Source organism: Cyanobium gracile PCC 6307 (assembly GCF_000316515.1).
GTDB classification, from domain to species: domain Bacteria; phylum Cyanobacteriota; class Cyanobacteriia; order PCC-6307; family Cyanobiaceae; genus Cyanobium; species Cyanobium gracile.
This window is the reverse complement of sequence record NC_019675.1, coordinates 1272853-2136073: the sequence shown is the minus strand read 5'-3', so window position 1 is coordinate 2136073 and position 863221 is coordinate 1272853. Positions and strand designations below refer to the sequence as shown.

Below are 863221 nucleotides of genomic sequence, written 5' to 3'. Positions count from 1 at the left end.
TCCCCTGTTCGCCGATGCCCGCGCCGGCCTGACGGCGCTGCTGTGGCGGCGGGGGGCCCGGGGCGAGGCGGAAAGCCACTGGGCCGCGGCTTCCGGGCTTGATCCCCGCTACCGGCAGGAAGAATGGCTGCTGCAGATACGGCGCTGGCCGCCCGTGCCCGTGCAGGCTCTGGCCCAGTTCCTGGCCCTGGCCTCCTGAACCGGCTTCGCCTCCTCGGCCCCCCCTCCGCCCATGACCCCGTTGTCCTTTCCCCCCTTCTCACCCGGCGGGCCCGTCGAGGGGGGGGATGGGGCCTGGGCCGCCCTGGGGCTGGAGGCGATCCTGCAGGCGCTGCTGCCGGAGCTGATCCAGATCCGCCGCCACATCCACCGCCACCCCGAGCTGAGCGGCCACGAACAGCAGACCGCCGCCCTGGTGGCCGGTGAGCTGCGGCGCTGGGGCTGGGAGGTGCGTGAGGGGGTGGGCCGCACCGGGGTGGTGGCCGAGCTGGGGCCGCTGGGGGCGCCGCTGGTGGCCCTGAGGGCCGACATGGACGCCCTGCCGATCGAGGAGCGCACCGAGCTGCCCTACGCCTCCAGCCGCCAGGGCCTGATGCATGCCTGCGGCCACGACATCCACACCACCGTGGGGCTGGGGGTGGCCCGGCTTCTGGCCGGCGTGGCCGACCGGCTCACGGCCCGGGTGCGGCTGCTGTTCCAGCCGGCGGAGGAGACGGCGGAAGGGGCGGCCTGGATGCGGGCCGACGGGGCGATGGACGGGGTGCAGGCCCTGTTCGGGGTGCACGTGTTCCCCAGCCTGGAGGTGGGCACGGTGGGGGTGCGCAGCGGCAGCCTCACGGCCGCGGCGGGGGAGCTGGAGGTGGAGGTGCTGGGGGAAGGGGGCCACGGCGCCCGCCCGCACCAGAGCACCGATGCGATCTGGATCGCCGCCCGGGTGGTGAGCGGGCTGCAGGAGGCGATCAGCCGGCGGCTGGATCCGCTGCATCCGGTGGTGGTGAGCTTCGGGCTGATCGAGGGGGGCAAGGCCTTCAATGTCATCGCCGACCACGTGCGGCTGCTGGGCACGGTGCGCTGCCTGGATCTGGAGGTGCACGCCCAGCTGCCGGGCTGGATCGAGGACACGGTGCATGCCCTCTGCCAGGGCCACGGTGGCGAGGCCCGCGTGCATTACCGCTGCATCTCGCCGCCGGTGCACAACGACCCGGAGCTCACCCAGCTGGTGGCCGATTCGGCCGTGGCGCTGCTGGGCCGCTCCCGGGTGCAGTGGCTCGAGCAGCCGTCGCTGGGGGCCGAGGACTTCGCCCAGCTGCTGGAGGGCACCCGCGGCACCATGTTCCGCTTGGGGGTGGCCGGGCCGGGCGGCTGCACGCCCCTGCATAGCAACAGCTTCGATCCGGACGAGGGCTGCCTGGAGGTGGGCATCAAGGTGCTCACACTCAGCCTGTTGCGTTGGATGGAGCTGCCGGTTTGAGCGGCCGTCGGCCCTCGCGCTTCCGGGCGGCGCTGCTGGCGCTCTCCTCGCCGCTGCTGATCCTGCTGGCCCTGCTGGTGCTGTTCACCCGCCAGGGGACCGACCGGCTGCCGGCCGTGCCCGCCCTGGTGATCGGCTCCGGCCTGCTCACCACCAGCTGGATCCGACGGCGGCGGCGGCGGGCTGAGCTGCTGCGGGCCCTGCGCCAGGCCCCCCCGGCCGGCGGCGAGCTGCGCCAAGGTGAAGGATCCCCGCCCTGATCCCCGTGAGTGAATCCACCCCCGATCTGGAAGCGGCGCGGCAGGCGATCGCCTCGGGCGATCCGAGCCGGGCCATGCCCGCCCTGGCGGGGCTGCGTGGTGTGGAGCCGGAGGCGGCGATCCCGCTGCTGCTGCTGGGGCTGGAGCAGACCACCTTCGTGATCCGCTCCCTGGCCTGCGCCGGCCTGGGCGTGAAGCGCAGCGAGGCGGGCTGGGCGGCCCTGGAGAGGTCCGTGCGCCAGGACGAGGACGCCAACGTGCGCGCCGAGGCGGCCAATGCCCTGGCCAGCTACGGGGTGGAGCGGGCCTGGCCCCTGCTGCGGGATGCGTTCGTGGCCGACGACCAGTGGCTGGTGCGCTGCAGCATCCTCTCGGCCCTGGCGGAGCAGGAGGCGATGCCGGCGGCCTGGCTCCTGGAGCTGGCCGGGGAGGCGGTGGCCGATGGCGACGGCACGGTGCGGGCCGGCGGGGCCGAGATCCTGGGCCGGCTGGTGCGTGATGGGCGGGGGCCCGAGGCGGCCCAGGCCCGCGAAGCCCTGGCGGCGCTGCAGAGCGACGGCGACCACAGGGTCACGGCCATTGCTTTGGACGGCCTGCAGGGCTGATCCCTGCGCCTGACGCCAGCGCCTTGACTGCGCCGGGCCGGGGACTCGCGGGGCCTGGTGATGGTGCGGCGCTGTTGTTTCCCGCTCCTGTACAACCTGTACAGATCCCGGAATCCTTGTTGCGTACCCCTTGACCTTCTTCAGCCTTGCTAGCTTTCCAAAGTCACTAGGGGTGCCCGGCGCAGGATCCACCGATCGCTTCGCCCAGGGCTGAGATCACACCCTCCGAACCTGATCCGGGTCATGCCGGCGCAGGGAAGTGCGGAAGCTCTCAGGCTGCGCCCCCCATTTCGGCCCCATCGTCTCCTTCCGTCATGCGCAGCGCCTGGATCCAGAAGCGTCGTGGTCAAGCCAACGTCACCCAGCTGCACTACGCCCGCCAGGGCGTTGTCACCGAGGAGATGGCCTATGTGGCGAAGCGGGAAAACCTGCCCGAGTCGCTGGTGATGGAAGAGGTGGCCCGGGGCCGCATGATCATCCCGGCCAACATCGAGCACCCCGGCTTGGAGCCGATGGCGATCGGCATTGCGTCCAGGTGCAAGGTGAACGCCAACATCGGCGCCTCCCCCAATGCCTCCGACCTCAACGAGGAGGTGGAGAAGCTGAAGCTGGCGGTGAAGTACGGCGCCGACACGGTGATGGACCTCTCCACCGGAGGGGTGAACCTCGATGAGGTGCGCACGGCGATCATCAACGCCTCCACAGTCCCCATCGGCACCGTGCCCGTGTATCAGGCGCTGGAGAGCGTGCACGGCTCGATCGAGAAGCTCGATGCCGACGATTTCCTGCACATCATCGAGAAGCACTGCCAGCAGGGGGTCGACTACCAGACGATCCATGCGGGCCTGCTGATCGAGCACCTGCCGCTGGTCAAGGGCCGCCTCACTGGGATCGTGAGCCGCGGCGGCGGCATCCTGGCCCAGTGGATGCTTTACCACCACAAGCAAAACCCGCTGTTCACCCGCTTCGACGACATCTGCGAGATCTTCAAGCGCTACGACTGCAGCTTCTCTCTGGGGGATTCGCTGCGGCCGGGTTGCCAGCACGATGCCTCCGATGCGGCCCAGCTGGCGGAACTGAAGACGCTGGGTGAGCTGACCCGCCGCGCCTGGAAGCACGACGTGCAGGTGATGGTGGAGGGTCCGGGCCATGTGCCGATGGATCAGATCGAGTTCAACGTCAAGAAGCAGATGGAGGAGTGCAGCGAGGCGCCCTTCTACGTGCTCGGCCCCCTCGTCACCGATATCGCCCCCGGCTACGACCACATCACCAGCGCCATCGGCGCCGCCCTGGCCGGCTGGCACGGCACGGCGATGCTCTGCTATGTGACGCCGAAGGAACACCTGGGCCTGCCCAATGCGGAGGATGTGCGCGAGGGCCTGATCGCCTACAAGATCGCCGCCCACGCCGCCGACATCGCCCGCCACCGCCCCGGCGCCCGCGACCGCGACGATGAACTGAGCCGGGCCCGCTATGCCTTCGACTGGAACAAGCAGTTCGATCTTTCCCTCGATCCCGAACGGGCCCGCGAGTACCACGACGAAACCCTGCCGGCCGACATCTACAAGCAGGCGGAGTTCTGCTCGATGTGCGGCCCCAAGCACTGCCCGATGCAGACGAAGATCACCGACGAAGACATCGAGGGTCTCGAGCAGGTGCTGGCCGAGCAGAAGAAGGCCCAGGGGGAACCGCTCGGGGTCTGAAGTTGGGGGCGTTGCCCGCTGTCACCGATGTATTTATGGTCTAACTGTCGTTGTTGGCCGCATCGATGGGCTTCCCCTTCCCCAATGGCGTCACGTCCTATCTGTGCGGGGGGCTGTTCCTCGGACTGGGACTGATGGTCATGTACCTCACCCTCGGCGTCAAAGCCGGGGCGAGTTCCTTCCTGAGCTCCACGCTCACCTACGTCACGCCGCTCAAGGCTGAGCGCGGCTCGCGCGACTGGCGGCTGCTGTTCGCCCTGGCCATGGTGCTCGGCGCCTGGCTGTACGCCGCCACCCACCAGGCGTTCTTCTTCACGGCGGTGGGCTGGTGGCGGCTGGCGCTGGGGGGGCTGCTGGTGGGCTTCGGCACCCGGCTCTCCTCGGGCTGCACCTCCGGCCACGGCATCTGCGGCGTCGCCTCGTTCTCGAGGGCCTCGCTGCTGGCGGTCGCCGTGTTCATGGCGGTGGCCATCGTCACCGCCCGGGTCGTGATGCTGCTGGGGGTGACCCCATGAAGCGCCTGTTCGCGATCCTCCTGGGTGGTGGCCTGTTCGGCTATGGGCTGGCCTGGAGCGGCATGGCCCGGCCGGAGGTGGTGCTGAGCTTCCTGCAGCTGCGCGACCTCGGCCTGCTGCTGGTGATGGCGGCGGCCCTGGCGGTCACGACGGTCGGCTTCCGGCTGGCCCCGCGGCTGCGGCAGACCACGCTGCTGGGGCTGCCCTTTTCCCATGAAGTGAAGCCGATGCTGGCCGGCACCGTGCCGGGGGCGGTGATCTTCGGTGTGGGCTGGGGCCTGTGCGGCCTGTGCCCGGGGGCGGCGGTGGCTAGCCTCGGCATCGGCAACGGGCCGGTGCTGATCGGCCTGGCCGGCATGTTCGTGGGCGCCTATCTGCAGGGCGTCCTGGCGGAAGGCGGCTCCAAGCTGCAAGGTGGGCCGCAGCAGGGTCCCGGCTGACGCCCCAGAACCCGATGGCCCCCTCTCCTTCCTTCCCCCTGGCGGCTGCCGCCGGCGCTGCGCCGCTGCTGCTGCGGCAGCTGTTCGACGCCGAGACGGGCACCTTCACCTACCTGCTGGCGGATGTGGCCTCCCGGCAGGGGGTGCTGATCGATTCGGTGTACGAGCAACACCCCCGCGATCTTTCGCTGATCCGGGAACTGGGGATCGATCTGGTCGCCAGTCTCGATACCCATGTGCACGCTGACCACGTGACCGGCAGCTGGCGATTGCACCGGGCCACCGGCTGCGCCATCGCCCTGGCCGCCGTCGCCGGGGCTGAGAACGTGACCCTGCCCCTGCGCCACGGTGATCGGGTGCGCTTCGGCGGCCGCCATCTGGAGGTGCGTGCCACCCCCGGCCACACCGACGGTTGCCTCAGCGTCGTGCTTGATGACCACAGCCTGGCCTTCACCGGCGATGCCCTGCTGGTGCGGGGCTGCGGCCGCTGCGACTTTCAGCAGGGGGATGCGTCCACCCTGTACCACTCGATCACCGGGCAGATCCTCACGCTGCCCGACCACTGCCTGCTCTACCCGGCCCACGACTACAGCGGCCGGGCGGTGAGTTCGGTGGCCGAGGAGAAGGCCTACAACGCCCGGCTCGGCGGCGATGCCGACGAGCGCGATTTCGTGGGCTACATGGAGAACCTGCATCTCCCCCACCCCAACCGCATCGCCGTGGCCCTGCCGGCCAACCTGCGCTCCGGCCGGCCCGCCGACGGTGGCGTGGAGGAAGCGGACGACTGGGCACCGATCGAGCGCAGCTATGCCGGCCTGCCGGAACTGACGGCCGACTGGGTGGCCGGCCACCGCGAGGCCCTGACGCTGGTGGACGTCCGTTCCGAAGCGGAAGTGCAGGGCCCGGACGGTCGCATCTCGGGCAGCCTGTTGATTCCCCTGCCTGAGTTGCAGAGCCGAGCCGACGAGATCCCCACGGATCGGCCCACGGTGGTGCTTTGCCACTCCGGCAGTCGCTCGGCTCTGGCCACCCAACAGCTGCAGAAGCAGGGGCTGACCCAAGTGGCCAACATGCGCGGCGGGTTGAGGGCCTGGAAGGCGCAGGGGCTGCCGCTGGAGCATCCCGCGTGATTCACATCATTGCGGTCTGCTGTAGTTGAGGGCACAAGTGGTTCGAGGAACCGTTGACCATGGCTGGCGTTGGCGTTCTTGCTTAGAGTGCCGTTGGGGTGTAGGGGTTTCAGAGACTGATTGCTGTGGACTTAGGTCTTCGCCGGAATGGGTCTGTCGTCTGGGGGTAGTCCGCGGAAACGTCGAAGAACGAGTTAGGCCGCAAACGCACGAGTCGTGCACAAGCACCCCTTCTTTCTGTCAGAGTCGGCTTGCGGATGCCCGACAACCTAATCGTCAACCCATTAATCCCCAAAGGAACAGCGTCATGACAAATTCAACACAGATTACGGCAAGCGTTGCACCTGGAACGGTAAAACCCTTCGTCCTAACTGGTCCAAATGGAAGTGATTCGCCATTCTCCATAGCCAAGGGCTTTGTGTTTGTAATTACAGACATTTCTATGCAACGACTTTCAGTTGTAGGCACCTCTAGCCTGTTCAACTTCGCTCTCCAGCAGACGTTGAGAAGTGGAACCGTTAATCGTTGGGCATTCGTCGGTAAAGTGACAGAGAATGTCGAAAGAACCTTCAATGATGGCATAGTCTTCTCGACGGTTCCGTCCCTAGAAAAGGGGAGTCAGAGTGCCGACGTAGTTGTAGTGAGAGCATGGGGCCACTTTGTAGCGCAGTACTAGTAGCATCACAGATTCGCAGCCTAACCCGCTGGTCAACCAGATCCGCCTTCGGCAGGCCGGTTGCCAGCAACGTTGGCTCTCTGAGGTATCAATGACGGATGACGAGAAAACGATCGCGCTTGCCCTTCCGGGAGAGTGGGCACTCCAGAAGACATTGGGGCCAGTCCTTGCGGAAATTGGTGACGACCTAAAGCGCCTTTATTCGAAGGGCCGAGACAAGATCATCGACAAGGCCTACAAGAAGATAGAGGACCCTAACGACGGAAAAAGCGCAAACCTCCGAGTAGCTCATGAGGCTTTAACTAGTGGTGCCTTTACTGACGAGGATATTTGCGCGGAGTACTTCGGGGGGATTCTTGCGTCCTCGAGGACGATCGACGGTAAGAATGACGATTCAATCCAACTTCTCGACACAATTAAGTCGCTGTCCGCTAGGCAGCTCCATCTTCACTACGCATTGTACAGTTCCATCAACAGGCTTCTGGTTGCCAGCTCAGAACCGATTAACGTCGGCCAGGGCAGAGAGATACAGGCAATGAAGGCTTGGTTCTCTTCCGTCGAACTGCTCGGGCTCGGGCTGAAGATCGACACCGATTTCAACATCCTTCTCCGGCAGGGCCTCATCGAGTCTTATGAGGTGGGTCAACACCAGTTGGATTTGAGCCGCGTACTGCCTTTCTCATCAGCTTCGCCAACAACCTACGGAGTTTTGCTTTACGCGGTTGCCCACAACAAGTACGACAGATGGCGCGAATTCTCCGTGGAACTGTTCCCGGAGTTCGATGGAATTCGCCTGCCTGCCTATTCTTCACTTAGCATTGAGGGGTTAATGGATGTAGCCGGAGTGCCTCGTGCAGAGAGCTAAGTGCTTGTCCAAGCCGTCGCCGCTAAGCGGCACAGCTTTACTCATGCGATAGACCACTTCACACGAATGCCGTGCGTGCAGAAGCTGCCATGGGTAGAGTGCAAGAAAGTGATGAGCCTCGAGCGCAGTAATCAGATGCAACCGAAGGAATCCAAGATCGCGCTGCTGATTGATGCTGACAACGCTCCAGCTGCCAAGATCGCAGCGATTGTTTCCGAAATCGCAAAATATGGAATTGCCATTATTCGCAAGGCTTATGGGAACTGGAAGAGCCCAACCTTGAAATCCTGGGAAGAGTGCTTGCAGGAGTACGCGATTTGCCCAGTCCAACAGTTTGACCTCACCAAGGGCAAGAACGCCACCGATGCAGCGATGATCATCGATGCTATGGACTTGCTGTATACCCAGAAGCTGGATGCTTTCGCAATTGTTTCGAGCGACAGCGACTTTACGCCTCTAGTGATGAGAATCTTGACCAGCGGCTTGAAAGTCTATGGCTTTGGCGAGAAGAAGACCCCGTTGCCTTTTGTTTACGCCTGCTCGACCTTTTTGTACTTGGAGACGATCGGCCAGTCGATGGTTTCAACTGAGCCTTCCATCCCATCGGCGGGCATCAAAAAGACTGGGAAGGAGTTGAAGCAAGATACCAAGCTGATTGACTTGTTGAGGGGCGCGGTGTCCAGTACCTCAGATGATGATGGATGGTCGCATCTTGGTCCAGTTGGGGGACACATCGCGAATCAGACGTCATTCGACCCACGCAACTATGGCTATGCCAAGCTCAGTGGCTTGTTCGAGGCGATTGACTTGTTCGAGACGCAGCGGAGAAACAAGGCCGTCTATGTGCGAAGTATGCAGGGGAACAACAACTCCGCGAAGTGACTGATCGTCATCTTCCAACTATGGCTCTCAGCCCCGGTGATACCTCACCCTCTGCCCCTCCCTCTCACTCTGGAACCGCTGCAGCCGGTGGGTCAGCGCCCTTAGCCGTTTCATGTGGTGGGAGTTCACAGGATCGAACAGATCCCCCCGCACGGCTTCGATGAATACCAGCACATCCTTGGGGGCACAGGGCCCGCTCTTCCAACCATGGAATTCCCGGTGCAGATCGGGCGTCAGCACCAGGATGTTTTCCGGAAGGTCGGCCAGGTCCGGGCGGCTGCGGCGGTCGAAGAGATGGTGCCCGTCCAGGTCGATCTTCTTGTACACCTCAGCCTTCTTGCCAGTGATCTCGCAGCGATGGCCGGCGGCCGACTTGGCACGCTTGATCGCCCGGTCTACCCCTTCGGTGAGATAGCGGATTTCGGAGTTGAAGCAGGCTTCCACCACCTCCCCCACCGCTTCGATCCAGGCCTGGCGCGTTTTGGTGATCTTGCTGTTGGCCCGCATGTCGCGGGCCACCCGGGCGATGCCCCGCTGGCTGATCAGCACTTGCCGTTCCTCGCTCTCCAGGAAGTCCTTGTTGAGCTCCAGGGCTTCCTCTCCTTCTTCGGTGCCTGCGGTGCGCAGCCGGTTCCAAGAGTTGTTCAGCCCCAGGTAGTTGGTCTGCAGGATCCCCACGGTGGTCTTGCGGCTCACGAAGGCCAGATCGCCCCGGATCTCCAAGGTGCCGCCCGCCTCGATGAACTCCTGAGTGATCCGCCGCGACACCAGCAGCTGTTTGCGCTTCTGTTTCACGTTGAACAGCCGTTCGCGGAACCAACCCAACACCCCGGTTTTCTCAGTGGCTTCGATGTGGCGGGCCAGGGCCTCCACGCCCTCCTCACTGAAGCGCCGGGGCCGCCGTCCATTGGCGCCGGCCAGCGCTGGGCCGGCGTACTCAAAGTGCTCGCCCTCCACGAGCTCCCATTCATCGTCAGCCTTGGCATCGAACGCGTCGACGATGTTGTAGAGGCTGTCGATTCGTTTTCCGAGAATCCTGGCCGTTTCCTGTGCCGTTAAAAGGTCGCGCATCGCTTCAGGGCATCAGGGCAAGGATCGAGTCCTTCATCGTCTGCAGGCGTTCCGCCACGCGGGGATCACCGCCGTGGTCGGGGTGGTGCTGCTGGATCAGCCTTCGAAACGCCTCGCGTACCTCGTCGGCCGTGGCGGTCTTCGGGTCGAGGCCGAACACCACCCAGGGACGGAAGTGCTGCAGCACGTCAATGCCGTTGATCACGGTGGGTCCGTCCACCAGGTTCTGCTCGTTGGCCGGAATGCCGATGAAGCGCCGGTAGAGCACCAGCCAGTCGTCCTTGGTTTTCAGTGCCACCTCTTCGCCCGTCATTGATAGCTGGAAGTTCTTGTCCTTGCGCAGCTGGGTGACGGTCTTACACCTGAAATGGGCCAGCACCTTGTTCTTGATCTCGGTGGCGGTGGGGGGCTTGGGCTTCGGTGGCGGCGGATCCTTGAACGCGCCCCCGTTGATGGTCTGGGCGAACGCCAGCAGATCGGCCTCGCCCAGCTCCGGCTTCCCCAGGAGCGTCTGGATCAGCGCCTTCACCTCGGCCAGCGTCAGCTTCTTGCTTCGGGCGGCCACAGACCAGTGCTGGAAACGATTTTCATCCTGGCCAGGGGCGTCTGGCCTTGCCTGGGAGCTTAGGAATCTGTCGTGTTTCTCCTGTCTGCCTGACCCTGCGGCAGCCACCGGAGCCCCCGGCCTGTCTGGGACTGGAGCCGTGGAGCGCCTTTGCTAGGTTGCCGCCGCCTGCCTGGCCCGTTGCTGCCTGATGAAAGCCGTCATCCTGGCCGGTGGACTGGGCACCCGACTCGCGGAGGAGACCCACCTGCGGCCCAAGCCGATGGTGGAGATCGGCGGCAAGCCGATCCTGTGGCACATCCTCAAGATCTACAGCCACCACGGCATCAACGACTTCATCATCTGTTGCGGCTACAAGGGCTATGTGATCAAGGAATACTTCGCCAACTATTTCCTGCACACCAGTGATGTCACCTTCCATATGGATCTCAACCACATGGAAGTACACCGCCAGAAGGCCGAACCCTGGAAGGTCACCCTGGTCGACACCGGCGATGCCACCCTCACCGGCGGCCGTCTGGCCCGGGTGCGCAGCTACCTGCCGCCGGGGGAATCCTTCTGCTTCACCTACGGCGACGGCGTCGCCGATGTGGACATCGCCGCCCTGATCGCCCACCACCAGCGCCAGGGCCTGCAGGCCACCCTCACCGCCGTGCAGCCCCCCGGCCGCTACGGCGCCCTGCACCTCAACGGCGATGTGGTCACCGACTTCGAGGAGAAGCCCGACGGCGACAACGCCTGGATCAACGGCGGCTTCTTCGTGCTCGAGCCCGCCGTGATCGACCTGGTCGACGGCGACCAGTGTGTCTGGGAGCAGGCGCCCCTCAAGGCCCTCGCCACCCAGGGCCAGCTCAGCTCCTTCAAGCACCGCGGCTTCTGGCAGCCCATGGACACCCTGCGCGACCGCCAGCGTCTGGAGGACCTCTGGCAGCAGGGCCGCGCCCCCTGGAAGGTCTGGAGCTGACCATGGCCAGCGCCTCCCCCCGTCGGGCCTGGCAGCGGCCCGATCCCGCCTTCTGGCAGGGGAAGCGGGTGTTGCTCACCGGCCACACCGGCTTCAAGGGCAGCTGGCTGGCCCTCTGGCTCTGCGAACTCGGCGCCCAGGTCACCGGCTTCGCCCTGGCGCCGGACACCGACCCCTCCCTGTTCGACCAGCTGGGCCTGGCCTCCCGCCTCGATCACCACATCGGCGACCTGCGTGATCCGGCCGCCCTGCGCGAGCTGGTGGCCGCCGTCCAGCCGGAGGTGGTGCTGCACCTGGCCGCCCAGCCCCTGGTGCGCCGCAGCTACGCCGAGCCGGTGCTCACCTGGGAAACGAACGTGATGGGCACTATCCACCTGATGGAGGCCCTGCGCCCCCTGGCCCATCCCTGCGCCGCGGTGCTGATCACCACCGACAAGGTCTACCGCAACAACGAGTGGCTCTACGGCTACCGGGAGAACGACCCCCTCGGCGGCCACGACCCTTACAGCAGCAGCAAGGCCGCCGCCGAGCTGGCCATCAGCTCCTGGCGCGCCAGCTACTGCGGCAGCCTGCCCCACCAGTCGCCCCACCTGCGCCTGGCCAGCGCCAGGGCCGGCAACGTCATCGGTGGCGGCGACTGGGCCGCCGACCGCATCATTCCCGACACCGTCCGCTCCCTGCGCGCCAGTGAGCCGATCACCCTGCGCAACCCCGCCGCCACCCGCCCCTGGCAGCACGTGCTCGAACCCCTCGGCGGCTACCTGGCCCTGGCCGAGGCCCTCGCCGAACCCTCCGAGGGCCTGGCGATGGCCGAAGCCTTTAACTTCGGGCCCCAGCTGGAGGCCAACCGGCCCGTGCGGGAGCTGGTGGAGCAGGCCCTGGCCCACTGGCCCGGCACCTGGATCGATGCCTCCGATCCCAGTGCCCCCCACGAGGCCGGTCTGTTGAATCTTGTGGTCGACAAGGCCCACCACCGCCTCGGCTGGTCGCCCCGCTGGGACTTCGCGACCACCACCGCCCGCACGCTTCAGTGGTATCGCCGCGTGATCGAGGCGGGCGACGACCCGCTGGCCTGCTGCCTCGACGACCTCACCGCCTATCTCGCTCCTCTGCCGCCGGGCCGATCCACCCCATGACCGCCGACCTCGACCAGCTCAAACAGGAGATCCTGCGGCTCACCCGCGACTACGCCCGCCGCGCCCACGCCGCCTATCGCCCCGGCGATGACCCAGATCGCACCCCCCACGCCGACGGCCAGACGATCCCCTACGCCGGCCGCGTCTTCACCGAAGACGAGGTGGAAGCGGCCGTGGGCACCACCCTCGACTTCTGGCTCACCCTCGGCACCGAAGGCGCCGCCATGGAGAGCGAGCTGGCGGCCTTCCTGGGGGTGCGCCACAGCCTGCTGGTCAATTCCGGCTCCTCCGCCAACCTGGTGGCCATCTCGGCCCTCACCTCCCACCGCCTGCCCGCCGAGCGACGCCTGCGGCCCGGCGATGAGGTGATCACCGTGGCGGCCGGCTTCCCCACCACCGTGGCGCCGATCCTGCAGGTGGGCGCCGTGCCGGTGTTCATCGACGCCGATCCGGTCACCGGCAACGCCCGCTGCGACCAGCTCGAAGCCGCCTACCGGCCCGGCGTCACCAAGGCCGTGATGATGGCCCACGCCCTGGGCAACCCCTTCGATCTGGCGGCGGTGCTGCGCTTCTGCCGCGCCCACGACCTCTGGCTCGTCGAAGACAACTGCGACGCCTTGGGCTGCTCCTACTCCATGCCCCGGGAGCTGGCCGAATCCCTCGGCTTCAGCGAGAACAGCCCGGGCCTCGATGAGGGCCCGGACCGCGTCATCCGCTGGACCGGCACCTGGGGCGACATCAGCACCCAGAGCTTCTACCCGCCCCACCACCTCACCATGGGCGAGGGCGGCGCGGTCAACATCGTCCGCGACCAGAAGCTCAAGGTGGTGGCCGAGAGCTTCCGCGACTGGGGCCGCGACTGCTGGTGCCCCTCCGGCAAGGACGACACCTGCGGCAAGCGCTTCGACTGGCAGCTGGGCGAGCTGCCCGCCGGCTACGACCACAAGTACATCTACAGCCACCTCGGATTCAACCTCAAACCCCTCGATCCCCAGGCCGCCATCGGCCGGGTGCAGCTGCGCCGCCTGCCGGAGTTCATCGAGGCCCGCAAGCGCAACTGGCAGACCCTGCGCGAAGGCCTGGTGCCCACCGAGCCCGTGCTGGAGTTCTCCCTGCCCACCCATGCCACCGGCTGGGATCCGCAGAGCGGCTTCTCCTGGGACGCCAGCGGCTGCCGCACCGACTGCTCCTGGTTCGGCTTCAAGATCTCCGTCAAGTCCGACGCCCCCTTCCGCCGCACCGACCTGGCCCGGGAGCTCGATGCCCACCGCATCGGCAACCGCATGCTGTTCGGCGGCAACCTGGTGCGCCAGCCCGCCTTCGTTCAGCTGCGCGCCGACCGCCCCGATGCCCTGCGGGTGGTGGGCGACCTGGCCGGCGCCGACGCGATCATGGTCGACACCCTGTTCCTGGGCACCTACCCGGGCCTCACGGCCCCGATGCTGGCCAAGGAGATCCAGGTGATCCTCGACTTCTGCCGCAGCCGATGAGGCTGTTCCTCACCGGCGGCACCGGCTTCATCGGCTCCCATGTGCTGGCGGCGGCCCTGGCGGCGGGCCACCAGGTGCGGGCCCTGCGCCGCAGCCCCGCTTCTGCCCCGGTGATCCCCCTGCCCGGCGCGCCCGAGTGGTGCGAGGGCGACCTCGCCAGCCTGGAGGCCTCGGCGCTGGAGGGCGTGGAGGCGGTGCTGCACCTGGCCTCCGCCGGGGTGAGCCCCAAGCCCGCCAGCTGGGAGGAGCTGGTGCAGGCCAACGTGGCCGGCAGCCTGCGGCTGCTGGAGCGGGCGGCGGAGGCGGGGGTGGGCCGCTGCGTCGTGGCGGGCAGCAGCCACGAGTACGGCAACGCCGCCCGCCGTTTTGAGGCCATCCCCCCCGACGCCCCCCTGGAGCCCCTGAGCCCCTACGGCGCCAGCAAGGCGGCCGCCTTCCAGCTGCTGCGGGCCTTTGCCATCGCCCAGGGCCTGGAGCTCGTCTACGGCCGCATCTTCTCGGCCTACGGCGAGGGCCAGTTCGCGGGCAACTTCTGGCCGTCCTTGCGCCGCGCGGCCCTGGCCGGCGACGATTTCCCCATGACCTCCGGCCGCCAGGTGAGCGATTTCATCCCCGTCGCCGAGGTGGCGGCCCACCTGCTGGCGGCCTGCGCGCGGCCCGATGTGGCCGCCGGGGTGCCCCTGGTGGTCAACATCGGTTCGGGGGCCGCCACCAGCCTGCTGGCCTTCGCCGAGGCGGAATGGGAGCGCCTGGGGGCGACCGGTAGATTGCGCCCCGGTGTGCTTCCCGACCGCCCCGATCAGATCGAGCGATACGTTCCGGACCTGGCTGGTTTGAGGCTCCCCGCGTCCCCTCTGCCCTGAATCCGATGAAGGTCCTGATCACCGGCGGTTGCGGCTTTCTCGGCTCCAACCTGGCCGCCTCCTACCTGCAGGAAGGGGCCGAGGTGATCGTGGTCGATGCCCTGTTCCGGCGCGGTTCGGCGGCCAACCTGGCCTGGCTGGAGCAGCAGGCCGCCCCGGGCCGCTTCCATTTCATCCAGGCCGACCTGGCCGAGGCCGAGGCCGTGCTGGCCGTGTTCCGCCGCCACGCCCCCTTCGACTACATCGCCCATGTGGGCGGCCAGGTGGCCATGACCACCTCCCTGACCGATCCCGCCCGCGACCTGCAGACCAATGTCCTCGGCACCTTCGCCGTGCTCGAGGCCGCCCGGGCCCTCTCCCCGGAGGCCCTGATCGCCTACAGCAGCACCAACAAGGTCTACGGCGATCTGGAGGGCCTCCGCTACGAGGAGACCCCCACCCGTTACCGCCTCCCCGATCACCCCGAAGGCCTCGACGAAGCCCTCTGCCTTGATTTCTCCACCCCCTACGGCTGCTCCAAGGGCGCCGCCGACCAGTACGTGCGCGACTGGGCCCGCGTCTATGGCCTGAAAACGGTCGTGTTCCGCCACTCCTCGATCTTCGGCGGCCGCCAGTTCGCCTCCTTCGACCAGGGCTGGGTGGGCTGGTTCTGCCAGAAGGCGATCGAGCAGAAGCGCGCCCACCAGGCCGGTGTGGCCCCCGAGCCCTTCACCATCGCCGGCACTGGCAAGCAGGTGCGAGATGTGCTCCACGCCGACGACCTGATCCGCCTCTACCGGGCCGCCTACGAGCACCGGGAGCGGATGACCGGCGAGATCTTCAACATCGGCGGCGGCGCCGCCAACTCTCTCAGCCTGCTGGAGCTGTTCGCCCTGCTCGCCGAGCTGCTGGCCATCCCGCCGCTGGTGTTCACCCCCACCCCCCGCCGCGCCAGCGACCAGGACTGCTTCATCGCCGACATCGCCAAGGCCGAGCGGCTGCTCGGCTGGTCGCCGGCCATCTCCTGCCGCGACGGCGTCAGCCGCATGCTCGCCTGGACCGAAACCCACCTGATGGCGGCCTGAGCGGAGCCGTTGCCCGCACCCATGGCGAACGTTTTTCCCACGATCCAGCGGTTCCGCCAGTCAGCGGAACAGCGCCTGCCCCCCCGGCTGCACGGCTTTCTCGTCTCCGCCGCCCTGATCGGCCTCTGTGCCCTGGGGTACCACCTGCGGCGCCCCTCGGTCTCCCTGGCGCCCACCCTCTATGCGGAGGATGGCGCGATCTTCCTGCAGCAGGCCATCGACCAGGGCGCTGGATCGCTGGTTCAGCTGTATGCCGGCTACAGCCATCTCCTGCAGCGGATCAGCGCCCTGACGGCCGTGAACCTGCTCTCGCCGCTGGCCTATCCCGGCTTCTTTCTGCTGGTGGCCTGGGTGTCCTGGCTGCTGCCTCTGATCAGCGTCGAGGGCCTCATCGGTGCCGGGGTGTTCAGCCGGCTGATGCGGGTGGCCTACATCCCCTACGTGTATCACCCCTATGCCGGCGAGACCTATCTCAACCTGCCCAATGCCTACATCTTCTTCCCGCTCGGCTTCATCCTGATCGCCTACGGCGCGGTGGCCCGGCAGGGAAGCGGCCGCCCCGAGCCCCCCTGGCCCGCGGCCCTGCGGGGTCTGCTGTTCCTCTACGGGCTGGTGGCGGCCTTCACCGGCCCGTTCATGGCCATCTACACGATTCCGCTGCTGATCTTCGATGGCCTTTGCCGCCGCCGCCTGCCGCTGCGGCCCCTGTGGCTGAGCCTGCCGGTGCTGCTCTCCACCCTGCAGCTCTACTTCTCCCAGCTCCAGACCACCTACCCCCTGTCGACGGCCGAGGCCCTCAGGACCCTGCTGGCGCGGCCCGGCCTGCTCCTCGACTGGTTCACCGTCCACCTGATCAGCCCGCTGCTGGGGGGCTACAAGCCCTGGTGGGTTCTGCGGGGACTGCCCGATCCCCTGCAGTTGCTGGCCGTGCTGGTGGCCCTGGCCCTGGTGCTGCTGGCCCTGCGGGTGGTGACCGGGCGCATGCGCCAGCCGGCCCTGCTCCTGCTGGCCATCGCCTCCACCATGGTGCTCTCCCTCTCCAGCCTGCTGGTGGCCACCCGCCGCGGGGTGGATCCGTCGCAGATGGTGATCGAGGATGTGGGCGGGCGTTTCTTCTACTGGAACACCGTCCTGTTCCTGTCGGTGCTGCTGATCGCCTTCGTGCTGCTGGTGCGGGAGCGCCGCACCCGCCAGAGCACCGCCTGCCGTGCCCTGTCGGTCTGGCTGGTGCTGACGCTGGTTTTTTATCACAACAACGTGGTTCCCAGGCCCATCGAGGTGATGACCCCCACCGGAGAGATGCGGACCCTCGACTATGCCGAGCAGCTCCGCGAGCAGTGCCGATGGCCCCACCCGAAGCTCACCCACATCTATGGCGGACCGATGTGGAGTTTCCAGCTGGGTGAGCGTCAGATGGCAAGACTCTGCAGCGTGCCTTCCTGAAGCCCAGTCTTTCTGAGGCCGGCAAGTCCCTAACGCCCGAACATGCCGACGGCGACGATGGCATACCCCAGGGTGATCGCCATCACGCTGGCCGGCGGCAGGGCGGCGGCATCCTTGAGTGAGAACAGCACATACAGCAGCGGATACTGCAGGCTCAGCATCAGCACCGCCAGTTTTCGGTCGGCGGAGGGCAGCACCAGGGCGGTGATTCCGAAGGAGGCGCCATAGCAAACAAGCGAGGCCGCCAGGTAGAGCGCGCCGGTGCGGACACCTTCAGCCGGTGGACGGATCCGCAAGATGAATTGGCCCAGGCATGCCGCAAGAACGGCAGCCAAAAGATACACTGCGTGCAGCATGCTTTTTGACAACATTGGCCCATGACGAGATCGCCGCATCATATCGCCATCTGCATTCCCTGTTACAACGAGTCGTCCAATATCGAAGCGCTCTATGTGAGGCTGGCCAAGGTTCTTGAGCAGTTTCCTGACGACGTTTTCTCGATCGTGTTTGCCGATAATTGCTCCACCGACCACACGGTGCAGCTGATCGAGGGCCTGGCGGCAAGGGATTCCCGCGTTGGCCTGATCCGCAATGTCTCGAACTTCGGCTTCGTGCGCTCCTCGGCCAATGCCCTGCTCGCGCCCGATGCCGACGCCAATGTGTTTCTGATGTCGGATCTGCAGGATCCCCCCGAGCTGGTGGCGGAGCTGATCAACGGCTGGAAGAAGGGCGACGACCAGGTGATCTTCGCCGTGCGGCGCTCCAGCCATGAGAGCCCGATCCTCTTCCTCTGCAAGAAGATCTACTACGCCACCCTCTCCTGGCTTTCCGATTATCCGATGGTGCGCGATACCACCGGTTTCGGCATCTACGACCGCTCCGTGATCGTGGCCCTGCGTCAGTCGATCGACTCCTATCCCTTCATCAAGGGCCTGGTGTGCGCCATCGGCTTCCAATGGTCCACCATTCCCTACGTGAGTGCCGACCGCAAGGGCGGCAGCAGCTCCGCGTCGTTGTCGTTCCTGGTGGATTTCGGCGTGCTCGGCATCGTCACCTCCTCCCGCAAGCCGATGCGGCTGATCACCACCGCCGGCCTGTCCCTCGGGGCGCTTTCCATCCTGCTGTCGTTCGTGGTGATGGTCAGCAAGCTGATCTTCTGGAACAGCTTCCAGTTCGGTGTGGCCATGCTGTCGGTCTCGGCGTTGTTCTTCGCCGGCGCCATGATGTTCGCCCTCGGCATCCTGGGCGAATACATCGGCTTCATCAACCAGCGCACCCTGCGCCTGCCCCTGGTGGTGGAGCGCAGCCGCCACAACGTCCCCCACCGCGAAGGCTGAGCCCCTGCCCACTCCACGGGCTGCCATGAAAAAGCCGGGCCAGATTGGCCCGGCAGTTGGTCAGTGGCTCAGCCCAGGGCCTTGGCGGTGGCCACCACGTTGTCGACGGTGAAGCCGAACTTCTCCAGGCAGACGCCGCCGGGGGCCGAGGCACCGAAGCTGTCGATCGAGACGCTGGCGCCGTCGAAGCCGGTGTACTTGTGCCAGCCGAAGGAGCTGGAGGCCTCCACCACCACCCGCTTGCGCACGGCGGCGGGCAGCACCGACTCGCGGTAGGCGGCGTCCTGCTCCTCAAACAGCTCCACACAAGGCATCGACACCACCCGCACCGCCTTGCCTTCGGCGGTGAGCAGGGCGGCGGCCTTGACGCAGAGGTCGAGCTCGGTGCCGGTGCCGATCAGGATCAGATCCGGGGTGCCGCTGCAGTCGTTGAGGATGTAGCCACCCTTGGCCACCTTGTCGGCCGCGGAGTTGGCCTGGTTGACCATGGCCTGGCGGCTCAGGGCCAGCACCGTGGGGCGCTTGCGGTTGGTGACGGCGACCTTGTAGGCCCCCACCGTCTCGTTGCCGTCGCCGGGGCGGATCACCAGCAGGTTGGGGATGGCGCGCAGGTTGGCGAGGGTCTCCACCGGCTGGTGGGTGGGGCCGTCTTCGCCCAGGCCGATCGAATCGTGGGTGAGCACGTAGATCACGCCCAGCTGGGAGAGGGCCGACAGGCGCATGGCGCCGATCATGTAGCCGGCGAACACCAGGAAGGTGCCGCCGTAGGGGATCAGGCCGCTGTTGTGGTACGCGATGCCGTTGAGCACCGCCGCCATGGCGTGCTCCCGCACCCCGAAGTGCAGGTAGCGGTTGGCTTCGTGGCCCTTCTGGAAGCTGGCCTCGCCCTTGATGTCGGTGAGGTTGGAGTGGGTGAGGTCGGCGGAGCCGCCGATCAGCTCGGGCAGGCTGGGGCCGAAGGCGTTGAGGGCGTTGTAGGAGTGCTGGCGGGTGGCCAGGCCCTTGTCCTCGGGGGTGAACATCGGCAGGGAGGCATCCCAGCCCTCGGGCAGCTCACCGCGCAGCATCCGCTCGAACTCGGCCGCCTCGGCGGGATAGCGGCTGCGGTAGGCGGCCAGACTCTCGCTCCAGGAGGCTTCGGCGGCGGCACCGCGCTGGATGGCCTGGCGCCAGTGCTCATAGGCCGGTTCGGGCACCTCGAAGGCGCCGTAGCTCCACTCCAGCTGCTGGCGGGTGAGCTCGGCCTCCTCGGCCCCGAGGGCGGCGCCGTGCACGCCGGCGGTGTTGGCCTTGTTGGGGGAGCCGTAGCCGATGGTGGTGGTGACCTTGATCAGGCTGGGACGGTCGGTGACCGCCTTGGCCGCCTCGATCGCCCGGGTGATGGCCGCCACGTCGGTGTTGCCGTCTTCGACGTGCTGCACATGCCAGCCGTAGGCCTCGTAGCGCTTCATCACGTCCTCGGTGAAGGACACGCCGGTGTTGCCGTCGATGGTGATGTGGTTGTCGTCGTAGAGGGCGATCAGCTTGCCCAGACCCAGGTGGCCGGCCAGGGAGGCGGCCTCGCTGGAGACCCCCTCCTGGTTGCAGCCGTCACCCATCAGCACGTAGGTGTAGTGGTCGACGATGGTGGCGTCGGGCTTGTTGAACTTGGCCGCCAGGTGGGCTTCGGCGATCGCCAGGCCCACGGCGTTGGAGATGCCCTGCCCCAGGGGCCCGGTGGTCACCTCAACGCCGGGGGTCTCGAAGGTTTCCGGGTGGCCGGGGGTGCGGGAGCCCCACTGGCGGAACTGCTTGATGTCCTCCATGGTCACGCTGTCGTAGCCGGTGAGGTGAAGCAGCGCGTACAGCAGCATGCAGCCGTGGCCGGCCGAGAGCACGAAGCGGTCGCGGTTGAACCACTGCGGATTCTTGGGGTTGTGGCGCAGCACCTTGTCCCAGAGGGAGAAGGCCATCGGTGCGCAGCCCATCGGCAGGCCGGGGTGCCCCGAGTTGGACTTGTTGATCGCGTCGACCGCCAGGAAGCGGATGCTGTTGATGCAGAGCGTCTCTACGTGGCTATCGACCTGGGTGGTGGGGGCGGCGACCATGGCTTGACGGGGGAGTACGGGGAGGAGGGAGGTGTTCCTGGGATGGGTGACCCGGTGCGCTCTGGCGCGCCGGGTGGTCAGGTCATCCGGCGGAAGGCAAGGCAGACGTTGTGGCCGCCGAATCCGAAGGAGTTGGAAAGCACGACATTGACGGCGTGTTCCCGGGCCTGGTTGGGCACCACATCCAGATCGCAGGCAGGATCGGGCGTGCTGTAGTTGATCGTAGGCGGTACCAGGTTGTGGGCCACCGCCAGCACCGCGGCGATGGCCTCGATGCCGCCGCTGCCGCCCAGCAGGTGGCCGGTCATCGACTTGGTGGAACTGACCGGGATGGTCATGGCGTGGGCCCCGAGCGCCGACTTGATGGCGGCGGTCTCGTTGCTGTCGTTGGCCTGGGTGCTGGTGCCGTGGGCATTGACGTAATCCACCGCCTCCGGCTCCAGCCGGGCATCTGCCAGGGCCAGACGGATGGCCTCCGCCGCCCCCACGCCGCCGGGGGAGGGCAAGGTGTAGTGATACGCGTCGCAGGTCATGCCGTAGCCGACGATCTCGCCCAGCACCCGGGCGCCCCTGGCCGTGGCGTGCTCCAGGCTCTCAAGCACCAGGACGCCGGCCCCCTCGCCGATCACGAAGCCGTTGCGCTCGGCGTCGAAGGGGCGGCTGGCCGTGGCCGGATCATCGTTGCGGAACGACAGGGCCCGGGCGCTGGCGAAGCCGGCCACCCCCAGGGGGGTGATCGCCGACTCGGCGCCGCCGCAGACCATGGCGTCCGCCAGGCCCAGCTGGATGAGACGGAAGGCATCGCCGATGGCGTTGGAGCCGGCGGCGCAGGCGGTGGCCACGGCGCTGCTGGGCCCCCGGGCGCCGAGGGCGATGGCCGCCAGCCCGGTGGCCATGTTGGGGATCATCATCGGCACGCAGAACGGGCTGACCCGGTCGGGACCGCGGTCGGCCAGCACGTGGGCCTGGGTTTCCATCATCAGCAGCCCCCCCACGCCGGAGCCGATGGCGACCCCGATGCGCGGGGCGTTGCCGTCGTCGATGGTCAGGCCGGCATCGGCCACCGCCTGCTTGGCCGCGACCACCCCGAACTGGCAGAAGCGATCCCAGCGCTTCGCCTCCTTCGGCTCCAGCCAGCCGGCCGTGTCGAAGTCCTTGACTTCGGCGGCGAAGCGGCAGGCATGGCGGGAGGCATCGAACAAGGTGATCGGCGCCACCCCATTGCGGCCGTTGATCAGCCCCTCCCAGTAATCCGCGACGTTGTTGCCGATCGGTGTGACCGCGCCCAGGCCGGTGACGACGACGCGGCGGAGACCCTCCACCATGGACGCCTCAGGCCTGCTTCTCTTGGATGTATTTGACGGCGTCACCCACCGTGGTGATCCCTTCGGCCGACTCGTCGGGGATCTCGATGTCGAAGGCTTCCTCCAGGGCCATCACCAGCTCGACGGTGTCGAGGGAATCGGCTCCCAGGTCGTTCTGGAAATTGGATTCCGGCTTGACCTCGTCAGCCTCCACGCTGAGCTGTTCGGCAACGATCGACCGGACTTTCGCGAAGATCGCTTCCTGGGACATGGCTGCTGTGAGGGAGGCAGCATCCTACGGGTCGCCCCGTTCGGGCCCTTTCCGCGTATGAACAAGGGTGACGGCCGGGGTCCGCTGTCGCCCTGCGCCGGAACGGTGTGGGTACTTTGGGCACCTCGCCGTTCGTTCCCGGCCCTGGCATGTCCCACGCCGTCAAGATCTACGACACCTGCATCGGCTGCACCCAGTGCGTCCGTGCCTGCCCCCTCGACGTTCTCGAGATGGTTCCCTGGGACGGCTGCAAGGCCGGCCAGATCGCTTCCTCGCCCCGCACCGAAGACTGCGTCGGCTGCAAGCGCTGCGAAACCGCCTGCCCCACCGACTTCCTGAGCATCCGCGTCTACCTCGGCGACGAGACCAGCCGCTCCATGGGCCTGGCCTACTGAGCCCGGCGCCGCCGCTTCCCTCCCATAAGCTCATGCCCGGCGCCTGCGCCGGGCTTTTTTTTGGCCTCGGCCCGTGGCCCCGGGCCCCCGCCCGAGGTCCCCGTCACCCGTTTCCCGCCGGATTCCTTTCCCTATGTGCGGCATCGTTGCCCTGATCGGATCGCGGGAGGCGGCCCCCCAGCTGCTGGAGGGCCTGCGCCAGCTCGAGTACCGCGGCTACGACTCCGCCGGCATCGCCACCGTTGACGGGACCGGCCTGCACTGCCTCAAGGCCGAGGGCAAGCTGGTCAACCTCACGGCCCGCTACGAGGAGCGGGGGGCCCCGGGCCAGTGCGGCATCGGCCACACCCGCTGGGCCACCCACGGCAAGCCGGAGGAGCGCAACGCCCATCCGCACCTCGATGGCAGTGGCCAGCTGGCCGTGGTGCAGAACGGCATCATCGAGAACCACCGCAGCCTCCGGGAGGAGCTGCAGGCCGAGGGGGTGGAGTTCCGCTCCGACACCGACACCGAGGTGATTCCCCACCTGATCGCCCGCCGGCTGCGGCAGCGGCAGGCCGGGGGGGCCAGTGCCTCGCCGGCGCTGCTGCTGGAGGCCCTCCAGCAGGTGCTGCCCCTGCTCCACGGGGCCTATGCCCTGGCGGTGGTGTGGGCGGCGGTGCCCGGGGCGGTGGTGGTGGCCAGGCGGCAGGCGCCGCTGCTGATCGGCCTGGGGGAGGGGGAGTTCCTCTGCGCCAGCGACACTCCCGCCCTGGCCGGCTTCACCCGCACGATCCTGCCCATGGAGGACGGCGAGGTGGCCCTGCTCACGCCGCTGGGGATCGAGCTCTACGACGGGCAGGGAGCCCGGGTGCAGCGCAACCCGACGCTGCTGGTGGGTACCGAGCACGTGGCGGACAAGCGCAGCTTCCGCCACTTCATGCACAAGGAGATCCACGAGCAACCCGAAACGGTGGCCCTGTGGGTGGCCCGCCATCTGCCGGAGGGGGCCCTCGTGGCCCTACCCCTCGATGAGTCCGTCTACGAGGGGGTGGAGCGGATCCAGATCCTCGCCTGCGGCACCAGCCGCCATGCGGCCCAGGTGGGGGCCCATCTGCTGGAGCAGCTGGCGGGCCTGCCCACCTCGGTGTTCTACGCCAGTGAATTCCGCTACGCCCCGCCGCCGCTGGAGCCCCATACGCTCACCATCGGCGTCACCCAGTCAGGGGAGACGGCCGACACCCTCGCCGCCCTGGCGATGGAGCAGGACCGGCGCTTCCTGATCGCTGATCCGGCCTACGCCCCCCGGCTGCTGGGCATCACCAACCGCCCGGAGAGCTCCCTGGGCCGCCTGGTGCCCCACCTCCTCGACATCGGCGCCGGCATCGAGGTGGGGGTGGCCGCCACCAAGACCTTCCTCGGCCAGTTGCTGGCCTTCTACGGCCTGGCCCTGGCCTTCGCCGAACGCCGGGGCGGCACGGCCCATCCCCTCGGCGGCGGCCGCACCCCCGCCCAGCTGCGGGAGCTGGCGGAGCAGCTGCGCGCCCTGCCCGCCGTGCTGCAGCGGCTGGTCGACGACCATGACCGCCGCTGCGCCGAGCTGGCCCACCTGTTCGCCGACACCCAGGACGTCATCTTCCTGGGGCGGGGCATCAACTACCCGATCGCCATGGAGGGGGCCCTCAAGCTCAAGGAGATCAGCTACATCCACGCCGAGGGCTACCCGGCGGGGGAGATGAAGCACGGCCCGATCGCCCTGCTTGACGCCCGGGTGCCGGTGGTGTCGATCGCCGTGCCTGGAACCGTCTTCGAGAAGGTGCTCTCCAATGCCCAGGAGGCCAAGGCCCGCGATGCCCAGCTGATCGGCGTGGCGCCCGCCTGCCCGGACACCGAACTGTTCGACGTGCTGCTGCCCCTGCCGGAGGTGGATGAACTCCTCAGCCCCCTGCTGACGGTGATCCCCATGCAGCTGCTCAGCTATCACATCGCCGCCCACCGGGGCCTGGATGTCGATCAGCCGAGGAACCTGGCCAAGTCCGTCACCGTCGAGTGAGGGTGTCGGGCCGGTGACGGCCTGCGGTGGGCGTCACCGGCCCGACACCCTCCCGTGGGGGAGTGGCACCGGGAGCCGTCGGTGGCCTCCCTCCCCTTGCCCTGCTTCGCCCAGCTCCTGCCGGGCTGAGGGGCTGGTGCGTCGCTGCGTCCGTAACGGTCGTCGAAGCGCACGATGTCGTCCTCCCCGAGATAGGGGCCGCTCTGCACCTCAATCAGTTCCATGGCGATCTTGCCGGGGTTGGTGAGGCGGTGCCGGGCGCCGAGGGGGATGTAGGTGCTCTGGTTCTCGCCCACCAGCTCCTCCACCCCGTCCTTCTCCACCACGGCGGTGCCCCGCACCACCACCCAGTGCTCGGCCCGGTGGTGGTGCATCTGCAGGGACAGGCTGGCGCCGGGCTTCACCGAGATCTTCTTGACCTGCCAGCGCTCCCCTTCCACCACCCCGTCGTAATGGCCCCAGGGGCGGTAGATGCGGCGGTGGGCCCTGCTTTCCGGGGCCCCGTCCCGCTCCAGCCGGCCGACGATGCCCTTCACCTCCTGGGCCCGGTCGCGGTGGGCCACGAGCACCACGTCGTCGGTTTCGACCACCACCAGATCCTCCACGCCCAGCCCCACCACCAGACGGTGTTCGCTGCGCAGGTAGCAGTTGCGGCTGCCTTCGCTGATCACCCGGCCCCGCAGCACGTTGCCTTCGGGGTCCTGCTCGGAGGTTTCCCACAGGGCCGCCCAGCTGCCCACGTCGCTCCAGTCGGCATCGAGGGGCAGTACCACGCCCCGGTCGGTCCGCTCCATCACCGCAACGTCAATGGCGATGCTGGGGCCGTTGGCGAAGGCCTCTCGCTCCAGCCGCAGGAACTCCAGGTCGGCACTGTCCTGCTCCAGGGCGATGCGGCAGGCGCCCACCACCTCGGGGGCGAAGCGCTCCAGTTCCGCCAGAATCGTGCTGGCCCGGAACAGGAACATGCCGCTGTTCCAGGTGAAGCGGCCGGTGGCCAGGAACGCCTCGGCGGTGGCCTTGTCCGGCTTCTCCACGAAGCGGGCGATCGGCACGGGCGTGGCGGCGGCCATGGCTCCGGCGGCCTCGATGTAGCCGTAGCCCGTCTCGGGGCTGGTGGGCACGATGCCGAAGCTGACCAGCTGGCCGGCGCTGGCGGCGGCCATGCCGGCGGCCACGGTGGCGCGGAAGTCGGCGGCCCGGCGGATGACGTGATCGGCCGCCAGGATCAGCAGCAGGGGGTCCTCACCGCGGGCGGTAGCCTGCAGGGCCGCCACCGCCACCGCCGGGGCGGTGTTGCGTCCCACCGGCTCCAGCAGGATCGCCGCCGGCTCCACGCCGATCTGGCGCATCTGCTCGGCCACGATGAAGCGATGGTCCTCGTTGCAGATCAGCAACGGCGGTGCCAGGTCCGGCAGCCCCTGGAGGCGCTGGTGCGTCTGCTGCAGAAGAGTTTCCTCGGTGCTTCCGGCCAGGGGCCAGTACTGCTTCGGATAGCTCGCCCGGGACAGGGGCCACAGCCGGGTGCCGGTGCCGCCGCAGAGGATCACCGGGACCAGAGAGGGGGTAGCCATCGCGGCGGCAGCTGTCACGTAGGACCATCAGACGGGCACATTCAAGCGGGGCAGCCCCGCACTGTCTGCTTTTCGGGGTACACAGCCGCTTCAGACCCTCCGCTCAGAGGTCCAGCAGACCCGGTGGCGGGGTCAGGCCGATCCAGCCCTCCGCCAGGTTCACCTCCGGCACGATCGCCTCCACGAAGGGGATCAGCAGCCGCCGGCCGCCGTCGCTGAGCTCCACCTCCAGCAGATCGTTGCCCCCGTGGATCAGGTCGGTCACAGTGCCGATCGGCGCCTGGGGATCCGGCAGCAGCCGCACCTGGAGCCCCACCAGGTCGAGGAGGTGGAATTCCCCCGGCCCCAGGGTGGGACGGTCGGCGGCCGACACCAGCAGGTGCTGCCCCACCAGGGCTTCGGCGGCGTTGCGGTCGCCGATCCCCTCGAGACGCAGCACGAACAGGGTTTTGCCCGGCACGGGCCTGCCGGCCAGCAGCCGAACCGGCCGGGGGGCGCCCCCGGGGGCCTGCAGCCAGCGGGGACCGGGCTGGGTGAACCGTTCGGGGAAGTCGCTCAGGGGCAGCAGACGCACGTCGCCGCCCATGCCCTGGGCCGCCACCACCTTCCCCACGGCCATGAGCTCGCCCGGGTCGGCCCCTGGCCCCTCGTCGCTGGTGTCGGCCACGGCCTGATCGCTTCCGTCGCGGGGCATCATCGCGTCACGTCCCGATGCGGTGCCCACGGGCACACGCCAGGGGCTCCACGGGGACGACTCGGCATCGATAATGGCCCCACTTGATGGTCCCCCCCAGGGGCATCCGCCATGGCCAGCAGCCCGATCCTGCCCGGTTCCACCGTGGTGGTGCGCGATCCCCGCTCGATCTACAACGGCTACCAGGGCTTCGTGCAGCGCATCAGCGGGGCGATGGCCGCCGTGCTGTTCGAGGGCGGCAACTGGGACAAGCTGGTGACCGTGCCCCTCAGCACCCTGGAGCAGGCCTGAGGGCGAGGCCCGCCAGCGCTGCCCGGGCCGCCTGCTGCTCCGCCTCCCGGCGGGACCGTCCCCGGCCCTCACCGCTGAGATCGGCCACCTCCACCCGGCATTCGAAGCGTTCCGGGTCCCCATGCACCCGGCTGCGCTCCAGGCAGTGGTAGGTGGGCAGGCCCTTCCCCTGGCCCTGGCTCCACTCCTGCAGCACTGACTTCCAGTTGTGGCGTGCCGGGTCGGCCAGCAGCTCGGCGGCGCTGCCCCGCCAGTGGGGGGCCAGCCAGCGCTGCACGGCCTCCAGGCCGCCCCAGGGCCCGCCCCCCACCGTGTAGACGGCGCCCACCAGGGCCTCGGCGCATTCGGCCAGCACGGTGGCGCGGCCGGCCCGGTCGCCGGTGGCCATCGGCCCCAGACGCAGCACCGGCTCCAGGGCGATGCTGCAGGCCAGCTCGCTCAGCCAGCGGTCGGACACCAGCTGGGCCCGCAGGGCGGAGGTGTCGCCCACGCCCAGGCCCGGGTGCTCGCGGTGCAGGAACTCGGCGGCCGCCAGGCGCAGCACCGCGTCGCCGAGGAACTCCAGCCGGTCGTGGTGACGGGGAAGGCCGGTGGAGCTGTGGGTGAGGGCCTCGTCCAGGGTCTCGAGGGCGGCGCCGGCGGCGGCTGGATCCGAGGGGAGCAGGCCGGAGGCGGCATCGAAGCCCAGGCTCTCCAGGAAGGCCAGGAGTTGCTGGCGGCGCTGGGGAGTCATCGCGAGGCAAGAGGGGAAAGCAGGACGTAAGCCGGGTTCTGTTCTCCCCAGCCGGCGGCGGACCGCCGGCTGGGGGGGTGATCATCTGTCTGGGACCGCCGTCACCGGCGGCCTCGAGCGGCGCATGGGAATCGGGACGGGGAAGATGGCCAACCGCTGTCCCTGGGCCTTGCTCCCAGCCGGGGTTTACCGAGCCGGCACCTCTCGATGCCGCTGGTGCGCTCTTACCGCACCTTTGCACCCTTGCCTGTGCGCCGGGCAAGCCCGGGCCATCGGCGGTGTGTTTCTGTGGCACTGTCCTCACGGTCACCCGCACTGGGCGTTACCCAGCAGGCCTGGCCATTGGGGAGCCCGGACTTTCCTCAACCGGCCGCGGTACGGGCCCGAAGGCCGAACCGCACCGATCGCGATCACCTCGCCTGCTTTCTTGTGTCACTGTAATCAGCGACCTCCGGGGCCTCACGGCAGGCGACCGCAGCGGGCCTGGTCGGTCTCGTGGGCGGGGGGATTGAAGCGGGATTCCATCGCGGCAACGGTGTGTTCCTTGAGGGCGGGGAAGGGCTGGTCGGGTTTGGGGAGGAGGTTGATGGGCTGGATGAGCTTGCCGGGCAAGTGCGCGCTGCTCCTGCTCGTTGCTGGTGGCCTCCAGCTGCCGCTTGAACGTCTTCCAGGCGGCCAGGGTCGAGCCCTCCTCGCCCGATTCCTGCTGCGGCTGCGCAGCTTGCGGGAGACACTGAAGGCGGCGGCAGTGCCGAGGACGGGCAGGTTGTCGACGAACAGCCTCGAGATGATGTCAGCCGTGGTTGGCCTTACCGCAGGGATCAAGGACTGCCGGTATCCGTCGAACCGGTTGTTGCCGCCGGCAGTGCAGGCGAAACCGATAGGGAAGACGACGACGGAACTCCTGATGGTGTCGCTGCCACAGCCGACAGCCTCGGAGGGTCCATCGATGCCAACGGGCCAGGCGTTCACGGATGGAGGCAGGGCGTTGGCCTGGGCCGGCGGTTCTGCCTGCCGCACTGGCAGCGGGCAAGGGGCACCACGGCTTGGCCTGCAGGATCCCGGCACCCTCCATAATTGGCTCCAAGGGGCTGTAGCTCAGCCGGATAGAGCGACGGTTTCCTAAACCGTAGGTCGTGGGTTCGAGTCCCGCCAGCCCCGTTCCCCGGCCGGGAAGCCATGCGGTAGGCCACGGCCAGCCTAGATTTTCTTGAGACATTCTTAAGGTCATGGTCTCCCGTCCCCGGTTTTCCCCCTGGCTGGCCACCCCCGTCGCCTTCCTCGCCGGCGCGGTCGTCGCCTCGGGCGTCGCCGTCGCCCAGCAGCCCAACATGCAGAACGCCCTCAATGCGCTGTTCAGCGCCCGGTCGTCCCTGCAGATGGCTGCCCCCAACAAAGGTGGCCACCGCGAGCGGGCGATCGCCCTGGTGAATCAGGCGATCGCCGAGGTGGAGGCGGGCATCGCCTACGCCGGCAACTGAATCCTGGTCCGGGCCGTAACGAGCGCTACTGCTGGTGGGCTTCCCAAACCGGACGCTCCCGCTAGCGTGGCCCCAGTCGTCAGCAGTGGATGACCCAGCTTCACGACCTGCGCCTGCGGTTACTGGTGCAGCAGGAGAGCGAATCCATCGCCCACAGCCACCCTGATGATCTCGATCTCTCGGTGGTGCAGGCCCGCTGCCTCTGTTGGCTGGCCCTGCTGGCCGATGCCCACGAGGAGCAGGCCGGCGATGCCGAGCGTCGCGGCGATGTGGAGCAGGCCATGGGGTGGTTCGCCGATTCGATGCGCCTGCGCGACGTGATCCAGGTGGTCAGTTCGATCGAGATTCCCCTGCCGCTGCTCCAGGAGGACGGCGACCAGCCCGATCAGGACCCGATGGCCGCCTGAGCGTTTCCGCTCCCACGCCGCTCTTTGCTCGGGTGATCCCGGTCGGTGCCATGATGACCATTGAATGAAAGAAGGGACGCGGTGCCAGAAGAGCCCTGCCAATGTCCTGATTGCCAGCGGTTCTATCGGGAACACGACCGGCTGATCCGCGAAAATCCCAGCCTGCGTCAGCAGCAGGAGCTCAACTGGGCCGCGCTGCAGTCGTTCCGCACCCTCGCCGGCCGAGTTCTGGAGGAGCTCCAGAAGCAGCACGGCGACGGCGACACCCCCCCCACTCCCGCAGCCCCGGAAGCCGCCTCGGCCGAGGCCGGTGCCGAGGCGCCCGCGGAACATGAGGCGATCCAGCAGGCCATGGCCGACCTGGAGAACATCAACGCCCACCTCTTCTCCATCGAGGCCCTGATGGAGCGCATCTTCGATGTGCGGGTGCCCGAGCCTGTCGAGCAGACCTTCCGGGAGGTGGCCGGGGAGCTCGCCCCCGACCCCCTCAACGCCGACCGGCTGCGCCTCAACCGCCTGCTGCACCAGACGCCCGATCTGCCCGATCACCGGGGCGGCTGAAGCCCCCCCCGGTCCCCCTCAGGCCCCCCTCAACGGGCCATCCTCATGGCGCCGCCGGCAGGCGGCGGCCCTTCGCCGGGGCTTCGTCGATCTCGCAGGTGATGGTGACGGGGAACTCCTCCGCCTGCCAGATCCGTTCGCAGTACTCCCGGATCGAGCGATCGGAGGAGAACAGGCCGCTGCGGGCGGTGTTCAGCAGCGACATCCGATTCCAGCGCGGACGGTCGCTCCAGGCCTCGCTCACGTCCTGCTGGGCCTTCAGGTAGGCCGCGAAGTCGGCCAGCACGAAGAAGGGGTCGCGGCCGGTGAGGTTCTCCAGCAGGGGAAGGAACAGCTCCTTATCACCATTGCTGAAGTGGCCGCTCTCGACCAGATGCAGCACCTCCGGCAGCTCCGGGGTGGAGCCGATCAGCTCCCAGGGCCGGTAGCCCTGCTCCTTGAGTTCAGCGATGCCCTCGGTGGTGCGGCCGAAGAGGAAGAAGTTGTCGGCCCCCACCTGCTCGCGGATTTCCACGTTCGCCCCATCGAGGGTGCCGATGGTGAGGGCGCCGTTCATCATGAATTTCATGTTGCCGGTGCCGGAGGCCTCGAGGCCGGCGGTGGAGATCTGCTCGGAGAGGTCGGCGGCGGGGTAGACGCGCTCCCCGAGCTTGACGTTGTAGTCGGCCAGGAAGATGACGCGCAGGCGGCCGTCCATGTCCGGGTCGGCGTTGACGACGTCGGCGATGCCGTTGATGAAACGGATGATCAGCTTGGCCATGGCATAGCCCGGGGCGGCCTTGCCGCCGAAGATCACGGTGCGGGGCGCCATACCGCCGGCCAGGCCGTTTTTGATGCGCAGGTACTGAGCAATCACCTGCAGGGCATTGAGGTGCTGGCGCTTGTACTCGTGGATGCGCTTCACCTGCACGTCGAACATCGAGGCGGGATCCACCAGGACGCCCGTGTGGCGATGGATGTAGTGGGTGAGATGGCGCTTCACCGACAGCTTGGTGGCCCCCCAGTGCTCCAGGAAGCCGCTGTCGTCGACGTAGCGCTCCAGCTGGCGCAGCTCGTCGAGGTTGCGCACCCAGCCGTCGCCGATCGAGGCGTCGAGCAGCGCCGACAGCTGGGGATTGGCCAGGGCCACCCAGCGCCTGGGGGTGACGCCGTTGGTGACGTTGGTGAACTTCTCGGGCCAGAGAGCGGCGAATTCTGGGAACAGGTCCTGCTTGACCAGGGCGCTGTGGAGGGCGGCGACGCCGTTGACGTGGTGGGAGCCGACGGTGGCGAGGTGGGCCATGCGGACGGCCCGCTCGCCGGCTTCATCGATGATCGAGAGGCGGCGCAGGACGGCGTCGTTGCCGGGGTACTTGAGGCGCACCTGCTGGAGGAAGCGGCGGTTGATCTCGAAGATGAGCTCGAGGTGGCGCGGCAGCAGCGACCCGAAGAGATCGAGGCCCCACTTTTCGAGGGCCTCGGGCAGCAGGGTGTGGTTGGTGTAAGAGAGGCAGGCGGTGGTGATGGCCCAAGCGGCGTCCCATTCCAGGTGCTTGTCGTCGAGGAGGAGCCGCATGAGCTCGGCGACGGCGATGGAGGGGTGGGTGTCGTTGAGCTGGATGGCCCAGTGGTCGGGGAACTCCTGGACGGGAATGCCGCGGGCATCGAGGCTGCGGATCATGTCCTGCAGCGAGCAGCTGACAAAGAAGTGCTGCTGCTTGAGGCGCAGCTGGCGGCCCTTGGCGGTGCCGTCGTTGGGGTAGAGCACCTTGCAGAGGGTCTCGGAGCCCACTTTCTCCTCCACGGCGCCGTAATAGTCGCCGCTGTTGAAGGCGTAGAAGTCGAAGGATTCGGTGGCATCGGCGCGCCAGAGTCGCAGCCGGTCGCAGGTGTTGACCCGGTAGCCGAGCACTGGCACGTCGTGGGGGACGCCGATGGCGTGCTCGGCGGGGATCCAGCGCACGCGGTAGGCACCGTTCTGGTCGCGGTAGCTCTCGGTGTGGCCGCCGAAGCCGACGAAACAGGCCTGGTCGGGGTGGGGAATCTCCCAGGGCCAGCCCGCCTTGAGCCACTTGTCGGTGATCTCCACCTGCCAGCCGTCGCGGATGAGCTGGTCGAAGATGCCGAACTCGTAGCGGATGCCGTAGCCGGTGGCGGGGATCTCGAGGGTGGCGAGGGATTCGAGGAAACAGGCGGCCAGGCGGCCGAGGCCGCCATTGCCGAGGCCCGGTTCTTCTTCCACGTCGAGGATCTCCTCGATGTCGTTGATGCCGAACTGGCGCAGGGCCTCGGCGGCCTCCTTCTGGATGCCGAGCATCAGCAGGTTGTTGCCGAGCTGGGGGCCGATCAGGAACTCGGCCGAGAGGTAGGCGACGATGCGCTTGGGGTTGGCGCCGATGGCCTCGATGCCGGCCAGGTAGCGGGTCATCAGCCGGTCACGCACGGCGTAGCTGAGCGCCATGTAGAGGTCGTGGCGGCTGGCGCTGGGGGCCAGCTTGCCGAGCGTGTAGAAGAGGTGTTCGGTCATGCCATCGAACACGTCCGTCGCCGTCAGGCCGCTGCGATCGGGGTCCGCGAAGCACCCGGGCGTGGGGAGGCTCAGGTTGCGGGGCTGATGGTCGGTCATGGCGGTCGGCGCGCGGTGGTCCCTCGGGCACAGGTCTTGCCGTGCGTTCCCAGACCGTAGCGGTGGTTGCCATTCCTCCTGCCCGGCCTGTCGGGAGATCAGCAACGGCACACGTGACCGACGCCGACGCCCTTAGCGTCGGTTCGCCACTGATTTCGTTCATGGTCGCGCCCAGCCTGCTGCTTGAGGTCGGCAACACCCAGATCGAGACGGTGGAAACCCTGCTGCAGGTGGGGCGCTACCTGGTCATCTTCCTGGCGGCCCGGGCCCTGGCGGAGCTGATGGTGCGCCTCGGTCTGCCCACGATCCTCGGGGAACTTCTGGCGGGCGTTCTGGTCGGCGTCACTGGTCTGCACCTGATCCTGCCGCCGGAGGTCCACGCCCAGCTCAACCAGGGCATGCTCGAGCTGATCGGCGCCTGCGCCGGGGTCAGCCCGGAGGCCGTGGCCACGATCTACGCCGAGAGCTTCCCCTCCCTGGAGGCCACCGCCAGGCTCGGTCTCTACGCCCTGCTGTTCCTCACGGGTCTGGAGAGCGAACTCGACGAACTGATGGCCGTGGGCCGCCAGGCCACCACCGTGGCCCTCACCGGTGTGGTGCTGCCCTTCGCCATGGGCACGGCGGGGCTCTACCTCCTGTTCCATGTGCCCCTGTTTCCGGCGGTGTTCGCGGGCGCCTCGATGACCGCCACCAGCATCGGCATCACCGCCAGCGTCTTCGGGGAACTCGGATTCCTCCGCACCCGGGAGGGCCAGACCGTCATCGGCGCCGCCGTGCTCGACGACATCTTCGGCATCGTCATCCTGGCGGTGGTGGTGGCTCTGGCCGGTGACGGGGTGCTCTCCGCCGGTCCGATCCTGCAGCTGGTGCTGGCGGCGGCGGTGTTCGTGGCGGTGGCCCTGTTCCTGAGCCGCACGGCCGCCCCCGCCTTCGACTGGGTCCTCGACCGGCTCAGGGCACCGGGGGAGGTGGCGGTGGCCGGCTTCGTGGTGCTGGGTCTTTGTTGCTTCGTCGCCGAGGCGATTGGCCTCGAGGCGGCCCTCGGGGCCTTCGCCGCCGGTCTGATCCTCAGCGCCTCCAAGCACACCGAAGCCATCCAGCAGTCGGTGAAGCCCCTGGCGGCCCTGTTCGCCACCGTGTTCTTCGTGCTGATCGGCAGCTCCCTGGACCTGTCGGTGATGAATCCCCTCAATCCCGACAACCGCGAAGGGTTGGTGGTCGCCCTGTTCCTGCTGGTGGTGGCGATCGCCGGCAAGGTGGCCGCAGGCTGGAGCTACCTCAGCAAGGAGAAGACCAACCGTCTGGTGGTGGGCCTGGGGATGATGCCCCGCGGTGAGGTGGGCCTGATCTTCCTGGGGCTGGGCAGCCAGGCCGGCATCCTCTCGGCGCCCCTGGAGGCGGCCATCCTGCTGATGGTGATCGGCACCACCTTCTTGGCGCCCCTGCTGCTGCGTCTGGCCCTCAGCGGCGTCGAAGTTCCTGCCGACCCGGCGGAGGCCCCGGCCGAGCAGGCCGCCTGATCCCGGCCTCGTCTCAGGACCTGCGGTCGTCGTCCCGTCGGCCCGCCAGGCCGATCGAGAGGCTGCCGAGCACGGCGATCAACCCCAGGCTGCCGGCCCAGCCCGGACCCAGGGCCCAGCTCAGCAGCAGCTCCACCCCCAGGCCCACCGCCAGGGCCAGCAGCAGGCTGCCGCCCACCAGCACCAGTTGCTGCAGCCCCTCCTCCAGGGACGCCTCGGCTAGGGCCTGCTCCAGCCGGCCCAGCGGCACGCTCAGGGGCAGGTAAAGGGCCAGGGCCCAAAGGGCCACCCCCGGCAGCAACGGGCTCAGGTCAGCGAGGGTGAAGGCGTCGGACATGGCGGCAGGCACAGGGGGCGGGGCCGCACGCTGGCCGGGCTTCCTAGCATCGTCCTTCACCGCAACGCCCCTGCGTCCATGGCTTCGTCACCCGAAATCCCCTGGCAGTTCCTGGGCCATCGGGTGCACGCCATCCGCTCGGCTCCGGAGCAGCCCACCGGGCCGGCGATCCTGCTGGTGCATGGCTTCGGCGCCTCCACCGACCACTGGCGCTTCAACATTCCCGTGCTGGCCCGGACGCATGAGGTCCATGCCATCGATCTCCTCGGCTTCGGCCGCAGCGCCAAGCCGGCTGGGCTCTCCTACGGCGGCGCCCTCTGGCGCGACCAGCTCTGCGCCTATGTGGTGGAGCGGATCGGCCGGCCCACCGTGTTGGTGGGCAACTCCCTCGGCGGCTTCGCCGCCCTCGCCGCCGGTGCGGCCCTGGGGGATCAGGCCGCCGGCGTGGCCCTGCTCAATGCCGCCGGCCCCTTCAGCGACGAGCAGGAGCCGCCGCGGGGCTGGGGGGCCATCGCCCGCCGAACCATCGGCGCGGCCCTGCTGCGCAGCCCGGTGCTGCAGCGCCTGCTGTTCGAGAACATGCGCCGGCCCGCTACCGTGCGCCGCACCCTGAATCAGGTGTACATCGACCGCACCAACGTCGATGACGCGCTGGTGGAGGCGATCCTGCGGCCCTCCCGCGATCCCGGAGCCTTCGGCGTCTTCCGCACCGTCTTCGACATTCCCCGCGGCCAGCCCCTCGACGAACTGTTCGCCGACCTCAGCGCCCCGCTGCTGCTGCTCTGGGGCATCCGCGACCCCTGGATCAACGCCGCTGGCCGCCGGGCCAGCTTCCAGCGGCATGCACCCGCCCGCACCACCGAAGTGGTGCTCGAGGCGGGCCACTGCCCCCACGATGAGGTGCCCGACCAGGTCAACCGGGCCCTGCTGGAGTGGCTGGCGGGTCTGGTGGCAAGCCCGGTTGCCGCGCTGACCGCCGGCTGAACCCGGCGGCGGCCCCCGGTCGGTACATTTCCCTCCACCCAGGGGGGCCGAGTTGATCGCCGCCGTCACGAGCACCGGAGCCGCCGCAGCGGCGAGCGTCCCGGCGTCCGGAGGCGGCGGGAAGGGGGGTGGGTTTGCCTACCGACCGGACATCGATGCGCTGCGGGGAGCGGCGATGCTGGCGGTGCTGGTGTTCCACCTGAACAAGGGGTGGCTGCCGGGTGGCTTCACGGGGGTGGACATCTTCTTCGTGATTTCGGGCTACGTGGTGATGGGCTCGCTGCTGGGCCAGGCGAGCAAGCCGCTGTGGCCCCGTCTGGGGAATTTCTATCTGCGGCGCGTGCGGCGGTTGCTGCCGAACCTGCTGGTGTGCCTGGGGGTGACGAGCCTGGGGGTGGCGATGCTGATCCCGCCGCTGGAGAGCGGGCCGTATTTCAACGTGGCCCTTCAAGGCGCTGTTCGGCTGGTCGAACAACTTCCTGATGGGGCAGGTCGATTACTTCGCCACGGATGCGGATCTGAATCCCTTTCTGCACACCTGGTCGCTGGGTGTGGAGCAGCAGTTCTACCTGGTGTTCCCGCTGCTGATGGTGGGGATCGGCTATGGGGTGCGGCGCAGTGTGCCGCTGCTGGTGGCGCTGGTGGTGCTGTCGCTGGGGGCGAGCTGGTGGTGGACGCAGAACGCGCCGATGGCGGCCTTTTTCCTGATGCCGAGCCGGCTTTGGGAACTGACAGTGGGCTCGCTGCTGCTGGTGGCGCAGCGGCGGGGGCTGGTGGGGGCGAGCTGGCTGCAGGGCCGCTGGCCGCGGCTGGCGGGGGCGGCGCTGCTGCTGTGGGCGGTGGTGATGACGTCGGAGCGTGAGGGCTTCCCGGTGCCGGGTGTGCTGCCGGCGGTGGTGGGGACGCTGCTGGTGCTGCAGGCGGGCCCGGGTGAGGGGGGCAGATTCCTGCCGGGGCGGTGGCTGGAGCGGTTTCTGCTGACCTGCGGGCTGCTGTCGTACTCGCTGTACCTGTGGCACTGGCCGGTGATCGTGCTGCTGCGGTGGACGTGGGGGATGGAGACGTGGTGGCAGTACGTGGTGGCGGTGGCGGGGAGCGTGGTGCTGGCGGTGGCGGCGTACGGGCTGGTGGAGCAGCCGGTGCGCCGGTATCCCCTGAAGTGGTGGTGGGAGACGCTGCTGGCGCTGCTGGCGGTGGGGGGGCTGTGGACGGCCATCGACACCCTCCACTATTCGGTGCGCGGCCGCTTCTTCATCGGCACCGACCGCGACCCGGTGCCCCTCTACGAACGGGTGCAGGACTGGAACCCCACCCTGCCGGGCACCCGGATCGATCAGACCTGCGCCATTCCCTACTGGACGCCCTACAGCGAGGCCAGCCGTTCGGATCTGGAGCGCTGCAGCAAGCCGGGCCGTCCCGGGGCCGGTGAGATCTTCCTGCTGGGGGACTCCCACGCCGAGCACCTGCTGCCGATGCTGGATGCGGTGACCGCCCGCACCGGCCAGCGCATCACCTTCACCAACAAGCGCTCCTGCTTCCTTGATCCCCAGCTGACGCTGTTCCTCAACAACCGCCCCTACAAGCCCTGCACCGACTTTGCGGCCGGGGAGATGGAGCGGGCCCTGGAACGGCTCAGGCCGGGTGACATCGTGATCATCTCCAGCAACCTCAACAACTACCTGAGCAGTTCCGACCCGGCCGGGATCACCCAGGGGCAGCCGGCCTACCTCTCAGGCCGGCGGCTGAGCGTCGCCGAAGTGCGCCAGGCCCACATCCTCAGCATGCGGGACTACGCCCAGCGGCTGGCGGCCCGGGGGGTCCAGCTGGTGCTGGTGGTCGACAATCCCCCCCTCGCCCGTGAGATCGTGGCCTGCCCGAAGGACTCCGCCAGCAGCTGCGCCCCCGACCCCTCCGTCACCGCCGCCGGCCAGCTGGCGGTGCGCCTCACCCTGGAGGCGGCGGCGGCGGGCCTGCCCAACGTGCATGTGTTCGACCCCACCCCCTATCTGCTCGCTCCGGATGGCCGGGTGCGCTACCGCAATGATCAGGACAGGATCATCTATTCCGATTCCCACCACCTGAGCGTGACGGGCAGCCGTTCGCTGGCGGAGCCGTTTGAGCGGTTCCTGTCGCAGGCGGGGCTGATCCCGGGGGCCCGCTGATGCTGGCGGCACCGACCAGTCAGGGAGCCGCCGCGGCGGCCAGCGGCCCAGCGTCTGGAGGGAGCGGCAAGGGGGGAGGTTTCGCCTACCGGCCGGACATCGATGCGCTGCGTGGGGCGGCGATGCTGGCGGTGCTGGTGTTCCACCTGAACAAGGGGTGGCTGCCCGGTGGCTTCACGGGGGTGGACATCTTCTTCGTGATCTCGGGTTACGTGGTGATGGGCTCGCTGCTGGGCCAGGCGAGCAAGCCGCTGGGACCACGGCTGGGGATGTTCTATCTGCGGCGGGTGCGGCGTCTGATGCCGAACCTGCTGGTGTGCCTGGGGGTGACGAGCCTGGCAGTGGCCCTCTGGGTGCCCCCCGGGGAGAACGGGCCCTACTTCATGACCGCGATCAAGGCGCTGTTCGGGTGGTCGAACAACCACCTGATGGGCCAGATCGATTACTTCAATCCGGACGCCGATCTGAATCCCTTTCTGCACACCTGGTCGCTGGGTGTGGAGCAGCAGTTCTACCTGGTGTTCCCGCTGCTGATGGTGGGGATCGGCTATGGGGTGCGGCGCAGTGTGCCGCTGCTGGTGGCGCTGGTGGTGCTGTCGCTGGGGGCGAGCTGGTGGTGGACGCAGAACGCGCCGATGGCGGCCTTTTTCCTGATGCCGAGCCGGCTGTGGGAACTGACGATCGGTTCGCTGCTGCTGGTGGCGCAACGGCGGGGGCTGTTGGGGGCGAGCTGGCTGCAGGGGCGCTGGCCGCGGCTGGCGGGGGCGGCGCTGCTGCTGTGGGCGGTGGTGATGACGTCGGAGCGTGAGGGCTTCCCGGTGCCGGGGGTGCTGCCGGCGGTGGTGGGGACGCTGCTGGTGCTGCAGGCGGGCCCGGGTGAGGGGGGCAGATTCCTGCCGGGGCGGTGGCTGGAGCGGTTTCTGCTGACCTGCGGGCTGCTGTCGTACTCGCTGTACCTGTGGCACTGGCCGGTGATCGTGCTGCTGCGCTGGACGTGGGGGATGGAGACGTGGTGGCAGTACGTGGTGGCGGTGGCGGGGAGCGTGGTGCTGGCGGTGGCGGCGTACGGGCTGGTGGAGCAGCCGGTGCGGCGGCATCCGCTGACGTGGTGGTGGGAGACGCTGCTGGCGCTGCTGGCGGTGGGGGGGCTGTGGATTGGCATCGACGCCCTGCAGAACGGCCTGCGGGACCGCCTGTTCCGGGGCACCGACCGCGATCCCGTGCCCCGCAGCGAGCGCATCCAGAACCTGCAGATCCCCGGCACGGGCATCGGCAGCGGCTGCAGCCTCGTGTATGGCCAGCCCTACAACGACACCACCCGCATCGATTTCGAGCGCTGCGGCCGCCCCGGCCGTCCCGGTGCCGGCGAGATCTTCCTGCTGGGCGATTCCCATGCCCTGCACCTGCTGCCGATGCTGGACGCGGTGACCGCCCGCACCGGCCAGCGGATCAGCTTCACTTACCAGATGGCCTGCTTCACCGATCCCAGCCTGCTGATGAGCTGGGGCAACAAGAGCTACGGCCCCTGCCGCGACTTCGTGGTCGGTGAGATGGAGCGCTCCCTGGAACGCCTCAAGCGTGGCGATGTCGTGGTGCTCTCGTCCTGGCTCAACTACTACGTGGGCGATGTGACTCCCGCCGGCACCCCCAGCGAGGCCAACGTCATGGACGGCGACCGCCGTCTCACCCCCGCCCAGGCCCGGGCGCGCCACGTGGCCAACCTGCGGGCCTACGCCCAGCGGCTCGCCGCCCGCGGCATCCAGCTGGTGCTGGTGGTGGACAGTCCGATGCTCGCCCGCAAGCCGCTGGAGTGCCGTCGCTCCACCGGCGGCCCGGCCGTGAGCTGCGCGCCCGAGCCCGCCGTGACGGCGGCGATGCAGCGCACGGTGCGCGACACCCTGGAGGCGGCGGCGGCCGGCCTGCCCAACGTCCATGTGTTCGACCCCACCCCCCACCTGGTGGGGGCGGATGGCCGGGTGCTGGATCGCCGGCCCGACGGCACCCCCCTGTTCGCCGACAACCACCACCTGAGCGTCAGCGGCAGCCGCTCGCTCGCGGAGCCGTTCGAGCGGTTTCTGACGCAGGCGGGTCTGGTCCCGGCGGGGCGCTGATGGCTGTGGCCCCCGCCGTCACGAGCACCGGAGCCGCCGCAGCGGCGAGCGTCCCGGCGTCCGGAGGCGGCGGGAAGGGGGGTGGGTTTGCCTACCGACCGGACATCGATGCGCTGCGGGGAGCGGCGATGCTGGCGGTGCTGGTGTTCCACCTGAACAAGGGGTGGCTGCCGGGTGGCTTCACGGGGGTGGACATCTTCTTCGTGATTTCGGGCTACGTGGTGATGGGCTCGCTGCTGGGCCAGGCGAGCAAGCCGCTGTGGCCCCGTCTGGGGAATTTCTATCTGCGGCGCGTGCGGCGGTTGCTGCCGAACCTGCTGGTGTGCCTGGGGGTGACGAGCCTGGGGGTGGCGATGCTGATCCCGCCGCTGGAGAGCGGGCCGTATTTCAACGTGGCCCTCAAGGCGCTGTTCGGCTGGTCGAACAACTTCCTGATGGGGCAGGTCGATTACTTCGCCACGGATGCGGATCTGAATCCCTTTCTGCACACCTGGTCGCTGGGTGTGGAGCAGCAGTTCTACCTGGTGTTCCCGCTGCTGATGGTGGGGATCGGCTATGGGGTGCGGCGCAGTGTGCCGCTGCTGGTGGCGCTGGTGGTGCTGTCGCTGGGGGCGAGCTGGTGGTGGACGCAGAACGCGCCGATGGCGGCCTTTTTCCTGATGCCGAGCCGGCTTTGGGAACTGACAGTGGGCTCGCTGCTGCTGGTGGCGCAGCGGCGGGGGCTGGTGGGGGCGAGCTGGCTGCAGGGCCGCTGGCCGCGGCTGGCGGGGGCGGCGCTGCTGCTGTGGGCGGTGGTGATGACGTCGGAGCGTGAGGGCTTCCCGGTGCCGGGTGTGCTGCCGGCGGTGGTGGGGACGCTGCTGGTGCTGCAGGCGGGCCCCGGCGAGGGGGGCAGATTCCTGCCGGGGCGGTGGCTGGAGCGGTTTCTGCTGACGTGCGGGCTGCTGTCGTACTCGCTGTACCTGTGGCACTGGCCGGTGATCGTGCTGCTGCGGTGGACGTGGGGGATGGAGACGTGGTGGCAGTACGTGGTGGCGGTGGCGGGGAGCGTGGTGCTGGCGGTGGCGGCGTACGGGCTGGTGGAGCAGCCGGTGCGCCGGTATCCCCTGAAGTGGTGGTGGGAGACGCTGCTGGCGCTGCTGGCGGTGGGGGGGTTGTGGATCGGCATCGATGCCCTGCACCACCAGTTCCGCGGCCTGTTGTTCCAGGGGAAGGACGCCGATCCGGTGCCGATCAGCGAGCGGGTCCATGCCCTCAATCCCCTGATCCCGGGCACCGGCATCACCAGTGATTGCACGGTGGCCAGTGGCAAGCCCTACAACGCCACCACCCGGCCGAATTTCGACAAGTGCAACCGGCCCGGCCTCCCCGGCGCCCGGGAGATCTTCCTGCTGGGTGATTCCCACGCCCAGCACCTCCTGCCGATGCTGGATGCGGTGACCGCCCGCACCGGCCAGCGCCTCACCTTTGCCGCCATGGGCGCCTGCCTGATCGATCCGCAGCTCACCGTCACCTGGCAGCAGGGCCGCTACGAATCCTGCCGCCAGTTCTCCGACGGGGAGATGGAGCGCTCCCTGCAGCGCCTCCAGCCGGGGGACATCGTCCTGGTGTCGGGCTTCCTGCACAACTACCTGGCCAGCAACGACGTGGAGGGACGGGGCTACGGGGCCCCCACCTACCTGGGCGAGCGCCGCCTGCGCATCGCCGAGGTGCGCAGGGCCTGGGTGGGCGGCATGCGGGCCTACGCCGAACGGCTGGCGGCCCAGGGCATCCAGTTGGTGCTGGTGGTCGACAACCCGTCCCTGGCCAGGGAGCCGGTGGCCTGTCAAGACCCCGCCGGCAGCAGCTGCGCCGGCGATGCCGCCACCACCGCCCGGATGCGGGCGACCCTGGGCGGGCTGCTCGCCCAGGTGACCGCTGGCCTGCCCAATGTCCATGTCTTCGACCCCACCCCCTATCTGGTGGGTCCCGACGGCCGGGTGGTCTACCGCCGGCCCGACGGCACGCCGCTCTATGCCGATTCCCACCACCTGAGCGTGTCGGGGAGCCGGTCGTTGGCAGCCCCGTTCGAGCGTTTCCTCCAGCAGCAGGGGCTCACCAGCCCTCGGCCCACCGCTTCCCCCTCCCCATGATCCTGCAATCCCCCACCGGGGACTCCCCCCACTGGCGCTTCACCGATCCGTCCAGCGGCGATGCGCTCACGGTCGCCCCCGAGCGCGGCGGGCTGGTCACCGGCTGGTGCTGCGGCGGCAGGGAGATCCTCTACTTCGATGCGGAGCGCTTCGCCGACCCCGCCAAATCGGTGCGGGGCGGCATCCCGGTGCTCTTCCCCATCTGCGGCAACCTGCCCGACGACGCGCTCGTGCTGCCCCAGGGGCGCTTCCCACTGCCCCAGCACGGGTTCGCCCGGGATCTGCCCTGGTCCATCACCCCGCTGGCGGACGGCAGCGGCGTGGCCCTGCGCCTCGAGGACGGCCCGCAGAGCCGCCCCCATTTCCCCTTCGCCTTCGCCCTGGAGCTGGAGCTGCGGCTGCAGCCCTCGGCCCTGGCGATCACGGCGCGGGTCAGCCACCGGGGCGGGGCCGGCGCCGATCCCCTCCCCTTCAGCCTGGGTCTGCACCCCTACATCGCCGTCGCCGATCTCTCCCGCGTCCGGCTCGAAGGCCTGCCGGTGGACTGCTTCGACCACCTCACCATGGCTCCCGCCGTCACCGCCGATCAACTGTCCCGGCTGGAGCAGGGGGTGGATTTCCTCTGCAGCGGCCAGGGCCCGGTGCGGCTGGTGGATCTGGCAGGCGGCCGGGCGGTGACGCTGCATCCCGCCGCTCCGATGGATCTGGTGGTGGTGTGGAGCGATCCGCCCCGGCCGATGCTCTGCCTGGAGCCCTGGAGCGGCCCCCGGGGAGCCCTGAGCACCGGGGAGCGGCGCCTGCTGGTGCCCGCCGGCGAATCCCTTGAGCTGGGCTGCCGCTACACCGTCGAGAGCCTCTGAGCGACGCCCGGGAGCCGGCCCGGCGCCAGCTGGCCAGCCGGATCGAAGCGGCGCTTGATCGCCTCGATCAGGGGGCGGGAGGGGGCATCTAGCCAGGCCGTCAGGCCGGCGCCCGGGGGCTGACGCAGCACGGTGAGATGGCCCCCGAGTTCGCTGCAGAGGCTGCGCAGAGCGCCCACCTGGGCGGACGACACGTCCGGCTGGGGCTCCGTGGGGTCTGACCAGGCCAGGCCGAGGCCGCTGCCGGCGGCCATGTCCACGGCCAGTCCGGCCAGGGCCGGGGCCTGCATCAGGGTCCCGAGCCGGTCGGGGCTGACGCCGAGGCGCAACAGCCAGGCGGGCGCGGTGGCGGTGCCCCCCCGGGCGCGGGCCAGCCAGGTGCCGGTGCTGGCGGCGTCCAGCACCCTGGCCGGCAGGGTGCTGCGCTCCTGCAGGCAGCGCACCTGCTCCTGGAGGGTGGCGGCATCGACGCTGGCCAGGCCGATCAGCAGCAGGGGCTCCGGGTCCAGCCCGGCGGCGGCGGCGAGGCTCCCGTTCCACCAGTCGATCCGTTCCGGGCTGAGGCTGGAGCCCAGCAGCCAGCGGCTGAGGCCGGCCAGATCCTCGGCCCCTCCCTGGAAGCAGACACTGCGCCGCAGGGGCGGCTGGGGCAGGGTGCGCAGGGTCAGTTCGGTGATCAGGCCCAGGGAGCCCCAGCTGCCGGTGAACAGCCGCATCAGGTCGTAGCCGGCGACGTTCTTGACCACCTTGCCGCCGGCCCTGGCCGTCACCCCGTCGGCCCGCATCAGCGCCAGGCCGATCAGCTGGTCGCGCACCCCCAGATACCGCTGGCGGTAGCCGCCCGCCAGGCCCCGGGCCACCAGGCCGCCGATGCTGCCGGCGGCGGCGCCATCGTCGTCTCCCCAGGGGGCATCCACGGACAGCCACTGCCCCTGGTGTCCAAGCGCGTCCTGCACCTCCACCAGTGGTGTGCCGGCGGCCACGGTGATGGTGAAGTCGCCGGGATTGAACTCCCGCACCCCCCGCAGGGCTGCGCAGCTGACCACCGTGCAGGGCCCCTCGATGGGCGAGCCCCAGTCAAGCCGGGTGCCCAGGCCCGCCGGCAGCCAGGCCGAACCCTGCCGGTGCAGGTCCCGCACCAGCTCCTGCAGCTCACTGGGCTCAGGTCGCATCACGGCACGATGGTGCCATGGCGCAGGCAACGCTCGACCCCAGGCCCGGGCTCAAGATCGTCGTCATCGACGACGACCCCACCGGCTCCCAGACCGTGCACGGCTGTCCGTTGCTGCTGCGCTGGGACGCCGAGACCCTGGCGGCCGGCCTGGCCCACCCGTCGCCGCTGCTGTTCCTGCTGGCCAACACCCGGGCCCTGGCGCCGGCGGCGGCGGCGGAGCGGGTGCGGGAGATCTGCCGCGCCCTCCGGCCCGCTCTGGAGCGGGCGATGGCGGCCGGCACCATCGCCAGCTGGCTGGTGGTGAGCCGGGGCGATTCCACCCTGCGGGGCCACTTCCCGCTGGAGGTGGAGGTGATCGCCACCGAGCTCGGCCCCTTCGACGCCACCCTGCTGGTGCCGGCGTTCCTCGAGGGGGGGCGCACCACCGTGGATGGGGAGCACCGGTTGCACGGCCGGCCGGTGCACGAGAGCCCGTTCGCCCGGGACGGACTGTTCGCCTACGCCACCAGCCATCTACCGGACTGGGTGGAGGAGAAGAGCGGCGGCCGCATCCCGGCCACCGCCGTGGACCGCATCGGCTGGCGGGAGCTGGAGGCCGGCGGCCCTGCCCTCCTCCGCCACCTGGCCCGCCTGGAGGGCAATGTCTGCGTGGCGGTGGACGGTGCCTCCGAGCGGCAGCTGGCGTCCCTGGCCACCGCGGTGCGCTCCCTGATCGCCGGATCCACGGCGGATGATGGCCCCGGTGATGGCCCCGGTGATGGCCTCGGCGCTGGGCGCCCCCGCCGCTTCCTGTTCCAGAGCGCCGCCAGCCTGATCCAGGCTCTGGCCTCGCTGCCGCCCCAGCCGCTGGCGCCGGCGGCCCTGGCCGCCCTGCGCCGCCGCGGCGGCGACGGCCCCCTGCCGGGGCTGGTGCTGGTGGGCTCCCACGTGCCCCTGGCCGACCGGCAGCTGGAGCGGCTGCTGGCGGCGCCCGGCTGCGTCGGGGTTGAGGTGGAGGTGGCCAAGGTCCAACGGCTGCTGGAGGGCCCGGAACCTGCCCTGCTCCTTGCCTCCCTGGAGCAGGCCTGGGGGCGGCGCCTGGCGGACGCGCTGGCCGGGGGCCGCACGCCGGTGCTTTACACCAGCCGTGGTGAGGCCCGCTGCCGCCAGGCCGGCGAGCGCCGGGCGCTGGGCCTGGCCCTGGCGGGGGTGATGGCGCGGCTGGCCGCCGCCGTGGCTCCCGCCCTGGGCTATCTGATCAGCAAGGGGGGCATCACCACCCATACCCTCCTGGCCGACGGGCTGGCCCTGGAGCTGGTGGAGCTCCAGGGCCAGCTGCTGCCGGGTCTGTCGGTGGTGCTGGCCGCCACGGACTCCGATCAGGAACCCCTGCCCGTGCTCACCTTCCCCGGCAATCTCGGCGACCCGGGCACCCTGTGGGAGGCCTGGTGCTGGATGGAAACTCAGGCCGGACCGGTGTAGCTGCGATCGAGCAGTTCGATCGGATGGACCACCGGCAGCGGTCGCGGCTGCGCCTCCATCGCCTGGCGGATCTGCAGCGTGCAGCCGATGTTGGCGCTCACGGCCAGCTGGGCGCCCGTGCCGCTCAGATCGGCGGCCTTGATCCGGCCCAGTTCGGCGGCCTCCTCCGGCTGCACGAGGTTGTAGATGCCGGCACTGCCGCAGCAGACTCCGGCTTCGGTGGCCTCGCGGATCCGCACATGGGGAATCCGGCCCAGCAGGCGCCGGGGCTGGGCCGCCAGGCCCTGGCCGTGGAGCTGGTGGCAGGCATCGTGATAAGCCAGCTCAACGGGGCGCTCGGCGCTGGCGGGGGTGCCGTCGTCGTGGAGCAGGGGGCGCAGCGCCGCCTGGAAGCCCTCGCTGAGCCCGACCTCGTCCAGGAATTCCTGCAGGTCGGCCACCCTCCCCAGCACGGGATGGCGGGTGCCGAGGATCTGGTCGTAGGCCTTGAGGGTGTGACCGCAGCCTGAGGCGGCCACCAGCAGGGCATCGAGGGGTTCGGGGCCCCCCGGCCGCCCCGGACCGATCACCGCTTCGAAGCTGGCCATCAGGGCCGCCGCCAGTTCCCGGGTCTGCTCCAGTTCCCCCTGGTGGTGGGTCATGGCACCGCAGCAGCCCTGGTCGGGGGGGATCACCACCTCGATGCCGTTGGCGGCCAGCACCCGGACGGCGGCGGCGTTCACCCCCGGCTCGAAGACCCGCTGCACGCAGCCGAGCACCAGCCCGACCCGGTGGCGGCGGGGCCCCACCGCCGCCACCAGCACCGGCCAGTCGTCACGGAAGGACTGGGCGGGCAGGGGCGGGAGCAGGGTCTCCATCGCCGCGATCTGCGGCCCGAACAGGCGGGTGAGGCCGCTGCGGCGCGCCAGGGCCTGCAGGGGCGTGCCGGCGTAGGCCCGCAGGGGGGCCAGCAGGGCCCGCAGCCGCCCGGGGTAGGGGAGCAGGGCGAACAGCAGACGCCGGAAGGCGCGCTGGCCGGGGCTGCGCAGCTCGGGTGCGTTCAGCCGCGGCCGCATGGTCTCGATCAGCTCGTCGTAGCGCACGCCGGCCGGACAGGCCGTGACGCAGGCGAAGCAGCCCAGGCAGGTGTCGAAATGCTTCGCCACCGTGGCATCCAGCGCCAGCTCCCCGGCGTCGATGGCCTTGAGGGCATGGATGCGTCCCCGGGGTGAGTCCATCTCGGTCGCCAGCACCCGGTAGCTGGCGCAGGTGGGCAGGCAGAAACCGCAGTGGACGCAGGGGTCGGCGGCGATGAAGCCGGCGCCGGGCGCCCCGGCAGCAGGGGACCCGCTGGTCGCGAGGGACGGAAGGCTCATGGCGACCATTCTGATGGCTCGCCCGGGCCCCCACGCCCCCGGCTTCAGCCTCCGAAGTGGCGCACCACGGCCTCGGCGAAGCCGGAGCAGCTGACGGCCTCGGCGCGGGGCTCCATCAGCCGGGCCAGGTCGTAGGTGACCTCCTTGTTGGCGATCGCGGCGCTGATCCCGGCGGTGATCAGGTCGGCCGCCTCCTGCCAGCCCATGTACTCCAGCATCATCACGCCGGAGAGAATCACCGATCCGGGGTTGATGCGGTCGAGGCCGGCGTGCTTGGGGGCAGTGCCGTGGGTGGCCTCGAAGATCGCCGCGTTGTCGCCGATGTTGGCCCCCGGTGCCATGCCCAGGCCGCCCACCACCGCCGCCGCCGCGTCGGAGATGTAGTCGCCGTTGAGGTTGAGGGTGCAGAGCACCGAATACTCCTGGGGCCGGGTCTGGATCTGCTGGAAGATGCTGTCGGCGATGCGGTCGTCGACCATCACCATCGACTTCCATTGGCCGCCGCCGTGGCTGGTGCCGATGGCGTCGAGCACGGAGGCCACCTCCGCGTCGACGGCCGCCTTCTTCTCGGGGGTGAGGCTGTCGTAGCCGGGTTCGATCAGGCGGGCGTTGTCCTCGATGCTGAGGCCGGGCTTCTCCTCCAGGTTCCCCAGGATCCAGCTCTCCCGTTCGGTGATGCACTGGTCGCGGAACTCGGTGGTGGCCAGCTCGTAGCCCCAGTCACGGAAGGCCCCCTCGGTGAACTTCATGATGTTGCCCTTGTGCACCAGGGTCACGTGGCGCTTGGCGCCCTCCAGCCCCAGGGCGTGGCGGATGGCCTTGCGCACATGGCGCTGGGTGCCCGCCTTGCTCACCGGCTTGATGCCGATCCCCGAACCCTCCGGGATGCGGCGGTTGCCCAGCTTGCCGTTGGCGGGGATCACCGTGTCGTTGAGGTGGGCGATCAGCTCAAGGCAGACAGGATCGGTCGCCTCCCATTCGATCCCCATGTAGATGTCCTCGGTGTTCTCCCGGTAGACCACCACATCCAGGTCCTGGGGCCGCTTGTGGGGGCTGGGGGTGCCGTCGTAGTAGCGGCAGGGCCGCACGCAGCAGTAGAGGTCGAAGATCTGGCGCAGGGCCACGTTGAGGGAGCGGATGCCACCGCCGATCGGCGTGGTGAGGGGCCCCTTGATCGCCACGCCGTACTGCTCGATCGCCGTCAGGGTGTCCTGGGGCAGGTACTGGTAGGTGCCGTAGAGCTCGCAGGCCTCGTCGCCGGCATACACCTTGAACCACTCGATGCGGCGCTCGCCGCCGTAGGCCTTGGCCACGGCCGCGTCCAGCACCCGCTGGGTGGCGGGCCAGATGTCCACGCCGGTGCCGTCGCCGCGGATGAAGGGAATGATCGGGTCGTTGGGAACGATCGGCTGGCCGCCCTCGAATCGGATCGCCGTGCCGCTGGCTGGGACGGTGAGCTTCTCGTATGTGGCCATTGAGTCGGCACGGAACACGCCGATGAGCCTAGGTTTCGGGGACATTGGCTTTCTGCTCAGGGGAAACGGCATGAATGCGGCCGACCAGGCCCGATCGGTGGAACTGGCCGCCACGATCGCCGCGGTGGTGGGGCACTTCCGCCTGCATTTCCCCGCCGCCCGGGCCAACCTCACCCCCTGGCGCGACGACCCCCTCACCCGGGCCTTCGATGAACGGGAGACGCTGGACCTCTCCTTTCACTTCCCCGGCTGGAGCCCCCGTCTTCAGTGCCGCTCGCTGCTGGTGCAGCTGCGCCTGGAGCGGGCGCCGGTCGGGTCCGGCGAACGCCCCCGGCTGCTCGGCGTCCTGATCCGCGGCCTCACCTACGAATCGGAGCGCTGGCGCCTGGCCACGGTGGGGGACTGGCAGCCCTCGGGGTCCCATCTCCCCAGTGAGGAGGTGGTCGGCGTGCTGCAGCAGGTGTGCCGCGAGCTGTTCGATCTCTTCGGCGATGTGTCGGCCGGCGGCAGCCGGGCCGCGTAATCCTTCGCAACCTTGCCGCGCCGTCCTGCAGGCCCCACCTACGTTTGTACGTCTGCCCGCGCAGCCTCCCGATCCCATGCCCGTCGCCCTTGCTTCCCAACTCCGTGAGGGAACGAAGAAAGCCCACACCATGGCCGAGAACACCGGCTTCGTGAGCTGTTTCCTCAAGGGGGTCGTCGACAAGGCCAGCTATCGCACCCTGGTGGCCGACCTGTGGTTCGTCTACAGCGCCATGGAAGAGGAGATCGGCAAGCTGGCCGACCATCCGGTGGTCGGTCCGATCGCCTCCCCCGAGCTCAACCGCCGCGAGTCCCTCGAGGCCGATCTCACCTTCTATTTCGGCGGTGACTGGCGCCAGCAGATCCGCGCCACCCCCGGCGCCCAGGAGTATGTGGCCCGCCTGCACCAGGTGGCGCGGGAGTGCCCCGAGCTGCTGGTCGGCCACCACTACACCCGCTACATCGGTGACCTCTCCGGCGGCCAGATCCTCAAGAACATCGCCCAGAAGGCGATGAACCTGGGGGAGCACGATGGACTGCGCTTCTACGAATTCGACGCCATCGACGACGAGAAGGCCTTCAAGGCCAACTACCGCGCCACCCTCGACAGCCTGCCCATCGACCAGGCCATGGCCGACCGGATCGTGGCGGAGGCCAATGAGGCCTTCCACTGCAACATGAAGATGTTCCAGGAGCTGGAAGGCAATCTGGTGGCGGCGATCGGCAAGGTGCTGTTCGGCTTCCTCACCCGCCGCACCCGCACCGGCAGCACCGAGGCCGTGCCCGCCTAGGTTTGCCAGGCCGGCGGCGGCCGCCGCCTTTTCGAACCGCGTGCGCCCGATCCGCTTCCTGCTTCCCGGCACCACCGGCCGCTTCCGCGGCGGTGGCCTGCTGGTGGAACTGCAGACCGCCCGGCTGACCTCAGAGCTGACCCCCACCGAGGTGGTCACCTACCGGAACCGTGAGCCCGACCACCCGTTCCTGGCTGACCTGCTGGCCAAGGAGCCGGCGCCGGGGGACGCCCTCTGGATCGTCAGCTGGGGCTTTGATGTGCCCCGCCTGATGCGTCAGCTGCGGGGACGGCCCGTGGCCTACCACGCCCACAGCAGCGGCTACGGGTTTTCTCTGCCGCCCGGGGTGCCGGTGCTGGCGGTCAGCCGCAACACCCTCGGCTACTGGGGCGACCGGGCCCCCCGCCATCCCCTGTTCCTGGTGCCGAACGCCCTCCAGCCCCAGTGGCTGGAGCGGGGCAATCGGGCGGCCCCCGCGGGCGTCGGCCGCCCCATCGATGTGCTCGTGCAGCAGCGCAAGAACAGCCGCTATGTCCTGGAGCGGCTGGTGCCGGCCCTGCGCCGGCGGGGGCTGCGGGTGGAGGTGCAGAGCGGCTGGGTGGACGACCTGGTGGACCTGTTCAACAGCGCGGCCGTCGTGCTCTACGACTCCGCCGACTACTGGCGCGGCCGGGGGGTGAGCGAGGGGTTCGGCCTGCCGCCGCTGGAGGCCATGGCCTGCGGCTGCGTGGTGTTCAGCAGCCTCAACCACGCCCTGGCCGACAGCCTTGATCCGGGGGTGGTGGGCCACCAGATCGGCTGCGGCAGCCTGGAGAACGACCTGGAGCGGATCCAGGCGGCGGTGGCCGACCCGCTGGCCTGGCTGCCGCCGCCGGGCCGCCTCGCCAGCCTGCTGGAGGCCTGCAGCGAGCCGGTGCTGCAGGAACGCTGGCATTCGGCCCTGGAGGCCATCGACGCCCACTGGACCCACCTGCTGCGGGGAGGGGCGTCGCCGCTGCGCTCGCCCCCCCTGCTGGCCCTGCGGATCGACCAGTGGCGGCGCCGGTTTTCGGCCATGTGGCGATCACTGAACTGACTGGCTGGCGTGGCGGCGGCCCTTCTGGCTGCACGGGTACGATTTCCGCAAAAGTCTGACCAGATGTTTCGCAAAAGCCAAACCTTCAAGAGTTTGGTGCGACTTCTGGCCCAATTGCCGCGTCGTCGCAAGCGGGCGCTGATGCGTCTCATCCCGCTGGCGATTCTCGCCGGGGTGGCCGATCTGGTGGTGGTGGCCTTGGTGGCCCGCCTGTTCACGGTCGTCGTCGGCGGAGAGAACCGACCCTCCATCCCCTGGGAGGGGCTGGTGCCGGAAGATCCTCGCGTCAAGGTGGTGGTGCTGGTGGTGGCCTTCGTGGCGGCCGCCTGGTTTTCCTCGCTCTCCAAGCTGCTGCTGAGGGCGTTTCAGCTGCGGCTCAAGGCGTCGATCTGGCGCGATCTATCCGACATGGCGCAGCGCAAGCTGATCGCCCAGCCCTATGTCTACTTTCTGGGGGAATCGAAGTCAGATATCTCCTCCATGGTTCTCATCAACGTGTCGCGCGTCGCCGACATCGTTGTCCTGCCCCTGCTGCAGCTGGCCAGTGGTGTGTTCGTGATCGCCCTGCTCTCCGCCGGGATGCTGATCGTCGGCAAGCTGATGGCCGTTGTGCTGATCGTGGGCCTGCTGGGTGGCTATCTGCTCATCTCCACCGCCATCACCCCGTTCCTGCGCTTTGCCGCCCGGCAGAGGATCCTGCTCGAGGTGCGCACCAACACGATCCTTTCGGAATCGATGCGCACGATTCTCGATGTGCAGCTCACCGGCTCGGAGCCTTACTTCGAGCGCCATTATCAACAGGCCGGTCGTGAGACGATCCCGTTCATCTGGAAGGCTGATGTCCTGCCGGAGACTCCGAGAGCCCTGATTGAGCCGCTCGGGATCACGATGATCTTCGCGGCCGGAATGTTGCCCCTGCTGTCCAATCCTGATCCGGGCGCGCTGCTGAAGATCATTCCGTTCCTGGCCACGGTGGCGGTCACCTCCCTCAAGCTCACCCCTCCCCTGCAGGACAGTTTCCGGGCCATCACATCCCTGCGGGCCGGCCTTCCCGACCTGGAGGAAACGCTCAAGCTGATCGAGCTTCCCGAGGCCCGCCTCACGATTCGCTCAGAGGGTGTGCCCTCCCCGGATGGTGTGATGCCCAAACGGGTGATCCGTCTCAATAACATCTCCTATCGCTATCCCGGGTCGGACACGGATGTCCTCCGTGACGTCTCCATGTCGATCCCGGTGGGGTCCCGCGTCGCCTTCGTCGGTGCCACCGGCAGCGGCAAGACCACCACCGCCAACCAGCTCCTCTGCCTGCTGCGTCCCACCACGGGCACCCTGCAGCTGGACGGCATCGATGTGGATGACGCCGATGTGCCGGCCTGGCAGGCGAACTGCGCCTACGTGCCCCAGGCGATCAACCTGCTGAACAGCAACATCATCGAGAACATCGCCTTCGCTGAGGAGGTCGATGAGGTCGATCAGATGCGGGTCTGGGAGGCCCTCCAGGCCGCCCAGCTGGCCGACATCGTCGCCGACCTGCCCCTCGGTCTGTTCACGCCGATCGGCGACAACGGCATCCGTCTGTCCGGAGGCCAGCGGCAACGGCTGGCCCTGGCCCGCGCCTTCTACCGCAATGCCAAGTTCCTGGTGCTGGATGAGGCCACCAGTGCCCTCGACAACCGCACCGAATCCGAGGTGATGGATGCCATCGAGGTGATCGGACGCCGCTGCACCCTGGTGGTGATCGCTCACCGGCTCTCCACCGTGATGCGCTCGGATTGCATCTTCGAGTTCGAGGCGGGACGCATCAAGGCCTCTGGAACCTTCGACCAGCTCCGCCAGCGCTCGGATACCTTCAATGATCTGGCCTCTTTTGAACGCCGCCTATCCAGCCCGCTCGGTTGATGGTGTCGATCCGGTTTCTGCGGTTGGAAGGCTATTGCTCCCATCGACAGACTTGCGCCGACTTCTCTACCTGAGCGACCAGCATCTGTCGGGATCGGCCCGCCCATCGGGAGGGGGCTGCTAGGGTCCGATTTCAACCTTCTCCGCCGGAGCCTGTGAGTTTTCTGGCCGGTCTGAACGAGGCCCAGCGGCGGGCGGTCGATCACCACACCGGCCCGCTGCTGGTGGTGGCCGGGGCCGGCAGCGGCAAGACCCGGGCCCTGACCCACCGGATCGCCCACCTGATCGGGCACCACGGCGTGGATCCGGCCCAGGTGCTGGCGGTCACCTTCACCAACAAGGCCGCCCGGGAGATGAAGGAACGGCTGGAGGTGCTGCTGGCCCAGCGGCTGGCCCAGAGCCAGTTCGGCCAGCCCTGGAGCACCCTGCCGGCCCGGGAGCAGAAGCAGCTGCGCAGCCGCATCTACCGGGAGGTGATCAAGGACCTCTGGATCGGCACCTTCCACGCCCTGTTCGCCCGGCTGCTCCGCTTCGACATCGACAAGTTCCGCGACCCCGAAGGACTCACCTGGACGCGCCAGTTCTCCATCTATGACGAGAGCGACGCGCAGAGCCTGGTCAAGGAGATCGTCACCCAGGAGATGCAGCTCGACCCCAAGCGTTTCGAGCCCAAGAAGGTGCGCTGGGCGATCAGCAGCGCCAAGAACCAGGGCTGGCTGCCGGAGCGGCTCGAGGAGGAGCACCCCGGCCCCCGCGGCAAGCATGAGGCCGAGGCCTACCGCCGCTACCGGCGCGCCCTGGCCGCCAACAACGCCCTCGACTTCGACGACCTGCTGTTGATGCCGGTGCAGCTGCTGCAGCAGAACGAGCAGATCCGCCACTACTGGCACCGCCGCTTCCGCCATGTGCTGGTGGACGAGTACCAGGACACCAACCGCACCCAGTACGACCTGATCAAGCTGCTGGTGGCCAACGGCCATCCCCCCGAAACCTTCGACGACTGGGAGGGGCGCTCGGTGTTCGTGGTGGGGGATGCCGACCAAAGCATCTACAGCTTCCGGGCGGCTGATTTCACGATCCTGATGGGCTTCCAGCGGGAGTTCGGCGACGGCTCCCTCGACGGGGACACCGGCACGATGGTGAAGCTGGAGGAGAACTACCGCTCCACCGCCACGATCCTGGAGGCGGCCAACGCCCTGATCGCCAACAACAGCGAGCGCATCGACAAGGTGCTGCGCCCCACCCGCGGCGAGGGGGAGCCCATCAGCCTCACCCGCTGCGACGACGAGATCGCCGAGGCCGAGGCGGTGGTGCATCGGATGCGGATGCTGGAGGCGGCCCACCCGGAGCTGCGCTGGGGCGACATGGCCGTGCTCTATCGCACCAACGCCCAGTCCCGCGCCATGGAGGAGTCGCTGGTGCGCTGGGGCCTGCCCTACATCGTGGTCGGGGGGCTGCGCTTCTACGACCGGCGCGAGATCAAGGATGTGCTCGCCTACCTGCGGCTGCTGGTCAACCCGGCCGACACCGTCAGCCTGCTGCGGGTGCTGAACGTGCCCCGGCGGGGCATCGGCAAGACCACCATCGAGCGGCTCACCGATGCGGCCAACCAGCTGGGGCTGCCCCTGTGGGAGGTGGTGAGCGATCCGGAGGCGGTGCGCTCCCTCGCCGGCCGCTCCGCCCGGGGGGTGCTGCAGTTCCAGGAGCTGATCTCCGACCTCAGCCGCCGCCTTCAGGATGCTCCCCCCTCCGAGCTGGTGCAGCGGGTGATGGAGCAGAGCGGCTACCTGGCCGAACTGCTGGCCGAAGCCACCGATGAATCGGAGGAGCGGCGCCGCAACCTCCAGGAACTGGTCAATGCGGCCCTCCAGTACCAGGAGGAGAACGAGGAAGGCTCCCTGGAGGGCTTCCTGGCCTCCGCCGCCCTGGCCAGCGACGCCGACAGCAAGGACACCGAAGCCGACCGGGTCACGCTGATGACCCTGCACGCCAGCAAGGGGCTGGAGTTTCCGGTGGTGTTCCTGGTGGGGCTGGAGCAGGGCCTGTTCCCCAGCTACCGCTCCCTGGAGGACCCGGCCGCCCTCGAGGAGGAGCGCCGCCTCTGTTACGTGGGCATCACCCGGGCCAAGGAACGGCTGTTCCTCTCGCATGCCAGCGAGCGGCGGCTCTGGGGCGGCATGCGGGAGCCGGCGGTGCCGTCGGTGTTCCTCTCCGAGCTGCCCGAGGCCCTGCTGCAGGGCGACATCCCCCGCAGCGGCGGCGCGGCCCTGCGGCGGGAGCAGCGGCTGGAGCGGCTCACCCGGGTGGATCGGGACGACAGCCAGCGGGTCGCGGCCGGTGGGTCGGCCGGCATTCCCGCCAATGCGGTGCGCCGCCGTGGCGCCCCCCGCACCTGGGCCGTGGGGGATCGGGTGCGGCACAGCAGCTTCGGTGAGGGCCAGGTCACCCACCTGTTCGGCAGCGGCGACAAGACCTCCATCGCCGTGAAGTTCGAGGGTATGGGGCCGAAGATCCTCGACCCGCGCCTGGCCCCGATCGAGCCGGCATGACCCTGCCGCTGGTCACCGCCGTGGTGCCCACCCGCAACCGCTGCCAGACCACCCTGCGCTTCCTGGCCGCCATGGCCGGCCAGACCTATCGCGCCCTGCGGGTCGTGGTGGTGGATGCCAACTCCAGCGACGGCACCGTGGCGGCGATCCGCCGGCAGCATCCGCAGGTGACGGTGCTGGCGGCCGGCGACGGGGATTTCTGGGCCGGTGCCACCAACCGGGGCGTGCGGCGGGCCCTGGCGGCCGGCACCGACTACGTGCTCACCATCAACGACGATGCCGTCGTCCCCGCCGATTACGTGGAGCGGATGGTGGCTCTGGCCCAGCGCCACGGCTGCGGCATCCTCGGCAGCCGCATCGACCTGCTGGCCGAGCCCGGGCGGATCTGGGCCCTCGGCACCCGCACCGACTGGGGCACGGACCGCTTCCTGCGCCTGTCCCACCACGATGAGCTGGCCAGCCGGCTGGATCCGGCGCTGGCGACCGCCGAGGTGCTCCCCGCCGAGGCGATGCCGGGCAACGGGGTCCTGATCCGCCGGGAGGTCTTCGGCCGTGTCGGCCTCTACGACGCCCGCTGGCTGCCCCACTACCACGCTGATTCCGAGTGGGTGATGCGGGCGGTCCGCCGGAACGTCGAGGCCTGGGTGACCCCGGGGGTGGTGGTCCTCAACGACTTCGGCGACGAGCAGAAACGCCTGCCCCTGGGCAGCCTGCGGGGGCTGCTGTTCACCTTCTTCCACCCCAAGTCCCACCTCTACCTGCCAGCGGTGGCGTTGATCCTCTGGCGCTACTGCCCGCCCTCCCAGCGCTGGCCCACCCTGCGGGCCCTGGCGGGCCGCTTCCTCAGGATGAAACGGTGAAGGAGGTGCGCGGGTGGGGCGGCTCCGGCCGGCGCAGGAGCCGACACCAGCACCAGCGCAGGTAATCCCCCAGGCCCCACCAGCGGCCCCGGGCCCGTTCCGGATCGGACAGGCAGAAGCTGAGGGGGCGGACGGCGTAATAGAGCAGGTTCAGCAGCAGGGCCAGCGGGGTGGCGTGGCGGTGCAGGAAGTAGAGCTTGCTGAAGGTGGCGTGCTGGTACTTGGCCCGGGGGGCCCGCTGGGTGATGGCGGACACCTGATGCTCCACCAGCACGGCCTGGGTGACCCGCAGCCGGTAGCCCAGCCGATGGTGGCGCTCGCAGATGTCGACGTCCTCGTAGTCGAGGAAGTAGCGGGGGTCGAACTGGGGGCAGTCCCGCAGCACCCCCAGCTGGACGATCAGGCTGCAGCCGGAGATCCAGCGGGTGGGCCAGGTGCGGACCGGGAGGGGGCGGCAGTCGTCGCCGGGGAAGCGGTGGCCCAGCTGGCCGGTCCAGCGGTTGAAGCTGCCATGGCTGAACCAGACGTCCCCCCGGGGATCCCGGATCCGGGTGCCGAGCATGGCGATCCTGTCGTCGTCGCGCAGGCACCGCCGGACGTAGGCGATCGCCCCTGCATCGAGGCGGGCATCGGGGTTGATCAGCCAGGCCACCGCCTGCCGGTCGGTCTGCCAGACATGGGCGAGCCCCAGATTGCAGCCGCTGCCGAAGCCGAGATTCGCACCGGCCTCGATCAGGGTCACCCGCTGGCGGTGCGGCGAGGAGGGCAGCCAGTGCCGCAGGCCGGCGTCCTGGGGTGAATTGTTGACGACGATGAAGTGCAGATCGGGGTCCCCCGAGGCGATCGTGTCCTCGATCAGCCCGATGATGAAATCACTGCAGTGATAATTGATCGTGATGAAATGGATCGGCTGCAGCTCCCGCCCGTCGGTCATTGATAGGTGGAGGGGTAGACGAAGGCGCCTGTGATGCCCTTGAGGGCGGCTTCTCGCAGCCTGTTGTTGTAGCTAAGAGGAACGCCACGTGCGTAGATGAGATCACGGAACTCATCTGCGAGTGCCTTGATTTCCTCGTGACGTTCTTCTCCCATGGAATCGAGAAGGGCTTCCTTGAACAGGCTGATGGCCTGGGCCATCGTGTAGCTGCCTGCGGTTCCGAGGTCGTGCTTCACGAATGGACAGTGGAGATAGAAGGGATAGAGAAAAGCTGCGATATGACTGGGGTTACCATTTTCAATCAGATCGGGAATGCTATAGAGTTCCACCCGCGAAAGATGCTCGTTCTTGTCGCTTTTTACCATCAGCTGATTCAGGGAGTAGCCGATTTTCTTCATCTGCGACGTCCTCGCAGGAGAGGGCATCAGTCGAAGAACTTCCTCGGCGGGTACTCCCGTTTTGTCCGGGCAGGACTGCTCGATGGCCTCGAGAAGCTTGTCGCTGGTGTAGAGGGTCTCGACGGGGTTGAAGCGTCGGTAGACCTGCTGGGAAAGTTCGATTTCTCCGTTGTAGATGCAATGACCCCGATGGGACAAGGGGAGGTATTTCTTCCAGAAGCTGATGAACTGCCTGGAGAGAAAGACGTCGGGTTTGAGAATCTGAAAATAGGATTGGTAGTGGGTCTGGATCTGATGGCTGATATGGCTGAAGAGGGCCTTCCGGTCGGAGGCGGCAAACTCCTCCACCGATCTGACCAGGGCATCGGCATTCCTCCCCGGGATGAACTGCATCGAGTCGTTCACGACGCAGAGCAGTTGGCAGCGCTGCAGATGACCCTCCTCCAGAAGCAGCAGGATGCCATCCTTGAAGCCGCCAAAGTCCCGGCCGATGTTGCGCCGGTTGAACGCGCGCCAGCTCAGGTGGCTGATGACATCCAGTGACCCCTCCTCCGTGGTCTCGTTGTTGATGTAAAGCACCGCAAAGCCTGCCTTGTTCAGTGCTTCGAGATAAGCCCTGTTGGATCGTGTCAGCCGCTTCGAATAGGCAACAAAGACAGCGATCCAGGGTGGCGTCGTGCCATCGGCAGACGGCTTCCCAATGGGAATCAGTCGCCTCGAGGGACTGCTGCGTGAACCGTTGGGACCGAGCCAGTACTCGCACAGAGACGCAAGATAATCGGCCAGAATGAAGGCCTTGATCTTGATTCTTTTGTAGATTCCAAGCGGCGCTTTGATGAACTTCTTGGCGCTGTCAGTCATGCAGTTGGGGTGTGACTTGTGGGATTTCGTCGCTGGTGCTCGCTGGCACTGGATCGGCCCATCGGTTGATGGCCTGTCGATGAGCGGGCGACTGGCCGAGGCGACGGGCTGTGGTGACTGCCCATGACGTCTGCTCGTGGCGGCTTCCAGGAGCAATGACCGGCGGACACCTACCCGAGGTTTCTGTATCGGGACGTCGCACGATGTCGTTGGCCCGAGTGTACCGTGCGCCTTCTGGACAGCGCTCCATGGGCCTGCCTCGATGACGGTCTCCGCGATCGATGCCGGAGATCTCTCCCTGCCGCCCCGGCTGCTGGCTGCCTTCCATCGCTCGGCGGACTGCGCCGTGCTGGCCGTCGTGGGCGGCGCCGTGCGCGATCTGCTGCTGCATCGGGTGCATCGCGATCCCCTTCGGGGCCTGCCCGACCTCGACCTGGTGGTGGAGCTGGCCCCGGGGGCCGATCCGGCCGATCCGCGCCCGGCGGCCCATCGCCTGGCAGAGACGCTGCTGGAGGATGTTCCGGCCGCGGCAGTGGGCTTCTGCCAGTTCCACCGGGCCTTCGGCACCGTTGAGCTGGAGTTGGACGGGATCCTGCTCGACCTGGCCAGCGCCCGCCGCGAGACCTACCCGGCCCCCGGGGAGAACCCGGTGGTGACTGACGGAACCCTTGAGGAGGATCTGGCCCGGCGCGACTTCAGCATCAATGCGATGGCCCTGGTGTTCGCCAGCTCCGGCCCGGGCCTGCGCCTGCTCGATCCCCATGGCGGCTGGGCCGATCTGGCCCACCGGCAGCTGCGCCTGCTCCACCCCAGGAGTCTGGAGGACGACCCCACCCGGATCGTGCGGGCCGCCCGCTATGCCGCCCGGCTGGGGTTCAGCCTGGCCCCCGCCAGCCTGGAGCAGCTCCGCGCCACCCTGGCGCGCTGGCCCTGGGGGGAGGCGAGCCGCGGCGCCGGCAGCGGACGGGTGCCGCCCGCCCTGGGTACGCGGCTGCGGATGGAGCTGGAGCTGCTGCTGGAGCGGGAACCCTGGGAGGCCGCGCTGGGCTCTCTGCAGGCATGGGGTGCCCTGGTGCTGGTGGATCCGGCGCTGCAGAGCGACAGGGGCTGGCGTCGCCGCCTGCACTGGGCCCGGCGCTGCGGCTTGCCGCCCCTGGCCGCCCTGCTGGCCGCCAGCGGCTCGGCGTCTGCCGTGGCGATGCGGCTGCAGCTCCCCCACGGCCAGCAGCGGCTGCTGGCCCAGCTGGCCCTGCTGTGTCAGAGCTGGCAGGCCCTGGAGGCGGCGCCGGCCACGGCCGAGGCCTGGACCCGCTTCCTGGAGCGGCCCGGCTGGTCCGCCGAGGCCGTCGCCCTGGCGCTGGTGAGCGGGGCCCTGCCGCGGCGGCCCCTGCTGCGCTGGTGGTGCCGCTGGCGCCATCTCCCCTCCCCGGTGTCGGCGGGCGAGCTGATCGCCGCTGGTCTGCGGCCGGGACCGGCCCTGGGCGAGCGCCTGCGGGAGCTCCGGGGGGAGCGGTTGCGGGACGAGCGCCCCTGAGCCATCGCCGGAACGGGAGATCCCGGCTGGTCCCCTCGGGTCTCTGGGCAGCGGCTTACCCTGCGCCGAATGGCAGCGCTGACCCAACCCTTTCTGCCGCTGCTGCTGGCCATCGCCGCACCGCTGCTGTGGGGATGGCGCTGGCGCCGGCCCAGCTGGCAGATGCTGCTGCTGGGCGTGGGCTCCTGGGCGGCCATCGGCTGGCTGTCCCTTCTGCCGGCGGGGCCCACGCAGCGCCAGGCCTACGGGCTGCTGGCCGTGATCGACCTGCTCGTGGTGGTGGCGGCCCTGGGGATCCGGCCGTGCCGCTGGCGCCAGCGGCTGGCCGACCCGGCCCTGGGGCGGCCGATGCTGGCGGTGCTGGCCCCCGCGCTGCTGTGTGCGATCGCCCTGGCCATGCGCGGGGTGGTGCTGGAGTTTCCCTCCGATGGCTTCGTCTACTACACGAACTACTTCGGCAGCGACCTGCTCGACACGGTGCGCCTCGACCCGGTGCGCTACCGCTCGCCGGCCAACTGGTTCTTCACCGCGGCCAGCTATCTGTTCGGCTTCCCCGACGCCCTGGCCCCGTGGCGGGCCAGCCTGCTGGCGGCGCTGAACACCTTCCTGGTGCTGGCCGCCAGCTGCCAGCTTTGCCTGCGCCTCACCGGCAGGGTGGCCCTCTGCTGGCTCACGGCCCTGCTGTTCCTGCTGGGCATGGGGCACCAGAACTTCTCCTTCTTCCACCAGATCGCCCTCAACGGCACCCTGCCCGGGCTGGCCCTGGTGCTGGCCGCCGCCACGCCGCTGCTGGGGCTGCTGCAGCGGCCGTGCTGGCCCGGTGGGCGCCCTGTGGGTGCGGCGACGGGACTGCTGCTCGGGGCCGGCTATCTCGCGTACCACGCCCATGGCGTCACCGCGTTTCTGACGGTCAACCTCCTGGTCGTCGCACCGGCCGCCAGCCTGGTGGTCTGGCCCTCACGGCGGCGCCTGCTGGCCGGAGCCGCCGGGGGCGGACTCCTGCTCGCGGCCCTCCACCGCCTGCCCTGGCACCCAAGGCTCCAATCCTTCTACGCCTGGCCGGAGACGATGCGCTTCGTCCACGACTACAGGGTTCTGGGCCACCGCTTCTTCTATTTCTGGCCCAGCCTGCCGGTGGCCACCTGGGAGCCGGTCTTTCTGGCGGCCCTGGGGCTGTCCCTGGCCTGTGCCGTGGTCTGGAGGGGCCGGCGTCCGGTGCCCGGCGCCGTGCTGGCCCTGGCGCTGCTGCCGCCGCTGGTGCTGCTGGAGTGGTGGGCCCCCTTCGTCAGCGACCTGGTCTTCAAGCTGATCGAGCCGGACAGCGCCTATCGGCTGGTGTGGACCAGTCTGTTCTGGATCAGCATCCCGGCGATGGCCCAGGCCCTCGACCCTGGCGGGCGGCGGGACGGCACCAAGGGATGGTCCCTGCAGCGAGGGATCCTGATGGCGCTGCTGGCCGGTCTGATCGCCGTGCTGGCGGTCCCGGTGGGGCTGCAGGGCGGAACCAATGTGTTCGTCTCCAAGCTGCCCCACCTGCTCACCCCCCTGGAGGAGGTGCGGCCGGCGGATGGCGCCACCATCGAACCGATCCTCCGGCCCCTGCGGGAGCTGTGCGATCGGGAACCGCGGCTGCAGGGCCGGACCCTGCTGAGCGATCCCTACGTCGGCGCGGTGGTGGGCCCGCGCCAGTGCCTGGCACCTGTAGCCGGCCGGGACATCAACCACCTGGGGGCCTCCACGGTGGAGACGGGCCAGTACCCGGGGCTGCGCAGCGCCCTGGCCTCCCCCGCCGCTCTGCGGGCCTGGCTCGATGGGCGCCGGGTGGATGTGGTGCTGCTCCGCGATGCCTACCCGGCCTACGAGAGCCGGATCGCACGGGCCAGCAACCACTGGCAGCCGGATCTGGTCAGCCGGTTTGGCGATCTCTCTCTCAACCGCCTTTCCTCGGCCCAGCTCGCACGGGTCGGATTCCGACTGGTGGAACACGAGCATGGGATGCGGCTGTACCTCAGGACACCCCCGGCACCTCGATGAGGGCCCGGCTGGGCTGCCGCTTGCTGCCGCTGCGATAGCCCTCCGGATTGGCGCTCTGCCAGGCCCAGCCATCGCGGCAGATGTCCGCCAGGGAGCGCTGGGTCCGCCAGCCCAGGCGCCGCTCCGCCTCGCGCGGATCGGCGACACTGATGGCGGAATCCCCCGGCCGGCGCTCCACCACCGCGTAGGGCAGGGCCAGGTTGTTGGTGGTCTCGAAGCTGCGTACCAGATCGAGCACCGAGTGGCCGCGACCGCTGCCGAGATTGAGGGTGAGCAGCTGGGGTGGCTCCGCCTGGAGCACCTCGAGGGCCCGGCCATGGCCCACCGCCAGATCCATCACGTGCAGGTAGTCGCGGACGCCCGTGCCGTCGGGGGTGGGCCAGTCGCCACCGAACACCTCCAGGCGCTGGCGGCGCCCCGCCGCCACCTGGCACAGGAAGGGAAAGAGATTGTTGGGGGGGCCGGAGGGGTCCTCGCCGATGCGCCCGCTGGGGTGGGCGCCCACCGGATTGAAGTAACGCAGCAGGGCGATGCGCCAGCCGGGGGTGCTGGCGGCCACATCGGCCAGCATCCGTTCCACGGCGGCCTTGGTGTAGCCATAGGGATTGATCGGCTGCAGCGGCGCCGTCTCGGGGATCGGCACCCGGTCGGTGAGGCCGTAGAGGGTGGCGCTGCTGCTGAAGACGAGCGTCTGACAGCCGTGGCGGTCCATGGCCTCCAGCAGCCGGACCGCACCGACGACGTTCACGTCCCAGTAGCGCAGCGGCTGGCCCATCGATTCCCCCACCGCCTTGAGGCCGGCGAAGTGGAGCACGGCGGCGATGCCGCCCCCGCCCATCTCCTCTCCCTCCCCGAAGGCCCGGTCGAGGTCAAGGGGGGAGCGCACATCGCTCTTCAGAAGGGTGAACCGGGCCGGGCCCCCGTCTCCTGCGGCCCATCGCTCCGGGGACAGCTGCCGCCAGCCCCCCAGCCCGGCCAGTTCACTCACGCGGCGCAGGGCTTCGGGACTGCCGTTGCTGAAGTCGTCGATCGCCACCACCCGGTGACCGGCCTCCAGCAAGGCCAGACAGGTGTGACTGCCGATGAATCCGGCTCCTCCCGTCAGCAGCACCGTGGCCAAGGACCGGCCCCCGTCAGGCTCCTGGCCACAACTTACCTGTCCTTAACCTCCGTCACCGCCCCGGAGCCGCCACCGCCATCACCCGGCCATGGCCACGGCCAAAGCCAGGTAATGGCGGTAACCTCCCCGCAGCACTGCCATCCCCCATGGACCCGGCCCAACCGCCGATTCGCACCATCTGTTGCATCGGAGCGGGTTACGTGGGGGGGGCCGACGATGGCCGTGATCGCCGACCGTTGTCCCGGGATTCAGGTCACGGTGGTCGATCTCAATGCCGAGCGGATCGCCGCCTGGAACGACCCGGATCTGTCTCGCCTGCCGGTGTACGAGCCCGGGCTGGATGCGGTGGTGGGCCGGGCCAGGGGGCGCAACCTCCACTTCACCACCGAAGTCGATGCGGCCATCGCTGCGGCCGACATGGTGTTCCTCTCCGTGAACACCCCCACCAAGACCAAGGGCGTGGGGGCCGGCCAGGCCAGTGACCTGCGCTGGATCGAGGCCTCGGCCCGCCAGGTGGCCGCCTCCGCCCGGGGCCACACGATCGTGGTCGAGAAGAGCACCCTGCCGGTCCGCACCGCCGAGACGGTGAAGGCGATCCTGGGGGCCGCCCAGCAGAACCGCCCGGAGGGCGATCGCAGGCAAGCCAAGACCTTCGCGGTGCTCTCCAATCCCGAATTCCTGGCCGAGGGCACGGCGATCGCCGACCTCGAAGCCCCCGACCGGGTACTGATCGGCGGCGAGGAACCTGCGGCGATCGAATCCCTGGCCGGGATCTATGGCACCTGGGTGCCCCAGGAACGGATCCTGCGCACCAATCTCTGGAGCAGCGAGCTCTCCAAGCTCACCGCCAACGCCTATCTGGCCCAGCGGATCTCCTCGATCAACAGCATTGCCGCCCTGTGTGAGGCCACCGGGGCCGACGTGCGCGAGGTGGGCCGCGCCATCGGCACCGATTCCAGGATCGGCGCCAAGTTCCTGCAGGCCGGTCCCGGCTTCGGCGGCAGCTGCTTTCAGAAGGACATCCTCAACCTGGTGTACCTCTGCCGCCACTACGGGCTGGAGGAGGTGGCGGGCTACTGGGAACAGGTGGTGACCCTCAACACCTGGCAGCAGGACCGCATCGCCCGGCTGGTGGTGCAGCGCCTGTTCGGCACCGTCACCGGCAAGCGGATCGCCGTGCTGGGCTTCGCCTTCAAGGCGGACACCAACGACACCCGGGAGGCCCCCGCCATTCGCATCTGCCAGAACCTGATCGAGGAGGGGGCCCGCCTGGCGATCGTGGATCCCAAGGTGTCAGCCGCCCAGATCGCCGAGGATCTCGGCCAGCCCGCCTCACCGGCCGACGGCGGCTGGCAGACGGCGGGATCGCCCCTGGAGGCGGCCGCCGGCGCCGATGCCCTGCTGATCCTCACCGAGTGGCGTGACTATGCCCGGCTGGACTGGGGGGCGATCGCGGCGGTGATGCGACGCCCGGCCTGGCTGTTTGATGCCAGGGCCATCGCCGATGCCGCTGCCGCCCGGGCGGCGGGTCTTAACGTCTGGCGGGTGGGTGAGGGCTGAGTGACGCGGCGCAATCTGATCACGGGCGGGGCCGGCTTCCTCGGATCCCATCTCCTCGACCGGCTGATGGAGGCCGGCGAGGAGGTGATCTGCCTCGACAACTACTTCACCGGCCGCAAGGAGAACGTGCGGCAGTGGATCGGCCATCCGCGCTTCGAGCTGATCCGCCATGACGTCACCGAGCCGATCCGGCTCGAGGTGGACCGGATCTGGCACCTGGCCTGCCCGGCCTCGCCGGTGCACTACCAGTTCAATCCCATCAAGACCGCCAAGACCAGCTTCCTCGGCACCTACAACATGCTCGGGCTGGCGCGGCGCGTCGGGGCCCGGCTGCTGCTGGCCAGCACCAGCGAGGTCTACGGCGATCCGGAGATCCATCCGCAGCCCGAGAGCTACCGAGGCTGCGTCAACACGATCGGCATCCGCTCCTGCTACGACGAGGGCAAGCGGATCGCCGAGACGCTCTGCTTCGATTACCAGCGCATGCACGATACCGAGATCCGTGTGATGCGCATCTTCAACACCTACGGCCCCCGCATGCTCCCCGACGACGGCCGGGTGGTGAGCAACTTCATCGTCCAGGCGCTGCAGGGTCTGCCGCTCACCCTCTACGGCGACGGCAGCCAGACCCGCTCCTTCTGCTACGTGGATGACCTGATCGAGGGCATGATCCGGCTGATGAACGGGGAGCACACCGGCCCGATCAACATCGGCAATCCCGGGGAGTTCACCATCCGCCAGCTGGCCGAGAAGGTCCGGGACCGGATTCAGCCCTCCCTGGAGCTCACCACCCAGCCCCTGCCCCAGGATGATCCCCTGCAGCGCCAGCCCGTGATCGACCTGGCCCGCGAACAGCTCGGCTGGGAGCCGAAGGTGAGCCTGGACGAGGGGTTGGAGCCCACCATCGCCTACTTCCGTGAACGGATGCGGCCGGGTCGTTGACGGCGAAGGCACCGATCCTCGTCACCGGGGTCGCCGGCTTCATTGGAGGGGCTGTGGCCGAGCAGCTCCTGGCCCGCGGTGAGCGGCTGATCGGGCTCGACAACCTCAATGCCTACTACGACCCGGCCCTGAAACAGGCGCGGCTGGAGCGGCTCGAGGGTCTGGCTCCGGCGGGGGCTTTCCGCTTCCATCGCCTCGATCTGGTGGATGCCGAAGGGGTGGCGGCCCTGTTCGCCGCCGAGCGGCCGGACCGGGTGCTGCATCTGGCGGCCCAGGCCGGTGTGCGCCACTCGCTGGAGAACCCATCGCTTTACATCCAGAGCAACGTGGTGGGCTTCGGCACCATCCTCGAGGCCTGCCGCCACGGGGAGGTGGAGCATCTGGTGTATGCCTCCAGCAGTTCGATCTACGGCGGCAACCGGCACATGCCCTTCTCGGAACAGGATCCGGTGAACCATCCGGTGAGCCTGTACGCGGCCACCAAGAAAGCCAACGAACTGATGGCTCACACCTACAGCCATCTCTACGGTCTGCCGGCCACGGGCCTGCGCTTCTTCACCGTCTATGGCCCCTGGGGGCGGCCCGACATGGCACCGATGCTGTTCGCCCGGGCGATCCTGGCGGGTGAACCGATCCGGGTGTTCAACCAGGGCCGCATGGAGCGGGATTTCACCTACATCGACGACATCGTCGAGGGGGTGATCCGCTGCCTCGACAAGCCCGCCACGGCGGATCCGGCCTTCGATCCGCTGCACCCGGATCCGGCCACGGCCGCCGCTCCCCACCGGATCTTCAACATCGGCAACGCCCGGCCCGTACCCCTGCTGCGGTTCATCGAGCTGCTCGAGCAGGCCCTCGGACGCCCGGCGATCAGGGATCTGCAGCCCATGCAGCCCGGGGACGTGCCGGCCACCGCGGCCGACACCAGCGCCCTGGAGTCCTGGGTGGGGTTCCGGCCCTCCACGGCGATCGAGGTGGGAATCGGGCGCTTCGCTGCCTGGTACCGCGCCTTCCACGGCGTCTGAGCCGAGCCCTTCGGGCACAATGGATCGCTGCCGATCCGCACCGCCTTGAAACCGCTCCAGAGCCTGCGGGGCATGGTCGACCTGCTGCCCGGTCAGACCCCCTTCTGGCAGCGGATCGAAGCCACCGCCAGGGAGCACTTCCGCCGGGCCGCCGTCGAGGAGATCCGCACGCCCCTGCTCGAGGTGACCGAGCTGTTCGCCCGGGGCATCGGCGAGGCCACCGACGTGGTGGGCAAGGAGATGTACAGCTTCGAGGATCGGGGCGCCCGCAACTGCACCCTGCGGCCCGAGGGCACCGCCTCGGTGGTGCGGGCCGCCATCCAGCATGGCCTGGTGGCCCAGGGACCCCAGCGGCTCTGGTACGGAGGGCCGATGTTCCGCTACGAGCGGCCCCAGGCCGGCCGGCAGCGGCAGTTCCACCAGATCGGCCTGGAGTTCCTCGGTCACGGCGATCCCCGCAGCGATGTGGAGGCCATCGCCATCGCCTGGGATCTGTTGATGGACCTGGGGGTGGGCGGCCTGTCCCTGGAGCTCAACTCCCTGGGCAGTCCCGAGGACCGGCAGCGCTACCGGGCCGAACTGGTGGCCTGGCTGGAGGCCCATCGGGACCGTCTGGATCCCGATTCCCAGCAGCGGATCACCACCAACCCCCTGCGGGTGCTCGATTCCAAGAATCCCGACACCCAGGCCCTGCTGGCCGGAGCCCCCACCCTGGCCGATGCCCTCAGCGGCGAGAGCCATGAACGCTTCCTGCGGGTGCGCCAGGGCCTGGAGGCCCTCGCCATCCCCTTCGAGCTCAACCCGCGCCTGGTGCGGGGCCTCGATTACTACGGTCACACCGCCTTCGAGATCACCAGCAGCCAGTTGGGGGCCCAGGCGACCGTGTGCGGCGGAGGGCGCTACGACGGCCTGGTGGAGCAGCTGGGCGGCCCCGCCACGCCCGCCATCGGCTGGGCCCTCGGCATGGAGCGGCTGGTGCTGCTGCTCAGCCAGGCCATGGAAGCGGGAACACAGGCTCCGGTGACGGCCGCCCAGCCCGACATCTACGTGGTGAACCGGGGGGCCCTGGGCGAGGCCTGCGCCCTGGAGCTCGCCCGTCGCTGCCGCCAGCGCCCCGGGGCGCCGCTGGCCGTGCAGCTGGATCTGAGCGGCGCCGGCTTCGACAAGCAGCTCAAGCGGGCCCGCCGGAGCGGTGCCCGCTGGGCCCTGCTGCTGGGTGACGAGGAGGCCGGGGCCGGCCAGGTGAGGCTGCTGCCCCTCGATGCCGAGGCTGGGTCAGGGGATCGGGTGCTGAGCCGGGAGGCGTTCCTGGCGCTGCCGCCGGATCAGCTGAAGCGGCAGGGCTGAAGCGCCCACCGTTGATCAGGGCCAGAGCAGGGCCGCCAACCCATGGCCAACAAAAAGCGGATCCCTGGGGATCCGCTGAGGAGATTCGTGGGGACGGCGCGCGGCCGACGGCATTCGATCAGGCCGAGCCGACACCCACGTAGGAGCCGTAGAAGAACAGGCCGACCACGAAGATCACGGCCATGCCACCGGCGGTGGCGACCATCCAGAGCGGCAGGACCCCTTCGGTCCACCGGCTCTTCCAGGCCACGGCCGGGCGGCCGTCGGGAAGGCGGTCGGGGATCCGGCCGTCAGGAAGTGAGGATTTCTTGCCGCTCATGGATGGGGTGCCTCCCGATCAGTTGAAGAAGTAGCTGGAGAAGAGGATGCCGATGACGAACACAAACAGCAGCCCGAGATAGAGGCTGGTGCGGTTCAGCTCGACCGGCAGGTTGTTGGGGTTGGGATTGCGCTGCATGGATGTCTCAGCGACGGACGAACTGCATGGCCGCCAGGGCACCCAGGAAGAAGACCGTGGGAATACCGAGGGCGTGGACGGAAAGCCAGCGCACCGTGAAGATCGGGTAATTGCGCGGCGTGGTGGGGGCGGTGGACTGGGTCATGGTTCCTGGAGGCGCAGATCAAGGCTGCTCTTGCCCTCGTAACGCTGACTCACGACGGGAGCCTTGGTTTCCTGGGCCTGGAAGTAGGCATCCGGGCGGGGCGTGCCGAAGGCGTCGTAGGCCAGGCCGGTGGACACGAACAGGAAGCCCGCCAGGAAGATGGCCGGCAGGGTTACCGCATGGATGACCCAGTAGCGGATGCTTGTGATGATCTCGAAGAACGGGCGTTCCCCTGTGGAGCCGGCAGCCATAGCAACAAGCGTTCAGCCCGGCAATCCTAGGGGTCGGCCAGCGGCTGGCGGGAGCGGGTCGGGGGGTTGGTTACAGAGGGATGCAGTTGGCCCCCGACCTCAACCCACCCAGCGCAGCAGCACACCCCGCTCCCCCAGAACGAAGCCCTTGCCATCGGGGGCGAAGACGATCCGGGAGAAGTTGGTGGGCTGTTCGCTGCCCACCGGATCCCGCTGCCAGCTGGCGCCGGCATCGTTGCTCACCAGCAGGGTGCCGTTGCCGCCGCCGGTCCAGATGGCGCCGCGGGGATCCCAGGCCATGTCGAGGTAGCCGTAGCCGTTGGTGATCGGGATCACGGGCTTGCTCCAGTCGCCGCTTTCGGTGCTTTCGGCGGTGCTCGGGTCGCCGTCGAAGCGCAGCTGGGCGCCCCGGGCCACCATCCAGAGGTGGCCGTCGGGCTGGAAGCCCATCGACTGCAGCCGCTGGCTGCTGACCCGCTGGTGCACCTGCCAGGCGGGCAGGCCCGGTTCCCAGGTGGCGAAGAAGTTCCCCAGGCTGCTGACGCTGACGTAGTCGCCGTCGGCGCTGCGGCGCAGGTCGCGGATGGCGCCGGCGGCATCGCCCACCAGGGCCTGCCAGCTGGAGCCGGCATCGGTGGTGCGGTACACCGCACCGACGTTGGTGGCCAGTTCGGCGGTCTTCGGCCCCAGGGCCGTCACCACATAGGGCTCGCCGGGCAGCTTGGTGTCGAGCAGCAGCCGGCTCCAGCTGCTGCCGGCATCGTCGCTGTGCAGCAGCAGGCCGGGCTGGCCCACGATCCAGCCCTCAGGGCCGCTGAAGTCGATGCTGATCAGCCGGAAGTTTTCCTCTTCGGGCAGGTCGAGGGCGCGCTCTTGCCAGCTGGCACCGCCGTCGTCGGTTTCCATGATCAGCCGGTTGCTGCCCACCAGGAAGCCGTGGTCGGCGCTGCTGAAGGCCACGTCGAGGGGGTTGGAGCGGGTGTCCAGGGGAACCGCCTGCCAGGGGCTGGCGGCGGCGGTGGGCAGGCCGGTGGTGACGCAGCCCGTGAGCCCTAGGGCGAGCACCAGCGAGAGCGCCAGGCCGAGCAGGGGACGCAGCGGGCGCAGGAAGGACGGCAGAGCCGGAAGGGGCGCAGGCATCAACGCAGGGAATAGAGGGAGAGGAAGAAAGCGAAGGCGAGGGCGAACCCCCCGAAGATCAGCACGTTCTTCTGGCCGGGGGTGAGGCGGTTCACCCCGAGGCCGAAGTTGAGGTTTTCCTCGAAGCCACTGGGCTTGTTGCGCGGGCCGATGTCCTTGAAGGCCCCCACCCGGCTGCGGCAGACCGGGCAGCGGAAACCGACCGGATCGAGGTCGAGGAAGGAGGTGCCGGCGGGGATCCCCAGCTTCTTCACCCCCTCGGCCGGGTCGTAGACGAAGCCGCAGCTGCGGCACTCGAAGCGGTGGCTGGAAGGGTCCTCCGCGACGGGTTCGGCCGCCTCGCCGATGGTGCCGGCGGATCCGGTGGGGAACTCTTCGGTGGGTGTCTCCGTCGGCGGTTCCGTGCTCATCCCGTGCCTGGCCATACCAGAGGACTCTATCGAGGGCGACCCCGGGCCCAGCGGCCCCTTCGGCCGGCCGGCCGGGCCGGTCGCCCCGGCGACCGCCGCCCCCGGAGGCAGGTGGCAGAATGCGCGCCAGGTTGGGTCTGCCGATGTTCGTGCTCTCCGGCTACGACGCCTTTCTGGGCTTCCTGCTGATTTCGGCGGCGGTTCCGGTGCTGGCGCTGGTGGCCAACAAGCTGCTGGCGCCCAAAAGCCGCCAGGGGGAGCGTCAGCTCACCTATGAGTCGGGGATGGAGCCGATCGGCGGCGCCTGGATCCAGTTCAACATCCGCTACTACATGTTTGCCCTGGTCTTCGTCATCTTCGATGTCGAGACCGTCTTCCTCTACCCCTGGGCGGTGGCCTTTCACCGTCTCGGGCTGCTGGCCTTCATCGAGGCTCTGATCTTCATCTCCATCCTGGTGCTGGCCTTGGCGTATGCCTGGCGCAAGGGCGCTCTCGAGTGGAGCTGAGCACACCCCCACCATGACCCTCACCCCCCCTGCCGGCTCCCTCTCCGTCGACGCCCTGCGCGATCTGCGCGAGGCCAGCTGCGGCCCCGTGGGCGCCCCCGGCGTCACCGCCGACCTCTCCGAGAACATCATTCTCACCAGCCTCGACGACCTCCACAACTGGGCCCGGCTCAGCAGCCTCTGGCCGCTGCTCTACGGCACGGCCTGCTGCTTCATCGAGTTCGCGGCCCTGATCGGCTCCCGCTTCGACTTCGACCGCTTCGGCCTGGTGCCCCGCTCCAGCCCCCGCCAGGCCGATCTGCTGATCGTGGCCGGCACGGTGACGATGAAGATGGCGCCGGCCCTGGTGCGGCTCTACGAGCAGATGCCGGAGCCCAAGTACGTGATCGCCATGGGGGCCTGCACCATCACCGGCGGCATGTTCTCTGCCGACTCCACCACGGCCGTGCGCGGGGTCGACAAGCTGATCCCGGTCGATCTCTACCTGCCGGGTTGTCCGCCACGGCCCGAGGCGATCTTCGATGCGGTGATCAAGCTGCGCAAGAAGGTGGGCAACGAAGCCCTGGCCGAGCGCGGCAACCTGCGTCCCACCCACCGCTACTGCACGATCCCCCACCAGATGAAGCGGATCGATCCGATCGTCACAGGCGCCTACCTGCGGGCCGAAACCCAGCAGGCCGCCCTTGCTGCTGCTGCGGGCCTGCCTGTGGCCGCCGCCGCCAGCGCCGAAGCCGTTTCCACCCCCCCCTCCGCCCCTGCCACCGATGCCTGAGGAGACCCCCGCCACACCGGATCCGGCGGACACCGGCGCGATCGAAGCCGCCGCCCCGGCGGCCATCGAAGGCCCCGCCCCTGGGCCCGTGGCCACCTGGCTGGCCAGCCAGGGTTTCGACACCACCGCCCTCGGCCCCGACCATGAAGGTGTGGAGATGCTGGGTGTCGATGCCTCGGCCTTGCCCCTGGTGGCCACGGCCCTGAAGGCCACCGGCTTCGATTATCTGCAGTGCCAGGGCGGCTACGACGAAGGTCCCGGCGGCCGGCTGGTGAGCTTCTATCACCTGGTGAAGATGGCGGCCATGGTGGAGCAGCTGGCGGCGCTCGCCGATGCCAGCGGCCCCCTGCCGGCGGAGGCCCATCCCCAGGAGGTGCGCCTGAAGGTGTTCCTGCCCCGGGATGGGGCCCTCACCATCCCCAGCCTCTACGGCCTGTTCCGCGGCGCCGACTGGCAGGAGCGCGAAACCTTCGACATGTTCGGCATCAGCTTCGAGGGCCATCCCCATCCCAAGCGGCTGCTGATGCCGGAGGACTGGAAGGGCTGGCCGCTGCGGAAGGATTACGTGCAGCCCGATTTCTATGAGATGCAGGATGCCTATTGATCCTGATCGAGAAGGCCCATCTCTGTGAAACGCCTATGAGCAAGAGCTTTGCTGACATCGGCTGAAAGCCGCAGTGGTTTGCAGTAGGGTCTCGGCTACTTGTACTTGCTACTTTGTACTTATTTTCTTTGCTTCAAGTCCTTAAGTAGTAGGTGAGATATTCTGTCCGTCTCCAGCGAGCGCGCATTCGTGCTACTGAGTAACATAGGTATTACACGATTGCAGCTTTATGCTCCTAAGGAAGCTCTGGGCAACAAGCTCGCAAGTCAAGGTTCAGGCCCCCAAAGGTTTGGGATGGTCCACCGCATTGCAGATCAGGCTTGAATGGGCCTGATTTCACCTCTGTTAGGTGATTTATGCCTTCCATGGAGGACGACCTTGTTCGCAATGGGCACACCACTCCCTTGATCATGTCCTGCATAGCAGTTCATGACGCACCATGAATAGGTTCGTAAGGGCTGCCAGCACTTTTACCTTACAGCGGTTCTTGAGCAGGCCCCGCACCCGGGTCTTCTGAAATCCGAACTGCCGTTTGATCACGCGGAACGGGTGCTCACCTTTGGCACGGATGTGCGCTTTCGCGGTCTCGACCAGATCCTCCAGTCGCCCCTCGGGTGTGTCGGGCAGAGCCCGTCGCTTTCCTGGACGCATCGCAACACGGAAACCGATGCCCTTCCCTTTCATTTCGGGTCGCTTCTCGATCCCCTGGTAGCCGGCATCGGCGTAGACGACAGTCTCCTGACCATGGAGCAGCTCAGCTGCTGGTGTGAGGTCATGCACGTTGGCGGCCGTGGTCTCCACTGAGTGGATGAGGCCTGAGTCCTTATCCACGCCGATGTGGACCTTCATTCCGAAATACCACTGGTTGCCCTTCTTTGTCTGGTGCATCTCCGGATCCCTTTCACCCTTCTTGTTCTTGGTGGAGCTGGGAGCCGCGATCAAGGTGGCATCGATGATCGTTCCCTGCTTCATGGCCATGCCGTTGGCCTTGAGGTGGGCCTTCACCGTCTCAAAGATCTGATCGCCCAGATTGTGCTTCTCCAGCAGGTGCCGAAACGCCAGGATCGTCGTCTCGTCAGGAATCCGGTCGCTGATCATCTCGATCCCTGCGAAACGGCGCATGGTGGGCACCTCAATCAGGGGATCCTCCATCGCTGGATCGCTGAGTGAGTACTACTGCTGCATCAGGTGGATCCGCAGCATGGTGGCCAGCGGATAGGCCGGGCGTCCGCCTTTGGAGCTTGTTTTGGGGTAGTGAGGCTCGATCAGATCGATGAGTGCCTTCCACGGCACAACCGCTTCCATCTCAGCCAGAAAACGCTCACGTTTGGTGCGCTTCTTGGCCGTGGATTGCTCGTAGTCACCGAACCCGAGCTGCTTGCCACCCGTGAACCCGGTCCTTACCTGCGGTCACAAGGCCATTGTCACGTGAAGGGGCGGCTTTTCCAGAGTCTCCCTAATCGCTTCCATTACTTGAATTATTCCTCTTCGCTGCACTCAGCATTTCCCTCCGATCAGCCATGAAGGGCAGGGAGCGTATAATCGTCAGTGAGCAGGTTCGGCTTTGCCCCTTGATGCCCAACCCCATCCCAAACCTCTAACGATGGCTTAGGCTAGGAAGGCTTCTAGAGATGGATATGAGCAGCCGGTCTTCCATCAAGTGCATGGTTCATGCTGATGGCCTCTTTACAGCGACGGCTCTACTGAACCCCGCTTGATTGTGGGCTCTTCTGACCGGCAACTCCTTAGCCCCTCACTCTTGGATATCAGCCCGTATCTTCAGATCTTCTCAGAGCATGGGTTGCCTACCCTTATGCCTGATTGGGAGGCCTTGGAACAATCTTCCCTCCCGAGACGGCTCCTTGTCGATGGACCTATTCGAGGTGTTCTAGGCCAGAAGATCTTGCTGATACTTCATGCCTACAATCTAGACGGTCTAGCTTCCTTCTTGTCAAGCTTGCGACAGAAGGCATTCTTTCATGACCAAGTCATTACCACCGATTCCGAGGAGAAGGCGAAGAAGATTAAAGCTATTCATGCTGACACAATGGCAAGCGACTGCAAGCTTCTCGTCAAGGTCTTCCCAAACCGAGGACGTGATGTCCTTCCCTTTTGGCGCGTTCTGGATGAGTGCGGCTCCTCATACGATTTCTTTCTGAAGGTACACCTTAAAAGGAGTAAACATTGGGAAGATCTCGGCTATGTAGAGCGATCCGGCACCGATCAGGATGCAGGCACTCAGTGGTCCGAGGACATCTTTTGCTGCCTCATCCCCTCCTCATCAGAAGAATGCAATGCATTGCTCGCTCAGATGGCATGTCTTGAGCTAGGAGCTCTTTTCCCAAGGCCTCATAAGGTTGTCAGCCGTTTTGGTTGGGGTGATGAGCAAAACCTAATTATTGCCTCCATAATACTCCAAGAACTTGGAATCGACCAAGCAAAGCTCTTAGCACCACTGATATTCCCGGCAGGTAATATGTTCTGGGGTAGCACGAAATCCTTTTTGCCATTCACCCCCTTCTTTCTTCAAGAAGGTAGGTATCCCGATGAGCCAATTCCAATTGATGGTACATTTCTTCATGCTGCTGAGCGTTGCAGCCCCTATCTTCTTGCTTCTAATGATACAGATGTTGGTATTCTCTTTCCGCCGACTTTGGAAAGTGAGCCATCACGGGCTTGCCTTCGGCTGCTGCCTGTGGACTTGACTCGTTATGCAGGCAACAAGGAAGTCCTGGACTCTTCACCAGCTCATCTCGTTCATCAGAAATATACTGACGCCTTAGTGGAATATAGAGAAGACTTGCGACGCATGAGAAAAGAGCTTGAGGCACTGAGACTTCAAATCCAGTTTATGAACCAATCGCGACTAATGAAGCTGTTTCGGTTCTTTCGCGTGAGGTGATGAAAAACTCAGCGTAAGAGTGATATGTACTGATGATGAGTGATGCCCTCCCAATTGAAGAGGGGGCTTTAGCTGTTGGTCAGCCCCTTTAGGGTTTCCTCAAGATATCTTCTGCCCCATCGTTCATCTGGCTCCAGGTGGTTTCCCTCAGCCCACTCGTTCCATGCATTGATGAAGATTACAGGTTCTGGTAGATTTAATGAAGGTAGAAGACTGATCGTCTCTTTTAGCCACCTTCCATAGGCTTTTGGCGTTGAGTTCTGAAAAATAACTCCACCCCACTTGCGCCTAGCCGTGTTGTCCCATGATGGTGTTACGCAAGGGAAACGAGCATAGGGCTGAGCTGAGCTGGTCAGTGCTTCCGATACGAGCTCTTCGTAGTCATACACGTAATGTAATCTTTTTGCGGGCGATTCCTTTTTCAGCTTCCCCTTGATCCGCTCACGTAAATTGGGATGCATTCGAGCAGCCGAATAAGACTGGGGCCATGAAGGTTGAAACTCCACAGCTGCATCCATCCCAATTGATGCTGGGTCTACATGGGCCGTGCCATGTGACTGAACATAGGCAAGGTATAGCTCTCCGATCCCCTCTTGCTTGGCTATGTATCTCCAAGTCTTTGCTGCTTCTTGTGGATCCGGGAGTGCGAATATCCTGTAAATTAGAAACAGCGGCTTTCCATTGATCCGCACGTAGCGGCGATCCTTCAGCGCTGGAACCAGTGACAAAAAGTGTTCGATATGATCCTCAGTAGAATAGATCTGCTCTAGAAGGATCTCGTTTTCAGATCCGTCCCACCGTCTAGTCCAGTTTTCATTAGCCCAGCAGAGGCAGAACGGGAAGTCTGGTTCACCTGAAGAGAGGACTTCTTCGAATGGTCTTTATAGAACCCTTCGTCCGTTGAACCAATAATGGTAGTAACAGAAGGCATGGATACCATAGGCTCTTGCAAGATCAGCCTGGGCTTGACGCGCTTCAGGCAAGCGTAGGTCGTAAAAGCCAAGATCTGCCGGAAGGTGGGGCTGGTAGTGATCCCTGAATAGCGGTCTCGCTCTTGCCACATTCCTCCATTCCGTGAATCCCTTGCCCCACCATTCATCATTCTCCGGGATCGGGTGGTACTGGGGAAGATAAAAGGCAATGGCCTTGGGACCCTTCACTGCAGCGCTCATGTCTTACAGTCGTATCATAGGCTTTAGACCAGTATTGTCAGTTCGAGGTTGATCCCGCAAGGTATTCATGCCCTTAGCTTTGAACCCGGCTCTACCCCCGCGTTGTCATAGGACCAATGGAATGTCTCTAGTGGCGTGGTCTCTGGGTTGCTGATGTTAGGCTTGATTATTAGCGGAAGCCTTTCTGGGAATGCATGCTTGTGTTGCTCCAGCTTTCCTTTCCCAGGCACCTAGAGAATTCCACCTCTGCCCGTCGCCATTCTCCGAAAGGGTGCCATTCGTAATTCCGGCTGCTCTAGGCCCTAGTTGCATGACAAGACTTTCATTCACTCACTGCCTTTGAAATGATGCATGCCCCATTCTTCAGCATCATTGTCCCTACATATAATCCAAGCATTGATCGCCTCGCATTGGGCTTCCCCCGATTCTGAGGACAAGTCGACAAGGGTCACGCCATGACCACCAGACTGTCCATCGATGACCAACCCAACCAAGACTCGGCGCCGATTCACGGCGCAGCAGAAGGTGGAGGCCGTGGAGCTCTGCCTGCAGGAGGGCCTCTCCTGCAATGCCGTGGCCCAGCGGCTTGGCCTTCCCTCCAGCAGCCTCGCTCGCTGGGTGAGGCAGGCCCGCATGGATCGCGGCCAGGCCGGACCCAGGGACCAGGGCCTGCTCAGCAGTGAGGAGCGCGCTGAACTCAGCCGGCTCCGCAAGGAGAACCGCGAGCTCAGGAGGGAGAAGGATTTTTTCAGGCTGGCGGCAGCGCACTTTGCCAAGGAGCAGCTGCCGCCGAGAGGTTTCGCCTGATCGACCAGCTCGCTGATCAGCATTCCATCTCCTGGCTGTGCCGGCAACTGGGCGTGGCCCGCAGTGGGTTCTACGCCTGGCGGCAGCGGCACGAGGCGCCGGGAAAGCGAGCGGCTGAGAACGCCCGACTCACCGCTGAGATCCAGGCGGTGTTCGGCGAGCACCGGGGCTTCTACGGCTCGCCTCGGATCCACCAGGAACTGCGCGCAGCCGGCCACCCGGTGGGACGCCACCGTGTCGCTCGGCTCATGCGTCGTGCCGATCTGCGGGCCAGGACCCGAAAGGCGTTCCGGCCCTGCAGCAGGGCCAGCAGCGGAGCCGCTGGGGTGGCGGAGAACCTGCTGCAGCAGGACTTCCAGCCCCCGGCCCCGAACCGCTGCTGGGCCGGCGACATCACCTACATCCGCACCAGCGCCGGCTGGCGATACCTGGCGGTGTGGATCGATCTGTTCAGTCGCCGTGTGGTGGGTTGGACGCTGAATCAACGCATGGATGCCGCCCTGGTGATCGAGGCCCTCAACCGGGCCCTCGGCCACCGGCAGGTGGAGCCGGAGCAGCTGCTGATCCACACGGATCAGGGCAGCCAGTACCGGGCCAGCGACTACCGCGACCGGCTGGCCAAACACGGGATCCTCTGCAGCATGTCCGCCAAGGGATGCTGCTGGGACAACGCGGTGGTGGAGAGCTTCTTCTCCACCCTCAAATTGGAACTGGACCTCGATGACGATCGGGCAGTCCTAATTTCACCGCAGCAGCTGCAGCGCGATCTGGCCTTCTGGATCGAGGGCTACTACAACCGCGAGCGCCGCCATTCAACGGTCGGTTACCTGAGCCCGATCGACTACGAGCAGCGGTTCATCGCTGCATCTACACTCACCTTTGTGACCCCCTGATCGCTGTCCACGAAATCGGGGGAACCCCACATGCTGCCTGCAGAGTATTTATAAGCAGAGCTTTTCTGATTGGGAGGTGATCATCATGGATTCTCTTTCGAAAGGCAGCCACGATGTAAAGCGACTTGCCGGCGACACTGTCCAGGTTCGGTTCTTGCAGGATATGGGTGCCAAGGGCATCTACCGAGCCATGAATGTGGCTTTGGCTCAATCCACTGGAACTTGGGTCCTCTTTCTCGGTCACGACGACCGTCTAGCCGATCCATCCGTATTAGAAGTCGCCAGCAAGTCTATCAAGGCATCGAGTTTCTGCTTTTGGAGGCAGGCATATTACGGGAGCGTGCTGATTGACGGTGATGCAGGGTGGGCCAAGGGTGGAGCCGTCTATGATGGGAAGTTCAACTTCGCGAAGCTGCTAAGGCGGAATATCTGCCACCAAGCTATCTTCTACCGAGGTCGATATGCGCGCGGTCGTCGTCCGCCCTATAATCCGGACTTTCGTGTAACAGCTGATTGGGATTACAATATTCGAGCCTGGACGAGTGGAGGTTACGGATATATCCCCCTTACGATTACTGTTTTCTTGGGAGGGGGAACCTCGGCTTCCATGAAAAACGATGGATTCACTGGCGCCTTGGCTCTGACGTGGACGTATTGGAAGACGAAGCGACCAATGCTGCTTGCCATGATCACACTTGTTTACTGCAGAATCGCGGCTGTCTACCCTAGACTTAGAAGCGCACTGAACTTAAAGACGTAGTCTATCTTGATCAATAGCGATGTAGGTGGGCATCTAGTAAAACCAACCATTCTGCAGGGGTAATGTCTTCTGTTCTCAAAGGTACAAGCTGCATTGAGAGTGGGTTCGTGAGTTTCCATGCTGATGGTCAATCCGAATCTACGAAACATACCGCCAGCAGGTTACTCCATGCTGTGACGGTGTTGGCGTTGCCTCAGAAGACCATTCTTGGATTGAACACGTCGACCCAAGCGAAAACCAGCTCAATCGGAATTGCCAAGCGGTTGCCTACCATGTTGATGGGGCAAGAACGCGGTGCAATGGATGTCTTAATAACTTAACCCAGTCAAACTGTCAGTCATCTGAGACTCTGAGGAAATGCATAGTCTTGCCGCATGCATCCTGACCGGATTACTGTCATGAGTTGAACGCAGTAACCTTTCTGATAACTGTCTTCAGTTTGCATTCATCTTCCCATTCCTGACTCTCTAGAAGGAAACTTCCATTGAACCCATACATCTCTGCCCACCTTGGTCCACAGAAATAAAAGCTAAAAGTATCTTCTGTGATGATATTGACATGGGTTGGATCCTGAAAGGCCTCCTTGGCTGGGTAGGCCGGGGTAAGCGAATGGAAAATTCCGTCTGGTTTTAGGCATCTCCATATCTCATTCATAAGAGATATGAATGGATGTCGCCTCTCGGGAACGAAGGCTAACCGGGGTATGTGCTCAATAAAGTCAAATGCGGTTATCACATCAAAATACTCATCGGGCCATGGGATGGGCTCGATAGCAAGATCGGCCACTCGGATATGCACCTGTTCGTCTGATAGTTGTGGGGATAGGTCAATCCCATAAAGCTCGTCTGCCGAGTAGATGTTCTTTGGACGAACTCCGCAGCCGAGATCCAGGCTTCTTTGCATGGACAGATTCCGGTGATGAAACCTATAAGATGGTCTTTGCGTCATCTCATATGTATGATCAATGACTTCTCTTGAGAATCCCATCGACTCAGCATATGCATATGACATCTCGCGGGCGACTACTTCATCTATCTGATGTTGAGCCTTTGACTTTGGATGCATCATCACGGCTCGGTCATCGGTCACTACTTGGTAGCCTAACTGCTTGGCCTTCTCGCAGGTAACTATGTCTATGCCCCATCCATATTTATTGGACGCAGGAACTGGATATAACTCCTTGAGAATCTTCGTTCGAGCGAGGAAAGCAAACCCTTCTACCAAGCCACATCTTCGCAGGCGGTTTGTTTTATGGCATAGGGTGCTTTTAAATGCCACCCGTGAGTTGCCGCTCAGGGAAGAGGTATAAACTCCAATCGCGGAATCACGTATGACATCTGTGACTAAATCGCTTACTCTTTTCCATTCTCTTATAAGAACGTCGGACGCGACAAAAAGCAGCCATTCGGTTTCACGTTCAAGTGCAAGTCGTACTGCTTCATTCCATAGTCCTGTGTAATAGGTATTTGGGATAGTTATGCTCGGGGATTTGGGTGGCGATGGCGATGATGCATCCACTAAAAGGGTGGGAAACCTTGAAGAGAAGCGCCTCCTCATGCGATCTGCATTTCTTGAGAAGTCGTAATTTGCTACAACGACAAGGACATTGGTGTTTATGCCAGCCATGCTTGGATAAGCAGTAGTGAGAACAGTATCATCGTTATCTCGGAACGGCAAGAAGCTGACGATAGAGTTGCCGTCATGTGAAAGCTGCTTTGACTTTGTGGGTGACCTCTTGCTGCGGCAATATTCTCACTCGTGCCAGTTCGGGTAGCCCTCTCTCTCGTTTCTTGGTTCGCCTACGCGGGGAAGACAGGAACTTGTGATGTGCCTATGGAGCGGGCTCGGGTAACATCATGAAATAAAGACTTAGGGGGGTAAGCCGCATCGATTGTGAACCCCTGTCATCCTGGCCAAGGGCAGCTCAATCCCTCCGGTGTTTCCGGTAGAACCGAATCACTTCCTTCGCCACGCTTCGCGGTTCGTGGCGCAGGGTGGCACTGGGCCGGCTGCCCTGCAGCGGCGCCAGGATCACCTCATAGCCCTGGCCCTCCAGCTGGGTGGTGTCGCAGGTGACGGGTTCGGCGCCCCGCAGCCGGTACACATCGAGCAGGCTGGAATCATCCAGCTCCTCCTGGGCCAGCACGGCCGTGAACAGGCGCTGCTCCACCCCCAGGCTCGCCAGCTGGGCTTCGATCGCCCGCAGGTGGCCGCCCACGTCCAGCCCATCGGTTTCGCCGGGCTGGGTCATCAGGTTGCAGATGTACAGCCGCGGCGCCTTGCTGGCGCTGATGGCGCTCACCAGCTCGGGCACCAGAAGATTCGGTAGCAGGGAGGTGTAGAGGCTGCCGGGGCCGAGCACGATCAGTTCGGCGTTGGCGATCGCCTCCAGGGCTCGTGGCAGGGCCGGCGGCCGCTCCGGCGTGCAGCCCAGCCGCACGATCGGACAGGGGGCATGGCCGATCTGGGATTCTCCTTCGATCCGTTCGCCGTTCTCCAGCTCGGCCCAGAGGCGCACGTCGGCGTTGGTGGCGGGCACCACCTGCCCCTGCACCGCCAGCACCCGGCTGCTGGCGATGATCGCCGATTCCAGACTGCCGGTGATCGCCGTCAGGGCGCTCAGGAACAGGTTGCCGAAGCTGTGGCCCTCCAGGCCGCTGCCGGCCTTGAAGCGGTACTGGAACAGGCGGGTGAGCAGGGGCTCCTCCCGCGCCAGGGCCGCCAGGCAGTTGCGGATGTCGCCGGGGGGCTGCACCCCCAGCTCGCGTCGCAGCACGCCGCTGCTGCCGCCGTCGTCGGCCACCGTGACGATGGCGGTGAGGTTGCTGCTGTAGCGCTTCAGGCCGCTCAGCAGGGTGGCCAGCCCCGTGCCGCCGCCGATGGCCACGATGTTGGGGCCCCGGTTCAGCCGCCGCTGGGCCAGCAGGGCATCCACCAATAATGTGTCCTTCTCCGGGGCCAGGGCCTGCTGGATGGCGCCGAAGCTGCGGCTCTGGCCGAGCCAGATCATGGCGGCGCCGATCAGCAGCACCAGCGGGCCGGTGATCCCGCGGGGCATCACCTGGGTGAGGCGGTTCAGGGCCCAGCGGATCGTCTCCAGGGTCCAGTAGATCGGCTGCAGGTCGGCCCACACCGCCGCCCCCAGCAGGGCGATCACCAGGCCCAGGCCCGAGGTGATCATCCAGCGCTTCACCACCAGGCCCGGCTGCAGCCAGCGAGCCGCCCGCCTTGAGCGGCTCATCAGGTCCTGCTGACGCAGGTCGCCGCGGCCCACCCAGCGGGGGCGCCCCGGGCGGGAGCCGCCCCGGCGCCGGCGGGCGTTCGCAGCGGGGCCTCGAACCGTCAAGGGCAGGGCGTGGCGACGCGGCACAGACCAACGGAACTGTACGGATGAAAAGCCCGTCCTGAAACGCCAGGATGGGAGCCGGGCCCACGGGGCCCCCTCGCCGTGGTTCCTTGGCCTCCAGTCAACTCGCGCTGAAAGTTCCCCCGGCCATCCCTCCGGTGGCCCAGATGGAGAACCTCAGCATGCGCTGGGGATCCAACATGGTCCTCGACCGCGTCGACCTCAGCCTCACGCCGGGCGAGCGCCTCGTGGTGGTGGGGCCCTCGGGTTCCGGCAAGTCCACCCTGCTGCGGCTCCTGGCCGGCCTGCAGCTGCCCACCTCCGGCCTGCTGCGCATCCACGGCGAACCCCAGACCTACCTGCGCCTCGACCAGCGCCACCCCCCGGACGTGCGCCTGGTCTTCCAGAACCCCGCCCTGCTGGCCTCGTTGTCGGTGCGTGAGAACGTCGGCTTCCTGCTCTACCGCTTCAGCCGCCTGGGGGAGCGGGAGATCGCCGAGCGGGTGAACCAGGCCCTGCAGGCCGTGGGGTTGGCGGGCATCGCCGACCGCATGCCGGGGGAGCTCAGCGGCGGCATGCAGAAGCGGGTGAGCTTCGCCCGCGCCCTGATCGACGACCCCACCCTGGCCTCGGCCCGCACGCCCCTGCTGCTCTTCGACGAGCCCACCGCCGGTCTCGACCCGGTGGCCTGCACCCGCATCGAGGACCTGATCGTGCGCACCTCCCGCATTGTTCACGCCTCCACCCTGGTAGTGAGCCACGTGATGAGCACGATCGACCGCTGCGCCGAGCGCGTCGCCCTCCTCTACGACGGCCGCTTCCGCTGGGTCGGCTCGGTCGAGGACTTCCGGGTCAGCACCAATCCCTATGTGGTGCAGTTTCGGAGCGGTAGTCTGCACGGACCGATGCAGCCGGCCGAGAACTGAGCCCATGCGCCGGAGTGTCCGTGAAGCCCTGGTTGGATTCTCCCTGCTGGCGGCGATCGCCAGCGGGCTGGGCCTGTGGTTCTGGCTGCGGGGCGTCTCCCTGAGCCGCGACACTTGGACGATCCGGGCCAGCTTCGCCGATGCCGGTGGTCTGGCGGTCCGTTCCCCCGTCCGGTTCCGGGGGGTGCTGGTGGGCAACGTCCGCAGGGTCACGGTCACCGATGCGGCCGTGGTGGCCGACCTGGAGATCACCGACCCGCGCCTGCGTCTGGCCCGTCCCCTGGTGGCCCGGGTCAGCGCCGCCTCCCTGCTCGGCGGCGACGCCCAGGTGTCGCTGCTGGCCGGTGGTCCTCCGCTGCCGGCCAGCCTGCCGGGGCCGCGGGACCGCAGCTGCAACGACACCCGCATGGTCTGCAACGGCGGCAAGGTGACCGGCGTCGCGGCGGCCAGCTTCGACACGGTCACCGAGACGGTGCAGAGCCTGCTCAATCAGGCTGAGAAGGAACAGCTCGTTCACCAGATGGTGGCGGCCACCGCTGCCTTCTCCAAGACCGCCAAGGAGACGGAGAAGCTCACCAAGAGCGGCCAGGTCTTCCTGAACGACGCCCAGGTGCTGGTCAACCAGCTGAACCGCTCGGCGGGCAAGGTGGATCCGATCCTGAGCAACCTCAACCTCGCCAGCGCCGACGCTGCCCGGGCCTCGAAGCACGTCGGCAACCTGGCGGCGGCCCTGGACAACCCGAAGACCGTGGCCGATCTCCAGGCCACCCTCACCAATGCCAAGCAGCTCACCGACCGCTGGTCGGCCGTCGGCGGCGACATGAGCAAGCTCACGGGTGATCCCAAGTTCCTCGACGGCATCCGCAGCGTCTCGATCGGCCTGGGCCGCTTCTTCGAGGAGCTCTACCCCGCCGAAGTGGATGCGGCGCGCGACCGCAAGGCCCGCCAGGACGCCCGCCAGCAGGAAGCCAGGGCCGCCCGTCAGGCTGCCCAGGACCGGCTCTCCCCCACCGTCAGAAGCCGTTGATCGCCTCCAGGGCGATGGCGGCGATGGCCTGGTCGCTGGCCTTGGGCAGCTGTACGTAGCGGCCGCCGGCCGCCTCGGCCAGCTCCTTGCCCATGCCGCTGCCGATGAATTTGCGCTCGGTGTCGATCACCAGCAGCCGCAGACCCAGGCTTCGGTAGCGGCTGGCCACCTGCCGCAGCTCCTCCTTGAGGTCCACCGGTTCCTCCCCCTCCAGCGCCGGCTGTCCCAGGGAGCGGCTCAGGGGCACGTTGCCGCGGCCGTCGGTGATGGCCACCACCACCACCTGGCCCAGGTCGCCGGTGGCCAGGGCGTTCGCCCCCACCCGGGCCGCCTGGGCGAGGCCGTGGGCCAGGGGTGAGCCGCCGCCGCAGGGCATCGACTCCAGCCGCCGGCGGGCGGCGGTGATCGAGCGGGTGGGCGGCAGCAGCACCTCGGCCTGCTCGCCGCGGAAGCTGATCAGGGCCACCTCGTCCCGGTTCTCGTAGGCCTCGGTCAGCAGGCGGATCACGGCCCCCTTGGCGCTCTGCATGCGGTTCAGGGCCATCGAGCCGCTGGCATCCACCAGGAAGATCACCAGGGCGCCGGCCTTGCGCTGCAGCTGCTTGGCCCGCAGGTCCCCCTCCTCCACGATCACCTTGCGGTGCGGATCCCTGGCGCGGCGGGCCTTCTGGTAGGGCGCGGCGGCCCGCAGGGTGGCGTCGATGGCGATGCGGCGCACGGGGCCCCGGGGCAGCATCGGCTTCACGTAGCGGCCGCGGCTGTCGCTGAACACCACCGCCCGGCTGCCGCTGCCGCCGCTCTTGGCTTTCGCCGAGGCGAACACCAGCAGGTCGGGGTCGATGGCGGTGGCCTCCGGATCGAGCAGGAATTCCTCCGGGATCTGCGGCGGGGCCTGGTCCTGGGGGCTGTCGTCCTCGTCCTCCTCGTCCTGATCCTCCGGCTCCTCGCTCTCCGGTTCCTGCTCGGGCGGCTCCGGTTCCTCGGGGGGCTGCTCCCCCTGGGGCGGTGGCGGCGGCTCCATGGGCTGGTCGGGATCCGGGGGCGGCAGCTGCAGGGCCCGCGGGGCGATCACCAGGCGCACCGCCACCTGCAGATCGTCCGCCTCCACCCGGTCGCGGCCGGAGAGGGCCGCATGCGCCCGGGCCACCCGCACGGCGTAGAGCTCGGCCCGGTGGCCCTCGACGCCGCCACGGATGGCTTCGGTGACCAGATAGCGGATCTGCTCCCGGTCGATGGTCACGTCCGGCAGCCACTGGCGGGCCAGCAGCAGCTGGGTGGCCAGGGCTTCGGTCTCCTCCTGCCAGCGGGCGCCGAAGGCGGCGCTGGAGGCGCCGTGGTCGAGGGCCGAGCGGGTGATCGCCACCCGCTGGTCGGTGTCGAGCAGCTGGTTGGCCGACAGGGCGATGGCGAAGCGGTCGAGCAGGTGGTCGCGCACCGCCCCCTCCTCCGGGTTGTAGGTGGCGATCAGCAGGCAGCGGCAGGGATGCGACAGGCTCAGACCCTCCCGTTCGATGCGGTTCTCGCCGGAGCCCACCGCCGCCAGCAGCAGGTTGGTGATGCCGTCGTCCAGCAGGTTGAGCTCGTCGACGTAGAGCACGCCCCGGTGGGCCTCCGCCAGCAGCCCGGGCTGGAACACCGGCGCCCCGGCGGTCAGGGAGGCGGCCACGTCCACCGAGCCGATCAGCCGGTCTTCGGTGACGCCGAGGGGCACCTGGATGAACGGGGCCGGGATCACCCGGGTGGGGAGCAAAGCAGCCGGGTCGGTGCCGCTGGCATCGCCGCCCAGTTCGGTGATGCGTTGCCGGGTGGGGCCGTCCCACTCGTCGGGCCGGGTGGGATCGGCCTGCCGCAGCCCCGGACCATCAGCCAGATCGATCACGTCGATCGGCGGCAGCAGGGCATGGAGCCCGCGGGCCAGCACCGACTTACCGGTGCCGCGCCCGCCGGCGATCACCACCCCGCCCAGGCCCGGATCCACCGCCGCCAGCAGCAGCGCCAGCTTCAGGGTGCCGTGGCCGGTGATGGCGGCCAGCGGAAAGCTGCCGGTGGGGGCGGCACCGGCGGGCGCGGCAGGGGACCCGCTGACGACCATGGGGCAGTGGCTGGGTGGGGTGGCCAGTCTCGCCGACCGGGTGGCGGCGGAGGGGTCAGACCCTCCGCATGAGAGTCATCAGGTCGTGGTAACCGTGGCCCTGGGCAAGGAGCTCGAACGATCCACGGAAGCCGTAGATGTGGGCCCATGGCCGATTCGAGCCTTGCCGACAGAAGTAAAGCGGGAATGTGTTCTCAGTGATCGGATTGATATGCGTTGGATCCTGAAAAACCTCCTGTGACGGGAAAGCAGGCGTTTTGGAGAAAAAGATGCCACCCGGTCGCAGCACTCTGTGGATCTCGTCCATCAGTGCGACGAAAGGGAACCTGTTGGATGCGCCAATGTGGATGACACGAGGTACATGTTCGATGAAATCGAAGGCGGTCACGAAGTCGAAGTGTTCTTCGGGGAAGGGAATGGGGGCAACGCTCAGGTCGGCAGAGACCACCGAGTGATCGGTATCACTTCGGATATCGATCCCATACACGTGGTCGGCATGGAATGGGTTCCTGGGGCGCGTTCCGCAGCCAAGATCAAGCGAACTGGCGCCTGGCAGGCTGTCCCAGAGCCCCAGATGTTGAACAAGAAACTCTTCGCTGGTGCGGTGGTGGTCGGCTTTGCTCAGAGGCGATCCAAGGGGCATCGGTATTCCCAGGGCCAACCCGATGCGTGGGGCCAGCAGTCGCGGAAGGTCCTCCGGCATCTCCTCGTTAAGCTGCCATACAATCTGGTTCAGAAGCGCTCGCATGATTTTGTTTTTGGTCGTCCTCAAGCTGCTTCTGATTCCCATCAGATCTCTCTTGATGATGCTCGGATGCGTTCAAGCTACGTTGCCCCTTCCTGTTCGATTCGCTCCTGGGCGTCTGGTGCTCCCTGACAGTGCCCGTCGCGCTGGAGCTCACCCCTGATCGGCAGGTGCCTGGCATGGAGGCCTCCTGCTCTCGCACACTCGCCATCGCCCTTGGTGCCAACCTCGGTATTCCGGCGGTCACGCTTGTGGCGGTACGGCCGCTGCTGAGCGAAGCCATCGACGCTTGGGTGGCCCATGGGGAGCGGCCGGCAGAGGTCGCTCGGCCGTTGTGGCGGCACTGGTCGCCGCTCTTCATGACGGTGCCGGTGGGCGGGCCGCCAGGGCAGCCTCCCTACCTGAACGCCGTCCTGCTGGTGGAGCGGGACGCGGCCGGGCCCGACCTCCATCCCTGGCCTTCGCCGGATGCTCTGTTGGGGCGATTGCTGGCGCTGGAGCGGCGTTTCGGCCGGGAGAGGCGCGAACGCTGGGGACCCCGCAGCCTCGATCTCGACCTGCTCTGGTGCGGCGACCACCTCTGCCGCAGCCCGGAGCTGGTGTTGCCCCATCCGCGGCTGGGAGAGCGCACGTTCGTGCTTGCCCCCCTGGCGGCGATCGATCCCCACCAGCCTCTGCCGGGAGAGGACGTGAGCGTGGCCGAGCGGCTGGCGGACCTGCTGGCCCGGCCTGGCGAGATCCCTCCTGAGCGGCTCTCGGGCCGGACCGGCTGGCCCGAAGGTCCCTGAACCGCGCCCAGCGGCCCCCGCCGGTCACACTGGGGGCCCTGATGGCCTGCCCCATGGCTCCCCTGCCGCCCCCCGAGCCCAGCATCCATCTGGAAACCACCGCCGCCCTGCAGGCCCGCAAGGTGCGCTTCGAGCTCAACCGGGTGGTGCTGCCGATCGGCATCGAGGGCACCTACGGCGTGATCCGCCATCCGGGTGCGTCCCTGGCGGTGCCCGTGCTCGAGGACGGCCGGGTGGTGATCCTGCGCCAGTACCGCTTCGCCGTGGCCGGCCGGCTGCTGGAGTTCCCGGCCGGAACCCTGGAGGAGGGGGAGGAGCCCCTGGGCTCGATGCGGCGGGAGCTGGAGGAGGAGACCGGCTACAGCGCCAGCCGCTGGGATCCCCTGGGGGCCATGCACCCCTGCCCCGGCTACTCGGACGAGGTGATCCACCTGTTCCTGGCCCGCGAGCTCACCCTGCTGCAGGACCGCCCCCCCGGTGACGACGACGAGGACATGGAGGTGCTGCTGCTGGAGCCGGCCCAGCTGGATGCGCTCCTGGCGAGCGGCGACGAGGCCCTGGACGGCAAGACCGTGACCGCCTGGTACCGCGCCCGCCAGCTGCTGGGATCCTGATGGCCCCGGAGCGCTGGCTGTTCTGGCATCGCCGCGACCTGCGCCTGGCCGACAACCTGGGCCTGGCGGCCGCCGCCGCCGCCACCCCGGCGGTCACCGGCCTCTACGTGCTCGATCCGGCGTTCCTGGCCGGACAGGGTGGCCACCCGACGATGGCACCGGCCCGGGCCTGGTTCCTATGCGAGAGCCTGCGGGAGCTGGCGGCCCGCTGGCGGGAGGCGGGCAGCCAGCTGCTGATCCTGCGGGGCGATCCGCTGGCCCTGGTGCCTCTGGCCGCCCGGGCGGCGGGGGCCGCGGTGGTGGCCTGGAACCGCGATGTGGAGCCCGCCCGCCGCGAGAGCGACCGGCAGGTGGCGGCGGCGCTGCGGGCCCAGGGCACCCGGGTGCTGGTGGACTGGGACCAGCTGCTGGTGGCCCCGGAGGCGATCCGCACCGGCGCCGGGGAGCCCTACCGGGTCTACGGCCCCTACCTGCGCAACTGGCGCGGCCAGGTGGAGGGCCGGGCCGCCCTCGGCGCCGGATCAGCCGGCGGCCTGGAGCCGGTGGCGGCGCCGGACGGTCTGCTGGATCTCGAGCCCACCGCCCTGCCGGCGGAGCGCGCGCCCCTGTGGCAGGCCCTGCCCAGGCTGGAGGACGTACCCAGCGCCGAGGAGCTCGGTCTCCCCTTCAGCGGCGCCGATCTCTGCCCCTGCCGCCCCGGGGAGGCGGCCGCCCTGGCCCAGCTGCAGGCCTTCGCCGACGGGGGCGTCAACGGCGGTCCCCTGGCCGCCTACGAACCGGGCCGCAACCTGCCGGGTGAGGCCGGCACCTCCGCGCTCTCCGCCGCCCTCAGCGTCGGCACCCTCAGCCCCCGCCAGGCCTGGGCCGCCGCCCAGGGCGCCCGGGCCCTCGCCCGCAGCGCCGAGGCCCTCACCTCCATCGGCGTCTGGGAGCAGGAGCTGGCCTGGCGCGAGTTCTACCAGCAGGCCCTGTTCCATTTCCCGGAACTCGCCGACGGGCCCTACCGGCCCCAGTGGAAGGTCTTCCCATGGGAGAACGATCCCGAGCGGTTGCGGGCCTGGGAGGAGGGGTGCACCGGCTTCCCGATCGTGGATGCGGCGATGCGGCAGCTGAACGCCAGCGGCTGGATGCACAACCGCTGCCGCATGATCGTGGCCTCCTTCCTGGTGAAGGATCTGATCTGCGACTGGCGCCTGGGCGAGCAGGTGTTCATGCAGCGGCTGGTGGACGGCGACCTGGCGGCCAACAACGGCGGCTGGCAGTGGAGCGCCAGCAGCGGCATGGATCCCCGGCCCCTGCGCATCTTCAACCCCGCCACCCAGGCGTCAAAGTTTGACCCCGAGGCCACCTACATCCGCCGCTGGCTGCCGGAGCTGGCCCATGTGGCTACCGCCGACCTGATCAGCGGCGCGATCGGACCGCTGGAGCGCCGGGGTTACCCCGAGCCGATCGTCAGCCACAAGGTCCAGCAGGCCCGCTTCAAGGCGCTCCACGCCGCCTTGCCCCGGGGCTAGGCGGCCCGGGGCAGGGCCTGTCCTCAGGCGACGACCGCTTCGGCCCCCACCAGGCTGCGCACGGCGGCGATGACGCTGTCCTGCTGCTCGGCGCTGAGTTCCGGGAAGATCGGCAGGCTGAGCACTTCGGCGCAGAGCCGTTCGGTGATCGGCAGGCTGCCGGGCCCGTAGCCGAGGGCGGCGTAGGCGGGCTGCCGGTGGATGGGGATCGGGTAGTAGATGATCGTCGTCACCCCGGCCTCCTGCAGCTGCTGCTTGAGCCAGTCGCGGCAGCAGGCTTCGGGCAGGCCGTAGCTGGCGCTGTCGGCGGCCGGGGTGCAGCGACCCCCGCAGGCGCTCGTGGCGGCCGGGCAGCGGGGCACCCGTACCACGAACTGGTTCCAGCTGTGGCCCTCCGGCCCGGGCGCTGCGGGCACCAGGCCGGGCAGGCCCGCCAGTTCCCGCTGGTAGCGCTCGGCGATGGCCCGGCGCCGCTCCACCCAGTTGGCCAGGTGGGGCAGCTTGACCATCAGGACGGCGGCCTGCATGGCATCGAGGCGGCTGTTGTAACCCAGATCGGTGTGCAGGTAGCGGCGGGGCATGCCGTGCACCGCCAGCTCCCGGATCCGCTGGGCCAGTGCGGCGTCCTGGCAGACCACCATGCCGCCGTCACCTGCCGCGCCCAGGTTCTTGGTGGGAAAGAAGCTGAAGCAGCCAGCGTCGCCCCAGCCGCCGACCGGCCGCCCGGCCCAGCTGGCGCCGCTGGCCTGGGCGCAGTCCTCAATCACCCGCAGGCCATGGGCGGTGGCGATGGCCATGATCCGCTCCATGTCCACCGGCCGGCCGAACAGGTGCACCGGCATCAGGGCCCGGGTGGCTGGGGTGATGGCGGCCTCGATCCCCTCCGGATCGATCAGGTAGGTGTAAGGATCCACGTCCACGAACACCGGCGTGGCCCCCACGGCGCTGATCGCTTCGGCGGTGGCGAAGAAGCTGAAGGAGCTGGTGATCACCTCGTCACCGGCGCCGATTCCCAGGGCCCGCAGGGCCAGGACCAGGGCATCGGTGCCGCTGTTGCAGCCGATGGCATGGGGGACCCCGCAGGCCTCGGCGAAGGCGGCCTCGAAGCCGCTGATGGTGCTTCCCCCGATGTACTGGCCACTGCGCAGCACCTCCAGAACGGCCTGATCGAGGGCGTCTCCCAGCTGCTGCAGTTGCTCGCTGAGACTGAAGGGGGGCACATGCATGGCGGCAACATTAAGCCTGCGGATCCGACCGCCGCCGCCGGCCCCGGGAAGAGTCAGCCGCTGAACCAGGGGGGCTCGGCGCCGGCCCGCCATTTGATGCTGCAGCCGATCGCCGGCCGCTGCGGTTCCGGCACCGGCCGCCCCTCCAGCAGGGCGGTCAGGGCCGCCCGCAGATCCCGGCCGTCGCAGGGCTCGCCGCCGGGCCGGCTGCCATCCAGCTGGCCCCGGTAGGCGAGCCGGTGGGCCCCATCGAAGAGAAAGACGTCCGGGGTGCAGGCGGCCCGGAAGGCGAGGGCCACGCTCTGGTCGGGGTCCTGCAGGTAGGGGAAGGTCCAGCCGCAGGCCGCGGCCTGGGCCGCCATCCCCGCCGGCCCGTCCTGGGGATGGCTGGCGGTGCTGTTGCTGCAGAGGCCGATCAGGCTCGCCCGCCCCTCCAGGTCGCCCTGCAGCCGGGTGAGTTCTGGCTCCACATGCTTCACGAACGGGCAGTGGGGGCAGAGGAACAGCACCAGCACCGGGCTCCCGGCCAGGGCGGCGGCCTCGAGCGGGCTGCCCGTGACCGGCAGCAGCCCGGCCTCCATGGCGTCCAGCGGCAGGGGGGTGCCTAGGGGCAGCATGGTGGAGCTCGTCAGGACCATGGCTGTGCTGCCGCCCTTGCTGCAGAGCGGATGGGGGAGAGCGGGCAAGGATCATCGCCGCCACCGAGCCGTTCCCGCCGTGCCGCCACCGTGCCGTCTGCTGGCCCTGCCGCTTCTGGCGGCCCTGCTCGCCGGCTGTGTGCCCGCCGATCAACGCCCCAGCGGCCGGGTGTACCCCCTGCCGAGACATCAGCCCAACGACGGGCTCGCCGTGGTGAGCCGGCCCGGCGGCGAAGGCCTGCACATCTGGATCGAGACGGACACTGCTCGCCCCGGGGTCTGCCGGCCCCGCTGGCTCCCCGACGCCGCCCGGCTGCGGGGCGGCAACGGCCCCCAGCCCACCAGTTTCGGGCTGGCCCCCCGGGAGGAGTTCTTCCAGGCCCTGGAGCGGGGGACGGTGCGACTGGCCCTGCGGCGCCAGATGGAGGCGCTCTGCCGCCAGCGGGCCCACGGCAGCACCTTCCAGTGGGAGCCGCCGCCGCGGACGGCGGCCGAACACCGGCCGCCGGTCCTGCCCCTGCTGGAGGAACCCGATCTGCTCAGCGACCCGCGGGCGATCCGGCGGGCCGAAAAGCAGCTGCTGGGGCTGCCCCTCACCCCCGACGACCTCGAGGAGCCCGAGGAGACGGGCCACGGGGGCTGGTGACGGCCGTCGCCCGAGGGGCTCAGGCCAGGGCCGCGGCGCCCACGTACCCCTCCGGCAGCACGAGGGGCCAGACCACCGGCTCCGGTTCCCCCGGGGCGGGAGGCGGTCCGAACAGACCCTGGCCCCTGGCCTTGAGGTGGGCCTCCAGCCGGCACCAGGCGGCCAGGAAGGCCTGCTCGCGCCGCTGCTCCGGCAGGCGGCCGATCGCCTCCCGCTCCCCCGGCGGCAGGCAGCGGCGGGCGATGCCCTGCCACTCCGGCACCGGTCGCGGCTGCTCCACATCCACCCCCACCGGTCGCCGGGGGTGAAAGCCGAGCAGGATCAGGTCACCCGAATGGGAGACGTTGAAGCATGGGGCGGCTGGCGGCGGGGTGAGCAGCTCCGGCTTGCCATGGGGACCCGCCCCCAGCACGAGTCCGGCGGGGTCGCACCCCAGCCAGCTCCCCAGGAACAGCCGCAGGGCGCCGCGACCGAGCAGGAAGCGCTCGCCATCCCCCTCGCCCCGGAGCCGGCCCAGCCGTTGCCGTTCATCTGGATCCAGCAGATCCCCCAGAGGGGTGAGCAGCGCCCGGACGTCCGGATCGCGGCGATCGATCAGCACCAGCAGGGGAGGCCCCTCGGGCCCGGCGGGGGGCCAGAGGGGTGGGGCCAGGGCCGAGCCCGTCCGCTCTGGCCAGCGCCGGGGCCGGTGCACGCAAGTGCCCCCCGCGGGTGGGGGAGAATCGCCGGACTGCATCTCTTCGCCCTCCGGCGCTTCGTTTCCCATGCTCCTTGATCTGCGCGGCAAGAAGGCTCTCGTCACCGGCATCGCCAACAACCGCTCGATCGCGTGGGGCATCGCCCAGCAGCTGGCCGCGGCGGGCTGCGAACTGGGCATCACCTACCTGCCGGACGACCGGGGTCGCTTCGAGGGCAAGGTGCGCGAACTCACCGCCCCCCTGAACCCCACCTTGTTCGAGCCCCTGGATGTGCAGAACCCGGCCCAGATCGAGGCCCTGTTCCAGCGCATCGCCGAGCAGTGGGGGACGCTGGATGTGCTGATCCACTGCCTGGCCTTCGCCGGCAAGGAGGAGCTGGTGGGCGACTTCAGCGCCATCACTCCGGAGGGGTTCGCCCGGGCGCTGGAGGTGAGCGCCTACTCCCTGGCGCCGCTGTGCCGCCACGCCAAGCCCCTGTTCAGCCCGGGGGCCAGCGTGATCACCCTCAGCTACCTGGGCGCCGAGCGGGCGATCCCCAACTACAACGTGATGGGCGTGGCCAAGGCGGCCCTGGAGGCTTCGGTGCGCTACCTGGCGGCGGAGCTGGGCCCCGAGCAGCAGGTGCGGGTGAACGCCATCAGCGCCGGCCCGATCCGCACCCTGGCCAGCTCGGCGATCGGCGGCATCCTCGACATGATCCACAACGTGGAGGAAAAGGCCCCCCTGCGCCGCACCGTCACCCAGGACGAGGTGGGCAGCACGGCGGCTTTCCTGGCCAGTCCCCTGGCCAGCGGCATCACCGGTCAGGTGATCTACGTGGATGCGGGGTATTGCATCACGGGGATGTGAGTCGACGTTTCAACCGGCCAGCCAGTCGTCTCAGCTGTGCGCGTGTTCCGCTGATTGGCGGCTCCGAAGGTGGGAGCAACTGATAGAGCAACGCCTGCAGGACGCCGGCCAGTTGAGCTGCGTCGAGGTTGGCCACCAGTTCTTCTGTGCAGATCGTCAGCGTGTGCCGGATCTGCTCGCGTGGGAGGTGGGTCTTCGGGGCCAGCTGGTGGGCCAAGGCACTGATGTTCGCCAGATTGTGTGACTCCCAGTCGTTCTCTGAGGTGAGGCTCTCCGCCTTGAGGGCATCGACGACCTGCCAGCGGAGGCCGGCGGTGGCCGGCAGCAGGAGCTTGACCTGATCACACATCCAGGCCCCCTGACGGCGCCGCAGGATCACCCTGATGCGTACCCCTGGCCGCAGTCGGCAGAACCAGAGCAGATAAAGGGCGCTGCCGTCCATGAAAACCAGCTCGTTGGCGTGGGAGTACTGCCGGATCTGTTCGGCGATGGAGTGCCGTTCGGGGTGGTAGATCCGAAAGCCTGCGGCCTCCATCAGCCGGTCAAGGAAGACATCGCCGATCAGTCGCCCCAGCTGGAGGGGCAGTCCGGTGCGGGTGACGTAAAGCTTCTCCGGGGAAGGCAACGTGCTCTCCCCGGGCGCCGCCGTCCTGTCGTAGCTGCCCAGCAGGTTGCGCATCAGCTCACGACAGTCACAGCCCAGCTCTTCGTTCCAGGCGGGCTGATCGAAACGGAACCCCCAGCACTGGGCAGGGATCAGGAGGTGGCGGAGGTGGGCCGGCTCCACCAGGATCCGGATTCTCTCGATGGGCAGTCCCAGGCCCGTGAGCACCTCGGCCATGTAGGCGGGAAGGTCCTTGCCGTCATCAAGCCAGTGGGGCATGAAGAAGACCACATCGCCCCCCTCCGCCTGCAGCCGCCTCCGGACCCCTTCGACCAGAGAATTGGGGGACTTTCCTTGGCCCAGCCACCACAGCCTGCTGAGGCTCTCGTGCAGGAAATGGCCGAAGTGCCGCAGCAGATAGCCCCCGAAAATCGCCGTGGGTTCGATGACCCTGCTCTGGTCGGCGTGGCTCTGGCTGGCTGATGCCAGTGCACCGGCATCCACCTGAACCTCGTGGTGCCCGGGCGGCGTACTGATGGCCGGGAGGGCATCGAGGACGACCCGGTCCTGCCTGGGGTCCCAGAACAGTCCTTCCGTCGGCCTCCCCTGCAGGGCAACAGGGAAGGAAGGCAGCGCCAGGATGTCCCGAGTCTCCGTGAGCAGCTGCCGCGACATGCCAGACGGTGGGACTCGCTATTCCTGCCGGAAGGGTAGGGGGCTGGACGCGAGACGTTGGCTGGAGACCGGCATCGAGGCACCTGCTCCTCTGGGCCCCTGCGGATGGCGAAGGCAGGGTTCCTATTGATACGGCCTTGTTCCTGAGGCCCCAGCAGGGCCAGCGGGCGGCTCACCCCTGCCCCATGGGCATCAGGGCGCCCATCCACTCGATGCTGGTGGTGTGAAGGTTGTAGTAGGCCGCCTCCACCTGGAGGCGGCCGGACCTGAGCCTGTCGGTGAGCATGACGCTGGAATCGACGAGATTGCGCGCCGCATTGAGGGTGTGGTGGCGGCAGGCTTGCTCCAGGTTGTCTTCACCGCCGAGGCTGAACAGCTCCATGCGCAGCTGGCCCACCACCTGGGCCAGGCTCGGGGTCAGGCTGAGCTCCCGGTCGAACGCCGCCGCCACCGCGCCGCAGGCGGCATGGCCGAGTACCACGATCACCGGCACCTCCAGGTGGCTCACGGCGTATTCCAGAGAAGCGATCGCGGCCACGGTGCTCATGGTGCCGGCGTTGCGCACCACGAACAGATCACCGAATCCCGTGTCGAACAGCATCTCCACCGGCACCCGGGAATCGGCGCAGCCCAGCACGGCCGCCACGGGACTCTGGCCGGCTTCCACCTCCAGCATCCGCAGGCGATCGCTGTGGGGGTGGAGCGAGTGGCCGTCGAGAAAGCGCTGGTGCCCGGCGCGCAGCTGGTCGAGGACGGCACCCGGACGTTCTTGCATACGGCAACCACACCATCCCTTCTGGCCCGCTGCCGTAGCGCTCCACACCATGCGCGCGACCGGCCTTCAGGGCATGGCCGCGGGGGCTTTGGCATGATTCAGGTCCGGCCCGTTGCCTTCGCCTGCGTGTCCACCAGCCCCCTGCGCACCGGCCAGCCGCGTACCGGCGAGATCCATCGCGTCACCGGTGAAACAGACGTGCGCGTGGCCCTCGATCTCGACGGCACCGGCCGCTGCCAGGTGGCCACCGGCGTGCCGTTCCTCGACCACATGCTCCACCAGATCGCCAGCCACGGCCTGCTGGATCTGGAGATCACCGCCCGGGGCGACACCCACATCGACGACCACCACACCAACGAGGACGTGGGCATCGCCCTGGGCCAGGCCCTGGCCCAGGCCCTGGCCGACCGGCGGGGTATCCGGCGCTTCGGCCACTTCCTGGCCCCCCTTGATGAGGCCCTGGTGCAGGTGGCCCTCGACTGCTCCGGCAGGCCCCACCTCAGCTACGACCTGGCCATCCCGGCCCAGCGCATCGGCACCTACGACACCGAACTGGTGCGGGAGTTCTACGTGGCCGTGGCCAACAACGCCGGCCTCACCCTGCACATTCGCCAGCTGGCGGGGGTGAACTCCCACCACATCGTTGAGGCGGGATTCAAGGCCTTCGCCCGCGCCCTCGACCAGGCGGTGGAGATCGATCCTCGCCGCGGTGGGGCCGTGCCCAGCAGCAAGGGGGTGCTGGAGCGCGCCGGCCACGCCGGTGCCTGAGCGGTACGCCGCCACTAGCATCAAGTGATCTGCATACGCTCCATGCGTCCTCTCCATCTGCTGGTGGCGGCTTTTACGGCTGCCGTTGCCGTGGCTGCGCCGGCCCGGGCCGCCGACTGCCTGCCGGGCCAGGTCGAGGCGGCCCCCTGTGCCGTCTCCCAGCCCCCCTGCCCGGTGGTGGAGCTGCCCTGCGAGATCTGAGGCCGGCACGACCGCCCACGTCTTCACACTCCGTTACGTGATAATCGGGACGGCGCGCTGCGCTGTTCTTTTCGTGGGCTGATCCGATGACCGTTGCCTCCCCCGCTGCTGCGGCCTCGCCTGCCTACGACCGGGCCGACTGGGCCAGCTCCTTTCGCAACGTCAGCGTCGAGCTCAGCGACGAGCCTCTCGCCGCCGCCCGTGGCGCGATCCCGGCCGAGCTGAGCGGCACCCTCTACCGCAACGGCCCCGGCCGGCTCGAGCGTGGTGGCCACTGGGTCCACCACCCCTTCGATGGGGACGGGATGGTCACGGCCCTGCGCTTCTCCGATGGTGGCGTCCGCCTGAGCAATCGCTTCGTGCGCACCGAGGGCTGGCTGGCCGAAGAGAAGGCCGGCACGGTGCTCTACCGGGGCGTCTTCGGCACGCCCAAGCCCGGCGGTCCGCTGGCCAACGCCTTCGATCTTCGCCTCAAGAACATCGCCAACACCCACGTGGTGCGACTCGGCGACCAGCTGCTCGCCCTCTGGGAGGCCAGCTCCCCCCATGCCCTCGATCCCGTCAGCCTCGAGACCCGCGGCTTGACCCTGCTGGACGGGGTGCTCAAGCCCGGCGAGGCCTTCAGCGCCCACCCCCGCTTCGATCCCGGCCACCACGGCGCTCCCCGGATGGTCACCTTCGGGGTGAAGGCCGGCCCCCGCAGCACGGTGCGCCTGATGGAGTTCGCCGCCGACGGCCCCGGGGCCGGCACCCTGCTGGCCGACTCCAGCCACAGCTTCGGCGGCTTCGCCTTTCTGCACGATTTCGCCATCACCCCCAACTGGGCGGTGTTCCTGCAGAACGCCATCGATTTCAACCCCCTCCCCTACGTGCTCGGCCGCAAAGGGGCCGCCCAGTGCCTGAAGTCCCGGGCCGGCGCCCGGGGCCAGTTCTGGCTGATTCCCCGCCAGGACGGCGCCTTCGCCGGCCAGGAGCCGCGGGTGCTGGAGGCCCCGGAAGGCTTCGTGTTTCACCACCTCAACGCCTGGGAGGACGGCGATGCGGTGGTGGTCGACAGCATCTTCTATGCCGACTTCCCCTCCATCGGCCCCGACCAGGACTACAAGGAGGTCGATTTCGACCGCATCCCCGAGGGGCTGCTGGAGCGCTGCCGTCTCGATCTGGCCAGCGGCACGGTCACGGCCTCGCGGCTGAGCGAGCGCACCTGTGAATTCGCCATGGTGGCTCCGGCCCGGGTGGGACTCGAGAGCCGTTACGGCTGGATGGCGGTGGCCGAGCGGGAGCGCGGCAACGACCCCCTGCAGGCCCTGATGAAGCTCGATCTCGCCAGCGGTGAGTCCCGGGTCTGGAGTGCGGCGCCCCGCGGCTTCGTCAGTGAGCCGATCATGGTGCCCCGTCCCGGCGCCACGGCAGAGGACGACGGCTGGGTGCTCGGCCTGGTCTGGAACGGCGCCCGCAGCGCCAGCGATCTGGTCGTGCTTGATGCCGCCTCGATGGACGAGGTGGCCGTGCTGGAGCTCCCCCTGGCCATCCCCCATGGCCTGCATGGCAGCTGGGTGGCGGCCTGAGGTCGCAGGTTCCGGCGCTCGCCCGGGGGCTCAGCGCCGCAGCAGCCCCCGCAGGCGGCGCGCCACCTTTCGGGCCAGGTTGAGCAGGGGCCAGAGCAGGGAGAGGGGAAAGGGCTGGCGGATCAACGGGATTTCTGCCTTGCGGTAGTCCCGGTAGAGCCGTCGGTGGGCGTTCGGGTCGGCACCGGTATCGAAGATGCTGTATTGGAGGCCGATCTCTTCGCTGCTGGTGAGGCACCTGTGCGGATGGGCCTCCAGGATCCGGTGGATGCTTTGCGTATAGACGATCGGGCCCGTGGTGCAGATCACAGCTTCCCACGCATTCCCGAATGTGAAGGGATTGAAGCGATCGATGTTCCTGATAACGTCGGCAATGACAGCCGCAAGATAGGGATGTCCAGGTGAGGCGATGATGTACCACTGCTGAAATTCACCGCCAGCGATGCCGTCCAGCTTCCGGTGGGTCCCCCAGCCGGCATGGCGACTGCCGGGTGAATGATCCCACTGGCTCAGCAGAAAGGCATCATCTGGGCGCAGCACCTGTGAAAATGGTCGGTTGACTCCGACCTTGATGTCCAGGTAAACCCCGCCGAAATGGTAGAGGCACAGATAGCGAAACAGATCAGCCCTGGCGGCACCATAGGCAGGTTCGATCAGCAGATATCTGGCAAGAATCTCCGGGCCGAACGTCTCGCCGATGAAACTCACATGATCGCGATCGTCATAGAAGCGATAGGCGAAGTCCGGATTCATGGCAGCGATCGCCCGGCAGTTCTCCTGCAGCACTGCCGGCATCCCGGTTCTCGTGCCGAACGTCTGGTGGATGATCCTGGGGATGCCACGGCTGGCCGGTGGGTGGGACGCCAGGGAAGCCGCCGAGAGCAGCCATGCACTGGCCTGGTTCACCCTGCTCCGCTCCTGCATCGCTCAGCTTCGGAGCCCCTCAGGTGCGAGAGAAGCGGCTGAGGGTGGCGGGGGAGAACAGGTGTCCCTCGGCGAGGGCGATGGCCACCACGGCATCGCTGTCGGCGGCCGCATCGACACGGGCCTTCAGGGCCGGATCGGCCGCCACCTTGGCGAGGAAGGCGTTCAGCTGGGATTTGGACATGGGACCATGGGCATCGGACCGTCTTAGTCCTACTCCCTTGTGGGGCCTTACCAGAGAGCCCGGCCCGCTCGCCTTCTGCCATGGCCTGGTTCATCAAGACCGAGACCTTCCGCCTCCCCCACGATCAGGTGGTTCCCCACCTGCAGGACCATCGCCGCTGGGTGGAGCGGCTGCGCCGGGATGGGAGGAGGATCTGCAGTGGCTACCTGGTGGATCGCCATGGGCGACCCGGCGGTGGGGGTCTGCTGCTGCTGGAGGCCGAGGATTACACGGCCGCTGAGGCACTGGTCCGTCAGGATCCGATGGTCGCCAGTGGTTCTGTGGACTGGCAACTCCAGGGCTGGATTCCAACGGTTGGGGATTTCGACACCGTGTCATCATCGGCAACAGGAGGGCGGTAAGGCCCGGAGTGGGAAGGGGACCGGCAAGAATCCCGTTGGTGGCATCGAAGCGCTGACCCTTCGATCCATTCCCCCATGGAAGGGGGGTCTTCCAGTGCCCTGGATCACCCTTGGCCCAGCCCTCAACGGCCGGCTTGTTGCAGACGGATGATCCTTTCTCATCTCATCCTTGAATCACCTTGAGAAAATTGATTTGTGGAGTCTTTCGCCAGTCGACGCAGTGAAGCCCTGCCGAGGGTTGAGCCCTTTTCCTGATGACCCGAGATCAAAGAGACTCTTGCAGAGCAGCACCCAATCAGGTTGACACTCCAGGCTGTTCTTTCTCTCCAGGCGGTTCTTGAAGCCTTCCAGCCATGGAGAGCGGCCTGGTCATGCGACCAGCTCACCCAGGCAAGGGTCACCGGAGTCATCGTGCTCTGTCTGTCGCAAGATTCTCCAGCATCATCTTCAGTCTTCTGGTCGGAACAATGATATCTGCATTGTAGATCGGTTGTTGCAATGGCAGTGGCCCTGGCTCGACTCCTGACAGCTTCAAGTGCTGCAGTTGACAGGCAGACGCGAGTTCTGAAAAGTAGCGCGGACGGTAGTTGCGAGGTAATAGCTCAATCAAGACGGTACCTGGAGCGCTGAAGACACTGTTGGCCAGGCTGGCTCCATGGACGCCAATCAGAAGACTGGATGAAGAAGCAAGATTGATTTGCTCTTGGAAGCTGATTGTGCTGCAGTCAATGGACTGAATTCCGTAGTTTTCAAGAAGATCGCTGATCTCAGCCATATTGACGATCCTGCGTGGCGCTGGAGCCCGTCGGTCAAAAAAAAGTGAGGTTGGCCTTCCCTTCCGGGATCCTGATTCTGTGAGCTCGCGGAGCATTCTGATCACCCAGGGCTCATATGTGAAATTATCGCAAGGGATGGATGTGAGCAGAAGGTCTTCGATGATGTAAACTTGATTCTTGTTGATGCCAATGACTTTGTGCGCCGGTATGCCAAACCTGGCGAGCGCTTCCCGTTGAAAGTCCTTGACCGGTCCCCTGACCAGGAAGTGATCAATTGTTGATAGTGGTTGCCATTGACTGGCAATCTTGAGAATTGGCAGGTATTGCATCAGCCAATGAAAGTAATTATCGCTCCATGGGCCTGCGACACATAGGGACAGTCCCTGGATGGTCGATGGTTCCAGATTGGTGCCATCCAGGATCTTTTGTGCATGTGCATGAAATTCTGGCTCGGTTTCAATCTCAGTGATTCCGTTCTTCCTTTCTCGCCATCTACCACGGATGAAAAGGCCTTGATGAACGATTGAATTTCCACCATCCAGGAGCCTGGCATCAGACAGCAACGTACAACCTTGTTTGCTGACGCTGAGCAACAACAAATCCGACGCACTCTTCGTGGATCGAACAGGATCCGAACGAGTGAGTCCTCCAGCGCAGGTTGCTGATATTTCGGCCATTGGCTCTCCGGCTTTCGCCCTGGCCGCAATCTCCTGAAACGTGATCACTTTTGAAGGGGTGGCTTTGCGGTTTCTCGTGCAACCAGCTTGCTTGTGAGCCAATAATCTCGCTGCTTTAACGTAAGCATTCATCAGCCAGACTGCCAGTAAGAACTTGTACCCATGCGACTTCCTCGCTCTGGCCTTGCACAAGGCAGCCCATGACTTCAGACGCAAGGCTCGGGCGGCTGCCAGGCATCCTTTGCGCAGATGGCCATTCATCCTGTTTGCCCTCGAACCATTTCTGCGTGGACCAATACGTCGATCAGTTGCTGAATGCCGTTGTCATCGGCGAAGAGCCGACACCCTCCGCTTTGCCAAGCCATGCCCCACGCATGCTGCCAGATGCTCATGGCCTCAAGATGGGACATGGTCTCCTGACCTTCTGCCATGGTGACGCTTGCCGTCGTGGGATCATGCCTGGCTCCACGGATTCCAGCTTTGCGTCTTCAGCGCCTTTTCCCGGTTCGGGGATCAGGGCTGTTTCCGCTTGGGCTTGGAACCTTCCGTCGACTGAGGTGACCATTCAAACGACCGTAATGGCTATCTTCTGGGCCATGAGTCGGGCTTTCCATCAGGTTCGACTCGGAGTCTTGGGAGTCATGGAGAGAGCAGATGTCGACGGATAGGAGAGGAACCCTTTATGATTGGCTTGCTCAATGGTGTCATCTGTAGACTCTCGAAGTGGTTCTACATCTCTCCTTTGTTGAAGCTGACTGATTTCTCTGACGATGAATCAAGGCCTTCGACGTGTGTTCGTGGCTGGTTCCAGTAAGCCATGGCAGCAGGCTCTTTTCAGTGCCTTGGAAGACTATTGCGAGGTTGTTCCCCTGAATCCGTGCCTGACGCGCTCCGGCTGGATCCCATGGCCGCGGCCACAGCCTCAGTGCGTTCTGCCCCGGGGAGCTTTTTCTCACCGAGAATGGCTCGCGAGATTGCTGGCGCCCATGGCCGTGCGACGCCTTCGTGCCGCTTATGGAAGGGCAGATGCCTTGATCGTCACAGAACCCCGTTTCTGGCCCTACGCCCTTCACTATCGCCGACTGGCTCCTCTGATCGGCTACCACATCAGTGATGATTACGCTGCCTATTCCTTTGTTCGCCTCAAGCAGGAGGCGCTTCTGGTCAGGCATGCCGACCTTCTCTTCCCGGTGTCCAAAGGACTGGCTGATGCACTCCAAAGGAGGTACGGACTCGATGCTGCCCGCGTCCATGTGATTGCCAATGGGATCCCCGACACCTGGTTGCCAGATACTCCGCCTGAGCGGCCGGCACCGCTTCCACCATGTCTGCCTGAAGGGCTCCGGCCGCTGATCGGCGTCATCGGCGTCATCGGCACACGCATTGACCTGCTGCCGATCGTGGCGGCCCACGATGCGCTGCCGCAGCTCCGCTGGCTGTTCGTAGGGCCGGTCCACTGTTCGCTTCCTGGCCTCGCCCACCTGCAGAGCAGCCCGCGCTGTCGTTTCGTCGGCGCCTTGCCGTATGAGGAGCTTCAGCCCTACTTCGCCACCCTCGACGCGGCTGTGCTGCCCCTCACCGACGGTGACATCAACCCCTGCAGCAGCCCCGTCCGCTTCTTCTCCCAGCTGCCCACCGGCCAGCCGATCCTCTACACCGGCACCTGCGCCCAGATCGCCGAAACCCCCCGCCTGGCCTATCACTGCGTCGATGGCGAGGCACTCACGGCCACCCTTGAGCGCCTCGCCGCCGCCGGCTTCCAGGACGGCCGCGCCGCGGAGCGCCACAGGTTCGCGATGGAATCCACCTGGCCGAAGCGTGCCGCGGCGCTGGCCGAGGCCCTGTCGGCGGCGCTGGTGGCCCGCCGCCGCGCCCCCGCGGCCCGCTCGTGATCACTCGGAGCCGTTCCGGTTGCGGTCGCCGCCCAACAGCTCCCACAGGCCTGGCTCCAGCCGGGCGAAGGCCCGCCCCCGATGGCCCAGCCGCCCCTTGAGGCCCTTGTCCATCTCCGCGTAGCTCAGGCCCGTCTCCGGGACGAGGAACACCGGGTCGTAGCCGAAGCCGCCGCTGCCCCGCGGCGCTTCCAGGATCTCTCCGTCGCAGCGGCCCTCCACCTCCAGGCGGATCGCTCCGCTCGGATCGGCCACGGCCAGGGCGGCCACGAAGGACGCCCGGCGGTCCGGCGCAAGGCCCTGAGCGCGCCGCTTCCGGTCGGCTTCGCCCAGTTCCCGCAGCAGGCGGGCGATCCGGGCGGGGTCGCTGTCGGCGTAGCGGGCCGAATGGACCCCGGGGGCGCCGCCCAGGGCCGCCACCGCGAGGCCCGAGTCGTCGGCCAGGGCCCAGTGGCCGGTCACCCGGGCCACCGCCTCGGCCTTCAGGCGGGCATTGGCGGCGAACGTGCTGCCCGTTTCCTCCACCTCCAGGCCCTCGGGCTGGGGCCGCACCTCCAGGGGCAGGGAGGCCAGCAGATGGGCGAACTCCCGGATCTTGCCGGCGTTGCCGCTGGCGATTACCAGCTCGGTGGGCGCCACCCCGGGCTCCGCTGGGGGCTGCAGGGGGCCTGGCATCAGATGCTCTCCGCCAGCTGGCGCGCCCAGGTGAGCACCGCCTGCACCCGGTCGGCGTCGGGGGCCTCGCAGTAGAGGCGCAGCAGGGGCTCGGTGCCGGAGAAGCGCAGCATCAGCCAGTGGCTGGGGCCCATGCGCAGCTTGACGCCATCGGTGCGGTTCACCTCCTGCACCCCCGCTCCGGCCACCTCCCGGGGCGGATCCTGAGCCAGCAACGCCTCCAGCCGCCTGCGGCTGGCCATGTCCGGCAGACGCAGGTCGAGGCGGTCGTAGACGCTGGCGCCACCGCAGCGCTCCTGCAGCGCGGCCAGCCGGGCCCCGAGGGGCTGCCCCCCTTCCACCAGGGCTTCGATCAGCAGCAGGGCCGCGAACAGGGCATCCCGCTCCGGCAGATGGAGGCCGAAGCCCACCCCGCCCGATTCCTCGCCCCCCACCAGCACCTCGCCGCTGAGCATCTCGGCGGCGATGTACTTGAAGCCGACGGGCATCTCGATCACCTCCCGGCCCAGGTCGGCCGCCACCAGGGCCATCAGATCGGAGCCGCTGACGGTCTTGACGACGCGGCCCCCGAGCCCGCGGGCCCGGGCCAGATGGTCGATCAGGAGGGGCATCAGCAGCTGGGTGCTGCAGAAGCGGCCCTGCTCGTCCACGGCGGCGATCCGGTCACCGTCGCCGTCGAAGACGATGCCCACCGCGGGGCGGCCGGCGGCCGTGGCCTGGCGGACCTCGGCGATCAGCCGCTCCAGGTAGGGGGCCAGCGGCTCGGGCGGATGGCCGCCGAAGAGGGGATCCCGCTCCCCCCGGATCTCCCGGATCACGCCGGCGGGGGCCCCCGCCTCCCCCAGCAGGGCCGGCAGCCCGCCGGCGGCCGAGCCGTGCATCGGGTCCACGATCACCTGCAGGCCGGCGGCCGCCAGGCCCGCCACCAGGGCCGCCGCATCGACCTTGGCGCCGAGGCCCGCCAGGTAGGTGCCCATGGCATCGAAACGCTCGGTGTCGCCGGGGATCGGCACCGTCAGGCCCCCGGCCGCCAGGCGCCGCTCCACCCGCGCTGTGAAGTCGCCCTCCACCGAACCGCCGAAGGGCCCCTTGATTTTGAGACCCAGCCATTCCGGCGGGTTGTGGCTGGCGGTGATCACCAGCGCTCCCAGGGCGCCCCGCTCCACCACCGCCCAGCTGCAGGCCGGGGTGGGCACGGGGGTGGCGGCCAGCAGGGGCACCAGATCGGCCCCCCGCACGGCGGCGGCGATGGCCTCGGCCAGTTCCGGGGCCAGGAAGCGCCGGTCGTAGCCGATCACCACCTCCCGGCTGGTGAGGCCCTCCGGGGCGCTGGCGGCCAGTTCCCGGGCGGCGGCCGCCGCCACCGGCAGCAGGCGCTCCATGGTGATGTCCACCCCGAGGATGCCCCGCCAGCCATCGGTGCCGAAGTGGATCGGTCCGGCCTCGAGGGGCAGGGGGGCGGAAGCCATGGGCGGCGCGGAGGCGAATGAGCGGCAGGCCGGTCGTAGCAGGCCGGACGCTCCCGATGGCCGCAGCGGGTGCCGGCCTGATGGCAGGCCACCGGCCCTCCTAGCCTGCAGCCCATGCCCCAGACCCCGGACGCCGCCTTCCCCGGATCCCCCGTCCTCACCGACCGCCTGCTGCGCAGCTGGGTGCGCTGCCGGCGGCGGGCCTGGCTCGATCTCCACGGTGCTCCCCAGGAGCGGCTCTGGAGTGCCCACCGCGCCCTGGCCCTCGATGACCAGCTGCGCAGCTTCCAGAGCCTGCTGCCCCAGCGTCCCGGCCACGGAGAGGGGGCCTGCCGCGACGGGGCGCCCGGTGTGGTGGGGCTCAGGCTGGCGGGAACCGGCCCCCGGGGCCTGCGCCTGGAGGCCCACCCGAGTCTGCTGGAGCGGGTCGAGGGCCCCAGCCGCTGGGGCGCCCACGGCTACCGGCCGGTGCTGGCCCGCCAGGGCCGGCGCCTCACCCGGGAGCACCGCCTCCAGCTGGCCCTGTGGGGGCGGTTGCTGGCGGACCACCAGCGCGCTCCCGTGCCCCATGGGCTGGTGGTGGCCGGCGCCGACCGGGGGCTGGAGCGGGAACGGCTCGCCCTCGGCCCCTCCCTGCAGCGCCAGCTCGACGAGAGCCTTGAGCGTCTGGCGCTCGACCTGGCCCGCAGCGAGCCGCCGCCCCTGGTCAGCGACCGCAAGAAATGCACCCTCTGCAGCTGGCGTGGGGCCTGCGACCGGGTCGCCGCCGCGGAGGGGCACCTCAGCGAGGTGAGCGGCATCGGCGGCAAGCGCCGCGAGCTGCTGCTGGCCCTGGGCATCAACAGCCTTGACGAACTGGCGGCGGCCGACCCGGAGCGGCTGGCCGAGGACCTGGCCGCCCACGGGGAGCAGCACCGGGAGGTGGCCCCCCGGCTGGTGGCCCAGGCCAGGGTGCAGCAGGAGGGGACCCCCCGGCGCAGCGGCGAGGGGGTCGGCCCCGCCCTGCCGGAGCTCTCGGTGGCCCCTGGAGTGCTGCTCTATGACATCGAATCCGACCCCGATGCCCGCGACGACTTCCTCCACGGCCTGGTGCGGCTGGAGCGTGGTGCGGACGGCCACTGGCCCGGGGCGCCGGGGCCAGGGGAGATCCTGGGGAGTTACCAGCCCCTGCTGGCCCTGCAGGAGCACGGCGAGGCCCTGCTCTGGCGGCGGCTGAGCAGGCTGCTGGCCCGCTACCCCGACTGGCCCGTGCTGCACTACGGCGAAACCGAGTCGGTCGCCCTGCTGCGACTGGCCGAGCGCCAGGGGGCCAGCGAGCGGGAGCGGGAACGGCTGCGGGCCCGGCTGGTGGATGTGCACCAGCGGCTCCGGCGCCACTGGCTGCTGCCGGTCAACAGCTACGGGCTCAAGGCTGTCGCCGGCTGGCGGGGCTTCACCTGGAGCCAGAAGGGGGTCGACGGTGCCCGCTGCCTGCTCTGGTGGCGCCAGTGGCGGGAGGGCTCCGGCGGCCCGCGGCGCCCCAGCCGGCGGGCCCTGGGCCGCAAGCTGCAGCGGATCTTCCGCTACAACCAGGACGACAGCCTGGCCACCTGGGCGGTGGTCCGCTGGCTGCTGGATCAGGACGCGGCCCTGCCCCCCGGCCCCACCGGCGGCGACTGAAACGTCTCCGGCAGCGAAAGGCGCAGGGGCACAGGTGGGACCGCTCCGGCCAGCAGCGTGCTCTCCTGCAGCCAGGCCTTGCGCACCAGGGCCAGGCCGATCCAGCCCCCGTCACCGGGGAGCTCCAGGCTGGACGTGATCAGGCCGGCGCGGCCCCCGGCCCCGTCCAGCAGGGGCGTGCCCGCGGCGATGGCCCCGGCCGGGGCAGCCTCGTCGCGGACAGCCGTGGCCCACCAGCGACGCAGCTGCTGCTTCACCCCGTCGTAGGTGGCCAGCTTGGCCAGGGTTTCCTGGCCCACGTAGCAGCCCTTGCTCAGGCTCACCCGCCCCGCCAGTCCCAGTTCGAAGGGGTTCACCTCGTCGTTGATCTCCCCCGGCGCCGCCGGCAGGCCCTGCTGGAGCCGCCAGCGTTCCGCCTCCAGCGGCTCCAGGGGGCGCCGTGCGGCCAGGGCGGGGGGCAGGGGGGCATCGGCCGGCAGCAGCAGGGCGTCCCCCAGCCGCCAGCCCGGCGATCCCTCCAGCGCCGCCCAGGAGCCGGCGGGCAGGAACTCCGGCTCCGGCGCCCCCAGGGGCCGGTGCAGGACGGCCGCCGTCACCGGACCCAGCCGCACCTTGTCGGCGGGGAACAGCACCCGGTCGAGGGCGGTGCGCACGGCGCCGGGATCCCCGTCGACGATCACCAGCCAGGCCCCGGCGTCGTCCACCAGCACCTCCGCCACCGCCCGCAGCCGGGCCGTGGGGCTGATGCAGCAGGTGCCGAGCCACTGGCCCGGGCGAGCCCCCTCCAGGGCCTGGCTGGTCTGGCCGTGCAGCACCCGCAGGGTGTCCGGGCCGTCGAGCCGCAGCAGCCCCACCGGCCGCGACCAGCGGCTCCCCTGCGGTGGCGTCCAATGCCAGGGATCGGCCGCAGCCAGCGTCGGGTCGGGGGAGGGGGCCATGGCGGAGCGGGTGGCGGGGTTGCGCCTGTCGTGGGGTCAGCCTGCCGCGCCGTCCAGCCCGGCGGCCGTGGCGGCCACCTCCTCGAGCAGGAACAGGCTGCGCAGGTCGAGGCCCGCTTCCTCCATCGCCTCGGCCCCACCCTCCTGACGATCGACGATCGCCACCACCCGCTCCACGGCGTAGCCCGCCTCCTGCAGCTGGGCCACGGCCTTGAGGGCCGAGCCGCCGGTGGTGACCACGTCCTCCAGGACCGTGATCCGGCTCCCGGCCGGCGGCAGGGGGCCTTCGAGCCAGGCGCCGGTGCCATGGCCCTTGGCCTCCTTGCGCACGATCAGCGCATCGAGGTCGCGGCCGGCCAGGGCCGCCTGCAGGGCCACCGCGCTCACCAGGGGATCGGCCCCCAGGGTGAGCCCCGCCACCGCGGCGGCTTCGCCTTCCACCTGCTCCAGCATCTGGCGGCCCAGCAGCGCCAGGCCGATGCCGCTCAGGCTCACCGGCTTGCAGTTGACGTAATGGGGGCTGCGGCGGCCCGAGGCCAGGGCGAAGTCGCCCAGCCGGTAAGCCCGCTCCGCCAGCAGGGCGAGCAGGGCGGAACGCTGTTGGCTGGGGCTGGAGGGCAGGGTGACCATCGACGTTGGGGGGGGCGGCGTTGGGGGAGCGGCGTCGCAGTGGCGGCCGGTACGGAAGGCCATGGATGGGCGAGAGCGTCAGAGGTCGCTAACCTGCGCTCATCTCGCCCGGGAGCTGGGCCCGTAGACCCCATGACAGCACCGATCCTGGCAGTGCCTGCCCCCCTCGCTGCCGGCTTCACGGCCCTGCTCCCCTTGGCCGTCCTGGCCCCCGCCCTCGCCGGGCCGGTGCTCTGCACCACCACTCTCGAAGCCCCCAGGCCCGGCTCGGCCGGCACCGGGCCGGTGGAGGTCACCCGCTGCGGCGTGACGCGCTCCGCTCCCGAACTGATGGAGCAGCGCTTCTACAGCTTCTCGGCCCCCTTCGCCCAGGGCGTCAATCTGCTGCACCAGATCACCGATCCCCTCGGCCTCTCGATCCCCGGCCGGGACGGCGGAAGGATCGTCGCCTTCGGCTTCCCCGACCAGAACATCATCTGGGACGGCACCGCCATCGAGAACACGGCGTCGGTGATGCTCTCCGAGCAGAGCGGTCTGATGCCCCAGCGCACCGCCGACATCACCAACGGCTTCAGTACCAGCCTCGGCACGGGGGCCGCCACGCCCACCTACGTCCGGCCGCCGGCCGGCACCACCTGGACCCCGCCGATCCGGGGCCTCTGGTGAGGCCCTCGCCTGAGGCAGCGGCCTGTCCACCGGGGGTCTAGCAATCTGGTGAATGCAGCGAACTCATAATTCGCCTTAGGCGAGTTCGATCCTCGCGACCCCCATCCCCCTCACTCGCCCCACATCCGCAGCAGGTTGGTGTAGCTGCGGGTGAGCAGATCGAAGATTTCGTCCTTGCCTTGCTTCTGGAAGAGGGCACGACGGGCGGTGTCGAGCTCGAACAGGAGTTCGCGCCGGTCGCTGCGGCGGATGCGGCTCTGGATCCAGCCCAGGGCCACCAGCCGCTCCCCCCGGGTCACGGGTTCCACCCGATGCAGCAGGGAGCTCGGATACACCAGGGCATGACCGGCCGGCAGGCGCAGGGCGCTCTCGCCCCCCGGATCCTCCAGCACCAGCGCGCCGCCGTCGTACTGCTCGGGTTCGCTCAGGAACAGGGTGAAGGAGAGGTCGGAGCGGCCGCCGGCCATGAAGGCATTGTCGACGTGGCGGCCGTAGCCCTCACCGACGCCGCAGCGGCTGAAGCGCAGGCTGTGCAGCCGCACCGGCAGGGCCGCCGCCTGCAGCAGCGGATGCTGGAGCAGGTGGTCACTGAGGGCGGAAGCGAGGGTCTGGTTCAGGGAGGATGCCGGCTCCAGCTGGCGGTTGCGCTTCACCTCCCGGGCGTGCCATCCGGCCGTTTCGGCCCCGTCCCTCCAGGGGGCGTCCTCCGCCAGCAGGGCCAGGCGCAGCTCGCCGACCTGGCCGCTGCTCAGCAGAGGTTCAAGACGGAACTGCATCCTTTGGCGCTCCGCTGCCCCAGAATTCTCGCCCCATCCATCACGGTGCAGGCCATGGCCCGATCGAGCATCGCCCTGTTCCTCGTCACCACCGGACTGATCACGGCCACCATGGGCTGCGCCCATTCCCCCGGGTCGAAGGACCAGGAGGGCGGCGAGAACGGCGTCAGCGCCCCGGCCCCGGAACGGCCGGCTGAAGGGGCACCGGAGGGGGCCGACAGGGAGGGCGACCGGGATGGTGACGGTGACGCTGGCGAGGCAGGAGAGGGGGGCGAGGGCGGCGAAAGCTGAGACGGGCGGCGGGGCCTAACCTTCAGCCACGACATCCCGCCGATGCGCTTCCTGGTCCTGGCGATCCTGTTGGCCCTGCTGGCCTTCTTCGCTGCCGGGGAGCTTGCGCTGATCCGTCTTCGGCCCAGCCGCGTCCAGCAGCTCGAGGAGGCGGACGAGCCTGGCGCCCGTTCCGTGGCACGGCTCCAGCACCGGATGCGCAGCGTCCTGGTGGCCACCCAGCTGGGTCTGGTGCTGGCGCTGCTGGCCATGGGCTGGCTGGCCCGGGGTCTGGCGGAGCAGGTGGCCGGCTGGATGGGCTCGGGTGAGCAGGCCTGGATCGATGCCGGGGTCTTCCTGCTGCTGGCCCTGCTGGCCACCCTCCTGGGCGGTCTGGTGCCCAAGGCCTGGGTGCTGCATCGTCCTGAGGGCTCGGCCCTGCGGCTGGCACCCTTGCTCGAGTCGCTCACCCGCACTCTGGCGCCGTTGCTGCTGCTGATCGAGCGCTTCAGCGGCGGTCTGCTGCGGCTGCTGGGGCTGCCGCGCAACTGGGATGAGCTGGTGCCGGTGCTGTCGGCCGGGGAGCTCGAGACGCTGATCGAGAGCGGCAGTGTCACCGGCCTGATGCCCGACGAGCGCAGCATCCTCGAGGGGGTGTTCTCCCTGCGGGACACCCTGGTGCGGGAGGTGATGATGATGCCGCGCTCCGGCATGGTCACCCTGCCGCTGGATGTCACCTTCGCCCAGATGATGGAAGCGGTGCATGCCAGCCAGCACGCGCGCTTCCCGGTGATCGGCAGCTCCCTCGACGACGTGCGCGGCATGCTCGACCTGCGGCGGCTGGCCGAGCCGATCGCCCGGGGCCTCCTCCACCCCGACACGGCCCTGGCCCCCTGGATCCTGCCGGTGGCCCAGGTGCAGGAAAGCGCTTCCCTGGCGGATCTTCTGCCGCTGATCCGCAGCGGCCAGCCCCTGCTGGTGGTGGTGGATGAGCACGGCGGCACCGAAGGGCTGGTCACCGTGGCCGACCTCACCGGCGAGATCGTCGGGGAGGACGACAACCCCCTGGAGACGGCCCAGGACCTGCTGCCCCTCGTCGACGGCACCTGGTCGGCGGCGGGGGACCTGGAGATCGTCGAGCTCAATCGCCAGCTGGGCCTGCAGCTGCCCGAAGCGGACGGCCACCACACCCTGGCCGGTTTTGTTCTGGAGCGGCTGCAGCACATCCCCTCCCCCGGTGAAGGGCTGCGCTGGCAGGGGGTCCGCATCGACGTGCTCACCATGGACGGCCCCCGCATCGAGCGGGTTCAGATCACCCTCGCCAGCACGGACGGAACCTGATCATCGATAATGCGCCCACCTGCTCCGCCCCTGCCATGAACCCAGTGCGCGTGGGTGTCATCGGCATCGGCAACATGGGCTGGCACCACGCCCGGGTACTGAGCCTGCTGCGCGATGCCGAACTGGTGGGTGTCGCCGACCCCGATGAGGCCCGCGGCCGGCTGGCGGTGGAACAGTTCGACTGCCGCTGGTTCCCCGCCTACGAAGAGCTCCTCGGCGAGGTGGAGGCCGTGTGCATCGCCGTGCCCACTCTCCTGCACCACCGGGTCGGCATGGCCTGTCTGCAGGCGGGGGTGCATGTGCTGATCGAGAAGCCGATCGCGGCCACCCAGGAGGAGGCCGCCGACCTGATCGGCGCGGCCGAGGCGGCGGGACGCCTGCTGCAGGTGGGCCACATCGAGCGGTTCAATCCTGCCTTCCGGGAGCTGCTGCGGGTGGTGGCCAACGAGGAGGTGGTGGTGCTCGAGGCCCGGCGCCACAGCCCCAACGCCGACCGGGCCAACGACGTCTCGGTGGTGCTGGATCTGATGATCCACGACATCGACCTGGTGCTCGAACTGGCCGCCTCCCCGGTGGTGCGGCTGGCGGCGGCCGGCGGCCGCAGTTCCGATGGCCCGATCGACTACGTCAACGCCACCCTGGGCTTCGCCAATGGCGTGGTGGCCAGCCTCACGGCCAGCAAGATGGCCCACCGCAAGATCCGCAGCCTCAGTGCCCACTGCCGCAGCAGCCTGATGGAGACGGATTTCCTCAACCGCAATCTGCGCATCCACCGGCGCTCCCATGAATCGGTCAGCGCCGATCACGGCGAGCTGCTCTACCGCAACGACGGCTTCATCGAAGAGGTGAGCACCACCTCGATCGAGCCCCTCTACGCCGAACTCGAGCACTTCCTTCAGTGCGTGCGCGGCCGGGAAACCCCGGCCGTGGATGGCCTGCAGGCCTCCCGGGCCCTGCAGCTGGCCGACCTGATCGAGCAGTGCGTCGAGCAGCCCAACCTGTGCATGGCCCTGGAGGCGCCGATCTAGGGGCCTCCCACGGGCGTGAGCTCGGTGAGCTCCTGCAGGGCCAGCAGCTGCCAGCGGCGGCAGTCGGCGGGGGAGGAGCGGTAGAAGAGATCCCAGGCCTCCGCCTTGTGGGGGCCGTAGGCCTCGCTCGGCACCTCGGGATGGCGCTGCTGCCACCCCACCCGCACGGCGTGGCCGATCACCACGTCCAGGGCCAGGTCATCGTCGAACTGGACCTGGGGGTTGGCGGCCATGAAGGCCATCAGGGTGAGCAGGGTCTCGATGCAGAGCCGGCGGTACTCCGGGGCTTCGATCTTGCTGAGCAGGTGCTCCACCAGGATCGCGAAGTTCTTCTCCCCCGGCGTCTTCTCGCGCAGCAGGGGGGCGCTCTCCAGCCGGTTGCGCCGCTCCAGCTTGTCGCCGATCACCAGGCCCCGACAGTGGTGCAGCAGGTCCCAGATGCCGGGATAGAAGTCCTTCGGCACCCGCTGCAGGGCCCCGAGCCGCATGCGGTGCTGCAGCCAGCTGCCGTCCTTGGGCAGTTCCGCCAGGGGGTCGGGCACCTCCCAGCGCACCCGCCCGCGCAGATGCAGCTGCTCCTTGCGCTGCAGGGAGGCCCGGGCGTGCTCCACGTCGGCCAGCACGGCCCGCAGCCGGCGGCGGATGGCATGGGGCGGCAGGGCGCAGAGGGCCTCGAAGGCCTCGCTGGGGCTGAGGTTGGCCTCCGCCGCCAGTTCGCCGGTGAGCAGCAGCAGGAACTGCCCCAGCTGCAGGGTGAGGCTGCCGCTGAGCAGATCCACGTCGGAGCGGGCCAGGGCGTCGATGGCCAGCAGCAGCTCCTGCTGCAGCATCCATTCCCGCCCGTCCTCGCCGCTGAAGCGGCGCACCATCGTCGCGATCGCGAGGCTGCCCTCCGGATGGCTGAGCAGCGAATCGCGCGTGTAGTTGCGACCCACCACCACCTGCTTCTGGCGCAGCAGCAGATCGGTGAGGGCATCCTCCAGCTGGGGGTGCACCAGGCCCATGGCCCCGGCGGCCCGGCGCACCACGCTCCAGTCGGCGTCGGCCAGGCCGCGGCGGTAGACCTCTTCCAACAGCACCATCAGCCGCACCCCCGGGCCGCTGCGGGGGCCCTGCAGGCGGGCATTGGGGCCCAGCCGGCGGCTCAGCAGTTCCAGCACCTCGGCCTGCTCCTCGAGGGAGCGGCTGGCCCAGAGCCTGTCCACCAGATGGGCCAGCGGGACGTCCTCCAGCTCCTGCTCCTGGCGGGCGGTGAGCGGCTGGTGGCTGGCACTGGGCGGCAGCAGGGTGTGGCCGTCCGGCACCAGATCGCAGGCCGCCAGCGCCTGGGGCGGCAGGTCGATCAGGCTGGCGAGCGGCACCAGCTCCTCCAGCGACACCAGGCGCACCGGCACCGAGCCCAGCTGGCCCTGCTGCAGATCGCGGCCCAGCTCCAGGAAGGCGTCGGGGTCGCGGCGGAAGGGGCCGGCGGCGACCGGCACGAGCAGCAGGGGGGCGCCGGTGCCCCGCCAGTGGCGCTGCAGCACCCGCACCTCGGTGGCCACCGTGTCCACCAGCACCTGGGCATCGTCGGCCAGGTAGAAGGTGTCCTCCTCCAGCACCGCCGGCAGGAAGCCGATCAGCTCACCGTCGTGGCGGTAGAGCCGGGCGGTGGCCTGGGTCTCCATGCGCACCGGCGGATGGCCCGAGAGCCCCAGGCGGCCGTTGGCGCCCACCGTCGCCAGCCGCCGGGCCAGCTCGCGGGAACTGGCTACCCGCAGGGTGGCCGCCCCGTCCGAGGGCCGCCGCACCGGCAGGCCGGCCTCCGCCAGGGCCGCGGCGATGGTGTCATCGGCCGGAGCCAGGGCCACCAGCACCTCCTCGGCCCCCGGGGGGCTGGGGTGGCGGCGCCCGCAGGGATCGAGATCCTCGGCGGTGATCAGGCCGTGCAGCAGCAGATCCGACAGCCAGGTGAGGCTCTGGGTCCAGAGGAGGGGGACGTTTTCGTTGGGGACACGGATCTGGCTGCCGGGCTGGCGCCGCTCGGCCTCGATCAGCCGCTCCGGCACCAGGTACAGCTCCGGCAGCAGTGCCTCCCCGTCGACCGACACGCTCAGCTCCTGGAGCTGTTCCCGCCAGCGACGGGCTTCCTGCCAGCGGCCCTCGCAGCAGGCCGTGATCAGCTCATAGGCCAGGAACAGGGGCCATTCGCACTCGATGTGCTCGAACTGGGCCAGTTCCTCCCGCTCGTAATGGAGCCGGGTCACGTCCTCCAGCACCGTCTGGTGGCCGTCGCGCCGGAAGCGCTTGTAGCCGTAGGACCCGGCCAGCTCGCTGCGGATCTTCTCGCGGGTGCGCGCCGCCAGTGCCGGATCCTCCACGGCCCAGGCGGGGTAGCCGATCACCGAGAGGCAGGCGCTGTCGGCTTCCTTGCTGGCGGACTCCCGCGGCAGCAGGCCGCGCAGGGCACGCCGCAGGCGCACGATGGCGTCATGGGGGATGGTCAGGCAGCTGCTGCCGTCGCCGTGGGGGCCGTCCAGATCCAGACCCACGAGGGTCTCCAGGGCGGCCTTCACCATGCCGATCGAGCTGGCGTTGCGCTCCGGCTGGCCGTGGTTGCCCTTGTCGCCCCGCTCCCAGATGCCGTAATCGGCCACCCGGTAGGCCCGGGCCACGTAGTAGACGAGGTTCTGGAGGAAATCGCGCTCGTGGCTGGTCTGCACGATCACCAGGCCCGAGCGGGTGAGCTGGGCGAGCTGCAGCAGAAACAGGGCCGTGGCGTCGAGCTGCAGATGGCCCCAGCCGTCGTCGGCCACCACCGGATCCCCCGTGGCGGTGTCGAACTTGGCGTGGATGGCGTCGAGGCGCTCGAGGCTGGCCTTGAAGCGCTCCACCTTCGCCGACTGGCGCATCATCGAGCGCATCAGCCCCCGCATCAGCTGCAGGACCCGCTGCTCCAGTTCGAAGCTGCGGCGGCAGGGGCCCGTCAGTCGCCGGTGGGCCAGGGACAGGCCCCAGACGCACTGGATGGAGTAGACGCAGTCCCGCACCCAGGCGTCGCCGTAGTTGCCGTGCACGGTGCTGGCGGTGCTGGCGGGCAGCAGACCCGTGATCGGATGCTGGCGCCGCAGGACGACGTGCTCGATGCCGCGGTCGAGCCGTTCCAGGAGCTCTCGGGCCTCCGCCGCGTCGGTGGGAGGGGCGGGCGAATCGGTCACGCCCCTGTCGCCATTGCTCGCCGTTTTCATCATGGTCGCGTCAGGACGGGGCGTGCCGGTGGCGGCGGCCGTGGAACCAGGCCATAGATTCTCCCCGCCGTCGTTCCTTCCCATGGCAGCCCTCGCGACCACGCCGGTCCGTGCCCGCGTCCTGGGCATCCCTGTGAATGTAAGCAACGACGTCTTCCAGGACGCCGTGGCCCTGCACGCGGCCGGCGGCGGCCAGATCGTCACCCTCAATGCGGAGATGACCATGGCGGCCCGGGCGGATCCCGCCCTGGGGGCGGCGATCGAGGCGGCGCGGATGGTGATTCCCGATGGGGCTGGTGTGGTGTGGGCCCTGGGTCGCCAGTCGCACCGGGTGCGCCGCGCTCCGGGCATCGAGCTGGCCCGGCGCCTGCTCGACCATGCGGCCGCCCATGGCTGGCGCGTGGCGCTGGTGGGGGCGAGTCCCGCGGTGATGGATCAGCTGCGGGACCGCCTGCTCCACGACCTTCCTGGGCTGAAGCTCGTCTTCAGCGTCCACGGTTACCAGAACGCGGACGCCTGGCCCGGGCTGGAGCGCCAGCTGCTGCAGTGCCGTCCCGATCTGGTGCTGGTGGCCCTGGGGGTGCCGCGCCAGGAGACCTGGATCCAGGCGATGCCCGGACCCCGCAGCGGCCTCTGGATGGGGGTGGGCGGCAGCTTCGACATCTGGGCCGGCACCAAGAAGCGGGCCCCCGCCTGGATGGGAGCCCTGCACATCGAGTGGCTCTACCGGCTGATCAAGGAGCCCAGCCGCTGGCGGCGCATGCTCTCGCTGCCGGCCTTCGCCTGGGCTGTGCTGCGGGAACGCCGCTGAACGGCGGTGCTCAGTGAAGGTCGCTGATCAGCGGAAACCGACGGAGGCCTGCCAGACGAAGGCCAGCAGCAGGAAGAACAGGGGAATGATCGGCAGGATGTCCACCAGGGGGCCGAAGGCCTGGTACGCCTCGGGCAGCTGGGCGAGGGTGTGGGGCGCGTAGCTGGCCAGCAGGGAGAGAGCCATGCCTGGGGGAGAACCATTGCAATGGCCGGAACCTACCACGTGCGGGCGGCCGGGGAGTCGGGCTCCCAGGGAGCGAAATCCTCTGCAAAACATCCCTCGCCGATGGCCTGGGCCATGGCGCTTGTGAAGCGCAGCAGGGTGGTGAGATTGTGCAGGCTCAGAAGGGTGCGGCCCAGCAGCTCCTCGCTGCGGAACAGGTGGTGCAGGTAGCTGCGGCTGTGGTGCCGGCAGGCGAGGCAGCCGCAGCTGGGGTCGAGGGGGCCGTGGTCGTGGCGGAAGCGGGCATTGCGCAGGTTCCAGCGTTCGCCCCCCACCAGGGCGGTGCCGTGCCGGCCCAGCCGGGTGGGCAGCACGCAATCGAATAGGTCGAAGCCGTTGGCGACCGCGATCGCCATCTCCCGCAGGCTGCCCACCCCCATCAGATAGTGGGGACGCTCCTGCGGCAACAGGGGACCCACCTGGCGCACCACCCGGTGCATCTCCTCGACGGGCTCGCCCACGCTCACGCCACCGACGGCGATGCCGGGCAGGTCCATCGCGGCCACCACCCGCGCCGAGGCCTCGCGCAGATGGGGGAAGCAGCCCCCCTGCACGATCCCGAACAGGGCCTGGTCGCCGCCGCCGTGGCAGGCGACGCAGCGCTCCAGCCAGCGGTGGGTGCGCCGGCAGGCCTCGGCTACCGCCGCTTCCGTGGCGGGGTAGGGGGGGCACTGGTCGAAGGCCATCGCCACATCGGCCCCCAGGGCCCGCTGGATGGCCATGGAACGCTCGGGGGTCAGGTCGATCCGCGAGCCGTCGCGGGGGGAGCGGAACACCACGCCGTCGTCGTCGATCCGGTTGATGGCGTCGAGGCTGAACACCTGGAAGCCGCCCGAGTCGGTCAGCAGGGGGCCCTCCCAGCCCATGAAGCGATGCAGCCCACCGGCCTCCGCCACCACCGCTTCTCCTGGCTGAAGATGCAGGTGGAAGGTGTTGGCCAGGACCATCTGGGCCCCGGTCTCCCGCAGCTGGGGCGTGCTGACGCCCTTGACGGTGGCGGCGGTGCCCACCGGCATGAACCGGGGCGTGTGGACGGGGCCGTGGGGGGTGGTGAAGCAGCCGCAGCGGGCCCGGGTCCGCGGGCAGCGGGCGGTGATCGTGAAGTCGAAGGCGATGACGCCGCAGCGGCTCAGCGCTGACGCTAGGCGCCGTTGCTGCGACGCTACCCGGGGTTTCCGCCGCCACCTCCACCGACGCCGCCCTGCCCATGCTCCGCCTCAGCGCTCCACCGTGGCTGCGGGATCTGGCCGGGGCCTGGATCTTTTATTCGGTGCTGCCGGCCTGGCCGGCGCCGGCGCCCCGGTTCGAGCGGATCGCCCGCTTCGCCCCCTGGATCGGTGTCGTTCTCGGCGCGATGCAGGGGCTGCTCTGGTGGGCCCTGGAGGGGCGGGTGCCGCTGGTGGCCCAGGTGGCGCTGGTGCTGGCGCTCGGCCTGTGGCTGAGCGGCGGCCTGCACATGGATGGCGTGATGGACAGTGCCGATGGTCTGGCGGCGGGCGATCGCTGCCTGGAGGCGATGGCCGACAGCCGGGTGGGGGCGAGCGGCGTGCAGGCCCTGGTGCTCGTGCTGCTGCTGCGGGCCGGGGCCCTGGCGATGCTGGGGCCGGCGGCGCCGATGGCGCTGGTCTGGGCTGCGGTCGGCGGGCGGGTGGCGCCCCTGCCCGCCATGGCCTGGTTCCCCTACCTGCGGCCGGGCGGCAGCGCCGCCTTCCATCGCGCCCACGGGGCCGGCCTGGCGGCGGAGCTGCGGCCCGCCCTGCTGCTGCTGCCGCCCCTGCTGCTGCTGCCCTGGCCGGGCCTGACCACCTGGCCCGTGCCCGTCGGAGCGCTGGCCCTGCTGCCGGCCCTGCTGGTTCCCCTGGTCCTGGGCCGTCGTCTCGGCGGCCACAGCGGCGACAGCTACGGAGCCTGTGTGGAGTGGAGCGAATCGCTGGGCCTGCTGCTCATCGCCGCGGTGCTGACGGCCTGGGCAGGCTGAGCCGGAAGGCGTTGCCCTGCGCCGGCAGCCCTTCGGCCACGGTCCGGGGCGGCACCACGAGCGCCAGCTCGCCGCCCAGGCTGCGGGCCAGATCGCGGCCAAGGGCCAGGCCCAGGCCGGTGCCGGGCAGCTCCTGGCCCCGGGTTCCCCGCACCCCCCGCCCGAAGATCGCCTCCCGCTCGGCGGCGGCGATGGCCGGCCCGCCGTCCCAGACGGTGAGGTGGAGCCCCCCGTGGTCGATGGCCCAGTGCAGGCCCACGGCGGCGCCCGGGGCGCTGTAGCGGAAGGCGTTCTCCAGCAGGTTGGCGAGGATCTCCGCCACCGATCCGCTGTCGCCGCTCCAGTCCGGCAGGGTCCGGGGGCCGTGCCACTCCCTCCCCTGCAGGGTCGCGGTGGCGGCCGCCCGCTGCAGCAGCGGTTCGAGCAGCCCGGCCAGGGGCTGGCCCTCGGGTCCGCTCAGCAGGGGCGGCAGCAGCAGGGGCTGGGGGGAGACGGGGGCGGCGAGCCGCCCTTCCGGGTGGACCAGGGCGCTGATGGCCTCCACATAACGGTTGATCTGGCGCTCCTCGGCCAGCAGGCCCTGCACCAGGGAGCGGTCGTTGTGGTCGGGGCCGAGGCGCCGCAGCAGCAGCTGTCCGAAGGTGCGCAGGGCCGTGAGCGGGTTGCGCAGCTGGTGCAGCAGCAGTCCCAGCTGCTCCTCACGCTCGGTGAGCCGCTGCCGCAGCTCCCCGCCCTCCAGATCCAGCCGCAGGGCTTCGGTGAGGGCCAGGGCCACGGCCTGAAGCCGCTGGGCGAGCGGCTCCGGCCAGGGGTTGCGGGCGGCCTCCACCTGCAGGGCACCGAGCAGGCGCTGGCCATCCCGCAGGGGCAGCCAGCGCCGCTGCTCCGCCGGCACCCGCAGCCGGCTGACGCTGTCCACCGCCGGCAGGGCCCGCTCGTCCGGGGGCCAGTGGCCGACCGGCAGCAGGCTGGGCTGGCCCGTTTCCCCCTGATGGGTGACGTAGACCACCAGGGACCGGACCTCAGGGCAGTCCACGAACTGGCCCAGCTGGAACCCCACCAGGGCCAGAAACCGTTGCGAGACAGGCATCACCAGCCGCGGACCGGATCCGTCCGGGAAATTTTCGGGAGAGGCGTGTCGAAACGCAAAAAAAGTTTTAAGATCTTGGTAACGACCACTACTTCGCGGTCCTCGGACGGGCGGAAAGTTGCAGTCGTAACGGCCAGCGTTGCGCTTTGCCCGCAACCGAGGCTACAGCAGAGGCAGCTGCGCACCGCCTCTGTCCCGGCCATGACCTCCTCCGGGAGACGGCCGGCGTTACCGACGGTGATCCTCTCCGACCAGCCCCAGGTCGACAGTCGTATGGACGTGGACCCGCCACCTCTGGGTGGTCGGTCTTCCCTGCCGTTCGTCGCCGGCCACGGCCGCCGTCGCTCGTCTGCAGCCCCCCCCTAACTCCACCTTTCGGTCTCCCTTCACCGGGATCCATGCCATGTCCAAGAAGCGCAAGCGGATCAGTCGCCGTCGTCTCGCAGGCCAGCGGGTCCTCGCCCATGTCCCGACCTTCAACCTCGAAACCGGCTCCCACAAACCGGTGACGGCAGCGCGCCGCTACATCGCCGAAACGGAGCTGACGGCTCCGGCGATCCTCAACGTGCGCCGCAACGAGCACACCACCGACCGCTTCTTCTGGGGGGAGAAGGGCCTGTTCAGCGCCCAGTACGCCGAGGAGAACCACTTCCTGTTCCCGTCCCTGCGCCTGATCGTCGACAGCATCGGGGAGGAGGTGCTCTTCGAGGGCCTCGAAGCCCTGGCCTCCGACGACTGGGAGGAGATGGAGGAGTACGAGTACGCCTTCGTCTGATTCCCGCCCTGCGGTTCCTGGTCAGCGACCTTCCCAGCCCCTGACCAGGAACTCCCGCACCGGGGCGATCAGCTCGGGATCGATGCTGTGGCCGCCTGGGAAGGCAATCCGCCGCACCGACCCACCGGCTTCGGCGAGCGACCGTTCCAGCGCCGCACTGGCCGCAAAGGGCACCACCGGATCCTGCTCCCCATGGGTGAGCAGGATGTCCGTGCGTGGCGTCCGGGGCTGCCAGTCGGGATGGGGGTAGCCGCTGCAGGCCACCAGCCCCGCCAGCGGCAAGGGGTCGGTGGCGTCCGGGCCGCAGCCCGTGGCCACATCGATGGCCATGGCCGCCCCCTGGGAGAAGCCCAGCAGGCAGGTGTGCTCGAGCGGCACCGAGGCGCCCAGGGCCAGCAGCCGTTGCCGCAGCGCCCGGCGGGCTTCAGGCAGCTGGGGCCATTCGGGCTGCTGCAGGTCGTACCACTGGCGGCCCAGGCCAGCCGGATGGGGCAGGGGCGCCCGCAGGGCGACCACACTCAGGCCGATGGCGGCGGGATCGGCGTCCAGGAGCACCCCCCCCAGATCGAAAAGGTCATCGGCGTCGGCCCCCCAGCCGTGCAGCAGCACCAGCCGGCGGTCCGCCTGGCGCGGGCCGGCGAACAGGGCGGTGGCGTCGTCTTCGCTCGGCGGCAGGTCGGCGAGGGGATCCGTGGGCACGGTGGCGTTCGGCTGTTGCTGCGTAGGTTGGCTCCTCCTCCGCCCTTTCCGCCGTCATGGCTGCCACGGCCCTTCTGAGTGTGTCCGACAAGCGGGGCCTGGTGCCGCTGGCTGAGGGGCTGCTCGCCCAGGGCTACGCGCTGCTCTCCAGCGGCGGCACCGCCGCGGCCCTGGCCGCCGCCGGCCTGCCGGTGACGAAGGTGGCGGAGCACACCGGCGCTCCGGAGATCCTCGGCGGTCGGGTCAAGACCCTCCATCCCCGCATCCATGGCGGCATCCTGGCCCGCCGGGACGATCCCGCCCACCGCGCCGACCTGGAGGCCCAGGGGATCACCACCATCGATGTGGTGGTGGTCAACCTCTATCCCTTCCGCGCCACCGTGGCCGACCCCGCCGTGAGCTGGGAGACGGCCATCGAGACCATCGACATCGGTGGCCCGGCGATGGTGCGTGCCGCCGCCAAGAACCACGCCGACGTGGCGGTGCTCACCGATCCCGACCAGTACCCGGCCTTCCTGGAGGCCCTGGCGGCCGGCCAGGTCGACGGGAGCCTGCGGCGCCGGCTCGCCCTGGCGGCTTTCGCCCACACCGCTTCCTACGACGCCGCCATCGCCACCTGGATCGATGGCCGCCTCGCCGATGAACCAGGGCAGCCCCTGCGGCTGGAGCTGCCCCTGCGGCAGGTGCTCCGTTACGGCGAGAACCCCCACCAGGGCGCCCGCTGGTTCGGCGAGGCCGGCGTGGGCTGGGGGGCGGCCCGCCAGCTCCAGGGCAAGGAACTCAGCTACAACAATCTGATCGACCTGGAGGCGGCCCTCACCACGGTGGCGGCCTTCGGCTACGGCCCCGGCGCCGAGCCGGCGGCGGTGGTGATCAAGCACACCAACCCCTGCGGCGTCGCCATCGGCGCCGACACCGCCGAGGCCCTGTTGCGGGCCCTTGATGCCGACCGGATCTCCGCTTTCGGGGGCATCGTCGCCCTCAACGGGCCGGTGGACGGGGCGGCCGCCGAGCATCTGGCGGGTCTGTTCCTGGAATGTGTCGTGGCGCCGTCCTTCTCCGAGGAGGCGCGCCAGCGGCTGGAGCCGAAGGCCAACCTGCGCCTGTTGGAGCTCGACCCCGGCGCCGTGGCGGGGGCCGCCGGAGCCCTGCAGCTGCGCAGTGTGCTGGGGGGGGTGCTGGCCCAGCAGGCGGACGACGGCCCCGCCGATCCCGACACCTGGCAGGTGGTGAGCGACCGGCAGCCCAGCGCCCAGGAATGGCGGGATCTGCGTTTCGCCTGGCAGGTGGTGCGCCATGTGCGCTCCAACGCCATCCTGGTGGCCCGCGATGGCCGCAGCCTCGGGGTCGGGGCGGGCCAGATGAACCGGGTGGGCTCGGCCCGCCTGGCCCTGGAGGCGGCCGGTGAAGCCGCCCGGGGGGCCGTGCTGGCCAGCGACGGCTTCTTCCCCTTCGATGACACGGTGCTGCTGGCGGCGGAGCACGGCATCCGGGCGGTGATCCAGCCCGGCGGCAGCAAGCGCGACCCGGATTCGATCGCCGCCTGCAATGCCAACAACATGGTGATGGTGATCACCGGCCGTCGTCACTTTCTGCACTGAGGGCACGGAGAAGTTGTAACTTCGATGCACTCGCAGCCGGCCCTGGCCCGGTGGAGTTCCAACGCCTCATGTTCGCCGCCCTTCCCGCTTCGATCGCCTTCGCCCTCAACTTCGCCCACCCCCTGCTGATGTGGGTGCTGCTGGGTCTGGCGGGCTACGCCATGGTCCTGGGGATCAAGGCCAAGAAGACCCGCACGGCCAGCGCCGAGGACCGTAAGGAGCTGATCAAGGGGCAGTTCGCCAAGCGCCATTTCCAGTTCGGCAGCATCGTCCTGGCGCTGATGGTGCTGGGCTGCGTCGGCGGCATGGCCGTCACCTATATCAACAACGGCAAGTTGTTTGTCAGCCCGCACCTGCTGGTGGGGCTCGGCATGCTCTCCCTGATCGCCCTGGCGGCCTCCCTCTCCCCCCTGATGCAGGCCGGCAACCTGATCGCCCGCAAGGTGCACGTGGGCCTCAACATGACCCTGATGACCCTGTTCCTGTGGCAGGCCGTCAGCGGCATGCAGATCGTCAACAAGATCCTCACCGCCCCCGCCACCTGAGTACCGCACCCTGGGGCGAGGGCTCAGAACTGGGCCCGGCGCCGGGGCGGGCAGGGGATGCCGTGGCTGGCGTGGAAATCCTCCTGCACCTTCCAGGTGAGCCGGCGGGAGATCTGCCGCACGATCTGCCGCAGCAGGTGGTCGCCGCTGCTCTGGACCAGGTGCTCCGGGAGCAGGGAGAGCATGCCGGGCAGGCGCAGCCACACGGCCAGGTCGAGCTGCCAGCGCACCAGGGTGTGGAGCATCACCCCATCCACCTCCTCGTGGGACACCTCGGAGCCGCTGGCCTCGTCGAGGCGCAGGGAGGCCGCGAATTCGACGTCGTAGAGCCCCCGCAGGGCCGCGTCGGAGTCGGGCAGGGGCACGGTGACGATGCGGTAGACCCCGGCGGCCTGGGGCAGCAGCTCGAGGCCGATGGTGGGCTCCACCTCGAAGCCGAAGTTGCCGAAGCGGCCGAGGGTCAGCACATACCCCTGGCTGCCGATCGGCTCCACCGTCATCGGGGCGGCACAGCGGCGGAACCAGCCCTCATGGCGGTCAAGGTAGGCCCCCACCACGGCGGCCGGAGCCCGCATCTCCATCAGATCGGCGAAGACGCTGGCGTAGCGGCGGATGGCAGGGTCCGCCCTGTCGCGCAGGGGCTCGCTGGGGGTGGCCCCGGTGTCGTCGGGACCCTGGTGCAGGGAGGAGCCTGCCGCCATCGTGGTCTGGGGCGTGCGGTGGGTCAGAGGGGAACGGCCAGAAAGGACGGGGGTTCTGATCTCCCGGGCGGCCCTGGGGGGAGGAAAACCTTTCGTGAATGTAAAGCCACCCTGTGGGGGTTCACTCCTCGCTGAGGCCCACCAGGCGCTCGATCACGTCCTCCACCACCCGGTCGGGGGTGGAGGCGCCGGAGGTGATGCCCACCCGCACCGGCCCCTCCGGCAGGAAGGGTTTGAGGATCTCGAGCTCACCGCCCAGGGGCTTGTGCTCGATGCGGTTGCCCGGTCCGATGCGCTCGGGGGTGTCGATGTGGAAGGAGCGGATGCCGCGGCTGACGGCGATCTCCTGCAGGTGGGTGGTGTTGGAGGAGTTGTAGCCGCCGATGACCACCATCAGGTCGAGGGGCTCGTCCACCAGGGCGAACATGGCGTCCTGGCGCTCCTGGGTGGCATCGCAGATGGTATTGAAGGCGAGGAAGTGCTCGTCGAGCTCGGCGGGGCCGTAGCGCTGCAGCATGGTGCGCTCGAACAGGCGGCCGATCTCCTCGGTTTCGCTCTTGAGCATGGTGGTCTGGTTGGCGACGCCCACCCGCACCAGATCCCGGTCGGGATCGAAGCCGGGGGAGCAGGCATTGGCGAAATGGCGCATGAAGGCCTCGCGATCGGTGGCCCCCTGGCCCCGCTCGAGGATGAAGTCGCTCACCATGCGGGCCTCGGCCAGGTCGAGCACCACCAGGTAAGTGCCGGCGAAAGAACTCGTGGCCAGGGTCTCCTCGTGCTTCACCTTGCCGTGGATGATCGAGGTGAAGGCATGCTTCTTGTGCTTCTCGACGGTGTTCCACACCTTCGAGACCCAGGGGCAGGTGGTGTCGACGATGTGGCAGCCCCGTTCGTTGAGCAGCTGCATCTCCTGCACGGTGGCGCCGAAGGCCGGCAGGATCACCACGTCCCCGGTGCCCACCTCGGAGAAGTCCTTGACGTCGTCGTCGACCGGGATGAAGCGGACGTCCATCTGGCGCAGATGGGCGTTGACCGAGGGGTTGTGGATGATCTCGTTGGTGATCCAGATCCGCTCGCTGGGGTAGTGGCGGCGGGTTTCGTAGGCCATCGCCACCGCCCGCTCCACGCCCCAGCAGAAGCCGAAGGCCTCCGCCAGGCGGATCTTGAGGCGGCCGCGCTGCAGGACATGGCCGTTCTCCCGCAGGCTGGCGATCAGGTTGCTCTGGTAGGCCTGCTCGAGGCTGCCCGCGACCTCGTCGCCCAGGCCGAAGCCGCGGCGGTTGTAGCGATCCGAGTGGTGGAGGGAGCGCTTGAAGGCACGGGTGTCCACAGGCAGGTACCGGGTTGTGCCGACTCTATGGGGGTCGGCGGTGGGACGGGCGAAAAAAAACCGCGGCGTAAGCCGCGGTCGGTTGCGGGAGCAGGCCCCGAGAGTCAGTTGGTGGAGGCGACGAAGTCGGGATAGGCCTCCATGCCGTGCTCGCCGATGTCGAGACCCTGCACCTCCTCATGCTCCTCGACGCGAATGCCGCCGGAGACGGCACTGAGGATGCTCCAGACGATCCATGAGGTGACGATCGTGAAGATGGAGAAGACGAAGGATCCCAGGATCTGGATGCCGAGCTGGCCGAAGCCACCGCCCATCAGCAGACCCTTGTCGGCGTTGAACAGGCCCACCGCCAGGGTGCCCCAGATGCCGCCGATGCCGTGGACCGAGAAGGCACCCACGGGATCATCAATGCCGATCGAGTCGATGAAGCTGACGACGTAGACGACGATGGCGCCGCCGATGAAGCCCACGACCCAGGAGGCCCACATCGGGAAGCCGTCGCAGCCGGCGGTGATGCCCACCAGGCCGGCGAGGATGCCGTTGATGGTCATGGTGAGGTCAGGCTTGCCGGAGTGGATCTGGGAGAAGAGGGTCCCGGCGATGCCACCGCCGGCGGCGCCGAGGGTGGTGGTGACGGCCACGTAGGGAACCAGCTCATTCATGGCCAGGACGGAACCGGGGTTGAAGCCGTACCAGCCGAGCCAGAGGATCAGACAGCCGAGGGTGGCGATGGCCAGGTTGTGGCCGGGGATCGCCTGGGGCTTGCCGTCGATGTACTTGCCGATGCGGGGGCCGAGGATCATGGCGCCCACCAGACCGGCCCAGCCGCCGACGGTATGAACCACGGTGGATCCGGCGAAGTCAAGGAAGCCGAGCTTGTTCAGCCAACCCTCACCCACGTTCCACTGCCAGGAGCCGGCGATCGGGTAGATGACGCCGACCAGGACCAGGGAGAAGATGACGAACTCGTTGAACTTGATGCGCTCGGCCACCAGGCCGGAGACGATCGTGGCGGCGGTGCCGGCGAAAGCCACCTGGAAGAGGAAGTCGACGCTGGGGACGAGCTTGCCTTCCGTCACCATTTCAGCGGTGACGGTGGGGTCGAAGAAGAAGCCGCCGAACTTGAAGACCCCAGGGATCACCCACGAGGCGTTGTACATGATCTTGTAGCCGATGAACCAGTACGCCGAGGCAGCCAGGGCGAAGACGATCAGGTTCTTGGCCAGGATGTTGACGGCGTTCTTCTGGCGGCAGAGCCCGGCTTCCACCATGGCGAAGCCTGCGTTCATGAAGATCACCAGGAAGGCCGCGATCGACAACCAGAGGTTGTTGATCAGGAAGGCGGGGGTGAGCTCGGGCAGGTCGGCCGCGTGGGCGGAGAGGTTGAACAGGCCCAGAATGAACAGGGCCAGAGGCACACAGGCGAACCAGGTGAGGCTGGTGCGGGAAGAGAGACCACGTACCTTGCGCATCAACACGGCCGGGGCCTCAAGCAGGCTGGCCTCGCTGAGATTTCTCGGCGGTCGAACCTTGTGCGGGTGACTTGAATCGATCATGGGAACGTGGTGAAGAGAACGTTCGACTTCTGACGCCGGAGTAGGCATCAACAAGCTCCGACTATCCATGACGGACACCCGTTCCAATGTCTGTTTCGCTACCAAATCAACCGGAGGCCACCCCGCCGCCCGGCAGGCCGCGACAGGGCCAATCCTTAAAGAATGCAAAGAATTTCAAGAAATGTTCAAGCTGGACAGTGCTGAGGCGCTAAAAATGCATCAGGGAAGCCGCCCCGGCCTCCCCATCTCCGCCTTTGTCGCCATGGCCCGTTCCGCCCTCTGCTATCGGGGTCTCCCCTACGACCACAGCCACGACGAGCTCCCCTCGCCCGCCCCGATCGACCACGTCTACCGCGGTCATCACTACGACGCGCCCCTGCGGCACCAGCCGTCCCCCGTGGATGAAGCCCTCGATCTCGTTTACCGCGGCGCCCACTACCACCATCACCACGCCTGAGCAGCCAGGCCCAGCCACGTCACTGACGCCGCATCGAAGCTGTAGCGGCAGGGCAGCACCTCCACCCCGGCCGCCACAGCGGCCCTGAACAGTTCCCCGTAGCGGGGGTCGGCGCTGTCCCCCGGCGCGAAGCGTGTCACGTCGCCGCGGCTCAGGCAGGGCACCAGTACCGCCCGGGCCCCGGGCACCAGGGCCGTGAGCTCCACCAGGTGCTTCTGGCCCCGTTCGGTGACCGTGTCGGGGAACAGGGCCAGGTCGGCGTCGCTCCAGGTCGTGTTCTTCACCTCCACATAAATGGGCCGGGGATCGGCGGCGCCCTCCGCCGGTGTCAGCAGCAGGTCGATCCGGCTGCGACGCCCTTCGCCGTAGGGCACCTCGGCCCGGATACCGGCGATCGGGCCCAGCCAGGGCTCCAGGCAGCCCGCCTCGATCGTGGCCCGCACCAGCCGGTTGGGCAGGGCCGTGTTGACCCCCACCCAGACCGGGTGGCCGCCATGGCCGGGCACCTCGGCCTGCTCCCAGGTCCAGGCCAGTTTGCGGCTGGGTGAGGGGTCGTGGCGCAGGCGCACCCGTCCGCCCGGCCGCAGCACCCCGGTCATCGGCCCGGTGTTGGGGCAGTGGGCCGTCACCGTCCGGCCATCGTCCAGCTGCACGTCAGCCAGGAAGCGCTTGTAGCGCTTCAGCAGCACCCCCTCCACCATCGGACCGGTGGACAGCACGGGCACGGCAACGGTCGCTGGGGCCATGGGGTCGGCTGCCCGAAGGGGGAGGGCCATACTGCCGTGCGTTCCGATGGGCAGTGCCCCGCCGCCATGGCCCGATCCCTGCGCCGGATTGCCCTGATCGTGGGGGTGGCCACGGCCCTCAGCAAGGTGGCCGGTCTGCTGCGCCAGCAGGTGATCGCCGCCGCCTTCGGTGTGGGCGCGGCCTACGACGCCTACAACTACGCCTATGTGCTGCCGGGGTTCCTGCTGATCCTGCTCGGCGGCATCAACGGCCCGTTCCACAGCGCCATGGTCAGCGTGCTGGCCCGGCGGCCACGGCAGGAGGGCGCCCATGTGCTGGCCAGCATCAACACCCTGGTGGGGGCGGGGCTGATCGTCGTCACCCTGCTGCTGCTGGTGGCCGCCGACCCGCTCATCGATCTGGTGGGTCCCGGCCTCGACGCGGACCGCCACGCCCTGGCCGTGCTGCAGCTGCGCTGGATGGCGCCGATGGCCCTGTTCGCCGGTCTGATCGGCCTCGGCTTCGGCGCCCTCAACGCCGCCGACGTGTTCTGGCTGCCCTCGGTGAGCCCCCTGCTCTCCAGCGTCGCCGTCATCGCCGGCATCGGCCTGCTCTGGTGGCAGCTGGGCAGCGGCATCACCCTGCCCGCCACGGCGGTGATCGGCGGCGTGGTGCTGGCCGCCAGCACCACAGTGGGGGCGATCCTGCAGTGGCTGATCCAGCTGCCGGCCCTGGCCAAGGAGGGCCTTAACCGGCTGCAGCTGGTGTGGGACTGGCGCGATCCCGGGGTGCGGGAGGTGCTGCAGGTGATGGGTCCGGCCACCCTCTCCTCCGGCATGCTGCAGATCAACGTGTTCGTGTCCCTGTTCTTCGCCTCGGGGATGCCGGCGGCGGCGGCGGGCCTGGGGTACGCCAACCTGCTGGTGCAGACGCCCCTCGGGCTGCTCTCCAACGTGCTGCTGGTGCCGCTGCTGCCGGTGTTCGCCCGGCTGACGGCGCCGGAGGACCGGCCCGAACTGGTGGTCCGGATCCGCCAGGGCCTGATGCTCTCCAACGCCACCATGCTGCCCCTGGGGGCGCTGATGGTGGCCCTGGCCGTGCCGATCGTGGCCCTGATCTACCAGCGCGGCGCCTTCGACCGCGGTGCCGCCGACCTGGTGGGCCAGCTGCTGATGGCCTACGGGATCGGCATGCCGGCCTACCTGGGCCGCGACGTGCTGGTGCGGGTCTTCTATGCCCTCGGAGACGGCAACACCCCCTTCCGCTGGTCCCTGGCCGGCATCGGCCTCAACGCCGTGTTCTGCTGGGCCTTCACCGGCGGTCCCACCCCTGGCTGGGGGCTCCAGCTGCCCATGCTCAACGCCGGCGCCGCCGGCCTGGTGCTGGCCACCGTGGCGGTGAACCTGATCACCTGCGCCGGCCTGCTGCTGGCCCTGAGCCGGCGGCTGGGGGGCTTGCCCCTGCGGCTCTGGGCCGCCGACAGCGGCAAGCTGCTGCTGGCCGCCCTGGCGGGCGGGGCGGCCTGCTGGTGGCTGTCGCTGGAGGTGGCCTGGCCTCCGGGCCTGGGGGGGCTGCTGCTCCAGAACACCCTCTGTGCCGCCCTGGCGGTGGGCCTCTACGGACTGCTGGCCAGCCTCGCCGGTGTGCCCGAGGCCGGCAAGCTGCTGCGGATGGTGCGCCGTCGGGCCTAGGGGAGCCGCACCTGGCGCTCCTCGCGCACCTGGACCGGAATCTCCAGATGGGAGCGGCCGATCATCTGGGGGCCGTCGATGGAGAAGATGCGGGCCTCGATGCCGAAGTCGCGGAAGGCGCTCTCCAGCTCCTGGATCAGGGCCTTCTCCACCTGGGCCTCCGCATCGACCACCTTGCCGATCAGACGCCCGCCGAGGCGGCCGATGCGCTGGCGGACCACGTCACGGGCATTGGTGACTTCGATGACCAGCACGACCCGCCTGCGTGGGGCGTCACCCTATCGGTAGAACGGTCTTCCGGCCGCGGGCGTCAGCAAAAGGGTTGCAGCACGTCTTCAAGATCACGCAGCTGGCCGGCGGGCACCAGGCGGGCCAGGGGCAGCCGCGTCGCCCCGCCGCCGATGGGCACCTGCACCGCCTCCAGGGCCTGGCGGGCGCAGACCTCGGCGCCCTGGTCGAGCCGGGCGGCGCATTCGATCGCCAGGATCTGGGCCAGGCCCGCATCGCCCAGATAGAGGTGCCAGCCGGCCACCTGCACATACAGCCGGTCGGCGATGGCCCGGGTCAGTTCCTCGAGATCGGCGGCGGCAAGCGTCATGGCTGGGTCTCGGGGCGTTGCAGCACCACCACGCTGCCATGGACCAGCAGCAGGGCGGCCCAACCGATCGTCAGCCAGCCCAGGTGGGACCAGGGGTGCCGCAGGCCCTGGACGAACCAGAGGCCGCTGTTGACGGCGGCGAACAGGGCGGCATGGAGCGTCAGGTTCACGATCCGCTCGAAGTGCCTATAGGTGGGATCGTCGGGATCGGCGGGGCCGTACCAGCGGATCGGCATGGAGGGAAGACCGCCGCAGGCGGTGGTTGGGCTCTGCTGCGGACCCTATCGGGCCGGGGGCGGCGGGGGCGTTGTTGACGGATCGGCACCCCGTGGGGTGAGAATGACCAGGCAGGCGCTTGTAGCTCAGCGGATTAGAGCATCTGACTACGGATCAGAGGGTCGGGAGTTCGAATCTCTCCAGGCGCGTTTCTTCCACACCGCCCCACGGGGCGGTTTTTTTCTGTCCGGCGGTGCTGCCGGGGCGGTGCTGCCGAGGCGGTGCGCGGGGCCCGGCCAGGCCAGCGGCGTTTGCCTACGATCGGTTTCACACCGAGTAGCCCCATGGCGGACCGAGCGGATCACGGCCCTGCGCACCCAGCAGCGTCCATCGACAGCCCCCTGGCCAGCGGCGATCCGGCCATCGCCGCCCTGATCGAGAAGGAGCTGCGGCGCCAGCAGACCCACCTCGAGCTGATCGCCAGCGAGAACTTCGCCTCCCGGGCGGTGATGGAGGCCCAGGGCTCCGTGCTCACCAACAAGTACGCCGAGGGCCTGCCCCATAAGCGCTACTACGGCGGCTGCGAGCACGTCGACATCATCGAGGACCTGGCCATCGCGCGGGCCAAGCAGCTGTTCGGCGCGGCCTGGGCCAACGTCCAGCCCCACAGCGGCGCCCAGGCCAACTTCGCCGTGTTCCTGGCCCTGTTGCAGCCCGGCGACACGATCCTGGGGATGGACCTCTCCCACGGCGGCCACCTCACCCACGGCTCGCCGGTAAACGTGTCGGGCAAGTGGTTCAAGGCCGTCCACTACGGCGTCGACCCCGAGACCCACCAGCTCAACTTCGACACCATCCGCCAGCTGGCCCTCGAGCACCGGCCGAAGCTGATCATCTGCGGCTATTCCGCCTACCCCCGCACGATCGACTTCGCCGCCTTCCGGGCCATCGCCGACGAGGTGGGGGCCTACCTGCTGGCCGACATGGCCCACATCGCCGGCCTGGTGGCCTCCGGCGTGCACCCCAGCCCGGTGCCCCACTGCCACGTCGTCACCACCACCACCCACAAGACCCTGCGGGGCCCCCGGGGCGGCCTGATCCTCTGCAACGACGAGACCTTCGGCCGCCAGTTCGACAAGGCTGTCTTCCCCGGCTCCCAGGGGGGGCCGCTGGAGCACGTGATCGCCGCCAAGGCCGTGGCCTTCGGCGAGGCGCTGCAGCCCAGCTTCCGCAGCTACAGCCAGCAGGTGGTGCGCAATGCCCAGGCCTTGGCCGAGCGGATCCAGGAGCGGGGCATCGCCGTGGTCTCCGGCGGCACCGACAACCACCTGGTGCTGCTCGATCTGCGCTCCATCGGCCTGACCGGCAAGCTGGCCGACCGCCTGGTGAGCGACGTCAACATCACCGCCAACAAGAACACGGTGCCCTTCGATCCGGAGTCGCCGTTCGTGACCAGCGGCCTGCGCCTGGGCAGCGCCGCCCTCACCACCCGGGGCTTCGATGCCGAGGCCTTCCGCGAGGTGGCCGACGTCATCGCCGACCGGCTCCTGCACCCGGAGGATGCCGCAGCGGAACTGCGCTGCCGCGAACGGGTGGCCTCCCTCTGCGGGCGCTTCCCCCTCTATGGACGACAACGTGAGCTCCAGCACGCCTGACGGCCCCGTACACCCGTAACGTGTCGCCTTCAGGACCGCACTCTTCCGGCCCGCCGTTGTGACCCTCGCCTACAGCCCCAACGCGGCGGCCCTGCTCACGGCCACCGCGGCGGCCCTGCTCACGGCGCTGATCGTGCCTGTGGTGCGGAGGCTCGGTCTGCGCTGGGGGCTGGTCGATCCCCCCGACGACCGCAAGCAGCACACCCTGCCCATGGTGCGGCTCGGCGGCGTCGGCATCGTGGCGGGCTTCAGCCTCTCGCTGGCCTGCACCTGGACCTTCGGCGGTTTCGCCGACCTGCCGCCGGACAAGGACCAGCTGATCTGGACCACCCTGGCGGGGGCCCTCTGCTTCTTCGTGATCGGTCTGGCGGACGACCTGTTCGCCCTGCCCCCCCTGCCCCGCCTCTGCGGCCAGGTGCTCGTGGCGGCGGCGGTGTGGAACCAGGGGGTGCGCATCGGCAGCATCGACCTGCCCTTCGGCCTGGGGAGCTCGGCCGCCGGGCTGCCCCTGCCGGAGGGGCTGAGCCTGCTGGCCACAGTGGTCTGGCTGGTGGGGATCACCAACGCGATCAACTGGCTGGATGGCCTCGACGGGCTGGCGGCGGGGGTGAGCGGCATCGCTGCCGTCGGGCTGCTCTCGGTGAGCTTCAGCCTCAGCCAGCCCGCCGCCGGCCTGCTGGCGGCGGCCCTGGCCGGCAGCTGCCTGGGTTTCCTGCGCCACAACTTCAACCCGGCCCGCATTTTCATGGGCGACGGGGGCTCCTACTTCCTCGGCTTCGCCCTGGCGGCGATCAGCATTGTCGGCCCGGCCAAGCGGCTCACCAGCGTCAGCCTGCTGCTGCCCCTGATGATCCTGTCCCTGCCCCTGGCTGACATGTCGGCGGTGATCATGGGCCGCCTCCGGGCCGGCCGCTCGCCCTTCTACCCGGATCGCCGCCACCTGCACCACCGCCTGCTGCGGGCCGGCTTCAGCCATCGCCGCACGGTGGTGCTGATCTATGCCTTCACCCAGTGGCTGGCGTCCATCGCCCTGGTGCTGGCCAATGCCGAGATGCGCTTCCTCTGGCTGGCGCTGGCTACGGCGGTGCTGATCGCCGTGCTGGTGGTCTGCCGCCGCCAGATGCAGGAGGAGGCCAAGTGAGCGGGCCCCCCGGCGGCGCCGGGGTGGAGGTGCTCTGCATCGGCACCGAGCTGCTGCTGGGCAACATCGTCAACGGCAATGCCCGCTGGCTGGCGGAACAGCTGGCGGCCCTCGGGGTGGTGCACCACCGCCAGCAGGTGGTGGGCGACAACCGGGAGCGGCTGATCGAGGCGGTGCGGCAAGCGGCGGGCCGCTGCCGGGTGCTGGTCACCACCGGCGGCCTGGGGCCCACCCCCGACGACCTCACCACCGAGGCGATCGCGGCGGCCTTCGGCGCCGACCTGGTGGAGCACGGCGAGATCTGGGCGGCCATCCAGGCCCGGATCACGGCCCGGGGCCGGACCGTGGCCCCCTCCAACCGCAAGCAGGCCCTGCTGCCGCGGGGGGCCGCCGTGCTGCCCAACCCCACCGGCACGGCGCCCGGGATGATCTGGACCCCGGTGCCGGGGTTCACCGTGCTCACCTTCCCTGGGGTGCCCAGCGAGCTGCGGGCCATGTGGCACGCCACCGCGGCCCCCTGGCTGCGGCAGGCGGGCCTGGCGGGCGGGGTGTTCGCCAGCCGCATGCTGCGCTTCTGGGGGGTGGCCGAGTCCGACCTGGCCGAGCGGGTACACGACCTGCTGGCCCTGGAGAACCCCACCGTGGCGCCCTACGCCGGTGCGGGGGAGGTGAAGCTGCGCGTCACGGCCCGGGCCGGCGACGCGTCCGCCGCCGCCGCCCTCCTGGCCCCGGTGGAGGCGGAACTGCGCCGCCGCACCGGCACCAGCTGTTTCGGCGCCGACGGCGACAGCCTGGCCTCGGTGGTGCTGGCGGCCCTGCGGCGTCGGGGCGAGACCCTGGCGGTGGCCGAGTCGTGCACGGGCGGCGGCCTCGGTGCCGCCCTGGTGGCGGTGCCGGGGGCGTCGGAGGTGTTCCTCGGTGGCGTGATCGCCTATGCCAACGCCGTGAAGCAGGCCCTGCTGGGGGTGCCGGCGGCGGTGCTCGAGCGCCATGGGGCGGTGAGCGACCCGGTGGCCGTGGCGATGGCGGAGGGGGTGCGCCGCCTCACGGGGGCCACCTGGGCCGTGGCGGTGACGGGCATCGCCGGACCCGGTGGCGGCACTGTCGAGAAGCCGGTGGGGCTGGTGCACATCGCCGTGGCCGGACCCGACGGCTGCGTTAGCGAGGCGGTGCGCTTCGGCAGCGGCCGCGAGCGCGGCTGGATCCAGACGCTGACGGTGGGGGAAAGCCTGAACCGTCTGCGGTTACGGCTGAACACTGGGGCGATCTGAGCCGGCCTGATCGGAACATCTGCTGCCGCGGCCGCCATCGATCACGAATCCTGAGGCATGGACTTTTCCCCCCGGCCTGGCCCTTTTCCCCCGAAAGCAGGGACGTTTTCCACAGGTGGCGGCGGTCGGGCCGAGCTGCCGGAGGGGTCCTGGCTCCCGGCTGCGGGAAAGGCCTCCCCCCCTTGACCACGTCCCCCGGCAGGCACCGCTGCGGCGGCCACCCCCGGGCGGCGGCCGGGAAGCCGTCCTGCGCCGGGATTCTCAGCGGCGGTCCCTTGGGACCGGCCCGACGGGGGGCGCTTTGACGCGGGGGGCGGCCCCATGGCCTGATGGGGGGGACCGACGACCAGCGCCGCATGAGCCAGATTCCCGACCACGCTCCCCGCACCGTGAGCATCGAGAACCAGATGCCGGAGGACCTGTTCGAGGCGATGCGGGAGTTCATCCGGGTGCACCCCCAGTGGGACCAGTACCGGCTCATGCAGGCCGCCCTGGCCGGTTTCCTTGTCCAGCACGGCAGCCACGACCGCGCCGTGGCCCGCCACTACCTCAACGGCCTGTTCCGCCGGGAGCCCGCACCGGTGGAACACCCTCCTTCTAGGGTGGTTTCTGACCGTCTCGATCCTTCCTCTTGAGCGCCGGCACCCTCTACGACAAGGTCTGGGAGCTGCACCGCGTCGCCGATCTTCCGGGCGGTGCCACCCAGCTGTTCATCGGGCTGCACCTGATCCACGAGGTCACCAGCCCCCAGGCCTTCGCCGCCCTCGACGATCTGGGCCTGTCGGTGCGCCATCCCGAGCGCACGGTCGCCACGGTCGACCACATCGTGCCCACCACCTCCCAGGCCCGGCCCTTCGCCGACCCCCTGGCCGAGGAGATGCTCGCCACCCTGGAGGCCAACTGCGCCCGGCACGGCATCACCCTCCACGGCCTCGGCAGCGGCCGCCAGGGGATCGTGCACGTGATCGCCCCGGAGCTGGGGCTCACCCAGCCCGGCATGACCGTGGCCTGCGGCGATTCCCACACCTCCACCCACGGCGCCTTCGGGGCCATCGCCTTCGGCATCGGCACCAGCCAGGTGCGTGATGTGCTCGCCAGTCAGAGCCTGGCGATGGGCAAGCTCAAGGTGCGCCGGCTCCGGGTGGAGGGGACCCTGCAGAGCGGGGTCTACGCCAAGGATCTGGTGCTGCACGTGATCCGCACCCTGGGGGTGAAGGGCGGCGTGGGCTATGCCTACGAGTTTGCCGGCCCGGCCATCGAGGCCCTCTCGATGGAGGAGCGGATGACGCTCTGCAACATGGCCATCGAGGGCGGGGCGCGCTGCGGCTACGTCAACCCCGATGCCGTCACCTTCGCCTATCTCCAGGGGCGGCCCCATGCCCCCACCGGCGAGGCCTGGGAGCGGGCCGTCGCCTGGTGGAGCGCCTTGGCCTCCGGTCCCGACGCCGTCTTCGACCACGAGGTGGTGTTCGATGCGGCCACGATCGCGCCCACCGTCACCTGGGGCATCACGCCGGGGCAGGCCATCGGCGTCGACGAGGCCGTGCCCACCCTCGAGCAGACCGACAGCGACGAGCGGCCGATCGCCGAGGAGGCTTACCGCTACATGGACCTGCGCCCCGGGGCGCCGATCGAGGGGCTGCCGGTGGATGTCTGCTTCATCGGCAGCTGCACCAACGGCCGGCTCAGCGACCTGCGGGCCGCCGCCGCCGTCGCCCGCGGCCGGCAGGTGGCGGCGGGCATCAAGGCCTTCGTGGTCCCGGGCAGTGAGCAGGTGGCGGCCGCGGCTGAGGCGGAGGGCCTCGATGCGGTGTTCCGCGAGGCCGGCTTCGAATGGCGCGAGCCGGGTTGCTCGATGTGCCTGGCCATGAACCCCGACCGCCTCGAGGGACGCCAGATCAGTGCCAGTTCCAGCAACCGCAACTTCAAGGGGCGCCAGGGTTCCGCCACCGGTCGCACCCTGCTGATGAGTCCGGCCATGGTGGCCGCGGCGGCGGTGAGCGGCCACGTGGCCGACGTGCGCCGCCTGATCGCCACCCCGTCTTCCCCTGAGCCCGCCCCCACCCCAGCATGAGCGCCACCCCCTTTCCGGCCGGACCGATCCAGCAGTGCCAGGGCCGCGCCGTCGTCGTGCCCGGGGACGACATCGACACCGACCGGATCATTCCGGCCCGCTACCTCAAGTGCGTCACCTTTGACGGTCTGGCCGAGGGGGTCTTCGCCGATGACCGCCGCGAGCGGGCCGGCGATCACCCCTTTGACCGCGCCGCCAACCAGGGCGCCGCGATCCTGGTGGTCAACCGCAACTTCGGCTGCGGCTCCAGCCGGGAGCACGCCCCCCAGGCGCTGATGCGCTGGGGCATCCGGGCGGTGATCGGCGAGAGCTTCGCCGAGATCTTCTTCGGCAACTGCCTGGCCCTGGGGATCCCCTGCCTCAGTGCCGACCACGCCACGGTGCTGGCGCTCCAGGCCGCCGTCGCGGCCCATCCCGGCGCCCGGCTGCAGCTGGATCTCGAGCCGCCCCTGGTGACCCTGGACGCTGATGGCGAGCCCCTGGCGTGGCCCCTGGAACTGGCGCCCGGTCCGCGCCGCATGCTGGTGAGCGGGGAGTGGAACGGCACGGCCCAGCTCGTGGCCCACGACGCCGAGCTGCGGGCCACCGCCGGCCGGCTCCCCTATCTGGCCGGCTTCGCCACCGCCTAGAAACCGCCTAGAAGGGGCGCTGCAGGGCCCCCTGGGTGGGGTGGTAGGGGATGAAGGGCGTGCCCGGCCCGTTGAAGTTGAAGTCGTTGAGCCGCACGCGGATGCCGCCCAGGCCGTCGTAGGGGCTGTAGTACACGCCGATCTCGTAGGAGCGCCGCTGCCAGCGCAGCTCCAGGTAGGAGCCGGTGACGTCGCCGTAGAAGCCGGAGTTGGGATCGACGTTGAAGCCGATGCCGCCGCTGAAGACGAGCGGCCCCACGATCTGCTGCGACAGGCCGATACCGACCGTGCCCAGGTCGACGGCGCGGTCGAAGTTCAGCGGGCTCTGGCCCTGCCGCAGGGTGATGCCGCCGGTGATGGTCAGCTGGGTGTAGTCGAAGAACGGCTTCTCGAAGCGCCCCAGGGTCAGGGTGGGCCCCCCGGAGAGTCCGATCGTGTTCTGGTTGGTGCCGTCGCTGAAGTAGGCGGCCACCCCGAGCAGGTTGGCGTTGAAGCGCAGGCCCGGAACGATGGGCACAGGGGTATTGGCCAGCGAGACCACGGGCGGACTGCTGGTGGGCTTGGCGGTCCAGATCGGCAACGAGAAGTTCATCGAACCGATGGCGTTGGCGCGCCACAGCTGCAGCAGATCGGTGCCGGTGGTGGGGTTGGCCTGGAAGTTGCCCACCCCCATGCGCCAGTAGTAGCTGCGGGAGATCGACCCCCAGCTGGGCAGGCTGCCCTGCTGCTCCAGCGAGACGCCATAGGCGGAGTAGACGTCCTGTTCGCCCAGGGAGCCGTTCCAGGTGCGGAAGCGGTAGGCCCCGAACAGGCGCAGGGTGCTGAAGCCCAGCACCGGCACCTTCACCAGCCGGGAGAGGTCGCCGAAGCTGCGGGTGCCGTTGGCGAAGTTGTCGGGATTGAAGGTGGAGATGGAGAGGCGGGCATCGGCGTTGAAGCCGAGCACCGGTCCGGTGAGGCGGGCATCCAGGCCGAAGTAGTCGCCCCCTTTGGCGGGCTGCTCGACGATGTTGGTGGAGCCTGCCGGCGAGCCGGGCAGGGGGTAGGCGTCGGTGTTGCCGGTGTAGAGGCGCTGCACCATCACCTGCGGCTGCAGGTTGAGGAGTCCCTTCTCGCCGATCCTGACCGGGATGTTGTAACCGAGGAAGAAGCCGTCCCGGTCCTCCCGGTCGTTGCCGATCACCAGGGGATTGCTCACCTCCTCCTGCTTCTGGATGCGGCGCTGGCGCACCACCCGGATCGGCAGGCGATCCTCCAGGCGCAGGGTGTTGCGGCGCGCCTTCACCAGGGTGTCGCCGTTGGGCAGCAGGGTGATGACCACCTTCTCCGAATCCATCCACGACTGGGCCGGCGTGAAGGGGTCGTTGGTGAAGCCCACCCGATCGCCCGAGAGGGTGTTGGGGGTGATCTTGAGGCGGCGGGCCTGGATCCGCCAGCGGCTCACGGTGCCCTTGATCAGCTCCTGGTTGCCTTGGGTGGTCTGGTCCCTGAGCTGCTCCGGCCGCGTCGTGCCGAAATCGTTGGCCACCTCCGGCGTGGTGAATTCGCGCGGGAAACCGAAGCGCCGCTCGGCCTTCAGGCTGCGCTCGAAGGTCACGTTCTCGACCCGCTGGGGGATCCGGGCGATGGCCTCGCGGCGCAGCCGTTCCTGATGTCGGGCGTTGCGCCACACCCCGCCCCTGTCCTCCGGCGGCTGGACGGGGGGCGCCGGGGCCGGCTGGCCGCTGGTGCCGGTCCAGCCCGGGCCCATCGTCACCTGCTCGAGCTGCTGGGCCAGCCCATCGGGCTGTTCGCTGGCCAGGGGCGGGGCCTCCGGGCAACCCTGGGCGGGCGGCACCGGCATCGGCTGGCTGGCGGGCCTGTCGGTGCCGAAGCGGTAGCGCAGGCCCAACAGATAGGCGTTGCTGCCCTCGCTGACGCCGCTGAAGGTGCCGTAGGCCCCGGAGCGGTGGTGGATGCGGCCGACGGCCGACCAGCGGGGCGTGACCAGGGCCTCCACCTCGAAGGCCAGGTAGTTGAGCAGGCGCGCCGAGTTCTGGCGGAAGGTCTGTTCGTAGTTGCTCTTGGCGGTGAGGACGCTCAGGCCCTCCACGAAGTAGACGTTGAGCCACGGCCGCAGCCACAGGCGCAGACCGAGGCCGCCGGTGAATTCTCCGAAGGTCTGGGCGGGGGTGTCGGAGAAGGGGATGAGCTGGTTGAAGCCACCCCCCGGCTGGGCGCTGGCCCGGTGTCCCAGCAGGTTGGCATCGAACTCCAGCGACAGCGGCCCGGCCTGGAAGAGGCGGCGCTGCAGGCCGATGCCGCCGAGGTATTCGGGCCGGAAGCGACCGCTGAAGGTGAAGGTGTCGCCGAATTCACCGGCATACATCTGGCCGGCCCAGGTGGTGACGGCCCAGGGGTAGGGATGCCACTGGGGCACGGCCGGATAGGAGGGGGTGCAGCTGATCGGCTCCGGCGGCGGCAGGGGCTGGGAGGCCTCCTGCTCGAGGTCGAAGTCCTCCTTGGTGCTGTCGAGATCGATGACGCCATAGACGTCGTCGATCTCCCCCACCCCCTCCAGCAGGGCATAGCGGAGGCGGCTGCCCTGCAGGTACTGCTGGCCGCGCTGGAAGCGGACGTTGCCCACCGCATAGAGGGTGCGGGTGGTGGCCTCGAACTCCAGCCGGTCGGCGAGCAGGCGGCCACCGGCGAGGCGGGCCATGACGCTGCCGGTGGCCACGAAGCGCTGCAGCTGGCCGTCGTAGCCCTGCTGGTTGGCGGTGAGCTCCAGCTCCAGGGGCATGGCGTCGCTGGCCGGCGCGGCCTCCAGACCCAGAACGGGCGCTGCCGTGGCGGCGGGGTCGGCCGGGGTGGACTCCGGTGCGGGCTGGGGCTGGGGCGTGACCGCCAGGGGGCGACGCCTAGGGGCCGGGGGCTGAACGGTGGGTGCCGGATCGAGTGGGGCCTCGACGCCGGCCTGGGGCTCGGCGTGGGGCTCGTCGTCGAAGGGATCCGGGGTGGCAGCGGTGCCGGGGGTGGCTGCCGGCGTCGAAGGGAGCTGCGCCTGGGCGGCCTGAAGCCTGGAGGGTGCGTCAGGCCGTGCCTGGGCCGGTGCGGCCGTGAAAGTCAGCCCAGCGGAGATGCCCAGCCACAGGACCAGCCCGGGGGTCAGGCCTGCAGGGGCCTGGCGACGTCCCGAGCGGGGATGGAGCACCACTGGCAGCGCATGAACGGCAAGAACGCGGCCGATCCTGCCATGGGAGTTCGGGGGTGTCCCCCGCAGCGGTCCGGTTGTCCGGACGGGTGGCGGGCGGGGCCGCCGCCGAAGGGGTCAGTCCTCCAGGTCCTTGCGGCTGGGGGAGCGGGTGGGATCGCTGGCCAGGAAGCCGAAGACGAAGATCCCGATGAAGAAGAAGACGACGGAGTAAACCGAGATCTTGAGAGCGAGCATGGTCTGTCCGGCGGGTGACAGGGAGTGACAGGCGCCGGTACGGGTCTCGATGACCCCTCGGCAGCCGCATCATCTTATGGGTGGTGGTTGGCCATCCAGGCTGTCCGATGCCGTTTGGCGGGGGCAACCGGCTCCGATTGAAACGTTTCGGTCACGTTCCCCATGCCCCGGCCCCTGGATCTCCAACCCCTCTGGCAGGCCGACCAGCCCGGGGGCGGAAGCGGTCCGGCGCTGGGGGGGGAGTGGGGGCTGCGGCATCGCCCCGACTGGGCGGCCCGGGGTCTGATCATCTGGCCGCGGGGCGGCCAGTGGTGCCGTCTGCGCCTGCGCTGCCCGTGCCCACAGGGCTGGGCCCCCCTGGCGGCGGGGGCCCGGGCGCGGCTGGCGCTGCGATGGTGGGCCGACAGCGCCGAGCTGTGGGTGGACGGCCAGCGCATCCACAGCGGCGATCTGTTCGACACCGCCTGCCGCTGGCCCCTGCCCGAGCGCTGGTGGCGGGGGGAGGCCCTGGACCTGGAGCTGCGGCTGCGCAGCCCCCTGCACGACGACGGCGCCCTGATCAGCAGCCGCATCGAGCTGGAACCCCTCGATCCGACCGACCCCCTCGGCCTGCTGGCGGCCACCGCCGCCGAGCTGCAGGAGTTGCGCCGTGAGCACCGCCGCGATGGGGCGCCGGGGGAGGGGGTGCTGCAGGTGCTGGGCCATGCCCATCTCGATCTGGCCTGGCTGTGGCCGGTGGCCGACACCTGGCAGGCGGCGGAGCGCACCTTCACCTCCGCCCTCGATCTGATGGAGCGCTTCGACACGCTCCACTTCGGCCACTCCACCCCGGCCCTGTATGCCTGGCTGGAGCGGCACCGGCCGGCCCTGTTCGCCCGCGTCCGCCGGGCCATGGAGGCGGGCCGCTTCGAGCCGCTCAATGGGCCGTGGGTGGAGAGCGACTGCGTGCTGCTCTCCACCACCTCGCTGCTGCGCCAGTTCCAGGAGGGCCAGGCCTACAGCCTGCGCAGCTTCCCGGAGTGGAGCCACCGGCTCGCCTGGCTGCCGGACAGCTTCGGTTTCGCCGCCGGTCTGCCGGCGCTGGCGGCCGCCACCGGGGTGCGCTGGTTCTGCACCCACAAGCTGGCCTGGAACGCCACCAATCCCTTCCCTCACCGGCTGTTCCGCTGGCGCAGCCGCTGCGGCGCCGAGGTGCTGGCCCTGATGACGGCGCCGATCGGCACCGACGGTGATCCTGTGGCGATGGAGCGCTACCGGCTGCAGTGGCAGCGGGCCAGCGGCTGCGCCGACGCCCTCTGGTTGCCCGGGGTCGGCGACCACGGCGGCGGCCCGACCGCCGAGATGCTGGAGCAGCTGGCGCTCTGGCAGGACCAGCCCGTGGCCGCCGGCCAGCGCCACGGCACCCTGCGCTCCTACCTGGCGCCGCTGGAGTCGCTGGCGGGCCAGCTGCCGGTGTGGCGCGACGAGCTCTACTTGGAGCTGCACCGCGGTTGCCCCACCAGCCGGCCGGACCAGAAGCGCCACAACCGCACCCTGGAGCGGCTGCTGCGGGAGGCGGATCTGGCCGCGGCGCTCTTCGGCCGGCCGGCGCCGGCCGCCACCGACGACTGGCGCACCCTGCTGTTCCAGCAGTTCCACGACATCCTCCCGGGCACGGCGATCCCGGAGGTGTTCGAGCAGGCCGAGCCCCAGTGGCGGGGAGCGAGGCGCCGAGCGTCCCGCCGGCGCGACCGGGCCCTGCGGTTGGGCCTGGCGGCGCCGGCGACCAGCGGTGGGACGGCCGCGGCGCCCTCGAGCGCCGCTGAGCCTTGGTGTGTCGTGCAGCTGCAGCCGCTGCCGGCCCAGCCCCGCACCCTGCGGCTGCCGGCCGGTGACTGGTGGCTGGCGGCGGCGGACGGCGAACGGCGCCTGGCGGGCCAGCCCGCCCCGGGGGCGGCCAGTGGCTGCAGATTCCCGGCCTCGAGGGGGTGGGGGTGCGGCGGCTGCGGCGGCAACCGACGCCCGCCGGCAGCGATGGTGCTGCGGCCCCCGTGGCGGGGGCGGTGCGCCTGGAGCGGGTTGCCGGCGAAGGACCGGACCGCTGGCGTCTGGGCAACGGTCTGGTGTCGGCGCTGATCGGCCCGGCGGGGGTGGAGCAGCTCTTCGATGGGGACGGCACGCCCCAGCTGGGGGGCCCGCTGGCCTGGTGCCGCTGGCGCGACCGGGGCGAGTTCTGGGATGCCTGGGATCTGGCCGCCGACTACCGCCAGCACCCGCTGGCCTGGAGCTGGCAGGGGCTGCCGCAGTGGCTGGAGACGGGGCCGCTCTGCGCCCGGTTCGTCTGGCGCGGCCGCTGCGGCGAGAGCCCGGTGCGTCTCGACGGCCGCCTGCTGGCGGGCAGCCCCTGGCTGGAGCTGGTGCTGGGTACCCAGTGGCGGCAGCGCCACGAGCTGCTGCGGCTGGAGATTCCCCTGGCCGATCCGGCCTGCCGCTGGGCGGCCGACACGGCCGGCGGCGTGATCGAGCGGCCGGCCACGGCCCGCACCGCCCGGGAGCGGGCCCGCTGGGAGGTGAGCGCCATCAGCTGGATGGCCGCGGTGGGCCCGGGCCGCGGCGACGGGCTGGCGGTGCTGCTCGACGGTCCCCAGGGGGTGTCGGCGAAGGCGGAGAGCCTGGGGGTGTCGCTGCTGCGCGCGCCCACCTGGCCCGATCCCGGCGCCGACAACGGCTGGCAGCGGCAGCGGCTGGCCCTGCTGCCCTGCCCCGGCGGCTGGCGGGCGGCCGCCGCGCCCCAGCAGGCCACCCGGCTGCGGGAGCCCCTCTGGTGTCGGCCGATGGAGCCGTCCGCCGGAGCAGGCGTCGAGGCCGTGGGGGCGGCCGACAGGCTGTTCCCGTCCCTCGGCGAGGACCTGCAGCTCGTGGCCCTGCGGCCCCTGCCGGCGGAAGAGAACGCGACGGGCGACGGCCTGGAAGCGGGCGCGGTGCTGCTCAGCGTCCAGAACCTGGGGCCCTGCCGGCGGCGCTTCTCAGCTGGCCCGGACTGGAGCGTGCTCGGATGCTGCGATGCCCTGGGTCAGCCCCAGGCGGCCGGGCGGGAACACCCGGATGATCAGGGGCCGGAGCCGCTGGCCCTTGGCCCCTGGCAGCTGGGGCACTGGCGGCTGCGGCGAGCGCCGGCGGGGAGCGCGGCGGCTCAGTCGTCGTGATCGTCGAAGGGATCGGTGAGGCCCTTGGACGGCGGGCCGAAGGCGGTGTACACCCCGAAACCGGTGAGGGCCAGCAGCACGGCGAGGACCGCGAGGGCCACGGAGAGGGCGGGGGAGGTGCTGGCGGCGGGATCCATGGAGGGCTCTCAGGCGGGGGAGGGGTCGCGGGGCTGGGGGGCTTCCGTCACAACTCTCGACAGCCCAACTCGGTGCGGCCGGCAAGACCCTTACAGTAAGCACCGCGATTCCGTGCCCGAGAGGTCCGAGCTGCCATGGCCCAACGCACCCGTCTGGGAAACCTGCTGCGCCCCCTGAATTCCGAGTACGGAAAGGTGGTGCCCGGCTGGGGTACCACCCCTGTGATGGGCGTGTTCATGCTGCTCTTCCTGGTGTTCCTGCTGGTGATCCTGCAGCTGTACAACAAGTCCCTGCTGCTCGAGGGCATCAACGTCAACTGGAACGGCGTCGGCTGATTCCTCTCGCCCCCTGTCCATGAACATCTTCGGCATCGGTCTGCCTGAGATGGCGGTGATTGCCGCCATCGGGCTGCTGGTCTTCGGACCCAAGCGGCTCCCCGAGCTCGGTAAAACCCTGGGGCGCACCCTGCGCGGCTTCCAGTCGGCCTCGCAGGAATTCGAGAAGGAGTTCCGCACGGCCGTGGGCACTGAGCAGCCGACTCAGCAGCCGATCGACATCTCCGGCCCCCCCGCCGCCATCACGCCGGCCGCTGAAGCTCCTGCCGGCGTGACGCCTGTCGTCGCTGAACCGGCAACGCCGCCGGCGGCTGTGGAAGAGGGCGCCGCACCCTCCACCGGCCCCGCCAGCTGAGGGTCGCCTTCCGTTGGATCTTCAACTGCTGGTGGGCCTGGGCAATCCCGGCCCCCGCTACGCCGACACCCGCCACAACGTCGGTTTCATGGTGCTGGAGCGGCTGGCCCGCGCCGGTGGCGCCAGTTTCCGCAGCCAGGCCCGTCTGCACGGCTTGCTGGCCGAGACCGGCCAGGGGGACAGGCGGCTGCGGCTGCTGATGCCCCAGACCTTCATGAACGACAGCGGCCGCTCGATCCGCGCCGCCCTCGACTGGTTCCGGCTCGAGCCCGCCCAGATGCTGGTGCTGGTGGATGACATGGACCTGCCCCTGGGGCGCCTGCGGGTGCGGGCCGCGGGCGGCGCCGGGGGGCACAACGGCCTGCGCAGCACGATCGCCCACCTGGGCAGCGAGTCCTTTGCGCGGCTGCGGATCGGCATCGGCGCCCCCGGCGAGACGCCCGAGGAGCGCCGGGCCCGCACGGTGTCGCATGTGCTCGGCAAGTTCTCCGCTGCCGACCGGCCGGTGCTGGAGACGGTGCTGGAGGAGGTGGAGGCGGGCATCGATCTGATCCGGCGCGTGGGGCTGGAGAAGGCCGCCAACCGTTTGAACAGTTTTCGTGCCGATCCGCCGCCATCCTGAGAGCATCGACAGCATCCCGTGAGCCGCCTTCCCGCCACCACCGCCCAGCTGCGGGTGCTGCGCCAGAGCTTCAGCCCCTGCCTGCTGGAGGGGGAGATCAGCGCGGGCGGCTTCCAGTGGCGCTTCCGCTGGGCCTTTGATCGGGGCGAGCTGCAGGTGGAGCCGTCCCTGGGGCGGGCCCTGATCCAGGACGCCCTGCTGCGCTTCCTGCTCAAGGCCGATTACCAGCTCGAACCGGGCGGCGACTACGTGTTCACGGTGCGGGCGTCGTTCTGATCAGCTCCCGCCGCAGCCGACGCTCCAGCAGCAGCTGGGCCACCACGTCGTCGTAGTCGCGGGGGGGCTGGCGCAGGCCCAGGGGCAGGAGCCGCCGCCAGCCGCGGGCGGGGAACAGCTCCCAATAACGGCGCCGGGCCGCCAGGGTGGTGCCGCGCTCATCCACCAGCTCCACCGCCAGCAGGGGCTCCAGGCGCCGCCGCCAGGGGCCGCTGCCGGTGCCGTCGCCGATCACCACGGCAGAGAGGGCCTGCTGGCGGTGCCACTGCTCCAGCCGCTCCCAGGCCGCCTGGGGGGGCAGCACCAGGGCCTCGCGGATTTCCTGGCGGCTGGGGTCGGTGAGCACCAGGCCACACTTGCTGCGGCCCGGATCGAGCCCAGCCAGGGGGCCGGGGGCCGCCGCCGTCATGGCCGCCCCGGCCGGGTGGCGCCGGCTCCGTCCTTGCGGGGCCAGCGCAGCTCCACGCTGATCGGGTCGGGGGTGTCGGCGTTCTGGAGGGCCACCGCCTCGAGGTTGGCGGTCACGCCGGCGGGGCGCTCGCTGAGTTCCCTGGCCAGGGCGTTGAAGCCGGCGGCATCGAACTGGAGGCCGTTGACCAGGGTGCCCTGCCGCTGGGCCTTGGCGAAGGCGGCGGCCAGCAGCAGGTTGAGGCGGCTGCGGACGGCGTCGATCTCGCGCACGTCGGGTTCGAGGGCGGTGCGGGAGAGGACTTCCCCCTGCTCCACCACCTGGCGGTTGGGGCGCAGGTCGGGGAAGGCCAGCACCTGGGCCTCGCCCCGCAGCACGTTGGCGGCCGAGCGGATGCTGACCACCCAGACGCCGGGGGTGGCGAGCAGGGATTCCAGCCGGACGATGTCGCTGCGGGGCACCAGCAGGATCTGGCGGTTGGGGGGCTGGCCGGGCAGCAGCTGCTGGAAGGCGGCCCGGTTGGCCTCCTGCAGCAGGGCATCGATCACCTGGCGGGCCTGGTCGGGGCGCTGCAGCTGCACCTTGGCGGTGGCCAGGGGCTGGCCGCTGGCGATCACCACATCGCCGCGGCGCAGGGCGATGACGTTGGTCTCCAGGTCCTTGAGTTCCTTCTCGCCGGCGGCGATGCGACGGCGCACATTGGCCAGTTCGGCCTCGGTGCGGCGGATCTCCGCGTCCCGGCCCTGCACCTCCCGGCTGAGACGGGCCCGCTCGGCCTCCAGCCGGGCGCGCTCCGCCTGCAGGGGCTGCAGCTCGCGGCGCAGGGTGTCGACGCGGCGCTCGGCGGCCAGCAGCTGGACGCGGGCGCGGCGCTGGCTGGCCAGGGCCTGGTCACGGCGGCGTTCGGCGGTGATCAGATCGAGGCGGCTGCGCTCCAGTTCGCCCCGGGTGCGGGTCAGCTCCCCTTCATTGCGCTTCAGGGCGGCGCGGCTGTCCCGCAGGCGGTCCTGGATCTGGTCGAGTTGGAACAGCCCCACCCGCAGGCGCTCGCTCACCAGCAGCATCAGCCCCAGCGACACGGCACTGATCAGGCTGCCGGTGAGCACCGTGATCACCACGGCGGTCTTGCGGGGCCGCAGGTTGAACAGGCTGAGGCGCGCCTTGCCCACCCGGCTGCCGAGCCGGTCGCCCAGGGTGGAAAGCACTCCGCCGAGCACCAGGAGCGCGAGGATCAGCAGCCAACCCGACACCTTCCGAGCCCCGGTTCCGCGATGCACCAAGTATCCCTGCCGGTGGCCTCACGGCACCCGGTCGGGGCCGCCCGATCAGCTGAACCGCTTGGCCAGGGCGATGGGATCGAAGACGGTGATCTTCTTGCGGTCGATCTGGACCAGGCCGTCGTTGCGCAGGTCGCCCAGCAGGCGGGTGATGGTGACGCGGGTGGAGCCGATCGCCTCGGCGATGGCCTGGTGGGAGAGGCGCAGGTCGATGGTGATGCCCTCGGTGCCGGGGACGCCGAAGTCGCGGCAGAGCACGAGCAGGAAGCTCACCAGCCGGGAGGACATGTCCCGGTGGGTGAGGGTCTCGATCATGGTCTCGGTCTGGAGGATGCGGGAGGAGAGGCCCTGGAGCAGGAGGAGGCCGACACTGGCGTCCTGCTCGATGGCGCGGCGCACCGAGGTGGCCGGGGCCGTGACCATCTCGACCCGGGTGAAGGCGATGGCGTGATAGAAGCGGTCGGAGCGCTGGCCGGTGAGCAGGGAGAGCACCCCGAAGAGGCTGTTCTCGCGCAGCAGGGCCACGGTGATCTCCTCGCCCGACTCGTAGACACGCGAGAGACGCACGGCGCCGCGCCGCAGCAGGTAGACACGTTCGGCCGGATCGCCGGGGAAGAAGATCGTCTTGCCGCGCTCGATGGTCTCGACGCTGCTGCCGGCCAGGCCGCGGATCACCTCCAGCAGGGTGGAGGCCGTGGCGCCGGGGGCGCCCATGGGGGTCACGGAGCCGGGGGATCCGCTGGATGGACTGCTGGGGTAGCGGCTGAAGCCACGCGTAGCGCCGACCATCAAGGCGTGGCGAATGGTGATGAACTTATGGATCGGTCTGGCCGACCCATGTAGCCAATGACACTCTTTAGCCGGTCATGGTGCCTGGCGCCACAGCCAGGGCCTGGCGCTGGGCCTCCTGCAGGGCACGCAGCCCCGGTTCGGCCAGATCCAGCAGGGCGTCGAGGCGGGAGCGGGGGAAGGGGGCGCCCTCGGCGGTGCCCTGGATCTCCAGCAGCCGGCCCTGCTCGTCCATCACCACGTTGAGGTCGACCTCGGCGCGGGAATCCTCGGAGTAGTCCAGATCCAGCAGGGCCCGGCCGTCCACCAGGCCCACGGACACGGCTGACACCTGCTGGCGCAGGGGCGAGGCGGCCAGCACGCCCTGCTGCTGCAGGCGCTCCAGGGCGGCGGCCAGGGCGATCCAGGCGCCGGTGATCGAGGCGGTGCGGGTGCCGGCGTCGGCCTGGAGCACGTCACAGTCGACCAGGAGGGTGCGCTCGCCGAGGGCCTCCAGATCGAGGGCGGCCCGCAGGCTGCGGCCGATGAGGCGCTGGATCTCCTGGGTGCGGCCGGAGAGCTTCATCAGCTCGCGGCCCTGGCGGCTGGGGGTGGAGGCCGGCAGCAGGCGGTATTCGGCGCTGAGCCAGCCGCTGCCGGAGCCCTTGCGCCAGCGGGGCACCTCGGGATCGAGGCAGACGCTGCAGAGCACGCGGGTGCGGCCGGCGGCGAAGAGCACTGAGCTGAGGGCGAAGCCCATCGGGTCCCACTCGACGGCCACCGGGCGCAGGGCGTCGGCTGTGCGGCCGTCGTTGCGGGGAGTGGTCACGGGGGCGTCGGCGGAGCCGAGCCAGCGTAGGCGGCGCCGGTGGTACGTCTGTTCCCAGCCACTACCGATGGTGTGCCGGGCTGGCGAGGGCCGCTACATTCGGGAGGTGAGCGGCCGGGGCGATCCGTCCGGACCTTTCACACCAACGCTTCCGTGGGGTGTCCATGACCGCCAGCCTCATCGACCCCGGCCACCCCCGGCGCACCGCGGCCCCGGCGCGCACAGAGCCGCTGGCCCTGGTGCCACCGTTGCGGCTGGTGAGTCAGCCGGAGGGGCTGCTGCAGATCCACACGGCGCCGTTCCGGGGCAGCTTCGCGGCGGTGTTCAGCCAGGCTCTGCGCAGCGCCGGCCTGGGCAGCCGGGTGCTGGTGAGCCAGTTCCTCAAGGGGGGCGTGGAGCAGGGGCCGGCGGGCAGCCTGACGTTGTGCGGCCGGCTGGAATGGCTGCGGCCGGGCACGCCCCACTGCCTCGATGGGCCGCCGGGGTCCCAAGGGGAGGAGGGGGCCACGGCCGAGGAGGCGCTCGAGGCGGTGGCCGAGGTGTGGGAGGTGAGCCGCGAGCGGCTGCTCAAGGGGGATCTGGATCTGCTGGTGCTCGATGAGCTGGGGCTGGCGATCGCCCTGGGCTATCTGAGCGCCGAGGCGGTGATCGAGGCGCTGGAACAGCGGCCGGCCCATCTGGATGTCATCCTGACGGGCCCCTCGATGCCGGCCAGCCTGATGGCGATGGCCGATCAGGTCACCCAGTTGCGCCGCGGCGGCTGACGCCATGCTCAAGAACGACCACTGGATCAACGAACAGGCCGCGGCCGGGATGCTGGAGCCGTTCCAGCCGACGCTGGTGCGCCACCTGGATCCGGAGGGCCGCACCGGGCCGGTGCTGAGCTTCGGGTGCTCGTCCTACGGGTACGACCTGCGGCTGTCGCCGAAGGAGTTCCTGATCTTCCGCCATGTGCCGGGCACGGTGATGAACCCGAAGCGGTTCAACCCGGCGAACCTGGAGCCGGCGCCGATGCACAGCGACGAGGACGGCGAGTACTTCATCCTGCCGGCCCATTCCTACGGGCTGGGGGTGGCGCTGGAGAAGATGAAGGTGCCGTCGAACATCACGGTGATCTGCCTGGGCAAGAGCACCTACGCGCGGCTGGGCATCATCGTCAACACCACCCCCGCCGAAGCCGGCTGGGAGGGCCACCTCACCCTGGAGTTCAGCAATTCCTCCGGCGCCGACTGCCGCATCTACGCCGGCGAAGGCATCTGCCAGCTCTTGTTCTTTGAGGGTGATCCCTGCGCCACCACCTACAACGACCGCCAGGGCAAGTACCAGCATCAGCCCGAGCGGGTGACGCTGGCGAAGGTTTGAGGGGGGGGATTGGGGGGATGGATTGGAGAAGGCAGGGAAGGGGCTTTTGTAGCGAAATGGACAGTTGGTTATCGGGTCCGTATAAATCGCTTGCTTGGGCCCGAGCCTATGGCTTAATCGGTTGTGCCGAGAGGGTTTTGGCGGAATTCCCTGGACTGGGGCGAGTGCTTATGCCGCTGCTGCCTCGGTATGCGGGTGGTTATCGGAACCGTCCAATAAAGAGTTGAACTAAGCCGCTACGCGGCAGATTGCAAGCCACAGCATAGCTGAACTGCTTCAGTTTCAAGCCGACTGCCCAAGGTTCTAGCGCCATGCCACTGGCGCGGAACTGCAAGCATGTCTTGAGCAGCGACAGGAGAGCGCGACCGTCGGGAAGACACTGAGGGATGCACGTCCTCGGATGTGCTTTCCCCCTTCATCTTCCCGCTGGGAAGCTGCTGAGATGAATACTGCAGAACAGGAGCGTTTTGATCGCCTGTTTGATGCCAATCTGCAAGCCATGCAGCTGCATGGCTTGCGCGACAAAACAATTGATAGCTACAGCCGAACATTGCGGCGAGTCGCCGGCCATTTTGGTCGTTGCCCCGATGATCTCAGCCCTGATGAGTTAAAGAGCTACTTTGCCGCTCTGCTGGAGCAGTATTCATGGAGCACAATCAAGGTGGATCTCTGCAGCCTGCAGTTCTTCCATCGCTATGTGCTCGATCGCGAGATGGAGTGGATCAAAATCATTCGCCCTCCCCGTGTACGCACTCTCCCGGACATTCCCACCCGAGAGGAAGTGCATGCGTTGATCAATACGGTACGCAAGTTGCGTTATCGCATCTTCCTGCTGGCGGTCTACAGCCTGGGTCTGCGAATCAGTGAAGGCCTGGGACTGGAGGTGGCGGACATTGACGGCAGCCAAAGACGTGTGCACCTCCGCGATGCGAAAGGCGGTAAGGATCGCTATGTCCCCATCCCCGATCTCACGCTCCAATCGTTGCGCAGGTTCTGGACAACCCACCGTCACCCCCGTCTGCTCTTCCCCAGTCCGGCCGGAAGCCAGTTCATCGTCCGGATGGCGAGCGCACCGATGGATGCCAGCGGTGTCCAGGCCGCGCTCAAGGCCGCCCGCAAGGAGTGTGGCATCGAGAAACGGCTCACAGTGCACTCCCTGCGCCATGCCTATGCCACCCACCTGCTGGAGCAAGGGATGGATCTACGCCTGATCCAATCGTTGCTCGGCCACAGCAACAGCAACACCACAGCGCGTTACGCCCACATCACCCATGTGGTGCGCGATCACACCAGCGATCGGATCGAGACGCTGCTGAGCGGCTTCCAGCTTCGTTGGGAGGAAGGCTGATGCTTCTCCTCTCCCATCTGGTGGCGCGCTATCAGGGTGAGCTGGAGCGCCGCCATGGCCATCAGCTGCTGCCAAGCCACCGCCAGGCCCTGCAGGCGATGGGACGTTGCCGCCAGAGCGGCAGTGACGTCATGCGGCTGCAATGCTCCGATTGTGAGCACAGCATCCGCATCCCCCATTCCTGTGGACACCGCAGTTGCCCACACTGCCAACATCATGAAAGTCAACAGTGGATCGAACGACAACGGGCCAAGCTGCTGCCAGTGGAGTACTTCCTGATCACCTTCACCGTGCCTGCAGAACTCAGGCAGATCTTCTGGCAGCAGCAACGATTGGCCTATGATCTACTGCTGAAAACAGCCTGGGAAACGATCGATTCCTTTGCCCGCCGTGATCCGAAACTGAGAGGGAAGATTGGCGCCCATGCCGTTCTGCACACCCACAACCGGCGGCTTGAGTACCATCCCCACGTGCATCTGATTGTGCCCGCAGGTGCGATCAACGTGCAGAAACGGCAGTGGAGGGACAAAGTGGCAGGGTACCTGTTCCCGGCCGGCAACCTGGCGAGGGTGTTCCGCGCCAAATGGTACGAGGGGATGCGCCGTCTGGGCTTGCGGCTCAAGACTCCACTGCCAAGAGAGTGGATTGTGAACTGCAAATCGGTGGGCAGGGGCGAAAAGGCCTTGGTGTATCTGGGGCGCTACCTCTACCGTGGAGTATTGCCGGAGAAGAACATCATTGCCGACCATGAGGGCAAAGTCAGCTTCTGCTATCAGGACAACAAGGGAACGCGCCAGGTTCGCACACTACCGGGCGGAGAGTTTCTGTGGCTGCTGCTGCGGCATGTCCTGCCGAGACGCTTCCGGCGTGTACGGGATTACGGCCTGCTGCATGGCAATGCCAAACGACTGATCCAAGGGGTGCAATTGCTGCTCAGGGTGGAATTGCCGATTCCAGAGCTTCCCCGCGAGAAAGCGCCTATGCTCTGCCCCCTGTGCCAGGGACAGATGCGCATCATCGCACTGCGAGAACGAGGGATGACGCCGCTGCTGTGCTGAGGCTGACAAGAATGCTGGGAAGATATCCCTGAATGTAGCCAGCAGACACTGAGCAGATCCGTTCAGCTCCAGAGAACTGAACGGCCAGCTCAGCTGCGCTCTAGATTCGGCTGAGGCATGGCAAGGTTCAACGATGCCCCAAACGGCAGGCATTTGCACTCAGGAGAAAGCCAAAGATATCCTGAAAACTGGCCGGATGTTTCTGCAGTAAGCCATCAGGCTCCATCGTTGCAGGCTTGTTCAACTTCGGATAAGATCGTGGCTGCGCACGATCTATCCATAATCGTTAAAAGGAATACAATCAGACCAGACACACTTGAAAATCAAGCCATCTGTTCCTGCCAGTGACGAACCCCACTGAAGAGCTCAAGGACATCATTAAGAATGGGCTAGCTTCCGATATCCTGAAGATGGAAAGAGCATATTTTTTGCACAAGGCGATAGGCACCAATGCAGATATATTCAACGCTAGTGAGAATGGCAGCTTCGGCGAGCTATTTGGAGCCTTCCATGGAGCAATGGAGAGCGAAGCTGTTCTCGCGGTCGCTCGTGTTTACGATAAGCCAGGTAAGCGTCATCCTACTAGGTGCATAAGAAGAGCTTTAGACCTCATGGAGCAGAATGCCGAAAGCCTTCCTGAGATTGTTGAGGCTTACAATACTAGGCTTCACCTAGAGACGTCTGGTGCCAATAGAGAGGTTATCCAGTCAGTGAGCGACGGAAAGGCTGTGTTCATTCCTCTGTATGTACCATACATGCGAGGAATTCTAGATTCTGACGAAACACTCGCGAAGGTCAAGAGATTAAGGGATTTGCGGGACAAGCGTATCGCGCATAATGACGCGGCCACCTTCGTGGGCCCAACTTGGGACGCACTTAACGATCTGATCAAACAAGCTCAGCATTTCGTGGGCGTAGTTGGCTGGGCCTTCTTCAGCACTGTGTATATCAACGATAACACCTATCTGCTTTCTTCAGATGCTCAAAGACCGGCAAGAGCATTACATCGACTTGCTACGCTGCTCTCACAGAGCCATGGTCAGTAGCTTTTCTCGATGCAGCCACTAGATATCCTTCTAACATCCAGATACAGCAGACGGGAGCATAGGCTGGTTCCAAGCCAGTCTTCTCGGCCCGCTTCTGATCTGGAGCGTTATGCTGGTAAATGACCTGCCGCATTACCTAGGAAAGAACATGTCTTCATCTCAAGTTCGTGCCGTCTCGTTTAACATGCACAGTGAGACAGCCAACATTCCACAATTCAAGAACTTGCTGAACGGCGAGCAAATCATCTGCTTGCAAGAAGTGGGTGATATACAGGGCACCCGTGACCAGTACCACGACTACCCATATGTATTTACAGCTACCAACGAGACGACGAAGGGACGGACTCAACACGTCAGTATTATGATCCTGTCGAAGTTCCCGATTGAGAGTTACGCAAGTAAGATTATCCAGATTGATCCGGGCGGCGACGAGTGGAAAAGAAATGCACAATATGCGGTCTTGAAGGTGGGGACATCGCAAAGGATTCACTTGTTTCATTATCACAATACCTACAATTGGCACTATAACAACTCGGCTTCCGAGCGATCAGGATTCATGAAGTTCGTGGATTGGGTGAAGGAGTGCCTCAATGTGCCCGACTTCGCGCAGACGACGAACCTCGTTCTCGCAGGCGACTTCAACCTCTGGAGCACGGACGTCGCCCCCCTAATCCAGGGGCTGAACTACTCGTACAATAATTTTGTCGATTATGTTTGCGGCTCGATGGCACTGCTAGACAGGGGCTTATACCCAACCAACGGATCAATCTCGGACCACGACGCCGTCTGGGCAAACCTCGAGGTTGACAACATTAACATGGACGCAGTTGTTGGGCCCGAGGTGACTATCTACAACCTCGCTCATTCTGAGTACCTGTACGCAGCGGATCACAAGCCCTTCGATGACGATCGCCGTCGAGTATTTACCTGGCGCCCAGGTGGGTCAGCTGGCTCTCATGGAAACTGGCGACTAGAGCCCGTGTCAGATGGCGTGGTGCGGATCTTCAACACGTACCAGCTTGAGTACCTGTACGCAGCAGACTACAAGCCCTTCGATGACGATCGCCGCCACGTGTTTACCTGGCGCCCGGGCAACCCAGTCAACCAAGGGTATTGGCGAATCGACGACATGGGTGACCTAGGAAAACGAATCTATAATCTGCATCAGGGCGAGTACCTGTACGCAGCGGACTACAAGCCCTTCGATAACGATCGCCGCCACGTGTTTACCTGGCGCCCGGGCAACCCAGTCAACCAAGGGTATTGGCGAATTGGGTAATTACATAAAGCAGGGGTATATCCTATTCAATATTTCCACAAGGTGTTGGAGTATAAAACATACCTAAACCCACCATTTTGACTGTATGAACGATCAGCATCGCAGCGCCTCACATGCGATTCGTTATGCAAGTGAGTGTGCCCCAAAATGAACCGCAGAACAAGCCCGATGAACCCGACTGCCGAGCGCTTACCTGCCCAAGTTAGAGGTTGCTAGCAGCGGGTTATTGGCAGCGCTCGGCGATCAATGCCTCGTCACGGATGCAGGCCCAAGCTTTCTGAGTATCTAAGATGCCATTTTCATTATCGATCCCTACCGTCGAAGGGGCGCTTTCACTGACTGTAAATGTAGGGGAGATGATATTTATCCTTGGCGCTAACGGCACCGGCAAATCAAGTCTAATGCAAGCTTTTGCATTAGCTAGCAACGAAACTACTCGACGAATAGCAGCACATCGTCAAACTTGGTTTCGATCTGGATCACCCGAGTTTACTGGTAGGCAGCGTGCAGAATATGAGAAGCAGATGTTTCATCATGATCGGCAGCAGAATGCGCGGTGGATGGACGAGTACTCTCAGCAGCGTGCGCAGATGGCGATCTATGACTTGGTTAACTCTGAGAACGTGCGCGCTCGAGAAATAGCGCGAGCCTTTGATGAAAAAGATACCGATAAGGTCAACAGTCTGGCCGCCAAAGATGGTGCATTTTCAACCTTGAACCGCCTACTACGGCTAGCCAATCTCGATATCTCAGTGTCAGTCGAAGCGAATGATGGGCTTCCCCCGATTCTGAGGACAAGTCGACAAGGGTCACGCCATGACCACCAGACTGTCCATCGATGACCAACCCAACCAAGACTCGGCGCCGATTCACGGCGCAGCAGAAGGTGGAGGCCGTGGAGCTCTGCCTGCAGGAGGGCCTCTCCTGCAATGCCGTGGCCCAGCGGCTTGGCCTTCCCTCCAGCAGCCTCGCTCGCTGGGTGAGGCAGGCCCGCATGGATCGCGGCCAGGCCGGACCCAGGGACCAGGGCCTGCTCAGCAGTGAGGAGCGCGCTGAACTCAGCCGGCTCCGCAAGGAGAACCGCGAGCTCAGGAGGGAGAAGGATTTTTTCAGGCTGGCGGCAGCGCACTTTGCCAAGGAGCAGCTGCCGCCGAGAGGTTTCGCCTGATCGACCAGCTCGCTGATCAGCATTCCATCTCCTGGCTGTGCCGGCAACTGGGCGTGGCCCGCAGTGGGTTCTACGCCTGGCGGCAGCGGCACGAGGCGCCGGGAAAGCGAGCGGCTGAGAACGCCCGACTCACCGCTGAGATCCAGGCGGTGTTCGGCGAGCACCGGGGCTTCTACGGCTCGCCTCGGATCCACCAGGAACTGCGCGCAGCCGGCCACCCGGTGGGACGCCACCGTGTCGCTCGGCTCATGCGTCGTGCCGATCTGCGGGCCAGGACCCGAAAGGCGTTCCGGCCCTGCAGCAGGGCCAGCAGCGGAGCCGCTGGGGTGGCGGAGAACCTGCTGCAGCAGGACTTCCAGCCCCCGGCCCCGAACCGCTGCTGGGCCGGCGACATCACCTACATCCGCACCAGCGCCGGCTGGCGATACCTGGCGGTGTGGATCGATCTGTTCAGTCGCCGTGTGGTGGGTTGGACGCTGAATCAACGCATGGATGCCGCCCTGGTGATCGAGGCCCTCAACCGGGCCCTCGGCCACCGGCAGGTGGAGCCGGAGCAGCTGCTGATCCACACGGATCAGGGCAGCCAGTACCGGGCCAGCGACTACCGCGACCGGCTGGCCAAACACGGGATCCTCTGCAGCATGTCCGCCAAGGGATGCTGCTGGGACAACGCGGTGGTGGAGAGCTTCTTCTCCACCCTCAAATTGGAACTGGACCTCGATGACGATCGGGCAGTCCTAATTTCACCGCAGCAGCTGCAGCGCGATCTGGCCTTCTGGATCGAGGGCTACTACAACCGCGAGCGCCGCCATTCAACGGTCGGTTACCTGAGCCCGATCGACTACGAGCAGCGGTTCATCGCTGCATCTACACTCACCTTTGTGACCCCCTGATCGCTGTCCACGAAATCGGGGGAACCCCATGACGAAATCATGGCGACTAGGAATGGCAGTGAGCCATATAGCATCGCCAAACTATCCGATGGAGAACGAAATGCAATCCTCATTGCCGCCAACGTGTTGACGGTTCCAGCGGGAACACTTCTCCTTATTGATGAGCCGGAGCGGCACTTACATCGTTCAATCGTGTCTCCGCTTTTGTCACTGCTACTTAAGGAAAAGCCAGAATGTGCATTCATCGTATCTACACACGAGCCACTGCTCCCAATCGACAATCCTGGCTCAAAGGTATTGTTGACGCGCTCCTGCGTTTACGAGGGAGACACGGTTGGTGCTTACGATATCGATTTGCTGGAAAACTGCACAATAATCGATGACGATCTGAAGCGAACTATCTTGGGTGAACGTCGAAAGATCGTATTTGTCGAGGGTAACGAGCACAGCCTTGACAAGCCTCTTTACAGCTTGCTTTTCCCGAATGCGTCGATCGTAGCCAAGGGTAGCTGTCGTGAGGTTGAGGATGCGGTTGTTGGCATCACAAACACAAGTGAACTTAACTGGGTAAAGCCGTTCGGTCTTGTTGATAACGACTCTTCACAGCCAGAGCGAATCGCCGACTTGCAGGCCAAGGGCGTGATTCCACTTAACGTATATTCTGTTGAATCTATCTACTATCATCCCGAAGTTCAGAGACTGGTAGGCGATAAACTCGCGTCTGTGGTAGGAGGCGATTTGGGAGAAAAGCTTGAGAAGGCAAAAGCCGATGCCATCAAAGCAATTAGTGAAAACGCCAAGCATCTCAGCGTAAGGATCGCAGAAAAATCAGCGCGTGCGCAGGTCTTTTCACTTCTGCCAAAGAAGGGAGAGGTAGCAGCAGGGGGTAAACGTACCGCAGAAATCGACTTTGCGAAGTGTGCTCAAGATGAAGAGGCGCGTTTTCAGGTATTAGTCAGTGCATCGGATTTGGTCGGGGTGCTGCAGAGGTATCCCATTCGAGAATCTGCAGCGCTTGACGCCATTGCCAAGGCTCTCAGCTTTGCGAATCGAACTCAATATGAAGCTGCTGTTCAGAATGCGTTGGTGCATGATGCAGCTGCTGTGAGTCTTGTCCTAGGCTTGCTTGGTTCCTTCCCGGCTGAACTAATCGCATAGGTGCTGTGTGTGTCACCGAACAACACCATCCACCTGAGCCGCCCCCAGATTTCTATGACTAGAAGCATTGACTCCCTGCGGCCAGGTGATGATTAGCGTTAGCCGAGCTGCGATGGAGGTGGTCGTCAGGCCGTACGCTTATGGAAGCATGGCCAGGGTCTACTACAACCCAAGAAATCAAACAATCCGCCGTACTCGACAACACAGCAAAGCCTGATTGGCTTTATTGGTTTATGTATGGTGTCGGTTTCTTGCTGCTCGCTGCCTTTCTGATCCTGTGATGAGCTCTTTCCCATGGCGAGGTACGCTTGCCTCGGAGGGTTGATAGGCTCAAAGGTTAGGCATGTCTTGGTCCCATGGAGCATTGTCTGAACTTCGCCTACGGCTCCAACATGCTGACAGCCAGGCTGCGTCAGCGAGTTCCTTCCGCACGCCCGCTCGGCGTGGCGGTGCTGCGGGCGCATGAGCTGAAGTGGCATAAGGTCGCCAACGATGGATCGGGCAAGTGCGCCATTGAGGCGGCAGCCGATTCAAACAGTCTCGTTTATGGAGTTGTCTACGCGATTCTTCTTGGTGAGAAGCATCGGCTGGATCGTGCGGAAGGTCTAGGGTTTGGATATGAGGAGCAGACAAAGACCGTCGAACTGGCTGGTCAGTTCGTTGATGTGCAAGCGTATGTTGCCACAAGGATCGATACGGTCATCCTGCCCTATTCGTGGTACCGAGCCCTGGTGGTTGCCGGCGCCGTGGAACACAACCTCCCTTCCGCGTATATCGATGGGCTCAGAAGGGTCCCGGTGATCCAAGACCCTGACCAGGAACGCCATGCCGAACACATGGCTCTTGCTGCCGAGGCCTAACCCCTCCCTCCTTCAGAATGTCACCGCCTACGCTGGCTTTCTCGTCGGATAGGCATGGCAACCCCATCATGCGATTCGTAGGGTTTGATCCAGGTGGCGAAAAGGCTTTTGGCTGGGCAGTCGTCGAAGCCACGACAGATGGTCTCCGGTTTGTTGCCGGCAATGTTGTGAGTGGCGCGCCTTCCGCTGTCGCACAGTCTTCAGCTCTGTTGCGCGGAGCGCCAGCCGCAGTTGGAATCGACGCTCCATTGTTTTGGGTATGCGAGGGTGATCGGAGCGCAGATGCACAGGTTCGCAGGCTTGTTTGTGAAGCTGGTGGCCAGTCCGGCACCGTCAGCCATGTCAACTCCTTGCGTGGGGCCTGTCTTGTTCAGGGTGTGCTCGTTGCCAAGCTATCCCGTGAGCAGTGGCCCGCCGCGCCACTGACGGAAGCGCATCCCAAGGCGCTCTTGCGGGTATCGGCGGCGGCGCTCGCTTTCGTGTCTGCGCCCGAGTTTCCCGAGGTCGGCGAGCATATCCGGGATGCTGCGCTTGCCGCTTATGCCGCCCACGCTTTCTTGACGCAGGCGGCTGGTTGGCACGATCTTCTTCTCAATGAGCGCTCCCCGTTCTTCCCTGGCGGTACGGAGGTTGCCTACTGGTTTCCAAAGCAGCGAACCTGAGCCGACCCATTGTGGGCCTCTCCACGTCAGGTGACTCCCGCTGCAGACCCGTTGAACGTGCTTCGCTGCTTGAGCGCCCTGACCTGCCTGTTGCTCATGGGCTGTGAATCCCAATGGAACGCCGTCAATCGTTCGGTTCTGGAGACAGATATCCGCGCCATCCTCAAAACAGCGGCGGTCGTGCCGCAGCAGCTTGAATGCCGCATGGTTGGCTCGACACGAGATGGCTCCTGCTCCGTCAGCATGACCCAGTCAGAGACCGACTCTGTGATTCGCGCCTTGGCGCTAGACAGCGTGCCTTCGTCAGCGGATGTCCCATCTCCCCTCGCTCGCCTTGTCGCCCGCGCCGGCCCGAGTTGTGCAGTGGGTGAGCCCATGTCCCTGGCAACCTATGGCCTCTCGGGTCGTCCAAAATCCCTGTGGCTCCCCAGTGGCTCGGCTTTCGAGTATCTCCTACTCACCATCCACAAGAGCACAGGACAGGCCTGCCTTCAAGTTTCCTATGCGTATGGCTAGGGTATCGACTTCCTCCCGCTGATTGAGGGGGTTCGGCCGTAAACTGGCTGGCATCACGCCAGCAAGCATGCCGATCCTGTGGGGAACATATTTCCCCAATGTGAATCGCAGGATTTTGCTAGGCTCCCAAGCCGCTATCCATGGCCCCATGGCCGCCAACGCGACACTGCACTTCTTCTGCGGGAAAGCCGGAGCTGGAAAGACGACGGTTGCACAGACTGTGGCGCGGGACACCCGCGCGATTCTGATCTCGGAGGACATCTGGCTGGCCCGCTTGTTCGGAGATCAGATGACGACTTTCCAGGACTACATTCACTTCTCAAGGAAGCTGAAAACTGTGGTGGGCCCTCTCGTGGTGGACCTCCTGAAATCCGGTCAATCCGTGGTGCTTGACTTTCAGGCCAACACCAAGGCCGGGCGCGCCTGGTTCCGTTCGCTCTTCGAGGAGGCAGGGGCGGATCACCGCCTGTATTTTGTGAACACGCCAGATGCAGAGTGCCTGGCGCGGATCGCCAGGCGGAATGACGAGCAACCGGAAGGCTCCCATCAACTGACAGAGGACGACTTCATCCACATCTCCTCATTCTTTGAAGCTCCGGAAGACTCCGAGTCCTTTGCTGTCATGATGCACGCGACGTGAGTCGGCAGCGCCCTGATGGACGTCCCAGGAGCTGAACCCGCGTTCATCATCAGACTTCGTGCTGGATCACTCCCATGACCCATTCAGCCATTGCCGCGGCCTACGACCAACTCGCACCCCGGTGGCAGGATGATAAGTTCAGCACTGTCGATGGCGTAAGCCAGCATCAACGTGCTTTGGCATTTCTCGGTCCAGTCGATTGCGGTTGGTCACTGAGTGTGGGCTGTGGCTGCAACACGAGGTTCAATTCTTTGCTGCGTGAGCGCGGTCTTCTTCTGGAAGGGATCGATCTGTCGCACCGGATGATCGCGCTTGCTCAGGACGCGGACCCATCCGTCGTGTTGCACCATGTGGATGTCTGTGACTGGAGCCCGCCGCGGATGTACCGCTTCATCTCGGCGTGGGACAGTCTCTGGCACGTGAATCTTCAGCGCCAGCGAGCGGTGATGCTCAAGCTCATGGAGGCGCTCGAGATCGGTGGAATCTTTCTGTTCACCGCCGGAGGACTGGACGGGCCAGGCGAGCACTTCGATGCGACGATGGGGCCGGATGTCTACTATGCGACCCTGGGAATTCCTGGTCTTCTCGAGGTCCTCAAGGACGGGCGTTGCGTCTGTCGTCACCTCGAATTCGATCAGTTCCCAGAGCCTCACCTTGCCGTCATTGCCCAGCGAACGGCCTGATCGGCCATTCAGCCATGGCCTGTTCACCACCGTGGGCATCGACGTCGGCGGCCCCCGCAAGGGCTTCCATGCCGTCGCCCTCACCGATGGTGCCTATGCCGCCCATTTGGCCACCACCGATGCGCAGGAACTCGCCCACTGGTGCCGCTCCCTGGTGCAGGCCCGCGTGATCGCGATCGATGCCCCCTGCCGCTGGAGCCGCGATGGCCGCGCCCGACCTTGCGAACGGGAGCTGAGGCAGCAGGGGATCATCTGCTTCGCCTCGCCCACCCGCCAGGCCGCCGTCGCTCACCCCAGCGGCTACTACGACTGGATGCTGCGCGGCGAAGCGCTCTATCGGGCCCTCGAACCCAGCCATCCGCTGTGCACCGCTCTGCCGATCGGCGCTGGTCCCTGCTGCTTCGAAACCTTCCCCCACGCCATCACCTGGCACCGGCGCGGCGGCCAGGCCCTGGCCTCCAAGAAGCGCACGCAGCGCCGGGAGTTGCTGCAGCAGGCGGGGATCGACCTGGCGCCGCTCACCAGCATCGACTGGATCGACGCCGCCCTCTGCGCCCTGACCGCCCACCACGCCGCCAGCGGTGGCACCTGCGTGCACTACGGCGAACCGGAGACCGGCTGGATCGTGGTGCCTCACTGAGCCGCCGGGGCCTCGGCTCCGCGGGAAACGGAGATCAGCGCCCCCACCAGGCCGAGGGCGGCCGCCAGGCGAAACGCCAGCTGCTGGGCCCCCAGAAAGGCCTCCAGCTGGGACCCTCCCAGCCGCGCTCCCACCTCCCCGGCCAGGGTGGCGTCGGCCCCGGCGGCGCCGAGGCCGTGAGCGAGCAGGGAGGCCGCCAGGGCCGTCCCGATCGCCTGGCCGAAATTGCGCGCCATCGACAGGAACCCGTTGGCCACACTGAGGTGCTGTGCCGGCACCGTGTTGAGCGTGGCGCTGTTGTTGGGGGGATGGAACAGGCCGCCGCCCATGCCCAGCAGCACCAGCGGCCAGATGATGCTGGCCACGGCAGCGTCCGCACCCAGCCAGGACAGGCCCACCAGCCCCGCACTGACGCAGAGCATGCCGGCCGTGCTCAGGGTCCGCGCCCCCACCCGGTCCCCCAGGCTGCTCACCGTCAGGCTCGTGGCGGTGAGCACCAGCGAGAGCGGCACGATCAGCACACCCGACATCACCGGCGTGCGGCCCAGCACCAGCTGCGCGTACAACGGCAGCAGGAAGTAGCAGGCCACCGCGGCGACGAAGTAGAAGGCGGCGGCCACCGAGCCGAAGCTGAAGGCCCGCGAGCGGAACAGGCTGAGGGTCAGCAGCGGTTTCGCCAGGCGCTGCTCCACCCCCACGAACAGGGCCAGAGCCGCCGCGCCGCCCATCAGGATCGCCACGCTGGCCGGGTTCAGCCCGTCCTGGGAAAGCTGCTCGATCACCAGGAAGGGAGCGCTGGTGGCCACCACCGCCAGCACGGCCCCCGTCCAGTCCATGGCGGTGCGGTCCTGGCTGCGGGGGCGCGCCTTGAGGATCCAGAGGCTGAGGATCAGTCCGGCCAGGCTCACCGTCAGGATCACCAGAAACAGGGAGCGCCAGCCGAACTGGCCGATCAGCAGGCCGCCGAGCACCAGCCCCGTGACCTGGGCCAGCGCCAGGATCGAAGCATTGACGGCCATGGCCTTGCGCCGCTCCTGCTTCGGGAAGACGGCGGTGATCTCGGCCATCACGTTGGCCAGCACCAGGCCGCCGCCCACGCCCTGGAGAACGCGGAAGCCGATCAGGATCTCCACTGTCGGCGCCAGCGCGCACAGGACCGACGTGACGACGAGGACGCCCATGCCGATGACGACGATGCGCCGGCGTCCCCAGATGTCGGCCAGGCGTCCGGCCGGCAGCAGGGTGACCGTCACGGTGAGCAGGTAGGCGACGATCACCCACTTCAGAACCGGCAGCCCGACGCCGAACTGACGCGCCATCGCCGGCAGGGCGAGGGTGACGATGAACCCGTCCATGTAAACCACGAAGTTGCCGCATTCCACGGCGGCCAGGGTCCACCAGCGGTCGGGATTGGCCGGTGGTGCTTCGCCCGGACGCTGGGCGGCTGCGTTGACTTGGTCCATGGCCGGTGTTGCCTTGATGCTGAAGTCTCAGGTGCGCGACGCTAGGGGACGCCGCCGGTTGGTGGGGTGCCAGACCATCACCAGGCATCGACGACGACTGCCCTTCCTGATGGCATGGCTGGGCGAAGTTGGGGGTGGAAGGGATCGAAAGCGTTCCACTTCTTAAGATGCCCGCATGAAGTTGTCGCGCGTGAGTTCCGAGCCGAGTCCCGAGCCATGGAAGAGCCTGCGCGGTTCCGGAGAGCTGCACGCTGAGCCCGAGGAATCCGTGCTGGAGGCCCAGGCCTTTGATGCCTCGTACCACACCCACTCCCTTCGGGGTGGAGCCACAAAGCTGGCCACGTCACGCGGCGGGGAGCCGCAGACGGGCTGGAGCGTGGTGCGGAGGGGCAGGAACGAGCTCCTTGCCTACCCTGAGCCCATGGCAGACGCTGACATCCGCTGGCGCCAGCGGTTTGACAACTTCGAGCGGGCCTTGCAGGTACTGGCACGCGGTGTTGCCCTGGCGCAGCAGCGCCCGCTGAGTGAGCTGGAGCAGCAGGGGCTGATTCAGGGATTCGAGTTCACCCATGAACTCGCATGGAAATCGACGATGGTGAGGGCTGGATGGCGATGATCAAGGCCCGCAATCAGTCATCGCATACCTACAACCTCGAGCAGGCCAAGGCGATCGCCCACGACGTGATCGACCGCTTTGCGCCGTTGTTCGACGCCCTGCGTGTTCGCTTCGCGGCACTCAGCGATCCACGGCCATGATCAGCCGTGCCCCGCTGGCGTCAGCCCAGGCCATCGGCCTGCCGGAGTCGGCCGTGGCGGCCATCCAGAGGGTGTTTGCCGGTTCCCCCGAGGTGGAGGCCGCGATCCTCTACGGCTCCAGAGCCCTTGGCCGCCACCGCCCGGCCTCCGACATCGATCTCACCCTGACGGGTCACGCCATCAGCAACGCCACCCTGGCCCGCATCGATGCCGATCTCGATGATCTGCTCCTGCCCTGGGTGATTGATCTTTCCGCATGCGCCGCCATCGGCCATCCCGCCCTTCTGGCCCACATCGAAATGGTGTCCCGTCCCAGCCGGGTGGTGAACATGCTCGACGCCAAGACCCACCTCTCGCGCCTGGTGGAGGCGATCGAAACCGGCGCCGAGGCCGAGGTGGTGATCGCCCGCAACGGCCGGCCCATGGCGCGGCTCACCAGCCTGCAGACCCCGCAGCGCCCCCGCCGGCTGGGCCTCGCCTGCGGACAGCTCGTGGCGCCCGAGTCCATCGATGCGGCCAACCCCCTGATCGCCGATCTGTTCGAGCAGGGCTGATGCGCCTGCTGCTCGATACCCACACCTTTCTCTGGGCCATCACCGATGACCCGACGCTGGGGCCCCGCAGCCGTGAGCTGATCACCAGAGAGGCCAGCGCGGTGTTTCTCAGCCACGTCTCCCTCTGGGAGATCGCCATCAGGCACAGCCTGGCCCGCAGCGACATGCCCCTGTCGGCCGGCGAGGCCATCGCCTGGGCGGAGCCATCCGGCTTTGAGCTCCTCCCCATCGACCTCTCCCATCTGCTGGCACTCGAGCAGCTGCCCCTGCACCACCGCGATCCCTTCGACCGTCTCCTGGTGGCCCAGGCCATCAGCGGCCCCTTCACCCTGCTCAGTGCCGACGCGGCCTTCGCCGCCTACGGCGGCCCGCTGCAGGACGCCCGCGCCTGAGGCCGGCAACGGCCTGGCGCCTGTGCCGGCTGTACCGGCTGCGCCGCTCGATAGTGACGGCAGATGGGAGGGCGCGCGATGGTGGGGCGGCGGACGCAGCTGGGGCTGGTGGCGGCGGGCGGGGCCGTGCTGCTGACCCTGGGCGTCGGCCTGCTGCGCCGCGCCTCCCCGCCGCCGCCACCGGTGGTCGAGCGGCCGGTCCGCACCGTCACCGCCCTGGGCCGGCTGGAGCCGGTCAGCGCCCTGCGCACGATCGCGGCGCCGCTCTCGGGCGCCGGCCAGCCCACCCTCCAGGCCCTGCTGGTCGACCGCGGCGATGCGGTGCAGGCCGGCCAGCTGCTGGCCCTGCTCGACAACCAGCCCCAGCTGGAGGCGGCCGTGGCGGCGGCCCGGGCCGAGGTGAACCTGGCCCGTTCGCGGCTGGCGATTGCCCGCGCCGATGCCGGCAGCGGCGAGGACGGCCAGCGGGCCAAGGTGCGCTCCCTGGAGGCCCAGCAGCGCACGGCCGCCACCGAGGCCGCCCGCTACCAGAGCCTGTTCACCAGCGGTGCCGTCTCGGCCGAGGAGCGCGACAACCGCCGCCTCAGCCTCGACACCATCACAGCCTCGCTGCAGGAGGCCCGGGTGCTGCTGGCGCGGCAGCAGGCGCGCAGCACCGCCGGCGACGGCGGCGTGGATCTGGATGTGGAGGCCTCCCGGCGCGTGCTGGAGCAGGCCCAGGCCAACCTGCAGCGCGCCATCGCCGCCCGCGACGACAACCTGATCCGCGCGCCGATCGCCGGCACCGTGCTGCAGGTGTTCGCCCGGGCGGGCGAGGCCACCGGGGCGGCGGGAATCCTGCTGTTGGGCCAGACCGACCGGATGCAGGCGGTGGCTGAGGTGTACGAGAGCGATCTGCCGCGGGTGCGGCGGGGGCAGCCGGTGCGGATCACCAGCCCGGCCCTGACCCAGCCGCTGCACGGCCGGGTGGAGCAGATCGGCGCGATCGTGCTGCGCCAGAACCTGATCAACACCGATCCGAGCGCCAACACCGACAACCGGGTGGTGGAGGTGCGCGCCCCGCTGACGCCGGAGAGCAGCCGGCGGGCGGCGCGATTCACCAATCTGCAGGTGCGGGTGGTGATCGGGCCATGAGAACCCCGCTCGGCTGGTTGCAGCTCCGCCACGACCGCGGCCGCTTCCTGGTGGCCCTCGCCGGCATCGCCTTCGCCGACCTGCTGATGTTCATGCAGCTGGGCTTCCAGGCGGCCCTCTACGACAGCAACACCCGCCTGGATCGCGCCTTCCGGGGCGATGTGGTGCTGATCAGCCCGAAGGCCCTGAACCTGCAGAACCTTTCCACCTTCCCGCGCCGCCGACTGCTGCAGGCCCTGGATGTGCCCGGGGTGGTGGAGGCCCAGGGGCTCTACGTCCGTACGGTGAACTGGCGCAATCCCCAGACGCTGCGCAGCGCCACGGTGCAGGTGCTGGGTTTTGATCCGGATGCCGATGTGCTGCGTCTGCCGGAGGTGCGGGCCCAGGCCGATCGCCTCAAGCTGCCCGACACGGTGCTCTTCGACCGGGGCGCAAGGGGCCGCTATGGCGAGGTGATCGCCCGGCTCGATCGCGGCGAGCCCGTGACCAGCGAGATCGAGCGGCGCACCATCGCCGTGGGCGGGCTGTTCCGGCTGGGGGCCTCCTTCGGGGCGGATGCCACCCTGATGGCCAGCGATCAGACGTTCCTGCGGATGTTCCCGCGGGCGAAGGCCGGCAGCATCAGCGTCGGGCTGCTCACCCTGGCGCCGGGGGAACCGGTGGCGCCGGTGGTGCGGGCGCTGCGGCGCCACCTGCCGGACGACGTGCAGGTGCTCAGCCATGCCGACTACGTGCAGTTCGAGGAGAACTACTGGCGGGTGGCCAGCCCGGTGGGCTTCATCTTCGGGCTGGGCACGGCCATGGCCTTCGTGGTGGGGGTGGTGATCGTCTACCAGGTGCTCTCCACCGATGTGAACGCCCACCTGCAGGAGTACGCCACCTTCAAGGCGATGGGCTTCCGCCAGCGCTGGCTGCTGCTGGTGGTGGTGGAGCAGGCCCTGATCCTGGCGGCCCTGGGCTTCATCCCCGGCGTGCTGATGCCGCTGTGGCTGTACGCGGTGGCGTCGAAGGCCACCAGCTTGCCGATCGCCATGACCCTGGGGCGGGCGACCACGGTGTTCGTGCTGACGCTGGTGATGTGCCTGGCCTCCGGGGCGATCGCCACCCGGCGGCTGCAGGCGGCCGATCCGGCCGAGCTCTTCTGATGGGGACCGGCGCCATGGCCAGCGCGATCGTGATCGAGGGGCTCAACCACCACTTCGGGAGGGGTGCGGTGCGGCGCCAGGTGCTGTTCGATGTGGCGCTGGAGGTGGCCGTCGGGGAGATCGTGCTGCTCACCGGCCCCTCCGGCTCGGGCAAGACCACCCTGCTGACCCTGATCGGCGGGCTGCGGGCGGCCCAGGGAGGGCGGCTGCGGGTGCTGGGGCGGGAGCTGGTGGGGGCCACGGCGCTGCAGCTCACCCTGGCCCGCCGCGAGCACGGCTACATCTTTCAGGCCCACAACCTGCACCGCAGCCTTACCGCCGCCCAGAACGTGCGCATGGCGCTGGAGATGAGGGGCACCCTCAGCGACGCGGAGATGGATCGGCGCGCACGGCGGATCCTCGAGAGCGTGGGGCTGGGGGATCACCTTGATGTCAAGCCGGACCAGCTCTCGGGCGGACAGAAGCAGCGGGTGGCGGTGGCGCGGGCCCTGGTGGGGGAGCCGCCGCTGCTGCTGGCCGATGAGCCCACCGCCGCCCTCGACAGTCGCTCCGGCCGCGAGGTGGTCCTGCTGATGCAGCGGCTGGCGCGGGAGCAGGGCTGCACGATCCTGCTGGTGACCCACGACAGCCGCATCCTCGACATCGCCGACCGCACCCTGTCGTTGGAGGATGGCCGGCTCTGCTGATCCGGACAAGAGACGATGTTCACACTGGAGCAGATCGTCCCCTGGGGCCGTTCCTTTGAGGAGTACGTGGCCATGTTCTCCCTGGCCGACAGCGATCTGGCGGGCCGGATCCTGGGCTGTGGGGATGGCCCTGCCGGATTCAATGCGGAGGCCAGCAGGCAGGGCCTGTAGGTGGTCTCCTGCGATCCGATCTACGCCTTCACGAAGGAAGAGATCGCCTCCCGGATCGACGCCACCTACACGGAGGTCATCGAGCAGGCCAGGCGGAATCCATCAGCCTTCGTCTGGGACACCATCGCGTCCGTTGAGCAGCTGGGTCAGGTCCGCATGGCGGCGATGCAGGCCTTTCTCGAGGATTATCCGGCCGGCCTGCTGGAGGGGCGCTACGTGAACGCCGAACTGCCGGCGTTGCCGTTCCCCGATCACGCCTTCGACCTGGCGCTCTGCTCCCACCTGCTGTTCCTCTACAGCCGCCAGCTGGACGCGGCGTTTCACCGGGCCTCGCTGCTGGAGCTCTGTCGGGTGGCCCGGGAGGTCAGGGTGTTTCCGGTGCTGGAGCTGGGTGGGACGGTGTCACCCCATCTCGCCGGACAGGTGGATTCGCTGCGGGCGGCGGGCTTACAGGTGTCGTTGGAACGCGTGGGCTACGAGTTCCAGCGGGGGCCTGCGAGATGCTGCGCCTTCAGCGTGAGGATGGCTGAGCGCCACCCGTTGTCTCTTGCCCCCCGTTGTTGTCCGTCAAGCCGGTCCCGCCGATCTGGAGGTGATCGTTCCTCTGTTCGACGCTTATCGCCAGTTCTATGGCCAGCCGTCCGAACCGGATCGCGTCGGCGCGTTCCTGCAGGAGCGGCTGGCTCAGGGCGACTCGGTGCTGCTGATCGCCGAAGCCGATGGCCAGGCGGTGGGTTTCACCCAGCTCTATCCATCGTTCTCCTCGGTGTCGATGGCGCCGATCTTCATCCTCAACGACCTGTTCGTGCGGCCCGAAGCGCGGCGCATGGGGGTGGCCCGCCGCCTGCTGGAGGCCGCCGTGCACCACTGTCGTGGGGCCGGGGCCATCCGGCTCTCGCTGTCCACCGCCCTCACGAACGCCGCCGCCCAGGCGCTCTATGCCTCTGCCGGTTGGGAGCGCGATGCGGTGTTCTGCGTTTACCACCGCACCGTTCACCAGCCGGCGCCGCCGCCCAGCCACCGCGCCCAGCAGGCCTGACGCCCACCGCCCGGAGCGTGGTGGCCAGGAGTGACGCGATGCCTTTTCGGACTGGCCCCCCCACCCACATCGGCGTGTTCATGTCCAGGCGTCACCAGCCTGCAGAGCAAGGCCCTACCCCCGGCCCCAAGCCGCCTGATCCGTCTTTCCCGATGGCTAGACGAGAGGCCTGAGTCTGGTTGGACGCACCATATGAGTGCTGGCCCCGCATCCCTTGGTATGCGGGGAAACCTGAGCAGGATGACTTGCCTGGCTAAGCTGAACACTACTTTGAATCGATGAATGGAGTTGTGGTGAAGCTTCGTTCGCATGGCCATCCATGCACAGAAATTGTGAGATCCGAGGTTGTCTCGCTTATGCCGCCCAGCCGATGGGTTGTGCTGATGGGGTGCGCCAAAGGCAGTAGATGATGGCGAGATACCCACGAAGACGATATCTTCAACTGAGTGGTAAAAGAGTCAATCTGCAAGTCATCCTGTCTGTCTCCTTAATCGTAGGCTTTCTCCTGATTGGTGCCAGAGACTTTTTTGCTCTTGAGAATGGCAAGGGGGGGAGTGACTGGAGAATCGGTGTCTCCAGCATCGGAGTGCTCGATGCCCACCAGCCAAGGTCGCTTATTGAGAACCGGGCATTGGCTCTTCGGTTGGTCAATCGGGATCGCCAGCTGAATGGGCTGTCCCCTTTGGTCGAAGATGCGCTCCTCGCACAAGCTGCACAACTTCACGCCCAGGATATGCTGACCCGGCGCTACTACGCCCACGAGACTCCGGAGGGAAAGACTCCGACAGACCGTTTTTCCAGGCTTGGAGGCCAGGGCGGGGTTGGAGAAAACATCATGCAGCAGACTGGGGCGCCAGGAGTTGTGCTCAGTTATCGGTTGATTGAAAAGTTTCAAAAGTCGTGGATGTACAGTCCAGGCCACCGGTTTAATCTTCTGACCCCTTCCTATTCCCGATTTGGCTATGGGATAGCGGCAGATCCATTTACTGGACGCGTCTATTCAGTCCAGAACTTCTCCCATTGATCGTTGACTGATTGGATTTGAGCCATGGGCGCAGCTTTCTTGTCAATGGCGTTGAGAAACTTTGGAGTTTTTGCAGCGATTCACGGAGTTTCTCCGGGCGTCCAGTCTTCGGACTTGACGGCTTCCGAGAAGGAGCAAGGTCAGATACAGTTCTAGAATCGCCTCTTTGGAAACCCAAAGATGAGAATGCTTGGAATCTGTCTGCGACTCGCGCTCGTGCTAGCCCTGCACCCTCCTGTCCATGCGCAGCCAGCTGGTCCCAACCACCTTATCCTGACCTGGATCGCTGCGATTCGACGTAGCGAGCTTGGAGGCAATACCTATCTGATGTGCGCCAGGGCGAGGGATGCACTGTGGAACCTCAATCAAGGAGCTTTCCATGGGGCTGATGCTCAGAACGTTCAGCTCATCAGAAGCTATGGGCGCAGATGTGGAGCACCGGCAGACTATGGGAAATGACCTTATGTCAGTCGTTGCGGAGGTCGCGAAATCCAGTGCTGTGATGATCTATAGAGGAAGAAACATGATCTTATGGCTGGCTGATGATGTCTTTGTCGATGGTCAGTTCTGGCAGCTGTCTCCCGATGAGCGACGTGCCACCATCGCACCGCGGCTTTGTGCCTGCACTGAGTGGTCTGGCTGGGTGCTGGAAGGAGAGGTGGGCTTCCCGGATGCTCAGGACAGGTGAATCGGTGACACGTCATGCGGAAGCGCTGCGTGGCCAGAGGCGGGTCTGGGCGATCTCGGGGGTTGCGGCCCTGCCAAGCAGTGTCAGCGCCAGGTGGGATTCCTGTCGGATCAGCCCAGACTTGCCACGCTGGCCCGTGAGCCGCCCGACCGGGCTCCCCACGCTTCAGCGCTTGCCACCACTCGCCTCGGCATCGAGGCCGTCGTGTGCCCCCCCTCCCCTTGACTCCTGGCGCCAGTGTCACACCGGACATCCGAGCAATGGCTACCGTCATGCGATCAACTTTCCTGCCTGGGGACTGGCCTACAGTTGGCATCTGCTTTTGCTCCAGCGTCAGCCATTCCCCTTCACGCGAGGGATTTGCCATGGGTAGCGACCGCCTTTTTCGTGCTGTTGATTTCATGCAGCCGTCCGACGATGAACCGATACGGTCGGTGATCATGGAAACGGCTGAAGCTGTAGTCGTCGCGTGGCATGTCAAGCCAGGCCAACGGATTGCTGCCCACGTTCATCCTTCCGGGCAAGACACCTGGACGATCCTCTCCGGTCAAGGCACTTATCAGACAGAGGCATCGGGTTCTTCCTTGGCCATCACAGCTGGCGATGTGGTCGTCGCTCCCGTGGGTTGTGTGCACGGTGTCACCAATCACGGTCAGGAGCCACTCACCTTCATTTCCGTTGTTTCGCCCGCCGATGCTGGGTTTGAACCTTTGCCTGACGCCTTGATCCCGACCTCTCCACTCAGCTCTTGAAGAATGCCCTCAGAGGATTCACGGCACCGAGGGCCGCATGGCCGCTCGGGACGATGGTGCTGCCGCAAGCTCTGGGGAGGGCCCAGCCGGCTTGCCTGGTGCCTGACGTGCGGCTGGAGGCACCGGATCCAAGCATCCACGAGCCGTTCCCCCCTCAGTTCTGAAACAGGTCGTCTGGGCAGCGCGGTCGGCTGTCGCTGCTGATCTGCCCGTCCTGGATCCGGATGATCCGCCCGCTGTTCTCGGCCACGGACGGGTCGTGGGTGACGAGCACGATCGTGAGCCCATCGGCGTGAAGACCGGAGATCAGCTCGATCACCTCCTGGCCGGTCCGTGAATCGAGAGCACCGGTGGGTTCGTCGGCCAGCAGCAGTTCGGGCTGGTTCACCAGGGCGCGGGCGATCGCGACGCGTTGTTGTTGGCCACCGGAGAGCTGATTGGGTCGGTTGGCCATCCGGTCCGCCAGCCCCACCTGCTCCAGCATCGCCGCCGCCCTCTGCCGCCGCTCCTGTCGGTCGTAACCGGCATAGACCATCGGCAGCATGACGTTCTGCAGTGCTGTCAGGCGCGGCAGGAGGTTGAATTGCTGAAAAACAAAACCGATCCGAACGTTGCGAATGTCCGTGCGTTCATTGTCGCTCAGCTGGGTGATATCACGGGCATCGAAGTAGTACTGGCCACTGCTGGGCTGCTCCAGGCATCCGAGAATGGTCATCAGGGTGGACTTGCCGGATCCAGACGAGCCCACAATCGCGGTGTACTCGCCGCGAAGGATGGTCAGGTCGATACCGTGCAGAATCTCAGACTCCATCTCTCCGATGCGATAAGCCTTGGTGATCTGTCGCAGTTGCAGCATGGTTCAATCGCTCCGGAGTGCCGTCATCGGATCCAGCTGGGCGGCCTTGCTGGCCGGATAGGCGCCGAAGAAAACACCGATCACCAGGCAGAAGATCAGCGAGCAAACCACCGCATCAAGGGCGATCCCTGCGCTCCAGCCAAAGACCGAATTGATGGCCATCGACGCCAGCACACCAAGCAGAACACCCAGGAGGCCGCCCGCCAGAGACAGCACCGTTGATTCGATCAGGAACTGGCGCAGGATGTCACTGCAACGGGCTCCGATGGCGCGCCGGATGCCGATCTCACGCGTTCGCTCTGTGACGGACACCAGCATGATGTTCATGATGCCGATCCCTCCCACCAAGAGGGAAATGGCGGCGGATCCGCCCAGCAGCGCCGTGAACACATGGGCGACGGCGTTGGAGGCGTTGACCAGATCGGCCTGGTTGCGAATCAGGAAATCGTCCTCTCGGGGCGGCACGATCCTGTGGCGTAACCGCAGCAGGTTGGTGATCTGATACTCCCCTGCCTCCATGCCCTCGGCGGACCGCGCCGAAACCGCGATGCTCTCCACCGACACACCGGCTGTGGTGTTCATCCCCACGATCCTTGCGGCCATTGTGGTGAGCGGAATCAGCACCTGATCGTCCTGGTCGCGGAAACCCGTGCTGCCCTTGAACTCCAGGGTGCCGATGACGGTGAAGGTCTCGCCGCGGATGCGGATCGTGCGGTCCAGAGCGCTGCGGTCCGTCAACCCGAGGCTGTCGACGACGGTCTGTCCCAGCACGGCCACCCTGGCGGCCTGGTTGAGTTCGGCCTGGTTGAAAAAACGCCCGCTCAGGGGCAGAAAGTCGCGCACCGCCACGAAGGCCGGCGTGCTGCCCACCACCGTGGTGTTGGTGTTGCGATCGGCCAGCACCACCTGGGCACGTTGGCTCAGATTCGGGGCCACGTCCGCCACGGCGGGGATGGACGCGGCGATCGCCTGGGCATCCTCCCAGGTGAGGGTGGTGGCCGAGCCCGCTCCCCGTGAGGCGGGGCCGCCGCTGGGTGCCACGCCGCTCTGCACGAAGAGCAGGTTCGAACCCAGCGATTTCAACTGGCTCTCCGTCTGGAGCTGGGCGCCGCGCCCGATCGTCACCATGCTGATCACGGCGCCGATGCCGATGATCACGCCCAGCATCGTCAGGGCGGAGCGCATCCGGTTGGCCAGCAGCGACGACCAGGCGAGCGCGATCGTTTCGACCAGCTCGCCACCACCCCGCTCACCCCGGCGACGCCCCGTCAACGTGGCATCCTCCCCTGGCCCCGCTGCTGCTGGAACGGCGAGGCGCCCGACACCGGCCGGGCGTTGGGCTGACGCCGGCCCGGCACGGACAGGTAGACCCGATCGCCGGCTTTCAGGCCGCGCAGCACTTCGGTGCGGTTGCCGATCGTGACGCCCACCTGCACCGGCTGGAAGCTGGGCTCCCCGTTGTCACCGGGCCGCATCACTCCGGTGCCGTCCCGCTCGCTCACGATCGCCGGGGTGGGGATCAGCAGGGCATCGGAGCGCCGGCCCACCCGGACGTTGGCGGTGAGGTTCATGCCGGAGCGGAGCTGGCTGCGCGCGTCGGCTGCCAGGGCGATTCGTACCTGGAAGCTGGTCACGTTCTGCTCCACCACCGCTTCCGGCGCCACCAGCCGCACGGTTCCGCGGAACACCTGGCGAGGGAAGGCATCCACCTGCAGATCCACCGGCTGGCCGGGCCGGATGGCGCCCACGTCCACTTCCGCCACGTTGGCCACCGCTTCCAGTTCGCTGGCCAGGGCCAGGATCGACGAGGAGGTGGCCGAGCTGGTGGCGCTGGCGGAGGTGGTGGGCGTCACGAACGCGCCGACGTCGGCGTATTTCTGGCTGACCACCCCGGCAAAGGGGGCCCGGATCACGGTGTCATTGACCTGGGCTTGGATGCTGGCCAGACCCCCCCTGGCCTGAAGCACCTGGGCGGCCGCCGTGGTGATGTCCTCGGCGCGGCTGCCGGCGCTGGCGAGATTCAGCTGGGCCCGCAGCGACCGCACCCTGGCTTCACTGGCCAGGAAGGCCGAGCGGCTGGCATCAAAGCTGACCCGGGCGATTGCGCCCGATCGGTACAGCTGCTGGTTGCTGAGGAAGGTGGAACGAACGGCGATCTGATCGGCCTCCGCCGCCTCCAGGTTGCGCCGGGCGGCCTCGATCTCCTGGGGGCGGTTACCGGCCCGCAGCTTCTGCAGGTTGGCTTCCGCCGCCACCAGGGTTCCCAGGGCCGATTGCAACGTGCCCCGCAGGTTGCTGTCATCCATGCGCGCCAGCACCTGGCCGGCGCTGACCCGATCCCCCTGATCCACGAACAGGGCCGTGACGCGACCCGGTTGCTTGGGGCTGATGTTCACGGGCGTCGTGGGACGGATCGAACCGGACGCTGTCACCTGAAGAACCACGTTGCTGCGCTCCACCACCGCCGTCTGGGCGAGCAGGGCGGCCTGGCGGGCACGGACCTGTCCCTGATGCCAGGACAGCCAACCGCCCCCCGCCAGACAGAGCGTCAGCGAACCGGCGGCGATCACCTTCCAGCGTGACCATGGCGTGCCCGCCGGAGACAGCGCTGAAGCGGCTCCTGGCCTGGCCGAGGCTGGAGGGGTGGGACTCTGGCGCAGGGGGGTCTGCAGCATGCGGGGAGCGTTGAGGCGGGCATGGGCGGCTGTACCCACACCATGGCTTTCGCCTGTGTCTGGGGCGCGACGTGGCGTCGCCCAGGTGTGAGCAGATGTGACCACGGCTCCACCCAGCCGGTCCCGTCAGACGTGCCCCGCCTGGTCTCTGCAGGTCAGGAGGCTGGTGGCAAGGCGATCGGAAGGGAGGACGTGCGCACCAAGGCAAGGCCATCCGGTGTTTCCAGCCTCAACCGCCCCGGGCGGTGGCGAAGGAAGGAAGGTCGCTGCCCTCCCACATCCGGCGAAACTCGGCGCTGGTGGAGGCGGCTTCACGCTGGCGTCCCTGGGTGCGGAGGCTGCCGGCCAGCCCGTGCAGGGACCATCCGTTCGCCGGAAAGCGCTTCAGATCCTCACGGAAGACGCGCTCAGCGGCGGCGGGCTCACCCACCCGGAGGAGGAAGGCCCCGAAGTCCTGGCGGACGGGAATCGACCATTCCGGTGGTTCTCCGTAGACCATCGCGTCCTCGAGCGACACCGCCGTCTGGAATTGGCGCTTGGCCGACTCGGAATCCCCCCCAGCCGCCGCGAGATGGGCTGCCAGCACGTCTCTGGCGATCGCCAGCACCGTGCCCGACGTATTGAACTCGAGCCGTTGGGCCGAGAGCCCGGGGTCTGCAGCCAGGGCCCGCAGCTCCTCCAGGAGTCGGCGTGCTTCCACAAGGTTTCCCTGGGCGATGAGGGCACGACCGCGGGCGTAGGCCCAGATGCCGCGGGCATGGCCGAGGTCCGCCGGTGGAGCCGGTTCGGCCAGGATCGATTCCCAGAGAGCGAAGCGCACCTTCATCTGCAGATGCCGGGTGCGGTGATGCTGCAGGAAGGTCATCCCCGGTGCGCGCAGCATCTCATCCGGGGACAGCGTGCGCAGCGTCTCGGTGGCGGCAAGCACCTGCTCTTGCCGGCCGATCATGCTGGCGGCGAAGGCTAAGAAGTCGTAATTGTGGGGGTAATAGCCGGCCAGGTAGACGCCGAAGCCAGGACGCTGTGTCCGAATGTAGGTTTCATCGGCGTGGATGGCATGTTCGTTGGCGGTGATGGCATCGCGATAGCGTCCAACCCTCACATAGATGTGTCCAGGCATGTGCACGATGTGCCCGGCACCGGGCATCAGAGCGGCCAGCCGCTCGGCGGCCTGCAGTGCACGATCGGGCTGCACTTCCTCGATGGCGTGGATATAGAAGTGATTGGCACCCGGATGGTTGGGTGCGATCCGCAGAACGGTCTCCAGTTGACGCAGGATCTCGGCCGTGTGTTCACGGGGTGAGCCGTCCTTGTTCCAATACTGCCAAGGGGTCAGATCCATCAGCGCCTCCGCATGCAACGTGCGCAGATCCATGTCGTCCGGATACAGACGAACGAGCTTCCCCAGCGCGTCGGCCCAGGCCGCATCCAGGGGGCCCCTCTCCACCGGCGGATCGGCCGTGTAGCGACGGGTGAGCCCCTCGATCAGGTTCCGCTCCTTCGGCGAGGCTGTGGCCATGGTGGCCCGCGCCTTCTGCAGAGCGGCCCACGCCTGCAGCCCCGCCTCGCGGTCCATCGCCAGGTTGATGTTGGGTCCCAACGCCAGCGCTTCTCCCCAGTGGCAGAGGGCGCAGCGGGGATCGAGGCTGGCGGCGTGGCGGAAGGCCCGGATCGCTTCAGCGTGGTTGAACCCGTAGTAGAGACGGAGCCCCTGGTCGAAGTAGGCCTGAGCCAGGCGATTCCTGATCGACAGGGGGTAGTGGTGTGAGCCGAGGTTGTCATACAGGGGAGGCCCCTGAACCTGGGCCAGGCTGACGGGAGCCTGCAGGACCAGACCCACCATCAGGGGCAACACCGTCCGGAGGGGATGGGGACGATGGGTCATGGGTCCAACCCTCCAGTTCCAAGGAGATGGGCAAACCATGGGAAACCGAATGGAGATCAGATGGGCAGGTGCAACTGAGCGGCATCGCTGCCCGGGACTCGGCGTGACTCAGATCACCACCTGCGGTGCGGTGCGGATTACGGCGTGGGATGGATGGAAGTCGTCATGGGGGGCAACTCCTGGACCTGAAGAAAAGACGTGGCGGTTGACACGGGAAGAGAGCCTGGGAATCCCCCGGCTTCCCTTCTTCGTCGGTGCTCCAAGCTCACATCTGGGCGTGGATCGATTGTGAGAGTCCCGAATCGGTCATCGACCATTGCAGAAAAGATTCTTCACGAGCGAAGCGTCTGCTCCAGGCGCGTTGGATGCATGGGGTGCTAACGAGAAGCCACCAGTGATTGTCTGGGTTTCCTCCTCTGATCGGCGCAACATCTTCGCTGCTTCCATGCAGCTTCATGGAGGCACGTCGGCCAGCGGCAAGCCCCCATCCCGATGGACGGGCCAAGCCGTCGCAGGCCATCCCCTCAGCGCCCTCCGCCAGGAACGTCGCGCCTCTCCATGACGAGCACCTCCAGCACCGGGGGGCTCCAGCGAATCGATCGATACGGGCTGCGTGCGAGGCCGTTACGTGCGCCGCGCCACCAGGTTGGGGTGCCCATCAGCTACGGTCCTTGAGTGGCACGTTGCTGTGGCCAGCAGCAGAAGGTTCCGGCAGGAAATCAGGTCGCACCCTCGGCGCGACCGCCGCCGGTGATCACCACTCCCCAGGGCCCTCAGAGGCCCTGCTCCCGGAAGAACCGCTGCATGGCGTCCTCCGCGACGCTCACCTGGGCCGGGGTGCAGGCGGAGGTCTTGCTGAAGAGTTTGCCGGCCTTGTTGAAGTTGACCCGGCAGGCGCCCTCGAACTTCACCTGGCGGATGCCCAGCAGCAACTGCACGATCTCCGGGGGCTTCTCCGAGGGTGCGGTGGGCGTGGTGCTGCCAGTGGCTTCCTTGCCGTAGGGGGCGGGATCCCAGAAGACGAAGATCGACTGGTTCTCCAGCCGGTACACCTGGCCGCGGTTGGCCTCCAGGATCTCGCGCCTGGCCGGTTCACCGCGCCCATCGAAGTAGGCGTTGGGGGTGCTCTCGTTGGGCTTGAGCTCGATTCTCTCGCCGCCCATGAGCTGGATGCTGACGAATCCCTGCCGCTGCGAGAAGCTGCACAGCCCGGAGGAGGTGGCCTTGTCCTCCCCGGCGGGGAAGACATCGCAGCGCGCCTGCACGGTATCGGCCAGCGCCGGCGCCGCCGCCACCACACACGCCAGGCCCAGCAGGGAGGCGGCAAGGAGCGGAAGGCGTCGCATCGGCAAGGTGGCTACTGGTTCGAATGTACCCAGCGCGGCGGTCGGCGTCCGTGCAGGCCGGGTCGGGGTGACAGGGCCCCCTGGTCCCACTAGTAGTGCCCTGGGAGGTGCCGTGCCTTGATCAAGACCATCGCCACGGAGGGCGCATCGGCGGGCGCCAACGGCCCGCGCGTCCGTCCGACGATCCGCCTGGGGATCGCGCTCTGGCTCGCCTACAGCGCCCTGGCCGGAGTCCTGCAATTCCGCACCGGCATTCCTTACACCGACTGGTTCAAGACGGCCGGCAATGCCTTCGCCGCGGCGGTTGTCCCCCTCAGCCTCGGCGGCCTGGCGCTGCTGGCCTTCACCCGCTGGTGCCGCTGGGACCATGTCTGGCGGGATCCCGTGCGACTGCGCTGCACCGGCCTGATGAAGCTGTCGATGCTGGCCTGGGTGGCGATGATCGCCTTCCGCCTGGTGGGCATCCAGTGGAGCGCGGTGCCGCCGGACCTGCTGCTGGCCATCCTCGCGGCCGGCGTCGGCGTGGGCTTCGCCGAGGAGCTGCTGTTCCGGGGCCTGTTCCTGCGATGCCTGCGCCAGGGGGGCCGCTCGGAAGCCACCGCCGCGATCTGGACCGGCGTCTGCTTCGGCCTGTTCCATCTCCCCAACATGGCCATGGGGATGGGCTGGATCGGGGCGATCCAGGTGGTCCTGGCGGCCCTGAGCGGCATCCTCCTGTATGTCTTCCGCCGCTACACGGGCCTCATTTGGCCGGCGATGGTGGCCCATGGTCTGTGGGACATCTCGACCTTCCTGGCCGGTGGCTATGCCTACCCGTGGCTCTCGATGGCCTCCGTTGTTGCGCAGGGGGTGTTTGTGGTGCTTGGTCTGCTCGTCTACGTGGGTCTCTACCGCAGCGACAGGGGCACGGTGGTGATTCCTGCTCTTGAAGTGGCTACAATGTGACTACGTGGTTGGAGCCGGGCGTGTGAGGGCCAAGCTGGTCAGGATCGGCAATTCACGCGGTCTTCGTCTGGCCAAGCCGCTGCTCGAGGAAGCTGGCCTGACGGACGAGGTGGACATCCACGCCGCCCCTGGTGTGCTGACCATCACGCCTGTGGCGGCGCCGCGGGCCGGGTGGGCCGAGGCCGCAGCAGCCGTGGCGCCGGAGGGTCTCCTGGATCCGGCCACTCCCACCCACTTCGACGAAGGGGAATGGGAGTGGTGACGGACGTCGCCGTCAGCCGTGGTGACATCTTTCTGGTGGCGTTGAATCCCACCCGTGGCCAGGAGATCCGCAAGACCAGGCCCTGCGTGGTCGTGTCGCCCGATGAACTCAACGCCCACATGGGCACGTTCATCGTGGCGCCGTTGACGACCGGTGCTTATCCCTACCCCTTCCGCGTTCCTTGTTCGTTCCAGGGCAAAGAAGGCCACGTCGTCCCTGACCAGCTGCGCACGGTTGATCGCGAACGGCTGGTGAAGCGGCTGGGAACCCTGCCGAACGACACGCTGCACCAGCTGCTGACCATCCTTCAGGAGATGTTTGCGTTCTGATGGCCGCCTCACACCACCGCCAGCGCCGTGAGTGAACCGCTGAAGCCGGTGATCTCGATGAGGGCGTCGCTGGCGGCCTGGAAGCCGGCGGTTCCGTCGTTGAGGGCCAGGAAGGTGCGGCTGCCACCGCCGCCGGCGGCCAGGGTGAAGGTGGCCCCGCCGTTGGCGGCGAAGCTGGCGGGGGTGAGGACGGCGGCCAGGGCGGTGGGGGTGAGGTCGGCCACCGCCCCCAGTTCGCGCAGGGCGGCAGCCGACACGGCCTGGGGGCCATCGATGCGGTCACTGCCGATCACCAGGTCGGTGATCTGGTCGGGGGCGGCCAGCAGCGAGTCGCTCAGGTTGGACAGCCGGAAGGTGTCGGCGCCCCCCAGGCCGGTGAGCACATCGGCGCCGGGGCCGCCGCCGAGGGCATTGGCGGCGGCATTGCCCGTGAGGAAGCGGGGGTTGGCGGCGCTGAAGGCCAGCCGGCCGGCACCGCCGAAGAGAGCCGCCGCCGTGAGGGCGCCGCTGTGGCCCAGGGCCCGGCCCTGGCTGGCGTTGAAGCCCACGGTCACGCTGCGGCCGGGCTGGATCGCGCTGGCCCAGGCGTCGCCGCTGACGACGTGGCGGAACAGGCCGCCCGCCAGCGCCGTGCTGCTGATCCGCACCCCCCAGGGGGTGCCGCTGGGTCGGTGCGGGCTCTCAAAGCTGAAGCTCCAGCCGTTCAGCGGCGCTGCACCGACGTTGCTGAGGGTGAGCTGCACCGTCATCCCGCCGGTCCAGATCGAGCCGCCCACCACCACCGCCAGATCCGGGCTGGAGGTGAGCGGGATGCCGTTGAGGGTGGCCGGCAGGGGGCTTCCGGGGGTGGGAATCGGTGGCGGCGGCGTTGGAGTCGGCGTGGGGGTTGGCGTTGGCGTCGGTGTCGGGGTGGGAGTCGGTGTTGGGGTTGGCGTCGGCGTCGGGGTCGGATTAACCGGATTTCCGCCCCCGCCCGGCCGCACCGTGATGCCTGGCAGGGCGTCGAGCTGGGCGTCGCTGAGCGGCACGCCGCCGCGGCGTTCGACACTGCGGGCGAAGGCGCCGGTGAGGGCGGCGTTGTAGTCGAGGGCCACCTCGTTGGCGACGTAGTCGTCGCGGCGGTCCTGGTAGGCGAAGTCGTTGGCGCTGGTGGGCCCCCCCACCAGGGCGCCGTAGAGGATGTGGGCGTTGGGCTGGCCGTTGCGGAACCCCTCCCAGCCCACCCCCGAGGCCGCCCGGTGGTGGGGTTGCCGGGGCGCGTTGACCCCGAAGCCCACCAGGTAGCTCGACTGGCGCGGATTGGCGCCGAGGATGTAGTCCACCGTCCCCTGCGAAAGACGGCCGTAGGCGCCGCCGGGGTCGCGCACGTTGTCGGCATAGACATCGGCCAGGAAGGCCGTGTTGGCGGCGTAGCGCAGCGAGCCCCACTGGCTGATGTGGCGCAGGCCGCCGGCGCTGATCGTCACCCCGTTGCCGCCGCTCACCCAGTTGTTCAGCCAGCCCTCCACGTCCTGCTGGATGCGGGCCGAGCCGGTGTCCTCCGCCAGGATCACGGCGGTGGCATAGGAGGCGTCGTCCCAGTTGCCCGTCCAGCCCCGCGAGAGGCCGCCGATGCTGCCGGTGTAGATCGACAGGGCCTTGTCGCGGTAGGCCGTGCCGTTGCCCCCCGCCGCGCTCACCGCCCGCGACAGCCAGGCGGCGCCGTAGGCCAGCTCGTCGTTGTAGCCGCTCCAGGAGTTGTAGAAGGAGCGCACCTCCGGGATCGCATCGGCGTAGCTGCCCCGGTAGCGATCGGCGAAGGTGTAGAGCGAGACGGCCCGGTTGAGCAGCACGTCGGCGTAGGCGGCATCGCCGTTCTGGCGGAACAGCACCGACGCCGAGGCCAGCGCCGCCGCCGAGCCCGCCGCCACATCGGAGCCGGGCTTGGTCGGTGTCACCGCCAGGGCCGGCCGGGCGATCGTCTGGCTTTCGGGGGCGCTCCAGAGGGCGTGGTCGGCCCCCGCATCGCCCACCTGGGCCACGAAGTACAGGGTGTTGCCGGCCGCATCAACGCCGTGGGCCTTGAGCAGGTAGTCGGTGCCCCAGCGCACCGCATCGAGCAGCTCATCGGTCTGGCCGGTGACGGCATAGCCATCGGAGAACTCGATCCCGCCCCAGGCGAGGGTGGCGAGGGTGGAGGCCAGCGGCAGCCCGAATTTCACGTGGTCGCCGGCATCGTGGTAGCCGCCGGTGAGATCGAGCGTCAGTCCGCTCTGCAGGTTGGCCGCCGAGCGGCCGCCGAAGTACACCCCGTCGAGGCCGTCCCGCAGGCCGGAATCGCCGCGCCAGTCGATCCGCTTGCTGGCCTCGTCGAGGTTGCCCGAGCGCTGGGCCTCATAGAAGAGGAAGCTTTTCTGCAGGGCCTCGGCGACGTTGAACCCCACCCCGGTCACCGGATCGACGGACGCCATCGTTCAGAACAGATCACCCCCAACGGTTTACGGCGCCCCACCTGTCCGGGGCGACCCCCTTCGGGGGGTGGTTGGCGGCGCGCCGGAGGGTGATCGGCTGCAGGGACGCGGGGGCGCGCGGCCCAGCGCACTCGGCTCAGCGCAGCCGGATCAGGCCCTGCCGCAGTGCCATCACCAGCGCCTGCAGCCGGTTGCGGGCGCCCATGTTCTGCAGCAGCCGCTTGGTGTACGACTTGGCCGTGCTCGGGCTGATCATCAGCCGCTCGGCGATTTCCCGGTCGGTGAGGCCGTCGGCCAGGCCCTCGAGGATCTCGTAGTCCCGCGGGCTGAGTTCGCTGATCGGCGCCGGCACCGGCAGGTCCCGCATCGAGGCGCTGCGGAAGTGGTGCCCGCCCAGCGCCGCCAGCACCGCCGCCTGCAGGGCGCCGCTGCGGAAGGTCATGTCGCGCTCCGCCACCAGTCCATCCACCCACCCCGCCCGCACCAGCGCCGGGTCCTGGACCGGGGCGGTGCCGATCACGATCACCTTCAGCTGGGGATGGCGGTCCTTCACCGTGGCGGTGAGGCTGAGCACGTCGCCCCCCTTGAGGCTGTCGGAGCACACCAGCAGCCCGTGGGGCTGCTCCGCCAGGCGACGCAGGCAGCTCTCAGCGTCGGTGACGGCGCAGCCGATCAGGCCGTAACCGAACAGCCCCACCGTGTAGCGCAGCAGAAGCGGCTCGTCGCCCATCGCCAGCGCCACCCGCGGCGGCAGATCGGTGGCGATCAGGGCCCGACGCATCACCGCCCGCCGGACCTGGACGACGGGCAGATCGGCGGTGAAATCCACGGGGACCGGCGGGCGCTGTGGGGCAGGCTATGGGGATGGATGGATTCGGGGCGATACAGCAGCCACGGCTGCGCGCTCGAGCCCGGCGCCTGGATCGGTGAGCTGGTTGGGTTGTCGTCGTGGCCGGATCAGGAATCTGTACAGGGTGTACAGATTCCTGATCCGCTGCTGTGAACCCCTCGCCGCCCTCCAGAGCCGTTCGCACTTCTGATCGATCTGCACCGCGATGGTGAGCGGCAGGGGCCGGGCGGGGACGCCGAGACGGAGCTGGCGCTCCAGCTGGCCGACGTCGGCTGCGGCACCGGGGCCTCCACCCTGCCGCTGGCCAGGCTGCTGCGCCTGGCCAGCTTCGACGCCTACCTGTGCCGGACAGCTCTGCGAAACCCACGGCTCCCACTTCGCCGATGGAATGGTTGTGGCCCGCAGGAGCGAACGTCCGCGGCTCCTAGGATCCTGAGCCCCTTGATCGGAGCGGGAAAATGGTTTCCAGAAACACGATCTGTCTCTGGTACGACGGCACCGCTCTGGAGGCGGCCACGTTCTACGCCGAAACCTTCCCGGACAGCGCCTTGGGAGAGATCTTCCGGGCGCCGGCGGATTATCCGTCCGGCCAGCAGGGTGATGTTCTGACGGTCCTGTTCACCGTGGCCGGTCTTCCCTGCCTGGGCCTGAATGGAGGCCCGCAGTTCAAGCACAGCGAGGCCTTTTCGTTCCAGATCGCCACCGACAACCAGGCCGAGACCGATCGGCTCTGGGACGCGATCGTGGCCAACGGCGGCGAGGAGAGCGCCTGCGGCTGGTGCAAGGACAGATGGGGACTGTCGTGGCAGATCACGCCGCGCGCCCTCACCGCTGCCATCGCCGATCCCGACCGAGCCGCGGCCCGGCGCGCCTTCGAAGCGATGATGCAGATGGGCAAGATCGACATCGCCGCCATCGAAGCAGCCCGCCGCGGCTAGGCCCCACCCATGACCCGCCAGCCGATCGTGATCCTCGGGGGCTTCCTGATCAGCCCCGAGGCCTATGCCCCGATGGTGGCGCGGCTGGAGCAGCTCAGCGGCCAGCCGGTGCGGCTGGTGCCCGTGGGCAAGCCCGAGTGGCTGCTCACCGTGTTCGCCTTCGCCTGGGCCGGGATCCTCGATCGGGTGCGGGCCACCGCGGCAGAGCTGGCCCGCAGTTCCCCCACCGGCAAGGTGACGCTGATCGGCCACAGCTCCGGCGGCATCATGCTGCGGCTGTTCCTGGATGACGCCCCGTTTCAGGGGCGCCGCTACGACGGCAAGGCCCTGGCTGACACCCTGGTGATGCTGGGCAGCCCCCACACCGCCCTCAAGGCCACGGTGCTGCGCCGGATGGTGGCGGAGCGCCTGCCGGGCTGCCCCTTCGCCGATCGGGTGCGCTACGTCTCGGTGGCCGGGGATCTGGATCTGCAGGCGGCCTCCCCCATGGCGCGGCGCCTGGCCCCCACCGCCTATCGCAACAGCAGCGGCGATCCCGACGACCGGGGCGATGGCCTGGTGCCGGTGGCCTCGGCCCTGCTGGCGGGCTCCACGCCCCAGGTGCTGCCGGGGGTGGCCCATGGCGGCGCCTTCGGCCCCCGCTGGTACGGCAGCCCGGAGGTGGTGGAGCGCTGGTGGGGCGCCGTGTTCAGCGCGCCTGGGGATTCCCCCGGGTCGTCGCCTGCTGGCGCAGCTCGCTGACGACGCCACTGCGCTTGAGGGCGCTGATCGCCTGGTCGATGCGGTTGGCGGTGGCCTCCGGCAGCGCCGGCGCGTAGGCGAAGGCCTGCGACTCGGGCCGGATCCCCTCCAGCGCCAGGCTGGGCAGGAAGCCCATGGCTTCCTCCTGAAGCAGCAGGTAGCTCAGCTGCAGGTTGTCCCCCAGCAGCGCGTCGATCCGGCGTTCGGCCTGCAGAGCTCCCCCCTCGCCGATGCTGGCCAGCGGCACGATCGTCGCCTTCGGCCCGGTGCTGGTGGTGTTGAGTTCCTTCAGCAGCGACTCGCTGACGGTGCCGCTACGCACCCCCACCCTCCGGCCGCGCAGATCCGCCGGCGAGCGGATGTCGCCGCTGGCCCTGCCCTGGACTTCCCCGGCCACGTTCACGGTGAGATAGCCCACCAGGAGCGACGCCGAGACGATCCGCACCAGGTAGGCCAGGATCACGACCCCGTTGCCGCGGGTGGTGGTCACGATCGTGTTGCTGCCCGGACCGGTGGCCAGCACCTGGAACACCTTGCTGACGTGGCGCAGGGAGTTTCGCCGGCCGTCCGTCGCTGGATGGTGGCGGACCTCCAGGCGCAGAGTGATCCCGGTGAGCACGGCGATCGCCAGCAGGTAGCTGCCCAGCAGCTGCAGCAGCGTCGGCGTCAGCAGGGCGCTCAGGAAGGAGCGCCCCAGATCCAGCCGGCTCTTGACCACCATCACCGCCAGGCCGTCCTCCTGGAAGGGGAGGCTGAAGCGGTAGCGCTCGAGGCGGTCGGGTGAAACGTTGATGCAGCCCACCGCCACATCCACCTTGCCCTCGCGGCTGGCCTCCAGCATCTGCCGCACCGACGGCCACTGGGAGACCACGTAGGGGATCTCCTCGAGGGTGGCCACCCGATTCCACAGATCAACGGCCAGCCCCCGCCAGACCCCCGCCTCCCGGTAACTGCAGGGCGGCGAGCCATCCACCAGGCCCACCCGCAGCACCGGTGCCGCCGCAGCCGCGCCCGGCAGGGCGATGGCCAGAACAAGCGCCAGGGTGGGGGCCAGGCCCCAGCTGAGGCGTTTCATCAGGGAGCCAGCCTGGCCCTGTGCAGTCGGCTCTTCTCGTACCAGTCGGCGAATTCCGGCACCCACTGCTGCAGGTGGGGCCACATCAGGTCGCAGAGTTCGCGGATCTCCTGCTGGGCATCGAGCTTGGCCCGCAGGTCGAGGAAGTGCAGGAACGCCCGCAGGGTGAAGCTCACGACGAAGTGCTGGCGGTAGTCGAAGGGCAGGATGCCGCGGGCGTGCTCCTCGGCGAAGCCGGCATCCAAGAGATCCCGGTAGCGCCCGGCCGCCGTGCGGCAGAGCTCCAGATCGATGGCCCGCTGGCCTTCGTCATACAGATACTTCTTGCCCTGGCGGTCGTTGTAGGGCCCCACCGGCCGCAGGTAGAACACCTCCTCCAGGTCGAGCTCGCCGTTGGCGGCACGGCGGATGCGGTCGCCGGTGTAGCGCATGGACTGCACATCGAAGCTCACGCCCACCCGGTGGGTGCGGGCCTGCTGCATCACCGAATGGGGAAACCAGCCCACGTTGAGCACGATCTGGGCGTGCTCCAGTGGGCCGTAGTGGCCGCGCTCGCCGGCCAGCAGCCGCTTGACGCAGATCTCACCGGCCTTGCGCTCGTCGGGCCAGTCGGCCCGGTCGGCGGCCACGAACCCCTCGCTGTAGTCCTGGTGCATCCCGGCGTAGACGCACTGCTGCGGGTTCGGCGTGGCGGCGATCAGCGCGACCCGGAAGCGGGGATCCATGGGCGGGGGTGCAGGAGAAAGGAGCGTGGCGGCGGCCGATCAGCCGTGGCTGCGGGGACCGGCCTGGGGGGTGGGCAGGGCGGCCGCCGGGGGAGCGGCGCCCTCGGCCCCGGCCGCTTCCGGCAGGCTGCTCACGGCCCCCACCCCCGCCAGCCGGGGCAGGGGCGTGCCCTCGACCAGGGCGGCGGTGAGGGCCTCGAGCTCGGAGCCGCTGCGGGCGCCGAGCGAGCGACCCACGGGGGCGCCGGCGGCGTCGAAGAACTCCAGCTGGGGGATGCCGTTGACGTCGTAGCGCTCCAGCTCCGGCTGCCAGCGGGGGTTGTCGACATTGAGCAGCACCACATCCATGCGGCCGCGCTGCTGGCGCTCGATCCGCTCCATTGCCGGTGCCATCGAACGGCAGGCCTCGCACCAGTCGGCGTAGAACTCCACCAGGGTGGGCCGCCCATCGGCCAGGGCCACGCTGAACTCGGGCGACTGGCGGGCGAGGCGCTCCAGGGGCGCTTCCGGATGCAGGCCGCCCCGCAGCCACACCATCAGCACCACCAGCACGGCCGCCACGGCCGCCAGCACCATGCGCTCGGTGCGGCCGAGGGTGGAGGGGGGGGAACTGCCCGACGGGGCCATGGGCGACGGCGACACGGAACGGCGCCCACTCTGGCAGCGCCGACCCACCCGGCGGGCGCCGCCCATCCCGCGGGCCCGGGGGCTGGCTCCGGCCATCGTTGCTAGCGTCAGTTTTCTCGGCCCGGAGCGGTGAAACGGCGCCTCACTCTCCATTTCCCCTCCGAGGCGGTGCACCAGCCGATCACCTACCGCCTCGCGGTCGACTTCGACATCGCCGCCAAGATCCTGCGGGCCCAGATCGCCCCCAATCAGAGCGGCACCATGGTGGTGGAGCTCTCCGGCGACATCGACGAGCTCGACGCGGCGGAGGACTGGCTGGAGGGCCAGGGGCTGGGGCTCAACCGCGCCCCCGGTGAGATCCGCATCGATCCGGAGCGCTGCGTCGACTGCGGCATCTGCTCCAGCGTCTGCCCGAGCGGCGCCCTCCACTACACACCGGTGAGCCAGCGGCTCCACTTCGAGGCCTCCCGCTGCCTGGTGTGCGAGCAGTGCATCCCCAGCTGCCCGCTGGAGGCCATCACCCTGGTGCTGCAGCCATGAAGGACGTGTTCCGGCTCATGCTGCTGCCGCTGCAGGCGCCGATGCTGCTGGTGCTGATGGGGGTCAGCACCTACCAGGGCATGCACTGGAGCCATGCCCTCGAGACCGACACTTCCCAGATGCGGGAGCTCACCAGCCTGGTCTGGTCAGCCGAGTGCCTGCAGGCGATGTTGATCGTGTTCGTCTGCACCATGCCCGACCTGGTGATCCGGCAGCTGTCGATCGTGATGGCCGCCAGCCGGGTGGTGAGCCTGGTGGTCACCCTGCTGCTGGTCACCGTCGGCGGCCTCTACCTGCTGCACCTCAACGTGCTGGCCAACGTGCTGATCATGGGTTCGGCGGTGCTGCTGGCCCGGCTCGATCTGCTGCGGGTGCGGGTGGTGCCGCCGCCGCTGGTGCTGGCCGGGGTGCTCACCCTGCTGGTGCTCGGCGGGGCCAACTTCGGCCGCCTGCTGGTGCGCTGAATCAGCAGCCCGGCACGCTGCCCTGCTGGTAGCTCCAGACGTTGCCCAGCACCTTCTTCACGTACAGGCGGGTTTCGGGATAGGGGATCGCCTCCACCCACAGCTCCGGGTCGCTGCGCAGCTGGGGGTTCACCCAGCCGGCCACGGCGCCGGGCCCGGCGTTGTAGCTGGCCACCGCCAGCAGGGGGTCGCCGTCCCACTGGCGCAGCATGTTCGCCAGGTAGCGGCTGCCGAGACCGGCGTTGCCGGCCGGGTCCTCCAGCACCGACTCCGGCACCGGCCCACCGGCCAGCTCGGAGGCGGTCTCCGGCATCAGCTGCATCAGGCCCGTGGCCCCCACCGGCGAGCGCACCGCCGGGGTGAAGCGCGACTCCTGCTTGGCCACCCCCAACAGCAGCTCCATCGGCAGCCCGCCCTGGTTGGCGGCTGCCCGGAAGGCCGCTTCGAAACGCAGCGGATGCAGGCTGCGCTCCAGTTCCCGCTCCAGGGCGCACTGGTTGCCGTCCAGCTTCAGGCTGGCCTGCTCCAGCAGGCCGAAGCCGGTCCAGTCGTCGCCGACCCCCTGGCGCAGCCGTCCCTCCAGCAGCAGCTCCCGGCTGCCCTCCGGGGCGCGGCGGCCGCGGCGGTGGCGCCAGGTCTCCCAGGCCTCGGTGCGCTGGTCCAGCCGCCAGAGCCGATCGAGGTTCGCGTCGCCGCTGGCCAGGGGCCGCCAGCTGCTGCCGCCTCCCGGGCCGGCGGCACCGGCCGGCCGGTGGGGCCCGGCGTCCAGCTGCAGATCCCCCTGGCCCAGGCGCACGGCGGCGCGCCAACCGTAGTAGCCGCCGGGATGGCGCCGCAGCAGCGCCTCCCAGGTGGCCCTGGCGGCGGCCCCTTCCCCGAGCTGTTGCTGAGTGAAGCCGATCCAGAAGCTCTGCCGGGCGGCCAGGGGCGGCGGCAGCTGGTCTGTCGGAATGGCTTCCAGCAGGGCCATGGCCGCCCGCCAGCGGCCGGCCAGCAGCCGCTCCCGCACGAGATCCCACTGCAGCGTGCGGCTGGCGGGGTCGAGGGGCCAGCGACGCAGCAGGTCGAGGGCGGCGGCGTCGGTGGGTTCGGCCTCCAGGATCCGCCGCGCCAGCACCGGGGCACTGTCGCGCCAGCGGGGCGGCAGCCGGGCCAGGGATGCGGCGGCGGCGGGGCTGCCCTGCTGGGCCAGCAGCCGCACGGCCGCCTCGGCCTCCGGGGCGGTGGGGGCGCTGCGGACCAGATCCAGCAGCAGCCGCTCGGCCTGGCCCTGTTGCTGCTCGTTCCCCGCCAGCAGGGCCCGGCCCAGGCTGAGCCGGCCGCTGGCCCCCAGGCCGTTGAGGCTGGAGCCCAGGCAGCGCAGGGCCCCTTCGGCATCGCCCAGTTCGGCCAGGCCCTCCGCCAGCTGCCCCCGCTGCTGGGCGTTCAGGTCCGGGCCGTCCTCCTTGCAGACCTGCCGTAGGCGGGCCTCGGCGCCGGGCCAGCGGGCCCCCCAGCGGGCCAGGTGCAGGGCGCCGCGTCGGCGTTCGGCCGGCTCCGGGCCGGCGGCCAGGGCGGCGGCCAGGGCGGCGGGATGGGCCGGGAAGCGCTGCAGCAGCTGCCGGCGTTTGTCTGGATCGTCGCCGCCGAGGGCATAGAGGGCATCGGCGCTGGCCGGATCACCCGGGAAGCGCCGCTGCAGCTGGCGCCACAGGGCCAGGGCCGTTTCGGGACGATCCAGCGCCGTGGCGGCGAGGGCGTCCTGCTTCAGCACCAGGGCGGCCAGGGGATCGGGACCCCAGCCCTGGCCCCGCAGCCACTGGCGCTGCGCCTGGGGATCCTTGCTGCGGGCCGCCAGCAGCAGGCTGGCCTCCCGGCGGCGCCAGGGATCGGTATCCCAGTGCTGCAGCCACTCCAGCCGGTCGGTGGCGGTGGCGGGGGTGAGCGCCGGCTGGCGCGCCAGCAGGGCCCGGCCCCCCACCAGTGCCAGGCCGGTGCCCAGACAGGAGAGGGAGAGCAGCAGCGGGAGTCGGGCCAATGGCCGGGGGACGGCGTCCGGGGCATTCTGGGCATCCGCCTGCGCCGCCCCCGGTGCGACTGCCCTCCCTCCCCGCCCTGCCGCCACTGTTCGACCGCCTGCCCGGGGCGGGCCAGCGCCGCCGCGCCGTGGTGGTGAGCGTGGTGGCCCTGCTCACCCTGCTGCTGCGGCCGCTCTGGCCCCTGCGGCTGCTGCCGGGCTGGTGCGTGGGCCTGCTGCTGCTCTGGGCCACCCTGGAGCTGCTGCGCTGGCGCTGGTGGCCGCCCCGCTGGCGCTGAGCCCCGCCGGCCGCGGCGGCTGCGGCGTCACCTTGCACGGCACGTAGCCTGCTCCCCAGTGATGGCAGCGGCATGGGAGAAGCGGCTTCGCATCCGGCGGTCTTTCCCCTCGGGGCCCCCCTGGCCGACGGCGTGGCCCGCTTCGGCACCGACGGCATCCGCGGCCGCGTCGGCACCGGCGTCACCCCGGCCCTGGCCCTGCAGGTGGGCTACTGGACCGGGGTGGTGCTCCAGGCCGACGGGCCGGTGGTGATCGGCACTGACTCGCGCCGCAGCGGGCCGATGCTGGTGGCGGCCCTCAGCGCCGGCCTGATGGCCGCCGGCCGCGAGGTGTGGCAGCTGGGGCTGTGCCCCACCCCGGCGGTGCCGGGCACGATCCGGCGCCAGGGGGCCGCCGGCGGCCTGATGGTGTCGGCCAGCCACAACCCTCCCCACGACAACGGCATCAAGGTGTTCGGCGCCAGCGGCGCCAAGCTCGTGGCGGCCCGCCAGCAGGCGATCGAGGCGGGCCTCCAGGGCCGCACCGCCGCGCCGCCGCTGGTGGGCAGTGGCCGGCTGGTGACGCGGCCCGATCTGCTGGCGGCCTATGTGGCGTCTCTGCGGGCCAGCACCGGCGGCCAGCGGCTCGACGGCTGCCGCGTCGTGCTCGACCTCTGCTGGGGTTCGGCCACCGCCTGCGGTGAGGAGCTGTTCCGCTCCCTGGGCGCCGAGGTGCTGGTGCTGCACGGTGAGCCGGACGGCGAGCGCATCAACCAGGGCTGCGGCAGCACCCACCTGGAGCCCCTCAAGCGGGCGGTGCTGGAGAGCGGCGCCGACATGGGCTTCGCCTTCGACGGCGACGCCGACCGGATGCTGGCGGTGGACGGCCGCGGCCGGGTGGTGGACGGTGACCACACGCTCTATCTGTGGGGTTCGGCCCTGCGCCGCGAGGGCCAGCTGCCCGACGACCGCCTGGTGGCGACGGTGATGTCGAACCTGGGCTTCGAGCGGGCCTGGCAGGCCAGCGGCGGGGTGCTGGAGCGCACCGATGTGGGCGACCAGCACGTGCACGCCGCCATGGAGGCCCTGGGGGCCGGGCTGGGGGGCGAGCAGTCGGGCCACATCCTCTCGGCCCGCCATGGCATGAGCGGCGACGGCCTGCTCACCGCCCTGCAGGTGGCCACCCTGATCCAGGGCGGTGGCCTGAAGCTGGCCGAATGGATGGACGGCAGCTTCCAGCCCTACCCCCAGCGGCTGGTGAACGTGACCGTGCCCGACCGGCAGCGGCGCCAGCAGTGGCAGCAGTGCGAACCGCTGCGGCTGGCGGTGGCCGAGGCGGAGGCGGCCATGGCCGGCCATGGCCGGGTGCTGGTGCGGGCCAGCGGCACCGAACCCCTGCTGCGGGTGATGGTGGAGGCGGCCGAGCAGAGCCAGGTCGACCACTGGAGTGAGTCCCTGGCCGCCGCCGCCGAGGAGCACCTCAACCGGGCCTGACGCTGCATCCGCTGCACCGACGTCATCGGGATGCCGTCGTCCTAGACGGCATACAGCCCCAGCACCGGAGCCTTGAGCCTGGTCAATCCATCGATCGGAAACAGAGGTTGCCGCTCACGGCGGCCGAGGCGTCATTCCCTGCCGGGATGACAGTGGACCAGGTCCCTGGGACAGGTGGGCCTTGCAGGCGTTGGGCGGTAGGCCCGCCTCAACACGGGATCCTTCAGGGTCAGGGGCAGGGCCAGAGCGGCAGGGCTCAGCCCACCGACCATCGACTCCCGAGACGACCAGCGCTTCCTGCGGCCTACGAAGCATGGCGTCACCCTGCTGGTGGCGATCCATGCCGATGGGGAGTTGATCGCCGATCCCTGCGGCGCCACGATGTTGCAGGCGAGCGACATCCTGTTCGTGAACGGGTCGGATAGCTGGGATCTCCGCTCGCTCAGTCCTTCAGCCGAGGCGAGGCTGCGGTGATGGCTCATCGCGGACCTGGAGGTGGCCATGGCTGGCCTAAAGACAAAGACCCCGGCCCTACCTTCCGCACCATGTCCACCTCCACCACGAAGGCAGCTCCTGCGGAGGATCTCGTGGGTCGTTGGCGGATCGGACTCTGGCTCTCCTATGGCCTGATCGTTCTGGGCATCGCCGTGCAGGTGTTCTGGCTTTCACCCCAGTCCTGGCCTGGCTCCCTGAACGATCCGGTCCGGTTCCTGTTCGACTCCCATGACATCGGCGTCTTTTTCCGCTCCTCCGCCTGGGCTGTGGGTGGTGGGACGCTCTATCGCGATGTCCCCTCCGAATACCCCCTGGCGGCCAACCTGATCTTCGGCGCCATCCGCTTTCTGGCCAGCCTGGTGACGGAGCCGGACCGTCATTTGTGGGGCTTCACTCTGATCTGGATCCTGTGCGGACTGTCAGTCCTGGCCGGCTGCCTTCGCCTGGCGAGCCAGGAGTCATGCGACGGCGTCTCCCTGATCTGGTTGCTGCCAGGTGTCGTTTACTTTGCGGCCCTTCGTTTCGATATCTATCCGGCCTTCGCGCTTCTGCTGGCGATGGCGGCGCTGCGGCGTCAGCGTCTGCTCCGCTCGGCCGGATGGCTCGGTGTCGCGATTGCCCTGAAGGGCTTTGCACTGTTTCTCGTTCCCTGCATGGCCATGTATGTGCTCCACCTCGCCGGGATCAGAAAGGCCCTGATCTTCTCGGTGGTGTGCCTGGTCCCCTATGCCGCGATGACGCTCATCACCCTGCTGTTTTCGGGCCTTGATGGTCTGTTGTCGTCCTATCTGTTCCATGCCAAGCGTTCCTTCAATGGGGAAAGCCTGTGGGATGGGTTTTATCTCCGCTTTCTGGTTCGCTGGTTTCCTGGCCTGCCGGCTTTCCTGACCATCGGTTTCTCCATCGGGGCCGCCTGGCTGAGGCCCCGATCGTTCGATCGCCTGATCGATGCCTGCCTCGTCGCGGTCGTGGGTTTCACCGTCAGCACCGTCTTCTATTCGCCTCAGTTCTGCCTCTGGATCCTGGCCATCGCCTCCTTTTCTGAGCGGCAGCGGATCCTCCTTGCGGCGTACGGGGTCTGTCTGGTGACGTATTTCTATTTCCCCGTCGCCTTTGACATCGTCTGGAACGGGGGCAGCAGAATCCCGCTACGAATCGCCGTGACGACCGTCACCCTGTTGCGGCTTCTGTTGATCGTCACGGCGGCCAGGCCCCCTGCGGCCACACTCCGATGGGCCGAGCCCCCATCCGGCTGAGGTTCCGTCCCGCCCGCCTCCCCAGCGTCATCACCGTGCGCACGCCGCTCAGGGCGAGGCTGGAGGCCTGTCACAGCGGCACCCATCCCCCTGCAACCTCCTGGCCTCAGGGGAGTCCTGTTTGGCGGCCGGCCGGGTCTTTGCGTTCAAGGAGCAGAGGTTCATCGACCGCGCACTGGACATCCACACCTTCACCAACCACAGCCACGACCGGAGGAAGGCGGAGGTCTTCAACCGCTCCTCCCCGCGGCTCACACCACGCCGTTGGCCCGGAACCAGGCCTGCATCCGGGTCCAGCCGGCGGCCGCGGCGGCCTCCCGGTAGGTGGGCCGGTAGTCGGCGTGGAAGCCGTGGGGCAGGCCCGGGAACACCTCGATGCGGCTGGGGCTGCCGGCCGCCTTCAGGGCCGCCTGCATCCGCTCCACCGACGCCATCGGAATGCCGTCGTCCTCGCCGGCATAGAGCCCCAGCACCGGCGCCTTGAGCCGGGGAATCACATCGATCGGATAGACGGGCTGCAGGTCGGTGGCCTGGCCCACCAGGCGGCCATACCAGGCCACGCCGGCCTTCAGCTTCGGGTTGTGGGCGGCATAGAGCCAGGTGATCCGTCCGCCCCAGCAGAAGCCGGTGATGCCGAGCCGCGAGACATCGCCGCCGCCGCTGGCGGCCGCCCAGGCGGCGGTGGCATCCAGGTCGGCCATCACCTGGGCGTCGGGCACCGTGGCCACCAGCGGCAGGATCGCGGCGATGTCGGGCAGCACGGTCACATCGCCCTGGCGATCGAACAGGCTCGGGGCGATGGCCAGATAGCCCAGCCGGGCCAGGCGGCGGCAGACGTCCTGGATGTAGGCATGGACGCCGAAGATCTCCTGCACCACCAGCACCACCGGGAAGCCCGAGCCCTTGGCGGGGCGGGCCCGGTAGGCCTTGATGGCGCCATCCGCGCCAGGCACCGACACCCAGCCGGCCGTCAGTCCCTGGGTGGAGGTGGTGACGGTGGACGCCGCCACCGGCCGCACCGCCAGGGCGAAGCCGGCACTCGCCGCGCCCAGAAGCAGCTCCCGGCGGCCGAGGCGAAGCCCGGGGCCGGGATGGGAAGCGAAGGGATCCATCGGCCGCGGAGCCCGTAAGGGCTTGGGAAGGGCCATCAGCTTAGAAACCGGATCCCGGCGGCTCGCCGGGCTGCTGGGGCCAGCCCTGCAGCCGCTCCACCAGCCGCCCCAGCAGGGCCCGCCGGGCTTCCCCCTGCTGGCCTGCCTGGGTGATCAGCAGGGCCTTCACCTGCAGGTCGTCCTCCGTCATCGCCTCGAGGCCCAGCAGGCGGGGGGGCTCCAGCAGCCTGGCGGCCCAGTGCGCATCGCTGCCGAAGGCGGCCAGTTCCTCGGCGATCACGGCCATGGCGCCCCCCAGATCGGTGAGGCTGCGCGGCAGCAGCAGCGTCACTTCGGCCCCCGAACGCAGCTTGGTGTGGTTCACCACCTGTTCGCAATGGCTGTTGGGCACCACCACCACCCGCTGATCGGCGCAGCGCAGTTCGGTGCTCAGCACCCCCACATCCATCACCTCCCCTGAGCGCCCGGTGATCTCCACCCAGTCGCCGATGGCATAGCGGTCGTCGAGCAGCAGCACCAGACCGGCGACGAAGTCCCGCAGCAACCCCTGGAACACCAGCGCCAGGGCACCGAGCACGGCGCCGCTGGCCAGCACGGCATTGGTGGACAGATCCCGCAGGACAGGGATGCCGCGGACGGTCCAGAGGGCGAACAGCAGCAGGCAGGCCAGGTTCACCAGCCGCCGCAGCACCCGAAGCAGGCTGAGGTAGCGCTGCCGGCGGCGGGCGCGGTGATCGCTGCGCACCGCCGGGTGGCTGGCCCACTGGGTCAGCAGCAGCCCCACCAGGCCCCGCAGCACCGCGGCCAGGGCCAGCAGCAGCAGCGCCTTCATCAGCACCACCAGCGGCTGCAGCAGCACATCGATGGCGGCCGGGATCTGGCCGGGCCAGGCCAGCAGCAGCACCGCGCCCATGGCGACCCCCAGCAGGAGCACCAGAGCCGCCAGCAGCCGGCTGAAGGCCTGGGTGGCCTGGAGCGCCAGAGCACCACCACCACGGCCATGAGCAGGGCCAGGACGGTCAGGGAGACCAGGCTGATCCGCAGCCGATCGTTGATCTGCTCCTCCCCGAACACCCGACGGGCGCTGCGCAGGCGACGTTCCAGCAGGCCCCGCCAGCGCTCGGCCAGTGCATCGGCCGTCAGGCCGTTGAACTGGGCGTCCTGCTCGGTGACCGTGAGCAGGGGGAAGGGGCTGGCGCGGCCGGGCACGACGGCCGCCAGCCGCCGATCTCCACCGGGCTCGCGACGCACCACCACCCGCAGGGCCTCCGGTGGCCCCTGCAGGCCCAGATGGTTGGGGTCGCAGGCGGCCGTCGTCCCCTCGACGCTGAGGTGATCCAGCAGCGCCTCACCGAGCCGTTCTCCGGGCGAGCAGGGATTGCGGGGTTCGTAGAGCTGGCTCAGGTTGCCCTCGATCACCCGGGCCCGCTCGGCGGCCTCCGGCCCGGTGTCGCCGCCGGAATCCACCGCCGGTGAGGCCACGGTGATCACGGGCACCCCCAGGATCCGCACCGTGCCGAGGCGGAAGCTGCCGGCGTTGCCGGTGTCGACCGAGGCGTTGCCGGTGCCGCTGCCGGCCGGTGCCTCGGCCGCGGCGGTGGCCGCCAGGGCCCCAGCGGGCCGGCTGGCGCCGAGGCCGATGGTCAGGGCCGCGGCCAGCACCAGGACCACCGCCAGGGCCAGGGCACGTCGCCAGGGGAGGACGCGTCGCTGGGCTGGGGTCATCGGCGGCGCCGCGGCACTCTGGGCCGACTCTGGCAAGCGACAACTTGAATGACCGCCGCTGACCCGGGGCCTGGCCGGCTATCCGACCGCCCGGCTGGGGGGAGGGCCGTCACGGTCCCCCGGGCGGAGCGGCCACATTGGGAAGACCCAATCCCTTGCGACCCATGGCGGTACAGGTCCGACGCGTCAGGCAGTGGCTGGCCCGGCGTCTGCGCGCCATGGCGGCGGCCCTGTGGCAGGAGCCGCCACCGCCGCCACCGGCCCCGGCCCTGGCCAAGGCGCCCGCGGCCGATCCCGGGGCGGCGCTGCTCCCCGGCATGAGGGAGCCCCTCTCGGTGGAGGCGGTGGTGCTCAGCCGCGACATGACCGTGCTCAAGCGGGAAGCGGCCGATTCCCTGGCGGCCCTGGGCGCGGCCCATGCCCTGGTGAGCTCGGCGCGGCTGGCCCAGGTGCAGGAGCTGCGGCCGCGGGTCATGGCAGGCCAGGCCTCCGGTGAGGCCCTGATGGCCCTTGCCGCCGAGTACCAAGGCTGGCAGGGCGACCAGGTGCGCATCTTCGATGCCCTGGCGCTCGTTCTGCGCATGCAGGTGCCCCAGGGTCTGGTGTTCGACCAGCTGGATCCCGCCCTGCAGGAGCAGGCCCGTTCCCACCTGGAGGCCCTGTCGCTGGAGTACCAGCGCCGCCTGCTGGCGGAGCAGTTCCAGGCCTCCGCCTGAGGCCCGGCCTGGCCCGTCGGCCTCCGGCAGCAACGGCTACCATCCCGCTCCGTGTCCCTCCCGGCCGTCCTCCGGGAAGGAAGGTCCGATGGATCCGTTCCGCCTGCTTGAGCTTCTGATTCTGGTGGCCGTGCTGGTGGGGTTCGTCGGGCTGCTGCTGCGCCGCAACCTGTTCCTCAAGGTGCTGGCCATGGACGTGATGGGCTCCGCCGTGGTCGCCCTGTTCGTGCTCGTGGCGGCGCGCGCCGGCCTGCGGAGCCCGATCCTGGCGGCCCCCCTCGCCCCCGGGGCCGTCGCGGCGCCGCTGCCCATGGCCGACCCGATCCCCCAGGCCGTGATCCTCACGGCGATCGTGATCGGCCTCTCGATCCAGGCCCTGCTGCTGGTGGTGATCACCCGCCTGGCCCGCGTCGACCCCAGCCTTGATCTGGCCAGCTTCGATGCGGGTCGCCTCGACGCCGGGGGGCGGCGCTGATGGCGCCACCCTCCGGCGAGGCCCTGCTGATCGTCTGGCTGCTGCTGCCCTACACGGCGGCATTTCTGGCCGCCCTGCTGCCGCCCCTCGCCCGCGGGCTGGCCCTGCTCTGCTGCCTGGCCACCGGCGCGGTGGCCCTTGCGATCCAGGCCGGCGCCCTGCCGGCCAGCCTCAGCCTGCTCGGCCCCTACGGAGTGTCGCTGCAGCCCGATGGCCTGGCGGCGCCCTTCCTGCTCCTCAATGCCCTGGTGTGCGGCGCGGTGGTGCTGGACGGCTGGCGCCGGACCCTGCCCGGGCCCTTCCTGCTGCTGCTGATGGTGCTCCACGGGGGCCTGGCCTCCGCCTTCGTGGCGGTGGACCTGGTGAGCCTCTACGTGACGCTTGAGGTGGTGGGGATCAGCGCCTTCCTGCTGATCCTGGGCAGCCGCTCGGAGCGCTCCCTCTGGCTAGCGCTGCGCTACCTGCTGATCGGCAACACGGTCATGACCCTCTACCTGGTCGGTGCCGCCGTCGTCTATCTGACCCAGGGCAGTTTCCGGCTCGAGGCCGTCGCCGGAGCCGGTGCGGCCGCCCTGGCCCTGCTGCTGGTCGGGCTGCTCACCAAGGCCGGGCTGTTCCTCTCGGGCCTGTGGCTGCCCCGCACCCATGCCGAGGCACCGGCGGAGGTCTCCGCCCTGCTCTCCGGCGTGGTGGTCGCCGCCGGGATCGTTCCCCTGCTGCGGCTGAGCGGCGTCGTGCCGGCCCTGGCGGCCGTGCTGCCGGTGATCGGTCTGGCCAGCGCCTGCCTGGGCCTGGTGTTCGCCCTGGTGGAGGCGGATGCCAAGCGGCTGCTGGCCTGGAGCACCCTCTCCCAGATGGGCCTGGTGGTGCTGGTGCCGGCCGCCGGAGGGCTCTATGCCCTCGGCCACGGGTTGGCGAAGGCCGCCCTGTTCCTGGTGGCCCGCCGCTTCCCCGGCCGCGACCTGGCCGGCTGGGCCGGACGGCCCCTGGCCGCCGGGGTGTGGGTCCCGCTGTGGATCGGTTCCCTCTCGATCGTGGGGGTGCCGCCGCTGCTGGGCTTCTTCGCCAAGGCCGGCCTTGATCGGACCCTGCCGGGGCCCACCGGCCTGCTGCTCAGCCTGCTCACCGCGGGCACCGCGGCGGTCTATGCGCGCCTCTGGGGCGCTCCCCTGCAGGCCGCGGCTTCGGCATCGCCGCCTGTGGCCCCAACCCCACCGGAGCCCGCCTGGTCGCCCGGGGTGGTGGTGCTGCTGCTGGCGCTGGTGCTGCTCGGTGCCGCCGAGGCCAGCCGCAGCTGGAGTCCGGAGCTGCTGCCCGCGGCCGCCAAGGCGACCCTGGTGCTGGCGGCCGGGGTGGGGCTGCACCGGCTGCTGCAGCCCCTGCGGCGCCGTCCCTGGTTCCGCCTGCCCGACCTCGAGGCCTTCCCCGATCTGGTGGGCGGCATGGGTGTGGTGGGGGCCGGCCTGCTGGTGTGGATCCGATGAGACGCCTGCTGCCCCTGCTGCTCACCACGGGCTTCCGGCTGGCGGTCTGGTGTTTGCTGACCGCCGATCTGAGCCGTCTCAACCTGCTGATTGGGCTGGTGGTGGCCCTGCTGCTGCCCCGCGCCCACTCCAGGCCCCTGCCCCTGCGCGCCCTGCTGCGGGCCCTGGGCCGCAGCCTGCTGGCCGTTCCCCAGGCCTACCTGGAGGCCCTGCGGCTGATCGTCGGCCGCGAGCCGGTGGAGGGGGAGATCAGCGAGGCCACCACCGACAGCACCATCCCCCTGCTTGTGTTCCTGGACGTGTTCCGCATCACCCTCACCCCCTTCACGATCGTGCTGGGCCTGGAGGACGGCGGCCGCCGCTACCGCATCCACGCCCTGCGCCCCCGCCGGGCCCCGGCGCCAGGGCCCCAGGCCGGGGGGCCGACCCCATGACGGTGCTGCTCTGGGGCATGGTGCTGGCCCTGCTGATTCCGATCGCGGTGGCCTGCCGGCCCAGCGACGTCTGGCACCGCTTGGCGGCCTTCTCCAGCGTCGCCAGCAAGGTGGCCCTGATCATCCTGGTGGTGTCGGCGGTGCGGGGCGACCGGATGCTGGGCCTGGCCGGGGTGATCGTCCTGTGCGCCGGCAACGCCGGGCTGCTGCTGCTGGCCAACCTGCTGCGGGGGACGGAGCGATGACCCTCGCCGTCCTGGCCGATCACGTCAGCCTGCTGCTGCTCGGGGCCGGACTGGTGTTCTGGTTCTGGGGCACCTGGCCTCTGCTGGAGAGCCGCAGCTACCTCAGCAAGCTCCATGCCCTCTCGGTGGCCGACACCCTCGGCTCGGCGCTGATGCTGCTGGGCCTGCTGCTGCGCATCCCCGGCCAGTGGCCCCTGCTGGTGCTGGCCCTGGTGGCGCTGATCCTGTGGGACACGATCTTCGGGTATGTGCTGGCCAACTGCTCGCTCGGCTCCCGGCGGGAGCCGGAGCCATGAGCGGCACCGTGTCCCTGGTGGGGGAGCTGGATCTGCTCCTGCCGATCACCGCCCTGCTTCCCCTCACCGCCGTGCTGCTGGTGAGCCAGTCGAATCCGTACCAGACCCTGGTGCTGCGGGGCATCCTCGGGTCGGTCTCCACCCTGCTCTACGCCCTGCTGGGCGCCCCGGACGTGGCGATCACCGAGGCGCTGGTGGGCACCCTGCTCTCCACCACCCTCTACGCGGTGGCGCTGCGCTCCTCGATGGCGCTGCGGTTGACCTACCCGGCTGACGATCCCCCCAGCGCGGCCACCCAGGCGCTGCTGCGCGACTGGCTGGAGCCCCTGTCGCTGCGGCTGCGGCTGCTGTCGCCGGAGCCGGGGGAGGCCGGCGAGGCCGACGCGAGCCACGGTCAGCTCGGTCCTGGCCTGCGGCTGCAGCTGGCCAACCCCCGGCTGGCGGAGCGGCTGCGGGCCCTGGAGGGCTTTCGCCGCTGGCAGAGCAGCGGTGGTGAGCTGCTGCCGGGGGAGCGGCCATGACCTGGCTCTACCTGCTGGCCGCCACCGCCCTGTGCCTGGCCCCGCTGGCCGCGGCCCTGCCGCCGCCGCCGCCCATCGGGCCGATGATCGCCTCGCTGGCCGCCACCACCGACGTTCCCAATCTGGTGTCGGGCGTGATCCTGCACACCCGCCTCTACGACACCATCGCCGAAGTGGTGGTGTTCACCCTGGCCTCGATCGGGGTGCGCTTCCTGCTGGCGGGGGAGCCCACCAAGACGAGCATCCGGGCCATCGAGGATGCCCCCTCGGTGGTGCTCTGCCAGCTGGGCGCCACCATGGCCACCCTGATCGGGGTGGAGCTGGCCCTGCGCGGCCACCTGTCGCCGGGGGGCGGGTTCGCGGCGGGGGTGGCCGGCGGCACCGCCATCGGCCTGGTGCTGATCAGCGGCTCGGCCCGGCTCTCCGACCGCCTTTACCGCCGCTGGCGCGCCGACCTGTGGGAGAAGGCCGCCGTGATCGCCTTCGTGCTCCTCTCCGCCTTCGCCCTCGGGGGGGTCCCCCTGCCCGCCGGAACCTTCGGCACCCTGGCCTCGGGGGGCTGGATCCCCCTGCTCAACGGGCTGGTGGCCGTCAAGGTGACCCTGGGCTCCTGGGCGATGGTGCAGCTGTTCGTGCGCCATCGGGGGTTGCTCTAGGCAGGTCGCGTCAGGCCGTGACCCCCACCCGCAGGCTCGAGCCGCGGTCCCCGGCGATCACCTCGATGCCGCAGCGGATGCGCTCCCGCAGGGCGCCGACATGGCTGATCAGGCCGATCATGCGGCCCCCCTCCCGCAGCCGGTCGAGTTCGTCCATGGCCAGCTGCAGGTTGTCGGGATCGAGGCTGCCGAAGCCCTCGTCGATGAACAGGGCCTCTAGGGGCACGCCGCCGGCGTGGGCCTGCACCGTGTCGGCCACACCCAGGGCCAGGGCCAGGGAAGCCTGGAAGGTCTCCCCGCCCGAGAGGCTGCTCACCTCCCGCTCCTCGCCGGTGTAGGCGTCCAGCACCCGCAGGCCCAGCCCCGCCTTGCGGCCGCCGTGGCCCCCCTCGTTGGTGAGTCGCAGCTGGTAGCGGCCGGAGGTCATGAGGGTGAGCCGCTGGTTGGCGTAGCCGCAGATGTCGGCGAGGTAGGCCGAGAGCACCCAGCGCTGCAGGGAGATGTAGGGAGCCGCCTTGCCCTGGCAGCGACTGGCCACGGCGCTGATCCGATCGGCCCGCTCCTGCTTCGCCGCCAGCGCCTCGGCCCCATCACGGTGTTCGGCGGCGAGGCGGGTGATCTCCCGCTGGGCGCCGCGGGCTTCGCTGTGGCGCTCCACCGCCCGGGTGCGGGCCGCATCGGCGCGGGTCACGGCCTCAGCGGCGGCGGCGGTGTCGGGCCGGGTCTCCGGCAGGTCCGCCAGATCGGGAGCCGCCAGGAGGTTGCGCTGCTCGATCACCTCCGCCTCGTAGGCGGCGATCCGCTCCACGAGCTTCAGGCGCCAGCTCTCCTCCTGCAGGGCCGCGGCGGCGTCGGCCGCCGTGGCGAACGGCGAGGCGGCCAGCTCCTGGCCCAGCCGCCGGGCCGCCTGCTCCAGCGCGCTGCTGGCGCGGGTGTGGGCGCCCGCCCCGGCCACCAGGGCCTGGAGGGCGGCCTCCAGGGGCCCGAAGGCCCGCAGCACCGCAACCGGCTCCAGCCCCTCCCCCAGCTCCCGCGCCACCTGCTCCGCCAGGGCCCGCTGCCGCTGGCTGGCCTCGGCGGCGGCCCGGCTCTCCAGGGCGATCGCGGTGGCGGCCGCCTCGATGGCCTGGGCAAGCTGCTGCCGTTGCTGCTCCCGATCAGCGGTGCGCTGCTCAAGAGCCGGCACACCATCGGCCAGGGCCTGGGCCGCCAGCTGTGCTGCTGCTGCCGAGACGGCGGCCTGGCGGGCGGCGAGCGGATCGGCGCCGTCTCCGGCCTTCTCCAGCACCGCGGCGAGGGCGGTCTGGGCGTTGGCCAGGGCCACCGCGGCCGCCTGTGCCGCCTGGGTGGCCGCGGCCAGGGTGCGTTCGGCGGTGGTGATCGCCCCGTCATCGACCGCGTCAGCAGAGGGCCGGGCCGGCGCCGGGTGCGCCGTGGCGCCGCAGACCGGGCAGGGGGTCCCGGCGGCCAGACCCCCGGCGAGACGGGCGGCCATGCCCTCGATCTGGCGTCGCCGCAGCTCGTTGAGGCCGGCGGCCGCCGTGTTGACGTCGCGATCGGCGGCGTTCCTGGCGGCCTCGGCCCCGTTCTGCCGCTCCCGGGCCGGGGCGATGGCCTCGGCGGCCACGGCACGGCCTTCGGCCTCCCGGGCGGCCCGCTGCAGGCCTTCGAGCTGGTCGCGGGCGCTGCGGGCCTGAGCGAGCAGGGCCAGCTCCCGCTCCTGCTCCGCCGCCAGCCGCTCCTGCTGGGCGACGGCGGTGGCCCGCCCCGCTTCGGCCTCGGCGGCCCGCTGGCCGGCGGCGGCTGCGGCCCCCCGGCCTGGGCGGCCTCCTCGGCCTTGCGGGCCAGCTCCCGCACCTCCGCCCCGCGGGCGGCCAGGTCGGCACCGGCTGCAGCGAGGTCTTCGGCGGACGGCAAGGTCGTCAGGTCGAGCCGTCGCACGGAGACCGGCAGGGCCCTGGCCCCATCGTGGGCCCGTACCGCCGCCCCCAGCTGCTGCCCCAGGTCCCGCTCCACCAGGGCGAGGGCGCGGCGGGCCTCCTGCTCGGCCCCCAGGCTGGAGCGCAGGCGTTCGGCCCGCTCCGCCAGGGCGAGCTTCTGGCGGTACGCCTCCACCGTCTCCTTTTTGGCCTCCAGTTCCCCCAGCCGGGCGGCGGCGGCGGCACGCCGGTCCCAGCGATCCGCCTGGGCCGCCAGGGCCGCCAGGGTCGTCTGGGCCGCCTGCAGGCCGGCGGAGGCCTCCTGCAAGGCGGCCTCGGTGCCCTGAACCACCGTGGCGATCCCCGCCACCAGTGCTTCGAGGCCGCCCTGGTCGGTGGGCGGCGCGGCCGGTTCGGCCCCCTCCGGTGGTTCGGGCGCGTGGGGGGCCCAGGCATCGGCCGCCCGACGCCGCAGCACCTCCTGCTCCCGGGCCTGCTCCAGCGCCAGCTGGCGCGCCTCCCGGGCCCGCTCCTCCAGCCACCAGCCGGCCCGCTCGTAGATCTCCGTGTCGAAGAGCGTTTTGAGCAGGGCTTCGCGCTCCTCGGCCTTCGCCCGCAGCACCTCGGCGAAGCGCCCCTGGGGCAGCAGGATCACCTGGCGGAACTGCCCGGCATTGAGCCCCACCAGGGCCACCACCTCCTTGTCCACCTCGGTGGTCTTGGCCGCCACGGGCTGCTCGTCCCCACCGGCGGCCAGCCGGAACAGGAACGCCTGGGACGGCTTGTCGGTAAAGCCCTGGCCTCGAATCTTCGGTGCTGTATGGGCCGGCACGCGCTCCACCCGGTAGCGGGCGCCGCCGCTGGAGAACTCCAGGCTCACCCGGGGCACGGCGCCGGGGGCGGCGTGGTCGGAGCGCAGCCCCTTGACGCTGCGGTCGCCCGACACCTCGCCGTAGAGGGCGAAGCAGAGGGCATCGAGCAGGAAGGTCTTGCCGGCGCCGGTGGTGCCGTGAATCAGGAACAGTCCTTCGGCGGCCAGGCCGTCGAAGTCGACCGCCACCGGATCGGCGTAGGGCCCGAAGGCCTCGATCGTGAGCCGGTGGGGCTTCACCGCTCCCCTCCCCGTTCCGCCGCCGCCAGGGCCGCCCGCAGCAGCTCGGCCTCCGGCTCGCCGGGCGGCTGGCCGTGCTGGTCGGTGAAGAAGGCGCTGGCCAGCTCCAGCGGCGAACGGGCCTGGCGCACCTGGCGGTGGCGCTCGGCGTCGCCAGCGCGGGCCACCTCGGGTGGTTCGTGGCGGAGTTCGGCGATGTGGGGAAAGCGGGCCCGCAGCCGGGCCATGGCCTGCAGGGGCAGGGTGTCGTCGGTGAGGATCGCCCGCACCCGTGCCTCGCTGGCGGCGGCGTGGGCGGGGTCTGAGCAGAGCTCGTCGATGGGCCCCCGCAGGGTGCACAGGCGCCGGCCCACCCCCAGGGGTACCACCGCCACGGAGGGCGTCCCGTCGGCGGCCAGCTCCACGATCCGCACCGACTTGACGTGCCGCTCCTCGGAGAAGGAATAGGCCAGCGGGGTGCCCGAATAGGCGACCCGGGGGCCGTCCAGCTGCTGGGAGGCGTGCAGGTGGCCGAGGGCCACGTAATCGAAGCCCGAGAAGGTGTCCACGCTCACCCGGTCGACGTTGCCGACGGTGAGCTCCCGCTCCGATTCCGAGGTTTCGCCGCCGGCCACGAAGGTGTGGGCCACCAGCACCGAACGGTGGGGCGGCCGTTCGCGGCGGTCGGCGTGGATCCGCTCAATGGCCAGGCGCGTCACCTCCTCGTGGCGCAGGCGCACCGGCGCCCCGGCCAGGGCCGGCCCGACCACCGCCGGCTCCAGGTAGGGCAGGGGATAGATCGCCACCGGCGGGCCGCCGTCGCGGGGTGTCACCAGCACCGGCTCCTGGGCCCGGCCCACATCGCCCCGCACCGTGACCCCGAAGGCCGAGAGCAGTGGGTCGTACACCGACACCCGCACATGGGAATCGTGGTTGCCGGCGATGGCCACCACGGCGGTGCCATCGCGGCTCAGCTGGGCCAGGGCCCGGTTGAACAGGTCCACCGCCTCGGCCGGCGGGATGGCCCGGTCGTAGAGGTCGCCGGCGATCAGCACCGCATCGACGGCATGCTCTCGGGCCAGTTCGGCGATCCGCTCGATCGCAGCCTTCTGCTCCTCCAGCAGTGAGGCCCCGTGAAAACTGCGGCCCAGGTGCCAGTCGGAGGTGTGCAGCAGGCGCATCGGGCCAGGCTAGGGAGACACCCGGCGCGGGGGGCCAAGCTGGAGCGATGAATGCCTCTCCCCCACCCTCCACCGCTGAGCCCGGCCACTGGGACCAGCGCTACCGGCAGGGCACGGACGCCTGGGAACTGGGCCGGCCGGCTCCGCCGCTGGAGGCGTTTCTGCGCACGCACCCGCTGGCCCCCCGCCCGCCGGGCCGGGTGCTGGTGCCGGGCTGCGGCCGCGGCCATGAGGCCGCCCTGCTCGAAGCGCTCGGTTTTGTCGCCATCGGCCTGGATTTCAGCGGCGAGGCCCTGGCCGAAGCCCGCAGCCTCCATGGCCCGGACCGGGCCGGCCTGCGCTGGCTGCAGGCCGACCTGTTTGACCAGCAGGCCCTGGAGGCGGCGGGCCTGGCGGCCGGCAGCCTCACGGGGATCGTGGAGCACACCTGCTTCTGTGCCATCGATCCGGAGCGGCGTGAGGACTACATCGCCACCGTCAGCCGGCTGCTGGTGCCGGGCGGCTGGCTGCTGGGGCTGTTCTGGTGCCACCGCAACCCCGGCGGGCCCCCCTGGGGCAGCGACCCCGAGGCGGTGGAAGCCCAACTCAGCGGGGCGGGTCTGGTGCCGGCGGTCTGGGAGCCGGCCACCGGTTCGCTGGACCGGCGCCCGGACGAATGGCTGGGCCTGTGGCGCCGGCCGCTACACCCGGTTCCAGGGCATCACGGCTAGCAGGCGGGCCATGCCGCAGAAGCCGGAGATACCCGCGAAGGTGAGCCCGGCCCCCACGAAGCTGCTCAGCCAGATCCAGCCGGGGGCCACGGCCTGCGACAGGATCACCCCCAGCAGCACCAGGCTGCCGGCGACGATCTGCACCTGGCGCATCAGCGGCAGCGGCGCCCCCTTGAGCTGGCGCACCGGCAGGCCGGCCTGCTGCCAGGCGGGCAGGCCACCGAGCAGGTCGGCGACGGGGTGGGGATGGCCCTGACCGAGCAGCTGGGACAGGCCCTTGCCGCTGCGGTTGCCGCTCTGGCAGACCAGCACCAGCGGACCGCGGGGCAGGTCGGCCTGGGCCAGGCGGGAGAGGGGCACATTGAGGCTGCCGGCGATGTGGCCTGTGGCGAATTCCATCGGCTCGCGCACATCGATCACGGTGACTTCACCGGACGCGAGCCGTTCGGCGAGGTCGTGGGCGCCCAGGCGGCTGGGGGTGGTGACGGTTGTGCTGTTCATGGTCGTGGTGGTCAGGAAGGGAGAAGGGAGTGGGATGGAAATCAGGGGCAAACGCTTCAGGCCTGCACGGCCCCCTCGAGGGGGAAGCCCTCGGCGGCCCAGCGGCTCAGGCCGCCGTGGAGGTTCGCCACCTGCTGGCGGCCGGCCTTGAGCAACTGCTGGGTGGCCAGGGCCGAGCGGCTGCCCGAATGGCAGACGACCACCAGCGGGCGACCGGCGGGGATCTCGCCGGAGCGGCTCTCCAGCTCCGGCAGGGGGATCAGCAGGCTGCCGCCCACACGCCCGTCTGGCCCGTCGTACTCCTCGGCGGAGCGCACATCGAGCACGGTGACATCGCCGCGATGCGCGGCCACCCAGGCCGGGCTGAGTTCGGGCAGTCCGGCGTAGCTGCGGGCCATGGGCGCCCAGGCGGGCGCGGCGCTGGCGTCGCGGGGCTTGCCGGAGCGCATGTTGCCGGGCAGGGCCTGGGCGATCCGGTGGGGATGGGGCAGCCGCATGTTCTCCATGTGGCCGACGAAGTCCCGCTCGGTGGCGTTGCCTCCCAGGCGGGCGTTGAAGGCCTTCTCCTCGGTGACGGAGGTGACGGAGCGGCCGGTGTAGTCGTGGCCGGGGTACAGCAGGCAGTGATCCGGCAGGGTCAGGATCTGGCCGGTGATCGAGGCCCAGAGGGTGTGGGCGTTGCCCTGCTGGAAGTCGCAGCGGCCGCAGCCGCGCACCAGCAGCGCATCGCCGGTGAAGGCCATTGTGTGGTCGTCGAGGATGAAGGTGAGACAGCCGTCGGTGTGGCCGGGGGTGGCGCGCACCTCCACATGGCGGCCGCCGAAGAGGACGCGATCGCCGTGCTTCAGGGGACGGGTGACGTTCTCGGCGCCGATGCAGGCCGCCAGGCCGATGGCGCAGCCGGTGGCCTCGTGCATCAGCCAGCTGCCCGTCACGTGGTCGGCATGGGCATGGGTGTCGATCGTGGCCACCAGCTCGAGACCCAGCTCCCGGATCAGCGCCAGGTCGCGGTCGTGCTGCTCGAAGACCGAATCGATCAGCAGGGCCCTGCGGCTGGCCACCTCCGCCAGCAGATAGGTGAAGGTGCCGGTGTCGGCATCGAACAGCTGGCGGAACAGCAGCGGCTCACCACCGGCGGCGGCGGCGAGGGACAGGGAGGGCGCGGGCGCGACAGCCATGGGTGATCAACCATCAATTGTTATGAGTATAGCCGCATAGAAGAGGAATGGGGTGGTTTCGCGGCGCATCTGCGGATCGCCGGCGGCTGTGGTCGGCGCCTCAGGGCGCCAGCCGCTCGATGGTCCAGGCCGCGGCGCCGCCCCCGTCCCCGGCCGGCTCGGCGGGCCGGTAGCGGAAGCGATCGTGCAGGCGGTTCTCGCGGCCCTGCCAGAACTCGAACTCGCACGGCACCACCCGCAGCCCGCCCCAGGCCGGCGGCAGCGGCACCTCGCCATCGGCGAAGCGGCGCTGCATCGCCTGCCACTGCATCTCCAGGAGCGAGCGGGAGCTGATCACGGCGCTCTGCTGCGACACCCAGGCCCCCAGCCGGCTGCCGACGGGGCGCGAGAGGAAGTAGGCCAGCGACTCGGCGGCGCTGATCCGCTCGGCCCGCCCCAGGATTGCCACCTGCCGCTCCAGCCCGTACCAGGGAAACAGCAGGCTCACCTCGGGGTGGGCGGCGATCTCCGTGGCCTTGCGGCTCTCGTAGTGGGTGAAGAACACAAAGCCCCGCCCGTCGAAGGCCTTGAGCAGCACCGTGCGGGCGCTGGGGCGCACCCCATCGCTGGTGCCCAGCACCATGGCGTTGGGCTCGATCAGCCCGGCCGCCACCGCCTGATCGAACCAGCGGCGGAACTGCGCCACCGGATCGGCCGCCAGGTCCCCCCGCCGCAGCGCCTGGCGCCGGTAGTCGCGGCGCAGCTGGGCGGGGTCGGTGGGGTCCGGGGGCATCAGGTGGGGATCAGGCGCAGGGCGGCGCTGCCGCCCGCCACGGCCCCGGAGCCCAGGCGGCGGTCGAGACTCACCAGCGTGCCGCCGTGGTGCACCGCCAGCGCCAACAGATAGGTGTCGGTGACTTGCCCCGCCTCCAGCAGCTGGGTGGCGTCGACCAGCGGAGCTTCGCCCCCCGGCGCGGCAAGCAGGCTGATGGCATCGGGCCAGAAGTGGTGGCGTGGATGGCGGATCAGCTCCCGCATCAAGGGCGCCACCACCGCCGGTGGCCCCGGGCTGTTGGGGTAGCGGGGCTGGCCGAGGATCCGCAGCACCGCGTTCTGGGTGAGCGGGCAGGTGGCCCAGCCCAGGTCCTCGGAGGCGGCGAACCAGTCGTGGGCCTGCTCATGGTGCACGTGGCGCCCGTCCAGCAGGGCGATCAGCACGTTCACATCCAGCAGGGCTGCGCTCACGGCAGCTCGTCGCGCAAGCTGTTGACGAGTGCGAGGTCCACCGGCGCGCCCTGCGGCTGCCAGGGCAGCAGGGGCAACCCGTTGCGGTGGCTGGGACCGCTGCTGGCGGTGCCGGGGGGTGGAGCCACCAGCCCTTGGCGGGCCAGCGCACTGATCACGGCCCCGAGGCTGGTGCGCCGCTGCCGGGCCAGCACCCGGGCCGCCGCCAGCACGTCGTCATCGAGCTGCAGGGTGGTGCGCATCGGATGGCAACGCATCAAGCATCAATTTAGGCCCGGCAGCACCACAGGCTCCGGATCCCTGAGGATCCAGTAGAGGGAGGCTGACAACACCGCACTGAAGAAGCACCACACCGAGGCGAAGGCATAGCCGTAGGCCAGGTGCGAGATCAGGAAGGCGGCGAGGATCCCTCCACCGAACCAGCGCAGCCGCCCAGAGGCGCTGAGCATCAACGGTCCGAGGATGATCACCGCATAGATCGTGCTGCCGAAGTCCAGATTGATCCAGCGATCCGTCAGCAACGTGGTGTGGTAATCGAGGGAGCCATGCACCACGGCCGGCTGGAACAGGGAAGGGTCGACCACCAGTGGCAACCAGAGCACCCCGCCCATGAGCAGGCCCAGCACCAGCAGCCCCACCAGGATCCGACGCCTCAGGGGAGGCGGCGCGTGGAGGTTCAGCTGCAGCACGCACCAGGGAAACCAGACCAGCCAGAAGGCATAGGCGAAGAACAGATAACCGAGCGCGGCGGGGTGCACGAGCCAGACGGAGCCGCCCTGCTCGAGGCCGAGCCACACCAGACCCTCCAGGGCCTGCTGCATCGAGAAGAACAGGGGCGTGAGGGCCAGGGGCAGCAGATCGCTGCGTTGCTGATCCTGGCAGTAGCGCACGCTGCCCACACCCAGGGGCAATAGCACGGCCGCCACCACGAAGCTGGCGCTGCTGGAGAAACACATCGGCGTGGAAGCCGTCTCCGGCAACAGGGTTTCGCCCCCAGCCTGGCGCGGCTGGGTGAAACCGATGAACGTGGCGGCTGGCGCGGGGATCGGGATCGATCTGATCAACCCCTGGCCTCCGGCCTGAGCGAAGCTGGTGCCATTCCAGGCCCTGCAGGAGGCCGTCGCCGCGCTGGTGGCCGGCCGGCGGGGCTGGGAAGTGTGGCTCAGACGAGGACCCCGGAAACCGGTCCATGAGCGAGAGCGCCGGGGCCCGGATCGCATGATGGTGAAACGCATCCTCAACAACGACGGTTACCCCCCCCCCGATCTCCAGGAAGAGGCGGTGAAAACCGTGCTGGCCCAGGCGGAGTTGCTCTGTGCTCAGCGGGTGTGAAACGATCATCCCCAGCCGCAAGGCCAACCGCCTCTAAAAACATTCAGCCCTGGTGGAGCTGCATCATGAGCATTCCCATTTCGGCTTCACTGGATCCTGAAGAGCAGCAGCTGCTCGCTGACTTCGAGGCCGGCGATCTGCGCAGCGTGAGAACGCACGCTCTGTTGGGCCAACTCCAGCAAGCAGTGAAGGCCACGGACCTGAAAGACCACCTGATTGACTCCGGAGATTCCAGCGATGACTTCCTGGCTATCTGATCGGCCGCGTGCTTTTCAAGTCTTTGAGTGGCTCTGTTGCCGGCTCAGCACCTTCACCTTCACCGCAGTGGATCACTCCCTCGCGTCCACAGTGCCGAATGACGATCCCGATGACCTCCCCTTCGTAGGCATAACACAGTGCATCATCAGGAAACCTGGTCAGTTCCTCAATCAGGCCTTTCACGGTTCTCATTCTCGGAATTCCTTCCTTGATCTCTTTCGAGCGTAGGGAGCTCACCCCAACGTCCGCAGGATGTCCTTCGTCAGCAGCACCAGATGCAAGGGGTCGGTGGGGGACGGCTCAAACTCTGGAACGAGATGCAGATGGAACGCCTTGGCCGAGGCGCTCTCGGCATGGACGAGCAACCCTCCGCAACCCACTTCGGATCCGATCTGTGCCGTTCGGCTGATCCCATCTGCCAACAGAGCGGCACCGAGGTCCCGTCCTTCATGGCGAAGATCGACGCCGAGCCGGCTCAGCACGGTAACCGGCTGGGGATAGCGACCAGCGCCTTTGCGCAGACGCGGCGGAACCTGAGCAGGAGAGATGCTGGCCACGCACCAGGGGTAGTAGGCCACCACATCACTGCTGCCGACTTCGGTGACCACGAACACCCTGCTGGTGCCACCACGGGTATGGGCCTGGCGGGCGTGTTTGCGCAACCAGTTTGTCTGCGCCTCGGATCGGCATTGGAAACCGTCGAGCCGGTCGCTGGACGCCAGCAGCCGGGGTGACAGGTAGCCGGCGCTCACTCCTGGAACGGTGAGGGCCGACCCATCAGCTCGCGCAGGCCCTTCAGCGACCGGGCCGGCCGTTGGTTGATGCGTTCCCAGGCATCAAGCGCCTCCGGGTCAAGGCGGAACACCTCACGGTCGGCCAGCACCTGCTGGGCGGCCAGGCGCAGATGGGTGATCACGAATTCGGTGAGATCGATGCCGGAAGCGGCCACCGCCCGATCAATCAGTTGGCGGTCCTTCGCCGTGGCCCGAACCTCAAGGCGCCGATCCCGGGCTCGGGTGGGGGCGTTGTCCATCGGCCGGCCTCTTTGTACGTTCAACGTACGGCTAGAGCCAGCCCATGGTTGTGAGACACCGGTGGCACTTCCCTGTGCAGCCGCCCCAGCCCCTTGGCCACCCGCGCCGTCTATTCGTTCACCGGTTTCCCCGGCGTCCCGGAGCGCCACCTCTATCTCCACCACGACGGCTACCCCACAGGCGCCGCCTGGCGTTTCGCCACGGCCCTGCGCCAGCGGCCGGAGCCGGAGGCCTTCGCGGCGGCGTTCCTGGCGAGCCAGCCCGGCGCCGAACCCCTGGCCGCCCCCGCCCAGGCCGCCGATGCCGAGTACCGCTACCGGGTGCAGCTGCTGGCCGGCGGGGGCGCGCTGCAGGTGGCCTGCTGGCGGCGGCTGCCGGGCGGCACCACCTGGCAGCCCCGCTGCGGGCCCATGGCCTTGGAGGTGTTCATCCGGCGCTTTTTGCCCGGGGATCCGCTGTGATCAGGTGTCAGGTATGGCTTGCTCCAACGGGCTCGCAATCTCGGGAAAGGCCCTCAGGAGTTGGCGATCGGAGCTGATCAGGCGGCTCTGGAGCGCCATGGCGGCAGCCACGAACTCACAGTCGTAGGCGCTGCAGTCGCTCGCCTCCACCAGTCGGAACACCTCGGCAGAGTCCACCGGCACGTCCCGTCCCTGCAGTAACGCTTCCGCCTGGCCCTGGAGCCTCAGCACCTGCTGGCGATCCAGCTGCCCTCGTCTCAGGTAACCGCTGAGCACGCTGCGCAGTTCGCTTCGCCAGAGCGCCGGAGCGGCCCATTCAGGGTCATGAAGCAGAAGCGCCTCAGCCTTCTCGGTCTGTGGACCACCCAGCAACAGATAGGCCACCACATTGGTGTCCACCACGATCATGGGCGGCCCTCGCGCTTGAAAGCATCGATCTGGTCCGGGGTGAACGCCGTTTCTGTTGGCAGGCTGTGGCGCAAGGCCCGGATCTGCTCGAGTCGCTCGGCGGCCGTGATTGGCTGGGGCGGAAGGGCCGCTTCCAGGCACACGATCGCTTCGTTGTTGAGGCTGCGGCGATGCTGCTGGGCCGCTTGCTTCAGGCGGCCGTAGAGGTCGTCGGGGAGATTTTTGAGGGTGAGGCTCCTGGCCATCGCCGTTGCAGGGTCACCGGCAACAATTCTGCAACCAAAACGGTTTCACCTGATCCTCCGTCGCACGGACTTGAAGGCGCCGATCAGGGGTTGCGGATGCCAGCGGATTCCATCGGCCCTGAGACACCGGTGGCGCTTCGCCACGGCCCCGCCCAGGCCGCCGATGCCGAGGACCGCTAGCGGGCGGCACCAACTGGCAGCCCCGCTGCGGGCCGATGGCCCTGGAGCTGTTCATCCGCCGCTTCCTGCCAGTTGAGCCGCTTGGATCAGGCCGTTGTGGTGGTCTCAGCCCAGCCAGTCCTGGGGAAGGTGGGCCAGGGAGCGGAATTCAGGATCCTTGTGCACCAGCACCGCCCCCTCCTGCTCAGCGGCGGCGGCGATCCAGGCATCGGCCACGGAGAGGGGATGGGTGGCCTTGATGGCCGCCGCCCGGTCCAGCAGGGCGTCACTGGCCGCCACCCAATCCAGGGGCAGGGAGCGCAGCTGGGCATCGGCGAGGCGGGCGGCCCGTTCGCCTTCGTCCTTCCACACCCGGTAGAGCAACTCCATGCGGCTCATGAAGCACACCAGGCAGCTGTCCTGGCGGGCCTGGGAGCGCTGCAGCAGTTCCGCGACGCGCTCCGCGCCGGTTTCGTTGTCGCGCAGGGCCAGCAGGGCGGAGGTGTCGAGCAGCCAGCGGCCGGCCATCAGGCCTCCTGCTGGCGATCGTGGCGGCGATCGGCAAGCAGACGGGTGGTGGCGCCTCCGGCGCCGGAGCCGCGGAAGGCGGTGATGGGATCCAGGGCAACGGGAACCACACGGATGGTCCCGTCGCCCTCCACGATCCATTCCAACCGCGTGGACGGACCCAGTTGGAAGCGTTCGCGGATCGGGGCCGGAACCACCGTCTGGCCGCGGGCGGTGATAGTGCTGCGCATGGCCTGAATTACTGCTGTTGAGTAATCGTAATTCAGATGGCCGTGGAGGGATGGCGCAGAGCCTCGATTCACGGTTCTTCCTCGACGCTCTGGCCTGCTACTGCCCCACACGGAAGTTATGGCTGCGCACACGCCTGAGCACCGATGATCCGCTGGCCGTTCACGACGGCGGCGGCGAACGGGTGGCGATCATGCTCGAAGCCCACCTGGAGCCTCCCCTTCGGCCCCATGGGTCATGGACTCTTCGCTGGGGCGCGTCCTCGGGGCTGGACGTTCAGCCCCCCCGCTTCAGATACCGCCGCACCTGAGCCGGCCAGTCGCCAGGGAGATCACCCGGCCGCAGGCTCGTACTGGCCATCGAAGCCAGCAGCGGCGTGCCCCCCAGCCGCAGGCTGTCGCCCACGTGCAGTACCACGGCCAGGCCGATCAGCAGCCAGGCCAGCAGGTGCAGGCTGTAGGCCAGGTGGTGCAGCTGGCCGTCCCGCAGCCAGTCCTCCTGCATCAGCTTGCCGGTGGCCACCGCCAGTCCAAGGGCCCCGAGGGCCATGGTGTTGGTGATGCGCTTCAGGCGGGGCCGGCCCAGGGTGAGGGCGTAGGCGGCGAAGGCCAGCCCCAGGGGCAGCAGCAGAAAGCCCGCCTGGCCGTGCAGGTCGATCCAGCTGCCGGGCGGGGTGAACGGCAGCCGCCCCCAGCGGCCGTCGTAGCGGCTGTAGACCAACAGCCCGCTCAGCCAGGCGGCCAGCACCAGCAACGCCGTGACGCCATGGGTCAGCCGCAGCAGGGAGGGTTGGTACGGGGGGCGCGCCATCGCGTCAGCCGGTGGTGTCCCCCAGCGTGTCATGGCAAAAGGGCCCGGATCTCTCCGGGCCCGGCAAGGGCTCAGGGCGCCGACGGCTGGGCGGGGTTCAAAGCCCCACTAACCGATCGACGGAGCCGTGAGGGCCACGGTGGTGCTGGTGGTGGCCGCCAGATCGAGGGGGAAGTTGTGGGTGTTGCGCTCGTGGATGGCTTCGATGCCCAGGCCGCCGCGGTTGAGGATGTCGGCCCAGGTGTTGATCACCCGGCCCCGGTGATCGAGCACGGAGTGGTTGAAGTTGAAGCCGTTCACGTTGAAGGAGAAGCTGATCACCGCCAGGGTGGCGAACCAGATGCCGATCACCGGCCAGGCCGCCAGGAAGAAGTGGAGGCTGCGGCTGTTGTTGAAGGAGGCGTACTGGAAGATCAGCCGGCCGAAATAGCCATGGGCGGCCACGATGTTGTAGGTCTCCTCCTCCTGGCCGAACTTGTAGCCCCTGTTCTGGGACTCGGTTTCGGTGGTCTCCCGCACCAGGGAGCTGGTGACGAGCGAGCCGTGCATGGCGGAGAACAGGGCGCCGCCGAACACCCCGGCAACGCCGAGCATGTGGGAGGGATGCATGAGCACGTTGTGCTCCGCCTGCAGCACCAGCATGAAGTTGAAGGTGCCGGAGATACCCAGGGGCATGGGATCGAAGAAGGACCCCTGGCCGATGGCATACACCAGCAGCACAGCCGTGGCGGCACCCACCGGGGCGCTGTAGGCCACGGCGATCCAGGGACGTATCCCCAGGCGGTAGCTGAGCTCCCACTCCCGGCCCATCCAGCAGTAGATGCCGATCAGGACGTGGAAGATGATCAGCTGGTAAGGCCGCCGGAGACGGGCTCACGGATGCCGTCGATGTCGACGGGCGGGGCGGCGATGAAGGCGATCACGTAGGCGCAGCCTTCTCGACAGAGAAGCAGACGGTGGCCGTGAGCAGGGTGGGGATCATCAGCACGCCGAACCAGCCCACGTAGAGGCGGTTCTCGGTGCTGGTGACCCAATTCTTGAAGCGATCCCAGGGATGGCCCCCGGAACGCGACAGGGTGGTGAGAGTCATGGCAGGACATCCGAAGATGGATCGACCGGGAGCGACGGGCAACGACAATGCCTTGCGACCATGCCGCTTGCGGCTATCGGACGATAAAACGATAACGTTGAATGACCCCGTGCCGGGGCTGCTCCCCATGCGTGCTTCTGCTCAACCTGTTTCGGGCGCCCCCGCCAGCGGCGTGCGGCCCTGGGTGGCGTCGCTGGCGGCTCTGCTGCTGGTGCTGCTGCTGACCCTGGCGCCGGGCCAGGCCGGGGCCGACGACGGCCAGCGCTGGAGCCTGCGCGACCGGGACGACAACCGCTGGTCGCTGCGGATCTTCGAGCAGCCCGATCCCGCCTACCCCAGCGGCGAGCGCCTGCGCCTCAGTGCCCTCACCCCGGGCATCGCCGTCGACCACAGCCGGCCCCTGCTGCTCAGCGACGGGGTCGGCGGCTCCTGGACCCTGGCCAATCGCAGCGAGGAGCTGGTGGCGGCCGGGACCGGCCCCCTGCCGGAGAGTTCGGCCCAGTTCGACATGGCCGACCTGCTGCCCCGCCCCAGTGACGCCCTGCCCCTGGTCCTCAGCCTGCCCCTGGCGGGAGAGGATTCGGCGGAGATGGTGCTGGGCCCGGAGGAAACCCAGGCCCTGCACGCCTCGTCCATCCCCGCAGCCACGGTTCAGGAGGGGTGAGGTCTCGGGAGCACCGTGATCGAGCCGTTGTTCTCCAGGATGGCCAGGTGCACGTTGTCCGCAGCGGTGCAGCCGGCCGATCGGATCGCGGCATCCAGTTCATTCCTGGTCAGCTGCGAGCGCCGGAGCACGTCGCCATAGACCCTGCCGTTATGGACCAGCACCTGGGGTCGACCCTCCACGAACATCTCGATGGCTTTGCTGGAACTTGTCGCCGCCCCAACGAGATGGTTCAGGACAATCAGCGTGACGGCGGAGATCAGACCTCCGGCCAGCGAGTTGTCGCCGCCATTCATGGAGTTCTGGACGGCATTCGACAGGATCAGCAGCAGCACCAGATCAAAGGTGGCGAGCTGGCCGACCTGGCGTTTCCCTGTCAGGCGCAGGAGAACCAGCAGAAAGATATAGACAACGGCACCACGGAAGACGAACTCCCAGATGGGGATGGAAAGATGCGTCATGGGATGCATCGCTGGGCAGACGCTCCATCGTGAAGCCCCACCGTGATGGGGCTGCCACTCACGGGCTGGCCCTCATCTGCCGATGCGGATGTTGCGCAGCGAATCCATCAGGCCAAGGATGTTGAGGAGCCACACCACGACGGCGACCACCACGACGATGTTCAGGATCCGTTTGATCTTCCCGTCCATGGGGATGTAGTTGTTGACGAGCCACAGCAGGACCCCGACGACGATCAGGGTGATGATGAGCGAAATCAGCGACATGATGCGTTCTCCTGTTGGTTGAATCTGGACCAATCACAGCCGGCCGTGGCACCCCTGCCTTCTGTTCTCGGTGCAGCCCGAATAAAAAGGCTGCATCGAATACAAAACTTAGACTACACCTTCGTCGTTTCCTGCATCTGTGTGCTGCGGATCAGCTGCAGAAGCAAACATCGCTCGTGGCGCAGATCCTGCCAGCTCTAGGGTCATGAATGTCCCTCTTTTCTGGTCGCCATGTCAGATTGTTTTGGGGACTATTTGCGCAGCATCGGTCGTATCCCTCTGCTGACGCCTTCCGAGGAACTGCACCTTGGAGCCATGGTGCAGGACTGGCGCTCCCGGCCAGCGCCGGCCCCCAGCGAGGAACGGCGAGGCCGCCGGGCCTTTGCCCGCATGGTCACGGGCAACCTGCGCCTGGTGGTCTCGATCTGCAAGCAGCAGCACAACCGCATCCGGCAGATGCATCTGGATCCGATGGATGTGGTGCAGGCCGGCAATCTCGGCCTGATCCATGCGGTGGAGCGTTTCCTGCCCGAGCGAGGCTATCGGTTCTCCACCTATGGCTCCTGGTGGATCCGCCAGGCGGTGCACCGCCATCTCCAGGAAACGACCGGCCTGATCCGGGTGCCGCCCCAGATGGCGGCCCTGGCCCGCAAGGTGCATGCCCTGCGCCATGCCTCCCCGGAACCCCTGACGCTGGCCGCGATCGGCATCCAACTGGGGGAGAGCCCGCGACGGCTGGAAACCGTGCTCCAGGCCTCCCACGACCTGCAGACCCTCTCTCTCGATCAGGCCCTGGGTAACACCGACGGGGACGTGAGTCTGAAGGATCTGATCGGTGATCCCTCCGAGCCCGGCCTTCAGGAGGATTACCTGTGGCTGCACCGTGCCCTCACCCGGCTGTCCCCTCTGGAGCGCCGGGTGCTGCGTCTTCGCTATGCCGACGCCGCGTCCCTGTCGCTGGCGAAGATCGGCGAGGGCATCGGCCTGTCCAAGCACAAGGTGCAGCATCTGGAGCGCAAGGCCCTGCTGACGCTGCGCCGTTGCCTGGCGGAGGAACGCTGATCCGCCCGCCGCTGGCACGTCATACGGTCCGACCACTGATCAGTCGGGCCGCGATCACGATCAGGGCGATCACCAGAAGCAGATGGATCAGGCCGCCCATGGTGTAGGACGTCACCAGTCCGAGCAGCCAGAGAATCACCAGAATGACGGCAATTGATTCCAGCATGGGGTCCTCCTTTGGGTGGTGATGCGTTAGTGACGCGTGGGTGGATGGGCCAGTGATCTGATGGGCCGTTTACTTGATCTTGTTCGCCAGTTTGTCGGCGGCGTCACTGGCCTTGCGGGCCGCGGCCTTGGTGCCGTCCTTCACGGCTTCTTTCGCGTTCATGGCGGAAGCCTGCACCTGCTTGGCTTTGCCCTTCACCTGGCGGCCGGAATCGCCGGTGATTTCGCCGTAGGCCGATTCCATCTTGCCTTGGGCTTCCTTGGCTTTGGCGCCCATCTTGTCGGACATGGTGGCGATGGTGACGGGGATGATGGAGCTTGCATGGCTGGCCATCGCCATGGCAGGCCATTGGATCATCAGGGAGATCACCAGCGCCGCCATGGAGGCGAGGCTGAAGAGACGTTTTCGGATGCGATGTGTCATTGGATCTTGCTTTGCGGTGGTCCACCCCTTCTCTACTGAGTGCGCAGCCCCGCGAAGAAGCCGTTGGCCGCCATCCGGAGCCGCAGGAGGCGGCGTCCGGCCGCTGTTCAGTGGTGTCAGGCGGTCTGGGCTTTGTAGAGATTCATCTCATTTCTGCAGCAGTCTGCGTCGTTGCTGCCATAAGCAGCCAGATCCGCTTGCAGGCCGCCTTGAACACCAATCGAATGGAGGCCTTCAGCGACGGCGTCCTGGCGATCGTCATCACGATCATGGTGCTGGAGATCAAGGTGCCCCACGACACTGAACCGGGGGCCCTTGTCCCCTTGATCCCCGTCTTCCTCAGCTATCTGCTGAGCTTCGTTTATGTGGGCATTTACTGGAACAACCATCACCACATGCTCCACACCCTCAAGCGTGTGAGTGGTCCCGTCCTGCTGGCCAACCTCCATGTGTTGTTCTGGTTGTCGCTGGTGCCCTTCGCCACCGGCTGGATGGGCCAGAACCACCGGGCGGTCGCGCCGGCCGCCCTTTACGGGGCCGTCATGGTCATGGCGGCCACGGCCTACTTCATCTTGCAGGAGCAGATCATCGCCGCCCAGGGCCCCGACTCCCTGCTGCGCCGCGCCGTGGGCCGCGACTGGAAGGGGCACACCTCCCTGACGCTCTACCTGGTGGCGATGCTCGCCAGCCTGCGCTCTCCGGCCATCGCCCAGGCGATCTATGCGCTGGTGGCCCTGATGTGGCTGATCCCCGATCGCCGCATTGAGCGGGTGCTGTCCGACTAGGCGCTCTGAACGTGCACCAGCTCCTCGGCCGCGAAGACTGCCGCCTGCTCCAGCAGGCGCCGTTCCTCCTCATCGGCCCGGGTGCAGGCGAAGCCGTAGCGGGCCCGCACCCGCTCGGAGGCCTGCCGCAGCGCCAGGGTGCCCCTGGCCCGCAGCTCCGCCACCGTCACGGTCTGGCCCGGGGCGAGGTGCTTGAGGATCACGGTGGAGGGGGAATAGAGGCGGCTCCTGCCCCCGTCCGGCCATTCCAGCATCAGCTCCACTTCCGGCATGGCGCCCCCCACCACCCAGCGAGGCCATTGTGAGCGGGGGCCATCCCGGTTGCGGTGGCGATCACGACAGGTTGATCACGACAGCACGATCAGGGCAGCGCCCCGAAGCCGGTGAGCGGCGCCTCTCCGCGCCAGATCGTCTCCTGCTGCCCCCCCGCCGCCAGCACCAGCCGCCGCTCCGCCGTGAACGTGCCGATCCGCGCCAGCAGCAGGCCGCCGCAGACGGCGACCCGCTCCGCCAGCCGGCCCTCCTGATCGGGCCGGGCGGCCAGCAGGAAGCCGAAGCTGGGGAAGCAGGTGAGCCAGGGCTCCAGCGCCACCCCCGCAGGGGGCTGGATCGCCCCCAGTTCCAGGGTCAGGCCGCAGCCGGCCGCCTCGCAGACCATGGCGGCGGTGCCCACCAGGCCGCCCATGCTGATGTCCTTGGCGGCATGGACGCTCCCATCGGCCGCCAGAGCCGCCATCAGGGCCAGCTGGCGCCGCAGCCGGGCGGGGTCGGCACCTGTGGCCGCATCCCAGCACAGGGAGTCGCCGCGGAAGCCGCCGTTCGGGTCGATCAGCAGGTGGCAGTGGTCGCCGGGACGGGCGGCGCGGGCCGAGAGCACCGGGCCGGCGGCCGTGCCCAGCACCGCCACCGCCAGGGCGTCGTAGGGGCTGTGCAGGTTGGTGTGGCCCCCCACCACCGGCACCCCGAACACCTCCGAGGCCCGGCGCAGGCCCGCCAGGATCGGTTCCGCCTGGGCGGCGCTGCGGCACCAGAGGCTGTTCACCACCGCGATCGGCCTGCCGCCCATCGCCGCAATGTCGCTGAGGTTCACCAGAACGCCGCACCAGCCGGCGAACCAGGGGTCGGCGGCCACCAGGGCCGGGTCCAGGCCCTCACTGGCCAGCAGCAGCGGCGTGGCCACCGGCGGCAGCAGGGCGGCGTCGTCGCCGAGGGCCGCGGCGGGACCCAGCTCGGGAAAGGGCTGGTGGGGGAAGGTGGCCGCCGGGGGCTGGATGTCGGTCTTGCCGGTGAGCCCGCCCAGGCGGCGCAGCCGGTCGGCGAGGGCCGCCAGATCAGGATCCTGCGGCCCGGGGCGACTCACGCCGCCGCCACCAGGGGGCGGCGTTCGTGGCCGGGCTGGTAATAGGAGAGATCGGCCTCCATCAGGTGGTGGGGCAGGCCGCGGATCTCCAGCGTGTCGATCGAGGTCCAGTGCAGGCGCTGGAAGAAGCGCACGTTCTGAAGTTGCACCGTGGCCAGGAAGCGGTCGCAGCCCCAGCCGTTGGCTGTCGTCACCGCCTTCCAGATCAGGCCCTTGCCGATCTGGTTGTGGCGGCGGTGGTCGCCGTGCACCCCGAGCCGGCCGCCGTACCAGAGGCGGGGCCGCTCCTCCAGGATCCGCACCACCCCCACCACGCCGCTGCCGCTGCCGGCGCTGTGGTCAAGGGCGGCGATGGGATAGGCGTGGCCATCCTTCTCATCCCGGTCGGTGGCCTCGAACAGATGCTGCTCCTGGCAGAAGATGGCGCTGCGCAGCTGCCAGTAGCCCTCCTCCAGGGGCGTGCCGCGCCGCAGCAGATGGAAGGAGAAGCGCTGGGAGCTGGCCGTCGGCGAGAGGCGGAAGTCCTCGGCCTCGATCGCCACCCCCCGCCGCACCGAGGGGGTGAAGGCGGCCGGCGCCGAGCTGGCGCTGCGGCCGATGTCGTGGCTGGAGGGGTCGATGAAGAACATGGCCGCGCTCAGGGGGTGCCCGGCTCGGGACCGGCTTCGAACAGGGACAGGGCCGAACAGGCGCCGCACTTGGCGCAGCCGGCCGCCATGGCCTCGGACCTGAGGTCGGAGGCCCGCAACCGGTCGCCCACCGCCGTGTACACCGCCACCATGAAGTCGGTGGAGGGGGCGGGATGGGCCTCCAGGGGGGTGCCGGCGATCGGCACGAAGGGCACCACGAAGGGGTAGACGCCCAGGGCGATCAGCCGCTCGCTCACCGCGATCAGCGCATCGGCGCTGTCCCCCAGGCCGGCCAGCAGGTAGGTGGACACCTGGCCGCGGCCGAACACCGCCACGGCTTCGGCGAAGGCCTCCATGTAGCGCTCCAGCCCCAGCTCCGATTTGCCCGGCAGGATCCGCCGCCGCACTTCTTCTTCCACCACTTCCAGGTGCATGCCGAGGCTGTCGACGCCGGCGTCCTTCATGCGCCGGTACCAGGCCGGGTCTTCGGGGGGTTCGCACTGGGCCTGGATCGGCAGGGCCACCCGGGCCTTGACGGCGGCGGCGGTCTCGGCCATCAGCCGGGCGCCCCGGTCGTCGCTGTTGGGGGTGCCGGTGGTGAGCACCAGCTGGCGCACGCCATCGAGACGCACCGCCGCCTCGGCCACCTCCGCCACCTGCTCCGGCGTCTTTCGCACGAGGGTGCGGCCATCCTCCAGCGACTGCTCGATGGCGCAGAACTGGCACGACTGGGTGCGGTCGCGAAAGCGGATGCAGGTCTGCAGGAGGGTGGTGGCCAGCACGTCCCGGCCGTGCAGCAGGGCGATCGAGCGGTAGGGGATGCCCTCGGCGGTGGCCAGGCCGTAGAAGCGCGGCTCGGGCGGGGTCTCCACGGCCAGGGCCCCGGTGGCGCCGCCTGCCGCTGCACCCGTGCCGCTCACCTGCAGGTCGCCTTCGGCGCTGGTACCCAGCCGGTAGGGCGAAGTGCCGGCCAGGGCGTTGTAGACGGGCACCATCACGGTGGTGCCGTCGATGCTGAGGGCGCGGTGATCGGAGGGGCCCGCCCCGCCGCGGCGGCCGGGGTTGCCCGGCACCGCCGGGTCGACCACCCCGCGCACCTGCAGTTCGGTGAGCCGGCGGCCCAGGGCGCGGCGATCGTGCTCAGCCATGGTGCAGTTCCTCCAGCACCGGCAGGCCCGGAGCCGCCTCGAAGCCGTTGATCCCCGGCTCGGGGGGGCGTTCATGCAGCTGGCGGGCGGGGCTGCGGTCGATCAGCAGCCCCAGCAGATCCGGGCGGCTGTAGTGGCCGACGCTGTCCATCATGCGTTTGCGTTTGGTGATCAGGCTCAGGTCGAGTTCGGCGATGGCCAGCCCCTCGCCATCGGGCAGCGGCCCGGCCAGGTAGCGGCCCTCCGGGCTGATCACCGCCGTGTGGCAGCCCCCCTGGCAGGCCTTCTGCAGCACCGGGTCCGGGGTGATGCGTTCGATGTCTTCCGGCTCCAGCCAGGCGGTGGAGGACACCACGAAGCAGCCGGCCTCGAGGGCGTGGTGGCGCAGGGTGACGGCGGTCTGTTCGGCGAAGATCGGCCCCACCAGCGACCCGGGGAACTGGGCGCAGTGGATCTCCTCGCCCTGGGCCATCAGGCTGAAGCGGGCCAGGGGGTTGTAGTGCTCCCAGCAGGCCAGGGCACCGATGCGCCCGAGGGCGGTGGGCACCACCTGGAGGCCGGCCCCGTCCCCCTGGCCCCACACCATCCGCTCGTGATACGTGGGGGTGAGCTTGCGGCGCTTCAGCACCAGCTCACCGGCCGCATCGATCAGCAGCTGGGCGTTGTAGAGGCTGCCCCCGTCGCGCTCGTTGATGCCCAGCAGCACGTGCAGGCCGAGCTGGCGGGCGGCGGCGGCGATGCGGCCCAGGGACGGGCCGGGCACCGTCACCGCCTGCTCGTAGAGCTTCAGGTGCGACTTGCCCATCAGCACCGGCGGCTCCACGAAGGAGAAGTAGGGGTAGTAAGGCAGGAACGTCTCAGGGAAGACGATCAGCTGGGCCCCGGCCGCGGCGGCCTCCTCCATGGCCGCGACCACCCGCGCCACCGATCCCTCCAGGCTGAAAAGCACCGGACGGATCTGGGCGGCGGCGACGGTGACCGTGGCGGGCATTCAGAGGGTCCAGGTATCGAGGATGAAGGCGCCTTCCTTGCGGTGCAGCAGCACGATGTCGAGCACGTCGAGGGGGTTGACCGGGATGATTCCGGGGATCAGGGCGCCTTCGCCGTGGCCGTAGAGGGCCTGGAGGGCGAAGCGGCAGGCGTAGACCTTGCCGCCCTGGTCCATGAACTTCTGGATGCGGGCGCCGAAGTTGAGGTGGCCGTCGAAGGCGGCGTCGCCCAGCTTGGGGAAGCCCCGCTGCAGCCCCAGGGTCACGCCGGGGCCGTAGAGCAGGATCGAAGTCTCGAAGCCCTTGTTGATCAGGCGGCTGGCCTGCAGCAGGTTCACCAGGCCGATGGAGCCCTCGAAGGCCACGGTGTGGAAGGTGACCAGGGCCTTCTCACCAGGTTCGGCCTTGACATCGGGAAAGACCTTCTCCTCGTAGTCGACGAGGAAGTCCCCCGTCTGGTTGGCGGGACGGCTGACCTGGGGCATGGGGAGGTGCGGTCGGTTGGATCGGCATGGGGGACCGTGCCATGGATGAACTTTTGTTCTGTGTCGCCGATGCCACCGAATCCCGGCGCCGGGTACCGGTACCCACGGCGCCCGGATGATCCGTGCCGGTCGTTACAGGAGGTATCGCCGGGGGCGGCCAGCATCGGCTCTCGTCAGGTGCCGGGGTTGGCTGTGGCAAGGGGTTCGGAGTCGGTGCAGCGGCACCCGGTGGTGGTGGTGGGCGGCGGCCAGGCGGGCCTGTCGGTCGCCCACTGCCTGCAGAAGCGGGGGGTGCGACCCCTGGTGCTGGAGCGCCACCGCATCGGCCATGCCTGGGGCCGCCAGCGCTGGGAGTCCTTCTGCCTGGTCACCCCCAACTGGCAGTGCCGCCTGCCCGACTTCCCCTACGACGGCGACGACCCCGAGGGTTTCATGGGCCGGGAGGAGATCGTCCGCTACGTGCAGCGCTTCGCCGACCACATCCAGGTGCCCGTGCGCGAGGGCGTGGCGGTGAACCGCCTGGAGGCGAGGGGCACGGGCTTCCTGCTGTCCACCGATGAGGGCGCCATCGAGGCGGAGCAGGTGGTGGTGGCCACCGGCGGCTACCACCGCCCGCAGCGCCACCCCCTGGCCGCCCGCCTGCCGGAGGCGATCCTGCAGATCGATGCCCGCGACTACGACAGCCCCGCCACGCTCCCCGCCGGACCGGTGCTGGTGGTGGGCAGCGGCCAGTCGGGCTGCCAGATCGCCGAAGACCTGCACCTGGCCGGCCGCCGGGTGCACCTGAGCGTCGGCAGCGCCCCCCGCTCCCCCCGCCGCTACCGCGGCCGCGACGTGGTCGACTGGCTCGATCGCATGGGCTACTACGCCATGCCGATCGACCAGCACGCCGATCCCAGGGCGGTGCGGGGCAAGACCAACCACTACCTCACCGGCCGCGATGGCGGCCGGGAGATCGACCTGCGCCGCCGCGCCCTTGAGGGGATGGTGCTGCACGGCCGCCTGGCCGAACTGGGCCACGACCGCATCCAGTTCGCCGGCGATCTGGCCGCCAACCTCGACGGGGCCGATGCCGTGCACAGCCGCATCTGCCGCAGCATCGACGACCACATCGCCGCCGAGGGCCTCGACGCCCCCGAGGAAGCGCCCTACGTCCCCTGCTGGACGCCGCCCCCCGGTCCGCCGGAGCCCCTCGACCTGGCGGCCGAGCCGCTGGCGGCGGTGATCTGGTGCACGGGCTACCGGCCCGATTTCTCCTGGGTGGAGGTGCCCGTGTTCGACGGCGCCGGCCATCCGGTCCACGAGCGGGGCCTCACCCGGGTGCCGGGCCTTTACTTCCTGGGCCTGCCGTGGCTCCACACCTGGGGCTCGGCCCGGTTCTGCGGCGTCGCCGACGACGCCGAGTACCTGGCGGAGGCGATCCGCCTGCGGGCCTCGCACCGGGCCGCCAGCCAGGAGCGGCTGGAGTGCACCGCCCTGCTGGGCACCTGAGCCCTCAGGCCACCAGGGCCGACCAGGTGAAGGCCAGGCCGATGCCCATCAGCAGACCGGCGGTGATGTTGACAGCACCGCTGGAGGCTCTGCGGCGCCAGCGCCGCACGGCCGTGAGGGCCACCGCCAGCAGCAGGCTCTGGCTCACCAGCAGTCCCACCAGATAGAAGCCGATCGGGGTCGGTTCCCAGCCGAGGACGGCGCCGCTGAGGGCGTAGCCGTGCAGCAGGAAGGCGGGCACCAGCACGGCCGGGGGCAGGCGCCGCGCCAGCACCAGGCCCGTCAGAGCCACCGAGAGGGCCACCAGCGGCTCGATCCAGGGGAAGCCCGGCAGGGCCAGCCCCAGGGCATTGCCCACCAGCCCGCAGCCCAGCAGGGCCAGCACCCAGCGGAACGGCTGGACGATGCCCACCAGGCCGATGGCCAGCAGGAACAGCAGGTGGTCGGGGCCCAGGATCGGGTGGGCCAGTCCGCTCAGCAGGCCGGTGAGGACACCGGGCTTCATGCCGGTGAGGTCCATCAGGTGGTGCGCCGAGGCCGGGGCGGCCAGCAGCAGGGGAACGGCGCACAGAGCGATCAGAGCGATGGGCAGGACGCCGCGCCGCTTGGCCAGGGAAGGCAGGTTCATGGATGGATCTCCGGTCCTCGCCGGCAGGAATGGTGTCGTGGGGGGTGAGCGTTCTGACTGAGGACGCCGGGGCGGGGGGCCACGGTGTCCATCACAGCTGCGGGACAGCGGCGGACTTGGGTCACCCCGCACCGCCTTTCCTCCTTGCGTCCTCCCCGTGAAGGGGAGGAACCTCCTGCGCGCCATCCTCCCCCCTTAGCGGTCAGAAGCTGCGGTCATCGGGCGGCAACGTCACGGGCTGCGGGCACAATGGGCGAACGGTTCCCGGGGTCCACCTCCGGGAGGAAACGAGGAAAGTCCGGTGCACGGCAGGGTTTTCCCTTCCACCATTCCGGCGCTGTCCCGCAGCTGTGATGGGGTCACCCTCAGCCAGAACGCTCGCCGTGAACCGTTCCTTCCATCCCCGGCGCGGACCGGGACCCTCGATGACCCACTTTTCCCGCCTGCGCTCCTGGACCCTGCTGGGGGGCGCCGCCGCCCTCGGCTTCGTGCTCGTCGGCCAGCCGGCCCAGGCCCATGGCCTGGCCCACGGTGGCCTCGGCTACGGCTTCCTCCATCCGATCACCGGGGTGGACCACCTGCTGCTGCTGATCGGTGTCGGTGCCGCCGCTTCCTATGTGTCGGGCCAGCTGCTGCTCTGGGGCCTGGCCGGCGCGGTGCTGGGGGGCCTGGCCGGGGCCATGGGCTTCACGATGCCCTTCGCCGAGGTGCTCGCCGCCCTGGCCATCTCGGCGGTGGCCCTGCTGACCCTGAACGCCCACCGCGAGGGCCGCAGCCCCGGTCTGGCTTTCGGTGGGGGCCTGGTGGCCGCGGCGGTGGCCCTGCACGGAGCCCTGCACGGTGGTGAGGCCCCGGCCGATGCCTCGGCCTTCGGCTGGTGGGCCGGTGCCCTGGCCGCCTCGGTGCTGGTCAGCGGTGGTTCCTTCCTGCTGATGCGCCGCCTTCCCCTGGTCTGGACCGCCCGCCTGGCCCTGCTGCTGGCGGTGCTCGGCGGCGCCCTGGCCCTCGTTCCCCTGACCGCTCAGGCCGGCTGAGGCCCCTGCACAAGGGCCGCCGCCAGCGCCAGGGCCCCCTGGCAGGCATCGCCGGCGGCCCCCACCAGCCGGCTGCCCGGCAGTGCCAGGTCCAGGCTGCGGCCGAAGGGCCTCCGCAGCTGCTCCAGATGGATCAGCGCTCCGCCCATCGGGCACACCGCCGGCCCCACCAGATCCAGGCCCCGGGCCACCCCCGCCGCCATCGCCGCCAGCGCCCCGGCGTTGCGCTCCATCACGGCGATGGCCTGGGGATCGCCGCCGGCGGCCAGCCGGTCGAGCACCGGGGCCAGCCGGGCAAAGCCGGCGGGGCCGAACCCGTCGGCCACCACCAGCGCCTTGAGCCGCTGGGGAGCCTCCGGATCGTCCGGGTCCAGATCCAGGGCCTGCCACAGGGCTCGCCGCAGGGGGGTTTCGGCGAGGCGCCCATCGGCCATTCGCAGGCTCAAGGCCAGGCCGTCCCGGCCGATATCCATCGCCGAGCCCGCCCCATCCAGCAGCCAGCCCCAGCCGGCGCAGCGGTGCTCCCGGCCGCGGCCGTCGCGGCCGACGGCGATGGTGCCGGTGCCGCTGATCACGACGATGCCGGGGCCGGCAGGGAACGCCCCGAGCAGGGCGGTGCGCTCGTCGCCGGTGACCACCACCCCCTCCGGGGCCAGCCCCAGGGCGGCGGCCGCCAGGGCCCGCCCCTGCTCCTGCACCGCCGTGCCCTGCTCGATGCCGCTGGCCCCCACGGCGGCCGCCACCAGCACGGCCGTGCCGGCGGACTCGCCGGCGTCGATGAGATGGGCCCGGGCCCGCACCAGGCTCTCGCGCAGGGCGGCCCCGAAGCGTTCGGGTCCCTCCGGGGCGGCCAGGTGGCACACGCCAGGGCCGTCCCCTTCCCCGACCACCGGGCCCAACCCCGGCGCGAGGCCATCGGCCACCAGGGCCAGGCGGCAGGTGGTGTGGGTCTGACCGGCGTCGAAGCCGGCGATCAGTCGCATGGCGCGGGAGCCGCGGAGGCCGCCGCGGCGAGGGTGGCGAGGCTGAACAGGGCGATCAGCTGCACCTCCGGCCGGAAGAAGATCGTGTCGGTGAGGCCCTGCACCCCCAGCCCGGCGAACACGGCCACCGCCGCCAGGCACGGCAGGGCCAGGGGGGCGCTGCTGCGCCCCTGGCCCAGGCCCACCTTCACGGCGCTCAGCAGCAGGCCCAACCCCGCCAGCAGCCCCGGAATGCCGGCCTCGACGAGCAGCTCCAGGGGGATCGAGTAGGCGCTGAGGGCGTTGAACTTGGGCTGCTGGTACAGCGGATAGATGAGGTTGAAGGCGCTGTTGCCGGGGCCGATGCCGATCCAGGGACGGTCCTGGATCATCGCCAGGGCCGAGGTCCAGACGTTCAGGCGGAAGTTGTTGGAGCTGTCCTCCCGGCCCGCCAGCAGGCTCATCACCCGCACCCGCAGCGGCTCCACCTGGGTGACCAGCAGGACCAGCACCACGGTGGCGCCGGCCAGCAGCAGCAGGGGGAACAGGCGCCGCCACAGGGGCGGCCAGTCGCGGGTCTGGCGCAGCACCAGCAGCAGGGCCAGCACGCCGAGGGAGGCCACCATCCCCATCCAGGCGCCGCGGCTGTAGGTGAGCACCAGGGCCACCAGGCCCAGCACCAGGCAGGCCAGGGCGAACAGGCGCCGGCCCCGCCCCTGCCAGCGCAGCAGGGCCACCACGGCCAGGGGCAGGATCGGCAGCAGGTAGCCCCCCAGCAGGTTGGGGTTCTCCAGGGTGCTGTAGATGCGCACCGTGCCTTCGGCGACGGAGTTGCTGTCCGACCAGCGGGCCAGGGCCCCGGGGGCCTCGTAGAGCTGACGGATGCCGATCACGCTGGTGACCAGTTCACCGGCCAGCAGGGCGCCCACCAGCCTGTCCCACCACACCGGCGCGGCCGCCAGCAGCTGGCGCATCAGGGCGTAGACGCTCAGGTAGCTGAGCAGCTTGACCAGCCCCACCAGGGCGGCCTTCGGCACCGGCGAGAAGCCGGTGGCCACCACCGCCACCGCGATCACCAGCAGCAGCCAGGTGTTGATGGCCCCCAGGCGCCCCGGCGGGGTGCGCAGGGCCCAGACCACCCAGAGCAGGGCGCAGGCGGCGATCAGCAGGCTGAGGCCGGAGCGGGTGACCAGGGGCAGGCCGGCCAGCAGAGCGCAGAGGATCCAGCCGGCCAGCAGGGGCAGGTGGGCGCCGAGGCGGCCGGCGGGCAGGCCGGCCAGCAGCCCCTGCCAGCGCAGCAGCAGGGGCACGGGAGCTGGGGCAGGCACCATCAATCCGCGGCGGCGTCGTCGCGATTATCGACGCCGTCGCCCGTGGCTTCCAGGCGGGTGTCCAGATGGCGTTCCAGCTCGGCCAGCGGCGGCAGCGGGGCGCTGTTGCGGCGGTAGAGGCTGCGGTGCACCGGCTTGTCCTCGGCCAGCACCTGGGCTTCGCGCTCGGTGGCCACCGGCAGGGGATTCACCGTGGGGCCGCACGCCTCGGGCCCGGCCAGCTCGAAGGCGCCGCTGGCCTCCACCAGCTGGCGCATCGGGGCGATCAGGGCCTCCACATCGCTCTGCAGGAACAGGCGGCGGCCGGGGGCCAGGGCCGCGGCGATCGCCAGCAGCAGGGCGGGCTGCAGCACCCGGCGTTTGCGGTGGCGCAGCTTGAACCAGGGGTCAGGGAACTGCAGCGTGACCAGTTCCAGCTGCCCGGCCGGGAGCAGCGCCAGCCACTCCGGCAGGTTGACGTTGGCGTTGCCGTAGAGGAAGCGCAGGTTGGTGAGCCCGTCCCGGCGGCGGTCGGCCTCGGCGGCCTCCACCAGGGTCCGGCGGATCTCCAGGCCCAGGTGGTTGCGCTGCGGCGCCAGGGGGGCCATGGCCAGCAGGAAACGGCCCCGGGCGGAGCCGATGTCGAGGTGGAGGGGCAGGGAGGGATCGGCGAACAGCTCGACCAGCGGCGGCAGGGGCCGCGCCAGCTGGTGGATCCGGCTGAGGGGATTGACGTGCTGACGCACCATCAGAGCGGCGCGGCGGTGCCCCCGGGCGGATCGTTGGGCACCAGGAAGCCCCAGCTGGCGGTGTAGCCGTGCAGATGGGTGGTGCCGCCCACCGGGCCGATCTCGCCGTTGCAGAACAGGCCGGCGATCGGCACGGTGCCGAACACTTCCCGGCAGAGGCTCACGTCACCGTCGGCCTCGCCGTAGAGGCCTTCGCCGCGCCCCAGGCAGGCGAACAGGAAGGCGGCCAGGGGCTCGCTGCGGCGCCGGGCCTGGCCGGCCAGCAACTGGCGGGATTCGTCGCGGGAGGCATCGGCATCGCGGAGCTGGAACTGCACCTTCTGGCCCACCCGCATGCGCTCGCCCACCGCCACCGCCCCGTTGCGGGGGTCGACGCCGATGAGGTTGCGCACCAGGAAGGAGCCGGGAGCCTCCGGAACGGGGGTGAGGTCGGCGGTGGGGAGGCTGAAGTCGCTGCGGCCGACGCCGAGGAACAGGGAATGCTTCACCTGCTCCCGCTCGGCGGGGGTGAGGTCGGTGAGGATCGACTGCAGGGCGGCCACGGGGCTGTTGCGGGTGCTGCCGCAGCTCACCTCGATGACCACGTTGCGCTGGGCCTGCTCCACCTCCAGCACCGGGCCGATGGGCCGGCAGCCCTGGGCCACCAGCGGATCGAGCCGCCAGGCCCCCTCGATCACACAGCCCACCGCACCGGTGCGGACCGTGTCGGCGGGGTCGCCGTCGCTGCCGGCGCTGCCACCGCCACTGCCACCCGTGCCGAAGATCAGCGAGCCGTGGGCGGCGCTGTGGGGGCCGGCGATGCCCCCCACCTTGGTGATGTTCGGGTAGGCGTAATCGAGGCCGCTGATCAGGTCGTTGATGGCGGTGCCGGTGGGATCGAGCAGCAGCAGCATCGACTGGCCCTCCTCCAGCTCGGCCCCCACCCGCTCGCGCCAGGGCTCGGCCGGACCATCGAGGTCGGGCAGGGAGGTGGTGTCGATGGCGAAGGGGCGCAGACGGGCGCCGGGCAACCGCAGCAGGGTGACGGCCAGGGCCGGCTGGTGCTCGATCTCATGGGGGACCCCCGCCGTGTCGGTGCCCACCACGCCGCCGCCGACACAGCCCAGCCAGTGGGCGGCGTTGAGCTTCTGCTGCAGCAGGGGCAGGAGGCGGGGCAGGTCGCTGGCGTAGCTGGCGGAGGCGAACACCAGGGCCAGGTCGGCCTCACCGGCACCCCGGAGCTGCTCGAACACCTGGTTGACGGCTTCCTGGAGCGAGGCATCCCGGCCGAGGGCGGTGCGGCACCAGGGGCCGCCGGGACGACGCTGCAGCCAGGGAAAGGAGGGGAGGGAACCCATGAACGGACCCTATCGCCTGGGGGGCACACGGATAATGGCGCCTTACCGAACCGAGCGGACGTGCCGGAACAGCTCTATCGCTCCCTGGTCTGGCTCGACGTGCGGCTGGGGATGCTGTTCGCCGTCGGGCTGCCGCTGGTGCTGCTCGTCTGGGCCGCCCTGCGCAAGGAGCAGGCCCTGGTGCGGCTGATGGGCCTCTACTGGAAGGTGGCCAGCCTGCAGCTGATCGCCCTGCTGCTGCTCACCGACAACCGCCCCGCCGGCTTCCTGCTGCTGGTGCTGGCGCCGCTGCTGGTGGTGGCGGCCCTGTGGTTCTGGGTGGATCTCAACGAGGAACTGGCCGACATGCCCCCCTGGCGGGCCCTGCCGCTCACCCTGCGGATCTGGCGCTGGAGCCTGACGCTGCTGTCGCTGGGCGGGGCGAGCCTGGCGGTGACCGCCCTGCCCTGCATGGGCGGCGCCGGTCTGCGCCTCTGCCGGGCCTGGCTGGAGGCGCCTGTGGGGTTGCACGGCGTGGTGGCAAGGGTGTTCGCCTTCGTGTTCGGCGGCGAGTGGACCCCGGGGGTGGCCGCCTTCGTGGGCTACGCCGCGCTGGTGGCCTACGCGGTGGGGCTGCTGCAGTGGCTGGTGGTGCGCCTGCCGCGCCTGGGCCGGGTGGCCGGCGAGTTCTGAGCTGTTCTTCGGTGCTGTCCCCCATGACCGACACCACGTCCGACGCCGCTTCCGTTGCCGCCCTGCTGGCCGCGCTCGAGGAGATCAGCCGCCAGCGCCCCGACCGGGTGCTGCGCCTGGTGGGCACCCTGCCGCTGCCGGAGTCGGATCCCTCCGGTACGGGTGAGGAACCCTTCGAGCTGCTGATCTTCCGCGGCTTCTCCAGCAGCGTCACCCACCCCACCGCCTTCGATCCCGACCAGCCGGCCCTGCCGGCCTCGGCCCGGATCACCGCGGCCCTGCTGCTCGCCGGGCCCCTCAACCCCAGCGACGAGCGCTGCCTGGCGGGCCCGCTGCCGGCGGCGACCTACCTGGATCCGGGGGCCTGGGAAGGAACGGCAGGTCCACGGTCGACAGGATGATCCCCCAATTCCGATTGGCCCGTCCCGTGACGGATCTACGCCGCACGGAGGTGCTGTACGGCGAGGGCCTGGGGCTCACACGTCTCGACCATTTCGACAATCACGACGGCTTCGACGGGGTGATGCTGGGAGAGCCGGGCGGGGCGTATCACTTTGAATTCACGTACTGCCGAACCCATCCCGTCGCTCCATCGCCCACCCCGGAAGACTTGCTGGTGTTCTTTATTCCGGACAGGCAGGACTGGCTGAACCGCTGTGAAACCATGCTGGCGGCGGGATTCACGGCCGTGGCCTCCCTCAATCCCTACTGGGAGAGGGACGGGCGCACCTTTGAAGATCACGACGGCTATCGGATCGTGCTGCAGGGCGCGCCCTGGGAGGGGTGAGCCGCGGCAACGGCGGCGATCGAAGGCGTGTTGGCAGGTCTCGGTAGAGTCGCCGTCAGTGAGCCCACGATTGGTTTGTTCCTGCCAGCCCTTCGATTCGTGGTTCCCCTGGGCGGTCTGGCGCTGGCCCTGGCCCTGCCTGCGGCGGCCCGAGCCGGCACCTGCGAAGACAGCTTCGCGCAGCATGGCAATCCCATCTCCGGCACCCGTTTTCAGGCGCAAGTCACCATCGACGACCTGACGCCACCGGTGGCGATTCGCCAGCTGCGCGGCATCGCGGCCACCAGGGGCTACGACATCCTCAGCGAAGAGGCGGACGACGGCAGCATGCTGCTGGAGCAGCCGCGATCGGGCTCCGCCCGGCCGTTCCCGATCATCGCCACCGCCCTGGCCGAGCAGGCCGCCTCCAAGGTGAAGCTGGAAGCGAAGTTGCCGGCGGGGATGCTGGCGGGGGCCGGTGGGGCGCGCAACGAACTCTGCGCCATGTTGAACGCCGTCAAAGGCGGCCCGGAAGGCATCGCCGCCGCCGAGCGCAGCCAGGGGGCGGTGTCGTCGGCCGGCCCGGTGGTGATTGATGCCCTGGTCCTGTCGCAGCAGATCTCCCAGGAAGCCGACACCAACGCCGCCTCGATTCCCTCCCGCTACCAGGGCAAGACCTACACGATCAAGGGTCGGGTGGCCTCTGTGGCCAAGGACGGTGGCGCCTACCGCATCGACTACGACATTCCCCGCTCCACCAACGACCTGGCCATCCGGTTCGGCAAGTTCCGCTTCCTCACCCAGATCAGCTGCCTGGCCGCCAAGGGCCAGGGCGCCTATGCCCTGTCGCTGCGGAATGGCCAGGGCATCCGGCTGACCGGCCAGTACAAGGATTACGACCCGTCCCGGCACGTCATGTGGTTTGAGGGCTGCCGGCCGGTGGATTGACGGGCGGCTGACAGACAAACCCAGGCGGGCTGGCCATCATGACGGGGCTGTCAGGAGGGCCATGGCTGCCAGGGACCCGATCCGGGACTTCTTCAGCTTCCTGCTGGGGGGCGTGCTCTTCACCATGGGGGCGTTCCTGTTCTTCAACCAGGTGATGGTGAGCTCCGTGCCGATGGGCCTGGGCTTCCGCTTCGGCCGGCGCTTTGCGGGCGGCTGGGGTGGTGCCGGTGCGGCCTGGGGCGGCGGCTGGGGCGGCGGTTTCGGGCTGTCCCAGGGCCTGGGCGGCGGCTTCGGCCTGCTGCTGATCCCGCTGACGATCGGGGTGTGCCTGCTGTTCGCCCTGCGCAACCAGCGCTGGGGCTGGTTCCTGGTGCTGGCCTCGGTGGCGGCCCTGGCGGTGGGCGTGCTCCAGACCCTGATCATGAGCTTCCAGCCCACCTCGCTCTGGAACCTGCTGACGATGTTTGCCCTGATCGGCAGCGGCGGCGGGCTGATGTTCCGTTCACTGATGGCCTACGACGATGGCAAGGACCGGCAAGAGCGAGCCGAACGCGGAGAGCGGCAAGACCGTTGACGACCTGATCGTCGAGATGGAGCCGGTGCCGCCCGGGGGACGCCCCCCGAAGCCACCGGTCCTCCAGCGGCTGCTGGTGGTGGTGCTCGTGCTGCTGGGCTTCGGCGCCGGCTGGGCGGCGGCCGGCCTGCGCGCGTCCCTGGCCGAGGGCCAGAGGGCCGTTGGCAGGGGCGAGACCCGCCAGGACCTGCTCGCCGATGGCTGGGTGGAATCCGATCAGGGGGTGTTCACCCGCCGCTGCCAGGGGATCTGCCGCAGGCCCCGGCTCTATGGCGGCGGCATCGTCGATGTGATGGAGGTCGCCTGCCTGGAGCGTCCCTGCGGCCAGATCGAGGCGACGTTCGCCGTGCTCGACGGCCAGGGCCGGGAGGTCGACAAAGTGGTCGAGACCAAAAACGGACGCCAGGGGGAACGGCTGCAGCTCGTGATCGAATCGACGAAGCCGCAGTCCCGCAGCTTCGCCTTGGTTGACTTCCGTGCCAAGGCCAGGGTGGAGTGAAGCTCGTTTGGGGTTCACCGCCTTGAAGACACTCCCCTTCGACGACGGCGCTGCCATGCCGATGCTCGGCCTGGGCACCTGGAACGCCCCTCCGGGCGAGGTGGGCGCCGCGGTGACGGCGGCGCTGCAGCTGGGCTACCGCCACATCGATGGCGCCGCCATCTATGGCAATGAGGCCGAGATCGGCGAGGCCCTGGCCGCGGCGATCCGCTCGGGCCTGGTGCGGCGGGAGGATCTCTGGATTACCTCCAAGCTCTGGAACAACGCCCATGCCCCCGAGGACGTGGCCCCGGCCCTGGAGCGCACCCTGGCCGATCTGCAGCTCGACCACCTCGATCTGTATCTGATCCACTGGCCCGTGGCCTTCCGGCCGGGCGTGGTGATGCCCGAGAGCGCCGAGGATCTGGTGTCGCTTGAGACCCTGCCGATCGCGGCCACCTGGGCGGCGATGGAAGCAGCCGTGGAGCGGGGCCTTTGCCGCCACATCGGCGTGAGCAACTTCGGCATGGCCACCCTCTACAGCCTGCTGGGGCAGGCGCGCATCCGGCCGGCCATGAACCAGGTGGAGCTCCACCCCTACCTGCAGCAGAAGGGGCTGTTCGCCTTCTGCGAGGCCCACGGCGTGCACCTCACGGGCTATTCGCCGCTGGGGACCCCGGGCCTGCCCCCCCAGATGCGGCCCCCCGGCCAGCCGGTGCTGCTGGAGGACCCCACGATCACGGCGATCGCGACACGGCGGGGCTTGACGCCGGCCCAGGTGGTGCTGGGCTGGGCGCTGCAACGGGGCACCGCCGTGATTCCCAAGTCGGTGTCGCCGGCGCGCCTGGCCGAGAACCTCGCCGCCGCCGAGGGCGAGTTGGCCCCTGAAGACATGGAGGCGATCGACGGGCTCGACCGCAGCCATCGCTTCATCGACGGCTCCTTCTGGGTGAAGGAGGGCGGCCCCTACACCCTGGAGTCGCTCTGGGCCTGATCAGGACGCGCAGCAAGCTTCGAGGAGGGAGTCAGGCTCCCTGGAGAGGGACTGGCAAGCGGTGACGGAAGGGTTTCCGTTGGATCCCCCAGGCCGTGCTGACGCCGCCTGAGCTGCATCAGAAACGTTGCGGCATCTTCCTCAAGCCGCCGGCCGGTGAGCGACTTGATGAATTTGTCAAAGGGATTGAGGTCGACAAGGTAGTTGCCGATTCTTACGCCCAGGGGCTCCAAATGCTTGCCAGGCAGTTCGACCGTCAGTAGCGGGTAGTGACGACCTCTCAAGAGCTGAAGCAACCAGAACACATCACTCTCTTCTTCGGGCTTCTCGCCTGGTTTCGGCTCAACGGCACTGCCGGCAATCGTGTCTTTGTCAAAGGAGATGACCGCGGTGAGGTTGAACAGCTGACTTCGTTGGATGAGACATTGCGTCTGGCCTCTCGTGGGTTTCACGCCCAGTCCAGCAACATCAAGGAAGCGAGCAAAGGCTCTGATGGGAATGGCACTTTCTGTATCGCTGATGTCGGGAGCCAGCAGCAACGACGGTTGGGACAGGATCGAGGCCCCCTTCAGGCCCGCATTGTCGAGGGCAGCCGCGATGTGTTGGGATACCTGCTTCTCTGTGCAGGGTTCCACCGCCTGCCTGCCCTGGTCGCCACTCAGGCACTCCAGTAACGCAATGTACTTGCACCCGAGGCTATGCCCCAGCCAGAAGTAGTTGGCCTGCTCCTGATAGAAGGTATTGCCCGTGATCGTGGAAAGCTCCTTGCGAAGAACATCCTGCTCTTTCAGCAATCCGATCGCAATGTCCCAATGGCGAAAGCTGAATCGGAAGGGCAGGGCAATGATGGTGTATCCCTCTTCAAATAGCCGTCTCAAGAAATAGCGATAGAAGACGGTTGGGAAGCTGCCGAAGAAAGCGCCACCCATGAACTGGATCACCCCTTTGGGTTCGGGATGAATCGCAATCCAGCTATGGCTGATCGGTCTGAACCTGAAGGCTGGTGCCATGGTCGTTCACCATGAAGGATGTATTTGCGAAAGCTATGCTTAAATGAATGGCGGAGACGATGGGAGATTTCTGGGGGGATGGTTGGTCTCCATCCCCCTGGCCATGGAGGTTCAAGCCCTAGTTCAGGGTGAGCAGGCCACCATTTTGAACCGTCAGCCCATAGGAGATCTGATCCAGTGCCCTGTCGGCGATGTTGGGAGCCGTGGCATTACCGAAGAACGTGCCCCGCTGCTCTGCGGTCACCAGGACTTGTGACCCCGCTGGAGGCGTTCCGCCAAGGGACGAGAGCTGAAGATCCACGTAGCCGCGGGCTTCCAGGTCCAGAGAGGCGAGAGCCGCATCCGTGGGGCTGGGCTGCAGGATGAACAGGGCCGTTGCGTCCGTGGGAAGGAACAGTGGGGAAAACCGGTACTTGTTGCCAACACCGGCCAAAGGGGCCGCCGTGTTCAGGCCGGACGTATCGGTAAACGTAATGACTTCATCCAAGGTCACCCCTGAGGGGAGCCGGGTCGTGAAGACCAAGGACAAGACCAGGTCAAAGGCATTGATATTGGAGATGGTGAGGAAGTAGCCCTGAAGGATGTTGCGACCCAGGTTTTTGACATCACCGAAGCCTGGTGGCAGGGTCGCAGGCAGCTGGGGCTTGAGCAGGACTTCAAAGGTGGAGACGAGGGGCATGGCCGTAGCTCTCTTTGATGGGATGGCAGTATCCGTCTAGAATCTGTGTTGAGAATGACCAGGCGAATACGTCCAGGACCATCGCCTGATTGAAAGCCCAAGGCTGTGATCTTGATGACACGATCCTGTCCAGTTGGTTATGCCATCTGGTGATCAAGCCGCCGCCGCATGTAAGCGATGGCCAGCTCGCCGGCTTCGGCCACCAGTTGGTCGCGGCGGCCCTGCTCCTGGGTGGCGGCGAGCCAGAGCAGGTGGCCGACGGTCTTGACCAGCACGTAGGCGAGCAGGTGGGCGTCCTCCTCGACCAGAGCGGTGCCCTCACAGGCGGCCCGCTCCACCAGCAGGCCGGCCCAGTCGGCGATCAGGCGGGCGTCGGCCTCGGCCTCGATGGCCAGCAGCTCGGGGGTGGCGCTCTGCACATCCAGGAAGATGGCCGGATAGCCGGGGTGGTCGCGGAAGAAGCGATCGGTGAGGGCCACGGCGGCGGTGATGGAGTCCTCCAGCGACAGCGACTGGCCGTCCCCCTCATCGAAGAAGGCCCGCAGCTGCTCGTGCAGCTGCTCGGCGTAGCCCTCGGCGAGGCTGCGCAGGATGGCGCCCTTGTCGGGAAAGAACTGGTAGAGGGAGCCGATCGGCACCCCGGCCCGGGCGGCGATGGCGTTGGTGGTGGTGGAGCTCACGGCGCCCTCCACGAACAGCTCTTCGGCCGCGGAGAGGATCCGCCGCACCCGCTCCTGGCTGCGGGCCTGGCGCGGCTGGCGGCGCAGGGGCGAGGGCTCGGCGGCAGGGGCGGGGGCGTCGGCCATGGCGGGAGGCGGCGCCTCCAGAAAACCTGAGCGATCCTCGCATCCCATTGACAAAGGCGAGGGATGCTCATAATTTCTTGGACGTGAGGACTACTCACGTTCTTTCGCGTCACTTCCGATGACCACCACCGTTTTCCGCCCCACCCCCGCCCCCGCCGCTGCGCCGTTCGAGGCCCAGGCGGTGCCGCCCCAGCTGTTCCGGATCTTCGGCACCGTCATGGCGATGAGCGGCGGCGACAACAGCCTCGAGCTGGTGGGCGCCCTCTCCGACGCCCTGCTCGAGACCCCCTCCTATGCCCTGGCGGCGGAGCACCTGCGCCGCGATCCGGCCTGCGCCGCCCTGATCGACGAGCGCTGGATTCCCCCCGCCCACGACCTGGAGCAACTGGCCGCCCTGCCGGAGGGCTCCCTCGGCCACGCCTACGCGGAGTCGCTGGCCCGCCTGGGCTACAACCCCAACCTCCATGCCGGCATGGAGCCCACCAGCGACGCGGTCTACGTGGAGCTGCGAATCAGCCAGACCCACGACCTCTGGCACGTGGTCACCGGTTTCGACACCTCCATCGTGGGCGAGATTGGCCTGCAGGCCTTCCATCTCACCCAGTTCCCCTATCCCCTGGCCTCGGCGCTCACGGCCCAGTCGCTGCTGTCGATCACCGTTCTGGAGCCCGACCTTCTGCCCCCCCTAGTGGAGGCGATCCGGGTCGGCCTGCAGATGGGGCTGGAGGCGAAGCCCCTGTTCGCCCAGCGCTGGGAAGAGGGCTGGGCCAAGCCGCTGCAGCAGTGGCGCGAGGAGCTCCAGCTGCGTCCGTTCGCCGAGCGGGTGGGGCGGCCATGAGGGGATCCCTGTTGCGGCGGCCAGGCTTCCGCTGGCTCTGGCTGGGCCAGACCCTCCTGTTCGGCGGCGTCCAGTTCTGGTTCGTCGCCGTCACCTGGCTGATGCTGCAGCGCACGGGCTCGGGCACGTCCCTGGCCCTGGTGCTGATGGCGGCGGCCCTGCCCCGGGGGCTGCTGCTGCTGCTGGGCGGCGTCCTGAGTGATCGCCATCCGCCCCGGACGATGGCGGTGCGGGCCGGCTGGATCCTGGCAGTGGCCACCGGGGTGCTCACCCTGCTGGCCAGCCGCGACGCCCTCGACCTGGGCCCGGTGCTGGTGCAGGCGGCCGTGTTCGGGGCGGCGGAGGCCTGCCTCTACCCCGCCGCCCTGGCCCTGCTGCCCCGCCTGCTGGAGGACCGCCATCTCGGGCGGGCCCACGCCTGGCTCCAGGGCAGCGAGCAGATCAGCAACGTGGCCGGCCCCGCCCTGGCGGGGTTGTCCCTGGCCGTGGCCGGGGCGACGGCGGCCCTGGCCCTCGACACCGTTCTGCTGCTGCTCGCCGTGGGCTGCTTCGTGCAGGTGCGGCCTTCCTTAGCCGCGGCGGCCACGGCGCCGACGGGGGGCCTGGGGCAGGGCCTGCGGGAGGGGATCGCCTTCGCCTGGGGCCACGGGGCGATCCGCACGGGCCTGACGCTGATCGCCATGATCAACCTGGCCGTGCTGGGCCCGGTGGTGATCGGCGTGGTGGAGCTGGTGACGCAGCGCTTCGGCGGTGACGCCGCCAGCTACGGCTGGCTCCAGGCCGCCTACGGCGTGGGCGCCCTGGTGGGGGTCTGGTGGGCCGGCCGGTTCGGCGCCCTCGCCCATCCGGGGGGCGCGCTGGGCTGGCTGTCGGCCGGGCTGGGAGCGGGCCTGCTGGGGCTGGCGGTGGCCGGCCAGTGGTGGACGGCGGCCGCCCTGCTGGCGGCGATGGGAATCGGCGGCGGCCTGGTGGGGGTGCTGGCCACGGCCTGGTTGCAGCGGGAGACCCCGGCACCGCTGCAGGGCCGGGTGATGGCCCTGGCGATGCTGGCCGGCGTCGCCTTCGATCCCCTGTCCCAGGCCCTCTCGGGGGTGCTGATCGACATCTCCCTGCCGGGGCTGTTCTTGGCAGCCGGCGGGAGCCTGCTGCTCACCGTGCCGTTTGCCTTGCGCAGTGCGCGGGGGTGAGCGGGCTGGATCTCGTTGCGGGACTTGTACTGCTCAAGGTGGGCAGGTTGGTAAGACTTGCGTATCGCTGGATACAGGTGGGTATCGGATCCATGAACCACTGCTAGAAAATACAAGTTGAGCTCGCAAGCTTGTGCAGCATCAGGGTTTCAGGCAACTTCACCTGCCACACTTCGGGTGGTTCACGGAAAGGGAGCACAAAGGGGGAGTGGTTCACGGATCCTCCCAATAAAGAGTGCAATGAAGGAGATCACATGAAGGATCTGTTCCCCGGCCACTTTAAAGAAAGTGAGAGGCATCTTAGAGAAGTATGGGATACGTCGCTGTTCGTATTTGATGCCAATATTTTACTAAACTTGTACCGATACTCAGATACGACAAGAAGTGAATTCCTTCGCATTTTAGAGAAGATAAAATACAGAGCCTGGCTCCCGTATAGGGCAGCAGAAGAATATTTTAACAACCGTTTGTCTGTTATCGACCAACAAGAAAGGTCATATGAAGACACTACGAAATCGATTAATTCATTGAGAAGTGATCTGGAGAATGCTCGTCAGCACCCATTTGTTAGCTCGGAGACAATGGGTAAAGTTAATCGTGTATTTGAAGAGCTTTGTGAGGAATTAAACCATAATAAATCTGTTCATACTGCACGAATATCGAACGATGAGATAAAGGATGCTCTTGCTTCTGTTTTTGAAAACAGGGTTGGCTCTCCTTTCGAAAAAGAGAAACTTGAAGAACTTATTTTAGACGGTGAAGAGAGATATAAACAAAAAATTCCTCCAGGGTTCAAAGACGGCTCAAAATCTGGTGACAGTGAGGTTTTTATTGAGAAATGCAGGAAGTACGGCGACCTAATCGTTTGGTCCCAGGTAATTGACAAGGCAATTGAATCAGGAAAGGGCGTAGTACTGGTCACTGATGATAAAAAAGAAGATTGGTGGGAGGTGTTCAAGGGTAAAACTGTAGGCCCACGCCCTGAGCTAGTTAAGGAATTTAAGGATAGAGCTAACAACACGTTCCATATGTATCAAGCTGACCGTTTTCTAGAGCTGGCGAGAGAAAATCTAGGCGAACAAGTCAGTGACGAAGTGGTTGAAGAAATAAGGGAAGTAAAGCGACGAGATAAGCTTGCTCACAAACGCATGAGGGAGATAGAATACCTCAAAAGGCGAAAAATAGAAATGAGCCGTCTATTTGAAGAATTGGATCGCAGCAAGCATGTAATGATGACATATGAAGAAGAGCGTCATATGCTTCAGCAGCGTCTGCATGAATTAGAATCAGCGCGGAATGACATGCGACAGCATAAGAATTATCTTTTAAGAGAAGACATGGATAATCCAGAATATGAGCACATGATGAAACGATATGTGGGACTTTCTGAAGAGTATGCACAAGTTAGGCATAGCTTGGATATTTCCTCAAGGAAGCAGCAAGATATGCAAATGAAAATTCTGGAGCTAGAGACAGAAGTGTTCCATCGCATGAACATCATTGAACAAGAAAAATCAGCGGACTCGTAAACTCGCCGCTGATTTTGGTGTTGGCGCGCCACCCATGCCCCGCAGACAGAGCGCAGCTCGGATGAATGACAAGTCTGGCCACTTCCGAGTATAGTTCCGAGCAGAATGGACCTGCTCAACCTGCTCAAGCGCCCTGAGGGGAAGACGCTGGAGTTCAAGCGTGATCTTTCCTCGCCGGATGGGGCGTTGAAAACGATCGTGGCCTTCGCCAACACGGCCGGCGGCACCCTGCTGATCGGGGTGGAGGATCGCAGCCGCAACGTGCGCGGCGTGGCTGTCCCGTTAGATGAGGAGGAACGACTCGCCAACCTCATCAGCGACCGGATCAGCCCTCGGCTGGTGCCGGAGATCGAGATCCTGCCCTGGCGGCAGACGCAGGTGCTGGCCCTGCAGGTCTACCCCAGCCCGAGCCGCCCCCATCACCTGATCCGCGAGGGGCCTGCCGCAGGCGTGTATGTGCGGGTGGGCTCCACCAACCGCCGCGCCGATGCCGAGCTGATAGAGGAGCTGAGCCGTTTCTCCCGGGGCGAGGGCTTCGACGAGCAGCCTTTGCCGGCGCTCGGCTCGGAAGCCATCGACTTCCGAGCGGCTTCCGAGTCGTTCGCACCTTTCCGCGACCTCCACCGCCGCGATCTGGAGACCCTGCGGCTCGTAGGCGACCACCAGGGGAAGACGGTGCCGACCGTGGGCGGCATGATCCTCTTCGGCCATGACCGCGAGCGGCATTTTCCCGACGCCTGGATCCAGGCCGGGCGCTTCGCTGGCAGCGACAAGAGTCGCATCCTGGATCGGATCGAGATCCACTCCTTCCCTGTGCAGGCCGTGGAGGAAGCGATTGCCTTCGTGCAGAAGCATTCCTGGCATGGTGCCATCATCGGTCCGGTGCGCCGCACCGACCGCTGGAGCCTGCCGCCCGAGGCCGTGCGCGAGGCCCTGATCAATGCGGTGGTCCACACCGACTACTCCCAGCGGGGCGCACCGATCCGGCTGTCGATCTTCGATGATCGGCTGGAGATCGAAAATCCCGGCATGTTGCCCTTCGGCCTCACTGTGGAGGATTTGCCCCATGGGGTGTCCAAGTTGCGCAACCGCGTGATCGGCCGCGTCTTCCAGGCGCTGGGGCTGATCGAGCAATGGGGCAGCGGCATTCAGCGGATGACGGCCGTCTGTCGAGAAGCGGGCCTGCCGCCACCGATCTTCGAGGAGATCGCCACCCGCTTTCGCGTCACCATTCCCACGGTCCCCGTGGGCCCAACGGTGGTCGACGCCACGGAGCAGGCGATCCTTGCCAGCCTGAAGGGAGGCCAGGGGTTGGCCACCCGTGAGATTGCGGCCATCATCGGCCTGTCGGCGAGGGCCACGCGCACGCGGCTGAGCCGTCTGATCGACCGTGGACTGGTGCGCGAGATCGGCACCAGCGCCCAGGATCCGCAGCGAAAATACTTCCTGGCCGAGGGTGCCCGCCCATGAACCTGACGCCCGAACAGAAAGCCCGCGTCGACATCGACGCGGCTCTGGTGACCGCGGGCTGGATCCTTCAGAACCGCGACGCCATCAACCTTGCCGCCGGGCCTGGTGTGGCAGTGCGCGAGGCCAAAATGGCCAGTGGCCATGGCTTCGCGGACTACCTGCTGTTCGTGAACGGCAAGGCGGTGGGGGCGATCGAAGCCAAGCCGGCAGGCCACACCCTCAGCGGCGTGGAGCTCCAGTCGGGCAAGTACGCCGCGGGCCTACTGGCGGCGCTGAATCCCCCCGTCAGACCCCTGCCGTTCGTGTACATGAGCACGGGCGTGGAGACCCGCTTCATCAACGGCCTTGACCCCGACCCCAGGACCCGCGCGATTTCCGCCAACCTGCCGCACATCCATCGGCCGGAAACGCTCGCCGAATGGATCGGGGCGGAAACGCTCGATGCCTGGGTGAAGCGCCTGCATGCGGAAGGCAGCGGCCTGTACACCGCCGCCGAGGACACGAAGCCGTCTTCGCTGCGGGGGCGCATCACCACCATGCCGCCCGTTGAGCCCGGCACCCTCTACGCCAACCAGATCGAAGCCGTCACCAACCTGGAGCACTCGCTCAAGCGCAACCGTCCGCGGGCGCTGATCCAGATGGCCACCGGCTCTGGCAAGACGATCGCCGCCATCACCGCCATCTACCGCCTGATCAAGTACGGCGGCGCGCGACGGGTGCTCTTCCTGGTGGACCGCAGCAACCTCGCCAAGCAGGCCGAGAAGGAGTTCCAGGGGTACTGGGCGCCGGAGGTGAACCGCAAGTTCACTGAGCTCTACAACGTGCAGCGCCTCAGCTCGAACACGATCATGGACTCAAGCAAGGTGGTGATCGCCACGATCCAGCGGGTGTATTCGATGCTCAAGGGCGAACCTGAGCTCGATCCCACCCTGGAGGAAGGCTCCCAGTTCGAGAGCGGCGCCGACGCCATCCTGGAGCCCCTGCCGGTGGTGTACAACTCGGCCTTGCCGCTGGAGTTCTTCGATGTGGTGGTGATCGATGAGGTGCATCGCTCCATTTACACCCTATGGCGGCAAGTGGTGGAGTACTTCGACGCTTTCCTGATCGGCCTCACCGCCACCCCCTCAAAGCAGACCTTCGGCTTCTTCAACAAGAACCTGGTGATGGAGTACGACCACGAGCGGGCCGTGGCCGATGGCGTGAACGTGGACTTCGAGATCTACAAGATCCGCACCCGCATCACCGAGGGTGGCTCCACAGTGGAGGCCGGGCCCGACACCATGCTCGGCTTCCGCAACCGCCGAACACGGGCCCTGCGTTGGCAGTCCGCCGAGGACGACCTTACCTACGACCCCAGCGAGCTTGACCGCCGCGTGGTCGCCAAGGACCAGATCCGCACGATCATCCGCACCTTCCGTGACCGGTTGCCGGTGGACATCTTCCCCGGCCGCAAGGAGGTGCCGAAAACCCTGATCTTCGCCAAGGACGACAGCCACGCCGAAGACATTGTGGAGATCATCCGCGACGAATTCGGCCGCGGAAATTCCTTCTGCCAGAAGATCACCTACCGGGTGACGGACGCGAAGCCTGAGGATCTGATCCAGGCCTTCCGCAACCAGTACGAGCCGCGCATCGCCGTGACGGTGGACATGGTGGCCACGGGCACGGACATCCGCCCAATCGAGATCGTGATGTTCCTGCGGGCGGTGAAGAGCCGTTTGCTGTTCGAGCAGATGAAGGGCCGTGGGGTGCGCATCATCGACCCCAACGACCTGCGCGCCGTCAGCGGCGAAGAAGCCATCGCCAAGACCCACTTCGTGATCGTGGATTGCGTGGGCATCACAGAAACACCGCTGACCGACAGTCAGCCGCTGGAGCGCAAGCGCACGGTGAGCCTCCAGGCGCTGCTGGAGCACGTGGCCATGGGTGGCACCGATGAGGCGGTGCTCTCCTCCCTGGCCAGCCGCCTGGCCCGGCTCGACCGCCAGTGCGGACCTGAAGAACAGGCCAGGTTGGTGGAGGCCTCCGGCGGGCCCACCCTGGCAGATCTCTGCGGGGCGATCGTGGGCGGGCTCGACGCCGACCGCCAGATCGCCGAAGCCCGACGGTTGTTCGAGGTGCCCGAAGGCTCCGATCCCACGGATCAGCAGGTCGGGCAGGCTGCGGAGGCTTTGTTGAAGGAGGCTGTTAGGCCATTGGCCACGAAGCCAGAGCTGCGCACCCTGCTGGTGGAGCTCAAACGGGAGCTGGAGCAGGTGATCGATGAGGTGTCGGTGGATGAGCTGCTGGAGGCCGGCGCCAGCGTGGAGGCACGCGAGAAGGCCCGTGCGCTCGTGACCGATTTCGAGCAGTTCATCGCGGCCAACCGAGACGAGATCGATGCCCTGCAGTTCTTCTACGCCCAGCCCTACGGCAAGCGCCTGTCGTTCAACGACATCAAGGCCCTGGCCGAGGCGATCAAGGCACCGCCCCGCTCCTGGACGCCCGAGCGGCTCTGGCGCGCCTACGAGCTGCTGGAGCGCGACAAGGTGCGGGGTGCTTCCGGCCAGCGGCTGCTCACGGATATGGTGTCGCTGATCCGCTTCGCCACGCACAAGGATGTGGAGTTGGTGCCCTATGGAGAGCAGGTGCGCGAGCGTTTCGAGAATTGGCTGGCGCAGCAGGGCAACAAGGGGCGGCCCTTCAGCGAGGAGCAACGCCGCTGGCTGGCGATGATGCGCGACCATATCGCCACCAGCCTGGAAATCCAGCTCGATGACCTCGACTACGCGCCGTTCGCCGAAGCTGGAGGCCTGGGCAAAGCAGTGCAGGTGTTTGGATCCGGGCTGCGTGAAGTGATCGGGGAGTTGAATGAGGTGTTGGCGGCGTGACTAACACAACAAATAGAGGCTGGGCACATTCATGTCTTGCTGAGATTACTCAAGTCATGCGAGGGAAGGTATCCCCTAAGGAGCATCCAGAGCTTCCATTTATAGGCATGGATAATGTTGAGGCACATACCATGCGCCTTCTGGGCTCTTCTGCCTCCTCGGAGATGAAGAGTGCCTCGGTACACTTCCAGTCAGGAGATGTTCTTTACGGAAGACTTCGGCCATATCTAAATAAAGTAATTTCCCCTGCCTTTGAAGGCCTGGCATCTGCCGAGTTCATACCACTCACAATGCCGACAGGAATCGATCCCAGGTTTGTCCAATACCGTCTGAACGCTGCTGATTTTGTTGCCTATGCCTCCCACCTTGACGAAGGAGATCGGCCACGGGTTGATTACAATCAAATTGGTGCCTTCTCTATTGGCCTTCCACCTTCCTCTGAACAACACCGCATCGTCGAAGCTATTGAGAGCTACCTCACCCGGCTCGATGACGCCATGGCGACCTTGGAGAGAGTGCAACGCAACCTGAAGCGTTACCGCGCCTTGGTGCTCAAGGCCGCTGTCGAAGGCCGGCTGGTGCCCACCGATGCCGAACTGGCCCGCGCGGAGGGCCGGCAGTACGAGCGCGCCTCGGTGCTCCTGGAGCGCATCCTTGCCGAACGCCGCCGCCGCTGGGAGGAGGGCGAGCTGGCGAAGATGAAGGCCAAAGGAAAGGTGCCGAAGAACGACAACTGGAAAGCGAAGTATGTGGAGCCAACCGGGCCGCACGCGAGCGAACTGCCGGAGTTGCCAGTGGGGTGGTGTTGGGCTTCGATGGATCAGCTTACAGCTCGTATTACTAGTGGCTCAAGAGATTGGACGCAGTACTACGATCGCGGAGACTCGATCTTCCTGATGGCTCAGAATGTCCGACCTGGATTCCTGGACTTGACACACAAGCAATTCGTTGATCCTCCGCTTGAGGACACGAGTTGCGAGCGGAGCCAAGTGAGAGCCAACGATCTTTTGGTGACCATAGTCGGAGCCAACACTGGAGATGTCTGCCGTGTTCCAGTCGAGCTGTCTCGCCACTATGTATGCCAAAGTGTCGCCCTAATGAGGCCGGTTGAACCTTCTTCGAGTCATTATATTCATTTCTATCTCAACTCTGCTGCAGGCCAGGCAGCGTATGCCAACTTCATGTATGGGCAGGGGCGGCCCCATCTGAGCTTTGACAACTTGCGAGAGACTGTTATCCCACTGCCACCCCTTGGTGAGCAGATCAGGATCCATGAAGTCATTGAACAGAAGCTTTCCGTTGCCGAAGAGGTTTCAGGGTCAATCTTCATTGAACTGCTTCGGTGTACTCGCCTGCGCCAATCCATCCTCAAGTGGGCCTTTGAAGGGCGCCTCGTCGACCAAGACCCCAGCGATGAGCCCGCCGAAGTGCTGCTGGAGCGCATCCGAGAGGAACGCGCTGCCAGCCGTGGCAAGAAGCCACCACGCCCCCGCCGAGTGAACACGAGGTCCGCAAGCGCATGAGCGAAGCAGCCAACCGCATCGTCCAGAAACTCTGGTCCTACTGCCACGTTCTCCGCGACGACGGCCTCTCCTACCAGGACTACCTGGAGCAGCTCACCTTCCTGCTGTTCCTCAAGATGGCCGATGAGCGCGCCCAGCTCACCGGCGAGGAGCAGCCGATCCCCGAAGGCCACCGCTGGGCCGACCTGGCCGCGCCGCAGATGGAGGGCGTGGAACTGGAGCAGCTCTATCGCCGCACCCTCAGCGCCCTGGGCAAGGAGGGCGGGATGCTCGGCCTGATCTTCGAGAAGGCCCAGAACAAGATCCAGGACCCGGCCCGCCTGCGCCAGCTAGTGGTGGAGCTGATCGGCAAGGAGAACTGGTCGGCGATGTCGGCCGATGTAAAGGGCGACGCCTACGAGGGCCTGCTGGAGCGCAACGCCCAGGACACCAAGAGCGGTGCCGGCCAGTACTTCACCCCGCGGCCCCTGATCGATGGCATCGTCGCCTGCGTGAGGCCTCAGCCCGGCGAGGTGATCGCCGACCCCGCCTGCGGCACTGGCGGCTTCCTGCTCTCCGCCTATGAGTTCGTGCAGCACAACCACCAGCTCGACCGCGACCAGAAGCGCCACCTGCGCTTCGAGGCGCTGCGCGGCACCGAGCTGGTGCCCAACGTGGCCCGCCTCTGCGGCATGAATCTCTACCTGCACGGCATCGGCCCCGACGGCGATCACCAGCACGCCGTACCGATCCGCACCGATGACGCCCTCCGCGATGAGCCGAGCAGCCGCGTCGATGTGGTGATCACCAATCCGCCCTTCGGCAAGAAGTCGTCGATCACGATCGTCAACGACGACGGCGACAGCGAACGCCAGGCGCTCACCTACAACCGCCCCGACTTCTGGACCACCACCTCCAACAAGCAGCTCAACTTCGTGCAGCACATCAAGTCGCTGCTCAAGATCCACGGCCGCGCCGCTGTGGTATTGCCCGACAACGTGCTGTTCGAAGGGGGCGTCGGCGAGACCGTGCGCCGCAACTTGCTTAAGGAGTGTGAGGTGCACACCCTGCTGCGCCTGCCCACCGGCATCTTCTACGCCCAGGGCGTGAAGGCCAACGTGCTGTTCTTCGATCGCCGGCCCGGTGCCGATACCCCCTGGACGAAGACCCTGTGGGTGTACGACCTGCGCACCAACAAGCACTTCACCCTCAAGACCAAGCGCATGGTCCGCGCCGATCTCGATGAGTTCGTGGCTTGCTATCGCCCTGGCGATCGCCACAACCGCGAAGCCACCTGGAGTGAAGCCAACCCCGAAGGCCGCTGGCGCTCCTTCAGCTACGAGGAGATCCTCGCCCGCGACAAAGTCAGCCTCGACCTGTTCTGGCTCCGCGATGAGAGCCTCGAAGATTCCGCCAATCTGCCGGAGCCGCACCTGCTTGCCCAGGAGATCGCCGACGATCTGCGCTCTGCTCTGGCCCAGATCGAGGACGTGCTGGGTGATCTGGAGCAGCGGGTGGGGGCTGGTGAGTTGGAGGAGGGGTAGGCAGCGAATGGGAGCCCAACTTCCAGATGCGGAAGACGGGAGCAAGGGTTTGTTCACCCGGCCAGGATTTTCCCCCGCTTCTGATCTGGTGCGTCAGGTGATCGGAGGTCTTTGAAAGTGGAGCGCAATTCCGACCCACTCGTGCGGCGTTCTCAACGGGTGCTGCTCATGGTCCACGAGCTGCACAAGCTCGGCTATCAACGGCTGCGGATCGCCCCAGGCATGTCACCGTCTGGGATGCACTGGCGATGCTCAGTCACCCACGTCGGAAACATCCAGCGCATGCACGGGGCAATGATGTGCGACTTCGACGATGCAGCCCACTACACAACGGGGCAGGACAATAACTATTTCGGCTGGGAGGACGCGCAGAAGGACACGGCCCGGCAGCTCGCTTCAAAGTTCCTCGAACGCTTCCCCACTATCTCCCAGCTGGGCCAAGGTGCCGACTGGCCATATGCCGGCTGGTACGTCCAGATGCTCGGTTTCGCCGAGCGTGGGGTACTGCCTGTTGCCTATGCCGACTGGTACGGCGAGCCAGACCCAGGATGCATGCTGACGACAGCCGGCTTCCATAGCGGGCTTCCTATGCCGCCCCCCGTGGAGGGCATCCCAGGCGCCGGGCCGGTCACATCAGAGGACGGCGAGGGCGGATCGACCGGTCAAAGGAAGTGATGGCGAGCATCGAAGCGCTTGCTCAGATCTTTAACCGCGACGCCGAGATCCACACAGTGACCAGCCACCACGCCCATCCCTTCTGATCGCCCCCGGCCCCACCCCCTCCCCCATGGCCACCAGCGACTTCTTCCGTCCCGATTACCGCTCGGCCCGTGAGGCGTTCCTGGCCGCCGCCTTTGGCGCCGGCGCCCGGCTCACCAGCCATGTCCTGCCCGATCACCGCGGCCCGGCCGGCGAGTCGCTCGCCATCGATGCGGCGGCCTTGGGCCCCGCCGAGCCCGAGTCCCTGCTGCTGCTGATCTCCGGCACCCACGGCGTGGAGGGCCTGGCCGGATCCGGTTGCCAGGTGGGCGTTCTGCTGGATGAACTCCACGGCGCCCTGCCGGCCGGCGGCGGGGCGCTGCTGATCCATGCCCTCAACCCCCATGGCTTCGCCTGGCTGCGCCGCGGCAACGAACACAACATTGATCTCAACCGCAACGGCCTCGACTTCCGCGGCCCCCTGCCCGAGAACCCGGCCTACGACGCCCTCCACGCCGCCCTGCTGCCCGGCGACTGGGACGGGCCCGAGCGGCAACGGGCCGACGTCCTGCTGGAGGCCTTCATCACTGGGCAGGGGATGGCCGCCTACCAGGCGGCGCTGCAGCGCGGCCAGTACACCCATCCCACCGGCCTCTTCTACGGCGGCAGCCGCCCCAGCTGGTCGCTGTCCACCCTGGAGACGATCCTCACCGATCACCTCGGCCCGGCCTGCCGCCGTCTGGCGGTGATCGACCTGCACACCGGCCTGGGCCCCTGGGGCTACGGGGAGCTGATCGGCAGCGGCAGCACCGACGCCGACGGGGAGCGGCTGCAGCGCTGGTATGGCCCGGAGGTCACCCGGCCCGGCCTGGGCCCGTCCAGTTCGTCGGTGGTGTCGGGTTCGGTGCCTGTGTTTCTGCGCCGCATGTTCCCTGCGGTGGAGCTCACCTATCTGGCCCTGGAGTTCGGCACCCGGCCGATCGCCGAGGTGCTGGCGGCCCTGCGCGCCGATGCCTGGCTGCACGCCGTGCCCGATCGCCCCACCCCCCACCGGGAGGCGATCCGCCGCCAGGTCCGCGAGGCCTTCCTGATCGACAGCCCCGCCTGGCGGGCCGCCGTCTACGGCCGCTGCGCCGATGTGGTGCTGCGGGCCTGCCGGAGGTTGGGGCAGGGCTGATGGAAAGTCTGGTCAAGTCGCCCATCCCGGCCTGATCCCGGCCATGGCGAGCAGCTTGCCGATGTCGTGGGCCACGGCGGCCAGACCAGCTCTCACCGATTGGTGGCCGTGCAGCGCGAGCAGGTTCTGGGCCAGAGTGCGCAGCGTGGCCAGCACCGCTGCACCGGGGCCGCCATAGCGGTGGTCATCTTCATGGAGTTCATGGAGCTGGGTGTCGAGGAGCCTGTGCCAGCGGTCCCTCACAAGTTGCAGCAAGGCTTTTGGCGTGGTGCGCAGGCTGGTGAGAAATAGGTGCCGCTGGAGGGAGGGCTTGCCGGCACGCTTGCCGCTGACGACCAGTTCAATGATCCAGCTGCTGCGGGGCCAGGCCTCGGAGATGAAGCCAGGAGCCTGTTTGGCCCTCAGTGTCCAGGTGGTGTCGCGCCCGTGACCATGCTCTGAAACCGTTGCCGTGAAAGGGATCTTGCGGGAGTAGAGGAACTGCTCGCTGTCAAGAGGAAGTCGGCCCCCTGCTCCGTGAGCTGCCGAAAAACGGTTGCTGCGTGTGCAGGGCATCCGCCTGGATCAGGACACTCTCAAGATCTAGCTCGCCCAGCGGCTGCCTGAGCACTGCGAGCTCGTGGTGCGCACCGGTGGCGTAGCAGGCCTGGCTGATCGCCACACCCAGGGCGGCCGAGTACAGCGTCACCTGGGAAATGAACGCGGAGTGTCCCGTGTCAATCAGGTTGACGCCCGTCAACCTGATTGACACGGGACAATCTTGTGCATCCGCTCCTCGGGCAGCGGCTGCTTTGGCCCTGGCCTCCGCTGCCTCTTCCTGTTGCTGCCGTGCAGTCGCTGCAGCGGTCTCCGCCTCCATCTCCTCGTGGGCCTGACGGATGCGTGCCAGACGGTCCTGGCGCCGGCGCTGTTCATCCGGCGGATCACTGCCCAGCTTCCCCTTGCCGTAGCGCTTGTCTTCCTCGGCATCAAGGATCTCCGCCCGGCGCATCAGGGCGGAGATCTCCGTCTCCAGTTCCTATCAAGCTTTATGAAGGGTGAAATCCGTGGCACACGATCGCGACTAAGACTGAAATAGTTGCATGTGCACCTGGATGCCATCACTTCATCCGATGAAGCCAATCCGGAACATCTCTCTTTGTCTACAATGGAAACATTCATCACTGATTGTAGCTTCCATCTTCCTATGCACAGGATGCCAGACGGATGAAATTCTCAAGGCTACCGCTAAATATGCAAGCGATTCCGCCAAGATTAGCGAGGTATATCCAGCAATAACAAATGACTTTGTTGAGTCCTGCAAGAGGAGGGCTACCTTTGAAGCCCTTGGAGAAAGTATCAAAGAGCCAAGAGTTGCCGATAGGTTCTACAACGAAAGGAAGAGATGCTTTGAGGGAGGAGTCCAGAGTAGCTCCTCAATTGCCGATACACTAAATATAATCAATAAATTGATTGTCGATTACCTCAAGTCCCTGGCTGGAGTGGCAGAAGCCAATGATTACACAGATGAAATTGGCAAGCTAGCCAAGTCAATTAGCGGACTCCCTGGGATGAGCGATAGTCAGCAAGCCAAAGACACATTGGAAGCTAGCAATACGATAGCCAGTGTATTGGCTAATCAGCTTACAAAGTCATATCGTGCGAGCACAATACGTGAAGCAGTGGTCAAGTCTGATCGTGCCCTAGCTGTATTGACTTACTCATTATCGTCGGCAACTTATTATGGATATTTAGGGGGAGTTAGCCCGGCCCCTGGTGTAAACTCGTCTCTAGGTGCTGACAATAGGCCAGGCTTGGCCAGGGAAAACTCCCTGCTCAACAATTACTATGGTGCTCCAATTGATGCTTCCCAGCTTCACTTGCCACGGCAGCCCTTACAGGGATTCATTGAAGTGTCAATATACGACAAATGGATTGAAGAGCAAGGCAAACTTGATGCCAAGCGTGCTGTAGCACATAAGTACCTCAGGCTGCTGAAGGACATAACCTGCGATCACACTGCATTGCGCTTGTTGATTGAGAAGAATACTACCACTAGTGTTGATGATGCAAATCAGAATTGCAAAGAACCATCCAAAGGCGGGCTAAATGTCAACCGACGGCTCGGAGAGGGGACTGCCACGCTTGAAGATCAACTTGTGCTCAAACTTAACTCTTATCATTCCCGAATCGAGAAACTTAGTCTAGAGTACAATAATGCCTTCATCGTGGAGTAATAGTTGAGTTCTTGAGCCATCAAAGATGATAGCTCCATCGCCGGATGCCTAGTTCCCCCTTTCTTACTCATTCAATCACTTGAGAGACATCTCCATGTCATTTTCCAGATTCCCTACCGATCCTGAAGCACTTTTTTCAGCGGCCCATGATGCATACGACAACATTGGGATCCACGAAAAGAAGCGAAATGCAATAACCGACAAAATCAATAAGCTGAGCCAAGATGTTCCGGTGCCCATCGACAGGCTGTGGAATCTCAAAATGCAGCTTTCTGATCTTAACGACAATATCAGACAGCTATCAAGAGAAGCTGAGATTCTTGTCAATGCTGCCATTCGTGGTTTGATTTCTTCCTCGGATGTCGAGAATGCTTCAAGCGCTCTCAAGTGTGCCAATGGAAAAGCAGCTTTAGCGCTAAATAGCTTGGCACAGTTTGACAACTTTCTTGCAGTCTCAACGGCATACGTCGACTTTGTTTCGGCCTTGGCTAAGGCCGCTGCAAGCGCACCGGCCAGCCTGTTGGCGATTTCAGAAATTATTGATTCGTTTCAGAAGTTGGTATCTCTTGAGCTGCAAGAAACTCTTACAGAGGAAGAACTTAAGCGGATTAGAAATGAATTAGCGGTAGATTGTGTGAAGATCGTCTAAGGTCTGTCTATGACTGACTCTGTAAACTAGCGACGGGATGAGCTGGGGATCGTCCCCTCAACATAGTGTGTACGTATTTTTTCCCAGCCGTCCCAGGCCGCCGAGGCGCCACAGGGGGTGAAGTTTGGTTGAAATTCCCGCGGACTCATTCCGGGCTTCGCCCGGAATGAACTGAGCACCGCTCTAGGAGTTTGTTGCTCGTAAGGCGCCCGCCCAGTCATCGCTATCGCAATTAAGCGCGCTAACCATGGCGGCTCAACGGCTACTGCAAGGAACCCAACAATTCTGGGCTTCTCCTGCCTGGGTGCCATGTTCAGAGCCTCAGCCACCCATCAGTCAAGTTCCGGGGTGCGCTCATAGTCGCACTCTCGCACAGGTTGGGCTTTTCAGATTCTCCCTAAGCAGAACTGCGCTTCACTCCACTGCTTACCTGGGTTTGTTAAGTCATTGTCAACTATTCTACAAGGCGTGTCATTGCTAAAACGTCAGAGTGAGTTTTGCATGCAGAAAGTCTATTTTCATTTGTAATGATCCTCGAACAAATCCACATGAACAACTTTGCGGATACAATGCTGAGCCAGTCCGAGCGGCCAGCCAGCCTTGGGTACAATCTTCTTTTGCCAAGGCGGGAATCATATTACCCATCCCCAGGTGACTGGAGGAATGAAGTACTGTGTTTCTGCTCCCAGATCGCTTCAGTGACGGGCAAGAAGCCAGCAGACCTCTTCTCGACCGTGAGAATCTCAACGCAGCGCGCCCCTCTCTCCCGGGAGGATCTCCGTGGAGATTCGACAAATGGGCTATTTCGGGTAGTGGACGCTTTCAAGGTGGATCGATTACCGGCATTACCACAAAGCTGGGTTATTTAAAAGATCTCGGAGTCACCAGCATCTGGGTAGGCCCTATCTTCAAACAACGATGCCATGAAAACAATTACCACGGATATGCCATCCAAGACTTCTTGCAGATAGACCCCCGTTTTGGCACCCGACAGAATCAGGTCGGTCTTGTTAATCAGGCACATGCTGCTGGCCTTAGGATCATCCTAGATGTTATATTAAATCACTCTGGCGAGAATTGGCTCTATTACTCTAGTGATGGCGATGTCTTTAATCCTCACTATCGGACAGTAGGCTCCTATCAATTCGGTGCTTGGAGAGGGGATCATGGTCAGCCGATATCCGCGATTAATGGCATTGAAGATGGTGTCTGGCCACAGGAGCTACAGGATCCAGATTATTACACGAGGGCAGGCAAAGGGAGCTTGGGTGGAGAAAACTGGAACAATATCGACAATCCTGATACCGAATATCGACGAACAGACTTTGATGGTGGATGCCGAGATTTCAAGGTCGGCAATCCCAATGTTCTATCGGCTTTGTCGAAATGCTATAAATACTGGATTGCCCTCACTGACTGCGATGGATTTCGTATTGATACCCTCAAGCATGTCTCATTGGAGGAGGCTCGCAACTTCTGTGGATCGATCATGGAGTTCTGTGCCAACATCGGCAAGGCCGACTTTTTCCTGGTCGACGAGGTGGCCGGTGGTGACTTCAATCAAGAGCGCTACATTAATGTTCTTGAGCAGAACTTCAACGCGACACTCGATATTGGCGAAACTCGCATCGTTCTTAATAGAGTTTCAAAAGGTCTTGAGTCACCCAAATGCTATTTTGATGCTTTTCCCAAGAACATAGTATTTGGGAGCAGCCGCAATCTCGGCGGTCGCCATGTGTCAGTTTTGGATGATCATGTCCATGCGTTCGGTGAGAAAATTCGCTTTTCGAGTGACGCGGTTTCCGACCATCAAGTTGTTGCCGGAGTTGCGATTCAACTGTTTACCCTGTCAATTCCGTGCATATATGCAGGCACCGAGGAGGCTCTCTCTGGCCCTGAGCCCTCGCAGCGACAGTGGCTTCCTGGCTGGAATGGCACCAATAATTGCTACCTTCGAGAAGCCATGTTTGGACCCGAGCATCCTCTGCGATCTGGAATCGCAGGGCTATCACGATTTGAAGACACCACAATACCAGGTTTCGTGCCGTTCGGTACATCAGGCCACCAATGCTTTGATCCCAACCACCCAACCTTCAAACGCATTGCATCTCTAACCACTCTGCGAGGACAATATCCGGTATTACGAGTCGGCCGCCAATACGTCCGACCAATCTCCATCTTCGGTCGGCCATTCGAATTCCTCGGCAACGGTGAGTTGATGGCATGGTCACGCATACTGGATGATGAAGAAGCCATCTGTATTGTTAATGTCAACGGTAATCAAAAACGTGGCGCCGATGTGCTGGTCGACGCTGGTCTCAGCGGCACTGTGGGAGCGCTTACGGTGGTTCTGAATACAGCCGAGGTGGTGATCGCTCCTGAAGCTGTGCGTCATCCTGTTGGCAGTATCTTGCCGATTCAGCGGACATCAGATGGGAAAGTCTATCTTGAAGTCCGTGATGTCGGCCCCTCTGAAGTCCTGGTCTTGGTCAATTATCCGTGAACAACTTGCTGCTAAGGGATCCCTGGGTAACAGGGGTTTGAGCATCGGCTGAGGGAAAACTCCCGACTTGATTACCCAGCTCGCTCCGCGGGGACCGGGCTTAATCCGTAGGCTGGTACACAGATACCAGCCTAGTCATGGCCTGCAGCGCGATCCAGTTCCAGAAAGGCCTCTACCTGTCTGAGTTCCAGTGGCTCTACGGCACTGATTAGCTGGCCATCCCTTCAGGATGGATCGATCATGCTTAAGTTGGACAGCTTTTCCCAATATTCCGAGATGCCGAAAGGACCGCTTGGTCCGGAAGTGCTTATCTTGGCTGTCAGGTACTGAAAATCTGGGCTGAATGCCAACTGCTTGTGGTGAAAACTCGTGCCGCTGTTGAATTTAATAATCATTGTCAGGGTCTCTATATTGGCGCTGATCACTTCATAGGCAAAGGATCTTTCTGTGTGGCCATCCTCGAGCCATCGGCCTGCTTGGCGGTCGTCAAACAAATACATGACATGCTGAGCGGACTGATTCACTGTCCACGATCCGATGAGCTTGTCCCTCAGCTTGTCATTTTCTTCGGTAAATACGCCGCCATTGCCTGTTTCGTTCATTACCTTTGTGAATTTGATTGATTCTGGCATTTTACTTCGATCGGTGGCGATTAGCGCTTCGCGCCATAGTCTGTTACAGAAAGATTGAGAATCAGAGATGAGTAGGTCGAAGGATTATGTCGTTACTGCTTCCCATGTTCGATGGCGAACGGAAGGACTTAGTTGTTGTGTCTCACCACCTTGTTGAGCCGAGCAGCTCGGCGAGCCGCTGGTGAGGTGAGCGCCAGCCGAGGGCCGAGTGCTTCATGAGCCGATTATAGATCCCCAGATAACGGGGCAGCCAGCGGTTCCGCTCCTCGGAGTTCTGGAAGGCCATGGCGTACGCCCACTCGCGGCTGAGCGTCTGGATGAATCTCTCTGCCTTGCCGTTGGTTCTGGGCGTGTACGGCCTGGTGCGGATGTGCCGCAGACCCAGGATGCGGCAGGCCTTGGCGAACGCCTTGGAGACGTAGGCAGGTCCGTTGTCGCTCATCACCCGCCGGCACTCCACACCCTGGGCGTTGAACCAGGCGACCGCACGGCTGAGAAAGCCGATCACGGTGGGCTTCTGTTCATCGGGCAGCACCTCGACGTACACCAGCCGGGTGGCATCGTCCACGGCGACGTGGACCTTGTCGTAGCCGACACCGTAGGAACGCCCCTGCTGCCGATCGCCGGTGATCCGGTGACCCACCCGGCGAAAGCGCGCCAGGGACTTGACGTCGATATGGATCAGGTCGCCCGGTCGCTCCCACTCGTGCCGGCGCACCGGTGGCTTGGGCTCCAGGTTCCACAGTCGCCCGAGGCCCAGACGGCTGAGGACTCTGGCCACGGTGGAGAAGGGGGCCTGCAGGAGCCGGGCGATGTGCCGGAGGTGGAGCCGCTGGTGGCGGAGATCCACGGCCTGCTGCAGTTGCTGCGGATCGAGCGTCCGCCGCTGGGTGCGGCGCACGCTGCGTCGATCCGCCAGTGAGGCTGAACCGCCTGAGCGGTACCGGGCCAGCCAGCGGTAGGCGCAGCGTAGGCTGATTCCGTTCTCTGCGGCGAGCTCGGCAAGGCTGCGGCCATGCTCCAAGTGCTGGATCACAAGCCAGAGCCGGCCTCGCTGGGTCAGGCGGGCATCGGGGTGGATATGCATGGAAGCGTGAGGTCGGGGTTGATGGGTCGCACCTCAACCGGTAGCGGCCTCACGCCCTGTGATCATCGGGTTACCCCACCAGCTCAGGGCTGACCCACCTCACACCTGGCCGAGCTTTTCGTGCTCTCCAATGGATCTGTCGCCTTGAGCTGATGGGGCCAACCAACAGAACGGCATCGTGACTTGATCAGGTGCCTGGCCTATAGGTCCCATCACAGGTCTGTCCGGCTGTCCTGTTGGTTGCATTTTCCCACCACCATCAGGCATCGATGGCATCTGCAACCCTGGCACAACCTCAGCCTGACGATGCGTATGACGTCGTCATAGGTATTGATACGCATCGGGACTTCCACGTCGCGGTGGCTCTAGCGCCGAACGGCGGCAAACTTGATGAGTACCGGATCCCGACAATCCAACAGGGCTATCAAGCCCTGATCGGCTGGACTGAGTTGTTCGGCAGCAGGCCGGTGTTTGCCATGGAGGGCACGAGCTCCTTTGGAGCTGGCCTCTGCCGCGAACTCCTGGCTGCTGGCTTTTCCGTCATCGAGGCCAATCGGCCTGATCGCTCTACCCGCCGAAGACGGGGAAAGGATGACTCCATCGATGCTGAGGTTGCTGCCAGGGCCTACCTGGCAGGCACCACTATGTCGATCCCCAAAAGTGGTTCCGAACACGTGGAGATGATCCGCATGCTCAATGTCGCCAAGGATTCGGCCATCGACTGCCGCACCAAAGCCATCAACCAGATTCGTGCCCTGCTGGTGACGGCACCTCCGGCCCTCCGAGAGCGCCTGGCTGGGCTGAGTCGTGGCGAACTGATCTCAACCTGTGCGGCCTTTCGGCCTGGTGCGCTGGCATGTCCGCTGATGGCGGCGAAATGGGCCTTACGCAGCCTGGCCCGGCGGATCCAGGCGCTGGATCACGAACTCGCCGAGCTGTTGAGCGACCTCGATGCCCTCACCCAGGCTGCTTGCCCTGGCTTGCGGCAGTCCTACGGGATCGGCGTGGATGGCGCCTCCATCCTGCTTACGGCAGCCGGTGACAATCCTGAGCGTCTGCGCTCAGAAGCGTCATTCGCCGCGCTCTGTGGGGCGAGCCCGCTGCCAGCCAGTTCTGGCAACACCCGCCGCCATCGCCTCAACCGTGGCGGCAACCGCCAAGCGAACGCTGCGCTCTATCGCATCGCAGTGGTGCGGCTGCGCTATCACCAGGCAACCAGGGACTACGCCGAACGTCGCAGGGGGGAAGGACTGAGCAACAAGGAGATCATCCGCGGTCTTAAGCGGTTCATTGCCCGCGAGGTGTTCCGCCTCCTCAGGGGCCGTCCTCCATTGAGAACTGCAGCCGCCTGAACTGAAATCCACGGAAAGCCCAGGCTCCCACCCAGGTGCCCGTCCGCCAATCAGAGCGGTCGGGCACCTGGGTGGCTGAGAGCCGGCCGCGCGTCCTCACCAACGCAGTAACAAACCGCTGGAAGGGCTTGACGGTCTATAGGAGCATCCCTTGTCACTGAACAACCTGCTGAGACAGAACACCAAACAATCTTTTGCGTCCATGACCAAATTAAGAATTGCTTCATTTTGGGTATTATTTGTAACCATGACTACTGAGCTAACATATTTTTTGTGTAGCTTACCGAGGCTATACACAGAACGTTTCTGACGAGGGTGAGCTATGTTCGATATTTCTGAAGTTGGCGTATTGGTTTCGGGCAGTCAAGTAGATTTCCGACTGTATCTACCTAACGTCGACCCAGCGAGTTTTGAGGTATTTGTATATATTATCAAGAGGTCGGAGCAATTTGACAGATCGGTTTCCGCACAGAAGATTAAGCTTTCAGCCTCTTCTCCGCCTGCAGATAACTTATGGGGCGATCTGCCAAAAGGTTTGTGGAATGCAACTGCAACTCTCGCAGAAGGCGATACCTACATTTACCGATATGAAATTGTAGGCCCCTCTAAGTCAGGTTCCGGAAGAAGCACCCGTTCGCTATTTTTTGGCGACCCTTACGCTCGGGAAACGGCTGATGGAACCTTTTCGTTGCTGCGAGTTGAGAGTGCGCCAGCTCCTCTGACGGATCCGGCTGGTTACAAGGTGCCGGAATTGAAGGATGCGGTCATCTACGAGCTCAATGTGGATGAATTTGCTAATACCTTTAGTGGGATTGTCGAACGCTTGCCTTATCTGGAGGGTTTGGGTGTCAATGTTCTCGAATTGATGCCGATTAATAGTGTTGCCGAGCCCTCGCAGTGGGGTTACGTGCCCGTTTTCTACTTTGCTCCAGAAGAACGGTTTGGCGGACCCAAGGGATTGCGAGAGCTGGTGCAAGCGTCTCACGAAAAAGGCATTGCTGTCATTTTGGATATGGTGTATGCCCATGCCGACTTTATGTTTCCCTATCAGGTGGGTTACGATCCGTTTTTTTTCTTGTGGAGGGATCACCAATATGATGATGGGAGGGCGATACGAAGGGCTCCTAATCCCATGTCTTGCGCCTACTCAAACTTCGGAAACAAGAATGACTTCAGGATGAAGTCTGTTCAGGAGTTTTTTGCTGCGGTCAATCAGTTTTGGCTAAATGAATATAATATAGATGGATTTCGATACGATCACGTCAATGGATATTTGGACAAAGCCCCTTCAGTCAATTCTGATGGCTCTATCAACTGGTACTCTGCTGCCAATCGCCCCACTTTTGTTTCGTTACAAACGTTGAGTAAGGAAGCTTACAGTCATTCGAAGGGCATTTCCAGATTTGTTAATGCTGATGGTTCTTCACGGATTATTCAGATCGCAGAGGATTTAGGGGAAAGTGCCTATCAGTTGGAGGATCGTTCGAATAGTGCTGTTAATGGATGTTGGGAGAAGAGCCTTCACAATATCGCTAAATCTATGGCTGCTTACGACTATCTAAATGCCGATTTTGGAAAAGAGCTTTTGTTGAAAGACGATCGCTGGGGGAATTCAGGGTACACGGGTGAAAAGAATGTTGGTGGCGATACTATCCCTGCGTTACCGGTGCAATATCTGGAATCTCACGATGAAAGTCGCTTGATGTATAACGTTGGGTCTCGCAAAGAATGGGATGAAAGTGGCGGATTCGATTATCAGCACGGTCTGCAGAACCAGGCATGGTGGAAGTTGCAGCCTTATGCGATTGCTTTGATGACTTGTGTCGGGATTCCGATGTTGTGGGCCGGGCAGGAATTTGGCGAGAATTATGGCTTGCCAAGTAGTGGTATGGGACGGGTACGCGGGGCTCGCCCTCTCCATTGGGATTATTTTTATTCGCCGATGAGTTCTGTGGGGGGAGGCACTGTATTGCCTCTGATGCAGCTTTACAGAATTCTGGGGGATATTCGGAAAGCTCATCCTGCTTTAAAGGGAAATCGCGAGACTAGTGTTTTGGAGATAGAGCATCTCGCTAGCAAGATTCTGGTATACCGACGTTGGGACGGCGCTCAGATTGTGTTGATTGCTATTAATTTCTCGGATAGCGACCAACATGTCAGTATTCCTTTCGGTGAAGTTGGGACTTGGACAGATATTCTTCAAAAAGCATATGGAGGAACTGATGCGCACACGACTGTAAGTGTTAGCTCGGTGAGTGAAAGGATAACAGTTAGCATTCCTTCTAACTTTGGTCGTATTTATCTCTTTTGATAAATCCCATCTATCGTCATTCGAAGGGCCCATCCGCCCACCAGCGTTACGGTTCCGTTGGGCCCATCCAGCGGCCTGGAGAGGCGGCGCTCTGCACGAATCCCTCCCAGCTCCCTTCCCAGCCATGACCCACCGACGCTCGTTCGCCCTGGTGCTCCTTGCCCTGCTTCTGGGCAGCCCAGCGCTGGCCGAAGTCCTGCAGGAGGGCAAGCCGTCGAAGGGCTTCTACTGGCAGAAGATCAAGCAGTCCACTGGCAAGGTTGTCTACCAGTGCCGCTCCACGAGCGATGCCAAGTTCTAGAAGGCCGCCAGCTGTGAGAAGGCCGGCGCCGCCCATCCGCATTGATGAGGCTCGGGCCACTCCTCCTGCTCCTCCTCCTGGTCGCCCCCGCCCAGGCCGCGACGGTGCGCTCGATCGGTGACGGCGACACCCTGCGGGTGGTGGAGGGAGGCCGGTCGGTGACGATCCGGCTGGCCTGCATCGATGCCCCGGAGAAGGCTCAGCGTCCCTACGGTCAGGCCTCCCGTGCGGCGCTGATGACCCTGGCCCCGGTCGGCTCGGAGGTGAGCCTGCGGGTGAAGACTACCGACAGGTATGGCCGCACGGTGGCGGAGGTGCTTCGCGGCGGCCAGAACGTGAACGTGCAGCTGCTGCGCCAGAGGCAGGCCTTCGCTTACCGCCAGTACCTGCGCCAGTGCGATGCCGCCGCCTACCTGGGGGCGGAGCGCCCCCTCTGCCAGGAAAGTTGACGCCTCTCCATCCTGACCGCTTTTTCCACCAGGGGGCTTGATGGAGCAGAGCAATGCGCCGTTACAGCGAGGCCGTCAAAGCTGATGTGAGAAGGCGGATGAGTCCACCGCACCGGCAGAGCGTGGCCCAGATCTCAGCAGAGCTGGGCATCCACGTGATCACGCTCTACAAGTGGCGGAAGGCCTGGCGGTTGCAGGGCGAGGTGGTGCCGGCCACCCAGAAGGACCCCGAGGGTTGGGGCCCAGCCGACAAGTTCACGGTGGTGCTGGAGACCGCCGGGCTGAACGCGACTGAACTGGGTGGATACTGCCGCGAGCGGGGCCTGTTCCCCGAGCAGGTGGACCGCTGGCGTCAGGCAGCCCAGGATGCCAATGCCCAGCCGCTGCTGACGATGGCCGATCAGAAGGACCTCCAGAAGCGGCACCAGGAGGACCAGCGTGAGATCAAACGGCTCCAGCAGGAGCTGCGCCGCAAGGACAAGGCCCTGGCGGAGGCGGCGGCACTGCTGATCGCCTCAAAAAAGATCCAGGCCTACTGGGGCGAGGACGAGGGGGATTGACTGCGGCGGCCGATCGCCGTAAGGCCCTGGAGATCCTCGATGCCGCCATGGCGGCCGGTGCGCGGGCCCGAGAGGTGGCCGCTTTGCTGAGCGTGGGGCTCACCACGCTGCAGCGCTGGCGGCGGCAGTTCGTGGGTGATGGGGGCGGCCTGGACGGCCGTAAAGGCAGTCGCCGCCTGGTGTCTCACCGGCTCAGTGACGAGGAGCGCCAGCGGATCCTGCTCACCTGCAACCAGAGCGAGTTCGCGGCGTTGCCACCGGGGCAGATCGTGCCGATCCTTGCCGATCGCGGGATCTACATCGGCTCTGAGCGCAGCTTCTACCGCGTGCTTCATGACCATGGCCAGGCCCATCGCCGTGGCCGTGCCCGGCCGCCCCAAGGGCCCCGGCCGGTGCCGCGGCTGGAGGCCAGAGGGCCCAATCAGGTCTGGAGCTGGGACATCACGTACCTGCCCACCAGCGTGCGTGGCGTCTGGCTGTACCTCTACCTGGTGATCGACGTCTGGAGCCGCAAGGTGGTGGCCTGGGATGTCGCCGAGCGGGAGGAGGCCCAGATCGCCGCTGATCTGGTGAGCAGGGCCTGCCTACGGGAGCGGATCAGTAAGGGCCGGCCCCAACCTCTGATCCTCCATGCCGACAACGGCAACGCCATGCGGGCTGCCACGCTGGAGAGCCGGCTGGAGGAGCTGGGGGTGCTCAGATCCTTCTCCAGGCCGAGGGTCAGTAACGACAACCCCTACTCGGAGTCGCTGTTCCGCACGGTCAAGTACCGACCGGACTACCCCAGGCGTCCCTTCCGCAGCCAGGAAGAGGCCTGCAGCTGGGCCTGTGCATTCGTGGCCTGGTACAACCACAGGCACCGCCACAGTTCCATCCGGTTCGTGACGCCTGATCAGCGCCACAGCGGTCAGGCCGTTGAACTCTGTCGTCACCGCGCCCGTCTCTACGAGCAGGCCCGCCAGCGACACCCCCGCCGCTGGAGCCGCGGAACCCGATGCTGGCGTCAGCCGAAAGTGGTCTGGATCAATCCACCGCGTCCAGAAAACGCCATTGATCCAGCTACCTTGGTCATGGCCGCCTGATCAACGGCAGGGGCGTCATCTTTCCTGGCAGTCACCGGCGGGCCGCCGAGATCGATCGGATCGGGGTATGGAGTGTGCCTGGTGGCATTATCCGGCCGTGGGACTTCCGCCGCCAACGCCGACGCTGATGGCCAAGCAGGACGCCTAGGGTTGCGCCATCGACCTAGTACCCTATGCCGGATATACCCTTATGCCGGATATACCCTCTAGAATACGGGTTGTCTCCCTGGATGTTCCGTGTGCTTAGTCGTCCGATGCCACCGCTGGACGTGGCCACCGGTGAGGTTCAGACCCGGTGCAGACCGCGCCACCGACACCAGGAGTTCGCGGGCTTCCTGCGCCAGATCAGAAAATCAGTTCCAGAGGATCTCGACGTCCACCTGATCGTGGATAACACCCAGCCCATTGCGATCCACGACGCGGTGCTGGCCGAATTGTCAGTGGTCAGTGGCACGTAAAGCGGTGCAGGTTCTCGACGGCAATGGCGATGCTCACAGCGTTGAGATGAATGGAGAGCAGTAGGCGGGAAATCTGCAGGAAGTCAGAGATGGACATGCTTGAAGATGCGACTTCCTCACCTTTCCGAGATCGGTAACCGACCTTCCCGGCTGCTGAGAGCCCGCAGCCTGCGGCCTTTACCAGTCGCTGAAAGTCGGGCAGATTCCTCGCCACCACTGGGACGTGGGGCAGTAAGAAAGGGCGTGGCGGAGGCGAGCAGGCGGATATCTACGAGCGGATCACCGCTCGGATCATCGAGCAGATGGAGACGGCCAGCTCCGCAGGCCGGCAGAAGCCCTGGATCACTACCCGGCAGAATACGCTGCAGCCGGTGAACGCCGCCAGCCGGCGGGAATACCGGGGCGTGAACGTGCTGATGCTTTGGGTCTCCGCTGAGATCGCCGGCTACCAAGACGGCCGGTGGGCCAGCTTCCGGCAATGGCAGCAGATCAGCACCCAGGTGCGCCGAGGCGAGAAGGGTACGCCGGTGGTCTTCTACGAGGAGATGCCGCGTCGTGGCGGCGGTGGGGTGGACGGGCCAATCAGGGGCCAGTTCGAAGAGGCCGCCGCCGAGGCCACTGGTTCGGGCAACTACCTGCTGGCTAAGACCAACTACGTATTCAAAGCCGCCCAGGTGGAGGGCAACACTCCGCCCGAGCGTCCTCAGCCGCCAGGGGTTACGTGGACTGGCTTTTCTGGACAGGGCCCATGGTTAACCTCTTAGGCAGGGCACCGCCCCTGAAAGGGGCTCTCACCGTTTGCGCAGTCTTCTCCCACAGCAGTTGAGCAAGCGCAGCACCCAGCGCCCCGAGGACGAAGCGCTTGGAGGTATTGAAGCAGGGGATCGCTCCCGCGACGGCACGGTTGAGGCGCTCGGGGACAGCGGTGTGAGGTGGGAGCCTTTTATTGGACAGTTCTGGCCCTTGACATCGTTAACCCCCGGGCGCCTTACGTGCGCGCTGAGCTGAAGGCTCATGCGGTTGCCACCACTCGTCGTGCGACGAGCTGATCCTTTGCCCACCCCTTAAGAATAACGCGCGGCACCTCGCCCGGAATGAGCAGTTCAAGGGTGCCCCCCTCTGAAGGTCGACCTAGCGCAATGAATCGCTCGTCCTCGTACGCTTCGATCAAGGTGAGACCGGTGCCTCGACACAGCAGAAGGTGGGCATCCTCCCCCGAGGTGGCTCGAACGTCGACGGCCAACAAGTACGAAGGCATCTGCGACAATTCGAGCGTCGCGCGTGTCAGCAAGTCGCGATTACGGTCCATCACGTCACGGAGCGTCGGCCGGTACACCACGTCCGGCTCGATTCCCAAATCCTCGAGCAAGCGGCCCTCGCTCTTGCCGACTCGCATGCATCGGCGAACAGTGAACCCAAACGACACGTTGGTTGGGAGCGGCTTCACCCCAGAGTGGCCGCCGACGTCTTGATAGACATTCAGGCGGTCGTTCATCCACGGGACGTGGCGTAGCACAAATCCGGCCGCGCCATCGGTGACCTGCCACGCGGTCCCATCGAACTCCGGTCTTGCCGGCGACAGATCTGCTTGCTCGGTGAGTGACGCGCTCTGTGCGTTGAAGGCCGCCCGAATGGCTGGCGTGATGACGCCGTCGTCGAGATCCGCGCGTAGCGCGCCATCGAGTTGGAAGTCCGGGTTGAACAGCCGCAGAACCTCGAACTGCCAGTTGTTGCCGCCAGCGGCAGCCATGTTCTTGTCGATGCAGATGACCTTCCCGATCCCGTGGTCGATGAAGCCTGCAGCGAATATGTCGGCCGTACTGTAGGCGAGCGCATCAGTTACAAGAACAACCGGCCCAAAGTAATACTGTCCGAGTTGATTTGCGTCCTCGTCAGTGCCCTCAATCGGGAGTCCCTGAGAGAACGGCTCTCCAGTACGCGCCGCCTCGCTGAATGAGCGTTTCCAAGGCGCAAACAGGTCAACTGTTTTGACCATCCGAGAGGTCGCCTCGTTTACCTTAAACTGGAACCTTGTCGGGGTAATCCAGCTCGGCGTGAGGAGCTGGAGGATCCGCTCGCCGGCCGCGATGTAACCGCCTGTGTTGCCTCGAATGTCGAGCACGATCCCGGCCTGGGGTAGTTGCGGCAGAACAGTGACGAATTTGCGGGCGATGTCATCCGCGCTGTTGTAGGCGGCGAAGTTCCAGAGCCTCACGTAACCGAACAACCCGTGCTCCGTGAGTACCGTGCCGTATTCGAAATTGGCGCAGCGTCCGAGGATGCTCGGCACACCTGGTTCGGCCGTAGCTGACAGAGCTTCGGGTACGTAGATCGGGTCAAATGACGACTGGGCAAACTGGATACGCTTGGCCTGCTGAGTATCAAACAGATCCGGGTCACCGCCGAAGCCAATAACGTTCCGTCCGATAGCGGGTGTAGCTTTTACGGCCCCTAGGTCGAGACCTTGCCAAGCGAACTCCTCCTTGTGCGATGTGCCATCAATATTGAACCGCAACTCAACCCACTCCTCGAAAGGCGCCCCGAAACTCTGGAGTGGCCGACGTGTGAGAAACTCAACGCTCCGAGCCACGCTGGCGGCATCATTCCCTCCGTCGAACACATTGGCGTTCAGCCGTACAAACCGATCGATCGGTACGTTGTTCCAGTGCGTAACGATCGCACCGGCTTTCAGGTGGTTCCCTTTGAAAGCCGGCTCCAACTTGGACACCACATACACCAACTGATCACACTCCCAAGCGCGTTCCACCATGAACGGAAGGACGGCGACGATTCCGACCGGTGTCGGACCGTAGAATGTGAGATGTCGGTCCCGCGTGCGGGCGACCAGTTGCGTTATCGATTGGTGAAACTCCGCGTCGGACAGATTCTCCACTTCTGTGGACAGCAACTCCAGGGCCCTCACTGGGTCGAACCCATACTGTGCCCGCTTTAAGCCCAGGTGCACGTAGAAGTCCCTGATCACGAGCCGCAACTGAGCGGTGATCTGACGGCGGTCCGCTAGGGGATAGATGACCGCGGCAACCTGACCGGTGGCAGCTGCACTGGTCAGCGCCGACAGATCAAGAACGAACTGACGTGCCAATTGTCGCCCAAGTGGAGAGGTCAATAGACGAGACTCCCCGACCCCGGCGGCGGCGATGGCACCCAGTCGCTGCGGCGAGCAGTCGTAGTAGGGCTGTAAGTCAAAAGACATCAGTGTCTCTTGGACGATATTGGCGACAGGAGGCACTCAACGTACCGCTAAAATCTTAACCCGGGTCGCCTGGATCGGTCATTCTTGTTCCTTACGTGCACGCCCCATGAGGTGGTCGGTTTTTTCTGGACAGCCCCCATCGTTAACCTCTAAGGCGGGCCACTACCCTGAAAGGGTCTCCCACCCATGAGCAAACGCCGCACCCACAGCCCCGAGTTCAAGGCCAAGGTCGTCATGGAGGCGATCAGTGGTCACAACTCGCTCCAGGAGATCGCCGCTGATCATGCGCGCACTGGATCCAAGTGAGGAAGTCGAAGCAGCAGCAGCTGGATGGCGCCAGTGAGCTTCCCGCAGGTGAAGTATCCCAGGCCATTGAGGCAACGGTGCAACGGCCTCGGGGCGACAGGGACTGATGGTTAACCACTTAGGTCGGCTCAGTCCCTTCCTGATCCTTCCTCATCCCCAGTAACCCCCGCCTACCCAAGACCGCCCCCGAGACCTTTGGAATCGAGCAGGCAACCGGGCGACCATTATCACCTGGCGGAACCATCTCCCCAGTGAGGACAGGGACGTGCTCGCCTGTGAGGGTATCGATCCTTTCGAGCGGGAAGCCCTCGGGGTCGAGGAGCCAGAGGCAACGAGTCATGGTGATGGAGTGACTGCCTTCAGAGTTCCCGGTTCCGGACAGGGCCAAGGTGTTCGTCCAGTCCTGCCCCCCCCCCCCGAACACGCGAGCCCATGCCGCCTACAGGCAGGGAGCCTCCATCACCGGCCTGCTCGGACAGAGGGCGGACACGTGGCGGACAGGGCAGCTCCTTCCACCTCTCCCCAATCCACACCTCATTCCGGCCGGCCCGGACATGCCGGACACCCCCTCATCAGACAATTGATGGGATCCCGCTCTCCCTCATCCAGCACACAAACATGAGAGGGGCAAGCCCCCCCCCTTTTGGGGGTGTCCGGGTAGTCCGGCTCTCGGGGGGGGGGGGGGCCCTCAGCGAGCTTTCGCCGATAGGGGGAGTGACCCCATCCCCGAGGGCGGCCCCCTCCCGCCACCCTCGGTTGAGCATCAGATCCACACGCTGCCCCCTCTCCCGCGTCCATAGGCCGCCAAGATCTCGTCACTCCCAGCCCCCCCCCCCGAGCCCTGATGCGGGTCGTCCCACTCCTCTCCTTCCAGGGCCTGGCTCTGCTCCTCCCTCTGCTCACCCCCTTGGCCGCAGCAGCTGGCACTGTGATCTCAGTCGGTGATGGCGACACGCTTCGCGTCCTTGACCGAGGCGAAAGGCTCACGATCCGGGTGGCCTGCATCGATGCCCCGGAGATGGCTCAGGCCCCCTACGGGCAGAAGGCGAGGGAAGCTCTCCAGGCTCTCCTCCCTGTCGGCTCCATAGTCGGTGGACCGTCCGCAAGATGCACAGCGCCGAACAACTGCTAAACCAAGGACAAACCGTTGCCGACGTCTGCCCTCAGCCATTCTTAATTCATGTCAGGGCTCAATAGTCAATGGTGTTGGATCAGAGGATTCGCCTTGGGGATTAACAATTATAAGATCTGCAGAATTGACAGCTGCTGGAATTGTTACTGAAAATCTGATCTCGGTGGAAGAAATAGGAGTTACTTTTGGAACTATAGGAGCTAGCCCTGGGGTTGTCTGGGGCCTAATAGTGACGCTAGCTTCTTTGTCAAAGTTGTTTCCAATAATTGTAAGACTCATAAGCCTATCTTTCTTAATGGGACCCCCGTCGACACGATTGATTACTGGGTTGTTAGGGCCGTAGAATGCCCACTTTGCATAACTGCCGTCGGGGTTGTAGATGGTAAATGGATAAGGATCTTCTCTGTACGGCCAGTTATTGATGAGACTTGGGATTGCAATCTCCAGAGTCTTCGCATTATTCTCGTCGCTATCTTCTTTTGTAATTACCTTTATCGTTGCTTTTGCATCAGTCCCTTCTGTAGTATCCTTTGGCAGCCGGACTATCTGATTATTGTCCTTGGAGATCTCAAATGATCCATTCTTTGAAAGATGTCTTCCATAGATTGTCAAGTTGAGAAATCCATCTTTGTAGGTTGCCCTTCCGATCCCTGAAATTGATGGACCAGCCAATCGAGCAAGTTTTCCACCTAAGTATCCCACCGAGCTGACCCCGGATAGCTGAAGAAAGCCGTCGGGTATTGTAGGCAGCCCATCAATACTGGCAGGGCTCATAAATAATACCATAAATGCATAAGTAACAACACCAATAATCGTCCATACAAGAAACTGAACGCGTTCTGCGACGACATTGCCGCCCGAGGTGATAAAATCAGATAATTGAGGGTTAATCTCTCCTCCACCTTTAGCTTTGATATCGCCTATCCCGATTGCAAAAAAACTTGTTGCAGAACTGATCAACACGATGCCAGGAAGTCCACTGGGTATATCAATAAATTCTAGATGCCGTTGCGCCAGGTTTCTAGAAAATAGCAAGAACAAATAACTCGTGACTGCAACAAGAGTCCAAAGATAAAACTGAAGTCGTGCAAGGCTGTAGGTATTGGTTTCTTTGTCAACAAGAAGGGAAAAGAATATATTCTTGCCACCATCCTTGGCTAAGACTTGCCAAAATGAAAAGATAAACACACCCACAACAAGGGCAGCCAATGCCAAAGGGACTGGGTAAGCTACTTGGGAGAGGGTAAGAGGGTATATGTTTGATTTAATGTTTTGAACTTCAATTTGAATTCCAACCTTTCCACTGTCGTCACTCTGAAGCTTCAGATTCTCGTATTTTATTCGCGTCGGATTGTCGAAAATAGTGCCTGTTGGAATAGTCGCATTTCTAAACTCTGCCGATTCAGGCTTGATCTTATTGGGGTTAGAGCGCTTGGAGTTCAAATAATCGAGCTTACACTGATTAAAGCTATTAACATCCTCCGTCCAGCATACTTCTTGCAGGGTGCTTGCTTTGATATTATTGCCTGGTGAAGTAAACAAGCGATTGCTGCCTGAATCATTCTCGTTGCTTCCAATCGTGCTGAGATTATCTCCAGTCAGTGTAAATGTGTAGGAACCACTTGCGTCTGGAAAGACGACGCCGGAGGGGTCTACAGCCGTGATTAATGGAATAGATGAGGAAGCTGGGGTGACTGGAATAGCAATAAGTAGTTTTTTATCTATGCTTCCACTTACAAGAATCTTCTTCTCTGCATTCTGTACCAAGAGAGTCGGAGTGTATCTCCCTGGAGGCAAGTCTGCAGGGATGTTAAACTGCAAATCAGTAGAAACACTCTTGCTGCGGGGAACCCTTTGTTTCTGCCTGTCTTGGTCACTACTTAATTGTAGTTCAAGACTCATATCTTTCAAGAAAGTATCATCTGTGCTTTTGACTATGACTGACATCCCTTGAGAAACACTTTCTTTCTCTATGGCAAAAGAATCTTGGCTGAAGGCTGGAGTAAGGCACAGTAAAATGATGGCGCCTGCCAATAGCAGAAATCTCCATGATTGCAGGACCCGTGTCAGGCCCACAAGCTGAGAAGGTATGGAGAGTCTTAGCTTTTTGGCAATACCACGAAAACTTCTCACAACGGTTAAAGAAGTAATCATTGTCCAAAGCCTCTTTGGGAAATCATTTCTTTTCATGGGGTTAGCCCGAGAAGGAATGTGCTTCTGCGATGTGGCCGTGGGACTTCAGTAAGCCTGCCCTATCACTTGACCGTGCCGGCTTTCCGGTTGTTGTCTCCACATTATGAGAGGTCTCCAGTTCCTAGTATGGTTGATGCTCTACTCTTGAACTACTTATTGTGCCAACAACTGCAGTTCATCATGAATGCGACTTGCTGCTGCATAGAATGCTGCGTTAGTCAGATGCAGCTCGTTCGCCCAATCTGAATCGGGATTAATTACCTGCCGCAAATCAACAAAGCGAAAGTTGTCACTGTTATCACGCTGAACGGCTTTTAGCATTTCATTATAAAGATCAATAACGTAGAATACAATGCTTCGCTGCTCTTGTGTGTCAGTTATACCCTTGGATGTGAGTACATTGCGCAGCCAAGGTCCAATAAACCTAAAATCGCCTGCGTTGATAACCGCTTTACCAGTTGGTGGAGTATGTCCGTAACCATGCATCACAATGACGGTTGATGGGCTTGCTTGCCTGACCTTCGCGCACAAATCATCAAGATACTTCTTAAAAACGATGCCAATCTCGAACTCTGCAAAGGAGTCTCGAAACGCTTTCAAGCCTGAATGTGAATGATTGAAATACCGAGTAAACTCTTCACCAGCCACATCATTTCCGCCTCCCGAGAAAAGTAGTGCTTTTGGCTTGACTTGGCTGAGGCGCGTCAAGACTGCATCAAGTGTAGGAGGCAGTCTGTTGTAGTCTCTGTCATGCTTAGTGCCGTATATCATGTTCTCGAGAGTATCACCAGCGCGTGCATAGCTGACATCAAAAGCGTAGCCGCGATATCGTAGATGGTCCAGGATATCTATGCCGGGAAGGTAATCGAACCATGAGTCTCCTTCAGCAATTAGGGGGCCAAGGGATGCTCCTTCGGTAGTGATCGAGGGTAGTTGAGGATCTGGCCAGTCCCTTGGTGCCCAGTCTTTTCGGTCGATTTCCAGCTGATTGCCTTGACCGCTGATCGTGTAGCGTTCATTCAAGAGTGCTTGCTGCTTAAACGCTTGTATGCGTTCGGGCGAGTAGTCGTTAAGATCTCCAGGGTTTAATGGCATGGCTCGTAAATTGCTTGTTATCTATCCTTAGCATGGATACTCGCTTTTGCAGGCTTCATTCATATGTCTTCTAGGAGCCCACTTGTGGCATCCATCGTGAGGTGGTCTGGGTTTTCTGGACAGGGTCTATCGTTAATCTGTGAAGCGTGGCAACGCCCCTTAACGGGGACTCCCCCCCCCTCTGCCAGGAAAGTTGACGCCTCTCCATCCTGACCGCTTTTTCCACCAGGGGGCTTGATGGAGCAGAGCAATGCGCCGTTACAGCGAGGCCGTCAAAGCTGATGTGAGAAGGCGGATGAGTCCACCGCACCGGCAGAGCGTGGCCCAGATCTCAGCAGAGCTGGGCATCCACGTGATCACGCTCTACAAGTGGCGGAAGGCCTGGCGGTTGCAGGGCGAGGTGGTGCCGGCCACCCAGAAGGACCCCGAGGGTTGGGGCCCAGCCGACAAGTTCACGGTGGTGCTGGAGACCGCCGGGCTGAACGCGACTGAACTGGGTGGATACTGCCGCGAGCGGGGCCTGTTCCCCGAGCAGGTGGACCGCTGGCGTCAGGCAGCCCAGGATGCCAATGCCCAGCCGCTGCTGACGATGGCCGATCAGAAGGACCTCCAGAAGCGGCACCAGGAGGACCAGCGTGAGATCAAACGGCTCCAGCAGGAGCTGCGCCGCAAGGACAAGGCCCTGGCGGAGGCGGCGGCACTGCTGATCGCCTCAAAAAAGATCCAGGCCTACTGGGGCGAGGACGAGGGGGATTGACTGCGGCGGCCGATCGCCGTAAGGCCCTGGAGATCCTCGATGCCGCCATGGCGGCCGGTGCGCGGGCCCGAGAGGTGGCCGCTTTGCTGAGCGTGGGGCTCACCACGCTGCAGCGCTGGCGGCGGCAGTTCGTGGGTGATGGGGGCGGCCTGGACGGCCGTAAAGGCAGTCGCCGCCTGGTGTCTCACCGGCTCAGTGACGAGGAGCGCCAGCGGATCCTGCTCACCTGCAACCAGAGCGAGTTCGCGGCGTTGCCACCGGGGCAGATCGTGCCGATCCTTGCCGATCGCGGGATCTACATCGGCTCTGAGCGCAGCTTCTACCGCGTGCTTCATGACCATGGCCAGGCCCATCGCCGTGGCCGTGCCCGGCCGCCCCAAGGGCCCCGGCCGGTGCCGCGGCTGGAGGCCAGAGGGCCCAATCAGGTCTGGAGCTGGGACATCACGTACCTGCCCACCAGCGTGCGTGGCGTCTGGCTGTACCTCTACCTGGTGATCGACGTCTGGAGCCGCAAGGTGGTGGCCTGGGATGTCGCCGAGCGGGAGGAGGCCCAGATCGCCGCTGATCTGGTGAGCAGGGCCTGCCTACGGGAGCGGATCAGTAAGGGCCGGCCCCAACCTCTGATCCTCCATGCCGACAACGGCAACGCCATGCGGGCTGCCACGCTGGAGAGCCGGCTGGAGGAGCTGGGGGTGCTCAGATCCTTCTCCAGGCCGAGGGTCAGTAACGACAACCCCTACTCGGAGTCGCTGTTCCGCACGGTCAAGTACCGACCGGACTACCCCAGGCGTCCCTTCCGCAGCCAGGAAGAGGCCTGCAGCTGGGCCTGTGCATTCGTGGCCTGGTACAACCACAGGCACCGCCACAGTTCCATCCGGTTCGTGACGCCTGATCAGCGCCACAGCGGTCAGGCCGTTGAACTCTGTCGTCACCGCGCCCGTCTCTACGAGCAGGCCCGCCAGCGACACCCCCGCCGCTGGAGCCGCGGAACCCGATGCTGGCGTCAGCCGAAAGTGGTCTGGATCAATCCACCGCGTCCAGAAAACGCCATTGATCCAGCTACCTTGGTCATGGCCGCCTGATCAACGGCAGGGGCGTCATCTTTCCTGGCAGTCACCGCCCCCGATGAGCAAGCGCCGCACCCCTAGGAGTCTGCTGAAAAACCTGCCCAGTCGCGGGAGAGTGGCCCAACGGCACTGAGCGAATTCGCGGGCAGCAGGAATGCACCAGCCCCCTGTTCTCGTACATCTCCACAGAAGACCGGATTCCGTCCGGCCATCCCTGAGCCAGGCCAGGCGGCTGGCGGATCAGGCCCTGGATCGGCTCAAGCCCACCTTCTGCAGGCTCTACCCCGAGGGCGGCAGGCCCTCGATCTCGCCGGAGCAACTGCTGCTGGCCCTGTTGCTGCAGGCGATCTATGGCATCCGCTCGGAGCGGATGATGATGGAACAGCTGGACTACAACCTGCTGGTCCGCTGGTTTGCTGGCCTCAATCCCGACGACTTCGTCTGGCATCCCACGACATTCAACAAGAATCGCGATCGGCTGCTCAACGAAGAGCTCCCGGCGAAGTATCCGGCGAGAATCTGGTTGAGGGGCCGCGCCAATCAGGTTGACCGCTCTTGAGGGGCTGCGCTGAATCCGGTTGCCAGGTGGGCGTTCTGCTGGATGAACTCCACGGCGCCCTGCCGGCCGGCGGCGGGGCGCTGCTGATCCATGCCCTCAACCCCCATCGCTTCGCCTGGCTGCGCCGCGGCAACGAACACAACATTGATCTCAACCGCAACGGCCTTGACTTCCGCGGCACCCTGCCCGAGAACCCGGCCTACGACGCCCTCCACGACGCCCTGCTGCCCGGCGACTGGGACGGGCCCGAGCGGCAACGGGCCGACGCCCTTCTGGAGGCCTTCATCACTGGGCAGGGGATGGCCGCCTACCAGGCGGCGCTGCAGCGCGGCCAGTACACCCATCCCACCGGCCTCTTCTACGGCGGCAGCCGCCCCAGCTGGTCGCTGTCCACTCTGGAGACGATCCTCACCGATCACCTCGGCCCGGCCTGCCGCCGCCTGGCGGTGATCGACCTGCACACCGGCCTGGGCCCCTGGGGCTACGGCGAGCTGATCGGCAGCGGCAGCACTGGCGACGACTGGGAGCGGCTGCAACGCTGGTATGGCCCGGAGGTCACCCGGCCCGGCCTGGGCCCCTCCAGCTCGTCGGAGGTGTCGGGGTCGGTGCCCGTGTTTCTGCGCCGAATGCTCCCTGCGGTGGAGCTCACCGTTCTGGCCCTGGAGTTCGGCACCCGGCCGATCGCGGAGGTGCTGGCGGCCCTGCGCGCCGATGCCTGGCTGCACGCCGTGCCCGATCGCCCCACCCCCCACCGGGAGGCGATCCGCCGCCAGGTCCGCGAGGCCTTCCTGATCGACAGCCCCGCCTGGCGGGCCGCTGTGTACGGCCGCTGCGCCGATGTGGTGCTGCGGGCTTGTAGGGGGTTGGGGGGGTGAGTCGTAAGACCGCTTGGCAGCCGGCAGGATTGGGATGCCGATGACGGGGTGCTGGCCATGGCGGTGATCTCAATCAAGTTGACCGAGGCCCTCGATGCGCAACTCACCGAGCAGGCCCAACGGCGCCGTCTCAGCAAGTCCGAATTGGTTCGTCGCGCATTGACGGCGTTTCTCCAATCCCCAGAGCAAGGCGTGGAAGACGCAGCACACCCCTCCGCAGCTGATCTGTTGGCCGATCTCGTGGGCTGCTGCGAAGGCGGGCCCGCTGATCTGTCATCCAACCCTGGGTTCCTTTCTTAAGCGCTATGAGAATGTGCCCGCTTCTCTGGCGGATGCCGCATTGATTCGCCTCGCGGAGATCAACGACTCGCCGCTGCTTCTTACGACGGATAGTGACTTCCAGATCAATCGCCGTCATGGACGGCAAATGATTCCTTTGGTACAGCCGTAGGCGTTGTCTGTGCAGAAGCGGCCCTTCGGCCACCCACCCCAAGGGCAGCGTTTGGGCTTGATTTGGCACCGACAACATTTGAGCTATGCTGAATGAACGCCGACGTAGGACATTTGACCCATTCCTATGGAAAACACATTTGAGGCTGTCGTTGAAAAAGATGGGCGTATCAGAATCCAGAGTCCTGTCCATCTGAAGGCGGGGGCGAAGGTGTTCGTTTCCGTTCCCGGTGACGACCCTGACTCTGTCGTCAGCGGAGTTGTCTTGAGTGAAACGGCCCTAGCGGCCGACTGGCTGAACTCAGAAGAGGAAGCTGCATGGGCCCACCTGCAATAGGTGACGTCGTACTCATCCCTTTTCCCTATTCCGACCTCTCGCAAGCCAAGCGCAGGCCGGCCTTGGTCATTGCAGATGTTGGAATGGGAGACTTTGTGCTGTGTCAGATCACAAGCAGGTCCTACGCAGACAGATTAGCAATATCTCTTTCGGAAAGTGACTTTGCCGAAGGTGGGCTCAAGCGTGAGAGCTTTGTGCGAATCGGAAAGTTGTTCACTGCGAATTTCTCGATCATTTCTGGAGTGGCCGGCAGGTTGAGTCGCGTGAAAATGTCTGAGGTCCTTGATGTTTTGGTCGACATCCTGCGGGCAGGTGGCCTTGAGCGGTGACATGCCTCCGCATCAATGGGGGCAGCATTGGGCACTGCGGGGGCCAGAGTGGACCTCCCCGGCGCCCCTGCCCGATGCGTTCCCCCCGGGCGGCCCTCTGCGCCGTGGCCGCCGCCGCCACCGCCCTGCTACTGCCGCCCATCCCGTCCGGCCAGGCCCAGGCCGCCTGGCAGACCTGCTCCTTCAACGGCCGCGCCGAAGCCTGCCTGGTCGCGGGCGGCTCCACTTCGTTCACGGTCACCTTCCGCTCCGACGGCAAGCAGATCGAGATGGAGAAGGTGGGCGAGCCCTGGACCTGCGGCCAGGGGGATCGGGAGGAATGCGGCAAGTTGCTGATCACCGAGCCCAGCAATGGCCGCACCACCCTGGCCACCTACCGACAGACCTCCTCCACCTTCCTGGTGCGCAGTGAGCGGGGCAACACTTACACGATTCCCTTCTGAATTAGCCTGTCCACGCTGTGGAATGACCGCTCCAGTGACCACTCCGGAATCCCCCAGGCCCCCCTTTCCCCCCTTCGATGCCGAATCGGCCGCCACCAAAGTGCGCCTGGCCGAGGATGCCTGGAACGGCCGCGATCCGGAACGGGTGGCGCTGGCCTACAGCCCGGACAGCGTCTGGCGCAACCGGGCCGAGTTCGTCAGCGGCCGCGAGGCCATCCGGCAGTTTCTGGCCCGTAAATGGGCCCGGGAGCTCGACTATCGCCTGATCAAGGAACTCTGGGCCTTCCACGGCCACCGCATCGCCGTGCGTTTCGCCTACGAATGGCACGACGATTCCGGCCACTGGTTCCGTTCCTACGGCAACGAAAACTGGGAGTTCGATGCCCAGGGCTTCATGCACACCCGCATCGCCAGCATCAACGACCTCCCCATTCAGGAGCGCGAGCGGAAGTACCACTGGCCGCTGGGCCGCCGCCCCCACGACCATCCGGGCCTGTCCGATCTGGGCCTCTGATCAGATCCCGGCAGCGCCGGCCGATCCGATCCGCAGCACCTTGGCCCCCCGCCCCTGGCCGCGGCGCAGCTCCTGCAGGGCCTGGTTCGCCTCGGCCAGGGGGAACTCCTTCACCTCAGCGCGGATCCCGGCGGCGGCCGCCAAGGCCAGGAACTCCCGCACGTCGGCGCGGGTCACGTTGGCCACCGAGCGGATCTCCTTCTCGCGCCAGAGATCGCGGGAGTAGTCGAGGTTCAGCAGGGCCGCCTTGTCAGCCTCCTGCTTGCCGATGGCGTTGATCACCAGCCGGCCGCCGGGGTGCAGGTTCCTCAGGGCGGCCACAACGGGTGTCCAGGCCGGGGTGGTGTCGATCACGGCGTGCAGCTTCACGGGGGATTCGGCTTCGGTGGCCCCGGCCCAGGCGGCCCCCAGTTCCAGGGCGAAGGCCCGCTGGACGGCGCTGCGGGCGAACACGAACACCCGCGAGGCCGGAAAGCGGTGGCGCACCATCGGCAGCACCAGGTGGGCCGACGCCCCGAAGCCGGTGAGCCCCATGTCCTGCCCATCGGCCAGGCCGGAGAGTTCGAGCGAGCGGTACCCGATCGCCCCGGCGCAGAGCATGGGTGCCACCGACGCGGCCTCCAGCCCCGCCGGCAGGCGATGGGCGAACGCTGCCGGCACGGTCACGTACTCTGCGTAGCCGCCGTTGACGTCCCGGCCGGTGGCCACGAACGCCGGGCAGAGGTTCTCCCGGCCGCTGCGGCAGAACGCGCAGCTGCCGCAGGCGTGGAAGATCCAGGCGATGCCCACCGCGTCGCCCGGAGCTAAGCCTTCGCAGCCGGGGTCGCTGGCGGCCACGGTGCCGACGATCTGATGGCCCGGGATCACCGGAAAGCGGGGTGGAGGGGTGCGTCCCTCGATCTCATCGAGTTCGGTGTGGCACACCCCGCACACCTCCACCTTCACCAGCAGCTCGCCGGGCCCCGGCACGGGCGGCGGCAGGTCCATCGGCACCAGCGGGGCCGGTGTGAGCGCCATGTCGCAGCAGGCCTCGATCACCATCGCCTTCATGTCGGCCTCCCCGGCGGACCGGCGCAGTGTCCCGGCGCGCGTTCGCAGCATCCACTCTGGCGCCCACACTGGCAACGGGGCCCCAGGCCTCCGCACCTTCGCGAGACCTCCGATGCCCGCACCGACGGTGGCCGCCCGGACGCCCATCCGCGTCGACCTGGAGGAAGGGAAGGAATATTTCTATTGCGCCTGTGGCCGCTCAGCGGACCAGCCTTTCTGCGATGGCTCCCACGAAGGCAGCGGCTTCACACCGCTCTCTTTCGTGGCCGAGAAGAGCGGCAAGGCCCTGCTGTGTCGCTGCAAGCAGACCGCCACACCCCCCTTCTGCGACGGCACCCATGCCCGGGTTCCCCCTGATCGGGTGGGCACCGCTTTCGCCGTGGGGGAAGACGGCGCGTCCGGGGGCGGTGGGATGCCTGCGCCCCACGCCACGGCGGAGGAGCCCAACCTGGAGCTGATCCACGAACTCGCCGAGCATGGCCTCGACGCGGTGGGGCGGGAAGGGCCGGTGGCGGCCATGGGGGTGCCGCGCGCCCAGCTGCCCCTCTGGGACGACATCCAGATCCTGACGGCCCAGCTGGCGCGCCGGCCCCTGGCCGTCGATGCGCCGGTCGGCACGGAGCTGGTGATCGGCCCTGCGGCCCGGCGCCCCCTGCGGCTGGAGATCCCGCTGCTGGTGTCGGACATGAGCTTCGGCGCCCTCTCCGAGGAGGCCAAGCTGGCCCTGGCCACCGGGGCGGAGCGGGCCGGCACGGGCATCTGCTCCGGCGAGGGGGGGATGCTGGGCGAGGAGCAGGCCGCCAACCACCGCTATCTCTACGAGCTCGCCCCGGCGATGTTCGGCTACCGGGAAGAGCTGCTGCCGCTGGTGCAGGCCTTCCACTTCAAGGCCGGCCAGGCCGCCAAGACCGGCACCGGCGGCCACCTCCCCGGCGCCAAGGTCACGGCGCGCATCGCCGCGATCCGCGGCATCCCCGCAGGCGAGCCGGCCTGCTCCCCCGCCACCTTCGCCGGTCTCCACACCCCGGCGGATTTCCGCGCCTTCGGCGATCGGGTGCGGGAGCTCAGCGGCGGCATCCCGGTGGGCTTCAAGCTCAGTGCCCAGCACATCGAGGCCGATCTCGATTTCGCCCTCGAGGCCGGGGCCGATTACCTGATCCTCGATGGCCGCGGCGGCGGCACCGGCGGCGCCCCCCTGCTATTCCGTGATCACACGGCCGTACCCACCATCCCCGCCCTCGCCCGGGCCCGGGCCCATCTCGACCGCCACGGGGCCAGCGGCCAGGTGACGCTGATCGTCACCGGCGGCCTGCGCTCCCCGGCCGACTGCGTCAAGGCTCTGGCCCTCGGGGCCGATGGGATCGCCCTGGCCAATGCCGCCATCCAGGCGATCGGCTGCGTCGGCTCCCGGATCTGCCACACCAACCGCTGCCCGGCGGGAGTGGCCACCCAGGATCCCCAGCTGCGCCGCCGGCTGGAGGTGGAGCACGCCGCCCAGCGGCTGGATCGCTTCTTCCGCTCAACGGTGGCGCTGATGCAGGTGCTGGCGCGGGCCTGCGGCCACGACCACCTGCGCCACCTCAACCGGCACGATCTGGCCAGCTGGCACCGCGACCTGGCCGAACTGGCCGGCATCGCCTGGAGCGGCGCGGCGCCCTGAGCGGGGGACTCAGCAGGCCTCCAGGCTCCAGCCCCCGCAGCAGCGCCGCCCCCAGGGCCAGGGCCTCGGCGGCAAGGGAGCGGAATTCGCCTGGGAGGTGGGCGAAGCCCGCGCTCAGGGAAGAGTCCATCAGCGCGCCAGGTGCCGGTAGAACCAGCCCTTGGCCGTTTCGGCGCTCGCCACATAGGCCGCCAGGATCACCGCCAGCAGGGCCAGGACCACCGGCGGCAGGGGCACCAGGCCGAACAGCGCGCCCAGGGAGGTCCAGGGCAGCAGCAGGGTGAGGCCCACCACGGCCACCGTGGCGGCCACCAGCCAGCGGGAGGGTCGGCTGCGGAACAGGGGCCCGCGGGTGCGGATCACCAGCACGATCGAGGCGGCCGAGATCACCGACTCCAGGAACCAGCCGGTGCGGAACTGGGCCGCATCCGCCTTCAGGACCCAGAGCAGCACCGCGAAGGTGAGGTAGTCGAACACCGAGCTGACCAGCCCGAAGGTGACCATGAAGCGCCGGATGAAGGGCAGGCTCCAGCGGTGCGGCCGCTCGATCCAGTCGGGATCCACCCGGTCGGTGGCGATGGTCATCTCCGGCAGATCGGTCAGCAGGTTGGTGAGCAGGATCTGCTTCGGCAACAGGGGCAGGAACGGCAGCAGCAGGGAGGCGCCGGCCATCGAGAACATGTTGCCGAAGTTGGCGCTGGTGGCCATGAACACGTACTTGAGCGTGTTGGCGAAGGTGCGCCGGCCCTCGCGGATCCCCGCCAGCAGCACCGCCAGGTCCGGCTCGAGCAGCACGATGTCGGCCGCCTCCCGGGCCACGTCCACCGCCCCCTGCACCGAGAGGCCCACATCGGCGGCATGCAGGGCGGGAGCGTCGTTGATGCCGTCCCCCAGGTAGCCCACCACCTGGCCGGCGTTGCGCAGGGCATGGATCAGCCGCTCCTTCTGGTTCGGTTCGATCTCGGCGAACACATCCACCGCCTCGGCCCGCACCGGCAGGGCGATGTCGCTGAGCTGCTGCAGCTGGGCGCCGGTGAGCACCTCGGGGTTGCGCAGGCCCGCCTCCCGGCCCACCCGGGCCGCCACCAGGGCGTTGTCGCCGGTGATGATCTTGAGCCGCACCCCCAGCCGCTCCAGTTCGGCCACGGTGTCCCGCACCCCGGGGCGCAGGGGATCGCTGAGGCCCAGCAGGCCCAGGAACGTCATTCCCGCCTCGTCCTCGGGACGCACCCGGCGGGGCACCAGGGAGCCTTCGGCGGGCCAGCGCCGCACGGCCACCGCCAGCACCCGGTACCCCTCGGCGCTCCAGTCGGCATAGAGGCGGCGCAGCTCCGGCTCCACCGGCGCCAGCGGCAGCGTGGAGCCATCGGCGGCCTCGGCCCGCTCGCACACCTCCAGCACCTTGAGGAAGGCCCCCTTGGTGATCAGCACCGGCGTGTCCCCCTGGCGGGCCAGGACGCTCAGGCGCTTGCGCACGAAGTCGAAGGGGAGCTCGTCGAGCTTGCTCCAGTCGCCGAGATCGCCACCGCCGGCCTCCCGGATCGCCGCATCGATCGGGTTGCTGAAGCCCGTCTCGAAGCCGGCGTTCACGGCCGCGTGGCGCAGCACCGCCGGGTTGGGGCCACCGTCGATGCCGCAGCTGCGCTGCACCCTGGCCGTGCCCTCGGTGAGCGTGCCGGTCTTGTCGGAGCAGAGGATCGCCATGCTGCCGAAGTTCTCGATCGACGAGAGCCGCTTGACGATCACCTGGCGGGCGGCCATCCGGCGCGCCCCCTGGGCCAGGTTCACGGAGATGATCGCCGGCAGCAGTTGCGGGGTGAGCCCCACGCCGAGGGCCAGGGCGAACAGGAACGAATCCACCACCGGCCGGCGCAGATACACGTTGACCGCGAAGATCGCGATCACCAGAGCCAGCGTCACCTCCAGCAGCAGGGCCCCGAAGCGGCGCACGCCCCGCTCGAAGTCCGTCTCGGGGCTCCGCTGCCGCAGCCGCTCGGCGATGGCCGCGAACTGGGTGGCGGCGCCGGTGCGCACCACCACCGCGGTGCCGCTGCCGCTGACCACGTGGGTGCCGAAGTACAGCACCCCGGTGCGCCCCGCCAGGGGGGCGTCGGCGGCCACGGGCACCGCGTGCTTGCTCACCGGAAAGCTCTCACCGGTGAGGGCCGCCTCGTTGAGGCTGAGGTCCCGTTCCTCCAGCAGGCGGCAGTCGGCGGGGATCCCGGCCCCGGCCGAGAGCACCAGCAGATCGCCCGGCACCACCTGGGCCACCGGCACGGCCTGCTCGCTGCCGTCGCGGCGCACCCGGGCGGTGGTCTGCACCGTGCGCAGCAGCTGCTCCATGGCGCCGGCGGCCCCGTGCTCCTGCCAGAAGCCCAGCAGGCCGCTGATCAGCACGATCACCAGGATGATCAGCCCGTCGGTGGGCGAATCCAGCAGGAAGGAGAGCAGGGCCGCGCCGGCCAGGATCAGGATGATCGGGCTGGTGAACTGGCGCAGCAGCAGCCACAGCGCCCCACCCCGTGCCGGAGCGGCGAGGCTGTTGGGGCCCTCGCTGAGCAGGCGCCGGCCCGCTTCCTGGGAGCTCAGCCCGTTCGCCCCCGTACCGAGCCTGGCCAGCAGCTCGGCGATCGGCTCGCTCCAGAAGGGGTGGCCGCTGGCGGTGGCCGGCGGCTGACCGGAGGCTGGACGGGACATCGGCGCAGGCCCGGATCTCCCCAGGCTGATCGATTCATGGGCAGGCGGCCCCATCGGCGCGGGCGCGCCGGAGGGGGCATCGTTAGGCTCCGATCAGAGAGTTGTGGCGTGGGATGGAGGAGAAACTCATCTTCGTGAGTGTGGGTGCCACCGCCACGGCGGAGCAGGAAGCCTTCGTGCGATCGATTGAGGATCGCCTGCGCAGTGAATCCCTGATCCCCAAAACCGTCGGCCGCAACACCTTCAGCGCCGATGCACCGCTGAAGGCCATCACCGAACTGATGGAGAAGTGTTCCGGCATCGTCGTCATCGCCCTCGAGCGCTCCTACTTCCCCTCCGGTCTCGATAAGCGCGGCGGTCCGCGTCAGGTGAATCTGGCAGACACGAGGCTGCCGACGCCGTGGAATCACATCGAAGCGGCGATGGCCTACACCAAGCATCTGCCGCTGCTTGTGATCGTCGAAGACGGTCTGAAGGCGGAGGGATTGCTGGAGCCGGGTTACGACTGGTACGTGCAGAAACTTCCTCTGGCCGAGACGGCGCTGGTCTCCAACGAATTCAACGGCGTTCTCGCCGACTGGAAGGAGAAGGTGCTGGCGCTGGAGCCTGGGGCCGGGTCCCCGTCACCGTCGCCGCCAGCGCTGCGGGGGCTGAACCCGGCGGAACTCTCCATGCTCGATCTGGTCGGTGCCCTCCGGCCGGTCCAGTTGTGGAGTGTGGCGATCGGCCTGGCCGGCCTGCTGGCGGGGGCCTTCAGCCTCGGAGCCCGCCTGGTTCCCCCCTTCGGCGAACGGCCCAGGCCTGTCCAGGGCGCCCTCAGGCCGGCGCCGCCTCCGGGCGGGGTTGAATCTCCGTGCCGAAGCGCTCCTCTAGCCACACCAGGCGGACGTTCCGCCTGATCCCGTGGGAAATCCGTGCACCGATCCTCCACCGGGGCGGGGAGGCGATGCCAGGCCTGAGAGCGACGCGCCTGCCTGAATCCTGCCCATTCCCGTTGCCTGCGGGCGCTGACCCATCGCTGCGGCGGGCGATCGAGATTGACCACAGAGACAGGTGCATTCCATTCACCCTGTCAGTGGGGGTTGGCCATGCATCGAGGCGACGCGGAAGCCGGCGCGAGATCCGGCGGGCGGGAATGGATCTTGGACAATAATGTTAAAGTTGACAGCCAATTGCCGACAGGCCATTGATGACCGCCCCCGCACGCGGAGTCGTCAGCCAGGCCAGCCCGGGCGCCCCCCCGGTCCTCCCCCTGGTCACGGTCGTCGTGGTGTTCCGCGAGCGGTACAGCCTTGCCTCTCGCTCTCTGCGTTCGATCCTGGAGCACCGGGATTACCCCTTCGCGCTCCACTACCTCGACAGCCAGTCCCCGCCCTCGGTGCGCCGGGAGCTGGAGGCGGCCGAGGCCCGCGGCGAGCTGACGCTGTTCCCGGCGGCACCCGGCACCCCCAACCAGCTGCGCAATCAGGCGCTGCAGGCGGTGACGACCAGGTATGTGTGTTTCATCGACAATGATGTGCTCGTCACCCGGGGCTGGATCGAGACCCTGGTGACCACGGCGGAGCGCACGGGAGCGGGCATCGTGTTCCCCCTCTACCTGATGGGTGAGTTCGCGGCGGATCGCATCCACATGGCCGGCGGGAAGAACCATTTCTCCGAGAAAGACGGCGAGATCGAATACAACGAAGAGCATCTGTTCGCCAACGCTTCTGCCTCTCGCATCGCTGGCTCCTTGAAGGGGGGTGACTCCGATTTCGGCGAATTTCACTGCATGCTGCTCAGCATGAAGATGCTCCAGGACGTGGGCCCCCTCGATGAGGCCTACCTGCAGGTCAACGAGCACATCGACATCGCCATGATGGCCAGGCAGGCGAACTACCGGGTCGTCTTCGAGCCAAGGTCCATCGTCAGCTACGTCTACGCCAACGAGCAATCCCCCTTCTGGCTCTGCGACATCGAGCCCTATCGCAGGCGCTGGAGCCATGAGGTGGCGGCCCGGGACTTGGCCCACCTCTCCAGGAAATGGAAGGTGCGCTCCCGCCAGAGCCAGAACATCACCTCCTTCCTCAACCACCAGATCGGCAACCTGGAGCAGGTCCATCCCCGCACCCGGGAGACCGCGGCGGCGGCGGCCGAGGCTGTGGACAACCACGCCTATCCCTATGTGCATTCCTTTCCCCGGCTGGTGCGGCAGTGCCTGGCCCAGGGCCATTCCCCCCAGGAGATCGCTGCACTGAACAGGGCGTTCGATGTCGCCGCCGAGCTGCACGGCGGCTCCTTCCGGGGCTCGAAGAAAACCTTCCAGGAGCATCTCGTGCGCACCGCCAGCGTCCTGGTCGTGCACGGTGCCCCCTTCGATCTTGTCAAGGCCTCCCTGCTGCATGCCGTTTACATGCCCAACACCAGCTCCGGCCGGCATCTGACCCCCACCGAGCGGAACCGGGCCCTGCTGCGGGACCTGGTGGGCCGCAAGGTGGAGGCGATCGCCCATGCCTACGGCGCGGCCAGTGCCGCAGGCCCCGCCGATCCCCAGGGTCCCCCGCCGGTGATAGCGGAACTGCCCATCGTCAGCGCCCAGGCCAGCGTCGTGCGGATCGCCAACGACATCGAGGATCTCCTCGACCACGCCGCCCTGCTGGAGCGCAAATCACTCCGGCATTTCGCCCGGGTTCACACCGCCCACGGGCCCGTCGCCGAGGCCTGCGGCTACCGCGCCATGGTGGCGGAGTTCGCCGAGCGGATCCGCCTGGCCGAGGCAGCCCTGGCGCCGGGCTCGCAGGATCCGGCGGCGGCGGCCTGGCTGATCGAGCTGCTGCGGGAGCGCGCCCCCTATCCCCTGCTGGAATCCCATTCCCTCGCCGTGCGATCGCGCCGGCTGGCTGCCCGCGTGGTGCGCAAGATCCCCCGGCGGGGCATTCCCCTGCCGCTCAAGCTGGCGGCCCGGAAAGTGCTCAGTCCCTTCGGGTTGGTCTGAACCGATCCCGGCGGATCAGTCCAGATCAGGCGGGCCCCGCCCCCTGGCGCTGGAGCACCTCCACGCAGCGCCCACACAGGCTGGGATGGTCCGGGTGCTGGCCGATGTCGCTTTCGTGGTGCCAGCAGCGCTCGCACTTCGTCCCCGCGGCCCGCGCGATCCGCACCCGCACCCCCTCCTCCTCGGTTTCCGCCAGGAGGGCCTCCGCCGGCGGAGACCCGCCGACCCGCAGGGCCGAGACCAGCAGCCAGTCGGCCAGGTTGTCGACCTCCGGATGGGGGCTGGCCTCCACCAGGGCCAGGGCCTCCGGCAGGGACGTCGCCTCCGGCGCCGCGTCCGCCGCGGTGTCCGAGGTCGGCTTTAGCAACTCCAGCTGCACCTGGGCCTCGAGGGAAGCGCCCAGTTCCCCCCGGCCGCGGCAGCCCTCCAGCAGCCGGTTCACCTGGGCGCGCAATTCGAGGATCCGCTGCATCGGCGCCAGCAGCTCCGGGGCAGCCCAGCTCTCCGGCACCGTGGGCCAGCCCCGCTCGAACACCGAGGCCTCGGCCACCGGATAGGGCAGGTTCTGCCAGATGTCCTCGGCCATGTGGCAGAGCACCGGCGCGATCAGCCCCGCCAGCCGCTCCACCACCAGGTGCAGCACCGTCTGGCAGCTGCGTCGCCGGACGTCGCCGGCCGCACTCACGTAGAGGCGGTCCTTGGCGATGTCGAGATAGACGTTGGAGAGATCCACCACGCAGAAGTTCTGCAGGGCCTGGAAGAAGCGGTAGAACTCGTAGCGCTCGAAGTCGGCGTTCACCGCCTCGATCAGGCTGGCGGTGCGCTGCAGCATCCAGCGATCCAGCAGGGGCAGGTCCTCGATCGCCACGGCATGCTCGGCGGGCACGAAATCGTGCAGGTTGCCCAGCAGATAGCGGGCCGTGTTGCGCACCTTGCGGTACACATCCGCCAGCTGTTTGACGATCCCGGGCCCCAGCGGCACGTCGGCGGAATAATCCACCGAGCTCACCCACAGCCGCAGCACGTCGGCGCCGTAGGGCGGCTCCTGCTTCTCGTTCTTGCCGCCCTCCACCAGAACAACAGGGTCCACCACGTTGCCCAGCGACTTGCTCATCTTGCGGCCCTTCTCATCGAGGGTGAAGCCGTGGGTGAGCACACGGCGGTAGGGGGCATGGCCGTTCACGGCCACCGAGGTGAGCAGGCTGCTCTGGAACCAGCCACGGTGCTGGTCGGAGCCCTCCAGATAGAGATCGGCGGGGTAGCCCAGTCCCCGGCTTTGCAGCACGGCGGCCCAGGAGGAGCCCGAGTCGAACCAGACATCCATCGTGTCGGTGCCCTTGCGCCACTGGTCGGCCTGGTCGGCCCAGGCCGGCGGCAGCAGGCCCGCCTCGTCCCGCTCCCACCAGACATCGGCGCCGTGCTCGGCGATCAGGGCCTCGGCGTGGGCCAGGGTGTCGGCATTGAGCAGCACCTCGCCCGTCTCGCGGTGATAAAAGACCGGGATCGGCACCCCCCAGGAGCGCTGGCGGGAGATGCACCAGTCGCCCCGGTCCCGCACCATCGCCTCGATGCGGTTGCGGCCGCTGGCGGGCAGCCACTCCACCACCGCGATCGCCTCCAGGGCCTGGGCGCGGAAGCCGTCGACGGAGGCGAACCACTGTTCGGTGGCCCGGAAGATGGTGGGCTTCTTGGTGCGCCAGTCGTAGGGATAGCGGTGCTCGTAGCGCTGCTCGGCCAGCAGCAGGCCGGCGTCCCGAAGGGCGGTGATGATCGCCGGGTTGGCGTCCTTGAGCACGTTCAGCCCGGCGAAGGGGCCCGCCTCGGCGGTGAGGGTGCCGGCCTCATCCACCGGGCAGAGCACCGGCAGGCCGTACTTGTTGCCGGTGTGGAAGTCGTCGACGCCGTGGCCCGGGGCCGTGTGCACCAGGCCGGTGCCGGTCTCGGTGGTGATGTAGTCACCGCCGATCACCACCGGGCTGGTGCGATCCAGGAGCGGATGGCGGTACTGGATGCCCTCCAGCTGGGCCCCCTTGAGGGTGAGCAGGGGCTCGAGCGGGCGCTCCAGGCTGGTGCGCAGCTGATCCACCAGCTGGGCGGCCACCACCAGGTAGCGGGGCGTGCCGCCGTTGGTGGTGCCGTCGCGGCAGATGGCGTAGTCCAGCTGGCCATTCACCGACACCGCCAGGTTGGCCGGCAGGGTCCAGGGGGTGGTGGTCCAGATCGCCACGAACAGCTGCTCCCGGTGGGCCGCATCGGTGGGTCCGGCGATGCCGGCGTCTGCCAGCAGCCCGGCCAGCGGCGCCGGCAGGTCCACCACCGGGAAGGCCACGTAGACGCTGGGGGAGGTGTGCCCGTCGGGGTACTCCAGCTCGGCCTCGGCCAGGGCGGTGCGGGAGCTGGGGCTCCAGTGCACCGGCTTGAGGCCCCGGTAGATGTGGCCCGCCAGCACCATCTTTCCGAAGACGCCGATCTGGGCCGCCTCGTAGGACTTCTGCAGGGTGAGGTAGGGCTCGTCCCAGTCGGCCCAGATGCCCCAGCGCCGGAAGCCGCTCCTCTGGGCCTCCACCTGCTCGAGGGCGTAGGCATGGGCCCGGCGTCGCAGGTCGATGGGGGTGAGCCCGCGTCGCTCCTCGCCGCCCAGGCCCTGCAGCACCTTCAGCTCGATCGGCAGGCCATGGCAGTCCCAGCCCGGCACGAACCGGGCCCGCCTCCCCTGCAGCAGGGCGTGCTTGTTGATGATGTCCTTGAGGATCTTGTTGAGGGCGTGGCCCACGTGCAGGGCGCCGTTGGCGTAGGGCGGGCCGTCATGCAGGGTGAAGGGCGCCCCCGGGTTGCTGCGGCTCAACCGTCCATAGAGATCCTGCTCTTTCCAGAAGGCCTGCAGTTCCGGCTCCCGCACCCGGGCGTTCGCCCGCATCGCGAAGGGCGTCTGCAGCAGGTTGAGCGTGTCCTTGTAGGACGCCGGGCTTGCCGTCACGTCGCCGGGGCGCGAGAAGGCTGGATTATCCCGCCTCGCCGAGACCCTCCTCCGGCAGCGGCGTCACCGGCTCGGGCGGGGCTTCCGGCGTTGCCTCCGGCGCAGCATCCGGCGGGGCCTCCGGGATGGCCTGCTCCAGCAGGGCGTCGATCGCCTCGAAGTCGCTGACCACCAGGGGCCCATCGCCGCTCGCCTCGGCCGTCTCCGCCTCGGCCTCGACCACCTCGGCTGCCTCGGGTGCCGCTGCTGGGGCGGCAGCGTCCGCCTCGGGCCGCACCCACTTCTTGGTGCTGGCGGGGCGCGCGGCGCGCCGTTCCGCCAGCCAGGCCCCCAGGCCGCTGGCCAGGCCCCCGGCCAGCTGCAGCAGCCGCGCCAGGGAGGCCCCGACCTGGCTGAGGCTGGTCCGCCAGCGCTCCCACGACCAGAGCCGCTGGCGTTCCTCGTCACTGAGCAGGCGCCAGCGGGCCTGGCCCACCTCCACCCCGAGCCGGCCGATCAGCAGGCCGCCGCAGAGCACCGCCAGCATCGGCGCACCGGTGAGCCGCTCGGCGCTGGTGACGAGCACCAGGCCCAGCAGCAGCACCAGCGCCCCCCACACCGAATCCCTGGCCCGGCTCAGCTCCGAGGCCAGCAGGGGCAGCAGCAGCAGCAGCGTGCCGAGCAGCAGGGCCAGGAAGCCTCCGAGGGTGGCAAGCATGGCCGGGGCGACGTCTGGTCCCATTCTGGGCGGTGACCACCGGGGCGCCGCCGCCGACGGATCGCACCGGCCGGCCTGTCTAAAGTCCAGCCAGGCCCACCTGGCGGAATTGGTAGACGCGCTGGATTTAGGTTCCAGTGGCTCAGGTCGTGGGGGTTCAAGTCCCCCGGTGGGCATCCCTGACGGATCCGGGCCCGCCCCGAGGTGCGGCTTCGAGGGCGCACCTACGCTTCCCATTAATGGGAATGCCTGCATGACGAGCCCTCTCCGCCAGCTCACGGCGCTGCTTTTGGGCGTGGGACCGCTGCTGGCGGCGGCTCCCGTCCGGGCGCTGGAGGAGATCCAGCTCACCCTGCCCCTGCTCGAGACGGCGTTCACGGTCCAGATCCGCGAGCTGAGGGATCAGCGCAGCCTGCTCTCCGGCAACAGTGACCTCGCGGAGCTGGACCGGGCCACCAACGGCGCCATCGGCCGCCGGCTGGTGGAGGCCTTCCAGACGCCCCTGCCCCTGCCGCTCAAGGCTCTCGCCGAGCAGTCGGTGGGTTCACCCCTGGTCAACCAGGTGCTGCTGCTGATCTCGTCGGTGGTGCTGGTCGAGGGGGTGCGCCAGCCGCTCGACTCCAGCCAGCTGGCGGCCTCCCTGGAGAGCAGCCAGGCCAAGGGCAGCCTGAACCTGCTGGAGGTGCTCGAGGCCCTGCCCGGCCAGAGCGCCACGGTGGATCTGCAGCGGGTGGTCTTCGCCATCGATCGACTCACCCGCCAGCAGCGCCTGGGCAACCAGCTGGTGGCCTCCCTGCCCGCCGCCGGAATCAGCCCGGCCCTCAGCCAGGCCGGCTCCCTGGCGGTGAAGCGTCAGGAGCTGGCGATCCCCGTCACCCACCGCCCCAAGCCCCTGCAGGTGGTCACGATCCAGCCGGAAACCGGCTCCAATGGCCGGCTGGTGCTGATTTCCCACGGCCTCTGGGACGATCCCGAAAGCTTCGAGGGCTGGGGCCGGCACCTGGCCAGCCACGGCTACACCGTGCTGCTGCCCCGCCACCCCGGCAGCGACAGGTCGCAGCAGCAGGCCATGCTCTCCGGCCAGGTGCCGCCCCCCAAGCCGGAGGATCTGCGGTTGCGGCCCATGGACATGACCTCGGCCATCGATGCGGCCGCGGCCGGCAGCCTGGGGTTGCCGGCGGGGCTCCGCACCGACGCCGTCGTGGCCATGGGCCAGTCCTACGGCGCCACCACGGTGCTGCAGCTGGCCGGGGCCCGGCCCAGTGCGGCCCTGCTCAAGCGCTTCTGCGACGACGTCACCAATCCGGCCCGCAATGTCAGCTGGGTGCTGCAGTGCAGTTTCCTCAGCTCCGCCGACCAGGCCGGCCTGGCCGACCCCCGGGTCAAGGCGGTGGTGGCGGTCAGTCCGCCGATGTCGCTGCTGTTCGATCAGGGTTCAGCCAGGGCCATGGGCGGCCGGGTGCTGCTGGTGAGCGGCAGCCGCGACTGGGTGGTGCCCTCTGGCCCTGAGGCGCTGCGCCCCATGGCGATGGAGGCGCGCAACGCCGGCGGCGGCCACCGGCTTGTGCTGGCCAAGGATGGCGACCACTTCAACCTGCGCTCCCACTTCGCTAACGGCGGCGGCGCCCTGCGGGGGCTGCTGCTCGCCTGGACCGACGGTGCCTTCGCCGCCGGTGCCGCGGTGGCCCCGGGCCCGGACGCGCCGCCGCTGCTGCCCCCCGATGGCTGGGGAGCCACCGAGTTCCCCCTGGTGGACATCACCGGCAGCCTGCGCAGCCTGCCGCTGGGCCCCAACCAGCCATGACCGCTCCGTCCCGGGCCGCCGTGTCGCGCCGACCTGGCGTCTTCCGTAATCTGGGGCCTCCGATGGGGATCCGGACCTGGCCCAGGTCATGACAGACACGCTGGCACCCACGTCCGCCTCCGTGGCTTCGACCACGCCCGTGCCGCGGCTCAGTGTCCCCAGGGAGTACCTGGATCCCCCCGCCGCCTGGAACCCCACGGTGGGCCTGTTCCTGGCGGGCTATGGCCTGGCGGCCCTGACGATCTGGGGTTGGTTCGTGGGTGGCTGGCCCCTGCCGGCCCTGCTGGCCCTGGGCTTCCTGGCCCTGCACCTGGAGGGCACCGTCATCCACGACGCCTGCCACAACGCCGCCCATCCCAACCGCATCTGGAACGCGGTGATGGGCCATGGGGCGGCCCTGCTGCTGGGCTTCAGTTTCCCGGTGTTCACCCGGGTGCATCTGCAGCACCACGCCCACGTCAACGACCCCAAGCTCGATCCCGACCACATCGTCAGCACCTTCGGGCCCCTGTGGCTGATCGCGCCGCGCTTCTTCTATCACGAAGTCTTCTTCTTCCGCCATCGCCTCTGGCGCCACAATGAACTGTTCGAGTGGGTCCTGGCCCGCACCATCTTCGTGCTGATCGTGGTGGCGGCCGCCCGGCATCACTTCCTGCCGTTCGTCTTCAACTGCTGGTTCGCCCCGGCCCTGATGGTGGGCGTCACCCTCGGTCTGTTCTTCGATTACCTCCCCCACCGGCCCTTCCAGTCCCGCAACCGCTGGCACAACGCCCGCGTCTACCCGAGCAGGCTGATGAACTGGCTGATCATGGGCCAGAACTACCACCTGATTCACCATCTCTGGCCGTCGATCCCCTGGTTCGAGTACCAGCCGGCGTATCACGCCACCAAGCCGATTCTCGATGCCAAGGGTTCACCCCAGCGGCTCGGATTGTTCGAGAGCCGCGCCGACAGCCTCAACTTCCTCTACGATATCTTTCTCGGCGTGCGCTCCCACAAGAAGCGCCGCAGCCGTCTGCGTCCCCTGGCCCGGCTGATGCCCACCCGCCATGCCCGCCGGCGGGTGCTCGAACTGCTGCACCGCACCGCCATCTCGCCGGTGCGCTGAGGCCAGGCTTCAGTCGCCCAGGATCTTGGGCACCCGGAAGAAATCCCCCTCCCGCTGGGGGGCCAGGGAGAGCAGCTCCTCGCGCACCGGGGTGGGATCCACCGCGTCGGGGCGGGTGACGTTGACCACCTCCACCGCCCGGGTGGTGGGGGGCACCCCTTCGGTGTCCACCTGCTCGAGGTGGGCCACGTAATCCAGGATCCGCTCCAGCTGAATGGTGTAGGTGGCGATCCGTTCCTCGGGCAGGGCCAGGCGGGCCAGCTGGGCCACCTTGCGCACATCGTCGGCCGTGATCCGCTCCATCGTCGCGCTCGTCGTCGTCGTCCGAACCTAGCCGCGGCCTCTCTGCCTCAGCTCGCTTCCCCGTCCGGCCCCAGGAAGTCGGCCAGGTCGTCGGCCAGGGCCGCCGCCGCCAGCTCCAGGAAGCGGGCGCCATGCTCGGCGCTGGCCAGGAACGGGTCGGAGCCCATGCGGCCATCGGGATGGCGGCGGCGGAAGTCCTCGGGGCCATGAATCGGTCCGGCCGGGGCGGCTTCCGGCAGGGGCCGCTGCTTGGCGTTGAGGCTGGGCTCCAGGTGCAGGGTGAGGGCGATCTCGCTGGGGGTGGCATGGTGCCCCTCCCGGTCGCCGTAGCGGTCGCGGGCCTCCCGCATCACCGGGCCGGCGGTGAACCAGTTGGCCAGACGGCAGCGCAGTCGCTGGGCGCCCGGCAGCCCCCGGGCGGCGGCGGTGCCGTAGGCCTGGGCGAAGGCGGCCCGGGCGGTGGCGATGTTGCCGCCGTGGCCGTTGATCACGTAGATGCGCTCGAAGCCGTGGCGGGCCAGCGAGAGCACCACGTCATGGAGCACGGCCAGCAGGGTGGACGGCTGCAGGCTGATCGTGCCGGCGAAGCCCAGATGGTGCTCGGCCATGCCGAAGGCCTGGGCGGGCGTCACCAGCACCCCGGTGCGGCGACCCACCTCCAGGGCCACGGCCTCGGCGGTGAGGGCGTCGGTGCCGATGGCGCCGGTGGGCCCGTGCTGCTCGGTGGACCCCAGCGGCACGATCACCCCCCGGCAGCGGGTCAGGTACTCCTCCACCTCGGGCCAGCTGCGCAGCTGCAGCCGGATCGCCTCGTTGCTGGCCACGGGGCCCGGAACCGTGCTGGGGCCTGGGGCGGTGCTGGGCATCGATCGGGTCATGGTGAACATGGCGGCCGGCGCCGTGCTGCCTAGGATCGACCCTATCCGCGGCGTCACGATGCTGCATCGCAAGCTCGACCGATTTCGCCTGGAGCAGCGTCCGGTCTGGGTCTACCTGCTGGATCAGCAGCGCTGGATCGAGCGGGCCCTGGTGGTGGAGATCGAGGGCGATCTGGTCACCCTCCGCTACGACGACGAGGACGGCGACGAGCGCCACAGCTGGGAGGAGAGCGTCCGGCTGGCCTCGATCGGAGCCGTCAGCACCCGGCTGGCTTCAGTGAGCCGCTCCGCCGATGCCGACGACCTGCCCACCACCGGCGACTGTCCCGAGGCCGAACGCCTCGGCAGTTCCTGATCGCTGGCTCGATGGCCGCCGGCTGCCAGGCCTCAGTGGGCGGTGCCGTTGCCGTCGTAGTCGTCGGTGTCGTAATAGCCCCCCTTGGTGCCGAAGAAGAGGGTGGTCAGCACGAACAGGCCGCTGACGGCCAGCAGGACGGTGCCGAGGTTGAAGCTGGCGGTTTCCATGGAAAGGGCGTTGATCAGGGGGTAGGACTGTTCAGCGCTGAGGCCAGTGTGGCCCGCCGGCGCGTCCAGCGCGTCCTGGGCCGGCCTCCGGTCCGCTTCCCCGCACCGTCGGCGGTTCTGCGTCAGGCGAGGTGGGCGCTGAGCAGCTCGAGGTCCTGGGCATAGAAATCCCGGATCGAGCCGATCAGGGAGGGACACAGCGCCCGGCGCGCTTCCTCGGCCAGGCCCTGCTCCGAGGCGTTCACCTTCACCGGGCTGTCTTCGCTGGTGAAGCCCTTCTCCTGAAGCCAGGAATCCAGCCGGCTCAGATGGCTGACCTCATCAACGATCATGTGGCCGGATTCGTCGAACAGCCACCAGCTCTGGGGCCGGAAGATGAAATCGACCCGATGCAGGCTCTGCTGAAACAGCCAGTCCTCACAGAAGGTCCGAAAGTCCGTCAGGGCCCAGCGGGGAGGCCTGTGCAGCGGAAACTGGGACACCAGCTCGGTGCCGCCGCGAAGCGAGAAGCAGTAGGCCGAAATCAGCCGCTCGACGGGACAGCGAACAAAGGCGACGGACGTTCGGGCGGCATAGAGGCGATCGCCCAGCAGCTGGCGCCGGATGAAATCGGCATAGAGGTGCCCGAGGGGGCGGCCGTGAATCAGGGTGGCGGCATAGGTGCCTCCGCACCGGGGGACATGCACAAAGATGTACCTGGACTTCAGGTAATCGAGGCGAGCCTTCAGGCCTGTCCGGGTGAAGCGCAGCCGATCGAGAATGGAGTAGCGCTTCGCCATGGCCGCCGAACGTTATCCCTTGGTTAAGACCTGGTTAAGCCAGCCGAGTCCCTCCCTGCCGTACCAAGGGACACGGGATGCAGAACGCAACGGAAAAGCCAGCGACCTGGCTGCAGACTCGGCCGGAGGCCGCCCCATGGTGACCAGCTGCCACGACCCTCCGGTTCCTCCCCTCCCCCCGTCCTTCTTCCCCCGCCCCGCCGAGCTGGTGGCCCCGGAGCTCATCGGCTGCCTGCTGCTGCGGCGCCAGGCCTCGGGCGCCCTGCTGTGGGGCGTGATCGTCGAAACCGAGGCCTACTGCCAGAGCGAGCCGGCCTGCCATGGCCACCGCCGCCGCTCGGCCAGCAACGACACCCTGTTCGGGGAGCCCGGCCGGTTCTACGTCTACCTGACCTACGGCGTGCACCACTGCGTCAACGTGGTCACCGGCCGGCGGGACTGGGCCAACGGGGTGCTGCTGCGGGCGGCTGCCCTGCCGGGGGCACCGGAGCGGGCGGCGGCCGGCCCCGGCCTGCTAGCCCGCCGCTTCGCCATCGACCGCCGTCAGGACGGCCGGATCGCCGAGCCGGCTTCAGGCCTGTGGCTGGCCCCGCGGCTGCCCGAGGTGGCGGCGCTGCTGGAGGGGCCAGGGCCGCAGGGGGAGGCGCTGCTGCTGCAGACGCAGCGCATCGGCGTCTCCCAGGGGCAGGAGCTGCCCTGGCGCTGGTACCTGCGCGCCAGCCGCAGTGTCAGCCGGCGGGCCCGCGGCGATCGCACGCCCCGACACGATCGGCTCGCCGCCCTGCTGGCCTCTACGGTTGGGGCGTTCGACGGGAGCAGAACGCCTTGAGCGGCTGGAGTCACCGCCACGTGCTGGACCTGGCGACCTTCTCGGTCGACGACTTCGCCACCCTTCTCGAACTGGCCCAGCGCTTCCGGGCCCTGCCGGTGGCCGGTGCGCGCCGCTTGCCCGCCCTCCAGGGCCGGCTGATGACCAGCCTGTTCTTCGAGCCCAGCACCCGCACGCGCAGCAGCTTCGAGCTGGCCGCTAAACGGCTCTCGGCGGAGGTGCAGAGCTTCTCGCCGTCGTCGAGCTCCCTGAGCAAGGGGGAGAGCCTGCTGGACACCGCCCGCACCTACGTGGCGATGGGCGCCAACATCCTGGTGGTCCGCCACCGCTGCGCCGGGGTGCCCCACAGCCTCGCCCGCGACCTCGACCGCTGCGGTGAGCGCGTGTCGGTGCTCAGCGCCGGCGATGGCCTGCACAGCCACCCCAGCCAGGGTCTGCTCGACCTGTTCACCCTGGCGCGGCATTTCGAACCCGAGGCCCCCTCCCCCGCCAGCCTGCGGGGCCGCCGCATCGTCATCGTCGGCGACGTGCTCCATTCCCGGGTGGCCCGCTCCAACCTCTGGGCCCTCACCGCCTGCGGTGCCGACGTGGTGCTCTGCGGGCCGGCCACCCTGCTGCCCGATTGCTTCGCCGACTTCGTGCTGGCCCCGCCGCCGGGCCAGGGGGCTGATCCGGTGGCCGCCCGGGGCCGAGTGCGGGTCGAGCGGCGCCTGGAGGAGGCCCTGCCCGGGGCCGATGCCGTCATGACCCTGCGCCTGCAGAAGGAGCGGATGCAGCAGCACCTGCTCACCAGCCTGGACACCTACCACCGCCAGTATGGCCTCAGCCACCGGCGCCTCGCCCTCTGCGGCGACGCCGTGCCGGTGCTGCACCCCGGCCCGGTGAACCGGGGGGTGGAGATCGCCGGCGAGCTGCTCGATGATCCCGGCCGCAGCCTGGTGGAGGAGCAGGTCCGCAACGGCATTCCGATCCGGATGGCCCTGCTTTATCTGCTGGCCGCCGTCTGAGGGCTCAGAGCAGCTTGAAGCCATCCAGCAGCAGGCCGTAGAGCAGGCCCATGCGGGCCATGTCCAGCACCTGCAACCGCAGCTTCAGCGGCTGGGCCAGCAGCCGGCCCCGCACCCGGGCCGCCAGCTCGATGGCCAGCACACACACCAGGGCGCCGAGGGGATCGAACAGGGAGAGGGCACCGGTGATCGAGCCGACACTGCCGCCGATCACGAAGCCGCCCAGCAGCACGATCAGCAGCAGGGACAGGCGGCGCCAGGGGTTTTGCGCCCAGGCCTCCAGCAGGTTGCCGGACTGGGTGATCCGCTGCTGGAATCGGGTCTGCTGGAAGCGGGGAGGCAACAGTGCGAACCTGCCGCTGGGTGGAAAGGGGAGCAGGGGGCTCACCACCCAAGGGTGGAAAGCCGCTGGCGGTGATCCCCATCACCCGGCCCAATCCCTGCGATTCCTTGTCTACACCATCTCTGGCGTCTTGACAGCATTTTCCCCCCACCGATAGGGGATGCCAATAAAAAAGCCCGAGGCCGAGGCCCGGGCGGGGTGATGGGGACAACACCAGCAAACCAATCTCCAGCGGGTCGGGCAAGGGGGGGCAGCCGCTGACCGGAGCGTCCCTGCGGGGGCTTGACGGGTGGCGTGGTCGTTCTCAGACGTCGCGATTAGCCGTCCCCGTCCTTCTTGCGGGATCCTTTGCCTTCCAGAAGCTCCAGCAGGGCCTCCATCTGGGCCATCACACCCCGTACCTCACCGGCCTCCGGCAGCAGGCCGTCCTCCATGACTCCCTGGTGCATCTCCCGCAGCTCCTGGCGGATGTAGCGCAGATGACTGACAACCTGTTCGCGTTTGGACTGCGACATTGAGCGGGCCCCTGATCAACCCCCTCTTTTACCCCATCGCCGATTCACTTCCGCCCGAAACGCTCCTTGGCCTGCTGGTAGAAGGCGAGATCCACACCCTCCAGGCCGGCCTCGCGGGCCAGGGACTCGATCCGCCGGCGGATGATCGGCCGCACCACGAACGGGATCTCCCTGAGGCTGGCTTCCGCGTCGCTGCTCCAGTCCATCGGCGGGTGTGGGCCGGGGCTTCCGGGAGCCCGGCCGGGGAGAATGGTGGATGGAGAATAGGGGACTCGAACCCCTGACCTCTGCGGTGCGATCGCAGCGCTCTACCAGCTGAGCTAATTCCCCTTCGATCGCCATTATCACCATCCCGTCCCCCTCCCCGGCCGCCCCCTTGGTTGATTCCAGCCTGTCCATCACCCCCGAGCGGCTCGCGGCCTTCGATGAGGAGTCCATCGCCGAGCTCGCCCGACGCCTCGAGGACGATGACTACCCCACGCCGTTCGCGGGCCTCGCCGACTGGCACCTGCTGCGGGCCCTGGCCATCCACCGCCCCGACCTGATCCGGCCCTACGTCCATCTGGTGGATCAGGAACCCTTCGATGAGGAGTGAGGAGGACGCCGAGGAGCGGCTTGAGCTACTGACGGGCGTCCCCGACAGCCCCACCCACCCAGCCAGCCCCACCGACCTGGCCGGCCCTGCCGACCCCCTCGCCGGGCGTCGCGTGCTGGTGCTGATCAGCGGCAGCATCGCCGCGGTCAAGCTCCCCCAGCTCGTCAGCGCCCTGGTGCAGCGCGGGGCCCTGGTGCGCTGTGTGCTCAGCCCCGGCGCCGAGCGGCTGGTGAGCGCGGTGGCCCTGGCCAGCCTCAGCCGCGCCGCCTGCCACATCGAGGCCGACCAGTGGAGCCATAAGGAATCCAGGCCCCTGCACATCGCCCTGGCCGAGTGGGCCGAGGTGGTGCTGCTGGCCCCCCTCAGCGCCACCAGCCTGGCCCGCTGGGTGCACGGGATGGCCGACACCCTGCTGGCCAGCACCCTGATCGCCTGTGAGGCCCCCGTGCTGGCTGCCCCGGCCATGAACAGCGCCATGTGGGCCGCCCCGGCGGTGTGCCGCAACTGGCGGGAGCTGCAGGGCTGGGAGCGGGTGCTGCCCCTGGAGCCGGGCAGCGGCCTGCTGGCCTGCGACCGGGTGGGCGATGGGCGCATGGCCGACCCGGCGCTGCTGCTGCTGGCGCTGGAGTCGGTGCTGGTGGCCGGCTGCCGCCGCGACTGGCAGGGCCGCCGCCTGCTGGTCAGTGCCGGGCCAACCCGGGAGGCCCTCGATCCGGCCCGCTGCCTCACCAACCCCAGCACCGGACGCATGGGGGTGCTGCTGGCCCAGGCCGCCCGCCTGCGCGGTGCCACGGTCGATCTGGTCCATGGCCCGCTGGCGGTCGACCCGGCCTGGCTGGAGGGCCTCCACTGCCACCCCGTCGTCACCGCGGCGGAGATGGAGGCGGCGCTGCTGCGGCTTCAGGACGGCGCCGATGCCATCGCCATGGCCGCCGCCGTCGCCGATCACCGCCGCCGCCGCCCCGAGGGCCGCAAGCTCGCCAAGGAGGCGCTGGAGGCCTCCCTCACCGCTGGCTGGGAGCCCGTGCCCGACCTGCTGGCGGCCCTGGTGCGGCGTCGCCCTCCGGCCCAGGCGATCCTGGGGTTCGCCGCCCAGAGCGGCGAGGTGCTCCAGGAAGCCCGGGCCAAGTTCGCCCGCAAGGGCTGCGATCTGCTGTTCGCTAACCCCATCGACCGGGCCGGAGCGGGGTTTGGATCGGCCGGCAACGAAGGCTGGCTGCTGGGTCCCCGGGGGCGGGAGAGCCAGGTGGGCCCCACCGGCAAGCTGGCCCTGGCCCACCGGCTGCTCTCGGCGCTCGCGGAAGCGGCGGCGCTCAGGTCTCCGGATCGGGCGCCAGCAGATCCATGAACGTGCGCAGTTGCAGCCGGGGGATGTAGGGCCAGCCCCCGCTGCCTTCCATCTCGGAGAGCAGGGTGAACAGGCCGTTGCGGTCGCTGGGGAGGCTGCTGCGGAAGGGACCGTCCTGGATGCTGCGGTGCAGGTGCTCGATGCGGCGGAGCAGATCGAGCAGGGCCTCGGGCTGCTCGGCGCGCCGCTCGGCGATCCTCAGCAGGGTGTCGAGGGCCCCCTGGAGCTCGGGGTCAGCTGCCGGGTCGGAGGCGGGTGCGGACGGCGGCGCGACGGGCGTGGATTCGTCGATCGGGTGGGTGCGGCTCAGGGACATCTCCCTCTCATACAGGTTGTTGAGAGCCCACGCAAGCCACCTGGAATGGGCGTTTTGCACCGGTAGGATCCCGGCCAGCCCAGTTCCTGTTCCGTCTCTGCGGCTTCTCCCCATGCGTTTCCGTCCCCTGCTGGCCCTCGTGCTGGCTCTGTGCCTGACCCTGGTGTCCGCATGCAGCGGCGGGGCCAAGGCCGTTGATCGGGCCAATCTCACCTACGAAGACATCCACAACACCGGTCTGGCGAATGACTGCCCGACCCTGCCCGACTCCGCCCGCGGCACGATCTCCCTGGATCCCTCGGCGACTTACCAGCTCAAGGAGATCTGCATGCACCCCTCCGAGGTCTTCGTGAAGGGGGAGCCCGCCAACAAGCGCCAGGAAGCCCAGTTCGTCGCCGGCAAGATCCTCACCCGTTACACCTCCAGCCTCGATCAGGTCTACGGCGACCTCAAGGTCAGCGGTGACAAGCTCACCTTCAAGGAGCTGGGTGGCATCGACTTCCAGCCGATCACCGTGCTGATGCCCGGCGGTGAGGAAGTGCCCTTCATGTTCTCCAGCAAGGAGCTCAAGGCCTCCGCCGCCGGCACCTCCTTCTCCACCAGCACCGACCTCAAGGGCGAGTACCGCGCCCCCAGCTACCGCACCAGCAACTTCCTGGATCCCAAGGGCCGGGGCCTGACCACCGGCTACAGCAGCGCCGTGGGTCTGGTTCCCGCCGGTGATGAGTTCGCCGGGGAAACCGTCAAGCGCTACGTGGATGGCTCCGGCACCATGGACCTCTCGATCACCAAGGTCGATCCCAGCACCGGTGAGTTCGCCGGGGTGTTCACCGCCATCCAGCCCTCTGATACCGACATGGGCACCAAGGCCGTCGTCGACGTCAAGATCACCGGCGAGCTCTACGGCCGTCTCGAGCAGGTCTGAGGCCAGGGCCGGGCTCTTTCCGGTTCCCCTCCTGACAAGCCGTTGATCCCAGGGGCCCGCGGGCCCCTTTTTTCATGGCCGAGCGCCGGTCTGGGAGGATGGACATCCCTTGTGCAGCCTCCGGCCCGTCGCCATGACGCTCGCCAACACCGCCGCCCGCTCCGACCTGATCGCCCCCCACGGCGGCAGCCTCGTCGATCTGATGGTGCCGCCCGACCAGCAGGAGGGTGTGCGCGCCTCGGTGGGCAAGGTGCTGGAGTGCAGTCACCGCAACGCCTGCGACGTGGAGCTGCTGATCGTGGGCGGCTTCTCGCCCCTGCGCGGCTTCATGCACCAGGAGGACTACGACGCGGTGGTGGCCGGCCACCGCACCACCAGCGGCCTGCTGTTCGGCCTGCCGATCGTCTTCGACACCGACGACGAAACCATCGCCGTCGGCGAGCGGCTGCTGCTCACCTACCAGGAGCAGGACCTCGCCGTGCTCACGGTGGAGAGCCGCTGGGAGCCCGACAAGGTGGTCGAGGCCAAGGGCTGTTACGGCACCACCTCCCTGGAACACCCGGCGGTGCGCATGATCGCCACCGAGCGGGGCCGCTACTACCTGGGCGGCCGCCTCCAGGGTCTGGCCCTGCCGCAGCGGGTGTTCCCGTGCAGCACCCCGGTGGAGGTGCGTGCCACCCTGCCGGCGGGCCAGGACGTTGTGGCCTTCCAGTGCCGCAACCCCATCCACCGGGCCCACTACGAGCTGTTCACCCGCGCCCTCGAGGCCCCCAACGTCAGCAAGGGCGGGGTGGTGCTGGTGCATCCCACCTGCGGACCCACCCAGGAGGACGACATCGCCGGCGAGGTGCGCTTCGCCACCTATGAGCGCCTGGCCGCCGAGGTGGACAACCCCCGCATCCGCTGGGCCTACCTGCCCTACGCCATGCACATGGCCGGCCCCCGGGAGGCCCTGCAGCACATGATCATCCGCAAGAACTACGGATGCACCCACTTCATCATTGGCCGCGACATGGCGGGCTGCAAATCGTCCCTCACCGGCGAGGATTTCTACGGCCCCTACGAGGCCCAGGACTTCGCCCGTGACCAGGCCACCGAGCTCGGCATGGAGACGGTGCCGTCCCTCAACCTCGTCTACACCGAGGAGGAGGGCTACGTCACCGCCGAGCACGCCCAGGCCCGGGGGCTGCACATCCGCAAGCTGAGCGGCACCCAGTTCCGCCAGATGCTGCGCGGCGGTGAGGAGATCCCGGAATGGTTCGCCTTCCGTAGCGTGGTGGAGGTGCTCAGGGCCGCGGCCTGAGCCCCGTCCGACCCCGGACGCCGATTAACATTCTGTTACTTTCACTCTCACACAGGAGACAGGGTCGTGAAGAAACGCTGGCGCAACGCGGGGCTCTACGTGCTCCTGGTGATCGTGATGATCGCCGTGGGCACCGCCTTCCTGGAGCGTCCTGACCCGGCCCGGGCCCCCCGCACCCTGCGCTACAGCGACTTCGTCGAGGCCGTCCAGGCCAACGAGATCTCCCGGGTGCTGATCTCCCCCGACCGCGGCACCGCCCAGGTGGTGGAGAACGACGGCCAGCGCGCCGTGGTGAACCTGGCCCCCGACAAGGACCTGCTCAAGCTCCTCACCGACCACAACGTCGACATCGCCGTGCAGCCCAACCGGGAGCCGGCGGCCTGGCAGCAGGCGATCGGCAGCCTGATCTTCCCGCTGCTGCTGCTGGGCGGCCTGTTCTTCCTGCTGCGCCGCGCCCAGGGCGGCGGCGGCAACCCGGCCATGAACTTCGGCAAGAGCAAGGCCCGGGTCCAGATGGAACCCCAGACCCAGGTCACCTTCGGTGACGTGGCCGGCATCGAGGGCGCCAAGCTCGAGCTCACCGAGGTGGTCGACTTCCTCAAGAACCCCGACCGCTTCACCGCCGTCGGCGCCAAGATCCCCAAGGGCGTGCTGCTGGTGGGCCCTCCGGGCACCGGCAAGACGCTGCTGGCCAAGGCCGTGGCCGGAGAGGCGGGCGTGCCGTTCTTCTCGATCTCCGGCTCGGAGTTCGTCGAGATGTTTGTGGGCGTGGGTGCCAGCCGGGTGCGCGACCTGTTCGAGCAGGCCAAGAAGAACGCCCCCTGCATCGTCTTCATCGATGAGATCGACGCCGTGGGCCGCCAGCGCGGCGCCGGCCTCGGCGGAGGCAACGACGAACGGGAGCAGACCCTCAACCAGCTGCTCACCGAGATGGACGGCTTCGAGGGCAACACCGGCATCATCATCGTGGCGGCCACCAACCGCCCCGACGTGCTCGATTCGGCCCTGATGCGGCCGGGTCGCTTCGACCGCCAGGTGGTGGTCGATCGCCCCGACTACGCCGGCCGTCTGCAGATCCTGGGTGTCCATGCCCGCGGCAAGACCCTCGCCAAGGACGTCGACCTCGACAAGGTGGCCCGCCGCACCCCCGGCTTCACCGGCGCCGACCTGGCCAACCTGCTCAACGAAGCGGCCATCCTCGCCGCCCGCCGCCAGCTGGCCGAGGTGTCGATGGATGAGGTCAACGACGCCATCGAGCGCGTCATGGCCGGCCCCGAGAAGAAGGATCGGGTGATGAGCGAGCGCCGCAAGCGCCTGGTGGCCTACCACGAGTCCGGCCATGCCTTGGTGGGTGCCCTGATGCCCGACTACGACCCCGTCCAGAAGATCAGCATCATTCCCCGCGGCCAGGCCGGCGGCCTCACCTTCTTCACCCCCAGTGAGGAGCGCATGGAGTCGGGCCTCTACTCCCGCTCCTACCTGCAGAACCAGATGGCCGTGGCCCTCGGTGGCCGGGTCGCCGAGGAGATCGTCTACGGCGAGGACGAAGTCACCACCGGGGCCTCCAATGACCTCCAGCAGGTGGCCCGCGTCGCCCGCCAGATGGTGACCCGCTTCGGCATGAGCGACCGCCTCGGCCCTGTCGCCCTGGGCCGCGCCCAGGGGGGCATGTTCCTCGGGCGCGACATCGCCGCCGAGCGCGACTTCTCCGAGGACACCGCCGCCGCCATCGACGAGGAGGTCTCCCAGCTGGTGGCCGACGCCTACCGCCGGGCCACCGAGGTGCTGCTCGCCAACCGGGCCGTGCTCGATGAGCTGGCCGAGCTCCTGGTCGAGAAGGAGACGGTGGATGCCGAAGAGCTCCAGGAGCTGCTCATCTCCCGCGATGTGACGGTGGCCGCCTACGTCTAGGCACCCCTCCGAATCCCTGATCCAGTCCCTGCACCACCAGCCCCTGCTGGTGGTGCTTCGTGCTGAGCAGCCAGCGCTCCTGGCCCCCCAGCTGGGCCAGCTGGCCGACCTGGGCGTGCGCCATGTGGAGATCGCCTGGGGGCCCTGGCCGGGCTGGATCAGCGACTGCCGGCGCCTGATCGAGGCGTTCCCCGACCTGCAGCTGGGGGCGGCCTCGATCTGCACCCCCGCGGCCCTGGTGGCGGCCCTGGAGGCGGGTTTCTCCTACGGCGTCTCCCCCGTCCTGGACGGGGGGTTGCTGGAGACGGCGGCCATGGCCCGCTTCGCCCTGGTCCCCGGAGTGATGACACCCACGGAGGTGAACCGGGCCCGGTCCCTGGGCTGTCCGATCGTCAAGCTGTTCCCTGCCGCCACCGTCGGCATCGGCTACTGGCGGCGCCTGCGGGATCCCCTCGGCCCGCCGCTCCCGTTCTGCATCGCCGCCGGCGGTCTTCTGCCGGGTGATGTGCGTCCCTGGCTGGAGTCCGGGGTCGATGCCGTCGCCCTGGGCTCGTCGCTGGTCGCCCAGGGGCCGGAGCCCCTGCGGCAGGTGCTGGCGAAACTGCCGCCGCGGCCCTGAGCCGGCGAATCACCAGAGGCTGCACTGGCCCTGCTGGCGCAGCAGGTGATCGGCCAGCACCAGGGCCACCATCGCCTCCACCATCGGCACGGCCCGGGGCAGCACGCAGGGGTCGTGGCGCCCCTTCGCCGCCAGGGTGGTGGCGGCGCCGGTGGCATCGATGGTCTGCTGTTCCTTGCGGATCGTGGCGGTGGGCTTGAAGGCCACCCGCAGCTGGATCTCCTCCCCGTTGCTGATGCCCCCCTGGATGCCCCCCGAGTTGTTGGTGGCGGTCCGCAGGCGGCCGTCGTCGCTGGGCAGGAAGGCGTCGTTGTGTTCGCTGCCGCGCAGGAGGGTGCCACCGAAGCCGGAGCCGATCTCGAATCCCTTGGTGGCCGGCAGCGACATCACCGCCTTGGCCAGATCCGCCTCCAGCTTGTCGAACACCGGCATGCCCAGACCCACCGGCGGCCGCCGCACCAGGCATTCGATCACCCCGCCGCAGGAATCCCCGTCCCGCCCGATCGCCTCGATGCGCTCAATCATCCGTTCGGCGGTCCCGGCGTCAGGGCAGCGCACGATGTTGGCCTCCACCGCCTCCAGGCTCACGCTGGCGGGATCGATCGTGGCCTCGATGGTGTGAATCCGGCGCACCCAGGCGATCACCTCGGTGCCGTGGGTGCGGGCCAGCAGCTGCTTGGCCACCGCCCCGGCGGCCACCCGGCCAATGGTTTCCCGGGCCGAGGCGCGGCCGCCGCCGCTGCGGGCCTGGATGCCGTATTTGGCCTGGTAGGTGGCGTCGGCGTGGGAGGGCCGGAAGGCCACCTGCATCTCCTGGTAGTCCCCGGGGCGCTGGTCCTTGTTGCGCACCACCATGGCGATCGGCGTCCCGAGCGTGACCCCGTCGAGCAGGCCGCTGAGGATCTCGACCCGGTCCTCCTCCTTGCGGGGGGTGGTGATGCGGCTCTGGCCGGGCCGGCGGCGGTCGAGATCGGCCTGGATCTGCTCCAGATCCAGCGGCAGCCGGGGGGGACAGCCATCGATGATCACCCCCACGCCACCGCCATGGGATTCGCCGAACGTGCTGATCCGGAAGAGATCGCCGAAACTGCTGCCCATCGCACCGCCCTGCCCATCGGGCTTGCCGAAGCAGGGAGCCTACCCAGCCGGACCGCGTCGCCATGAAAAAACCCCCTGCGTGAGCAGGGGGTCCGAAGGTTCCAGGAGATCTCGAGGGGCTGGATCAGCCGATCGCCGGAGCGGTCAGGGCCACAGGGGTGGCGCTGGCGGCGGCCAGGTCGAGGGGGAAATTGTGCGCATTGCGCTCGTGCATCACTTCCATGCCGAGGCCGGCACGGTTGAGCACGTCGGCCCAGGTGTTGATCACCCGGCCCTGGCCATCCAGGATGGACTGGTTGAAGTTGAAGCCGTTCAGGTTGAAGGCCATCGTGCTCACGCCCAGGGCGGTGAACCAGATGCCGATCACGGGCCAGGCGGCCAGGAAGAAGTGGAGGCTGCGGCTGTTGTTGAAGGAGGCGTACTGGAAGATCAGGCGACCGAAGTAACCGTGGGCGGCCACGATGTTGTAGGTCTCTTCTTCCTGGCCGAACTTGTAGCCGTAGTTCTGCGACTCGCTCTCGGTGGTCTCACGCACCAGGGAGCTGGTGACGAGGGAGCCGTGCATGGCGGAGAACAGGGAGCCACCGAACACACCGGCCACACCCAGCATGTGGAAGGGGTGCATCAGGATGTTGTGCTCAGCCTGGAACACCAGCATGTAGTTGAAGGTGCCGCTGATGCCGAGGGGCATGCCGTCGGAGAAGGAACCCTGACCGAAGGGGTAGATCAGGAACACGGCGCTGGCGGCCGCCACGGGGGCGGAGTAGGCGACGCAGATCCAGGGGCGCATGCCGAGGCGGTAGGAGAGTTCCCACTCGCGGCCCATGTAGGCGAAGACGCCGATCAGGAAGTGGAAGACCACCAGCTGGTAGGGGCCACCGTTGTACAGCCACTCGTCGAGGCTGGCGGCTTCCCAGATGGGGTAGAAGTGCAGGCCGATGGCGTTGCTGGAAGGAACAACGGCGCCGGAGATGATGTTGTTGCCGTACATCAGGGAGCCGGCGACGGGCTCACGGATGCCGTCGATGTCGACGGGGGGCGCCGCGATGAAGGCGACGATGAAGCAGATGGTGGCGGCCAGCAGGGTGGGGATCATCAGCACACCGAACCAACCGACGTAGAGACGGTTGTTGGTAGAGGTGACCCACTCACAGAACTGGTTCCACACCGAAGCGCCGGAGCGCTGCTGGAGAGTGGCGGTCATGAGTGCGTAGAAGGAAGACACCGAGCGCAGGCGCGGAAACGCCGGATCGGTGGAAGGAGATGGGGGCGGGTTTCCGTCCCCGGCAGCACTGTAACAGTGTGTTGCGGAGTGTGAGGGCCGCCTTCATGAAGAAAAGCTTTGCTTCGTGGCGGGCGCCTCCCCCGGCCCCCTCCCTGGCCCGCCGCCCCCGGTACGGCCGGCGCCCACCGGCGGCCCGGGCGCGCTTGTTAGCGTCCGGAGACCCCCTCGAGCCGCGTCAGCCGTGAGCGATCAACGGGTGCTGCTCGTGCGGCTGCCCTGCAATCCGATCTTCCCGATCGGCCCGATCTACCTGGCCGATCACCTGCACAAGTGCTTTCCCGCCCTGCCCCAGCGGATCCTGGACCTGGCGGCCGTGCCCCTGCTTGATGTCCAGCGCGTGCTCCTAGAGGTGGTTGACCAGTTCCAGCCCACCCTGCTGGTGTTCTCCTGGCGGGACATCCAGATCTATGCCCCGGTCGATGGCCGGGGCGGCAACCCGCTGCAGAACTCCTTTGAGGTCTTCTATTCCGCCAACCCCCTCAAGCGCCTGCGGGGGGCGATCGGCGGGCTGCGGCTGATGGGCTCCTATTACGGCGAGCTGTGGCGCAACCTGCGGCTGGTGCGCCGGGGCCTGCGGCGCGCCCGCCGCCACAACCCCGGGGCCCGGGTGGTGATCGGCGGGGGCGCGGTGAGCGTCTTCTACGAGCAGCTGGGCCGCGGCCTGCCCAGCGGCTCCGTGGTCTCGGTGGGGGAGGGGGAACGACTGCTGGAGAAACTGATCCGCGGCCAGTCCCTCGAAGGAGAGCGCTGCTACGTGGTGGGCGAGGCGCCCCGTCCGGGCCTGATCCACGAGCAGCCGGCGGGCCTGGAGAAGACCGCCTGCGACTACGCCTACATCGAAGCGATCTGGCCCCAGCTGAACTGGTACCTCGACGGCGGCGATTTCTACGTCGGCGTCCAGACCAAACGCGGCTGCCCCCACAACTGCTGCTACTGCGTCTACACCGTGGTGGAGGGCAAGGCCGTGCGGGTCAACCCGGTGGAGGAGGTGGTGCAGGAGATGCGCCAGCTCTACGACCGAGGGGTGCGCGGTTTCTGGTTCACCGATGCCCAGTTCATCCCGGCCAGGCGCTACATCGACGACGCCAAGGATCTGCTGCGGGCCATTCAGGCGGAGGGCCTCACGGACATCCGCTGGGCCGCCTACATCCGCGCCGACAACCTCGATGCCGAGCTGGCCGAGCTGATGGTGGCCACGGGGATGAGCTATTTCGAGATCGGCATCACTTCGGGGTCGCAGGAGCTCGTTCGCAAGATGCGCATGGGCTACAACCTGCGCACGGTGCTGGAGAACTGCCGGATGTTGGCGGCAGCCGGCTTCCGTGAGCACGTCTCCGTCAACTACTCGTTCAACGTGATCGATGAACGGCCCGAGACCATCCGCCAGACGATCGCCTATCACCGGGAACTGGAGAGCATCTTCGGCGCCGGGTCGGTGGAGCCGGCGATCTTCTTCATCGGCCTCCAGCCCCACACCCACCTGGAGCAGTACGCCTTCGACCAGGGGATGCTCCAGCCGGGCTACGACCCGATGAGCCTCATGCCCTGGACGGCCCGCAAGCTGCTGTGGAACCCGGAACCGATGGGTCGGGTGTTCGGGCGGATCTGCCTGGAGGCCTTCAAGCGCAACCCGGCCGATTTCGGCCGCACCGTGATGGCCCTGCTCGAGAGGGAGTACGGCGTGGCCCCCCTGGATCAGGCGCTGCGGGCGCCGGTGGAGGGACGCCGGGCCCTGGCCACGGCGACGCTCTGAGGCAGGGCCGCTGAAGGCACATGAAGGGCGGAGGTCCGTCGAGATGGGGAAGGCCGGATGAAAACAGGACCCCCAGGCTTCAGTCTTTCAACATGAGGGTAGGTGCAGGAGTCGATGGTGGTGATCGTCTTGATGTGAACAGCATTGATGCCAATACAGCTGCTGGTGGAAATCAGAACTTCAACTTCATCGGAACCGCCGCCTTCACAGCCGCCGGTCAGTTGCGCTTCTTCCAGGACGGCACCAACACCTTCGTGGAAGGCAACACCACTGGAGTGGGTGGTGCGGAATTCTCGATTCAGGTGAATGGACTGCACACCTTCATCGCGACTGATTTCGCGCTCTGATCCCTCCATCCGCCGATACGGCGTCAGCAGGCATCAGGTCGCTGGCTTCTGAGGTCGGGTGTGGGCCATCAGCGCCAGCACCCCTCCCATTCCAATCCAGCCCACCACGCCACCGAGGGGATTGGGAGGGGTGCCAGGTCCCGCCAGCCATGCCTGGGCCTGTGGCACCACTTCAAGAAGTCCCGCCTGCAGGGCGAACCAGCCCCCCACCAGCCCGCCGTGAAGCCCAACCGCTCCCCAGAGCACGCCGCGATCCTCAAGGCGATGCAGAGCCAGGTTCACTCCCAGCAGGCTCAGCCCGCCGAGCAGCCCCACCGCCCCCAGCCAGCCGGCCCGGCTCCAGGGATGCACGAGGGCGAAGATCGCCGCCTGCAGCAGCAGTGCCGCCCGCGGAGCCATCTGGAGTCGCAGTTCGCCCCATAGCCAGCCGCGGAACACCAGCTCCTCGGCGAAGCCCACCCCCACCACCAGGGCCAGGGCGTTGAGCACCTCCCCCCCCTCCAGGCCGGCCGGACCGATCCAACGGGCTCCTCCCGAGGCCAGCAGGGCGATCACCACCAGGGCCAGCAGGGCCAGGGCCCGCAGCAGCCCCCGCCCGAAGGCCCCCAGCACCGCGGGCAGCGGGGCCAGAACCCCGAGGGCACGCCAGGGATGGGATTCCCCCCAGGCCCGGCGCAACCGCAGCGGCAGGGTGAGCAGCAGCAGTACCAGGGCCACCACTGCCCCGGCCAGATCGACCTGATCCGGGCGCAGGCCGGGGGCGAGACCTCCCAGGGGGCGCACCAGCAGCCAGCCCAGGCCGTAGAGCAACGGCACGTAGAGCAGGGTGCCGCTCCAGCGGGGGCCCACTCAGCTCTCCGGCTCGATCGTGCTGGTGAGGCCCTTGGCCTTGAGGGTTTCGCAGTAGAACTCCGCCGGCTCCAGATCGCACACGATCACCAGTCCCACCCCCGTGTTGTGGGCTTCCAGCATCACGGCGATGGCATCCTGCTCACTCAGGGAGGGCACCACCTGGCGCAGGGTGTTCACCACGTACTCCATGCTGTTCACGGGGTCGTTGTGAAGCAGCACCTTGTAGCGGGGTGAGGTCTTGCGCACCCGCTCCGGCGCCTTCTCGATCACGGCGGCCCCCCCGGGCGAACGGGAGGGGGTTTCGGTGGCCGCCGGGGTGGTGGAGACGGTGGCGAAGGGCGGGATGGTCATGGGCATGGCCGCTCCGGTCCTGACAGGGGCCAACTCTAAAGAGCCCGGATCCGGCGCATCGCCTCGTCCACGTTGGCGCGGGAGTTGAAGGCGGACAGGCGGAAATAGCCCTCGCCCGCCGCGCCGAAGCCGCTGCCGGGGGTGCCCACCACATGGGCCTGGCCCAGCAGGTGGTCGAAGAAGCCCCAGGAATCCAGCCCGTCGGGGGTCTTGATCCACACGTAGGGGGCCTGCTGGCCGCCGTACACCTGCAGACCGGCGGCCTCCAGCTCGCGGCGGATGATGGCCGCGTTCTCCATGTAGAAGCCGATCAGGGTCCGCACCTGCTCCTGGCCTTCCGGCGAGTACACGGCTTCGGCGCCCCGCTGCACGATGTAGCTCACCCCGTTGAACTTGGTGCTCTGGCGCCGGTTCCAGAGGCCCCACAGCTCCACCGGCTCGCCGGCGGCCGTGGTGCCGGTGAGCCCCCGGGGCACCACGGTGAAGGCGCAGCGGGTGCCGGTGAAGCCGGCGTTCTTGGAGAAGGAGCGGAATTCGATCGCGCAGCGCCGTGCCCCCTCGATCTCGTAGATGGAATGGGGCAGCTCCGGATCGGAGATGAACGCCTCGTAGGCGGCGTCGAACAGGATCAGGGCGTTGTGGGCCAGGGCGTAGTCGACCCACTGCTGCAGCTGCTCCCGGGTGGCGACCGCGCCGGTGGGGTTGTTGGGGAAGCAGAGGTAAATGAGGTCGACGGGCTGCTCCGGCAGGGGGGCCACGAACCCGTTGGCTGCCGTGATCGGCAGGTAGGTGAGCCCCCCGTAGCGGCCGCCCCCGTCGGCGTCGCCGGTGCGTCCCGCCATCACGTTGCTGTCCACATACACCGGATAGACCGGATCGGTGACGGCGATGCGGTTGCCGGCCCCGAGGATGTCGAGGATGTTGCTGCTGTCGCACTTGGAGCCGTCGGAGACGAAGATCTCCTCGGCGCTCACCTCGCAGCCGCGGGCCTGGAAGTCGTGGCGGGCGATCGCCTCCCGCAGCCAGCCGTAACCCTGCTCGGGGCCGTAGCCGTGGAAGCCCTCCCGGGTGCCCATGGCCTCGATCGCCTGCTGCATCGCCGCCCGGCAGGCCGCCGGCAGCGGCTCGGTGACGTCGCCGATGCCGAGGCGGATCACGGCCGCCTCGGGATGGGCCTCCGTGAACGCCTTGACGCGCCGGGCGATCTCGGGGAACAGGTAGCCCGCCTTGAGCCGGAGGTAGCTGTCGTTGACCTGGACCATGGGTGGGAAGCGGAAGGCGGGGCGGCGGGGCCAGGCGGCATCTTCCTATGGCGCGGGCCGGCCTGCCTACGCTCGGCCTGCAGCCCGCCGGTCGACGCCGTGCCCTTCGCCACCGCCGACGCGTCCCTCGCCGGCACCGCCGACGCTCCCGTCGCCTTCGCCGAGCTGGTCGACGGCGACATCGCCCGGCCCGCCCGCTACCTCGGCAACGAGCGGGGGGTGGAGGCCCGGGACTGGTCGGCCGCCCGGGTGCGCTGGGCCCTCACCTATCCGGAGGTCTACGAGGTCGGCGCCAGCAACCTGGGCCACGTGCTGCTCTACGCGATCCTCAACGCCCTTCCGGGCCAGCTGTGCGATCGGGCCTACCTACCGGCCCCGGATCTGGCGGCCCGGCTGCGGGAGCGGGGGGCGCCCCTGTTCGCGGTGGAAAGCCACCGGCCCCTGGCCGCCTTCGACATCCTCGGCTTCAGCCTCAGCTACGAGCTCGGCGGCACCAACATCCTGGAGATGCTGGATCTGGCGGGCATTCCGATCCGCGCCGCCGACCGGGGCGACCTGCCCCTCGACGACCCGGCGGCGCCGCCGCTGATCTTCGCCGGCGGCCCCACCGCCACCGGCAATCCTGAGCCGTTCGCGCCCTTCTTCGATTTCCTCGCCCTGGGGGATGGGGAGGAACTGCTGCCCGAGATCGGCCTGGTGGTGGCCGAGGGGCGGGCCGCCGGTCTGGGCCGCCGGGCCCTGCTGCGGGACCTGGCCGAGGTGCCCGGGGTCTATGTGCCCTCCCTGTACGCCCCCGGACCGGATGGGGTGAGCCTGCGGCCGCTGGAGCCGGGCCTGGCCCCCCGCATCCAGCGGCGCACCGCCACCCCCATGCCCCACTACGCCATGGGACTGGTGCCCCACATTGAAACCGTCCACGACCGGCTCACGGTGGAGATCCGCCGCGGCTGCACCCGCGGCTGCCGCTTCTGCCAGCCGGGGATGCTGACGCGCCCGGCCCGGGACGTGGAGCCCGAGGCCGTGATCGAGGCGGTGGAGGAGGGCATGCTCCGCACCGGCTACAGCGACTTCTCGCTGCTGTCGCTCAGCTGCAGCGATTACCTCTCCCTGCCGGCGGTGGGGGTGGAGCTGCGCAACCGGCTGGCGGAGCACAACGTCAGCCTCACCCTGCCCAGCCAGCGGGTCGACCGCTTCGACAACTCCATCGCCCACATCCTCGGCGGCACCCGCCGGGCGGGGCTCACCTTCGCCCCCGAGGCCGGCACCCAGCGCCTGCGGGACATCGTCAACAAGGGACTCACCGATGCGGAACTGCTGCGCGGCATCCGCACCGCCATGGAGAACGGCTACACCCGGGTGAAGCTCTATTTCATGATCGGCCTCCCGGGCGAGACCGACGCCGATGTGCTCGGCATCGTCGACACCTGCCGCGCGTTGCAGCAGCAGTGCCGCGATCTGGGGCGGCTGCAGCTCAACCTGACGATCAGCAATTTCACCCCCAAGCCCCACACGCCCTTCCAGTGGCACAGCGTGTCCACCGCCGAGTTCCGGCGCCGGCAGCAGCTGTTGCGCGACGCCCTGCGGCCTCTGCGGGGCATCAAGACCAACTACACCGACGTGCGGCTGTCGGCGGTGGAGGACTTCGTCGGCCGCGGCGACCGCCGGCTGGCACCGGTGATCGAGGCGGCCTGGCGGGCCGGCGCCGGGCTGGATGCCTGGTTCGAATCCGCCGAACGCAGCCATGCCGCCTGGACCGGCGCCATCGAGGCCGCCGGCCTGGGGGGCTCCTACCGCGCCCTGGAGATGGGCGGCTGGAGTGCGGCGGAGGCCTTCGCCACCGGCGATCTGGAGGCCTTCTGCCGCCAGCCCCTGCCCTGGGACCACATCGATTCCGGCGTCGACAAGGGCTGGCTGGCGGAGGACCTCCGTCGGGCCCTGGCGGCCGCCGTGGTGCCGGACTGTTCCTTCGACGGCTGCAGCAGCTGCGGGGTCTGCGGCCCGGAGCTGGGGCACAACGTGGTGATCCCGCCGCCCCCCGTGCCGCTGCCGCTGCCGCCGCGGGCGCCGGCCAGCGAGCGGCTCTGCCGGCTGCGCTTCGCCTTCGCCAAGACCGGCTCCCTGGCCCTGATCAGCCATCTCGACACCCTGCGCCTGATGGAGCGGGCCCTGCGCCGCAGCGGCCTGCCGGTGAGCTTCACAGGTGGTTTCCATCCCCTGCCGCGGCTGCAGGTGGCCCTCCCTTTGCCCCTGGGGGTGGAGGGCCTGCACGAATGGCTCGACCTGGACTTCGCCGCCCCGGTCGACCCAGAGACGGCCCGGGAACGCCTGCAGGCGGAACTCAGCGCCGAGCTGGCGCTGCTCTCGGTCCGGGCCGTCCCCCTGGAGACCCCCGGCCTGGCCCAGCAGATCCGTTCCGCCCAGTGGCGGTTCACCCTGCGGCCGGCCCCGGACCCGGCGGCCCCCGACCTGGCATCCCTGACGCCGGAGCGCTGGACCGCGGCGGTCGCGGCGCTGCTGGAGGCCACCAGTCTGCCCTGGCAGGACCAGGACAAGAAGGGCCGCCCCCGGGAGCGCGAGTGCCGCCCCTACCTCCTCGACCTCCGCCTGGTGCCCCCCGAGGGCCCGTCCCCGGCGGTGGCGGACCAGGTGCTGGATCTGGAGGCCGCCGTGGATCCCCAGGGCCGCAGCCTGCGGCCGGACCATCTGCGCCACTGGCTGAGCACCGGCCTCGGCCAGCCGCTGGTGCTCGGTCCAGTCCAGCGCCGTTGCCTCCGGCTGGACGCATGCTAAGTTCGCCCTAGACAGAGACAGGAATAGCAGGGCTCCCTCCCTTCTTCCTCCTCTGCCCAGACGCTTCTGCATCAAGGACGCTTTCTAGAAGCTCCTCGGCGAAAGCGCTATCACAGTCAACATTGCTTGGTTCGGTCTTCGTTGCTTTGCATCGGGAAGGAACGACATTCCTTTCGTCACGTTGCCGGCCCGACGACGTCGCTGCCCCCATCCGGGCCCCCTGGCTACGGGGGGCCCGACCAGGCAACCGCCGACTCCCTTGTTTCCGGGGTCCGGCCTGATTTCCGCCAGAAGCCGACCGACCGTCACGGTCGCCGTCCGAATTCCTTCCCCCACCTGCCCCCCGGCAGGGCTCCACTGAGCCCACCATCTCTTCCATGCCCCAGCAGATCGTCATCGCTGAGCAGTTGCGGATCGCCGCAGTGCTCAACGACGAACGCGTCGATGAACTGATCGTCGCCCAGGGTCGTTATCAGATCGGTGACGTCTATCTCGGAACCGTCGAGAACGTGTTGCCCGGGATCGATGCCGCCTTCGTCAACATCGGCGAAAGCGAGAAGAACGGCTTCATCCACATCACCGATCTGGGTCCCCTGCGCCTGAAGAAGGGGGGCGCCGGCATCACTGAGCTGCTCGAGCCCCGCCAGAAGGTGCTCGTGCAGGTGATGAAGGAGCCCACGGGCACCAAGGGGCCGCGTCTCACCGGCAACCTGTCCCTGCCGGGGCGCTTTCTGGTGCTCCAGCCCCACGGCCAGGGGGTCAACATCTCCCGGCGCATCAACGGCGAGAACGAGCGCAACCGGCTGCGGGCCCTCGGTGTGCTGATCAAGCCCCCGGGCGCCGGCCTGCTGATCCGCACCGAGGCCGAGGACGTCAGCGAGGAGATGCTGATCGATGACCTCGAGGCCCTGCTGCGCCAGTGGGAATCGATCCAGCAGGCGGCCGAGACAGCCTCCCCTCCGGTGCTCCTCAACCGGGACGAGGACTTCATCCACCGGGTGCTCCGCGATCTCTACAGCCCCGATGTGCTGCGGGTGGTGGTCGACAGCGCCGATGCGGTGGCCCGGGTCAACGCCTTCCTCGGCGCCGACCAGGCCAACCTCCTGGTGGAGCACCACGGTGAACCCACCAAGATCCTGGAGCACTACCGGGTCAACGCCGCCATCCGTGATGCCCTCAAGCCCCGGGTGGATCTCCCTTCCGGCGGCTACGTGATCATCGAGCCCACCGAGGCGCTCACGGTCATCGACGTCAACTCCGGATCCTTCACCCGCTCGGCCAACGCCCGCGAGACGGTGCTATGGACCAACTGCGAGGCGGCGGTGGAGATCGCCCGCCAGCTCAAGCTGCGCAACATCGGCGGCGTCGTGATCATTGACTTCATCGACATGGAGTCCCGTCGTGACCAGCTGCAGCTGCTGGAGCACTTCACCCAGGCCAGCCGCGACGACACGGCCCGCCCCCAGATCGCCCAGCTCACCGAACTCGGCCTGGTGGAGCTGACCCGCAAGCGCCAGGGCCAGAACATCTACGAACTCTTCGGCCGGGCCTGCCCCAGCTGTGGCGGTCTGGGCCACGTCGCGGTGCTGCCCGGCAAGGACACCCTCCAGCCCCTGGCGACGGTCTCCGGCCTGGTGCGCTCGGCGGCCTCGGCCCGGGCCGAAGTGGCCAGCCCCTCCACCGGCGCCGGCGAGTCCGGCGGCAGCGGCCGACGGCGGCGCGGCGGCCGGGGCGGACGCGGCTCCGACGGGGCCGAGACTCCGGCCCTGGGCAGCTACGTCGATGCCGGCAGCAACGGCACCACCGTCCTGTCGGCGGCCCAGGAGAGTCCTGCCACTGACGCTCCGCAGCGCCGCCAGGAGCCCGAGGTGCTGGCCGTGCCGATGGATCCTGAACAGGAGCTGGTCTACGGCTGGATGGGGCTCAGTCCGGCGTTACTGCTGGATCCGGTCCCCAGTGGCGACAGCCTGATGGTGCGCGTGGTGCGCCCGGACGCCGACCCTGAGGCCGTGCTTGAGGAAGCCCGACAGCAGCTGGCCGCCAGCGGCTCCCGCCGCCGGCGGCGCGGCCGCAACGGTGAGGGCCGCAACGGCATGGCCGACGCCAACGGCATGGCCGACGCGTCCGAAGCAGTGGAATCCCCCGCTGCTTCCGGGACCTTCGATTCCCCGGTGCAGGAGGCGATCCCCATCCTTGAGATCACCCCGGCCCCGTTCGAACCCCTGCCCACCGCGGTCCCGTCCGAGCTGGTGACCGTGGCCGTCCCCAGCCGTCGCTCCTCCGGCCGATCCACAACGGTCGCGGCGGCGGCTCCCGTCCCCGTGGCGGCTCCCGTCCCAGTGGCCGCCGCCGCCGCGGATTCCCCGGCCGCCGACCCGGGTGAGCCCCGCCGCCGCCGCCGCCGCTCCTCCGCCGCTGGCTGATCGCCCCGGCCCCGACGTCCCGCGCCCCGGCCCCGAGGCCCTCGGGAACCCAGACGCATCGGTCTGGGGTGGATTTGACCCCGGCGACTGTGCCGGGGTGGACGAGGTTGGTCGCGGTAGCCTCTTCGGCCCGGTGTTCGCCGGGGCGGTGGTGCTGCCGGCCACCGCCCTGGCAACCTTGGCGGCAGCGGGCCTGAACGACAGCAAGAGGCTCAGTGCCCGGCGCCGTGAGGCCCTGGTTCCCCTGCTGCGCCACCATGCCCTGGCCTGGGCCCTGGGGCAGGCGAGCGCCGGCGAGATTGACCGCTGGGGGGTGCGACGGGCCACTGAATGGGCGATGCTGCGAGCTCTGCAACGGCTGCCCCGCCCCCCCCGGCTGCTGCTGGTGGACGGGGTGCTGCCCCTGCGGGGCTGGGACGGTCCCCAGATCACCCTGGTGGGCGGCGACGGCCGCTGCGCGGCGATCGCCGCCGCCAGCGTGCTCGCCAAGCAGGAGCGGGATGCCCTGCTGCGGCGCCTGGCCCAGCGCCACCCCGGCTACGGCCTGGAGCGCCACGCCGGCTACGGCACCCGCCAGCACCGGGAGGCGATCCAGCGGCTGGGACCCACGCCCCTGCACCGCCGCAGCTTCCTCAGCTCGATCGGCACCAGCGCTGGAAATCCCCCAGCAGCTGCTGACTCACCCGAGTCCTGATGCCGAGCAGGATGCCGCCGAGCACCGAGCGGCCCGTGGCCTCCAGCACCTTGGGAGGGATCAGTTGCAGCAGGGTGGGGCGGCTCACCGTCACCGACAGGCTGGCTTCGCCGGTGAGGCCGCCGTCGGCCGCGGCGAGCCAGGAGCAGAGCCCGAGGCGGAAGTCCTCCACCAGTCCGAGGCCCTCCAGCTGGCAGTCGAGGGCCTCCAGTTCCAGTCGGCCATGGCGACGCACCACCTGCAGCTCCACCACCGGCTGGATCTTCAGCTGGAACACCCTCACCTGGCTCACGGTGTAGCGGTAGCGGCCGGGGCCGAGGGGTTCGAGCTGGGTGGGGTCGAGCAGGGCCTGCACCACCCGCTGCTCATCATCGAGGTAAGCGGGCAGGCGATCCGCCTCGCTGGCCACCGGAAGGTCGAGTTGCTGACTGGCGCTGAAGGCCAGGGACATGGCCTGCGGGCCGGCAGGCCATGATCCTACCGATCACCCCAGAGCGTCCCGCCGCCATGCGTCTTGCCTTTCTCGGTCCCGTCGGCACCTACGGTGAGCAGGCGGCGCAGCGACTGGCGGCCCTCGAGGGCCTCGAGGCGGTGGTGTTCGTGCCCCAGCAGGGCATCCGCGCCGTGATCCGGGCCCTGGCCGACAGCGACTGCGATCTGGCGGTGGTGCCGGTGGAGAACTCCGTCGAAGGGGGCGTCACCAGCTGCCTCGATGCCCTCTGGGAGCACCCTGACCTGGCGGTGGCCCGGGCCCTGGTGCTGCCCATCCGCCACGCCCTCGTGGGCAGCGGCCCCCTCGACGCCATCAGTGAGGTGCTCTCCCATCCCCAGGCCCTGGCCCAGTGCAGCCTGTGGCTGGGGGAACACCTGCCCCACGCCCTGCAGTTGCCCACCAGCTCCACCGCCGAAGCGGCCAGGCTGGTGCGGGGCAGCCGCTTCCGGGGCGCCATCGCCTCGCTGGAGGCGGCCGCCGAGCACGGCCTGGAGGTGCTGGCCCACCCGATCAACGATGTGCCGGGCAACTGCACCCGCTTCCTGTTGCTGCGTCGCGGCGAGCGCTCCCACCGGGGCCCCCATGCCAGCCTGGCGTTCTCGCTCCATTCCAACCAGCCCGGTGCCCTGCTGGAGTCGCTCGGCTGCTTCGCCCGCCAGGGGCTGAACATGAGCCGGATCGAGTCCCGTCCCTCCAAGCGGGAGATGGGCGAATACATCTTCTTCGTCGATCTTGAGCTTCCGGACGGTGTCGCGCCGCTGGACGGGGCGATCGCCGACCTCACCCCCCTCTGCGAGCACCTGGCCCTGTTCGGGGCCTATCCCCTCACCAACCTCGCCGCCGAGGAGAAGGCCGACTGAGTCAGCCGGGCCCGGACTGGCCCACGGCCCCGGCCCCGGGCACCGGACCGCGGAAGACGCCGAACTGCATCAGACCGTTGCGGAAGGCCCAGTCCATCAGCAGCAGCGTCGGCGTCTCCCGCAGCCCCTGCAGCACGGCCCGGGGGCCCAGCCCCAGCACCGCCCCGGGGCGGCGCACGCCCTCGAGGATCGAATCCACCCAGGAGGGCAGGGTGGCGACCGTCCAGTCATCGGTGCTGATCGGCAGGCCCCGGTTCCAGGGGCTGGTCTCCAGATTCCGCCTCAGGGAGGGGATGCTGGCGAACTCCGGGTGCGCCCACTGGTCGAGCAGCTGGCGCATCACCCAGCGCTCCAGGCGGTTCATCGGGGCGACGCTGGGGTCGCGGCGGTTCCAGTCGGCCACCGCCAGGCAGCCGCCCGGTTTGAGCACGCGCAGCATCTCATCGGCGTAGCGCTGCTTGTCGGGCATGTGGGGGCCGGCCTCGACGCTCCAGACCGCATCGAAGCCGGTGTCGGGGCCCCCGTCCGGCAGATCGAGGGCCAGGGCATCCATCACGGCGAAGCGGCATCCCGGCAGGTCGGCCGGTGTGAGCTCCCGTGCCCGGGCGATCTGGGCCGGGCTGATGCTGATGCCCAGCACCTCGAAGCCGTAGTCGCGGGCCAGGATGCGGGCGCTGCCGCCGATGCCGCAGCCCACGTCCAGCACCCGGCTGCCGGGGGGCAGGCGGTCGAGGCCGCTCCAGCGCACCAGCTCGTGGACGAAGGCGGCCTTGGCGGCGCGGAAATCCCGGGCACCCGGGGGATCACCGTAGTGGCCCAGGTGCACATGCTCACCCCAGAGCCGCTCCAGCAGCCGGTCGTCCGTCCAGCGGTCGTAGGCGGCGGCCACACTGGCCGACGACAGGTAGGCCCGGGAGCGGCGCTGCCAGAGCAGGGCGGCCAGGACCGCCGCCAGGGCACCCCCCGTCAGGAGGAGGGGCAGCAGCGCGCCGCCCGGAAGGAGGCTCGCCATGGCTCAGGTCTCGCTGCTGCCGTCGCCGAGGCTGGAGAAAGTGTCCTTGAGGACCGTGCGGGCGGCCAGCTGGCGCCGGGTCTGATCCAGCAGTTCGAATTCCTGGCGCAGGCGCTCACCGGTGTCGGTGATTTCGAGCAGCGCCTGCTGGTGATCGGCCACCGGCCCGCCGAGATGGGCACCGATCCAGAAGGAGAGCTCCCGCGGCAGATCGGGCAGATCGGCGGGCAGGGAGGAGGGCTTGCCGATCAACTTGCCGGTGAGATCGACCACGTCCCGCAGGGCCCGGGTCACATCACTGGTGAGGGTCTCAAGCTCCTCGTGGCTTTCACTCACCGTGTCCTCGATCCAGCTGACCATGCCGACGCGGAACGGGGTGTCGCGCACGATGTCGAGCACCCGGAAGCGCTGCTGGCCCATCGTGACGATGTTGCTGCGGTCGTCGTCCTGCACCTGGCAGTGCAGAATCTCGGCGCAGCACCCCACTTCCGCCATCTTCTTGCTCTGGGGATCCCAGCGCACCACGCCGAAGCGCCTGTCCTCCGACATCGCCGTGCGCAGCATCATGCGGTAGCGCGGCTCGAAGATGTGGAGCGGCAGCACCTCCTGGGGGAAGAGCACCACATCGGGGAGGGGGAACAGGGGCAGCTCCCTGACGGCCAGATCAGTCACGCGAGCAGGATGCCGCTGGCGGCAGGGGGGAAGGGGCGATCGGAGGTCGGAGGCGAAAGGATCAACCAGGGCAAGTCGGGGTGTGTCGCGATCCTAGAGAGAGCGACCAGCCCGGCGAAGCCCCGTTGACCCCATCAGCATCAGAGCTTGACTTCGATGTCCACACCACTCGGCAGGTCGAGCTTCATCAGGGCGTCGATGGTCTTGGAGCTGGGGCTGTAGATATCGATGATGCGGCGGTGGGTGCGGGTCTCGAAGTGCTCACGGGAATCCTTGTCGACGTGAGGCGAGCGCAGCACGCAGTAGATCTTGCGTTTGGTGGGCAGGGGGATGGGACCGATGGCCGTGGCAGCGGTGTGATCGGCGGTTTCGATGATCTTTTCGCAGGACAGATCCAGCATGCGGCGATCGAAGGCCTTCAGGCGGATACGGATCTTCTGCTGGGGAATGGAGGCGGTCATCGGAAGGGAAACGCGGGCGAAGGGCGGCTGATGGGCGGCGGGAGTGCCGCGGCAACGGATTGTCGAGGTGCGAGGGGAACCGGAGGGTTCGGCAAAGAGGGGGAGCCCCACCGAGGAGGGGCTCCCTAGTACAGGCTAGATCAGGCTCACAGAACGATCTTGGACACCACGCCGGCACCGATGGTGCGGCCGCCTTCGCGGATGGCGAAGCGCATGCCCTGCTCGATGGCGACCGGGCAGATGAGCTCGGCGCTCATCTTGATGCGGTCGCCGGGCATCACCATCTCCACGTTGGAGCCGTCATCGGCGGTGAAGGCGGTGATCTGGCCGGTCACATCCGTGGTGCGGATATAGAACTGCGGGCGATAGCCTGCGAAGAAGGGGGTGTGGCGGCCGCCTTCCTCCTTCTTGAGCACGTAGACCTCACCCTCGAACTTGGTGTGGGGCTTGATGGAGTTGGGCTTCACCAGCACCATGCCGCGCTCGATGTCCTCCTTCTGGATGCCGCGCAGCAGCAGGCCGACGTTGTCGCCAGCCATGCCCTCGTCGAGCAGCTTGCGGAACATCTCCACGCCGGTGACGGTGGTTTCCCGGGTGTCGCGGATGCCGACGATCTGGACGGTCTCGCCCACCTTCACCTTGCCGCGCTCGATACGACCGGTGGCGACGGTGCCCCGACCGGTGATCGAGAACACGTCTTCGACGGCCATCAGGAAGGGCTTGTCGATCTCACGCTCGGGCTCGGGGATGGACTCATCAACCGCATCCATGAGGTCGAGGATCTTGTCGACCCACTCGTCTTCACCGCGCACGGCCTTCTTGCCGGCCTGGATGTACTCGAGGGCCTTGAGGGCGGAGCCGGCGATCACGGGGATGTCGTCGCCGGGGAAGTCGTAGCTGCTCAGCAGCTCACGCATCTCCAGTTCGACGAGCTCGAGGATCTCCTCGTCGTCGACCATGTCCTTCTTGTTGAGGAACACCACCAGGGCGGGCACGCCCACCTGCTTGGCCAGCAGGATGTGCTCCTTGGTCTGGGCCATGGGGCCGTCGGTGGCGGCCACCACCAGGATGGCGCCGTCCATCTGGGCGGCACCGGTGATCATGTTCTTGACGTAGTCGGCGTGGCCGGGGCAGTCCACGTGGGCGTAGTGACGGTTTTCGGTCTCGTACTCGACGTGGGCCGTGTTGATCGTGATCCCCCGCTCCTTCTCCTCGGGAGCACCATCGATCTCGTCGTAGGCCTGGGCCTTGGCCATGCCCTGGGACGCCAGCACGTTGGTGATGGCGGCGGTGAGGGTGGTCTTGCCGTGGTCAACGTGACCGATGGTGCCGATGTTGACGTGAGGCTTGTTCCTCTCGAACTTCTCGCGTGCCATGGAAGGAAAGAATCGGGGGGGTGGGTTGGATGGAAAGAAAGATCAGGAATTGCCCTGATTCTTGGAAATGATGGCTTCCGCCACATTGCGAGGAACTTCCTCGTAATGGCTGAACTCCATCGAGAAAATACCCCGACCCTGGGTCATGGATCGGAGCTGGGTGGCATAGCCGAACATTTCGGCCAGCGGCACCTTGGCCTGGACTTTGGACTGACCGTCGTCGACGGACTGCCCTTCGACCTGACCACGGCGGGAGGAAAGGTCGCCGATGACCGAACCGAGGAAATCCTCGGGGACCTCGACCTCGACCTTCATCATCGGCTCAAGCAGTACGGGGTTGCACTTCTTGACGCCGTCCTTGAAGGCCATGGAACCGGCGATCTTGAACGCCATCTCCGAAGAGTCGACGTCGTGATAGGAGCCGTCCACCATGGTGACCTTGACATCGATCATGGGGAAACCGGCAATCACACCGGACTGGCAGGTTTCCTTCATGCCGGCTTCCGCCGGACCGATGTACTCCTTGGGAACGATGCCGCCGACGATCTTGTTGACGAACTCAAACCCTGAACCCGGCTCGCCGGGCTGCATTTCGATCACCACGTGGCCGTACTGGCCCTTGCCGCCTGTCTGGCGGGCGAACTTGCCCTCACCCTTGGCACTGCCGCGGATGGTTTCCCGGTAGGACACCTGGGGGGCGCCGATGTTGGCCTCCACCTTGAACTCCCGCAGCATGCGGTCGACGAGGATCTCCAGGTGTAGTTCGCCCATGCCGGCGATCACCGTCTGGTTGGTTTCCGGATCGGTGGAGACCCGGAAGGTGGGGTCCTCCTCGGAGAGGGACTGCAGGGCCTTGCCGAGCTTCTCCATGTCGCCCTTGGTCTTGGGCTCCACGGCCACGGAGATCACCGGTTCGGGGATGAACAGGGATTCCAGGATGATCGGATCGGAGTCGACGCAGAGGGTGTCGCCCGTGGTGGTGTCCTTGAGGCCGAGCACGGCCCCCAGATCACCGGCCCGCAGTTCGTCCACCTCCTCGCGCTCGTCGGCCTTCAGCAGGATCAGACGGGAGATGCGCTCCTTCTTGTCCTTGGTGGAATTGAGGACGTAGCTGCCCTTCTGCAGGACCCCGCTATACATGCGCACGAAGGTGAGCTTGCCGTAGGGGTCGGCCATGACCTTGAAGGCCAGGGCGCTGAAGGGAGCGTTGTCGTCGCAGGGGCGGGTGGCTTCGCTGCCGTCGGCCAGAAGGCCATGGATCGGGGGCACGTCGACGGGGGCGGGCAGGTAGTCGACCACCGCGTCGAGCACCAGCTGGACGCCCTTGTTCTTGAAGGCGGAGCCGCAGAGGATGGGGACCATGCCGTGCTGGAGCACCCCCAGCCGGATGCCGCGCATCAGCTGCTCCTGGGTGAGCTCACCGTTCTCAAGGAAGGCTTCAATCAGCTCTTCGTCGGTTTCGGCCACCGACTCCATCAGCTTCTGGCGCCATTCCGCAGCCTCGTCCTGCATGTCGGCGGGGATCTCCTCTTCGAGGATGTCGGTGCCGAGATCATTGGTGTAGATGATCGCCTTGTTGCGCACCAGGTCGATGATGCCCTTGAGGTCGCCCTCGGCACCGATCGGCAGCTGGATCGGCACGGCGTTGGCCTTGAGGCGATCCTTGATCTGCTCGTAGACCTTCAGGAAGTTGGCACCGGTCCGGTCCATCTTGTTGACGAACACGATCCGGGGCACGTTGTAGCGGTCGGCCTGGCGCCAGACGGTTTCCGACTGGGGCTGGACGCCGCCCACGGCACAGAACACGGCGACCACACCATCGAGTACGCGCATCGAGCGCTCCACCTCGATCGTGAAATCGACGTGGCCGGGGGTGTCGATGATGTTGATCCGGTTGTCCTTCCAGCTGGTGGAGATGGCGGCCGCGGTGATGGTGATGCCACGCTCGCGTTCCTGCTCCATCCAGTCGGTGACGGCGGCGCCATCGTGCACCTCGCCCATCTTGTGGACCACGCCGGAATAGAACAGAATCCGTTCGGTCGTGGTGGTCTTGCCCGCGTCGATGTGAGCGGCGATACCGATATTTCTGACGCGTTCCAGGGGGTAGGCGCGGGCCACGGGAAAGTTCTCCGGGGGTGGGTCGACAAAAAACGGGCGTTACTCTACAGACCGGTGATGCTCAGGTCTGGGGGAGCCGGATCAGCCCAGGGATCCGGCTCCCGGGGCCGCTTAGTAGCGGTAGTGGGCGAAGGCCTTGTTGGCCTCGGCCATCTTGTGGGTTTCCTCCCGCTTGCGGACGGCACTGCCGGCCTCGTTGGCCGCGTCCATCAGCTCGCCGGCCAGTTTCTGGGCCATGCTGCGGCCGTTGCGGGCGCGGGAGAAGTTGACCAGCCAGCGCAGCGCCATGGCGGTGCCCCGCTCCTGACGCACTTCCATCGGCACCTGATAGGTGGCGCCGCCGACCCGACGGGCCCGCACCTCCACCAGGGGGGTGGCATTGCGGACCGCCGTCTCGAACAGGTCGAGGGGATCGGCGCCGGTGCGCTCGTTGATCAGGGTGAAGGCATCGGACAGGATGCGCTGGGCCGTGGACTTCTTGCCGTGCTTCATCAGCCGGGCCACGATCATCGAGGCCAGACGGCTGTTGAACTGGGGATCCGGGAGAACCGGGCGCTTCTCGGCGGCGTTGCGGCGGGACATGGAACGGAGGGAGAAAAAGCAGGAGAGGAGGGAGTCGGCCGCGGAGAGCCGGTGGCGCGGAGGCTCAGGCCTTCGGTGTCTTGGCGCCGTACTTGGAGCGGGACTGACGCCGGTCCTTGACCCCGGAGGTGTCGAGGGTGCCGCGGATGATGTGATAGCGGACACCGGGCAGATCCTTGACGCGGCCGCCGCGGATCAGAACCACCGAGTGCTCCTGAAGGTTGTGGCCGATGCCGGGGATGTAAGCCGTCACCTCGAAGCCGGAGGTGAGGCGCACCCGGGCCACCTTGCGCAGCGCCGAGTTGGGCTTTTTCGGGGTGGAGGTGTACACCCGGGTGCAGACGCCACGCCGCTCGGGGCAGGCGCGCAGGGCGGGCGACTTCGTCTTGCGGGTGAGACGCTGCCGCTCGGTGCGGATCAGCTGCTGAATAGTGGGCATCGAGGGCCGGGTGCTGCTCGGTGGGGACTTCTGGGTGGACAGGTCGGACGTCCGACCGTATCGACAATCCGACACCTTACTTCGTCGCCGTCCCGCTCATGTCTCGCGGCTGAAGGCCGCGCCGCAGGCGCAGCTGCGCACCCCTGGACCGGGGCGCACCAGGAAACCCCCGCCGCTGAGGTCGCCCCGGTAGTCGAGCTGCAGGCCCTGGAGCAGGGGCAGCTGGTTCCCGGGGGAATAGAGGGTGATGCCGTCGGCCCGGGCCACGGGGGTGCCGGAGAGGTGGCCCGGGCGCAGGCGGATGGCCCAGGCCTCGCAGGCGCCCTCCAGCAGCTCCAGGTGCATCAGCCCGGGGGTGCCCGCCACGGCCGCCTGCCGGCAGAGCTCCGCGGCGGCGGCGGCGGTGAGACGGAGGCTGTGGCCCCTGGGCACGGCGACGAAACGAATCAAGCCAGTCTGCCAGTGGTTCCGTCAGTCCCTGGAATCAGTCAGCCAGCGGCTGCCGGCCGGCCCCAGGCTGGTGGCCGCCTCGCCGCCCCCGATGGGCACCAGGCCAAGGCCGTTGTGGACCGAGCCGGCCACGCCGCGCCCCTTGACCCGGTGGCTGCCGCCCATCACCAGGCCGGTGGAACTGCCCCCGTCGAGGTTGAGGGCGTCCACCAGCCCCATCTGCTGCAGCAGCCAGGCGGTCTCGGAGAGCGTGGGCCCGGCGACCCCCCCGGCGCCTTCCAGGGTCACCAGCCACAGCAGGGTGCCGTCGCTGCCCACCACGGTGCGGGGGGCCCCCTGGCCGAGGAAGGCGGCACCGAAGCCTTCGGCGGCGCCGTTCAGCACGATGCGGCCGTTCTGGAGCAGCAGCGGTCCTCCCCCCATCACGGAGGAGGCGTTGCCCACCGGATCGGTCGGCCGGCTCTCGATCCGCAGCCGGTCCCCCTCGCCCCAGGGCAGGTCGGCCCCGCCCCGGGCCACCACCAGGGTCTCCTCCGGCCGCAGCGGCAGCCCCGCCGCCAGTTCGGCGCTGCTGATCCGGCGCTGCACCTGGCCGCCGCTCAGCAGCAGACCCGTCTCGGAGCCGGTCAGGGCCTGGTAGAGCCGGCCCCATTCGGCCGTGTAGCGGCTCAGGCCCCGCTGGGCCAGGCCGCTGTTCACGGTCAGCAGCGGCAGGCGCTGCCCCCGGTCGTCGCTGATCCATTCCTCCAGGCGCAGGCGGCCGAAGCGCGGCAGGCTGCGCGGCTCCCAGCCCACCACGCCCCGGTTGAGGATCGGCCCGGACAGCCAGCGGCCCTGGTCCCGCAGGGCGCCGAGGGGAAGCCGGCGCACCCGGTTGAAGAAGCCGCCGTTGATCGCCACCAGGGCGTCCTGGCGCTGGGCCAGGGCCGTCAGGGAGCTGAGCCCCGCCATGCCGTCGGGGCGGCTGAGGGTGCGCAGTTCGAGGGGGCTGCTGCGCGGATCGATGCGGACGGCGTTGACCAGGACCCGGGTGCCACCGACGCTGCGCACCTGCTGGTCCCAGCGCAGCTGGGAGCCCAGCATCGCCAGCAGCCGCGGATCGATCGGGGCCGGCGCCTCCGGCGCCGTGCCGACACTGCCGGCGCCCTGGGGCAGATCGATCACCACCCGGGCCGGACCCCCCAGGGTGAAGGTGCGCAGGGGGGCGCCGCCGCCCGGCACCGCCAGGGTCAGGTCCGTCCCGTCGGCGCCGCTGCGCAGTCCCCGCGCGGTGAGCTGGGCCAGCTGGTCGGGCCGGCTGAGCAGGGCCAGCTGCAGGCCGCCCTCGCTGCTGCGCAACAGGGCGGGGCCGTCGAGGTCGAGCACCACCCGGCGGACGCCGGCCTGCTCCGAGCTGCGCACCTGGAGCAGCCGCGGCGCCGGCAGGCGCAGCTCCAGCCGCTCACCGCGGCGCTCCACCGTCACGCCCATGTCCAGAAGGAGGCCCGCCACGTCGACGGCCACCTCATCCGCCAGGGACCGCTGCTGCGCCGGGGGCACCACCAGCTCCCGGCCGAACCATTCCAGCGCCAGGGCGCCATCGGGCCTGGCGCGGCTGCTGAAGCCCAGCTGGCCTTCGAGCACCTCCAGCGGCAGCCACAGGGCCACCGGCCGGCGCGGGTCCTCGCCGCTCCAGCGCCAGGCGGCCTGCTGGCTGCGGCCGTTGAGCGTCAGCCCGGTGCCGCCGACCTCCGCAGCGGGGGCCCCCCGCATGGGTCCGGGCCGGCTGCCGCGCGGCGCCGGCAGCTCCGGCAGGGCCGGGGGGATCGGCGGCGGGGCTGCCCTGGTGACCGGGGGAGCTCCGATCAGGGCCAGCAGGGCCAGGGTGATCGGGAGAGTCCTGGCCATCGATGACGTCCTGATCCTGAGGCAAAAAGTTAGTCCCACCGCTCCCGGGTGGGGGCGGCTGCCTAGGATCGATGGCTCGCCCTGTCGTCGCGGACACGGCTGCTGCACGGGTGACACGGCAGCTCCTCGGCAGGCCCCTCCTGCCGGCGTCCTTAGGCTTGATCCCTCCAAGCCCGTTCCAGCTCCGTCTCAGCAGCCCCAACCTGGCCTATGTCCTCCTCCGTCCCCGTCTGGCCCCACCGCGACAGCTCCACCCCAGGCCCTGGCGAGACGGATGCCTGTGGGGTGGGTTTCCTGGCCCATCTCGAGGGGGTTCCCAGCCACTGGGTGCTCCAGCAGGCCCTGCGGGGCCTCCGCTGCATGGAGCACCGGGGCGGCTGCGGCGGTGACGGCGACTCCGGCGACGGGGCCGGACTGCTGACCGCGATCCCCTGGAGCTACCTGGAGGCCGTCTGGCCGGCGGCCGCCGCCTCCACAGCGGTCGTGCGGGGGCTGGGGATGCTGTTCCTGCCGGCGGATCCCGCCCGCCGCGACCAGGCCCGGCGGATCTGCGATGAGGAGGCCGAGCGCCTCGGGCTCCTCAGCCTGGGCTGGCGTGCGGTCCCGGTGGTTCCTGAGGTGCTCGGTCCCCTGGCGCGGGAGAACGCCCCGGCCATCGAGCAGTGGCTGCTGGCCGCCCCCGATGCGGTGCCCGGCGTCATGGCCGACGTCGACGCCCTCGAGTCCCTGCTGTTCCGCCTGCGGCGCCGCGCCGTCGACCGGGTGCGGGAGGTGTGGGGGGCCGACACCACCGATCTCTACTTCGCGTCGATCAGCGCCCGCACCGTCGTCTACAAGGGCATGGTGCGCTCGGAGGTGCTCGATGCCTTCTATGCCGACCTCCGGGACGAGCGCTTCAGCGTCGCCTTCGCGGTGTACCACCGCCGCTTCAGCACCAACACCCTGCCCCGCTGGCCCCTGGCCCAGCCGATGCGGCTGCTGGGCCACAACGGCGAGATCAACACCCTGCTGGGCAACATCAACTGGGCCAGAGCTGCTGAATCCCACCTCGAGGCTGTCTGGGGGGATGCCGCCCGGGACCTGCGGCCCCTGGTCAACGCCGCCTTCAGCGACTCGGCGAACCTCGACGCCACCCTCGAGCTGATGGTGCGCAGCGGCCGACCGATCACCGACAGCCTGCTGACCCTGGTGCCGGAGGCCTTCCGCGACCAGCCCGAACTCGACGAACGGCCCTCCATCAAGGCCTTCTACGAATACAGCGCCTGCCTGCAGGAGCCCTGGGACGGTCCGGCCCTGCTGGTCTTCAGCGACGGCCGCATGGTGGGGGCCACCCTCGACCGCAACGGCCTGCGGCCGGCCCGCTACTGCATCACCAGCGACGGCTACGTGGTGATGGGCTCGGAAACGGGCGTGGTCGAACTGGAGGAATCCCGGATCATCGAGAAGGGGCGCCTCGGCCCCGGCCAGATGCTGGCCGTCGACCTGGAGCAGCACCGGCTGCTGCGCAACTGGGATGTGAAGGAGGAGACGGCGGCGCGTCTCCCCTATGCCGGCTGGCTGCTCGACCACCGCCGCAGCCTGTCCCCCGGCGTCTGGGAGCAGGAGCGCACCCTGGGCGAACTGGAGCTGCTCCAGCAGCAGACCGCCTTCGGCTTCACCGCCGAGGACCTTGACCTGGTGATCGAGGACATGGCCGGCCAGGGCAAGGAGCCCACCTACTGCATGGGGGACGACATCCCCCTGGCGGTGCTCTCCTCCAAGCCCCACCTTCTCTACGACTACTTCAAACAGCGCTTCGCCCAGGTCACCAACCCTCCGATCGACCCGCTGCGCGAAAAGCTGGTCATGAGCCTGGAGATGCACCTGGGCCGGCGCGGTTCGGCCCTGCGGCCCGATGCCTCCGGCGCTGCCGTGCTGCACCTCACCACCCCGGTGCTCAATGAGGCCGAACTGGAGGATCTCGGTTCCCACGGCCTCGGGCTCACCACCCTCTCCACCCTCCTGCCGGTGGCCAGCGGCCCCGATGGGCTGGAGCAGGCCCTGCATCGGCTCTGCTTCGAAGCGGAGGCGGCCGTGCGCAGCGGCTCCCAGATCCTGGTCCTCTCCGACCGCGCTGATGGCGGCATCAGCCCCGGCACCACGGCCATTCCTCCCTTGCTGGGGGTGGGGGCCGTGCATCACCATCTGCTGAGGCTCGGCCTGCGCCTGCAGTGCTCCCTGGTGGTGGACACCGCCCAGTGCTGGAGCACCCACCACCTCGCCTGTCTGATCGGCTACGGCGCCAGCGCCGTCTGCCCGTGGCTCACCTGGGAGACCACCCGCCACTGGCTGGCCCATCCCCGCACCCAGTCGATGATCGAGCGGGGCAAGCTCCCCCGCCTCGAAGCCGACACGGCCCAGTCCAACGTGCGCAAAGCCCTGGAGGAGGGGTTGCGCAAGATCCTCTCCAAGATCGGCATCTCCCTGCTCGCCAGCTACCACGGCGCCCAGATCTTCGAAGCCATCGGCATCGGTGCCGATCTGATCGATCGGGCCTTCACCGGAACCACCAGCCGGGTCGCCGGCCTCAGCCTCCAGGATCTGGCCAGCGAGACCCTGGCCTTCCACGCCAAGGCCTACCCGGAGCTGAACCGCACCAAGCTGGAATTCATGGGCTTCGTGCAGTACCGCACCGGCGGGGAGTTCCACCTCAACAACCCGGAGATGTCCAAGGCCCTGCACGCCGCCGTGGCGGCGGGCCCCGGCTACGACCACTTCTCCACCTACCGCACCCTGCTGGAGAACCGCCCCGTCACGGCGCTGCGCGACCTGCTCGAGCTGCGCCCGGCGCCGGTGCCCCTGCCGATCGAGCAGGTGGAAAGCGTGGAGAGCATCTGCAGCCGCTTCTGCACCGGCGGAATGAGCTTGGGGGCCCTCTCCCGGGAGGCCCACGAAGTGCTCGCGGTGGCCATGAACCGCATCGGCGGCAAGAGCAACTGCGGCGAGGGCGGTGAGGATCCGGCCCGGTACCACCCCCTCGACGACGTCGACGGCGAGGGCCATTCCCCCACGCTTCCCACCCTGCGCGGGCTCCGCAACGGCGACAGCGCCTGCTCCGCCATCAAGCAGATCGCCTCGGGCCGCTTCGGCGTCACCCCGGCCTATCTGCGCAGCGGCCGCCAGCTGGAGATCAAGGTGGCCCAGGGCGCCAAGCCCGGCGAGGGCGGCCAGCTGCCCGGTCCCAAGGTGGACGCCTACATCGCCTGGCTGCGCAACAGCAAGGCGGGCGTGCCGCTGATCTCACCGCCGCCCCACCATGACATCTATTCGATCGAGGATCTGGCCCAGCTGATCCACGACCTGCACCAGGTGAACCCCGCCGCCCGGGTCTCCGTGAAGCTGGTGGCCGAGATCGGCATCGGCACCATCGCCGCCGGTGTGGCCAAGGCCAACGCCGATGTGATCCAGATCTCCGGCCACGACGGCGGCACCGGCGCCTCGCCGCTGAGTTCGATCAAGCACGCCGGCAGCCCCTGGGAGCTGGGGCTGACCGAGGTGCACCGCAGCCTGCTGGAGAACGGCCTGCGGGACCGGGTGCTGCTGCGAGCCGACGGAGGCCTCAAGAGCGGCTGGGACGTGCTGATCGCTGCCCTGCTGGGGGCCGAGGAATTCGGCTTCGGCTCAGTGGCCATGATCGCCGAGGGCTGCATCATGGCCCGCGTCTGCCACACCAACAACTGCCCGGTGGGGGTCGCCACCCAGAAGGAGGCCCTGCGCAAGCGCTTCACCGGCCTGCCCGAGCACGTCGTCAATTTCTTCGTCTTCGTGGCCGAGGAGGTGCGCCAGCTGCTGAGCGTGCTGGGGGTGGCCCGGCTCGAGGACCTGATCGGCCGCACCGATCTGCTGGCGCCCCGTGCCATCCGCCTCACCAAGACCAGCGCCCTCGATCTCTCCTGCCTGCTCGATCCGATCCCCGCCGCCGCCGACCGCGGCTGGCTGAAGCACGACGACGAGGCCCACGGCAACGGACCCGTGCTGGAGGACGCCCTGCTCGCCGACCCCGAGGTGCGAGCGGCGATCGACTCCCACGGCCATGTCGTGCGTCAGCTGACGATCGTCAACACCGACCGCAGTGTGGGGGCCCGGCTGTCCGGCGAGATCGCCGCCCTGCATGGCAACACCGGCTTCCAGGGGGGCCTCGCCCTCACTTTCCACGGTGCCGCGGGCCAGAGCTTCGGCGCCTTCGTGCTCCAGGGCATGGACCTGCGCCTGGTGGGCGAGGCCAACGACTACGTGGGCAAGGGCCTCAACGGCGGCCGCATCACCGTGGTGCCGCCGGCCGCCGTCCGTGACCCCGGCGCCCAGGTGATCCTCGGCAACACCTGCCTCTACGGCGCCACGGGCGGGGAGCTGTTCGCCCTCGGCCGGGCCGGCGAGCGCTTCGCCGTGCGCAACAGCGGCGCCCGCACCGTGGTGGAGGGCGTCGGTGACCACTGCTGCGAGTACATGACCGGCGGCGTGGTGGTGGTGCTGGGCAGCACTGGCCGCAACGTGGCTGCCGGCATGACCGGCGGTGTGGCCTTCCTGCTCGACGAGACCGGAGGTCTGGCGGCCCGCCTCAACCCCGAGTCGGTGGCGCTGGTGCCCCTCACCACCCCCGAACAGGAGGCGCTGCTGCTGCCCCTGCTAGAGGCCCACCTGCAGGCCACCGGCAGCGCCAGGGCGGCGGCGATCCTGGCGGACTGGCCCGCCTGGAAGGCCCGCTTCCGGGTGCTGGTCCCCCCCAGCGAGAAAGCCGCGGTGGGTCTGGCGGAGCGGGAAGCGGTGGCGGCCTGAGCAGGTCTGCGGTTGAGCGGGCCAGGCTCAGAAGTCGTCGTAGACCTTCTGGAAGGCGGCGAAGGTGTCGTCGTTGTTCATGCCGGCCACGGCGATCGAAGCGGCACCCAGCTGGCTGCTGCAGCTGATCGACAGGGCCATGGGCAGGCTGGCGTTGTCTACCCAGGCCCTGAGGTCGTCCACCCCCAGCACCACATCCGTGTAGAGGTGGGGCACGGCCAGGGCCGGCTCCACCGGCGCGAGCAGGGCCAGCAGCAGGCCGCGGCCGCCGGCAAATTTGCTCATGACCGGACCACCGGGCGGCGGGTTCCCAATCCTGCATCGGGATCCCGTCGTTCTCAGCGGGGGTGCTCCCGCATCAGGCGCCGCACCTCGCCGGCGTGGTAGCTGCTGCGGGTGAGCGGACTGCTCACCACCTGGAGGAAGCCCAGGTCGTCTTCCCCATGGCGGCGGAAGCTTTCGAACACCTCCGGGGAGACGAAGCGCTGCACCGGCAGATGTTTCGGGCCGGGGGAGAGGTACTGGCCGATGGTGACGATGTCGACGGCGTGGGCGCGCAGATCGGCCATCACGGCGCGGACCTCGTCGTCGCTTTCCCCCAGGCCCACCATCAGCCCTGATTTCGTGTAGGTGCGCGGCCAGCCCTCACGGACCCGGCGCAGCAGCTCCAGCGAACGTTCGTAGACCCCCTGGGGCCGCACCTGCCGGTAGAGCCGGGGCACGGTCTCGATGTTGTGGTTGAGCACCTCCGGCGCCGCCGCCATCACCGCCGCCAGGGCTTCCCAGGCGCCGCACAGATCGGGCAGCAGGATCTCGATCGTGGTGAGGGGGGATGTGCGCCGCACCGCCTCGATGCAGGCCACGAACTGGCTGGCGCCGCCGTCGGGCAGGTCGTCCCGGTTGACCGAGGTGATCACCACATGGCTGAGGCCCAGGCGCCGCACGGCTTCCCCGAGGCGCTCGGGCTCGGTGGGGTCCAGGGCCCGCACGCTGCGGTCGAAGTCGATGTCGCAGTAGGGGCAGGCCCGGGTGCAGCCCGGCCCCATGATCAGGAAGGTGGCGGTGCCACCGGCGAAGCACTCGCCGATGTTCGGGCAGCTGGCCTCCTGGCAGACCGTGTTGAGCTTGAGGTCGACCAGCAGGTCCGCCACCGCCCCGATCCGTTCCCGCTGCGGTGCCTTGACCCGCAGCCAGGGCGGCTTGGCGGGGGCGGGCCGGGGGTCGCTGACGGTCACGGGCATCGCTGGGCTCTGCGAACTGTAGGCAGGACACTCCGGACGCCCGGGGCACCGGTCGGCTGCAGCCCATCCCCTAAAGTCTGGCCATCGGGATGTGGCGCAGCTTGGTAGCGCACTTCGTTCGGGACGAAGGGGCCGCAGGTTCGAATCCTGTCATCCCGATTCTTTTTCTTCTCGCCCTCAGGCCAGGGCTGCCCCCGGATAGCCCCGCGGGGTGACCATGCGGCCATCCTGGACCCGGGTGGAGCTGTTGCCCACCAGCACCAGGGTCAGCATGTCCACCTGGTCCTCGGGCAGGTTGCCCAGGGTGTGGAGGCTGAGCGCCTCTTCGGCGCGCCCCAGCTGGCGGGCCAGCAGCACCGGCGTGCTGGCCGGCCGGCCCTCGACCAGCAGTTCGATGGCCCGGCCCAGCTGCCACGGCCTGCCGAGGGAGCGGGGGTTGTAGAGAGCCACGACGAAATCGCCGCTGGCGGCCCCCTTCAGCCGCCGTTCGATCACCTCCCAGGGGGTGAGGCGGTCGCTGAGGCTGATGGTGCAGAAGTCGTGCATCAGCGGGGCACCGGCCCGGGCGGCGGCCAGCTGCAGGGCCGACAGGCCCGGGTGCACCGTGAAGGCCGGCCGGTCGAGGACCGGCAGCTGCAGCCAGAGCTCCAGCGCCAGCCCCGCCATGCCGTAGATGCCGCTGTCCCCGGAGGAGATCAGGGCCACGTCGAGGCCCTGGCGGGCCAGGTCGATGGCCTCGGCGCAACGGGCCCGCTCCTCCGTCAGCCGGCCCTCGCGGCGCAGCTGGTCGGGGCGCCGCAGGGGTTCCAGCAGGTCGAGGTAGAGCCCGTAGCCCACCCACACCGTTGTTGCGGCCAGGGCCCGACGGGCATCGCCGCTGAGCAGATCGATCGGCCCCGGACCGCTGCCCACCAGATGCAGGCTGCCGCGCTGCGGGGCCCACTGGCGGGCGGCTAGGGCCACCGCCAGGGTGGCGGCACCCCGCTCCCCGCTGGCGGCACGGCCGATCCGCTTCTCCACCAGCAACCGGGGCGCCGTTCCCGCCAGGTGGGTCAGAGGCTGGCCCGCCTCCGAAGCCGCCTCCGACGCGGCCTGCAGGGCGGCGGCTTCGGCCACGCTGGGCGTGCCCATCTCCCGGGCCACGGCCTCCGAGGGGTGGGGCACGGCGACCGCCGCCAGGGTGGAGGCGTCGTAGAGGCGCAGGGGCCAGCCGTGCTGCTCCGCCAGGGCCAGCAGGGCGGGTTCATCCCCCTTGCGATCGATGCTGGCCAGGCCGGCCACGGCCTCCCGGGCCAGTCCCTGCTGCGCCAGGCCTTCCGCCACCAGCCGTTCCAGCACCGGCAGACTCGTGTCCCGCTCGCAGCCGATGCCCAGCCAGAGGCTGGGGGGATGCCAGCGGCAGCCCGCGCCGCTGCGGGGCCCGATCACCAGGGCTGCCTCGCCGTCGGCCTGGTTGCTGTCGTCCCCGTCGCTGTTGTCCTTGCCGCTGCCGGCGGCCTCCAGCCCCTGCCACAGCGTCGTGCCCGCCTCCTGACTCAGGAAGGGGGGGAGACCGCCGGCCGCCTGCACCATCAGCCCCCTCCAGTCACCGGCCCCGCGGCGCCAGCCCCAGGCCTGGCCGAAGGCATCCAGGGGCAGTCGGCCCAGGGAGGCGCCGGCACCGGTGAGCACGGCCTGGCCACCGACCAGGGCGGCGATCTCCTCGGCGAGCCGGTCGCCGCCAGCGCCGTGGCCCCCCAGCAGGGGCACGACGAAGCGACCCCGGGGGTCCACCACCAGCACGGCGGGATCGCTCTGTTTGTCGCTGATCAGGGGGGCGATCAGCCGGGTCACCAGTCCGCAGGCCCCCACGGCCACCACCGCGTCGGCCGTCCCCCACTGCCGCGCCAGCCACGGCCCGGAGGCCTCCGCCTCCGCCTCCGCCTCCCGGACCACGTGGAGCAGGCCGGCCTGGCGCAGCCGCTGCAGCATCGCGGTGGCCGTGGGACTGAAGCCCAGGCCGATGTGTCGCCGCGTCGGGTCGCTCAAGGGGTCACCCCCCCGTCGAGGGGGGCCGGCCCCTGGCTGTCCGCGGTGTCCAGGGGGCCGGCGGCCGCGCTGCCATCCGCTGTGCTGCCATCCGCTGCGCTGCCGGCCGCCACCGGGCTCCCCTGCGGGGCCGGCCCCTCGGCCGGGTCGGGGATATCCGGGTCGCTCTCCGGAGCTGCAGCGTCCTCCGGCCCGGTGGTCTCCGGCTCCATCACCTGGGGCTCCAGCAACTGCGGCTCCTCCGTCTCCTGCGGTGGCGTCGGCTCCGCCATCGTCGTGGCCTCAGGGGCAGGGGTCGCGTCGGATTCCGTCGCCTGCTCGGGCTCAGGAGCCGGCGGCGGCGGGGCCTCACCCAGCAGGATCGCCAGCTCCGAGGGGGTCAGCCGTCCCTTCTGCCAACGGGGCGCTTCGCCGCCGGGCTCCAGGATCACCTCACCCACCAGGCTGTTGAAGGGGGGATTGAGGGGCTCGCCCAGGCCGTCGAGCAGGTCGAACAGGACCGCATTGCTGCCGGTGCGCCAGCCCTCCAGCCAGAGGGGCGTCTGGCGATCCACCAGGAAGCTGTCGCCGTTGATGCTGATCCGCAGCCGCCAGCTGCCATCGCCGCTGCGCAGGTTCTGCAGGGGGGCCTCCAGCAGCAGCCAGTCGAGCAGCAGCGGCGTGGTGGCCGCCGTCCCCCGGGGACTGACGGCGATCAGCTGGGGGGTGCCCGGGGCGGGCTGGCCGAGGGGATTGGCCGCAACCCTGTGCAGCCGGATCTGGCGCTGGGCCCCGGGGCTCTTCACCGCCTCACCCCAGGGTCTGGCGGCATAGACGGTCAAGCGATGGCTGCCGGGTTCCAGCGGCCGCATCGTGGTGGAGGTGGCGGTCAGCGGCAGGGGGGGATCCCCATCCAGCTGCACCACCAGGTGGGGGCCGAGACCGAGGGGGCCGGCATCCACCAGGGGCCAGTCCTCCACCCGCAGCTGCAGGGTCCAGGGACCCGCCGGCAGCAGGGCACCGTCGGCGGGGGAGACGATCTCCACCCGGGGGCGTCGTGCCTCCAGGGCCTCCTGCAGCTGCTGCACCGCCAGGGGCGGGGCCACCTCCTGCTGGCTGGAGCGTCCCATGGCAGGGGTGGCTGGGGCCGCGGCGGGTGACCGTCGACCCGGAAGGGAGAAGGCGAGAGCGGCAGTCGGCGCCAGGGTGAGCACCAGCAGTAGGGCGGCCGCGATCAGGCCCGCTCGGCAGAAGTACCTACGGACCGCCCGTTCCGCGGCGCCACGCCCCACTTCCCTGTCGCCCACGCGCGCTCCGTCGTTCGTGGCGCCATTCTGCGTCGGGGCCCGTGGAGGGCTGATCGACTGTTGAAATCGCTGCAAAATGCAGCAAGGAGTTATAGAAACCCCGTCGTTTTCTCGATTGTTACATTGTTGACAACATGTCGCCAGACCGCTGTCGCAGCCTTGGAACCGCTGGGATTAAACCTTTGTAACTGGCGACCGAATCGCCTTGTTTTCGACCCCTATACTTCCGCCAGCGGTCCCCTTTCGGGGCCCAAAGCCCCAGTCGTGGCAAGGGATTTCCCCCACCTCGCGACTGGTGCCCATGGTCGGGGCTTCCCGGCCATGGGGCCCACCGATGGGCCTGGGACGGTCCCTTGACCTCTCCCCAGTGCCCGTCGAAGGGGTGGACCTCCACCTCGACCCCGTCCCTCGAGGAACGTCTCGATGACCATCAGCCCACCAGAGCGTGGGAACAAGGCGAAGGACATGGTTGACCGGAACCCCGTTCCCGTCGACTTCGATGTTCTCGGCAAGCCCGGGCACTTCGATCGCACCCTCGCCAAAGGTCCCAAAACCACCACCTGGATTTGGAACCTCCACGCCAACGCTCACGATTTCGACAGCCACACGAGCGATCTTGAAGAGGTCTCCCGGAAGATCTTCAGCGCTCACTTCGGCCATCTGGCCGTCATCTTCATCTGGCTGAGCGGCGCCTTCTATCACGGAGCCCGCTTCTCCAACTACACCGGCTGGCTGGCCGACCCCTTGCACGTCAAACCCAGTGCCCAGGTGGTCTGGCCGATCTTCGGCCAGGAAATTCTCAATGGCGATGTGGGTGCCGGCTTCCACGGCATTCAGATCACCTCCGGCCTCTTCCACGTGTGGAGAGCCTGGGGTTTCACCAACGAGTTCCAGCTCCTCTGCACCGCCATCGGTGCCCTGGTGATGGCCGGCCTCATGCTCAACGCCGGTGTCTTCCATTACCACAAGGCAGCGCCGAAGCTGGAGTGGTTCCAGAACGTTGAGTCCATGCTCAACCACCACCTGGCCGGCCTGCTCGGGCTCGGGTCCCTGTCCTGGACAGGTCACCTGCTGCACGTGTCGCTGCCCACCACCCAGTTGATGGACGCCATCGACGCCGGCAGCCCGCTGGTGTTGAACGGCAAGACCATCGCTTCGGTGGCCGACATCCCGCTCCCCCACGAGTTTCTCAACCAGGATCTGCTGACCCAGTTGTTCCCCGGCTTCGGTGCGGGGATCTCCGCCTTCTTCACCGGCAACTGGGCCGCCTACAGCGATTTCCTCACCTTCAAGGGTGGTCTGAATCCTGTGACCGGCAGCCTCTGGATGACCGACATCGCCCATCACCACCTGGCGATCGCGGTGTTGTTCATCGTGGCTGGCCACATGTACCGCACCAACTGGGGCATCGGCCACAGCATCAAGGAAATTCTCGAGGGCCAGAAGGGCGATCCCCTGCTGTTCCCCGCGCCCAAAGGTCACGATGGGCTTTACGAATTCCTGACCACTTCCTGGCACGCCCAGCTGGGTCTCAACCTGGCGCTGTTCGGTTCGCTCACGATCATCGTGGCGCACCACATGTATGCGATGCCTCCGTATCCCTACATCGGTATCGACTACCCGACCCAGCTGTCGCTGTTCACCCACCACATGTGGATCGGCGGCTTCCTGATCGTCGGAGCCGGTGCCCACTCGGCCATCGCACTCATCCGCGACTACGACCCGGCCAAGAACATCGACAACGTTCTGGATCGGGTGCTGAAAGCCCGTGATGCCCTGATCAGCCACCTCAACTGGGTGTGCATTTTCCTGGGCTTCCACAGCTTCGGCCTCTACATCCACAACGACACCATGAGTGCCCTGGGACGTCCCCAGGACATGTTCAGCGACACGGCGATCCAGCTGAAGCCCGTCTTCGCGCAATGGATCCAGGGCCTGCACGCCGCTGCCGCCGGCACCACCGCTCCCAATGCGCTGGCCGGTGTGAGTGAAGTGTTCAACGGCACTGTCGTCGCCGTCGGCGGCAAGGTGGCCGCTGCGCCGATCCCCCTGGGAACGGCCGACTTCATGGTCCACCACATCCACGCCTTCACGATCCACGTCACCGTGCTGATCCTGCTGAAGGGTGTGCTCTATGCGCGCAGCTCCCGCCTCGTCCCCGACAAGGCGAACCTGGGCTTCCGCTTCCCCTGCGACGGCCCCGGCCGTGGCGGTACCTGTCAGGTGTCTGCCTGGGACCACGTGTTCCTCGGCCTGTTCTGGATGTACAACTCCCTGTCGATCGTCATTTTCCACTTCAGCTGGAAGATGCAGAGCGACGTGTGGGGCACCGTCAATGCCGACGGCAGCGTCCAGCACATCACCAACGGCAACTTCGCCCAGGGCGCCATCACCATCAATGGCTGGCTCCGGGACTTCCTCTGGGCTCAGGCTGCCCAGGTGCTGAACAGCTACGGCTCGTCCTCCAGCGCCTACGGTCTGATGTTCCTGGGTGCCCACTTCGTCTGGGCCTTCAGCCTCATGTTCCTCTTCAGCGGCCGCGGCTACTGGCAGGAACTGATCGAGTCCATCGTCTGGGCTCACAACAAGCTGAAGGTGGCTCCCGCCATCCAACCGCGGGCGCTCTCCATCACCCAAGGCCGTGCCGTCGGTGTCGCCCATTACCTGCTGGGCGGTATCGCGACCACCTGGGCCTTCTTCCTGTCCCGACTCATCGCGGTCGGCTGACCTCCACCTGACCTTTCCCAATGGCAACGAAATTTCCTTCGTTCAGCCAGGGTCTGGCACAGGACCCGACAACCCGCCGTATCTGGTACGGCATCGCCACGGCTCACGACTTCGAGAGCCATGACGGAATGACGGAGGAGCGGCTTTACCAAAAGCTGTTCTCCACCCACTTCGGTCACCTGGCGATCATCGGCCTCTGGGTTTCGGGCAACCTGTTCCATATCGCCTGGCAGGGCAACTTCGAGCAGTGGGTCGCCGATCCGCTGCACGTCCGTCCCATCGCTCACGCGATCTGGGATCCCCACTTCGGCCAGGGCGCCATCGACGCCTTCACCCAGGCGGGCGCCTCCTCTCCTGTGAACATCGCCTATTCCGGTCTGTACCACTGGTGGTACACGATCGGCATGACGACCAACATGGAGCTCTACCAGGGTTCCATCTTCATGCTGATCCTCTCGGCATGGGCCCTGTTCGCCGGCTGGCTCCATCTCCAGCCCAAGTTCCTGCCTTCCCTGGCCTGGTTCAAGAACGCTGAATCGCGGCTCAACCATCACCTGGCTGTGCTGTTCGGCTTCAGTTCCATCGCCTGGACCGGTCACCTGGTCCACGTCGCTATCCCCGAATCCAGGGGACAGCACGTCGGGTGGGACAACTTCCTCTCGGTCTCGCCCCACCCCGCCGGTCTGGCTCCGTTCTTCACCGGCAACTGGGGGGTCTATGCCCAGAACCCCGACACCGCCAATCAGGTGTTCGGTACCTCTGAGGGAGCAGGCACCGCGATCCTCACCTTCCTGGGTGGTTTCCACCCCCAGACCGAAGCTCTCTGGCTCACGGACATCGCCCACCACCACCTGGCCATCGGCTGCATCTTCGTGATCGCCGGCCACATGTACCGGACCAACTTCGGTATCGGCCACTCGATCCGCGAGATCCTCGACGCCCACAACCCGCCGAAGGGCACTCCGTTCGGTGGAGCCCTCGGTGCTGGTCACAAGGGGCTGTATGACACCGTCAACAACTCCCTCCACTTCCAGCTGGGCCTTGCCCTGGCTGCGTTGGGAGTCGTGACCAGCCTGGTGGCGCAGCACATGTACGCGCTGCCGTCCTATGCGTTCATCGCCAAGGACTACACCACTCAGGCGGCCCTCTACACGCACCACCAGTACATCGCCATCTTCCTGATGTGCGGTGCCTTCGCCCACGGCGCGATCTTCTTCATCCGCGACTACGACCCGGAAGCCAACAAGGACAATGTTCTTGCCCGGATGCTTGAGCACAAGGAAGCCCTGATCAGCCACCTGAGCTGGGTCTCTCTGTTCCTCGGCTTCCACACCCTGGGTCTCTACGTCCACAACGACGTGGTGGTCGCCTTCGGTACCCCCGAGAAGCAGATCCTGATTGAGCCCGTGTTCGCCCAGTTCGTCCAGGCCTCCAGTGGCAAAGCCCTCTATGGCATGGATGTCCTGCTCGCGAACGCCGACAGCATCGCCACCACGGCGTGGCCCAACAACGGCGCCGTCTGGCTGCCCGGCTGGCTCGATGCCATCAATGCAGGCAACAACTCCCTGTTCCTGCAGATCGGCCCTGGTGACTTCCTGGTCCACCACGCCATCGCCCTGGGTCTGCACACCACGACCCTGATCCTGGTGAAGGGTGCCCTGGATGCCCGGGGTTCCAAGCTGATGCCCGACAAGAAGGACTTCGGCTACTCCTTCCCCTGCGACGGCCCCGGCCGTGGCGGCACCTGCGACATCTCGGCCTGGGACGCCTTCTATCTGGCCGTCTTCTGGGCCCTGAACACCGTGGGTTGGGTCACCTTCTACTGGCACTGGAAGCACCTCGCCATCTGGCAGGGCAACGTGGCCCAGTTCAACGAATCCAGCACCTATCTCATGGGCTGGTTCCGCGACTACCTGTGGCTCAACAGCTCCCAGCTGATCAACGGGTACAACCCGATGGGTTCCAACAACCTGGCCGTCTGGGCCTGGATGTTCCTCTTCGGTCACCTGGTGTGGGCCACCGGCTTCATGTTCCTGATCTCCTGGCGGGGTTACTGGCAGGAGCTGATCGAAACCATCGTCTGGGCACACCAGCGCACGCCCCTCGCCAACCTGGTGGGCTGGCGCGACAAGCCCGTCGCTCTCTCGATCGTTCAGGCCCGCGTGGTGGGTCTCGCCCACTTCACGATCGGCTACATCCTCACGTATGCGGCCTTCCTGATCGCGTCCACGTCAGGCAAGTTCGGCTGAGCCTCCGGCTCCCGAACACCGTCAACGCCCCTTCTCGAATCTTCGAGGGACCCCCGAACCCCCGGTCATCACCGGGGGTTTTTTATGGCCATGGAGTCCTGAGTGCTGCCTGTGCGTGTCGGCATCAATAGGCGGGGCAACGAGGATGTTTCTGCCCACCTGGATCGGTGGATCCCCTCCTGGTCACTCCCGCCGTCGCTCGCCTGGGTGATCCGATTCATGTCCACCCGCCCCCATGTTGTCCGGAACACCTCGACAGGTGACGGAGCCGTGGATAACCCTCCCACCTCTTCAACACCTATTTGCCCAGGCTTAACCTGGCACGAGGGCATAGCTGTCAGATTTAAGGTGAATGCAGCTTATTTAAATGGCTCTCACCTTTTCCGCGCTGGATCCTTTCATCCAGGCGTCAAATGGCGTGATCTCGGTGGCAGATCTCGGGGCCAATGCTGAAATCTCTGCGTACAATCCAACCACGGGTTATCTCTATACCGTAGGCGGTGGATCCGGGGCCATTGTTGTTTCCGACCTTCGAAATCCTGCCAACCCCTTGGCTGTTGCAAGGGCCACATCCACTGGCAATGGTGAGACGCTTCAGAGCGCTGCCGTGTTCGGCAATCTGCTTGCCATTGCGGTGCAGAACGCGGTCAAGACCGACCCCGGCTTCGTGCAGTTCTACGACCTGAGCAATCCGGCTCTGCCTGTTCACATCAGCACCGTGACCGTGGGTGCCCTGCCCGACATGGTCAAGTTCAGCAGCGACGGCCGCAAGCTGTTGGTCACCAACGAAGGAGAGCCGAACGCTGCTTACACCATCGATCCGGTCGGTTCCATCTCTTTGATCAATACCAGCGGTTTTCTCGCGGCCGTGCCCGTGGCTCCCGCCGCAGCCGATGTGCAGAGTGTGGGCTTTGAGGCCTGGGAGAACCGCCGTGCCGAACTGATCAACCGCGGAGTCCGCATCGGCACCCGATTGGGCGTCACAACCACCGTGGCCCAGGACATCGAACCCGAGGCCATCGCCTTCAGTGCCGATGGCAACACCGCCTGGATCACTCTGCAGGAGAACAACGCCATCGCCGTGGTCGACCTGACCGGTGCCGCTCCGGTGATCAGCACCATCTTCTCCGCTGGCATCAAGGATTGGTCCCGCGGCGTTGCCAGCGCCGAGAATTTCACCTACGAGCTGGAGTATGCCGCCGGCGCCGCCAACCAGCCCGCTGGTGTGCTGGCCGGCGGTCTGTCCGGTCTGTTCTTCGCCGGTAAGGAGACGGTGAACGGCACGGAGCTGGATGTTTACTACTCCATCACTGATCGTGGCCCCAACGGCGATCTGATCGCGGGTCAGCGTCAGTTTCTCGACCCGGACTTCCAGCCCACGATCTACAAGCTGGGCATGAATCGCGCCACGGGCGCCGTCACCGAGCTGGGCCGCATCGGCCTCAACCGTCCCGATGGCACCCCCCTCACCGGCCTGCCCCAGCTGGCGATCAAGGATGACGTGCCGATCGATGCCACCAATGCCGCGCTGGCCTACGACCCGTTCGGCATCGACTCGGAAACCGTCTCGCGCTTCAGCCTCACCATCGGCGGCAACACCCGCCAGGTGTTCGCCGTCGGCGATGAGTACCGCGGCCAGATCTCGATCTTTGATGCGCTCAGCGGCAACCTGATCCAGCGCTACATTCCCGCCGGCCAGAAGGCCCAGCTTGCGGCCCAGCACAACGTGGGCGGCGCCACCCCGATCGGCGCTGAAACGATCGACAGCCTGCCGGCCATCTACGGAAACCGCTGGAGCAACCGGGGCATCGAGGGCATGACCTTCAACCCCAACGACGGCCTGCTCTATGCCTTCATGCAGAGCCCCCTGGATGTGGATGCCAACGGGGACGGCATCACCGAAGGCCGCAGCCGCTCCGAACTCACCCGCATCCTCGCCGTCGATCCGGCCACCGGTGCCCCTGTGAAGGAGCACCTCTACCTGCTCAGCGGCCGCGCCGGCCAGGACAAGATCGGCGACGTCAGCTTCGATGCGGCCCGCGGCGTGTTCCTGGTGATGGAGCGCGACAGCAGCCGCAGCCTCACCGGCTTCAAGCATGTGTTTGAGGTGGATCTGCGCGGCGCCACCGACACCCTGCCGCTCACCTCCGCCGTCGACCAGGCCACGGCCGGCTGGCTGGCCGCGATCGGCGTGGCCAGCCCCGAGCTGCTCGACAACCGCCGCAGCCTCGTCGACCACGACAGCAACCCCGCCACCCCGACGATCTTCAGCACCTCCAGTGCCGATGCCCTGGCGGCGGCCGGCATCCGCCTGGCCCACAAGATCGAGCTGTTCAACCTGCCGTCGATCGGCGGCAGCCTGGCCTACGACAAGCCGGAAGGTCTCACCATCCGTGATGACGGTGCGGTGGTGATCAACTATGACAACGACTTCGGCACCGAAGGCGCCAGCGGCAATGCCTTCACCGTGGTCAGCTTCGACGGTGCCGGCTTCGACAGCTCCGACCGGGACGGCCCCTCGAACAGCAATCTGTACCGGCCGATCTCCGGCCTGCCGCTCTACGGCCTGACCATGCCCGATGGCATCGCCGCCTTCACCGATGCCCAGGGCCGCAGCTTCCTCCTGGCGGTGGGTGAAGGGGACTCCCGTGAATACCCGCCGGACCAGGGCACCACGTTCTTCGATCTGACGCGGGCCAGCGATGGTGCCCTGGTGAGTGGCACCCCTTTTCGGGACCATCCCGGTGTGGATGCGCTGAATGACGCCTTCGCCGCCGTCACCGGCATCAGCCGCACCCGACTCAACCTGCTCAACGACTACGGCGACATCAATGGCGACGGTCTGATCGACAAGCCCTTCAGCATCGGCTCCCGCTCCCTGCGCATCTTCGACGACAAGGGCAACCTGGTGTTCGATTCCAGCGCGGCCCTGGAGGACCTGGCCGACAGCCTCGGCCTGATGGCCTCCAACCGCGACGACGACAAGGGCACCGAACCCGAGATGGTGGAGATCGCCACCGTGGCTGGCCGCACCTACGCCTTCGTGGCCCTGGAGCGCACCACCACCAGCGTGGCGGCCGTGTTCGATGTGAGCGATCCCTACAACGTGGTGGCGGTGGATCCGGTGGTGTTCCCCGGTGCCGAGCGCATTGAGGGCCTCACCTTCCTGCGCAGCGAGGCCGGCGAGCCGGCGGGGGTGATCGCCAGCAGCGAAGGCAACGACAAGGTGAGCATCACCACGGCGGCACCCCTGGCGGCCGGCAGTGCCTTCAAGCTGCAGCTGTTCCACCTGGCCGATCAGGAGGGCGGCATTGCGGCCCTCGATGACGCCCCCCGCCTGTCCGCGGTGCTCAACGCCCTGCGGGCCCAGGACATCGATCTCGATGGCATCCCCGGTTTCGTCAACACGCTCACCCTCTCCAGCGGCGACGCCTGGATTCCGGGCCTCTTCTACGGGGCCTCCGCCCAGGCCTACGGCGCCGTGGGTCGCGGTGATGTGCTGATCCAGAACGCCCTGGGCGTGCAGGCGATCGCCTTCGGCAACCACGAGTTCGACCAGGGCACCACGGTGGTGCGGGATCTCATCCGGGCCAATGCCGCCTCCGGCTACCCCGGCACCGCCTTCCCCTACCTGAGCGGCAACCTCAACTTCGCCACCGACGCCAACCTGGCGGGCCTGGTGGTGCCCGCCGGCCAGGCGCCCCAGCCCAACAGCATCACCGCCAGTGTCGTTTTCGATGTGAACGGCCAGACGGTGGGTGTGGTCGGGGCCACCACCCCAACCCTGCGCACCATCTCCAGTCCGGGCAGTGTGGGCGTGGCCCCCGTCCCCTTCGGTGGCACTCCCACGGCCGCTGAGCTCGATGCCCTGGCTGCGGAGATCCAGGCCGATGTGGATGCCCTGTTGGCCGCCAACCCTGGCCTGAACAAGGTGATCCTGCTGGCCCACATGCAGCAGATCAGCATCGAGCAGGCCCTGGCCGAGCGCCTGCGGCACGTGGACATCATCGTGGCCGGCGGCTCCAACACCCGCCTGTTCGACAGCAACGATCTGACCCGCCCCGGCGACAGCGTCCAGGGCCCCTACCCGATCGTCAAGACCGGCGCCGATGGCAAGCCGGTGGCGGTGGTGAACACCGACGGCAATTACAAGTATCTGGGCCGTCTGGTGCTCGATTTCGACAGCCAGGGGGTGATCATTCCCGCCAGCTACGACCCCACCATCAGCGGAGCGTTCCGCACCGATGCCGCGGGTGTGGCCGCCCTCAATGCCGAAGCCTTCATCGACGCCCGTGTGCAGGAGGTGGTCGACAACCTGCGCGAGGTGATCGTCGCCCAGGAATCGGAATGGTTCGGCATCAGCGAGGTGTTCCTCAACGGTAACCGCAACCCCGGTGTGCGCAGCGAGGAGACCAACCTCGGCAACCTCACGGCCGACGCCAACCTGGCCTATGCCCGCCAGATCGATCCCACCGTGGTGGTGTCGCTCAAGAACGGCGGCGGCATCCGCAACTCGATCGGCCAGTCGATCATTCCCACGGGCTCGGTGAGCGGTGTCCCGGAACTGCTGCCCACCGCAGCGGTGTTCGATGCCCAGGGCAATGTCGTCAAGCCGGAGGGCGGCATCTCCCGCAACGACATCGCCAATGCCCTCAGCTTCAACAACGGCCTGTCCCTGGTCAGCGTCACACCCGCTGAGCTGAAGGCGCTGATCGAGTACGGCATCGCTGCCGGCATCAACCAGGGCCGCTTCCCCCAGGTGGGCGGCATGGCCTTCAGCTACGACCTCAGCCGTCCGGCCGGCTCCCGGGTGGTGAACCTGGCGATCCAGGACGACGCCGGCAACGATCTCGACATCATTGTCCGTGGTGGTGCCCTGGTGGGGGATCCCAGCCGCTCCATCCGCATGGTGACCCTGGACTTCCTGGCCAGCGGCGGCGACGGTTACCCCTTCTCCAGCCTGACCAACCCCAACCGGGTGAACATCACCGAGACCGGCGCCCCCCCCACCGGCACGGCCACCTTTGCGGCCAATGGTTCCGAGCAGGACACCCTGGCCGAGTATCTGGCGGCCAACCACTCTCCGGCCAACCCGTTCACCTCAGCCGATACCCCGGCGGCCCTCGACACCCGCCTGCAGAACCTGGCGGTTCGCAGCGACGCGGTCATCGACCCAGTCCGCCTCGGCACCGCTGGGGACGACACCACCCTGCCGGGCCAGTCGACGGTCCCCGGCTTCGACGGCCGCCTCGACACCGTCTTCACCGGTGCGGGCAACGACGAAGTCGATGTGGCGATCACGGGCGGCTTCGACAACACGATCTTCACCGGATCCGGTGCCGACGTGGTGTATGCCGGCAGCCGTGATGTGATCACCGGTGGCAGCGGCAGCGACCAGATCTGGGCGATCGACGGCGGGCAGAACCGCCTCAGCGGCATGGCCGGCGACGATGCATTCATCATCGGCAGCACGGGCAACCGGGCCCTCGGCGGCGCTGGCAACGACATCTTCACCATCCTTGGTGGGGCCGGTACCAACCACCTCAATGGTGGTGCCGGTGCCGACCAGTTCTGGCTGGTGAGCGAGCCGGGGGACCGCCCCGCGGCCAAGCAGTTCGTCATGGACTTCACCGTCGGCCAGGACCTGGTGGGTCTGCGCGGGGTGGCCTTCGCCGACCTGGGCTTCTCCCAGGTGGGCGCCGACACGCTGCTGCGTGTGTCCGGGGTGGCCGTGGGTCACTTCACGAACATCAGCGCCTCCGCGCTCAACAACCAAGCCAACTTCGCTCTGGTTTAGAGCATTTCACCTCAGGGGCATTCCAGGCTACAGAGCCGGTGTCAGCAGCATCACTCCAGGGCTGATCCGGCGATTTGAAAATACAGAAGTCCGGCAGACTCCCGCCTCTTCCTTATTCCCAAGGACGGGTTCGCAGCATCACTTTCCTTTCTCCTTGCTCGCCATGACGACCTCTGGAAATCACGTCATCTTCATCCATCCGGATGGTGCTAGTCCGTCACACTTCGGATTTGCCCGCTTCATCGACCATGGTCCCGATGGCCGGCTTAACTGGGACAGGATGGAGGCCGCTGGTGTCTATCTCGGGCACATGGAGGACCAGCTGGGTGGCACCTCCAATGGCGGCGCGGTCACCCATGCGACCGGTGCCAAGGTCTATGCCGAATCCTTCGGCTTTGAGCAAGGCAACCTCCCCATCACTTCGCTGGACGGCAGCAACAACACGATCGTGGAGGCGGCCATTCAGGCCGGCAAGGTGACGGCGCTGGTGCAGTCCGGAGCCATCTTCGAGCCGGGAACGGCCGCCTTCGTCGCCAAGACCGAAGAAATCGTCAATCCCAATGGATCGCGCGTCGTTCCAAGAGCGCAAGCTGCTGAAATTGCCAAGCAGGTTATCGAGTCAGGTGTCAACTTCATCTTCGGTGGCGGTGAGCTCAATCTGCTGCCGGTCGGTGTGGCCGGATTCCATGGCACGGCGGCTCAGTACGACGCCCTGAGTACCAGTTCCAGCGTACGGCCGAGCCAGAACCTGATCGAGCTGGCCCAGAGCCTTGGCTACACCGTCGTCTATACCAAGGATCAGCTCGACAGCCTCATCAACGGCGCCGTTCTGCCGGAAAAGGTTCTCGGCGTCTTCGCTCCCATCCATACGTTCAACGACCGAGCCGAAGAGCAGCTCGCCGCCGCGGATCTGCCTTTCTATTCCCCCACGGCGCCGGCGATCGCCGAGATGCTGACGGCGGCCCAACGCCTCATGGAGGCCCACCCCAGCTTTGACAAGGGGTCGATCACGATCGTGGAAGAAGAAGGCACGGATAACTTCGGCAACAACAACAACGCGGCCGGCACCCTTGAGGCCCTGCGGAGGGCGGATGCGGCCATCGGTGTCGCCCTCGATTTTGTAGAGCGCCATCCCAACACGCTGGTGATCACAGCGGCAGACAGCGATGCCGGCGGCCTGCAGGTTCGAGACCCGCTGGCCTCGGATCGGCCCGTGGGTTCCATCTCAAACAATCCGATCGATGGCACGTCGGGTCGCAATCTGCCGACCGATGGCGTCACCGGCGTCAACAGCCTGCCGTTCCTGTCGGCTCCTGATCAAAACGGTGACCGATTCAGGCTGAGCATTGCCTGGGCGGGCTTGCCGGATTTCAGTGGCTCGATCGTCTCCAAGGCCCACGGCCTCAATGCCGAGCGGTTGCCCGCCACTCTGGACAACACAAAGATCTACGAATTGATGTACGAGACTCTGTTTGATACAGAGATCGCCTCTCGCCTCCCGGATCAGATCAAGACGGCTCCTCGCTCGAATCAGCCGACGGGCAATGTGATCTTTATCCATCCCGATGGCTCGACGCCTTCGAGCTTCATGGCCCTGCGGAACATCGACCAGGGCCCGGATGGTCGCCTGAACTGGGACAAGATGACCAAGGCCGGTGTGTATCTCGGCCATATGGAGAACCAGCTGACCGGCACCTCCAATGCCGGCGCCGTCACCCATGCCACAGGAACAAAGGTCTTCAATGAATCCTTCGGCCTTGAGGAGGACAACACGCCCATTCGCTCGGCGTCCGGGAAGCTGGGCTACACGATCCTCGAAGAGGCCATTGAATCGGGGAAGGCCACGGCCCTGATCCAGTCCGGCCACATCGGCGAGCCCGGCACGGCAGCGTTTGCTGCCGCCACCACCAACCGGGATGGCAACACCATTCGTGCCCGGGACAAGACCGCCGAGATCGCTGAGCAGGTGATCCGCTCGGGAACCCAGGTGATCCTGGCCGGTGGAGAGGTCTATTTGCTGCCGAAAGGGACGCTCGGCTTCCACGTCACCGCCGAGATCGACGCCCGGTTCTCGGATGCGGAAGACCGCCCGACCCAGAACCTGATCGAACTGGCCAAGTCTCTCGGTTACCAGGTGGTTTACACCAAGGACCAACTGCTCGAGGCGGCCCGGACGGCAACGCCGGCGACGAAGCTGCTCGGCATCTTCGCCGCCAACCACACCTTTGACGATCGCCGCGAGGAGAGCCTTGGCCTGAACACGGACGCTCCCCTGCCTTTGTATGTGTCCACGGCTCCCACGGTCGCCGAGATGCTGGCGGCCACCCTGGAGATTGTTGGCAAGAGCGACGACGGTTTCTTCGTCGTGGTTGAAGAGGAAGGAACGGATAACTTCGCCAACAACAACAATGCCATCGGAACGATCGAGGCAACCCGACGTGCGGATGCGGCCATCGGCGTGGCCATGAACTATGTCGATCAGAAGGATCCCAACACCCTGGTCATCACCGCGGCCGACAGCGACGCCGGCGGTATGCAGGTGTTCCAGTTCGCGCCTTACACCAGGCCGGCGGGCAATTTCGATGCCTCCAACCCCAACCTCGCCGATACGCAGCCCGAGGTGCCGTTCATCAATGTGAACCGCACCACCACCAACACATCCAGGGTCTTTCTCGATGGGCCGGAGGGCAGCACAGCAACCCCGGGTCAGCCCTGGACCGCCTTCGGGTCGGTGAACAGCGTGGATGGCCCCATGGGCAACTTCGGCATCGCCTGGGCCGGGACGCCGGACTTCCCCGGCAGCATCGTCACCAAGACCTACGGCATGAATGCCGATCGGCTGACCTCCACGGTCGACAACACGGGCATCTATGGCCTGATGTACACGACCCTGTTCGGCATCGATCCGATGGTGCTGGCCCAGCGCGGTGAGGTTCTGGTGGGAACCGAGGGCAACGACTCCACCCTGCCGGGCCAGTCCACGGTTCCCGGATTCGACGGCCGGGTGAGCACGGTGTTCACCGGCGCCGGCAACGACGAAGTCGATGTGGCGATCACGGGCGGCTTCGACAACACGATCTTCACCGGATCCGGTGCCGACGTGGTGTATGCCGGCAGCCGTGATGTGATCACCGGCGGCAGCGGCAGCGACCAGATCTGGGCGATCGACGGCGGGCAGAACCGCCTCAGCGGCATGGCCGGCGACGATGCATTCATCATCGGCAGCACGGGCAACCGGGCCCTCGGCGGCGCTGGCAACGACATCTTCACCATCCTTGGTGGGGCCGGTACCAACCACCTCAATGGTGGTGACGGTGCCGACCAGTTCTGGCTGGTGAGCGAGCCGGGGGACCGCCCCGCGGCCAAGCAGTTCGTCATGGACTTCACCGCCGGCCAGGACCTGGTGGGTCTGCGCGGGGTGGCCTTCGTCGACCTGGGCTTCTCCCAGGTGGGCGCCGACACGCTGCTGAGTGTGTCGGGGGTGGCCGTGGGTCACTTCACGAACATCAGCGCCTCCGTTCTCAACAACCAGAGCAACTTCGCCCTGGTCTAAGTGCCACCGGCAGGTCGCGTCCCTGGAAAGGGGACGCGGCCTGCTCCGGCGCCAAGGGCAAGTCCCGGCGCCTTCCTCGCTCCCTTTCGTTCTCCATCCCTCCGGACCATGCCAGCGCTTTTCACAGGCCTCTACAGCCAGACCTTCGACGCGCTGGCGGTCTCCGGTTCAGCAAACGCCTGGTCCAACGATGTGACGCTGCCGGGCTGGCACCTCTTCCGCCAGCCGGCGTCAGCTCCGGTCGCCCTTTCCACCTACAACGCCGACAGCGGCACCAGCAACTCCGGCGCTTTCGTGAGCTACGGGTCGAGCGGCAGCAGCGACCGGGCCCTGGGGGGACTGGGTTCCGGCGGGAGTTTTTTTGGTTCGCCTGCCAGCGGGTCGGTGGCCGGGTGGTTCGCCCTGGCCCTGTCCAACGCCAGCGGGTCCGCCATCGGCAGCCTGGACCTCTCCTTCAACGGCGAGCAGTGGCGCCAGGGGGGGAACACCAACGCCCAGACCATGGAGCTGCAGTGGGGCTTCGGGGCCAGCTTTGATCAGGTGAGCACCTGGATCACGCCGGGCGGCAGCTTCAACTGGAGCTCACCGGTGACCGGGAGCACGGCCGGCGCCGTCGAAGGCAACGGCGCCGGCCGGGTGAGTGCGGTGGGCGGCAGCCTCGATCTCTCTGCCAGCCCCTGGGCGGCTGACGCCACCCTTTGGCTGCGCTGGGCGGAGACCAACGATGCCGGCAACGACCACGGTCTGGCCATCGACGATCTCACCCTTTCGTTGTCCCAGGCAGCGGTGTTGCCCGAGGTCTCGATCCAGGCCATCGACGCGGTGGCGAGCGAATCCGGCGATGGGGCCAGCCTGCGCATCAGCCGCACCGGCTCGACGCTGGCGGCCCTGGCGGTGCCGATCAGCCTGGCCGCGGGCGCCGGGCTGGCCGAGGCCGGCGACCTCACCAGCCCCCTCCCGGCCTCGGTGCTGATCCCGGCCGGTGCGGCCAGCGTTGATCTGGCGATCGGAGTGCTCGATGACGCCCTCGATGAAGGCACCGAGACCCTGCGCATCGAGCTGGCCGCACCGGCCGGCCACACGGTTGCCGACGGGGCGGGCAGCGCCACCATCACCATCGCCGACAACGACCGCATCAGCCTGATCTCGGCGGTGCAGGGCAGCGGCAGCAGCAGCCCCTTGGTGGCTCAGAGCGTGACCTTGCGGGCCGTGGTGGTGGCCGACTTCCAGGTCTCTGCTGAGCTGGGCGGCTTCTTTCTGCAGGAGGAGACCGCCGACTGGGACACCAGCGCCCTCACCTCCGAGGGGCTGTATGTGGCCTACCCCCTGGGGGGCACGAACGCCGATGTGGTCATCGGTGACCGGGTGTTGCTCACCGGCACGGTGGCCGAGCGCTTCGGCCAGACGCTGATCACGGCCGTCAGCGCCCTGACGGTGGAAGGGCAGGGCCGCCTGGGCGACACCCAACGGGTCGACATTCCCGACCTGCTGGCCCAGCGCAGCAGCTCCCTCGATCTGGAGCCCTACGAGGGCATGTGGGTGCGCTTCCCGGAAACCCTCAGCGTCAACGGTCTGTTCGGCCAGTTCCGCTTCGGTGAGGTGGAGCTCAGCGCTGGGGGACTGCCGCTCCAGCCCACCAACGTGATGGAGCCGGGGCCGGCGGCCTTTGCCGCCGAGCAGGCCACAGCCCGCCGCGAGCTGGTGCTCGACGACGGCAGCAACAGCGCCTACCGGCCCGCGGCTGCGGCCACCCCGGCAGCGCCGGTGCGGGACCAGCTGCTGCGCCGCGGCGACACCATCACCGACGTGGAGGGCGTGCTCGGATTTGACTTCGGCAAATACCGGCTGCAGCCCACGGCACCGCTCAGCTTCACGAGCGGCAACCCACGCCCGCCGGCACCGGCGCCGGCCGGGGCGGGCCAGCTGCGCCTGGCCAGCTTCAACGTGCTCAACACCTTCACCACCCTCAACGCCGGCGGCGCCCTCACGGACACCGGTCTGGCCCCCCGCGGGGCCAACACGGCCGAGGAGCTGGAGCGCCAGCTCATCAAGCTCACCGCCGCCCTGGTGGGTCTGCAGGCCGATGTGATCGGCCTGATGGAGCTGGAGAACGACGCCGACGACGCCACCCTGGCTGCGATCGTGGCGCGGCTGAACGCGGCCCAGCCCGGTGGCTCGGGGCGCCTGTACAGCTTCGTGCCCACCGGCCTGATCGGCAGCGACGCCATCAAGGTGGGCCTGATCTATGACAGCCGGACGGTGGCCCCCACCGGCCCGGCCCGGGTGCTGGACACCGCCAGTTTCACTGACCCTCTCAGCACCGGCAGCCCGCTTAACCGGCCGGCCCTGGCCCAGGGTTTCCGGGAGCTGGCCAGCGGTGAGGTGCTGAACGTGGCCGTCAACCACCTCAAGTCGAAGGGCAGTGGCGGTGCTGCCGGCCTGGATCTGGATCAGCGGGATGGCCAGTCGGCCTTCAATGCCACCCGTACCGCCGCCGCCAGTGAACTGGTGCGCTGGATCGGCACCGACCCCACCGGCAACGGTGACAGTGACTGGGTGGTGCTGGGCGACATCAATGCCTACGCCAAGGAGGACCCGATCCGGGTGCTGGAAGCGGCCGGCTTCCGCAACGCCCTGCCCACCTTCACGGCCGAGCCCCCCTCGAGCTACGCCTTCTTCAACCCGGTCGACATGAGCGGGGCGCTGGATCACATGCTGATCTCCCCCTCCCTGGTGCGCCAGGCGGTGGCAGCGACGGACTGGAGCATCAACGCCGCCGAGGGCGCCTTCCGCGACTACAACCTCGACACCAACAGCAACGGCAATGCGGCGTCCCGCGACTTCTTCGCGCCCGATCCGTACCGCACCTCCGACCACGACCCCCTGCTGCTGGACCTGGATCTGGGCCGTGCCCTGCCCGCCGGACTCGCCTTCTCCCACGGGGTCGCCTCCGGCGACCCCTACGCCGATTCGGTGATCCTCTGGACCCGGGTGACACCGCCCGCCGGTTTCGCCGGTCTGGTGGACGTGCAGTGGGAGGTGTCAACCAGCGCCGGTTTCGAGGCCGGTTCGATCGTCGATCGCGGTGTGTTCACCACCAGCGTCGCCCGCGACTGGACCGTGAAGGTGGAGGCCGACGGCCTCAGCGCCGACACCGTGTATCACTACCGCTTCCGCGCCGGTGCGGCGCAGTCGATGGTGGGGCAGACCAAGACCCTGCCGGTGGGCAGCGGCCCGGTGCGGCTGGCCGTCTTCTCCTGCGCCAACTTCACCGCCGCCGAGGAATTCCTCGCCTACGGCAGGGCCGCCGCCGTCCATGCGGTGAACCCCTACGACGCCCTGGTGCATGTGGGCGACTACATCTACGAGTACGGCCCCGGGGGCTTCGATGAGGCGGAGGACGCCGCCGGCAGCCGCGGCTTCCTGCCCGAGCGCGAGATCGTCAGCCTCGACGACTACCGGCTCCGCTATGCCCAGTACCACACCGATGTCAATCTCCAGGCGCTGCGGGCCGCGGCGCCGCTGATCGCCATCTGGGACGACCACGAGACCGCCAACGACAGCTGGGCCGGCGGCGCCGAGAACCACCAGAGCGCCACGGAGGGCGACTGGATCAGCCGGCGGGACGCGGCTCTCAAGGCCTACCACGAGTGGCTGCCGATCCGGGAACCCGGCCTGCGCCAGAGCGGCGACGGCGCCACCGCCCTCACCCCCCTCACCCAGGGGTACCGCTCGTTCGATTTCGGCGACGTGCTGGCGCTGCACATCCTCGAAACCCGCCTCACCGCCCGCGATGAGCAGCTGGAGTACCCCGATGCCGCCGCGGTGCAGGCCCGCATCGGCGCCATCCTCGCCGACCCGGCCCAGGTGGGGGCCTATGCCAGCCAGCTGGGGCTCACCCCGCCGGCCTCCCCCGCCGCGATCCCGGGCTTTGCCGCCGCCTTGGCGCCCCTGGTCACCCGGGAACTGGTGCTGGCCACCGTCCAGCAGGCCTGGGGCGATCCCGGTCGCGATCTCCTCGGCGACAGCCAGATGGCCTGGCTGCAGCAACGGATGGCCGGCTCTTCCGCCGCCTGGCAGGTGCTGGGCCAATCCGTGCTGATGCAGTCGATGGCGGTGCCGGCGGAACTGCTGCTGGATGCCGGCAATCCCGCCCTGCTCGACAAGTACGCCGCCCCGTTACAGAAACTCGCCACCGGGACCCCGTTCGATCAGCTGACGGCGGCAGAGAAAGCCCTGTTCGCCGAGGCCGGCAAGATCCCCTACAACCTCGATGCCTGGGATGGCTATGGGGTGGAGCGGGAAACGATCCTGCAGAGCGCCCTGGCCCTGGGCAAGCGGCTGATCAGCCTGGCCGGCGACACCCACAACGCCTGGGCCGGTGTCCTGGACACGATGACGACGGGCACCGGCCCCGCCGGCAGCCTGGCCGGCCTGGAGTTCGCCACCCCTGGGGTCACCTCGCCGGGCCTGGAGAAGTATCTGCCGGGCGCCGATGCCTACATCCGGGCGAATTACCCCGCTGTCGATGGCCTGGACGGCCTGTTCATGGGTTACATCGGTGGCTTGAGCTACGCCGATGTCAATCGACGCGGCTTCCTCGATCTCACCGTCAGCACCGATCGCGTGGACGGCGCGTTCCACCTGCTCTCGGGCCTCGATCCCGTCACCGACCAGCCCGCCTGGGCCATCGAGACGGTGACCGGTTCGGCCGATTTCAGCCTGACGGTGGCTCCTGAGCAGGGTGGCCCGATCCAGTGGCAACCCGGCTGGAAGGAACTCGACCTGGTCTTCGGCGCCGCGGTGGACAATGGCGGCAACCTCACCCTCCTGGATCCGGCTGCCTACGGGGCCGTTCCCGAGCGGGGCATCCAGCTCGCCAACGTGACGGTGATCGGTTCCGAGGCGCCGGACACGGTCTACGCCGGTGTGGGCTCCCGCATCGAGGGCCGGGGCGGCAGCGACCAGTTCTTCAACAGCGAAAGCCTGGGCGGCAACGTGCTGGTGGGCGGCGGCGGTGCCGACCAGTTCTTCCTGGGCCAGGCCAGGGATGTCGTCATCGGCGGCGGCCTGATCGACCCCGCCCGCACCCCCGGGCTGGCGCCCGCCACCGCCCTGGCGGACCGTGAGGCCGATCAGTTCCTGATCGACAGCTCCGCTGCCGTGGCGACGGCCCCGCCCCTGCGGATCAGTGACTTCGAAGTGGGCAGGGACACGGCCTTCATTGATGGCCAGCAGCTCCAGGGCACCTGGGAGCAGATCAAGCAGGCCCTGGCCGCGGCCGGGATCCAGGCCAATGCCGCCCCGGACCTGGCCATGCCATCCGGTGGGCCTGGTCTCACCCTGATTCCAGGCGTCCAGGTGCTCCAGAACCTCGGTGCCTTCGGCCTCGATCCCGATGGGGACCACCTGCAACTCGTCGTCCTGGAAGGCCCCGACTGGATCCGGGCCGACCGCACGACCCTCAGCCTCACGGCCCCCGCCGGTTTCGGCCCCGCCGACCTGGCCAGCCTCACCCTGCGGCTGGGGTTCTTCGATGGAACGGCGATCACGCCCTTCACGCCGTCGCTGACGATCGCTGCGGTCCCTCCTTCCGAGCCGGGCAAGCCGGTGGTGGTGGTGATCACGCCGGGAGGGGATGCGACAGCCATTCCCGTGACCATCACCGGCGGGACCTTCCAGGCCGATCGGCCCTTCCAGGTGGTTCCGACCCCGGCCCCTGTTGTTGGCCTCGGCGACAGTTCCGTTGATTTCGGCATCGATCTGGACCCGGGGCTGGACCGGGCGACGGTCAGCTTCGGGCTCGCGGCCCTGACCGTCGGGGCCCCCTTCGCCGACACCCCCTCCAGCCGCTGGGTCGCCGTCTCCAGCGACCCGGACACCGGCGTGACCACACCGCTGACCTACGACCCGCGCCAGGGAGGCGGTGCCCGGTTCTATGACCTCGACGCCGATGGGTCCGCGGAGTTCCTGCACCTCTCCCTGGCCGACGGCGGCCCCGGTGATCAGGGGCCGGCGGCCGATGGCGAGATCCTGCAGTCGGTGACGGTCGGGACGGTGGATCTCCAGCCCGTCTTCCGTCGCCTCGACCCCCTCACCCTCACGGTGGCGGATCCGTCCAGAAGCGGCGCCGCCGCCAGCCTGGTGCTGCGGGCCAGCCTCTCCGGCCGGCCCGCCAGCTCCAACCAGATCGGCTATGTGGTGCTAGAGGCCAGTGAGCTGGCCGGCGCCGATGCGCTCCTGGCCGATCTGGCGGCCATCCGCTCCCGCGCCCAGACCCTCTTCTCCACCCTGGAGAGCAGCGACGTCACCCTGGCGGCGGACACCAGGTTCGATCGCGAGATCCTGCTGGTCAACGGCCAGTCGGTGCGCTTCTTTGAGGTGATCGACGCCAGCCTGGCGGACCTCACCAGTGCCGGCGACGCGCGCCTGCGCTTCCTCACCCCCGGCGCCCCTGCCGGCTCCGATCGTTCGGTCGGTTTCGCCTCCCCCAGCGGTGCGACCCTCGCCCTCGATCTGCTCGACACCGACCAGGGACTCGATGCGCTGATCGGACAGGAGCAGGGCCTGGCCCCGGTGCTGGACTTCACCGCCTTCTCCGCCGCGCAGGCGGTCCAGGGCACCGTGGTGCTCAGCCGGGAAGCCGATTTCGACGCCATCACCGGCTTCTACCGCGCCCTCGATGCCCAGGGCACCGTGCGCGACGCCGCCGGCAACCTGGTCCGTCCTGGACAGGCCGGCTACCGCGAGGCCGCCCTGCGCGCCGACAACCTCGTCACGGAACTGCAGGGCTTCCGGGTCGGCGATGACCAATCCAGCATCACGGCGGTCACCATCTCGGAATCCTCCTTCCTGGCGCCCTTCGCCCAGGTGAAGGAACACACCTTCTTTGCCTATGCCAGCGCCAATGCCGATGGCCTGGGCCACTTCCGCACCCTGGGCACCAATCTCTTCGGCCTGGAAGACCAATTTGGTGGTGGTGACCTCGACTTCGACGACCACGTGATCGGCTTCAACTTCAGTCAGATCGTCTGAAGCCGGATCAGCGGCCCCCGCCGCTTGAGACGGATGGACAATAAAAAACCCCTGCCAAGGCAGGGGTTGGCAATCGGTCCGGTGAGCTGGGTGGGATCAGCCGACGCTCCAGACGCCACCGGCGATGCTGGCCAGGGGCGATTGGATGGCAGTGCTGCACAGGAACCAGGCGAAGGCGGCGCCACCGCAGCCACCCAGCCAGAAACCGCTGGCGAATTCCGCCCAGCCGGCCTTGGTGAACAGGTCGGCGGGAGGGTTGTCGATGGTGGCGTCGGGGGGCTGGACGTTGGGGCCGCTGCCAGCCGTTCCGTAGATCGAGAGGCAGATGGTGAGGATCGACACCAGGCCGATGGTGGCGAGCAGGCCGGCGGTACTGGCGAACTCGGTGGCGCGCAGGGGGCCGGTGTAGGCGAAGGGGCCGTAGAGGAGATAGCCGTGGGCCATGCCCACCTCAAGACCGCGACGGTTGGGCGAGAGGGAGGGGCGGTAGGCCGGCAGGGCGTTCAGGAAGGCCTTGGTGAAGTAGCTGCTGTTGACGGGGGTGGCCAGATTGCCGACGGTCGGGTCGGCCACGGGGGTCACGGTCATGGGATGTGGATCGGGAGGGTCGGCGGATCGGGGGTCGGCGGTCGACCGAGGGGAGGCGAAGGACGCGGAGGCCGGGGCCGGTCGTCAGTCGGTCGCCTCGATCACGTTGAACAGCAGGGCCATGGCCACCGCCGCGCCAAGGATTCCCACCAGGGGAACCATCACGGACGGCATCCAGGCAACGGCAAATTCACCAGTCATGGCTTGGGCCAATAGGAACCGCCGGTACTGTAGGGACCTTGCCCTGTCAGGCTTCTCGGCCACGTGGGGGGCGACATAAAAGTTCAGCCAGGCCCCCCCCGCACGGTGGCGCGTACCCGGTAGATCGGCCGGCCCTGGCTTTCGTGATACGTGCGCATCTGCAGTTCCGCCAGCAGCCCGAAACTGAACAGCTGCACACCGCTGAGGATCGCCAGTACCGCCATCAGCAGCAGGGGGCGGTTGCCGATGTCGGCCCCCAGCAGCAGTTTCTCCCCCACCAGCCAGGCGGCGATGGCGAGGCCCACCACCAGGGCCAGGAGGCCGGCGAAGCCGAAGACGTGCATCGGCCGGGTCAGGAACCGCTTCATGAACCACACCGTCAGCAGGTCCATCAACACTCGGAAGGTGCGGTCGATCCCGTAGTTGCTGCGGCCGTAGCGACGGGCTTGGTGGGACACCCGCACCTCACCGATCCGGGCCCCTTCGATGAAGGCCAGAGCCGGCAGGAACCTGTGCAGTTCCCCGTAGAGGTTCATGTCGCAGACCACCTCCCGGCGGTAGGCCTTCAGGGAGCAGCCGTAGTCGTGCAGCCGCACCCCGGTCACCCGGGCGATCAGGCGGTTGGCCACAAGGGACGGCAACAGTCGGTCGAGGGCCCCGTCCTGGCGCTGCTGGCGCCAGCCGCTCACCAGGTCCAGGTCGTCCTGCTCCAGCCGGGTCAGCAGCAGCGGGATGTCGGCGGGATCGTTCTGGAGGTCCCCATCGAGGGTGACGATCACCCTGCCGCCGCTGGCGTCGAAGCCGGCGGCCATGGCGGCCGTCTGCCCGTAGTTGCGCCGCAGCAGCACGGCCACCAGCTCGGGCACCCGGCCGGCCAGATCCCGCAGCACCGCCTGGGTGCCGTCCCTGGAACCGTCGTCCACCAGCACCAGTTCGAACGGCCGCCCGAGGGGCCTCAGGGCCGCCAGCAGCTGCTCCACGAGCAGGGGCACGCTGGCCTCCTCGTTGTACAGGGGCACCACCACCGACAGGCTGGCGGACTCCGCCATGGCCCCTTGCAGTTCAGGCTGCACGGTACCTGCCCCGGGCCCCGGGACCCTGTGTTCAGGGAGGCAGGGGGCTGCCGTCGTGGCTGTGCATCACCCGCCCCGCGCCCCGCAGTTCGGCCCGGTAGTGGCAGGCCACCGGATCCCGGTTGCGGGGGTTCAGGTCGTCGATGCCGATGCCGTCACGGCCGTGCTGGCGCCCGGAGCTGTGCAGGTAGCGGCCGCCGCCCAGGTGCAGGGCCACGTGGGTGCAGCGCTGCGGGGTGCCGAAGAACAGCAGGTCCCCCGGCAGCAGCAGGCTGGTGACACCGCTGGCCACGGCCACAGGGCGGCAGAAGCGCTCCTGCAGGTAGGCATCCCGGGGCAGCCAGATGCCGGCCTGGGCAAAGGCGGTCTGCACCAGCCCGGAGCAGTCGAAGTCGGGCCCCAGGGTGCCCCCCCAGAGGTAGCGGTTGGGGCGGTGACGGGCGGCCTCGGCGAAGGCCAGCACCGCCTCCAGGCGGGTGGTGATCCGGTCGCGATCGAGGCGGGGCAGCGGCGGCGGCGACGGTACGGGCTGCCCGTGGCGCTCCAGGGCCGCCGCGTCCACCCAGCAGGGGTAGCCGTCCTCCAGCAGTCGCACCCGCCGGCGGGTCTCGGGGCCGGTGGCGGATGGGGCCAGCACCCTCAGGTGCCGGCCCGCGTGGATTTCGGTGGCCAGACCTGGCCCCTGCGGCCGGCTGTAGGCCGGCAGCGGCCGGGTCACGGTCCAGATACGGCCCGGCGCCGGCAGGGTGCCTAAGGTCGCCATCGCAAGGTGCCGCCGCTGATGGCGTTCTACAGCCCGGATCCGGCCATGGGCGAGGCCCTCCGCCAGCTGATCGGCCGACTGGAGGCGGAGGGGCGCCCTGGACTGGGGGAGCAGCTCTCCGTCACCTGGCTCCGCTACGGCGACTCCCTGGTGGGGGCGGCCGAGGGCCTGGGTCAGGAGGAGTTCTGGGGCCGGGGGGTGAGCGGCGCCTCCTGGGCCGGCCCGACGCTCCGCTATCCCGCCAGCGTCGTGAAGCTGGTGTATCTGGTGGCGGCCGAAGCCTGGCTGCAGCGCCAGCTGATCGAGGAGGGCCCGGAGCTGCGTCGCGCCCTGGCCGACATGGTCCGCGATTCGGGCAACGATGCCACCAGCCTCGTGGTGGATCTGCTCAGCGGCACCACCAGCGGTCCGTCCCTGCCGCCGGAGCGCCAGGCAGCCTGGTGCCGCCAGCGCCAGCTGGTCAATGGCTGGCTGGCCCGCCTCGGCTGGAGCGAGGTGGCGGGGGTGAACGCCTGCCAGAAGACCTGGGCGGAGGGGCCCTACGGCCGTGAGCGCGACTACTACGGCGCCCAGCTGGAGAACCGCAACCGCCTCAGCACCGACTTCACGGCCCGCCTGCTGCACGCCGTGATGGCCGGTGCGGCGGTCTCCCCGCCGGCCTGTCGCCGCATGACGGCGCTGCTGCGCCGCTCCCTCGATCCCCAGGCCCGGGCTGCCGATCCCGAGAACCAGGTGGATGGCTTCCTCGGGGCCGGCCTGCCCGAGGGGGCCCGGCTGTGGAGTAAGGCCGGCTGGATGAGCCAGGCGCGCCATGACGCCGCCTATGTGGAGGTGGAGGGAGGGGCGCCGATGCTGCTGGTGGTCTTCAGTGAGGGACGGGTCCGGGCCGCCGACGAGACCCTGCTGCCGGCCATCGCGGCCGCCCTGCTGGCCGCCTGACCCTGCCGACGCCCCGCCGCGGGCGCCGATCCGGCCTGGGGGCGGGCCCGCCTCGAGCAGCTCTGCCGCTGGACGCTGGCCCACCAGGGCCGGATCAACGGTGGCTTGTGCGTTCTCTTCGCGGCCCATCTCGGCTGGAGCGGTGTCGCCAGGCTCTGAGCTGACCTGGCGACGGGGGCCCGGGAAGGCCGTGTGGGTCGGGCCCATGGAAGGGCCTTGGGGTCGGCCCATGGCAGGGCCTGGAACGGAGAGGGAGGGATTCGAACCCTCGACAGAAGTTGCCTCCTGTAACTCCTTAGCAGGGAGCCGCTTTCAACCACTCAGCCACCTCTCCAGTAGCCCAGCGAGCTTATCAGGGCTCCGACTCGGGCCCCGGCGGCAAGGGCGCCCCCGGATCCTGGGGCACGGCCAGGCGGGGCAGGCGGTGCTTGAAGCCGCAGAGGATCTCCCAGGGGATGGTGCCGCAGCGCTCGCTCCAGTCGAGGGGGCTGATCGTCTCGCCCTCCTGCTCGCCCAGCAGGGTGACCATGCTGCCCACCTCGATGCCGGGGGCGTCGGTGGCATCGATCACCAGCTGGTCCATGGTGATGGCACCCACCTGGGGCAGGCGCCGGCCGCCGAAGAGGACGTCCATGCGGTTGGAGAGCTGGCGGGGCACGCCGTCGGCGTAGCCGATCGACACCACCGCCAGCCGGCTGGGCCGGCTGGTGCGGAACCGGTGGCCGTAGCTGACGCCGACCCCCGTCCCCACCTGGCGCAGCAGGGTGACGCGGGCGTGGATCTGCAGGGCCGGCCGCAGGGGCACCACGCCGGCCAGGTGGGCCGCCGGCGGTTGGCCGTAGAGGGCCAGCCCCACCCGGACCAGGTCGTAGTGCTGGCCGTGCCCCCGCAGGGTGGCCGCCGAATTGGCGAGGTGACGGCAACCGGCCGCCAGGCCCTGTTCGGCCAGGCTGGTGAGGACCGTTTCGAAGCGCTGCTGCTGGAGTGCGTTGAGGCCGTCGTCCTCTCCGGGGGCGGCATCGGCGCAGGCCAGATGGGAGTAGACCCCCGCCAGCTCGATCGCTTCCATGCCCTGCAGGGCCGCCACCAGCCGCGGTCCCTCCTGCCAGTCGGCGCCGAGGCGGGCCATGCCCGTGTCCAGCTTCAGCTGCACGGTCATGGGGCGGCCGCTGCCGCTGGCCAGGTTCTGGCAGAGCAGGGCTTCCCGCATGCTGCTGAGGGTCGGCATCAGCTGCCAGCGCAGGCAGCTGCGCAGTTCCTCGGGCTGGGTGAGGTTGCCGAGCACCAGCACCGGAGCGGAGATGCCGGCGCGGCGCAGCTGCACCCCTTCGGCCAGGGTGGCGACCCCGAAGCAGCCCGCCCCCGCCTCCAGGGAGGCGCGGGCCACCGCCAGGGCGCCGTGGCCGTAGGCGTCGGCCTTGACCACCGCCATCAGTTGGGCGGCCGGGCCGATGTGGCGGCGCAGGGCCCGCACGTTGGCCTGGATGGCCGCCGTGTTCACCTCCACCCAGGCCCGCTGTCGCGACGGTTGGGTCTCCTCCGTCGCACCGGTGCTGGCGAGCGAAGAGATGGTCATGGGCGCCGCCGCAGGGAGTGGACCATGGAAATCATGGGAATCCCGTTAGCATGCCGCTTATCCAGCGGACGGGAATGGGCCACGTACTCGTTCTGAATGCGTCCTACGAACCGCTGAACATCACCACGTGGCGGCGCGCCATGGTGATGCTGCTCAAGGGGAAGGCCGAGGGGCTCGAGCACGACCCCGAACGGACGATCCGCCCGGACCATTTCCTGCCCACGGTGATCCGGCTGCGCCAGTTCGTGCGGGTGCCCTACAAGCCGCTCCCCCTTACCCGCCGCAACGTCTTCCATCGCGACGGCCACGCCTGCCAGTACTGCGGCTACAGCGGTGAGCAGCTCTCCATTGACCATGTGGTGCCCCGCAGCCGGGGCGGCACCGATGTCTGGGAGAACGTCACCACCGCCTGCCTGCCCTGCAACGTGCGCAAGGGCAACCGCACCCCGCGGGAGGCGGGCATGCCCCTGGCCCGGGAGCCCCGCCGGCCCCTGGGAAGCCTGAGCTTCGAGGCCAACCGCCGCATCCGCTCCGGCCAGCACCAGGAGTGGGCCAAGTACGTCATCGGCGCCTGATCCGCCCCGCGTCATCGCCGCCCCCATTCCCCTCTCAGCCGCCGGTCCCGGTGGCCTCGAGGGCCAGGGCCTCCAGACCCTGGCGCTGCTCCTCGGCGATGCAGGCCCCGATCAGGTCCTCGATCTGGCCGGCCAGCACGGGCTCGAGGGAGAAGTTCCGCCCCAGACGGTGGTCGGTCACCCGGTTGTCCTTGGCGTTGTAGGTGCGGATCTTCTCGCTGCGGTCGCCGCTGCCCACCTGGGAGCGGCGCACGGAACGCTCGGCGGCGTTCGCTTCCGCCAGCTGGCGCTCGTAGAGCTTGGCCCGCAGGATCTCCATGGCCCGCTCCCGGTTCTGCAGCTGGGAGCGTTCCTGGGTGCAGAACACCCGGATGCCCGTGGGCTTGTGCAGCAGGTCGACCGCCGTCTCCACCTTGTTGACGTTCTGGCCCCCGGCCCCGCCGGAGCGGGCCGTGCTGATCTCCAGATCCCCCGGGTCGATCTGCACCTCCACCGGATCGGCTTCGGGCATCACCGCCACGGTGGCGGTGGAGGTGTGCACCCGCCCCTGGGATTCGGTGGCCGGCACCCGCTGGACGCGATGCACGCCCGCCTCGAACTTCAGGCGGCTGTACACCCCGTCGCCGCGGATGGCGAGGATCAGCTCCTTGTAGCCGCCGAGATCGGCCTCCGAGGCGCTCACCGGCTGCACCTGCCAGCCCTGGCCCTGGGCGTAGCGCTCGTACATGCGGGCCAGGTCCCCTGCCCAGAGGCTGGCCTCATCGCCGCCGGCACCGGCGCGGATCTCCAGCATCACGCTGCGCTCGTCGCGGGGATCCGAGGGCAGCAGGCTGAGGGTGAGGCGGTCGTTGAGGGCGCCGATCAGGCCCTCGAGGCTCACCAGCTCCTCGCTGGCCAGGGCCGCCAGTTCCTCAGCGGCGGGGTCGTCGCGGTGGGCCCGCAGCAGGGCGCGGGCCTCCTCCCGTTCCTGTTCCAGCTTGCGCAGCCGCTGGTAGTCGTTGACCAGGGGCTCCAGCCGCGCCCGTTCCCGGGCGATGGCCTGGAGCCGGGCCGGATCGGAGGCCACCGCCGGATCCGCCAGTTGCCGCTCCAGGGTCTGGAAGGTGCGGCAGGCGGTGTCCAGCCGGGATTGGAGCAGCTCGGAATCCATGGGGCGGCACCCGCAACAAAAAGGGCCGGGTGCGACAGGCACCCGGCCAAGACACAGCCGGACCGTCGCGCGGACCGGGAAACCGAGCGAACCCTCAGGCCTCGGCGGCGGCCGGTTCTTCCACCGGGGTGGCGGCGGCTTCGGTGGCCTTGGCGGCCTTCTTGGCACCGGAGGCGGAATCGGCGCTGCCCATGCCGTACTTGCGCATGAAGCGGTCGACCCGGCCCTCGGTGTCGAGGATCTTCTGGGTGCCCGTGTAGAAGGGGTGGTTGCCGCTCCACACGTCGACCGTGATCTCGGGCTGGGTGGAGCCGGTGGTCATCACCACCTCTCCGTTGCAAATCACCTTGGCGTCCGGATACCAGGTGGGATGGATGTCGGCTTTCGGCATGACGGGAATCAGCGCTTGGAGAACTGGGGAGCCTTGCGGGCTTTCTTGAGGCCGTACTTGCGACGCTCCTTGGCCCGGGGATCGCGGCTCAGGTGGCCTTCGATCTTGAGGGGCTTGCGGTTGTCGGGGGACAGATCGCAGAGGGCGCGGGCCGCACCCTGCTTGATGGCATCGGCCTGGCCGGTGAGGCCGCCACCGCGCACGTTGACCAGGAGGTCGTACTGGGCTTCCAGACCCAGGGTCTGCAGGGGAGCCTTGACCGCCGCCAGGTAGACGGGGTTGTAGTTGAGGTAGTTGTCGCCGGGGCGGCCGTTGATGGTGACGCTGCCGCTGCCGGGCACCACCCGCACACGGGCGACGGCGGTCTTGCGACGGCCGGTGCCCCAGTAGACGACGCGGTTGGAGGTGCTGGTCATTGGGCGGCGGCGGCGGGATCGAGGGCGAGGGGCTGGGGCTGCTGGGCGGCGTGGGGATGCTCGGCGCCCTTGTAGACCTTCAGCTTGCGGAACAGCTGGCGGCCCAGGGCGTTGTGGGGAAGCATGCCCTTGATCGCCTTCTCGATGATCCGCTCCGGCAGGCGGGCCTGCAGGTGCTCGAAGGTTTCGGTCTTCATGCCGCCGGGACGGCCGGAGTGGCGCCGGTAGATCTTCTGGGTGGCCTTGTTGCCGCTGACGCGCACCTTGTCGGCGTTGATCACCACCACGAAATCACCGGTGTCGAGGTGGGGCGTGAAGGTGGGCTTGTTCTTGCCCCGCAGCACCTGCGCCACTTCACTGGCGAGACGGCCGAGGGTCTGGTCCGCTGCGTCGACCAGATACCACTGGCGCTCGAGCGAATCGATGGAGGGTGGGGTTGTCTTGTTCATCGCGCCGGCGGGCCGGTTTGGGGTGAGCCCATCGCAGCCGGATGGGTCGGGACAGGAAGATTCGACCCTACCGTGTCGCCGGATCCGGCGAATTCGGAGAGGTGCCAACTGCCTGGGTCCGCCGGACGGGGCTCCCTGCAGGGCACTCAACCGATCGGATCGTCGCCGAAGGGATCGGCGGGAGGATCGCGCGATTCCAACAGAAATCGCGGTTGACAATCATACCAGGCGGCCTCAGGGAAGACCGGCTCCGGGTAGCCCACCCGCAGCAGGCAGAGGCCCTGGGGCGGCGCGGCCTCCTTGACGGCGTGGCGGGCGCCGCTGCGCCAGCGGTGCAGAAACCCTTCGGCCGCCAGGCGACCCTCCCCCACCGCCACCAGCTGGCCCATCAGCAGGCGCACCATGCCGTAGAGGAAGCCGCTGGCCTGCACCTCGGTGACCAGCAGATCGCCGCAGCGCTCAACGCGAACCTCCTGGAGGGTGGTGCGGGCATGGGCGCGGCGGCTGCCGGCCCGCTGGAAGGCGGAGAAATCGTGCTCGCCCAGGAGGGCCTCCAGGCAACGGGCCATCAGGGCTTCATCCAGGCGCCACTGGTAGCGATGCCAGCTCCAGGGGGCCAGGAAGAGGTTGGGGGCGCGGCCGTTGTGGATCGTGTAGCGATAGCGCCGGTAGGTGGCGCTGAAGCAGGCGTGCCAGTCGCCAGTCACCTCGGCGGCGGCCCGCACCCGGACCGTGGGCGGCAGGCGGCCGTTGAGGGCCTTGGCCCAGCGGGTCACGGGGATGGGGCCGATGGCATCGAAGTGCACCACCTGGGCGGCGGCATGGACGCCGGTGTCGGTGCGACCCGCAGCCACCGCCCGCGCGGGACGGTGGGGGTCGAGGGCCTCGATGGCGGCCTCCAGGGTTTCCTGGACGCTGCTGTGATGGGCCTGCCGCTGCCAGCCATGGAAGGCGGCTCCGTCGTACTGCAGCGAGAGGGCGATCCGTTTCAGACCAGCTCGCTCAGACCAGCTCGATGATGGCCATCTCGGCGTTGTCGCCCCGGCGGCGCACCGTGCGGATGATGCGGGTGTAGCCACCCTGGCGGTCGCCGTAGCGGTCCTGGGCCTTGTCGAACAGGGCGTGCACCAGCTGCTTGTCGTAGATGTAGCCGATGGCGCGGCGGCGGGCGGCGAGGGTGCCGTCTTTGGCCAGGGTGATCATGCGCTCGGCTTCATCACGCAGGGCCTTGGCCCGGGCCTTGGTGGTGGTGACGCGGCCTTCACGGATGAGCTGGGTGGTGAGACCACGCAACATGGCCTTGCGTTGGTCGGCGGGGCGTCCCAGCAGGGGGACTCGGCACTGGTGTCGCATGGTGGGGACGGGGCGGGTGGCGAAACGGGGAAGGGGAAACCGCCTTTCAGCCGCTGGTGCGGCTCTGGGGCAGGGAGATGCCGATCCTCTCGAGAGCCTCGATCACCTCGTCGGCGGACTTGGAACCGAAGTTCTTGATCTCCAGCAGGTCTTCGTAGCTGAAGCCCATGAGGTCGGAGACGGAATTGACCTGGGCGCGCTTGAGGCAGTTGTAGGCGCGGACGGAGAGGTTCAGCTCCTCCAGGGGGATCTGGGCCTCGGCCGAAGGCTCGGGCTCCATGCCGGGCTCCTCAGTCATGGTGAGGGTGGCCAGGGGCTGGAACAGGCTGATCAGCTGGTTGGCGGCCTGGGCCATGGCGTCGTCGGGGGTGACGCTGCCGTTGGTCTCGATCTGGATGCGCAGGCGCTCGTGGGCCGAACCGCCCTCGCCGACGGCGGTCTCATCGACGGTGTAGTTGACCCGGCGGACGGGCATGAACACGGCGTCGATCTGCAGGAGATCGATGGCGGAGGTGTCCTCGTTGTGGCGATCCACCGGCCGGTAGCCCACGCCGCGCTCGACGTGCACCTCCATCTCCAGGCTGTGGCCCTCGGCCACGGTGGCGATTTCCCGATCGCCGTCGATCACCTGCACCTGGGGGGAGAACTGCAGATCCGAGGCGGTGACCCTGGCCGGGCCGTTGACCATCAGTCGACCGATCTCCAGATCGCGGCTGCGGCTGTTGACCGGCACCGACTTGCAGTTCAGCAGGATGTCGAGCACGTCCTCGCGAACGCCGGGCACGGTGGCGTACTCGTGGTTGACCCCCGAGAGACGCACCGCCGTGATGGCGCTTCCCTCGAGCCCACCGATCAGCACACGCCGCAGGGCGTTGCCGAGGGTGGTCGCCTGACCCCGGTCCAGGGGGCCGATCAGGAAGACGCCCGTCTGGGAACGGTCGTCGGCGACCTGGTGCTCGACCCGATCGATCTGGTAGTGCAACACGGTCTGAGGAGGTGAAAAGGGAACGGTGGCCGCGATGGCGGCCCGGGGAAGGCGGGACGGAGGCCGGAGGAGCTCCGGGGGCTCAGACCCGGCGGCGCTTGGCCCGGCGGCAGCCGTTGTGGGGCAGGGGGGTGACGTCGCGGATCAGGGTGATCTCGAGACCGGCCACCTGGAGGGCGCGGATGGCGGTTTCACGGCCGGAACCGGGACCACGCACCAGCACTTCGATCTGACGCATGCCCTGCTCGAGGGCACGACGGGCGGCGGCCTCGGCGGCGGTCTGGGCGGCGAAGGGGGTGCCCTTGCGGGCTCCCTTGAAGCCGCTGGCGCCGGCCGACGACCAGCTCACCACCTCACCGGCGGTGTCGGTGATCGAGACGATCGTGTTGTTGAAGGTGCTCTGGATGTGCGCCACGCCATTGGGAACGTTGCGCTTTGCCTTCTTGGGGCCGGTCTTCTTGGTGGGCTTGGCCATGGCGGTGACCCCGCGGTGGCGGGGAGGTGATCGGAGGACTGGGGGGAGCCCCGGTGACGACCTCCGCAAGGGGAGGGCGGCGGGGCTGGGGCCGGGAGGCTGGGGGCTTGGGCTGCCGTGGGGAGCCCTCGGCCGCAGGGCGCTGCAGGCAGGGAAGGGAGGACGGGCCCGCAGGCCCGGAGCTCACTTCTTCTTGCCGGCGACGGTCTTGCGGGCGCCGCGACGGGTGCGGGCGTTGGTGCGGGTGCGCTGGCCGCGCACGGGCAGGCCCATGCGGTGGCGGCGACCCCGCAGGCAGCCGATGTCCTGGAGGCGCTTGAGGGCCATGCCCTCTTCGCGCCGCAGGTCGCCCTCAAGCACGAAGGAATCGGCGGCGCCGCGCAGCTTCTGCACGTCGCCGTCGCTGAGGTCCTTCACCCGGATGTCGGGGTTGACCCCCGACTTGGCGAGAATCTTGCGGGCCCTGGTGAGCCCGATCCCGTACACGTAAGTGAGTGAGATCTCAACCCTCTTGTCACGAGGGATATCGACACCGGCGATCCGAGCCACGTCAGGAAACGATCAGAGGGCAAAGGGGGTGGCGGCCGACGGCGGCCGCCGTGAAGGCGTGAGGGGTCAACCCTGACGCTGCTTGTGCTTCGGGTTGGTGCAGATCACCATGACCCGGCCGTGGCGACGGATCACCCGGCACTTGTCGCACATCTTCTTGACTGAGGCACGCACCTTCATGGGCGTTGTGCTCTCCGAATTTGCAAACAGCTACCTTATCACATCAGTCCGTCAAGCTGGCTACGATCCTGCCAGCGATCTCCTCCACGGTGCCGGAGGCCTCCACGCTGCAGAGCAGGCCCAGCTGGCGGTAGTGGTCGATCAGGGGCGCGGTCTGCTCCTGGTAGACCACCAGGCGGTTGCGGATCACCGCTTCGTTGTCGTCGGCCCGGCCGCGGGAGAGCAGGCGCTCGATCAGCACGCCGTCCTCCAGCTCCAGCAGCATCACCCTCTCGATCCGCTGGTCAAGCTCCGCCAGCAGATCGTCGAGGGCCTCGGCCTGGGCGAGGTTGCGGGGGAAGCCGTCCAGGAGCCAGCCGCCCGTGTGCCCCTCCAGGCGGCTGCGCACGATCGCCAGCACCAGGGCGTCGCTCACCAGCTCGCCGCGGGCCATCACCGCCTCCGCCTCCTGGCCCAGGGCGGTGCCGGCCTTGACCTCCGCCCGCAGCAGGTCGCCGGTGGAGAGATGCAGCAGCTGGTGACGTTCAGCCAGGAGCGCGGCCTGGGTGCCCTTGCCGGCGCCGGGGGGACCGAGGAAGAGGAGTCGCTGTTTCATGGGTTGGGAAACGGGAGGAGGGGCCTACTGGCGGACCAGTCCTTCGTAGCGCTGGGAGATCACGTAGGTCTGGACCTGCTTGGCGGTGTCGATGGCCACGCCCACCAGGATCAGCAGGGAGGTGGCCCCGAGCCCCTGGAAGGTGCGCACCTGGGTGGCCCCCTCCACCGCCGAGGGGATGATGGCGATGGCACCGAGGAACACGCCCCCCAGCAGGGTGAGCCGGTTGGAGACGCCGGAGAGGTAGTCGGCGGTGGCCGAGCCCGGCCGCACCCCGGGGATGGCGACGCCGGAGCGTTTCAGGTTGGTGGCGATGTCCACCGGGTTGACGGTGAGGGAGGCGTAGAAGAAGGCGAAGCCGCAGATCAGGGCGAAGTACACCAGGGCGTAGAGCCAGGGGGTGCTGCTGGTGGGGTTGAGGTAGCCCGCCACCCGGATCAGCCAGGGGCTCTTGGTGAGGTTGGCGATCGTGAGCGGCAGGAAGACCACCGCCGAGGCGAAGATGATCGGCATCACGCCGCCGGCGTTGAGCTTCAGGGGCAGGTAGCTCTGGCGGGAGGCCAGGGTGCTGGCGCCGCCCACCTGGCGCTTCGCGCTCACGATCGGGATGCGGCGGCTGCCCTCCTGCAGGAAGATGATGCTCACGATCGTCACCAGGAAGACCAGCACCAGCACGACGATGCCGCCAACCGTGGCGCGGTCGCCGCTCTGGGCCAGCTGGATGGTGGAGCCGAGGGCCTTGGGCAGGGTGGCGACGATGTTGATGAAGATCACCAGGGAGGCCCCCTGGCCGATGCCCCGCTCGGTGATCACCTCGCTGATCCACATCACCACCATCGATCCGGTCACCAGGGCCAGGCTGGTCTGGACGACGAACAGCCATTCCGGCAGGCCCGGCAGGGCGTACTGCCGCAGGATCAGGGCGAAGACGATGCTCTGGAGGATGCCCCAGCCCAGGGCCACGTAGCGGGTGATCTGGGCCAGCTTGCGGCGCCCGGCCTCCCCCTCGTTCTTCTGCAGCTCCTCGAGCTGGGGCAGGGCCGCCGTCATCAGCTGGATGATGATCGAGGCGTTGATGAAGGGCAGGATGCCGAGGGCGAACACGCCCAGGGTCGACAGGCCACCCCCCGTGAAGATGTCGAGGAAGCCGATCAGCTGGCCCCCCTGGCGGATGAAGTCCTGGAAGGCGACCCGGTCGATGCCGGGCACCGGGATGTAGATGCCGAGTCGCACCAGCAGCAGCAGGCCCAGGGTGGTGAGCACCCGATCCCGCAGGCCCTTCGACTGGACCAGCTGGACGAGGATTTCAGCGGCGCTCGGATTGCGCCCCCGGCTGAGGAGCATGGTGATGTCGGGAGTGGAGGGAACGGGGCGCTACGACCGGAGCCGCCTGCCGCAGCACAAGGCTACGGGCAGGCGGCTCGCGGCTGGGGGCAGGGCAGGGCCCGGCCTCAGTCGATGATCTCGCAGGTGCCGCCGGCGGCTTCGATCTTGGCGCGGGCCGAGGCGGTGAAGGCGGCGGCCTGGACGGTGAGTTTCACCTTCAGCTCGCCGTTGCCGAGCACCTTCAGCGGATAGCGGGGGCTGGTGACCAGACCCGCCTGCTCGAGGGACTCGAGGCTGACCGTGCTGCCGGCCTTCAGCTCACCCAGCCGCGACACGTTGATCAGGGTGTAGTGGGTGGGGTTGATGACCGGGAAGTGCTTGAGCTTCGGGATCCGGCGGTAGAGGGGCATCTGGCCACCCTCGAAGCCGGGGCGGGTGGGCCGGCCGGAGCGGGACTTCTGGCCGCGCATGCCGAAGCCGCAGCTGGCGCCCTGGCCGGCGGCGATGCCGCGACCCTTGCGCAGCTTGCGCCGGCGGGAGCCCGTCTGGGGCTGGAGACTGTTGAGAGAGAAGGACGTCATGGCGGGCCTCAGGAGTAGATCTGCTCGAGGGAGATGCCCCGCTCCTTGGCGGTCTCCTTGTGGGTGCGCAGGCCTTCGAGGGCCTGCATGGCGGCGCGGGCGTTGTTCAGCGGGGTCTTGGAGCCCAGCCGTTTCGCCAGCACGTTCTTGATGCCGGCCAGTTCGAGCACGGTGCGGATCGAACCGCCCGCGATCACCCCGGTACCGGGGGCGGCCGGCCGGATCAGCACGCTGGCGGCGCCGTCGCGGCCGTTGCTGAGGGTGGGGATCGAGCTGGTGCGGGTGAGGGGCACCTTGACCAGATGCTTCTTGCCGTCGGCCACGCCCTTGCGGACGGCGCCGATGACATCGCCGGCCTTGCCGACGCCCACGCCCACCTGGCCGCGTTCGTTGCCGACGACGACGATGGCCCGGAAGCTCATCTTCTTGCCGCCCTTGACGGTCTTGGAGACGCGGCGGATCTGAACCACCCGCTCCTGCCACTCGGAGTCGCGTTCCTGGCCGCGGCGGTTGTCGCGGCCACGGCCGCCGCCACCGCGGCGGTCACCTTTGGCATCGCCGCGGCCGCCGCCACCGCCGCCCCGGCGCTGCTCCTGCTGGCCTTCGGCAGCGGCGGGGACGTCGGAGGCCGCAGGCACGGCGCCGGTCTGGATCTGGTCGTTGGTTTCGGTCATGGTGAGAGCAGGGATCAGAACTGAAGGCCCGCTTCCCGGGCGGCGTCAGCAAGGGCCTTGACCCTGCCGTGGTACAGGTTGCCGCCGCGATCGAAGACCACCTGCTGGATGCCCTTGGCGAGGGCGCGCTGGGCGACGAGCTGGCCCACCGCGATGGAGGCATCGCAGTTGGCGCCCGCCGTGACGCTGGTGCGCAGGTCCTTGTCGAGGGTGGACGCGGCACAGAGGGTGTTCTGGGCGTCGTCGTCGATGACCTGGGCGTAGATGTGGTTGTTGGAGCGGAACACGGCCAGCCTGGGACGGTCGGCGGTGCCGGAGAGCAGACGACGCAGGCGGCGGTGACGCTTCTGGGTCTGCTGTTTGCGGGAGAGGGAAGACATGGGGGATCAGACGGATGACGCTCGAGCAGACCTCATTTCTTGCCGGTCTTGCCGGCCTTGCGCAGAATCCGCTCACCTTCGTACTTGATGCCCTTGCCCTTGTAGGGCTCGGGCGGACGGATGCCGCGGATCTTGGCCGCCTCGTTGCCCACCAGCTCCTTGTCGGGGCCGGAGACGAAGACCGAGGTGTTGTTCTCGACCGAGAAGGTGACTCCTTCGGGGGGAACCATCTCCACCGGGTGGCTGTAGCCGGCGCTGACCACGAGCTTGCGCCCCTGGACCTGGGCGCGATAGCCCACACCGACGATCTCGAGCTTGCGGGTGAAGCCCTGGCTGACCCCTTCCACCATGTTGGCGACGAGGGTGCGGCTGAGGCCGTGGCGCTCCCGGGAGCGACGGTGGCTGCTGGTGGGGCTGACCACCACCGTGCCGCCTTCCTGGCTGACGCTGACGCCCTCCGGGAGAACGCGGCTGAGTTCCCCCTTGGGACCCTTCACGGTGACCGCCAGGCCATCGAGGCTGATGGTCACCTTGTCGGGGATGGGGATCGGGGCTTTACCGATACGAGACATGGAACAACTCCTGGGATCAGTAGACGTAGCAGAGCACTTCGCCGCCGACGCCCTGCTTGCGGGCATCACGGTCGCTCATCACACCCCGGGAGGTGGAGATGATCGCCACGCCGAGGCCGCCCAGCACCTTGGGCAGCTGGCGGGTGTTCTTGTAGATGCGCAGGCCGGGCTTGCTCACCCGCTGCACGGAGCGGATGGTGGGCTGGCGGTGCTTGCCGCTGTACTTCAGCTCAAGCACCAGCTGGCGCTGCACACCTTCGCCTTCCTCGGCGATGGCGCCGATGAAGCCTTCCTGGTGCAGCACGTTGGCGATGCTGCGGGAGAGCCGGGAAGCGGGAATCCTGGTGCGCTCGTGGCGCTTCTCACTCGCGTTGCGAAGGCGAGTGAGCATGTCTGAGATCGGGTCGTGGTTGGCCATGGTCGTGTCCGGGAGGGGGCTCAGGTATTGCGGAACGGCATTCCCATTTCGCGGAGGAGGGCCCGGCCCTCTTCGTCGTTACGGGCGTTGGTCACGATCGTGACGTCCATCCCCCGGATGGCATCGATCTTGTCGAAGGAGATCTCGGGGAAGATGATCTGCTCCCTGATCCCCAGGGTGTAATTGCCCCGGCCGTCGAAGCTCTTCGGGCTCACGCCGCGGAAGTCGCGGATGCGCGGCAGCGCCAGGTGGATGAGACGCTCGAGGAAGGCATACATCCGCTCGCCCCGCAGGGTGACGGCCACGCCGATCGGCATGCCCTGGCGGATCTTGAAGCCGGCGATGGCCTTCTTGGCGCGGGTCACCACCACCTTCTGACCGGTGATGGTCGCCAGTTCGGTGATCGAGGCCTCGAGGGCCTTGGCGTTCTGGGCGGCTTCACCGAGGCCCCGGTTGACGGTGACCTTGACCACCTTGGGAACCTCGTGAACGTTGGAGAGGTTGAGATCCTTCAGCAGCTTGGGCTGGATCGTCTCCCGGTAGCGCTGTTTGAGTGACATGACGGGGGGATGGGGGGGCGCTTCTGGACGTGGTCAGAAGGCGGACGGGGGAGGGAGGCAGGGACGCGGAGCGTGGGGGACGTCGCGGAAGGGGGTGTGGCGGGCGACGGGGTGGGGGGCGGTCAGTCGAGCACCTCCCCGGTCTTCTTGAGCCGACGCTTCTTGCTGCCGTCCTCCTGGACGACGATCTCCACCCGGCTGGCGACCTTGTTGGCGCTGGAGTACAGCATCACGTTGGAAGCATGCAGGGACGCCTCCTCGGTGACGATGCGGCCGGTCTCGCCCTCCTGGGTGGGCTTGACGTGGCGGGTGCGCAGGTTGACGCCCTGCACGACGACACGGTTCTCGTTGGGCAGGGTGCGCAGCACCTCGCCGGTCTTGCCCTTGTCCTTGCCGGCGATCACCTGGACGGTGTCACCTTTGCGGATGCGCATCTTGATGCGCTGAACGGGCCGGGCCTTGGGGGTTGCGGTGGCCATCTCAGATCACCTCCGGGGCGAGGGACACGATCTTGGTGAAGTTGCGCTCGCGCAGCTCCCGGGCGACCGGACCGAAGACGCGGGTGCCCTTGGGGTTGTTGTCGTTGCCCAGGATCACCGCGGCGTTGTCGTCGAAGCGGATCGCGTTGCCGGTGTCCCGGCGCAGCGTGGCCCGGGTGCGCACCACCACGGCCTTGACCACATCCGACTTCTTGACGCCCATGTTGGGCATGGCGTCCTTGACGGCGGCCACGATCACATCGCCCACGTGGGCGTAGCGACGGTTGGTGCCGAGCACCCGGATGCACTGGATGCGCTTGGCGCCGCTGTTGTCAGCGACGTTGAGGAAGGTTTCCTGCTGAATCATGGGGAGTTCCTCAGCCGGCGCTGGTGGTGGAGAGAACCTCAGCGACGGCCCAACGTTTGGTGCGGCTGAGGGGGCGGGTCTCGGTGATCCGGACCCGGTCACCCACGCGGCAGCTGTTGGCTTCGTCGTGGGCTTTGTAGCGGGTGGTGCGGCGGACGGTCTTCTGATAGATGGGATGGGGGAAGCGGTTTTCCACCGCCACCACCACCGTTTTGTCCATCTTGTCGCTGACGACGGTGCCGACCCTTTCCTTGAGTGCCATGGGGATCGAGGGGGAATCAGGAGGCGACGGTGGAGCGTTGACGCTCCTGCTGCACCGTCAGCAGGTGGGCCAGCTTGATGCGGGCCTCCTTGAAGCGGTGCGGGTGCTCCAGACGGCGGGTGGCCTGCTGGAAGCGGAGGTCGAACAGTTCGCGACGGACGCCGTCGATCTGTTCGCCGATCTGGGCGTCGCTGAGCGAGCGCACGTCGGTGATGGTGGGACGGGCCATGGTCAGGACTCGACGGCGAGGGCGGGTTCGGGGGCGGCTGCCTCCTGATCGGCCAGGGCGAGGAACTTCGTCTTGACCGGCAGTTTGTACTGGGCCAGACGCATGGCTTCCCTGGCGATCTGGGGGGTGATCTCCGGACCGCCCATCTCGAAGAGAATGCGGCCCGGCTTGATCACGGCCACCCAGAATTCCGGGTTGCCCTTACCGGAACCCATGCGGGTTTCGGCCGGACGCATGGTGACGGGCTTGTCGGGGAAGATCCGGATCCAGATCTTCCCGCCCCGCTTGACGTAGCGGGTCATGGCGCGGCGGCTGGCCTCGATCTGGCGGGAGGTGATCCACCCGCACTCCTGGGCCTGCAGGGCGAAATCGCCGAAGGCGATGGTGTTGCCGCGCGTGGCGATGCCGCGCATGCGGCCTCGCTGCTGCTTTCGGAACTTGACGCGTTTTGGACTCAGCATGGTTCAGGCCTCCTGATCACTCCTCGTTGGAGCGGTCTTCGAACTGTTGCGGCCGGCGGTTGGCGCGGCGTTTCGGTGCTCCACCCACGGGCAGCTGGTCCTGCTGACCGGGAAGCACCTCCCCTTTGAACACCCAGACCTTGATGCCCAGCACCCCGTACGTGGTGGTGGCCACCTTGGTGGCGTAGTCGATGTCGGCGCGGAGCGTGTGCAGGGGCACGCGACCCTCGCGGGTCCACTCCGTCCGGGCGATCTCGGCGCCGTTGAGGCGGCCGCTCACCTGGAGCTTGAGACCCAGCACCCCGGCCCGCTGGGCGCGCTGCACCGCCATGCGCATGACGCGCCGGAAGGCCACCCGCTTCTCCAGCTGCTGGGCGATGTACTCGGCCAGCAGGAAGGCGTCGGCGTCGACCCGCTCCACCTCGACCACGTTGATGCGCACCTGACGGTGGGCGTCGCCGAGGGTCTTCTGGATGCCGGTGCGCAGCTCCTCGATGCCGCTGCCCTGACGGCCCACGAGAACGCCCGGACGGGCGGTCTTGAGTTCCACTTCGAGCTGGTCGGCCTTACGGGCGATCAGCACGTCGCTGATGCCGGCGGCGGCGTACTTCTTGTTGATGAACGACCGGATCCGGTCGTCCTCCTGAAGGAGGACGGGGTAGGTCTTGCTTGGGGCGTACCAGCGGGAGCGGTGGTCCTGGGTGATCCCCAGGCGCAGGCCGGTTGGATGGATCTTGTGTCCCATCGGGCGGTGTCCTCGGGGGTCAGGCGGTGGGCGCTGCCACAGCAATGCTGATGTGGCAGGTTTGCTTTTTGATGGCGTAGGCGCGGCCCTGGGCCCGGGGCCGGAACCGCTTCAGGGAGGGTCCCATGTCGGCGCTGGCCTGGCTGATGACCAGGGTGGCCGGATCGAGGCCGAGGTTGTGCTCGGCATTGGCGACCGCGGAGCGGAGCACCTTGGTGATCGGGCCCGTGGAGCGGTAGGGCATGAACTCGAGCATGATCAGGGCGTCGCGGTAGGTGCGACCCCGGATCTGATCGAGAACCCGGCGCACCTTGGACACGGAACCGCGGATGAAGCGGCCGTGGGCCAGGGCCTGGGTGTCGGGTGTGGTGGTTGCCATCGGATCAGCGGCCTCCCTTCTTGTCTTTGATGTGACCGCGGAACGTGCGGGTGGGGGCGAATTCGCCCAGCTTGTGGCCCACCATCTGCTCCGTCACGTAGACGGGCACGTGGGCCTTGCCGTTGTGAACGGCAATGGTGTGGCCGATCATCATCGGCAGGATGGTGGAGGCGCGTGACCAGGTCTTGATCACGGTCTTGTCGTCGGCGGCGTTCTGCTTCTCCACCTTGCGGAGCAGGTGGTCGGCGACGAACGGGCCTTTCTTGAGTGAGCGTCCCATGGCGGATCAGGCGAACAGCAGAGCGGTGTGGGTCATCAGGAGTCGCGTCCGCCACGGCTCCGTTTGGAGGTGCGGCGTCGTTTCCGCAGCACGAACCGGTTGCTCGGCTTGTTGCGCTTGCGGGTCTTGAGGCCCAGGGCGGGTTTGCCCCAGGGCGTGACCGGACCGGAACGGCCGATCGGTGCCCGGCCCTCACCACCACCGTGGGGGTGGTCGCAGGGGTTCATCACGCTGCCGCGCACTTCCGGACGGCGGCCCAGCCAGCGCTTGCGGCCGGCCTTGCCCAGGCTGGTGTTGCGCTGCTCGGCGTTGCCCACTTCACCGAGGGTGGCGTAGCACTCCCGGCGCACCAGCCGCACCTCGGTGGAGGGCAGCTTGAGGGCGACGTAGTCCCCTTCCTTGGCCACCACCTGGGCGCTGGCGCCGGCGGTGCGGACCATCTGACCGCCGCGACCGGCGTAGAGCTCCACGTTGTGGACGCTCGAGCCCAGGGGGATGGCCGAGAGGGGCAAGGCGTTGCCGTTCTCGATCGGGGCGTCGGGGCCGGAGATGACGCTCTGGCCCACCGCCACATTGGAGGGGGCAAGGATGTAACGCTTCTCGCCGTCGGTGTAATAGAGCAGCGCCAGACGGGCGTTGCGGTGCGGGTCGTAGTGGATCGCGGCCACCTTGGCGCTCACCCCATGCTTGTCGCGACGGAAGTCGACGATGCGGTAGAGGCGCTTGTGGCCACCGCCGCGGTGGCGGCAGGTGATCACGCCGCGGTTGTTGCGGCCCTTGTGGCGGTGCTTGGACACCACCAGGCCCCGCTCCCGGTTCTTGCCCGTGATGTCACTGAAATCAGTGACGACCAGCGTGCGGGTGCCGGGGGTGTTGGGCCTGTAGTTGCGGATTGCCATGACGTTTCAGACCCCTCAGGACTCAGGGAACAACTGGATGGCGTTGCCTTCGGCAAGGCGCACCACCGCTTTCTTCACCTGGGCGCGTTTGCCGGCGAAGCGCCCCACCCGACGGGTGCGACGGGGGGGATTCATGGTGCTGACGCCGACGACCTTGACATCGAACAGGTGTTCGACGGCCGCCTTGATGTCGGGCTTGGCGGCCCGATGGTCCACCTCGAAGGTGTACTGGTTGATCTCGATGGCGCGGGTGGCCTTCTCGGTGATCAGCGGGCGACGGATCACGTCCGCCAGCCGGCCTGCAAAACGCTCAGACATCGCCGTAGACCTCCTGAATCTTCGCCAGTGCCTCTTCGCTGAGCACCAGCTTGTTGGCATGGAGCAGATCGAACACGTTGAGCTGATCAGCGGCGATCAGCTTCACCTTCTCGAGGTTGCGAACCGAGCGGGAGACCGCATCGGAGGCGCCATCGAGGATCAGCAGCACCTTGGCGCCGGCGTCGATGCCGAAGCGGGCCAGGGCGGCGGTGATCTCCTTGGTTTTGGGGGTGTCGAGCCCTTCGGCGAAGCCCTTCACCACGGTGATGTCCGCGACGCGGCTCATCAGGGCGGTGCGCAGGGCCAGGCGACGCTCCTTGCGGTTCATCGAGACCGCATAGCTGCGGGGCTTGGGTCCGAAGATCACGCCGCCACCGGGACGCAGGGGGGTGCGGATGGAGCCCTGGCGGGCCCGGCCGGTGCCCTTCTGCTTGTAGGGCTTGCGGCCGCCGCCGGCCACTTCGGCACGGGTGAGGGTGCTGGCGGTGCCCTGACGGGCGTGGGCCAGCTGGCGGACCACGGCGCGGTGCAGCAGGCCGTTGGCGGATGTTTCCTTGGCGACCTTGAGGTCGAGGGGAGCCTTGCCGCTCTCCTTGCCTTGCCAGTCGCGGATCACACAGTCAGTCATGGGTGTTCTCCTCAGTTCGCTGCGGGGACGCCCACCCGCCGGGCCGGGCGGATGTCGAGCAGGGCGCCGGGCTTGCCGGGAACCGAGCCCTTGACCACGAGCAGATTGCGTTCCGCATCCACCTTGAGGATGGTGAGGCCGCGGGTGGTGATCTGCTTGCCGCCGTAGCGGCCGGCCATCCGCTTACCGGGATAGACCCGGCCGGGGGTGGTGCCGGCGCCGGTGGAACCCGGTTCGCGGTGGTTCTTGGAGCCGTGGCTCATCGGACCGCGGCTGAAGCCGTGGCGCTTCTGGTAGCCCGAGAAGCCGCGGCCGATCGTGTCGCCGCTGACGTCGACCTTCTGGCCGGGGGCGAAGTCACCGACGGTGACGGCGGCCCCGAGCTCGAGGCCGTCGATGGCCTCCAGCCGGTACTCCTTGAGGTGCCGCAGGGGCGTCTCGCCGGATTTGGCCAGGTGGCCCTTGGCGGGCTTGTTGACGAGCTTGTCGCGCGTCTCGCCGAAGCCGAGCTGCACCGCGGTGTAGCCGTCGGTGGCTTCGCTCTTGAGTTGGGTGATGCGGCAGGGACCCGCTTCGATCAGGGTGACCGGAATGGATTTGCCTTCTTCGTCGAAGAACTGGGACATACCCAGCTTCTTCCCGAGAATGCCGATGGACATGGGAGGGAGAACAACACCAGCTGGACTGCCGCGGCGTTCCGCCAGGGATCTGGGCCGAGGCCCGACATCCGTGGAGGACCCGCTGGACGGCGGGGGGCTGAATTCGTGGAATCGCAGATCGACCCGAGGGTCAGGAGCTAGCGAGGCGAATCAGCGGGCTGGGACTTGCCGGGGGCGGTGAGGCCTCTGGCAGTATCCCGACGATCACGGCAGCGACGAGCGCTGCGGGAGTCGTACGGGCCGGGAAGGGTTCGTCACCACTGACGGACCCCGTACCGTTCTCTGGAGGCCCGGCTAGCGGACGGGCACAGATCATCGGCACAAGAGACAACAGTACCCCATGGTGTGCACCACCACCCCTGGGACCCTCATCGGCTGCCAGACTCAGCCCCGATTCGCCTGCCGCTCCCGATGCCCCTGCTGATGACCGGCCGTGGTTTCCGCACCGAGCTGGAGCGCTGCGGTGCCCTCGCCCTGTTCGTTCCGCTGGAGGGCGGCGCCGAGACCCGGCTGCTGCGGCGGCTGCGGGCGGCCGGCTACCGGGCCCACCTCACCTCCGCCCGCGGGCTGGGGGATCCCGAGGCCTACCTGATGCAGCTGCACGGCATCCGGCCGCCCCACCTGGGCCACCACAGCGTCGGCCGGGCGGCCGCCGTGGGCGAGGTGCAGCGGGTCATGCCCCAGCTGGGCCCTGCCCTGGCCGGCGACGGGCCGGTGCTCCTGTGGCTGCTGGAGGGCCAGGTGCTCAGCAGCTCCGAACTGGCTGCCCTCTGCGAGCTCTGCCGCCGCGAGCCGCGTCTGAAGCTGGTGGTGGAGATGGGCGGCGCCCGGGCCCTGCGCTGGCAACCCCTCGAGCAGCTCGTGCCGGCCTGAGCTGAGTCCACCCCATAGCCTGGGCCCGTTCCGCGGACTCCAGGGCCTTGAGTGAGCGGCTCGGATTGATCTGGGGTTCGGCTTTCTTCGCCGGCTCCCTGGCCCAGGCCACCGCCTGGCTCACCGGCCAGCCGGCGGTGGTGCTGCTGCTGGCGATCGGTCTGATCACGGGCCATGCCGGTTTCGACCTGGTCCATCCCGAGAACCTGGGCGCCGGTCTGGAGCCCCTGGTCGGTCTGCTGGTGAGCCTGGTGCTCTTCGACGGGGGGCTCAATCTGCGCCTGGCCGGTCGCGATCTGCAGCGGTCGGTGCTGCAGCTGGTGCTGGTGCGCCTGGTGCTGGGGCTTCCCCTGGCGGCCCTGCTGGCCCACCTCCTGGCGGGTCTGCCCTGGTCCCTGGCGCTGGTCTACGGCGCCATCGCCCTGGCCACCGGCCCCACGGTGGTCACCCCGATGGTGCGCCAGCTGCGACTGGCTCCGAAGCTGGGCCAGCTGCTGGAAGCCGAGGGGCTGATCCTCGAGCCCGTCAGTGCCGTGCTCGGCCTGGTGCTGCTCCAGGTGACCCTGGGGGACCTGGGTAGCTGGCAGGAGGTGGCCTCCCGGCTGCTGCTGCGCCTGGGGGGCGGAGTGGTCCTCGGCGGGGTGGCCGGGCTGCTGCTCTCGGAGGCCCTGCGGCGGCTGGGTGCCGTCGCGGCGTCCCAGGGGGCCGAGGGGGCGCCCGCCGCCGGAGGGAACGGGCTGGAGCTGCAGCTCACCCTCGGCGTGCTGTTCCTGATGTTCAGCGGCTGTGAGGCGTTGCTGCCGGAGTCGGGCCTGCCGGCGGCGGTGAGCGCCGGGGTGGTGGTGGGGCTGCGCCTTGACGGGGCCGCCAGCCAGCTCGATGAGCTGATCCGCCAGCTGGCCATGCTGGCCATCACGGTGCTGTTTCCCCTTCTGGCGGCCGATGTCTCCTGGGCCGAGCTGAGTCCCCTCGGCCTGGGCGGTCTGGGTTGCGTGCTGGCCCTGATGCTGATCCGCTGGCCCCTGATCCAGCTCACCGGCATCGGGCTCCCCAGCCTCGACTGGAAGGAGAAGGCCCTGCTCAGCTGGATCGCTCCGCGGGGCATCGTCACCGCGGCGGTGGTGAGCCTGTTCGCCCTCGAGCTCGATCGGGCCGAGGCTCCCGGCGGCGCCACCCTCAAGGGGCTGGTGTTCCTGACCATCCTGATGACCGTGGGCCTGCAGGGGTTCACCGCCCCCTGGCTGGTGCAGCGCCTCGGGCTGGCCCAGCCCGAGGTGGCCCCGGAGCTGCCGGAGACCGGCTGAGGGCCCAGCCGCTGGCAGGATCGATGGGTCTCACGCGCGCCACCCATGGGTGCCTGGCTCCGGGCCCCTGCGCCGATGCTCCGGCAGGATCCCGAGCAGGCCCTGGCCGCCGGCGGCTGGGTGAAGCTGATCGGCGGGGCCAGCAACCAGGATCTGGCCGCCATCGAAGACCTGGCCGGCATCCATGCCCTGGCCGGCGTGCACTGCATCGATGTGGCCGCCGATCCGGCGGTGGTGGCCGCTGCCCGGCGGGGCATGGCCTGGGCCGAGGCCAGGGGCGCGGCCCGTCCCTGGCTGATGGTCAGCCTCAGTGACGGCCTCGACCCCCACTTCCGCAAGGCCTGGTTCGATCCGGGCCGCTGCCCGCCGGCCTGCCCCCGGCCCTGCGAGCGGGTCTGCCCCGCCCTGGCGATCGGCGACTCGGGAGTGGTGGTGGAGCGCTGCTATGGCTGCGGCCGCTGCCTGCCGGCCTGCCCCCTGGGGCTGATCGAGGAGCGCAGCCAGGTGCTGGAGGCGGCCGGCGTGGGCTCCCTCCTGGCGCAGTTGGCCCCGGACGCGGTGGAGCTGCACACCCGGCCGGGGCGGCTGGAGGCCTTCGCCGAACGGGTGGCCCAGCTGTCCGCCAGCGGGGTGCCGCTGCGCCGGGTGGCGGTGAGCGCGGCTCTGGAGGGAGGGGCCACGGTGGAGGAGTTGGCGGCGGAGCTGTGGGCGCGGTTCCGCCTGCTGCGCGGGGCCGGCTTCCGGCCCCTCTGGCAGCTGGATGGCCGGCCGATGAGCGGTGATGTGGGGGCCGGCACGGCCCATGCGGCGGTGGGCCTGCTGGAGCGGCTGGGGCCGCTGGCGCCGCCGGGGCCGCTGCAGCTGGCCGGCGGCACCAACGCCCACACCCTGGCGGTGCTGGCCCGCTCCCCGGCGGCCGGGCCCCGGGCGGCCGGGGTGGCTGGGGTCGCCTTTGGGGGGGTGGCCCGACGCCAGCTCCAGCCCCTGCTGCAGGAGGCCCAGGCGGAGGGGCGGCGGCTGCTGGACCTGCCCCTGCTCTGGCCCCGGGCCCTGGCCATCGCCGAGGCGCTGGTCGCCCCCTGGCTGGCCCGCGGTGCCGGCGGCCCCCGGGGTCTGGCGGGCCCCGGTCCCGGCTAGAACGAACGGGCAGCTCCCCCCGCCGCCCCCTGGAGCCTTCGCCCCCCCCTTCCCTTTCCCCCCAGCGGGTCACCGACGACCTGGACCGTCTGCTGGCCGTGCTGCCGCCCGTGGTGCAGCGGGCCCTGGCGGGGCCGGAGCAGCGGGAGGGCCTGCTGGAGGTGGTGCTCGACCTGGGGCGGGTGCCGGAGGCCCGCTACCCCGGCCGGGTGCGGGCCCTGGGCAACGATGCGATCGAGCGCGCCGATCTGGCGGCGGTGCTGCAGCGCCTCGGCCCCTTCGGCGGCGACAACCGGGCCGGCATCGAGCGCACCCTGCACCGCATCAGCGCCATCCGCAACCGCACCGGCGACGTGGTGGGGCTCACCTGCCGTGTGGGTCGGGCCGTGTTCGGCACCGTGGCGATGGTGCGTGACCTGCTGGACACGGGCCAGTCCCTGCTGCTGATGGGCCGCCCCGGGGTGGGCAAGACCACGGCCCTGCGGGAGATCGCCCGGGTGCTCGCCGACGATCTGCAGCGCCGGGTGGTGGTGATCGACACCAGCAACGAGATCGCCGGCGACGGCGACATCCCCCACCCCGCCATCGGCCGGGCCCGGCGGATGCAGGTGGCCCGGCCGGAGCTGCAGCACCAGGTGATGATCGAGGCGGTGGAGAACCACATGCCCGAGGTCATCGTGATCGATGAGATCGGCACCGAACTGGAGGCCCAGGCGGCCCGCACCATCGCCGAACGGGGCGTGATGCTGGTGGCCACGGCCCACGGCAACGAGCTGGCCAACCTGATCCGCAACCCCACCCTGAGTGATCTGGTGGGCGGGATCCAGTCGGTGACCCTGGGGGACGAGGAGGCCCGCCGCCGCCGCACCCAGAAGACCGTGCTGGAACGGGCCGCCGAGCCCACCTTCCCCCTGGCGGTGGAGATGCACAGCCGCCATCGCTGGCTCGTGCACCGTGACGTGGCCGGCACCGTGGATCTGCTGCTGCGCGGCCAGCCCAGCCACCCCCAGGTGCGGGAGCTGGGCGGCGACGGCCGCCTGTTGCTGCGTGACGACGGCCCCGCCGCTCGCCCGGCCCCACCGCCCGCCTGGGCCACCGCCGTGGCCCCCCGGCGCCCCGGTCCCGCTCCTCTGGCGGTGGTGCCCCTGCCCGATCCGGCGGCGCCCCGGCCGGCCCCCGCCGCCACCTCGGCCCCGGCGCTGCCCGCCCTGCGGGTCTACGGGGTGGGTCTGGCGGCCCAGCAGCTGGAGGAGGCGGTGCGCCGTCGCCAGTTGCCGGTGCAGGTGGTGGAGGGCCCGGAGCAGGCCGATGCGGTGCTCAGCGTGCGGGGCCAGCTGGGGCGCGACCCGGAGCTGCGCCGCCAGGCCCGCGACCTCGGCCTGCCGATCCTGGTGATCAAATCCGACACCCCCCACCAGCTGCAGCGGGCCATGGAGCGCCTGCTGGAACGGCGCCGGGGCGGAGGCGAGGCGGACGGAGGGGAAACAGCCGCACCGGCCCGCCTCGACGACGCCCATGCGGCCCTGGAGGAATGCCGGCTGGCGGTGGAGCAGGTGGTGCTCCCCGAGGGACGGCCGGTGGAGCTGCTGCCCCGCAGCGAAGCGGTGCGGGCCCTGCAGGCCGAGCTGGTGCACCACTACCGGCTGCGCAGTGCCGTCTTCGGCCGCGGCCTGCAGCAGCGCCTGCGGGTCTTCCCCGCCTGAAGGGGGCTGCCGCCAGGGGGCGGGCGCCGGCGAGTTGACGAAGGACCAGCCGCTGTGGGTAACTAGCAGGGCGCCGGTTTCGCACCGACGCCTGCCCTATCCCATGGGCTTGATTGGGCCGTCGCCAAGCGGTAAGGCATCGGGTTTTGGTCCCGACATTCCTAGGTTCGAATCCTAGCGGCCCAGTTTTTTCTCCCTTCTCCACCGGTGCCTGAACGCCCGTTGCTGGTGTTCGATTTCGACGGGGTGCTGGTGGACGGCATGGCCGAGTACTGGTGGTCGGCCCGGCGGGCGGCCCTGGCCCTGGTGGCCGGAGCCGCTGGCGAGCGCGGCGCCGCAAGTGCCCCCCCCGCCGCCTGGCACCTGCCGGAGCAGGCGCCCCCGGGGTTCGCCCTGTTGCGGCCCCTGATCCACAAGGGCTGGGAGATGGTGCTGATGGCCGCCGAGCTGGGTCGGCCCGACGTCGATCTCGCCGCCGCCCTGGCCGATTACGACACCTTCCTCGCGGCGGCCCTGCGGCGCTGGGGCTGGACGACCGACCAGCTGCAGCTGGCGCTCGAGGGGCTGCGGGCCGAGGCCATCGCCACCGATCTCGACGCCTGGCTGGCGCTGCACCGCTTCTACCCCGGCGTCGAGGCTCGCCTGCGGCGCCTGGCGGCGGAGGGGGCCGACTGGGCCGTGCTCACCACCAAGGGCGGGGCCTTCGCTGCCCGCCTGCTGGCCGCCGCCGGCCTCACGCCCCTGGCCCTGTACGGCCACGAACAGGGCAGCAAGCCGTCGGTGCTGGCGCAGCTGGTGGCCGGGCATGACCCCGAGGAGCGTCCCCTGTGGTTCATCGAGGACCGGCGTCCCACCCTGGAGCTGGTGCGACGGACCCCGGGGCTCGAGGCGGTGCGCTGCTGTCTCGTGTCGTGGGGGTACCTGGGTCCCGGGGACGGGGAGGGGCTGGCCCCCCTCGGCATCCACTGGCTGGAACCCGCCGGCTTCGAGGCCCCCCTGGCGCTCTGGCCATGAACCGCTAGAGTACGCCCGTACTACACGGGATTGATACACCCGACCTCTCCGGGTGGCACTGGTTGTCCAGAGGTCGCAGGATGGCGCCTGGTTCCGGCCCCCTCTCCCACCATCCGTCTGCACGGCTCCAGCCTGCTGCGGCCCGTTCCATCACCCACCTCCACCATGCCTGCCGATTCCAGGGCCACGGCCGCCGCCGCCGCGTCTTCCTCCACCTCCCCGTCCACCTCCTACGTGTCCGCCGCCGCCCCCAGCGGCGATCCCCGGGCCGCCGCGGAGCGCGACAAGGCCCTGGGTCTGGTGCTCACCCAGATCGAGCGCAACTTCGGCAAGGGCTCGATCATGCGCCTGGGGGACGCCTCCCGCATGCGGGTGGAAACGGTCCCCACCGGGGCGCTCACCCTCGATCTGGCCCTCGGGGGCGGCTATCCCAAGGGACGGGTGGTGGAGGTCTACGGACCGGAGAGCTCCGGCAAGACCACCCTCACCCTCCATGCCATCGCCGAGGTGCAGAAGCGCGGCGGCGTGGCGGCCTTCGTGGATGCGGAGCATGCTCTCGATCCGGTTTATGCCGCCGCCCTCGGGGTCGACATCGAGAACCTTCTGGTCTCCCAGCCGGATACTGGCGAGATGGCTCTGGAGATCGTCGACCAGCTGGTGCGCTCGGCCGCCGTCGACATCGTCGTCGTCGACTCGGTGGCGGCCCTCACGCCCCGGGCCGAGATCGAGGGGGAGATGGGTGACCTGGCGGTGGGCAGCCAGGCCCGCCTGATGAGCCAGGCCATGCGCAAGATCACCGGCAACATCGGCAAGTCCGGCTGCACGGTGATCTTCCTCAACCAGCTGCGCCAGAAGATCGGCGTCACCTACGGCAACCCGGAAACCACCACCGGTGGCAACGCCCTCAAGTTCTATGCCTCGGTTCGCCTCGACATCCGTCGCATCCAGACCCTCAAGCGCGGCACCGAGGAGTACGGCATCCGGGCCAAGGTGAAGGTGGCCAAGAACAAGGTGGCGCCCCCCTTCCGCATCGCCGAGTTCGACATCCTGTTCGGCCGCGGCATCAGCACCCTGGGCTGCCTGCTCGATCTGGCCGAGGAAACGGGCGTGGTCTCCCGCAAGGGCGCCTGGTACAGCTACGAGGGCGACAACATCGGCCAAGGCCGCGACAACACGATCGCCTGGCTGGAGCAGAACCCCGGGCCGAAGGAGGTGATCGAGACGCTCACCCGTCAGAAGCTCACCGAGGGTTCCGAGGTCACCGCCAACTCGATGAAGCCCCTGGCGGCGGCGGCCAAGCTGGCGGCGGCCAAACCCGGTGCCGGTGCCGGTGCCGAGGCCGCCGAGCCGGAGGAGCTGCCCGCCGCCGGCTGATCCCGGTAGCACCTGAGCCAGGCCACCGGTTTCACCAGGGCGCCTGGTTCAGGGCTGGCTCGGTAGCGCCGATCCAGGGGCCCTGGTGCTGGACGTGACCGGCTCGGCCGTGGGTTGCAGCACCAGCACCACCCGCTGCAGTTCCTGGATGGCGTCGGCGCCTTCGAGCTTCACCAGCTCCTGGCCGTGGCGGGACTCCACCCAGCTGATGCCGAAATCGGACACCAGCAGCCGCACCATGTGGTTGTCGCCCAGATCAGCGACGAAGGAGGCGCCATGGCCGTCGCGGCCGTCGCCGCAGGTGTAGCAGGTGGCCACATGGCCCTGTTTCCGCAGGGACACTGCCAGGGCCTGGAGGCTCAGGATCAGATCCTCAACGGCCGAGCGGTACTGCTCGGCCAGCCGGAGAAACATGGGTCGTTCCCATCACGATCCGCAGATCATAAGGATTTCTTCCGATTCTCGCCAGGCGCCGCGGCGCCTGTGGGGAGACCCGCACGCAGCTGCCGCGCTCAGCCGTCGGCCAGGGTCCACCAGCCCGCCGCCGGGCCGATGAAGCGCACGGTCACCCAGAACAGGGCCAGGGCGCCGATGCCGATCCAGGCGCCCTTGGTGGTGATCGCCACGAAGCGGGAGGCCTGGTTGCGGGTCAAGGGCAGCCAGTCGACGATCCGGGGCGAGGTGTCGACGGTTTTGGTTTTGCTGGCGCGCGGCTTGTCGCGGGGCGGCAGACCCTGCTCGGCCCGGCGTTTGGCTTCCCCCATCAGGCGTTCGGTGGCAACTGGCAGCAGGCTAGGAGTCGGGCCGCAACCGGGTCAGGGCCACCCAGGGTTCCAGGGCGGTGAACACCAGCCGCCCCCAGCTGCGGCCCCGCAGGCGCCCATCCAGCACCGCCAGCCGGCCGCCGCTGCGGCGCAGGCCCGCCACGCCCCGCTGCAGCCGGTTGAGGGCCTCGGGCAGCAGCAGTTCCCGGAACCAGTCACGGCCCTGCTGGCGCAGCACCCCGACCCGGGCCGCCGTGAGCGGATCCTCCAGGCTGGCGATCGGCAGCAGGCCCACCACCACCTGGCAGGGGAGGGGCAGGCGCGGCTGGTGCTCCAGCCACCACTCCCAGCTGCAGCACACCACCCCGTTGCTCTCCGGTGCCAGGTTCTGGTGGCACACCCGGCTGCCGAATTCGGCAGCCAGGCTGCTGGCCAGGCCCAGGCACAGGGCCGGATCGTCGATCAGCACCACCGACAGGCCGCTCTGGCCCAGCACCAGCCGCCGCCCCTGCTCCAGAAGGTGTTCGGCGTACTGGGGACTGTTGGGCAGGGGCTGGCGCAGGGGGGCGTAGAGGGGCAGGGGGTCGGACAGGGGCGGATCGGCCAGATCGAGCACCACCGCGGGCTTCAGCCCCAGGGCGGCACCGGAAGCGGGCTGGCCCTCCGCCGCCCGGCCGGTGGCCAGCTCGCCGATCAGCACCGCCCCCCGCCCCACCAGCAGGCCGGCCAGTTCCCCCAGGGGTTCGAGGGGCTGGCGCAGCAGGTTCCACTGCAGCAGGGAGGGATCCACCCGGGCCCAGCTGCTCCAGCCGGCGCCGGCGCTCAGCCAGCGGGGCCAAGGCTCCGGCAGGGGCTCCAGCAGGCGCAGCAGGTGGCGTAGGGGGGCTTCGTCGTCATCGGCCAGGGCCACCAGCCGGTGGGGAGAGCGGGGATGGGCCAGCACCCGGCGGCTGAGCCGTTCGTGCAGGCCCAGCAGGCAGGCTTCGGCGCTGGGCTGGGCGCGGCGCAGCTGATCCCAGTGCCGGGGCTCCAGTTCCACCTCCAGGGCCTGGCGCAGGGCCACCTCCAGCAACTCGGCCTCGGGGATCACCAGCTGCCGATCCCCCAACTCGCCGTTGCGCCAGGCCGAGACCAGCTCCCGGTGGTCGAGCAGCCACAGCCGTGTGCCGGCCGGTGCACCGGGCCCTTCCCAGCAGGCCAGTTCCAGTCCCACGCTGCGCAGGCGCGGCCATTCCACCAGCAGCAACCTCTGGCGCAGGGGCGGGGTCACCACCAGGGCCAGGGGAACGTCACTGAGGGCCAGGGGCACCAGCAGGCTGATCCACCAGCTGGGGGCGGTGCCGGGGGCCAGGCGCACCAGGGTGTGGTCGGCCCGGCGCAGGCTGCGGGCCACCAGGCGGCTGAGGGTGAGGTGATGGGGCCAGCGTTCCACCCCCTCCCGCTGCAGGAGAGCCTTGAGGTGCTGGTGGGCGCGGGCTTCCAACATCGCCGGATCGTAGGAAGCTGGCCCCAGCCGATCCGCAGCGACGATGACACCCCTCTGGCAGCGCGAACCGGTGGGGGTGGTGGGCCTGGGGCTGATCGGCGGCTCCCTGGGGCTCGATCTGCTGGCGGCGGGTGCCCAGGTGCGGGCCCTGGTGCACCGGCCGGCCACAGCCGAGCGGGCCAGGGAGCGGGGGCTGGCCAGTGCCGTAAGCACCGATCCGGCCGTGCTCGACGGCTGCGGACTGGTGCTGCTGGCGCTGCCCCTCGACCGGCTTCTGGAACCGGAGCCCGCCCTGCTGGCGGCACTGCCGCCCGCGGCGGTGGTCACCGACGTGGGCTCGGTGAAGGGGCCGGTGCTGCGCCGCTGGCGTCAGCTGCTGCAGGCGGCTGGCGATGGCCCGGCCCCGTCCCGGTTCGTGGCCTCCCATCCGATGGCGGGCACGGCCCGGGCCGGGGTGGAGGCGGGGGAGCGGGGGCTGTTCCGGGGACGGCCCTGGGTGGCGACCCCGGCGCCGGACACGGACCTGGAGGCGCTGGAGGCGGTGCGGGAGCTGGCGGAGGCCCTCGGGGCGTGCTGGCTGTGCTGCGAGGCCGAGGCCCATGACCGGGCCGTGGCCCTGATCTCCCATCTGCCGGTGCTGGTGGGGGCGGCCCTGCTGCAGGCGGCCGAGGCCGGAGGCGGCGAGGTGGGTGGGGCGCCGGAGGTCGGGGCTCGCCTGGTGCGGGCCCTGGCCTCCAGCGGCTTCGCCGACACGACCAGGGTCGGCGGCGGCAACCCGGAGCTGGGGAGGCTGATGGCCCAGGCCAATCGTGAGGCGCTGCTGGAGGCCCTGGGCCACTACCGGCGCTCCCTGGCCGACCTCGAGGCGATGGTGCGGGCGGAGGACTGGAACGCTCTGGAGCAGTCGCTGGTGATCAGTCAACAGCTGCGGCCCGACTTCCTCTGACCGGGGGATGCCGATAGGCTCCGTGCCACATCGACGCCTCCGGGCCCGGCGATGAAGACCAGGCCATCGCGACCGTCCATGTGCAGCCGCGGCGCCGGCGGTATCCGCAGCCGCCGGATCCGGCCGGGCTCCCCCCCGGGCACCGTGGAGTTCGTGGGCGAGCAGCGCCTGGCCAAGGTCCAGATCGATGTCATTCACTACGACGCCGAGGGGTGGTCAGAGCATCGCGATGCCTCGGTGCATGGCTGCGCGGATGTGGTGGCGGAGGGCAGCATCACCTGGATGAACGTCAGCGGCGTCCATGACGTCGCCCTGGTGGAGCGGCTCGGCGCGCGCTTCGGCCTGCATCCAATGACGCTGGAGGACATCGCCAACACCACCCAGCGCCCCAAGGTGGAGGAGTTTCCGGGGTACATCTTCATGGTGCTGAAGATGATCGCCTTCAACGAAGACAGCCAGACCATTGATATCGAGCATGTCAGCGTGATCCTCGGTGACCACTTCGTGATGTCCTTCCTCGAGGACGATGGCGATGTCTTCGACGGGGTGCGTGACCGGATCCGCTCCTCCGGAGGCCGGATCCGATGGATGAAGGCCGACTACCTCGCCTACTCCCTGCTGGACGCTGTTGTCGACCATTACTTCCTGGCTGTCGAGCGTATGGGCGACATCATTGAAGAGGTGGACGACCGGCTGCTGGAGGATCCCCACCCCGGCGATATCAAGGAGATCCATAGCCTCAAACGATCCATCCTCAGCCTGCGCAAGGCCGTCTGGCCAATCCGGGAGGAGGTGGCCATGATCGTCAAGAGCGAATCGCCCCTGCTGACGGCCGAGAGCCGGGTGTTCTGGCGCGATCTCTACGACCACTGCATCCAGATCATCGATCTGGTCGAGACACACCGCGACATTCTCGGTGGCATGCACGACACCTACCTCTCGACCCTCAGCCATCGGATGAACGAGGTGATGAAGGTGCTGACGATCATCTCCACGATCTTCATCCCCCTCACCTTCATCGCCGGTGTCTATGGGATGAACTTCAAGGAGATGCCCGAGCTGGAGTGGCGCGGCGGCTATTACTCGGTGTGGGCGTTGATGATCGTGATCGGCATCTCCCTGTACCTCTACTTCCGCCGCAAGCAGTGGCTCTGAGGGCCCCGCCCGCCCCTGACGCGGTGATGTAGCCAAAGCCACTGTTTTTGGCTTTTCTTTCTCCCCGCTACGGATCATTGCCGCGCCGGCCTGTTCGTGGGCAGTGGCGGCCCCTGTTTCTACCGTTGTTCTGGATGCGGTGACGACGCGTGAGTTTCCTGAGCGAAGCAATGCAGCTCCTGAAGGACGCCGGCTCGGCAGCCGGCCTGTCCGAAGGGGCCATCAAGTGCCATGCCGGCTGCTACCGGGAGAACCTGTCCCGCTGCAGCGATGCGATGCTGCAGTACGAGCGGGTCTGGCTGCAGCAGCAGCTGCGGGCCCTGCGGGACTGTGAGGGTCATCCGGTGCTGATGGCGCGGGTGGGCGGTGAGGATCGGCTGCGCGGGCTGGTGTCCCAGACCGTGCTGTTCCAGCTGCTGCTGCAGAACGAGTTCGCCCGGCGCGGCCTGACGCCCGAGGAGCCCCGCGGATCGGTGGTGGCGGCCGAGGAGGCCTGGGAGATCACCAGCGTGCAGGTCAAGCGCGAGTGGGGGATCCTGCCCACCTGAAGCGGATCGCCCTGCTGCATCTGGGGCGGATCCACGACGAGACGCCGGCGCTGCGGGCCCGTCTCGCCCGGCGCGGCATCGCCAGCGAGCTGGTGCCCCTGCCCCCGCTGCCGGCCTGTGAGCGGGCTGCGGCCGGGCACCGTGCAGCTGGCGAATCGGACTGGGGCCGCTTCGATCTGGTCACGGTGCGCGACTGCCGCGGCAGCCATCAACACCCCGATTTCCTGCCCCGGATCCGGGCCCTGGCGCAGCAGCTCGGCAGCCTCGGGGTGCCCCTGGCCAACCCCCTGCCGGTGATCGAGGCCGGCCATGCCAAGAACGACTACCTGCCCCGGCTCGCCCGGGAGGGGGTGGCCCTGATCCCCAGCCGCTGGCTGCCGCGGGGCTGGTGCGGATCCCTGGCGGAGCTCCTGGAGGCCGGCGGCTGGCAGGAGGCGGTGCTCAAGCCGGCGATCGGCTCGAAGAGCTGGCACACCTACCGGGTGCATCGGGATGGCGCCCACCTGACGATCACCGCGGCCGATGGCAGTCAGCCGGTGGTGGCCGGGGCGGTCGATGGCTGGCTGGCCGCACTGACCCGGTACGGGGAGGTGTGTCTGCAGCCGTTTCTGCCCGCGGTCTGCCGGGAAGGGGAGTTCAGTGCCGTGATGCTCGGCGGGCGTTTCTCCCATGCGGTGGCCAAGACCGTGGCGGCCGGCGGCTGGATCGCCCATGAACGCTTCGGCGGCGCCAACACCCCCCGGGTGGCCAGTGCGGCGGAGCGGCAGTGGGCGGCGGCGATCGAGGAGCGCCTGCGCCGTCGCTTCGGGGTGCTGCCCTATGCCCGCATCGACGGCATCCGCGATGGGGCGGGGGACCTGCTGCTGCTGGAGTGCGAGCTGGTGATCCCGCGCCTGTTCCTGGCCGAGGGGGAGGCCTTCGACCGTTACGCCGACGTCCTGCTCGGCCCCGCCAGCACCCGCATGGCCTGGTAGCCGTCGAGGGTGGGGGGTTCGCTCTCGGGCAGCTCCTCGGAGCGCAGGGCCACGGCCACGGTGGCGACCCAGGGGCGGGTGCCGGTGTCGGTGGGGAACACCAGCACCACGCTGCCGGCCGAGGGAGTGGTGGCGGGATCCTCCGCCACGATCTCGAGGGCCACCCGGGTGCGGCGGCACTGGAGGGCACGGGCCTCCAGCAGGGCCACGAACTCGTCGGTGGTCCAGCGGGCCTCGGTGCCCTGGCAGGGGAAGCGCTCACTGAGGCCGGCGGCGCTCAGCTCCTCGATGGCGCTGCCGCGGCGCCCATCCCAGACCAGCAGCAGGTTGGCGTCATGGCTGAGGGCGTTGTGCTCCACCCGTTCGCGATCGAGCACCAGACGGCGCTCGAGGCCCTGCTTCTCGGCGGGCATCGAGAGGCACACCTTGAGGGCTTGGGCCACCTCGCAGCTGCGACCTTCGCAGAACCCCCGATGGGCGGTGAGCATGTCGTCAGCAGCGGCCACGATCTCCAGGGCAGGCAGGCTCTGGGTCAGCTCCTGCATCATGGCGTTGAACAGAACACCCCCATCCCCGAAGGGGCCGCGGTCGGGATCGGTGGCCTCCAGCATCTGATCGATGGCGGAGCGCACCAGCTCCCGCCTCCAGGTCAGATACGTCATGGGGATTCACTCCAGGTGCATTTTTTTCAGTGTGTCCCCCGCGCTGAAAAGAAGCCACGAGCTGTTACATTCCCCGCCTTTTGTATCAACAGTAACGGAATCAGGTGTTGAAGTCGTGATCTTGGTGAGTTCCCTTGGCCCGTGGCCCTGACTCAAGGGGTCTGGCGTCGCAACCGGAGCATCGGGGTCTCCCCTTCAAAGCCCTCGTCGTAGGCGGTGTCCTCCAGCTGGCCCTGCCAGCCGGGGGGCAGGGAGGCCAGCAGGGGCTCCACCCAGGGATGGACCCGGGGGCGACGCTCGATCGTGTGGGCCGGGTAGATGCGCACCTCCCGCTGGCTCACCCGCAGCAGTTCGGCCAGGGCGAGACGGTGCCATTCCAGGTCGAAGTCGGGTTGTTCGCTGAGCCCGCCGTCGGCGATCGGTGCGTAGCAGAAGAGCAGGTGGCCGCAGAGCACCAGATCAAAGCTGGCCGCCTCGAAGGGAAGGGAGGGCAGCGCCGCCGCCCGGTAGGCCTCCGGGTGCTTCCGCCGGTCGGTCAGGAACGCCTCCAGGGCCTCCAGCTTGCCCTGCTGGAACCGGCTCAGGTCGAAGTCCGGCCGAAGGGAGGCACTGCGGGCCAGGCGCTCCATGGTGAAGGCGACGTCGTCGCGGCAGCGTTGCTCCAGCTCAGGCAGCGACAGGCCGTAGAGGGGGTCGGCCGCCACGCTCTCCACCCCGGCGGCCCGGGCGAGGGCGGTGAACGAGCCTGGACCGCCCGGGCAGTCGAGCAGCCGCTGGCCGCGCCAGGCCGCCAGTTCGAGGTTGAAGAAGGCCAGGGCGTCGGCCCCGGTGCGTCCGAAGAACACCACCCTCGGCAGATCCATGGCCGGTCCCCATCGCGCTGCAGACGCTAGCCGCCGGAAGGGGTTGGGCCCGCTCAGGGCGCCGGGACGCGGCGCAGGCTCAGGGCGATGGCGCCGTCGGCGCGGCGCAGCTCGAGGGCGTCGCCCTCCAGTCGCAGGCTGACGGCCGTGGGCAGGGCGGCCAGGAACTGCCGCTCCTGCTCCATCACCCCGGCGCCCGGACAGCGCCGGCGGGTCGCCACTGGGGTGCCGATGCGCAGGCGGGTGCCCTCCAGCCGCGCTGGGGCGGTGAAACTGTTGCAGCCCGCCGACCCGGCCAGCTGGCCGCCCTTGAGGACGCGCACCGACAGCGAGGTGCCCAGGATCGGGCTCACCAGGGCCTGGCGGCCGTTGTTGAAGCCCGCCACCCGCCAGCTGCTGCCCACCAGCTGCTGCGCCTGGGGCACCAGCACCAGCAGGGGCCGGCCGTCGGCGGCGAGCAGGCGCAGGCGCCCGCCGTCGAGCCGGAAGCCCCGGCTGTTCCGCAAGGCACTCTGGAAGGACTCCGCCTGCTGCATCACCGCCGGTGCGCAGGCCATCTTGGTGCTCATGCCCCGGGGCGACACCTGCAGGGTCGTTCCCCGCACGGTGACGGGGGCGCCATAGCGGTTGCAGCCGTCGCTGCCCGCCACCCGGCCGTTCTCGAAGCGCAGCGTGAGGCTGGTGCTCCCCACGGGCGGCCGTTCCCCCAGCCGCTCCACCACCCAGGCGGTGTTCTCCAGCCGGGCGGCGGACGTGGTGGAGGCGAGCGCCGTGGCCTGGGGAGCCGCCGACAGGAGCACCAGCGCTGAGAGTCCGGCCAGGACGGCCAGGGGGCGGCGCTGTTCGTTCGCTTGCATCGTGATCATGGGTGGCTCAGGAGCCCAGGCGGGAGGCGAGCCAGGCGCCGATGCCCCCGTGGACGGTGTGGGGCGCCACGTCGCGGTCGACCCACCAGAGCGAGAGCGCCAGCACGTTCAGACCGATGACCAGGGCGTAGATCCGCCAGCCTTCCGGCAGCTTCATGACGTCGCCTTGCGATGGGGCCGACGATAGATCCGCCGGCGCTGGCCAAGCTCCTCAGGCGCCGGGCCGTCGCTGCAGCTGCCGGCCGGCGGCATCGCTGAGCGAGCGGGGCAGCCGCTGGGGGTCGATGGGCCGCAGGGTGCGCAGATCGAAGCTGGTGTCCACCAGCCGGGGCGGGCTGCCGACCAGATCCAGCACCGTGAGGGTCTGGAAGGGGTTGGCGGCCTGGCCCAGCAGCCGGCGGGGGCCGCTGCCCATGGCCCCGAGGTGGAACAGATCCAGCCGCCCCAGGCGGGCGGGGAAATAGGCGTGCTGATGGCCGCTCACGTAGGCCTCCACCCCGTGGCGCTCCAGCAGCTGCTGCAGGGCCGCAGGCTGGGCCAGCACCTCCCCCGGCCGGTCGCGGCCCTGGCTCACGGCCCGCAGCGGCAGATGCCCCACCACCAGGCGCCGGCCGGCGGAGCGGGCGGCGGGGCCCGCCAGGACCCGCTCCGCCCAGCGCAGCTGCGCCGCCGGCACCTGGGCGGTGGAGGCGTCCCACACCAGCACGAAGGCCTCCTTCTGGCGGATGGCGTAGTGGAAGGGGAAGTCGCCGCTGTCGACGAACGTCAGGCCGAGGGCGTCGCGTCGCGCCCGCCAGAAACGGGACGCCTCGGCTCGATCGTCCTCGAAGAGGAAGCGACCGCCGGAGCGGGCACCGGAGGCGTCGTGGTTGCCCATCGCCGGGGCGAACGGCAGGCCGGCGCGGCGCAGTGGGCCCAGAACGCTGCGGTCGAAGCCCGCCCACATGGCGGCCAGCCGCTCCCGCCCCAGCCCCGCCTTCTGGCCCGCCACCATGTCGCCGGCACAGATCACCAGATCCGGGTGCAGCGAGGGGATCAGGGCCACGCCGCGGTGCACCTCGGCGATGTAGGTGGTGGAGCCGTAGGCGGCGTTGAGGTCGCTGATCAGCACCAGGCGGGTGCCGCCGCGGGGCGGGGCCACCAGGCCGGCGGCCGCGGCCAGGTCATCGGCCAGGGATCGGTCCGGCCGGATCGCCTGCCAGAGGCCCGCCCCCAGGGCCAGGCCGGAGAGCGTCAGCACCTGGCGGCGCCCCAGGGTCGGCGGCATGGCGGCAACGGGGCGAACCGATGCTCAGGATGGCCCCTCAGCGGGCCAGGCGCCGGCAGCCGTCGCCGGGGGCCCCGATGGCGCCCGCCCGGCCCGCGCCAGCAGACCGTGGGCGGCCGGCACGTAGTACAGGGCCAGGGCCGTGGCCCCCACCAGGCCGCCGGACACGGCGATCGCCAGCGGCGGCCAGAAACCTGAGGAATCGAGCATCAGGGGCAGGAAGCCGACCACGGTGGTGATCGTGGTGGCGAGCACATGGCGGGTGGCGTGCTCCACCACCGCGGCGGTGGCGGCCGGATCACCGCTGCGGGCCAGCGGATCGGTGCGGATGGCGGTGAGCACCACGATCGCGTCGTTCACCGCCAGCCCGATCAGCCCGAGGGTGCCGAGGATGGCGGTGAAGCCGAAGGGTGATCCGCTGAGCCTCAGGGCCAGGGCCGCCAGCCCCACCGACAGCAGCGCCACTGAGGCGATCAGGGCAGCCATCCGGAAGGAGCGGAAGGAGAGCACCAGGGTGGCGGTCATCAGGATCGCCAGCACCCCCACCGTGGAGAGCAGGTTGGCGACCGCCTCGCCGCGGGCATCGGCCTCGCCGCCGTAGGTCAGGCTCACCCCGGCCGGCAGCTGCCAGCCCTGCCGCTCCAGCTGGCGGCGCAAGTCCTGCAGCACCGATTCCGGCAGCGCCCCGGCCGCCAGGAAGGCCTGCACGGTGTTGATGCGCTGGCCGTCGCGCCGTTCGATCGCGGCCAGCTCCGGCTCGAGCCGCAGCCCGGCCAGGGCCCCCAGGGGAATCGGTGCAGCGCTGCCGGGTGCCACCAGATCCAGCGAGGCCACCTGCGCCAGATCGCTGCGCTGGGCTTCGGCCACCCGCACCCGCACCGGCACCGTGGTGACCCCCTCCAGGATCGAGCCGCCGACGCTGCCCTCCAGGCCCCCCTGGAGCTGGCGGGCGATGGCGCGGTTGTCGAGGCCGCTGCGCCGGGCCTGCTCCTCGTCCACCGCCAGGGCCAGACGGGGCACCGCCTCGCTCAGGCTGGCGGCGGTGTGGGTCACGGGCTCGAGCTGGGCCAGGTGGCGGCGCAGCTCGTCGCCGGTGCGGCGCAGCTGCTCCAGATCGGCCCCCTCCAGCCGAAGCTCGATCGGTGCCTCGAAGGGGGGCCCCTGCTCCAGCTGCTTCACCAGGATCTGGGCCTCGGGGAACTCCCCATCCAGCGCCTGCTGGAGGGAGCGGATCGTCGTCCGCAGCCCGTCGGCCCCCCGCAGCTGCACCAGGCCCTGGGCGTAGTGGGGGGCGTTCTCCTCGGAGGCGATCACGTTGTAGAAGAAGGCCGGCGCGCTCTCGCCGAGAAACCAGTGCACGTCGTCGACGTGGGGGTCCTGACGGATCCGCTGCCGCACCGCCATCGCCAGGGTCTCGGTGCGCCCCAGGGCGCTCTGCTGGGGCAGCCGCAGCTCGATCTGGAACTGGTCGCGGTTGGTGGGCGGGAAGAACTGCTGCTCGAGGCTGCCGAATGCCAGAAACCCCAGCAGCGGCAGCACAAGGCAGAGGGCTACCCCCCGCCCGGGACGGCGCAGGGTCTGGAGCAGGGAGCGGCGGTAGGGGCGGTCGAGGACGGCTGGGGTGATCCCCTGCTCCCACCAGCGCACGCCGGGCCCCAGGGGCTGCCAGGGCTGCAGCCGGGCGGAGAGGGCCGGGATCACGGTGAGGGAAAGGAACAGGGAGCTGGCCAGGGCCAGGATCACGGTGAGGCCGATGGTGCCGATGAATTCCCCGGTGGCCCCCGGCGAGGTGGCGATGGGCACGAAGGCCAGCACGGTGGTGAGGGTGGAGGCCAGCAACGGCACCAGCAGGTACTGCACCGAGCGGCGCACCGCGTGCCCGGCGCTGTCGCCGGAGCGCAGCCGCTGCTGCACCTCGTCGACCACGACGATCGCGTTGTCGATCAGCAGCCCGAGGGCGATCACCAGGCCGGTGGCCGACATCTGGTGCAGGGGCACCTCCAGCACCCGCATCCAGCCGAACACCATCAGGGCCGACAGGGGCAGGGCCGCCCCCACCACCAGGGCGTCCCGGCCGCCGAGCATCAGCACCGACACGGCCACCACCAGCAGCGAGCCGGTGACCAGGTTGCCGATCACGCCATCGAGACGCTCCTGGACATAGCGGCTCTGGTCGAGCACGGTGTGCAGCCCCAGGCCCTCGGGCAGGGTGGCGCGCACCGCCTCGAGCTGGGCGCGGGCCTGGCGGGCCCAGAGGTCGACCCGGGAGCCGGAGGACACCGTGGCCGACACCACCAGGGCGGGACGCCCCCCCACCAGGGCCAGGCGGGAGGCGGGCTGGCGCACCCCGCGGCTTACGGCGGCCACCTGCCCCAGGCGGGCGCCGGCACCATCGTCGCCAGTGCGCAGCGGGATGGCGCGGATGCGCTCCAGGGAGTCGAGGGCGCCGTCCACCTCCAGCAGCAGCTCGCTGCGGGCGCCCCGCACCTGGCCGGCGGCCTCCTTGGCGTCGCTGGCGGCGATCCGTTCGGAGAGGCCCGCCGGAGTGAGGCCCAGCCGGGCCAGCTCCCGGGCGCCGATCTCCACCCGGATCTCCTCCTCGGGTTCGCCGCTGAGCTCCACCCGGTCGGTGCCGGGGAGGGACCGCAGCCGGCTGGCCAGGTCGTCGGCCAGCCGGGTCAGCAGGCCCAGGTTGGGGGGGGTGTCGAGCTCCCAGGTGAGGCCGACGATCAGGGCGCTGGCGCCGATGTTGCCGTCGCGGAACTCCGGATCCGTGGCCTCCGGCGGCAGGTCGGGGGAGGCGTCATCGATCTTGCTGCGCACCTTGCCCCACACCGGTGCCACCTGGCGGATCGATTCCTTCAGGCTTACGGCGATCACCGAGGTGCCGGTGGAGGAGGTGGAGTCGAGGTGGTCCACCTCCTCCAGCTCCAGCAGGGCCTCCTCGAGGGGCTCGGTGACGAGGGACTCGACTCGCTCCGGGGTGGCCCCGGGCAGGGCGGTGACCACCAGGGCGTTGCGCTGGGTGATCAGGGGGTCCTCCAGCCGCGGCAGGGTGAGCAGGGCCGACAGCCCCCAGACCACCACCAGCAGCAGGGTGAGCAGCTGCAGCTGGCGGTTGCGGTGAAAGATGTCGACCATCAGGGCGCCTCCTGCACCCGCACCCCCGGCACGACCCGGTGGGTGCCGGCGGCGATCACCCGGTCGCCGGGGCGCAGGGTGCCGCGCACGAGGGAGCGGTCGCCTTCGCTGTGCAGCGGCTCCACCAGGCGCCGGACCACCGGGCGGCCCTGCTCCGGCGAGGGGCCGGCTGGGGCCAGCACGTACACCGACCAGAGCCCCCGCTCGGCGGCCACCAGGGCGGTGGTGGGCAGCCAGAAGCCGGCGCCGGTCGCGCTGCGCCGCAGGCTGAGGCGGGCCGTTGCCCCCACCGGCAGATCCTTCACCGGCAGCTTCAGCACCACCGTGGCGGTGCGGCTGGCGGCATCGAGCTCCAGCAGCAGGGCGCTGACGGTGGCCAGCAGCCGCCGATCGCCGACGCGCACGGGATGGCGCTGCCCCGGCCGCAGGTCCCGGGCTCCGTCGGGGGGCACCCCCACCCGAACCTCCAGGGGGGCGGACTCCACCAGTGTGATCAGCGCCTGCCCGCCACTCACCACCACGCCCTCATCGAGCCGCCGCCGGCTCACCGTGCCATCGAAGGGGGCCACCAGCACGCTGCGGGCCAGGTCGACATCGATCTGGCGCAGGCGGGCCTCGGCGTCGTCCACCTGGGCCTCCGCCTGGACAAGGCGGCTGCGCAGGGCGGCGCTGCCGTGGATCTGCTGGTCGAGGTCCTCGCGGGAGATCGCCCCCTGGGCATGGAGCCGCCGGCGGCGGTCGCGCTGCAGCTCGGCCAGGGTGAGCTGCTCACGCACCTCCTCCACGGCGGCCACCGCGACATCCCGCTGGGCCAGCGCCTGCTGGCGCTGGGCCCGCAGCCGGCGACGGTCGAGGTGGGCCAGCGGCTGGCCGGCCACCACCCGGTCCCCCTCCTCCACCAGCACCCGCTCGAGGGTGCCGGGGAGCTCGAAGCCGAGGCTGCTGCTGCGGCCGGCCACCACCTCGCCGGTGTAGTCGCGGCTGGTGAGGTACCGGCTGACGGGCTGGGCCGTCACCACCGCCACCGGCAGGGGGCGGGCGGCGGGGGGGCGGGGACGCCGGGACACCGCCACGAGCGCAAGGCCGACGCTGGCCGCGGCGATCGCGAGGGGCGGACCCCAGGCGGCGGGCCGGCCCCAGCGGATCCGCCGCAAGGCGCTGGGCAGCGCTGGCGGCGTCGCCCGTGGCGTCGCAGTGGCGGAATCCATGGGGGGAAGGCGGCGGCGGGACCCTTCTGCGGCGCAACAGCCGTTGCCAGGCAACAGGCTTGGCTATGCAACAGATTGGGTATGCGCCAAAGTGTATGCACAACTTGTTGGGCAGGTCAACCGGACCCGGCGACGGCTGGGTCAGGATCAACTCCCGCGCCAACGTGACGTCCCCTCCCTGCCATGGCCCTGGCGCACACGATCCTCACGGTGCTCTGCGAGAAGGACGCCAGCGGCTACGACATCAGCAAGCAGTTCGAGGAGACGATGGCCTGCTACTGGACCGCCAGCCAGCAGCAGATCTATCGGGAGCTGGCCCGGATCGAGGCCAACGGCTGGGTCCGCTGCCAGGTGGTGCCCCAGCAGGGAAAGCCGGACCGCAAGGTGTATGCCATCACCGAGGCGGGCCGGGAGGAACTGCGCCAATGGGCCGCCGAGCCCGCCCAGCCCACCCCCATCCGCGAGGACCTGCTGGTGAAGGTGCTGGGCGGCCCCTACACCGATCCGGCCCAGCTGCTGGCGGAGGTGCGCCGCCGCCGCGCCGTCCACGCCGGCCAGCTCGCCTCCTACCAAGAGAAGGAGGCCCTGGTCCGCAGCCATCCGGCGCTGCCGCTGCAGGAGCAGTACCGCTACCTCACCCTGCGGCGGGGCATCCTGTTCGAGCAGGAGTGGATCCGCTGGTGCGATGAGGTGATCGCCTTTCTGGAGGGGCAGCCGCCGCCGGCGGAGCCGTAGGCCACCAGCCGCAGGACTGGGCAGCCCTCAACCGTGTCGCGGCCGATGGACTCAGGGCGCGTACCGTTGCCGCTTGCTGCTGGAGCCGGTGTGGGTCGTCGCTGGTCCGCCCCACAGGGTCGACGTCTCCTGGCTGCCCTCCTGGCGGGTTGTCTGGGCGGAGCGGGCCCCGTCCAGGCCCGGACCGCCGACGTCACCCCGCCGGCGGCCTCACCCCAGGCGGCCGGCATTCTGCGGATCGTTCGTCAGCGCATGGCCGACGACCACCTGAGGGCGGTGATCGTGCGCGTGACGATCGACGGCAAGGAGGTGGTCACCGAGGCGATGGGCGAATCCATGACGGGCGTGCCCGCCACCGACGACATGCACGTCCGCAACGGTGCGATCGCCATCTCCTACGTGGCGACGCTGCTGCTGCAGCTGGTCGACGAGAACAGGGTGAGCCTCGATGACAAGCTCGCGCGCTGGCTGCCGGAGATCCCGAATGCGGAGCGGGTCACGCTCGGTCAGCTCGCCCGGATGACCTCCGGCTACCGCGACTACGTGATCGGCAATGCCGCGTTCGAAAAGACCCTGCTCGAGAACCCGTTCCGGCAGTTCTCCGTGCAGGACCTGCTCGCCTACGCGGACCTGAAGACGCTCTGGTACGAGCCCGGCACGAGCTGGAACTACGCCCACACGAACTACCTCCTGCTGGGCCTGGCGCTGGAGCGCATCACGGGCCAGACGATCCCGGTGCTGATGCAGGAGCGGATCTTCGGCCCCCTCAAGCTCCGCAACACGCGGGACCCCGGCGGTACGCCCGCGATCGCGCCGCCGGTGCTGCACGCCTTCTCGTCGGAACGGCGCCAGGCCCTCGGCATCCCCGCGGGCACACGCTTCTACGAGGAGTCGACCTACTGGAACCCGTCGTGGACGATCACCCGCGGTGCGGTGCAGTTCACCACCATCCACGACATGGCGACCTCCGCCGAGGCGATCGGGACGGGACGGCTGCTGTCGCCGCAGAGCCACAGACTGCAGATCGCTCCGACCCTGCGGGGCTTCGGCCGGCCGATCGAGGGCTGTGCGACCTGCGCCACCATCGGCGACTTCTACACCTATGGGATCGGCATCGTCCTCTCGGGTCCCTGGCTGCTGCAGAACCCGCTGTTCTCCGGGCAGGCCGGGGTGATGGCCTATCTGCCCTCACGCAAGATCGCGATCGCGGTGGCGGTCACCTTCGACGAAGGGGCCTTCGATGCCAGCGGGGGCTACTGCAATGCCGCCGATGACCTCTTCCGCGCGATCGGCGCCTATCTGGCACCGCAGGACGCCCCGCCCGTCAGGGCCCCTGCCAGAGAAAGGTGTTGAAGGAGCGCTCGCCCAGCTGGCTCCGGTACTGCAGGGTGTTCTCGCTCGAAAGACTAACCACGGCGCCGAGCCGATCGGCCAGCTTGAGGCACGGCTGGAACTGCTTGGCGCTGTAGCACTGCACATCGAGCTGGTTGCAGCCCGCCGTGGGCACCTGGCTGGCCTGGAACGGCTGGATGCTGCAGAAGATGGGTTTCGGATACAGCTGGCGCAGCAGGTAGAAGTCCTCCAGGGAGTAGTGGGCGAAGAAGTGGTCGTCCACCTGGATCGTGTCGCCATGGCGGGCTTCGGCCACCAGCTCGTCGATCCGCATCCCCCGGTACTGGGGGGACTGGACCCACACCACGGGCATCAGTCCCTGGCGGCGGGCCGCCTGCGCCGCCTCCCGTTGCATCGCCTCCGACACCTTGCGGACGTCGAGGAACACCACCTTGAAGTCGCTGCCCCAGATGTCGGCCATCACACTGTCCAGCGACTGCCGGGAGGCGTAGTACCAGATCTGGGGCTGGGACAGCCAGGTGCCGTTGGGGGCCGCCTGCACCGCTGCGGCGCCCAGGGTCAGGCCCCCGGCCAGGGCGGGGGCCAGAGAGCGGAATGGGTTGGCCAGGACCGAGCCCCTGCGGTGCGTTTAGTGTGCCCGGCGCTGGCCCGCGCCAGCTCGACCCGCCCGGGCGCCATGCCATCATCCCTTCCCCGCCAGACCAGCGTGCTCGTGGTGGGGGCGGGCCCCACCGGCCTGCTGCTGGCGGGGGAACTGCAGCGCCGCGGCGTTCCCAACCTGCTGATCGACGCCCGGTCCGAAGCCCTGCACTGGGACCGGGCCACGGTGATCCACCCCCTCTCCCTGGAGATCTTCGAGGCGCTGGGGCTGGTGGACCGGTTTCTTGAGGCCGGCTGCCGGCAGCGCAGGATCCTGATCCACGCCGATGGCCAGCGGCTGGGGGAACTGGATCTGGCCGCGTGCGGCAGCCGCTTCGGCTTCAACCTCGGCCTCTCCGAGGAGGTGACCGAAACGATCCTCACCGACCATCTCAAGGGCCAGGGGGGCACGGTGCACCGCTCCTGCCGGCTGGTGGCACTGGCGCCCCACGGCGAGGGGGTGACTGCCACGGTGGCCTGCGGTGAGCAGGAGCACGCCGTGCAGGCCCGCTGGGTGGTGGGCTGCGACGGCCTGCGCAGCACCACCCGGGCGCTGAGCGGCCTCGATTTCGAGGGCCATGGCATCAGCCGCCCCTGGGCCGTGTTCGATGCGGCGGTGGAGGGCTGGGCCGACAGCCACGAGGTCAACGCGGCGTATCTGGACGCCTCCCCCCTGATCCTCACGGCCCTGCCCGAGGAGCGTTGGCGGGTGTACCTGCGGCCCGCCGCCGAGGAGGGCGATCTGGTGGCCGAGGCCGCCGCCGTGCTGCAGCGCTACCTGCCCCAGGCCCGCTTCGACGCCGTGGAGAACCCCAGCCGCTTCCACTGTCACAGCCGGGTGGCGAGTGCCTTCCGCGCCGGGCCCGTGTTCCTGGCCGGCGATGCCGCCCATGTGTGCTCCCCCGCCGAGGGGCATGGCATGAACTGCGGGCTGCACGATGCCGCCAACCTGGCCTGGAAGCTGGCCCTGGTGCACCATGGCGCCGCGGCGCCAGCCCTGCTGGACAGCTACGAGCAGGAGCGGCGTCCGGTGGCGCAGGAGATCTGCCGCTCCGGCGATGCCACCGAGCAGGCCCACGGGCTGCAGGAGCCCGCTGAGCGCGCCGCCCGCGACCGGGCCATCGCCGCCATGCTGGCCAACCCGGTGGCCCGCCAGCAGGAGGTGGTGGCGGAAACCGAGATGAACGTCAGCTACGCCGGCTCGGCGATCATCGGCGCTGGCGAGGGCCAGCCCTTTGCTGCCGGACAGCGCCTGCCCACCACGATCGCGCTGCCGCCCGGGGCCGGTGCGTCCCTGCTGCACGCGCTCAGCCACCGCTGCGGCCACACGCTGCTGCTGCTGGCCGGCCCGGAAGCGCCTCCGGAGGCCCTCGCCGGCCTGCAGGCCGACCTGGAGGCCGACAGGGCCGCCGGCGCGGTGCCGCCGGCGCTGGTGGAGGCGGTGGTGGCCGTGCGGCTGGAGGAAGCGGTCAGCCTGGGCCTGGGGCCCCTCACCCTGCTGGCGGTCCGGCCGGACGGCTTCATCGGCCTAAGGGCCGACGTGGATCACCGCAGCGCGGTGCGTCGGTATGGGGGGCTGGTGCTGGGCGGTTGAGAAGGCAGCCGCCTGAACCCTGCCTAGGATCCAATCCACCGTTTGTGCCCCCGCAGGGCCATGCTCACCCTGCCCCGCCAACTGAGCGAAGCGCTGCGGCTCACGCCGGCCCAGTTCGCCGAACTCTGTGCGGCGAATCCGGAGGCGGTGCTGGAGCTGGCGGCGGACGGGCGGTTGATCGAGATGACCCCAGCAGGCGGCGAAACCGGCCGGCGCAACAACCAGCTGGCTGTGCAGCTGGGTCTGTGGGCCCGCCTCCAGCCCGGCTGGTGCGTGTTCGACAGCTCCACCGGTTTCCTGCTGCCCGATGGCTCCGTGCTGAGTCCGGATGCCAGTGCCGTGCGACTGGAGCGCTGGCAGGCCCTCTCCAGCGACGAGCGCCAGGGTTTTCCGCCCCTCTGTCCTGAGCTGGTGGTGGAGCTGGCCAGCCCATCGGACCGTCTGCCTGACCTGCGAAGCAAGATGGCCGCCTACCAGGCGAATGGGGCCCGGCTGGGCTGGCTGCTGCTGCCCGAAACCCGTGTTGCGGAGGTGTGGCACGGCAGCGGTGAACCGCTGAGGCTGAAGGGGCTGGCGGTGCTGGAAGGGGAGCCGGAACTCCCTGGGCTGCGGCTGGAGCTGGAGAAGATCTGGGACGGCTGACGGGTGGCGAACCCGGACATTCCCATGGGAGCTAGGGGCCCGGGCTGAGCACCAGAAAACCTGCCTCCGGGTGGGACGAGAAAGCCTCGATGGCATCGATGTGATCAAGCAGCAGCCCAGCCGTGGCTGCGTTGCCAGCGTTACCGATGGCTAGGCAGATGACCTTCGGAGGGAAACCGCGGCTCATGCTGATCCGCAGAAAATCCTCGTCCTTGGTGACCAACAGGTCGCCGTCAAGGAGAGCCCGATCCCAGATCGCCAGATCGTCGGCCCCACCCAACCCAAGAAGCCGCACATGCCTTGAACCTGGGAACCCACCGGAGAGCAAAGGCAGCAGACGCTCGGAAAGGTTCTCATCCAGAAGCAGCTGGACGCTCACGCCGCCGTGGTCAGGCTGAGGAGTAGGCGTTCCCGATCTGCTGCATAGGCCAGGCAAGCCAGCACGTCGTCATGGCTGAGCTGCGGGAAGTCCTCCAGCAGTTCCGCTTCACCCATGCCACTGGCAAGAAAGCCGAGCACATCACCCACCGTGAGCCTGGTGCCGCGAACGCAGGGCTTGCCGAAGCGCACGGAAGGGTTGATGGTGATCCGCCCTTGGAAGTCCATGGTTCAAGGCTAAACCGCACAACCGGGGTGATGGCCGCAACCTCGCCACTCCTGGCGACAGCCTCGCCAGGATGATCACCCCAGCGTCAGGGCCCTGCCCGGGCCGCGCCACACCCGAGAGACCCGTGACGACCGCCGTGCCGACAGCAGAGCCCACCGCCATCCCTACATCCACCTTCGCGGACTTTGCCCAGCGGGTCGACTATTCGCTGCTGGATTCCCTGCGGCCGGATCCACAGGCCAGCGGCGATGGCCAGGATCACCGGCCCCGCCAGGTGTTCTCCGGGCATTACGTGCCGGTGACGCCCACGCCGTTGCCGGCACCGGAGCTTGTGGCCCACAGCCGCACCCTGTTCCAGGAGCTGGGCCTGAGCGATGGGCTGGCCCTCGACGCGTCCTTCCGCCGACTGTTTTCCGGTGACATCACGGCGGCGCAGGCGCCGATGCGCCCGTTCGGCTGGGCCACCGGCTATGCGCTCTCGATCTACGGCAGCGAATACATCCAGCAGTGCCCGTTCGGTACCGGCAACGGCTATGGCGATGGCCGGGCCATTTCCGTGTTCGAAGGCGTCTTCAACGGCCGGCGCTGGGAGATGCAGCTCAAAGGCGGCGGACCCACGCCCTACTGCCGCGGCGCCGATGGACGGGCCGTGCTGCGCTCCAGCGTGCGCGAGTTTCTGGCGCAGGAGTTCATGCATGCCCTGGGGGTGCCCACCTCCCGCTCGCTGACGCTCTATGTGTCCCGATCGGAAACCGTGCGCCGGCCCTGGTATTCGGCGAACTCCCGCTCGTTCGATCCCGACATCCTGGTGGACAACCCGGTGGCGATCACCACACGGGTGGCCCCCTCCTTTCTGCGGGTCGGCCAGCTGGAGCTGTTCGCCCGCCGCGCCCGCAGCGGTGCCCATCCGGAAGCGCTACACGAGCTGGAGCTGATCGTTCAGCACCTGATTGAGCGCAACTACCGCCAGGAGATTGATCCGGCTCTCGAGTTCGCTGACCAGGTGGTGGAACTGGCGCGGTTGTTCCGCGGACGGCTCACGTCTCTGGTGGCGAACTGGATGCGGGTGGGCTACTGCCAGGGCAATTTCAACAGCGACAATTGCGCGGCCGGCGGCTACACCCTCGATTACGGCCCCTTCGGTTTCTGCGAACTGTTCGACCCCCGTTTTCAGCCCTGGACCGGCGGCGGCCAGCATTTCAGCTTCTTCAACCAACCGGTAGCGGCGGAAGCCAACTTCCAGATGTTCTGGGCCTCCCTCCGCCCCCTGCTCGAGGGCAACACCGAGGCGCTGGCAAAGCTTGATCAGCTCCGGGAGGGCTTCGCGGAAGCGATGGGCCAGGAGCTCGACGCGATGTGGGCCAGCAAGCTCGGCCTGATCACCTACGACGCCGAGCTGGTGCAGGACCTGCTGCAGCTGATGGTGGCCTCCAAGGTGGACGTCACGATCTTCTTCCGGAGGCTTTCGGATATCCCCGAGCACGTCTCGGCCCTGCAGGAGAGCTTCTACCTGCCCTGCTCAGAGGAACTCGATGCCCAGTGGACGAGCTGGCTGCAACGCTGGCGGGCTCAGGTCACCAGCAGCGGCGACCCCGGCGAGACAGCCGCTGCGATGCAGCGAGTGAATCCCGCGGTCACCTGGCGCGAATGGCTGATCGCCCCGGCCTATGAACAGGCGGCGCAGGGTGACTACGGCCTGGTCAGGGAACTGCAGAAGGTGTTCCGCCATCCCTACGACGCCCTGCCTACCGAGCTGGCGGCGACCTACGACCGCCTGAAGCCCCGGGAGTTCTTCAACGCCGGAGGGGTGTCGCACTACAGCTGTTCGTCCTGAAGGGCGCTCAGCGCCGCTTCGCGGATCTGCTCCGTCACGGCAGCAGCGGCGGGATCCCCAAGGATCAGCCGCATGGCAGCCGAGGCATCGAGAACGCAGGCGAGGGCCATCAGCGCTCGCGCTCGGTGCGAATCAGCGCTTCCGGCGTCTGATCTCCGGCCAGCGCGGTGGCCAGGGGCCCGCGCCGGGCGATGCGGTCACGCACAAGGCGGCGACGCTCGCGTGCATCCTCGCCGGCGATGGCCTCGAGATCCACCAGCGCCTGCTGGCTGAGGCTGCGCTTGTGGAGCTGGGCACGGTGCTGCAGTAACCAGTGCAGCGGTTCAGGCAGGTCGCGGATCTGCAGAGATGGCATGGCTGCGCCAGTCGTGAAACCAGGCCACTCGCGGCGCATGCGTTTTGCATGCATCGCTCGACGCCTCGGTGACGCTGGCGCAGGGTGATGAACAGCAGATCGGTAAGGCTGGGCTGGTGCCAGAGCACGCCTTCGCGCGGGCAGGTGTCCTCAGCCCTGATTGAGGATGCCGTCGATCTGACGACGGATCTCCGCATCCTGGAGGTCATCCTTGGCGAGGAATGTCTCTTCGTTGTCAATCGGGTTGCCGAGAGCCCGATCCAGCATGCCTTTGATAACGCCCAGAGCCTGACCATCTCTCGCCTCCATCACAGGGAGATGGCTTCGGCTTCCACCGTGGCTTTCAGTTCGGGCCTGATCCCGCGCCACGGAGCCGAACACCGCCGGATTACAGGCGCCATGGCGGGTGAGCAGCTCATGGAGCCGTGGGGGCAGTTGCTGCAGCTCGGCGAGACGCATGGGCGCTCCAGGCCTGTCGTGCGCTGTGGGATTTCATCATTGGTCTAGACTTGATATCGATCAACTGTGGGGGTGCCATGCGCGCCAAGTTGTTCCGCAACGGCCGCAGCCAAGCGGTGCGGCTACCGGCCGAGTTCCGCTTCGAGGGCACGGAGGTGGAGGTGCATCGCGATCCTGAGAGTGGCGCTGTGGTGCTCACACCGGTGCGGCCATCGGCCCGCGCCTTGCTGGATCAAAGGGATGACCTGCTGCAGGAACCTGGCTTCCAGGCCGAGCTGGAAGCGTTTTTCGAGGGGTTGCGCGACACGCGCCCTGCGGAACCGGTGGAGTTCCCCTGATGGCTGCGGCAAGGGGGAGGCTGATGCTCGACACCAACGCCGTGAACGCCTTTCTGAAAGGCCTGTCGCCGTGCCTGGATACCTGGGTGTGTGAGCAACGCTGTTGCCTGTCGTCGATCGTGGTGGCGGAGATCCATTACGGCCTGGAGAAGCTGCCGCCAACGTCGCGGTTGCAGGCGCTGGTGGAGAACACCCTCAAGACCCTGGAGATCCTGCCCTGGTCAGAAGCCTGCGCCAGGGTGTATGGCCGGCTGCGGGCCGATCTCGAACGCAACGGGAAGCCGTTGGCGGCGATGGATCTGCTGATCGCCAGCCATGCCCTCAGCGAAGGTTGCGCCCTGGTGACGGCGGATCAGGCCTTTGCCCATGTGGCCGATCTGCACCTGGAGGCCTGGTAATGGCCAGCAGGCAGGGGGTGGCCAGGTGCCTTCCTACTTGGCGTTCTGCCCCCCCTCACACCGCCACCGCCAACTCCGGATAGAAGGCCCCCGGAATCGCCCTGTGCAGCCGCCAGCGAATCGCCATCGGCCGCTCGTCCTCGTGGCTCACGTGATCGGTAAAGCCGAGGCAAAGGAACGGCAGTGTCATCCCGCCCCGGTTACTTTCTTCTCGCACAACCAGGGGCATCCGGCTGCTGGGCCCCTTGTGGTGGATAGAACGCTGACCGGTGGCTGAGACTTCCCGGGTGAGGCTCTGGCTCACCCAGTGGCACTCCCACGGGACGATGGCGACGTCGTTGTAGCGGGTGGTGGGGGCACCGTTAAGAAGCTCCGCTTCGACCATCACAGCAGCTGGCGGAACTGCTCAGGCGTCAGACCTGCATCGCGCGCAATTGCGCCCATGGTGATGGCGTTGATGGGGTCGTGTCTTGGGATCACAAGCCGACGCTCGCCATTGCTCAGGATCAGATGACCCGACTCGCGGACAATCCGATACCCCAGCTTCAGAAACACCCTCACGGCCTCCTTCTGGCTGATTCCCGGCAGCCGCGGCATCAGATGGCGAGTTCCATCGTCTCCACGCTGCGCACGCCACCCTCCTCCGCTTCCACTTCCAGCCAGAGGGCTATCGCTTCGCGGATGTTCGCCAGTGCTTCGTCCCTGTTGGCTCCCTGGGAGTGGCAGCCGGGCAGGTCAAGACAGCTCACCGACCAACCCTCTTCGGTTTCCAACAGCCGGATGCGGTAGCTCATGCCGGTCTGACTCCCTGACCTGCGTTCAGGCTAAGCGGCATGGAGCTGGCCTCTGTGACGAAGCCTCCCAGCCTCCTCATACCGCCAGCGCCAACTCCGGATAGAAGCCCCCTGGAATCGCCCTGTGCAACCGCCACCGAATCGCCATCGGCCGCTCGCCCTCGTGGCTCACGTAGTCGGCAAAGCCCAGGCACAGAAACGGCAGCGTCACCCCACCGCGCTTGCTCTCCTCCCGCACAAACAGCAGCACCCGGCTGCCGCGCCCGCGGTGGTGGATATAACGCTGTCCGGTGGCGGAAGCTTCCCGGGTGAGGCTCTGGCTCTCCCAGTGGAACTCCCATGGCGAGATGGCGTAGTCGTTGTAGCGGGTGGTGGGGGAGAAGAGGCGCTCGGACTTCTTGAGGGTGATGAAGAAGACGTCGCAGTGGGTGGCTTCATCGAAAAACACCCCCTCGCGGCCGGGGAAGGTGCGGGTGTCGTTGAGCAGGCCAAAGGCAGCGAACACCTCGGCGCGGGAGTAGCGGCTGTGCAGGCCAAGGGGTACCGGCGGGGCTGTCTCGCCATCGGCCAGAAACGGCCAGGCGAGCGGCGCCACCAGGTGATCGGTGCGCTCCAGCAGCAGCTCGAACAGCTCCACCAGCTCGGCGCGGATGGCGGCGGCGGCCCAGAGCCGCACCAACGCCTCAGCCAGGGGCAGGTGCTGGCGGCCGCTGCCCCACAGCTGGGCCAGCAGCATCCGCCAGCGACGCTCGGCCACAGGATCCAAAGCCGCTGGATCGGGCGCCACGGGCCGCTGCAGCTGATCCACCAGCCAACGCAAGCGCTCGGGGTCATCGAGGTACAGCAGGCCCCCGGCAATCCCCCGCCCCAGCCGCTTCTCATCGTCGCTGGGCTCCCCTGGGGCCGCCCCGGCTCCCCACCCCAACTCCCGCTGCAGCAACGCCCACGACCCCGCCACCCTGTAAAACTCCCCCAGCTCCATCCCCAGCCCCGCCAGCACCCCCGCCAGCGAACAGCGCCCGAGGCGGCGGGCTTCGGCGAGCAGCTGGGGCCGGCGCGTGGGCAGCGACTCGCGCAGATTGGCCAGCACCCGCTCGCTCGACACCCGATCGAGCTGCAGGCTGCAGCCGGCCGGCAGGAAGGGAAAGCCCGCTTCGATCTGCTGCTCCAGTTGGTCGCGCGTGCCGCCGAGCAGGGCGCGGTAGCGCAGGTCGAAGCGGAAGTTGCGGTGGGCCTGGCCGATGAAGTCGAGAACGGTGAGGCAGCTTTTGCCCGGGCAGAGGCGCAGCCCGCGGCCGAGCTGCTGCAGGAACACCAGATGGCTCTCGGTGGGGCGCAGGAACAGCACCGTGTCGATCTCGGGGATGTCGAGGCCTTCGTTGAACAGATCCACGGCGAACAGGATCTGCAGCTCGCCGGCGCGCAGGCGGCGGATCTGCCCGGCGCGCTCGTCGCGGGGGCTGGAGGCATCCAAGGCAGCGGCGCCCAGGCCGGCGGCCACGAACCTTGCGGGCCATCCAGCGGGCGTGCTCGACGCTCACGCAGAAGCCCAGGGCCCGCATCGACGCCAGGTGGGTGACCTTGGCGGCGAGTTCGCGCAGGATCAGGCGCAGGTCGCTCCACTTGAAGAAGGGCAGAGCAAGTCGATCAGCTGGACGGAATCGTTCTTACAAGGCCTGTCTTGATGTGGCGGCAGATACCAGAGGACTCCCTACGGAAGCCCTGATCGCTCCTCCCACCAGCTGACCCAGCCAAAACGGCTCACAATCGGCAATCCTTGGGTCAGCCATTCGAGTCCCGATGCCCCTCCGCTCGGCTAGCGAATTCCCGATCACGCCAGATCCAGAGGCTCTGGAGGGCACCTACCAGGACTGCCGGGCGGCGCTGGTCTCGGCCAACCGCTCCCGGGGCGTGCTCAAGGCCCAAAGCGACCGGCGGGGGGTGGTGATTACCGAGCTGCAGCGGGAGCTGGTGGAGCTGGAGGCGGATCTGGCCGATGAGGGGCGGGCCAAGGCTCGCCTTCATGCCCTCAACGCGAAGCTCGGCAGCGTGATCCGCGAACTGGAGGAAACGGGCGATGCGATGGTGGGCCTGATCGACGAGAGCGAGCGGCAAAGCGGCTTCTGGCTCGTGGAGATGTTCCGCCGCTTGATTGAGCAGGCGACACGCTGGCGCACGGTGAAAGCCAAGGCTGCTGCGTTGGCTGCCGAAGCGGTCGAGGAAACCAATCCCTCGGACCAGCTTGGTGGGCAGCCATGAGCGCGGGCCCGTCGATCGCCGACTTGCTGGAGCAGACCAACCGGCAGCTGGCAGGCACTGATGCCCGGGTGTATCGCCGGGTGGCCGACCATCTTCAGCGCTCCGGTTCTGCCCTGCAAGCACTTCAGGATGCGCAGCCAGGAGGAACACAGGCCCCCAAAGCCCTGCTGGGCAAGGGCAGCTTCCTGAAGCAGTCTGTGGCCAGTCTCAAGCGACTGTGCAGGGAGCATGGAATCAAAGGCACGTCCAAGTTGCAAAAGGCAGCTTTGGCCAAAGTTCTGGAAGACCATGGCGTGACCCCACCGCCGCCCCCGTTGGAGAGTTTCACGAAGAAGGAGCTGATCGCTCTTGTGAAGCAGTTGCTTGGGGAGGGTTGAGAGATGGCCACGCAGCGCTACTCGGTTACCCCTCACCCCATCGACACCCTGCTGACTTGGGTGAAGAGCGGCGAAATCGCTATCCCAGAGATTCAGCGACCTTTTGTGTGGGAAGCCACGAAGGTGCGGAATCTGCTTGATTCCCTGTACCAGGGGTTCCCGGTGGGCTACTTGATTGCCTGGCGCAACCCCACGGTCAAGCTCAAGGACGGCACATCGTCCGCCGGAAAGCGCATCTTGATCGACGGCCAGCAAAGGGTGACGGCCCTGATGGCCTCCCTCTTGGAAATGGAGGTGCTGACCAAGGACTACGAGCGGGTGCGGATCCGCATTGCCTTTAACCCGCTGGCAGAGGGTGACGAGCCCAGCTTTGAAGTGAGCAACCCTGCCATTGCCAAGAATTCGCTTTGGATTCCAGACGTCTCGAAGCTCTTCCAGACGGATGCTGATCTTTTCGAACAGACTGATTCGTATGTTGCGCGGAACCCAGAGATTGATCGGAATCGGGTTGGCAAGTCGTTGCAAAGGCTCCTGAAGATCGTCAACAACTCTGTTGGCTTGATCGAGCTGGCGGAGGATCTTGATATTGAGACGGTTACCGAGATCTTCATCCGCGTTAACTCGGCTGGTGCAGAGCTCTCCCAGGCTGATTTCGCCATGTCGAAGATCGCCGTCAACGAGACCTATGGCGGCAATACCCTGCGCAAAGCGATTGAATACTTCTGTCACCTGGCGATCTCGCCAGACTTTTACTCCCAGATCGAGAAGAACGATCCTGAGTTCGCCAAGTCAGAATTTCTGGCCAAGATGGCTTGGCTTAAGGACGTCAATGACGACCTCTACGACCCCACCTATACCGACATGTTGCGGGTGGCTTTCACCTCGGAATTCGGCCGAGGCAAGCTCCAGGACCTGGTCGCCTTGCTGTCAGGACGGAATTTTGCCAGCAAGCAATACGAGGAGATCATTGCTGAGGAATCGTTCGCCAAGCTGAAGCAGGGTGTTCTGGCGTTCATGAGCAAAACCCACTTCGATCGGATCACGATGATCCTTAAGTCGGCTGGGTTTGTGACCAGTGATCTGATTCGCAGCCGCAATGCCATCAACTTTGCCTACATTCTTTATCTGAGGGGCAGGCGCGAGAATTTGCCCGCCGCCGACATCGAGAGTCTGGTGCGGCGATGGTTTGCGATGTCAATTCTCACTGGCCGATATTCCGGAAGCCCGGAAACGGCCTTCGACCTCGACATCCGGCAGATTGATTCCCAGGGTCTGAGGACCTATGCCGAAGCGGTGATCGAGAACGAACTACCCACCACCTTCTGGACGGGGATGCTGCCGCAGCTGATGGACACCTCATCAGCAATGAGCCCGTACTTCATCGCCTACCAGGCGGCCCAGGCCCAGCTTGGTGATCGCGGCTTCCTTTCAGCAGGGATCAGAGTGGTTGACCTTCTGCTCAATCGCGGCGACAAGCACCATGTGTTCCCCCGCAAGCACCTGCAGCGGGGAGGGGCCTCCAGGAGCAGCTACAACCAGATCGCGAACTTCGTGATGGCCCAGAGCGAGATCAACATCGCTATTGGCGACAAAGCACCCGAGGTCTACTTCGGCGAGCTGCGCGAGCAGGTGAACGGTGGACCTAAGCGTTACGGCGGGATCACCGATCCAGCAGAGCTGAGAGCCAATCTCGTGATGAATTGTCTGCCCACGTCGCTGTTGGATGGCGAATCCTTGGATTACGACGCCTTCCTGGTGGAGCGCAGGTTGCTGATGGCCGAGAAGATCCGCCAGTGGGTGGCGGTGCTGTGAGCACCAACTTCGCCCATCTACGCCGTTACGACGAGCAGTTGTTCCGGCTTGGGTCGCTAGCGGAGCGCTATTTCCCCGAGGATTCCAATACGGCGCTGATCAAGCTGCGGCAGCTGGGTGAACGGCTGGCCCAGCAGGTGGCGTCCCGGTTTGGCGTGTTCACCAGCGCCCAGGAGACGCAACTGGCCTTGATTCGGCGGTTGGAGTTCGATGGCCTAATCGAGCGTGAGGTGGCAGCTCTCTTTCATGATCTGCGCACGACAGGAAATGACGCCACCCATGGGCTCTACGGCGACCATGCCAGCGCCCTGAGCACCCTCAAGATCGCCTGGCAATTGGGTGTGTGGTTTCACCGCACCTTCTCGGATCCTGAGTTCCGCAGTGGTCCCTTTCGTCCTCCGCAGCCCCCGGCAGACGAAAGCGAGGAGCTTCGTGCGGAGTTGGCCGCCCTGCAGAGCGCGCTCGATGCCTTCCGCGCCCAGGGAGGAGCCGTGGCCGAGCAGCTCAGCGCCACGGAGGCCCAGCTGCAACAGGCTCTCGACGAGCAGCAGCAGTGGGAACAGTTGGCCGAAGCGGCCGAGGCGGACAAGGTTGCCCTCACTGCTCAACTGCAAGCCCTCCAGAGCGCCGCGGCCCGGCAACCGGCAGCGGTGTCGGCGGGATTGCTGCAGGCGGCCAAGAAGGCCGCTGGTTCGATCGAACTGGATGAGGCCTCCACACGCCAACTGATCGATGAGCAGTTGCGGCAAGCAGGCTGGGAGGCGGACACGCAGACTCTTCGCCACGGGAAAGGAGCACGACCACAAAAGAACCGCAACCTGGCCATCGCCGAATGGCCCACCAGCAGCGGGCCAGCCGATTACGTGCTGTTCGTCGGCCTGTCCCCGTATGCGGCCGTGGAGGCCAAGCGGGCCAACACCGATGTGGCGGGCAAGGTGCCCCAAGCTGAGCGCTACTGCCGGGACTTCCAGCCAAGCGTTGAAACAGAACTGAAGAGCGATGGTTGGGGTCCAGAGGGCGAGTACCGCATCCCCTTCGCCTTCTCCAGCAATGGCCGGCCCTTCCTGAACCAACTGCGCACCAAGAGCGGCATCTGGTTCCGCGACCTTCGCCGCAGTGAAAATCTCTCCGGACCCCTCGAACGCTGGTATTCACCTGAAGGGCTCAAGGCGCTGGCGCGCCAGGACGTGGACCTGGCCGATCAGCAACTGCGGCGGGAATCGTTCAGCTTTGGCTTTCCGCTGCGGCCCTACCAGCGCCGTGCCATTGAGGCCACCGAAGCGGCGATTGCAGCTGGCCAGCGGGAGATCATGCTCGCCATGGCCACCGGCACGGGCAAAACCAAAACCTGCGTGGCCCTGATCTATCGGCTGCTCAAAACAGGGCGATTCCGGCGGGTGCTGTTTCTGGTGGACCGTTCGGAACTGGGCACCCAGGCCGCCGATGCCTTCAAGGAAACGCGGATGGAGAGCCTGCAGAGCTTCGCCGACATCTACGGCATCAAGGAACTTGGCGAGCGCGAAGTTGAAACCGATACACGGGTGCACATCGCCACTGTGCAGGCGATGGTGCAGCGACTGCTGCTAGGCAGTGAGGAAGACAAGCCCACGGTGGACACCTACGATCTGATCGTGGTGGATGAATGCCACCGGGGGTATCTTCTGGATCGGGAGCTGAGTGATAAGGAGCTTCGCTTTCGGGATTTCAGCGACTACGTCTCGAAGTACCGGCGGGTGCTCGAGATGTTTGATGCGGTCAAGATCGGCCTGACGGCCACGCCGGCCCTGCACACGGTGAGCATCTTTGGCCAACCGGTGTTCGTGTACAGCTACCGCGAGGCGGTGGTCGATGGCTTCCTGGTGGACCACGAGCCGCCGATTCGGATCAACACCGAACTTTCCAGCGAAGGCATTGGATGGGCTGCTGGAGACGAGGTCAAAATCTACGATCCAGCCACCACGCAGATTGAGAAATTCACGACGCCGGATGAGTTACGTTTTGAGGTGGAGACCTTCAACCGCAAGGTGATCACGGAGTCCTTCAACCGCGTGGTTTGCGAGGCGCTCGCCGATGAGCTGGATCCTTTTTCCCCCTACAAAACTCTGATCTTCTGCGCCAGCGACGCCCATGCCGATCTGGTGGTGATGCTGCTCAAAGAGGCCTTCCAGGAGCGTTACGGCAGCGTGGCCAATGATGCAGTTGCCAAGATCACCGGTGCCAGTGATAAGCCCAAGGAGCAGATCCGCCGCTACAAGAACGAAGTCTTTCCCAATGTTGCCGTCACGGTGGATCTGCTCAGCACCGGTGTGGATGTGCCCGCGATCTGCAACATCGTTTTCCTGCGTCGCATGAACAGCCGTATTCTCTACGACCAGATGATCGGCCGCGCCACCCGTCTGTGTGATGCGATCGATAAGACCCATTTCCGCATCTTTGATGCGGTTCGGATCTACGAAGCGCTGGAGAACTTCACGGACATGAAGCCGGTGGTGGTGAACCCGGCCATCACCTTCAGCCAGCTGATCCAAGAGCTGGACACCACGGAGGGCGAGGAGAGCGAGCTGGTGCGTCAGCAGCTGATCGCCAAGCTGCGGCGCAAGCAACATCGGCTGAGCGAGATCCACACGGCTCAGTTCCGTTTGCTCACCGGCGAAGAACCTGCTGACTTCATCAAACGCCTGCAGCAGCTGCCGATCCAGGAGGCGAGCCGCTGGCTGGGAACCATCCACGGTTTGCCTGAGCTGTTGGATCAGCAGTGGGACGGCCCCGCCGAGACCCAGTTCCTCTCCGAGCATCACGACGAGCTGCGATCGATTGAGCGGGGCTATGGAGAGGCCACCCGCCCGGAGGACTACCTCGATGGCTTCTCAGCCTTCGTGCGGGATCCGGGCAACGACCTACCCGCCCTCACCACCGTGCTGCAGCGGCCGTGGGAACTCACACGCAAAGATCTGCGGGATCTGAGGCTCGCCCTCGATCAGCGGGGCTACAACGAGGCCACCCTGGCCACCGCCTGGCGCGAAACCACCAACCAGGACATGGCCGCTTCGATCATGGGCTACATCCGCCAGGCGGCCCTCGGTGATCCGCTGGTGCCCTACGAGCAGCGGGTGGAAAAGGCCCTGCAGCGCATCCTGGCCTCGAAGCCATGGACGACGCCCCAACGCCAGTGGCTGCAACGCATCGCCAACCAGACCAAGGCGATCACGATCGTGGATCGCGAAGCACTCGACGACGACGCCCTGCTGTTCCAACGCGAGGGGGGCGGCTGGCCACGATTGGACAAGCTGTTTGGCGGCGAGTTGGAGCAGGTGCTGCACCGCTTCAACGAAGCCGTGTGGGAGGCGGCCTGAGGATGGCACCGCGGTCTAGACTTGGTATCCATCACGCGGGGACGATGCGCGCCAAGCTGTTCCGCAATGGGCGCAGCCAGGCGGTGCGCCTGCCGGCTGCCTTTCGATTCGAGGGCACAGAAGTGGAGATTGAGCGCGACCCGGAAACCGGAGCCGTGGTGCTGACGCCGGTGCGGCCATCGGCCAGTGCCTTGCTGGAGCTCAGGGATGCGTTGCTGCAGGAGCCTGGCTTCCAGGCCGAACTGGATGCGTTTTTCGAGGGGTTGCACGACACCCGTCCTGCCGAACCAGTGGACTTTCCCTGATGGCTGCGGGGAACGAGAGGTTGATGCTGGACACCAACGCCATGAGCGCCCTTCTTAAATGTCGCTCGCCACGTCTGGATGCCTGGGTGCGTGATCAACGCTGTTGCCTGTCCGCCATTGTGGTGGCCGAGATCCGCTACGGGTTGGAGAAGCTGCCGGCGGCGACGCGGTTACAAGAGCTGGCGGAGGCCACCCTCGAGACCCTGGAGATCCTGCCCTGGTCGGAAGCGTGCGCGAGGATCTACGGCCGGCTGCGCGCCGATCTCGAACGCCATGGCAAGCCTCTGGCGGCGATGGATCTGCTGATCGCCAGCCACGCCCTCAGTGAAGGGTGTGCATTGGTGACGGCCGATCAGGCCTTCGCCAACGTGGACGAGCTCACCCTGGAGGCCTGGTGATGGCAGAGACCACTACACACAGCATCGTCGCCAAGCTCTGGAACCTCTGCAACGTTCTGAAAGACGACGGGGTCACGTATCACCAGTACGTGACAGAGCTCACTTACCTCCTGTTCCTGAAGATGGCCAAGGAGACAGGCCGGGAAGAGGGCATTCCGGCGGAATGGCGCTGGGACGTGCTGGAGACCCTGCAGGGCCTCAGCCAGTTCAATCATTACAAAGAGCTGCTGCTGAAGCTGGGCAGCTCATCCCAGTCCAACGAAGGGCCGGAAGAAGAAGAACCGGAAGAAGAAGAAAAGGATGCCAGCCCTGTCTCGCCCATCGTCACTGAGATCTACGCCAACGCCAGTACCTTCATCAAGAAGCCGGTCACGCTTAAAAAGCTGGTCGACGAAATCGACAAGCTCGATTGGTACAGCGCTCGCCAGGAAGGCCTGGGCGATCTGTATGAGGGTTTGCTGCAGAAGAACGCCGAGGAGAAGAAATCCGGGGCAGGCCAGTACTTCACCCCCCGGCCATTGATCGATGCCATGGTGGCGGTGATGCAACCACGGCTGGGGGATGTAATCCAGGATCCGGCCGCCGGCACCGGAGGTTTTCTGATTGCGGCTCAGCGGTGGATCCGCGACCACCAAGAGATCAGCGAGCTGGATACGGCGCAGCAGAAGCAGTTCTACGAGCGCACCTTCTACGGCATGGAGCACGTGCAGGACACGCACCGGCTGGCGCTGATGAACCTGATGCTGCACGGCCTGGATTCCAGCCCTGGGAAGCACGGCATCTGGTATGGCGACACCCTCGGTAGTGATGGCCAAGGGCTGCCTCCGGCCACTTTGATCCTCACCAATCCACCGTTCGGCACCAAGAAGGGCGGCGGCTTGCCGAGCCGCACCGATTTCACCTTCCCCACCAGCAACAAGCAGTTCTGCTTCCTGCAGCACATCTACCGGGCGCTGAAACCCGGCGGCCGGTCGGCGGTGGTACTTCCGGACAACGTGCTGTTCGAGGGCAACGTGGGCAAGCAGATCCGGGCGGACCTGATGGACAAGTGCAACCTGCACACGATCCTGCGCCTGCCCACAGGCATCTTCTACGCCCAGGGCGTGAAGACCAACGTGCTGTTCTTTACACGCGGCAGCAGCGATCGGGGCAACACCAAAGAAGTGTGGGTGTACGACCTGCGGGCCAACATGCCGGCCTTCGGCAAGCGCACCCCCCTCACCCGTGAGAACTTCGCAGAGTTCGAAGCGGCCTATGGCCACGATCCCCTGGGCCTGGCGCCGCGCACGGCCTCCGGGCCGGAAGGGCGCTGGCAGTGCTTCAACCGCGAGGAGATCGCCGCTCGTGGCGACAGCCTGGATCTGGCTTGGCTGAAGGACGATTCCACCGAAGATGGCGCCGACCTGCCGGAACCGGCGTTGCTGGCCCAGGAGGCGATGGTGGAGCTGGAAGGGGCGCTGGAGGATCTACGGGCGATCCTGTTGGAGCTAGGGGAAGAGGTGGAGGAGTTGGTGTGATGGAGGAGCGGGATTTGCCGGTGGGCTGGGCCATGGCAACGGTCGGGGAGCTGACAAATGTAGGGCCGAAGAATGAAACTGCTGATGAGACGGAGGTGGGATTCGTTCCGCTTCAAAGGCTCGGGGTTACTTATCTGTCTAGACACACGCACGAACCACGAGTGTGGAAGGAGGTAAAGAAGGGGTATACACAATTTCAGAACGGAGATGTCTTGCTTGCCCGCATCACTCCGAGCTTCGAGAATGGGAAAGCTGGTATCGCCAGAGATCTCCCGAACGGGCTTGGCGCTGGCAGCACTGAATACATCGTCTTCCGTCCTTTTGCTGATGCGTTAGATCCTCGATATCTTCTGGCCCATTTTAAGACGAGATCCTTCTTGACCAGCGGAGAAATGGTCATGACTGGAGCCGTGGGACAACAGCGTGTTCCCAAGGCATTTGTACTCGAAAGCCAGTTACCACTTGCACCTCTCAATGAACAACGCCGCATCGCCGCCAAGCTTGACACCACCCTCGCCGCTGTCGAGGCCTGCCGCCAGCGGCTCGATGGCGTGGCGGCGATCCTCAAGCGCTTTCGTCAGGCGGTGCTGGCGGCGGCGACGTCGGGGGAGTTGACGCGGGAGTGGAGAGAAGAGAGACCAGATAGCATTGATGCTGCCGGATTAGCGAGATATCTGAGAACCAATCATCAGAATTCTGGAGGTCACAGGGCTGGCAACGCTGCTCCTCCAACAGAAGGCGTACATGACCTAAGTAATCAAGACTTTCCTGATGGATGGCAGCTTGTTTGCTTGAGGGACATTGTTAAGCCCGAGCGGCCTATAACCTATGGGATTCTGAAGCCAGGCCCTGAGCTTTCAAATGGCATTCCATATGTTCGGGTTGCCGACTATCCGGGAAACAAGCTGAGCCTTGATGGCATCCGAAAAACTTCACAAGAAATAGACGAGCTGTATAAACGATCGCGCCTTGAGCTTGGTGACCTCTTGATTTCAATCAGAGGAACAGTGGGTCGTCTGATCTCAATTCCTGCAGAGCTGATCGGCGCAAATATAACACAGGACTCCGCCAGGTTGTCAATTCAAGAGGTGGTCGACTCTTCCTACATCATGATTGCTCTTCAATCCGAAATCCTTCAGTCGCGCATGAGACGCGCCATTAAAGGCGTTGCAGTAAGAGGTATCAATATTGGAGATGTGCGCGCTTTGCAGATACCACTTCCTTCCATTGAGGAGCAAGAGGAAGTTTCTCGGCGCGTGAATGATTTAATCTCCCTCTCTGATCAACTCGAAGCCAAGCTCAGCGCTGCCCGCAAGATTGTCGATCGCCTTACGTCTGCCCTACTGGCCAAGGCTTTTCGCGGTGAGCTGGTGGTCCAGGATCCCAGCGACGAACCCGCGTGGGAGCTGCTGGAACGGATCCGGGCGTCCCGTCAGGCGGACGCCGCTGCAGGCAAACCCTCGCGGCGCGGGCGGCACAAGCCCTTAGCCCACTCGGAACTGAGCTCCCTTGCTCCCACCCCTGTTCCAACCGATGAGCCATCCAGGGTATTTTTAGTACGAACAGGCGACGAGACGACCCAGGGTGAAAAAAGTCCCAGCCGCGTCAGCAAGCCCAAGCCTACAGATAATCTCAAAGGATGGAGTCCAATGCAGAAAGACCTGATTCAGATACTTGAACAGCACCAGACCTGGATATCTGCCTCAACGGCTTGCGAGGAGATGGGTATTTCTGATGGTTCGTCATCTGACGATCTGGAGCTGTTTTATAGCCAGCTCAAGGAGCAAGTCGAAGATGGTCTCGTTGATGTTCAGCGGCGTGTTGATGAAGATTGGTTGAAACTGTCGAGTCTCAAGGTGGCCTAAATGCGGATCGACTGGCTTTGGATAGACGAATACAAGAATTTAAGGGATTTGACGATCAATTTCTCTCAAGACCATCTTATCACGGTCCTGATTGGTCGAAATGGTACCGGCAAATCGAATGTTCTCGAAGCTTTGACGGTTATATTTAGAGATCTCCTGACTAATGAGAAAATCCCAACGATCAAGTATCGAATCGCCTACGAGATTCGAGATCGTTGGATGTTTATCGATGCGGATCCTCATAGAAAAGTTTCTTATAAGGCAAAGACAATTCGCAAGAGTGATCAGCAGAAGCCTTATCCGGTGGGTGCCTCGTTCGATGATTTGGGTGGCGCTCCGATCAGTCGCTCGAAGCTGGTAGGCGAAAAGTCAGAGCACTTGCCGCAATTTCTCTTTGGCTATTACTCGGGCGAGAATAAAAGGATAAAGCCCCTTTTTTACCCTTATCTCAGGGGTTACGATTTCAAACTTAGAGGCGGCATCAACCCGGGACCGAAGCGCATGTTCTTCGCTGAACCTGTGCACAGCAATTTTGTGTTACTGACGTTCATCGTGAATAACAAAAGGCAGACCGAAGATTTCTTGCAAAAGCGACTTGGCCTGGAGGAGGGCGGAATTGAGTCCGTGCTGTTTGTGCTTAAGCAGCCCTATTGGTACAAGAAGAATGCTGCCGACGGTGATAAAAGATTCTGGAACTCTAGAGGTATAGTACGTGATTTTCTCGCCAGGCTGTATGAACTCTCATTGGCACCAATTCGCATTAGGAGACGGGAAGTGTATAGCCTAGGCCGATCTCGGACGCTTGAGTATCTATATCTTTTTCTCAAAGATATCGACGCCCTCAAGGAGCTGTCAAAAGAGAAGACATTTGCTGAGTTTTTCCGCGACCTTGAGAGCACCCACGTGTCCGACCTAATCGATGAGGTGCGGATCAGGATCAAACTGAAGAAGAACGACGGCTCTGTAACGTTCCGCGAGCTGAGCGAAGGGGAACAGCAGTTACTGACCGTGCTTGGATTACTTCAGTTCACCTCTGCGGAGGAAAGCCTATTCCTTTTGGACGAGCCAGATACGCATCTGAATCCACGGTGGAGTGTTGAATACCTTCAAGATATCCGTGATTTTCTTGCCGATGCTAATGACATTAACCAGACCAGTCATGTACTTCTGGCTACTCATAACCCTATTGCCGTTGCGGAGCTGGTGAAGGAGCAGGTACAGATTTTGAAGAGGGATAGCGAGTCTCAAGTGATTACTGCTGTTCCTCCTGATATTCATCCCAGAGGGATGGGCTATGCCGGTGTCATGACCAGTGATATGTTTGATCTCAGTGCTGCACTTGACACCTATACCCAGGCACTTCTTCAAAACAAGAGGAGCATTAGCTCGAAGCAGGTTTTAAGTGACGATGATAAGCAAGAGCTGAAGAAGCTCACAGAAGAGCTTGAGACCTACGGATTCAGGTACCAAGTACGTGATCCCGCAATACGAGATCAGCTGATGGCTGGTATGAATCGTAGTGCTGCCCTGTCAACTTATTCCAGTTCTGACCTCCTTGATTCTGAAGAAGAGAAAGCTGACAGACTCATCAAGAAGGCTCTAGGTGATCTGCCAGGGAGTGATAGAGATGCGTGAAATCAAGCTTGACAGTATTGCATTGCCCAGCGGATGGACCCTCAGAGCACATACTGCAATTGGCGCAGGTCATGCGAATATTCATAAGCATTCAGGTGTTTGGCAAGAATGCAAGAAACCTCTACAAAGCCTGTCTTATGATAAGTGTTATTACTGCGAGACTGTTCAAGAGCGTTCGGATAATGCGGTTGATCACTTCCGACCCAAGTCATTATACCCTTGGTCAGCCTTCAGGTGGGAGAACTACCGTTTCGCCTGCACTTACTGCAATAGTCGTAGACGCGATATAGAGAACAATCGAATTGGTGGTAAGGGTGACGACTTTCCTCTTTTGGACGAGACAAAAAGAGCAACTTGCCTCGCAGAAGAAGTGGATGAATGCCCGCTTCTACTTGATCCTTGTCAGCCGGATGAGCCCGGTTTGATCGACTTTGATGAGAGCGGCCAGCCATCACCAACTTACTCAAATGATGAAAGCGAAACTCGCCACTTAAGAGCAGCTATCTCAATTCGACTGTACCACCTCGATCATCAAGATCTTGTCGATCGAAGAATGGTGTTGGCAACTAAACTTGTTCGGATTATTCATGCGGCTGAGAAGCTTTTTCCATACACGGAGACTGGGATGCCTGCGATCGACGTATCTTTTGAGGAGCACCTTAGGAGTCTGGCAGAGGCGATTAACCCCGAAGCGGAGCTCTCTTCATTCTCAAGACGAATCCTCGACGGTTATCGTTATAATAAGTGGATCCCTGGCTTGCTTAGAACAGTTTAATGGGAAGCCAAGGAGTCGCCGCTTGGATCGAGTTGAATATCTTAGATCTTTGTCAACTATGCTCGGTTTCGTATTGACTTGCATCTGTCTGGGGTCTCTGGTCGCTCATATTCTTCTTGGGATGACTTTAGAGCAAGGTGGATCTTCGGTCTGTGTATTTACCCATTCTTATTGGCATTTACCGGAATAGGCTCAGCCTTCAAGCAATGAACACGTAGGAGATTATGGAACCAATCTGGCAGACAGGCTGATCAGACCGAATCGCGTACTCGGCATGATAGGGATTAGTGTTTATGAATTTGAATTGATCGCCTAAAGTTATCCTGTATGATTTTGATATTGCTCGCTCGATCTGTGTACTGACTATTCCCAAGCCTGGCGGCTGTAGTGCGCCGCAGTTGGCTAGCATCTGAAGTAATCTTTGCTCGTGACAGTATTGCCTGAATATCGCAGTTCGCTTGGCCTGATGGGAATTGAGATCGACAGGGATGAACTTTTAATGCAGAAATGCAACGCGCAAAGAATATCTTACAACATTGAGCTTTCGCCCGGTTTTGGGGTGCCCTTGATCCAGTGGTGGAACTGACAAGAGCAGCCGCTGAACCCCCTTGGCCACCCGTGCCGTCTATACCTTCACCGGTTTTCCTGGAGCCTCTGGGCGCCATCTCTACCACTACCAAGACGGCTACCCCACCGGCTCCGCCTGGCGCTTTGTGCAAGCCCTGCGCGAAACGCCTGAACCCTCCTCCTTCCTTGATGCCTTCCTTAGTACCCAGCCCAAGGGGGAGACAATCCAGGGTCCTGAGCAAGCGGCTGATGCCGAGTACCGCTACCGGGTGCAGCTCGTCTCCGGCGCAGACCCCCACCTACAGGTGCAGTGCTGGCGTCGGATCCCAGTCGGCGGCAGTTGGAATCCCCGCTGCGGGCCCATGCCGTTGGCGAGCTTCATCCAGCGCTTCCTGCCCGGTGATCCGCTTTGACCCGGCCAAGCGCCTGCGAAAGCTGGAGCAGCGCGGCCTGGATTTTCTCGATGCTGAGGCTGTCTTCGCCGGCCCAACGATCGAGGTCCCCGATCGAAGGCGAGACTATGGTGAAGTCAGAATCGTCTGCATTGGATGGCTGCGGGGTCGCGCCGTGATCGTGGTCTACACGGAGCGCAACGGCATCAGGCACATCATCTCCATGCGAAAGGCCAATGAACGAGAGCAACGTCATTTATTCCCCGACTTCTCCTGAAGGCAAGATCCACTCTGATCTTCAGCGCGTGGATGCCCATGTCATCCAACCCGAAGAGTATGAGGAGATCCCTGAAATCACGGAGGAAGATCTCACGCACGCCGTGATCAAGCGCCCTGGTCACCCTGATCAGCTCTTTGTGGCCAAACCATCCCAAGCAACTTGACCCCATAGGCCTCAGTGCCTCAGGGCTTCTCGGTGGGCACTCAAGAACGCCTCCTGCTCGCGGTTGAACGGTCGGATCAGGTTCGCTCCTTCGATGCCCCAGCAGCGCAAGGCCTCCCCTGCTGCCTCGTGCTGCCAGATCAGCTCGCCGCATGAATCGAAGCTGATCCAGTGGCGATCAAACAGCTTGTCCACATGGGGGGAGAGCAGGAGGCCATTGGCGCCGCTCAGCCGTTCGCTGTTGTCGCATGATCGCCAGGGCTTGATGTGGCTCGCCACCAGGAATTCCTGCCGTGCCAGGCCCGTGACCCGGCAGGCCGGCTCTAGCTCCGACACCCGATGGCGAAACAAACCCTGCCCCAGCCGCGCCTTGGTGAGCGCATCGCGCTCGGTGCTGCTGGGCACCTCCCGCAACCGCTGCATGTCATCGAGCAGCGCAGCGGTGTAGTCGCCCTCTTCCGCCAGCACCACCAGGTGCACCCGCACCGCGGCATCGGCGTGCTCTTCGATCAGCTTCAGCAACAGCAGCCCCAGGGTTTCGCTCAGCCCTGCCAGGTACACCCCCTGGTTTCCCCGGCCTGTGCTGGTGCTGATCGGGCTGTGGCGTTCCGGCAGCAGCGGCTGCAGCAGCGCAAAAAACGACTGCGGTACCAGGGCCTGGCGTAGCGGCTGCCAGTTCACCCGCACCAACCAGCCCTCCTGGCTCCAGTTGTCCCCGGCCGTGCCGAACTCCGGCGGTTTGGTGGCCGTGATCGCCGCCGTTTCCACCAGGCCCAGCTGGCTGATCCGCCCATTGGCATAGCTGTACACCACATCCCCCCGCTGGCAGCGGCTGAGGTTGTCGTAGGTCACGTTGCGCGCGCCGTTGGCATTGGCCTTCGGCGACCAGATGTAGCCGCCGTCGGTCTCCTGGCGGTAGGTCTGCTTGTGGTTCACCCACCAGTAGGAGGGCACGGATCCGGCCAGTAGTTGCCTCGTTGTAGCTGAGGTGTGACTGGCTGTCTTCAGTAGGCCTGTCTCGACGGGATCACCCCCCGCACCCCTCCCAGCGGCTGCTCACAATCACCCTCCCTTCTCGGGATCAGATGCCAGTGGGCATGCAACACCGTCTGCCCCGCCGCGACGCCTGAGTTCAGACCCACGTTCCAGCCGCTGATCGTGGCGTCCTGGGCACGCCTGCTCTCGCCGCAGCTTCAGCAATTCCACCACGGCGTTCCACTCAGGCTGGTGCAGCTCCAGCCCGTCGGCAACATGACGACGCGGGATCACCAGGCTGTGCCCCTCGCTCACGGGATAGGCGTCGGCGATGCAGAGCGCCAGCTCGTTCTCCAGCAGCACCCGGCCGCTGCCCTCCAGCGCGCAGAACACACAGCCCGCTTCGCGGTGGCCGTAGCTGGACTGCACTCCGCGGAAGTCGGTGCAGTCGGTGTCCCGCTTGCCGGCGTTGCAGCGGAAGCAGAGCGCCTGCAGGTTGCTGATGGCGTCGGAGCCGCCCTGGTTTTTCGGGACGATGTGGTCCACCTCCAGGGCGCGCTGGTGTTCGTGCGCACCGCAGCACTCGCAGCGGCCCCGGGCGCGGGTGAGAACCCTGTATTTCACCGAGCCGCTGATCGGGGTGCGGTGGCGGCTGCGGTGGGCAAACACCTCCTCGCCGCGCTGCTCGCGGAAGGCATCGAGGCGCTGGCGGCACAGCTGCAGCAGCGCGTCGCGCTCCGCGTCGCTCAGCTCGTCGCCGCCGATCAGGCTGTAGGCGACGCTGCCGCAGGCGGTGATGCCGTTGAAGGTGAACCTTGCTCACCATGCGCTGCCCAGGATCCGCCGGGCCACGTCCTGCGCTGGGGCGGGGCTGCTCCTCCCCAGCAGCTCCATGAGCATGGGGGGGTGGTCGATGGGGCTCATGCGCATGCGATCGGCGATGGTCTCGCGCAGGCGCTGGTAGGTGGCGGATGGGGGCGGGGGCATGGGGGCATCCTGGCTGGGGTGTGACGGGGGTGGCACCTGTCAGGAGGACAACAGCCCTCTGGACTTCTGGCCTGCTTCGTTTTGCTGACTGCATTGACTCTAAAATCCATGCCATGCCCCTTTGGAGGCCTCGGCTGATGGCGGCGAATCTTCCCCTGGGGCAGATGAGTCTGGAAGACAAACTTGAGGCGATGGAACTCCTATGGGCGGATCTCTCCGCCACGCCCGATCAGGTCGTATCGCCTGCCTGGCATCGCGATGAATTAGGGCGGCGCCGCAACCAGCTCGAGCAGGGTTCCGCCCGGTTTCAGTCTTGGAACGACGCCATGACTGACCTCAAGGCTGAGCTTCGTGGATATCAGGCTCCTTGATGCGGCCAGGGATGATCTCCGGAACGGTTAGTTGTTCTACGAACTTCAGGCACCGGGGCTGGGCAATCGCTTTCTGGATGCCGTCGAAGCTGATGTTCAATCATTGACTATCTATAGCGGCATTCATCTTCAGGTCGATGGGTTTCATCGCATGTTGATCAGGCGGTTTCCCTTTGCGCTTTACTACGTGATAGAGGCGACGAGCATCGACATCTACGCCATCCTCGATTGTCGTCGCGATCCGATCTGGATTCGCGCTCGCCTTGGGGCGACTCGGCCTTCTCCATGAGGCCGAAGAACAGGGCCTGCAGCATGCCGATGGTCTCGGAATGCGTCGAGACGTTCCCAGCAGAGCTCAAGCAGCTCGTCGCGTAGTGGCTCCGCCACGCTGGCCTTCGGCCAGGTACCGCCATCGCTCAACTCTTCGCCGCCGATCAGGCTGTCGTGGCCATCGCCATAGGCGGTGATGCCGTTGAAGGTGAACCCGGCCCACCATGCGCTTCCCAGAATCCGCCGGGCCACGCCCTGCGCCGGGGCCTGGCTGCGGCGGCCGAGCAGTTCCATCAGCATGAGCGGATGGTCGATGGGGCTCATGCGCCTGCGCTCGGCGATGTAGTGCCGCAGGCGAAGGAAGGCAGCAGAGGGGCTGGTGGCCATGGAGTGATGGTGGCGGCTGCCGGGCAACCGGGCCAGGGTTGGTTTTGGGCGGCCCGTCAGGCAGGTGCCCCTGCTGGGATCCCTTCTGGCGTGGGTGTGCCGCCCCAGTCCCCGACCCGTGCTCTTGTCCGTGGCGTGGACAGGCGCCCGTCGTTGTGAGGGTGGACGGCAGGCAGAAGGGAGATAACCGGGATCCAACAGCCTGTCCCGAGGACGGGGGCTTTCTGATTCGGAGATGCCTAAGAGAGCCGAAAAGGTATAGAATTAGCACCGTATGGAGTTCGTGTTCGATCCGCTCAAGAGTGACTCCAGCCTTGCCAAGCACGGCATCGACTTCCTTGCTGCCCAGCAGCTCTGGAACGATTCGGAGCTCCTGGAGCTTCCGGCCCGCACCACCGGGGAACCGAGATCTCTGGTGATCGGCAGGATTGGCCTCAAGCACTGGTCAGCCGTGATCACTTACCGCGACCAGAGCATCCGATTGATTTCCGTTCGGCGGTCCAGACCAGAAGAGGTGGAGCTCTATGAACAGTTCTGATTTCGATCAACGTTTCGATGCCGGCGAGTCCGTGCTCGACGCCCTCGACCTCGGTGGTGCCCGTCGCCGTCGGCTCGAGCAGAAACGCGTCAACGTTGACATCCCCGTGTGGATGATCGACCAGCTCGATCGCGAAGCCAGCCGCCTCGGCGTCACCCGTCAGTCGATCATCAAGGTGTGGCTCGCGGAGCGGCTGGAGCAGCGGACGTCTGCTTGAGAGCTGAACTGAGACTTCTATCTAGAAGGATCTAGCCGGGCGGCCGGGCCAGGTTTGGTTTTGGGCGGCCCGTCAGGAGGGCGACCCTGCTGGGATCCCTTCTGGCGTGGGCGCCTGGCGGCTGCAGCCAACCCGGCTCCTGGTGTGGCTGTGCCGCCCCAGTCCATACCCGCCACCGCTATCGCCGGCCGACTTCCCCAGCCAGCCCTAGGATGTGTACACATTTGGCAGGAGGAAGGCGTGGCGACCCGTATTGGGATCCGTGAACTCAGGTCCAGGCTGGCCTCCCATCTGGAATCGACCACGCCGATTGAGGTGACCCGCCATGGCCGCACCATTGGCCTCTACGTGCCCTTGCCCCAGCAAGGCAACCTGAGTGATCGGGAGAAAGTGTTGGAGGCTGGCCGGCTGATGCAGGCTGAACTGGACCGTCTCGGGCTCAGCGAAGACGAGCTCAGTGCCGACTTCAAGGCCTGGCGGAAGGGGCACCGTGAGCAGCCATCGGCCTGAGGGTGGAGCGCAAGCGCCTGGTCCTGGACGCGAACATCCTCATTCACTGAAGCCAACGTGGCTGAGGCTGCCGCCTACGTGACTGATCTCGGCAGAAAGAGAGGTCTCAGTGCAGAGGTCTGCGCCGTGGCTTTGCTTAGCCTGCTGTTGATTGTCCAGGTTGTGGAGAACAGCGTGCTGGGGTCGGCGAAGGAGGAGGCCTTGGCGAGGATCCGCGACAAGGATGACTGGCCTGCCCTGGCCCTGGCGTTGCAATTGGAATGCGCCATCTGGACGGAGGATCAGAACTTCTTCGGCATCGGTATCGCAACCTGGACCACCAACACGGTGGAGCGTTACCTGGAGAGCTGAGCCCATTCCGTTCACCAAATGCCGCCGCGGTATCACCAGGCTGTGCCCCTCGCTCACCGGGTAGGCCTCGGCGATGTAGAGCGCCAGCTCGTTCTCTAGCAGCACCCGGCCGCTGCCCTCCAGCGCGCCTGCAGGTTGGTGATGGCGTCTGAGCTGCCCTGGTTCTTCGGGATGATGTGGTCCACCTCCAGGGCGCGCTGGTGCTCGTGCGCGCCGCAGCACTCGCAGCGGCCCCGGGCACGGGCAAGGACTCTGTATTTCACAGAGCCGTTGATCGGGCTGCGTTGGCTGCTGCGGTGGGCGAACACCTCTTCGCCGCGCTGCTCGCGGAAGGCGTCGAGGCGCTGGCGGCACAGCTGCTGCAGCGCGTCGCCGCCGATCAGGCTGTAGGCGCCGTTGCCGTAGGCGGTGATGCCGTTGCCGGTGAGCACCCGGCCCACCATCCGCTTCACCCGTTCGGTGTAGTCGTCGACCTGGGTCACGTCTTCGCCCAGGATCCGCCGGGCTACGTCCTGCGCTGGGGCCGGGCTGCGGCGGCCCAGCAGCTCCATGAGCATGAGGGGTTGGTCGATGGGGCTCATGCGCATCTGCTTGGCGATGGTCTCGCGCAGGCGCTGGTAGGTGGCGGAGGGGGGTGGCGGCATGGGGGAATCCTGGCTGGGGTGTGACGGGGGGTGGCACTGGTGGAAGAGAAGCCCCGGCGATCACCCTGGCCCACAAATGCTCCCCCATGCAGACCACGCGATCGTTGATGAAGCCAAGATCTGCGACTATCTGCTCTCAGACACGCATCCAGTTGGTCGTTTCAAGGCCAGGGTCTTTCGTTCACTCGGCTACACCGTTGAATCCTGGACACGACTCCGTGATGATCTGCTCCACCATGGCCAGACTGGGACGGTTCAGCGGATCGAGATGAGCGCCTACGGGATGAAAGTAGTCATCAGTGCTACGTTGAAAGGCCCGAATGGATCAGCCAGACCATTCAGAACGGTCTGGCTGATCCCCGATCACTCCAATCAGCCAAGGCTCGTCACCGCATTTCCGGAGTAAGTCATGTTCGTCTTGCACCAGACAGTTGCTCTCACCCACGACATACCTGATTCTGGTCTGCAGTTGGGCGATCTCGGTGCTGTCGTAGCAATTCACGATCCTGAAAATGTCGAGGTTGAGTTTGTCGCTGCATCGGGACGCACCCAATCGCTGTTGACGCTTTCAAGCAGCAGCCTCCGAGCGATTGGTGATCAGGATCTGATCGCTGTGCGTTCATTGGCTACGGCCAAGCCTTGAGCTTTGGAGGTGCTTAGCGACCCCAAGCATCCGCTCGGCGATGGGCTCTCCATACTGTGCGCTTGATCCGCACCCGGCCGCTGCCCTCCTGCGCGCAGAACACGCAGCCCGCTTTGCGGTGGGCGTAGCTGGCCTGTACACCGCGGAAGCAGATCGCCTGCAGGTTGCTGATGGCGTCGGAGCCGCCCTGGTTTTTTGGGACGATGTGGTCCACCTCCAGGGCCCGCTGGTGCTCATGCGTGCCGCAGCACTCGCAGCGGCCCCGGGCGCGGGTGAGAACCCGGTATTTCACTGAACCGCTGATCGGGGTGCGGTTTCGCGAGCGGTGGGCAAACACCTCCTCGCCGCGCTGCTCGCGGAAGGCATCGTGGCGCTGGCGGCACAGCTGCTGCAGCGCGTCGCGCTCGGCGTCGCTCAGCTCGTCGCCGCCGATCAGGCTGTAGGCGCCGTTGCCGCTGGCGGCTGCCGGGTGACCGGGCCAGGTTTGGTTTTGGGCGGCCCGGCCGGCAGGCGCCCCTGATGGGATCCCTTCTGGTGTGGGCGTGAGGCGGTTGCAGCCATCACGGCCAGTCGTTCGTGATTGTCCATGCCTGCGGTGTATGGTGTATACACCAGGCGGTTGGCCATGCAACGCACCCAGATCTACCTGTCGGAGCCGGAGCGGCAAGGCCTGTTGGCCCTGGCCCAACGCAGCGGACGCAGCCAGAGCGCCCTGATCCGTGAAGCCATCGATCGCTTTCTGGAGAACAAACAGCCTGAAGAGCGGCTCGCCAAGCTTCGACAGGGAAGGGGCCTCTGGGCAGCCGGACCTGGTCCGCTGGATGGGCTGAAGTTGCGCCAGGAACTTGACCGCATCCCCCCCGAAGGCGGCTGATGGCGTCCGCCGCGAACGGCTTGCTCGTCATCGACACGGATGTCTTGATCGACTATCTCCGCGATCAGCCCCTGGCGGTGGCGTTCCTGGAAGGCTGCGATCAGCCCCTGGCGGCCTCTGTGGTGTCGATCGCTGAGCTGTACGTGGGTGTGCGCGAGGGGGTGGAGCGCCAGCGGTTGGATGCCTTTGTGTCGGCCTTCGAAGTGCTGCCGCTGGAGAAGGAGGCGGCGATGAAGGCGGGGCTGTTGCGCCGTCAGTACGGCCGCAGCCATGGCACGGGCCTCGCGGATGCCCTGATTGCCGCGAGTGTGCAGGCTGGCGGAGCAACTCTGGCCACGCTCAATCGGCGCCATTTCCCGATGCTGGCCAATGTGCTGGTTCCCTATGCGAAGGGAGGGTGATCCTGAGCAGGCCCTGAGCCGCTGGGGTGTGACAGGGGGTGGCACTGGTGGAGGAGAAGCTCACGTGCCATGGCATCCATCTCTCCAGTCCCTTTGCCCGGCTTCGACCGCGCTTACGATGGACTTCTTGCCGGTGGGAGTGGCAATGACGCCCATGTCTGACCTGCTGCAACTGCCCCAGAACGAGCGGCTGGCCCTGGCGATCGCCCTATGGGACAGCCTCGATGACCAGTCCCGAGATGGGGCGCTGCCGGTCGACCCTCCCCTCCGCGCCGAGCTCGACCGGCGCTGGGCGACCCATCGCGACAACCCCGAAGCGGCTGTGCCCTGGGATGAGGTGCGGAGCCAGCTCGGCCTCGGCTGACCATGCGCCCGGTTCGCTTCCTGCCGGAGGCGGTCGAGGATCTACTGGCGACCCAGCGCTGATACGGCCGCCAGGATCTCCGCCGCTGGCAGCAGCGCACCTGAACGCACCGCTGCTGGGCGCGGAAGGGGTGGGAGCCAGTGGCGGACAGCAGAATGGGAGCCATGGATCCCAGACAGCCACCCACGCTTCAGCGGCTCAGGCAGATGGGCCCTGAGCTGCTCGCGCTCACAGCCGCCCACGGTGGCCAGGATCTTCGCGTTTTCGGCTCTGTGATCCACGGGGCGGCAGGGCTGCAGAGCGACGTGGACCTCCTGGTGGATGTCCCCTCCAGCCCCAGTTTTGAGCAGTACATGGACCTCAAGCTGGCGCTGGAAGACCTGCTCAGCGCCCGGGTGGACCTGGTGACGCGCCGTGGTCTTCGCCCTGAACTTCGGCAGCGGATCGAGCAGGAGGCCATTCCTCTTGCCTGAAGGGGGGACTGCCCGTAATTGGTCGCTGTTCCTCCAGGACATGCAGCTGTGCTTCTCCAAAGTGCTCCGATACAGCCAGGGACTCACCCGGCAGCACTTTCTTGCTGACGAGATGTTGGTTGACGCCGTACTCCGCAACCTGGAGGTTCTTGGTGAAGCGGCGAAGCAGATCCCGCCGGGGGTCCGTGAGCGGCACCCCCAGGTGCCTTGGCGACGCATTGCTGGCCTCCGCGATGTTCTGGCGCATGCCTACTTCGGCCTGGAAGAAGACACCATCTGGCAGATTGTTTCCGAGAGCATTCCAGCCCTGGCTGACCAGTTGGTCCAAGTGATTGAGGCTGAGCTTTGATGGCTGCTGAGGTGCGCAAACTCCTCCTTGCCGCGCTGCGCGCGGAAGGCATCGAGGCGCTGGCGGCACAGCTGCTGCAGCGCGTCGCGCTCGGCGTCGCTCAGCTCGCCGCCGCCGATCAGGCTGTAGGCGCCGTTGCCGTAGGCGGTGATGCCGTTGCCGGTGAGCACCTTGCCCACCATGGGCTGCCCAGGATCCGCAGGGCCGCGTCATGCGCTGGGGCCGGGCTGCGGCGGCTGAGCAGCCTTAGGAGCATGAGCGGTTGGTCGATGGGGCTCATGCGCATGCGTTCGGCGATGTAGGCGCGCAGGCGTTGGTAGGTGGCGGAGGGGGGCGGGGGCATGGAGCGATGCTGGCGGCTGCCTGGCGACCGGGCCAGGTTTGGTTTTGGGCGGCCCGTCAGGCCATCGCTCCTTCTGGGATCGCCTCTGGCGTGAGCGTGCTGCGGCTGCAGCCCACCCGGCTCCGGGGGGTGGTGTGCCGCCCCAGCCCCCGACCCACGCTCGCAGCAACCCAGGGCCGCGGTGCAGCCCGGACACCCTCCCGGCAGAATGGCATCCAGATCGGAACCCCGATGGCCAGCTCCAGCCCACGGACCGAACAGGTGCTCAGCACCCTGCGGCTCCATCGTGGCGACTGGCAAAAGCGCTTCCACGTCGTGGATATCGGCGTCTTTGGCTCGGTGGCCCGCGGCGACGCCCGTCCCGACAGCGATGTCGACGTGTGGGTGCGGCTGGATCCGCTCACCCCCTATGCCCTGGTGCACCTCAAGCAGGAGCTGGAAACGTTGCTGAGCACCTCTGTGGATGTGGTTCTCTTGCGCGAGCGCATGAACCCCTCCCTCAAGCAGCGCATCCTCGCCGAAGGCCTGCAGCCATGACGGATGGCTCCAGCCCGTTGCTGGATGACCTTCTGGCTGCCCTTGAACGTGACAGTAGCAAGAGTCAGCCTCTCTTGCAGGATCCCTCACAAGTCGATTCGGAACTGGGACGAGATCTGCTTGACGTGATCTGCATGCAGTTCCTGGCGATCGGAGAGGCTCTCAAACGTTTCGAACGCCAGTGGCCTGGGCTTCTGCAGGCTGAATTCCCTTCGGTGGATTGGAAGGGAGCCATGGGATTTCGCGATGTGATCGCCCATCAGTACTTCGATCTCGACAGTGAACAGGTGTTGCTGATCTGTGAGCAATCCCTGCCTCAACGGATCGCGGCTGTTCGGGCTTTGCGGCAGAGCCAATGATTTGGTGGGCTTTGGGCCTTGGGCGGCCCATCAGGCGGGAGCCCCTGCTGGGATCCCTTCTTGCTGTGCCGCCCCAACCGCTTGAGGCGTCTACACTTCTGTCTATACACCTCATTTTCATGGCTGCCACCCCTTCCCGCCAGGCCCTGCGCCGCTGGGGCAACAGCCTCGGCATCCGGTTGCCCGCTTCCATCGCCCGTGAGGCTCAGCTTCAGGTGGATCAGGCCGTGGAACTCTCCGTTGTGGAGGGAGGCGTGATGATCCGGCCGGTGCAGCATCGTCTGTCTCTGGCCGAACGTCTGGCGGCGTACGAGCCCATGGCTGGCGAACCCACGGAGGCCATGGCCTTCCGTCCGGTGGGGGCTGAGGTCGTCGAGTGAGTCCCCGCCGTGCCGTCCATGGTTGGGTTCCCGATCGCGGCGATGTGATCTGGATCGACCACAACCCCCAGGCCGGCCGCGAGATGAAGGATCACCATCCCTTTGCGGTGCTCTCCACCGCTTCCTTCCATTCCACCGTGGGCCTGGTGGTGGGCTGCGCGATGACCACAGCTCCTTACAACCGTGGCTACACCCTTGCTGTGGACCTGGGCCCCATCCCCGATCGGCCGGGTTCCCACAGTTATGTGCTCTGCCAGCAGCTCAAATCCTTCGACTGGCGCGCCAGGGGCGCTCGCCCGCATCCGATCGGGCGACTGAGCGACTCCCACCTGGAGGAGGCGGTGGCGATTGTGGGACAGATCCTTGGGTTTGTCGTCTGAGCCATGGCACGCCGGTCGACGCTCGATCGAAGACCTGGCCGGCAGCTTTGAGTTTTGAGGGCGTGGCTGCGCCGGCCCAGCGACTCCACGGGCATCAGCGGTTGGTCGATGGGGCTCATGCCCCTGCGTTTGGTGATGTAGGCGCGCAGGCGCTCGAAGGTGGCGGAGGGGGGTGGCACTTGTGGAGGAGAAGCCCTGTCGCGATGCCATTCCCTCCATCACCCCCCTCGGCCAGACCTGGCAGGTTGCCTACGATGAATCCTCTGAAAGAAGCAGAGGCTGTGCGCACGTTCTCCGCCGTCATCGAGCGCTGTGCGGACACGGGACTGCTTGTGGGCTACGTCCCTGGCTTCCCTGGCGCCCACAGCCAGGGGGAGGCCCTCGACGAACTGCAGGCCAACCTCCAGGAGGTGATCGCCATGCTCCTCGAGGACGGCGAGCCGGCCCTCGAGAGCGACTTCGTGGGCCTGCAGCAGATCGTGGTGCCGGCCTGAACGTGGGCTCAACCCCCGTCCTCAAGTCTTCCGAGGTGGCGGACATCCTTCGGAGACTGGGCTTCGATGTGGTTCGTCAACGCGGCTCCCATCTGCAGTTTCGTGATGCTCGCGGACGCTGCACCACGAACCTCACGCTCGTTCCTTAGATGATGGTCTGCCCCCATGCAGCCCCCTCCCATCAGGACACACTGCCGCCATGGCGGCGACCGCACACCAAACCGCTGCCAGAGTGGGCGGGCTTACGGCATTCCATGCCATACCACGGTCCGCCCCTGGCCCCACTGGTCGACCTGACCCGCCTCCTGGAGGCCGGCCTGGGGGGCGATCCGGCGGCACCGGCGCTGCAGGATCTGGACCACAGCCTCAGCTGGGCCGAGCTCGACCGGCAGGCGGAGCAGCTGGCCCGGGCCTACCAGCGGCTGGGCCTGCAGCGGGGTGACCGGCTCGCCTCCCTGATCCCCAACCGGGTGGAGCTGGTCGTCCATTACCTGGCCGGCCTGCGCAGCGGCCTGGTGCTCACCCCCCTCAACTACCGCTATGTGCCCCCGGAGATCGACCATGCGCTGACGGTGAGCGGCGCCGCGGCCCTGGTGTTCCACGGCGAACGGCTGGCCGATGTGCAGGCCAGCGCCGTGGCGGGCCAGCTGCCCCGCGGCTGCCACCGCATTGACGATCCTTCCGGTTTCGAGCCCCTGCTCGCCGCGGCCCCCACCGCCGGCGACGATCCGCCCTGGCCTGTGCTGGCCGGCGATGAGCCCTCCTTCATTTATTTCACCTCCGGCAGCACCGGCCGGCCCAAGGGCGTGACCCACAGTCGGGCCAGCTTCGCCGCCGTGCTCACCTCCCTGATCCAGGCCAGCGAACTGCGGGCCGGGGAGGAGGTGCTGGCCGGCAGCTCCCTGGCCCACATCGCCTCTTCGGCCCTCGTCCTGGCGGCACTGGCCGCCGGCGCCTCCGCCGCGATCGCCAGCCGCATCGATGCAGCCACCGTGGAAACCCTGCTGCGGCGCCACCGGCCCTCGGTGCTGCTGATGCTGCCCGCCGCCCTGTTCGAGCTGGTGCGGGATGCACGGCTGCTGCCGACGGATCTGGGCTCGGTGCGTCTCTGCATCAGCGGCGGCGACAAGGTGCCCCATCAGCTGCAGGAGGAGTTCCGCCGGGCCGCCGGCTTCGGCATCGACGAATGCTTCGGCATGAGCGAGATCGGCTACACCACCCTGGCGCCCCCCTCCGGCCCGAACCGGATCGGCTCCGTCGGCCGGCTCTGCCCGGGGTTCAGCGCCAGCCTGCGTCACGAGGATGGCACCGAGGTGGCCCAAGGCGAGCAGGGACGCCTCTGGATTCAGGCGCCTTCGATGATGGTGGGCTACTGGGACAACCCCCAGGCCACCGCCGACACCATCCAGCAGGGCTGGCTCGACAGCGGCGATGAGATGCGGGTCGACGCCGACGGCTTCTTCTGGTTCTGCGGCCGCCGCAAGCAGATCATCGTCCACGACAGCTCCAACATCTGCCCCCAGGAGGTGGAGGAGGCGCTCTCTGAACATCCGGCCGTGGATCTGGTGGGGGTGATCGGCATCCAGGACCCGGTGCACGGCGAGAACGTGCGCGCTTACCTGACCCTCCGCCACGACCAGCCTGCCCCCAGCGAAGCCGAACTGATCGCCTTTGCCCGGGCCCGGGTGGGTTACAAGGCGCCGGAGGAGATCTGCGTGCTCGAGGAGCTGCCCCTCACCCCGGTGGGCAAGACCGACCGGCTGGCCCTGCGGCGGCTGGCGACGGATGGGCTGCATGACGGTTGAGGCCGCCCTGCTCGACTGGATCGGCAACCGCGGGCGCCGCTGCAGCGTCGGCGAGGTGGCCGCAGGCACCGGCCTGTCCCTGCAGGAGGTGGAGCCGGGGCTGCTGGCCCTGGTGGCCGACGTGTCCGGTCGCCTGCAGGTGGCCGAGGACGGCACCCTGCTGTTCGTCTTTCCTCCTGCGCTGCGGATGCGGCTGTTGGCCCTCAGCGGCCGCCGGCGCCTGCAGGCCCGGCTGCAGGCGTCCCTGCGCCTGGCCGCCCGCCTGATCCGGCTCAGTTTCGGGCTGGTGCTGGTGCTGGTCACCACCCTGGTGGTGGTCATCCTGTCGGTGCTGCTGATCGTGCGGCTGTTCACCAGCGACGACGCCGACGATGCCGGCCTGGCGTTGCTGCAGGGGCTCGCCCAGGTGCCCCTCTCCCTCCTGGATCTGCTCGCCTCCGGCCTCCGGGCCCCGGCGCGCCAGGGCTCCGCCTCCGTCTCGCCGCAGCAGCTGTGGAGCCTGCTCTGGGACCTGCCCGGTGAGGGCGCTGATCCGGCCTCCCTGGGCTTCCTGAGCGCCGTCTTCTCGATCCTGTTCGGCGATGGCGATCCCAATGCCCGCCTCGAGCCGCTGCGCTGGCGCCGCATTGCCGCCTTCCTGCGCCAGCGCGGTGGCGTGGTGATCGCCGAGGACCTCGCCCCGCTGCTCGATCTGCCCGACTGCCCCTCCGATCCCGACCGCCGCCGCGACCTCGCCGATGCCGCCATGCTGCCGGTGCTGCTGCGCTTCGACGGCCGCCCCGAGGTGAGTGAGGACGGGGACCTGATCTATGGCTTCCCCTCCCTGCCCGCCCGCGCCGCCGGCGTGGATGGGCCGGTGCCGCCCCTGCGCGAACGGGCCTTTCGCTTCAGCCGGGCCGGAGCCGGGCAAAGGATCGCCTATGGAATCGCTGTCGGGGCCCTGCTGGTGCTCTCGCCGTGGCTGCTGGCGATCTCCCCCGCCTGGCTGCCCCCGGTGGCCTGGCTGGCGCGATTCGCCATCGGCTACGCCCTGTTGCTGCTGCTCCTGCCCCTGGCCCGCCTGCCGCTGCAGTTCTGGCGCAACCGTGCCATCGCGGCCCGCAATCGTCGCCGCCAGGCCTGGGCCCGGGCGGCCCGCAACGCCGATCCCCAGCTGAAGCTCCGCCGTGCCGCCGCCCGCCGTCTGGGCGCCACGGAGGCCGGTCGGCCGGCGCCGCGGGTCGTGTACGACAGCGGCCGCGACCTGCTGGAGCAGACCATCGACGGCCTGGACCGGGGACCCCGGCCGACCGCCTGAGGCCCCATGCGGGTGCCACCACGGCGCAGACCAAGCCGCTGCAGGCGCGCTTCAGCCCAGATCGTTGATCAGCACGATGCGGTAGCGGGCTTTGCCGGAGCGCAGGTGATCGAGGGCTTCATTGACCCGCGACATCGGGAAGAACTCCGTGGTGGGGGCGATGCCGTGGCGGCAGCTGAACTGCAGCATCTTGTCGGTGGTGGATGGGCTGCCCAGGGGCGAGCCGGAGAGGCTCTTCTGCCCGAGGATCAGCGGGAAGGCGGCCAGGGCGATCGGTTCAGGGACGGCCCCCACGGTGTGCAGCCGGCCCTTGGGTTTGAGGGCGGCGATGTAGGTGTTCCAGTCGAGGTTGGCGTTGGTGGTGTTGAGGATGAAGTCGAAGCTGCTCGCCGCCTGGGCCAGTTCCTCGGCGTTGCGGGAGTTCAAGGTGCGATGGGCGCCCAGCTGAAGCGCTTCCTCCCGTTTCGAATCGCTGGTGGTGAAGGCGGTGACGTCGCATCCCCAGGCCCTCAGAAACTTCAGGGCCATGTGACCCAGCCCGCCGATCCCGATCACCGCCACGCTGTCGGTGGGTTGGATGCCGAGCTCCACGATCGGGTTGAAGACGGTGATGCCGCCGCAGAGCAGCGGGCCTGCCTTCTCGCTGTCGATCCCGTCCGGCAGGGGAGACACCCAGGTCCACGCGGCCCGCACCCGTGTGGCGAAGCCGCCGTGACGCCCGACGATGGTGGCCTCGGCTTTGAGGCAGAGGTTCTGGTTGCCGGAGAGGCATTGATCGCAGGCACCGCAACTGCCAGAGAACCAGCCGAGACCCACCCGGTCACCGATGCTCAGGCGCTTGGTGTGCTCCCCGAGGGCGACCACCCGCCCGATCACTTCGTGGCCGGGAACAAACGGATAGGCGGTCATGCCCCAGTCGTTGTCGAGCATGGAGAGATCGCTATGGCAGATGCCGCAGCTCTCGACGGCGATCTCCACCTCCTCGCTGCCCAAGGGGCCTGGGGTGTAGCTGAAGGGCTCAAGCGGTTGCCCGGCGCCGGGGGCGGCGAGGGCCTGGATCGGTGCGGTCATGGAATTTCCCGAGCGGCCCTGCCGAGCCTAGGAAGCCCTGTCCAGCCCATGTCCGCACCACCATGGCCCCTGCAGGCCGTCCGCCTGAGACAATCCACGCTCGCCTGTGCCCAGGGAAAGACATGAGCGTTCTCGGCAGAGAGGCGATCCTGCAGGCGATTGAAGCGGGCACGATCGGGGTCACGCCCTTCGCCCCCGAGCGGCTGGGCCCGGCCTCCCTCGACCTCACCCTGGCCCGCACCTTCCGCGTCTTCCGCAAGGTGCATGAGGTGATCGAGGTGGGCGAGAACACCGACTACAGGCAGCTCACCGAGAAGATCGAAGTACCCGAGGGCCGGCACATCCTGATCATGCCGGGCGAGACGGTGCTCGGGATCACCCAGGAGCGGCTGCGCCTCGGCCCCGGCCTCTGCGGCTGGCTGGAGGGCCGCAGCCGTTTCGCGCGGCTGGGCCTGATGGTGCATATCAGCGCCCCCTTCATGGGGCCGGGGATCGACAGCCAGCAGGTGCTGGAGATGAGCAACTTCGGCCCCGCTCCCCTGGCGGTGCATCCCGGCACGGCGATCTGCCAGTTCGTGTTCCAGAAGCTGCAGGGCATCGAGAGCTACACCGGCCGCTTCGCCGGCCAGACGGAAGATTCGTTCTGAGCCACCCACCGCCGCCTCGCCGCCGATGACCCGCTACGTCCCCACCGACGCCCAGCAGTGGCACCCGATCGATGTGCGGGGGGTGCCGATGCAGGCCTGCCGCCTCTGGGAAGGCGACCACAACGTGGAATCGGGCCTCTACCGGATGCCGCAGGGCCTGACGATTCCACGCCATCACCATGCCTGTTGGTGCCAGGTGTTCGTGGTGCAGGGTGCGATGCAGGTGCAGGCTCATGGCGAAGATCCCCACATCATCGATGCCGGTAGTTACTACTTCGTGGAGCCCGGCGACACCCACACGGAAACCGCCTTGGAAGACACCCTGCTGCTGGTGATCTGTGAGGAGGATCGGCCGCCGTTCCGCCGCCCGCCGTTACCCAGCCAGCCGTTACCCAGCCACCCGGACCCATGACAGCGCCCCGGGAGCCTCTCGATCAGAAAATCCCCAGTGTCTTCTTCTTGCAGTAGCCCGCCCCGATGTTCATCCAGCCCGAGAGACAGGGTTTGCCGTTGGTAGGCCGCACCTCGTAGTAGATCGGCGAGTTGCAGTGCTGCTTGAGGTCGTTCACATACCCCAACGGACATTCGTTGTACCCCGGCAGCTTGGGAATCCGCTTCTGGGCCAGCGCCGGGTCAGTGGTCAGCAACGGCAGGGCCATGAGCCCAGCGGCGAGGGCGAAGGGTGACTTCTGCATCGGGCGGCTCCTCACGTGTTCCGACCCTAGGAGTCGGTCGCTGGTGGCGCCGTGGGCCGGCCTTGCCCCCCTGCATCGGATCTGGGGCTCATCGGCCTCAGGGGCCGCTGGCCGGCGGTGCCTTCGTGACGACGGGCTCATAGCCGCGGGGCAGCAGGTTCCAGTCGGCGTTGAAGACATGCACCCGGCGGGTGGCCTTGCCTTGGGCTTCGAACGGCAGACCGGCATGGGCCCAGGCCAGGGCGCTGCCCGCCAGGTTGCGCACCTCGAAGCCCCGGCCCCTGAGCTCACGGGTGTAGAGGCCGCTGCGCAGGCCGATGGTGCAGTACGGAACCACCAGCCAGCTGCGGTAGCGGGCGCTGTTGCGCTCGAAGTCGTCCTTGGCGATCGCACCCGGCAGCATCGAGACGCGCCGTTCGTGCGGTTCGCGCACATCGACCAGCACCGCCGGCCGGTCCTTGGGCCGCGCCAGCCAATCGGCCACGGAGATCTCCGGCTGGCCGGGAAACAGCAGACGCTTCAGGCCCCCGTAGCGGCGCCCCACCTCGCCCGCCAGCACGCTGTCGGAGGCGCCCTGGGCTGGCCCACCGCGGCCCACGCCAATCCCGTGCAGCGCCAGCCCGACCCCGACGGCGGCCATGGCGGCGACGCTCGTGGCGGCGAGGACCACGCGCCCCCGCCGGCGCCGGCCCGGGGCCGTCATGGCGGGGGGATCTCCTGGCTCCGGCCGTTCCATGGATCCAGCCTGGCGCGGGGGCGGCCACGGCGGCGGTGCCCCCATGCCCTGTCTCTTCGCCCCGGACCCCCAGACTGACCGTCACGACCTGCCCAGCGCGCAGGCACCCCAGCAACCCCATGTCCCCCCATGTCCTGCCGCCGATCGCCGGCCGTGAAGCCGAGATCCTGGCCCTGGTGCAGCAGAGCGGGCCCGTGGCGCTGCCCCACAGCAACCTGCAGCTCGAGGCGATCACCTCGGCCTTCGCCTGTGCGCTGCACATGCACCAGCCCACGATTCCCGCCGGGGCGGACGGTGCGCTGATCTCGCACCTGCAGTACATGCTCGAGCACCCCGGCGAGGGCGATAACCACAACGCCGAACCCTTTGCCCACTGCTATCGGCGCCTGGCCGACCTCCTCCCTGCGCTGATCGCCGAGGGCGCCAACCCGCGGATCATGCTGGATTACTCCGGCAATCTGCTCTGGGGGTTCCAGCAGATGGGCCGAGCCGACATCCTCGAGGCGCTCAGGTTCCTGGCCTGTGATCCCACCGTCGTGCCCCATGTGGAGTGGCTCGGCACGTTCTGGAGCCATGCCGTCGCCCCCTCCACGCCGATCCCCGACCTCAAGCTGCAGATCCTGGCCTGGCAGCACCACTTCGCGGCCCTCTTCGGCAGCGAGGCCCTGCAGCGGGTCAAGGGCTTCTCCCCCCCGGAGATGCACCTGCCCAACCATCCCGACACGCTCTACGCCTTCGTGAGCGCCCTGCGCGACGGCGGCTACCGCTGGCTGCTGGTGCAGGAGCACAGCGTCGAGAACCCCGACGGCAGCAGCCTCAGCCGGGAGCAGACGCTCCTCCCCAACCGGCTGGTGGCCCGCAGCTCCAGCGGCGAGGAGGTGTCGATCACGGCGCTGATCAAGACCCAGGGCTCCGACACCAAGCTGGTGGGCCAGATGCAGCCCTGCTACGAGGCCCTGGGGCTGGGCCGGCTCCCCCTGGGCGGCACATCGGTGCCGGCGCTGGTGGCCCAGATCGCCGACGGGGAGAACGGCGGCGTGATGATGAACGAGTTCCCGCCCGCCTTCCTCCAGGCCCACCGCCGCCTGGCGGCCCAGGATGGTACCGGCACGGTGGCGATCAACGGCAGCGAGTACCTCGAACTGCTCGAAGCGGCCGGGGTGGGCGACGCGGCCTTCCCGGTGATCCAGGCGGTAGGCCAGCACCGGCTGTGGCAGCGCGTCGGCGGCAGCCCCACCCCTCAGGCCGTGGAGGCGGCCATCACCGAGCTCCAGGCGGGCGACCCCTCCTTCTCGATGGCCGGCGCCTCCTGGACCAACGACCTCAGCTGGGTGGAGGGCTACGCCAACGTGCTGGAGCCGATGAACCAGCTCAGCGCCCGCTTCCACCAGGTGTTCGATCCCCTGGTGGCCGAGGATCCCGCCGTGACCCGGAGCGAGCCCTACCAGGAGGCCCTGCTCCACCTGCTGCTGCTGGAAACCAGCTGCTTCCGCTACTGGGGCCAGGGCTCCTGGACCGACTACGCCCGCGAGATCCACCGGCGCGGCGACGCGGCGATCGCCAGGGGCGCCTCAGCCCTGGGCGCCCTCGCCTGAATCCCCTTCCGGGAGCGGAGCCACTTCGGGGAAGTACCTGGCCATGCAGGCATTGCAGACGCCGTGGGAGAACTCGACGTTGTCGTGGCTCTTGATGAAGGACTCCACGGTCTGCCAGTAGCCCTGGTCGTTGCGGATGCCCTTGCAGTAGGAGCAGATCGGAATCAGAGTCTCCATCACCTCGATGCGCTGCAGGGCCGCGGCCAGCTGGTCGGAGATCCGTTTCAGTTCCAGCTGCAGCACCACCTGGTGGGCCAGGGTTTCGAGGGAGCGGATCTGCAGGTCGCTGAGCTCCCGGGGCCGTTGATCGATGACGCACAGCGTGCCGATCTTGGCCCCCGACGGCGTGCACAGGGGCACCCCCAGGTAGAAGACGATGTTGGGTTCGCTGCAGACCAGCGGATTGTCCCGGAAGCGTTCATCCACCCGGGCATCCCTGACCACGAGGGTCTGGTCGCCAAGGATCGCGTGGGCACAGAAGGACACATCCCGGCTCGTCTCGCTGGCCGCCAGACCCACCCGGGACTTGAACCACTGACGATCCGCATCCACCAGGCTGATCAGGGCGATCGGCACGTCGCAGAGCTGGGCGGCCAGGAAGGTGATGGCGTCGTATGACGGCTCGCTCTCCGTATCCAGGATGCGGTAATCGTTCAGGGCCTCCAGCCGTGCCGCCTCGCGGGGAGCCACGTTCGCGCGCATGGAGATCCCTACACCTGCCCAAACGTAGGCAAGGCCTTTCGGGGGCCTGAGGGGGGTTCACATCTCCTTACCCCCCCGGACGCTGTACACCCGGCCGCAACCGACAGGGGTTGCGACCGGGTAGACAAGGACAGTGCCGCGCGCTGAGGACTCCTGGCTGGCCCGCTCTCCCGTGTGTTCGGCGGCTTCCCGTGGTCTGAACGCCCCAGCGGCGATCCCGGCGCCGGATGGAGCCGCCAGCGGATTCGCCGCGAGAGCGTGCTGCTGGCCGCCACGATCTGCGCCGTCGCGGGGGTGGCCCTCAGCGCCAACTACTGGAGCGCCACCCGACTCCTGCGTAACCAGGTGCGCGACAACCTCCACAACCTGGTGAGCATCGCCGCCAGCGAAATGGATCCCACCCTCGTCTCGGCCATCACCAGGCCGGAGCAGACGGGAAATGCGGACTATCGCCGTGCCACCGCACCCCTGCTGAAGCTCCGCAGGCTGGTGCCTGACATCTTCTACGCCTACGTCTTCATCGCCACGCCGGACGGGCTCCGCTTCACGCTCGACAGCACCTACTACGTCCAGAACCCCGGGGCCCCCGCCAGCGCCGTCAGCGTCGGCGACCTCTACGTCGATCCCTCCGTCGATGCCCTGCGCGCCGCCCGCACCGGCACGGTCACCGTCAGCACCAGGCCCTACACCGATCACTTCGGCACCTTCATGAGCGGCTTCGCCCCCATCCGCGACCGCGATGGGGCGCTGGTGGGTTTCGTCGGGATCGACATCTCGCTGGCCCAGCTGCGACGCAAGGAGTTGCCCCTGCAGTTCACCTATCTGCTGGGCCTGGTCGGCAGTGCCGGGTTTTCGGTGCTGGCGGCCAACTTCCATCGCCGCTCCCTCAAGGCCCGTGCCAGGGCCTTCCAGGCCATGGCCTCCGCCGAACGGGCCAAGAGCACCTTCCTGGCCACCCTCAGCCACGAGATCCGCACCCCGCTCAACGGGGTCATCGGCATGACCGGGCTGGTGCTGGCCACGGAGCTCTCGCCCCAGCAGCGGGAGTGCCTCGACATCGTCCACAGCTCGGGCGAGTCCCTGCTCACCCTGCTCAACGGCATCCTCGACTTCACCAAGATCGAGTCCGGCCATCTGGAGCTGGAGCTGGCCCCCTGCCGGCTGCGTCCCCTGCTGGAGGAGACCATCGCCGCCTGCGCCAGCCTCGCCCGGGTCAAGGCGATCGACCTGACCCTGGTGATGCCCCCGGAGCTGCCTGAGGCGATCGTCACCGATGCCATCCGCCTGCGCCAGATCCTGCTCAACCTGATCGGCAACGCCATCAAGTTCACCGATGCCGGCAGCGTCGCGGTCTCGTTGGTGGCCGGCGCTCCGGTGGCGGCCGGGGCGAACCATCCGGAGAACGCAACGATCCTTTTGGCGTTCGCCGTCGCCGACACCGGTGTCGGCATCGCCGCTGACCAGCTGGAGCGCCTGTTCCAGCCCTTCTCCCAGCTGGGCACCTCCGCCAACACCCCCAAGGCCGGCACCGGGCTGGGGCTGGCCATCAGCCGGCAGCTCGTCGAGGCCCTCGGCGGCACCATCGAGGTGGAGAGCGCCCCCGGCCGTGGCAGCGTGTTTCGCTTCCGCTTGCCGGTGCAGGTGGTGGAATCCCCTGCCGCCGCCGCTCCCGCCGCTTCTGGGGCGGCCTCCTCCGCTGCGGCGCTGCCGCCGCCCGCCGACCAGTTCGCGGCGCACCATCCCCTGCGCATCCTGCTGGTGGACGACAGCGCCGTGAACCGGCGGCTCTGCGAGCTGATGCTGCGGAGCCTCGGCTACGAGCCCGAGTCCGCCGTCGACGGCCAGGAGGCGCTGGAGCGTCAGCGGCACCTCGAGCCGGACCTGATCCTGATGGATGTGCAGATGCCCCGGCTCGATGGGCTGGAGGCCACCCGCCGCATCCGCTCTTGCGGCGGTCGGGCCGACCGGCCCTGGATCGTGGCGCTCACCGCCTTCACCACCGCCGAGGACCGGGAAGCGGCCCTGCAGGCGGGCATGAACGACGTCCTCGCCAAGCCGCTCCGGAGCGAGGCCCTCCTGGCCAGCCTTGTCACCGCCCACGCCCATGCGGGCGGCCAGCGGCCCCCTGCCTAGGCGGCCTGCCTCAGGGCAGGGTGAAACCGGAGGTGTTCAGGTGCTTGAGGTCGAGCATGACCACCGTGACCCAGACCAGCAGGGCCAGGCCCGCGAGGGAGCCGATCACCAGCAGCAGGCCGACGATCACCGACCGGGGGTTATCGCTGTCGTTGGCCACGGGCAGGGGGTGAGCTGGGGCCACTGTCCCACGGCCCGGCCGCCTCAGGCGGTCGCCTCGGCTGTTTCACCGGCGTCGGCCAGCACCAGCCGCAGCAGCACCGGTGCCAGGAAGGTGGTGCCCATCACCATCAGCAGGATCGCCGCCTCCAGCGACGGCCCCAGCACCCCGGTCTGGGTGCCCAGCCCCAGAAAGATCAGGCCCACCTCGCCCCGCGGCATCATTCCCAGCCCCACCGCCAGCCGGTTGGTGGGCCCGCTGCTGAGGTAGCTCCAGCCGGCCGCCACCTTGCTGACCACGGCGGCCGCCAGCAGGAAGCCCGCCATCACCAGCCCCTCGTGGTTGGCCGCATCGAAGGGGTTGAGCACCGAGAGGTCCATGCCGCTGCCGATCAGCACGAAGAACACCGTGGCGAACAGGGCCACCAGGGGCTTCACCGCCTCCTCGATCGCGTGCCGGTGGCGGGAGCCGCTGAGGATCAGGCCGCCGGCGAAGGCCCCCAGAGCCGCCTCCAGCCCGAAGGCCTGGGCCGCGAAGCAGGACAGCGACAGCACCAGGAAGGCCGCCACCACCACCTCGCCCGGGGCCCTGAGGCGATCGAGCAGCCAGTCGAAGGGGGGCGCGGCGGTGCGGCTCAGGAACAGGGCCACCACCACGAACACCGCGGCCGCGGCGATCAGCTTCAGGATCGGGCCGAGGCTGAAGCCTTCGCCGCCGGCCAGGGCCACCACCACCGCCAGGATGACGATGCCGAGGATGTCGTCCAGCACGGCGGCCCCGATCACCGTCTGCCCCTCCCGGGTGCGCAGGAACTTCAGCTCCCCCAGCACGCTGGCGGTGATGCCGATGCTGGTGGCGGTCATGGCGGCACCGGCGAAGATCGCCGGCAGCAGCGGCACGCCGAACAGAAACTGCAGGCCGAAGGTGCCCAGGGCGAAAGGCAGGACCACACCGGTGAGGGCCACCGTGATCGCCTGGCCCCCCACCGCCATCAGCTCGTCGAGTTCGCTCTCCAGGCCGGTGAGGAACAGCAGGGCCAGCAGGCCGATCTTCGCCACCGCCTGCAGATTGCTGAAGCCGTGGTCGTAGATCGCCTGCACCTGGTCGGGGCCCACGTGGGCGAGGGCAGCGATGGTGCCCTCGGCAAGGGCGTTGAGCTGGCCCCCCAGCTCCGGCGCCAGGATCAGGTGCAGCCCCGACACGCCGATCAGCACCCCCGCCACCAGCTCGCCGAGGATGGCCGGCAGGCGGAAGCGCACCATCAGCTCCGCCAGGGCCCGGGCGGCGAACAGGATGACGATGAAGCGGCCCACCTCGATCAGGGTCTCGGCCGCCTCGATCTGGTGGCCCCCGGTGGCAAGCAGCAGGGAGGACATGTCCATGGCGGGCCGGGTGGGGCGATGGGCCAAATCCTTTCACTCCCTCGACGGGATCGCACCCCGGATCAGCGGACCGGGATGACGGGAGCGGAACGGGGGCCCGGATCGGTGGCCGCCGCGGGCGGTGGTGGCCGGTCCCGGCAGACTGAAGGGCCAGCCGTCTGTGCCGCCCGCCTCGATGGCCAGGTTCAACCGCCCCCCACGGCCGTCCCCCGGCGGGCCGCCGGTCCCCCTGGGGGTTGTGGTCGCCATCGGCCTGCTCCTGGCCGGCGTGCCGATGCTGCTGCTGAACCAGCAGCACTCCGGCGATCCGCTCAAGATCCGCCGCGAACTGCGCAAGTTCTGAGCCCGCCGCCCCGTGACCCACCCCCGCCGCCGCCGCTGGTTCCTGCTCCTGCTGGGGGGGCTGCTCGCCACCGTCCTGCTGGCCACCGCTGCCGCCATGGCCGGCGGGGCCCAGCCCGCCGATCCGCTGCCCTCCTGGAATCCGGGGGCGGCCCGGGACGGCATCGTCCGCTTCGTGCGCCAGACCACGGACCCCGCCAGCCCCCGCTTCGTGCCGCCCGGGGAGCGCATCGCCACCTTCGATCAGGACGGCACCCTCTGGGTGGAGCAGCCGGTCTACCCACAGGTGCGCTTCATCCTGGAGAAGGTGCCCGGGGCGGTGGCCACCCGGGAGGACCTGGAGCGGCTGGCCGCCACCGCCCTCAGCGGCATGCCCCTGGAAACCTTCAAGGCCGATGTGCGCCAGTGGCTGGCCACGGCCCGCCATCCCCGCTGGCAGCGCCCCTACACCGAACTCACCTACCAGCCGATGCAGGAGTTGCTCCGCTACCTGCGGGCCAACGGCTACAAGACCTACATCGTCACCGGCGGTGGCCAGGACTTCGTGCGGGTCTACGCCGAGGAGGTGTATGGCATCCCACCGGAGCAGGTGATCGGCAGCGCCGGCGCCACCCGTTATGGCTATGACAGCCAGGGCCGGCCCTTCCTGACCAAGGAGCCCCGGCTGCTGCTCAACGACAACGACGCCGGCAAGCCGGAGGGCATCCAGCTGATGATCGGCCGGCGGCCCGTGGCCGCCTTCGGCAACTCCACCGGCGACCGGCAGATGCTGGAGTACACCAAGACCGGTGATGGCGCGCGGCTGTCGATGCTGGTGCTGCACGATGACGCCCGCCGCGAGTATGCCTACGGCCCGGCCCTGGGGCTGCCGGACACCCGGGTGGGCCGGTTCACCCAGGAACTTCACGACGAAGCCCGCCGGCAGGGCTGGATCGTGATCAGCATGAAGAACGATTGGAGGCGCCTGTTCGCCTTTGAGCCTTGAAGGCTGCCCCGCCCGCGGTGGCCGGCTTCGGGCGATGGCCTCATGCGCCCCATGCGTTCTAGGGTCGCTGTCTCTTCATCCTTCACCATGAAAGTCCTGGCCTTCTCCCTGCTGGGCGCTTCGCTCGTCTTCGCTGTCGGCCCGGCGGCCCAGGCCCAGCAGCGCTGCACCTTCCTGCAGCCAATTGGTGGCGATGGCACCACCCCGATCGTCTCCAAGCGGGTCGGGGCCGCCAAGCTGATCGGCAAGGAGAACTGGAACACCGACTTCATCGTCAACCAGCCTTACAGCAGCTTCAAGTTCTTCTTCACGGCCAACTCCTCCGACGCCAATGCCAAATATCCGGTGAGTGGCTTCATGAAGTTCAGCGATGGCAGCAATCTGCAGGTGATCAACGAAGTCATGAACCCGCCGATGGGCACCGGTCGCATGTTCGGCCCCTTCCCCGCCATTCCGGGCAAGCAGGCCAGCCAGATGAACTTCAAGGTGGGAGCCAGCAGCGATCCCGGCGCTTTGGGCTTCAGCTACCGGATCTCGGTCCAGGGCTGCCAGTAGGCCCACGCCGATGCTGCTGCCCCTGCTGCTGGCCCTCTCACCGGCACCCGGTCCGGTGATCAGCAACGGCCCCGTGGTCGCCGTGCTGGAGAACCGTCGCCAGCCCAAGCCCGATGGCATGGATGAGGTCCAGCCCGTGGCCACCGTGCGGGTGGAGGGGAAGGTGGTCGGTCAGCTGGTGGGGGCGCTTCGGATCGGCCCCGGCAGCATCGATGCGGTGCTGCAGGTGGTGGAGATGGATCCGTCCAATCCCTACCCGGAGGTGCTGCTCTCCTCGTTCACGGGCGGCGCCCACTGCTGCAACGACACCCGGGTGCTCACCAGCAGCCCCGACGGCCGTCGCTGGTTCGCGGTGCGCCGCGACCCGGTGAACGGTGGGCCCAACGGTGCCAGCGATCCGCTGGGCAACGGCCGCTACCTGCTGGTGGACGTGGACAACCGCTTCCTCTACCAGTTCGCCAGCTACGCCGGCAGCAGCGCCCCCAGCCAGATCTGGCAGCTGGACGGTTCCCGCTTCCTCGACATCAGCCACCAGCGGGCGATGTTGCCGCTGCACCGGCGCCGGCTCCAGGAGATGGAGGGCTGGCTCCAGCAGCCCGCCGATCAACGCACCGAAGCCAACGGCTTCCTGGCGGCCTGGGTGGCCACAAAGGCGCTGGTGGGGGAGTTCGACACAGGCTGGAAGCGGATGCTGGGCCTCTACGACCGGCGCTCCGACTGGGGGCTGACCTCCTGTGAGGCGGGCTACAACGCCAAGGGCGACTGCCGGCGGCCGGAGAAGCGCTATGCCAGCTATCCCGACGCGCTGCGGGCTTTCCTGCGCCGCACCGGTTACCTGCCGGCGGCGCCCTGAATCAGCCCAGAAAGGTCATGGTCAGGCTCACCAAAGCCAGGCCGGTGAGGCCGGTGGCGGTCAGCAGGCCGATGGATCGGTGCACGGGGATCTCCCTCATGGGCAGAAATCTAGAGCAATCCTTAAGACGCGCAATCGCTCCGTCCTGGCCTGCAGTAATCCGTCATGGAACGCCGCTACCGCCATCGCTGCCGACCTTTAGCGAGCGCATGGAGATGGCCCCAAGGGTCACCTCGGCAGTGAAAAAGCCAAGGGGCTCGCCGGGATCCCGCACCCCCAGCACGTACAGCAGCGGCAGGTAGTGCTCCAGCGACGGCAGGGCCAGGGCCGCGTCGGGGCCCAGGGCGAGGGGGTCGAGCAGGTCCTCCAGGGGGCCGGAGCTGATCCGCTCGGCCAGCAGCTGATCGAAGGCCTCGGCCCAGCCATGGGCCCCTTCCCCCCAGAGGATCCGGCCCAGGTTATGGACGAGGTTGCCGCTGCCCAGCACCAGCACCCCCTCCTGGCGTAGGGGCCGCAGGCGCCGGGCCAGCTTCAGGTGCTCCCGGGGGCTGCGGCGACGGTCGAGGCTGAGCTGCACCACGGGCAGATCGGCCGCCGGCCGCATGGGCCGCAGCACCGACCAGGTGCCATGGTCGAGGCCCCAGGTGTGGTCGAGGGCGATCTCCGGGACCAGGCGCCGGATCCTCTCCGCCAGCGCCAGGGATCCGGGCGCGGGGTAGTCGACGGCGAACAGCTCGGCAGGAAAGCCGCCGAAGTCGTGGATCGTGCGCGGTCGCTCCATCGCCGTGACCTTGGTGCCGTCGGTTTCCCAGTGGGCCGAGACGCAGAGGATCGCCTGCGGGCGCGGCAGGGCGGCGAAGCAGGCGGCCCAGGCGCGGGTGAAGCGGTTGGCTTCGATGGCGTTCATCGGGCTGCCATGTCCGATGAACAGGGCGGGGGTGGGGGCCTGGATCACGGGGGCTGGCCTCGCGGCGTTGGGTCTGCCTTTGCCACCCTGGTCCCTCCTCTGGCAACACCGATGGCGGCTGCCGTCACCATCGCCCTGGCCCTGGAGGGCCAGCTGCGCCTCGATGACCAGCCCGCCCTGCACCGGGCCGTGGCCCTGGCGCGCCAGAGCGGCGCCCGTCTGCTGGTGCTGGCCTGCCGGCCGGAAGGTCAGCGGCTGCGGGGGGGCCACCAGCGGCGGCTGGAGGCCCAGGCTCTCGCCTCACTCCACGCCCGCCTGGCGGCGGCGGGAATCCCCTTGCTGGCCTTTGCGCAGCACACCACGGCGGCCGCCCTCGCCGAGCTCCGCCCCCTGGTGCAGCCCGAGGCGGTGCTGCACGCCCAGGAGAGCCGCCTGTTCGCCACCTGGCCGGTGGCGGCCGAGCGCTTCCCGGGGGTGTTCAGCCCGTTCCGCCGCGGCCTGGAGCGCGACCCGGAACCGCCCCTGCCCCCACCGGATCTCGCCGGCCTGGGGGACGCCTGGGACGAGCTCCCCCGGTCCTGGCTGGTGCCGCCCGCCTCCCCGCCGGCCTCCGCTGGCCCCGATCCCCGCAGCGCCTTCCCCTTTTCCGGCGATGAACCCACGGCCCTGGCCCGGCTGGAGCACTACCTGTTCGGCTCCAGCGGGCTGCGCGATTACAAGCTCACCCGTAATGGGCTGGTGGGCACGGCGTTCTCCGCCAAGTTCTCCCCTTTTCTGGGGGTGGGCTCCCTCTCGGTGCGGCGGATCTGGCAGGAGGTGCTGCGTTATCAGGAGCTCCACGGCGCCGACGAGGGCTCCGAGTGGATGAAACAGGAACTGCTCTGGCGGGAGTTCTTCCTCTGGTCGGAGCAGCGCCACGGCGAGGCCTTCCACGCCCCTGGCGGCCTCCAGAACCGTCCGGCCGCCGCACCGGCCGATCCGCAGGAGGCCAGGGAGCGCTTCGTCCGCTGGACCCGCGGCGACACCGGCCATCCCCTGATCGATGCCCAGCTCAGCGAACTGCTCACCACCGGCTACCTCTCCAACCGCGGCCGCCAGTGGGTGGCCTCCCACTTCGTCAACGAGCTCCAGCTGCCCTGGACCTGGGGGGCCCGCTTCTTCGAGTGGGCCCTGATCGACGCCCACCCGGCTCTGAACACCGGTAACTGGGCCTACCTGGCCGGCGTGGGCTCCGACCCGCGCAGCTTCGGCGGCAGCCCCCGCCGCTTCGATCTGGAACGCCAGGTGCGCCTCTACGACCCCGAGCAGACCCACCGCCGGCTCTGGGCCGCCCCGGTGCCCCTCCCCTTCTGACCCTCACCCTGTGGCCCTGACCCTGATCCTGGGCGACCAGCTCCATCCCGACTGGCTGAGCCCCTCCCCCCTGCAGCTCGCCCCCGGCTCCCGGGTGCTCATGATCGAGGACCTGGCCGTGGCCACCACCTGGCGCTACCACCGCCTGCGGCTGCTGCACACCTTCGTGGCCATGCGCAGCTTCCGCGACGCGCTGCTGGAGCGGGGCGTGGCGGTGTACTACTTCGAGCTGCCCGAGTCGGAGGGGGTGTCGTTCTGGGACCGGGTGGCGTCTGAGCTGAGCGGCGGCGGCGAGCCGCAGGACAGCGAGCTGGAGAGCCGCGAGCTGCAGGTGGCCGAGGTGGCCGACCGCAGCTTCGATCGACGGCTGCAGCGCTTCTGCGCTGATCAGGGCGTGCGGCTCCGCGTGCTGCCCTCACCGGCGTTCCTGGAATCGGTGGCCGAGAGCCGCAGCTGGTTCGAGGGCCGCCGCCGCCCGTTCATGAAGACCTTCTACGAGCGCCAGCGGCGCCGCCTCGGCCTGCTGCTCGAGCCCGATGGCTCCCCGACCGGCGGTCGCTGGAGCTTCGACACCGAAAACCGCCGCAAGCTGCCCAAGGGCTATGGGGAGCCGCCCCTGCCGGTGGTGGCGGCCAGCCCCCACGAGCCGGCGGTGCGGGCCCTGATCGACACCCACTTCGCCGACCACCCCGGCGCGCTGGGGCCCCTGTGGATCCCCTTCGATCAGGCCGGCGCCGAGGCCTGGCTGGAGCGCTTCCTGGCGGAGCGCCTCGACGACTTCGGGCCCTTGGAAGACGCCCTCAGCCAGCACCACGCCACCCTGCACCACTCCCTGCTCTCGCCCCTGCTCAACATCGGCCTGCTCACCCCCGCGGCGGTGATCGCCGCCACCCTGGAGCACGCCCGGCGGCGGGAGGGGAGCGGCCAGCCGGTGCCGATCGCCTCGCTGGAGGGCTTCCTGCGCCAGGTGATCGGCTGGCGCGAATTCGTGCGCGGCATCGACCGGGTGCATGGCGAGCGCCAGGCCGTCGCCAACTTCTGGAACCACCAGCGCCGGCTGGCCCCCTGCTGGGACGACGGCAGCAGCGGCCTGCCGCCACTGGACGCGGCGATCGAGCGGGTGAACCGGCTCGGCTACAACCACCACATCGAGCGGCTGATGGTGGTCAGCAACCTGATGCTGCTGTGCGAGATCCACCCCGGTGAGGTGCACCGCTGGTTCATGGAGCGCTACCTGGATTCCTACGAGTGGGTGATGGGCCCGAACGTCTACGGCATGGGCCAGATGAGCGATGGCGGCCTGTTCGCCACCAAGCCCTACATCGGCGGCTCCAACTACATCCTCAAGATGGGCGACTACAAAATGGGCCCGTGGTGTGAGATCTGGGACGGCCTCTACTGGCGCTTCATCGACCGCCACCGCAGCTTCTTCCAGGCCAATCCCCGCCTTTCGATGATGGTGCGGATGCTGGAGAAGATGGACCCCAAGCGACGCGAGGCCCTGGAAGTGGCCGCCGAGGGGTTCCTGGTGCGGGCCACCATGGTCGGGCCCTGACCCACCCCCTGCCCGTGACCGCCTCCGCCCACGCCGCCACCCGGCCGCCCGCCCCCGCCCTGCTGCTGGAGCGGCTGGCGGCGGTGGCGGGCATGGGCCGCGGCCGGCGGCGACTGGTGCTGCTGCTCAGCCAGCTGGGCGACTTCGACAGCCTCGAGTACGTCCAGGCCCTGGTGCCGGTGCTGCCGCAGCTGGAGGCCGCCGGCATCGCCGTGCTGGCGATCGGCATCGGCGACGCGGCCGGCCGCGAGCGCTTCTGTGCCTTCACCGGCTTCCCGCTCGATCGGCTCCTGGTGGACGCCGAACCCCATCTGCACCGGGACCTGGGGCTCTACGAGGGGCTGAAGCAGGCCGGCGGCCCCTGGCCCAACCTGCTGCTGATGTGCGCCGGCCTCGGCTCCCCCGGCACCCTGGCCGAGGTGCTGCGCGGCTACACCGGCGATCGCAGCGCCCCCCAGCGCATCGCCGACAACGAGACGATCCAGGCGGGGCCCCTGCCGCCGATCCAGGGGTCGTTCTTCGCCCGGGCCGGCGGCCGCGGTTTTCAGCGCCCCTTCGAGCTGGCCACGGTGCGGCTGCGCAACATGGTCGAGGTGCTGGGCCACTGGCGCACCTACGTCCCCCGCGACGACTTCCTCACCCAGCGGGGCGGCACCTTCCTGCTGGAGGCCGACGACACCGTCCTCTACAGCCACCGTGACCCGGGCATCCTCGGCTTCTCGGCCACCATGGCCCGGCCGCTGAGCTTCCTGGAGCCGTACCTGGGTTGAGGTCGCTGGGGCGGAGCCGCTGCGAATCCGGGCCAGCCCGCGCTATAGCCCCTCCAGCAGGGGTCGCAGCGCCTCCGCCGGCCCGCGCTCGGGCTCGAACAGGGGCCCATCGCCTTCGATCGCCTGGCCGCCTGTCAGGACGATCCGGAAGAGGGCATCGCCCAGGGAATCCACCACGATGCAGTGGCGGGCCCGCTCACTGACGATCGGCAGGAAGCCGGCGAGCCACTCCATGGTGGCCCTGATCCGGCGGGCGGCCTGTTCGTTGTCGTCGTCGAGGCCGCCGTAGGCCAGGTGCAGGTACAGGCTGCCCCACGGCTCGCGGCGCTGGTAGTAGAAGGCGTGGTTCTTGAGGCCATGGCCCCAGAAGCCCACGCTGAAGGTGCCGAGGGGAGCCGTGGCCAGGAAGGCATCGCGCGTGCTCTGCAGGAGGTAGAGCGGCTCCGTGCCCCGGGCGGTGCCGAACAGCGTCTGCCCCTGCCAGTGCAGCGGCAGATCGGTGGGCAACAGACTGGGGGGGAAGGGGCCACCGATCCGCTCGGCGTAGAAGGACAGAAGGCTGTCAAGCGTGGGCTCCATCGATGGGTCTGCGGCGGGATCCATCCTCCCCAGCACGCCTGGATCGAAGCCGTATTCCCTGCGAAGAACCAGGGTCGGCCGCAGGCCACTGGCGTCACAAGACCCCCAGCCCGGCTTTTCACCCCTCGGTGACCGATGCCAGAAAGGGCAGATCCAGCGTGTCGATCGTGTCGCTCATCCGGTGGTAGTGCGGCTTGCGCAGGAAGGAGGGGTCGGTGACCATCACGGCGTCGTAGCCCGCATCCCAGAAGGGGCTGTGGTCGCTGAGGCGCATCTCGGGCATCGAGCGGCCGGCATCGGGCACCGGCAGCACGTTGGTGACCACGTGCTTCCCCATCCGGCTGGCGAGGCCAGGCAACATCGTTGCCGCGCCCAGGTTGCGCACCATGGCGATGAAGTCGCCCCGGTCGCCGTCGATCGCCCGCATCGCCGGGTGGGGTTGTTCTGGGTTTCGCCGGTGTAGGCGAGCATCTCCAGGTTCACCATGAGTTTCAGCTTCTGGCCGCAGGCCTGGAGCTCATGGGCCAGGGCGCTGCTGCTGAGCATGCCCCATTCCTCCTGATCGAAGGCCACGATCCACACCGGCCGCCAGCCCGGAGGCGTTGTCGTCGGCGCCGATCGAGTGAAGGGGGCCGTCGTAGTGGGCCGCCACCAGCAGGGGATCGAGCTCCGGGCGCTGGCCGGGGAGCCGCAGGATCAGGTTGGTGCCCGCATCGCTGCCCTCCCGGAAGTGGTGCTCCTGCACCGGCCCCAGGGCGCCGAGCTGTTCGTTCAGGTAGGCGCGCACCGCCATCAGGCCCATGGGATCCCAGCGGGCATGGCGGGGCCGGGCCAGGTGCTGCAGGTGTTCCAGCAGGGGCGCGGGGTCGGGAGAGGGGTGGTCGATGGCGAGGTGGTCGATGGGGCACGAAGCCTAGTCGCTTGACACCTGCACTGCAAGTGTGGATAATTGAGGGATGGTCAAGGTCTTCACTCCAGCTGACGCCCTCTACGGCCTCGAGGAACTCCTCCTCGTCGCTGGCAAGCTGCTGGACGAGGAGATCTCGCCGCGCACGGTGCGTCTCTACGCCACCCAGGGGCTGATCGATCGCCCCGGCAAGGAGGGGCGCAGCGCGGTGTACGGCCACCGGCACCTGCTGCAACTGGTGCTGGTGCGCGCCCTGGCCCGGCGCGGCCTGAGCCTCTCCGCCATTGCTCCCTTCTGCGTTCTGGCCGACGCCGATCTGGAGCAACAGCTGGAGCAGCTCGATGGCGAGGGGGCGGCGGCCACCGCTCCCTCCGCTAACGAGGCCCTTCAGTACCTGCGGGATCTGCCGTCCACGGCCGACGCCATCGGTGCTGCGGCAGAGGGGTCTTCGTCCTTCGCACGCAAAGCTGCCGCGATGGGCTCTGTTCTTGGGATGCTCAACAAACCCCTGTCCTCCCGCTCCCGTTCTGAGCGCACCTCCACCGGATCCCGCTCCAGCGACAACGGCAGCCGCTGGCTGCGTTTCACCCTCGCCCCCGGCATCGAAGTGCACGTCCGCGACTCGGTGTTGCCTCCCCCTGCCGGCCCCCGGCGCCAGCAATGGCTCCAGCACCTCCTGGACCGGCTCAACGCCCTGCTCGACGACGCCGACCGCTGAATCCTTTCCCCCGTCCCACCGCTACCCCCCCCCCACCATGACCCGTCCCACCCTGCGCTTCCGGCCCCTGCGGCCGGCTGTGGCCTCCGATCGCCCGTCGATCCTGGATCTGCTGCTCACGATCACCCCACCGCCGGCGGCCGCCGACACCAGCCGGCGCGCGCGGCCGCCGCTCAACCTGGCCCTGGTGATCGACCGCTCCGGCTCGATGGGCGGCACCAAGCTCAGCTACGCCCGTAAGGCGGCCCGCTTCCTGGCTGGCGAGCTCACCAGCCGCGATCGCCTCGCCATCGTCAGCTTTGACGACGAGGTGAACGTGGTGGTGCCCTCCATGCCCGTGGCCGATCCGCAGCCCTTCATCGCCGCGATCAACACGATCCACAGTGGTGGCTGCACGGCCCTGTTCGATGGCTGGCGGGCGGGAGCCACCCAGGTGGCCGAGCACCTCGACCCCACGGCGATGAACCGGGTGCTGCTGCTCTCCGATGGCCAGGCCAACCATGGCCTCACCGACACCGACCAGATCGCCGCCAAGGTGGCGGGCCTCACCCAGCGCGGCATCAGCACCAGTGCCTTCGGCCTGGGCGACGACTTCGACGAAGACCTGATGGGAGCGATGGCCGCCGCCGGCGACGGCACCCTGGCCCATATCGAAACCCCCAGCCAGCTGGCGGATCTCTACGCCTCCGAGCTCCAGGGGCTGGCGGGCACCTTCGGCCGGCGGGTGAGCCTTGGCCTGCGGGGCAAACACGGCGCCGAGGTGGTCGATCTGCTCAACGACCTCAAGCCCACCGGCGCCGGCAACCACCAGTTGCCCAACCTGCGCGCCGGCCAGGAGCTCAACGTGGGCCTGCAGCTGAAGCTGCCCGCCTGGATCCCCAACCAGGAGATTCTCAGCGTGCGCCTGGCCTGGGAGGCCCCCGGCAGCGGCGACCGCCAGAGCCTGATCGAACACCTGCAGTTGCCCGTGATGGCCCATGGGGAGCTCGATCAACTGGATGGCGATGAGGCGGTGGCGGAACAATTGGCCCTCTTCAAAGCCAACCGGGAACGCAAACGCGTTATCGCCGAACTCGATCGCGGCGATGTCATCAGCGCCAGCGTCAGCCTGGGCAAGCTGTTCGGCGACCTGTCGGCGATGCCCGTCACCCCGAGGCTCACCCGGGAACTCGATCTGCTCAGCGAGAAGCTGGCTTTGCTCAAGAGCGATCCGAAGCGCAGCCGCAAGAATCTGCGCCGGGAGTCACAGCGCTCCAGCCTCAATGTGTGGGAGAGCGACGATGGGTCCAGGGATTGATCAGATCAAGGCCCAGGTCGGTGAAGTCGCTCACGTTGCGGGTGGCCAGTTGGGCGCCCTGGGCCAGGGCGGTGGCGGCGATCACCGCATCGGCCGTGGCGATCGGCCGACCGAGTTGCTCCCGCCGCACCAGCAGCTCGCCATACCAATGGGCGGCCTCCCGGTGGAAGGCCCACACGCGATCGCCCAGCAGGGCCGTCACCAACGCCTGCCAGCTATCCAGCAGGGCCTGTTTGCGGCGACCCTCCGGCAGCCGGATAAGGCCGTGCAGGATCTCTGCTTCATTCATCGCCGTGATGCCCACCTCCGCGGGAACGAGACCATCCGCCCAGGCCAGCACCGCCGGCTCCGGCTGGGGCCGCATCAGCTCGGCGATCACATTGGTGTCCAGAACGATCACGTTGGCTCCTCGGTGAACACGGCGGCCGCCGCCATGGAAACCCGCGCGGGCAGATGCAGTTCCACGCCACCGAGGTCGGCGAAGTGGGCGTGGATGCGACTCCCCAGACCTGGGCTGTCAGAGCCAGCGGATTGCGGGAGCACGGCTTCGCGCAGGATCCTGCGGGCTTCCTCCTCCATCGAGTGACCGTGGCGGGCGGCCTGCAGTCGCAGCTGGGCCTTGGTGGCGTCGTCGAGGTTGCGGATCGTGAGGGTGGCCATAACGACGTCCGCGCAGGCAATGCTGTCAGTGCTTGCAACGCTAGCTCTGGCGGTCAGGTTTGAGCGGTGGGCCCTGGCACACCCTGAACACGCCCCGCTCAGCGCAGCAGGAACACCGCCAGCAGGCCCCAGACCAGGCCGAGCACATGCATGGCAAGGGGGACGGGCTCGTGCGGCGGGTAGGACGCCAGCAGGCGCGTGCGGCACAGCTGCTGCTGGGCCAGGAACAGGGCGCAGCCCAGGGCAAGGAGGTAGACCAGCAGCACCCCGAGGTGTTCGAGGCTTTCCGCGATGGCGCCGGGCCCCGGCCCGATCAGGTGCTGGGCGAGGTGGAAGATCTGGCTGGGCAGCTCGGCGCTGAGCATGAACACGAAGAACAGGGCCACCCCTTGGCGCCCCAGGCGGGCGATCTGCGCGGCAGACGGGTGCGCCATCGTTTCGGACCAGGGGCCAGGAGAAGTCTGAGCCTCGATCAGGCAGGAGCCGCCCAATCCACCAGGACCAGGCCCTCGATGCGGGCGAATTCGCGCACGTTGTGGCTCACCAGGGTGGCGCCGAGGGCCAGGGCATGGGCCGCAATCCAGAGATCGTTGCCGCCGATGGGGGTGGCCTGGCGCTTGAGGGCGGAGGCTTGCGCGGCGTAGTGGCGGCAGATGGCGGGGCCATCGAGCTGCTGGAGGGTGGCCTCGCGGCGCTGGCTGCCCTCGGCTCCGCGCAGCAGCTCGGCCCAGGTGATGAACGACATCGCCAGGCTGTCGACATCGGCGAGCTGATCGATGCGCCCAGCCACCTGGGGCGGCCGGTTCTTGATCAGGGGAAAAAGGATATTGGTGTCGAGCAGGTAGATCACAGGCTCTCCCGCTCCTGCATCGGGATCGGACTGGCCTGCTGCGCCTCCAGGCTGGCCAAGAAGCTGGGCTCGAAGCCGGCCAGGGTGTCCAGCAGGGCCTGGCCCCGCTGGGCCGGGCAGGGGTGAATGATCAGATCGCCGTTGGGGCTGCGGGTGATCTGCACCCGGTCGGTGGCGAGGCGGAACTCGGCGGGGATGCGCACGGCCTGGCTGTTGCCGTTCATGAACACCCGGCTGGGAAGCACGTCCATGGCCTTCTGCCTTGTGGGTACGAAAACGTAGGTACAGACCAGTCGAAAACCCTTGGCCGTCCTGCTTTGCCGTGCATCGACGTAACCCGCAGGGTGGCTGCAGCGCTCAGAGCTTGGGTCCCAGCAGCTCAGCCAGATAGCTGGAGAGGCGGAAGCCAGCCGGATGGGCATAGACGATGTCGGCAATCTTCCAGCTGCCGGCAGGGCCGCGCACCAGCTGATAGTGCAGCTGCTGCGGCGCTTCCGAGGGGCGGTTGCGCAGGCCCGCCTGCACGGCCACTCGGGCCTCCAGCCCGCCGCCGGGTAGGGCGGTGCAGCCCAGCACCTTGGCGCCGAAGGTCGACACCTGGGTGCCGCTGAACAGATCGAAGTCGACAAATCGGCCGCTGGCTGGATTGAGTCCGTAGGCGCGCCGCAGCTTCTGGTACAGCCCAGGGGTGAAGCGGCTTTGCTGGCTCTTGATCTCGATCGGACCGGAACGTTCCTGCCGCGCCACCTGCCAGCGGTAGAGGCCATCCAGCTGGACCTGTACCGGAGCCGGGCAGGGGGTGAGCGCCACGGCCGCCAACACCGGCATCAGCTGGGGCAGGGGCATCACGGCAGGCCGGCGTTGCCTGGAATCCTGGCAGCGGGTCGGGGGCGCACTGCCATGCCTGCAACCCTCCACCACGCAGGCCTTGACGCGAGGATGGCCCTCCCTGTCCCCTCCCGGATCCGCCATGCCTGCCCTGGCCCTGCCGCCCACCACGGCCTATCCCAGCGATCCAAAGGCCCTGGAGCGGGACCGCCTCGATGCGCTCTACCTGGAGCTGCGCGGCAACTACAAGAGCCTGATGATCAGCCGCGGCATCCACCGCGGCCGGGCCGAACGCCAGGGGGAGCAGCTACGCGAGCTGAGCCTCAGGCTGCGGGCCCTGGCGACGCGGGAGGCGAGCGTGAAGGCGGAGGCCTACGCGATGCTCGAGATCGTCACCGATGTGGTGGAGCATCTGGAGGATGCGGGCGATGAGGTGAGCGTCGCCTTCGGCGAGTATCAGCTGGGGCGGCGGGCGTACAGCGGTGGCGGCGGCATCGCCCGGCTGGTCCAGGCGGTGATCCGCTTCCTGAACCGCTGGCGGCTCGGCAAAGAGCGCTTCGAAGAGCTGTCGGCCCGGCAGCAGGCCCTGCGGGGCGCCCTTGAGACCAACGCTGAGCCGGTCGATGGGCAGGATCGCTGAGGCGCTGCGCAGCAATCTGCGCGAGCTGGCCCAGGCCGATGCCCGGCTGCTGCGGGAGCTGGATGGGGCGCTGCCAACCGATGGGCTGGAGGAGCTCACCATCAAGCAGCTCAAGGAGCGTTGCCGTCAGCGGGGGCTCAAGGGCATCAGCAGCCTTCGCAAGGCTGAGCTGATCCTCCGGCTGCGGGATGGGCCTTCGGCACCGGCCTCCCTGCCGGAAAGCAAGCCGACGGGGCTGGAGGCACGCCTGGACCGGATGGAGGCCTTGCTGCTGCGCATCGCCGCCCACCTGGGGGTGGAGTGACGCACCATCGGAGGTGAGCCGCCTCATTCGAGGCAAATGATTCCGAACTGCCGCGACTGAGGCACGGTGGAACGGCAAAGGAGGAAGCGGGTGGCCTTTCAGGCCAGGCCCAGTGAGACCACCAGCGCCATCAATGACACCGTCCTGCTGCGCAAGGTGCTGCAGCGCGCCGGTGAGGAGCTGGGCCTGGCGGCCCAGGAAATGGCCCAGGCGATCGGCAGGAGCAGAACGTTCCTGATGCGGCACTGGCTGGAGAGCGCCAACCGCCACACTGGCTGGAACCCCTGCAGCAACTGCAACATCCGGAGCAGCTGGGGAACTGGCGGAGTCTCTCGATGCGATGCGCGGGCGGCCGTGAGCCCGGCGCCACAGGTTGATCTCACGGCCATCACCCGGCTGGACGGGGTGGTGATGCGGCTGGTGGAGCAGCAGGGTGCCCAGACCACGGGGCAGCGGATGCGCGAAGCCGGGATCGAAGCGTTCGACGACCACTCGGCCCGCAGCGACGACGCGGTGATGCTGTTCGGCGCGATCAGCTGCTGCGTGTTTCCGAGCACCCCCTTGGATCAGGTGGATGTGTAAGTGGAAAGCCATGCCGAAGCCGTGGCCTTCCGATGTATGGATGACAACAGCGAATGGCACTTCCAGCGGGCGCAATTTGAGGTGAATGGCGACTTGCCGGAACCTTGTATCTAAACCCCCTGGCCATGATCTGCCCTCAGCCCTGCCGCCCCATGCCCTTCCGCTTCCGCCGCAGCGCCCGCGTCGGCCCCCTGCGCTTCAATTTCACAAGCAGCGGCCTCAGCTCCATCTCGGTGGGCGGCCGCGGGGCGTCGTTCAACATCCCGGTGGCCCGCGCCGGTGGCGCCCGCACCACCGTGGGGCTGCCGGGCTCCGGCCTGAGCTGGAGCGTGGAGCACACCCCCGCCGCAGGCCTGCCCAACAGCCGCCGCCTGCGGCCCGGGCAGCTGGACGCCTTCCAGCAGGAATGCCTGGGCCTGCTGCGGGAGCAGCTGTTCGCGGCCGGCTCCCAGGGCCGGCAGCTCTGGGAACACAACCTGATCACCCGCATGCTGGCCGTGATCGAAACGCCGGAAGCGCTGCAGGCCTACCTGCTCCGGGCCCGCAGCCAGGACGACGTCAAGCGCCGGGCCCATCGCTGCGTGGAGGCGGTGCAGGAGGCGGCGCGGCTGGCGAAGGGCCGGGGCTGGCTCAGGGCGTAGGCCGCCACGGTGCTCCTCCAGGCGTGTGATCCTGCTGTTGCGTCGCTTGCGGGGGCATGTACAGGGACTTATGGCTCAGCCATAATTATTGCCCTGACATAAACTCCCCTAGTCTTGGTCGCTGTCTTCCGCCGCCCCCGGCTGGCCGCTGAGCTGGCCGACCGTCTGCTCCATCCCGGCGTCCTCGACGAGGGCCTGCGGTCGGGGCTGTTCCTGTCGGGGCTGCGTCGGACGGGCAAAACCACCTTCCTGCTGACGGATCTGGTGCCGGAACTGGAGGCCCAGGGGGCGGTGGTGATCTACGTCGACCTCTGGAGCGACATCAAGGTCAGCCCGGCGACGCTGGTCTATGCCGCCGTCCGTCGCCTGCTGACCGACCTGGTGACGCCGGCTTCAACGCCCCTGGCCCGGTTGCGCCGGCTCAGGGGACTGGATCTCGGTGGGATGGGTTTTCGTTTCGGGTTCCAGTTGGAGCAGCTGGGGGAAATCGGTGGAGCGACCCTGGCTCAGGCCCTCACGGAGGTGGTCGATCAGGCCAGGGGCGATGTGGTGCTGATCGTGGATGAGGTGCAGCAGGCCATCACCACCGAGGAGGGCCATCAACTTTTGCTGGCCCTCAAGGCCGCCCGCGACGCCATCAACCCCAGACCCGCCACGCCGGGGCACTTCCTGTTTCTCGGCACCGGCTCCCACCGGGCCCTGGTGGGTGAACTGACGGCCCGGCGCAACCAGGCCTTCACCGGGGCCACGTCGCTGCCCTACCCCGTGCTGGATCTGGAGTACGTGCGCCATGTGCTGCAGCGTCTCGCCCAGGAGGATGGGGCGCCGCTGCCGTCGGAGCCGGTGGCCTGGGAGGCGTTCCAGACCCTGGGCCATCGACCTGAGGAGTTTCTGCGGGCCCTGGCTCAACTCAAGTTCAGCAGCCGCAGTGGCTTGGGGCTGGAGCCGGATCAGCTGCTGCCCGTGATTGCCGCCACCCTGCGCGGCACCGCCGCTGACCTGGAGCTCCAGAAGGTGGAACAACTGGGCGGGCTGGCCATGGCGATCTTCGAGCGGGTAGCCCGGGAGGAGGGCCCTGCCAAGGGCCTGTTCTCAGCGGAGGCCGCGTCGGCCTATGCCGCTGTGGTCGGCCGGGAGGTACGGGTGGAGGAGATTCAGCCGGTGGTCAACGAACTTCTCGCCGACAACCTGCTGATGCGGCTGGGCCACGGCCTGTACGGTGTCGCCGATCCGCTGGTGCAGGAGATCTGGCGCGAACGGCGGGGCTGATGGCAGGACATGCACGTCCGGCATCGCTGAGTCGCGAGGTTGCTCCCCCTGGCACCCAGAACTCACCCCTCCAGCACCTCCCTCAGAAACCCATCACCCCACGCGACCGCCGTCGCCCAGTTCTCCGCCTCGCTCAGCCCCGAACTCTGGGTGGGCTTGAAGCTGTGGTCCCCACTGGGGATCCAGCCCACCTGCACTGCCGGCGATAGGTCGTAGGTCTCCACCTCCTCCCGCCGCCCGAACGCGTCCCGCTCCCCCTGCAGGATCAGGGTGGGCGTGCCTAGGGCGGCCAGGTGCTCGGTGCGCAGCTGCAGCGGCTTGCCGGGCGGATGGAAGGGATAGCCCAGACACAGGCAGCCGCGCACCGCATCGCTGGGGGCCAGTTCATCCACCAGCAGGCTGGCTACTCGCCCGCCCATCGACTTGCCGCCGATGAACAGCGGCCGCTGCGGGCTCTCGCCCGTCTCCAGCCGCACCTGCTGGCGGAACGCCTCCTGCAGCACCGGCATCCGCTCGGGCCCCTGGCGGCGGCCCGTCTCGCGCATCCGGGCCATGTAGCCGAACTCGAAGCGCACCACCCGCCAGCCCGCCGCGGCCAGTCCGCCGGCGATCGCCGCCATGAACGGACTGTCCATCGGTGCCCCGGCCCCATGGGCCAGCAGCACGGTGGCCGGCGCGCCGTCAGGGCCGTCAATCAGGCGGGGTGCGGAACTGGTGCCCATACAGTCAGACCATGACACGCCTGATCGGCCACCCGCTGCGTCACGCCGCACGGCTTGGGGCCATGGGAGCCATCCTGCTGCTGGCGGCCGGATCGGCATGGGCCGATGGTCGCGGATCCAGCCCGGTGCTCCGCCTCGACGGGATCGGCCCGTTGCGTCTCGGCATGAGCCGAGCCGAAGCCGTCGCGACCGGCTGGCTCTCCGATCCGGGCCCCGGTTGTGAGCTCGGCGGGCCGCCGTTGCCTGTCGTCTACAAGCTCAAAGGGCCCAAGGCGCCGGCAGGAATCGTCGGCACGGTCGAATTCGACCGGGGCACGTTGCGGGTCCTGGCCTTCTCGGCCGGCGTGCGGACGTCGTTCGGCGTCGCCATTCCCGGCGGCACCGTGGGCGATCTGCTCAAGAGCGCCCGCACCGCCGGCCTCTCCGCCACCTCGGTCTACGACGAGACCTTTGCCGGGCGGTTCGTCACGGTGACCCGGGGCGGCCAGCAGGTGCTCGGTGCGTTTGCCGAACAGAGCGCGATCACCACGATCGCGGTGCCCTACGTGCCCGTCTGCGAATAGGGGCGCACCAGACGGTTCAGACGCAGCTCGCTCACCGAGGCGATGGCGTCGAAGTCGGCATCGAAGCTGATCAGGACGGCGTCGTGGTGCAGGGCGACCGCGGCCACCAGCAGATCAAGGCTGAGCACGGTGCGGCCGATCTGGCGGCAGGCCTGGCCCAGAGCGATCGCCTGCTGCCACAGATCCGCTGGCGTGGGGAGTGAGGGCAGGGTGGCGAACTGCGCCTCCAGCAGCCGGGCCTCTTCCGGCCGGGCGGAGCGCAACAGCTCAAAGCGCACCGGCTCGGCCAGATGGGCCTGGGGGTCCAGAACGAAGGGGGCGATGAACTGCTTCAGATGGCTCGGACTGCGGGTTCGGGTGAAGTCGATCCACAGGCTGGTGTCGAGCAGCAGCGTCATGGATCGATCGCCTGCGCCTGTTGGCGATCGCGCTCCTGGTCGGACTCGAAGCTCTCCAGCTCCACACCCCATTCGCCGCTGAGGAAGCGCTGAGCCACCTGGGCGCGGCGCCGCTGCTGCAGGGCCTCCTCCATCAGGCGGCGGATGGCGGGACCCTTCTTGCGTTCTCCCGTGAGAGCCAGGATTTCGCCCATCTCTTTGTCTGAAAGCTCGACGGTGACTTTCATACTTTCAACGCCCCCGCGTCAGACTCTCCGTCAGCATGGCAGGCCTGGGGATCCATGCGTGCATGGGACCGCCCAGGCCCCCCCGGCACCAGAATCCGAGAGCCTGCCTTCCAGCCATGGGCGCGATCCTGCTCACCGTTCTGACCGTGCTGATGGGCTACGGCCTGGGCAAGGGCGTGCCCCGCCTGGTGCAGGGCTCGGGCCGCCTGGCGCGCCGCTCCCGCTTCAGCCAGCTGGCCTTCGGCTGCCTGCTGCTGCTGCCCTGGCTGGTGGGCATCGTCCTGGTGGTTCAGATCCCCCTGAACCCCGCTCTGCTGCTGCCGGCGATCGGCTACGCGACCGGCATGGCCTGGGGGCGACGCAAGGTGGGGCTCTAGCCCGGCCCACCTCTCACCGCGGCAGCTGCGATTCCAGCTCCCGCAGCCGCCCCTCGAGGGCCTCGATCCGCTCCAGGTAGGTAAGGGCCAGGGCCATCCCGGAGACGTTGAGGCCGAAGTCGTCGCGCAGGCGGGCGGCGCGGCGGGCCAGGCTCACCGTGTGGACGTGGAAGGTCCAGACCGGGGCGTGCTGGGCGCAGCGGAACACCCCGAACTGCACCAGTTCGATCACCTCCTCGTGGCCCAGGCCCGAGGCGGCCAGCAACTCCTCAAGGGCCACAGTGCACCCCTCGTCGTCGTCGGGGATCAGCAGGTCGTCAGCCATCGGTGGGTCCTTCGAGGTGGTGGCGGGGGCGAAAGGCGGAGGCTTCGGCGAGTTCGCGGTACAGCGCCTGCTCCCGTTCGCCGATCTTTTCTGGCAGCACGATCTGGATCACACCGTAGAGATCGCCCGCCCCCTCGCGCCGGTGGGGCAGGCCCTTGCCAGCCAGGCGCAGCTTCTGGCCGCTGCGCATCCCAGGCTTGAGGCTCACTGCCACCGGCCCGTCGAGGCTGGGCACGCTGATCTCGGCCCCCAGGGCCGCCTCCCAGGGGGCGATCGGCAGCTCCAGGTAGAGGTCGTGGCCCACGGCGCGGAAGCGGGGATGGGGCGCCAGCCGCACCTCCAGATAGAGATCACCGGGGGCACCGCCGGCGATGCCGTCGCCGCCCTTGCCCGGTACCCGCAGCCGCTCCCCCTCCACCACCCCACGGGGCACCCGGATCCGGCCGCTGCGGCTCTGCTTCTGGACGCGGCCATCGGCCCCCAGCACCGGAACGCTGAGCGAGAACGACACCTCCGTCCCCCGGGCGGCCTGCTCCAGGGTCAGCTCGGTGGCCACCTCCAGGTCCTGGCCGCGGATCGGGAAGTCCGCCCCCGGCCGCCGGGCGCCGCCGGTGCCACCACCGAAGCCGCCGAAGCCCCCGCTGCCGAAGCCCATCTGCTCGAACAGGTCGGCCAGGTCGACCTCCTGCTGGCCGCCGCGCGAGAAGCGGCTGTCCCATTCCGGGGACGGATGGAACTCTTCGCCGGGGCCATGGCGGCCGAGGTCGTCATAGGCCTGGCGCTTCTCCGGATCGGAGAGGGTCTGGTAGGCCTCGCTGATCTCCTTGAATCGCGCCTCGGCCCCCTCCTCCTTGGCCACATCGGGGTGGAATTTCCTCGCCAGTTTTCGGTAGGCCTTCTTGATCTCCTCGCCCGTGGCGCTGCGCTCCACTTCCAGGGTGGCGTAGTAATCTTTGAACTTCATCGCAGCATCTCCGCCCGGCCCCTGAGCTCGGCGGCCATCTTCCTATGCCCCTGCTGATCGCCCTGGCGGCGGTGGCCTTTCTCTATGCCTCGGTGGGCCATGCCGGCGCCTCCGGCTACATCGCCGTCCTGGCCCTGGCGGGTGTGCCGGCGCCCGAGATCCGCGCGATCGCCCTGGTGCTCAACGTGCTGGTGGCCAGCGTCGGCACGCTGCAGTTCATCGCCGCCGGCCACTTCCGCCGGGATGTCTTCGTGCCCCTGGCCCTGGCGTCGGTGCCCGCGGCCCTGGTCGGCGGGGCCATCGCCCTCCCGGCCGTTCTGCTGCGCCAGTTGATCGGGGCGGTGCTGCTGTTCTCCGCCTGGCGACTGGTCGGCCAGCTGCCCGCCGATCTGGAGGCCATGCGTGTGCCCCGCCGCCGGGTCGTGGCCCTCACCGGCGCCACCCTGGGCCTGCTGGCCGGCCTCACCGGCACCGGCGGCGGCATCTTCCTGACGCCCTGGATGATCCTGCGCTCCTGGCTCCTGCCGAAGCAGGCGGCGGCGGTGTCGGTGGCCTTCATCCTGGTGAACTCGATCGCCGGCCTGGCCGGCCTGCTGCTGCGCCAGGGCCCCGCCGCCCTGCCGGATCCTGGGGCCCTCGCGCCGCTGGCGGGGGTGGTGCTGGTGGGCGGCACGTTGGGGGCCTACGGCGGCAGCCGCCGCTTCCCGTCCCCCTGGATCCGCCGGCTGCTGGCGGTGGTGCTGGTGATCGCCGCCTGGAAACTGCTGGCCGGCTGAGCCTGAGGCGGCTGTTCAGCCGATCGCCCGGGCCGGGAAGCGGCGGCGCAGCCACAGCGACACGTAGACCAGCGCCACCAGCACCGGCACCTCGATCAGCGGCCCGATCACCCCGGCCAGGGCCTGGCGGGAGCTGACCCCCCAGACGCTGATGCTGACGGCGATGGCCAGCTCGAAGTTGTTGCCCGCGGCGGTGAACGCCAGGGTGGCCGTTTTCGGGTAGCTGAGCCCGTTGCGGCGGCCCACCGCGAACGCCACGCTCCACATGATCGCGAAGTAAAGCAGCAGGGGCAGGGCCACGGCGGCCACCGTGAGCGGATCGGAGGTGATCGCCTGGCCCTGCAGGGCGAACATCACCACGATCGTGAACAGCAGTCCGTAAAGCGCGAACGGGCTGATGAACGGGATGAACCGCTGCTCGTACCAGCGGGGTCCCTTGAGCCGCAGGCCGATGCGGCGGCTGAGGTAGCCGGCCAGCAGAGGGAGCCCCAGGAACACCAGCACCGCCGCGGCGATCTCCACCATCGAGAAGGCCACGTCCTGGGTGGCCAGCCCCAGCCATCCGGGCAGGATCTTGAGGTAGAAGCCGCCCAGCAGGGCATAGGCCAGCACCTGGATGATCGCGTTGATCGCCACCAGCAGGGCGGCCGCCTCCCGGTCGCCCCGGGCCAGATCGATCCAGATCAGCACCATGGCGATGCAGGGGGCCAGGCCGATCAGGATCAGGCCGGTGCGGAACTCCGGCTGACCGGGCAGGAACAGCCAGGCCAGGGCGAACATCAGCGCCGGCCCCAGACCCCAGACCAGCAGCAGCGACAGCTGCAGCAACCGCCGATCCCGCGCCGCCTGGCCCAGATCCTCGTAGTGCACCTTGGCCAGCACCGGGTACATCATCAGCAACAGCCCCAGGGCGATCGGCAGGGAGGTGTTGCCGATGCGCACGGCATCGAGCCAGCCCTGGATGGCCGGGAAGAAGCGGCCCAGCAGCAGGCCGCCGGCCATGGCCAGCAGGATCCAGAGGGGCAGGTAGCGGTCGAGCAGCGACAACCGGGCCAGCACGGCCCTGTCCTCGTCCATGCACGTGGCCCCACTGAATTCATCAACGCTAGTTGATTAGCCAGTTGAGCATGGCTCCGCCACCCGCCTGAGCCGCTGCACGGCATGGGCGACGGGCTGCAGCGAGACATTCTCCACCGATCTCGCATGGCCAGCCCCGAAAGGGTTGTCGAGATCGGTGATCAGCAGCAGCAGCTTGATCAGCAGCAGGGAGATCACGCCGATGAAGAACAGAGATTCGGCGAAGGGCTCGATCCGGGAGAGCACGAGCCCGACGGTGAGCACCCCGGTGCCGATGTAGGCGATCCCATAGACGGAGGGGACGAAGGTCGTGGTGCGGATCACGTCGATGCGCTGGACGCCGCGGCGGATGTTGGCCAGCTCCAGCAGCAGGCGCGCCTGCAGTGGGGCTGGATTCCAGCCGCCCAGCTGCTCGACCGACAGTTGCAGCGCGTCCAGGCTCTCCAGCAGCTCCAGGGTCGGCCCGGCCTTCCGCATCCAGGCCAGCAGCGATGCGCTGAAGTTCGCCAGCAGGGCCAGGGTTCCCTGCACCTCGGCCTCCGGCCGCAGCAAACGGATCCCCTCCACCTCCAGGGCGAGGCATTCCAGGGCGGCGGCCAGTTCACCGGGCAGCTTCTCGCCTTCCTTGTAATCCGTCAGCACCCCATTCAGCAGGAAGCCCAGCAGGAACACCTCGGAGGCCACCAGGGCGGAGAAGAGGGGATTCGGGGTGAGCACCTCCCAGTGCTGCCGGTGCACCACAACCCTGCAGGCTTCGATGCCCAGCAGCAGCAGGCTCACCCTCCCGAAGAACCAGACCCGTCGCAGCAGGGATCCGAGCTTCGGCTCGACCACAGGATCCCTGGAACTCGCAGTCATCACGGCGAACCGAACCGTTGCCAGTCTCGGCGGCGACAGCGGCCTGGATCAGCCCTTGATCTTGGCCACCTCCTCCCGTGCCCGCTTCAGCACATCGCCGCTGAGGGGAACGAATCCCAGTTCTGCTGCCTGCTTCTGGCGCTCCTCCTCCAGCGCCCAGAGCAGGAAGGTGCGCACGGCCTCCGCCTTCGGCTCCCCCTGTCCGCTCTGGTACGCCAGGATCCAGGTGAAGGCTACGATCGGGTAGCTGTCAGCCCCCTCGGGGTTGCAGTCCTCCCCAGCCAGGCGTTCATCGAGCTTGATGTTGTTGAGGGCCGCCGCGCCGGAGCTGGCATCCGGCAGGACGAACGTGCCGGCCTTGTTCTGCAGCGCTGCCGGCTTCACGGTGCCGCGCAGGAACGCCTGGTTGACATAGCCGATCGTTCCGGCGGTGTTCTGGATCACGCCGGCCACGCCCTCATTGCCCCTGGCCGCCAGCCCGACGGGCCACTGCACCGCCTTGCCGGCACCCACCTTCTTCTTCCATTCCTCGGAGAAGCAGGCCAGCGCATTGGTGAAGTTGAAGGTGGTGCCGGAGCCATCGGAGCGGTGCACCACCGTCAGGGGCCTGGATGGACAGCCCAGGGCGCTCCAGTTGGTGATCTTGCCCAGGAAGATGTCGGCCAGCTGGGCCTGGGTCAGCTTGAGATCGGGGCAGTCGGGATTGTTGTAGGCCGGGCTGATCGTGCCGCCCAGCATGGGGATCTGCACGGCGCCGCGCTTGCCGGCCGTGCCGGCCTTGAAGTCCTCGTCGCTGAGCGCCTCGTCGGTGGCGCCGAAATCCACCGAGCCGGCCAGGAAGGAGCGCACCCCCTGCCCGGAGCCCACCGACTGGTAGTTGACCTGGGAGCCTTTGGCGGTCTTGTAGTCGGCGGCCCAGCGCTGGTAGGCCGGCGCCGGGAAGGAGGCCCCGGCCCCGTTCAGCGACGGCAGACCGCCGCCGCCGGCGCCGCAGGCGCTGATGGTGAGCGTCAGGGCGGCCAATCCTCCGGGCAGGCAGGCTCGGCGGAGCTGGGCAAGGGGCCTCTGCTGGGGAGGAGTCATGGCGGGGGAGTGGCGTCAGGCACTCCCTTACATCTACTGCGACACGTTGCGTGCGATGACGTTGGGCGGGCCTGCGTTCAGGGCGTCGCCTCCAGCCCCTCCTCCGCCTCCTGCTCGCGGGGCTGGGCTGGCAGGGGCGGCAGGGCCGGCGGCGGCAGCACCTCCAGATCGGCAGGATTCGGTGCGGTTTCCGGTCCGATCAGATCCACTGCGGTGCGTTGCATCACCAGCCGAAAACGCAGCGGTGCCTGGCTTTTGTTGATGAACTCCTGCACCGCGGCCACCTGAGCGGCCGTCGGCAGCTCCGGATCGGTCACCCGCACCCGGGCCCGGATCAGTGGTGGGTTCTGTTGCCAGTCGATGCTCAGGCCCACCATGTCGATGGCGGGATCGCCGCCGAGGGTGATCGTGCTGCTGCGCAACCGCTGCTCAATCGTCGCTTCCAGCTGCTGGGCCTTGGTCTCCTGCCTGGATTGGTTCACCAGCCGGAAGAAGCTGCTGCCCAGGGGTATCACCAGCAGAGCAGTGAGGGCCACGCTGGTGAGGCCCAGGCGGCTGTGGAACAGCCGGCGCCGGTACACCTTCTCCAGCGTCCCCAGGGCCGCCATGGCCCCCACCATGATCCCGAGCAGGTTGGTGGCGAACAGCAGCAGCGCCCCGTAGGCCTGCCACCAGAACGACGACGCCAGCAGGATCCCCACCACGCACATCGGCGGCACCAGGGCCACGGCGATGGCCAGGCCGGCCAGGGCCGAGATCGCGTCCTTGCGGAGCTTGGCGAACATCGCCACCGCTCCGGCCACCAGGGCCACCCCCAGATCCAGCAGGTTGGGGCTGGTGCGGTTCATCACCTCGCTGCCGAAGCTGGGGAAGGCCACCAGATGGCCCACCGCCATCGCCAGCAGCACGCAGATCACCACCCCCAGCAGCAGGGTGCGCAGCGCCCGCAGGAACATCGGCAGTCGCCCCCGCAGGATCTCGAAGGCCATCGCCTGCAGCGGCATGATCCAGGGGGCCACCACCATGGCGCCGATCACCACGCCGGGGCTGTTGGCCAGCAGGCCCAGGGTGGCGATCAGGGTGGCGCCCACCGTGAGCACCACGAACACCTGGTTGAAGCTGGCGTCGTGCTCGAACTCCTGCTGCAGCGCAGCCAGCCGACCGTCATCGGATGGGGCGGTGGGAGCGTTCATGGCCGGGGCACTCGGGCGAATCGCCCACCATCCTGCTGGTCCGGCCAGGTACCTTCGGAGGACATGAGCAGCCCTTTGCCGGTTCCATGACCCGGCGCCGTCCCGCCCGTAAGGGGCGCCATCCGGCGGTGGTGCTGCCTGGGGTCGTGCTGCTGGCGGCCATGGGGCTGATCGACCCGCTGACGCGGGCCGCCCGCGCGGACAACTGGTCGTACCAGCAACTGGTGGAGGCCTTCGAGCAGCGCGGCTTCAGCGTGCTCGGCAGCCACCCCCGCTGCGCCGAGCGCGGTCTGTACGGGCTCTACCTGCGCGAGAGCCGGCGGATCGTGGTCTGCCCCCGCGGCAACCTCAACGACACCCTGCTGCACGAGGGCTGGCACGCGGTCCAGTCCCGCTGTCTGCGGGGACGGCCCCATCTGGGGGAGGAGGAGCTGCGCCGGGGCCTGAGCCGCCGCGACCAGCGTGACCTGGCCCGGCTCTACGGCGAAGGCCGCTGGCAGCGGGAAGCGGAAGCCCGGGTCATGGCCCGCCGTGATCCCGCCTCCTATTTGCGCCTCGTGGACGAGCTCTGCGCCGCACCCGTCCCCCCACCGGCTCCGGCCTCGCCGCAGGGCACGCCTCAGGGCCAGGCGGAGAAGCGCACCGGCTCATAGCGGGCGATCGCCACACGCCAGCCCCGGATCGCCAGGGCGGCCAGGTCGGAATGGAATTCGGCCGTGGCGCCGCCGCCGACCCAACGTGCCTTCAGCTGGGGCAGCTGCTCCTGCAGCGCCTCCAGTGGCAGCTCCACCAGCAGCAGGCTCCCCTCCCCGGCGGCCCGCCGCAGGGCGCCCTCCTCGCTGCGCTGCCAGAGGCGCAGCAGCAGCTCCAGCACCAGGGTGCGGCCGTCATCGCCGGGTTCCGCCGCTTCAGCCGCCGCCACGGCCAACGACTTGCCGTTCAGGGGCAGGGCCCGCTTCCCCTCCTGCTCCAGCAGGGCCAGCGCCACCAGATAGGGAGCCTCCGCCATGACCATCACCCGCACAGAGCTCCCAGCCTGCTGGATCGGCTGCGGCAATCAGCGGCTTGGCGTCGACAACGTCAGAGAGCCCGGCGAGCATGGCGGTTCGTGGGCCCGTCCCACCCCACCCGCCCGGTTCCATGGACAGCGTCGACGGCAAGATCATCGTGGGCAGCGAGGAGTGGTGCAGCTTCCCGGACGCCGGGCTGCCGGCGATCAAGGCCCGCGTCGATTCCGGTGCGGCCACCTCCGCCCTCCACGCCATCAACATCGTTCCCTTCGAGCGGGACGGCCGCCCCTGGGTGAGCTTCGAGGTGCATCCCCTCCAGGGCGATCGGGTCGTGGTGGTGCGCCACGAGGCCCCCGTGGTGGCCCGGCGGGAGGTGCGCAACACCAGCGGCGTCCCGGAGAGCCGCTACGTGATCCGGGAGCGGCTGGTGCTGGGTGAGCAGAGCTGGGAGGTGGAACTCACCCTCGCCAACCGGGATGCCATGGGCTACCGGATGCTGCTCGGCCGGCAGGCCATGGTGGGCCGGATCCTGGTGGACCCGGAGGGCAGTCAGCACCTGCGCAGCCTCAGCGCCGAGGAGAGCCGGGCCCTCTATGCCCATGTGCGCAAGCGCGATGCCGGCCTGCGGATCGTGCTGCTGGCCAGCAACCCCGACCTGTACAGCAACCGTCGCCTGATCGAGGCCGGCGAGGAACGGGGCCACCACATGCAGTTCCTCAACATCCGCCAGTGCTACATCCGCCTGGATCCCCGCAACCCGGAGGTCCACTACCGCGGCGGCGACGTGCTCGGCACGGTGGATGCGGTCATCCCCCGCATCCGCCCCAGCGTCACCTTCTACGGCTGCGCCGTGACCCGCCAGTTCGAGTCGATGGGGGTGCCGTCCCTCAACAGCGCCCAGGCGATCACCGCCTCCCGCGACAAGCTCTTCGCCTCCCAGGAATTCGTCCGCGCCGGGCTCAACACCCCCGTCACCGGCTTCGCCGATTCCCCCCTCGACACGGTGGATCTGATCCGCATGGTGGGCGGCGCCCCCCTGATTGTGAAGCTGCTGGAGGGGGCCCAGGGCAAGGGCGTGGTGCTGGCCGAAACCCAGAAGGCGGCCGAGAGCGTCATCAATGCCCTCCAGAGCCTCGACGCCAACCTGCTGGTGCAGGAGTTCATCAAGGAGGCCGGCGGCACGGATCTGCGCTGCTTCGTGGTGGGCGGCAAGGTGGTGGCCGCCATCGAGCGCACGGCCGCCGAGGGCGAGTTCCGGGCCAACCTGCACCAGGGGGGAACGGCCCGGACGGTGCAGCTCGATGCCCCCGAGAAACAGATGGCGATCAAGGCCTGCAAGGCCCTGGGGCTGGATGTGGCCGGCGTCGACATCCTCCGCTCCCACCGCGGCCCCCTGCTGCTGGAGGTGAACTCCAGCCCGGGACTCGAGGGGATTGAGACCGCCACCGGCCTGGATCTGGCCGGCAAGATGATCCAGAAGCTGGAACGCAAGCTCGGCTGGGGCCGGTCCCCGGGGTCGGAGGGCGTGAAAGAGGCCCAGCCCCTGGCCCCCGCATGAGCGCCGCCCCATGAGCACCCCCCCTTCGGCCTACCTGGAGCTGGAGGCCGTCGAAGCCTGGCTGGGGCCCCGCCGCGTCTTCGAGGATCTCTTCCTGCGCCTGCACCGCGGCGAGCACACCGTGGTGCTCGGCCCCAACGGCTCCGGCAAGAGTTCGCTGGTGAAGCTGCTTAGCCGCGAGATCTACCCCGTGGTGAAGCCCGGCTCCTGCCTGCGGATCTTCGGCAGCGAGACGGTGAACCTCTGGCAGCTGCGGGGCCGCATCGGCCTGGTGTCCCAGGATCTGCAGGCCGCCTACGTCGGCCGGGTGCCCGCCGCCGATGTGGTGCTCTCCGGCTTCTTCGGCTCGGTGGGGATCGGCCGCAGCCAGGTGGCCAGCGCGGCCCAGCGCCGGCGGGTGGGCGAGCTGATGGAGCAGCTGGGGCTGGCCGATCTGGCCGGACGCCCCTACGGCCAGCTCTCCGAGGGCCAGCGGCGGCGCCTGCTGCTGGCCCGGGCCCTGGTGCACGGGCCCGAGGTGCTGGTGCTGGATGAACCCACCAACGGGCTTGATCTGAAGGCGAAACACCAGCTGCTGGCGATCCTGCGCGAGCTGGCCCGCGCCGGCACCACCCTGCTGCTGGTGACCCACCAGATCGAGGCGATCCTGCCCGAGATCCGCCGCTGCGTGCTGCTGCGCGAGGGCCGGGTGGTGGGCGACGGCCCCACCGACGCCCTGCTGCAGGACGCCCCCCTCAGCGCCCTGTTCGCCACCCCCCTGCGGGTGTGCGAGGCCAACGGCTACCGCCAGGTGCTGCCGGCGGAGTGAGCCGCCATCATGCGGGACATGTGCCGTGGCTTCCGGGTGCCCCGTTCGATCCGCCTGCCCCGTCCAATCCCTCTGCTGCTGGCGTTCCTGATCGCCTGCCTGCTGCCGCTGACGGGCCTGACCACGGCGGCGTTCTCCGCCGGCCCGGGGGCCGCTGCTCCCGCCCAGCTCCGGGCCACCTACGTACCCCTGGAGAGCCAACCGTTCCATGACCAGCTGCTGGAGCTGAAGCAGCAATGGACGGATGCGCCCCTCAATCAGGTGGTGGGGGACAGCCCGCGGGCCACCCTGCTCAACTTCTACGTGGTGATGGCCCAGGTGAGCCGGGACATCGCCCGGATCGAGGCCAAGGCTGAGGCGACACCCGGGCTCTTGTTGTCCAGCGCCTTGCGTCACGAACTGGCGCTGATCAACAGCTACTTCGAGGAGGCGGTAAAGGCCCTGGATGTGTCAGAGATTCCCCAGAGCATTCGGGCGGATTTCGCCGATGAATATGCCCTCAAGCTCAAGGTGATTCTCGATTACGTCTTCACCCACAGCCGCAAGCCTTTCGAGATTCCTGATGCGGCCGGGATGAAGGCCCTGAATGATGGACGGGTGAACCCCAGCCCCAGCTGGACCATCCCGGGCACCTCCATCACCCTGACGGATGAGGAAACGGAAGGAGGCCGTGATCGCGGCTACCGGTTCTCCGCCTTCACAGTGGCCCAGATCCCCAGCCTCTACGAGGAGATCAAGGATCAGCGAGCTCCATCTGCGGGCCCCTCGAGCCTGCTGACGCCAGCGATCTATGACGCCTTCAGCCTCAGGCCCGGCCATCTCCTGCCACCGAAGTGGTACCTGAACATTCCCCGGGGCTTGCGCCGCAACGTGCTGGAGTCCCATCTCTGGGATCAGACCCTGTTCCAGATCGTCCTGGGGCTGTTGGCGCTGGCGGCCTTCGCCCTGGTTCAGTACCGGCTGGTACTGGCCCTGCTGGGCACCTATCGGATGACGGAACGGGCCGCCAGCCAACCCCTCACCCCCTTGGAGATCTGGCGCGTCGACAACATCGCCTGGCACCGGGTGCTGCTGGCGGCGGTGGCCCTGCCCATCACCCGGTTGGTGGAACTGCTGCTCGATCACGACGTCAACGTCACCGGCCTGCCCCTGCAGGTGCTGATGTACCTGCTCTACACGCTGTACTTCTGCTGGGCCGGGCTGTTCAGCTTCTTCCTGATGGAGGCCCTCGGCCGCAGCCTGGCGGAATGGATCACGATCCTGCGCGGACGCCGCAACGCCTTGCAGCTGAGCCGCGTCAGCAATCTGGTGATGCCCGTCTGCCGGGTCATGGGCGCCATCATCGGCGTCTCCCTGATGTACCGGCTGCTGATCCTGCTGGGCCTGCCCGGTTCCACCGTGCTGGCCTTTTCCGCCGTGCCCGGCCTGGCCATCGGCCTCGGGGCCTCCAAGCTGCTGGGCAACCTGTTCGCCGGCCTGTCGATCCAGACCGACCGTCCCCTGCGGGTGGGGGAGTTCTGCCGCATCGGCAGCAATCTGGGCTACGTCACCAAGATCGGCCTGCGCTCCCTGGAACTGCAGACCCACGAGAGCCGCATCACCATCCCCAATTCGGTCGTCGATGAGGAGACGATCGTCAACTATTCCCTGCGCTCGGATCAGGCGCAGGATGAGGTCCTGCATGTCTTCGAGCTGCACCTGCCCCTGCCGGCCGAGCTCACCCCCGACCAGCTGGACGACCTGGTGCATTACGGCCGCCTGTACCTCACCGATCTGCCGGGACTGTCCGCTGCCCAGGTGTTCCTCGACCAGGCCACCGAGGATGGAGAGCTGCTGCTGCGCTGCTGCGGACAGATCCACGCCCCCGACTGGACCGACTACCTCACCCTGCGGGAAGCGGTCCTGCTGCGGTTGCGGCAGATCCTCGATCAGGTGATCCGCTCCCGCATGGTGATCGGCGTGGCCTACGACACCAGCCCCGAACAGCTGCAGCGCATCCCGGAACTGATCGCCTCGCTGTTCGCGCGCGAGCCTCTGGCGGCCTTCCGGGCCTGTCGCCTGATGGCCATCAGCGACTTCAGCTACGACTTCACCTACGACTACCGCTCCGCCCAGCCCACCTACGCGGCGTTCAAGGATGAGGTGGCCCGCCTCAACCGGGCCCTGCTGGCCCTGTTCGCCGCCGAGGGGATCGAGATCCCCTACCCCACCCAGGCGGAGATCCAGCTGAATGGCTGAGCTGACCCTCCAGACCCTGGCGGGATGCGGCCTGGCGATCGGCGCCTATCCCCGCTTCCGCTACGACGCCCGCGGCGGCGGGGGCGTGGGGCGGCTCAGCGAGGGGGACAGCACCGGTTCGCAGGAACTGTGTTTCGACCCCGACGCCTTGTGTATCCCCCCGCTCACATGGCGCACCACCCGCTTCCTGGGTCTGCCGTTGCCCCCCGGCCTGGCGATCACGATCCACCCCGAGCGGCTCGAGGGCAGCATCGACGCCGCCACAGGGGCGATGACGCTGCGGTTCGCCGCCCGCTTCCGCTTCGCCATCGGCGGGATCTACCGGGCCCCTGATCTGATCGTCGACACGATGCTCAGCACCGGACCGGTGCAGGGACGCCGCCACCAGGCCACGGGCCAGCCCCTCGATGGCGATGGCCAGGCGCAGTTGGTGGGGGTGGCCACCATCGCCCCCAGCGGTGATCCGTTCCTCGACCGGTTCCTGGGTCTGCCCGATGAGGCCCTGGCGCTGCTGCGCTGCCGGTTCGGTCCGCTGGCGCAGGACGGTCGGGACTTACCTTGACCCCCTCGACGCCCGATCCCGCCATGCATCCCCTGCCGCTGCATCTCGGCCCGGGCAGTGATCTGCGCGCCAGCCTCGAGCAGCTGGGCAACCAGGCCGGCGCCTCGGGGTTCGTGCTGGGGGTGGTGGGGGATCTCTCCCAGGCGGCCTTCCAGTGCCCGGGCCAGGCCGAGCCCACCGTGCTCCAGGGGCACCTGGAGATCATCACCCTGCAGGGCACCGTGGCGCCCCAGGGGGTGCACCTGCACCTGAGCCTCTCCGACGGCGAGTGCCAGGTGTGGGGCGGCCACCTGGAGCACGGCAGCCTGGTGCTCAGGGGCGCCGACCTGCTGGTGGGCTTCCTGCCCGCCGCCGCGCCCCCGGAGCCAGCGGCCGCGGCAGCTGCCCCCTCCCAGCCGCGGGTGGCGATCGCGGTGCTCAGCGGCTGCCCCTTTTCGGCCCGGGCCCTGCGCATGCTGCGCACCCTCGGCATCCCCCACGTGGTGCAGCTGGCCGACGACGAGGGCCTCCGCCAGGAGGTTGCCGACCGCAGCGGCAGCACCTCGATGCCCCAGGTGTTCATCGACGGCCAGCCCATCGGTGGCTATGACGCCCTGGCCGATCTGCATGGCCGCGGGGCGCTCGACGCTCTGCGCTGAGCCGCCCCGCTTGCCGGACGACCCCACCCCGGCAGTGTCGCCTAAGGTCTTGGCCTGCGTTGCGTCCTGCATGGCTGCCCGCCTTGCCATCGGCCCGGTGGATGTGAGTCCTGAGGTGCGCGAATGGGTCGACAGCGAAACCCTGCAGCGGCTGGTGGCCCGCCATCGCCGCGGCGACTGGGGGGTGGTGGATGCCCGCGACGCCCGCGACAACACCCTCGCCGCCTATCGCCAGCAGGGGTCGCTGCGGAGCGTTTTCGATCTCGGCCAGGGTCTGCAGGTGTGGATCCTCACCCATGACCTCGGCACCGACCGACTGCATACCCTGGTGCTCCTGCCCAGCGACGCCTAGGCCCGCGGCACCCCCCTGATCCGGGATCGCGCCATGCTGAAGCGGTGCAGCAATCCCGCTTCCGTCGGCCGGCAGCCCCTTTCGGGAGGTCACTGGGACGTGGGGGGCACGAGGTCCAGCCCGGCACCAATTTCACGATATTTTTCGTCCGCTTCTGTTGCCGGCCCCCTGGCCTGTTGTGCAGGATGCCGTAAAGATGACGTCAGGACGTTGGGGAGTGGATGGGCATGATTGATCTGCCGAGGCTTCGCCGGCCGTTGCAGTCCGCCTCCTCTTCGCTGCTGCCGCCCAACGGTCCTGAGCTTGCGGCCCTGGAGCACTCCTCCGATCCGGCCGCCTGGTCGGCGGAGGATGAACTTGAGGCCCTGGAGACAGTCTGGGAAAGCCTCTGCCACGACGCACAGGCTGGCCGCCCATCCGTGCAGCTGCCCCAGTTTTCCTACTCCCATCTGGCCGCAGTCAGCGTCCCCCATCCGCCGCGTCGGCCCGGGCGACGCATTGATGAGCCGGGCCTCCTGGCCTCCTGAGTCTTTCTTCTTGTTTCTCAATCCTTCGTGGTGAAGGAATGTATGCATCGTACATGTGGCGCATAGCGGTGTAACGATTGTGGTGGCTTTGCTGTCGATCGGGTAAGAATCACACCTTGACATCGTCGGTGGGCATGGCTTGACGGGTGGACTGGACGGGGTGGACTTGACGGGGATGACATTCCGTTGCTTTGTCCTGCCCCGGTTCCTCCCGGACGCAGCCGCTGACCCCCCTCCCGGGCGATGTTCTTCTCTCTGCCCTCTCTGCCTTTTCCACCATGGCCCTGGTCCAAGCCCCTTCCCTTGGCATCGAGCGTTTCGCGGATGACCGCAACAAGGAGAACTGGTCAAAAGCCTCCCCACAGGATCGTGACGCCATCATCCGCCTGGTGTATCAGCAGGTGCTGGGCCAGCAGTACGTGATGCAGAACGAGCGCCTGGTCGGCGCCGAGTCCCTGTTCCGCAATGGTTATCTCACCGTGCAGGAATTCGTGCGTACCCTCGCCAGGAGTGGCCTGTACCGCTCCCGTTTCTTCGAGAACTGCAATCCCTACCGCTTCATCGAACTCAACCACAAGCATCTCCTCGGCCGGGCTCCCCACAACAAGGCGGAGATGCTGCACCACTTCACGATCCTGCAGGAGCAGGGCTACGACGCCGAGATCGATTCCTATATCGACAGCCCCGAGTACCAGGAGCGCTTCGGCTCCGACGTGGTGCCCTATCTGCACGGCTGGGACTACTCCGCCGGCCACCAGGGGCAGCAGTTCTCCTGGCTGATGCAGCTGGCCGGTGGCGCGGCGGCGTCGGTGAAGGGAGACAGCGCCGGCACCCGCTTCAAGCTCGGCCGGGCCCTGCACCAGGACCGGGCCGTGACGGTGACGGTCCTGCGCCCCCGCTTCAGCGGTGAATCCTTCTTCCAGGCCAACCTGGCCCAGGGCGGAGCCAGTGTCGATGGTCCGATCACCCGCAGCGGCCAGAGCACCGATCCCGCCCGTGGCCACCGCGAGGAGGCGCTGGTGGTGTCGGCCGGGGTGCGCGGCACCAGCTCCCCCAGCGGCCGGGTGGCCACCATCACCGCCACCGGGCTGGTGAATAACGCCGTTGTGCGCAGCGGTGCCTACGTGATGCGGGTGCCCTACAGCCGCATGAACGAGGCCCTGCAGCGGGTGCAGCGTCTCGGTGGCCGGGTGGTGCGCGTCAGCGTCAACTGAGGTCCCTTTGCGGGGGGTCAGGGCCGCAGGTCCACCCCCCGCCCGGCCAGCAGCTGGCGGCAGACCATCAGGGCCGAGAGGCTCACCCCGGCCGTCCCCTCGCCCGGGTGGATGGCATCGCCGCACAGCCACAGCCCCGCCAGGGGGGTGCGGCTGGCCAGGCCGAAGGGCCCGAAGCGGCTGGGGTGCTGGCCGAGGCCACCCACGTAGCCCCAGGGCCTGCCGGTCCAGCCGGCAAAGCCCCGGGGGGTGGCCAGCTCCCCGTGCAGCCAGTCGGCGGGCCCCACCCCCAGCAGTTGCTCCAGGCCCTGCTGGAGGGCGGCCATCGCCTGCTGCTTATGGGCCTGATAGGCCGCCTCGTCCCCACCGAACCAGGGGCGGGCCGGGGTGAACACGCTGGCGATCACCGTGGCGCGCCCGGCGGGCGCCCGGCCGTCCCCCTCCTGGCTGATCGAAACGAACAGGGAGCCGGGGTCAGGGGCCTCCAGCTGCAGATGGCTGGGGCACTGCGGCGGGAGCCGGTCCCGCTCGACGGCTCCGTAGAACACCAGGGCGCCGCTGGGTTCGCTCAGGGCCTCGAGCCGCCGGCGGTAGCCGGCGGGGAGCGCGTCCCCGAGCAGGGCCGGCAGGGTCTGGGGGGGCAGGCTGACCACCACCTCAGGGGCCCCCATGTCGAACACCTCCCCTCGGGGGCGCCTGTCCCCGGGAGGCCCCCCGGCGCGCCGGCCCGTGATCAACCAATCGCCCCCGGGCCGCTCCGGCGGCTGCAGCCGCTCCACCCGGTGGTGCAGCCGCAGCCGGCCGCCGTGCCCCGCGAGGGCACTTTCCAGGGCTTCGCTGAGGGCCTGCATCGATCCCTCCAGGTGCCAGAGCCCGAGCGGTTCCTGCACCATCGCCAGCACCGTGGCCCCGTAGAGGGCGGCGGTGCGATCCGCCGGTTCCTGGGAATAGAGCCTCAGCTGCAGATCCAGGAAGCGCCGCAGCCGTCTGTCGGCGGCGCAGCCGGTGAGCCGCAGCAGGTCGGCGATGGTGGCGGTGGTGAGCAGGCCGCTGGCCAGATTCCCTGCCCCCAGGGCCCCCAGCAGCTGGCCCAGATCCCACCAGGAGCGCGGCGGCAGCACCGGATCCCGCGACGCGAAGGCCCAGTTGGCCCGGTGCAGGGCGTCGCAGAGGGCCCAGAAGCGTTCGCTGCCCGGGAACTGCCGCAACCGTTCCTGCCGCCAGCGCTGCGGATCGCGCCAGATTGACACCGGCTCGCGGCCATCGGCCAGGTCCACCACACAGCCAGGATCCAGGGGCACGGCCGCCGGCGGCGCCACCCCCAGATGGCGGAACAGGCGGGCATGGATGCCGGCGGGGGTGCCATTGCCCTGCTCCAGTCCCGCCACCTGGGTGGCCCCCACGTCGAACACGTAGGGACCACGCCGGAAGGTGCCGGCGCAGCCACCGCTCTGGTGATGGGCTTCGAGCAGCTCCACCTGCAGCCCCTGCTTCGCGAGCAGGGCCGCCGCCGTCAGACCGGCGATGCCGGCGCCCACCACCACCGCATCGGCCCGGGCCCTGTCGCTGGGATTCAAGGCTGCACCGAAGGCTGAAAAGAGATGTTGGCAGCCGGGGGCTCACGGTCGTGGGTCCCTTCTCCGGCAGGGCCGCAGTGGGGCCGGTGCCCTGGGTGGGCATTGCCGGACTCCGTCCCCGGACCTCTCCCGGTCCTGGGCGCTGCAACTGCCTTCGGCTTCAGCCGCAAGCTCAGGGCACGGATCACGAAGCCAGCCGCGGTGGCCTGAGCTCATTCCCACCCTTCACCGATCCGTCCTTGCCGCCAGGGAGGAACCTGTTCATCATCGACTTGTCGGTCGCGATGGGTCCGCCGGGACAGGCTGGAGCAAAACACCGCATCGCCCCATGCCTCTGCCTGATTCCTTCGCCGCCTGGCTGTCCGAACGCCTCGGAGTGGAGCTGGTGGGTCGTGCCCCGGTCGGCGGCGGCTCTATCCACAGCGCCTGGCGTCTGGATCTGGCCGATGGCCGCCGGCTGTTCGCCAAGACCAATGGGGCCTCTTCCCTGCCGATCCTGGAGGCCGAAGCCGAGGGGCTGCGGGCCCTGGCGGAGGCGGCGGACGAGGCGGGCCCACGGGTGCCCGTCCCCCTGGCCTGCGGCGTGGCCGGAGCGTCGGCCGTGCTGGTGCTCCCCTGGCTCGACCTCTCGCGCGGCCGTTCCGCAGCCGATGAGCCCCAATGGCGCCGCCTGGGTGCAGCGCTGGCGGCTCTGCACCGCCACAGCCTCACGCGCCCCTGTGTGGCGGAGGATCGGGTCGGGGCGGCCTTCGGCTGGCCCCGTGACAACGTCATCGGCTCCTTTCCGCAGCGCAACGGCTGGCAAGCGGACTGGGGCCGTTTCTTCGTGCAGCGGCGGCTGGCTCCCCAGCTGGAGCACCTGGCCCGCAGCGGTCACCCGCTGCGGCGAGCCTCCCTGCTGCTGGAGCACACGGGCCTGTGGCTGGGGCGGCACCGTCCGGAGCCCTGTCTGGTGCACGGGGATCTGTGGAGCGGCAATGCCGCCATCAGCAGCGATGGCCAGGGCGTGATCTTCGATCCAGCGGTTCACCGCGCCGACCGGGAGGTGGACCTGGCCATGGCGCGCCTGTTCGGAGGCTTTCCCGAGGCCTTCTTCGAGGGCTACCAGGACGCCTGGCCCCTGTCCTCAGGGCACCGAGCACGGCGCGAGCTCTACAACCTGTATCACCTGCTCAACCACGCCAACCTGTTCGGTGGCAGCTACGTGGGCCAGAGCCAGGCTTGCCTCGATGCCCTGGTGGAGCGCGGTGAGGGGGCGGAGTGGGCGTGAGACGGGCTCACGCCCCCGCTGTTGCGGACGGAGCGGTGCTCAGCTCAGGTATTCCTTGCGCAGCGACTGGATCTTCGCCATGACCGCCGAGCGCTTCTCACCCGTGGTGAGGTTGTTCCAGCTCCAGTTGCCGACCACCACGAGGCCGAGCAGTTCCAGCAGCCCGGGGACGATGGGCAGCAGGTTGATGGTGTCGAGCACGCCCTTGATCAGGATCTGGGCCACGATCACGGCCAGCAGCACGCCGGAGGCCTTGCCGATCCGACCGACCTGGCTCCAGTCGACCTTGTCGAGGGTTTCGTTGACCTTGCCGATCACGTCGCTGTAACGCTCGCTGAAATCCACCTCTGCGGCGGTGCTGGTGGTGGTGTCGTCCTGCATGGTCTCCTTCACCTCGGTCGTGCTGTCGATCATGGAAGGAGCGGTCTCCTGACGGAATGACGCATAACGTACCGGTGTGAACCCACCGACGCCAGAGGAGCTGTGCCTCGGTCGGCAGGCGCTGACGGTACTGGAGGCCGTCCTGCTGGCCGCCGCCCCCGAGGAGGGCTGCGCCCTGCTGCTGGGTCGCCGCGACCCCTGGCAGATCGACCACGTCTGGCCCTGTCTCAATGCCTGGGAGCCGCCGCTGGAGCGTCGTCGCCGTTTCGCCCTCGACCCCCGCGAGCAGCTGCAGGCGCAGAAGTGGGCCCGGGACCGGGACCTGACGGTCCTGGGCTCGGCCCACAGCCACCCGCTCTCGGCGCCGGTGCCCTCGGCCCTGGATCGCTCCCTCGCCTTTGCCCCCACGCTGATGCTGATCCTGGGGCAGGCCGATGGCCTGGTCGCGCCGGCGGCGTCCGGGGGAGAGGCGTGGTCCCTGGCCTGCTGGTGGCTGCCGGAGCAGGGTCCTCCCCGGCCGCTGGCGTGGAGAATGGACGATTCGAGCGACGTGGGCCTTCGCTGCCATGCTTCCTCCTGACACTAGCGCTGTCCAGCTGAGCCCCGATGAGGTGGTGCGCTTCTCGCGTCACCTGATCCTGCCGGAGATCGGCATGGAAGGGCAGAAGCGGCTCAAGGCGGCCTCGGTGCTGTGCATCGGCACCGGCGGCCTCGGCTCCCCCCTGCTCCTCTATCTGGCCGCCGCCGGCGTCGGCCGCCTGGGCATCGTCGATTTCGACGTGGTCGACCACAGCAACCTGCAGCGCCAGGTGATCCACGGCACCAGCTGGGTGGGCAAGCCCAAGATCGAATCCGCCAAGGCCCGGATCCACGAGATCAATCCCCACTGCCAGGTGGATCTCTACGAAACGGCCCTCACCAGTGAGAACGCCCTCGAGATCATCGCCGGCTACGACATCGTCTGCGACGGCACCGACAACTTCCCCACCCGCTACCTGGTCAACGACGCCTGCGTGCTGCTGGGCAAGCCCAACGTCTACGGCTCGATTTTCCGCTTCGAGGGCCAGGCCACGGTGTTCAACTTCGAAGGTGGGCCCAACTACCGCGACCTCTTCCCCGAACCGCCGCCGCCGGGGATGGTCCCCTCCTGCGCCGAAGGGGGTGTGGTGGGGGTGCTTCCCGGGATCATCGGCATGATCCAGGCCACCGAGGCGGTCAAGCTGATCACCGGCATCGGCACCAGCCTGAGTGGCCGCCTGCTGCTCTTTGATGCCCTGAAGATGAGCTTCCGGGAGCTGAAGCTGCGCCCCAATCCGGAGCGTCCCGTGATCGACAGGCTGATCGACTACCAGGAGTTCTGCGGCGTGGGGGGCTCGGCCCCCGGCCAGGAGGAGGCGGGCAGCGTGGCCACGATCACCGTCACCGAACTCAAGACCCTGCTCGACGGTCCCCAGGACGAACTGCTCCTGCTGGATGTGCGCAATCCCCCGGAAGCGGAGATCGCTGTGATCCCCGGCGCCGTCCTGGTCCCCCTCGATCGCATCGAGAGCGGCGAGGCGATCGAGGAGTTGCGCCGTCTGGCCAGCGGCAAGCGGCTCTATGTCCACTGCAAGCTGGGGGGACGTTCCGCCAAGGCCCTGATCGCCCTTGCCCGCCACGGCATCGAGGGGGTCAACGTGCAGGGCGGCATCGACGCCTGGAGCCAGGAGGTGGATCCTGACGTTCCGCGCTACTGATCCCTCCTCCCCCGCCAGGCAGCGGTGGCTGGAGCGCCGCCGCCAGGAAGCCCGCCGCCTCATCGCCCTTGAGAAGCGCTTCCTGCCGCTCCTGCTGACGGCCCTGCTGCCCATCCTGGTGATGCCGCTGACGGCCACGCGGGGCTGGCCGGCCAATGTGCTCCTGGCCCTGGTCTTCAACCTGCTGATCCTGCAGTCGATTCAGACCCTGCCGGTGATCGCCGGGGTGACCTACGCCCGCCTGCGCCAGGAGATCTTTCGAGGGATCGGGGTGGTGGGCGGCCTGGGGCTTTGGGTGCCGGTGGCCATGGGGACCTGGCCCGGCGGCCTGTTCCGGGCCGTGGAGATGGTGCTGCTCAGCCTCTTTTTCCTGGCCACCTCCCTGCGGCTGGTGCGCCTGCTGGCCCGGGTGCCGCGGGTCAATGGTCTGGTGATGGCCGGTGCCGCGGCGGGCTATCTGCACCTGGGTCTCACCGGCGGCGTGCTGGCCACGGCCACCCAGGTGCTGGTGCCCGGCAGCTTCAGCCTCGGGGCGGCCGCCAGCCACCAGCTCCTGCTCGACCGGCTCACCTACTTCAGCTTCGTCACCATCGCCGGCGTCGGCTACGGCGATGTGCTGCCGTCCAATGCGGTGGGGGAGCGCTTCGTGATCCTCCTCAGCGTCGCCAGCACCCTCTACGTGGCCCTGCTGGTGGGCCTGCTGCTGGGACGGTTCATCGCGTCGGAGGAGGTGGCGATGCTTGAGGACGACGCCCTGGGCCTCGACCGGGTCGATGGGCCCGGGAACCCCTGATCCGCAGTCCCCTGACCGCCAGGATCAGTAGTCGACGCCCCGCTTGAGGTCGACGCCCCGCTCGGCGTAGTGCTTGTGGCACACCATCTCCGAGTGGACGCTGGCCAGATCGAAGTAGGCCGGCCGGCTCTTGCAGCGGCCCGTGATGATCACCTCGGTTTCGGTGGGCTTGCGCAGCAGGGTCTGGACGATCGGCTCCACCGGCAGCAGCTCCAGATCCACGGTGGGGTTGAGCTCGTCGAGGATCACCGTTTTGTAGAGGCCGCTGGCGATGGCGGCCCGGGCGATCTCCCAGGCCCGTTCCGCTTCCACGTAGTCGATCGGCTGCTGCTGGCCCCGCCAGACGATGGCGTCACGTCCGGAGCGCAGGTGATCCACCAGGTGGGGGTAGCTCTCCCGCAGGGCGGCGATGGCCGCGTCCTCGGTGTAGCCCGCCCCGCCCTTGAGCCACTGCAGGATCAGCACCCGGTGGCTCTTGTCCTGGCTGATGCCCCGGCCGATGGCCTGCAGCCCCTTGCCGAGGGCGCTGGTGGATTTGCCCTTGCCTTCCCCGGTGTAGATCTCCAGTCCCTCGAGACCCTGCTGGGGTCCGCTGTGGGCCCGCATCTCCGAGTGCAGATCGGCCAGCTGCACCAGCTGGCGCGGTGCCCCCCGGCCCGTGCAGATGATTTCCATCCCCGCCGGCTTGGTGGCCAGCGTTCGCACCACGTCTTCCGTGTCGAGCAGTCCCAGATCGAGCACGGGGTTGAGCTCATCGAGCACCACCACCGAATAGAGGTTGCTGGCGATGGCCCCCTTGGCGATGTCCCAGCCCCGCTGGGCCTCCTGATGGTCGAAGCGGGTGGCTTCCTCGGCGCTGAAGTGGTCGCCGCGCCCGGTGCGCACCTGGTCGATCAGATGGGGGAAGCCCTGCTGCAGGGCCTCGATGGCACTGTCCTCGTCGTAGGCACGGCCGGGGCCCTTGAGGAACCGCAGCAGCAGCACCCGGGTGCGCTTCTGCTCGCAGATGCCCAGCCCGATGGTGCGCAGCACCACCCCCAGGGCCGCCTGGCTCTTGCCCTTGCCCTCCCCGTCGTAGACGTGCAGCTGCCCGTGGGCCCGCTCGTCGCTGCTGGCGGCGGTGCGGATGCCGATGCCCCGCCCAGTGCCGCGCTGCGGGGTCTGGGTGCTGCGGGCGGCGGGGGTCATCGGCGGGTGGCGGGGAGCAGCGGCGGGCGGATCTGACCCGGATGCTACCCAGCCTTGCCAGGATCGAGGCCATGCCAGCCACCCGCCGCCTCAGCCTTCTCGAAGCCCTGCCGGCCCCGCTGGAGCGGGGTCTGGAGGCGCTCTGCCGCCAGCTCGACGCCTTTCCCCAGGTGGTGGTGGCCTACTCCGGCGGTGTCGACAGCGCCCTGGTGGCCGCCCTGGCCGGCGACCGGCTGGGGGAGCGGGCCCTGGCGGTCACGGGCGTCTCGCCGGCCCTGGCCCCCCACCTGCGCCGGGAGGCCAGCGACCAGGCCCGCTGGCTGGGGCTGCGCCACCGGGAGGTGCCCACCGCGGAGCTGGCGGACCCCGCCTACACCAGCAACCCCCAGGATCGCTGCTACGCCTGCAAGCGGGAGCTGCACCGGCTGCTGGCCCCCATCGCCGCCGCCGCCCGGGGCGCCCAGGTGCTGGATGGCGTCAACCGCGACGACCTGGGCGACCACCGGCCCGGGATCCGTGCCGCCCGGGAGTTCGGTGTGCGCTCACCGCTGGCGGAGGCCGGCATCGACAAGGCGGGGGTGCGCCAGCTCTCCCGTGCCCTTGGGCTGCCCTGGTGGGACAAGCCGGCCCAGCCCTGCCTCGCCTCCCGCTTTCCCTACGGCGAATCGATCAGCCAGACGCGCCTGGCCCGGGTGGCCGCCGCCGAGGACTGGCTGCGCCAGCGCGGCTTTCCCGAGCTGCGGGTGCGCAGCCAGGGGGAGACGGCCCGCATCGAGATCCCCGCGGCCCGACTGCCGGCGGCGCTGGAGCGTCTGGCCCAGGGTGAGCTGCGCCCCGAGCTGGTGGGGGCGTTCAGGGAGATGGGGTTCACCGCCGTGGCCCTCGACCTCGAGGGGCTGGTCAGCGGCAAGCTGAACCGCGCCCTGGCCGCGGAGCGGGACTGAGCGCTTGTCGGGCCGGGCCGGTGAAGCCTGGCCACAAAAAAAGCCGGGAAGAGCATCCCCGGCCGCTGGTGGTGGCTCGGCTCAGTGACGCTCAGGCGCTGGCGAGTTGGGGCTCCCTCTGGCTGTCGGCCAGGGCCTCGGGGGTTTCGCGGCGGAAGCTGGTGAGCTTGTGGCGGCCGGCCCCGAGCTCTTCCCACAGCACCTGGCAGGCCTTCTCCGGCATCGTGTGGTCACCGCAGGTGAACACGTCCACGGCCGCATAGCCCGATTCGGGCCAGGTATGGATGGAGATGTGGGATTCCGCCAGCAAGGCCAGCCCCGTGACGCCCTGGGGTTCGAAGCGGTGGGTGATCAGGTTGAGCAGGGTCGCACCGGCACGTCTGGCTGCTGTCGTGATGGTGTCCCTGAGGAAAGCTTCGTCATCGAGCCGTGCGCAGTCGCAGTCGTAGAGCTCGAGGATGCAGTGTTTCCCTACCGCGTCGGTGGTGTCGCCTGGGGCGGAGACGGGGTGTGCAATGGGGTGGGCGGGGGAGGCGGCGGGCTTCCATCCCGGGTTGGGATGCAGGCTGGAAAGGGTTTGGTTCATCGAATCCGCTCAAACAGGTCTTACCTTACGTGCCGGAGCGCGGAAGCGAGGTTCGCCAGGCTGCCTGCGGCAGCAGGGAGTTCGGGCCTCAGGCCACCAGCGCTCCGCTGCGCAGTTCCACCACCTGACTGCGGGCCCGCCAGCCCGTGCTGAAGGCCTCCAGGTGGGTGGCGCTCACCAGGCACTGGTGGCCGTCCCCCACCGCCTCCAGCAGCAGTTGCTGGCGCCCTGGGTCGAGTTCGGCCAGCACGTCGTCGAGCAGCAGCAGCGGCGGCTGACCCACCACCTGGCCCACCAGCTCCAGTTCCCCCAGCTTCAGGGCCAGCACCAGGGTCCGCTGCTGGCCGGCGGAGCCGTAGCGGCGCGCGGCCTGGCCGCCGATCAGCAGGGCGACCTCGTCCCGGTGGGGACCCACCTGGCACTGGCCCAGCCGCTCCTCCTGGGGCCGCTGCTGGCGCAGCTGCTCTTCCAGGGCCTGGCGCCAGGGGGACTCCTCGTCGCTGGCCTCCGCCAGCACGGTGCCGCTGACGTAGTCGAGCCGGAGCGGTTCGGCGGCCCCGCCGATGCGCTGCTGCCAGGCCGCCGCCAGTGGCTCCAGGCGCCGCAGGGCCCGCTGGCGGCGGCGGTGCAGGCGGGCGCCGACCAGGGCCATCTGCTGATCGAAGGCCTCCAGCAGCTCCTGCCGCGTTCCGGCACCCAGGCCCCGGCGCAGCAGCTGGCTGCGCTGCCGCAGCAGCCGCCCGTAGCGGCTCAGCAGGGCGCCGTAGACCGGCTCCAGCTGCAGCACCACCCGGTCCAGCCACTGGCGCCGCAGGGCCGGCTCGCCCCGCACCAGGTCCAGGTCGAGGGCACTGAAGCCGACGCAGCGCAGGGGGCCGATCAGATCAAGCTGGCGCTCCAGCCGCTTGCCGTTGCGGAACGCCTGGCGTCCGCCGCTGCGCCGCAGTTCCAGCTGCAGGCTGTCCGCCTCATCGGTGAGAGCGGCCAGCCGGCTGCAGGGGTGCCCGTGGCCGATCAGATCCCGGTCGACGCTGCAGCGGTGGGAGCGCAGGCTGGTGAGCAGCTCCACCCCCTCCAGCAGGTTCGACTTGCCCTGGCCGTTGCTGCCGATGACCAGCAGGCGGGGCGCCTCCAGCGTCAGCTGCAGGCCGTCGATGTTGCGGAAATGCCGGAAGTCCAGGCGGTGCAGCCGGATGGTTCTGGGGCGGTCAGCCGCTAAGGTACCCCCATCGGCGGTCAAGGTCCCCCAGGGGGCCGGAACCACCGTGGCAGGGCATGTAGCTCAGTTGGATAGAGCGTCAGATTCCGGTTCTGAATGTCGGGGGTTCGAGTCCCTCCATGCTCGTCAGCCCAGTCACCCTCACCCCTCTTCACTGCTCCGCAGGTTGAGGCCCATGGCCCGGATCCCCCCCGGGTCCACCACGAACCCGGCCCGGGTGAGGGCGGTCACCGCTTCGGGCGGGGCGGACAGGGAGATGCTGCAGCCGCTCAGTTCCCGCCGCAGACGGGCCAGGGCCGTCTGCACCAGGGCGCCGATGACCTCGTCCCGGCAGGGGTCGGCCGGATCGGCCATCAGGTCCCAGAGGTTGGCATTGAGGGCCTGGTCACTGGTGGCGCGCACGAAGCCCACCAGCCGGCCGCCGGGGTTGAGCACCACCAGATGCCAGGTGCTGCGCTCCAGCACCCGCTGCCAGCGCTCCGGGCTGCGGGGGCCATCCCCGCAGGCCACCAGCAGCTGGTTGAGGCCGGCCGGATCCGGGTCGTGCTGCTGCAGCAGGGCGTAACCCTCCCGCAGGCGTGGAGTCGGGGGCTGGCTGCGGAAGGGGATCAACAGAGAGTCCAGGGAATCAGCCCGTGTTGCGCATGCCGGCGGCGATGCCGTTGATGGTGAGCAGGGCGCCGCGGAGCAGTTCGCTGCGGCTGTAGGTGCGGCCGTCGCCGCCGCCTCCCGGCCCGTCGCCGGGCCCCTCACTCATGGGGGGCTGCCGTTTCTGCTCCCGCAGCCGGCGCAGCAGCGCCACCTGCAGGTAGCCCAGGGGGATGATCGTGCGGTTGCGCAGGTCGACCGACAGCTGCAGGGCCGGGTCGCCGTCCAGCAGCCGGCTGTGGTTGCTGATGCGCAGCACCAGGGAATGGGTGAGGGCGAACTCACTGGCGATCGCCTCGAAGATCTGGGCGAACACCTCCCTGTTCTGGGGGCGTCCCAGGGAGGTGACGTAATGGCCGGCCAGCTCCAGGTCGACCTTGGAGAGGGTCATCTCCACCTTGGAGATCAGCATGCGGAAGAAGGGCCAGCGCTGGTAGAGCAGCTGCAGCAGCTCCATCTGCTCGCCGTCGGCGTCGAGCTCGGCCTGCAGGGCCGTCCCCACCCCGTACCAGCTGGGCAGCAGGAAACGGCTCTGGGTCCAGCCGAACACCCAGGGGATGGCCCGCAGGCTGGAGAGGTCCTTGGCGCCGCTCTTGCGCCGCGCCGGCCGGCTGGAGATCTGCAGCTTGCTGATCTCCTCGATCGGTGTGACCTGCTGGAAGAAGGCCACCAGGTCGGGGTTGTCGTGCACCAGGGCCCGGTAGTGGTCGCGGGAGCGGGCCGCCAGCCGCTCCATCAGCACGTTCCAGGTGGGGGTGTCGTCCACCGGGGTGCTGACCATGCTGTTCTGGAGCACGGCGGTGGTGACCGTTTCCAGGTTGTAGAGGGCCAGTTCCGGCAGGGAGTACTTGGAGGCCAGCACCTCCCCCTGCTCGGTGATCTTGATGCGCCCTTTGAGGGTGCCGCTGGGCTGGGCCAGGATCGCCTGGTAGGCGGGGCCGCCGCCCCGGCCCACCGAGCCGCCGCGGCCGTGGAAGATGCGCAGGGCCACGTCATGGGCATCGGCCAGCGACTGCAGGGCGATCTGGGCCCGGTGGATCTCCCAGTTGCTGGAGAGGAAGCCGGAATCCTTGTTGCTGTCGGAGTAGCCCAGCATCACCTCCTGCAGGGGCTGCTCACCGTCGCTGTTGCTGATCAGCAGCTGGCGGTAGAAGGGGTCGGCGAACAGCCGCCCCATCACGGCCGGGGCCCCCTGCAGGTCTTCTACCGTTTCGAACAGGGGGATCACCAGCAGGGCCGATTTCTGGGCCATCGGATCCACCAGCCCGGCCTCCTTGGCCAGCAGCACCACCTCCAGCAGGTCCGACACCGTGTGACTCATGGAGATCACATAGGTGCGGCAGATGCGCCGGCCGAACTCCTGCTGCAGCCGCTGCAGCATCCGGAACACGGCGAAGGTCTCGGCGGTGGGGGCGCTCCAGCGGGCCGCCGGCGGCAGCAGGGGCCGGCGGGTCTTGAGTTCGCTCAGCAGCCACTCCACCCGCTGCTCCTCGTCCATCTCGCCGTAGGGCACCGGCAGCAGCAGGTAGCGGCTGAGCTCATCGATGGCGTCGCTGTGGCGGGTGCTCTCCTGGCGGATGTCGAGGCTGGCCAGGGAGAAGGCGAAGATGTGCACCTGGCTGAGCAGGTCCTGCAGGGCTTCGCAGCTCAGGCCCGTGGCATCGAGGCTCTCCTTGATCAGCTCCAGGTCGGTGCGGAATTCCTCCACCGAGGCGTAGTGGAGTTCCTGGGGTGGGGCCGGCTCCATCAGGCTGCTCAGTCCGGCCTCGTAGCCCGAGGACCCGTCGCAGGGGGATTCCCAGCCCGCCTCGGCCAGCTGCTGGTTGCGCTGCTGGGTGAGGCGCAGCCGCTCGAGGGTGTAGCTCAGCTTCAGCCGGTAGGGCTCGAGCCGGTAGCGGGCGGCCCGCTCCTCGTAGATCTCCGGGAAGCGCAGTCGGTCCATCTCGAGGGATTCCAGCAGGGCCGCGCTCACCTGGCTCCACTGCATCGAGATGCTGAGCTGGTCGCGCAGGACCGACACCGACTGGATGTAGCGGGCCAGCATCAGCTGCCGCTGGAAGCAGGCCGTGCGCCAGGTCACGTCCGGGGTCACCGAGGGGTTGCCGTCCCGGTCGGATCCCACCCAGGAACCGAAGGTGCAGAAGGCGTCCCGGGGGGGCTGCACGTCGGGGTAGCTGGCGGCAAGGGCGGCGCGGATGCGCTGGCGCAGCTGGGGCAGGGCATCGAAGAGCACCTGCTGGAAGTAGTGGAGGGCGTAATCGACCTCATCGATCACCGACGGCTTGAACTGGTGCAGCTCGTCGGTGCGCCACCACAGCCGGATCTCCTCCTCGAGCTGCTGGCGCAGCCGGTCGTTGTCGTCCGGGTTGCCCTGGCCGTTCACCTGAAGCTTCTGGATCAGGGCCGCCACCCGCCGTTGCTTGTGGCGCACGGTGTGGCGCACGATCTCGGTGGGGTGGGCCGTGAACACCAGCCGGATGTCGAGCTCCCGCAGCAGCCCCTCCAGCTGGCCCGGGGGCACATTGAGGGCGCGCAGCCGCTCGAACAGCTGGCGGAAGGTGGCCGGATCGCTCTGGCTGGCCAGGGGCGGCAGGAACGGGTCGTTGCTGGCGGGGGCGGGGGCCCGCTTGATGCTTTCGAGGTAGCTGTCCTCCTCGATGTGCTGCTCGAGGATGTTGACCAGCTGGAAGTAGAGCGAGAAGGCCCTGGCTGCGGCGATGCCCTCGGCCAGATCCATGGCCTTGATCAGGGCCACGATGCCGTCGGTGTCGACGGCGGAGGGGGCCTCAGGATCCAGGCCCGGCGCCACCGGACCGCTCAGTTCCTTGAGCCGCAGCAGACGATCCACCTGCTCGGGCGGGCATTCACTGCGCAGCACCGTCTGCCAGAGATCCTCCACCAGCTCCAGCCGCTCGGTGAGCAGTCGGATCACCCCGGGTGAGGCCTCGGCGGGAACGACCGAAGGCTCGGTCAGGTGGAGCCGCATGGGGGCGGTGGGCGCGGGGGTGCTGTTCATGATCCTCCAGGAACCTGGGCTGCTTCTGTCGCCAGCCATGCGTCCAGGGCCCTCTCCCGCCGTTCGAGAGCCTCGGCCTCGCTGCCGATGATGGCACCGATGCTTTCGCCGTGCCCAAGGCGCGCCAGCCATCGCATCGCCTGGTTGCCGCCGGCGAGCAGGTCGTGGAGGGGCGCCAGCCACCGGGCCAGCCCCAGTTCGGCCGCCAGCGGCGCCATCGCTTCGAGTTCGGCGGCAATCCAGGCGCGGGCCTCCAGGGTCTCGCCGGTGCGCCAGTGCACCAGCCGGGCCTGGAGGCTGGAGCGCGCCGCCGCCCGGTCGTTGGCATCGGCGATGGCCTCCAGCTCGGCGGCCCCGAACCGGCCAGCGGCCAGGGGATCCTGGCCCGCGCGATCCTGCAGCAGCTGCTGCAGGCGCAGTTCGGTGAAGGCGGTGACCGCCAGCAGCAGCAGCGGATCGTCGATCAGGTCGCAGATGCGGATCTCGAGGCGGTTGAGGCCATGGGGGCGGTCGTCGCCGTTGGGCCGCACCGACGTCCAGAGGTGGCGGACGTTGCGCATCGCCCCGGCGGCCAGCTGCTCCTCCATCCAGTCGATGTAGTGGCGGTGGTCCCGGAACAGGGGCACCAGGGGCGGCGTGATCGGGAACTGCAGCCAGCGCTGGGAGTGGGCCCCGGTGACCTCCCCGTCGAGGAAGGGGGAGCTGGCGCTGAGGGCGAGCAGCAGGGAGGCTTCGCAGCGCAGCAGTCGCAGGCCCGCGAACAGGGCGTCCATCTCCGTCAGGCCCAGGTTGATGTGGACGCTGGCGGTCACCACCCGGGTGCCATAGGTGGCCTCGATGTAGCCGTGGTAAGGGTTCTCGGGGTCGGAGCGCTCGAAGCGGCGGCTGTCCCCCAGGCTCAGGGTGCTGCCGGGCAGCAGGGTCAGCTGGCGCGGCTGGAGCCAGCGGCGCAGGCGCCGGCGCGGTTCCAGCAGCAGCTCCAGCTGGGTGATGTAGGAGGCCTCGGGCGGGGTGACGTACTCCAGGTTGCGGTGGTCCGGTTCGGTCATGAACCCCGCCAGTGCGGCGGCCGCTTCGGCGGAGCAGCCCACCACCGTGCCGTCGGCCCGGCCGGTGTACATCTCCACTTCAAAGCCCTTCAGCAGGAGGGGGCCGCTCATGGCGTCGCGGCGGCCGGGGCTGGCTCCAGGCAGGCGAGGGCCTTGAGCATGCCGCGGGCCTTGTTGCGGGTTTCCTGGTACTCCGCCTCCGGCCGGGAGTCGGCCACGATCCCGGCACCCGCCTGGACCTGCACCCGCCAGCCGCCCTCGGGGTGGGGCAGCACCACCATGGTGCGGATCGTGATGGCCGTGTTGAGGGCTCCGGCCAGATCCACCGCCCCGTAGACGCCCGAGTAGGGCCCGCGGGCCTCCGGTTCGAGGGCGTGGATCAGCTGCATGGCGCGGATCTTGGGGGCGCCGCTCACGGTGCCCGCCGGGAAGGAAGCCATCAGCAGGTCCCAGATGTCGTGATCCTCGGTCAGCAGCCCCTCCACCTCGCTGACGATGTGCATCACATGGGAGTACTTCTCGATCACCATCAGCTCGGTGACCTGCACCGTGCCGGCCCGGCAGACCCGGCCCAGGTCGTTGCGGCCCAGGTCGACCAGCATCACGTGCTCCGCCCGCTCCTTCGGATCGGCCAGCAGCTCCTCGGCCAGGGCCGCATCCTTGGCGTCATCCGCGCCACGGGGCCGGGTGCCGGCGATGGGCCGCAGGGAGGCCTTCACCCCTGCGGCACAGGGCTCAGCCTTCACCATCACCTCGGGGCTGGAGCCGATCAGGTGCCAGTCGCCGAAGTTGAAGAACGCCATGTAGGGCGAGGGGTTGACCATCCGCAGGCTGCGGTAGAGATCGAACGGGTCGTGGGTCACCCTGGCTTCGAACCGCTGGCTCAGCACCAGCTGGAACACGTCACCGGCGGCGATGTGCTCGGCCGCCGCCGCCACGGCTCCCTGGAACTCCTGCTGGTCCCGGTTGCTGCGGGTGGCCAGCTCGGCGCCGCTCGCCTCGTGCCAGGCCAGCGGCTTGACGTGCGCCGGCAACGGGGCGTGCATGCGGGCCTCGAGGGCCGCGATGCGGGACGCCGCCCGGTCGTAGGCCTCGCCGGGATCGGCCCCCGCGGAGAGATCCACGTAGGACACCGCCGTGATCTGGCGTTTCACCTGGTCGAACACCAGCAGGCTGTCGGCCAGCATCCAGCAGCCATCCGGCGGGGCCCCGTCCGGGGCGTCGTGGACCGGCACGCTGGGCTCGATCCAGCGGATCAGTTCGTAGCCCCAGAAGCCGAACAGCTGGGCCACCGTCGGCAGGCCCTCCACCGGGCCGGGGCGCAGGGGGGCCAGGGCCTCCCGCAGCAGGGAGAAGGGGTTGCCTTGGAGCTGTTCACTGCGGCCATCCCGCCAGCGCCTCTCCCCCCGGTCGCCGCGGCAGGTGAGGGTCCAGAGCGGGTCGCTGACGACGAAGCTCCAGCGGCCCAGCTGCTCGCCACCCTCCACCGATTCCAGCAGCACGCCATGGCTGCTGTCCGCCCCCACCTTCAGCCAGGTGGTCAGGGGGGTCTCCAGGTCGGCGGGCCAGCGCTTCCAGAGGGGCAGGAGATTGACGGCCAAGTCAGCACCTGCTTCCCCACCGGCGATGCGGGCGAGGAAGGCGCTGCGATCAGAACCGGGCATCACGGCGACAGGCAGGCAAAAAAAACGGGGCTCCCGGCCCCGCCGTTATAGGTGCTGGCCGGCCAGGCTCAGGCTTCGTGCGTGGCCTTGCCGCTGAACTTGAGGCTGGCGGGGTTGGGGTTGGCGCCGATGCTGCGGGGGGTGTGGCCCACCATGGGACGGCCTTCGTTCACCTTCTCGGGGAAGACGCCGTCCTTGGGGTGCAGGAATTCGGTGTCGCCGCCGGGGTAGATCCGGTAGATCTTGTAGTCCTCGATCCGGGGCTTGAACTTGGTGCGGAGCTGGGTGCCCAGGGCCAGGCACTGCTCCTTACGGGCGAAGTACATGAGGTTGTCGCCTTCGTGCATCTCCGCGGCGCCGCCGGTGGGGAGCTCGAACGCCTGGGCCTTGGTGCTGCTCCAGGTGATGGCGTACTTCTCCTCGGTCTCCGCCGAGTTCAGCAGGCCACCGGTGCTGCCGATGGACTTCGGAAGTTGACCGTGGAGGGCCGTATCAGGCATGGCTCGCAGACCGTTTCAGGCGGAAACTAGCACCGTGTTTTTGGCCTTCCGGGCGCCCCCGGCGGACTCTTCACACCCGTCAACAAACCCGGCAGCGGCCACCTCAGCCGCTGCGCTCGGCGGTCGGGAAGAACACGGTCAGGTTGCTGCCCCCCCGTTCGGTGAGCCGCCCCCCCAGGCGGTGGAAGAGCCGCTGGGTGGCCTGGCGGCTGAGCTGCAGGCTGCCGGTCTCCGGGTTCCAGCTCAGCACCGGACCCACCGGCATCGGCACGGCGGCCGCCACCCCATCGGCCTCGCGGCTCTCCGGGTCGTCGCTGCTGAGCTGGAGCTTCAGCCGCGAACCCGCCGGCAGCAGCCGCAACCGCACTTCGCTGCCGCTGGGCAGGCTGCGGCTGAATCGGTCCATCAGGCCGCCGAGCATGGTCTCGAGCCGGCTGGGATCGCTCATCACCGGCGGCAGGTCGGCAGCAATTTCGAGCACCAGCCGCAGGTCGCGGCGGCCCAGCTGCCGTTGCCAGAGCTCCTCCAGCTGGTAAAGCAGCCGGCTCAGGTCCGTGCGGGCCAGTTCGCTGTCGCTCAGGGGCTGGGCGCTGCCGGGCTGGCGCTGCAGTTCCGCCGCCAGGAAGATCAGGCCGAAGCGGTCGATCTGTTCGCTGCATTCCCCGTCGATCTGCTCCAGCCGCTGCCGCACCACCGCCGGCAGGTCGGTGCGGCGCAGCAGGGAGCGGATCAGGGTGCGGATCGTGGCCAGGGGGGTGCGCACCTCATGGGTGAGGGCCTCGAGCAGGGCCAGTTCGCTGCTCACGGCGTCGCCGCCTTCGCTGCGCTTCTCCCCATGCACCAGCGGCTGCAGGGTGACGCTGGGGGCCATGGCGGCCAGGCGCTGGGCCAGCAGGGGCCAGAAGCGGGTGCCCAGATCGGGATCGTTCCTGAGCGGGCCCAGCAGCTGCAGGCGGCGGCGCAGCCCCAGGCCCGCGACCGGATCATCCTGGGCCAGGCGGCGATCGAGCAGCTCCAGGGCGGCCGACAGGACCGGCGCGTCGAAGCGCACCACCAGGCGGCGCTCCTGCGGGGCACCGTCCAGGGCCAGGGCCACCTGCAGCACCGGGGTGATCAGCACCAGCAGCGGATCGGTGCCGTCGTCCTCCCGCAGGCTCAGGCGCTGGAAGCCCCCCGGCCGGCCGGCCGTTCCCCGGGGGGGCGTGCCGTGGTCCGCCGGCAGGGGCGCCATCCCCGGCAGCAGCGGCAGCCCCGGGGGCATGAGGTTGCCCACCTGGGCGGGGGTCCAGACCCAGCCGTCGAGCCACTCCAGAAGGGCGGGTTCGTAGAGGGCCGGCAGCGGCGCCGCCAGCCACACCCCCGGCTGGGGAGGGGCGGCCCCGAGCAGGTCCGCCTGCACCGTGGCCAGGGCGGCCCACCACTGGCGCCGCACACTGTCCTCGTCTCCCCGCCCGGCCGGGACACCGGCCGCCAGCAGGCGGCGCAGGTCCCCCAGGCTCACCACCATCGCCGCAGGCTGCGGCTGCGCCGGGCCACGGAGGCGCAGAGCCCGAGGCTGATGCAGTTGACGAGCATGGCCGAACGGCCGTAGCTCAGGAAGGGCAGCGGAATGCCGGTGATCGGTCCCAGGCCGATGGTCATGTTGATGTTCACCACCACCTGAAACATCAGCATGGCGCCGATGCCCACCACCACGAGCGATTCGTAATCGCTGGCGGCCCGGCCGGCGATCTGCAGCAGGCGCCAGATCAGCACCACGAAGCCCACCACCACCAGCATCGAGCCGATGAAGCCGGTCTCCTCGCCCAGGGCGCTGAAGATGAAATCGGTGTGCTGCTCGGGGATGAAGCGCAGCTTGGTGAGGGAGCCGTTCATCAGGCCGGTGCCCCAGAGCTGCCCGGAACCGATGCCCACGGTGCTCTGCAGCAGGTGGTAGCCGCCCCCGAGGGGATCCTGGGCCGGATCCAGGAACAGGGTGAGCCGGGCCCGCTGGTGCGGGCGCAGTCCGTGCTCCCAGAGCCAGGGTGTCCCGACGGCGAACAGGCCCTGGACGGCCAGCACCAAAGAGATCCCCACCGCCTTCCAGGGCAGGGAACGCCACGCCACCCAGCCCATCAGCGGGATCCAGCCCAGCAGCAGCCAGGGCATGGTGCCGGCCATGATCGCCGTGAAAAGGGGCGAGAGCAGCAGCAGCAGCCAGGTGGCGGGCATGCCCGACCAGAACAGCATCACCAGCAGCACCGCCCCGAAGACCAGCGAGGTGCCCAGATCCGGCTGCACGAACACCAGCAGCCACGGCACGCTGATCATGGCCACCGGCCGCAGCAGATCGATCGGCCGCTCCACCGGGTACTTGGAGAGCACCCCCGCCAGCAGCAGGATCGCCGCCACCTTGGCGAACTCCGAGGGCTGCACGTAGAAGCCGCCGATGTTGATCCAGCTCTGGGCCCCGAGGGCGCTGACCCCGATGATCCGCACCGCGACCAGGCTCGCCACCATGAGGATGTAGATCGGCCACTGGAAGCGGGCGATGCGCTCCAGGGGCACGCGGGCCAGCAGCAGGGCCACCACCAGGCCCACCGCTGCGGTGATCCAGTGCTGGTACCAGTCGGTGGTGGCCTGCTGGCGCTGGGTGCTGGCGATCAGGGCCCCCGCCAGCAGCGTCAGGGCGATGGGGATGCCCCAGAGGAGGGGATCGAAGCCGGGGCCGCGCCGCTTGGCCCCCTTGGCGGCGAACCCACCGCGCCGGGGGCTGAGAACCGCCATCGCTTCAGGCGAGCGCCGGGCTGAGGGAGCAGCTGGTGCTCAGCCGCTCGGCCAGCTCGGTGAAGGCGCGGCCGCTGGCCGAGTCTGGTGCCGACAGCACCACCGGCAAGCCCCGCTCACCGCCCTCGAGCACGGGCATCTCCATGGGCAGCTGGGCCAGCAGGGGCACGTCGGCCTCGTCGGCCAGCCGCTGGCCGCCGCCGCTGCCGAACAGGGCGTAGCGGCGATCGGGCAGATCCGGGGGGATGAAGGCGGTCATGTTCTCCACCACCCCGAGCACCGGCACGCCCATCTGCAGGAACATCGCCAGGCCGCGGCGGGCATCTTGCAGCGACACCAGCTGGGGGGTGGTGACGATCACCGCGCCGGCCATGGGCACGGCCTGGGCGAGGGTGAGCTGGGCGTCGCCGGTGCCGGGGGGGAGATCCACCACCAGCACGTCCCGTTCGCCCCAGTTCACCTGATAAAGGAACTGGCGGATGATGCCGTTGAGCATCGGACCACGCCAGACCACCGGCTGGTTCTCCTGGATCAGCAGGCCCATCGACACCATGACGATGCCGCAGGTCTCGATCGGCTCCAGCACCTGGTCGTTGCCGCTGCCCGTCACCTGGGGGCTGCGGTCGGCCACCCCGAGCATCGTTGGCGCATTGGGTCCGTAGATGTCGGCATCGAGCAGGCCCACCCGCAGGCCGGAGGCGGCCAGGGCACAGGCCAGGTTCACCGCCACCGTGCTCTTGCCCACGCCCCCTTTGCCGCTGCTGACGGCGATGACCTGGCGCACGCCGGGGATGCCCTGCCGCTCCGGCAGCTGGGCCCCGCCGGGGCCGTGGCCGGCGGCGCCGATGGGGCCCGAGGAGGGGGCGGCGGGCGGCTGGGCCAGTTCGATCTGCACGTCGTTGATGCCCTCCACGTCCAGCAGGGCGCTGCGGGCCTCGGCGGCGATGCGCTCCCGCTGGCTGTTGGCGAAACCGGGCAGGGCGAGGCGGAACACCGCCCGGCTGCCCTGCTGGCGCAGGTCGCTGATCCAGCCCAGCTCCAGCAGGCTGCGGCCACTGCCGGCGTCGCGGAGCGGCTGCAGGGCCTCAAGGAGGATGTCGGCGCTGGCCATGCGGCGGCGGCAGGGTCGGGGTGGACGGCGATCCTAGGGGCGGCCCTTCGGGCCGGTCGGGCCGGACGGGGGCTCCTGCGGCGGCCCCGCGGCAAGCCCGCGGCAGCACCCCCGTGGCCCCGCGGCAGCCCCGGGGTGGCTCCCGGGCCCCTTCTCCAGCCCGTGACAGACGCTCTCGAACCCTTGTGGGACCCCCCGACGGGCTGAAAAGGTGTGCGGATGTTCCGCGTCCGCCGCGCTGCCGTTCCATGGAGATGCCACCTGCCGATTCCCGCAGCCGCGCCAAGGCCCTGCTGATGGGCCTGCAGGACTCGATCTGCGCGGGTCTCGCCAGCCTCGATGGCGGGGCCGACTTCGAGGAGCAGAGCTGGGAGCGGCCGGAGGGCGGCGGCGGCCGCTCCCGGGTGATGAAGGACGGCCGCGTGTTCGAGCAGGGCGGCGTCAACTTCTCCGAGGTGGAGGGGGAGCGGCTGCCCCCCTCGATCCTGTCCCAGCGCCCCGAGGCGGAGGGCCACCGCTGGTTCGCCACCGGCACCTCGATGGTGCTCCACCCCCGCAACCCCTTCGTGCCCACGGTGCACCTCAACTACCGCTATTTCGAGGCGGGGCCGGTGTGGTGGTTCGGCGGCGGCGCCGACCTCACCCCCTACTACCCCTTCCTGGAGGACGCCCGCCACTTCCACCGCACCCTCAAGGGGGCCTGCGACGGGGTCGATCCGGCCTACTACACGGTGTTCAAGCCCTGGTGCGACGAGTACTTCTTTCTGAAGCACCGGGGCGAGACCCGGGGCGTGGGCGGCATCTTCTACGACTACCAGGACCCCGGCGGGGTGCTCTACAAGGGGGGCGACCCCGAGGGGCCGGCGGCGGCGGCCAGCGCGGCCGTTGGGCCGCTCCACCAGAACTGGGAGCAGCTCTTCGCCCTGGCCTCGGCCTGCGGCAACGCCTTCCTGCCGAGCTACGTGCCGATCGTGGAGCGCCGCCAGGGGCTTGCCTGGGGCGAGGTGGAGCGCCAGTTCCAGCTCTACCGCCGCGGCCGCTACGTGGAGTTCAACCTGGTGTTCGACCGGGGCACGATCTTCGGCCTGCAGACCAACGGCCGCACCGAATCGATCCTGATGTCGCTGCCGCCCCTGGTGCGCTGGGAGTACGGCTACACGGCGGCAGCCGGCAGCCGCGAGGCCCTGCTGACCGAGCTGTTCACTCGTCCGCAGAACTGGCTTGAAGACCCTTCCCTGGAGGAGCGCTGCCGACCCCACCAGGCGGTGGGCTGAGCGGCATGGCGGTGGCCGGGCTGCGGCCCAGACCCACCTCGAGGGCCGTCACGATCCGCTCGGCGATGGTCAGCACCGTGTCGGAACGGGTGGCCGGGTTGCGCAGCGAGCGCTCCAGCGGACCCTCCAGCTTGCCCACCTCCAGCAGGGCGATGCCGCGCCTGGGTCCGCCGAGACCGCCCCGGAAGGCCATGGGGAACCCGCCGAACGCCGCGGCCAGGCTTTCGTCGAGGGAGCTGAAGGGGCGGTGCAGGGGCGGGATCAACCCCGATCCGATGCCGTCGGGGCCCCAGGCGTCGAAGTGGATCTCCAGGGCGTAGCCGCCGCTGGCGGCGTGCTGCCGGCCCACGCTCCAGTTGGTGCTGGGGTGGTTGCCATCCGGGATCGTGCGGAAGGGGGGGCGGTAGGAGCTGATGCGCAGCCCCCGCTGCTGGCCCAGGGTCACCACCGCCTCGGCGACGACCATGTTCCAGTAGAGCTCGTCGCTGATGCCCGGCAGCATCGGCGGTGCTCCGGCAGCCACGGCGGCGCCGCTGGTGCCGGCGCCGTTCATCCCCTGGGAATCGGCATGGCCGGCCAGCACCAGGATCGGGGTGTCCGGATCGACGGGGCGGGTGCCGATCCAGTCCCGGCCCAGGCGGCTGCGGGGACCGGTGATCGGATCGAAGCCGGCCAGCGCCGGCGCCTGGATCGGGCTGGCCGGCACGGCCGCTTCGGCGCCACGGGCCAATGGCGCCAGGGGGACGAGGTTGCCGATCAGCAGGGCCGGCCCCACCAGCCAGGACGGGAGAGGGGAACCCATCGGCTCAGATCGGAGAGGAGAGCAGGGAACCGTCGCTGGCGAGCTGGAGACCGGGGCCCAGTTCCCGCTCGATGGCGATCAGTTCGTCCCGGTGGGCGCGCAGCCGCAGGGTGCTGCCGCCGTCGCTGTCGCCGCTGATCAGGCGCAGCTCCAGGCTCTCGGGCCGGGCGGCCCGGCGCCGGTAGATCACCCCGGCCAGGGGTCCCACCAGGGCCAGGAGCAGGGGCCACCAGCCGAGGGAGGGCAGCACCTGGCGGAGCACCAGGCCGAGACAGGCGGCGCCGACGCTGCCCAGCAGCGAGAGCAGCAGGGCCAGGGGCGGGCTGGAGCTCACCTGGCCGCGGAAGCGCAGCAGCTGGCGCTCGGGATCGCCGGCCTCGGTCCGCCAGCCCCGGGCGGTGAGCCAGTCGGAGATGCCCTCGAGCACCTGCACCGGCGGCTGGGGGGAATGCACGTCCACCACCGTGGTGCGGTCCTTGCTGGCGGCCCTCAGAAAGAACACCAGGCCGATGGCCATCAGCAGGGTGAGCAGGAGGGTGGAACCCAGGGTGGGCATGGCGGCGTGGCCGGTTGGGCCCGCATTCTGGCCCGACCGGCCTGGTCGGCGGCCGCCGTGGGCGACGATGGCCGCCACTCCTCTGTTTCCCCATGGCCCAGACCCCTTCCAGCGGCAGTGCCAGCCCCGGTCCGCCGGCCCGTTTCGCTGTCTTCGACCACGACCTTGACGCCGCCTGGGAGGAGCTGTTCGGCCAGGCCCGGGCCCTGGCGATCGACACCGAGGCCATGGGGCTCATCCATGGGCGTGACCGCCTCTGCCTGGTGCAGATCTGCGACGACCACGACAACGTCTGCTGCATCCGGGTGTCGCGGGGGCAGACGGAGGCGCCGCGGCTGAAGGTCCTGTGCGAGAACCCGGCGATCGAGAAGGTGTTCCACTTCGCCCGCTTCGACGTGGCGGCGCTGGCGGAGAACCTCGGCATCGCCGTGGACCCCGTCTTCTGCACCAAGGTGGCCAGCCGCCTGGCCCGCACCTACGCCCCGCGCCACGGCCTCAAGGACGTGGTCAATGAACTGGTGGGGGTGGAGCTCGACAAGCAGGCCCAGAGTTCCGACTGGGGCCGGGTGGAGGAGCTCAGCGACACCCAGCTGGCCTATGCCGCCGGTGACGTGCGCTGGCTGCTGGCCGCCCGGGACCGGCTGGAGGTGATGCTGCGCCGCGAGGAGCGCTGGGAGCTGGCCCGCCGCTGCTTCGCCTGCGTGCCCGTGTTCTCCGCCCTCGATCGGCAACGGTTCAACCAGGTGTTCGAGCACTGAGTCCGGGCGCGCTGGGCGGCACACCGGGCGGCCGGCCTGTCGTGGCGCTCAGTCCTCGATCATGAACAGGTCGTCTTCCCCAACCGAGCGCAGCTGTCCGTCGAACAGCTGGCCCCGGTCGAGGCCGCTGGCCCTGGTTTCCTCCAGCAGCCGCTCCGCCAGGGCGAGCTTGGCGGCGGTGTCCCGGAGCCCTTCCTTGGCCGCCAGGATCTCCACCCGCCGGCGGGCCGCCGCCAGGCTGATGCCCAGGTGCGTGGCCAGATGACCGCAGGCGGCGTTGAAGCTGCGGTCGGGGATGCCGGGCATCGGTGCGGAGGACAACGGGGCGGTCGGCCCCATCATCCCCCTACCCCGGCAGCAGCCTCTCCCGGATCAGGGCCGCCAGTCGGGCGCTGCCACCGGCCCCTCCCATGCGGCGCCGGCCGATGCGGCCCAGCCGGGCCCGCTCCCCGTCGTCGTCCAGCAGGGCGAGCAGCCGGTTGCGCAGCTCGGCTGGCCCGTGGCAGGGCTGCACCGCTCCCCCCAGAAGCCTGCTCTGGCGGCGGGCGAAACCGGCCTTGAACTGGGGCCCCGGCCCGGGCAGCGACAGGGCAGGAACTCCCAGCCCCACCAGCTGCTCGGTGGCGGTGCCAGCGGTGGCGAGCCCCAGCTCCGCCAGCGGCGCCCAGGCCGCGAACCGGCCCGGACCCACCAGCAGCTCCAGGGGGCCGCGTTTCCAGAGGACCGCGGCCCCTGAGCCCCCCGGCGGCCTGCCGGGGATGAAGCCCGCCCCCGCCAGGGGAGCGGTCAGTTCGGCGGCATCGGGACGGGAGCCGGTGGCCAGCAGCACGCTGATCGCTGGGGACCCTTCGGCCGGCGGCAGGGCCGCCAGCAGGGCGCGAAGGTTGCCGAGGGCCTCGGGCAGGCGGCTGCCGGGCAGCAGCAGCAGGCGGCGCCGACCCCGCAGCCAGTCGGGCAGCGGCGGGGCAGGGGCGAAGCCATCCATCATCGGATTGCCCGGGGCGACGGCCCGCACCCCGTGGTGCCGCAGCCCCCGGGCGGTGAGGCGATCCCGCACCGCCACCAGCCGGCAGCGGCGCCGGCCCATCAGGGCCCATTCCCAGGGGTCCCATTCGCTGCCCTTGGCCCGGTGGTACCCATCGGCCAGGGGGGAGCGGCCCCAGCCGGCCGGTGCCGGCGAGGCCCAGGTGTGGTCGCTCTTGGGGGTGCCGAGGAAGCCGTAGGGGCCGCCCCCGGCCCAGGCCATCAGCAGGGGCAGCAGGTCCCCCACCGCCAGGATCGGCAGGCCCTGCCGGCCCCAGCGCCGCACGATCCGCCACTGCTGCCAGCTGAGCAGCGGCAGCCCGGCCGCCAGGTCCATCAGCAGCCCCGCCAGGCTCTGGTTGCTGAAGCCGCCGCTGGGCAGCGGCTGCCGCGGGCCGACCCGGCGCAGCTCCCCGGCGGCCTCGGCGCCGGCGTAGGCCTGGCCGACCCCCACCAGCGGCAGCACGTCGACCTCCAGCCCGGGGGCCTGCCGCCTGAGGGCCTCAATCAGCCGCAGGGCGATCAGATCCTCCCCATGGCCGTTACTCAGAACCAGCAGACGAGGGGAGGACATGCCATGGCTGATACGATCCGCTGCGGGGAGTTTGCTCCCCGGCAGGCGGCATGGCCAAGTGGTAAGGCAGAGGATTGCAAATCCTTTATCCCCAGTTCGAATCTGGGTGCCGCCTCTGCAACAACCGGGAATTTCCCGGCCTCTCCCCTCGCTGGGGAGCGTTCGGCACGGTGACCGCCCATCGGTGGCAGACTGCACCGGACATGCCGATGAGGACTGCGGTGGCAGCCAATTCCCCGGAAGAGCCGGATCCGTTCGTGGCGCTTCTCAGCGAGGAATGTCTGGAGATGATTGAAAAGATCCAGGCCTATCGCGAAAGAATTCAGCTTCCCTCCACACCCAGGGCCATTCTGGAGGATGCCATCATCGAGTACTACACCGCTCTTAAGCGGGTCGGCAACTGGTGAAGGGTGCGCGGTGATCGGGTCACCGTTCTCCGAACCCACCTCTGATCATCCAGCATTCTGATCTTCAGAGCGTCTGATCGGCCGGCCGGGGGGACGTCGAGGCCCGCGCCCGTGCAGCAGTTCCGCCCGTTTCCTGTGCAGATTCATGGAGGATTCCGTCAGCACCACCCACTGGGCCAGGGTGGAGCAGTGTTCTTCGAAGGGCGGAAGATCCAGGCGCAGCGGCCGCCACGCCCCCGCATTGATCTCCTGATTGAGCTTCGACTGCGGCAGATCGTCGTTGGTGATGATCAGCCAGCGGTACTTGCTCTTGAAATGGTCGAGATAGTCCCGCACCAGCTGGTTGGGAAGATGCTGCAGCACATCCTTGACCAGGATCAGATCGGCCGGGGGGAGGCTGGCGAGGTCGTCGAACAGCTGGAAGTGAACCGTGTCGCTGGCGTGGCGTTCGCGGTTGGCGGCCACCACGGAGTCGACGATGTCGACCCCTGTGTAGGTGATGTCACCCCAGTGGATCAGGCGAGAGAACTGCCAGTCGCCACACCCGAAATCAACGACGCTGCCGATGTCGTTGAGCTGCAAAAAGCGCTGCAGGGTGGCGATGTATTCGCCGTTGAACTCCGGCCTGGACCCCTGTCCCGAGCCACCGCCCCAGGTGTCGCGTTGGTAGATGCGGGTGAAGGCGTCTTTGGTCGACATGCCGGCGGGCGGAGCGTCGGCACCCTAGCGGCGGCGTTCGATCGTCCCGTCGTTGCCGCTCAGGGGAGAACGCCCATGAGCAGCGAGATGATGGCGAAGCCCACGACGCCCACCAAGGCCAGCAGAGACGTGGATGGGGGCATGGCCATCTCCCGAACGGATCAATCATAAAGAGAATCTGAAGAGAGGGGCGCTGTCTGTGACCTTCGTTGCCGATCGTCATCTCCGCCTCCCCCCCCCCTCCTCTCTCTCCTCGCCATCCCGTCCCCGGCCCGCTCAGGGGGCGGCGTCCACCCGCCACTGCCGTCCATCCGGGCCGGTGGCTTCGCAGCGAAAGGCGCGATCGTCGAGCAGGCACTGTCCGCTGGCCAGCTCGGCCCTGGTCAGTCCGAGCGCGGCCTCCCCGTCACCGAACCCCGCCTGCCCCACGGCGCTGACCCGCAGCCTCACCGGCCAGCGCGGCTCGCAGCGGCTCCGCTCACAGGCCATGGCGGCGGAGCCTTCCGCCAGCACCCCGGCGAAGACCAGCTGGCGATCGAGAAAGGAGGTGTCGCCACCGGGCTCCAGGAACCGGATACTGAGCAGACCCTCCATCTGCTGGTCCAGCCGCAGCAGGCGGCAGGTGGACGGGGGCGGCGTCGGGCCCGTGCCGGACGGGGTGATGACGCTGCAGCGGCGCAGGCCCCGTTCCCAGCGGCCGAAATCGTCGCCGGGCCGCTCCCGGGCTGCCAGGGGCGCCCAGAGGACGCCCAGGGCCAGCAGCAGGGTCAGCCCCGCCAGGGCCGCCGGGCCCGGCCGGAGCTTCAATAGCCCGAATCGGCGACGCAGATGCCCTGGCAGCTGATCCCGTTGCCGGCTGTCCGGCCGCAGTGGTGGCAGAGCAGCGGGTCGGTGGCGGGGCCAGGGGGGGTGGCTGCGGCGGCAGGCGCCACGGCGGTGGGCTGGTTCGGGGCGGAGGTCGGCCCGACGCCCGGAGGGATGGTCATCGCGGGTCTCCGGGGAGAGAGTCGGGTCGATCATGGCAATGGACCGGGACTCGCGTGATCGCCATGGCCGACATCTTGCCCGCTCCGCCGCCGTCGGTCGTCCCCGGGGTCGGGATCGGCACCTGGGCCTGGGGCAACCAGTTCCTCTGGGGGTACGACCCCGCCCAGGACGACACCCTGGCCGCCTGCTTCCGCCGTGCGGTGGAGCTGGGTCTGACGTTCTTCGATACGGCCGATTCCTACGGCACCGGCCGCTACGGGGGACGCAGCGAGTCGCTCCTGGGCGACTGCGTCGCGGCCCTGCCGCCGGCCCGGCGCCAGCAGCTGACCGTGGCCACCAAGCTGGCCCCGTTCCCCTGGCGCCTGGGCCGCCGGGGGTTCGACGCGGCCTTCGAGGCGTCCCTGGGGCGCCTGAGGGGCCACCTGGACAGGGTGCAGCTGCACTGGAGCACGGCCCGCTACGCCCCCTGGCAGGAGGGCGCTCTGCTGGAGGGACTGGCGGATCTGGTGGCCCGGGGCCGGGTGGGCAGCCTGGGGGTCTCCAACCTGGGCCCGCGCCGCCTGCGCCGGGTGCACGACCAGCTGGACCGGCGCGGCCTGCGTTTGGCCAGCGTGCAGGTGCAGCTGTCCCTGCTGGCCCCCGACGCACTCGGGGTCCAGGGGGTGGCTCCGGTCTGCCGGGAGCTGGGCATCGAGCTGCTGGCCTACAGCCCCCTGGCCCTGGGGCTGCTGGCCCAGCCCCCGGGGGAGGCCCCGGCGGCGCTACCCCCGGGACCGCGGGGCCTGCTGTTCCGGCGCCTGCGGCCACGCATCCAGCCCCTGCTGCAGACCATGGAGCGGATCGCCCGTGCCCACGACGCCCCGATGGCGGCCGTGGCGATCAACTGGTGCCGGGCCCACGGCGCCCTGCCCCTGGTGGGACTGCGCCGCCCCGATCAGGCCGAAGCGGCGGCGGCGGCCGCCGCCTGGTGCCTTGCGGAGGAGGAGCGGCAGGATCTGGACCGGGTGGCGCTGCGCGGCGAGGCGCGCATGCCGGCCAACCCGTTCCAGAGCGACTGAACCGCTCAGGCGCTGAGGGCGTCGGCCGGGTCCGGACTCAGCACCACCGGCAGGGCCGCCGGCCGCGGCTGGGGGGCCTCGGCCCGCTGCAGCAGCCGCACCACCTGGGGATCGGCCGTTTCGCCGCTGAGGGCGCCGTCCTCACCGGGACCGCAGGCGCTGAGGGCCTCCTGCAGCAGGGAGTCGAAGGTGGAGCCGGGCAGCCGATGGCGGGCCAGTTCGAGGAAGGCCCGGGCCAGGGATTCACCCGCCGCGGCCCGCAGGGCCGGGTTGGAACGCCGCAGCTCCTGTTCCTGGGCGATCGAGTTGAGGAACCGCTGGGTGATGTCGCGCTTGGTAGTCGCCCGGATCCGGGTGTCCTGGTCGGCCTCGCTCAGGAAGGTCTGGTCCTCCAGCTCCTGAAGGCGGCGGTTGAGGCTGTCGAAGACGTCCTGGGCCTCCTTATGGATATGGGTGAGCTGGCCGTCGGAGAGGCGGGGCAGGTCGGCCACATAGACCTTGCCGTGGTCCCGCAGGGTCAGGAAGGTGGGCCGCTGGCCGCCCGTGCCTTCGCGCTGCACCGGGCCTCCGCCGTCTCGCAGGCGGGGGCGGGGCTGCTGGGGCCGCTGGGGGGGAATCGGGCCGGCGGAACTGCGGCGGCGCGTGATGCGTCTGGACGTATCGAACATCGGGCAACGAACTCGTCGGAGCGGAAGGAGGCCTGGTCGTGTCGGCAAAGACGTTGATGACCTTAGGGAAAGCGGTGCATCCAGGCCGGGGTGGCTTCAGTGCGGCAATCCGGCCAGGGGGGTCTCCCCCGGGTCGCCCGCGGCGACGACACCCAGCTCCCAGGCCTGGTGGCCCGAGGAGCGGCAGTGGTCGAGGACCGCGGGCAGGGCCACCGGTGGCACCACCAGACAGAAGCCGACTCCGAGATTGAAGGTGTTCCAGAGGTCGGCCTCCGGCACCTCTCCCTTCTCCTGGAGCCAGCGGAACAGGGGTGGGCGCTCCCAGCTACCGGGGTCCACCACGGCGTGGACCCCCCGCGGCAGGCAGCGGGGCAGGTTCTCCGGCAGCCCGCCGCCGGTGATGTGGGCCATGGCGTGCAGAGGCAGCCCGGAGCGGCGCAGCTCCTTCACCAGGGCGGCATAGAGAAAGGTGGGGGTGAGCAGGGCGTCGATCAGCCCCTGGCCGGTGGCCGGCAGGGGCGTGCCGGCGTCGACGGCCTCGGCCTCGAGGATGCGCCGCACCAGGCTGAAGCCATTGCTGTGGACACCGCTGCTGGCCACGGCGACGATCCGGTCGCCGGCGCCCACCCGGGCACCGTCGATCCTGTCCTCCTCCTCCACCACCGCCACGCAGAACCCGGCCAGGTCGTAGCGGCCTTCGCCGTAGAAGCCCGGCATCTCCGCGGTCTCGCCCCCCAGCAGGGCACAGCCGCTCTGGCGGCAGCCGTCGGCGATGCCCTCCACCACCTCGGCCATGGCCTCGGGGCCGAGCTTGCCGGTGGCGATGTAATCAAGGAAGAAGAGGGGTTCGGCACCGCTGGTGATCACGTCGTTGACGCACATGGCCACCAGATCGATGCCCACCCCGTGGTGGGCCCCATGGGCCTGGGCCAGTTCGAGCTTGGTGCCCACCCCGTCGGTTCCCGCCACCAGCAATGGACGCTTCATGCCGGCCGGCAGCCGGCAGAGCCCGCCGAAGCCCCCCAGTCCGCCCAGCACCTCCGGCCGTCGGGTGGTCTCGACGCTGTCCCGGATCCGTTCCACGAAGGCGCGGCCGGCGACCACGTCCACGCCGGCAGAGCGATAGTCCATGGGGCAGGGGTCAGCGCTGCACCGATCCTGCATCGGCACGGGGCCGCGGGGGGCTGGGGAAACGTCGGAGAGGCCCTGGACGTGGACGATCCCGCGATTGGCCCACGATCCCATCGTTGCAGCTTATGAAAGCAATCAAATCCACTGATGTGTCGGTAGCGCCGATGGGCCAGTCAGGCCAGTGGACGCCTGGAAGGGTGGCAAAGATGAAGAAAACTGATCGATCCAGGGGGGCTTCCGGGGTCCGTAGGGGCCCTGCGGACTTCGGATAGTTTTCCGGGGTTGTCATTTCCTGTAAGGAATTCACCAGGCCATTTCGGTCCCGTTCACCTCAGCCAACACCGCTTCTGGTTCCGGTTGTCGTCAGCGTCCGAATGCAGTCTTCGAGGAAGTCCCTTCTTCGTTCTCCTGCTCCGCCGGTGATTTCCGCCTGTCATGCGAGTCACTCAACTCCTGGGCACCGCCGCCCTCCTCTTCACCAGCAGCATCGCCCCGGCCCAGGCCGGCTCCCTTACTGCCACGCAGGCGCCAGGGAGTTCCGTTGCCATTCGCCCCGCCGACTTTCCCTCCAGCTGGGAGCGCTTCGTCGACGAGATCCGCCCCGTACCCACGGCCAGCAACCTGATCGCCTCCGCCGGTCGGGTCAGTACCGGCCAGGCCAGCTGGTATGGCCCCGGCTTCTTCGGCAACCGCACCGCCAGTGGAGAGGTCTTCCGTCCCGGCACCCTCACCGCCGCCCACCGCACCCTGCCCTTCGGCACAATGGTGCGCGTCACCAACCTCTGGAACGGTCGTTCCGCCGTGGTGCGCATCAATGACCGTGGTCCTTTCCACGGCAACCGGGTGATCGATCTGGCCCATGGTGCCGCCAAGGAGCTTGGCCTCACCGCCAGCGGCATTGCCGATGTGAAGCTGGAAGTCCTGCCCTGAGTCCCAGCTCCGGCCGCGGCCGGAACCCTGTCCACCGGCCCATCCGCCAATCTGGCGGGTGGGCTTTCCCTTTGTGCCGGTGCGACTGCTTCAGACCCTGGCCGACCTGAGCGACTGGCGCCGAGGCCAGGCCAGGCGGCCGCTCCACTTCGTGCCCACCATGGGCAGCCTGCACGAGGGCCATCAGCAGCTGTTGCGGCGGGCCTCGGCGGCCGTCCCCGCCGGCCGGCCCGCGGTGCTGCTGAGCGTGTTCGTCAATCCGCTCCAGTTCGGACCCTCCGAGGATTTCGCCCGCTATCCCCGCGATCTGGCCGCCGATGCGGCCCTGGGGGCCGCGGCGGGGGCCGCTGCCCTCTTCGCCCCCTCCGTGGCGGACCTGTTCCCCGGCGGCGAGGCGGAGCTCACCGCCGTGGTCCCCCCGGCCGGCCTGCGCCGTTCCCTGTGCGGTCCCGGACGCCCCGGCCATTTCGAGGGGGTCGCCACCGTCGTCTGTCGTCTGCTGGCCCTGGTGCGGCCCGATCGCCTCCTGCTCGGGGAGAAGGACTGGCAGCAGCTCACGATCCTGCGCCGTGTCGTCACCGATCTGGCCCTGCCGGTGACGGTCCAGGGGTGCGCCACCGTGCGGGAGGCCGATGGCCTCGCCTGCAGTTCCCGCCATCGCTACCTCAGCGCCGCCGAACGTGGCCAGGCGGCGGCCCTGCCCTCCGCCCTCAAGGCAGCGCTCGCGCTCTGGCGCGGCGGCACCGGCAGCGCCGAAGCGCTGACGGCGGCGGTGAGCGGGGCCCTGGAGGCGGCGGGGCTCGGTGTCGAGTATGTGCAGCTCGTCCATCCCCTTAGCCTGGCCCCGGTGCCCGCCGCCACCGGGATCTCCCTGCTCGCCGCCGCCGCCCGCTGCGGCAGCACCCGCCTGATCGACCACATCTTTCTGATGAACCGTCCCCCGATCGTCGCCATCGATGGCCCCGCCGGGGCGGGCAAGAGCACGGTCACACGGGCCTTCGCCCGCCGCCTGGGGCTCGTCTACCTCGATACGGGCGCCATGTACCGGGCCCTGACCTGGTGGGTGCTGCACCGGGGTGTGGACCCGTCCGACCCCGCCGCCATCGCCCCCCTGCTCGACGACCTCGACCTGCGGCTGGAGACCGCCGCCGCCGGGGAGCAGCAGGTGCGGGTCAACGGCCATGAGGTCAGCTCGGCGATCCGGGGGCCCGAGGTCACCGCTCAAGTCTCCACCGTGGCCGCTCACGCCTGCGTGCGGGCGGCCCTCACCCGCCAGCAGCAGGCCATGGGCCGGCGGGGCGGCCTGGTGGCGGAGGGCCGCGACATCGGCACCGCCGTCTTCCCGGAGGCCGAATGCAAGGTGTTCCTCACGGCCACGGTGGCGGAGCGGGCCCGCCGCCGGGCGGCGGATCTGGCCCAGCGCGGTTACGACGTGCCGGCCCTGGCGGAACTGGAGGCCCAGATCGCCGAGCGGGATCACCGTGATTCCAGCCGCGCCGAGGCCCCCCTGCGCCAGGCGGACGACGCCGTGGAACTGGTCACCGACGGTCTGGCCATCGACGCCGTGATCCAGCGCCTGGTCGACCTGTTCCGTGAGCGGGTGCCGGAGGACGCCTGGCCGGGCCCCTCCCCCCTGCAGGAGCCGGCGCCCTAGCGGCGCCCCGGACCAGGACCCTGATCGGCCCTCAGGGCCTCCAGCAGCCCCCCGCAGGCGTCCTCCAGCAGGTCCAGCACCCGGTCGAAGCCCGCCTCGCCGCCGTAGTAAGGATCGGGCACCTCCTCGACGCTGTAACGGCGGCAGTATCGGGTGAGCGGGCCGATGCGGGCGGCGGCCTCCCCCCGCCCGCCCAGGCCCCGCACCGCCTCCAGGTTCTGCCGGTCCATCGTCAGCACGTGGTCGAAGCGGCTCAGGTCGTCCGTGGTGATCTGGCGGGCCCGGCTGGGCAGAACGATGCCCCGGCGGGCCGCGGCGCTGCGCATGCGGGCGTCGGCGGGGCGGCCCACGTGCCAGTCACCGGTGCCGGCGGAGTCGACCGTGAAGGCCTGCTCCAGCCCCTGGCGGGCGATCAGGTGCAGGAACACCCCCTCGGCGGCCGGGGAGCGGCAGATGTTGCCGAGACAGACGAACAGGATGGCGGTCGGATCAGGGGAGGTCATCGGTTGTCCAGTCGCTTCAGGGCCACACCGGCCCGCAGGCGCACCACCAGAGTCTCCTCCTGCTCTGGGTTCTGGAGCTGGGTGAGGCCGGCCACGGCCCGTTGGCGGTGGAGATGGGGCGGAGCAAGCGGCAGGGCCAGGCCCTCGAAGCCCACGGCCACGGCATAGCGCACGACCCATTCACCGTCGCTGCGGCCGGCTTCCAGGGCCTCCAGGCAGCGCTGGCGAATCCCTTCCCGCTCCTGCTCGGGGAGGTTCCCCAGCCGCAGAGCCCCCAGGCCCCTGGCGGCGGCCCGGCGCACGCTGGGTCCGACGTCGGTGGCCAGGGCGTCCTCGAGCACCTCCAGGCCGCGCGGGTCGCCGATGCCCGCCAAGGCCCGGACGGCCCAGGCCCTGGCCCCGTAGTTGTGGGCATCCAGATTGGCCAGCAGGGGCGCGACGGCCGCCGGGCCCATCGCGATCAGGCCGTCCACGGCGGCGACGGCGGCACCGGGATTGTTGAACCCAAGCACCTGCACCAGCTGGGGCACGGTGGCCAGGGGGTCGTCGCAGTCGGTCAGCCGGCGGGTGGCCGCCACCAGCTCCTCGGCGCTGCCGGCCTGCTCGAAGGCCCGGATCCGATCGGCGGCGCGCTGGGAATCTCCGCTTCCGGCCGTCATCACAGCAGGGCGTCCATCGCCATCAGGAGGACCTCATCATCGCTGTCCGCTTCGCTGCCGCTGCCGGAGCCGCGGCCATGCTCGACAAGTCCCCGCAGGGCGATCAGCTTGAGGCTGTTCTCGGCGAAGGTGCGCCGGATCGCCTCCAGGGCGGGCCGCCATCCCACCGCCCCCAGATCCATCAGGGCCGCACGCCGCACCTGCAGCTGGGGATGCTGCAGCAGGCCGAGCAGCTCGTCGGCCCAGAGCGTTTCTCCGGTGAGCTGCAGCAGGGCGCGGCAGGCGGCGCTGCGGACCAGGGGCCGGTCGTGGGCGGTGAAGGGCCGGATCACCTCCAGCACCTCCGCGTGCCCCTCCCCGATCGCCCCGAGGGCCTCCAGCATCGCTTCACAGGGTTCCTGCAGCCGGGGGCTGTCGCTGCGGCAGGAACCGGCGACGGCGGGGCCGCTGGCCAGCCGGCGGATCAGCAGGGGCACCGCCGGCGTCGCCCGCAGCTCGCCGAGGGAGCGGGCCGCGGCCTCCCGCAGGCCGTCGTCGGCGTCGTCGAGCACCGCCAGCAGCTCGGGGATGGCCCGCGCATCGGCGATCTTGCCCAGGGCCCGGGCCGCGTTGCGGGCCACGGCGTTGTGCTCGACACCGGCGCCCGGATCCCGCGGCTGGCGCTGGGTCAGGGCGGCGAGCAGCAGGGGCACGGCCTCCGGGTGCCGGCTGCGCATGCGCCCCAGCCACCAGGCCGCGTAGTACTGACGGGATTGGTCGTCGGTCTGGCGCAGCTGCTCCAGGGCCTCGGCTTCGCTGATCGGTTCGCCGTCACCGGCCATGGCTCTGCGCACGTGCGAGGGGGCTTGGGGAATGCTGCCATCCCCGGGGCCGGCGGGACTCCGGCCAGAAAAAAAGGGCCCCCCGCAGGGGACCCGGAAACAACGATGGCCTTGAGAGCTCAGACGAGAGCGCTGATGGCGTAGTCGATGTAGTTGTTGGCGATGACGCCGGCATCGCCGGAGACGCCGTGGTTGGCCTTGATGTAGGTCAGGGCTTCAACGTACCAGGAGGGGGAGAGCTCAAAGGTGCGGTTGATCTCGTCGAGACCGGCCACGAGGTACTCATCCATGGGGCCGGTGCCACCGGCGACCAGGCAGTAGGTGACCATGCGGAGGTAGTAGCCGATGTCACGGGCACACTTGGCCTTGCCGCGGGCGTCGGAGGCGTAGTTGCTCCCCTGCATCTGGGTGGTGTAGGGGAACTTGTTGTAGACGGCCTGGGCGGCGCCGTTCACCAGGGAGTCGGCGTTGGCGGTGAGGGCCTTGGCGGCTTCCAGGGCGTTCTTGGCGCGCTCAAAGCGGCCGAAGGCGGCGTTGAGCTCGGTGTTGGACAGGAAGCGGCCCTGGGAATCAGCGGCTGCGACGGCCTCGGTGAGGGGAGTCTTCATGGGGAGGGTGTTAGAGAGAAGGTGAACCGGAAGATTGAGACGGCGATCAGCCGACGATCAGGCGACAGCAGCGGCTGCGCGATCGAAGTAGGTGCCGATTTCGGACATCAGGGAGGAGCAGTCGCCCTGGGTGATGCCGTTGCGGTCGTTGGCGATGGCGATGGCGGCGTCCTTCATCTTGCGGATGCCTTCGGCGACGGAAGCGCCGGGCACGCCGAGGGCCAGATAGGTCTCGCGGAGGCCGTTGAGGCAGCGATCTTCCAGGACGGAGGCGTCACCGGTGAAGACGGCGTAGGTGACGTAGCGGAGAACGATCTCCATGTCGCGCAGGCAGGCAGCCATGCGGCGATGGGTGTAGGCGTTGCCGCCGGGGGCGATCAGGGCGGGCTGTTGGTCGAACAGATCGCGGGCCGCGTTGGTGACGATCTTGGAAGCGTTGGAGGTGATGCGGTTCACGGCATCCATACGCTTGAAGCTGTCAGCGACGACGCCGGAAAGGGCATCGATCTGACCAGCGTTGAGGAATTCGCCGCGGGCATCAGCCTGAGCAACGACCTTGGTGAAGGCGTCGAACATTGAGTTAGCTCCTGTTCTCGACGTCGAACGTCGGGATTGGGTGGGTAAGGGGGTCGAGTCTGGAGCGTCAGTCCGGGGGGAGGCCTGGCTGACGTCGACTGCGTCGTTGCTTTCGATGATTGCCTGGCCAGGGCCGGGCATCGCTCCGAAAGACCTACCTATTGTTGGTGACGGCGTCCGGTGGATGGGGGCGACTTAATAAATGGTCACCACCGCCAGGATCCACACGGCCGCAGTGCTTCTGGCCGCCTGCCCGGCCGCTGGCGTTCAGCCTGGACGGTTCATCCGGCGGATGGGTGTATGGCCCGGTGTCCCGACCCACGAACACGGCCCATGAAAAAGGGCCCCCTCGGAGGGGACCCATCAAACATCGGGCCGAGGGATGGCCTCAGCCCTCAGCCTTCGCTTTTCCCTTGCGGGGGGCCGGCGCCTCGGAGCCGGTGCCGCCGCCGGTCACGGAGACGCTGACGATCTTGCCGCCCATGGCGTGGACCAGACGCATGGTCTCGTTCATGCGGGTGAACGGCACGTTCATGACCATGTCCGCGGTGCGGGAGTAGTCGTTGTTGTTGACGCCGGTGACGGTGAACGCCACTTGGCGGGAACTGTTGAGGCCGGTGCCTCGGGTGCCTGCGGAAACCTTCATGGATTCGGAGGGGTAGGGGGGAACGGCGGAACGGAAGCCCGGCTCAGTTGACCGGGGTGATGCTGGCGATGCGGCCGCCTTCACGGTGGATCTGCTGCTGGGTCTCAAGCAGCTTGTTGAAGGGGATGAAGCGCACCCGGTTGCTGCGCTTGTGCAGCCGGTAGTTGTTGAAGCCGGAGATCTCGACCCGGAAGGTGCGACCCTCCTCGCTGGCTCCCACACCCTGGCGGGTGACGCCATCGCTGATCACCTTGCGGAAGACGCTGCCCTTGGCGTTGGGGCTCACCACTGGGAGGGGGGCTTCCGCATGCACCGAGGGATTGAGTCGGGACTGGGTCTTGAAGGTGCAACCGCGAACGGAGGCACCCACACCGCGGGCCAGTTGCATCATGTAGGAGAACTGCAGGCCGTGCTGTCCTGCGGAATAATCCCAGCCATGCAGGAACGGAACCACCTCTTCACCGAAGCGGTTCTGATACTCGGCGCTGTCGATCAGGGAATCGATCTCGGCGTCGTAGCCCTGCTCCTGCAGAATCGTGAAATGGTGGAGCATCTCGGCTTTGTTCTGCGGAGCGCGGCCAAGGAGATGCTTGAAGTTCAGTTCGATGAAGCGGTAGGGATTGCAGGGTTCGAAGAACTTCGCTCTGTACAAACCACTTTTCGCCACCTGGCGCACGAACTCCCGCACGCTGAGGTAACCGCGCTTGAAGAGAGACTCAGGTCCTTCGAGTCGCTCGCTGGCCATGATGTACTGGTTACCCAGCACCTGCTTATAGACGGCGCGGATCAGGGCGGCCTTGTCGTTTTCGGTGGCGTTCGTCCAGTTTTCCTTGTTGCGGTCGCTGGAGAAACGCTCGATGCCCAGATAGGCAGCGTTGGCAAGTGTCATGAGCGTGGGTGCCGGGGGGAGAGGCGTAGGTAGAGAAGGTCAGTGGGCAGGGCGCATGGGCTGGGCGCAAGGCCGCTGCCGTTCAGCAGACGCCTTCAAGGACGGCTGCAGGGAACGTCCCGATCATGGGCTGCAAGGCGGATCCTATGGGCCTGTCCGCTCGCCACGACAGGGTTTTCAGAATCGTTACAAACCCCCCGGCTGGGGACACCCCTGGCGGGCCGGCCCCACGCCGATACCATCCGACCATCATCCCGGTGCCGTCATGGCTTCTGTTGTGTCCCCATCCGAGGACTCCTCCCTCCGGTTGGCTGATCAGCTGCAGGTGTTGTCCCAGGTGACCGAAGCGCTCACCTACCGCCTGCTGGAGCTGGAGGAGCGTCTCGGGGGTCACGAGGATCGCATCGGCGTGCGGCTGGAGGAGGTCGCTGACCTTGAGGCCGCCCATGGGGCCGCCATGGACGAGCGCCTGGGCGACACCGAAGAGCGCCTGGCCAGGATCGAGGTGGCCCTGCGGGGTCTGGATCGCAGCGGCACGTCCCGCCATCTGCAGGCGGTGCATCCGCCGGCGTTGCAGCAGGAGCCCCTGGCCTCCCAGCCGGTGGCGGAATCCTTCGATCTGGCCCCGGAGGAGGTCGATCCCTTCCTGGATGAGGGGGAGCAGCCCTTCATGGACGAGCTGATCGCCGGCTGAAAGGGCCCCTGGCCGTTCAGGTCTCCAGCCAGGCGGGGGGCAGTTCGGCGCGGAAGTCGTCGGTGCGCTCGAACTCGAAGGGGCCGGCCAGGGATCCCCAGAGCTGCTCATGGGTGGCCGGATCGTGGCCCCGGTCGATGGTGCGCATGCCCCGGGAATCGATCTCGAAGCTGCTGACCAGGTAAGCTACGCTCCCCTTGCGCTCCACGAGGCAGCGGCAACCGGGTTCCACCTCGCCGGCGAACCCGTCGCCCACCTCCCGCACCACGTAGGTGCAGCCCTCAAGGGGCAGCAGGTCGGCGTCCCCGATGCTGCGGCGTCGCCCCTCATCCTCAATGGCGCCCCAGAAACGCTGCTCCTCGTGCAGGGCCTGGTTGTGGATGATCAGTTCGCCGTCGCGGCGCTCGGCCCGCAGCACCCGGATCCTGTAGGGCGTGCCGGGTGAGATGGCGTAGGACTGCTCCAGGAGCAGGGAGCCTGGCGCCAGCTGGGGCAGCGGCCGGAACTTGACCAGGATGTGGGCGTAGAGGGGCGGATTGTCGAAGGCCTGGCTCTGGTTGCTGAAGCCGCCGCTCAGGAGCTGGAGGAGGCGGGCGAGGGAGCTGCTCATGGGCGCCATCTAAAGGTCGAGCAGGCGGATCCGGAAGGCCCCCACCTGGCGGGCCATGGCCGGATCCGCCTGGGCGAAGGGGTGGGCCGCCACCCGGCCGAGGATCGCTTCGAGCTTCTCGGCGCTGGTGAGCCCGTGGGAGGGATCCTCTCGACTGTGCTCCTGCCAGGCCTCATCAAACGCCTGGGCGAAGCTGTCGGCGTTGTTGAAGATCTGGCTGGAGGTCGAGGGCTGATGGGGCATGGTGATGGGCTGCAGCGCAGTCCGCACGCAATGCCAGGACCCAGATTTGAACTGGGGACACGGCGATTTTCAGTCGCCTGCTCTACCAACTGAGCTATCCCGGCCCGTCGCCGAAGCGACGCAGCGATCTTAGATCACGGCCCGCTGGGGGCCCGTCCCGTCCGGGAGCGCCCCCGGGGCGTGCGGGCCAGGCAGAGGAGTCCCACCACCTGCCAGCCGAGGGACTCCAGGGCCCTGGCGGCGCTGCAGGCGGTGGCCCCGCTGGTGAGGATGTCGTCGACGATCAGGACCGGCCGGCCCAGGGCCTCGCCGAGGCGGGGCCCGCGGCGACATCGGAAGGCCCCCTCCTGGTTGGCCAGGCGCAGGGCCCTGCCGAGGTGGTGCTGGCCGAGCACGGGCCGGGAGCGCTCCAGCAGGTCGGCACGGCGGTACCCCAGCTGGCGGACGAGCTGGCGGCACACCAGTGCCGGCAGGGGATTCCCCTGCCGTTTCCAGCTCGGCACCGGCACCACCAGCGGCCTCTGCCGCCACCGGGGCAATCCCTCCGCCAGCACCTGCACGAGGGCTCCCATCCTGGCGGGCTCCGGCCGTTGTCGCAGCCCGAGCAGCAACCGCCGCAGCTCGCCGTCGTAGGACCCGGCCGCCCACCAGAGCAGGGGCTCGTTGCCCTTCAGGGCCCCGGCCGGCAGGGGCAGGCTGCGGCGGCACTCGGGGCAGGCTGCTCCGGAGGCGTGCTGCGGCGGCTGCAGGCCACGACACAGGGGGCAGGGGGTGGCGGCGAACCAGTCGAGCGGAAGCCGGCTCAGGCGTGTGAGGAGGGTCAGGGGTCCGGCGCCGCCGGTGGCGGCGCAGTCACTGCCTCAAGCCTTCCCGGGGAGCGACCGCAGCATGGCCACCAGGGTGCGGTGGGCGTCCTCGCTGTCGGTGAGGGCGTGGTCGAAGGGCACCTCCACCCGGGTGCCGTCCACCTCCAAGCGCATCGCCTCGGGCGCCACCGCCACCATCCGGGCCTCCCGGGCTTCGGTGCAGCCGCCGTAGTGGCGGGCGTAGGCGAGAACGGCTTCGGCGTGGTCGTCGTTCATGTGCTTGCAGATGCGGTCGCTCACTGCGGCGGTGAGGGGATCGGCGGCCATGGGTTCAGGTCGGTTGGGGGAATTCTGGGCTCAGGCGCCGGCGAACCGCTGCCAGAGCAGCAGGCCCAGCCGCAGGCCGCTGAAGCCCACATAGCCGGCCAGCACGACGAACAGGGCCATGGCGAGGATCGATTTGAGACGTTCGTTCATGGCCGAGGCGAGGGGGAGTCGGCCCCCATCCTGGAGCTGGCCCGCGCCAGCAGGGCCATGCCCAGGGCCGCCGTGCGTTTCGGTCGGTTCAGCACCGGGATCCCCAGGGCCCGTGTCCGCAGGGCCCGCCACTGGCTGTTGCGGGCGCCGCCGCCAAGGCTGATCACCCGCCGCAGGGCCGGGGCCCCCAGCTCCCACAGCCGCCGCCAGCCCGCCACCTCGATGGCCGTCAGGCCCTCCAGCAGGGCCTGGAGATAGCGGGCATCACTGGTCGGCCTCGGCTCCAGGATCGGCTCCAGCTCCGGGTCGTCCACCGGGAAGCGCTCGCCCCGGCGGCTCAGGGGCCGCAGGGCCAGCCCCGTGGGACGGTCGGGCGTGATCTGGCGGCTCAGTTCGGCGATCTGGGCGTCGTCGAAGAAGCGGCGCAGGATGCCGGCGCCGGCGTTCGAGGCTCCCCCCACGAGCCAGCGGCCGCCCACCCGGTGGTTGCTGAGGCCCGCCCCGGCCAGGGGGGCGGCCACGAATTGTTTCAGCACCAGGGTGGTGCCCAGCACGGCGATGCCATCGCCCTCCTGGGGATCGGCGGCCAGCACCGCCGCATTGGCATCGGTGCTGCCGGCCACCACCTGGCAGTCGGCAGGCAGACCCAGGCTGGCCGCCGCTTCCGCAGCCAGCCGGCCGAGGCGGCTGCCGCTGCTGCGGATCGCGGGCAGGAGGTTGGCATCGAGGCCCTCGGCCACCCCCGCGAGCCAGCGGCCCTGCGGCAGGTCCCAGCCCAGCCGCACGTTGTTGCCCTCCTCGCCCCAGCGCCAGTCGTCCAGCAGCCAGCCCATCAGCCAGTCGGCCTGGTGACGCAGCAGCAGACCTTGAGCGAGGCCCGCCTCCTTGGCCAGGGACATCAGGCGCAAAGCCCGGGCCAGGCTGCCGCTGCTGCTGGCGGCCGGATGGGCGGCCCACGCCGAGGGCTCCGGGGCCAGCAGGGTGGCGATGGCCCCGGCCTGCTCCGGACAGGCCTGGTGGTAGGGAAGGGCGTCCGCCAGAGGCGGCGGCAGCAGGCTGCCCCCTGGCCCGCAGGCCAGGAGGGTGCCGGAGGTGCCATCGACGGCGAGGGCCCTCACCCGCCGGCGGATCTCCTCGGGCACGGCGGCCAGCAGATGGATCAGGCCCTGCCGCCAGGCCTCCGGGTCCTCGAAGCGGCCTGGGTAGGGGGCCTGCAGCCCCAGCACCGGGTCGTCGGGCTCGCCACCGGGCTCTCCGGCGTCGGCCAGAACGGCCAGGCGCAGGCCGCTGCTGCCGAGGTCAACCCCCAGATACAGCGCTGACACGGTTCGCCGTGGCCTGCTTCAGGGTGGCGGCGATGGCGGTCACATCCTCCCAGGGGAGGTCGAGATCCTTGCGGCCGAAGTGGCCGTAGGCGGCGACGTCCTGGTAGAAGCGTCCGCCCCGCTGCTGGGGCAGTTCCCGCAGTCCGAAGGCTGCGATGATGGCGCCGGGGCGCAGGTCGAAGTGCTCCTGCACCAGGGCGGTGAGGTCGGCGTTGCTGAGGGCGCCGGTGCCGAAGCTCTCCACCAGGATGCTCACGGGCCGGGCCACGCCGATGGCGTAGCTGAGCTGCACCTCGGCCTTGTGGGCCAGACCGGAGGCCACCAGGGCCTTGGCCACGTAGCGGGCCGCGTAGGCGGCGGAGCGGTCCACCTTGGTGGGGTCCTTGCCCGAGAAGGCGCCGCCACCGTGGCGGGCATAGCCGCCGTAGGTGTCGACGATGATCTTGCGGCCCGTCAGCCCCGCGTCGCCCTGGGGGCCGCCTACCACGAACTTGCCGGTGGGGTTGACGTAGAAGCGGGTGCCCTCCTTGGAGGGCTTGAGGGGCAGATCGGCCGTTGCGGGCAGCACCACGTGGGACCAGAGGTCCTCCCTGATGCGCTGCTGCACCGCCTTCTCATCGCTGATGCCCTCCACTTCGGCGGTGTGCTGGGTGGAGATGAGGATCGTGTCGATCGCCACGGGGCGGTCGTCCTCGTACACGACGCTCACCTGGGTCTTGCCGTCGGGGAGGAGGTAGCCGAGGCTGCCGTCATGGCGCACCTGGGCCAGCCGCAGCGCCAGCCGGTGGGCCAGGCTGATCGGCAGCGGCATCAGCTCCGGCGTTTCGTCGCAGGCGTAGCCGAACATGATGCCCTGGTCGCCGGCGCCCACCTTGTCGAGGGGATCGCCGTCGTGGTCGTCGGCCTCATCCACACCCTGGGCGATGTCGGGCGACTGCTGGTCGAGGGCGATCAGCACGGCACAGCTCCTGGCGTCGAAGCCGCCGGCACGGGCACCGCTGTAGCCGATCTGCTCGATCACGCCCCGCACCAGGGTGTTGAAGTCGACGCGGGCGTTGGTGGTGACTTCCCCCGTGATCAGGCAGAGGCCGGTGTTCACCACGGTCTCGCAGGCCACCCGGCTGGAGGGATCCTGGGCCAGCAGCGCGTCGAGCACGGCGTCGCTCACCTGGTCGCAGATCTTGTCGGGGTGGCCTTCCGTCACCGATTCCGAGGTGAAGACGAAACGGCTCATAGGGGAAAGGATCGGTCGATGGGTGAGCTTATGACTGAGGGGCGACCATCCCAGTGGCGGTTGAACCATTGGGGGGTATGGGGGCGCTCCCCGGCACCACAGCGAGCTCCCGCCAGTGGTCCAGCTGCAGGAAGGACCCGTCCAGTTCCACCGGCCGCCGCCAGCCCGCCCGATAGCCCAGCACCACCGGCACCCCGGCGGCCCGCGCCATGCGCAGGTCGCTGTTGGCGTCGCCGACCAGGGCGCAGCTCTGCGCCGCTACGCCCAGTTCCTCGCAAAGGCCGTGGATGGCGGCGGGGTCGGGTTTACGGGGCTGATGCTCGGCGCTCCAGATGGCCTGCACGTAGGCGGCCAGGTCGTGGGCGGCCAGGAACGCCTCGATGCCTTCCACATGGTCGTTGCTGATCACGGCGCAACGCACTCCCGCCTGGCGCAGGGCCTCCAGCAGGGGCCGCAGGCCGGGGGTGGGGGCTGGCCGCTGTTCACTCCCCTGGCCGTGGAGGGCATCGGTGCGGGCGAACACCGCCTCGGCCATGGCCAGGGCTTCGGGCCAGCCGAAGCCCACCTGGGCCAGGGCGGTGCCGGTGGCCACCAGGTTCTGGTCGCGGCTCCCGACCGCCATCGTGCCGGCCGGGTGGATGCCTTCGGCGGACAGGCCGTAGGCGCGATGCAGGAGGGCGCCCAGGTCGCGGTGCCGCTCCTGGTCGTCCTCGGCCAGACCGGCCAGAGCCAGACAGTGAAAGACCCTGGCCTGGGCCAGGGCCACGAGCATCGGCTCGCTGTGGCTCATGGTGCCGTCCTTGTCGAACAGCACCGCCTCCAGGGGGCTGCCCCCGCAGGGCAGCGGGGTGCCCCGCAGGGAAAGGTGAACCATCGTCAGCGGATCCGGCGCGACCTCATTCCAGGGAGACACCCATCGGCTCGTTGTCCTCGGCCTGCTCGAGCAGCATCTGCTTGTAGCGGGCCGCCATCTCCTCGGCCTTGTCGAACACCTTCTGGGGATCGCTGAGCATGTCGCCCGGTTCCGGCTCGAGGGCCTTGGTGGAGAGGGAGATCCGGCCCCGCTCGGCGTCGAGGTCGATGATCATCACCTTCATCTGATCGTTGACGTTGAGCACGGTGTGGGGAGTCTCGATGTGCTCGTGGCTGATCTCGGAGATGTGCAGCAGGCCGCTGACACCGCCGATGTCGATGAAGGCCCCGTAGGGCTTGATGCCCCGGACGGTGCCCAGCACCACTTCGCCCACTTCGAGGCGATTCATCTTGCGTTCCACCAGGGCGCGACGATGGCTGAGCACCAGGCGGTTGCGCTCCTCGTCCACCTCAAGGAACTTGAGGGGAAGGAAGTCGGCCACGAGTTCCTCCTTGGCCTTGCGGGTGCTGATGTGACTGCCCGGGATGAAGCCCCGCAGCCCCTCCACCCGCACCAGGGCGCCGCCGCGGTTGGTGGCGAACACCTCGCTGTAGATCGTGGCGTCCTCCTTCTGCAGCTGGCGCACCCGCTCCCAGGCGCGCTGGTATTCGATGCGACGCACCGACAGGGTGAGCTGGCCGTCCTCGTTCTCCTCGCTGAGGATGAAGAACTCGCGTACCTCGCCGGGCTCGAGCACGTCGGAGAGGTGCTCCACGCGGTTGATCGACACCTCCTGCAGGGGCATGAAGGCGGCGGTCTTGGCGCCGATGTCGATCATCGCGCCCTTGGATTCCAGGGCGAAGACGGTGCCGTTGACGACGTCGCCGGGCTTGAAGTTGTAGTCGTACTTGCTGAGCAGGGCCGCGAACTCGTCCAGCGTGAAGCCCACACCGTCGCCGTCCCGTGCGCTGACACGGCTGCTGGAGTCGTCGGCGCTGGGCACCTCTTCCGGGATCGCCAGATCGAGATCGGCGCTGGCCTCGACGTCGGTGGCCTCCTCGCTGCTGATCGGCGTGAGGGCCTCGAGGGTGTCGGCTTCGGAAGAAGGAGTGAGGGTCATGGAGCTGGGGCGGTCTGCCGGTGGCAGTGCGAAGGAACGGGATGGCTGCCCGCCTGCAGCGCACACCCGATCAATCACTCTATCAATGGACCGGCGGGCTGTTCCGTTCCCGGGCCTGGTGCCCGGTTCAGCCCACCACCGCCAGTCGGGTCTTGGCCTTGGCGCGGCTGCCCAGCCCTTCGAGGGTGGCCACGAAATCGCTGACGCTCTGGAACTGGCGGTACACGGAGGCGAAGCGCACGTAGGCCACCTCGCTCATCTCCCGCAGGCGCTGCAGCACCAGTTCACCGATCTCGTTGCTGCTCACCTCGCGGCCGACCCGCTGCTGGAGGGCCAGTTCGATGTCGTCGACGACGGCCTCGAGCCGGGCCGGTTCGAGGCCCGTCTTCTCGCAGGCCCGCAGCAGACCGTGCAGCAATTTGCTGCGGTTGAAGGTTTCCCGGCTGCCGTTGCGCTTGACCACGGTGATCGGGACGGTCTCGACCCGTTCGTAGGTGGTGAAACGAAAATCACAGTTGAGGCACTCCCTGCGCCGTCGCACGCTGCGCCCGGAATCGGCGGCCCTTGATTCCAGAACGCGGCTATCGGTGTGTTGGCAGGAGGGACATTGCATCCCCGGGCACGCGTCCAAGTATTTGGAGTGTAAACAGCTACGCGCACAAAGAGAAGGGGGCGGCTCCCGCTCGGGGGCCGAAACATGAAAAACCCCCGGTTTCCCGGGGGCGCTGCATCACTCTGGACGGATGGTCACTTGCCGATTTTCGGGGGGTCGCGGAAGGCGATCGCGAAAAACAGCGTGGAAATGGCCAGGGCCAGGATCAGGATGTAAGCGAAGCTCTCCATGGGAATCCTCGGGGGGACTGGCGGTCAGCTGAGGGTGGAACCGGCCGGGGGCACGTAGCCCTCGGGCAGGCGCCGGGTGGAACGGTCGCCCAGTTTGGCGAACAGACCGAACTCCACCTGCTCACCAAGATCGGGATCGATACCGGCGAACACATCACGGTAGAGGGTGCGGGCACCATGCCAGATGTGGCCAAAGAAGAAGAGCAGGGCGAAGCAGGCGTGGCCGAAGGTGAACCATCCGCGGGGGGAGCTGCGGAAGGTGCCGTCGGAGTGGTAGGTCTCACGGTCGAACTCGAAGGCTTCGCCGAGCTGGGCCTTGCGAGCCAGCCGCTTGACGTCGGCCGGGTCGGTGAAGGTCTGGCCGTTGAGGGCACCGCCGTAGACGGTGGCCGTCACGCCCTGCTGTTCGAAGGAGTACTTCGCCTCGGCCCGACGGAACGGGATGTCGGCGCGGACGATGCCCTGCTCGTCCTGGAGCACTACCGGGAAGTTCTCGAAGAAGTTGGGCAGACGCCGGACCTCGAGGTCATGACCTTCCTTGTCGGTGAAGGCGATGTGGCCGATCCAGGAGGTGGGCAGGCCGTCACCGTTGATCATCGGGCCCACGCGGAACAGACCACCCTTGGCGGGGCTGTTGCCGACGTAGTCGTAGAAGGCCAGCTTTTCGGGAATGGCCGCGTAGGCCTCTTCCTTGGTGGCGCCGTTGTCGAGGGCGGTCTGCACGCGACGGTTGATCTCCGTCTTGAAGTAGCCCTGATCCCACTGGTAGCGGGTGGGGCCGAAGAGTTCCACCGGCGTGGCGGCCGAGCCGTACCACATGGTCCCGGCCACGATGAAGGCCGCGAAGAACACCGCAGCGATGGCGCTGGCCAGCACCGTCTCGATGTTGCCCATGCGGAGAGCCTTGTACAGGCGCTCCGGTGGACGGGTGGTGATGTGGAAGATGCCGGCGATGATGCCGACGATGCCGGCGGCGATGTGGTGCGCCACGATCCCGCCCGGGTTGAAGGGGTTGAAGCCCTCCGGTCCCCAGGCGGGCTGCACCGGTTCGAGGTGTCCCGTCAGGCTGTAGGGATCAGAGATCCACATCCCGGGCCCGAAGACGCCGGTGAGGTGGAAGGCGCCGAAGCCGAAGCAGCCAAGGCCGGCCAGCAGCAGGTGGATGCCGAAGATCTTGGGCAGGTCGAGAGCCGGCTCCCCGGAGCGGGGATCCTGCCAGATCTCGAGATCCCAGTAGGTCCAGTGCCAGATGGCGGCAAGGAAGAGGAGGCCGCTGAAGATGATGTGGGCGGCGGCCACGCCCTCGAAGCTCCAGAAGCCGGGGTCGACGCCGGTTTCACCGGTGACGCTCCAGCCACCCCAGCTGCCCGTCACACCCAGGCGAGCCATGAAGGGCATGACGAACATGCCCTGGCGCCACATGGGGTTGAGGACCGGGTCGGAGGGGTCGAAGATCGCGAGCTCATAGAGCGCCATGGAGCCGGCCCAGCCGGCTACCAGGGCGGTGTGCATGAGGTGCACGGCCAGCAGTCGGCCCGGGTCGTTGATGACGACCGTGTGCACCCGGTACCAGGGCAATCCCATTGGGGGGTCAGGTCTGGGTTGACAGTTGCCGAAGCCGGTCGCCGGGGCGATGGCGGCTAAGGAGACGCTCGGTGATTACCGATCCGTGCTGGCGATGGTAAGGGTTGCGGGCAGCGCCACGGGACCCAGGTAACGGACCGCAACGGCGCGTCTCACAATGGGGGCCGTCGTGTGTCCCCAGGGACTTTCGCCATGCCCGTGATCCGGTTCGTTCGTGAGCAGCGCGATGTGGAGTGCTACCCGGGGGAGAATCTCCGCGAGGTCGCCCTGCGCGAGGGCATCGAGCTCTACGGCCTCAAGGGTCGGCTGGGCAACTGCGGGGGCTGCGGCCAGTGCATCACCTGCTTCGTGGAGGTGGTGGAGGGGGGCACCGCCACCGCCCTCACGGAACAGACGGCGGTGGAACAGCTCAAGCTGAGACGGCGCCCCCAGTCCTGGCGGCTGGCCTGTCAGGCCCTGGTGCAGAAGTCGGTGATGGTGCTCACCAGGCCCCAGGTGGGACTGACGGACCGGGAAGGCGATCTGGCCAGGGCCTTGGCCAAGCCCCTGCCGGAGGGGCCCACCGCCTGGCCCGCCCCTCCCGCCGCTGAGGACCCCGAGGAGGAGGCCGCTCCATCCGCAACGAGCGATGAAGGGGGCGTCCTTCCCGCCGATGGGCGGTGATACGTTCTCAGAACCTCACCAGCAGTCATGGAAACCAACGACCTCGGCTTCGTTGCCAGCCTCCTGTTCGTTCTGGTTCCCGCCGTTTTCCTGATCATTCTCTACATCCAGACGAACAGCCGCCAGGGCGGCTGAGTCGCCCTCAGCGCGCCCGTGCTTCCGGCTCCCGCACCAGCAGCACCGGAGCCGGGGCGTGCACCCGGATGTAGTCGCTGACCGAGCTGCCCAGAAGCTTGTCGAGATCCACCAGGGCCCGGGCCACCAGCGGCCTGCGGTCCTGGGAGGCAATCACTACCAGGTCCGCCTTCGCCTCCTCGACGGCGGCACACACACCGCGGGCGATGTCGCCCGTCCGATGCAGGCCTTTCATCTCCACCCCGAAGCTGCGGGCCCGCTGGATCGCCTTCTGCAACACGTCGTCCCCGGGGGTGCGCCCGCCCCGGGAGGGGGTGATGTCCTGGCGGGACACGTGCACGCCGGTGAGGCTGCCGCCGGGGATGCCCTGCACCAGCTCACAGGCCAGCCGCAGGGCGTCATCACCGACCCCGGTGCCGTCGATGGCCACCAGGACCCGGTTGATGGCCTTGACGTAGAGATCGTCCCGCACCAGCAGCATGGGCCGGGTGGAGAGCTGGAAGACGTACTGGCTGGCGCTGTTGCCCAGGATCGACTGCAGCCGGCCCAGACCCCGCGACCCCATCACGATCAGGTCGGCCTCCAGCTCATCGGCCACGTTCAGCACGGTCAGCTTGGCGTCGCCCTCCCGTACCAGGGTGTTGACCTCGCCGGGGCTGAGACCGAGACGCTCGATCGCCTCCCGGATCAGCACCTCGGCCTGCTGGCGGTGGGTCTCCAGATCCAGACCCCCCTGCTCGGGAATCACGTGCAGCAGGTTGATCCGGGCCTGACGGCAAGGGGGGATGTCCCGCAGGATGCGGACCATCTCCTCCACATGACCCTTGCCGGAATCGGCGATCAGCAGGTTGCGGAACACGGTCGTCAAAGAGGCTCTGGATCAGCCTATGGCTGATCCTGTTTCCGCACTCCCCTGTGGTGAAGACCGTGATGCAGCGCTCCGAAGAGGCCTGGTGGTGTCTGAACCGGCGGGTGCTGCCGCAGCACACCGACCACGCCGGCGTGATGTGGCACGGGGCCTACCTGGCCTGGCTGGAGGAGGCGCGCGTCGAGGCCTTGGCCCGGGCCGGGCTCCACTACAGCGACCTTTCGTCCCGGGGGCTGGAGCTGCCGGTGGTGGGCCTGCGCATCGACTACCGCCAGGCCCTGCTCCACGGTGACGCGGTCGCGATCCACAGCCGGGTGCTGCCGCGGGAGGGTGTCAAGCTTGGCTGGCAAAGCCGTTTCCTGGGCCCGGATGGGAGGCTGGCGGCCGAGGCCTGTGTCGACCTCGTGCTGGTGGATCTCTCCGGGGGCCCCTCGCAGCGGCGGCTGCAGCGGCGGCTGCCGCAGGACCTGGAGGAGGCCCTGGCGATCCTGCGGGCGGGGCCGCCCGGCACCGACGTACGCTCATAGTACGCTTGTACTGCCGAACGGACGCTGGCGCGGGCGATGGGAGATCTGGTGCAGGGAGCGTTCCCCCGCAGGGCGGCTCCGGTCTGGGACCGGCAGCAACGTCTGTGGTGGCTGCTCTGGAGCCGCTGCCCCGGCCTCGGCTGGCAACGGCTGCGGGCCCTCGAGGCCAGCTGTGGTGGGCTCGCCGCCGCCTGGGGGGCTTCCGCCGCCCAGCTGGAGTCGGTGCCGGGCCTGGGAGAGGCTCTGGTGGCGGAGGTGGAGCGCTTCCGCCGCCGCTGGGGGGCCCGGCCCCTCGAGGCCTTCGCGCCCCGGTGCCGGTTCGGCCGCGGTGTGCTCGTCCCCGGCGACCGGGGCTGGCCCGGGGGCCTGCGGCAGCTGCAGCGGCCGCCCCTGCAGCTGTGCTGGCAGGGGCGGGGCAGCCTCTGGCCCCACCTGGGCCATCGGCGCTCGGTGGCGGTGGTGGGCACCCGGCGCCCGTCCCTGCATGGCCTCTCGATGGCCCAGGCCATCGGTGCCGCTCTTGCCGAGGCGGGCTGGCCCGTTCTGAGTGGTCTGGCGGAGGGGATCGATGGGGCCGCCCATCAGGGGTGTCTGACGGCCGGAGGGGCGCCCGTGGGGGTGCTGGGCACACCGCTGGGTCGCGCCTATCCCCTCCATCACGCGCTGCTGCAGAGCCAGGTGGCCCGTCAGGGTCTGCTGGTGAGCGAGCTGGCCGAAGGGGGCGCCGTGCGCCCCGGCAGCTTCGCCGCCCGCAACCGCCTGCTGGTGGCCATGGCGGCCGCGGTGGTGGTGGTGGAGTGCCCGGTCGTCAGCGGGGCGCTGCATTCGGCCGAGCTGGCCTGGCAGCTGGAGCTGCCCCTCTGGGTGGTGCCGGCCGATGCCGGCCGGACTTCGGCCATGGGCAGCAACCGGCTGCTGGCCCGGGGGGCCACGCCCTTGCTCATCCCCGCCGACCTGATCGGCCAGCTGGGTCCCGGTCCCCTGGCCCGGTCTGGTCCCGGGTCGGGCCCGCCGGGGGATGCGGCGGCCGCGCACAGCCAGCAAGCCCACACCCGGCCGGCGGACGCCGGCGCGATGGCGGCCGAGGGGCTGCTGGCGGCGGTGGGTGGCGGCGCCAGCCTCGAGCAGCTGAGCCTGGCCCTCGATCGCCCCATGGCCGAGCTGATGCCCCGGCTGCTGGAGCTGGAGCTGGCCGGGCGGCTGCGGGCCGAGGCGGGCCTCTGCTGGCGTCCCTGCTGAGGCCTCGCCCCTGATTAGGCTCCCCCCATGGTTTCCCAGGCCGGCACCGCCCCGATCCCAGCCCCGATCTCCGCCCCCCCCGCGCCCGGGCCCGAGGCCCTGACGGTCACGGGGGCGGATCTTCTGGAGTGGCGCCGCCGCCTGCTGGCCCGGGGCGGCGCCGCCGCCGACCTCGACTGGCTGCTGGATCTGGGCGGTGGGCTGCGTTGGAGCCAGCAGCAGTCGCTCTGGTGTCACCCGCACGCCACCATCCGGCTCGATCGCCCGCTGGAGCAGCTCGAGGCCCTCTGGCGCCGGCACCGGTGCACCCACGAGCCCCTGCAGTACCTGGTGGGCCGTTGCCCCTGGCGCGACCTGGAACTGCCGGTGGCCCCCGGCGTGCTGATCCCCCGTCAGGAAACGGAGCTGCTGGTGGATCTGGCCCTGGAGCTGCGACGACAGGCCCCCCCCATCTCCTGCTGGGCCGACCTGGGCACCGGCTCCGGCTGTCTGGCCATCGCCCTGGCCCGCAGCCTGCCCACCAGCCGTGGCTTCGCCGTCGAGGCCAGCGCCGAGGCCCTGGCCCAGGCCGGCGCCAACCTCGCCCGCTGGGACCTGCAGTGCCAGGTCTCCCTGCTGCCGGGCGACTGGTGGCAGCCGCTGCAGCCCTGGTGGGGCGGGCTTGATCTGGTGGTCAGCAACCCCCCTTACATCCCCAGCGCCACCCTGGCCGGGCTGGCGCCGGTGGTGCGCGACCACGAACCCCGGCAGGCCCTCGATGGTGGTCCCGATGGGCTGACGGCCCTCCGCTCGATCGTGGCCGGGGCCCTGCAGGCTCTGGCCCCTGGCGGCCTGCTGCTGCTGGAGCACCACCACGACCAGAGCGAGGCCGTCGGCGAGCTGCTGCTTGCCGTCGGTCTGGAGCGCCCCGGGGCCCACGCCGACCTGGAGGGCCGGGCCCGCTTCGCCAGCGCCTGGAGGCCCGTGGCCCAATGAACGGACCCGCCGATCTGGCCAGGTGCCTGGCGGCCGGGGAGGCCGTCCTGTTCCCCACCGACACCCTGCCGGCCCTGGCCTGCCGGCCCGCTGTGGCGGCCCTGCTCTGGCGCCTCAAGCAACGGCCCGCCGACAAGCCCCTGATCCTGATGGGGGCCGACCTGCCCCAGCTGATCGAGGTCCTCGCGGTGCCCTGGCAGCAGGCCTGGCTGGAGCAGGCCCGGTGCAGCTGGCCCGGGGCCGTCACCCTGGTGCTGCCGATCACCGGAGCCCTCACCGACCATCTCCACCCCGGTGGCACCAGCCTCGGCCTACGCGTGCCGGCCTGCGAGCGGGCCCGGGAGCTGCTGCGCCTCAGCGGCCCACTGGCCACCACCAGCGCCAACCGCTCCGGTCAGCCTGCGGCCACCACGGCGGCGGAGGCCGCCCGCCAGTTCCCCGGGCTCGCCCGGCTGGAGCCCCTGCCCTGGCCCCCGGGGTCGGGCCAGGCCAGCACCGTCCTGGCCTGGCGGGGGGAGGAGCGCAGCGACGACCCCTGGGCCGTGCTGCGCCCCGGGGCCACCCCGGCGCCGGGCGCGGGAGGGGCCTGATGCTGCCGCTTCTGCTGGTGGTGCTGCTGGGGGTGTCCCTCAGCCACTGGCTCTTGGTGCCCCTCGTGCATCTGGCCACCCCCGTCTTCGATCTGGGCTGGCTCGGCTGGCTGCTGCTGGCCCTTGGCCTCTGGCTGTTCGCCGGCGCCTGATGGCCCCCTGCTGACGCGCCGCCGGTCCAGCGGCCACTTGGGGCCGGCCGGCACCTAGCCTCCCCACCGATTCTCCCGGCATCGCCCTTGCCCGCGGCCGGTCCCGTTGTCCAGCGCCGATGGAGGCGTGCCCGACGCCCCCATGACCCTTCCCCCCGCCGGTGATCCCGGCCTGGCCGCCTTCGGCTCCAGCCTCACGGCCATCACCCTGGCCGAGCTGGGCGACAAGACCTTCTTCATGGCCCTGATCCTGGCGGCCCGCCACCGCCCCCGCTGGGTGTTCCTGGGGGCTTTCGCCGCGCTCACCTTGGTCACCCTGCTGTCCCTGGGCATGGGTTTCGGCCTCAGGGAGTGGCTGCCCCAGGCCGTGGTTCCTTGGCTGGCGGCGGTCCTGTTTCTGGGGTTCGGCGTGAAGCTCCTGGTCGATGCCTCCGGCCTCCCGGCCGATGCGGCGACGGAGGAGGCCCACGAGGCCGAAGCGGCCATCGATGCGGCCGAGAGCGACGGCAGTGTCCGGGGTCCCGGCGCTGTGATCTGGGAGGCCTTCGTGCTGGTGTTCCTGGCCGAACTCGGAGATCGCACCCAGTTCGCCACCATCTTCCTGGCGGCGGCCCCGGCCTTCAGCTTCGCCGGCCTGCTGGCCGGCACGCTCCTGGGCCATGCCCTGGTCACCTGGCTGGCGGTGGGCGCGGGCCAGTGGATCGGCGGCCGGATCAGCGAGAGGGTCCTGTATCGCCTCAGCGGCGGCCTGTTCCTGGCCTTCGGCCTCCTGTCGATCAGGCAGGCCATCGGTTAGAGCCCCTCAGCGGCTGGCGGGCTGCTGCAGATCCCAGCGGAACAGGCCCCGCAGGGTGGGCTGCTGGAACGGTCCCTCCTCCATCGTCGGGGTGAAATCCACCTGTTCGTTGACGGGGACTGTCAGGGGGCGCTCCGGCGGGCCTACGGCCGGCAGCGTTTTGGACCCAGCCGTTGGGGCCGGGCCGCTGGGATCCACGTAGCGGGTGCGGATGCCGGGGCTCCCCAGGATCTCGGCACCGGAGCGGGCAGGCGGCAGCGGCGGTGGCGGGCCCGGTGGGACCTGGGCCAGGGCCCCCGGCAGGGCGATCAGCCCTGCCACCAGCCAGGTGTGGCACGCCATGGCCTCCCGTGCGCTGTGCCGATGGTAAGGGCGGTGGCGGCGCCCATCCCTGGCAAGCCGGCTAACGGATTTGAACCGATGGCCTTCGCTTTACAAAAGCGCTGCTCTACCACTGAGCTAAGCCGGCATGGGCCCTTGGCCCGACCCAGCCTATCCCTGGGCCAGGGCCCAGAGCAGCAGCTGGGTGCGGCTGCGGCAGCCGGTCTTGGCCAGCAGATGGGAGACATGGCTCTCCACCGTGCGCGGGCTCAGCACCAGCTGGGCGGCGATGTGGCGGTTGCTGTCGCCCCGGCGCAGCAGGTCGAGAACGCGCTGTTCCGCCGGGGTGATCGCCACCGGGAACGTTTCCGCCAAGGCCGGCCCTCGCTGCACTGCCTGCAGCGTTCCCGCCGGCCGTCGCCGGACTGTGCCGCCTCAGTCCGGATCGGCGGGGGAGGGGGCCTCGGTTGGTTCGCTGGCCAGGGGAACGGCCAGATCCTGCAGGGCGGCTTCGGCATCGGGCGCCTGGGCCATGCCCACGGCGGCGGCCGCCGCCACGAGGGCGGGCAGGGGCCGGGCCCGTTTGATCGGCAGGTTGGCCACCAGGGCGGTGACCCGGTCCTCGGTCTCCAGGCTCACGTCCCCTTCCTCCAGGTCGATCTCCACATACCGCTGCACCACCTCGAGAATCTCGCGGCGCATCTGCTCAAGCAGCTCGGGATTGAGATCGCTGCGATCGTGGGCCAGCACCAGCTGCAGCCGCTCCTTGGCCAGGGTCCCACTGGGCTTCTGGCGCCCCAGCAACCGTTGGAGGAAATCGAACAGCGTCATGGTGCTCAGAAGAGACCGGTGGTCTTGCGGATCTTGTTCATCAGCCGGGCGCGCAGGCCCCTGCGGACCTTGGAGGGATCTTCCAGAGGAACGTCCTCACCCCGCAGGCGCCGGGCGATGTTCTGGTAGGCCTTCGCGGCGGGGGACCCGTTGCCGTTGAGGGTGAGCGGCTCCCCCCGGTTGGTGGATACGATCACTTGCTCGTCCTCCACCACCAGGCCCACCAGGGGCAGGGCCAGGATGTCGGTCACGTCATCGACGCCCAGCATCTCCTGGCTGGCCATCATCTTGGGTCGCACCCGGTTCAGCACCAGCTGCACCGGTGCCACGCCCCGGGTGTTGAGCAGGCCGATCACCCGGTCCGCATCCCGCACGGCCGACACTTCCGGCGTCGTGATCACGATTGCCTCGCGGGCCGCGGCGGCGGCGTTCTTGAAGCCGTCCTCGATCCCGGCCGGGCAGTCGATGAGCACGAAATCAGCCCGCTCCGCCACCATGGCGACGATGCGCTGCATGTCCTCGGGGGTGAGCCACTCGAGCATGCGGGGATTGCCGGCGGGCAGCAGGGCCAGATTCGGTTCCTGCTTGTGCTTCACCAGGGCCTGCTCCAGCCGGCAGGTTTCGGCCAGCACCTCCTGGGCGGTGTAGACGATGCGGTTCTCGAGGCCAAGCAGCAGGTCGAGGTTGCGCAGGCCGAAATCGGCATCGAGCACCACGGTGCGCTCCCCCAGCCGGGCCAGGGCGATCCCCAGGTTGGCGGTGAGGGTCGTCTTGCCGACGCCCCCCTTGCCGGAGCAGATGAGGATGATGCGAGGGGAGGCTGACGTCACGGCGTCCACGGGCGTCGGGGCAGGCTAATCCCACCGGGCGGAACGGCTGTACCAAGGCCCTGAACTGCCGCTAGAAAGGCCCATCCCTTCCACCCTGCGATGACCACTGCCCCCCACCGGCACCAGCGGCTGCTGGTGATGCCCGACGACGGTGTGGATGCGGTGGTCGCGCTGATCGAGACCGCCGGCGAGCAGCTGCTGCTCAAGCAGTTCAAGCTGCAGTCGGTGGCGGTGGAGGAGGCCCTGCGGCGGGCCCGGGAGCGGGGGGTGGAGGTGCGGGTCATGCTCAACCCCCACACCTCCGGCGGCGACCGCTGGAACGATGAGGCCTTCGCCCGCCTCCAGGGCTGGGGCATCGAGACCGCCTGGACCAGCGAGGCTTTCCCGGTCACCCACGAGAAATCGATGGTGGTCGACCGGCACACCGCCCTGGTGGCCACCTTCAACCTGGCCGACAAGTACTTCACCGAGACCCGCGACTACGGGGTGCTCACCTACAACCCCGCCGTGGTGGCCCAGGTGATCGCCGGTTTCGAGGCCGACTGGCAGCGTCTGTTCTTCCAGCCCGACCTGGGGGTGGGGCTGGTGTGGAGCAGCGCCCACAGCCGCGGTCAGATGGCCCGCATCGTCGATGCCGCCACCCGCACCCTCTGGATCCAGCACCCCAAGTTCGTCGATGCGGTGATCCTGGAGCGGATCATCAGCGCCCGGGAGCGGGGTGTGAAGGTGCGAGTGCTGTGCGGCGGCAAGCATGGGATCAGTGACTGGGACATCTACGACACCTTCTCCTCGCTGCGGGTGATGCAGCGCTTCGGCGTCAAGGTGCGCCGGCAGCAGCGGCCCAAGCTGCACGCCAAGCTGATCCTGGTGGATGGGGCCTTCGCCCAGACCGGCTCGATGAATATCGACCGCAGTGCCTTCGATCTGCGCCGCGAACTGGGCATCGAAAGCGACGCCCCCGAAGTGGTGGCGCGGCTGCGCGAGATGTTCCAGGCCGACTGGGAGAACGCCGAGAAGTACAACGCCCCTGATCCCCTCGACCCCCGCTTTCACGAAGAAGGGGAACTGCCTCCGGACCCCCATTTCGTCCATGACTGAACCACCCGCCCCCGCCCCGACGGCCTCCCCGCCAGGCCTGGGGCAGCTGTTCACGGGCATGCTGATGGTGGCCCTCTCCGCCTTCGGCGGCGGCCTCTCGGCCTGGAGCCAGCGGATCATCGTCGAGCAGCGCCAGTGGATGAGCAACGAGGAGTTCCTCACCGGTCTCACCGTGGCCCGGCTCTTCCCCGGCCCCAACCAGATCAACATGGCCGTCTACGTCGGCACCTTCTTCCGCGGCCTGCCCGGGGCCCTGGCGGCCCTGGCCGGGATGCTGTTGGTGCCCTTCACCTTGCTGATGGCGGTCGGGCTGCTGTATTTCCAGTTCCACAGCCTGCCCGCCCTCGATCGGGTGCTGGCGGGGGTGGTGGCGGCGGCGGCGGGCATGGCCCTGTCGATGGGCTTCAAGATCCTCCATGAGTACGGAAAGGATCCGGTGGCCCTGCTGCTGGCGGCGGTCACCTTCGTGCTGATGACGTTTTTCCAAGTGCGTCTGGTGCCGCTGGTGCTGGTGGCCGGACCCCTGGCCATGGCCTGGTACTGGCCGCGCCCGTCCCATCCCGGGCCTCCGGCCGGAGAGCCGCGCTGATGGCGCCCCTGCTGCTGGCGGCCGCCGCCGAGGCGGCCAGCTGCGCCCCCATGCGCCTCAACGATCTCGGCCACCTGCTGCAGGTGATGGGCACCTTTCTCGGCCTGTCGCTGTTCTCCCTGGGGGGCGGCAACACCCTGCTGGCCGAGTATCACCACCTCAGCGTCGTCGAGTACTGCTGGCTGCGGCCCTCCCAGTTCGCCGACCTCTACGCCCTGGCCGAGGCGGCACCCGGCCCCAGCTCCATGATCGTGGGGCTGCTTGGCATGGGAGCCGGCTGGCCCGAGGGCCCTGGCTGGGCCCTGCTGAGCGCCTACGGCGCTGAGGTCGCCATCCTGCTGCCCTCCACGCTGCTGATGGTGGTGGCATGCCTGAGCTGGAACCGGCTGCGGGACTCCCCCTGGCGAGTGGCCTTCGAGCGGGGCCTGGGTCCCATCACCCTCGGCATCCTGTTCGCCGTGGGGGTCAAGATCCTCCAGACCGCCGACACCAATGCCCCCGGGGTGGTGGTGTCGCTGCTGGTGTGCGTGCTGATGCTGCGCACCCGGATCTCGCCGCTGTGGTTCATGGCGGTGGCCGGCGGGCTCGGGGCCTTCGGCCTGATCAACCGCTGATCTCCTCATCAACCGCTGAAGTCCGGTGCCGCCGGATCGATCCGGATCTCCCCCTCCACCAGCCGGGCCTGCTCCGCCAGCCCGGGCGGCGGCAGACCCTCGGGGCCCCGGGCCACCACATCGGCGATCCGCAGCTGCAGGGGCCGCAGCTGCAGGGCCACGATGCGCGTCTCCCGATTCCCGCAGACGCCGGCATGGGCGACGCCCCGCAGCCGCCCCCACACCAGCACGTTGCCGGCGGCGCTGATCCGGGCGCCGGGGTTCACATCCCCCAGCAGCAGCACCGAACCCTCCGCCTGCAGATGGTCGCCGGCGCGCATGGTGCCGCGATGCACGAGCAGATCGGGCACCGCTGCCCCCGGGGCCGCGGCGGCTGGGGCCGGCCGCCCCGGGCCCGGATCGGTGTCGAGGCCGAGGGCGGCCGCGGCCACCAGGGTTTCCGGCCGGCGGCTGGCGACCCGCACCAGTTCCAGCTGCACCGAACCCAGCAGCCCCTGCAGCTGGCGCAGGTCCGGCAGCCTCAGCAGCCAGCGGCCCGCCTCCAGCACCACGGAGCCCGCAGGCGGCTGGCGACTGCCGAGGACGTAGCGCACCTCCTCGACGGCACTGGCGGATCCCTCCTCGGCCGGCAGCCGCAGCAGGTGGGGCTGCTGACCATCGATCGCCTGGATCAGTGCGGCTGCCACGACGATGCCCAGGGGTGCAGCGAACCTAGAGGTCCCGCCGGCCGGCGTCGTCCTGCCGCCACACCGCCAGGGTCTCCCGCAGGGCGTCGCTGACCCGGGCCGGATGGATCAGCCAGGCCATGTCGACCGTCTGGCAGAGGCTGGCCACCAGGGGCGAGCGCTGCTCGAGGGCCTGCAGCCGCTGGCCGTCCCAGAGCCGCAGGCCCCCGGAATAGGGGTGATAGCCCCGGCTCTGGCGCTGCTCCAGGGCGCAGCAGCCTTCCGCCACCAGCCCGGCGCGTTCGCACAGCCCCCGTGCCACTGCCAGCAGCTCGATCCGGCCGGCCGGTGAGAGGTCGCTGACGTCGGTGGCCTTGGGCAGGCGCCGCTCCAGCAGCCGCCCGCAGGGATCGGCCAGCTCCTCGGGCCCCTCCTCCCGCCAGCGCACCAGGTGGTAGCCCGTGCGGATGTCGTCGTTGGCCAGGTAGCTCTCCAGATCGAGGAGATCCCGGTCCCAGAGCCAGCGGGCCATGGTGGCGTCCGCCCAGACCAGATCCGGGCCGAGTCTGCGGGCCACGCTGATCACCTGGTTGAGCAGCCAGTTGCAGACGATGTTGAGCCGGTGGTTGTACACGCTCCGGTACATCAGATGCCGCACCACCAGGTAGTGCTCCACCGCCATCAGGCCCCGGGGGTGGAGGGCCAGATCCCCGTCGGGCGCGAGGGTGAGGCTGGCGAGGATCCGCTCCAGATCCAGCTGGCCGTAGCGGGTGCCGGTGCTGTAGCTGTCGCGCAGCAGGTAGTCGAGCCGGTCGCAGTCCAGCTGGCTGCTCACCAGCGCCTTGATGGCCCGGCTGGGATGGCGGCCATGTTCCAGCAGGTCGGCCACCAGGGCGGCCCGGCCGGGGGCGCCGTCATCGAGCCGGTCCCGCAGGGCGGGATGGTCGCGGATCAGCCGCCCCGACCAAGTCTCGTGTCGCAGGCCGAACATCTCCTCGCCGGAGTGGCTGAGGGGCCCGTGGCCCACGTCGTGCAGCAGGGCGGCGGCATAGAGCACGTCCCGGTGCCGGGACAGGGAGGGATCGAGCCGCTCCAGCTGCTGCAGGGCCAGCCGTGCCACCGCCAGCACCCCGAGGGAATGGGTGAAGCGGCTGGACTCCGCCCCATGGAAGGTGAGGAAGGCGGGCCCCAGCTGGCGGATGCGCCGCAGCCGCTGGAAGGGGGCGGTGTCGATCAGGTCGATCACCAGTGCCTCGGCCGGATCCTGGCGATCCAGCCGGATCGCCCCATGGAGCGGATCGTGGTAAGTGCGCTGGCTCATGGCGCCGGGGCCGCCAGACCGGCGACCAGCAGCCGGGCCGCCTCCTGCAACCAGCTGTCCCCATCCCCGTCGGGCTCCAGGGGCTCGGGCTGGCTCAGGAGCACGTCCGGTTCGATGCCCTGGTTCTGGATGTCGCGACCGCTGGGGGTGAGGTAGCGGGCCACGGTCACCGCCAGGCCGCTGCCATCACTGAGGTTGATCAGGGTCTGGATCAGCCCCTTGCCGAAGGTGCGGCTGCCGGCCAGGCGTGAACGGCCACTGTCCTGCAGGGACCCGGCCAGGATCTCGCTGGCGCTGGCCGTGCCGGCGTTCACCAGGGTGAGCAGGGGGCCGCCATAGAGCTGTCCGGGACCCGCCTGCTGGCGATCGGCGATGCCGCCCCGGTCCTGGGTCTCCACGATCGGATCCCCATCGAGCAGACCATCGGCCACCGCCAGCCCGGCGGCCACCAGGCCCCCCGAGTTGTTGCGCAGATCGAGGATCAGCCCCTCGATCGGCCCGCTGCTTCCGGGGGCGGTCAGGGCGGCCAGGGCGGAGCGCACCTGCTGGGGCACCGGCTCGCTGAACTGGGTGATCCGCAGGTACCCGAGGCTGTGGCCCTCGCTGATCAGACGGTGGCTGCGCACCGGCTGCAGATCCACCTCGCGGCGATCCAGCAGCACCTCGCTCTCCTGTCCCGACGGGGTGCGCAGGGCCACGAGCACGTCGCTTCCGGCGGGTCCCCGCAGGCGGGCGGCGGTGCCCTCCAGCCCCAGCGCCTCGGCCGGGGTGCCGTCCACCCGCAGGATCTCGGTGCCCGAGACGATGCCCGCGTCGGCGGCGGGGGAGGCGTCGAGAGGAGCGATCACCACGATCCGCTGGTCCCCCGCCCGCCGGCCCAGCTGCAGCCCCACGCCGGTCACCCGTCCCTGGGTGCTGGAGCGCAGAGTGGCGAACTCCTCCGGACGCAGCATCCGGGTGTAGGGATCGTCGATGGGGGCCAGCATCGCCTCGATCGCCGCGTAGGCCTCCAGCGAACTGCTGATCGGCTGCTCCAGGGTCTTCTGGCGCAGGCGCCGCCACTGCACCGCCTCCAGCTGCCCCGGATCGACGTAGCTCTGGTTCACGAGCCGCCAGGCCTCCACCACCAGCTGCTGGGCATCGTTGAGCGCCAGCGCTGCTGCGGGCATGCCGAGCGGCAGGCACAGCAGCAGGCAGAGCCCTGTCCCCACCAGCAGCCGGAGGGGCCCCAGCCGGCGGCGCAGCCCTGTTGCAAACCATTGAGCCGGCAGGGAGCGGCGGGCCGGGTCTCTCACGGGGGGGTCAGAACGATCGGTAGACTCTCGCAACCCAAGCCCCACGCTGCATGGCGAACTCGTCCACCGGCGCCAAGTCGTCCCCGATCTATGACTGGTTCGAGGAACGCCTGGAGATCCAGGCCATTGCCGACGATATTTCCGCCAAGTACGTCCCCCCCCACGTCAATATTTTCTATTGCCTGGGCGGCATCACGCTGGTCTGCTTTCTGATCCAGTTCGCCACCGGGTTCGCGATGACCTTCTACTACAAGCCCACGGTGGTGGAGGCCTACAGCTCGGTCCAGTACCTGATGACCGACGTGAGCTTCGGCTGGCTGATCCGCTCGGTCCATCGCTGGAGCGCCAGCATGATGGTGCTGATGCTGATCCTGCACGTCTTCCGGGTGTACCTCACCGGCGGCTTCAAGCGTCCCCGCGAGCTCACCTGGGTCACCGGCGTCACCATGGCCGTGATCACCGTGTCGTTCGGCGTCACCGGCTACTCCCTTCCCTGGGACCAGGTTGGCTACTGGGCCGTCAAGATCGTCAGCGGTGTGCCTGCCGCCGTGCCCGTGGTTGGGGACTTCATGGTCGAGCTGCTCCGCGGCGGTGAGAGCGTCGGCCAGTCCACCCTCACCCGCTTCTACAGCCTCCACACCTTCGTGCTGCCCTGGCTGCTGGCGGTGTTCATGCTGATCCACTTCCTGATGATCCGTAAGCAGGGCATCTCCGGCCCGCTCTGAACCCCGTTCCTCCCCTTAGCCTTCCCCTACCGGTCACCAGCGCTCCGAGCTCCCACCATGCACATCCTCAAGAAGCCTGACCTCACCGATCCCAAGCTGCGGGCCAAGCTGGCCAAGGGCATGGGGCACAACTACTACGGTGAGCCGGCCTGGCCCAACGACCTGCTTTACATCTTCCCGGTGGTGATCCTCGGGACCATCGCTTGCCTGGTCGGCCTGGCCGTTCTCGATCCGGCGATGCTGGGTGATCGGGCCGACCCCTTCGCCACGCCGCTGGAGATTCTGCCCGAGTGGTACCTCTACCCGGTGTTCCAGATCCTGCGGGTCGTCCCCAACAAGCTGCTGGGCATCGCCCTGCAGACGATGATCCCCCTGGGTCTGATGCTGATCCCGTTCATCGAGAGCTTCAACAAGTTCCAGAACCCCTTCCGCCGCCCGGTGGCCATGGGTGCCTTCCTGTTCGGCACCGTCTTCACCATCTACCTGGGCATCGGCGCCTGTCTCCCGATCGACAAGTCCCTCACCCTGGGTTTGTTCTGAGTCGCCGGCCGCCTTTCCCTCCCAACCCATCCCTCCAAGCCGCGAGCCATCGCGGCTTTTTTTGTGTCCATGGGCCTGATCCGTCCGGGGCCGCCTGGAGGGACCCACAGGCAGCCTCTGCCGCCCTGCTGGGTCCCTTGTTGCTTCCCGCAGCGCTCGCCTGCAGCCCTGCCAGGGCAATCAGGCCGTCCTCCAAGGGGGGGGCAGGCACCCAGGTGGCCCGGTTGGGTGGTGCGGCCCGGGCTGGCTCCGCTGGGCCTCCCTTGGCTCTGCGGAGGCTCTTCCGATCTGCTGCTGGCTTTGGGAAGGGGAGGCAAGGAACCGTTGTTTCGTTCCCACCCATGGTGGTCTCCGCCCAGGTGATATGATTTTGGACTGCGCCCCAGAGAGCGAGAGCTCGAGCGGGGAGCAGGCTTACGGGATCGAGAGGCGCGAGCCGACGGTGTTGTAAGTTTTCTGAGTCGCCGGGAGGCGACGCGCCGCGAGAGCCCCGGAAGGGGTGGAGCGGCAGAACCTGGACAACCAAAAAAGTTTAGGAACTGACGCTTCCACTGCGTCGGTTGCTGCTGGAGGCAAGGAGCAGATGCGGGAGACCGTAGGGGCTTGAGCCAAAAGCGCCTGTGTCCTTCGTTACCGCGGAGGGAAGCCGTCCTGGAAGGGACGTGTGGAGCGGGATGTCCTGAGAGGGAGAGCAGCGGACGAAGAGCGGTGGAGGTGTGAGGTCCCGTCAAAAGAAACAAGCGACGGGTCAAAGCGATCAAGGAACTGAGGTGCGTTCTCACGACGCGCCGAGGTTTGGAGTGGCGCCATCGGCTGGGAGAGATTTCAGCGGAGATGGAAGGCCCTTTGATGGTGCGACCGGTTGCGAACCGGATCTGAGATTCGGGAAAGTCACGAATCGTGGCCTGGTGGGCTGCCCGCAAGGGGACCGATGGTCTCCGCAAGGGGAGCAAGCCGGAAAGCGAGAGGTGCACTCTTTGAACCCAGCGCGAGAGCGTTGGTGGCCCCGACGTTGCCGTAGACGCCAGTCTGCGGGGATGGTGAGAGGCAAATCCAGCTGAGGGAAGTGAAAGCGGACCAAGAGGGTTGGATCTACAACGGAGAGTTTGATCCTGGCTCAGGATGAACGCTGGCGGCGTGCTTAACACATGCAAGTCGAACGAGCCTTCGGGCTAGTGGCGGACGGGTGAGTAACGCGTGGGAATCTGCCCTCAGGAGGGGGATAACGGCCGGAAACGGCCGCTAATACCCCATATGCCGAGAGGTGAAATGAATTTCGCCTGAGGATGAGCCCGCGTCTGATTAGCTAGTTGGTGGGGTAATGGCCCACCAAGGCGACGATCAGTAGCTGGTCTGAGAGGATGATCAGCCACACTGGGACTGAGACACGGCCCAGACTCCTACGGGAGGCAGCAGTGGGGAATTTTCCGCAATGGGCGAAAGCCTGACGGAGCAACGCCGCGTGAGGGATGAAGGCCTCTGGGCTGTAAACCTCTTTTCTCAAGGAAGAAGACATGACGGTACTTGAGGAATAAGCCACGGCTAATTCCGTGCCAGCAGCCGCGGTAATACGGGAGTGGCAAGCGTTATCCGGAATTATTGGGCGTAAAGCGTCCGCAGGCGGCCTTGTAAGTCTGTCGTTAAAGCGTGGAGCTTAACTCCATTTCAGCGATGGAAACTACAAGGCTTGAGTGTGGTAGGGGCAGAGGGAATTCCCGGTGTAGCGGTGAAATGCGTAGATATCGGGAAGAACACCAGTGGCGAAGGCGCTCTGCTGGGCCATAACTGACGCTCATGGACGAAAGCCAGGGGAGCGAAAGGGATTAGATACCCCTGTAGTCCTGGCCGTAAACGATGAACACTAGGTGTCGGGGGAATCGACCCCCTCGGTGTCGTAGCTAACGCGTTAAGTGTTCCGCCTGGGGAGTACGCACGCAAGTGTGAAACTCAAAGGAATTGACGGGGGCCCGCACAAGCGGTGGAGTATGTGGTTTAATTCGATGCAACGCGAAGAACCTTACCAGGGTTTGACATCCTGCGAATCCCTTGGAAACGAGGGAGTGCCTTCGGGAGCGCAGAGACAGGTGGTGCATGGCTGTCGTCAGCTCGTGTCGTGAGATGTTGGGTTAAGTCCCGCAACGAGCGCAACCCACGTCTTTAGTTGCCAGCATTCAGTTGGGCACTCTAGAGAGACCGCCGGTGATAAACCGGAGGAAGGTGTGGATGACGTCAAGTCATCATGCCCCTTACATCCTGGGCTACACACGTACTACAATGCTACGGACAAAGGGTTGCAAGCTCGCGAGAGTTAGCTAATCCCATAAACCGTGGCTCAGTTCAGATCGTAGGCTGCAACTCGCCTACGTGAAGGAGGAATCGCTAGTAATCGCAGGTCAGCATACTGCGGTGAATACGTTCCCGGGCCTTGTACACACCGCCCGTCACACCATGGAAGTTGGCCATGCCCGAAGTCGTTACTCCAACCCTTGTGGAGGAGGACGCCGAAGGTGGGGCTGATGACTGGGGTGAAGTCGTAACAAGGTAGCCGTACCGGAAGGTGCGGCTGGATCACCTCCTAACAGGGAGACACAACTGATCGTGATGTCTGAGCGCCGACCAAGCGTAAGTTTGGGAAGCACCTTTGTCTCAGGCCACGGTCCTGTCATCTCGAAGGTCGATCGGTACCTCAAGGTGAGCCATCAAAGCCAAGGAAGAGTCCAGAAGGCTCGCAAGAGCAGGAAGGAGGATTCTGAGGATGTTGTGATGGACTCGTTTTCAGTTCCTAAACTTTGTCTAGGTCACCCCACCAAGGGTTCTGCCAGACAGCCAACGTTTTCGGTCCCGCCAGGGAGAGGAAACGATGGGTGGCTGGGGGAGCCACTGTCAGAGTGATTGTTCCTGGGCCATTAGCTCAGGTGGTTAGAGCGCACCCCTGATAAGGGTGAGGTCCCTGGTTCAAGTCCAGGATGGCCCATTCGTGTTTGGGGGTTTAGCTCAGTTGGTAGAGCGCCTGCTTTGCAAGCAGGATGTCAGCGGTTCGAGTCCGCTAACCTCCATCCAACCAGGTTAAGACCACAACATGAAGCTGCATCAGGAGGAATTCTGATGGGTGAAGTGACCGGACATGTTCAGCTGAGGACTCCAGCCTCCTTTCATTCCCAATGATTCGGCTCACCATGTGTGAGGCCTGATTCTGACCAGGTTGAAAGGAAGCTGGACTCGCTGATCGCCAGCTCAGAAGTGAGTGGGTGCGTCAGTGGAGCCAGCAAAGAACCTTGACAACTGCATAGGTGAGTCTGGAAAAGAAAGCATCTCATGGATGCCCAGACGGACGTGGACGGAACTTGGTACTGCCGGGGGAAGGAGGCGGCCGACTGGGAGATTCTTGAGTTTAGAGCCGAGAGCTTCCAGCGTCTTTTCTCTCCGCCGAGGAGGGAAGAGTCAGATTCTGCCTTTCAAACCGCTTGAGTTTGAATGGGACGAGAGACCGCGACGGGCAACCGCAGCGGTGGATTGTTCCATGAAAAGCGTAAGCAGGTGAAAGCAGAAGAATGGGTCTCAACAACCCTGAACGTTGGGAGTGTTAATTGGTCAAGCTACAAAGGGCTCACGGTGGATACCTTGGCACACAGAGGCGATGAAGGACGTGGTTACCTGCGAAAAGTCTCGGGGAGCTGGAAACACGCTTTGATCCGGGAATCTCCGAATGGGGCAACCCCTAGAACGGCCACCTGAATCCATAGGGTGGCGCGAGCCAACCCAGCGAACTGAAACATCTTAGTAGCTGGAGGAAAGGAAAGTAAAAACGACTCCCTAAGTAGCGGCGAGCGAACGGGGAAGAGCCTAAACCGATGGTTTCGACCATCGGGGTTGTGGGACAGCAACGTGGACCAGGGACGTTAGTGGAAGCGTTTGAAAGGCGCGCCATAGAGGGTGAAAGCCCCGTACGCGAAAGCGAAACTGGCCTAGCTGTATCCCGAGTAGCACGGAGCACGTGAAATTCCGTGTGAATCCGCGAGGACCACCTCGTAAGGCTAAGTACTCCTGTGTGACCGATAGCGAAACAGTACCGCGAGGGAAAGGTGAAAAGAACCCCGGGAGGGGAGTGAAATAGAACATGAAACCGTGAGCTTACAAGCAATGGGAGTCCTACTCATAGGATGACCGTGTGCCTGTTGAAGAATGAGCCGGCGACTTATAGGCACTGGCAGGTTAAACCGGAAATGGTGGAGCCATAGCGAAAGCGAGTCTGAATAGGGCGTTGGTCAGTGTTTATAGACCCGAACCCGGGTGATCTAACCATGGCCAGGATGAAGCTTGGGTGATACCAAGTGGAGGTCCGAACCGACTGATGTTGAAAAATCAGCGGATGAGCTGTGGTTAGGGGTGAAATGCCAATCGAACCCGGAGCTAGCTGGTTCTCCCCGAAATACGTTGAGGCGTAGCGTCTAGTGCTATAGCAGGGGGGTAAAGCCACCGTTTCGGTGCGGGCTGCGAGAGCGGTACCAAATCGAGACGAACTCTGAATACCCTGTGTGAAACTAGGCAGTCAGACTGTGGGGGATAAGCTCCATGGTCGAAAGGGAAACAGCCCAGACCGCCAGCTAAGGTCCCCAAATGACTACTCAGTGATAAAGGAGGTGGGATTGCCCAGACAACCAGGAGGTTTGCCTAGAAGCAGCCATCCTCAAAGGAGTGCGTAATAGCTCACTGGTCGAGCGATCCTGCGCCGAAAATGAACGGGGCTAAGTAGTCTACCGAAGCTGCGGATTTAACTTGTTAAATGGTAGGGGAGCGTTCCATGTGGGGTGAAGCGTTAGCGTAAGCGGGCGTGGACTGCATGGAAGTGAGAATGTCGGCTTGAGTAGCGAAAACATGGGTGAGAATCCCATGCCCCGAAACCCTAAGGGTTCCTCCGGCAGGCTCGTCCGCGGAGGGTTAGTCAGGACCTAAGGCGAGGCCGAAAGGCGTAGTCGATGGACAACAGGTCAACATTCCTGTACCTGTCATGTTTTGGGAAGGGGGACGGAGAAGGCTAGCCCAGCCAGACGTTGGTTACTGGTTCAAGCGTTCGAGGCGTTGAGAAGTGGAGAAAACACTTTGAGCTGAGGCGTGAGTACGAGCTGCTACGGCAGCGAAGTGGGTGATGTCAAGCTTCCAAGAAAAGCCCTATACCCGTTAAGGCATGACGGCCTGTACCCGAAACCGACACAGGTGGGGTGGTAGAGAATACCGAGGGGCGCGAGGTAACTCTCTCTAAGGAACTCGGCAAAATGGCCCCGTAACTTCGGGAGAAGGGGTGCCACCGCAAGGTGGTCGCAGTGAAGAGGCCCAGGCGACTGTTTACCAAAAACACAGGTCTCCGCTAAGTCGCAAGACGATGTATGGGGGCTGACGCCTGCCCAGTGCCGGAAGGTTAAGGAAGCTGGTCAGCGTAAGCGAAGCTGGCGACTGAAGCCCCGGTGAACGGCGGCCGTAACTATAACGGTCCTAAGGTAGCGAAATTCCTTGTCGGGTAAGTTCCGACCCGCACGAAAGGCGTAACGATCTGGGCGCTGTCTCGGAGAGAGGCTCGGCGAAATAGAATTGTCTGTGAAGATGCGGACTACGTGCACCCGGACAGAAAGACCCTATGAAGCTTTACTGTAGCTTGGTATTGTGCCCGGGCTCTGAATGCGCAGGATAGGTGGGAGGCTTTGATCCATTGCTTGTGGGTGATGGTGAGCCAACGGTGAGATACCACTCTTTCAGAGCTAGGGTTCTAACGGTCACCCGTCATCCGGGGACCGGACAGTATCAGGTGGGCAGTTTGACTGGGGCGGTCGCCTCCTAAAAGGTAACGGAGGCGCGCAAAGGTTCCCTCAGGCTGGTTGGAAATCAGCCGACGAGTGTAAAGGCAGAAGGGAGCTTGACTGTGAGACCTACAAGTCGAACAGGGACGAAAGTCGGCCTTAGTGATCCGACGGTTCTGTGTGGAAGGGCCGTCGCTCAACGGATAAAAGTTACTCTAGGGATAACAGGCTGATCTCCCCCAAGAGTTCACATCGACGGGGAGGTTTGGCACCTCGATGTCGGCTCATCGCAACCTGGGGCTGAAGTCGGTCCCAAGGGTTGGGCTGTTCGCCCATTAAAGCGGTACGCGAGCTGGGTTCAGAACGTCGTGAGACAGTTCGGTCCATATCCGGTGCATGCGCAGGAATATTGAGAGGATTTCTCCCTAGTACGAGAGGACCGGGAGGAACGCACCTCTGGTGTGCCAGTTATCGTGCCAACGGTAAACGCTGGGTAGCCATGTGCGGAGAGGATAACCGCTGAAAGCATCTAAGTGGGAAGCCCACCTCAAGATGAGTATTCCCATGGCGTTAGCCAGTAAGGTCACGGGAAGAACACCCGTTGATAGGCTCTACGTGGAAGCCGGGTAACCGGTGAAGCGGAGGAGTACTAATAGACCGAGGGCTTGACCAACACCTGGTTCTAAGCCTGCCGTTCTGAAAGGGACGGAGGAATGACGACTTTTCCAGAGGAGATAGCACCAAGTGTGTTGTTTCTAACCTATGCAGTTTTCAGGGTTCACCCCCTTTCTTTATCACGTTTGTGGTGAGAGTGGGGACTCTATCCTGGTGTCCATGGCGCTGTGGAACCACACCGATCCATCTCGAACTCGGTTGTGAAACGCAGCAGCGGCGACGATAGTTGGGGGGTAGCCCCCTGCGAAAATAGCTCGATGCCAGGTAAAACTTCAGCTCCTGAGAAGGGGCGATGAGGAGAGGCCACCCGATGAGGGTGGCTTTTCTGTTGGCCAGCACGCGGGTGGGCTCCGGTGTCTGGGCCGGCGGCAGCGGGCAGGCCAGGATGCGGGAATGCTGTAACTCTCACCCTGCATGATCGGTCTGTCGTGAAGTGGCGTCGTCGCCTTCGTCCGTTCTGGAAGGCCTATCTGTTGTGGTTGCGGGCGGACTGCGTTGACCTAAGCGCCGCTTTCGCTTACCACACCTTGCAGTCGTTCTTTCCGGCCCTGCTGATCGCGCTGTCGGTGGCTTCCCGGCTGCTTGGCCGCGACGTGGAGCGCTTCGATCGGCTGATCGTGCTCGTCGGCCAGGTGCTGCCCGCGTCCGCCCTGCCGGGCTTCGAGGCCACCCTGCGGCGGTTCACCAACCAGGGATTCGGCGCCGGCATCCTCGGCCTGGTGCTTCTGGCCCTCAGCGCCAGCAACATCTATCTCACGCTCCAGCGCGGTGCCGATCGTCTGTGGTGGAATCGCCCCTTCGGGTTCGACCACCTGCGCTGGCAGGAGCACGTGCGCCGGTTCCTGGCCCTGCGGCTGAAGGCCCTGGCGTTGCTGCTGTTTGTCGGCCTGCTGATCGTTGTCGACCAGCTCTTCAGCACGGTGCGGCTGTTCGGCTCCAGGGGCTTCCATGACCAGCTCCAGGCCTTCCTGCCCGGCCCCCTACTTTGGGTGAGCTCCCTGTCCTTCGGGCTGGATCTGCTTGTCTCCCTGCTGATTGGGTTCGGCGCCACCCTGCTGTTCCTCTGGATGCTGCCGTCGCGCCGGATCCCCTTCCGCCCGCTGATCCCCGGCGCCCTGCTGGTAAGCGGCAGCCTCACCCTCTCCAACCTGCTGCTGGGCAGGAGTCTGCTTGCCCTCGGGTTCCGCTTCCAGGCCTACGGGGTGGTGGGGGGCGTGCTGCTGCTCACGCTCTGGGTCTGGCTGGTGGGTGCCGTGCTCTACTTCGGCCAGTGCTTCAGTGTGGTGCTATCCGGCGGGGCCGCTGGGGGGCCATCGACACCTCTGCCCCGCTGAGGATCGGCCCGTTTCGGGTCAGGATGGACTGATCTAATTGGATGGACCCTTGGCCAAGCCTGCCCTCCGGATTCCCCCTCTGCCGGCCAGCCTGGCGCTGGTCTCCATGGCGGTGGGCGCGGTCGTGCTGATCGGTCTCACGACTCTGGCGTTGATTCCGCTGCTGGTGGGCCTGGGCCTGCTGGCGGCCTGGCTGGTGGCGGCCCTGCTGCTGGGCTGGGCTGGCCTCGAGGGCCTGGCGGCCCTGGAGCGATGGATCGAGAATGATCCGCGCTTCCAGCGCTGATGGAACGGCGCATCCCCTGGCTGTGGATCGGCGTGGCGGCGGCCCTGCTGTTGATCCCAACCTCCGCCGGCCGCCTGTTGCTTGACGTCATCGGCGGACTCACCCTGACCCTGCTGCTCCTGCCCCTGCTGGCGGGAGGGGTCGCCCTGATCGGCTGGCAGCTGCTACGGCGCCGCCTGCGCACCTGTCCCAGCTGTGGCTTCGCCAGCCTGGGCATCGACGTCTGCCCGGCCTGCGGCAGTCCCTTCACAGTCGGCGATGTCCCTCGATCGGCGCCGGGGGAACCGTCCGGTTCGATTTTCTGGGGAACCCGATCCCCTGACGAGATCGATCCCCGTGACGTGACCATCAATGTCGACGCTGTTGATGTGGAGGCCACGTCCAGCGGGGACCCGAGCGGCCGCAGCGGTGATGGGGCCTGAGCCCTAACCCGCCGACTCCGGCGCAGCAGGGCTGAGGCGGGCCAGCTCGAGCAGCCGACGTTCACGCAGATGCAGGAACAGGGGCGCCCCGAAAGCGAAGGCGATCGTCACGCAGCTCAGCAGGACCCAGGCCAGTCCCCGCATGCCGAGGCGGCGGCTCTCGCGCACCATCCAGATCGTGACGGCCGTTGCCCCGATCGCCAGATCGCTGGAAAGGGAGCGGGCGGCTGGATTGGCGTTGGCCTCGCGGATGAACAGTCCCAGATCGAAGGCCGAGCCTGTGCTGCGGATGAACTCCAGATTGGCCAGCCAGGGAAGCACCCCACCGGCGACGGCCAGCAGCAGGTAGGCCCAGGCGATCCAGCTGAGGCCGCCGGGGCCGCTCCGGGTGGTCGTGGCGTCGTCACTCATGGGGTGTAGGGCGTGGGGGCCAGGTCCGGCTGGCCGGGATCCCATTGCATCACCTGCTGTTCCACCCGGGCCAGCACCGCCTCGCAGCGGTCGGCATAGGCCAGGGCCCGGCGGTAGAGACCGGCCATTGCCTCCACATCAAGATCCTGGTCCTGCAGCTGGGCCAGACAGAGCTCGAGCGCCGTCTGGGCTTCTCGGAAGCTCAGCTCCTGGGCCACGTCGTCCCCATCACGTCCCCCGTCCGCCTCAGGTCCTTCGCTGTGACCGGCCCGATCGCCATCGGCGTCCTGGCCAGAGAGGTCGTTGGCGGCTTTGGCGGAGGCGCTGGCTCGAGGGGAGGGTTTGACCATGGGTGCAAGCAAGGACGGAAACGGGAGGGAGCCAGGCGGAACGACTGGTGGATGGAAGCAAAGGAACCTGGGGCGCTGCCCCGGGCCTGGGGTCAGGGACCTGGCCCGTCCGGCTCGATGGCCTGCACCTCCAGGGCGACCCGACCATCCGCCAGCTCGGCGGTGATGCCTGTGCCTGGCCGCAGCTGGCTCACCGAGCGCAGCAGGCGACCTTCGCCATCCCGGAGCAGGCTGAACCCCCTGGCCAGCAGGTGCCGCGGCGAGAGCGCCTGCAGTAGTTGCCGCCGCTGGTCCAGCCACTGGCGCCGCTGGCTCAGCAGACGGGCGGGGTGGAGCCGCTGCAGCTGGTCCTGCCGTGCGCTCAGCCATTGGCGGGCCGAGGCGATGCGCAGGGCCAGTGTCCGTTGCAGATGGCCGCGCTCCTGCTCAAGGGCCCGGATCACCTGGCTGCGGTCCGGCAGCAGTGCCACCAGGGCCGCCGTGGGCGTGGCCGCCCGGTAGTCGGCCACCAGATCGGCGATGGTCACGTCATCCTCATGGCCGATGCCGCAGATGACGGGCCGGCGACAGGCCGCCAGGCAGCGGGCCAGGGATTCCCCGTCGAAGACGGCCAGATCCTCCCGGCTGCCGCCGCCGCGGGCCAGCACGATGGCTTCGATACCGAGGTGGTCGGCCTGGGCGCCCAGGCTCTCGATCGCGCCCACGATCTGGGCTTCCACGTTCCCCTGCACGGGGATCGGCACCACCAGCAGGTCGGTGGCGGGCCAGCGTTCCCGGGCGGTGCGCAGCATGTCGGCCAGGGCGGCGCTGGGCACGCTGGTGAGCAAAGCGATGCGCCTGGGCCAGCGGGGCAGCGGTCGCTTTCGCTCCGGGTCGAAGAGCCCCTCCGGCTCCAGCCGGCTGCGCACCTGCTCGAACTGGCGCAGGACGGTGGTGAGGCTGGGGCGCACATCCAGCACCTGCACCGTGAGGCTGGCCCGCGCCGCCCAGAAGTTGAGCTTGCCGACCACCACCACCCCATCCCCCTCCTGGGGCACGAAGCCGAGTTTCTGCATCTGGGACGACCAGATCACCCCCTGGATGCTGGCCTGGCCATCAAGGAGGGTCAGCCAGAGATGGCCCTTTTTCTGCTGGGGGCGCCCCACGGTCGCCTCCAGCAGGAAGCGGGGGGCAAAGCCCCGCTCCAGCAGGGCACCGATGGCCTGATTGAGCTCGGCGACCGTGTAGCGGGGGATGCCGTCGTGCTGGCGGGGGGACGCACTGCTGCCAGGGACCGTGAGCATGGATTCACTGCTTGAGCTGGCGATAGCAGATCCACCAGTAGAGACTCAGCAGGCCGGCCACCAGGGCCACGGCCCGGCCCAGCGGATGGTCGATTCGGACCAGCCCCGCGCCGGCGATCACCAGGGCGCTGCTGAGCAACCTGGCGCCGTCGCGACGGTTGCCCACATAGAAGCGGGGAGCGGTGGCGGAAGGGGCCATCAGGGGGCGCTGCCTGGTGAGAAGTTCAACCTAGGACCGCCAGGGACAGCCGTCGGGCCCATGAAAAAGCCGCCGGCAGGGCCGGCGGCCTGGGTCTGGAACGGGCTTCAAGGGCTCTGGTGCCGGGGACGACGGCCAGGCTTCAGCCGAGGCCGACCTGGGCCAGAATGCCTTGGCCGGTGAGAATTTCGGTCGCCAGGCCGATCACGAAGCCCATCATGGCCAGGCGGCCGTTCCAGGTTTCGGCGAAGTTGACGAAGCCGAAGCGGGGCTGGGAAGCGTCAGACATGGAAGGAACCCTCGGTTGAACACTGACTGTAACGAAACATGGAGCGGACTTGACAGTGGCAGGGGCTACAAAGTCGGGTGTGGGTTGCACGGTTGACAGCTGGGCCTGGCCATGGCAGTGAGGCCTCTGCCGGGACAGGCCTCGGGCGCGGATGCCAGGCCCGGCCGCGAAACCGGCCCCGGCACCGTCTGGGGGCCCGGGATGGCGGACCGCCGGCGGGCACCCCGGGCCCGCCTTCAGGGCCATCTCGCCGCGCCCCTGCCCAGGCAGAGCGAACTGATGCTGGTCACCGACCTCGACGGCACCTTGCTGGAGGGGACCGTGCCGACCCGCCGCCGCATCTACCGCTGGCTGGCCTCCCAGCGCCACCGGGTGCTGCAGGTGTTCAGCACCGGCCGGGACATGCGCTCCGTCGCCCGGCTGCTGGCTACGGAGGCCGCCCTGGGACTCCATCCCCCCCACCTGGTGATCGGCGATGTGGGCTGCACCGTGGCCTGCGGTGCCAGCCTCACCCCCCTGCCGCTGGCCCTGGAGCCGATCGAGGCCCTCTGGCGGGGCCGGGCGGAGAAGGTGCTGCCCCTGCTGGCGCTGGTGCCGGGTCTGTCAGCCGAGCCCCTCAGCACCGACCGGCGCCTGGCCTACGGCATCGACCCCCTCCGGCTCGACACCGGTCGGCTGGCGGCCATCGAGGCCCATGGGGTGGATTGCCTGGTGTCCGGTGACAAGTACCTCGACGTGCTGCCGGCCGGCGTCAACAAGGGCAGCACCCTGCTGGGCCTGCTGGAGTGGCTGGAGCTGGACCCAGCCCGGGTGGTCACAGCGGGGGATTCCCTCAACGATCTGGCCATGTTCGAGACCGGCCTGCAGAGCGTCATGGTGGGTAATGCCGAGCCCGGCCTGGTGCGGGCCCTGCCGGGGCTGACCCGCACCTACCGCGCCCGCGCCCATGGCTGCATGGGCATCCTGGAGGGACTGCGCCACTTCGGCTTCGGCCATCTGCTCGACGGTCTGCCCTAGGGAGGGAGCGCTCAGCGACTCTCCCCGCGCGCTTCCCGCGCCAGGCCCGCCGTGGTGCGGGCGCTGGCGACGCCCTGGCGGGGATCCTCGGGCCAGGGGTGGCGGGGGTAGCGGCCGCGCAGCTCGCGGCGCACCTCGGCGTAGCCCTGGCTCCAGAAGCCGGCCAGGTCGCTGGTGACCGCCGCCGGGCGTCCCGCCGGTGACAGCAGCTCCACCCGCACCGCCAGCCGGCCGTCCAGCACCGTCGGCCCCTCGAGACAGCCGAACATCTCCTGCAGCTTCACGGCCAGCACAGGCGTGCCACTCCCGTAGTCCAGCGGCACCCGGCGGCCGGAGGGCACCGGCTGGCTGAGGGGCAGCAGCCGATCCAGCTCCCGGCGAAGGGACCAGTCCAGTTCCCCCCAGAGGATCTCCGCCAGGTCCAGTTGCTGCAGATCCTGGAGGCTGCGCAGGCCGCCGAGGTGGGGCCCCAGCCAGGCCCCCAGGTCCTGCCCGAGCCGTTCCGGCGATCGGTCGGGCCAGGGAGCCCCCAGGTGCCGGTGGGCCAGCATCAGGCGCTGCTGCAGCTGGCGGCTGGCGCGGCACCAGGGGAGCACCTCCAGGCCCGAGCGTTCGAGGCCCTCCAGCAGGGCCCGCTCCACCAGCTCACCGCTGGCGTCCGGCCAGGGGCGGCGCTCCAGCACCAGGGCACCGCTGCGCCGCAGCCGCTCGCAGCGCACCCGCTGGTCGGTGCCATCCCAGCGGGCTTCGTGCTCCTCCTCGATCTCCTCCCCCACCAGCTCCTCCAGGCCGCTGCGGGAGAGGGCCACCGCCAGCCGCACCCGGGCCTCCTGGCCCTGGCCGTCGACACTGGCGATCGCCAGCGCTTCGGCCGCGGCGAGGGGATCCCCCGGGGGCAGCACGGCGCCGCGGCCGCTGCGCATCAGGAAGCGCCCATCGCCCCGGCCCCTGCCCAGGGCCAGCCGCTCCGGGTAGGCCCAGGCCAGCAGCTGGGCGGCACGGCCATCGCCCGACCCACCCCCGGCATCGCCATGGGAGCCACCGCCGGAGGCGATCGCCGCGGTGGCCGCCACAGGGACCGCCACCGAACGCCCCTGCCGCAGCTGGCGCAGCAGCTGGGACTGCAGGGTCGTCCATGGGCCCCGGCCCGCCGAGCGCCCGCTCCCCTCCGCCCCCGGGCGGCGCCGCAGCCAGTCGAGGCGCCGCATCAGATCACTGCCGGCCTCGCGGCGATCGAGGGGATCGCGCTCGCTCAGCAGCACGGCCACCGCCGTGGCGAGGGACTCCCAGCCCCTGTCTCGGGCCCGCAGCAGCATGTGGGCCAGGCGCGGATGCAGCCCGAGTCGGGCCATGGCCCGCCCGTGCGGGGTGATGCGGCCATGGCCATCGACGGCCCCGAGCTGCCGCAGCAGATCGCGGGCCTCTTCGAGGGGCCGGCGGGGGGGCGCGGTGAGCCAGGGCAGGCTGTTGTCCTCCGCGGCGCCCCATTCCGCCAGCTGCAGGGCGATCGGCAGGGGATCCACCTCAAGCAGCTCCGGTGGATCGAAGGCCGGCCGCCGCTGCTGCTCCGCCGGGGACCAGAGCCGCACACACCGCCCCGGCCCCAGCCGGCCGGCCCGGCCACGTCGCTGCTCGGCACTGGCCTGGCTGGCGGGCTGGGTGACCAGCCCATCCATGCCCGTGGCCGGGTCGAAGCGGCTGCGTCGGCTCAGACCGCTGTCGATGACCAGGGTCACCGCCGCGATCGTGAGCGAGCTCTCCGCCACCGACGTGGCCAGCACCACCTTCCCCATCCCCCCCCGGGGGGCCGCAATCGCCTGGCCCTGGGCCGCCAGCGGCAGCTGGCCGTGCAGCAGAGCCACCTCCAGCTGCTCGCCCCAGGAGGCGGCCTCAATGGCCCGCCGTGCCGTCTCCAGCTCCCCCAGGCCAGGCAGGAACACCAGCGCGGTGCCCCGCGGCTCGGGTTCGGCCAGCCAGTGGCCTTCGAGGGCCCGCAGCACCTGGCGCTCCAGCCGCTCGTCCGGCCGCGGCGGCTGGTAGGTCACCGCCACCGGATGGCTGCGGCCCTCGCAGCTGATCACGCTGGCCCCATCCAGCTCGGCGGCCAGGGGCGCCAGATCGAGGGTGGCGGACATCACCAGCAGGCGCAGCTCGGGACGCAGCAGGCTGCGGGCCTGACGCACCAGGGCCAGAGCCAGATCCGCCTCGGCCTGGCGCTCATGGAATTCGTCGAAGATCACACAGGCCACCCCGTCCAGGGCGGGATCGGCCTGGAGCCGGCGCAGAAACAGCCCTGCGGTGACCACTTCCAGCCGGGTGGCCGCCGAGGTGCGCGACTCCAGTCGCACGCTGTAGCCCACACGCCCGCCGACGCTTTCATCGAGGCTGGCGGCGAGGCGCTGGGCGGCATTCCGGGCCGCCAGCCGCCGCGGCTCCAGCAGCAGCAGGCGGCCCTCCGGGCCGAGGCTCTCCAGCAGGGCGAGGGGAACCCGGGTGGTCTTGCCGGCGCCGGGTTCGGCCTGGAGCAGGAGGGTGGCCCCGGGCCCGAGGGCCGCGGTGATCGCCGCGAGGCGGCCGTCGATGGGCAGGGGCGGGTTCAGCGCACGTGGCGAATGCCATCCACCGGGTGGTAGGCCTCTCCGGTGGTTTCTTCGTAGACGATGGCCGGCAGGCCGGTCTCGAACATGGTCTGGAGGGCCTCCTTCAGGTAGGGGTTCCAGCCGCCCGTGGTGACCTTGCCGTGGCGCACGGTCCAGTCCCAGGTCCCCTGGAGGTCACGGGGGATGCGTCCCTCCCGGTCGCGCCGGGCTACCAGGTCCTGGGATTCGACGATGCCGACCAGGATCGGATCCTTGCCGTAGGACGGCGTCAGGCTGAGCTCGAGCCGGATGGGGTCGTCCTTCACCATCTTGAGTCGAAACCGTGGCGGCAGCTTCAGTGCCCCGAGCACAGCCGCCACGATTCGCGTTCTCTGATCCACCATCGATCTCCGCCGGTTGGCGCATTCACCTCAGGGAGCCTATTCAGCGGCCGGCCGGCTGCGCTCAGTTGGGATCGGTGGGGAAAGCGGGCTGCTCGTTGTCGCCGCTGAAACGCACCGTGAGCAGGTCCTCCTGGGTGAGCTGACCATCGGCATCCAGCAACTCCGGGTGGATGGTGAGGCGGCCGGTGCGATCACCGGCGGGGCCGCCCTGCTCCGTGGCGGCGGCTCCCGCATCGCCGGGACGGGGAATGGCGCGGAACCCCTGCCCCATGACCCGGAACGCCTGCCACAGCAGAACGATGAAACAGGCCCCGTAGACGATCGGGAAGATCTGCGAGAGGAGGGAGGTCATGGCGCGATGGGAACCCCGCAGTCCGCGGACTCGCCCCCATCATCACCCGTCCGACGGAGCGGTGGTGGTGGCCAGCATCCAGGCCCAGAGGGAGGTGCAGGCGGCTCCGAAGGCGAGAAAGGCCAGCAGCAGGCGGCTTGTGTCCATGACCCGATAAAAAACTTTACAAATCATAGCCCGTGAGGCCGGTTTGCCTCCCCTTTCTCGTTCCCGGGGACTTGCCTACGGTTTTTCCACCTGAGCTTCTTCACGATGCGTTCCTCCCGCGTTCTTGCCGCGGCCGCCGCCGGGCTGGCCACGGTCACGGCGGCGGCCACCGCCACGGTCACGGCCGCCACGGCCCTCGTCAGCCCGACCCTCACGTCCCCCGGTCTGGCCCAGCCGGCCGCGGCCGTTCTCGGGCGGCAATCCTTCGTGGCGGCGGCGATCCGTCGGGCGGGCCCGGCCGTGGTCACCATCGACACCGAACGCACCGTGCAGTCGGCCGCCACCGGCGGTCTGCCTCGGGGTCTGCTGAATGATCCCCTGTTCCGTCAGTTCTTCGGCATTCCCCAGCAGGGGGCCCCCTCACGGCGCACCGAACGGGGCCAGGGCAGCGGGGTGATCTTGCAGTCCGACGGGCTTGTGCTCACCAACGCCCACGTGGTGGATCAGATCGACCGGGTGACCGTGGGTCTTGAGAACGGCCGGCGCTACGAGGGGCGGGTCGTGGGTCTCGACAAGCTCACCGACCTGGCGGTGGTGCGGCTGGTGGGGGCAGGCCCCTGGCCCGTGGCCCCCCTGGGCAACTCCGATGCCCTTCAGGTGGGCGACTGGGCGATTGCGGTGGGGAATCCCTTCGGCCTCGACAACACCGTCACCCTGGGGATCATCAGCAGCCTCAACCGCAACGCCAGCAAGCTCGGCATCACCGACAAACGGCTGGATCTGATCCAGACCGACGCCGCCATCAACCCGGGCAACTCGGGGGGACCGCTGCTGAACGCCGATGGCGAGGTGGTGGGAATCAACACCCTGGTCCGCTCGGGACCGGGGGCCGGACTGGGCTTCGCCATCCCGATCAACCGCGCCCGCGGCATCGTCAATCAACTGGTGGCCACCGGCCGGGCCACCCACCCCATGATCGGCGTGGGGCTGGATGAGGTCCGGGCAGAAAGCAGCTCCGGCGTTTCCCAGGGTGCGGTCGTGGTTTCGGTGCAGCCCAACGGACCGGCGGATCGGGGCGGCCTCAGGACCGGTGATGTGATCGTCGCGGCCCAGGGAGCCGTGGTGAGGGACCCCTCCCAGGTGATCAACGCCGTCGAGCGGGCGGGGGTGGGGGGAACCCTCAATCTGACGGTGAACCGTCAGGGGGCAACGGTCAACCTGCGGCTCATCCCTGGCGACATGGCCCTGCTGCGTCAGGGATGAGGAGGAGGCCCGAGCTCGCCCTCAGCAAGAGGCCCGAGCTCGGCTCTCAGAGGACATCCATGCCCCCCTTGCCGCTGTCGGGGCGAAGGGCGTCGAGCAGGCCGGCGTCCATGGTGAGCTCGGCGCCGAATCGGGCGGGAGCTCCCAGCTGCTGGCGCATGACCCACTGGGTGGCCGCCTTCTGGCTCTGCCAGGCCTGCAGCAACTGTTTGGCCAGACCCCGCAGCACCTGGGGATCGCCCGTGGCGTCGATGGCCCGGGTCATGCGCTCCAGCTCAAATTTCTGACCGAGGCTGAGGGCGAGGGGTTCGGACATGGTGGGCTGTGCGATGGGGCGTTTCTGACCGGCCCAAAGCTACGAACTGTTTCAAGATGTCACGTAGCGGCTGTTACAGGGCCTATGCCCTGGTCAGGAAATCCGCTCAACCCCTGCTTTTGGCCCGGACCCTCTGGCGCAGGGCCAGGCAGGGCGCTAAGGACACCGCCCATCCCGGCCCCGCCCCTTGGCGGCCCTGACCTCGGCGGGCCCGCTGCGTCAGTGGCGCTCGCGCAGCTCTTCCACGCAGCGGGTGACGCACTCACCGTCCTCCAGGGAACAGGTGGTGATGCACTCGAAGTACACCTCCATGGCATCGCTGCTGTTGGAGGGCTCCTCGCGCTCCACAGTCCAACCGTCGGTGACGACGTTCTGGATGGTCATCGCTGCTCCTGGATGGGTGACCCTGTCAGCCTATGCACACAGAAACGCCCACACCAGAGAAATGAGTCTTCCTGCCTAGGCAACCGTGAAGTTGTATTTTGCGCCGCGCCGATGACGGCGCCGCGTCAGCGGCCGGCCTTCCCCTCCGCCTTCCCCCCGGACGTCCCGCCTGCCTTGCCGGCGGCTTTGGCCTTCTGCTTCTGCCGCTGTTCCTCCCGTCTGGCGGTGAGGCGACGCTCCTGCTCCAGCCGCTCGCTCTCTTCGGCCTCCTCCCGTTTCTTCTCCTGGTAGTAGGCGTAGTCACCGCGGTAGAGCACCAGTTCGCCGTCACGCACCTCGACGATCCGGTTGGCCACCCGGCCGATGAAAAAGCGGTCGTGGGAGACCAGCAGGGCGGCGCCCTCGTAGGCCATCAACGCCTCTTCGAGCATCTGCTTGGCGGGAATGTCGAGGTGGTTGGTGGGCTCGTCGAGCACCAGCAGGTTGCAGGGGGTGAGCAGCATCAGGGCCAGGGCCAGCCGGGCCTTCTCGCCGCCGCTCAGCTTGGCCACCGGCTTGAACACCGTGTCGTTGCTGAAGCCGAAGCTGCCCAGCAGGGAGCGCACCTGGGTCTGGGTCCAGTCCGGAACGGCCTCGAAAAGGGTGTCGATCACCGTCTTGGCCAGATCCAGGGCTTCGGCCTGGTTCTGCTCGAAATAACCGGCCACCACATGGTGTTCCCCCAGGCCGGCCTGGCCCTCGAGGGGAATCTCGTAGCCCATCACCAGCCGCAGCAGGGTGGACTTGCCGGCGCCGTTCGGGCCGACGAAGGCGATCCGGTCGCCCCGCTCCACCTCCAGATTCGCCCCCAGGAACAGGATCTGGTCGTCGTAGCCGTGGGTGAGGTTCTCGATCGAGGCCACCAACCGGCCGGAGCGCGGGGCGGGGGGGAAGGCGAAGCGCGGCCCGCTCACCGACTCCAGCGGGGCCTCGATCCGCTCCACCTTCTCCAGCAGCTTCTCGCGGCTCTTGGCCTGGGTGCTGCGGGTGGCACTGGCCCGGAAGCGGTCGATGTAGGCCTGCTGGCTGCTCAGTTCCTTCTGCTGGCGCTCGTAGGCCGCCTGGCCGGCCTCCCGCTCCAGGGCCTTCTGCTCGAGGTGCTGGCTGTAGTTGCCCAGGTAGGTGCGGGAGACGCCGCGTTCGGTCTCGACGATCTGGTTGCAGACCCGGTCGAGGAAGGCCCGGTCGTGGCTGATCACCACCAGGGGAACCGTCTGCTCCACCAGGTAGGTCTCCAGCCACTGGATCGTTTCGACGTCGAGGTGGTTGGTCGGTTCGTCGAGAAGCAGCAGATCCGGCTCCTGCAGCAGGATCTTGCCCAGGGCGATGCGCATCTGCCAGCCCCCCGAGTAGTCGCCCACCGCCCGCTCGGCCGACTCCGGCGTGAAGCCGATGCTGGGAAGCAGCTTGTCGATGCGGGCATCGAGCTCGTAGCCGTGCAGAGCCTCGAAACGGCTCTGCAGCTGGCCGAGTTCGTCGATCAGCCGGTCCAGCAGGGCCGGGTCGGCGGCGGCCTCCTCGCTGGCCATCGCGTCCTCCACCTGCCGCTGGCGGTTGAGCACCTGGGCCGCCTCCCCGAAGGCCTGGAACAGTTCCTGGCGCACGCTGCGGGCGGGGTCGACGTCGAACTCCTGCTGCAGGTAGGCGATGCGGGGATCCCCCTGCCGCACCACCTGGCCGCTGGTCGGCTCCTCCAGGCCGGCGATGATGCGCATCTGGGTGGATTTGCCGGCCCCGTTGACCCCCACCAGGCCGATCCGGTCCCCCGCCTTCACCTCCCAGGTGATGTCCCTGAGCACCTCACCGGTGGGATAGATCTTGCCGATGCGTTCGAGGCGCAGCACGGAGCGGAAGGCGGTCGCGGTGTGCGCATCATCCCCTGCCGGGGCGTCCTGCAGACTGTCCAACGGGTCCGGTCGCGTCGTCAGGATGATCAAGCGCCTCGAGCAGATCGCCGCCCTGGTGGTGGCGGCGGGCCTGGCGCTGACGAGCTACTGGCTGTTCTTCAGCTGGGCCCAGGGCGGGGGATCCCAGCGTCGCGAACAACCCCGCCGGCCCCCACAGGAGGGCCTACGGTCCCCGGCCTCAGAGTCCGCCCCTGGCCTTGATCAGCCATTGCTTGGTGGCGCCGTCATCGAGGCCGGCCAGATGGGCCTTCACCTCCTCCGGGCTGACCGGCAGGCCCTCCTGCTCGCCGAGGGCGACGATCCTGCGCAAAGCGCCGCTGGGGTCCTGAAGGGCCTGGCGGAACAGTGACTGGGTGAGCTCCACGTCGTTGCTGATGCGTCCGTAGAGCTCGGCAGCGTTGTCTGCAGCGTTGTCAGTGGCGTTATCGGTGGCGTTGCTGGTCATCCTGGCCGGAATTCTTCCCTGACCTTATGGGCTAGGGGCCGTGGGCGCAGCCCCTTGAGGGTGGTTCGTGAGGGACGATGCGCGGTGGATCAGGCGGCGCGCGGACTGGTGTCCTCCTCGGCCCCGCTGGCGGAGGCGTCCTCCATGCTGCGGGCATCGAGGCAGAGCACCTTGCGCAGCTGGGCGTAGTTGGCGGCCAAGGACTGGCGCCCCTCCTGCTGGGCACCGAACTCGGCCCGCTGCAGCACATGGTGCAGGTGGGTGAGCAGGTAGGTGCTGATCACGGCCGAAACCAGCACATCGCTGCGTTCCGCCGTGCTGCGCCGCCGGCTCTGGCGGGTCTTGGGCTGCAGGGGGGTCTCGGAAGCGGTCGGACGGGACTGGGTGGTGCGGGCCATGGCGGAAGCGGCCGGTGGGCCGTCGGAGGGGACGGGGATGGGGACAGGGGCGTGGAGCTGGTGGTCCTGGGTCTGGTCTGGGGCTGGTTTTGGACCTGGTTGTGGCCCTGGAGAGGGGGATCCCGAGGGGGCGGGAAGGTCCACAACCCTACTTTTGGATACTACCCATGACGGTCACTGTACACTTTTTCCTATCCCGCCGGATCCCAGCGGCACCCTCTCTTCGGCCCCCACCCAGAGGCACCGTGCCCACCCGTCAGACCTCCTCCAGCGGCAAGCCCAAGTCGCCGCGGATCCAGGTCGTCCTGCCGGAGGAGCTCTGTGCCCGGCTGGCCGCCCTGGCGGAGAGCGAGTCGCGCACGGTCAGCAACATGGCCAAGGTGCTGATCCAGCAGGGGGTGGAACGGCTGGAGCGGCAGCGGCCTCCCGAACCGGCCGCGGCCCCCTATCCGCTCGGACCCACCGTCGCCGCCGATCGCTTCCGCCGGGAGCTCGAGCAGCAGGAGCAGGCCGGTACCCGGCGGCTGCGGGGGGCACCACGCCGGCTGCGCCTGCGTCAGCCCCCCTCATCCCCCTGACGGGGGCGGCAGGGCCATCACCCCCAGCACGGCGGGCCGCCGGGCCCCGGTGACCGAGGGCAGGGACCCTGGATGGCCGCGGTGCCGCCACCAGGCCAGCACGGCGAAAGCCAGGGCCTCCCGCTGGTCGTCGGCGATGCCCTGGCTGGCCAGGGGCAGCACCGCGGTGCCGTGGCAACGCTGCCGCAGCTGCTCCATCAGGAAGCCGTTGCGGGTGCCTCCGCCGGCCACCAGCAGTTCCAGGGGCCGGGGTCGGGGGGGGCGGGCCAGGTCCTGGGCCACCACCGCCGCACTGAAGGCCGTCAGGGTGGCCAGGGCATCGGCCGGATCCACCCCGTCGCCGAGCTCGGCCAGGCGCCGCTCCAGGTCGGCGGCCCCGAACAGCTCCCGACCTGTGGACTTCGGCGGCACAGCCTGAACGTAGGGCTCCCGCAGCCACTGCTGCAGCCGCCACTCGTCGATGCGGCCCCGCCGCGCCCAGGCCCCATCGGCATCGAAGCCCAGCCGACCGCCGCTGAAGCGGGCCACCGCCAGATCCAGGAGCGTGTTGGCCGGGCCGCAGTCCCAGCCCAGCACCGGCGCCTGCCGATCAGGACCGGTGGGGGGAGGCAGCAGGGTGAGGTTGGCGATGCCCCCCAGGTTGAGCAGGGCCCGCCAGCCGCCGATCCTGCCCAGCAGGGCGGCGTCGGTGGCCGGCACCAGGGGGGCGCCATGGCCGCCCAGGGCCAGATCGACGCTGCGGAAGTCGAACACCACCGGCGTCCCCAGGAGCTCCGCCAGCAGCGGCCCCTGCAGCAGCTGCCAGCTGGCCCCGCGGCGCTCCTGTTCCGGCGGGCGGTGCCAGAGGGTCTGGCCGTGGCAACCCACCAGCTCGGCCCGGCCCTCCGGATCGCAGGCGCGGGCGGCCAGGGCCTGGTGCTCGGTGAGCTCCTCGGCCAGGTCCAGCAGGGCGGCGGCGTTCTGCGGAACCCCCTGGCCGACCGCCACGAGCCGTTCGCGCAGTCCGGCCGGGTAGGGGGTGTGGGCACTGGCGAGGATGCGCCAGAACGGCCGGGCCGGGCGACCCTTCAGGCTCACCAGCACCGCATCGATGCCGTCGGCGCTGGTGCCGCTCATCAGCCCCAGCACCCGCATGGCTGTCCTTCGCAATGGCTGTCCTTCGCAAGGCAATCAGTGGGAAGGCAGGGCCTCGAGGGCTTCGCTGCTGCCCATCACCACCAGCAGCTCGGAGGCGTTGAGCACATGGGAGGCGGGCGGGTTGACCGTGAGCTGGTTGGCGGGGCCCGCGGCCAGCACGCTGACGTTGTAGTTCTTGCGGAGATTCAGATCCCGCAGCGACTGGCCGACGAAGGAGCCGGGCACCTTGATCTCCTCGATGCTGTTGCGGTCGTCGAGCCGCAGCCGCTCGAGAAGGTTGGGCCGGACCAGCTCCATGCCCAGGCGGGTCCCCTGCATCTTCGAGGGGAAGACCACCTTGTCGGCGCCGACGCGCCGCAGCATCTTCTCGTGAAGATCGCTGGTGGCCCTAGCGATCACCTGCCGGACCCGGCTGCCTTCGCCGTCCTTGACGATCAGGGTGGCCGTGATGCTGGCGCCGATCGGTTCGCTGATCGCCACCACCACCGTGCCCACGTCGAGGGCGCCGGCGGCCCTCAGGGCCTCCTCGTCGGTGCAGTCCACCACGCGGGCCTCAATGGCGGGATCCATCTGGCGCAGCTCATCGATGGCCCGCTGGTTGTTGTCGATCGCCAGCACCTCGGCCCCGTGGCGCAGGAGCTCCTTGCACACGGCACTGCCGAAGCGGCCGACGCCGATCACGGCGTAGCTGTTGGAGGTGTCGGTCTCGCTTCCCTGCCACTGCCACCACTGATTCATGAGGACGACGGTTTCATGAGGACGACGTTGCAAGGGGCATGGGGCGCGGATCGAAGGAAACCGGGCTCAGATGTAGAGCTCTTCGCGGGGGAAACCCACCCGATTCTGGGGCCGGCTGCCGTAGACCGCAGAGAGCATGAGGAGAATACCGATCCGGCCCACGAACATGCCCACCATCAGCACCAGCTGGCCCCAGCGGTTGAGCTGACTCGTCACGCCGACATCGAGGCCCACGGTGCCGAAGGCGGAGACGCAGGTGAACAGCTTCTCCAGGAAGGTGAAGGCCTCGCTCCCGGGGGTGCCGGCGGTGGTGTTGCCGAGCCCCAGCAGCAGGGCCATCAGCAGGATGAACAGACCTGAGCCCAGGGTGACGCCCACCGCCTTGAGGATCACCTTGAGGGGGATCTCCCTGTTGCGGACCACCACCTCGTCGTGGCCGCGCAGGGTGGAGCGGGTGGCGGCGATCAGGGCCGCGAAGGTGGTGGTCTTGATGCCGCCGCCGGTGCCGCCGGGGCTGGCGCCGATGAACATCAGCATGATCATCAGCAGCAGTCCCGAATCGGAGATCGTCTCAAGGGACAGCGGCACGGTGTTGAAGCCGGCGGTGCGGGTGGTGATCGACTGGAAGATCGTCACCTGAAGCTTGTCCCAGAGACTCAGCTGCTCCACCATCCCCTCGGTGGCGAAGTGCTCGGTGAACAGCAGGCCCACGGCCCCCAGCACGATCAGCACGATCGTGGTGCGTATGACAAGGCGGGTGTGGAGGCTGAGGCGGCGGATGCGGGCCAGCCGGAAGCGGTTCACCCAGATGTCGTTGGTGACCCTCCAGCCGATGCCGCCCATCACGATCAGCAGGCCGATCACCGCATTGACGACCGGCTGGCTGCGGTAACCGACCAGGTTGTCGCGCCACAGGCCGAAGCCGGCGTTGTTGTAGGCGCTGATGCAGTGGAACAGGGAGGCCCAGAGCCGTTGGCCCTTGTCCGGGATATCGGTGAAGCCGAAGTTGTAGAGCGTCACTGTGCCGATCCCGATGACGATCCCTGCGATCAGGAGAATCTGGTTGAGGGTGGGGCCGATGCCGCCCACACCGAAATCGTCCAGGGCACGGCCCTTATCGAGACGCTGGCGCAGGCCGGAGCGCCCCTGGACGAAGCCCTGGAGGAAGGTGGTGATCGCCATCAGACCCAGGCCACCGGTGAGGATCAGTCCGGCCAGGGTTACCTGGCCGGCAAAGGTGAGTTCGGCCCCCACGTCGATGATCGAGAGGCCGGTGACGGTGATCGCCGAAGTGACGGTGAAGAGGGCCTCCCAGAGGCCCACCTCATCGCTGGAGCAGAGCGGACTGGCCAGCAGCACAGTGCCGAAGGTGATCACCAGCACGCCGGTCACCACCGTGAACTGCGGCACCGTCAGCCTGTGCCGCCAACCCTGCCGTCGGATCATTTGTTCGGCTGGGGGGTCATCCGCAGATAGGGACGGATCTCGGTGACACCCTTGGGAAACTTCGCCCGGGCCTCGTCGGTGGGGATCGAGGGCACCACGACGCAGTCGTCACCCTCTTTCCAGTTCACCGGTGTTGCCACCTGGTGGTGGTCGGTGAGCTGCAGGGAATCGATCACCCGCAGGATCTCATCGAAGTTGCGGCCCGTGCTGGCGGGATAGGTGATCTGCAGACGCAGCTTCTTGCTGGGGTCGATGATGAACACCGAGCGCACCGTGAGGTTGCTGAGGGAGTTGGGGTGAATCATGCCGTAAAGGCTGCTGACCTTCTTGTCGCTGTCAGCGAGAATCGGATAATCGACCGTGGTGTTCTGGGTTTCGTTGATGTCGCCGATCCAGCCCTTGTGGCTCTCGGCGGAATCGACGCTCAGTGCGATCGTCTTGACATTCCGCTTCTCCCATTCGGCCCGCAGCCGCGAGACCTCACCCAGTTCGGTGGTGCAGACGGGGGTGTAGTCGGCGGGATGGGAGAAGAGCACCACCCAGCTGTCGCCGGCGAAGTCGTAGAGGTTGATCGGGCCGAGCTGGGACTCCTGAGTGAAATCGGGAACGGTGTCGCCCAGTTGCAGGGTCATGGGAGAGAAATTGGCGCCGGCTGATGCTGGCACAGCAGCGGGGTCGTCGGTCGTGGCCGCGGCGGTCCAGGACTGGAGCTCCTGGCGCAGGTGCTGCAGACCCAGGTCGGCGGTGGCCGAGACGAACAGCATGCCCGGCTCCAGGGCCCTGGCCCGTTCCAGCTCGCCGCTGGCGCAGCGGTCGATCTGGTTGCCGATCACCCGCCGGGGCATGGTGGCCTTCAGGGCATCGAGGATGGTCCGGACGGTGGCGAGCTGCTCGGGCCAGGCCGGATCCGCCAGGTCAACCACGATCAGTAGGCCATCGGCGTCGAGCGCCTCCTCGAAGGTGGAGCGGAACGCCTCCATCAGCTGGGGCGGCAGCTCCCGGATGAAGCCCACCGTGTCGGTGACCAGCAGCGGCGGGCCGCCACCGGCCGCCCCCCGTCCGATCCGGCGGGTGGTGGGATCGAGGGTGGCGAAGAGCTGGTCCTCGGCCAGCACCGCCTGGTCTCCGCTGGCGCCGGTGAGGGCGTTGAGCAGGGAGCTCTTGCCCGCATTGGTGTAACCCACCAGGGCCACTCTGGGCAGATCGCGGCGGCCCTGGCGCAGGCGGGCCCGGTGGTCCCCCAGACGCCGCACCTCCCGCTGCAGCCGCTCGATGCGGCGGGCGATGGCGCGCCGGTCCTTCTCCAGCTGGGTCTCGCCCGGTCCCCGGGTGCCGATGCCACCCCCCTGCCGCGACAGGCTCAGCCCCCGGCCGGTGAGCCGCGGCAGGCGGTAGCGCAGCTGGGCCAGCTCCACCTGCAGCCGTCCGGCACCGCTGGCGGCCCGCTGGGCAAAGATGTCGAGAATCAGTTCGCTGCGGTCGCTGATCGGCAGGTCGAGCAGGCTCTCCATGTCCCGGGCCTGGGCCGGCGTCAGTTCCCGGTCGGCCACCACCAGGCTGGCGCCGACGCGGCGGGCCTCCAGGGCCGCCTCCCGCAGCTTGCCCTCTCCCCAGGGGTTCCGGGTGGCCGGGCCCTGGCGGCGCTGCTCCACCCGCCCCACCGGCACCGCACCGGCGCTGCGCACCAGTCCCTCCAGTTCGGCGATGCGCCGCTCGTTCAGAGCCCGGTCGCCGCTGGTCTGCACCAGCAGCAGCACCCGCTCGGGGCCCTCCGGGGTCGGCGCGGGTGCTGCCGCGGCCGGCGCCTCCTCGCTGACAAGGGCGGCGGGATCCTGGCCACAGAGGTCGGCCAGGTCCCCCGCCAGGACCCCCTGCCAGGCGCGGTCGCCGCTGGTGGCGGGGGTGTGGATGGCCGCCGGCCAGCGTCCGCCGGCCTCCGGTTGCGGACCGAAGCGCAGCCACAGCTCCGGGGCCAGATCCATCCCCACCACCGCCTCCTGGGCGGTGGGCTGCAGCTGGGCCTGGCGTCCGGCCCCGGCGCAGGTGAGCAGGCGCAGGTTGTGGCCCTGGCGCCTGGAGGGGCCGGGCAGCTTCTCCAGCAGGCGAGCGGCGTGCTCCAGCTCCCCCACCCACAGCAGCCGGCAGAGGCCGCGCCCGTCCACCACCAGGGTGAGGGGCAGTTCCAGGCCCCGGACCTCGGCCGCCAGGCGCTGCAGGGTGAGCAGGTCGGCCACCGCCTCGGCGGGATGGCGGCGGTGACAGATCTGCTCAAGCCGCCGACGCTCGGCGGGCCGCAGACCCGCCGTCCTGCCGGCCAGCACCCCCTGCCTCAAGGACGACGCACCAGCAGGCAACGCACCCCGGCGGCCCGGGCCCCGGCCCCATCCTCCGGGCTGTCGCCCACGTGCCAGACCTGGGACGCCTCCAGACCGACGGACTCCAGCGCGATCCGGAAGGGCTGGGGCGACGGCTTGGCGGCCCCGGCGCTGCTGGAGACCACCACCGCCTCGAACAGATCGGCCAGGCCCAGGCCCTCCAGCAGCGGCTGCAGCCGACGGTCGAAGTTGCTGACCACGGCCAGGCGCAGCCCCGCCCCGTGCCAGCGGCGCAGCACCGCCGGCACATCGGGGTAGACACGCCACAGGGAGGGGTCGGCGAAGCGATCGAACAGGGCGTGGTGGAGGGCCGCCGGGGCGGCGGTGGCCAGTACGGCATCAATGCGATCGCCCCACCAGCGGCGCTCGGCTTCCAGCAGGCGATCGCCATCGAGGCCGGGGAAGGCCAGGGGCGGGGCCTGCCGCAGCACGCCCGGAAAGGCCCGGTCGATGGCCGCAGGGGCGACGTCGATGCCGTGCTCGGCGGCCACGGCGGCATAGGTGGCCCCGACTGAGGCCCGCAGGCCGATCAGGGTGCCCATGGCATCGAGCAGCAGGCCGCGGGGCCGCGGCCAGGGGGGCGCCGGGGCGGAGGCCGCTGTCATGGCTTCCAGTCGGCCAGCCAGCCGGCGGCCACCCGCCATTGATGGGACCGGCCCGGCAGGCGGGTGAGGTAGGCCAGGCGACGCAGCTGGTAGGCGGCCGGCCCGGCCAGGGTGACGCCGGCGGCAGTGAGGCTGGCTTCGCCGACGCCGAGGCTCATCATCTCGCCCAGATCGTTCCAGTGGAAGGGTTCCAGGGGTTCTCCCGCCAGGGAGCGGATCAGGTTGGCGGCCAGCACCGGGGCCTGCTGGAAGGCCACCTGGGCCGTGGCCGGAGGGGTCGTGTCCTCCGGGTCCACCGGGGCGGCCAGATCGCCGGCGACGAAGAGGCCCTCGTGGTCCCGCAGGCGAAGATCGGGCCCGCAGAGCAGGCGGCCGCGGCTGTCGCAGGCGGGAGCGGGGTCGATCCGGGGGGGGCGGAAGCTCAACCCGGCGGTCCAGACGACCGCCCGGACGGCCAGGGTTTCGGCGTGGGCAGGGCTGTCCCCGTCCGGATGGCAGCGAAGCGTGATCGCCTCGGCCTCCACCGCCTCCACCTGGGTGCGGGTGCGCAGGCGTACATCGCGGCGCTGCAGGGCCAGGGCGGCCTGCTCCCGGTTGAAGGCCCTGGCCTGGGGCAGCAGCTGGGGGCCCTGCTCGATCAGTTCGATCACGGCGCTGCCCTGGGCCATGTCGGCGAGCTTGCAGGCCAGCTCGACCCCGGTCGGACCGGCGCCCACCACGGCGAGGCGCTGCAGGGGTCTGGGCTGCTGCCGGAGGTCGGCCACGAGGCGCTGGAGCCGCTCCACATCGGCCAGGCTGCGGAAGCCCAGGCTGTGGCGATCGGCCCCCGGCACCGCGAAGGTGTTGCTCTCGGCGCCCGTGGCGAGCACCAGGCGACCGTAGGCAATGGTGCGGCCCCCGGCGGTGTGGAGCCGATGGCCATCGGTGTCGATCCGCTCCACCCGGTCCTGCAGCCAGGCCAGGCCGCGGCCGGCCAGCAGGCCGTCGTAGCGGGGCGCGATCTCCCAGCCGCGCAGCTCGCCGCTCAGAAGCTCGTAGAGGAGGGGCAGGAAGAGGAAGCGGTCGTTCGGCTCGATGAGCAGGACGGGGGGGTGGTGCTTCCGCTGGGCCAGGGCCAGGGCGGTGTACAGGCCGCCGAAGCCACCCCCGACGATGACAACGTTGTTCTGGACCGGTTTGTGGGCCGGATTCCGGGCCGGATTCGGGTGCCCTTGCATCCCGTCACCCTAACCACATCGACCGGACCGCCGAAGGGCGATGATGGGGCGATGGTGTCCTTCCCCCTCACGGCGTCCACCAGCCCCGCGCGCGGTGCGGCGGACCTGAATGCGGCTCTCCAGGCACTGCCCCGCGATCGCCATGGCGCTGCCATCGATCTCGACGCCACCCGGGCCGGCCTTGAGCCCCTCGATGCGATCGGGCGGATGCGCTGGGCCCAGGAGGCGTTCGCCGGTCATTTCGCCGTCACCACGAGCTTCGGCATCCAGTCGGCGGTGATGCTGCACATGGTCAGCGCCCTCGATGGCTTTGGGGGCTGGCCGGCGATCCCGGTGCTCTGGGTCGACACCGGCTACCTGCCGCCCGAGACCTACCGCTACGCCGACGAACTCTGCGATCGCCTCAAGCTGGATCTGCACGTGCTGCAGGCCGACCTGAGCCCGGCCCGAATGGAGGCCCTGCACGGCCGGCTCTGGGAGACGGGGACGCCGGAAGACATGCGCACCTACAACCGCATCCGCAAGGTCGAACCCCTCGACCGGGGCCTGGAGCAGCTGCAGGTGCACTGCTGGGCCAGCGGGGTGCGGGCCGGCCAGACCGACCACCGCGGCGCCATGCACTGCCTGGATCCGGTCCGCCAGCGCTGGTCGCTGCGGCCCCTGCTCGCCTGGAGCCGCCGCGACGTCTTCTATTACATGCAGGAGCACGAGCTGCCCCAGCACCCGCTGTTCGAGAAGGGCTATTCCACCGTCGGTGACTGGCATACCAGCGCCCCCGACGACGGCACCACGAACGGCCGGGCCACCCGCTTCGGCGGTCTGCAGCAGGAGTGCGGCATCCACCTCCCGGGCCTGATGGGCGAGGGCATCTGAGGTGGCGGGGCGCCAGCCCCGCTGGCTGTTGATCGGCAACAGCCGCTGGCACTGGGCCGTGGCCGACGGGGACAGCGGCGGCGGGTCTTCCGGGGCGGGCCTGCGGTTCGTCCACCTGCCGTCGCCGGCCTCGGCGGTGGAGCCGCCCCTGGCCTGGGCGGCGGTGGGCCCGGTGCCCCCGGAGGCCGCCCTGAGCGACGCATCGCGTCTGAAGCTTGAGGATGTGCCCCTGGCCGGATCCCCCCCCTGGCTTGGCATCGACCGGGCCCTGGCGGGCTGGTGGGCGCACCGGCTGGTGGGCGGCCCGGTGCTGGTGGCCGATGCCGGCACGGTGCTGAGCCTCACCCGGGTGGACGGGCAGGGCCGCTTCGCCGGTGGCCGGCTGATGGCGGGGGCCGCCCTGCAGCTGGCCGCCATGGGGTCGGGGACCGCGGCGCTGCCCAGCCTGGAGGGGGACCTGGAGGCCGGCGGGGAGGACTGGCCGCTGGCCACGGCGGCGGCCATGCGTTGCGGGGTGCTGGAGGGTCTGGCGGCCGCGGTGCTGGAGGCGGGCCGCCAGGTCCGCAGGGAGGAGCCCCGCTGCACGATCGTGCTCACCGGCGGTGACGGGCCGGCCCTGCTGCCGCTGCTGCGGCGCTGGCTGGAGCTGGGGGAGGACGCCCTGAGGCACCACCCCGAGCTCTGTCTGGAGGCGCTGGTGGCTCTGTGTCCGGCTGGGCCGGAGGGTGCGGCTCAGGCCAGGCCCAGGTCCTCGAGGATCTGATCGGCCATCTCCTCGGCCTTCACCTTGAGATAGATGCGCTCCAACTTGCCGTCGGCGTCGACGACGAAGGTGTGCCGCATCATGCCCATGTACTCCTTGCCCATGAACTTCTTCAGTCCATAGCTTCCGTAGGCCTCGGCCACGGGACAGGGCTCGGCGTCGGTCAGCAGGGTGAAGGGCAGGTCGTACTTGGCGACGAACTTGCCGTGGCTGGCCGCCCCGTCCTTGCTGATCCCCAGCACCCGAATGCCGTGGGTTTCAAAGGCGCTCCAGCGGTCCCGGAAGTTGCAGGCCTCCTTGGTGCAGCCCGGCGTGTCGTCCTTCGGATAGAAGTAAATCACCACCCGCTGGCCCCGCAGCGCGGCGAGGGACACGGCTTCACCGGTCTGATCGGGGAGGGTGAAGTCGGGGGCTGGATCTCCCACCTGCAGGGCCATGGGTCGCACCTTGGGGCGAATGACAACCACTTCACCCTAGGGGCAAGCTCCTGGGTAGGGCCCCCGCCGGCTCCGAGTCCCACACCCCAGGACCCCGGCGGAGGGGGCACCTTTCCGTTGTGTGTGGAGAGGCAAAGAAACTGCACACGAGATGTCGGCAGAATCACCTTCAATGGGTAGGTTGATAGGGAAGTCAACATCGCCTCCCGTGTTCAAGAGAATTCTCGCCGGTCTCTTTGTGGGAACGGCCGTCACGGCCTCCGTGCTTCCCGCCTCCGCGGCCGTGGACAACGATCTGCCTGTCCGCTGGAACACTGGTGGTGCCGTGTGGTCCACCAACCAGTCCGCCTTTGACACCTTCCTTGACTCCGGTGACATCACCGACCGTGGTCTGGAAGGCGGTCTGGCCCGCTCCGGCTGGACTTCCGACGAAGTCAAGTCGGGCATGAACAAGACCTACGCCGTCAATCTGGTGGGGGTGTCCCGCTTCCTGTACTCCGATGCGGGTGTGAAGTTCCTGAAGAACGCCACCAACAGCTACTTCCCGTACTACAGCATGAACACCTATGCGGTTCAGGCTCTGCGGTCGGCGATCATCTCCGATGCCAAGGACGGTTCAATCTCCTCGGCCGGCATCATGAAGGCCCTCCCCACCGACTTCCGTCTGGCTGATTTCTGCAACACCTACACCGGTGCGCAGAACATTTGTGCAGAAGGTCGCTGCCAGCCCGGCACCGCCCAGTGCACCTCGCTGCTCTCCTGGTACGTCTTCCTGCCCGCCTGCATCCAGGCCAACCAGATGGCCGACCCTGTCGCCATGGTCCGCGAGACCCCCGCGGCTCCCGCCCCGATGATGCAGGAGCCGGTCCGCGGCCTCTGGTGAGCCACCGGGGGAGAATCTCTCCCCCATCCCATCGGACGCCCCGGCCTCTCGCCGGGGCTTTTTTCATGGCCTCATGGCTCCGTGCCGCGTCGGGCCAGCAGCAGGGTGTGCCCCAGGGGCTGGGGCAGGGCGGCCCCGCGCCGCTGCCGGAACAGGGCTTCGAGGCGCCGCAGGGCAGCGGCCGGCAGCACGGCGGCCAGATGCCCGCGGTAGCTGGCTTGGCGGCCGAACCAGCGCTCCAGCACGGCGTCACCCAGGGGAAGTTCGAGCGCCTCCTCCCAGAAGCGCCGCTGCACGCTCCATCCCAGAGCTTCGAGGCCCTCCTGCACCCTCTCGGCCAGCTCCACCTCCCCAGCCCGCCACTCCTGTTCCCGGGAGGCTGCGGTGTCGAGGGCGTCCCGGGCCTCGCCGGCACCGCTCCCGCCGAGATGGGCGCGCAGGCTGCCCGCCGGCCCCAGCAGGGGATGGGTGAACAGCAGACGAAGCCCGGCGCCGGGGGCCGCCAGGGCCGTGAGCAGCTCAAGCCAGGCCCGCCGCTGCTCGGCCGTGCAGCTCCGCCAGGGTTGGCGCGCCGCGATCCATTCGAAGCGCCCCTCCAGGCGGGGCCATGGCTCCAGCTGGGCCTGCAGCGGCTCGGGCGCCTCCGGCGCCGCGGCCAGCAGGCGGGGACGTCGCAGCTGATCCAGCAGCTGCAGCTGGGCCTGGAGGCGATCGAGCACTGCCGCCGATGGCGTGACCAGCACCACCTCACCCTCGCTGGCCGCTTCGAGCGGATCAAGGGCCCAGAGCAGGGAGTGGGCCTCCAGCACCAGCACCCGGTCGAGGCGGCCGATGGCGGTGTCCTCCCAGAAGCGGCGGCGCAGCCGGTCGAGCCGTTCGCCCTCCGCCCCGGCCTGGCGCTGCAGCCAGCGGCTCAGCAGGGGGTCGTCCGGGCTGCTGCTGAGCAGGTCGCCCCGATCGTCGGCGGCCGTTTCGGCCGCGGCGGCCAGCTGGGCGGCCCGGCGCTGCTGCAGCCGTTGACGCAGCCCCCCTTCCCAGCCCAGGGCCCCCGGCTGCCAGAACACCTCCCCCTGCAGCGCCCGGGGCAGGTACTGCTGGGCCACCCAGTGGTCGGCATAGGCGTGGGGGTAGCGGTAGCCCACCCCATCGCCGAAGGCCTGGCCATCCCGGTTGGCGTCGCGCAGATGGGCGGGCACCTGCTGGCGCCGGGCCTCGCGCACCGCCTTGACCGCATCGAAGAAGCCGAGGCTGCTGTTGCTCTTCTCGGTGCCGGCCAGGTAGAGGGTGGCGTGGGCCAGGGGGTAAAGCCCCTCCGGCAGACCCACCCGGTCGAAGGCGGCGGCGCAGGCCTCCACCACGACGATGGCCTGGGGATCGGCCAGGCCGATGTCCTCACCGGCGGAGATCAGCAGGCGCCGCAGGATGAAGCGGGGGTTCTCGCCGGCCTCCACCATCCGCGCCAGCCAGAACAGGGCCGCATCGGGGTCGGAGCCCCGGATCGACTTGATGAAGGCGCTGATGGTGTCGAAGTGGGCATCCCCCTGCTTGTCGTAGAGCACCGCCCGCTGCTGGATCGATTCCTCGGCGATGGCCAGGTCGATGCGGATCACGCCGCCTGCATCGGCTTCGGTGGTCTCCACCGCCAGTTCGAGGGCGTTGAGCAGGCTGCGGGCATCGCCTCCCGCCACGTCCAGGAGGTGGGCGCTCGCCTCCTCGGCCAGTTCGACGCGGCGCTGGCCGTAGCCGTGTTCGGGATCGGCCAGGGCCCGCTCGAGCAGGAGCCGCAGGTCTTCCGGCTCCAGGGGCTGGAGGCGGAACAGGCGGGAGCGGCTGACCAGGGCCTTGTTGACCTCGAAGTAGGGGTTTTCGGTGGTGGCGCCGATCAGGGTGACGGTGCCGTTCTCCACCCAGGGCAGCAGGGCGTCCTGCTGGGCGCTGTTGAAGCGGTGCACCTCATCGATGAACAGGATCGTGCGCAGGCCGTGGTGCTCCAGCCGCTGCTTGGCGGCGTCCACCTCGGCGCGCAGGTCCTTGACGCCGGCCAGCACGGCGTTGAGGCTGCTGAAGTGGGCCCGGGTGCTGCCGGCGATGATCCGCGCGAGCGTCGTCTTGCCGGTGCCGGGGGGGCCGTGCAGGATTAGGTTCCCGACCCGGTCGGCGGCGATGGCGCGACGCAGCAGGCGCCCCGGACCCAGGATCGCCGCCTGGCCCACGAAGTCGTCGAGGCTGCGCGGCCGCAATCGATCCGCCAGCGGGGCGATCCTGCGCCTGGCCTGCTCGCCCTGATGCCAGAACAGATCACTCACCGCCCCATCATCTCGCCGGGAGAGCCTCCAGAGCGGTACGGTCTGGCGGAAGCCTTGTCCGTCGCTGAACCCGTGATCGGCCATCCGAGCAGGCCGCCTCTACCCGGGGCACTAACGTGGCGCCTGCGACGCTCCGGCACCAACTTCCCGGCGGCTGCCGCCGCCCTTCTTGGCGCCACCCTGCTGGGGGCCTGCCAGGCGGAAGCCCCTCCGGGCCGGCCGCCGCTCTCGGTGCGCGCCGAGCCGGCCACCCTGGCTCCCTTCACCGACAACGTCGACACCGTCAGCACCCTTGAGGCCATCGAGGAGGTGCGCCTGGCGGCCCAGGCCGGCGGGCGGATCGAGCGGCTGGTGGTGGGCCAGGGCGACAAGGTGGCCGCCGGCCAGATCCTGCTGGTGCTCGACCAGGCCCAGGCCCGTGCCGATGTGGCCCGCCTGGAGGCGGAAGTCCAGACCAACAAGCTCAACTACGAGCGCTACGAGTACCTGGTGCGGCAGGGCGCCGCCAGCGCCTTCCAGCGAGATGAGTTCCGCCAGCGGTACCTCTCTTCACGGCAGGACCTGGTGGCGCGGCGGGCCGACCTGGCGTTCCGCGACCTCAAGGCTCCCATCGCCGGCACCATCGGCGATGTGCAGGTGAAGCTGGGGGATGTGATCGCCGCCGGCGATCCCTTCACCACGATCATCCGCAACGACCGGCTCATGGCCCGGGTGGATGTGCCGGCGGTGTTCTCCAGTCGCCTGCGGGTGGGACAGACGGTGATCCTCATGGATCCGGCCACCAACAAGCCGATGGCCCAGGGGGTGGTGGGTTCCCTTGACCCGGGCGTGGTGGCCGGCACCCAGTCCCTGCTGGCCAAGGCCGAGTTCGCCAATCCCGGCGGGGTGCTGCGCACCGGATTGCGCACCCGCACCCGGCTGGTGCTCGACAGCCGCCAGGAGCTGTCGGTTCCCTTCGCGGCCGTCACCCAGATCTCCGGCCAGAGCTTCGTCTACGAGGTGGGCAGCCTGGCCGATCTGGAGCGGCGCCCCGGCCGCGCCGACCTGGCGGTGGCCCGCAAGCTCCCCGCCGGCACCAGCTTCGCCCTGCAGACTCCCGTGCAGCTGGGCCCCCTGCAGAACAACCGCTATCCGGTGCTCAAGGGCCTGCAGCCCGGCACCCGCGTCATCACCACCAACCTGATCAACCTCCGCAACGGCGCGCCCGTCAAGGTGAACTGAGCCCCGCCTGATGTCCCCTTCGAACACGTTCATCCTCAGGCCGGTGCTCACCACGGTGTGCAGCCTGCTGATCGTGATCGCCGGCCTGATCGCGATCCCGCTGCTGCCGATCGAGAGCCTGCCGGACATCGCCCCGCCCACGGTGCGGGTCACCTCCCGGTATGTGGGTGCCGATGCGGTCAGCGTCGAGCAGGGCGTCACCAGCGTGCTCGAGCAGCAGATCAACGGGGTGCAGAACATGGAGTTCATCACCTCCACCAGTGCGGCCGATGGCTCCAGCTCCATTTCCGTCACCTTCGCCAGCGGCAGCGACGGTGACATCAACCAGGTGAACGTCCAGAACCGGGTGTCCCTGGCCCAGCCGAGCCTGCCGGAGGAGGTGCGCCAGTCCGGCATCACAGTCAACAAGGCCTCCAACTCCATCCTGCTCGTCTACAACTTCACCAGCGAGGATCCGAACAACCAGTTCAGCCTCGAGACGATCAGCGGCCTGCTGGATCAGAACCTCACCGATGCGGTCCGCCGCGTGCCCGGTGTCGGTGAACTCACCTATTTCGGCAACCGGCAGCTGGCCTTCCGCCTCTGGCTGGATCCGAATCGCCTCGCCGCCAACAAGCTCACCGCCGCCGATGTGGTCGCCGCCCTGCGCAGCCAGAACCGGCTGGTGCCGGTGGGCCGCATCGGCGGTGCCCCCTCCCCCGAGGGCCAGCAGTTCACCCTGACCGTGCAGTTACAGGGGAGGCTGCGCAACACCGAGGAGTTCGGCTCGATGATCCTGCGCTCCACCGCCGACGGAGGCCTGGTGCGTCTGCGGGACGTGGGGCGGGTGACCCTCGGGGGTGAATCCTTCGACATCGAGGCCACCGACCTACGCGGTGTTCCCTCGGTGGGCATGGCCGTCTACCAGCTCACGGGCAGTAATGCCCTCGATGTCTCCAGTGGTGTGGAGGAGGTGATCAAGGAGTTCACCGAGACCATGCCGGTGGGCATGACGATCCAGAAGATCTACGACAACACCGAGTTTGTCGAAGCCTCGATCGACGAGGTCACCACCGCCCTGCGGGAGGCGGTGGTGCTGGTGGTGCTGATCCTGTTCCTGTTCCTGCAGAACTGGAAGGCCACCCTGGTGCCGGCCATTGCCATTCCGGTGGCCCTGGTGGGCACCTTCCTGTTCGTGAAGGCCTTCGGCTTCACCCTCAACCAGCTCACCCTGTTCGGCCTGGTGCTGGCCACGGGTCTGGTGGTGGATGACGCCATCACCGTGATCGAGGACACCTCCACCAAGAAGGCCTCCGGGCTCACCGCCCTGGAGAGCGCCAAGTCCACCATGGATGAGCTGTTCGGGGCGGTGATCGCCACCTCCCTGGTGCTGTTCGCGGTGTTCGTGCCGGTGCTGTTCTTCCCCGGAGCCACCGGGACGATCTACAAGCAGTTCGCCGCGACGATCATCTTCTCGATCCTGATCTCCACCTTCAACGCCCTCACCTTCTCGCCGATGCTCTCGGCCCTGCTGCTGGCCCGGGAGGGTGAGCCCCCCAGCCGGCGTACCTATGCGATTTCCGGTGTCTTCATCGGCTTCGTGTACGGGCTGCTCGCCAGCGGCGGCGGCATCCTGGTGGCCCTCGGCGTGCTGGCCCTGGCCGCGGCGATCGGCTATGGCCTGCACCTGCTCACCGGCCTGCCGCTGCGGCTGCCCTTCGCCATCGGCGGTGCCGTTGCGGCCGTGATGCTCGGGCAGCTGAACAGCCCGCTGGAGGTGCTGATCTACACGCTGATCGGCGGGCTGCTCGGCTGGGGTGCTCCGTTCATCTTCCGCCGCTTCAACGTCCTCTATGGCGGCATCGAGCGGCGCTACCACGCCGGGCTGGCCTGGGTTCTGGGCAAGCGCCGGCTGATCATGGCCCTGCTGGCCGGTGGCATCGTGCTCACCGGGTTCGCCTTCACCTCGATCCCGACAGGCTTCGTTCCGGTGGAAGACCAGGGCTATGCCATCGGCATCGTCCAGGCCCCCGACGGCGCCTCCCTGGAGACGACGCGCCGCATCAACCAACGGGTGGCGGAAATTCTGCGCAGCGAGAAGGACATCACCACGGCGGCGGTGTTCAGCGGCGCCAGCCTCGATGGCAATGCCCCCAACCGGGGCCTGTTCTTCTTCGGCACCCGCAACTGGGACGAACGGACCTCCGATGAGCAGTCGGTGGCGGCCATCACCCAGCGGCTGAACCGCAAGCTCTCGGTGATCCAGGAGGCACGGATCATCGTGGTCGAACCCCCCGCCATCCCCGGCTACGGCACCGGCGCGGGCTTCGAGATGCAGATGCTCAACCGCAGTGGCGGTGCGCTCTCCTCGGCCGATTTCTTCGCGGCGGCCACCCAGCTGGTCAGCCAGGCCAACCAGAGCGGCCTGTTCGACCGGGTGTTCACCCAGTTCTCCCCCGAGGCCCCCCAGCTGCAGATCCTCGTCGACCGTGATCGGATGGCGGCCCTCGGGGTCGACTACGGCACGGCGATGCAGACGTTCAGCTTCAACATCGGCTCTTTCTATGTCAACGACACCTTCGATGCCGGCCGGGTGCGCCGCATCTTCGTGCAGGCTGATGAACGTTACCGGGCCGATCCGGAGCAGCTGAAGTCCCTGTATGTGCCCAATGCCAGCGGCGACCAGATCCCCCTGTCGGAGTTCATCACGGTCGAGTCGACCACGGGTCCGTCGGTGATTCCCCGCTTCAACCTGTTCCGCTCGATCAAGGTGGAGGGCTCCGCCCTGCCGGGCCGCAGCTCCGGCCAGGCGATCAAGGACATCCAGGACATCTTCGACAATCTCTCCACCACCGGTGTCGGCTACGACTGGACCGGCATTTCGCGGGAGGAGGTGAAGGCCGGCGCGCTGGCGATCGTGATCTTCGCCCTCGGCATCCTCACGGTCTACCTGGTGCTCTCGGCCCAGTACGAGAGCTACAGCGACCCTTTGATCATCCTGATGACCGTGCCGACGGCCATGCTCGGGGCCCTGGCCTTTCTGGCCCTGCGGGGTGAGGTGCTGAACATCTACGCCCAGGTGGGCCTGGTGATGCTGATCGGTCTGGCGGCCAAGAACGGCATCCTCATCGTCGATCTCGCCAACCAGCGCATGCAGGAGGGCGCCTCCGCGCTGGAGGCGGCGCGGGCTTCGGCCCAGTCCCGGTTCCGGCCGATCCTGATGACCGCCATCTCCTCCCTGTTCGGCTTCCTGCCCCTCGTTCTCGCCAGCGGCGCCGGTGCCCGCAGCCAGGCCTCCCTGGGTACGGTGGTGTTCGGGGGCCTGGCCGTGGCCACGGTGCTGTCCCTGTTCGTGGTGCCCGTGTTCTACGTCGTCATGAAGCAGCTCACCGCCGGATCACCACCCGTCGAGGCCGAAGCCACCCCCGGCCTGGGGTCCTGATGCCGGCCCCCTGCCGACCGCTGAGCGGCCGCCGGGTGCTCTGCGCCGGCATGCTCACCGGTCTGGTGGGCCTGGCCATCGCCCAGTTCCTCAAGGCCATCGTGGCCCACACCCCCCTGCGGGTCACCCCCCAGGCCCTGTTCTGGAGCACAGTGGTGCTCGGTGGCTTCGGTGTCGTGGCCGGCATGGCGGTGGAGGCGGTGCGCCAGTTGCAGGAATCCAACCCGGAGCCGGACTACCACCGGCACCACGGCCGGGGTGGCAAGCCCGGCCCACGCCCCTGAGGGTCCGCATGGCGCTCCGGACCAGTGGGGCGGAGGGGCCTTTTCCGGTACCTTGCGGAGGTATGACCCCGGTCTGGTGCGCTGGCAGGCTCTTCCCTCTCTCCTTCCCCTGACGTGGCTGCTGGCCGCCTGCGGTTCCGCCGCCCCTGAGGCCAGGCCGCCCCTGGTGGTCCAGACGGTGACGGTGGGGGAGTTCCGCTTCACGCCGGGCATCGAGACCATCAGCACCATCGAGTCCACCTCCAATGTGGTGATGCGGCCCCAGTCGGATGGGCGGGTGGTGCGGATCCTGGCCAGGGAGGGCCAGCAGGTGAAGGCGGGCCAGCCGATCCTGGTGCTCGACAACGTGCAGGAATCGGCCACCCTCGATTCCGACCGGGCCGAGGCGATCAAGGATCGCGTCAACGCCGAGCGCTACGTCTTCCTCAACGAGCAGGGGGCCGTCTCCACCAAGGACCGCGACTACTACATCACCCAGGCGATCCAGAGCCGCGACCAGGCCCGCTCCAGTGCCGCCACCCTCGGCTACAAATTCGTCACCGCCCCCATCGACGGCCAGATCGGCAACCTCGATTCGGTCAAGCTGGGGGATTACGTGCGCCAGGGCCAGGCGATCACGGGAATCGTCAACAACGCCTCCCTCTGGACCCTGATGGATGTGCCGGCCACCCAGTCCAGCCAGGTGAAGATCGGTCAGCCGGTGCAGGTGGAGAGCCAGGGCAATCCTCCGGTGAGGGGCGTGGGCCGGGTGGTCTTCGTCTCCCCCTATTTCGCCAATGCCACCCAGTCCTCGGGCCAGCCGAACACGGTGCTGGTGAAGGCGGAGTTCCCCAATCTCACGGGGGTGCTGAAGACAGGCCAGTACGTGCGCAACCGCATCATCACCGGCAGCAGCGACCAGCTGGCGGTGCCGGTGGAGGCGGTGATGATGCAGGCCCAGCAACCCTTCGTGTACCGGGTGCTGCCCCTCTCCACGGTCCTGCCCCGGATCAAGGCCTCCGATCAGCTGCTGCCGGCCCAGAAGCAGAAGCTGGAGAAGCTGCCGGGCACCACGCCGGTGGTGGTCCAGACGGCGGTGAAGCTGGGGAAGCTGCAGAACAACGCCTATCCGGTGCTCTCCGGCCTGAGCAAGGGGGATGAGGTCGTGGTGAGCAACACGGCCCTGCTGCGCTCCGGCATGCCGGTACGGCGGGCACCGGCACCGGCACCGGCACCGGCTCCGGCGGCGAGCTGAACTCCGATGTCGTTCTCCGATAACTTCATCAAGCGGCCGGTTCTGACCACCGTCTGCAGCATCCTGATCGTGCTGGTGGGCCTGATCGCCATCCCCACGCTGTCGATCGAGAACCTCCCGAACATTGCCCCACCCCTGATCCAGGTTACCTCCAACTATGGGGGCGCCAATTCCCTGGTCACCGAGCAGGCGGTGACCAATCCCATCGAGCAGCAGATCAACGGTGTTCCCGGCGCGAATTATATCTCTTCGACCAGTAACATGTCTGGGACGAGCACGATTCAGGTGTTCTTCAATGAAGGCACCGATATCAATATCGACCAGGTGAACGTGCAGAACCGCGTCTCTCTGGCGATGCCCCAGTTGCCCCAGCAGGTGCAGGCCACCGGGGTTTCGGTGATGCAGAGCACCCCGTCGATCCTGCTGGCCTATCAGGTGACGTCGACGGAAGGTCAGTTCGATGCGTCCTATCTCAACGGCCTGATTTATCAGAATCTGTACTACCAACTGGAGCGGGTGCCCGGGGTGGCCACCGTCAACCTGCTGGGGGGCAGCAATCCGGCCTTCTGGCTGTTCGTCGATGCCAACAAGCTTTCCGCCAACAACCTCACCGCCGATCAGGTGGTCAATGCGGTGGCCAGCCAGAACAGCGTCGCCATCGGCGGCCTGGTGGGCGGTCCGCCGGCCGCGGGCAACCAGAAGTTCGCCTACCCGATCCTGGTGGAGAACAACGGCAACCTGGTGTCCGTCGAGGAGCTCAACAACCTGATCGTCGGCCGCACCTCCACCGGCAACCTGCTGCGTCTCAAGGATGTCGGTGAAGCCACCTACGGCACCAACACCTTCGCCCAGCAGGCGGTGAGCATCGAAGGCCACCCCTCGATCACGGTCGCCGTCTTCCAGACCCCCGAGAGCAACGCCCTCGATGTCTCGAACCAGGTGGTTCAGGTGATGAACCAGTTCACCCAGAGCGTCCCCCCGGGCGTCAAGGTGTTCGAGATCTACAACATCGGCCAGTTCATCGAGTCGGCCGTGGAGGGGGTGGTGGATGCCCTCGGCCTGGCCATCGTGCTGGTGCTGCTGATCCTGTTCCTGTTCCTGCAGGACTGGCGGGCGACTGTGGTGCCCAGCCTGGCGATTCCGATCTCCCTGGTCGGCACCTTTGCCTTCGTGAAAATCTTCGGTTTCTCGATCAACCAGCTGACCCTGCTGGGCCTGGTGCTGGCCACCGGTCTGGTGGTGGATGACGCCATCGTGGTCATCGAGGCGGTGGAGAAGAACCTGGAGAAGGGGATGCGTCCCCGTCAGGCCGCCATGGAATGCATGGGGGAGCTGTTCGGCGCCCTGGTGGCCACCGCCCTGGTGCTGATGGCGGTGTTCGTGCCGGTGGCCTTCTATCCCGGCGGCATCGGCATCATCTACCGCCAGTTCGCCCTCACCATCGCCTTCTCGATCGCGATCTCCGCCTTCAACGCCCTCACCTTCTCGCCCATGCTCTCGGCCCTGCTGCTGCGGAGCCAGAAATCAGCGCCCCCCGGACGTGTGGTGGGCATCATCGGCGGCGTGGTGGTGGGCCTGGCCTTCGGCCGCTTCAGCGCCGCCTCCTTCGGCAGCATCACCTATGGAATCGGCGTGGTCGGCGGTGTGCTCGCCGGTGCCAACCTGGTCTGGATCTTCAGCCGCTTCAACGCCTTCTTCACGCGCCTGGAGCGTGGCTATGCCTCGATGGTGGGGGCCCTGATCGCCCGGCGGCGCTGGATCCTGGTGGGACTGGGCGGCGGTATTGCCCTCACCCTGTTCGCCTTCACCGCCCTTCCCTCCGCCTTCATCCCCGAGGAGGACCAGGGTTACGGCCTGGGCATCTTCCAACTCCAGAACGGTGCCTCCCTCAGCCAGACCCAGGGCACCGCCCTGGAGGTGGCCAAGGTCCTGAATGCCGAGGAGGAGATCATCGCCGGTTCGGTGGTGAGCGGGTATGGCTTCAACGGCGCCAGTCCCGACCAGGGGGTGTTCTTCTTCGGCTTCAAGCCCCTGGAGGAGCGCAGCCGGGCCGACCAGAAGGCCCCGGCGATCGTCAGCCGGCTCAACGCCAAGCTCAGCCAGATCAGCTCCGGCATGGCGGTGGCGGCCCAGCCTCCGGCGATTCCGGGGTTCTCGGCCCAGGGGGGCTTCTACTTCCAGTTCAACGACCTCAGCAACGGGGCGTTCACCTTCAACCAGCTCGATGATCAGGCCAAGCAGCTGATCCAGGCCGGCACGGCCAGCGGCGGCTTCTCCACCCTCTACACCCAGTTCATCCCCAGTGCCCCGGCCTTTGGCCTCAAGATCGACCGCTCGATCCTGGGGGCCCTGAACGTCGACTTCCAGCAGGCGATGCAGACGATTGCCGTCCTGGCGGGCAGCAACTACTCGGGCCTCACCTACGAGAGCGGCCAGGTCAGGAACATCTACGTGCAGGCGGCCGCCGACAACCGCAGATCCCTGGAGGATGTCCTCAATTACTACGTGCGCAGCAAGGATGACAAGCTGGTGCAGGTGTCGGAATTCGCCACCGCCGAACTCACCAGCGCACCGCCGGTGATCAGTCACTTCAACCTCTATCGCACCATCCTGATCCAGGGGGCCGAGGCAGTCGGCAAGAGTTCCGGGCAGGCCCTGACGCTGATCCAGGATCTGTTCCGCGCCCAGGACTTCAACAACATCGGCTATGCCTTCACCGGTCTGGCGGCCCTGCAGCTGTCGGCGGGCAACGCTAGTGTGCTGGTCTTCGGCCTGGGGATCCTGGTGGTCTATCTGGTGCTCTCGGCCCAGTACGAGAGCTACGTGACCCCGGTGATCATCCTGATGACCGTGCCCCTGGCCATGCTCGGCGCCCTGGTGTTCCTGGCGCTGCGATCGATCGACCTCAACATCTATGCCCAGGTGGGTCTGGTGACCCTGATCGGGCTGGCGGCCAAGAACGGCATCCTCATCGTCGAGGTGGCCGAGCAGCACATGAAGGAGGGCATGACCGCCGCCGAGGCCGCCATTGCCTCGGCGGAGTCCCGGCTGCGGCCGATCCTGATGACGGCCATCGCCGCCCTGGCCGGCTTCCTGCCCCTGGTGGTGGCCACCACGGCGGGGGCCAACAGCCAGCAGTCCCTGGGCACGGTGATCTTCGGCGGCCTGCTGGTGGCCACGGTGCTGTCGCTGGGGGTGGTGCCCCCCTTCTATGTGGTGGTCAAGGCCCTCGAGGCCCGCTGGTTCGAGGAGTCCGACCCTGAGGGGGCGGATCTGGCCCCTGCCCGGGACCAGCCCACCGGCTCGTTGTGACAAATCATGGAGTGCCCCGGCGGGCCCATTGCGGTGGCCGGGCCAGGCCGTGAGGATCGTTACAGGAGATTGAGGAACCCTTCCATGCTGCCCACGCTTGCCGAACGGCTGCGGGAGCAGCATGCGAAGACCAGGGGCCGGCGGCCCTCACGCCCGCCCTGGCCCGTGCCTGGCGAGCCGCCTACGGCTCTGCTGTTTCAGCTCACCGCCGAGCCGGCGAGTCCCGCCGTGCCGGCTGTGACGGCCGTGCCCGTCGCATCAGCGATGGCCGCGCACGCACCGCAGTCCGTGGTCCGCGAGGCCGCCGTCAGCGAGATCCCCACGGCTGAACCTCTCGAACCGGAGCCTTCGGAGCCGGTTCCACCCCCCGCGGCCACGGAGAGGACCGTTCTGGCGGAGCTGCTGTTGCTGCTGGTCTGGGCCGTCCTGGTTGTGATCGACGGTGCCCAGGCGCTGGCTGCCCTCCTCAATGGGGCCGCCCGCCGGCAAAGGCGAGCGCCGGCGATCGCCCTGTTGCCGGCGGCCGCACCCCCCTTTCTGATGGCTGCGGCGGCACCATGACGTCCCTGGGTTGCACCATGGCGTCCTGGGGCTGAGGCCGGCGTCTTCAGGCCCGCCTTCGGTGGTTCGCGTTCCTCGGTGTTGGCCACGCGGTGCCGAAGCGATGCCGCCGATCGGCGGATCACCGTTTCGTCGGCAGGTTGATCTATCCCTCCTTGATGAAATGTTGCGACGTTGCGTGCAACGGTTCGGATGGCGATCGGCAGCCTCTGGGATGTGCCGACTCCGCGCTGGCGTCCGCTTCTGATAGCTTGCTGATTCAGGGAGTGAGGGGATGGTGGGTCGACAGGCATCGGCGACCGGGGCTGCTCTTGCCGCCCTTTTTCTGTCCTTCACCGGTCTCAGCTTCAGCCCCGGAGCCTTCAGCCAGGCGGCCCCGCCGGCGCGCAGCGTCAAGGTTGTCCAGGGTGACACGCTGGAGGCCATCGCCGCCCGTTATGGGGTGAGCGTCCAGGAGTTGATCCGTCTGAACAGGATCACCAATCCCGAGGAGCTGCAGATCGGCCAGCAGCTGAAACTGCCGCCATCGAAGGGCCTCGTGCAGGTGCGCGCCGGGGACACCCTGGCGCTCCTGGCGGCCCGCCATCGGACCACCGCGGCGGATCTGCAGAAGGCCAATCCCGGGCTCAAGCCCGACCAGCTCAAAGTGGGTGCCTGGCTGAAGCTCCCTCCGGCATCCGCGGCCAAGCCCACCGCGAAGCCCTCGTCCACCGCGAAGCCTTCCTCCACAGCCAAGCCAGCTGCCGCCGCCAAACCGGCGCCCCCCGCGAAGCCGGCATCCCCGGCCCAGGCACCGACCACGCCACCGGCCGTGACGCCTCCGGCGCCCACCGCGCCCCCTGTACCGGTGCCGCCGAAACAGGGTGAGGCGGTCCGCTGGCGCTTCTACGGCAACACCCTCGTCGACTGGGGCGGCTGGAAGCTCCATCCCGGCGGGGTGCGGGTCACCCTGGTGCAACCCACCCAGGCGGACGTGGGTCCGACCCGGGCCCAGGCGACGGCGGTGGCGGTGCACTGCAGCAGCCTCCGACAGGCCTGGCTGGTCAACGGGGCCTGGGAGCCCTGGTCGGTGCCGCTTGGGCGGTCGCTGGGTCAGCAGATCGTGCTTGATCTCTGCGCCAACGTCAGCGACCCCACCGCCCCGTCCACGGCGCCTCCTGCCGCACCCTGAGGGCCGGTTCCTACCGGAGGCTGGCATGCCGTGATCCCGGTCACTTCCGGGCCGTTGATTTGCTGACCGTGGGCTAGCCTCACGGCACCTTTTCTGCTGCCGAACGGAGTGACGTACTGCATCGGCTACTGGCTGGAGAAGGGCCTAGTGATGGTCTCCGACTCCCGCACGAATGCAGGAGTCGACTATATTTCAAGCTACAGCAAAATGTACGTCTTCCAGCCGGCTTCCGACCGGCTGTTCGTGCTTCTCGCTGCCGGCAATCTGGCCACCACCCAGGCCGTGGTCAACTGGATCCAGCGGGATCTCGATCGATCCGCCGAGGACTCCAGCCCGAACGAGACGACGCTGCGCTCCTGCGATTATCTGTTCGAGGCGGCCGCCTACATCGGCCGGGTGAGTGTGGCGGTGCAGCAGGAGAACGGCCCTGCGCTGCAGAAGGCCGGGGCCAGTGCCGGGGCCTCGTTCCTCCTGGGCGGCCAGATCGGCGGGGAGGCCCATGGGCTGTATCTGGTCTATGCCGAGGGCAACGCCATCAAGGCCACCCGGGAAACGCCGTACCTGCAGATCGGGGAGACGAAGTATGGAAAGCCTCCGCTCGACAACGTGGGCCATACCAACCTCTCCCTGGAGGATGCCGCCCGGCTCTGCCTGATCTCGGAAGTGCTCACCCAGCGCTCCAATCTCACGGTGGGCCCCCCTTTCGAGCTGGCCATCCTTCCCGCCAACGCCCTGGCGGTGACCCACCGCGTGACGTTCGACCCCGAGGCGCCTGAGCTGGCCGCGATGGTCGAGACCTGGAGCGACGCCCAGCGGGAGGCCCTGCATCGCCTGCCCAGTTTTCCCTGGGAGCGGACATCGCCGGACTGATGCCGCGATCCCCCGGCGCCTCCACGGAACCTTTCGCCCTCCACCCCGCCTCCCACCATGTGGTCCGTGTCCGAATGGGTGTCCAACGGTCACCTGCCCACCGCGGAGGTGGTGCAGGAGCTGGTGGCGGAAGCCCATCGCCGCTTTGCACAGGTCCGCGACGGCCAGGTGGCCGATTACATCCCGGCGCTGGCGGCGGCGGATCCGGCGCACTTCGGCCTCTGCGTGTCCAGCTGCGGCGGGGCGTTGTTCGAGGCCGGGGAGGCCCGGGTGGCCTTCAGCATCCAGAGCATCTCCAAGCCGTTCCTGTTCGCCCTGATCTGCCAGGCCATCGGTGAGGAGGAAGCCCGCGAGAAGCTCGGCGTCAACAGCACCGGCCTGCCCTTCAATTCCGTGCTGGCGGTGGAGCGCAGCGGCGACGGCCTCTCCAATCCGATGGTGAACGCCGGGGCGATCGCCGCCACCAGCCTGGCGCCTGGCGCCAGCAGTGAGGCCAAGTGGGCCTTCATCCAGGACGGCTTCTCCCGCTTCGCCGGCCGGCGGCTGGAGATCGATGCCGAGGTCTGCGCGTCGGAGCTGGCCACCAATCGCCGCAACGCCGGCCTGGCGACACTCCTCAGCGACCATGACCGCATCTGGTGGGATCCCGACGAGGCCACCGAGCTCTACACCCGCCAGTGTTCCCTCAGCGTCACCGCCGCCGACCTGGCGGTGATGGCCGCCACCCTGGCCAACGGCGGCCGCCAGCCCGTCACCGGGGAGCAGGTGATCGATGCCATCCACTGCCAGCACGTGCTGGCGGTGATGGTCACGGCGGGGTTGTACGAGACCTCGGGCGACTGGCTCTACGCCACCGGCCTGCCTGGCAAGAGCGGGGTGGCCGGCGGCATGATCACGGTGGCGCCCGGCAAGGGGGGCCTGGCCACCTATGCGCCGCCGCTGGATGAGGCGGGCAACAGTGTGCGCGGCCAGCTCACAGCCCGCTTTCTCTCTGAGCGGCTGGGCCTCAATCTGTTCGCCTCCAGACCCGACGGGAGCCCCTGATCGCCCCTGTGCTCCGCGGCCTGGCGCGGGCTCGTCCGTACGCCATGCTTGAGCGTCGGCAGCTGCCCTTCCCGCGCATGGCCTCCATCGGTTCGATCCTCCCCGCCGTTGTCGCCCTGGCCGCGACGGCGGCCACCGGCGTTCCTGCCGCCCAGGCCAGCTGTCGCTTTCTGATGCCGCTCGGCGGCGGCGGCAACCCGGTGGTGTCGAAGCGGATCGGGCCGGACCGGCTCGTGGGCCGCACCAACTGGAACACCGACTTCGTCGTGGATCGCGATTTTCGCAGTTATCGCTTCTTCTTCACGTCGGCTTCCAGCGAGCGCGCCAGCTTCCCGGTGTCGGGCTTCATGGTCTTCACCGACGGCAGCAGTCTGCAGGTGATCAATGAGACGCCCACGTTCGAGCCCGGCACGGGCCGGATGTTCGGGCCCTTCCAGGCCGTTCCCGGCAAGCGCACCCGCTTGATGAACTTCCGGGTGGGTTCCTCCACCACACCGGCGGCCCTCGGGTTCAGCTATCGGATCTCCGTTCAGGGCTGCACCTGAAGCCCTCCCCCTGATTCCCGCAACCCATGCAGTTCGAGAGCTTCGCGACCTTCAACATCGCCATCGTGGTGCTGGCGATCGGTCGCTGGCTGAACCGCAAGGTGGGTTTCCTGCGGGAATTCAACATTCCAGAGCCGGTCACCAGCGGCCTTCTCGTCTGTCTGCTGCTGGCCCTGATCCATGCCATCAACGGCACGGAGATCGGCTTCAATCTGCAGACGCGGGATTTTCTGCTGCTCTATTTCTTTGCGGCCATCGGCCTCAATGCCGACATCAAGACCCTGCTCTCGGGTGGCTGGCCCCTGCTGATCCTGGTGGTCACCACCGTGGGGTACATGGTGCTGCAGAACCTCACCGGCATCGGCATGGCGGCGCTGCTGGGGCTCAATCCCCTGGTGGGTCTGCTGGGGGGGTCGGTGTCCCTGCTGGGGGGCCACGGCACGGCGATCGCCTGGGCGCCGCGTTTCGCCGAGAGCCACGGCATCAGCAATGCCCTCGAAATCGGCATCGCCTGCGCGACGTTCGGTCTGGTGCTGGCTTCGCTGATGGGTGGGCCGATCGCCCGGATCCTGATCCGCCGCCACCGGCTCAAGCCGCCGGGGGCCCCGGATGCAGCCCCTTTCGGCTCCTCCGCCTCCGTGGATGGCGGCGCCCCGGATGGTGAGGCGGAGGCGGTGACCTACTTCAGCCTGCTGGGCACCCTCTTCTGGCTCAACGTGAGTCTGGGCTTGGGGGAGCTGCTGCATGAGGCCCTGCGGGCCGCCGGCAGCAACCTGCCCCTGTTCGTCAGCTGCCTGTTCGCTGCGATCTTCCTCACCAACACCGTGCCGCGGCTGCTGCCGATACGCTGCCTGGCCGCCCCCCGCTCGCTGGCCATCGTCTCGGACATCTCCCTGGGCATCTTCCTGACGATGTCGCTGATGAGCCTCCAGCTCTGGACCATCGCCTCCCTGGCCGGTCCCATCCTGGCCATCCTGGCGGCCCAGTTCGTGGTGTCCTTCCTGTTCGCCCTGTTCGTGGTGTTCAAGGTGATGGGCCGGGATTACGAGGCCGCCGTGATCTGCGCCGGCTTCGGGGGCATCTCCCTGGGGGCCACCCCCACGGCGATGGCCAACATGTCGGCGGTGGCCCAGAAGTACGGGGCCGCCCACCGGGCCTTCATCATCGTGCCGCTGGTGTCCGGTTTCTTCGTGGACATCAGCAACGCCGTGGTGATCCAGCGCTTCCTCAACTGGTTCGGTTGATCCGGGCACCCGCCGCAACGGCCATGGCGGGCTCAGAAGCGGAGCGTCGTCCGGATCAGGGCGGCCCACACGCTCAGGCTGGCCTCGCCCGTGGCCAGCGGATCCAGCAGAGCCTCCGAAAGATCCGCGCTGCCGGTGAGTGCACCGCGGGGCCGGCTCAACCAGAACACCGCCGGCGTCACCGAGAGATCGTCGCTGATCTGGATGCGGTAGTAGAGCTCCATGGCCAGGCCCCGGTCGTCGATGGAGAACGGCACCGGCGTCCGGATGGCGCTGACGTGGGCGGGCGAGCCGATGGCGAAGCCCAGGCTGTTGCCCACCCCCAGCACATCGCTCCAGATCAGGCCGGCGTACCAGGAGCGGCTGCGCACCCCCGACAGGCCCGCCACCGGGTAGGAGCCGAAGCGGAACGTGTCCTGCCCCCAGCCGGCGCTGATCGAGGGCAGCCAGCCGGAGCGGCGCGGCTGCCAGTAGCCCGCCAGCGACCATGAGCTGAGGCTCCCGTCACCGGCCCCGGCCGCCAGCTGGCTGGCCAGGGGGGTGCCCCGCAGCCGCACCTGGGGACCGCTCAGGTTCCAGGCGCCGGTGATGTTCCACTGGGGCCGGGTCAGGGCCAGCTGCAGGGTGCTGGTCTGGGAGGAGGCCTCGCCGAAGAGGCCGCCCCCCTGGGGTGAACCCCCGGCCCGGCCGGCCACGTAGGCGTAGCCCAGGCTCAGCCCCCGCAGGCCGCCTCTGGGCTGCCACCAGAGTCCGAAACCGCCGCCGAGCCGTTTGCCGTAGGTGCCCGGCGCTCCGGCGTACTGGAACAGATCCAGGATCGGCGAGGCGGTGTAGACGCTCGGCCAGACGGGGAGCATGTCGAGCTGCATGATCCGGGGCCCGACGCTGAGCCGGAGCTCGGGGCCGATCGGCAGCTGCAGGTAGGCGCGGTTGATGCTGACCAGCCGGGACGGGCAGGCCGCATCCCCAGGGCGGCAGGCCGGCTCCTGGAAGGCCACATCCAGGCGCGTCAGGGGGCTGGGCGGGTTGGAGAAGAAGCCGGAGGGGGCGAAGTCGCCCGTGCGCAGGCGGATCCGGAACAGGTCCTGACCCGTGAAGCTGGTGTCGATGGTGAGGCGGGCCTCGTGGTTGAGGCTGACCCCGTTCAGCAGGGGCGCCCCGGCGGCGCTGTTGCCGGCCCTGTCCACCTCACTGCCGGTGGACTGCAGGGCGCCGAGAACGGCGTTGATCTGCAGGTCCACCGTGGTGGTGGGGGCGAAGCTGGTGGCCTCCTCGGCCTGCAGGGGCCCGGCGGCAGCGCAGACCCAGGCCGCCGTCAGCCACCGAAGGGCGCCGGGGGGCCTCATGGAGCCGGGCCGTTCAGGTGATCACGGTGGGGCGATCCATCCCGGTGCGCACCCGGATCTCCGCCAGCTCGTCGATGGCGTCGATCAGATCCTTCAGGGCCTGCTGGGGGTCGAGGTCGAGGGCACCGGTGGGGGGCAAATAGCTCTCCAGGTACACCCGCAGGGTGGCGCCCTTGGTACCGGTGCCAGAGAGCCGCAGCACCACCCGGCTGCCGTCGTCGAGCAGCACCCGCAGCCCCTGGCCCTTGCTGACCGACCCGTCCACCGGGTCGGTGTAGCCGAAGTCGTCGGCGGTGCGGATCGTGCGGCCGGCGAAACCCTGGCCCGGCAGGCTGGCGAGCATCCCGGAGACCCGGTCGTAGAGACCGTGGGCGGCGTCGCTGGCCACGGCCTCGTAGTCGTGGCGGGAGTAGTAGTGGCGCCCGAAGCGGCCCCAGTGGCCCGCCATCACCTCCGCCACCGAGGAGCCCCGCACCGCCAGGATCTGCAGCCAGAAGAGCACCGCCCAGAGGCCGTCCTTCTCGCGGATGTGGTTGCTGCCAGTGCCGAAGCTCTCCTCGCCGCAGAGGGTGATCCGGCCGGCATCGAGCAGGTTGCCGAAGAACTTCCAGCCCGTGGGGGTCTCGAAGCAGGGGATGCCCAGCTCGGCGGCGACCACGTCGGCGGCGGCGCTGGTGGGCATCGAGCGGGCCACGCCCGCCAGGCCGTCCGCGTAGCCGGGGGCCAGGGTGGCGTTGGCGGTGAGCACGGCCAGGCTGTCGCTGGGATTCACGAAGCAGTGCCGGCCCAGGATCATGTTGCGGTCACCGTCGCCGTCGCAGGCGGCGCCGAAGTCATACGCACCACCAGCCAGCAGCAGGTCGGCCAGCTCGTGGGCGTAGGTGAGGTTGGGGTCGGGGTGGCCGCCGCCGAAGTCTGCCAGGGGCACGCCGTTGCGCACCGTGCCGGCCGGGGCCCCCAGCAGCCCCTCAAACAGGCGGCTGGCATAGGGGCCGGTGACCGCATGCATGGCATCGAAGGCGACGCGGAAGTCGCCCCGTAGCAGGGCGGCGATGCGGTCGAAGTCGAACAGCTTCTGCATCAACGCCACATAGTTGTCGACGCCGTCGATCACCTCCACGGCCATGGCGCCGATGGTCGCCGTTCCGGGGACCGCCAGTTTCAGGGGGTCGGCGTCGAGGATGCGGTAGCCGTCCAGGCTGAGGGTGGCGGCATGGATGGCATCGGTGACCGATTCCGGGGCCGGACCGCCGTTGGCGCCGTTGATCTTGACGCCGAAGTCGCCGTCGAGGCCGCCGGGGTTGTGGCTGGCCGAGAGGATGATCCCGGCCACGGCGCCGTGGCTGCGGATCAGATGGGAGGCGGCCGGGGTGGAGAGGATGCCGCCGGTGGTGGTGATCAGGCGGCTGACGCCATGGGCCGCCGCCATGCGGGCGATGACGCTGATTGCCGCGAGGTTGCCGTAGCGGCCGTCGCCGCCGACCACCAGGGTGCCGCCGGCGATGCCGGGCACCACCCGCAGGGAGGCTTCAATGAAGCTCTCCAGGTAGTGGGGGGTCTGAAACTGGCGGGTGCTCTTGCGCAGGCCGGAGGTGCCGGGCTTCTGGTCGTCGAAGGGTCGCTCCAGCGCCACCTGACGCAGCTCGGTCGTCATCGCCATGGCCGGCGTCCTGGTGCTCGGGGGAGCCCCAAGCTACCTCCGCCGATTCGGGCGGTCCTGCCGTTGCTGGTGATGCTGACCGAGCTGGCTAGCCTGGGTCCAGCTTGCTGGCCACCCCATGGCGTTTCGGTCGCTTCCCTCCGCCCTGCGCCTGGCCACCGCCCTGCGCCTGGCCGCTGCCGCTGCCGTCGTCGCCGCCGGTGCGGTGGTGTTCAGCCCTGCCTCGGTGAGGGGGGCGGTCATGGGAGCCCCGAAGGCCCTTCCCTATGCCGAAGCGGTGAGCCGCACCCACACTGCCGCCGAGGCGGTGCTGGCCGGGGCGGGGGCCGAATCCTGCCTGCGGGGCAAGCTCACCAATGCCCTGCTGGGGCTCTCCAGCAGCTGTGAGGCCAAGGGGGAGCGCAACCCCCTCTGCCAGCTGGCGGACAAGGCCGTCGTCGTCACCCCCATGACCCTGGCCTTCATGCGGGACACCTCGACCCGGCTGCTGGCGCTGATCGATGGCGACGCTCCCCGGGCGGCTGCCTCGGCGAGCCCGGATCCGGCCCAGCCCCAGCCCTGACCCCGCACCGATGGAGATTCAGCACCCCTCGGATGACGGGCCCCTTTCTCCCCAGCAGGAGCTGCTGCTGGAGCAGTTCCGCCAGCGCGTGGAGGCGAGGATCAGCAGCCATGGCCTCACCAGCACCGACGTGGCGGATCTGGTCAAGGAGCTGCGCGAGCATCCCGATGTGAGCCGCCAGCTGATGGCGGAGCTGACCCGGGAGCTGCAGCGGCTGCTGCCCGGTCAGCGCTTCAGTTTTGATTGGGATTGATCAGGTTCAGGCCTCCCTGGGGCCGTGGGGCGGCATTCTCCGCCGGCTTGGCCACTGGCAGCTGCAGGCGGCAGACGGCCGTCAGGCTGCGGGCGGCGCGGTCGATCGGTTCGCGCCGCTCGAAGCTGTTGCTGGCCGCCACCACCGACCGCTGACGGATCGTCCAGAGCACGTCCTTGCAGCTGGCCGGCAGGCGCGGATGGTCGAGGAGGGGGTTGGCCAGGCTGCGGGCCTTCTCGCAGGGCTCGGCGGTGTTCTCGCGGCTGCAGGCCAGGGTGATCAGCTGCAGGGAGCGGAACTCGGAGGAGGGGGGAAAGGGGGGCAGCTCCGGCGCGGCCCGCAGCGGTGAGGCCCCCGCCAGGGGCAGGCTCGCCAGCAGGGCCAGGTGCGGCAGGGCCGCTCCGAGGCGACGGGGAGCCGGGGAGGTGGCGCGAGGGGACCGGTCCATGGCGGGCGGGGAGGTCACCCAATCATGGCCGCCGCCCCGGGATCCCTGGCGATGGCCGCGGTGCCGTCGCGCAGCGGCCGCTGGGATGCCAGCCAGCGGCGGGCGAGCAGCGGGCCGCTCCAGCGGGCGGTGCGGGCCAGCAGGCCCCGCAGGCGATGCCGGCGGCGCAGCAGATCCGCCCGACGGGCCTCCTGCTCCTGCAGCGCCTGGATCCGCCGGATCTCCGGTCGCCGTTCGGCGACGACCGCCGCCGCAGCCGCGTCGATGGCCCCGGGGTCCCCGTCCAGCAGGGCGGGCCCCAGGTGCCGGGCGGCCACCAGGGCATCGCGCAGGGCCATGTTGATCCCCTGGGCCCGCAGCGGGCTCATCGGGTGGGCGGCATCCCCGAGCAGCAACAGGCCGGGCCGCTGCCAGCGGGGGCAGAGCCCCACCCGCACCGGCAGCCGCACCGGCCCCTGGACGGCCGCCGCCGGTAGCTCCCGCAGCAGCCGGGCCAGGGCCTCGGGGGCGTCGTTAGCCCAGAGTTCCGCCCAGGCTGCGGGTCCGGCCGGGCCGGCCGGGCCGGGCGCCGGCGCGACCGCCCAGCCCAGCTGGACACCACCGCGGGCCGAGGGGAACAGGGCATAGCTGCCCGAGGCACCCACCACCGTCACGAAGCGGCCGGCCAGCCAATCGAGCACCCCAGCGGCCCCCGGCGACTCCAGCCGGAACCAGAGCACGTCGAGGGGGCTGGGGGCGCTCTCCAGCTCCAGGCCGCCCCTGCGGCGCAGCAGCGAATCGCGGCCGTCGCAGGCCACCACCAGCTCCGCCTCCAGGGCGGTGCCGTCCGTCAGGCGCACACCGGCGACCCGGCCGTCCCGCAGCAGCAGATCGCTGGCGGCCTGGCCCGGGTGGAAGCGGAAGCCCGGCTGCCGGCCCGCCTGCTCGAGCAGTTTGGCGATCAGGGAGTCCTGGTCGATCAGGGTGCAGGGGACGCTGCTGCCCATGGGCTCGGCCGCCTCGAACAGGGCCTGACCATCGAGGAAGAAGCTCCAGGCCGTCAGGGGCCGCCGCCGTACCGCCGCCGGCAGCGGCTCAAGGCCCATGGCGGCCAGGGCCGCCAGGCCGCTGGGCATCAGGCCCTCGCCGCGGAACGGCCGGCCGCCACGGCCGGTGGCATCGATCAGGTCGACCGCGAGGCCGCGGCGGGCCAGGAGCAGGGCCAGGCTGGCACCGGCGGGGCCGGCCCCCACCACCAGGGCGCGGGCGGTGGCGGCTCCGGAGGGGGCGCTCAGGTGAAGGAGTTGTAGTTGAGGCCCTCCTCGGGGCTGGCGTTCTCCGCCCCCTGCAGGGAGTGCTTCTTGCTGAGCAGGTAGTCGACCAGCTCCTGCTGCAGGGTCAGCAGCTCGCTGGTGCAGCCCCGGAACGCGGCCCGGTGGCGGATCTCGTCGTGGCGGGTGTGCAGGTCCCGCAGCATCAGGTTGATGGCGTCCAGGCGCGGGGTGACCTGGCGGGAGCTGGAGACGGAGCTGGGGGTGGAGACGGAGCTGGACGCCGGGTCCATGAATCGTGTGCTATGCGTTACCGGATCGTAGACGGCGCTGCCATCACCGCCCCGCCGGCGACAGAGGGGCGCTGCCGGCCGCTGCCGCAGCTGCGCCGCCCCTGCTCCAGACGGCGCGCGAGCCGGCGGCCGATGCCCAGTTCGGCCCCGCGCCAAAGGCGGTCGATCTCCGCCTCGAAGTGGCGGGCCAGCAGGGGGGAGCGGATCAGCAGCAGGGTCTCGTCGTTCTGGAAGGCAGCCGAAGGGCTCCAGTTGAAGCTGCCGGTGATCACATCCCGGCGGTCGATGACGGCGAACTTGTGGTGCAGCTTGTCGCCGGCCGCCAGCCGGGGCGTGCCCACCCCTTCCAGGGGCGTGCTCCAGGCCCGGTTGTCCGCTTCGATGCGGCAGTCCTGGTCGGGCAGGGTCACCCCGAGCAGGTCGAGGGTTTCGCTGAAGGCCCGGTTGGCGAAGCCCGGATCCGCCAGCAGCCGCATCGTCACGCCGCGGCCATGCAGCTCCTGGAGGCGGTCGGCCAGGTTCTGGCCCGAAAACACGAACAGGGCCAGATCGAGGCGCCGGCCGGCACCGGCCAGCCGGGTTTCGAGCCAGGCCAGGCCGTGGTTGGGGTCGCGGCGGCGGTGGGGGGCGAACAGCACCTCCACCGGCGTGCCGGCCACATCGACCACCTGGGCCGGTCCGCCCTCCTTGGCGATGCCGAAGCGGCTGTCGGGCCGGCCGCCGGGGCCATCGCCCCAGAGCCGGGCGAATTCGGCGGCGAACACCCCGGCCAGGGCGGGGCTGTCGAAGCGCAGCAGGTGGTTGACGTTGCCGCGGGTGGCCGGTGCGCCGGCATCGCCGTGGATGCAGGAGGGGCTGAAGTTGGCCGAGCCGGTCACCACCACCCGACCGTCGACCACCAGGAACTTGTGGTGCATCAGGCCGCTGCCGCGGCTGCCGTCGGCGGTGTCATCGAGCAGGGGCACCCCGGCCCGCTGGAGCACGGCCACGGCGTCCCCCTGGCCGAGGGCGGCCAGCTGTTGCTGGCGCTGGCGCTGGTGGGGCGGCAGATCGACGGGATGCTGCTGGCTCCAGGGGGCGCTGTAGAGGTTCTCCAGCACCACCCGCACCCGCACCCCGCGGCGGTGGCGTTCCGCCAGGGCTTCGGCCAACGCCGGCAGGGAGAGCTCCTGCACCGCCACCAGGATCTCCAGGCGGGCCTCGCGGATGCTTTCGAGCAGCAGGGCCTCCAGGTCATCCCCCTGGCGCCACTGGCCGCTGACCGGGCTGCGGTAGCGGCTATCGCCGCGGTGGTTGAAGGCCACACGGATGGCCGGGGGCAGGGGCAGGGCCCGGGGGGTGCCGCCGCTCAGGGCCGCCGGTGCGGGGCCACAGCCGCCGAGGAGGCCGGCCATGGCCAGGGCGAGAAGGGGCCGCTGGGTGGGGCGGAGGCGCTGGGCGGGCCGGAGCAGGGGAAGGAGTGCGAGAGGGGCCACGGGCTGAGGGGGCGGCGGGGTCCGCTCCTTCAGCCTTCCCGGCGGGGGACATTGCGGCGTTGACTGGCCGGGGGCGCCGAAGCCGTGGCGCGCAGCGTGCTCAGTGTGGCCTCAGTGGTGGCCGGGCATCTCCGAGGTGCGCAGCATGGCGGCGAACCAGAGGGTGCCGATCAGCACCGCGGCGATCACCCCGGCCGAGATGCTGACCCGCAGCATCAGGATGGGCACCACCAGCGGAAACAGGATCGAGCCGGCCAGGGGGGTGAGGGCGACCACCACCTTGAGCAGGCCGCGGTTGGAGCCGGTGGCGGTGTTCTCCATCAGAACCACTCGGCGACAGCCTGGCTGGCGGGGTTGCTGTTGTCTTCCGGCGTGGAGCGCCGGAACTCCATGGTGATGCTGCGCTTCTGCTCGCCGTCGGCCGCCAGGGCCTCGATCGGGTAGAGCTGCTGGCCGTCGCGGAAGGGCACCTGCACCCGGAAGGTGCCGTCGGCCGAGAGGGGCACCTCCTCACCGCCGATGCTGAGGCGGGCCGCCGGATCGGTGGCGCCGTAGACGATCAGCTCGGCATCGGCCACCAGCCAGAAGGAGCGCTGACGCGAGCCCACCCCACCGATACCGGAGGCGCTGCGGCCGGAGGCCCAGGGGCCGGCGCCGGAGGCGGAGAACGCACCGCCGCTCTCGAGGCCGGCGGCGGCATCAATCTCATGGAAGGCCTCGGATCCGCGCCCCAGGCGGCGCCACTGGCTGGTGGCGCTCTGGTAGAGCCGCTCGTGCAGGCCGGAATCCACCGCCTCGGCGGGGGCGGGCAGGCTGGCGCTGGCGGAGGGGAAGGCGTCGAGGGAGAAGGGGACGAACTGATCGAGGATCTGCTCGGAGGGATGCAGGGAGGGCACCCGGGCGACCGAGGAGAAGGCCAGGGAGATCCAGCCGCCGCCACCGCCCTTGCGGTAGCCGAGCTCGACGCGGTAGTCGCGATCGGAGAGGGGGACGGGCAGGTACCACTCGGTGGCATGGCTGTCGACCACCACCTCCTGGAGGGTGTGGGGATGGGCGGAGCCGCCGGCCAGGCCGGTGACGTCGGCGACGCGCAGGCAGAGCTGGGAGGCGCCGGCATGGAGGGCGTCGCTGCGGTCGTCCTCGGAGATGTCCCAGAAGACGTAGGCCCACTGGGGATCGCGGGGCAGGAAGACGACGCGGGTTTCGGCGGCCGGCCGCGGCGCCGGGGCCATCTCGGCCTCGATGCGCTCGAGGCTGCGGCCCTCGCCCTCCTCCACCTGGCGGGTGCTGATGGCCTCCACCAGCTCCTCCTTCGACTTGCGGCTGTAGAGCGACACGCCGAGGTCGCTGGCGATCTGCCGCAGCTGGCGCAGCGTCATCATCGCCAGGGAGGTCAGCGTCTTCTGGCTCACAACATCAGAATTCGTTTGGGATCAGTCTGGAGGACCTTTCCGGCTTTGGGCGGAAGCGGTCGGCCGGGGTCAGCATCCACTGACGGCCAGGGGCGCGCCCGCACGCCCTCTCCCCAGACGGGGACAAGAAGAAGCCCCGCCGCTGGAAAGCGGCAGGGCCAGGGCAACTCAGGTGCCGGCGGGAGACCGGCCGGCGAGGGTCGTTCTCAGCGGCCGATGCTGCGGTAGGGCACCTTGGAGAGGTAGTCCATACCGGTGTTGCCGGCGGCGGCGCTGCCGACACCACGCAGGGCGGGCAGGGTGCGGACCCAGGGCAGGTAGTCCTGCGGGAAGCCGCCGCGGCGCTGCTGGGCACGCTCGGGGAAGCTGCGGGACTTGCCGGTGTAGACGATCTGGGGGAAGCCCAGGATGCCCCGGTAGTAGGACTCGTAGCGGGGGGAGGTGATGTTGAAGGGGGTTTCGCCCACTTCGCGGGAACCCACCACCCGGTTGCGGTGGTAGGGGACGGTGTCGTAACCGAAGGCGTCCAGGTACTCCTGGGAGTCGAGGATGGCGTCCACCGCGCCCCTGACCCCTTTGGTCATGATCACGGCGGACCAGGCGATCTCCTCGGCCTTGCCGTGGACCGGGCGGCCCAGCAGCTTCTCGACCAGGTGGCGGGCCACCCGGTAGTTGCTGTTCAGGTTGTAGAAGCTGCGGTTGAAGGTGTCCGACAGGCAGAGCGCGCGGATGAACTCCCGCACGTTGATCTGGCCGTCCCGCAGCTGGGACTCAAGGGTGCGGTCGCGGTCGACCTTGAAGGCATGGAAGAAGATCTGGCGGTAGGCCGCTTCGATCACGAAATTCTGATCTTCCCGGTCCATGGCCTTGTCCATGGACACGGCCTTGGGGTCCTCGTCGGAACCCACCCGGAACGGCGCGACGCGCGAGTTCTGGGAGGTGGGGGGGTACTTGAGGAGTGGAAGAGCCACGCGTGGTCCGGCATCCGTCGTTGGGGATCGTAGAAGTAGGGCCCCGGCGGCCCCGGGCCCGGGAGGGCAGGGCTCACAGTCCGTAACGTTGGCGACACAACACCAACGCGGGCCCCGTCACCAGCCCAGGGCCGACAGGCAGGCGGTTTCGGGGCTCGCCGGAGTCTCCGTTGCGTCGGCGCCGGCGACGGCCGCGCTGGCCGCCCCGTCGCCGATGCGGGTCTCGACGCAGAAGGAGGCGGTGTTGGAGAGTCCCTCGACGGTGCTGGTGCGCAGGCGCACGTCCGGCCCGGCGAAGCTGAAGCGCTCCAGGCTGTTCATCGTCTCGTAGCTGGTGGTGAGCAGCAGGCCGTCCCGGTCGTCCATGGCGAAGTGGCCCGCCACCGGGGCCGTTTCGGCGTAGCCGCGGTCGCGCAGCAGCAGGCCGCGGCGGCCGCGCTCGTCGGTGGGGATCAGGCCGAAGACGCTCTCGCCCTCGTGGGCCTCGCCGGCCTTGTCCCAGGCCATCGAGCCGCTCCAGCGCACCCGGCAGCCGCCCACCAGGCCGGCCGGATCCTGGCCGTGCAGCACGGCGATCGCCTCCAGGCGCGGATCGGCCGTCTCCAGCTCCACCACTTCAATGAAGGAACCACCCGCCTCGGCGCGGCGGTGCAGCAGGTGGTGGCTGCTGCGCTGGGAGCGCCAACGGCCGCAGCTGAGCCGGAAGAAGCTGATGGCGTCGGCGATGGATCCGCTCACGGGGGCCTCAGGCGATGGGGCGCGATCAGGCGATGATCGCAACTCTCCCACCTTCCCGCGGCCCCTTGTTCGCCGCCCCCGTCGCCGCCGCCCTGGCGGCCGCCTTCTGCTGGGCCTTCTCCAGCCTGCTCTGGCGCCGGCTGCCCACCTCCCTCTCGGCCGCCCGGCTGAACCTGCTCAAGAACCTGCTGGCGGTGGCCCTGCTGTTGCCGCTGGCCCTCCTGCTGCCGTGGCAGATGGCGCCGCGCTCGCTGCTGCTGCTGGCCCTCAGCGGCGTGCTGGGGATCGCCCTGGGGGACACGCTCTTCTTTGCTGCCCTGCGGCGGCTGGGCACCCGGCGCACCCTCACCATCGACGCCGGTGGTCCGGCGGTCACGAGCCTGGCGGGGGTGGCGTTGCTGGGGGAGGTGCCCCGGCCGGCCCAGTGGCTGGGGATCGGGCTGATCACCCTGGCGGTGCTGCTGGTGGTGCACCAGCGCGCCCCCCGGCCGGACGGGCCCGAGGGTGCCCTGCCCGCGGGCGGTGATGGGGCGGCCGCTGACGGGCTCGGGGTGGCCCTGGCCCTCGGGGCCCTGGCCTGCGGCAGCGGCGGGGCGCTGCTGGCGCGGGCGGGGCTGCTGGCCGGGGGGCCTGAGCCGCTGCAGGCCGCCACCCTGCGGCTGGCGGCAGCCGCCCTGGTGATGCTGCCGCTGCTGGTGGGGCTGCCGCGGGCCGCGCAGGGGCCCCGGCCAGCCGGGCGCCGCTGGCCCCTGGCGCTGGCCGCCACCCTGCTGGGCACCAGCGCCGGCATCGCCCTGCAGCAGACGGCCCTGGCGGGCCTGCCGGGGGGCCTGGCCGTGGCCCTGCTGTCGACGGCGCCGGTGATGGCCCTGCCCCTGGCGGCCCTGGAGGGGGACCGGCCCGGCTGGCGGGGGGCACTGGCCGCCGCCGCCGCCCTGGCCGGGGTCAGCCTGGTGGCGGGGCTGGTGGGGCTGCCGGAGGCCTGAGGCGCCGGTCGGCCTCCTCGGTGGCCCAGTGCACGAGGTCGGCCAGCTCGAGGCCGAGGGGCTCCTTGCTGGCGGCGGCGGCGACGGCCGCCAGCTGGGTGGCCACGTGGCCCATCTGGGTGAGGAAGGCCTCCTCGAAGCCGGCATCGGCGGCGATCAGCGGCTGGTCGGCGGCCCAGGCCGCTACTTCCGTGTCCGGCGGGAGCTCACCGATGCGCCGCCCGGCGATGGCCTGGAGGGTTCGCAGGCCATGGGCCAGGAGCCGAAGGTGGTGGCGCTCCAGAGTGGGCAACAGGGTGGCCTCCAGCTCCTGCAGCTCATCGGGACTGAGCACGGCTCAGGTGGCCACGGGGGCGATGCGGAAGCCGCAGCTGTGACCCCCCTCCAGCCGCCAGTGGACCCGCTCGACGGCACAGTCGGGGAAGGTGTGGCGGATCAGGCGCAGCTCCTGGTCGCAGACGACGGGGTACTGCTCGGCGATGCGCATCACTGAGCAGTGGAATTCGCTGATCACCCAGGCGGTGGTGTCGATGGCGGCGGGGTCGTCGTCGCGGCGGCATTCGGCCACGTAGCCCTCCTTGCGCCGCAGCTCCACCAGGCGCTCGATCCGCTGGCCGAGGGGGCCGCTGCCGATCAGGCGTCGGTACTCGGCGGCCTTCTCTTCGGCCTGCTGACGCAGAACCAGTTCCAGGGTGTCCGCCGGCAGGCTTTCGGTGAGGGTGTGGAGCAGGCCGAGGGCGAAGGTCTCGCTGCCGTCGGGGAAGCGGCCCTGCCCCAGGGCGGTGAGATGCCAGACGTTGCTGGGCCGACCGGGGCCCTCGTGGGAGGAGCTGGCCTCCACCAGGCCGTCGTCCTCGAGGCTGCGCAGGTGCCGGCGCATGACCTGCACCGACACCCCCAGCTGGGAGGCCGTCGCTTCACCTTCCTTCAGCAGCACGGAAAGGGCCGCATCCCGGGTGGGATGAGCTCCTTCGGCGAGACCGGCCGAGGCAGGGGAGGACGGGGCGGGGGCGCTCATGACGGACGTCTGACCAAAACGAGGGTGGTCTGACCAAAACACCATGCCACGCACATCGGGGGAATGGGGGCCGGGCGGTGGTGCCCGCCGGGGCGTCACAATGACCTCTCCATGCCGTCAACGGACCACGCCTGTGCCTTAGGCTCCCGCAGTAACGAAACCAAAGTGTTTCGTTATTCGATCCACCGGTGCGCGCTACCCGACGCTCTGCCCATGACCGACGCCTCCACCACGACGACCCCTGCTGCCGGTGCCGAAAGCCTGGAGGTGATCCGCCGTTTCGCGGAAACCTACGCCCAGCGCACCGGCACCTACTTCTGCAGCGATCCCGGGGTCACCGCCGTGGTGCTCGAGGGTCTGGCCCGCCACAAGGACGAGCTGGGTGGTGCCCTCTGCCCCTGCCGCCACTACGAGGACAAGGAGGCCGAGGTGGCCCAGGCGTTCTGGAACTGCCCCTGCGTGCCGATGCGGGAGCGCAAGGAGTGCCACTGCATGCTCTTCCTCACCGAAGACAACCCCTTCCGGGGCGAGCAGCAGACCATCAGTCTCGAAGACGTCCAGTCCCTCACCGCCGGCTGAACCGGCCCCCTTCCCCATGGCGAGCAGCGCAACCGTCGGCGATCTGGTGAGCCAGCCGTACAAGTACGGCTTTGTCACCGACATCGAAACCGAGAAGATCGCCAAGGGGCTCAGTGAAGACGTGGTGCGGCTGATCTCCGCCAAGAAGAACGAGCCCGCCTTCCTGCTTGATTTCCGTCTGCGCTCGTACCGCCAGTGGCTGCAGATGGAGGAGCCCGACTGGGCGACCCTGGGCCATCCACCGATCGACTACCAGGAGATCATCTATTACGCGGCGCCCAAGCAGCAGGAGAAGAAGGCCAGCCTCGATGAGGTGGACCCGAAGCTGCTCGAAACCTTCGACAAGCTCGGCATCCCCCTGAGCGAGCAGAAGCGCCTCTCCAACGTGGCGGTGGATGCGGTGTTCGACAGCGTTTCGATCGCCACCACCTACCGTGAGAAGCTGGCCGAGCACGGCGTGATCTTCTGTTCGATCAGCGAGGCGGTGAAGGATCACCCCGACCTGATCGAGAAATACCTCGGCACGGTGGTGCCCGGAAACGACAACTACTTTGCCGCCCTCAATTCGGCGGTGTTCAGCGACGGCTCCTTCGTGTTCATCCCCAAGGGGGTGGAGTGCCCGATGGAGCTCTCCACCTATTTCCGCATCAACTCCGGCGACACCGGCCAGTTCGAGCGCACGTTGATCGTGGCCGAGGAAGGCGCCTCGGTGAGCTACTTGGAGGGCTGCACGGCGCCGATGTTCGATACCAACCAGCTGCACGCGGCGGTGGTGGAACTGGTGGCCCTCGATGACGCCTCGATCAAGTACTCCACCGTCCAGAACTGGTACGCGGGGGATGAGAACGGCAAGGGCGGCATCTACAACTTCGTCACCAAGCGGGGCCAGTGCCGCGGCGACCGCAGCCACATCAGCTGGACCCAGGTGGAAACCGGCTCGGCGATCACGTGGAAGTACCCCAGCTGCGTGCTGCAGGGGGCCGATTCGGTGGGCGAGTTCTACTCGGTGGCCCTCACCAACAACCGCCAGCAGGCCGACACCGGCACCAAGATGATCCACGTGGGCCCCCGCACCCGCTCCACGATCGTGAGCAAGGGGATCAGCGCCGGCCACTCCTCCAACAGCTATCGGGGGCTGGTGCAGCTGGGCCCCAAGGCCGTGGGCGCCCGCAACTACAGCCAGTGCGATTCGATGCTGATCGGCGACCAGGCCGCCGCCAACACCTACCCCTACATCCGCTCCCAGCAGCCCGATGCCCGCATCGAGCACGAGGCCAGCACCTGCCGCATCTCGGCCGACCAGCTCTTCTATCTGCAGAGCCGGGGGATCGCCTTCGAGGAGGCGGTGTCGATGATGGTGAGCGGCTTCTGCCGCGATGTGTTCAACCAGCTGCCGATGGAGTTCGCCGCTGAAGCCGACAAGCTCCTGGCCCTCAAGCTCGAGGGTTCGGTCGGCTGATCCCGGCCCACGGCCACCCCGGCCGGCCCACCGCTTCTTTCTCCGCCCCTTCCTGCCCTTTTCTCCCCCGCCGTGATCCGCCCCGACGCTCCCGTACTGCTCGAGATCCGTGATCTCACGGCCCGCGTGGAGGACCAGCCCATCCTCAAGGGGGTGTCCCTGACGATCCGGGCCGGCGAGATCCACGCGGTGATGGGCCGCAACGGCAGCGGCAAGAGCACCCTCTCCAAGGTGCTGGCGGGCCACCCGGCCTACACCGTCACCGGCGGCACGGTGCATTACATGGGCGACGACCTGCTGAGCCTCGAGCCCGAACTGCGGGCCCGGGCCGGCCTGTTCCTCGGCTTCCAGTACCCGGTGGAGATCCCCGGGGTGAGCAACCTGGAGTTCCTGCGGGTGGCCACCAACGCCCGCCGCGCCGGCAAGGGGGAGGAGGAGCTCGACACCTTCGCCTTCGAGGACCTGGTGCGCGAACGGCTGCAGGTGGTGCAGATGGATCCGGCCTTCCTGGAGCGCAGCGTCAACGAGGGCTTCTCCGGCGGCGAGAAGAAGCGCAACGAGATCCTGCAGATGGCCCTGCTCGAGCCCCTTGTGGCGGTGCTCGACGAGACCGACTCCGGCCTCGACATCGATGCCCTGCGCATCGTCGCCGGTGGCGTGAACCACCTGGCCGGCCCCGACAACGCCACCCTGCTGATCACCCACTACCAGCGACTGCTGGATGTGATCACCCCCGACTACGTGCACGTGATGGCGGCGGGTCGGATCCTGCGCACCGGCGGCAAGGAGCTGGCCCTGGAACTGGAAGAGCGCGGCTACGACTGGGTCGACGCCGAACTGGCGTCCCTGGAGCGCACACCGGCGGAGGTGGGCTGAGATGGTGGCCGCTTCGCTCTCCACCCCCATAACCGCAGCCGGCGCCGCCCCCGGCGGCTGGGTCGCCGCCCTGCTGGCGAACGCCACCGGTGTCGCCTCCGCTGGCGCCGATGCCCTGGCGGCCAGCCGCGCGCGGGCGGCCCAGGCCCTGGCGCAGACCCCGCTGCCCTCACGGCGTGTGGAGGCTTGGCGCTTCACCGATCTGGCGCCGCTCACCGCCCTGAGCCCCACCCTGCTCAGCTCCGCCCCGGCGGCGCAGCCCGAGGTGGCCGCCGGCAGCCTGCGCCTCAACCTCGATGGCCTCAGCGATCCCCTGGCCGGGATCTCCCTGCCGGCGGGCCTGGAGCCCATCAGCGGCGAGGAACTGAGCGCGATCCTGGGCCAGGTGCTGGCCGCCACCGGCAGCGCCGAGCTCTGGCCCGTGCTGCTCAACGGCGCCACGGCCCGAAACGTGCTGGCCCTGCGGGTGCGCGGCGCGATCGCCACCACCCTGGAGCTGGTGAGCGATGCCGGCGACGGCGAGGGGATCCTGCCCCTGCGGCTGCTGCTGGTGCTGGAACCCGAGGCTTCTCTGGAGGTGCTTCAGGTGCACCGCAGCAGCGGCGCCAACCTCACCAGCGTGGTGCTGGAGGCCCGCCTGGGCGAGGGCGCCGAGCTGCGCCACGGCCTGCTGGCGCCTGGCGCCGACACGGGCTGCCTGCTGGCCACGGTGGCGCTGGAGCAGGCCACCGGCAGCCGCTACAGCGGCGTGAGCGCCCATGGCGGCTGGGCCCTGGGGCGGCTGGAGCCGCGGCTGGTGCAGTCCGAGGGGGCGGCCCACAGTGCCCTCAAGGCGCTGCAGCTGGCGGATGGCCGTCAGATCAGCGACACCCACAGCCAGATGGTGTTCGAGGGGCCGGACGGGCGGCTGGAGCAACTGCACAAGGCGGTGGCCGACGGCCAGGGCCGCAGCGTGTTCAACGGCGCCGTGCAGGTGCCCCGTGCAGCCCAGCGCACCGATGCGGCCCAGCTGAGCCGCAACCTGCTGCTGTCGGACCGGGCCCGCATCGACACCAAGCCCGAACTGGAGATCGTCGCCGACGACGTTCGCTGCGCCCATGGCGCCACCGTCAGCCGGCTGGAGCAGGACGAGCTCTTCTACCTGCAGAGCCGCGGCATCGCCGCCGACCAGGCGGCCCGGCTGCTGTTGCGCGGCTTCTGCGAGGAGGTGCTGCAGGAACTCCCCGAGGCCGCCCGGCCGTGGCAGCCTCTGGCCAGCTTGCTGGGGGAGCAGGGACGATGACACCGACCTTCACCAACTCCCCGAGGATCGCGACGCCGTCGGTGGCGGGAACGCCGGTGGTGGCCGACCTGGCGGTGCAGACCCGGCCCGATTTCCCCCTGCTGGCCCAGACGGCCTGCCTGGGGCAGCCGCTGATCTACCTGGATTACGCCGCCACCAGCCAGAAGCCGCGCCAGGTGCTGGAGGCGCTGCAGCAGTACTACAGCCTCGACAACGCCAATGTGCATCGCGGCGCCCACCAGCTGAGCGCCCGCGCCACCGACCATTTCGAGGCGGCCCGGGGCAAGGTGGCCGCCTTCATCGGTGCCGCCAGCGCCCGGGAAATCGTGTTCACCCGCAACGCCACTGAGGCGATCAACCTGGTGGCCCGCACCTGGGGTGACGCCAACCTGCGGGAGGGCGATGAGGTGCTGCTGTCGGTGATGGAGCACCACAGCAACCTGGTGCCCTGGCAGCTGCTGGCGGCCCGGACGGGCTGCGTGCTGCGCCATGCGGGCGTCACCGAGAGCGGCGAGCTGGATCTGGAGGACTTCAAGGCCAAGCTCAGCGATCGCACCAAGTTGGTGAGCCTGGTGCACGTGAGCAACACCCTGGGCTGCCTCAATCCGATCGAGGCTGTGGCCGAGCTGGCCCATGGGGCCGGCGCCCTGCTGCTGGTGGATGCCTGCCAGAGCCTGCCCCACAAGCCGGTGGACGTGGCCGCCCTGGGGGCCGATTTCCTGGTGGGTTCCTCCCACAAACTGTGCGGGCCGACGGGCATGGGGTTCCTGTGGGCGCACGAGGCGCTGCTGGAGGCGATGCCGCCGTTCCTGGGGGGCGGCGAGATGATCCACGACGTGTACCTGGACCACAGCACCTGGGCCGATCTGCCCCACAAGTTCGAAGCCGGCACCCCGGCGATCGGTGAGGCGATCGGCATGGGCGCCGCCCTCGATTACCTGCAGAACCTGGGCATGGAGCGCATCCACGCCTGGGAGCAGCAGCTCACCCGGCGCCTGTTCGAGCGGCTGCAGGCCATCGACGGCGTGCGGATCCTGGGTCCAACGCCGGACCAGCAACCCGACCGGGCCGCGTTAGCGGCGTTCAGCGTGGAAGGCCTGCACGCCAACGACATCGCCGCCCTGCTCGATTCCGCCGGCATCTGCATCCGCAGCGGCCACCACTGCACCCAGCCCCTGCACCGTCACTACGGTCTGGCCAGTTCCGCCCGCGCCAGCCTGGGCTTCACCACCACTCCTGAAGAGATCGACCGCTTCGCCGAGGAGCTGGAGGGAACGATCGGATTTCTGAGGGAGCACAGCTGAGGGGGGAGGCCATGAGCCTCGTGCTGGCGGCCATTGAGGTGGTGGCGGCGATCGTGATCGACCTGTCGGAACAGCGACTGCGGGCCTTCGATGCCAGTGGCGCCACGATCTATGCGGCCCTGGTTTCGACGGGGTTGCCGGCGTCGCCCACACCCATGGGGCGGTTTGTGATCGGCGCCAAGTACGCCGCCACCCCCCTGGTGGGTGACGACTACCGCACCCCTGTGGTGCCCAACGTGATGTGTCTGGCTGGCGGCGGACTGCGGCCGGACGCCGTCTGCCTCCATCCCGCCCCGTGGCAGGACGCTGCCCGCCAGTGCTATGGGGTGCGCCGCAGCCATGGTTGCGTCCGCACCAGCCAGGCAACAGCCAAGTGGCTCTTCGCCCGCACGGCAGTGGGCACGCCGGTGACGATTCAGCCGTAGGGGGCGCGTTTTCGGTGGACGGACTGCACGTCAACGCCACTGCTGCAGCCAGCTCCTGCAGCTGAACAGTAGAAGAACTCGTCTGCAGGTTCAGAAGACCCTGATTTCGTGCCTTGGCGCTGACTCTTGCCTAAGAATGGCTCAGACTCACGGAAGGAGATTCGTATCGTTGGGAACATGTGGTTATCGGACCCGTGAACCATGGCTATCGTGAGCGGGTATTGAGCAGAGGAGACCGATATCGCCATGGATTGAGGGGGATGTCGGTTCGATCCCTCGACGCGATTCACGGAATGGAGAGGCAGAAGGCGCGTGGTTCATGGAACCTCCCAATGACGAGTTGAACTAAGCCGCTACGCGGCAGATTGCAAGCCACAGCATAGCTGAACTGCTTCAGTTTCAAGCCGACTGCCCAAGGTTCTAGCGCCATGCCACTGGCGCGGAACTGCAAGCATGTCTTGAGCAGCGACAGGAGAGCGCGACCGTCGGGAAGACACTGAGGGATGCACGTCCTCGGATGTGCTTTCCCCCTTCATCTTCCCGCTGGGAAGCTGCTGAGATGAATACTGCAGAACAGGAGCGTTTTGATCGCCTGTTTGATGCCAATCTGCAAGCCATGCAGCTGCATGGCTTGCGCGACAAAACAATTGATAGCTACAGCCGAACATTGCGGCGAGTCGCCGGCCATTTTGGTCGTTGCCCCGATGATCTCAGCCCTGATGAGTTAAAGAGCTACTTTGCCGCTCTGCTGGAGCAGTATTCATGGAGCACAATCAAGGTGGATCTCTGCAGCCTGCAGTTCTTCCATCGCTATGTGCTCGATCGCGAGATGGAGTGGATCAAAATCATTCGCCCTCCCCGTGTACGCACTCTCCCGGACATTCCCACCCGAGAGGAAGTGCATGCGTTGATCAATACGGTACGCAAGTTGCGTTATCGCATCTTCCTGCTGGCGGTCTACAGCCTGGGTCTGCGAATCAGTGAAGGCCTGGGACTGGAGGTGGCGGACATTGACGGCAGCCAAAGACGTGTGCACCTCCGCGATGCGAAAGGCGGTAAGGATCGCTATGTCCCCATCCCCGATCTCACGCTCCAATCGTTGCGCAGGTTCTGGACAACCCACCGTCACCCCCGTCTGCTCTTCCCCAGTCCGGCCGGAAGCCAGTTCATCGTCCGGATGGCGAGCGCACCGATGGATGCCAGCGGTGTCCAGGCCCGCGCTCAAGGCCGCCCGCAAGGAGTGTGGCATCGAGAAACGGCTCACAGTGCACTCCCTGCGCCATGCCTATGCCACCCACCTGCTGGAGCAAGGGATGGATCTACGCCTGATCCAATCGTTGCTCGGCCACAGCAACAGCAACACCACAGCGCGTTACGCCCACATCACCCATGTGGTGCGCGATCACACCAGCGATCGGATCGAGACGCTGCTGAGCGGCTTCCAGCTTCGTTGGGAGGAAGGCTGATGCTTCTCCTCTCCCATCTGGTGGCGCGCTATCAGGGTGAGCTGGAGCGCCGCCATGGCCATCAGCTGCTGCCAAGCCACCGCCAGGCCCTGCAGGCGATGGGACGTTGCCGCCAGAGCGGCAGTGACGTCATGCGGCTGCAATGCTCCGATTGTGAGCACAGCATCCGCATCCCCCATTCCTGTGGACACCGCAGTTGCCCACACTGCCAACATCATGAAAGTCAACAGTGGATCGAACGACAACGGGCCAAGCTGCTGCCAGTGGAGTACTTCCTGATCACCTTCACCGTGCCTGCAGAACTCAGGCAGATCTTCTGGCAGCAGCAACGATTGGCCTATGATCTACTGCTGAAAACAGCCTGGGAAACGATCGATTCCTTTGCCCGCCGTGATCCGAAACTGAGAGGGAAGATTGGCGCCCATGCCGTTCTGCACACCCACAACCGGCGGCTTGAGTACCATCCCCACGTGCATCTGATTGTGCCCGCAGGTGCGATCAACGTGCAGAAACGGCAGTGGAGGGACAAAGTGGCAGGGTACCTGTTCCCGGCCGGCAACCTGGCGAGGGTGTTCCGCGCCAAATGGTACGAGGGGATGCGCCGTCTGGGCTTGCGGCTCAAGACTCCACTGCCAAGAGAGTGGATTGTGAACTGCAAATCGGTGGGCAGGGGCGAAAAGGCCTTGGTGTATCTGGGGCGCTACCTCTACCGTGGAGTATTGCCGGAGAAGAACATCATTGCCGACCATGAGGGCAAAGTCAGCTTCTGCTATCAGGACAACAAGGGAACGCGCCAGGTTCGCACACTACCGGGCGGAGAGTTTCTGTGGCTGCTGCTGCGGCATGTCCTGCCGAGACGCTTCCGGCGTGTACGGGATTACGGCCTGCTGCATGGCAATGCCAAACGACTGATCCAAGGGGTGCAATTGCTGCTCAGGGTGGAATTGCCGATTCCAGAGCTTCCCCGCGAGAAAGCGCCTATGCTCTGCCCCCTGTGCCAGGGACAGATGCGCATCATCGCACTGCGAGAACGAGGGATGACGCCGCTGCTGTGCTGAGGCTGACAAGAATGCTGGGAAGATATCCCTGAATGTAGCCAGCAGACACTGAGCAGATCCGTTCAGCTCCAGAGAACTGAACGGCCAGCTCAGCTGCGCTCTAGATTCGGCTGAGGCATGGCAAGGTTCAACGATGCCCCAAACGGCAGGCATTTGCACTCAGGAGAAAGCCAAAGATATCCTGAAAACTGGCCGGATGTTTCTGCAGTAAGCCATCAGGCTCCATCGTTGCAGGCTTGTTCAACTTCGGATAAGATCGTGGCTGCGCACGATCTATCCATAATCGTTAGCTGCACAGGAAGGCCGTGGTCGTTATCGTCGGTGTGATGGTGGCAATTTCGGATGCCGACAATCCTTAGAAGCGGTCCTTACAGGATCTACTTCTACAGTCACGAGCCAAATGAGCCTCCCCATGTTCATGTTGACAGAGATAAGGCTTCATGCAAAGTCTGGCTTGTTCCTGTGGCATTGTCCTCGAGCCTTGGATATAGCGCCAGAGAGCTGCGTGAGATTGAACGGCTGGTCAGCTTGAACCGAGCTATCCTGCTGAAAGCATGGGAGGAGTTTCATGGCTAACCCTGGCGAGCTGGTCACAGACGTTGTCTTGACAGAGGACAGGCTGATCGTTGACCTGGCTGATGGACGATCTATCTCGGTGCCGTTGGCTTGGTTTCCAAGGCTTCTGCATGCAACATCCCAGGAGCGTCATAACTGGGAGATTGCAGGAGCTGGCTACGGAATCCACTGGCCAGATGTTGATGAGGACTTAAGTGTGGAAGGCCTTCTACGTGGAGCACCAGCGCCCTAGGTAAAGACACTGGTCAGCTAACACCGCCATGCACCTGTGCCGCTACCGCAAGGCTATCTTCTTCGCTGCGCACACCTTGCGGCCAGGTGATGGCGAGCGTTATCCGGACCGCAATGATCGACGGGAGTTTACGGGAAGTTGTACTACGATTTGAGGGTCGCAACAATTCAGGACGCCGAGGCCGTCAGCGAGCTGCTACGCGCTTCGTACCCCAGACTCATGAGGTCCGCCTACGAGGAAGAGGTGCTCTCTCCCGCGTTACAGGTGATGACTAAGGCCAACCCATCCCTTTTAAGCTCAGGTAAGTTCTATTTGGCCATACTTCCAACCGGATTAGTGGTCGGTTGCGGCGGCTGGAGTCCCGAACAGCCGGGGAAGGAAACCGTTGAACAACGCCTTGGGCACGTTCGTCATTTTGCGGTACATCCGGATTGGACGAGACGAGGTATCGGCCGATCTGTCTTTACGGTTTGCGTCCGTGCAGCATGCGCTGCAGGGCTGATGACCTTTGAATGCAATTCAAGTCTAAATGCAGAAAAGTTCTATCGCGCATTGGGTTTCGTACGCATCCGAGAGATTGATATTGAGCTCAAGCCGTCCCTCATGTTGCGCGGCGTACTGATGCGTCGAAATATCTACGAGGATTTGGTGTCGTGAGCCAACCGCATGACATCAAGATGCAGAAGGCGGGAGCAGAGAGAAAGCCAAAAGCCAAGGTCTCTCCCCGCTTCTAATCTGGAGCGTTGGGGAAAAGGTAAGCATGCCGCTACTGATTCAAGAAGTTCCTGCAACAAAAGCTCCTGTGGAGCTGCTGCTACTTGCCGACCCTTCAGAAGAGAAGATTCGCTCCTATCTTTCAAGATCAAAGTGCTTCGTTGCTTCAAGTGATGCTGTTGTGGTTGGTGCCTGCGTCGTACAGCCACGTGGCAAAGGCACGCATGAGCTGATGAGCATCGCTGTTCATCCGTTCTGCCAGAAGTCCGGATACGGCACAGTGCTGTTGAAATGGGTAATTGATTTCTTTCGCAACTCTGGCGCACGGCAACTGGAGGTGGGAACTGGGGTTCCCCCGATTTCGTGGACAGCGATCAGGGGGTCACAAAGGTGAGTGTAGATGCAGCGATGAACCGCTGCTCGTAGTCGATCGGGCTCAGGTAACCGACCGTTGAATGGCGGCGCTCGCGGTTGTAGTAGCCCTCGATCCAGAAGGCCAGATCGCGCTGCAGCTGCTGCGGTGAAATTAGGACTGCCCGATCGTCATCGAGGTCCAGTTCCAATTTGAGGGTGGAGAAGAAGCTCTCCACCACCGCGTTGTCCCAGCAGCATCCCTTGGCGGACATGCTGCAGAGGATCCCGTGTTTGGCCAGCCGGTCGCGGTAGTCGCTGGCCCGGTACTGGCTGCCCTGATCCGTGTGGATCAGCAGCTGCTCCGGCTCCACCTGCCGGTGGCCGAGGGCCCGGTTGAGGGCCTCGATCACCAGGGCGGCATCCATGCGTTGATTCAGCGTCCAACCCACCACACGGCGACTGAACAGATCGATCCACACCGCCAGGTATCGCCAGCCGGCGCTGGTGCGGATGTAGGTGATGTCGCCGGCCCAGCAGCGGTTCGGGGCCGGGGGCTGGAAGTCCTGCTGCAGCAGGTTCTCCGCCACCCCAGCGGCTCCGCTGCTGGCCCTGCTGCAGGGCCGGAACGCCTTTCGGGTCCTGGCCCGCAGATCGGCACGACGCATGAGCCGAGCGACACGGTCGGCGTCCCACCGGGTGGCCGGCTGCGCGCAGTTCCTGGTGGATCCGAGGCGAGCCGTAGAAGCCCCGGTGCTCGCCGAACACCGCCTGGATCTCAGCGGTGAGTCGGGCGTTCTCAGCCGCTCGCTTTCCCGGCGCCTCGTGCCGCTGCCGCCAGGCGTAGAACCCACTGCGGGCCACGCCCAGTTGCCGGCACAGCCAGGAGATGGAATGCTGATCAGCGAGCTGGTCGATCAGGCGAAACCTCTCGGCGGCAGCTGCTCCTTGGCAAAGTGCGCTGCCGCCAGCCTGAAAAAATCCTTCTCCCTCCTGAGCTCGCGGTTCTCCTTGCGGAGCCGGCTGAGTTCAGCGCGCTCCTCACTGCTGAGCAGGCCCTGGTCCCTGGGTCCGGCCTGGCCGCGATCCATGCGGGCCTGCCTCACCCAGCGAGCGAGGCTGCTGGAGGGAAGGCCAAGCCGCTGGGCCACGGCATTGCAGGAGAGGCCCTCCTGCAGGCAGAGCTCCACGGCCTCCACCTTCTGCTGCGCCGTGAATCGGCGCCGAGTCTTGGTTGGGTTGGTCATCGATGGACAGTCTGGTGGTCATGGCGTGACCCTTGTCGACTTGTCCTCAGAATCGGGGGAAGCCCAGGTTATCAACTCGCTTTCTACCAGCGGCATGGTTTTCGGGTTGCAAGCATTGACCGTGGCTTCTTTGTCAAGAACTACCCTGAGCCCATCTTTCAGGACGGAATACAGCTCTTTGACATGCTGCGCCTGACGCTGAGGTATTCGGGTGATGGTGCCTAACTCTCCATATGACCACGGTGAGCCGACCGGTTCACTTCTGGCAGGGAACGGATGACAAGCTGGTGCCGGAACCCATCAACAGGATGGTGGCGGAAAGGACCCCGGGCGCCATCTGGCATTTGATCAGCGGCGGCGGGCACTTCATTGCCCTCAGCCAGCAGGATGCGATTCTGACTCAGGTGGCCAGCGATCTTGCCGCCGTGCCAACCTGACGCCACAGATCCAATGGCCCACATCACTGGGCATGGGCATGGATCGGGCCTCCATGACGCCTCGCGCACCCACCATCCCTTCGGCGCCCAGCTCGATTCAGAAGGGCACGCCCCTGAAGCATCTGCTTGGCCAGGCGGCCATTGAGTGCCTGGCCCACAACATTCAGTGTGTCGATTCAGCCTTCCCGGCCGGCCAATTCTGTACAACCGCCCTGACAGGCCTTGAACCGCTCGCCATCATGCAGCGCGGCCGCCATATCGCCCGAACGCTGCATCAATTCCTGCCTGGGACCTATGCCGAGGCTGTTCAGGTTCTGATGGCGTCCTTGACGCCGGAGCAACTGGATGCGGAAACGATGGGATTGGCCGGCTTTTTCTATCTTCCCCATAGCTTCTTCATCTCTGAGTACGGGCAGGATGCACAGCACAACGCCGGCAACGACCCCTTTGAGGTGTCGATGCTGGCCCTGCATGCACTGACCACGCGCTTCACCGCGGAATTCGCCATCCGCCCGTTTCTGATCCAGCAGCAGCAGCGCACGCTGGAGCAGGTGAACCGGTGGGTCACCGATCCGAATCCGCATGTGAGACGCCTGTGCAGCGAGGGGGCCCGGCCCAGGCTCCCCTGGGGGACTCGCTTGGCCTCGTTCGTCGCCGATCCGACGCCGACCTTGCCGATCCTGGAACGGTTGAAGGAGGATCCATCCCTGTACGTGCGCCGCAGCGTCGCCAACCACCTTGGCGACATCGCCAAGGACCATCCGGATCTCGTCTATGCCACCTGTGAGCGATGGCTGCGGGAGGGTGCCTCCGCCGACCTGCAGTGGCTGATCCGCCATGCGGTTCGCTATCCAGCCAAGGGGGGAAATGCCAGAGCCCTGAAGATTCGTTCTGCAGCCAAAGGCAAGGTGGTTTAGGGCGCTCCCGAGCCCACGCCTGGGTTGCCCCAGGTTCCACAGGCAGACGGGGGTGCACGGCAGGAGCACAAACCACACTCTGTAGCCTCCTCCGCAGTGGCCGTTTCCCTGAAGGTGCCGACGTTGCGCTGCCTTCCTTCCCCAGGCCAGCCGACGGCGCCTGGTTCGAGGATTCCTGCAGCGCTTGTGGTGCCATGGCTCCTGGGCGCCATCGCGGCGCTGCCGGCGGCGGTCAATGCCCAGGCAGGCCCGAGGGGCCAGGGCATGTGTGGACCGGGGTATTTCCAGCAGGACGGAATCGGCTGGAGCAACTGTGTTCCGATCCCCGACGCGGCCCCAGGGGCTCCGCGGCAGACCCCCTCCCAGGGCCCTGGCTGGCTTCGGCAGTTCGGAGATTCGCTACTGCGCCGGCCCTCGGTGCCACCGACCCCGTTGCCCCGATCCACGGCCCAGGAGAATGACTGGGTCTCCGGCTTCCGCACGGCGGCTGGCAAGGGGAGAACGCCTGGTTGTCAGCCCGGTATGGCCCGCTGCTGGTACGCCTTCTGGGGCACCGGCGTTGCCCCCTTCCGCAGGCTCTACTTCCTCGACCTGAACGGACGAGCCCCGGCCTCGCCGCAGGACCCCGTCGCGCTGGATGTCGTCACGGCCTACGAAGGCAACGATCCCCGGGCACGGGTCGCCAATGACCATTCGCTGCTGACCGTCGAGATCCGCTGCCGGCAGAACCAGATCCGCATCACCGACGGCTATGCCGTTCTCGCCAACGGCCGCACCGAGCGGCTGAACTCCGTGACGCCCTGGCTTCCATTCCAGGCCGCCTGGCACGAGCGGGCCGCTCGGGCTGCCTGTGAGGCCGGCGTCCGCCAGCGCCCCGATGACCATCTGTTGCTCTGGTTCGGCAGCATGCCGAATCCAGCCGAGGTCACGGCCGCCACGCGCCAGTCGCTCTGGCGCCAACCCCTGCGATGACCCCGTCCGTCCTTTCCGAGCTCTCCCGCAGCGAGCGGCTCTCGATCGCCGGCACCTATTGCCTGACCCTGCTGGAGAACCTCTGCACGCTCGCCTATCCGGCGCTCACCGGCTGGGCGGTCGACGGGCTGCTGAAGGGCAGCTACCGGGGCCTGTCGGCGCTGATCGCCGTGTGGCTGGTGCACCTCGTCACGGCCTTCGTGCGGCAGCGCTTCGACACCCGGGTCTTCATGGGCCTCTATGCCCGCCTCGCCGTGGGCACCGTGGCCGAGCAGAAGCGCCTCGGCCACGGCACCAGCATCGTGTCGGCGCGGGTCGAGATGATGCGCGACATGGTCGGCTTCTTCGAGGCCGACGTGCCGGCGATGTTCTCCCAGGTGGTGACCGTCGTCGGCTCGCTGGTGATGCTGTTCACCTACGACCTCCAGGCCGGACTCATCGCCATGGCGGTGCTGCTGCCGATGGGGCTCGTCAACGCCTGGTACTGGCGGCGTGCCCTGCACCTGCACCGCGGCCTCAACGACCAGATCGAGCGCGAGATCGCGGCCATCGAGGCGGCGCGGCCGCTGCGCCTGCGGCGCCACTTCGGCCGGGTGCGGCGCTGGCATGTGCAGCTCTCCGACAGCGAGTCGTGGACCTGGACCGTGACGGAGCTCGCCACGATCGTGGCCCTGGTGGTGCTCCTGATCGACTTCACCCGTTCGCCTGGATTCAGCGCCGGTGCGATCTATGCCGTGCTCGCCTATGTGTTCGACTATCTCGAGGGCCTCGACAGCGCTCCGGCGCTGGTGAACAACGTCGCCCGGCTCAGGGATATCCGGGCGCGGCTGGCCGCCTGAGGCCGGAGGTGACCTCGTCGCCCCTACGCCGGCCTGAGCACCGCCAGGGCTTCGGCCCGGTGCTGGCCCTGCCATCCCCATTGCCACCGCCAGCCCGCCGCTTCCGCCTCGGCCACGATCCACTCCGGGTCGGCCGGGTGGTCGTACTGGCTGAGGTGGGCGATCACCTCCTTCTGCCGCTCCGGTTCCAGCGGGCTCCAGCCGTGCACGCGGGCGCTGTAGCGGCCCACGTAGGTGTCACGGTCCTCCCCCGGGGCGCGGAACACATCGGCCCAGAGCAGCAGGCCCCTCGGGGCGATGCGGCGGCGGCAGCCCCGCAGGAAGCGCCGTTTGCCCTCCTCCTGCAGGTGGTGGACGGCGAAGCTGCTGAGGATCAGATCCACCGGCGGCGGCTCCGGCCCCTCCGGCCCATCCGGCTCCGCCTCGGCCCAGGCCAGCAGGTCCCCCTCCAGGAAGCGGCTGGGGTAGGGCACCGCCCGGAGGGCCTCGGCGGCCAGGGGCAGCACCGCCCCGTTCAGGTCGAGGCCGGTGAACGAGGCCAGCGGCAGGCGCCGCAGCAGCGGCGGCAGCAGGGACAGGTCGCCGCAGCCCAGGTCCACCGCGTGGGGGTGCGGCTCCGCGGGCCCGCGCTGCTCCAGCCAACCGTCGATCGTGCGGGTCAGGGCCGCGGTGAGGGCCCCATGCTCCATCAGGTCGTGCTCCAGCACCCGGCGGTAGGTGTCCCAGTGGCGGGAGAAGAAGGTCATGACGGCGATTCTGGCGGCCCCGGCACCGCCGGCACCGCCGGCATCGCCAGTCCGTCAGCTTTCGGAGGCCATCGCTAAGGTCAGCGCCACTTGGGCGCGGCGGCGCGAGTCAGCAGTGACGGAACGGCGGATGCATCTGGTGCGCTGGGCGCTCACCACCGGCTGGCTGCTGATCATCCTGTCCCTCCTCTACGACCCGTTCACGCCCCGGTTCACCGAGCCCGACCACCCCTGGAGCCCCCTGCGGCTGCCGGAGGCCTGCGTGACGGTGCAAGGTACCTGTCTGCCGGAGACCCCCTATCCCCTGGGCACCACCCTGTTCTGGGGCCTGGTGGTGCCCTCGGGGATCTTCATCCTGCTGGTGTTCGGCCATGAGCTGTGGCGCCGGATCTGCCCGCTCTCCTTCCTCTCCCAGATCCCCCGCGCCCTGGGCCTGCAGCGCCAGATCGCCAGGGTGAACCCCAAGACGGGCGAAAAGCGCCTGCAGCTGGCCAAGGTGCCGGGCGATTCCTGGCTGGGCCAGCACTACTCCCGGCTGCAGTTCGGCTGGCTGTTCGTCGGCCTCTGCGGCCGCATTCTCTTCTTCAACGCCGACCGCCTGGTGCTGTTCGCCTGGCTCAGCTTCACCATCGTCTGTGCCATCGCCGTGGGCTGGCTCTACGGCGGCAAGAGCTGGTGTCAGTACTTCTGCCCGATGGCACCGGTGCAGAGCGTCTTCTCCACCCCCACCGGCCTGCTGGGCAGCCGCGCCCACATGGCCAGCACGCCGATCACCCAGTCGATGTGCCGCACCGTCCAGCCCGATGGCAGCGAGCAGAGCGCCTGCGTGGCCTGCCAGCAGCCCTGCATCGACATCGACGCCGAGCGCCTCTACTGGGCCCGGCTGCCCAGCCCCGCCTTCGCCTTCGAGCGCTACGGCTACGTGGGCCTGGTGTTCGGCTACTTCGTCTACTACTACGTCTACGCCGGCAACTGGGATTACTACTTCTCCGGCGTCTGGCTGCGCCAGGAGGACCAGCTGGCCCAGCTGCTGCGGCCGGGCTTCTTCCTGTTCGGCCAGCCGATCGATGTGCCCAAGCTGGTGGCGGTGCCCCTGTTCCTGGGGCTGTGCACCTGGCTGGGCACCCTCGCCGGCCGGGCGATCGAATCGGCCCTGCGCAGCCGGGTGCGGCGCCGCGGCGCCGAGCCCGATCGCAACCGGATCCGCCACCGGGTGTTCGTGGTGGCCACCTTCCTGGTGTTCAACTTCTTCTTCCTGTTCGCTGGCCGGCCGCTGCTGCTGCTGGCGCCGGCCTGGCTCCAGTACCTCTTCGACGTCACCCTGGTGGCCGTCAGCACCCTCTGGCTCTACCGGGCCTGGAACCGCTCCCCCGACCTCTACGGCCGCGAGAACCTGGCCGAGCGCTTCCGCAAGCAGCTCACCCGCATGGACCTCGACGTGGGCCGCTACCTCGACGGCCGCTCCCTTGCCGATCTCGGCACCGAGGAGGTGTACGTGCTGGCCAAGGTGCTGCCGGGCTTCACCGGCCAGAAGCGGCTCGAGGCCTACAAGGGCGTGGTGCGGGAGGCCCTGGAGGAGGGCTTCGTCAACGCCGCCAGCAGTCTGGAGGTGCTCAAGCAGATGCGCCTCTCCCTCGGTATCAGCGACGGGGAACACCGCCAGGTGCTCGATGAACTCGGCGTGGAGGATCCCGGCTTGCTGGATCCCGACAGCCGCCGCAGCCTGGAGGACCAGATCCGCCTCAGCGGCTACCGCAAGTCGCTGGAGCGGCTGATGCTGGTGCAGCGCCTCGGCAGCGGCCCGGCGGCAGCCGGCCCCGATGGCGCTTCCCTGCAAGCTCTGCGGCGCGAGTACGGCATCTCGTCGCTTGAGGAGGAGCGGGTGCTCGACGACCTCACCCCCGCCGCGGCGGCGATCCACAAGGTGGAGCGGCTGCTGGAGCGCCTGCCGGCCCTCACCGACGGCTACCGGGCCCTGCACCAGAGCGCCCTGCGCCACCAGTCCGCCGTGCTGGCCCTGCTCGACGACCGGCTGCAGCTGCGCAAGGAGCTGACCCTGCGGGCGATCCTCGACGGCCTGGCCACCCTCCAGGAGGATCCGGCGGTGCCGGGCCTGGTGCAGCGCCTCCAGGCCATCGCCCCCCTGGAGCTGCCGGAACTGCTGCGCCGGGAGGGCTGGGAGCGCCGCCTGCCGGCGGGCGTCGCTGGCACCCTCGCCCATCCCGGTGGGGAGGCCCCCTCCTGTTCCCTGGAGGTGCCCGTCGACGAAACCCTCAGCTTCCTGGCCACCCTGGTCGCCGATTCCAGCCCCACCCTGGCCTCCGCCGGCCTGTTCCTGACGGCCTGCCTCGATGGCGGCCGGGCCCGGTCCATGGCGGCCGCGCTGGGCGTGCCGGGGGCCCCGCCCCTGCTGCTCCAGACCGCCCGGGCGGTCGAAGCCCTCGATGGCCACCCGGAGCTGCGGGGGTTCCCGGAGCTGGAGAAGCGGGTCTTCCTGGCCACCAGCGATTTCTTCCGCCGCAGCGACACCGACACCCTCGATGCCCTGGCCTCCCAGGCCGATGTGCGCACCTTCGCCAAGGGCGAGCTGATCACCGAGGCGGGCGACACCTGCCGCGAGCTGCTGCTGCTGATCGAGGGCATCGCCCGGGTCCATCACCGGGACGGCGAGCGCACCTGGGTGAAGGATCTCCAGCCAGGCCGGGTGCTCGACGAACTCCAGGTGCTCACCCACAGCGCCTCGGAGAGCACGATCGTGGCCGAGGCCGACGGCACCCGCCTGCTGGCCGTGCCGGTGGATTCCTTCGATGCGGTGCTGGAGCGCGACCCCGACTTCGCTCGCCGGGTGCTGGAACTGGAGAGCGGTCAGCTGCAGCGGCTGATGCGGGCGGGAGTCTCCTGAGTCCGGAGTCCCCATGCGCCGTTGGTACCATCACGCCCATGTACGTGCTGATCGGCGGGGCGGGAATGATGGGGCTGGGCCTGGCCCGCCAGCTCCTTCAGCTCGGCCACACCATCGCCATCATCGACATCGATCCGCTGGCCTGCAGCTTCGCCCGCGAGAAGATCGGCGTGATGGCCTTCGAGGGCAGCGCCGTCAGCTCCACCGTGCTGATCGAAGCCGGCATCCGCAAAGCCGATGCGGTGGTGGCCGCCCTGCGGGACGATGCCCTCAACCTGGCGCTGATCACCCTTTCGCGCAGCTACGGCAGTTCCCACATCGTGGTGCGCATGCGTGATCGCGAATTCCTTCAGGCTTACCGCCTGGCGGGAGCCAGCCACATCATCAGCACCATCGATCTAGCGGTGGCGACGATGGCGAATGCGATCGAATATCCAGACGTTGAATCGATGATGCACTTCGAGCAGGGCCAGGTGAAGGTGCTCAAGTTGCCGGTCCCCGCCGATTGTTCCGTGGCCGGCCGCAGTGTCGCCGCGATCGCCCAGGATCCCCGCTTCCCGAGCGGTTCCCTGATCATCGGCTACCAGCTCAATCCCGAGGCCAGCGTCGAGATCCCCAACGGCAACACCGTGCTCCAGGCCGGATCCACGATCCTGGTGGTCACCAGGCCGGAGTTCGTGCACCCCCTCATCGACTATCTCGGCCTCAGCGCTAGTCGTCGTCCAGCGCTAGAAGTCGCTCATCCAAATCTCTGACGAAGGGCTGCACCAGATCGTCCGGCACGATGCGCTTGCGCAGCGCCTCCATCAGGGCCCCCTTCTCGGCCAGGAGCAGGCGTCTTCGGATCGCCTCCAGCGGTCGGGCCCCGGGCTGATCGGGGCCGGAGCGTCCCTCGCTGTAGGCCTCCCGCAGCACCCGCTCGGACGCCGCCACCCGCGCCTGGTAGGAGGCCCACAGTTCCTCGTAGGCGGTCTTCGGCAGCACTCCTGACTTCAGCAACCGGTCAAGTTCCTCCTGGGCGGCCTTGGAGGCGATCAGCTGGATCTGCAGCGTGCCGATCTCGCTGGTGACGGGGGACACCTGGGCGATGTTCAGGCGCCCGATCAGCCAGGGCAGCGCCAGCGCCTGGATCACCAGGGAGAACAGCACCGCGCCGAACACCAGCTCGATGATGCCGCTCCTGCCGGCCAGCGACAGGGGAATCGCCACCGCCATCGCCATCGAGAGCGAACCCTTGATGTTGCCGAGTACCAGCACGTGCTGCCAGCGCAGGGGGATCGGTCGGTCGAAGCGGCGCAGCAACGCCAGCAGCCCGTACACCGTGAGCACCCGCGCCAGCTGGTAGGCCACCACCACCAGGGCGATCGCCGGCAGCGACTCCCACAGGGTCAGGGGGTTGATCTCGAGGCCGATCAGCAGGAACAGGAAGGTGTTGACGATGAATCCGGCGTACTCCCAGAAATTCAGCACGGCGAGCCGGTCGGAGGCCGTGCTGCTGCGTGGCAGGCCCTGGTTGCCGAAGACGAGCCCGGCGATCACCACCGCCACCGCGCCGGAGACCCCCAGAGACTGGCCGAACTGAAACGTCCCCAGGGCCAGGGGCACCGTGAGCAGCAGCGAGCTGAGGGGATCCTGGAGCCGCAGGAACACCGGCAGGCACAGGTAGCCCAGAACGCCGCCCACCAGCACCCCTCCCACCGCCACCACCACCATCTCCCGCAGCCCCTGCGCCACCGTGATCGAACCCGAGGCATGGATCAGCAGCAGCAGGTTGAAGCTGACCAGGGCAGCCGCATCGTTGAACAGGGTCTCGCCCTCCACGATCGTCGTCAGCCGCGCGGGCACCCGGATCTCCTTGAAGACCGCGATCATCGACACCGTGTCGGTGTTGGCCAGGATCACCCCCACCAGCAAGGCGGGGATCCAGGGAAGCCCCAGCACCAGGTGCACCAGGAGCGCGATCACCCCCGAGGCGACCAGGGAGCCCGGCCCCGCCAGCAGCGCGATCGGCTTGAAGGTGCTGCGCAACCGGCTGATGTCGGTGTTGATCGCCGCCTCGAAGATCAGGATCGGCAGGAAGAGATTGAGCACCAGCGAGGGATCGAGCCCGATCCGTCGCGAGAACACCTCGGTGAACGGCAGCCCCGCCAGCACCAGGCCGGTCACGTAGGGCAGCCGCAGCCGCTGGGCGACCAGGGCCACCGCCGTCGCCAGCAGCAGCAGCACGATCGACAGGCTCACCAGTTCGGGGATGCCACCGGCCGTCGATCCGGCCGTCGGTCCGGCGGTGGCGCCGCCGCCCGCCAGCGTCGCCATGGCCAGCCCCATCTCGTTCAAGTCGGCCACGGCGGGGTTGGGGTCTTCGGTCCGCTCGGATCGATCGCGGAGCCCCATTATTGGCTTCTGCGGCGGCAGGCTCTTGCCCAGGTGGATCGGTGCGGGCGGTGTCGGGTGTGCCATCGCCCTTACGGCGGTGCTCTCCCCTTCGTTGGCGGCCGCCCCAGCGGCTCCGGCGGCGGGGGAAGGCGCGCCGTCCTGCGAGGCCCGGATCCGGGCGGTGCAGCGGGACATCCTGGGCCGCAACCTGGCCACCGGCTCCGGGCCGCCCCTCAACGCCTTCCAGCAGCTCAACCCCTACGCCCTCGAGCAGGCCGCCGCCCTCGATCGCGCCCGGGCGGCGGGCGCCCCCGCCGGCCCCCTTGACTGCCTGCCGCTGGCGGTGAAGGACAACTTCGCCACCGCCGACCAGCCGATGGCGGCCGGATCCCTGGCCCTGCTGGGCAACCAACCCGCGGCCGATGCCGAGGCGGTGGCCCGGCTGCGGGCCGCCGGGGCGATCGTGGTGGGCACCACCACCATGGACGAGTTCGCCTTCGGCATCCGGGGGCTGTCGGGGGCGGCGGGCCGGGTGGGCAACGCCTACGACGCCTGGCTCAGCCCCGGGGGCTCCTCCTCCGGTTCCGCCGTGGCTGTGGCGGCCGGTTTCGTGCCCCTGGCCCTGGGCAGCGACAACTGCGGCTCCCTGCGCCTGCCGGCCGTCTACAACGGCGCCGTGACCCTGCGGCCCACCCAGGGGCGCTTCTCCAGCGCCGGCCTGCTGCCGCTCGGTTTCGTCAACGGCACCCCGGGGCTGATCGCCCGCGACATGGGCCTGCTGGCCCGGGGCCTGGCGGTGCTCGATCCCACCTGGCGGCCCGAGCAGGCGGTGGCCCCGCCGGACCTGCGCGGCCGGCGGCTGGCGGTGCTGGCCCGGGCCGGCGACCAGGACCTGGCACCCACCACCGCAGCGGCGGCGGCGGCCCTGCGGCAGGCCGTGGAGCTGCTGCGGGCGGCCGGAGCGGAGGTGCTCGAGGCGCTGGTGGTGCCGGGGCTCGACACCCGGCTGGGTTCGGATTTCGTCAAGGGCTCGGGGCGCCGCATCGATGCCCAGCTGGCCCGCTACCCCGGCAGCCGGCGCAGCTGGGACGACATCTGCGGCTCCGGCCGCCTGCCGCCGGAATGGACCCCGGCCGAATGCCGCGACCTGATGGCCAGCGATCCGGCGGCGGAGGCCCGGGCGCTCCGGCGGATGGATGCCAACCGGCGGCGGCTGGAGCAGGCCCTGGTCGCCGGGCGCCTTGATGGTCTGCTGCTGCTGAGCGACCGGCGCGGCGGTGCCCAGCGGCAGCCCTCGCCCGCCATCACCTGCATGGTGAGCAGCACCAGCGGCCTGCCGGCGGTGGCCCTGCCGGTGGCCGTCGATGGCCGCGGCCTGCCCGTGGGCCTGGAGATCCTCGGCGCCGGAGGCCGGGACGAGGACCTGATCGCCATCGCCGCGGTGCTGGAGGCCCGCCGCGGGCCGTTGCCGCCCCCCCGGCCGGTGGCGCCTCTGCCGTCCCCTCTGGATCTGGCCGGCCACAACCGGCTGGTGCCGCTGCTGGGCTGGAACGCCTGGCGCAGCCGCCGCGGCGAGGCCCTTGGGGATCTCGAGCCCGCCCGCTTCCGGGCCCTGACCCGTGAGCTGCTGCACCGGCCCGGTGATGGCGGAAAATCGGAGCCGGCGCCCACGGCCCCTGCGTCCCCATGACTCCCCCTTTCCGATGAACATCGACGGCAGGCCCTGGCGCACCATCTGGCTGGAGGAGGGCGGCCGCTCGGTGGGCGTGATCGACCAGACCCTGCTGCCGCACCGCTTCGTCACCCGCTCGCTCACCAGCGTCGAGGAGGCGGCCGAGGCGATCGTCACCATGGTGGTGCGGGGTGCCCCCCTGATCGGCGTCACCGGGGCCTACGGGCTGATGCTGGCCCTGCAGGCCGACCCCTCCGACGCCTCCCTGGCCGCGGCCTTCGAGCGCCTCGACGCCACCCGCCCCACCGCCATCAACCTGCGCTGGGCCCTGGAGCGGGTGCGGGCCGCCGTGCTGCCCCTGGCACCGGAGCAGCGCGCCGAGGCGGCGAAGGCCGAGGCGGCCGCCATCGCCGAGGAGGACGTGGCCATGTGCGAGGCGATCGGCGACCACGGCCTGCGCCTCTTTCAGGAGATCGCCGCCCGCCGCCCCGAGGAGCGACGCGGCCAGCCCCTGAACGTGCTCACCCACTGCAATGCCGGCTGGCTGGCCACGGTGGACTGGGGCACGGCCCTGGCGCCGATCTACAAGGCGCACCGCTCCGGCCTGTCGATCCACGTCTGGGTCGACGAGACCCGCCCCCGCAACCAGGGGGCCAGCCTGACGGCCTTCGAGCTGGGCCGCGAAGGGGTGCCCCACACCGTGATCGTCGACAACGCCGGCGGGCACCTGATGCAGCACGGCCAGGTGGATGCGGTGATCGTCGGCACCGACCGCACCACCCGCACGGGCGATGTCTGCAACAAGATCGGCACCTACCTCAAGGCCCTGGCCGCCCACGACAACGGCGTGCCCTTCTACGTGGCCCTGCCCGCCTCCACCATCGACTGGTCGATCGCCGACGGGGTGAAGGAGATCCCGATCGAGGCCCGCTCCCCCCTGGAGGTGACCCGCATCGCCGGCAAGCCCGCGGCCGGGGAGCCCACCAGCGTGCAGCTGGTACCCGACGGCAGCGACGGCTTCAACCCCGCCTTCGATGTCACCCCCGCCCGGCTGGTGACGGCCCTGATCACCGAGCGGGGTGTGGCGCCGGCCAGCGAGGCGGGCCTCCAGGCCCTCTATGCCGGCGCGGTGGCTGCGGGCTGAGCCGCTCCCCGTTGCCGGCCAAGGCCCGATTCAGAGCGAGGGCCGCAGCAGGCTGATGGGTTCGCCGGGGCCATCCGGCCGGACCGTCAGGGTGGAGTAGGTCCAGGTGCCGGCTTTCCGGCGGGCCTCCACGTAGAGGGTGCCACTGCCCCGGGATCCCTGCAGGGGAATGGCCAGCTGGGCTTCGCCCGTGCCGCCGGAGAGGCTGACGTTGCCGGAGACGAGGAAGCCCCCCTGGATCGGCGTGCCCAGCCGGCCGATCACCACCGGATCCCGCTGGGCCTTGGCCAGGGCCTCCTTGTAGGGCGTGGTGGATTTGAGCAGCCCGAACACGAGGCTGACGATCAAGGCGATGAAGCCCGCCACGCCGACCAGCCCGGTGAGGCAGCCGGCCGGCACCAGCCATTTCCAGTGGCGGGCCCACCAACTGGGGGCCGGCTTGCTGTCCATGGGGTGACTCTGGTCCGTGACCCTTCAGAGCCCTTCGAAGCGGACGTTGAGGTTGAGCTGGTTGGGGCCGATGGCGGTGGCCTGCAGCACCAGGGCGGCGGCCTTGCCGTCGGCGGTGCCGTCCACCTTGGTGCCCGCCGGGGGATCGAGCACCAGGTTGAAGCCCCACGGGCCCACCACCGTGTTGATCTTGCGCTCGCTGTAGCCCTGCTTGGCCAGGGTCGCCTTCACCTTGGCGAGCAGCTCGTCCGGCTTGCCGGGCAGCTGGGTGTTGAGGCTGGTCTGGCCGATCGCATTGGCGGCGTACAGGCTGGCGGCCGGCTTGGGCAGCGGCAGCGCCAGGCCCTTGAGCAGCGATCCGGCCGGGGTGGCCAGGGCGGCCCCGCCGACCAGGGCGCCGGCTCCCACCAGCAGGGAGGTGGAGAGGGCCAGCAGGCGGGGACGCCAGGGCATGGGCGGGTCGCGGGATCGCAGGAAAGGTAGCCCGCTCCACCGGGCAACGCCCCACTGTTGCCAGGACCACAATCAGCCGCGCCGGTCGCTCTTCTAAGATCGATTCACCGATCACCTTTGTGTTTAATGCCTTTCTCCAAGCTCCGTCTCTCCCGGCGTCTGCTCGTTTCTGTCGCGCTCGGAGCGGCCACCGCCATCACCACCGCCACCACGCTGGGCATCGGCAGCTCCCCCACCACCCAGGCCCTGGCCGCCGCGCCTGCCCAGGCCAGCTCCGGTGTCACCACCCTGGCGGCAGGGGGCACCAGCTTCCAGGTGCTCTCCCCTGAGCAGGCCGCCGCCGCCGCCAGCTCGGGCCGCTGGAAGGTGCTCGACGTGCGCCCGGTGCCTCCGCTCTCCTACATCGGCGGCCACGTTCCCGGCGCCGTGCACCTCTCCGAGCAGGCCTTCCGTGGTCCCAACGGCCGCCTGCCCTTCCAGATCTGGAGTCCCACCAAGCTCGCCAGCCTCCTGAGCCAGGCGGGTATCTCCAACCGGGATTCGGTGCTCGTCTATTCCGACGGCAACGACGTGCTCGGCACCGCCCTCGTCTCCTACATCCTCGAGAAGAGCGGCGTGCGTCAGGTCGCGATCGTCGATGGCGGTCTCAGCGGCTACAAGGCGGCCGGCCAGAGCACCACCAAGGCGTTCCCCACCTTCCAGGCCGGCAGCTTCCGGCCCACCACGGTCAAGGGCCTGGCCATCACGCTCGATGAGCTGCAGCCCCTGATCGGCCGCAGCAACGTGGTGATCATCGACCCCCGTCCCAAGGCCCAGTTCGAGGGCACCGACCAGACCTTCATCCGCAACGGCCACATCCCCGGGGCCAAGAACATCCCCTGGCAGGCGTTCACCGAAGCGAACAACGCCGATGAAGCCAAGAAGAACGCCCACAAGCTGAAGTCCGCCGAAGAGCTCCGGGCCCTTCTCGTCAGCCGCGGCATCACCCCCGACAAGGAGATCATCGTCTCCTGCAGCACCGGCCGTGAGGCGAGCCTGCAGTTCCTCACCCTCAGGCACGTCCTCAAGTACCCCAACGTGCGGATCTATGAAGGCTCCTGGACCGAATACAGTGCCTCCAATTTGCCGATCGCCGTTGGGCCGGAAGGCAGTCCGGCCCTGGTGAGCAGCCGCTGATCCCACCTCCAGCTCCACCCCGTTTCTCCATGGCCATGCCCCTCCTTCGCCAGGCCCCCCGGCTCTTCCCCCTGGCCGGCGTGCTGCTGGTGCTGCTGCTCCCACCGGCCGCAGCCCTCGCCTGTGACACCGGCAGCGAGTCCCCATCCCAAACCAAGGCGAAGAAGCGTTGAGGCGCTTCCCATCTGCCGCACTCGCCGTGGCCCTCGCCGTGGCGGTGGCCGCGGCCCTGGCGGCCCGGCAGCCCGCCTCGGCCCTGGTCTGGGGGCTGGGCTGCGGCCTCGGCCATGCCCTGGTCCGCTCCGGATTCGGCTTCGCCTCCGGGTATCGCCGGCTGATCGAGCGGCGGGATCCCCACCCGGTCTTCGCCCAGCTGCTGCTGGCGGCGCTGCTGGTGATCGCCATGGCCCTGGTGCTCACCGCCGAGCCCCTCACCGGCCTGCAGCCGAAGCTGCTGGCCACCCCCCTCTCCCTGACGTTCCTGGCCGGGGCCTTCCTGTTCGGCATCGGCATGGAGCAGGCCCGGGCCTGCGGCTGCGGCACCCTGGCGGCCACCTCCCGCGGCGGCGCAGGCGTGCTGGCCGCCCTGGTCGGGCTGGTCGTCGGTGCCTTCCTCGGCACCCTGCACGCCCCCCAGCTGGCGGCCCTGCCCCTGCCGCGCTTGCCGTCCCCGGTCGGCCTTGAGCTGTTCGGTCTGCTGGGCGCCCTGACCCTGCAGCTCGCCTTCATCGCTCTGATCACCCTGCTGCTGACGCGCTGGAGCGGCCAGCTCCCCTGGCGCTCCCCCAGCCGCCGGCTCTATGGCGGCGCCATCGCCGTCGCCCTGCTGGCCACGGCCCTGCTGTTGGTGACGGCCGAGCCCTGGAAGGTGCTCTGGGGACTGGCCCTCAGTGGAGCCCACGCCGCCCAGGCCCTGGGCTGGGATCCCGGCAGCAGCCTGTTCTGGTCGAGTCCCCGGGGGCAGGCCCTGCTGGCGGGGCCGGACGCCTGGCTGTTCAACGAGGCCGTGCTCGTGGACCTGGGCCTGCTCTACGGCGCCGTGGCCACCGCCATCGGCCAGGGCCGCTTCCGCTGGCGCGGTGAGCGGTCCGAACCCCTGCCGGACCTGGCCCGGCGCGGTTTCGGCGGCCTGCTGATGGGCTTCGGCGGGGTGCTGGCCTCGGGGTGCAACGTCAATGCCTTCCTGGGCGGGGTGATGAGCTTCAGCCTGCACGGCTGGATCTGGCTGGCGGTGGCCCTGCTGGGCTTCGCCGCCTCGCTGCGGTTGCGCCCGGCTGCTGGCCCCGCAGCGCCGTCAGACTGAGTCGCCGCTCCTTCGCCATCCATGGCCCAGGCCCAGCCCGCCGCTCCGGCCCTGACCGCCGCCGCCCCGCCCCCCAACTGGGTGGCCTCGCGCCACCCCCTCGGCTGGCTCATCGACCGGCTGCTGGCCGTCGAGCCGCTGCGGCGCCTGCTGTTTCTCCAGGCCCGCCAGCTGATCATCCGCACCGCCGAGCGCCGCGGTATCGCCTGGCGGGCCCGGCGCGAGGAGCTGGTGCGGCAGGCCGGGCCGCTGCTCGCCAGCAGCACCGAGGCGGCCACCCAGGCGCCGCCCTACTACCGGGCCCGCTTCCACGCCTACCAGGAGGGCAACCTCTGCTGGCAGGCGGCCGGCGAAGCCGAGCAGGCCACCGATGCCATGGCCCTGCGGGTGTGGCCGGGGGAAACCCTCGAGCCCCAGGCGGCCCAGAGCCGGCTGCGGGAGGCGATCTTCGCGGCGATCGAGCCCAGCCTCACCGGCCCGGTGCACAGCGCCCTCGACATCGGCTGCTCGGTGGGCGTCGGCACCCTGGCCCTCAAGGACTGGCTGGAGCGGCGCGAGGGCTCAGGCGTGGTGGTCGAGGGGCTCGATCTCTCCCCCCAGATGCTGGCGGTGGCCCGGGTCCGCGATCCCGGCGGGCGGATCCACCGCTGGCACCACGCCGCCGCCGAGGCCACCGGCCTGCCGGCGGCCAGCGTCGATCTGATCACGCTGCAGTTCGTCTGCCACGAGCTGCCCGCAGGCGCCACCCGGGAGGTGCTGCGGGAGGCGGCCCGGCTGCTGCGGCCCGGCGGGGTGGTGGCCCTGGTGGATCAGGACCCCGATTCGGCGGTGATCCGCCGCCTGCCGGCGCCGATCGCCACCCTGCTCAAGAGCACCGAGCCCTACCTGGCCGACTACTTCAGCCTCGATCTGCCCAGGACCCTCGAGCAGGCCGGCTTCCGCGACGTGCGCCGCGAGGCCTGCGACCCCCGCCACCGGGTGCTGGTGGCCGTGCGATGAGGCCCGGCGTCAGCCCCAGCCCACCAGGGCGATCTTGCCGATCGTGCTCCCGGAGGCCAGCTGGGCGTGGGCGATCTCCAGGTTGGCGGCGTTGATGGGGCTGAGGGTGCGGCCCAGGGTGGGGCGCAGCTCCCCCCGCTCGAACAGCTCGGCGAGGTGATCCAGGATCTCCCCCTGCAGCCCCATGTCGGCGGTCTGGAACTGGGAGCGGCTGAACATGAACTCCCAGGCGAACGTCACGCTCTTGGCCTTGAGCAGGTTGAGGTCGAGGGGGCGGCGGTTGCCCACGATCGCCACGATCGACCCCAGCGGGGCGATGAGCCCGGCCATCACCTCCCAGTAGGCGTCGGTGTCGCTGAAGTTGGCGATCCGATCTACCGTCTCGAACCCCAGGGCCGCCAGCTGGGGGGCCAGAGGCCGGCGGTGGTCGACGACGTGGTCGGCCCCCAGCTCCCGCACCCAGGCGGCACTTTCGGGGCGCGAGGCGCTGGCGATCACCGCGGCCCCGGCCCGGCGGGCCAGCTGGATGGCGATCGAGCCCACCCCGCCGGCGCCGCCGAGGATCAGCAGGCTGGGCCCCTTGCTGCTCCCGCCACCGGCAGCACCCACGTCCGCACCAGCATCCGGATCGAGCCCAAGCCGCTCGAACAGGGCCTCCCAGGCCGTCAGCCCCGTCAGCGGCACGACGGCCGCCTCGGCCCAGGAGAGCCGCGCCGGCCTGTGGCCCACCAGCCGCTCGTCCACCAGCACGGCCTCGGCGTTGCAGCCGGCCCGTCCCGCGTCGCCCGCGAATATCACTGCCTCCCCCACCCGGAAGCGGCCCACCCGCTCCCCCACCGCCGCCACCACCCCGGCGGCGTCCCAGCCCAGCTGCCGGGGTGGATCCCCTTCGCGCACGGCGGCCCGCAGCTTGGTGTCGATCGGGTTCACCGCCACCGCCTCGATCCGCACCAGCAGGTCGTGGGGGCCCGGGACGGGCTCCGGCAGCTCCGTGTCCACCAGGGCAGGGGTGGCGAGGATCGCTCTCATGGCGGGCGGCTGAGTCAGTAGCGGCAGTAGCCCACCTCCCCCTTCAGGGGCGGTTTGCAGGGGAAGCGCAGCGGCACGAAGATCCGGTTGCCGTTGGCCTCGTTGGTGAGGGTGATGTTGCCCTGCACGAACAGCTCCCGCCGCCAGAGGCCCCCCAGCCGGTCGCGCAGCCGGTCGCTGCCGCTGGCGTCCTTGCCCTTGCCCGACACCTCCCGGTAGGTCATGGACTGGCCGTCCTTCCATCGGATCTTCAGGCCCCCGGGGACCTGCTCATCGACGCAGGCCAGGGGCTTGTCGTTGTATTCGCAGTCCTTCCAGCCGTCGCGGGGGATCTGGGGCGGGATCGCCTGGGCCCGGGCGGGGGCCGCCAACCCGCCGCCCACCGCCACCTCCATCGCCAGCAGCAGGGGCAGCACCAGCGGCGAGCGCGCCAGGCAGGCCCACGGCGTCAAGACCTCGCGGCGGCAGCGGATGGACACGGGCAGCCCCTGGAGGATCGCTCCCCGTAGTCTCCCCCCAGAGTCCCCGTTTCGCCCCATGGCCGTGCAACATCGCTGGTCGGATGCCGCCGCCCGCGAAGCGATCGCCCGCTACGGCGCGCAAGGGGTGAACGAAGACCTGGCCCTGCGCACCTACTCGGCCCGGCTGCTGGGGGCCGACCCCGAGCTGGTGCTGCACGGCGGTGGCAACACCTCGGTGAAGACCACCGTGCACGGGCTGCTGGGCGAGCCGATCCGGGTGTTGTGCGTCAAGGGATCGGGCTGGGACCTGGGCACGATCGAGCCGCCGGGCCATCCGGCGGTGCGGCTGGAGCCCCTCCAGGCCCTGCGGGCCCTCGACGCCCTCAGCGATGAGGCGATGGTGGCGGCCCAGCGCCAGAACCTGATCGATCCGGCCGCCCCCAACCCCTCGGTGGAGGCGCTGCTGCACGCCTTCCTGCCCCACACCTTCGTCGACCACACCCACTCGATCGCCCTGCTGGCCCTGGCCGACCAGCCCGATGCGGCCGAGGTGTGCCGCGAGGTGTACGGCGATCGGGTGGCCCTGGTGCCCTACGTCATGCCCGGTTTCGCCCTGGCCAAGGCGGCGGCCCTGGCCTACGAGGCCGCGGCGGCCGGCGGCCGCGAACCGGAGGGCATGGTGCTGCTGCAGCACGGCCTGTTCTCCTTCGGGGCGACGGCCGAGCAGAGCTACGACCGGATGATCGACCTGGTGCGGCGGGCCGAGGAGCGCCTGGCCCGGGGCGAGCGCTCGATCCACGCCGTGACCGTGCCGGAGCGCCCGGCCCCTGCGGCGGCGGTGCTGCCGGTGCTGCGGGGCGCCCTGGGCCGGGCCGCCGTCGCCGCCGGCGTCCGTGCCCACTGGATCCTGGCGCTGCGCGACACCCCCCTGGCCCGCGCCATCAGCGATGACGCCCGGTTGCCGGATTGGGCCGGCCGCGGCGTCGCCACCCCCGACCACGTGATCCGCACGAAGGCCCAGCCCCTGGTGCTGCCGACGCTGCCGCCCGGTGGCGACGGCCCGGCCCTGGCCGCCTGGGGCCGCTCCCTTGAGCAGGCCCTGGAGGCCTATGCCACCGAGTACCGCGCCTACTTCCAGCGCCAGAACGCGGCTGCCGGGGGCGTGAAGAAGGCGCTTGATCCCTTGCCGCGGGTGGCGGCGATCCCTGGCCTGGGGCTGGTGGGGATCGGCAAGTCGGCCGCCGAGGCGGCGACCGTGGCCGACATCGCCGAGGCCTGGGCCCAGACCCTGCTGGCGGCCGAGGCCATCGGCCGCTTCGCGCCCGTGGGCGAGACCGACACCTTCGCCATGGAGTACTGGAGCCTGGAGCAGGCCAAGCTCGGCAAGGCGGCCGAGAAGCCCCTGGCACGCCGGGTGGTGCTGGTCACCGGCGGCGCCGGTGCCATCGGTGCCGCCACCGCCCGGGCCTTCGCCGCCGCCGGCGCCGAGGTGGCCGTGCTTGATCTGGAGCAGGAGGCCGCGGCGGAGGTGGCCGCCGCCTGCGGCAAGCGGGCCCTCGCCGCGGCCTGCGATGTCACCGACCCGGCCCAGGTCCGCGCGGCGATCGATGCGGTGGCGGCCCACTTCGGCGGCCTCGACATCGTGGTGAGCAATGCCGGCGCCGCCTGGACCGGCCCGATGGCCACCCTGGCCGACGCCGACCTGCGGGCCAGCTTCGAACTCAACTTCTTCGCCCACCAGAGCGTGGCCCAGGCGGCCCTGGCGGTGTTCCGTGCCCAGGACCGTTCCCAGGACGGCGGTCGCCCGGTGCTGGGGGGCCAGCTGCTGTTCAACGTCAGCAAGCAGGCCCTCAATCCCGGGCCCAACTTCGGCGCCTACGGCATCAGCAAGGCGGCCCTGCTGGCCCTGGTGCGCCAGTACGCCCTTGAGGAAGGCGAGGCGGCCGTGCGGGTGAATGCCATCAACGCCGACCGCATCCGCTCCGGTCTGCTCGACGACACCATGATCCGGGAGCGCTCCGCCGCCCGCGGCCTCAGCGAGGAGCTTTACATGGCCGGCAACCTGCTGGGAGCCGAGGTGCGCGCCAGCGACGTGGCCGACGCCTTCGTGGCCCTGGCCCGCATGGAGCGCACCACCGGCGCCGTGCTCACCGTCGATGGCGGGAACGTGGCCGCGATGGTGCGATAGGCGCGCCTCGCGGCGCACCTCGCGGCGCGACTCGTGGCTGTCAGGGATCGTGGCCGTGGGCTCCTGAATCGGGGGGGCAGAAAGGCGGCTTCAGTCACCGAATCAGTGGAGAGGCCCCAGGGGTCGTCATCAGCGGCCCCCGTGATCCGGCCGGGGCCCGGATCGGCGAAGAACCGCTGCACCCGCTCGGCCCTGGTGGGTTTCGTCATGGGCCCTGACCCTCTGACCGCGTTCGTCCAGCAAGAACGTCCAGACCTCTTGCCCATGATCACCACGGATCACTTTCCATTCGGACAGTGAACCCAGGACGCCGTTGATCTCATGAATGCGCAAAGCGGGGCCAACACCTTGGGCAGGAATGCCGTGATGGTCCCGTAACACCATGGTTCGGTTCCAGCCGCTCTGGCTGGAATAAGGCTAATGACATTGCGATCAATCGCAGAGCCACGGCGAATCAGATGCTGGCCTGTTGTGATCCCAGGCGTCCAGGCGTTATGGGATGCAACAAAGTGCAAGCGATAGCGCCTTTTGTCAACCACACATTTTTGCCAACGACATTGAAAAATCAATCGTATTCCGCATCCAGCCTGGATGGCTTCCTCGCTACCACGGACAACTCCCTGGACTGGCTGCTTCAGTTCGGTGAAGCCGAGGGTCCAGGCTACAAAAACTTCCTGGCTGACATTGGGGCGATTGCCATGGGCTCATCCACCAATCAGTGGCTCCTGGATCATTACATCAAGGGGGGAACGCCGGACGAGAAGGCCTGGCTCTACACCCAGCCCACAGGGATATTCTCGGGCCGCAAGCTTGATGCCGTGCGGGACGCGGACCTGCGCTTCGTGCAGGGTGCGGTCACGCCTGTGCATCAGCAGATGGCAGCGGCTGCGAAGGGAAAGAACTTCTGGATTGCCGGAGGGGGCGAGTTGGCGGGTCAGTCCTTCGATCCTGACCTGCTGGATGAGCTGATCATTCAGGTGGCCTCCGTGACATTGGGCCAGGGATTGCCGCTGCTTCCCAGGTTGATCGCCTTCCCGCCCCTGAGGCTGAGATCGGTGCAGGCCTTGGGTGAGGCCTTTGCCGAACTCCACGATCAGGTGCCGCACCCTGGAGACTGGATCGGGATGGCAGGGGGTTCGACACCGCCCAATGGGTCAGGGTTCACGTTATGAGAACCCAACGCTTGCCGATGCTGACGGCAAGGTCAGCATGCGCTTTGGCAGTCGCCGGGCAGGTGCCATGGCCCACCCAGAGTCAACCCCCCCCCAATCATTTCCACAGAACGGAGCCAGCTAGCAATGGTTGGCCTTGGTGGTGCCGTTGATATGAAGCACATCTACGTCAATCACATACCAGCTTCAGCCCCATAGTGAAAGGGAAGAGCTACGCCATCACAAGCGAAAGGACATGCACTCGCAGCGATCCGGCCGCTCCACGCGCTCTGGCATCGATCCAACACCCTTGCGGACCTGATCATGAATAAGCTCCAGTTCAAAGGTGAATGGCATGAGTTGAAAGGCAAGCTCAGGCAGAAGTTCGCGGAGCTCACCGATAATGACCTGGACTTCGCCGAAGGTCAGGAAGAGGAGCTGCTCGGTCATTTGCAGCAGAAACTCGGCAAGAGTCAACAGGAGATTAACGAGTTGATTAACACCCCTTAGGAGCTCTGTCATGCTGAACTACGCCATTACTTTTTTCATCATTGCGATTGTCGCTGCCTTCCTCGGCTTCAGTGGCATCGCCGGATCGGCTGCGAGCATCGCCCAGATTCTGTTTGTTGTCTTTCTCGTGCTTGCCTTGGTTTCTTTCATAACCGGACGGGGCAAGGTGCTGTGAATCGCTCTGCCAGAGCCTCGATGATCTGATCAGAGTGTCGTGATCGCTGTCCCTGATCACTGATGTCTGAGCAGCCTTGGGGCATCAGGCATGGGCCGCAACAGATCTTTCTCGCCACACCTTGTTTCCCCTTCGCCATCCCCTCGCCATCGCCACCATGACTCACCACCTTCGTTATCTGCGCCAGCTGGCCTCCACTTGCCTTGGCCTGGCCTTCAGCCTGCTGGTGTTGATCGCCACACCGGCCTTGAGCACTCCCGCCCAGGCCTCAGGAGCCTTCCACCTCTCGATCTCTCCCCCCTTGCCTCTGGCCGCCACGGCTGGCCGCGTCAAGGCTGGCGCCAGGGACTTTGAGGGCAAGACCCAGGAATCCATCGGCAACGTCACAGGGAATAAGGGCGATCAGCTTGCCGGCAAGGCGAAGCAGGTCGAGGCCAAAGTTCGCAATGCCGTCGAAGACGTCAAGGACAAGGCCGGAATGGGCTGAGCCAGGACCATCGACACGGCGATGGCCACTGGTAGCCGGCCTGGGATCACATCAACAACCGTGCCTTGAAAGGCAGCCACCTGATCTCCATCAATGCCGGCCAGCGCGATCCGGAGTGCACCAGACCATGGATGACAACTGGTGGCACCACCGCTGAGCGGAAGGCTTCGCCGACCAGATGCACGCCCGTGCAGGTGGGGGGATCCGGGGCGAATCCTCTCAGCGATGGCCGATCGGAGACCCCCCATCGCCGCCTTCGGACCGGAACCGGCTGGCGGCTCAGGCCGTTGCCTTCGCCCGCGCCGCCAGCCACAGCCCCAGCCCGCTCCAGAGCACCACCAGGCCCAGGCAGAGGCCGGTCCAGGCCGGCAGCCCCCAGCCATCCACCACCAGCGGGGCCACCACGGTGATCACGCCGCCGGCCAGCAGGGGCTGGAGCAGCAGCTGCTTGATCGAAAAGGCCGTCACCGCCTGGCTGCGGTCGCCCGGGTCGGCCATGCGCAGCAGCAGCAGGCCGCTGGCGGCCACCCCGGTGGCCTGGCCGAATTCGATGATCGCCCGCTCGAACCAGTCGGGCGGCAGGATCCGCGGCGCCAGCAGCAGGATCACCCCCAGGTTCCACAGCAGGCCCACCAGCGCCAGCACCGTCAGGGGGATCCAGTCATGGGCCAGCAGGCTCAGATCCAGGCAGGCGGTGGCGGCGGTGATCAGCAGATCGGCGGAGATCGTGCCGGTCCGCCCCTGGATGGCGGTCGAGACCCACTGGGTCTGGCCACTCTTCTCCAGGATTAGGCGCACCAGCAGGGAGCCCACCAGGGCCAGGGGGAACACGGGCAGCGCATCGATCACCATGGCGAAGACTCCGCCACTGGCGTCGGCGACGAAACGCAGGGCCGCCAGCGCCCCGCAGCCGAACAGCACCGCCACCCCCGCCAGGCCCAGGTTCACGGCCCAGTCGGCCAGCTGCCGCCACAGCGCCGGCACCTCCACGGTGCCCGCCTCCAGGGGCAGATCCATCGGCACCTCCTGCAGCGGCGGGGTCTCCCCTTCGACGATCGCCATCGCCGCCTCGATCGGCAGCGCGTCCGGGAACATCAGCCAGCGCCGGGTCCGGGCCAGCACCACCAGCAGGCCGCCCACCACCGTCGACACCAGCAGCCCGACGGTGGCCATGGCCAGCCCCAGGGCCTGGGCCCCCTCCAGCCCCAGCCGCTCGTAGGTGGGACCCATGGCGGCGGCGGAGCCGTGCCCGCCCTCGTAGGCCACCTCGATCAGGCAGGCCATCACCGGGCTCACCCCCAGCCAGGGCTGCAGCACCAGCAGCACCGCCAGGCCCCCCACCAGGAACTGGCCGAAGGCCAGGGTGAGGGCGAGCAGCACCTGGGCCGAGAGCGGGCGCCACAGGCCCCCCAGCTTCGGCAGCGGCTTGCCCAGCAGCAGGGTGGCGAACACCAAGGTGAGCAGGGGCAGGGGCAGCTGGTCCCAGAGGTCGATGACCCGCTGCGGCAGCAGGGGCAGCAGCCCGGCCGGGGCCACCACCAGCCCCAGGCCGCCCGCCAGCAGGGCCTCCGGCAGCCCCCAGCGCTTCATGCCCAGCAGGCCGCCGATGCCGGCGCCGATCAGCAGCAGCACGGTCAGGGCGGCCAGGGCCAGCGCCAGCCACTCCACCCGATCCACCACCCCCGGCACCAGCGATGCGATCACAGGTGGAACTGGCGGCGGAAGAAGGCTTCGGTGGCCTCGAGCACCGCGGTACGCACCCCGCGCTCACGGAAGCCGTGGCCCTCCCCGGGAATCAGGTGCAGTTCTGCCTCCCGTCCGTGTTGCCTGAGCGCATCCACCATCCGCTCACTCTGACGGGCCGGCACCACCCGGTCGTCGAGGCCGTGGAAGAACAGCACCGGTGCCGTGATCCGGTCCGCATGGCGCAGGGGCGAGCGCGCTTCGTAGAGCTCCCGGGCCTCGGGCCAGGGGCCGATCAGGGTCTCGGTGTAGCGGGCCTCGAAGCGATGCTCCACGGCCAGCAGGGCCTCCGGATGGGTCACCGGGTAGCGGACGGCGCCGGCGGTGAATACGTCGGTGAAGCACAGGGCCGCCAGCACGGAGAAGCCGCCGGCACTGCCGCCCTCGAACGCCACCCGGGCCGGGTCGGCCCGGCCCGCCGCCACCACGGCCCTGGCGGCGGCGGCGCAGTCGGCGACGTCCACCACGCCCCACTGGCCGTCGAGCCGCTGCCGGTAGGCCCGCCCGAAGCCGGTGGATCCGCCGTAGTTGACGTCCACCACGCCCCAGCCGCGGCTGGTCCAGAACTGGATGGTCAGGTTGAGCCCCGTGCCGGCCATGGCGGTGGGGCCGCTGTGGCCCTTCACCAGCAGGGGGGCATCGGCCCGGCTCCCGCCCCGGGGCGGGTAGTACCAGGCCTGGGTGGGTGCGCCGCCGTGGCCATCGAACCAGAGGGGTTCGGGGAGGCTGATCGCCCCGGCCGCCAGCGGCGCCGGGGCGGCCGGCGTGTGCCGCCAGGTGCCGCTGGCCGTGTCCAGCTCCAGCAGCCCCTGGCCGATGGCGGGGGCGGCGGCCACCGCCACCAGCCGGCCCGCCTCGGCGCCCAGGGCCGCCAGGTCGCTGAAGGGCAGGGGGATCGCCTCCCAGGGGCCGCCGTCGAGCCCCAGCCGCACCAGTTCCCAGCGCCCCTGGCGGCAGACCGCCGCCAGCAGCCGCGTGCCGTCCCAGGCCGTGGTGCGCAGGCCACACACCCACTGCGGCGTGGCGAACTCCGCCTCCATGGGGCACAGCGGCTGCCAGTGGGGCGGGGTGTCCGCCCCCAGGCCGGCCACGTCCTCCAGCCGTTCCAGGTTCCACCAGCCGCTGCGGTCGTTGGCCACCACCAGGGAGCCGTCGTCGAGCCAGAGAGGCTGGAACACCGAGATCCCCTGGGGATCCACGGCCGCCGCCCCGGCGATGGGCCGGGCCTGGCCCAGTCGCCCGGCGGCGTCGATGGCGGCGAGCCAGAGCTGGCTCCGCTCCCAGGGCATGAACGGCTGCTCCCAGCTCACCCAGGCCAGGTGGCCGCCGTCCGGCGCCAGCACCGCGTAGCCGCAGAAATCGGCCGGCTGGTGCAGCAGCTCCGGTTCACCCCCCGCCAGGGGCACGGCCACCAGCCGGTCGTGGCCGTCCTGCTCCATCACCCCGATCCAGCGCCGGCGCCGCCCGTCGATCAGGCCATCGGCGAAGGCCCGCGGCCGCTCCGGGTCGGGCGGGGCGGTGAGCCGCCGGGGTTCCCCTGCGGCCGTGGCTGCTTTGGGGCCGGCTAGGTCGAGCTGCCACAGGCAGCGGTCGCCGTCGTCGACGAACACCACCTGATCGCTCGCCACCGCATAGGCGCCGCCGCCGTATTCATGCACCCGGGTGCGCAGGTTCCAGGTCCCCGGGGTCAGCTCCACGGCCGCGTCGTCGGTCCCACCCCGCCCCATCAGGGTGGTGCGTCCCCGCTCGTCGGGGCGCTGCTCCAGCCAGAACAGGCGCCCCCCGTCCAGCCGCGGTTCGACGACACCGGCTGTCCGGCCCACCGCCAGCTCGGCGGGCAAGGGCCCCGTGTCCCGCCATGGCTGCCCCCCCACCGAGTCCTCCGCAGGCTGCTTCTAGAATCTGTCCATCGTTTCAGGTGACGACTTGGCCCGCAGCTTCGCCCAGATGGCACGGTCGGCCGAACAGGGCGGCAACTCCGTGCTGGTGCCGAAGGTGCCGGTGGAGCGCCCACCCCTGGAGATCCACAAGCTGGGCTCGAAGGAGCTGCGGGCCCCGGCCCGGCGGATCAGCAAGGTGGATGCCTCGATCCGGGATCTGGCCCGCGACATGCTGCGCAGCATGTACACCGCCAAGGGCATCGGCCTGGCCGCTCCCCAGGTGGGTGTGCATCGCCAGCTGCTGGTGATCGATCTGGATCTGGAGGAGGCCGCCACCCCGCCGCTGGTGCTGATCAACCCCGAGATCACCGCCGCCGGAGCCTCCTTCAACACCTATGAGGAGGGCTGTCTCAGCATCCCCGGGGTCTACCTCGACGTGGTGCGTCCCTCGGTGGTGGAGGTGAGCTTCCGCGACGAGACGGGCCGCCCCCGCCGCCTCAAGGCCGACGGCCTGCTGGCCCGCTGCATCCAGCACGAGATGGACCATCTCAACGGCGTGCTGTTCGTCGATCGGGTCACCGACGAGCTCAGTCTCAACGAGGGCCTGCAGCAGCAGGGCTTCCGCCGCTCCGACGTCCAGTCGATCCGCTGATCCCATGCCGATGAAACCCCTGGCCGGCCTCTTCCTGGGCCTGGCCTGCCTGCTTGGCATCGCCGCCACCGGATCGATCTTCGAGCTCTCCTACGGCGACCCCGACCTGGGCGTCCAGGCCACCCGCTGGATCCTGGCGGGCAGTCTGCCGGGCACGGTGCTGGCGCTGCTGGTGGCGATCCGCATCAACAAGCCCGCCTGAGCACACGGCCGCCAGGCGACCCGGCCACGGCGCTTGGCTCCGCCTCGGCCGGCCCGACAACCGGCCGGCCGATTGGGACACACGGGCTGGTTTCCGGTGGTTGCCGTTCATACGATTCAGGCCGCTTCGATGAACGCCGTGACCTTCCCCGTGCTTCCCCGCGCAGGCCTGGCGGCCCTGACGGTGCTGGCGACCACCCTGGCCACAGCCGTCCCCGCGCCGGTCCGCGCCTCCGCCCTGTTCGCCGCCGCCGAGGTGGATCAGCAGAACTTCCTGCTGGTGGCGGCCCCCATCGGCACCCGGGGCGACAAGGCCCAGCTCAACATCTACGAGCAGCTCAAGCCGGTGCGCCCCTGCTTCGAGGTGGGTGCGGGCCTGCCGTCCCCGGTGAACCCCCTGCTGGCCACCTTCGATTTCACCGGCATCTGCAACCGCTACATCGACGCCAACGGCTATTCGGTGCGGGTGGGCGGCCAGGACCTGGCCACCTCCTACCGGCTGATGGTCACCCGCAGCGGCGGCGACATGCTGCTGCTGGCCTTCCCCACCAAGGCCGGGGCCGGCCCAGAGATGGTGGTGGCCCGCACCCGGGGCAGCGCGGCCGGTTTCCTCAAGCTCCACCTGGAGCCGGGCTGGCGGCTGATGCGGCGCCAGTTCGGCGGCCGCAACCTCGGCCACCTGTACGTCTATGCCGATAGCTGGCCGGGAACGGCGGCCACCGCCGCCCAGCCGGCCACGATGCCGCCGGCCCAGCCCGCCGCCGCCACTGGCACGCCGGCCCCTGCCACCACCGGCAGACCTGCCACGCCTGCCACCACCGCCACACCTGCCGCCGCCGCCCCGATCAGCAGGCCTGCCGCGTCAGTCCCCAGCACCAGGCCCGCCGCCGCCGGGCGCCGGGTGATGCCCTCGACGACCCGCCCCACGGCCGTCCCCCCCGCGACGGAGCCGGCTCCCGCCGCCGCCCAGCAGCCCGTGGCTCCGCCGGCCATCCCCGCCACCAAGCTCTGAGGTGGGGGCCGAAGCCCCGCTTGCTAGGGTGCAACGCTGCGAACGTCTCAGCAGTACTTCATGACCCAGGTCACCGTCGGCGAAAACGAAGGCATCGAATCGGCCCTGCGCCGCTTCAAGCGCCAGGTGTCCAAGGCGGGCATCTTTGCCGATCTGAAGCGGCTGCGCCACCACGAAACCCCCACCGAGAAGTACAAGCGCAAGGCCCAGCAGCGCCGCCGTCGCCGCTGAGCCTGGCCTCGGGGGCACCGATTCAGGTGCTTGTACCTGTTGCCCTGACCTCCCACCGGCTCCAGGCTGGAGGGGCCATCGCAGCAGGGTCATGGGCCATCCGGTCGCCTCCACCGCAGGCCACGCACGGTCTGCCTCAGCGCTTGAGCGTTTCGGCCACTGGTTGGCCGACACCATCAACCACGCCTGGGGGAATCCGGGTGAGGAAGCCCTGCACAGGCCGCCCCTGATCGGCGTGCAGCCCTACAGCGACAGCCCGCCGCGGCGCCGGCGCCGCTGAGAGCAGCTTCGCCTCAGTCCATCCCGTCCCTCAGTCGATCCGATCGAAGGAGCGGTAGCTGAGGGCCTCGGCGATGGCGCCGCTGGCCACCTGCTCCTCGCCGGCCAGATCGGCGATGGTGCGGGCCACCCGCAACACCCGCTCCGCCCCCCGGGCGGATAGGCGCCGCTGGCTGATGGCGCGCTCCCACAGCGCCAGGGCCTCCGGCGCCGGATCCACCACGGCGGCCAGGGAGGGCCCATCCAGCTGGCCGTTGGCCGCTCCCTGCGGGTTGCGCTCGCCCATCCGCCGGCGCGCCGCCGCCACCCGTTGCGCCACCACCGCACTGGCTTCGCCGCCAGAGCTCACCTGCTGCGGGGCCCCGCGGTAGGCCCCGCCCAGGTCCCGGGCCTCCGGGCGGCGCATCACCACCTGAAGGTCGATCCGGTCGAGCAGGGGCCCTGGGAGACGCCCCCAGTGACGGCGCCGCTGGGCCTCACCACAGCGGCAGCTCTGGCTGGGGTCGCCGTACCAGCCGCAGGGACAGGGATTCGTGGCCGCCACCAGCAGCACGCGGCTGGGGAAACGGCAACGCTGTCGGGCACGGCTGATCCACAGCTCCCCCTCCTCCAGGGGCTGGCGCAGCTGGTCGAGCACCTCACGGCGGAACTCCGCCAGCTCATCGAGGAACAGCACACCGTGGTGGGCCAGGCTCAGCTCCCCCGGCCGGGGCACGGCGCCGCCACCGATCAGGGCGGCGGCGGAGCAGCCGTGGTGGGGGCTGCGGAACGGGCGCTGTCGCCGCAGGCCGACCCCCTCCCCCAGCAATCCGGCCAGGGAGTGGAGCTGGGTGACCTCCAGGGCCTCCTGGTGCGCCAGGGGGGGCAGCAGCGTCGGCAGACGCCGGGCCAGCATCGTCTTGCCGCTGCCGGGCGCCCCCACCAGCAGCAGGTGGTGACCACCGGCCGCGGCGATTTCCAGGGCCCGGCGGCCATGGGCCTGGCCCCGCACCTCGGCCAGGTCGGGAGCGGCCAGCGGCGGCTCCGGCGGGACCGCCGCCGCTGGCGCCGCCGCGCGCCCCGGATCCTGCAGCAGGGCCACCACCTCCCCCAGATCTTCGGCCCCCCAGACGGGCAGTCCCTCCACCAGGGCGGCCTCGGTGGCGTTGGCCGCCGGCACCACCAGGGCCTGGGCCCCGTGCCGGCGGGCCGCCAGGGCCAGGGCCAGCACCCCCCGGATCGGCCGCAGCCGGCCGTCGAGGCCCAGCTCACCGGCGCTCCAGAGGCCCTCCACCAGGGCCGGGGCCAGCTGCTGGCTGGCCACCAGCAGCCCCAGGGCGATGGGCAGATCGAAGCCGGGGCCGGCCTTGGGCAGGTCGGCGGGGGCCAGGTTCACCACCACCCGGGTCAGGGGAACCCGCAGGCCGGCGTTGCGCAGCGCCCCCCGCACCCGCTCCCGGGACTCCTGGGCCGCTGCATCCGCCAGGCCCACCACCCGCAGCCCCGGCAGCCCCGGGGCGATGTCCACCTCCACCGTCACCGGCAGGGCCTCGAAGCCCCGCAGGGCCCCGCTGCTGCACCGTGCCAACATCACCCGCGGAGCTCACTGCCCGTTCAGTGCCACCTCCCGACCACTTCCCGTCGACTCATGGCCAGCAGCAGTGACACCAGCAGCGACACCATCTTCGGCCGCATCCTGCGCGGCGAGATTCCCTGTCAGGAGGTCTATGCCGATGACCTCTGCCTGGCCTTCCGGGATGTGAATCCCCAGGCTCCGGTGCACGTGCTGGTGATCCCCCGCGAGCCGATCCCCCAGCTGGGGGAGGCCACGGACGAGCACCGGGCCCTGCTGGGCCACCTGCTGCTGGTGGCGGCCAAGGTGGCCCGGCTGGAGGGCCTCGAGAGCTGGCGCACCGTGATCAACAGCGGCGCCGAGGCCGGCCAGACCGTGTTCCACCTGCATCTGCACGTCATCGGCGGCCGCCCGCTGGCCTGGCCGCCGGGCTGATCACCGGCCGCACACCGCGGCCCCGGCCGGGTGGGGCCGGCGGTGAGAATGGCGCGATCCGCCCACGCCCATGACCCCCCTGAAGGCCCTTCGCGAGCAGCTGGGCAAGCTGCAGCGCCTGGCCCAGCCCTACTTCCTGCCCCTCGACGAAGGCGGCGGCGGCAGCGGCCAGTTCCTGCTCCTGGTGGTGGCCCTGCTGGCGGTGGTGGTGGGCTTCACCCTGCTCCTGCTCACCGGCGTGGTGGCCGCGGCCGGGGCCTGGATCCCCGAGCTGCGCAACCGCTTCCTGCCCGGGGTGCCCGAGCAGGTGGCCGCGGTCTGGAGCGGGCCGATCGGCATCGTGATCATGGTGCTGTTCGCCGCCGGCCTGGGCGCCTTCATCAGCCTGCGGGCCAAGCTGCGCCAGGGGCGCTGGCTGCCCTGGCTGTTGCTCGGCATCATCGCCCTGCTGATCCTGGTGATCAACGGCATCAACGTCGGCATCAGCTTCATCGCCCGGAACATCGAGAACGCCCTGGTGGCGTACAAGGCGGAGGAGTTCTGGAAGATCGTCGCGATCTACGCCTTCTGTCTGGTGCTGGCCCTGCCGATCCGCGCCATCCAGAGCTACCTGATTCCCAAGCTGGGGCTGCTGTGGCGGGAGTGGCTCAGCGGGCGCATGCTGGGCCGCTATCTCACCAACCGGGCCTACTACGTTCTCAACCCCAACGATGAAAGTGTTGAGGAGATCGACAACCCGGACCAGCGGATCTCCCAGGACGCGGCCAGCTTCACCGCCACCAGCCTGAGCGTGACGGTGGAGATCATCTCCGCCCTGCTCACCTTCTTCAGCTTCATCATCGTTCTCTGGAGCATCAACCAGACCCTGGCCCTGTGGCTGCTGGCCTATTCGGTCGGCGGCACGGCCCTGATCGTGTTCGCCAGCCGCAAGCTGGTGAACCTCAACTACCAGCAGCTGAAGCTGGAGGCTGATTTCCGCTATGGCCTGGTCCACATCCGCGACAACGCCGAATCGATCGCCTTCTACCGGGGGGAACGCCAGGAGCAGAAGGAGGGGGAACGACGCCTGGACGGGGTGATCGTCAACTACAACCGCCTGATCATCTGGGAGGCCCTGATCAGCGTCATCCAGCGCTCCTACGACTACTTCTCCCGTTTCCTGCCCTGGCTGGTGATCGCACCGATCTACTTCGCCAAGGAGGTGGATTTCGGTGTCTTCGGCCAGGCCAGCATCGCCTTCTCCCAGGTGTTGTTCTCGGTCAGCTACATCGTCAACAACATCGACCGGCTGGCCGCCTTCTCCGCCTCCATCAGCCGTCTCGAGGGCTTCCAGGGCAAGGTGGAGTCCATCAGCGCCGAGATGGCCGAGTTCGTGGCCGCCGAGCAGGCCTCCGCCGGGGGTGCCATGGGGGCCGGGGCCGGCGCCGTGCGTCCCGAATCGATCCTGGTGAGCCATGTGGATCTGGTGCCGCCCCGCACCAACCGCCTGCTGGTGCGCGACCTGAGCCTGGAGGTGACCGCCAACCAGCGGCTGCTGGTGGTGGGCCCCTCGGGGTGCGGCAAGACCTCCTTCCTGCGGTTGGTGAGCGGCCTCTGGCCCCCTTCCGCCGGCAACGTGCAGCGGCCGCCGGTGGGGGAGCTGATGTTCATCCCCCAGAAGCCCTACATGCTGCTGGGCAGCCTGCGGGAGCAGCTCTGCTACCCCCAGCCCACCGACCGCTTCAGCGACGAGCAGCTCCGCCATGTGCTCGAGGAGGTGCGTCTGCCCGAGCTGGTGCACCGCTACCCCGACCTCGACATCAAGCAGGACTGGCCCCGGCTGCTCTCCCTCGGTGAGCAGCAGCGCCTGGCCTTCGCCCGGCTGCTGCTCAACTCGCCCCGGTTCGTGGTGCTCGACGAGGCCACCAGCGCCCTCGACGTGGCCACCGAGAAGGCCCTCTACGAACTGCTGGTGCAGCGGGAGATGGCCTTCGTGAGCGTCGGCCACCGGCCCACCCTCACCTCCTACCACGACACGGTGCTGGAGCTGGATGGCAGCGCCGGCTGGCGCCTGCTTCCGGCGGCCGGCTATACCTTTGGCCGCCAGGACTGATCCGATGAGCGACCCTTCTGTCAACCCATCAGCCGACGCATCTCCGGCCGCCGTCTCCCCGCCCGCCACCAGCGCCACCACCTCCGAGGTGCCCGCCTTCGGCTGGAGCGGCTACGCCGAGCGGGTCAATGGCCGTTTCGCCATGCTCGGCTTCGTCGCCGTGCTCCTGATCGAGGCCCTCAGCCACGACACCTTCCTGCACTGGGCCGGCCTGGTGCCCTGATCAGGGCACGGCGATCAGGTCCACCTGCCACTGGCCCTGGCGGCTCACCTCCACCGCCAGCTCGCGGCCGTCGGCCCGCAGGGCCACACGCCGGGGTACTCCCGCCGGTTGCAGCGGCACCGGCTGCAGGGCCATCAGGTTGCGGCGGTAGAGCACCAGCTCCGTGCGCCCCTCCAGCTGGCGCACCAGGGCCAGCCGCTCACCGCGGCCATCCACCGCCACGCTCAGGGGCTGGGCGTCGGGGCGCTCCAGGCCTGGCAGAGGCACCGGCTGCTGGCGTTGCAGGTCCACCAGCTGCACCCGGTCGCGGCCGCCCTGGCTGACGATCAGGGCCAGCCAGTCGCCCGCCAGGGAGGGGGCCCCGGCGGGGCCGGCGGCCTCGAGCCGCTGGTTGAGCCCCACCAGTGGCTGGGGCAGCGGACCCAGGCAGCCCGCCAGAAGCGGCGGCAGGGCCGCCACCGCCGCCGCCCGCGCCAGCCTGCCGGCACATGCGCTCATGGGGCGTCACCCGGAGCTCCCCGCACGCTCAGGCCGGCGGGCAGGTCAGGCTCCAGCAGGGCGGAGAGGTCGTAGAGCAGCACGCGGGAGCGGCCGTCCCCCTCTGTGGCGATGGCGATGCGCCGCCCGTCGGGCGCCAGGCTGAGGCTGTCGGGCAGCAGGCCGCCCGGTAACGGCAGGCGGTGCAGCCGCCCGGTCGCCCGATCCTCGATGACCACCCGCCGATCCGGGCCCTCCTGAACCAGCAGGGCCAGATAGCGACCGTTCCAGCTCAGGGACGGGGAGCGGTGGGGCTGGAGCCGCTGCAGGTGACGCAGGGGCAGCACCGTGCCGGAGGGCTGCTCCTGCAGCAGCACCGTGTCGCGGCCATCGCGGCGCACCACGCTGGCCAGCACACGGCCGTTGCCGCTCAGGGCCGGATCCTGGCGGTCGGCACCGCCCCATCCCACCGGCCCGGCGCTGCGGCGCCCCCAGCCCCAACTGCCGCAGCCGGAGAGCAGCAGGGCCAGGAGCGCCACAGCCAGCAGGGGCAGGCGGGTGCCAGCAGGGCGACTCAGCCGGCAGGGCGGCGGCTCAGTCGTCGAAACGGGAGCTGTTGTCTCTGGCCGCAGGGGGGCGGGCGGGAGGGTCGGCCGCCGGCGGGCGGGTCTCCGCGGCCGCGCGCCGTGGCCGGCCGCTGGCCATCGGCGAGAAGTCGGCATCACTGACGTCATCGGCGGGGCCGCCCCGCGAGCTGGGGCGAATCGGGGTGCCCATGGGTGTGCCCGGCGGAGCGGCGGCCGCGGAACCGGCAGCGAAGTCCCGGCCCATCGGGGCTGGGCCCCGGCGGGTGGAGCGGGGAACCGTGTCGGCCGCCGCCACCGGACGGGAGCCGCGGCGGGGCTCGGGGGCGCTGTCGCGGTCGCGGCGACGGGCTCCGAAATCACCGGCGGCGGCGCGGCCCTGACCACCGGCGCTGTAGCGGCCGGCGATCCCGTCGGGACGATCGTCGAGGGGAGGGCGCTCGGGGCGGCCGGAGGGGCGCTCGCCCCTGGGGTTGTCCCAGGATTCCGGCTCGTCGCGGCGGCTGGCGGCCCGCTCGGGGATGGCGGCCCGGCTGGGACGGCGCGGCCGGTAGAAGTCGTCCTCGGGCTCTTCCCGAGAGGGGATGCGGCGCCGCAGCGGCTCAGGCTCATCGAACCGGTCGGGCTCGTCGTCCCAGCTGCGGCCACCGCCGAGGCCGCCCCGGGGCCGGAAGGGGGCGGCGGGTTCCTCGTCGTCGAAATAGGAGGAGCGGCGGGCCTGCTCGGTGGTCACCCCCCGCAGGCGCACGCTCTCGTAGGCGAAGAAGACCGTGGTGCCGGCCAGCAGAAACTGGCCGAACTGCAGGATCGGATCCAGGCGCCAGCCCTGGAAGAAGAGGATGCCGCCGCAGAGCAGGCCGATGGCGGCGAAGAACACGTCGTAGTCCCGGGCCAGGGCCGGCTTGAAGCTCCTCATGAAATAGAGGAAGGCTCCACCGACCGCCAGGACGATGCCGACGATGCTGGCCCAGTTGAGGCTGGCGTTGACCACGGCGGTTCACCCGGGCGACGGGACCCACTCTAAGGACCGCGCCCGCCGTGTCATCGGCAGGCGCAGGGGGGCCGTCGGCTCAGAGGCGCCGGTCGACCTGGTCGTTCTGGCTGATCAGCACCAGGGCGATGGAGATGGGGATCACCACGATGACCGCGCCCCAGGCGAGGCTGCTGAGGAAGTTGGCGAGGGATGGGGTCATGGCAGGCGTTCGCTCCGGACAGCTCGGCGGATCCTAGGCAGGGAGGGTGGCTTCCTACGATCAGGCTTCTGACGCTTAGAGCTTTGTGACGGCCCCGGCCCCCCTGTCCCTGCTGCACCTGGCCCTTGGGCTGGTCCTGGCAGGTTGGACCCTGCTGTTCCTGTTCCGCATCGTCCTCACCTGGTACCCCGGCGTGGACCTCTCCAAGGGGGTGATGCGGCTGGTAGGGGCGCCCACTGAGCCCGTTCTGGCTTTTACCCGCCGCCTGATCCACCCCATCGGCGGCGTCGACGTGACGCCGGTGGTGTGGGTGGGGCTGGTCAGCCTGCTGCGGGAGCTGCTGGTGGGTCAGCAGGGGCTGGTCACCCTGGCCCTGCTGCGCAGCCAGCTCACCGGTTGAGCATCTCCTCCTCGACGAACTTGGTCCAGACCTCACCGCGCTGGAACTCCTGGCGATCCAGCAGGGCGAGGTGGAACTCGATGGTGGTGGGGATCCCCGTGACGGCACATTCCGACAGGGCCCGGCGCATGCGTCGGATCGCATGGTCCCGGTCGGTTCCCCAGACGATCAGCTTGCCGATCAGGGAGTCATAGAAGGGCGGAATCTCGTAGCCCGTATAGACGTGGCTGTCGATGCGCACCCCCGGCCCGCCAGGGGGAAGCCAGCCGGTGATCTTGCCCGGGGCCGGCCGGAAGTTGTGGCGCGGATCCTCGGCGTTGATGCGGCACTCGATGGCGTGGCCGGTGATGTGGATCTGGTCCTGGCGGACGGAGATCGGCTCGCCGCCGGCGATGCGCAACTGCTCGGCGATCAGGTCGATGCCCGTCACCATCTCGGTGACGGGATGCTCCACCTGGATGCGGGTGTTCATCTCCATGAAGTAGAAGGCGCCGCTCCTGTCCACCAGGAACTCCACCGTGCCGGCGCCCTCGTAGTCGATGCTGCGGGCCGCCGCCACCGCCGCCTCGCCCATGCGGCGGCGCAGGTCGGGATCGAGGCCCGGGCTGGGGGCCTCCTCCAGGAGCTTCTGGTGGCGGCGCTGGATCGAGCAGTCGCGTTCCCCCAGGTGCACCACGTTGCCGTGGCGGTCGGCCAGCACCTGCACCTCCACGTGCCGGGGCCGGTCAATGAATTTCTCCATGTAGAGGCCCGGGTTGCCGAAGGCGGCCTCCGCCTCCCCCTGGGCGGCCCGGAACAGGGTCTCGAGCTGGCTGGCCTCCGGCACCAGACGCATGCCCCGGCCGCCGCCGCCGGCGGTGGCCTTGATCATCACCGGGTAGCCCATGGCCGCGGCGAGGGTGGCGGCTTCGGCGGGATCCTCCAGCAGCCCCTCGCTGCCGGGGATCGTGGGGACACCCACCCGCTGCATGGTGATCTTGGCCGTCGACTTGTCGCCCATGGCCAGGATCGAGGCCGGCGAGGGGCCCACGAAGATCAGGCCGTGGTCGAGGCACTTCTCGGCGAAGTCGGCGTTTTCCGCCAGGAAGCCGTAGCCCGGGTGGATGGCGTCGGCGCCGCGGGAGGTGGCGGCCGCCAGGATGTTGGGAACGTTGAGGTAGCTGCGGCTGCTGGGGGCTTCCCCCACACAGACGGCCTCATCGGCCAGCTGCACGTGCAGGGCGTTCTTGTCCACGGTGCTGTAGACGGCCACCGTGGCGATGCCGAGCTCCCGGCAGCTGCGCAGGATGCGGAGGGCGATTTCGCCGCGGTTGGCGATCAGCAGTTTGCCGATGGGCATCCGTGCAGGTCCGGCGATGGGGGCAGGCGGGGGGTGCGGCCGTGCCGGGGCGGACTGTATCAGTGCTCACCGGCGCCGCCCCTGCATCAGGGTTGTCGGGGCCGGGGAAGCCTGTGCGTATATTGCTCAGTCGGTGAGGGCCCCGGCCCGCTCCGACCACGCGGATGTGGTGGAATTGGTAGACACGCACGTTTGAGGGGCGTGTGGCTTCGGCCTTGCGAGTTCAAGTCTCGCCATCCGCATTTCTCTTTTCCCGCCCCCGTCCCCCGGACCCAGCGGTTCTCTTGTCCCAGCCCTCGCCGGTCTCCGCTCCAGCCGCCGCGAGCGCGATCGTGCTGGTCAGCAATGGTCCGGGCGAGCTGAGCACCTGGGTGCGCCCGCTGGCCGAGCAGCTCCATCGGCTACAGCCCCTGCGGCCCCGGGACCCCACCGCCCCCTCCAGCCTGCGGCTGGTGTTGGTCCCCTGCCCCAACGCCACCGGTGCGGAGCATCGGGTGGCCCGGGCCTGGGGGCTCTTCGAGCGGGTGCTGCCGGCCTCCCGGTTCTGGTGGCTGTTGCTGCGCCCCCGCCGCCATGGCCCCTGGCCCGAGCGGGGCGTGGTGGTGTTCCTCGGCGGCGACCAGTTCTGGACCGTGCTGCTCTCCGCCCGTCTGGGCTACCGCCACCTCACCTACGCCGAGTGGGTGGCCCGCTGGCCCCGCTGGAACGATCGCATCGCCGTGATGGGCCCCACCGCCGCCGGCCGCCTGGCCCCCCGCTGGCGGCAGCGGGCCACGGTGGTGGGGGACCTGATGGCAGATCTCTCGACCCTGGCCCGCCAGGACGATCCCCTCCCGCCCGGCGACTGGGTGGCCCTGCTGCCCGGCTCGAAGCGGGCCAAGTTGCTGGTGGGGGTGCCCTTCCTGCTCGAGACCGCCGACCGGCTGGCGGCCCTGCGGCCCGGCTGCCGCTTCCTGCTGCCGGTGGCCCCCACCACCTCGGTGCGGGAACTGCTGGCCTACGGCGGGCCCGCCAACCCGCTGAACCGTCTGCGGGGGGCCGGCGAGCCCCAGCTCCGGGGTGACGAGATCGTCACCCCGGCCGGCACCCGCATCCTGCTGCTGGAGCGCCATCCCGCCCATGCCGCCCTGAGTCAGTGCGCCCTGGCGCTCACCACCGTGGGGGCCAACACCGCCGAGCTGGGGGCCCTGGCGGTGCCGATGATCGTGCTGGTGCCCACCCAGCACCTGGCGGTGATGCAGGCCTGGGACGGCTGGATGGGGCTGGTGGCCCGGCTGCCCCTGCTGCGGCGTCTGGTGGGGGTGGCGCTCACCGCCTATCGGATGCGCCACCGCGGCTTCCTGGCCTGGCCCAACATCTCCGCCGGCCGCGCCGTGGTGCCCGAGCGGGTGGGGCCGATCGAACCGGCCCAGATCGCCGCCGAGGCCGCCGACTGGCTGGAGCACCCGGAGCGCCTCGCGGCCATGGCCGACGACCTGCGCAGCCTGCGGGGGGCGCCAGGCGCCGTGGCGGCGGTGGCGGCCATGGTGCGGGGCCTGCTGCCACCGCCGCCGGAGCCCTCCGGGGTGCCGGTGCGATCTGGATAGGATCCACTTCACAGTGGCCCCGGATGGGGTAAGTCACCATGCAGCCGAGCGATTCCACCACCTCAGCCACCACCCCAGCCAGCACCGTCCCTGCAGATGCCGACTGGCGCTCGAAGCTCACCCCCGAGCAGTACCGGGTGGCCCGTGAGGGGGGCACCGAGCGTGCCTTCACCGGCGCCTACTGGAACAACAAGGCCACCGGGATGTACCACTGCGTCTGCTGCGGCAGCCCCCTGTTCAGCTCCGCCAGCAAGTTCGATTCCGGCACCGGCTGGCCCAGCTTCTGGCAGGGGGTGAGCGACGGAGCGATCACCACCCACACCGACCGCACCCACGGCATGGAGCGCACCGAGATCCGCTGTGCGACCTGCGACGCCCACCTCGGCCACGTCTTCAACGACGGGCCCAACCCCACCGGACTGCGCTACTGCGTCAATTCGGCCTCGCTGCAGTTCGCTGAGGGCTGAGCCGGGGCGGCTCCCCTCTCACCAGGGGTCGTCGAGGATCTCGGGCTCCACATCCACCGGCTCTTTCGAGCGGGGGGCCTCGGCTGGGGGGGCATAGGGATCGCGCTGGGGCTCCCTGGCCCGGGGTGGCTCTTCCAGATCCCGCTCCCGTTCGTAACGGCGCTCGGGCCGATAGCGCTCCTCGGGGTAGCGGTCATCGGCGTAGCGGTCTTCCCTGTAGCGCCCCTGATCGGAGCGCCCTTCGGGGTAGCGCTCGGCCGGGCCCCGCTCCTCGTCACGTTCCGGCGCCCGGCGCTCGCCCTCGCGGCCGTAGGCCTCGGCCGGCCGGGCTTCGGGCCGCTGGCGCGGTTCCGGCAGGTCGTCGTCGAGGTAGCGGCGCTGGCGCAGGGGCTCCCGCTCGCGCCGTTCCTCCAGTTCCACGTACTCCAGCTCCTCGGCGGGCTGGAAGCTGCGGCTGGCGGCCGGCTGGATACGGCGCTGCTCCTGGACCGTGGGCTGGCCCGCGGGCAACTGGTTCTCGGCGGGAACGGCCCCGGTGCGAAACCGGTCCCGCTCCTCCTGCTCCCAGCTGGCGCCGCCGATGCCGAGCTTTTCCAGCAGGCCCGTGCCGAGCTGTTTGAGCTTCTCCTCGGCTCCCTCGTAGACGATGATCCGGTCCGGGCCGCTGCTGACCACCTCCCCCACCGGCATCTCCCAGGTGCTGAGCACCCCTTCCCCCAGCAGGGGCACGCCGAGGGCACCGATCACCAGAGTGGTGAGTTCGCCGGTCTCGATGTCGAAGCTGAAGCCGAGCACGCGGCCCAGTTGTTCGCCGGATTCGGTGATCACCTGGCAGTTGATGACCTTGCTGTAGCGCTCGGGGTTGAAGCCCTCGGCCAGGGAGTCGGCCGAATCCACCAGGATCACGTCACCCACCTGGCGGATGCGATCGAGCGGCATCCAGCGGGGCAGGCCCGGCAGGAAACGGGTGAGGGGGTTGTCCCGCAGGCCGAGGGCGATCACTTCGCGCCGGTCGATGTCGACCACCACCTCACCGACGACACCCAGGCGCCGGCCGGTGTCCCGGGTGATGACCTGGGTGCCCATCAGTTCGGAGCGCAGCCAGAGGCGGTCGCTGGGGGCAGCGGGCTCAGTGGAGGGGGGAATCGGGGAGGTCAAATCCGGAGATCGGGGCTGGACGGCAGGGGGAACGGGAGCGACTTCACGGCCTGGAACAGCCTGGTCGGCCCATTGTGGCCCACGCGGTCGGCTCAGGCCGCCGGCGGCAAACCGACCACCTGGGTATGGGAGCCGCGGGCCTGGGTGACGCCGATGGTGCGGGTGGCCGCGGCGATCATCGGCCGGCGGTGACTCACCACCATGAACTGGGCCTGGTGGGCCTGGGCGGCGATCAGGGCCGCCAACCGTTCCACGTTCACCCCGTCCAGGAAGCTGTCGACTTCGTCGAGGGCATAGAAGGGCGAGGGACGGAAGCGCTGCAGGGCGAACAGGAAGCTGAGGGCGGTCAGGGATTTCTCACCGCCCGACATCGAGGCCAGGCGCCGCACCGCCTTGCCCTTGGGGTGGGCCACCAGCGTCAGGCCGCCCTCGAGGGGCTGCTCCGGGTTCTCCAGCTGCAGGTGGCCTTCGCCGTCGGAGAGGCCGGCGAAGATCGTCTGGAAATGGCCGTCGACGGCCCGGAAGGCCTCCATGAAGGCCTCCTGGCGCAGGGTGGCCACGGTCTCGATCCGCAGCAGCAGTTCCTCCCGCTCCTTGCTGAGCACCTCCAGCCGGTCGTCCAGGTCGGCCAGCCGCTGCTCCAGCTGCTCCAGCTCCTCGAGGGCGAGCATGTTGACCGGCTCCAGGGCCTCCATGCGCTGCTGCAGGCTGCGCAGGCTCTGCTGCAGCGCCTCCAGGCCGGCCTCGCGCACCTCTTCGCCCAGTTCCGGGCGGGGGTCGGGCAGCTCCCGTTCCATCTGGGCCAGCCGCAGGCCGTGGCTGCGCTGCTCCTCGGCCAGGGCCAGCCGCTCCTCCTGGCGCCGCTGCAGTTCCCACTGGCGCTGCTGCAGGGCCTGGCGCCGGCCGGCCAGGTGGGCTTCGGCCCCGTCACGGGCGCGGCGCCGTTCTCCGAAGCGGGTCTGCAGCTCGCTCTGCTGGCGCTCCAGCAGGGTGCGGCGCTCCTGCTCCGCCTGCTGGCGTTCCTTCCAGAGCTGGCGCTCGGCCACCAGGGCCTGCACCGCCTCCACCAGCCGCCGTTCCTCCCCGGCGAGGGCCTCCAGCTGGCTGCCCAGCCGCTCCGCCCCCAGGGCCCGGTCGCGCCGTTCGGCCTCCAGTTCGTCCCGCTGGCGCCGGGCCTCCACCAGGGCGAGGTCGGCCCGCTCCAGCTCGCCCTGGAGGCCCTGCCAGCGGGCGCTGTCGTCGTTGCCGCTGGCGACGCGCTCGGCCTCCTCCAGCTCCGTCAGGGCCTGGCGCAGGGGGGGCAGGGTCTGCTCGAGCACCTCCATCCGGCCGTGGTCGGCCCGGTGGGCCTCCTGCAGCTGCCGCCGCCGGCCGGCCACCTGGTCGCGGCGCTGCTGCCGCGGGGCCAGGGTGCGCTCGGCGGCGCTGCGCTCCGCTTGGAGGGCGGCCTGGCGCTGCTGGAGCTCCAGCAGGGCCGGGCGGGCCTCCTCCAGGCTGCGGCCCAGCTCGGCTTCGCGGCGGCGGCAGGCCAGCAGGCTCTCCCCCAGCTCCAGCAGCCGCTGCCGCACCGGCTCGGCCTCATCACCGTCGCCGCTGCGGCCGAAGCCAAGCTGGCCCGAGCGTTGCTGCAGGCTGCCGCCGGTCATGGCGCCGCTCTTCTCCAGCAGTTCCCCTTCGAGCGTCACGGCCCGGCAGCGGCCCATTTCCCGGCGGGCGTCGGCGAGGGTGGCGAACACCAGCGTGTCGCCGAAGACGTAGCGGAACACGTCGGCGTAGACGGGCTCGTGGCGGATCAGATCCACCGCCCGCCCCACCAGCCCGCCAGCCCCGCCACCGCCGCCGGCGGTTCCCCGTTGCAGGGCCGCCCCCCCCGAGCCACCACTGCCGCCCCGGATGCGGTTCAGGGGCAGGAAGGTGAGGCGGCCGGCACGGCGGCTCTTGAGCAGCTCGATCGCCCGGGCGGCGATGCGGTCGTCCTCCACCACCACCTGGGCCAGGCGTCCCCCGGCCGCCACCTCCAGGGCCACCCGCAGCCGCTCCTCCACCTCGCCCAGCTGGGCGACCGAGCCGTGGATCCCCTCCAGCCCCGCCTCCAGCAGCAGGCGCAGGGCGCCGGTGCCGCGGCTCTCCTGCAGGGTCTCGCGGCGGCTGTCGAGGCGAGCGATCTCCCGCTCCAGGCTGGTCTGTTCCTGCTCCAGCCGCACGCGGGTGCGCTGCTGCAGCGCCACGGCCTCGGCCAGCTCCCGGGCCCGCTCCTGGCGTTCCTCCAGGGCGGCCCGCAGGCTGCGCTCCTGCTCGGTCAGGGCGGCCAGGGCGGCGGCGGCCTCCGCATGGGCCGCGTCCTCCTGGAGCGCCTCACCGCCGAGCTCTTCGAGCCGCTCGCCCGCCTGCCGCAGCCGTTCCTCCAGCTGCTGGCGTTCGGCCAGCAGGGGGGCGAGCCGTTCCTGCAGCTCCTGGCGCCGACGGCTGCGCTCCCGCTGCTCCTCCAGCCAGCTGCCGGAGCGTCCGGCCACCTCCCCGAGGCGGCGCCGGGAGAGCTCCACCGCCGCTTCGGCGTCACGGCAGAGGGCCTCGGCGCGGTCGATGGCGCCGTCGTCGGCCCGCTCGCCGAGGGCCTGCTGCTGCCGGCGCAGCTCCGCCTGGTTCTGCTGCAGCTGCTGGCGGCGGCGCTGCAGCTCCTCGGCCTGCTGGCCGTGTTGCTCCGCCTGGCGGGCCAGCTCACGGCCGCTGCTCTCGAGGCCGGCCAGTTCGGCCTGCACCGCCAGCAGCTGGTCCTCGCCCAGGGTCTTCACCTCCGCCTGCAGCTGCTCGAGGGCGGCGGCGGCGGCGACCACCTCGGCCTCGCCGGCGGCGATCGCCTGCCGCTCCTGCTCCTGCAAGTGGTCGAGACGCTCGAGGCGGCCGGCGAGGGCCAGGCCGTGGGCGCGGGCCTCCTCCCAGGCCAGCACCTGCTCCTGCAGGCGCCCCTGGTGCAGGCGCTCCCGCAGCTCCTGGTAGGTGCGGGCCTTGGCGCAGTCGCGTTCGAGCTTCTGGCGAGCGGCCAGCAGTTCCTGCTCGACGATGCGACAGCGCTCCTGCCGTTCGACCACCTCATCGAGCTTGGCCCGGCTCTGCTCGATGCGGGAGTCGAACAGGGCGACGCCAGCCAGCTCATCGATGATGCCGCGCCGGTCGCGGGCGCTCATTGAGACGATGCGGGTGACGTCGCCCTGCATGACGACGTTGCTGCCCTCCGGGTCGACCCGCAGGCGCCGCAGCTGGGTCTGCAGCTGCTGCAGGTTGCAGGGCACCCCATCGGCACTGAAGCTGCTGCTGTAGGTGCCGCCGGGGGCCACCCGCAGCCGCCGGGTGACGCTCCATTGCCGCTGGCCCCGCTGCAGCCAGGGGCCCTGCTCGGGGACGTCCAGTCCCTCCTCGGCCGCATCCGGCTGCCAGTCGCCCAGGTCGAAGCGGACGGTGACGCTGGTTTCGGCGGCCTTCCCCTCCCGCAGCACGGCGCTGTTGATCAGATCAGGCAGCCGCTCGGCCCGCATGCCGCGGCTGGTGGCCAGGCCGAGGCAGAAGAGCACCGCATCGAGGATGTTGCTCTTGCCGGAACCGTTCGGGCCCGTCACCACCGTGAAACCCTCTTCCAGCGGGATGGTCATCGACCCGCCGAAGGACTTGAAATGTGTGAGCTCGACCTGATTGATGTGAACCAATTGGCTCATGCATCAGGCTGCTGCAGCTTAGCCGAGGTGCTGACGAACTCAAGTCACCCTCTCTACGGTGAAGCCACATCGGCCTCACAACAGATTCCCCATGGAAACGGACACCACCCATCCCGCCCCGGACCCTGCCCAGATCGCGGCTCCGGAGCCAACAGGGTCAGGTGACGCCCAGCGCCTGCAGAGGCAGTTCCGGGACCGCTTCGAGACCCTGCTGCCCAGCATTCAGAAGGAGTGGCCCGAAGTGGCCCGCCACACCCTGGAGGCCACCCGGGGCAGTTTTGATCACGTGGTGGAGGTGATCAGCCACCAGAGCGGCGTCACCGCCACCGGCGTCAAGCAGCAACTGCTGGATCTGGTCAACGTCACCGGTGAACAGGCGGGGCACGTGGTCGATGCGTTGCGCCCCCTGGAGGATCAGCTCGAGCACCTGCTCGACGACCTCAACACCACCCTGCGGCCCCGGATCGAGAAGCCGGTGCGGGAACGCCCCCTGATGGCCCTCGGCATCGCCGCCGGCGTGGGGCTGGTGGTGGGGCTGCTGCTGTCCTCGGGTCGGCGGTCGGCATGAGCGGCCAGAACTTCGCCCGCGTCACGGCGCTGCTCAGCTCGGTGATGGACCTGCACGTCCGCATCGCCCTGCAGGAGGCCGACAAGGAGAAGCGTCGCCTCGTGGGCGGTGGGGTGATGCTGGGCATGGGCCTCACCCTGATGACCCTGGCGCTGGTGGCGGCCGAGCTGGTGCTGCTGCTCTGGATCCGGGAGGTTTTTGCCTTGAGCTGGCTGCAGGCCGCGGCGGCCGTGGCGGCCGTTGATGTGGTTCTTGCCGGCATCAGCCTGCGCATCGGCGGCCAGATGCTCAAGGGCCCCTACCTGCCGCAGACCACCGCCGGGCTGATGCGCACCACCCGGGCCATCACCGGCAAGTCCTGAGGCCCTGCGGGCTCAGAAACTGAGCTCCAGCCGCAGGCTTCGCAGGGTGCCCCTGTCGGACCGGGCGGTGTCGGACACCTCCAGGGTCCAGGTGCCGCTGGGATCCTTGCCCTTCAAGGACGCCAGGGCGGGAGCGTTGACCGCGTCGTAGGTGACCTTGAGGTTGTCGGTGCCGCCGCCGGAGCGGTCGTGCAGCAGCACGGGGGCGGCCCCAAGGGTGGCGGGCGGCAGCAGCCGCACCACCAGATCGCCGATGTAGGTGTGGTCGAGATCCACTGCCACCCGGATCGACTGCAGCGGGCCCGGGGCGGCCACCGGCAGGGTGAGGGTGGCGGTCTGGAAGTCGTTGATGGGCACGTCCTGGACCGCCTGGAATACCAGGGCCGCCGCCGGCTGGGGCGGGCGGGCCAGCTCCACCGCCCGGCGGGCGCTGACCCGCCCGTAGCCGTAGAAAGGGCTGCGGCCACTGGCGTCGTAGTTGCCGCCGGCGGTGTCGATCCGCACGCAGGTCTGTCGCAGGATCTCCCGCACCTGGTCCCAGCGCAGGGACGGATTGCGGGCCAGCACCAGGGCCGCCACCCCGGCCACGCCGGGGCAGGCGCTGGAGGTGCCGCCGAAGGAATTGGTGTAGTGGCCCGCCGGGTCGCCCTTCTGGGGGCTGCCCTGGTTGTAGCCCGCCACCCCAGAGCGGTCGGTGGTCCAGATGCCGGGGGTCAGGGAGGGGCGGCCGTCACTGCTGGGGAAGCTGCACCAGACGGCCCGGCCGAAGTCGCTGTAGGCGCTGCGTCTGGACTGGTCGTTGCAGGCCGCCACGGCGATCACCTTGCCGTAGCTGGCATAGCCGTCGTTGTCGACGCTCTCGTTGCCGTTGCCGGCCGCGAACAGGACCACGCAGCCCTTGCCGCCGCGGCCCTGGGTGGTGGCGAAGTCGATCGCCAGGCGGGTGGAATCCGGCAGGGGCACCACCTGGCGGTGAGCCGGGTCGTTCGGGTCCCACCAGGCCCCGTCCGGCGGGCCCCAGCTGCAGGAGATCACATCGGCGCCGTTGCGGGCCGCCCAGACGAAGGCGTCGGCCTCCGCCTGGGAGCCCAGGCCGGAGGCCAGCCGGATCGGGATCAGCCGGGCGCCGGGGGCGACCCCGCTGGCGCCGAACTGGCCGTTGGCGCAGGCCACCCCGGCGCAGGCCGTGCCGTGGTCGTCGCCGCGGCCGGGGCGGGGGTCGCCGCTCTGGCGGGTCACATCCCTCGGGGCGACGACCTTGCCGGAGGAGCGGAATTCCTCGTGGTCAAGGTCGAAGCCGTCGTCCACCACCGCGATGATCGCCCCGGTGCCGTCGCTGAGGGCCCAGGCCGCCTCCACCTCGGCATGGGCATCGACGAGCCGGCCGTTGACGGCGGTGGCCTTGAGATGCCACTCGGGCGGGAAGGCCTGGCGGCGCTGGCGGCTGGGGCTCACCAGCTCCGGATGGCACAGGGCGACGCTCTCCTCGCCCAGCAGGGTCTCGGTGACCTGGAACACCGCCAGCCCGCTGTTCTCGGGAGCGGCCACGAAGTAGGCGTTGCGGGCATAGCTGAGGCCACGCTTGATGGCGAGGCCGAGGCGTTGCAGCACGCCCTCGCAGGCCTCGGGCTCGGCGTCGTCGTCGAACTTGACGAACAGATTCTCCGTGTAGACCACGGGCCTGCCGTTGGCATCCACCAGAACGCGGCCGGCGAAGTCGATGCCGGGCTCCGCCTTGAGCAGGGTGCGGGCGGCATCGCGCAGGGCCCCATCGGCCTGGGGGGCCCGGGTGCCCAGCAGCTCGACCCCCGCTTCGCGGAAGCGCGTCAGGCTCTCGAACTGGGCCAGGATCCGGTGCGCCTCGGCGCTGACCGTCGCCACTTCGAAGGGCCGCTGCGGCATCACCGCCTGGCGATTGAGGGTGCGCACCACGAGGTGATTGTCGCTGACATCGAGGGCGTAGGGGGCCGCATCTTTGCCGCCGTAGCGAACCTGAACCATCGCGGTGTCATCGCTGCGGCGCTCACTCTCCGCGCATCAGCTGGCGAATTCAAGCCAGCGGAACAGGACGTGATCTGCCGTCACAGGCCTGGGGAATCTTCACCCTTCTTCAGAGCTGAGACCCGATGGCGCCGATGGGCGGCTGGCTAGCGTCCACCTGTCGCGGAGTGGGAGTCAGGCCATCACGACCATGGGCCCTGCGACGTCCTTCGACGCTTTCCCCCGGCGGATCCTGGTCGGCGCGGAGCAGCCGGTGGTCTTCGAGCAGAAACCGGGCTGGTATGCCCTCCACGGGGAGCCCCTGCCCACGGCCGAAGGGCTGCTGAAGTTTGAGCCGGAAGCCATCGCCGTGCTGCCCGGAGCCCCCGCCGCCCCCCTGGCCGCCGGTCAGTCGCTCAGCCCCGTCTATGCCCAGCCCGGTAGCGAGGCCCTGGCCGTGCCCACCGGCCAGCTCTTCATCCGCTTCCGGCCGGGGGAGTCGGCGCTGGCCCACCGGGCCGCCCTGGAGCAGGCGGGCTGCCGCATCGCCGCCGTGCCCGACCATGCCCCCGAGGCCGCCTGGCTGGGGTCCCGCCGTGGCGGACTGGCCGAGGCCCTGGGGTGTGTGGCGCGGCTGCGGGAGCTGGAGGGGGTCGCGAGCGTCGAGCCCCAATTGTTGATGGGGCGGGTGCTGCGGTAACGGCCCGCCCAGGCGTCAGAGGGTTACTCCCATCGCCGTCAGGGCGTCCGCCTCCACCCACACCGACACCGAGCCCCCCGGGCAGTGCCATTCGGCCCAGCCGTCGCCGTTGGTGGTGATCGGCGTCTGGATATGCCCGGTCAGGTCGCGGAAGGTGGTGTGGCGCTTGCCCACCTCCATCCACTTGTGGCCGGCGGGCCCGTCGCTCATCAGCACCGCCATGGCCCCAGGGTGGCCGGAGGTGCCCAGGCGTGTCCAGCCGATGGTGTTGACGTGGTCGAGGTAGTCGTACTGCGGCCCGTAGGCACAGTGGCCGCGGGCCAGCAGGAAGCGGTCGATCAGGAAGCGGTGGCTGGGCAGCACGATCCGGTACTCCTGGCCGTCTTTCCTGTCGGTGTAGTCGGCGCCGTAGTAATCGGCATGGAAGATGCAGGGATAGCCCTGGTCGCGCAGCAGGATCACGGCGTAGGCCAGGGGTTTGAACCAGGCCTCCACCACCGACTCCAGCGATTGCAGCGGCTGGGTGTCGTGGTTCTCCACCAGAGTCACGGCCAGCAGGGGCAGCTGCTGCATCAAGGTGCCATCGAGCAGGCGCCGCATGTCGTAGTTGCCGCCGCTGCGGCTGGCCTGGTGAAAATTCATGTGCAGCGGCGCATCGAACAGGCTCATGTGGCCGCCGGTGTTGGCTGCGTACCAGTGCAGGCTTTCGATGTTGTAGGTCCAGTACTCGCCCACCACGAACAGATCGCGCTGGGCGTGCTCCTCCAGGCTGCTGATCCAGTCGAGGAAGAAGTCACTGGCGATGTGCTTGATCGCGTCGAGCCGGAATCCGTCCGCGCCCACGTGGTCGAGGGTCCAGAGGCCCCAGTGCTTGAGCTCGCCGCGCACCTCGGGGTGGTTCACGTTGAGGTCGCTGCCCATCAGATAGTCGTAGTTGCCCTTCTCCAGATCGACGTTGCCCTCGAATCCGGCCCCCTGGGTGCGCCAGATGGCCTTGAAATCGGGATCCAGGCTGTTGTGGTCGACGGCGTCGAAGTGATACCAGTGCCACTGCATGGATGAGTAATGGTTGCCGCGGCCATCGAAACGGAAGCGGGTCCAGGCGCTGATCGTGCGTTCCTCCCCCAGGGGCCGGTTGCGGTCCGCCGGGTCGTAGGGCGTGGCCCGGTACTGCTCCTGCTCGTCGGCGTTGAGCTTGTGGTTGAACACCACATCGGCGTACACCTGGATCCCCACCCCGCGGCAGGCCTGGATGGCCTCCAGATACTCCTGTTTGGTGCCGTACTTGGTGCGCACCGTGCCCTTCTGGTCGAATTCGCCCAGGTCGAACAGGTCGTAGGTGCCATAGCCCACGTCCCACACGCTGCCGCCCTTGCCCGCCGGCGGCAGCCACAGGGCGGTGATGCCGGCCCGGGCCAGGGCCGGTGCCTCCTGGCGCAGCCGCCGCCAGTGGCCGCCATCGCCATCGCTGTACCAGTGGAACCACTGCATCAACGTGCCGTTGAATTCCGTCGGTGCCGCCAGCTTGCGGGCGCTGATCTCGGCTTCGTGGCTGGCCAGCCACTCCTGCAGCAGGGTCACCGTCGCCGTACCGGTGTCGAGGGCCGGATCCTTCTCGACAGCGAGAACCTCCTGCTTGAGCGCTTCAAAAAGTGAGGCCATGGGGGCTGGCGGCGGCGGAGGCAGGACCCACCGCTAGCAGCGCTGGCCCGGAGTCGCTGCAGTCGGCCTCAGCGGATGTCGTAGCGGAGCCAGCGGCAGTCGATGCCGCCATTGCTCACCGGCACCCGGCGGCTGGCCTTCATGCGCAGGGCGCCAGTGAGCGCGGGGTTGCCGCTCAGCAGCCACAGGGTCCAGCCGCCGCAGCGCTCCTTCACCATCCGACCCAGATCGCCGTAGAGCGCCTCCAGGTCGTCGTCCGCTCCGAGCCGCTCGCCGTAGGGCGGGTTGCACACCAGCACCCCGGGTGTCTGGGGGGGATGGAAATCGCGGCAGTCCCCCTGCTGCAGCTCGACCCAGTCGGCCACACCGGCCGCCGCCGCGTTGCTGCGGGCCATGGCCAGCACGGCCGGATCCCGCTCCATGCCCACGACGGCCGCCAGGGGCGCCCCATCGGGGAGGCCGGTGCGGGCCAGCTCCAGGGCGGCCTGCCGCTCCCGCTGCCAGAGGGCGGCATCAAAATCGGGCCAGCGCTCCAGGCTGAAGGCGCGCTCCAGGCCCGGGGCACGGCCGAGGGCGCGGCAGGCGGCCTCGATCAGCAGCGTGCCGGAACCGCAGAAGGGATCGGCCAGGGGCACCGTGCCGTCCCAGCCGGTGTGGGCGATCAGACCGGCGGCCAGGTTCTCCTTGAGGGGGGCCAGGCCCATGGCGGCCCGGTAGCCGCGCCGGTGCAGGCTGGCGCCGCCGCCATCGAGGCTCAGCACCGCCTCGGGGCCGCTGCCACCGGGCCGCCCGGGGCTGAGGTGCAGGTGCAGCACCAGGTCGGGGTCGTCCAGGTCCACCGAGGAGCGCGACCCCCACACCTGGCGCTGCCGGTCGACCAGGGCGTTCTTGACCTGCAGGGCGCTGTAGTGGCTGTGGTTGAGGCCCGGCACACTGCCGCTGGCCTCCACCCGGAAGCTCAGCTGGGGCGGCAGCCAGCGCTCCCAGTCGGCGGCCCGCTGCACGCCGTCGTAGAGCTCCTCGCGGCCGCGGCAGGGGAAGCGGGCCAGCTGGCGCAGGAAGCGGAACGGCAGCCGGGCCTGAAGATGCAGGCGGTAGAAGGTGGCCGCATCGGCCCGCAGGCCCACGGCGCGACGCAGGGGGCGCACCTCGGCGGCCCCGAGGGCGGACGCCTCCGCAGCCGCTGGCTCCTCCAGCCCCGGGGGCACCACGGCAATGACGTCGAAGCGGGAGGGGCTGGCCATCGACCCATGCTGCTGGCTGGCGGTCCCCCTGTACGGGGATGCCCACCGCCGGCGGCCGCCGCTGCGCCGACAGGGAGGTGGCAGGATGAACAGGCTCGTCTTCGGACGAACTAGGTGGTCCACACCAGTGTCTCGGACAGCGGTTCGATTCCGCTCAGCTCCATTCCCCCGACCCACCGCCCCGCAGGCGGTGCGTCATCCCGGGGCTGCAATGGTTTCGACGGGGCATGAGGAGGGTGACTGAAGCCTGCTCGGTCAGAGCGAACCCGTAACAGCGAACAACATCGTTCGTTTCTCCCGTCAAGCCGCCCCCGTGGCTGCCTGACACTCTTAACGGAGACGGGGTGAGGTCAGCCTTGTCACCCAAATGACCCATGGGGCCTGGAAGGGCCCTTCCCATCATCAGGAGTCGCACCCTGGCGGTTCAGTGCTCTGCTGCTCTGCGCGAGGGCCGGTGGCTCGCTCCACGATCAGGCGGGGGAACCTTCGAACAGCAGCCACAGGCCGCTCACGAAGGTGCCGAACACCTCCTTGACGCCGAAGCCGAGGCCCACCGACATCCCCCGGCGATGGCCAGCAGGGCGGCCCTGAGGCGACCAGCAGCAGGTAGAGCACCACCACCCGCCGCGTCACGTCGCCCACATTCACGTTCGCGCCCATCCAGCGGCCCAGGGGGATCGGGGCCAGCGCCGCGGTGGCACAGAGTTCGAGCACCCCTGATCGGCCGTTTGGCCCGAAACGGTGGCCCACCAGTCGACCCCGTGCCCGGCCAGGGCCACCAGGGCGAGCTGGAGCAGGACCTGGGGCCGGCCCCGCATCGGCAGCCAGCCGACCATCTGGCCGAGCAGGTCGTTCATGGCCTGGGATCCAGGGCCTGGACCACGGCCCCGGTGGCTTCCGTCGCCGTGATTTCGTCGATGGCCACCGCCGTCACCAGGCGCGTGAGCTCACGGTCGCGGGGATCGCCGGCGGGCAGCAGCCGGGCGATGGCGTCGCTGGCGTCGGCCTGCCGCACCGACCGCTGCATCGCCTTGAGCACGGGGGTGTGCAGCGCCGAGGGCGGCACGAAACGATTGGTGGGCAGCATGTCCTGGTTCTCGGTGGTCAGGATGCTCTGGATCCAGGGGTGCCGCGCAGCCGGCTGAGGCTGCCGCTGTTGAAGGGGATCCAGTCCAGGCGCCGCTCCACCAGACCCTGCACCAGCGCCTCCTGGTCGGGCTCGATGAAGACCTTCGGGTTGAGGTTGGCGGCCGAGAGCCAGGCCAGCCCCACCCGCACCCCCCCGCGGGCCAGCCGGCGACGCACCTCCTCCTGCAGGATCGGCTTGGTCAATGGCTGGTCGCCTTCGACGCTGATGCCGAGACAGGCCGTTCTCCTCAGCTCCTCCGGAGCGGGGCCGCAGCCCGACCGAAGGCTTCACGGCAGCCTCAGCAACAGGAGCCGGCTGGCGCCGATCAGCTGTGCCGGTCACGGACCCGGGGCCCAGAGGATGGCTCTAGGAGCCGCCCTCCACCCCACCCGTGCTTTCGCGGGGGTGGGGCGACGACCTTGCTAGGACGAGGGTCTCCTGTGCATGGCCGGCGATGAAACGCTCCCAGCTCCCCATCGTTCCGGCCCTTGTAGCGGTGGCCATTGCCCTGGCCCTCCCCGGCATCAGTCAGGCTCGGCCCAACCCAGGCGGGCTCGGCGGGCCGGCTTCCGGCGCGGGGGTGGCCCCCGGTGCCGGCTTCGGAGCGGCCGGTGCCGGCCTGGATCGGGAACCGGGTGTGGGAGCCGGGGGTGTGGGCGGGCCGGCCTCCGGCGCCGGGGTGTTGCCGGGGGCCGGATTCGGTGAGGCCGGTGCGGGCCTGGAGCGGGGGCCGGCGGGCAATCCCGGTGGTCTCGGCGGCCCCGCTTCCGGGGCAGGGGTTCGCCCCGGGCTCGGCTACGGGGCGCCGGGCGCCGGGATGTACCGGCGCTGAGATCCTTCCTGCGCCGCGTGGGACGTGTCCGACGTCCCGCCCCATCCCCTCAGTCGTCCAGTTCCCCTTCCCTGGCGAAACGCCGGTCGCCCCGCTGGGAGTGGTCCTCTTTCACCTTCATCCCCGGCTTGAGATCGGCGAATGTCTCCAGGCCGTCGTCGTAGTGCGTGGAGGCATTGGTGAGCAGCGTCTGCCCCCCGACGACAAAGGAGCGTCTGGAGGCATCGATCGACTGGATCTTGCCTTCCAGGGGAACCTCTGGAATCGGCCAGCGCGGGAGTGAGGGAACAGGTGCATGGCGGCTTGGCGTCAAGCGACGGGAAGCACCGGTTCGTATGGATCTCTCCGCTGCGGCCGCCACGGGCTTTGATGACCGGATGAGACTCGCGCCCGCTGTAATGATGGCTGGACATGCATGCGCCGCCGGAGTGCAGCGCATGAGCATCAGGACTCGTCCGCCTTGATCAGGAGTCTGAGAAACGTCTTGGAGATGTCGAAACCCTCTTCAAACCTGAGGCCCGAGTAGTGGGCACCCCTGAGCTGATTGATCCAGATCAGTTCGCCTGTGGTTTCAATGACCTCTGCATTGCTGGGATCGTGGAAGCGAATCTGGGCAGGGGTTCCCATGGGAACCTGCTGAAAGCTGCGGATGCAGGCGCCGGAACGGCTCACATCCCAGAGATGGCCGGAATAACAATGATCCTGAAAAAATACCTCGACTTTAATGAGGATCTGAAAAAAGGGCGCTGAAAACTTGGGTTCTCGAACGGGATTTTGAGACTCCTTCATGTCCCTGGGGAGAGGAGATTGGCTCCAGAGGGGTTTCAGTGTTCTGCAGAAATGGTTCACAGACTCTACCAAAATCAATCCTCCCGTCTACCTGTGATCTCCCATACACAGTGACAGTGGACAGGTGGTTTTCCGGGTGCTCTGCGGCACCCTTTCCACCGTCAGGGGTTGTCCGTTCCAGGCGCCTGGCGGAAGCCGCTCCAGCGCTTCAGTTCCTCCAGCGTCTGCACGCCCTCCACCCGGCTGCTCCCCAGGACCCAGGTGGGGTAGGCCTTGATGCCGGCCGCCTGGCAGCGGTCCCGGCCTTCGCTGGTCTTGTCGCACTCCACGTAGGGCAGCCGGTCCCCCGCCTGCTGGCCGAAGAGGCTCTTCTGGCGGAAGCAGGCCGGGCACCACCAGGCGCCGTAGAACACGGCCCCGATCCGCCGCAGGTGCTCCGTCAGCTCCAGCTGATCGCCGCTGGAGGGGGCCAGGGCCTCCCCGAGGGTGGGGGTGGTGGAGGCGCCAGCCTGGCCGCCGTGGGCCGGGGTGCTGACACTCAGCAGCCCCCCCGCCAGGGCGGACAGTCCACCCAGCAGCAGCAGGGACGGGGCCGAAGACCGCCGGGGCGATCGGGGGGGGCAAGGGGTGCGCATTGAAGGGTCGAAGTAGCCGGGAATCTAGGCCGGCCCCCCGGTGCCGTACGGGCTTCCGCCCTGCCCGGGCCTGTGAATTCAGCGGCGGGACTGGGACAATTCCCAGGTTCGACGGTGACCGGGCGCCCTGGCGAAATGAGCGAGACGAGATGAGCGTGAACGGTTACCGCGACTACTTCAAAGTTCTGGGTGTGGAAAGGGGCACCGATGCCGACGGCATCAAACGGGCCTTCCGCAAGCTCGCCCGCCAGTACCACCCGGATGTGAATCCAGGCGATGCCTCCGCCGAGGCTCGCTTCAAGGAGATCAGCGAAGCCTATGAAGTGCTCTCCGATCCCGAGAAGCGCCGTCGCTATGAGCAGTTCGGCCAGTACTGGAACCAGATGGGCGGCAGTGGCGGCGGTGCCCCCGGTGTGGATGTCGACTTCGGCCGTTACGGCAACTTCGACGACTTCATCAATGATCTGCTGGGACGCTTCGGTGGCGGCGCCGCGGCCGGAGCCCCCGGCGGTTTCGGCTTCGGCAGCGGCTTCCCCGGTGGCTTCGGCTCCGGTTTCGGTGCTGCCGGCGCCGAGCGCGCCACCCAGGTGCAGCTGGATGCCGAGGCCACCATCAGCCTGCCGGTGGCCGATGCCTTCCGCGGCTGCGAGCGCACCCTCGCCGTCAACGAGGAGCGGGTGCAGGTGCGCATTCCCGCCGGTGTCAAGGACGGCAGCCGTCTGCGGCTGAAGGGCAAGGGCAACCTGCAGCCCGGCACGGGTCGCCGCGGGGACCTCTATCTCACCCTCAAGCTCCAGCCCCACCCCGTCTGGCGCCTCGATGGCGACCAGCTGCGGGCCGAGCTTCCCCTCAGCCTCGACGAACTGGCCCTGGGGGGCGAGGTGCGCGTGGCCACCCCCGATGGCGAAGCCACCATCCAGGTGCCCCCCGGCATGACCCTCGGCCGCAGCCTGCGGCTCAAGGGCAAGGGCTGGCCGGTGAGGGACGGCCGGGGGGATCTGCTGTTCACCCCGACCCTGAAGCTGCCCGACAGCCTCAGCCCCCGGGAGCGGGACCTGCTCGAGCAGCTGCGCCAGGCCCGCAGTGTCGACCCCCGCAAGGACTGGATCAGCTCCGCGGCCCTCTAGGAGCCAGCCACCTCCGAAGGTGATCCCCCAGGGTGGCCGAGGGAGGTTCAGGAGCTGCTGGAGAAGCAGGGCATCACGGCGCTGCAGTTTGTGGAGCTCATGAACCAGGTCAATTCCTCTTCGGCCCAGATTCAGGCGGATACCCCGACGGCGGTGGCGCGACTGGGCGATCGCTTCTATCAGCTTTTCGCTATTCCGCCAGCCTCTATATTCCGGTAGTCGATCTGAAGAGATCGCCGTTTGAGCGATTGATTCTGCCGATCCTCTTTGAAGTGGTTCCTGATGTGTTCGCTCGCCAGAACAAGAACGTCGTTCTTGTTCATGATGGTGATTCGAAGAGCAGCCAGATTGGGGCCTATGCAACCATCAATGGGTACGATATTGAGGATGTGAGATTTGTTTCCTCCAGCCATTCCTATGGAGCCGACTGGGGGATGGGGCAGGAGGGTCTCGACTACTCGAGATTGGCTGCGGACGTGGTGATGCGGAGTGATCTGTTCTCCAGCTTCGTAACCTGGATTCTGCCGTTGCTGATCGTGATGCTGATTGTACTTCTGGCGCCCTCACTGGTGGGGGAGCTGGGGGATGTCAGGCTGGCCATCCCCTCCACGGCTCTGCTGACGCTGATCTTTCTGCAGCAGTCCTGCAAGGCTGAGCTGCCGTCGTTGAGCCACCTCACGTTCCTGGACTGTCTCTATGCCTATGCCTACATTGTCTCCCTGGTGCTGTTTGTGCTGTTTCTCTGGGGTACGAACGTCTACGCAGAAGCCAGTGAGCAGGAGCGGACCGGTGCTTTGCGCAGGATCAACCGCATGGATCGGGTCTTCCAGCTGACCGCCTGTGCTGGCTTTGTCCTGATCGCCATCTGGGCGTGGTTTTCTTGACGGGAGCGGTGCCGTTCGGGGCGGTGGCGCTATCTCCGGAAGGCGGGGCTTTAGGATCACCAAACTGTTCATCACGGCATGGATCTCACGTATCGTCCCCGTCGCCTGCGCCGCACGCCGGCCCTGAGGGCCATGGTGCGGGAGTTCCAGCTCAGTGCCGCCGATTTCATCTATCCGCTGTTCGTGCACGAGGGCGCGTCCAACGAACCCATTGGCGCCATGCCCGGCGCCCAGCGCTGGAGCCTGGAGGGGCTGGTGGCGGAGGTGGGCCGGGCCTGGGACCTGGGCATCCGCTGCGTGGTGCTGTTCCCCAAGGTGGCCGACGGCCTCAAGACCGAGGATGGCAGCGAGTGCTTCAACGAGGGCGGCCTGATTCCCCGGGCGATCCGGCGCCTCAAGCAGGAGCATCCGGCCATGGCGATCATGACCGATGTGGCCCTCGATCCCTATTCCTGCGACGGCCATGACGGCATCGTCAGCAGCGAGGGGGTGGTGCTCAACGACGAGACCGTCAGCCTGCTGTGCCGCCAGGCGGTGGCCCAGGCCCGGGCCGGAGCCGATCTGATCGGCCCCAGCGACATGATGGACGGCCGGGTGGGTGCGATCCGCGAGGCCCTCGACGAGGAGGGTTTCGAGCACGTCGGGATCATCAGCTACACCGCCAAGTACGCCTCCGCCTACTACGGCCCCTTCCGCGAGGCGCTGGATTCGGCCCCCCGGGCGGTGAGCAGCAAGCCCATCCCCAAGGACAAGAGCACCTACCAGATGGATCCGGCCAACGGCCGCGAAGCCCTCACCGAAGCCCTGCTCGACGAGCAGGAGGGGGCCGACATCCTGATGGTGAAGCCGGGCCTGGCCTACCTCGACGTCATCCATCGACTGCGGGGCGAAAGCGAGCTGCCCATCGCCGCCTACAACGTCAGCGGCGAGTACGCCATGGTCAAGGCGGCCGCCGAGCGGGGCTGGATCGACGAGCGGGCCGTGGTGCTGGAAACCCTGCTCTGCTTCAAGCGGGCCGGCGCCGACCTGATCCTCACCTACCACGCCTGCGACGCCGCCCAGTGGCTGCGCGACGGCTGAGCCGCACCGCTTGAATGGTGCGATGAACCGTCGCTGCCCTCTCCCATGACGCGTCTCGGCCACGTGGCGGTGCGGGTCCAGGACATGGAGCGAGCCAAGCGCTTCTACGAGGGGCTGGGGCTGCGCCTCACCTGGGATGCCCAGGACTGGGCCTACATGCAGTCGCCCGCCAACGGCGATGGCATCGCCCTGCTCAGCCCGAGCTACACCGCCGCCGGCCCCCACTTCGCCTTCCACTTCAGCGACCGCGCCGAGGTGGATGCGGTGCACGACCGGCTTGAGGCGGCGGGCCACCGGGTGGGTCCGGTGCACGACCATCGGGACGGCACCGCCTCCTTCTACCTGCAGGATCCGGAGGGCAACTGGCTGGAGATGCTCTACGAGCCCGCCGCCGGCATTCCCTCCAACGTGGGAGCCGCCGCCATCCCCGCCCCTGCCCCCGCCCCCGTCGCACCGGCGGGGTGAGCGCACCCCCTGTGAGCGAGATCCACCAGGACACCCTGGAGCTGCTGGAGTGGCCCCGGCTGGCCGAGCACCTGGCCGGTTTCGCCGGTACCGTCGCCGGCCGCCGCCACTGCGCCGGTCTCGGCCTGCCGGACCATCCGGCCGAGAGCCGCCGCCTGCTGCTGGAAACCACCGAGCTGCTGGCCCTCGACGGCCTCTGCGAGGGGGGCCTGAGCCTGCAGGGGGCCGGGGACATCGCCGCCACGGTGGCCCTCTGCGCCAAGGGGGGCTGCGCCGGCGGCGAGGAGCTGCTGGCGCTGGCCGCCACCCTGGCGACGGCGCGGCGGCTGCGGCGCCAGATCGAGGACCCGGAGCTGCGTCCCGTCACCACCGCCTTGGTGGCCGAACTGCGCACCCTGCCGGAGCTGGAGCAGCGGCTCCACTTCTGCCTCGAGGAGGGCGGCCGGGTGGCGGATCGGGCCAGCGGCCCCCTGGAGGCGGTGCGGCGCCAGCTGCTGGCCCTGCGCGCCGAACGGCGCGACCGGCTGCAGGAGCTGGTGCGCCGCTACGGCTCTCTGCTCCAGGACACGGTGGTGAGCGAGCGGGGCGGCCGGCCGGTGCTGGCGGTGAAGGCGGGTGCCGCCGCCCAGGTGGGCGGCCTGGTGCACGACAGTTCCGCCTCCGGCAGCACAGTGTACGTGGAACCCCAGGCGGTGATTCCCCTGGGCAACCGCATCCGCGATGCCGAGGGCCAGGAGCGGGAGCTGGAGCGGCAGGTGCGCAGCGAGCTCAGCGCCCTGGTGGGCGAGCAGGCCGAACCCCTCGACCACCTCCAGCAGGTGCTGGTGCGGATCGACGCGGGCCTGGCCCGGGCCCGCTACGGCCAGTGGCTGGGGGCGGTGCGGCCCGAGCTGGCCGATTCGGCCGACGCCCCCTTCGAGCTCTGCGACCTGCGCCACCCCCTGCTGCTCTGGCAGGAGCGGCGCGAGGGCGGCCGGCCGGTGGTGCCCGTGACCATCCGGGTGGGGCCCGAGCTGCGGGTGGTGGCGATCACGGGTCCCAACACCGGCGGCAAGACGGTGACCCTCAAGAGCCTGGGGCTGGCGGCCCTGATGGCCCGCGCCGGCCTGTTCCTGCCCTGCGCCGGTACCCCAAGGCTGCCCTGGTGCGGCCAGGTGCTGGCCGACATCGGCGACGAGCAGTCGCTGCAGCAGAACCTCTCCACCTTCAGCGGCCACATCCGCCGTATCGCCCGGATTCTGGCGGCCTTGCCGGCAGGGGCGGGCTTCCCGGAGGGGGCGGCCCTGCCCCAGGGTCCGGCGTCCCTAGTGCTGCTCGACGAGGTGGGGGCCGGCACCGATCCCACCGAGGGCAGCGCCCTGGCCGCCGCCCTGCTGCGCCACCTCGCCGACCGCGCCCGCCTCACCGTCGCCACCACCCACTTCGGCGAACTCAAGGCGCTCAAGTACGCCGATCCCCGTTTCGAGAATGCGTCGGTGGCCTTCGACGTGGAGACCCTCTCGCCCACCTACCGGCTGCAGTGGGGCATCCCCGGCCGCAGCAACGCCCTGGCGATCGCCTCCCGCCTGGGGCTCGACCCCGCCGTGCTGGCGGTGGCCGCCGCCCAGCTGGAGCCCGGCGGCGAGGGAGACGTCAACCGGGTGATCGAGGGTCTGGAGCAGGAGCGCCAGCGCCAGCAGGAGGCGGCCGAGGCGGCGGCGGCGCTGCTGGCCCGCACCGAACTGCTCCACGAGGAACTGCTGCAGCGCTGGTCGCAGCAGAAGGAGCAGTCGGCGGAACTGCAGGAGCAGCGCCGCCAGCGGCTGGAGCTGTCGATCCGGGAGGGGCAGGGGGAGGTGCGGCGGCTGATCCGGCGGCTGCGCTCGGTGGGCCAGGAGGTGCGCGTGGGCGGACGGGTGGCCGGCGAGACGGCCCGCCAGGCCGGCCAGCGGCTGCGGCGCCTCGAGCAGCAGCACCGGCCCCTGCCGGAGCGGCGCGACCACGGCGGCTGGCGGCCCCGGGTGGGCGATCGCATCCGGCTGCTGGCCCTGGGCAAGGCCGCTGAGGTGCTGGCGATCTCCGACGACGGCAGTGAGCTCAGCGTCCGCTGCGGCGTGCTGCGGCTGACGGTGGAACTCGCCGGCATCGAGGGGCTGCACGGCGAGAAGCCGGCCCCCCCCGAGCCGCCGCCCCAGGTGCGCATCCGCAGCCGCCGGTCCCCCGGCAGCCGTGGGCCCGAGGTGCGCACCGAGGGCAACACCGTGGACGTGCGCGGTCTGCGGGTGCACGAGGCCGAGGCTGCGGTGGAGGAGCGCCTGCGCGGTGCCAACGGCCCGGTGTGGGTGATCCACGGCATCGGCACCGGCAAGCTCAAGCGGGGCCTGCGGGAATGGCTCTCCGGTCTGCCCTGGGTGGAGCGGGTCAGCGATGCCGATCAGGGGGACGGGGGGCCCGGCTGCAGCGTCATCTGGGTGAAGTGAGGCCCTGCCGGCGGCTCAGGGGCTGATGGGTCAGTGGCTGATGGGTCAGTGGCTGATGGCGGGCAGCTGGGGTTCCTGTCGTGGCGGCGGGGTGGTGGCCTCGGCCGGCAGCAGGGCCGCCCCGAGCCCGTCGAACAGGCGCCAGCCCGTGGGCTCCACATCCAGATGCACGGTCTGGCCCACGGTCACGTTCTGGTCCGGGCTGGCCCGCACCAGCACCAGGTGGCTGCCCTCCAGCAGCCGGCAGGTGACGAGTTGCTCGTTGCCCAGGGCCTCGCAGTGGCTCACCTCCGCCGCCAGGTTGCGGTTGGTGGCCGGGGCCAGCCGCAGGTGCTCCGGCCGCAGGCCGCCGGTGATCCGGTGGCCGATCCAGTCGCCCAGCAGGTCGGCCATCGGACCCTCCACCGGGAAGCGCCGCCCCCCCAGCAGCAGCTGGGCGGAACCGGCCACCTCCACCGGCAGCAGGTTCATCGCCGGGCTGCCGATGAACTGGGCCACGAACAGGTTGGACGGCCACTGGTACAGCTGCATCGGGGTGCCCAGCTGCTGCAGCCGGCCCTCGTTGAGCACGGCGATGCGGTGGCCCATGGTCATCGCCTCCACCTGGTCGTGGGTGACGTAGAGGGTGGTGGTGCCCAGGCGCCGCTGCAGCTCCACGATCTGGGTGCGGGTGCCGGTGCGCAGCTTGGCGTCCAGGTTGCTGAGGGGTTCATCCATCAGGAACACCGCCGGCTGGCGGGCGATGGCCCGGCCCAGCGCCACCCGCTGCTTCTGGCCGCCGGAGAGCTCCTTGGGCCGGCGCTGCAGCAGCGGCTCCAGCTCCAGGGTGGCGGCCACTTCGTCGACGCGCGCCGCGATGCGACGCTCCCGCTCGGAGCCGATCCGCAGGGCCGCGGGCAGGCGGCTGGTGGCCCGGTGCAGGCTGTCCTGAAGCTGCTGGGGCAGGCTGCGGTGGCGGCTGCGGCGCAGGCCGAAGCCGATGTTGTCGGCCACGCTGAGGTGGGGGTAGAGCGCGTAGCTCTGGAACACCATCGCCACGTCGCGCTGGGCCGGCCGCAGCCGGCTCACGGGACGTTCCCCCACGTAGATCTCGCCCGCCGTGGTGGCTTCCAGCCCCGCCAGCAGGCGCAGCAGGGTGCTCTTGCCGCAGCCCGAAGGGCCGACCAGCACGAGGAATTCACCGTCCTGGATGTGCAGGTCGAGCTGGCGCAGCACCTCCACCGGCCTGCCGCCGCGACGGGGCGGGTAGGTCTTGCCGACCTTCTCGAAGCGGACCTCGGCCAAACCAGGGGTGCAACCGGGGGATCCTAGGGTTGTTCCTCATCCGCGCCCCGGCCGAACCCCTTCCTTGCAGTTCATCGATCAGGCCCGCATCGCCGTGCGCGCCGGCCGCGGCGGCGACGGCATCGTGGCCTTCCGTCGTGAGAAGTACGTCCCCGCCGGCGGGCCCTCCGGTGGCGACGGTGGCCGCGGCGGTGACGTGCTCCTCGTCGCCGATGCCAACCTCCAGACCCTGCTGGATTTCAAGTACCGGCGCCTGTTCGCCGCCGACGATGGCCGCCGTGGCGGGCCGAATCGCTCCACCGGGGCCAGTGCCTCCACCCTGACGATCCGGGTGCCCTGCGGCACGGAGGTGCGCGACTGCCGCACCGGCATCCTGCTGGGGGACCTCACCAACGCCGGTGAGGAGCTGCTGGTGGCGGCCGGTGGCCGGGGGGGCCTGGGCAACGCCCACTACCTCAGCAACCGCAACCGGGCGCCGGAGAAGTTCACCGAGGGCAAGGAGGGGGAGGAATGGCTGCTGCAGCTGGAACTCAAGCTGCTGGCCGAGGTGGGGATCATCGGCCTGCCGAACGCCGGCAAGAGCACCCTGATCGCCGTGCTCTCGGCGGCCCGGCCCAAGATTGCCGACTACCCCTTCACCACCTTGGTGCCCAATCTGGGGGTGGTGCGGCGCCCGAGCGGGGATGGCACCGTCTTCGCCGACATCCCCGGCCTGATCGCGGGCGCGGCGCGCGGCGCCGGCCTGGGCCATGACTTCCTGCGGCACATCGAACGCACTCGTTTGCTGCTGCATCTGGTGGATGCGGGGGCGGAGGATGTGCTGGCGGATCTGCGGGTGGTGGAGGAGGAGCTGGCCGCCTACGGCCATGGCCTCAGTGAGCGCCCCCGCCTGGTGGTGCTCAACAAGATGGAGCTGCGGGATGCCGCCGAGCTCGAGGAGCTGGTGGCCGCCGTCGACGCTCACATCGGCCGAGCCCCCGCTGGTGATTTCGGCGGCGGCCTCCCAAGGCCTCGATGCCCTGCTGGCCGCCGTGTGGGGCCAGCTGGGTATTGCCTGATTCCGGAATCGGTCAGTCGTCGTAGACGCGGCACTCGGGAGCTTCGGGGTTGAGGTCGCAGTAGACCTCCAGGGGGGTGGGGTCATGGTTGTCCTCGGGGTGGTGCTCCTTGTACTCGTTGAGGGCCTTGAGCTCCTCCTCGAGGTGGCGCACCTTGCCGAGATTGCCGTCGGCCTTGGCCGATTCGATCTCGACTTTGTCCTTCTCGATGTGATCGTCGATCGTCTTCATGCAAAAACCGGCCGTCACGGGTCGGAACTCACCGCAGACACCATACGGTCGAGGCTGGGGGATCGCCGTCTCCTGTGGGTCTCCGCACATGCCGCCGGCCGGGGCCTGACCGTTGCAAACCCGGCGCCGGCGGCTGCGTTGGGGGCTCCCCCGTGGCTAGCAGCGGAATGGACAGTGCCCCGGTTGGCCCATGACACGCATCAGCAAGCGGCGGGAACGGCATTTCATCGACGAGCACGGGCGGCTCTTCTGGATCAACGGTCCCGAAACCCACTGCTACCTCTCCGAGCAGCGCCAGTGGCGCCGGGGCCTCGGCTTCGAGGAGGTGCTGATCTGGAAACAGTGCGCTCCCAGCGGTCTCGTCAGCCAGCGCTTCGCCAGCGTCCGGGCGGCCCTGGAGGCCTTCCAGGCCGACGCGGTGCAGTGGTATCAGGATCTCTACCTGCGCCGCATGGGAGACCAGATGGCGGCCCATCGCAGCGTCGACGACTACAAGCCCACAGCCATGCAGCAGGCCGAAGCCCGGGGTGCCCGGGTGCAGCGCCAGCCCTGGCTGCTGCCGGAGCCCGCCGGGCCGGTCTGTGGCCTGCCCCCCCGGTTCGCCGATGGGGCGGGCTTGCTGGAGGTGCCCCACCCCCACCGCCGCCGGCGCTCAGGTTGCCAGCTCGCTGAGCGTTAGCCAGCGCTCCTCGGCGGCGGCGATCCGCTCCACCAGGGCCGCCAGCTCGTGGGTCAGGGCCTCCAGGCGGGCGTAGTCCGGGCCGCTGGGGGCCGCCAGGTGCTGCTCCAGCTCCCTGCGGCGCTGCTCGAGCTCCGGCAGTTCGCTCTCGAGGCGCTCCAGCTCCCGGGCCTCCTTGAAGCTGCGCCGCCGGCGTCCCGCCGTCGCCGCTTTGGTGGTTGGCGACGACCGCCGGGTGGACTCCGTTGCGGCGGCAGTCCCGGCAGATGGACTGGCGGATGGACCGAGGGTGGCGGCCGGGGCCTGGGGCCGCCGCTCCAGCCAGCTGCTGTAGTTGCCCTCGAAGCGCTCCAGCCGGCCCCCCTCAAAGTGGAACAGGCGGTCGACGGTGCGGTCCAGAAACCAGCGGTCGTGGGAGACCACCACCACACAGCCGCGGAAATCCTCGAGGAAGTCCTCCAGCACGCTCAGGGTTTGCACGTCGAGGTCGTTGGTGGGCTCGTCCAGCAGCAGCACGTTGGGGGCCTCGATCAGCAGCCGGCAGAGATGCAGCCGTCGGCGCTCGCCCCCGGAAAGTTTGGCCACCGGCTGGTGCTGCTGGGCGGGGGGAAACAGGAACCGCTCCAGCAGCTGGGAGGCCGTCAGCTCCACCCCGTCCACCTGCACCCGGCTGGCGGCCTCCTGCACCACCTCGATCACCTTGCGCTTGCCGTCCCTGGCCAGCAGCACGTCGCTGTGCTGGTCGAAGTAGGCCAGCTTCACCGTCGCCCCCAGCTCCAGCAGGCCGTCGCTGGGGGGGCGGCGGCCGGCGATCACCTCCAGCAGGCTGGATTTACCGGCTCCGTTGGGCCCGATGATCCCCACCCGGTCCTCGGGGCTGAAGTCGTAGCTGAAGTCCCGTAGCAGGGTGCGATCCCCCACGGCCACCGCCAGGCCCTCGGCGGTGATGGCCCGCTTGCCGATGCGCCGGGCGGTGGCGGCCATCGCCAGGCTGGCCCGCCCCTGACGGGTGGGGGTCTCCAGCAGGGCATCGATGCGCTGCAGCCGGGCCTTCTGCTTGGTGCTGCGGGCCTTGGGGCCCTGGCGCAGCCAGGCCAGCTCCCGCCGCAGGGTGCCCTTGAGCTTGGCGGCGGTGGAGGCTTCGGCCTCCTCCTCGGCCGCCTTCAGGGCCAGGTAGGTGCCGTAGTTGCCCTCATAGGGCCGGGCCTCGCCCCGCTCCACCGCCACAATCCGGCGGGTGACCCGATCGAGCAGGTAGCGGTCGTGGGTGACGAGTACCAGGGCGCCGGCGAAGCGATCCAGGTAGCTCTGCAGCCACTCCACCCCTTCAGCATCGAGGTGGTTGGTGGGTTCATCCAGCAGCAGCACCTCCGGCTCGGCCACCAGGGCCGCCGCCAGGGCGACGCGGCGCCGGTTGCCGCCGGAGAGCTCCCCGATCGTCCGCTCCTGGTGGTCCGCGTCGATGCCCAGGCGCTCCAGCACCTCCCGGCAGCGTCGCTCCAGGTCCCAGGCCTGGCAACCGTCCATGCGGTGCTGCAGGGCGCTCAGGCGGGCCAGCAGCTGGTCGTCTTCGGCGCCGCTGGCCAGCTGGTGGCTCACCCCGGCGTACTCCCGCAGCAGGGCCATGGCTTCCCCATCACCGGCGAACACCTGCTCAAGCACGGTCAGGGCCGGATCCAGCCGAGGCTCCTGGTCGAGCAGCACCACCCGGGTGCGGGCGTGGCAGCGGCGCTCCCCGCGATCGAGCGGTTCGAGACCCGCCAGCACCCGCAGCAGGGTGCTCTTGCCGGCGCCGTTGGGGCCGATCAGCCCCAGCCGGTCCCGCTCCCCCACGTGCAGATCGAGGCCGGCGAACAGGCTGCGCAGGCCGAAGTCCTTGGCGGCCCCCACCAGGCTGATCAGGCTCATGGGGCTTTGACGGACGGGCCCGGCCCCCGGCGCTGCTGTTCCAGGTGGGCGAAGACGCTCTTGTCGCCCACGTCCGCCGCCGCCGGCATCGGGAACTTGCGCAGGCAGAGCACCAGCAGCAGCAGGGCTTCGGCCGCCAGCAGGCTGGCGGTGGTGGCCGGGCTCAGCACGCCGGCCAGGCGGCCGAGCAGGGCCAGGGGCAGCAGCAGGGTGACGCCGATCGCCTCCGGGCGCTGGAAGCAGAAGAACTCCTTGAAGCCGATGCCGGCCAGGGCGGCGAAGTAGGGCCCCACCGCCAGGATCCAGAGGGGCTGGTCCACCAGGGCGGGAAGCATCTGGCCCGGTCCGGCCCGCAGGGCCAGCAGCGCTCCGCCCAGGCAGCCCGCCAGCCAGAACAGCTGCAGGGCCCGGTGCAGGGGACGCAGGTAGATGTGGATCCAGCGCAGGGCCAGGCCAAGTCCGGCCGCCATCACCAGCAGCCAGGGCCAGAGCAGGCTGGGGCCGAGCTGGCGCCACTGGGCCAGCAGGGCCAGCTGGCCGAGGGCCACGGTCGTCAGGGCCAGGCGGTAGCCGAGCACCTCGCGGCGGTCGGTGGCGGTGATCGTGAAGCGGCCGTACACCCCCTCGAAGACGGGGTCGGCGCCGTCCGGGGTGGCCAGGGTGCTGCTCATCGGATGGGGGCGCCGGGGGCGGCTGGGGGCGGGCTGCCCACCAGTGTGGCCAGGTCCGGTCCCGCCGGGACGATGCCGGAGGGATGCAGGGGGAACAGGGCCCCGAAATAGTCGGTCCGCCAGGCGTCCGGGAAGCAGGTGGCGGCCACCCCTTCGAGGCTGTGGAAGCGCCGCCGCCAGTCCCACAGCCGGGGCAGCTGCCAGAGGGGCCGGCGGCTGCAGCCGAACAGGGGGGCGTAGACCAGTTCCATCCGGATCAGGGTGGGGAAGAGCACCACATCCGCCAGGCTGGGCCCGGCGCCGCCGCAGAGCCAGCCGCCGCTCTCCCCGCCGGCGGCGAGGGCCGCCTCGACCGCCTCCAGGGCGGCGAACAGGGCCGCCTCGGCCTCGTCGTAGGCCGCCTGGTTGCGGGCGAAGCCACAGCGGTACACCCCATCGTTGACCTCCCCCTGCAGGCGCTCCCGCCAGGCGGTGATCGCCGGCAGATCCGCCGGGGGGGCCAGCTCCGGAGCCCCGGGCACCGAGGGCCAGGCGTTGAGCAGCTCGATCAGGCGGGCGCTCTCGTTCACCAGGATCGTCCCCGTCCGCCGGGAATAGAGGGCCGGCACGGTGGCCCGGGCCCGGGGATCGGCGCCGCTGCGGCGGTAGAGCTCCAGCAGGGTCGCGCAGCCCTCGAAGGGCTCGCTGAACCGCCAGCGACCGGCGTCGGGATCGGGAACCACCACCACCGTGTCGATCATCGGGGCCAGGCCCCGCAGGCTCCAGGTGATCCAGGCCCGATGGGCCCAGGGGCAGCTGCGGCCCACGATCAGCACATGGGTGCCGGCCTCGGCGGCGTCCGCTGGCACCGGTGGCAGGGCCGTGAAGGCCCCGGCCGGCCGGCGGTAGCGGCCCTGGCTGTCGGCGGGGCCGAGGCCGCCCATCAGCAGGCGCCACTGGCACTGCCAGAGCTGCCGGGCGGAGCGCACCAGTGCGGCGGGCGGGGCCATGGACATTCCGGTTCGCTGCCCTGACTCTGCGCCAGGCTGGGGCCCGTGAGCGAGCAGGTGATGGTGGCGGGCCGGGTGATGGTGGTGGGGGGGACCCACGGCAACGAGCGCAACGCGCCCTGGCTGCTGGAGGCCTGGGGACGGCATCCGGCGCTGCTGCGCAGCAGCGGCCTCGCCCTGGAGCTGGTGCTGGGTAACCCCGCCGCCCATGCCGCCGGGGTGCGCTACCTCGACCAGGACCTCAACCGCAGCTTCGTGCCCGACCTGCTGGCCGCCCCCGGACCGGGGAACCGGGAACTGGAGCGGGCCCGGGAACTGCTGGCCCGCCACGCGCCCAGCGGCAGCGCCCCCTGCCTGGTGGCCCTCGACCTGCACAGCACCACGGCCGCCATGGGCAGCAGCCTGGTGGTCTACGGCCGGCGGCCGGCCGATCTGGCCCTGGCGGCGGGCTTGCAGCAGCGCCTGGGCCTGCCGATCTACCTGCATGAGCAGGACCGGGCCCAGACCGGCTACCTGGTCGAGCGCTGGCCCTGCGGGCTGGTGGTGGAGGTGGGCCCGGTGCCCCAGGGCGTGATCCAGGAGCCCATCTGCCGGCAGAGCCAGCTGGCCCTGGAGGCGGCCCTGGAGGTGCTGGCGGAGGCCCGCTCCGGAACCCTGCGGCAGCCGGAGCGGCTAGTGGTGCACCGGCACCTGGGCAGCCTCGATCTGCCGCGCCATGGGGATGGTTCCCCGGCGGCGGTGGTGCATCCCCAGCGCCAGGGCCGCGACTGGCAGCCGATCGCCGCCGGCGACCCGCTGTTCCTGACGGCCGAGGGGGCCACGATCCCCTTCCACCCGCGGGAGGACCAGGAGGAGGGGCCCGTCTGGGCGGTGTTCATCAACGAGGCCGCCTACGGCGAGAAGGGCATCGCCCTCAGCCTCACCCGCCGGGAGTCCTGGCCGGTGGCGCCGGGCTGGGGCCAGGCCCTGGCCGACCTGGCCCGGGAGCTTCAGAGCCCGGGCTGAGCCTGGGGCGGGCCGGCGGGGGCGGGCTGGGAGCGGGGCACGCCGTTGTAGGAGATGCTGAGGACGCTGCGTCCATCCGGGGCAACGAGGATCTCCGTCTCCACCGATGGCGGCAGGCCGAGCTGGACCCAGCCGGGCACGCCGCCGTAGAAGCGGAACAGGAAACCCTCGGCATCGGCGCGCACCAGGCAGCTGCCGCCGCTGCGCTCGTACATGCACAGCGCGGGCCGGTAGACCCCGAGGCCGCCGTTGATGACCTCGGCGCGCATCCGGGCCAGGTTCGCGGCGCGGCCCCGCTGAAAGGCCTGCTCCTGGGTCATCTGGGCCCGGGCCGGGGCGGCCCCCGCCACGGGGACGGCCAGCAGCAGGGCCAGGCAGCCCAGCAGGGGCCGCAGGGGGGAGGAGGTCATGGTCATCCGCAGACGAGGGTGGTCTGTTCCTTGGTGCAGGGGAGGTCGGTCCTGCTGCCGTCGGCCCAGTAGATGCGCAGCCGGTCGTCCTCGGTGTCGGTGCGGAGGGTCAGCGACTTGATGACGCCAGCGGGGGGCTTGCCGGCCGGATCGGCGGTGTCGGGGCGAAGATCGGTCTTGTTGAGCCGCTGCTCGAGCTGCTGGATCTTGAGTTCAAGCTGCTCGATGCGGCGGCTCTCGGGATTGGGCAGTCCCTGGCAACCGGCCGCCAGCAGGGAGAGCAGCAGCAGGGCGGGCAGCGGCCCGCGCAGGCACCGACGCGGTGGCTGGGGAGGAAGCGACGAACGCGAGACCATCGGCGGCAGGGCGGGATGACCGGAGCACCTCACCTCCTAGCAGCGGCAGGGGGGCCAGGCCAGGCGGGAAACTCATCTTTTGTTCATGAAGACGCCTCACACCCCGCAATGGTCTGTTACATTGCTGTGAGGCGATCCGTCGCCCTTCCTTACGCCCACGGCCAGCGCACCCGCGCCCCGCCCGACGGCACACTTTCCTGCACTCATGACCGCCACTCTCCAGCAGCGCTCCGGCGCTTCGGTGTGGAACCAGTTCTGTGAGTGGGTCACCTCCACCAACAACCGCCTCTACGTCGGTTGGTTCGGTGTGCTGATGATCCCCACCCTGCTGGCCGCCACCATCTGCTTCATCGTCGCCTTCATCGCGGCGCCCCCCGTCGACATCGACGGCATCCGTGAGCCCGTCGCCGGCTCCCTGATGTACGGCAACAACATCATCTCCGGCGCCGTTGTTCCTTCCAGCAACGCCATCGGCCTGCACTTCTATCCCATCTGGGAAGCCGCCAGCCTCGACGAGTGGCTGTACAACGGTGGCCCCTACCAGCTGGTGGTCTTCCACTTCCTGATCGGCGTCTTCGCCTACATGGGCCGCGAGTGGGAACTCTCCTACCGCCTCGGCATGCGCCCCTGGATCTGCGTCGCCTACTCCGCCCCCGTGGCGGCCGCCAGCGCCGTGTTCCTGATTTACCCCTTCGGTCAGGGTTCCTTCTCCGACGGCATGCCCCTCGGCATCAGCGGCACCTTCAATTACATGCTGGTGTTCCAGGCTGAGCACAACATCCTGATGCACCCCTTCCACATGCTGGGTGTGGCGGGTGTGTTCGGTGGCTCCCTGTTCTCCGCCATGCATGGCTCCCTCGTCACCAGCTCCCTGGTGCGTGAGACGACCGAGAGCGAGTCGCAGAACTACGGCTACAAGTTCGGCCAAGAGGAAGAGACCTACAACATCGTGGCTGCCCACGGTTACTTCGGTCGCCTGATCTTCCAGTACGCCTCCTTCAACAACAGCCGCAGCCTCCACTTCTTCCTGGCCGCCTGGCCCGTGATCGGCATCTGGTTCACCGCCCTGGGCGTGAGCACGATGGCCTTCAACCTGAACGGCTTCAACTTCAACCAGTCCATCCTGGATGGTCAGGGCCGGGTGATCAACACCTGGGCCGATGTGCTCAACCGTGCCGGCCTCGGCATGGAAGTGATGCACGAGCGCAATGCGCACAACTTCCCCCTCGACCTGGCCGCCGCCAGCGCCACCCCTGTGGCCCTGACCGCTCCGGCGATCGGCTGATCCAGCCCCTCCAGATCTCCTGGAATCTTTCAACCCCCTGCTCACGCAGGGGGTTTTTTCATGGCGACGCGGTCCGGCTGGGCCTGGCTGGGGGTTCCCCGTCGCTGTGCCAGCGTGGTCGGGTGGAATTCCGCTGCCGGCCGTCCGCTCAAGCTCCGGCCAACACGGCAGGCCCCCACGGCACGCGACCCCATGACCGCTGACGCTGGCCCCGATCCCCTGCCCTCCTGGCGGGAGGGCAGCGTCAAAAGGCGTCTGCTCGCGTTCGTCGCGGCCGTCAGCACCCCCGGGGACCCCGCCTGGGTGGCGCCGGAGGAGCGGATCGCCGTGTTCGACAACGACGGCACGCTCTGGTCGGAGCAGCCGATGTACGTGCAGCTGGCCTTCGCCCTCCAGCGGGCCCGCAGCCTGGTGGCGGAGCGGGCCGAGCTGGCCCGCCATCCGCTGGTGGCAGCAGCCCTGGCCGACGACATCGACGCCCTGATGGGCCACGGCCTGCGGGGGCTGCTGGAACTGGCCGCCCTCACCCACGCCGGGATGGCCGACGCGGCCTTCACCGACCTGGCCCGCGCCTGGCTGCGGGAGGCCCGCCATCCCGGGCTGGGGGTGCCCTACACCGGGCTCGTCTACCAGCCGATGTTGGAACTGCTGGCGCTCCTGCGGGCCAGGGAGTTCCGCAGCTGGATCGTGACCGGCGGGGGTGTCGAGTTCGTGCGGGTGTTCGCCGAGGAGTCCTACGGCATCCCTCCGGAGCGGGTGATCGGCTCGACGCTGCAGCTGCGCTATGGCGAGGAGAGCGGCCAGCCGACTGTCTGGCGCGAACCCGTGGTCGATTCCATCAACGACGGCGACGCCAAGCCGGTGGGCATCGCACGGGCCATCGGTCGCCGCCCGATCGCGGCCTTCGGCAACTCCGACGGCGACCTGGCGATGCTGCGCTGGACCACCGCCGGCCCCGGCCAGCGGCTGGGGCTGCTGCTGCACCACGATGACGGCGAGCGGGAGGTGGCCTACGACCGCACCTCCCGCTTCGGCCGCCTGGATCAGGGCCTGAAGCTGGCCCAACGCCACGACTGGAGCCTGGTCAGCCTGCGGCGTGACTGGGACCGGATCTTCCCCTCGCCTCCAACCCAGGACTAACCCGGATGCGCAGGCCCTCCCCCGACTCCACCTGGTATGCCCGCCAGAAACGCCGGCGCGCCTCGCCGTTCTTCCGACTGCTGGACCGCTCCTTCGGTTTCCGGGTGCTGGTGGCCGGGCTGCTGTCCTTCGCGTTGCTGGCCGTGGTCAATCGCTTCGAGAACTGCCATGCCAAGGCCGGGCAGGCCGATTGTCTGACCAGCAATGTGCTGGAAATCATCAGCATCGGCACGGTCGAATCGTTCAGCATCGTTACGGCGGCAATCTTCTATCTGCTCGAAGCCGGTCAGCGCAAGGAGAAGGAGCACCAGGAGATGTTCGAGCTGCTTCTGGCCCAGCGTCAGGCCGGGGCCTCCAACAGCCTCGGACGACTTCGGGCCCTGGAGATGTTTTCCGCCGATGGCCTCTGGCAGGACGGCTTTGATCTGCAGGGATCGGATCTCGAAGGCCTGAGGATCCCTTTTGGCCGCTGGCGTGGTGCCAATTTCTCCAACACGGTGCTGCGCAACGCCGATTGCCATGGCGCTGATCTGGCCCAGGCTGATTTCAGCAGCTCGGATCTGACGGCGGCGGATTTCAGGGGCGCCGATCTGCGTGGGGCCAACTTCAGCGGTGCCGACCTGACCCAGGCTGATCTGCGGGGGGCCCTCCTCGACGGGGCCAGGTTCCACGGCGCCGTTCTCAGCCGGACGCTCACGGACGGCCCCCTTCCGGTTCAGGACGGTGGACCGAGTGGCGAGGGGGAGTGATCCAGGCTCAGGCGACGAGCCTGGTGAGGGCGTCCTGGGAGAGAGAGGCGTTGACGAAGGACAGGCCTACGTAGGTGTTGAAGCCGGTGTTGCGCACCCAGCACACCTTGGAGCGCAGGGTCACCTTGGAGCCGGCGTCATAGTTGTGGGCTTCGAAAAAAACCGTGTCGTCCTCCTGAACGTCCAGGTTGCCTTGACGCAGGATGCAGGCTCCCTGCACGCTGACATCGCGAAGATTGACGAACACCGATTTCTTCGTGGGAAGGGTGAGACTGACCGAAACGCCGACCGGGACGAGGTGCCGTGTTCTGGCCCGCTTCCCTTCGGGATGCTGATCCTGGTACATCAAAAGGGAACCACACACCCCTGCCATGAAGCGCAAGCAGGAGAAGAACCCACCTTAGCTCCTGTCCAAGATGTTGGTACCCCTTGGGCCCTGCCCCGGCGGCTCCCCGGCCAAGGGAGGCCGCGGCATCCGCTACGGTGAGTGGATTCGGCAGAAGCCGGCGAACCTGTTGTTCGCCTTCGCCGGAGCCAGCACCGAGCCGCCCCGCGCTTCCTGGGGTCGGTCCACCAGGTCCAACGTCGGTCCATCAGGCCCAACAGTGGTTGCCGTGTGCGATTCCCCGCGGGGGAACGGCAGCCTCCCGGTGCGAGATCCATATCCTCTTGTCCAACCTTCCGAATGAACACCCTCTCCAGGCGCCCGTCCGCCGCGACCCGCCCCAGCTCCAGCCCCGCCATCGCCGGCCGGGGCCCCCATGCCTACCCCTGCTGCCCCCTGGAGGCCCGGCCGGCCCGCCACGATCCCTCCCAGCATCCCCTCACCTGGGAGGACCTGTTCGGCCGCCGCTGAGGGCGGCGGCGTCCCTGCTCAATCGTCGTCGTCGTCACGGTCGCGGCGCTTGTCCAGCACGTAGACGCGGCCATCGGGGGTCACCAGCCGTTTCCCCGCCTGACGGGAGGCCCGCCAGCGATCGCGCGCTTCCTCGGCACGCCTGAGCTGCCGGGCCTGCCGGGCCTGGGCGGCCCGCACCCGCGGCGCGTAGGTGTCGCGGTACCAGGCGTCCTGGACGAACAGGACCGGCACGGTGCAGGCCTGGTAGAGCCCGCAGTAGCGGCCCCAGTCACGGGCCTGCTGGGGGGGCACCCGCAGGTAGATGGGCGCGATCGCGGACTGGCCCCAGCGGTCGCTGCCCAAGGGGGGCCTGGCGATCACCGGGCCGTAGCCGAGCACCGGCGGTGGCGCCAGGTTGCCGATGGAGATCCGGCCGAAGTAGCCCGACTGCCCCAGGGGCACGGTCAGGGAGGTCTGGGCCTGGACCGGGGCGTAGACGATTCCGGCGCCGCAGACCACCACAAGGGCGGCGTGGAGCAGGCGGGAGGAACGGCTGATCATGGCGGAAGCTCCGTGGCCCCACCAGAAAAACGCCCCCGTATGACTCAGCCCTGACCGGGGCGGGGGCCATCTGTGACCGGACATGACCGCTCCGTGCCGGTGGCGTGGATCCGGGCGAGCCCATCGGCGGCCCGCACCACCAGGGTGTGGCGCTCCACCAGGGCCGCCAGGTCGTCGTAGCCCCCGCCGATGACGGTGGCCACCGGCAGGCGGCGCCGCAGGGCCGCATCGATCACCAGCCGGTCGCGCCTGTGCAGGCCGTCATCGCTCAGCTCCAGCCGGCCGAGGCGGTCGTCCCGGTGGGGATCGACGCCGGCGTTGTAGAGCACCAGATCCGGGCGCACCTGATCCAGCAGATCCGGCAGGGTCCGCTCCAGGGTCCGCAGGTAGGCGTCATCCCCGACGCCGTCCTCCAGGGCCAGGTCAAGGTCGCCCGTCTGCTTGTGCAGGGGGAAGTTGCTGGCCGCGTGCATCGAGAAGCTGAACACCCGGGGGTCGCCGGTGAAGATCGCCGCCGTGCCGTCCCCCTGGTGCACGTCCAGATCCACCACCAGCACCTGCCGCACCAGGCCCTCGGCCAGCAGCACCCTGGCCGCCACGGCGCAGTCGTTGAAGATGCAGAAGCCGCTGCCGTGCAGCGGGAAGGCGTGGTGGGTGCCGCCGGCCAGGTGGCAGGCCAGGCCATGGCGCAGGGCCAGCCGGGCCGTGAGTACGGTGCCCCCCACCGCCAGCCAGCTGCGGCGCACCAGCGGTTCCGACACGGGCAGGCCGATGCGGCGCACCTCCTGGGGGGTGAGCAGCCCCCGGGAGAAGGCCTCGTGGTAGCCGCGCCCATGCACCAGCTCCAGCCAGCGGCGTGGCGCCGGCAGGGGCTGGTGGATCTGCCCCGGGCGGGCCAGCTCCAGCTGCTCCAGCCGCTCCTTCAGCAACCGGAACTTCTGCATCGGGAAGCGATGGCCGCTGGGGAGGGGAACCGCATAGGCCGGGTGATACACCAGCGGGGGGCCCATCAGTCCGGCGGCAGCGGCTCCAGCAGACCGTAGGGGGTGTAGCGCCGCTCGATCCGGCACGGGCAGGCGCCGGCGGGGTGCCAGGCGAGCGTCACCCGCACGGGCCCCGGCTGGCCGGGCGCGGGGGCAATGACCACCTCCACGTCGTCGTCCAAGCGCCAGCGGCTGCCGCTGGCCTCCCCTGAGGCGATGGTCTCGATCTCGGCGACCAGCAGCGTGGCGGGGCCGCCGTCACCTGTGCCGGGCCGCCATTCCCGGGCATAGGTGAAGCTCTCGAGCCGCTCGACGCCATGGCGCAGCACCACGCGCCGGCGCCGCTCGCCGTGGACGACGCAGAGCTCGGCGATCCAGGGCCACGGGCCCATCCGATCCATGCCCAGGCTCCAGTGGCCGGCGTCGCTGATCTGCATCGCTGCCGGCGGCTCGCGGAAGCGCATCGGCACGGTGCGACCGGAATTGAGGTAGGTGAGGGCGGCCTCGATCGTGCCGTCCTCATCGCTCACCCGCAGGCGGGTGGGGAAGCGCTCGATCTCGCGGCCATCGGGGCCGAGCCGGTGGAACAGGCCCTCCCAGCAGCCGCCGTTCACCTCCAGCAACCTCTGGCGGGGCGGGGCACTCGATGGCATGGCACGTGGGGAAAGGGTGTCCAGCATGGCGACAACAGACTCGCCGGCGGAGGCAGGACTGCTGGGGCTACCCGAACGCACGGCTTGCGTCCGACTGGCAGAGCCCACAAGGCTCAGAAGAGAAAGGCAACGGTGAGGACCAAGGCCAACAGTCCGAGGATCTCCAGGCCGGAAACCCGATACAGGGGATGGCTCGCTTCCGTGAGCGTGAAGAGTCGGTAGCGCCGTTTGATGGTGCGCTTCCTTAAGGACTGAGGCGTTCGGGACTTCTCCATCACAAGGCTGCCCAAGCGGCCAGAGGCAGCTACCTCGGCAGGCCATGCCGGGTGACGCCCACCTCCAACGCGCTGAGCAAGGGGTTCAAAGTCAGGAGATTTTAGTCTCTTGTTCATTCGATGAGAGTTTTGTTGACAACGCTTTTCACTTCATCGCCCAGGGCCGACATCGGGCGATCGCCATCAGATCCAGCGCGACCACCGTCTACCCCCGATGACTCACCCCCCTGAGGACGGCTGCAGGTCTTGGGGTCGCTTCTGCCGCGGCGGTGCCGGCAGCCGGGTGCTCACCAGAGCGGCCAGCCCCACCAGCAGGGCCGAGCTCCACAAGCAGGCCTGCAGGCCCCCCACCAGGAACAGGGCACCCGAGAGCACCGTGCCGAGCAGGCGGCCGCCGGCGTTGGCCATGTAATAGAAGCCCACGTTCAGGCTCACCGATTCGGCATCGGTGTAGGCCAGGATCATGTAGCTGTGGATCGAGGAATTCATGGCGAACACCACCCCGAAGGCCGCCAGTCCCACCACCACGGCCACACCGGGATTCCCCACCTCGCGCCAGAGGGCGATGGCGATCAGGGCCGGAATGGCGGTGAGCAGTCCGCTCCAGAAGGTCACGGCGGAGACGCCTGGCGGCGCGGTCTGGCCCCAGCGGCGCCGCAGGGCCGGGGCCGATCCCTGCACCAGGCCATAGCCGATCACCCACAGCCCCATGAAGCCGCCCACCTCCCAGTAGCGCCAGCCGAGGGTGGTCTGCAGGAACACCGGCAGGGCCACCACGAACCAGACATCCCTGGCGCCGAAGAGAAAGAACCGGGCCAGGGAGATGCGATTGATGCCGGGGGACTTGGAGAACAGGGAGGTGAAGGCGGGCTTCTGTTTCATGCGGCCGATCTCCCCGGGCAGCACCAGGGTGAACAGGAAGGCCAGGAACAGGCCGGCTGCCATGGCGCCGACGGCGGCGTTGAAGCCGATCGTGGCCAGCAGCAGGCCGCCGAGGAAGAACCCCACTCCCTTGAGGGCGTTCTTGGAGCCGGTGAGGATCGCCACCCACTGGAACAGCTGGCTCTCGCCCTTGTCGTGGTCGTCGGGGGTTTCCGGAACCACCGACTTGATGGCACTTTTGGCGCTCATCTTGTTGAGATCCTTGGCGATGCCGCTGAGCGCCTGGGCCACCATCACATAGGCCACGCTCCACCATTTCGGCCAGCTGTCGGCAACGGGCACCAGCATCAGCAGGGCCGCCACCTGCATCAGGGTGCCGGTCCAGAGGGTGAGGCGCAGGCCGAAGCGGGCCCCCAGCCAGCCGCCGCAGAGGTTGGTGATGATGCCGAAGAACTCGTAGAAGAGAAACAGGAAGGCGATCTCCAGGGTGCTGTAGCCCAGCGAGCGGAAGTGGAACACCACCAGCATCCGCAGGGCGCCGTCGGTAAGGGTGAAGCACCAGTAGTTGGCCGTGACGATGGCGTACTGCTGCAGGGCCGTGAGCGGCCGGCCGGAGAGGGTCGGAAGCATCGGCCGCTCACTCCGCCCGGGCGGCGTCCAGAGCCACCACATGGCAGGCCAGATCCGCCATCCGGCAGCTGTAGCCCCACTCGTTGTCGTACCAGGCGTACACCTTCAGCTGGGTGCCATTGATCACCATCGTCGAGAGAGCATCGACGATCGAACTGCGGCTGTCGTTGATGTAGTCGACCGAAACCAGGGGCCGCTCCTCGTAGCCCAGGATGCCCAGCAGCGGGCCCGCCGCCGCCGCCGCGAAGGCGCCGTTCACCTCCTCCACCGTCACCGGGCGCTCCAGCTCGAACACCGCATCGGTGAGCGAGGCATTGAGCAGGGGCACGCGAACGGCATGGCCGTTGAGCTTGCCCTGCAGCTCGGGGAAGATCAGGCCGATGGCCTTGGCCGAGCCGGTGGTGGTGGGGATCAGGCTCTGGCTGCAGGAGCGCGCCCGGCGCAGATCGCTCTTGAAGCTGTCGATCACCACCTGGGTGTTGGTGATGTTGTGCAGGGTGGTGATCGAGCCATGGCGGATGCCGAAGCTCTCGTGCACCACCTTCACCACCGGCGCCAGGCAGTTGGTGGTGCAGGAGGCGGCGGTGAGCACCCGGTGCCGCTCCGGCACGTAGGTGCCGTGGTTGATGCCGAAGACGATGTTGGGGATGGCGATGCCGTCCAGCTCCCCCTTCACGGGACAGGCCACGATCACCCGCTTCACGCCGCTCTGCCGCAGGTAGGGGGCGAGGGCCTCGGGGGTCTTGACCTTGCCGCTGCACTCGAGCACCAGCTCCACTCCCGCTTCCTGCCAGGGCACCAGCGCCGGATCGCTCCCCCGCGACCAGCCCACCCGGCTCCCGTCGACCGTGAAGCCCCCGCCGTCGGCCTCGGCCGCCACCGCCCGGCTCCAGCGGCCGTGCACCGAGTCGAACTCCAGCAGGTGGGCAGCGCCGGCGGCGTCCCCGGCGCTGTCATTAACGTGAACCAGCACCAGGCCCGGCCGCCCCCAGAGGGCGCGGAACACCAGGCGACCAATCCGCCCGAACCCGTTGATGCCGATCCTCACAGCGCCTGCCGCGACAAGCCCGTACCCTCGCATCAAGCAGAGTTGATCGATTTATGGCCGGGTTAAGGACCGCTGCTGCTCCGCCGATCCCCGGTGCTTCTGGGCCGATCGCCTGTGCTTCGGCCCCCCTGGAGGCCGAAGAGGCACGCCTGCTGCTGCGGGCCCTGGCCGATCCGATCCGCCTGCAGGTGATCGAGGCCCTCGGCGGCGGCGAGCGCTGTGTCTGCGACCTCACCGCCGACCTGGGCCTGGCCCAGTCGAAGCTCTCGTTTCACCTCAAGGTGCTCAGGGAGACGGGCCTGCTGGCCGACCGCCAGAGCGGCCGCTGGGTCTACTACCGCCTGCAGCCCCAGGCCCTGGAGCGCCTGCGGGGCTGGCTCGCCGCCCTGGCCGCCAGCTGCACCGCTCCGGCCGAACCCTGCGGCTGAAGGCCCCAGCGGCGTCATGCTGGAGCGCAGCACCGGCTCTCCCCATGCTGCGCTTCCTGCTCAACGTCCTCTGGTTCGTGCTGGGGGGCTTCGTGATGGGCCTGGGCTGGTGGCTGGCCGGCCTGGTGGCGGCGATCACGATCGTGGGGATCCCCTGGGCCCGGGCCTGCTTCGTGATCGGCAATTTCTCCTTCTGGCCGTTCGGCTACGAGGCCGTCAGCCGCCGGGAGCTCACCGGCCGGATGGATTTCGGCACCGGGCCCCTGGGGCTGGTCGGCAACGTGATCTGGTTCCTGCTGGCCGGCTGGTGGCTGGCGATCGGCCATCTGAGCGCAGCGGTGGCCTGTTTCGTGACGATCGTGGGCATCCCCTTCGGCCTCCAGCACATCAAGCTCGCCCTGATCGCCCTGGCCCCGATCGGCATGCAGGTGGTGCCGGTACGGCGCTAATCAAGCGCTGGAGCCAGGCCCAGGGCGGCGGCGGCCTGCCGCATCCGCCCGTCGAAGCTGGCTAGATGGGAGCAGCGGCTGTGCAGGGCCACCGCCAGGTGCAGGGCATCACCGGCGCGCAGTCCGAGCGAGGGATCCTGCAGCAGCTCAGCGGCCTGGCGGAATCGGTCCCGGTCGAGGGAGCGCAGGTCAACCCCGCCCTGCAACAGGCGCTCGAAATGGTCGCCGGCGGCCCTGCGGGCTTCCGGGCTGAGGCCGTGGTGGCGCTGCTTGAGGCCCAGGGCGCTGTGGGTTTCGGTGATCAGCCAGTCGCTGCTGATCAGGGTTTCGCGGCAGTGCTCCAGCCATTCCAGCGCCCGTGGGCTGGACGCTTCCGGGGTCAGCAGGGCGACCACGACGCTGGTGTCCAGGTAGATCACGGCGGGCCCGGCCTCACCAGCGCTCCTGGTCCCGGCACGCTTCGATCACCGAAGGGGTGATCGGCATGGTGGCCTGCAGCTGGCGCAGGTCGGCGGCCAGCGCGCGGCGATCCAGCCGTTGCAGGGGCTCCAGGCTCAGCCGGCCGTCGGGTCCGACGACGATCTCGATCGGGTCGCCCTCCCGCAGCCCCGCCTGACGCAGGCACTCGGCCGGGATCCGGACAGCCAGGCTGTTGCCCCAGCGGCGGATCGCCTGCTGGACCCGCCGGCCAGGTTCCTCCGCCCGTTGACCGGGCTGGGGGTGAACGGAATCTGGTTGAGGGGCCTGGGAAGGTGCCAATGCGCCCATGCCGGACGCCGCCGGCGTGGTGTAGATACACGACTCTACATGGCTTGATCGGGCTCCAAGGCCCAGATCCCCGCCCGTTCCCACCAACGCCCCCTGATGGATTCGAACCATCGACCGGCTGCTTAGAAGGCAGCTGCTCTATCCAGCTGAGCTAAGGGAGCACGGTGCGCATTGTGCCAGCGTTCGGCGGCCAGGCCACTCCGGTAGCCCCCCCTACAGTGGACGACCGCGCTTGAACCGTTCCATGGCCGCCACCCGGCTCAGCGACAGCCAGAAAACCGAGCTGGTTGGGCGATTCCGGGAGGGCTCCAGCAGCCAGCAGCTGGCGGACAGCTACGGCTGCAGCGCCAACACGGTCATCCGCGTCGTTCGCACGGAGCTCGGCGACGAGGAGTACGAGCGCCTCAAGGCAGAGCGCTCCCGCCGGCGCAGCCGGACAGCGACCGGCGATGCCGATCCGGCCGCTGCCCCGGAAGCCCTGCAGACGGCCCTCGCCATCAGCACCCCCGAGCCGGAAGCGCCGTCTGAGCCCGAGCCCGCCCTGGAGCCCGCCCCCGAGCCGGCCACCGCCGCTCGCAGGACCCTGCCTGCCCCGCCCCGCCGCCTGACGGTGGCGGCCCCGGTGAAGGCCGAGGCGGTGGCAGAGGACGGTCCCGCCGTGCTGGCCATCGAGGATGCCGACGATTTCGGCGCCGATGACGACGACCTGCTCACCAGCGACGACGGCGACGACGAGGGCTCCGACGACGGCACCGACGGGGCGATCAATCCGTTCCAGCCGATCCCCGTGGTGCTGCTCGACGACGGCGCCCCGGCGGCCGCCGACGGGCGGCTCCAGCCCCTGGCCAGCGCCGCCCTGCCCTCCAGCGCCTACATGCTGGTCGACAAGACCGTGGAACTGCAAGCCCGGCCCCTGAGCGAGTTCCCCGAACTGGGCCGGCTGCCGGCCGCCGAGCTGGAGCGCCAGGCGCTGGTGGTGTTCCTCAATCCCCGCCAGGCCAAGCGCCAGTGCGGCCGCACCCAGCGGGTGATCAAGCTGCCCGACCTCAAGGTGTTCGAGCTCACCGCCCCCTACCTGCTGGCCCAGGGCATCAGCCGGGTGGTGATCGAGGGTGCCCTGTACGCCCTGCCCGGCAGCTGAGGCTTCAGCCCTCGTCGCCCGGGCCGTTTCCGGGCAGCAGCAGAGCCGCGCTGGCGCCACCACTGATCACCCCCAGCACCAGGGCCACCCCCACGATGAAGCCGGCCGGCAGCGGGGCGCTGCGGGCCAAGCCGAAGCGCAGCTGGGGCCGTACCTCCAGGTTCTGGGCCCCGAGGCACAGGAGGGTCAGCAGCAGGGTGCCGCCCAGCAGGCTGCCGCACAGGAGGCGCAGGCGCAGAAGCATCGGGGCGTCGCAGGACCGGCTGCCTCAGTCTGACGGCTCGCGGTGCAGCAGGGCATAGAGGTCCCGGCGGCTGTGGCCGCTGCGCTCGGCCAGGGTGCGGGCGGCCTCCCGGTTGCTGAGGCCGCCCGCCACCAGCGCATCGAGGGCGCGGCGCAGGCCGGCCTCGTCCCAGACGGGGGCCGCCGCCGGCGGGGCACCGCCCAGCACCAGGGTGCACTCCCCCTGGGGTGGGGTGCGGCGGAAATGCTCCAGGGCCGCCGCCACCGTGGGGCCCACCTGCTCCTCGTGGCGCTTGGTGAGCTCCCGCGCCACCTGCAGGGGCCGGTCCCCCAGCACCGCCAGCAGGTCCTCGAGCAGGGCCAGCAGCCGGTGGGGCGCCTCGAACAGCACAATCGTGCGCTCCTCGCCGGACAGGGCCTCCAGCCGCTGGCGCCGGGGGCCGCCCTTCGGCGGCAGGAAGCCCTCGAAGCAGAAGCGGCCCATCGGCAGGCCGCTGCTCACCAGGGCGGTGGTGACGGCGCTGGGGCCGGGAACGCAGATCACCTGGCGGCCGGCGGCGCGGGCGGCGGCCGCCAGCTCCTGGCCGGGATCCGACACCCCCGGCAGGCCGGCATCACTGATCACGGCGATCGCTTCGCCCGCCTCCAGGGCCGCCAGCAGCTGGGGAATGCGGGCCGTCTGGTTGTGCTGGTGGAAGCTCAGCAGGGGCGCCCGGATGCCGAGGTGGTGCAGCAGCAGGCCGCTGCGGCGGGTGTCCTCGCAGGCGACCCGGTCGGCCCCCGCCAGCACCCGCCGGGCCCGGGGGGAGAGGTCGTCGAGGTTGCCGATGGGGGTGCCCACCAGATAGAGGACGCCGGCGGCGGGTTCGTGCTCCTGCACCGGGTCCTGCACAATGCCGTTTTCCGGTCTCCATGATGCCGTCTTCCTTCGCCCTGCCCGACGGCATCGGCCGTGAGCCCCTGCTGGCGGAGCTGCGCCGGCTGGCCTGGGGGGCCGCCGACATCCTGCGGGCCTATGCCCGCGGCGAGCAGCCCCCCTACGGGTTCCCGCCGGCCATGAGCGTCGACCACGGCGGCGAGGGGCCGGTCTCGGCGGCGGATCTGGCGGTCAACCGCTGGCTGCTCGACGGCCTGGCGGCGGCCTTCCCGGCCGCCGGCTGGACGCTGCTGAGCGAGGAGACCGCCGCCGAGGTGCTGGTGCCGGGCCAGCCCCTGGAGGCCGAGTGGCTGTGGATCCTTGATCCCCTCGATGGCACCAAGGACTTCCTGCAGGGCACCGGCGAGTACGCCGTCCACCTGGCCCTGGTGCATGGCCAGCGGCCGGTGCTGGGGGTGGTGCTGCTGCCGGAGCCGGAGGAGCTCTGGTTCGGGCTGGTGGGGGCGGGCGAGGACGGCACGGCGGGCGAGGCCTGGCGCGAGAACCGGGCCGGTGAGCGCACTCCCGCCACCCTCAGCGGCCGCAGCGAGGAGCTGGTGCTGGTGGCCAGCCGCAACCACCGGGACGATCGCCTGGAGCAGCTGCTGGCCGAGCTGCGGCCGGCCCGCAGCACGGCGATCGGCAGCGTCGGCGGCAAGGTGGCCACGATCCTGCGGGGGGAGGCCGACCTCTACATCTCCCTGTCGGGCCGCAGTGCCCCCAAGGACTGGGACATGGCCGCCCCGGAGGCGGTGCTGGTCGCCGCCGGCGGCGCCTTCAGCCATGTCGATGGCCGGCCCCTCACTTACAACACCGGCGACGTGCGCCAGGCGGGCTGCCTGATCGCCAGCCACGGCCCGGCCCACGATGAGCTCTGCCACCGGGCGGCGGCGGCGATGGCGGTGATCGATCCGGGTTTCGCCGTCTGAGCGGGACCCAGCCGATTCAGCAGGCGAGCAGCGCCAGCCCGCAGCTCCGGGCGGCCTCGATCAGCGCGTTGTCACGACTGGCCAGCGGGAGACCTGCGCGCATCGCCAGTTCCAGATAGGTGGCGTCGTAGCTGGTGAGCCGGTGCTGGGCCGCCAGGCTCAGCACGTCGTGCCAGACGACGCTCGGATCGGCGGGATCGATGGCCGGATCGAGCTGACCCACAAGGGCGAGGAACTGGCTCCGATCCGCTGCGCTGATCCGGCCGCGCTGTTCGGCCATCAGCAGCACGTTGGCCAGCTCCCAGAGAAACAGCGCCGGCACGCAGAGTTCCGACTCCGGCAACCGGGCCAGGAGCGCCTCTGAGGCCGTGGTGCGCTCGTCATCGAAGCACCAGGCGCACACGGCGGAAACGTCGGCGACGAACCTCAGCACCGGCGGCCTTCGTCCCGCAACTCACGGATCGAGAGGCCATGGAGGCGCCGGCCGTTGGCGAAGCTCCGCAGACGGTCGATGGCCTCAAGGCGACGCTCGCGGCCACGGGAATCGACCGGAACCAACCGTGCCAGGGGCCTGCCGTGGCGGGTGATCAGGATCTCCTCGCCACCGGCCACCTCCTCCAGCAGGCTGGAGAGGTGGGTCTTGGCCTCGAAGGCCCCGACGGTCTTCATCGACAGGTTTCAACCAGTTGCCAACCAGTTTAGGGGCGAGGACCCAGCCTTGCGGCCAGGCCTCCGCAGCGGTCAGACCGCCGCCGGCTCCTGCTGGGGAACGCCCCGCAGGGTGAGGTTGATGCGGCCGCGGTTGTCGATCTCCCGCACCCGCACGGTCACCTGGTCGCCGACGTTGACCACGTCCTCCACCTTCTCGACCCGGGCTTCGGAGAGCTGGGAGATGTGGATCATCCCCTCCTTGCCGGGCAGGATCTCCACGAAGGCGCCGATCGGGATCACCCGGGTGACCGAGCCGTTGAACACCTCCCCTTCGCTGACGCGACGGGTGAGGCCCTCGATGATGCGCTGGGCCTCCTCGGCGGCGGCGCCGTCATGGCTGGCGATCGTGACGATGCCGCCGTCCTCGATGTCGATCTTGGTGTTGGTGCGCTCGGTGATGCCCTTGATGGTGCGGCCGCCGGGACCGATCACCGTGCCGATGAGTTCCGGATCGATGCGGAAGCTGAGCAGGCGCGGGGCGTGGGGGGAGAGGACGTCGCGGGGCTTGTCGATCGCCTCGAGCATCTTGCCGAGGATGTGCAGCCGGGCCGGGCGGGCCTGGTTGATGGCTTCGGCGATCGTTTTCACCGCCAGGCCGGTGATCTTCATGTCCATCTGCAGGGCGGTGATGCCCTTTTCGGTGCCGGCCACCTTGAAGTCCATGTCGCCGAGGAAGTCCTCGATGCCCTGGATGTCGGTGAGGATGCGCACCTCCTCGCCCTCCTTGATCAGACCCATGGCCGCGCCGCTCACCGGGGCCGCCAGGGGCACGCCGGCGTCCATCAGGGCCAGGGTGCTGCCGCAAACCGAGCCCATCGAGGTGGAGCCGTTGGAGCTGAGGCACTCCGAGACCACCCGCAGAACGTAGGGGAAGCTCTCCTTGGAGGGCAGCACGGGGATCAGGGCCCGCTCGGCCAGGGCGCCGTGGCCGATCTCGCGGCGACCGGGGGAGCGCATCGGCCGGGTCTCACCGACCGAGTAGGGGGGGAAGTTGTAGTGGTGGAGGTAGGTCTTCTCGCTGTTGGGGTTGAGGTCGTCCATCTCCTGGGCGTCGCTCGGGGTGCCGAGGGTGGCGCAGGAGAGCACCTGGGTGAGCCCGCGCTGGAACAGGCCCGAGCCGTGGACACGCTTGGGCAGCACGCCGGCGGCGGCCTGGATGGGGCGCACCTCGTCGAGGCTGCGGCCATCCACCCGCTTGCCCTCGACGAGGATCTGCTGACGCATCAGCTTCTTGGTGAGGCCCTTGTAGGTGTTGCCGAGCAGCTTGCCGTTGCTGCTCACGGCCACCTTGATCGGATCCTCGCCGTCGAGGGCGGCGATCTTCTCGGCCACCTCGGCCTTGATGGCGTCGAGCTTCTCGTCCCGCTCGGACTTGGTCTGCTCGAAGTGCTTGAGCACCTCACCGATGCCCTTGGCGCATTCCTTCTCCAGGAAGGTGGGCAGGGCGGGATCCTCGCTGCGCTCCTCGGGCAGCACCTGCTCGATGCCGAGCTCCTTGAGCAGGGCCAGCTGGGCACGGATCAGTTCGCCGACGGCCTCGTAGCCGAAATCGATGGCCTCGATCACGTCCTGCTCGGGCAGCTGGTTGGCGCCCGCTTCCACCATCACCACACCGGAGGGGGTGCCGGCCACCACCAGGTCGAGCTCGCTGCGCTCTATCTCGCGGAAGCTGGGGTTAAGGACGAAGTCGTCGCCCAGCAGGCCGACGCGCACGGCGGCCATGGGGCCCATGAAGGGAATCTTCGCCAGCAGGGTGGCCATCGAGGCGCCGGTGACGGCGAGCACGTCGGGGGGAACCCGCTCATCGAGCGACATGCAGGTGGCGACGATCTGCAGGTCGTCCCGCAGCCAGCTCGGGAAGAGGGGCCGCATCGGCCGGTCGATCAGGCGGCAGGTGAGGGTGGCCCGCTCGGGGGGGCGCGCCTCCCGGCGCATGAAGCTGCCGGGGATGCGGCCGGCGGCGTAGAGGCGTTCTTCGTAGTCGCAGATCAGGGGGAGGAAATCGATGCCCTCCCGGCCTTTCGAGCGGGTGGCGGTGACCAGAATTGCCGTATCACCGCATTCCACCATCACCGAGCCCCCGGCCTGGGGCGCAAATCGGCCGCTGGTCAGCCGGATCTCCCGACCATCGAAGGAGATCGACTGAGTGTGTCCTTGCACTGGGCGTTATGTCCGTTTTGTTGTCGTGGTGCATTCTCGCATCCGCCCTTCCTGGCCATGAAGAAGGCGCCCACGCGGGGCGCCTGAAGCGACGGAAAGCCGTTGCAGTGGCTGGGCCGGAGCCCGCTGCTCACCAGCTGGACTTGACGACGCCGGGGAGCTCGCCCTTGTGGGCCCGCTCGCGCAGCTGGTTACGGCAGAGGCCGAAATCGCGGTAGTAGCCGCGGGGCTTGCCGGTGGCCCAGCAGCGGTTGCGGATGCGGTTGGGGGCGCTGTTGCGGGGCAGCGACTGCAGCTTGCGGTGGATCTCCAGGCGCTCCATCGGATCGCCGGCCGCATCGAAGGCCTCCTTGAGGGCGGCCCGGCGCGCTGCGAAGCGCTCCACGATCTTGCGGCGCTTGACGTCACGCGCGATCATCGACTTTTTCGCCATGCGGCCGGAGGAGGGAGAAACTTCAGCCCGCCATCTTACCGTCTGGCCCGCCAGGTCCACCCCGGCCGACCAGGCTCAGGGGCCCGGGTGGCTGGGGCAGAGATCGGCCAGGCCGCAGCCGGCGCAGCGGGGCTTGCGGGCCACACAGACGGCCCGGCCGTGGAAGATCAGCCGGATCGAGAGGGTCTCCCACTGGGGCCGTGGCACCAGCTTCATCAGATCCGGTTCGATCCGCTTCGGGTCGCTGTGGCGGGTGAGGCGCAGGCGATTGGCCAGCCGTTTCACGTGGGTGTCCACAGTGACGCCGGCGTTGATGCCGAAGGCGTGGGCCAGCACCACGTTGGCGGTCTTGCGGGCCACCCCCGGCAGGGGCAGCAGCTCCTCCATCGACGCCGGCACGGCCCCCCCGTGGCGTTCCATCAGCAGGCGGGACGCGGCCACGATGTGCTTCGCCTTGTTGCGGTAGAAGCCGGTCGACTGCACATAGGGCTCCACCGCCTCGCTCTCGACGGCGGCGGCGGCGGCGGCATCGGGGAAGCGCTCGAACAGGGCCGGGGTCACCTTGTTGACTCGCTCGTCGGTGCACTGGGCCGAGAGCATGGTGGCCACGAGCAGCTCCCAGGGGGTGCGCCAGTCGAGGGAGCAGGTGGCCTCCGGGTAGAGGACGCCGAGGCGCTCGAGGATCAGCGGCGCCCGGGTGCGCGGGCTGGGGAAGCGGGGCACCTCAGCGGCTGAGCAGCTGCTGGATGGCGGGCAGCTGGCTGGTGTCCTTGACGATCAGCACCAGGGAGAGGCCCACCAGGAAGACGAAGCCCGACTGCATGAAGGCCATCTGGTACCGGTCGGCCAGGGGGCGGCCCCGCACCCCCTCCAGCAGCAGCAGGGCGAACTGGCCGCCGTCGAGCAGGGGCAGGGGAAGGGCGTTGAGCACCGCCAGGTTGATCGAGATCAGGGCGGTGAACAGGAACAGGCTGCTGCCGCCCTGGCTGGCCAGGGAGGCCCCCATCTCGACGATCTTCACCGGCCCCGACACCTGGGGGGCGGTTTCGCCGAAGTGGGTGAGCAGGGTGCCGAAGCCCTCGACGGTGCGGCGGGTGAGCGCCAGGAAGTCGTGGTTGGCCTGCAGGATCGGCTCCAGCGGGCTGGTGGCCGGCCGGAAGGACTCGGTGCCGTTGGGCTGCAGCTGGGCGCCGATGCGGCCGATGCCGCCGCTGTCCGTGGGGGTGAGGGGCAGCCGCAGGAGGGTGCCGTTGCGGTCGGCCTGCAGGCGCAGGGTGCGGCCGGGGGCCTCCTTGATGCGCTCCACCAGGGCCATCACCGCGTCCTGGCCGCCGGCCAGGGGGGTGCCGTCCACCGCCACGATGCGATCGCCCGGCTGCAGGCCGGAACCGGCGGCCGCCTGGCCGGGCTGCACGGCGGCCACCACCACACCGGGGGTGGTGCTGAAGCCGGAGGGGATGCCGAGCACCAGCCCCTGGGCCAGCAGCACGCTCCAGGCCAGCAACAGGTTGGCGATGACGCCGGCGGCGATCACCAGGGCCCGCTGGGCCAGGGGCCGGTTGCCCATCAGGTCGGGATCGTCGGCGGCGATGCTGCTGTCCTCCTCGTCGTCGGGGAAGGCCACGAACCCGCCCAGGGGGATGGCCCGCAGGGCGAAGAGCACGCCACGGCGCCGCCGCTGGATCAGGGCGGGCCCGAAGCCGATCGAGAAACCGCTGACCCGGATGCCCTGCCAGGTGGCGGCGAAGAAGTGGCCGGCCTCGTGCACCACGATCAGGCCCGCCAGGATCGCCAGCGCCGTCAGTACACCCATTCAGTTTCCCGTCGCCATTCACACCATTCTGCGGGAACCGCCCCGCCACTGTTGTGGATCGCGCCCCGGTTCGGGCCCAGGCCCGTGGCGCCCATCGGATACGGGGATACGATGGGCCCGATGGTGTTGACAGCTAAGTGAATGTCACCGGAGCAGAGTGAGCGAGAAGGGCAGAGTGAAGATGTTCGCAGTGCCCTGCGCCACGTTCTGCCTCAGGGGGTGTCCGCCAGCATGCGGCTGGCTTCTGGTCGCACCGTCTACGTGACGGTGACCGATCTGAGTCGCACGGGCGCCTGCGTTGTCCGCCGTGGAGTTCTCGACGTGGACGTCAGCGAGGAGGTCTGGCTCGATGTCAGCGACTTCGAGGAGAAGCAGAGTGTGACGTTGCCGGCCCGAGTGCAGTGGGTGAGTTCCAAGGGCTACGGCATCCACCTCGGCCTGCTGTTCAGGGATGGGCCACTTTTGCCCGGTACCCTGCTGGATCAGTATCTGGATCAGACGCTCCAGACTCCAAGAGGCTGATCTTCGGGGCGAGATCTCAGTTCCCCTTGATCCACTCAGCCCCCATGTACGGCACCAGGGCCGCCGGAATCCTGACGCTGCCATCCGGTTGCTGGCCCGCCTCCAGCAGGGCGGCCATGGTGCGGCCCACGGCCAGGCCGCTGCCGTTGAGGGTGTGCAGCAGGCGGGTGGTCTTGCCGTCCCGGAAGCGGATCGAGGCCCGCCGGGCCTGGAAGTCGCCGCAGGTGCTGCAGCTGGAGATCTCCCGGTAGGTGCCGGCGCCTGCCAGCCACACCTCCAGGTCGTAGGTGCGGGCGGCGGAGAAGCCCAGATCTCCCGTGCACAGCTCCAGCCGCCGGTAGGGCAGCTCGAGGGCCTCCAGGATCGCCTCGGCATCGAGGGTGAGCTGCTCGTGGGCCGCCTCCGATTCCTCCGGGGCCACGAACCAGTAGAGCTCCACCTTGTTGAACTGGTGCAGGCGGATCAGGCCGCGGGTGTCGCGGCCGTAGGAGCCGGCTTCGCGGCGGAAGCAGGGGGTGTAGGCGGCGTACCTGAGTGGCAGCTGCTCGGCCCCCAGCACCTCGCCGCGATGGAGGGACGTGAGCGGCACCTCGGCGGTGGGGGTGAGCCAGAGGTCGTCGTCGGCGCAGCGGAAGCTTTCCTCGGCGAACTTGGGCAGCTGACCGGAGCCGGTGAGGCTGGCGGTGTTCACCAGCACCGGCGGAAGCACCTCGGTGTAGCCCCGCGCAGCGTGGCGATCGAGCATGAAGCTGATCAGGGCCCGCTCCAGCCGGGCGCCCTGGCCCAGCAGGGTGACGAAGCGGCTCTGGGCGATGCGCACCGAGCGCTCGCTGTCGACGATGCCGAGCCGCTCGGCGATCTGCCAGTGCTCCTGCAGGCCGGTTTCGCGGCGCGGTGTGCCCCAGCGCTTCACCTCCACGTTTTCTGCCTCGCTGCTGCCCGACGGGCAGAGGGGGGAGGGCAGGTTGGGCAGCACCAACAGCTGCTGCTGCAGCTGCGCTTCGATCCCCTTCTCCTGGTCTTCGAGTTCAGCCACCTGGCGCTTGATCCGGTTGCCCTGCTCCCGCAGCTCCTTCACCTCCTCCCCGCCCGGGGCGGCGCCGGCCCTGATGCGCTCGCCCACCTCCTTGCCGATGCGGTTGCCCTCCGCCTGCAGCTCACTGCGCCGCTGCTCCAGGTCGCGGGCCTCGAGGGCCAGCTGGCGCAGCCCGGAAAGGTCGGTGGCCATGCCGCGCCGGGCCAGCGGGCCGGTGATCAGCGTCGGGTCGTTGCGCAGCAGGCGCTGATCCAGCACGGGAAGGCCCATCGTCTTGGGGGCAGCCTACGGACCGGCGTTCCAGGTCGGACACCGGGCCTACAGCTAGGGGACCATCTGACCACCTGACCATGCGTATCGTTGGATTGGCCGAAGCGAAGGCGCAGCTTTCCGCCCTTCTGGAAGCGGTGGAGATGGGCGACGAGGTGGTGATCACCCGCCGTGGACAACCGGTGGCCCGACTGGTGCGCGAAATCCCGGCCCCAGTGGAGGAAGCCCCGACGCCATGGCTGGAGCGGCTGCGGCGGTTCCATGACCACCAGGCCCCCTTTCCAGGCGACGCTGTCGCTCTGGTGGGTGAGCTGCGGCGGGATCGGGGATGATGCCCCAGCCCAGGGAGCCGGTGGGGGCTCCCTCTGTGTGCGCCGGGGTGATCTCACCAACGGTTGATGTTCTGTAGGCTAGGCAATGGTTGCAGGAACTGGCCAGCCTGCCGCTACGCAGTGGCGATGCTCTCCATCTGGCCATCGCCAGCCGGGAGACGTTGACCCTCACCACGGCGGATCGTTTACTGATCAGGGCCGCCGCCGCCCTGGGGCTGGACCACCACGCGATCGGCAACCCATTGATGTAGCCCAGCAGGCGTATGGTCGGCAGATGGGCCGAAGATTCGCCCTGTGGGGGTTTCAGGGTTCAGAGCACCTGCACCACTTCGCTCACTTCGGGGATCGCTTCGCGCAGCTTGCGCTCGATGCCCATCTTCAAGGTCATGGTGCTGCTGGGGCAGGAGCCGCAGGCACCCTGCAGCCGCACCTTCACCACCGGACCGTCGATCTCGACGATCTCCACGTTGCCGCCATCTGCCATCAGGTAAGGGCGCAGCTCGTCGAGCACCCGCTCCACGTTCTCGATGGTGAGGGCGCGGGGGTCGCTCTCCACGGCAGCTGCCGTGCTCTCGGGGCTGGCGGTGTCGGTGGTCATGGCTCGGTTACTCACTGGAGCGAGCTTAGGCGCCGTCTCCGTAGGGCCGACGAACCCCGCGGCAGGTGGCAGGGCCCGTTTCCTGAGGCATCCTGCGCGCACAGCGCCTGCCCCACAGGGATGGACCCCAACCCCGCCTATCCCACCGAGAAGACCTACGGCGCCTTCCTGCACCGGGAGCTTTCGGTGTCCTGGCTCATGCTGGCCACGCTGATGGGCGGCCGCCACCGGCTGGATCCCGACCTGCTCAACAGACAGTTCAGCTATCTCGATCTCGGTTGCGGTCACGGCCTCAACCTGCTCTTCAATGCTGCGGCCCATCCCCGGGCCCGCTTCTACGGACTGGATCTGAATCCCACCCACATCGCCGGCGCCCGGGCCAAGGCCGAGGCGCTGGGCCTCGGCAACGTGCAGTTCGCCCTGGCCGATCTGACGACATTTTCGGAGGGGCGGCCCAGCACCGGCCCCTGCCGTGGCTGGCCCGAGGCCTACGACGTCGTGGTGGCCCACGGACTGGCGAGCTGGGTGGGGCCCGCGGTGAGGGAAGCCCTCATCGCCGCTGCCGGCTCGCTGCTGCGGCCGGGAGGAATCTTCTACTGCTCCTACAACACCTATCCGGGCTGGTTGTCGCGCAGCACCCTGCAGATGCTGAGTGTGGAGGAGGCCCTGCGGGCGGGGGGCAGCACCTCCGCGGCAGGCATTCGCAAGGCGGCGGACACCCTCCTGAGGTGCATGGGCAGCGAGGACAACGTCTGGCCCCTCGGCCATGAGCTCCCAGGACTTCGATCCCAGATCGAGCAGTTTCAGCCCTTGCCTGAGGCCTATCTGGTGGGTGAATACCAGGCGGCCCACCAACCGCTCTATGTGGGCCCGATGCACCGGCTCTGCAGGGCCCACGGCCTCACCCCGATCGGCTCGGCCTCCCTGCCGGAGCTGTTCCCGGAGCTGCTGGATCCAGGGCGGCGCGCCCTGGTGATGGAGGCGGTGGATGCCCCGATGCGGGAGGTGCTCTTCGATCTGGCGATCAACCAGACCTTCCGGCGCGACCTCTTTGCCCGGGGAGCCTGCCCCCCATCGACGCCCTGGTGGCGCCGGACCCTGGCGGACCTGCAGCTGCATTCCTGCGCGGAATCAGGGGATGACAGGGACGCCTTCGATACGAGCCTCGGCCGGCTGGGGCTCGATCCGGACTTCGTGCGGACGTTGAAGGAGGTCCTCGCCGATGGCCCCCAGAGCCTGGGTTGGCTGATGGAGCAGGCCTCGCTGGATCTGGAGGATGCCCTGATGCGGCTCGCCGTTCTCGCGGGCGCAGGGGTGATCGGCGTGGGCTTCCCCACTGCGACGCCATCGCCGGGGCCTGCCATCGCCGGTTTCAATCAGCGTTGCCTGGATCAGATCACGGCGGGCGAGGAGATCGGCGCCCTGCTCTCGCCCGTGCTGCTGCAGCCCGTCAACGTCAACCTGCTGGAGGCCTTCTTCCTGCAGGTCGCCGATGCCGGCCTGCCGGCGGCCGACCTGGCCCAGCTGGTGTGGATGGGGATCGGCATGGCGGGCGGCAACGTCAAGGACCCCGAGGGGCAGCCGATCGAGGACCCGGAGCAGGCGCTGAGCCACCTGCAGGACTTCTGGGAGACCTTCGCCGCCGGGCGCCTGCCGGTGCTGCGACGCCTTGGCATCGGCAACGCCGGTGCGCCAATCCCCGCCGCCTGATCGGCCCGGGGCCCGCCGTAGGCTCTGCCTAGGATCGGGCCCTTGTTCCCTTCGCGGCTGAGCCTCCGGGCGCCCATGACCGACGTTCCCGCCCAGCGGATCCGTAACTTCTGCATCATCGCCCACATCGACCACGGCAAATCGACCCTGGCCGACCGCCTGCTGCAGGACACCGGCACCGTGGCCGCCCGGGACATGCAGGCCCAGTTCCTCGACAACATGGAGCTGGAGCGGGAGCGGGGCATCACGATCAAGCTCCAGGCCGCCCGCATGGAGTACAAGGCGGCTGACGGCCAGACCTACATCCTCAACCTGATCGATACGCCGGGGCACGTCGATTTCTCCTATGAGGTGAGCCGCAGCCTGCTGGCCTGCGAGGGCGCGCTGCTGGTGGTGGATGCCAGCCAGGGGGTGGAGGCCCAGACGCTGGCCAACGTGTACCTGGCGCTGGAGAACGATCTCGAGATCATCCCGGTGCTCAACAAGATCGACCTGCCCGGGGCCGATCCCGATCGCATCAAGGCGGAGATCGAGGCGATCATCGGCCTTGATACCTCCACGGCCATCAACTGCTCCGCCAAGACCGGCCTGGGGGTGCCCGAGATCCTGCAGGCGGTGGTGGATCGGGTGCCGGCACCGCCGGACCAGGTGGATGAACCGCTGCGGGCCCTGATCTTCGACTCCTACTACGACCCCTACCGGGGGGTGATCGTCTATTTCCGGGTGATCAGCGGCGTGATCGCCCGCAAGGACAAGGTGCTGCTGATGGCCAGCGGCAAGGTGGTGGAGCTCGATGAGGTGGGGGTGATGGCGCCGGACCAGCGCCAGGTGGAGAGCCTCCATGCCGGTGAGGTGGGCTACCTGTCCGCCTCGATCAAGGCGGTGGCCGATGCCCGCGTCGGCGACACCATCACCCTGGCGGCGAACCCGGCGAGCGAACCGCTGCCCGGCTATGCCGAGGCCACGCCGATGGTGTTCTGCGGCCTGTTCCCCACCGATGCCGACCAGTACCCCGACCTGCGGGAGGCCCTCGACAAGCTGCAGCTCTCCGACGCGGCGCTGCAGTACGAGCCGGAGACCAGCAGCGCCATGGGCTTCGGCTTCCGCTGCGGCTTCCTGGGCCTGCTGCACATGGAGATCGTGCAGGAGCGGCTGGAGCGGGAGTACGACCTCGACCTGATCGTCACCGCGCCTTCGGTGATCTACCAGGTGAACATGATCGACGGCAGCACCCTGATGGTGGACAACCCCGCCACCCTCCCCGATCCCCAGAAGCGGGAATCGATTGAGGAGCCCTATGTGAAGCTGGAGATCTACACCCCCAATGTGTACAACGGCGCCCTGATGGAGCTGTGCCAGGAACGGCGCGGTGAGTTCATCGACATGAAGTACATCACCACCGACCGAGTGACGCTGCACTATGAGATGCCGCTGGCTGAAGTTGTGACGGATTTCTTCGATCAGATGAAGAGCCGCACCAAGGGCTACGCCTCGATGGAGTACAGCCTGATCGGCTACCGTCGCAACGAGCTGGTGCGCCTCGATGTGCTGATCAACGGCGAGAAGGCCGATCCGCTCACCACCATCGTGCACCGGGACAAGGCCTACAACGTGGGCAAGAGCCTGGTGGAGAAGCTCAAGGAGCTGATCCCCCGGCAGCAGTTCAAAATTCCGATCCAGGCCTCGATCGGCAGCCGCATCATCGCCAGCGAAAGCATCAGCGCCATCCGCAAGGACGTGCTGGCCAAGTGCTACGGCGGCGACATCTCCCGCAAGAAGAAGCTGCTCAAGAAGCAGGCCAAGGGCAAGAAGCGGATGAAGGCCATGGGCCGGGTGGAGGTGCCCCAGGAGGCCTTCATGGCGGTGCTGAAGCTGAATCAGTGAGTCGACTCTGATCCATGGCTGAACGCTCCGACGACTGGCTGAATCAGGCTCTGCGGGATCTTGAGCAGTCCGAGGCCTCCATGGAGACTGACCGCCATGAGTGGGCCTGTTTTGCGGCCCATCAGGCCACTGAGAAAGCCTTGAAGGCTCTGAACATGGCCCTGGGGCAACAGGCCTGGGGCCACACCCTCACCAGGCTCTGGGCGGCTGTGCCCGGCAAGGCTGACTTGCAGCCCCCTTATCCGGAGTCCATCGACGACCGGCTCCGCTTGCTGGATGGCTTCTACATCCCGACCCGGTCTCCCGACAGCTACCCGGAGGGCACACCTGGTGAACATTTCGGCAAACTGCAGAGTGAACAGGGACTGTTTCATGCCACCACCATCATCGAATGGGTTCGTGCTGTGATGGCCCACCTCGGCCCACGTCATTGAGCAGGCGGACGGGTGGGCCCGGCGGCAGGCTGCCGCCGATCCGGAGCTGGCGGCTGTAGGGATTTTCGGCTCCTACGGGCGCGGAGATGCGGGTGTGGGAAGCGATCTGGATCTGCTGCTGGTGCTGCACAGTGCGAACTGCTGATCTGGGAGCGGCTAGCAAGGATTCAGCGATTACGGGCAGTCCACCGCCAAGAAGCGCACCAGATGCGAGAAGTTCCTGGCAGAGATGGACGCGGTGGTGCCCTGGCAGGCACTAATCGCTCTGATCGAGCCCTTTTACCCCAAGACCGGTAGCAAAGGTGGCCGCCCGCCTTTACCCGCTGGCCACCATGCTGCGGATCCACCTGATGCAGCAGTGGTACTCCTTGAGCGATCCATCGATGGAGAATGCCTTGATCGAGATGCCGACGATGCGGCGGTTTGCGGGCATCGACATGCTCAGCGATCGGATCCCCGATCAGAAGACGATCCTAGCGTTCCGGCACCTGCTGGAGAAGCACAGCCTCGGTGAGCAGATTTCCGAGACCGTCAAGGCCCCTTTCAGGGAACGGGGTATGACCATGCAGCAGGCAACGCTCATCGATGCCGCCTTGATCGCCGCCCCCAGCTCCACCAAAAACAAGGCTGGTGAGCGTGATCCGGAGATGCACCAGACCAAGAAGGGCAACCAGTGGTATCACCGCTACGCGGATGGCTTCGCCTACGGCATGAAAATCCATGCGAGGATGGATAAGAGTACAGGCTTGATCCACTCCGTTGCCACCACTCCCGCCAACGTGCATGACCTCACCCCGGCAGCTGAGCTGCTGTACGGAAAGGAGGAGGTGGTATACGCCGTCGCTGGATACCAAGGAATCGCCAAGAGGCCCGAGATGACAGGCAGGTCTACGGAGTTTCGGGTGGTCATGCGTCCCGGTAAGCGCCGAACACTGCCTGATACACCAGACGGGAAGCAGCAGGATCTGTTGGAGACAGCCAAGGCCCACATCCGCGCCAAAGGAGAGCATCCATTTCGCGTGATCAAGCAGCAGTTCGGCTTTCAGAAGACCAGTATGCGGGGCATGGTGATGAACCGCAGAATGGTTAACGTGCTGGCTGCGCTGACGAATCTGTTCCTGACGCGGCGTCAGTTGCTTGCGACTTCATGACCAAGGAAGTGGTGTTTCTGAATGAGGCTTTTCAGAGGTTCAAGGGAGCAGAAAAGAGGCATATAATCACCTTGATTGGGAACAGATCAGACCCTGAGCACAGCCGAAAGTCCAATCTGGCGATGTCTTATCTCAAGAGCCGCCCAAACCCTTGTAGCCCAGAGCTTCTCTAGGAGTGTAAGCAAACCGATGAAGCCGATCTCTTATAATTATCAAAGTCACTAATCTTGGGGAGTCTTAATTCTTATCGCACTTTGTTTAAATTCCCATAATGAAGTCGGGAAATACAAGTACATTGATGTTGCTTAGTGTGATCGCTTGACCTCCTCCACTAAGGTAGCAGCTGGTACGATCGCAGTTGGCAGACCCACTGCTTGCGCTTCTACGTATTGTTGTATATTGGGCCCTCGGAAGCGGCAAATAGACAATATCTTCGTACAAACTGTCGCCGACGATAGTAACGTTTGTGGCAGTGCTGGGAACGTAGAAGTGATTACGAATGTCGTTATCTGTGGTTAACACCCCACCCACAATGATTGGCTTGGAGTTTGTAGTCCGAGTACAAATGACTGACGAAGGGGTGCTGGTTACATTAGTGCAAGTTGCGGTAAAGGAGCCACCATTATCTAGTTGATCGCCCATTGAATAGTATGGGTTAGTGGATGATCTGGCGGCAAATGACTGAGAAAACGGGACTCCTGCATTCCCCAAATTGAGAGTTATATTGATGCCTCTGGATAAGGCATTAGCTACTGTGCCAGATGCAGTTACGCTAAGATCAGTATTGATTTCTCGCACCCATGGATTTGACGTTGTCAGGTTCTGGATAACAACTGAAGTGACATTGGAGGCGAGGTTGAAAGAGCCATCGGAATTATAAGGTGGACCGCACCGTACAAGAGTCGTGGCCTGCCATCCAGTTACAGGATTCGGGCTAGAAATGCCATATGTAACTCGCCACAGATTACGAGGTCCTATGATTACCACTGGATTGTTGATGGTATTTCCACCACAGCTATGGCTTGTGGGTAGTTCAATGTTGCTGGCAAAGGATATTTCCCTTTGCATTAACGCCGAGACGCGGGTCACGGAGTCTTTCAGATTCTTATCACTCTCAAATCTTCTCTGAAGACCTATCTCTGAAATCAGTAGAGAAGCGCCCAGCCCCCCGATTACGATTACACCAAGAACTGCCGCCAAAAGTAGCTCGACGAGGGTGAATCCCTGCGATTTGTTACATAGTCTACGTTCCGCAATGAGACGTATCATCGAGATCTGAACCCTTACAAAAAGCCGGTTATACATGACTAAATTGTGCGTTGATAATTGCAAGCAGATGTCCCCTGTGCTGAGCCAATTCTGACAATAGAGGAAGGCAGTGTGAGGTTGATGCAGTAACTCGTTGTCGTGCTTGACTCAGAAAGCCGCACTGTTTGTTCAGTGTCAGTTCCGTTGGTGCTCAGACCACCGTAGATGAAAGTAAAAGTTCGATTGGCATCCACGGTCAGATTGGTCAACCCGGAGATGTCTTTGAGATTGGCGGAAGGCAATGGAGTTTCAATCGGAGAGCCAGAACAGTCTTGTGCTGTGCTTGTAATAGTTGCAGTGCTAGCTGTTAGTGTTTGTACAATTCTACAAGAGTTTGTGCCTGGTAACTCCTTATTTGCGATCTCTCGGGCGGTGGCGAGTGCAGTCGATAATTCAATGGCTGCCAAACGCAATCTTCGGTCAGTGTAAGAACTTAAAAATGAGCTCAAGCCTATAGCCGCTAAGATCGAGATGACGGCAACAGCGATCATGAGCTCAAGCATTGAGAAGCCTTTGCTATTTGTGTATGATGATGAGTGTTTCATGAGACTTCAGTGCACCAAGCTGCAGCTTCTAGCAATATAGTTGTCTGTCTACTAAACGCAAGCGATGCAGCGTCTGCACCAGTCAAGTTGTAGGTAACTAAAACCTGCGTGGCTGTAGGCGTCGTGAGAGTTCTAGTGAGGGTGTAGGGGGTGCTTGGGACTGGTATGGTATTTGTCGAAAAGACATAACCAAGTTTGGGGTCTATGTCCGTAAGATTGGTGATTGAATTAGCTGCGGTAATGAATTGAGTCGAAAGATTGGTTGTGGTCAAATCAGAATTAGGGCACTGGTAAGACAGTACGGGAGATGAGGTGAATGCGCTCGTTGTTTTGGTAAAGGAATTGTTGAGGGCATAGGGTCCAGATTGCATCATCCAAAACTTTCCATAACGCTTGATCCAATTTAAGTCTGCTGATACAGCCGCTTCCACCGCATTCTGGTTATCAGCCCGCGAGGAGATGTCTAGGGTCCTTGTGAATAAAGTGGCTACGCCTGCCAAGGTGATGCTTGCAAGGACAACGCCTAACAAAACCTCCAGAATGGAAAAGCCCGCCTTCGTTTTACTTTTCAGACCGCTGCAGCGAGTTGTCTGGAATGAGCGTGCTCGAATCATGGGACTATCCGCTTAAGATCAGTAGGTAACGCCATAAGCCCTATAGTTTGTCATGGCACTGGGGATTGGGCTAGGATTGAAGGTATCGTTGGTCGATGTGTTGAAAAAACCTGGAAAAATGCTGTTAAAGCCAGCCGTAGAAGATGTTGCCACAGGACCAAATAAGGCCCTATCGCCCGAACCAGGCCCTTCAAACCGGCAGACCCAGCGAACCCCATAGGAGCCTTCCTGGCCTCCTCCTGTTCCAGAACCAGAGAACCTAAAAGTTGCGTTGGGCATCCACACATAAGCCCCGTCAAAGGGGCTTGCATTGACAGTGACAGTCTGTTGACCACAGTCGGTTGATGTTCCAGTGTTGACCCCATAAATGCGTAGGTTCTGCCAGTTAGAGATTGTTCTGTTGTTTAAGCGAATTGTTGAGCTGTTCCCAGGAGTTACTGCGACGGCACTGATTCCGGTGCCACGCACAAAGATATTGACGGGCAATCTGCTTGTATCGACAAGGATATTGGGATTACTGATGGTCCCAACAACGCAGTTGATCGCTGTTGACGCCGGGCTTCCATTGGCTGTTGAGTTGCTGCTTTGCAGTGGACGACTGCTGCCTGAATTGTTAACTCTGTCGAGAGCGGCAGTTCGGTTATTGAAGTAGCAACCAGGGGCTAAGTAATTTGAGGTATTATTCGATGCTGGAGTTCCATCCGCATTAACATAAGGAAACATTGTATTGGTATAGCTGGTGCCGTAACTTAGAGTGGCATCGGCGCTTTCCTGGCTTGAGGCTCCAGTGGTTCTTGTGTCACCTTGGCTGGCAAGTGTTGGAAAGCTTGGGAGCGTGACAGTCGTTGCGTCAATATCGCCAACTTTGGTGTTGTCGCTAATGCAGTTTGCTACCTGTAAACATGCCGCGTCAGCCGCCGTGGTAGTTGGATCGTTTTTCGGATCCGCAGGGTTGCCAGTTCTCGCTAAGCCTTTTCCACCACCCTGATCAAATTTTCCAAGTGTGCTCCCTGCAGGGCCAGTAATTAGCAATGGAGTGAAGGGCGGTTGGCTGGACTCAGTAAAAGGACCCTTTACATAGATAATTTTCGACAGTCTAAATCTTGCTCTTGTTACTCCTCCACGCTCTACAGTACCAAGGACCTGTACTTCCGCAGAACCTCCGAAAAGATTGCCAAACATGTCGCAAGAAACTCCTCCTATTCCTTCTGGCGACCCTGGAGATCTGGCTGGAGCTGAATAGGATGTAAGTTGAAAAAACTGGCCAACACCACTTGCGAGTTCTGTTTTCGCATTGCTAGGTGCCGATACCACGCTTGGCATGAATACATTGCAACTAGCGGCTTGAGAGAGAGTTGGAGGACTTGCATACCATCGGCCAAACTTAGTCACTAAGAAATGACTCCTCTCATTGGTATTCAATTGGGCCAGAATTCTGTTGAAGCCGGTTTCAGCTGCTTCCTTGGCGGCTTGGTAGTCAGAATTGGAGACTGAGCTAAGCCAAGAACTGGCGCCACGTGCCATGAGGGCAGCAGCACCAACTGTAACCACCAAAATGGTGAACACCACAAGTGGCAAAACGCTACCTTCCGTCTTGTAGGGCGGTAAAGCATTTTTGGGCTTTGTGCGCAACCTGCTCAGTAAGGAGAGTCTGAGCTTGGCAGATGTCGATCGCCAAAGACTTAGCATTTCCACTCCAATGGCTAAACTTTCGCCATTTCGTCGCTTAAACATTATAGTGTATCACGCCTGCTTTCATGGGTTGGCCTTGAAACCAGGGCTTGTCTTCATATTTCTGCCTTCAGCAGAGGGTGATCGGCTCATCGACTCCATGCACTCAGCGTTGCTATAGGAACCTTATGTACCACCGAGGTCTGTTTTCTGAGGTTGGGCACTTGCTCAGGTGAGTATCGCCCATGACTGATCGATAGGGTGGTTAGAGCGTACTGAGGATTCCTTTGACGATCATCCATCCCTCGGCATTCCACCAGCTCACCGGAGGCTAGAGGACTCTCTGGTTGAGCGCCCCCGCCTTTCCTGGACCGACCCGGTGGCGTCGGCTTGGAAAAACAGAGCCGGAGTGAGGCCCAGCCGTCGCATCTGGCGGCGGCCCTGGCGCCAGATCAGCACCAGCCCGGCCCCGGTGACACCCTGCAGCAGCAGGGTCGTGACCAGGCGCACGGGGTTGAGCAGATGTTGCTGGAGGGGCGAGAGGGGGGCCAGATGGCGCTGGCTGATCAGGGTGGCGGCGTCGTGGATGGTGACCGCCGGCAGCAGCAGCAGCAGGATCAGCCCCAGGGGCAGCAGGGTGTGGTGCAGGGCGCCGGTCCAGGGCTGCTCGTGGCGGTGGCGACGATGCCCGCCGCCGAGCAGGTAGAGGCCGAACCCGAGGGGTAGCATCGGCAGGGCGGGGGAGAGGCCGATCAGGCCGTTGAGCCGCCCGGCGGGAGCCTCGACGCTGGCGAAGCTCCCGGCCAGCAGCAGGGTGCTCAGCTCCAGCACCAGCAGCACCAGCCCCACCAGCCGCAGCTGGCCCAGGGAATAGTCGAGCTGGTGGCGACGCACGATGCCGTCGACTTCGTCGCGGGTGTCCCTGGGCCGGCTGTGGTTCATGGCCCGCTAGAGAAAGGCACGGTCACTTGGGGCAGTTTCCCCCAGCCACGGTGTCCCTGCGCGGGAACGTTGAAAAGGTGTTCGCTGCCATCGCCATGCCCACGTTGCATCGCCACCGCGCCCGGGAGCAGGGGTTCGTGCTGCCCCTGGCCATGGGGGCCTCGATGGTTCTGCTGCTGGGCAGCCTCTCGGCCCACACCGTGAGCCTGCAGGCGCGGATGCAGGGGATCCGGGAGCAGCAGCAGCGCCGGGCCGAGGACCGGCTGGCGTCGGCGGGCCAGCAGCTGCTGGCGGAGCTGCACCGCAGCCACCCCTGCCTGCTGGCGCTGCCGCTGGAGCACTGGGACGTCCACGGCCTGGTGTGCGCCCCGGCCCCGGCGATCGCAGCCCTGCGGCAGGGCCAGGCCTTGGGAGCCTCCTACCGCCTGATCGACTGGCGCCCCCAGTTGCAGCCGGCCGAACTGCTGATCGAGCTGGCCGCCGCCGGCAACGAGCCCACGCGTCAGGGGGCCTTCGCGGTGCAGCTGGCGCCGGCCCAGCCACCGACCCAGCCGCAGCCGCAGATCACCGACGTGCGGCTGGTGGGGCTGCGGGGGGTGGCGCCATGAGCCTGATCGAACGGCTCACCGGGTCGGCAAGGCAGAATTGGAGGTGATACCTCCAGAAAGGCGGCGGTTTTGGTGGTGGTAGGGCGATTTCTGCAGGAACCTGCCGGCAGCTTTTTCCTGTTCGGTCCCCGTGGCACCGGCAAGTCGACCTGGTTGCGCCAGGCCGGAACGATTGCGCGAGAGGGTGGCCGCCGACCCCGACATCGCCGTGGTGGTGATCGACGAGGTGCAGAAAGTGCCGGCTCTGCTGGACGTGGTCCATGCCCTGGTGGAGGAGGATCCCGGCCTGCGCTTCGTGCTGACCGGATCCAGTGCGCGAAAGCTGCGCCGCGGCAGCTGGAATCTGCTGGCCGGGCGCCTGGTGTCGGCGTCCATGCATCCCTTTCTGGCAGCGGAACTGGGGGCTGATTTCAGCCTGGATCGTGCCCTGCGCTTCGGCCTGGTTCCCCTGGTCTGGGAGGCGATGGATCCGGAGCAGACCCTGCGGGCCTACGCCTCGCTGTACCTCCGGGAAGAGGTGCAGGCCGAGGCGCTGGTGCGCGATCTCAGCGGCTTTGCCAGGTTTCTCGAAGCGATCAGCTTCTCCCATGGCTACACCCTCAACCTGTCCGCCGTCGCGAGGGAGTGCAAGGTGGGCCGCAAGTCCGTGGAGAACTATCTGGCCATTCTGGAGGACCTGCTGCTGGCCTTCCGGCTGCCGGTCTTCAGCCGGCGGGCGAAGCGCCAGGTGGTCGCCCATGACAAGTTTTTCTATTTCGATGCCGGTGTGTTCCGCTCGCTGCGGCCGGCCGGCCCACTCGATTCCCCTGCCGAGATCGAGGGCATGGCCCTGGAGGGGCTGGTTGCCCAGCATCTTCGGGCCTGGGTCGCCTACCGGCGCAGGGGCGATCAACTCTTCTACTGGCGCACCAAGGCGGGCCGGGAGGTGGATTTTGTGGTGTACGGACCTGACAGCTTCACGGCCCTGGAGGTGAAGCGCAGCCGCCAGGTTCACTCCAGGGATCTGCAGGGACTGAAGGCCTTCCAGGCTGACTACCCGGAAGCCACGGTGGCCCTGCTCCATCTGGGCGCGGAGCCGTTGCGGATCGATGGGATCCTCTGCCTCCCCTGCGGGGATTTCCTGATGGGGGTGGACCCGCGGCAGCCGCTGCTGTCCTCGGCTGGGAACTCTTGAGGAGACGTTGCCACCATCGCCATGCCCATGTTGCTTTGTCGTGAAGCGCCACCACGGTTGCGGGGGGTGGCGCCATGAGCCTGATCGAACTGCTCACCGGCTCGGTGGTGTTCGCGGCGGCGGCGGGATCCTCCCTGCAGCTCTGGGCCCTGGCGGGCGCCGCGGCCGTGGCCGAGCAGCGCCAGCAGGAGCGGCTGGAGCAGGCGGAGGTGGCTCTGGCGCGGGCCGAAGCTTCCCTGCGCAGCCTGGCCCCATCCGCCGGCGACTGCACCACGGCGACGGCCCAGCTGCTGCAGGCCCTGGCGGCCCAGCCCCTGGCCCCGGGGCTGGGCCGCCAGCTGGAGGTGTCGGCCAGCGGAGACGGGGTGGTGCTGCGGCTGGCGGTGGCCGGCGAGGACGAACCGCGCCAACGGCTGTATTTGCCGGCGGCCTTCGGGCGTTGCGGCGTCCCGCAGGGAGGGGGCGATGGCACGGTCTGAGCAAGGAGGCTTCACCCTGCCGGAAGCCCTGCTGACCCTGGTGCTGGTGGGGCTGCTGGCCCAGCTGGGGTTCAGCTCTGCCAGCCGGGACCTGGCCGCTGCCCGCCTGGAGGGGGCCAGCCGCCGGGTGATGGTGGGGCTGGAGCGGGGCCGGGATGCCGCCCTGCGGCTGGGCCGCCCCTGCGCCCTGAGCCTGGAGGCCACGGGCTGGCGGGAGCCCGAAGGCGGCAGCCTGCCGGCCTGCGAGGGGGCGGCACTGGAGCTCGGGGAGGGGATCGGCGGGCTGGAGGTGAGCATCAGCCACAACCTGCCGGCGGCGGTGCGCTTCACCAGCAACGGGCTGATCATCGATGGCGGCACCGTGCTGCTGAGCACCGAGGGCACCGATCTGGTGCGGTGCGTGGTGGTGGCCCTGCCCCTCGGGGTGACCCGCCTGGGGCGGCAGGGGCCGGGCGGCTGCCTGCCGGATCCCCAGACCTGAGCCGCCCTGTTCTCTTCACCGGAGCTGCGCCATGGCCTTGCTGTATTCCCACGGCCGTTCCGTCAGGGGTCCGGCCGGCTTCTCGCTGGCGGAGCTGCTTGTGGCGTTGAGCCTGGGGCTGCTGCTGTGGGGGGTTGTGCTGCAGGCTTTGGTGGCGGAGGGCCGCCAGGTGGAGCGGCTGGTGCGTCAGGTGCGGGAACGGGGCCAGCAGCGACGGGTGCTGGCCCTGCTGCGGGGGGATCTGCAGCGGGCCACCCGCGTGGACCTGGCCCTGGGCACCGGCGCCGCCTGCGGCCTGGGCGGCCGGGATCCGGTGCTGCAGCTGCAGACGCCGGCCGGCCCGATCACCTACACGGTGGGCAGCCCACCGAGCGCCATCTGGCGCCGGCGGGTACTGATGCGCTGCGGCCCGGCCTTTGGGCTGGACGGCGAACCGAGCACCGGCGCGGCCCAGAACAGGGTGCTGCTGGATGGGCTTGCCTTGCCGGGGCTGGAGGCCTCCCGGGACCTGGATGGGCTGCTGCATCTGCAGCTGCGGCAGGAGTTCGAACCCTCGGGGGGCGGGTCCCAGCGGATCGAGACGGAGACGAGGGTGCTGGCGGGGGGATGAGAAACTCCATCGCGCGGCCAGAACATGCGCTTTGCATGCAATCTCAGTACATTCATTGAACTTGTGGTCTTGCCATGGCCTCCCTGCAGATACGCGATGTACCGGATCCGCTGTACCGCCTGTTTCAGCGCCGGGCCAGCGCCCAGAAGCGCAGCCTGAGCCAGCAGGCCCTGGCTGATCTGGAGGCCATCGCAGGCGAAGACCCGCGGCAGCGGCGCCGGCTGGCGCTGGAGAGGATCGCCGAGCGATGGCAGCAGCGACAAGTGCTGCCATGGGAGGAGTCTCCGGAATCACTGATCCGCAGCGACCGCCATCGGCAGGTGGAAGCCCCCTTGCCTTCTCCTGCCATCTGAACCACCGCCTCTACGACTCTCTGTACCTGGCGCTGGCTCGCCGGAAAACTGCCCTGCCGGTCACTGCCGATCAACGCCTGCAGCGTCTGGCCGATCAGGTCCTGCCCTGAACCGTTTAGACCTCCCAGATTTCATCGAGCTCAAGGCTGGTGAGCACCAGCAGGGTGCAGGAGGTTCGGGCATGGGTGGATCTGCTTTCGAGATCCACGAAGGCTCTCTCCTCGTTCACAGGCGGTCAGCCTTGCCTGTTCAGCGGCAGGATCCGCACGCGCTCGCGGCGTTCGTCAGCCACCACCAGCGCCCCTTGGTCGATCTCGGCGGCGTAGGTCATCAGGAGCGAGAGAACCAGGGGGCCGATCGCATCAGGCAGCACGTTGAGGCAGCGGACCTGCAGCACGCTGGGGCCATGGGCGCCGCTGAGGGCCAGCATCGTCCCAAAGTCCAGGTCGTGGGTGAAGATGGCGTAGCCGTTATTCAGGGCCCATCGCATCAGGTCCGTATCCGGTGCTCGCGGATCGCCCACCTCGGACCAGTGCACGGCCTGATGGCCAGCAGCCTGTAACAGCGTGATCCATTCGCTTGAGAGGTTCATGTCGACCAGGAGCCTGGCCATCAGTCCAGGACCAGCTCCTCTTCTCGCTCTTCCATGCGCCAGGCGGCATAAGCCAGCGCCTCATCAATGTCGGCAGGCTCCAGGAGTGGGTAAGCCTCCAGGATGCGCTCGCGGCTGCCTCCACTGGCCATCAGACCAACGATGGTGCCCACCGTGATGCGCAGCCCGCGGATGCAGGGCTTGCCTCCCATCACGGCGGGATTGTGGCTGATGCGGGGAAACGCCATTGATCCATCGTAGGGAGAAGCGGTGGATTCTCCGCCTCTGGCGAGGGACATTGCTCGTAGCCGATCAACGCCTGCAGCGTCTGGCTGATCAGGTGCTGCCCTGAATCGTTCAGGCCTCCCAGATCTCAGCCAATTCCAGCCTCAGCCCGGGGAATCGCGCGTCACCCTCCAGGGTGGTGGCCCCCTCAAGGCACAAGGGCTCGCCGTTGGCCTCGCTGTTCCAGATCTCCACAGCCTGCTGCTCGGGGATCAGCAGCCAGCCCAGCTTGGCGCCATTCGCCTGATAAGCGGCCATCTTGCGCCGCAAGGCCGTGAGGCCGCGGGGTCCTTCATCGCTTGGGCTGGCGAATTCGACCAGCAGATCGGGGCAGAGGGGCGGGAACTCGCGGCGCTGCTCCGGGGGTAGGGCCCGCCAGCGCTCAAGACGGACCAGAGAGGCGTCGGGGCTGCGCACCGAGCCATCGGGGAGGAGGAAGCCCGTGGAGCTGTCGAACACCTGCCAACTGCCCACGCTGTCGGCCCAGGCCAGCAGGCGCATCAGCAAACGGCTGTTGCGGATGCCGGTTTCGCCGCCTGTAGGTGTTGTGTGGATGAGCTTGCCTTCTGTGGTGAGTTCCAGCGCCGCCTGAGGGTTGGCGATGCAGACGGCGGCGAATTGATCGGGACTGAGGCGCAGATCCTCGGGCAGGCGCAAGGGCGCTAAGGCATCCGGGTAGGGAGCCGGAGGTGCAACCGTCATGGACCCAGCGCAAGCCCAAAGGCCATGTTAGAGGCGTTTCCTGTGCCCATCAGGGAGACAGGCGCTTTGCATCAATAACTTGTTACCAGTTTTAATTGACGCCTGGTAACACTGCTTCCCTTGTTCCTGGCTGGGTTTCAGGCCGTTCGGATGCAGTGGCTACACACTTTTTGAGGTGGTCTGGTTTTTCTGGACAGGCTCCATCGTTAACCTGTGAGGCGGGGCACCGCCCCTGAAGGGGGCGTCCCACCCATGAGCAAACGCCGCACCCATAGCCCCGAGTTCAAGGCCAAGGTCGCCATGGAGGCGATCAGTGGCCGCAAGACGCTTCAGGAGATCGCCGCCGACCACGCGGTGCATCCGATCCAGGTGAGCCAGTGGAAGAAGCAACTACTGGAGGGTGCCAGCGACTTGTTCACCCGGGGCAAAAAGACACAGGCCAAGGATGAGAGCCAGGCCAAGGAGGCTGAGCTGTTCCAGCAGATCGGCAAGCTCCAGATGGAGCTGGAGTGGCTGAAAAAAAGTCTCAACTCCTCTGATGCCCGTGAACTGCGCAAACTGGTCGATCGTGGCCACCCTGATCTCACGGTCACTCGCCAATGCGAGCTGCTGGGCCTGCCTCGCTCCACGCTGTATTACCAGCCGGTGCCTGTCCGTGACTCCACGCTGCAGATCATGGCGAGGATCGATGCCCTCTACCTGGAGGATCCCACCGCGGGCAGCCGGCGGATGGTCCATTACCTGGCCAGAGACGGCATCCCGATCACCCGCGACCGTGTCCGAAACCTCATGCAGCGCATGGGTTTACGAGCGATCTATCAGAAACCCCGCACCACGGTATCGGGTAAACCATCCGAGCGCTTTCCCTGCCTGGTGGACCTCCAGCTCCTCACGGCTCCAGATCAGGTCTGGGCGACAGATATCACCTACATCCCACTGCGGAAGGGCTTCCTGTACTTGGTGGCGATTGTGGACCTGTTCTCCAGGCACGTGCTCGCCTGGAGACTCTCCAACAGCCTTGACACGGAGTTCTGTTTGGAGGCCCTGGCGATGGCACTGGCGAGCGGCCGCAAGCCACAGATCTTCCATTCCGACCAAGGCTGTCAATTCACCTCCTCAGCCTTCGTTCAACGACTCAAGGATGAGGAGATACAGATCAGCTGGTCAGGAAGAAAGCGCTGTTTTGACAACATCCTGGTGGAGAGGCTGTGGCGCACCGTCAAGTATGAGGAAGTGTATCTGCGTGCCTACAGCGATGGCTGGGAGGCGGAGATCAGCCTGGCCCGCTTCCTGTGGAGGTACTGCCATGTAAGGCCCCATAGCTCCCTGGGAGGCAGAACTCCCCATGAGGTCTACACTGATGCCGAATCCCGTTCCTCCCGTCCGAGGCTAACGATGTCAGGGGCCGCATCTGTCCAATAAAAGGCACCCACCTCATTTCCACCCTTGCCACGCGCCAATCTCTGATTCGCCTCTGCAGCGTGCGTTTGTGTTGGGGCCCATAACGCTGGGGATCCAGATCGATCAGCCTGTCCAGGAGCTCCTGGCTGCCCACATCTGGTTCTGCTGCCAGCCATTGGGGGATCAGGTCGGCATGGGCCTCAAAGGGATCCACCCGACTGCGGCGGCCCTGCCGCGGTTTGGGCTTTTTCTGTCGAGGCCTGCTCTGGCGCCACAGGGCCTGTAACCCCTGCAGAAACCCCTCCAGCTCTCGCTTTTCTTGTTCCGGTGTCTGCCAGCTAAGCGGCTCCCCCGCCATGGCACTGGTGTGTTGGCCGCTGATCAACAGGGCCAGCCGGCTCTGGCAGCTCCGCATCGTGGCCAGCAGCGCCACGGGGTCGCACCGCTTTCTCAGCTCTTTGAGGTCCTGGGCTTCCTGATCGCTGAGCACTCCGGTGCGCAGCAGCTGTTGCAGCGGTGTTCGTGGCGGGTGGTGCAGCCGCTTGATCCGGCCCCCTTCCCGCACGCTGCTTTTCAGCTTGAACGATGGCTGAAACAGGTTGGTGAACAGCCGCAGCGCCGCGTAGAGCTCCCCCAGCAGTTGTGCCGCCTCCAGGCCCACCAAGCGCTCGTAGCCCACCACCCGGCGGATCAGCACACCGTTTTTTTGTTCCACCCAGGCCTGATCGTTGCTCTGGTACGCCCGCGAGCGGGTGAGCTCGATCCCCTGCTCCGGTGCATCGCACCACTGCTCCATCAGCGCGTTCATGAAGGCTGGATCGTTATCCGCATCGATCCCGCGCAAGGGGAAGGGAAGGTGCTGACGCAACCGCTGGATTGCAGCCAACACCGAGGCCCCATCCCGCGTGATCACCGGCAGGCTCTCGCTCCAACCGCTGGCGATATCGGTGGCCACCAGGGTCCAGATGAACCGTCCTTCCATCCGCCCGCCGCAATGGGCCACCAGGTCGATCTCCAGCCAGCCGGGCTCCTTGTGCTCATCCCAGCCTTTGAACGTGCGCACCTGCACGCGCCGCCTCACGCCACTGTGAGCCCGAGGAGGGCGCCGCCATCCATGGCCACCACTACTTTTGCGGACTGGAGCCAGCAGCCGGTCAATCGTGGCGCTGCTCATCGTCAGCACCCGCGCCCGCACGCCCTTTTCCAGCTGCACGTGGCCATGGTGCTCCAGCGATTCCAACAACTGCGGCAGCAGGGCATGGAGGCGCTTGCCGCACAGCCGATCACTGGCCTCCCATAGCGGCACCAAGGCCTCCACCACCTCGGGGCCGTAGCGGCGGCGGTGCTGCCCGCGCAGGTTGGTCTGCCGCTCATCGGGCCGCTGGTTCAAGCGGCGCAGCAGGGACTTGCGGTGGTAGCCGGTCAAGGCCTGCAGCTCATCGAGCAGCCGCTGTTTTCCAGCCCGGCTGAGGCCCCGGTAACGGGCTGATGCCGCGCTGATCGCCAGCGAAATCCGCTCTCGTTCTTTGAGGGAGACCGGACGGCCTGGCCTCGCGCCTTGCGCGTCGCCCCGTGCCGGTGCCATGGGCGGTTGCTACTGATGATGCAACAACCCTAGCGGGGTAGCAGCTTTAAAGATGCAATGCGCCCTCAACCAGATTGTCGTCGGACAAGTTGCGGCGGTCGAGCTTTCGGGTACAGGGAGAGGGTCATTGGGCCGAGCCGAACCCATGCTCGCAGCCTCGACCAGAAATATTTTAATGGAATTTGAATAAGCCCTAGGCTTATCTGCGACATCTTGCGTCATTGCTTAGAGTCTATCGACGATAGTCGCTTAAAACCACTGCGACACAGACCTATTGTCATTTCTAAGGAGGCTTTGCTTAACGTGCACAGTGTGATATTGAGAAAAATGAACAACCGAGATGTAAAGCCAAGTGCAATCTGTCGGAGCGGGGTATTTGCTGTTTAGTCATTGACTTGACGGTGAGTGGGTGAGCCTCCAGGATGCTTGAGCCTGGTCACACTGGCCTGGCCTTGATAACATATTGAATTGGAATGCAGTCATTAGATGGGTCATTAGTGTCGCCATCATAGATTTGGGCAATTCTGTGAATGAAAGGCAGATATTGATTCTCGCTCGGGTTTTCAAAAATTCTTGGATAAATCAGTTCAATGGAGTAGCCAGTCTTTTCAAAAAGATCAATGATTGTCCTTTTTGTGAACCATCGTAGGTGCGTACGATCCATTAAGCCCTCATCCTCATACTGAAAGTTGCCGCTTGCCAGTCGGGCAATTACACTCCAGTGCTGAGCATTAGGGATACAGGCAATGATAGAGTCTTCAGGCTTTAAATTCTGACGAATACGCCTCAGAAGACTCCATGGATTTTTAAGATGTTCAAGTGAATCTCCAAAGATCCATAAAGAGCTGGGAAATAACGTGTTCCATGCGCTTTCGTTCATTGACTCGATGTCTCCTATGATCACCTCTGAGCAGTGATTGCGAGCAAAAACCGCCGAGTCTTCATCGATATCGATGCCGATATACTTATCGCACTTAAAGCTCGAACGGTATGCTCGTGCAAGAGCTCCCCGGCTACACCCAACTTCTACAATCGTATCATAATCCTTATTCATTAACTTGAGTATGTCTGGATTAAAGTTGTCATGAGCAGGAGTCGAAAAAACAACCGTTGAAGAATTACTGAATTCTTGATCCCACTTCCTAATATATCTAATGTAGGAATCTTTCCATTCTTCTGTGCCAAGCTTGCCGCGGCTTTGATGTGTCAGGCTAATAGGATATACTCCGAGACTTAGACCAGCCTTCCTCAGTTGCCTGCAAAAGTCAAGATCATAGAAGTGGAAGGAGAACTGTTGGTCAAATTGTATATTGCGTTGACGGAGTTGAAGGCAGCTTGCGGCTATCATAACACCATCGACAAGTTCGCAAGCCCCCTTGGTGTTAGTGAATTTCATGATTTCCCCGAAAGGATAATCTCCATGGGCGATGGCGCCAATTAAATTAACTTCTTGGTCCCAGCTGAACTCCAGACTTGTGTATGCCCATGATGGCTGGCCGAGGACAAGTCGCCGATTGCCGATAACTCCAAAAGCATCAAATTGTTCAAGCCCTTCTCTCACCCTTTCGATAAATAGAATATCTTCGATCCACACATCATCATGGACAAACACAATCCCGTCTGAGGTTGCGGAGCTCTCAATTGCTTTATTGTAGACGTCGGGAAGGCCAATGCTGTTTTCAAAGGCTATCTGCGCAAACTCTTTGCATATATCTAATCTTTTGATTGACTGACCAAGTGCCGAGTAGTTCCAAAAGTTCTGCTCGGAATATCTTGTGGCAGAGACAATGCGAATATGCATTAGAGATTGGAGAGATTGGACTTAAGGTATTGAGATTATAGACGACTCCCGTCTCCTCTACTGGTTTTGGGTCTAGGCCTTAGTAGGCTCATTCATGCCTGCTAAGCCAGCATAGGTGGGTATTTTATACGACAAGCCAAGGGAAACCCTGGAACAATCACCCCTACACGGGACAATGGGACTGTGGCCACTGGCCGGGACTGGGGCGATGAGAGGCAAACAGCTGATGTTCCGGGATTACAAGCAGATCATCGCCAGGAAGCGCACCATGCGCGAAACGTTCCTGGCGGAGATGGTCTAGGTGGTGCCCTGGCAGCCCCTGATCGTTCTGATCGATCCCCGCTACCTGAAACCGGCAGCAGAGGTGGCCGTCCTCCGCGGAATCGCGGGACCCGCTATCGCTTTTGAATAGTGACTTCATTCCTTGTCCGGTTAAGGTGTCAGTCATCGCCATCAAGCGGCTGCCTGACATTCTTATCGCATTTTCTGGCTTTTAGGTGCAGTAACGTGGACCCTAGAAACTGAACCAGCCCTTATGAGAGCTTCCCTACCGGCCAGAATTGGCCAGGAGAGGCCCCATGAAACGCAAGCGCCACACCCCGAGCAGATCATCCGCAAGCTGCGCACCGCTGAGCAGCTCCTGAACCAGGGCCAGAGCGTCGCCGATGTCTGCAGGACCTTGGAGGTTTCGGCACATACTTACCATCGCTGGCAACAGCTGTACGGCGGCCTGAAGGCCACCAAGGCCAAGCGCCTCAAGGAACTGGAGCAGGAGAACACCCGCCTCAAGCGATTGCTGGCGGATGCTGAGCTCGATAAGGCGATCATCTAGCCGCAGGCTTCAGCGCAGCAGTGGGAGCTGGCGGAGGGAAACTTCTGAGCCCGGAACGCCGCCGCAGGGCCGTGATAGTTCTGCAGGACCGATTCAGGGTTTCGCAGCGCCGTGAATGCCGTATGGCCGGCCAGATCCGCACTACGCAAAGCGGCCCGTGCCGGTGGCGGCCATCGAAGAACAGAAGCTTTGACGGTGGATCTGCGAGCTGGCCAGGCTCCATGTGCGCTGATATCCGATACCAGTCTACCAGCGGCTGCGGCTCGGCGGCTGGAGCGTCAATCACAAGCGGGTGCAACGGATCTGGCGGGAGGATGGGCTCCAGTGGCCTCTGCCGCGCAGGCGCAAGCGGTCCCGCCATGCCGACGGTTCGCGGGAGCTGCTGAAAGCCAAGTACCCGCACTACGTGTGGGCGATTGACTTCCAATTCGACCAGACGATGGACGGCCGTAGACTCAAGGTCCTGAATATTGTGGATGAATACTGTTGACTTCGTCTGGTTATCTGTATCGTCAGGCGCTCCAAGGCGGTCAATGTGATCGACACCATTGATGAGCTGCTCAGGCGGTATCCGGCACCCACCCATCTGCGCATGGATAATGGCACTGAGTTCATTGCCCATGCCTTGCAGCAGTGTTGCAAAGGCTGCGGTTTCGGCACGGCCCACATTGAGCCAGGTTCACCCTGGGAGAATCCATTCCTGGAGTCGTTCAACGGCCGTTTCGGGATGAGTTCCTCAATAATGAGCTATCCGCACCGGTGTATGAAGCCAGGCTATTCCCGGAACAACACCGAATTGAGTGCAACACCTACAGACCGCATTCGGACCTCCAGGGGCGTACGCTCTCGGAGGCTCTCCAGCAGTGGAGAGCGGCCTGTCTACCCACCAACTATCAGAAGAACCTGACGAACAAGGACGGTCACGGCACCAGTTCCTTTGGCAGTGGAACGATCGGAAAATCGCAAAAGGGGAACGCATCAGAAAGAATCTGCTAGGCCACTTCTGCCCGTGTGTGTTGTCACTACCTGCCACCAACCCTTTTATGGTTTACAATTCGCATTTAAGAAGCTCGGGCAGTGTCTTCCATGAAAATCTATCCTAAGTTCTCTTCCTGTTGAGGCGTTCATTGAGATAATGGATGAACAAAAATCTCAAAATGCCGATCCAATGTCTTTCTGATTCCTGTTATTGCTTTTGGTCTATACTGCTGGGATGTTGCGGCTTGTTTCTAGATTCGGTAGGAAGCACTGAAAGTGCCGAGAAAAAGCCGTACAAAGTCGTGGAAATAAAACTGATGATAGCGATCATGCGTATTGTCTTGAAGGCAATTACTTTGATCAATCAGTGCTCCATGAATGCTTTGCCATTGTAGCTGGTGCCTAAAGGCGAGCCAAGAGGCTGTTCGTCCAGTGCGTGAATCCACAGAACCAGCATTGGTGAAGCTAGCGTGCCAGATTCCTCTTCGCTTTACCAATCAAGGTCTGGCTAATGTTGGCACTTTCAACGAAAAAAAACTGACAAACCCTCTTGCTTGGTGCGACAATCTGGTAACGCATCTCAGCTCGTTACAGGTAGCTTTGCCTCGAAGTAGGTTGGCAGCTCATTCAGCTCCTGCTAGACTAAAAATGATTGATGTTACGATAAGCATTATCCATACGAGGTGGCAAGCAAGTGAAAAAGGCACAAGAGAGTATCAGCATCCTTGTGCGGTACTTGCAATGATTAATGTCGGGAGACTAACATGTCCAAAATATCGGCCAATTCTCTTTCAACGCATGGAAGATATTTAAAGTATCGTATCATCTGCGAGAGGATCTGTTCATATCTAGAGCCTCTTAGAGCTTATGTGACCTCTCTGTATCATTCGTGACCGCGAATGGCCAGGTTCTGTAGGAATGCTTCGCTCGACCTCACGTATTCTTCGTTGTTATAGATAGTTCCCTTGCTTTTTTGGTGAATCTCTTGCTTAAGCTTATATCTGAGCTTAGCGTTGGTCATGAGTAAGCGGACCCAATTGACATATTCACTCTTGCTTCTGGCTATTGGGGGATCTACTATTTCTGCATATTCATATGATCTTGATACGACAGCTGATCGAACGGTGTTTCCTCTTAGGGTGACGCAGGGCGGACCACACCATGCGGTCTCAATGAAAGTAATGCCAGCGCCATAGTGAATTGGGTCAAGGTTCAAGTCGAGAAGACTGTTCAGGCTGTAGTAGTCTTGCATCGTCATCTTTTGAACGAAACATAATTGTTTGTATGCTGTCGGAGCAGCTGTCTTTATTCTTCGAATGAAGCGTTGATTAAGTTCATTGCTTTCTGCTGCAGCGATGACGATGAGTATCGACTCGTCAAGCTTGGCAATTTCTTCGAGGTAAGAATCAAACTCTGGATGAAGCTTGTGCAGAGACTGAAGGCAGCCAATAAGGAATCTGTCAGGAGGCAGCATAAAATAATCGGTTGTCTTGACTGTGAGAGGTGACGTTGCAGTGTCGAAGTAGCCGAGATAGCCATTAATAGATGCAAGACTCTCTGAGTATTCGTGTTGATCCTCACAGTCGTCAAATATCTTGGATCTCAGATAGTGATCAATTTCCGAAAGACCAGTTGTGTGGGGCAGTCCCCAACTTGTGACTTGGTGAGTGGCGAGCCGAATCATTGGCAAAATTCCATCAAGAGGAAACATGCCAATATCAGTGAAAAAGAGTACAGCGAGTTTTAGGTCTGCAATTCGCTTGCAACCGGCTCCGAAATCTGCTGAGAGGTAGATGGTTTTGTCGACAGACTCATTTAGGTCAATGTGGGCAGTGTCTTCGATGGCTCCATGCCTATGAATTATGCTGATTTCGAATATGTCACGATTAAGACCTTTTATCAAGCCTTGGTGCGCTTGAAGGTTGCTGTGTTGGTGGAAATTTCTGGAAATGAAGCCAATTCTTATCTTTCCATGTCCTTTCGAGTGATGAAATCTAATTGATCTTTCCTTGCCACAAGGGGAATGAAAAAAAATGTTTTCGTTTACTATCTTTCGTGCTGATGACCGAATAATCCTATAGTAAGCTTCTAGGAGCCACTTCAGGTTTATGCTTCCTTGATACGCTAGATAAAAGGACAGGCATATCGGAAAACTCAACCTCAAGGCATTCTCGATTCCAATAAAATCTTCTTGGTCTGAAAAGTTAGCCAAGTTTCCTTTGAAGGACTCAAACGCATTGGCTAAGTCATTGAGCGAGACTGCTACTCTGGGTAAGATGAAACACATGTTAAGCTTGCTGAGCTCATCCGCTGTTATCTGGTGAACTAAAGAATATACCTTGCGGGCTGCCTTCCACTTTGCTTCTTGGTAAAGGACATGACCGAGAATATTAAGCGCTTCCGCATCGTGTCTGTTGCTTCTTATTGCAAAGCAAGCATAACGTCTTGCTGAATATAAATGGCCAGTCTGACTGAGTATGCGTGCCGAGAGTTTGGCGGATGCTGTCGACAGCCTTCCGTTTTCTTGGTTCGGCTGCAGAAGTCTCAATGCGGCTGGTATGTCCTCTTTCATGTAGCTCACGCATGCAGCAATGTAATTCAAATCTTCACTACTGTAACCATAACGCGACCTGGCCTCGTCAAGAAACAACGATTGCACCTTTTGGTCCCTTATTCCTGCTGCAATGCTTGCAGCTTCGCCTGGTGAGAGCCTGATACTCTTGCAATAATCGAGAATATTGATGACGTCCGAGGATGTTATGTTAATGTTTTTCAGGCAATCAGATGCTATCTCGATAAGGTCGGCTTGAAGTGTACTGGTGGAACGCGCTAGCTTAGTGGCAACTAAGATTGAGGCGCGGTAATGTCCACATTTGCTTAGTGCTAAGGGAAGAGCCATGTCATATTTGTTTGCGGGTCCTGTGTACGACTTCCTTTGGCTCAAGGCGAGAGTAGCAGCCTTTCGATACTCTCCAACTCTGCATAAAATGTAGGCTCTTTCTTTTGCTTCCGGATTCGATAGACCGCTTGTCCACATTTTTGAAAACCGAAGCATCAGGGAATCTTGGGAAGTTCACTCTGTAGACTGAGATAGCTTTAGGCTTATTCTGCTCAACCCATCATTGCACCATTTGTTTTAAGAATGTTGTGGCGAAGCTTTTGTTAACCGTTGTTGTCAATAGAGATAGAATTTGAGCTGCATTTTTGGAATTGCACTCTTGATTGTTTTAGCGTTTCTGCCAGGTAATTGGACACTCATTAAAAAGCTCCCATAAGGGAGCTCATTTTAAAAGTCCAAATGTTGAGTATTCAGGACAATGTGCAGGTCAGCCCTCCATCGGTTGCTACTCCGACTTGTGCCCTGGAGGCTCCAGCAGAAGTGGCTGCCAGGCACCTGATGCCCGAGACGGTACCGCCCCAAGTCCCTGAGTAGGTCTGTCCAGTATTGTTGGTGCATGTAACGCCTCCACCTGTTGGAGCAATGCCTACCTCTCCAGAAGCTTTGAAAGTGGCGCACTCCTTGGCGAGCCCCACGATCTCGCCAATGACTGCACCAGCGGCAGCGGCGTTTCGAGCTCCCAGGAAGTTGGGAAGAGCCACGGCAGAAAGAATGCCTACGATAGCCACGACGATCATAAGTTCAATCAGGGTGAAGCCCTGGGTCATTTTGGACCTCTTTTCGCGCAGGCTGCGCATTAGGGCGAGTTTGGTTTTGGGGGTGATTCTCATAGGACGGGGAGGTGGGGCTCCATTGCAACTCCATCACTCTATCAATCGAACATGGCATCGTCCACATCGGCGTTGCCAACGATCTGCACTCATTGGCATGAAACCCTCCCTTGCCTCAAAACCATGTTCCTGACTCAATGCTGACTCCTCAGGCCCCGTTCCCATTGCGTGCGCTTGGCATGCTTTATGGCTTGCTGAGCTTCGAATTTAGTTTCATCTTGTCGTGATCTAATGATATTCTAATGAAATTAACGAGTCTTTTTGCGTTACCTCTGTCGTTTCATCGGCCTTCTGGGGCCTTCTCGATTCGGCGGCAGCTTCTCAGCCTCAGCCTGCTTGCTGTTCTGGGGGGCTACGCCCTGCCGATCGTTGCAATCTCCTGGCTGGCCAGTCAGGACAGGCGGACCGTCCATCTAGCTACAGCCGAGAGCGTTTACCGGTCCATGACGACCAACGGATCCAGGTCTCACAACCTTGAGGGGCTCTCTGCGGCCTTGGAGCAGATCATCAGCCCAAACTTCCTCGCTTGGGCAGTAACCGACCAAGGGGTTCCCTTCAACGCCCCGAACCAAATCCGCCTGTTCTCTATCCCCACAGGAATCCCGCTGGTGCGCCTCAATAAGATTGCCGCCGGCTCTGACGGCATTGGAGTTTTCACCGTAGGAGGCCGCACATATCTCACGAGTTCCATGCCTCTAATTGTGGGTGCGCGGTCTATCCACGTACGTTTTCTGGAGGACATCACCCCCAAGCTGGCCCAGCAGCGGCTCCTGCTCATCCTGCTGTTGGTGGCGGCCGGCCTGGCCACCCTGTTCACGGGGTTGCTGCTGCGGCCGGTGCTGGTGCGTGGCCTGGCCCCTCTCCATGATCTGGGTCTGCAGATGCAGGCGATCAGCTCCGACACCCTCGACAGCCAGCGGGTGCTGGTGTCTGCCCAGCCCCGGGAGTTAGCGCCGATCGCCGCGGCCTTCAACGATCTGCTCGATCGCCTCTCGGCCTCATGGGAGCGCCAGCGGGGCTTCGCCAATGGTGTGAGTCATGAGTTGCGCACCCCCATCAGCCTGATCCGCAATTATGCCGGCCGCCTACAGCGCCGCGCCCAGGGTCTATCGGAGCAGGACTTCGCCCAGCTGGTGCTGATCGAGGAGGAGGCGGGCCGGATGGGGAAGCTGGTGGCGGACCTGCTTGCCCTCACCCGTATCGATGCCAACCGCACCCTGATGCCCTTCGAGCCGTTCGATGTGGCCCGGGCGATCGAGCGGGTGGCGGAGCGGTTGCGGTCGCGCTGTGCTGGCCGCCTGCGGATCTGCCCCGGCGCCACCCAGGCGTCCCGCACCTTCGCGCTCGGCGATGCCGATCGCTTCGAGCAATGCCTGGGAAACCTGATTGAAAACGCCCAGAAATACGATCCAGGCGGCGGCCCGATCCAGCTTCGCCTCGATGCCAGCCTCGATCGGGTGGTGGTGCACGTGATCGATGCCGGCCCCGGTGTGCCCGACAACGAGAAGCGGCTGATCTTCGAGCGCTTCGGCCGCGGTCGCCATAGCGGCGCCATCTCCGGCAGCGGCGTGGGTCTGGCGGTGGTGCGGGCCTTGATGGAGGCGATGGGGGGGAGCGTGTCGGTGGCGGATGGGCCGGAGGGGGGAGCCGATTTCCAGTTGCGCCTCAAGGGCGCGGCTCCCCTTCACGGAGCATGAAGCCCACGCCGCGCACCGTCTGGATCAGGGTGGGCAGGCCTTCCGGCTCCAGCTTGCGCCGCAGATAGCGGATGTAGACCCCCAGCAGGTTTTCGTCGCCGAAGTGGTTTTCTCCCCACACCTCCCGCAGGATCTGCTCGCGCTCCACCACCCGGCCGGCACCGCGCAGCAGACACAGCAGCAGGTCGTATTCCCGCACGGAAAGGGAAATCAACTGGCCCGCCCGCATCACCTCCCGGGTGGCGGTGTTCACAGCGAGATCGGCGCAACGCAGCAGATCGGATTCGGCCACGCCCCGCCACCAGGCGGTGCGCCGCAGCTGGGCGCGGATGCGGGCCAGCAGTTCCTCGATCGAGAAGGGTTTGAGGATGTAGTCATCGGCGCCTGAATCGAGCGCCTCGACCCGGTCGCGGATGTCGTCGTGGCAGGTGAGCATCAGCACGGGGGTGATGTCACCGCTCGAGCGCAGCCGCCGGCAGATCTCGATGCCGCTGAAATCGGGCAGTGTCCAGTCGAGCAGCACCAGATCGGTGCAGGCATCCCTCAGGTGCATCAGCGCCCCCTGGCCATCCTCGGCTTCGCTGACGGCGTAGCCCTCGCAGTTGAGTTCCCCGGCCAGGAACGTGCGCATCCGCTGGTCATCCTCGACAACCAGCAGTCGCGACTTGGACGTGGCCTCCGCCATCCTCAGCGGGGTGGCCCTTCCTTCAGCATGAAGCCGACACCTCGCACCGTCTGGATCAGGGTGGGCTGGCCGGCCGGCTCCAGTTTGCGGCGCAGATAGCGGACGTAGACATCGAGGAGGTTGTCGTCGCCCAGCCAGTTCTCACCCCAGAGGGCATCGAGGATGGCGCGCCGCTCCTGCACCTGGTTGGGGTGCCGCAGCAGATGCATCAGCAGATCGAACTCCTTGGCTGTGAGGTGAATCGACTCTCCGCCCCGCGCCACCTCCCGGCTGGCGGGATTCACCTCCAGATCGGCCATCCGCAGCACACCGCCTTCCTGTTCATCGATGCCGCTGCGACGCAGGCGGGCCCGCACCCTGGCCAGCAATTCCTCGATCGAGAACGGTTTGATCAGGTAATCGTCGGCGCCGGAATCGAGCGCCTCGACCCGTTGCTGCACCTCATCGCGGGCGGTGAGCATCAGCACGGGGGTGGAGATGCCCCCCTTGCGCATCCGCCGGCACACCTCGACACCGCTGAAATCGGGCAGGTTCCAGTCGAGGAGAACCAGATCCCAGGTCTGGCTGCGGATCCGGCCCAGGGCCTGCTGGCCGCAGGCCGCTTCCTCACACTCATAACCTTCGACCGCCAGCTCGGACGTCAGGAAGCCGCGCATTTCAGGGTCGTCGTCGACGATCAGGAGGCGGGCGTTTGTCATCTGATCAGAAAGGCTGAACGACGCTCGGCAACGATGGAAGTCAGCACTCTGGAGTTGAGCGGCGCATATGATGCAGATTATACCAGCGTGAGAATTCACCTGCAAGCGCACCTGCAGGCTCTCTTTCAACTCGGTAGAAATCCATTGCTTCCCTGCCACCTTCCGGTTGATCCGGTGAGTGCGGTCCGAAGCCGGGCCCTGCGGCCCGTCTTGACGCCGGCGCCTTCAGAAGCATAAATTCCGGCATATTCTTGGACGCTATCGACAAGCGCGACGTCAACCGGCCCCCACGATCGGAGGCCACGCCGATCGTGGGGGCCGTCCTATCGGCGACCGTTGCGCTTATTCTTCGGGCGATCCTGATGCCCGCCGGTTTCAGTGCCGATACGCACGAATCCTGGCCGTGACTGTCAACTTGTGATACATAAGTCCACCGGTAAGGCCGACAGAGAGGCCAGCCCTTTCGAGCTGCCCCCCAGGGTCGGTGGTTCCACCTTGGCGCAGCGCATGGCGCGCTGGGGACTGGGGATCGTGGTCGTCTACGGGCTGATCGCCCTGGCCACCCCGCTGCTGGTGCACGGGGGGCTGCTGAGCGATCCCAATGCGGGCCTGGAGAATCCGATCTACGCGCCGCCTTCCTTCGGTCACTGGTGCGGCACCGATCGCCTCGGCCGGGACGTCTGCGTGCGCACGCTCTCCGGCAGCAGCGTCGCCCTGCAGGTGGTGCTGAGCGCCCTGGTGCTGGCCCTGGCCATCGGCGTTCCCCTCGGGATGGTGAGCGGCTACCTCGGCGGCGGCGTCGACCGCCTGCTGGTGCTGGTGATGGACACCCTCTACACCCTGCCGGTGCTGCTGCTCTCCGTTGTGCTCGCCTTCCTGCTGGGCCGGGGCCTGCCCAACGCCGCCGCCGCCCTCTGCGTGGTCTACGTGCCCCAGTACTTCCGGGTGGTGCGCAACCAGTCGGCCCAGGTGAAGGCGGAGCTGTTCATCGAGGCGGCCCGCTCCCTGGGGGCCGGCCCGGCCTGGATCCTGCGCCGCTACCTGTTCCGCAATGTGATCACCTCCGTGCCGGTGCTGCTCTCCCTCAATGCCGCCGACGCGGTGCTGGTGCTAGGGGGGCTCGGATTCCTCGGCCTCGGCCTGCCGGAGACGATCCCCGAGTGGGGCAGCGACCTGCAGCAGGCCCTCACCGCCCTGCCCACCGGCATCTGGTGGACCGCCCTGTTCCCGGGGCTGGCCATGTTCGTCCTGGTGCTCGGCCTGTCGTTCCTGGGCGAGGGCCTGGAGAACTGGCTGAGCGGTGTCCCGGCCGGTGCGCGCGACTGAACGCCCCCGGGCCGGCATCGGACGATTGGGGTAGCTTTCCAGGGAAGCGTGGCTCCGGCGATGCCCTGGTGGTTGGATCTGGCCCTGCTGGCCCTGGCCGTTGCCCTCTGGGTGAAGGCTGGCAACACGCCCGACGACGTCTGGAGCGTCTTCCAGAAGTTCCTGTCCTTCGTGGCGGTGGTGGTCGTTCTGCTCGGCGGCCGCCAGCTGCTGCTGGAGATCCTGGCCCTCGCGCTCACCTTCTGGCTGCCGAGCGCCTCCCGCTTCGACGGCGGCCCCCTCAACAGCGAAGCCGCACGCTCCGGGGAAGCTCCTCGAGGATGGCGCCTTCCGGGCTGAGGGCCGGATAGGGGCGCCCCTCGCGCCGGCACCAGGCGGCCACGTCCGGGTAGGCCCACTCGAATAGCAGCCGGGCGTACTGCTCCGGCGCCAGCCCTTCGCCCCGGCTCGGCAGGCAGCCCTTCGCCTGCCGCTGCCGCAGCGCCTCGAACAGCAGGATCGCGGTCGCCACCGACACGTTGAGCGACTGCACCATGCCCACCATCGGAATCACGATCGCCTGGTCGATCGCCGCAGCCGTCTCCTCGCTCAGCCCCCACTTCTCCGCCCCCAGCACGAAGGCCGTGGGCCCGGTGAAGTCGCAGTCGCGGTAGTCCACCGCCCGGGCCCCCAGGTGGGTGCCGTAGAGCCGGAAGCCGCCGGCCCTGAGCCGGGCGATGGCGTCGCTGCTGCGCCCATGCCGGTGCAGCGCCACCCACTTCTGGCTGCCCAGGGCCGTGCTGTTGAAGGTGGGCGTGCGCCCGGGGAGGCTGACGGCGTGGGCTTCGAGCACCCCCACCGCATCGCAGCTGCGCAGGATCGCCGAGAGGTTGTGGGGCTTGTCCACATGCTCCAGCAGCAGCGTCAGATCCCCCATGCGGCGATCGAGCACCGCGCGCAGGCGCTCGAAGCGGCGGGGCAGCAGCGGCATCGGTGCACAGCGGTGAACCCTCACTTCAGCACCGGACCCCGCGCCAGCAGCTCCGCCACCGCATCGCTGATCGGTGCCTCACCCGCACCCTCGGTCCCGGTCTCGAAGACCGTGAACCCCGGCATGGCGTTCACCTCGAAGATCACCCATCGCCCCTCCGGCGTCAGCCGCAGGTCGATGCCGGCCAGCCCCAGCCCCATCTGCCGGCAGGTGTGGCGGCAGCGCTGCGCCACCTCCTCCGGCAGCGGCTGCGCCACCAGCCGCGGCGCCGCGCAGCCGGATGCCGGCAGGCGGTAGTCGACCGCCTCGCTCTCGATCCGGCAGCCGAAGACCCGCTCCCCCACCACGTGGACCCTGTGGTCGACGCCCACGATCCGCCGCTGGAACTGGGTCGGACACCAGGACAGCAGCGCCAGCCGCGGGTCGTTCTCCCCGTCGAAGCGACGCACCCGGCTGCGGCTGCTGCCGACGGCCTTCACGATCACCTCCCCGTGCCGCTCGCGGAAGGCCAGGGCCTCCGCGGCCGAGGTGGTGACCAGGGTGGGCGGCACCTCCCAGCCCCAGCGCCGCAGCCAGCGCAGCTGGGCGGGTTTCGAGGCGCAGATCGCCGCCGCCGCGGGGCGGTTCAACACCAGCGCCGGCGTCAGATCCAGCCAGCTCTGCAGGGCATGCTCCGCCCCGGCGTCGAGGCCCGCCGCCGCACCGGTGGGCCGCACCACCACCGCGCTGATCTCCGCCTGCCAGCGCCGCAGCTCCGCGGGCCGGAGCTCCGCGCTCCAGGGGCCGATCCGCGGCGCCACACCCCGGCGGCGCAGGGCCTCCGCCACCCCCTGCAGGACCGGATCGTTCACCGCTCCCAGCAACAGCACGCTCATCCGGCCTCCACCCGCTCCTCCAGCAGCCGATCGAGCGCGTCCAGTTCCGCCGCGCCCACCCGCTCCAGTCCCACCCGCGCCTGGACGAGCGCCCGTTCCGCCCCCTCTCCCTGGAAGCGAAAACTGGCCATCTCCTGAGCGGCCCCCGCGCCGAGCCGGCGCGTCCATGCCGCCTCTTCGTCTGCCCCTGCACCGATCACCGTGTCGCCGACCATGGTCACGAGCCGGGTTCCGTCTGGATCCGGGCCCTGGTCCCGCACGGGAATGCCGCAGCCGGAGGCGTGCGCGGCCCAGTGGGACCAGCCCCAGTTGCGGCCACAGAGGCAGCCTGGGCTGGGCCGGTCGATGACCGGGCAACCTAGCCCCTCCAGCCAGGCCAGCAGAAAGGCGGTCATCTCGGCGGCAACGAAGTGTCGTCGGGGGGGCTGGATCCAGGTGAGTTCCAGCGGATCCACCTGCACCAGCCGCGTCAGCACCGCCGAGATCGCCTCATCGGGCCGGTCCACCCCCTGACAGGCCCAGCGCCCCTCCCCGGTCTCCTCCACCACCAGGCGCCACCCCGGCAGGGAAAGGTCGCGCGGGGTCAGCAGAACGGCCTGGTGTGCCCAGGCCGCCTGCAGGCGGCGAGCGTCGCCGTCGTGCGCGCTCGCCAGGATCACGCGCAGGCCCGTCAGGGTTCCGGGGACACGAAGGAGTCGGCCCCGGCCGTTTCGCCCGAAAGCGAATCGATGGTGCGGGCCATCAGGCTCAGACCGTCCTGGAGACGCGCCAGCGTCGCCCTCAGCTCAGGATCCGCCACCGCACCGGCGATCGGCGGCACCGGCCCGGGGGGCACCGGTCCCGGCAGCACTTCGGGCAGTGACGGCAGGGGGCGTCCCGGGAAGGGGATCGGATTCGTGTTGTCGATCAGCGGCTTGAGGTCCCGCACCGGCGAGGGCAGGCGGAACAGGGCGCTGCCGGTGGCCGTGGGCAGGGCCACGATCAACTGGTCGAAGTCCCTGCCGTTGTTGTTGGCGACTGGCAGGGGTGGAGGCACGAAGGAGAAATTGTTGGGCAGGAACGTGCCGCGATGTTCGGGCGTCAGCAGCACATCGAAGGTCTGCCCCTGGAAGGTGCGGGTGGTGATCTCGATCTCCACGAAGCCGCGGAACTCCACCGAGTCAGGCAGATTCGCCAACGTCACGTCGGGTTGAAGAATCACCAGGGCGGTGTCCCTGCCCGGCACCCTCACGCTCAGGGTGAAGCGATTGGGATCGGCGGTTGGGGTGAGATCTCCAAACGAATTGCCTCCCGTCACGTCAGTGGCCTGAACGGTCTGCGCCAGATTGAGGGCTGGCGTGGTGGCGTTGAAGGTCAGCAGAAAGGTCAACGACGTTGTTGACGTGTTCGCAATCGTCAGAAAGTACCCTTGAAGGATTCCCCGTGCTGCCCCGGGGACACGCACCAGAGGTGGGTTGGCCGGTGCGGTGGCCTTGAAGAGGAGCTCAAAAGTGGAAACAAGCATGATCGTTGGATTCCAGACAGTGAGCTGACAACTGCCGTCTGCAGAACGTTGTCAGGAGTGGACAGATGCAATGTAAGCCGTTGAACTCAGGCCCCCTGTCTTTGCCCTCAATTCCTACTGTGATTCAGGTGACATCAATTGGCTTGATGAGTTCCACGGGTCCGTAGTCCGGGTTCCACAGCGATTAGTCTGCGTTCCGTGCTTCGGCAAGCCGTGTCCTTCCCTCCTTCAGAAGCCGCCACTCCCGCCGCGCCCCTTTCCTTCGACCATCGCGTCTACGCGATGGTGGCCCACATCCCCTCCGGGCAGTTGGCCACCTACGGCCAGGTCGCCGAGCTGATCGGGGCCTGGGGCTGCGCCCGCCAGGTGGGCTGGGCCCTGCGGCGCCTGCCCCTGCCCTCCCCGGTGCCCTGGCACCGGGTGGTGAATGCCCAGGGGCGGATCGCCATGAGCCCCGGCCGCGAGGGCAGCGACTGGATGCAGCGGGAGCTGCTGCTGGCCGAGGGGATCGCCGTGGCCCCCGACGGCCGCCTGCCCCTGGCCCAGCACCGCTGGCACCCGCCCGCTGCGCTCCTGCCGACGGCCGGGTCCTCCTGTACAAAGGATTGATTCGTCCCGGGAGTCCGCCGATTCACGCCAGCGACGTCGTCCCCGGCCTGGCCTCCCGGCAGCTGGCCTGGCAGGTGCTGCAGGCGGTCGCGGCCGGGGCCTACGCCGACGCCGCCCTGGAGCGGGAGCTGGCCTCCCTGGCCCGCGCCGGTGGACACCTCTCGCCGGCCGACCGCGGCCTGGCCACCGAGATCGCCTACGGGGCCATCCGCCAGCGGCTCCTGCTCGACGGCTGGATCGACGCCCTCGGCAAGGTGAGCGCCCAGCGTCAGCCACCGGCCCTGCGCTGGCTGCTGCACGTGGGGCTCTACCAGCTTCTGTTCAGCGACCGGGTGCCGGCGGCGGCGGCGGTGAGCACCACGGTGGCCCTGGCCAAGCGCGCCGGGCTGGGCCGGCTGGCGCCGGTGGTGAACGGCCTGCTGCGCTCCCTGCTGCGGCGGCGCCAGCGCCAGCCCGACGGCGGACCCTGCCTGGAGCCCTGGGATGGGCTGGCACTGCCGGCCGACACCGCCGCCGCCCTGGCCGTGCGCCGCTCCCTGCCCCCCTGGCTCGCCGCTGGGCTGCTCGACTGGCTGCCGCCGGAGCGGGCCGAGGCCTTTGCCCTGGCCTGCAACGCCGTGCCCCCCCTCGATCTGCGGGTCAATGCCCTGCGCACCAGCCGGGAGGCCCTGCTGGTGCGCTTCCAGGACGCCGGCGTGGCGGCCCGCGCCCTGCCCGGTGCTCCCCATGGCCTCACCCTGCTGGAGCGGGTGGGGGACCCCCGCGAGCTGCCGGGCTACGGCGAGGGGCTCTGGTGCGTGCAGGACCGCAGCGCCCAGGCCATCGCCCCCCTGCTCGACCCAAGGCCCGGCCAGCGGATCCTCGATGCCTGCGCCGCCCCTGGGGGCAAGAGCACCCACCTGGCCGAGCTGATCGGCGACCGGGGCGAGGTGTGGGCGCTGGATCGCTCCGAAGCCCGGCTGCGGCGGCTGGATCACAACGCCGAGCGGCTGGGACTCACCACGATCCGCTCCCTGGCCGCCGACGCCACCGGCCTCGGCGAGCTGAAGCCCCACTGGCGGGGCCATTTCGAGCGGATCCTGCTGGATGCCCCCTGCTCCGGGCTCGGCACCCTGGCCCGCCACCCCGACGCCCGCTGGCGGATCACCCCCGACGCCATCGACGGCCTGGTGATCCTGCAGCGCCAGCTGCTGGAGGCGATGCTGCCGCTGCTGGCCCCGGGCGGCCGGCTCCTCTATGCCACCTGCACGGTGGAACCGCGCGAGAACGGCGCCCAGATCGCCGCGCTGCTGGCGGCCCATCCGGACTGGACCCTGCTGGAGGAACGCCAGTGGTGGCCCACTCCCGCGGCGGCGGAGTGCGGCGGCGGCGACGGCTTCTACGCCGCCCTGCTGCGGGGGCCGGACACCGCCTAGGGCGGTGGGGGCGGGGCGGCGACAGGTGGCGGCGGCGGCAGGGGGGCGGCGGGCTCCGGCGGCGGGGCCGGCGGAGGGATGGCCGCGTCGCGGGAGCGGGGTGCGGCGACGGGATTGTTCGGGGGTGCCGTCTGGGTCGGATCGGCCTGGGAGGGCGGCTGCTCAGTGGGGGGCTCCCGGTCGGGGGGGGTGAGGCGGCTGGGCTCCAGATCCGGTGCCTGCCAGCTCGGGGTCTCACGGCTGCCGCTGTCCTGGGGCCGGGCGTCGCGCTCGGTGGTCTTCTTGCCCGGCACCGGTTTGAAGGTGCCGGTGAGCGTCGGCTTGGGCGGGAACGCCTGGACCGGCATCCCCTTGGTGACCGGTTCCATGAAGGTCCGCCAGGCGTAGGTGGCCAGCACGCTGGTGGTGCCCGTCTGCCGGTTGTTGTCGTACCCCAGCCAGACGCCGGTGGTGAGCTGGGGGATGGAGCCGATGAACCAGAGATCCCGACCCCCCTCCGAGGTGCCGGTCTTGCCGGCCACCGCCCGGTCGGCGAGGGCGGCGCCGCCGCCGGTGCCGCCCCGCACCACCTGCTGCAGCATCCAGACCATCGCGTCGGCGATGTCGCTGCTCACCGCCCGGGTGCCGCGGGGGCCGTTGGCCCGGCGCGACCACAGCAGTTCCCCCTCCGGCCCGTAGATCTCCTCGAAGGGCAGCGGCTGGATGTACACACCGCGGTTCACCAGCGCCGCATAGGCGGCCGTCATGTCGAGCACCGTCTGCTCGTTGGCGCCGATCGCCATCGACAGGTAGCGGCCCAGTTCCCGGTGGATGCCGAGGCTCTTGGCGGTGGCGATCACCGGGTCGTAGCCCAGCTTCTGGAGCAGCCCCACCGCCACGATGTTGAGGGAGTTCTGGAGCGCCGTGGCCAGGCTCACCCGGCCCATGTAGCGGTTGCCGAAGTTCCTGGGGCAGTACTTGCCGAAGCAGCGGGCCGAATCCAGCACCGTGTCCTCCGGCTTCATCCCCAGCTTGAGGGCCGTCAGGTAGACGAACAGCTTGAAGGTGGAGCCCGGGGAGCGCAGCGCCTGGGAAGCCCGGTTGAACTGGGTCTTCTCCCAGTCCTTGCCGCCCACCATCGCCCGCACCAGCCCCGTGCCGGGTTCCATGGCCACCAGGGCCCCCTCCATGCTGCCGGTGGCGTAGGAGTCGATCGTCTTCTGGGCCTCCGCCTGCCAGGCCGCATTCAGCCCGCTGCGGATCGTGAGCCCGCCCACCTCCAGCTGCTCCTTGCTGAGCACCTTGGGCAGTTCCTGCTCCAGCCAGCTGGTGTACCAGGGCGCCGGGTTGTAGAAGTACTTCGGCTCCGCCGGCTTCAGCGCCAGGGGGGCGTCCTCGGCCCGCTGCAGCTGTTCATCGTCGATAAAGCCGGCCTCCCGCATGCGCCGCAGCACGATCGACCGCCGCCGCAGCGCCACCTCCGGATTCACCAGCGGCGAATACACCGAAGGCGCCGGCGGCAGGCCGGCGATCAGGGCCGCCTCCGGCAGGGTGAGCTGGTCGGGACGCTTGGAGAAGTAGATCCAGGCCGCATCGGAGACGCCGTAGGCGCTGGAGCCCAGATACACGTAGTTGAGGTACTGCTCGAGGATCTGCGCCTTGCTCAGCTGGCGCTCGATCTTTCCGGCCAGGGCCGCTTCCTTGAGCTTCCGCATGATCGTGCGGTCCTGGCTCAGGAACACGGTGCGGGCCAGCTGCTGGGTGATCGTGCTGGCACCCTCCTCCACGGCCCCCTGCTGGAGGTTGCGCAGCACGGCGCGGCTGATGCCGAACAGGTCGATGCCGTCGTGCTGGTAGAAGCGCCGGTCCTCGGCGGCCACGAAGGCACGCTGGATCAGCAGCGGCATCTTGCCGGCGGGCAGTTTCTCCCGGGTGGCGGGCCCCTTCTTGAGCACCACCTGGCCGTCGGAGGAGAGGATCGTGATCGTCCCCGGCCGGTTGAAGCTGGTGATGCGGCTGGCATCGGGCAGCATCCCGTCGAGGCCGCGCACCACGCTCGTCTGCCCCAGGGCGACGAGCCCGCCCACGGCGGTGGCCGCCAGGGCCGGGGCGAGCAGGCGCCAGCCGGAGCGTCGTGAAGGCCGGCTGGGCGGTGGCTCACCGGGCTGCCGCGGGCCGGTGGTGGCCGTGGACAGGCCCACCCTGGTCATGGCAGCGGTGCCGTCAGCGCAGCGAATGCGGTCAGGTCACTGTGGCCGATCGCCAGGGCGGTGACAAGCATCCCAAGGACGAGAAACGGCTGGGCGCTGGCCTGGTACTTCACATCGAAGGCGACAGGATCACGCAGCAGCCAGATGTCCTGGAACGTGATCTGGGGAATGATCAGCAGCACCAGCAGCACCGCGGCGAAGTGCTGGCCGATGGCGATCAGCACCGCCACCATCGCCAGTTGGAAGAGGTCGATCATGCCGGCGCTGATCCAGCTGGCCCGTTGGACGCCGAACACCACCGGCAGTGATTGCAGCCCCAGGGCCCGGTCCCCTTCGACGCTCTTGAAGTCGTTGACGACGGCGATGCCCAGTCCCGCCAGGCTGTAGGCCAGGGTGAGCAGGGCCGTGGCCCAGGTGAGCTGGCCGAACAGGGCCTGGCCGGCCCACCAGGGCAGGGCGATGTAGCTGGCGCCCAGGGCGTAGTTGCCCAGCCAGCCGTTCTGCTTCAGCTTCAGCGGTGGCGCCGAATAGATGTAGCTCACGAAGGAGCCGCCCAGGGCCAGCAGCAGCAGCACCGGGGTGCTGTGGCCGGCCCAGACATCCAGGCCCCAGGCCACCGCCAGCCCCGCCAGCAGCAGCACCACGATCTGGAGGCGCACCTGGCCCAGGGGAATGGCCCCGGACGGGATCGGCCGGTAGGGCTCGTTGATCGCGTCGATCTCGCGGTCGTAGTAGTCGTTGATGGTCTGGGTGTAGCCGGCCAGCAGCGGCCCGCTCATCAGCATGCAGGCGACGGACGCTCCCACCTCAGTAAGGGTCCAGTGGAAATTGCCGGAGGCCGCCGCGCCGCAGATGACTCCCCAGATGAGGGGAATCCAGGTCACGGGCTTCATCAGCTGCAGCCGGATCTTCCAGATGTTGGAGGTGCCGGCGGCACCCTTCATCCCGAGCAGCTGACGGGCGCCACCGGAGACGCCTGGGGAGCCGGCGCTGGGTTCGGGGCTCTGGCTCATGGGTTGGGCCGTCTCAGGCAGGGGTGATCTCGTCGTCGAAGAACCAGGTGGTGGTGCCGCCGCTGAGCTCCACCACCACACCGATGCCGGTGCCGTCGGTGACACGGAAATCCTTCACCGTGCCGGTGGCATCGGCCTTGAGGGCTGCCACCAGATCGGCCGGAATCCGATCGCGCACGCGGGTGACCCGCACCTTCGAACCGATGGTGATGCCAGCCTGGGCCATGTCCGGCGCGATTAGAAAGTCGCGCAACACTAACAGCGAACCCGTGGTAGCCAAGCGGATCATCCCCTGTCTCGACGTGGCCGACGGCAGGGTGGTGAAGGGGGTGAATTTCGTCGGGCTGCGCGACGCCGGCGACCCGGTGGAACTGGCCTGTCGCTACAGCGCCTCCGGGGCCGACGAGCTCGTCTTCCTCGACATCGCCGCCAGCCACCAGGGCCGCGCCACCCTCGTCGACATGGTGCGCCGCACCGCCGAGGCGGTGACGATCCCTTTCACGGTGGGCGGTGGCATCGTCAGCGTCGAGGGCATCACCGAGCTGCTGCGGGCCGGCGCCGACAAGGTGAGCCTCAATTCCTCGGCGGTCCGCACCCCCGAGCTGGTGACGGCCGGCGCCGACCGCTTCGGCTGTCAGTGCATCGTGGTGGCCATCGATGCCCGCCGTCGCCCGGCCGCCGACGGGGAGCCCCCCGGCTGGGATGTGTTCGTCAAGGGGGGGCGGGAGAACACCGGCCTCGATGTGGTGGCCTGGGCCCGGCGGGTGGTGGCCCTCGGGGCCGGGGAGATCCTGCTCACCTCCATGGACGGCGACGGCACCCAGGCGGGCTACGACCTCGCCCTGACCCGGGCGGTGGTGGAGGCGGTGGAGGTGCCGGTGATCGCCTCCGGAGGCGCCGGCTGCATCGACCACATCGCCGAGGCCCTCGAGGTCGCCGGGGCCTCGGCCGCCCTGCTGGCCTCCCTGCTCCATGACGGGGTGCTCACCGTCGAGGAGATCAAGACCGACCTGCTGCGCCGCGGCCTGCCGTTGCGGCCCCTGCTGACGAGCCTGACGGCGGGCTGAGCAGCCCAGGGCCGCAGTGATCGCACCACCTCCTTCACTCGCCGTAACATTGAGAAACGTTCGTGGTTCGTGGTGCATCGGTGAACGCCTTCCTGCTGCTGCCGACGCCCCTGGTCACCGTGATCGCGCTCGTGGTGGTGGTGGTGGTGATCGCGCTGGTGGCCTGGGCCCTCCAGCTGATGCAGGCCGCCACCGACCGCCGCGAATTCTCCCTGATGCTCGCCGGCTGCATGGTCTGCTCGGCGGCGGTGGGCCTGGCCACCGTGATGGTGCTCACCTTCACCAGTCCGGTGCGGCTGGAGGCCCGTGGTCTGGCGGCCCCCGAGCCGGAGCTCTCCGGCGTCAGCCTGGATGCGATCGTGCTGCCCTGGGACGACTCCCTGACCCTGCAGGGCGAGGGCTGAGGCCCGATTCCGCCGTCCCCCGTTCCGACCCGATTTGGCCACCGTTGATCCCCGGCAGATCAGCGATCTGTTCGACACCATCGCGCCCCGCTACGACCAGCTGAACGATCTGCTCAGCCTGGGGCTGCACCGTCTCTGGAAACGGCAGACCCTGCTCTGGCTGCGCCCCCGCCCCGGCCAGCGCCTGCTCGACCTCTGCTGCGGCACCGGCGACCTGGCCCTGCTGCTGGCCTCCCGCGTCCGTCCCGGCGGGTTGGTGCTGGGCCTGGACGCGGCCGCCGCCCCGCTGGCCATCGCCCGCCGCCGCGCTGCCCGCCAGCCCTGGTTGCCGCTGCAGTGGCAGCAGGGCGATGCCCTGGCCACCGGTCTGGCCGATGGCTGGGCCGATGGGGCGGTGATGGCCTACGGCCTGCGCAACCTGGCCGATCCCGCCGCCGGCCTGGTGGAGCTGCGGCGCCTGCTGCGGCCGGGCGGGCGGGCGGCGGTGCTGGATTTCAACCGGCCCGATCCGGCCTCGGCCCCGGCGGCCTTCCAGCGCTTCTACCTGCGCCGCCTGGTGGTGCCCACCGCCCGCGCCGTGGGCCTGCCGGAGCAGTACGCCTGGCTGGAGGAGAGCCTGGCCCGCTTCCCCACCGGCCCGGTGCAGGAGCAGCTGGCCCGCGCCGCCGGCTTCGCCGCGGCCCGCCACCGTTCCCTGGCCGGTGGCCTGATGGGGATGCTGGAGCTGGTGGCCTGAGGCCCCCGTGGCGGCCTGACCGCCGCCGCGATCGCTGATCACCGATCTGGCAGCATCAAGCCGACGTCCCTGCCGTCCTGGCCCGTATCCGACCGGCGCACCATGCTTTTCCAGGACATCATCGCCAGCCTCAACCGGTTCTGGGCCGACCAGGGTTGCCTGATCCTCCAGCCCTACGACACGGAGAAGGGCGCCGGCACCATGAGCCCCCACACCGTGCTGCGGGCGATCGGCCCGGAGCCCTGGGCGGTGGCCTACCCCGAGCCCTGCCGGCGCCCCACCGATGGCCGCTACGGCGACAACCCCAACCGGGCCCAGCACTACTTCCAGTACCAGGTGCTGATCAAGCCCTCGCCGGATGCCATCCAGGAGACCTACCTGGCCTCCCTCGAAACCCTGGGCATCCACGCCGCTGACCACGACATCCGCTTCGTGGAGGACAACTGGGAATCCCCCACCCTGGGGGCCTGGGGCGTGGGCTGGGAGGTGTGGCTCGATGGCATGGAGGTGACCCAGTTCACCTATTTCCAGCAGTGCGGCGGCCTCGACTGCCGGCCGGTGTCGATCGAGATCACCTACGGCCTGGAGCGGCTGGCGATGTACCTCCAGGACGTGGAGAGCATCTGGGACCTGCGCTGGAACGGGGAGCGCAGCTACGGCGACATCTGGCTGCCCTTCGAGAAGGGGCAGTGCACCTACAACTTCGAAGCCTCCAACCCCGAACGCCTGCTGCAGCTGTTCGCCCTGCATGAGGCCGAGGCCGCCGATCTGGTGGCGGCCGGGCTGCCGGCCCCGGCCCTCGACCACGTGCTCAAGTGCAGCCACACCTTCAACCTGCTGGAGGCCCGCGGCGTGATCTCGGTGACCGAGCGCACCGCCACCATCGGCCGCATCCGCCACCTGGCGCGGCAGGTGGCCGAAGCCTGGCTGGAGGAGCGCCGCGCCCTGGGCTTCCCCCTGCTGAGCGCTCCGCCGGCGTGAAGCGCACCCTGCTGGTGGGCGTGCTTGTGCTCGGCGCCTTCCAGGCCGGTCGCCTCACCGAGCGGGCCATCTGGCCCTGCCGGCTGCGGCCCCTGGCTGCCCTGGTCGCCCCGCTTGTGGGTCAGGAGCTACCCAGCCCCCAGCTCTGTGAGCTGATGCTCAAGCTGCCGAGTTTCTGAGGCGGCTGCGAGGCTCAGGGCGCTGTCGGCGTGGGCGCGGGCACCGGTGCGTTGGCCACCGCCGTGCCCCTGGGGGCGCCACCGAAGAAGAACTTCACGCCCACTTCGATGCCGTTCATGTTCACGGAAAAGCCGTTGGCCTGCTGGTCGCCGTTGTTCCATTTCAGGCCCATATAGCGCCACGACACGTTCAGATCGGTGTTGTCGCCGATCGCATACCCCAGGCCCACCTGGGCATTGCCGCTGAGGTCCTGCTGGCCGCCCAGGCCGAAGCCGCCCACGTCGGCGCGGGCGAAGGCCCGCAGCCGTGGGGAGAGGAAGACGGTGGCCTGGGTGCCCACCAGGGGCTGCACCCAGGTCCGCTGGAAGTTGCGGGTGGGCTCCAGCAGGGTGCGTCCGAAGGGGCCGTCGAGGGTGGCGGCCAGGTTCAGGCGGCCATCGATCAGCCGTATGCCGGCGTAGGGGATCACTGAGTAGGTCCCGGGCTTGCCCAGGGCCGATTCCCGCTCGCCGAACCGGTAACGGAGGGCGACGTCGTAGATCCCCAGGGTCTGGCCCACATCGGCGGTGCTGGTGAACAGCTGCCGGGGGCCGACCAGGCGCCCCGCCGAGTCGCCCAGGCTGGTGTACCAGAGGTCGGCCTGCAGGCCCACCCGGTTCTTTTCGATGCTGCCGCGACCGGAGGCGGCGAACCGCAGCACCTCGAGGATCTGCCCCAGGTCCTGCTGCACCTCGGCCTCCTGCCCCCGGATGGTGGTGGTGGCGGTGGTGCGCAGCGGCGCGAAGCCATACAGCTCGACGGTGCCGCTCCAGGCTGGAGCGGCAGGGGCCGGCTCCCCTGGGGCCGGCTCCGCCTGGGCGGTCTCCGGCGCGGCCGCCAGCGCCGGGGCCGGTTGCGGCAGGCGCAGCTCCTGGCCGATCCAGGGGGCCTCCGGCGCGCGGCCCCGGGCCGGGTCGGCCAGGCTGGCCGACGGCCCCAGGACCGGAAGCACCAGGGCCAGGCCGGTCAGGACGTGCAGCGGGCGGGGCGTACGTGCGTTCATGGGGAGGGGAGGGGTGGTCAGGACGCTCAGGCCCGGAGGCTGGTCCGGGGATGTTCGCCGAACAGGCTGCGGTAATCGCGGGCGAAGTGACCCGCGTTCATGAATCCCCACGCAGCGGCCAGCTCGGCGATCGTGGTGGCCCGGGGATCGGCCGCCAGCAGGGCCTGCCGCACGCCGTGCAGGCGACGGATCTTCAGGTAGGCCATCGGGCCCATCCCCAGGTGCTCCCGGAACCCCTGCAGCAGGCTGCGCCGACCGGCCGCGATCTGGCGGCAGAGCCCATCGAGGTTGATCGGGTCGTGGGGATGCTCCGCCATCCAGGTCTGGGCGGCCTTCACCAGCTCGATCCGGGCCGGCGGCCGGGCCAGCCGCTCCCCGTGGCCGCTGCAGTGCACCAGGGCCTCCACCAGCAGGGGCACCAGATCCCCGCCCAGCCGCCGGCGGATCGCCGGATCCGCCATCAGGGCCGGCGACCGCTCGGCAAGGCGGAAGATCCGGCCCAGGCAGGACCTCACCCCCTGGAACCGCAACGGATCGATCGTCTCCCAGTTGACACCCTCCAGTTGCTCCTCCAGCCCCGGTCCGCCCAGCTCTCGGGCCCACTGCAGGAACCGGTCCCGCTCCAGGCTGAGCACCGCCAGGCTGCAGCGCTCGGGGGTGGTGAGGTGGATCTCCCCGTCAGCGGCCAGGCCGAAGAACGCCGTGGCCGGCAGCTCCAGACCGTGGGAGCGGATCACGGGCCGGCTCGGGGCCTCCTCCAGGTCGAGGGCGATCAGCTGGCGGCCGGCGGGTTTGGCCCCGCCGCCGTGCAGGGGCCGATCGAAGCGCAGCCGCAGGACCTGGAGCGCACCCAGGTCGAGCGCCAGCAGCTCGCTGCTCAGACAGCCACCGGCGAGCTGGGTGAGCTGCACGGGCAGCAGGGGGCTGAGCACCCCCTCCAGGCGGGCGATGTCCTGGATGGAACGGGAGAGGGGAGCAGCGGAAGCGCACTTTCTGAGTGTTCGCATCGTTCCGCTCTGTGCATCCTTTGGGGGCGTGTCCTCCGGATCCGTGGCGACCGTCACGTGACAAAGGGGCCCCTGAACCCTCTTCTTAACCCACTCCCTCACCCGCCGGGTGTTCCCCGCCATGCCCAACGGCCAGCCCAACATCCTCATTCTCTGGGGCGATGACATCGGCCAGAGCAACCTCAGCTGCTACAGCGACGGCCTGATGGGGTACCAGACCCCCAACATCGACCGGGTCGCCAGGGAGGGCGGCCGCTTCATCCACTACTACGCCGAGCAGAGCTGCACCGCCGGCCGGGCGGCCTTCATCTCGGGCCAGAGCGTGTTCCGCACCGGCCTCAGCAAGGTGGGCCTGCCCGGCGCCGAGCTCGGTTACCGCGCCGAGGATCCCACCATCGCCGAACTGCTGCAGCCGCTGGGCTACCGCACCGGTCAGTTCGGCAAGAACCACTTCGGCGACCGCGACGAGCATCTGCCGACGATGCACGGCTTCGATGAGTTCTTCGGCAACCTCTATCACCTCAATGCCGAGGAGGAGCCCGAGCTGCCCGACTATCCCAAGCCGGAAGACTTCCCCGATTTCCAGAAGAACTTCGGCCCCCGCGGCGTGCTGCACTGCTGGGCCAACGGCGATGGCACCCAGCGCATCGAGAACACCGGTCCGCTGACCAAGAAGCGGATGCAGAACTGCGATGAGGAGTTCCTGGCCGAGGCCAAGCGCTTCATCCGTGATGCCGTGGCCTCCGGTCAGCCCTTCTTCGTGTGGTTCAACACCACCCACATGCACTTCCGCACCCATGCCCGTCCCGAGGACATCGGCCAGGCGGGGCGCTGGCAGTCGGAGTACCACGACGTGATGATCTATCACGACAACTGCATCGGCGAAATGCTCGACCTGCTCGATGAGCTGGGCATCGCCGATGACACGATCGTGATGTACAGCACCGACAACGGGCCGCACATGAACAGCTGGCCCGACGCCGGCATGACGCCGTTCCGCAACGAGAAGAACTCCAACTGGGAAGGGGCCTACCGGGTGCCGGCCCTGGTGCGCTGGCCCGGCAGAATCGCGCCCGGAACGCTGTACACCGGCATCGTCAGCCATCTCGACTGGCTGCCCACCCTGCTGGCCGCCGCCGGAGAGCCGGCGATCAAGGAGAAGCTGCTGGAAGGTCACACGGTGGGCTCCAAGACCTTCAGGATTCACCTGGATGGCTACAACATGCTCGACTACTGGACCGGCCAGAGCGACAAGAGCCCCCGGGTGGAGTTCTTCTACTTCTCCGACGACGGCGATCTCACCGGCCTGCGCTACGACAACTGGAAGTTTGTGTTCATGGAGCAGCGCGCCACCGGTACGCTGCAGGTGTGGGCCGAGCCCTTCACGTCGCTGCGGGTGCCGAAGATCTTCAATCTGCTCACCGATCCCTACGAGCGGGCCGACATCACCTCCAACACCTACTGGGACTGGATGCTCGACCACGCCTTCGCCCTGGTGCCGGCCCAGGTGATCGCGGGCCGGTTCCTGGCCACGTTCCAGGACTTTCCGCCCCGCCAGAAGGCGGCCAGCTTCTCCCTTGAGGATGTGATCGCCAAGATGACCGCCGCCGCCAGCGGCGGCCACTGAGGGGCTCGCCGCTGTCGCCCCCGCCATGACCCCGGAGCGCCCCCCCTCCCCGACGCGATCCGCCCCGGCCCCCCGGCCGGGGCGCCCCCCGGCGCGGGACATGGTCTGGATTCCCCCGGGCAGCTTCGAGATGGGCTCGGACCACCACTACCCGGAGGAGGCCCCGGCCCACCGGGTGGCGTTGGGAGGCTTCTGGATCGACCGCACTCCAGTCACCAACGCCCAGTTCCAGAAGTTCGTCAAGGCCACGGGGCACATCACCCTGGCGGAGAGGCCGGCGGATCCGGCCGACTATCCGGGGGCCCTGCCGGAGCTGCTGGCACCGGCTTCGATCGTGTTCGTGCCGCCGCCGGGGCCGATCGGCACCGGCGATCCCTACCGCTGGTGGCAGTACCGGCCGGGGGCCTGCTGGCGCCACCCCGAAGGGCCCGGGAGCTCGATCAGGATGCGGGAGAACCATCCCGTGGTGCACGTGGCCCATGGGGACGCGGCGGCCTACGCCGCCTGGGCCGGCAAGCAGCTGCCCAGCGAGGCCGAGTGGGAACGGGCCGCCCGCGGCGGCCGCCAGGGGGATGAGTTCGCCTGGGGGGACGAGCTCCACCCCGGCGGCCGGCCCATGGCCAACACCTTCCAGGGGGATTTCCCGCACCACAACAGCCTCCTCGACGGCTGGGAGCGCACCTCGCCGGTGGGGGCCTTCCCGCCGAACGGCTACGGCCTGCTCGACATGATCGGCAACGTCTGGGAGTGGACCGACGACTGGTATGGCGGCCATGGGGCCACGGTCGCCAACCCTGAAGGGTGTTGCCGGCAGGCCAGCATCGATCCGGGCTCCCAGCACGGTCACCAGCCGCGCAAGGTGGTGAAGGGTGGCTCCTTTCTGTGCGCCCCCAGCTACTGCCGCCGCTACCGGCCTGCGGCGCGCATGGCCCAGGGCGTCGACACCTCCACCTGCCACATGGGCTTCCGCTGCATCGTGAGGAGCTGATCCATGCCGACCCTTCCTCTGGTGGAGTGGCTCGATCGGTTCGCCGTCGGCCTGCGCTTCCTGCTCGAGGGCGTCTCGCTGGTGTGCGTGGCCCTGGGGTTCGCGGCCACCCTGCGCCTGGCCGTGCGTCAGCGGCTGGGCCCCGGCCGAGGCCGCGACGCCCTCAGCCAGCGCTTCAACAGCCTCCGGCTTACCTTCGGCAGCTGGCTGTCGATGGCCCTGGAGTTCCAGCTGGCCGGCGATATCGTCGCAACCACCACCGCCCCCTCCAACCAGAACCTGATCCAGCTGGGTGTCATCGCCGTGATCCGCACCTTCCTCAACGTCTTCCTGGGCCGGGAAGTGGAGCTGGAGATGAAGTTCGAGGAGTCCCAGCGCCAGCAGCGTGAGCAGCGTTCCACCACCGAATCCCTTTCGCCCTAGATGGCCAACCTCAACAACGAACTGGCCAAGGAGCGCAACCGGGCGGCCGCTGAGCGCACGTTGATGGCCTGGATCCGCACCTGTCTCTCTCTGATCAGCTTCGGCTTCGGGCTCGACAAGATCATCGGTGCCATCAACAGCAGCCGCTTTGATCGCAGCGCCCATGCCGGCCTGAGCGTCCGGCTGGTGTCGATCGGTTTCGTGCTCGTCGGCATCCTGGCGATGGCCGCGGCGACCCGCCAGCACCTGCGCACGCTCAAGCTGATCCGGCGCGACGATTTTCTCTATGCCGATCAGCGTTCGATCAGCACCATCACGGCGATGGCCCTCACCCTCATCGGTGTCTTCGCCTTTGTGCTGCTGGTGATGGGTTCCCCTCTCGGTTGATCACCATGCGCGAAGCCGCCGGCGTTCTGGCCACAACCACGATCGTCACCCTGATGTTCAGCCTGGGCCTGGGGCTGAAGCCGTACCCGTTCCTGCTGCTCCGGGATCGCCCCGCCTTCCTCTGGCGTGTGCTGCTCGGCACCTGCCTCCTGGTGCCCCTGGCGGGGCTGGTACTGGTGCTGCTTCCCCTGCATGGCCTTGTGAGCCGGCCGGCCTGGGTGGCCATGGGCCTGATGCTGGCCTGCCCCAGCGCCCCCCTGATCCTGTTCCGGGTACGCAGCAGTGGCGGCACGGCCGAGCTCGCCGCCCGGCTTCAGATCGGCGCAGCGCTGCTGGCGATCGTCACGGTTCCGCTAATGGAGGTGATCTTCCGCGCCGCCGCCGGCCTGCGGGGCTGGGAGGTGGCCGGCTGGGGGATCAGTCCGGGCCAGGTGGCGGGCCAGGTGCTGAAGGTGCAGGTGCTGCCGGTGGTCGCCGGGGTGCTGCTGGGACAGTGGCGGCCTGGGCTGGCAAGCCGCTGCAGCCGGGCCCTCGGGGCCCTGGCCACCGTGCTGCTGATCGTGATGCTGGTGGCCCTGCTGCTGCTCAGTGGCCGGCAGTTGCTGCCCTTCCTGCAGCAGAACCTGGTGGGTCTGGCCGGGATGGCTGTTCTCAGCGTGCTCAGCCTGGCGATCGGCTACGGCCTGGCCGGATCGGACCCCCTGGAACGCCGCACCGTGGCCCTGGTGACGGGCATGCGCAACACCGGACTGGCGGTCCAGCTCGCTCTCTCCTACGGCAAGGGGCTGGCGGGCCTGATCCCCGGCCTGCTCGCCTATGTGCTGATCACCGTGATCGTGACCACCCTGTTCCTGCGCTGGCAGCAGCGCCAGCTGGCCCCCTCCGGCTGACCGTTCCGGCCGGATCGGTCAGCCGTTCTTCGGCACGGTGCTTCTGTTGCCGTTGCGGATGGCGTGATAGCCGGGCGAGAGGATCTCCACATCGGCGGCGGCAAACTGATCCTGGAGCGCCGCCAGCACATCCGAGAGGGTCTGACGGTAGGTGCCCGGCTCGCGCACGAAGGCATTGAGCTCGTAGCTGATGTGGAAGTCGTTGAGGGAGGTCTGGAGCACGAACGGATCGATCTCGTCGGTGATTCCCGGCACGCTCCGCGCCGCCGCCAGCATCAGCTCCTGCACCCGGCGCCAGGGAACGTCGTAGCCGATGGTGATCGTGGTGGCGATCGCCACCGGCTGGCTGATCTCCCGGCGGGAAAAGCTGTAGTTGACCACCGAGGCGCCGATCACGCTGGCATTGGGAATGCTCACCAGTTCGTTGCGTGGTGTCTGCAGGCGCGTCACCAGCAGGGCCCGGTCCTGGACCACCCCCACCACCCCGTTGATCTCCACCCGGTCGCCCACCCGGAAGGCCCGGGTGTAGATGAGCATCAGTCCGCTGATGATGTTGCTGGCGATGGCGCTGGAGCCCAGTGCCGCGAGGGCGCCGATGAACAGACCGGCCCCCTGGAACACCTTGCTGCCGGAACCGGGGATGTAGGGGAAGGCCGCCGCCAGCCCGGCCATGCAGAGCAGGATCGCCACCAGCCGGGCCGTCGGCAGGGCCCATTCCTGGTAGAAGCCCGGCAGGCGGATCCGGCCGTGGTCGATGGCCCGGAACCAGGACTGGCTGGCACGGATCGCCAGCACGGTGATGACCAGGATCACCCCGATCGAGAAGAGATTGGGGATCGCCTGCACGAGGCCTCCCAGGAAGCCCATCACCACCGTCTTGAGCTGTCCCCGCAGACCTTCGGCGATGCCTTCGGTGGGTGGGAAGAAGCCCAGCAGCAGCGGGATCAGCAGGTAGCTGATCACCAGCACCAGTGACCAGTGCACCACCTGGCGCAGCCACTGCATGGTCCGTCGCACATGGTCCAACTCGACGAACCCGCCCAGACCCAGGCGACCCAGCTCCTGCATCACGAAGCGCGGGCGTTCGGCGAAGTGCCGCTGGACCCGCCTGTTGAGCTCCCCCTGCACCCGCAGCCACAGGATGTAGACCCCCAGCACCAGCGCCGCCAGGACCGTTCCCCTCAGCCAGGACGCCAGGGTGTGGCTGCCCCGGTAGCTGGTGATCGCCCGCCGCATGCCGTCCCGATAGCGCACCGCCAGCTGTTGCCGCGTCATCCCGAAGCAGGCCGCCGCGCGATCGCCCACGGCCAGTTCGGGCGAGAAACGACCGTCCTGCTCCCTGACGCCCACCAGGGAGAAGGGGGGCTCGTCCTGCACTACGAGCTGGCCCGGCTGGATGGTGTGATCCTGGGCCAGTTCCAGCAGGCGGGCATTGGCGCGGCGCACGTAGTCGTCGAGCTTCTGGGCGGCGGGGGCCCGACGAATCTCTAGGTAGCGGCGGCCATCGAGGCCGATGAAGAGGGGCGTGGTCGCACAGCCCGGCGCGGCCGCCGTGGCGCCTTCCTCGCCGGCCCAGGCTGGCCTGGACGGATCGAGGGCCAGCCCCAGCCCTGTCCCAAGACCAAGGCAGAGCAGGAGCGCCAGCAGGGCGATCCTCTGCCCGTGGGGCCATGGTCGCCACTGGATCCCGCGCCGCTGCATCACCGATCCCCTGAATCCGCCGAGGGGATTGTCCCGCGGCATGGCCATGGGTGTTGACGGCGCCGGGGGGCCCACGGCCGCCGGCGGGAACCCTGGAGCATGCTCCGCTCCCCCCTGCTGCCGCTGTTGCTGCTGCTCGTGGTGCTGGTCCAGGCCCAGCTGCGGCCGCTCCAGCCCGGACCGGCCGATCCGCTGCGGCTGCTCGCCGGTGGCGATGGGCCGCAGCCGGTGATCCTGCACGGGCGTCTGCTGGCCGACCCGGTGGCGGCGGGGCCGGCGGCAGCGACGGCGGGCCCGGGTCCCTGCCGGGTGCTGCTGCAGACGGCGGGGGGGCGCAGCGAGCTGGGCTTCACGGCCTGTCCGGCCCTGCGGGAGGGCTGGGGGGTGCGGGTGAGCGGGCTGCTGCGGCGTCCTCGGCCGGCCCCCCACCCGCTGCTGGCGGGGCCGGCGGAGCGTCTGGCCCGCCAGGGCGCCTGGACCCGCCTGGCGGTGGAGCGGCTGGAGGTGCTCCGCCGGCCCGCCACCCCGATCGCCGATCTGCGCCGCTGCATCGCCGAGCGCTTCGTGGCCGCGGCGGGTCCGGAGCGGGGCGGCCTGCTGGCGGCCCTGGTGCTGGGCAGCGCCGTGGTGCCCCTGCCCGCCGAGCTGCGCGCCGACTTCCGCGCCGCCGGCCTGTCCCATGCGCTGGCCGCCTCGGGCTTCCACCTCACGGTTCTGCTCGGGGCGGTGCTGGCCATCGGCCGGGGGCTCGGCCGCTGGGCGCGGCTGGCCCTGGGCGCCGGGGCGATGGTGGTGTTCCTGCTGCTGGCGGGGCCCCAGCCCTCGGTGATCCGGGCGGTCCTGATGGGGGCCATCGCCCTGGTGCTGCTGGAGAGCGGTCGCCGCGGCCGGCCCCTGGGGATCCTCGGCCTCAGCCTGGCGGGGATGCTGCTGCTGCGGCCGGCCTGGCTGCACGACGTGGGCTTCCAGCTGAGCGCCGCCGCCACCGCCGGCCTGGTGCTGACGGCGCGGCCCCTGGAGCAGGCCCTGGCCGGGACGCCACCCGGTGGCCCCGCCGGCGGCTCCCCCGGGGCGGCGGGCTGGTGGCGGCGCTGGCTGGCCCCGGCCCTGGCGGTGCCGGTGGCGGCCAGCCTCTGGACCCTGCCCCTGCAGCTGCTCCACTTCGGGGTGGTGCCCCTCTACGCCGTGCCGGCCAACCTGCTGGCGGCCCCGCTGCTCACGCCCCTCACCCTCGGAGCGATGGCCCTGGCGGCCGTGGCCGTGCTGGTGCCGCCCCTGCTGGCGCCGGTGCTGGTGCCCCTGGGCTGGCTGGCCCAGCTGCTGCTCCTGCTCGCCCATGGGGTCGCCGGCTTGCCCCTGGCCCAGTGGCAGAGCGGCCGGCCCCTGCCGCTGCTGGTGCTCCTGTTCACGCTGGCCCTGCTGGGCCTGGTGCTGCCGGGGACGGGCCGGCGGCAACGGCTCCTGGCGGCGGGCCTGGGCCTCGGGGTGCTGGTGGTCCACCTGGTGCTGCTGGGCGGCGACCAGCTGCTGCTACTCCACCAGGGGGAGGGTGGTCCCCCCCGTGATCTGCTGCTGGCCCGCCACCGGGGCCGCGCCGCCCTGGTCAGCACCCGCGCCGACGGGTTCAGCTGCCGCCAGGCCGGCCAGCTGGCCCAGGCCCTGGGGGTGGCCCACTTCGACTGGACCCTGCTGCTGGATCCGGTGGCCGGGGATGATCCGGCCTGCTGGAGCCGCCAGGCCGGGCGGGTGCTCGCCTATGGCGGTGGCGCGGCCCCTTTGGCCGCCGGCCAGCGGCTGGCGAGCCGGGGGCTGGCGGTGGAGGCCCTGGCTATGGACAGCCACGCCCTGCGCCTGCAGCTGGGGCGCCATCGCTGGCTGCTGCTGCCCGACCGCCAGGCGCTGACCACGTGGCGGCTGGACCGTCCGGCCGCCGGCGAGGGGGTGTGGCTGGGGGTCCGGCCCCGGCCCGCCGAGCAGCGGGCCCTGCGGGAGCACGGCCCGCCGCAGGTGTGGCTCAGCGGTCCCGTGCCGGCCGGCGCCCCCCTGCCGCGGGGCTGGCGGGCCAGTGGGGCCAGCGGTGCGCTGACCGCTCCGTAAAGTGAGCGCGTACCTGCTGCCATGGCATCAGGGATCTGGAGAGGTGGCTGAGTGGTCGAAAGCGAACGACTCGAAATCGTTTGAAGGGCAACCTTCCGTGGGTTCGAATCCCACCCTCTCCGTTGGGTCCGTCAGGAATGGAACAGCAGCACCAGGCCGGATTTCACCTGGTGAAACTCCCGTTCCTCGCGACTCAGATCCAGTCCCACCTGCAGACCCTCTTTGAGCGCCACATCGAAGGGCGGTGCCGGCGGCGGCTTGCCGTCACACCAGAGGGCCGCAATCCCCACGGAGGTGGCATGCCAGCGGAAGCAGGGTGTTGTGCCGATGGAAGGCTCCTGCAGGGCGTCTTCGAGAAGCTCGCGGATCGCCATCGTGTCCCGGCTCTCGCCATCCCAGTCGTCGCCTTAGCTTCGGCAGAGACCCCCGCCAGGGCAATCGGCTGAGAGTTTTCGTGATACTGGCGCCTACGGTGCCTGCCATGGAGGCCTTCCCCAGCCCAGTCGCCCTGGTGCACGAGTGGTTCACCCCCCGTTCGGTGGGTGGGTCCGAGCAGGTGGTGGAGGAGCTCGACCGGCTCCTGGCCAGCCGGGGTACCCCCCCGGTCCTGTTCGCCCTGGTGGATGGCGAGAGTTCCCGCCCCGGCAGCTGGTTGGCCGGCCGCCGCATCCGCACCAGCTTCATTCAGCGCCTGCCCAGGGGGGTGAGCCACGTCCAGCAGTATCTGCCGCTCCTGCCCCTGGCGATCGAGCAGCTCGACCTTTCCGGCCACCCCCTGGTGATCAGCAGCAGCCATCTGGTGGCCAAGGGGGTGCTCACCGGTCCGGACCAGCTGCACGTCAGTTATGTGCACACCCCGGCCCGCTACGCCTGGGATCAGATGCACACCTACCTGGCCCGCTCGGCCCTGGCCCGCGGGCCCCTGGGTCCCCTGGTGCGGCTGCAGCTGCACCAGCTGCGCCAGTGGGACGTGGTCAGCAGCGCCCGGGTGGATGCGCTGGTGGCCAACTCCCGCTTCACCGCCCGCCGCATCCGCTGCTTCTGGCGCCGGCGCGCCCACGTGCTGCCGCCCCCCGTGGCGGTGGAGCGCTTCCGCTGGGACCAGCCCCGGGACGAGGTCTACGTCAGCCTCTGCCGGCTGGTGCCCAACAAGCGGGTGGATGTGGTGGTGGAGGCCTTCAGGCGCACCGGTCTGCCCCTGGTGGTGCTGGGTGACGGTCCCGAGCGGCGCCGGCTCGAGGCGATGGCGGGCCCGGCCACCCGCTTCCTCGGTCGCCTGCCGGACCAGGAGACCGCCGCCTGGCTGGAGCGGGCGCGGGCCTACGTCTATGCCGGCCTGGAGGATTTCGGCATCGCGCCGGTGGAGGCGATGGCGGCCGGTGCCCCGGTGATCGCCTTCGGCCAGGGCGGGGTGCTCGACAGCGTGTGCTGCCTCAGCGACGGGAACGCCTCCCCCACCGGTCTGCTGTTTCCGGAGCAGAACGCCGCCAGCCTGGCGGCGGCCCTGGAGCACTTCGAGGCGGGCCGGCTGTGGCGATCCCTGCCGGCGGAAGGGCAGCGGCGCCGGGCGGAGGTTTTCGCCCCGGCGGTCTTCCGGCGCCGTATGGAAACGCTGCTCGACCAGCTGTGGCAGCAGCACCTTCGCCGCCTTCGCCGTCCTGTGCCTCTGATCTGAGTGGCCCTGCGGCATGGAGTTCTGCACGGGCTGATCCTTAACTTCTTCTAACGAACTCGTCCCCCATGCTCTCTTCCATCGGGACCCCCTACGCCTCTGGTCAGCTTGTGACGGCTCCGGCGCAGGTGCTCACCGCGGAAGAGCTGATCGCCTTTCAGTCGAAGCGCGATCGCATCGTCAAGCGTTCCGGTGACATCCTCTTCTCGCTCACCGTTCTCACCCTCGGCTCGCCTGTGCTGCTGGCCCTGGCCCTGCTGGTGAAGGTCACCTCCCGCGGGCCGGTGTTCTACGTGCAGCAACGGGTGGGCCGCGATTACCGCAGTTTCGGTTGCATCAAGTTCCGCACCATGCGGCGGGATGCCGATCGCCTGCTCTCCAAGCTGCTGGCCGAATCCCCGGATCTGGATGAGGAGTTTCGCAACGATTTCAAGCTCAAGAACGACCCTCGCATCACCCGTCTGGGCAAGTTCCTGCGCCGTTCCAGCCTCGATGAACTCCCTCAGTTCCTCAATGTGCTCCGCGGTGAGATGAGCGTGGTGGGCCCCCGTCCGATCGTGAACAGCGAGCTCGAGCGCTACGGCAGCCGCATGGACGAAGTGCTGTCGGTGCGTCCCGGCCTGACGGGACTGTGGCAGGTGTCCGGCCGCAACAACCTCAGCTACCCCGAGCGGGTCCGGCTGGATGTGCGCTACGCCCGCCGCCGCACCCTGCTGATGGATCTGCGCATCATCCTGCGCACGATCGGCGTCATGCTCGACCCCCGCGACCGCGGCGCCTACTGAACGCCGGAGGTCCGCCCCTTCGCCTCAGCGGGGGGGGCATCCGGCCTCGATCAGGGCCAGGGCCGGCAGGGCCACCAGCAGCCAGAGCCCTTCCAGTCGATCGCCCAGGGCCAGGATCCGCTCCACCCCGGTCCGGTCAGGGGGGCGGCCCGTTGCGGCCAGGGTGGGCTTGATGCGCACCCCATCGGCGTAGGCGTTGGCCCCGCCAAGGCGCACCCCGGCGGCATGGGCGAAGGCCGCCTCCGAGACGCCGGCATTGGGGGAGGGGTCGGGGGCCCCGTCCCGCAGGGCCGCCCGCAGCCAGCGGAGCGTCTGCCCGGGCCGGCCCGCCGCCAGGGGCAGGCTGAGGGCCACCAGCCGGGTGGGCATCCAGGTGAGCAGGTCGTCGAGGCGGGCACCGGCGGTGCCCAGCCAGCGCAGCCGCCCATGGCGGTAGCCCAGCATCGAATCGAGGGTGCTGGCGGCCTTGAAGCCCCAGGCCAGGGCCAGGGGGCCCGGCAGCGGTAACGCAGGCGGGGCCGGCCCCAGCGGTAGCAGCGCCGCCCCGACCAGCATCCAGAACAGCGGGGCGAACAGGCCGTCGACGGCGTTTTCGGCGGCGGTTTCGGCGGCGGCCCGCAGGATCTCCGTCTCCGGCAGATGGCTCACCTGGCGGCCCACGATCCGCGCGAGCCGGGCCCGGGCCAGGGGCAGGTCGGGCAGCGCCACCAGCACAGCCCGCACCGCCCGCCCCAGGCTGCCGCCCGCCAGGGCACTGGCGAGGCCCAGCACCAGCAGGGGCACCCCCACCGCAGGGATCCGCCGGGCGAGGTCCTCGAGGCCCCAGCCCGCCAGGCCGCTGGCGCCGACCACCAGCAGGGTGACCAGCAGGCCCCCCAGCCGCAGGCGTCGGGGAGCGTCACCGGCCCAGGCCTCCACCGCCCGGCGCAGGCCGGCGATGGCGGCTCCCATCACCTGGACGGGGTGCGGCGACCAGAGCGGGTCCCCCAGCAGCCGGTCGAGCCCGCAGGCGAGCAGCACAAGCAGGGCGATGCTCAAGGCCGGCGGCGCTGCAGCAGGGGCAGCAGGACACCCGCCCCCAGGAAGGCCGCCAGCTGGATCGGCAGGCTGCCGCCCAGGCCGATCAGCTGGGCGATCAGGCCCATCCCCAGACTGCCGGCCAGGCGGGCATCGGCCGCGGCGGTCAGCAGCAGGCCGAAATCGAAGCAGCTGCCCGCTGCCTGCTGGCGGACCCACAGGGGCAGCAGGCGCTGGCGCATCGGCAGGGGATCAGGCCGCCTTGAGCCAGCTGAACATGGAGCGCAGACCCTTGCCCACCTGCTCGATCGGATGGGCGGCATCGCGCTCGCGGGCCTTGGCCATCTCGGGCTTGCCCGCCTCGCACTCGGCCACGAAGTTGCGGGCGAAGGTGCCGTCCTGGATGTCGGCCAGGATCCGCCGCATCTCCGCCTTGGTGTCGGCGGTGATCAGCCGGGGGCCGCTGACGTAGTCGCCGTACTCGGCGGTGTTGGAGATCGAGTCGCGCATGGCGGTGAGGCCGCCCTTGACCATCAGGTCGACGATCAGCTTCACCTCGTGCAGGCATTCGAAGTAGGCCAGCTCGGGCTGGTAGCCCGCCTCCACCAAGGTCTCGAAACCGGCCTTCACCAGCTCGCTCAGACCGCCGCAGAGGACCGCCTGCTCACCGAACAGGTCGGTTTCGGTCTCCTCCTTGAAGTTGGTCTCCAGGATGCCGGCGCGGGTGCCGCCGATGCCCTTGGCGTAGGCCATCGCCAGGGCGCGGGCGTTGCCGGAGGCGTCCTGCTGGATGGCGAACAGGGCGGGCACGCCCTGGCCGTTCTGGAACTCCCAGCGCACGGTGTGGCCGGGCCCCTTGGGGGCGATCATCACCACGTCCACATCGGCGGGGGGCTGGATCAGCCCGAAGCGGATGTTGAAGCCGTGGGCGAAGCTCAGCACCTTGCCGGCGCTGAGGTGGGGCGCGATCTCCGCTTCGTAGACGGCCTTCTGGGCCTCATCGGGCAGCAGCACCATGATCCAGTCGGCCTTGGCGCAGGCGTCGGCGACGCTCAGCACCTCGAGGCCGTCGGCCCGTGCCTTGGCGGCCGAGCGGCTGCCGTCGTAGAGGCCCACCACCACGTTGACACCGCTGTCCTTGAGGTTCAGGGCGTGGGCATGGCCCTGGGAGCCGTAGCCGATGATGGCCACCGTCTTGCCGGTCAGCAGGCTGAGGTCGGCGTCGGAGTCGTAGAAGAGCTGGGCCATTCCGGGCGGCGGGCAGGGCAAACGCAGACTTTAGGTGTGCGTCCGCGCGGGCCTCTGGCGCCCACGGCCGGCGACTCAGCCGCCGGAGGCCTCCGAGGGGTGGGCGATGACCCGGTCGATCAGGCCGTACTCCTTGGCTTCGGCGGCGCTGAGGAAGTAGTCGCGGTCGGTGTCCTTGGTGACTTTCTCCAGCGGCTGGCCGCACATTCCGGCCAGCGACTGGTTGAGCATGTCCTTGATCCGCAGGATCTCCCGCGCCTCGATCTCGATGTCGCTGGCCTGGCGCTGGCTGGTGCCACCCAGGGGCTGGTGGATCATGATCCGGCTGTGGGGCAGGGCCAGCCGCTTGCCCTTGGTGCCTGCCGCCAGCAGGAAGGCCCCCATGGAGGCCGCCAGCCCGACGCAGATGGTCACCACGTCGGATTTGACGTATTGCATGGTGTCGTAAATCGCCAGACCGGCGGTCACCGAGCCGCCCGGCGAGTTGATGTACAGGTAGATCGGCTTGGAGCTGTCATCGGAGTCGAGATACAGCATCTGGGCCACCAGGCTGTTGGCGATCCCGTCGGTCACTTCCTGGCCCAGGAACAGGATCCGCTCCACCCCGAGACGGGTGTAGATGTCGACCCAGCGCTCGTACTGGCTGCCGGGGAGGCGGTAGGGAACGCTGGGGGTGCCGATGGGCATGGCGGGAAGGCTCCCGTTCGGAGCCGGAGAGAGGAGGAGGTGGAGAGGGGTGGCCGGTGGCCGGGTGTCGGTGAGGGTCGGGCGGGGCCCTTCGGGGGGCTCAGCCCAGCTGGTGCGTCACGCCACTGGGGCGGCCGTCGGCAGATCCTTGCGGCTGGTCAGGACCCGGTCGATCAGGCCGTAGGCCATGGCCTCTTCGGCGGTGAGGTAGGTCATGCGGTCGGAGTCGCGGGAGAGCTCGTCGATGCTCTTGCCGGTGTTCTCCGAGAGGATTTCCAGCATGCTGTGCTTGTTGTGCAGCACTTCCTTCGCCCGGATCTGGATGTCGCTGGCCTGGCCGCGGGCACCGGAGCGGGGCTGGTGCAGCACGATCGAGGCGTGGGGCAGGGCGGCCCGCTGGCCCTTGGTGCCGGCCGAGAGGATCATGGCGGCGGTGCCCATGGCCTGGCCGATGCAGATGGTGTGCACCGGCGGCTTGACGTAGCGGAGGGTGTCGCAGATGGCGAAGGCTTCGGTCTCGAAGCCGATCGCATCGCCCGAGTACCAGCTGGTGCCGGTGGAGTTGATGTAGAAGAAGATCGGCTTCTCGGGGTTGTCGAACTCCAGGTAGAGCAGCTGGGCAATGACCAGCTCGGTGACGTCGATGCCCATCTGGCGCTTGGCGTCGTCGTCGGAGAAGAGGGGCAGCCCCAGATAGACGATCCGCTCCTTGAGCAGCAGGGACGGCAGATCCGGCGGCGGTGTGCGCATCACCGCGGAATCGCCGTAATAGGGGGCCGACACCGTCATCCGCGCTCACCAGCAGTCGTGAGGCAGGAGCCTAGCCGGGGCCAGGAGGCTGGTGCTCCTGCAGGGCGACGGGTTTCCCGCCCTGCTTGTCGGGAGCCCGGCCGTTGCCCCGTTCACCGGGCCGTTCGGGGCTGCGGTCGCAGCGCGCGAAGACCATGCGGCCGGTGGGGGTCTGCAGGGCGCCGGTGACGGTGACGGGCAGCCGTTCGCCGATGCGGCGCCGAGCATCCTCGACCACCACCATGGTGCCGTCCTCCAGGTAGCCAACGCCCTGGTCGGCCTCCTTGCCTTCGCGCACGATCTTGAGCTGCAGGCCATCGCCCGGCTGCACCTCGGGCCGCAGGGCGATGACCAGTTCGCTGAGGTTCAGCACGCGCAGCTCCTGCACCTGGGCCACCTGGGCCAGGTTGAAGTCGGCGGTGAGCAGGGTGCCGCCGGTGTCGGCGGTGAGCTTGAGCAGTTTGTCGTCGGCGCCGTTGCCGCTGTAGCGGGTGCTGTTGACCACCAGCCGGCGGCCGTAGTTCTCCCGCAGTTCGGTGAGCAGCTTCAGCCCCCGCCGCCCCTTGGCCCGCTTCTCGCCGTTGGAGGAGTCGGCCAGGGCCTGGAGTTCATCGATCACGGCCTGGGCGACGATCACCTGGCCCTCCAGGAGCCCGGAGGCCAGCAGGCCCCGGATGCGCCCGTCGATGATCACGCTGGTGTCGAGGATCTTGGCGCTGGCGGGCAGGAGGACACCGTCGGCCACCAGAAGGGCCTCGGTGCTGGCCGGGTTGAACAGGCGCAGCAGGGTGCGGCCGTGCACCTCCGCCAGGTTGTAGCCCAGCACCCCGAAGAAGACGTTGCTGAGCACCGCCGCCAGCGGCTTCACCAGCACCACCTCCCAGGGCAGGGGCAGCAGCAGGATCGGCGCCAGCAGCAGGTTGGCCACCAGCAGGCCCAGGATCAGGCCCACCGCCCGGCTGATCAGCAGGTCGGTGGGCATGCTGCGCACCTGGGCCATCAGGCGCCGCCGCAGCTGCTGGAAGAAGATGCCGGCGATCAGGCCGAAGAAGGCGCCGAAGCCCCCCATCACCGAACGCAGACCCTCCTGGTTGGTCACCTCCAGCAGCAGTTGTTCCGGCAGCAGGTCAACCCCGAGCCAGCCGGTGGCTGCCCCTGAGATCAGGAACAGCAGCAAGATGAGGGTGTCCACCATGCTTCGAAGTCCCGACGCCTCGGCCGCCCGGCAGGTATGGAAAGAAGCTTGGCCGATCTTCCGCCGTTTGGGTCCCAGGGATTACCGCCCGTGATGGATCCCCGATCCGCCTACGTCCACATTCCCTTCTGCCACCGGCGTTGTTTCTACTGCGATTTCCCGGTGGTGCCCCTGGGGGATCGGGCCGACGGGGCCTCCTCCGGCTCCATCGCCGCCTACCTGCCCCTGCTCCACCGGGAGATCGCCAGCTCCCCGGCCGGCCCGCCGCTGGCCACCGTCTACCTCGGTGGCGGCACCCCCTCGATGCTGACCGGCGCCCAGGTGGCCGGCATCCTGGAGGCGCTGGCGTGTCGCTACGGACTGGCCCCGGGGGCGGAGCTGACCCTGGAGCTGGATCCGGCCAGCTTCGATCAGGCCCGCCTGGCCGACTACCTGGCCGCGGGCATCAACCGGGTCAGCCTGGGGGGCCAGAGCTTCGACGACCGGGTACTGGCGGACCTGGGCCGGCGCCACCGGGGGGCGGACCTGCGGGAGGCGGCGGACTGGCTGCATCGGGCCCGCCGCCGGGGGGAGCTGGCCAGCTGGAGCCTGGATCTGATCCAGGGGCTGCCCCGGCAGGGTCTGGCCCACTGGGCGGGGCAGCTGGCCGAGGCCATCGCCCTGGAGCCCCCCCATCTGTCGGTGTACGACCTGAGCATCGAGCCCGGCACGGTCTTCGAGCGGCGCCTGGCCCTGGGGCAGCTCGAGCTGCCGCCGGAGGATCTGGCCGCCGACCTGATGGACCTGACCTGGAGCCGGCTCAGCGCCGCCGGCTACGGCCACTACGAAGTGTCGAACTACGCCCTGCCCGGTCACGCTTCGCGGCACAACCGCGTCTACTGGAGCGGTGCCGGCTGGTGGGGGTTCGGCATGGGCGCCACCGGCGCCCCCCGCGGGCGCCGCCGGGCCCATCCCCGCACCCGGGCCGGCTATGCCGAGGCGGTCGGCGGAGAGAAGGGGGGGGCGGCGGAGGGAGGCGTGGCTGAGGGAGGCGTGGAGAAGGGGGGCGAGGAGGGGGAGGGGATGCCCTTCGACGAGCGGTTGATGGTGGGGCTTCGCTGCCGGGAGGGGGTGAACCTGGAGCAGCTCGCCCGCCAGGAGTGCCTGGCCCCCGCGCTCTTCGACGGGCTGCGGGCGCGGCTCGGGGACTACGAGCGGCGCGGCCTGCTGCGCATCGAGGGGCCCCGCTGGCGGCTGGCCGATCCGCAGGGGCTGGCCCTCAGCAATGGGGTGCTGCGGGAGATGCTGGCCTGGTGGCAGGAGCTGGAACGGCCCTCGCCCCAGGCGCACCCGGCCCCTGCTCCCTGACCCAGCGGCCTAGGACCTCCACCGCCAGGGCCCGGCCCTGCATCAGCGGCGGGCTGAAGGGGGGCTGGCGGGTCGTGAGGCCCAGCAAGTCGGCCGTCACCCGCACCTGGCCGTCGCAGCCGTCGCCGGCGCCGATGCCGATCACCGGCACCGCCAGGGCGGCGCTGAGCTCCGTGGCGAGCTCCGCAGGCACGTGCTCGAGCACCAGGGCGAAGCAGCCGGCCTCCTGCAGGGCCCGGGCCCGCCGCCGCAGCCGCTCCTGGCTGACCGGATCGCCGGCCTGGCGGCGGTAGCCCAGCTGATGCACCGACTGGGGGGTCAGCCCCAGGTGTCCCATCACCGGAATGCCGCTGCGCACCATCCGGTCGATCACGGCCAGGGTCTCGGGTTCGGCGCCCTCCAGCTTGACCGCCACGGCGGGGGTCTCCTTCAGGACCCGGCCCGCCGCCGCCACGGCCGCATCGATGCCGCACTGGTAGCTGAGGAAGGGGAGGTCGCAGATCAGCAGGGGGGGATCCTGGGGCGCCGCCGCCGCCAGCCCCCGGCCGGCGGCGCGGCAGTGGTGGAGCATCTCCTCGAGGGTCACCGGCAGGGTGGTGGCGTGGCCGAGCACCACCATCGCCAGGGAGTCGCCCACCAGCACCGCATCCACCCCGGCGCCAGCCACCACGGCGGCGGAGAGGGCGTCCCAGGCGGTGAGCACGGTGATCGGCAGGCCCGCCTGCTTGCGCCGTGTCAGATCAGCGGGTCGCAGGGGCACGGCACGGGGTTCGCAGGGGGCATTGCTAGCATCGACCCGACTCGGACCCACGCGGCTCTGACGCCCAAATCTGGTCAGGACCGGAAGGGAGCAGCCACACGGGATGCTCAGGGCAGGCGTGGACTCCGGGTCACCCTCTTAAAGACTTCGGTGCCGGGTCGCGATCACGGGCCGTAGCAACAGCCCCCGGACCAAGCCGCTGCTCAGTCGACCCGGTTCTGGCGGTTGATCAGGAAGGGCGGGATCATGGCCCCCCGCTCCTCCGGCGTGTGGGTGAGGGTGTCGGCGAAGCTGGCGGCGGGACGCTCCGGCCGGTAATGGCCGCCGCTCTGGAAGCCGGTGGCGATCACCGTGACGTGGATCTCCCCCTCCAGGGATTCGTCCACCACCGCCCCCACGATGATGTTGGCGTCGGGATCGACCACGTCGTAGATCACCTCCGAGGCGGTGGTCATGTCCTCCAGGGTCATGTCCTTGCCGCCGCTGATGTTGATGACGCAGCCGTTGGCCCCGTCGATGCGGGCCGACTCCAGCAGCGGGCTGCTCATGGCCGCCTGGGCCGCCTCGATGGCCCGGGAACGGCCGGAGCCCACGCCGATGCCCAGCAGGGCGGTGCCGGCGTCGGCCATCACCGAGCGGATGTCGGCGAAGTCGACGTTCACCAGGCCCGGCCTGGTGATGATGTCCGTGATGCCCTTGACGCCCATCCGCAGCACATCATCGGCGGCGCGGAAGGCCTCCTGGAGCGGCGCGCCGGCGATGGCGTCCCGCAGACGGTCGTTGGGAATGATGATCAGGGTGTCGACATGCTCGGCCAGGCGGGCGATGCCCTCCTCCGCTTGGCGCAGCCGCTTGCGGCCCTCGAAGCCGAAGGGTTTGGTGACGATGCCCACGGTGAGGGCACCGCACTCCTTGGCCACCTCGGCCACGATCGGCGCCGCGCCGGTGCCGGTGCCGCCGCCCATGCCGGCGGCGATGAAGACCAGGTCGGCCCCCTCCAGGGACTGCTGCAGGTCGGCCCGGGACTCCTCCGCCGCCTTCTGGCCGATCACCGGGTTGCCGCCGGCCCCCAGGCCCCGGGTGAGCTTCTGGCCCAGCTGGATGCGCTGGCCCGCCGCCGACTGCAGCAGGGCCTGGGCGTCGGTGTTGAGCACCCGGTAGCCCACCCCGTTGAGGTCGGTGGCGATCATCCGGTTGACCGCGTTGCTGCCGCCTCCCCCCACGCCGATCACCTCGATCCGGGCCGACTGGCTCGGGACGATCCCGTTGCTGCTGGGCGAGATCTGGCTCATCGCGTGGGGCTCCTGCGGGGACGAAAGATCGACGTGGTATGGGCGGTCCTGATCGCGCGACATCGCGGGAGGGGGAGTGTGGCCGTTGATCTGCGGCTGCATTATGTCGGTGGCCAGCTCAGCCAGAGTTGCCGATAGATCACATTGGACCGAATCTCAGCAGGGCGCAACGGCCTGTGAGGATTGTCTGGCGGCGCTCCGGGGTGCCGCCGGCTCCAGCGCCGGTCTCACTGGGTGCCGGCGGGAGCCGGCCGGGGCGCCTCGGCGGCGGGTTCGGGGGGACGGGGCGCCGTGGGAGCGGGAGGCGCCGGCCGGGCCGGTGAACCGCTTGCCCCCCGGGCCCCCAGGCTGAGTTCCGGCTGCTCCGGGTCGGTCAGGTCGATCAGCTGGGGCCGGGCCCCCTTCATGGTGGCCGGCAAGGTGCGGCTGAGGTGGGCAACCACCTCCAGTCGCCGGGGCAGCCGGGCGTCCGGGGGGCCCAGCCGCACCCGGCCCAGCTGGGCGGTGCTGAGCCAGAGGCTGCCGTCCGGCTCGAAGCGGATCTCCTGCAGGCCGGAACCCAGCGCCTCCCGTTCCTTGAGCACCTGGGCCAGCACGGCCCGGTGGCGGGCGTTCCAGCCGACGATCAGCAGGGACAGGTCCCCCTGGCTGCGGATGCCCATGTGCTGGCGGATGCTGATCCAGTTGCCGAGGCCGTCGACGAAGCCCATCTCCGGGCCGCGGTCGGTGCGCCGCACCGCCCGGGCCACCGCCTCCCGGTCCTTCAGCTCCACCCGCAGCCGCGGCGGCAGCATCAGCCGACTCACCTTCACCTGCTCCACCGGCAGGGCCCCCATCAGGTCGCTGGCCACCAGGCGGGGCTGCAGGCCCATCAGGGGCTGGGGAAAGCGCAGACCCGCCGCCGCGATCACCTGGTCGCGGCTGACCACGGCGCTGCCGAGCACCTCCACCTGGTTCGGCTCCCGCAGGGTCCAGCCCTGTCGCAGCAGCAGGTAGCCCAGGCCGACGGACATGCCGCTGAAGACCAGGATCCGCCAGAGCTGGCGCAGCCGCTCGCTGCGGCGCTGACGGCGCAGTTCCTTACGGCGCAGGACCCCTGGCGGCAGCGGCGCTCCCGGTGACGGGGGCGCTCCTTGCGAAGAGGGGACCCGCTTCACAGCTCGCAGCGGGAGCGGGCCATGAGTTCATCCATCCAGGTGCGTGCCCGGCGGGCATCGGAGAAGGGCAGCTCCTCCTGCTGGCCGCCCCCGACGAGCCGCAGGCGGCAGGCCCCTTCGCTCTCCTCGGTGAGGGGGGCCTCCCCGGAGCTGAGGGAGAGCAGCTCGACCATTTCCAGCTGTTTGATGCTGAACCGGCCCACCGGCTGGAAGCTGCCGGCAACGAACCGGCTCCAGCTCAGTTCCCCGTCGACGAGGCGGGCGGCCCCGCAGCCGTCCAGCTTGGCGAGCTCGGCGCCGTTGGCCCAGTCGCGGAACAGCTGCTGGCGCCGCCGCTCGACCCAGCCGAGGGCCACCAGGAGCACGAAGGCGCCGAGCAGGGGCAGCCAGAGCAGGCCATGGATCACGGCGCCGTTCCTTCCACGTTCATCCGGAGCTCCGATCCTCCCGCGCCCAGCACCAATTGGTGCACCAGGTCGGGGAGAGGACATCCACTGGCCTCCCACAGCATCGGGTACATGCTCTGGCTGGTGAAGCCCGGCAGCGTGTTGATCTCGTTCAGCCAGAGGTTGCCTGTGGCTTCGTCGTAGAAGAAGTCGACCCGGGCCAGCCCCCCGGCGTCCACCGCCCGGCAGGCGGCCAGCGCCATGGTCCGGGCCCGCTCGCTCACCGCCGCGTCCACGGGCGCGGGGATGACGGTGTGGCTGTGGCCTTCGCTGTACTTGGTCTCGTAGTCGTACCAATCGGCGTCGAAGCGGATCTCCCCCAACACCGAGGCGCTGAGGCCGTCGCCCGGGCCCCCGGGCCGCCTCAGCACGGCGCATTCGAGCTCCCGGGCCCTGACGCCCTGCTCCACCACCAGCCGCCGGTCGAGGCCCGCGGCCAGCTCGAGGCCCCCCAGCAGGCCGGCACGGTCGCTGGCCTTGCTGATGCCCACCGAGGAGCCCATGTTGGCCGGCTTGACGAAGCAGGGGTAGCCGAGGCTGCTCTCCAGCCGCTCCAGCAGGGCCTCTGTCCCGCTGGCATCGCCGGTCAGCTCGTGGGCGGCGACGCAGGCGTAGGGCACCTGGGGCAGGCCGGCGGCGGCGAAGGCGGCCTTCATCGCCTGCTTGTCCATTCCGAGCGCCGATCCCAGCACCCCGGAGCCCACGTAGGGCACCCCCATCAGGGTGAACAGTCCCTGGATCGTGCCGTCCTCTCCGTTGGGGCCATGGAGCACCGGGAACCACACCTCCATCTCCAGGGCGCCGTCGGGGAAGCCCCGGAAGCCCCCCGGCTCCGCCGGTCCCGGCAGATCCGCGGGTTCGGCCGGCACGCCCCGCTCCAGCACCGCCGCGGCCACAACATCGGGCCACCAGCGGCCGCCGCGATCGATGTAGAAGCTGCTGACCCGGTAACGCTCGGCATTGGCCCCGCTGCGCAGGCCCCGCAGCACGGTGCGGGCCGAAAGGATCGAGACGGCGTGTTCGCCGGAGGCTCCCCCGAACACCAGGCCGACGCGGGTGGGGGTGGGGGCCATCGGCGCAGGAGAGAGGGCCAAACGTATCAGCGAATCCCGCCCCGGCCCAGGGGCCGGCCGCTGAGGCTGAACGGCCGCACCGTCTCGATCTCCACGTCCACCAGATCGCCGGGGGCGAAGGGGCGGCCATCGCCGGGGTCGGCGGCGAAGAAGGTGAGGCGGTTGGTGCGGGTGCGGCCCATCAGCTGGCCCGGGTCGCGGGGGTTGACCCCCTCGGCCAGCACCTGCTCCCGCCGCCCCAGGTAGCGGGCGCTGCGCTCGGAGGCCACCCGCTCCACCAGGGCGTTGAGCTCCTGCAGCCGTTCCACCTTCACTGCCTCCGGCAGCTGGTCGGGCCAGTCGGCCGCCGGCGTGCCCGGCCGCGGGGAGTAGGCGGCGGTGTTGACCTGATCGAAGCCGATCGATGCGATCAGCGCCAGGGTGCGACGGAACTGGGCGTCGGTCTCGCCGGGGAAGGCCACGATCACGTCGGCGCTGATGGCCGCGTCGGGAAGGCGCTGGCGGATGCGCTCGATGATCCGCCGGTAGCGCTCCACGGTGTAGCCCCGGGCCATGGCCCGCAGCACGTCGTCGTCACCGCTCTGGAAGGGGATGTGGAAGTGCTCGCACACCTTGGGCAGGTCGGCGCAGGCGTCGATCAGCCGGTCGGTGAAGTAGCGGGGGTGGCTGGTGGCGAAGCGGATGCGCTCGAGTCCCCGCACGTCGTGGACCTCCCGCAGCAGATCGGTGAGGGTGTGGGCCCGACGGCCCTCGGCGGTGATGCCGGGCAGGTCGCGGCCGTAGGCGTCGATGTTCTGCCCCAGCAGGGTGACCTCCCGGTAGCCCCGCGCCGCCAGCCCCTCCATCTCCAGGCGGATCGCCTCCGGTAGGCGCGACTGCTCGCGGCCCCGCACCGAGGGCACCACGCAGTAGGTGCAGTGCTCGTTGCAGCCGTAGATGACGTTCACCCAGGCGCAGACGGCGCTGTCCCGCCGGGCGGCGGTGATGTCCTCGAGGATGTGGTGCTCGTCGGTGGCCACCACCTGCTGGCCGGTCTCGACCCGGGTGAGCAGCGCCTCGAGCCGGTTGGCGTGCTGGGGACCCATCACCAGATCCAGCTCCGGCACCCGCCGCAGCAGGGACTCCCCCTCCTGCTGGGCCACGCAGCCGGCCACCACCAGCGTCAGGCCGGGGTTGGCCCGCTTGCGCTGGGCCTGCCGCCCCAGATAGCTGTAGACCTTCTGCTCGGCGTTGTCCCGGATCGTGCAGGTGTTGTAGAGCACCAGATCGGCGCTGTGCTCGTCGCGCCCGGGGGTGTACCCCATGGTTTCGAGGATGCCGGCCATGCGCTCGGAATCCGCCTTGTTCATCTGGCAGCCGAAGGTGGTGATCCAGTAGCTGCCGCGCCGTGCCGACGGCGCCTGGTCGGCCTGGGGGCCGGAAACGGTGGCTGTCATGGGATCCAGTTTCCGCTATCGCCCTGCCGTCGTCAGCGCGGCGGCTGTGGCAGCGTGAACTTCCCGGCCCCTTTCTGGCATGCGCTGCCGCCTGAGCCGCTTTTCCCTCACCAAGGCGGTGCCCCTGGCCATCAGCCGCGGCACCACCGGCGCCGTGGAGCACCTGCTGCTGGAACTCGAGCACGACGGCATCACTGGCCGGGGCGAGACCGGCGGCTTCGATACCGGCCACCGGGCCTACCGCACCGACGACCTGGCCGCCGAGCTGGAGGCTGTCCTGCCGGCCCTCGAGAGCGTCACCCCGGAGCCGTTCCAGGCCCTCGACCCCCTGCTGGAGACGCTGTCGCCCCCGGCCCGCTGCGCCGTCGATCTGGCCCTGCATGACTGGTGGGGGCAGCGGCTGGGCCAGCCCCTGTGGCGTCTCTGGGGCCTCGATGACGGCGCGATCGTCCCCACCAGCGTGACCCTGGGCCTGGGCAGCGAGGCGGCGGTGCTGGAGCGGCTGGAGCGCTGGTGGCAGCAGCTGCCCGCCAGCCGCATCAAGCTCAAGCTCGGCAGTCCGGAGGGCCTCGACCACGACCGGGCCCTGGTGCGGGCGGTGGCCCAGGCGCTGGAGCGGCGCCGGCAGAGCCATGGGGTGGTCGGCGAGCTGCAGGTGGATGCCAACGGCGGCTGGAACCTGGAGCAGGCCCGGTCGATGCTGGGCTGGCTCGACGCCCAGGGCGTGGTGCTGGTGGAGCAGCCCCTGGCTCCCCTGGAGGACCCGGAGGCCGACTGCGCTGCGTTTGCCGCCCTGGAGCTCGACTGCCCCATCGCCCTGGTGGCCGACGAGAGCTGCTGGAACCTGGCCGATCTGGTGCGACTCGCCCCTTACGTCGACGGTGTGAACATCAAGCTGCTCAAGAGCGGCGGGCTGGCGGAGGCCCTGCTGATGGCCAGGGCCGCGCGGCGCCTGGGGCTTGGGGTGATGCTCGGCTGCTACTCCGACAGCGCCCTGCTCAACGGGGCCGCCGCCCAGCTGCTGCCCCTGGTGCGCTGGCCGGACCTCGACAGCCATCTCAACCTGGTGGACGACCCGTTCGTGGGTCCTTCCCTGGTGGGAGATCGGCTGGTGCCCGGTGCTTCCCCTGGACTGGGGGTGAGCCGTGCTCGGCTCTGATGTCCCGATCGTGCTGCTGCAGCACGGCGGCCTCGACAACCTCAGCGGCAAGACGGGCCTGGCGCTGCTGCGCTACCGCCACGGCCCGATCGTGGCGGTGGTGGATCCGGCCCACCCCGGCGCTGACCTACGGGCGCTCACCGGGATCGACCGGCCCGTGCCGGTGGTGGGATCCCTGGCGGAGGCGCTGCCCTTTGCTCCCCAGGTGGCGGTGGTGGGGCTGGCCCCCTCCGGCGGCCGGTTGCCGCCGGCCATGGGCGCCGACGTGGCGGCTGCCCTGGCGGCGGGGCTGTCGCTGGCTAGTGGTCTGCACAGCCGCCTGGGGGACGACCCGGCCCTGGCGGCCCTGGTGCGGCCGGGGCGCTGGATCTGGGATCTGCGCCAGGAGCCCCCCGACCTGACGGTGGCCTCCGGCCGTGCCGCCGGACTGCCGGGCCGCCGGGTGCTGGCGGTGGGCACCGATATGTCGGTGGGCAAGATGAGTGCCTGCCTGGAGCTGCTGGCCGCCGCCCGGCGCCGCAGCCGCGATGCCCGCTTCGTGGGCACCGGCCAGGCCGGCATCCTGATCAGCGGCGGGGGCGTGGCCCTTGATGCCGTGCGCATCGACTACGCGGCCGGGGCCGTGGAGGGGGCGGTCCTGGCCGCGGCCGCGGGGGCCGGCCCAGACACCCTGGTGCTGGTCGAGGGGCAGGGCTCCCTCTGCCACCCGGGCTCGAGTGCCACCCTGCCCCTGATCCGGGGCAGCCAGCCCACCGATCTGCTGCTGGTGCACCGCGCCGGCCAGCGCACCATCCAGCGGCTGGCGGACTTCCCCCTCCCCCCCCTCGTCCAGGTGATCGCCGCCGTCGAGGCGCTGGCGGCCCTGGGCCGGCCGGCGGGATCCGCCCCGCCCCCCAGGGTGGTGGCCATCGCCCTGAACACCGCCCACCTGGACGGGCCATCGGCGGCGGCGGCGCTGGCGGCCACGGCCATGGAGACGGGGCTGCCCTGTCTCGATCCGGTGCGACAGGGGGGCGAGGCCCTGATGGAGCTGCTGCTCAGCCAAGAAAGAAGCCCGACGCCGTAGCGCCGGGCCTGAAGGGCGAGCGAGGGGACTCGAACCCCCGAATGGTGGCGCCACAAGCCACTGCCTTAACCACTTGGCGACGCCCGCCGCGGTCTTTGCCAATGTATCAAGCGAGCCTGCCGGCCCCCCCCTCTTGCCACCGCCGACCACCGCCACCCGCACCGTTTCCGGCCTCCTGGGCCTCACCGCCGTGGCTGGGGGCCTGATCGGCCTTGCCGTCACCAACCCCGGACCGGCCGCCTTCGAGGAGTTCGCCGCCGAGAAGCTCACCGAACTGGCCAGCGAGGAGCTGTGCCGCGACGAGGGGCTGCCGCTGCTGGCCCGGTTGCTGATCCAGAACTGTCCAGAGCTGGTGCGCTCCCAGCGCAAGGTGCTGGGCCGCCTGGCCCGGGAGCATTCACGCCGCTACAACTTCGGCCTGCTGAGCATCTACGGCACCCGGCTGGGGGGCGAGAAGGTGCTGCCCAACTGGAGCATCCCCCGCTACGACGCCGTCACCCTGGCGATGGCGGGCCATTTCGTGCTCCTCAGCGCCGGCGAGAGCACGCCGGGGAGCCCGATGCCGTGAGCGGGGCGCCCCAGCGCGGCCGCCTGCCTCTTCCGCCCGGCTGCTTGCCACCGATGCGGATCCCCAGGCTCCTGCTCGACCCCTGTGCCTCCCTGCCGGCTGCGGACGACCAGGGGCTGGTGACGGTGCGGCTGGAGCATGGCGACGGACGGATCCGCGCCATCCACGGGCTGTCCGCAGCCGGCGGCGGCGACGGGGAGGGCGGCTCGCCGGCGCCCCTGGCGCTCACGCCGCTGGTGGAGCCCCACGCCCACCTCGACAAGGCCTTCAGCGGCGAGGCGTTCCCCAATCCCGAGGGCACCATGGCGGGCGCCATGGCGGCGAACCGCCGGGAGGCGGCCGACCGCCAGGCGGAGGCGGTGCGCCGGCGGGGGGAGCGGGCCCTGGATCAGGCCTGGCGCTACGGCCTGCGGGCGATCCGCAGCCACATCGACAGCCTTGGCCCCTGGGCCACCCCCAGCTGGGAGGTGCTGCTGGAGCTGCGTGACCGCTGGCGCGGCCGGGTGGAGCTGCAGCTGGTGGCCCTGGTGCCGGTGGGCCACTGGCGCACGGCCGAGGGGGAGGCGTTCGCCGCCTGGGTCGCCGCCCGCGGCGGCCTGCTGGGGGGGGTGCTCGGCGCCCCGTTCCGCTCCACGCCGGCCGACCGCGCCAGCCTGTTGGCCCTGCTGCGGCTGGCGGAGCGCCTCGGCTGCGGTGTGGATCTGCACGTCGACGAGAGTGCCGAGGACCACGGCCGGGGCGTGGCCCTGGTGAGCGAGCTGCTGCTGCGACACCGCATCGTGGTGCCGCTCACCTGCAGCCACGCCAGCAGCATGGGCCTGCTGGCCGACTGCCCCTGCCGCCGCCTGGCGGAGGCGATGGCGGATGCGGCGGTGGGGGTGGTGGCCCTGCCCACCACCAATCTCTGGCTGCTGGGCAAGCACCACCGCCGCACCCCGTCCCTGCGGCCCCAGGCCCCGATCCGCCAGCTGCAGGAGGCCGGGGTGACCGTGGCCGTGGGGGCCGACAATGTGCAGGATCCCTGGTTTCCCGGGGGGGATTTCGACCCCATCGCCCTGCTGCGTTTCAGCCTGGCCGCCAGCCATCTGATGCCCTGGCGTCGCCTGGGGCTGAGCCCCTTCAGCACCGCCGCGGCCCAGCTGCTGGGCCTGGAGTGGGACGGGGTTCTGCGGGAGGGGGCCCCGGCCGATCTCGTCGTGCTGGGGGCCACCTCCTGGGCCGAGTTGCTGGCCCGCCCCCCCCGGCGGCGGGTGCTGCGGGCCGGCCGCTGGCTGGAGCCGCCCCCCTGCGAAGACCCATCCCCATCCCTGGCCGCCTGCCATGCCTGACACCGCCTTTCCGGGCACGCTCCCCGTGCCGGCCGATCCGGAACGGATCCAGGCCCTGGCGGCCGAGCTGGGTGCCAGCCCGCTGGGCCTGACGCCGATCCACGCCTCTGCGGAACTGGGGCGGCTCTCGGCCGACTTCCACGACTATTCCCCCGTGCTGGAGCCGCTGCTGAAGGGCCGCCGTGCCCAGCTGGCGGTGAAGGTGGAGCGACTGGAGCAGGTGATGGCGGTGGCCGGGGCCTGCGCCCGCCACCGGGTGCCGCTGACCCTGCGGGGCGCCGGCACCGGCAACTACGGCCAGTGCGTGCCCCTGGCCGGGGGCCTGGTGCTCGACATGGGCGGTCTGAACCGGCTGCGGACGGTGGACACCGCCACCGGTGTGGTGGAGGCGGAGTGCGGCTGCATCCTGGCCCATCTGGATGGCCTGCTGATGGCCCACGGCCGGGCCCTGCGGCTGGCGCCCAGCACCTACCGCAGCGCCACCCTCGGGGGCTTCATCGCCGGGGGGTCGGGCGGCCTGGGGTCCCTGCGCTGGGGGTTCCTGCGCGATCCGGGTCACCTGCTGGGGCTGGAGGTGGTGACCCTGGAGGCCGAGCCGCGGCTGCTGCGGCTCGACGCCGCCGCCAGCGCCCCCCTCAACCACGCCTACGGCACCAACGGGATCATCACAGCCCTGCGGCTGGCCACCACCGAAGCGGTGGCCTGGGAGCAGCTGGTGGTGGGGTTTGACCGCTGGGAGGAGGCCCTGGAGGCCGCCCGGGAACTGCCCACCACCGCCCTGCTGCTCAACGCCCTCTGCCTGCTGGAGGCCCCGGTGGCGGCGGCCATGCCCTGGCCCGCCGGCTGCCCCGCCGCCAGCGCCGGCGAGCACCGGCTGCTGCTGCATGCCGCCCCCGACAGCCTGGAAGCGCTGCCCGGCTGGCTGGCGGCCCGGGGCGGCCGGATCCTCTGGCAGGGCCGGCGGCCGGAGCCGGGTCGGGGGCGGGGCCTGCCCCTGGCGGAACTCACCTGGAACCACACCACCCTGCACTGGCGGGCCCAGACCCCCGACTGGACCTACCTGCAGCTGCTGCTGCCCCGGCCGGAGGCGCCCCTGCTGGAGGCGGTGCGCGGGTGCTGGGGCACCGACGTGCTCTGGCACCTGGAGGCGGTGCGCCACCTGGGGGCGCCCCGGCTGACGGCCCTGCCCCTGGTGCGCTGGCAGGGGCCCGAGGCCCTGGCCGACCTCGTCGCCCAGTGCCGCGAGCTGGGGGCGGTGCCCTTCGATCCCCACGTGATCACCGTCGAGGATGGCGGTCTGGGGGTGGTGGATGCCGATCAGGTGGCGGCCAAGGCAGCCTTCGACCCCGCCGGACTGATGAACCCGGGCAAGCTGCGGGGTTGGATGGGCTAGGGAACGCCCCTTGCGATCAGCGGCAGTCGAGGCTCAGGCGGGTGTCGGCGCCGGTCACCGGGTTGGTGCCCCGGGCCTCGCGGCAGAGGTTGCGCTGGTCCACCCGGTCGAGCAGGGCATCGGTGAAGTCCGCATCGGTGACCGTGGCGCCGGTGAAGTTGCTGCCGGAGGCGATCGCTCCCCGCAGCACCGCCCCGGTCAGGTCGGTGCCGCTCATGTCCACCTTGTCCATCAGGGCGTCGCTGAGATCGGCGCCATGGAAGTCGGCCTCCGGGAAGGCGGCCTGGGTGAGGATCGCGCCGTGCAGATCCGCGTCCCGGAAGCGGGCCTGGCGGCCCGTGGCCCCGGCGAAGGAGCTGCCGGCCAGCTGCTGGCCGCTGAAGTCCTTTCCGCTCTGGTTGGTGAGGGTGTAGTCGACCCGGTCCTGGAAGTCGGCCATGGCGCCGGAGGGGGCCAGCAGCAGCAGACCCAGCAGCAGGCCCAGCAGCGCACCGGCCAGGCGCAGGGCCGGCCGGCGGGGGCTGCCCGCGGGCCGGGGGACATCGGAGGCGGGGGCCGTCGTCATGGACCGGGGCTGCCGGGGACCCCTCCAGGCTGGCCGGCCCCGGGAACTTCGTCAGCCTCGGGGGCATCAAACAGGGGCAGCACGGCCCCCAGCAGGAACAGGGAGCCGGCCACCACCGGCAGCGGCCCAGGGGGCAGGAGGCTGTCCAGTCCGGCGGCCAGGCTGCCGGCCGGCTCGAGCTGATCGGCCTTCCCCGGACAGGCGGCCACCAGCTCCTCCAGCGTCCAGCTGGCGTGCTCCGGCACCGCCACCACCGCCGCCCGATCGCCGGGGCGCAGCAACTGCTCCAGCATCACCGCCCCCTCCTTGTGGCGCTGGATGCCCAGCAGCCAGCGGCGCGGCCGGGCCCCCTCAAGGCCCCCGTGCAGGCTCCCGTCGAGCCGGTCGAGCCGGTCGATGCGGTCGAGCTCGCGGCGCAGGGTCGCCGCCGCCGGGGGATTGTGGGCTCCGTCGATCAGCAGCTCGCGGCCCCGCCAGCGGTGCCGCTCCAGCCGCCCGGGCCAGCGGGCCGACTCCAGGCCGGCGCGGATTGCCGCCGCGTCCAGGGGCGTGCCGGCCAGGGGGCCGTCCGGGGCGGTCAAGGCCCGGGCCATGGCCACCGCCACGGCGCCGTTGTGGCGCTGCAGCTCCCCCGCCAGGCCCAGGCGGGGCCCGCCGTCGGCCACGGCGGGCAGGGGCTCCAGCCACTGCAGGCTGGCGCCACGGCGGCGGGCCTCCGCCTCCAGCACCCGGCGCGCCTCGGCCTCCTGGGCGCAGCTGAAGGCCCGGCAGCCCGGTCCCATCACGGCGGCCTTCTCGGCGGCGATGGCGGCCAGGGTGTCGCCCAGGTGTTCGCGGTGGTCGAGGCCGATGGCTCCGAAGCCGATCACCGGCCGACGGGGGTGAACGGTGGTGGCATCCAGCCGTCCCCCCAGGCCCACCTCCAGCACCGCCAGATCCACCCGCTCGCGGGCGAAGTGCTCGAAGGCCGCCGCCGTGATCAGCTCGAAGGGGGTGAGCCGGCGCTGGCGGCCGAGGGGCTGCCAGCGGGCCAGGCCGTCCCGCAGGGTGGTCGGTGCGATCCAGGCGTCATCGACCTGGATGCGCTCGCACCAGCTCACCAGGTGGGGGGAGCGGTAGGTGCCCACGTGGACACCGGCGGCCCGCAGGATCGCGTGCAGGAAGGTGCAGATCGAGCCCTTGCCGTTGGTGCCGGCCACCTGGGCGGCGGCGAAGCGCCGCTCCGGGTGGCCCCCCTCGGCCAGGGCGCCGGCCAGCCGCTCCAGGCCCAGGTCGACGCCGCGGCGGGCGAAGGGTTCGAGCAGGTCGCCCAGGTCGACCGGGGGGGGCAGCGGGGACGGCACGGACAGGGCGGATCAGGCCAGGCTGTGGAGAGCCTTCTCCAGGCGCTTCACCGCCTTGCGCAGCTGGCGGGGCTTGACCACCAGCGGCGGCACGAACCGGACCACCCCGGGGCCGGCCGGCACCAGCAGCAGGCCTTGGGCCATGGCCGCCTTGACGATCTCCGGAGCCGTGGGCCCGCCCTCGCGCAGCACCAGGCCCCGCAGCAGGCCCCAGCCGCGCTCGCCCGCCAGCCGCTCGGGGTGGCGGGCCACCAGCTCCTGGAGCAGGGACTGGAGCAGCGCACCGTTGGCGCTCACCGTCTCCAGCAGACCCCGGCGCTCGATCTCCTCGATCACCGTGAGGCCGGCGCGGCAGGCGAAGGGGTTGCCGCCGAAGGTGCTGGCGTGGTCGCCGGGGCGGAAGTGGTCGGCCGCGGCCTTCACCGCCAGGGCACCGATGGGGATGCCGCCACCCAGGCCCTTGGCCATGGTCAGGGCATCGGGCTCCACCCCGAGCTGTTCGTAGCCCCACCAGCGGCCGCTGCGGCCGACGCCGATCTGAACCTCGTCGAAGATGAGCAGGATCTGGTGGGCGTCGCAGAGCTCCCGCACCCGCCGGAAGAAGGCCGGATCGCCGGGGTTGACCCCGCCCTCGCCCTGGATCGGTTCGAGCAGCACGGCCGCCACCCGGGGACCCTCGGCTTCACAGGAGGCGAGCAGCGCTTCGAAGGCGGCCGTGTCGTTGTAGGGGAAGTAGCGGAAGCCCGACACCATGGGCTCGAAGCCCTGGTGGTACTTGGGCTGGCCCGTCGCGGTCACCGCCGCCAGGGTGCGGCCGTGGAAGCTGGCCTCGGCGGTGAGGATCAGGGGATCGGCGATGCCGCGCACCTGGTGGCCGTGCTTGCGGGCCAGCTTGATGGCGGCCTCGTTCGCCTCGGCGCCGGAGTTGCAGAAGAAGACCCGGTCGGTGCAGCTGCGGGCCGTGATGGCCGCGGCCAGGGCCTCCTGCTCCGGGATCCGGTAGAGGTTGGAGACGTGCTGAAGACGGCCCAGCTGCCGGCAGAGCCGCCGCTGCAGCACCGGGTCGCTGTGGCCCAGGGTGCAGACGGCGATGCCGGCCACCATGTCCAGATAGCGCTGGCCCTCCTCATCCCAGAGCCAGACGCCCTTGCCGCGCGTCAGTGCCAGGGGGTAACGCCCGTAGGTGTCCATCACCGGGGCGACCAACGGCGCGACAGGTGCCGGCTCGATGGGAGCGGTGGGACTCGAACCCACATGCCCGAAGGCGCTCGATTTTGAGTCGAGTCCGTCTACCAATTCCGGCACGCTCCCGAAGGGCGGACTCTAGGCGGCGGTGGTGGGCAGCCTGCGGATCGAGGCACCGGCGGCGTTGAGCTTGCCCTCCAGATCGGCGTAGCCCCGGTCGAGGTATTCCAGGCCCCGCACGGTGGTGATGCCGTCGGCGGCGAGGCCGGCGAGCACCATGGCGGCGGAGGCGCGCAGGTCGGTGCCGTGGACGGGCGCGCCGCTGAGGCGGGCCACCCCCTCGACGCAGGCGGTGTTGCCCTGCATGCGGATCGAGGCGCCCATGCGCTGCAGTTCGGCCACGTGCTGGAGACGGTTCTCGAAGATGTTCTCCACCACCATGCTGGTGCCCTCCGCGGTGGCCAGCAGGGCCATGAACGGGGCCTGCAGGTCGGTGGGGAAGCCGGGGAAGGGCTGGGTGCGCAGATCCACCGCCCGCACCTTGCTGGCGGTGAGGATCAGGCCCTGGCCATCGGCCTCGATGCGGCAGCCCGCCTCCTCGAGCTTGGTGATCACGGCACCGAGGTGCTCGGGCAGGGCGGGGAACACCCGCAGCCGCGAGCGGGTGATGGCGCCCGCCAGCAGGAACGTGCCGGCTTCGATGCGGTCGGGGATGACGGCGTAGTCGGCGCCGTGGAGCCGCTCCACGCCGACGATGGTGATGGTGGGGGTGCCGGCGCCGCGCACCTTGGCGCCCATGGCCAGCAGCAGCCGGGCCAGGTCGATCACCTCGGGCTCCTGGGCCGCGTTGTCGATGACCGTTTCGCCATCGGCGAGGGCCGCCGCCATCATCAGAGTCTCGGTGGCGCCGACGCTGGGGCAGTCGAGGTGGATGTGGCCGCCGGTGAGGCGGCGCTGGCGGCCTGGCACCACGGCGGTGACCACGCCGTGCTCGATGGTGACCTGGGCGCCGAGGGCCTTGAGCCCCTTGACGTGCTCCACGACGGGCCGGGTGCCGATCTGACAGCCGCCGGGCAGGGGCACCTGGGCCATTCCCATGCGGGCGAGCAGGGGACCGATGCAGAAGAAGCTGGCCCGCAGGCTGTTGACCAGCTCATAGGGCGGGGCGGCCGTGGTGATGTGGTCGCCGTGGAGCACGATCGCGTCGCCGCCGCGCTGCACCCGCACGCCCAGGGCCGAGAGGATCTCCCCCATCGCCGTGATGTCGGTCAGGGGAGGCACGTTGCTGAGCCGCAGACCGTCCTCGGTGAGCAGGCAGGCGGCCATCAGCACCAGGGCCGAATTCTTGGCGCCGCTGACCCGCAGTTCCCCCTCCAGACGCCGTCCACCACTGATCTCCAGCCTGGTGCCGGCGATGGCCTTGACAGGCATGGGGGATACGGTCATGGACAGGAGTCCTGGTATCAATTTCGGGGGCATCTTGACAACGAATGATCCCGTCGTCTAGGGGGTCGCCGCTCAAACTGTCTTGCCGCCCCGTGTCGCCGTTGTCCCGAGGGGAGGGCTGCCGCTGATGATTTATGCTCCGTTCAGCGCCGCGGTCTCCGTGGCGGCTAATCGCCCGCGGATGTGGCGGAATTGGTAGACGCGCTAGTTTCAGGTACTAGTGGCAGCAATGTCGTGGGAGTTCAAGTCTCCCCATCCGCATAATTCATTCATGATTGTCCTCAAGATCACCAACGCCTCCGATGTCGTTGCCGCGAACATCGGCCGGTTTCTGGAGCGTCTGACTCCCGATGGGTACGACCAGACCAAGGTGGAGGACATTGTGATCGACCGCCTCGTGGCCAATCTCAAGGCGGAGGGCATCCGGGGCGAGGTGGCGGCCTTCAAGGGTCTCGACCTCAACGATGACGACCTGGTCATCCATGACCACCTCAAGCTCCGGCGCCGCAAGACCATCTGACAGTCCCGGCTCCCTCCCCTGATCAGCGAGGGCTGCACCCGGGCAGCGAGCCGATCCGCAGTGTCCGCAATCCCCTCGTCCAGGCGCTGCGGCGCCTGCACCGGCCCAGGGGCCGAACGGAGCAGGAGCTGATCCTGCTGGAGGGGACCCACCTGCTGCAGGAGGCCCTCGCGCAGGGCCTGCGGCCCCGCCAGCTGCTGGCCACCCCCGACTGGCTGGCCCGCCACGGTGCCCTGCTCGAGCAGCTGCCAGATCCGGGCCGGCTGCGGATCGCCACTCCCGAGGTTCTGGCCGCTGCCGCCACCACCGGCCACCCCGACGGGGTGCTGCTGACCCTGGAGGCGGCCGATCTCCCCGCCCCGTTGCCGGCGCCGGACTTCCTGCTGGTCCTCGACCGGCTCCAGGATCCGGGCAACCTGGGCACCCTGCTGCGCACGGCGCTCGCGGCCGGGGTGGAGCAGGTGTGGCTGGCGGAGGGGGCCGACCCCCTGCAGCCGAAGGTGCTGCGGGCCTCCAGCGGCGCGGCCCTGGCCCTGCCGATCGAGCGGATGGCGCCCACCGACCTGCCCGACCGCCTGGCCGCGGCCCGGGAGCGGGGGGTGCAGCTGGTGGCGGCGGTGGTGCCCGTGGCGGGCGGCGCTGCCCAGCCCTACTGGGAGCTGGACTGGTGCCGCCCCACGGCCCTGCTGCTGGGCAACGAGGGGGCGGGGCTGGCCCCGGAGCTGGCCCGGCTGGCCGATCGGCGGGTGACGATCCCCCACAGCCCGGCGGTGGAGTCGCTGAATGTGGCGGCCGCGGCCGCTTTGCTGCTGCTGGAGCGCCCCCGCCAGGCCCACGGCCGGCCCGGGGCCTGACAGGGGAGAATGCCGCTACCCATGCAGCCCCGTCCGGTGACCGCAGCACCCGCCTCCCCTCCCTCCGGGTTCGATTTCGATGTGATCGTGATCGGTGCCGGGTATGGCGGTTTCGATGCGGCCAAGCACGGCGCCGAGCACGGCCTGAAGGTGGCGATCGTGGAATCCCGCGACATGGGCGGCACCTGCGTCAACCGGGGCTGCGTCCCCTCCAAGGCCCTGCTGGCGGCCAGCGGCCGGGTGCGGGAGCTCGCCGACGCCGAGCACCTCAAGGGGTTCGGCATCCATGCGGCGCCGGTGCGCTTTGAGCGCCAGAAGATCGCCGACCATGCCGCCCAGCTGGTGGCCACGATCCGCACCAACCTCACCAAGACCCTGGAGCGCGCCGGCGCCACGATCCTGCGGGGCAAGGGACGCCTCGACGGCCCCCAGCGGGTGGCGGTGCGCGAGGCCAGCGGGGTGGAGCGGGTCTATGCGGCCCGGGAGGTGATCATCGCCACCGGCTCCGATCCCTTCGTGCCGCCCGGCATCGAGACCGACGGCCGCACGGTGTTCACCAGCGACGAGGCCATCAACCTGGAGTGGCTGCCCCGCTGGATCACCATCATCGGCAGCGGCTACATCGGCCTGGAATTTGCCGATGTCTACACGGCCCTGGGCTGTGAGGTCACCATGATCGAGGCCCTCGACCGGGTGATGCCCACCTTCGATCCGGACATCGCCAAGATCGCCGCCCGCCATCTGATCGACGGCCGCGACATCGACGCCCGCTCCGGTGTACTGGCCAGCAAGATCACCCCCGGCTGCCCGGTGAAAATCGAACTGGTGGATATGGCCACCCGCGAGCCGGTGGAGACCCTGGAGGTGGACGCGGTGCTGGTGGCCACCGGCCGGGTGCCGGTGAGCAAGGACCTCAACCTGGCCAGCGTGGGGGTGGAAACCAACCGGGGCTTCATCCCCGTGGACGACGGCCTGCAGGTGCTGACGAACGGGGTGCCCGTGCCCCACCTCTGGGCCGTCGGTGACGTGACCGGAAAGATGATGCTGGCCCACACCGCCGCCGCCCAGGGCACGGTGGCGATCGAGAACATCCTCGGCCACGCCCGCCGCATCGACTACCGCTCGATCCCCGCCGCCACCTTCACCCACCCGGAGATCAGTTCGGTGGGGCTCTCGGAAGCCGATGCCAGGGAGCTGGCCGCAGCCGAGGGCTTCGAGCTGGGAGCGGTTCGCAGCTACTTCAAGGCCAACTCCAAGGCCCTGGCCGAACTGGAGAGCGACGGCCTGCTGAAGCTGCTCTTCCGCAAGGACACCGGCGAAGTGCTGGGGGCCCACATCTATGGATTGCATGCCGCCGACCTGATCCAGGAGATCGCCAATGCGGTGGCCCGGCGCCAGGGGGTACGGCAGCTGGCCAGCGAGGTGCACACCCACCCGACGCTGAGCGAGGTGGTGGAAGTGGCTTACAAGCAGGCCGCCGCCAGCCTGGCCACGGCGGTGGGCGCCTGAGATGGAGATCCGTCGCCGGCCCCCCAACCCCTCGGTGCGGGTGGCCCACCTGGAATTCGGCACCCCCCATCCCGAGGAGAGCCCACGCCACATCCTCGAGGAGATCGTCTGGGAGAAGGACCGGGAAGTGACCGCCGCCCGGGAACGGGTGAGCCTGGACTCCCTCAAGCAGCAGGTGGCCGACCTGCCCCCCACCCGGGACTTCGCAGCGGCCCTGCGGGCCAGCTGCCGCAAACCAGCGGTGATCGCCGAGATCAAGAAGGCCAGCCCCAGCAAGGGGGTGATCCGGGAGGATTTCGACCCCGTCGCCATCGCCCGGGGCTACCAAGACGGCGGCGCCAGCTGCCTTTCGGTGCTCACCGACAAGCGCTTCTTCCAGGGGGGCTTCGATGTGCTCGTGGCGGTGCGGGAGGCGGTGGAGCTCCCCCTGCTCTGCAAGGACTTCATCCTCACCCCCTACCAGCTGTTCCAGGCCCGGGCGGCCGGGGCCGACGCCGCCCTGCTGATCGCGGCGATCCTCACCGACCAGGATCTGGCCTACCTGCTCAAGGTGGCCCGGGGCCTGGGGCTGGCGGTGCTGGTGGAGGTGCACGACGCCGCCGAGATGGAGCGGGTGCTGCGGCTGGAGGGTGTGAACCTGATCGGCATCAACAACCGTGACCTGGCCAGCTTCTCGGTGGATCTGGCCACCACCGAACAGCTGATGGAACGCTTCGGCGAGCAGGTGCGTGCCCGCGGCGCCCTGCTGGTGAGCGAATCGGGCCTGTTCATCCGGGAGGATCTGGATCGGGCCGTCGGCGCCGGCGCCGATGCGGTGCTGGTAGGGGAGGCGCTGATGCGCCAAGACGACGTGACAGCGGCCCTGGAGACCCTGATCGGGGGCTGACGTCTGGTGGTGGTCATTGCGGTTCAGGGACCTGTTCGATGCTCCTCCCTCGGGAGGATGGTGCTCCCGATCCACACGGCGATCACCCTGCTCCCTTGAGTCGGCCGTCCTCCATCTCCACGGTCCGGTCGGCCACATCAAGGATGCGGCTGTCATGGGTCACGATCAGGATCGTGCAGCGCTGTTCCCGGGCCAGACGCTGCATCAAGCCCACCACCTCCCGTCCGGAGCGGCTGTCGAGGGCTGCGGTCGGCTCATCGGCCAGCACCAGAGGGGGACCGTTCACCAGGGCACGGGCCACGGCCACCCGTTGTTTCTGACCTCCCGAGAGCTGGTCGGGGTAAGCGTGTCGGTGCGCATCGAGCCCAACGGCGGCAAGCATGGACCCGGCACGCTCCACCATGGCGTCGGCGTCCAGGTTGCCGCCCATCTCCAGCGCCATGCGCACGTTCTCCAGGGCCGTGAGGCTTCGGTGCAGGTTGTGGGCCTGGAAGATGTACCCATGCTGCCGCCGAGCCAGGGTCAGCCGTTTCGGACCAGCCCCCATCAGTTCGTGGCCAAGGATCCGCAGGCTTCCGGTCTGGGCCGACCGCAGCCCGCCGATCAGAGTGAGCAGGGTGGTCTTGCCGGAGCCGGAGGGGCCGGTGAGCAGGACGATCTCCCCGGCGTGGATCTCCAGGTCGATGCCGTCCAGCACCCGGCGGCGCAGGGGGCCCGCCCCGAAGTGGTGCTGGAGCCCGCTGATGGCCACCACGGGCTCTTCGCGTCCAGGCAGGGGAGGAGCCATCAGAACAGCTCCGCCGGATCGGCAGCCTGGAGCCGGCGGCTGGCGATGGCGCCGGAGGCCAGGCACATCAGCAGGGTGAGGCCGAACACCAGCAGGGCCCGCGATGCGGTCATGGCGATGGGCAGGGAGGTGGCCCGGGCCGCCAGGGCATAAAGGCCCAGCTGCAGGGCAACGCCGGGGAGGAACCCGAGAGCTGCCAGCACCAGGGCCTGCTCCACCACCACCAGGAGCAGGTAGCGCTGGCGGAAGCCCATGGCCCGGAAGGTGGCGTACTCGCCCAGATGGGCGTTCACGTCAGTGGTCAGCACCTGGAAGACGATGACCACGCCCACCAGGAAGGCCATGGCCGTGCCGAGGCCGAAGATCACGCCGATGGGGCTGGCCGTGCGCCAGTAGTTCTCCTCGAAGCGGACGTACTCGGCCAGGGTCAGCACCCGGACGTCCTCCGGCAGATACCGCTCAACTGCGGCCGCCGCCCGCTGTGGATCGACCCCGGGCTGGAGGCGCAGCAGTCCGAGGCTGAGACTGCCCGGATCCCGGAGCGGAAACAGCCGCAACAGGCTCTGGTCGCCCATCACCAGAGTGGCATCGGCGCCGAAGGACGCCCCGAGGGAGAACAGTCCGGCGATGGTGAGGCTGCGCCTCTCGGCTTCGGTGCTCACGCTCTGGCCCTGCTCCAGCCGGGCGATGGTCTGGTCGTAAGGGCCGCGGGCCAGGCGATCGAACAGCACGGTGTCGGGCTGCTTGAGACGGTCGCGCTGGCGGTTCAGCTCCGGCAGGTTCAGCACCCGCGCGTCAGGATCCATGCCCAGCACCTGCACGGTGGCGTTCTGGAGCGTCTGGGGGTTCCGCCAGGTGAGGTTCTGGAGGTAGAGGCCCTGCCCATCGGCCACGCCAGGCACATCCCTGGCCTGGAGCAGGCGTCGGCGCGGGAAGGTGGAGAGGCTCTGGAGGTTCTGGGCCTTGGGGCTGAGCAGCACCAGGTCCGCCGCAAGGGCACGGTTGAGCTGGGTGTTGGCGTCGTAAAGGGCGGCCTGGAAACCCAGCTGGGTGAACATCAGCACATCGGCGAAGGTGATGCCGGCCACGGCGACGGCCAGCCGGCCGCGGTCGTGGCGCAGTTGCCGCCACCCCAGGGGAATGCGCTGGCCCCCACGGCGGGCCAGGTCCGCCAGTCGGCTGCGCAGCGTCATCGTTCGATCCGCGCGGTGACCTGGAGGTTGGTGAGGGAGGCAGCCAGCCGGCTGCTGGCAGGGGAGAGCAGCGCCCGCACCTCCACCACCCGGCTGTCGTTGTTGGCGCTGGGGTCGGTGTTGATCAGGGCCTGGCGCTTCACCAGGGTGCCGATGCGGCTGACGCGACCCTGCAGCGGCTGGCTGAGGGCCGGGCTGGTGACAGCGACAAGGGCGCCCAGGCGCACCCGGGCCACATCGCTCTGGTACACCTCGGCCACCACTTGCATGGCTTCGGTGCGCCCCATCTGGACCAGTCCCTCGCTGTCGAGGGCCTCGCCAGGCCGCCTCAGCACACTCAGGATCCTGCCGCTGATGGGCGCCCGCACCAGGCTGTCCTCCCGCTCGGCGAGCACCCGCACCAGGGCGGCGCCCGCCTGGTCGCGTTGGCGGCGGGCGGCGGCCACATCCAGTCCGCCGGCTCCAGGCACCCCTGCCGAGGCCTGGGAGCGCCGCAGCATGGCCCTGGCTTCCGCCAGCTGGGCTCCCACTCTCTCCCGGTCCAGGCGTTTGGCATCTCGGAGCGAGGCGGAAACGGCGCCGTTCACGAACAGTGTCTGGTGGCGCTTCTCCTCCAGGCGAGCCGTGCGGAACTCGGCCTCCAGCCGTTCCACCCGGGCCTGCTGCACCAGTTCCTCCCGTCGCTGGTCGGCGGCAGCCACCGCCAGCCGGGCCTCCGCCAGCCGCAGTTGGGCCGCCGACTCCTGCACGGCGGCCTCAAGCCTGGGCTGGCTGTCGAGCACGGCGATCACGCTGCCGCTCTCCACCCGGTCCCCCTCCTCCACCCGAAGCTGGCGGAGGCGGGCCGGTGCGCCTCCTGGGGAGGCGGCCGGAGGCGCCACCGTGATCACTTCCCCGACCGGTTCGAGGCGTCCGAGGGCGGTGATGCTGCTGGGAGAAGCGTCTGGATTCTGAGCGGGGCTGACCACCGGCCGTGGTGCCGTGCCGCCCCGATGCACGAGGACAGCCAGGCCGATGCCGAGGGCCAGGGTTGTGGTGCCGGCGAGCCAGGGCCTGGACGGCCGGCGCAGCTGAAGGGGCTGGTCCATGGAGGAGCGCGGATGCGATGTCGGCCAAAACTAAACCGTATAGTTTAGTTTTGGCAAGGAGACTCCTGCCTGGATGCGGCCATCCCCCCCCCCCGTGTTCCGTCGGGCGCCACGATGGATCGATTGATGGCTTTCGTTTTGGCTCCTTCCGGTCGGCAGCTCTCAGAGGAAAAGGCCGCAGCGATCCTGGCCGGCGCCATGCATGAGTTCCTGGCCCAGGGCTACGCCGCCACGAGCATGGACCGGGTCGCCCGCGCCGCCGGTGTCTCCAAGGCCACCGTTTACAGCCATTACGCCGACAAGGAATCCCTCTTCCAGGCCCTCACCTGCCACATGATCGAGCGACGATTCGCCCTGCTCTTCGGCGGTGACCAGGCCGAACCCCTGCCAGCCGATCCTCGCCAGGCCATGCACACTCTGGCCCGGCGCATGCTGGAGGTGCATCGCACCCAGCCGGAATTCCTGGCCTTCCTACGCCTGCTCATCGGTGAGTCGGATCGCTTCCCCGCCCTCGCCCAGGGGTTCATGACCCAGATCCATCAGAACAGCTTCCTGGCCATCACCGAACTGGTGAGCGGCTGCGAGGGGCGCCGGCGGGCGGATCCCACCCTCCTGGCCATGGTGTTTCTCGGTTCCCTCATTCATGTGGTCATGTGCCAGGACATGCTCCACGGCAAGGAGGTCATGCCCCTGGATCGGGAGGCCTTCGCCACGGGCCTGGTGGAACTGCTCTGCCCGGATCCGGCGGTGGTCCCAGACCCCGGTGCCGGGTCCCGCCCCTGATCCGGCCTTCCCCGTTGCACCACGCAGCGGAGTGGAGGTCAGCTCAGGACCGATCGTCCCGTGGCCCACCGCGACGCCTTGAGGGTCAGCGGCCAGTGGAGGCGCCGCTGTTTCTGGCTCTCCCCCCAGACGGCCGCCAGGGCCGGGCGGAGCTGGTCGATCGGGTCGCTCCCCAGGGCCGCGCGATAGCGGCTGCTGGCTGACCAGCTGGAGCAGTAACCGAGCACCTGCTCCAGGGTCCAGTCGGCTTCCATGGCGAACGCCGGGGTCGGCAGGGTCTCGAAGGGCAGGTCGAGGTCGCGGTAGCCGTTCTCCACCAGGACCTTCTCGGCGGGCCAGTAGGGCCCGACGATGTCGGCGTAAAAGTGCTGCAGCTGGGCGTTGGCCGCTTCCCCCTCCAGCTGGGGGATGCCGTAGCTCCAGACCGCCAGCACGCCGCCGGGGCGCAGCACCCGCTCCACCTCGGCGAAGAACCGGGGCCGATCGAACCAGTGCAGCGCCTGGGCCACCGTGGCCAGATCCATACTGTCGGCTTCGAGGCCGGAGCCCTCCGCCGGCGCCTGCCGGTAGTCCACGCCGGGATGGGGACGGGCGGCGGCGAGCTGGCCGGCGCTGGCATCGGTGGCCACCACCGCGTCGAAATGGGCGGCCAGGGCGATGGCGGCCTGGCCTGTTCCGGTGGCGCAGTCCCAGGCCCGCCGGCGGGCGGGGGCCACCCCGGCCAGCCAGGCGAACAGGGGCGCCGGATAGGTGGGCCGGTAGTGGGCGTAGGCCCCGGAAACGGAGCCGAAATGGTCGGTGAAGCTGCCGCTCATCCGTCTGGGCCCCAAAACAAAACCGTCCGCGTCCATACCTAGCGGCAGCGGACGCGGACGGCTCACCGCCGCAGGCGAACCGGCGGCGGTTGTGGCAGGAGGACGGGGCTCAGACCTTGCGGCTGTAGAACTCCACCACCAGCAGTTCGTTGATCTCGAGAGCAACCCATTCGCGCTCGATGCGGCCGCCCACCTTGGCGGTCATCTTGGCCTTGTCGAACTCGAGGTGGGGCGGGATGTTGGCCAGGCCCGGGAAGGCCAGGTTGGCTTCGGCGAGGGCCTTGCTGCACTTGCGCTCACGGATGGCGACCACGTCGCCGGCCTTGCACTGGTAGCTGGGGATGTCCACCACGCGGCCGTTCACGGTGACGTGGCCATGGTTCACCAGCTGGCGGGCGCCGGGAACGGTGGGGCCGAGGCCGAGGCGGAAACAGACGTTGTCGAGGCGGTTCTCGAGCAGCTTGAGCAGGTTGGTTCCGGTGGAACCCTCCTGGGCACGGGCTTTCTTCACGTAGCGCACCAGCTGACGTTCGGAAATGCCGTAGTTGAAACGCAGTTTCTGCTTTTCTTCGAGACGGATCGCGTATTCGGAGCGCTTGCGACGGGCTTGGCCGTGCTGACCGGGGGGATAAGACCGTTTGGCGGCCTTACGGGTGAGACCGGGAAGGTCCCCCAAGCGCCGCGTGATCCTCAGGCGAGGGCCGCGGTAGCGAGACATAAGGGAAGGTGACGGGGTGGAAGGTGCGGCCCGGAGGCCGGACGGCGAGGTTCACGGTTGCGGCATGCTGGAAGAACCCGCAGGCCTGCGCGTGCTGCGCCAACGACCCACCCTAGGCGGCGACGGTCCCGGCCTCCTCCAGGGCGCCCTGCCGGCCGCCCCGGCCTCCCCCCTCTCCGCCGCCGTGGCGGCCGTGTTGCTGGCCCTGATCGGCGCCTACCGCCGCTGGATCTCCCCCCTGCTGGGTCCCCGCTGCCGCTTCATTCCCAGCTGCAGCGCCTATGGGCTGGAGGCGATCAGTCGCCACGGACCCTGGCGCGGCGGCTGGCTGACCGTGAAGCGCGTCTGCCGCTGCCACCCCTTCACCCCCTGCGGCTGCGATCCGGTTCCGGACTGATGCAGGAACTGCTGCTGTTCTCCCGCCAGGGCTGCTGCCTGTGCGAAGGCCTCGAGGAGAAGCTGGGGGCCCTGGATCCCCCCCAGCCCCTGCAGGTGATCGACGTGGACACCGATCCTGCCCTGCAGGGGCGCTATGGGCTGGCCGTGCCCGTGCTGGCGGTGGCGGCCGCTGCCGACGGCCCCCTGCGGGAGCTTCCCAGGGTGTCCCCACGGTTGGCGGGAGCCCAGCTGCAGGCCTGGCTGATCAAGCAGGGCGTGCGCTGAGGGCCACGCTATGACAGGCGCCAGCTCCGTCACGCCGGACGCCGCCGGCGCCGCCATGTCACCGCTGCTTCAGCCGCTCCTGCGTCAGGTGGGCCTGCCGCCGCTCCCCGACCCCACCGGTGCCCTGGCCCAGGTGGCGGTCAGCGGTGTCAGCTGCGATTCACGCCGCGTCGGCCCCGGCACCCTGTTCGTGGGCCTGCCCGGCACGGCGGTGGATGGCGGCAGCTTCTGGCCCGAGGTGCTGGCCGCCGGTGCGGTGGCGGCGGTGATCGGACCGGCGGCGGCCGCGGCCCGGCCTCCGGCCCCCGGCGAACCGGTGCTGGTGGTGGAGCCGCCCCTGGCCCTGTGGGCCGGCCGGCTGGCGGCGGAGTTCTGGGGCCAGCCGAGCGGGCGCCTGGCGCTGATCGGCGTCACCGGCACCAACGGCAAGACCACCACCACCTACCTGATCGAGCACCTGGCCGCAGCGGCTGGCCGGCCGGCAGCCCTGTTCGGCACCCTGCAGAACCGCTGGCCGGGACACAGCGCCACAGCGACCCACACCACCGCCTTCGCCGATCTGCTGCAGGCCGATCTGGCCCAGGCGGCGTCAGCCGGCAGCGCCATCGCCGCGATGGAAGTGAGCTCCCACGCCCTCGACCAGCAGCGGGTGGCCGGCTGCCGCTTCGCCGGCGCGGTGTTCACCAACCTCACCCAGGACCACCTCGACTACCACCCTTCGATGCAGGCCTACTTCGAGGCCAAGGCGCGGCTGTTCGCCCCGGAGCTGCTCGGCGGCGGCGCCGTGGTGAATGTGGACGACCCCTGGGGGGCCCGTCTGGCCGAGCGGCTCGCCGCGGCCGGCCAGGCGGCCGGCGCCGGCCCCTGCTGGCGCTGCTCCCTGGAGGATCCGTCGGTGGAGCTGCACATCAGCGATCTGGTGATGGGTGCTGAAGGGGTGAGCGGCCGGCTGCACAGCCCGTCAGGCGATGGGCTGTTCCGCTCGCCTTTGGTGGGTCGTTTCAATCTGATGAACCTGCTGGAGGCGGTGGGGGCCCTGCTGCAGCAGGGCCTGCCCCTGGCCCAACTGCTGGAGGGTCTGGCCAGCTTCCGTGGCGTGCCAGGACGCATGGAGCGGGTCAGCGGGCCAGCGGGGGTTCCCCTGCCGTCGGTGCTGGTGGATTACGCCCACACGCCTGACGGCCTCGAGAACGCACTGGCCGCCTGCCGGCCCTTCACCGATGGCCGGTTGATCTGTGTGTTCGGCTGCGGCGGCGATCGCGACCGCACCAAACGGCCCCAGATGGCCGCCATTGCCGCCCGCCTGGCCGACGCGGTGGTGGTGACCTCCGACAACCCCCGCACCGAGGATCCGCAGCGGATCCTCGATGACGTGGTGGCCGGGATTCCCAGCGGCACCGACCTGGTGGTGGAGGGCGACCGGGCCGCCGCCATCGCCGCTGCCATCGCCGCCGCGGCGCCGCAGGACCTGGTGCTGATCGCCGGCAAGGGCCATGAGGATTACCAGATCCTCGGCACCACCAAGGTGCATTTCGATGACCGGGAACAGGCGACGCAAGCCCTGAGGGCGCGCGCCGTCTGAACCGGCCATCGCCCCGGCGAATCAGGTCAGTGGCGCGGCATTCCGGTTGTAGCGGACGTCAGCATCTCGAACCCAGCCACCTTTGGCCACCTCCAGCCAGTCGTTGCGCCGAGCGCCGGTGAGTCCGATGGAATCACCGTTGACCACCTTCTTCAGCACCAGGGAGGTGATGTTGGGCTGCTCGTGGACTTCCAGCGAGCCGTCGCGGGCGTCCGCCTGGGCCAGGAGGTTGTCATGGCCCATCGATCTGGATGGGGCCGTGGTGTTCCGGGTGTTGTCGTCGCGGCCACGCAGGGCTGCCCAGGCCAGCAGTCCCAGGCCGACGGGCAACAGGATCCACCAGGCGCGGTTGCGATCCACCGATTGGGACTCCTGCGCCATGGCGGCCTGACCACTGAAGACACCGACGCCTTGGCTGGCGCTGTAAGGGCATGTCAGCCGGGAGGTGCCGGCGCCGTCCTTGGTGAGGTCGAAGACCACCTCCGCCCTGTCCGCATTCAAGGCCCTGGCGGAAATCAGCTTGGCCTGATCGGTGCGCCATCCGTCAGTGGCGGCTTTTTCCAGGCAGGCGGCCTGGGCGGATCGAACCAAGGCTTCGGGGGCCATCGCCATGGCTCCGTCGCTGAAGCCAAGCAGCCCCAGGGCGGCCGCCGATGCGATCGCAAACTGAGTCAGGGATTGATGAGATTTGGTCATGGTGCAGCACTCCGTCAAAGACAAAAAGGGAAAACGCAAAGCGAGACCCCGACTTGATGGCGGGAATCCGAAAAGAATCGAAACGATTGTTTCAGGAGTCAATGGTTTTGGACTTCTGAGTATTTCGTATCAATTTCCTGTCCTTTAACCGTACGGTCTTCTTGGGTGGGTGAAGTCAGAATTCAGTGTCCATGTGCAGCATCACTCGACTCAAGGTGCTGCAGATTCGCGGCATGGTTGACGAGAATCATTTGGGCTCTATTCAGGCCCACTCTTCTCTGGGCCATGGCCCACTTCTTTGACCGGCCTTTGTCAGGCATCTGCTGCAGAGAGCTCAAGGGATTCGGAAGGATGCCATTATCGACGGGAACATTCCTTGTCACCGGTATGACCATTGGTGTTCCCATGTCCAAGAGGTTCCTGGCGGAACTGATCGGCACCTTCTGGCTGGTGCTCGGGGGGTGCGGCAGCGCCGTGCTGGCGGCTGTCTTCCCCTACGACAGCGCGGCAGCCAATCCCCTGGGCCTGGGTTTCCTGGGGGTCTCCCTGGCCTTCGGTCTTACCCTGCTCACGGCGGTCTATGCCATCGGCCATATCTCCGGCTGCCACATCAATCCGGCGGTCAGCTTCGGCCTCTGGGCCGGCGGCAAGTTCCCCAGCCCCGGTCTGCTTCCCTACATCGTTGCCCAGGTGCTGGGTGGGGTCATCGCCGGCGGCGTGATCATGCTGGTGGCGAGCGGCCGACCCGGCTTTGAGCTGGGAGGCAGCAATCCTCTGGCCACCAATGGCTTTGGCGTGCATTCGCCAGGAGGCTACGGCCTGTTTTCGGCTCTTGTGATCGAGGTGATCCTGACCTTCATCTTCCTGCTGGTGATCCTGGGAGCCACCCATAAGCAGGAGCTCGACGCTATTGCCGGTGTGCCGATCGGCCTGTCCCTCACCCTGATCCACCTGATCAGCATCCCGGTCACCAACACCTCGGTGAACCCGGCCCGCAGCACGGGCGTGGCCCTGTGGGTGGGTGGCGAGGCCATCGGTCAGCTGTGGCTGTTCTGGTTGGCTCCGATCCTGGGTGCCCTGCTGGCCGGCTGGTTCTACCGGGCCTTCTTTCAGCCCGCCGAAAGCTGACTCAGCTCAGCCAGCTGAGTCAGAAGCCGCTCCACCTCGTCCGCCGTGCTGACCAGGTGGGTGCAGGACCGCAGGCAGCGGGGGGATTCAAGGGTTCGCAACCAGGTGCCCCGCTCCCCCAGCTGCTTGACGACAGCCGCCGGATCCAGGGGGGTACCTTTGGCATCCGCCATTGTGAAGCTCACCAGTCCCGCCGGCGGGGGTACCTCCAACAGGGTGTGTAAACCGGGCATCTGCCGCAACCCTTCCCAAAGCTGGCGGCTGCGCTCCCGGATCGCCGCCAGCCGCTGGTGTGCATCGCCCTCTGCTTCCAGCAGCTGCAGGGAGCTGTCCAGCCCGGCGAACAGGGGGGTGCAGGAGGTGGCCACCTCGAAGCGGCGGGCATCGCGGTGGTACCCGCCGGCTCCTGGTCCGTCGTGCTCCAGGGTGCGCCAGCCGATGAGGGTGGGGCTGCTTTCCGCCAGCAGGCGTCCGGAGAGGGCCACCGCCCCGAGGCCCTCCGGTCCGCAGCACCACTTGTGGCCGGTGCAGGCATAGATGTCGGCGGCGGCGGCCGCCTCGGCCACCGGCAGGCTGCCCAGGGACTGGGCCGCATCCACCAGCAGCCAGGGGTGGCGGGAATGGCCGGCCAGCCCGGCCGCCACCGCCGCGATCGGCATCGTCTGGCCGGTGTTCCAGAGCAGGTGGGAGAGCACCACCAGCCGGGTGCGGGGGGTGAGGGCCGCCTCCAGCCGTTCGCCCACTGCCGCGGCGGTGGCGGCGGCGTCACCGGTGAGATCAGCCACCGCCAGGCAGGTGATGCGCAGCCGGTGGCGCCTGGCCAGTTCCTCAAGGGCGGCCACCACCCCGTAATGCTCGGCATCGCCGACGAGCAGCTCGTCGCCCGGCTCCCAGGGCAGGCCCCAGAGGGGCAGCACGCACCCGGAGGTGACGTTCTCGGTGAAGGCCACCCGCTCGGGGGCCACGCCGAACCAGGCCGCCAGCCGCTGCCGCAGCCCTGAGACCGTGCGGTTCACGTAGGGCCAGACGTTGTCGCTGAAGGGGCCCAGTTCCTGGATGGTGGCGAACGACGCGCTGATCGCCGCCAGCGAAGGGGTGGGCAGGGGGCCCTGGCCGCCGTAGTTGAAGTAGGTCTTGTTGGCCAGGGCGGGCATCAGATCCCGCAGGGGGACTGAGGCGTTGGCCTCTGGGCGTGGCCTAAGATGTGGCCCAAGGTCGGTGCTCAAGGGGGTTCCGAAGGGGTGGCTTATCGGAAGCATGGCAGCTACGTCAGGAGGGGGCGGGCAGGGTTCCAGCTGCAGCGGGGCGTCCCCCAAGACATCCAGTCAGCGATCGGCAAGAGCCAGTGGAAGGAGCCAGGGGGCAAGACCCTCAGGGAGGCACAGGCTCGGGTTCCAGGCTTCCTCCACCGCACGGATCAGGCCATCGCCATTGCCCGAGGTGAGGCCAAGCTGTCCACGGACGAGATGATCGACGCCATCCCTCAGCGGTTTGATCTTGCCGATCCAGGTGTGGTTGAAGCCCTGTCGTCGGGGATCGATGTTGAGCTGGGGGACCGGACGATGACGATGGTCCAAGCAGAACGCATGCGCCGGATCCTCTACCGAGAGGTGGCCCCACGAGAGCACCGCACCGCAGGGGAGCTGATCGACCTTGCGTCCAGACTGAAGCGGCCCGCTGCACGTACCCGAGAGGGCTGGCAGAAGGCATTGGATCGCTTCCTCGCGTTTGCCGGAGTGGCTTACCCAACCTCAGCCACAACGGCTCAGGCTGTCGCCTTCCGTACCCATCTGCTGGAGACGCTGGCCCCCTCAACCGTTTCCGTCACCCTTGCCTATCTGGCTGGCTTGTGGTCGGTTCTGGTTGAGGTTGAGCCATCAAGGGAACATATCTTCAAGGGATTAACTAAACGAATCAGGGTCAAGGCTTCAGCCTCTCATCTCCAACGTGTCCGTGAGGCTGAGGCGATCGTTCCAGTCGACCAGTGGCCCACGCAACCCTGCGAGATGATGGTGATCTTCAGGACTCTGCTCCTTACCGGTTGTCGTCTTGGTGAAGCATGTGGCCTACGGGGAGGGGACATAAAGTCGGATCGGATCCTCATCAGATCCCACGAGCTACGGCCACTCAAGACAGCAGCATCGGAGCGAGAGGTTCCCTTGCATCCCGAACTCAGCCCTCTTCTTCAGCCACTGGGTGGGAAGCCAGGGGTGATCTGGCCACGACAACGAAACGAGGCCACGGGACGGTGGGGAGTCAACCTTGCCAAGCCTTGCCGACGAATCACTGGTGTCAGTCCCCATGGCCTCAGGCATCGAGCAGTAACCAAGCTCAGGGAGGCTGGCTTCAACGAGGCGGTGATCGGTCGGCTCCTTGGGCACACCCCCAACACGATCACAGGGGGCTACGGGTCGGTGCCCTGGGACAAGCTCGTTGAGGCGGTGGCGGTGCTCAGGTGATGAGGCAGTGGCCCCAAGACGAGCGCGACCGTTGATGGTGGAGCGCGACAGATCGAGGCACAGAGGTGGTGAGAACCGAACTTCCATGGTGTGCAGACCGTACAGCCGCTACCCGAGTCGCTTGACCAGCCGCTTCACCTGAGTAGGACTGAGCCGGTTTCCCTGCTTCGTGACCACCCCAGCACCCTCAAGGGCCTCAGCAATGGCCCGCAACGACAGCCCCGAATCAACCAGGGGCCTCAGCACCCCACGCAGCCTCTCAGCCGATCCTTGGGCCCGATCTCGAGCAGCCTGGTTGGAGGTGATGGTCCCCGAGTTGACCCCACCGAGCTTCACACCCCGAGCCTTTGCGGCCTTCAGAGCCTCCTTGGTTCGCTCACTGATCCGGCGGGCTTCGAACTCAGCCACCGAGGCCATGACGCTCAGGATCAGCCGACCTGCGCTGGTGGTTCCATCCACGTCGGGGAGATCGGCGAAAACGAACCCAGCCAGTCCGTTGGCTTCAGCCTCCCTGCTCAGCCTCAGGACAAACTCAGCATCCCGAGCCAGCCTGTCCAGCTTGGCCACGACCACAGCAGCGGATCGCTTCCGGGCCTCCTTGAGTGCTGCAGCCAGTTGAGGTCTATCTGCCTTCCGGCCTGACTCCACCTCCACGAACTCTGCCACCACAACAGCCCGACGCTCGGCAGCCAACTGGTTCACCTTGGCTCGTTGGGCCTCCAGACCCAGGCCGCTTTGACCCTGCCGGTCGGTGCTGACCCGGTGGTACGCGATCCACTCCACAGGCTGTACCAACCTCAAGTACCAGCCAAACGTACCACAAGACGACGTACGTCGAGACCGATACGCCAGGCCGCCCCAGGTTCCCCCAGGGCATCGAGCTCAACGGCGCTCAGCGGACGACTCAGCCCACCTCCAGCAGCAGGCGGCCAAGGTGACAGCGGAAGGCAGAGCCAGCGCGTCGATCCAGCCACCAGCCAGACATATCGGGAGACTCCCAGCCAAGGTAGATCCGAGCTTGGGGGATGCAGAGAAGCGTCATTGGTCGAAGATCAAGAGACTTGAGAACAGTGACATAGCGTCGAGTTTGCGTCAACCAAAGGTCCACATAGCAATCGATCCACATAGCGATTAATCCGAGACATCGACAAGCAAAGAAATCAGCGACCGAAGCATCCGTCGAGGCGATGGTGAATCCAACTACCCATGTCTGAATCAATCGGGGCACACTCAGAAACCGACCCCGGTACGGGGGAACTGGGCGACACCGGCTTTCACGTACGCCACTTCAGAGATTGGTGGTGTAGGAATCCGAGACCCCCCCCCTCTTTGGGTGAGGTTCAGAGGGGCCCCATCTGAGTTCAGGTACCCAGATCTAGTTGGACACATTCGACGGGCCCCATATCGACTCAGGTACCCGGTTCAAGTCGTCCGCATCCACGACCACCAAGTCACCCAAGCTCCCCAAGGATCGACTTCACGGCCCAGGGTGGCTCGGATCCACGGCATCGCCACGGAGGGGCCTCCACAGCGCCCAGGAAGACCGGTGTACCCCACGGTGGATAACTTTGATGGTCGGGGGTCAAACGGTGGCCTTCCAGGACATCCTCGAAGGGCCAGTACATCACAGCGGCTAGGGCTCACCGCTCATGGGGCTGGCTACCGACCGACCCGGACCCGTGGCTACCACCCCCGAACCCCGGTAGCCCTAGTCGTACCAAGGGATCACGTCGGTTCCCCTGACACCGGCTACCACCTGGCTACCAGCCCCGATCCCTCGAAACCTCAACCGCCCCAGGGGATCTCAGCGATTGGCTACTGGACTACCGCCGAAACGAGCCCCCACACTTCCTTATAGGAGGGGCTATGTATATGGGAAGTCATATTAAATCTACTTTCTAAAGTGACGTTTTTCTCGGTAGCCAGGTAGCCAACTCTCCAGACTCCAACCGCCCTAAGGGATCCCGTGGCTACCACCCCATGGTTAGAGCCGGTAGCCAGAAGGTTCCCAGCGAATAGTCGGTACAACAGTCAGCCAACCGTCGCATCACAAGTGGTCTTCAGAAGTCGGCCGGATGGTTGGACTCTTCGACCAAGGAAGCAAAATGTGAACCGCCTCTCTCGACCACCTCGTTGGCGTCAGGCTTGTGGCCTTCACGAACCCATACCTTGTGGTTCCGTCGATTCCGATCCTTGACCGGTGACTTCAACTGGTTGAACCCAAGCTGAACCAGCGCCGCCTTGACTTGGTTGGTGATCTGACGGTTAGCCTGATCTCGGGCACTCAGATCCAACGCCACGTAGGCCTCACCGATCTTGATGGTGGTTCGACCCTTGAAGGCCTCGCTCAGGGCTTCCAGATAGACACTCTCCTCGATGTATTCCCGGTTCATCCCCTCACTCTGGCTCATCTCCTCCTTTGAGAGCTCCAGGTCATATCGACCAGCTTGCCACTCCCGGAACAACTCGATGGCCCGAGCCAGGATCCCATTCCGTTCCGACTTCAGCCGCTCCAGGTTGATCATCTCTCCCTTGGTTCGATCGAATTCGACAGGGATCACGTGGAATCGACTGTTCCCGGTAAGGTCAGTCAGGAAGTCGTCTCTGTTGCAGCTTCCCCAGTAGCTGAATCGCCTTGGGGTGGTTGTAGCCTGGTTGGAATACTTCGGGGCAAAAGTATCCTCTCTTGAACTCAGGAAGTCCTTGAGGGCACCCTCGACAACCCGCTTGGTTGTGACCTCCAACTCAGCGAAGTTCAGCAGGTTCTTCGAGTGAGCAGCCAGCAGGAAGTCCCGGTTGTCGAAGCTCACGTTGCTGCCAACACTCATCCAGTTGCCTTCACCAGCCAAGATTTGCCCCATGGCGTCCTTGCCGATGTTCTGGGCACCCTTCAGAACCGGCATGTTTCGGTAGTACAAACCTGGGTGAAGCTGACGGCCGACAAACGCAACCAGCCACTTCTCAAGGAAGGTGTCATATAACGGGTTCGTTGTGCCCAGGTAACGGCTGCTCAGGCTCGAGATGTCGATTGGTTCAGCCTCCCGCTCGATCCTCAGCATCTCCCGCTCGAAGGGGTCGAACTGATTCTCCAAGGCCAGCCGCATGATGACCTCGGCAGTTTCCTCCCGTGGGAACACCATGTCGTGCTCTTCACTGAGAGCCAGATACATCGTCTTGAGGTTGAGCTCAGGGATCGGCGCATCGTCGATGTAGACCATCCGCTTCACCACGTCGTAGCTGAGGTGATGTTCGTGCTGGAGCACCCGGAACAGCGGCAACAGGTGGTTACTCCGAATCCTTGATGTCTTGGCGTAGGTCATGTCGATGGGGGTAGATCTTGAGGTGAGACAAAGTATCTTCTTGCCGCTGGTTGAATCAATCTTCAGGGCCCCAATGGAGTCAGCCTCCACGATCTGCTCACTGGTTGAAGCCAGAGCCAAGGTGCTGGTGATGCTGAATCCCCCAGGCCAGGTGCCGAATAGCTCGATGGCCTCCTCCGGCGTCAGAGGTGGCTCAACCACGGGCTCCTCGTACTCGATCCCAGCCAGACTCTCCAGCCGTCCCCAACCTCCGTGCTCGGGCTCAGGGCTCAGCCGACGAAAGAAGCCGGCACAGTGGTCGTGGTTGAAGCCGGGGTACCCATCCTTCTCACACCACCAGAGCCAGACATCGAGTCCGGCCTCCTCATCGGTTGAGGTGAGGTTTCGGACCGCCGAGCCGACTTGCTTCCAGGTGTTGTGGTCGCAGTCGCTGTTGATGAGCTCCAGGGTCGATCTGAGTCGGTCCAGATCCCCACAGCGCCCCGATAGGCTGTGATGCTGACCCTCGTTGGTTGAACCAGAGTGGCGCCGCACAGTGAGGGTGTTGCCCAGGTCGAAGACGTGAACCAGGGCCCCAGGATTCCCGAAGACGCACTGGGCCGGACCCATCGACCGATCGAATCCAGGACTCAGGAACGAACACATTTCTCGGTGGTGGCTGATGTAGGTGTCCACATCGGTGATGGTTTCGTCCAGCCGGAAGACGACACGGAATCGGTCTCCCTTGCCTTGGGTCAGGTGGTTGGGGGTTGTATAGGCGAACAGGGCCGACTCAATGAACAGCGGCTCTGTCTTAGCTGCTTCCCAACTCAGGCCGTCTCCCTTCTCGGGGTCGTTGTCGTAGTCCACAAAGTAGATGTTTGATCTGAGAAAAGTCTCCCGAGACTTGCGGGCCGTGGCCCCCGGAGTCTCCTCAGGTATCGGGATCCAGATCCGATCGCCTCCGTCGCCGTCTCGATTGTCGATCTCATGGCGTCCGGGCTGATATTGACCAGGGGCGATAGCCTCGCCAACCACCGTGAGGGTATCGATCAACTCCTCAGGGGAAAGCTCTTGGCTGATCCAGCCGTCTCCCAGGCCCCGATAGACGCTCCTCCGGTGCTCCGGTGGCTTGCCGGTGATGTGGTGCTGGTGGGTTGAGCACAGCAAGATGGGCCCACGATCCAGACCAGTTGACTGGTTGGTTGTTTCCAATGCCGTCATCGTCTTAGCCTCTCACGTCGGCATCGTTGAAGAAGCCAAGATCGTTCTCCTCGTAGTCTCGGTCTTGTGGCTTGACGTTGGCTTCACGAACCGATTCGTTCAAGGCCTCCAAGATGTAGCTGATCTTCCGCAGTGTTGCGTTCAACTGATTCAAGGCTTCAACGGGAGTCTCGGCTGGCTTGAATCCAACTCTCGGCTGTTGGTTTGGCTTGGGATTGATGTAGTTAGACACGGGTCAGTCGTGTGATAAATGATTGATCGATACTGTTTGGTTGTTCGTTATCATCCGTCAGAGCATGGATGACCTACGGCCGCTGTATCGCGCGGCAAATACCTACCCCCAAGCAGCGAGCTTGGATGCGATCCTCTCGGGAGGCGTGTGGTTGTTGATGGCGAGAAGCGGCGATCGAATTGCGCCGTCTCTTCTGGCCTACATGTCCTATCGGGTAGACACCGAACCCCTTGGTACGGCTAGCACTACAGCTGCGGTCTACCGTGGCTACAGCCAGAAGGGCCGAACTTTCCCCGGATACATGGCCGACCGCCGAACCACTTGGTACGACTAGACGAGCAGCCGCTGTGCTCTGGGCTCAGAGGGGCTGTGGTGGCTGATTGTTGGATGATGGTCCTTGCCGTGGCAGTAGCACTCAATTCGTCGGACGACAACCTGCGCCAACCTACCTTCGCTATTCGAGGGATGTATAGCTAACGGATCAACATGTGGTCGCCGTCACTTGAAGAAGCTGCTTATGGCTATTGCTACAATCGCAACCTGAAGAGCAGTGCCGATAAACACCATGCCTCCAGTTAAGCTGCGTGTTCCCTCTTTTGAGGCAATCTGTCTCATCCCGCCCACGTAGATCCATTCAAGGACGTAGAGCGCGACCAGCAACCATCCAAGAGAGGTTCCCCACAGTCGAACAATCCCCACGATGCCAAGAATCCCAGAGATGCATCCCACAGCCACTATCGAATAGGTTTGCGGTATTTTAGCGAGTGACAGCAGAATCGCATAAAAGAGAATGTTGCGGCCGATACCCTTGCTCAGGCTGCCCGATCAGGGGCTGTGGTAGTTGACCATTTATCAATTAAAGATATGCTCCGATCTACTACAGCTCTGTCGGTCTGCGGAGAGTGTTGCCTCTGGGTGGCTCCGTAATCGGTGGGCTGCTGAGATCTATGCCTTTCCCACTGGTTTCACAAGTGTTGTTCCACCCAATCATTGGCTCTCCAGGAGGGCACTCTGGGTTGTTGCCTGCTCTGAGGGTGGCACCACCTAGCCTTAACTCCCCGGCACCCCGAAGCCAGTTGTATTTGCAGCCCCACTTACTCTTCCCAGCTACCAGTTGATCGTGTCCAAGGTCTGTCGACGGATAGATGCAGGTTACGTACTGGCAATTTCCCATTCCCACGTATGCATAGCCCGCTGGACAGGAGTTGCCTGAGGCCAGACCCGCACCTTGGTCAATCACTGACCGTGTTGGTTCATTCGGAATCCCTTGCTGAGCCCTGATGCATCCCTGGTAGTCTTTGGCAGGCAGGCACAAGGTATGGAGATCCTTGGGTACTTGGGCGTACAGAGGTGCTGATACGCTCAGTGTTGATAGTGAGCCTAAGATGAATGCAGCTGCTGATCCCATCGCTGTAGCTTGAGTCCTTACGATGCTAGTTCTGGAAGACCGATTTTGCCTGGCGACCGTGCCATCCGACTCGCTGAGCTTCAGAAGCTGATGGACTCCTTGTCAGATGAGGGCAGAGCCACTGAGCCAAATACCCCTGAGAGGGAGGCTGTCTTGGAGCGTTGGACTCCTATTATTGCGGCTGTGATGGCGTTGATGGGGGGATTGGATGATAGCGCATTAGTCAGCCTTGATATTTTAGCCACTCGCCCTCTGGTACATATCGGATTGACTCCCGTACTGCTAACTTACATCTAGAAATCCACTTTAGATCAAACCCTGGACTTCCTTCAAGTCTGTCGATTCTAGAAATGTACTGATCTAGGGCGTTGATCCGGCCTTCGCTTGGATCGTAAATTGCATCCGCATCAGGAACTGGCCCAATTCGCTCGAATATTTGTGGAATTACAGCCGGTGCGTATTCTGCGGCCTCAATAAGGGTTGCCATGAACTCATTAAGTTGCAACCCTCCAGCAACACTGTACGGCTTTTCCAGTTCATACATTACATCTCTATCGGTTGGGTGATATAGTGCAGATATAAATCTCTTGTCTATGTCGCGAAACAGCCGCATAAGGATAGAATGTTTTTTCTCCTTGTCAGTCTCCTGGGACTCCTGCTTTTCGGACTTTTCGGCATTATTCAGGTGATCGGTTAGTAGTTTGTATATCTCGCGTGGACAGTAGAATTCCTTGTCGATTTCTGATCGCACCCATTCTTCTAGTATGAAGCCGGCAAGATTGCCGACTGCTCTGCCCTCTTTTGTTGCGACCTCTTCTAGTTTTGAATAGATCCCTAGCGGAAGTGTCGCGATCACTCTCCCGGATTGCTTTTTTTCTTCCACCATCTTGGGGAGATGCAACTCATCAGAAGCGTACTTAGCGAATAGCTCCAGGGTCAACTGTGCCAGTTGAGATTCTGGCCATGATCTGGCGATCACCTGAGAAGTACCGGGAATACACTCAGGGGTATGCAGACAACCTGTCCCGCCCTGCTTGGCATCCATGAGCTACGAACCCGCACGCGACCAGAGTGAGGTGACCCAACGGCTCCTCAAAGCCAACTGCAGGACGGAGGCGAACACCGCCAATGAACTTGCCAGGCTTCGGTCTGAGTTCGGAGCAAGCCACGAGCAGATTGAGGCCCAAGTCGTGCGAGGTGCGGCCCGCAATGATCAGGCTCTTGCAGGTGGGCTTTCGATGATTCTGGACGAAACCTGCCGGCAACATTCAGAGGATCGGTCTCTTTTGATGGAAGCCTTGGCCCTGTTGAGGGAGATCAGGGCCAGTATGCCAAAGGGCTATGGGTCAACAGGCCCATACCGCTGCCTCCCTGGCCAAGGCCTCGCTGACCCAGAGGATCCGAAGGCAGTCAACCATGAGCTGAGGCGGCGTCAGGAGCTGCCCGAGGAGTGGTGACAGGCTGTTTTGCAGGCATTTGATCTGGATGTTCAGTGCCCCCTTCCTGGCAATGTGGCCCAAGGTGTGGCCCATGTCTCCTCTGTGATGGCCCTAAACCCATTGCAATGACTGACTTCTTGAGTAGCTCTTGCGTAGTTGAAGTACGTCTTGTTGGCCAGGGCGGGCATCAGGGCCCGCAGGGGGAGGGCTGTCGCGGCGGGCAAGGGCTGGTTGCTCAGTTGCTGGCGATCACCTGGCCCACCACCACGGCCGCCACGGCCGAGAACAGGGTGATGCCGAGGGCCGTCAGGGGGCTCTGGCCCTGGGCCACCGCCAGGGTGGTGATCACGCCGGCCCCGAGGCTGGCCACGGCGAGCTGGGAGGTGAGTTCGCTGCCGGAGCGGGGGCTGGGGCTCGGGGTCACGGCGGCTTCATCACGGTTGATGGCCTGACGCTACGGGCGATGAATCGTTCGTCACCGCCGCCCCCGCCAAGCTGTTACCAGGCGTGGTTGTTCTTCATGAAGCCGTTACATCGGGCCCCGTCGATGCAATGAAAGTCTTCCACTTTCGTGCCGATTCGCCTCAGGAAGCCCTCCCGGCGCCTGAGGCCGGCCGCGCCCGGCCGCTGCTGGCCCAGCTGCGCAGGGCCTCCAGCTGCTCCCGGGCCGTGCGCGAGAGGGGCACCACCTGGCTGGCCGCCGCGATCAGGTCGGCCTCGCCGAGCTCGCGGCCTTCGCCGAAGGCCAGGTGCATGGCCTCGATCACGGTCTGCTCCAGTTCGGCGCCGGAGAAATCGGCGGTGCGGTCCACCAGCACATCCAGGGGGATGGCATGCCGGGGCCGCCGCCGCCGCAGCTGCAGATCCAGGATCGCCCGGCGTTCCTCCGCATCGGGCAGCTCCAGCAGGAAGATCTCGTCGAAACGGCCCTTGCGCAGCAGTTCCGCCGGCAGCCGCTCCACGGCGTTGGCGGTGGCCACCACGAACACGGCGCTGCTCTTTTCCGCCATCCAGGTCAGCAGGCTGGCCAGCACCCGCTGACTGGTGCCGCCGTCGCTGCGGCCGTCGCCACCGCCGAAGCCCTTGTCGATCTCGTCGATCCAGAGCACGCAGGGGGCCATGGCCTCGGCCCGCTGGATCATCTCCCGGGTCCGCGCCTCACTGGCCCCCACCAAACCGGCGAACAGGCGGCCCACGTCGAGGCGCAGCAGCGGCATACCCCAGCTGTGGGCGATCGCCTTGGCGGTGAGCGACTTGCCGGTGCCCTGGGGGCCGATCAGCAGCACCCCCCGGGGCAGGGGCAGGCCGTAGCGCTGGGCCTCCTCGCTGAAGGCCCGGTGGCGCTGCTCCAGCCAGTGCTTGAGGGTCTCCAGGCCGCCGATGTCGGCGGGGGTGGCCTCGGTGGGGCAGTACTCCAGCAGTTCGCTGCGGGCGATGGCCTGGCGCTTCTCCTCCAGCACCTCAGCCAGGTCCTCGATGCCCAGCTGGCCCCGCCGGGCCAGGGCCCGGGCCGCCAGCTGGCGCACCCGCTGCTCGCTCAGCCCGTGGCAGGCGGCGGTGAGCTGCTCCAGCACCCCCGGCTGCAGGGGCTGGCCGCTGGCTTCGGCGATGGCCCGCAGCAGGCGGCCGATCTCCCCGGCCTCGGGCAGGGGCAGCTCCAGCAGGGTGACGCTGTCCTCCAACTCCCGCGGCAGCTGCCATTCCGGGGCGCTGATCACCAGGGTGTGGGGCACCTGGCGCAGGCCCGCGGCCAGGTTGCGCAGGCGCCGGCAGACGCCGGGATCGTCGGCGTAGCGGTGGAAGTCCTTCAGCAGCAGGATCGCCCCCTGCTCGGCCGGAAGCCCGTCGAGGGCGCCGAGGGCCGCCATCGGCTGACGCACCGCCTGTCCCTCCAGGCCCGGGGAACCGCTCAGCCCACCGATGAAGTCCCAGCTCAGCAGGGTGCGGCCCCCCAGGCGCTGCGCGGCCCGCTCCAGCAGGCCCTCCACCCGCTCCTCCTCGAGGCTGCGGATCCAGAGGATCGGCGTGCGGGAGCGGATCAGAAGATCCAGCTGATCGCCCAGGTCGTGGACCATGGCTCAGCGCAGGGAGCGGAGGGCCGCCCAGCGGGGGTCAACGTCCCCTGGGTCGCCGCCGACGTCCGCGGGCAGCGGCGGGCCGGGGCAGTCGGGGCCGCAGCGGTTCACCAGGGGCAGCTGCAGGCTGAGCTGCTCGAATAGCCAGCGCTCCGGATCGAAGCTGCCCCCCGGATCGAGGCACTCCACCGGATCCTCGGCCGCGAACACCACCTCCTCCTCCTCGGGGCCGGCCACGGCGATCTCCAGCAGCTCCCGGGCGCTGGCGCCAAGGGCGTGGCTGTAAGTCTGCAGGCAGCGGTCGCAGCAGAGGGTGATGATCGTGTCCGCCGTGCCCTCGACCTCCAGCACCGTGCCGTGGTGGAGGGCCCGCACCCGCCCGCGTACGGGCGTGAGGCTGGCCAGGCCCGCGATCGGCTGGTCGACCGTCCAAGTGCGACCCTCGCTCAGCAGCCGCAACTCCTGCAGAGGCAGCGGCTGCAGCCGGGTCATTTCTTGGTCTTGGGTTCGAAGGGCAGGCGGCCGCCACCGCTGCCGCCGCCCGCCGTGGCGGTGGCCGGCTGCTGGGCGAGCTGCTTGTCGAGGATCGCCTGCAGGTTGTCGGGCAGGGCCTCGCGGGTGAGCAGGAAGGTCTGGACCCCCTGGAACACGTTGGCCACCACCATGTAGAGCAGGACGCCCGCGGGCAGCGGAAAGAACAGGAACATGGCAGTGATCATCACCGGCGTGATCTTGTTGGCGGTCGCCTGCTGGGGGTTGGCGGGCATGCCCATGCCGGAGAGCAGCTGGGAGGCGAACAGGGTGGCGCCGAAGGCCCCCACCAGGATGGCGATGTCCCAGTTGACGGCGCCATCGGTGTAGAAGCCCACCTGGCCCAGGGCCTTGATGAACAGGAAGCCGCTGCGGGCCGCCAGGCCGGGGATGCGGGCCTCGACGGTGGCGTCGCCGGGTGACAGGGCCGTGATCCTGCCCTGGTCATCCACCTGCACCACGCTCTCGCCCTTGGTCACCACCCAGCTGGGGGTGAAGCTGTCGCCGTGCTCGACGGTGCCCAGCAGGGAGGAGAAGCTGGTGCCGTCCTTGCCGTGCAGCTCCACCTGGGTGCTGTCACCGACACCGAGCTTGGTGCCGCCCTCAAGACTGGCGATCACCGGCACATGCTCGGTCTCGCTGATGAAGATGGAGTGGCTGGCGCTGTTGAAGGGCTTGGCCTCCACGGCGGCGATCTCCTCGGCCGGAAGCACCTTGAGGTTGATCGCGTAAGGGACGTCGGCGAAGGGCGACCCCCGCAGGGTGGCGAACAGGGCGAACAGGATCGGCATCTGCACCAGCAGCGGCAGACAGCCTGAGAGGGGACTGCCGAACTCCTTCATCAGGCCGCCCAGCTCCTCCTGCTGCTTCTGGGGGTTGTTGGCGTACTTGGCCTTGATTTCCGCCTGGCGCTGCTGCATCACCGGTTGGGCGATGCGCATGCGCCGGGCGCTGCGGATCGAGCCCGCACTGAGCGGGAAGAGGGCGAGGCGGATGACCACGGTGAGGGCCACGATCGCGAGCCCATAGCTCGGAACCAATCCGTAGAAGAAATCGAGGATCGGGAGCAGCAGGTTGTCGGAGATGTAGCCGATCACGGCAGGGGTGCGCTGGGGTGGGGAATCTCGGCTGCCAGTGTGCCCGACCGGGGAGACCGGATGGGGCTCCGGTGGTCAGGCGCTTTCACGGGCCGGGGGCGCGAAGCCCGCAGGGCCATCGGCCCCGGACGAGCGGGCGGCGGCCTTGCCGCGGCTCTCGCGCCGCTCCTCGATGTAGGCCTCGAGCTCCCGGAAGCGCGGCACCGCCCGCATTTCGAGCTTGGCGCCGTCGTTCAGCACCACCACCATGTCGCCCCAGGCGCCGAAGCCCCGCGGCACCGAGCGCACCTCGCGAATCTGGCTGTAGACCACCTGGGTGCGGTCACGGCCAAGCCAGCCGCCGCTGACGCTGATGCGCCGGCTGGTGATGCGGAAGCGCAGCCACAGGGCCCGGACGATGGCCCCCACGGCGAAGGGGATGCCGATCAGGGTGAGGCCGAACAGCAGGTTGACGATCAGATCGCCCTTGGCGGGACCGCCCTCGTAGAAGACCGTCTCATTGATCTCGAGTTTGTTCTCCACCCTGTCCTCCGGGGTCAAGGAGCAATCCTGCCTGGCGCAGCAGTTGACCGCATTCTCCCAGCAGCTGATCGTCGCTGCGCTCGAGGCAGCCCGGCTTGAGCGTGATCAGCAGCCAGAGCGGCTGATCCGGGGTGGGCGGGTGGCGCCGCAGGTGGTCGTGTAAGAGGCGCCGCAGGCGGTTGCGGCGCACGGCCAGCTTGCTCACCTTGCTGCTCACCACGATGCCGCAGCGCCAGGGGCTGGCGGTGGGGGGCGTGCTGGGGGTCCCGGTGGGCTTTCGGGGGGGCAACAGGGACGGGTCGGCGGCCAGGACCCTGAGCAGCAGCCCCGGTCCCTGGTAGCGACGCCCCTGGCGGTACAGACGATCGAAGACCCGTCGGCCCTTGAGCCGGTGCTGCTGCGGCAGGGCCACGGACCTTCCCGGCCGGCCTCAGACCGCCAGGCGGGCCCGGCCGCGGCGGCGGCGGGTGCGGATCACGCGGCGGCCCGTGTGGGTGCGCATCCGCACCCGGAAACCGGACACGCGCTTGCGCTTGCGGCTCGTTCCTTCCAGTGTGCGCTTCGTCATGCTGCTTTCGGCTCAGTGGGCCACCCTATCAGTTGGTGTTGTTGGGCACGATCTGGATCAGCCAGCTGCCCAGGTAGCCCGAGACAGGGATGTCGCCGGGGGCCTGGGCCAGGGCGTTGAACTGATACATGCCGGCGTTGAACGGGTTGAAGACGTTCATATAGACACCGATCGTGTCCTTGTCGGAGACAGGAGTTTCCGGAAAGATTTCGATCGATCGGCCGTTTTCCGACACCTCGATCGTGGCGGGAATCGTCTCGAGGCAGCGGGTTCTCTTGAGCATGCCGCCCTCACTCATCCGGCAGAGCTTGACCTGCTTGGGATCGATCTTGCTGTCGAAGTGGCTGGGAACGCTGATGCTCAACTTGAGGATCGCCGTCTTGCGATCCTTCGGCCGCAGCATCAGGTAGTACTCCGCCCGCTGCATGCGGGTGGTGTCGGTCGTGAAGAAATAGAGCTTGCGGTAGTCCCTGTTGTTCTCCCAGCGGAACTCCATCAGGCCGGGGGTGCCCTGGGCCAGGGAGGGGGCGGGTGCGAGCGGGGAGAGGAGGGTGCCGCCGGCGAGGGCCAGGGCGCCGAGGCCGGCGGTGCCCAGACGGCCGATCAGGGCCAGGGGATGGGACCGCTCGCGCGGGAAGGACGGCATGGCTGGGGGGAACTTCATGATGAAAGTCTCAACACGCCTGTGCGTCTGCCGCGCCTTCAGTGGTCGGCGGGGGAGCTGGCTGGGGCCGAAGGCTGGCCCGCATCGGCCCGGTCGGGCCGCAGCCGCGCCGCCTCCCGCAGATAGGGGTGGACCACCTCCCGGCCGGTCTCGAGCCAGGCGTGGGCCAGCAGTCGGATGCAGCGCGGCAGGTCCCCGGCCACTGCCATCTGCTGGCAATCCAGCAGGGCGACCCGGCCCCAGTCGGCCCGGCGGCGGGCGATGGCGGCAGGGAAGCAGGCGTCCAGATCGGCCGTCACGGAGAAGGTGACCGAGAGCACCCGGTCCCCCGCCAGGTCGTTGCGCTGCAGCAGCTCCTCGATCAGTTCCGCCACGGCTTCCGCGATCGCTTCGCCGGTGTTGGCGCTGGCGGTGGTGGCTCCCCGCAGGGCCCTCAGCTCAAGACCAGGCTTCATGACGTCAGGGGCGATGGAGCCAGAGGGGCTGGCCGCTCCAGGCCAGCTCCAGGCTCAGGGAGTGGGAGAGCTGCTGCAGCAGTGTGCTGCCCGGCAGCAGCCCCAGCAGTCTCCGGGGCGGTTTGCCGAAGCTGACCGTGCGGGTCTTCTCCGGATCCAGCCCGGCCAGCTCCGCCGCCAGGCGGCGGGCGCTCTCCTCGTCCCCCAGCACATCCACCAGGCCGTGTTCCAGGGCCTGGGCGCCGCTGAACACCCGCCCGTCGGCGAAGGTGCGCACCACGTCCGGCTCGAGGCCCCGGCCCGCGGCGACCGCCGCGACGAACTGGCCGTAGCTGGCGTCGATCAGCTCCTGCAGCAGCTGCCGTTCCGCTTCGGAGAGGGCGCGGTCGGGGGACAGGATGTCCTTGTAGAGGCCGCTCTTGACGGTTTCAAAGCGGATGCCGATCCGCTTCAGCAGCCGCGAGAGATCATTGCCGCGCAGGATCACGCCGATGGAGCCGGTGATGGTGCCGGGATTGGCGACGATCTTCTCAGCCGCCACCCCCACGTAGACGCCGCCGGAGGCGGAGATGTTGCCGAAGCTGGCCACCACGCGGCAGCCCTTCTCCCGCAGACGCATCAGGGCCGCATGGATCTCCTGGCTGTCGCCGACGGTGCCGCCGGGACTGTCGATGCGCAGCAGCAGGGCGGGGCACTCCCGCTGCTGCACCTGCTCGATGGCTTTCAGCACCCGGACGCGGGTGCCCCCGGCGATCGGCCCCTCGATGGCGATGCGCGCCAGGGTTCGTCGGGACTTGCGGCACCAGGGCCAGGGCATTGTGGAGATGCGCGGTCGCTGGATCTTAAAAAGAAGGCCCTGAGGGGCCTGCCCGCCGCGCTCCGTTCCTCCACCGCCGCCCCAGATCGCACGCCCCATGCCCCGGACCCTGCGCTGGGTGTTGATGCTCCTGCCCTTCGCCCTCTGGGGCACGGCGATGGCGGCGATGAAGCCGCTGCTGCTGGGGGCCTCACCAGCCATGCTGGCCAGCCTGCGGCTGCTGCCCGCCGGCGTGGTGCTGCTGCTGGCGGCCCGCCTGCTTGGGCGCTCCTGGCGGGTCGACCCCGTGGATTGGCCCTGGCTGCTGCTGTTCGCCGCCGTCGACGGCAGCCTGTTCCAGGGGCTCCTGGCCCGGGGGCTGGGCGAGACCGGGGCGGGCCTGGGTTCGGTGCTGATCGATTCCCAGCCCCTGCTGGTGGCCCTGCTGGCCCGCACCCTGTTCGGCGAGGCGATCAACCCGGTGGGCTGGCTGGGCCTGCTGATCGGCCTGCTGGGCATCCTCTGCCTGGGACTGCCCGGGGAGGTGCTGCGCCACTGGTGGCTGCAGGGGCCGCCGGCCCTGCAGGGGCAGGCCTGGAGCCATGGCGAGGCCTGGATGCTGGGGGCGGCGGCGGCGATGGCGGTGGGCACGGTCCTCTGCCGCTACGCCACCCGCCGCAGTGATCCGGTCGCCGTCACCGGCTGGCACATGCTGCTGGGCGGCCTGCCCCTGGTGCTGGTGGCCGGCGGCGAAGCGCTGCTCCGCCCGGAGTCGGTGAGCTTCTGGCCCCACTGGAGCCCGCTGGAGTGGGGCCTGATGGCCTATGCGGCCCTGCTGGGCAGTGCCCTGGCCTATGGCCTCTTCTTCTGGTTCGCCAGAAGCGGCGACCTCACCGGCTTCACCGCCCTCACCTTCCTGACGCCGGTGTTCGCGGTCCTCTGCGGTGTGCTGCTGCTGGACGAGCGGCTCGGTCCGCTGCAGTGGCTGGGGGCGGGGCTGGCCCTGCTCTCGGTGCTGCTGATCAACCAGCGCGGCCGGCTCTGGCAGGTGGGTGGTCGGACGGAGCCGGTGCCGCCATGACCCGCACGGTTCTCTTTGTTCACCAGAACTTTCCCGGCCAGTACCGGCACCTGGCGCCGGCCCTGCAGGCCCGCGGCGACAGGGTGGTGGCCATCGGCGGTCCCACCAGCCAGCCCCTGCCCGCCATCCCGCTGCACCGCTACGACCCCCTGCCGCCCGGGGGGGTGCCGCCCTGCCACCCCTGGGCGGCCGACTTCCAGACCAAGATCCTGCGGGCCGAGGCGGTGGCCCGTTGCCTGGAATCGCTGCTGAGCGACGGCCTGCGGCCCGATCTGGTGGTGGGCCATCCGGGCTGGGGGGAACTGCTCGTGGTGAAGGACCTGCTGCCGGATGTCCCGGTCCTGCACCAGGTGGAGTTCATCTATCCGCTGCAGGGGGGTGATGTGGGATTCGACCCGGAGTTCACCGACGCCGGCTGGCGCACCCGGGCCCGGCTGCGCCTGCGGCGGGCCCCCCAGCTGCTGGCCCTTCAGGACCTGGACTGGGGGCTCGCCCCGACCCCATGGCAGGCCAGCACCGTGCCGGCCCCCTTCCGCCACAGGCTGAGCGTGATCCACGAGGGCATCGACACCGCGGCGATCGCGCCGCAGGGTCCCGCCCGCCTGCAGTTGCAGCGCGCCGGCCTGAGCTTCGCCCCCGGGGACGAAGTGGTGAGTTTCGTGGCCAGGAACCTGGAGCCCTACCGGGGCTTCCACACCTTCATGCGCATGCTTCCCCTGCTGCAGCGGCTGCGGCCCAGGGCCCAGGTGGTGATCGTGGGCGGTGATGGGGTGAGCTACGGCGCTGCGCCCCCCGGCGGCGGCAGCTGGAAGGAGGCGATGCTGCAGGAGCTGGGCGACAGCCTCGACCGGCGCCGCGTCCACTTCGTCGGCCGCGTGCCCCACCCGGTGCTGCATGAGCTGTTCCGGGTCACGGCCTGCCACGTTTACCTCACTGTTCCCTTCGTGCTCAGCTGGAGCCTGCTGGAGGCGATGAGCTGCGGGGCCCTGGTGATCGGCTCGGCCACGGCCCCGGTGCAGGACGTGATCGAGGACGGCCGCAACGGACTGCTGGTGGACTTCTTCGATCACCGGGCCCTGGCCGAGCGGCTGGCGGCGGTGCTGGCAGGCCCCGAAGGCCACGCCGGGCTGCGGCGGGAGGCCCGCCGGACGGTGGTGGAACGGTTCGATCTGACCCGGGTCTGCCTGCCCCGGCAGCTGGAGCTCGTGGATCGGCTCATGGTCGGATCGGCGACACAGGAGGGAACGGCTGGGGAGCGATAGGTTCCCTCCGATTCGCCCAGCCGGTTTGACCGCCCTGCCCCGCCGCCAGCGCCGCCGGCTGCTGCTGATCACCCTGCTGCTGGGGCTGGTGCTGTTCGCCTGGCAGTTGGGCAACACGGGCCTGGTGGACGAGACACCGCCGCTGTTCGCGGCCTCGGCGCGGGCGATGGCGGAGACGGGCGACTGGCTGATCCCCCGCGTCAACGGCCTGCCCCGCTACGACAAGCCGCCGCTGGTCTACTGGGTGATGGGGCTTGTCTACGCCCTGCCCGGCCAGGCCCGGTGGAATCCCCTGGGCACCTGGGCCTCCGGGTTCCCCTCCGCCCTGGCCGCCATCGGCGTGATGCTGGCCCTGGCGGACACCCTGCTGCGCTGGCCCCAGCCCCCGTTCCAGGCCGCCCCAGCTGCCGCCCCGGCCCCCGCCCCCTCCCACCCCTCCCCACCGGCGCCGGACCGTCCGGGTCTGACGGCTCTGACCGCTGCCCTTGCCTTCGGCCTCTCGCCCCTGGCGCTCGCCTGGGGCCGCACGGCGGTGAGCGATTCCCTGTTCAGCGGCCTGGTGGCCCTGGCGCTGCTGCTCTGCTGGCAGACCTACGCCGACCCCCGCCGGCGCTGGTGGCTGCCCTGGACCGTGCTCGGGCTGGCCGTGCTGGCCAAGGGGCCGGTGGCGGTGGTGCTTCTGGGCCTCACCCTGTTGCTGTTCGGCTGGATGCAGGCCGACATCGGTGGGCTGTGGCGGCGGTTGCGGCCGCTGCGGGGCCTGGCGCTCTCCGCCCTGGTGGCGGCGCCCTGGTACCTGCTGGCCCTGCACAGCGAGGGCCGTCCCTTCTGGGACAGCTTCTTCGGTTACCACAACATCCAGCGCTTCACCGAGGTGGTGAACCGCCACCTGCAGCCGTGGTGGTTCTTCGTGCCGGTGATGCTGGTGGCCAGCCTGCCCGTCTCGCCGTTGCTGCTGGTCGGCCTGGCCCGGGCGATCGGACCGCTGCGGCGCTCCTGGTGCCCCACCTGGCCCCAGCCTCCCGCCGCCTCCCTAGCCCGCTTCGCCGCCTGCTGGCTGCTGGCGGTGCTGCTGTTCTTCACCGCCGCCGCCACCAAGCTGCCGAGCTACTGGCTGCCGGCCACCCCCGCCGCAGCCCTGCTGATCGCCCTGGCGGCCCAGACGGGCTGGTCCGGCGGGGCTGGCCGCCCTTGGGAGCGCTGGGCCTGGGGTCTCTGTCTGCTGCTGGTGAGCGGGCTGGGTGTGGTGTTCCTGGCGGCGCCCCTCTGGCTGCCGCTGATCCAGGATCCGGAGATGCCCACGCTGGCCTCGGAGCTGCGGGACAGTCCCCTGGTGACGGTGGTGGCCGCCTGCTGGTTGCTGGCCGCCCTGCTGGGCTGGATCACCCGGCGCCGCCGCCCGCCCCTGCGCCTGCTGGCCCTGCAGCTGCCCCTGGTGCTGTTCGTGCCTGCGGCCCTGCTGCCGCTGTGGAGCGTGGGTGATCGCCTGCGGGGTGAACCCGTGCGCCGCATGGCGGCGGCGCTGCAGCGCGAGGGCCGTCCGGGGGAGCCGGTGGCGATGGTGGGCGTGCTCAAGCCCTCCCTGCACTACTACAGCCGGCGGGTGGTGATCTACGAGGGCATCGGCGTCGAGGGTCCGATCAACCTGGCGGACCGGCTGCGCCGGGAGCGCCGGGTGGGCCAGCGGCCCAGCAGGCCCCAGGAGCAGCCCACGGTGCTGGTGGTGATCGATCGGACCACCGCCCGTGCCCCCTTCTGGCGCCATCTCGGCGCCAGCGAACTCGAGCGCGCCGGCGTCTACCGGCTGTGGCGCCTCGATCGCCGCCGCCTGGAGGAGGCCGTGGCGCAACTGCGCCGGAAGGGGTTCGCCCCCGACTGGCAGCTTCCCCGGCCGGAGCGTTACTGAGCCGCCGGCAGGTGGATGTGGAAGCGGCTCCCCACCCCGATCTCGCTGTCGACGTCGATGGAGCCCCCCATGGCCTCCACCAGCAGCTTCACCACCGACAGCCCAAGGCCCGAGCCCCGTTCGTGCTCGATGGCGTTGCGGCCGCGGTGGAAGCGATCGAACACCTTGGGGATGTCCTCCGGGGGGATGCCGATGCCCTGGTCCCGGACGGTGATGCACAGCTCGGCGTCGTTCCGCGTCAGTTCGAGGCTGATCGGCCGACCCGGGAGCGAGTACTTGTCGGCGTTCTCGATCAGGTTGAGCAGCACCTGCTGGAGGCGATCGGTCTCGGCCACCGCCCGGACCGGTCCCTCGGCGGCCTCCTCGGGAAGGGTGAGCAGCAGCGGGCGTGAGAGCTGGCTGCGGGCAAGGTCGCAGGCGGTGGTCAGCACCTCGTCGACGGCCACCGGGGCCAGCACCATCTGCAGCTGGCCCGACTCGCTGCGGGAGAGATCCAGCAGGTCGTTGAGCATGCGGGTGATGCGGTGGGTCTCGGCCTCGGTGGTGGCGAGGGCGCGCATCTGCTCCGGGTCCAGGTTCTGGCCGCGCCGCTGCAGGCGGCGCAGGTAGCCGCCGATGATCATCAGGGGGTTGCGCAGCTCATGGGAGACGAGCCCCACGAAGTGCCGCTGCTGGCTCCAGGCCAGGGCCAGCCGGTCGAGCAGGCCATTGAAGGACTGGGCCAGCTCCTCCACCTCCAGGGGCGCCTGCTCGAGCTTGAGGTGGCTGCTGGCCAGGCTTTCGGTGGTGACGCCGGCCGCCATGCGGTTGAGATCCCGCAGCGGCTGGAGCAGGCGGCGGGTGAGCACGGAGATCGCCACCAGGGTGATCACCAGGCTCAGGATCCATACCACCGCCAGCCCCAGCAGCCTGCTCTGCAGGTTGGCCACGTTGTTGCTGACGTCCTCGGCGACCCAGAGCTGGCTGCCGTCGGGGGAACGGTGCAGGGTGTGCGTGAGATAGCTGTTGCCCTCCGGATCCTTGACCACGCGGCGGTCCGTGCCGATCAGCAGGGGCGCGAAGGACCGGACCGACCAGGCGCCGCTGTGCGCCGCCATCGCCTGTCCGACCAGGCCGGGAAGGGCCAGCAGTTCGCCGGTCCCTTGCCTGGGCAGCAGCAGGGAGCCATCCTCGTGCTGCACCCAGAAGAAGTGCTCCCGGTCACTGCGGCGCTCCAGCTCCACGCGCAGGAGGTCGGTGTGGGCGACGGACGGATCGGCGACGAGACGATCGAGCGTGTCGGCGAGGGAGCCCGCCGCCAGCCGCTGATCATGGTGCTGGTGATGGAGCAGGCAGTCCCGGTTGATCAGAAGGGTGAAGGCGGAGGCGGCACTGAACCCGAGGAAGACCGATGTGAAGGCCGCCAGCCGGAGCTGGCCCAGCAGACTTCCGAACAGTCGGTGACGCCAGCCACGGGGAGGGGCCCCGGTCGGGGGGGCCATCGGTGGATGAGTCGTCACAGGTGGCCGTTCTCGCTCCTCCTGGGCAGGAGCCGTTCCAGCAGGTCGGCCAGCCTGTCGAGAAGTTCGTGCTTGAGCACGTAATCGTCGGCTCCGGCCTCCTGGGCCTGGCGGCGCCGCTCGGGGTCGTTCAGGGAGGTGAAGATGACCACCGGCACGGTGCACCCCCGGCTGCGCAGGTCCCGCAGGCATTCGATGCCGTCGCAGTCGGGCATCTGCACGTCGAGGAAGACGAGGTCGATCCCCCCCTCGGCCAGCTTCGTCGCGAGGCCCTGGCCGTTGGTCAGCGCCACGACCTCGCAGCCGGAGTCCGCCAGCTCCTCCGCCACCATGGCCCGGATGTGGGGGTCATCGTCGACGATCGAGACGGTGGGCCGAGCGGCGACGGGCACGTCGGAACCGCCCACGACCTGGGTGGCGAAGGGTGAGTTCATGGCACCTGGAACCGCGACCCATCCTGACGCGATCCGTGCTGATCGGCAGCGCCGGGGCGGGGCCGGAGCGACCGGTCAGACCGCCACCGGCTGCGGGCTGAGCTCGGCGTAGAGCCGCTCGAGGGCGTCGATGTTGCCGGTGAGGGTGTAGCGCTCCAGGGCCCGCTGGCGGGCCCGGCGTCCCAGCTCGGCCGTGAGCACCGGTTGGTCCCGCAACACCGGCAGGAGGGTGCGCAGCTGGGTGGTGACACCCTGGGTGCTGATCACGATGCCTGCACCGCCCTCCAGCACCTCCCCATCGGCTCCGGCATCGGTGGCCACGCAGGCGGTGCCGCAGGCCATGGCCTCCAGCAGGGCCAGGGAGAGTCCCTCCACCAGGGACGGCAGCAGGAACACCTCGGCGAGCTGGAGCAGCGCCACCCGGCGGGCCCGGCTGGCCTCGTAGCCCCACCAGATCACATCGGCTTCGCTGCCGCTCTGCAGGGACGAGCGCAGCGGCCCGTCCCCCACGATCACCAGAACGCAGCCCTGGGGACGCACCAGCCGCCAGGCCTTCAGCAGGGCCTCGACGTTCTTCTCGGTGGCCACTCGCCCCATGTAAAGGAAGACGCGACGACCCCCCACCCTGAGCCGCAGCTGGGCCAGCTCGGGTTCACCGCCCGGGGCGGCCGGAGCCCAGGTGTCGGTGTCGACCCCGTTGGGGATCACCGCCAGCCGTTGGCGCCGCACCCCCAGGCGCACCAGCACTTCGGCCTGCAGCTCGGAGAACACGATCACCCGGTCGAACTTCGCCAGGGAGGGGGCGTAGAGCTGGTAGGTGAGCTGCTGGGTGCCGGCGGTGAGGTTGCGCAGCCCGGCGTCGAAGGGGGGATGGAAGGTGGCCACCAGGGGCAGGCCCAGCTGCTGGCAGAGGTCGGGCAGGCGGAAGTCGAGGGGGGAGAGGGTGAGGCTGGCGTGCACCAGATCGGGCCGCAGCCGTTCCAGGGACTCCCGCAGCTCCCGCTGGGCCCCCGGGGAGGGGATCGTGTAAACCTGCGACTTCACCAGGTAGGGCAGGGCCACCTCGGGGTTGGCCTCCGGCCCCCCCGGCGGGTCCAGCTCGCCGCCCCCCGCTTCCGGCCGGCCAAGGGAGGGGGTGGGCGTGTCGAAGTGAATGAAGCTCACCGCGTGGCCGCGCTGCCGCAGGGCTTCGGTGGTGCTGAGGCCGTAGGTGACGTTGCCGCAGAACGGAGACTTCTTGCCCAGCCAGGCAATGTGCATCACCTGTATGGACCCACGCAACAGCGGAATGTAGCAGCGCTCGGCGGGCGCTCAGCTGCTGCGCCAGGGGCGCTCACTCAGGGCGGCGACCGCGGCGATGGCCGCCAGCCCCCAGAGTACGGGAAGCAGCCCGTAGCGGCTGACCACGGTGCCCGCCAGCACGAGGGGCAGGCTGAGGGCGATGTTGATCAGGTTGTTCTGGAGCCCGAACACCCGGCCGCGCTGGCTCTCCGGGGTGTCTTCCTGGATCGTGGTCTGGGCGGGGATCGCCAGCAGGGCCGCGCCCACCCCCAGCAGGCCGCAGAGCAGCAGGGTGAACACCAGGTTGCCGCGCAGCTGCCCCAGCAGCACCAGGCACCAGGCGATGGTCCCGAGCCCCGCACTGGCCAGCCCGCGGCGGCTGAAGCGCTCGCCCAGCTGGGCCATGGCCAGGGCTCCCACCGCAAGCCCCAGCCCGCTCATCGCCAGCAGCACGCCGAAGCGGGTGGGGCCGAGCCCGCCGATGGCGGCCGCCAGGCTGATCGCCAGGACATACAGGGCCGCCAGCAGGCTGTATAGCAGCACCAGCTGGATCATGGCGCTGCGCACGTTGGGCCGCTCCCGCAGCACCTGCACCCCCTCGCCGATCTCCTCCCAGACGGAGATGGAGCGCGGCACCCGGGGCGGTTCGGGGATCACGATCCCGGCGATGGCCACGGCCGCGGCGCCGTAACAGAGCGGCAGCAACACAAACTCTCCTCCCGGGATCCCCACCTGGGCCAGCAGGGTGCGCAGCAGGCGCAGGATCGGGTCGCCGAGGGCAAACCCGACGATCGTGGCCGCCATGCTGGTGGCCTGGTACACCGAATTCGCGGCGAGCAGCTGGGGGTAGCTCACCAGCAGGGGAATGGCGGCCTGCTCCGCCGGCGCGAAGAACTGGGTGAGCACCGACTCGAAGAACGTCATGGCCACCAGGGCCCAGTAGCCCCAGCTGAGGCCGAGCCACATCGGCCCCGGCAGCAGGCACAGGGGGGCCAGCATCACCAGGGCGGCCCGCAGACCGTTGGAAGCCACCATCACGGTGCGCTTCGGCCAGCGGTCGGCCCAGACCCCCGCCACCGTCCCCAGCAGCATCGCCGGCACGGTGTTGGCCACATAGATGCCGGTGGCCAGCAGGGTGATCATCTGGGCCCGGGTCTCGAAGCCCATCCGGAAGGCCGCGGCCGCCTCGGCGAGGGCCGCGTTGCTCTGCGGCGTGTCCGTCACCCAGTACTGGGCGATCAGGAACACCATCAGCACGATGTAGAACTTGTCCGCCAGCTGGGAGAACACCTGGCCGATCCAGAGTCGCCGGAACCCCGGCAGGGCCAGTACGGCGGCCAGTCCCCTCTCGGTCTTGCCGCTCGGGCTCATGCTGGCTCGGACGGATGGGAGGACATCGGGTCGCAGGCGGTCCGCAGCAGTCTGAAGGCTCGCGGTCTCTGACCGAGATGCTCGCCGCACCAGGCCTCCACCAGGTCGAGCAGGTGCAGCCACACCGCCTCCGGTCCCATCAGCCGGCCGTCGCGACTCCGGGGCGGGGCGGGGCGCGTCAGCCGCTGCAGCAGGGCCAGCTCGGAGGGATTGAGCATCACCCGGGCGCCCGGGATCGCCCCGATCGCCAGGCCCTCGCTGGGCAGCAGGCTGCAGCGCCACGACCAGTCGCCGATCGGCGGCAGCAGCGGCGCGCCGCTGCGGACACAGTGCTGCAGGGGCAGGGCGAAGCCCCCCAGGGCCAGCAGGTGGATGCTGCCCTGCACCGCCACCGCCAGCGCCTCCACCCGCTCGGCCCGCTCCGTCACCACCGCCTCCAGGCGGCCGAGCTGGAGCAGCAGGTCGGGGAGCACCCCCGGGGCGGGCGTCTCGCCCGGCACCAGCTTCAGGCAGAGCTCGGCCAGGGCCTGGGCGGCGGCCAGGGTCTCCAGGCGCTGGGCCAGGCCGCTGTAGTTGCGCAGCACCCGCAGCTGCCGCACCCGCCGCAGGCCGCCGCGGCCCCCCACCTGCAGCACCAGATGGGCCAGGGGCACCGCCGCCGCCAGGCTGCTCTTGGGCCGGCGCGCCCCCGGCACCGCCAGCCGGGTGAGGCCTTCGGCCTCGCTCAGCAGGGTGAGCAGCCGGTCATGTTCCCCCAGGGGGCGGCAGGTGAGGGCCAGGCCCTCCAGGTGCTGTTCAGGCACCGGCGCGCAACGCCTGCATCAGGGCCACGCCCCGGCTCGTGCCCAGCCGGCCGGCACCGGCCGCCACCAGGGCCAGCGCCTGGTCGAGATCGGCGATGCCACCGGCGGCCTTCACCGCCGCCCGGCCCCGGGCCAGGGCCACCAGCCGGCCCACCTGCTCGGGGGTCACCGGCGGGCCGAAGCCGCTGCCGGTCTTGAGGTGGCGCACCCCGGCATCGATGCTGATCTCCACCAGCAGCTCCAGGGCCTCGGGGTCGAGCCGGCCCATCTCCAGGATCACCTTGACCGGCAGGCCCAGGTCGGTGATGGCCGCCAGATCGTCGAGCACGGCGGTGCCCTCGCCATCGGCCAGGGCGCCGAAATCGGGCACCACGTCAAGTTCGTCGGCACCGGCGGCGGCGGCCCACTCCGCCTCGGCCCGCTTGATCGCCGCAGGGATGGCCCCGAAGGGAAATCCCACCACGGCGATCAGCTTCACCGCCCCGTCGACCGGCAGCCGCTCGCGGGCCACCGGCAGCCAGCGGGAGGCCAGGCACACCCCGGCGAAGCCGAAATGGCGGGCCTCATCGCAGCAGCGGAGGACGGCCTCCCGGCCCCGGTGGGGATCCAGGAGGGCGTGGTCGATCAGGGGGGCGAGGTCGGGCCGGTCGGACTCCCGCTCAGGTGTCACGGGCCTGGATGACGCCGAATCCGCCATGGTTGCGGCGGTAGACCACCTGGATCTGGCCCGTGGCCGCGTCGCGGAACATGTAGAAGTCGTGGTCGATCAGATCCAGCTGATGCAGGGCCTCCTCCAGGTCCATCGCCGGCATGGCGAAGTACTTGCGGCGCACGCCGCGGTGGGGGACGGCGGGCTCGAGGCCATCGGTGAGGGACCCCCCGGGGTTGGGCAGGGTGGCGGCTCCGGCTTCCTCGGCGGCGGCGGAGCGGTGCACCGGACCCTGGCTGCGTTCCTGCAGCCGATCCTTGTAGCGGGTCAGCTGGCGGCTCAGCTTGGTGGCCACCAGATCGATGCTGGCGTAGAGGTTCTCGCTGCGTTCCTGGGCCCGGATCACCACCCCGTTGGCGAAGACCGTGACTTCCGCCGTCTGCTGCGGCACACGGGGATTGCGGGCCACCGACAGATGCACGTCGGCTTCCTTGACGATGCCATCGAAATGGCTGATGGCGCGATTGAGCTTGGTTTCGGTGTACTCCCTGATCGCCGGTGTGACGTCGAGATTGCGGCCGTGGATCAGCAGTTTCATTCGGGTGCCTGCCTCCAGAGGAATTCTGGCTCTGGGACAACCTCAAGCTAGGAACGCCTCTGCATGGCCCCCAACACCCCCGCAATTCTTTTTGAAGCCCGCTCCCCGGTGCCCTTCCCGCTGGCCTGGGAGTGGCAGCGCCGTCTGCAGCGGCGCCGGCTCGACGATCCCGCCGCGCCCGATGCCCTGCTGCTGCTGCAGCACACCCCCTGCTACACCCTGGGCCGGGGGGCCAGCCTGGAGCACCTCGGCTTCGATCCGGCCCACCCGCCCCTGCCGCTGCACCGCATCGACCGGGGCGGCGAGGTGACCCACCACCTGCCCGGCCAGCTGGTGCTCTACCCGGTGCTCGACCTGCAGCGCCACGGCGGCGACCTGCACCTCTATCTGCGGGCCCTCGAGGACGTGGTGCTGGCGGTGCTGCAGGAGCTGGGGCTGGAGGGGGAGCGCATCGAGGGGCTCACCGGGGTCTGGCTCGAGGGCCGCAAGCTGGCGGCGATCGGGGTCGGTGCCCGGCGCTGGATCAGCCAGCACGGCCTGGCGCTGAATGTCGACTGCTCCCTGGAGGGCTTCGCCGCGATCGTTCCCTGCGGGCTCTCCGGTCGGCCGGTGGGACGGCTGGTGGACTGGCGGCCCTGCCTCACCCCCGAGCAGGTGGCGCCGCTGCTGCTGGCGGCCTTCGCCCGCCGCTTCGGCGTGGCCCTGCGGCCGCCGTGGCCACAGGAGGGACTGGCTGGCCTGGGGGAGGGGGGAGACCGGTCGGGACTGGGAGAATCCTGACCTTCCGTTTACCGCGCCGGCCGCCCATGAACGCCAGAGCCGAGATCCACTGGGGCGGCAGCCCCCGGGACCGCCGAGCCCTTGAAGGTCGCGCCGACTGGAGCCAGCTTGAGGGACTGGAGGGCCTCTGGCCGGAACTGGAGCGCCTGCATGGCCCCCGCGTGGCGCTGGAAGCCCCCCATGGCCGCCATCCGGAGACGCTGCGTTACGGCGAGCTGCGCCAGGCGATCGACCGAGCGGCGGCGGCTTTCGCCGATCTGGGGGTGGGGCCCGGCGATGTGGTGGCCCTGTTCGCAGAGAACGGTCCCCGCTGGCTGGTGGCCGACCAGGGGCTGATGCGGGCCGGGGCGGCCGATGCGGTGCGCGGCAGCGTGGCCCCGGCCGAGGAGCTGCGCTACATCCTCGAGGACGCCGGTGCGGTGGGGGCGGTGCTGGAGTCGGCCGCCCTGCTGGAGCGGCTGGCCCTCGACGGGCCGGCCCTGCAGCGGCTGCGCTTCATCGTGCTGCTGGAGGGGGAGGCCCCGGCCGTTCCCCTGCCGCTGCCCTGCCTCACCTGGGACGACCTGCTGCAGCGCGGTGCCGCCAGCCCCCTGCCGCCGCTCCCCACGGGAGGCCCCGGTCGGCTGGCCACGCTCCTGTACACCTCCGGCACCACCGGCCAGCCCAAGGGGGTGCCCCTCAGCCACGCCAACCTCCTGCACCAGCTGCGCACCCTGGGGGTGGCGGTGTCGCCGAGCCCCGGAGATCACGTGCTGTCCGTGCTGCCGATCTGGCATGCCTACGAGCGCACCGCCGAATACTTCCTGCTCAGCTGCGGCTGCCGGCAGACCTACACCACCCTCAAGCAGCTGCGCTCCGACCTGCAGAAGGTGCGGCCCCAGTACCTGATCAGCGTGCCGCGGCTGTGGGAGGCCCTGCTCTCCGGCTTCGAGGACGCCCTGGCGGCCATGCCCCCCTCCCGCCAGCGCCTGCTGCGCCGGGCCCTCGCCGTCAGCCGGGCCTTCCACCGGCGGCGGCGGACGGCCCTGGATCTCACCCTCAAGCCGGTAGGGGCGGCCGACCGGCTCGTGGCCGCCGCCGGCGCCCTGCTGCTCTGGCCGCTGCATGGGGCGGCCGGCGCCTTGCTCTGGCCGAAGGTGCGCGCCCAGCTGGTGGGGGGGAGGCTGCGCACCGCCATCAGCGGCGGCGGGGCCCTGGCCATCCACGTGGACGGGTTCTTCGAGGCCGTCGGCATCGAGCTGCTGGTGGGCTACGGCCTCACCGAGACCAGCCCGGTGCTCGCCTGCCGCCGGCCCTGGAGCAACCGCCGCGGCAGCGCCGGCCAACCCCTGCCGGACACCGCCCTGAAGGTGGTGGACCCCGCCACCAGGACCCCGCTGCCGGTGGGGGAGCGGGGGCTGGTGCTGGCCAGGGGGCCCCAGGTGATGGGGGGCTACCACAACAAGCCCGAGGCCACGGCGAAGGTGCTCGATGGCGAGGGCTGGTTCGACACCGGCGACCTGGGCCTGCTGCTGGCCGATGGAACCCTGGTGCTGACGGGCCGCGCCAAGGACACGATCGTGCTCAGCAGTGGCGAGAACATCGAGCCCGGCCCCCTGGAGGAGGCCCTGGTGGCATCACCGCTGGTGGAGCAGGTGATGCTGGTGGGCCAGGACCGCAAGCAGCTCGGGGCCCTGGTGGTGCCGAAGGCGGAGGTGCTGCAGGCGTTCGCGGCCACGGCCCAGCTCCCCTGCCCCGATCCCGGGGACCCCGGCGCCGGCGCCGACCCGGCCCTGCTGCGGGCGCTCTGCCGCGAGTGCAATCGCCTGCTGGCGGCACGGCCAGGCACCCGGGCCGACGAGCGGCTCGGCGGCGTCGCCCTGGTGGAGCCGTTCAGCATCGACAACGGCCTGCTCACCCAGACCCTCAAGCAGCGCCGCGATCGGATTGCCGAGCGGGACCACGCCGCCATCGCCGCGCTCTATGGCGAGAGCGGATCCCACGGTTGACCGGATCCCCCGTCGCCTGACAGCCTGGGCCTTGCACCTGCAGTCCCATGGCCGACGGCACCAGCCTCAACATCAAGCGATCGATCACGGTGCGTGCCGTGGTGACACCGCGCTGGAAGGAGGATGCCGAGCGGGAGCTCAGCAACGCCCTCACCAATTTCGACCAGCAGCTGGCCCAGCTGGAGCAGGAGGGGCAGCGGCTGATCGACGAGATCCGCCGTCAGAGCATCAACCCCCTCGATCCCCGGGTCCAGGAGCAGGTGGGCTCGGTGCAGCAGCAGGTGGCGGCCAAGCGCGCCGAATTCGAGGAGCAGAAACGTCAGGTGCTGGAGCAGCAGCGCCAGGTGCGGGAACTGGAGATGGAGCAGGTGGTGGAGCAGGGGCAGATCGAGAGCTTCTGCGACGTCCAGGTGGGCGACAACCTGGTGCAGAAGCTGCAGGTGTCGGTGCTGGTGAGGGATGGGGTGATCGAGGCGATCGAGGGGGGCTGATCCTTCCGCCGCCTAAAATCCCCCCCATCACAGAGGCAGTCCCCCGTTGGCCACCCACGAAATCTTCATGCCGGCCCTCAGCTCCACCATGACGGAGGGCAAGATCGTGGAGTGGCTCAAGAAACCCGGTGAGCGGGTCGAGCGGGGCGAGTCGGTGCTCGTGGTCGAGTCCGACAAGGCGGACATGGATGTGGAGGCCTTCCAGGAGGGCTTCCTGGCTGCCGTGCTGATGGAGGCGGGCAGCACCGCGCCGGTGGGAGAGACGATCGGCCTGATCGTGGAGAGCGAAGCGGAGATTGCCGCGGCCAGGGCCGCGGCACCGGCACCTGCCACGGCAGCACCCACCCCCGCTCCCGCCACCCCTGCGGCCGCCGCACCTGCTCCAGCTGCGGCGCCCCCCACCCCCGCCCCGGCCTCGCCCCCACCGGCTCCCGCCCCCGTGGCCGCCCCGGCCCCGGGGCGCTTCCCGCCGCTGCCAGCGACGGCCGGGTGGTGGCCACCCCCGGGCCCGCAAGCTGGCGGCCCAGCTCGGTGTGGCCCTGGCCTCCGTGCGGGGCACCGGCCCCAATGGCCGGATCCAGGCCGAGGACGTGGAGCAGGCCACCGGCCAGCCCGTCAGCGTGCCGCGGGTGGCCGAAGGCACCGCTCCGGCCATGGTCGCCCCGGCGGCCGGCAATGGCGCGGCGGCCGCCCCAGCCGCCCCCGCTGGCCAGGCCTTCGGTCGCGCCGGCGAGACCGTGGCCTTCAACACCCTGCAGCAGGCGGTCGTCCGCAACATGAACGCCAGCCTGGCGGTCCCCTGCTTCCACGTCGGCTACACGATCACCACCGACCGGCTCGACGCCTTCTACAAGCAGGTGAAGGCCAAGGGCGTCACGATGACGGCCCTGCTGGCCAAGGCGGTGGGTATCACCCTGGCCCGCCACCCGCAGCTGAACGCGTCGGCCAGTGACGCGGGCATGGCTTACCCGGCCTCCATCAACGTGGCCGTGGCCGTCGCCATGGATGACGGCGGCCTGATCACCCCGGTGCTGGCCGCCGCCGACCGCACCGATCTCTATTCGCTCTCGCGCCAGTGGGCCGACCTGGTGGCCCGCTCCCGCTCCAAGCAGCTCAAGCCGGAGGAGTACACCACCGGCACCTTCACCCTCTCCAATCTGGGCATGTTCGGGGTCGATCGCTTCGACGCGATCCTGCCGCCGGGCACCGGCGCCATCCTGGCGGTCGCCGCCTCCCGGCCCATGGTCGCGGCCCTCAAGGACGGTTCGATCGCCGTGCGGCGCCAGATGCAGGTCAACCTCACCGCCGATCACCGCGTCATCTACGGCACCCATGCCGCCGCCTTCCTCAAGGATCTGGCCGACCTGATCGAGAACCGGCCCGAAAGCCTGGCCCTCTGAGGAGCCTTCCTTCCGCGTGGCCAACCCCGCCGTGACGGATCCCGCCGACCTGCGCCTGTCCAGCTACGACTTCGCCCTGCCGCAGGAGCGGATCGCCCAGCGGCCGGTGGAGCCCCGTCACGCCGCGCGGCTGCTGGTGGTGGATCCGGCGGGGGCCGGGCCTGCCCCCCATGCCCGCCACCTCAGCGCCTGGGATCTGCAGCACGAGCTCCGGTCCGGCGACCTGCTGGTGGTGAACGACACCCGGGTGCTGCGGGCCCGGCTGGAGGCGCGGCGGCCCGGCGGCGGTGCGGTGGAGTTGCTGGTGCTCGAGCCCTGGCTGGGCGGGCCGGGGCAGCGGCTGGGCGGGGCTGGCCAGTGGCTGTGCCTGGCGCGGCCCGCCAAGAAGCTGCGGCCCGGTGACCGCCTGGAGGTGGTGGCCAAGGGCCAGCCGCCCCTGACGGTTGCGGTGGTGGGCAGCGATCCCTCCACCGGCGGCCGCATCGTGCAGTTCCCGCCGGACTGCGCCGATGCGGCCGCCCTCGAGCCCCTGCTGCTGCAGTACGGCGCCATTCCCCTGCCGCCCTACATCCACGAACACGACGCCAGCGACAACGAGCGCTACCAGACCCGCTACGCCGCCCGTCCCGGCGCCGTGGCTGCCCCCACCGCCGGCCTGCATCTCAGCGACGAGCTGCTGGCGGCGATCAGGGAGCGGGAGGTCGGGGTGGCCACCACCACCCTGCATGTGGGTCTGGGCACGTTCCGGCCGATCGAAACGGAAGACCTGAGTGCTCTGGAGCTGCACAGCGAATGGGTGGAAGTGAGCCCGGCGCTGGTGGAGGCGGTGGCGGCCTGCCGGGCGGCCGGCGGCCGGGTGATCGCCATCGGCACCACTTCGGTGCGCAGCCTGGAGGCCGTGGCCCAGCTGCACGGCGGCGAGCTCCGCCCCCACACCGGCCCGGTGAACCTGGTGATCCAGCCTGGCTACCGCTTCGCTGTGGTGCAGGGCCTGCTCACCAACTTCCACCTCCCCAGGAGCTCGCTGCTGCTGCTGGTGAGTGCCCTGATCGGCCGCGAACGTCTGCTGGCTCTCTACGGCGAGGCGATCGAGCGCCACTACCGCTTCTTCTCCTACGGCGATGCCATGTGGATCGCGCCGGAGGCGGTGCTGGCAGGGGCCAGGCCAGCCTGAAAAAAGCCCCCGGGGATTCCCCGGGGGCTGATGCTTGGAGCCGAAGCGGAGATCAGGCGGCGGCCAGGTTGGCGGCCACAAAGTCCCAGTTGACCAGCTTGTCGAGGTAGGTGGTCATGTAGTCAGGACGGCGGTTCTGATAGTCGAGGTAGTAGGCGTGCTCCCACACGTCCATGGTGAGCAGGGCCTTCTGACCATGGGCCAGGGGCAGGTCGGCGTTGGCGGTCTTGGTGATCTTGAGGGTGCCGCCATCGAGCACCAGCCAGGCCCAGCCGCTGCCGAACTGGGTGGCACCGGCGGCCTTGAACTGCTCCACGAAGGCCTCATAGCTGCCGAAGTCGGCGGTGATCTTCTCGGCCAGCTCACCGGTGGGGGCGCCGCCGCCGCCAGGCTTCATGCACTGCCAGTAGAAGCTGTGGTTCCAGACCTGGGCGGCGTTGTTGAACACGCCCGCCTTGGAGGCGTCGCCGGCCACCGCCAGGATCACCTCCTCCAGGCTCTTGCCCTCGAGCTCGCCACCCTCGATCGCCTTGTTCAGGTTGGTGACGTAGGCGGCGTGATGCTTGCCGTGGTGGAACTCGAGGGTCTGCCGGGAAATGTGGGGCTCGAGTGCGTCGAGGCCGTAGGGGAGTTCGGGCAGGCGGTGAGCCATGGGAGACGAGAGAGGCTACGCGGCATTGTAACGATTGCCACCCTGGGCAAGGCCGTTGCAGCGCCGTTGCTCAGCCCTTGATCTGCAGCAGCTCCACCTCGAACACCAGCGTGGCGTTGGGGGGGATCACACCGCCGGCGCCGCGCTCGCCGTAGGCGAGATCGGGGGGGATGACCAGCTTCCGCTTGCCCCCCACCTTCATACCCGCCACCCCTTCGTCCCAGCCCCGGATCACCCGGCCGGCGCCCAGGGGAAAGCTGAACGGACCTCGGCCGTAGCTGCTGTCGAACTCCTTGCCGTTGGTGAGGATGCCGCGGTAATTGACCACTACGGTCTGGCCGCTCTTGGCTTCGGGGCCTTCGCCCAGGGTCAGGTCGGTGATGCGCAGCCCGCTGGGGGTGGTGCGCTCGGTGGGGGAGACGAGCTCCCCGCCAAGGGCCGCTGCCCCGCTGGAGGCCAGGTCGGCGCTGGAGGAATCGGGGGCCATGGTGAACAGGGTGGGGTTGGAAACGTCGGGGTCAAGTTCGAGCGGGGCCGCCACGGCCTCTCTCGCCTGCGGTGCGGCAGAAGGGTTCGCCTGGGGCGCCGTGGCCGGGCCGGAACGGGCCAGGGCCTGCTGGACGCCGGCCTCGACCGGGGCCGGTGCGGCTGCCTCCACCTGGGAGGGCGACACCAGCTGGCTCACGAAGGCCAGCATCAGACAGGCCACGCAGACGAACGAGCTGATCAGGATGTCGCGCATGCGGAAGGACCCGGATGGGGGGATTCTGCCAGTGCGATCAGTCGTTCCCTTCGCCGCCGTTCTGGCGCTGGCGCAGGGTCTGCTCGAGCCGGTCGATGCGGCCGCGCAGCTCGTCCAGTTCCCGCTGCCGGGCCAGGCCCAGGTCCTGCAGGAGCTGGTCGCGGTTGCGCTCCAGCTGGCGCTCCGCCTGCTGTTCCACCTCCGGCGTCTCGCCCCGCAGGGCGCGCATGACGTCCTCCACCAGGGCGGAGGCGTGGCTGGGGTCGAGCCGGCCGCTGCTCACCCATTCCTGGCTGACGTACTTGAGCCGGTCGGCCACCAGCGAGGTGGTGCCGAGGCCGCGCAGCAGCAGCATCTGCAGCAGATTGCCCTGGTCCATGAAAGAGGTTCCCTTGGGGAAACGGTGTGACACTTCCCCGACCTTGGCGCCTCCTGCGCCCGGCGACCATGGGCAATGACCGGCGTGCCGGCTGGGCCGCCGCCGGCGCCGGCGGGCTGCTGGCGGGGGTGGCCCTGCCGCCGGTGGGCTGGCCCTGGCTGCTCTGGCCTGCCGTGGTGCTGCTCTGGTCCCTGACGGAGAGCCGCGGGGCGGGGGTGCCGTGGCGGTTCCGGCGCGGCGGACTGTGGGGTCTGGCGGCGGTGCTGGTGAGCCATCGCTGGCTGCTCTGGCTCCATCCCCTCGACTGGATCGGCGTGCCGGGTCCCCTGAGCCTGCCGATCTGCCTGGTGCTCTGGCTGGCCATCGGCCTGGCCGCCGCCCTGCTGGTGGGGGCCTGGACGGCCCTGGTGGGCCGGCTCGATCCCGTACGGCCCAGCACGGCGCTGCTGGCGGCGGCCCTGTGGGGCCTGGCGGAGGTGCTGCTGGCCAAGGGTCCCCTGTTCTGGCTGGGGCTTGGGGCGGCGGCGCTGCCGGGGGACCGGGCCCTGGCCGGCCTGGCGGTCCTCGGGGGAGCCGGGCTGCTTGCAGCGGTTCAGCTGCTGATCGGCTGGGGCCTCTGGCGGGCCCTGCGGGCCCAGCCCGGCCAGCGGGTCCGCTGGCTGGCGGTCACGCTGGTGCTGGTGGTCGGGTGCCATCTGGCCGGCCTGACCTTGCTCCGCCAGGCCGAGGCCGCCGGCGGCAGGTCCGAGCGCTGGCTGGTGCTGCAGCCCGCCATCCCCACCCGGCAGAAGTTCGAGGCCGACCAGCAGCGCCGATTGCTGCAGCGGCTGGCCCTTGCCCAGCGGCAGGCCGCCACCGCCGAGCCGCCCGTGCAGGGGGTGCTGCTGCCCGAGGGCTCCCTGGCGCTTGGCCAGCCGTTGCCGCTGGCGGCGCCGGTGGAGGTGCTCAGCGGCGGCTTCCGCCGCGAGGGCCTGGAGCTGCGCAGCAGCCTGCTGCGTTTTGAGCCTGGCCAGCTTCAGGCCGGCGGCTGGATCGACAAGCACCGGGTGGTGCCCCTGGGCGAATGGGTGCCCCTGGCCGGCCTGTGGCGCTGGAGCGGCCTCTCGGCGGTGGGGGGCGTGGAACCGGGCCCCGCCTCCCGGCTGCTGCCGCGGCCGGGGGGGGATGTGGGGGTGGCCATCTGCTACGAGCTCTCCGACGGGGCCGCCCTGGCCGCCGCCACCCGCCAGGGGGCCCGCTGGCTGCTGGCCAGCGCCAACCTGGATCCCTACCCGCTGCAGCTGCAGGGGCAGTTCGCCGCCCTGGCCCAGCTGCGGGCGATCGAGACCGGCCGCTGGCTGGTGAGTTCCGCCAACACCGGCCCCAGCCTGCTGGTGGACGCCGGCGGTCGGCTGATCGAGCAGTTGCCTCCGGGCCGCCCGGCCACCGTCCCGGTCACCGTGCAGCAGCGCTCACCGCTCACCCCCTACGACCGTTGGGGTGAGGGTCCCCTGATCGGCCTCGCCCTGCTGGCGGGGGCCTGGCGCTGGATCGCCACGACCGCCAGCGGCGTCATGGCGACGGCGGTGGGTGGGGTGCAGCGGGGTCCTGGGGAGGGGCGGTGAAGGCGATGCCGTGGGACTGGAACGCGCGCAAAATGCCCAGATTGATGGCTTGCTGCAGATCCAGAAACACCCCCATGGTGCTGTCAGGAACGAAGAACACGAACTGAAACTCCAGAGCGTCGTCAACGAAGCGGGTGAAGTGGCAGCGGTCGAACGTGGCCGGCGGATGGGCCTGGACGACTTTTTCCACGAGTCCTGGAATGGCGGCGGCTTGCTCCGCCGGCAGTTGGTCGGACACCAGAAGCGTGTGGGCGGCCCGGCGCCGGGGCAGATCACCGAAGTTGCGGATCGTCTTCTGAAGCAGCTCCTCGTTGCCGATCACAATCCGCTCTCCGCCCAGGCTGCGGATGGAAGACGAGCGGATTCCCACTCGCTCCACCGGCCCGATGACATCGGCGAATCCGATCAGATCACCGATCTGGAAAGGCTTGTCGATGACGATGGTGAGGTAGCTGAGGAAGTGGCTCAACGGCCCCCGCAGGGCCAGTCCAAGACCGATGCCGGCACCCGCCAGGGAGGCGTAGATGGCGCCGAGTGGGACCCCCTGCTTCTGAAGAAACACCAGGCTCCCGAGCCCCCAGAAGAGGGCCCGGATCATGGGAGCCAGGGCCCTGAGGGTGCTGGTCTGCTCCTCCCTGCCCAGGCGCTGCAGGGACCGCTCCAGCAGCAGGAGCAGGCTGCGGTTGATCAGCCGCACCACCAGCACCACCGCCACCAGCAGGGCGGCGCCCTCCACCAGCCGATCGGGGCCCGGATCGATACGCAGCACCTCCCAGCCGCGCACTAAGGAGCGCCAGCCCCAGACCACCATGGCCAGGTAACCCAGCGACGCCAGGCTGCGCCACAGCAAGGGAGCGATCAGTCCCTCCGGCAGGGTGTCGGGTCGGGGAACGGCACGCCGCAGCCAGCGGCTCAGTACCCGCACCAGCAGCCACACGGCCAGCGAACCCAGCAAGACCCTGGCGAGGGCCATGAGCAGGGCGAATCCGGCGGCCTGCATCGATGGATTCAAGAGCGGGTCCATCAGTCCAAGCAAGGATTCTGATCGGCTGATGTTCATCTCCAGATTGCCTTGGCGCTAGCGCATGCTCAGGCTTCTTCGTCCGGCGACGAAGCTGGCGGTGGGGTCAACCGACGCAACAGGGCGTCGGTGATGGCGGGGGGGAAGGCTACGTTGATGCTTTCGTTGCGCAGATGCAGATCTCTCTGGGGGAACGGGATGGTCAATTCGTGACGCCGCAGGATCGCTTCGATGCGGAAGTTGAGCTCGCTGCGGATCTCGTACTGACGCCGGGGCTGGTTGATCCAGACCAGCAACTGAAAATCCAGGGAACTCTCCCCGAAACCCTTGAAGAACACCTGGGGTGATGGGGTGGCCAGGATGTCGGAGACGTCCTGGCAGGCCTCCAGCAGGGCCCCACGCACCACCTGGCAATCGGAACCGTAGGCCACTCCCACCGGAATCTTCAGACGTGCCACTGAACTCCCGTGGCTCCAGTTGACGACCCGGGACTCAAGAAACTCCACATTCGGAACGATGATCGAGATGCGGTCGAGGGTCACCACCTCGGTGCTGCGCAGATTGATGCGGGTTACGGTGCCCTGCAGGTCGCCCACTTCGACGAAATCATTCACCTTGATCGGCCGTTCGAACATGATGATCAGGCCACTAATCAGGTTCTTGGCGATCCCCTGCAGGCCAAGCCCCACCCCCACCCCCAGGACGCTGGCGAACAGGGCCAGGGAGGTGAGATTCAGGCCCCACAGCTGCAGCAGCACCAACGTGCCGAGGAACAGCAGGCCGTACTGAACGATGAAGGCGATGGCCTCCTGAGAGCCGGGTTCGATGCCGGTGCGCTGCAGGACACGGACCCTGAGCAGGCCCTTCAGCAACGCCACCCCCCGCACCAGCACGAGGAACAGCCCCATCAGGACGACGGCGTCGAGCACGGAATAGCGGCGTCCCCCCAGGGGCAGGAAGGGGGATCCCAGGCTCTCGGTGAGGGCCTCCAGCAGGCGGCTTGTCAGCAGCCGGGTGACCGGGAAGAAGCTGGAGATCAACAGGATCGCGGCCACCCAGAGACCAAGCCGCAGCACCACCAGTGCCCCGTGGAGCAGCCAGTCCCTGGGGCCCAGAGGTTGGCTGCTGCCGGGTTCACTCCCCGACGGCTGGGTGAGGGCCGAGGGCAGGTAGCGCCGCCACAGCAGCCACAGGAGCCGCTGCAGCAGGAGTGTTGCCCCAAGGATCCCTAGGGCAAAGGAGATCATGCGAGTCAGGTGGGCGGGCTGTCGCTCCGACCGTCCCCTGTTGATGGCTGCGGTGAGGCTTTGGCGCCACAGCTCAGCCTGGCCCTGCACCGACAGCCCCACCTGCGTGTCGCGGCGGGTCATGGTGAGGATCACCTCGTCATCGAGGGTGATCACCGGCAGGTTATGGAGCTCCTGCACCCCGATCCTGGCCGGGCTCCGGGTCGCCACCGCCTCCTGCAGCAGGCGGTTGGCCCGCTCCACCCGTTGCTCGCTCGAGAAGTCCTTGGAGGTGCTGACCGGGAACAGCCGGACGCCGTCCAACTGGAGGTAGGCCGTGGGTTCCGGCCGCTCCTGGCCAACGGCTCCATGCAAGGGGGCCACCACAAGCAGGACGGCCAGGACCACCAGGGCCACCAGACGGCTGCCGCGGCGACAGGACCAGCCGCGCCTCAGACCGGGGGGACTCAGGTGAGGACCGGCAGGGAACCCTGGCCGGCCGGCCGGTGCACCAGGATCTTGCGAAGGGACAGGCGAGAGGTCCCATCGGAGAGCTCGACCTGCCCGGCGGTGTCGCTTTCCGTGCCCGTGTCGTCGGGCTCCGCCATGGCCTCGGGTCCGTCCTGGGTCTCGTCCCGGGGGTCGAGCAGATCGATCACGGCCTGGCGCACCCCTGCCAGGCGCCGCTCCAGCCTCCGCCGGGCCCGCTGTTCCTGCTCCAGTTCCTGCAGCAGGGCCTTCCGCTGGCGTTCGGCGGCCTCCTCGCGCAGGCGGTCCCGCTCCCGCTCGGCCTCCTCCAGGGCCGCCTGCTCCTGTTCAGCGATGGCCAGCTGCTGCCGGATGGCCTCGTGGAAGCGCTCCACCTCCGCTTCGGCCTGGCGCCGGCCCTCAAGGGCCTCGGCCAGCTCGGCTTCGAGCCGTTCCCGCTCCAGTCGGGCCTCCTCCAGCTGGGCCGTCACCTCATGGGCGCGGGTGGCGGCGGCGACCTCCAGGTGGCGCCGGAAGCGGCGCTCCTGCTCCAGCTCCTCCCGCAGGGCATCGACTTCGCTGGAGGTGGCGGCGATCAGGCTCTGGGCCTGGGCGGTGAGGGCCTCGACCGCCTGGGTGAAGGAGCTGGACATCGGCGTGCGCAGAGGAGAGCGATGACAGTCCTCTAAGTCTGCGAGGGGGGGCCTGTCGGTAGCGATCGGCTCTTCGCATGGGTGGCAGCGTTGCTGCAGGGTTGCCTGTCGGTGCCGGCCCGGGGCAGCGCCGTCCGCCTCAGCCGGCGTCGAAGCGCGAACGGCGCAGCAGCACCGAGGGGGGCGAGGCCGTAGCTCTCCCGAAAGCTGGCGGCGAAGGACGACATCTGGACGAAGCCGTGGCGACGGGCGATGGCGGCCACGGTCTCGCCGGGCTGGGCCCGCAGCAGATCGGCGCGCACCGCGCTCAGCCGCTGGCGCTTCACCCACTGCATGGGGCTGCAGCCGAACCGCCGCTGGAACAGGTACTGCAGGTTGCGCCGGGTGTAGGCACTGCGCCGACTGAGCTCCGTGGGGGTGATCGGGGTGTGCAGATGGGCCTGGATCCACTCCAGCAGGTCGTCGAAGGGGCAATCACCGCGGTGGTCGGGGACAGCGCGATCCTTCCCCTTCAGCGTCTCCGGGCAGACGATGGCGGCCACCAGCCGGAACAGCAGATCTTCCAGCTGGCAGGCCCTGAGCCCGCCCACCGACCGCAGCAGCGGAGCCTCCAGCATTTGCAGGGCCAGGTGGAGATGGTTCAGCAGGTCGGCCTGCTCGGGTGAAGCGCTGCCGTCCACCCGCAGGGTGCGCTCGAAGGCCGGCGCCCGCCCACCGGCACCGTCGCCGAAGCCGCCCATGGCGGCGGCCGTCTCGGCCAGCCGCCGGCGATCGAGGCAGATCATCACCTCCTCGAAGCTGCCGGTGCTGGCCGTGAAGGCGGCGCCGGGCAGGTAGGCCGCCATCGGGCCGGCCTCGAGCTTCAGCCGCTGGCCGTCGCTGGTCACCTCGCCAACGCCGGACAGCGGCAGGGCGAGGGTGGCGACCGGGGAATCGTCGAATCCGATCTCCATGGGGGAGTGCCGGCTGCAGGACACCGCGATCTGCCCCACGTGGAGGATGCCGCTGCGATGGAAGAAGCCGCCGCTGCGTTGACTCTCCAGAAAGGCGTTGAGGGGGAAGTCCCGCGCCACCCGATCGAGCAGGGCGGCGGGGTCATTGACCTCCACCGCCCGCGACTCCAGCAGCGTGAGCGGAACCATGGCCGTCATTCGTTGACGATCGAGGCGGTGACCTCGACCGAGGCATCGCCGCACTGCACGATCCGGCCGGTGGGGTTGGCCACCAGGCTGCCGAGCACGAGCTGGGGGTCCGCGGGACGGATCTGGCCCGGCTGGATGTTCATGCAGATGATGGTGGTGATCCGGGGATTCTGGGTGGGCGTGAGGAAGGCCGCTCCCACATAGGCATTGAGCTGGCCCGTCTTGGGGGACTGGGCCGGAATCACATAGCTGTAGGCCGCTTCGGTGGTGGTGCGAACGGCGTAATTGAAGGACGCCGGCAGGGTGATGCCGAAATCCTGCTGGATGTTCGAGACCGTGGCCCGGAAGGCGCCGTTCTTCTGGTAGTAGGTGCGCTGCGCCTCCATCATCCGGGCCACGGCGTTGAGCGCCGCCGTCTGATCAGGGCTCGCCTGCGGCTGCGCCCCGGCCCCGGGACAGGCCGCCGCGATGCCGACGGCCAGGCAGGCCAGCAGCGTCGGGCGGGCGTGGCGGAACAAGGGGAAGGTCATGGGTGGGGGTGCGGATCGATGGCAGGGTCGTGAAGGCAGGCGGCCGTCTGTGCCTCCGCCGCCCTCGGGCCTGGGTCTGATCTTGGGAGGGGTCAGCGTGCCACGTTTCACGCCTTATCTGACAGGATCCGCGCCGCACTGTTGCGCCGCTGCGACAGTCTTGCCGTCCTGCGTTCAACGGCGGCCGGATGGCCGATGGCGGTGCCGATCGGTTGGGTCAATCCGCCGTGCCAACGAGTGTGTCGAAGGTGATCGATGCCACCCTGAACCGCTCATTGACGCCCCCAAAATGCTGGCCGTGAGCCATCCGCAGGGCGCAGCGAATCCGTGCTTGTTCATCGTCCAGAGGCCTGGAGCTTTCCGGTGCTGGCCGCCCTGCTGATCCTGGCTCTGGGGATGGGGGCGGTGCTGCTGTGGCCCGCTCCCGCCCCGGCGGCGGACCTTTGCCCGCCGGCGATGGCGCCGGTCCCCGGCGGCCGCTACCGGATCGGCGCGGCGGGCCGCCTGCCGGAGGAGGCGGAGGCGTCGGTGCGACTGCAGCCCTTCTGCATCGCCCGCACGGAGGTGACCAACCGCGAGTTTGCCGCCTTCGTGGCCGCCACCGGCTACCGCACCCAGGCGGAGCAGCCCTTGCCCCAGGAGCAGTTCCCGGAGCTGTCCGCCGCCGAGCGCCGCCCCGGCTCGGTGGTGTTCCGGCCGCCCTCCCCCGGCGAGCCCCTGGCGGAGCTCAGCTGGTGGCAGTGGGTGCCCGGGGCCGACTGGCGCCACCCCGAGGGCCCCGGCAGCTCCATCGACGACCGACTCGACCATCCGGTGGTGCAGGTATCGCTGGCGGATGCCGAGGCCTACGCGGCCTGGGCCGGCACCGCCCTCCCCAGCGAGGCCCAGTGGGAGTTCGCCGCCCGGGGCGGCCTGCGGGATCGGGCCTTCAGCTGGGGCAACACCTGGCGCCCCGGCCTGGCCAACACCTGGCAGGGGGAGTTCCCCGTCAGTAACACCGCTGACGATGGCTTCACCGGCACCGCACCGGTGGGCAGCTTCCCCCCCAATGGCTACGGACTGCAGGACATGACCGGCAATGTCTGGGAGTGGACGGCGGACTGGTACCGGCCCGGCCACGATCGCCTCGCCGGCCAGGACGATCCGGTGCTGGCTGACCCTGCCGCCAGCAGCGATCCGCGGGAGCCCGGGGTGGCCAAGCACGTCATCAAGGGGGGCTCCTTCCTGTGCGCCCCCAACTACTGCAGCCGCTACCGGCCGGCGGCGCGGGAGGCCGAAAGCCCCGACACCGGCACCTCCCACATCGGTTTCCGACTCGTTTCTCCCGCCCTGACGACCCATGCCTGAGCGTCCCCTGACCCGCTTCAGCGTTGCGCTCGGTCGCCTGCTGCGGCGCCTGGTGCCCGCGTGCCTGGCGCTGGCCCTGCTGGGTTGGTCGTTCGGCGCCGTGCCGGCCCTGGCCCAGCGGATCACTGGCACGCCGGGAGCCCCGAATGCCACCACCACGATCTCCGGGAACCAGCTGCCGGCCCCGGCGCCCCCCTTCGGCGGGGTGATCAAGGACGGGGCGCTGCAGGCGAAGCCCTGGTGGGCGCCGCGGATCACCCCGCCCCAGGGTGCACCCAACGTGCTGCTGATCATCACCGACGACGCCGGTTTCGGGGTGCCCAGCACCTTCGGCGGGGTGATCCCCACGCCGGCGATGGACCGCGTCGCCAAGGCGGGGCTGCGGTACAACCGCATGTTCTCCACGGCGCTGTGCTCTCCCACCCGCGCCGCCCTGATCACGGGCCGCAACCACCACTCGGCCGGTTTCGGGGTGATCTCGGAGCAATCGACGGGCTTCCCCGGTTACAACAGCATCCTCGAGCGGGACAAGGCCACGATCGGCCGCCTGCTCAAGGACAACGGCTATTCCACCGCCTGGTTCGGCAAGGACCACAACGTGCCCGCCTTCCAGGCGAGCCAGAGCGGCCCGTTTGATCAGTGGCCCACCGGCATGGGCTTTGAATACTTCTACGGCTTCGTGGGTGGTGACGCCAACCAGTGGCAGCCCAACCTGTTCCGCAACACCACCCAGATCTATCCCTTCGAGGGCAAGGAACCCGGCAGCTGGAACCTGGTGACGGCGATGGCCGATGACGCCATCGACTACATGAGCCGGATGCACCAGATCAACCCCAGCAAGCCGCTGTTCATCAAGTACGCCCCCGGAGCCACCCATGCGCCCCACCACCCCACCAAAGAGTGGGTGGACCGAATCCATGCCATGCATCTCTTCGATGACGGCTACGAGAAACTGAGGGAGCGCATCTTCGCCAACCAGAAGAAACTCGGCGTGATCCCCAAGGACGCCAAGCTCGACCCCTGGCCGGCCGAGGTGATCACCCCCTGGGACCAATTGAGCCCGGAGGCCCAGAAACTGTTCATCCGTCAGGTGGAGGTGTTCGCCGCCTACGCCGCCTACAGCGACTACGAAATCGGCCGGGTGATCCAGCAGTTCGAGGATCTCGGCAAACTCGACAACACCCTGATTGTCTACATCAACGGCGACAACGGCACCAGCGCCGAAGGCGGGCCCCTGGGCACCCCCAACGAGGTGGCCTTCTTCAACGGCCTCAACAAGCTGCCTGTTGAGGTGCAGATGAAGTTCTTCGATGTGTGGGGCACAGATCTCACCTACAACCACATGTCGGCAGGCTGGAGCTGGGCCTTCGACACCCCGTTCAGCTGGTTCAAGCAGAACGCCTCCCGCCTGGGCGGGGTCAACCAGAACATGGTGGTGTCCTGGCCGGCCCGCATCAAGGACCGAGGGGGCCTGCGGGAGCAGTTCGTGCACGTGATCGACGTGGTGCCGACGATCCTGGAGGCGGCCGGTCTGAAGGCGCCCGAGGTGGTGGATGGCATCCCCCAGAAGCCGATCGAGGGCACCAGCTTCGTTTACACCTTCGATGGGAAGAATCCCAAGGCGCCCTCCAGGCACGAGCGCCAGTACTTCGAGATGATGGGTCAGTGGGCCCTTTACGACAAGGGCTGGTTGCTGAGCACCAAGGTGAACCGGGCCCCCTGGGACGCCTTCGGCCCGGCCAACCCCGATCCGCTCAACAACCAGACCCTGGAGCTCTACAACCTCAACACTGATTTCAGCCAGACCACCGACCTGGCGGCCCAGAACCCCGGCAAGCTGAAGGAGATGAAGGCGGCCTTCATCGCTGAAGCCAACAAGTACCAGGTGTTCCCGCTCGATGCCTCGGTGGCGGCGCGGATCGTGGCCCCCCGGCCCAACATCACCGCCTCCCGCAGCGAATTCGTTTACACCCATCCGATGGTGGGGCTGCCCCAAGGGGATTCGCCTGTGCTGCTCAACACCTCCTACACCGTCACCGCCGACATCGAGGTGCCGGACGGCGGCGCCGAGGGCATGCTGCTCACCTCCGGCGGCCGCTTCGGCGGCTACGGCTTCTACCTGAAGAACAGCAAGCCCGTGTGGGTGTGGAACATGGTGGATCTGGAGCGCCTCAGGTGGGAGGGCAGCGAGCCCCTTGCCCCTGGCAAGCACAAGGTGGAGTTCTATTTCGTCTACGACGGCAAGGGGGCCGGCACCCTGGCCTTCAACGACTTCAGCGGTGTCGGCCGCCCCGGCACCGGCACCCTCAAGGTGGACGGCAAGGCGGTGGCCACCAAGACGATGCCGAAGACCCTGCCGATGATCCTGCAGTGGGACGAAAGCTTCGACATCGGCTCCGACACCCTCACCGGCGTCAACGACGCCGACTACCAGCCACCCTTCCGCTTCACCGGCACGCTCAACAAGCTCACCCTCAAGCTGGATCGGCCCAAGCTGTCGCCGGAAGAGATCAGGACCCTGGAGGCGGCGATGCGCACCAAGGCCATCAGTGACTGAGGCGGGGGCCACAGCCCTGATGCGGTTCAGGGCGTGGGGGGTGTCGTGGGGGTACACAGCCGCCGCCATTCCCCCAGGGCCTCTCCGGCGGCGTAGTACTTCCGCAGGCCCATCGCTGCGTCGTAGCGCTGCTTCTGCAGCGAGCCGCCCCAGCTGGCGGCAGGGCAGGGCTTGGGAGTGGCCCCGGCGCCAGCGCCAGCCCTGGGAGGCTGTTCGGCCGCATCCACCCCCAGCCGCAGCCGGAACAGGCCTTCTTGCCCATACTCCTGCCGGAAGGCCTCCCGATCGATCGGCGCCAGGGAGCCGTTGTTGGGTTCCACGATCCCTCCCGCCCGGCCGATGGAGGGGACGATGGACGGGACGAGCAGCGCCAGGCCCGCGGCGAGGCTGGCGGCCCGACGTCGCCGCCATCGGGCCCAAGGGTGGCGGATGGCCAAGGGGCAAAGGGCAGGGGATCGGGCCATCCTGTCGGCCGCACCGGCGGCAGCCGTTTCCGGCTCAGCCAGCTTGACCAGAGCAACAAGGCCCCCCAGGGGACCGGTCAAAGAAGCCCCAGGGGAGCCCTGTACCAATGAAATGGAGCCAAGCGGACTCGAACCGCTGACCCCCTGCATGCCATGCAGGGTGATCTCGCTTGTAATCCATTGCCGTTACTGTCTTTTCGGAATTCCGGTCGAAGTCTGTTTGCAAAAGCGTTTGCAAAGGTGGTCCATTCGTGCGAGCCCAGCCAGGAAGGCGCTGGGTCTTCTTCCAAGGTCATCGATGTCCAACGTCAAGTTGGCCCTGGAAGGCCCTCTGCGGGGCTGGGAATCGCGAGGAGTGGGGCCCGCGCTGTTGGGTTTCCAGCCGCCTTCCTGGGCCGTCTAAGGGCTTCTGGGGAGCGCTATGGCCCGTCCTCCTCAGATCATCGAACTCTGTCGCAAACGAGTCGGCGCAGACGAGTGGAGTGCAGCTGCCAGTGGTTGGGATCTACCTGCACTGATCGAGTCCCGAGCGGAGTGTGTGGACTGCGGTGCCACTTACGTTCACAGGCACGAAAGGGTTGGTTTTGGGGGCATACATAGATCGCGCCCGCGTGCGCGGATGCGCGGGGGTGCATCTAGCGGGCGGGAGGGGTTGCGATGGAGGGTGCCCTGGAGGTTGGCGAATTGGCGCGAATCCCGAAATCCATTGGTATGACTGAAAAGATTCGCGCCACGGGGTTGGCGCGAATCGTGAGTTGGCGCGAATCGTGGCGCGAATCGTGGCGCGAATCGTGGCGCGGATGAGAGAGGGGGTGTTGCGGGGTCTGGTAAGGTTCTCTCGGAGAGGTCTGCTCTGATGGGCCTTCTCTTGAGGCGGACGCCTTGAGAGAGAAGCAGAGAGGGGAAAGGTCTATCTGGGTCTCCAGATCAAAGGTCAGGAGGCCGGGTAGCAGGTTGTGGATCGGGCTGGTCAGGTCTCCTCGCCGGTGGTCAGGCGCAGGAACTGAGCGGTCTTGCAGGCGGCGGCGATGGTCAAATGTTCACAATGATATCTTCGCAGGAAGATGAATACCCATCTGTTTCTTTAATGGCTTCTGTTGAAGGAAAGGGATAGGTTTTGGATTTTTCAGAATAGAGAAAAGGCCCCCGGAAAGTCGAGGGCCTGCTGTCAGAATGTCACGCCAGAGTTGGGATGTTCAATCCCGTCTTGAGTGATGAGACTGTGACTTGGATCCAAATCAATCTCCAGGGTTTTAGATCTCATCCGAGGTGATCAGATTCATTCATAGTTCAGCTCCTCACCAAGATAGGGCTTGGCTTTGGCCCCTTTACGGCCGCGGTTTGGCTGACGCTTGACGCGATAAGATCCGCTGCCTTCGTGGCATCGCTGAGAAGCCTGAATAGGATTCGTGGACTTTCCTGGAGAATCTGAATCCAGTGATGGAGGTAGGCTGCATGGTTTTCACTGTTGCTGCCAATGCCCAATCGCTGGGTCAGGAGGAAGGCCCCGAGTTCAGCGATCAGCTCCTCTTTTGCATAGGCCTCGCTTCCGAAGCTATGCCGCCTGGCCACACCATCGCGGTTCAGACGCTTGGCTGCACCAGTGGAATGAATCGCTTCATGGGCATGGGTGGCCAGAAAAGCTTCGTGGCTATGGAAGCTGCCTGCAGTTGGGAGCTGTATCCGATCCAATGCCGGAATGTAGCAGGCGCAGTCGGTGCCGTAGATCACGGGCACTGGCCAGGCTTGTAGTACCGCCCGGGCCTCAGCAAGTCGCTGCGATTCAGGGACGGGCTTGACATCTCCGAGGGCCTTGGTGATGGCTTTCTCAATACCGTCGCCGTGGAGGTCGGCGGCATTGAAGACAGCAGCTGGCTTGTAGCTCACCCACGTGGTGATCACGGGTTCGCCATTGGCGTCTCGCTGGGGATTGCCATCGGCATCGAGTTCTTCGTATTGGTTGAACTGCGGTCGGATGATGATGCAGGCCTTGCTGCCTTTATGGGGGCTCCACCCCTGTTCCTTGGCCTGGTTGTACCCAAGCCACAGTGGCAGCTCGGATCCTCTTGCGGCCATCTGCATTTCCAGTAGGACTGGGTTGCCGCCGGTGTAATGATGCCCGGTCACTAAATTGCGATGGGAGCCACCACGGTTGGGGTTCCATGGTTTGCGCCAGGGATTGACGCCATTGGCCATCAGTTCGATGAGGGAGTGGGTCAGGCGCTCTTCATGTCCAGTGCCTGGGGCGCTCGATTGATCAATGGCCTGGCAGTCCTTTGGGGCTGATGTGGAAGTCATGGCAAGTGTTCGAAGGAAATGCTCCGCCTTGGCGGAGCACCGACGAACAGCCCCCGGAGAGGGGCTTACCCTTCATCCAGAGGCATGCAGCTCTGATGGTTCAGCGAAAGGCGGCAGGAGAGTCGTTCCAGCAGGGACTGATGAAGCTTGTGCTGAACAATCCTCTGGTTGGCAGTTGGAATGACGCTCTCACGGATGCGGCAATCCGGCCGATCGAGCGACTGCTGGGAGGCAATGCCGTGGTCGCGGACGACACCCAGGTGCGTCTGGCCCGAATGGTTGTGGAGGAGTTGGAAGGCAATGGCGGCAGGCTCACCCCTCGATCGGCAGCGATTCTTGGGGAGCATGTGGATCCAGCTTTCGATCTGGGCCGGTTGAATCAAGCCATTTCACGCATGAATCAGGCTGGCCTCGGCTATGAGGATCGGGTGATGCAGATCACCACCCTGCTCGGCCGGGGTCCTTACCGGGCTGGGCTCAGCGAAAGGGGTGATGTGGATCTGGAGCGCACCCTTGCCTTGAGACGTGCGGTATTGGGGGGAGGCCGTTCTCATGCCTATACCAACGCTGGTGAGCTGATGCGTCAGTACGGCATCGGTTCTCCACTCGCTGCCTATGCCGCCAGTGGAGTTGCTTTGGCGGCAGCAATCCAGGCGGCAGGGGAGCTGCGGGAGAAGGAAAGAAATGCCCCCGTAGAAGGGGGCATAGGTGCTGAGCTGGAGACTCAGGGGGTGAGTTCAATCAGATGATCAGATTCACGTACCGCTTGGCGATGTGATCGCTGCGGACGAAGAAGCCGATCCCCGATCGCTGCTGCTCCTGGCCTTCCCCGGATTGGAAGCCCACCTCCAAGGAGAAATCACCAACCATCCCGATGCCGGCGTAGACAGGACCAAGGGAGTGGTATTGACCAGCTTGCTCTGCTGCCGCTATGGCGGCTGTGCCGAGCATGGGTTGTTTCAGGGGGTGGGGAGCTGGGGATGGCTTGGGTGCCAGTGCCTCTGCAGTTGAGGTGTTCTTCGAGGCGATCGAGTTGTTTGGTGAGGCGGATGTGGATGAGGCCATGGGTTGGCTGCTGTGCAGTGGAGTGGCCACTGCGTCCACCCCTTCACAGTCCCCGTGGATAGAAAGATTGGAATGGAGGGATTGCAGCCCTGCGGTGGATAGAAATGGTGGCACTTCCCCTCGCCTAGGCTGACGCAGGCTGACCGAGCCTGTTCACCAAGTCATTGAGACTGCGTTATCGATGGGGTGTCCCTTGGGGTGCAGTCTGTTTGGATAGGTGCCAGAGCATGGAGAGTCCTTGTTACAGCAGGTGCCTGGCCCTTGCGGATATCCGCCAGCCTGTTTAGTCGGGGCGGCATGGAAGGTAGTCCAGCCTGTGCACGGGACCGATTCACACGAGCGCGCTATTGAGAATGAGGGTCAATAAGCGCTTGTTGACTGGCCTGCCTGGTCAGCCACCCTCCCTAGGGCTTTTTTTGGGAGGGGAGATTTCAGCAGCCCTAGTAGGAAGGCCCTCCCGGATTTTTGGGGCATTTTTTCGCGCGCACGAAGGGCTTCCCATTCCCTCAGGCGAAAGAGGTGGTAACTCAGAGCATCAGAAAGAACCCTTCCGCCACCATCTGCTGCAGGTGATCGCTCACCTGGTTGGCGCGCCAGGGTTCCCGTGCCAGCCAGCCAGCTTCGAAGTTGTGTCGCTGAGCGGTTTCACTGAAGTTGGCGCTGGTCACCAAGGCGCGCGCGCGATCGGTGCCTGCATCGGCGACAACGACCTTGGCGTGCTGGTGGCAACGTTCGCTGGTACCGGCCAGCAGACGGCGATCGATGTAGGCCAGGGGTTTGGCGGGCCAAGGCCACACCTCCGTGTGGAACCAGCGGCGGATCTCTCTAAGAGGATCGGATCCCAGCCGGCCCTCGATCTGCACTGGATGGAAGAACAACTGCACCCGTTGCAGCCGTCCATCTGCGAGGCGCTCTGCAATCGATTCCAGCAGCTCCCTGAAGCCTGCGGAGAGGCCGATGTTGTAGGTGGCGATGATCAGGCTGGATCGTGCCTCCCGGATCAGCTGGTCCACCGTCGCGAAGGTGTCGGCCGTTCTGGCATGGAGGGGCTCTGGCCCCGACCAGACGAAGCTCCAGGCATCTCGTTCGCGTTGGCGTTCCTGCTGGGCATCCGCCAACCGCTCCAGGACCAGGGCCAGCAGTTTGGGGTGGGCGCCCTCGCGCACCATCTCCACCAGCAAGGGTTCCAGCTGCTCGCGGATCTGCTGGCTCTGGCCCCCCAGCAGGGCCTGCCAGCTGGTGGGCACATAGCTGAGCTGCCGTAGGGAGGCGGCCACACTGCGCAGGGTCTGGGCCGGCAGCGAGAGGCTCATCCGGAGGACCCGGAGTTGATGAAACTCCAGAAGCTGGGGTCGTCTTTTTCGTCGTGGACCGACACGGTGCGACTCACCAGGGCCCGATCGAGGAACTCATTGCGTTGCTCGCAGGAGGTCTCGGCGATCAGCTCGCACCCATGGCAGGCGGCGCCATGGGTGGGGCGGATGTCGAAGGGGTGGTTGGGGTCGTGCTCGGAGCAGAAGGGGTCGTTGCTGCAGAGCTGGCCTCGCTCGAAGGCCCGCTCCAGGTAGGTCACGATCCGCTTGCCGGCATCCACCAGACCTCCCAGGGAGCCCTCAGAGCCTGAGGTGCTGGTGAGCAGCAGGATGCCGTAGCCGATGTCGGGGTTCGCATAGATCCGCTCGCGGATCGAGCTGACGCCATAGCCGCACTCCAGAGCCATCTCGGTGATCAGCAGATGGCTGAAGCTGTGCAAGAGGATGTAGGGAGCACCCGGGAAGGGGAATTGCTCGCTGTCGAGTCCCCGTGACTTCAGCCAGTCGTTCTCGAACGCCTTGCTGAACTGGGCGGCGCGGCTGGCCACGGCATCACTGGCGGCCCAGGCCTTGATGGTGGCGGGGTCGAACTCGATGAAGATGCCTTCGCCCTTGTTCTCACAGGCCGGCAGCCAGCGCAGGTCGTTGGCCAGCGGAGCACGGTGGTTCGTCTTGGTGGTGTCGATCGGCAGGCCCCCCAGGCTGCTGGTCCGGGCCGTGAAGCGGGTGAAGCCCACCAAGGCCTGCACCTCCCGCAACCGCCGGATCAGCAGCACTCGGCGGATGGCCTTCCGGAACCAGGCCGGTGCACCTGCCGGTGACCAGACTGAGGCCTCGAACAGGCTGTCTTCGGCGGAGCTGGAGACCCCATCCATCGGGCCGACCAACAGCCGCAGTTCCTCATCCTTCGGTTGGGGCACGTCGCCACCACTGCCACCCCTCTGGGCTTCGATGGCCTGCCAGAGGGCGGCTGGCTCCACCCCCGCGAAAGCGCTCTTGAGCCTGGGGTTGAACTTCAGAGCCATGGCGATGTCAGCCTCGGCTTCGATCCCCGCCAGTTCGTCCTTCAGTTCGGTGACCCGCTTGGCCAGGCCACCGGCTTCCTCCGGAAGGGAGATCACCGAGATCGTCTCGCTGAAGTAGGCGTTGGTGGCGGAGCGCACCAGCAGCCGGCTCTGCGTGGGCTCACCATCGGTGAGGCAGCGCTCGGGATCCCGGCTGTACCGACCGAGCCAGGGCGTGTGTCCCTGGCAGGTGCCCAGCGCCTTGGTTTCCGGGATCAGAGCATCGGCCAGCTTTCGCGTCACACCGCTCTCCGACTGCACGAAGATCTGGGTGAAGTCGTTGCCGGTCCCTGCCTCCAGCAGATAGAGGCGCTCATCGTTCTTGCAACCGAACTGGTTGAAGCAGAAGTCACGCCAACGGATGTCGCTCAGGTGGCCGTGGGGACAGGCCATCACGAAACGTACCGGCACCAGCGGATGCTCGCCCTCGTCGTCCTTGAATTTCTTCCAGTCCTTGATGCAACTGTCGTTGTAGTGCACCAGCAAACGGGTGCGGCAGACGATGCCGAAGGCCTGCCGATCGGGGATCTTTTTTTGCACCACCGACCACTCGGGGAAACGCAGAGCCTTGATCGAACCGCTGATGTTCCGTAGTGGATCCACCTCCTTGGGCGGTGTGCGCAGATCCACCCGTGCTGCCCCCGTGGCCTGCCGCGCCAGCCGGAGCAACCGGGGTTCATGGATCGGGTCACAGCCGCGATCGTTCCAGAAGTCGAGGCCGCCGATCAGCACGGCGTAGTCCGGCAGATCCACCATCGCCCCAGGGCCGTAGAGCTGCAGCACCTGGCTCTGGCGGGCTTCCCCGAGTGGTGGCGGTGCGGTCTTGCGGCGCGTGCTGGGTGGCATGGTTCAGGTCAGTCCTCGTCGGCGGTGATCTCCTCGCGGAAGTTCACCAACCGAATCGGTGCCACGGGCTCCACATCCCGCAGGCTCCAGTTGGTGGTGAACTGCCTGTAGCCCTCGCCGGTGTACAGGGCATCGGTATCCAGTGGAGTGTGCAGCAGGCCGGCTCCGGAGCCTTTGTCCTCGTAGGTCCAATACTGCAGCTTGGCCTCGGGTTGCTGGGTGAGCTTCCACCAGGCCTCCATCAGATCGATCACCTGGGCACGCACCTCCGTGGGCAGCAGCTGGCTGTGGCCGTCGTCAGCGGCACCGGTGGCGATGCAGCGGCTCTGCAGAGCCTCGGCGATCTGATCCTTGATCCGTTGCAGCGTGTCGGCGGCCATCGCCCCCTTGGGTGGGGCCAGTTGCGGCTCGCTGTGGCGTGCCAAGGCCACCACCACGCCAGGCAGGCCGCGATCGAGGGCTCGGCTGGCAAAGGGCGTGCAGCTGGTGGCCTCCACATGCCGGTAGAAGGTCTGGTGCCAGTAGGGAAACAGCTCGAAGTGCGAGCGATCCCGGGGCCGGTTGGGGTTGAGCAGCACCAGCACCAGGCCCGGCTTGTTCTCGTCGGGGTTTGCGCTCAACTGACGCCCGACCCGGCTGGTGGCCTGGATGTACTCGGCTGCGGTCTTGGGTTGGTTGAGCACCACCATCAGGCCCAGGCGGGCGATGTCCAGACCCACCGAGATCATGTTGGTGGCCAGGGCCACATCGAGCCGCTCCTTGTCGACGTAAGGCTTCGACAGCCGATCCTTGGTGGCGCTGATCCGCGCTGTGCTCACCCGTGAGGTCAGCTCCTCCGGCATCTCCGGCCGCTTGCGGCTGGCGAAGGGATTCTCGACTCCCTCCATCGGCAGGGCCCGGTTGGTGGCGAAGGCTTCGAGCTGGGCACCGAGTTCATCCTCCAGGATGCTGCGGGTGACACCCAGCTCCTTGAGGTTGGAGAAGTAACCCAGCAGGGTCATGTAAGGGTCGGCAGGGTTTTTGGCGCCCAGGCCCCTGTTGTCGTCCCAGGCCTTCTGGGCTGCGGCCATCAGGCCCAGGTAGCTGCGCAGCAGCACGCCCTTGAGATTGCGGCCGGGGGCCGACAGACCCACGTAGAGGCGGGCCTGGTTGGAGTCGGGAATCGTGCGGGAGAAGAAGTTGTCCTCCCGCTCCGGCCCCGGCGGTGGAAACACCCGAGCCTGAGCGCGACCGAACAGGGCCTTGATCTGGGCCTCTGCACGGCGGACCGTTGCGGTGGAAGCCACGATCTTGGGTGGCGGCGATTCGGGTGTCGGCCGCATCAGCCGCTCGATCACGGTCTCGTACAGCCCGGCAAGGGTGCCGAGCGGGCCGCTGATCAGATGCAGTTCGTCCTGAATCACCAGCTCGGGCGGCAGCAGGCGGCCGTGGGGGATCGTCAGGCCTGCGGCCTTCTCTGCAGGGCCCCAGAAGCCGGCCAACCCAGTGGCGCTGGGCAACTGGACGTGGGTGACGTTGCCGAACAGGGCCGAGGTCCGCCCCACCCAGGGGAGCGCTGCGAACTTGTCGATCGTGGAGATCAGGAAGCAGGGCAGGCGCCGGTAGATCTGTTCGTCCACGGCCAGCACCGGCAAAGGCACCCCCTTCTGGAACGGGCAGGGCCCCATGTGGGCGAATTCCTGGCGGGCCTCCGGCTGCCGAGACTCGCGGCAGTAGATCTCCATCCGCTCCGGCTTCTTCGGCGGCAGAAGATGGAAGCCGTCGGGCTGCAGCGGCCTGTTGCACCAGGGGCAGGTTTCGATCGGGATCGGCCGGTCGCGCTTGCCTGCCTTCCACTTGGTGAGCAGAGCGTGGGTGGAGTTCTGGTCGCTGTCGCCGGGGCCGCCGAGCACGTTGGGCGTGGCGGCCTTGCCGACCCACATGCCGATCTCAAAGGGCCATTCGCCCAGCAGGTAGCGATGGCCAGCCTTGGCCCGCTCCAGCCGCTCCAGCTCCAGGGCGGAGATCAGCGTGGCGGCGCGGCCCAGCTGATCCAGCGTGAGCAGGCGCAGGGTGTAACGCATCAGCACCGTCACACCTGCCGATTCGATGCCGGGGTGGGCAAGACGCCGATGCACCAAGGTGAAGGCGGCCAGGCCCAGGTAGGCCTCCGTCTTGCCGCCGCCGGTGGGGAAGAACAGCAGCTCCACCGTCTCGCGATCGACCCGCCCCCGTTCGGACAGTGGCTGCGCCAGCCCGGGCAGGTTCATCAACACGAACGCCAGCTGGAAGAAGCGCCAGCTCGGCGTCCGGGTGCCGCTGGCCTTGCCGATCTGATCGGGGGGCACCTTGGCGCTGAAGGCGGATCGCTGCCGCTGGGCGCGGGCCATCACCACGTTCATGGTGCGGAAGGCCTCGCGCACCAGCGGATCGGCGAGCAGCTGGATGCCGGCCTCGATGCGATCGGCGCAGTCCTGGGCCTGACTGCAGAGGTTCTTGGCCGTTTCGTTGAGGACAGGATCCTCGATGGGATGGCCCGGCTGGCGTGCGATCCAGTGCCGGTAGGCCTTCACCATCGGCTGAAGCTTGCCGATGATCTGCTCGCTCTGGGCCAGGTCGGCCAGGGCCTCCATGTTCATCGGCACATTGGATGCCACCGCCGGAGGCTCTGGCAGCACCCGCATCACTTCGGCGGTCGGCAGCCAGGTGGTGGTGAGGGTGAGGGCGCGATCGGGCTGCTCGGGCTCGATGCCCGCCGCGATCACGGCCACGTTGTGGCCGCTGGCGAAGCAGAAGTCGCGGCGGTACTGCAGAGCCGCCAGGGCTTCGTCGTTGTCCTGATTGGCGGCGTTCTGCAGGGCGTCCCGGCGAGGCGGGAAGCCCCGGGCGCAATGGAGGCGCAGCTCCGCCTGGAAGGCTGTGAGGGGGTCGCGGTAGCGGATCTGGTCGGCCTTGGGTGGCTCGCGTTTGTTGAGCAGGAACAGCGACACCGAGAGCTGATCGCTGGGGTAGCCGAGCTTCCTGGGGGCCGGCCGGGCGATCCAGCGCAGGCATAGGCCCGCGGGGTTGGCCTCCAGGGGGATGTCATCGCTGCTGCCGTGGCCAGTGATCGTGAGGGTCTTCTGCACTCGCTGGGGCGTGCGCAGCCAGAGCCGAGCCTCATCCCCATCGGCCGGCGGGCTGTAGTCGCCCCAGCTCACCAAGGCCTCCAGCGTGGAGCCACGCTCCAGGATGAAGCTCATCCCCAGGGAGGAGGGGAACCAGCTGCGGCGCTTGTTCGCCTGATCGAGGGAATCGTTGGCATCCTCGTCGCGCTCCTTCTTCTCCAGCCGGTTGGCGGCGTCGTTGCTGTCGTCTTCCCCGCCCAAATCCGCGAAGCTCAGCTGCTGATCGGGGGTCTGTCGTTCCGCCTCCTGCTGGAACACATGCGGCACCAGGAAGCCCGTCGTGTACCAGACCGAGGGCGGCTGGCTGAGGTGCTCATGGCGCCGGGCCACCTCATCCCAACCGGGGCCGATCAGGTCACTACGCAGGGCAGCGACGAGCTGCTGACGAATCTCGGCGGAGGTGACCATCGCTCGATTCTGGCCAGGATGGCAGGAAACCACCGCGACTGGCCTGGAGACGGCCCTCCGAGCGCAAAGCCAAACCATCTTCTAATTTGAAGCAAGTTTGAAGTTCATTGCACTTGTCCACCCGGCTGCCCCGCAAGCCCCCTTCTCTCCAGGAGATGCTGCAGCGCAGCGGGGGACTGGAGGAGACGCTGCCGATGCTCTCCCGCCTGGCCACCGCGGCGGATGGAGATCACTACCTGCACTGGGATGAGCTGCGCCATCGCCCGCCGCCGGAGGGGCTGAGCCATGAACAGTGGTGGCTGGCCGAGAAGCTCTCGCGCCGGCCCACCCCCTTGCCGCTTCTGGCGAGTGACGGACAGGCCTTCTGGTTCTCACAACCGCCTGTGCTGCTTCAGGGCCTGCATCAGATCGACATGCAGGCCGGTGCCAGCGTGGTGGCTCCCGAGGCCGTCAACACCCGCTCCACCCGGGATCGCTACCTGCTGAGTTCGCTGATGGAGGAGGCGATCACCTCCTCGCAGATGGAAGGTGCTGCCACGACGCGGGATGTGGCCAAAGCGATGATCCGCAGCCGGCGGCCGCCCCGCGACCGCTCCGAGCGGATGATCCTCAACAACTTCCTGACGATGCAGCGCATCCAGGAGCTGCGGAAGCAGCCGCTGACACCGCAGCTGGTGCTGGATCTGCACCGGCTGGTGAGCGAGGACACGCTGGATGACCCGGCCGATGCCGGCCGGCTGCGCCCAGCCGTAAAGGAGGTGGTGGTGGATGACGCCTACGGCACCGTGTTCCATGTGCCGCCACCGGCTGAGGAGCTGCCGCAGCGGCTGGCAGAACTTTGCCGCTTTGCCAACGGCGAGACCCCGAAGGTGTTCATCCACCCAGTGGTGCGGGCCATCGCCCTGCACTTCTGGCTGGCTTACGACCACCCCTTCTGCGATGGCAACGGCCGAACCGCCCGGGCGCTCTTCTACTGGGCGATGCTGCATCAGGGCTACTGGCTGTTCGAGTTCGTCTCGATCTCCTCGGTGATCAACAAGGCCAGGGGGCAGTATGAGCGCTCGTTTCTCCTAAGCGAGAGCGACGACAACGACCTCACCTATTTCCTGCTGGCCCAGGTGAAGGTGATTCAGCAGGCCATCGCCAATCTGCATGCCTACCTGGAACGAAAGGCCGGTGAGGTGGGGGCCCTGCAGCAGCGGCTGGAGGGAATGGACGGTCTGAACCACCGCCAACTGGCCCTGCTGCGGCATGCCCTTCGGCATTCCGGCTTCCGCTACACGGTGCTCTCGCACCAGAACAGCCATGGGGTGAGTCATCAGACCGCCCGCAGCGATCTGCAGAAGCTGGCTGCCCAAGGGCTCCTGATGGCAGGTAAGGACGGACGGCGGGAGATCTTCCGAGTACCCGAGGATCTGGCGGCGCGGGTGCCGGATTGATTCGGGATATCGGTCTATTTGGTTGGGAGATCTAGCATGAGCGGCAGTGTTGAAAGCATTTAATTGGCATTGCATTTCATCACGGGAATTGAACATCAGTGGACAGCATTTAGTTTATCCCTGTAATATGTCTGGGTGTTTGACCAGCCCGCCAAACAAGGAAACCTGACTTCTCATTATTCCATCATTCCATGAAGGTCAGGGTTTTCAAGGATGATGCCTATTGTTCCTAGTAGCAATCGTTCTCCAAACTCAATTACAAACTCATCGTCATTCTGTGAAAGCAAATACTCTCCGATTCGATGATGCGCGATGCAACACCTAATCCGAAAAATCCAGTATGCAGCAGACTCCAGAATAATCTTATCGTATTTGTCTTGATTCTTTGGCATTCCTTTTGTGGGTGGATTCAAGAAGTAGCCCTTGCCTAGATCGGTACACATATCACTCCAGGAGTCCTTCAGGGGGTTTCCCTCCTTGCCATAGTCCTGAAAAATCTTTGCTCCGGTAATCCTATAATCTAAAATATTTGCAAGAAGGGAATGCACTTTCGGGGCATCGTTGCAGTAAGTGAGAATCAAGTCTTTGAGTCGAGGCAAGTCGCCACTCTGGTATGAAGAAATAAGCTTGGCAGCGCCTTGCAAATCATTCTGAAGAGCTTGAATCTTTTTTACGACAATCCAATCAAACAGCAGTTCCAGCTCATGATAGTACTTCAAATATCTTTCAAAGGGATGCGATGCCTGAACAGCTCGCTCAAGGGCTACCTTATGAAAAGGTGTAGGTAGCCTCATGCCTTGGATGGCAGTAATTGATTGACACTGCCTTATAGCCGAAGACCGGGAGTTGGTATTCACGTGGGAATAGGATCCCCAGATTTCACTGCTGTCCTTCATTTTTCTCTGATAGTCATTAACTCGCGATGAATCTATGACAACGTAATCAAAAGCGAAAGGAATAGGTTGGTCGAATTCAACGTATTCTCGCTCTAGCAAGTAAGCTGCCAGCTGCCATTCTGTAAGCGCACGAACATTGACAGGGCCTAAAGAGCGAGTGCCAAGCAGCATGCCTATCACCGAGCCGCTCGAATCACAAATATCTAGGTTTGAACATTCGTCATATGAGCAATCCCTGAAAACACGAAATGGCACTTTATCTTTTATAACTAACAACCCGTCATCTACTCGGATGTGAGCCATCCTCAGATCCGGTAAGAGCCCATCTTGTATGAGGCTTTGTATCTCGACTGCTTCCATAGTCACTCAGCAGCAAGAGTCCAGCAATCTTCCATTGATATATCACCTTCACCTCGAAAGAGCTCTTTGAAGCCGTTTGATAGAAGCCTTCGAGTGCCAGTCCCAATGTTGACTTTGCGGGGGCTTAGTCCTTTTTGTATTTCAAGCAATCGATGAAGCCCAAGTGGATCGTCTTCCGGAGAGGATCTCCGAAGACACTGTAATATCTTATCGAGGGCGGCTTCGGCTCGTTGCTTTTGAATTTCACCAGAAACATATTGGCTGTATGCTGAAAAGAATGCCTGTAGCACATTGTCACTCCCAAACCAATTTGCCCCGGTTGGCATTTCTGATGAATCATCGCGCTCTGGATATACACGACACACTTCGTCGTCTAGACGGCAATATCGCTTGAGGAGTTGCACAAACGAGTTAAATTCAGAGGTAAGCTCCTCTTCAGATGCGTCCATGGCATTTGCCTCTACAATCTGCTGAGCCACGATATTCTCACGACTTACTTCTGGGGATCTTGTAATATAGCTTTGATAAGCTGCGGCTAGTCTGTCGAGTGCGAATTTTCGAGGACTTCTTCTTCGTGTTTGGTCTCGCTCTCTGTAAATTTCTAAATCTTTTATTTCGTCTTCCAGTTTTTGCTTAAGTGTAGAGAAAAGTAGCTCAATCTGGTGCCTCATGCTCATTGGCTTTTGGCCTGCATTGAGGACGATGATCCGATAGACTAGATTGTTGATATCATCCTCAAGCCAAAACTCAAGATGAAGAGTCTGAAGCGGATTTAATTCGACACCTTCGTCAACCAAGTCCTTTATGATGTACGTTCTTTGTAGGCCATCAAGGATATTAACTTGCCCTGGTTGGCTTAAGCGCAGGGCAAGCTGATCAAAGCTAGAAGAGGCATGAAGGGGTCTAAGATCGGGTACCCTCTCGGGCTTGACCGCAAGAGTAATCGAAGGAAGTAGAGCACCTTCGATGATATCCTTTTTCATACGATCATATGCCTTGTGCTTTTCGCGCCTGCGTTGGATCGAAAAACTCTCAAATTCGGTTCCTACGAGAGGTAGAAACTCGATGATGGGGACTTGGGCGTAGACTACTGGCGTAGTGGTACGCCTATCTTCAGCAAGTCCAAGAATTTGAAGGGGCACTTCTTTCTCAATGCTATGCCCAGCTTAGCTGAAGTTGTTTATTCAGGCTAGCCTTACGGTCACTCATACGAGTGAACTCGGCCCAACGTTGCCAAAGCAGTCTCTCACATAGCTCGCGCTCAAGGAAGATGTGGTAGCAATTGGCAACTACCTTGGCTGGCTCATCTAGAAACGACCGAGTGGAGTCGGCAAGTTCACAGTTTTTGTTTAGAAGCTCAACTGACCAAATGGCTAAACGAAGGTTTTGGCGGGCTGGTTACTGGGTTGCATTGGTAGATCGCCGCAGGGCTCATAACGCCAGCCCCATCTGTTCGGCAGGCAGGGTACCAGTCTTGCCTGCCTGGGCCGCCTTCGCCGGGCGCCCCCGTCGTTTGCCGGCTGTGCCACCTGCTTCTGGCTCTGCGCTCGCAGCCTGCCTGGCTCCGTTGACATGTAGACCCTGCGCCACCTCCTCGGCGTAGCGCTCTGCGTTGAGGGCGAGCAGGCGGGCGAGTACGTCGTCGCGGACGGCATCGGGCCAGCGGTAACGCCAGGGCAGCTTCTTTGTGGCCTTCACGGCGCCATGGGCACGCAGTTGGGCCTGGAAGGCCAGGGCCTCATGGGCCCCCCAGAAGAACAGCTCGCCGCATTTGATTCGCTCCTGCAGCTCGTAGGGGAGCTGGACCTCGTCGTCGGGGTCGAGATAGTCGAGGACGAAGCCGCAGGCGGTGGGCACATCGCTCCAGCCGTAGGCCTGCAGCACCGCCTGATCCAACTCGCCATGAAGGCGGCGCAGTTCCAGCAGCTGGGGGCTGGTTTCGGCGGGATCGTGGAAGCGGTTGTAGGTGCTGGTGAGACCTTCGTTGTTGGCCACCATTATCTCGGCACGGAACTGGTGGTAGCGCTCGCCGATGGCTTCAAGGCTCTGGCGCATGGCTTCGTATGTGGGATCGTTGGCGCTGGATTCGAGCAGGGCGACGGGGAAGGGGAAGGTGTCGAAGCATTCTTCGGGTCCATAG

Annotated in this window: 895 protein-coding genes, 21 tRNA genes, 3 rRNA genes, 2 other RNA genes, 19 pseudogenes and 3 riboswitches (2 of these 943 running past the window's edge); of the genes and pseudogenes, 473 read left to right on the top strand and 467 right to left on the bottom strand. The window is 68.2% G+C overall.

What is annotated here, in order from left to right:
- The 10 genes from CYAGR_RS10370 to CYAGR_RS10325 form a co-directional block, all read left to right on the top strand.
- On the top strand, positions 1-199 hold the end of the coding sequence (locus CYAGR_RS10370; RefSeq protein WP_015109761.1) for a tetratricopeptide repeat protein. Its footprint begins 602 nt before the window's first position; the window shows 199 of its 801 coding nt (coding positions 603-801); its start codon lies beyond the left edge, outside the window; the stop codon is at positions 197-199.
- Positions 200-232: 33 nt separating this feature from the next.
- Positions 233-1471, top strand: coding sequence for an amidohydrolase (locus CYAGR_RS10365; RefSeq protein ID WP_015109760.1), 1239 nt, complete (start codon positions 233-235; stop codon positions 1469-1471).
- Positions 1468-1731, top strand: a complete 264-nt coding sequence (locus tag CYAGR_RS10360; protein WP_015109759.1) for a DUF3188 domain-containing protein — start codon at positions 1468-1470, stop codon at positions 1729-1731. The genes CYAGR_RS10365 and CYAGR_RS10360 overlap by 4 nt, the downstream gene beginning before the upstream one ends.
- A 5-nt stretch (positions 1732-1736) precedes the next feature.
- A complete protein-coding gene (locus tag CYAGR_RS10355) occupies positions 1737-2336 on the top strand; it encodes a HEAT repeat domain-containing protein (RefSeq protein ID WP_015109758.1) in 600 nt (199 codons plus the stop codon).
- Between the two features lie 158 nt (positions 2337-2494).
- A riboswitch (TPP riboswitch) is annotated at positions 2495-2611 on the top strand.
- A gap of 39 nt (positions 2612-2650) precedes the next feature.
- Complete coding sequence (gene thiC / locus CYAGR_RS10350) at positions 2651-4039, top strand: phosphomethylpyrimidine synthase ThiC (protein WP_015109757.1); 1389 nt, start codon at positions 2651-2653, stop codon at positions 4037-4039.
- A gap of 65 nt (positions 4040-4104) precedes the next feature.
- Entirely contained in the window at positions 4105-4554 is a 450-nt protein-coding gene (locus tag CYAGR_RS10345) for a YeeE/YedE family protein (RefSeq protein WP_015109756.1), read from the top strand.
- Positions 4551-4994, top strand: coding sequence for a DUF6691 family protein (locus CYAGR_RS10340; RefSeq protein ID WP_015109755.1), 444 nt, complete (start codon positions 4551-4553; stop codon positions 4992-4994). The genes CYAGR_RS10345 and CYAGR_RS10340 overlap by 4 nt, the downstream gene beginning before the upstream one ends.
- 14 nt (positions 4995-5008) lie before the next feature.
- The gene (locus CYAGR_RS10335) at positions 5009-6124 is read left to right on the top strand and encodes a rhodanese-like domain-containing protein (protein ID WP_015109754.1); all 1116 of its coding nucleotides are present in this window, start codon (positions 5009-5011) and stop codon (positions 6122-6124) included.
- Positions 6125-6891: 767 nt separating this feature from the next.
- A complete protein-coding gene (locus CYAGR_RS10330) occupies positions 6892-7665 on the top strand; it encodes a hypothetical protein (RefSeq protein WP_015109752.1) in 774 nt (257 codons plus the stop codon).
- Positions 7666-7776: 111 nt separating this feature from the next.
- Positions 7777-8547: an NYN domain-containing protein gene (locus tag CYAGR_RS10325; protein ID WP_015109751.1), complete on the top strand. Its 771-nt coding sequence runs from the start codon at positions 7777-7779 to the stop codon at positions 8545-8547.
- A 27-nt stretch (positions 8548-8574) separates the two neighbouring features.
- On the opposite strand, the gene CYAGR_RS10320 is transcribed toward CYAGR_RS10325, so the two are convergent.
- A complete protein-coding gene (locus tag CYAGR_RS10320; RefSeq protein WP_015109750.1) occupies positions 8575-9618 on the bottom strand; it encodes a hypothetical protein in 1044 nt (347 codons plus the stop codon).
- A 4-nt stretch (positions 9619-9622) separates the two neighbouring features.
- Entirely contained in the window at positions 9623-10183 is a 561-nt protein-coding gene (locus CYAGR_RS10315) for a J domain-containing protein (protein ID WP_015109749.1), read from the bottom strand.
- A gap of 190 nt (positions 10184-10373) precedes the next feature.
- On the opposite strand from CYAGR_RS10315, the gene rfbF reads away from it, so the two are divergent.
- From rfbF to CYAGR_RS10285, 6 genes are read left to right on the top strand one after another with little or no spacing between them, the layout of a single operon-like run.
- Positions 10374-11147: a glucose-1-phosphate cytidylyltransferase gene (rfbF, locus tag CYAGR_RS10310; RefSeq protein ID WP_015109748.1), complete on the top strand. Its 774-nt coding sequence runs from the start codon at positions 10374-10376 to the stop codon at positions 11145-11147.
- Between the two features lie 2 nt (positions 11148-11149).
- The gene (rfbG, locus tag CYAGR_RS10305; protein ID WP_015109747.1) at positions 11150-12283 is read left to right on the top strand and encodes a CDP-glucose 4,6-dehydratase; all 1134 of its coding nucleotides are present in this window, start codon (positions 11150-11152) and stop codon (positions 12281-12283) included.
- Entirely contained in the window at positions 12280-13773 is a 1494-nt protein-coding gene (rfbH, locus tag CYAGR_RS10300) for a lipopolysaccharide biosynthesis protein RfbH (protein ID WP_015109746.1), read from the top strand. The genes rfbG and rfbH overlap by 4 nt, the downstream gene beginning before the upstream one ends.
- Entirely contained in the window at positions 13770-14636 is an 867-nt protein-coding gene (locus CYAGR_RS10295) for an NAD-dependent epimerase/dehydratase family protein (RefSeq protein WP_015109745.1), read from the top strand. The genes rfbH and CYAGR_RS10295 overlap by 4 nt, the downstream gene beginning before the upstream one ends.
- 5 nt (positions 14637-14641) lie before the next feature.
- Positions 14642-15700: an SDR family NAD(P)-dependent oxidoreductase gene (locus CYAGR_RS10290; RefSeq protein ID WP_015109744.1), complete on the top strand. Its 1059-nt coding sequence runs from the start codon at positions 14642-14644 to the stop codon at positions 15698-15700.
- A gap of 21 nt (positions 15701-15721) precedes the next feature.
- On the top strand, positions 15722-17143 hold the full coding sequence (locus tag CYAGR_RS10285) for a hypothetical protein (protein WP_015109743.1): 1422 nt from the start codon (positions 15722-15724) through the stop codon (positions 17141-17143).
- A 29-nt stretch (positions 17144-17172) separates the two neighbouring features.
- Here the strand turns inward: CYAGR_RS10285 and CYAGR_RS10280 are convergent, their stop codons facing one another.
- Positions 17173-17499 carry a hypothetical protein gene (locus CYAGR_RS10280; protein ID WP_015109742.1) on the bottom strand — a complete coding sequence of 109 codons (327 nt, stop codon included), beginning with the start codon at positions 17497-17499 and terminating at the stop codon, positions 17173-17175.
- Between the two features lie 21 nt (positions 17500-17520).
- Between CYAGR_RS10280 and CYAGR_RS10275 the strand changes: the two genes are divergently transcribed.
- Entirely contained in the window at positions 17521-18480 is a 960-nt protein-coding gene (locus CYAGR_RS10275) for a glycosyltransferase family 2 protein (RefSeq protein ID WP_015109741.1), read from the top strand.
- A gap of 68 nt (positions 18481-18548) precedes the next feature.
- Here the strand turns inward: CYAGR_RS10275 and tkt are convergent, their stop codons facing one another.
- The 3 genes from tkt to acpP all read right to left on the bottom strand — a co-directional run bounded on the left by tkt (position 18549) and on the right by acpP (position 22142).
- The gene (tkt, locus tag CYAGR_RS10270; protein WP_015109740.1) at positions 18549-20567 is read right to left on the bottom strand and encodes a transketolase; all 2019 of its coding nucleotides are present in this window, start codon (positions 20565-20567) and stop codon (positions 18549-18551) included.
- 77 nt (positions 20568-20644) lie between these two features.
- Positions 20645-21892, bottom strand: a complete 1248-nt coding sequence (fabF, locus tag CYAGR_RS10265) for a beta-ketoacyl-ACP synthase II (protein ID WP_015109739.1) — start codon at positions 21890-21892, stop codon at positions 20645-20647.
- A gap of 7 nt (positions 21893-21899) precedes the next feature.
- Positions 21900-22142, bottom strand: coding sequence for an acyl carrier protein (gene acpP / locus CYAGR_RS10260; RefSeq protein WP_015109738.1), 243 nt, complete (start codon positions 22140-22142; stop codon positions 21900-21902).
- Positions 22143-22291: 149 nt separating this feature from the next.
- On the opposite strand from acpP, the gene psaC reads away from it, so the two are divergent.
- Entirely contained in the window at positions 22292-22537 is a 246-nt protein-coding gene (gene psaC, locus CYAGR_RS10255) for a photosystem I iron-sulfur center protein PsaC (protein WP_007099573.1), read from the top strand.
- 133 nt (positions 22538-22670) lie between these two features.
- Positions 22671-24569, top strand: a complete 1899-nt coding sequence (glmS, locus tag CYAGR_RS10250; RefSeq protein ID WP_015109737.1) for a glutamine--fructose-6-phosphate transaminase (isomerizing) — start codon at positions 22671-22673, stop codon at positions 24567-24569.
- On the opposite strand, the gene CYAGR_RS10245 is transcribed toward glmS, so the two are convergent.
- Both CYAGR_RS10245 and rimM read right to left on the bottom strand, forming a co-directional pair.
- Positions 24530-26140, bottom strand: coding sequence for a mannose-1-phosphate guanylyltransferase/mannose-6-phosphate isomerase (locus CYAGR_RS10245; RefSeq protein WP_015109736.1), 1611 nt, complete (start codon positions 26138-26140; stop codon positions 24530-24532). The genes glmS and CYAGR_RS10245 overlap by 40 nt on opposite strands.
- A gap of 103 nt (positions 26141-26243) precedes the next feature.
- Positions 26244-26759, bottom strand: coding sequence for a ribosome maturation factor RimM (gene rimM / locus CYAGR_RS10240; protein ID WP_043327010.1), 516 nt, complete (start codon positions 26757-26759; stop codon positions 26244-26246).
- Positions 26760-26945: 186 nt separating this feature from the next.
- On the opposite strand from rimM, the gene CYAGR_RS10235 reads away from it, so the two are divergent.
- Complete coding sequence (locus CYAGR_RS10235) at positions 26946-27125, top strand: NAD(P)H dehydrogenase subunit NdhS (RefSeq protein ID WP_015109734.1); 180 nt, start codon at positions 26946-26948, stop codon at positions 27123-27125.
- On the opposite strand, the gene rnc is transcribed toward CYAGR_RS10235, so the two are convergent.
- The 3 genes from rnc to CYAGR_RS18400 all read right to left on the bottom strand — a co-directional run bounded on the left by rnc (position 27103) and on the right by CYAGR_RS18400 (position 28470).
- Positions 27103-27858 (bottom strand): ribonuclease III, encoded by a 756-nt coding sequence (gene rnc / locus CYAGR_RS10230; protein ID WP_015109733.1) that lies wholly within the window; start codon positions 27856-27858, stop codon positions 27103-27105. The genes CYAGR_RS10235 and rnc overlap by 23 nt on opposite strands.
- 12 nt (positions 27859-27870) lie before the next feature.
- Positions 27871-28284, bottom strand: an RNA gene (rnpB, locus tag CYAGR_RS16680) — RNase P RNA component class A.
- A 33-nt stretch (positions 28285-28317) separates the two neighbouring features.
- Positions 28318-28470: a hypothetical protein gene (locus CYAGR_RS18400; RefSeq protein WP_156818446.1), complete on the bottom strand. Its 153-nt coding sequence runs from the start codon at positions 28468-28470 to the stop codon at positions 28318-28320.
- A gap of 475 nt (positions 28471-28945) precedes the next feature.
- Between CYAGR_RS18400 and CYAGR_RS10225 the strand changes: the two genes are divergently transcribed.
- The 4 genes from CYAGR_RS10225 to CYAGR_RS10210 all read left to right on the top strand — a co-directional run bounded on the left by CYAGR_RS10225 (position 28946) and on the right by CYAGR_RS10210 (position 30307).
- A tRNA-Arg gene (locus CYAGR_RS10225) sits at positions 28946-29019 on the top strand.
- A 68-nt stretch (positions 29020-29087) separates the two neighbouring features.
- Entirely contained in the window at positions 29088-29339 is a 252-nt protein-coding gene (locus CYAGR_RS10220) for a hypothetical protein (protein WP_015109732.1), read from the top strand.
- A gap of 89 nt (positions 29340-29428) precedes the next feature.
- A complete protein-coding gene (locus tag CYAGR_RS10215) occupies positions 29429-29746 on the top strand; it encodes a hypothetical protein (protein ID WP_015109731.1) in 318 nt (105 codons plus the stop codon).
- Positions 29747-29827: 81 nt separating this feature from the next.
- Positions 29828-30307: a hypothetical protein gene (locus tag CYAGR_RS10210; protein WP_043325708.1), complete on the top strand. Its 480-nt coding sequence runs from the start codon at positions 29828-29830 to the stop codon at positions 30305-30307.
- A 43-nt stretch (positions 30308-30350) separates the two neighbouring features.
- Here the strand turns inward: CYAGR_RS10210 and CYAGR_RS10205 are convergent, their stop codons facing one another.
- Positions 30351-32912 carry a glycogen/starch/alpha-glucan phosphorylase gene (locus tag CYAGR_RS10205; RefSeq protein ID WP_015109729.1) on the bottom strand — a complete coding sequence of 854 codons (2562 nt, stop codon included), beginning with the start codon at positions 32910-32912 and terminating at the stop codon, positions 30351-30353.
- Positions 32913-33073: 161 nt separating this feature from the next.
- Between CYAGR_RS10205 and CYAGR_RS10200 the strand changes: the two genes are divergently transcribed.
- Positions 33074-34432 (top strand): cation:proton antiporter, encoded by a 1359-nt coding sequence (locus CYAGR_RS10200; protein ID WP_015109728.1) that lies wholly within the window; start codon positions 33074-33076, stop codon positions 34430-34432.
- Between the two features lie 13 nt (positions 34433-34445).
- On the opposite strand, the gene CYAGR_RS10195 is transcribed toward CYAGR_RS10200, so the two are convergent.
- Positions 34446-34769, bottom strand: a complete 324-nt coding sequence (locus CYAGR_RS10195; protein WP_015109727.1) for a hypothetical protein — start codon at positions 34767-34769, stop codon at positions 34446-34448.
- A 78-nt stretch (positions 34770-34847) separates the two neighbouring features.
- Between CYAGR_RS10195 and CYAGR_RS10190 the strand changes: the two genes are divergently transcribed.
- From CYAGR_RS10190 to CYAGR_RS10170, 6 genes and pseudogenes are all read left to right on the top strand, one after another.
- Positions 34848-35753: an alpha/beta fold hydrolase gene (locus CYAGR_RS10190; protein ID WP_015109726.1), complete on the top strand. Its 906-nt coding sequence runs from the start codon at positions 34848-34850 to the stop codon at positions 35751-35753.
- 175 nt (positions 35754-35928) lie between these two features.
- Positions 35929-36096: pseudogene (locus CYAGR_RS19410) on the top strand (hypothetical protein); the annotation flags it as partial.
- A 139-nt stretch (positions 36097-36235) separates the two neighbouring features.
- On the top strand, positions 36236-37915 hold the full coding sequence (locus CYAGR_RS19185; protein WP_043325705.1) for an acyltransferase family protein: 1680 nt from the start codon (positions 36236-36238) through the stop codon (positions 37913-37915).
- Positions 37915-40026 carry an acyltransferase family protein gene (locus CYAGR_RS10180; RefSeq protein WP_015109725.1) on the top strand — a complete coding sequence of 704 codons (2112 nt, stop codon included), beginning with the start codon at positions 37915-37917 and terminating at the stop codon, positions 40024-40026. The genes CYAGR_RS19185 and CYAGR_RS10180 overlap by 1 nt, the downstream gene beginning before the upstream one ends.
- Positions 40026-42158: an acyltransferase family protein gene (locus tag CYAGR_RS10175; RefSeq protein WP_015109724.1), complete on the top strand. Its 2133-nt coding sequence runs from the start codon at positions 40026-40028 to the stop codon at positions 42156-42158. The genes CYAGR_RS10180 and CYAGR_RS10175 overlap by 1 nt, the downstream gene beginning before the upstream one ends.
- Complete coding sequence (locus CYAGR_RS10170; protein WP_015109723.1) at positions 42155-43018, top strand: aldose epimerase family protein; 864 nt, start codon at positions 42155-42157, stop codon at positions 43016-43018. The genes CYAGR_RS10175 and CYAGR_RS10170 overlap by 4 nt, the downstream gene beginning before the upstream one ends.
- Here the strand turns inward: CYAGR_RS10170 and CYAGR_RS10165 are convergent.
- The gene (locus CYAGR_RS10165) at positions 42997-44190 is read right to left on the bottom strand and encodes an FAD-binding oxidoreductase (protein WP_015109722.1); all 1194 of its coding nucleotides are present in this window, start codon (positions 44188-44190) and stop codon (positions 42997-42999) included. The genes CYAGR_RS10170 and CYAGR_RS10165 overlap by 22 nt on opposite strands.
- 17 nt (positions 44191-44207) lie before the next feature.
- Here CYAGR_RS10165 and CYAGR_RS10160 point away from each other — a divergent pair, with 17 nt between their 5' ends.
- Entirely contained in the window at positions 44208-45653 is a 1446-nt protein-coding gene (locus CYAGR_RS10160; protein ID WP_015109721.1) for a four-carbon acid sugar kinase family protein, read from the top strand.
- Here the strand turns inward: CYAGR_RS10160 and CYAGR_RS10155 are convergent.
- A complete protein-coding gene (locus tag CYAGR_RS10155; RefSeq protein ID WP_015109720.1) occupies positions 45635-47008 on the bottom strand; it encodes a (Fe-S)-binding protein in 1374 nt (457 codons plus the stop codon). The two genes, CYAGR_RS10160 and CYAGR_RS10155, sit on opposite strands and share 19 nt — an antisense overlap.
- 44 nt (positions 47009-47052) lie before the next feature.
- A complete protein-coding gene (locus CYAGR_RS10150) occupies positions 47053-48483 on the bottom strand; it encodes an NADP-dependent isocitrate dehydrogenase (protein ID WP_015109719.1) in 1431 nt (476 codons plus the stop codon).
- 70 nt (positions 48484-48553) lie between these two features.
- Between CYAGR_RS10150 and CYAGR_RS10145 the strand changes: the two genes are divergently transcribed.
- The 6 genes from CYAGR_RS10145 (at position 48554) to CYAGR_RS10120 (ending at position 56179) form a co-directional block, all read left to right on the top strand.
- Complete coding sequence (locus tag CYAGR_RS10145; RefSeq protein ID WP_015109718.1) at positions 48554-49006, top strand: hypothetical protein; 453 nt, start codon at positions 48554-48556, stop codon at positions 49004-49006.
- 76 nt (positions 49007-49082) lie between these two features.
- Positions 49083-49796 (top strand): biliverdin-producing heme oxygenase, encoded by a 714-nt coding sequence (locus CYAGR_RS10140; RefSeq protein WP_015109717.1) that lies wholly within the window; start codon positions 49083-49085, stop codon positions 49794-49796.
- 40 nt (positions 49797-49836) lie between these two features.
- Positions 49837-50871 carry a glycosyltransferase gene (locus CYAGR_RS10135; RefSeq protein ID WP_015109716.1) on the top strand — a complete coding sequence of 345 codons (1035 nt, stop codon included), beginning with the start codon at positions 49837-49839 and terminating at the stop codon, positions 50869-50871.
- A gap of 141 nt (positions 50872-51012) precedes the next feature.
- A complete protein-coding gene (locus CYAGR_RS10130) occupies positions 51013-52770 on the top strand; it encodes an ABC transporter ATP-binding protein (RefSeq protein WP_342662056.1) in 1758 nt (585 codons plus the stop codon).
- Between the two features lie 155 nt (positions 52771-52925).
- Complete coding sequence (locus CYAGR_RS10125) at positions 52926-55319, top strand: UvrD-helicase domain-containing protein (RefSeq protein WP_015109714.1); 2394 nt, start codon at positions 52926-52928, stop codon at positions 55317-55319.
- Positions 55316-56179, top strand: a complete 864-nt coding sequence (locus CYAGR_RS10120; protein ID WP_015109713.1) for a glycosyltransferase family 2 protein — start codon at positions 55316-55318, stop codon at positions 56177-56179. Before CYAGR_RS10125 ends, CYAGR_RS10120 begins: the two co-directional genes overlap by 4 nt.
- Here CYAGR_RS10120 and CYAGR_RS10115 read toward each other — a convergent pair.
- Both CYAGR_RS10115 and CYAGR_RS10110 read right to left on the bottom strand, forming a co-directional pair.
- Complete coding sequence (locus CYAGR_RS10115) at positions 56163-57113, bottom strand: glycosyltransferase family protein (RefSeq protein ID WP_015109712.1); 951 nt, start codon at positions 57111-57113, stop codon at positions 56163-56165. The two genes, CYAGR_RS10120 and CYAGR_RS10115, sit on opposite strands and share 17 nt — an antisense overlap.
- Positions 57110-58372, bottom strand: a complete 1263-nt coding sequence (locus CYAGR_RS10110) for a hypothetical protein (protein WP_015109711.1) — start codon at positions 58370-58372, stop codon at positions 57110-57112. Before CYAGR_RS10110 ends, CYAGR_RS10115 begins: the two co-directional genes overlap by 4 nt.
- A 262-nt stretch (positions 58373-58634) precedes the next feature.
- On the opposite strand from CYAGR_RS10110, the gene CYAGR_RS10105 reads away from it, so the two are divergent.
- Both CYAGR_RS10105 and CYAGR_RS10100 read left to right on the top strand, forming a co-directional pair.
- The gene (locus tag CYAGR_RS10105; RefSeq protein WP_015109710.1) at positions 58635-59906 is read left to right on the top strand and encodes a tRNA nucleotidyltransferase/poly(A) polymerase family protein; all 1272 of its coding nucleotides are present in this window, start codon (positions 58635-58637) and stop codon (positions 59904-59906) included.
- A gap of 69 nt (positions 59907-59975) precedes the next feature.
- Complete coding sequence (locus CYAGR_RS10100; RefSeq protein ID WP_015109709.1) at positions 59976-61940, top strand: hypothetical protein; 1965 nt, start codon at positions 59976-59978, stop codon at positions 61938-61940.
- Here the strand turns inward: CYAGR_RS10100 and galE are convergent.
- Positions 61915-63060, bottom strand: a complete 1146-nt coding sequence (gene galE, locus CYAGR_RS10095; protein WP_015109708.1) for a UDP-glucose 4-epimerase GalE — start codon at positions 63058-63060, stop codon at positions 61915-61917. The two genes, CYAGR_RS10100 and galE, sit on opposite strands and share 26 nt — an antisense overlap.
- Before the next feature lie 146 nt (positions 63061-63206).
- On the opposite strand from galE, the pseudogene CYAGR_RS10090 reads away from it, so the two are divergent.
- The 4 genes and pseudogenes from CYAGR_RS10090 (at position 63207) to hisS (ending at position 67934) form a co-directional block, all read left to right on the top strand.
- Positions 63207-64620 (top strand): annotated as a pseudogene (locus CYAGR_RS10090) (nucleotide sugar dehydrogenase).
- Between the two features lie 66 nt (positions 64621-64686).
- Positions 64687-65562, top strand: coding sequence for a UDP-glucuronic acid decarboxylase family protein (locus tag CYAGR_RS10085; RefSeq protein WP_245552661.1), 876 nt, complete (start codon positions 64687-64689; stop codon positions 65560-65562).
- Entirely contained in the window at positions 65559-66587 is a 1029-nt protein-coding gene (locus tag CYAGR_RS10080) for an NAD-dependent epimerase (RefSeq protein WP_015109705.1), read from the top strand. Before CYAGR_RS10085 ends, CYAGR_RS10080 begins: the two co-directional genes overlap by 4 nt.
- Positions 66588-66632: 45 nt before the next feature.
- On the top strand, positions 66633-67934 hold the full coding sequence (hisS, locus tag CYAGR_RS10075) for a histidine--tRNA ligase (RefSeq protein WP_015109704.1): 1302 nt from the start codon (positions 66633-66635) through the stop codon (positions 67932-67934).
- Between the two features lie 118 nt (positions 67935-68052).
- Here hisS and CYAGR_RS10070 read toward each other — a convergent pair whose 3' ends face one another.
- The 6 genes from CYAGR_RS10070 to CYAGR_RS10045 form a co-directional block, all read right to left on the bottom strand.
- Complete coding sequence (locus tag CYAGR_RS10070; protein WP_015109703.1) at positions 68053-68253, bottom strand: photosystem II reaction center protein J; 201 nt, start codon at positions 68251-68253, stop codon at positions 68053-68055.
- An 18-nt stretch (positions 68254-68271) separates the two neighbouring features.
- On the bottom strand, positions 68272-68391 hold the full coding sequence (gene psbL / locus CYAGR_RS10065; RefSeq protein WP_015109702.1) for a photosystem II reaction center protein PsbL: 120 nt from the start codon (positions 68389-68391) through the stop codon (positions 68272-68274).
- Between the two features lie 7 nt (positions 68392-68398).
- The gene (gene psbF, locus CYAGR_RS10060) at positions 68399-68536 is read right to left on the bottom strand and encodes a cytochrome b559 subunit beta (RefSeq protein WP_015109701.1); all 138 of its coding nucleotides are present in this window, start codon (positions 68534-68536) and stop codon (positions 68399-68401) included.
- Positions 68533-68787, bottom strand: coding sequence for a cytochrome b559 subunit alpha (gene psbE, locus CYAGR_RS10055; RefSeq protein WP_015109700.1), 255 nt, complete (start codon positions 68785-68787; stop codon positions 68533-68535). The genes psbF and psbE overlap by 4 nt, the downstream gene beginning before the upstream one ends.
- Positions 68788-68886: 99 nt before the next feature.
- Positions 68887-69927, bottom strand: a complete 1041-nt coding sequence (locus CYAGR_RS10050) for a photosynthesis system II assembly factor Ycf48 (protein WP_015109699.1) — start codon at positions 69925-69927, stop codon at positions 68887-68889.
- Positions 69927-70337: a rubredoxin gene (locus CYAGR_RS10045; protein ID WP_015109698.1), complete on the bottom strand. Its 411-nt coding sequence runs from the start codon at positions 70335-70337 to the stop codon at positions 69927-69929. The genes CYAGR_RS10050 and CYAGR_RS10045 overlap by 1 nt, the downstream gene beginning before the upstream one ends.
- Before the next feature lie 143 nt (positions 70338-70480).
- Here CYAGR_RS10045 and ndhC point away from each other — a divergent pair, with 143 nt between their 5' ends.
- The 3 genes from ndhC to CYAGR_RS10030 are packed head-to-tail and all read left to right on the top strand — an operon-like array spanning position 70481 to position 72219.
- Positions 70481-70843, top strand: a complete 363-nt coding sequence (gene ndhC, locus CYAGR_RS10040) for a photosynthetic/respiratory NAD(P)H-quinone oxidoreductase subunit C (protein WP_015109697.1) — start codon at positions 70481-70483, stop codon at positions 70841-70843.
- Positions 70844-70856: 13 nt separating this feature from the next.
- Positions 70857-71615, top strand: a complete 759-nt coding sequence (gene nuoB, locus CYAGR_RS10035; RefSeq protein ID WP_015109696.1) for an NADH-quinone oxidoreductase subunit NuoB — start codon at positions 70857-70859, stop codon at positions 71613-71615.
- Positions 71608-72219 (top strand): NAD(P)H-quinone oxidoreductase subunit J, encoded by a 612-nt coding sequence (locus tag CYAGR_RS10030; protein WP_015109695.1) that lies wholly within the window; start codon positions 71608-71610, stop codon positions 72217-72219. The genes nuoB and CYAGR_RS10030 overlap by 8 nt, the downstream gene beginning before the upstream one ends.
- Before the next feature lie 408 nt (positions 72220-72627).
- Here CYAGR_RS10030 and CYAGR_RS10025 read toward each other — a convergent pair.
- Positions 72628-73533, bottom strand: a pseudogene (locus tag CYAGR_RS10025) (IS5 family transposase).
- A 499-nt stretch (positions 73534-74032) separates the two neighbouring features.
- Between CYAGR_RS10025 and CYAGR_RS17220 the strand changes: the two are divergent.
- Positions 74033-75121: a rhamnan synthesis F family protein gene (locus CYAGR_RS17220; protein ID WP_245552660.1), complete on the top strand. Its 1089-nt coding sequence runs from the start codon at positions 74033-74035 to the stop codon at positions 75119-75121.
- A gap of 68 nt (positions 75122-75189) precedes the next feature.
- Here the strand turns inward: CYAGR_RS17220 and CYAGR_RS17215 are convergent.
- A pseudogene (locus CYAGR_RS17215) lies at positions 75190-76293 on the bottom strand (glycosyltransferase WbsX family protein).
- Positions 76294-76770: 477 nt separating this feature from the next.
- Here CYAGR_RS17215 and CYAGR_RS10020 point away from each other — a divergent pair.
- The 3 genes from CYAGR_RS10020 (at position 76771) to CYAGR_RS19620 (ending at position 78753) form a co-directional block, all read left to right on the top strand.
- Positions 76771-77100, top strand: coding sequence for a transposase (locus CYAGR_RS10020; RefSeq protein ID WP_015109616.1), 330 nt, complete (start codon positions 76771-76773; stop codon positions 77098-77100).
- Positions 77097-77993 (top strand): IS3 family transposase, encoded by an 897-nt coding sequence (locus CYAGR_RS10015; protein WP_015109615.1) that lies wholly within the window; start codon positions 77097-77099, stop codon positions 77991-77993. The genes CYAGR_RS10020 and CYAGR_RS10015 overlap by 4 nt, the downstream gene beginning before the upstream one ends.
- A gap of 85 nt (positions 77994-78078) precedes the next feature.
- The gene (locus CYAGR_RS19620) at positions 78079-78753 is read left to right on the top strand and encodes a glycosyltransferase family protein (RefSeq protein ID WP_015109693.1); all 675 of its coding nucleotides are present in this window, start codon (positions 78079-78081) and stop codon (positions 78751-78753) included.
- A 396-nt stretch (positions 78754-79149) separates the two neighbouring features.
- Here the strand turns inward: CYAGR_RS19620 and CYAGR_RS18870 are convergent, their stop codons facing one another.
- Complete coding sequence (locus CYAGR_RS18870) at positions 79150-80430, bottom strand: class I SAM-dependent methyltransferase (protein WP_216593344.1); 1281 nt, start codon at positions 80428-80430, stop codon at positions 79150-79152.
- A gap of 247 nt (positions 80431-80677) precedes the next feature.
- Positions 80678-81994 carry a gluconeogenesis factor YvcK family protein gene (locus tag CYAGR_RS10010; RefSeq protein ID WP_043327000.1) on the bottom strand — a complete coding sequence of 439 codons (1317 nt, stop codon included), beginning with the start codon at positions 81992-81994 and terminating at the stop codon, positions 80678-80680.
- Between the two features lie 272 nt (positions 81995-82266).
- Here CYAGR_RS10010 and CYAGR_RS10005 point away from each other — a divergent pair, with 272 nt between their 5' ends.
- A complete protein-coding gene (locus CYAGR_RS10005) occupies positions 82267-83025 on the top strand; it encodes an ABC transporter ATP-binding protein (RefSeq protein ID WP_245552659.1) in 759 nt (252 codons plus the stop codon).
- A gap of 4 nt (positions 83026-83029) precedes the next feature.
- Positions 83030-84052, top strand: a complete 1023-nt coding sequence (locus tag CYAGR_RS10000) for an MlaD family protein (protein ID WP_015109689.1) — start codon at positions 83030-83032, stop codon at positions 84050-84052.
- On the opposite strand, the gene bchD is transcribed toward CYAGR_RS10000, so the two are convergent.
- Together bchD and CYAGR_RS09990 are read right to left on the bottom strand one after the other, a co-directional pair.
- Positions 84039-86144, bottom strand: coding sequence for a magnesium chelatase ATPase subunit D (bchD, locus tag CYAGR_RS09995; protein WP_015109688.1), 2106 nt, complete (start codon positions 86142-86144; stop codon positions 84039-84041). The genes CYAGR_RS10000 and bchD overlap by 14 nt on opposite strands.
- 55 nt (positions 86145-86199) lie before the next feature.
- Positions 86200-86892: a class I SAM-dependent methyltransferase gene (locus CYAGR_RS09990; protein ID WP_015109687.1), complete on the bottom strand. Its 693-nt coding sequence runs from the start codon at positions 86890-86892 to the stop codon at positions 86200-86202.
- Positions 86893-87023: 131 nt separating this feature from the next.
- On the opposite strand from CYAGR_RS09990, the gene folK reads away from it, so the two are divergent.
- The 3 genes from folK to CYAGR_RS09975 are packed head-to-tail and all read left to right on the top strand — an operon-like array spanning position 87024 to position 89805.
- Positions 87024-87677, top strand: coding sequence for a 2-amino-4-hydroxy-6-hydroxymethyldihydropteridine diphosphokinase (gene folK / locus CYAGR_RS09985; protein WP_245552504.1), 654 nt, complete (start codon positions 87024-87026; stop codon positions 87675-87677).
- Between the two features lie 53 nt (positions 87678-87730).
- Positions 87731-88291 (top strand): NUDIX hydrolase, encoded by a 561-nt coding sequence (locus CYAGR_RS09980; RefSeq protein ID WP_015109685.1) that lies wholly within the window; start codon positions 87731-87733, stop codon positions 88289-88291.
- Positions 88291-89805: an FAD-binding domain-containing protein gene (locus CYAGR_RS09975; protein WP_015109684.1), complete on the top strand. Its 1515-nt coding sequence runs from the start codon at positions 88291-88293 to the stop codon at positions 89803-89805. The genes CYAGR_RS09980 and CYAGR_RS09975 overlap by 1 nt, the downstream gene beginning before the upstream one ends.
- A gap of 23 nt (positions 89806-89828) precedes the next feature.
- On the opposite strand, the gene CYAGR_RS09970 is transcribed toward CYAGR_RS09975, so the two are convergent.
- Positions 89829-91031 carry a DegT/DnrJ/EryC1/StrS family aminotransferase gene (locus tag CYAGR_RS09970; protein WP_015109683.1) on the bottom strand — a complete coding sequence of 401 codons (1203 nt, stop codon included), beginning with the start codon at positions 91029-91031 and terminating at the stop codon, positions 89829-89831.
- Positions 91032-91084: 53 nt separating this feature from the next.
- Positions 91085-91669, bottom strand: a complete 585-nt coding sequence (locus CYAGR_RS09965) for a thioredoxin family protein (RefSeq protein ID WP_015109682.1) — start codon at positions 91667-91669, stop codon at positions 91085-91087.
- A 79-nt stretch (positions 91670-91748) separates the two neighbouring features.
- On the opposite strand from CYAGR_RS09965, the gene CYAGR_RS09960 reads away from it, so the two are divergent.
- Positions 91749-92315, top strand: coding sequence for a hypothetical protein (locus tag CYAGR_RS09960; RefSeq protein WP_015109681.1), 567 nt, complete (start codon positions 91749-91751; stop codon positions 92313-92315).
- 19 nt (positions 92316-92334) lie between these two features.
- Here the strand turns inward: CYAGR_RS09960 and CYAGR_RS16550 are convergent, their stop codons facing one another.
- Complete coding sequence (locus CYAGR_RS16550) at positions 92335-93009, bottom strand: 4'-phosphopantetheinyl transferase family protein (RefSeq protein ID WP_015109680.1); 675 nt, start codon at positions 93007-93009, stop codon at positions 92335-92337.
- Between the two features lie 70 nt (positions 93010-93079).
- On the opposite strand from CYAGR_RS16550, the gene fabI reads away from it, so the two are divergent.
- On the top strand, positions 93080-93862 hold the full coding sequence (gene fabI / locus CYAGR_RS09950; protein WP_015109679.1) for an enoyl-ACP reductase FabI: 783 nt from the start codon (positions 93080-93082) through the stop codon (positions 93860-93862).
- On the opposite strand, the gene CYAGR_RS09945 is transcribed toward fabI, so the two are convergent.
- Together CYAGR_RS09945 and CYAGR_RS09940 are read right to left on the bottom strand one after the other, a co-directional pair.
- Entirely contained in the window at positions 93849-95141 is a 1293-nt protein-coding gene (locus CYAGR_RS09945; RefSeq protein ID WP_015109678.1) for a glycosyltransferase family 61 protein, read from the bottom strand. The two genes, fabI and CYAGR_RS09945, sit on opposite strands and share 14 nt — an antisense overlap.
- 172 nt (positions 95142-95313) lie before the next feature.
- Positions 95314-95916 carry a carbonic anhydrase gene (locus tag CYAGR_RS09940; RefSeq protein ID WP_015109677.1) on the bottom strand — a complete coding sequence of 201 codons (603 nt, stop codon included), beginning with the start codon at positions 95914-95916 and terminating at the stop codon, positions 95314-95316.
- Between the two features lie 93 nt (positions 95917-96009).
- On the opposite strand from CYAGR_RS09940, the gene hisB reads away from it, so the two are divergent.
- The 3 genes from hisB (at position 96010) to CYAGR_RS09930 (ending at position 98453) form a co-directional block, all read left to right on the top strand.
- Positions 96010-96684 (top strand): imidazoleglycerol-phosphate dehydratase HisB, encoded by a 675-nt coding sequence (gene hisB, locus CYAGR_RS09935; protein WP_015109676.1) that lies wholly within the window; start codon positions 96010-96012, stop codon positions 96682-96684.
- 42 nt (positions 96685-96726) lie between these two features.
- Positions 96727-96885 carry a hypothetical protein gene (locus CYAGR_RS18395; protein WP_015109675.1) on the top strand — a complete coding sequence of 53 codons (159 nt, stop codon included), beginning with the start codon at positions 96727-96729 and terminating at the stop codon, positions 96883-96885.
- A gap of 86 nt (positions 96886-96971) precedes the next feature.
- Complete coding sequence (locus CYAGR_RS09930) at positions 96972-98453, top strand: carotenoid oxygenase family protein (RefSeq protein WP_015109674.1); 1482 nt, start codon at positions 96972-96974, stop codon at positions 98451-98453.
- Between the two features lie 30 nt (positions 98454-98483).
- On the opposite strand, the gene CYAGR_RS09925 is transcribed toward CYAGR_RS09930, so the two are convergent.
- Together CYAGR_RS09925 and CYAGR_RS09920 are read right to left on the bottom strand one after the other, a co-directional pair.
- Positions 98484-99359, bottom strand: coding sequence for a glycosyltransferase family 32 protein (locus CYAGR_RS09925; RefSeq protein WP_172637177.1), 876 nt, complete (start codon positions 99357-99359; stop codon positions 98484-98486).
- A gap of 37 nt (positions 99360-99396) precedes the next feature.
- Positions 99397-99561, bottom strand: coding sequence for a Nif11-like leader peptide family natural product precursor (locus CYAGR_RS09920; protein ID WP_015109672.1), 165 nt, complete (start codon positions 99559-99561; stop codon positions 99397-99399).
- Positions 99562-99641: 80 nt separating this feature from the next.
- Between CYAGR_RS09920 and CYAGR_RS09915 the strand changes: the two genes are divergently transcribed.
- Complete coding sequence (locus tag CYAGR_RS09915; protein ID WP_015109671.1) at positions 99642-99962, top strand: YciI family protein; 321 nt, start codon at positions 99642-99644, stop codon at positions 99960-99962.
- A gap of 406 nt (positions 99963-100368) precedes the next feature.
- Here CYAGR_RS09915 and CYAGR_RS17830 read toward each other — a convergent pair whose 3' ends face one another.
- The gene (locus tag CYAGR_RS17830; RefSeq protein ID WP_172637176.1) at positions 100369-101547 is read right to left on the bottom strand and encodes a glycosyltransferase family 61 protein; all 1179 of its coding nucleotides are present in this window, start codon (positions 101545-101547) and stop codon (positions 100369-100371) included.
- A gap of 638 nt (positions 101548-102185) precedes the next feature.
- On the opposite strand from CYAGR_RS17830, the pseudogene CYAGR_RS19615 reads away from it, so the two are divergent.
- Both CYAGR_RS19615 and CYAGR_RS19180 read left to right on the top strand, forming a co-directional pair.
- Positions 102186-102629 (top strand): annotated as a pseudogene (locus CYAGR_RS19615) (hypothetical protein); the annotation flags it as partial.
- Positions 102630-102698: 69 nt separating this feature from the next.
- Positions 102699-103307: a glycosyltransferase family protein gene (locus CYAGR_RS19180; RefSeq protein WP_245552503.1), complete on the top strand. Its 609-nt coding sequence runs from the start codon at positions 102699-102701 to the stop codon at positions 103305-103307.
- Here CYAGR_RS19180 and rdgB read toward each other — a convergent pair whose 3' ends face one another.
- Together rdgB and CYAGR_RS09900 are read right to left on the bottom strand one after the other, a co-directional pair.
- Complete coding sequence (gene rdgB, locus CYAGR_RS09905) at positions 103308-103982, bottom strand: RdgB/HAM1 family non-canonical purine NTP pyrophosphatase (protein ID WP_015109668.1); 675 nt, start codon at positions 103980-103982, stop codon at positions 103308-103310.
- Positions 103982-105451, bottom strand: coding sequence for a phosphohexomutase domain-containing protein (locus CYAGR_RS09900; RefSeq protein WP_015109667.1), 1470 nt, complete (start codon positions 105449-105451; stop codon positions 103982-103984). The genes rdgB and CYAGR_RS09900 overlap by 1 nt, the downstream gene beginning before the upstream one ends.
- 114 nt (positions 105452-105565) lie before the next feature.
- On the opposite strand from CYAGR_RS09900, the gene CYAGR_RS09895 reads away from it, so the two are divergent.
- Entirely contained in the window at positions 105566-107110 is a 1545-nt protein-coding gene (locus CYAGR_RS09895; RefSeq protein ID WP_015109666.1) for a TM0106 family RecB-like putative nuclease, read from the top strand.
- Here CYAGR_RS09895 and ygfZ read toward each other — a convergent pair.
- Both ygfZ and pyrE read right to left on the bottom strand, forming a co-directional pair.
- Entirely contained in the window at positions 107068-108048 is a 981-nt protein-coding gene (gene ygfZ / locus CYAGR_RS09890) for a CAF17-like 4Fe-4S cluster assembly/insertion protein YgfZ (protein ID WP_015109665.1), read from the bottom strand. The two genes, CYAGR_RS09895 and ygfZ, sit on opposite strands and share 43 nt — an antisense overlap.
- 36 nt (positions 108049-108084) lie before the next feature.
- Positions 108085-108678, bottom strand: coding sequence for an orotate phosphoribosyltransferase (gene pyrE / locus CYAGR_RS09885; RefSeq protein WP_015109664.1), 594 nt, complete (start codon positions 108676-108678; stop codon positions 108085-108087).
- 132 nt (positions 108679-108810) lie between these two features.
- On the opposite strand from pyrE, the gene CYAGR_RS09880 reads away from it, so the two are divergent.
- Positions 108811-109344 (top strand): hypothetical protein, encoded by a 534-nt coding sequence (locus tag CYAGR_RS09880; RefSeq protein WP_015109663.1) that lies wholly within the window; start codon positions 108811-108813, stop codon positions 109342-109344.
- Between the two features lie 31 nt (positions 109345-109375).
- Positions 109376-109448, top strand: a tRNA-Ile gene (locus CYAGR_RS18385).
- 6 nt (positions 109449-109454) lie between these two features.
- Here CYAGR_RS18385 and CYAGR_RS09875 read toward each other — a convergent pair.
- On the bottom strand, positions 109455-110120 hold the full coding sequence (locus CYAGR_RS09875) for a Fe2+-dependent dioxygenase (RefSeq protein ID WP_015109662.1): 666 nt from the start codon (positions 110118-110120) through the stop codon (positions 109455-109457).
- Between the two features lie 54 nt (positions 110121-110174).
- Between CYAGR_RS09875 and CYAGR_RS09870 the strand changes: the two genes are divergently transcribed.
- The 3 genes from CYAGR_RS09870 to CYAGR_RS09860 are packed head-to-tail and all read left to right on the top strand — an operon-like array spanning position 110175 to position 112759.
- Positions 110175-110411, top strand: a complete 237-nt coding sequence (locus CYAGR_RS09870) for a hypothetical protein (protein ID WP_015109661.1) — start codon at positions 110175-110177, stop codon at positions 110409-110411.
- Positions 110412-110453: 42 nt separating this feature from the next.
- Entirely contained in the window at positions 110454-111731 is a 1278-nt protein-coding gene (locus tag CYAGR_RS09865; RefSeq protein ID WP_015109660.1) for a hemolysin family protein, read from the top strand.
- Between the two features lie 35 nt (positions 111732-111766).
- Positions 111767-112759, top strand: coding sequence for a Gfo/Idh/MocA family protein (locus tag CYAGR_RS09860; protein ID WP_015109659.1), 993 nt, complete (start codon positions 111767-111769; stop codon positions 112757-112759).
- Here CYAGR_RS09860 and CYAGR_RS09855 read toward each other — a convergent pair.
- A complete protein-coding gene (locus CYAGR_RS09855) occupies positions 112756-115989 on the bottom strand; it encodes a glycoside hydrolase family 15 protein (RefSeq protein ID WP_015109658.1) in 3234 nt (1077 codons plus the stop codon). The two genes, CYAGR_RS09860 and CYAGR_RS09855, sit on opposite strands and share 4 nt — an antisense overlap.
- A gap of 79 nt (positions 115990-116068) precedes the next feature.
- On the opposite strand from CYAGR_RS09855, the gene CYAGR_RS09850 reads away from it, so the two are divergent.
- A complete protein-coding gene (locus tag CYAGR_RS09850) occupies positions 116069-116797 on the top strand; it encodes a WecB/TagA/CpsF family glycosyltransferase (RefSeq protein WP_015109657.1) in 729 nt (242 codons plus the stop codon).
- A 27-nt stretch (positions 116798-116824) separates the two neighbouring features.
- Here CYAGR_RS09850 and CYAGR_RS09845 read toward each other — a convergent pair whose 3' ends face one another.
- Complete coding sequence (locus CYAGR_RS09845) at positions 116825-116983, bottom strand: photosystem II reaction center protein K (protein ID WP_015109656.1); 159 nt, start codon at positions 116981-116983, stop codon at positions 116825-116827.
- 32 nt (positions 116984-117015) lie between these two features.
- A complete protein-coding gene (tgt, locus tag CYAGR_RS09840) occupies positions 117016-118137 on the bottom strand; it encodes a tRNA guanosine(34) transglycosylase Tgt (RefSeq protein WP_015109655.1) in 1122 nt (373 codons plus the stop codon).
- 92 nt (positions 118138-118229) lie between these two features.
- Between tgt and CYAGR_RS09835 the strand changes: the two genes are divergently transcribed.
- On the top strand, positions 118230-119000 hold the full coding sequence (locus tag CYAGR_RS09835; protein ID WP_015109654.1) for an adenosylcobinamide-GDP ribazoletransferase: 771 nt from the start codon (positions 118230-118232) through the stop codon (positions 118998-119000).
- Here CYAGR_RS09835 and CYAGR_RS09830 read toward each other — a convergent pair.
- Positions 118966-120090 (bottom strand): sensor histidine kinase, encoded by a 1125-nt coding sequence (locus CYAGR_RS09830; RefSeq protein ID WP_015109653.1) that lies wholly within the window; start codon positions 120088-120090, stop codon positions 118966-118968. The two genes, CYAGR_RS09835 and CYAGR_RS09830, sit on opposite strands and share 35 nt — an antisense overlap.
- A gap of 403 nt (positions 120091-120493) precedes the next feature.
- Between CYAGR_RS09830 and CYAGR_RS09825 the strand changes: the two genes are divergently transcribed.
- Positions 120494-120865 carry a DUF3155 domain-containing protein gene (locus tag CYAGR_RS09825; RefSeq protein ID WP_015109652.1) on the top strand — a complete coding sequence of 124 codons (372 nt, stop codon included), beginning with the start codon at positions 120494-120496 and terminating at the stop codon, positions 120863-120865.
- Between the two features lie 21 nt (positions 120866-120886).
- Here CYAGR_RS09825 and CYAGR_RS09820 read toward each other — a convergent pair whose 3' ends face one another.
- On the bottom strand, positions 120887-121564 hold the full coding sequence (locus CYAGR_RS09820; RefSeq protein WP_015109651.1) for an alpha/beta hydrolase: 678 nt from the start codon (positions 121562-121564) through the stop codon (positions 120887-120889).
- Between the two features lie 56 nt (positions 121565-121620).
- Between CYAGR_RS09820 and purH the strand changes: the two genes are divergently transcribed.
- Both purH and CYAGR_RS09810 read left to right on the top strand, forming a co-directional pair.
- Positions 121621-123165, top strand: a complete 1545-nt coding sequence (purH, locus tag CYAGR_RS09815) for a bifunctional phosphoribosylaminoimidazolecarboxamide formyltransferase/IMP cyclohydrolase (protein ID WP_015109650.1) — start codon at positions 121621-121623, stop codon at positions 123163-123165.
- A 68-nt stretch (positions 123166-123233) separates the two neighbouring features.
- On the top strand, positions 123234-123710 hold the full coding sequence (locus CYAGR_RS09810) for a DUF4079 domain-containing protein (protein ID WP_015109649.1): 477 nt from the start codon (positions 123234-123236) through the stop codon (positions 123708-123710).
- Positions 123711-123733: 23 nt separating this feature from the next.
- Here CYAGR_RS09810 and CYAGR_RS09805 read toward each other — a convergent pair whose 3' ends face one another.
- The 3 genes from CYAGR_RS09805 to CYAGR_RS09795 all read right to left on the bottom strand — a co-directional run bounded on the left by CYAGR_RS09805 (position 123734) and on the right by CYAGR_RS09795 (position 127297).
- Positions 123734-124411, bottom strand: coding sequence for a DUF1997 domain-containing protein (locus CYAGR_RS09805; protein ID WP_015109648.1), 678 nt, complete (start codon positions 124409-124411; stop codon positions 123734-123736).
- Between the two features lie 121 nt (positions 124412-124532).
- The gene (locus CYAGR_RS09800) at positions 124533-125741 is read right to left on the bottom strand and encodes a 4-hydroxy-3-methylbut-2-enyl diphosphate reductase (protein WP_015109647.1); all 1209 of its coding nucleotides are present in this window, start codon (positions 125739-125741) and stop codon (positions 124533-124535) included.
- Positions 125742-125845: 104 nt separating this feature from the next.
- The gene (locus tag CYAGR_RS09795) at positions 125846-127297 is read right to left on the bottom strand and encodes an ammonium transporter (protein WP_015109646.1); all 1452 of its coding nucleotides are present in this window, start codon (positions 127295-127297) and stop codon (positions 125846-125848) included.
- A 262-nt stretch (positions 127298-127559) separates the two neighbouring features.
- Here CYAGR_RS09795 and CYAGR_RS09790 point away from each other — a divergent pair, with 262 nt between their 5' ends.
- Positions 127560-127754 carry a DUF4278 domain-containing protein gene (locus tag CYAGR_RS09790; RefSeq protein WP_043326975.1) on the top strand — a complete coding sequence of 65 codons (195 nt, stop codon included), beginning with the start codon at positions 127560-127562 and terminating at the stop codon, positions 127752-127754.
- Here CYAGR_RS09790 and sfsA read toward each other — a convergent pair.
- The gene (sfsA, locus tag CYAGR_RS09785; protein WP_015109644.1) at positions 127742-128500 is read right to left on the bottom strand and encodes a DNA/RNA nuclease SfsA; all 759 of its coding nucleotides are present in this window, start codon (positions 128498-128500) and stop codon (positions 127742-127744) included. The two genes, CYAGR_RS09790 and sfsA, sit on opposite strands and share 13 nt — an antisense overlap.
- 66 nt (positions 128501-128566) lie before the next feature.
- Between sfsA and murJ the strand changes: the two genes are divergently transcribed.
- Complete coding sequence (murJ, locus tag CYAGR_RS09780; RefSeq protein WP_015109643.1) at positions 128567-130171, top strand: murein biosynthesis integral membrane protein MurJ; 1605 nt, start codon at positions 128567-128569, stop codon at positions 130169-130171.
- On the opposite strand, the gene CYAGR_RS09775 is transcribed toward murJ, so the two are convergent.
- From CYAGR_RS09775 to CYAGR_RS09765, 3 genes are read right to left on the bottom strand one after another with little or no spacing between them, the layout of a single operon-like run.
- Positions 130168-130425 carry a hypothetical protein gene (locus CYAGR_RS09775; RefSeq protein WP_015109642.1) on the bottom strand — a complete coding sequence of 86 codons (258 nt, stop codon included), beginning with the start codon at positions 130423-130425 and terminating at the stop codon, positions 130168-130170. The genes murJ and CYAGR_RS09775 overlap by 4 nt on opposite strands.
- A gap of 56 nt (positions 130426-130481) precedes the next feature.
- Positions 130482-130769: a DUF3181 family protein gene (locus CYAGR_RS09770; RefSeq protein WP_015109641.1), complete on the bottom strand. Its 288-nt coding sequence runs from the start codon at positions 130767-130769 to the stop codon at positions 130482-130484.
- Positions 130766-131005 (bottom strand): 2TM domain-containing protein, encoded by a 240-nt coding sequence (locus CYAGR_RS09765; RefSeq protein WP_015109640.1) that lies wholly within the window; start codon positions 131003-131005, stop codon positions 130766-130768. The genes CYAGR_RS09770 and CYAGR_RS09765 overlap by 4 nt, the downstream gene beginning before the upstream one ends.
- Positions 131006-131120: 115 nt before the next feature.
- On the opposite strand from CYAGR_RS09765, the gene CYAGR_RS09760 reads away from it, so the two are divergent.
- From CYAGR_RS09760 to CYAGR_RS09730, 7 genes are all read left to right on the top strand, one after another.
- Positions 131121-131194, top strand: a tRNA-Arg gene (locus tag CYAGR_RS09760).
- Positions 131195-131329: 135 nt separating this feature from the next.
- Positions 131330-132640, top strand: a complete 1311-nt coding sequence (gene glyA / locus CYAGR_RS09755; RefSeq protein WP_015109639.1) for a serine hydroxymethyltransferase — start codon at positions 131330-131332, stop codon at positions 132638-132640.
- Between the two features lie 58 nt (positions 132641-132698).
- Positions 132699-133781, top strand: coding sequence for an MraY family glycosyltransferase (locus tag CYAGR_RS09750; protein ID WP_015109638.1), 1083 nt, complete (start codon positions 132699-132701; stop codon positions 133779-133781).
- Entirely contained in the window at positions 133778-135052 is a 1275-nt protein-coding gene (locus CYAGR_RS09745; RefSeq protein WP_043325682.1) for a competence/damage-inducible protein A, read from the top strand. Before CYAGR_RS09750 ends, CYAGR_RS09745 begins: the two co-directional genes overlap by 4 nt.
- A gap of 329 nt (positions 135053-135381) precedes the next feature.
- Positions 135382-135687 (top strand): DUF2811 domain-containing protein, encoded by a 306-nt coding sequence (locus tag CYAGR_RS09740; RefSeq protein ID WP_015109636.1) that lies wholly within the window; start codon positions 135382-135384, stop codon positions 135685-135687.
- Positions 135684-137126, top strand: coding sequence for a 3-isopropylmalate dehydratase large subunit (leuC, locus tag CYAGR_RS09735; RefSeq protein ID WP_015109635.1), 1443 nt, complete (start codon positions 135684-135686; stop codon positions 137124-137126). Before CYAGR_RS09740 ends, leuC begins: the two co-directional genes overlap by 4 nt.
- Entirely contained in the window at positions 137123-137755 is a 633-nt protein-coding gene (locus tag CYAGR_RS09730) for a 3-isopropylmalate dehydratase small subunit (protein WP_015109634.1), read from the top strand. Before leuC ends, CYAGR_RS09730 begins: the two co-directional genes overlap by 4 nt.
- Before the next feature lie 7 nt (positions 137756-137762).
- On the opposite strand, the gene CYAGR_RS09725 is transcribed toward CYAGR_RS09730, so the two are convergent.
- Positions 137763-140948: a DUF3769 domain-containing protein gene (locus CYAGR_RS09725; RefSeq protein WP_156818442.1), complete on the bottom strand. Its 3186-nt coding sequence runs from the start codon at positions 140946-140948 to the stop codon at positions 137763-137765.
- Positions 140949-141065: 117 nt separating this feature from the next.
- Entirely contained in the window at positions 141066-141185 is a 120-nt protein-coding gene (locus CYAGR_RS09720; RefSeq protein WP_015109632.1) for a photosystem II reaction center protein I, read from the bottom strand.
- 162 nt (positions 141186-141347) lie between these two features.
- Between CYAGR_RS09720 and CYAGR_RS19680 the strand changes: the two genes are divergently transcribed.
- A complete protein-coding gene (locus tag CYAGR_RS19680) occupies positions 141348-143300 on the top strand; it encodes a glycoside hydrolase family 38 N-terminal domain-containing protein (protein ID WP_245552500.1) in 1953 nt (650 codons plus the stop codon).
- Positions 143216-144370: a glycoside hydrolase family 38 C-terminal domain-containing protein gene (locus CYAGR_RS19675; RefSeq protein ID WP_245552499.1), complete on the top strand. Its 1155-nt coding sequence runs from the start codon at positions 143216-143218 to the stop codon at positions 144368-144370. Before CYAGR_RS19680 ends, CYAGR_RS19675 begins: the two co-directional genes overlap by 85 nt.
- On the opposite strand, the gene psbN is transcribed toward CYAGR_RS19675, so the two are convergent.
- The gene (gene psbN, locus CYAGR_RS09710) at positions 144358-144507 is read right to left on the bottom strand and encodes a photosystem II reaction center protein PsbN (protein ID WP_015109630.1); all 150 of its coding nucleotides are present in this window, start codon (positions 144505-144507) and stop codon (positions 144358-144360) included. The two genes, CYAGR_RS19675 and psbN, sit on opposite strands and share 13 nt — an antisense overlap.
- A gap of 135 nt (positions 144508-144642) precedes the next feature.
- Here psbN and psbH point away from each other — a divergent pair, with 135 nt between their 5' ends.
- The 4 genes from psbH to CYAGR_RS09690 are packed head-to-tail and all read left to right on the top strand — an operon-like array spanning position 144643 to position 146096.
- Positions 144643-144843, top strand: coding sequence for a photosystem II reaction center phosphoprotein PsbH (psbH, locus tag CYAGR_RS09705; protein ID WP_015109629.1), 201 nt, complete (start codon positions 144643-144645; stop codon positions 144841-144843).
- A 19-nt stretch (positions 144844-144862) separates the two neighbouring features.
- Positions 144863-145198, top strand: coding sequence for a TatA/E family twin arginine-targeting protein translocase (locus CYAGR_RS09700; protein ID WP_015109628.1), 336 nt, complete (start codon positions 144863-144865; stop codon positions 145196-145198).
- A gap of 13 nt (positions 145199-145211) precedes the next feature.
- Positions 145212-145820 carry an aminoacyl-tRNA hydrolase gene (pth, locus tag CYAGR_RS09695; protein WP_015109627.1) on the top strand — a complete coding sequence of 203 codons (609 nt, stop codon included), beginning with the start codon at positions 145212-145214 and terminating at the stop codon, positions 145818-145820.
- A gap of 18 nt (positions 145821-145838) precedes the next feature.
- Complete coding sequence (locus CYAGR_RS09690; RefSeq protein WP_015109626.1) at positions 145839-146096, top strand: DUF3146 family protein; 258 nt, start codon at positions 145839-145841, stop codon at positions 146094-146096.
- Here the strand turns inward: CYAGR_RS09690 and CYAGR_RS09685 are convergent.
- The 4 genes from CYAGR_RS09685 to rph all read right to left on the bottom strand — a co-directional run bounded on the left by CYAGR_RS09685 (position 146074) and on the right by rph (position 149379).
- The gene (locus tag CYAGR_RS09685) at positions 146074-146505 is read right to left on the bottom strand and encodes a RuvC family protein (RefSeq protein ID WP_015109625.1); all 432 of its coding nucleotides are present in this window, start codon (positions 146503-146505) and stop codon (positions 146074-146076) included. The genes CYAGR_RS09690 and CYAGR_RS09685 overlap by 23 nt on opposite strands.
- Entirely contained in the window at positions 146502-147755 is a 1254-nt protein-coding gene (locus CYAGR_RS09680) for a DUF3084 domain-containing protein (protein ID WP_015109624.1), read from the bottom strand. The genes CYAGR_RS09685 and CYAGR_RS09680 overlap by 4 nt, the downstream gene beginning before the upstream one ends.
- 75 nt (positions 147756-147830) lie before the next feature.
- A complete protein-coding gene (gene ntcA, locus CYAGR_RS09675; protein ID WP_043325680.1) occupies positions 147831-148571 on the bottom strand; it encodes a global nitrogen regulator NtcA in 741 nt (246 codons plus the stop codon).
- Positions 148572-148638: 67 nt separating this feature from the next.
- Positions 148639-149379, bottom strand: a complete 741-nt coding sequence (gene rph, locus CYAGR_RS09670) for a ribonuclease PH (RefSeq protein WP_015109622.1) — start codon at positions 149377-149379, stop codon at positions 148639-148641.
- Positions 149380-149543: 164 nt separating this feature from the next.
- Here rph and CYAGR_RS09665 point away from each other — a divergent pair, with 164 nt between their 5' ends.
- From CYAGR_RS09665 to CYAGR_RS09605, 15 genes are all read left to right on the top strand, one after another.
- Positions 149544-150143 carry an ATP--corrinoid adenosyltransferase gene (locus CYAGR_RS09665; protein WP_015109621.1) on the top strand — a complete coding sequence of 200 codons (600 nt, stop codon included), beginning with the start codon at positions 149544-149546 and terminating at the stop codon, positions 150141-150143.
- 4 nt (positions 150144-150147) lie between these two features.
- Positions 150148-150741 (top strand): dCTP deaminase, encoded by a 594-nt coding sequence (dcd, locus tag CYAGR_RS09660; RefSeq protein WP_015109620.1) that lies wholly within the window; start codon positions 150148-150150, stop codon positions 150739-150741.
- Between the two features lie 400 nt (positions 150742-151141).
- Positions 151142-152089 (top strand): tyrosine-type recombinase/integrase, encoded by a 948-nt coding sequence (locus tag CYAGR_RS09655; protein ID WP_216593343.1) that lies wholly within the window; start codon positions 151142-151144, stop codon positions 152087-152089.
- Positions 152089-153147, top strand: coding sequence for an IS91 family transposase (locus CYAGR_RS09650; protein ID WP_015109140.1), 1059 nt, complete (start codon positions 152089-152091; stop codon positions 153145-153147). The genes CYAGR_RS09655 and CYAGR_RS09650 overlap by 1 nt, the downstream gene beginning before the upstream one ends.
- 344 nt (positions 153148-153491) lie before the next feature.
- Entirely contained in the window at positions 153492-154193 is a 702-nt protein-coding gene (locus CYAGR_RS18380) for an AbiU2 domain-containing protein (RefSeq protein WP_015109618.1), read from the top strand.
- Between the two features lie 109 nt (positions 154194-154302).
- A complete protein-coding gene (locus tag CYAGR_RS09645) occupies positions 154303-155472 on the top strand; it encodes an exonuclease/endonuclease/phosphatase family protein (protein WP_083891374.1) in 1170 nt (389 codons plus the stop codon).
- A 290-nt stretch (positions 155473-155762) separates the two neighbouring features.
- Positions 155763-156314 (top strand): ATP-binding protein, encoded by a 552-nt coding sequence (locus CYAGR_RS17190; protein WP_083891373.1) that lies wholly within the window; start codon positions 155763-155765, stop codon positions 156312-156314.
- Positions 156311-156640, top strand: coding sequence for a transposase (locus CYAGR_RS09640; protein WP_015109616.1), 330 nt, complete (start codon positions 156311-156313; stop codon positions 156638-156640). The genes CYAGR_RS17190 and CYAGR_RS09640 overlap by 4 nt, the downstream gene beginning before the upstream one ends.
- On the top strand, positions 156637-157533 hold the full coding sequence (locus tag CYAGR_RS09635; RefSeq protein WP_015109615.1) for an IS3 family transposase: 897 nt from the start codon (positions 156637-156639) through the stop codon (positions 157531-157533). The genes CYAGR_RS09640 and CYAGR_RS09635 overlap by 4 nt, the downstream gene beginning before the upstream one ends.
- Positions 157534-157572: 39 nt before the next feature.
- Entirely contained in the window at positions 157573-158691 is a 1119-nt protein-coding gene (locus CYAGR_RS17185; RefSeq protein WP_015109614.1) for an AAA family ATPase, read from the top strand.
- A gap of 356 nt (positions 158692-159047) precedes the next feature.
- Positions 159048-159551 (top strand): gamma-glutamylcyclotransferase family protein, encoded by a 504-nt coding sequence (locus tag CYAGR_RS09625; protein ID WP_015109613.1) that lies wholly within the window; start codon positions 159048-159050, stop codon positions 159549-159551.
- Between the two features lie 377 nt (positions 159552-159928).
- On the top strand, positions 159929-160213 hold the full coding sequence (locus CYAGR_RS19495; RefSeq protein ID WP_043325671.1) for a hypothetical protein: 285 nt from the start codon (positions 159929-159931) through the stop codon (positions 160211-160213).
- A gap of 664 nt (positions 160214-160877) precedes the next feature.
- Complete coding sequence (locus CYAGR_RS09615) at positions 160878-161369, top strand: P-loop nucleotide/nucleoside kinase family protein (RefSeq protein ID WP_043325669.1); 492 nt, start codon at positions 160878-160880, stop codon at positions 161367-161369.
- Between the two features lie 74 nt (positions 161370-161443).
- Positions 161444-162052, top strand: coding sequence for a class I SAM-dependent methyltransferase (locus CYAGR_RS09610; protein ID WP_015109609.1), 609 nt, complete (start codon positions 161444-161446; stop codon positions 162050-162052).
- On the top strand, positions 162033-162692 hold the full coding sequence (locus tag CYAGR_RS09605; RefSeq protein WP_172637174.1) for a DUF429 domain-containing protein: 660 nt from the start codon (positions 162033-162035) through the stop codon (positions 162690-162692). The genes CYAGR_RS09610 and CYAGR_RS09605 overlap by 20 nt, the downstream gene beginning before the upstream one ends.
- Here CYAGR_RS09605 and CYAGR_RS09600 read toward each other — a convergent pair.
- The gene (locus CYAGR_RS09600; protein WP_015109607.1) at positions 162686-164155 is read right to left on the bottom strand and encodes an MFS transporter; all 1470 of its coding nucleotides are present in this window, start codon (positions 164153-164155) and stop codon (positions 162686-162688) included. The genes CYAGR_RS09605 and CYAGR_RS09600 overlap by 7 nt on opposite strands.
- A 175-nt stretch (positions 164156-164330) precedes the next feature.
- On the opposite strand from CYAGR_RS09600, the pseudogene CYAGR_RS19490 reads away from it, so the two are divergent.
- The 7 genes and pseudogenes from CYAGR_RS19490 (at position 164331) to CYAGR_RS18865 (ending at position 168993) form a co-directional block, all read left to right on the top strand.
- A pseudogene (locus CYAGR_RS19490) lies at positions 164331-164911 on the top strand (nucleotidyltransferase substrate binding protein).
- Positions 164908-165465: a nucleotidyltransferase domain-containing protein gene (locus CYAGR_RS19165; protein WP_015109606.1), complete on the top strand. Its 558-nt coding sequence runs from the start codon at positions 164908-164910 to the stop codon at positions 165463-165465. Before CYAGR_RS19490 ends, CYAGR_RS19165 begins: the two are co-directional and overlap by 4 nt.
- Entirely contained in the window at positions 165465-165857 is a 393-nt protein-coding gene (locus tag CYAGR_RS09580; protein WP_015109605.1) for a type II toxin-antitoxin system VapC family toxin, read from the top strand. Before CYAGR_RS19165 ends, CYAGR_RS09580 begins: the two co-directional genes overlap by 1 nt.
- 63 nt (positions 165858-165920) lie before the next feature.
- Positions 165921-166991, top strand: coding sequence for an HlyD family efflux transporter periplasmic adaptor subunit (locus CYAGR_RS09575; protein WP_156818440.1), 1071 nt, complete (start codon positions 165921-165923; stop codon positions 166989-166991).
- Positions 166988-168136 carry an ABC transporter permease DevC gene (gene devC, locus CYAGR_RS09570; RefSeq protein ID WP_015109603.1) on the top strand — a complete coding sequence of 383 codons (1149 nt, stop codon included), beginning with the start codon at positions 166988-166990 and terminating at the stop codon, positions 168134-168136. The genes CYAGR_RS09575 and devC (CYAGR_RS09570) overlap by 4 nt, the downstream gene beginning before the upstream one ends.
- Before the next feature lie 14 nt (positions 168137-168150).
- The gene (locus tag CYAGR_RS09565) at positions 168151-168822 is read left to right on the top strand and encodes an ATP-binding cassette domain-containing protein (protein ID WP_043326964.1); all 672 of its coding nucleotides are present in this window, start codon (positions 168151-168153) and stop codon (positions 168820-168822) included.
- Between the two features lie 15 nt (positions 168823-168837).
- Entirely contained in the window at positions 168838-168993 is a 156-nt protein-coding gene (locus CYAGR_RS18865) for a hypothetical protein (RefSeq protein ID WP_216593342.1), read from the top strand.
- Between the two features lie 102 nt (positions 168994-169095).
- Here the strand turns inward: CYAGR_RS18865 and CYAGR_RS18860 are convergent, their stop codons facing one another.
- A complete protein-coding gene (locus tag CYAGR_RS18860) occupies positions 169096-169317 on the bottom strand; it encodes a hypothetical protein (protein WP_071881579.1) in 222 nt (73 codons plus the stop codon).
- Between the two features lie 268 nt (positions 169318-169585).
- On the opposite strand from CYAGR_RS18860, the gene CYAGR_RS09555 reads away from it, so the two are divergent.
- From CYAGR_RS09555 to CYAGR_RS17160, 4 genes are all read left to right on the top strand, one after another.
- Positions 169586-170032, top strand: a complete 447-nt coding sequence (locus tag CYAGR_RS09555) for a GNAT family N-acetyltransferase (RefSeq protein ID WP_245552497.1) — start codon at positions 169586-169588, stop codon at positions 170030-170032.
- Between the two features lie 586 nt (positions 170033-170618).
- Entirely contained in the window at positions 170619-171056 is a 438-nt protein-coding gene (locus CYAGR_RS17165) for a CAP domain-containing protein (RefSeq protein WP_245552496.1), read from the top strand.
- Positions 171057-171435: 379 nt separating this feature from the next.
- Positions 171436-171744 (top strand): hypothetical protein, encoded by a 309-nt coding sequence (locus CYAGR_RS18365; RefSeq protein WP_156818438.1) that lies wholly within the window; start codon positions 171436-171438, stop codon positions 171742-171744.
- A gap of 401 nt (positions 171745-172145) precedes the next feature.
- A complete protein-coding gene (locus tag CYAGR_RS17160) occupies positions 172146-172496 on the top strand; it encodes a cupin domain-containing protein (protein ID WP_245552495.1) in 351 nt (116 codons plus the stop codon).
- 154 nt (positions 172497-172650) lie between these two features.
- Here the strand turns inward: CYAGR_RS17160 and CYAGR_RS09550 are convergent, their stop codons facing one another.
- The 5 genes from CYAGR_RS09550 to CYAGR_RS16540 form a co-directional block, all read right to left on the bottom strand.
- Positions 172651-173352: an ABC transporter ATP-binding protein gene (locus CYAGR_RS09550; RefSeq protein ID WP_015109597.1), complete on the bottom strand. Its 702-nt coding sequence runs from the start codon at positions 173350-173352 to the stop codon at positions 172651-172653.
- Between the two features lie 3 nt (positions 173353-173355).
- Positions 173356-174624, bottom strand: a complete 1269-nt coding sequence (locus tag CYAGR_RS09545; protein ID WP_015109596.1) for an ABC transporter permease — start codon at positions 174622-174624, stop codon at positions 173356-173358.
- A complete protein-coding gene (locus CYAGR_RS09540; RefSeq protein ID WP_015109595.1) occupies positions 174621-176027 on the bottom strand; it encodes an efflux RND transporter periplasmic adaptor subunit in 1407 nt (468 codons plus the stop codon). The genes CYAGR_RS09545 and CYAGR_RS09540 overlap by 4 nt, the downstream gene beginning before the upstream one ends.
- 229 nt (positions 176028-176256) lie before the next feature.
- Positions 176257-177912, bottom strand: coding sequence for a tetratricopeptide repeat protein (locus CYAGR_RS09535; RefSeq protein ID WP_015109594.1), 1656 nt, complete (start codon positions 177910-177912; stop codon positions 176257-176259).
- A 773-nt stretch (positions 177913-178685) separates the two neighbouring features.
- Entirely contained in the window at positions 178686-179258 is a 573-nt protein-coding gene (locus CYAGR_RS16540; protein WP_015109593.1) for a hypothetical protein, read from the bottom strand.
- A 117-nt stretch (positions 179259-179375) separates the two neighbouring features.
- On the opposite strand from CYAGR_RS16540, the gene CYAGR_RS09525 reads away from it, so the two are divergent.
- The 3 genes from CYAGR_RS09525 to CYAGR_RS09515 are packed head-to-tail and all read left to right on the top strand — an operon-like array spanning position 179376 to position 180794.
- A complete protein-coding gene (locus CYAGR_RS09525; protein WP_015109592.1) occupies positions 179376-180203 on the top strand; it encodes a CPBP family intramembrane glutamic endopeptidase in 828 nt (275 codons plus the stop codon).
- A 22-nt stretch (positions 180204-180225) separates the two neighbouring features.
- Positions 180226-180465, top strand: coding sequence for an AbrB/MazE/SpoVT family DNA-binding domain-containing protein (locus CYAGR_RS09520; protein ID WP_156818437.1), 240 nt, complete (start codon positions 180226-180228; stop codon positions 180463-180465).
- Positions 180453-180794: a type II toxin-antitoxin system PemK/MazF family toxin gene (locus tag CYAGR_RS09515; protein ID WP_015109590.1), complete on the top strand. Its 342-nt coding sequence runs from the start codon at positions 180453-180455 to the stop codon at positions 180792-180794. The genes CYAGR_RS09520 and CYAGR_RS09515 overlap by 13 nt, the downstream gene beginning before the upstream one ends.
- Positions 180795-180802: 8 nt before the next feature.
- Here CYAGR_RS09515 and CYAGR_RS17815 read toward each other — a convergent pair whose 3' ends face one another.
- Both CYAGR_RS17815 and CYAGR_RS09505 read right to left on the bottom strand, forming a co-directional pair.
- Positions 180803-183244, bottom strand: coding sequence for a glycoside hydrolase family 9 protein (locus CYAGR_RS17815; RefSeq protein WP_015109589.1), 2442 nt, complete (start codon positions 183242-183244; stop codon positions 180803-180805).
- Between the two features lie 136 nt (positions 183245-183380).
- Positions 183381-184073 carry a helix-turn-helix transcriptional regulator gene (locus CYAGR_RS09505; protein ID WP_015109588.1) on the bottom strand — a complete coding sequence of 231 codons (693 nt, stop codon included), beginning with the start codon at positions 184071-184073 and terminating at the stop codon, positions 183381-183383.
- 479 nt (positions 184074-184552) lie between these two features.
- Between CYAGR_RS09505 and CYAGR_RS09500 the strand changes: the two genes are divergently transcribed.
- Both CYAGR_RS09500 and CYAGR_RS09495 read left to right on the top strand, forming a co-directional pair.
- Entirely contained in the window at positions 184553-185032 is a 480-nt protein-coding gene (locus CYAGR_RS09500; protein ID WP_015109587.1) for a VOC family protein, read from the top strand.
- A gap of 9 nt (positions 185033-185041) precedes the next feature.
- On the top strand, positions 185042-185773 hold the full coding sequence (locus CYAGR_RS09495; protein ID WP_015109586.1) for an esterase/lipase family protein: 732 nt from the start codon (positions 185042-185044) through the stop codon (positions 185771-185773).
- Here CYAGR_RS09495 and CYAGR_RS09490 read toward each other — a convergent pair.
- The 3 genes from CYAGR_RS09490 to CYAGR_RS09480 are packed head-to-tail and all read right to left on the bottom strand — an operon-like array spanning position 185721 to position 188200.
- A complete protein-coding gene (locus CYAGR_RS09490; RefSeq protein WP_015109585.1) occupies positions 185721-186848 on the bottom strand; it encodes a transporter substrate-binding domain-containing protein in 1128 nt (375 codons plus the stop codon). The two genes, CYAGR_RS09495 and CYAGR_RS09490, sit on opposite strands and share 53 nt — an antisense overlap.
- The gene (thyX, locus tag CYAGR_RS09485) at positions 186848-187573 is read right to left on the bottom strand and encodes an FAD-dependent thymidylate synthase (protein ID WP_015109584.1); all 726 of its coding nucleotides are present in this window, start codon (positions 187571-187573) and stop codon (positions 186848-186850) included. The genes CYAGR_RS09490 and thyX overlap by 1 nt, the downstream gene beginning before the upstream one ends.
- A gap of 39 nt (positions 187574-187612) precedes the next feature.
- A complete protein-coding gene (locus CYAGR_RS09480) occupies positions 187613-188200 on the bottom strand; it encodes a thioredoxin domain-containing protein (protein ID WP_015109583.1) in 588 nt (195 codons plus the stop codon).
- A 129-nt stretch (positions 188201-188329) separates the two neighbouring features.
- On the opposite strand from CYAGR_RS09480, the gene CYAGR_RS09475 reads away from it, so the two are divergent.
- Together CYAGR_RS09475 and CYAGR_RS09470 are read left to right on the top strand one after the other, a co-directional pair.
- A complete protein-coding gene (locus CYAGR_RS09475; protein WP_015109582.1) occupies positions 188330-188740 on the top strand; it encodes an NIL domain-containing protein in 411 nt (136 codons plus the stop codon).
- Positions 188737-189204 carry a hypothetical protein gene (locus tag CYAGR_RS09470; protein WP_015109581.1) on the top strand — a complete coding sequence of 156 codons (468 nt, stop codon included), beginning with the start codon at positions 188737-188739 and terminating at the stop codon, positions 189202-189204. Before CYAGR_RS09475 ends, CYAGR_RS09470 begins: the two co-directional genes overlap by 4 nt.
- A 1-nt stretch (position 189205) precedes the next feature.
- Here CYAGR_RS09470 and CYAGR_RS09465 read toward each other — a convergent pair whose 3' ends face one another.
- A complete protein-coding gene (locus tag CYAGR_RS09465) occupies positions 189206-191221 on the bottom strand; it encodes a lytic transglycosylase domain-containing protein (RefSeq protein ID WP_015109580.1) in 2016 nt (671 codons plus the stop codon).
- 53 nt (positions 191222-191274) lie between these two features.
- Between CYAGR_RS09465 and CYAGR_RS09460 the strand changes: the two genes are divergently transcribed.
- From CYAGR_RS09460 to CYAGR_RS09450, 4 genes are all read left to right on the top strand, one after another.
- Complete coding sequence (locus CYAGR_RS09460) at positions 191275-191499, top strand: hypothetical protein (RefSeq protein ID WP_015109579.1); 225 nt, start codon at positions 191275-191277, stop codon at positions 191497-191499.
- Between the two features lie 72 nt (positions 191500-191571).
- Positions 191572-192972 (top strand): phosphoglucosamine mutase, encoded by a 1401-nt coding sequence (glmM, locus tag CYAGR_RS09455; protein ID WP_015109578.1) that lies wholly within the window; start codon positions 191572-191574, stop codon positions 192970-192972.
- 330 nt (positions 192973-193302) lie between these two features.
- Positions 193303-193446 carry a hypothetical protein gene (locus CYAGR_RS18360; RefSeq protein ID WP_156818436.1) on the top strand — a complete coding sequence of 48 codons (144 nt, stop codon included), beginning with the start codon at positions 193303-193305 and terminating at the stop codon, positions 193444-193446.
- Positions 193447-193517: 71 nt separating this feature from the next.
- Entirely contained in the window at positions 193518-194723 is a 1206-nt protein-coding gene (locus CYAGR_RS09450) for a hypothetical protein (protein ID WP_015109577.1), read from the top strand.
- Between the two features lie 251 nt (positions 194724-194974).
- On the opposite strand, the gene CYAGR_RS09445 is transcribed toward CYAGR_RS09450, so the two are convergent.
- Genes CYAGR_RS09445 through CYAGR_RS16530 form a run of 3 tightly spaced genes read right to left on the bottom strand, consistent with a single transcriptional unit; the run spans position 194975 to position 197560 of the window.
- Positions 194975-195835 (bottom strand): dienelactone hydrolase family protein, encoded by an 861-nt coding sequence (locus tag CYAGR_RS09445; RefSeq protein ID WP_015109576.1) that lies wholly within the window; start codon positions 195833-195835, stop codon positions 194975-194977.
- A gap of 40 nt (positions 195836-195875) precedes the next feature.
- Positions 195876-196748 (bottom strand): mechanosensitive ion channel family protein, encoded by an 873-nt coding sequence (locus tag CYAGR_RS16535; RefSeq protein ID WP_156818434.1) that lies wholly within the window; start codon positions 196746-196748, stop codon positions 195876-195878.
- Positions 196667-197560 carry a hypothetical protein gene (locus CYAGR_RS16530; protein ID WP_051017112.1) on the bottom strand — a complete coding sequence of 298 codons (894 nt, stop codon included), beginning with the start codon at positions 197558-197560 and terminating at the stop codon, positions 196667-196669. Before CYAGR_RS16530 ends, CYAGR_RS16535 begins: the two co-directional genes overlap by 82 nt.
- A 164-nt stretch (positions 197561-197724) precedes the next feature.
- Between CYAGR_RS16530 and CYAGR_RS09435 the strand changes: the two genes are divergently transcribed.
- The 8 genes from CYAGR_RS09435 to CYAGR_RS09400 all read left to right on the top strand — a co-directional run bounded on the left by CYAGR_RS09435 (position 197725) and on the right by CYAGR_RS09400 (position 202387).
- The gene (locus CYAGR_RS09435) at positions 197725-198276 is read left to right on the top strand and encodes a hypothetical protein (RefSeq protein ID WP_015109575.1); all 552 of its coding nucleotides are present in this window, start codon (positions 197725-197727) and stop codon (positions 198274-198276) included.
- Between the two features lie 88 nt (positions 198277-198364).
- Positions 198365-198751 (top strand): cation:proton antiporter subunit C, encoded by a 387-nt coding sequence (locus CYAGR_RS09430; protein ID WP_015109574.1) that lies wholly within the window; start codon positions 198365-198367, stop codon positions 198749-198751.
- Positions 198751-200235 carry a proton-conducting transporter transmembrane domain-containing protein gene (locus CYAGR_RS09425; protein WP_015109573.1) on the top strand — a complete coding sequence of 495 codons (1485 nt, stop codon included), beginning with the start codon at positions 198751-198753 and terminating at the stop codon, positions 200233-200235. Before CYAGR_RS09430 ends, CYAGR_RS09425 begins: the two co-directional genes overlap by 1 nt.
- Positions 200232-200669 (top strand): Na+/H+ antiporter subunit E, encoded by a 438-nt coding sequence (locus CYAGR_RS09420; RefSeq protein WP_015109572.1) that lies wholly within the window; start codon positions 200232-200234, stop codon positions 200667-200669. Before CYAGR_RS09425 ends, CYAGR_RS09420 begins: the two co-directional genes overlap by 4 nt.
- On the top strand, positions 200666-200914 hold the full coding sequence (locus tag CYAGR_RS09415) for a hypothetical protein (RefSeq protein ID WP_015109571.1): 249 nt from the start codon (positions 200666-200668) through the stop codon (positions 200912-200914). The genes CYAGR_RS09420 and CYAGR_RS09415 overlap by 4 nt, the downstream gene beginning before the upstream one ends.
- Positions 200911-201210 carry a monovalent cation/H(+) antiporter subunit G gene (locus tag CYAGR_RS09410; protein WP_015109570.1) on the top strand — a complete coding sequence of 100 codons (300 nt, stop codon included), beginning with the start codon at positions 200911-200913 and terminating at the stop codon, positions 201208-201210. Before CYAGR_RS09415 ends, CYAGR_RS09410 begins: the two co-directional genes overlap by 4 nt.
- Positions 201207-201731 (top strand): hydrogenase subunit MbhD domain-containing protein, encoded by a 525-nt coding sequence (locus CYAGR_RS09405; RefSeq protein ID WP_015109569.1) that lies wholly within the window; start codon positions 201207-201209, stop codon positions 201729-201731. Before CYAGR_RS09410 ends, CYAGR_RS09405 begins: the two co-directional genes overlap by 4 nt.
- Positions 201728-202387, top strand: a complete 660-nt coding sequence (locus CYAGR_RS09400; protein ID WP_015109568.1) for a Na(+)/H(+) antiporter subunit B — start codon at positions 201728-201730, stop codon at positions 202385-202387. The genes CYAGR_RS09405 and CYAGR_RS09400 overlap by 4 nt, the downstream gene beginning before the upstream one ends.
- A gap of 10 nt (positions 202388-202397) precedes the next feature.
- Here the strand turns inward: CYAGR_RS09400 and CYAGR_RS19405 are convergent, their stop codons facing one another.
- Positions 202398-204014 carry an SbcC/MukB-like Walker B domain-containing protein gene (locus CYAGR_RS19405; protein WP_043325666.1) on the bottom strand — a complete coding sequence of 539 codons (1617 nt, stop codon included), beginning with the start codon at positions 204012-204014 and terminating at the stop codon, positions 202398-202400.
- Between the two features lie 645 nt (positions 204015-204659).
- On the opposite strand from CYAGR_RS19405, the gene CYAGR_RS19150 reads away from it, so the two are divergent.
- Positions 204660-204866 carry a hypothetical protein gene (locus tag CYAGR_RS19150; protein WP_245552701.1) on the top strand — a complete coding sequence of 69 codons (207 nt, stop codon included), beginning with the start codon at positions 204660-204662 and terminating at the stop codon, positions 204864-204866.
- 35 nt (positions 204867-204901) lie between these two features.
- Here CYAGR_RS19150 and CYAGR_RS19145 read toward each other — a convergent pair.
- Both CYAGR_RS19145 and CYAGR_RS09390 read right to left on the bottom strand, forming a co-directional pair.
- Positions 204902-205366: pseudogene (locus CYAGR_RS19145) on the bottom strand (AAA family ATPase); the annotation flags it as partial.
- Positions 205367-205413: 47 nt separating this feature from the next.
- Positions 205414-206577, bottom strand: a complete 1164-nt coding sequence (locus CYAGR_RS09390) for an exonuclease SbcCD subunit D (protein ID WP_015109566.1) — start codon at positions 206575-206577, stop codon at positions 205414-205416.
- Between the two features lie 47 nt (positions 206578-206624).
- Here CYAGR_RS09390 and CYAGR_RS09385 point away from each other — a divergent pair, with 47 nt between their 5' ends.
- The gene (locus tag CYAGR_RS09385; RefSeq protein WP_015109565.1) at positions 206625-207287 is read left to right on the top strand and encodes a methyltransferase domain-containing protein; all 663 of its coding nucleotides are present in this window, start codon (positions 206625-206627) and stop codon (positions 207285-207287) included.
- Here CYAGR_RS09385 and CYAGR_RS09380 read toward each other — a convergent pair.
- The 6 genes from CYAGR_RS09380 to CYAGR_RS09355 form a co-directional block, all read right to left on the bottom strand.
- On the bottom strand, positions 207258-207788 hold the full coding sequence (locus tag CYAGR_RS09380) for a rhodanese-like domain-containing protein (RefSeq protein ID WP_015109564.1): 531 nt from the start codon (positions 207786-207788) through the stop codon (positions 207258-207260). The two genes, CYAGR_RS09385 and CYAGR_RS09380, sit on opposite strands and share 30 nt — an antisense overlap.
- A 56-nt stretch (positions 207789-207844) precedes the next feature.
- The gene (locus CYAGR_RS09375) at positions 207845-208966 is read right to left on the bottom strand and encodes an MBL fold metallo-hydrolase (RefSeq protein ID WP_015109563.1); all 1122 of its coding nucleotides are present in this window, start codon (positions 208964-208966) and stop codon (positions 207845-207847) included.
- A 100-nt stretch (positions 208967-209066) separates the two neighbouring features.
- Positions 209067-209738 (bottom strand): pyridoxamine 5'-phosphate oxidase, encoded by a 672-nt coding sequence (gene pdxH, locus CYAGR_RS09370; protein ID WP_015109562.1) that lies wholly within the window; start codon positions 209736-209738, stop codon positions 209067-209069.
- Positions 209738-210190 (bottom strand): TA system VapC family ribonuclease toxin, encoded by a 453-nt coding sequence (locus tag CYAGR_RS18355; RefSeq protein ID WP_015109561.1) that lies wholly within the window; start codon positions 210188-210190, stop codon positions 209738-209740. Before CYAGR_RS18355 ends, pdxH begins: the two co-directional genes overlap by 1 nt.
- Positions 210187-210432, bottom strand: coding sequence for a ribbon-helix-helix domain-containing protein (locus CYAGR_RS18350; RefSeq protein WP_015109560.1), 246 nt, complete (start codon positions 210430-210432; stop codon positions 210187-210189). Before CYAGR_RS18350 ends, CYAGR_RS18355 begins: the two co-directional genes overlap by 4 nt.
- 21 nt (positions 210433-210453) lie before the next feature.
- Positions 210454-211146 (bottom strand): DUF6629 family protein, encoded by a 693-nt coding sequence (locus tag CYAGR_RS09355; RefSeq protein ID WP_015109559.1) that lies wholly within the window; start codon positions 211144-211146, stop codon positions 210454-210456.
- A gap of 136 nt (positions 211147-211282) precedes the next feature.
- Here CYAGR_RS09355 and CYAGR_RS19140 point away from each other — a divergent pair, with 136 nt between their 5' ends.
- Both CYAGR_RS19140 and CYAGR_RS18340 read left to right on the top strand, forming a co-directional pair.
- Positions 211283-211522, top strand: a complete 240-nt coding sequence (locus tag CYAGR_RS19140; RefSeq protein WP_043325661.1) for a type I restriction enzyme endonuclease domain-containing protein — start codon at positions 211283-211285, stop codon at positions 211520-211522.
- A 65-nt stretch (positions 211523-211587) separates the two neighbouring features.
- Positions 211588-211779 (top strand): hypothetical protein, encoded by a 192-nt coding sequence (locus tag CYAGR_RS18340; protein WP_015109558.1) that lies wholly within the window; start codon positions 211588-211590, stop codon positions 211777-211779.
- Positions 211780-212013: 234 nt separating this feature from the next.
- Here CYAGR_RS18340 and CYAGR_RS09345 read toward each other — a convergent pair whose 3' ends face one another.
- Together CYAGR_RS09345 and CYAGR_RS09340 are read right to left on the bottom strand one after the other, a co-directional pair.
- Positions 212014-212532 (bottom strand): hypothetical protein, encoded by a 519-nt coding sequence (locus tag CYAGR_RS09345; RefSeq protein ID WP_015109557.1) that lies wholly within the window; start codon positions 212530-212532, stop codon positions 212014-212016.
- Complete coding sequence (locus tag CYAGR_RS09340) at positions 212529-212813, bottom strand: type II toxin-antitoxin system TacA family antitoxin (RefSeq protein ID WP_015109556.1); 285 nt, start codon at positions 212811-212813, stop codon at positions 212529-212531. The genes CYAGR_RS09345 and CYAGR_RS09340 overlap by 4 nt, the downstream gene beginning before the upstream one ends.
- Before the next feature lie 93 nt (positions 212814-212906).
- On the opposite strand from CYAGR_RS09340, the gene CYAGR_RS09335 reads away from it, so the two are divergent.
- On the top strand, positions 212907-213275 hold the full coding sequence (locus CYAGR_RS09335) for a hypothetical protein (RefSeq protein WP_015109555.1): 369 nt from the start codon (positions 212907-212909) through the stop codon (positions 213273-213275).
- Here the strand turns inward: CYAGR_RS09335 and CYAGR_RS09330 are convergent, their stop codons facing one another.
- From CYAGR_RS09330 to CYAGR_RS09305, 6 genes and pseudogenes are all read right to left on the bottom strand, one after another.
- The gene (locus CYAGR_RS09330; protein WP_015109554.1) at positions 213276-213683 is read right to left on the bottom strand and encodes a type II toxin-antitoxin system VapC family toxin; all 408 of its coding nucleotides are present in this window, start codon (positions 213681-213683) and stop codon (positions 213276-213278) included. It abuts the gene before it with no gap.
- A complete protein-coding gene (locus CYAGR_RS09325; RefSeq protein WP_015109553.1) occupies positions 213680-213928 on the bottom strand; it encodes a FitA-like ribbon-helix-helix domain-containing protein in 249 nt (82 codons plus the stop codon). Before CYAGR_RS09325 ends, CYAGR_RS09330 begins: the two co-directional genes overlap by 4 nt.
- A gap of 285 nt (positions 213929-214213) precedes the next feature.
- Positions 214214-214615 (bottom strand): PIN domain-containing protein, encoded by a 402-nt coding sequence (locus CYAGR_RS09320; protein ID WP_015109552.1) that lies wholly within the window; start codon positions 214613-214615, stop codon positions 214214-214216.
- Positions 214615-214845 (bottom strand): AbrB/MazE/SpoVT family DNA-binding domain-containing protein, encoded by a 231-nt coding sequence (locus tag CYAGR_RS09315; RefSeq protein ID WP_015109551.1) that lies wholly within the window; start codon positions 214843-214845, stop codon positions 214615-214617. Before CYAGR_RS09315 ends, CYAGR_RS09320 begins: the two co-directional genes overlap by 1 nt.
- A gap of 274 nt (positions 214846-215119) precedes the next feature.
- A complete protein-coding gene (locus CYAGR_RS09310; RefSeq protein ID WP_015109549.1) occupies positions 215120-215653 on the bottom strand; it encodes a cytochrome b/b6 domain-containing protein in 534 nt (177 codons plus the stop codon).
- Positions 215654-215761: 108 nt separating this feature from the next.
- Positions 215762-216743: pseudogene (locus CYAGR_RS09305) on the bottom strand (photosynthetic reaction center family protein).
- A gap of 127 nt (positions 216744-216870) precedes the next feature.
- Between CYAGR_RS09305 and CYAGR_RS09300 the strand changes: the two are divergent.
- Positions 216871-217407: a DUF3122 domain-containing protein gene (locus CYAGR_RS09300; protein WP_156818433.1), complete on the top strand. Its 537-nt coding sequence runs from the start codon at positions 216871-216873 to the stop codon at positions 217405-217407.
- Here CYAGR_RS09300 and CYAGR_RS09295 read toward each other — a convergent pair.
- Together CYAGR_RS09295 and CYAGR_RS09290 are read right to left on the bottom strand one after the other, a co-directional pair.
- Complete coding sequence (locus tag CYAGR_RS09295; RefSeq protein WP_043326943.1) at positions 217395-217868, bottom strand: DUF421 domain-containing protein; 474 nt, start codon at positions 217866-217868, stop codon at positions 217395-217397. The genes CYAGR_RS09300 and CYAGR_RS09295 overlap by 13 nt on opposite strands.
- 72 nt (positions 217869-217940) lie before the next feature.
- Positions 217941-218132, bottom strand: a complete 192-nt coding sequence (locus CYAGR_RS09290; RefSeq protein ID WP_015109546.1) for a Thivi_2564 family membrane protein — start codon at positions 218130-218132, stop codon at positions 217941-217943.
- Positions 218133-218363: 231 nt separating this feature from the next.
- Here CYAGR_RS09290 and CYAGR_RS19605 point away from each other — a divergent pair.
- Together CYAGR_RS19605 and CYAGR_RS09285 are read left to right on the top strand one after the other, a co-directional pair.
- Positions 218364-218426 (top strand): annotated as a pseudogene (locus CYAGR_RS19605) (sigma-70 factor domain-containing protein); the annotation flags it as partial.
- A gap of 21 nt (positions 218427-218447) precedes the next feature.
- Positions 218448-219194, top strand: a complete 747-nt coding sequence (locus CYAGR_RS09285) for a sigma-70 family RNA polymerase sigma factor (RefSeq protein WP_051017110.1) — start codon at positions 218448-218450, stop codon at positions 219192-219194.
- 19 nt (positions 219195-219213) lie between these two features.
- Here the strand turns inward: CYAGR_RS09285 and CYAGR_RS18335 are convergent, their stop codons facing one another.
- Together CYAGR_RS18335 and CYAGR_RS19135 are read right to left on the bottom strand one after the other, a co-directional pair.
- Positions 219214-219360 carry a lmo0937 family membrane protein gene (locus CYAGR_RS18335; RefSeq protein WP_015109544.1) on the bottom strand — a complete coding sequence of 49 codons (147 nt, stop codon included), beginning with the start codon at positions 219358-219360 and terminating at the stop codon, positions 219214-219216.
- A gap of 69 nt (positions 219361-219429) precedes the next feature.
- Complete coding sequence (locus CYAGR_RS19135) at positions 219430-219783, bottom strand: CsbD family protein (protein WP_015109543.1); 354 nt, start codon at positions 219781-219783, stop codon at positions 219430-219432.
- A 209-nt stretch (positions 219784-219992) separates the two neighbouring features.
- Here CYAGR_RS19135 and CYAGR_RS09275 point away from each other — a divergent pair, with 209 nt between their 5' ends.
- Complete coding sequence (locus tag CYAGR_RS09275; protein WP_156818432.1) at positions 219993-220568, top strand: TMEM175 family protein; 576 nt, start codon at positions 219993-219995, stop codon at positions 220566-220568.
- Here CYAGR_RS09275 and CYAGR_RS09270 read toward each other — a convergent pair.
- The 6 genes from CYAGR_RS09270 to CYAGR_RS09245 all read right to left on the bottom strand — a co-directional run bounded on the left by CYAGR_RS09270 (position 220565) and on the right by CYAGR_RS09245 (position 225179).
- A complete protein-coding gene (locus CYAGR_RS09270; RefSeq protein WP_015109541.1) occupies positions 220565-220840 on the bottom strand; it encodes an MSMEG_0570 family nitrogen starvation response protein in 276 nt (91 codons plus the stop codon). The genes CYAGR_RS09275 and CYAGR_RS09270 overlap by 4 nt on opposite strands.
- An 89-nt stretch (positions 220841-220929) precedes the next feature.
- Positions 220930-221928 carry a sll0787 family AIR synthase-like protein gene (locus CYAGR_RS09265; protein ID WP_015109540.1) on the bottom strand — a complete coding sequence of 333 codons (999 nt, stop codon included), beginning with the start codon at positions 221926-221928 and terminating at the stop codon, positions 220930-220932.
- On the bottom strand, positions 221925-222557 hold the full coding sequence (locus CYAGR_RS09260) for an MSMEG_0567/Sll0786 family nitrogen starvation N-acetyltransferase (protein ID WP_015109539.1): 633 nt from the start codon (positions 222555-222557) through the stop codon (positions 221925-221927). The genes CYAGR_RS09265 and CYAGR_RS09260 overlap by 4 nt, the downstream gene beginning before the upstream one ends.
- An 8-nt stretch (positions 222558-222565) precedes the next feature.
- The gene (locus tag CYAGR_RS09255; protein WP_015109538.1) at positions 222566-223705 is read right to left on the bottom strand and encodes an MSMEG_0568 family radical SAM protein; all 1140 of its coding nucleotides are present in this window, start codon (positions 223703-223705) and stop codon (positions 222566-222568) included.
- The gene (locus CYAGR_RS09250; protein ID WP_015109537.1) at positions 223698-224696 is read right to left on the bottom strand and encodes a Nit6803 family nitrilase; all 999 of its coding nucleotides are present in this window, start codon (positions 224694-224696) and stop codon (positions 223698-223700) included. The genes CYAGR_RS09255 and CYAGR_RS09250 overlap by 8 nt, the downstream gene beginning before the upstream one ends.
- On the bottom strand, positions 224697-225179 hold the full coding sequence (locus tag CYAGR_RS09245) for an MSMEG_0572/Sll0783 family nitrogen starvation response protein (protein ID WP_015109536.1): 483 nt from the start codon (positions 225177-225179) through the stop codon (positions 224697-224699).
- Positions 225180-225356: 177 nt separating this feature from the next.
- Between CYAGR_RS09245 and CYAGR_RS09240 the strand changes: the two genes are divergently transcribed.
- Positions 225357-226670, top strand: coding sequence for an MSMEG_0569 family flavin-dependent oxidoreductase (locus tag CYAGR_RS09240; RefSeq protein ID WP_015109535.1), 1314 nt, complete (start codon positions 225357-225359; stop codon positions 226668-226670).
- Between the two features lie 4 nt (positions 226671-226674).
- Here the strand turns inward: CYAGR_RS09240 and CYAGR_RS09235 are convergent, their stop codons facing one another.
- Positions 226675-227298, bottom strand: a complete 624-nt coding sequence (locus tag CYAGR_RS09235) for a HupE/UreJ family protein (RefSeq protein WP_015109534.1) — start codon at positions 227296-227298, stop codon at positions 226675-226677.
- A 26-nt stretch (positions 227299-227324) separates the two neighbouring features.
- A riboswitch (cobalamin riboswitch) is annotated at positions 227325-227489 on the bottom strand.
- Between the two features lie 53 nt (positions 227490-227542).
- Positions 227543-227698: riboswitch (cobalamin riboswitch) on the top strand.
- A gap of 25 nt (positions 227699-227723) precedes the next feature.
- Here CYAGR_RS09235 and CYAGR_RS09230 point away from each other — a divergent pair.
- A complete protein-coding gene (locus tag CYAGR_RS09230) occupies positions 227724-228332 on the top strand; it encodes a HupE/UreJ family protein (protein WP_015109533.1) in 609 nt (202 codons plus the stop codon).
- On the opposite strand, the gene CYAGR_RS09225 is transcribed toward CYAGR_RS09230, so the two are convergent.
- The 4 genes from CYAGR_RS09225 to CYAGR_RS09210 are packed head-to-tail and all read right to left on the bottom strand — an operon-like array spanning position 228320 to position 232690.
- Complete coding sequence (locus tag CYAGR_RS09225) at positions 228320-229315, bottom strand: N-acetylglucosamine kinase (RefSeq protein ID WP_015109532.1); 996 nt, start codon at positions 229313-229315, stop codon at positions 228320-228322. The two genes, CYAGR_RS09230 and CYAGR_RS09225, sit on opposite strands and share 13 nt — an antisense overlap.
- Positions 229306-230625, bottom strand: coding sequence for an IctB family putative bicarbonate transporter (locus tag CYAGR_RS09220; RefSeq protein WP_015109531.1), 1320 nt, complete (start codon positions 230623-230625; stop codon positions 229306-229308). Before CYAGR_RS09220 ends, CYAGR_RS09225 begins: the two co-directional genes overlap by 10 nt.
- The gene (gene trmB, locus CYAGR_RS09215; protein WP_051017223.1) at positions 230625-231350 is read right to left on the bottom strand and encodes a tRNA (guanosine(46)-N7)-methyltransferase TrmB; all 726 of its coding nucleotides are present in this window, start codon (positions 231348-231350) and stop codon (positions 230625-230627) included. Before trmB ends, CYAGR_RS09220 begins: the two co-directional genes overlap by 1 nt.
- 2 nt (positions 231351-231352) lie before the next feature.
- Positions 231353-232690 carry an FIST signal transduction protein gene (locus CYAGR_RS09210; RefSeq protein ID WP_015109529.1) on the bottom strand — a complete coding sequence of 446 codons (1338 nt, stop codon included), beginning with the start codon at positions 232688-232690 and terminating at the stop codon, positions 231353-231355.
- 60 nt (positions 232691-232750) lie between these two features.
- On the opposite strand from CYAGR_RS09210, the gene CYAGR_RS09205 reads away from it, so the two are divergent.
- The 7 genes from CYAGR_RS09205 (at position 232751) to CYAGR_RS09175 (ending at position 237122) form a co-directional block, all read left to right on the top strand.
- Positions 232751-233362, top strand: coding sequence for a DUF3177 family protein (locus CYAGR_RS09205; protein WP_015109528.1), 612 nt, complete (start codon positions 232751-232753; stop codon positions 233360-233362).
- Positions 233363-233385: 23 nt separating this feature from the next.
- Positions 233386-233763, top strand: a complete 378-nt coding sequence (locus tag CYAGR_RS09200) for a DUF7734 family protein (RefSeq protein ID WP_015109527.1) — start codon at positions 233386-233388, stop codon at positions 233761-233763.
- Between the two features lie 14 nt (positions 233764-233777).
- Positions 233778-234149, top strand: coding sequence for a VOC family protein (locus tag CYAGR_RS09195; RefSeq protein WP_216593341.1), 372 nt, complete (start codon positions 233778-233780; stop codon positions 234147-234149).
- Positions 234150-234248: 99 nt separating this feature from the next.
- Positions 234249-235076, top strand: coding sequence for a hypothetical protein (locus tag CYAGR_RS09190; RefSeq protein ID WP_015109525.1), 828 nt, complete (start codon positions 234249-234251; stop codon positions 235074-235076).
- Positions 235077-235137: 61 nt separating this feature from the next.
- Positions 235138-235650 (top strand): hypothetical protein, encoded by a 513-nt coding sequence (locus CYAGR_RS09185; protein WP_015109524.1) that lies wholly within the window; start codon positions 235138-235140, stop codon positions 235648-235650.
- Positions 235598-236149 (top strand): hypothetical protein, encoded by a 552-nt coding sequence (locus tag CYAGR_RS09180; RefSeq protein WP_015109523.1) that lies wholly within the window; start codon positions 235598-235600, stop codon positions 236147-236149. The genes CYAGR_RS09185 and CYAGR_RS09180 overlap by 53 nt, the downstream gene beginning before the upstream one ends.
- Before the next feature lie 22 nt (positions 236150-236171).
- A complete protein-coding gene (locus CYAGR_RS09175; RefSeq protein ID WP_015109522.1) occupies positions 236172-237122 on the top strand; it encodes an aldo/keto reductase in 951 nt (316 codons plus the stop codon).
- Here CYAGR_RS09175 and CYAGR_RS09170 read toward each other — a convergent pair.
- From CYAGR_RS09170 to CYAGR_RS09160, 3 genes are all read right to left on the bottom strand, one after another.
- Positions 237095-238132 (bottom strand): DUF1350 family protein, encoded by a 1038-nt coding sequence (locus tag CYAGR_RS09170; RefSeq protein ID WP_015109521.1) that lies wholly within the window; start codon positions 238130-238132, stop codon positions 237095-237097. The genes CYAGR_RS09175 and CYAGR_RS09170 overlap by 28 nt on opposite strands.
- Positions 238133-238250: 118 nt before the next feature.
- Complete coding sequence (locus tag CYAGR_RS09165) at positions 238251-238811, bottom strand: hypothetical protein (RefSeq protein ID WP_015109520.1); 561 nt, start codon at positions 238809-238811, stop codon at positions 238251-238253.
- Positions 238812-238948: 137 nt separating this feature from the next.
- Entirely contained in the window at positions 238949-239617 is a 669-nt protein-coding gene (locus CYAGR_RS09160) for a TetR/AcrR family transcriptional regulator (protein WP_015109519.1), read from the bottom strand.
- Positions 239618-239735: 118 nt separating this feature from the next.
- On the opposite strand from CYAGR_RS09160, the gene CYAGR_RS09155 reads away from it, so the two are divergent.
- The 9 genes from CYAGR_RS09155 (at position 239736) to CYAGR_RS09125 (ending at position 252433) form a co-directional block, all read left to right on the top strand.
- Complete coding sequence (locus tag CYAGR_RS09155) at positions 239736-240455, top strand: Coq4 family protein (protein WP_015109518.1); 720 nt, start codon at positions 239736-239738, stop codon at positions 240453-240455.
- Positions 240452-241642, top strand: a complete 1191-nt coding sequence (locus CYAGR_RS09150) for an MFS transporter (RefSeq protein WP_015109517.1) — start codon at positions 240452-240454, stop codon at positions 241640-241642. Before CYAGR_RS09155 ends, CYAGR_RS09150 begins: the two co-directional genes overlap by 4 nt.
- Before the next feature lie 254 nt (positions 241643-241896).
- Positions 241897-243171: a PIN-like domain-containing protein gene (locus CYAGR_RS17140; RefSeq protein WP_015109516.1), complete on the top strand. Its 1275-nt coding sequence runs from the start codon at positions 241897-241899 to the stop codon at positions 243169-243171.
- 105 nt (positions 243172-243276) lie between these two features.
- A complete protein-coding gene (locus CYAGR_RS09145; protein WP_015109515.1) occupies positions 243277-244641 on the top strand; it encodes an AlbA family DNA-binding domain-containing protein in 1365 nt (454 codons plus the stop codon).
- Positions 244638-247511, top strand: coding sequence for a type I restriction endonuclease subunit R (locus CYAGR_RS09140; RefSeq protein WP_015109514.1), 2874 nt, complete (start codon positions 244638-244640; stop codon positions 247509-247511). The genes CYAGR_RS09145 and CYAGR_RS09140 overlap by 4 nt, the downstream gene beginning before the upstream one ends.
- A 107-nt stretch (positions 247512-247618) precedes the next feature.
- Positions 247619-249034 carry a restriction endonuclease subunit S gene (locus tag CYAGR_RS17135; protein WP_216593340.1) on the top strand — a complete coding sequence of 472 codons (1416 nt, stop codon included), beginning with the start codon at positions 247619-247621 and terminating at the stop codon, positions 249032-249034.
- A complete protein-coding gene (locus CYAGR_RS09135; protein ID WP_015109512.1) occupies positions 249031-250557 on the top strand; it encodes a type I restriction-modification system subunit M in 1527 nt (508 codons plus the stop codon). Before CYAGR_RS17135 ends, CYAGR_RS09135 begins: the two co-directional genes overlap by 4 nt.
- Positions 250558-250674: 117 nt before the next feature.
- Positions 250675-251232, top strand: a complete 558-nt coding sequence (locus CYAGR_RS09130; RefSeq protein WP_172637170.1) for a hypothetical protein — start codon at positions 250675-250677, stop codon at positions 251230-251232.
- 112 nt (positions 251233-251344) lie between these two features.
- Positions 251345-252433: a M14 family metallopeptidase gene (locus CYAGR_RS09125; RefSeq protein ID WP_015109510.1), complete on the top strand. Its 1089-nt coding sequence runs from the start codon at positions 251345-251347 to the stop codon at positions 252431-252433.
- 12 nt (positions 252434-252445) lie between these two features.
- Here the strand turns inward: CYAGR_RS09125 and CYAGR_RS09120 are convergent, their stop codons facing one another.
- A complete protein-coding gene (locus CYAGR_RS09120; protein WP_216593339.1) occupies positions 252446-252988 on the bottom strand; it encodes a transposase in 543 nt (180 codons plus the stop codon).
- Entirely contained in the window at positions 252924-253424 is a 501-nt protein-coding gene (locus CYAGR_RS09115; protein ID WP_043325652.1) for a hypothetical protein, read from the bottom strand. The genes CYAGR_RS09120 and CYAGR_RS09115 overlap by 65 nt, the downstream gene beginning before the upstream one ends.
- A gap of 121 nt (positions 253425-253545) precedes the next feature.
- Here CYAGR_RS09115 and CYAGR_RS18325 point away from each other — a divergent pair, with 121 nt between their 5' ends.
- The 3 genes from CYAGR_RS18325 to CYAGR_RS09110 all read left to right on the top strand — a co-directional run bounded on the left by CYAGR_RS18325 (position 253546) and on the right by CYAGR_RS09110 (position 257801).
- A complete protein-coding gene (locus CYAGR_RS18325; RefSeq protein WP_156818430.1) occupies positions 253546-254649 on the top strand; it encodes a hypothetical protein in 1104 nt (367 codons plus the stop codon).
- Positions 254650-254728: 79 nt separating this feature from the next.
- On the top strand, positions 254729-255298 hold the full coding sequence (locus tag CYAGR_RS18320; protein WP_156818429.1) for a hypothetical protein: 570 nt from the start codon (positions 254729-254731) through the stop codon (positions 255296-255298).
- A gap of 673 nt (positions 255299-255971) precedes the next feature.
- Complete coding sequence (locus CYAGR_RS09110; protein WP_015109507.1) at positions 255972-257801, top strand: alpha-amylase family glycosyl hydrolase; 1830 nt, start codon at positions 255972-255974, stop codon at positions 257799-257801.
- A gap of 224 nt (positions 257802-258025) precedes the next feature.
- On the opposite strand, the gene CYAGR_RS18315 is transcribed toward CYAGR_RS09110, so the two are convergent.
- On the bottom strand, positions 258026-258433 hold the full coding sequence (locus tag CYAGR_RS18315; RefSeq protein WP_156818428.1) for a hypothetical protein: 408 nt from the start codon (positions 258431-258433) through the stop codon (positions 258026-258028).
- Between the two features lie 142 nt (positions 258434-258575).
- A complete protein-coding gene (locus CYAGR_RS09105; protein ID WP_015109505.1) occupies positions 258576-259520 on the bottom strand; it encodes an IS481 family transposase in 945 nt (314 codons plus the stop codon).
- 269 nt (positions 259521-259789) lie between these two features.
- Here CYAGR_RS09105 and CYAGR_RS16525 point away from each other — a divergent pair, with 269 nt between their 5' ends.
- The 7 genes and pseudogenes from CYAGR_RS16525 to CYAGR_RS09075 all read left to right on the top strand — a co-directional run bounded on the left by CYAGR_RS16525 (position 259790) and on the right by CYAGR_RS09075 (position 266797).
- The gene (locus CYAGR_RS16525) at positions 259790-260872 is read left to right on the top strand and encodes an IS110 family RNA-guided transposase (RefSeq protein WP_015109504.1); all 1083 of its coding nucleotides are present in this window, start codon (positions 259790-259792) and stop codon (positions 260870-260872) included.
- Between the two features lie 322 nt (positions 260873-261194).
- Positions 261195-263183, top strand: a complete 1989-nt coding sequence (locus CYAGR_RS18310; RefSeq protein ID WP_015109503.1) for an alpha-amylase family glycosyl hydrolase — start codon at positions 261195-261197, stop codon at positions 263181-263183.
- Positions 263184-263307: 124 nt separating this feature from the next.
- Positions 263308-263484, top strand: coding sequence for a hypothetical protein (locus CYAGR_RS18305; protein ID WP_015109502.1), 177 nt, complete (start codon positions 263308-263310; stop codon positions 263482-263484).
- 44 nt (positions 263485-263528) lie between these two features.
- Complete coding sequence (locus tag CYAGR_RS09095) at positions 263529-263933, top strand: thermonuclease family protein (RefSeq protein WP_015109501.1); 405 nt, start codon at positions 263529-263531, stop codon at positions 263931-263933.
- A gap of 53 nt (positions 263934-263986) precedes the next feature.
- Positions 263987-265575, top strand: a pseudogene (locus CYAGR_RS09085) (IS3 family transposase).
- 254 nt (positions 265576-265829) lie between these two features.
- A complete protein-coding gene (locus CYAGR_RS09080; protein WP_043325650.1) occupies positions 265830-266033 on the top strand; it encodes a hypothetical protein in 204 nt (67 codons plus the stop codon).
- 302 nt (positions 266034-266335) lie between these two features.
- Complete coding sequence (locus tag CYAGR_RS09075) at positions 266336-266797, top strand: ArdC-like ssDNA-binding domain-containing protein (RefSeq protein ID WP_051017108.1); 462 nt, start codon at positions 266336-266338, stop codon at positions 266795-266797.
- Between the two features lie 248 nt (positions 266798-267045).
- On the opposite strand, the gene CYAGR_RS09070 is transcribed toward CYAGR_RS09075, so the two are convergent.
- Positions 267046-269283 carry a S41 family peptidase gene (locus CYAGR_RS09070; protein WP_156818427.1) on the bottom strand — a complete coding sequence of 746 codons (2238 nt, stop codon included), beginning with the start codon at positions 269281-269283 and terminating at the stop codon, positions 267046-267048.
- Positions 269284-269433: 150 nt separating this feature from the next.
- Between CYAGR_RS09070 and CYAGR_RS19670 the strand changes: the two genes are divergently transcribed.
- Complete coding sequence (locus tag CYAGR_RS19670) at positions 269434-269553, top strand: transposase (RefSeq protein ID WP_015109498.1); 120 nt, start codon at positions 269434-269436, stop codon at positions 269551-269553.
- Between the two features lie 1183 nt (positions 269554-270736).
- On the opposite strand, the gene CYAGR_RS18300 is transcribed toward CYAGR_RS19670, so the two are convergent.
- Positions 270737-272875, bottom strand: coding sequence for a hypothetical protein (locus CYAGR_RS18300; RefSeq protein WP_015109497.1), 2139 nt, complete (start codon positions 272873-272875; stop codon positions 270737-270739).
- Positions 272876-273031: 156 nt separating this feature from the next.
- Entirely contained in the window at positions 273032-273973 is a 942-nt protein-coding gene (locus tag CYAGR_RS17125) for a GDSL-type esterase/lipase family protein (protein ID WP_015109496.1), read from the bottom strand.
- Positions 273974-274223: 250 nt separating this feature from the next.
- On the opposite strand from CYAGR_RS17125, the pseudogene CYAGR_RS09040 reads away from it, so the two are divergent.
- The 7 genes and pseudogenes from CYAGR_RS09040 (at position 274224) to CYAGR_RS09015 (ending at position 279304) form a co-directional block, all read left to right on the top strand.
- Positions 274224-275812 (top strand): annotated as a pseudogene (locus CYAGR_RS09040) (IS3 family transposase).
- A 122-nt stretch (positions 275813-275934) separates the two neighbouring features.
- Positions 275935-276305: pseudogene (locus CYAGR_RS09035) on the top strand (transposase); the annotation flags it as partial.
- 77 nt (positions 276306-276382) lie between these two features.
- Positions 276383-277231, top strand: a complete 849-nt coding sequence (locus CYAGR_RS09030) for a DUF2817 domain-containing protein (RefSeq protein WP_051017103.1) — start codon at positions 276383-276385, stop codon at positions 277229-277231.
- Between the two features lie 57 nt (positions 277232-277288).
- Entirely contained in the window at positions 277289-277531 is a 243-nt protein-coding gene (locus CYAGR_RS19600) for a ribbon-helix-helix protein, CopG family (RefSeq protein ID WP_156818426.1), read from the top strand.
- Between the two features lie 468 nt (positions 277532-277999).
- On the top strand, positions 278000-278347 hold the full coding sequence (locus CYAGR_RS19595; protein WP_015109493.1) for a type II toxin-antitoxin system PemK/MazF family toxin: 348 nt from the start codon (positions 278000-278002) through the stop codon (positions 278345-278347).
- Positions 278348-278421: 74 nt separating this feature from the next.
- Entirely contained in the window at positions 278422-278790 is a 369-nt protein-coding gene (locus CYAGR_RS09020) for a hypothetical protein (protein ID WP_015109492.1), read from the top strand.
- A gap of 22 nt (positions 278791-278812) precedes the next feature.
- Positions 278813-279304 (top strand): nuclear transport factor 2 family protein, encoded by a 492-nt coding sequence (locus tag CYAGR_RS09015; protein WP_015109491.1) that lies wholly within the window; start codon positions 278813-278815, stop codon positions 279302-279304.
- On the opposite strand, the gene CYAGR_RS09010 is transcribed toward CYAGR_RS09015, so the two are convergent.
- Entirely contained in the window at positions 279305-280405 is a 1101-nt protein-coding gene (locus CYAGR_RS09010; protein WP_015109490.1) for a zinc-binding alcohol dehydrogenase family protein, read from the bottom strand.
- A gap of 61 nt (positions 280406-280466) precedes the next feature.
- Here CYAGR_RS09010 and CYAGR_RS09005 point away from each other — a divergent pair, with 61 nt between their 5' ends.
- Complete coding sequence (locus CYAGR_RS09005; protein ID WP_015109489.1) at positions 280467-282014, top strand: glutamate synthase-related protein; 1548 nt, start codon at positions 280467-280469, stop codon at positions 282012-282014.
- Positions 282015-282143: 129 nt separating this feature from the next.
- Here CYAGR_RS09005 and mgtA read toward each other — a convergent pair whose 3' ends face one another.
- Positions 282144-284711: a magnesium-translocating P-type ATPase gene (gene mgtA / locus CYAGR_RS09000; RefSeq protein WP_015109488.1), complete on the bottom strand. Its 2568-nt coding sequence runs from the start codon at positions 284709-284711 to the stop codon at positions 282144-282146.
- A 113-nt stretch (positions 284712-284824) separates the two neighbouring features.
- Between mgtA and CYAGR_RS08995 the strand changes: the two genes are divergently transcribed.
- Both CYAGR_RS08995 and CYAGR_RS16515 read left to right on the top strand, forming a co-directional pair.
- Positions 284825-285610 (top strand): hypothetical protein, encoded by a 786-nt coding sequence (locus CYAGR_RS08995; protein ID WP_015109487.1) that lies wholly within the window; start codon positions 284825-284827, stop codon positions 285608-285610.
- A gap of 290 nt (positions 285611-285900) precedes the next feature.
- Positions 285901-287685 (top strand): glycosyltransferase family 2 protein, encoded by a 1785-nt coding sequence (locus CYAGR_RS16515; protein ID WP_015109486.1) that lies wholly within the window; start codon positions 285901-285903, stop codon positions 287683-287685.
- 25 nt (positions 287686-287710) lie between these two features.
- Here the strand turns inward: CYAGR_RS16515 and ileS are convergent, their stop codons facing one another.
- Both ileS and CYAGR_RS08980 read right to left on the bottom strand, forming a co-directional pair.
- Positions 287711-290662 (bottom strand): isoleucine--tRNA ligase, encoded by a 2952-nt coding sequence (ileS, locus tag CYAGR_RS08985; protein ID WP_015109485.1) that lies wholly within the window; start codon positions 290660-290662, stop codon positions 287711-287713.
- 25 nt (positions 290663-290687) lie between these two features.
- Entirely contained in the window at positions 290688-291359 is a 672-nt protein-coding gene (locus tag CYAGR_RS08980) for a Ycf66 family protein (protein WP_015109484.1), read from the bottom strand.
- 94 nt (positions 291360-291453) lie between these two features.
- On the opposite strand from CYAGR_RS08980, the gene CYAGR_RS08975 reads away from it, so the two are divergent.
- The 3 genes from CYAGR_RS08975 to crtR all read left to right on the top strand — a co-directional run bounded on the left by CYAGR_RS08975 (position 291454) and on the right by crtR (position 294271).
- Positions 291454-291535 (top strand) — tRNA-Leu (locus tag CYAGR_RS08975).
- 77 nt (positions 291536-291612) lie between these two features.
- Positions 291613-293163: an alpha/beta hydrolase gene (locus tag CYAGR_RS08970; protein ID WP_015109483.1), complete on the top strand. Its 1551-nt coding sequence runs from the start codon at positions 291613-291615 to the stop codon at positions 293161-293163.
- A gap of 88 nt (positions 293164-293251) precedes the next feature.
- The gene (crtR, locus tag CYAGR_RS08965; RefSeq protein ID WP_015109482.1) at positions 293252-294271 is read left to right on the top strand and encodes a beta-carotene hydroxylase; all 1020 of its coding nucleotides are present in this window, start codon (positions 293252-293254) and stop codon (positions 294269-294271) included.
- Positions 294272-294280: 9 nt separating this feature from the next.
- Here the strand turns inward: crtR and gatC are convergent, their stop codons facing one another.
- Both gatC and CYAGR_RS08955 read right to left on the bottom strand, forming a co-directional pair.
- Positions 294281-294574, bottom strand: a complete 294-nt coding sequence (gatC, locus tag CYAGR_RS08960; protein WP_015109481.1) for an Asp-tRNA(Asn)/Glu-tRNA(Gln) amidotransferase subunit GatC — start codon at positions 294572-294574, stop codon at positions 294281-294283.
- Between the two features lie 47 nt (positions 294575-294621).
- Complete coding sequence (locus CYAGR_RS08955) at positions 294622-295440, bottom strand: creatininase family protein (protein ID WP_015109480.1); 819 nt, start codon at positions 295438-295440, stop codon at positions 294622-294624.
- On the opposite strand from CYAGR_RS08955, the gene CYAGR_RS08950 reads away from it, so the two are divergent.
- Positions 295388-295807, top strand: coding sequence for a DUF6679 family protein (locus CYAGR_RS08950; RefSeq protein WP_425386778.1), 420 nt, complete (start codon positions 295388-295390; stop codon positions 295805-295807). The two genes, CYAGR_RS08955 and CYAGR_RS08950, sit on opposite strands and share 53 nt — an antisense overlap.
- Before the next feature lie 32 nt (positions 295808-295839).
- Here CYAGR_RS08950 and CYAGR_RS18745 read toward each other — a convergent pair whose 3' ends face one another.
- Together CYAGR_RS18745 and CYAGR_RS08945 are read right to left on the bottom strand one after the other, a co-directional pair.
- Complete coding sequence (locus CYAGR_RS18745) at positions 295840-295977, bottom strand: hypothetical protein (RefSeq protein ID WP_015109478.1); 138 nt, start codon at positions 295975-295977, stop codon at positions 295840-295842.
- A 122-nt stretch (positions 295978-296099) separates the two neighbouring features.
- Positions 296100-296756, bottom strand: coding sequence for a hypothetical protein (locus CYAGR_RS08945; protein WP_015109477.1), 657 nt, complete (start codon positions 296754-296756; stop codon positions 296100-296102).
- Positions 296757-296892: 136 nt separating this feature from the next.
- Between CYAGR_RS08945 and CYAGR_RS08940 the strand changes: the two genes are divergently transcribed.
- Both CYAGR_RS08940 and CYAGR_RS08935 read left to right on the top strand, forming a co-directional pair.
- Positions 296893-297585, top strand: coding sequence for a DNA-3-methyladenine glycosylase (locus CYAGR_RS08940; RefSeq protein WP_015109476.1), 693 nt, complete (start codon positions 296893-296895; stop codon positions 297583-297585).
- The gene (locus CYAGR_RS08935) at positions 297582-298592 is read left to right on the top strand and encodes an aspartate carbamoyltransferase catalytic subunit (protein ID WP_015109475.1); all 1011 of its coding nucleotides are present in this window, start codon (positions 297582-297584) and stop codon (positions 298590-298592) included. The genes CYAGR_RS08940 and CYAGR_RS08935 overlap by 4 nt, the downstream gene beginning before the upstream one ends.
- A gap of 4 nt (positions 298593-298596) precedes the next feature.
- Here the strand turns inward: CYAGR_RS08935 and CYAGR_RS08930 are convergent, their stop codons facing one another.
- The 4 genes from CYAGR_RS08930 to CYAGR_RS08915 form a co-directional block, all read right to left on the bottom strand.
- Complete coding sequence (locus tag CYAGR_RS08930) at positions 298597-298935, bottom strand: DUF565 domain-containing protein (protein ID WP_043326907.1); 339 nt, start codon at positions 298933-298935, stop codon at positions 298597-298599.
- A gap of 317 nt (positions 298936-299252) precedes the next feature.
- Complete coding sequence (locus tag CYAGR_RS08925) at positions 299253-299450, bottom strand: hypothetical protein (protein WP_015109473.1); 198 nt, start codon at positions 299448-299450, stop codon at positions 299253-299255.
- A gap of 44 nt (positions 299451-299494) precedes the next feature.
- Positions 299495-299656 (bottom strand): PCP reductase family protein, encoded by a 162-nt coding sequence (locus tag CYAGR_RS08920; protein ID WP_015109472.1) that lies wholly within the window; start codon positions 299654-299656, stop codon positions 299495-299497.
- A gap of 51 nt (positions 299657-299707) precedes the next feature.
- Positions 299708-299780 (bottom strand) — tRNA-Ala (locus tag CYAGR_RS08915).
- A 46-nt stretch (positions 299781-299826) separates the two neighbouring features.
- On the opposite strand from CYAGR_RS08915, the gene isiD reads away from it, so the two are divergent.
- Together isiD and coaBC are read left to right on the top strand one after the other, a co-directional pair.
- A complete protein-coding gene (gene isiD / locus CYAGR_RS08910; RefSeq protein WP_015109471.1) occupies positions 299827-300045 on the top strand; it encodes a protein IsiD in 219 nt (72 codons plus the stop codon).
- On the top strand, positions 300035-301393 hold the full coding sequence (gene coaBC / locus CYAGR_RS08905; protein ID WP_015109470.1) for a bifunctional phosphopantothenoylcysteine decarboxylase/phosphopantothenate--cysteine ligase CoaBC: 1359 nt from the start codon (positions 300035-300037) through the stop codon (positions 301391-301393). The genes isiD and coaBC overlap by 11 nt, the downstream gene beginning before the upstream one ends.
- Here coaBC and CYAGR_RS08900 read toward each other — a convergent pair.
- Positions 301359-301709, bottom strand: a complete 351-nt coding sequence (locus CYAGR_RS08900) for a hypothetical protein (RefSeq protein WP_015109469.1) — start codon at positions 301707-301709, stop codon at positions 301359-301361. The two genes, coaBC and CYAGR_RS08900, sit on opposite strands and share 35 nt — an antisense overlap.
- A 112-nt stretch (positions 301710-301821) precedes the next feature.
- On the opposite strand from CYAGR_RS08900, the gene psbO reads away from it, so the two are divergent.
- The 4 genes from psbO (at position 301822) to CYAGR_RS08880 (ending at position 306467) form a co-directional block, all read left to right on the top strand.
- On the top strand, positions 301822-302634 hold the full coding sequence (psbO, locus tag CYAGR_RS08895) for a photosystem II manganese-stabilizing polypeptide (RefSeq protein ID WP_015109468.1): 813 nt from the start codon (positions 301822-301824) through the stop codon (positions 302632-302634).
- A gap of 133 nt (positions 302635-302767) precedes the next feature.
- Positions 302768-303937, top strand: a complete 1170-nt coding sequence (gene sat / locus CYAGR_RS08890; protein WP_015109467.1) for a sulfate adenylyltransferase — start codon at positions 302768-302770, stop codon at positions 303935-303937.
- 66 nt (positions 303938-304003) lie between these two features.
- A complete protein-coding gene (gene ftsH3 / locus CYAGR_RS08885) occupies positions 304004-305848 on the top strand; it encodes an ATP-dependent zinc metalloprotease FtsH3 (RefSeq protein ID WP_015109466.1) in 1845 nt (614 codons plus the stop codon).
- A gap of 49 nt (positions 305849-305897) precedes the next feature.
- Complete coding sequence (locus CYAGR_RS08880; protein ID WP_015109465.1) at positions 305898-306467, top strand: bifunctional 4-hydroxy-2-oxoglutarate aldolase/2-dehydro-3-deoxy-phosphogluconate aldolase; 570 nt, start codon at positions 305898-305900, stop codon at positions 306465-306467.
- A gap of 9 nt (positions 306468-306476) precedes the next feature.
- On the opposite strand, the gene aroC is transcribed toward CYAGR_RS08880, so the two are convergent.
- Together aroC and psbA (CYAGR_RS08870) are read right to left on the bottom strand one after the other, a co-directional pair.
- On the bottom strand, positions 306477-307565 hold the full coding sequence (aroC, locus tag CYAGR_RS08875; protein WP_015109464.1) for a chorismate synthase: 1089 nt from the start codon (positions 307563-307565) through the stop codon (positions 306477-306479).
- A gap of 124 nt (positions 307566-307689) precedes the next feature.
- Positions 307690-308769 carry a photosystem II q(b) protein gene (gene psbA / locus CYAGR_RS08870; protein ID WP_015109068.1) on the bottom strand — a complete coding sequence of 360 codons (1080 nt, stop codon included), beginning with the start codon at positions 308767-308769 and terminating at the stop codon, positions 307690-307692.
- A gap of 262 nt (positions 308770-309031) precedes the next feature.
- On the opposite strand from psbA (CYAGR_RS08870), the gene CYAGR_RS08865 reads away from it, so the two are divergent.
- Both CYAGR_RS08865 and CYAGR_RS08860 read left to right on the top strand, forming a co-directional pair.
- A complete protein-coding gene (locus CYAGR_RS08865) occupies positions 309032-310603 on the top strand; it encodes a photosystem II high light acclimation radical SAM protein (protein WP_015109463.1) in 1572 nt (523 codons plus the stop codon).
- A gap of 92 nt (positions 310604-310695) precedes the next feature.
- Positions 310696-310950: a hypothetical protein gene (locus CYAGR_RS08860; protein ID WP_216593338.1), complete on the top strand. Its 255-nt coding sequence runs from the start codon at positions 310696-310698 to the stop codon at positions 310948-310950.
- A 33-nt stretch (positions 310951-310983) separates the two neighbouring features.
- On the opposite strand, the gene CYAGR_RS08855 is transcribed toward CYAGR_RS08860, so the two are convergent.
- The 3 genes from CYAGR_RS08855 to CYAGR_RS08845 are packed head-to-tail and all read right to left on the bottom strand — an operon-like array spanning position 310984 to position 313415.
- Positions 310984-311799 (bottom strand): CPBP family intramembrane glutamic endopeptidase, encoded by an 816-nt coding sequence (locus CYAGR_RS08855; protein WP_015109462.1) that lies wholly within the window; start codon positions 311797-311799, stop codon positions 310984-310986.
- Positions 311800-312159 (bottom strand): ATP-dependent Clp protease adapter ClpS, encoded by a 360-nt coding sequence (clpS, locus tag CYAGR_RS08850; protein ID WP_015109461.1) that lies wholly within the window; start codon positions 312157-312159, stop codon positions 311800-311802. It abuts the gene before it with no gap.
- Positions 312160-312188: 29 nt separating this feature from the next.
- Positions 312189-313415 (bottom strand): LL-diaminopimelate aminotransferase, encoded by a 1227-nt coding sequence (locus tag CYAGR_RS08845; protein ID WP_015109460.1) that lies wholly within the window; start codon positions 313413-313415, stop codon positions 312189-312191.
- Between the two features lie 99 nt (positions 313416-313514).
- Between CYAGR_RS08845 and CYAGR_RS08840 the strand changes: the two genes are divergently transcribed.
- From CYAGR_RS08840 to CYAGR_RS08830, 3 genes are all read left to right on the top strand, one after another.
- Positions 313515-316205, top strand: a complete 2691-nt coding sequence (locus CYAGR_RS08840; protein WP_015109459.1) for a TIGR03960 family B12-binding radical SAM protein — start codon at positions 313515-313517, stop codon at positions 316203-316205.
- A gap of 377 nt (positions 316206-316582) precedes the next feature.
- Positions 316583-318628 (top strand): Rne/Rng family ribonuclease, encoded by a 2046-nt coding sequence (locus CYAGR_RS08835; protein ID WP_015109458.1) that lies wholly within the window; start codon positions 316583-316585, stop codon positions 318626-318628.
- Between the two features lie 97 nt (positions 318629-318725).
- Positions 318726-319322 (top strand): ribonuclease HII, encoded by a 597-nt coding sequence (locus CYAGR_RS08830; RefSeq protein ID WP_051017220.1) that lies wholly within the window; start codon positions 318726-318728, stop codon positions 319320-319322.
- Here the strand turns inward: CYAGR_RS08830 and CYAGR_RS08825 are convergent.
- The gene (locus CYAGR_RS08825) at positions 319261-319773 is read right to left on the bottom strand and encodes a DUF1997 domain-containing protein (RefSeq protein ID WP_015109456.1); all 513 of its coding nucleotides are present in this window, start codon (positions 319771-319773) and stop codon (positions 319261-319263) included. The two genes, CYAGR_RS08830 and CYAGR_RS08825, sit on opposite strands and share 62 nt — an antisense overlap.
- Before the next feature lie 56 nt (positions 319774-319829).
- Here CYAGR_RS08825 and pheA point away from each other — a divergent pair, with 56 nt between their 5' ends.
- Positions 319830-320675, top strand: coding sequence for a prephenate dehydratase (gene pheA, locus CYAGR_RS08820; RefSeq protein WP_015109455.1), 846 nt, complete (start codon positions 319830-319832; stop codon positions 320673-320675).
- A gap of 1 nt (position 320676) precedes the next feature.
- On the opposite strand, the gene CYAGR_RS08815 is transcribed toward pheA, so the two are convergent.
- The 9 genes from CYAGR_RS08815 to CYAGR_RS08775 form a co-directional block, all read right to left on the bottom strand.
- The gene (locus tag CYAGR_RS08815) at positions 320677-321687 is read right to left on the bottom strand and encodes a methyltransferase domain-containing protein (RefSeq protein ID WP_015109454.1); all 1011 of its coding nucleotides are present in this window, start codon (positions 321685-321687) and stop codon (positions 320677-320679) included.
- 3 nt (positions 321688-321690) lie between these two features.
- A complete protein-coding gene (locus CYAGR_RS08810; RefSeq protein WP_015109453.1) occupies positions 321691-322359 on the bottom strand; it encodes an LON peptidase substrate-binding domain-containing protein in 669 nt (222 codons plus the stop codon).
- A 140-nt stretch (positions 322360-322499) separates the two neighbouring features.
- Positions 322500-322820, bottom strand: a complete 321-nt coding sequence (rpsJ, locus tag CYAGR_RS08805) for a 30S ribosomal protein S10 (protein ID WP_015109452.1) — start codon at positions 322818-322820, stop codon at positions 322500-322502.
- A 146-nt stretch (positions 322821-322966) separates the two neighbouring features.
- Positions 322967-324196: an elongation factor Tu gene (gene tuf, locus CYAGR_RS08800; RefSeq protein WP_015109451.1), complete on the bottom strand. Its 1230-nt coding sequence runs from the start codon at positions 324194-324196 to the stop codon at positions 322967-322969.
- A 42-nt stretch (positions 324197-324238) separates the two neighbouring features.
- A complete protein-coding gene (gene fusA, locus CYAGR_RS08795; RefSeq protein WP_015109450.1) occupies positions 324239-326314 on the bottom strand; it encodes an elongation factor G in 2076 nt (691 codons plus the stop codon).
- A 111-nt stretch (positions 326315-326425) separates the two neighbouring features.
- The gene (rpsG, locus tag CYAGR_RS08790) at positions 326426-326896 is read right to left on the bottom strand and encodes a 30S ribosomal protein S7 (protein WP_015109449.1); all 471 of its coding nucleotides are present in this window, start codon (positions 326894-326896) and stop codon (positions 326426-326428) included.
- Positions 326897-326960: 64 nt separating this feature from the next.
- Positions 326961-327335 carry a 30S ribosomal protein S12 gene (rpsL, locus tag CYAGR_RS08785; protein ID WP_015109448.1) on the bottom strand — a complete coding sequence of 125 codons (375 nt, stop codon included), beginning with the start codon at positions 327333-327335 and terminating at the stop codon, positions 326961-326963.
- 96 nt (positions 327336-327431) lie between these two features.
- Positions 327432-327785, bottom strand: coding sequence for a hypothetical protein (locus tag CYAGR_RS08780; RefSeq protein ID WP_015109447.1), 354 nt, complete (start codon positions 327783-327785; stop codon positions 327432-327434).
- A gap of 21 nt (positions 327786-327806) precedes the next feature.
- Positions 327807-329672 (bottom strand): phosphodiester glycosidase family protein, encoded by a 1866-nt coding sequence (locus CYAGR_RS08775; RefSeq protein ID WP_015109446.1) that lies wholly within the window; start codon positions 329670-329672, stop codon positions 327807-327809.
- Positions 329673-329882: 210 nt separating this feature from the next.
- Between CYAGR_RS08775 and gltB the strand changes: the two genes are divergently transcribed.
- On the top strand, positions 329883-334487 hold the full coding sequence (gene gltB, locus CYAGR_RS08770) for a glutamate synthase large subunit (RefSeq protein WP_015109445.1): 4605 nt from the start codon (positions 329883-329885) through the stop codon (positions 334485-334487).
- A gap of 27 nt (positions 334488-334514) precedes the next feature.
- Here gltB and CYAGR_RS08765 read toward each other — a convergent pair whose 3' ends face one another.
- Positions 334515-334772: a hypothetical protein gene (locus CYAGR_RS08765; RefSeq protein ID WP_015109444.1), complete on the bottom strand. Its 258-nt coding sequence runs from the start codon at positions 334770-334772 to the stop codon at positions 334515-334517.
- A 53-nt stretch (positions 334773-334825) separates the two neighbouring features.
- The gene (lipA, locus tag CYAGR_RS08760) at positions 334826-335728 is read right to left on the bottom strand and encodes a lipoyl synthase (RefSeq protein WP_015109443.1); all 903 of its coding nucleotides are present in this window, start codon (positions 335726-335728) and stop codon (positions 334826-334828) included.
- An 85-nt stretch (positions 335729-335813) separates the two neighbouring features.
- On the opposite strand from lipA, the gene CYAGR_RS08755 reads away from it, so the two are divergent.
- Positions 335814-335887 (top strand) — tRNA-Pro (locus tag CYAGR_RS08755).
- Positions 335888-335905: 18 nt separating this feature from the next.
- On the opposite strand, the gene cobJ is transcribed toward CYAGR_RS08755, so the two are convergent.
- Positions 335906-337699 carry a precorrin-3B C(17)-methyltransferase gene (cobJ, locus tag CYAGR_RS08750; protein ID WP_083891369.1) on the bottom strand — a complete coding sequence of 598 codons (1794 nt, stop codon included), beginning with the start codon at positions 337697-337699 and terminating at the stop codon, positions 335906-335908.
- A gap of 53 nt (positions 337700-337752) precedes the next feature.
- Entirely contained in the window at positions 337753-338865 is a 1113-nt protein-coding gene (locus CYAGR_RS08745; protein WP_156818425.1) for a hypothetical protein, read from the bottom strand.
- Positions 338866-339465: 600 nt separating this feature from the next.
- On the opposite strand from CYAGR_RS08745, the gene psaA reads away from it, so the two are divergent.
- From psaA to CYAGR_RS16505, 5 genes are all read left to right on the top strand, one after another.
- On the top strand, positions 339466-341769 hold the full coding sequence (psaA, locus tag CYAGR_RS08740) for a photosystem I core protein PsaA (RefSeq protein WP_015109440.1): 2304 nt from the start codon (positions 339466-339468) through the stop codon (positions 341767-341769).
- A gap of 20 nt (positions 341770-341789) precedes the next feature.
- Positions 341790-344018 carry a photosystem I core protein PsaB gene (psaB, locus tag CYAGR_RS08735; RefSeq protein ID WP_015109439.1) on the top strand — a complete coding sequence of 743 codons (2229 nt, stop codon included), beginning with the start codon at positions 341790-341792 and terminating at the stop codon, positions 344016-344018.
- Positions 344019-344385: 367 nt separating this feature from the next.
- Positions 344386-349815, top strand: a complete 5430-nt coding sequence (locus CYAGR_RS16510; protein ID WP_015109438.1) for a choice-of-anchor I domain-containing protein — start codon at positions 344386-344388, stop codon at positions 349813-349815.
- A gap of 163 nt (positions 349816-349978) precedes the next feature.
- Positions 349979-353368, top strand: a complete 3390-nt coding sequence (locus CYAGR_RS08725; protein ID WP_015109437.1) for an alkaline phosphatase — start codon at positions 349979-349981, stop codon at positions 353366-353368.
- A gap of 108 nt (positions 353369-353476) precedes the next feature.
- Positions 353477-360403: an ExeM/NucH family extracellular endonuclease gene (locus CYAGR_RS16505; protein WP_015109436.1), complete on the top strand. Its 6927-nt coding sequence runs from the start codon at positions 353477-353479 to the stop codon at positions 360401-360403.
- A gap of 96 nt (positions 360404-360499) precedes the next feature.
- Here the strand turns inward: CYAGR_RS16505 and CYAGR_RS08715 are convergent, their stop codons facing one another.
- The 4 genes from CYAGR_RS08715 to CYAGR_RS08700 form a co-directional block, all read right to left on the bottom strand.
- On the bottom strand, positions 360500-360991 hold the full coding sequence (locus CYAGR_RS08715; RefSeq protein ID WP_015109435.1) for a photosystem I reaction center subunit XI: 492 nt from the start codon (positions 360989-360991) through the stop codon (positions 360500-360502).
- Between the two features lie 84 nt (positions 360992-361075).
- Positions 361076-361165 (bottom strand): photosystem I reaction center subunit VIII, encoded by a 90-nt coding sequence (psaI, locus tag CYAGR_RS08710; protein ID WP_254945554.1) that lies wholly within the window; start codon positions 361163-361165, stop codon positions 361076-361078.
- A 110-nt stretch (positions 361166-361275) separates the two neighbouring features.
- Positions 361276-362241 carry a glycosyltransferase family 2 protein gene (locus tag CYAGR_RS08705; protein ID WP_015109433.1) on the bottom strand — a complete coding sequence of 322 codons (966 nt, stop codon included), beginning with the start codon at positions 362239-362241 and terminating at the stop codon, positions 361276-361278.
- A gap of 55 nt (positions 362242-362296) precedes the next feature.
- The gene (locus CYAGR_RS08700) at positions 362297-363028 is read right to left on the bottom strand and encodes a C40 family peptidase (RefSeq protein ID WP_015109432.1); all 732 of its coding nucleotides are present in this window, start codon (positions 363026-363028) and stop codon (positions 362297-362299) included.
- 18 nt (positions 363029-363046) lie between these two features.
- Here CYAGR_RS08700 and CYAGR_RS08695 point away from each other — a divergent pair, with 18 nt between their 5' ends.
- Complete coding sequence (locus CYAGR_RS08695; RefSeq protein ID WP_015109431.1) at positions 363047-363967, top strand: serine hydrolase; 921 nt, start codon at positions 363047-363049, stop codon at positions 363965-363967.
- Between the two features lie 245 nt (positions 363968-364212).
- Here CYAGR_RS08695 and CYAGR_RS08690 read toward each other — a convergent pair.
- A tRNA-Ser gene (locus CYAGR_RS08690) sits at positions 364213-364301 on the bottom strand.
- An 18-nt stretch (positions 364302-364319) separates the two neighbouring features.
- Complete coding sequence (gene alr / locus CYAGR_RS08685; RefSeq protein ID WP_015109430.1) at positions 364320-365543, bottom strand: alanine racemase; 1224 nt, start codon at positions 365541-365543, stop codon at positions 364320-364322.
- Between the two features lie 74 nt (positions 365544-365617).
- On the opposite strand from alr, the gene CYAGR_RS08680 reads away from it, so the two are divergent.
- Positions 365618-366118 carry an HNH endonuclease gene (locus CYAGR_RS08680; protein ID WP_015109429.1) on the top strand — a complete coding sequence of 167 codons (501 nt, stop codon included), beginning with the start codon at positions 365618-365620 and terminating at the stop codon, positions 366116-366118.
- 34 nt (positions 366119-366152) lie between these two features.
- On the opposite strand, the gene prfA is transcribed toward CYAGR_RS08680, so the two are convergent.
- The 30 genes from prfA to rplC form a co-directional block, all read right to left on the bottom strand.
- Positions 366153-367268 (bottom strand): peptide chain release factor 1, encoded by a 1116-nt coding sequence (gene prfA / locus CYAGR_RS08675; RefSeq protein WP_015109428.1) that lies wholly within the window; start codon positions 367266-367268, stop codon positions 366153-366155.
- Between the two features lie 94 nt (positions 367269-367362).
- Positions 367363-367659 (bottom strand): 50S ribosomal protein L31, encoded by a 297-nt coding sequence (gene rpmE, locus CYAGR_RS08670; RefSeq protein ID WP_015109427.1) that lies wholly within the window; start codon positions 367657-367659, stop codon positions 367363-367365.
- Positions 367660-367667: 8 nt separating this feature from the next.
- Positions 367668-368075: a 30S ribosomal protein S9 gene (gene rpsI / locus CYAGR_RS08665; RefSeq protein WP_015109426.1), complete on the bottom strand. Its 408-nt coding sequence runs from the start codon at positions 368073-368075 to the stop codon at positions 367668-367670.
- Positions 368072-368524, bottom strand: coding sequence for a 50S ribosomal protein L13 (rplM, locus tag CYAGR_RS08660; RefSeq protein WP_015109425.1), 453 nt, complete (start codon positions 368522-368524; stop codon positions 368072-368074). Before rplM ends, rpsI begins: the two co-directional genes overlap by 4 nt.
- 146 nt (positions 368525-368670) lie before the next feature.
- The gene (truA, locus tag CYAGR_RS08655; RefSeq protein WP_015109424.1) at positions 368671-369516 is read right to left on the bottom strand and encodes a tRNA pseudouridine(38-40) synthase TruA; all 846 of its coding nucleotides are present in this window, start codon (positions 369514-369516) and stop codon (positions 368671-368673) included.
- 10 nt (positions 369517-369526) lie between these two features.
- Positions 369527-369877 (bottom strand): 50S ribosomal protein L17, encoded by a 351-nt coding sequence (rplQ, locus tag CYAGR_RS08650; protein WP_015109423.1) that lies wholly within the window; start codon positions 369875-369877, stop codon positions 369527-369529.
- A gap of 46 nt (positions 369878-369923) precedes the next feature.
- Complete coding sequence (locus tag CYAGR_RS08645) at positions 369924-370862, bottom strand: DNA-directed RNA polymerase subunit alpha (RefSeq protein WP_043325632.1); 939 nt, start codon at positions 370860-370862, stop codon at positions 369924-369926.
- 82 nt (positions 370863-370944) lie between these two features.
- On the bottom strand, positions 370945-371337 hold the full coding sequence (gene rpsK / locus CYAGR_RS08640; protein ID WP_015109421.1) for a 30S ribosomal protein S11: 393 nt from the start codon (positions 371335-371337) through the stop codon (positions 370945-370947).
- Between the two features lie 183 nt (positions 371338-371520).
- On the bottom strand, positions 371521-371886 hold the full coding sequence (gene rpsM / locus CYAGR_RS08635; protein ID WP_015109420.1) for a 30S ribosomal protein S13: 366 nt from the start codon (positions 371884-371886) through the stop codon (positions 371521-371523).
- A gap of 66 nt (positions 371887-371952) precedes the next feature.
- Positions 371953-372066: a 50S ribosomal protein L36 gene (gene rpmJ, locus CYAGR_RS08630; protein ID WP_006173336.1), complete on the bottom strand. Its 114-nt coding sequence runs from the start codon at positions 372064-372066 to the stop codon at positions 371953-371955.
- Between the two features lie 43 nt (positions 372067-372109).
- Positions 372110-372661: an adenylate kinase gene (locus CYAGR_RS08625; protein WP_015109419.1), complete on the bottom strand. Its 552-nt coding sequence runs from the start codon at positions 372659-372661 to the stop codon at positions 372110-372112.
- A gap of 24 nt (positions 372662-372685) precedes the next feature.
- Positions 372686-374005 (bottom strand): preprotein translocase subunit SecY, encoded by a 1320-nt coding sequence (secY, locus tag CYAGR_RS08620; RefSeq protein ID WP_015109418.1) that lies wholly within the window; start codon positions 374003-374005, stop codon positions 372686-372688.
- 107 nt (positions 374006-374112) lie between these two features.
- Positions 374113-374568: a 50S ribosomal protein L15 gene (rplO, locus tag CYAGR_RS08615; protein WP_015109417.1), complete on the bottom strand. Its 456-nt coding sequence runs from the start codon at positions 374566-374568 to the stop codon at positions 374113-374115.
- Positions 374569-374576: 8 nt separating this feature from the next.
- Positions 374577-375242: a 30S ribosomal protein S5 gene (gene rpsE / locus CYAGR_RS08610; RefSeq protein ID WP_015109416.1), complete on the bottom strand. Its 666-nt coding sequence runs from the start codon at positions 375240-375242 to the stop codon at positions 374577-374579.
- Between the two features lie 14 nt (positions 375243-375256).
- Positions 375257-375622, bottom strand: a complete 366-nt coding sequence (rplR, locus tag CYAGR_RS08605; protein ID WP_015109415.1) for a 50S ribosomal protein L18 — start codon at positions 375620-375622, stop codon at positions 375257-375259.
- Positions 375623-375654: 32 nt separating this feature from the next.
- Positions 375655-376194, bottom strand: a complete 540-nt coding sequence (gene rplF / locus CYAGR_RS08600) for a 50S ribosomal protein L6 (RefSeq protein ID WP_015109414.1) — start codon at positions 376192-376194, stop codon at positions 375655-375657.
- A gap of 16 nt (positions 376195-376210) precedes the next feature.
- Positions 376211-376612 carry a 30S ribosomal protein S8 gene (gene rpsH, locus CYAGR_RS08595; RefSeq protein WP_015109413.1) on the bottom strand — a complete coding sequence of 134 codons (402 nt, stop codon included), beginning with the start codon at positions 376610-376612 and terminating at the stop codon, positions 376211-376213.
- Positions 376613-376632: 20 nt separating this feature from the next.
- Positions 376633-377172 (bottom strand): 50S ribosomal protein L5, encoded by a 540-nt coding sequence (gene rplE / locus CYAGR_RS08590; RefSeq protein ID WP_015109412.1) that lies wholly within the window; start codon positions 377170-377172, stop codon positions 376633-376635.
- 122 nt (positions 377173-377294) lie between these two features.
- A complete protein-coding gene (gene rplX / locus CYAGR_RS08585) occupies positions 377295-377651 on the bottom strand; it encodes a 50S ribosomal protein L24 (RefSeq protein ID WP_015109411.1) in 357 nt (118 codons plus the stop codon).
- Position 377652: 1 nt separating this feature from the next.
- Positions 377653-378018 carry a 50S ribosomal protein L14 gene (gene rplN / locus CYAGR_RS08580; protein ID WP_015109410.1) on the bottom strand — a complete coding sequence of 122 codons (366 nt, stop codon included), beginning with the start codon at positions 378016-378018 and terminating at the stop codon, positions 377653-377655.
- Positions 378019-378028: 10 nt separating this feature from the next.
- Positions 378029-378280, bottom strand: a complete 252-nt coding sequence (gene rpsQ / locus CYAGR_RS08575; RefSeq protein ID WP_015109409.1) for a 30S ribosomal protein S17 — start codon at positions 378278-378280, stop codon at positions 378029-378031.
- Between the two features lie 16 nt (positions 378281-378296).
- A complete protein-coding gene (gene rpmC, locus CYAGR_RS08570) occupies positions 378297-378509 on the bottom strand; it encodes a 50S ribosomal protein L29 (protein WP_015109408.1) in 213 nt (70 codons plus the stop codon).
- Positions 378510-378511: 2 nt separating this feature from the next.
- Positions 378512-378970, bottom strand: a complete 459-nt coding sequence (rplP, locus tag CYAGR_RS08565) for a 50S ribosomal protein L16 (RefSeq protein WP_015109407.1) — start codon at positions 378968-378970, stop codon at positions 378512-378514.
- 16 nt (positions 378971-378986) lie between these two features.
- Positions 378987-379715 (bottom strand): 30S ribosomal protein S3, encoded by a 729-nt coding sequence (gene rpsC / locus CYAGR_RS08560; protein WP_015109406.1) that lies wholly within the window; start codon positions 379713-379715, stop codon positions 378987-378989.
- A gap of 19 nt (positions 379716-379734) precedes the next feature.
- On the bottom strand, positions 379735-380094 hold the full coding sequence (gene rplV / locus CYAGR_RS08555; RefSeq protein WP_015109405.1) for a 50S ribosomal protein L22: 360 nt from the start codon (positions 380092-380094) through the stop codon (positions 379735-379737).
- Between the two features lie 4 nt (positions 380095-380098).
- On the bottom strand, positions 380099-380374 hold the full coding sequence (rpsS, locus tag CYAGR_RS08550) for a 30S ribosomal protein S19 (RefSeq protein WP_015109404.1): 276 nt from the start codon (positions 380372-380374) through the stop codon (positions 380099-380101).
- Between the two features lie 35 nt (positions 380375-380409).
- Positions 380410-381273, bottom strand: a complete 864-nt coding sequence (gene rplB / locus CYAGR_RS08545; protein ID WP_015109403.1) for a 50S ribosomal protein L2 — start codon at positions 381271-381273, stop codon at positions 380410-380412.
- Positions 381274-381288: 15 nt separating this feature from the next.
- The gene (locus CYAGR_RS08540) at positions 381289-381591 is read right to left on the bottom strand and encodes a 50S ribosomal protein L23 (RefSeq protein WP_015109402.1); all 303 of its coding nucleotides are present in this window, start codon (positions 381589-381591) and stop codon (positions 381289-381291) included.
- Positions 381584-382219 (bottom strand): 50S ribosomal protein L4, encoded by a 636-nt coding sequence (gene rplD, locus CYAGR_RS08535; protein WP_015109401.1) that lies wholly within the window; start codon positions 382217-382219, stop codon positions 381584-381586. The genes CYAGR_RS08540 and rplD overlap by 8 nt, the downstream gene beginning before the upstream one ends.
- 11 nt (positions 382220-382230) lie before the next feature.
- Positions 382231-382878, bottom strand: a complete 648-nt coding sequence (rplC, locus tag CYAGR_RS08530) for a 50S ribosomal protein L3 (protein WP_015109400.1) — start codon at positions 382876-382878, stop codon at positions 382231-382233.
- A 411-nt stretch (positions 382879-383289) separates the two neighbouring features.
- Here rplC and CYAGR_RS08525 point away from each other — a divergent pair, with 411 nt between their 5' ends.
- The 7 genes from CYAGR_RS08525 to recA all read left to right on the top strand — a co-directional run bounded on the left by CYAGR_RS08525 (position 383290) and on the right by recA (position 390283).
- Complete coding sequence (locus tag CYAGR_RS08525) at positions 383290-383751, top strand: NAD(P)H-quinone oxidoreductase subunit N (RefSeq protein WP_043325625.1); 462 nt, start codon at positions 383290-383292, stop codon at positions 383749-383751.
- Between the two features lie 47 nt (positions 383752-383798).
- The gene (locus tag CYAGR_RS08520; RefSeq protein ID WP_015109398.1) at positions 383799-385055 is read left to right on the top strand and encodes a cation:proton antiporter; all 1257 of its coding nucleotides are present in this window, start codon (positions 383799-383801) and stop codon (positions 385053-385055) included.
- A 75-nt stretch (positions 385056-385130) separates the two neighbouring features.
- A complete protein-coding gene (locus CYAGR_RS08515) occupies positions 385131-386192 on the top strand; it encodes a Light dependent period protein LdpA domain-containing protein (RefSeq protein ID WP_015109397.1) in 1062 nt (353 codons plus the stop codon).
- A 98-nt stretch (positions 386193-386290) separates the two neighbouring features.
- Positions 386291-387895: an AAA family ATPase gene (locus tag CYAGR_RS08510; protein ID WP_015109396.1), complete on the top strand. Its 1605-nt coding sequence runs from the start codon at positions 386291-386293 to the stop codon at positions 387893-387895.
- Between the two features lie 114 nt (positions 387896-388009).
- A tRNA-Gln gene (locus tag CYAGR_RS08505) sits at positions 388010-388081 on the top strand.
- A 21-nt stretch (positions 388082-388102) separates the two neighbouring features.
- Complete coding sequence (locus CYAGR_RS08500) at positions 388103-388909, top strand: HAD family hydrolase (protein ID WP_043326884.1); 807 nt, start codon at positions 388103-388105, stop codon at positions 388907-388909.
- Positions 388910-389074: 165 nt separating this feature from the next.
- On the top strand, positions 389075-390283 hold the full coding sequence (gene recA, locus CYAGR_RS08495) for a recombinase RecA (protein ID WP_015109394.1): 1209 nt from the start codon (positions 389075-389077) through the stop codon (positions 390281-390283).
- A 48-nt stretch (positions 390284-390331) separates the two neighbouring features.
- Here recA and CYAGR_RS08490 read toward each other — a convergent pair whose 3' ends face one another.
- From CYAGR_RS08490 to CYAGR_RS08480, 3 genes are all read right to left on the bottom strand, one after another.
- Positions 390332-390697, bottom strand: a complete 366-nt coding sequence (locus CYAGR_RS08490; protein WP_015109393.1) for a DUF1815 family protein — start codon at positions 390695-390697, stop codon at positions 390332-390334.
- 98 nt (positions 390698-390795) lie between these two features.
- On the bottom strand, positions 390796-391047 hold the full coding sequence (locus tag CYAGR_RS08485) for a DUF2839 domain-containing protein (protein WP_015109392.1): 252 nt from the start codon (positions 391045-391047) through the stop codon (positions 390796-390798).
- A gap of 28 nt (positions 391048-391075) precedes the next feature.
- Positions 391076-392533 carry a hypothetical protein gene (locus tag CYAGR_RS08480; RefSeq protein ID WP_015109391.1) on the bottom strand — a complete coding sequence of 486 codons (1458 nt, stop codon included), beginning with the start codon at positions 392531-392533 and terminating at the stop codon, positions 391076-391078.
- Between the two features lie 43 nt (positions 392534-392576).
- Here CYAGR_RS08480 and CYAGR_RS08475 point away from each other — a divergent pair, with 43 nt between their 5' ends.
- The 4 genes from CYAGR_RS08475 to CYAGR_RS08460 all read left to right on the top strand — a co-directional run bounded on the left by CYAGR_RS08475 (position 392577) and on the right by CYAGR_RS08460 (position 396156).
- Positions 392577-393479 (top strand): prephenate/arogenate dehydrogenase, encoded by a 903-nt coding sequence (locus tag CYAGR_RS08475; protein WP_015109390.1) that lies wholly within the window; start codon positions 392577-392579, stop codon positions 393477-393479.
- 78 nt (positions 393480-393557) lie between these two features.
- Positions 393558-394634 (top strand): magnesium/cobalt transporter CorA, encoded by a 1077-nt coding sequence (corA, locus tag CYAGR_RS08470; protein ID WP_043325621.1) that lies wholly within the window; start codon positions 393558-393560, stop codon positions 394632-394634.
- A gap of 170 nt (positions 394635-394804) precedes the next feature.
- Entirely contained in the window at positions 394805-395182 is a 378-nt protein-coding gene (locus tag CYAGR_RS08465) for a hypothetical protein (RefSeq protein WP_015109388.1), read from the top strand.
- On the top strand, positions 395161-396156 hold the full coding sequence (locus CYAGR_RS08460) for an ATP-grasp domain-containing protein (RefSeq protein ID WP_015109387.1): 996 nt from the start codon (positions 395161-395163) through the stop codon (positions 396154-396156). The genes CYAGR_RS08465 and CYAGR_RS08460 overlap by 22 nt, the downstream gene beginning before the upstream one ends.
- On the opposite strand, the gene CYAGR_RS08455 is transcribed toward CYAGR_RS08460, so the two are convergent.
- The 7 genes from CYAGR_RS08455 to CYAGR_RS08430 all read right to left on the bottom strand — a co-directional run bounded on the left by CYAGR_RS08455 (position 396108) and on the right by CYAGR_RS08430 (position 404163).
- Complete coding sequence (locus CYAGR_RS08455) at positions 396108-396818, bottom strand: hypothetical protein (protein WP_015109386.1); 711 nt, start codon at positions 396816-396818, stop codon at positions 396108-396110. The genes CYAGR_RS08460 and CYAGR_RS08455 overlap by 49 nt on opposite strands.
- 152 nt (positions 396819-396970) lie before the next feature.
- Positions 396971-397681: a methylase gene (locus CYAGR_RS08450; RefSeq protein WP_015109385.1), complete on the bottom strand. Its 711-nt coding sequence runs from the start codon at positions 397679-397681 to the stop codon at positions 396971-396973.
- A 53-nt stretch (positions 397682-397734) separates the two neighbouring features.
- Complete coding sequence (locus tag CYAGR_RS16500; RefSeq protein ID WP_172637168.1) at positions 397735-398538, bottom strand: META domain-containing protein; 804 nt, start codon at positions 398536-398538, stop codon at positions 397735-397737.
- Between the two features lie 16 nt (positions 398539-398554).
- Positions 398555-398704: a hypothetical protein gene (locus CYAGR_RS18295; RefSeq protein WP_015109383.1), complete on the bottom strand. Its 150-nt coding sequence runs from the start codon at positions 398702-398704 to the stop codon at positions 398555-398557.
- A 54-nt stretch (positions 398705-398758) separates the two neighbouring features.
- Positions 398759-399814 (bottom strand): metallophosphoesterase family protein, encoded by a 1056-nt coding sequence (locus CYAGR_RS08440; RefSeq protein WP_015109382.1) that lies wholly within the window; start codon positions 399812-399814, stop codon positions 398759-398761.
- 24 nt (positions 399815-399838) lie between these two features.
- Positions 399839-402955: an efflux RND transporter permease subunit gene (locus CYAGR_RS08435; RefSeq protein WP_015109381.1), complete on the bottom strand. Its 3117-nt coding sequence runs from the start codon at positions 402953-402955 to the stop codon at positions 399839-399841.
- Positions 402955-404163 (bottom strand): efflux RND transporter periplasmic adaptor subunit, encoded by a 1209-nt coding sequence (locus tag CYAGR_RS08430; RefSeq protein ID WP_015109380.1) that lies wholly within the window; start codon positions 404161-404163, stop codon positions 402955-402957. The genes CYAGR_RS08435 and CYAGR_RS08430 overlap by 1 nt, the downstream gene beginning before the upstream one ends.
- A gap of 183 nt (positions 404164-404346) precedes the next feature.
- Between CYAGR_RS08430 and CYAGR_RS08425 the strand changes: the two genes are divergently transcribed.
- Positions 404347-404898, top strand: a complete 552-nt coding sequence (locus tag CYAGR_RS08425) for a PadR family transcriptional regulator (protein WP_015109379.1) — start codon at positions 404347-404349, stop codon at positions 404896-404898.
- 252 nt (positions 404899-405150) lie between these two features.
- Positions 405151-406251, top strand: a complete 1101-nt coding sequence (locus tag CYAGR_RS08420; RefSeq protein WP_216593337.1) for a serine hydrolase domain-containing protein — start codon at positions 405151-405153, stop codon at positions 406249-406251.
- Here CYAGR_RS08420 and CYAGR_RS08415 read toward each other — a convergent pair.
- Positions 406223-406792: a hypothetical protein gene (locus CYAGR_RS08415; protein ID WP_015109377.1), complete on the bottom strand. Its 570-nt coding sequence runs from the start codon at positions 406790-406792 to the stop codon at positions 406223-406225. The two genes, CYAGR_RS08420 and CYAGR_RS08415, sit on opposite strands and share 29 nt — an antisense overlap.
- A 135-nt stretch (positions 406793-406927) precedes the next feature.
- Between CYAGR_RS08415 and CYAGR_RS08410 the strand changes: the two genes are divergently transcribed.
- Both CYAGR_RS08410 and CYAGR_RS08405 read left to right on the top strand, forming a co-directional pair.
- Positions 406928-408484, top strand: a complete 1557-nt coding sequence (locus tag CYAGR_RS08410) for an FAD-dependent monooxygenase (protein WP_015109376.1) — start codon at positions 406928-406930, stop codon at positions 408482-408484.
- A gap of 60 nt (positions 408485-408544) precedes the next feature.
- The gene (locus tag CYAGR_RS08405; protein ID WP_015109375.1) at positions 408545-409126 is read left to right on the top strand and encodes a Uma2 family endonuclease; all 582 of its coding nucleotides are present in this window, start codon (positions 408545-408547) and stop codon (positions 409124-409126) included.
- Positions 409127-409157: 31 nt separating this feature from the next.
- Here CYAGR_RS08405 and CYAGR_RS08400 read toward each other — a convergent pair whose 3' ends face one another.
- Positions 409158-409505 carry a DUF5615 family PIN-like protein gene (locus CYAGR_RS08400; RefSeq protein WP_015109374.1) on the bottom strand — a complete coding sequence of 116 codons (348 nt, stop codon included), beginning with the start codon at positions 409503-409505 and terminating at the stop codon, positions 409158-409160.
- Complete coding sequence (locus tag CYAGR_RS08395) at positions 409502-409732, bottom strand: DUF433 domain-containing protein (protein WP_015109373.1); 231 nt, start codon at positions 409730-409732, stop codon at positions 409502-409504. Before CYAGR_RS08395 ends, CYAGR_RS08400 begins: the two co-directional genes overlap by 4 nt.
- Positions 409733-409893: 161 nt before the next feature.
- Between CYAGR_RS08395 and CYAGR_RS08390 the strand changes: the two genes are divergently transcribed.
- Positions 409894-411567, top strand: coding sequence for a protein adenylyltransferase SelO (locus tag CYAGR_RS08390; protein ID WP_425386798.1), 1674 nt, complete (start codon positions 409894-409896; stop codon positions 411565-411567).
- Here the strand turns inward: CYAGR_RS08390 and CYAGR_RS19400 are convergent.
- The 3 genes from CYAGR_RS19400 to CYAGR_RS18290 all read right to left on the bottom strand — a co-directional run bounded on the left by CYAGR_RS19400 (position 411549) and on the right by CYAGR_RS18290 (position 412381).
- Entirely contained in the window at positions 411549-411677 is a 129-nt protein-coding gene (locus tag CYAGR_RS19400) for a hypothetical protein (RefSeq protein WP_015109371.1), read from the bottom strand. The two genes, CYAGR_RS08390 and CYAGR_RS19400, sit on opposite strands and share 19 nt — an antisense overlap.
- Positions 411677-411922 carry a hypothetical protein gene (locus CYAGR_RS08385; RefSeq protein ID WP_015109370.1) on the bottom strand — a complete coding sequence of 82 codons (246 nt, stop codon included), beginning with the start codon at positions 411920-411922 and terminating at the stop codon, positions 411677-411679. The genes CYAGR_RS19400 and CYAGR_RS08385 overlap by 1 nt, the downstream gene beginning before the upstream one ends.
- Positions 411923-412072: 150 nt before the next feature.
- Complete coding sequence (locus CYAGR_RS18290; RefSeq protein ID WP_015109369.1) at positions 412073-412381, bottom strand: hypothetical protein; 309 nt, start codon at positions 412379-412381, stop codon at positions 412073-412075.
- A 77-nt stretch (positions 412382-412458) separates the two neighbouring features.
- Here CYAGR_RS18290 and CYAGR_RS08375 point away from each other — a divergent pair, with 77 nt between their 5' ends.
- Together CYAGR_RS08375 and CYAGR_RS08370 are read left to right on the top strand one after the other, a co-directional pair.
- Positions 412459-412719, top strand: a complete 261-nt coding sequence (locus tag CYAGR_RS08375; RefSeq protein ID WP_015109368.1) for an antitoxin — start codon at positions 412459-412461, stop codon at positions 412717-412719.
- Between the two features lie 23 nt (positions 412720-412742).
- On the top strand, positions 412743-413117 hold the full coding sequence (locus CYAGR_RS08370; protein ID WP_015109367.1) for a type II toxin-antitoxin system VapC family toxin: 375 nt from the start codon (positions 412743-412745) through the stop codon (positions 413115-413117).
- Between the two features lie 55 nt (positions 413118-413172).
- On the opposite strand, the gene CYAGR_RS08365 is transcribed toward CYAGR_RS08370, so the two are convergent.
- The 4 genes from CYAGR_RS08365 to CYAGR_RS08350 form a co-directional block, all read right to left on the bottom strand.
- On the bottom strand, positions 413173-413502 hold the full coding sequence (locus CYAGR_RS08365; RefSeq protein WP_071881638.1) for a DUF3427 domain-containing protein: 330 nt from the start codon (positions 413500-413502) through the stop codon (positions 413173-413175).
- Positions 413502-413714, bottom strand: coding sequence for a type II toxin-antitoxin system HicA family toxin (locus CYAGR_RS08360; RefSeq protein ID WP_015109366.1), 213 nt, complete (start codon positions 413712-413714; stop codon positions 413502-413504). The genes CYAGR_RS08365 and CYAGR_RS08360 overlap by 1 nt, the downstream gene beginning before the upstream one ends.
- Positions 413714-413911, bottom strand: coding sequence for a type II toxin-antitoxin system HicB family antitoxin (locus CYAGR_RS08355; protein ID WP_015109365.1), 198 nt, complete (start codon positions 413909-413911; stop codon positions 413714-413716). Before CYAGR_RS08355 ends, CYAGR_RS08360 begins: the two co-directional genes overlap by 1 nt.
- Before the next feature lie 76 nt (positions 413912-413987).
- Positions 413988-415412, bottom strand: a complete 1425-nt coding sequence (locus CYAGR_RS08350; protein WP_051017094.1) for a DUF3427 domain-containing protein — start codon at positions 415410-415412, stop codon at positions 413988-413990.
- Positions 415413-415711: 299 nt separating this feature from the next.
- Here CYAGR_RS08350 and CYAGR_RS08345 point away from each other — a divergent pair, with 299 nt between their 5' ends.
- The 12 genes from CYAGR_RS08345 (at position 415712) to CYAGR_RS19125 (ending at position 429443) form a co-directional block, all read left to right on the top strand.
- Positions 415712-416170 (top strand): hypothetical protein, encoded by a 459-nt coding sequence (locus tag CYAGR_RS08345; RefSeq protein ID WP_015109364.1) that lies wholly within the window; start codon positions 415712-415714, stop codon positions 416168-416170.
- Positions 416167-416547: a hypothetical protein gene (locus tag CYAGR_RS08340; protein WP_015109363.1), complete on the top strand. Its 381-nt coding sequence runs from the start codon at positions 416167-416169 to the stop codon at positions 416545-416547. The genes CYAGR_RS08345 and CYAGR_RS08340 overlap by 4 nt, the downstream gene beginning before the upstream one ends.
- 3 nt (positions 416548-416550) lie before the next feature.
- Positions 416551-418359 carry a GmrSD restriction endonuclease domain-containing protein gene (locus tag CYAGR_RS08335; protein WP_015109362.1) on the top strand — a complete coding sequence of 603 codons (1809 nt, stop codon included), beginning with the start codon at positions 416551-416553 and terminating at the stop codon, positions 418357-418359.
- The gene (hsdR, locus tag CYAGR_RS08330) at positions 418356-421712 is read left to right on the top strand and encodes a type I restriction-modification system endonuclease (protein ID WP_015109361.1); all 3357 of its coding nucleotides are present in this window, start codon (positions 418356-418358) and stop codon (positions 421710-421712) included. Before CYAGR_RS08335 ends, hsdR begins: the two co-directional genes overlap by 4 nt.
- A gap of 44 nt (positions 421713-421756) precedes the next feature.
- Positions 421757-422017: an antitoxin gene (locus CYAGR_RS08325; protein ID WP_015109360.1), complete on the top strand. Its 261-nt coding sequence runs from the start codon at positions 421757-421759 to the stop codon at positions 422015-422017.
- The gene (locus CYAGR_RS08320) at positions 422017-422415 is read left to right on the top strand and encodes a type II toxin-antitoxin system VapC family toxin (protein WP_342662053.1); all 399 of its coding nucleotides are present in this window, start codon (positions 422017-422019) and stop codon (positions 422413-422415) included. Before CYAGR_RS08325 ends, CYAGR_RS08320 begins: the two co-directional genes overlap by 1 nt.
- Complete coding sequence (locus CYAGR_RS08315) at positions 422415-423932, top strand: class I SAM-dependent DNA methyltransferase (protein WP_015109358.1); 1518 nt, start codon at positions 422415-422417, stop codon at positions 423930-423932. The genes CYAGR_RS08320 and CYAGR_RS08315 overlap by 1 nt, the downstream gene beginning before the upstream one ends.
- Entirely contained in the window at positions 423932-425797 is a 1866-nt protein-coding gene (locus CYAGR_RS17105; protein ID WP_015109357.1) for a restriction endonuclease subunit S, read from the top strand. The genes CYAGR_RS08315 and CYAGR_RS17105 overlap by 1 nt, the downstream gene beginning before the upstream one ends.
- Positions 425798-427432, top strand: a complete 1635-nt coding sequence (locus tag CYAGR_RS17100; protein WP_015109356.1) for an AAA family ATPase — start codon at positions 425798-425800, stop codon at positions 427430-427432.
- Entirely contained in the window at positions 427425-428207 is a 783-nt protein-coding gene (locus CYAGR_RS17095) for an HNH endonuclease family protein (protein ID WP_015109355.1), read from the top strand. Before CYAGR_RS17100 ends, CYAGR_RS17095 begins: the two co-directional genes overlap by 8 nt.
- Positions 428208-428815: 608 nt before the next feature.
- A complete protein-coding gene (locus CYAGR_RS19130) occupies positions 428816-429187 on the top strand; it encodes a hypothetical protein (protein WP_015109354.1) in 372 nt (123 codons plus the stop codon).
- On the top strand, positions 429174-429443 hold the full coding sequence (locus tag CYAGR_RS19125) for a BrnT family toxin (RefSeq protein ID WP_015109353.1): 270 nt from the start codon (positions 429174-429176) through the stop codon (positions 429441-429443). The genes CYAGR_RS19130 and CYAGR_RS19125 overlap by 14 nt, the downstream gene beginning before the upstream one ends.
- A gap of 177 nt (positions 429444-429620) precedes the next feature.
- Here CYAGR_RS19125 and CYAGR_RS08295 read toward each other — a convergent pair whose 3' ends face one another.
- From CYAGR_RS08295 to CYAGR_RS18725, 4 genes and pseudogenes are all read right to left on the bottom strand, one after another.
- The gene (locus CYAGR_RS08295; protein ID WP_015109351.1) at positions 429621-430562 is read right to left on the bottom strand and encodes an HNH endonuclease; all 942 of its coding nucleotides are present in this window, start codon (positions 430560-430562) and stop codon (positions 429621-429623) included.
- A gap of 50 nt (positions 430563-430612) precedes the next feature.
- Positions 430613-430750 (bottom strand): HIT family protein, encoded by a 138-nt coding sequence (locus tag CYAGR_RS19590; protein ID WP_425386777.1) that lies wholly within the window; start codon positions 430748-430750, stop codon positions 430613-430615.
- Positions 430751-430856: 106 nt separating this feature from the next.
- Positions 430857-431129 (bottom strand): annotated as a pseudogene (locus CYAGR_RS19585) (HNH endonuclease); the annotation flags it as partial.
- Between the two features lie 273 nt (positions 431130-431402).
- A complete protein-coding gene (locus CYAGR_RS18725) occupies positions 431403-431570 on the bottom strand; it encodes a hypothetical protein (RefSeq protein ID WP_172637167.1) in 168 nt (55 codons plus the stop codon).
- Between the two features lie 164 nt (positions 431571-431734).
- Here CYAGR_RS18725 and CYAGR_RS08285 point away from each other — a divergent pair, with 164 nt between their 5' ends.
- Entirely contained in the window at positions 431735-431941 is a 207-nt protein-coding gene (locus CYAGR_RS08285; protein ID WP_216593335.1) for an addiction module protein, read from the top strand.
- 213 nt (positions 431942-432154) lie between these two features.
- Here the strand turns inward: CYAGR_RS08285 and CYAGR_RS18280 are convergent, their stop codons facing one another.
- Positions 432155-432598: a hypothetical protein gene (locus tag CYAGR_RS18280; RefSeq protein ID WP_043325604.1), complete on the bottom strand. Its 444-nt coding sequence runs from the start codon at positions 432596-432598 to the stop codon at positions 432155-432157.
- 274 nt (positions 432599-432872) lie between these two features.
- Between CYAGR_RS18280 and CYAGR_RS08275 the strand changes: the two genes are divergently transcribed.
- From CYAGR_RS08275 to CYAGR_RS08260, 4 genes are all read left to right on the top strand, one after another.
- On the top strand, positions 432873-433136 hold the full coding sequence (locus CYAGR_RS08275; protein ID WP_015109349.1) for a BrnT family toxin: 264 nt from the start codon (positions 432873-432875) through the stop codon (positions 433134-433136).
- Positions 433123-433353: a type II toxin-antitoxin system BrnA family antitoxin gene (gene brnA, locus CYAGR_RS08270; protein WP_015109348.1), complete on the top strand. Its 231-nt coding sequence runs from the start codon at positions 433123-433125 to the stop codon at positions 433351-433353. The genes CYAGR_RS08275 and brnA overlap by 14 nt, the downstream gene beginning before the upstream one ends.
- A 240-nt stretch (positions 433354-433593) precedes the next feature.
- Positions 433594-433863, top strand: coding sequence for a prevent-host-death protein (locus CYAGR_RS08265; RefSeq protein ID WP_043325600.1), 270 nt, complete (start codon positions 433594-433596; stop codon positions 433861-433863).
- A gap of 57 nt (positions 433864-433920) precedes the next feature.
- On the top strand, positions 433921-434214 hold the full coding sequence (locus CYAGR_RS08260) for a PIN domain-containing protein (protein ID WP_071881570.1): 294 nt from the start codon (positions 433921-433923) through the stop codon (positions 434212-434214).
- A gap of 95 nt (positions 434215-434309) precedes the next feature.
- Here the strand turns inward: CYAGR_RS08260 and CYAGR_RS08255 are convergent, their stop codons facing one another.
- Positions 434310-434858: an HNH endonuclease gene (locus CYAGR_RS08255; RefSeq protein ID WP_043325598.1), complete on the bottom strand. Its 549-nt coding sequence runs from the start codon at positions 434856-434858 to the stop codon at positions 434310-434312.
- Here CYAGR_RS08255 and CYAGR_RS19485 point away from each other — a divergent pair.
- The gene (locus CYAGR_RS19485) at positions 434857-435264 is read left to right on the top strand and encodes a DUF6883 domain-containing protein (RefSeq protein ID WP_342662052.1); all 408 of its coding nucleotides are present in this window, start codon (positions 434857-434859) and stop codon (positions 435262-435264) included. The two genes, CYAGR_RS08255 and CYAGR_RS19485, sit on opposite strands and share 2 nt — an antisense overlap.
- 3 nt (positions 435265-435267) lie before the next feature.
- Complete coding sequence (locus CYAGR_RS17060; protein ID WP_015109346.1) at positions 435268-435501, top strand: DUF4926 domain-containing protein; 234 nt, start codon at positions 435268-435270, stop codon at positions 435499-435501.
- Positions 435502-435514: 13 nt separating this feature from the next.
- On the opposite strand, the gene CYAGR_RS17780 is transcribed toward CYAGR_RS17060, so the two are convergent.
- Positions 435515-436132: an HNH endonuclease gene (locus CYAGR_RS17780; protein ID WP_245552489.1), complete on the bottom strand. Its 618-nt coding sequence runs from the start codon at positions 436130-436132 to the stop codon at positions 435515-435517.
- Here CYAGR_RS17780 and CYAGR_RS08245 point away from each other — a divergent pair.
- The 14 genes from CYAGR_RS08245 to CYAGR_RS08185 all read left to right on the top strand — a co-directional run bounded on the left by CYAGR_RS08245 (position 436127) and on the right by CYAGR_RS08185 (position 443557).
- Positions 436127-436375, top strand: a complete 249-nt coding sequence (locus CYAGR_RS08245) for a ribbon-helix-helix domain-containing protein (protein WP_043325596.1) — start codon at positions 436127-436129, stop codon at positions 436373-436375. The two genes, CYAGR_RS17780 and CYAGR_RS08245, sit on opposite strands and share 6 nt — an antisense overlap.
- Positions 436375-436776 (top strand): type II toxin-antitoxin system VapC family toxin, encoded by a 402-nt coding sequence (locus tag CYAGR_RS08240; RefSeq protein WP_015109344.1) that lies wholly within the window; start codon positions 436375-436377, stop codon positions 436774-436776. Before CYAGR_RS08245 ends, CYAGR_RS08240 begins: the two co-directional genes overlap by 1 nt.
- 154 nt (positions 436777-436930) lie before the next feature.
- Positions 436931-437140 carry an addiction module protein gene (locus CYAGR_RS18720; protein ID WP_043325593.1) on the top strand — a complete coding sequence of 70 codons (210 nt, stop codon included), beginning with the start codon at positions 436931-436933 and terminating at the stop codon, positions 437138-437140.
- A gap of 206 nt (positions 437141-437346) precedes the next feature.
- On the top strand, positions 437347-437613 hold the full coding sequence (locus tag CYAGR_RS08230; protein ID WP_015109342.1) for a nucleotidyltransferase family protein: 267 nt from the start codon (positions 437347-437349) through the stop codon (positions 437611-437613).
- A 40-nt stretch (positions 437614-437653) separates the two neighbouring features.
- Positions 437654-437962: a HepT-like ribonuclease domain-containing protein gene (locus CYAGR_RS19580; protein ID WP_015109341.1), complete on the top strand. Its 309-nt coding sequence runs from the start codon at positions 437654-437656 to the stop codon at positions 437960-437962.
- On the top strand, positions 437962-438264 hold the full coding sequence (locus CYAGR_RS19575) for a hypothetical protein (RefSeq protein WP_043325591.1): 303 nt from the start codon (positions 437962-437964) through the stop codon (positions 438262-438264). Before CYAGR_RS19580 ends, CYAGR_RS19575 begins: the two co-directional genes overlap by 1 nt.
- Before the next feature lie 272 nt (positions 438265-438536).
- A complete protein-coding gene (locus tag CYAGR_RS18715; RefSeq protein WP_015109339.1) occupies positions 438537-438842 on the top strand; it encodes a nucleotidyltransferase family protein in 306 nt (101 codons plus the stop codon).
- A complete protein-coding gene (locus tag CYAGR_RS17055; protein ID WP_015109338.1) occupies positions 438839-439201 on the top strand; it encodes a HepT-like ribonuclease domain-containing protein in 363 nt (120 codons plus the stop codon). Before CYAGR_RS18715 ends, CYAGR_RS17055 begins: the two co-directional genes overlap by 4 nt.
- A gap of 119 nt (positions 439202-439320) precedes the next feature.
- A complete protein-coding gene (locus CYAGR_RS08205; protein ID WP_015109337.1) occupies positions 439321-439581 on the top strand; it encodes an AbrB/MazE/SpoVT family DNA-binding domain-containing protein in 261 nt (86 codons plus the stop codon).
- Positions 439578-439961, top strand: coding sequence for a type II toxin-antitoxin system PemK/MazF family toxin (locus CYAGR_RS08200; RefSeq protein WP_015109336.1), 384 nt, complete (start codon positions 439578-439580; stop codon positions 439959-439961). The genes CYAGR_RS08205 and CYAGR_RS08200 overlap by 4 nt, the downstream gene beginning before the upstream one ends.
- Before the next feature lie 281 nt (positions 439962-440242).
- Positions 440243-440455 carry a type II toxin-antitoxin system HicB family antitoxin gene (locus tag CYAGR_RS08195; RefSeq protein ID WP_043326863.1) on the top strand — a complete coding sequence of 71 codons (213 nt, stop codon included), beginning with the start codon at positions 440243-440245 and terminating at the stop codon, positions 440453-440455.
- 2 nt (positions 440456-440457) lie between these two features.
- On the top strand, positions 440458-440604 hold the full coding sequence (locus tag CYAGR_RS19115) for a type II toxin-antitoxin system HicA family toxin (protein ID WP_342662051.1): 147 nt from the start codon (positions 440458-440460) through the stop codon (positions 440602-440604).
- Positions 440605-440709: 105 nt separating this feature from the next.
- Positions 440710-442260 (top strand): class I adenylate-forming enzyme family protein, encoded by a 1551-nt coding sequence (locus tag CYAGR_RS08190; protein ID WP_015109334.1) that lies wholly within the window; start codon positions 440710-440712, stop codon positions 442258-442260.
- Positions 442250-443557 carry a hypothetical protein gene (locus CYAGR_RS08185; RefSeq protein WP_015109333.1) on the top strand — a complete coding sequence of 436 codons (1308 nt, stop codon included), beginning with the start codon at positions 442250-442252 and terminating at the stop codon, positions 443555-443557. Before CYAGR_RS08190 ends, CYAGR_RS08185 begins: the two co-directional genes overlap by 11 nt.
- 51 nt (positions 443558-443608) lie before the next feature.
- Here the strand turns inward: CYAGR_RS08185 and ahr are convergent, their stop codons facing one another.
- Positions 443609-444628, bottom strand: coding sequence for an NADPH-dependent aldehyde reductase Ahr (gene ahr / locus CYAGR_RS08180; RefSeq protein ID WP_015109332.1), 1020 nt, complete (start codon positions 444626-444628; stop codon positions 443609-443611).
- 122 nt (positions 444629-444750) lie between these two features.
- Between ahr and dcd (CYAGR_RS08175) the strand changes: the two genes are divergently transcribed.
- Entirely contained in the window at positions 444751-445275 is a 525-nt protein-coding gene (gene dcd / locus CYAGR_RS08175; RefSeq protein ID WP_015109331.1) for a dCTP deaminase, read from the top strand.
- Between the two features lie 25 nt (positions 445276-445300).
- Positions 445301-445687, top strand: a complete 387-nt coding sequence (locus CYAGR_RS08170; protein WP_015109330.1) for a cupin domain-containing protein — start codon at positions 445301-445303, stop codon at positions 445685-445687.
- Between the two features lie 22 nt (positions 445688-445709).
- On the opposite strand, the gene CYAGR_RS08165 is transcribed toward CYAGR_RS08170, so the two are convergent.
- Positions 445710-445970, bottom strand: coding sequence for a hypothetical protein (locus tag CYAGR_RS08165; RefSeq protein ID WP_015109329.1), 261 nt, complete (start codon positions 445968-445970; stop codon positions 445710-445712).
- A 97-nt stretch (positions 445971-446067) separates the two neighbouring features.
- Complete coding sequence (locus CYAGR_RS08160) at positions 446068-446673, bottom strand: rhodanese-like domain-containing protein (RefSeq protein ID WP_015109328.1); 606 nt, start codon at positions 446671-446673, stop codon at positions 446068-446070.
- Between the two features lie 152 nt (positions 446674-446825).
- On the opposite strand from CYAGR_RS08160, the gene CYAGR_RS08155 reads away from it, so the two are divergent.
- The gene (locus CYAGR_RS08155) at positions 446826-448301 is read left to right on the top strand and encodes a polysaccharide deacetylase family protein (RefSeq protein WP_015109327.1); all 1476 of its coding nucleotides are present in this window, start codon (positions 446826-446828) and stop codon (positions 448299-448301) included.
- On the opposite strand, the gene CYAGR_RS08150 is transcribed toward CYAGR_RS08155, so the two are convergent.
- On the bottom strand, positions 448278-449003 hold the full coding sequence (locus CYAGR_RS08150) for a GAF domain-containing protein (protein ID WP_015109326.1): 726 nt from the start codon (positions 449001-449003) through the stop codon (positions 448278-448280). The two genes, CYAGR_RS08155 and CYAGR_RS08150, sit on opposite strands and share 24 nt — an antisense overlap.
- Before the next feature lie 174 nt (positions 449004-449177).
- Here CYAGR_RS08150 and CYAGR_RS19395 point away from each other — a divergent pair, with 174 nt between their 5' ends.
- Positions 449178-451136, top strand: a complete 1959-nt coding sequence (locus tag CYAGR_RS19395; RefSeq protein WP_015109325.1) for an ATP-binding protein — start codon at positions 449178-449180, stop codon at positions 451134-451136.
- 10 nt (positions 451137-451146) lie between these two features.
- On the opposite strand, the gene CYAGR_RS18275 is transcribed toward CYAGR_RS19395, so the two are convergent.
- Together CYAGR_RS18275 and CYAGR_RS08140 are read right to left on the bottom strand one after the other, a co-directional pair.
- Entirely contained in the window at positions 451147-451296 is a 150-nt protein-coding gene (locus CYAGR_RS18275; protein ID WP_015109324.1) for a hypothetical protein, read from the bottom strand.
- A 44-nt stretch (positions 451297-451340) separates the two neighbouring features.
- Positions 451341-452678 (bottom strand): cation:proton antiporter, encoded by a 1338-nt coding sequence (locus tag CYAGR_RS08140; protein ID WP_015109323.1) that lies wholly within the window; start codon positions 452676-452678, stop codon positions 451341-451343.
- A 175-nt stretch (positions 452679-452853) separates the two neighbouring features.
- Between CYAGR_RS08140 and CYAGR_RS08135 the strand changes: the two genes are divergently transcribed.
- The 4 genes from CYAGR_RS08135 to CYAGR_RS08120 all read left to right on the top strand — a co-directional run bounded on the left by CYAGR_RS08135 (position 452854) and on the right by CYAGR_RS08120 (position 455413).
- Complete coding sequence (locus CYAGR_RS08135) at positions 452854-453021, top strand: hypothetical protein (protein WP_015109322.1); 168 nt, start codon at positions 452854-452856, stop codon at positions 453019-453021.
- A gap of 12 nt (positions 453022-453033) precedes the next feature.
- Positions 453034-454005 carry an HAD family hydrolase gene (locus CYAGR_RS08130; protein WP_015109321.1) on the top strand — a complete coding sequence of 324 codons (972 nt, stop codon included), beginning with the start codon at positions 453034-453036 and terminating at the stop codon, positions 454003-454005.
- Positions 454006-454092: 87 nt separating this feature from the next.
- Positions 454093-454560, top strand: coding sequence for a hypothetical protein (locus CYAGR_RS08125; RefSeq protein ID WP_015109320.1), 468 nt, complete (start codon positions 454093-454095; stop codon positions 454558-454560).
- A gap of 10 nt (positions 454561-454570) precedes the next feature.
- The gene (locus CYAGR_RS08120) at positions 454571-455413 is read left to right on the top strand and encodes a hypothetical protein (RefSeq protein ID WP_015109319.1); all 843 of its coding nucleotides are present in this window, start codon (positions 454571-454573) and stop codon (positions 455411-455413) included.
- A 163-nt stretch (positions 455414-455576) separates the two neighbouring features.
- Here CYAGR_RS08120 and ygiD read toward each other — a convergent pair whose 3' ends face one another.
- Positions 455577-456368: a 4,5-DOPA-extradiol-dioxygenase gene (gene ygiD, locus CYAGR_RS08115; RefSeq protein WP_015109317.1), complete on the bottom strand. Its 792-nt coding sequence runs from the start codon at positions 456366-456368 to the stop codon at positions 455577-455579.
- Positions 456369-456431: 63 nt separating this feature from the next.
- Here ygiD and CYAGR_RS08110 point away from each other — a divergent pair, with 63 nt between their 5' ends.
- From CYAGR_RS08110 to CYAGR_RS08100, 3 genes are all read left to right on the top strand, one after another.
- The gene (locus CYAGR_RS08110; protein WP_015109316.1) at positions 456432-457673 is read left to right on the top strand and encodes an FAD-binding domain-containing protein; all 1242 of its coding nucleotides are present in this window, start codon (positions 456432-456434) and stop codon (positions 457671-457673) included.
- 10 nt (positions 457674-457683) lie between these two features.
- Entirely contained in the window at positions 457684-459228 is a 1545-nt protein-coding gene (locus CYAGR_RS08105; protein WP_015109315.1) for a cryptochrome/photolyase family protein, read from the top strand.
- Positions 459229-459320: 92 nt separating this feature from the next.
- Complete coding sequence (locus CYAGR_RS08100; protein ID WP_043326850.1) at positions 459321-459998, top strand: peroxiredoxin-like family protein; 678 nt, start codon at positions 459321-459323, stop codon at positions 459996-459998.
- Positions 459999-460040: 42 nt separating this feature from the next.
- On the opposite strand, the gene CYAGR_RS08095 is transcribed toward CYAGR_RS08100, so the two are convergent.
- From CYAGR_RS08095 to CYAGR_RS17760, 3 genes and pseudogenes are all read right to left on the bottom strand, one after another.
- A complete protein-coding gene (locus tag CYAGR_RS08095; protein WP_015109313.1) occupies positions 460041-460577 on the bottom strand; it encodes a hypothetical protein in 537 nt (178 codons plus the stop codon).
- A 118-nt stretch (positions 460578-460695) separates the two neighbouring features.
- Positions 460696-461004 (bottom strand): M28 family peptidase, encoded by a 309-nt coding sequence (locus CYAGR_RS19100; RefSeq protein WP_051017084.1) that lies wholly within the window; start codon positions 461002-461004, stop codon positions 460696-460698.
- A 74-nt stretch (positions 461005-461078) separates the two neighbouring features.
- Positions 461079-461370: pseudogene (locus tag CYAGR_RS17760) on the bottom strand (M28 family peptidase); the annotation flags it as partial.
- 163 nt (positions 461371-461533) lie between these two features.
- Between CYAGR_RS17760 and CYAGR_RS16465 the strand changes: the two are divergent.
- Both CYAGR_RS16465 and CYAGR_RS08080 read left to right on the top strand, forming a co-directional pair.
- Positions 461534-462202 (top strand): MerR family transcriptional regulator, encoded by a 669-nt coding sequence (locus CYAGR_RS16465; RefSeq protein ID WP_015109312.1) that lies wholly within the window; start codon positions 461534-461536, stop codon positions 462200-462202.
- A gap of 37 nt (positions 462203-462239) precedes the next feature.
- Positions 462240-463499, top strand: a complete 1260-nt coding sequence (locus tag CYAGR_RS08080) for a vWA domain-containing protein (RefSeq protein WP_015109311.1) — start codon at positions 462240-462242, stop codon at positions 463497-463499.
- Here CYAGR_RS08080 and CYAGR_RS08075 read toward each other — a convergent pair.
- The 6 genes from CYAGR_RS08075 to CYAGR_RS08050 all read right to left on the bottom strand — a co-directional run bounded on the left by CYAGR_RS08075 (position 463462) and on the right by CYAGR_RS08050 (position 465855).
- Positions 463462-463899, bottom strand: a complete 438-nt coding sequence (locus tag CYAGR_RS08075) for a type II toxin-antitoxin system VapC family toxin (RefSeq protein WP_015109310.1) — start codon at positions 463897-463899, stop codon at positions 463462-463464. The genes CYAGR_RS08080 and CYAGR_RS08075 overlap by 38 nt on opposite strands.
- On the bottom strand, positions 463896-464159 hold the full coding sequence (locus CYAGR_RS08070; protein WP_015109309.1) for a FitA-like ribbon-helix-helix domain-containing protein: 264 nt from the start codon (positions 464157-464159) through the stop codon (positions 463896-463898). The genes CYAGR_RS08075 and CYAGR_RS08070 overlap by 4 nt, the downstream gene beginning before the upstream one ends.
- A gap of 98 nt (positions 464160-464257) precedes the next feature.
- Positions 464258-464593 carry a hypothetical protein gene (locus tag CYAGR_RS08065; protein ID WP_015109308.1) on the bottom strand — a complete coding sequence of 112 codons (336 nt, stop codon included), beginning with the start codon at positions 464591-464593 and terminating at the stop codon, positions 464258-464260.
- A gap of 38 nt (positions 464594-464631) precedes the next feature.
- Complete coding sequence (locus tag CYAGR_RS08060) at positions 464632-465009, bottom strand: PIN domain-containing protein (protein WP_015109307.1); 378 nt, start codon at positions 465007-465009, stop codon at positions 464632-464634.
- Entirely contained in the window at positions 465006-465260 is a 255-nt protein-coding gene (locus CYAGR_RS08055) for an antitoxin (protein WP_015109306.1), read from the bottom strand. The genes CYAGR_RS08060 and CYAGR_RS08055 overlap by 4 nt, the downstream gene beginning before the upstream one ends.
- Positions 465261-465366: 106 nt before the next feature.
- Positions 465367-465855, bottom strand: coding sequence for a hypothetical protein (locus tag CYAGR_RS08050; protein WP_015109305.1), 489 nt, complete (start codon positions 465853-465855; stop codon positions 465367-465369).
- Positions 465856-465979: 124 nt separating this feature from the next.
- Between CYAGR_RS08050 and CYAGR_RS08045 the strand changes: the two genes are divergently transcribed.
- From CYAGR_RS08045 to CYAGR_RS08025, 5 genes are all read left to right on the top strand, one after another.
- Positions 465980-466477: a hypothetical protein gene (locus CYAGR_RS08045; RefSeq protein ID WP_015109304.1), complete on the top strand. Its 498-nt coding sequence runs from the start codon at positions 465980-465982 to the stop codon at positions 466475-466477.
- Positions 466461-466781 (top strand): SAP domain-containing protein, encoded by a 321-nt coding sequence (locus CYAGR_RS16460; RefSeq protein ID WP_015109303.1) that lies wholly within the window; start codon positions 466461-466463, stop codon positions 466779-466781. Before CYAGR_RS08045 ends, CYAGR_RS16460 begins: the two co-directional genes overlap by 17 nt.
- 90 nt (positions 466782-466871) lie before the next feature.
- Positions 466872-467363, top strand: a complete 492-nt coding sequence (locus CYAGR_RS08035) for a hypothetical protein (protein WP_043325580.1) — start codon at positions 466872-466874, stop codon at positions 467361-467363.
- A gap of 152 nt (positions 467364-467515) precedes the next feature.
- Positions 467516-468004 carry a DUF4236 domain-containing protein gene (locus CYAGR_RS08030; RefSeq protein WP_015109301.1) on the top strand — a complete coding sequence of 163 codons (489 nt, stop codon included), beginning with the start codon at positions 467516-467518 and terminating at the stop codon, positions 468002-468004.
- A gap of 114 nt (positions 468005-468118) precedes the next feature.
- Positions 468119-469273, top strand: a complete 1155-nt coding sequence (locus CYAGR_RS08025) for an AAA family ATPase (RefSeq protein WP_015109300.1) — start codon at positions 468119-468121, stop codon at positions 469271-469273.
- 62 nt (positions 469274-469335) lie between these two features.
- Here the strand turns inward: CYAGR_RS08025 and CYAGR_RS08020 are convergent, their stop codons facing one another.
- On the bottom strand, positions 469336-469995 hold the full coding sequence (locus CYAGR_RS08020) for an alpha/beta family hydrolase (protein WP_015109299.1): 660 nt from the start codon (positions 469993-469995) through the stop codon (positions 469336-469338).
- 11 nt (positions 469996-470006) lie between these two features.
- Between CYAGR_RS08020 and CYAGR_RS08015 the strand changes: the two genes are divergently transcribed.
- The gene (locus CYAGR_RS08015; protein ID WP_156818422.1) at positions 470007-470558 is read left to right on the top strand and encodes a hypothetical protein; all 552 of its coding nucleotides are present in this window, start codon (positions 470007-470009) and stop codon (positions 470556-470558) included.
- Here CYAGR_RS08015 and CYAGR_RS08010 read toward each other — a convergent pair.
- Positions 470537-470956, bottom strand: coding sequence for a PIN domain nuclease (locus CYAGR_RS08010; RefSeq protein WP_015109297.1), 420 nt, complete (start codon positions 470954-470956; stop codon positions 470537-470539). The genes CYAGR_RS08015 and CYAGR_RS08010 overlap by 22 nt on opposite strands.
- Entirely contained in the window at positions 470953-471150 is a 198-nt protein-coding gene (locus tag CYAGR_RS08005) for a hypothetical protein (protein ID WP_156818421.1), read from the bottom strand. The genes CYAGR_RS08010 and CYAGR_RS08005 overlap by 4 nt, the downstream gene beginning before the upstream one ends.
- Before the next feature lie 149 nt (positions 471151-471299).
- Between CYAGR_RS08005 and CYAGR_RS08000 the strand changes: the two genes are divergently transcribed.
- Complete coding sequence (locus tag CYAGR_RS08000; RefSeq protein ID WP_015109295.1) at positions 471300-471560, top strand: hypothetical protein; 261 nt, start codon at positions 471300-471302, stop codon at positions 471558-471560.
- Positions 471561-471573: 13 nt separating this feature from the next.
- Here the strand turns inward: CYAGR_RS08000 and CYAGR_RS07995 are convergent, their stop codons facing one another.
- On the bottom strand, positions 471574-471885 hold the full coding sequence (locus CYAGR_RS07995) for a chaperone modulator CbpM (RefSeq protein ID WP_015109294.1): 312 nt from the start codon (positions 471883-471885) through the stop codon (positions 471574-471576).
- Positions 471878-472849: a DnaJ C-terminal domain-containing protein gene (locus tag CYAGR_RS07990; RefSeq protein ID WP_015109293.1), complete on the bottom strand. Its 972-nt coding sequence runs from the start codon at positions 472847-472849 to the stop codon at positions 471878-471880. The genes CYAGR_RS07995 and CYAGR_RS07990 overlap by 8 nt, the downstream gene beginning before the upstream one ends.
- Before the next feature lie 44 nt (positions 472850-472893).
- Between CYAGR_RS07990 and CYAGR_RS07985 the strand changes: the two genes are divergently transcribed.
- Positions 472894-473625, top strand: coding sequence for a sulfite exporter TauE/SafE family protein (locus tag CYAGR_RS07985; RefSeq protein WP_015109292.1), 732 nt, complete (start codon positions 472894-472896; stop codon positions 473623-473625).
- 15 nt (positions 473626-473640) lie between these two features.
- On the opposite strand, the gene arsB is transcribed toward CYAGR_RS07985, so the two are convergent.
- The 4 genes from arsB to CYAGR_RS07965 all read right to left on the bottom strand — a co-directional run bounded on the left by arsB (position 473641) and on the right by CYAGR_RS07965 (position 477836).
- On the bottom strand, positions 473641-474702 hold the full coding sequence (gene arsB / locus CYAGR_RS07980) for an ACR3 family arsenite efflux transporter (protein WP_015109291.1): 1062 nt from the start codon (positions 474700-474702) through the stop codon (positions 473641-473643).
- Between the two features lie 36 nt (positions 474703-474738).
- Positions 474739-475560: a hypothetical protein gene (locus CYAGR_RS07975; RefSeq protein ID WP_015109290.1), complete on the bottom strand. Its 822-nt coding sequence runs from the start codon at positions 475558-475560 to the stop codon at positions 474739-474741.
- A gap of 48 nt (positions 475561-475608) precedes the next feature.
- The gene (pstS, locus tag CYAGR_RS07970) at positions 475609-476643 is read right to left on the bottom strand and encodes a phosphate ABC transporter substrate-binding protein PstS (protein WP_015109289.1); all 1035 of its coding nucleotides are present in this window, start codon (positions 476641-476643) and stop codon (positions 475609-475611) included.
- A gap of 77 nt (positions 476644-476720) precedes the next feature.
- The gene (locus CYAGR_RS07965; protein WP_015109288.1) at positions 476721-477836 is read right to left on the bottom strand and encodes a DUF389 domain-containing protein; all 1116 of its coding nucleotides are present in this window, start codon (positions 477834-477836) and stop codon (positions 476721-476723) included.
- Between the two features lie 86 nt (positions 477837-477922).
- On the opposite strand from CYAGR_RS07965, the gene CYAGR_RS07960 reads away from it, so the two are divergent.
- Positions 477923-478489: a hypothetical protein gene (locus tag CYAGR_RS07960; protein WP_015109287.1), complete on the top strand. Its 567-nt coding sequence runs from the start codon at positions 477923-477925 to the stop codon at positions 478487-478489.
- Here CYAGR_RS07960 and CYAGR_RS07955 read toward each other — a convergent pair.
- The gene (locus tag CYAGR_RS07955; protein WP_043326844.1) at positions 478456-478845 is read right to left on the bottom strand and encodes a hypothetical protein; all 390 of its coding nucleotides are present in this window, start codon (positions 478843-478845) and stop codon (positions 478456-478458) included. The genes CYAGR_RS07960 and CYAGR_RS07955 overlap by 34 nt on opposite strands.
- A 131-nt stretch (positions 478846-478976) precedes the next feature.
- On the opposite strand from CYAGR_RS07955, the gene rimK reads away from it, so the two are divergent.
- From rimK to CYAGR_RS07915, 7 genes are all read left to right on the top strand, one after another.
- Positions 478977-480404, top strand: coding sequence for a 30S ribosomal protein S6--L-glutamate ligase (gene rimK / locus CYAGR_RS07950; protein ID WP_015109285.1), 1428 nt, complete (start codon positions 478977-478979; stop codon positions 480402-480404).
- Between the two features lie 10 nt (positions 480405-480414).
- Positions 480415-481212 (top strand): ABC transporter ATP-binding protein, encoded by a 798-nt coding sequence (locus CYAGR_RS07945; RefSeq protein ID WP_015109284.1) that lies wholly within the window; start codon positions 480415-480417, stop codon positions 481210-481212.
- A gap of 18 nt (positions 481213-481230) precedes the next feature.
- Positions 481231-483450: a mechanosensitive ion channel family protein gene (locus tag CYAGR_RS07940; protein WP_051017080.1), complete on the top strand. Its 2220-nt coding sequence runs from the start codon at positions 481231-481233 to the stop codon at positions 483448-483450.
- On the top strand, positions 483443-484012 hold the full coding sequence (locus CYAGR_RS07935; RefSeq protein ID WP_015109282.1) for a hypothetical protein: 570 nt from the start codon (positions 483443-483445) through the stop codon (positions 484010-484012). The genes CYAGR_RS07940 and CYAGR_RS07935 overlap by 8 nt, the downstream gene beginning before the upstream one ends.
- A gap of 23 nt (positions 484013-484035) precedes the next feature.
- Positions 484036-484650, top strand: a complete 615-nt coding sequence (locus CYAGR_RS07930) for a PCC domain-containing protein (protein WP_015109281.1) — start codon at positions 484036-484038, stop codon at positions 484648-484650.
- Positions 484651-484720: 70 nt separating this feature from the next.
- The gene (locus CYAGR_RS07925) at positions 484721-485002 is read left to right on the top strand and encodes a hypothetical protein (protein WP_015109280.1); all 282 of its coding nucleotides are present in this window, start codon (positions 484721-484723) and stop codon (positions 485000-485002) included.
- An 805-nt stretch (positions 485003-485807) separates the two neighbouring features.
- On the top strand, positions 485808-486743 hold the full coding sequence (locus CYAGR_RS07915; protein ID WP_015109278.1) for a phycobilisome rod-core linker polypeptide: 936 nt from the start codon (positions 485808-485810) through the stop codon (positions 486741-486743).
- A 17-nt stretch (positions 486744-486760) separates the two neighbouring features.
- Here the strand turns inward: CYAGR_RS07915 and crtD are convergent, their stop codons facing one another.
- Positions 486761-488320 carry a C-3',4' desaturase CrtD gene (gene crtD / locus CYAGR_RS07910; protein ID WP_015109277.1) on the bottom strand — a complete coding sequence of 520 codons (1560 nt, stop codon included), beginning with the start codon at positions 488318-488320 and terminating at the stop codon, positions 486761-486763.
- Positions 488321-488648: 328 nt separating this feature from the next.
- On the opposite strand from crtD, the gene CYAGR_RS07905 reads away from it, so the two are divergent.
- On the top strand, positions 488649-489590 hold the full coding sequence (locus CYAGR_RS07905; RefSeq protein ID WP_015109276.1) for a fructosamine kinase family protein: 942 nt from the start codon (positions 488649-488651) through the stop codon (positions 489588-489590).
- 39 nt (positions 489591-489629) lie between these two features.
- Here the strand turns inward: CYAGR_RS07905 and CYAGR_RS07900 are convergent, their stop codons facing one another.
- Positions 489630-490004, bottom strand: a complete 375-nt coding sequence (locus CYAGR_RS07900; RefSeq protein ID WP_015109275.1) for a CAAD domain-containing protein — start codon at positions 490002-490004, stop codon at positions 489630-489632.
- A 43-nt stretch (positions 490005-490047) separates the two neighbouring features.
- Between CYAGR_RS07900 and CYAGR_RS16455 the strand changes: the two genes are divergently transcribed.
- The 3 genes from CYAGR_RS16455 (at position 490048) to CYAGR_RS07885 (ending at position 492500) form a co-directional block, all read left to right on the top strand.
- A complete protein-coding gene (locus CYAGR_RS16455) occupies positions 490048-490551 on the top strand; it encodes a M67 family metallopeptidase (protein ID WP_015109274.1) in 504 nt (167 codons plus the stop codon).
- On the top strand, positions 490538-491707 hold the full coding sequence (gene moeB / locus CYAGR_RS07890) for a molybdopterin-synthase adenylyltransferase MoeB (protein WP_015109273.1): 1170 nt from the start codon (positions 490538-490540) through the stop codon (positions 491705-491707). Before CYAGR_RS16455 ends, moeB begins: the two co-directional genes overlap by 14 nt.
- A gap of 121 nt (positions 491708-491828) precedes the next feature.
- Positions 491829-492500 (top strand): ion channel, encoded by a 672-nt coding sequence (locus CYAGR_RS07885; protein ID WP_015109272.1) that lies wholly within the window; start codon positions 491829-491831, stop codon positions 492498-492500.
- A 24-nt stretch (positions 492501-492524) separates the two neighbouring features.
- Here CYAGR_RS07885 and CYAGR_RS07880 read toward each other — a convergent pair whose 3' ends face one another.
- Complete coding sequence (locus CYAGR_RS07880) at positions 492525-493688, bottom strand: cob(I)yrinic acid a,c-diamide adenosyltransferase (protein WP_015109271.1); 1164 nt, start codon at positions 493686-493688, stop codon at positions 492525-492527.
- Between the two features lie 71 nt (positions 493689-493759).
- On the opposite strand from CYAGR_RS07880, the gene larE reads away from it, so the two are divergent.
- Positions 493760-494632, top strand: a complete 873-nt coding sequence (gene larE / locus CYAGR_RS07875) for an ATP-dependent sacrificial sulfur transferase LarE (RefSeq protein ID WP_015109270.1) — start codon at positions 493760-493762, stop codon at positions 494630-494632.
- Positions 494633-494723: 91 nt separating this feature from the next.
- Here larE and speD read toward each other — a convergent pair whose 3' ends face one another.
- Both speD and recF read right to left on the bottom strand, forming a co-directional pair.
- Positions 494724-495218 (bottom strand): adenosylmethionine decarboxylase, encoded by a 495-nt coding sequence (gene speD / locus CYAGR_RS07870; protein WP_015109269.1) that lies wholly within the window; start codon positions 495216-495218, stop codon positions 494724-494726.
- Between the two features lie 88 nt (positions 495219-495306).
- On the bottom strand, positions 495307-496398 hold the full coding sequence (recF, locus tag CYAGR_RS07865; protein WP_051017218.1) for a DNA replication/repair protein RecF: 1092 nt from the start codon (positions 496396-496398) through the stop codon (positions 495307-495309).
- Positions 496399-496489: 91 nt separating this feature from the next.
- Between recF and CYAGR_RS07860 the strand changes: the two genes are divergently transcribed.
- Positions 496490-496563, top strand: a tRNA-Arg gene (locus CYAGR_RS07860).
- Positions 496564-496578: 15 nt separating this feature from the next.
- On the opposite strand, the gene CYAGR_RS07855 is transcribed toward CYAGR_RS07860, so the two are convergent.
- The 8 genes from CYAGR_RS07855 to CYAGR_RS07820 form a co-directional block, all read right to left on the bottom strand.
- The gene (locus CYAGR_RS07855; RefSeq protein WP_015109267.1) at positions 496579-497049 is read right to left on the bottom strand and encodes a hypothetical protein; all 471 of its coding nucleotides are present in this window, start codon (positions 497047-497049) and stop codon (positions 496579-496581) included.
- Positions 497050-497065: 16 nt separating this feature from the next.
- Positions 497066-500071 carry a phosphoenolpyruvate carboxylase gene (ppc, locus tag CYAGR_RS07850; protein ID WP_015109266.1) on the bottom strand — a complete coding sequence of 1002 codons (3006 nt, stop codon included), beginning with the start codon at positions 500069-500071 and terminating at the stop codon, positions 497066-497068.
- A 26-nt stretch (positions 500072-500097) separates the two neighbouring features.
- Positions 500098-501261, bottom strand: a complete 1164-nt coding sequence (gene gshA, locus CYAGR_RS07845) for a glutamate--cysteine ligase (protein ID WP_015109265.1) — start codon at positions 501259-501261, stop codon at positions 500098-500100.
- On the bottom strand, positions 501258-502814 hold the full coding sequence (locus tag CYAGR_RS07840; RefSeq protein ID WP_015109264.1) for an anthranilate synthase component I family protein: 1557 nt from the start codon (positions 502812-502814) through the stop codon (positions 501258-501260). Before CYAGR_RS07840 ends, gshA begins: the two co-directional genes overlap by 4 nt.
- A gap of 68 nt (positions 502815-502882) precedes the next feature.
- Complete coding sequence (gene psaD, locus CYAGR_RS07835; RefSeq protein WP_015109263.1) at positions 502883-503314, bottom strand: photosystem I reaction center subunit II PsaD; 432 nt, start codon at positions 503312-503314, stop codon at positions 502883-502885.
- A gap of 103 nt (positions 503315-503417) precedes the next feature.
- Positions 503418-504821 carry a sensor histidine kinase gene (locus tag CYAGR_RS07830; protein ID WP_015109262.1) on the bottom strand — a complete coding sequence of 468 codons (1404 nt, stop codon included), beginning with the start codon at positions 504819-504821 and terminating at the stop codon, positions 503418-503420.
- Positions 504812-506080 carry a rod shape-determining protein RodA gene (rodA, locus tag CYAGR_RS07825; protein ID WP_015109261.1) on the bottom strand — a complete coding sequence of 423 codons (1269 nt, stop codon included), beginning with the start codon at positions 506078-506080 and terminating at the stop codon, positions 504812-504814. Before rodA ends, CYAGR_RS07830 begins: the two co-directional genes overlap by 10 nt.
- Before the next feature lie 4 nt (positions 506081-506084).
- Positions 506085-507191, bottom strand: a complete 1107-nt coding sequence (locus CYAGR_RS07820; RefSeq protein WP_015109260.1) for an Mrp/NBP35 family ATP-binding protein — start codon at positions 507189-507191, stop codon at positions 506085-506087.
- Between the two features lie 248 nt (positions 507192-507439).
- Between CYAGR_RS07820 and hemF the strand changes: the two genes are divergently transcribed.
- Positions 507440-508465 (top strand): oxygen-dependent coproporphyrinogen oxidase, encoded by a 1026-nt coding sequence (gene hemF, locus CYAGR_RS07815; protein WP_015109259.1) that lies wholly within the window; start codon positions 507440-507442, stop codon positions 508463-508465.
- Here the strand turns inward: hemF and CYAGR_RS07810 are convergent.
- Both CYAGR_RS07810 and CYAGR_RS07805 read right to left on the bottom strand, forming a co-directional pair.
- A complete protein-coding gene (locus CYAGR_RS07810) occupies positions 508392-509267 on the bottom strand; it encodes a hypothetical protein (RefSeq protein ID WP_015109258.1) in 876 nt (291 codons plus the stop codon). The two genes, hemF and CYAGR_RS07810, sit on opposite strands and share 74 nt — an antisense overlap.
- A 4-nt stretch (positions 509268-509271) precedes the next feature.
- A complete protein-coding gene (locus CYAGR_RS07805; RefSeq protein ID WP_015109257.1) occupies positions 509272-509823 on the bottom strand; it encodes a cofactor assembly of complex C subunit B in 552 nt (183 codons plus the stop codon).
- Positions 509824-509915: 92 nt separating this feature from the next.
- Here CYAGR_RS07805 and CYAGR_RS07800 point away from each other — a divergent pair, with 92 nt between their 5' ends.
- Positions 509916-510581, top strand: a complete 666-nt coding sequence (locus tag CYAGR_RS07800) for a ribonuclease D (RefSeq protein WP_015109256.1) — start codon at positions 509916-509918, stop codon at positions 510579-510581.
- A 48-nt stretch (positions 510582-510629) separates the two neighbouring features.
- Here CYAGR_RS07800 and CYAGR_RS07795 read toward each other — a convergent pair whose 3' ends face one another.
- Together CYAGR_RS07795 and CYAGR_RS07790 are read right to left on the bottom strand one after the other, a co-directional pair.
- Positions 510630-510887, bottom strand: a complete 258-nt coding sequence (locus CYAGR_RS07795; RefSeq protein WP_015109255.1) for a hypothetical protein — start codon at positions 510885-510887, stop codon at positions 510630-510632.
- A 40-nt stretch (positions 510888-510927) separates the two neighbouring features.
- The gene (locus tag CYAGR_RS07790) at positions 510928-512178 is read right to left on the bottom strand and encodes a lipid-A-disaccharide synthase-related protein (protein WP_015109254.1); all 1251 of its coding nucleotides are present in this window, start codon (positions 512176-512178) and stop codon (positions 510928-510930) included.
- Between the two features lie 44 nt (positions 512179-512222).
- Here CYAGR_RS07790 and CYAGR_RS07785 point away from each other — a divergent pair.
- Positions 512223-512293: transfer RNA gene (locus CYAGR_RS07785), tRNA-Cys, on the top strand.
- Between the two features lie 106 nt (positions 512294-512399).
- Positions 512400-512585: a hypothetical protein gene (locus CYAGR_RS07780; protein WP_146134626.1), complete on the top strand. Its 186-nt coding sequence runs from the start codon at positions 512400-512402 to the stop codon at positions 512583-512585.
- Between the two features lie 45 nt (positions 512586-512630).
- Here CYAGR_RS07780 and CYAGR_RS07775 read toward each other — a convergent pair whose 3' ends face one another.
- The 3 genes from CYAGR_RS07775 to CYAGR_RS07765 form a co-directional block, all read right to left on the bottom strand.
- The gene (locus CYAGR_RS07775) at positions 512631-513284 is read right to left on the bottom strand and encodes a class I SAM-dependent methyltransferase (RefSeq protein ID WP_015109252.1); all 654 of its coding nucleotides are present in this window, start codon (positions 513282-513284) and stop codon (positions 512631-512633) included.
- 276 nt (positions 513285-513560) lie between these two features.
- Positions 513561-514091, bottom strand: coding sequence for a hypothetical protein (locus CYAGR_RS07770; RefSeq protein WP_015109250.1), 531 nt, complete (start codon positions 514089-514091; stop codon positions 513561-513563).
- Entirely contained in the window at positions 514088-514270 is a 183-nt protein-coding gene (locus CYAGR_RS07765) for a hypothetical protein (protein WP_015109249.1), read from the bottom strand. The genes CYAGR_RS07770 and CYAGR_RS07765 overlap by 4 nt, the downstream gene beginning before the upstream one ends.
- Before the next feature lie 63 nt (positions 514271-514333).
- Here CYAGR_RS07765 and CYAGR_RS07760 point away from each other — a divergent pair, with 63 nt between their 5' ends.
- Positions 514334-515329 carry an aldo/keto reductase gene (locus CYAGR_RS07760; RefSeq protein ID WP_015109248.1) on the top strand — a complete coding sequence of 332 codons (996 nt, stop codon included), beginning with the start codon at positions 514334-514336 and terminating at the stop codon, positions 515327-515329.
- 5 nt (positions 515330-515334) lie between these two features.
- Here the strand turns inward: CYAGR_RS07760 and CYAGR_RS07755 are convergent, their stop codons facing one another.
- Positions 515335-515997, bottom strand: coding sequence for a hypothetical protein (locus CYAGR_RS07755; RefSeq protein ID WP_015109247.1), 663 nt, complete (start codon positions 515995-515997; stop codon positions 515335-515337).
- A 96-nt stretch (positions 515998-516093) separates the two neighbouring features.
- Entirely contained in the window at positions 516094-517128 is a 1035-nt protein-coding gene (purM, locus tag CYAGR_RS07750; protein WP_043325570.1) for a phosphoribosylformylglycinamidine cyclo-ligase, read from the bottom strand.
- A gap of 435 nt (positions 517129-517563) precedes the next feature.
- Here purM and CYAGR_RS07745 point away from each other — a divergent pair, with 435 nt between their 5' ends.
- Together CYAGR_RS07745 and CYAGR_RS07740 are read left to right on the top strand one after the other, a co-directional pair.
- Positions 517564-518058 carry a septal ring lytic transglycosylase RlpA family protein gene (locus CYAGR_RS07745; protein ID WP_015109245.1) on the top strand — a complete coding sequence of 165 codons (495 nt, stop codon included), beginning with the start codon at positions 517564-517566 and terminating at the stop codon, positions 518056-518058.
- Between the two features lie 58 nt (positions 518059-518116).
- Entirely contained in the window at positions 518117-519712 is a 1596-nt protein-coding gene (locus CYAGR_RS07740; protein WP_425386792.1) for a bifunctional pantoate--beta-alanine ligase/(d)CMP kinase, read from the top strand.
- Here the strand turns inward: CYAGR_RS07740 and CYAGR_RS07735 are convergent.
- From CYAGR_RS07735 to CYAGR_RS07705, 7 genes are all read right to left on the bottom strand, one after another.
- Positions 519709-520215 carry a low molecular weight protein-tyrosine-phosphatase gene (locus CYAGR_RS07735; protein ID WP_015109243.1) on the bottom strand — a complete coding sequence of 169 codons (507 nt, stop codon included), beginning with the start codon at positions 520213-520215 and terminating at the stop codon, positions 519709-519711. The two genes, CYAGR_RS07740 and CYAGR_RS07735, sit on opposite strands and share 4 nt — an antisense overlap.
- Positions 520212-520874 (bottom strand): C-phycocyanin alpha-cysteine-84 phycocyanobilin lyase subunit CpcF, encoded by a 663-nt coding sequence (locus tag CYAGR_RS07730; protein WP_015109242.1) that lies wholly within the window; start codon positions 520872-520874, stop codon positions 520212-520214. The genes CYAGR_RS07735 and CYAGR_RS07730 overlap by 4 nt, the downstream gene beginning before the upstream one ends.
- Positions 520874-521695, bottom strand: coding sequence for a HEAT repeat domain-containing protein (locus tag CYAGR_RS07725; RefSeq protein ID WP_015109241.1), 822 nt, complete (start codon positions 521693-521695; stop codon positions 520874-520876). Before CYAGR_RS07725 ends, CYAGR_RS07730 begins: the two co-directional genes overlap by 1 nt.
- A 119-nt stretch (positions 521696-521814) precedes the next feature.
- A complete protein-coding gene (gene cpcA / locus CYAGR_RS07720) occupies positions 521815-522303 on the bottom strand; it encodes a C-phycocyanin subunit alpha (RefSeq protein WP_015109240.1) in 489 nt (162 codons plus the stop codon).
- Between the two features lie 57 nt (positions 522304-522360).
- A complete protein-coding gene (locus tag CYAGR_RS07715; RefSeq protein WP_015109239.1) occupies positions 522361-522879 on the bottom strand; it encodes a C-phycocyanin subunit beta in 519 nt (172 codons plus the stop codon).
- A 388-nt stretch (positions 522880-523267) separates the two neighbouring features.
- Positions 523268-523525, bottom strand: coding sequence for a rod-capping linker protein CpcD domain-containing protein (locus CYAGR_RS07710; RefSeq protein ID WP_015109238.1), 258 nt, complete (start codon positions 523523-523525; stop codon positions 523268-523270).
- A gap of 43 nt (positions 523526-523568) precedes the next feature.
- Entirely contained in the window at positions 523569-524414 is an 846-nt protein-coding gene (locus tag CYAGR_RS07705; protein ID WP_015109237.1) for a phycobilisome rod-core linker polypeptide, read from the bottom strand.
- Positions 524415-524721: 307 nt separating this feature from the next.
- Here CYAGR_RS07705 and CYAGR_RS07700 point away from each other — a divergent pair, with 307 nt between their 5' ends.
- A complete protein-coding gene (locus CYAGR_RS07700) occupies positions 524722-525108 on the top strand; it encodes a hypothetical protein (protein WP_043325568.1) in 387 nt (128 codons plus the stop codon).
- 16 nt (positions 525109-525124) lie between these two features.
- On the opposite strand, the gene CYAGR_RS07695 is transcribed toward CYAGR_RS07700, so the two are convergent.
- The 12 genes from CYAGR_RS07695 to psbB all read right to left on the bottom strand — a co-directional run bounded on the left by CYAGR_RS07695 (position 525125) and on the right by psbB (position 534203).
- Positions 525125-525718: a chromophore lyase CpcT/CpeT gene (locus tag CYAGR_RS07695; RefSeq protein WP_015109235.1), complete on the bottom strand. Its 594-nt coding sequence runs from the start codon at positions 525716-525718 to the stop codon at positions 525125-525127.
- A gap of 9 nt (positions 525719-525727) precedes the next feature.
- Positions 525728-525961 carry a hypothetical protein gene (locus tag CYAGR_RS07690; RefSeq protein ID WP_015109234.1) on the bottom strand — a complete coding sequence of 78 codons (234 nt, stop codon included), beginning with the start codon at positions 525959-525961 and terminating at the stop codon, positions 525728-525730.
- Positions 525962-525992: 31 nt separating this feature from the next.
- Positions 525993-526065, bottom strand: a tRNA-Phe gene (locus tag CYAGR_RS07685).
- Between the two features lie 30 nt (positions 526066-526095).
- On the bottom strand, positions 526096-526533 hold the full coding sequence (locus tag CYAGR_RS07680) for a ComF family protein (protein WP_051017078.1): 438 nt from the start codon (positions 526531-526533) through the stop codon (positions 526096-526098).
- Positions 526534-526821: 288 nt separating this feature from the next.
- Positions 526822-527094 (bottom strand): DUF2470 domain-containing protein, encoded by a 273-nt coding sequence (locus CYAGR_RS07675; protein ID WP_015109232.1) that lies wholly within the window; start codon positions 527092-527094, stop codon positions 526822-526824.
- Positions 527095-527240: 146 nt separating this feature from the next.
- A complete protein-coding gene (locus CYAGR_RS07670; RefSeq protein WP_015109230.1) occupies positions 527241-528569 on the bottom strand; it encodes an FGGY-family carbohydrate kinase in 1329 nt (442 codons plus the stop codon).
- On the bottom strand, positions 528544-529803 hold the full coding sequence (gene metK / locus CYAGR_RS07665; RefSeq protein ID WP_015109229.1) for a methionine adenosyltransferase: 1260 nt from the start codon (positions 529801-529803) through the stop codon (positions 528544-528546). Before metK ends, CYAGR_RS07670 begins: the two co-directional genes overlap by 26 nt.
- A gap of 28 nt (positions 529804-529831) precedes the next feature.
- Positions 529832-530677: an HAD family hydrolase gene (locus tag CYAGR_RS07660; protein ID WP_015109228.1), complete on the bottom strand. Its 846-nt coding sequence runs from the start codon at positions 530675-530677 to the stop codon at positions 529832-529834.
- Between the two features lie 22 nt (positions 530678-530699).
- On the bottom strand, positions 530700-531776 hold the full coding sequence (locus CYAGR_RS07655) for a 30S ribosomal protein S1 (protein ID WP_015109227.1): 1077 nt from the start codon (positions 531774-531776) through the stop codon (positions 530700-530702).
- Positions 531777-531903: 127 nt separating this feature from the next.
- Positions 531904-532389, bottom strand: a complete 486-nt coding sequence (gene nrdR, locus CYAGR_RS07650; protein ID WP_015109226.1) for a transcriptional regulator NrdR — start codon at positions 532387-532389, stop codon at positions 531904-531906.
- Between the two features lie 134 nt (positions 532390-532523).
- Positions 532524-532619 (bottom strand): photosystem II reaction center protein T, encoded by a 96-nt coding sequence (locus CYAGR_RS07645; RefSeq protein ID WP_010314684.1) that lies wholly within the window; start codon positions 532617-532619, stop codon positions 532524-532526.
- A gap of 24 nt (positions 532620-532643) precedes the next feature.
- Positions 532644-534203 (bottom strand): photosystem II chlorophyll-binding protein CP47, encoded by a 1560-nt coding sequence (gene psbB, locus CYAGR_RS07640; protein WP_015109225.1) that lies wholly within the window; start codon positions 534201-534203, stop codon positions 532644-532646.
- 192 nt (positions 534204-534395) lie between these two features.
- Here psbB and CYAGR_RS07635 point away from each other — a divergent pair, with 192 nt between their 5' ends.
- Together CYAGR_RS07635 and psbM are read left to right on the top strand one after the other, a co-directional pair.
- Positions 534396-534866 carry a 2Fe-2S iron-sulfur cluster-binding protein gene (locus tag CYAGR_RS07635; RefSeq protein WP_015109224.1) on the top strand — a complete coding sequence of 157 codons (471 nt, stop codon included), beginning with the start codon at positions 534396-534398 and terminating at the stop codon, positions 534864-534866.
- A gap of 27 nt (positions 534867-534893) precedes the next feature.
- Positions 534894-535001, top strand: a complete 108-nt coding sequence (gene psbM, locus CYAGR_RS07630; protein WP_015109223.1) for a photosystem II reaction center protein PsbM — start codon at positions 534894-534896, stop codon at positions 534999-535001.
- A gap of 7 nt (positions 535002-535008) precedes the next feature.
- On the opposite strand, the gene CYAGR_RS07625 is transcribed toward psbM, so the two are convergent.
- Positions 535009-535860: a universal stress protein gene (locus CYAGR_RS07625; RefSeq protein ID WP_043325564.1), complete on the bottom strand. Its 852-nt coding sequence runs from the start codon at positions 535858-535860 to the stop codon at positions 535009-535011.
- A gap of 71 nt (positions 535861-535931) precedes the next feature.
- Between CYAGR_RS07625 and CYAGR_RS07620 the strand changes: the two genes are divergently transcribed.
- The 6 genes from CYAGR_RS07620 (at position 535932) to CYAGR_RS07600 (ending at position 540148) form a co-directional block, all read left to right on the top strand.
- A complete protein-coding gene (locus CYAGR_RS07620; RefSeq protein ID WP_015109221.1) occupies positions 535932-536396 on the top strand; it encodes an acyl-CoA thioesterase in 465 nt (154 codons plus the stop codon).
- A gap of 36 nt (positions 536397-536432) precedes the next feature.
- Positions 536433-537635: a DNA-processing protein DprA gene (locus CYAGR_RS07615; RefSeq protein WP_015109220.1), complete on the top strand. Its 1203-nt coding sequence runs from the start codon at positions 536433-536435 to the stop codon at positions 537633-537635.
- A 27-nt stretch (positions 537636-537662) separates the two neighbouring features.
- Positions 537663-538610 carry a peptide chain release factor N(5)-glutamine methyltransferase gene (prmC, locus tag CYAGR_RS07610; protein WP_015109219.1) on the top strand — a complete coding sequence of 316 codons (948 nt, stop codon included), beginning with the start codon at positions 537663-537665 and terminating at the stop codon, positions 538608-538610.
- Entirely contained in the window at positions 538607-539200 is a 594-nt protein-coding gene (locus CYAGR_RS07605) for an L-threonylcarbamoyladenylate synthase (protein WP_015109218.1), read from the top strand. The genes prmC and CYAGR_RS07605 overlap by 4 nt, the downstream gene beginning before the upstream one ends.
- Positions 539200-539352: a hypothetical protein gene (locus CYAGR_RS18265; RefSeq protein WP_015109217.1), complete on the top strand. Its 153-nt coding sequence runs from the start codon at positions 539200-539202 to the stop codon at positions 539350-539352. Before CYAGR_RS07605 ends, CYAGR_RS18265 begins: the two co-directional genes overlap by 1 nt.
- 142 nt (positions 539353-539494) lie before the next feature.
- Entirely contained in the window at positions 539495-540148 is a 654-nt protein-coding gene (locus CYAGR_RS07600; RefSeq protein ID WP_043325561.1) for a TMEM165/GDT1 family protein, read from the top strand.
- Between the two features lie 6 nt (positions 540149-540154).
- On the opposite strand, the gene CYAGR_RS07595 is transcribed toward CYAGR_RS07600, so the two are convergent.
- The 5 genes from CYAGR_RS07595 to minD form a co-directional block, all read right to left on the bottom strand.
- Entirely contained in the window at positions 540155-540490 is a 336-nt protein-coding gene (locus CYAGR_RS07595; RefSeq protein WP_015109215.1) for a hypothetical protein, read from the bottom strand.
- 55 nt (positions 540491-540545) lie between these two features.
- A tRNA-Thr gene (locus CYAGR_RS07590) sits at positions 540546-540617 on the bottom strand.
- A 23-nt stretch (positions 540618-540640) separates the two neighbouring features.
- A complete protein-coding gene (locus tag CYAGR_RS07585; protein ID WP_043325559.1) occupies positions 540641-540844 on the bottom strand; it encodes a response regulator transcription factor in 204 nt (67 codons plus the stop codon).
- A gap of 60 nt (positions 540845-540904) precedes the next feature.
- Positions 540905-541300 carry a cell division topological specificity factor MinE gene (minE, locus tag CYAGR_RS07580; protein WP_015109213.1) on the bottom strand — a complete coding sequence of 132 codons (396 nt, stop codon included), beginning with the start codon at positions 541298-541300 and terminating at the stop codon, positions 540905-540907.
- A gap of 5 nt (positions 541301-541305) precedes the next feature.
- Positions 541306-542139, bottom strand: a complete 834-nt coding sequence (gene minD, locus CYAGR_RS07575; protein WP_015109212.1) for a septum site-determining protein MinD — start codon at positions 542137-542139, stop codon at positions 541306-541308.
- Positions 542140-542229: 90 nt separating this feature from the next.
- Between minD and CYAGR_RS07570 the strand changes: the two genes are divergently transcribed.
- Genes CYAGR_RS07570 through CYAGR_RS07560 form a run of 3 tightly spaced genes read left to right on the top strand, consistent with a single transcriptional unit; the run spans position 542230 to position 544431 of the window.
- Positions 542230-543228 (top strand): phospholipase D-like domain-containing protein, encoded by a 999-nt coding sequence (locus tag CYAGR_RS07570; RefSeq protein WP_015109211.1) that lies wholly within the window; start codon positions 542230-542232, stop codon positions 543226-543228.
- Complete coding sequence (locus tag CYAGR_RS07565; protein WP_015109210.1) at positions 543221-543817, top strand: chromate transporter; 597 nt, start codon at positions 543221-543223, stop codon at positions 543815-543817. Before CYAGR_RS07570 ends, CYAGR_RS07565 begins: the two co-directional genes overlap by 8 nt.
- Positions 543817-544431, top strand: a complete 615-nt coding sequence (locus tag CYAGR_RS07560; protein ID WP_015109209.1) for a chromate transporter — start codon at positions 543817-543819, stop codon at positions 544429-544431. Before CYAGR_RS07565 ends, CYAGR_RS07560 begins: the two co-directional genes overlap by 1 nt.
- An 8-nt stretch (positions 544432-544439) precedes the next feature.
- Here CYAGR_RS07560 and CYAGR_RS18710 read toward each other — a convergent pair whose 3' ends face one another.
- From CYAGR_RS18710 to ctpZ, 3 genes are read right to left on the bottom strand one after another with little or no spacing between them, the layout of a single operon-like run.
- On the bottom strand, positions 544440-545117 hold the full coding sequence (locus CYAGR_RS18710; protein ID WP_015109208.1) for a septum site-determining protein MinC: 678 nt from the start codon (positions 545115-545117) through the stop codon (positions 544440-544442).
- Between the two features lie 25 nt (positions 545118-545142).
- A complete protein-coding gene (locus tag CYAGR_RS07550) occupies positions 545143-546417 on the bottom strand; it encodes an HD domain-containing protein (protein ID WP_015109207.1) in 1275 nt (424 codons plus the stop codon).
- On the bottom strand, positions 546414-547712 hold the full coding sequence (ctpZ, locus tag CYAGR_RS07545; RefSeq protein ID WP_015109206.1) for a carboxyl-terminal processing protease CtpZ: 1299 nt from the start codon (positions 547710-547712) through the stop codon (positions 546414-546416). Before ctpZ ends, CYAGR_RS07550 begins: the two co-directional genes overlap by 4 nt.
- A 50-nt stretch (positions 547713-547762) precedes the next feature.
- Between ctpZ and petB the strand changes: the two genes are divergently transcribed.
- From petB to CYAGR_RS16450, 10 genes are all read left to right on the top strand, one after another.
- Positions 547763-548437 (top strand): cytochrome b6, encoded by a 675-nt coding sequence (gene petB, locus CYAGR_RS07540; RefSeq protein WP_015109205.1) that lies wholly within the window; start codon positions 547763-547765, stop codon positions 548435-548437.
- Positions 548438-548494: 57 nt separating this feature from the next.
- The gene (petD, locus tag CYAGR_RS07535) at positions 548495-548977 is read left to right on the top strand and encodes a cytochrome b6-f complex subunit IV (RefSeq protein WP_015109204.1); all 483 of its coding nucleotides are present in this window, start codon (positions 548495-548497) and stop codon (positions 548975-548977) included.
- Between the two features lie 1094 nt (positions 548978-550071).
- Positions 550072-551556: ribosomal RNA gene (locus CYAGR_RS07530) — 16S ribosomal RNA — on the top strand.
- 321 nt (positions 551557-551877) lie between these two features.
- Positions 551878-551951: transfer RNA gene (locus tag CYAGR_RS07525), tRNA-Ile, on the top strand.
- Positions 551952-551960: 9 nt separating this feature from the next.
- Positions 551961-552033: transfer RNA gene (locus CYAGR_RS07520), tRNA-Ala, on the top strand.
- A 533-nt stretch (positions 552034-552566) separates the two neighbouring features.
- Positions 552567-555442 (top strand): 23S ribosomal RNA (locus CYAGR_RS07515).
- Between the two features lie 151 nt (positions 555443-555593).
- A 5S ribosomal RNA gene (gene rrf, locus CYAGR_RS07510) occupies positions 555594-555710 on the top strand.
- The 16S, 23S and 5S rRNA genes sit together here with 2 tRNA genes alongside, the layout of an rRNA operon.
- A gap of 261 nt (positions 555711-555971) precedes the next feature.
- Positions 555972-556778 (top strand): YhjD/YihY/BrkB family envelope integrity protein, encoded by an 807-nt coding sequence (locus CYAGR_RS07505; RefSeq protein ID WP_245552630.1) that lies wholly within the window; start codon positions 555972-555974, stop codon positions 556776-556778.
- Positions 556779-556827: 49 nt separating this feature from the next.
- Entirely contained in the window at positions 556828-557064 is a 237-nt protein-coding gene (locus tag CYAGR_RS07500) for a hypothetical protein (RefSeq protein WP_015109202.1), read from the top strand.
- Positions 557064-557486 carry a Zn-ribbon RNA-binding protein gene (locus CYAGR_RS16450; RefSeq protein WP_015109201.1) on the top strand — a complete coding sequence of 141 codons (423 nt, stop codon included), beginning with the start codon at positions 557064-557066 and terminating at the stop codon, positions 557484-557486. The genes CYAGR_RS07500 and CYAGR_RS16450 overlap by 1 nt, the downstream gene beginning before the upstream one ends.
- Before the next feature lie 3 nt (positions 557487-557489).
- Here the strand turns inward: CYAGR_RS16450 and CYAGR_RS07490 are convergent, their stop codons facing one another.
- The 5 genes from CYAGR_RS07490 to CYAGR_RS07470 all read right to left on the bottom strand — a co-directional run bounded on the left by CYAGR_RS07490 (position 557490) and on the right by CYAGR_RS07470 (position 560018).
- A complete protein-coding gene (locus CYAGR_RS07490) occupies positions 557490-557897 on the bottom strand; it encodes a DUF2834 domain-containing protein (RefSeq protein ID WP_015109200.1) in 408 nt (135 codons plus the stop codon).
- Entirely contained in the window at positions 557894-558247 is a 354-nt protein-coding gene (gene xseB / locus CYAGR_RS16445) for an exodeoxyribonuclease VII small subunit (RefSeq protein WP_015109199.1), read from the bottom strand. The genes CYAGR_RS07490 and xseB overlap by 4 nt, the downstream gene beginning before the upstream one ends.
- 92 nt (positions 558248-558339) lie before the next feature.
- A complete protein-coding gene (xseA, locus tag CYAGR_RS07480) occupies positions 558340-559530 on the bottom strand; it encodes an exodeoxyribonuclease VII large subunit (RefSeq protein WP_015109198.1) in 1191 nt (396 codons plus the stop codon).
- Positions 559531-559534: 4 nt separating this feature from the next.
- On the bottom strand, positions 559535-559729 hold the full coding sequence (locus CYAGR_RS07475) for a hypothetical protein (RefSeq protein WP_015109197.1): 195 nt from the start codon (positions 559727-559729) through the stop codon (positions 559535-559537).
- 142 nt (positions 559730-559871) lie between these two features.
- Positions 559872-560018, bottom strand: a complete 147-nt coding sequence (locus tag CYAGR_RS07470; protein ID WP_015109196.1) for a chlorophyll a/b-binding protein — start codon at positions 560016-560018, stop codon at positions 559872-559874.
- Between the two features lie 111 nt (positions 560019-560129).
- Here CYAGR_RS07470 and CYAGR_RS07465 point away from each other — a divergent pair, with 111 nt between their 5' ends.
- Complete coding sequence (locus tag CYAGR_RS07465) at positions 560130-561035, top strand: HAD family hydrolase (RefSeq protein WP_245552629.1); 906 nt, start codon at positions 560130-560132, stop codon at positions 561033-561035.
- Positions 561036-561046: 11 nt separating this feature from the next.
- On the opposite strand, the gene hrpB is transcribed toward CYAGR_RS07465, so the two are convergent.
- The 3 genes from hrpB to CYAGR_RS07450 form a co-directional block, all read right to left on the bottom strand.
- Positions 561047-563635, bottom strand: a complete 2589-nt coding sequence (gene hrpB, locus CYAGR_RS07460) for an ATP-dependent helicase HrpB (protein ID WP_015109194.1) — start codon at positions 563633-563635, stop codon at positions 561047-561049.
- Complete coding sequence (locus CYAGR_RS07455; RefSeq protein WP_043326803.1) at positions 563632-564015, bottom strand: hypothetical protein; 384 nt, start codon at positions 564013-564015, stop codon at positions 563632-563634. Before CYAGR_RS07455 ends, hrpB begins: the two co-directional genes overlap by 4 nt.
- A 64-nt stretch (positions 564016-564079) precedes the next feature.
- The gene (locus CYAGR_RS07450) at positions 564080-564370 is read right to left on the bottom strand and encodes a DUF2973 domain-containing protein (RefSeq protein WP_015109192.1); all 291 of its coding nucleotides are present in this window, start codon (positions 564368-564370) and stop codon (positions 564080-564082) included.
- Between the two features lie 252 nt (positions 564371-564622).
- On the opposite strand from CYAGR_RS07450, the gene CYAGR_RS07445 reads away from it, so the two are divergent.
- Positions 564623-565780, top strand: a complete 1158-nt coding sequence (locus tag CYAGR_RS07445; RefSeq protein ID WP_015109190.1) for a trypsin-like peptidase domain-containing protein — start codon at positions 564623-564625, stop codon at positions 565778-565780.
- 46 nt (positions 565781-565826) lie between these two features.
- Here CYAGR_RS07445 and CYAGR_RS07440 read toward each other — a convergent pair whose 3' ends face one another.
- From CYAGR_RS07440 to CYAGR_RS07425, 5 genes are all read right to left on the bottom strand, one after another.
- Positions 565827-566096, bottom strand: a complete 270-nt coding sequence (locus tag CYAGR_RS07440) for a hypothetical protein (protein ID WP_015109189.1) — start codon at positions 566094-566096, stop codon at positions 565827-565829.
- Positions 566097-566315: 219 nt separating this feature from the next.
- Positions 566316-566480, bottom strand: a complete 165-nt coding sequence (locus CYAGR_RS18255) for a hypothetical protein (RefSeq protein WP_015109188.1) — start codon at positions 566478-566480, stop codon at positions 566316-566318.
- A 125-nt stretch (positions 566481-566605) separates the two neighbouring features.
- Entirely contained in the window at positions 566606-568363 is a 1758-nt protein-coding gene (locus CYAGR_RS07435; protein WP_051017216.1) for an ABC-F family ATP-binding cassette domain-containing protein, read from the bottom strand.
- Positions 568364-568604: 241 nt separating this feature from the next.
- The gene (locus tag CYAGR_RS07430) at positions 568605-568871 is read right to left on the bottom strand and encodes a hypothetical protein (protein ID WP_015109186.1); all 267 of its coding nucleotides are present in this window, start codon (positions 568869-568871) and stop codon (positions 568605-568607) included.
- An 89-nt stretch (positions 568872-568960) separates the two neighbouring features.
- A complete protein-coding gene (locus CYAGR_RS07425) occupies positions 568961-569269 on the bottom strand; it encodes a hypothetical protein (RefSeq protein WP_015109185.1) in 309 nt (102 codons plus the stop codon).
- A 245-nt stretch (positions 569270-569514) separates the two neighbouring features.
- On the opposite strand from CYAGR_RS07425, the gene CYAGR_RS07420 reads away from it, so the two are divergent.
- A complete protein-coding gene (locus CYAGR_RS07420) occupies positions 569515-569847 on the top strand; it encodes a ribbon-helix-helix domain-containing protein (protein ID WP_015109184.1) in 333 nt (110 codons plus the stop codon).
- On the opposite strand, the gene CYAGR_RS07415 is transcribed toward CYAGR_RS07420, so the two are convergent.
- From CYAGR_RS07415 to CYAGR_RS07390, 7 genes and pseudogenes are all read right to left on the bottom strand, one after another.
- The gene (locus CYAGR_RS07415; protein WP_015109183.1) at positions 569836-570981 is read right to left on the bottom strand and encodes an anhydro-N-acetylmuramic acid kinase; all 1146 of its coding nucleotides are present in this window, start codon (positions 570979-570981) and stop codon (positions 569836-569838) included. The genes CYAGR_RS07420 and CYAGR_RS07415 overlap by 12 nt on opposite strands.
- 36 nt (positions 570982-571017) lie before the next feature.
- Positions 571018-571722: a potassium channel family protein gene (locus tag CYAGR_RS07410; RefSeq protein WP_015109182.1), complete on the bottom strand. Its 705-nt coding sequence runs from the start codon at positions 571720-571722 to the stop codon at positions 571018-571020.
- 66 nt (positions 571723-571788) lie between these two features.
- Positions 571789-573168 (bottom strand): potassium transporter TrkG, encoded by a 1380-nt coding sequence (locus CYAGR_RS07405; protein ID WP_015109181.1) that lies wholly within the window; start codon positions 573166-573168, stop codon positions 571789-571791.
- Positions 573165-573800: a peroxiredoxin gene (locus tag CYAGR_RS19095; protein ID WP_245552650.1), complete on the bottom strand. Its 636-nt coding sequence runs from the start codon at positions 573798-573800 to the stop codon at positions 573165-573167. The genes CYAGR_RS07405 and CYAGR_RS19095 overlap by 4 nt, the downstream gene beginning before the upstream one ends.
- Before the next feature lie 129 nt (positions 573801-573929).
- Positions 573930-575150 (bottom strand): annotated as a pseudogene (gene hflX, locus CYAGR_RS19090) (GTPase HflX); the annotation flags it as partial.
- 347 nt (positions 575151-575497) lie between these two features.
- Positions 575498-576148, bottom strand: coding sequence for an HAD-IA family hydrolase (locus CYAGR_RS07395; RefSeq protein WP_051017215.1), 651 nt, complete (start codon positions 576146-576148; stop codon positions 575498-575500).
- Positions 576145-577365 carry an NAD(P)/FAD-dependent oxidoreductase gene (locus CYAGR_RS07390; protein WP_015109178.1) on the bottom strand — a complete coding sequence of 407 codons (1221 nt, stop codon included), beginning with the start codon at positions 577363-577365 and terminating at the stop codon, positions 576145-576147. The genes CYAGR_RS07395 and CYAGR_RS07390 overlap by 4 nt, the downstream gene beginning before the upstream one ends.
- A gap of 51 nt (positions 577366-577416) precedes the next feature.
- Here CYAGR_RS07390 and CYAGR_RS07385 point away from each other — a divergent pair, with 51 nt between their 5' ends.
- Together CYAGR_RS07385 and CYAGR_RS07380 are read left to right on the top strand one after the other, a co-directional pair.
- A complete protein-coding gene (locus CYAGR_RS07385; protein WP_015109177.1) occupies positions 577417-578238 on the top strand; it encodes a phosphoadenylyl-sulfate reductase in 822 nt (273 codons plus the stop codon).
- 1 nt (position 578239) lies between these two features.
- Positions 578240-579001: a type III pantothenate kinase gene (locus CYAGR_RS07380; RefSeq protein WP_051017076.1), complete on the top strand. Its 762-nt coding sequence runs from the start codon at positions 578240-578242 to the stop codon at positions 578999-579001.
- Here the strand turns inward: CYAGR_RS07380 and bcp are convergent.
- A complete protein-coding gene (bcp, locus tag CYAGR_RS07375; protein WP_015109175.1) occupies positions 578971-579438 on the bottom strand; it encodes a thioredoxin-dependent thiol peroxidase in 468 nt (155 codons plus the stop codon). The genes CYAGR_RS07380 and bcp overlap by 31 nt on opposite strands.
- 172 nt (positions 579439-579610) lie before the next feature.
- Between bcp and CYAGR_RS07370 the strand changes: the two genes are divergently transcribed.
- Positions 579611-580321 (top strand): alpha/beta hydrolase, encoded by a 711-nt coding sequence (locus CYAGR_RS07370; protein WP_015109174.1) that lies wholly within the window; start codon positions 579611-579613, stop codon positions 580319-580321.
- Between the two features lie 71 nt (positions 580322-580392).
- On the opposite strand, the gene CYAGR_RS07365 is transcribed toward CYAGR_RS07370, so the two are convergent.
- Positions 580393-582627 carry an AAA family ATPase gene (locus CYAGR_RS07365; RefSeq protein ID WP_015109173.1) on the bottom strand — a complete coding sequence of 745 codons (2235 nt, stop codon included), beginning with the start codon at positions 582625-582627 and terminating at the stop codon, positions 580393-580395.
- A gap of 72 nt (positions 582628-582699) precedes the next feature.
- On the opposite strand from CYAGR_RS07365, the gene CYAGR_RS07360 reads away from it, so the two are divergent.
- From CYAGR_RS07360 to gltS, 11 genes are all read left to right on the top strand, one after another.
- Complete coding sequence (locus CYAGR_RS07360) at positions 582700-583848, top strand: efflux RND transporter periplasmic adaptor subunit (RefSeq protein ID WP_015109172.1); 1149 nt, start codon at positions 582700-582702, stop codon at positions 583846-583848.
- A 10-nt stretch (positions 583849-583858) separates the two neighbouring features.
- On the top strand, positions 583859-587269 hold the full coding sequence (locus CYAGR_RS07355; RefSeq protein WP_015109171.1) for an efflux RND transporter permease subunit: 3411 nt from the start codon (positions 583859-583861) through the stop codon (positions 587267-587269).
- Positions 587269-587553, top strand: coding sequence for a hypothetical protein (locus CYAGR_RS07350; protein ID WP_015109170.1), 285 nt, complete (start codon positions 587269-587271; stop codon positions 587551-587553). Before CYAGR_RS07355 ends, CYAGR_RS07350 begins: the two co-directional genes overlap by 1 nt.
- Positions 587554-587605: 52 nt before the next feature.
- Positions 587606-588787 carry an efflux RND transporter periplasmic adaptor subunit gene (locus CYAGR_RS07345; RefSeq protein ID WP_015109169.1) on the top strand — a complete coding sequence of 394 codons (1182 nt, stop codon included), beginning with the start codon at positions 587606-587608 and terminating at the stop codon, positions 588785-588787.
- Positions 588788-588793: 6 nt separating this feature from the next.
- Positions 588794-592099 (top strand): efflux RND transporter permease subunit, encoded by a 3306-nt coding sequence (locus CYAGR_RS07340; protein ID WP_015109168.1) that lies wholly within the window; start codon positions 588794-588796, stop codon positions 592097-592099.
- Positions 592100-592183: 84 nt separating this feature from the next.
- The gene (locus CYAGR_RS07335) at positions 592184-592660 is read left to right on the top strand and encodes a hypothetical protein (protein ID WP_015109167.1); all 477 of its coding nucleotides are present in this window, start codon (positions 592184-592186) and stop codon (positions 592658-592660) included.
- A gap of 274 nt (positions 592661-592934) precedes the next feature.
- Positions 592935-593831, top strand: coding sequence for a lytic transglycosylase (locus CYAGR_RS16440; RefSeq protein WP_015109166.1), 897 nt, complete (start codon positions 592935-592937; stop codon positions 593829-593831).
- A 207-nt stretch (positions 593832-594038) separates the two neighbouring features.
- Positions 594039-594701 carry a proteasome-type protease gene (locus tag CYAGR_RS07325; RefSeq protein ID WP_245552628.1) on the top strand — a complete coding sequence of 221 codons (663 nt, stop codon included), beginning with the start codon at positions 594039-594041 and terminating at the stop codon, positions 594699-594701.
- Between the two features lie 78 nt (positions 594702-594779).
- A complete protein-coding gene (glsA, locus tag CYAGR_RS07320) occupies positions 594780-595745 on the top strand; it encodes a glutaminase A (protein ID WP_245552627.1) in 966 nt (321 codons plus the stop codon).
- A gap of 44 nt (positions 595746-595789) precedes the next feature.
- Complete coding sequence (locus tag CYAGR_RS07315) at positions 595790-596290, top strand: hypothetical protein (protein ID WP_015109163.1); 501 nt, start codon at positions 595790-595792, stop codon at positions 596288-596290.
- A gap of 26 nt (positions 596291-596316) precedes the next feature.
- A complete protein-coding gene (gltS, locus tag CYAGR_RS07310; protein WP_015109162.1) occupies positions 596317-597534 on the top strand; it encodes a sodium/glutamate symporter in 1218 nt (405 codons plus the stop codon).
- Between the two features lie 32 nt (positions 597535-597566).
- On the opposite strand, the gene CYAGR_RS07305 is transcribed toward gltS, so the two are convergent.
- Together CYAGR_RS07305 and CYAGR_RS07300 are read right to left on the bottom strand one after the other, a co-directional pair.
- Complete coding sequence (locus tag CYAGR_RS07305; protein ID WP_015109161.1) at positions 597567-598880, bottom strand: porin; 1314 nt, start codon at positions 598878-598880, stop codon at positions 597567-597569.
- 13 nt (positions 598881-598893) lie between these two features.
- Positions 598894-600540, bottom strand: coding sequence for an alpha-D-glucose phosphate-specific phosphoglucomutase (locus CYAGR_RS07300; protein ID WP_015109160.1), 1647 nt, complete (start codon positions 600538-600540; stop codon positions 598894-598896).
- Positions 600541-600658: 118 nt separating this feature from the next.
- Between CYAGR_RS07300 and CYAGR_RS07295 the strand changes: the two genes are divergently transcribed.
- Positions 600659-601102, top strand: a complete 444-nt coding sequence (locus CYAGR_RS07295; protein ID WP_015109159.1) for a hypothetical protein — start codon at positions 600659-600661, stop codon at positions 601100-601102.
- Positions 601103-601112: 10 nt separating this feature from the next.
- Complete coding sequence (locus tag CYAGR_RS07290) at positions 601113-601355, top strand: hypothetical protein (protein WP_015109158.1); 243 nt, start codon at positions 601113-601115, stop codon at positions 601353-601355.
- Here the strand turns inward: CYAGR_RS07290 and CYAGR_RS07285 are convergent.
- From CYAGR_RS07285 to CYAGR_RS07250, 8 genes are all read right to left on the bottom strand, one after another.
- A complete protein-coding gene (locus CYAGR_RS07285; RefSeq protein ID WP_015109157.1) occupies positions 601336-601803 on the bottom strand; it encodes a hypothetical protein in 468 nt (155 codons plus the stop codon). The genes CYAGR_RS07290 and CYAGR_RS07285 overlap by 20 nt on opposite strands.
- Before the next feature lie 14 nt (positions 601804-601817).
- The gene (locus CYAGR_RS07280) at positions 601818-603035 is read right to left on the bottom strand and encodes an FAD-dependent monooxygenase (protein WP_245552626.1); all 1218 of its coding nucleotides are present in this window, start codon (positions 603033-603035) and stop codon (positions 601818-601820) included.
- Positions 603036-603073: 38 nt separating this feature from the next.
- Complete coding sequence (locus CYAGR_RS07275; protein WP_015109155.1) at positions 603074-603346, bottom strand: hypothetical protein; 273 nt, start codon at positions 603344-603346, stop codon at positions 603074-603076.
- A gap of 17 nt (positions 603347-603363) precedes the next feature.
- A complete protein-coding gene (locus tag CYAGR_RS07270) occupies positions 603364-604740 on the bottom strand; it encodes a phospholipase D-like domain-containing protein (RefSeq protein ID WP_015109154.1) in 1377 nt (458 codons plus the stop codon).
- A 192-nt stretch (positions 604741-604932) separates the two neighbouring features.
- The gene (locus CYAGR_RS07265; RefSeq protein ID WP_015109153.1) at positions 604933-605142 is read right to left on the bottom strand and encodes a hypothetical protein; all 210 of its coding nucleotides are present in this window, start codon (positions 605140-605142) and stop codon (positions 604933-604935) included.
- On the bottom strand, positions 605142-606200 hold the full coding sequence (locus CYAGR_RS07260) for a DUF4912 domain-containing protein (RefSeq protein ID WP_083891434.1): 1059 nt from the start codon (positions 606198-606200) through the stop codon (positions 605142-605144). Before CYAGR_RS07260 ends, CYAGR_RS07265 begins: the two co-directional genes overlap by 1 nt.
- 239 nt (positions 606201-606439) lie before the next feature.
- Complete coding sequence (locus CYAGR_RS07255; protein ID WP_015109151.1) at positions 606440-607204, bottom strand: phycobilisome rod-core linker polypeptide; 765 nt, start codon at positions 607202-607204, stop codon at positions 606440-606442.
- Between the two features lie 117 nt (positions 607205-607321).
- Positions 607322-607942, bottom strand: coding sequence for a phycobiliprotein lyase (locus CYAGR_RS07250; protein ID WP_015109150.1), 621 nt, complete (start codon positions 607940-607942; stop codon positions 607322-607324).
- 14 nt (positions 607943-607956) lie between these two features.
- Between CYAGR_RS07250 and CYAGR_RS07245 the strand changes: the two genes are divergently transcribed.
- Positions 607957-608928, top strand: a complete 972-nt coding sequence (locus CYAGR_RS07245) for a DMT family transporter (RefSeq protein ID WP_015109149.1) — start codon at positions 607957-607959, stop codon at positions 608926-608928.
- Here CYAGR_RS07245 and CYAGR_RS07240 read toward each other — a convergent pair.
- Both CYAGR_RS07240 and sufR read right to left on the bottom strand, forming a co-directional pair.
- Positions 608888-609262: a hypothetical protein gene (locus CYAGR_RS07240; RefSeq protein ID WP_015109148.1), complete on the bottom strand. Its 375-nt coding sequence runs from the start codon at positions 609260-609262 to the stop codon at positions 608888-608890. The genes CYAGR_RS07245 and CYAGR_RS07240 overlap by 41 nt on opposite strands.
- Positions 609263-609265: 3 nt before the next feature.
- Positions 609266-609946 (bottom strand): iron-sulfur cluster biosynthesis transcriptional regulator SufR, encoded by a 681-nt coding sequence (gene sufR, locus CYAGR_RS07235; RefSeq protein ID WP_015109147.1) that lies wholly within the window; start codon positions 609944-609946, stop codon positions 609266-609268.
- A gap of 213 nt (positions 609947-610159) precedes the next feature.
- Between sufR and CYAGR_RS07230 the strand changes: the two genes are divergently transcribed.
- The 13 genes and pseudogenes from CYAGR_RS07230 to CYAGR_RS17025 all read left to right on the top strand — a co-directional run bounded on the left by CYAGR_RS07230 (position 610160) and on the right by CYAGR_RS17025 (position 620311).
- Positions 610160-610525, top strand: a complete 366-nt coding sequence (locus tag CYAGR_RS07230; RefSeq protein ID WP_015109146.1) for a ferredoxin-thioredoxin reductase catalytic domain-containing protein — start codon at positions 610160-610162, stop codon at positions 610523-610525.
- A 16-nt stretch (positions 610526-610541) separates the two neighbouring features.
- Complete coding sequence (gene sufB / locus CYAGR_RS07225; protein ID WP_015109145.1) at positions 610542-611984, top strand: Fe-S cluster assembly protein SufB; 1443 nt, start codon at positions 610542-610544, stop codon at positions 611982-611984.
- Between the two features lie 72 nt (positions 611985-612056).
- Complete coding sequence (gene sufC / locus CYAGR_RS07220; protein ID WP_015109144.1) at positions 612057-612860, top strand: Fe-S cluster assembly ATPase SufC; 804 nt, start codon at positions 612057-612059, stop codon at positions 612858-612860.
- Between the two features lies 1 nt (position 612861).
- The gene (sufD, locus tag CYAGR_RS07215) at positions 612862-614142 is read left to right on the top strand and encodes a Fe-S cluster assembly protein SufD (protein ID WP_015109143.1); all 1281 of its coding nucleotides are present in this window, start codon (positions 612862-612864) and stop codon (positions 614140-614142) included.
- Positions 614139-615446, top strand: a complete 1308-nt coding sequence (locus tag CYAGR_RS07210) for a SufS family cysteine desulfurase (RefSeq protein ID WP_015109142.1) — start codon at positions 614139-614141, stop codon at positions 615444-615446. The genes sufD and CYAGR_RS07210 overlap by 4 nt, the downstream gene beginning before the upstream one ends.
- Before the next feature lie 11 nt (positions 615447-615457).
- Positions 615458-615871, top strand: a complete 414-nt coding sequence (locus CYAGR_RS07205; protein ID WP_015109141.1) for a L,D-transpeptidase — start codon at positions 615458-615460, stop codon at positions 615869-615871.
- Between the two features lie 517 nt (positions 615872-616388).
- A pseudogene (locus CYAGR_RS19085) lies at positions 616389-617000 on the top strand (tyrosine-type recombinase/integrase); the annotation flags it as partial.
- Positions 616915-617337: a tyrosine-type recombinase/integrase gene (locus CYAGR_RS19475; protein ID WP_342662078.1), complete on the top strand. Its 423-nt coding sequence runs from the start codon at positions 616915-616917 to the stop codon at positions 617335-617337. The pseudogene CYAGR_RS19085 and the gene CYAGR_RS19475, both read left to right, overlap by 86 nt.
- Positions 617337-618395, top strand: coding sequence for an IS91 family transposase (locus CYAGR_RS07195; RefSeq protein WP_015109140.1), 1059 nt, complete (start codon positions 617337-617339; stop codon positions 618393-618395). The genes CYAGR_RS19475 and CYAGR_RS07195 overlap by 1 nt, the downstream gene beginning before the upstream one ends.
- A 342-nt stretch (positions 618396-618737) precedes the next feature.
- Complete coding sequence (locus CYAGR_RS17040; RefSeq protein WP_015109139.1) at positions 618738-618971, top strand: DUF4160 domain-containing protein; 234 nt, start codon at positions 618738-618740, stop codon at positions 618969-618971.
- On the top strand, positions 618964-619203 hold the full coding sequence (locus tag CYAGR_RS17035) for a DUF2442 domain-containing protein (protein ID WP_071881565.1): 240 nt from the start codon (positions 618964-618966) through the stop codon (positions 619201-619203). Before CYAGR_RS17040 ends, CYAGR_RS17035 begins: the two co-directional genes overlap by 8 nt.
- A gap of 219 nt (positions 619204-619422) precedes the next feature.
- A complete protein-coding gene (locus CYAGR_RS17030; protein WP_083891433.1) occupies positions 619423-619860 on the top strand; it encodes a GNAT family N-acetyltransferase in 438 nt (145 codons plus the stop codon).
- A 103-nt stretch (positions 619861-619963) separates the two neighbouring features.
- The gene (locus tag CYAGR_RS17025; protein WP_172637162.1) at positions 619964-620311 is read left to right on the top strand and encodes a GNAT family N-acetyltransferase; all 348 of its coding nucleotides are present in this window, start codon (positions 619964-619966) and stop codon (positions 620309-620311) included.
- Here CYAGR_RS17025 and CYAGR_RS16435 read toward each other — a convergent pair.
- Together CYAGR_RS16435 and CYAGR_RS07185 are read right to left on the bottom strand one after the other, a co-directional pair.
- Entirely contained in the window at positions 620292-620936 is a 645-nt protein-coding gene (locus CYAGR_RS16435) for an IS3 family transposase (protein ID WP_083891361.1), read from the bottom strand. The genes CYAGR_RS17025 and CYAGR_RS16435 overlap by 20 nt on opposite strands.
- A 249-nt stretch (positions 620937-621185) precedes the next feature.
- On the bottom strand, positions 621186-621515 hold the full coding sequence (locus CYAGR_RS07185) for a transposase (protein WP_015109616.1): 330 nt from the start codon (positions 621513-621515) through the stop codon (positions 621186-621188).
- Positions 621516-621748: 233 nt separating this feature from the next.
- Between CYAGR_RS07185 and CYAGR_RS07180 the strand changes: the two genes are divergently transcribed.
- The 4 genes from CYAGR_RS07180 to CYAGR_RS07165 all read left to right on the top strand — a co-directional run bounded on the left by CYAGR_RS07180 (position 621749) and on the right by CYAGR_RS07165 (position 624680).
- Positions 621749-621952: an alpha/beta fold hydrolase gene (locus CYAGR_RS07180; protein WP_043325540.1), complete on the top strand. Its 204-nt coding sequence runs from the start codon at positions 621749-621751 to the stop codon at positions 621950-621952.
- Between the two features lie 53 nt (positions 621953-622005).
- A complete protein-coding gene (locus CYAGR_RS07175) occupies positions 622006-622869 on the top strand; it encodes a DNA alkylation repair protein (RefSeq protein ID WP_043326768.1) in 864 nt (287 codons plus the stop codon).
- 522 nt (positions 622870-623391) lie between these two features.
- On the top strand, positions 623392-623841 hold the full coding sequence (locus tag CYAGR_RS07170) for a hypothetical protein (RefSeq protein WP_015109136.1): 450 nt from the start codon (positions 623392-623394) through the stop codon (positions 623839-623841).
- Positions 623838-624680, top strand: a complete 843-nt coding sequence (locus CYAGR_RS07165; protein WP_015109135.1) for an ABC transporter six-transmembrane domain-containing protein — start codon at positions 623838-623840, stop codon at positions 624678-624680. Before CYAGR_RS07170 ends, CYAGR_RS07165 begins: the two co-directional genes overlap by 4 nt.
- A 23-nt stretch (positions 624681-624703) precedes the next feature.
- Here the strand turns inward: CYAGR_RS07165 and CYAGR_RS07160 are convergent, their stop codons facing one another.
- Positions 624704-625426, bottom strand: coding sequence for a methyltransferase (locus tag CYAGR_RS07160; protein ID WP_015109134.1), 723 nt, complete (start codon positions 625424-625426; stop codon positions 624704-624706).
- A gap of 130 nt (positions 625427-625556) precedes the next feature.
- Between CYAGR_RS07160 and CYAGR_RS19390 the strand changes: the two genes are divergently transcribed.
- Entirely contained in the window at positions 625557-628328 is a 2772-nt protein-coding gene (locus CYAGR_RS19390) for a cyclic nucleotide-binding domain-containing protein (protein ID WP_015109133.1), read from the top strand.
- 38 nt (positions 628329-628366) lie between these two features.
- Positions 628367-629083, top strand: coding sequence for a potassium channel family protein (locus CYAGR_RS07150; RefSeq protein WP_015109132.1), 717 nt, complete (start codon positions 628367-628369; stop codon positions 629081-629083).
- On the opposite strand, the gene CYAGR_RS07145 is transcribed toward CYAGR_RS07150, so the two are convergent.
- Complete coding sequence (locus CYAGR_RS07145) at positions 629040-630788, bottom strand: cation:proton antiporter (RefSeq protein ID WP_245552625.1); 1749 nt, start codon at positions 630786-630788, stop codon at positions 629040-629042. The genes CYAGR_RS07150 and CYAGR_RS07145 overlap by 44 nt on opposite strands.
- Positions 630789-630816: 28 nt before the next feature.
- Between CYAGR_RS07145 and CYAGR_RS07140 the strand changes: the two genes are divergently transcribed.
- The gene (locus CYAGR_RS07140; protein ID WP_015109130.1) at positions 630817-632394 is read left to right on the top strand and encodes an amidase family protein; all 1578 of its coding nucleotides are present in this window, start codon (positions 630817-630819) and stop codon (positions 632392-632394) included.
- A 13-nt stretch (positions 632395-632407) separates the two neighbouring features.
- Complete coding sequence (gene mtnA, locus CYAGR_RS07135) at positions 632408-633520, top strand: S-methyl-5-thioribose-1-phosphate isomerase (protein ID WP_015109129.1); 1113 nt, start codon at positions 632408-632410, stop codon at positions 633518-633520.
- Between the two features lie 30 nt (positions 633521-633550).
- Here mtnA and CYAGR_RS07130 read toward each other — a convergent pair whose 3' ends face one another.
- Entirely contained in the window at positions 633551-633970 is a 420-nt protein-coding gene (locus CYAGR_RS07130; RefSeq protein WP_015109128.1) for a cytochrome c oxidase assembly factor Coa1 family protein, read from the bottom strand.
- Positions 633971-633994: 24 nt separating this feature from the next.
- On the bottom strand, positions 633995-634423 hold the full coding sequence (locus CYAGR_RS07125; RefSeq protein ID WP_015109127.1) for a hypothetical protein: 429 nt from the start codon (positions 634421-634423) through the stop codon (positions 633995-633997).
- 126 nt (positions 634424-634549) lie between these two features.
- On the opposite strand from CYAGR_RS07125, the gene CYAGR_RS07120 reads away from it, so the two are divergent.
- Genes CYAGR_RS07120 through CYAGR_RS07110 form a run of 4 tightly spaced genes read left to right on the top strand, consistent with a single transcriptional unit; the run spans position 634550 to position 637901 of the window.
- Positions 634550-635599 carry a sulfurtransferase gene (locus CYAGR_RS07120; RefSeq protein WP_015109126.1) on the top strand — a complete coding sequence of 350 codons (1050 nt, stop codon included), beginning with the start codon at positions 634550-634552 and terminating at the stop codon, positions 635597-635599.
- 29 nt (positions 635600-635628) lie between these two features.
- Complete coding sequence (locus CYAGR_RS18250) at positions 635629-635772, top strand: hypothetical protein (protein WP_015109125.1); 144 nt, start codon at positions 635629-635631, stop codon at positions 635770-635772.
- Between the two features lie 26 nt (positions 635773-635798).
- A complete protein-coding gene (locus CYAGR_RS07115; RefSeq protein WP_015109124.1) occupies positions 635799-636902 on the top strand; it encodes a YeeE/YedE thiosulfate transporter family protein in 1104 nt (367 codons plus the stop codon).
- Positions 636903-636923: 21 nt separating this feature from the next.
- A complete protein-coding gene (locus tag CYAGR_RS07110; RefSeq protein ID WP_015109123.1) occupies positions 636924-637901 on the top strand; it encodes a class I SAM-dependent methyltransferase in 978 nt (325 codons plus the stop codon).
- Positions 637902-637910: 9 nt separating this feature from the next.
- Here the strand turns inward: CYAGR_RS07110 and CYAGR_RS07105 are convergent, their stop codons facing one another.
- Together CYAGR_RS07105 and CYAGR_RS07100 are read right to left on the bottom strand one after the other, a co-directional pair.
- The gene (locus tag CYAGR_RS07105) at positions 637911-638930 is read right to left on the bottom strand and encodes a zinc-binding alcohol dehydrogenase family protein (protein ID WP_015109122.1); all 1020 of its coding nucleotides are present in this window, start codon (positions 638928-638930) and stop codon (positions 637911-637913) included.
- 14 nt (positions 638931-638944) lie between these two features.
- The gene (locus CYAGR_RS07100; protein ID WP_015109121.1) at positions 638945-639409 is read right to left on the bottom strand and encodes a hypothetical protein; all 465 of its coding nucleotides are present in this window, start codon (positions 639407-639409) and stop codon (positions 638945-638947) included.
- Positions 639410-639467: 58 nt separating this feature from the next.
- Between CYAGR_RS07100 and CYAGR_RS07095 the strand changes: the two genes are divergently transcribed.
- The 5 genes from CYAGR_RS07095 to CYAGR_RS19470 all read left to right on the top strand — a co-directional run bounded on the left by CYAGR_RS07095 (position 639468) and on the right by CYAGR_RS19470 (position 643902).
- A complete protein-coding gene (locus CYAGR_RS07095) occupies positions 639468-641579 on the top strand; it encodes a bifunctional aldolase/short-chain dehydrogenase (RefSeq protein WP_015109120.1) in 2112 nt (703 codons plus the stop codon).
- Positions 641580-642037: 458 nt separating this feature from the next.
- The gene (locus CYAGR_RS07090; RefSeq protein ID WP_245552624.1) at positions 642038-642751 is read left to right on the top strand and encodes a dihydrofolate reductase family protein; all 714 of its coding nucleotides are present in this window, start codon (positions 642038-642040) and stop codon (positions 642749-642751) included.
- 303 nt (positions 642752-643054) lie between these two features.
- On the top strand, positions 643055-643240 hold the full coding sequence (locus CYAGR_RS17015; RefSeq protein WP_015109118.1) for a CsbD family protein: 186 nt from the start codon (positions 643055-643057) through the stop codon (positions 643238-643240).
- Positions 643241-643250: 10 nt separating this feature from the next.
- Positions 643251-643415 carry a DUF1328 domain-containing protein gene (locus tag CYAGR_RS17010; protein WP_015109117.1) on the top strand — a complete coding sequence of 55 codons (165 nt, stop codon included), beginning with the start codon at positions 643251-643253 and terminating at the stop codon, positions 643413-643415.
- Between the two features lie 76 nt (positions 643416-643491).
- Positions 643492-643902, top strand: a complete 411-nt coding sequence (locus CYAGR_RS19470) for a CsbD family protein (protein ID WP_342662075.1) — start codon at positions 643492-643494, stop codon at positions 643900-643902.
- Between the two features lie 279 nt (positions 643903-644181).
- Here the strand turns inward: CYAGR_RS19470 and CYAGR_RS07070 are convergent, their stop codons facing one another.
- On the bottom strand, positions 644182-645606 hold the full coding sequence (locus CYAGR_RS07070) for a sodium/glutamate symporter (protein ID WP_015109115.1): 1425 nt from the start codon (positions 645604-645606) through the stop codon (positions 644182-644184).
- Positions 645603-647486, bottom strand: a complete 1884-nt coding sequence (locus CYAGR_RS07065) for a S9 family peptidase (RefSeq protein ID WP_015109114.1) — start codon at positions 647484-647486, stop codon at positions 645603-645605. The genes CYAGR_RS07070 and CYAGR_RS07065 overlap by 4 nt, the downstream gene beginning before the upstream one ends.
- An 85-nt stretch (positions 647487-647571) precedes the next feature.
- Between CYAGR_RS07065 and def the strand changes: the two genes are divergently transcribed.
- The 4 genes from def to rpsU all read left to right on the top strand — a co-directional run bounded on the left by def (position 647572) and on the right by rpsU (position 649621).
- Positions 647572-648177, top strand: a complete 606-nt coding sequence (gene def, locus CYAGR_RS07060) for a peptide deformylase (protein ID WP_015109113.1) — start codon at positions 647572-647574, stop codon at positions 648175-648177.
- A 4-nt stretch (positions 648178-648181) separates the two neighbouring features.
- The gene (locus CYAGR_RS07055) at positions 648182-648379 is read left to right on the top strand and encodes a hypothetical protein (protein ID WP_015109112.1); all 198 of its coding nucleotides are present in this window, start codon (positions 648182-648184) and stop codon (positions 648377-648379) included.
- Between the two features lie 129 nt (positions 648380-648508).
- A complete protein-coding gene (locus CYAGR_RS07050) occupies positions 648509-649390 on the top strand; it encodes a DUF3747 domain-containing protein (RefSeq protein ID WP_015109111.1) in 882 nt (293 codons plus the stop codon).
- 60 nt (positions 649391-649450) lie between these two features.
- Positions 649451-649621, top strand: a complete 171-nt coding sequence (gene rpsU / locus CYAGR_RS07045; protein WP_006172073.1) for a 30S ribosomal protein S21 — start codon at positions 649451-649453, stop codon at positions 649619-649621.
- Positions 649622-649931: 310 nt separating this feature from the next.
- Here rpsU and CYAGR_RS07040 read toward each other — a convergent pair whose 3' ends face one another.
- Positions 649932-651470 carry a YifB family Mg chelatase-like AAA ATPase gene (locus tag CYAGR_RS07040; protein ID WP_015109109.1) on the bottom strand — a complete coding sequence of 513 codons (1539 nt, stop codon included), beginning with the start codon at positions 651468-651470 and terminating at the stop codon, positions 649932-649934.
- Between the two features lie 57 nt (positions 651471-651527).
- Between CYAGR_RS07040 and CYAGR_RS07035 the strand changes: the two genes are divergently transcribed.
- The 3 genes from CYAGR_RS07035 (at position 651528) to CYAGR_RS07025 (ending at position 654202) form a co-directional block, all read left to right on the top strand.
- Positions 651528-651887 (top strand): histidine triad nucleotide-binding protein, encoded by a 360-nt coding sequence (locus CYAGR_RS07035; RefSeq protein ID WP_015109108.1) that lies wholly within the window; start codon positions 651528-651530, stop codon positions 651885-651887.
- A gap of 70 nt (positions 651888-651957) precedes the next feature.
- A complete protein-coding gene (locus CYAGR_RS07030) occupies positions 651958-653979 on the top strand; it encodes an ABC transporter ATP-binding protein/permease (protein ID WP_015109107.1) in 2022 nt (673 codons plus the stop codon).
- A gap of 4 nt (positions 653980-653983) precedes the next feature.
- Positions 653984-654202, top strand: a complete 219-nt coding sequence (locus CYAGR_RS07025) for a chlorophyll a/b-binding protein (RefSeq protein WP_015109106.1) — start codon at positions 653984-653986, stop codon at positions 654200-654202.
- Here the strand turns inward: CYAGR_RS07025 and CYAGR_RS07020 are convergent, their stop codons facing one another.
- The 4 genes from CYAGR_RS07020 to psbX form a co-directional block, all read right to left on the bottom strand.
- Complete coding sequence (locus tag CYAGR_RS07020; RefSeq protein ID WP_015109105.1) at positions 654203-654700, bottom strand: TolB-like translocation protein; 498 nt, start codon at positions 654698-654700, stop codon at positions 654203-654205.
- Complete coding sequence (locus tag CYAGR_RS07015; RefSeq protein ID WP_015109104.1) at positions 654697-655218, bottom strand: TolB family protein; 522 nt, start codon at positions 655216-655218, stop codon at positions 654697-654699. The genes CYAGR_RS07020 and CYAGR_RS07015 overlap by 4 nt, the downstream gene beginning before the upstream one ends.
- A gap of 55 nt (positions 655219-655273) precedes the next feature.
- Complete coding sequence (locus tag CYAGR_RS07010; RefSeq protein WP_015109103.1) at positions 655274-656254, bottom strand: Ycf66 family protein; 981 nt, start codon at positions 656252-656254, stop codon at positions 655274-655276.
- Positions 656255-656333: 79 nt separating this feature from the next.
- Positions 656334-656456 carry a photosystem II reaction center X protein gene (gene psbX / locus CYAGR_RS07005; protein ID WP_015109102.1) on the bottom strand — a complete coding sequence of 41 codons (123 nt, stop codon included), beginning with the start codon at positions 656454-656456 and terminating at the stop codon, positions 656334-656336.
- Between the two features lie 85 nt (positions 656457-656541).
- On the opposite strand from psbX, the gene CYAGR_RS07000 reads away from it, so the two are divergent.
- Positions 656542-656856: a YggT family protein gene (locus CYAGR_RS07000; RefSeq protein WP_015109101.1), complete on the top strand. Its 315-nt coding sequence runs from the start codon at positions 656542-656544 to the stop codon at positions 656854-656856.
- Here the strand turns inward: CYAGR_RS07000 and accC are convergent.
- Positions 656846-658195 carry an acetyl-CoA carboxylase biotin carboxylase subunit gene (gene accC, locus CYAGR_RS06995; RefSeq protein WP_015109100.1) on the bottom strand — a complete coding sequence of 450 codons (1350 nt, stop codon included), beginning with the start codon at positions 658193-658195 and terminating at the stop codon, positions 656846-656848. The genes CYAGR_RS07000 and accC overlap by 11 nt on opposite strands.
- A 160-nt stretch (positions 658196-658355) precedes the next feature.
- On the opposite strand from accC, the gene CYAGR_RS06990 reads away from it, so the two are divergent.
- The 3 genes from CYAGR_RS06990 to msrB all read left to right on the top strand — a co-directional run bounded on the left by CYAGR_RS06990 (position 658356) and on the right by msrB (position 660248).
- Positions 658356-658437, top strand: a tRNA-Leu gene (locus tag CYAGR_RS06990).
- A 42-nt stretch (positions 658438-658479) separates the two neighbouring features.
- A complete protein-coding gene (locus CYAGR_RS06985; protein ID WP_015109099.1) occupies positions 658480-659781 on the top strand; it encodes a glycosyltransferase family protein in 1302 nt (433 codons plus the stop codon).
- Positions 659782-659819: 38 nt separating this feature from the next.
- The gene (msrB, locus tag CYAGR_RS06980) at positions 659820-660248 is read left to right on the top strand and encodes a peptide-methionine (R)-S-oxide reductase MsrB (RefSeq protein WP_015109098.1); all 429 of its coding nucleotides are present in this window, start codon (positions 659820-659822) and stop codon (positions 660246-660248) included.
- Positions 660249-660266: 18 nt separating this feature from the next.
- Here the strand turns inward: msrB and CYAGR_RS06975 are convergent, their stop codons facing one another.
- The gene (locus CYAGR_RS06975) at positions 660267-661406 is read right to left on the bottom strand and encodes a PRC-barrel domain-containing protein (protein ID WP_015109097.1); all 1140 of its coding nucleotides are present in this window, start codon (positions 661404-661406) and stop codon (positions 660267-660269) included.
- A 92-nt stretch (positions 661407-661498) separates the two neighbouring features.
- On the bottom strand, positions 661499-665107 hold the full coding sequence (gene smc, locus CYAGR_RS06970) for a chromosome segregation protein SMC (protein ID WP_043325534.1): 3609 nt from the start codon (positions 665105-665107) through the stop codon (positions 661499-661501).
- Positions 665108-665207: 100 nt separating this feature from the next.
- On the opposite strand from smc, the gene CYAGR_RS06965 reads away from it, so the two are divergent.
- Both CYAGR_RS06965 and CYAGR_RS06960 read left to right on the top strand, forming a co-directional pair.
- On the top strand, positions 665208-665684 hold the full coding sequence (locus tag CYAGR_RS06965; protein ID WP_015109095.1) for a glycine zipper domain-containing protein: 477 nt from the start codon (positions 665208-665210) through the stop codon (positions 665682-665684).
- Complete coding sequence (locus CYAGR_RS06960) at positions 665681-666046, top strand: phage holin family protein (protein WP_015109094.1); 366 nt, start codon at positions 665681-665683, stop codon at positions 666044-666046. Before CYAGR_RS06965 ends, CYAGR_RS06960 begins: the two co-directional genes overlap by 4 nt.
- Positions 666047-666058: 12 nt before the next feature.
- Here CYAGR_RS06960 and CYAGR_RS06955 read toward each other — a convergent pair whose 3' ends face one another.
- Complete coding sequence (locus CYAGR_RS06955; RefSeq protein ID WP_015109093.1) at positions 666059-668047, bottom strand: S8 family serine peptidase; 1989 nt, start codon at positions 668045-668047, stop codon at positions 666059-666061.
- 190 nt (positions 668048-668237) lie between these two features.
- On the opposite strand from CYAGR_RS06955, the gene CYAGR_RS06950 reads away from it, so the two are divergent.
- Positions 668238-668726, top strand: coding sequence for a hypothetical protein (locus tag CYAGR_RS06950; protein ID WP_015109092.1), 489 nt, complete (start codon positions 668238-668240; stop codon positions 668724-668726).
- 15 nt (positions 668727-668741) lie between these two features.
- Here the strand turns inward: CYAGR_RS06950 and CYAGR_RS06945 are convergent, their stop codons facing one another.
- From CYAGR_RS06945 to CYAGR_RS06925, 5 genes are all read right to left on the bottom strand, one after another.
- Positions 668742-670388 carry an alpha-amylase gene (locus CYAGR_RS06945; protein WP_015109091.1) on the bottom strand — a complete coding sequence of 549 codons (1647 nt, stop codon included), beginning with the start codon at positions 670386-670388 and terminating at the stop codon, positions 668742-668744.
- A gap of 68 nt (positions 670389-670456) precedes the next feature.
- Entirely contained in the window at positions 670457-671632 is a 1176-nt protein-coding gene (locus CYAGR_RS06940; RefSeq protein ID WP_015109090.1) for a THUMP domain-containing class I SAM-dependent RNA methyltransferase, read from the bottom strand.
- A 644-nt stretch (positions 671633-672276) separates the two neighbouring features.
- On the bottom strand, positions 672277-672489 hold the full coding sequence (locus CYAGR_RS06935) for a hypothetical protein (RefSeq protein ID WP_043325532.1): 213 nt from the start codon (positions 672487-672489) through the stop codon (positions 672277-672279).
- Positions 672486-672719: a hypothetical protein gene (locus CYAGR_RS06930; RefSeq protein WP_015109089.1), complete on the bottom strand. Its 234-nt coding sequence runs from the start codon at positions 672717-672719 to the stop codon at positions 672486-672488. The genes CYAGR_RS06935 and CYAGR_RS06930 overlap by 4 nt, the downstream gene beginning before the upstream one ends.
- 17 nt (positions 672720-672736) lie before the next feature.
- A complete protein-coding gene (locus tag CYAGR_RS06925; protein ID WP_015109088.1) occupies positions 672737-672964 on the bottom strand; it encodes a hypothetical protein in 228 nt (75 codons plus the stop codon).
- 251 nt (positions 672965-673215) lie between these two features.
- On the opposite strand from CYAGR_RS06925, the gene CYAGR_RS06920 reads away from it, so the two are divergent.
- Positions 673216-673593 (top strand): hypothetical protein, encoded by a 378-nt coding sequence (locus CYAGR_RS06920; RefSeq protein ID WP_015109087.1) that lies wholly within the window; start codon positions 673216-673218, stop codon positions 673591-673593.
- Between the two features lie 49 nt (positions 673594-673642).
- Here CYAGR_RS06920 and CYAGR_RS06915 read toward each other — a convergent pair whose 3' ends face one another.
- The 3 genes from CYAGR_RS06915 to CYAGR_RS06905 all read right to left on the bottom strand — a co-directional run bounded on the left by CYAGR_RS06915 (position 673643) and on the right by CYAGR_RS06905 (position 675017).
- On the bottom strand, positions 673643-673906 hold the full coding sequence (locus CYAGR_RS06915; RefSeq protein WP_015109086.1) for a DUF5666 domain-containing protein: 264 nt from the start codon (positions 673904-673906) through the stop codon (positions 673643-673645).
- Between the two features lie 131 nt (positions 673907-674037).
- Positions 674038-674382, bottom strand: a complete 345-nt coding sequence (locus tag CYAGR_RS06910) for a PilZ domain-containing protein (RefSeq protein WP_015109085.1) — start codon at positions 674380-674382, stop codon at positions 674038-674040.
- A gap of 161 nt (positions 674383-674543) precedes the next feature.
- On the bottom strand, positions 674544-675017 hold the full coding sequence (locus tag CYAGR_RS06905) for a thioredoxin domain-containing protein (RefSeq protein ID WP_015109084.1): 474 nt from the start codon (positions 675015-675017) through the stop codon (positions 674544-674546).
- A gap of 149 nt (positions 675018-675166) precedes the next feature.
- Between CYAGR_RS06905 and CYAGR_RS06900 the strand changes: the two genes are divergently transcribed.
- From CYAGR_RS06900 to CYAGR_RS06880, 5 genes are all read left to right on the top strand, one after another.
- Entirely contained in the window at positions 675167-676144 is a 978-nt protein-coding gene (locus CYAGR_RS06900) for a DnaJ C-terminal domain-containing protein (protein WP_015109083.1), read from the top strand.
- A 32-nt stretch (positions 676145-676176) separates the two neighbouring features.
- Positions 676177-677028: a hypothetical protein gene (locus CYAGR_RS06895; protein ID WP_156818413.1), complete on the top strand. Its 852-nt coding sequence runs from the start codon at positions 676177-676179 to the stop codon at positions 677026-677028.
- 78 nt (positions 677029-677106) lie between these two features.
- On the top strand, positions 677107-678108 hold the full coding sequence (hemB, locus tag CYAGR_RS06890; protein WP_015109081.1) for a porphobilinogen synthase: 1002 nt from the start codon (positions 677107-677109) through the stop codon (positions 678106-678108).
- A 45-nt stretch (positions 678109-678153) separates the two neighbouring features.
- Positions 678154-678573: a VOC family protein gene (locus CYAGR_RS06885; protein ID WP_015109080.1), complete on the top strand. Its 420-nt coding sequence runs from the start codon at positions 678154-678156 to the stop codon at positions 678571-678573.
- 11 nt (positions 678574-678584) lie between these two features.
- A complete protein-coding gene (locus CYAGR_RS06880) occupies positions 678585-681032 on the top strand; it encodes an endonuclease MutS2 (protein WP_043325528.1) in 2448 nt (815 codons plus the stop codon).
- Positions 681033-681077: 45 nt separating this feature from the next.
- Here the strand turns inward: CYAGR_RS06880 and CYAGR_RS06875 are convergent, their stop codons facing one another.
- Positions 681078-682316 (bottom strand): ABC transporter ATP-binding protein, encoded by a 1239-nt coding sequence (locus CYAGR_RS06875; protein WP_015109078.1) that lies wholly within the window; start codon positions 682314-682316, stop codon positions 681078-681080.
- Between the two features lie 64 nt (positions 682317-682380).
- Between CYAGR_RS06875 and cgtA the strand changes: the two are divergent.
- Positions 682381-683374: pseudogene (cgtA, locus tag CYAGR_RS06870) on the top strand (Obg family GTPase CgtA).
- Between the two features lie 12 nt (positions 683375-683386).
- Here the strand turns inward: cgtA and CYAGR_RS06865 are convergent.
- A complete protein-coding gene (locus tag CYAGR_RS06865; RefSeq protein WP_043325524.1) occupies positions 683387-683605 on the bottom strand; it encodes a Calvin cycle protein CP12 in 219 nt (72 codons plus the stop codon).
- A 190-nt stretch (positions 683606-683795) separates the two neighbouring features.
- Here CYAGR_RS06865 and CYAGR_RS06860 point away from each other — a divergent pair, with 190 nt between their 5' ends.
- Complete coding sequence (locus tag CYAGR_RS06860; protein ID WP_015109075.1) at positions 683796-684284, top strand: hypothetical protein; 489 nt, start codon at positions 683796-683798, stop codon at positions 684282-684284.
- Here the strand turns inward: CYAGR_RS06860 and CYAGR_RS06855 are convergent.
- From CYAGR_RS06855 to CYAGR_RS06845, 3 genes are read right to left on the bottom strand one after another with little or no spacing between them, the layout of a single operon-like run.
- Entirely contained in the window at positions 684258-686192 is a 1935-nt protein-coding gene (locus CYAGR_RS06855; protein WP_015109074.1) for an ABC-F family ATP-binding cassette domain-containing protein, read from the bottom strand. The two genes, CYAGR_RS06860 and CYAGR_RS06855, sit on opposite strands and share 27 nt — an antisense overlap.
- Positions 686189-686863, bottom strand: coding sequence for a DUF2301 domain-containing membrane protein (locus CYAGR_RS06850; protein ID WP_015109073.1), 675 nt, complete (start codon positions 686861-686863; stop codon positions 686189-686191). Before CYAGR_RS06850 ends, CYAGR_RS06855 begins: the two co-directional genes overlap by 4 nt.
- Entirely contained in the window at positions 686860-687852 is a 993-nt protein-coding gene (locus CYAGR_RS06845; RefSeq protein ID WP_015109072.1) for a glutathione S-transferase C-terminal domain-containing protein, read from the bottom strand. The genes CYAGR_RS06850 and CYAGR_RS06845 overlap by 4 nt, the downstream gene beginning before the upstream one ends.
- Before the next feature lie 60 nt (positions 687853-687912).
- Between CYAGR_RS06845 and CYAGR_RS06840 the strand changes: the two genes are divergently transcribed.
- Positions 687913-688857, top strand: a complete 945-nt coding sequence (locus CYAGR_RS06840; RefSeq protein ID WP_015109071.1) for an aspartoacylase — start codon at positions 687913-687915, stop codon at positions 688855-688857.
- On the opposite strand, the gene CYAGR_RS06835 is transcribed toward CYAGR_RS06840, so the two are convergent.
- Positions 688842-689267 (bottom strand): hypothetical protein, encoded by a 426-nt coding sequence (locus CYAGR_RS06835; RefSeq protein WP_015109070.1) that lies wholly within the window; start codon positions 689265-689267, stop codon positions 688842-688844. The two genes, CYAGR_RS06840 and CYAGR_RS06835, sit on opposite strands and share 16 nt — an antisense overlap.
- Positions 689268-689269: 2 nt before the next feature.
- Positions 689270-689623, bottom strand: coding sequence for a hypothetical protein (locus CYAGR_RS06830; protein WP_015109069.1), 354 nt, complete (start codon positions 689621-689623; stop codon positions 689270-689272).
- Between the two features lie 205 nt (positions 689624-689828).
- Between CYAGR_RS06830 and psbA (CYAGR_RS06825) the strand changes: the two genes are divergently transcribed.
- The 3 genes from psbA (CYAGR_RS06825) to CYAGR_RS19065 all read left to right on the top strand — a co-directional run bounded on the left by psbA (CYAGR_RS06825) (position 689829) and on the right by CYAGR_RS19065 (position 692797).
- Entirely contained in the window at positions 689829-690908 is a 1080-nt protein-coding gene (psbA, locus tag CYAGR_RS06825; RefSeq protein ID WP_015109068.1) for a photosystem II q(b) protein, read from the top strand.
- A 192-nt stretch (positions 690909-691100) separates the two neighbouring features.
- Complete coding sequence (locus CYAGR_RS06820; protein WP_015109067.1) at positions 691101-692048, top strand: HAD family hydrolase; 948 nt, start codon at positions 691101-691103, stop codon at positions 692046-692048.
- Positions 692049-692053: 5 nt separating this feature from the next.
- Positions 692054-692797 carry a pentapeptide repeat-containing protein gene (locus CYAGR_RS19065; protein WP_015109066.1) on the top strand — a complete coding sequence of 248 codons (744 nt, stop codon included), beginning with the start codon at positions 692054-692056 and terminating at the stop codon, positions 692795-692797.
- A 7-nt stretch (positions 692798-692804) separates the two neighbouring features.
- Here CYAGR_RS19065 and CYAGR_RS06810 read toward each other — a convergent pair whose 3' ends face one another.
- Positions 692805-693143 (bottom strand): PilZ domain-containing protein, encoded by a 339-nt coding sequence (locus CYAGR_RS06810; protein ID WP_015109065.1) that lies wholly within the window; start codon positions 693141-693143, stop codon positions 692805-692807.
- Positions 693144-693482: 339 nt separating this feature from the next.
- Here CYAGR_RS06810 and CYAGR_RS18235 point away from each other — a divergent pair, with 339 nt between their 5' ends.
- Positions 693483-693653 (top strand): hypothetical protein, encoded by a 171-nt coding sequence (locus CYAGR_RS18235; RefSeq protein WP_015109064.1) that lies wholly within the window; start codon positions 693483-693485, stop codon positions 693651-693653.
- A gap of 18 nt (positions 693654-693671) precedes the next feature.
- Here CYAGR_RS18235 and CYAGR_RS06805 read toward each other — a convergent pair whose 3' ends face one another.
- The 5 genes from CYAGR_RS06805 to CYAGR_RS06785 form a co-directional block, all read right to left on the bottom strand.
- Entirely contained in the window at positions 693672-694196 is a 525-nt protein-coding gene (locus CYAGR_RS06805; protein WP_015109063.1) for a hypothetical protein, read from the bottom strand.
- A 44-nt stretch (positions 694197-694240) separates the two neighbouring features.
- Positions 694241-695206 carry a histone deacetylase family protein gene (locus tag CYAGR_RS06800; RefSeq protein ID WP_015109062.1) on the bottom strand — a complete coding sequence of 322 codons (966 nt, stop codon included), beginning with the start codon at positions 695204-695206 and terminating at the stop codon, positions 694241-694243.
- On the bottom strand, positions 695206-695832 hold the full coding sequence (locus tag CYAGR_RS18230; protein WP_015109061.1) for a DUF3598 family protein: 627 nt from the start codon (positions 695830-695832) through the stop codon (positions 695206-695208). The genes CYAGR_RS06800 and CYAGR_RS18230 overlap by 1 nt, the downstream gene beginning before the upstream one ends.
- A 494-nt stretch (positions 695833-696326) precedes the next feature.
- Positions 696327-697619: an organoarsenical effux MFS transporter ArsJ gene (gene arsJ, locus CYAGR_RS06790; RefSeq protein WP_015109059.1), complete on the bottom strand. Its 1293-nt coding sequence runs from the start codon at positions 697617-697619 to the stop codon at positions 696327-696329.
- Between the two features lie 7 nt (positions 697620-697626).
- Positions 697627-698667 (bottom strand): ArsJ-associated glyceraldehyde-3-phosphate dehydrogenase, encoded by a 1041-nt coding sequence (locus CYAGR_RS06785; RefSeq protein ID WP_043325521.1) that lies wholly within the window; start codon positions 698665-698667, stop codon positions 697627-697629.
- Between the two features lie 53 nt (positions 698668-698720).
- Here CYAGR_RS06785 and CYAGR_RS06780 point away from each other — a divergent pair, with 53 nt between their 5' ends.
- Positions 698721-699095: an ArsR/SmtB family transcription factor gene (locus tag CYAGR_RS06780; protein WP_015109057.1), complete on the top strand. Its 375-nt coding sequence runs from the start codon at positions 698721-698723 to the stop codon at positions 699093-699095.
- A gap of 44 nt (positions 699096-699139) precedes the next feature.
- Entirely contained in the window at positions 699140-699544 is a 405-nt protein-coding gene (locus tag CYAGR_RS06775) for a YccF domain-containing protein (protein WP_015109056.1), read from the top strand.
- On the opposite strand, the gene CYAGR_RS06770 is transcribed toward CYAGR_RS06775, so the two are convergent.
- From CYAGR_RS06770 to CYAGR_RS06760, 3 genes are all read right to left on the bottom strand, one after another.
- Positions 699541-699963 carry a type II toxin-antitoxin system VapC family toxin gene (locus tag CYAGR_RS06770; RefSeq protein WP_015109055.1) on the bottom strand — a complete coding sequence of 141 codons (423 nt, stop codon included), beginning with the start codon at positions 699961-699963 and terminating at the stop codon, positions 699541-699543. The two genes, CYAGR_RS06775 and CYAGR_RS06770, sit on opposite strands and share 4 nt — an antisense overlap.
- Positions 699964-699976: 13 nt before the next feature.
- Positions 699977-700312 carry an AbrB/MazE/SpoVT family DNA-binding domain-containing protein gene (locus tag CYAGR_RS06765; protein ID WP_015109054.1) on the bottom strand — a complete coding sequence of 112 codons (336 nt, stop codon included), beginning with the start codon at positions 700310-700312 and terminating at the stop codon, positions 699977-699979.
- 87 nt (positions 700313-700399) lie between these two features.
- Positions 700400-700473, bottom strand: a tRNA-Arg gene (locus tag CYAGR_RS06760).
- An 83-nt stretch (positions 700474-700556) separates the two neighbouring features.
- On the opposite strand from CYAGR_RS06760, the gene CYAGR_RS18225 reads away from it, so the two are divergent.
- Complete coding sequence (locus CYAGR_RS18225) at positions 700557-701453, top strand: hypothetical protein (protein ID WP_015109053.1); 897 nt, start codon at positions 700557-700559, stop codon at positions 701451-701453.
- 4 nt (positions 701454-701457) lie between these two features.
- Here CYAGR_RS18225 and CYAGR_RS06750 read toward each other — a convergent pair whose 3' ends face one another.
- Positions 701458-701697 (bottom strand): hypothetical protein, encoded by a 240-nt coding sequence (locus tag CYAGR_RS06750; RefSeq protein ID WP_015109052.1) that lies wholly within the window; start codon positions 701695-701697, stop codon positions 701458-701460.
- Positions 701698-701721: 24 nt separating this feature from the next.
- A complete protein-coding gene (rsmI, locus tag CYAGR_RS06745) occupies positions 701722-702576 on the bottom strand; it encodes a 16S rRNA (cytidine(1402)-2'-O)-methyltransferase (protein ID WP_051017211.1) in 855 nt (284 codons plus the stop codon).
- 32 nt (positions 702577-702608) lie between these two features.
- On the opposite strand from rsmI, the gene CYAGR_RS06740 reads away from it, so the two are divergent.
- Complete coding sequence (locus CYAGR_RS06740; RefSeq protein WP_015109050.1) at positions 702609-703541, top strand: 3'(2'),5'-bisphosphate nucleotidase CysQ family protein; 933 nt, start codon at positions 702609-702611, stop codon at positions 703539-703541.
- A 16-nt stretch (positions 703542-703557) separates the two neighbouring features.
- Here the strand turns inward: CYAGR_RS06740 and CYAGR_RS06735 are convergent, their stop codons facing one another.
- From CYAGR_RS06735 to rseP, 6 genes are all read right to left on the bottom strand, one after another.
- Entirely contained in the window at positions 703558-703974 is a 417-nt protein-coding gene (locus tag CYAGR_RS06735) for a type II toxin-antitoxin system VapC family toxin (protein WP_015109049.1), read from the bottom strand.
- Complete coding sequence (locus CYAGR_RS06730) at positions 703968-704210, bottom strand: type II toxin-antitoxin system Phd/YefM family antitoxin (protein WP_015109048.1); 243 nt, start codon at positions 704208-704210, stop codon at positions 703968-703970. The genes CYAGR_RS06735 and CYAGR_RS06730 overlap by 7 nt, the downstream gene beginning before the upstream one ends.
- A gap of 72 nt (positions 704211-704282) precedes the next feature.
- Positions 704283-706412 carry a polyribonucleotide nucleotidyltransferase gene (locus tag CYAGR_RS06725; protein WP_015109047.1) on the bottom strand — a complete coding sequence of 710 codons (2130 nt, stop codon included), beginning with the start codon at positions 706410-706412 and terminating at the stop codon, positions 704283-704285.
- A gap of 130 nt (positions 706413-706542) precedes the next feature.
- A complete protein-coding gene (rpsN, locus tag CYAGR_RS06720; RefSeq protein ID WP_043325519.1) occupies positions 706543-706845 on the bottom strand; it encodes a 30S ribosomal protein S14 in 303 nt (100 codons plus the stop codon).
- A 75-nt stretch (positions 706846-706920) separates the two neighbouring features.
- Positions 706921-707568: an endonuclease III gene (nth, locus tag CYAGR_RS06715; protein WP_015109045.1), complete on the bottom strand. Its 648-nt coding sequence runs from the start codon at positions 707566-707568 to the stop codon at positions 706921-706923.
- Position 707569: 1 nt separating this feature from the next.
- Positions 707570-708658, bottom strand: coding sequence for an RIP metalloprotease RseP (gene rseP / locus CYAGR_RS06710; protein ID WP_015109044.1), 1089 nt, complete (start codon positions 708656-708658; stop codon positions 707570-707572).
- Between the two features lie 219 nt (positions 708659-708877).
- Here rseP and CYAGR_RS06705 point away from each other — a divergent pair, with 219 nt between their 5' ends.
- On the top strand, positions 708878-709180 hold the full coding sequence (locus tag CYAGR_RS06705) for a PilZ domain-containing protein (protein ID WP_216593372.1): 303 nt from the start codon (positions 708878-708880) through the stop codon (positions 709178-709180).
- 16 nt (positions 709181-709196) lie between these two features.
- On the opposite strand, the gene serS is transcribed toward CYAGR_RS06705, so the two are convergent.
- Positions 709197-710474, bottom strand: a complete 1278-nt coding sequence (gene serS, locus CYAGR_RS06700; RefSeq protein ID WP_043326725.1) for a serine--tRNA ligase — start codon at positions 710472-710474, stop codon at positions 709197-709199.
- 107 nt (positions 710475-710581) lie between these two features.
- Here serS and CYAGR_RS06695 point away from each other — a divergent pair, with 107 nt between their 5' ends.
- Together CYAGR_RS06695 and CYAGR_RS18220 are read left to right on the top strand one after the other, a co-directional pair.
- On the top strand, positions 710582-710818 hold the full coding sequence (locus CYAGR_RS06695; protein ID WP_245552622.1) for a type II toxin-antitoxin system Phd/YefM family antitoxin: 237 nt from the start codon (positions 710582-710584) through the stop codon (positions 710816-710818).
- Between the two features lie 89 nt (positions 710819-710907).
- Positions 710908-711069 (top strand): PIN domain-containing protein, encoded by a 162-nt coding sequence (locus tag CYAGR_RS18220; protein WP_015109040.1) that lies wholly within the window; start codon positions 710908-710910, stop codon positions 711067-711069.
- 59 nt (positions 711070-711128) lie between these two features.
- On the opposite strand, the gene CYAGR_RS06690 is transcribed toward CYAGR_RS18220, so the two are convergent.
- Positions 711129-711416, bottom strand: coding sequence for a NifU family protein (locus tag CYAGR_RS06690; protein WP_015109039.1), 288 nt, complete (start codon positions 711414-711416; stop codon positions 711129-711131).
- A gap of 120 nt (positions 711417-711536) precedes the next feature.
- Here CYAGR_RS06690 and CYAGR_RS06685 point away from each other — a divergent pair, with 120 nt between their 5' ends.
- From CYAGR_RS06685 to CYAGR_RS06670, 5 genes are all read left to right on the top strand, one after another.
- On the top strand, positions 711537-713126 hold the full coding sequence (locus tag CYAGR_RS06685) for a class I SAM-dependent methyltransferase (RefSeq protein WP_015109038.1): 1590 nt from the start codon (positions 711537-711539) through the stop codon (positions 713124-713126).
- Positions 713127-713201: 75 nt separating this feature from the next.
- On the top strand, positions 713202-715010 hold the full coding sequence (gene lepA, locus CYAGR_RS06680; protein ID WP_015109037.1) for a translation elongation factor 4: 1809 nt from the start codon (positions 713202-713204) through the stop codon (positions 715008-715010).
- A 14-nt stretch (positions 715011-715024) separates the two neighbouring features.
- Positions 715025-715444, top strand: a complete 420-nt coding sequence (locus CYAGR_RS06675) for a HEPN domain-containing protein (protein ID WP_015109036.1) — start codon at positions 715025-715027, stop codon at positions 715442-715444.
- A complete protein-coding gene (locus CYAGR_RS19060) occupies positions 715440-715589 on the top strand; it encodes a nucleotidyltransferase domain-containing protein (protein WP_083891430.1) in 150 nt (49 codons plus the stop codon). Before CYAGR_RS06675 ends, CYAGR_RS19060 begins: the two co-directional genes overlap by 5 nt.
- Before the next feature lie 75 nt (positions 715590-715664).
- Positions 715665-716595 (top strand): IS5 family transposase gene (locus tag CYAGR_RS06670; RefSeq protein ID WP_156818410.1). Its coding sequence is split into 2 segments (ribosomal slippage): positions 715665-715760 and positions 715762-716595, totalling 930 coding nucleotides; the frame shifts between segments, so codons are not numbered across the junction.
- Positions 716596-716853: 258 nt separating this feature from the next.
- Here CYAGR_RS06670 and CYAGR_RS19570 read toward each other — a convergent pair.
- The 4 genes from CYAGR_RS19570 to CYAGR_RS06665 all read right to left on the bottom strand — a co-directional run bounded on the left by CYAGR_RS19570 (position 716854) and on the right by CYAGR_RS06665 (position 721675).
- A complete protein-coding gene (locus CYAGR_RS19570) occupies positions 716854-717864 on the bottom strand; it encodes a prepilin-type N-terminal cleavage/methylation domain-containing protein (RefSeq protein ID WP_425386797.1) in 1011 nt (336 codons plus the stop codon).
- Positions 717865-717902: 38 nt separating this feature from the next.
- Positions 717903-718394, bottom strand: a complete 492-nt coding sequence (locus CYAGR_RS19565) for a pilus assembly FimT family protein (RefSeq protein WP_172637159.1) — start codon at positions 718392-718394, stop codon at positions 717903-717905.
- Positions 718395-719080: 686 nt separating this feature from the next.
- Positions 719081-720694, bottom strand: a complete 1614-nt coding sequence (locus tag CYAGR_RS18215) for a hypothetical protein (RefSeq protein WP_156818409.1) — start codon at positions 720692-720694, stop codon at positions 719081-719083.
- Positions 720695-721054: 360 nt separating this feature from the next.
- Positions 721055-721675: a hypothetical protein gene (locus tag CYAGR_RS06665; RefSeq protein WP_015109031.1), complete on the bottom strand. Its 621-nt coding sequence runs from the start codon at positions 721673-721675 to the stop codon at positions 721055-721057.
- Between the two features lie 95 nt (positions 721676-721770).
- On the opposite strand from CYAGR_RS06665, the gene CYAGR_RS16425 reads away from it, so the two are divergent.
- The 6 genes from CYAGR_RS16425 to CYAGR_RS06635 all read left to right on the top strand — a co-directional run bounded on the left by CYAGR_RS16425 (position 721771) and on the right by CYAGR_RS06635 (position 725380).
- The gene (locus CYAGR_RS16425) at positions 721771-722283 is read left to right on the top strand and encodes a hypothetical protein (RefSeq protein ID WP_216593371.1); all 513 of its coding nucleotides are present in this window, start codon (positions 721771-721773) and stop codon (positions 722281-722283) included.
- 184 nt (positions 722284-722467) lie between these two features.
- A complete protein-coding gene (locus CYAGR_RS06655) occupies positions 722468-723457 on the top strand; it encodes an ATP-binding protein (RefSeq protein ID WP_245552621.1) in 990 nt (329 codons plus the stop codon).
- 74 nt (positions 723458-723531) lie between these two features.
- Positions 723532-723936, top strand: coding sequence for a hypothetical protein (locus CYAGR_RS06650; RefSeq protein ID WP_015109029.1), 405 nt, complete (start codon positions 723532-723534; stop codon positions 723934-723936).
- Positions 723923-724417, top strand: a complete 495-nt coding sequence (locus CYAGR_RS06645; protein WP_015109028.1) for a GspH/FimT family protein — start codon at positions 723923-723925, stop codon at positions 724415-724417. The genes CYAGR_RS06650 and CYAGR_RS06645 overlap by 14 nt, the downstream gene beginning before the upstream one ends.
- A 31-nt stretch (positions 724418-724448) precedes the next feature.
- Entirely contained in the window at positions 724449-725027 is a 579-nt protein-coding gene (locus CYAGR_RS06640; protein ID WP_015109027.1) for a hypothetical protein, read from the top strand.
- A 74-nt stretch (positions 725028-725101) separates the two neighbouring features.
- Positions 725102-725380, top strand: coding sequence for a hypothetical protein (locus CYAGR_RS06635; protein ID WP_015109026.1), 279 nt, complete (start codon positions 725102-725104; stop codon positions 725378-725380).
- Positions 725381-725615: 235 nt separating this feature from the next.
- On the opposite strand, the gene CYAGR_RS06630 is transcribed toward CYAGR_RS06635, so the two are convergent.
- The 3 genes from CYAGR_RS06630 to CYAGR_RS06620 all read right to left on the bottom strand — a co-directional run bounded on the left by CYAGR_RS06630 (position 725616) and on the right by CYAGR_RS06620 (position 726959).
- Positions 725616-725993 carry a DUF5615 family PIN-like protein gene (locus CYAGR_RS06630; protein WP_015109025.1) on the bottom strand — a complete coding sequence of 126 codons (378 nt, stop codon included), beginning with the start codon at positions 725991-725993 and terminating at the stop codon, positions 725616-725618.
- Complete coding sequence (locus tag CYAGR_RS06625) at positions 725993-726220, bottom strand: DUF433 domain-containing protein (protein ID WP_015109024.1); 228 nt, start codon at positions 726218-726220, stop codon at positions 725993-725995. Before CYAGR_RS06625 ends, CYAGR_RS06630 begins: the two co-directional genes overlap by 1 nt.
- 109 nt (positions 726221-726329) lie before the next feature.
- A complete protein-coding gene (locus CYAGR_RS06620; protein WP_015109023.1) occupies positions 726330-726959 on the bottom strand; it encodes a Uma2 family endonuclease in 630 nt (209 codons plus the stop codon).
- Between the two features lie 252 nt (positions 726960-727211).
- Here CYAGR_RS06620 and CYAGR_RS06615 point away from each other — a divergent pair.
- Positions 727212-728252, top strand: a pseudogene (locus tag CYAGR_RS06615) (IS3 family transposase); the annotation flags it as partial.
- Here CYAGR_RS06615 and CYAGR_RS16980 read toward each other — a convergent pair.
- On the bottom strand, positions 728233-729786 hold the full coding sequence (locus CYAGR_RS16980) for an integrase catalytic domain-containing protein (RefSeq protein ID WP_071881562.1): 1554 nt from the start codon (positions 729784-729786) through the stop codon (positions 728233-728235). The pseudogene CYAGR_RS06615 and the gene CYAGR_RS16980 sit on opposite strands and share 20 nt — an antisense overlap.
- A gap of 595 nt (positions 729787-730381) precedes the next feature.
- The gene (locus CYAGR_RS16975) at positions 730382-731746 is read right to left on the bottom strand and encodes a methyltransferase domain-containing protein (protein WP_015109021.1); all 1365 of its coding nucleotides are present in this window, start codon (positions 731744-731746) and stop codon (positions 730382-730384) included.
- Between the two features lie 535 nt (positions 731747-732281).
- On the opposite strand from CYAGR_RS16975, the gene CYAGR_RS06610 reads away from it, so the two are divergent.
- Positions 732282-732578, top strand: a complete 297-nt coding sequence (locus CYAGR_RS06610) for a transposase (protein ID WP_051017071.1) — start codon at positions 732282-732284, stop codon at positions 732576-732578.
- 1861 nt (positions 732579-734439) lie between these two features.
- Here the strand turns inward: CYAGR_RS06610 and CYAGR_RS18210 are convergent.
- Positions 734440-736611 carry an O-linked N-acetylglucosamine transferase family protein gene (locus tag CYAGR_RS18210; RefSeq protein ID WP_015109019.1) on the bottom strand — a complete coding sequence of 724 codons (2172 nt, stop codon included), beginning with the start codon at positions 736609-736611 and terminating at the stop codon, positions 734440-734442.
- A 254-nt stretch (positions 736612-736865) separates the two neighbouring features.
- On the bottom strand, positions 736866-737192 hold the full coding sequence (locus tag CYAGR_RS19385) for a type II secretion system protein (RefSeq protein ID WP_425386796.1): 327 nt from the start codon (positions 737190-737192) through the stop codon (positions 736866-736868).
- Between the two features lie 794 nt (positions 737193-737986).
- Here CYAGR_RS19385 and CYAGR_RS06595 point away from each other — a divergent pair.
- On the top strand, positions 737987-738982 hold the full coding sequence (locus CYAGR_RS06595; RefSeq protein ID WP_051017069.1) for a sensor histidine kinase: 996 nt from the start codon (positions 737987-737989) through the stop codon (positions 738980-738982).
- Here the strand turns inward: CYAGR_RS06595 and CYAGR_RS06590 are convergent.
- Positions 738951-739667, bottom strand: coding sequence for a response regulator transcription factor (locus tag CYAGR_RS06590; RefSeq protein WP_015109016.1), 717 nt, complete (start codon positions 739665-739667; stop codon positions 738951-738953). The genes CYAGR_RS06595 and CYAGR_RS06590 overlap by 32 nt on opposite strands.
- A gap of 2 nt (positions 739668-739669) precedes the next feature.
- Positions 739670-740365 (bottom strand): response regulator transcription factor, encoded by a 696-nt coding sequence (locus tag CYAGR_RS06585; protein ID WP_015109015.1) that lies wholly within the window; start codon positions 740363-740365, stop codon positions 739670-739672.
- A 507-nt stretch (positions 740366-740872) separates the two neighbouring features.
- Between CYAGR_RS06585 and CYAGR_RS06580 the strand changes: the two genes are divergently transcribed.
- Entirely contained in the window at positions 740873-741691 is an 819-nt protein-coding gene (locus tag CYAGR_RS06580) for an ABC transporter permease (RefSeq protein WP_043325513.1), read from the top strand.
- A gap of 60 nt (positions 741692-741751) precedes the next feature.
- Positions 741752-742030, top strand: coding sequence for a hypothetical protein (locus CYAGR_RS06575; protein ID WP_015109013.1), 279 nt, complete (start codon positions 741752-741754; stop codon positions 742028-742030).
- On the opposite strand, the gene trmH is transcribed toward CYAGR_RS06575, so the two are convergent.
- Genes trmH through CYAGR_RS16415 form a run of 4 tightly spaced genes read right to left on the bottom strand, consistent with a single transcriptional unit; the run spans position 741972 to position 744905 of the window.
- Positions 741972-742661, bottom strand: a complete 690-nt coding sequence (gene trmH / locus CYAGR_RS06570) for a tRNA (guanosine(18)-2'-O)-methyltransferase TrmH (RefSeq protein WP_015109012.1) — start codon at positions 742659-742661, stop codon at positions 741972-741974. The genes CYAGR_RS06575 and trmH overlap by 59 nt on opposite strands.
- 20 nt (positions 742662-742681) lie before the next feature.
- A complete protein-coding gene (locus CYAGR_RS06565) occupies positions 742682-743536 on the bottom strand; it encodes an ATP-grasp domain-containing protein (RefSeq protein ID WP_015109011.1) in 855 nt (284 codons plus the stop codon).
- The gene (locus CYAGR_RS16420; protein WP_015109010.1) at positions 743533-744195 is read right to left on the bottom strand and encodes a hypothetical protein; all 663 of its coding nucleotides are present in this window, start codon (positions 744193-744195) and stop codon (positions 743533-743535) included. The genes CYAGR_RS06565 and CYAGR_RS16420 overlap by 4 nt, the downstream gene beginning before the upstream one ends.
- A gap of 11 nt (positions 744196-744206) precedes the next feature.
- Positions 744207-744905: a hypothetical protein gene (locus CYAGR_RS16415; RefSeq protein WP_051017065.1), complete on the bottom strand. Its 699-nt coding sequence runs from the start codon at positions 744903-744905 to the stop codon at positions 744207-744209.
- Positions 744906-745253: 348 nt separating this feature from the next.
- Here CYAGR_RS16415 and CYAGR_RS06550 point away from each other — a divergent pair, with 348 nt between their 5' ends.
- The gene (locus CYAGR_RS06550; RefSeq protein WP_015109008.1) at positions 745254-745649 is read left to right on the top strand and encodes an MGMT family protein; all 396 of its coding nucleotides are present in this window, start codon (positions 745254-745256) and stop codon (positions 745647-745649) included.
- Positions 745646-747064, top strand: coding sequence for a 16S rRNA (cytosine(967)-C(5))-methyltransferase (locus CYAGR_RS06545; RefSeq protein WP_015109007.1), 1419 nt, complete (start codon positions 745646-745648; stop codon positions 747062-747064). Before CYAGR_RS06550 ends, CYAGR_RS06545 begins: the two co-directional genes overlap by 4 nt.
- Here CYAGR_RS06545 and CYAGR_RS06540 read toward each other — a convergent pair.
- Genes CYAGR_RS06540 through petP form a run of 3 tightly spaced genes read right to left on the bottom strand, consistent with a single transcriptional unit; the run spans position 747061 to position 750492 of the window.
- Entirely contained in the window at positions 747061-749253 is a 2193-nt protein-coding gene (locus CYAGR_RS06540; RefSeq protein ID WP_015109006.1) for a transglycosylase domain-containing protein, read from the bottom strand. The two genes, CYAGR_RS06545 and CYAGR_RS06540, sit on opposite strands and share 4 nt — an antisense overlap.
- A complete protein-coding gene (chlG, locus tag CYAGR_RS06535) occupies positions 749250-750266 on the bottom strand; it encodes a chlorophyll synthase ChlG (protein WP_015109005.1) in 1017 nt (338 codons plus the stop codon). Before chlG ends, CYAGR_RS06540 begins: the two co-directional genes overlap by 4 nt.
- A 13-nt stretch (positions 750267-750279) precedes the next feature.
- Positions 750280-750492, bottom strand: a complete 213-nt coding sequence (gene petP, locus CYAGR_RS06530) for a cytochrome b6f subunit PetP (RefSeq protein ID WP_015109004.1) — start codon at positions 750490-750492, stop codon at positions 750280-750282.
- Positions 750493-750535: 43 nt separating this feature from the next.
- Between petP and hisF the strand changes: the two genes are divergently transcribed.
- From hisF to CYAGR_RS06505, 5 genes are all read left to right on the top strand, one after another.
- Complete coding sequence (gene hisF, locus CYAGR_RS06525; protein WP_015109003.1) at positions 750536-751333, top strand: imidazole glycerol phosphate synthase subunit HisF; 798 nt, start codon at positions 750536-750538, stop codon at positions 751331-751333.
- An 80-nt stretch (positions 751334-751413) separates the two neighbouring features.
- The gene (locus tag CYAGR_RS06520) at positions 751414-751737 is read left to right on the top strand and encodes a hypothetical protein (protein ID WP_015109002.1); all 324 of its coding nucleotides are present in this window, start codon (positions 751414-751416) and stop codon (positions 751735-751737) included.
- A 34-nt stretch (positions 751738-751771) separates the two neighbouring features.
- Positions 751772-752473: a bifunctional demethylmenaquinone methyltransferase/2-methoxy-6-polyprenyl-1,4-benzoquinol methylase UbiE gene (ubiE, locus tag CYAGR_RS06515; RefSeq protein WP_015109001.1), complete on the top strand. Its 702-nt coding sequence runs from the start codon at positions 751772-751774 to the stop codon at positions 752471-752473.
- A 102-nt stretch (positions 752474-752575) separates the two neighbouring features.
- Positions 752576-753454: a glycine--tRNA ligase subunit alpha gene (gene glyQ / locus CYAGR_RS06510; RefSeq protein WP_015109000.1), complete on the top strand. Its 879-nt coding sequence runs from the start codon at positions 752576-752578 to the stop codon at positions 753452-753454.
- Positions 753451-753633, top strand: a complete 183-nt coding sequence (locus CYAGR_RS06505) for a hypothetical protein (RefSeq protein ID WP_015108999.1) — start codon at positions 753451-753453, stop codon at positions 753631-753633. Before glyQ ends, CYAGR_RS06505 begins: the two co-directional genes overlap by 4 nt.
- Positions 753634-753647: 14 nt before the next feature.
- Here CYAGR_RS06505 and CYAGR_RS06500 read toward each other — a convergent pair whose 3' ends face one another.
- Both CYAGR_RS06500 and CYAGR_RS06495 read right to left on the bottom strand, forming a co-directional pair.
- Positions 753648-754676: a hypothetical protein gene (locus CYAGR_RS06500; RefSeq protein ID WP_015108998.1), complete on the bottom strand. Its 1029-nt coding sequence runs from the start codon at positions 754674-754676 to the stop codon at positions 753648-753650.
- Between the two features lie 26 nt (positions 754677-754702).
- Positions 754703-755683, bottom strand: coding sequence for a helix-turn-helix domain-containing protein (locus tag CYAGR_RS06495; RefSeq protein ID WP_015108997.1), 981 nt, complete (start codon positions 755681-755683; stop codon positions 754703-754705).
- 121 nt (positions 755684-755804) lie between these two features.
- Between CYAGR_RS06495 and CYAGR_RS06490 the strand changes: the two genes are divergently transcribed.
- The 5 genes from CYAGR_RS06490 to CYAGR_RS06470 are packed head-to-tail and all read left to right on the top strand — an operon-like array spanning position 755805 to position 759998.
- Entirely contained in the window at positions 755805-757310 is a 1506-nt protein-coding gene (locus CYAGR_RS06490) for an arylsulfatase (RefSeq protein WP_015108996.1), read from the top strand.
- 25 nt (positions 757311-757335) lie between these two features.
- Positions 757336-758298: a formylglycine-generating enzyme family protein gene (locus CYAGR_RS06485; RefSeq protein ID WP_015108995.1), complete on the top strand. Its 963-nt coding sequence runs from the start codon at positions 757336-757338 to the stop codon at positions 758296-758298.
- Positions 758299-758301: 3 nt separating this feature from the next.
- Entirely contained in the window at positions 758302-758721 is a 420-nt protein-coding gene (locus tag CYAGR_RS06480) for a DUF1622 domain-containing protein (RefSeq protein ID WP_015108994.1), read from the top strand.
- Positions 758722-759108: a YidH family protein gene (locus CYAGR_RS06475; RefSeq protein WP_015108993.1), complete on the top strand. Its 387-nt coding sequence runs from the start codon at positions 758722-758724 to the stop codon at positions 759106-759108.
- A gap of 5 nt (positions 759109-759113) precedes the next feature.
- On the top strand, positions 759114-759998 hold the full coding sequence (locus tag CYAGR_RS06470) for a bile acid:sodium symporter family protein (protein WP_015108992.1): 885 nt from the start codon (positions 759114-759116) through the stop codon (positions 759996-759998).
- An 18-nt stretch (positions 759999-760016) separates the two neighbouring features.
- Here CYAGR_RS06470 and CYAGR_RS06465 read toward each other — a convergent pair whose 3' ends face one another.
- A complete protein-coding gene (locus CYAGR_RS06465) occupies positions 760017-761747 on the bottom strand; it encodes a mechanosensitive ion channel family protein (protein ID WP_015108991.1) in 1731 nt (576 codons plus the stop codon).
- A 51-nt stretch (positions 761748-761798) separates the two neighbouring features.
- Between CYAGR_RS06465 and CYAGR_RS06460 the strand changes: the two genes are divergently transcribed.
- Both CYAGR_RS06460 and CYAGR_RS06455 read left to right on the top strand, forming a co-directional pair.
- Complete coding sequence (locus tag CYAGR_RS06460) at positions 761799-763796, top strand: ComEC/Rec2 family competence protein (RefSeq protein WP_015108990.1); 1998 nt, start codon at positions 761799-761801, stop codon at positions 763794-763796.
- 37 nt (positions 763797-763833) lie between these two features.
- A tRNA-Ser gene (locus tag CYAGR_RS06455) sits at positions 763834-763918 on the top strand.
- Between the two features lie 9 nt (positions 763919-763927).
- Here the strand turns inward: CYAGR_RS06455 and CYAGR_RS06450 are convergent.
- Complete coding sequence (locus CYAGR_RS06450) at positions 763928-764170, bottom strand: hypothetical protein (protein ID WP_015108989.1); 243 nt, start codon at positions 764168-764170, stop codon at positions 763928-763930.
- Between the two features lie 107 nt (positions 764171-764277).
- Here CYAGR_RS06450 and CYAGR_RS06445 point away from each other — a divergent pair, with 107 nt between their 5' ends.
- On the top strand, positions 764278-765471 hold the full coding sequence (locus CYAGR_RS06445) for a glycosyltransferase (RefSeq protein ID WP_015108988.1): 1194 nt from the start codon (positions 764278-764280) through the stop codon (positions 765469-765471).
- Positions 765472-765536: 65 nt separating this feature from the next.
- Positions 765537-766253 (top strand): undecaprenyl-phosphate galactose phosphotransferase family protein, encoded by a 717-nt coding sequence (locus CYAGR_RS06440; protein WP_015108987.1) that lies wholly within the window; start codon positions 765537-765539, stop codon positions 766251-766253.
- Between the two features lie 24 nt (positions 766254-766277).
- Here CYAGR_RS06440 and cbiB read toward each other — a convergent pair whose 3' ends face one another.
- The 6 genes from cbiB to CYAGR_RS06410 form a co-directional block, all read right to left on the bottom strand.
- Positions 766278-767291: an adenosylcobinamide-phosphate synthase CbiB gene (gene cbiB / locus CYAGR_RS06435; protein WP_015108986.1), complete on the bottom strand. Its 1014-nt coding sequence runs from the start codon at positions 767289-767291 to the stop codon at positions 766278-766280.
- Complete coding sequence (locus CYAGR_RS06430; protein ID WP_015108985.1) at positions 767288-767512, bottom strand: hypothetical protein; 225 nt, start codon at positions 767510-767512, stop codon at positions 767288-767290. The genes cbiB and CYAGR_RS06430 overlap by 4 nt, the downstream gene beginning before the upstream one ends.
- Before the next feature lie 10 nt (positions 767513-767522).
- Entirely contained in the window at positions 767523-768518 is a 996-nt protein-coding gene (gene ilvC / locus CYAGR_RS06425; protein ID WP_015108984.1) for a ketol-acid reductoisomerase, read from the bottom strand.
- Positions 768519-768593: 75 nt separating this feature from the next.
- Positions 768594-769205, bottom strand: coding sequence for an ATP-dependent Clp protease proteolytic subunit (locus CYAGR_RS06420; RefSeq protein ID WP_015108983.1), 612 nt, complete (start codon positions 769203-769205; stop codon positions 768594-768596).
- Between the two features lie 117 nt (positions 769206-769322).
- Positions 769323-769994, bottom strand: coding sequence for an ATP-dependent Clp protease proteolytic subunit (locus CYAGR_RS06415; RefSeq protein ID WP_015108982.1), 672 nt, complete (start codon positions 769992-769994; stop codon positions 769323-769325).
- 31 nt (positions 769995-770025) lie between these two features.
- Positions 770026-771189 (bottom strand): PIN/TRAM domain-containing protein, encoded by a 1164-nt coding sequence (locus tag CYAGR_RS06410; RefSeq protein WP_015108981.1) that lies wholly within the window; start codon positions 771187-771189, stop codon positions 770026-770028.
- A 93-nt stretch (positions 771190-771282) separates the two neighbouring features.
- On the opposite strand from CYAGR_RS06410, the gene hemW reads away from it, so the two are divergent.
- Positions 771283-772536 carry a radical SAM family heme chaperone HemW gene (hemW, locus tag CYAGR_RS06405; protein ID WP_015108980.1) on the top strand — a complete coding sequence of 418 codons (1254 nt, stop codon included), beginning with the start codon at positions 771283-771285 and terminating at the stop codon, positions 772534-772536.
- Here the strand turns inward: hemW and panB are convergent.
- Complete coding sequence (gene panB, locus CYAGR_RS06400; RefSeq protein WP_043326684.1) at positions 772448-773290, bottom strand: 3-methyl-2-oxobutanoate hydroxymethyltransferase; 843 nt, start codon at positions 773288-773290, stop codon at positions 772448-772450. The two genes, hemW and panB, sit on opposite strands and share 89 nt — an antisense overlap.
- A gap of 44 nt (positions 773291-773334) precedes the next feature.
- Here panB and ffs point away from each other — a divergent pair.
- Positions 773335-773431: signal recognition particle sRNA small type (gene ffs / locus CYAGR_RS16215), an RNA gene on the top strand.
- Between the two features lie 68 nt (positions 773432-773499).
- On the opposite strand, the gene ftsZ is transcribed toward ffs, so the two are convergent.
- The 5 genes from ftsZ to miaB all read right to left on the bottom strand — a co-directional run bounded on the left by ftsZ (position 773500) and on the right by miaB (position 778700).
- Positions 773500-774588: a cell division protein FtsZ gene (gene ftsZ / locus CYAGR_RS06395; RefSeq protein ID WP_015108978.1), complete on the bottom strand. Its 1089-nt coding sequence runs from the start codon at positions 774586-774588 to the stop codon at positions 773500-773502.
- Between the two features lie 227 nt (positions 774589-774815).
- Entirely contained in the window at positions 774816-775745 is a 930-nt protein-coding gene (locus CYAGR_RS06390) for a cell division protein FtsQ/DivIB (protein WP_015108977.1), read from the bottom strand.
- Complete coding sequence (locus CYAGR_RS06385; protein WP_015108976.1) at positions 775742-776152, bottom strand: hypothetical protein; 411 nt, start codon at positions 776150-776152, stop codon at positions 775742-775744. Before CYAGR_RS06385 ends, CYAGR_RS06390 begins: the two co-directional genes overlap by 4 nt.
- Positions 776149-777264 (bottom strand): D-alanine--D-alanine ligase family protein, encoded by a 1116-nt coding sequence (locus CYAGR_RS06380; RefSeq protein WP_015108975.1) that lies wholly within the window; start codon positions 777262-777264, stop codon positions 776149-776151. Before CYAGR_RS06380 ends, CYAGR_RS06385 begins: the two co-directional genes overlap by 4 nt.
- Before the next feature lie 26 nt (positions 777265-777290).
- Entirely contained in the window at positions 777291-778700 is a 1410-nt protein-coding gene (gene miaB, locus CYAGR_RS06375; RefSeq protein ID WP_015108974.1) for a tRNA (N6-isopentenyl adenosine(37)-C2)-methylthiotransferase MiaB, read from the bottom strand.
- Between the two features lie 79 nt (positions 778701-778779).
- Between miaB and CYAGR_RS06370 the strand changes: the two genes are divergently transcribed.
- Together CYAGR_RS06370 and CYAGR_RS06365 are read left to right on the top strand one after the other, a co-directional pair.
- Positions 778780-779859, top strand: coding sequence for a dipeptide epimerase (locus tag CYAGR_RS06370; protein ID WP_015108973.1), 1080 nt, complete (start codon positions 778780-778782; stop codon positions 779857-779859).
- Positions 779846-780925, top strand: a complete 1080-nt coding sequence (locus CYAGR_RS06365; RefSeq protein ID WP_043325506.1) for a DUF1611 domain-containing protein — start codon at positions 779846-779848, stop codon at positions 780923-780925. The genes CYAGR_RS06370 and CYAGR_RS06365 overlap by 14 nt, the downstream gene beginning before the upstream one ends.
- A gap of 14 nt (positions 780926-780939) precedes the next feature.
- Here the strand turns inward: CYAGR_RS06365 and CYAGR_RS06360 are convergent.
- Positions 780940-781012 (bottom strand) — tRNA-His (locus tag CYAGR_RS06360).
- Between the two features lie 46 nt (positions 781013-781058).
- On the opposite strand from CYAGR_RS06360, the gene CYAGR_RS06355 reads away from it, so the two are divergent.
- From CYAGR_RS06355 to CYAGR_RS06345, 3 genes are read left to right on the top strand one after another with little or no spacing between them, the layout of a single operon-like run.
- Positions 781059-781493 carry a DUF4359 domain-containing protein gene (locus CYAGR_RS06355; protein ID WP_015108971.1) on the top strand — a complete coding sequence of 145 codons (435 nt, stop codon included), beginning with the start codon at positions 781059-781061 and terminating at the stop codon, positions 781491-781493.
- 53 nt (positions 781494-781546) lie between these two features.
- Positions 781547-782821: an amidohydrolase family protein gene (locus tag CYAGR_RS06350; protein WP_015108970.1), complete on the top strand. Its 1275-nt coding sequence runs from the start codon at positions 781547-781549 to the stop codon at positions 782819-782821.
- Positions 782814-784214 (top strand): FAD-binding oxidoreductase, encoded by a 1401-nt coding sequence (locus CYAGR_RS06345; RefSeq protein ID WP_015108969.1) that lies wholly within the window; start codon positions 782814-782816, stop codon positions 784212-784214. Before CYAGR_RS06350 ends, CYAGR_RS06345 begins: the two co-directional genes overlap by 8 nt.
- 16 nt (positions 784215-784230) lie before the next feature.
- On the opposite strand, the gene CYAGR_RS06340 is transcribed toward CYAGR_RS06345, so the two are convergent.
- From CYAGR_RS06340 to murA, 5 genes are all read right to left on the bottom strand, one after another.
- Positions 784231-784779 (bottom strand): pentapeptide repeat-containing protein, encoded by a 549-nt coding sequence (locus CYAGR_RS06340; protein ID WP_015108968.1) that lies wholly within the window; start codon positions 784777-784779, stop codon positions 784231-784233.
- Positions 784776-786122 carry a bifunctional folylpolyglutamate synthase/dihydrofolate synthase gene (locus CYAGR_RS06335; RefSeq protein ID WP_015108967.1) on the bottom strand — a complete coding sequence of 449 codons (1347 nt, stop codon included), beginning with the start codon at positions 786120-786122 and terminating at the stop codon, positions 784776-784778. Before CYAGR_RS06335 ends, CYAGR_RS06340 begins: the two co-directional genes overlap by 4 nt.
- Positions 786123-786134: 12 nt before the next feature.
- Positions 786135-787313, bottom strand: coding sequence for an aspartate aminotransferase family protein (locus tag CYAGR_RS06330; protein ID WP_015108966.1), 1179 nt, complete (start codon positions 787311-787313; stop codon positions 786135-786137).
- 38 nt (positions 787314-787351) lie between these two features.
- A tRNA-Leu gene (locus CYAGR_RS06325) sits at positions 787352-787433 on the bottom strand.
- Positions 787434-787445: 12 nt separating this feature from the next.
- On the bottom strand, positions 787446-788753 hold the full coding sequence (gene murA / locus CYAGR_RS06320; protein WP_043325501.1) for a UDP-N-acetylglucosamine 1-carboxyvinyltransferase: 1308 nt from the start codon (positions 788751-788753) through the stop codon (positions 787446-787448).
- Between the two features lie 177 nt (positions 788754-788930).
- Here murA and CYAGR_RS06315 point away from each other — a divergent pair.
- The 5 genes from CYAGR_RS06315 to trpC all read left to right on the top strand — a co-directional run bounded on the left by CYAGR_RS06315 (position 788931) and on the right by trpC (position 792522).
- Positions 788931-789014, top strand: a tRNA-Leu gene (locus CYAGR_RS06315).
- Positions 789015-789024: 10 nt separating this feature from the next.
- A complete protein-coding gene (locus tag CYAGR_RS06310; RefSeq protein ID WP_015108964.1) occupies positions 789025-789273 on the top strand; it encodes a hypothetical protein in 249 nt (82 codons plus the stop codon).
- Positions 789274-789305: 32 nt separating this feature from the next.
- Positions 789306-790127 carry a TrmH family RNA methyltransferase gene (locus CYAGR_RS06305; RefSeq protein WP_015108963.1) on the top strand — a complete coding sequence of 274 codons (822 nt, stop codon included), beginning with the start codon at positions 789306-789308 and terminating at the stop codon, positions 790125-790127.
- 21 nt (positions 790128-790148) lie between these two features.
- Positions 790149-791636, top strand: a complete 1488-nt coding sequence (locus tag CYAGR_RS06300; RefSeq protein ID WP_015108962.1) for a dihydrolipoyl dehydrogenase — start codon at positions 790149-790151, stop codon at positions 791634-791636.
- A 1-nt stretch (position 791637) separates the two neighbouring features.
- Positions 791638-792522, top strand: a complete 885-nt coding sequence (gene trpC / locus CYAGR_RS06295; RefSeq protein ID WP_015108961.1) for an indole-3-glycerol phosphate synthase TrpC — start codon at positions 791638-791640, stop codon at positions 792520-792522.
- Between the two features lie 82 nt (positions 792523-792604).
- Here the strand turns inward: trpC and CYAGR_RS06290 are convergent, their stop codons facing one another.
- From CYAGR_RS06290 to CYAGR_RS06280, 3 genes are read right to left on the bottom strand one after another with little or no spacing between them, the layout of a single operon-like run.
- Entirely contained in the window at positions 792605-793309 is a 705-nt protein-coding gene (locus CYAGR_RS06290; protein WP_015108960.1) for an ATP-binding cassette domain-containing protein, read from the bottom strand.
- Positions 793309-794502 (bottom strand): ABC transporter permease DevC, encoded by a 1194-nt coding sequence (gene devC, locus CYAGR_RS06285; protein WP_015108959.1) that lies wholly within the window; start codon positions 794500-794502, stop codon positions 793309-793311. Before devC (CYAGR_RS06285) ends, CYAGR_RS06290 begins: the two co-directional genes overlap by 1 nt.
- On the bottom strand, positions 794499-795590 hold the full coding sequence (locus CYAGR_RS06280) for an HlyD family efflux transporter periplasmic adaptor subunit (RefSeq protein ID WP_015108958.1): 1092 nt from the start codon (positions 795588-795590) through the stop codon (positions 794499-794501). The genes devC (CYAGR_RS06285) and CYAGR_RS06280 overlap by 4 nt, the downstream gene beginning before the upstream one ends.
- A gap of 126 nt (positions 795591-795716) precedes the next feature.
- On the opposite strand from CYAGR_RS06280, the gene CYAGR_RS06275 reads away from it, so the two are divergent.
- Positions 795717-796373, top strand: a complete 657-nt coding sequence (locus CYAGR_RS06275) for a TetR/AcrR family transcriptional regulator (RefSeq protein ID WP_015108957.1) — start codon at positions 795717-795719, stop codon at positions 796371-796373.
- 38 nt (positions 796374-796411) lie between these two features.
- Here the strand turns inward: CYAGR_RS06275 and CYAGR_RS06270 are convergent, their stop codons facing one another.
- Positions 796412-797188: a class I SAM-dependent methyltransferase gene (locus tag CYAGR_RS06270; protein ID WP_015108956.1), complete on the bottom strand. Its 777-nt coding sequence runs from the start codon at positions 797186-797188 to the stop codon at positions 796412-796414.
- Between the two features lie 109 nt (positions 797189-797297).
- Positions 797298-797906, bottom strand: coding sequence for a 30S ribosomal protein S4 (gene rpsD, locus CYAGR_RS06265; protein WP_015108955.1), 609 nt, complete (start codon positions 797904-797906; stop codon positions 797298-797300).
- 64 nt (positions 797907-797970) lie between these two features.
- Here rpsD and yidD point away from each other — a divergent pair, with 64 nt between their 5' ends.
- From yidD to CYAGR_RS06250, 3 genes are read left to right on the top strand one after another with little or no spacing between them, the layout of a single operon-like run.
- Complete coding sequence (gene yidD, locus CYAGR_RS06260) at positions 797971-798303, top strand: membrane protein insertion efficiency factor YidD (protein ID WP_015108954.1); 333 nt, start codon at positions 797971-797973, stop codon at positions 798301-798303.
- Complete coding sequence (locus CYAGR_RS06255) at positions 798303-798569, top strand: glutaredoxin family protein (protein ID WP_015108953.1); 267 nt, start codon at positions 798303-798305, stop codon at positions 798567-798569. The genes yidD and CYAGR_RS06255 overlap by 1 nt, the downstream gene beginning before the upstream one ends.
- A gap of 55 nt (positions 798570-798624) precedes the next feature.
- Positions 798625-800151: a UDP-N-acetylmuramoyl-L-alanyl-D-glutamate--2,6-diaminopimelate ligase gene (locus CYAGR_RS06250; RefSeq protein WP_043326671.1), complete on the top strand. Its 1527-nt coding sequence runs from the start codon at positions 798625-798627 to the stop codon at positions 800149-800151.
- Positions 800152-800172: 21 nt separating this feature from the next.
- Here the strand turns inward: CYAGR_RS06250 and CYAGR_RS06245 are convergent, their stop codons facing one another.
- The gene (locus tag CYAGR_RS06245) at positions 800173-800886 is read right to left on the bottom strand and encodes a hypothetical protein (protein WP_156818407.1); all 714 of its coding nucleotides are present in this window, start codon (positions 800884-800886) and stop codon (positions 800173-800175) included.
- Positions 800887-801252: 366 nt separating this feature from the next.
- Between CYAGR_RS06245 and aqpZ the strand changes: the two genes are divergently transcribed.
- Positions 801253-801975: an aquaporin Z gene (aqpZ, locus tag CYAGR_RS06240; protein ID WP_015108950.1), complete on the top strand. Its 723-nt coding sequence runs from the start codon at positions 801253-801255 to the stop codon at positions 801973-801975.
- Here aqpZ and CYAGR_RS06235 read toward each other — a convergent pair.
- The gene (locus tag CYAGR_RS06235; RefSeq protein ID WP_015108949.1) at positions 801957-803129 is read right to left on the bottom strand and encodes an aminotransferase class V-fold PLP-dependent enzyme; all 1173 of its coding nucleotides are present in this window, start codon (positions 803127-803129) and stop codon (positions 801957-801959) included. The two genes, aqpZ and CYAGR_RS06235, sit on opposite strands and share 19 nt — an antisense overlap.
- Before the next feature lie 87 nt (positions 803130-803216).
- Here CYAGR_RS06235 and CYAGR_RS16950 point away from each other — a divergent pair, with 87 nt between their 5' ends.
- The gene (locus CYAGR_RS16950) at positions 803217-804434 is read left to right on the top strand and encodes a tyrosine-type recombinase/integrase (protein WP_172637157.1); all 1218 of its coding nucleotides are present in this window, start codon (positions 803217-803219) and stop codon (positions 804432-804434) included.
- A gap of 108 nt (positions 804435-804542) precedes the next feature.
- Here CYAGR_RS16950 and CYAGR_RS06225 read toward each other — a convergent pair whose 3' ends face one another.
- The 4 genes from CYAGR_RS06225 to CYAGR_RS16945 form a co-directional block, all read right to left on the bottom strand.
- The gene (locus tag CYAGR_RS06225; RefSeq protein ID WP_156818405.1) at positions 804543-805217 is read right to left on the bottom strand and encodes a recombinase family protein; all 675 of its coding nucleotides are present in this window, start codon (positions 805215-805217) and stop codon (positions 804543-804545) included.
- Between the two features lie 1277 nt (positions 805218-806494).
- Positions 806495-808903, bottom strand: coding sequence for a virulence-associated E family protein (locus CYAGR_RS06220; protein WP_043325494.1), 2409 nt, complete (start codon positions 808901-808903; stop codon positions 806495-806497).
- A 784-nt stretch (positions 808904-809687) separates the two neighbouring features.
- A complete protein-coding gene (locus tag CYAGR_RS18705; protein WP_172637155.1) occupies positions 809688-809849 on the bottom strand; it encodes a hypothetical protein in 162 nt (53 codons plus the stop codon).
- A 971-nt stretch (positions 809850-810820) separates the two neighbouring features.
- On the bottom strand, positions 810821-811537 hold the full coding sequence (locus CYAGR_RS16945) for a ribbon-helix-helix domain-containing protein (protein WP_071881557.1): 717 nt from the start codon (positions 811535-811537) through the stop codon (positions 810821-810823).
- A 103-nt stretch (positions 811538-811640) separates the two neighbouring features.
- On the opposite strand from CYAGR_RS16945, the gene CYAGR_RS18205 reads away from it, so the two are divergent.
- Positions 811641-812054 (top strand): hypothetical protein, encoded by a 414-nt coding sequence (locus tag CYAGR_RS18205; protein WP_156818404.1) that lies wholly within the window; start codon positions 811641-811643, stop codon positions 812052-812054.
- Between the two features lie 217 nt (positions 812055-812271).
- Here CYAGR_RS18205 and CYAGR_RS06210 read toward each other — a convergent pair whose 3' ends face one another.
- The 10 genes from CYAGR_RS06210 to sppA all read right to left on the bottom strand — a co-directional run bounded on the left by CYAGR_RS06210 (position 812272) and on the right by sppA (position 818765).
- On the bottom strand, positions 812272-812460 hold the full coding sequence (locus CYAGR_RS06210; RefSeq protein ID WP_015108941.1) for a hypothetical protein: 189 nt from the start codon (positions 812458-812460) through the stop codon (positions 812272-812274).
- Between the two features lie 160 nt (positions 812461-812620).
- A complete protein-coding gene (locus CYAGR_RS06205) occupies positions 812621-814111 on the bottom strand; it encodes an AAA family ATPase (protein ID WP_015108940.1) in 1491 nt (496 codons plus the stop codon).
- Between the two features lie 3 nt (positions 814112-814114).
- Positions 814115-814603 (bottom strand): YceD family protein, encoded by a 489-nt coding sequence (locus CYAGR_RS06200; RefSeq protein WP_015108939.1) that lies wholly within the window; start codon positions 814601-814603, stop codon positions 814115-814117.
- Positions 814600-815739, bottom strand: coding sequence for a membrane protein insertase YidC (gene yidC, locus CYAGR_RS06195; RefSeq protein ID WP_015108938.1), 1140 nt, complete (start codon positions 815737-815739; stop codon positions 814600-814602). The genes CYAGR_RS06200 and yidC overlap by 4 nt, the downstream gene beginning before the upstream one ends.
- Positions 815740-815814: 75 nt before the next feature.
- Positions 815815-816261 (bottom strand): PH domain-containing protein, encoded by a 447-nt coding sequence (locus CYAGR_RS06190; RefSeq protein ID WP_172637199.1) that lies wholly within the window; start codon positions 816259-816261, stop codon positions 815815-815817.
- The gene (gene rnpA / locus CYAGR_RS06185; RefSeq protein WP_015108936.1) at positions 816236-816673 is read right to left on the bottom strand and encodes a ribonuclease P protein component; all 438 of its coding nucleotides are present in this window, start codon (positions 816671-816673) and stop codon (positions 816236-816238) included. The genes CYAGR_RS06190 and rnpA overlap by 26 nt, the downstream gene beginning before the upstream one ends.
- An 18-nt stretch (positions 816674-816691) precedes the next feature.
- Positions 816692-816829, bottom strand: coding sequence for a 50S ribosomal protein L34 (gene rpmH / locus CYAGR_RS06180; RefSeq protein ID WP_015108935.1), 138 nt, complete (start codon positions 816827-816829; stop codon positions 816692-816694).
- Between the two features lie 28 nt (positions 816830-816857).
- Positions 816858-817475 carry a DUF2808 domain-containing protein gene (locus tag CYAGR_RS06175; protein WP_015108934.1) on the bottom strand — a complete coding sequence of 206 codons (618 nt, stop codon included), beginning with the start codon at positions 817473-817475 and terminating at the stop codon, positions 816858-816860.
- Positions 817476-817531: 56 nt separating this feature from the next.
- The gene (gene aroH, locus CYAGR_RS06170; RefSeq protein WP_015108933.1) at positions 817532-817948 is read right to left on the bottom strand and encodes a chorismate mutase; all 417 of its coding nucleotides are present in this window, start codon (positions 817946-817948) and stop codon (positions 817532-817534) included.
- 4 nt (positions 817949-817952) lie between these two features.
- Entirely contained in the window at positions 817953-818765 is an 813-nt protein-coding gene (gene sppA / locus CYAGR_RS06165; RefSeq protein WP_015108932.1) for a signal peptide peptidase SppA, read from the bottom strand.
- 97 nt (positions 818766-818862) lie between these two features.
- On the opposite strand from sppA, the gene CYAGR_RS06160 reads away from it, so the two are divergent.
- From CYAGR_RS06160 to CYAGR_RS06150, 3 genes are read left to right on the top strand one after another with little or no spacing between them, the layout of a single operon-like run.
- A complete protein-coding gene (locus CYAGR_RS06160) occupies positions 818863-819825 on the top strand; it encodes a DMT family transporter (RefSeq protein WP_015108931.1) in 963 nt (320 codons plus the stop codon).
- Entirely contained in the window at positions 819822-821087 is a 1266-nt protein-coding gene (locus CYAGR_RS06155; RefSeq protein WP_015108930.1) for a glycosyltransferase, read from the top strand. The genes CYAGR_RS06160 and CYAGR_RS06155 overlap by 4 nt, the downstream gene beginning before the upstream one ends.
- 25 nt (positions 821088-821112) lie before the next feature.
- The gene (locus CYAGR_RS06150) at positions 821113-822993 is read left to right on the top strand and encodes an ArnT family glycosyltransferase (protein WP_015108929.1); all 1881 of its coding nucleotides are present in this window, start codon (positions 821113-821115) and stop codon (positions 822991-822993) included.
- On the opposite strand, the gene CYAGR_RS06145 is transcribed toward CYAGR_RS06150, so the two are convergent.
- From CYAGR_RS06145 to hpf, 7 genes are all read right to left on the bottom strand, one after another.
- Positions 822987-824474: a sensor histidine kinase gene (locus CYAGR_RS06145; protein ID WP_015108928.1), complete on the bottom strand. Its 1488-nt coding sequence runs from the start codon at positions 824472-824474 to the stop codon at positions 822987-822989. The genes CYAGR_RS06150 and CYAGR_RS06145 overlap by 7 nt on opposite strands.
- A 14-nt stretch (positions 824475-824488) precedes the next feature.
- Positions 824489-824926, bottom strand: coding sequence for a response regulator transcription factor (locus tag CYAGR_RS06140; protein ID WP_015108927.1), 438 nt, complete (start codon positions 824924-824926; stop codon positions 824489-824491).
- Between the two features lie 75 nt (positions 824927-825001).
- Positions 825002-826189 carry a glycosyltransferase family 4 protein gene (locus CYAGR_RS06135; RefSeq protein WP_043325489.1) on the bottom strand — a complete coding sequence of 396 codons (1188 nt, stop codon included), beginning with the start codon at positions 826187-826189 and terminating at the stop codon, positions 825002-825004.
- Between the two features lie 48 nt (positions 826190-826237).
- The gene (locus CYAGR_RS06130) at positions 826238-827578 is read right to left on the bottom strand and encodes an MFS transporter (RefSeq protein WP_015108925.1); all 1341 of its coding nucleotides are present in this window, start codon (positions 827576-827578) and stop codon (positions 826238-826240) included.
- Entirely contained in the window at positions 827575-828381 is an 807-nt protein-coding gene (recO, locus tag CYAGR_RS06125) for a DNA repair protein RecO (protein WP_015108924.1), read from the bottom strand. The genes CYAGR_RS06130 and recO overlap by 4 nt, the downstream gene beginning before the upstream one ends.
- On the bottom strand, positions 828374-829078 hold the full coding sequence (deoC, locus tag CYAGR_RS06120; protein WP_015108923.1) for a deoxyribose-phosphate aldolase: 705 nt from the start codon (positions 829076-829078) through the stop codon (positions 828374-828376). The genes recO and deoC overlap by 8 nt, the downstream gene beginning before the upstream one ends.
- Positions 829041-829628 (bottom strand): ribosome hibernation-promoting factor, HPF/YfiA family, encoded by a 588-nt coding sequence (gene hpf, locus CYAGR_RS06115; protein WP_015108922.1) that lies wholly within the window; start codon positions 829626-829628, stop codon positions 829041-829043. The genes deoC and hpf overlap by 38 nt, the downstream gene beginning before the upstream one ends.
- A gap of 63 nt (positions 829629-829691) precedes the next feature.
- Between hpf and lipB the strand changes: the two genes are divergently transcribed.
- The 5 genes and pseudogenes from lipB to queA all read left to right on the top strand — a co-directional run bounded on the left by lipB (position 829692) and on the right by queA (position 835461).
- Positions 829692-830408 (top strand): lipoyl(octanoyl) transferase LipB, encoded by a 717-nt coding sequence (gene lipB / locus CYAGR_RS06110; RefSeq protein WP_015108921.1) that lies wholly within the window; start codon positions 829692-829694, stop codon positions 830406-830408.
- A gap of 26 nt (positions 830409-830434) precedes the next feature.
- Positions 830435-832396: an AMP-binding protein gene (locus CYAGR_RS06105; protein ID WP_015108920.1), complete on the top strand. Its 1962-nt coding sequence runs from the start codon at positions 830435-830437 to the stop codon at positions 832394-832396.
- A 47-nt stretch (positions 832397-832443) separates the two neighbouring features.
- On the top strand, positions 832444-832887 hold the full coding sequence (locus tag CYAGR_RS06100; protein WP_015108919.1) for a YlqD family protein: 444 nt from the start codon (positions 832444-832446) through the stop codon (positions 832885-832887).
- Positions 832888-832933: 46 nt separating this feature from the next.
- Positions 832934-834287 (top strand): annotated as a pseudogene (locus tag CYAGR_RS06095) (dihydrolipoamide acetyltransferase family protein).
- Between the two features lie 31 nt (positions 834288-834318).
- Positions 834319-835461: a tRNA preQ1(34) S-adenosylmethionine ribosyltransferase-isomerase QueA gene (queA, locus tag CYAGR_RS06090; RefSeq protein ID WP_015108917.1), complete on the top strand. Its 1143-nt coding sequence runs from the start codon at positions 834319-834321 to the stop codon at positions 835459-835461.
- A 52-nt stretch (positions 835462-835513) separates the two neighbouring features.
- Here queA and CYAGR_RS06085 read toward each other — a convergent pair whose 3' ends face one another.
- The 3 genes from CYAGR_RS06085 to CYAGR_RS06075 all read right to left on the bottom strand — a co-directional run bounded on the left by CYAGR_RS06085 (position 835514) and on the right by CYAGR_RS06075 (position 837234).
- Complete coding sequence (locus CYAGR_RS06085; RefSeq protein WP_015108916.1) at positions 835514-836113, bottom strand: superoxide dismutase; 600 nt, start codon at positions 836111-836113, stop codon at positions 835514-835516.
- 70 nt (positions 836114-836183) lie between these two features.
- Positions 836184-836855 (bottom strand): FKBP-type peptidyl-prolyl cis-trans isomerase, encoded by a 672-nt coding sequence (locus CYAGR_RS06080; protein ID WP_015108915.1) that lies wholly within the window; start codon positions 836853-836855, stop codon positions 836184-836186.
- Between the two features lie 37 nt (positions 836856-836892).
- Positions 836893-837234 (bottom strand): phasin family protein, encoded by a 342-nt coding sequence (locus CYAGR_RS06075; RefSeq protein ID WP_015108914.1) that lies wholly within the window; start codon positions 837232-837234, stop codon positions 836893-836895.
- A gap of 68 nt (positions 837235-837302) precedes the next feature.
- Between CYAGR_RS06075 and CYAGR_RS06070 the strand changes: the two genes are divergently transcribed.
- On the top strand, positions 837303-838838 hold the full coding sequence (locus CYAGR_RS06070; protein WP_015108913.1) for an apolipoprotein N-acyltransferase: 1536 nt from the start codon (positions 837303-837305) through the stop codon (positions 838836-838838).
- Here CYAGR_RS06070 and CYAGR_RS06065 read toward each other — a convergent pair.
- The 5 genes from CYAGR_RS06065 to CYAGR_RS06045 form a co-directional block, all read right to left on the bottom strand.
- Positions 838786-839862: a mechanosensitive ion channel family protein gene (locus CYAGR_RS06065; RefSeq protein WP_216593369.1), complete on the bottom strand. Its 1077-nt coding sequence runs from the start codon at positions 839860-839862 to the stop codon at positions 838786-838788. The genes CYAGR_RS06070 and CYAGR_RS06065 overlap by 53 nt on opposite strands.
- Before the next feature lie 65 nt (positions 839863-839927).
- Positions 839928-841502 carry a mechanosensitive ion channel family protein gene (locus CYAGR_RS06060; protein WP_015108911.1) on the bottom strand — a complete coding sequence of 525 codons (1575 nt, stop codon included), beginning with the start codon at positions 841500-841502 and terminating at the stop codon, positions 839928-839930.
- A 50-nt stretch (positions 841503-841552) separates the two neighbouring features.
- Complete coding sequence (locus CYAGR_RS16410; protein ID WP_015108910.1) at positions 841553-842206, bottom strand: hypothetical protein; 654 nt, start codon at positions 842204-842206, stop codon at positions 841553-841555.
- Positions 842207-842238: 32 nt separating this feature from the next.
- Positions 842239-843348, bottom strand: coding sequence for a helix-turn-helix domain-containing protein (locus CYAGR_RS16405; protein WP_172637154.1), 1110 nt, complete (start codon positions 843346-843348; stop codon positions 842239-842241).
- 5 nt (positions 843349-843353) lie between these two features.
- The gene (locus CYAGR_RS06045) at positions 843354-843878 is read right to left on the bottom strand and encodes a type IV pilin-like G/H family protein (protein ID WP_015108908.1); all 525 of its coding nucleotides are present in this window, start codon (positions 843876-843878) and stop codon (positions 843354-843356) included.
- A 396-nt stretch (positions 843879-844274) separates the two neighbouring features.
- Between CYAGR_RS06045 and CYAGR_RS06040 the strand changes: the two genes are divergently transcribed.
- The gene (locus tag CYAGR_RS06040) at positions 844275-845225 is read left to right on the top strand and encodes a formylglycine-generating enzyme family protein (protein ID WP_051017207.1); all 951 of its coding nucleotides are present in this window, start codon (positions 844275-844277) and stop codon (positions 845223-845225) included.
- The gene (locus CYAGR_RS06035) at positions 845218-847782 is read left to right on the top strand and encodes an arylsulfatase (protein WP_015108906.1); all 2565 of its coding nucleotides are present in this window, start codon (positions 845218-845220) and stop codon (positions 847780-847782) included. Before CYAGR_RS06040 ends, CYAGR_RS06035 begins: the two co-directional genes overlap by 8 nt.
- A gap of 26 nt (positions 847783-847808) precedes the next feature.
- Here CYAGR_RS06035 and CYAGR_RS06030 read toward each other — a convergent pair whose 3' ends face one another.
- From CYAGR_RS06030 to CYAGR_RS06025, 3 genes are all read right to left on the bottom strand, one after another.
- Complete coding sequence (locus CYAGR_RS06030; protein WP_216593368.1) at positions 847809-848246, bottom strand: hypothetical protein; 438 nt, start codon at positions 848244-848246, stop codon at positions 847809-847811.
- A 113-nt stretch (positions 848247-848359) separates the two neighbouring features.
- Positions 848360-848427: transfer RNA gene (locus CYAGR_RS18200), tRNA-Ala, on the bottom strand.
- A gap of 1109 nt (positions 848428-849536) precedes the next feature.
- Positions 849537-850544: an ArdC family protein gene (locus CYAGR_RS06025; protein ID WP_015108904.1), complete on the bottom strand. Its 1008-nt coding sequence runs from the start codon at positions 850542-850544 to the stop codon at positions 849537-849539.
- 140 nt (positions 850545-850684) lie between these two features.
- On the opposite strand from CYAGR_RS06025, the gene CYAGR_RS18195 reads away from it, so the two are divergent.
- Positions 850685-851293, top strand: a complete 609-nt coding sequence (locus CYAGR_RS18195; protein WP_216593367.1) for a hypothetical protein — start codon at positions 850685-850687, stop codon at positions 851291-851293.
- On the opposite strand, the gene CYAGR_RS18190 is transcribed toward CYAGR_RS18195, so the two are convergent.
- The 4 genes from CYAGR_RS18190 to drmA all read right to left on the bottom strand — a co-directional run bounded on the left by CYAGR_RS18190 (position 851286) and on the right by drmA (position 858386).
- Positions 851286-851495: a hypothetical protein gene (locus CYAGR_RS18190; RefSeq protein WP_015108902.1), complete on the bottom strand. Its 210-nt coding sequence runs from the start codon at positions 851493-851495 to the stop codon at positions 851286-851288. The genes CYAGR_RS18195 and CYAGR_RS18190 overlap by 8 nt on opposite strands.
- Before the next feature lie 641 nt (positions 851496-852136).
- Entirely contained in the window at positions 852137-852922 is a 786-nt protein-coding gene (drmC, locus tag CYAGR_RS06015) for a DISARM system phospholipase D-like protein DrmC (RefSeq protein ID WP_015108901.1), read from the bottom strand.
- Positions 852919-854832, bottom strand: coding sequence for a DUF1998 domain-containing protein (gene drmB, locus CYAGR_RS06010; protein WP_015108900.1), 1914 nt, complete (start codon positions 854830-854832; stop codon positions 852919-852921). The genes drmC and drmB overlap by 4 nt, the downstream gene beginning before the upstream one ends.
- An 8-nt stretch (positions 854833-854840) precedes the next feature.
- Positions 854841-858386 (bottom strand): DISARM system helicase DrmA, encoded by a 3546-nt coding sequence (gene drmA / locus CYAGR_RS06005; RefSeq protein ID WP_015108899.1) that lies wholly within the window; start codon positions 858384-858386, stop codon positions 854841-854843.
- Positions 858387-858493: 107 nt separating this feature from the next.
- Here drmA and CYAGR_RS06000 point away from each other — a divergent pair, with 107 nt between their 5' ends.
- Positions 858494-859825: a Fic family protein gene (locus CYAGR_RS06000; RefSeq protein WP_156818402.1), complete on the top strand. Its 1332-nt coding sequence runs from the start codon at positions 858494-858496 to the stop codon at positions 859823-859825.
- Between the two features lie 176 nt (positions 859826-860001).
- Here the strand turns inward: CYAGR_RS06000 and CYAGR_RS18185 are convergent, their stop codons facing one another.
- The 3 genes from CYAGR_RS18185 to CYAGR_RS05995 form a co-directional block, all read right to left on the bottom strand.
- Entirely contained in the window at positions 860002-861024 is a 1023-nt protein-coding gene (locus CYAGR_RS18185) for a hypothetical protein (RefSeq protein WP_156818401.1), read from the bottom strand.
- A gap of 59 nt (positions 861025-861083) precedes the next feature.
- Complete coding sequence (locus tag CYAGR_RS16940) at positions 861084-862064, bottom strand: hypothetical protein (protein ID WP_015108896.1); 981 nt, start codon at positions 862062-862064, stop codon at positions 861084-861086.
- 448 nt (positions 862065-862512) lie between these two features.
- A protein-coding gene (locus tag CYAGR_RS05995; protein ID WP_015108895.1) for an Eco57I restriction-modification methylase domain-containing protein crosses the window boundary here: on the bottom strand, positions 862513-863221 show its 3' end. Its footprint extends 3467 nt past the window's final position; only the last 709 of its 4176 coding nucleotides appear in the window; its start codon lies off the right edge, out of view — the gene reads right to left on this strand; it ends in the stop codon at positions 862513-862515.

What these genes read in the sequence shown, in the direction of transcription:
- CYAGR_RS10365 (WP_015109760.1), top strand. Translation starts at nt 233, where the DNA reads ATGACCCCGTTGTCCTTTCCCCCCTTCTCACCCGGCGGGCCCGTCGAG.
- thiC (WP_015109757.1), top strand. Translation starts at nt 2,651, where the DNA reads ATGCGCAGCGCCTGGATCCAGAAGCGTCGTGGTCAAGCCAACGTCACC.
- CYAGR_RS10345 (WP_015109756.1), top strand. Translation starts at nt 4,105, where the DNA reads ATGGGCTTCCCCTTCCCCAATGGCGTCACGTCCTATCTGTGCGGGGGG.
- CYAGR_RS10340 (WP_015109755.1), top strand. Translation starts at nt 4,551, where the DNA reads ATGAAGCGCCTGTTCGCGATCCTCCTGGGTGGTGGCCTGTTCGGCTAT.
- CYAGR_RS10335 (WP_015109754.1), top strand. Translation starts at nt 5,009, where the DNA reads ATGGCCCCCTCTCCTTCCTTCCCCCTGGCGGCTGCCGCCGGCGCTGCG.
- CYAGR_RS10330 (WP_015109752.1), top strand. Translation starts at nt 6,892, where the DNA reads ATGACGGATGACGAGAAAACGATCGCGCTTGCCCTTCCGGGAGAGTGG.
- CYAGR_RS10325 (WP_015109751.1), top strand. Translation starts at nt 7,777, where the DNA reads ATGAGCCTCGAGCGCAGTAATCAGATGCAACCGAAGGAATCCAAGATC.
- CYAGR_RS10320 (WP_015109750.1), bottom strand. Translation starts at nt 9,618, where the DNA reads ATGCGCGACCTTTTAACGGCACAGGAAACGGCCAGGATTCTCGGAAAA.
- rfbF (WP_015109748.1), top strand. Translation starts at nt 10,374, where the DNA reads ATGAAAGCCGTCATCCTGGCCGGTGGACTGGGCACCCGACTCGCGGAG.
- rfbG (WP_015109747.1), top strand. Translation starts at nt 11,150, where the DNA reads ATGGCCAGCGCCTCCCCCCGTCGGGCCTGGCAGCGGCCCGATCCCGCC.
- rfbH (WP_015109746.1), top strand. Translation starts at nt 12,280, where the DNA reads ATGACCGCCGACCTCGACCAGCTCAAACAGGAGATCCTGCGGCTCACC.
- CYAGR_RS10295 (WP_015109745.1), top strand. Translation starts at nt 13,770, where the DNA reads ATGAGGCTGTTCCTCACCGGCGGCACCGGCTTCATCGGCTCCCATGTG.
- CYAGR_RS10290 (WP_015109744.1), top strand. Translation starts at nt 14,642, where the DNA reads ATGAAGGTCCTGATCACCGGCGGTTGCGGCTTTCTCGGCTCCAACCTG.
- CYAGR_RS10285 (WP_015109743.1), top strand. Translation starts at nt 15,722, where the DNA reads ATGGCGAACGTTTTTCCCACGATCCAGCGGTTCCGCCAGTCAGCGGAA.
- CYAGR_RS10280 (WP_015109742.1), bottom strand. Translation starts at nt 17,499, where the DNA reads ATGCTGCACGCAGTGTATCTTTTGGCTGCCGTTCTTGCGGCATGCCTG.
- CYAGR_RS10275 (WP_015109741.1), top strand. Translation starts at nt 17,521, where the DNA reads ATGACGAGATCGCCGCATCATATCGCCATCTGCATTCCCTGTTACAAC.
- tkt (WP_015109740.1), bottom strand. Translation starts at nt 20,567, where the DNA reads ATGGTCGCCGCCCCCACCACCCAGGTCGATAGCCACGTAGAGACGCTC.
- fabF (WP_015109739.1), bottom strand. Translation starts at nt 21,892, where the DNA reads ATGGTGGAGGGTCTCCGCCGCGTCGTCGTCACCGGCCTGGGCGCGGTC.
- acpP (WP_015109738.1), bottom strand. Translation starts at nt 22,142, where the DNA reads ATGTCCCAGGAAGCGATCTTCGCGAAAGTCCGGTCGATCGTTGCCGAA.
- psaC (WP_007099573.1), top strand. Translation starts at nt 22,292, where the DNA reads ATGTCCCACGCCGTCAAGATCTACGACACCTGCATCGGCTGCACCCAG.
- glmS (WP_015109737.1), top strand. Translation starts at nt 22,671, where the DNA reads ATGTGCGGCATCGTTGCCCTGATCGGATCGCGGGAGGCGGCCCCCCAG.
- CYAGR_RS10245 (WP_015109736.1), bottom strand. Translation starts at nt 26,140, where the DNA reads ATGGCTACCCCCTCTCTGGTCCCGGTGATCCTCTGCGGCGGCACCGGC.
- rimM (WP_043327010.1), bottom strand. Translation starts at nt 26,759, where the DNA reads ATGGCCGTGGGGAAGGTGGTGGCGGCCCAGGGCATGGGCGGCGACGTG.
- CYAGR_RS10235 (WP_015109734.1), top strand. Translation starts at nt 26,946, where the DNA reads ATGGCCAGCAGCCCGATCCTGCCCGGTTCCACCGTGGTGGTGCGCGAT.
- rnc (WP_015109733.1), bottom strand. Translation starts at nt 27,858, where the DNA reads ATGACTCCCCAGCGCCGCCAGCAACTCCTGGCCTTCCTGGAGAGCCTG.
- CYAGR_RS10220 (WP_015109732.1), top strand. Translation starts at nt 29,088, where the DNA reads ATGGTCTCCCGTCCCCGGTTTTCCCCCTGGCTGGCCACCCCCGTCGCC.
- CYAGR_RS10215 (WP_015109731.1), top strand. Translation starts at nt 29,429, where the DNA reads ATGACCCAGCTTCACGACCTGCGCCTGCGGTTACTGGTGCAGCAGGAG.
- CYAGR_RS10205 (WP_015109729.1), bottom strand. Translation starts at nt 32,912, where the DNA reads ATGACCGACCATCAGCCCCGCAACCTGAGCCTCCCCACGCCCGGGTGC.
- CYAGR_RS10200 (WP_015109728.1), top strand. Translation starts at nt 33,074, where the DNA reads ATGGTCGCGCCCAGCCTGCTGCTTGAGGTCGGCAACACCCAGATCGAG.
- CYAGR_RS10195 (WP_015109727.1), bottom strand. Translation starts at nt 34,769, where the DNA reads ATGTCCGACGCCTTCACCCTCGCTGACCTGAGCCCGTTGCTGCCGGGG.
- CYAGR_RS10190 (WP_015109726.1), top strand. Translation starts at nt 34,848, where the DNA reads ATGGCTTCGTCACCCGAAATCCCCTGGCAGTTCCTGGGCCATCGGGTG.
- CYAGR_RS19185 (WP_043325705.1), top strand. Translation starts at nt 36,236, where the DNA reads ATGGGGCAGGTCGATTACTTCGCCACGGATGCGGATCTGAATCCCTTT.
- CYAGR_RS10180 (WP_015109725.1), top strand. Translation starts at nt 37,915, where the DNA reads ATGCTGGCGGCACCGACCAGTCAGGGAGCCGCCGCGGCGGCCAGCGGC.
- CYAGR_RS10175 (WP_015109724.1), top strand. Translation starts at nt 40,026, where the DNA reads ATGGCTGTGGCCCCCGCCGTCACGAGCACCGGAGCCGCCGCAGCGGCG.
- CYAGR_RS10170 (WP_015109723.1), top strand. Translation starts at nt 42,155, where the DNA reads ATGATCCTGCAATCCCCCACCGGGGACTCCCCCCACTGGCGCTTCACC.
- CYAGR_RS10165 (WP_015109722.1), bottom strand. Translation starts at nt 44,190, where the DNA reads ATGCGACCTGAGCCCAGTGAGCTGCAGGAGCTGGTGCGGGACCTGCAC.
- CYAGR_RS10160 (WP_015109721.1), top strand. Translation starts at nt 44,208, where the DNA reads ATGGCGCAGGCAACGCTCGACCCCAGGCCCGGGCTCAAGATCGTCGTC.
- CYAGR_RS10155 (WP_015109720.1), bottom strand. Translation starts at nt 47,008, where the DNA reads ATGAGCCTTCCGTCCCTCGCGACCAGCGGGTCCCCTGCTGCCGGGGCG.
- CYAGR_RS10150 (WP_015109719.1), bottom strand. Translation starts at nt 48,483, where the DNA reads ATGGCCACATACGAGAAGCTCACCGTCCCAGCCAGCGGCACGGCGATC.
- CYAGR_RS10145 (WP_015109718.1), top strand. Translation starts at nt 48,554, where the DNA reads ATGAATGCGGCCGACCAGGCCCGATCGGTGGAACTGGCCGCCACGATC.
- CYAGR_RS10140 (WP_015109717.1), top strand. Translation starts at nt 49,083, where the DNA reads ATGCCCGTCGCCCTTGCTTCCCAACTCCGTGAGGGAACGAAGAAAGCC.
- CYAGR_RS10130 (WP_342662056.1), top strand. Translation starts at nt 51,013, where the DNA reads ATGCGTCTCATCCCGCTGGCGATTCTCGCCGGGGTGGCCGATCTGGTG.
- CYAGR_RS10120 (WP_015109713.1), top strand. Translation starts at nt 55,316, where the DNA reads ATGACCCTGCCGCTGGTCACCGCCGTGGTGCCCACCCGCAACCGCTGC.
- CYAGR_RS10115 (WP_015109712.1), bottom strand. Translation starts at nt 57,113, where the DNA reads ATGACCGACGGGCGGGAGCTGCAGCCGATCCATTTCATCACGATCAAT.
- CYAGR_RS10110 (WP_015109711.1), bottom strand. Translation starts at nt 58,372, where the DNA reads ATGACTGACAGCGCCAAGAAGTTCATCAAAGCGCCGCTTGGAATCTAC.
- CYAGR_RS10105 (WP_015109710.1), top strand. Translation starts at nt 58,635, where the DNA reads ATGACGGTCTCCGCGATCGATGCCGGAGATCTCTCCCTGCCGCCCCGG.
- CYAGR_RS10100 (WP_015109709.1), top strand. Translation starts at nt 59,976, where the DNA reads ATGGCAGCGCTGACCCAACCCTTTCTGCCGCTGCTGCTGGCCATCGCC.
- CYAGR_RS10085 (WP_245552661.1), top strand. Translation starts at nt 64,687, where the DNA reads ATGGAGGCCGGCGAGGAGGTGATCTGCCTCGACAACTACTTCACCGGC.
- CYAGR_RS10070 (WP_015109703.1), bottom strand. Translation starts at nt 68,253, where the DNA reads ATGAGCGGCAAGAAATCCTCACTTCCTGACGGCCGGATCCCCGACCGC.
- psbL (WP_015109702.1), bottom strand. Translation starts at nt 68,391, where the DNA reads ATGCAGCGCAATCCCAACCCCAACAACCTGCCGGTCGAGCTGAACCGC.
- psbF (WP_015109701.1), bottom strand. Translation starts at nt 68,536, where the DNA reads ATGACCCAGTCCACCGCCCCCACCACGCCGCGCAATTACCCGATCTTC.
- psbE (WP_015109700.1), bottom strand. Translation starts at nt 68,787, where the DNA reads ATGGCTGCCGGCTCCACAGGGGAACGCCCGTTCTTCGAGATCATCACA.
- CYAGR_RS10050 (WP_015109699.1), bottom strand. Translation starts at nt 69,927, where the DNA reads ATGCCTGCGCCCCTTCCGGCTCTGCCGTCCTTCCTGCGCCCGCTGCGT.
- CYAGR_RS10045 (WP_015109698.1), bottom strand. Translation starts at nt 70,337, where the DNA reads ATGAGCACGGAACCGCCGACGGAGACACCCACCGAAGAGTTCCCCACC.
- ndhC (WP_015109697.1), top strand. Translation starts at nt 70,481, where the DNA reads ATGTTCGTGCTCTCCGGCTACGACGCCTTTCTGGGCTTCCTGCTGATT.
- nuoB (WP_015109696.1), top strand. Translation starts at nt 70,857, where the DNA reads ATGACCCTCACCCCCCCTGCCGGCTCCCTCTCCGTCGACGCCCTGCGC.
- CYAGR_RS10030 (WP_015109695.1), top strand. Translation starts at nt 71,608, where the DNA reads ATGCCTGAGGAGACCCCCGCCACACCGGATCCGGCGGACACCGGCGCG.
- CYAGR_RS17220 (WP_245552660.1), top strand. Translation starts at nt 74,033, where the DNA reads ATGCCTGATTGGGAGGCCTTGGAACAATCTTCCCTCCCGAGACGGCTC.
- CYAGR_RS10020 (WP_015109616.1), top strand. Translation starts at nt 76,771, where the DNA reads ATGACCAACCCAACCAAGACTCGGCGCCGATTCACGGCGCAGCAGAAG.
- CYAGR_RS19620 (WP_015109693.1), top strand. Translation starts at nt 78,079, where the DNA reads ATGGATTCTCTTTCGAAAGGCAGCCACGATGTAAAGCGACTTGCCGGC.
- CYAGR_RS10010 (WP_043327000.1), bottom strand. Translation starts at nt 81,994, where the DNA reads ATGAGCCGCTCAAGGCGGGCGGCTCGCTGGCTGCAGCCGGGCCTGGTG.
- CYAGR_RS10005 (WP_245552659.1), top strand. Translation starts at nt 82,267, where the DNA reads ATGGAGAACCTCAGCATGCGCTGGGGATCCAACATGGTCCTCGACCGC.
- CYAGR_RS10000 (WP_015109689.1), top strand. Translation starts at nt 83,030, where the DNA reads ATGCGCCGGAGTGTCCGTGAAGCCCTGGTTGGATTCTCCCTGCTGGCG.
- bchD (WP_015109688.1), bottom strand. Translation starts at nt 86,144, where the DNA reads ATGGTCGTCAGCGGGTCCCCTGCCGCGCCCGCCGGTGCCGCCCCCACC.
- CYAGR_RS09990 (WP_015109687.1), bottom strand. Translation starts at nt 86,892, where the DNA reads ATGCGAGCGCTTCTGAACCAGATTGTATGGCAGCTTAACGAGGAGATG.
- CYAGR_RS09980 (WP_015109685.1), top strand. Translation starts at nt 87,731, where the DNA reads ATGGCTCCCCTGCCGCCCCCCGAGCCCAGCATCCATCTGGAAACCACC.
- CYAGR_RS09975 (WP_015109684.1), top strand. Translation starts at nt 88,291, where the DNA reads ATGGCCCCGGAGCGCTGGCTGTTCTGGCATCGCCGCGACCTGCGCCTG.
- CYAGR_RS09970 (WP_015109683.1), bottom strand. Translation starts at nt 91,031, where the DNA reads ATGCATGTGCCCCCCTTCAGTCTCAGCGAGCAACTGCAGCAGCTGGGA.
- CYAGR_RS09965 (WP_015109682.1), bottom strand. Translation starts at nt 91,669, where the DNA reads ATGGTCCTGACGAGCTCCACCATGCTGCCCCTAGGCACCCCCCTGCCG.
- fabI (WP_015109679.1), top strand. Translation starts at nt 93,080, where the DNA reads ATGCTCCTTGATCTGCGCGGCAAGAAGGCTCTCGTCACCGGCATCGCC.
- CYAGR_RS09945 (WP_015109678.1), bottom strand. Translation starts at nt 95,141, where the DNA reads ATGTCGCGGCAGCTGCTCACGGAGACTCGGGACATCCTGGCGCTGCCT.
- CYAGR_RS09940 (WP_015109677.1), bottom strand. Translation starts at nt 95,916, where the DNA reads ATGCAAGAACGTCCGGGTGCCGTCCTCGACCAGCTGCGCGCCGGGCAC.
- hisB (WP_015109676.1), top strand. Translation starts at nt 96,010, where the DNA reads ATGATTCAGGTCCGGCCCGTTGCCTTCGCCTGCGTGTCCACCAGCCCC.
- CYAGR_RS18395 (WP_015109675.1), top strand. Translation starts at nt 96,727, where the DNA reads ATGCGTCCTCTCCATCTGCTGGTGGCGGCTTTTACGGCTGCCGTTGCC.
- CYAGR_RS09930 (WP_015109674.1), top strand. Translation starts at nt 96,972, where the DNA reads ATGACCGTTGCCTCCCCCGCTGCTGCGGCCTCGCCTGCCTACGACCGG.
- CYAGR_RS09920 (WP_015109672.1), bottom strand. Translation starts at nt 99,561, where the DNA reads ATGTCCAAATCCCAGCTGAACGCCTTCCTCGCCAAGGTGGCGGCCGAT.
- CYAGR_RS09915 (WP_015109671.1), top strand. Translation starts at nt 99,642, where the DNA reads ATGGCCTGGTTCATCAAGACCGAGACCTTCCGCCTCCCCCACGATCAG.
- CYAGR_RS17830 (WP_172637176.1), bottom strand. Translation starts at nt 101,547, where the DNA reads ATGAATGCTTACGTTAAAGCAGCGAGATTATTGGCTCACAAGCAAGCT.
- rdgB (WP_015109668.1), bottom strand. Translation starts at nt 103,982, where the DNA reads ATGCCAGGCCCCCTGCAGCCCCCAGCGGAGCCCGGGGTGGCGCCCACC.
- CYAGR_RS09900 (WP_015109667.1), bottom strand. Translation starts at nt 105,451, where the DNA reads ATGGCTTCCGCCCCCCTGCCCCTCGAGGCCGGACCGATCCACTTCGGC.
- CYAGR_RS09895 (WP_015109666.1), top strand. Translation starts at nt 105,566, where the DNA reads ATGCCCCAGACCCCGGACGCCGCCTTCCCCGGATCCCCCGTCCTCACC.
- ygfZ (WP_015109665.1), bottom strand. Translation starts at nt 108,048, where the DNA reads ATGGCCCCCTCCCCCGACCCGACGCTGGCTGCGGCCGATCCCTGGCAT.
- pyrE (WP_015109664.1), bottom strand. Translation starts at nt 108,678, where the DNA reads ATGGTCACCCTGCCCTCCAGCCCCAGCCAACAGCGTTCCGCCCTGCTC.
- CYAGR_RS09880 (WP_015109663.1), top strand. Translation starts at nt 108,811, where the DNA reads ATGACAGCACCGATCCTGGCAGTGCCTGCCCCCCTCGCTGCCGGCTTC.
- CYAGR_RS09875 (WP_015109662.1), bottom strand. Translation starts at nt 110,120, where the DNA reads ATGCAGTTCCGTCTTGAACCTCTGCTGAGCAGCGGCCAGGTCGGCGAG.
- CYAGR_RS09870 (WP_015109661.1), top strand. Translation starts at nt 110,175, where the DNA reads ATGGCCCGATCGAGCATCGCCCTGTTCCTCGTCACCACCGGACTGATC.
- CYAGR_RS09865 (WP_015109660.1), top strand. Translation starts at nt 110,454, where the DNA reads ATGCGCTTCCTGGTCCTGGCGATCCTGTTGGCCCTGCTGGCCTTCTTC.
- CYAGR_RS09860 (WP_015109659.1), top strand. Translation starts at nt 111,767, where the DNA reads ATGAACCCAGTGCGCGTGGGTGTCATCGGCATCGGCAACATGGGCTGG.
- CYAGR_RS09855 (WP_015109658.1), bottom strand. Translation starts at nt 115,989, where the DNA reads ATGATGAAAACGGCGAGCAATGGCGACAGGGGCGTGACCGATTCGCCC.
- CYAGR_RS09850 (WP_015109657.1), top strand. Translation starts at nt 116,069, where the DNA reads ATGGCAGCCCTCGCGACCACGCCGGTCCGTGCCCGCGTCCTGGGCATC.
- CYAGR_RS09845 (WP_015109656.1), bottom strand. Translation starts at nt 116,983, where the DNA reads ATGGCTCTCTCCCTGCTGGCCAGCTACGCGCCCCACACCCTCGCCCAG.
- CYAGR_RS09835 (WP_015109654.1), top strand. Translation starts at nt 118,230, where the DNA reads ATGCTCCGCCTCAGCGCTCCACCGTGGCTGCGGGATCTGGCCGGGGCC.
- CYAGR_RS09830 (WP_015109653.1), bottom strand. Translation starts at nt 120,090, where the DNA reads ATGCCTGTCTCGCAACGGTTTCTGGCCCTGGTGGGGTTCCAGCTGGGC.
- CYAGR_RS09825 (WP_015109652.1), top strand. Translation starts at nt 120,494, where the DNA reads ATGTCCAAGAAGCGCAAGCGGATCAGTCGCCGTCGTCTCGCAGGCCAG.
- purH (WP_015109650.1), top strand. Translation starts at nt 121,621, where the DNA reads ATGGCTGCCACGGCCCTTCTGAGTGTGTCCGACAAGCGGGGCCTGGTG.
- CYAGR_RS09810 (WP_015109649.1), top strand. Translation starts at nt 123,234, where the DNA reads ATGTTCGCCGCCCTTCCCGCTTCGATCGCCTTCGCCCTCAACTTCGCC.
- CYAGR_RS09805 (WP_015109648.1), bottom strand. Translation starts at nt 124,411, where the DNA reads ATGGCGGCAGGCTCCTCCCTGCACCAGGGTCCCGACGACACCGGGGCC.
- CYAGR_RS09795 (WP_015109646.1), bottom strand. Translation starts at nt 127,297, where the DNA reads ATGATCGATTCAAGTCACCCGCACAAGGTTCGACCGCCGAGAAATCTC.
- CYAGR_RS09790 (WP_043326975.1), top strand. Translation starts at nt 127,560, where the DNA reads ATGGCCCGTTCCGCCCTCTGCTATCGGGGTCTCCCCTACGACCACAGC.
- sfsA (WP_015109644.1), bottom strand. Translation starts at nt 128,500, where the DNA reads ATGGCCCCAGCGACCGTTGCCGTGCCCGTGCTGTCCACCGGTCCGATG.
- murJ (WP_015109643.1), top strand. Translation starts at nt 128,567, where the DNA reads ATGGCCCGATCCCTGCGCCGGATTGCCCTGATCGTGGGGGTGGCCACG.
- CYAGR_RS09770 (WP_015109641.1), bottom strand. Translation starts at nt 130,769, where the DNA reads ATGACGCTTGCCGCCGCCGATCTCGAGGAACTGACCCGGGCCATCGCC.
- CYAGR_RS09765 (WP_015109640.1), bottom strand. Translation starts at nt 131,005, where the DNA reads ATGCCGATCCGCTGGTACGGCCCCGCCGATCCCGACGATCCCACCTAT.
- glyA (WP_015109639.1), top strand. Translation starts at nt 131,330, where the DNA reads ATGGCGGACCGAGCGGATCACGGCCCTGCGCACCCAGCAGCGTCCATC.
- CYAGR_RS09740 (WP_015109636.1), top strand. Translation starts at nt 135,382, where the DNA reads ATGGGGGGGACCGACGACCAGCGCCGCATGAGCCAGATTCCCGACCAC.
- CYAGR_RS09730 (WP_015109634.1), top strand. Translation starts at nt 137,123, where the DNA reads ATGAGCGCCACCCCCTTTCCGGCCGGACCGATCCAGCAGTGCCAGGGC.
- CYAGR_RS09720 (WP_015109632.1), bottom strand. Translation starts at nt 141,185, where the DNA reads ATGCTCGCTCTCAAGATCTCGGTTTACTCCGTCGTCTTCTTCTTCATC.
- CYAGR_RS19680 (WP_245552500.1), top strand. Translation starts at nt 141,348, where the DNA reads ATGCCCCGGCCCCTGGATCTCCAACCCCTCTGGCAGGCCGACCAGCCC.
- psbN (WP_015109630.1), bottom strand. Translation starts at nt 144,507, where the DNA reads ATGGATCCCGCCGCCAGCACCTCCCCCGCCCTCTCCGTGGCCCTCGCG.
- psbH (WP_015109629.1), top strand. Translation starts at nt 144,643, where the DNA reads ATGGCCCAACGCACCCGTCTGGGAAACCTGCTGCGCCCCCTGAATTCC.
- CYAGR_RS09700 (WP_015109628.1), top strand. Translation starts at nt 144,863, where the DNA reads ATGAACATCTTCGGCATCGGTCTGCCTGAGATGGCGGTGATTGCCGCC.
- CYAGR_RS09685 (WP_015109625.1), bottom strand. Translation starts at nt 146,505, where the DNA reads ATGACGGCGGCGGCCCCCGGCCCCCTGGCTGGGCTCGATCCGGGCCGC.
- ntcA (WP_043325680.1), bottom strand. Translation starts at nt 148,571, where the DNA reads ATGGTCGGCGCTACGCGTGGCTTCAGCCGCTACCCCAGCAGTCCATCC.
- CYAGR_RS09665 (WP_015109621.1), top strand. Translation starts at nt 149,544, where the DNA reads ATGACCGCCAGCCTCATCGACCCCGGCCACCCCCGGCGCACCGCGGCC.
- dcd (WP_015109620.1), top strand. Translation starts at nt 150,148, where the DNA reads ATGCTCAAGAACGACCACTGGATCAACGAACAGGCCGCGGCCGGGATG.
- CYAGR_RS09655 (WP_216593343.1), top strand. Translation starts at nt 151,142, where the DNA reads ATGTGCTTTCCCCCTTCATCTTCCCGCTGGGAAGCTGCTGAGATGAAT.
- CYAGR_RS09650 (WP_015109140.1), top strand. Translation starts at nt 152,089, where the DNA reads ATGCTTCTCCTCTCCCATCTGGTGGCGCGCTATCAGGGTGAGCTGGAG.
- CYAGR_RS09645 (WP_083891374.1), top strand. Translation starts at nt 154,303, where the DNA reads ATGCTGGTAAATGACCTGCCGCATTACCTAGGAAAGAACATGTCTTCA.
- CYAGR_RS17190 (WP_083891373.1), top strand. Translation starts at nt 155,763, where the DNA reads ATGCCATTTTCATTATCGATCCCTACCGTCGAAGGGGCGCTTTCACTG.
- CYAGR_RS09640 (WP_015109616.1), top strand. Translation starts at nt 156,311, where the DNA reads ATGACCAACCCAACCAAGACTCGGCGCCGATTCACGGCGCAGCAGAAG.
- CYAGR_RS17185 (WP_015109614.1), top strand. Translation starts at nt 157,573, where the DNA reads ATGGCGACTAGGAATGGCAGTGAGCCATATAGCATCGCCAAACTATCC.
- CYAGR_RS09625 (WP_015109613.1), top strand. Translation starts at nt 159,048, where the DNA reads ATGGAGCATTGTCTGAACTTCGCCTACGGCTCCAACATGCTGACAGCC.
- CYAGR_RS09615 (WP_043325669.1), top strand. Translation starts at nt 160,878, where the DNA reads ATGGCCGCCAACGCGACACTGCACTTCTTCTGCGGGAAAGCCGGAGCT.
- CYAGR_RS09610 (WP_015109609.1), top strand. Translation starts at nt 161,444, where the DNA reads ATGACCCATTCAGCCATTGCCGCGGCCTACGACCAACTCGCACCCCGG.
- CYAGR_RS09600 (WP_015109607.1), bottom strand. Translation starts at nt 164,155, where the DNA reads ATGGACCAAGTCAACGCAGCCGCCCAGCGTCCGGGCGAAGCACCACCG.
- CYAGR_RS19165 (WP_015109606.1), top strand. Translation starts at nt 164,908, where the DNA reads ATGATCAGCCGTGCCCCGCTGGCGTCAGCCCAGGCCATCGGCCTGCCG.
- CYAGR_RS09580 (WP_015109605.1), top strand. Translation starts at nt 165,465, where the DNA reads ATGCGCCTGCTGCTCGATACCCACACCTTTCTCTGGGCCATCACCGAT.
- CYAGR_RS09575 (WP_156818440.1), top strand. Translation starts at nt 165,921, where the DNA reads ATGGGAGGGCGCGCGATGGTGGGGCGGCGGACGCAGCTGGGGCTGGTG.
- devC (WP_015109603.1), top strand. Translation starts at nt 166,988, where the DNA reads ATGAGAACCCCGCTCGGCTGGTTGCAGCTCCGCCACGACCGCGGCCGC.
- CYAGR_RS09565 (WP_043326964.1), top strand. Translation starts at nt 168,151, where the DNA reads ATGGCCAGCGCGATCGTGATCGAGGGGCTCAACCACCACTTCGGGAGG.
- CYAGR_RS18865 (WP_216593342.1), top strand. Translation starts at nt 168,838, where the DNA reads ATGTTCACACTGGAGCAGATCGTCCCCTGGGGCCGTTCCTTTGAGGAG.
- CYAGR_RS18365 (WP_156818438.1), top strand. Translation starts at nt 171,436, where the DNA reads ATGGGGCTGATGCTCAGAACGTTCAGCTCATCAGAAGCTATGGGCGCA.
- CYAGR_RS17160 (WP_245552495.1), top strand. Translation starts at nt 172,146, where the DNA reads ATGCAGCCGTCCGACGATGAACCGATACGGTCGGTGATCATGGAAACG.
- CYAGR_RS09550 (WP_015109597.1), bottom strand. Translation starts at nt 173,352, where the DNA reads ATGCTGCAACTGCGACAGATCACCAAGGCTTATCGCATCGGAGAGATG.
- CYAGR_RS09540 (WP_015109595.1), bottom strand. Translation starts at nt 176,027, where the DNA reads ATGCTGCAGACCCCCCTGCGCCAGAGTCCCACCCCTCCAGCCTCGGCC.
- CYAGR_RS09535 (WP_015109594.1), bottom strand. Translation starts at nt 177,912, where the DNA reads ATGACCCATCGTCCCCATCCCCTCCGGACGGTGTTGCCCCTGATGGTG.
- CYAGR_RS16540 (WP_015109593.1), bottom strand. Translation starts at nt 179,258, where the DNA reads ATGCGACGCCTTCCGCTCCTTGCCGCCTCCCTGCTGGGCCTGGCGTGT.
- CYAGR_RS09515 (WP_015109590.1), top strand. Translation starts at nt 180,453, where the DNA reads ATGGGAGTGGTGACGGACGTCGCCGTCAGCCGTGGTGACATCTTTCTG.
- CYAGR_RS17815 (WP_015109589.1), bottom strand. Translation starts at nt 183,244, where the DNA reads ATGGCGTCCGTCGATCCGGTGACCGGGGTGGGGTTCAACGTCGCCGAG.
- CYAGR_RS09500 (WP_015109587.1), top strand. Translation starts at nt 184,553, where the DNA reads ATGGTTTCCAGAAACACGATCTGTCTCTGGTACGACGGCACCGCTCTG.
- CYAGR_RS09495 (WP_015109586.1), top strand. Translation starts at nt 185,042, where the DNA reads ATGACCCGCCAGCCGATCGTGATCCTCGGGGGCTTCCTGATCAGCCCC.
- CYAGR_RS09490 (WP_015109585.1), bottom strand. Translation starts at nt 186,848, where the DNA reads ATGAAACGCCTCAGCTGGGGCCTGGCCCCCACCCTGGCGCTTGTTCTG.
- thyX (WP_015109584.1), bottom strand. Translation starts at nt 187,573, where the DNA reads ATGGATCCCCGCTTCCGGGTCGCGCTGATCGCCGCCACGCCGAACCCG.
- CYAGR_RS09480 (WP_015109583.1), bottom strand. Translation starts at nt 188,200, where the DNA reads ATGGCCCCGTCGGGCAGTTCCCCCCCCTCCACCCTCGGCCGCACCGAG.
- CYAGR_RS09470 (WP_015109581.1), top strand. Translation starts at nt 188,737, where the DNA reads ATGAAGGACGTGTTCCGGCTCATGCTGCTGCCGCTGCAGGCGCCGATG.
- glmM (WP_015109578.1), top strand. Translation starts at nt 191,572, where the DNA reads ATGGGAGAAGCGGCTTCGCATCCGGCGGTCTTTCCCCTCGGGGCCCCC.
- CYAGR_RS09450 (WP_015109577.1), top strand. Translation starts at nt 193,518, where the DNA reads ATGTCCACCTCCACCACGAAGGCAGCTCCTGCGGAGGATCTCGTGGGT.
- CYAGR_RS09445 (WP_015109576.1), bottom strand. Translation starts at nt 195,835, where the DNA reads ATGGATCCCTTCGCTTCCCATCCCGGCCCCGGGCTTCGCCTCGGCCGC.
- CYAGR_RS16535 (WP_156818434.1), bottom strand. Translation starts at nt 196,748, where the DNA reads ATGGGCGCGGTGCTGCTGCTGGCCTGGCCCGGCCAGATCCCGGCCGCC.
- CYAGR_RS16530 (WP_051017112.1), bottom strand. Translation starts at nt 197,560, where the DNA reads ATGACCCCAGCCCAGCGACGCGTCCTCCCCTGGCGACGTGCCCTGGCC.
- CYAGR_RS09435 (WP_015109575.1), top strand. Translation starts at nt 197,725, where the DNA reads ATGGCGGTACAGGTCCGACGCGTCAGGCAGTGGCTGGCCCGGCGTCTG.
- CYAGR_RS09430 (WP_015109574.1), top strand. Translation starts at nt 198,365, where the DNA reads ATGGATCCGTTCCGCCTGCTTGAGCTTCTGATTCTGGTGGCCGTGCTG.
- CYAGR_RS09425 (WP_015109573.1), top strand. Translation starts at nt 198,751, where the DNA reads ATGGCGCCACCCTCCGGCGAGGCCCTGCTGATCGTCTGGCTGCTGCTG.
- CYAGR_RS09420 (WP_015109572.1), top strand. Translation starts at nt 200,232, where the DNA reads ATGAGACGCCTGCTGCCCCTGCTGCTCACCACGGGCTTCCGGCTGGCG.
- CYAGR_RS09415 (WP_015109571.1), top strand. Translation starts at nt 200,666, where the DNA reads ATGACGGTGCTGCTCTGGGGCATGGTGCTGGCCCTGCTGATTCCGATC.
- CYAGR_RS09410 (WP_015109570.1), top strand. Translation starts at nt 200,911, where the DNA reads ATGACCCTCGCCGTCCTGGCCGATCACGTCAGCCTGCTGCTGCTCGGG.
- CYAGR_RS09405 (WP_015109569.1), top strand. Translation starts at nt 201,207, where the DNA reads ATGAGCGGCACCGTGTCCCTGGTGGGGGAGCTGGATCTGCTCCTGCCG.
- CYAGR_RS09400 (WP_015109568.1), top strand. Translation starts at nt 201,728, where the DNA reads ATGACCTGGCTCTACCTGCTGGCCGCCACCGCCCTGTGCCTGGCCCCG.
- CYAGR_RS09390 (WP_015109566.1), bottom strand. Translation starts at nt 206,577, where the DNA reads ATGCGCCTGCTGCACACCTCCGACTGGCACCTGGGCCGCAGTTTTCAC.
- CYAGR_RS09385 (WP_015109565.1), top strand. Translation starts at nt 206,625, where the DNA reads ATGAATGCCTCTCCCCCACCCTCCACCGCTGAGCCCGGCCACTGGGAC.
- CYAGR_RS09380 (WP_015109564.1), bottom strand. Translation starts at nt 207,788, where the DNA reads ATGAACAGCACAACCGTCACCACCCCCAGCCGCCTGGGCGCCCACGAC.
- CYAGR_RS09375 (WP_015109563.1), bottom strand. Translation starts at nt 208,966, where the DNA reads ATGGCTGTCGCGCCCGCGCCCTCCCTGTCCCTCGCCGCCGCCGCCGGT.
- pdxH (WP_015109562.1), bottom strand. Translation starts at nt 209,738, where the DNA reads ATGCCCCCGGACCCCACCGACCCCGCCCAGCTGCGCCGCGACTACCGG.
- CYAGR_RS18350 (WP_015109560.1), bottom strand. Translation starts at nt 210,432, where the DNA reads ATGCGCACCACCCTGCAGCTCGATGACGACGTGCTGGCGGCGGCCCGG.
- CYAGR_RS09355 (WP_015109559.1), bottom strand. Translation starts at nt 211,146, where the DNA reads ATGTGTTTCTCCAGCAGCGCCAGCTTCGTGGTGGCGGCCGTGCTATTG.
- CYAGR_RS18340 (WP_015109558.1), top strand. Translation starts at nt 211,588, where the DNA reads ATGAGCATTCCCATTTCGGCTTCACTGGATCCTGAAGAGCAGCAGCTG.
- CYAGR_RS09340 (WP_015109556.1), bottom strand. Translation starts at nt 212,813, where the DNA reads ATGGACAACGCCCCCACCCGAGCCCGGGATCGGCGCCTTGAGGTTCGG.
- CYAGR_RS09330 (WP_015109554.1), bottom strand. Translation starts at nt 213,683, where the DNA reads ATGATCGTGGTGGACACCAATGTGGTGGCCTATCTGTTGCTGGGTGGT.
- CYAGR_RS09325 (WP_015109553.1), bottom strand. Translation starts at nt 213,928, where the DNA reads ATGGCCAGGAGCCTCACCCTCAAAAATCTCCCCGACGACCTCTACGGC.
- CYAGR_RS09320 (WP_015109552.1), bottom strand. Translation starts at nt 214,615, where the DNA reads ATGGCCGGCCGCTGGCTGCTCGACACCTCCGCCCTGCTGGCCCTGCGC.
- CYAGR_RS09315 (WP_015109551.1), bottom strand. Translation starts at nt 214,845, where the DNA reads ATGCGCAGCACTATCACCGCCCGCGGCCAGACGGTGGTTCCGGCCCCG.
- CYAGR_RS09310 (WP_015109549.1), bottom strand. Translation starts at nt 215,653, where the DNA reads ATGGCGCGCCCCCCGTACCAACCCTCCCTGCTGCGGCTGACCCATGGC.
- CYAGR_RS09300 (WP_156818433.1), top strand. Translation starts at nt 216,871, where the DNA reads ATGCGTGCTTCTGCTCAACCTGTTTCGGGCGCCCCCGCCAGCGGCGTG.
- CYAGR_RS09295 (WP_043326943.1), bottom strand. Translation starts at nt 217,868, where the DNA reads ATGACGCATCTTTCCATCCCCATCTGGGAGTTCGTCTTCCGTGGTGCC.
- CYAGR_RS09290 (WP_015109546.1), bottom strand. Translation starts at nt 218,132, where the DNA reads ATGTCGCTGATTTCGCTCATCATCACCCTGATCGTCGTCGGGGTCCTG.
- CYAGR_RS09285 (WP_051017110.1), top strand. Translation starts at nt 218,448, where the DNA reads ATGGTGCAGGACTGGCGCTCCCGGCCAGCGCCGGCCCCCAGCGAGGAA.
- CYAGR_RS18335 (WP_015109544.1), bottom strand. Translation starts at nt 219,360, where the DNA reads ATGCTGGAATCAATTGCCGTCATTCTGGTGATTCTCTGGCTGCTCGGA.
- CYAGR_RS19135 (WP_015109543.1), bottom strand. Translation starts at nt 219,783, where the DNA reads ATGACACATCGCATCCGAAAACGTCTCTTCAGCCTCGCCTCCATGGCG.
- CYAGR_RS09270 (WP_015109541.1), bottom strand. Translation starts at nt 220,840, where the DNA reads ATGCCGGAAGTGGAGCTGATGCTGGAATGGCCGGACGGGGGCAGGAGC.
- CYAGR_RS09260 (WP_015109539.1), bottom strand. Translation starts at nt 222,557, where the DNA reads ATGTTCTTCATCGACCCCTCCAGCCACGACATCGGCCGCAGCGCCAGC.
- CYAGR_RS09255 (WP_015109538.1), bottom strand. Translation starts at nt 223,705, where the DNA reads ATGGCTGAGCACGATCGCCGCGCCCTGGGCCGCCGGCTCACCGAACTG.
- CYAGR_RS09250 (WP_015109537.1), bottom strand. Translation starts at nt 224,696, where the DNA reads ATGCCCGCCACGGTCACCGTCGCCGCCGCCCAGATCCGTCCGGTGCTT.
- CYAGR_RS09245 (WP_015109536.1), bottom strand. Translation starts at nt 225,179, where the DNA reads ATGCCCCAGGTCAGCCGTCCCGCCAACCAGACGGGGGACTTCCTCGTC.
- CYAGR_RS09235 (WP_015109534.1), bottom strand. Translation starts at nt 227,298, where the DNA reads ATGAACCTGCCTTCCCTGGCCAAGCGGCGCGGCGTCCTGCCCATCGCT.
- CYAGR_RS09230 (WP_015109533.1), top strand. Translation starts at nt 227,724, where the DNA reads ATGACCCACTTTTCCCGCCTGCGCTCCTGGACCCTGCTGGGGGGCGCC.
- CYAGR_RS09225 (WP_015109532.1), bottom strand. Translation starts at nt 229,315, where the DNA reads ATGCGACTGATCGCCGGCTTCGACGCCGGTCAGACCCACACCACCTGC.
- CYAGR_RS09220 (WP_015109531.1), bottom strand. Translation starts at nt 230,625, where the DNA reads ATGGTGCCTGCCCCAGCTCCCGTGCCCCTGCTGCTGCGCTGGCAGGGG.
- CYAGR_RS09210 (WP_015109529.1), bottom strand. Translation starts at nt 232,690, where the DNA reads ATGGGTTCCCTCCCCTCCTTTCCCTGGCTGCAGCGTCGTCCCGGCGGC.
- CYAGR_RS09200 (WP_015109527.1), top strand. Translation starts at nt 233,386, where the DNA reads ATGACCGACACCACGTCCGACGCCGCTTCCGTTGCCGCCCTGCTGGCC.
- CYAGR_RS09185 (WP_015109524.1), top strand. Translation starts at nt 235,138, where the DNA reads ATGGCTGCCAGGGACCCGATCCGGGACTTCTTCAGCTTCCTGCTGGGG.
- CYAGR_RS09180 (WP_015109523.1), top strand. Translation starts at nt 235,598, where the DNA reads ATGGCAAGGACCGGCAAGAGCGAGCCGAACGCGGAGAGCGGCAAGACC.
- CYAGR_RS09170 (WP_015109521.1), bottom strand. Translation starts at nt 238,132, where the DNA reads ATGGCACCAGCCTTCAGGTTCAGACCGATCAGCCATAGCTGGATTGCG.
- CYAGR_RS09165 (WP_015109520.1), bottom strand. Translation starts at nt 238,811, where the DNA reads ATGCCCCTCGTCTCCACCTTTGAAGTCCTGCTCAAGCCCCAGCTGCCT.
- CYAGR_RS09160 (WP_015109519.1), bottom strand. Translation starts at nt 239,617, where the DNA reads ATGGCCGACGCCCCCGCCCCTGCCGCCGAGCCCTCGCCCCTGCGCCGC.
- CYAGR_RS09155 (WP_015109518.1), top strand. Translation starts at nt 239,736, where the DNA reads ATGACCACCACCGTTTTCCGCCCCACCCCCGCCCCCGCCGCTGCGCCG.
- CYAGR_RS09150 (WP_015109517.1), top strand. Translation starts at nt 240,452, where the DNA reads ATGAGGGGATCCCTGTTGCGGCGGCCAGGCTTCCGCTGGCTCTGGCTG.
- CYAGR_RS17140 (WP_015109516.1), top strand. Translation starts at nt 241,897, where the DNA reads ATGAAGGATCTGTTCCCCGGCCACTTTAAAGAAAGTGAGAGGCATCTT.
- CYAGR_RS09145 (WP_015109515.1), top strand. Translation starts at nt 243,277, where the DNA reads ATGGACCTGCTCAACCTGCTCAAGCGCCCTGAGGGGAAGACGCTGGAG.
- CYAGR_RS09140 (WP_015109514.1), top strand. Translation starts at nt 244,638, where the DNA reads ATGAACCTGACGCCCGAACAGAAAGCCCGCGTCGACATCGACGCGGCT.
- CYAGR_RS17135 (WP_216593340.1), top strand. Translation starts at nt 247,619, where the DNA reads ATGGATAATGTTGAGGCACATACCATGCGCCTTCTGGGCTCTTCTGCC.
- CYAGR_RS09135 (WP_015109512.1), top strand. Translation starts at nt 249,031, where the DNA reads ATGAGCGAAGCAGCCAACCGCATCGTCCAGAAACTCTGGTCCTACTGC.
- CYAGR_RS09125 (WP_015109510.1), top strand. Translation starts at nt 251,345, where the DNA reads ATGGCCACCAGCGACTTCTTCCGTCCCGATTACCGCTCGGCCCGTGAG.
- CYAGR_RS09120 (WP_216593339.1), bottom strand. Translation starts at nt 252,988, where the DNA reads ATGCCCTGCACACGCAGCAACCGTTTTTCGGCAGCTCACGGAGCAGGG.
- CYAGR_RS09115 (WP_043325652.1), bottom strand. Translation starts at nt 253,424, where the DNA reads ATGCGCCGGGCGGAGATCCTTGATGCCGAGGAAGACAAGCGCTACGGC.
- CYAGR_RS18325 (WP_156818430.1), top strand. Translation starts at nt 253,546, where the DNA reads ATGAAGCCAATCCGGAACATCTCTCTTTGTCTACAATGGAAACATTCA.
- CYAGR_RS18315 (WP_156818428.1), bottom strand. Translation starts at nt 258,433, where the DNA reads ATGCCAGAATCAATCAAATTCACAAAGGTAATGAACGAAACAGGCAAT.
- CYAGR_RS09105 (WP_015109505.1), bottom strand. Translation starts at nt 259,520, where the DNA reads ATGCATATCCACCCCGATGCCCGCCTGACCCAGCGAGGCCGGCTCTGG.
- CYAGR_RS16525 (WP_015109504.1), top strand. Translation starts at nt 259,790, where the DNA reads ATGGCATCTGCAACCCTGGCACAACCTCAGCCTGACGATGCGTATGAC.
- CYAGR_RS18310 (WP_015109503.1), top strand. Translation starts at nt 261,195, where the DNA reads ATGTTCGATATTTCTGAAGTTGGCGTATTGGTTTCGGGCAGTCAAGTA.
- CYAGR_RS18305 (WP_015109502.1), top strand. Translation starts at nt 263,308, where the DNA reads ATGACCCACCGACGCTCGTTCGCCCTGGTGCTCCTTGCCCTGCTTCTG.
- CYAGR_RS09095 (WP_015109501.1), top strand. Translation starts at nt 263,529, where the DNA reads ATGAGGCTCGGGCCACTCCTCCTGCTCCTCCTCCTGGTCGCCCCCGCC.
- CYAGR_RS09080 (WP_043325650.1), top strand. Translation starts at nt 265,830, where the DNA reads ATGCCACCGCTGGACGTGGCCACCGGTGAGGTTCAGACCCGGTGCAGA.
- CYAGR_RS09075 (WP_051017108.1), top strand. Translation starts at nt 266,336, where the DNA reads ATGGAGACGGCCAGCTCCGCAGGCCGGCAGAAGCCCTGGATCACTACC.
- CYAGR_RS19670 (WP_015109498.1), top strand. Translation starts at nt 269,434, where the DNA reads ATGAGCAAACGCCGCACCCACAGCCCCGAGTTCAAGGCCAAGGTCGTC.
- CYAGR_RS18300 (WP_015109497.1), bottom strand. Translation starts at nt 272,875, where the DNA reads ATGAAAAGAAATGATTTCCCAAAGAGGCTTTGGACAATGATTACTTCT.
- CYAGR_RS17125 (WP_015109496.1), bottom strand. Translation starts at nt 273,973, where the DNA reads ATGCCATTAAACCCTGGAGATCTTAACGACTACTCGCCCGAACGCATA.
- CYAGR_RS19600 (WP_156818426.1), top strand. Translation starts at nt 277,289, where the DNA reads ATGGCGGTGATCTCAATCAAGTTGACCGAGGCCCTCGATGCGCAACTC.
- CYAGR_RS19595 (WP_015109493.1), top strand. Translation starts at nt 278,000, where the DNA reads ATGGGCCCACCTGCAATAGGTGACGTCGTACTCATCCCTTTTCCCTAT.
- CYAGR_RS09020 (WP_015109492.1), top strand. Translation starts at nt 278,422, where the DNA reads ATGCGTTCCCCCCGGGCGGCCCTCTGCGCCGTGGCCGCCGCCGCCACC.
- CYAGR_RS09015 (WP_015109491.1), top strand. Translation starts at nt 278,813, where the DNA reads ATGACCGCTCCAGTGACCACTCCGGAATCCCCCAGGCCCCCCTTTCCC.
- CYAGR_RS09010 (WP_015109490.1), bottom strand. Translation starts at nt 280,405, where the DNA reads ATGCTGCGAACGCGCGCCGGGACACTGCGCCGGTCCGCCGGGGAGGCC.
- CYAGR_RS09005 (WP_015109489.1), top strand. Translation starts at nt 280,467, where the DNA reads ATGCCCGCACCGACGGTGGCCGCCCGGACGCCCATCCGCGTCGACCTG.
- mgtA (WP_015109488.1), bottom strand. Translation starts at nt 284,711, where the DNA reads ATGTCCCGTCCAGCCTCCGGTCAGCCGCCGGCCACCGCCAGCGGCCAC.
- CYAGR_RS08995 (WP_015109487.1), top strand. Translation starts at nt 284,825, where the DNA reads ATGGAGGAGAAACTCATCTTCGTGAGTGTGGGTGCCACCGCCACGGCG.
- CYAGR_RS16515 (WP_015109486.1), top strand. Translation starts at nt 285,901, where the DNA reads ATGACCGCCCCCGCACGCGGAGTCGTCAGCCAGGCCAGCCCGGGCGCC.
- CYAGR_RS08980 (WP_015109484.1), bottom strand. Translation starts at nt 291,359, where the DNA reads ATGCTTGCCACCCTCGGAGGCTTCCTGGCCCTGCTGCTCGGCACGCTG.
- CYAGR_RS08970 (WP_015109483.1), top strand. Translation starts at nt 291,613, where the DNA reads ATGACGAGCCCTCTCCGCCAGCTCACGGCGCTGCTTTTGGGCGTGGGA.
- crtR (WP_015109482.1), top strand. Translation starts at nt 293,252, where the DNA reads ATGACAGACACGCTGGCACCCACGTCCGCCTCCGTGGCTTCGACCACG.
- gatC (WP_015109481.1), bottom strand. Translation starts at nt 294,574, where the DNA reads ATGGAGCGGATCACGGCCGACGATGTGCGCAAGGTGGCCCAGCTGGCC.
- CYAGR_RS08955 (WP_015109480.1), bottom strand. Translation starts at nt 295,440, where the DNA reads ATGCCCAGCACCGCCCCAGGCCCCAGCACGGTTCCGGGCCCCGTGGCC.
- CYAGR_RS18745 (WP_015109478.1), bottom strand. Translation starts at nt 295,977, where the DNA reads ATGGAAACCGCCAGCTTCAACCTCGGCACCGTCCTGCTGGCCGTCAGC.
- CYAGR_RS08945 (WP_015109477.1), bottom strand. Translation starts at nt 296,756, where the DNA reads ATGGCGAAGCGCTACTCCATTCTCGATCGGCTGCGCTTCACCCGGACA.
- CYAGR_RS08940 (WP_015109476.1), top strand. Translation starts at nt 296,893, where the DNA reads ATGGTGACCAGCTGCCACGACCCTCCGGTTCCTCCCCTCCCCCCGTCC.
- CYAGR_RS08925 (WP_015109473.1), bottom strand. Translation starts at nt 299,450, where the DNA reads ATGTCGCAGTCCAAACGCGAACAGGTTGTCAGTCATCTGCGCTACATC.
- CYAGR_RS08920 (WP_015109472.1), bottom strand. Translation starts at nt 299,656, where the DNA reads ATGGACTGGAGCAGCGACGCGGAAGCCAGCCTCAGGGAGATCCCGTTC.
- coaBC (WP_015109470.1), top strand. Translation starts at nt 300,035, where the DNA reads ATGAGGAGTGAGGAGGACGCCGAGGAGCGGCTTGAGCTACTGACGGGC.
- CYAGR_RS08900 (WP_015109469.1), bottom strand. Translation starts at nt 301,709, where the DNA reads ATGTCCCTGAGCCGCACCCACCCGATCGACGAATCCACGCCCGTCGCG.
- psbO (WP_015109468.1), top strand. Translation starts at nt 301,822, where the DNA reads ATGCGTTTCCGTCCCCTGCTGGCCCTCGTGCTGGCTCTGTGCCTGACC.
- sat (WP_015109467.1), top strand. Translation starts at nt 302,768, where the DNA reads ATGACGCTCGCCAACACCGCCGCCCGCTCCGACCTGATCGCCCCCCAC.
- aroC (WP_015109464.1), bottom strand. Translation starts at nt 307,565, where the DNA reads ATGGGCAGCAGTTTCGGCGATCTCTTCCGGATCAGCACGTTCGGCGAA.
- psbA (WP_015109068.1), bottom strand. Translation starts at nt 308,769, where the DNA reads ATGACCGCCACTCTCCAGCAGCGCTCCGGCGCTTCGGTGTGGAACCAG.
- CYAGR_RS08860 (WP_216593338.1), top strand. Translation starts at nt 310,696, where the DNA reads ATGAGGGTAGGTGCAGGAGTCGATGGTGGTGATCGTCTTGATGTGAAC.
- clpS (WP_015109461.1), bottom strand. Translation starts at nt 312,159, where the DNA reads ATGCCCATGACCATCCCGCCCTTCGCCACCGTCTCCACCACCCCGGCG.
- CYAGR_RS08845 (WP_015109460.1), bottom strand. Translation starts at nt 313,415, where the DNA reads ATGGTCCAGGTCAACGACAGCTACCTCCGGCTCAAGGCGGGCTACCTG.
- CYAGR_RS08835 (WP_015109458.1), top strand. Translation starts at nt 316,583, where the DNA reads ATGCCCCAGCAGATCGTCATCGCTGAGCAGTTGCGGATCGCCGCAGTG.
- CYAGR_RS08825 (WP_015109456.1), bottom strand. Translation starts at nt 319,773, where the DNA reads ATGTCCCTGGCCTTCAGCGCCAGTCAGCAACTCGACCTTCCGGTGGCC.
- pheA (WP_015109455.1), top strand. Translation starts at nt 319,830, where the DNA reads ATGCGTCTTGCCTTTCTCGGTCCCGTCGGCACCTACGGTGAGCAGGCG.
- CYAGR_RS08815 (WP_015109454.1), bottom strand. Translation starts at nt 321,687, where the DNA reads ATGGCGAGCCTCCTTCCGGGCGGCGCGCTGCTGCCCCTCCTCCTGACG.
- rpsJ (WP_015109452.1), bottom strand. Translation starts at nt 322,820, where the DNA reads ATGACCGCCTCCATTCCCCAGCAGAAGATCCGTATCCGCCTGAAGGCC.
- tuf (WP_015109451.1), bottom strand. Translation starts at nt 324,196, where the DNA reads ATGGCACGCGAGAAGTTCGAGAGGAACAAGCCTCACGTCAACATCGGC.
- rpsG (WP_015109449.1), bottom strand. Translation starts at nt 326,896, where the DNA reads ATGTCCCGCCGCAACGCCGCCGAGAAGCGCCCGGTTCTCCCGGATCCC.
- rpsL (WP_015109448.1), bottom strand. Translation starts at nt 327,335, where the DNA reads ATGCCCACTATTCAGCAGCTGATCCGCACCGAGCGGCAGCGTCTCACC.
- CYAGR_RS08775 (WP_015109446.1), bottom strand. Translation starts at nt 329,672, where the DNA reads ATGGCCAGGACTCTCCCGATCACCCTGGCCCTGCTGGCCCTGATCGGA.
- gltB (WP_015109445.1), top strand. Translation starts at nt 329,883, where the DNA reads ATGTCCTCCTCCGTCCCCGTCTGGCCCCACCGCGACAGCTCCACCCCA.
- CYAGR_RS08765 (WP_015109444.1), bottom strand. Translation starts at nt 334,772, where the DNA reads ATGAGCAAATTTGCCGGCGGCCGCGGCCTGCTGCTGGCCCTGCTCGCG.
- lipA (WP_015109443.1), bottom strand. Translation starts at nt 335,728, where the DNA reads ATGCCCGTGACCGTCAGCGACCCCCGGCCCGCCCCCGCCAAGCCGCCC.
- cobJ (WP_083891369.1), bottom strand. Translation starts at nt 337,699, where the DNA reads ATGCTGCAGCGGCTGCGCCAGGCCGGCCTGCTCCACGTGGTCCGGGAG.
- CYAGR_RS08745 (WP_156818425.1), bottom strand. Translation starts at nt 338,865, where the DNA reads ATGGGACGCTCCAGCCAGCAGGAGGTGGCCCCGCCCCTGGCGGTGCAG.
- psaA (WP_015109440.1), top strand. Translation starts at nt 339,466, where the DNA reads ATGACCATCAGCCCACCAGAGCGTGGGAACAAGGCGAAGGACATGGTT.
- psaB (WP_015109439.1), top strand. Translation starts at nt 341,790, where the DNA reads ATGGCAACGAAATTTCCTTCGTTCAGCCAGGGTCTGGCACAGGACCCG.
- CYAGR_RS16510 (WP_015109438.1), top strand. Translation starts at nt 344,386, where the DNA reads ATGGCTCTCACCTTTTCCGCGCTGGATCCTTTCATCCAGGCGTCAAAT.
- CYAGR_RS08725 (WP_015109437.1), top strand. Translation starts at nt 349,979, where the DNA reads ATGACGACCTCTGGAAATCACGTCATCTTCATCCATCCGGATGGTGCT.
- CYAGR_RS16505 (WP_015109436.1), top strand. Translation starts at nt 353,477, where the DNA reads ATGCCAGCGCTTTTCACAGGCCTCTACAGCCAGACCTTCGACGCGCTG.
- CYAGR_RS08715 (WP_015109435.1), bottom strand. Translation starts at nt 360,991, where the DNA reads ATGACCGTGACCCCCGTGGCCGACCCGACCGTCGGCAATCTGGCCACC.
- psaI (WP_254945554.1), bottom strand. Translation starts at nt 361,165, where the DNA reads ATGCCGTCCGTGATGGTTCCCCTGGTGGGAATCCTTGGCGCGGCGGTG.
- CYAGR_RS08705 (WP_015109433.1), bottom strand. Translation starts at nt 362,241, where the DNA reads ATGGCGGAGTCCGCCAGCCTGTCGGTGGTGGTGCCCCTGTACAACGAG.
- CYAGR_RS08700 (WP_015109432.1), bottom strand. Translation starts at nt 363,028, where the DNA reads ATGGCGACCTTAGGCACCCTGCCGGCGCCGGGCCGTATCTGGACCGTG.
- CYAGR_RS08695 (WP_015109431.1), top strand. Translation starts at nt 363,047, where the DNA reads ATGGCGTTCTACAGCCCGGATCCGGCCATGGGCGAGGCCCTCCGCCAG.
- alr (WP_015109430.1), bottom strand. Translation starts at nt 365,543, where the DNA reads ATGACCATCTCTTCGCTCGCCAGCACCGGTGCGACGGAGGAGACCCAA.
- CYAGR_RS08680 (WP_015109429.1), top strand. Translation starts at nt 365,618, where the DNA reads ATGGGCCACGTACTCGTTCTGAATGCGTCCTACGAACCGCTGAACATC.
- prfA (WP_015109428.1), bottom strand. Translation starts at nt 367,268, where the DNA reads ATGGATTCCGAGCTGCTCCAATCCCGGCTGGACACCGCCTGCCGCACC.
- rpmE (WP_015109427.1), bottom strand. Translation starts at nt 367,659, where the DNA reads ATGCCGAAAGCCGACATCCATCCCACCTGGTATCCGGACGCCAAGGTG.
- rpsI (WP_015109426.1), bottom strand. Translation starts at nt 368,075, where the DNA reads ATGACCAGCACCTCCAACCGCGTCGTCTACTGGGGCACCGGCCGTCGC.
- rplM (WP_015109425.1), bottom strand. Translation starts at nt 368,524, where the DNA reads ATGAACAAGACAACCCCACCCTCCATCGATTCGCTCGAGCGCCAGTGG.
- rplQ (WP_015109423.1), bottom strand. Translation starts at nt 369,877, where the DNA reads ATGCGACACCAGTGCCGAGTCCCCCTGCTGGGACGCCCCGCCGACCAA.
- rpsK (WP_015109421.1), bottom strand. Translation starts at nt 371,337, where the DNA reads ATGGCCAAGCCCACCAAGAAGACCGGCCCCAAGAAGGCAAAGCGCAAC.
- rpmJ (WP_006173336.1), bottom strand. Translation starts at nt 372,066, where the DNA reads ATGAAGGTGCGTGCCTCAGTCAAGAAGATGTGCGACAAGTGCCGGGTG.
- CYAGR_RS08625 (WP_015109419.1), bottom strand. Translation starts at nt 372,661, where the DNA reads ATGAAACAGCGACTCCTCTTCCTCGGTCCCCCCGGCGCCGGCAAGGGC.
- secY (WP_015109418.1), bottom strand. Translation starts at nt 374,005, where the DNA reads ATGCTCCTCAGCCGGGGGCGCAATCCGAGCGCCGCTGAAATCCTCGTC.
- rplO (WP_015109417.1), bottom strand. Translation starts at nt 374,568, where the DNA reads ATGACGTCCTTCTCTCTCAACAGTCTCCAGCCCCAGACGGGCTCCCGC.
- rpsE (WP_015109416.1), bottom strand. Translation starts at nt 375,242, where the DNA reads ATGACCGAAACCAACGACCAGATCCAGACCGGCGCCGTGCCTGCGGCC.
- rplR (WP_015109415.1), bottom strand. Translation starts at nt 375,622, where the DNA reads ATGTCTTCCCTCTCCCGCAAACAGCAGACCCAGAAGCGTCACCGCCGC.
- rplF (WP_015109414.1), bottom strand. Translation starts at nt 376,194, where the DNA reads ATGTCTCGTATCGGTAAAGCCCCGATCCCCATCCCCGACAAGGTGACC.
- rpsH (WP_015109413.1), bottom strand. Translation starts at nt 376,612, where the DNA reads ATGGCCAACCACGACCCGATCTCAGACATGCTCACTCGCCTTCGCAAC.
- rplE (WP_015109412.1), bottom strand. Translation starts at nt 377,172, where the DNA reads ATGTCACTCAAACAGCGCTACCGGGAGACGATCCAGCCCAAGCTGCTG.
- rplX (WP_015109411.1), bottom strand. Translation starts at nt 377,651, where the DNA reads ATGGCCACCGCAACCCCCAAGGCCCGGCCCGTTCAGCGCATCAAGATG.
- rplN (WP_015109410.1), bottom strand. Translation starts at nt 378,018, where the DNA reads ATGATTCAGCAGGAAACCTTCCTCAACGTCGCTGACAACAGCGGCGCC.
- rpsQ (WP_015109409.1), bottom strand. Translation starts at nt 378,280, where the DNA reads ATGGCACTCAAGGAAAGGGTCGGCACCGTCGTCAGCGACAAGATGGAC.
- rpmC (WP_015109408.1), bottom strand. Translation starts at nt 378,509, where the DNA reads ATGGCCCGTCCCACCATCACCGACGTGCGCTCGCTCAGCGACGCCCAG.
- rplP (WP_015109407.1), bottom strand. Translation starts at nt 378,970, where the DNA reads ATGCTGAGTCCAAAACGCGTCAAGTTCCGAAAGCAGCAGCGAGGCCGC.
- rpsC (WP_015109406.1), bottom strand. Translation starts at nt 379,715, where the DNA reads ATGGGACACAAGATCCATCCAACCGGCCTGCGCCTGGGGATCACCCAG.
- rplV (WP_015109405.1), bottom strand. Translation starts at nt 380,094, where the DNA reads ATGGCAACCACCACACCCGACACCCAGGCCCTGGCCCACGGCCGCTTC.
- rpsS (WP_015109404.1), bottom strand. Translation starts at nt 380,374, where the DNA reads ATGGGACGCTCACTCAAGAAAGGCCCGTTCGTCGCCGACCACCTGCTC.
- rplB (WP_015109403.1), bottom strand. Translation starts at nt 381,273, where the DNA reads ATGGCAATCCGCAACTACAGGCCCAACACCCCCGGCACCCGCACGCTG.
- CYAGR_RS08540 (WP_015109402.1), bottom strand. Translation starts at nt 381,591, where the DNA reads ATGTCTGAGCGTTTTGCAGGCCGGCTGGCGGACGTGATCCGTCGCCCG.
- rplD (WP_015109401.1), bottom strand. Translation starts at nt 382,219, where the DNA reads ATGACTGACTGTGTGATCCGCGACTGGCAAGGCAAGGAGAGCGGCAAG.
- rplC (WP_015109400.1), bottom strand. Translation starts at nt 382,878, where the DNA reads ATGTCCATCGGCATTCTCGGGAAGAAGCTGGGTATGTCCCAGTTCTTC.
- CYAGR_RS08525 (WP_043325625.1), top strand. Translation starts at nt 383,290, where the DNA reads ATGCCCCTGCTGATGACCGGCCGTGGTTTCCGCACCGAGCTGGAGCGC.
- CYAGR_RS08515 (WP_015109397.1), top strand. Translation starts at nt 385,131, where the DNA reads ATGCTCCGGCAGGATCCCGAGCAGGCCCTGGCCGCCGGCGGCTGGGTG.
- recA (WP_015109394.1), top strand. Translation starts at nt 389,075, where the DNA reads ATGCCTGCCGATTCCAGGGCCACGGCCGCCGCCGCCGCGTCTTCCTCC.
- CYAGR_RS08490 (WP_015109393.1), bottom strand. Translation starts at nt 390,697, where the DNA reads ATGTTTCTCCGGCTGGCCGAGCAGTACCGCTCGGCCGTTGAGGATCTG.
- CYAGR_RS08485 (WP_015109392.1), bottom strand. Translation starts at nt 391,047, where the DNA reads ATGGGGGAAGCCAAACGCCGGGCCGAGCAGGGTCTGCCGCCCCGCGAC.
- CYAGR_RS08480 (WP_015109391.1), bottom strand. Translation starts at nt 392,533, where the DNA reads ATGTTGGAAGCCCGCGCCCACCAGCACCTCAAGGCTCTCCTGCAGCGG.
- CYAGR_RS08475 (WP_015109390.1), top strand. Translation starts at nt 392,577, where the DNA reads ATGACACCCCTCTGGCAGCGCGAACCGGTGGGGGTGGTGGGCCTGGGG.
- corA (WP_043325621.1), top strand. Translation starts at nt 393,558, where the DNA reads ATGTGCAGCCGCGGCGCCGGCGGTATCCGCAGCCGCCGGATCCGGCCG.
- CYAGR_RS08465 (WP_015109388.1), top strand. Translation starts at nt 394,805, where the DNA reads ATGCAGCTCCTGAAGGACGCCGGCTCGGCAGCCGGCCTGTCCGAAGGG.
- CYAGR_RS08455 (WP_015109386.1), bottom strand. Translation starts at nt 396,818, where the DNA reads ATGACGTATCTGACCTGGAGGCGGGAGCTGGTGCGCTCCGCCATCGAT.
- CYAGR_RS08450 (WP_015109385.1), bottom strand. Translation starts at nt 397,681, where the DNA reads ATGGATCTGCCGAGGGTGGTGTTCTTCGGACGCACCGGGGCCGACGCC.
- CYAGR_RS16500 (WP_172637168.1), bottom strand. Translation starts at nt 398,538, where the DNA reads ATGCAAGCGAACGAACAGCGCCGCCCCCTGGCCGTCCTGGCCGGACTC.
- CYAGR_RS18295 (WP_015109383.1), bottom strand. Translation starts at nt 398,704, where the DNA reads ATGAAGCTGCCGGAAGGCTGGCGGATCTACGCCCTGGTCATCGGTCTG.
- CYAGR_RS08440 (WP_015109382.1), bottom strand. Translation starts at nt 399,814, where the DNA reads ATGCCGCCGACCCTGGGGCGCCGCCAGGTGCTGACGCTCTCCGGCCTG.
- CYAGR_RS08435 (WP_015109381.1), bottom strand. Translation starts at nt 402,955, where the DNA reads ATGGTCGACATCTTTCACCGCAACCGCCAGCTGCAGCTGCTCACCCTG.
- CYAGR_RS08430 (WP_015109380.1), bottom strand. Translation starts at nt 404,163, where the DNA reads ATGGATTCCGCCACTGCGACGCCACGGGCGACGCCGCCAGCGCTGCCC.
- CYAGR_RS08425 (WP_015109379.1), top strand. Translation starts at nt 404,347, where the DNA reads ATGGCCCTGGCGCACACGATCCTCACGGTGCTCTGCGAGAAGGACGCC.
- CYAGR_RS08420 (WP_216593337.1), top strand. Translation starts at nt 405,151, where the DNA reads ATGGCCGACGACCACCTGAGGGCGGTGATCGTGCGCGTGACGATCGAC.
- CYAGR_RS08410 (WP_015109376.1), top strand. Translation starts at nt 406,928, where the DNA reads ATGCCATCATCCCTTCCCCGCCAGACCAGCGTGCTCGTGGTGGGGGCG.
- CYAGR_RS08405 (WP_015109375.1), top strand. Translation starts at nt 408,545, where the DNA reads ATGCTCACCCTGCCCCGCCAACTGAGCGAAGCGCTGCGGCTCACGCCG.
- CYAGR_RS08395 (WP_015109373.1), bottom strand. Translation starts at nt 409,732, where the DNA reads ATGGACTTCCAAGGGCGGATCACCATCAACCCTTCCGTGCGCTTCGGC.
- CYAGR_RS19400 (WP_015109371.1), bottom strand. Translation starts at nt 411,677, where the DNA reads ATGGCCCTCGCCTGCGTTCTCGATGCCTCGGCTGCCATGCGGCTGATC.
- CYAGR_RS08385 (WP_015109370.1), bottom strand. Translation starts at nt 411,922, where the DNA reads ATGCCATCTCTGCAGATCCGCGACCTGCCTGAACCGCTGCACTGGTTA.
- CYAGR_RS18290 (WP_015109369.1), bottom strand. Translation starts at nt 412,381, where the DNA reads ATGCGTCTCGCCGAGCTGCAGCAACTGCCCCCACGGCTCCATGAGCTG.
- CYAGR_RS08375 (WP_015109368.1), top strand. Translation starts at nt 412,459, where the DNA reads ATGCGCGCCAAGTTGTTCCGCAACGGCCGCAGCCAAGCGGTGCGGCTA.
- CYAGR_RS08370 (WP_015109367.1), top strand. Translation starts at nt 412,743, where the DNA reads ATGCTCGACACCAACGCCGTGAACGCCTTTCTGAAAGGCCTGTCGCCG.
- CYAGR_RS08365 (WP_071881638.1), bottom strand. Translation starts at nt 413,502, where the DNA reads ATGGTCGAAGCGGAGCTTCTTAACGGTGCCCCCACCACCCGCTACAAC.
- CYAGR_RS08360 (WP_015109366.1), bottom strand. Translation starts at nt 413,714, where the DNA reads ATGCCGCGGCTGCCGGGAATCAGCCAGAAGGAGGCCGTGAGGGTGTTT.
- CYAGR_RS08355 (WP_015109365.1), bottom strand. Translation starts at nt 413,911, where the DNA reads ATGAGCTACCGCATCCGGCTGTTGGAAACCGAAGAGGGTTGGTCGGTG.
- CYAGR_RS08345 (WP_015109364.1), top strand. Translation starts at nt 415,712, where the DNA reads ATGCCCCTCCGCTCGGCTAGCGAATTCCCGATCACGCCAGATCCAGAG.
- CYAGR_RS08340 (WP_015109363.1), top strand. Translation starts at nt 416,167, where the DNA reads ATGAGCGCGGGCCCGTCGATCGCCGACTTGCTGGAGCAGACCAACCGG.
- CYAGR_RS08335 (WP_015109362.1), top strand. Translation starts at nt 416,551, where the DNA reads ATGGCCACGCAGCGCTACTCGGTTACCCCTCACCCCATCGACACCCTG.
- CYAGR_RS08325 (WP_015109360.1), top strand. Translation starts at nt 421,757, where the DNA reads ATGCGCGCCAAGCTGTTCCGCAATGGGCGCAGCCAGGCGGTGCGCCTG.
- CYAGR_RS08320 (WP_342662053.1), top strand. Translation starts at nt 422,017, where the DNA reads ATGGCTGCGGGGAACGAGAGGTTGATGCTGGACACCAACGCCATGAGC.
- CYAGR_RS08315 (WP_015109358.1), top strand. Translation starts at nt 422,415, where the DNA reads ATGGCAGAGACCACTACACACAGCATCGTCGCCAAGCTCTGGAACCTC.
- CYAGR_RS17105 (WP_015109357.1), top strand. Translation starts at nt 423,932, where the DNA reads ATGGAGGAGCGGGATTTGCCGGTGGGCTGGGCCATGGCAACGGTCGGG.
- CYAGR_RS17100 (WP_015109356.1), top strand. Translation starts at nt 425,798, where the DNA reads ATGCGGATCGACTGGCTTTGGATAGACGAATACAAGAATTTAAGGGAT.
- CYAGR_RS17095 (WP_015109355.1), top strand. Translation starts at nt 427,425, where the DNA reads ATGCGTGAAATCAAGCTTGACAGTATTGCATTGCCCAGCGGATGGACC.
- CYAGR_RS18725 (WP_172637167.1), bottom strand. Translation starts at nt 431,570, where the DNA reads ATGCCCCCGCCCCCATCCGCCACCTACCAGCGCCTGCGCGAGACCATC.
- CYAGR_RS08285 (WP_216593335.1), top strand. Translation starts at nt 431,735, where the DNA reads ATGAGTCTGGAAGACAAACTTGAGGCGATGGAACTCCTATGGGCGGAT.
- CYAGR_RS18280 (WP_043325604.1), bottom strand. Translation starts at nt 432,598, where the DNA reads ATGGCCACCAGCCCCTCTGCTGCCTTCCTTCGCCTGCGGCACTACATC.
- CYAGR_RS08275 (WP_015109349.1), top strand. Translation starts at nt 432,873, where the DNA reads ATGGAGTTCGTGTTCGATCCGCTCAAGAGTGACTCCAGCCTTGCCAAG.
- brnA (WP_015109348.1), top strand. Translation starts at nt 433,123, where the DNA reads ATGAACAGTTCTGATTTCGATCAACGTTTCGATGCCGGCGAGTCCGTG.
- CYAGR_RS19485 (WP_342662052.1), top strand. Translation starts at nt 434,857, where the DNA reads ATGGGGGAATCCTGGCTGGGGTGTGACGGGGGGTGGCACTGGTGGAAG.
- CYAGR_RS08255 (WP_043325598.1), bottom strand. Translation starts at nt 434,858, where the DNA reads ATGCCGCCACCCCCCTCCGCCACCTACCAGCGCCTGCGCGAGACCATC.
- CYAGR_RS17060 (WP_015109346.1), top strand. Translation starts at nt 435,268, where the DNA reads ATGTTCGTCTTGCACCAGACAGTTGCTCTCACCCACGACATACCTGAT.
- CYAGR_RS08245 (WP_043325596.1), top strand. Translation starts at nt 436,127, where the DNA reads ATGCAACGCACCCAGATCTACCTGTCGGAGCCGGAGCGGCAAGGCCTG.
- CYAGR_RS08240 (WP_015109344.1), top strand. Translation starts at nt 436,375, where the DNA reads ATGGCGTCCGCCGCGAACGGCTTGCTCGTCATCGACACGGATGTCTTG.
- CYAGR_RS18720 (WP_043325593.1), top strand. Translation starts at nt 436,931, where the DNA reads ATGTCTGACCTGCTGCAACTGCCCCAGAACGAGCGGCTGGCCCTGGCG.
- CYAGR_RS08230 (WP_015109342.1), top strand. Translation starts at nt 437,347, where the DNA reads ATGGGCCCTGAGCTGCTCGCGCTCACAGCCGCCCACGGTGGCCAGGAT.
- CYAGR_RS19580 (WP_015109341.1), top strand. Translation starts at nt 437,654, where the DNA reads ATGCAGCTGTGCTTCTCCAAAGTGCTCCGATACAGCCAGGGACTCACC.
- CYAGR_RS19575 (WP_043325591.1), top strand. Translation starts at nt 437,962, where the DNA reads ATGGCTGCTGAGGTGCGCAAACTCCTCCTTGCCGCGCTGCGCGCGGAA.
- CYAGR_RS18715 (WP_015109339.1), top strand. Translation starts at nt 438,537, where the DNA reads ATGGCCAGCTCCAGCCCACGGACCGAACAGGTGCTCAGCACCCTGCGG.
- CYAGR_RS17055 (WP_015109338.1), top strand. Translation starts at nt 438,839, where the DNA reads ATGACGGATGGCTCCAGCCCGTTGCTGGATGACCTTCTGGCTGCCCTT.
- CYAGR_RS08205 (WP_015109337.1), top strand. Translation starts at nt 439,321, where the DNA reads ATGGCTGCCACCCCTTCCCGCCAGGCCCTGCGCCGCTGGGGCAACAGC.
- CYAGR_RS08190 (WP_015109334.1), top strand. Translation starts at nt 440,710, where the DNA reads ATGCCATACCACGGTCCGCCCCTGGCCCCACTGGTCGACCTGACCCGC.
- CYAGR_RS08185 (WP_015109333.1), top strand. Translation starts at nt 442,250, where the DNA reads ATGACGGTTGAGGCCGCCCTGCTCGACTGGATCGGCAACCGCGGGCGC.
- ahr (WP_015109332.1), bottom strand. Translation starts at nt 444,628, where the DNA reads ATGACCGCACCGATCCAGGCCCTCGCCGCCCCCGGCGCCGGGCAACCG.
- dcd (WP_015109331.1), top strand. Translation starts at nt 444,751, where the DNA reads ATGAGCGTTCTCGGCAGAGAGGCGATCCTGCAGGCGATTGAAGCGGGC.
- CYAGR_RS08170 (WP_015109330.1), top strand. Translation starts at nt 445,301, where the DNA reads ATGACCCGCTACGTCCCCACCGACGCCCAGCAGTGGCACCCGATCGAT.
- CYAGR_RS08165 (WP_015109329.1), bottom strand. Translation starts at nt 445,970, where the DNA reads ATGCAGAAGTCACCCTTCGCCCTCGCCGCTGGGCTCATGGCCCTGCCG.
- CYAGR_RS08160 (WP_015109328.1), bottom strand. Translation starts at nt 446,673, where the DNA reads ATGACGGCCCCGGGCCGGCGCCGGCGGGGGCGCGTGGTCCTCGCCGCC.
- CYAGR_RS08155 (WP_015109327.1), top strand. Translation starts at nt 446,826, where the DNA reads ATGTCCCCCCATGTCCTGCCGCCGATCGCCGGCCGTGAAGCCGAGATC.
- CYAGR_RS08150 (WP_015109326.1), bottom strand. Translation starts at nt 449,003, where the DNA reads ATGCGCGCGAACGTGGCTCCCCGCGAGGCGGCACGGCTGGAGGCCCTG.
- CYAGR_RS08140 (WP_015109323.1), bottom strand. Translation starts at nt 452,678, where the DNA reads ATGGACATGTCCTCCCTGCTGCTTGCCACCGGGGGCCACCAGATCGAG.
- CYAGR_RS08135 (WP_015109322.1), top strand. Translation starts at nt 452,854, where the DNA reads ATGGCCAGGTTCAACCGCCCCCCACGGCCGTCCCCCGGCGGGCCGCCG.
- CYAGR_RS08125 (WP_015109320.1), top strand. Translation starts at nt 454,093, where the DNA reads ATGAAAGTCCTGGCCTTCTCCCTGCTGGGCGCTTCGCTCGTCTTCGCT.
- CYAGR_RS08120 (WP_015109319.1), top strand. Translation starts at nt 454,571, where the DNA reads ATGCTGCTGCCCCTGCTGCTGGCCCTCTCACCGGCACCCGGTCCGGTG.
- CYAGR_RS08110 (WP_015109316.1), top strand. Translation starts at nt 456,432, where the DNA reads ATGGCGGCTGCCGTCACCATCGCCCTGGCCCTGGAGGGCCAGCTGCGC.
- CYAGR_RS08100 (WP_043326850.1), top strand. Translation starts at nt 459,321, where the DNA reads ATGGGCCGCGGCCGGCGGCGACTGGTGCTGCTGCTCAGCCAGCTGGGC.
- CYAGR_RS08095 (WP_015109313.1), bottom strand. Translation starts at nt 460,577, where the DNA reads ATGGAGCCCACGCTTGACAGCCTTCTGTCCTTCTACGCCGAGCGGATC.
- CYAGR_RS19100 (WP_051017084.1), bottom strand. Translation starts at nt 461,004, where the DNA reads ATGCGGGCGATCGACGGCGACCGGGGCGACTTCATCGCCATGGTGCGC.
- CYAGR_RS16465 (WP_015109312.1), top strand. Translation starts at nt 461,534, where the DNA reads ATGGTCAAGGTCTTCACTCCAGCTGACGCCCTCTACGGCCTCGAGGAA.
- CYAGR_RS08080 (WP_015109311.1), top strand. Translation starts at nt 462,240, where the DNA reads ATGACCCGTCCCACCCTGCGCTTCCGGCCCCTGCGGCCGGCTGTGGCC.
- CYAGR_RS08070 (WP_015109309.1), bottom strand. Translation starts at nt 464,159, where the DNA reads ATGGCCACCCTCACGATCCGCAACCTCGACGACGCCACCAAGGCCCAG.
- CYAGR_RS08065 (WP_015109308.1), bottom strand. Translation starts at nt 464,593, where the DNA reads ATGGCGCACCCGTCTGCCGCGCAGATCGCCCGCCTGGGGCGCCAAGGG.
- CYAGR_RS08055 (WP_015109306.1), bottom strand. Translation starts at nt 465,260, where the DNA reads ATGGACGTGCTTCCCAGCCGGGTGTTCATGAACGGCAACAGCCAGGCC.
- CYAGR_RS08050 (WP_015109305.1), bottom strand. Translation starts at nt 465,855, where the DNA reads ATGCCCCTGCCCCAGCTGATGCCGGTGTTGGCGGCCGTGGCGCTCACC.
- CYAGR_RS08045 (WP_015109304.1), top strand. Translation starts at nt 465,980, where the DNA reads ATGCCTGCCCTGGCCCTGCCGCCCACCACGGCCTATCCCAGCGATCCA.
- CYAGR_RS16460 (WP_015109303.1), top strand. Translation starts at nt 466,461, where the DNA reads ATGGGCAGGATCGCTGAGGCGCTGCGCAGCAATCTGCGCGAGCTGGCC.
- CYAGR_RS08030 (WP_015109301.1), top strand. Translation starts at nt 467,516, where the DNA reads ATGCCCTTCCGCTTCCGCCGCAGCGCCCGCGTCGGCCCCCTGCGCTTC.
- CYAGR_RS08020 (WP_015109299.1), bottom strand. Translation starts at nt 469,995, where the DNA reads ATGGGCACCAGTTCCGCACCCCGCCTGATTGACGGCCCTGACGGCGCG.
- CYAGR_RS08015 (WP_156818422.1), top strand. Translation starts at nt 470,007, where the DNA reads ATGACACGCCTGATCGGCCACCCGCTGCGTCACGCCGCACGGCTTGGG.
- CYAGR_RS08010 (WP_015109297.1), bottom strand. Translation starts at nt 470,956, where the DNA reads ATGACGCTGCTGCTCGACACCAGCCTGTGGATCGACTTCACCCGAACC.
- CYAGR_RS08005 (WP_156818421.1), bottom strand. Translation starts at nt 471,150, where the DNA reads ATGGGCGAAATCCTGGCTCTCACGGGAGAACGCAAGAAGGGTCCCGCC.
- CYAGR_RS08000 (WP_015109295.1), top strand. Translation starts at nt 471,300, where the DNA reads ATGGGCGCGATCCTGCTCACCGTTCTGACCGTGCTGATGGGCTACGGC.
- CYAGR_RS07995 (WP_015109294.1), bottom strand. Translation starts at nt 471,885, where the DNA reads ATGGCTGACGACCTGCTGATCCCCGACGACGACGAGGGGTGCACTGTG.
- CYAGR_RS07990 (WP_015109293.1), bottom strand. Translation starts at nt 472,849, where the DNA reads ATGAAGTTCAAAGATTACTACGCCACCCTGGAAGTGGAGCGCAGCGCC.
- CYAGR_RS07985 (WP_015109292.1), top strand. Translation starts at nt 472,894, where the DNA reads ATGCCCCTGCTGATCGCCCTGGCGGCGGTGGCCTTTCTCTATGCCTCG.
- arsB (WP_015109291.1), bottom strand. Translation starts at nt 474,702, where the DNA reads ATGGACGAGGACAGGGCCGTGCTGGCCCGGTTGTCGCTGCTCGACCGC.
- CYAGR_RS07975 (WP_015109290.1), bottom strand. Translation starts at nt 475,560, where the DNA reads ATGACTGCGAGTTCCAGGGATCCTGTGGTCGAGCCGAAGCTCGGATCC.
- pstS (WP_015109289.1), bottom strand. Translation starts at nt 476,643, where the DNA reads ATGACTCCTCCCCAGCAGAGGCCCCTTGCCCAGCTCCGCCGAGCCTGC.
- CYAGR_RS07965 (WP_015109288.1), bottom strand. Translation starts at nt 477,836, where the DNA reads ATGAACGCTCCCACCGCCCCATCCGATGACGGTCGGCTGGCTGCGCTG.
- CYAGR_RS07960 (WP_015109287.1), top strand. Translation starts at nt 477,923, where the DNA reads ATGACCCGGCGCCGTCCCGCCCGTAAGGGGCGCCATCCGGCGGTGGTG.
- CYAGR_RS07955 (WP_043326844.1), bottom strand. Translation starts at nt 478,845, where the DNA reads ATGGCGGAGGCTCCCTATCTGGTGGCGCTGGCCCTGCTGGAGCAGGAG.
- rimK (WP_015109285.1), top strand. Translation starts at nt 478,977, where the DNA reads ATGGACAGCGTCGACGGCAAGATCATCGTGGGCAGCGAGGAGTGGTGC.
- CYAGR_RS07945 (WP_015109284.1), top strand. Translation starts at nt 480,415, where the DNA reads ATGAGCACCCCCCCTTCGGCCTACCTGGAGCTGGAGGCCGTCGAAGCC.
- CYAGR_RS07940 (WP_051017080.1), top strand. Translation starts at nt 481,231, where the DNA reads ATGTGCCGTGGCTTCCGGGTGCCCCGTTCGATCCGCCTGCCCCGTCCA.
- CYAGR_RS07935 (WP_015109282.1), top strand. Translation starts at nt 483,443, where the DNA reads ATGGCTGAGCTGACCCTCCAGACCCTGGCGGGATGCGGCCTGGCGATC.
- CYAGR_RS07930 (WP_015109281.1), top strand. Translation starts at nt 484,036, where the DNA reads ATGCATCCCCTGCCGCTGCATCTCGGCCCGGGCAGTGATCTGCGCGCC.
- CYAGR_RS07925 (WP_015109280.1), top strand. Translation starts at nt 484,721, where the DNA reads ATGGCTGCCCGCCTTGCCATCGGCCCGGTGGATGTGAGTCCTGAGGTG.
- CYAGR_RS07915 (WP_015109278.1), top strand. Translation starts at nt 485,808, where the DNA reads ATGGCCCTGGTCCAAGCCCCTTCCCTTGGCATCGAGCGTTTCGCGGAT.
- CYAGR_RS07905 (WP_015109276.1), top strand. Translation starts at nt 488,649, where the DNA reads ATGCCTCTGCCTGATTCCTTCGCCGCCTGGCTGTCCGAACGCCTCGGA.
- CYAGR_RS07900 (WP_015109275.1), bottom strand. Translation starts at nt 490,004, where the DNA reads ATGATCGACAGCACGACCGAGGTGAAGGAGACCATGCAGGACGACACC.
- moeB (WP_015109273.1), top strand. Translation starts at nt 490,538, where the DNA reads ATGCTTCCTCCTGACACTAGCGCTGTCCAGCTGAGCCCCGATGAGGTG.
- CYAGR_RS07885 (WP_015109272.1), top strand. Translation starts at nt 491,829, where the DNA reads ATGCCGCTGACGGCCACGCGGGGCTGGCCGGCCAATGTGCTCCTGGCC.
- CYAGR_RS07880 (WP_015109271.1), bottom strand. Translation starts at nt 493,688, where the DNA reads ATGACCCCCGCCGCCCGCAGCACCCAGACCCCGCAGCGCGGCACTGGG.
- larE (WP_015109270.1), top strand. Translation starts at nt 493,760, where the DNA reads ATGCCAGCCACCCGCCGCCTCAGCCTTCTCGAAGCCCTGCCGGCCCCG.
- speD (WP_015109269.1), bottom strand. Translation starts at nt 495,218, where the DNA reads ATGAACCAAACCCTTTCCAGCCTGCATCCCAACCCGGGATGGAAGCCC.
- ppc (WP_015109266.1), bottom strand. Translation starts at nt 500,071, where the DNA reads ATGCGGCTCCACCTGACCGAGCCTTCGGTCGTTCCCGCCGAGGCCTCA.
- gshA (WP_015109265.1), bottom strand. Translation starts at nt 501,261, where the DNA reads ATGAGCGGCCCCCTCCTGCTGAAGGGCTTTGAAGTGGAGATGTACACC.
- CYAGR_RS07840 (WP_015109264.1), bottom strand. Translation starts at nt 502,814, where the DNA reads ATGCCCGGTTCTGATCGCAGCGCCTTCCTCGCCCGCATCGCCGGTGGG.
- psaD (WP_015109263.1), bottom strand. Translation starts at nt 503,314, where the DNA reads ATGCCTGATACGGCCCTCCACGGTCAACTTCCGAAGTCCATCGGCAGC.
- CYAGR_RS07830 (WP_015109262.1), bottom strand. Translation starts at nt 504,821, where the DNA reads ATGGTGGTGAGCCTGGGGGACCTGCGCCGCCTGCTGGCGGCCGGTGTC.
- rodA (WP_015109261.1), bottom strand. Translation starts at nt 506,080, where the DNA reads ATGGCGGTTCTCAGCCCCCGGCGCGGTGGGTTCGCCGCCAAGGGGGCC.
- CYAGR_RS07820 (WP_015109260.1), bottom strand. Translation starts at nt 507,191, where the DNA reads ATGGCCAGCGCCGACATCCTCCTTGAGGCCCTGCAGCCGCTCCGCGAC.
- hemF (WP_015109259.1), top strand. Translation starts at nt 507,440, where the DNA reads ATGGAGATGCCACCTGCCGATTCCCGCAGCCGCGCCAAGGCCCTGCTG.
- CYAGR_RS07810 (WP_015109258.1), bottom strand. Translation starts at nt 509,267, where the DNA reads ATGGGTTCCCCTCTCCCGTCCTGGCTGGTGGGGCCGGCCCTGCTGATC.
- CYAGR_RS07805 (WP_015109257.1), bottom strand. Translation starts at nt 509,823, where the DNA reads ATGCCCACCCTGGGTTCCACCCTCCTGCTCACCCTGCTGATGGCCATC.
- CYAGR_RS07800 (WP_015109256.1), top strand. Translation starts at nt 509,916, where the DNA reads ATGGCCCAGACCCCTTCCAGCGGCAGTGCCAGCCCCGGTCCGCCGGCC.
- CYAGR_RS07795 (WP_015109255.1), bottom strand. Translation starts at nt 510,887, where the DNA reads ATGCCCGGCATCCCCGACCGCAGCTTCAACGCCGCCTGCGGTCATCTG.
- CYAGR_RS07790 (WP_015109254.1), bottom strand. Translation starts at nt 512,178, where the DNA reads ATGTCCTCCCCTCGTCTGCTGGTTCTGAGTAACGGCCATGGGGAGGAT.
- CYAGR_RS07775 (WP_015109252.1), bottom strand. Translation starts at nt 513,284, where the DNA reads ATGTCGACCAAAGACGCCTTCACCCGCATCTACCAACGCGACACCTGG.
- CYAGR_RS07765 (WP_015109249.1), bottom strand. Translation starts at nt 514,270, where the DNA reads ATGACCATCCCTCCGGGCGTCGGGCCGACCTCCGCCCCGAACCAGCCC.
- CYAGR_RS07760 (WP_015109248.1), top strand. Translation starts at nt 514,334, where the DNA reads ATGGCCGACATCTTGCCCGCTCCGCCGCCGTCGGTCGTCCCCGGGGTC.
- CYAGR_RS07755 (WP_015109247.1), bottom strand. Translation starts at nt 515,997, where the DNA reads ATGTTCGATACGTCCAGACGCATCACGCGCCGCCGCAGTTCCGCCGGC.
- purM (WP_043325570.1), bottom strand. Translation starts at nt 517,128, where the DNA reads ATGGACTATCGCTCTGCCGGCGTGGACGTGGTCGCCGGCCGCGCCTTC.
- CYAGR_RS07745 (WP_015109245.1), top strand. Translation starts at nt 517,564, where the DNA reads ATGCGAGTCACTCAACTCCTGGGCACCGCCGCCCTCCTCTTCACCAGC.
- CYAGR_RS07735 (WP_015109243.1), bottom strand. Translation starts at nt 520,215, where the DNA reads ATGACCTCCCCTGATCCGACCGCCATCCTGTTCGTCTGTCTCGGCAAC.
- CYAGR_RS07730 (WP_015109242.1), bottom strand. Translation starts at nt 520,874, where the DNA reads ATGACGGCCGGAAGCGGAGATTCCCAGCGCGCCGCCGATCGGATCCGG.
- CYAGR_RS07725 (WP_015109241.1), bottom strand. Translation starts at nt 521,695, where the DNA reads ATGGCCGGTGACGGCGAACCGATCAGCGAAGCCGAGGCCCTGGAGCAG.
- cpcA (WP_015109240.1), bottom strand. Translation starts at nt 522,303, where the DNA reads ATGAAGACTCCCCTCACCGAGGCCGTCGCAGCCGCTGATTCCCAGGGC.
- CYAGR_RS07715 (WP_015109239.1), bottom strand. Translation starts at nt 522,879, where the DNA reads ATGTTCGACGCCTTCACCAAGGTCGTTGCTCAGGCTGATGCCCGCGGC.
- CYAGR_RS07710 (WP_015109238.1), bottom strand. Translation starts at nt 523,525, where the DNA reads ATGAAGGTTTCCGCAGGCACCCGAGGCACCGGCCTCAACAGTTCCCGC.
- CYAGR_RS07705 (WP_015109237.1), bottom strand. Translation starts at nt 524,414, where the DNA reads ATGACACTTGCCAACGCTGCCTATCTGGGCATCGAGCGTTTCTCCAGC.
- CYAGR_RS07695 (WP_015109235.1), bottom strand. Translation starts at nt 525,718, where the DNA reads ATGAGCAGCTCCCTCGCCCGCCTCCTCCAGCTCCTGAGCGGCGGCTTC.
- CYAGR_RS07690 (WP_015109234.1), bottom strand. Translation starts at nt 525,961, where the DNA reads ATGCCCCATCAGCCCTCGACCTCCAGCCAGATCTTCAACAACGCCGAC.
- CYAGR_RS07680 (WP_051017078.1), bottom strand. Translation starts at nt 526,533, where the DNA reads ATGGGAGCCCTCGTGCAGGTGCTGGCGGAGGGATTGCCCCGGTGGCGG.
- CYAGR_RS07675 (WP_015109232.1), bottom strand. Translation starts at nt 527,094, where the DNA reads ATGGCCGCCGATCCCCTCACCGCCGCAGTGAGCGACCGCATCTGCAAG.
- metK (WP_015109229.1), bottom strand. Translation starts at nt 529,803, where the DNA reads ATGAGCCGTTTCGTCTTCACCTCGGAATCGGTGACGGAAGGCCACCCC.
- CYAGR_RS07660 (WP_015109228.1), bottom strand. Translation starts at nt 530,677, where the DNA reads ATGGTTCACCTTTCCCTGCGGGGCACCCCGCTGCCCTGCGGGGGCAGC.
- CYAGR_RS07655 (WP_015109227.1), bottom strand. Translation starts at nt 531,776, where the DNA reads ATGACCCTCACTCCTTCTTCCGAAGCCGACACCCTCGAGGCCCTCACG.
- nrdR (WP_015109226.1), bottom strand. Translation starts at nt 532,389, where the DNA reads ATGCAATGTCCCTCCTGCCAACACACCGATAGCCGCGTTCTGGAATCA.
- CYAGR_RS07645 (WP_010314684.1), bottom strand. Translation starts at nt 532,619, where the DNA reads ATGGAGAGCTTCGCTTACATCCTGATCCTGGCCCTGGCCATTTCCACG.
- psbB (WP_015109225.1), bottom strand. Translation starts at nt 534,203, where the DNA reads ATGGGATTGCCCTGGTACCGGGTGCACACGGTCGTCATCAACGACCCG.
- CYAGR_RS07635 (WP_015109224.1), top strand. Translation starts at nt 534,396, where the DNA reads ATGCCCGTGATCCGGTTCGTTCGTGAGCAGCGCGATGTGGAGTGCTAC.
- psbM (WP_015109223.1), top strand. Translation starts at nt 534,894, where the DNA reads ATGGAAACCAACGACCTCGGCTTCGTTGCCAGCCTCCTGTTCGTTCTG.
- CYAGR_RS07620 (WP_015109221.1), top strand. Translation starts at nt 535,932, where the DNA reads ATGCAGCGCTCCGAAGAGGCCTGGTGGTGTCTGAACCGGCGGGTGCTG.
- CYAGR_RS07615 (WP_015109220.1), top strand. Translation starts at nt 536,433, where the DNA reads ATGGGAGATCTGGTGCAGGGAGCGTTCCCCCGCAGGGCGGCTCCGGTC.
- prmC (WP_015109219.1), top strand. Translation starts at nt 537,663, where the DNA reads ATGGTTTCCCAGGCCGGCACCGCCCCGATCCCAGCCCCGATCTCCGCC.
- CYAGR_RS07605 (WP_015109218.1), top strand. Translation starts at nt 538,607, where the DNA reads ATGAACGGACCCGCCGATCTGGCCAGGTGCCTGGCGGCCGGGGAGGCC.
- CYAGR_RS18265 (WP_015109217.1), top strand. Translation starts at nt 539,200, where the DNA reads ATGCTGCCGCTTCTGCTGGTGGTGCTGCTGGGGGTGTCCCTCAGCCAC.
- CYAGR_RS07600 (WP_043325561.1), top strand. Translation starts at nt 539,495, where the DNA reads ATGACCCTTCCCCCCGCCGGTGATCCCGGCCTGGCCGCCTTCGGCTCC.
- CYAGR_RS07595 (WP_015109215.1), bottom strand. Translation starts at nt 540,490, where the DNA reads ATGGCGTGCCACACCTGGCTGGTGGCAGGGCTGATCGCCCTGCCGGGG.
- minE (WP_015109213.1), bottom strand. Translation starts at nt 541,300, where the DNA reads ATGACGCTGTTCGATTTCCTCCAACGGTTGCTGGGGCGCCAGAAGCCC.
- CYAGR_RS07570 (WP_015109211.1), top strand. Translation starts at nt 542,230, where the DNA reads ATGACCACTGCCCCCCACCGGCACCAGCGGCTGCTGGTGATGCCCGAC.
- CYAGR_RS07565 (WP_015109210.1), top strand. Translation starts at nt 543,221, where the DNA reads ATGACTGAACCACCCGCCCCCGCCCCGACGGCCTCCCCGCCAGGCCTG.
- CYAGR_RS07560 (WP_015109209.1), top strand. Translation starts at nt 543,817, where the DNA reads ATGGCGCCCCTGCTGCTGGCGGCCGCCGCCGAGGCGGCCAGCTGCGCC.
- CYAGR_RS07550 (WP_015109207.1), bottom strand. Translation starts at nt 546,417, where the DNA reads ATGAGCCAGCGCACTTACCACGATCCGCTCCATGGGGCGATCCGGCTG.
- petB (WP_015109205.1), top strand. Translation starts at nt 547,763, where the DNA reads ATGGCGAACTCGTCCACCGGCGCCAAGTCGTCCCCGATCTATGACTGG.
- petD (WP_015109204.1), top strand. Translation starts at nt 548,495, where the DNA reads ATGCACATCCTCAAGAAGCCTGACCTCACCGATCCCAAGCTGCGGGCC.
- CYAGR_RS16450 (WP_015109201.1), top strand. Translation starts at nt 557,064, where the DNA reads ATGGAACGGCGCATCCCCTGGCTGTGGATCGGCGTGGCGGCGGCCCTG.
- CYAGR_RS07490 (WP_015109200.1), bottom strand. Translation starts at nt 557,897, where the DNA reads ATGAGTGACGACGCCACGACCACCCGGAGCGGCCCCGGCGGCCTCAGC.
- xseB (WP_015109199.1), bottom strand. Translation starts at nt 558,247, where the DNA reads ATGGTCAAACCCTCCCCTCGAGCCAGCGCCTCCGCCAAAGCCGCCAAC.
- xseA (WP_015109198.1), bottom strand. Translation starts at nt 559,530, where the DNA reads ATGCTCACGGTCCCTGGCAGCAGTGCGTCCCCCCGCCAGCACGACGGC.
- CYAGR_RS07475 (WP_015109197.1), bottom strand. Translation starts at nt 559,729, where the DNA reads ATGGCCCCTTCCGCCACCGCTCCCCGCTTCTATGTGGGCAACCGTCGC.
- CYAGR_RS07470 (WP_015109196.1), bottom strand. Translation starts at nt 560,018, where the DNA reads ATGTCTGACGCTTCCCAGCCCCGCTTCGGCTTCGTCAACTTCGCCGAA.
- CYAGR_RS07465 (WP_245552629.1), top strand. Translation starts at nt 560,130, where the DNA reads ATGGCAGTGAGGCCTCTGCCGGGACAGGCCTCGGGCGCGGATGCCAGG.
- CYAGR_RS07450 (WP_015109192.1), bottom strand. Translation starts at nt 564,370, where the DNA reads ATGACCTCCCTCCTCTCGCAGATCTTCCCGATCGTCTACGGGGCCTGT.
- CYAGR_RS07445 (WP_015109190.1), top strand. Translation starts at nt 564,623, where the DNA reads ATGCGTTCCTCCCGCGTTCTTGCCGCGGCCGCCGCCGGGCTGGCCACG.
- CYAGR_RS07440 (WP_015109189.1), bottom strand. Translation starts at nt 566,096, where the DNA reads ATGTCCGAACCCCTCGCCCTCAGCCTCGGTCAGAAATTTGAGCTGGAG.
- CYAGR_RS18255 (WP_015109188.1), bottom strand. Translation starts at nt 566,480, where the DNA reads ATGACCATCCAGAACGTCGTCACCGACGGTTGGACTGTGGAGCGCGAG.
- CYAGR_RS07430 (WP_015109186.1), bottom strand. Translation starts at nt 568,871, where the DNA reads ATGACCAGCAACGCCACCGATAACGCCACTGACAACGCTGCAGACAAC.
- CYAGR_RS07425 (WP_015109185.1), bottom strand. Translation starts at nt 569,269, where the DNA reads ATGGCCCGCACCACCCAGTCCCGTCCGACCGCTTCCGAGACCCCCCTG.
- CYAGR_RS07415 (WP_015109183.1), bottom strand. Translation starts at nt 570,981, where the DNA reads ATGCGGGTGCTGGGGCTGATGAGCGGCACCAGCGCCGACGGCATCGAT.
- CYAGR_RS07410 (WP_015109182.1), bottom strand. Translation starts at nt 571,722, where the DNA reads ATGAATCAGTGGTGGCAGTGGCAGGGAAGCGAGACCGACACCTCCAAC.
- CYAGR_RS07405 (WP_015109181.1), bottom strand. Translation starts at nt 573,168, where the DNA reads ATGATCCGACGGCAGGGTTGGCGGCACAGGCTGACGGTGCCGCAGTTC.
- CYAGR_RS19095 (WP_245552650.1), bottom strand. Translation starts at nt 573,800, where the DNA reads ATGACCCTGCAACTGGGCGACACCGTTCCCGATTTCACTCAGGAGTCC.
- CYAGR_RS07395 (WP_051017215.1), bottom strand. Translation starts at nt 576,148, where the DNA reads ATGACAGCGGCCTCCGCCCCGGCGCCCCCCTGGCCGCGGCCCCGCGGC.
- CYAGR_RS07390 (WP_015109178.1), bottom strand. Translation starts at nt 577,365, where the DNA reads ATGCAAGGGCACCCGAATCCGGCCCGGAATCCGGCCCACAAACCGGTC.
- CYAGR_RS07385 (WP_015109177.1), top strand. Translation starts at nt 577,417, where the DNA reads ATGGTGTCCTTCCCCCTCACGGCGTCCACCAGCCCCGCGCGCGGTGCG.
- bcp (WP_015109175.1), bottom strand. Translation starts at nt 579,438, where the DNA reads ATGGCCCTGCAGGTGGGAGATCCAGCCCCCGACTTCACCCTCCCCGAT.
- CYAGR_RS07370 (WP_015109174.1), top strand. Translation starts at nt 579,611, where the DNA reads ATGGGTAGGTTGATAGGGAAGTCAACATCGCCTCCCGTGTTCAAGAGA.
- CYAGR_RS07355 (WP_015109171.1), top strand. Translation starts at nt 583,859, where the DNA reads ATGTCCCCTTCGAACACGTTCATCCTCAGGCCGGTGCTCACCACGGTG.
- CYAGR_RS07350 (WP_015109170.1), top strand. Translation starts at nt 587,269, where the DNA reads ATGCCGGCCCCCTGCCGACCGCTGAGCGGCCGCCGGGTGCTCTGCGCC.
- CYAGR_RS07340 (WP_015109168.1), top strand. Translation starts at nt 588,794, where the DNA reads ATGTCGTTCTCCGATAACTTCATCAAGCGGCCGGTTCTGACCACCGTC.
- CYAGR_RS07335 (WP_015109167.1), top strand. Translation starts at nt 592,184, where the DNA reads ATGCTGCCCACGCTTGCCGAACGGCTGCGGGAGCAGCATGCGAAGACC.
- CYAGR_RS16440 (WP_015109166.1), top strand. Translation starts at nt 592,935, where the DNA reads ATGGTGGGTCGACAGGCATCGGCGACCGGGGCTGCTCTTGCCGCCCTT.
- CYAGR_RS07325 (WP_245552628.1), top strand. Translation starts at nt 594,039, where the DNA reads ATGTACGTCTTCCAGCCGGCTTCCGACCGGCTGTTCGTGCTTCTCGCT.
- CYAGR_RS07315 (WP_015109163.1), top strand. Translation starts at nt 595,790, where the DNA reads ATGCTTGAGCGTCGGCAGCTGCCCTTCCCGCGCATGGCCTCCATCGGT.
- gltS (WP_015109162.1), top strand. Translation starts at nt 596,317, where the DNA reads ATGCAGTTCGAGAGCTTCGCGACCTTCAACATCGCCATCGTGGTGCTG.
- CYAGR_RS07305 (WP_015109161.1), bottom strand. Translation starts at nt 598,880, where the DNA reads ATGAGGCCCCCCGGCGCCCTTCGGTGGCTGACGGCGGCCTGGGTCTGC.
- CYAGR_RS07300 (WP_015109160.1), bottom strand. Translation starts at nt 600,540, where the DNA reads ATGGCGATGACGACCGAGCTGCGTCAGGTGGCGCTGGAGCGACCCTTC.
- CYAGR_RS07295 (WP_015109159.1), top strand. Translation starts at nt 600,659, where the DNA reads ATGGCGTTTCGGTCGCTTCCCTCCGCCCTGCGCCTGGCCACCGCCCTG.
- CYAGR_RS07290 (WP_015109158.1), top strand. Translation starts at nt 601,113, where the DNA reads ATGGAGATTCAGCACCCCTCGGATGACGGGCCCCTTTCTCCCCAGCAG.
- CYAGR_RS07285 (WP_015109157.1), bottom strand. Translation starts at nt 601,803, where the DNA reads ATGGACCGGTCCCCTCGCGCCACCTCCCCGGCTCCCCGTCGCCTCGGA.
- CYAGR_RS07275 (WP_015109155.1), bottom strand. Translation starts at nt 603,346, where the DNA reads ATGGACCCGGCGTCCAGCTCCGTCTCCACCCCCAGCTCCGTCTCCAGC.
- CYAGR_RS07270 (WP_015109154.1), bottom strand. Translation starts at nt 604,740, where the DNA reads ATGGCCGGCCTCCTCGGCGGCTGTGGCCCCGCACCGGCGGCCCTGAGC.
- CYAGR_RS07265 (WP_015109153.1), bottom strand. Translation starts at nt 605,142, where the DNA reads ATGGAGAACACCGCCACCGGCTCCAACCGCGGCCTGCTCAAGGTGGTG.
- CYAGR_RS07260 (WP_083891434.1), bottom strand. Translation starts at nt 606,200, where the DNA reads ATGACGCTGCGCCAGCTGCGGCAGATCGCCAGCGACCTCGGCGTGTCG.
- CYAGR_RS07245 (WP_015109149.1), top strand. Translation starts at nt 607,957, where the DNA reads ATGGGGCGCGATCAGGCGATGATCGCAACTCTCCCACCTTCCCGCGGC.
- sufR (WP_015109147.1), bottom strand. Translation starts at nt 609,946, where the DNA reads ATGAGCGCCCCCGCCCCGTCCTCCCCTGCCTCGGCCGGTCTCGCCGAA.
- CYAGR_RS07230 (WP_015109146.1), top strand. Translation starts at nt 610,160, where the DNA reads ATGACCGACGCCTCCACCACGACGACCCCTGCTGCCGGTGCCGAAAGC.
- sufB (WP_015109145.1), top strand. Translation starts at nt 610,542, where the DNA reads ATGGCGAGCAGCGCAACCGTCGGCGATCTGGTGAGCCAGCCGTACAAG.
- sufD (WP_015109143.1), top strand. Translation starts at nt 612,862, where the DNA reads ATGGTGGCCGCTTCGCTCTCCACCCCCATAACCGCAGCCGGCGCCGCC.
- CYAGR_RS07210 (WP_015109142.1), top strand. Translation starts at nt 614,139, where the DNA reads ATGACACCGACCTTCACCAACTCCCCGAGGATCGCGACGCCGTCGGTG.
- CYAGR_RS07205 (WP_015109141.1), top strand. Translation starts at nt 615,458, where the DNA reads ATGAGCCTCGTGCTGGCGGCCATTGAGGTGGTGGCGGCGATCGTGATC.
- CYAGR_RS19475 (WP_342662078.1), top strand. Translation starts at nt 616,915, where the DNA reads ATGCGAAAGGCGGTAAGGATCGCTATGTCCCCATCCCCGATCTCACGC.
- CYAGR_RS07195 (WP_015109140.1), top strand. Translation starts at nt 617,337, where the DNA reads ATGCTTCTCCTCTCCCATCTGGTGGCGCGCTATCAGGGTGAGCTGGAG.
- CYAGR_RS17040 (WP_015109139.1), top strand. Translation starts at nt 618,738, where the DNA reads ATGCCGACAATCCTTAGAAGCGGTCCTTACAGGATCTACTTCTACAGT.
- CYAGR_RS17035 (WP_071881565.1), top strand. Translation starts at nt 618,964, where the DNA reads ATGGCTAACCCTGGCGAGCTGGTCACAGACGTTGTCTTGACAGAGGAC.
- CYAGR_RS17030 (WP_083891433.1), top strand. Translation starts at nt 619,423, where the DNA reads ATGAGGTCCGCCTACGAGGAAGAGGTGCTCTCTCCCGCGTTACAGGTG.
- CYAGR_RS17025 (WP_172637162.1), top strand. Translation starts at nt 619,964, where the DNA reads ATGCCGCTACTGATTCAAGAAGTTCCTGCAACAAAAGCTCCTGTGGAG.
- CYAGR_RS16435 (WP_083891361.1), bottom strand. Translation starts at nt 620,936, where the DNA reads ATGCGTCGTGCCGATCTGCGGGCCAGGACCCGAAAGGCGTTCCGGCCC.
- CYAGR_RS07185 (WP_015109616.1), bottom strand. Translation starts at nt 621,515, where the DNA reads ATGACCAACCCAACCAAGACTCGGCGCCGATTCACGGCGCAGCAGAAG.
- CYAGR_RS07180 (WP_043325540.1), top strand. Translation starts at nt 621,749, where the DNA reads ATGACCACGGTGAGCCGACCGGTTCACTTCTGGCAGGGAACGGATGAC.
- CYAGR_RS07175 (WP_043326768.1), top strand. Translation starts at nt 622,006, where the DNA reads ATGACGCCTCGCGCACCCACCATCCCTTCGGCGCCCAGCTCGATTCAG.
- CYAGR_RS07170 (WP_015109136.1), top strand. Translation starts at nt 623,392, where the DNA reads ATGGCCCGCTGCTGGTACGCCTTCTGGGGCACCGGCGTTGCCCCCTTC.
- CYAGR_RS07165 (WP_015109135.1), top strand. Translation starts at nt 623,838, where the DNA reads ATGACCCCGTCCGTCCTTTCCGAGCTCTCCCGCAGCGAGCGGCTCTCG.
- CYAGR_RS07160 (WP_015109134.1), bottom strand. Translation starts at nt 625,426, where the DNA reads ATGACCTTCTTCTCCCGCCACTGGGACACCTACCGCCGGGTGCTGGAG.
- CYAGR_RS19390 (WP_015109133.1), top strand. Translation starts at nt 625,557, where the DNA reads ATGCATCTGGTGCGCTGGGCGCTCACCACCGGCTGGCTGCTGATCATC.
- CYAGR_RS07150 (WP_015109132.1), top strand. Translation starts at nt 628,367, where the DNA reads ATGTACGTGCTGATCGGCGGGGCGGGAATGATGGGGCTGGGCCTGGCC.
- CYAGR_RS07145 (WP_245552625.1), bottom strand. Translation starts at nt 630,788, where the DNA reads ATGGCACACCCGACACCGCCCGCACCGATCCACCTGGGCAAGAGCCTG.
- mtnA (WP_015109129.1), top strand. Translation starts at nt 632,408, where the DNA reads ATGAACATCGACGGCAGGCCCTGGCGCACCATCTGGCTGGAGGAGGGC.
- CYAGR_RS07130 (WP_015109128.1), bottom strand. Translation starts at nt 633,970, where the DNA reads ATGGACAGCAAGCCGGCCCCCAGTTGGTGGGCCCGCCACTGGAAATGG.
- CYAGR_RS07125 (WP_015109127.1), bottom strand. Translation starts at nt 634,423, where the DNA reads ATGCCCTGGCGTCCCCGCCTGCTGGCCCTCTCCACCTCCCTGCTGGTG.
- CYAGR_RS07120 (WP_015109126.1), top strand. Translation starts at nt 634,550, where the DNA reads ATGCCTTTCTCCAAGCTCCGTCTCTCCCGGCGTCTGCTCGTTTCTGTC.
- CYAGR_RS18250 (WP_015109125.1), top strand. Translation starts at nt 635,629, where the DNA reads ATGGCCATGCCCCTCCTTCGCCAGGCCCCCCGGCTCTTCCCCCTGGCC.
- CYAGR_RS07110 (WP_015109123.1), top strand. Translation starts at nt 636,924, where the DNA reads ATGGCCCAGGCCCAGCCCGCCGCTCCGGCCCTGACCGCCGCCGCCCCG.
- CYAGR_RS07105 (WP_015109122.1), bottom strand. Translation starts at nt 638,930, where the DNA reads ATGAGAGCGATCCTCGCCACCCCTGCCCTGGTGGACACGGAGCTGCCG.
- CYAGR_RS07095 (WP_015109120.1), top strand. Translation starts at nt 639,468, where the DNA reads ATGGCCGTGCAACATCGCTGGTCGGATGCCGCCGCCCGCGAAGCGATC.
- CYAGR_RS07090 (WP_245552624.1), top strand. Translation starts at nt 642,038, where the DNA reads ATGCTGGCCTGTTGTGATCCCAGGCGTCCAGGCGTTATGGGATGCAAC.
- CYAGR_RS17015 (WP_015109118.1), top strand. Translation starts at nt 643,055, where the DNA reads ATGAATAAGCTCCAGTTCAAAGGTGAATGGCATGAGTTGAAAGGCAAG.
- CYAGR_RS17010 (WP_015109117.1), top strand. Translation starts at nt 643,251, where the DNA reads ATGCTGAACTACGCCATTACTTTTTTCATCATTGCGATTGTCGCTGCC.
- CYAGR_RS07055 (WP_015109112.1), top strand. Translation starts at nt 648,182, where the DNA reads ATGCCGATGAAACCCCTGGCCGGCCTCTTCCTGGGCCTGGCCTGCCTG.
- CYAGR_RS07050 (WP_015109111.1), top strand. Translation starts at nt 648,509, where the DNA reads ATGAACGCCGTGACCTTCCCCGTGCTTCCCCGCGCAGGCCTGGCGGCC.
- rpsU (WP_006172073.1), top strand. Translation starts at nt 649,451, where the DNA reads ATGACCCAGGTCACCGTCGGCGAAAACGAAGGCATCGAATCGGCCCTG.
- CYAGR_RS07040 (WP_015109109.1), bottom strand. Translation starts at nt 651,470, where the DNA reads ATGTTGGCACGGTGCAGCAGCGGGGCCCTGCGGGGCTTCGAGGCCCTG.
- CYAGR_RS07035 (WP_015109108.1), top strand. Translation starts at nt 651,528, where the DNA reads ATGGCCAGCAGCAGTGACACCAGCAGCGACACCATCTTCGGCCGCATC.
- CYAGR_RS07030 (WP_015109107.1), top strand. Translation starts at nt 651,958, where the DNA reads ATGACCCCCCTGAAGGCCCTTCGCGAGCAGCTGGGCAAGCTGCAGCGC.
- CYAGR_RS07025 (WP_015109106.1), top strand. Translation starts at nt 653,984, where the DNA reads ATGAGCGACCCTTCTGTCAACCCATCAGCCGACGCATCTCCGGCCGCC.
- CYAGR_RS07020 (WP_015109105.1), bottom strand. Translation starts at nt 654,700, where the DNA reads ATGAGCGCATGTGCCGGCAGGCTGGCGCGGGCGGCGGCGGTGGCGGCC.
- psbX (WP_015109102.1), bottom strand. Translation starts at nt 656,456, where the DNA reads ATGACCCCATCCCTCGCCAACTTCCTCAGCAGCCTCGCCTGGGGCGCG.
- accC (WP_015109100.1), bottom strand. Translation starts at nt 658,195, where the DNA reads ATGCCCATCGGCAAACTGCTGATCGCCAACCGCGGCGAAATCGCCCTC.
- msrB (WP_015109098.1), top strand. Translation starts at nt 659,820, where the DNA reads ATGCAGCCGAGCGATTCCACCACCTCAGCCACCACCCCAGCCAGCACC.
- CYAGR_RS06965 (WP_015109095.1), top strand. Translation starts at nt 665,208, where the DNA reads ATGGAAACGGACACCACCCATCCCGCCCCGGACCCTGCCCAGATCGCG.
- CYAGR_RS06960 (WP_015109094.1), top strand. Translation starts at nt 665,681, where the DNA reads ATGAGCGGCCAGAACTTCGCCCGCGTCACGGCGCTGCTCAGCTCGGTG.
- CYAGR_RS06955 (WP_015109093.1), bottom strand. Translation starts at nt 668,047, where the DNA reads ATGGTTCAGGTTCGCTACGGCGGCAAAGATGCGGCCCCCTACGCCCTC.
- CYAGR_RS06950 (WP_015109092.1), top strand. Translation starts at nt 668,238, where the DNA reads ATGGGCCCTGCGACGTCCTTCGACGCTTTCCCCCGGCGGATCCTGGTC.
- CYAGR_RS06945 (WP_015109091.1), bottom strand. Translation starts at nt 670,388, where the DNA reads ATGGCCTCACTTTTTGAAGCGCTCAAGCAGGAGGTTCTCGCTGTCGAG.
- CYAGR_RS06940 (WP_015109090.1), bottom strand. Translation starts at nt 671,632, where the DNA reads ATGGCCAGCCCCTCCCGCTTCGACGTCATTGCCGTGGTGCCCCCGGGG.
- CYAGR_RS06935 (WP_043325532.1), bottom strand. Translation starts at nt 672,489, where the DNA reads ATGAACGACCTGCTCGGCCAGATGGTCGGCTGGCTGCCGATGCGGGGC.
- CYAGR_RS06930 (WP_015109089.1), bottom strand. Translation starts at nt 672,719, where the DNA reads ATGCTGCCCACCAATCGTTTCGTGCCGCCCTCGGCGCTGCACACCCCC.
- CYAGR_RS06920 (WP_015109087.1), top strand. Translation starts at nt 673,216, where the DNA reads ATGAAACGCTCCCAGCTCCCCATCGTTCCGGCCCTTGTAGCGGTGGCC.
- CYAGR_RS06910 (WP_015109085.1), bottom strand. Translation starts at nt 674,382, where the DNA reads ATGAAGGAGTCTCAAAATCCCGTTCGAGAACCCAAGTTTTCAGCGCCC.
- CYAGR_RS06905 (WP_015109084.1), bottom strand. Translation starts at nt 675,017, where the DNA reads ATGCGCACCCCTTGCCCCCCCCGATCGCCCCGGCGGTCTTCGGCCCCG.
- CYAGR_RS06900 (WP_015109083.1), top strand. Translation starts at nt 675,167, where the DNA reads ATGAGCGTGAACGGTTACCGCGACTACTTCAAAGTTCTGGGTGTGGAA.
- hemB (WP_015109081.1), top strand. Translation starts at nt 677,107, where the DNA reads ATGGATCTCACGTATCGTCCCCGTCGCCTGCGCCGCACGCCGGCCCTG.
- CYAGR_RS06885 (WP_015109080.1), top strand. Translation starts at nt 678,154, where the DNA reads ATGACGCGTCTCGGCCACGTGGCGGTGCGGGTCCAGGACATGGAGCGA.
- CYAGR_RS06865 (WP_043325524.1), bottom strand. Translation starts at nt 683,605, where the DNA reads ATGAAGACGATCGACGATCACATCGAGAAGGACAAAGTCGAGATCGAA.
- CYAGR_RS06860 (WP_015109075.1), top strand. Translation starts at nt 683,796, where the DNA reads ATGACACGCATCAGCAAGCGGCGGGAACGGCATTTCATCGACGAGCAC.
- CYAGR_RS06855 (WP_015109074.1), bottom strand. Translation starts at nt 686,192, where the DNA reads ATGAGCCTGATCAGCCTGGTGGGGGCCGCCAAGGACTTCGGCCTGCGC.
- CYAGR_RS06850 (WP_015109073.1), bottom strand. Translation starts at nt 686,863, where the DNA reads ATGAGCAGCACCCTGGCCACCCCGGACGGCGCCGACCCCGTCTTCGAG.
- CYAGR_RS06845 (WP_015109072.1), bottom strand. Translation starts at nt 687,852, where the DNA reads ATGGCCCCGCCCGCCGCACTGGTGCGCTCCGCCCGGCAGCTCTGGCAG.
- CYAGR_RS06840 (WP_015109071.1), top strand. Translation starts at nt 687,913, where the DNA reads ATGGTGGCGGGCCGGGTGATGGTGGTGGGGGGGACCCACGGCAACGAG.
- CYAGR_RS06835 (WP_015109070.1), bottom strand. Translation starts at nt 689,267, where the DNA reads ATGACCTCCTCCCCCCTGCGGCCCCTGCTGGGCTGCCTGGCCCTGCTG.
- CYAGR_RS06830 (WP_015109069.1), bottom strand. Translation starts at nt 689,623, where the DNA reads ATGGTCTCGCGTTCGTCGCTTCCTCCCCAGCCACCGCGTCGGTGCCTG.
- psbA (WP_015109068.1), top strand. Translation starts at nt 689,829, where the DNA reads ATGACCGCCACTCTCCAGCAGCGCTCCGGCGCTTCGGTGTGGAACCAG.
- CYAGR_RS06820 (WP_015109067.1), top strand. Translation starts at nt 691,101, where the DNA reads ATGACCGCTGACGCTGGCCCCGATCCCCTGCCCTCCTGGCGGGAGGGC.
- CYAGR_RS19065 (WP_015109066.1), top strand. Translation starts at nt 692,054, where the DNA reads ATGCGCAGGCCCTCCCCCGACTCCACCTGGTATGCCCGCCAGAAACGC.
- CYAGR_RS06810 (WP_015109065.1), bottom strand. Translation starts at nt 693,143, where the DNA reads ATGTACCAGGATCAGCATCCCGAAGGGAAGCGGGCCAGAACACGGCAC.
- CYAGR_RS18235 (WP_015109064.1), top strand. Translation starts at nt 693,483, where the DNA reads ATGAACACCCTCTCCAGGCGCCCGTCCGCCGCGACCCGCCCCAGCTCC.
- CYAGR_RS06805 (WP_015109063.1), bottom strand. Translation starts at nt 694,196, where the DNA reads ATGATCAGCCGTTCCTCCCGCCTGCTCCACGCCGCCCTTGTGGTGGTC.
- CYAGR_RS06800 (WP_015109062.1), bottom strand. Translation starts at nt 695,206, where the DNA reads ATGGGCCCCCCGCTGGTGTATCACCCGGCCTATGCGGTTCCCCTCCCC.
- CYAGR_RS18230 (WP_015109061.1), bottom strand. Translation starts at nt 695,832, where the DNA reads ATGCCATCGAGTGCCCCGCCCCGCCAGAGGTTGCTGGAGGTGAACGGC.
- arsJ (WP_015109059.1), bottom strand. Translation starts at nt 697,619, where the DNA reads ATGCTTCCGACCCTCTCCGGCCGGCCGCTCACGGCCCTGCAGCAGTAC.
- CYAGR_RS06780 (WP_015109057.1), top strand. Translation starts at nt 698,721, where the DNA reads ATGGCCGGGTTAAGGACCGCTGCTGCTCCGCCGATCCCCGGTGCTTCT.
- CYAGR_RS06775 (WP_015109056.1), top strand. Translation starts at nt 699,140, where the DNA reads ATGCTGCGCTTCCTGCTCAACGTCCTCTGGTTCGTGCTGGGGGGCTTC.
- CYAGR_RS06765 (WP_015109054.1), bottom strand. Translation starts at nt 700,312, where the DNA reads ATGGGCGCATTGGCACCTTCCCAGGCCCCTCAACCAGATTCCGTTCAC.
- CYAGR_RS18225 (WP_015109053.1), top strand. Translation starts at nt 700,557, where the DNA reads ATGGCCGCCACCCGGCTCAGCGACAGCCAGAAAACCGAGCTGGTTGGG.
- CYAGR_RS06750 (WP_015109052.1), bottom strand. Translation starts at nt 701,697, where the DNA reads ATGCTTCTGCGCCTGCGCCTCCTGTGCGGCAGCCTGCTGGGCGGCACC.
- CYAGR_RS06740 (WP_015109050.1), top strand. Translation starts at nt 702,609, where the DNA reads ATGATGCCGTCTTCCTTCGCCCTGCCCGACGGCATCGGCCGTGAGCCC.
- CYAGR_RS06730 (WP_015109048.1), bottom strand. Translation starts at nt 704,210, where the DNA reads ATGAAGACCGTCGGGGCCTTCGAGGCCAAGACCCACCTCTCCAGCCTG.
- rpsN (WP_043325519.1), bottom strand. Translation starts at nt 706,845, where the DNA reads ATGGCGAAAAAGTCGATGATCGCGCGTGACGTCAAGCGCCGCAAGATC.
- rseP (WP_015109044.1), bottom strand. Translation starts at nt 708,658, where the DNA reads ATGGGTGTACTGACGGCGCTGGCGATCCTGGCGGGCCTGATCGTGGTG.
- CYAGR_RS06690 (WP_015109039.1), bottom strand. Translation starts at nt 711,416, where the DNA reads ATGACCACCGACACCGCCAGCCCCGAGAGCACGGCAGCTGCCGTGGAG.
- CYAGR_RS06685 (WP_015109038.1), top strand. Translation starts at nt 711,537, where the DNA reads ATGGACCCCAACCCCGCCTATCCCACCGAGAAGACCTACGGCGCCTTC.
- lepA (WP_015109037.1), top strand. Translation starts at nt 713,202, where the DNA reads ATGACCGACGTTCCCGCCCAGCGGATCCGTAACTTCTGCATCATCGCC.
- CYAGR_RS06675 (WP_015109036.1), top strand. Translation starts at nt 715,025, where the DNA reads ATGGCTGAACGCTCCGACGACTGGCTGAATCAGGCTCTGCGGGATCTT.
- CYAGR_RS19570 (WP_425386797.1), bottom strand. Translation starts at nt 717,864, where the DNA reads ATGATACGTCTCATTGCGGAACGTAGACTATGTAACAAATCGCAGGGA.
- CYAGR_RS19565 (WP_172637159.1), bottom strand. Translation starts at nt 718,394, where the DNA reads ATGATCGCTGTTGCCGTCATCTCGATCTTAGCGGCTATAGGCTTGAGC.
- CYAGR_RS06665 (WP_015109031.1), bottom strand. Translation starts at nt 721,675, where the DNA reads ATGAACCACAGCCGGCCCAGGGACACCCGCGACGAAGTCGACGGCATC.
- CYAGR_RS16425 (WP_216593371.1), top strand. Translation starts at nt 721,771, where the DNA reads ATGCCCACGTTGCATCGCCACCGCGCCCGGGAGCAGGGGTTCGTGCTG.
- CYAGR_RS06650 (WP_015109029.1), top strand. Translation starts at nt 723,532, where the DNA reads ATGAGCCTGATCGAACTGCTCACCGGCTCGGTGGTGTTCGCGGCGGCG.
- CYAGR_RS06645 (WP_015109028.1), top strand. Translation starts at nt 723,923, where the DNA reads ATGGCACGGTCTGAGCAAGGAGGCTTCACCCTGCCGGAAGCCCTGCTG.
- CYAGR_RS06640 (WP_015109027.1), top strand. Translation starts at nt 724,449, where the DNA reads ATGGCCTTGCTGTATTCCCACGGCCGTTCCGTCAGGGGTCCGGCCGGC.
- CYAGR_RS06635 (WP_015109026.1), top strand. Translation starts at nt 725,102, where the DNA reads ATGGCCTCCCTGCAGATACGCGATGTACCGGATCCGCTGTACCGCCTG.
- CYAGR_RS06630 (WP_015109025.1), bottom strand. Translation starts at nt 725,993, where the DNA reads ATGGCCAGGCTCCTGGTCGACATGAACCTCTCAAGCGAATGGATCACG.
- CYAGR_RS06625 (WP_015109024.1), bottom strand. Translation starts at nt 726,220, where the DNA reads ATGGCGTTTCCCCGCATCAGCCACAATCCCGCCGTGATGGGAGGCAAG.
- CYAGR_RS06620 (WP_015109023.1), bottom strand. Translation starts at nt 726,959, where the DNA reads ATGACGGTTGCACCTCCGGCTCCCTACCCGGATGCCTTAGCGCCCTTG.
- CYAGR_RS16975 (WP_015109021.1), bottom strand. Translation starts at nt 731,746, where the DNA reads ATGCATATTCGCATTGTCTCTGCCACAAGATATTCCGAGCAGAACTTT.
- CYAGR_RS06610 (WP_051017071.1), top strand. Translation starts at nt 732,282, where the DNA reads ATGAGAGCTTCCCTACCGGCCAGAATTGGCCAGGAGAGGCCCCATGAA.
- CYAGR_RS18210 (WP_015109019.1), bottom strand. Translation starts at nt 736,611, where the DNA reads ATGCTTCGGTTTTCAAAAATGTGGACAAGCGGTCTATCGAATCCGGAA.
- CYAGR_RS19385 (WP_425386796.1), bottom strand. Translation starts at nt 737,192, where the DNA reads ATGATCGTCGTGGCTATCGTAGGCATTCTTTCTGCCGTGGCTCTTCCC.
- CYAGR_RS06590 (WP_015109016.1), bottom strand. Translation starts at nt 739,667, where the DNA reads ATGGCGGAGGCCACGTCCAAGTCGCGACTGCTGGTTGTCGAGGATGAC.
- CYAGR_RS06585 (WP_015109015.1), bottom strand. Translation starts at nt 740,365, where the DNA reads ATGACAAACGCCCGCCTCCTGATCGTCGACGACGACCCTGAAATGCGC.
- CYAGR_RS06580 (WP_043325513.1), top strand. Translation starts at nt 740,873, where the DNA reads ATGGCGCGCTGGGGACTGGGGATCGTGGTCGTCTACGGGCTGATCGCC.
- CYAGR_RS06575 (WP_015109013.1), top strand. Translation starts at nt 741,752, where the DNA reads ATGCCCTGGTGGTTGGATCTGGCCCTGCTGGCCCTGGCCGTTGCCCTC.
- trmH (WP_015109012.1), bottom strand. Translation starts at nt 742,661, where the DNA reads ATGCCGCTGCTGCCCCGCCGCTTCGAGCGCCTGCGCGCGGTGCTCGAT.
- CYAGR_RS06565 (WP_015109011.1), bottom strand. Translation starts at nt 743,536, where the DNA reads ATGAGCGTGCTGTTGCTGGGAGCGGTGAACGATCCGGTCCTGCAGGGG.
- CYAGR_RS06540 (WP_015109006.1), bottom strand. Translation starts at nt 749,253, where the DNA reads ATGACCAGGGTGGGCCTGTCCACGGCCACCACCGGCCCGCGGCAGCCC.
- chlG (WP_015109005.1), bottom strand. Translation starts at nt 750,266, where the DNA reads ATGAGCCAGAGCCCCGAACCCAGCGCCGGCTCCCCAGGCGTCTCCGGT.
- petP (WP_015109004.1), bottom strand. Translation starts at nt 750,492, where the DNA reads ATGGCCCAGGCTGGCATCACCATCGGTTCGAAGGTGCGGGTCACCCGC.
- glyQ (WP_015109000.1), top strand. Translation starts at nt 752,576, where the DNA reads ATGCTTTTCCAGGACATCATCGCCAGCCTCAACCGGTTCTGGGCCGAC.
- CYAGR_RS06500 (WP_015108998.1), bottom strand. Translation starts at nt 754,676, where the DNA reads ATGAACGCACGTACGCCCCGCCCGCTGCACGTCCTGACCGGCCTGGCC.
- CYAGR_RS06495 (WP_015108997.1), bottom strand. Translation starts at nt 755,683, where the DNA reads ATGCGAACACTCAGAAAGTGCGCTTCCGCTGCTCCCCTCTCCCGTTCC.
- CYAGR_RS06490 (WP_015108996.1), top strand. Translation starts at nt 755,805, where the DNA reads ATGCCCAACGGCCAGCCCAACATCCTCATTCTCTGGGGCGATGACATC.
- CYAGR_RS06485 (WP_015108995.1), top strand. Translation starts at nt 757,336, where the DNA reads ATGACCCCGGAGCGCCCCCCCTCCCCGACGCGATCCGCCCCGGCCCCC.
- CYAGR_RS06480 (WP_015108994.1), top strand. Translation starts at nt 758,302, where the DNA reads ATGCCGACCCTTCCTCTGGTGGAGTGGCTCGATCGGTTCGCCGTCGGC.
- CYAGR_RS06475 (WP_015108993.1), top strand. Translation starts at nt 758,722, where the DNA reads ATGGCCAACCTCAACAACGAACTGGCCAAGGAGCGCAACCGGGCGGCC.
- CYAGR_RS06470 (WP_015108992.1), top strand. Translation starts at nt 759,114, where the DNA reads ATGCGCGAAGCCGCCGGCGTTCTGGCCACAACCACGATCGTCACCCTG.
- CYAGR_RS06465 (WP_015108991.1), bottom strand. Translation starts at nt 761,747, where the DNA reads ATGGCCATGCCGCGGGACAATCCCCTCGGCGGATTCAGGGGATCGGTG.
- CYAGR_RS06460 (WP_015108990.1), top strand. Translation starts at nt 761,799, where the DNA reads ATGCTCCGCTCCCCCCTGCTGCCGCTGTTGCTGCTGCTCGTGGTGCTG.
- CYAGR_RS06450 (WP_015108989.1), bottom strand. Translation starts at nt 764,170, where the DNA reads ATGGCGATCCGCGAGCTTCTCGAAGACGCCCTGCAGGAGCCTTCCATC.
- CYAGR_RS06445 (WP_015108988.1), top strand. Translation starts at nt 764,278, where the DNA reads ATGGAGGCCTTCCCCAGCCCAGTCGCCCTGGTGCACGAGTGGTTCACC.
- CYAGR_RS06440 (WP_015108987.1), top strand. Translation starts at nt 765,537, where the DNA reads ATGCTCTCTTCCATCGGGACCCCCTACGCCTCTGGTCAGCTTGTGACG.
- CYAGR_RS06430 (WP_015108985.1), bottom strand. Translation starts at nt 767,512, where the DNA reads ATGCGCCAGCGCCTGCTGCCCCTGTGGGTCCGCCAGCAGGCAGCGGGC.
- ilvC (WP_015108984.1), bottom strand. Translation starts at nt 768,518, where the DNA reads ATGGCCCAGCTCTTCTACGACTCCGACGCCGACCTCAGCCTGCTGACC.
- CYAGR_RS06420 (WP_015108983.1), bottom strand. Translation starts at nt 769,205, where the DNA reads ATGCCCATCGGCACCCCCAGCGTTCCCTACCGCCTCCCCGGCAGCCAG.
- CYAGR_RS06415 (WP_015108982.1), bottom strand. Translation starts at nt 769,994, where the DNA reads ATGACGGTGTCGGCCCCCTATTACGGCGATTCCGCGGTGATGCGCACA.
- CYAGR_RS06410 (WP_015108981.1), bottom strand. Translation starts at nt 771,189, where the DNA reads ATGGTGGACACCCTCATCTTGCTGCTGTTCCTGATCTCAGGGGCAGCC.
- hemW (WP_015108980.1), top strand. Translation starts at nt 771,283, where the DNA reads ATGGATCCCCGATCCGCCTACGTCCACATTCCCTTCTGCCACCGGCGT.
- ftsZ (WP_015108978.1), bottom strand. Translation starts at nt 774,588, where the DNA reads ATGAGCCAGATCTCGCCCAGCAGCAACGGGATCGTCCCGAGCCAGTCG.
- CYAGR_RS06380 (WP_015108975.1), bottom strand. Translation starts at nt 777,264, where the DNA reads ATGGCCCCCACCCCCACCCGCGTCGGCCTGGTGTTCGGGGGAGCCTCC.
- miaB (WP_015108974.1), bottom strand. Translation starts at nt 778,700, where the DNA reads ATGACAGCCACCGTTTCCGGCCCCCAGGCCGACCAGGCGCCGTCGGCA.
- CYAGR_RS06370 (WP_015108973.1), top strand. Translation starts at nt 778,780, where the DNA reads ATGCGCTGCCGCCTGAGCCGCTTTTCCCTCACCAAGGCGGTGCCCCTG.
- CYAGR_RS06350 (WP_015108970.1), top strand. Translation starts at nt 781,547, where the DNA reads ATGCGGATCCCCAGGCTCCTGCTCGACCCCTGTGCCTCCCTGCCGGCT.
- CYAGR_RS06345 (WP_015108969.1), top strand. Translation starts at nt 782,814, where the DNA reads ATGCCTGACACCGCCTTTCCGGGCACGCTCCCCGTGCCGGCCGATCCG.
- CYAGR_RS06340 (WP_015108968.1), bottom strand. Translation starts at nt 784,779, where the DNA reads ATGACGACGGCCCCCGCCTCCGATGTCCCCCGGCCCGCGGGCAGCCCC.
- CYAGR_RS06330 (WP_015108966.1), bottom strand. Translation starts at nt 787,313, where the DNA reads ATGGACACCTACGGGCGTTACCCCCTGGCACTGACGCGCGGCAAGGGC.
- murA (WP_043325501.1), bottom strand. Translation starts at nt 788,753, where the DNA reads ATGACCGTATCCCCCATGCCTGTCAAGGCCATCGCCGGCACCAGGCTG.
- CYAGR_RS06310 (WP_015108964.1), top strand. Translation starts at nt 789,025, where the DNA reads ATGATTGTCCTCAAGATCACCAACGCCTCCGATGTCGTTGCCGCGAAC.
- CYAGR_RS06300 (WP_015108962.1), top strand. Translation starts at nt 790,149, where the DNA reads ATGCAGCCCCGTCCGGTGACCGCAGCACCCGCCTCCCCTCCCTCCGGG.
- trpC (WP_015108961.1), top strand. Translation starts at nt 791,638, where the DNA reads ATGGAGATCCGTCGCCGGCCCCCCAACCCCTCGGTGCGGGTGGCCCAC.
- CYAGR_RS06290 (WP_015108960.1), bottom strand. Translation starts at nt 793,309, where the DNA reads ATGGCTCCTCCCCTGCCTGGACGCGAAGAGCCCGTGGTGGCCATCAGC.
- devC (WP_015108959.1), bottom strand. Translation starts at nt 794,502, where the DNA reads ATGACGCTGCGCAGCCGACTGGCGGACCTGGCCCGCCGTGGGGGCCAG.
- CYAGR_RS06280 (WP_015108958.1), bottom strand. Translation starts at nt 795,590, where the DNA reads ATGGACCAGCCCCTTCAGCTGCGCCGGCCGTCCAGGCCCTGGCTCGCC.
- CYAGR_RS06275 (WP_015108957.1), top strand. Translation starts at nt 795,717, where the DNA reads ATGGCTTTCGTTTTGGCTCCTTCCGGTCGGCAGCTCTCAGAGGAAAAG.
- CYAGR_RS06270 (WP_015108956.1), bottom strand. Translation starts at nt 797,188, where the DNA reads ATGAGCGGCAGCTTCACCGACCATTTCGGCTCCGTTTCCGGGGCCTAC.
- rpsD (WP_015108955.1), bottom strand. Translation starts at nt 797,906, where the DNA reads ATGTCTCGCTACCGCGGCCCTCGCCTGAGGATCACGCGGCGCTTGGGG.
- yidD (WP_015108954.1), top strand. Translation starts at nt 797,971, where the DNA reads ATGCTGGAAGAACCCGCAGGCCTGCGCGTGCTGCGCCAACGACCCACC.
- CYAGR_RS06255 (WP_015108953.1), top strand. Translation starts at nt 798,303, where the DNA reads ATGCAGGAACTGCTGCTGTTCTCCCGCCAGGGCTGCTGCCTGTGCGAA.
- CYAGR_RS06250 (WP_043326671.1), top strand. Translation starts at nt 798,625, where the DNA reads ATGTCACCGCTGCTTCAGCCGCTCCTGCGTCAGGTGGGCCTGCCGCCG.
- aqpZ (WP_015108950.1), top strand. Translation starts at nt 801,253, where the DNA reads ATGTCCAAGAGGTTCCTGGCGGAACTGATCGGCACCTTCTGGCTGGTG.
- CYAGR_RS06235 (WP_015108949.1), bottom strand. Translation starts at nt 803,129, where the DNA reads ATGCCCGCCCTGGCCAACAAGACCTACTTCAACTACGGCGGCCAGGGC.
- CYAGR_RS18205 (WP_156818404.1), top strand. Translation starts at nt 811,641, where the DNA reads ATGAGCTACGAACCCGCACGCGACCAGAGTGAGGTGACCCAACGGCTC.
- CYAGR_RS06205 (WP_015108940.1), bottom strand. Translation starts at nt 814,111, where the DNA reads ATGGTCCACGACCTGGGCGATCAGCTGGATCTTCTGATCCGCTCCCGC.
- CYAGR_RS06200 (WP_015108939.1), bottom strand. Translation starts at nt 814,603, where the DNA reads ATGACCCGGCTGCAGCCGCTGCCTCTGCAGGAGTTGCGGCTGCTGAGC.
- rpmH (WP_015108935.1), bottom strand. Translation starts at nt 816,829, where the DNA reads ATGACGAAGCGCACACTGGAAGGAACGAGCCGCAAGCGCAAGCGCGTG.
- CYAGR_RS06175 (WP_015108934.1), bottom strand. Translation starts at nt 817,475, where the DNA reads ATGCCGTCCTTCCCGCGCGAGCGGTCCCATCCCCTGGCCCTGATCGGC.
- aroH (WP_015108933.1), bottom strand. Translation starts at nt 817,948, where the DNA reads ATGAAGCCTGGTCTTGAGCTGAGGGCCCTGCGGGGAGCCACCACCGCC.
- sppA (WP_015108932.1), bottom strand. Translation starts at nt 818,765, where the DNA reads ATGCCCTGGCCCTGGTGCCGCAAGTCCCGACGAACCCTGGCGCGCATC.
- CYAGR_RS06160 (WP_015108931.1), top strand. Translation starts at nt 818,863, where the DNA reads ATGCCCCGGACCCTGCGCTGGGTGTTGATGCTCCTGCCCTTCGCCCTC.
- CYAGR_RS06155 (WP_015108930.1), top strand. Translation starts at nt 819,822, where the DNA reads ATGACCCGCACGGTTCTCTTTGTTCACCAGAACTTTCCCGGCCAGTAC.
- CYAGR_RS06145 (WP_015108928.1), bottom strand. Translation starts at nt 824,474, where the DNA reads ATGGCCCCCCCGACCGGGGCCCCTCCCCGTGGCTGGCGTCACCGACTG.
- CYAGR_RS06140 (WP_015108927.1), bottom strand. Translation starts at nt 824,926, where the DNA reads ATGAACTCACCCTTCGCCACCCAGGTCGTGGGCGGTTCCGACGTGCCC.
- CYAGR_RS06130 (WP_015108925.1), bottom strand. Translation starts at nt 827,578, where the DNA reads ATGAGCCCGAGCGGCAAGACCGAGAGGGGACTGGCCGCCGTACTGGCC.
- deoC (WP_015108923.1), bottom strand. Translation starts at nt 829,078, where the DNA reads ATGGCGGATTCGGCGTCATCCAGGCCCGTGACACCTGAGCGGGAGTCC.
- hpf (WP_015108922.1), bottom strand. Translation starts at nt 829,628, where the DNA reads ATGAAACTGCTGATCCACGGCCGCAATCTCGACGTCACACCGGCGATC.
- lipB (WP_015108921.1), top strand. Translation starts at nt 829,692, where the DNA reads ATGGCCCCCAACACCCCCGCAATTCTTTTTGAAGCCCGCTCCCCGGTG.
- CYAGR_RS06105 (WP_015108920.1), top strand. Translation starts at nt 830,435, where the DNA reads ATGAACGCCAGAGCCGAGATCCACTGGGGCGGCAGCCCCCGGGACCGC.
- CYAGR_RS06100 (WP_015108919.1), top strand. Translation starts at nt 832,444, where the DNA reads ATGGCCGACGGCACCAGCCTCAACATCAAGCGATCGATCACGGTGCGT.
- CYAGR_RS06085 (WP_015108916.1), bottom strand. Translation starts at nt 836,113, where the DNA reads ATGGCTCACCGCCTGCCCGAACTCCCCTACGGCCTCGACGCACTCGAG.
- CYAGR_RS06080 (WP_015108915.1), bottom strand. Translation starts at nt 836,855, where the DNA reads ATGCGCGACATCCTGATCAGCTCGTTCGTCTGCGTGGCCTGTCTGATG.
- CYAGR_RS06075 (WP_015108914.1), bottom strand. Translation starts at nt 837,234, where the DNA reads ATGGACCAGGGCAATCTGCTGCAGATGCTGCTGCTGCGCGGCCTCGGC.
- CYAGR_RS06070 (WP_015108913.1), top strand. Translation starts at nt 837,303, where the DNA reads ATGGGCAATGACCGGCGTGCCGGCTGGGCCGCCGCCGGCGCCGGCGGG.
- CYAGR_RS06065 (WP_216593369.1), bottom strand. Translation starts at nt 839,862, where the DNA reads ATGGACCCGCTCTTGAATCCATCGATGCAGGCCGCCGGATTCGCCCTG.
- CYAGR_RS16410 (WP_015108910.1), bottom strand. Translation starts at nt 842,206, where the DNA reads ATGTCCAGCTCCTTCACCCAGGCGGTCGAGGCCCTCACCGCCCAGGCC.
- CYAGR_RS16405 (WP_172637154.1), bottom strand. Translation starts at nt 843,348, where the DNA reads ATGGTTCCGCTCACGCTGCTGGAGTCGCGGGCGGTGGAGGTCAATGAC.
- CYAGR_RS06045 (WP_015108908.1), bottom strand. Translation starts at nt 843,878, where the DNA reads ATGACCTTCCCCTTGTTCCGCCACGCCCGCCCGACGCTGCTGGCCTGC.
- CYAGR_RS06040 (WP_051017207.1), top strand. Translation starts at nt 844,275, where the DNA reads ATGGGGGCGGTGCTGCTGTGGCCCGCTCCCGCCCCGGCGGCGGACCTT.
- CYAGR_RS06035 (WP_015108906.1), top strand. Translation starts at nt 845,218, where the DNA reads ATGCCTGAGCGTCCCCTGACCCGCTTCAGCGTTGCGCTCGGTCGCCTG.
- CYAGR_RS06030 (WP_216593368.1), bottom strand. Translation starts at nt 848,246, where the DNA reads ATGGCCCGATCCCCTGCCCTTTGCCCCTTGGCCATCCGCCACCCTTGG.
- CYAGR_RS06025 (WP_015108904.1), bottom strand. Translation starts at nt 850,544, where the DNA reads ATGACTTCCACATCAGCCCCAAAGGACTGCCAGGCCATTGATCAATCG.
- CYAGR_RS18195 (WP_216593367.1), top strand. Translation starts at nt 850,685, where the DNA reads ATGAAGCTTGTGCTGAACAATCCTCTGGTTGGCAGTTGGAATGACGCT.
- CYAGR_RS18190 (WP_015108902.1), bottom strand. Translation starts at nt 851,495, where the DNA reads ATGCTCGGCACAGCCGCCATAGCGGCAGCAGAGCAAGCTGGTCAATAC.
- drmC (WP_015108901.1), bottom strand. Translation starts at nt 852,922, where the DNA reads ATGAGCCTCTCGCTGCCGGCCCAGACCCTGCGCAGTGTGGCCGCCTCC.
- drmB (WP_015108900.1), bottom strand. Translation starts at nt 854,832, where the DNA reads ATGCCACCCAGCACGCGCCGCAAGACCGCACCGCCACCACTCGGGGAA.
- drmA (WP_015108899.1), bottom strand. Translation starts at nt 858,386, where the DNA reads ATGGTCACCTCCGCCGAGATTCGTCAGCAGCTCGTCGCTGCCCTGCGT.
- CYAGR_RS18185 (WP_156818401.1), bottom strand. Translation starts at nt 861,024, where the DNA reads ATGGCTCACATCCGAGTAGATGACGGGTTGTTAGTTATAAAAGATAAA.
- CYAGR_RS16940 (WP_015108896.1), bottom strand. Translation starts at nt 862,064, where the DNA reads ATGAAAAAGGATATCATCGAAGGTGCTCTACTTCCTTCGATTACTCTT.